The organism is Streptomyces sp. PSU-S4-23 (assembly GCF_055632315.1).
Genome location: NZ_JBVMUU010000002.1, coordinates 671,490 through 1,575,897 on the forward strand (window position 1 = coordinate 671,490; position 904,408 = coordinate 1,575,897).

Annotated in this window: 802 protein-coding genes, 8 tRNA genes, 3 rRNA genes, 23 pseudogenes and 3 riboswitches (1 of these 839 running past the window's edge); of the genes and pseudogenes, 361 read left to right on the top strand and 475 right to left on the bottom strand. The window is 72.3% G+C overall.

Annotated elements, in window-relative coordinates; all coding sequences use genetic code 11:
• A protein-coding gene (locus ACZ79I_RS03785; RefSeq protein ID WP_471504738.1) for a golvesin C-terminal-like domain-containing protein crosses the window boundary here: on the bottom strand, positions 1-5,355 show its 5' portion. The gene continues 3,285 nt to the left of window position 1, outside the view; only the first 5,355 of its 8,640 coding nucleotides appear in the window; it begins with the start codon at positions 5,353-5,355; its stop codon lies off the left edge, out of view.
• A 331-nt stretch (positions 5,356-5,686) separates the two neighbouring features.
• On the opposite strand from ACZ79I_RS03785, the gene ACZ79I_RS03790 reads away from it, so the two are divergent.
• A complete protein-coding gene (locus ACZ79I_RS03790; protein WP_471494044.1) occupies positions 5,687-6,265 on the top strand; it encodes a hypothetical protein in 579 nt (192 codons plus the stop codon).
• Positions 6,266-6,615: 350 nt separating this feature from the next.
• Here ACZ79I_RS03790 and ACZ79I_RS03795 read toward each other — a convergent pair.
• From ACZ79I_RS03795 to ACZ79I_RS03810, 4 genes and pseudogenes are all read right to left on the bottom strand, one after another.
• A pseudogene (locus ACZ79I_RS03795) lies at positions 6,616-7,227 on the bottom strand (M48 family metalloprotease); the annotation flags it as partial.
• A gap of 14 nt (positions 7,228-7,241) precedes the next feature.
• Positions 7,242-7,520, bottom strand: coding sequence for a PspA-associated protein PspAA (gene pspAA / locus ACZ79I_RS03800; protein WP_471494046.1), 279 nt, complete (start codon positions 7,518-7,520; stop codon positions 7,242-7,244).
• Positions 7,517-8,302, bottom strand: a complete 786-nt coding sequence (locus ACZ79I_RS03805; RefSeq protein ID WP_471494048.1) for a PspA/IM30 family protein — start codon at positions 8,300-8,302, stop codon at positions 7,517-7,519. Before ACZ79I_RS03805 ends, pspAA begins: the two co-directional genes overlap by 4 nt.
• A 60-nt stretch (positions 8,303-8,362) precedes the next feature.
• Positions 8,363-8,617 carry a DUF2933 domain-containing protein gene (locus tag ACZ79I_RS03810; protein ID WP_471494050.1) on the bottom strand — a complete coding sequence of 85 codons (255 nt, stop codon included), beginning with the start codon at positions 8,615-8,617 and terminating at the stop codon, positions 8,363-8,365.
• 446 nt (positions 8,618-9,063) lie between these two features.
• On the opposite strand from ACZ79I_RS03810, the gene ACZ79I_RS03815 reads away from it, so the two are divergent.
• Positions 9,064-9,762 carry a class I SAM-dependent methyltransferase gene (locus ACZ79I_RS03815; RefSeq protein ID WP_471494051.1) on the top strand — a complete coding sequence of 233 codons (699 nt, stop codon included), beginning with the start codon at positions 9,064-9,066 and terminating at the stop codon, positions 9,760-9,762.
• A 214-nt stretch (positions 9,763-9,976) separates the two neighbouring features.
• Complete coding sequence (locus ACZ79I_RS03820) at positions 9,977-10,414, top strand: SRPBCC family protein (RefSeq protein WP_471494053.1); 438 nt, start codon at positions 9,977-9,979, stop codon at positions 10,412-10,414.
• Positions 10,415-10,725: 311 nt separating this feature from the next.
• Here ACZ79I_RS03820 and ACZ79I_RS03825 read toward each other — a convergent pair.
• A pseudogene (locus ACZ79I_RS03825) lies at positions 10,726-10,848 on the bottom strand (IS5 family transposase); the annotation flags it as partial.
• Between the two features lie 281 nt (positions 10,849-11,129).
• The gene (locus ACZ79I_RS03830) at positions 11,130-12,095 is read right to left on the bottom strand and encodes a pirin family protein (RefSeq protein ID WP_471494054.1); all 966 of its coding nucleotides are present in this window, start codon (positions 12,093-12,095) and stop codon (positions 11,130-11,132) included.
• Between the two features lie 170 nt (positions 12,096-12,265).
• Here ACZ79I_RS03830 and ACZ79I_RS03835 point away from each other — a divergent pair, with 170 nt between their 5' ends.
• The 4 genes from ACZ79I_RS03835 to ACZ79I_RS03850 all read left to right on the top strand — a co-directional run bounded on the left by ACZ79I_RS03835 (position 12,266) and on the right by ACZ79I_RS03850 (position 14,402).
• Positions 12,266-12,787, top strand: coding sequence for a MarR family winged helix-turn-helix transcriptional regulator (locus ACZ79I_RS03835; protein ID WP_471494056.1), 522 nt, complete (start codon positions 12,266-12,268; stop codon positions 12,785-12,787).
• The gene (locus tag ACZ79I_RS03840; protein ID WP_471494058.1) at positions 12,784-13,221 is read left to right on the top strand and encodes a MarR family winged helix-turn-helix transcriptional regulator; all 438 of its coding nucleotides are present in this window, start codon (positions 12,784-12,786) and stop codon (positions 13,219-13,221) included. The genes ACZ79I_RS03835 and ACZ79I_RS03840 overlap by 4 nt, the downstream gene beginning before the upstream one ends.
• A gap of 82 nt (positions 13,222-13,303) precedes the next feature.
• On the top strand, positions 13,304-13,651 hold the full coding sequence (locus ACZ79I_RS03845; RefSeq protein WP_471494060.1) for a tetratricopeptide repeat protein: 348 nt from the start codon (positions 13,304-13,306) through the stop codon (positions 13,649-13,651).
• Between the two features lie 67 nt (positions 13,652-13,718).
• Complete coding sequence (locus ACZ79I_RS03850; RefSeq protein WP_471494062.1) at positions 13,719-14,402, top strand: peptide deformylase; 684 nt, start codon at positions 13,719-13,721, stop codon at positions 14,400-14,402.
• A 510-nt stretch (positions 14,403-14,912) separates the two neighbouring features.
• Here the strand turns inward: ACZ79I_RS03850 and ACZ79I_RS03855 are convergent.
• The gene (locus ACZ79I_RS03855) at positions 14,913-16,343 is read right to left on the bottom strand and encodes a dihydrolipoyl dehydrogenase family protein (RefSeq protein ID WP_471494064.1); all 1,431 of its coding nucleotides are present in this window, start codon (positions 16,341-16,343) and stop codon (positions 14,913-14,915) included.
• A gap of 121 nt (positions 16,344-16,464) precedes the next feature.
• On the opposite strand from ACZ79I_RS03855, the gene trxA reads away from it, so the two are divergent.
• The gene (gene trxA / locus ACZ79I_RS03860) at positions 16,465-16,851 is read left to right on the top strand and encodes a thioredoxin (protein ID WP_471494066.1); all 387 of its coding nucleotides are present in this window, start codon (positions 16,465-16,467) and stop codon (positions 16,849-16,851) included.
• Positions 16,852-16,912: 61 nt separating this feature from the next.
• On the opposite strand, the gene ACZ79I_RS03865 is transcribed toward trxA, so the two are convergent.
• Entirely contained in the window at positions 16,913-17,947 is a 1,035-nt protein-coding gene (locus ACZ79I_RS03865; RefSeq protein ID WP_471494068.1) for a LacI family DNA-binding transcriptional regulator, read from the bottom strand.
• A 161-nt stretch (positions 17,948-18,108) separates the two neighbouring features.
• Between ACZ79I_RS03865 and ACZ79I_RS03870 the strand changes: the two genes are divergently transcribed.
• From ACZ79I_RS03870 to ACZ79I_RS03880, 3 genes are all read left to right on the top strand, one after another.
• Positions 18,109-19,572 (top strand): amidase, encoded by a 1,464-nt coding sequence (locus ACZ79I_RS03870; RefSeq protein WP_471494070.1) that lies wholly within the window; start codon positions 18,109-18,111, stop codon positions 19,570-19,572.
• Positions 19,573-19,597: 25 nt separating this feature from the next.
• Positions 19,598-19,816, top strand: coding sequence for a hypothetical protein (locus ACZ79I_RS03875; RefSeq protein WP_471494072.1), 219 nt, complete (start codon positions 19,598-19,600; stop codon positions 19,814-19,816).
• A gap of 140 nt (positions 19,817-19,956) precedes the next feature.
• On the top strand, positions 19,957-21,429 hold the full coding sequence (locus ACZ79I_RS03880) for an SPFH domain-containing protein (RefSeq protein WP_471494074.1): 1,473 nt from the start codon (positions 19,957-19,959) through the stop codon (positions 21,427-21,429).
• Positions 21,430-21,519: 90 nt separating this feature from the next.
• Here ACZ79I_RS03880 and ACZ79I_RS03885 read toward each other — a convergent pair whose 3' ends face one another.
• Together ACZ79I_RS03885 and ACZ79I_RS03890 are read right to left on the bottom strand one after the other, a co-directional pair.
• Complete coding sequence (locus ACZ79I_RS03885; RefSeq protein ID WP_471494075.1) at positions 21,520-21,696, bottom strand: hypothetical protein; 177 nt, start codon at positions 21,694-21,696, stop codon at positions 21,520-21,522.
• A gap of 129 nt (positions 21,697-21,825) precedes the next feature.
• On the bottom strand, positions 21,826-22,431 hold the full coding sequence (locus ACZ79I_RS03890) for a GOLPH3/VPS74 family protein (protein WP_471494077.1): 606 nt from the start codon (positions 22,429-22,431) through the stop codon (positions 21,826-21,828).
• 506 nt (positions 22,432-22,937) lie between these two features.
• Between ACZ79I_RS03890 and ACZ79I_RS03895 the strand changes: the two genes are divergently transcribed.
• Positions 22,938-23,384, top strand: coding sequence for a type II toxin-antitoxin system PemK/MazF family toxin (locus tag ACZ79I_RS03895; RefSeq protein WP_471494078.1), 447 nt, complete (start codon positions 22,938-22,940; stop codon positions 23,382-23,384).
• 9 nt (positions 23,385-23,393) lie between these two features.
• Here ACZ79I_RS03895 and ACZ79I_RS03900 read toward each other — a convergent pair.
• Positions 23,394-24,259, bottom strand: a pseudogene (locus ACZ79I_RS03900) (TIGR02452 family protein).
• Between the two features lie 300 nt (positions 24,260-24,559).
• Here ACZ79I_RS03900 and egtA point away from each other — a divergent pair.
• From egtA to egtD, 4 genes are read left to right on the top strand one after another with little or no spacing between them, the layout of a single operon-like run.
• The gene (gene egtA / locus ACZ79I_RS03905; RefSeq protein WP_471494080.1) at positions 24,560-25,840 is read left to right on the top strand and encodes an ergothioneine biosynthesis glutamate--cysteine ligase EgtA; all 1,281 of its coding nucleotides are present in this window, start codon (positions 24,560-24,562) and stop codon (positions 25,838-25,840) included.
• 33 nt (positions 25,841-25,873) lie between these two features.
• Positions 25,874-27,190, top strand: coding sequence for an ergothioneine biosynthesis protein EgtB (gene egtB / locus ACZ79I_RS03910; protein ID WP_471494082.1), 1,317 nt, complete (start codon positions 25,874-25,876; stop codon positions 27,188-27,190).
• On the top strand, positions 27,190-28,020 hold the full coding sequence (egtC, locus tag ACZ79I_RS03915) for an ergothioneine biosynthesis protein EgtC (protein ID WP_471494084.1): 831 nt from the start codon (positions 27,190-27,192) through the stop codon (positions 28,018-28,020). The genes egtB and egtC overlap by 1 nt, the downstream gene beginning before the upstream one ends.
• Complete coding sequence (gene egtD / locus ACZ79I_RS03920; protein ID WP_471494085.1) at positions 28,017-28,979, top strand: L-histidine N(alpha)-methyltransferase; 963 nt, start codon at positions 28,017-28,019, stop codon at positions 28,977-28,979. The genes egtC and egtD overlap by 4 nt, the downstream gene beginning before the upstream one ends.
• Before the next feature lie 13 nt (positions 28,980-28,992).
• Here egtD and ACZ79I_RS03925 read toward each other — a convergent pair whose 3' ends face one another.
• Entirely contained in the window at positions 28,993-30,252 is a 1,260-nt protein-coding gene (locus ACZ79I_RS03925; RefSeq protein WP_471494087.1) for an extracellular solute-binding protein, read from the bottom strand.
• 195 nt (positions 30,253-30,447) lie between these two features.
• On the opposite strand from ACZ79I_RS03925, the gene ACZ79I_RS03930 reads away from it, so the two are divergent.
• Positions 30,448-30,666 (top strand): dodecin, encoded by a 219-nt coding sequence (locus ACZ79I_RS03930; protein ID WP_471494088.1) that lies wholly within the window; start codon positions 30,448-30,450, stop codon positions 30,664-30,666.
• Positions 30,667-30,682: 16 nt separating this feature from the next.
• Here the strand turns inward: ACZ79I_RS03930 and ACZ79I_RS03935 are convergent.
• A pseudogene (locus ACZ79I_RS03935) lies at positions 30,683-31,170 on the bottom strand (phosphatase domain-containing protein).
• A 57-nt stretch (positions 31,171-31,227) separates the two neighbouring features.
• A complete protein-coding gene (locus tag ACZ79I_RS03940) occupies positions 31,228-32,040 on the bottom strand; it encodes an SAM-dependent methyltransferase (protein ID WP_471494090.1) in 813 nt (270 codons plus the stop codon).
• Positions 32,041-32,303: 263 nt separating this feature from the next.
• Between ACZ79I_RS03940 and ACZ79I_RS03945 the strand changes: the two genes are divergently transcribed.
• Positions 32,304-32,609, top strand: coding sequence for a hypothetical protein (locus ACZ79I_RS03945; protein WP_471494091.1), 306 nt, complete (start codon positions 32,304-32,306; stop codon positions 32,607-32,609).
• A 9-nt stretch (positions 32,610-32,618) separates the two neighbouring features.
• Here ACZ79I_RS03945 and ACZ79I_RS03950 read toward each other — a convergent pair whose 3' ends face one another.
• Positions 32,619-33,098 carry a TIGR03668 family PPOX class F420-dependent oxidoreductase gene (locus ACZ79I_RS03950; RefSeq protein ID WP_471494093.1) on the bottom strand — a complete coding sequence of 160 codons (480 nt, stop codon included), beginning with the start codon at positions 33,096-33,098 and terminating at the stop codon, positions 32,619-32,621.
• A 308-nt stretch (positions 33,099-33,406) separates the two neighbouring features.
• Between ACZ79I_RS03950 and ACZ79I_RS03955 the strand changes: the two genes are divergently transcribed.
• Positions 33,407-33,889, top strand: coding sequence for an inorganic diphosphatase (locus ACZ79I_RS03955; RefSeq protein WP_471504740.1), 483 nt, complete (start codon positions 33,407-33,409; stop codon positions 33,887-33,889).
• A gap of 8 nt (positions 33,890-33,897) precedes the next feature.
• Here the strand turns inward: ACZ79I_RS03955 and ACZ79I_RS03960 are convergent, their stop codons facing one another.
• On the bottom strand, positions 33,898-34,323 hold the full coding sequence (locus ACZ79I_RS03960) for a MarR family winged helix-turn-helix transcriptional regulator (protein WP_471494094.1): 426 nt from the start codon (positions 34,321-34,323) through the stop codon (positions 33,898-33,900).
• 66 nt (positions 34,324-34,389) lie between these two features.
• On the opposite strand from ACZ79I_RS03960, the gene ACZ79I_RS03965 reads away from it, so the two are divergent.
• Positions 34,390-34,836, top strand: coding sequence for a PaaI family thioesterase (locus ACZ79I_RS03965; RefSeq protein WP_471494096.1), 447 nt, complete (start codon positions 34,390-34,392; stop codon positions 34,834-34,836).
• A 38-nt stretch (positions 34,837-34,874) separates the two neighbouring features.
• Here the strand turns inward: ACZ79I_RS03965 and ACZ79I_RS03970 are convergent, their stop codons facing one another.
• From ACZ79I_RS03970 to ACZ79I_RS04000, 7 genes and pseudogenes are all read right to left on the bottom strand, one after another.
• Positions 34,875-35,255 carry a luciferase domain-containing protein gene (locus ACZ79I_RS03970; RefSeq protein WP_471494097.1) on the bottom strand — a complete coding sequence of 127 codons (381 nt, stop codon included), beginning with the start codon at positions 35,253-35,255 and terminating at the stop codon, positions 34,875-34,877.
• 114 nt (positions 35,256-35,369) lie between these two features.
• Positions 35,370-35,843 carry a nuclear transport factor 2 family protein gene (locus tag ACZ79I_RS03975; protein WP_471494099.1) on the bottom strand — a complete coding sequence of 158 codons (474 nt, stop codon included), beginning with the start codon at positions 35,841-35,843 and terminating at the stop codon, positions 35,370-35,372.
• Between the two features lie 159 nt (positions 35,844-36,002).
• On the bottom strand, positions 36,003-37,427 hold the full coding sequence (locus ACZ79I_RS03980) for a metallophosphoesterase family protein (protein ID WP_471494101.1): 1,425 nt from the start codon (positions 37,425-37,427) through the stop codon (positions 36,003-36,005).
• A gap of 186 nt (positions 37,428-37,613) precedes the next feature.
• Positions 37,614-38,621 (bottom strand): lysophospholipid acyltransferase family protein, encoded by a 1,008-nt coding sequence (locus ACZ79I_RS03985; protein WP_471494103.1) that lies wholly within the window; start codon positions 38,619-38,621, stop codon positions 37,614-37,616.
• 5 nt (positions 38,622-38,626) lie between these two features.
• Positions 38,627-39,397, bottom strand: a complete 771-nt coding sequence (locus ACZ79I_RS03990; RefSeq protein ID WP_471494104.1) for a GNAT family N-acetyltransferase — start codon at positions 39,395-39,397, stop codon at positions 38,627-38,629.
• Positions 39,398-39,688: 291 nt separating this feature from the next.
• Positions 39,689-40,426 (bottom strand): response regulator transcription factor, encoded by a 738-nt coding sequence (locus tag ACZ79I_RS03995; protein ID WP_471494106.1) that lies wholly within the window; start codon positions 40,424-40,426, stop codon positions 39,689-39,691.
• 643 nt (positions 40,427-41,069) lie between these two features.
• A pseudogene (locus ACZ79I_RS04000) lies at positions 41,070-41,264 on the bottom strand (IS256 family transposase); the annotation flags it as partial.
• 600 nt (positions 41,265-41,864) lie between these two features.
• On the opposite strand from ACZ79I_RS04000, the gene ACZ79I_RS04005 reads away from it, so the two are divergent.
• The 3 genes from ACZ79I_RS04005 to ACZ79I_RS04015 all read left to right on the top strand — a co-directional run bounded on the left by ACZ79I_RS04005 (position 41,865) and on the right by ACZ79I_RS04015 (position 45,197).
• Positions 41,865-43,013, top strand: coding sequence for a sensor histidine kinase (locus ACZ79I_RS04005; protein WP_471494107.1), 1,149 nt, complete (start codon positions 41,865-41,867; stop codon positions 43,011-43,013).
• Between the two features lie 205 nt (positions 43,014-43,218).
• Positions 43,219-43,806, top strand: coding sequence for a DUF6230 family protein (locus tag ACZ79I_RS04010; protein ID WP_471494109.1), 588 nt, complete (start codon positions 43,219-43,221; stop codon positions 43,804-43,806).
• Entirely contained in the window at positions 43,806-45,197 is a 1,392-nt protein-coding gene (locus ACZ79I_RS04015) for a DUF6114 domain-containing protein (RefSeq protein ID WP_471494111.1), read from the top strand. Before ACZ79I_RS04010 ends, ACZ79I_RS04015 begins: the two co-directional genes overlap by 1 nt.
• Positions 45,198-45,425: 228 nt before the next feature.
• On the opposite strand, the gene ACZ79I_RS04020 is transcribed toward ACZ79I_RS04015, so the two are convergent.
• Genes ACZ79I_RS04020 through ACZ79I_RS04030 form a run of 3 tightly spaced genes read right to left on the bottom strand, consistent with a single transcriptional unit; the run spans position 45,426 to position 48,803 of the window.
• Positions 45,426-46,175: a succinate dehydrogenase/fumarate reductase iron-sulfur subunit gene (locus tag ACZ79I_RS04020; protein ID WP_471494112.1), complete on the bottom strand. Its 750-nt coding sequence runs from the start codon at positions 46,173-46,175 to the stop codon at positions 45,426-45,428.
• A complete protein-coding gene (locus ACZ79I_RS04025) occupies positions 46,172-48,130 on the bottom strand; it encodes a fumarate reductase/succinate dehydrogenase flavoprotein subunit (RefSeq protein WP_471494114.1) in 1,959 nt (652 codons plus the stop codon). The genes ACZ79I_RS04020 and ACZ79I_RS04025 overlap by 4 nt, the downstream gene beginning before the upstream one ends.
• 1 nt (position 48,131) lies before the next feature.
• Positions 48,132-48,803, bottom strand: coding sequence for a succinate dehydrogenase (locus ACZ79I_RS04030; protein ID WP_471504742.1), 672 nt, complete (start codon positions 48,801-48,803; stop codon positions 48,132-48,134).
• Between the two features lie 120 nt (positions 48,804-48,923).
• Between ACZ79I_RS04030 and ACZ79I_RS04035 the strand changes: the two genes are divergently transcribed.
• Positions 48,924-49,808, top strand: a complete 885-nt coding sequence (locus ACZ79I_RS04035) for a LysR family transcriptional regulator (protein ID WP_471494116.1) — start codon at positions 48,924-48,926, stop codon at positions 49,806-49,808.
• Between the two features lie 231 nt (positions 49,809-50,039).
• Here ACZ79I_RS04035 and ACZ79I_RS04040 read toward each other — a convergent pair whose 3' ends face one another.
• The 3 genes from ACZ79I_RS04040 to ACZ79I_RS04050 form a co-directional block, all read right to left on the bottom strand.
• Positions 50,040-52,187 carry a putative bifunctional diguanylate cyclase/phosphodiesterase gene (locus tag ACZ79I_RS04040; RefSeq protein ID WP_471494118.1) on the bottom strand — a complete coding sequence of 716 codons (2,148 nt, stop codon included), beginning with the start codon at positions 52,185-52,187 and terminating at the stop codon, positions 50,040-50,042.
• A complete protein-coding gene (locus ACZ79I_RS04045) occupies positions 52,184-52,996 on the bottom strand; it encodes an SAM-dependent methyltransferase (RefSeq protein ID WP_471494119.1) in 813 nt (270 codons plus the stop codon). The genes ACZ79I_RS04040 and ACZ79I_RS04045 overlap by 4 nt, the downstream gene beginning before the upstream one ends.
• A 335-nt stretch (positions 52,997-53,331) precedes the next feature.
• Positions 53,332-54,276 carry an SCO0930 family lipoprotein gene (locus ACZ79I_RS04050; protein WP_471494121.1) on the bottom strand — a complete coding sequence of 315 codons (945 nt, stop codon included), beginning with the start codon at positions 54,274-54,276 and terminating at the stop codon, positions 53,332-53,334.
• A 957-nt stretch (positions 54,277-55,233) separates the two neighbouring features.
• Here ACZ79I_RS04050 and ACZ79I_RS04055 point away from each other — a divergent pair.
• From ACZ79I_RS04055 to ACZ79I_RS04065, 3 genes are all read left to right on the top strand, one after another.
• On the top strand, positions 55,234-55,998 hold the full coding sequence (locus tag ACZ79I_RS04055) for a bestrophin-like domain (protein WP_471494123.1): 765 nt from the start codon (positions 55,234-55,236) through the stop codon (positions 55,996-55,998).
• Positions 55,999-56,165: 167 nt separating this feature from the next.
• Positions 56,166-56,642 (top strand): hypothetical protein, encoded by a 477-nt coding sequence (locus tag ACZ79I_RS04060; RefSeq protein ID WP_471494125.1) that lies wholly within the window; start codon positions 56,166-56,168, stop codon positions 56,640-56,642.
• A gap of 154 nt (positions 56,643-56,796) precedes the next feature.
• Entirely contained in the window at positions 56,797-57,462 is a 666-nt protein-coding gene (locus tag ACZ79I_RS04065; protein ID WP_471494127.1) for a class F sortase, read from the top strand.
• A 20-nt stretch (positions 57,463-57,482) separates the two neighbouring features.
• Here ACZ79I_RS04065 and ACZ79I_RS04070 read toward each other — a convergent pair whose 3' ends face one another.
• Entirely contained in the window at positions 57,483-58,328 is an 846-nt protein-coding gene (locus ACZ79I_RS04070) for a polysaccharide deacetylase family protein (protein ID WP_471494129.1), read from the bottom strand.
• Between the two features lie 203 nt (positions 58,329-58,531).
• Between ACZ79I_RS04070 and ACZ79I_RS04075 the strand changes: the two genes are divergently transcribed.
• From ACZ79I_RS04075 to ACZ79I_RS04095, 5 genes are all read left to right on the top strand, one after another.
• Positions 58,532-58,993: a universal stress protein gene (locus ACZ79I_RS04075; protein ID WP_471494131.1), complete on the top strand. Its 462-nt coding sequence runs from the start codon at positions 58,532-58,534 to the stop codon at positions 58,991-58,993.
• A gap of 162 nt (positions 58,994-59,155) precedes the next feature.
• Positions 59,156-60,592, top strand: coding sequence for an amino acid permease (locus tag ACZ79I_RS04080; RefSeq protein WP_471494133.1), 1,437 nt, complete (start codon positions 59,156-59,158; stop codon positions 60,590-60,592).
• Positions 60,593-60,882: 290 nt separating this feature from the next.
• Positions 60,883-61,431 carry a sigma-70 family RNA polymerase sigma factor gene (locus tag ACZ79I_RS04085; RefSeq protein WP_471494135.1) on the top strand — a complete coding sequence of 183 codons (549 nt, stop codon included), beginning with the start codon at positions 60,883-60,885 and terminating at the stop codon, positions 61,429-61,431.
• 134 nt (positions 61,432-61,565) lie between these two features.
• Positions 61,566-62,081 carry a hypothetical protein gene (locus tag ACZ79I_RS04090; RefSeq protein WP_471494137.1) on the top strand — a complete coding sequence of 172 codons (516 nt, stop codon included), beginning with the start codon at positions 61,566-61,568 and terminating at the stop codon, positions 62,079-62,081.
• 142 nt (positions 62,082-62,223) lie between these two features.
• Complete coding sequence (locus ACZ79I_RS04095; RefSeq protein ID WP_471494139.1) at positions 62,224-62,880, top strand: zf-HC2 domain-containing protein; 657 nt, start codon at positions 62,224-62,226, stop codon at positions 62,878-62,880.
• A 32-nt stretch (positions 62,881-62,912) separates the two neighbouring features.
• Here ACZ79I_RS04095 and ACZ79I_RS04100 read toward each other — a convergent pair whose 3' ends face one another.
• Positions 62,913-63,773 carry an Fpg/Nei family DNA glycosylase gene (locus ACZ79I_RS04100; RefSeq protein ID WP_471494141.1) on the bottom strand — a complete coding sequence of 287 codons (861 nt, stop codon included), beginning with the start codon at positions 63,771-63,773 and terminating at the stop codon, positions 62,913-62,915.
• Between the two features lie 49 nt (positions 63,774-63,822).
• Complete coding sequence (locus ACZ79I_RS04105) at positions 63,823-65,907, bottom strand: SpoIIE family protein phosphatase (protein ID WP_471494143.1); 2,085 nt, start codon at positions 65,905-65,907, stop codon at positions 63,823-63,825.
• Positions 65,908-66,051: 144 nt separating this feature from the next.
• Between ACZ79I_RS04105 and ACZ79I_RS04110 the strand changes: the two genes are divergently transcribed.
• The gene (locus ACZ79I_RS04110; RefSeq protein ID WP_471494145.1) at positions 66,052-67,476 is read left to right on the top strand and encodes a lipase maturation factor family protein; all 1,425 of its coding nucleotides are present in this window, start codon (positions 66,052-66,054) and stop codon (positions 67,474-67,476) included.
• Between the two features lie 62 nt (positions 67,477-67,538).
• Here ACZ79I_RS04110 and ACZ79I_RS04115 read toward each other — a convergent pair whose 3' ends face one another.
• Positions 67,539-70,559 (bottom strand): alpha-mannosidase, encoded by a 3,021-nt coding sequence (locus tag ACZ79I_RS04115; protein ID WP_471494147.1) that lies wholly within the window; start codon positions 70,557-70,559, stop codon positions 67,539-67,541.
• 152 nt (positions 70,560-70,711) lie between these two features.
• A pseudogene (locus ACZ79I_RS04120) lies at positions 70,712-71,344 on the bottom strand (glycoside hydrolase 5 family protein); the annotation flags it as partial.
• Between the two features lie 333 nt (positions 71,345-71,677).
• On the opposite strand from ACZ79I_RS04120, the gene ACZ79I_RS04125 reads away from it, so the two are divergent.
• Complete coding sequence (locus ACZ79I_RS04125; RefSeq protein WP_471494149.1) at positions 71,678-73,021, top strand: amidase; 1,344 nt, start codon at positions 71,678-71,680, stop codon at positions 73,019-73,021.
• 14 nt (positions 73,022-73,035) lie between these two features.
• On the opposite strand, the pseudogene ACZ79I_RS04130 reads toward ACZ79I_RS04125, so the two are convergent.
• Positions 73,036-73,263, bottom strand: a pseudogene (locus ACZ79I_RS04130) (CBS domain-containing protein); the annotation flags it as partial.
• Positions 73,264-73,290: 27 nt separating this feature from the next.
• Between ACZ79I_RS04130 and ACZ79I_RS04135 the strand changes: the two are divergent.
• From ACZ79I_RS04135 to ACZ79I_RS04145, 3 genes are all read left to right on the top strand, one after another.
• On the top strand, positions 73,291-73,809 hold the full coding sequence (locus ACZ79I_RS04135; RefSeq protein WP_471504744.1) for a hypothetical protein: 519 nt from the start codon (positions 73,291-73,293) through the stop codon (positions 73,807-73,809).
• Positions 73,810-73,954: 145 nt separating this feature from the next.
• Positions 73,955-75,139: an alcohol dehydrogenase catalytic domain-containing protein gene (locus tag ACZ79I_RS04140; protein ID WP_471494151.1), complete on the top strand. Its 1,185-nt coding sequence runs from the start codon at positions 73,955-73,957 to the stop codon at positions 75,137-75,139.
• A 35-nt stretch (positions 75,140-75,174) separates the two neighbouring features.
• Positions 75,175-75,540, top strand: coding sequence for a TraR/DksA family transcriptional regulator (locus ACZ79I_RS04145; protein WP_471494153.1), 366 nt, complete (start codon positions 75,175-75,177; stop codon positions 75,538-75,540).
• Between the two features lie 8 nt (positions 75,541-75,548).
• On the opposite strand, the gene ACZ79I_RS04150 is transcribed toward ACZ79I_RS04145, so the two are convergent.
• From ACZ79I_RS04150 to ACZ79I_RS04160, 3 genes are all read right to left on the bottom strand, one after another.
• Positions 75,549-77,072 carry an FAD-dependent oxidoreductase gene (locus ACZ79I_RS04150; RefSeq protein ID WP_471494155.1) on the bottom strand — a complete coding sequence of 508 codons (1,524 nt, stop codon included), beginning with the start codon at positions 77,070-77,072 and terminating at the stop codon, positions 75,549-75,551.
• 121 nt (positions 77,073-77,193) lie between these two features.
• Positions 77,194-77,676 (bottom strand): GNAT family N-acetyltransferase, encoded by a 483-nt coding sequence (locus tag ACZ79I_RS04155; RefSeq protein ID WP_471494157.1) that lies wholly within the window; start codon positions 77,674-77,676, stop codon positions 77,194-77,196.
• A gap of 53 nt (positions 77,677-77,729) precedes the next feature.
• Positions 77,730-77,906: a hypothetical protein gene (locus ACZ79I_RS04160; protein WP_471494158.1), complete on the bottom strand. Its 177-nt coding sequence runs from the start codon at positions 77,904-77,906 to the stop codon at positions 77,730-77,732.
• A 484-nt stretch (positions 77,907-78,390) separates the two neighbouring features.
• Here ACZ79I_RS04160 and ACZ79I_RS04165 point away from each other — a divergent pair, with 484 nt between their 5' ends.
• Positions 78,391-78,945, top strand: a complete 555-nt coding sequence (locus tag ACZ79I_RS04165) for an HD domain-containing protein (protein ID WP_471494160.1) — start codon at positions 78,391-78,393, stop codon at positions 78,943-78,945.
• 39 nt (positions 78,946-78,984) lie between these two features.
• Here ACZ79I_RS04165 and ACZ79I_RS04170 read toward each other — a convergent pair whose 3' ends face one another.
• The 10 genes from ACZ79I_RS04170 to ACZ79I_RS04215 all read right to left on the bottom strand — a co-directional run bounded on the left by ACZ79I_RS04170 (position 78,985) and on the right by ACZ79I_RS04215 (position 93,438).
• Positions 78,985-79,689: a nucleotidyltransferase domain-containing protein gene (locus ACZ79I_RS04170; RefSeq protein ID WP_471494162.1), complete on the bottom strand. Its 705-nt coding sequence runs from the start codon at positions 79,687-79,689 to the stop codon at positions 78,985-78,987.
• 216 nt (positions 79,690-79,905) lie between these two features.
• Positions 79,906-80,961, bottom strand: a complete 1,056-nt coding sequence (ku, locus tag ACZ79I_RS04175) for a non-homologous end joining protein Ku (RefSeq protein ID WP_471494164.1) — start codon at positions 80,959-80,961, stop codon at positions 79,906-79,908.
• Between the two features lie 218 nt (positions 80,962-81,179).
• On the bottom strand, positions 81,180-81,413 hold the full coding sequence (locus ACZ79I_RS04180; RefSeq protein WP_471494166.1) for a hypothetical protein: 234 nt from the start codon (positions 81,411-81,413) through the stop codon (positions 81,180-81,182).
• A gap of 104 nt (positions 81,414-81,517) precedes the next feature.
• A complete protein-coding gene (locus ACZ79I_RS04185; RefSeq protein WP_471494168.1) occupies positions 81,518-83,008 on the bottom strand; it encodes an SDR family NAD(P)-dependent oxidoreductase in 1,491 nt (496 codons plus the stop codon).
• A gap of 378 nt (positions 83,009-83,386) precedes the next feature.
• Positions 83,387-84,748: a wax ester/triacylglycerol synthase family O-acyltransferase gene (locus ACZ79I_RS04190; protein ID WP_471494170.1), complete on the bottom strand. Its 1,362-nt coding sequence runs from the start codon at positions 84,746-84,748 to the stop codon at positions 83,387-83,389.
• A gap of 146 nt (positions 84,749-84,894) precedes the next feature.
• Positions 84,895-87,225 carry a GH92 family glycosyl hydrolase gene (locus ACZ79I_RS04195; RefSeq protein ID WP_471494172.1) on the bottom strand — a complete coding sequence of 777 codons (2,331 nt, stop codon included), beginning with the start codon at positions 87,223-87,225 and terminating at the stop codon, positions 84,895-84,897.
• Between the two features lie 54 nt (positions 87,226-87,279).
• Positions 87,280-89,892: a PA14 domain-containing protein gene (locus tag ACZ79I_RS04200; protein WP_471494174.1), complete on the bottom strand. Its 2,613-nt coding sequence runs from the start codon at positions 89,890-89,892 to the stop codon at positions 87,280-87,282.
• Positions 89,893-90,103: 211 nt separating this feature from the next.
• Positions 90,104-91,324 (bottom strand): glucose-1-phosphate adenylyltransferase, encoded by a 1,221-nt coding sequence (gene glgC, locus ACZ79I_RS04205; RefSeq protein ID WP_471494176.1) that lies wholly within the window; start codon positions 91,322-91,324, stop codon positions 90,104-90,106.
• 38 nt (positions 91,325-91,362) lie between these two features.
• Positions 91,363-92,523, bottom strand: a complete 1,161-nt coding sequence (gene glgA, locus ACZ79I_RS04210; protein WP_471494178.1) for a glycogen synthase — start codon at positions 92,521-92,523, stop codon at positions 91,363-91,365.
• Between the two features lie 78 nt (positions 92,524-92,601).
• Positions 92,602-93,438, bottom strand: coding sequence for a (2Fe-2S)-binding protein (locus ACZ79I_RS04215; protein WP_471504746.1), 837 nt, complete (start codon positions 93,436-93,438; stop codon positions 92,602-92,604).
• Positions 93,439-93,634: 196 nt separating this feature from the next.
• Between ACZ79I_RS04215 and ACZ79I_RS04220 the strand changes: the two genes are divergently transcribed.
• The gene (locus ACZ79I_RS04220) at positions 93,635-94,771 is read left to right on the top strand and encodes a DMT family transporter (protein WP_471494180.1); all 1,137 of its coding nucleotides are present in this window, start codon (positions 93,635-93,637) and stop codon (positions 94,769-94,771) included.
• 22 nt (positions 94,772-94,793) lie between these two features.
• Here the strand turns inward: ACZ79I_RS04220 and ACZ79I_RS04225 are convergent, their stop codons facing one another.
• A complete protein-coding gene (locus tag ACZ79I_RS04225; protein ID WP_471494182.1) occupies positions 94,794-95,960 on the bottom strand; it encodes a transglycosylase family protein in 1,167 nt (388 codons plus the stop codon).
• Positions 95,961-96,324: 364 nt separating this feature from the next.
• Here ACZ79I_RS04225 and gndA point away from each other — a divergent pair, with 364 nt between their 5' ends.
• Positions 96,325-97,764 carry an NADP-dependent phosphogluconate dehydrogenase gene (gndA, locus tag ACZ79I_RS04230; protein ID WP_471494184.1) on the top strand — a complete coding sequence of 480 codons (1,440 nt, stop codon included), beginning with the start codon at positions 96,325-96,327 and terminating at the stop codon, positions 97,762-97,764.
• A gap of 817 nt (positions 97,765-98,581) precedes the next feature.
• On the opposite strand, the gene ACZ79I_RS04235 is transcribed toward gndA, so the two are convergent.
• On the bottom strand, positions 98,582-99,307 hold the full coding sequence (locus tag ACZ79I_RS04235; RefSeq protein WP_471494186.1) for an aspartate/glutamate racemase family protein: 726 nt from the start codon (positions 99,305-99,307) through the stop codon (positions 98,582-98,584).
• Positions 99,308-99,331: 24 nt separating this feature from the next.
• Complete coding sequence (gene panD / locus ACZ79I_RS04240; protein ID WP_471494188.1) at positions 99,332-99,751, bottom strand: aspartate 1-decarboxylase; 420 nt, start codon at positions 99,749-99,751, stop codon at positions 99,332-99,334.
• A 125-nt stretch (positions 99,752-99,876) separates the two neighbouring features.
• Between panD and ACZ79I_RS04245 the strand changes: the two genes are divergently transcribed.
• The 4 genes and pseudogenes from ACZ79I_RS04245 (at position 99,877) to ACZ79I_RS04260 (ending at position 102,193) form a co-directional block, all read left to right on the top strand.
• Positions 99,877-100,047 carry a hypothetical protein gene (locus ACZ79I_RS04245; protein WP_471494190.1) on the top strand — a complete coding sequence of 57 codons (171 nt, stop codon included), beginning with the start codon at positions 99,877-99,879 and terminating at the stop codon, positions 100,045-100,047.
• A gap of 107 nt (positions 100,048-100,154) precedes the next feature.
• Positions 100,155-100,342 (top strand): annotated as a pseudogene (locus tag ACZ79I_RS04250) (LLM class F420-dependent oxidoreductase); the annotation flags it as partial.
• An 85-nt stretch (positions 100,343-100,427) separates the two neighbouring features.
• Positions 100,428-101,252: a DUF1684 domain-containing protein gene (locus ACZ79I_RS04255; protein WP_471494192.1), complete on the top strand. Its 825-nt coding sequence runs from the start codon at positions 100,428-100,430 to the stop codon at positions 101,250-101,252.
• Positions 101,253-101,581: 329 nt separating this feature from the next.
• A complete protein-coding gene (locus ACZ79I_RS04260) occupies positions 101,582-102,193 on the top strand; it encodes an alpha/beta fold hydrolase (protein WP_471504749.1) in 612 nt (203 codons plus the stop codon).
• Between the two features lie 382 nt (positions 102,194-102,575).
• On the opposite strand, the gene ACZ79I_RS04265 is transcribed toward ACZ79I_RS04260, so the two are convergent.
• Positions 102,576-103,703, bottom strand: a complete 1,128-nt coding sequence (locus ACZ79I_RS04265) for an LLM class flavin-dependent oxidoreductase (protein ID WP_471494194.1) — start codon at positions 103,701-103,703, stop codon at positions 102,576-102,578.
• Between the two features lie 12 nt (positions 103,704-103,715).
• Positions 103,716-104,138, bottom strand: a pseudogene (locus tag ACZ79I_RS04270) (LLM class flavin-dependent oxidoreductase); the annotation flags it as partial.
• 90 nt (positions 104,139-104,228) lie between these two features.
• Here ACZ79I_RS04270 and ACZ79I_RS04275 point away from each other — a divergent pair.
• Both ACZ79I_RS04275 and ACZ79I_RS04280 read left to right on the top strand, forming a co-directional pair.
• Positions 104,229-104,789, top strand: coding sequence for a hypothetical protein (locus ACZ79I_RS04275; RefSeq protein ID WP_471504752.1), 561 nt, complete (start codon positions 104,229-104,231; stop codon positions 104,787-104,789).
• Between the two features lie 7 nt (positions 104,790-104,796).
• Positions 104,797-104,937: pseudogene (locus ACZ79I_RS04280) on the top strand (hypothetical protein); the annotation flags it as partial.
• Positions 104,938-105,162: 225 nt separating this feature from the next.
• Here the strand turns inward: ACZ79I_RS04280 and ACZ79I_RS04285 are convergent.
• The 8 genes from ACZ79I_RS04285 to ACZ79I_RS04320 all read right to left on the bottom strand — a co-directional run bounded on the left by ACZ79I_RS04285 (position 105,163) and on the right by ACZ79I_RS04320 (position 112,487).
• Positions 105,163-106,323 (bottom strand): LLM class flavin-dependent oxidoreductase, encoded by a 1,161-nt coding sequence (locus ACZ79I_RS04285; protein ID WP_471494196.1) that lies wholly within the window; start codon positions 106,321-106,323, stop codon positions 105,163-105,165.
• Between the two features lie 50 nt (positions 106,324-106,373).
• Positions 106,374-106,931 carry an NADPH-dependent FMN reductase gene (gene ssuE, locus ACZ79I_RS04290; RefSeq protein WP_471494198.1) on the bottom strand — a complete coding sequence of 186 codons (558 nt, stop codon included), beginning with the start codon at positions 106,929-106,931 and terminating at the stop codon, positions 106,374-106,376.
• Positions 106,932-107,022: 91 nt separating this feature from the next.
• Positions 107,023-108,006 (bottom strand): ABC transporter substrate-binding protein, encoded by a 984-nt coding sequence (locus ACZ79I_RS04295; RefSeq protein ID WP_471494200.1) that lies wholly within the window; start codon positions 108,004-108,006, stop codon positions 107,023-107,025.
• A 44-nt stretch (positions 108,007-108,050) separates the two neighbouring features.
• Entirely contained in the window at positions 108,051-108,815 is a 765-nt protein-coding gene (locus ACZ79I_RS04300; RefSeq protein WP_471494202.1) for an amino acid ABC transporter ATP-binding protein, read from the bottom strand.
• The gene (locus ACZ79I_RS04305; RefSeq protein WP_471494204.1) at positions 108,812-109,843 is read right to left on the bottom strand and encodes an amino acid ABC transporter permease; all 1,032 of its coding nucleotides are present in this window, start codon (positions 109,841-109,843) and stop codon (positions 108,812-108,814) included. The genes ACZ79I_RS04300 and ACZ79I_RS04305 overlap by 4 nt, the downstream gene beginning before the upstream one ends.
• Positions 109,844-109,864: 21 nt before the next feature.
• Positions 109,865-110,821: an ABC transporter substrate-binding protein gene (locus ACZ79I_RS04310; RefSeq protein ID WP_471494206.1), complete on the bottom strand. Its 957-nt coding sequence runs from the start codon at positions 110,819-110,821 to the stop codon at positions 109,865-109,867.
• Complete coding sequence (locus ACZ79I_RS04315) at positions 110,818-111,363, bottom strand: GNAT family N-acetyltransferase (RefSeq protein WP_471494208.1); 546 nt, start codon at positions 111,361-111,363, stop codon at positions 110,818-110,820. The genes ACZ79I_RS04310 and ACZ79I_RS04315 overlap by 4 nt, the downstream gene beginning before the upstream one ends.
• Complete coding sequence (locus ACZ79I_RS04320; protein ID WP_471494210.1) at positions 111,360-112,487, bottom strand: LLM class flavin-dependent oxidoreductase; 1,128 nt, start codon at positions 112,485-112,487, stop codon at positions 111,360-111,362. Before ACZ79I_RS04320 ends, ACZ79I_RS04315 begins: the two co-directional genes overlap by 4 nt.
• A 696-nt stretch (positions 112,488-113,183) precedes the next feature.
• Here ACZ79I_RS04320 and ACZ79I_RS04325 point away from each other — a divergent pair.
• From ACZ79I_RS04325 to ACZ79I_RS04390, 14 genes are all read left to right on the top strand, one after another.
• Positions 113,184-114,215: an amino acid ABC transporter permease gene (locus tag ACZ79I_RS04325; protein ID WP_471494212.1), complete on the top strand. Its 1,032-nt coding sequence runs from the start codon at positions 113,184-113,186 to the stop codon at positions 114,213-114,215.
• A gap of 292 nt (positions 114,216-114,507) precedes the next feature.
• Positions 114,508-115,074, top strand: a complete 567-nt coding sequence (locus ACZ79I_RS04330; RefSeq protein WP_471494214.1) for a winged helix-turn-helix domain-containing protein — start codon at positions 114,508-114,510, stop codon at positions 115,072-115,074.
• 19 nt (positions 115,075-115,093) lie between these two features.
• The gene (locus ACZ79I_RS04335; RefSeq protein ID WP_471494216.1) at positions 115,094-116,320 is read left to right on the top strand and encodes an acyl-CoA dehydrogenase family protein; all 1,227 of its coding nucleotides are present in this window, start codon (positions 115,094-115,096) and stop codon (positions 116,318-116,320) included.
• Positions 116,321-116,544: 224 nt separating this feature from the next.
• Positions 116,545-116,637 carry a putative leader peptide gene (locus tag ACZ79I_RS04340; RefSeq protein WP_471494219.1) on the top strand — a complete coding sequence of 31 codons (93 nt, stop codon included), beginning with the start codon at positions 116,545-116,547 and terminating at the stop codon, positions 116,635-116,637.
• 238 nt (positions 116,638-116,875) lie between these two features.
• A complete protein-coding gene (locus tag ACZ79I_RS04345; protein WP_471494221.1) occupies positions 116,876-117,913 on the top strand; it encodes an ABC transporter substrate-binding protein in 1,038 nt (345 codons plus the stop codon).
• Between the two features lie 3 nt (positions 117,914-117,916).
• Positions 117,917-118,756, top strand: coding sequence for an ABC transporter ATP-binding protein (locus ACZ79I_RS04350; RefSeq protein WP_471494223.1), 840 nt, complete (start codon positions 117,917-117,919; stop codon positions 118,754-118,756).
• A complete protein-coding gene (locus ACZ79I_RS04355; protein WP_471494226.1) occupies positions 118,753-119,700 on the top strand; it encodes an ABC transporter permease in 948 nt (315 codons plus the stop codon). Before ACZ79I_RS04350 ends, ACZ79I_RS04355 begins: the two co-directional genes overlap by 4 nt.
• A gap of 130 nt (positions 119,701-119,830) precedes the next feature.
• Positions 119,831-121,186: an LLM class flavin-dependent oxidoreductase gene (locus ACZ79I_RS04360; protein WP_471494229.1), complete on the top strand. Its 1,356-nt coding sequence runs from the start codon at positions 119,831-119,833 to the stop codon at positions 121,184-121,186.
• Positions 121,183-122,649, top strand: a complete 1,467-nt coding sequence (locus ACZ79I_RS04365) for an FAD-dependent oxidoreductase (protein ID WP_471494231.1) — start codon at positions 121,183-121,185, stop codon at positions 122,647-122,649. The genes ACZ79I_RS04360 and ACZ79I_RS04365 overlap by 4 nt, the downstream gene beginning before the upstream one ends.
• Before the next feature lie 52 nt (positions 122,650-122,701).
• The gene (locus ACZ79I_RS04370; protein ID WP_471494233.1) at positions 122,702-123,601 is read left to right on the top strand and encodes a TauD/TfdA dioxygenase family protein; all 900 of its coding nucleotides are present in this window, start codon (positions 122,702-122,704) and stop codon (positions 123,599-123,601) included.
• Positions 123,602-123,691: 90 nt separating this feature from the next.
• On the top strand, positions 123,692-124,150 hold the full coding sequence (locus tag ACZ79I_RS04375; protein WP_471494235.1) for an RrF2 family transcriptional regulator: 459 nt from the start codon (positions 123,692-123,694) through the stop codon (positions 124,148-124,150).
• 533 nt (positions 124,151-124,683) lie between these two features.
• Positions 124,684-125,790 carry an aliphatic sulfonate ABC transporter substrate-binding protein gene (locus ACZ79I_RS04380; protein WP_471494237.1) on the top strand — a complete coding sequence of 369 codons (1,107 nt, stop codon included), beginning with the start codon at positions 124,684-124,686 and terminating at the stop codon, positions 125,788-125,790.
• Between the two features lie 34 nt (positions 125,791-125,824).
• Positions 125,825-126,622, top strand: coding sequence for an ABC transporter ATP-binding protein (locus ACZ79I_RS04385; RefSeq protein ID WP_471494239.1), 798 nt, complete (start codon positions 125,825-125,827; stop codon positions 126,620-126,622).
• Positions 126,609-127,535, top strand: coding sequence for an ABC transporter permease (locus tag ACZ79I_RS04390; RefSeq protein ID WP_471494241.1), 927 nt, complete (start codon positions 126,609-126,611; stop codon positions 127,533-127,535). Before ACZ79I_RS04385 ends, ACZ79I_RS04390 begins: the two co-directional genes overlap by 14 nt.
• An 87-nt stretch (positions 127,536-127,622) precedes the next feature.
• On the opposite strand, the pseudogene ACZ79I_RS04395 reads toward ACZ79I_RS04390, so the two are convergent.
• Positions 127,623-128,641: pseudogene (locus ACZ79I_RS04395) on the bottom strand (tyrosine-type recombinase/integrase).
• A 272-nt stretch (positions 128,642-128,913) separates the two neighbouring features.
• A pseudogene (locus ACZ79I_RS04400) lies at positions 128,914-129,114 on the bottom strand (hypothetical protein); the annotation flags it as partial.
• A 915-nt stretch (positions 129,115-130,029) separates the two neighbouring features.
• Between ACZ79I_RS04400 and ACZ79I_RS04405 the strand changes: the two are divergent.
• From ACZ79I_RS04405 to ACZ79I_RS04415, 3 genes and pseudogenes are all read left to right on the top strand, one after another.
• Positions 130,030-131,004, top strand: coding sequence for a terpene synthase family protein (locus ACZ79I_RS04405; protein WP_471494243.1), 975 nt, complete (start codon positions 130,030-130,032; stop codon positions 131,002-131,004).
• 492 nt (positions 131,005-131,496) lie between these two features.
• Positions 131,497-134,256, top strand: a complete 2,760-nt coding sequence (locus ACZ79I_RS04410; protein ID WP_471494245.1) for an ATP-binding protein — start codon at positions 131,497-131,499, stop codon at positions 134,254-134,256.
• Between the two features lie 43 nt (positions 134,257-134,299).
• Positions 134,300-135,052: pseudogene (locus ACZ79I_RS04415) on the top strand (IS256 family transposase); the annotation flags it as partial.
• 284 nt (positions 135,053-135,336) lie between these two features.
• Here ACZ79I_RS04415 and ACZ79I_RS04420 read toward each other — a convergent pair.
• The 4 genes and pseudogenes from ACZ79I_RS04420 to ACZ79I_RS04435 form a co-directional block, all read right to left on the bottom strand.
• Positions 135,337-135,994, bottom strand: a pseudogene (locus ACZ79I_RS04420) (nucleotidyl transferase AbiEii/AbiGii toxin family protein).
• Entirely contained in the window at positions 135,991-136,353 is a 363-nt protein-coding gene (locus tag ACZ79I_RS04425; protein ID WP_471494246.1) for a hypothetical protein, read from the bottom strand. The pseudogene ACZ79I_RS04420 and the gene ACZ79I_RS04425 overlap by 4 nt, the downstream one beginning before the upstream one ends.
• 99 nt (positions 136,354-136,452) lie before the next feature.
• A complete protein-coding gene (locus ACZ79I_RS04430; RefSeq protein WP_471494248.1) occupies positions 136,453-136,914 on the bottom strand; it encodes a hypothetical protein in 462 nt (153 codons plus the stop codon).
• Complete coding sequence (locus tag ACZ79I_RS04435) at positions 136,911-137,921, bottom strand: DUF6215 domain-containing protein (RefSeq protein WP_471494249.1); 1,011 nt, start codon at positions 137,919-137,921, stop codon at positions 136,911-136,913. Before ACZ79I_RS04435 ends, ACZ79I_RS04430 begins: the two co-directional genes overlap by 4 nt.
• A 257-nt stretch (positions 137,922-138,178) precedes the next feature.
• Between ACZ79I_RS04435 and ACZ79I_RS04440 the strand changes: the two genes are divergently transcribed.
• The gene (locus ACZ79I_RS04440) at positions 138,179-138,769 is read left to right on the top strand and encodes a YdeI/OmpD-associated family protein (RefSeq protein ID WP_471494251.1); all 591 of its coding nucleotides are present in this window, start codon (positions 138,179-138,181) and stop codon (positions 138,767-138,769) included.
• 159 nt (positions 138,770-138,928) lie between these two features.
• On the opposite strand, the gene ACZ79I_RS04445 is transcribed toward ACZ79I_RS04440, so the two are convergent.
• Genes ACZ79I_RS04445 through ACZ79I_RS04460 form a run of 4 tightly spaced genes read right to left on the bottom strand, consistent with a single transcriptional unit; the run spans position 138,929 to position 141,499 of the window.
• Positions 138,929-139,783 (bottom strand): cytochrome c biogenesis CcdA family protein, encoded by an 855-nt coding sequence (locus ACZ79I_RS04445; RefSeq protein ID WP_471494253.1) that lies wholly within the window; start codon positions 139,781-139,783, stop codon positions 138,929-138,931.
• On the bottom strand, positions 139,780-140,526 hold the full coding sequence (locus ACZ79I_RS04450; protein ID WP_471494255.1) for a DsbA family protein: 747 nt from the start codon (positions 140,524-140,526) through the stop codon (positions 139,780-139,782). Before ACZ79I_RS04450 ends, ACZ79I_RS04445 begins: the two co-directional genes overlap by 4 nt.
• Positions 140,527-140,572: 46 nt before the next feature.
• Entirely contained in the window at positions 140,573-141,079 is a 507-nt protein-coding gene (locus ACZ79I_RS04455; RefSeq protein WP_471494257.1) for a hypothetical protein, read from the bottom strand.
• A 57-nt stretch (positions 141,080-141,136) separates the two neighbouring features.
• Positions 141,137-141,499 carry a hypothetical protein gene (locus ACZ79I_RS04460; protein ID WP_471494259.1) on the bottom strand — a complete coding sequence of 121 codons (363 nt, stop codon included), beginning with the start codon at positions 141,497-141,499 and terminating at the stop codon, positions 141,137-141,139.
• A 176-nt stretch (positions 141,500-141,675) separates the two neighbouring features.
• Here ACZ79I_RS04460 and ACZ79I_RS04465 point away from each other — a divergent pair, with 176 nt between their 5' ends.
• Entirely contained in the window at positions 141,676-143,139 is a 1,464-nt protein-coding gene (locus ACZ79I_RS04465; protein WP_471494261.1) for an MFS transporter, read from the top strand.
• Between the two features lie 129 nt (positions 143,140-143,268).
• On the opposite strand, the gene lgt is transcribed toward ACZ79I_RS04465, so the two are convergent.
• Positions 143,269-144,159 carry a prolipoprotein diacylglyceryl transferase gene (gene lgt, locus ACZ79I_RS04470; protein WP_471494263.1) on the bottom strand — a complete coding sequence of 297 codons (891 nt, stop codon included), beginning with the start codon at positions 144,157-144,159 and terminating at the stop codon, positions 143,269-143,271.
• 161 nt (positions 144,160-144,320) lie between these two features.
• On the opposite strand from lgt, the gene ACZ79I_RS04475 reads away from it, so the two are divergent.
• Complete coding sequence (locus ACZ79I_RS04475; RefSeq protein WP_471494264.1) at positions 144,321-144,833, top strand: MarR family winged helix-turn-helix transcriptional regulator; 513 nt, start codon at positions 144,321-144,323, stop codon at positions 144,831-144,833.
• Between the two features lie 171 nt (positions 144,834-145,004).
• Here ACZ79I_RS04475 and ACZ79I_RS04480 read toward each other — a convergent pair whose 3' ends face one another.
• On the bottom strand, positions 145,005-145,190 hold the full coding sequence (locus tag ACZ79I_RS04480; protein WP_471494266.1) for a DUF397 domain-containing protein: 186 nt from the start codon (positions 145,188-145,190) through the stop codon (positions 145,005-145,007).
• Positions 145,187-146,011, bottom strand: coding sequence for a helix-turn-helix domain-containing protein (locus ACZ79I_RS04485; RefSeq protein ID WP_471494268.1), 825 nt, complete (start codon positions 146,009-146,011; stop codon positions 145,187-145,189). The genes ACZ79I_RS04480 and ACZ79I_RS04485 overlap by 4 nt, the downstream gene beginning before the upstream one ends.
• Positions 146,012-146,686: 675 nt before the next feature.
• Between ACZ79I_RS04485 and ACZ79I_RS04490 the strand changes: the two genes are divergently transcribed.
• From ACZ79I_RS04490 to ACZ79I_RS04520, 7 genes are all read left to right on the top strand, one after another.
• Positions 146,687-147,013 carry a rhodanese-like domain-containing protein gene (locus tag ACZ79I_RS04490; RefSeq protein WP_471494269.1) on the top strand — a complete coding sequence of 109 codons (327 nt, stop codon included), beginning with the start codon at positions 146,687-146,689 and terminating at the stop codon, positions 147,011-147,013.
• Between the two features lie 127 nt (positions 147,014-147,140).
• The gene (locus ACZ79I_RS04495) at positions 147,141-148,370 is read left to right on the top strand and encodes an NAD(P)/FAD-dependent oxidoreductase (protein ID WP_471494271.1); all 1,230 of its coding nucleotides are present in this window, start codon (positions 147,141-147,143) and stop codon (positions 148,368-148,370) included.
• Between the two features lie 154 nt (positions 148,371-148,524).
• On the top strand, positions 148,525-149,910 hold the full coding sequence (locus ACZ79I_RS04500; protein WP_471494273.1) for an MBL fold metallo-hydrolase: 1,386 nt from the start codon (positions 148,525-148,527) through the stop codon (positions 149,908-149,910).
• 289 nt (positions 149,911-150,199) lie between these two features.
• Positions 150,200-151,165 carry a sulfite exporter TauE/SafE family protein gene (locus tag ACZ79I_RS04505; RefSeq protein WP_471494275.1) on the top strand — a complete coding sequence of 322 codons (966 nt, stop codon included), beginning with the start codon at positions 150,200-150,202 and terminating at the stop codon, positions 151,163-151,165.
• Between the two features lie 76 nt (positions 151,166-151,241).
• A complete protein-coding gene (locus tag ACZ79I_RS04510; protein WP_471504756.1) occupies positions 151,242-151,511 on the top strand; it encodes a metal-sensitive transcriptional regulator in 270 nt (89 codons plus the stop codon).
• A 55-nt stretch (positions 151,512-151,566) separates the two neighbouring features.
• Positions 151,567-151,875 carry a three-helix bundle dimerization domain-containing protein gene (locus tag ACZ79I_RS04515; protein WP_471494277.1) on the top strand — a complete coding sequence of 103 codons (309 nt, stop codon included), beginning with the start codon at positions 151,567-151,569 and terminating at the stop codon, positions 151,873-151,875.
• A 67-nt stretch (positions 151,876-151,942) separates the two neighbouring features.
• The gene (locus tag ACZ79I_RS04520; RefSeq protein ID WP_471494278.1) at positions 151,943-152,545 is read left to right on the top strand and encodes a class I SAM-dependent methyltransferase; all 603 of its coding nucleotides are present in this window, start codon (positions 151,943-151,945) and stop codon (positions 152,543-152,545) included.
• A 46-nt stretch (positions 152,546-152,591) separates the two neighbouring features.
• On the opposite strand, the gene ACZ79I_RS04525 is transcribed toward ACZ79I_RS04520, so the two are convergent.
• Positions 152,592-153,269: a peroxiredoxin gene (locus tag ACZ79I_RS04525; protein ID WP_471494280.1), complete on the bottom strand. Its 678-nt coding sequence runs from the start codon at positions 153,267-153,269 to the stop codon at positions 152,592-152,594.
• 271 nt (positions 153,270-153,540) lie between these two features.
• On the opposite strand from ACZ79I_RS04525, the gene ACZ79I_RS04530 reads away from it, so the two are divergent.
• From ACZ79I_RS04530 to ACZ79I_RS04545, 4 genes are all read left to right on the top strand, one after another.
• Positions 153,541-153,993, top strand: a complete 453-nt coding sequence (locus ACZ79I_RS04530) for an OsmC family protein (protein ID WP_471494282.1) — start codon at positions 153,541-153,543, stop codon at positions 153,991-153,993.
• Positions 153,990-155,735, top strand: a complete 1,746-nt coding sequence (locus ACZ79I_RS04535) for an aminotransferase class V-fold PLP-dependent enzyme (RefSeq protein WP_471494284.1) — start codon at positions 153,990-153,992, stop codon at positions 155,733-155,735. Before ACZ79I_RS04530 ends, ACZ79I_RS04535 begins: the two co-directional genes overlap by 4 nt.
• Positions 155,717-156,088 carry a thioredoxin family protein gene (locus ACZ79I_RS04540; RefSeq protein ID WP_471494286.1) on the top strand — a complete coding sequence of 124 codons (372 nt, stop codon included), beginning with the start codon at positions 155,717-155,719 and terminating at the stop codon, positions 156,086-156,088. Before ACZ79I_RS04535 ends, ACZ79I_RS04540 begins: the two co-directional genes overlap by 19 nt.
• 114 nt (positions 156,089-156,202) lie before the next feature.
• Positions 156,203-156,490, top strand: a complete 288-nt coding sequence (locus tag ACZ79I_RS04545) for a metal-sensitive transcriptional regulator (protein WP_471494288.1) — start codon at positions 156,203-156,205, stop codon at positions 156,488-156,490.
• Between the two features lie 870 nt (positions 156,491-157,360).
• Here the strand turns inward: ACZ79I_RS04545 and ACZ79I_RS04550 are convergent.
• The 3 genes from ACZ79I_RS04550 to ACZ79I_RS04560 all read right to left on the bottom strand — a co-directional run bounded on the left by ACZ79I_RS04550 (position 157,361) and on the right by ACZ79I_RS04560 (position 160,489).
• Positions 157,361-157,930: a hypothetical protein gene (locus ACZ79I_RS04550; protein WP_471494290.1), complete on the bottom strand. Its 570-nt coding sequence runs from the start codon at positions 157,928-157,930 to the stop codon at positions 157,361-157,363.
• A gap of 3 nt (positions 157,931-157,933) precedes the next feature.
• Complete coding sequence (gene ctaD, locus ACZ79I_RS04555) at positions 157,934-159,634, bottom strand: aa3-type cytochrome oxidase subunit I (RefSeq protein WP_471494292.1); 1,701 nt, start codon at positions 159,632-159,634, stop codon at positions 157,934-157,936.
• A 195-nt stretch (positions 159,635-159,829) separates the two neighbouring features.
• The gene (locus tag ACZ79I_RS04560) at positions 159,830-160,489 is read right to left on the bottom strand and encodes a vitamin K epoxide reductase family protein (RefSeq protein WP_471494293.1); all 660 of its coding nucleotides are present in this window, start codon (positions 160,487-160,489) and stop codon (positions 159,830-159,832) included.
• Between the two features lie 708 nt (positions 160,490-161,197).
• Here ACZ79I_RS04560 and ACZ79I_RS04565 point away from each other — a divergent pair.
• The gene (locus tag ACZ79I_RS04565) at positions 161,198-161,695 is read left to right on the top strand and encodes a hypothetical protein (RefSeq protein ID WP_471494295.1); all 498 of its coding nucleotides are present in this window, start codon (positions 161,198-161,200) and stop codon (positions 161,693-161,695) included.
• On the top strand, positions 161,692-162,111 hold the full coding sequence (locus ACZ79I_RS04570) for a pyridoxamine 5'-phosphate oxidase family protein (RefSeq protein WP_471494296.1): 420 nt from the start codon (positions 161,692-161,694) through the stop codon (positions 162,109-162,111). Before ACZ79I_RS04565 ends, ACZ79I_RS04570 begins: the two co-directional genes overlap by 4 nt.
• 48 nt (positions 162,112-162,159) lie before the next feature.
• On the opposite strand, the gene ACZ79I_RS04575 is transcribed toward ACZ79I_RS04570, so the two are convergent.
• Complete coding sequence (locus tag ACZ79I_RS04575) at positions 162,160-163,398, bottom strand: PP2C family protein-serine/threonine phosphatase (protein WP_471494298.1); 1,239 nt, start codon at positions 163,396-163,398, stop codon at positions 162,160-162,162.
• 271 nt (positions 163,399-163,669) lie between these two features.
• Here ACZ79I_RS04575 and ACZ79I_RS04580 point away from each other — a divergent pair, with 271 nt between their 5' ends.
• From ACZ79I_RS04580 to ACZ79I_RS04620, 9 genes are all read left to right on the top strand, one after another.
• Positions 163,670-164,632, top strand: coding sequence for a lysylphosphatidylglycerol synthase transmembrane domain-containing protein (locus ACZ79I_RS04580; RefSeq protein WP_471494299.1), 963 nt, complete (start codon positions 163,670-163,672; stop codon positions 164,630-164,632).
• A 77-nt stretch (positions 164,633-164,709) separates the two neighbouring features.
• Positions 164,710-165,474, top strand: coding sequence for a crotonase/enoyl-CoA hydratase family protein (locus ACZ79I_RS04585; protein ID WP_471494301.1), 765 nt, complete (start codon positions 164,710-164,712; stop codon positions 165,472-165,474).
• 197 nt (positions 165,475-165,671) lie between these two features.
• Complete coding sequence (locus tag ACZ79I_RS04590) at positions 165,672-166,781, top strand: mechanosensitive ion channel family protein (protein ID WP_471494303.1); 1,110 nt, start codon at positions 165,672-165,674, stop codon at positions 166,779-166,781.
• A gap of 135 nt (positions 166,782-166,916) precedes the next feature.
• Complete coding sequence (locus ACZ79I_RS04595) at positions 166,917-169,136, top strand: NADP-dependent isocitrate dehydrogenase (RefSeq protein WP_471494305.1); 2,220 nt, start codon at positions 166,917-166,919, stop codon at positions 169,134-169,136.
• A 245-nt stretch (positions 169,137-169,381) separates the two neighbouring features.
• Positions 169,382-169,918, top strand: coding sequence for an NUDIX hydrolase family protein (locus tag ACZ79I_RS04600; RefSeq protein ID WP_471494307.1), 537 nt, complete (start codon positions 169,382-169,384; stop codon positions 169,916-169,918).
• A 132-nt stretch (positions 169,919-170,050) separates the two neighbouring features.
• Positions 170,051-172,879: a cation-translocating P-type ATPase gene (locus ACZ79I_RS04605; RefSeq protein ID WP_471494309.1), complete on the top strand. Its 2,829-nt coding sequence runs from the start codon at positions 170,051-170,053 to the stop codon at positions 172,877-172,879.
• Positions 172,876-173,535 (top strand): potassium channel family protein, encoded by a 660-nt coding sequence (locus ACZ79I_RS04610; protein ID WP_471494311.1) that lies wholly within the window; start codon positions 172,876-172,878, stop codon positions 173,533-173,535. The genes ACZ79I_RS04605 and ACZ79I_RS04610 overlap by 4 nt, the downstream gene beginning before the upstream one ends.
• Complete coding sequence (locus ACZ79I_RS04615) at positions 173,532-174,194, top strand: potassium channel family protein (RefSeq protein ID WP_471494313.1); 663 nt, start codon at positions 173,532-173,534, stop codon at positions 174,192-174,194. The genes ACZ79I_RS04610 and ACZ79I_RS04615 overlap by 4 nt, the downstream gene beginning before the upstream one ends.
• Before the next feature lie 87 nt (positions 174,195-174,281).
• Positions 174,282-175,157 (top strand): universal stress protein, encoded by an 876-nt coding sequence (locus tag ACZ79I_RS04620; RefSeq protein ID WP_471494315.1) that lies wholly within the window; start codon positions 174,282-174,284, stop codon positions 175,155-175,157.
• A gap of 34 nt (positions 175,158-175,191) precedes the next feature.
• Here the strand turns inward: ACZ79I_RS04620 and ACZ79I_RS04625 are convergent, their stop codons facing one another.
• The gene (locus tag ACZ79I_RS04625; RefSeq protein WP_471494317.1) at positions 175,192-176,181 is read right to left on the bottom strand and encodes an Acg family FMN-binding oxidoreductase; all 990 of its coding nucleotides are present in this window, start codon (positions 176,179-176,181) and stop codon (positions 175,192-175,194) included.
• A gap of 346 nt (positions 176,182-176,527) precedes the next feature.
• Complete coding sequence (locus ACZ79I_RS04630; protein WP_471494319.1) at positions 176,528-177,214, bottom strand: TetR/AcrR family transcriptional regulator; 687 nt, start codon at positions 177,212-177,214, stop codon at positions 176,528-176,530.
• Positions 177,215-177,316: 102 nt separating this feature from the next.
• Here ACZ79I_RS04630 and ACZ79I_RS04635 point away from each other — a divergent pair, with 102 nt between their 5' ends.
• The 5 genes from ACZ79I_RS04635 to ACZ79I_RS04655 are packed head-to-tail and all read left to right on the top strand — an operon-like array spanning position 177,317 to position 183,072.
• Entirely contained in the window at positions 177,317-178,903 is a 1,587-nt protein-coding gene (locus ACZ79I_RS04635; RefSeq protein ID WP_471494321.1) for an acyl-CoA mutase large subunit family protein, read from the top strand.
• Between the two features lie 37 nt (positions 178,904-178,940).
• Positions 178,941-180,536, top strand: a complete 1,596-nt coding sequence (locus ACZ79I_RS04640; protein ID WP_471494323.1) for an acyl-CoA carboxylase subunit beta — start codon at positions 178,941-178,943, stop codon at positions 180,534-180,536.
• 24 nt (positions 180,537-180,560) lie between these two features.
• On the top strand, positions 180,561-180,773 hold the full coding sequence (locus ACZ79I_RS04645) for an acyl-CoA carboxylase epsilon subunit (protein WP_471494324.1): 213 nt from the start codon (positions 180,561-180,563) through the stop codon (positions 180,771-180,773).
• Between the two features lie 59 nt (positions 180,774-180,832).
• On the top strand, positions 180,833-181,303 hold the full coding sequence (locus tag ACZ79I_RS04650) for a cobalamin B12-binding domain-containing protein (protein WP_471494326.1): 471 nt from the start codon (positions 180,833-180,835) through the stop codon (positions 181,301-181,303).
• Complete coding sequence (locus ACZ79I_RS04655) at positions 181,300-183,072, top strand: acetyl/propionyl/methylcrotonyl-CoA carboxylase subunit alpha (RefSeq protein WP_471504758.1); 1,773 nt, start codon at positions 181,300-181,302, stop codon at positions 183,070-183,072. The genes ACZ79I_RS04650 and ACZ79I_RS04655 overlap by 4 nt, the downstream gene beginning before the upstream one ends.
• 291 nt (positions 183,073-183,363) lie before the next feature.
• Here the strand turns inward: ACZ79I_RS04655 and ACZ79I_RS04660 are convergent, their stop codons facing one another.
• The gene (locus ACZ79I_RS04660) at positions 183,364-185,247 is read right to left on the bottom strand and encodes a propionyl-CoA synthetase (protein ID WP_471494328.1); all 1,884 of its coding nucleotides are present in this window, start codon (positions 185,245-185,247) and stop codon (positions 183,364-183,366) included.
• A 553-nt stretch (positions 185,248-185,800) separates the two neighbouring features.
• Here ACZ79I_RS04660 and ACZ79I_RS04665 point away from each other — a divergent pair.
• Both ACZ79I_RS04665 and ACZ79I_RS04670 read left to right on the top strand, forming a co-directional pair.
• Positions 185,801-187,045 carry a GAF domain-containing sensor histidine kinase gene (locus ACZ79I_RS04665; RefSeq protein WP_471494330.1) on the top strand — a complete coding sequence of 415 codons (1,245 nt, stop codon included), beginning with the start codon at positions 185,801-185,803 and terminating at the stop codon, positions 187,043-187,045.
• Complete coding sequence (locus ACZ79I_RS04670; RefSeq protein WP_471494332.1) at positions 187,036-187,689, top strand: response regulator; 654 nt, start codon at positions 187,036-187,038, stop codon at positions 187,687-187,689. The genes ACZ79I_RS04665 and ACZ79I_RS04670 overlap by 10 nt, the downstream gene beginning before the upstream one ends.
• 72 nt (positions 187,690-187,761) lie before the next feature.
• Here the strand turns inward: ACZ79I_RS04670 and ACZ79I_RS04675 are convergent, their stop codons facing one another.
• Positions 187,762-189,015: a cytochrome P450 family protein gene (locus ACZ79I_RS04675; RefSeq protein ID WP_471494334.1), complete on the bottom strand. Its 1,254-nt coding sequence runs from the start codon at positions 189,013-189,015 to the stop codon at positions 187,762-187,764.
• Between the two features lie 76 nt (positions 189,016-189,091).
• On the opposite strand from ACZ79I_RS04675, the gene ACZ79I_RS04680 reads away from it, so the two are divergent.
• The 5 genes and pseudogenes from ACZ79I_RS04680 to ACZ79I_RS04700 form a co-directional block, all read left to right on the top strand.
• Positions 189,092-190,363: an FAD-dependent oxidoreductase gene (locus ACZ79I_RS04680; protein WP_471494335.1), complete on the top strand. Its 1,272-nt coding sequence runs from the start codon at positions 189,092-189,094 to the stop codon at positions 190,361-190,363.
• 252 nt (positions 190,364-190,615) lie between these two features.
• Positions 190,616-190,987 carry a BlaI/MecI/CopY family transcriptional regulator gene (locus ACZ79I_RS04685; protein WP_471504761.1) on the top strand — a complete coding sequence of 124 codons (372 nt, stop codon included), beginning with the start codon at positions 190,616-190,618 and terminating at the stop codon, positions 190,985-190,987.
• 266 nt (positions 190,988-191,253) lie between these two features.
• Complete coding sequence (locus ACZ79I_RS04690; RefSeq protein ID WP_471494337.1) at positions 191,254-192,294, top strand: C40 family peptidase; 1,041 nt, start codon at positions 191,254-191,256, stop codon at positions 192,292-192,294.
• Between the two features lie 344 nt (positions 192,295-192,638).
• Positions 192,639-193,499 (top strand): DUF5134 domain-containing protein, encoded by an 861-nt coding sequence (locus tag ACZ79I_RS04695; protein WP_471494339.1) that lies wholly within the window; start codon positions 192,639-192,641, stop codon positions 193,497-193,499.
• A gap of 30 nt (positions 193,500-193,529) precedes the next feature.
• A pseudogene (locus ACZ79I_RS04700) lies at positions 193,530-193,640 on the top strand (HAD family hydrolase); the annotation flags it as partial.
• 152 nt (positions 193,641-193,792) lie between these two features.
• Here the strand turns inward: ACZ79I_RS04700 and ACZ79I_RS04705 are convergent.
• A complete protein-coding gene (locus ACZ79I_RS04705; protein ID WP_471494341.1) occupies positions 193,793-194,701 on the bottom strand; it encodes a M56 family metallopeptidase in 909 nt (302 codons plus the stop codon).
• Positions 194,702-194,991: 290 nt separating this feature from the next.
• Here ACZ79I_RS04705 and ACZ79I_RS04710 point away from each other — a divergent pair, with 290 nt between their 5' ends.
• On the top strand, positions 194,992-195,708 hold the full coding sequence (locus ACZ79I_RS04710) for a DUF305 domain-containing protein (protein ID WP_471494343.1): 717 nt from the start codon (positions 194,992-194,994) through the stop codon (positions 195,706-195,708).
• 100 nt (positions 195,709-195,808) lie between these two features.
• On the opposite strand, the gene ACZ79I_RS04715 is transcribed toward ACZ79I_RS04710, so the two are convergent.
• Positions 195,809-196,570, bottom strand: coding sequence for a zinc metalloprotease (locus tag ACZ79I_RS04715; protein WP_471494345.1), 762 nt, complete (start codon positions 196,568-196,570; stop codon positions 195,809-195,811).
• A gap of 663 nt (positions 196,571-197,233) precedes the next feature.
• Between ACZ79I_RS04715 and ACZ79I_RS04720 the strand changes: the two genes are divergently transcribed.
• Positions 197,234-197,638, top strand: coding sequence for an SHOCT domain-containing protein (locus ACZ79I_RS04720; RefSeq protein ID WP_471494347.1), 405 nt, complete (start codon positions 197,234-197,236; stop codon positions 197,636-197,638).
• 37 nt (positions 197,639-197,675) lie between these two features.
• Positions 197,676-197,873, top strand: a complete 198-nt coding sequence (locus tag ACZ79I_RS04725; protein ID WP_381083819.1) for a hypothetical protein — start codon at positions 197,676-197,678, stop codon at positions 197,871-197,873.
• A gap of 11 nt (positions 197,874-197,884) precedes the next feature.
• Here ACZ79I_RS04725 and ACZ79I_RS04730 read toward each other — a convergent pair whose 3' ends face one another.
• Positions 197,885-200,587 carry a winged helix-turn-helix domain-containing protein gene (locus ACZ79I_RS04730; protein ID WP_471494349.1) on the bottom strand — a complete coding sequence of 901 codons (2,703 nt, stop codon included), beginning with the start codon at positions 200,585-200,587 and terminating at the stop codon, positions 197,885-197,887.
• Positions 200,588-200,732: 145 nt separating this feature from the next.
• The gene (locus ACZ79I_RS04735; protein ID WP_471494351.1) at positions 200,733-201,803 is read right to left on the bottom strand and encodes a maleylacetate reductase; all 1,071 of its coding nucleotides are present in this window, start codon (positions 201,801-201,803) and stop codon (positions 200,733-200,735) included.
• A gap of 638 nt (positions 201,804-202,441) precedes the next feature.
• Between ACZ79I_RS04735 and ACZ79I_RS04740 the strand changes: the two genes are divergently transcribed.
• On the top strand, positions 202,442-203,671 hold the full coding sequence (locus ACZ79I_RS04740) for a phosphodiester glycosidase family protein (RefSeq protein WP_471494353.1): 1,230 nt from the start codon (positions 202,442-202,444) through the stop codon (positions 203,669-203,671).
• Positions 203,672-203,690: 19 nt separating this feature from the next.
• Here ACZ79I_RS04740 and ACZ79I_RS04745 read toward each other — a convergent pair whose 3' ends face one another.
• From ACZ79I_RS04745 to ACZ79I_RS04770, 6 genes are all read right to left on the bottom strand, one after another.
• The gene (locus ACZ79I_RS04745) at positions 203,691-203,885 is read right to left on the bottom strand and encodes a hypothetical protein (protein WP_381083811.1); all 195 of its coding nucleotides are present in this window, start codon (positions 203,883-203,885) and stop codon (positions 203,691-203,693) included.
• Positions 203,886-203,987: 102 nt separating this feature from the next.
• On the bottom strand, positions 203,988-204,851 hold the full coding sequence (locus ACZ79I_RS04750) for a phosphatidylinositol-specific phospholipase C/glycerophosphodiester phosphodiesterase family protein (protein WP_471494355.1): 864 nt from the start codon (positions 204,849-204,851) through the stop codon (positions 203,988-203,990).
• A 185-nt stretch (positions 204,852-205,036) separates the two neighbouring features.
• The gene (locus ACZ79I_RS04755; RefSeq protein WP_471494357.1) at positions 205,037-206,125 is read right to left on the bottom strand and encodes an acyl-CoA dehydrogenase family protein; all 1,089 of its coding nucleotides are present in this window, start codon (positions 206,123-206,125) and stop codon (positions 205,037-205,039) included.
• Positions 206,122-207,303 carry an acyl-CoA dehydrogenase family protein gene (locus ACZ79I_RS04760; RefSeq protein WP_471494359.1) on the bottom strand — a complete coding sequence of 394 codons (1,182 nt, stop codon included), beginning with the start codon at positions 207,301-207,303 and terminating at the stop codon, positions 206,122-206,124. Before ACZ79I_RS04760 ends, ACZ79I_RS04755 begins: the two co-directional genes overlap by 4 nt.
• On the bottom strand, positions 207,300-208,277 hold the full coding sequence (locus tag ACZ79I_RS04765) for an NADPH:quinone oxidoreductase family protein (RefSeq protein WP_471494360.1): 978 nt from the start codon (positions 208,275-208,277) through the stop codon (positions 207,300-207,302). Before ACZ79I_RS04765 ends, ACZ79I_RS04760 begins: the two co-directional genes overlap by 4 nt.
• A gap of 84 nt (positions 208,278-208,361) precedes the next feature.
• Positions 208,362-208,934, bottom strand: coding sequence for a helix-turn-helix domain-containing protein (locus ACZ79I_RS04770; RefSeq protein WP_471494362.1), 573 nt, complete (start codon positions 208,932-208,934; stop codon positions 208,362-208,364).
• Between the two features lie 77 nt (positions 208,935-209,011).
• Between ACZ79I_RS04770 and ACZ79I_RS04775 the strand changes: the two genes are divergently transcribed.
• The 5 genes from ACZ79I_RS04775 to ACZ79I_RS04795 are packed head-to-tail and all read left to right on the top strand — an operon-like array spanning position 209,012 to position 213,656.
• Entirely contained in the window at positions 209,012-209,947 is a 936-nt protein-coding gene (locus ACZ79I_RS04775) for an NAD(P)/FAD-dependent oxidoreductase (protein WP_471494364.1), read from the top strand.
• A 29-nt stretch (positions 209,948-209,976) separates the two neighbouring features.
• Positions 209,977-211,515, top strand: coding sequence for an ATP-dependent DNA ligase (locus ACZ79I_RS04780; RefSeq protein ID WP_471494365.1), 1,539 nt, complete (start codon positions 209,977-209,979; stop codon positions 211,513-211,515).
• Complete coding sequence (locus ACZ79I_RS04785; protein ID WP_471494367.1) at positions 211,512-212,033, top strand: NUDIX hydrolase; 522 nt, start codon at positions 211,512-211,514, stop codon at positions 212,031-212,033. Before ACZ79I_RS04780 ends, ACZ79I_RS04785 begins: the two co-directional genes overlap by 4 nt.
• Positions 212,015-213,400 carry an NADP-dependent succinic semialdehyde dehydrogenase gene (locus tag ACZ79I_RS04790; protein WP_471494369.1) on the top strand — a complete coding sequence of 462 codons (1,386 nt, stop codon included), beginning with the start codon at positions 212,015-212,017 and terminating at the stop codon, positions 213,398-213,400. The genes ACZ79I_RS04785 and ACZ79I_RS04790 overlap by 19 nt, the downstream gene beginning before the upstream one ends.
• Positions 213,401-213,425: 25 nt before the next feature.
• Positions 213,426-213,656, top strand: coding sequence for a DUF6213 family protein (locus ACZ79I_RS04795; RefSeq protein ID WP_381083793.1), 231 nt, complete (start codon positions 213,426-213,428; stop codon positions 213,654-213,656).
• A gap of 48 nt (positions 213,657-213,704) precedes the next feature.
• Here the strand turns inward: ACZ79I_RS04795 and ACZ79I_RS04800 are convergent, their stop codons facing one another.
• Positions 213,705-214,376: a transcriptional regulator gene (locus ACZ79I_RS04800; protein WP_471494371.1), complete on the bottom strand. Its 672-nt coding sequence runs from the start codon at positions 214,374-214,376 to the stop codon at positions 213,705-213,707.
• A 159-nt stretch (positions 214,377-214,535) separates the two neighbouring features.
• Between ACZ79I_RS04800 and ACZ79I_RS04805 the strand changes: the two genes are divergently transcribed.
• Entirely contained in the window at positions 214,536-215,639 is a 1,104-nt protein-coding gene (locus ACZ79I_RS04805) for a type III polyketide synthase (protein ID WP_471494373.1), read from the top strand.
• A 66-nt stretch (positions 215,640-215,705) separates the two neighbouring features.
• Positions 215,706-216,245, top strand: a complete 540-nt coding sequence (locus ACZ79I_RS04810; protein ID WP_471494375.1) for a cupin domain-containing protein — start codon at positions 215,706-215,708, stop codon at positions 216,243-216,245.
• Positions 216,246-216,257: 12 nt separating this feature from the next.
• Here ACZ79I_RS04810 and ACZ79I_RS04815 read toward each other — a convergent pair whose 3' ends face one another.
• Complete coding sequence (locus ACZ79I_RS04815; RefSeq protein WP_471494377.1) at positions 216,258-217,484, bottom strand: acyl-CoA dehydrogenase family protein; 1,227 nt, start codon at positions 217,482-217,484, stop codon at positions 216,258-216,260.
• Positions 217,485-217,671: 187 nt separating this feature from the next.
• Between ACZ79I_RS04815 and ACZ79I_RS04820 the strand changes: the two genes are divergently transcribed.
• On the top strand, positions 217,672-218,316 hold the full coding sequence (locus ACZ79I_RS04820) for a TetR/AcrR family transcriptional regulator (RefSeq protein WP_471494378.1): 645 nt from the start codon (positions 217,672-217,674) through the stop codon (positions 218,314-218,316).
• A gap of 7 nt (positions 218,317-218,323) precedes the next feature.
• Here the strand turns inward: ACZ79I_RS04820 and def are convergent, their stop codons facing one another.
• Positions 218,324-218,863, bottom strand: a complete 540-nt coding sequence (gene def, locus ACZ79I_RS04825) for a peptide deformylase (protein WP_471494379.1) — start codon at positions 218,861-218,863, stop codon at positions 218,324-218,326.
• Between the two features lie 142 nt (positions 218,864-219,005).
• Here def and ACZ79I_RS04830 point away from each other — a divergent pair, with 142 nt between their 5' ends.
• The 7 genes from ACZ79I_RS04830 (at position 219,006) to ACZ79I_RS04860 (ending at position 227,134) form a co-directional block, all read left to right on the top strand.
• A complete protein-coding gene (locus tag ACZ79I_RS04830; protein WP_471494381.1) occupies positions 219,006-220,244 on the top strand; it encodes a MurT ligase domain-containing protein in 1,239 nt (412 codons plus the stop codon).
• A 19-nt stretch (positions 220,245-220,263) separates the two neighbouring features.
• Positions 220,264-220,992 (top strand): type 1 glutamine amidotransferase, encoded by a 729-nt coding sequence (locus ACZ79I_RS04835; RefSeq protein WP_381083777.1) that lies wholly within the window; start codon positions 220,264-220,266, stop codon positions 220,990-220,992.
• Positions 220,993-221,257: 265 nt separating this feature from the next.
• Entirely contained in the window at positions 221,258-222,283 is a 1,026-nt protein-coding gene (locus ACZ79I_RS04840; protein WP_381083775.1) for a 6-phosphofructokinase, read from the top strand.
• Between the two features lie 144 nt (positions 222,284-222,427).
• Positions 222,428-223,378: a cytochrome c oxidase assembly protein gene (locus tag ACZ79I_RS04845; RefSeq protein WP_471494383.1), complete on the top strand. Its 951-nt coding sequence runs from the start codon at positions 222,428-222,430 to the stop codon at positions 223,376-223,378.
• Positions 223,379-223,504: 126 nt separating this feature from the next.
• Positions 223,505-224,980, top strand: coding sequence for a DUF6777 domain-containing protein (locus ACZ79I_RS04850; RefSeq protein ID WP_471494384.1), 1,476 nt, complete (start codon positions 223,505-223,507; stop codon positions 224,978-224,980).
• Positions 224,981-225,000: 20 nt separating this feature from the next.
• On the top strand, positions 225,001-226,962 hold the full coding sequence (locus tag ACZ79I_RS04855; RefSeq protein ID WP_471494386.1) for a serine/threonine-protein kinase: 1,962 nt from the start codon (positions 225,001-225,003) through the stop codon (positions 226,960-226,962).
• A gap of 13 nt (positions 226,963-226,975) precedes the next feature.
• A complete protein-coding gene (locus ACZ79I_RS04860) occupies positions 226,976-227,134 on the top strand; it encodes a hypothetical protein (RefSeq protein WP_471494388.1) in 159 nt (52 codons plus the stop codon).
• A gap of 3 nt (positions 227,135-227,137) precedes the next feature.
• Here the strand turns inward: ACZ79I_RS04860 and ACZ79I_RS04865 are convergent, their stop codons facing one another.
• Genes ACZ79I_RS04865 through ACZ79I_RS04880 form a run of 4 tightly spaced genes read right to left on the bottom strand, consistent with a single transcriptional unit; the run spans position 227,138 to position 231,184 of the window.
• Entirely contained in the window at positions 227,138-228,343 is a 1,206-nt protein-coding gene (locus tag ACZ79I_RS04865; protein ID WP_471494390.1) for a sensor histidine kinase, read from the bottom strand.
• Positions 228,340-230,052, bottom strand: coding sequence for a sodium/solute symporter (locus tag ACZ79I_RS04870; protein WP_471494392.1), 1,713 nt, complete (start codon positions 230,050-230,052; stop codon positions 228,340-228,342). The genes ACZ79I_RS04865 and ACZ79I_RS04870 overlap by 4 nt, the downstream gene beginning before the upstream one ends.
• 9 nt (positions 230,053-230,061) lie before the next feature.
• On the bottom strand, positions 230,062-230,418 hold the full coding sequence (locus tag ACZ79I_RS04875) for a hypothetical protein (protein WP_471494394.1): 357 nt from the start codon (positions 230,416-230,418) through the stop codon (positions 230,062-230,064).
• Between the two features lie 7 nt (positions 230,419-230,425).
• Positions 230,426-231,184 carry a LytR/AlgR family response regulator transcription factor gene (locus ACZ79I_RS04880; RefSeq protein ID WP_471494396.1) on the bottom strand — a complete coding sequence of 253 codons (759 nt, stop codon included), beginning with the start codon at positions 231,182-231,184 and terminating at the stop codon, positions 230,426-230,428.
• 77 nt (positions 231,185-231,261) lie between these two features.
• On the opposite strand from ACZ79I_RS04880, the gene ACZ79I_RS04885 reads away from it, so the two are divergent.
• From ACZ79I_RS04885 to rocD, 3 genes are all read left to right on the top strand, one after another.
• Positions 231,262-231,777 carry an Lrp/AsnC family transcriptional regulator gene (locus tag ACZ79I_RS04885; RefSeq protein ID WP_381083763.1) on the top strand — a complete coding sequence of 172 codons (516 nt, stop codon included), beginning with the start codon at positions 231,262-231,264 and terminating at the stop codon, positions 231,775-231,777.
• Between the two features lie 124 nt (positions 231,778-231,901).
• Entirely contained in the window at positions 231,902-232,714 is an 813-nt protein-coding gene (gene ddaH, locus ACZ79I_RS04890) for a dimethylargininase (RefSeq protein WP_471494398.1), read from the top strand.
• Entirely contained in the window at positions 232,711-233,931 is a 1,221-nt protein-coding gene (rocD, locus tag ACZ79I_RS04895) for an ornithine--oxo-acid transaminase (RefSeq protein ID WP_471494399.1), read from the top strand. The genes ddaH and rocD overlap by 4 nt, the downstream gene beginning before the upstream one ends.
• 389 nt (positions 233,932-234,320) lie before the next feature.
• On the opposite strand, the gene ACZ79I_RS04900 is transcribed toward rocD, so the two are convergent.
• The 3 genes from ACZ79I_RS04900 to ACZ79I_RS04910 all read right to left on the bottom strand — a co-directional run bounded on the left by ACZ79I_RS04900 (position 234,321) and on the right by ACZ79I_RS04910 (position 238,956).
• Positions 234,321-237,422 (bottom strand): FAD-binding and (Fe-S)-binding domain-containing protein, encoded by a 3,102-nt coding sequence (locus tag ACZ79I_RS04900; RefSeq protein WP_471494401.1) that lies wholly within the window; start codon positions 237,420-237,422, stop codon positions 234,321-234,323.
• An 85-nt stretch (positions 237,423-237,507) separates the two neighbouring features.
• Complete coding sequence (locus ACZ79I_RS04905) at positions 237,508-238,536, bottom strand: SDR family oxidoreductase (protein ID WP_471494403.1); 1,029 nt, start codon at positions 238,534-238,536, stop codon at positions 237,508-237,510.
• Positions 238,537-238,626: 90 nt separating this feature from the next.
• Positions 238,627-238,956, bottom strand: a complete 330-nt coding sequence (locus ACZ79I_RS04910) for a helix-turn-helix transcriptional regulator (RefSeq protein WP_471494405.1) — start codon at positions 238,954-238,956, stop codon at positions 238,627-238,629.
• Between the two features lie 133 nt (positions 238,957-239,089).
• Here ACZ79I_RS04910 and ACZ79I_RS04915 point away from each other — a divergent pair, with 133 nt between their 5' ends.
• The 3 genes from ACZ79I_RS04915 to ACZ79I_RS04925 all read left to right on the top strand — a co-directional run bounded on the left by ACZ79I_RS04915 (position 239,090) and on the right by ACZ79I_RS04925 (position 241,116).
• Positions 239,090-239,866: an anti-sigma factor antagonist gene (locus ACZ79I_RS04915; protein ID WP_471494407.1), complete on the top strand. Its 777-nt coding sequence runs from the start codon at positions 239,090-239,092 to the stop codon at positions 239,864-239,866.
• 108 nt (positions 239,867-239,974) lie between these two features.
• Positions 239,975-240,202, top strand: a complete 228-nt coding sequence (locus ACZ79I_RS04920) for a hypothetical protein (RefSeq protein WP_471494409.1) — start codon at positions 239,975-239,977, stop codon at positions 240,200-240,202.
• A gap of 161 nt (positions 240,203-240,363) precedes the next feature.
• Positions 240,364-241,116 carry a lysophospholipid acyltransferase family protein gene (locus ACZ79I_RS04925; RefSeq protein ID WP_471494411.1) on the top strand — a complete coding sequence of 251 codons (753 nt, stop codon included), beginning with the start codon at positions 240,364-240,366 and terminating at the stop codon, positions 241,114-241,116.
• Between the two features lie 58 nt (positions 241,117-241,174).
• Here ACZ79I_RS04925 and ACZ79I_RS04930 read toward each other — a convergent pair whose 3' ends face one another.
• The 7 genes from ACZ79I_RS04930 to ACZ79I_RS04960 all read right to left on the bottom strand — a co-directional run bounded on the left by ACZ79I_RS04930 (position 241,175) and on the right by ACZ79I_RS04960 (position 247,490).
• The gene (locus ACZ79I_RS04930; protein ID WP_471494413.1) at positions 241,175-242,773 is read right to left on the bottom strand and encodes an alpha/beta hydrolase; all 1,599 of its coding nucleotides are present in this window, start codon (positions 242,771-242,773) and stop codon (positions 241,175-241,177) included.
• Positions 242,774-242,910: 137 nt separating this feature from the next.
• Positions 242,911-243,675 (bottom strand): urease accessory protein UreD, encoded by a 765-nt coding sequence (locus ACZ79I_RS04935; RefSeq protein ID WP_471494415.1) that lies wholly within the window; start codon positions 243,673-243,675, stop codon positions 242,911-242,913.
• Positions 243,663-244,316: an urease accessory protein UreG gene (ureG, locus tag ACZ79I_RS04940; RefSeq protein WP_471494417.1), complete on the bottom strand. Its 654-nt coding sequence runs from the start codon at positions 244,314-244,316 to the stop codon at positions 243,663-243,665. The genes ACZ79I_RS04935 and ureG overlap by 13 nt, the downstream gene beginning before the upstream one ends.
• Before the next feature lie 155 nt (positions 244,317-244,471).
• Positions 244,472-245,146, bottom strand: a complete 675-nt coding sequence (locus ACZ79I_RS04945) for an urease accessory protein UreF (RefSeq protein ID WP_471494418.1) — start codon at positions 245,144-245,146, stop codon at positions 244,472-244,474.
• The gene (locus ACZ79I_RS04950; RefSeq protein ID WP_471494420.1) at positions 245,146-246,867 is read right to left on the bottom strand and encodes an urease subunit alpha; all 1,722 of its coding nucleotides are present in this window, start codon (positions 246,865-246,867) and stop codon (positions 245,146-245,148) included. Before ACZ79I_RS04950 ends, ACZ79I_RS04945 begins: the two co-directional genes overlap by 1 nt.
• Positions 246,860-247,171: an urease subunit beta gene (locus ACZ79I_RS04955; RefSeq protein ID WP_471494422.1), complete on the bottom strand. Its 312-nt coding sequence runs from the start codon at positions 247,169-247,171 to the stop codon at positions 246,860-246,862. Before ACZ79I_RS04955 ends, ACZ79I_RS04950 begins: the two co-directional genes overlap by 8 nt.
• Positions 247,172-247,187: 16 nt before the next feature.
• On the bottom strand, positions 247,188-247,490 hold the full coding sequence (locus ACZ79I_RS04960; RefSeq protein ID WP_471494424.1) for an urease subunit gamma: 303 nt from the start codon (positions 247,488-247,490) through the stop codon (positions 247,188-247,190).
• Between the two features lie 179 nt (positions 247,491-247,669).
• Between ACZ79I_RS04960 and ACZ79I_RS04965 the strand changes: the two are divergent.
• Positions 247,670-247,798, top strand: a pseudogene (locus ACZ79I_RS04965) (ABC transporter permease); the annotation flags it as partial.
• A gap of 83 nt (positions 247,799-247,881) precedes the next feature.
• On the opposite strand, the gene ACZ79I_RS04970 reads toward ACZ79I_RS04965, so the two are convergent.
• Positions 247,882-248,673: a helix-turn-helix transcriptional regulator gene (locus ACZ79I_RS04970; protein ID WP_471494426.1), complete on the bottom strand. Its 792-nt coding sequence runs from the start codon at positions 248,671-248,673 to the stop codon at positions 247,882-247,884.
• Between the two features lie 65 nt (positions 248,674-248,738).
• Between ACZ79I_RS04970 and ACZ79I_RS04975 the strand changes: the two genes are divergently transcribed.
• A complete protein-coding gene (locus tag ACZ79I_RS04975; protein ID WP_471494428.1) occupies positions 248,739-249,179 on the top strand; it encodes a hypothetical protein in 441 nt (146 codons plus the stop codon).
• A gap of 99 nt (positions 249,180-249,278) precedes the next feature.
• On the opposite strand, the gene ACZ79I_RS04980 is transcribed toward ACZ79I_RS04975, so the two are convergent.
• On the bottom strand, positions 249,279-249,554 hold the full coding sequence (locus tag ACZ79I_RS04980; RefSeq protein ID WP_381083736.1) for a type II toxin-antitoxin system Phd/YefM family antitoxin: 276 nt from the start codon (positions 249,552-249,554) through the stop codon (positions 249,279-249,281).
• Positions 249,555-249,716: 162 nt separating this feature from the next.
• On the opposite strand from ACZ79I_RS04980, the gene ACZ79I_RS04985 reads away from it, so the two are divergent.
• From ACZ79I_RS04985 to ACZ79I_RS05000, 4 genes are all read left to right on the top strand, one after another.
• On the top strand, positions 249,717-250,352 hold the full coding sequence (locus ACZ79I_RS04985) for an ATP-dependent Clp protease proteolytic subunit (protein WP_471494430.1): 636 nt from the start codon (positions 249,717-249,719) through the stop codon (positions 250,350-250,352).
• 7 nt (positions 250,353-250,359) lie between these two features.
• Positions 250,360-250,665, top strand: a complete 306-nt coding sequence (locus tag ACZ79I_RS04990; protein ID WP_471494432.1) for a hypothetical protein — start codon at positions 250,360-250,362, stop codon at positions 250,663-250,665.
• Positions 250,666-251,068: 403 nt separating this feature from the next.
• Positions 251,069-251,264: riboswitch (cyclic di-AMP (ydaO/yuaA leader) on the top strand.
• A gap of 3 nt (positions 251,265-251,267) precedes the next feature.
• The gene (locus tag ACZ79I_RS04995) at positions 251,268-251,741 is read left to right on the top strand and encodes a C40 family peptidase (RefSeq protein WP_471494433.1); all 474 of its coding nucleotides are present in this window, start codon (positions 251,268-251,270) and stop codon (positions 251,739-251,741) included.
• Between the two features lie 79 nt (positions 251,742-251,820).
• Positions 251,821-252,357 carry a DUF6328 family protein gene (locus ACZ79I_RS05000; RefSeq protein ID WP_471494435.1) on the top strand — a complete coding sequence of 179 codons (537 nt, stop codon included), beginning with the start codon at positions 251,821-251,823 and terminating at the stop codon, positions 252,355-252,357.
• 194 nt (positions 252,358-252,551) lie between these two features.
• Here ACZ79I_RS05000 and ACZ79I_RS05005 read toward each other — a convergent pair whose 3' ends face one another.
• On the bottom strand, positions 252,552-253,010 hold the full coding sequence (locus ACZ79I_RS05005) for an ATP-binding protein (RefSeq protein WP_471494436.1): 459 nt from the start codon (positions 253,008-253,010) through the stop codon (positions 252,552-252,554).
• A gap of 249 nt (positions 253,011-253,259) precedes the next feature.
• On the opposite strand from ACZ79I_RS05005, the gene ACZ79I_RS05010 reads away from it, so the two are divergent.
• On the top strand, positions 253,260-254,120 hold the full coding sequence (locus tag ACZ79I_RS05010) for a helix-turn-helix domain-containing protein (RefSeq protein ID WP_471494438.1): 861 nt from the start codon (positions 253,260-253,262) through the stop codon (positions 254,118-254,120).
• A 9-nt stretch (positions 254,121-254,129) separates the two neighbouring features.
• Positions 254,130-254,354 carry a DUF397 domain-containing protein gene (locus ACZ79I_RS05015; RefSeq protein ID WP_471494440.1) on the top strand — a complete coding sequence of 75 codons (225 nt, stop codon included), beginning with the start codon at positions 254,130-254,132 and terminating at the stop codon, positions 254,352-254,354.
• 144 nt (positions 254,355-254,498) lie between these two features.
• On the opposite strand, the gene ACZ79I_RS05020 is transcribed toward ACZ79I_RS05015, so the two are convergent.
• A complete protein-coding gene (locus ACZ79I_RS05020) occupies positions 254,499-255,626 on the bottom strand; it encodes an 8-amino-7-oxononanoate synthase (protein ID WP_471494441.1) in 1,128 nt (375 codons plus the stop codon).
• Between the two features lie 146 nt (positions 255,627-255,772).
• Between ACZ79I_RS05020 and bioB the strand changes: the two genes are divergently transcribed.
• The 4 genes from bioB to ACZ79I_RS05040 all read left to right on the top strand — a co-directional run bounded on the left by bioB (position 255,773) and on the right by ACZ79I_RS05040 (position 259,888).
• Positions 255,773-257,065: a biotin synthase BioB gene (bioB, locus tag ACZ79I_RS05025; protein ID WP_471494443.1), complete on the top strand. Its 1,293-nt coding sequence runs from the start codon at positions 255,773-255,775 to the stop codon at positions 257,063-257,065.
• A complete protein-coding gene (locus ACZ79I_RS05030) occupies positions 257,058-258,338 on the top strand; it encodes an adenosylmethionine--8-amino-7-oxononanoate transaminase (protein WP_471494445.1) in 1,281 nt (426 codons plus the stop codon). Before bioB ends, ACZ79I_RS05030 begins: the two co-directional genes overlap by 8 nt.
• Before the next feature lies 1 nt (position 258,339).
• Positions 258,340-259,056, top strand: a complete 717-nt coding sequence (gene bioD / locus ACZ79I_RS05035; RefSeq protein WP_471494446.1) for a dethiobiotin synthase — start codon at positions 258,340-258,342, stop codon at positions 259,054-259,056.
• A 145-nt stretch (positions 259,057-259,201) separates the two neighbouring features.
• Positions 259,202-259,888: a class I SAM-dependent methyltransferase gene (locus ACZ79I_RS05040; protein WP_471494448.1), complete on the top strand. Its 687-nt coding sequence runs from the start codon at positions 259,202-259,204 to the stop codon at positions 259,886-259,888.
• 56 nt (positions 259,889-259,944) lie between these two features.
• On the opposite strand, the gene ACZ79I_RS05045 is transcribed toward ACZ79I_RS05040, so the two are convergent.
• Both ACZ79I_RS05045 and ACZ79I_RS05050 read right to left on the bottom strand, forming a co-directional pair.
• Positions 259,945-260,319, bottom strand: a complete 375-nt coding sequence (locus ACZ79I_RS05045) for a fic family toxin-antitoxin system, toxin component (RefSeq protein ID WP_471494450.1) — start codon at positions 260,317-260,319, stop codon at positions 259,945-259,947.
• Positions 260,320-260,323: 4 nt separating this feature from the next.
• Entirely contained in the window at positions 260,324-260,572 is a 249-nt protein-coding gene (locus ACZ79I_RS05050; protein ID WP_471494452.1) for a toxin-antitoxin system HicB family antitoxin, read from the bottom strand.
• 242 nt (positions 260,573-260,814) lie between these two features.
• On the opposite strand from ACZ79I_RS05050, the gene ACZ79I_RS05055 reads away from it, so the two are divergent.
• The 15 genes and pseudogenes from ACZ79I_RS05055 (at position 260,815) to ACZ79I_RS05125 (ending at position 280,026) form a co-directional block, all read left to right on the top strand.
• Positions 260,815-261,624 (top strand): ABC transporter ATP-binding protein, encoded by an 810-nt coding sequence (locus ACZ79I_RS05055; protein WP_471494454.1) that lies wholly within the window; start codon positions 260,815-260,817, stop codon positions 261,622-261,624.
• Positions 261,625-261,631: 7 nt separating this feature from the next.
• Entirely contained in the window at positions 261,632-264,199 is a 2,568-nt protein-coding gene (locus ACZ79I_RS05060) for an ABC transporter permease (RefSeq protein ID WP_471494455.1), read from the top strand.
• 46 nt (positions 264,200-264,245) lie between these two features.
• Entirely contained in the window at positions 264,246-265,145 is a 900-nt protein-coding gene (locus ACZ79I_RS05065) for an LLM class F420-dependent oxidoreductase (protein ID WP_471494457.1), read from the top strand.
• Positions 265,146-265,201: 56 nt separating this feature from the next.
• Positions 265,202-265,627 (top strand): GNAT family N-acetyltransferase, encoded by a 426-nt coding sequence (locus tag ACZ79I_RS05070; protein WP_471494458.1) that lies wholly within the window; start codon positions 265,202-265,204, stop codon positions 265,625-265,627.
• 153 nt (positions 265,628-265,780) lie between these two features.
• Positions 265,781-267,115 (top strand): hemolysin family protein, encoded by a 1,335-nt coding sequence (locus ACZ79I_RS05075; protein WP_471494460.1) that lies wholly within the window; start codon positions 265,781-265,783, stop codon positions 267,113-267,115.
• Positions 267,112-268,128, top strand: a complete 1,017-nt coding sequence (locus ACZ79I_RS05080) for a hemolysin family protein (protein ID WP_471494461.1) — start codon at positions 267,112-267,114, stop codon at positions 268,126-268,128. The genes ACZ79I_RS05075 and ACZ79I_RS05080 overlap by 4 nt, the downstream gene beginning before the upstream one ends.
• 350 nt (positions 268,129-268,478) lie before the next feature.
• Complete coding sequence (locus ACZ79I_RS05085; RefSeq protein WP_471494463.1) at positions 268,479-269,318, top strand: SGNH/GDSL hydrolase family protein; 840 nt, start codon at positions 268,479-268,481, stop codon at positions 269,316-269,318.
• Positions 269,319-269,908: 590 nt separating this feature from the next.
• On the top strand, positions 269,909-270,838 hold the full coding sequence (locus ACZ79I_RS05090) for a DUF5996 family protein (protein WP_471494465.1): 930 nt from the start codon (positions 269,909-269,911) through the stop codon (positions 270,836-270,838).
• 635 nt (positions 270,839-271,473) lie between these two features.
• The gene (locus tag ACZ79I_RS05095; RefSeq protein ID WP_471494467.1) at positions 271,474-272,304 is read left to right on the top strand and encodes a hypothetical protein; all 831 of its coding nucleotides are present in this window, start codon (positions 271,474-271,476) and stop codon (positions 272,302-272,304) included.
• Between the two features lie 415 nt (positions 272,305-272,719).
• On the top strand, positions 272,720-274,078 hold the full coding sequence (locus ACZ79I_RS05100; protein WP_471494469.1) for a PP2C family protein-serine/threonine phosphatase: 1,359 nt from the start codon (positions 272,720-272,722) through the stop codon (positions 274,076-274,078).
• A gap of 32 nt (positions 274,079-274,110) precedes the next feature.
• Positions 274,111-274,204, top strand: a pseudogene (locus ACZ79I_RS05105) (IS5/IS1182 family transposase); the annotation flags it as partial.
• Between the two features lie 1,116 nt (positions 274,205-275,320).
• A complete protein-coding gene (locus ACZ79I_RS05110) occupies positions 275,321-276,097 on the top strand; it encodes a hypothetical protein (RefSeq protein ID WP_471494471.1) in 777 nt (258 codons plus the stop codon).
• Positions 276,098-276,404: 307 nt separating this feature from the next.
• Positions 276,405-277,103, top strand: coding sequence for a hypothetical protein (locus tag ACZ79I_RS05115; RefSeq protein WP_471494473.1), 699 nt, complete (start codon positions 276,405-276,407; stop codon positions 277,101-277,103).
• Between the two features lie 68 nt (positions 277,104-277,171).
• On the top strand, positions 277,172-277,879 hold the full coding sequence (locus tag ACZ79I_RS05120) for a hypothetical protein (RefSeq protein ID WP_471494475.1): 708 nt from the start codon (positions 277,172-277,174) through the stop codon (positions 277,877-277,879).
• Positions 277,876-280,026, top strand: coding sequence for a M48 family metalloprotease (locus ACZ79I_RS05125; protein ID WP_471494477.1), 2,151 nt, complete (start codon positions 277,876-277,878; stop codon positions 280,024-280,026). The genes ACZ79I_RS05120 and ACZ79I_RS05125 overlap by 4 nt, the downstream gene beginning before the upstream one ends.
• Before the next feature lie 253 nt (positions 280,027-280,279).
• Here the strand turns inward: ACZ79I_RS05125 and ACZ79I_RS05130 are convergent, their stop codons facing one another.
• Entirely contained in the window at positions 280,280-281,461 is a 1,182-nt protein-coding gene (locus tag ACZ79I_RS05130; protein WP_471494478.1) for an aminotransferase class I/II-fold pyridoxal phosphate-dependent enzyme, read from the bottom strand.
• Positions 281,462-281,727: 266 nt separating this feature from the next.
• Here ACZ79I_RS05130 and purB point away from each other — a divergent pair, with 266 nt between their 5' ends.
• Both purB and mug read left to right on the top strand, forming a co-directional pair.
• Positions 281,728-283,170 carry an adenylosuccinate lyase gene (purB, locus tag ACZ79I_RS05135; protein WP_471494480.1) on the top strand — a complete coding sequence of 481 codons (1,443 nt, stop codon included), beginning with the start codon at positions 281,728-281,730 and terminating at the stop codon, positions 283,168-283,170.
• Positions 283,167-283,712: a G/U mismatch-specific DNA glycosylase gene (mug, locus tag ACZ79I_RS05140; RefSeq protein ID WP_471504765.1), complete on the top strand. Its 546-nt coding sequence runs from the start codon at positions 283,167-283,169 to the stop codon at positions 283,710-283,712. The genes purB and mug overlap by 4 nt, the downstream gene beginning before the upstream one ends.
• A 3-nt stretch (positions 283,713-283,715) precedes the next feature.
• Here the strand turns inward: mug and ACZ79I_RS05145 are convergent, their stop codons facing one another.
• Positions 283,716-284,159 (bottom strand): hypothetical protein, encoded by a 444-nt coding sequence (locus tag ACZ79I_RS05145; RefSeq protein ID WP_471494482.1) that lies wholly within the window; start codon positions 284,157-284,159, stop codon positions 283,716-283,718.
• 393 nt (positions 284,160-284,552) lie between these two features.
• On the opposite strand from ACZ79I_RS05145, the gene ACZ79I_RS05150 reads away from it, so the two are divergent.
• Positions 284,553-285,710, top strand: coding sequence for an ROK family protein (locus ACZ79I_RS05150; protein WP_471494484.1), 1,158 nt, complete (start codon positions 284,553-284,555; stop codon positions 285,708-285,710).
• Between the two features lie 160 nt (positions 285,711-285,870).
• On the opposite strand, the gene ACZ79I_RS05155 is transcribed toward ACZ79I_RS05150, so the two are convergent.
• On the bottom strand, positions 285,871-286,632 hold the full coding sequence (locus ACZ79I_RS05155; protein ID WP_471494486.1) for a GntR family transcriptional regulator: 762 nt from the start codon (positions 286,630-286,632) through the stop codon (positions 285,871-285,873).
• 322 nt (positions 286,633-286,954) lie between these two features.
• Here ACZ79I_RS05155 and ACZ79I_RS05160 point away from each other — a divergent pair, with 322 nt between their 5' ends.
• A complete protein-coding gene (locus tag ACZ79I_RS05160; protein ID WP_471494488.1) occupies positions 286,955-287,785 on the top strand; it encodes an alpha/beta fold hydrolase in 831 nt (276 codons plus the stop codon).
• A gap of 468 nt (positions 287,786-288,253) precedes the next feature.
• Here ACZ79I_RS05160 and ACZ79I_RS05165 read toward each other — a convergent pair.
• Positions 288,254-288,718: pseudogene (locus tag ACZ79I_RS05165) on the bottom strand (EamA family transporter); the annotation flags it as partial.
• On the opposite strand from ACZ79I_RS05165, the gene pdxR reads away from it, so the two are divergent.
• The 3 genes from pdxR to ACZ79I_RS05180 all read left to right on the top strand — a co-directional run bounded on the left by pdxR (position 288,709) and on the right by ACZ79I_RS05180 (position 293,785).
• Entirely contained in the window at positions 288,709-290,181 is a 1,473-nt protein-coding gene (gene pdxR, locus ACZ79I_RS05170) for a MocR-like pyridoxine biosynthesis transcription factor PdxR (RefSeq protein WP_471494490.1), read from the top strand. The pseudogene ACZ79I_RS05165 and the gene pdxR overlap by 10 nt on opposite strands.
• 303 nt (positions 290,182-290,484) lie before the next feature.
• Positions 290,485-292,071: an alkaline phosphatase D family protein gene (locus ACZ79I_RS05175; RefSeq protein ID WP_471494492.1), complete on the top strand. Its 1,587-nt coding sequence runs from the start codon at positions 290,485-290,487 to the stop codon at positions 292,069-292,071.
• A 280-nt stretch (positions 292,072-292,351) separates the two neighbouring features.
• On the top strand, positions 292,352-293,785 hold the full coding sequence (locus ACZ79I_RS05180) for a GNAT family N-acetyltransferase (RefSeq protein WP_471494494.1): 1,434 nt from the start codon (positions 292,352-292,354) through the stop codon (positions 293,783-293,785).
• Between the two features lie 160 nt (positions 293,786-293,945).
• On the opposite strand, the gene ACZ79I_RS05185 is transcribed toward ACZ79I_RS05180, so the two are convergent.
• On the bottom strand, positions 293,946-295,172 hold the full coding sequence (locus ACZ79I_RS05185; RefSeq protein WP_471494496.1) for a trans-sulfuration enzyme family protein: 1,227 nt from the start codon (positions 295,170-295,172) through the stop codon (positions 293,946-293,948).
• 60 nt (positions 295,173-295,232) lie between these two features.
• Between ACZ79I_RS05185 and ACZ79I_RS05190 the strand changes: the two genes are divergently transcribed.
• Positions 295,233-295,712: an Lrp/AsnC family transcriptional regulator gene (locus tag ACZ79I_RS05190; RefSeq protein WP_471494498.1), complete on the top strand. Its 480-nt coding sequence runs from the start codon at positions 295,233-295,235 to the stop codon at positions 295,710-295,712.
• 76 nt (positions 295,713-295,788) lie between these two features.
• Positions 295,789-297,483 (top strand): DUF885 domain-containing protein, encoded by a 1,695-nt coding sequence (locus ACZ79I_RS05195; RefSeq protein ID WP_471494500.1) that lies wholly within the window; start codon positions 295,789-295,791, stop codon positions 297,481-297,483.
• A gap of 127 nt (positions 297,484-297,610) precedes the next feature.
• Here ACZ79I_RS05195 and ACZ79I_RS05200 read toward each other — a convergent pair whose 3' ends face one another.
• Together ACZ79I_RS05200 and ACZ79I_RS05205 are read right to left on the bottom strand one after the other, a co-directional pair.
• Positions 297,611-298,126 (bottom strand): immunity 21 family protein, encoded by a 516-nt coding sequence (locus tag ACZ79I_RS05200; protein ID WP_471494502.1) that lies wholly within the window; start codon positions 298,124-298,126, stop codon positions 297,611-297,613.
• A gap of 50 nt (positions 298,127-298,176) precedes the next feature.
• Positions 298,177-298,692 (bottom strand): rhodanese-like domain-containing protein, encoded by a 516-nt coding sequence (locus ACZ79I_RS05205; protein ID WP_471494504.1) that lies wholly within the window; start codon positions 298,690-298,692, stop codon positions 298,177-298,179.
• Positions 298,693-298,852: 160 nt separating this feature from the next.
• Between ACZ79I_RS05205 and ACZ79I_RS05210 the strand changes: the two genes are divergently transcribed.
• The gene (locus tag ACZ79I_RS05210; protein ID WP_471494505.1) at positions 298,853-299,299 is read left to right on the top strand and encodes an Lrp/AsnC family transcriptional regulator; all 447 of its coding nucleotides are present in this window, start codon (positions 298,853-298,855) and stop codon (positions 299,297-299,299) included.
• Between the two features lie 7 nt (positions 299,300-299,306).
• Here ACZ79I_RS05210 and ACZ79I_RS05215 read toward each other — a convergent pair whose 3' ends face one another.
• On the bottom strand, positions 299,307-302,300 hold the full coding sequence (locus tag ACZ79I_RS05215) for an AAA family ATPase (RefSeq protein ID WP_471494507.1): 2,994 nt from the start codon (positions 302,298-302,300) through the stop codon (positions 299,307-299,309).
• A 37-nt stretch (positions 302,301-302,337) separates the two neighbouring features.
• On the bottom strand, positions 302,338-303,510 hold the full coding sequence (locus tag ACZ79I_RS05220) for an exonuclease SbcCD subunit D (RefSeq protein WP_471494509.1): 1,173 nt from the start codon (positions 303,508-303,510) through the stop codon (positions 302,338-302,340).
• A 455-nt stretch (positions 303,511-303,965) separates the two neighbouring features.
• Between ACZ79I_RS05220 and ACZ79I_RS05225 the strand changes: the two genes are divergently transcribed.
• The 8 genes from ACZ79I_RS05225 (at position 303,966) to ACZ79I_RS05260 (ending at position 313,386) form a co-directional block, all read left to right on the top strand.
• Positions 303,966-304,364 carry a hypothetical protein gene (locus ACZ79I_RS05225; RefSeq protein WP_471494511.1) on the top strand — a complete coding sequence of 133 codons (399 nt, stop codon included), beginning with the start codon at positions 303,966-303,968 and terminating at the stop codon, positions 304,362-304,364.
• A 221-nt stretch (positions 304,365-304,585) separates the two neighbouring features.
• The gene (locus ACZ79I_RS05230; RefSeq protein WP_471494513.1) at positions 304,586-306,943 is read left to right on the top strand and encodes a hypothetical protein; all 2,358 of its coding nucleotides are present in this window, start codon (positions 304,586-304,588) and stop codon (positions 306,941-306,943) included.
• A 79-nt stretch (positions 306,944-307,022) separates the two neighbouring features.
• Positions 307,023-308,420 (top strand): hypothetical protein, encoded by a 1,398-nt coding sequence (locus ACZ79I_RS05235; RefSeq protein ID WP_471494515.1) that lies wholly within the window; start codon positions 307,023-307,025, stop codon positions 308,418-308,420.
• Positions 308,421-308,758: 338 nt separating this feature from the next.
• On the top strand, positions 308,759-309,787 hold the full coding sequence (locus tag ACZ79I_RS05240) for a serine/threonine protein phosphatase (RefSeq protein WP_471504768.1): 1,029 nt from the start codon (positions 308,759-308,761) through the stop codon (positions 309,785-309,787).
• Positions 309,784-311,016, top strand: a complete 1,233-nt coding sequence (locus tag ACZ79I_RS05245) for a protein kinase domain-containing protein (RefSeq protein ID WP_471494517.1) — start codon at positions 309,784-309,786, stop codon at positions 311,014-311,016. The genes ACZ79I_RS05240 and ACZ79I_RS05245 overlap by 4 nt, the downstream gene beginning before the upstream one ends.
• 55 nt (positions 311,017-311,071) lie before the next feature.
• Complete coding sequence (locus ACZ79I_RS05250; protein WP_471494519.1) at positions 311,072-311,779, top strand: vWA domain-containing protein; 708 nt, start codon at positions 311,072-311,074, stop codon at positions 311,777-311,779.
• Complete coding sequence (locus tag ACZ79I_RS05255; RefSeq protein ID WP_471494521.1) at positions 311,776-312,201, top strand: hypothetical protein; 426 nt, start codon at positions 311,776-311,778, stop codon at positions 312,199-312,201. The genes ACZ79I_RS05250 and ACZ79I_RS05255 overlap by 4 nt, the downstream gene beginning before the upstream one ends.
• Before the next feature lie 69 nt (positions 312,202-312,270).
• Entirely contained in the window at positions 312,271-313,386 is a 1,116-nt protein-coding gene (locus ACZ79I_RS05260; RefSeq protein ID WP_471494523.1) for a hypothetical protein, read from the top strand.
• On the opposite strand, the gene ACZ79I_RS05265 is transcribed toward ACZ79I_RS05260, so the two are convergent.
• Positions 313,375-314,013 (bottom strand): YigZ family protein, encoded by a 639-nt coding sequence (locus ACZ79I_RS05265; protein ID WP_471494524.1) that lies wholly within the window; start codon positions 314,011-314,013, stop codon positions 313,375-313,377. The genes ACZ79I_RS05260 and ACZ79I_RS05265 overlap by 12 nt on opposite strands.
• A 269-nt stretch (positions 314,014-314,282) precedes the next feature.
• Here ACZ79I_RS05265 and ACZ79I_RS05270 point away from each other — a divergent pair, with 269 nt between their 5' ends.
• The gene (locus ACZ79I_RS05270) at positions 314,283-316,208 is read left to right on the top strand and encodes an APC family permease (protein ID WP_471504771.1); all 1,926 of its coding nucleotides are present in this window, start codon (positions 314,283-314,285) and stop codon (positions 316,206-316,208) included.
• A 6-nt stretch (positions 316,209-316,214) separates the two neighbouring features.
• Here ACZ79I_RS05270 and ACZ79I_RS05275 read toward each other — a convergent pair whose 3' ends face one another.
• Both ACZ79I_RS05275 and ACZ79I_RS05280 read right to left on the bottom strand, forming a co-directional pair.
• Positions 316,215-316,769 carry a SixA phosphatase family protein gene (locus ACZ79I_RS05275; protein ID WP_471494526.1) on the bottom strand — a complete coding sequence of 185 codons (555 nt, stop codon included), beginning with the start codon at positions 316,767-316,769 and terminating at the stop codon, positions 316,215-316,217.
• Positions 316,766-317,452 (bottom strand): hypothetical protein, encoded by a 687-nt coding sequence (locus tag ACZ79I_RS05280; protein ID WP_471494528.1) that lies wholly within the window; start codon positions 317,450-317,452, stop codon positions 316,766-316,768. Before ACZ79I_RS05280 ends, ACZ79I_RS05275 begins: the two co-directional genes overlap by 4 nt.
• A 211-nt stretch (positions 317,453-317,663) precedes the next feature.
• Between ACZ79I_RS05280 and ACZ79I_RS05285 the strand changes: the two genes are divergently transcribed.
• Positions 317,664-318,071, top strand: a complete 408-nt coding sequence (locus ACZ79I_RS05285; protein ID WP_471494530.1) for a CoA-binding protein — start codon at positions 317,664-317,666, stop codon at positions 318,069-318,071.
• 124 nt (positions 318,072-318,195) lie between these two features.
• On the top strand, positions 318,196-318,858 hold the full coding sequence (locus ACZ79I_RS05290; RefSeq protein ID WP_471494532.1) for a protein-L-isoaspartate(D-aspartate) O-methyltransferase: 663 nt from the start codon (positions 318,196-318,198) through the stop codon (positions 318,856-318,858).
• A gap of 74 nt (positions 318,859-318,932) precedes the next feature.
• Here ACZ79I_RS05290 and ACZ79I_RS05295 read toward each other — a convergent pair whose 3' ends face one another.
• Positions 318,933-319,682 carry a PP2C family protein-serine/threonine phosphatase gene (locus tag ACZ79I_RS05295; RefSeq protein WP_471494534.1) on the bottom strand — a complete coding sequence of 250 codons (750 nt, stop codon included), beginning with the start codon at positions 319,680-319,682 and terminating at the stop codon, positions 318,933-318,935.
• Between the two features lie 249 nt (positions 319,683-319,931).
• The gene (locus ACZ79I_RS05300; RefSeq protein WP_471494536.1) at positions 319,932-320,054 is read right to left on the bottom strand and encodes a hypothetical protein; all 123 of its coding nucleotides are present in this window, start codon (positions 320,052-320,054) and stop codon (positions 319,932-319,934) included.
• Between the two features lie 320 nt (positions 320,055-320,374).
• Here ACZ79I_RS05300 and ACZ79I_RS05305 point away from each other — a divergent pair, with 320 nt between their 5' ends.
• On the top strand, positions 320,375-320,557 hold the full coding sequence (locus ACZ79I_RS05305) for a hypothetical protein (protein WP_381078261.1): 183 nt from the start codon (positions 320,375-320,377) through the stop codon (positions 320,555-320,557).
• A gap of 41 nt (positions 320,558-320,598) precedes the next feature.
• On the opposite strand, the gene ACZ79I_RS05310 is transcribed toward ACZ79I_RS05305, so the two are convergent.
• From ACZ79I_RS05310 to ACZ79I_RS05320, 3 genes are all read right to left on the bottom strand, one after another.
• Positions 320,599-321,609, bottom strand: a complete 1,011-nt coding sequence (locus ACZ79I_RS05310; RefSeq protein WP_471494538.1) for a cation diffusion facilitator family transporter — start codon at positions 321,607-321,609, stop codon at positions 320,599-320,601.
• A 137-nt stretch (positions 321,610-321,746) separates the two neighbouring features.
• A complete protein-coding gene (locus ACZ79I_RS05315; protein WP_471494540.1) occupies positions 321,747-322,298 on the bottom strand; it encodes a DinB family protein in 552 nt (183 codons plus the stop codon).
• A 146-nt stretch (positions 322,299-322,444) separates the two neighbouring features.
• The gene (locus tag ACZ79I_RS05320) at positions 322,445-323,104 is read right to left on the bottom strand and encodes a TetR/AcrR family transcriptional regulator (RefSeq protein WP_471494542.1); all 660 of its coding nucleotides are present in this window, start codon (positions 323,102-323,104) and stop codon (positions 322,445-322,447) included.
• Between the two features lie 144 nt (positions 323,105-323,248).
• Between ACZ79I_RS05320 and ACZ79I_RS05325 the strand changes: the two genes are divergently transcribed.
• Positions 323,249-323,806 carry an NAD(P)H-dependent oxidoreductase gene (locus ACZ79I_RS05325; RefSeq protein WP_471494544.1) on the top strand — a complete coding sequence of 186 codons (558 nt, stop codon included), beginning with the start codon at positions 323,249-323,251 and terminating at the stop codon, positions 323,804-323,806.
• 45 nt (positions 323,807-323,851) lie between these two features.
• On the opposite strand, the gene ACZ79I_RS05330 is transcribed toward ACZ79I_RS05325, so the two are convergent.
• A complete protein-coding gene (locus tag ACZ79I_RS05330) occupies positions 323,852-324,241 on the bottom strand; it encodes an ArsR/SmtB family transcription factor (protein WP_471494546.1) in 390 nt (129 codons plus the stop codon).
• Between the two features lie 63 nt (positions 324,242-324,304).
• Here ACZ79I_RS05330 and ACZ79I_RS05335 point away from each other — a divergent pair, with 63 nt between their 5' ends.
• A complete protein-coding gene (locus ACZ79I_RS05335) occupies positions 324,305-325,471 on the top strand; it encodes a cation diffusion facilitator family transporter (protein ID WP_471494548.1) in 1,167 nt (388 codons plus the stop codon).
• A 28-nt stretch (positions 325,472-325,499) separates the two neighbouring features.
• Here the strand turns inward: ACZ79I_RS05335 and ACZ79I_RS05340 are convergent, their stop codons facing one another.
• Together ACZ79I_RS05340 and ACZ79I_RS05345 are read right to left on the bottom strand one after the other, a co-directional pair.
• Positions 325,500-326,054, bottom strand: a complete 555-nt coding sequence (locus ACZ79I_RS05340) for a YbaK/EbsC family protein (protein ID WP_471494550.1) — start codon at positions 326,052-326,054, stop codon at positions 325,500-325,502.
• A 43-nt stretch (positions 326,055-326,097) separates the two neighbouring features.
• Complete coding sequence (locus ACZ79I_RS05345; protein WP_471494552.1) at positions 326,098-326,670, bottom strand: helix-turn-helix domain-containing protein; 573 nt, start codon at positions 326,668-326,670, stop codon at positions 326,098-326,100.
• Positions 326,671-326,763: 93 nt separating this feature from the next.
• On the opposite strand from ACZ79I_RS05345, the gene ACZ79I_RS05350 reads away from it, so the two are divergent.
• A complete protein-coding gene (locus ACZ79I_RS05350; protein ID WP_471494554.1) occupies positions 326,764-327,621 on the top strand; it encodes a DMT family transporter in 858 nt (285 codons plus the stop codon).
• Position 327,622: 1 nt separating this feature from the next.
• Here ACZ79I_RS05350 and ACZ79I_RS05355 read toward each other — a convergent pair whose 3' ends face one another.
• Positions 327,623-328,420, bottom strand: coding sequence for an acyltransferase (locus tag ACZ79I_RS05355; RefSeq protein WP_471494556.1), 798 nt, complete (start codon positions 328,418-328,420; stop codon positions 327,623-327,625).
• A 110-nt stretch (positions 328,421-328,530) separates the two neighbouring features.
• On the opposite strand from ACZ79I_RS05355, the gene ACZ79I_RS05360 reads away from it, so the two are divergent.
• On the top strand, positions 328,531-329,064 hold the full coding sequence (locus tag ACZ79I_RS05360) for a gamma carbonic anhydrase family protein (protein ID WP_471494558.1): 534 nt from the start codon (positions 328,531-328,533) through the stop codon (positions 329,062-329,064).
• Between the two features lie 2 nt (positions 329,065-329,066).
• Here the strand turns inward: ACZ79I_RS05360 and ACZ79I_RS05365 are convergent, their stop codons facing one another.
• On the bottom strand, positions 329,067-329,717 hold the full coding sequence (locus ACZ79I_RS05365) for a DedA family protein (RefSeq protein ID WP_471494560.1): 651 nt from the start codon (positions 329,715-329,717) through the stop codon (positions 329,067-329,069).
• A gap of 774 nt (positions 329,718-330,491) precedes the next feature.
• Here ACZ79I_RS05365 and ACZ79I_RS05370 point away from each other — a divergent pair.
• From ACZ79I_RS05370 to ACZ79I_RS05380, 3 genes are all read left to right on the top strand, one after another.
• Positions 330,492-330,902, top strand: a complete 411-nt coding sequence (locus ACZ79I_RS05370; protein ID WP_471494562.1) for a DUF485 domain-containing protein — start codon at positions 330,492-330,494, stop codon at positions 330,900-330,902.
• Entirely contained in the window at positions 330,896-332,494 is a 1,599-nt protein-coding gene (locus ACZ79I_RS05375; RefSeq protein WP_471494564.1) for a solute symporter family protein, read from the top strand. Before ACZ79I_RS05370 ends, ACZ79I_RS05375 begins: the two co-directional genes overlap by 7 nt.
• 93 nt (positions 332,495-332,587) lie before the next feature.
• A complete protein-coding gene (locus ACZ79I_RS05380; protein WP_471494566.1) occupies positions 332,588-332,890 on the top strand; it encodes a hypothetical protein in 303 nt (100 codons plus the stop codon).
• A 37-nt stretch (positions 332,891-332,927) separates the two neighbouring features.
• Here ACZ79I_RS05380 and ACZ79I_RS05385 read toward each other — a convergent pair whose 3' ends face one another.
• Positions 332,928-333,365 carry a DUF4442 domain-containing protein gene (locus ACZ79I_RS05385; RefSeq protein ID WP_471504773.1) on the bottom strand — a complete coding sequence of 146 codons (438 nt, stop codon included), beginning with the start codon at positions 333,363-333,365 and terminating at the stop codon, positions 332,928-332,930.
• Positions 333,366-333,504: 139 nt separating this feature from the next.
• On the opposite strand from ACZ79I_RS05385, the pseudogene ACZ79I_RS05390 reads away from it, so the two are divergent.
• Both ACZ79I_RS05390 and ACZ79I_RS05395 read left to right on the top strand, forming a co-directional pair.
• Positions 333,505-333,765, top strand: a pseudogene (locus tag ACZ79I_RS05390) (DUF8017 domain-containing protein); the annotation flags it as partial.
• Between the two features lie 75 nt (positions 333,766-333,840).
• On the top strand, positions 333,841-334,857 hold the full coding sequence (locus ACZ79I_RS05395; RefSeq protein WP_471494567.1) for a DUF8017 domain-containing protein: 1,017 nt from the start codon (positions 333,841-333,843) through the stop codon (positions 334,855-334,857).
• Between the two features lie 88 nt (positions 334,858-334,945).
• Here ACZ79I_RS05395 and ACZ79I_RS05400 read toward each other — a convergent pair whose 3' ends face one another.
• On the bottom strand, positions 334,946-335,791 hold the full coding sequence (locus ACZ79I_RS05400; protein ID WP_471494569.1) for a spermidine synthase: 846 nt from the start codon (positions 335,789-335,791) through the stop codon (positions 334,946-334,948).
• Between the two features lie 158 nt (positions 335,792-335,949).
• The gene (gene tuf / locus ACZ79I_RS05405) at positions 335,950-337,119 is read right to left on the bottom strand and encodes an elongation factor Tu (RefSeq protein ID WP_471494571.1); all 1,170 of its coding nucleotides are present in this window, start codon (positions 337,117-337,119) and stop codon (positions 335,950-335,952) included.
• A gap of 375 nt (positions 337,120-337,494) precedes the next feature.
• On the opposite strand from tuf, the gene ACZ79I_RS05410 reads away from it, so the two are divergent.
• Positions 337,495-338,274, top strand: coding sequence for a TVP38/TMEM64 family protein (locus tag ACZ79I_RS05410; RefSeq protein ID WP_471494573.1), 780 nt, complete (start codon positions 337,495-337,497; stop codon positions 338,272-338,274).
• Between the two features lie 4 nt (positions 338,275-338,278).
• Here the strand turns inward: ACZ79I_RS05410 and ACZ79I_RS05415 are convergent, their stop codons facing one another.
• Positions 338,279-339,448 (bottom strand): thiolase family protein, encoded by a 1,170-nt coding sequence (locus ACZ79I_RS05415; protein WP_471494575.1) that lies wholly within the window; start codon positions 339,446-339,448, stop codon positions 338,279-338,281.
• Between the two features lie 115 nt (positions 339,449-339,563).
• On the opposite strand from ACZ79I_RS05415, the gene ACZ79I_RS05420 reads away from it, so the two are divergent.
• From ACZ79I_RS05420 to ACZ79I_RS05430, 3 genes are all read left to right on the top strand, one after another.
• Complete coding sequence (locus ACZ79I_RS05420; protein ID WP_471494577.1) at positions 339,564-340,034, top strand: winged helix-turn-helix transcriptional regulator; 471 nt, start codon at positions 339,564-339,566, stop codon at positions 340,032-340,034.
• A 251-nt stretch (positions 340,035-340,285) separates the two neighbouring features.
• A complete protein-coding gene (locus ACZ79I_RS05425) occupies positions 340,286-341,161 on the top strand; it encodes an undecaprenyl-diphosphate phosphatase (RefSeq protein WP_471494579.1) in 876 nt (291 codons plus the stop codon).
• Between the two features lie 126 nt (positions 341,162-341,287).
• Positions 341,288-341,467: a hypothetical protein gene (locus ACZ79I_RS05430; RefSeq protein ID WP_471494581.1), complete on the top strand. Its 180-nt coding sequence runs from the start codon at positions 341,288-341,290 to the stop codon at positions 341,465-341,467.
• A gap of 7 nt (positions 341,468-341,474) precedes the next feature.
• On the opposite strand, the gene ACZ79I_RS05435 is transcribed toward ACZ79I_RS05430, so the two are convergent.
• The 3 genes from ACZ79I_RS05435 to ACZ79I_RS05445 form a co-directional block, all read right to left on the bottom strand.
• Positions 341,475-342,038: a chloramphenicol phosphotransferase CPT family protein gene (locus ACZ79I_RS05435; RefSeq protein WP_471494583.1), complete on the bottom strand. Its 564-nt coding sequence runs from the start codon at positions 342,036-342,038 to the stop codon at positions 341,475-341,477.
• A complete protein-coding gene (locus ACZ79I_RS05440) occupies positions 342,028-342,768 on the bottom strand; it encodes an SDR family NAD(P)-dependent oxidoreductase (RefSeq protein ID WP_471494585.1) in 741 nt (246 codons plus the stop codon). Before ACZ79I_RS05440 ends, ACZ79I_RS05435 begins: the two co-directional genes overlap by 11 nt.
• A gap of 73 nt (positions 342,769-342,841) precedes the next feature.
• Complete coding sequence (locus ACZ79I_RS05445; protein ID WP_471494587.1) at positions 342,842-343,432, bottom strand: PadR family transcriptional regulator; 591 nt, start codon at positions 343,430-343,432, stop codon at positions 342,842-342,844.
• A gap of 92 nt (positions 343,433-343,524) precedes the next feature.
• Between ACZ79I_RS05445 and ACZ79I_RS05450 the strand changes: the two genes are divergently transcribed.
• From ACZ79I_RS05450 to lnt, 3 genes are all read left to right on the top strand, one after another.
• Complete coding sequence (locus ACZ79I_RS05450; RefSeq protein WP_471494589.1) at positions 343,525-343,953, top strand: nuclear transport factor 2 family protein; 429 nt, start codon at positions 343,525-343,527, stop codon at positions 343,951-343,953.
• Between the two features lie 117 nt (positions 343,954-344,070).
• Positions 344,071-344,550: a nuclear transport factor 2 family protein gene (locus ACZ79I_RS05455; protein ID WP_471494591.1), complete on the top strand. Its 480-nt coding sequence runs from the start codon at positions 344,071-344,073 to the stop codon at positions 344,548-344,550.
• Between the two features lie 86 nt (positions 344,551-344,636).
• On the top strand, positions 344,637-346,211 hold the full coding sequence (gene lnt / locus ACZ79I_RS05460; RefSeq protein ID WP_471494593.1) for an apolipoprotein N-acyltransferase: 1,575 nt from the start codon (positions 344,637-344,639) through the stop codon (positions 346,209-346,211).
• Here the strand turns inward: lnt and ACZ79I_RS05465 are convergent.
• Positions 346,129-347,040 carry a Gfo/Idh/MocA family protein gene (locus ACZ79I_RS05465; protein WP_471494595.1) on the bottom strand — a complete coding sequence of 304 codons (912 nt, stop codon included), beginning with the start codon at positions 347,038-347,040 and terminating at the stop codon, positions 346,129-346,131. The two genes, lnt and ACZ79I_RS05465, sit on opposite strands and share 83 nt — an antisense overlap.
• Before the next feature lie 10 nt (positions 347,041-347,050).
• Positions 347,051-348,274, bottom strand: coding sequence for an FAD-dependent monooxygenase (locus ACZ79I_RS05470; RefSeq protein WP_471494597.1), 1,224 nt, complete (start codon positions 348,272-348,274; stop codon positions 347,051-347,053).
• Positions 348,275-348,367: 93 nt separating this feature from the next.
• Between ACZ79I_RS05470 and ACZ79I_RS05475 the strand changes: the two genes are divergently transcribed.
• Both ACZ79I_RS05475 and ACZ79I_RS05480 read left to right on the top strand, forming a co-directional pair.
• Positions 348,368-348,958, top strand: coding sequence for a TetR/AcrR family transcriptional regulator (locus ACZ79I_RS05475; RefSeq protein WP_471494599.1), 591 nt, complete (start codon positions 348,368-348,370; stop codon positions 348,956-348,958).
• Between the two features lie 153 nt (positions 348,959-349,111).
• Positions 349,112-349,573, top strand: a complete 462-nt coding sequence (locus ACZ79I_RS05480; RefSeq protein ID WP_471494601.1) for a hypothetical protein — start codon at positions 349,112-349,114, stop codon at positions 349,571-349,573.
• 130 nt (positions 349,574-349,703) lie between these two features.
• Here ACZ79I_RS05480 and ACZ79I_RS05485 read toward each other — a convergent pair whose 3' ends face one another.
• From ACZ79I_RS05485 to ACZ79I_RS05515, 7 genes are all read right to left on the bottom strand, one after another.
• Complete coding sequence (locus ACZ79I_RS05485) at positions 349,704-350,261, bottom strand: hypothetical protein (protein ID WP_471494603.1); 558 nt, start codon at positions 350,259-350,261, stop codon at positions 349,704-349,706.
• Positions 350,262-350,425: 164 nt separating this feature from the next.
• The gene (gene ung, locus ACZ79I_RS05490; RefSeq protein ID WP_471494605.1) at positions 350,426-351,109 is read right to left on the bottom strand and encodes a uracil-DNA glycosylase; all 684 of its coding nucleotides are present in this window, start codon (positions 351,107-351,109) and stop codon (positions 350,426-350,428) included.
• Positions 351,110-351,198: 89 nt separating this feature from the next.
• A complete protein-coding gene (locus ACZ79I_RS05495; protein ID WP_471494607.1) occupies positions 351,199-352,779 on the bottom strand; it encodes an ABC transporter substrate-binding protein in 1,581 nt (526 codons plus the stop codon).
• A gap of 195 nt (positions 352,780-352,974) precedes the next feature.
• Complete coding sequence (locus ACZ79I_RS05500; protein ID WP_471494609.1) at positions 352,975-353,736, bottom strand: SDR family oxidoreductase; 762 nt, start codon at positions 353,734-353,736, stop codon at positions 352,975-352,977.
• A gap of 16 nt (positions 353,737-353,752) precedes the next feature.
• Positions 353,753-354,514, bottom strand: a complete 762-nt coding sequence (fabG, locus tag ACZ79I_RS05505) for a 3-oxoacyl-ACP reductase FabG (protein WP_471494611.1) — start codon at positions 354,512-354,514, stop codon at positions 353,753-353,755.
• A gap of 160 nt (positions 354,515-354,674) precedes the next feature.
• Positions 354,675-355,058, bottom strand: a complete 384-nt coding sequence (locus ACZ79I_RS05510; protein ID WP_471504775.1) for a DUF3037 domain-containing protein — start codon at positions 355,056-355,058, stop codon at positions 354,675-354,677.
• Between the two features lie 14 nt (positions 355,059-355,072).
• Positions 355,073-355,846 (bottom strand): HipA family kinase, encoded by a 774-nt coding sequence (locus tag ACZ79I_RS05515; RefSeq protein ID WP_471494613.1) that lies wholly within the window; start codon positions 355,844-355,846, stop codon positions 355,073-355,075.
• A gap of 168 nt (positions 355,847-356,014) precedes the next feature.
• Here ACZ79I_RS05515 and ACZ79I_RS05520 point away from each other — a divergent pair, with 168 nt between their 5' ends.
• Positions 356,015-356,506 (top strand): Rieske (2Fe-2S) protein, encoded by a 492-nt coding sequence (locus ACZ79I_RS05520; RefSeq protein ID WP_471494615.1) that lies wholly within the window; start codon positions 356,015-356,017, stop codon positions 356,504-356,506.
• Between the two features lie 12 nt (positions 356,507-356,518).
• Here ACZ79I_RS05520 and ACZ79I_RS05525 read toward each other — a convergent pair whose 3' ends face one another.
• Positions 356,519-357,169 carry a cysteine hydrolase family protein gene (locus tag ACZ79I_RS05525; protein WP_471494617.1) on the bottom strand — a complete coding sequence of 217 codons (651 nt, stop codon included), beginning with the start codon at positions 357,167-357,169 and terminating at the stop codon, positions 356,519-356,521.
• A 141-nt stretch (positions 357,170-357,310) separates the two neighbouring features.
• Between ACZ79I_RS05525 and ACZ79I_RS05530 the strand changes: the two genes are divergently transcribed.
• Positions 357,311-357,778 (top strand): pyridoxamine 5'-phosphate oxidase family protein, encoded by a 468-nt coding sequence (locus ACZ79I_RS05530; protein WP_471494619.1) that lies wholly within the window; start codon positions 357,311-357,313, stop codon positions 357,776-357,778.
• A 222-nt stretch (positions 357,779-358,000) separates the two neighbouring features.
• On the opposite strand, the gene ACZ79I_RS05535 is transcribed toward ACZ79I_RS05530, so the two are convergent.
• Positions 358,001-358,909, bottom strand: coding sequence for a LysR family transcriptional regulator (locus tag ACZ79I_RS05535; RefSeq protein ID WP_471494621.1), 909 nt, complete (start codon positions 358,907-358,909; stop codon positions 358,001-358,003).
• A 74-nt stretch (positions 358,910-358,983) separates the two neighbouring features.
• Here ACZ79I_RS05535 and ACZ79I_RS05540 point away from each other — a divergent pair, with 74 nt between their 5' ends.
• The gene (locus ACZ79I_RS05540; RefSeq protein WP_471494623.1) at positions 358,984-359,937 is read left to right on the top strand and encodes a DMT family transporter; all 954 of its coding nucleotides are present in this window, start codon (positions 358,984-358,986) and stop codon (positions 359,935-359,937) included.
• Here the strand turns inward: ACZ79I_RS05540 and ACZ79I_RS05545 are convergent.
• A complete protein-coding gene (locus ACZ79I_RS05545) occupies positions 359,928-361,259 on the bottom strand; it encodes an aminotransferase class I/II-fold pyridoxal phosphate-dependent enzyme (protein WP_471494625.1) in 1,332 nt (443 codons plus the stop codon). The two genes, ACZ79I_RS05540 and ACZ79I_RS05545, sit on opposite strands and share 10 nt — an antisense overlap.
• 40 nt (positions 361,260-361,299) lie before the next feature.
• On the opposite strand from ACZ79I_RS05545, the gene ACZ79I_RS05550 reads away from it, so the two are divergent.
• Together ACZ79I_RS05550 and ACZ79I_RS05555 are read left to right on the top strand one after the other, a co-directional pair.
• On the top strand, positions 361,300-361,983 hold the full coding sequence (locus tag ACZ79I_RS05550) for a pyridoxamine 5'-phosphate oxidase family protein (RefSeq protein WP_471494627.1): 684 nt from the start codon (positions 361,300-361,302) through the stop codon (positions 361,981-361,983).
• Positions 361,983-362,615, top strand: a complete 633-nt coding sequence (locus ACZ79I_RS05555) for an FMN-binding negative transcriptional regulator (protein WP_471494629.1) — start codon at positions 361,983-361,985, stop codon at positions 362,613-362,615. Before ACZ79I_RS05550 ends, ACZ79I_RS05555 begins: the two co-directional genes overlap by 1 nt.
• Positions 362,616-362,710: 95 nt before the next feature.
• On the opposite strand, the gene ACZ79I_RS05560 is transcribed toward ACZ79I_RS05555, so the two are convergent.
• The 4 genes from ACZ79I_RS05560 to ACZ79I_RS05575 form a co-directional block, all read right to left on the bottom strand.
• Positions 362,711-362,929, bottom strand: coding sequence for a hypothetical protein (locus ACZ79I_RS05560; protein WP_471494631.1), 219 nt, complete (start codon positions 362,927-362,929; stop codon positions 362,711-362,713).
• A gap of 241 nt (positions 362,930-363,170) precedes the next feature.
• On the bottom strand, positions 363,171-364,121 hold the full coding sequence (locus tag ACZ79I_RS05565) for a DMT family transporter (protein ID WP_471494633.1): 951 nt from the start codon (positions 364,119-364,121) through the stop codon (positions 363,171-363,173).
• Positions 364,122-364,314: 193 nt separating this feature from the next.
• On the bottom strand, positions 364,315-365,319 hold the full coding sequence (locus tag ACZ79I_RS05570; protein WP_471494635.1) for an EamA family transporter: 1,005 nt from the start codon (positions 365,317-365,319) through the stop codon (positions 364,315-364,317).
• 88 nt (positions 365,320-365,407) lie between these two features.
• Positions 365,408-365,998 (bottom strand): peptidase, encoded by a 591-nt coding sequence (locus ACZ79I_RS05575; RefSeq protein ID WP_471494637.1) that lies wholly within the window; start codon positions 365,996-365,998, stop codon positions 365,408-365,410.
• 244 nt (positions 365,999-366,242) lie between these two features.
• Here ACZ79I_RS05575 and ACZ79I_RS05580 point away from each other — a divergent pair, with 244 nt between their 5' ends.
• On the top strand, positions 366,243-366,671 hold the full coding sequence (locus ACZ79I_RS05580) for a type II toxin-antitoxin system Rv0910 family toxin (RefSeq protein ID WP_471494639.1): 429 nt from the start codon (positions 366,243-366,245) through the stop codon (positions 366,669-366,671).
• Between the two features lie 76 nt (positions 366,672-366,747).
• On the opposite strand, the gene ACZ79I_RS05585 is transcribed toward ACZ79I_RS05580, so the two are convergent.
• A complete protein-coding gene (locus ACZ79I_RS05585) occupies positions 366,748-367,398 on the bottom strand; it encodes a PadR family transcriptional regulator (RefSeq protein WP_471494642.1) in 651 nt (216 codons plus the stop codon).
• Between the two features lie 136 nt (positions 367,399-367,534).
• Between ACZ79I_RS05585 and ACZ79I_RS05590 the strand changes: the two genes are divergently transcribed.
• Entirely contained in the window at positions 367,535-368,344 is an 810-nt protein-coding gene (locus tag ACZ79I_RS05590) for a PhzF family phenazine biosynthesis protein (protein ID WP_471494644.1), read from the top strand.
• 54 nt (positions 368,345-368,398) lie between these two features.
• Here the strand turns inward: ACZ79I_RS05590 and ACZ79I_RS05595 are convergent, their stop codons facing one another.
• Both ACZ79I_RS05595 and ACZ79I_RS05600 read right to left on the bottom strand, forming a co-directional pair.
• Entirely contained in the window at positions 368,399-369,199 is an 801-nt protein-coding gene (locus tag ACZ79I_RS05595) for a CPBP family intramembrane glutamic endopeptidase (protein WP_471494646.1), read from the bottom strand.
• A gap of 232 nt (positions 369,200-369,431) precedes the next feature.
• Positions 369,432-370,949, bottom strand: coding sequence for a glutamate-cysteine ligase family protein (locus tag ACZ79I_RS05600; protein ID WP_471494648.1), 1,518 nt, complete (start codon positions 370,947-370,949; stop codon positions 369,432-369,434).
• A gap of 530 nt (positions 370,950-371,479) precedes the next feature.
• On the opposite strand from ACZ79I_RS05600, the gene ACZ79I_RS05605 reads away from it, so the two are divergent.
• Positions 371,480-372,064, top strand: a complete 585-nt coding sequence (locus tag ACZ79I_RS05605; RefSeq protein ID WP_471494650.1) for a hypothetical protein — start codon at positions 371,480-371,482, stop codon at positions 372,062-372,064.
• A 395-nt stretch (positions 372,065-372,459) separates the two neighbouring features.
• Positions 372,460-372,666 carry a DUF5999 family protein gene (locus ACZ79I_RS05610; protein WP_103840200.1) on the top strand — a complete coding sequence of 69 codons (207 nt, stop codon included), beginning with the start codon at positions 372,460-372,462 and terminating at the stop codon, positions 372,664-372,666.
• Positions 372,667-372,759: 93 nt separating this feature from the next.
• On the opposite strand, the gene gcvP is transcribed toward ACZ79I_RS05610, so the two are convergent.
• A complete protein-coding gene (gene gcvP / locus ACZ79I_RS05615; protein ID WP_471494652.1) occupies positions 372,760-375,645 on the bottom strand; it encodes an aminomethyl-transferring glycine dehydrogenase in 2,886 nt (961 codons plus the stop codon).
• 177 nt (positions 375,646-375,822) lie between these two features.
• Positions 375,823-375,918: riboswitch (glycine riboswitch) on the bottom strand.
• A gap of 113 nt (positions 375,919-376,031) precedes the next feature.
• Here gcvP and ACZ79I_RS05620 point away from each other — a divergent pair.
• Positions 376,032-376,403, top strand: coding sequence for a PRC-barrel domain-containing protein (locus ACZ79I_RS05620; protein ID WP_471494654.1), 372 nt, complete (start codon positions 376,032-376,034; stop codon positions 376,401-376,403).
• A 10-nt stretch (positions 376,404-376,413) separates the two neighbouring features.
• Here the strand turns inward: ACZ79I_RS05620 and ACZ79I_RS05625 are convergent, their stop codons facing one another.
• The 13 genes from ACZ79I_RS05625 to ACZ79I_RS05685 form a co-directional block, all read right to left on the bottom strand.
• Entirely contained in the window at positions 376,414-377,871 is a 1,458-nt protein-coding gene (locus ACZ79I_RS05625; protein WP_471494656.1) for a DNA polymerase IV, read from the bottom strand.
• Positions 377,872-377,946: 75 nt separating this feature from the next.
• Entirely contained in the window at positions 377,947-378,621 is a 675-nt protein-coding gene (locus tag ACZ79I_RS05630; RefSeq protein ID WP_471494658.1) for a MerR family transcriptional regulator, read from the bottom strand.
• A 348-nt stretch (positions 378,622-378,969) separates the two neighbouring features.
• Positions 378,970-379,443, bottom strand: a complete 474-nt coding sequence (locus tag ACZ79I_RS05635) for a bifunctional nuclease family protein (protein WP_004002801.1) — start codon at positions 379,441-379,443, stop codon at positions 378,970-378,972.
• Positions 379,444-379,527: 84 nt separating this feature from the next.
• Positions 379,528-380,295: a transcriptional regulator FtsR gene (gene ftsR, locus ACZ79I_RS05640; protein ID WP_471494660.1), complete on the bottom strand. Its 768-nt coding sequence runs from the start codon at positions 380,293-380,295 to the stop codon at positions 379,528-379,530.
• A 42-nt stretch (positions 380,296-380,337) separates the two neighbouring features.
• Positions 380,338-381,210, bottom strand: coding sequence for an FHA domain-containing protein (locus ACZ79I_RS05645; protein WP_471494662.1), 873 nt, complete (start codon positions 381,208-381,210; stop codon positions 380,338-380,340).
• Positions 381,211-381,271: 61 nt separating this feature from the next.
• Positions 381,272-382,132: a DUF881 domain-containing protein gene (locus ACZ79I_RS05650; protein ID WP_471494664.1), complete on the bottom strand. Its 861-nt coding sequence runs from the start codon at positions 382,130-382,132 to the stop codon at positions 381,272-381,274.
• A gap of 5 nt (positions 382,133-382,137) precedes the next feature.
• Positions 382,138-382,470 carry a small basic family protein gene (locus ACZ79I_RS05655; RefSeq protein ID WP_019708255.1) on the bottom strand — a complete coding sequence of 111 codons (333 nt, stop codon included), beginning with the start codon at positions 382,468-382,470 and terminating at the stop codon, positions 382,138-382,140.
• Positions 382,467-383,303, bottom strand: a complete 837-nt coding sequence (locus ACZ79I_RS05660) for a DUF881 domain-containing protein (protein WP_471494667.1) — start codon at positions 383,301-383,303, stop codon at positions 382,467-382,469. Before ACZ79I_RS05660 ends, ACZ79I_RS05655 begins: the two co-directional genes overlap by 4 nt.
• A 167-nt stretch (positions 383,304-383,470) precedes the next feature.
• Positions 383,471-385,966 (bottom strand): sugar phosphate nucleotidyltransferase, encoded by a 2,496-nt coding sequence (locus ACZ79I_RS05665; protein ID WP_471494670.1) that lies wholly within the window; start codon positions 385,964-385,966, stop codon positions 383,471-383,473.
• A 114-nt stretch (positions 385,967-386,080) separates the two neighbouring features.
• On the bottom strand, positions 386,081-386,689 hold the full coding sequence (locus ACZ79I_RS05670; protein WP_471494672.1) for a CDP-alcohol phosphatidyltransferase family protein: 609 nt from the start codon (positions 386,687-386,689) through the stop codon (positions 386,081-386,083).
• Positions 386,690-386,846: 157 nt separating this feature from the next.
• A 5S ribosomal RNA gene (gene rrf, locus ACZ79I_RS05675) occupies positions 386,847-386,963 on the bottom strand.
• Positions 386,964-387,043: 80 nt separating this feature from the next.
• Positions 387,044-390,160: ribosomal RNA gene (locus ACZ79I_RS05680) — 23S ribosomal RNA — on the bottom strand.
• 306 nt (positions 390,161-390,466) lie between these two features.
• Positions 390,467-391,991 (bottom strand): 16S ribosomal RNA (locus tag ACZ79I_RS05685).
• Together the 16S, 23S and 5S rRNA genes form the textbook arrangement of a ribosomal RNA operon.
• Positions 391,992-392,577: 586 nt before the next feature.
• Between ACZ79I_RS05685 and ACZ79I_RS05690 the strand changes: the two genes are divergently transcribed.
• On the top strand, positions 392,578-393,027 hold the full coding sequence (locus ACZ79I_RS05690; RefSeq protein ID WP_471494674.1) for a PTS sugar transporter subunit IIA: 450 nt from the start codon (positions 392,578-392,580) through the stop codon (positions 393,025-393,027).
• A gap of 77 nt (positions 393,028-393,104) precedes the next feature.
• Positions 393,105-394,775, top strand: a complete 1,671-nt coding sequence (gene ptsP, locus ACZ79I_RS05695; protein WP_471494676.1) for a phosphoenolpyruvate--protein phosphotransferase — start codon at positions 393,105-393,107, stop codon at positions 394,773-394,775.
• 90 nt (positions 394,776-394,865) lie between these two features.
• On the opposite strand, the gene ACZ79I_RS05700 is transcribed toward ptsP, so the two are convergent.
• A complete protein-coding gene (locus ACZ79I_RS05700) occupies positions 394,866-395,759 on the bottom strand; it encodes a hypothetical protein (RefSeq protein ID WP_471494678.1) in 894 nt (297 codons plus the stop codon).
• A 69-nt stretch (positions 395,760-395,828) separates the two neighbouring features.
• A complete protein-coding gene (locus ACZ79I_RS05705; protein ID WP_471494680.1) occupies positions 395,829-397,796 on the bottom strand; it encodes an acetoacetate--CoA ligase in 1,968 nt (655 codons plus the stop codon).
• A gap of 212 nt (positions 397,797-398,008) precedes the next feature.
• Here ACZ79I_RS05705 and ACZ79I_RS05710 point away from each other — a divergent pair, with 212 nt between their 5' ends.
• Complete coding sequence (locus ACZ79I_RS05710) at positions 398,009-400,375, top strand: glycoside hydrolase family 31 protein (RefSeq protein ID WP_471494682.1); 2,367 nt, start codon at positions 398,009-398,011, stop codon at positions 400,373-400,375.
• 108 nt (positions 400,376-400,483) lie between these two features.
• Here ACZ79I_RS05710 and ACZ79I_RS05715 read toward each other — a convergent pair whose 3' ends face one another.
• Together ACZ79I_RS05715 and ACZ79I_RS05720 are read right to left on the bottom strand one after the other, a co-directional pair.
• The gene (locus tag ACZ79I_RS05715; RefSeq protein ID WP_471494684.1) at positions 400,484-401,020 is read right to left on the bottom strand and encodes an NUDIX domain-containing protein; all 537 of its coding nucleotides are present in this window, start codon (positions 401,018-401,020) and stop codon (positions 400,484-400,486) included.
• Positions 401,021-401,067: 47 nt separating this feature from the next.
• Positions 401,068-401,877 (bottom strand): M15 family metallopeptidase, encoded by an 810-nt coding sequence (locus ACZ79I_RS05720; RefSeq protein WP_471494686.1) that lies wholly within the window; start codon positions 401,875-401,877, stop codon positions 401,068-401,070.
• Between the two features lie 188 nt (positions 401,878-402,065).
• Here ACZ79I_RS05720 and ACZ79I_RS05725 point away from each other — a divergent pair, with 188 nt between their 5' ends.
• The 4 genes from ACZ79I_RS05725 (at position 402,066) to glpK (ACZ79I_RS05740) (ending at position 406,373) form a co-directional block, all read left to right on the top strand.
• The gene (locus tag ACZ79I_RS05725; protein ID WP_471504778.1) at positions 402,066-402,491 is read left to right on the top strand and encodes a Zn-ribbon domain-containing OB-fold protein; all 426 of its coding nucleotides are present in this window, start codon (positions 402,066-402,068) and stop codon (positions 402,489-402,491) included.
• The gene (locus tag ACZ79I_RS05730) at positions 402,488-403,678 is read left to right on the top strand and encodes a lipid-transfer protein (RefSeq protein WP_471494688.1); all 1,191 of its coding nucleotides are present in this window, start codon (positions 402,488-402,490) and stop codon (positions 403,676-403,678) included. Before ACZ79I_RS05725 ends, ACZ79I_RS05730 begins: the two co-directional genes overlap by 4 nt.
• Before the next feature lie 394 nt (positions 403,679-404,072).
• Positions 404,073-404,831: an MIP/aquaporin family protein gene (locus ACZ79I_RS05735; RefSeq protein WP_471494690.1), complete on the top strand. Its 759-nt coding sequence runs from the start codon at positions 404,073-404,075 to the stop codon at positions 404,829-404,831.
• A 21-nt stretch (positions 404,832-404,852) separates the two neighbouring features.
• Complete coding sequence (gene glpK / locus ACZ79I_RS05740) at positions 404,853-406,373, top strand: glycerol kinase GlpK (protein ID WP_471494692.1); 1,521 nt, start codon at positions 404,853-404,855, stop codon at positions 406,371-406,373.
• A 111-nt stretch (positions 406,374-406,484) separates the two neighbouring features.
• Here glpK (ACZ79I_RS05740) and ACZ79I_RS05745 read toward each other — a convergent pair whose 3' ends face one another.
• The 5 genes from ACZ79I_RS05745 to ACZ79I_RS05765 all read right to left on the bottom strand — a co-directional run bounded on the left by ACZ79I_RS05745 (position 406,485) and on the right by ACZ79I_RS05765 (position 414,574).
• Positions 406,485-407,090, bottom strand: a complete 606-nt coding sequence (locus tag ACZ79I_RS05745) for a GTP-binding protein (protein WP_471494694.1) — start codon at positions 407,088-407,090, stop codon at positions 406,485-406,487.
• Complete coding sequence (locus ACZ79I_RS05750; RefSeq protein ID WP_471494696.1) at positions 407,071-410,682, bottom strand: hydantoinase B/oxoprolinase family protein; 3,612 nt, start codon at positions 410,680-410,682, stop codon at positions 407,071-407,073. The genes ACZ79I_RS05745 and ACZ79I_RS05750 overlap by 20 nt, the downstream gene beginning before the upstream one ends.
• 257 nt (positions 410,683-410,939) lie before the next feature.
• Positions 410,940-411,335, bottom strand: a complete 396-nt coding sequence (locus ACZ79I_RS05755) for a DUF742 domain-containing protein (RefSeq protein WP_471494698.1) — start codon at positions 411,333-411,335, stop codon at positions 410,940-410,942.
• Positions 411,336-411,344: 9 nt separating this feature from the next.
• A complete protein-coding gene (locus ACZ79I_RS05760) occupies positions 411,345-411,785 on the bottom strand; it encodes a roadblock/LC7 domain-containing protein (RefSeq protein WP_471494700.1) in 441 nt (146 codons plus the stop codon).
• Complete coding sequence (locus tag ACZ79I_RS05765) at positions 411,782-414,574, bottom strand: sensor histidine kinase (RefSeq protein ID WP_471494702.1); 2,793 nt, start codon at positions 414,572-414,574, stop codon at positions 411,782-411,784. The genes ACZ79I_RS05760 and ACZ79I_RS05765 overlap by 4 nt, the downstream gene beginning before the upstream one ends.
• Positions 414,575-414,993: 419 nt before the next feature.
• Here ACZ79I_RS05765 and ACZ79I_RS05770 point away from each other — a divergent pair, with 419 nt between their 5' ends.
• Both ACZ79I_RS05770 and ACZ79I_RS05775 read left to right on the top strand, forming a co-directional pair.
• Positions 414,994-415,446 carry a hypothetical protein gene (locus ACZ79I_RS05770; protein ID WP_471494704.1) on the top strand — a complete coding sequence of 151 codons (453 nt, stop codon included), beginning with the start codon at positions 414,994-414,996 and terminating at the stop codon, positions 415,444-415,446.
• A gap of 255 nt (positions 415,447-415,701) precedes the next feature.
• Positions 415,702-416,523 (top strand): IclR family transcriptional regulator, encoded by an 822-nt coding sequence (locus ACZ79I_RS05775; RefSeq protein ID WP_471494706.1) that lies wholly within the window; start codon positions 415,702-415,704, stop codon positions 416,521-416,523.
• 9 nt (positions 416,524-416,532) lie between these two features.
• Here ACZ79I_RS05775 and ACZ79I_RS05780 read toward each other — a convergent pair whose 3' ends face one another.
• The 4 genes from ACZ79I_RS05780 to ACZ79I_RS05795 form a co-directional block, all read right to left on the bottom strand.
• Positions 416,533-421,173, bottom strand: coding sequence for a hypothetical protein (locus ACZ79I_RS05780; RefSeq protein ID WP_471494708.1), 4,641 nt, complete (start codon positions 421,171-421,173; stop codon positions 416,533-416,535).
• Positions 421,174-421,225: 52 nt separating this feature from the next.
• Entirely contained in the window at positions 421,226-422,104 is an 879-nt protein-coding gene (locus tag ACZ79I_RS05785; RefSeq protein WP_471494710.1) for a hypothetical protein, read from the bottom strand.
• 37 nt (positions 422,105-422,141) lie between these two features.
• On the bottom strand, positions 422,142-423,668 hold the full coding sequence (locus tag ACZ79I_RS05790; protein ID WP_471494712.1) for a hypothetical protein: 1,527 nt from the start codon (positions 423,666-423,668) through the stop codon (positions 422,142-422,144).
• 76 nt (positions 423,669-423,744) lie between these two features.
• Entirely contained in the window at positions 423,745-424,452 is a 708-nt protein-coding gene (locus ACZ79I_RS05795) for a GntR family transcriptional regulator (protein WP_471494714.1), read from the bottom strand.
• A gap of 173 nt (positions 424,453-424,625) precedes the next feature.
• On the opposite strand from ACZ79I_RS05795, the gene ACZ79I_RS05800 reads away from it, so the two are divergent.
• The 5 genes from ACZ79I_RS05800 to ACZ79I_RS05820 are packed head-to-tail and all read left to right on the top strand — an operon-like array spanning position 424,626 to position 429,018.
• Entirely contained in the window at positions 424,626-425,945 is a 1,320-nt protein-coding gene (locus tag ACZ79I_RS05800) for an MFS transporter (protein WP_471494716.1), read from the top strand.
• Positions 425,942-426,763 carry a putative hydro-lyase gene (locus ACZ79I_RS05805; RefSeq protein ID WP_471494718.1) on the top strand — a complete coding sequence of 274 codons (822 nt, stop codon included), beginning with the start codon at positions 425,942-425,944 and terminating at the stop codon, positions 426,761-426,763. Before ACZ79I_RS05800 ends, ACZ79I_RS05805 begins: the two co-directional genes overlap by 4 nt.
• A 22-nt stretch (positions 426,764-426,785) precedes the next feature.
• The gene (locus ACZ79I_RS05810; RefSeq protein WP_471494720.1) at positions 426,786-427,538 is read left to right on the top strand and encodes a LamB/YcsF family protein; all 753 of its coding nucleotides are present in this window, start codon (positions 426,786-426,788) and stop codon (positions 427,536-427,538) included.
• Entirely contained in the window at positions 427,535-428,152 is a 618-nt protein-coding gene (locus ACZ79I_RS05815) for a 5-oxoprolinase subunit B family protein (RefSeq protein ID WP_471494722.1), read from the top strand. Before ACZ79I_RS05810 ends, ACZ79I_RS05815 begins: the two co-directional genes overlap by 4 nt.
• Positions 428,149-429,018 carry a 5-oxoprolinase subunit C family protein gene (locus ACZ79I_RS05820; RefSeq protein WP_471494724.1) on the top strand — a complete coding sequence of 290 codons (870 nt, stop codon included), beginning with the start codon at positions 428,149-428,151 and terminating at the stop codon, positions 429,016-429,018. Before ACZ79I_RS05815 ends, ACZ79I_RS05820 begins: the two co-directional genes overlap by 4 nt.
• Positions 429,019-429,027: 9 nt before the next feature.
• On the opposite strand, the gene ACZ79I_RS05825 is transcribed toward ACZ79I_RS05820, so the two are convergent.
• The 5 genes from ACZ79I_RS05825 to ACZ79I_RS05845 all read right to left on the bottom strand — a co-directional run bounded on the left by ACZ79I_RS05825 (position 429,028) and on the right by ACZ79I_RS05845 (position 434,630).
• Complete coding sequence (locus ACZ79I_RS05825; RefSeq protein WP_471494726.1) at positions 429,028-429,882, bottom strand: SGNH/GDSL hydrolase family protein; 855 nt, start codon at positions 429,880-429,882, stop codon at positions 429,028-429,030.
• Positions 429,879-431,219: a glycosyltransferase gene (locus ACZ79I_RS05830; RefSeq protein WP_471494728.1), complete on the bottom strand. Its 1,341-nt coding sequence runs from the start codon at positions 431,217-431,219 to the stop codon at positions 429,879-429,881. The genes ACZ79I_RS05825 and ACZ79I_RS05830 overlap by 4 nt, the downstream gene beginning before the upstream one ends.
• Positions 431,219-432,379, bottom strand: a complete 1,161-nt coding sequence (locus tag ACZ79I_RS05835) for a glycosyltransferase family 4 protein (RefSeq protein WP_471494730.1) — start codon at positions 432,377-432,379, stop codon at positions 431,219-431,221. The genes ACZ79I_RS05830 and ACZ79I_RS05835 overlap by 1 nt, the downstream gene beginning before the upstream one ends.
• A 139-nt stretch (positions 432,380-432,518) precedes the next feature.
• Positions 432,519-433,937, bottom strand: coding sequence for a HEAT repeat domain-containing protein (locus ACZ79I_RS05840; protein ID WP_471494732.1), 1,419 nt, complete (start codon positions 433,935-433,937; stop codon positions 432,519-432,521).
• Between the two features lie 300 nt (positions 433,938-434,237).
• A complete protein-coding gene (locus ACZ79I_RS05845) occupies positions 434,238-434,630 on the bottom strand; it encodes an ankyrin repeat domain-containing protein (RefSeq protein WP_471494734.1) in 393 nt (130 codons plus the stop codon).
• 337 nt (positions 434,631-434,967) lie between these two features.
• On the opposite strand from ACZ79I_RS05845, the gene ACZ79I_RS05850 reads away from it, so the two are divergent.
• Together ACZ79I_RS05850 and ACZ79I_RS05855 are read left to right on the top strand one after the other, a co-directional pair.
• A complete protein-coding gene (locus ACZ79I_RS05850) occupies positions 434,968-435,165 on the top strand; it encodes a hypothetical protein (RefSeq protein ID WP_381090217.1) in 198 nt (65 codons plus the stop codon).
• A 35-nt stretch (positions 435,166-435,200) separates the two neighbouring features.
• A complete protein-coding gene (locus ACZ79I_RS05855) occupies positions 435,201-436,748 on the top strand; it encodes an ATP-binding protein (RefSeq protein ID WP_471494736.1) in 1,548 nt (515 codons plus the stop codon).
• Between the two features lies 1 nt (position 436,749).
• Here ACZ79I_RS05855 and ACZ79I_RS05860 read toward each other — a convergent pair whose 3' ends face one another.
• Complete coding sequence (locus tag ACZ79I_RS05860) at positions 436,750-438,249, bottom strand: SCO1417 family PLP biosynthesis transcription factor (protein ID WP_471494738.1); 1,500 nt, start codon at positions 438,247-438,249, stop codon at positions 436,750-436,752.
• A gap of 64 nt (positions 438,250-438,313) precedes the next feature.
• Between ACZ79I_RS05860 and yczE the strand changes: the two genes are divergently transcribed.
• The 4 genes from yczE (at position 438,314) to ACZ79I_RS05880 (ending at position 441,821) form a co-directional block, all read left to right on the top strand.
• Positions 438,314-439,021: a membrane protein YczE gene (gene yczE, locus ACZ79I_RS05865; RefSeq protein WP_471494740.1), complete on the top strand. Its 708-nt coding sequence runs from the start codon at positions 438,314-438,316 to the stop codon at positions 439,019-439,021.
• The gene (locus ACZ79I_RS05870; protein ID WP_471494742.1) at positions 439,018-439,785 is read left to right on the top strand and encodes a glycerophosphodiester phosphodiesterase; all 768 of its coding nucleotides are present in this window, start codon (positions 439,018-439,020) and stop codon (positions 439,783-439,785) included. Before yczE ends, ACZ79I_RS05870 begins: the two co-directional genes overlap by 4 nt.
• A gap of 42 nt (positions 439,786-439,827) precedes the next feature.
• Complete coding sequence (locus tag ACZ79I_RS05875; RefSeq protein ID WP_471494744.1) at positions 439,828-441,180, top strand: MFS transporter; 1,353 nt, start codon at positions 439,828-439,830, stop codon at positions 441,178-441,180.
• A 266-nt stretch (positions 441,181-441,446) separates the two neighbouring features.
• Positions 441,447-441,821, top strand: a complete 375-nt coding sequence (locus ACZ79I_RS05880; RefSeq protein ID WP_003977404.1) for an RNA polymerase-binding protein RbpA — start codon at positions 441,447-441,449, stop codon at positions 441,819-441,821.
• Positions 441,822-441,930: 109 nt separating this feature from the next.
• Here the strand turns inward: ACZ79I_RS05880 and fxsA are convergent, their stop codons facing one another.
• The 4 genes from fxsA to ACZ79I_RS05900 form a co-directional block, all read right to left on the bottom strand.
• Positions 441,931-442,503, bottom strand: a complete 573-nt coding sequence (gene fxsA, locus ACZ79I_RS05885) for an FxsA family membrane protein (RefSeq protein WP_471494745.1) — start codon at positions 442,501-442,503, stop codon at positions 441,931-441,933.
• Between the two features lie 159 nt (positions 442,504-442,662).
• Positions 442,663-443,457: a polyprenol monophosphomannose synthase gene (locus tag ACZ79I_RS05890; protein WP_471494747.1), complete on the bottom strand. Its 795-nt coding sequence runs from the start codon at positions 443,455-443,457 to the stop codon at positions 442,663-442,665.
• A 535-nt stretch (positions 443,458-443,992) separates the two neighbouring features.
• The gene (locus ACZ79I_RS05895) at positions 443,993-445,618 is read right to left on the bottom strand and encodes an amidohydrolase (RefSeq protein WP_471494749.1); all 1,626 of its coding nucleotides are present in this window, start codon (positions 445,616-445,618) and stop codon (positions 443,993-443,995) included.
• Positions 445,619-445,665: 47 nt separating this feature from the next.
• Positions 445,666-446,106 carry an Lrp/AsnC family transcriptional regulator gene (locus ACZ79I_RS05900; protein WP_388370406.1) on the bottom strand — a complete coding sequence of 147 codons (441 nt, stop codon included), beginning with the start codon at positions 446,104-446,106 and terminating at the stop codon, positions 445,666-445,668.
• A 268-nt stretch (positions 446,107-446,374) separates the two neighbouring features.
• On the opposite strand from ACZ79I_RS05900, the gene ACZ79I_RS05905 reads away from it, so the two are divergent.
• Both ACZ79I_RS05905 and ACZ79I_RS05910 read left to right on the top strand, forming a co-directional pair.
• On the top strand, positions 446,375-446,800 hold the full coding sequence (locus ACZ79I_RS05905) for a hypothetical protein (RefSeq protein ID WP_471494751.1): 426 nt from the start codon (positions 446,375-446,377) through the stop codon (positions 446,798-446,800).
• 280 nt (positions 446,801-447,080) lie between these two features.
• A complete protein-coding gene (locus ACZ79I_RS05910; protein WP_471494753.1) occupies positions 447,081-447,344 on the top strand; it encodes a hypothetical protein in 264 nt (87 codons plus the stop codon).
• Here the strand turns inward: ACZ79I_RS05910 and ACZ79I_RS05915 are convergent.
• From ACZ79I_RS05915 to ACZ79I_RS05935, 5 genes are all read right to left on the bottom strand, one after another.
• The gene (locus ACZ79I_RS05915; protein WP_471494755.1) at positions 447,307-448,503 is read right to left on the bottom strand and encodes an acyl-CoA dehydrogenase family protein; all 1,197 of its coding nucleotides are present in this window, start codon (positions 448,501-448,503) and stop codon (positions 447,307-447,309) included. The two genes, ACZ79I_RS05910 and ACZ79I_RS05915, sit on opposite strands and share 38 nt — an antisense overlap.
• A 382-nt stretch (positions 448,504-448,885) precedes the next feature.
• Positions 448,886-449,551: a TetR/AcrR family transcriptional regulator gene (locus ACZ79I_RS05920; protein ID WP_471494757.1), complete on the bottom strand. Its 666-nt coding sequence runs from the start codon at positions 449,549-449,551 to the stop codon at positions 448,886-448,888.
• Positions 449,552-449,704: 153 nt separating this feature from the next.
• Complete coding sequence (locus ACZ79I_RS05925; RefSeq protein ID WP_471494759.1) at positions 449,705-451,063, bottom strand: peptidase C39 family protein; 1,359 nt, start codon at positions 451,061-451,063, stop codon at positions 449,705-449,707.
• 254 nt (positions 451,064-451,317) lie between these two features.
• Complete coding sequence (locus tag ACZ79I_RS05930; RefSeq protein ID WP_471494762.1) at positions 451,318-452,859, bottom strand: amino acid permease; 1,542 nt, start codon at positions 452,857-452,859, stop codon at positions 451,318-451,320.
• 49 nt (positions 452,860-452,908) lie between these two features.
• Entirely contained in the window at positions 452,909-453,865 is a 957-nt protein-coding gene (locus ACZ79I_RS05935) for a hypothetical protein (RefSeq protein ID WP_471494764.1), read from the bottom strand.
• A gap of 275 nt (positions 453,866-454,140) precedes the next feature.
• Here ACZ79I_RS05935 and ACZ79I_RS05940 point away from each other — a divergent pair, with 275 nt between their 5' ends.
• Together ACZ79I_RS05940 and ACZ79I_RS05945 are read left to right on the top strand one after the other, a co-directional pair.
• On the top strand, positions 454,141-454,761 hold the full coding sequence (locus ACZ79I_RS05940) for a uridine kinase family protein (RefSeq protein ID WP_471504780.1): 621 nt from the start codon (positions 454,141-454,143) through the stop codon (positions 454,759-454,761).
• A gap of 432 nt (positions 454,762-455,193) precedes the next feature.
• Complete coding sequence (locus ACZ79I_RS05945; RefSeq protein WP_471494766.1) at positions 455,194-457,056, top strand: AAA family ATPase; 1,863 nt, start codon at positions 455,194-455,196, stop codon at positions 457,054-457,056.
• 49 nt (positions 457,057-457,105) lie between these two features.
• Here ACZ79I_RS05945 and ACZ79I_RS05950 read toward each other — a convergent pair whose 3' ends face one another.
• From ACZ79I_RS05950 to ACZ79I_RS05995, 10 genes are all read right to left on the bottom strand, one after another.
• The gene (locus ACZ79I_RS05950) at positions 457,106-458,221 is read right to left on the bottom strand and encodes a hemolysin family protein (RefSeq protein ID WP_471494768.1); all 1,116 of its coding nucleotides are present in this window, start codon (positions 458,219-458,221) and stop codon (positions 457,106-457,108) included.
• Positions 458,218-459,555, bottom strand: coding sequence for a hemolysin family protein (locus tag ACZ79I_RS05955; protein WP_471494770.1), 1,338 nt, complete (start codon positions 459,553-459,555; stop codon positions 458,218-458,220). Before ACZ79I_RS05955 ends, ACZ79I_RS05950 begins: the two co-directional genes overlap by 4 nt.
• 234 nt (positions 459,556-459,789) lie before the next feature.
• Positions 459,790-460,242, bottom strand: a complete 453-nt coding sequence (locus ACZ79I_RS05960) for a PH domain-containing protein (RefSeq protein WP_471494772.1) — start codon at positions 460,240-460,242, stop codon at positions 459,790-459,792.
• 15 nt (positions 460,243-460,257) lie between these two features.
• Complete coding sequence (hisG, locus tag ACZ79I_RS05965; RefSeq protein ID WP_471494774.1) at positions 460,258-461,115, bottom strand: ATP phosphoribosyltransferase; 858 nt, start codon at positions 461,113-461,115, stop codon at positions 460,258-460,260.
• A gap of 51 nt (positions 461,116-461,166) precedes the next feature.
• Positions 461,167-461,439: a phosphoribosyl-ATP diphosphatase gene (locus tag ACZ79I_RS05970; RefSeq protein WP_061930286.1), complete on the bottom strand. Its 273-nt coding sequence runs from the start codon at positions 461,437-461,439 to the stop codon at positions 461,167-461,169.
• A 34-nt stretch (positions 461,440-461,473) separates the two neighbouring features.
• Complete coding sequence (gene ribH, locus ACZ79I_RS05975; RefSeq protein ID WP_471494777.1) at positions 461,474-461,959, bottom strand: 6,7-dimethyl-8-ribityllumazine synthase; 486 nt, start codon at positions 461,957-461,959, stop codon at positions 461,474-461,476.
• A gap of 19 nt (positions 461,960-461,978) precedes the next feature.
• Positions 461,979-463,346 carry a bifunctional 3,4-dihydroxy-2-butanone-4-phosphate synthase/GTP cyclohydrolase II gene (locus tag ACZ79I_RS05980; protein WP_471494779.1) on the bottom strand — a complete coding sequence of 456 codons (1,368 nt, stop codon included), beginning with the start codon at positions 463,344-463,346 and terminating at the stop codon, positions 461,979-461,981.
• The gene (locus ACZ79I_RS05985) at positions 463,343-463,987 is read right to left on the bottom strand and encodes a nicotinamide mononucleotide transporter family protein (RefSeq protein WP_471494781.1); all 645 of its coding nucleotides are present in this window, start codon (positions 463,985-463,987) and stop codon (positions 463,343-463,345) included. The genes ACZ79I_RS05980 and ACZ79I_RS05985 overlap by 4 nt, the downstream gene beginning before the upstream one ends.
• Entirely contained in the window at positions 463,984-464,586 is a 603-nt protein-coding gene (locus tag ACZ79I_RS05990) for a riboflavin synthase (protein WP_471494783.1), read from the bottom strand. The genes ACZ79I_RS05985 and ACZ79I_RS05990 overlap by 4 nt, the downstream gene beginning before the upstream one ends.
• 146 nt (positions 464,587-464,732) lie before the next feature.
• A riboswitch (FMN riboswitch) is annotated at positions 464,733-464,863 on the bottom strand.
• A gap of 296 nt (positions 464,864-465,159) precedes the next feature.
• Positions 465,160-466,518: an ROK family transcriptional regulator gene (locus ACZ79I_RS05995; protein WP_471494785.1), complete on the bottom strand. Its 1,359-nt coding sequence runs from the start codon at positions 466,516-466,518 to the stop codon at positions 465,160-465,162.
• 138 nt (positions 466,519-466,656) lie between these two features.
• On the opposite strand from ACZ79I_RS05995, the gene ACZ79I_RS06000 reads away from it, so the two are divergent.
• A complete protein-coding gene (locus ACZ79I_RS06000; RefSeq protein WP_471494787.1) occupies positions 466,657-467,868 on the top strand; it encodes an MFS transporter in 1,212 nt (403 codons plus the stop codon).
• Here ACZ79I_RS06000 and ACZ79I_RS06005 read toward each other — a convergent pair.
• Positions 467,828-468,286, bottom strand: a complete 459-nt coding sequence (locus ACZ79I_RS06005; protein ID WP_471494789.1) for an acyl-CoA thioesterase — start codon at positions 468,284-468,286, stop codon at positions 467,828-467,830. The genes ACZ79I_RS06000 and ACZ79I_RS06005 overlap by 41 nt on opposite strands.
• Positions 468,287-468,753: 467 nt before the next feature.
• Between ACZ79I_RS06005 and ACZ79I_RS06010 the strand changes: the two genes are divergently transcribed.
• The gene (locus ACZ79I_RS06010) at positions 468,754-469,428 is read left to right on the top strand and encodes a DUF5995 family protein (RefSeq protein WP_471494791.1); all 675 of its coding nucleotides are present in this window, start codon (positions 468,754-468,756) and stop codon (positions 469,426-469,428) included.
• Between the two features lie 101 nt (positions 469,429-469,529).
• Entirely contained in the window at positions 469,530-470,459 is a 930-nt protein-coding gene (locus ACZ79I_RS06015; RefSeq protein WP_471494793.1) for an LLM class F420-dependent oxidoreductase, read from the top strand.
• A gap of 20 nt (positions 470,460-470,479) precedes the next feature.
• Here ACZ79I_RS06015 and ACZ79I_RS06020 read toward each other — a convergent pair whose 3' ends face one another.
• The 7 genes from ACZ79I_RS06020 to ACZ79I_RS06050 all read right to left on the bottom strand — a co-directional run bounded on the left by ACZ79I_RS06020 (position 470,480) and on the right by ACZ79I_RS06050 (position 479,290).
• Positions 470,480-472,192: a flavin monoamine oxidase family protein gene (locus tag ACZ79I_RS06020; protein WP_471494795.1), complete on the bottom strand. Its 1,713-nt coding sequence runs from the start codon at positions 472,190-472,192 to the stop codon at positions 470,480-470,482.
• A 57-nt stretch (positions 472,193-472,249) separates the two neighbouring features.
• Positions 472,250-473,038: a carbon-nitrogen hydrolase family protein gene (locus ACZ79I_RS06025; protein ID WP_471494797.1), complete on the bottom strand. Its 789-nt coding sequence runs from the start codon at positions 473,036-473,038 to the stop codon at positions 472,250-472,252.
• A gap of 733 nt (positions 473,039-473,771) precedes the next feature.
• Positions 473,772-475,232 (bottom strand): HAD-IA family hydrolase, encoded by a 1,461-nt coding sequence (locus ACZ79I_RS06030; RefSeq protein WP_471494799.1) that lies wholly within the window; start codon positions 475,230-475,232, stop codon positions 473,772-473,774.
• Between the two features lie 66 nt (positions 475,233-475,298).
• Positions 475,299-476,381 carry an ABC transporter ATP-binding protein gene (locus ACZ79I_RS06035; RefSeq protein ID WP_471494801.1) on the bottom strand — a complete coding sequence of 361 codons (1,083 nt, stop codon included), beginning with the start codon at positions 476,379-476,381 and terminating at the stop codon, positions 475,299-475,301.
• Between the two features lie 7 nt (positions 476,382-476,388).
• Entirely contained in the window at positions 476,389-477,222 is an 834-nt protein-coding gene (locus ACZ79I_RS06040; RefSeq protein ID WP_471494803.1) for an ABC transporter permease, read from the bottom strand.
• A complete protein-coding gene (locus ACZ79I_RS06045) occupies positions 477,210-478,115 on the bottom strand; it encodes an ABC transporter permease (protein WP_471504783.1) in 906 nt (301 codons plus the stop codon). The genes ACZ79I_RS06040 and ACZ79I_RS06045 overlap by 13 nt, the downstream gene beginning before the upstream one ends.
• Before the next feature lie 17 nt (positions 478,116-478,132).
• The gene (locus ACZ79I_RS06050) at positions 478,133-479,290 is read right to left on the bottom strand and encodes an ABC transporter substrate-binding protein (RefSeq protein ID WP_471494805.1); all 1,158 of its coding nucleotides are present in this window, start codon (positions 479,288-479,290) and stop codon (positions 478,133-478,135) included.
• Between the two features lie 212 nt (positions 479,291-479,502).
• Here ACZ79I_RS06050 and ACZ79I_RS06055 point away from each other — a divergent pair, with 212 nt between their 5' ends.
• Positions 479,503-480,306 carry a GntR family transcriptional regulator gene (locus ACZ79I_RS06055; RefSeq protein WP_471494807.1) on the top strand — a complete coding sequence of 268 codons (804 nt, stop codon included), beginning with the start codon at positions 479,503-479,505 and terminating at the stop codon, positions 480,304-480,306.
• Here the strand turns inward: ACZ79I_RS06055 and ACZ79I_RS06060 are convergent.
• Together ACZ79I_RS06060 and ACZ79I_RS06065 are read right to left on the bottom strand one after the other, a co-directional pair.
• Entirely contained in the window at positions 480,294-481,754 is a 1,461-nt protein-coding gene (locus tag ACZ79I_RS06060; protein ID WP_471494809.1) for an aldehyde dehydrogenase family protein, read from the bottom strand. The genes ACZ79I_RS06055 and ACZ79I_RS06060 overlap by 13 nt on opposite strands.
• A gap of 316 nt (positions 481,755-482,070) precedes the next feature.
• A complete protein-coding gene (locus ACZ79I_RS06065; protein WP_471494811.1) occupies positions 482,071-482,955 on the bottom strand; it encodes an IclR family transcriptional regulator in 885 nt (294 codons plus the stop codon).
• A gap of 104 nt (positions 482,956-483,059) precedes the next feature.
• Between ACZ79I_RS06065 and ACZ79I_RS06070 the strand changes: the two genes are divergently transcribed.
• The 6 genes from ACZ79I_RS06070 to ACZ79I_RS06095 are packed head-to-tail and all read left to right on the top strand — an operon-like array spanning position 483,060 to position 489,355.
• Positions 483,060-484,400, top strand: a complete 1,341-nt coding sequence (locus tag ACZ79I_RS06070; protein ID WP_471494813.1) for an ABC transporter substrate-binding protein — start codon at positions 483,060-483,062, stop codon at positions 484,398-484,400.
• Positions 484,397-485,173: an ABC transporter ATP-binding protein gene (locus ACZ79I_RS06075; RefSeq protein ID WP_471494815.1), complete on the top strand. Its 777-nt coding sequence runs from the start codon at positions 484,397-484,399 to the stop codon at positions 485,171-485,173. The genes ACZ79I_RS06070 and ACZ79I_RS06075 overlap by 4 nt, the downstream gene beginning before the upstream one ends.
• The gene (locus ACZ79I_RS06080; protein ID WP_471494817.1) at positions 485,166-485,933 is read left to right on the top strand and encodes an ABC transporter ATP-binding protein; all 768 of its coding nucleotides are present in this window, start codon (positions 485,166-485,168) and stop codon (positions 485,931-485,933) included. Before ACZ79I_RS06075 ends, ACZ79I_RS06080 begins: the two co-directional genes overlap by 8 nt.
• Positions 485,930-486,808 (top strand): branched-chain amino acid ABC transporter permease, encoded by an 879-nt coding sequence (locus ACZ79I_RS06085; protein WP_471494819.1) that lies wholly within the window; start codon positions 485,930-485,932, stop codon positions 486,806-486,808. The genes ACZ79I_RS06080 and ACZ79I_RS06085 overlap by 4 nt, the downstream gene beginning before the upstream one ends.
• On the top strand, positions 486,805-487,848 hold the full coding sequence (locus tag ACZ79I_RS06090; protein WP_471494821.1) for a branched-chain amino acid ABC transporter permease: 1,044 nt from the start codon (positions 486,805-486,807) through the stop codon (positions 487,846-487,848). The genes ACZ79I_RS06085 and ACZ79I_RS06090 overlap by 4 nt, the downstream gene beginning before the upstream one ends.
• Positions 487,849-487,852: 4 nt before the next feature.
• Complete coding sequence (locus tag ACZ79I_RS06095; protein ID WP_471494823.1) at positions 487,853-489,355, top strand: aldehyde dehydrogenase family protein; 1,503 nt, start codon at positions 487,853-487,855, stop codon at positions 489,353-489,355.
• A 182-nt stretch (positions 489,356-489,537) separates the two neighbouring features.
• Here ACZ79I_RS06095 and ACZ79I_RS06100 read toward each other — a convergent pair whose 3' ends face one another.
• The 7 genes from ACZ79I_RS06100 to fmt all read right to left on the bottom strand — a co-directional run bounded on the left by ACZ79I_RS06100 (position 489,538) and on the right by fmt (position 496,585).
• Entirely contained in the window at positions 489,538-489,990 is a 453-nt protein-coding gene (locus ACZ79I_RS06100; protein WP_471494825.1) for an Lrp/AsnC family transcriptional regulator, read from the bottom strand.
• 190 nt (positions 489,991-490,180) lie between these two features.
• Positions 490,181-491,623, bottom strand: a complete 1,443-nt coding sequence (locus ACZ79I_RS06105; protein WP_471494827.1) for a GuaB1 family IMP dehydrogenase-related protein — start codon at positions 491,621-491,623, stop codon at positions 490,181-490,183.
• 106 nt (positions 491,624-491,729) lie between these two features.
• The gene (locus ACZ79I_RS06110; protein ID WP_471494829.1) at positions 491,730-492,083 is read right to left on the bottom strand and encodes a barstar family protein; all 354 of its coding nucleotides are present in this window, start codon (positions 492,081-492,083) and stop codon (positions 491,730-491,732) included.
• A 128-nt stretch (positions 492,084-492,211) separates the two neighbouring features.
• Positions 492,212-493,255: a sugar-binding transcriptional regulator gene (locus ACZ79I_RS06115; protein WP_471504786.1), complete on the bottom strand. Its 1,044-nt coding sequence runs from the start codon at positions 493,253-493,255 to the stop codon at positions 492,212-492,214.
• A 78-nt stretch (positions 493,256-493,333) separates the two neighbouring features.
• Positions 493,334-494,020: a ribulose-phosphate 3-epimerase gene (gene rpe, locus ACZ79I_RS06120; RefSeq protein ID WP_471494831.1), complete on the bottom strand. Its 687-nt coding sequence runs from the start codon at positions 494,018-494,020 to the stop codon at positions 493,334-493,336.
• Between the two features lie 137 nt (positions 494,021-494,157).
• Positions 494,158-495,576 (bottom strand): RsmB/NOP family class I SAM-dependent RNA methyltransferase, encoded by a 1,419-nt coding sequence (locus ACZ79I_RS06125; protein WP_471494833.1) that lies wholly within the window; start codon positions 495,574-495,576, stop codon positions 494,158-494,160.
• Positions 495,577-495,652: 76 nt separating this feature from the next.
• Positions 495,653-496,585, bottom strand: a complete 933-nt coding sequence (gene fmt / locus ACZ79I_RS06130) for a methionyl-tRNA formyltransferase (protein WP_471494835.1) — start codon at positions 496,583-496,585, stop codon at positions 495,653-495,655.
• Positions 496,586-496,873: 288 nt separating this feature from the next.
• On the opposite strand from fmt, the gene ACZ79I_RS06135 reads away from it, so the two are divergent.
• A complete protein-coding gene (locus tag ACZ79I_RS06135) occupies positions 496,874-497,407 on the top strand; it encodes a hypothetical protein (protein ID WP_471494837.1) in 534 nt (177 codons plus the stop codon).
• A 213-nt stretch (positions 497,408-497,620) separates the two neighbouring features.
• On the opposite strand, the gene ACZ79I_RS06140 is transcribed toward ACZ79I_RS06135, so the two are convergent.
• The 14 genes from ACZ79I_RS06140 to pyrR form a co-directional block, all read right to left on the bottom strand.
• Positions 497,621-499,771, bottom strand: a complete 2,151-nt coding sequence (locus ACZ79I_RS06140; protein WP_471494839.1) for a primosomal protein N' — start codon at positions 499,769-499,771, stop codon at positions 497,621-497,623.
• A gap of 121 nt (positions 499,772-499,892) precedes the next feature.
• A complete protein-coding gene (gene metK / locus ACZ79I_RS06145; RefSeq protein WP_471494841.1) occupies positions 499,893-501,116 on the bottom strand; it encodes a methionine adenosyltransferase in 1,224 nt (407 codons plus the stop codon).
• Between the two features lie 237 nt (positions 501,117-501,353).
• The gene (coaBC, locus tag ACZ79I_RS06150) at positions 501,354-502,556 is read right to left on the bottom strand and encodes a bifunctional phosphopantothenoylcysteine decarboxylase/phosphopantothenate--cysteine ligase CoaBC (protein ID WP_471494843.1); all 1,203 of its coding nucleotides are present in this window, start codon (positions 502,554-502,556) and stop codon (positions 501,354-501,356) included.
• Between the two features lie 202 nt (positions 502,557-502,758).
• Positions 502,759-503,031 carry a DNA-directed RNA polymerase subunit omega gene (gene rpoZ, locus ACZ79I_RS06155; protein WP_030493615.1) on the bottom strand — a complete coding sequence of 91 codons (273 nt, stop codon included), beginning with the start codon at positions 503,029-503,031 and terminating at the stop codon, positions 502,759-502,761.
• Positions 503,032-503,082: 51 nt separating this feature from the next.
• The gene (gene gmk / locus ACZ79I_RS06160; RefSeq protein ID WP_471494846.1) at positions 503,083-503,640 is read right to left on the bottom strand and encodes a guanylate kinase; all 558 of its coding nucleotides are present in this window, start codon (positions 503,638-503,640) and stop codon (positions 503,083-503,085) included.
• Between the two features lie 35 nt (positions 503,641-503,675).
• The gene (locus tag ACZ79I_RS06165) at positions 503,676-503,999 is read right to left on the bottom strand and encodes an integration host factor (RefSeq protein WP_055492888.1); all 324 of its coding nucleotides are present in this window, start codon (positions 503,997-503,999) and stop codon (positions 503,676-503,678) included.
• Between the two features lie 310 nt (positions 504,000-504,309).
• Positions 504,310-505,212, bottom strand: coding sequence for an orotidine-5'-phosphate decarboxylase (pyrF, locus tag ACZ79I_RS06170; RefSeq protein ID WP_471494848.1), 903 nt, complete (start codon positions 505,210-505,212; stop codon positions 504,310-504,312).
• Positions 505,209-506,315: a quinone-dependent dihydroorotate dehydrogenase gene (locus ACZ79I_RS06175; protein WP_471494850.1), complete on the bottom strand. Its 1,107-nt coding sequence runs from the start codon at positions 506,313-506,315 to the stop codon at positions 505,209-505,211. The genes pyrF and ACZ79I_RS06175 overlap by 4 nt, the downstream gene beginning before the upstream one ends.
• A 56-nt stretch (positions 506,316-506,371) precedes the next feature.
• The gene (gene carB / locus ACZ79I_RS06180; protein WP_471494852.1) at positions 506,372-509,680 is read right to left on the bottom strand and encodes a carbamoyl-phosphate synthase large subunit; all 3,309 of its coding nucleotides are present in this window, start codon (positions 509,678-509,680) and stop codon (positions 506,372-506,374) included.
• Positions 509,673-510,815 carry a glutamine-hydrolyzing carbamoyl-phosphate synthase small subunit gene (carA, locus tag ACZ79I_RS06185; RefSeq protein ID WP_471494855.1) on the bottom strand — a complete coding sequence of 381 codons (1,143 nt, stop codon included), beginning with the start codon at positions 510,813-510,815 and terminating at the stop codon, positions 509,673-509,675. The genes carB and carA overlap by 8 nt, the downstream gene beginning before the upstream one ends.
• Positions 510,812-511,372 (bottom strand): PH-like domain-containing protein, encoded by a 561-nt coding sequence (locus tag ACZ79I_RS06190; protein WP_471494857.1) that lies wholly within the window; start codon positions 511,370-511,372, stop codon positions 510,812-510,814. The genes carA and ACZ79I_RS06190 overlap by 4 nt, the downstream gene beginning before the upstream one ends.
• On the bottom strand, positions 511,369-512,655 hold the full coding sequence (locus tag ACZ79I_RS06195) for a dihydroorotase (protein ID WP_471494859.1): 1,287 nt from the start codon (positions 512,653-512,655) through the stop codon (positions 511,369-511,371). The genes ACZ79I_RS06190 and ACZ79I_RS06195 overlap by 4 nt, the downstream gene beginning before the upstream one ends.
• Positions 512,656-512,659: 4 nt before the next feature.
• Positions 512,660-513,688, bottom strand: a complete 1,029-nt coding sequence (locus tag ACZ79I_RS06200) for an aspartate carbamoyltransferase catalytic subunit (protein WP_471494861.1) — start codon at positions 513,686-513,688, stop codon at positions 512,660-512,662.
• Between the two features lie 130 nt (positions 513,689-513,818).
• Complete coding sequence (gene pyrR / locus ACZ79I_RS06205) at positions 513,819-514,391, bottom strand: bifunctional pyr operon transcriptional regulator/uracil phosphoribosyltransferase PyrR (protein WP_381085423.1); 573 nt, start codon at positions 514,389-514,391, stop codon at positions 513,819-513,821.
• A 264-nt stretch (positions 514,392-514,655) separates the two neighbouring features.
• On the opposite strand from pyrR, the gene bldD reads away from it, so the two are divergent.
• Positions 514,656-515,156, top strand: coding sequence for a transcriptional regulator BldD (gene bldD, locus ACZ79I_RS06210; RefSeq protein ID WP_360976114.1), 501 nt, complete (start codon positions 514,656-514,658; stop codon positions 515,154-515,156).
• A 165-nt stretch (positions 515,157-515,321) separates the two neighbouring features.
• On the opposite strand, the gene nusB is transcribed toward bldD, so the two are convergent.
• The 16 genes from nusB to ACZ79I_RS06290 form a co-directional block, all read right to left on the bottom strand.
• Positions 515,322-515,756, bottom strand: coding sequence for a transcription antitermination factor NusB (nusB, locus tag ACZ79I_RS06215; protein WP_471494864.1), 435 nt, complete (start codon positions 515,754-515,756; stop codon positions 515,322-515,324).
• 2 nt (positions 515,757-515,758) lie between these two features.
• The gene (gene efp, locus ACZ79I_RS06220; protein ID WP_471494866.1) at positions 515,759-516,325 is read right to left on the bottom strand and encodes an elongation factor P; all 567 of its coding nucleotides are present in this window, start codon (positions 516,323-516,325) and stop codon (positions 515,759-515,761) included.
• Between the two features lie 44 nt (positions 516,326-516,369).
• Positions 516,370-517,476, bottom strand: coding sequence for an aminopeptidase P family protein (locus ACZ79I_RS06225; protein ID WP_471494868.1), 1,107 nt, complete (start codon positions 517,474-517,476; stop codon positions 516,370-516,372).
• A gap of 92 nt (positions 517,477-517,568) precedes the next feature.
• A complete protein-coding gene (locus ACZ79I_RS06230; RefSeq protein ID WP_471494870.1) occupies positions 517,569-518,450 on the bottom strand; it encodes a Pro-rich N-terminal domain-containing protein in 882 nt (293 codons plus the stop codon).
• A 198-nt stretch (positions 518,451-518,648) separates the two neighbouring features.
• Positions 518,649-519,740 carry a 3-dehydroquinate synthase gene (aroB, locus tag ACZ79I_RS06235; protein WP_471494872.1) on the bottom strand — a complete coding sequence of 364 codons (1,092 nt, stop codon included), beginning with the start codon at positions 519,738-519,740 and terminating at the stop codon, positions 518,649-518,651.
• The gene (locus tag ACZ79I_RS06240) at positions 519,737-520,252 is read right to left on the bottom strand and encodes a shikimate kinase (RefSeq protein WP_471494874.1); all 516 of its coding nucleotides are present in this window, start codon (positions 520,250-520,252) and stop codon (positions 519,737-519,739) included. The genes aroB and ACZ79I_RS06240 overlap by 4 nt, the downstream gene beginning before the upstream one ends.
• The gene (gene aroC, locus ACZ79I_RS06245) at positions 520,249-521,433 is read right to left on the bottom strand and encodes a chorismate synthase (RefSeq protein WP_471494876.1); all 1,185 of its coding nucleotides are present in this window, start codon (positions 521,431-521,433) and stop codon (positions 520,249-520,251) included. The genes ACZ79I_RS06240 and aroC overlap by 4 nt, the downstream gene beginning before the upstream one ends.
• A gap of 134 nt (positions 521,434-521,567) precedes the next feature.
• A complete protein-coding gene (locus ACZ79I_RS06250) occupies positions 521,568-522,404 on the bottom strand; it encodes a shikimate dehydrogenase (RefSeq protein WP_471494878.1) in 837 nt (278 codons plus the stop codon).
• The gene (gene mltG / locus ACZ79I_RS06255) at positions 522,401-524,146 is read right to left on the bottom strand and encodes an endolytic transglycosylase MltG (RefSeq protein ID WP_471494879.1); all 1,746 of its coding nucleotides are present in this window, start codon (positions 524,144-524,146) and stop codon (positions 522,401-522,403) included. The genes ACZ79I_RS06250 and mltG overlap by 4 nt, the downstream gene beginning before the upstream one ends.
• Positions 524,147-524,270: 124 nt before the next feature.
• Positions 524,271-524,735 carry a Holliday junction resolvase RuvX gene (ruvX, locus tag ACZ79I_RS06260; RefSeq protein WP_471494881.1) on the bottom strand — a complete coding sequence of 155 codons (465 nt, stop codon included), beginning with the start codon at positions 524,733-524,735 and terminating at the stop codon, positions 524,271-524,273.
• 25 nt (positions 524,736-524,760) lie between these two features.
• On the bottom strand, positions 524,761-527,433 hold the full coding sequence (alaS, locus tag ACZ79I_RS06265; RefSeq protein WP_471494883.1) for an alanine--tRNA ligase: 2,673 nt from the start codon (positions 527,431-527,433) through the stop codon (positions 524,761-524,763).
• The gene (locus ACZ79I_RS06270; protein WP_471494885.1) at positions 527,433-527,780 is read right to left on the bottom strand and encodes a hypothetical protein; all 348 of its coding nucleotides are present in this window, start codon (positions 527,778-527,780) and stop codon (positions 527,433-527,435) included. Before ACZ79I_RS06270 ends, alaS begins: the two co-directional genes overlap by 1 nt.
• A gap of 7 nt (positions 527,781-527,787) precedes the next feature.
• Positions 527,788-528,243 carry a DUF948 domain-containing protein gene (locus ACZ79I_RS06275; protein ID WP_471494887.1) on the bottom strand — a complete coding sequence of 152 codons (456 nt, stop codon included), beginning with the start codon at positions 528,241-528,243 and terminating at the stop codon, positions 527,788-527,790.
• A gap of 276 nt (positions 528,244-528,519) precedes the next feature.
• On the bottom strand, positions 528,520-529,134 hold the full coding sequence (rpsD, locus tag ACZ79I_RS06280) for a 30S ribosomal protein S4 (RefSeq protein WP_471494889.1): 615 nt from the start codon (positions 529,132-529,134) through the stop codon (positions 528,520-528,522).
• Between the two features lie 346 nt (positions 529,135-529,480).
• Positions 529,481-530,836 (bottom strand): replication-associated recombination protein A, encoded by a 1,356-nt coding sequence (locus tag ACZ79I_RS06285; RefSeq protein WP_471494891.1) that lies wholly within the window; start codon positions 530,834-530,836, stop codon positions 529,481-529,483.
• Positions 530,837-530,881: 45 nt separating this feature from the next.
• A complete protein-coding gene (locus ACZ79I_RS06290; RefSeq protein ID WP_471494893.1) occupies positions 530,882-531,538 on the bottom strand; it encodes a vitamin K epoxide reductase family protein in 657 nt (218 codons plus the stop codon).
• A gap of 140 nt (positions 531,539-531,678) precedes the next feature.
• On the opposite strand from ACZ79I_RS06290, the gene ACZ79I_RS06295 reads away from it, so the two are divergent.
• Entirely contained in the window at positions 531,679-532,545 is an 867-nt protein-coding gene (locus ACZ79I_RS06295; protein WP_471494895.1) for an ABC transporter ATP-binding protein, read from the top strand.
• The gene (locus ACZ79I_RS06300) at positions 532,542-533,387 is read left to right on the top strand and encodes an ABC transporter permease (protein ID WP_471494897.1); all 846 of its coding nucleotides are present in this window, start codon (positions 532,542-532,544) and stop codon (positions 533,385-533,387) included. The genes ACZ79I_RS06295 and ACZ79I_RS06300 overlap by 4 nt, the downstream gene beginning before the upstream one ends.
• A gap of 123 nt (positions 533,388-533,510) precedes the next feature.
• Here the strand turns inward: ACZ79I_RS06300 and hisS are convergent, their stop codons facing one another.
• Both hisS and ACZ79I_RS06310 read right to left on the bottom strand, forming a co-directional pair.
• On the bottom strand, positions 533,511-534,773 hold the full coding sequence (gene hisS, locus ACZ79I_RS06305; protein ID WP_471494899.1) for a histidine--tRNA ligase: 1,263 nt from the start codon (positions 534,771-534,773) through the stop codon (positions 533,511-533,513).
• A gap of 13 nt (positions 534,774-534,786) precedes the next feature.
• Positions 534,787-535,494 carry an MBL fold metallo-hydrolase gene (locus ACZ79I_RS06310; RefSeq protein WP_471494901.1) on the bottom strand — a complete coding sequence of 236 codons (708 nt, stop codon included), beginning with the start codon at positions 535,492-535,494 and terminating at the stop codon, positions 534,787-534,789.
• Between the two features lie 167 nt (positions 535,495-535,661).
• Between ACZ79I_RS06310 and ACZ79I_RS06315 the strand changes: the two genes are divergently transcribed.
• Both ACZ79I_RS06315 and ACZ79I_RS06320 read left to right on the top strand, forming a co-directional pair.
• On the top strand, positions 535,662-536,483 hold the full coding sequence (locus ACZ79I_RS06315) for a peptidylprolyl isomerase (protein ID WP_471494903.1): 822 nt from the start codon (positions 535,662-535,664) through the stop codon (positions 536,481-536,483).
• Positions 536,484-536,615: 132 nt separating this feature from the next.
• The gene (locus ACZ79I_RS06320) at positions 536,616-537,845 is read left to right on the top strand and encodes a DUF349 domain-containing protein (protein WP_471494905.1); all 1,230 of its coding nucleotides are present in this window, start codon (positions 536,616-536,618) and stop codon (positions 537,843-537,845) included.
• An 87-nt stretch (positions 537,846-537,932) separates the two neighbouring features.
• Here ACZ79I_RS06320 and ACZ79I_RS06325 read toward each other — a convergent pair whose 3' ends face one another.
• From ACZ79I_RS06325 to pgsA, 15 genes are all read right to left on the bottom strand, one after another.
• Complete coding sequence (locus ACZ79I_RS06325) at positions 537,933-540,446, bottom strand: RelA/SpoT family protein (RefSeq protein WP_471494907.1); 2,514 nt, start codon at positions 540,444-540,446, stop codon at positions 537,933-537,935.
• Positions 540,447-540,798: 352 nt separating this feature from the next.
• Complete coding sequence (locus ACZ79I_RS06330) at positions 540,799-541,338, bottom strand: adenine phosphoribosyltransferase (RefSeq protein WP_471494909.1); 540 nt, start codon at positions 541,336-541,338, stop codon at positions 540,799-540,801.
• Positions 541,335-542,435: a protein translocase subunit SecF gene (gene secF / locus ACZ79I_RS06335; RefSeq protein ID WP_471494911.1), complete on the bottom strand. Its 1,101-nt coding sequence runs from the start codon at positions 542,433-542,435 to the stop codon at positions 541,335-541,337. The genes ACZ79I_RS06330 and secF overlap by 4 nt, the downstream gene beginning before the upstream one ends.
• Position 542,436: 1 nt before the next feature.
• Positions 542,437-544,218, bottom strand: a complete 1,782-nt coding sequence (gene secD, locus ACZ79I_RS06340; RefSeq protein ID WP_471494913.1) for a protein translocase subunit SecD — start codon at positions 544,216-544,218, stop codon at positions 542,437-542,439.
• A 141-nt stretch (positions 544,219-544,359) separates the two neighbouring features.
• Positions 544,360-544,881 (bottom strand): preprotein translocase subunit YajC, encoded by a 522-nt coding sequence (yajC, locus tag ACZ79I_RS06345; protein ID WP_471494915.1) that lies wholly within the window; start codon positions 544,879-544,881, stop codon positions 544,360-544,362.
• A 163-nt stretch (positions 544,882-545,044) separates the two neighbouring features.
• Positions 545,045-546,115, bottom strand: coding sequence for a Holliday junction branch migration DNA helicase RuvB (ruvB, locus tag ACZ79I_RS06350; protein ID WP_471494917.1), 1,071 nt, complete (start codon positions 546,113-546,115; stop codon positions 545,045-545,047).
• 94 nt (positions 546,116-546,209) lie between these two features.
• Positions 546,210-546,815: a Holliday junction branch migration protein RuvA gene (gene ruvA / locus ACZ79I_RS06355; protein WP_471494919.1), complete on the bottom strand. Its 606-nt coding sequence runs from the start codon at positions 546,813-546,815 to the stop codon at positions 546,210-546,212.
• Complete coding sequence (gene ruvC / locus ACZ79I_RS06360; protein ID WP_381085342.1) at positions 546,812-547,342, bottom strand: crossover junction endodeoxyribonuclease RuvC; 531 nt, start codon at positions 547,340-547,342, stop codon at positions 546,812-546,814. The genes ruvA and ruvC overlap by 4 nt, the downstream gene beginning before the upstream one ends.
• Positions 547,343-547,517: 175 nt before the next feature.
• Positions 547,518-548,270, bottom strand: a complete 753-nt coding sequence (locus ACZ79I_RS06365) for a YebC/PmpR family DNA-binding transcriptional regulator (RefSeq protein ID WP_471494921.1) — start codon at positions 548,268-548,270, stop codon at positions 547,518-547,520.
• 49 nt (positions 548,271-548,319) lie between these two features.
• Positions 548,320-548,928: a pyridoxal 5'-phosphate synthase glutaminase subunit PdxT gene (gene pdxT, locus ACZ79I_RS06370; protein WP_471494923.1), complete on the bottom strand. Its 609-nt coding sequence runs from the start codon at positions 548,926-548,928 to the stop codon at positions 548,320-548,322.
• A 35-nt stretch (positions 548,929-548,963) separates the two neighbouring features.
• A complete protein-coding gene (gene pdxS / locus ACZ79I_RS06375; RefSeq protein ID WP_381085333.1) occupies positions 548,964-549,875 on the bottom strand; it encodes a pyridoxal 5'-phosphate synthase lyase subunit PdxS in 912 nt (303 codons plus the stop codon).
• Between the two features lie 177 nt (positions 549,876-550,052).
• Complete coding sequence (locus ACZ79I_RS06380; RefSeq protein WP_471494925.1) at positions 550,053-550,598, bottom strand: LemA family protein; 546 nt, start codon at positions 550,596-550,598, stop codon at positions 550,053-550,055.
• A 434-nt stretch (positions 550,599-551,032) separates the two neighbouring features.
• Positions 551,033-552,193 (bottom strand): glycosyltransferase family 4 protein, encoded by a 1,161-nt coding sequence (locus ACZ79I_RS06385; protein WP_471494927.1) that lies wholly within the window; start codon positions 552,191-552,193, stop codon positions 551,033-551,035.
• The gene (locus ACZ79I_RS06390) at positions 552,190-553,158 is read right to left on the bottom strand and encodes a phosphatidylinositol mannoside acyltransferase (protein ID WP_471494929.1); all 969 of its coding nucleotides are present in this window, start codon (positions 553,156-553,158) and stop codon (positions 552,190-552,192) included. The genes ACZ79I_RS06385 and ACZ79I_RS06390 overlap by 4 nt, the downstream gene beginning before the upstream one ends.
• Positions 553,159-553,186: 28 nt before the next feature.
• On the bottom strand, positions 553,187-553,870 hold the full coding sequence (pgsA, locus tag ACZ79I_RS06395) for a phosphatidylinositol phosphate synthase (RefSeq protein ID WP_471494931.1): 684 nt from the start codon (positions 553,868-553,870) through the stop codon (positions 553,187-553,189).
• A 304-nt stretch (positions 553,871-554,174) separates the two neighbouring features.
• On the opposite strand from pgsA, the gene ACZ79I_RS06400 reads away from it, so the two are divergent.
• Together ACZ79I_RS06400 and ACZ79I_RS06405 are read left to right on the top strand one after the other, a co-directional pair.
• On the top strand, positions 554,175-556,373 hold the full coding sequence (locus ACZ79I_RS06400; protein ID WP_471494933.1) for an elongation factor G-like protein EF-G2: 2,199 nt from the start codon (positions 554,175-554,177) through the stop codon (positions 556,371-556,373).
• 181 nt (positions 556,374-556,554) lie between these two features.
• Positions 556,555-558,225, top strand: a complete 1,671-nt coding sequence (locus tag ACZ79I_RS06405; protein WP_471494935.1) for a hypothetical protein — start codon at positions 556,555-556,557, stop codon at positions 558,223-558,225.
• 115 nt (positions 558,226-558,340) lie between these two features.
• On the opposite strand, the gene ACZ79I_RS06410 is transcribed toward ACZ79I_RS06405, so the two are convergent.
• On the bottom strand, positions 558,341-558,922 hold the full coding sequence (locus tag ACZ79I_RS06410) for an HIT family protein (RefSeq protein WP_471494937.1): 582 nt from the start codon (positions 558,920-558,922) through the stop codon (positions 558,341-558,343).
• A 67-nt stretch (positions 558,923-558,989) separates the two neighbouring features.
• Here ACZ79I_RS06410 and ACZ79I_RS06415 point away from each other — a divergent pair, with 67 nt between their 5' ends.
• Complete coding sequence (locus ACZ79I_RS06415; protein WP_471494939.1) at positions 558,990-559,649, top strand: potassium channel family protein; 660 nt, start codon at positions 558,990-558,992, stop codon at positions 559,647-559,649.
• 41 nt (positions 559,650-559,690) lie between these two features.
• Here ACZ79I_RS06415 and thrS read toward each other — a convergent pair whose 3' ends face one another.
• From thrS to ACZ79I_RS06430, 3 genes are all read right to left on the bottom strand, one after another.
• Positions 559,691-561,667 (bottom strand): threonine--tRNA ligase, encoded by a 1,977-nt coding sequence (gene thrS / locus ACZ79I_RS06420; protein ID WP_471494941.1) that lies wholly within the window; start codon positions 561,665-561,667, stop codon positions 559,691-559,693.
• Positions 561,668-561,766: 99 nt separating this feature from the next.
• Complete coding sequence (locus ACZ79I_RS06425) at positions 561,767-562,981, bottom strand: hypothetical protein (protein WP_471494943.1); 1,215 nt, start codon at positions 562,979-562,981, stop codon at positions 561,767-561,769.
• On the bottom strand, positions 562,978-563,544 hold the full coding sequence (locus tag ACZ79I_RS06430) for a DUF4365 domain-containing protein (protein WP_471494945.1): 567 nt from the start codon (positions 563,542-563,544) through the stop codon (positions 562,978-562,980). Before ACZ79I_RS06430 ends, ACZ79I_RS06425 begins: the two co-directional genes overlap by 4 nt.
• Positions 563,545-563,712: 168 nt before the next feature.
• On the opposite strand from ACZ79I_RS06430, the gene ACZ79I_RS06435 reads away from it, so the two are divergent.
• Positions 563,713-564,438, top strand: coding sequence for an exonuclease domain-containing protein (locus ACZ79I_RS06435; protein WP_471494947.1), 726 nt, complete (start codon positions 563,713-563,715; stop codon positions 564,436-564,438).
• An 89-nt stretch (positions 564,439-564,527) separates the two neighbouring features.
• Here ACZ79I_RS06435 and ACZ79I_RS06440 read toward each other — a convergent pair.
• Both ACZ79I_RS06440 and ACZ79I_RS06445 read right to left on the bottom strand, forming a co-directional pair.
• Positions 564,528-564,599, bottom strand: a tRNA-Val gene (locus ACZ79I_RS06440).
• Positions 564,600-564,638: 39 nt separating this feature from the next.
• The gene (locus ACZ79I_RS06445) at positions 564,639-565,085 is read right to left on the bottom strand and encodes an SRPBCC family protein (protein ID WP_471494949.1); all 447 of its coding nucleotides are present in this window, start codon (positions 565,083-565,085) and stop codon (positions 564,639-564,641) included.
• A 67-nt stretch (positions 565,086-565,152) separates the two neighbouring features.
• On the opposite strand from ACZ79I_RS06445, the gene ACZ79I_RS06450 reads away from it, so the two are divergent.
• Positions 565,153-567,540 carry an SCO7613 C-terminal domain-containing membrane protein gene (locus ACZ79I_RS06450; RefSeq protein ID WP_471494951.1) on the top strand — a complete coding sequence of 796 codons (2,388 nt, stop codon included), beginning with the start codon at positions 565,153-565,155 and terminating at the stop codon, positions 567,538-567,540.
• Between the two features lie 586 nt (positions 567,541-568,126).
• Here the strand turns inward: ACZ79I_RS06450 and ACZ79I_RS06455 are convergent.
• Both ACZ79I_RS06455 and ACZ79I_RS06460 read right to left on the bottom strand, forming a co-directional pair.
• Positions 568,127-568,198 (bottom strand) — tRNA-Val (locus ACZ79I_RS06455).
• A gap of 55 nt (positions 568,199-568,253) precedes the next feature.
• Complete coding sequence (locus ACZ79I_RS06460) at positions 568,254-568,691, bottom strand: TIGR02611 family protein (RefSeq protein ID WP_471494953.1); 438 nt, start codon at positions 568,689-568,691, stop codon at positions 568,254-568,256.
• A gap of 190 nt (positions 568,692-568,881) precedes the next feature.
• Between ACZ79I_RS06460 and ACZ79I_RS06465 the strand changes: the two genes are divergently transcribed.
• Positions 568,882-569,295 (top strand): SsgA family sporulation/cell division regulator, encoded by a 414-nt coding sequence (locus ACZ79I_RS06465; protein WP_003959770.1) that lies wholly within the window; start codon positions 568,882-568,884, stop codon positions 569,293-569,295.
• A gap of 305 nt (positions 569,296-569,600) precedes the next feature.
• A complete protein-coding gene (locus ACZ79I_RS06470; protein WP_471494955.1) occupies positions 569,601-570,158 on the top strand; it encodes a CGNR zinc finger domain-containing protein in 558 nt (185 codons plus the stop codon).
• A 180-nt stretch (positions 570,159-570,338) separates the two neighbouring features.
• Here the strand turns inward: ACZ79I_RS06470 and ACZ79I_RS06475 are convergent, their stop codons facing one another.
• Together ACZ79I_RS06475 and ACZ79I_RS06480 are read right to left on the bottom strand one after the other, a co-directional pair.
• The gene (locus ACZ79I_RS06475; protein ID WP_265559548.1) at positions 570,339-570,491 is read right to left on the bottom strand and encodes a hypothetical protein; all 153 of its coding nucleotides are present in this window, start codon (positions 570,489-570,491) and stop codon (positions 570,339-570,341) included.
• A 161-nt stretch (positions 570,492-570,652) separates the two neighbouring features.
• Entirely contained in the window at positions 570,653-571,105 is a 453-nt protein-coding gene (locus ACZ79I_RS06480) for a hypothetical protein (RefSeq protein ID WP_471494957.1), read from the bottom strand.
• A gap of 232 nt (positions 571,106-571,337) precedes the next feature.
• On the opposite strand from ACZ79I_RS06480, the gene ACZ79I_RS06485 reads away from it, so the two are divergent.
• Positions 571,338-571,859 carry a DsbA family protein gene (locus tag ACZ79I_RS06485; protein ID WP_471494959.1) on the top strand — a complete coding sequence of 174 codons (522 nt, stop codon included), beginning with the start codon at positions 571,338-571,340 and terminating at the stop codon, positions 571,857-571,859.
• 93 nt (positions 571,860-571,952) lie between these two features.
• Here the strand turns inward: ACZ79I_RS06485 and ACZ79I_RS06490 are convergent, their stop codons facing one another.
• The 3 genes from ACZ79I_RS06490 to ACZ79I_RS06500 form a co-directional block, all read right to left on the bottom strand.
• Complete coding sequence (locus tag ACZ79I_RS06490) at positions 571,953-572,777, bottom strand: GNAT family N-acetyltransferase (protein ID WP_471494961.1); 825 nt, start codon at positions 572,775-572,777, stop codon at positions 571,953-571,955.
• A gap of 90 nt (positions 572,778-572,867) precedes the next feature.
• A complete protein-coding gene (locus tag ACZ79I_RS06495) occupies positions 572,868-573,689 on the bottom strand; it encodes an aminotransferase class IV (protein ID WP_471494963.1) in 822 nt (273 codons plus the stop codon).
• 118 nt (positions 573,690-573,807) lie between these two features.
• Positions 573,808-574,854, bottom strand: coding sequence for a chorismate-binding protein (locus tag ACZ79I_RS06500; protein ID WP_471494965.1), 1,047 nt, complete (start codon positions 574,852-574,854; stop codon positions 573,808-573,810).
• 179 nt (positions 574,855-575,033) lie between these two features.
• Here ACZ79I_RS06500 and ACZ79I_RS06505 point away from each other — a divergent pair.
• The 5 genes from ACZ79I_RS06505 to ACZ79I_RS06525 all read left to right on the top strand — a co-directional run bounded on the left by ACZ79I_RS06505 (position 575,034) and on the right by ACZ79I_RS06525 (position 575,519).
• Positions 575,034-575,106 (top strand) — tRNA-Gly (locus tag ACZ79I_RS06505).
• Between the two features lie 38 nt (positions 575,107-575,144).
• Positions 575,145-575,218, top strand: a tRNA-Cys gene (locus ACZ79I_RS06510).
• A 1-nt stretch (position 575,219) separates the two neighbouring features.
• A tRNA-Val gene (locus ACZ79I_RS06515) sits at positions 575,220-575,291 on the top strand.
• 42 nt (positions 575,292-575,333) lie between these two features.
• A tRNA-Val gene (locus tag ACZ79I_RS06520) sits at positions 575,334-575,405 on the top strand.
• 42 nt (positions 575,406-575,447) lie between these two features.
• A tRNA-Val gene (locus ACZ79I_RS06525) sits at positions 575,448-575,519 on the top strand.
• 46 nt (positions 575,520-575,565) lie between these two features.
• Here ACZ79I_RS06525 and ACZ79I_RS06530 read toward each other — a convergent pair.
• The 3 genes from ACZ79I_RS06530 to ACZ79I_RS06540 form a co-directional block, all read right to left on the bottom strand.
• The gene (locus tag ACZ79I_RS06530) at positions 575,566-575,844 is read right to left on the bottom strand and encodes a TFIIB-type zinc ribbon-containing protein (RefSeq protein WP_471494967.1); all 279 of its coding nucleotides are present in this window, start codon (positions 575,842-575,844) and stop codon (positions 575,566-575,568) included.
• A 74-nt stretch (positions 575,845-575,918) separates the two neighbouring features.
• Positions 575,919-576,863: a phosphotransferase family protein gene (locus ACZ79I_RS06535; protein ID WP_471494969.1), complete on the bottom strand. Its 945-nt coding sequence runs from the start codon at positions 576,861-576,863 to the stop codon at positions 575,919-575,921.
• Between the two features lie 362 nt (positions 576,864-577,225).
• Entirely contained in the window at positions 577,226-577,435 is a 210-nt protein-coding gene (locus tag ACZ79I_RS06540) for a hypothetical protein (RefSeq protein ID WP_471494971.1), read from the bottom strand.
• A 580-nt stretch (positions 577,436-578,015) separates the two neighbouring features.
• On the opposite strand from ACZ79I_RS06540, the gene ACZ79I_RS06545 reads away from it, so the two are divergent.
• Positions 578,016-579,359: a serine/threonine-protein kinase gene (locus ACZ79I_RS06545; protein ID WP_471504788.1), complete on the top strand. Its 1,344-nt coding sequence runs from the start codon at positions 578,016-578,018 to the stop codon at positions 579,357-579,359.
• Between the two features lie 340 nt (positions 579,360-579,699).
• Here the strand turns inward: ACZ79I_RS06545 and ACZ79I_RS06550 are convergent, their stop codons facing one another.
• The 5 genes from ACZ79I_RS06550 to ACZ79I_RS06570 all read right to left on the bottom strand — a co-directional run bounded on the left by ACZ79I_RS06550 (position 579,700) and on the right by ACZ79I_RS06570 (position 587,903).
• Positions 579,700-580,518 carry a TrmH family RNA methyltransferase gene (locus ACZ79I_RS06550; protein WP_471494973.1) on the bottom strand — a complete coding sequence of 273 codons (819 nt, stop codon included), beginning with the start codon at positions 580,516-580,518 and terminating at the stop codon, positions 579,700-579,702.
• A gap of 63 nt (positions 580,519-580,581) precedes the next feature.
• Complete coding sequence (gene cobA, locus ACZ79I_RS06555) at positions 580,582-581,814, bottom strand: uroporphyrinogen-III C-methyltransferase (RefSeq protein WP_471494975.1); 1,233 nt, start codon at positions 581,812-581,814, stop codon at positions 580,582-580,584.
• A gap of 224 nt (positions 581,815-582,038) precedes the next feature.
• Positions 582,039-585,578: a nicotinate-nucleotide--dimethylbenzimidazole phosphoribosyltransferase gene (gene cobT, locus ACZ79I_RS06560; RefSeq protein ID WP_471494977.1), complete on the bottom strand. Its 3,540-nt coding sequence runs from the start codon at positions 585,576-585,578 to the stop codon at positions 582,039-582,041.
• Positions 585,579-585,924: 346 nt separating this feature from the next.
• On the bottom strand, positions 585,925-587,136 hold the full coding sequence (gene cbiE / locus ACZ79I_RS06565) for a precorrin-6y C5,15-methyltransferase (decarboxylating) subunit CbiE (RefSeq protein ID WP_471494979.1): 1,212 nt from the start codon (positions 587,134-587,136) through the stop codon (positions 585,925-585,927).
• Between the two features lie 128 nt (positions 587,137-587,264).
• Positions 587,265-587,903 (bottom strand): GNAT family N-acetyltransferase, encoded by a 639-nt coding sequence (locus tag ACZ79I_RS06570; RefSeq protein ID WP_471494981.1) that lies wholly within the window; start codon positions 587,901-587,903, stop codon positions 587,265-587,267.
• 222 nt (positions 587,904-588,125) lie between these two features.
• Here ACZ79I_RS06570 and ACZ79I_RS06575 point away from each other — a divergent pair, with 222 nt between their 5' ends.
• Together ACZ79I_RS06575 and ACZ79I_RS06580 are read left to right on the top strand one after the other, a co-directional pair.
• Positions 588,126-588,485: a hypothetical protein gene (locus ACZ79I_RS06575; RefSeq protein WP_471494983.1), complete on the top strand. Its 360-nt coding sequence runs from the start codon at positions 588,126-588,128 to the stop codon at positions 588,483-588,485.
• A gap of 1 nt (position 588,486) precedes the next feature.
• Entirely contained in the window at positions 588,487-588,939 is a 453-nt protein-coding gene (locus ACZ79I_RS06580; protein WP_471494985.1) for a hypothetical protein, read from the top strand.
• A gap of 67 nt (positions 588,940-589,006) precedes the next feature.
• Here the strand turns inward: ACZ79I_RS06580 and ACZ79I_RS06585 are convergent, their stop codons facing one another.
• The 3 genes from ACZ79I_RS06585 to ACZ79I_RS06595 all read right to left on the bottom strand — a co-directional run bounded on the left by ACZ79I_RS06585 (position 589,007) and on the right by ACZ79I_RS06595 (position 591,315).
• On the bottom strand, positions 589,007-589,510 hold the full coding sequence (locus ACZ79I_RS06585; RefSeq protein ID WP_471494989.1) for a GNAT family N-acetyltransferase: 504 nt from the start codon (positions 589,508-589,510) through the stop codon (positions 589,007-589,009).
• Between the two features lie 45 nt (positions 589,511-589,555).
• Positions 589,556-590,062 (bottom strand): sigma-70 family RNA polymerase sigma factor, encoded by a 507-nt coding sequence (locus ACZ79I_RS06590; protein ID WP_471494991.1) that lies wholly within the window; start codon positions 590,060-590,062, stop codon positions 589,556-589,558.
• An 89-nt stretch (positions 590,063-590,151) separates the two neighbouring features.
• A complete protein-coding gene (locus tag ACZ79I_RS06595) occupies positions 590,152-591,315 on the bottom strand; it encodes a glycerophosphodiester phosphodiesterase (RefSeq protein WP_471494993.1) in 1,164 nt (387 codons plus the stop codon).
• A gap of 262 nt (positions 591,316-591,577) precedes the next feature.
• Between ACZ79I_RS06595 and ACZ79I_RS06600 the strand changes: the two genes are divergently transcribed.
• Both ACZ79I_RS06600 and ACZ79I_RS06605 read left to right on the top strand, forming a co-directional pair.
• Positions 591,578-592,330 carry a lysophospholipid acyltransferase family protein gene (locus tag ACZ79I_RS06600; protein WP_471494996.1) on the top strand — a complete coding sequence of 251 codons (753 nt, stop codon included), beginning with the start codon at positions 591,578-591,580 and terminating at the stop codon, positions 592,328-592,330.
• A gap of 260 nt (positions 592,331-592,590) precedes the next feature.
• Entirely contained in the window at positions 592,591-594,171 is a 1,581-nt protein-coding gene (locus ACZ79I_RS06605; RefSeq protein ID WP_471504790.1) for an IS1182 family transposase, read from the top strand.
• Between the two features lie 60 nt (positions 594,172-594,231).
• Here the strand turns inward: ACZ79I_RS06605 and ACZ79I_RS06610 are convergent, their stop codons facing one another.
• The 5 genes from ACZ79I_RS06610 to ACZ79I_RS06630 form a co-directional block, all read right to left on the bottom strand.
• A complete protein-coding gene (locus tag ACZ79I_RS06610) occupies positions 594,232-595,770 on the bottom strand; it encodes an MFS transporter (RefSeq protein WP_471494998.1) in 1,539 nt (512 codons plus the stop codon).
• The gene (locus ACZ79I_RS06615) at positions 595,767-596,318 is read right to left on the bottom strand and encodes a TetR/AcrR family transcriptional regulator (RefSeq protein ID WP_471495000.1); all 552 of its coding nucleotides are present in this window, start codon (positions 596,316-596,318) and stop codon (positions 595,767-595,769) included. Before ACZ79I_RS06615 ends, ACZ79I_RS06610 begins: the two co-directional genes overlap by 4 nt.
• 80 nt (positions 596,319-596,398) lie before the next feature.
• Positions 596,399-597,409 carry an aldo/keto reductase gene (locus ACZ79I_RS06620; RefSeq protein ID WP_471495002.1) on the bottom strand — a complete coding sequence of 337 codons (1,011 nt, stop codon included), beginning with the start codon at positions 597,407-597,409 and terminating at the stop codon, positions 596,399-596,401.
• Between the two features lie 74 nt (positions 597,410-597,483).
• Complete coding sequence (gene argH / locus ACZ79I_RS06625) at positions 597,484-598,917, bottom strand: argininosuccinate lyase (protein ID WP_471495004.1); 1,434 nt, start codon at positions 598,915-598,917, stop codon at positions 597,484-597,486.
• Between the two features lie 98 nt (positions 598,918-599,015).
• Complete coding sequence (locus tag ACZ79I_RS06630; protein ID WP_471495006.1) at positions 599,016-600,209, bottom strand: argininosuccinate synthase; 1,194 nt, start codon at positions 600,207-600,209, stop codon at positions 599,016-599,018.
• 263 nt (positions 600,210-600,472) lie between these two features.
• Here ACZ79I_RS06630 and ACZ79I_RS06635 point away from each other — a divergent pair, with 263 nt between their 5' ends.
• From ACZ79I_RS06635 to ACZ79I_RS06645, 3 genes are all read left to right on the top strand, one after another.
• The gene (locus ACZ79I_RS06635) at positions 600,473-601,333 is read left to right on the top strand and encodes a hypothetical protein (protein ID WP_471495008.1); all 861 of its coding nucleotides are present in this window, start codon (positions 600,473-600,475) and stop codon (positions 601,331-601,333) included.
• Between the two features lie 125 nt (positions 601,334-601,458).
• Positions 601,459-602,046, top strand: coding sequence for a pyridoxamine 5'-phosphate oxidase family protein (locus tag ACZ79I_RS06640; RefSeq protein WP_471495011.1), 588 nt, complete (start codon positions 601,459-601,461; stop codon positions 602,044-602,046).
• A 3-nt stretch (positions 602,047-602,049) separates the two neighbouring features.
• Positions 602,050-602,754 carry a L,D-transpeptidase family protein gene (locus tag ACZ79I_RS06645; protein ID WP_471495012.1) on the top strand — a complete coding sequence of 235 codons (705 nt, stop codon included), beginning with the start codon at positions 602,050-602,052 and terminating at the stop codon, positions 602,752-602,754.
• Here ACZ79I_RS06645 and ACZ79I_RS06650 read toward each other — a convergent pair.
• Positions 602,741-604,243 carry a sensor histidine kinase gene (locus ACZ79I_RS06650; protein ID WP_471495015.1) on the bottom strand — a complete coding sequence of 501 codons (1,503 nt, stop codon included), beginning with the start codon at positions 604,241-604,243 and terminating at the stop codon, positions 602,741-602,743. The two genes, ACZ79I_RS06645 and ACZ79I_RS06650, sit on opposite strands and share 14 nt — an antisense overlap.
• The gene (locus tag ACZ79I_RS06655) at positions 604,240-604,989 is read right to left on the bottom strand and encodes a response regulator transcription factor (RefSeq protein ID WP_471495017.1); all 750 of its coding nucleotides are present in this window, start codon (positions 604,987-604,989) and stop codon (positions 604,240-604,242) included. Before ACZ79I_RS06655 ends, ACZ79I_RS06650 begins: the two co-directional genes overlap by 4 nt.
• Positions 604,990-605,200: 211 nt before the next feature.
• Between ACZ79I_RS06655 and ACZ79I_RS06660 the strand changes: the two genes are divergently transcribed.
• The 5 genes from ACZ79I_RS06660 (at position 605,201) to ACZ79I_RS06680 (ending at position 610,127) form a co-directional block, all read left to right on the top strand.
• Entirely contained in the window at positions 605,201-606,550 is a 1,350-nt protein-coding gene (locus ACZ79I_RS06660) for a ferredoxin reductase family protein (protein WP_471495019.1), read from the top strand.
• A 7-nt stretch (positions 606,551-606,557) separates the two neighbouring features.
• Positions 606,558-607,046 (top strand): FMN-binding protein, encoded by a 489-nt coding sequence (locus tag ACZ79I_RS06665; protein ID WP_471495022.1) that lies wholly within the window; start codon positions 606,558-606,560, stop codon positions 607,044-607,046.
• 125 nt (positions 607,047-607,171) lie between these two features.
• Positions 607,172-608,509 carry a ferredoxin reductase family protein gene (locus ACZ79I_RS06670; protein WP_471504792.1) on the top strand — a complete coding sequence of 446 codons (1,338 nt, stop codon included), beginning with the start codon at positions 607,172-607,174 and terminating at the stop codon, positions 608,507-608,509.
• A gap of 28 nt (positions 608,510-608,537) precedes the next feature.
• On the top strand, positions 608,538-609,326 hold the full coding sequence (locus tag ACZ79I_RS06675; RefSeq protein ID WP_471495024.1) for an FMN-binding protein: 789 nt from the start codon (positions 608,538-608,540) through the stop codon (positions 609,324-609,326).
• A gap of 12 nt (positions 609,327-609,338) precedes the next feature.
• Positions 609,339-610,127 (top strand): FAD:protein FMN transferase, encoded by a 789-nt coding sequence (locus tag ACZ79I_RS06680; protein ID WP_471495026.1) that lies wholly within the window; start codon positions 609,339-609,341, stop codon positions 610,125-610,127.
• A 106-nt stretch (positions 610,128-610,233) separates the two neighbouring features.
• Here ACZ79I_RS06680 and ACZ79I_RS06685 read toward each other — a convergent pair whose 3' ends face one another.
• The 6 genes from ACZ79I_RS06685 to ACZ79I_RS06710 form a co-directional block, all read right to left on the bottom strand.
• Entirely contained in the window at positions 610,234-610,770 is a 537-nt protein-coding gene (locus ACZ79I_RS06685; protein WP_381089302.1) for an arginine repressor, read from the bottom strand.
• Between the two features lie 7 nt (positions 610,771-610,777).
• Positions 610,778-611,989, bottom strand: coding sequence for an acetylornithine transaminase (locus ACZ79I_RS06690; RefSeq protein WP_471495028.1), 1,212 nt, complete (start codon positions 611,987-611,989; stop codon positions 610,778-610,780).
• Complete coding sequence (gene argB / locus ACZ79I_RS06695; protein ID WP_471504794.1) at positions 611,986-612,906, bottom strand: acetylglutamate kinase; 921 nt, start codon at positions 612,904-612,906, stop codon at positions 611,986-611,988. The genes ACZ79I_RS06690 and argB overlap by 4 nt, the downstream gene beginning before the upstream one ends.
• Positions 612,900-614,051, bottom strand: a complete 1,152-nt coding sequence (gene argJ, locus ACZ79I_RS06700) for a bifunctional glutamate N-acetyltransferase/amino-acid acetyltransferase ArgJ (RefSeq protein WP_471495031.1) — start codon at positions 614,049-614,051, stop codon at positions 612,900-612,902. Before argJ ends, argB begins: the two co-directional genes overlap by 7 nt.
• The gene (argC, locus tag ACZ79I_RS06705; RefSeq protein ID WP_471495033.1) at positions 614,048-615,076 is read right to left on the bottom strand and encodes an N-acetyl-gamma-glutamyl-phosphate reductase; all 1,029 of its coding nucleotides are present in this window, start codon (positions 615,074-615,076) and stop codon (positions 614,048-614,050) included. The genes argJ and argC overlap by 4 nt, the downstream gene beginning before the upstream one ends.
• Before the next feature lie 179 nt (positions 615,077-615,255).
• Positions 615,256-615,996, bottom strand: a complete 741-nt coding sequence (locus ACZ79I_RS06710; RefSeq protein WP_471495035.1) for a VOC family protein — start codon at positions 615,994-615,996, stop codon at positions 615,256-615,258.
• Positions 615,997-616,129: 133 nt separating this feature from the next.
• Here ACZ79I_RS06710 and ACZ79I_RS06715 point away from each other — a divergent pair, with 133 nt between their 5' ends.
• Positions 616,130-617,002 carry a universal stress protein gene (locus ACZ79I_RS06715; RefSeq protein ID WP_471495037.1) on the top strand — a complete coding sequence of 291 codons (873 nt, stop codon included), beginning with the start codon at positions 616,130-616,132 and terminating at the stop codon, positions 617,000-617,002.
• Here ACZ79I_RS06715 and ACZ79I_RS06720 read toward each other — a convergent pair.
• From ACZ79I_RS06720 to ACZ79I_RS06730, 3 genes are read right to left on the bottom strand one after another with little or no spacing between them, the layout of a single operon-like run.
• A complete protein-coding gene (locus ACZ79I_RS06720; protein WP_471495039.1) occupies positions 616,971-617,420 on the bottom strand; it encodes a GtrA family protein in 450 nt (149 codons plus the stop codon). The genes ACZ79I_RS06715 and ACZ79I_RS06720 overlap by 32 nt on opposite strands.
• Positions 617,420-618,397, bottom strand: a complete 978-nt coding sequence (locus ACZ79I_RS06725) for a glycosyltransferase family 2 protein (RefSeq protein ID WP_471495041.1) — start codon at positions 618,395-618,397, stop codon at positions 617,420-617,422. The genes ACZ79I_RS06720 and ACZ79I_RS06725 overlap by 1 nt, the downstream gene beginning before the upstream one ends.
• A gap of 35 nt (positions 618,398-618,432) precedes the next feature.
• Entirely contained in the window at positions 618,433-621,099 is a 2,667-nt protein-coding gene (locus ACZ79I_RS06730) for a YfhO family protein (protein WP_471495043.1), read from the bottom strand.
• Positions 621,100-621,496: 397 nt separating this feature from the next.
• On the opposite strand from ACZ79I_RS06730, the gene ACZ79I_RS06735 reads away from it, so the two are divergent.
• Positions 621,497-621,946 carry a DUF6314 family protein gene (locus tag ACZ79I_RS06735; protein WP_471495045.1) on the top strand — a complete coding sequence of 150 codons (450 nt, stop codon included), beginning with the start codon at positions 621,497-621,499 and terminating at the stop codon, positions 621,944-621,946.
• A gap of 43 nt (positions 621,947-621,989) precedes the next feature.
• Here the strand turns inward: ACZ79I_RS06735 and ACZ79I_RS06740 are convergent, their stop codons facing one another.
• The 3 genes from ACZ79I_RS06740 to ACZ79I_RS06750 all read right to left on the bottom strand — a co-directional run bounded on the left by ACZ79I_RS06740 (position 621,990) and on the right by ACZ79I_RS06750 (position 624,636).
• Complete coding sequence (locus tag ACZ79I_RS06740; RefSeq protein WP_471495047.1) at positions 621,990-622,577, bottom strand: histidine phosphatase family protein; 588 nt, start codon at positions 622,575-622,577, stop codon at positions 621,990-621,992.
• Positions 622,578-622,649: 72 nt separating this feature from the next.
• On the bottom strand, positions 622,650-623,108 hold the full coding sequence (locus ACZ79I_RS06745) for a GNAT family N-acetyltransferase (RefSeq protein WP_471495049.1): 459 nt from the start codon (positions 623,106-623,108) through the stop codon (positions 622,650-622,652).
• A gap of 55 nt (positions 623,109-623,163) precedes the next feature.
• The gene (locus tag ACZ79I_RS06750) at positions 623,164-624,636 is read right to left on the bottom strand and encodes an aminotransferase-like domain-containing protein (RefSeq protein WP_471495052.1); all 1,473 of its coding nucleotides are present in this window, start codon (positions 624,634-624,636) and stop codon (positions 623,164-623,166) included.
• On the opposite strand from ACZ79I_RS06750, the gene ACZ79I_RS06755 reads away from it, so the two are divergent.
• Both ACZ79I_RS06755 and ACZ79I_RS06760 read left to right on the top strand, forming a co-directional pair.
• The gene (locus ACZ79I_RS06755) at positions 624,635-625,558 is read left to right on the top strand and encodes a DMT family transporter (RefSeq protein ID WP_471495054.1); all 924 of its coding nucleotides are present in this window, start codon (positions 624,635-624,637) and stop codon (positions 625,556-625,558) included. The two genes, ACZ79I_RS06750 and ACZ79I_RS06755, sit on opposite strands and share 2 nt — an antisense overlap.
• Before the next feature lie 97 nt (positions 625,559-625,655).
• Complete coding sequence (locus tag ACZ79I_RS06760; protein WP_471495056.1) at positions 625,656-625,859, top strand: DUF1918 domain-containing protein; 204 nt, start codon at positions 625,656-625,658, stop codon at positions 625,857-625,859.
• A 4-nt stretch (positions 625,860-625,863) separates the two neighbouring features.
• Here ACZ79I_RS06760 and ACZ79I_RS06765 read toward each other — a convergent pair whose 3' ends face one another.
• The gene (locus ACZ79I_RS06765) at positions 625,864-627,084 is read right to left on the bottom strand and encodes a glycoside hydrolase family 10-like protein (protein WP_471495058.1); all 1,221 of its coding nucleotides are present in this window, start codon (positions 627,082-627,084) and stop codon (positions 625,864-625,866) included.
• Positions 627,085-627,305: 221 nt separating this feature from the next.
• Between ACZ79I_RS06765 and ACZ79I_RS06770 the strand changes: the two genes are divergently transcribed.
• Together ACZ79I_RS06770 and ACZ79I_RS06775 are read left to right on the top strand one after the other, a co-directional pair.
• Complete coding sequence (locus tag ACZ79I_RS06770) at positions 627,306-628,166, top strand: 3-hydroxybutyryl-CoA dehydrogenase (protein WP_471495060.1); 861 nt, start codon at positions 627,306-627,308, stop codon at positions 628,164-628,166.
• Positions 628,167-628,355: 189 nt separating this feature from the next.
• Positions 628,356-628,613 (top strand): hypothetical protein, encoded by a 258-nt coding sequence (locus tag ACZ79I_RS06775; protein WP_471495062.1) that lies wholly within the window; start codon positions 628,356-628,358, stop codon positions 628,611-628,613.
• 25 nt (positions 628,614-628,638) lie between these two features.
• Here ACZ79I_RS06775 and ACZ79I_RS06780 read toward each other — a convergent pair whose 3' ends face one another.
• From ACZ79I_RS06780 to infC, 10 genes are all read right to left on the bottom strand, one after another.
• Positions 628,639-629,184, bottom strand: coding sequence for an NUDIX hydrolase (locus ACZ79I_RS06780; protein WP_471495064.1), 546 nt, complete (start codon positions 629,182-629,184; stop codon positions 628,639-628,641).
• A gap of 85 nt (positions 629,185-629,269) precedes the next feature.
• On the bottom strand, positions 629,270-630,610 hold the full coding sequence (locus ACZ79I_RS06785; RefSeq protein WP_471495066.1) for a transcriptional regulator: 1,341 nt from the start codon (positions 630,608-630,610) through the stop codon (positions 629,270-629,272).
• 276 nt (positions 630,611-630,886) lie between these two features.
• Positions 630,887-632,047, bottom strand: a complete 1,161-nt coding sequence (locus ACZ79I_RS06790) for a PP2C family protein-serine/threonine phosphatase (protein WP_471495069.1) — start codon at positions 632,045-632,047, stop codon at positions 630,887-630,889.
• A gap of 269 nt (positions 632,048-632,316) precedes the next feature.
• The gene (gene pheT / locus ACZ79I_RS06795; protein ID WP_471495071.1) at positions 632,317-634,827 is read right to left on the bottom strand and encodes a phenylalanine--tRNA ligase subunit beta; all 2,511 of its coding nucleotides are present in this window, start codon (positions 634,825-634,827) and stop codon (positions 632,317-632,319) included.
• Entirely contained in the window at positions 634,827-635,951 is a 1,125-nt protein-coding gene (gene pheS / locus ACZ79I_RS06800) for a phenylalanine--tRNA ligase subunit alpha (RefSeq protein ID WP_471495073.1), read from the bottom strand. The genes pheT and pheS overlap by 1 nt, the downstream gene beginning before the upstream one ends.
• Positions 635,952-636,155: 204 nt before the next feature.
• Positions 636,156-637,298, bottom strand: coding sequence for a sensor histidine kinase (locus ACZ79I_RS06805; protein WP_471495075.1), 1,143 nt, complete (start codon positions 637,296-637,298; stop codon positions 636,156-636,158).
• A gap of 91 nt (positions 637,299-637,389) precedes the next feature.
• The gene (locus ACZ79I_RS06810) at positions 637,390-638,250 is read right to left on the bottom strand and encodes a TrmH family RNA methyltransferase (RefSeq protein ID WP_471495079.1); all 861 of its coding nucleotides are present in this window, start codon (positions 638,248-638,250) and stop codon (positions 637,390-637,392) included.
• A gap of 178 nt (positions 638,251-638,428) precedes the next feature.
• Complete coding sequence (gene rplT, locus ACZ79I_RS06815) at positions 638,429-638,812, bottom strand: 50S ribosomal protein L20 (protein ID WP_004002577.1); 384 nt, start codon at positions 638,810-638,812, stop codon at positions 638,429-638,431.
• Positions 638,813-638,907: 95 nt separating this feature from the next.
• Positions 638,908-639,102, bottom strand: a complete 195-nt coding sequence (rpmI, locus tag ACZ79I_RS06820) for a 50S ribosomal protein L35 (RefSeq protein ID WP_471495082.1) — start codon at positions 639,100-639,102, stop codon at positions 638,908-638,910.
• A gap of 187 nt (positions 639,103-639,289) precedes the next feature.
• Entirely contained in the window at positions 639,290-639,961 is a 672-nt protein-coding gene (gene infC, locus ACZ79I_RS06825) for a translation initiation factor IF-3 (RefSeq protein ID WP_381089439.1), read from the bottom strand.
• Positions 639,962-640,374: 413 nt separating this feature from the next.
• Here infC and ACZ79I_RS06830 point away from each other — a divergent pair, with 413 nt between their 5' ends.
• Positions 640,375-640,761, top strand: a complete 387-nt coding sequence (locus ACZ79I_RS06830) for a DUF1844 domain-containing protein (protein WP_471495084.1) — start codon at positions 640,375-640,377, stop codon at positions 640,759-640,761.
• Between the two features lie 96 nt (positions 640,762-640,857).
• Here the strand turns inward: ACZ79I_RS06830 and ACZ79I_RS06835 are convergent, their stop codons facing one another.
• The 4 genes from ACZ79I_RS06835 to ACZ79I_RS06850 all read right to left on the bottom strand — a co-directional run bounded on the left by ACZ79I_RS06835 (position 640,858) and on the right by ACZ79I_RS06850 (position 645,379).
• Complete coding sequence (locus tag ACZ79I_RS06835; RefSeq protein ID WP_471495086.1) at positions 640,858-642,228, bottom strand: MFS transporter; 1,371 nt, start codon at positions 642,226-642,228, stop codon at positions 640,858-640,860.
• Complete coding sequence (locus ACZ79I_RS06840; protein WP_471495088.1) at positions 642,225-643,088, bottom strand: SDR family NAD(P)-dependent oxidoreductase; 864 nt, start codon at positions 643,086-643,088, stop codon at positions 642,225-642,227. Before ACZ79I_RS06840 ends, ACZ79I_RS06835 begins: the two co-directional genes overlap by 4 nt.
• Positions 643,085-644,446 (bottom strand): flavin-containing monooxygenase, encoded by a 1,362-nt coding sequence (locus tag ACZ79I_RS06845; RefSeq protein ID WP_471495090.1) that lies wholly within the window; start codon positions 644,444-644,446, stop codon positions 643,085-643,087. The genes ACZ79I_RS06840 and ACZ79I_RS06845 overlap by 4 nt, the downstream gene beginning before the upstream one ends.
• A 183-nt stretch (positions 644,447-644,629) precedes the next feature.
• Positions 644,630-645,379: an SDR family NAD(P)-dependent oxidoreductase gene (locus tag ACZ79I_RS06850; RefSeq protein WP_471495092.1), complete on the bottom strand. Its 750-nt coding sequence runs from the start codon at positions 645,377-645,379 to the stop codon at positions 644,630-644,632.
• 225 nt (positions 645,380-645,604) lie between these two features.
• Between ACZ79I_RS06850 and ACZ79I_RS06855 the strand changes: the two genes are divergently transcribed.
• On the top strand, positions 645,605-646,726 hold the full coding sequence (locus tag ACZ79I_RS06855; RefSeq protein ID WP_471495096.1) for a helix-turn-helix domain-containing protein: 1,122 nt from the start codon (positions 645,605-645,607) through the stop codon (positions 646,724-646,726).
• A 78-nt stretch (positions 646,727-646,804) separates the two neighbouring features.
• Here ACZ79I_RS06855 and ACZ79I_RS06860 read toward each other — a convergent pair whose 3' ends face one another.
• Positions 646,805-647,536 carry an SseB family protein gene (locus ACZ79I_RS06860; RefSeq protein ID WP_471495098.1) on the bottom strand — a complete coding sequence of 244 codons (732 nt, stop codon included), beginning with the start codon at positions 647,534-647,536 and terminating at the stop codon, positions 646,805-646,807.
• 150 nt (positions 647,537-647,686) lie between these two features.
• On the opposite strand from ACZ79I_RS06860, the gene ACZ79I_RS06865 reads away from it, so the two are divergent.
• Positions 647,687-648,637: a serine hydrolase gene (locus ACZ79I_RS06865; RefSeq protein ID WP_471495100.1), complete on the top strand. Its 951-nt coding sequence runs from the start codon at positions 647,687-647,689 to the stop codon at positions 648,635-648,637.
• A gap of 25 nt (positions 648,638-648,662) precedes the next feature.
• Here the strand turns inward: ACZ79I_RS06865 and mycP are convergent, their stop codons facing one another.
• Together mycP and ACZ79I_RS06875 are read right to left on the bottom strand one after the other, a co-directional pair.
• Positions 648,663-649,838 (bottom strand): type VII secretion-associated serine protease mycosin, encoded by a 1,176-nt coding sequence (gene mycP / locus ACZ79I_RS06870; protein WP_471495104.1) that lies wholly within the window; start codon positions 649,836-649,838, stop codon positions 648,663-648,665.
• A gap of 64 nt (positions 649,839-649,902) precedes the next feature.
• A complete protein-coding gene (locus ACZ79I_RS06875) occupies positions 649,903-651,576 on the bottom strand; it encodes a hypothetical protein (protein ID WP_471495106.1) in 1,674 nt (557 codons plus the stop codon).
• A 294-nt stretch (positions 651,577-651,870) separates the two neighbouring features.
• On the opposite strand from ACZ79I_RS06875, the gene ACZ79I_RS06880 reads away from it, so the two are divergent.
• The gene (locus ACZ79I_RS06880; RefSeq protein ID WP_471495109.1) at positions 651,871-653,073 is read left to right on the top strand and encodes an amino acid deaminase/aldolase; all 1,203 of its coding nucleotides are present in this window, start codon (positions 651,871-651,873) and stop codon (positions 653,071-653,073) included.
• A 4-nt stretch (positions 653,074-653,077) separates the two neighbouring features.
• Here the strand turns inward: ACZ79I_RS06880 and ACZ79I_RS06885 are convergent, their stop codons facing one another.
• The 4 genes from ACZ79I_RS06885 to ACZ79I_RS06900 all read right to left on the bottom strand — a co-directional run bounded on the left by ACZ79I_RS06885 (position 653,078) and on the right by ACZ79I_RS06900 (position 657,783).
• Positions 653,078-654,001 carry a DUF2510 domain-containing protein gene (locus tag ACZ79I_RS06885; RefSeq protein ID WP_471495111.1) on the bottom strand — a complete coding sequence of 308 codons (924 nt, stop codon included), beginning with the start codon at positions 653,999-654,001 and terminating at the stop codon, positions 653,078-653,080.
• Between the two features lie 223 nt (positions 654,002-654,224).
• Positions 654,225-655,016: a 3-oxoacyl-ACP reductase gene (locus tag ACZ79I_RS06890; protein ID WP_471495113.1), complete on the bottom strand. Its 792-nt coding sequence runs from the start codon at positions 655,014-655,016 to the stop codon at positions 654,225-654,227.
• Complete coding sequence (locus ACZ79I_RS06895) at positions 655,013-656,407, bottom strand: aldehyde dehydrogenase family protein (protein WP_471495115.1); 1,395 nt, start codon at positions 656,405-656,407, stop codon at positions 655,013-655,015. The genes ACZ79I_RS06890 and ACZ79I_RS06895 overlap by 4 nt, the downstream gene beginning before the upstream one ends.
• 11 nt (positions 656,408-656,418) lie before the next feature.
• Positions 656,419-657,783 (bottom strand): glutamine synthetase family protein, encoded by a 1,365-nt coding sequence (locus ACZ79I_RS06900; RefSeq protein ID WP_471495117.1) that lies wholly within the window; start codon positions 657,781-657,783, stop codon positions 656,419-656,421.
• Positions 657,784-657,857: 74 nt separating this feature from the next.
• Here ACZ79I_RS06900 and ACZ79I_RS06905 point away from each other — a divergent pair, with 74 nt between their 5' ends.
• A complete protein-coding gene (locus ACZ79I_RS06905; protein ID WP_471495120.1) occupies positions 657,858-658,601 on the top strand; it encodes a FadR/GntR family transcriptional regulator in 744 nt (247 codons plus the stop codon).
• 52 nt (positions 658,602-658,653) lie between these two features.
• Complete coding sequence (locus tag ACZ79I_RS06910) at positions 658,654-659,346, top strand: gamma-glutamyl-gamma-aminobutyrate hydrolase family protein (RefSeq protein ID WP_471495122.1); 693 nt, start codon at positions 658,654-658,656, stop codon at positions 659,344-659,346.
• Positions 659,347-659,963: 617 nt separating this feature from the next.
• On the opposite strand, the gene ACZ79I_RS06915 is transcribed toward ACZ79I_RS06910, so the two are convergent.
• Together ACZ79I_RS06915 and ACZ79I_RS06920 are read right to left on the bottom strand one after the other, a co-directional pair.
• The gene (locus ACZ79I_RS06915) at positions 659,964-660,683 is read right to left on the bottom strand and encodes a helical backbone metal receptor (RefSeq protein WP_471495124.1); all 720 of its coding nucleotides are present in this window, start codon (positions 660,681-660,683) and stop codon (positions 659,964-659,966) included.
• A 134-nt stretch (positions 660,684-660,817) separates the two neighbouring features.
• Positions 660,818-661,393 carry a helix-turn-helix domain-containing protein gene (locus ACZ79I_RS06920; protein WP_471495126.1) on the bottom strand — a complete coding sequence of 192 codons (576 nt, stop codon included), beginning with the start codon at positions 661,391-661,393 and terminating at the stop codon, positions 660,818-660,820.
• Between the two features lie 395 nt (positions 661,394-661,788).
• On the opposite strand from ACZ79I_RS06920, the gene ACZ79I_RS06925 reads away from it, so the two are divergent.
• Positions 661,789-662,718, top strand: coding sequence for a 5'-3' exonuclease (locus ACZ79I_RS06925; protein WP_471504797.1), 930 nt, complete (start codon positions 661,789-661,791; stop codon positions 662,716-662,718).
• 103 nt (positions 662,719-662,821) lie between these two features.
• Positions 662,822-663,667 (top strand): siderophore-interacting protein, encoded by an 846-nt coding sequence (locus tag ACZ79I_RS06930; protein WP_471495128.1) that lies wholly within the window; start codon positions 662,822-662,824, stop codon positions 663,665-663,667.
• Positions 663,668-663,764: 97 nt separating this feature from the next.
• Here ACZ79I_RS06930 and ACZ79I_RS06935 read toward each other — a convergent pair whose 3' ends face one another.
• The 3 genes from ACZ79I_RS06935 to ACZ79I_RS06945 form a co-directional block, all read right to left on the bottom strand.
• Complete coding sequence (locus ACZ79I_RS06935) at positions 663,765-664,541, bottom strand: ABC transporter permease (RefSeq protein WP_471495130.1); 777 nt, start codon at positions 664,539-664,541, stop codon at positions 663,765-663,767.
• Complete coding sequence (locus ACZ79I_RS06940; protein ID WP_471495132.1) at positions 664,538-665,551, bottom strand: ATP-binding cassette domain-containing protein; 1,014 nt, start codon at positions 665,549-665,551, stop codon at positions 664,538-664,540. Before ACZ79I_RS06940 ends, ACZ79I_RS06935 begins: the two co-directional genes overlap by 4 nt.
• Before the next feature lie 180 nt (positions 665,552-665,731).
• The gene (locus ACZ79I_RS06945) at positions 665,732-666,382 is read right to left on the bottom strand and encodes a PadR family transcriptional regulator (RefSeq protein WP_471495134.1); all 651 of its coding nucleotides are present in this window, start codon (positions 666,380-666,382) and stop codon (positions 665,732-665,734) included.
• Between the two features lie 284 nt (positions 666,383-666,666).
• Here ACZ79I_RS06945 and ACZ79I_RS06950 point away from each other — a divergent pair, with 284 nt between their 5' ends.
• Positions 666,667-668,241, top strand: coding sequence for an amino acid permease (locus ACZ79I_RS06950; protein ID WP_471495136.1), 1,575 nt, complete (start codon positions 666,667-666,669; stop codon positions 668,239-668,241).
• Positions 668,242-668,263: 22 nt separating this feature from the next.
• Here the strand turns inward: ACZ79I_RS06950 and ACZ79I_RS06955 are convergent.
• Positions 668,264-668,402 (bottom strand): annotated as a pseudogene (locus tag ACZ79I_RS06955) (GNAT family N-acetyltransferase); the annotation flags it as partial.
• Positions 668,403-668,480: 78 nt separating this feature from the next.
• On the opposite strand from ACZ79I_RS06955, the gene ACZ79I_RS06960 reads away from it, so the two are divergent.
• The gene (locus ACZ79I_RS06960) at positions 668,481-669,425 is read left to right on the top strand and encodes an RluA family pseudouridine synthase (RefSeq protein ID WP_471495138.1); all 945 of its coding nucleotides are present in this window, start codon (positions 668,481-668,483) and stop codon (positions 669,423-669,425) included.
• 4 nt (positions 669,426-669,429) lie between these two features.
• Here ACZ79I_RS06960 and ACZ79I_RS06965 read toward each other — a convergent pair whose 3' ends face one another.
• The 6 genes from ACZ79I_RS06965 to ACZ79I_RS06990 all read right to left on the bottom strand — a co-directional run bounded on the left by ACZ79I_RS06965 (position 669,430) and on the right by ACZ79I_RS06990 (position 675,139).
• Positions 669,430-670,944 (bottom strand): cytochrome P450, encoded by a 1,515-nt coding sequence (locus ACZ79I_RS06965; RefSeq protein WP_471495140.1) that lies wholly within the window; start codon positions 670,942-670,944, stop codon positions 669,430-669,432.
• Positions 670,945-671,093: 149 nt separating this feature from the next.
• Positions 671,094-671,714 carry a GTP-binding protein gene (locus ACZ79I_RS06970; RefSeq protein WP_471495142.1) on the bottom strand — a complete coding sequence of 207 codons (621 nt, stop codon included), beginning with the start codon at positions 671,712-671,714 and terminating at the stop codon, positions 671,094-671,096.
• Positions 671,695-672,111, bottom strand: a complete 417-nt coding sequence (locus ACZ79I_RS06975; protein WP_471495144.1) for a DUF742 domain-containing protein — start codon at positions 672,109-672,111, stop codon at positions 671,695-671,697. The genes ACZ79I_RS06970 and ACZ79I_RS06975 overlap by 20 nt, the downstream gene beginning before the upstream one ends.
• Positions 672,108-672,515, bottom strand: a complete 408-nt coding sequence (locus ACZ79I_RS06980; protein ID WP_471495146.1) for a roadblock/LC7 domain-containing protein — start codon at positions 672,513-672,515, stop codon at positions 672,108-672,110. Before ACZ79I_RS06980 ends, ACZ79I_RS06975 begins: the two co-directional genes overlap by 4 nt.
• Positions 672,512-674,116: an ATP-binding protein gene (locus ACZ79I_RS06985; RefSeq protein ID WP_471495148.1), complete on the bottom strand. Its 1,605-nt coding sequence runs from the start codon at positions 674,114-674,116 to the stop codon at positions 672,512-672,514. The genes ACZ79I_RS06980 and ACZ79I_RS06985 overlap by 4 nt, the downstream gene beginning before the upstream one ends.
• Before the next feature lie 396 nt (positions 674,117-674,512).
• Complete coding sequence (locus tag ACZ79I_RS06990) at positions 674,513-675,139, bottom strand: TetR/AcrR family transcriptional regulator (RefSeq protein ID WP_471495150.1); 627 nt, start codon at positions 675,137-675,139, stop codon at positions 674,513-674,515.
• Positions 675,140-675,358: 219 nt separating this feature from the next.
• Here ACZ79I_RS06990 and ACZ79I_RS06995 point away from each other — a divergent pair, with 219 nt between their 5' ends.
• The 4 genes from ACZ79I_RS06995 to atzF all read left to right on the top strand — a co-directional run bounded on the left by ACZ79I_RS06995 (position 675,359) and on the right by atzF (position 682,061).
• Entirely contained in the window at positions 675,359-676,183 is an 825-nt protein-coding gene (locus tag ACZ79I_RS06995; RefSeq protein ID WP_471495152.1) for an urea amidolyase associated protein UAAP1, read from the top strand.
• A gap of 32 nt (positions 676,184-676,215) precedes the next feature.
• Entirely contained in the window at positions 676,216-676,830 is a 615-nt protein-coding gene (locus ACZ79I_RS07000; RefSeq protein WP_471495154.1) for an urea amidolyase associated protein UAAP2, read from the top strand.
• A complete protein-coding gene (locus tag ACZ79I_RS07005; protein WP_471495156.1) occupies positions 676,827-680,348 on the top strand; it encodes a 5-oxoprolinase/urea amidolyase family protein in 3,522 nt (1,173 codons plus the stop codon). Before ACZ79I_RS07000 ends, ACZ79I_RS07005 begins: the two co-directional genes overlap by 4 nt.
• Before the next feature lie 63 nt (positions 680,349-680,411).
• Positions 680,412-682,061 (top strand): allophanate hydrolase, encoded by a 1,650-nt coding sequence (atzF, locus tag ACZ79I_RS07010; protein ID WP_471495158.1) that lies wholly within the window; start codon positions 680,412-680,414, stop codon positions 682,059-682,061.
• Between the two features lie 411 nt (positions 682,062-682,472).
• On the opposite strand, the gene ACZ79I_RS07015 is transcribed toward atzF, so the two are convergent.
• The 12 genes from ACZ79I_RS07015 to ACZ79I_RS07070 form a co-directional block, all read right to left on the bottom strand.
• Entirely contained in the window at positions 682,473-685,325 is a 2,853-nt protein-coding gene (locus ACZ79I_RS07015; protein WP_471495160.1) for a DEAD/DEAH box helicase, read from the bottom strand.
• A gap of 37 nt (positions 685,326-685,362) precedes the next feature.
• The gene (locus ACZ79I_RS07020; protein WP_471495162.1) at positions 685,363-686,253 is read right to left on the bottom strand and encodes a diacylglycerol kinase; all 891 of its coding nucleotides are present in this window, start codon (positions 686,251-686,253) and stop codon (positions 685,363-685,365) included.
• Positions 686,254-686,284: 31 nt separating this feature from the next.
• Positions 686,285-687,235, bottom strand: a complete 951-nt coding sequence (gene tatC / locus ACZ79I_RS07025; protein ID WP_471495164.1) for a twin-arginine translocase subunit TatC — start codon at positions 687,233-687,235, stop codon at positions 686,285-686,287.
• A gap of 47 nt (positions 687,236-687,282) precedes the next feature.
• Complete coding sequence (tatA, locus tag ACZ79I_RS07030) at positions 687,283-687,561, bottom strand: Sec-independent protein translocase subunit TatA (RefSeq protein ID WP_381079739.1); 279 nt, start codon at positions 687,559-687,561, stop codon at positions 687,283-687,285.
• 312 nt (positions 687,562-687,873) lie between these two features.
• Positions 687,874-688,068, bottom strand: coding sequence for a hypothetical protein (locus ACZ79I_RS07035; protein WP_381079737.1), 195 nt, complete (start codon positions 688,066-688,068; stop codon positions 687,874-687,876).
• A gap of 10 nt (positions 688,069-688,078) precedes the next feature.
• Positions 688,079-688,402, bottom strand: coding sequence for a hypothetical protein (locus tag ACZ79I_RS07040; RefSeq protein WP_471495166.1), 324 nt, complete (start codon positions 688,400-688,402; stop codon positions 688,079-688,081).
• Between the two features lie 11 nt (positions 688,403-688,413).
• A complete protein-coding gene (locus ACZ79I_RS07045; RefSeq protein WP_471495168.1) occupies positions 688,414-689,442 on the bottom strand; it encodes a helix-turn-helix transcriptional regulator in 1,029 nt (342 codons plus the stop codon).
• A 15-nt stretch (positions 689,443-689,457) separates the two neighbouring features.
• A complete protein-coding gene (locus ACZ79I_RS07050; protein ID WP_471495170.1) occupies positions 689,458-690,507 on the bottom strand; it encodes a helix-turn-helix transcriptional regulator in 1,050 nt (349 codons plus the stop codon).
• Between the two features lie 139 nt (positions 690,508-690,646).
• Positions 690,647-691,018 (bottom strand): FKBP-type peptidyl-prolyl cis-trans isomerase, encoded by a 372-nt coding sequence (locus ACZ79I_RS07055; RefSeq protein ID WP_381079731.1) that lies wholly within the window; start codon positions 691,016-691,018, stop codon positions 690,647-690,649.
• Between the two features lie 70 nt (positions 691,019-691,088).
• Complete coding sequence (locus ACZ79I_RS07060; RefSeq protein WP_471495172.1) at positions 691,089-692,090, bottom strand: FKBP-type peptidyl-prolyl cis-trans isomerase; 1,002 nt, start codon at positions 692,088-692,090, stop codon at positions 691,089-691,091.
• A 129-nt stretch (positions 692,091-692,219) separates the two neighbouring features.
• The gene (gene pafA, locus ACZ79I_RS07065; RefSeq protein WP_381079727.1) at positions 692,220-693,581 is read right to left on the bottom strand and encodes a Pup--protein ligase; all 1,362 of its coding nucleotides are present in this window, start codon (positions 693,579-693,581) and stop codon (positions 692,220-692,222) included.
• 9 nt (positions 693,582-693,590) lie between these two features.
• Positions 693,591-694,850, bottom strand: coding sequence for an MFS transporter (locus tag ACZ79I_RS07070; protein ID WP_471495174.1), 1,260 nt, complete (start codon positions 694,848-694,850; stop codon positions 693,591-693,593).
• Positions 694,851-694,954: 104 nt separating this feature from the next.
• Here ACZ79I_RS07070 and ACZ79I_RS07075 point away from each other — a divergent pair, with 104 nt between their 5' ends.
• Positions 694,955-695,971, top strand: coding sequence for a LacI family DNA-binding transcriptional regulator (locus ACZ79I_RS07075; protein WP_471504799.1), 1,017 nt, complete (start codon positions 694,955-694,957; stop codon positions 695,969-695,971).
• A 106-nt stretch (positions 695,972-696,077) separates the two neighbouring features.
• On the opposite strand, the gene prcA is transcribed toward ACZ79I_RS07075, so the two are convergent.
• From prcA to arc, 6 genes are all read right to left on the bottom strand, one after another.
• Positions 696,078-696,848 carry a proteasome subunit alpha gene (prcA, locus tag ACZ79I_RS07080; protein ID WP_471495176.1) on the bottom strand — a complete coding sequence of 257 codons (771 nt, stop codon included), beginning with the start codon at positions 696,846-696,848 and terminating at the stop codon, positions 696,078-696,080.
• Between the two features lie 60 nt (positions 696,849-696,908).
• Entirely contained in the window at positions 696,909-697,754 is an 846-nt protein-coding gene (gene prcB / locus ACZ79I_RS07085) for a proteasome subunit beta (protein ID WP_471495178.1), read from the bottom strand.
• Positions 697,706-698,296: an endonuclease VII domain-containing protein gene (locus ACZ79I_RS07090; protein WP_471495180.1), complete on the bottom strand. Its 591-nt coding sequence runs from the start codon at positions 698,294-698,296 to the stop codon at positions 697,706-697,708. The genes prcB and ACZ79I_RS07090 overlap by 49 nt, the downstream gene beginning before the upstream one ends.
• A gap of 6 nt (positions 698,297-698,302) precedes the next feature.
• On the bottom strand, positions 698,303-698,521 hold the full coding sequence (locus ACZ79I_RS07095) for a ubiquitin-like protein Pup (protein WP_319151554.1): 219 nt from the start codon (positions 698,519-698,521) through the stop codon (positions 698,303-698,305).
• A 183-nt stretch (positions 698,522-698,704) separates the two neighbouring features.
• Positions 698,705-700,216, bottom strand: coding sequence for a depupylase/deamidase Dop (gene dop, locus ACZ79I_RS07100; RefSeq protein ID WP_471495183.1), 1,512 nt, complete (start codon positions 700,214-700,216; stop codon positions 698,705-698,707).
• Positions 700,217-700,448: 232 nt separating this feature from the next.
• A complete protein-coding gene (gene arc, locus ACZ79I_RS07105; protein WP_471495185.1) occupies positions 700,449-702,215 on the bottom strand; it encodes a proteasome ATPase in 1,767 nt (588 codons plus the stop codon).
• A gap of 248 nt (positions 702,216-702,463) precedes the next feature.
• On the opposite strand from arc, the gene ACZ79I_RS07110 reads away from it, so the two are divergent.
• The gene (locus ACZ79I_RS07110; protein WP_471495187.1) at positions 702,464-702,760 is read left to right on the top strand and encodes a ferredoxin; all 297 of its coding nucleotides are present in this window, start codon (positions 702,464-702,466) and stop codon (positions 702,758-702,760) included.
• A gap of 83 nt (positions 702,761-702,843) precedes the next feature.
• Here the strand turns inward: ACZ79I_RS07110 and ACZ79I_RS07115 are convergent, their stop codons facing one another.
• From ACZ79I_RS07115 to ACZ79I_RS07125, 3 genes are all read right to left on the bottom strand, one after another.
• Positions 702,844-703,422, bottom strand: coding sequence for a hypothetical protein (locus ACZ79I_RS07115; protein ID WP_471495189.1), 579 nt, complete (start codon positions 703,420-703,422; stop codon positions 702,844-702,846).
• A gap of 218 nt (positions 703,423-703,640) precedes the next feature.
• Positions 703,641-704,543 carry a tRNA (adenine-N1)-methyltransferase gene (locus ACZ79I_RS07120; RefSeq protein ID WP_381079706.1) on the bottom strand — a complete coding sequence of 301 codons (903 nt, stop codon included), beginning with the start codon at positions 704,541-704,543 and terminating at the stop codon, positions 703,641-703,643.
• 98 nt (positions 704,544-704,641) lie between these two features.
• A complete protein-coding gene (locus ACZ79I_RS07125) occupies positions 704,642-706,303 on the bottom strand; it encodes a site-2 protease family protein (protein WP_471495191.1) in 1,662 nt (553 codons plus the stop codon).
• Between the two features lie 225 nt (positions 706,304-706,528).
• Here ACZ79I_RS07125 and ACZ79I_RS07130 point away from each other — a divergent pair, with 225 nt between their 5' ends.
• Complete coding sequence (locus ACZ79I_RS07130) at positions 706,529-707,425, top strand: RecB family exonuclease (RefSeq protein WP_471495193.1); 897 nt, start codon at positions 706,529-706,531, stop codon at positions 707,423-707,425.
• A 14-nt stretch (positions 707,426-707,439) separates the two neighbouring features.
• Positions 707,440-708,111, top strand: a complete 672-nt coding sequence (locus tag ACZ79I_RS07135) for a response regulator (RefSeq protein WP_381079700.1) — start codon at positions 707,440-707,442, stop codon at positions 708,109-708,111.
• 62 nt (positions 708,112-708,173) lie between these two features.
• Here ACZ79I_RS07135 and ACZ79I_RS07140 read toward each other — a convergent pair whose 3' ends face one another.
• The 4 genes from ACZ79I_RS07140 to metH all read right to left on the bottom strand — a co-directional run bounded on the left by ACZ79I_RS07140 (position 708,174) and on the right by metH (position 716,405).
• Positions 708,174-709,757, bottom strand: a complete 1,584-nt coding sequence (locus ACZ79I_RS07140; RefSeq protein WP_471504801.1) for an ABC transporter substrate-binding protein — start codon at positions 709,755-709,757, stop codon at positions 708,174-708,176.
• Between the two features lie 135 nt (positions 709,758-709,892).
• Complete coding sequence (locus ACZ79I_RS07145; RefSeq protein ID WP_471495195.1) at positions 709,893-711,497, bottom strand: ABC transporter substrate-binding protein; 1,605 nt, start codon at positions 711,495-711,497, stop codon at positions 709,893-709,895.
• 418 nt (positions 711,498-711,915) lie between these two features.
• Complete coding sequence (locus tag ACZ79I_RS07150; protein WP_471495197.1) at positions 711,916-712,617, bottom strand: HAD family hydrolase; 702 nt, start codon at positions 712,615-712,617, stop codon at positions 711,916-711,918.
• Positions 712,618-712,877: 260 nt separating this feature from the next.
• Positions 712,878-716,405, bottom strand: a complete 3,528-nt coding sequence (metH, locus tag ACZ79I_RS07155) for a methionine synthase (protein ID WP_471495199.1) — start codon at positions 716,403-716,405, stop codon at positions 712,878-712,880.
• A gap of 268 nt (positions 716,406-716,673) precedes the next feature.
• Here metH and ACZ79I_RS07160 point away from each other — a divergent pair, with 268 nt between their 5' ends.
• The 7 genes from ACZ79I_RS07160 to ACZ79I_RS07190 all read left to right on the top strand — a co-directional run bounded on the left by ACZ79I_RS07160 (position 716,674) and on the right by ACZ79I_RS07190 (position 725,440).
• The gene (locus ACZ79I_RS07160; protein WP_471495201.1) at positions 716,674-717,438 is read left to right on the top strand and encodes an IclR family transcriptional regulator; all 765 of its coding nucleotides are present in this window, start codon (positions 716,674-716,676) and stop codon (positions 717,436-717,438) included.
• Between the two features lie 487 nt (positions 717,439-717,925).
• On the top strand, positions 717,926-718,714 hold the full coding sequence (locus ACZ79I_RS07165) for an MIP/aquaporin family protein (protein WP_471495203.1): 789 nt from the start codon (positions 717,926-717,928) through the stop codon (positions 718,712-718,714).
• Between the two features lie 85 nt (positions 718,715-718,799).
• A complete protein-coding gene (glpK, locus tag ACZ79I_RS07170; protein ID WP_471495205.1) occupies positions 718,800-720,338 on the top strand; it encodes a glycerol kinase GlpK in 1,539 nt (512 codons plus the stop codon).
• A gap of 6 nt (positions 720,339-720,344) precedes the next feature.
• Positions 720,345-721,952, top strand: a complete 1,608-nt coding sequence (locus ACZ79I_RS07175; RefSeq protein ID WP_471495207.1) for a glycerol-3-phosphate dehydrogenase/oxidase — start codon at positions 720,345-720,347, stop codon at positions 721,950-721,952.
• 160 nt (positions 721,953-722,112) lie between these two features.
• Entirely contained in the window at positions 722,113-722,934 is an 822-nt protein-coding gene (locus tag ACZ79I_RS07180) for a nucleoside phosphorylase (protein ID WP_471495209.1), read from the top strand.
• Positions 722,931-724,262 (top strand): amidohydrolase, encoded by a 1,332-nt coding sequence (locus ACZ79I_RS07185; RefSeq protein WP_471495211.1) that lies wholly within the window; start codon positions 722,931-722,933, stop codon positions 724,260-724,262. The genes ACZ79I_RS07180 and ACZ79I_RS07185 overlap by 4 nt, the downstream gene beginning before the upstream one ends.
• A gap of 203 nt (positions 724,263-724,465) precedes the next feature.
• Positions 724,466-725,440 (top strand): PAC2 family protein, encoded by a 975-nt coding sequence (locus ACZ79I_RS07190; protein WP_471495213.1) that lies wholly within the window; start codon positions 724,466-724,468, stop codon positions 725,438-725,440.
• A 186-nt stretch (positions 725,441-725,626) separates the two neighbouring features.
• Here the strand turns inward: ACZ79I_RS07190 and mshC are convergent, their stop codons facing one another.
• The 4 genes from mshC to ACZ79I_RS07210 all read right to left on the bottom strand — a co-directional run bounded on the left by mshC (position 725,627) and on the right by ACZ79I_RS07210 (position 729,561).
• Positions 725,627-726,856 (bottom strand): cysteine--1-D-myo-inosityl 2-amino-2-deoxy-alpha-D-glucopyranoside ligase, encoded by a 1,230-nt coding sequence (gene mshC / locus ACZ79I_RS07195; RefSeq protein WP_471495215.1) that lies wholly within the window; start codon positions 726,854-726,856, stop codon positions 725,627-725,629.
• A 537-nt stretch (positions 726,857-727,393) separates the two neighbouring features.
• Complete coding sequence (locus tag ACZ79I_RS07200; RefSeq protein ID WP_471495217.1) at positions 727,394-728,212, bottom strand: SCO1664 family protein; 819 nt, start codon at positions 728,210-728,212, stop codon at positions 727,394-727,396.
• Entirely contained in the window at positions 728,176-728,766 is a 591-nt protein-coding gene (locus ACZ79I_RS07205) for a DUF3090 domain-containing protein (protein WP_471495219.1), read from the bottom strand. The genes ACZ79I_RS07200 and ACZ79I_RS07205 overlap by 37 nt, the downstream gene beginning before the upstream one ends.
• 108 nt (positions 728,767-728,874) lie before the next feature.
• Positions 728,875-729,561 (bottom strand): histidine phosphatase family protein, encoded by a 687-nt coding sequence (locus tag ACZ79I_RS07210; RefSeq protein ID WP_471495221.1) that lies wholly within the window; start codon positions 729,559-729,561, stop codon positions 728,875-728,877.
• A gap of 104 nt (positions 729,562-729,665) precedes the next feature.
• On the opposite strand from ACZ79I_RS07210, the gene corA reads away from it, so the two are divergent.
• A complete protein-coding gene (gene corA / locus ACZ79I_RS07215; RefSeq protein ID WP_471495223.1) occupies positions 729,666-730,664 on the top strand; it encodes a magnesium/cobalt transporter CorA in 999 nt (332 codons plus the stop codon).
• 75 nt (positions 730,665-730,739) lie between these two features.
• Here the strand turns inward: corA and ACZ79I_RS07220 are convergent, their stop codons facing one another.
• Both ACZ79I_RS07220 and ACZ79I_RS07225 read right to left on the bottom strand, forming a co-directional pair.
• The gene (locus ACZ79I_RS07220) at positions 730,740-731,528 is read right to left on the bottom strand and encodes a ferritin-like domain-containing protein (RefSeq protein WP_471495225.1); all 789 of its coding nucleotides are present in this window, start codon (positions 731,526-731,528) and stop codon (positions 730,740-730,742) included.
• A 213-nt stretch (positions 731,529-731,741) separates the two neighbouring features.
• Positions 731,742-732,797 carry an LLM class F420-dependent oxidoreductase gene (locus ACZ79I_RS07225; RefSeq protein ID WP_471495227.1) on the bottom strand — a complete coding sequence of 352 codons (1,056 nt, stop codon included), beginning with the start codon at positions 732,795-732,797 and terminating at the stop codon, positions 731,742-731,744.
• 159 nt (positions 732,798-732,956) lie between these two features.
• On the opposite strand from ACZ79I_RS07225, the gene ACZ79I_RS07230 reads away from it, so the two are divergent.
• Together ACZ79I_RS07230 and ACZ79I_RS07235 are read left to right on the top strand one after the other, a co-directional pair.
• Positions 732,957-733,940, top strand: a complete 984-nt coding sequence (locus ACZ79I_RS07230; protein WP_471495229.1) for an aldo/keto reductase — start codon at positions 732,957-732,959, stop codon at positions 733,938-733,940.
• Positions 733,937-736,252, top strand: coding sequence for a helix-hairpin-helix domain-containing protein (locus ACZ79I_RS07235; RefSeq protein ID WP_471495231.1), 2,316 nt, complete (start codon positions 733,937-733,939; stop codon positions 736,250-736,252). Before ACZ79I_RS07230 ends, ACZ79I_RS07235 begins: the two co-directional genes overlap by 4 nt.
• Before the next feature lie 110 nt (positions 736,253-736,362).
• Here ACZ79I_RS07235 and ACZ79I_RS07240 read toward each other — a convergent pair whose 3' ends face one another.
• Positions 736,363-737,067, bottom strand: a complete 705-nt coding sequence (locus ACZ79I_RS07240; protein ID WP_471495233.1) for a hypothetical protein — start codon at positions 737,065-737,067, stop codon at positions 736,363-736,365.
• Positions 737,068-737,114: 47 nt separating this feature from the next.
• On the opposite strand from ACZ79I_RS07240, the gene ACZ79I_RS07245 reads away from it, so the two are divergent.
• Complete coding sequence (locus ACZ79I_RS07245) at positions 737,115-737,303, top strand: DUF5703 family protein (protein WP_030053310.1); 189 nt, start codon at positions 737,115-737,117, stop codon at positions 737,301-737,303.
• Between the two features lie 131 nt (positions 737,304-737,434).
• Here the strand turns inward: ACZ79I_RS07245 and ACZ79I_RS07250 are convergent, their stop codons facing one another.
• From ACZ79I_RS07250 to ACZ79I_RS07260, 3 genes are all read right to left on the bottom strand, one after another.
• Positions 737,435-738,229, bottom strand: a complete 795-nt coding sequence (locus ACZ79I_RS07250) for a chaplin (RefSeq protein WP_471495235.1) — start codon at positions 738,227-738,229, stop codon at positions 737,435-737,437.
• Positions 738,230-738,416: 187 nt separating this feature from the next.
• Positions 738,417-738,650: a chaplin ChpH gene (gene chpH / locus ACZ79I_RS07255; protein ID WP_054239358.1), complete on the bottom strand. Its 234-nt coding sequence runs from the start codon at positions 738,648-738,650 to the stop codon at positions 738,417-738,419.
• Between the two features lie 175 nt (positions 738,651-738,825).
• Entirely contained in the window at positions 738,826-740,151 is a 1,326-nt protein-coding gene (locus ACZ79I_RS07260) for a M20/M25/M40 family metallo-hydrolase (protein ID WP_471495237.1), read from the bottom strand.
• 187 nt (positions 740,152-740,338) lie between these two features.
• Here ACZ79I_RS07260 and ACZ79I_RS07265 point away from each other — a divergent pair.
• The 7 genes and pseudogenes from ACZ79I_RS07265 to ACZ79I_RS07295 form a co-directional block, all read left to right on the top strand.
• Positions 740,339-740,423: transfer RNA gene (locus ACZ79I_RS07265), tRNA-Leu, on the top strand.
• Positions 740,424-740,696: 273 nt separating this feature from the next.
• The gene (locus ACZ79I_RS07270; protein ID WP_471495239.1) at positions 740,697-741,083 is read left to right on the top strand and encodes a type II toxin-antitoxin system HicB family antitoxin; all 387 of its coding nucleotides are present in this window, start codon (positions 740,697-740,699) and stop codon (positions 741,081-741,083) included.
• 77 nt (positions 741,084-741,160) lie between these two features.
• On the top strand, positions 741,161-741,523 hold the full coding sequence (locus ACZ79I_RS07275; protein WP_471504803.1) for a type II toxin-antitoxin system RelE/ParE family toxin: 363 nt from the start codon (positions 741,161-741,163) through the stop codon (positions 741,521-741,523).
• A complete protein-coding gene (locus tag ACZ79I_RS07280) occupies positions 741,520-741,858 on the top strand; it encodes a helix-turn-helix domain-containing protein (RefSeq protein ID WP_471495241.1) in 339 nt (112 codons plus the stop codon). The genes ACZ79I_RS07275 and ACZ79I_RS07280 overlap by 4 nt, the downstream gene beginning before the upstream one ends.
• 14 nt (positions 741,859-741,872) lie before the next feature.
• Positions 741,873-742,109: a helix-turn-helix domain-containing protein gene (locus ACZ79I_RS07285; protein ID WP_471495243.1), complete on the top strand. Its 237-nt coding sequence runs from the start codon at positions 741,873-741,875 to the stop codon at positions 742,107-742,109.
• Positions 742,110-742,518: 409 nt separating this feature from the next.
• Positions 742,519-742,926 (top strand): annotated as a pseudogene (locus ACZ79I_RS07290) (helix-turn-helix domain-containing protein); the annotation flags it as partial.
• A 51-nt stretch (positions 742,927-742,977) separates the two neighbouring features.
• Positions 742,978-743,319: pseudogene (locus ACZ79I_RS07295) on the top strand (IS110 family transposase); the annotation flags it as partial.
• Positions 743,320-743,431: 112 nt separating this feature from the next.
• Here the strand turns inward: ACZ79I_RS07295 and ACZ79I_RS07300 are convergent.
• A complete protein-coding gene (locus ACZ79I_RS07300; RefSeq protein ID WP_471495245.1) occupies positions 743,432-743,965 on the bottom strand; it encodes an SMI1/KNR4 family protein in 534 nt (177 codons plus the stop codon).
• 13 nt (positions 743,966-743,978) lie between these two features.
• The gene (locus ACZ79I_RS07305) at positions 743,979-744,341 is read right to left on the bottom strand and encodes a NucA/NucB deoxyribonuclease domain-containing protein (RefSeq protein WP_471495247.1); all 363 of its coding nucleotides are present in this window, start codon (positions 744,339-744,341) and stop codon (positions 743,979-743,981) included.
• Between the two features lie 290 nt (positions 744,342-744,631).
• Here ACZ79I_RS07305 and ACZ79I_RS07310 point away from each other — a divergent pair.
• Positions 744,632-745,707, top strand: a protein-coding gene (locus tag ACZ79I_RS07310; RefSeq protein WP_471495249.1) for an IS630 family transposase whose coding sequence is annotated in 2 segments (ribosomal slippage) — positions 744,632-745,091 and positions 745,091-745,707 — 1,077 coding nt in all. Because the reading frame shifts where the segments join, the coding sequence is not laid out codon by codon here.
• A gap of 106 nt (positions 745,708-745,813) precedes the next feature.
• Here ACZ79I_RS07310 and ACZ79I_RS07315 read toward each other — a convergent pair.
• The 3 genes from ACZ79I_RS07315 to ACZ79I_RS07325 form a co-directional block, all read right to left on the bottom strand.
• On the bottom strand, positions 745,814-746,479 hold the full coding sequence (locus ACZ79I_RS07315; RefSeq protein WP_471495251.1) for a hypothetical protein: 666 nt from the start codon (positions 746,477-746,479) through the stop codon (positions 745,814-745,816).
• Positions 746,476-757,200 (bottom strand): LamG-like jellyroll fold domain-containing protein, encoded by a 10,725-nt coding sequence (locus ACZ79I_RS07320; protein WP_471495253.1) that lies wholly within the window; start codon positions 757,198-757,200, stop codon positions 746,476-746,478. Before ACZ79I_RS07320 ends, ACZ79I_RS07315 begins: the two co-directional genes overlap by 4 nt.
• Positions 757,201-757,461: 261 nt before the next feature.
• On the bottom strand, positions 757,462-758,022 hold the full coding sequence (locus tag ACZ79I_RS07325) for a BMP family ABC transporter substrate-binding protein (RefSeq protein WP_471495255.1): 561 nt from the start codon (positions 758,020-758,022) through the stop codon (positions 757,462-757,464).
• A 445-nt stretch (positions 758,023-758,467) separates the two neighbouring features.
• On the opposite strand from ACZ79I_RS07325, the gene polX reads away from it, so the two are divergent.
• The gene (gene polX, locus ACZ79I_RS07330; protein WP_471495257.1) at positions 758,468-760,195 is read left to right on the top strand and encodes a DNA polymerase/3'-5' exonuclease PolX; all 1,728 of its coding nucleotides are present in this window, start codon (positions 758,468-758,470) and stop codon (positions 760,193-760,195) included.
• Positions 760,196-760,203: 8 nt separating this feature from the next.
• On the opposite strand, the gene ACZ79I_RS07335 is transcribed toward polX, so the two are convergent.
• Positions 760,204-761,337, bottom strand: coding sequence for a CapA family protein (locus ACZ79I_RS07335; RefSeq protein ID WP_471495259.1), 1,134 nt, complete (start codon positions 761,335-761,337; stop codon positions 760,204-760,206).
• Between the two features lie 190 nt (positions 761,338-761,527).
• Between ACZ79I_RS07335 and ACZ79I_RS07340 the strand changes: the two genes are divergently transcribed.
• Both ACZ79I_RS07340 and ACZ79I_RS07345 read left to right on the top strand, forming a co-directional pair.
• A complete protein-coding gene (locus tag ACZ79I_RS07340; RefSeq protein WP_471495261.1) occupies positions 761,528-762,328 on the top strand; it encodes a ribosome hibernation promotion factor in 801 nt (266 codons plus the stop codon).
• Positions 762,329-762,376: 48 nt separating this feature from the next.
• Positions 762,377-762,616 (top strand): hypothetical protein, encoded by a 240-nt coding sequence (locus tag ACZ79I_RS07345; RefSeq protein WP_471495263.1) that lies wholly within the window; start codon positions 762,377-762,379, stop codon positions 762,614-762,616.
• Between the two features lie 124 nt (positions 762,617-762,740).
• On the opposite strand, the gene ACZ79I_RS07350 is transcribed toward ACZ79I_RS07345, so the two are convergent.
• Positions 762,741-764,051 (bottom strand): phosphoribosyltransferase family protein, encoded by a 1,311-nt coding sequence (locus tag ACZ79I_RS07350; RefSeq protein ID WP_471495265.1) that lies wholly within the window; start codon positions 764,049-764,051, stop codon positions 762,741-762,743.
• A 12-nt stretch (positions 764,052-764,063) separates the two neighbouring features.
• Complete coding sequence (locus ACZ79I_RS07355) at positions 764,064-764,375, bottom strand: dsRBD fold-containing protein (protein ID WP_381080661.1); 312 nt, start codon at positions 764,373-764,375, stop codon at positions 764,064-764,066.
• 192 nt (positions 764,376-764,567) lie between these two features.
• Here ACZ79I_RS07355 and ACZ79I_RS07360 point away from each other — a divergent pair, with 192 nt between their 5' ends.
• Complete coding sequence (locus ACZ79I_RS07360; protein WP_471495267.1) at positions 764,568-764,951, top strand: YchJ family protein; 384 nt, start codon at positions 764,568-764,570, stop codon at positions 764,949-764,951.
• 15 nt (positions 764,952-764,966) lie between these two features.
• Here ACZ79I_RS07360 and ACZ79I_RS07365 read toward each other — a convergent pair whose 3' ends face one another.
• Positions 764,967-765,668 (bottom strand): FadR/GntR family transcriptional regulator, encoded by a 702-nt coding sequence (locus ACZ79I_RS07365; protein ID WP_471495269.1) that lies wholly within the window; start codon positions 765,666-765,668, stop codon positions 764,967-764,969.
• A gap of 141 nt (positions 765,669-765,809) precedes the next feature.
• Between ACZ79I_RS07365 and ACZ79I_RS07370 the strand changes: the two genes are divergently transcribed.
• Positions 765,810-766,352, top strand: coding sequence for a gluconokinase (locus ACZ79I_RS07370; protein WP_471495271.1), 543 nt, complete (start codon positions 765,810-765,812; stop codon positions 766,350-766,352).
• 106 nt (positions 766,353-766,458) lie between these two features.
• Entirely contained in the window at positions 766,459-767,856 is a 1,398-nt protein-coding gene (locus ACZ79I_RS07375) for a GntP family permease (RefSeq protein WP_471495273.1), read from the top strand.
• A 349-nt stretch (positions 767,857-768,205) separates the two neighbouring features.
• Here the strand turns inward: ACZ79I_RS07375 and ACZ79I_RS07380 are convergent, their stop codons facing one another.
• From ACZ79I_RS07380 to ACZ79I_RS07400, 5 genes are all read right to left on the bottom strand, one after another.
• Positions 768,206-768,850, bottom strand: coding sequence for a cytochrome b/b6 domain-containing protein (locus ACZ79I_RS07380; RefSeq protein ID WP_471495275.1), 645 nt, complete (start codon positions 768,848-768,850; stop codon positions 768,206-768,208).
• Entirely contained in the window at positions 768,834-769,607 is a 774-nt protein-coding gene (locus ACZ79I_RS07385; RefSeq protein WP_471495277.1) for a molybdopterin-dependent oxidoreductase, read from the bottom strand. The genes ACZ79I_RS07380 and ACZ79I_RS07385 overlap by 17 nt, the downstream gene beginning before the upstream one ends.
• A 194-nt stretch (positions 769,608-769,801) precedes the next feature.
• Entirely contained in the window at positions 769,802-771,352 is a 1,551-nt protein-coding gene (locus ACZ79I_RS07390) for an APC family permease (RefSeq protein WP_471495279.1), read from the bottom strand.
• Between the two features lie 58 nt (positions 771,353-771,410).
• Positions 771,411-772,364, bottom strand: a complete 954-nt coding sequence (locus ACZ79I_RS07395) for a hypothetical protein (RefSeq protein WP_471495281.1) — start codon at positions 772,362-772,364, stop codon at positions 771,411-771,413.
• A 177-nt stretch (positions 772,365-772,541) separates the two neighbouring features.
• Positions 772,542-774,197, bottom strand: a complete 1,656-nt coding sequence (locus ACZ79I_RS07400) for an FAD-binding dehydrogenase (RefSeq protein WP_471495283.1) — start codon at positions 774,195-774,197, stop codon at positions 772,542-772,544.
• Between the two features lie 305 nt (positions 774,198-774,502).
• Here ACZ79I_RS07400 and ACZ79I_RS07405 point away from each other — a divergent pair, with 305 nt between their 5' ends.
• The 5 genes from ACZ79I_RS07405 (at position 774,503) to ACZ79I_RS07425 (ending at position 778,756) form a co-directional block, all read left to right on the top strand.
• Positions 774,503-775,396: a DMT family transporter gene (locus ACZ79I_RS07405; RefSeq protein ID WP_471495285.1), complete on the top strand. Its 894-nt coding sequence runs from the start codon at positions 774,503-774,505 to the stop codon at positions 775,394-775,396.
• Between the two features lie 48 nt (positions 775,397-775,444).
• A complete protein-coding gene (locus ACZ79I_RS07410) occupies positions 775,445-775,966 on the top strand; it encodes an NUDIX hydrolase (RefSeq protein ID WP_471495287.1) in 522 nt (173 codons plus the stop codon).
• 126 nt (positions 775,967-776,092) lie between these two features.
• Positions 776,093-776,389, top strand: coding sequence for a hypothetical protein (locus ACZ79I_RS07415; protein WP_471495289.1), 297 nt, complete (start codon positions 776,093-776,095; stop codon positions 776,387-776,389).
• 124 nt (positions 776,390-776,513) lie between these two features.
• Complete coding sequence (locus ACZ79I_RS07420) at positions 776,514-777,536, top strand: phosphotransferase family protein (protein WP_471495292.1); 1,023 nt, start codon at positions 776,514-776,516, stop codon at positions 777,534-777,536.
• A 5-nt stretch (positions 777,537-777,541) separates the two neighbouring features.
• Positions 777,542-778,756, top strand: coding sequence for an acyl-CoA dehydrogenase family protein (locus ACZ79I_RS07425; protein WP_471495294.1), 1,215 nt, complete (start codon positions 777,542-777,544; stop codon positions 778,754-778,756).
• Positions 778,757-778,817: 61 nt separating this feature from the next.
• Here ACZ79I_RS07425 and ACZ79I_RS07430 read toward each other — a convergent pair whose 3' ends face one another.
• From ACZ79I_RS07430 to ACZ79I_RS07455, 6 genes are all read right to left on the bottom strand, one after another.
• Positions 778,818-780,053: a cytochrome P450 gene (locus tag ACZ79I_RS07430; protein WP_471495296.1), complete on the bottom strand. Its 1,236-nt coding sequence runs from the start codon at positions 780,051-780,053 to the stop codon at positions 778,818-778,820.
• Between the two features lie 63 nt (positions 780,054-780,116).
• Complete coding sequence (locus ACZ79I_RS07435) at positions 780,117-781,511, bottom strand: NAD(P)/FAD-dependent oxidoreductase (protein ID WP_471495298.1); 1,395 nt, start codon at positions 781,509-781,511, stop codon at positions 780,117-780,119.
• Positions 781,501-781,746: a ferredoxin gene (locus ACZ79I_RS07440; RefSeq protein WP_471495300.1), complete on the bottom strand. Its 246-nt coding sequence runs from the start codon at positions 781,744-781,746 to the stop codon at positions 781,501-781,503. The genes ACZ79I_RS07435 and ACZ79I_RS07440 overlap by 11 nt, the downstream gene beginning before the upstream one ends.
• 64 nt (positions 781,747-781,810) lie before the next feature.
• Positions 781,811-782,404: a TetR/AcrR family transcriptional regulator gene (locus ACZ79I_RS07445; RefSeq protein WP_471495302.1), complete on the bottom strand. Its 594-nt coding sequence runs from the start codon at positions 782,402-782,404 to the stop codon at positions 781,811-781,813.
• Positions 782,405-782,430: 26 nt separating this feature from the next.
• A complete protein-coding gene (locus tag ACZ79I_RS07450; protein WP_471495304.1) occupies positions 782,431-784,089 on the bottom strand; it encodes a class I adenylate-forming enzyme family protein in 1,659 nt (552 codons plus the stop codon).
• A complete protein-coding gene (locus ACZ79I_RS07455) occupies positions 784,086-784,850 on the bottom strand; it encodes an SDR family oxidoreductase (protein ID WP_471495306.1) in 765 nt (254 codons plus the stop codon). The genes ACZ79I_RS07450 and ACZ79I_RS07455 overlap by 4 nt, the downstream gene beginning before the upstream one ends.
• Positions 784,851-785,063: 213 nt before the next feature.
• Here ACZ79I_RS07455 and ACZ79I_RS07460 point away from each other — a divergent pair, with 213 nt between their 5' ends.
• Together ACZ79I_RS07460 and ACZ79I_RS07465 are read left to right on the top strand one after the other, a co-directional pair.
• Positions 785,064-786,308 (top strand): exo-beta-N-acetylmuramidase NamZ family protein, encoded by a 1,245-nt coding sequence (locus tag ACZ79I_RS07460; RefSeq protein ID WP_471495308.1) that lies wholly within the window; start codon positions 785,064-785,066, stop codon positions 786,306-786,308.
• Positions 786,309-786,412: 104 nt separating this feature from the next.
• Positions 786,413-787,807, top strand: a complete 1,395-nt coding sequence (locus ACZ79I_RS07465; protein WP_471495310.1) for a serine-threonine protein kinase — start codon at positions 786,413-786,415, stop codon at positions 787,805-787,807.
• Between the two features lies 1 nt (position 787,808).
• Here the strand turns inward: ACZ79I_RS07465 and ACZ79I_RS07470 are convergent, their stop codons facing one another.
• Positions 787,809-790,589 (bottom strand): penicillin acylase family protein, encoded by a 2,781-nt coding sequence (locus ACZ79I_RS07470; protein ID WP_471495312.1) that lies wholly within the window; start codon positions 790,587-790,589, stop codon positions 787,809-787,811.
• Positions 790,590-790,817: 228 nt separating this feature from the next.
• Here ACZ79I_RS07470 and ACZ79I_RS07475 point away from each other — a divergent pair, with 228 nt between their 5' ends.
• The 3 genes from ACZ79I_RS07475 to ACZ79I_RS07485 all read left to right on the top strand — a co-directional run bounded on the left by ACZ79I_RS07475 (position 790,818) and on the right by ACZ79I_RS07485 (position 793,395).
• Positions 790,818-791,420: a hypothetical protein gene (locus ACZ79I_RS07475; RefSeq protein WP_471495314.1), complete on the top strand. Its 603-nt coding sequence runs from the start codon at positions 790,818-790,820 to the stop codon at positions 791,418-791,420.
• A gap of 67 nt (positions 791,421-791,487) precedes the next feature.
• A complete protein-coding gene (locus ACZ79I_RS07480; protein WP_471504807.1) occupies positions 791,488-792,219 on the top strand; it encodes a 3-keto-5-aminohexanoate cleavage protein in 732 nt (243 codons plus the stop codon).
• A gap of 108 nt (positions 792,220-792,327) precedes the next feature.
• Positions 792,328-793,395, top strand: a complete 1,068-nt coding sequence (locus tag ACZ79I_RS07485; RefSeq protein WP_471495316.1) for an RNA ligase (ATP) — start codon at positions 792,328-792,330, stop codon at positions 793,393-793,395.
• Positions 793,396-793,413: 18 nt separating this feature from the next.
• On the opposite strand, the gene soxR is transcribed toward ACZ79I_RS07485, so the two are convergent.
• The gene (gene soxR / locus ACZ79I_RS07490) at positions 793,414-793,926 is read right to left on the bottom strand and encodes a redox-sensitive transcriptional activator SoxR (protein ID WP_471495318.1); all 513 of its coding nucleotides are present in this window, start codon (positions 793,924-793,926) and stop codon (positions 793,414-793,416) included.
• A 114-nt stretch (positions 793,927-794,040) separates the two neighbouring features.
• Between soxR and ACZ79I_RS07495 the strand changes: the two genes are divergently transcribed.
• The gene (locus ACZ79I_RS07495) at positions 794,041-794,502 is read left to right on the top strand and encodes a MaoC family dehydratase (protein ID WP_471495320.1); all 462 of its coding nucleotides are present in this window, start codon (positions 794,041-794,043) and stop codon (positions 794,500-794,502) included.
• Here the strand turns inward: ACZ79I_RS07495 and ACZ79I_RS07500 are convergent.
• The 3 genes from ACZ79I_RS07500 to ACZ79I_RS07510 all read right to left on the bottom strand — a co-directional run bounded on the left by ACZ79I_RS07500 (position 794,493) and on the right by ACZ79I_RS07510 (position 796,829).
• Positions 794,493-795,146, bottom strand: coding sequence for a TetR/AcrR family transcriptional regulator (locus ACZ79I_RS07500; RefSeq protein WP_471495322.1), 654 nt, complete (start codon positions 795,144-795,146; stop codon positions 794,493-794,495). The two genes, ACZ79I_RS07495 and ACZ79I_RS07500, sit on opposite strands and share 10 nt — an antisense overlap.
• Positions 795,147-795,235: 89 nt before the next feature.
• Complete coding sequence (locus tag ACZ79I_RS07505) at positions 795,236-795,523, bottom strand: YiaA/YiaB family inner membrane protein (RefSeq protein ID WP_471495324.1); 288 nt, start codon at positions 795,521-795,523, stop codon at positions 795,236-795,238.
• 154 nt (positions 795,524-795,677) lie between these two features.
• Positions 795,678-796,829, bottom strand: a complete 1,152-nt coding sequence (locus ACZ79I_RS07510; RefSeq protein ID WP_471495326.1) for an acyl-CoA dehydrogenase family protein — start codon at positions 796,827-796,829, stop codon at positions 795,678-795,680.
• An 86-nt stretch (positions 796,830-796,915) separates the two neighbouring features.
• On the opposite strand from ACZ79I_RS07510, the gene ACZ79I_RS07515 reads away from it, so the two are divergent.
• The 3 genes and pseudogenes from ACZ79I_RS07515 (at position 796,916) to ACZ79I_RS07525 (ending at position 799,498) form a co-directional block, all read left to right on the top strand.
• The gene (locus tag ACZ79I_RS07515; protein ID WP_471495328.1) at positions 796,916-797,557 is read left to right on the top strand and encodes a TetR/AcrR family transcriptional regulator; all 642 of its coding nucleotides are present in this window, start codon (positions 796,916-796,918) and stop codon (positions 797,555-797,557) included.
• 44 nt (positions 797,558-797,601) lie between these two features.
• Positions 797,602-798,383, top strand: a pseudogene (locus ACZ79I_RS07520) (ArsR/SmtB family transcription factor).
• A gap of 146 nt (positions 798,384-798,529) precedes the next feature.
• Positions 798,530-799,498: a DMT family transporter gene (locus ACZ79I_RS07525; protein ID WP_471495330.1), complete on the top strand. Its 969-nt coding sequence runs from the start codon at positions 798,530-798,532 to the stop codon at positions 799,496-799,498.
• A 412-nt stretch (positions 799,499-799,910) separates the two neighbouring features.
• On the opposite strand, the gene ACZ79I_RS07530 is transcribed toward ACZ79I_RS07525, so the two are convergent.
• Together ACZ79I_RS07530 and ACZ79I_RS07535 are read right to left on the bottom strand one after the other, a co-directional pair.
• Positions 799,911-800,993 carry a Zn-dependent alcohol dehydrogenase gene (locus ACZ79I_RS07530; RefSeq protein ID WP_471495332.1) on the bottom strand — a complete coding sequence of 361 codons (1,083 nt, stop codon included), beginning with the start codon at positions 800,991-800,993 and terminating at the stop codon, positions 799,911-799,913.
• A gap of 4 nt (positions 800,994-800,997) precedes the next feature.
• Positions 800,998-802,395, bottom strand: coding sequence for an aldehyde dehydrogenase family protein (locus tag ACZ79I_RS07535; protein WP_471495334.1), 1,398 nt, complete (start codon positions 802,393-802,395; stop codon positions 800,998-801,000).
• 403 nt (positions 802,396-802,798) lie between these two features.
• Here ACZ79I_RS07535 and ACZ79I_RS07540 point away from each other — a divergent pair, with 403 nt between their 5' ends.
• Positions 802,799-805,759 (top strand): glycosyl hydrolase, encoded by a 2,961-nt coding sequence (locus tag ACZ79I_RS07540; protein WP_471495336.1) that lies wholly within the window; start codon positions 802,799-802,801, stop codon positions 805,757-805,759.
• Positions 805,760-805,861: 102 nt separating this feature from the next.
• On the opposite strand, the gene ACZ79I_RS07545 is transcribed toward ACZ79I_RS07540, so the two are convergent.
• From ACZ79I_RS07545 to ACZ79I_RS07560, 4 genes are all read right to left on the bottom strand, one after another.
• A complete protein-coding gene (locus ACZ79I_RS07545; protein ID WP_471495338.1) occupies positions 805,862-807,205 on the bottom strand; it encodes an ABC transporter ATP-binding protein in 1,344 nt (447 codons plus the stop codon).
• Positions 807,206-807,374: 169 nt separating this feature from the next.
• Complete coding sequence (locus ACZ79I_RS07550) at positions 807,375-809,612, bottom strand: molybdopterin oxidoreductase family protein (protein ID WP_471495340.1); 2,238 nt, start codon at positions 809,610-809,612, stop codon at positions 807,375-807,377.
• A gap of 151 nt (positions 809,613-809,763) precedes the next feature.
• Positions 809,764-810,384 (bottom strand): TetR/AcrR family transcriptional regulator, encoded by a 621-nt coding sequence (locus tag ACZ79I_RS07555; protein WP_471495342.1) that lies wholly within the window; start codon positions 810,382-810,384, stop codon positions 809,764-809,766.
• Between the two features lie 165 nt (positions 810,385-810,549).
• Positions 810,550-811,065, bottom strand: a complete 516-nt coding sequence (locus tag ACZ79I_RS07560; protein ID WP_471495344.1) for a hypothetical protein — start codon at positions 811,063-811,065, stop codon at positions 810,550-810,552.
• A 169-nt stretch (positions 811,066-811,234) separates the two neighbouring features.
• Here ACZ79I_RS07560 and hmgA point away from each other — a divergent pair, with 169 nt between their 5' ends.
• From hmgA to ACZ79I_RS07580, 4 genes are all read left to right on the top strand, one after another.
• Positions 811,235-812,554, top strand: coding sequence for a homogentisate 1,2-dioxygenase (gene hmgA / locus ACZ79I_RS07565; RefSeq protein ID WP_471495346.1), 1,320 nt, complete (start codon positions 811,235-811,237; stop codon positions 812,552-812,554).
• A 27-nt stretch (positions 812,555-812,581) separates the two neighbouring features.
• Positions 812,582-813,331 carry a GntR family transcriptional regulator gene (locus ACZ79I_RS07570; protein WP_471495348.1) on the top strand — a complete coding sequence of 250 codons (750 nt, stop codon included), beginning with the start codon at positions 812,582-812,584 and terminating at the stop codon, positions 813,329-813,331.
• Positions 813,332-813,343: 12 nt separating this feature from the next.
• A complete protein-coding gene (locus tag ACZ79I_RS07575) occupies positions 813,344-814,519 on the top strand; it encodes a type ISP restriction/modification enzyme (RefSeq protein WP_471495350.1) in 1,176 nt (391 codons plus the stop codon).
• A 94-nt stretch (positions 814,520-814,613) separates the two neighbouring features.
• Positions 814,614-815,822, top strand: a complete 1,209-nt coding sequence (locus tag ACZ79I_RS07580; protein WP_471495352.1) for a CaiB/BaiF CoA transferase family protein — start codon at positions 814,614-814,616, stop codon at positions 815,820-815,822.
• Between the two features lie 58 nt (positions 815,823-815,880).
• Here the strand turns inward: ACZ79I_RS07580 and ACZ79I_RS07585 are convergent, their stop codons facing one another.
• The 3 genes from ACZ79I_RS07585 to ACZ79I_RS07595 form a co-directional block, all read right to left on the bottom strand.
• Complete coding sequence (locus ACZ79I_RS07585; RefSeq protein ID WP_471495354.1) at positions 815,881-816,150, bottom strand: hypothetical protein; 270 nt, start codon at positions 816,148-816,150, stop codon at positions 815,881-815,883.
• A 115-nt stretch (positions 816,151-816,265) separates the two neighbouring features.
• Complete coding sequence (locus ACZ79I_RS07590) at positions 816,266-817,087, bottom strand: anti-sigma factor (RefSeq protein ID WP_471495356.1); 822 nt, start codon at positions 817,085-817,087, stop codon at positions 816,266-816,268.
• The gene (locus ACZ79I_RS07595) at positions 817,084-817,626 is read right to left on the bottom strand and encodes a sigma-70 family RNA polymerase sigma factor (RefSeq protein ID WP_471495358.1); all 543 of its coding nucleotides are present in this window, start codon (positions 817,624-817,626) and stop codon (positions 817,084-817,086) included. Before ACZ79I_RS07595 ends, ACZ79I_RS07590 begins: the two co-directional genes overlap by 4 nt.
• Positions 817,627-817,833: 207 nt before the next feature.
• Between ACZ79I_RS07595 and ACZ79I_RS07600 the strand changes: the two genes are divergently transcribed.
• The 4 genes from ACZ79I_RS07600 (at position 817,834) to ACZ79I_RS07615 (ending at position 824,572) form a co-directional block, all read left to right on the top strand.
• Positions 817,834-819,360 carry a DUF4331 domain-containing protein gene (locus tag ACZ79I_RS07600; RefSeq protein WP_471495360.1) on the top strand — a complete coding sequence of 509 codons (1,527 nt, stop codon included), beginning with the start codon at positions 817,834-817,836 and terminating at the stop codon, positions 819,358-819,360.
• Positions 819,361-819,494: 134 nt separating this feature from the next.
• Positions 819,495-821,288: a tetratricopeptide repeat protein gene (locus ACZ79I_RS07605; RefSeq protein ID WP_471495362.1), complete on the top strand. Its 1,794-nt coding sequence runs from the start codon at positions 819,495-819,497 to the stop codon at positions 821,286-821,288.
• The gene (locus tag ACZ79I_RS07610) at positions 821,285-822,898 is read left to right on the top strand and encodes a nickel transporter (RefSeq protein WP_471495364.1); all 1,614 of its coding nucleotides are present in this window, start codon (positions 821,285-821,287) and stop codon (positions 822,896-822,898) included. The genes ACZ79I_RS07605 and ACZ79I_RS07610 overlap by 4 nt, the downstream gene beginning before the upstream one ends.
• Positions 822,899-822,961: 63 nt before the next feature.
• Entirely contained in the window at positions 822,962-824,572 is a 1,611-nt protein-coding gene (locus ACZ79I_RS07615; RefSeq protein ID WP_471495366.1) for a serine/threonine-protein kinase, read from the top strand.
• 25 nt (positions 824,573-824,597) lie between these two features.
• On the opposite strand, the gene ACZ79I_RS07620 is transcribed toward ACZ79I_RS07615, so the two are convergent.
• Entirely contained in the window at positions 824,598-825,392 is a 795-nt protein-coding gene (locus tag ACZ79I_RS07620; protein ID WP_471495368.1) for an SGNH/GDSL hydrolase family protein, read from the bottom strand.
• Between the two features lie 368 nt (positions 825,393-825,760).
• Between ACZ79I_RS07620 and ACZ79I_RS07625 the strand changes: the two genes are divergently transcribed.
• The 5 genes from ACZ79I_RS07625 (at position 825,761) to ACZ79I_RS07645 (ending at position 832,803) form a co-directional block, all read left to right on the top strand.
• Positions 825,761-826,102, top strand: coding sequence for a hypothetical protein (locus ACZ79I_RS07625; protein WP_471495370.1), 342 nt, complete (start codon positions 825,761-825,763; stop codon positions 826,100-826,102).
• Between the two features lie 450 nt (positions 826,103-826,552).
• Positions 826,553-827,371 carry a glycosyltransferase family 2 protein gene (locus ACZ79I_RS07630; RefSeq protein WP_471495372.1) on the top strand — a complete coding sequence of 273 codons (819 nt, stop codon included), beginning with the start codon at positions 826,553-826,555 and terminating at the stop codon, positions 827,369-827,371.
• Positions 827,368-828,372, top strand: coding sequence for a glycosyltransferase family 2 protein (locus ACZ79I_RS07635; RefSeq protein WP_471495374.1), 1,005 nt, complete (start codon positions 827,368-827,370; stop codon positions 828,370-828,372). Before ACZ79I_RS07630 ends, ACZ79I_RS07635 begins: the two co-directional genes overlap by 4 nt.
• A complete protein-coding gene (locus ACZ79I_RS07640) occupies positions 828,369-829,169 on the top strand; it encodes a polysaccharide deacetylase family protein (RefSeq protein ID WP_471495376.1) in 801 nt (266 codons plus the stop codon). Before ACZ79I_RS07635 ends, ACZ79I_RS07640 begins: the two co-directional genes overlap by 4 nt.
• Entirely contained in the window at positions 829,162-832,803 is a 3,642-nt protein-coding gene (locus ACZ79I_RS07645; protein ID WP_471495378.1) for a lipopolysaccharide biosynthesis protein, read from the top strand. Before ACZ79I_RS07640 ends, ACZ79I_RS07645 begins: the two co-directional genes overlap by 8 nt.
• Before the next feature lie 20 nt (positions 832,804-832,823).
• Here ACZ79I_RS07645 and ACZ79I_RS07650 read toward each other — a convergent pair whose 3' ends face one another.
• Complete coding sequence (locus tag ACZ79I_RS07650) at positions 832,824-834,245, bottom strand: GH39 family glycosyl hydrolase (protein WP_471495380.1); 1,422 nt, start codon at positions 834,243-834,245, stop codon at positions 832,824-832,826.
• 166 nt (positions 834,246-834,411) lie between these two features.
• Between ACZ79I_RS07650 and ACZ79I_RS07655 the strand changes: the two genes are divergently transcribed.
• Together ACZ79I_RS07655 and ACZ79I_RS07660 are read left to right on the top strand one after the other, a co-directional pair.
• Entirely contained in the window at positions 834,412-835,506 is a 1,095-nt protein-coding gene (locus ACZ79I_RS07655; protein ID WP_471495382.1) for a DUF5925 domain-containing protein, read from the top strand.
• 29 nt (positions 835,507-835,535) lie between these two features.
• The gene (locus ACZ79I_RS07660; protein ID WP_471495384.1) at positions 835,536-836,327 is read left to right on the top strand and encodes a DUF72 domain-containing protein; all 792 of its coding nucleotides are present in this window, start codon (positions 835,536-835,538) and stop codon (positions 836,325-836,327) included.
• Positions 836,328-836,385: 58 nt separating this feature from the next.
• On the opposite strand, the gene ACZ79I_RS07665 is transcribed toward ACZ79I_RS07660, so the two are convergent.
• Positions 836,386-836,754, bottom strand: coding sequence for a GntR family transcriptional regulator (locus ACZ79I_RS07665; RefSeq protein WP_471495386.1), 369 nt, complete (start codon positions 836,752-836,754; stop codon positions 836,386-836,388).
• A 71-nt stretch (positions 836,755-836,825) separates the two neighbouring features.
• On the opposite strand from ACZ79I_RS07665, the gene ACZ79I_RS07670 reads away from it, so the two are divergent.
• Together ACZ79I_RS07670 and ACZ79I_RS07675 are read left to right on the top strand one after the other, a co-directional pair.
• Positions 836,826-837,755, top strand: a complete 930-nt coding sequence (locus ACZ79I_RS07670) for a GNAT family N-acetyltransferase (protein ID WP_471495388.1) — start codon at positions 836,826-836,828, stop codon at positions 837,753-837,755.
• Positions 837,736-838,236: a ribonuclease FAU-1 family protein gene (locus ACZ79I_RS07675; RefSeq protein ID WP_471495390.1), complete on the top strand. Its 501-nt coding sequence runs from the start codon at positions 837,736-837,738 to the stop codon at positions 838,234-838,236. The genes ACZ79I_RS07670 and ACZ79I_RS07675 overlap by 20 nt, the downstream gene beginning before the upstream one ends.
• A gap of 9 nt (positions 838,237-838,245) precedes the next feature.
• Here the strand turns inward: ACZ79I_RS07675 and ACZ79I_RS07680 are convergent, their stop codons facing one another.
• Positions 838,246-838,884, bottom strand: coding sequence for a class I SAM-dependent methyltransferase (locus tag ACZ79I_RS07680; RefSeq protein WP_471495392.1), 639 nt, complete (start codon positions 838,882-838,884; stop codon positions 838,246-838,248).
• Positions 838,885-839,021: 137 nt separating this feature from the next.
• Here ACZ79I_RS07680 and ACZ79I_RS07685 point away from each other — a divergent pair, with 137 nt between their 5' ends.
• Entirely contained in the window at positions 839,022-839,156 is a 135-nt protein-coding gene (locus ACZ79I_RS07685; RefSeq protein ID WP_381076938.1) for a hypothetical protein, read from the top strand.
• A 32-nt stretch (positions 839,157-839,188) separates the two neighbouring features.
• Here the strand turns inward: ACZ79I_RS07685 and ACZ79I_RS07690 are convergent, their stop codons facing one another.
• The 3 genes from ACZ79I_RS07690 to ACZ79I_RS07700 form a co-directional block, all read right to left on the bottom strand.
• On the bottom strand, positions 839,189-839,662 hold the full coding sequence (locus tag ACZ79I_RS07690) for a GNAT family N-acetyltransferase (protein WP_471495394.1): 474 nt from the start codon (positions 839,660-839,662) through the stop codon (positions 839,189-839,191).
• Between the two features lie 207 nt (positions 839,663-839,869).
• On the bottom strand, positions 839,870-840,727 hold the full coding sequence (locus tag ACZ79I_RS07695) for an esterase/lipase family protein (RefSeq protein ID WP_471495396.1): 858 nt from the start codon (positions 840,725-840,727) through the stop codon (positions 839,870-839,872).
• Positions 840,728-840,945: 218 nt separating this feature from the next.
• Complete coding sequence (locus tag ACZ79I_RS07700; RefSeq protein ID WP_471495398.1) at positions 840,946-841,392, bottom strand: MarR family winged helix-turn-helix transcriptional regulator; 447 nt, start codon at positions 841,390-841,392, stop codon at positions 840,946-840,948.
• A gap of 105 nt (positions 841,393-841,497) precedes the next feature.
• Between ACZ79I_RS07700 and ACZ79I_RS07705 the strand changes: the two genes are divergently transcribed.
• Positions 841,498-841,872 carry a cupin domain-containing protein gene (locus tag ACZ79I_RS07705; protein ID WP_471495400.1) on the top strand — a complete coding sequence of 125 codons (375 nt, stop codon included), beginning with the start codon at positions 841,498-841,500 and terminating at the stop codon, positions 841,870-841,872.
• A gap of 65 nt (positions 841,873-841,937) precedes the next feature.
• Here the strand turns inward: ACZ79I_RS07705 and ACZ79I_RS07710 are convergent, their stop codons facing one another.
• The 6 genes from ACZ79I_RS07710 to ACZ79I_RS07735 form a co-directional block, all read right to left on the bottom strand.
• A complete protein-coding gene (locus ACZ79I_RS07710; protein ID WP_471495402.1) occupies positions 841,938-845,387 on the bottom strand; it encodes a DNA polymerase III subunit alpha in 3,450 nt (1,149 codons plus the stop codon).
• Between the two features lie 174 nt (positions 845,388-845,561).
• Entirely contained in the window at positions 845,562-846,641 is a 1,080-nt protein-coding gene (locus ACZ79I_RS07715) for a S1 family peptidase (protein WP_471495404.1), read from the bottom strand.
• 277 nt (positions 846,642-846,918) lie between these two features.
• Positions 846,919-847,842 carry a slipin family protein gene (locus ACZ79I_RS07720; RefSeq protein ID WP_471495406.1) on the bottom strand — a complete coding sequence of 308 codons (924 nt, stop codon included), beginning with the start codon at positions 847,840-847,842 and terminating at the stop codon, positions 846,919-846,921.
• 175 nt (positions 847,843-848,017) lie between these two features.
• Positions 848,018-848,923, bottom strand: coding sequence for a S1 family peptidase (locus tag ACZ79I_RS07725; RefSeq protein WP_471495408.1), 906 nt, complete (start codon positions 848,921-848,923; stop codon positions 848,018-848,020).
• A 212-nt stretch (positions 848,924-849,135) separates the two neighbouring features.
• Positions 849,136-849,918: a DUF1684 domain-containing protein gene (locus ACZ79I_RS07730; RefSeq protein WP_471495410.1), complete on the bottom strand. Its 783-nt coding sequence runs from the start codon at positions 849,916-849,918 to the stop codon at positions 849,136-849,138.
• A gap of 159 nt (positions 849,919-850,077) precedes the next feature.
• The gene (locus tag ACZ79I_RS07735) at positions 850,078-851,247 is read right to left on the bottom strand and encodes a DUF5685 family protein (RefSeq protein WP_471495412.1); all 1,170 of its coding nucleotides are present in this window, start codon (positions 851,245-851,247) and stop codon (positions 850,078-850,080) included.
• Positions 851,248-851,537: 290 nt separating this feature from the next.
• Here ACZ79I_RS07735 and ACZ79I_RS07740 point away from each other — a divergent pair, with 290 nt between their 5' ends.
• A complete protein-coding gene (locus tag ACZ79I_RS07740; protein WP_471495414.1) occupies positions 851,538-851,978 on the top strand; it encodes a cell division protein SepF in 441 nt (146 codons plus the stop codon).
• 39 nt (positions 851,979-852,017) lie between these two features.
• Here ACZ79I_RS07740 and ACZ79I_RS07745 read toward each other — a convergent pair whose 3' ends face one another.
• Positions 852,018-853,208, bottom strand: a complete 1,191-nt coding sequence (locus ACZ79I_RS07745) for an acyl-CoA dehydrogenase family protein (protein WP_471495416.1) — start codon at positions 853,206-853,208, stop codon at positions 852,018-852,020.
• 158 nt (positions 853,209-853,366) lie between these two features.
• Positions 853,367-854,980 (bottom strand): MFS transporter, encoded by a 1,614-nt coding sequence (locus ACZ79I_RS07750; protein ID WP_471495418.1) that lies wholly within the window; start codon positions 854,978-854,980, stop codon positions 853,367-853,369.
• A gap of 259 nt (positions 854,981-855,239) precedes the next feature.
• Here ACZ79I_RS07750 and ACZ79I_RS07755 point away from each other — a divergent pair, with 259 nt between their 5' ends.
• Together ACZ79I_RS07755 and ACZ79I_RS07760 are read left to right on the top strand one after the other, a co-directional pair.
• Complete coding sequence (locus ACZ79I_RS07755; RefSeq protein ID WP_471495420.1) at positions 855,240-856,406, top strand: glycosyltransferase family 39 protein; 1,167 nt, start codon at positions 855,240-855,242, stop codon at positions 856,404-856,406.
• A 252-nt stretch (positions 856,407-856,658) separates the two neighbouring features.
• Positions 856,659-857,678 carry a phosphatase PAP2 family protein gene (locus ACZ79I_RS07760; protein WP_471495422.1) on the top strand — a complete coding sequence of 340 codons (1,020 nt, stop codon included), beginning with the start codon at positions 856,659-856,661 and terminating at the stop codon, positions 857,676-857,678.
• Between the two features lie 103 nt (positions 857,679-857,781).
• On the opposite strand, the gene ACZ79I_RS07765 is transcribed toward ACZ79I_RS07760, so the two are convergent.
• Entirely contained in the window at positions 857,782-857,997 is a 216-nt protein-coding gene (locus ACZ79I_RS07765; protein WP_471495424.1) for an I78 family peptidase inhibitor, read from the bottom strand.
• A 433-nt stretch (positions 857,998-858,430) separates the two neighbouring features.
• Here ACZ79I_RS07765 and ctaD (ACZ79I_RS07770) point away from each other — a divergent pair, with 433 nt between their 5' ends.
• A complete protein-coding gene (ctaD, locus tag ACZ79I_RS07770; RefSeq protein ID WP_471495426.1) occupies positions 858,431-860,116 on the top strand; it encodes an aa3-type cytochrome oxidase subunit I in 1,686 nt (561 codons plus the stop codon).
• Here the strand turns inward: ctaD (ACZ79I_RS07770) and ACZ79I_RS07775 are convergent.
• The 3 genes from ACZ79I_RS07775 to ACZ79I_RS07785 all read right to left on the bottom strand — a co-directional run bounded on the left by ACZ79I_RS07775 (position 860,070) and on the right by ACZ79I_RS07785 (position 863,496).
• Positions 860,070-861,035: a helix-turn-helix transcriptional regulator gene (locus ACZ79I_RS07775; protein ID WP_471495428.1), complete on the bottom strand. Its 966-nt coding sequence runs from the start codon at positions 861,033-861,035 to the stop codon at positions 860,070-860,072. The genes ctaD (ACZ79I_RS07770) and ACZ79I_RS07775 overlap by 47 nt on opposite strands.
• A gap of 314 nt (positions 861,036-861,349) precedes the next feature.
• Positions 861,350-862,597, bottom strand: coding sequence for a glycosyltransferase family 4 protein (locus ACZ79I_RS07780; protein WP_471495430.1), 1,248 nt, complete (start codon positions 862,595-862,597; stop codon positions 861,350-861,352).
• Positions 862,598-862,821: 224 nt separating this feature from the next.
• Positions 862,822-863,496, bottom strand: coding sequence for a transglycosylase family protein (locus ACZ79I_RS07785; RefSeq protein ID WP_471495432.1), 675 nt, complete (start codon positions 863,494-863,496; stop codon positions 862,822-862,824).
• 538 nt (positions 863,497-864,034) lie between these two features.
• On the opposite strand from ACZ79I_RS07785, the gene ACZ79I_RS07790 reads away from it, so the two are divergent.
• Both ACZ79I_RS07790 and ACZ79I_RS07795 read left to right on the top strand, forming a co-directional pair.
• The gene (locus ACZ79I_RS07790; RefSeq protein WP_471495434.1) at positions 864,035-864,808 is read left to right on the top strand and encodes a hypothetical protein; all 774 of its coding nucleotides are present in this window, start codon (positions 864,035-864,037) and stop codon (positions 864,806-864,808) included.
• A 97-nt stretch (positions 864,809-864,905) separates the two neighbouring features.
• Positions 864,906-865,292 (top strand): hypothetical protein, encoded by a 387-nt coding sequence (locus tag ACZ79I_RS07795; protein WP_471495436.1) that lies wholly within the window; start codon positions 864,906-864,908, stop codon positions 865,290-865,292.
• Between the two features lie 4 nt (positions 865,293-865,296).
• Here the strand turns inward: ACZ79I_RS07795 and der are convergent, their stop codons facing one another.
• The 16 genes from der to ACZ79I_RS07875 form a co-directional block, all read right to left on the bottom strand.
• Positions 865,297-866,775, bottom strand: a complete 1,479-nt coding sequence (gene der, locus ACZ79I_RS07800; RefSeq protein WP_471495438.1) for a ribosome biogenesis GTPase Der — start codon at positions 866,773-866,775, stop codon at positions 865,297-865,299.
• A 73-nt stretch (positions 866,776-866,848) separates the two neighbouring features.
• The gene (locus ACZ79I_RS07805; RefSeq protein ID WP_471495440.1) at positions 866,849-867,496 is read right to left on the bottom strand and encodes a lysophospholipid acyltransferase family protein; all 648 of its coding nucleotides are present in this window, start codon (positions 867,494-867,496) and stop codon (positions 866,849-866,851) included.
• The gene (gene cmk, locus ACZ79I_RS07810; RefSeq protein ID WP_471495442.1) at positions 867,493-868,185 is read right to left on the bottom strand and encodes a (d)CMP kinase; all 693 of its coding nucleotides are present in this window, start codon (positions 868,183-868,185) and stop codon (positions 867,493-867,495) included. Before cmk ends, ACZ79I_RS07805 begins: the two co-directional genes overlap by 4 nt.
• A gap of 174 nt (positions 868,186-868,359) precedes the next feature.
• Positions 868,360-869,454, bottom strand: coding sequence for a prephenate dehydrogenase (locus ACZ79I_RS07815; RefSeq protein WP_471495444.1), 1,095 nt, complete (start codon positions 869,452-869,454; stop codon positions 868,360-868,362).
• A complete protein-coding gene (gene aroH, locus ACZ79I_RS07820; RefSeq protein ID WP_471495446.1) occupies positions 869,451-869,813 on the bottom strand; it encodes a chorismate mutase in 363 nt (120 codons plus the stop codon). The genes ACZ79I_RS07815 and aroH overlap by 4 nt, the downstream gene beginning before the upstream one ends.
• A gap of 96 nt (positions 869,814-869,909) precedes the next feature.
• Positions 869,910-870,932 (bottom strand): ADP-ribosylglycohydrolase family protein, encoded by a 1,023-nt coding sequence (locus ACZ79I_RS07825; RefSeq protein ID WP_471495448.1) that lies wholly within the window; start codon positions 870,930-870,932, stop codon positions 869,910-869,912.
• Positions 870,929-871,660, bottom strand: a complete 732-nt coding sequence (locus ACZ79I_RS07830; RefSeq protein WP_471495450.1) for an NUDIX hydrolase — start codon at positions 871,658-871,660, stop codon at positions 870,929-870,931. Before ACZ79I_RS07830 ends, ACZ79I_RS07825 begins: the two co-directional genes overlap by 4 nt.
• A gap of 125 nt (positions 871,661-871,785) precedes the next feature.
• The gene (locus ACZ79I_RS07835) at positions 871,786-872,853 is read right to left on the bottom strand and encodes a pseudouridine synthase (protein WP_471495452.1); all 1,068 of its coding nucleotides are present in this window, start codon (positions 872,851-872,853) and stop codon (positions 871,786-871,788) included.
• Positions 872,853-873,524, bottom strand: a complete 672-nt coding sequence (gene scpB / locus ACZ79I_RS07840; RefSeq protein ID WP_471495454.1) for an SMC-Scp complex subunit ScpB — start codon at positions 873,522-873,524, stop codon at positions 872,853-872,855. Before scpB ends, ACZ79I_RS07835 begins: the two co-directional genes overlap by 1 nt.
• Positions 873,521-874,504: a segregation and condensation protein A gene (locus tag ACZ79I_RS07845; protein ID WP_471504811.1), complete on the bottom strand. Its 984-nt coding sequence runs from the start codon at positions 874,502-874,504 to the stop codon at positions 873,521-873,523. Before ACZ79I_RS07845 ends, scpB begins: the two co-directional genes overlap by 4 nt.
• A gap of 404 nt (positions 874,505-874,908) precedes the next feature.
• The gene (locus ACZ79I_RS07850; protein ID WP_381077007.1) at positions 874,909-875,484 is read right to left on the bottom strand and encodes a hypothetical protein; all 576 of its coding nucleotides are present in this window, start codon (positions 875,482-875,484) and stop codon (positions 874,909-874,911) included.
• A complete protein-coding gene (locus ACZ79I_RS07855; RefSeq protein WP_471495456.1) occupies positions 875,469-876,602 on the bottom strand; it encodes a ParA family protein in 1,134 nt (377 codons plus the stop codon). The genes ACZ79I_RS07850 and ACZ79I_RS07855 overlap by 16 nt, the downstream gene beginning before the upstream one ends.
• Before the next feature lie 419 nt (positions 876,603-877,021).
• Entirely contained in the window at positions 877,022-878,146 is a 1,125-nt protein-coding gene (gene ald, locus ACZ79I_RS07860) for an alanine dehydrogenase (protein WP_471495458.1), read from the bottom strand.
• A 167-nt stretch (positions 878,147-878,313) separates the two neighbouring features.
• A complete protein-coding gene (locus tag ACZ79I_RS07865; RefSeq protein ID WP_471495460.1) occupies positions 878,314-880,380 on the bottom strand; it encodes a tetratricopeptide repeat protein in 2,067 nt (688 codons plus the stop codon).
• Positions 880,381-880,749: 369 nt separating this feature from the next.
• Positions 880,750-881,376: an NUDIX domain-containing protein gene (locus ACZ79I_RS07870; RefSeq protein WP_471495462.1), complete on the bottom strand. Its 627-nt coding sequence runs from the start codon at positions 881,374-881,376 to the stop codon at positions 880,750-880,752.
• A gap of 85 nt (positions 881,377-881,461) precedes the next feature.
• The gene (locus tag ACZ79I_RS07875; RefSeq protein WP_471495463.1) at positions 881,462-883,129 is read right to left on the bottom strand and encodes a CTP synthase; all 1,668 of its coding nucleotides are present in this window, start codon (positions 883,127-883,129) and stop codon (positions 881,462-881,464) included.
• Between the two features lie 470 nt (positions 883,130-883,599).
• Here ACZ79I_RS07875 and ACZ79I_RS07880 point away from each other — a divergent pair, with 470 nt between their 5' ends.
• Complete coding sequence (locus tag ACZ79I_RS07880) at positions 883,600-885,402, top strand: glycoside hydrolase family 15 protein (protein WP_471495465.1); 1,803 nt, start codon at positions 883,600-883,602, stop codon at positions 885,400-885,402.
• Positions 885,403-885,890: 488 nt separating this feature from the next.
• On the opposite strand, the gene cas6 is transcribed toward ACZ79I_RS07880, so the two are convergent.
• From cas6 to ACZ79I_RS07930, 10 genes are all read right to left on the bottom strand, one after another.
• Positions 885,891-886,622 carry a CRISPR system precrRNA processing endoribonuclease RAMP protein Cas6 gene (cas6, locus tag ACZ79I_RS07885; protein ID WP_471495467.1) on the bottom strand — a complete coding sequence of 244 codons (732 nt, stop codon included), beginning with the start codon at positions 886,620-886,622 and terminating at the stop codon, positions 885,891-885,893.
• Positions 886,622-886,996 (bottom strand): hypothetical protein, encoded by a 375-nt coding sequence (locus ACZ79I_RS07890; protein ID WP_471495469.1) that lies wholly within the window; start codon positions 886,994-886,996, stop codon positions 886,622-886,624. Before ACZ79I_RS07890 ends, cas6 begins: the two co-directional genes overlap by 1 nt.
• Positions 886,997-887,009: 13 nt before the next feature.
• Entirely contained in the window at positions 887,010-887,435 is a 426-nt protein-coding gene (locus tag ACZ79I_RS07895) for a hypothetical protein (protein ID WP_471495471.1), read from the bottom strand.
• The gene (locus tag ACZ79I_RS07900; protein WP_471495473.1) at positions 887,432-888,799 is read right to left on the bottom strand and encodes an RAMP superfamily CRISPR-associated protein; all 1,368 of its coding nucleotides are present in this window, start codon (positions 888,797-888,799) and stop codon (positions 887,432-887,434) included. Before ACZ79I_RS07900 ends, ACZ79I_RS07895 begins: the two co-directional genes overlap by 4 nt.
• Positions 888,796-890,118 carry a hypothetical protein gene (locus tag ACZ79I_RS07905; protein ID WP_471495475.1) on the bottom strand — a complete coding sequence of 441 codons (1,323 nt, stop codon included), beginning with the start codon at positions 890,116-890,118 and terminating at the stop codon, positions 888,796-888,798. Before ACZ79I_RS07905 ends, ACZ79I_RS07900 begins: the two co-directional genes overlap by 4 nt.
• The gene (locus ACZ79I_RS07910; protein WP_471495477.1) at positions 890,111-890,656 is read right to left on the bottom strand and encodes an RAMP superfamily CRISPR-associated protein; all 546 of its coding nucleotides are present in this window, start codon (positions 890,654-890,656) and stop codon (positions 890,111-890,113) included. The genes ACZ79I_RS07905 and ACZ79I_RS07910 overlap by 8 nt, the downstream gene beginning before the upstream one ends.
• A gap of 5 nt (positions 890,657-890,661) precedes the next feature.
• Positions 890,662-892,062, bottom strand: a complete 1,401-nt coding sequence (locus tag ACZ79I_RS07915; RefSeq protein WP_471495479.1) for a Cas10/Cmr2 second palm domain-containing protein — start codon at positions 892,060-892,062, stop codon at positions 890,662-890,664.
• Positions 892,062-894,290, bottom strand: a complete 2,229-nt coding sequence (locus ACZ79I_RS07920; protein WP_471495481.1) for a TIGR03986 family type III CRISPR-associated RAMP protein — start codon at positions 894,288-894,290, stop codon at positions 892,062-892,064. The genes ACZ79I_RS07915 and ACZ79I_RS07920 overlap by 1 nt, the downstream gene beginning before the upstream one ends.
• Positions 894,287-895,588 carry a hypothetical protein gene (locus ACZ79I_RS07925; protein WP_471495484.1) on the bottom strand — a complete coding sequence of 434 codons (1,302 nt, stop codon included), beginning with the start codon at positions 895,586-895,588 and terminating at the stop codon, positions 894,287-894,289. Before ACZ79I_RS07925 ends, ACZ79I_RS07920 begins: the two co-directional genes overlap by 4 nt.
• A 479-nt stretch (positions 895,589-896,067) precedes the next feature.
• Complete coding sequence (locus ACZ79I_RS07930) at positions 896,068-896,295, bottom strand: antitoxin VbhA family protein (RefSeq protein WP_471495486.1); 228 nt, start codon at positions 896,293-896,295, stop codon at positions 896,068-896,070.
• Between the two features lie 247 nt (positions 896,296-896,542).
• Between ACZ79I_RS07930 and ACZ79I_RS07935 the strand changes: the two genes are divergently transcribed.
• From ACZ79I_RS07935 to ACZ79I_RS07945, 3 genes are all read left to right on the top strand, one after another.
• Positions 896,543-896,872, top strand: a complete 330-nt coding sequence (locus ACZ79I_RS07935) for a DUF3817 domain-containing protein (protein WP_471495488.1) — start codon at positions 896,543-896,545, stop codon at positions 896,870-896,872.
• 130 nt (positions 896,873-897,002) lie between these two features.
• Positions 897,003-898,385, top strand: a complete 1,383-nt coding sequence (locus tag ACZ79I_RS07940) for an FAD-binding oxidoreductase (RefSeq protein ID WP_471495490.1) — start codon at positions 897,003-897,005, stop codon at positions 898,383-898,385.
• A 48-nt stretch (positions 898,386-898,433) separates the two neighbouring features.
• The gene (locus ACZ79I_RS07945; RefSeq protein ID WP_471495492.1) at positions 898,434-900,074 is read left to right on the top strand and encodes a PucR family transcriptional regulator; all 1,641 of its coding nucleotides are present in this window, start codon (positions 898,434-898,436) and stop codon (positions 900,072-900,074) included.
• 63 nt (positions 900,075-900,137) lie between these two features.
• Here ACZ79I_RS07945 and ACZ79I_RS07950 read toward each other — a convergent pair whose 3' ends face one another.
• The 3 genes from ACZ79I_RS07950 to recN all read right to left on the bottom strand — a co-directional run bounded on the left by ACZ79I_RS07950 (position 900,138) and on the right by recN (position 904,404).
• Positions 900,138-901,274 carry a glycosyltransferase family 4 protein gene (locus ACZ79I_RS07950; protein WP_471495494.1) on the bottom strand — a complete coding sequence of 379 codons (1,137 nt, stop codon included), beginning with the start codon at positions 901,272-901,274 and terminating at the stop codon, positions 900,138-900,140.
• Between the two features lie 611 nt (positions 901,275-901,885).
• Positions 901,886-902,650 carry a hypothetical protein gene (locus ACZ79I_RS07955; RefSeq protein ID WP_471495496.1) on the bottom strand — a complete coding sequence of 255 codons (765 nt, stop codon included), beginning with the start codon at positions 902,648-902,650 and terminating at the stop codon, positions 901,886-901,888.
• Between the two features lie 35 nt (positions 902,651-902,685).
• On the bottom strand, positions 902,686-904,404 hold the full coding sequence (gene recN, locus ACZ79I_RS07960; protein ID WP_471504814.1) for a DNA repair protein RecN: 1,719 nt from the start codon (positions 904,402-904,404) through the stop codon (positions 902,686-902,688).
• Positions 904,405-904,408: the final 4 nt, after the last annotated feature.

Consider the following 904,408-nt stretch of genomic DNA (forward strand, 5'->3'; position numbering starts at 1 on the left):
CGCGTCCGTGAACGTGGTGAGCCGGTGGTTCAGGTCGTACACCATCTTGGACGTGTAGTCCGTGGTGTCCGCGGTGGCGTTCTTCTTCGGGTCGACGACCGTGACTGCGTTGCCGACGTCGTCGAACTCGTAGCTGATCCTGTCACCGGCCGCGTTGACGACCGAGGTGAGCTGGTAGATCTCGTCGTAGTGGTTGGTGGTGACGTAGTCGGTGGCGTCCGAGGTCGTCAGCGTGCCCTTCGGCTCGCTGACGGTCTTGAGGTTGCCGACCTTGTCGTAGGTGTAGGCGGTCCGCCGCTCGGGGGACGTAGGGGTGTCCCTTGGAGCGGTGGCCGAGGTCATCTGGTCCGCGGCGTCGTACGCCGCGGTGGAGACCGCGCCGTTCGGCGCCGTCGACTCGGTGATGTTGTCGTTGGCGTCGAAGATCGGGGCCGGCGTGGTGATGAAGACGCCGGCGTCCTGGTCCTTCGCGACCGTGCCCGACTTCGGCCGGCCGAAGGTGTCGTAGGTCTGCGTGGTCTTCTTGCCGAGCGCGTCGGTGACCTCGAGAACCTGGCCACGGGCGTCATACACGTACGACGTGAACTCGGCCAAAGCGTCGGTGATCTTCGCCGGGTAACCTGTGGGACCGAACTCGCTGTTCGTCGTCGGGTTGCCGTTGGCATCGGTCGCCTTGGTCAGCTGGCCGTAGGCGTCGTACTCGTACGACGTGGTGTAGTCACCGGCCGTACCCGTGGTGGCGACGCCCTTGGGGTCGGTGACCGTGGTCAGGTTGCCGAAGGTGTCGTAGCCGAACTGCCAGGCGCGGCCCTCCGGCGACGTCTTGCGGAACAGGTCCGCCGAGTAGCCGTCCGCACGGGTCTGGTACTCGTACTTGGCGGCGTCGGCCGGGTAGGTGCCCGGTGCGCAGTCGGAGGACGGCGGCACGCCCGCCTTGTTGTTCTCCGCGTCGCGCTGCCAGAGCGGGTAGCCCGTCTTCGGGTCGTAGCAGTAGGCGGTCTTGGCGCCGTTGGCCTCCTCGAGGTAGGTGACGTTGTTGTCCGCGTCCCAGCTCATCTTCGTCGTCTGGGACTTGGCGTTGGTCGTCTGGACGGGGCGGCCGAAGTCGTCCGTGACGTACTGCGTCGCATGCGACTCCGCGTCCGTGACCGTCGTGTCGGTGAACTTCGTGTTCGCCGTGTCCGCCGCGTACACGAAGCCGGTGTCGCCGCCGAGGCGGTCGGTGATGGTCTTGGTCCACCAGTGGTAGGCCGGGTTGTCGCCGGTCTGCGGGGCGTAGTACGCCAGCTGGGTCGCGTTTCCGCGCGGGTCGGTGGCCTTGACCAGCTTGACGTTCTTGTTGCCCTGAGTGGCGTCGTAGGTGAACGTGAACACCTTCGGCTGCGAGGAGCCGTCACCGTCGGTGAACCGGCCCAGCAGGCCCTGGGTCGTGTAGTAGAAGGAGATCTTCCGGCCCGAGATGTCCGTCATGGACTTCACGTGGTCGTAGATCTTTGAGTTGGTCAGGTTGCTGCCGGTGACCTTGGCGCCGGTGTCGTCGATGTAGTCGTAGGACGCGTCGCCCTTCTTGTAGTAGTCGACCGTCAGGGACTGGCGGCCGGCCGGGTCGGTGATGTACGTGAGGAACTTGGTCGGCTTGTTGTTGGACTTGCGTTCCTCGTAGGTGTACGTCTGCGTGTTGCCGTTCTTGTCGACCGCCGAGGTCAGGTAGCCGTCGCAGCCGAAGAAGAAGCGCATGCCGTCCGGGCGCAGCATGGTCCAGGCGTCCGGCACCGGGTCCTTGTCCGGGGTGCAGTCCAGTCCGGGTTTCGCGGTGAGTTGGTAGTGGACGCCCGCGGGGGCCTTCCAGGTCCCGTCGGTCTGCTTGGTGAAGACGTGGGTGGTGCCGTCGCCGTCGGGGAGGCGTATCTCGGTGGGGTTGGGGTTGGGGTGGAAGTCCAGCGGGGCGCCCAGCCGGATCGGTCCGGCCAGTTGCATCGACCAGCCCGCGCCGGAGACGGTGTCGGAGGTGTCGAGGGAGTTGTAGGCGAGGCGGGCGAACGTGGTCAGGCCCCGGCCGGGGTTGGTGAACGCGTTGTAGGACCAGACACTGTTGCCGGAGGCGAGGTTGTTCATCACCGTGGAGCCGGCGCCGGTGTTCTTGCCGGTGTAGGAGTAGAACTTCTCCAGGCCGAGGGTGTTGGAGGTGGGGTCCTCGACCGCGATGTTCTGCTTCAGGCCGGGGATGGCGCCGGTGCCGGCGGACAGCCAGGTGCCGGCGGTCTTGTTGTACAGGTCCCAGGTGAGGGTGTAGTCGGTGCGCTTGTTGCCGCCGTCGGAGTTGATCGGTGTCTTGACCTGGGCCTGCAGGGTGACGGTGTCACCGGGTACCACGTCCTTGGGCAGGGCCGTGTGGACCTGGTTGCCGCCGGTGGTGGCGTCCGTGCCGTCGGGCAGCTGCCAGGTGTAGGACAGCACCTGGTCGGCGGCGCGCCAGATGGTGTCGGTGGTGTTGGTGAGGGTGACGTCGACGGTGTAGTCCGTGTTCGGCGTCATCCGCTCGGGAGTCTTGGGCGCGTAGTAGGTGGACTCGGTGGTGGAGTCGATGTAGGTGACCACCATGCGGGGGTGCAGGCGCTTCTCGGGCCCTTCCGTGGACAGGAAGACGGTGCGCTCCTGCTGGGCCGACTCGTCCTGCATCTTCAGCAGCACGCCCTGGTCCGACCCGGGGGTGGTGACCCAGCCCTGCACCAGCGAGGTGGCGTTCCAGTCGCGGCGGGCGGGGTCGTTGGTGACGCCGGCGACCGTGTCCGCGACCGTGGGCCCGTAGTCGCCGCCGGGGGTCGTCCAGCCGGTGGTGGCGTCTGCCTTGGTCCAGGTGGCGGTGGCCTCGTCGAAGGTGCGGGTCAGGGGCCGCATCTCGTAGACGGCGCCGCCGGCGTCGGTGGAGGTCTGGGTGCCCCACAGGCGCAGGGTCGCGTCCAGGACACGGCCCGTGGCGGGGATGTCCAGGGCGGGGAACGTCAGCACACTGCGGGTGGTGCCGTAGGTGGGTGAGTTGTTGCCGACCGTGAGCCAGTTCTGCGGCACGCCGTCGGTGATCGTGTCATGGGCCGTGGACGGCTGCGCCGAGGACAGGGTGGTGTCCTGCGAGGCTTCGACGATCCTGACCGTGCGGCCCGCCTTCGGCAGCCGTACCAGCTGGGTCGGCGCGGGGGTCACGGTGCCGTCCTTGGTCTTGACGGCGATCATGTAGTAGTAGGCCCGGCCGAAGGGGTCGGCGCTGTCGGCCGGTGTCGGTGTCGCCGAGGTGTCCGTATAGGCGGTCGTGCCGGGCGCCACCGGTGCCACCAGGGTGGCGCCGGTTGGGGTGAACGTCTGGAACACCGAGCGGTGGACCTGGTATTCGACGATGTCGTCCCCACTGGCCGTGGACGGGTCGGCGTAGGCCGACCACGTCAGGTCCGCGCCGGTGTCGTGGATCGTCGTGGGCGGGTCGAGTTCCACGCCGGGCCGACCGTAGGTGAGCACCAGGCGGGGGTAGTTCGCGGTCTCCTCGCCGTAGCCGTACTCGCTGCCCTCGTAGCGGGGGCCGCCCTTGGGGCCGTTCGCGGACTCGTCGCCCGCCTTGACCACGAACCCGTAGTTGGAGTTCGTCCCGTCCAGCCACGACTGCACCGTCCTGGTCACCGGGAAGGAGTGCCAGACGTTGACCTGCGAGGGCTGCTTGGTGACCACGCCGCCCTTGGTGAAGCGGACGGCGTCCGCGATCACCGCGGTGCTCGTGGACGCGGGCCCGTCACCGAGGACGACCTTGCCGGCGGTACCCGCCTTGAACGGGTGGGTGCCCAGCGTCTTCCACACCCCTGCCGTACCGGACTGCTGGTCGACGGTGTAGGTCTTGCTGCCGCCGCTGTAGGTGACGGTGTACGGGGCGGTGGTGGCACGGTCGGAGGCCGGCACGTAGTGCGCCTCGACCTGGTAGTCGCCGTCCTCCGGCAGGCTGGGCTGCCAGGTGTAGGTGTCCCCGGCGACCGAGTCCTTGTTGTACAGGTAGTCCTGGTTGACCGCGTACTGGGTGTAGGCGGTGTTCCCGGAGGCGGGCCAGGACCCCTGCGCAGCCGTGGCGCCCGCATCGCCGTCGTCGACCAGGACCGAGGTGCCCGACAGCTCACCGGTGATGCCGCTGGCGTTGTTCCAGGTCGCCGTGGACTCGCTCCAGGAGGCGGTGGCCCGGTGCGCCTCCAGCTGCACCTCGGTGGTGCCGGTGGTGTGGGTCTGGTCGTAGTACAACCTCAGGTCGGCCGAATCCAGCTTCGTCCCGGCCGGGACACCGGTCAGCGGGAACCTCAGCAGTGCCCGCGAGCTGCCGGTGCTGGTGTTGCCCACCGACAGACGCCAGTTGGCGTCGTAGTTCGACGCCGGGCCGTCCGAGGAGATCATCACGTCCTGCGCCGTGGACGGCGTGGGAGCGATCGCTATGGTCGGATCGATGGTGACCGGGTACTGCCGCTCCTTCGCGGCCAGCCACGTCGCATCCGGCACCACGGTCAGCTTCCAGCCCTTCCCGTTGCGGGAGAGCTTCTGCTCCACAGCGGTGCTGTAGGCCGTTCCGTAGGCGGATGCGGTGTCCTTCTTCGCGTCCGTCATGAACGGTGCCGGAATCACCAGCACCGGATCTGCGGATTCGCCGTAGAGGGCGATCGAGCCGTCCTTGCCTGCCTTGGGCGTCAGGCCGTCGGTGTCCAGGGTGAAGGTGAACTCCACCGGACCCGGGGGGCGCTTGGCGAGGGTGATGTTCTCCTTCACCCGGCCCGCGCCCACCTCGTAGGACAGATCCGCGCCGGGCAGCGCGCCCCGGTAGGTCACCGACCCGCCCCGGGCCACCGGGGAGAGCCTCCCGCCGGCGCCCTCCAGGCCGACGGTCACCGCGTGGCCGTCCGGGGACTCCACCCGCATCAGCCTGCCGGCCTGCGCCCCGAACCAGCTGCGGGTGGAGTTGGTGGTGTTGGCGTACTCGAAGCCCGCGCGCCCGGTCTTCGTGACCGTCGGGTCGATGTCCTTCCACGACCTGCCGGACCTGTACGCCGTCGGCACCGCCGACACCTCGGCCTGTACCCGGCCGTCCGACAGCTTCCAGTACCGCGCATGCGCCGTGCGTCTGCCGGTCAGCTCCGCCACCCGCCTGGCCTTCGGAGCGTTTTTCCCCTTGGGAAGCTTCTGCCGGTCGGCTATCCCCGCTTCGTCATGCGACGGGGGCTTTTCCAATTCCTTGCTATCATCCGCGAACCAGCTCTTGACCGTGTCGACGATTCCATCTCCGCCGTCATCGGAAGCGGACGCGGCATAAGCGGCCTGCGGCAGCAGTGACATCATCACCGCCGAAGCAGCAAGGCACGCGACAGCCCTACCCAGCCTGGGTCTCACGCCAAACCTTCCTTATGGTTGATGGCTGAAACTCGCCGCTCATCCGCCCCCAACCTGCGGAGACGTCGACATCACACCGAGCAGCGCCGGGTTTCTAGCAGTGACGCTGACGCATAATCAAGCGAACTCACATTACGGCACCTTGACGCTGCTTTACCGACACTTGGGGACGAACAGGCCGGCAGAATGTCCGTAATGCCTGCTCGCTGGACAACGGTTACCGACGGACGGTATAAACCCGGCTTGCCCAACGGCGATGCCATTCCCGAAAGGACAAACAATGGGCACCACAACCTCGAAAACCGCGCCCGACAAGCCACGTCCCGAGGGGAACTCCAAGGAAAAATCCGGCAAGATCTCCGAACCGGAAACCGACACCGCCGCAGCCACCGACGACTCCGACCGCGCCCCGGAAAGCGACGTCGGGCGCGCCGAACGAGGCGCCTTCCGCGCCGGACTCATCGCAGGAGGAGCGGCGCTGGCCGCCTGCGCCGGCCTGGTCCTGTTCGGCCTGCTCCACAACGACGACAGCGGCGCCACGGCCGAACACCATGTTCCCGCCGCGCCCGTGACCTACGAGATCACCGGCAACGGCACCGCCGACATCACCTACCAGGCCCGCAACACCTCAGGCAAAGCCACCGTCGTCACAGCCGCCACCCTGCCCTGGCACACCACCGTGGACGTCCCACTCGGCCAAGATCCGATCGTCAGCATCGTCCTCACCCGACAGGGCGGCCAAGCCCGCTGTACCCTCGCCATCCGCGGACACCACGTCCAAAGCGCCACCGCCACCGGCGCCTTCGGCCGCGCCACCTGCACCGGCGAACTACCCAGCCCGACTCCGTCCGAAGGCTGACCCGGTATTCGGCGCCTGAAGTCCAATGAATATTCGTGGGCCTGTCCGCGTGGCGCGTAGAGGACGGCCGGTGGCCGAGGTGGCGTTGAGCGACGACGAGCGTGAAACGCATGGAGTCCCGCCTGGACGGGCTGGGCGACGAGCCGCGTCTGAGCGCTCCCCTGCCAGTCTGCGCATCCGCCACCAGGGCCATGTGGAGGCGGGCCATACGCAGCGTCTCGTCACGCTTGATCATGGGGATCATGGGGATCGTGGTGATCGGACAGCGGGCTCTGCTGCCGTCCGCAGCGCGGCGCAACACCACGAACTGTTCCGGATCACAAGAGGTGATGACGTCCGTCGCATGGCCGGACAGCACCCCTTGAAGCAGATTGGCCCCGCACATGCAGCAGCGCGGCGGTGCTCTGATCGTCGCGGCGGTCGCGTCCACCGCCGAACAGCCCGGAGTAGAAGGCGAAGCGGACCATGAGCCCGGCGATCACGCCCAGGAACGAGGCGATGGTGATCACGGCGACGTCGCGGTGGGCGACGTGGGACAGCTCATGGGCGAGGACCCCCTCCAGTTCCTCGGGCTCCAGGCGACGCAGCAGCCCGGTGGTCACGCACACCACGGCATGGTCGGCATTGCGGCCGGTGGCGAACGCGTTGGGCAGATCCATCGAGGAGACGGCGACTCGCGGTTTGGGCATGTCCGCGGTGGCGCACAGCCGGTCGATGACGCCATGGAACTCGGACTCCTCGTCCGGGGTGACGATACGGCCGTGCATCGCGAACAGGGCGATCCGGTCCGAGAACCAGTGCTGCGCGGCGAGCAGCCCAGCAGCGATGACCACGACCAGGATCCACGACTTCAGCAGCGCGATCAGCACGGCGATGAACGCCACGTACAGCAGCCCGAGCAGGAACAGCGTCAGGCCCATGCGGACGCTCAGCTGCCGGTCGGGAGCGAAGCGGCTGCGCATGTCGTCACCCCTCATCACCCCGGTATCAGGCCCTCGTCGGACAGCAGGGCCTGCACCTCGTCCAGGCTGGTGTCCTCGCCGGGGAGAATCAGGTCCGAGGGCGCGAGCGTGTCGGCCGGGAGCGGGGTCCCCAGCGCGCATACGGCGTCCAGCAGCGCCCGCAGTCCGGCGGCGAACGCCTGCTCGTCGCCGGTGGCGGCGGCCGACTGCAGCGCGGCGTCCAGCTCGTTGAGCTTGTCCAGGTGGGTGTCGGCGATCTCGTACTGGCCTTCGCCGAGAATCCGCATGATCACGACGGTGCCTCCTCGTCCGGTTTCCGGTCCGCGTCGGCGGCCTCGCGGCTCTCCAGCGCGGGCGACGGCCCGGAGGCGGCGGCGAGCTCGTCCTTCATCCGGGCCAGCTCCAGCTCCACGCCCCCACCCGCGGACGCCTTGTCCAGCTCGGCCTGGATGTCGTCGCGGCCGGCCGGGAGGGTGGCGTCCTCCAGGGCACCGGAGGCGATCAGCTCGTCCAGCGCCCCGGCGCGGGCCTGCATCTGCTCGGTCTTGTCCTGGGCCCGCTGGATGGCCATGCCGACGTCGCCCATCTCCTCGCCGATGCCGGTGACCGCCTCAGTGATCCGGGTCTGCGCCTCGGCCGCGGTGTAGGTGGCCTTGATGGTCTCCTTGCGGACCCGGAAGGTGTCCACCTTCGCCTCCAGACGCTGTGCGGCCAGAGTGAGCTTCTCCTCCTGGGCCTGCAGGGCGGCATGCTGGCCCTCCAGGTCGGTGATCTGCGAGGCCACCGCCGCCCGGCGTCCCAGGGCCTCCCGGGCCAGGTCCTCCCGTCCGACGGCCAATGCCTGCTGAGCCTGCCCCTGCAGCTTGCCGCTCGACTGCTCCAGAGTTTCCATCTGCAGTTCGAGGCGCTTACGGCTGGTGGCCACGTCCGCCACACCGCGCCGCACCCGCTGCAGCAGCTCCTGCTGCTGTGTGTAGGAGTAGTCCAGTACCTCTCGCGGGTCCTCAGCCCGGTCCAGGGCCTTGTGCGCCTTGATCCGGAACAGGTCCGCGATACGGCGAGCGATACTGCCCATTGCCGCCAGTCCTTTCTTCGCAGTCCGAGGTTGGTGTCCCACCCCCGACGTGCGCGGCACTCAGTGATGCTGCGGGCCCTTCTTCGTGAGCCCGCCCCCACCGCGGTCGCCGGGGCGATGGTCGGGGGGCTCCTCTCCATGGTCGTGCGGCCCCCCGCCGTGACCATCGTGACCACCGTGCATAAAGGCCATGCCCAGCGGGCACGCCGCCACGAGGGCGATCAGGAGCAGTACGTACGGGGGGACACCGAGCCAGAGCAGTACGACGGCAACGAGGGCCGCGACCGCGATACCCGTAAGCAGTTTCCGCTTCATCTCCGGCCCCAAGGTCCTTTGTGGCCAGATTCCCCAGACCTCCACCCTCCCTCACATAGGGGAATCCCGCACGGGTACTAAGGTCTTAGCACTGGGCCGAACGGCCCTCTTGGTCCGGGAACCGCCCACAGCCCGATATCCCAGCCAGCGAAGTGCTTTCTCTACGCGGTCGGCATCGTGGAGTCGATATGCGGAACAGGTCGGACCCGACCGTAAGACGGGGGCGGGCACGGAGACCGAAGCGCCCAGCCGTTCGCCCCGCTCCCGGCCACGGTGTGCGGCCGGGGGCGCCAGTAGCGGGGACCGGTGCTGCAGGCGGGCCGTGGGCGGCGGCGCACGCCTTCCTGCACCACACCCGCCGCCCCGTCGTCCTGCCTCACGGATGATCGCCGAGCGAGAGCGCATGCTGACTGTCCGGCTGAAGACGCGAGAGCGGCGAGGACACCATGAGCCAGACCGACCACGTGCGTGAGCACATCATCGCCACCTACCAGGCCAGAGCCCGCCACTACGACATCACCGCCCGGCTCTACGCTCTGCTCGGCCTGCCGCAGCAGTCCTACCGCCGCAAGGCGGTCCAGGCGCTGCGGCTGCGCCCCGGTGACACCGTGGTCGAGATCGGCTGCGGCACAGGGCTGAACTTCTCCCTCGTCCAGCAGGCGATCGGGCCTGAGGGCCGGATCATCGGCGTCGACCTGACCGACGCGATGCTCAGCCAAGCCCGGCGGCGCATCACGGCCCGAGGCTGGAAGAACGTCACCCTGGTCCAGGCCGACGCGGCCGACTATCGCTTCCCGGCCGGCGTCAACGCGATCCTCTCCACGTTCGCCCTGAGCCTGGTGCCGGAGTGCGCCGAGGTCATCGCCCACGGCTGCGCGGCCCTGGCTCCGGGCGGACGCTGGGTCGTGCTGGACTGCAGCCTTCCGCGGGACGCACCTCGCTGGCTGGAGCGCGGCTACGTAACCCTTGTGCGGCCCTTCGCCGTGACGCAGGAGTGGGTGGCCCGCCGCCCCTGGGAGACCGTCCGCGCAGCCATGCAAGTCGATCTGGGCGATTTCTCCTCGATCGACCTTTTCTTCGGCTTCCTGTACCTCGCTGCCGGCACCCACGAGCCGGACGATCACGGACCGGCCCACAGCGCATGAACTGGGGCCCCACCTCCGGACAGGACGGCGCGATGCGACCGGCCCGGAGGGCTCCCGAAAGGTCGGGCCGCCGGCCACGAACCGCAAGGCGCCGACCAGTGAACCGAATGATGACGTTTTCCCTCATTTGCTCCGGGTAGCCGTTCCTATGCCCTGGTTCAACACCCTCGGAGTGGCACCCTTCCGAGGCGGATTCCAAAAAAGGGAAAGCATCATGGCGACAGCAACCATTGACAAATCAATCGACGTCGACTGCTCACAGCACGAGGCGTTTGAAAGGCTCAGCAATGTCGATGCATACACACAGTTCCAGTCGCAGTTCGCAGGCGTGGAACGGATAGAGGCACGCGGCGCCGGCACAGCCCATATCGTGGAGGTCGTCGAGGGACAGCGCGAGGAATTCGACATCGAACTCACCCCCGTCCCGGAAGAGCGCATCGACTACCACATCCCGGGCGAAGCCCCGATGGACGGCTCACTCACGCTCCGGAAGCTGGACGAGCAGCACACCGAGCTGCAGCTGCACGTGGAGTACGACCCACAGAAGGTGAGCGATGCCTACCACGTCAGCCAGCAAGAACTCGACCAACACCTGCAGGAACGACTGGCAGGCATGAAGTCCCTCGCGGAAGGCAGAACTGGAACCGACTAGAACGGCAGCCCCACTGCCTGGAAATCATCCCCGGCTGACGCGGGGGGAGTGTCTAAAGCTGACACACCCGGCCATTGCGGCGGCCCTGCTTCTCTGGAACGCCGGATCCGGCTTCCGGCGCGATGCCAACGGACGCTGAGGAATCATTCACCACCGCGGGCTCCACCAGGCCACGGGTGTTCAAGGCGGTGCCGGCGCCGGGAGCCCGGCGGGTGGGCTGAGCGTTCCGGTAGCCTCGTCAGCCCCGCACATCAGTGCGGGGCTGACGGTCATAGCGAGTGTTTGGTTCCCAGTCGTCTGTTTCATTTGGTTTAGCTGTCAGGCCAGTTGGTGGTTGCTTCGCGGGTGAGGCGGCGGGTCGTGAGGCTGATGGCGGCTGATCGGTGTGGGTGAGTTTCGTAGTCGCGGGCCAGGCGGCGGTGGTGCATGAGCCAGGCGGTTGGGTCGGCCGCACGGCGAGGTGCCTGGCACGGCAGGGCCGTCTTCTACGGAACGGCCCTGTTGACTCTCTGATGACGCGTCAGAAAAGTCAGCATTGAGTGAGCAGGTGCCCTGCCACAGCTGCCCACGGACGGTCAAACCGTGGAACGGCCCGGCATCGCGCACAGGGCCTGCGGCACGCCCGGCCGCCCTCCCGCGAGCGGTCGAAGAGCGGAAGGCAACGCACGACGGCGAGTCGCCCACCCGTCACCCAGGAATGCGCCGTTCCCGCGGGTCAGCGGACCCTTCCTCGCGGCTTCAGAGGCACGGAGGGCAGCGCGGGGGCCGGCAGCGGGTCCCCGTCGTACCCTTTCACCTCGCCGAACCGCGTGCCCGTCATCCAGTCCGCACGGGCCTGTTCGACCTCTTCCTGGGTCCGCCCGATGAAGTTCCAGAACATGATCAGTTCCTCCTCGAACGGCTCGCCGCCCAGAAGCATCAGCCCCGCGTCCGACTCGGCGCGCAGCGGGAGTTCGCGGCGTCCGCAGCCGAGGTAGAGCATCGAGCCCGGCAGGACCGGTACGCCGTCGACGTGGGCCTCGCCGGACATCGACAGGACCGCGTACTCGAAGTCCGGCTCCAGCGGCAGTCGTACGGTCGCCCCGCGTGCCAGGGCGAGGTCGGCGCCCACGATCGGCGTGTACGCCGTACCGGGCGAGGCCGCGCCGTCGATCTCCCCCAGGACCAGCGTGGCCTTCAGGCCGGGCGCGTCGAGCACGGGCAGCTCCGGGTGGTACTCGAAGCGCGGGGCCGTGTGGCGGTGGGCGTCCGGCAGGGCCACCCACAGCTGCGCGCCGTGCAGGAAGCGGGCGTGCGGCTTCGGGCTCTCCTCGGAGTGGCTGATCGCCCTGCCCGAGGTCATCAGGCCCAGCTGACGCGGACGGACGGTCTGGAGGCTGCCCGTGGAATCGCGGTGCAGCACCTCCCCCTCGTGCAGCCAGCTCACCGTCTGCAGCCCCATGTGCGGGTGCGGCGGCACCTGCATGCCGGGCTCGTCCGCGATGTCGTCCGGCCCGTAGTGATCGACGAAGCACCAGGCGCCGACCATGCGGCGGCCCAGGTTGGGCAGCAGCCGGCGGACCTCGGTGGACTCGCCGAGCGGGACCCTGCGGGGGCTGAGGAGCTCGCGCACCGGCTCCGCCACCACGAACCCGCGGCCACCGCACACGGCGGGCACCGCCTCGCGATCAAGATTGCTCATGGCGCCCAACCTAGCCCCGAGGGGGTGCCCGCGTCAGGCCCTCCGCCCGCCGTCGGGAGGCTCTTGAATCGGACGTGTCACCGGGTACGGCGTGCGGGCGTACGCCTGGACCGACCGGCCGTCCCCGAAAACAGTAGCCATGGCTATAGTAACCATGTACTGTATCGTCCATGAGTACGGCACCCGAGGGCGCGACGCCCGGTTTTCTCATCTGGCGACTGTCGATGAAGTGGCGCGTGGCGGTCGACCGGGCCGTGGCGCCCCTGGGCCTGACCCATGCGCAGTACGCGCTGGTCGCGACGCTGTTCGGCATGCACCGCACCGGCCGGCGCCCCAGCCAGCGCCAACTGGCCGACCACACGGGGCTGGAGGCGCTCTACGTCTCGAAGCTCGCCCGCGTCCTGGAGACGGCCGGTCTCGTGGACCGGACCCGCGACCCCGCGGACCCGCGGGCCGTGCGTCTCTCGCTCACCGCGCGGGGACTGGAGGTCGCGCGGCAGGCGATCCAGGTGGTCCAGCGGCTGCACGAACAGTTCCTCCGGCCGCTGGGCGGGCTCGACAGCACCCCCACCGAGGAGTTCCGGCGCGCCCTGCGCACCCTGCTCGACGCACCGCTCGACCCGTCCGCCGCCGGCAGCGAGACCGGCGGCACGGGCACCCCGGGCAACGACACCCAAGAGGAGCAGCCATGACCCACCCCACCCCCACCGTCGACAGCCGGCTCGTGGGCCTCACCCACTATGCGAGCCGCACCCTGCTGGAGCGCCTTCTCGCCCGTACCGGCACCACGTTCGACCAGTCGGCGGCGCTACGGGCACTCGCGGACCACGGCGGGACCCTGGAGCACGCCGTGCTCGTGGCCCGCCTGAGGGACGCGCTCAAGATCGGCGACGAGGCGGTGGCCCGGACGGCCGTCGACGCGCTGATCGCAGACGGGCTGCTCGAGATCGCGCAGGAGCGCGTGTCGTTGACGGACCGCGGCCGGGACCTGTTCGACGGCATCCAGGCCGGCGGCCGGGAGATCGCCTCCCGGCTGTACGCGGGCATCCCGCAAGAGGACCTGGAGACGGCCGGCCGCGTCCTGACGCTGGTGCTGGAGCGCGCGAACGCCGAACTGGCGGCCTGACCCGCGGCCATCGCCCGGGTCGCGGCGGCCGTGGAATTTCCACCCGCCCGCTTCCGTTGTGCGCGGCGGAAGGAGGTCTCGGGTGGAGACGGGGTACTACGGGCACGGGACGCTCGCGGAGCGCTGGGAGCGTGCGCGGACGTTCTTCGACGCCAAGGACTACTACGCGGCGGCACAGGTCCTGGACGGGCTGGTGGACGAGGTTCCGGACCAGACCGGGCCCAGGCTGCTGCTGGCGCGCGCGTACTACCACTCGGCCCAGCTGCGCCGCGCCGAGGCCGAGTTGCGCACCATCGTGGAGCGGGACCCGGTGGAGGGGTACGCCAGGCTGCTGCTGGGGCGCACCCTGCAGCGTCAGGGGCGCGACGCCGAGGCGCAGCCGCACCTGCGGCTGGCGTCGGCGCTGGCGGGTGAGTTCACGGAGGCGTGATCCCCGAGGGCCGGGGCCTGGGCCGTCAGCCCGGGCCGGGCCGCGATCGGCCTGTCATGCTGGAGAGATGGCTTCCGCAGTCGACCAGACGAACCCGAACGACCGTGCGATCGCCGAACTGGTCGAGGAACTCCTCGCCCGCGACGGCCCGTTGCCCATCGTCGCCGCCGGGGAGCCCGTGCTGCGTCGCCCCGCCGAGCCCTTCGACGGCCAGCTGGAACCCGCACTCCTGGTCCGCTTCCTCGGGGCCCTGCGCCGGACGATGCACGCGGCACCGGGTGTGGGACTCGCGGCACCGCAGGTGGGAGTGCCGTTGCGGATCGCTGTCGCCGAGGACCCGGCGCCCGTGCCCGAGGACGTCCGGGTGGCGCGCGGGCGGCTGCCCCTGCCCTTCCGGGTGCTCGTCAATCCGTCGTACGAGGCGGTCGGCACCGAACGGGCCGCGTTCTACGAGGGCTGCCTGAGCGTGCCGGGCTGGCAGGCGGTGGTGGCCCGGCACGCGCGGGTGCGGCTGAGGGCACTGGACGAGCACGGGGCCGTGGTGGACGAGGAGTTCACGGGCTGGCCGGCGCGCATCGTCCAGCACGAGACGGACCACCTGGACGGCACCCTCTACCTGGACCGGGCCGAGCTGCGCTCCCTGTCGTCGAACGAGGCGGTGGCCGAGCGATGGGCGCAGCCGACGCCGGAACGAGCGGCGGCTGCTCTCGGCTTCGGCCTGCCGGGCCGGGCGTCCGGACCCCCGGCCTGAACCCCACGGGCCGCGACGGCGTCCGCGACGGAGCCGTGCGGCGGGATCATGGAATCACCCGCCGAGCCGCCCGCAGGCGAGCCGTGGAACATCGCCCCGCAGGCCGGCGGCGGACCGGTCAGGACGAGTCGTCCCGGCCCCCACGAGCTCGACGAGAGAGCGACGTCTGCGCGGATGCGGCACGCTGTCGGCACACTCGGTCCCGACACCGTGACCCGGCTGTGAGGAACCGGCCCGGCACGGCGATCGAGTCCTCCCGGGCGAAGGGCGCGGCGCAGACCCGCATCCACCGGACCTCGGTGCGCAGATGGCGGACCACGCCGCCCGGGTCCTCGCATCCGCCGGACACCCCGACCCGGTCCACCAGCAGGCGGCCCCCCGCGTTCGGCGAGCGCCGGGGCACATGATCCGCGGCCGGGTGCCGCTCGGCGCGTGTTCTGGTGCAGGCGGCGCCGGCCGGTGCCGAGCGGCGCTCCCCGGTCACCCCCGGTCACCCCCGGTCACCCCCGGTCACCCCCGGTACGCCTCCAGCAGCCGCAGCCACACCTCGCTGATCGTCGGATACGACGGCACCGCGTGCCACAGCCGGGAGACCGGGACCTCCCCGGCGACGGCGACGCTCGCGGAGTGGATCAGTTCCCCGACACCGGGGCCGACGAACGTGACGCCCAGCAGGGTCTCGCTGTCGAGGTCGACGATCATGCGGGCGCGGCCGCGGTAACCGTCGGCGTACAGGCCGGCGCCGGCGACCGAGGACAGCTCGACGTCCACGGCACGCGCCCGGCGGCCCGCCCGCTCGGCCTCCGCCAGGGAGAGGCCCACGGCCGCGGCCTCCGGGTCGGTGAACACCACCTGCGGGACGGCCGCGTGGTCCGCGGTGGCGGCGTGGGCGCCCCAGGGGTCCGTCTCCAGGAGCGGCACCCCCGCCGCCCGGGCCGCGATCGCCTCGCCCGCGATGCGCGCCTGGTACTTGCCCTGGTGGGTGAGGAGCGCACGGTGGTTGACGTCACCGACCCCGTACAGCCACTCGCTGCCCCTCACCCTGAGTGTGTCGTCGACCGACAGCCAGGACCCCGGTTCCAGACCGACCGTGTCCAGGCCGATGTCGTCCGTGCGGGGCGCCCGGCCCGTGGCGAAGAGGATCTCGTCCGCCTCCAGGCGGTCACCGGAGCCCGTGACGGCCACGACGGTGCCGCCCTCGCGCCGCACCGACTCGACGGACGTGCCGAGGCGGACGTCCGCGCCCGCCTCCGTGAGCGTCCGGGCGACCAGTTCCCCGGCGAAGGGCTCCATACGGGACAGCAGGCCCTTGCCGCGGACCAGGACGGTGACCCGGGAGCCGAGGGCCTGCCAGACCGTGGCCATCTCGGTGGCCACCACACCGCCGCCCACGACGATCAGACGGCCCGGAACGGACTGCGCGCTCGTCGCCTCCCGGCTCGTCCACGGGTTCACCTCGGCGAGCCCCGGCAGTCCGGGCAGTTGCGCGCGGCTGCCGGTGCACACGGCCACCGCGTGGCGCGCGGTGAGCACCCGGTGCTCTCCACCGGGGCCGGTCACCGTGACGGTGCGCGGTCCGGCCAGGCGCCCGTGCCCCCGGTACAGGTCGGCCCCGATGCCCTTCAGCCAGGCGGCCTGGCCGTCGTCCCGCCAGTTCGACGCCTCGTGGTCCCGGTGGGCCAGGACGGCCGGCACGTCGAGGGCGCCCTGCACCAGGTGGGACAGGCCCGGGACGCGGCGGGCGTCCGCGCGGGCGATCACCGGGCGCAGCAGTGCCTTACTGGGCATGCACGCCCAGTAGGAGCACTCGCCGCCGACCCGCTCGCTCTCCACGACCGCGGTGGACAGACCGGCCGCACGGGTGCGGTCGGCGACGTTCTCGCCCACGGGCCCGGCGCCGAGCACCACGACGTCATAGGCAATGGAATCCGTTTCCGTCATGGGGTCAGTCTGGTGGCTGGTGTGCACGGGGGCCACACGGGTACGTGCGCGGAATAGGCGGCCGTGCGTCACGGTTGTGCAAGGCGGCTCAGCCCACACACCAGGAAGAGAGATACATGCCATGAGCAGCACCGTGGAGCTCACCAAGGACAACTTCGACCAGACGGTCACGGACAACGACTTCGTCCTGATCGACTTCTGGGCGTCCTGGTGCGGGCCGTGCCGTCAGTTCGCGCCGGTCTACGAGAAGGCCGCCAAGGAGAACCCGGACCTGGTGTTCGGCAAGGTGGACACCGAGGCGCAGCCCGAGCTGGCCGCCGCCTTCGGTATCCGGTCGATCCCGACGCTGATGATCGTCCGGGAGCGGGTCGCCGTGTTCGCGCAGCCGGGCGCCCTGCCCCAGGCCGCCCTGGACGACGTCATCGGGCAGGCCCGCAAGCTGGACATGGACGAGGTCCGCAAGGCGGTCGCCGAGCAGCAGGCGCAGGCCGGGCCGAACGGCGAGTGATCCCGGGGAGGCCCGGCCTCCCCCAGGGTGGACACGGCGGCGGGGCTGCGGCCCCGGCCCGTCAACTGGATTCGCGGTGCACGATCCGCGCGCCGAACACCTCGTGCGCCTCGGGCGCGCCCGCGGGGTCGCGGACCACTCGGTCGACCAGTTCGGCGAGGTCGCGTCCGGACGGCAGGTCGATGTGGACCGTGCTCAGCCGCGGCCGCAGCAGCCGGCCGAGTGTCAGGTCGTCGGCGCCGACCACGGCCGTGTCGTCCGGAACTCCGATGCCCTCGTCCTGCAGGGCGCGCATCAGCAGCATCGCGTACTCGTCGTTGTACGCGAAGACGGCGTCCAGGCCGAGGGTGCGCCAGCGCGCGGCGAGCCGCGCGGCGTCCTCCTCCGTGTAGGCCAGCGGCAGTTCGGCGACGGTCGCGTCGGTGTCCCGCGCGGCGTGCCGTACGCCTTCGAGCCGGGGCCTGGAGAAGAACTCCAGACCGGGTTCCCGCGGTACGACGACACCGACCCGGCGGCGGCCCCGGGCCAGCAGGTGCGCCCCGGCGCTGTGCCCGACCCGGTGGTGGTCCATGAGGAGCGCGTGGGCGCCCTCGACGCGTTCGGGGCCCAGGGTGACGACGGCGCGGGCGCCGGAGCGCTTGAGGACGTGCACGCCCTGCGGGCCGAGGCCGCCGCCGGGCACCAGGACCGCGACCGGCCGCAGTTCGGCCCAGGCGCGGGCGGCCTCGTCACCACGCAGGCCGATGCTGCCGTACTGCACGACGGTGTAGTCGAGACGGCCCAGGGCCCACTGCACTTCGTTGATGAACTGGCTGTAGAGCGGGCCCACCGGCACGTTCGGCGCGGGCATGAGCACCATGCGGCTGTGTCCGGCGCGCAGGCTGCGCGCGGCGGCGTGGGGAACGTAGCCGAGCTCCTCGGCGGCGTCGTGGACGCGGCGGCGTGTGGCCTCGCTGATGCGCACGGCGCTGGTGTTGTTGAGGACGTACGAGACGGTCGCGCGCGAAACACCGGCCAGGCGCGCCACATCGGCACTCGTCGGCGCGGCGGAGGGCGCGGGCGACGGGGGGACGGACTCTTTCCGTATCTGCACCATGACGTACCGCATCCTCGCAGAGCGACCGCGGCGGCCGGTCCCCCGGGGCACCGACGTGGCCTGAACTGCCCGATGCCGGTGAGAAGTTGCGCGTTCCGTACCGGATCACCGGCCCGCAGGTTACCGTTCGGTAGGACGATGTGCCCGCGGAGGTGTCCCCCATGGCGTCCGACCCTGTTCCGGGAGCGGCCGAGTGCGCCCGTGCGCTCGCCGCCGGCGAGACGACCTCGCGTGAACTCGTGGAGCGTGTACTGGCCCGGATCGCGGCCACGCAGTCCTCGGTGAACGCGTTCCGCGTGGTGCGGGCCGAGTCCGCGCTCGCCGAAGCGGAGGCGGCGGACGGGGAGTTGGCGGCCGGGGTGCGGCGGCCGCTGCTCGGCGTTCCGGTGGCCGTCAAGGACGACATGGACGTGGCGGGCGAGCCCACCGCGTTCGGCTGCCCCGGTGACTTCCCGCCGGTGGCCGAGGACGGTGAGGCGGTACGACGGCTGCGGGCGGCCGGGGCCGTGATCGTCGGCAAGACCAACACCTGCGAACTGGGGCAGTGGCCGTTCACCGAGGGGCCCGCCTTCGGTGCCACCCGCAACCCCTGGCACCTGGGGCACACACCGGGCGGTTCCTCCGGCGGATCCGCGGCCGCGGTCGCCGCGGGCCTGGTACCGGCCGCGCTGGGGTCGGACGGCGCGGGTTCGGTCCGCATCCCGGCCGCCTGGACGCATCTGGTCGGCATCAAGCCGCAGCGCGGCCGTATCTCCACATGGCCGCGCCCGGAGGCGTTCCAGGGCATCACGGTCAACGGCACGCTGGCCCGGACGGTCGCGGACGCGGCGCTGCTCCTGGACGCGGCGAGCGGCAGCCACTCGGGCGATCTGCACCGCCCGCCCGCGCTCGACGTCTCGGCCGCGGTGGGCCGCGACCCGGGCCGGCTGCGGATCGCGCTCTCGTTGAGACCGCCCTTCACCGCGGTGCCGGCCCGGCTCGATCCCCGGGTGCGGAAGGCGGTCCTCGCGCTGGCGGAGCGGCTGGCCGCGCTGGGGCACACGGTAGAGGAGGCCGAGCCGCGGTACGGGCACATCGGGCTCACCTTCGTGCCGCGGGCGACCGCGGGGGTGGCCGAGTGGGTGGGTGAGGCGCCGTACCCGGATCTGCTCGACCGGCGCACCCGCGACGCCGCACGCCTGGGGCGGCTGCTGGGTGGGGCGCCGCTGCGCGCGGCGCGGCGGGCGGAGGCGGCGCTGCAGCGCCGCGTGGGGGCGGTCTTCGCGGCGTACGACGTCGTCCTCGCGCCGACCACGGCCGCTCCCCCGCCCCGCGTCGGCACGCTGCTCCACATGAACGGCTGGAACACCGACCGGTCCATGATCGCCGCCTGCCCGTACGCATGGCCCTGGAACGTTCTGGGCTGGCCCGGCGTCAACGTCCCCGCGGGCTTCGTGGACGCCGACACCGCCCCGGCCGGGCGGGAGCCCGCGCTCGGCGCACGGCTGCCGGTGGGCGCGCAGTTGCTCGGACCGGCGAACAGCGAACCGCTCCTGGTGTCGCTGGCGGCCCAGTTGGAGGCGGACCGCCGGTGGTACGAGGTGCGGCCGCCGCACGAGGGCGCCGGGAACGCACGGGCCGCGTAGGCGTGTTCGGCCGTACGCTGTGACCATGGACGATGCGTCGATGGTCGGCTTGATGGGGCGTGTCACCGGTACCGTCGGTCCCGGACTGGTCGGCGAGGTGATCGTCCGCGTGCGCGGCGGCGCCGAGCACTTCCTCGCGTATCCCGCGAACGGGCGGGGCCGTCTGGAGCGGGGCACGGTGGTGATGGTGGTGGAGTACCTGCCGCCCCGGACCGTGTACGTCGAGGCGGCGTACGACAGTTGAGAGCACCTCCCCGCAGGTGAGAGCCGTACGCGTCAGGATTGCAACAAGGATCCACCGGTGTCTTCACCCCGGCCTCCCACGCGCGCACACTCGCCTTCGTTCGGTGCCGACCCGGCACCAGGCAGAGGGGGCGTTTGCCGATGGTCATCGGCGTCGTCGCGGGGGCCGTGGTCCTCGCGCTGATCTTCATCGTCGGGCTCTTCAAGCTCATGTGGCGTGTGGCGGAGCCCAACGAAGCACTGATCATCTCCGGTTCGAAGCATCGGACCGAAGGTCTTGAGGAGGGAATGGGCTTTCGCATCGTCACCGGGCGCGGCACGCTGGTGCTGCCGGGGGTGCAGGCGGTGCGCAGGCTCTCCCTGGACCTCAACGAGACCGAGCTGCACGTGGACTGCGTGACCCACCAGGGCATTCCGCTGAAGGTCCGGGGTGTGGTCATCTTCAAGGTGGGCGACGACTTCGTGTCGATCGCCAACGCGGCCCGCCGCTTCCTCGACCAGCAGAGGCTGATGTCGGAGCGGGTGCACAACGTGTTCGCCGGTCATCTCCGGTCGATCGTGGGCGGGCTGACGGTCGAGGACATGATCCGCGACCGGGAGAAGCTCACCGGGCAGACCCGGGCCGCCTGCGGCTCGGAGATGGAGAAGCTCGGTCTGATCGTGGACTCGCTGCAGATCCATGAGATCGAGGACCCGACCGGCTACATCAAGAACCTGGCCGCTCCGCACGCGGCGGCGGTGCAGCGGGACGCGCGCATCGCGCAGGCGGAGGCGAACCGTCTGGCCACCGAGGCGGAGCAGCAGTCGTTCGCGCGGATGGCCGAGGCGACGCGGGACAGCGAGATCCTGCAGGCCGGGTACCAGGCCGAGCGCGACAAGGCGGGCGCGAGGGCGCGCCAGGCCGGTCCCCTCGCGGACGCCGCGGCCCGTCAGGAGGTCGTGGTCCAGGAGACCCGGGTCGCCGAACTGGAGGCGCAGCGGCGTGAGCAGCAGCTCCAGGCGGACGTCCGCAAGCCCGCGGACGCGAAGGCGTACGAGAAGCGCACGCTGGCCGAGGCCGAGCGTGACGCGCGGATCTCGGCGGCCCAGGCCAAGGCGAAGGAGACCGAGCTGGCGGCCGCGGCGGAGGCGACCCGGGTCAAGACGGCCGCGGGCGCGGAGGCCGAGGCGACCACGGCGCGCGGCACGGCGGCGGCGCAGGCCACCCGCGCCACCGGTGAGGCCGAGGCGGCCGCCGCCCAGGCCAAGGGTCTGGCTCAGGCCGAGGCGACCCGTGCCAGGGGTCTCGCGGAGGCGGAGGCCATCAAGGCGCGTGCCGCGGCCCTGGCGGAGAACCAGGAGGCCGTGGTCGCCCAGCAACTCGCCGAGAACTGGCCGGAGATCGTCCGGGCGGGCGCGTCCGCCTTCGGCAACGTGGACAACATGGTCCTGCTCAACGGCGCCGACGGTATGGCCGACATGTTCGCCAAGGCACTGACGATGGGCGGCACCGGTCTGGGGCTCGCGCGTCAGCTGCTGTCCTCGATGAACCAGAACGGCGCACCGGCCGCCGGGGTCAACGGCTCCGTGCCGCCGCGGCCGGAGAAGGTGGCCGTGGAGGAGGACAAGCGATGAGCCTCTGCCGCTGAGGCGCCGGGGCCCGGGCCGGACGGGGCCGCGTACCACCCCGCGCCCCGTCCGGCCCGGCGCGCCGTCCGTCGGCGGTCATGCGTTCCTGCCCTCGTCGACGCGCTCGCCCTCGGCCTGCGACGGCTCGGTCCTGGGGACGTCCGGGTGCTGCGCCCCTGCCGTGCGCTCGGCCGGTTCGTCGCGCTCGCCCTCGGCCTGGGAGGGCGTGTGGGAGTACAGCCAGGAGTCGTAGTACGAGGCTCCGGTCTTCATGGTGGGCCTCCCTCGGTCGCTCATCTCCCATGGTCCTCCCTCGGCCTCGGCGGGGCGAGATCTGCCGGTGCCGCGCCTCGCGGACCGGGTGCCGCCCGGACCAGGACCGCGAGCGGGCCGCCGCCCGCGTCACTGGCCCCTCCAGATGTTGTCGAAGGCCGCCTTCTCGATCGCGCGCCGCTGCCGCACGGCCGTCAGCTCCGTCACCGCGTCATCGACGGCGGCCAGCACGGTCGCCGCCGCGTCGTCGGTCGTGCCCTGGAGGTCTCCGGCCGGCTTCTCCCGGATCCCGACGGCCGTCCCGAGGGCGGTGAGCAGGGGTTCCCGCGCGGCCCAGCGGTCCGCCGCCCGTCGGCGTGCGGGGGAATCGACCAGCGCCGCCTCCCCGGTCCAGGCGGGCAGCCACCGGCGGTGCTGCCGGGCGAGCAGCCCCTCCTCCTCGAAGGCGGCGAGATAGGCCGCGGACAGTCCCCGCCCCCGGCGCCACAGCCAGTCCTCGACCGACTCGTACGGCGTCCGCCGGACGAGCGACGACGCGGCCTCGCGCAGCAGGAGGTCGTCGGTCACGGGCGGATCGCCCGGGACGATGAACTCGCCGTCCAGGAAGAGGGCCCGGGCGTCCATGAGGTCGATCAGTTCGGCGCCGGCGAGCGACAGGGACAGGTCGCCCTGTTCGACGGGACCGCCCCGGGCGGCGTCCATGGCGACGATCAACAGGTCTCGTGCAAGGGTCATGCGTGGCTCACTTCCGGTGCATCGATGACGGCACGTCGCTGCGCGGACGCCTCACCAGCCCGACAGTAACCCGACACCGGCGGTGCGGGCCGCACGAGCCGGGGGCTGCGCCCGTACCGTCTCTGCGGCCCGTGCCCCGCGCCTCCCGCGGCCGGTCGCCCCGGCCAGGCCGGACGCTGGCCCGGCCTTCGACCGGGAGGCGGCTTCGGCCATCGACCGGGAGGCGGCTTCGGCCACCGGACGGGAGGCGGCTTCGGCCACCGGACGGGAGGCGGCTTCGGCCACCGGACGGCAGCCGCCACGGATGCGCCCGGGCGAGCATGCGGGCCGCGCCCCCGCCCATGGAACGCCCGGCCGGGTTCACCGCGTCCAGGCCGTGCCGCGCCGGCGGGGCGGCGTTCACCGGCAGAACCGCTCAACGGCCGGTGCCGCGCCCCGAGCTGACGGGGCCCCACCGACACCGACCCGCGCGAGGCGCGCCCGCGGCGGGCCTCTACCGTGGGCGCGTGACTGCCTTCACCGAAGAAGAGATCCCCGGCCGCTCCGGCCCCTGTGCGACCACCGAGGCCGACCCCCGTGAGGTGGGCCGGGTGCGGACCGAGTACTCCCCGGCGCACGACGGCGACCCCGACCCCGGGGAGATCGTCTGGACGTGGGTGCCGTTCGAGGAGAACGACGGGCGCGGCAAGGACCGTCCGGTGCTCGTGGTCGCCCGTGAGGCGCCGGGCACGCTGCTCGCGGTGCAGTTGTCCAGCAAGCGGCACGACGGGGACCGCGACTGGGTGCCGGTGGGCAGCGGGCCCTGGGACCGGTCGGGACGCGACTCGTGGGTGGCCGTGGACCGCGTCCTGCGGCTGCACGAGGACGGCATGCGGCGCGAGGCGTGCGCGCTGGACCGGATGCGGTTCAACCTCGTGGTGCACCGGCTGCGGGAGCGCTACGGCTGGAACTGAGGGCCGGGGTCACGGGGTGCCCGCCTGGGCGAAGACACGTTCGAACGCGGTCCGTGCGGCGGCACTCGGCGTGCGGTCCGGCACGGCGAAGACGATCTCCTCGAAGTGCCCCGCGAAACGCCCCCCGGCCAGCAGGCCGTGGAACGCCCCGGCCGCCTGCGCCGGGTCGTTCCGGAACACCCCGCAGCCCCAGGCGCCCAGCACCAGCCGCCGGTGGCCGCAGGCGGCCGCCGTCTCCAGGACGCGCTCGGCGCGGGTGGCCAGGGCGCGCGGCAGTTCACCCGCGCGCTCGGGTGCCCCGTGCAGCACCACACCCGCGTACGGCGCGGCGGCGGTCAGGAAGCCGGTCTCGTACGGCGTGTCGAGCAGCCGCCCGCGGTCGTCGCGGAAGACGGGCACCGCGGGCGAGTGGATGACGCGGTCCGGGGAGAACGGGTCGCGGTGCGCCCGGTGGTGGTCGTGGAACTCCCTCACTTCGCGGACGCACGTGTACAGCGCCGATGCCCGGCACAGGGCCTCCTCCTGGGCCTGCGCCCGTTGAGGTATCCGCCGCCCGGACGGGGTACCCCTGCTCGAACGAAGTTGAGAGCTTGGGGGAGTGCCGAGGCGAAGTTCAGCACGGCCACCGGGTCCCCGGACCGCCCGGTGAGGCGCCGGGCCGCCTCCAGGCTGGATTCCCCGGTGACCTCGACGAGGGTGGTGACCGGACCGGTCCGCGGGACGGCCACCGGCTCCGGCCCGAACATGCGGGTGCCGGCGCGGGCGGCATCGACCCCCGCGGCGATGGTCACCGTTCGCCCGTTCGGCGTACGGTAGGCCCCCGCCGCGACGATCTCCTCCGTCTGCCGTGCGATCCCGCGCAGCCGCGCGCTCACGGCGCCACCCCCGTGGGCGCCGTGACCGCAGCGTGCACGGCCTCCCCCGGCGCACCGCCGGTCTCCCCCGTCGTGCTCATGAACGCATGGTGGGCGATGCTGGTCGTACGCCGCAACGGAGTATTCCCGGCACGGAAAACGACTTGTGCCCGTCCCGGAAGGCGGGAAGCATCCGTCCGACGCGTCCCGCTGTGCACCCTTGTGCGATTCCGTTCGAGGGTCTTGGGTAGGACGAGCGATACCGACCCGGCACACCGACGCCGGGCCGGTGGCATGGTGGAATCTCAGGAGGATCCCGACATGTCCGATTCGGTGCGCGATGGCACGGAGCAGCACTCCGCCGTCACCGAGGCCGAGGTGGAGGCGCTGGTCCGCGGCATCTGCTTCAAGACCGGGCCACCCCGCTGCCTGGGCGTCGAAGTGGAATGGCTCGTCCATGATCTGAGCAGCCCGCGGCTGCCCGTACCACCCGAACGTCTCCGAACGGCCTACGCCGCGCTGCGGACCCTGCCCCTGCGGTCGGCCCTCACCGTCGAACCCGGCGGCCAGCTGGAGCTCAGTTCCCCGCCGGCGGCCTCCCTGATGGAGTGCATAGGGTCCGTCTCCGCCGACCTCTCCGCGGTCCGCGCCCTGTTGCGCGAGGCGGGCCTCGGCCTCAGCGGCCACGGCCACGATCCCTGGAACCCCCCACGCCGCTTTCTCCGTGAGCCGCGCTACGACGCCATGGAGTGCTGCCTCGACCGCACGGGTCCCGAGGGGCGGTCCATGATGTGCTCCTCCGCCTCCGTCCAGGTCTGCCTGGACGCCGGCCACGAGGAGCCGGGCCCGCTGGGCCTCGGCCGGCGCTGGTGGCTGGCGCACCACCTCGGTGCGGTGCTGGTCGCCGCGTTCGCGCACTCCCCGCTGGCGCGGGGCCGGCCCACGGGCTGGCGCTCGACACGGCAGTCCCTGTGGACCGCCATGGACCCGGGGCGCAGCAGTGCCCCGCCCCTGGGCGGCGATCCGCGCGCGTCCTGGGCCCGGCATGTGATGGACGCGCCGGTGATGTGCGTACGGGACGCGGCCGGCCCCTGGCACGTGCCCGACGGCATGAGCTTCCGGGACTGGACGCGGTCCGCCGACCCGCCGGACCGCGGCGATCTCGACTATCACCTCACCACCCTGTTCCCCCCGGTCCGGCCCCGCGGCCACCTCGAACTCCGCATGATCGACGCGCAGCCCGGCGACGACGGATGGATCGTGCCGCTCGCCGTGACGACGGCGCTCTTCGACGACCCGGAGGCGGCCGAGATCGCCTACCGCACCGTCAAACCCCTCGCGGAACGGGCCGGCTCGCTGCCGCCGCCGTGCAATGCGCTGTGGGTCGCCGCCGCCCGGGACGGTCTGGCCGATCCGGAGCTGCACGAGGTCGCGGTCGCCTGTTTCGCGATCGCCGCCGAGGCCCTGCCCAGGATCGGCGCCACCTCCCCGGTCCGGGGCGCCGTCGCGGAGTTCACCGACCGCTATGTGGCCCGGGGCCGCTGCCCCGCCGACGACCTGCTGTTCCGCTTCCACGGGAAGGACACCCGTTCCGGCGGGTGAGGACACCCGGTTCCACGGGAAGGACATCCCCACATGACCGACGACCGGTCACCCCTCGACCCCGAATCGCTCCGGGAGCGCGCGCTGGACGCGCTGACCACGGCCCGCGAGCGCACCGCGCTCCTGACCACCTGCGTCGACGACCGCGACCTCATGGCCCAGCACTCCCCGCTGATGTCACCGCTGGTCTGGGACCTCGCGCACATCGGCAACCAGGAGGAACTGTGGCTGCTGCGCGCGGTCGCCGGCCGCGATGCCATGCGGCCCGAGATCGACGGGCTGTACGACGCCTTCGAGCACCCGCGCGCCGAACGGCCCTCACTGCCGCTGCTGCCGCCCGACGAGGCCCGCCGTTACGCCGCCGAGGTCCGCGGCCGGGCCCTGGACGTGCTGGAGGGCGCGTCGCTGCGGGGCGGGCGGCTCACGGAGGCGGGATTCGCCTTCGGCATGATCGCCCAGCACGAACAGCAGCACGACGAAACGATGCTGATCACGCATCAGCTGCGCAAGGGGCCGCAGGCGCTGACCGCCCCCGATCCGGCGCCCGCACCGCCGTACCGCGGCCCGTCCGAAGTCCTCGTCCCCGGCGGCCCGTTCACCATGGGCACGTCCACCGAGCCGTGGGCGCTGGACAACGAACGGCCCGCGCACCGGCGGCTGGTCCCGCCCTTCCACATCGACACGACGCCGGTGACCAACGCCGCCTACCAGAACTTCATCGACGACGGCGGCTACGGGGACGAGCGCTGGTGGACCCCTGAGGGCTGGGCCCACATCCGCGCGCACGGCATCGAGGCCCCGCTGTTCTGGCGCCGCGAGGGCGGGCAGTGGCTGCGCCGGCGCTTCGGCGTCACCGAGGTCGTACCGCCCGACGAGCCCGTCCTGCACGTGTGCTGGTACGAGGCGGACGCGTACGCGCGCTGGGCGGGGCGCCGGCTGCCCACCGAGACCGAGTGGGAGAAGGCGGCGCGCCACGACCCGGCGACGGGCCGCTCCCGGCGCTACCCGTGGGGCGACGCCGACCCGGCGCCGGAGCACGCCAACCTCGGGCAGCGGCATCTGCGCCCGGCGCCGGCGGGCAGCTACCCGGCCGGCGCCTCACCGCTGGGCGTACGCCAGTTGATCGGCGACGTGTGGGAGTGGACGTCGAGCGACTTCCTGCCGTACCCGGGGTTCACCGCGTTCCCGTACAAGGAGTACTCGGAGGTGTTCTTCGGGCCGGAGTACAAGGTGCTGCGGGGCGGTTCGTTCGCCGTGGACCCGGTGGCCTGCCGGGGCACGTTCCGCAACTGGGACTATCCGGTCCGGCGGCAGATCTTCTCCGGGTTCCGCACCGCGAGGGATGCCTGATGTGCCGTCACCTCGCCTTCCTGGGGCCGGCCGAGCCGCTCGGCCGGCTCCTCGTGGAGCCCGAGCACGGTCTGTACCGGCAGTCGTGGGCACCGCGCAGACAGCGGCACGGCACCGTCAACGCGGACGGGTTCGGGGTGGGCTGGTACGCGGAGGGGGACCCGGTGCCGGCCCGCTACCGCCGGGCCGGGCCGATCTGGGGCGACCCGTCCTTCGCGGACCTCGCGCGGGTGGTGCGCTCACAGGCCGTGCTCGCCGCGGTCCGCAGCGCCACCGTGCCGGGCCCGGAGGGGGAGGCGGCGGCCGCGCCGTTCGCCGCTGACCGCTGGCTGTTCAGCCACAACGGGGCCGTGTCCGGATGGCCCCGGACGGCGGCCCCGCTCGTGCGGACCCTGCCCGCGGCGGACCTGCTGTCGCTTCAGGCGCGGTGCGACGCGGCGTTCGTGTGGGCGCTGGTGCTCCACCGGCTGCGCCGCGGCGAAGACCCGGGCCGGGCGCTGGCCGGCACGGTACGGGAGATCGACGAGGCCGCCCCCGGCTCCCGGCTCAACCTGCTGCTCACCGACGGCGAGACGATCACGGCGACCACGTGGGGCGACACCCTCTGGTACCTCGCCGGGTCCGGCCGGCTCCCCCGAGGTCCCGGCTCCGCCCGGCCGGAGGGGACCCGCATCGTCGTGGCCTCCGAACCGTACGACGACGACCCGCGCTGGCGTGAGGTGCCCGACCTCACGCTGCTCGCGGCCGACCGCACCGGGGTCCTGCTGACGCCGCTCAAGGACCTGCGCACCGACATGGCATCCGCACCATCCGAGGAGCCCTGCACGTGAGCCCGTTCCGTGTGACCCGCACCCTTCCCGAGGACGCCACCGGCGCCGCGCTGCGCGCCGATGTGCTGCACGGCCTCACCCGCACACCCAAGACGCTGCCGCCGAAGTGGTTCTACGACGCTCACGGCAGCAACCTGTTCGACAAGATCACCGAGCTGCCGGAGTACTATCCCACCCGCGCCGAACGCGAGATCCTGGCCGCCCGCTCCGGCCGGATCGCGGCCGCCACCGGCGCGCGCACGCTGGTCGAACTGGGCTCCGGCTCGTCCGAGAAGACCCGGTACCTGCTGGACGCGCTGAGCGGGCTGCACACCTACGTGCCCGTCGACGTCAGCGACAGCGCGCTGACCCGGGCGGGGCAGGCGCTGGTCGCCGAGCGGCCGGGCCTGGAGGTCCACGCGCTCATCGCCGACTTCACCACCGCTCTCACCCTCCCCGGGACGCCCGGTCCGCGGCTGGTCGCCTTCCTGGGCGGCACGATCGGCAACCTGGTGCCCGCGGAGCGTGCGGCGTTCCTGGCGTCCGTACGGTCGCTGCTCGCGCCCGGGGACGCGCTGCTGCTCGGCACCGACCTGGTGAAGGACGAATCGGTGCTGGTGGCGGCGTACGACGACGCGGCGGGGGTGACCGCCGAGTTCAACAAGAACGTGCTGACCGTCGTCAACCGTGAGCTGGGCGCCGACTTCGACGTCGACGCGTTCAGCCATGTGGCCCTGTGGGACTCCGGGAACGAGTGGATAGAGATGCGGTTGCGGGCGCGCGCGGCGCAGACCGTGAAGATTCCCGCACTCGACCTGGCGGTGGACTTCACGGCGGGCGAGGAACTGCGCACCGAGGTGTCGGCGAAGTTCCGCGAGAACGGCATCCGGCGTGAACTGGCCGCCGCCTCGATGGAGTTGACCCACTGGTGGACCGACGCGGAGGGGAGGTTCGCGCTGTCGCTGAGCATGGCCCGCTGACGACGGCGCGCGGTCATCCGCCGGCGAGTATCCGGGTGATACGGCGGGAGGCGCGGGCCGCCTCGGCCGCCGGGTCCGCTCCCCGCAGCACCTCGGTCATCCAGGTCTTGATCGGGTTGTCGGCCTCGACGTCCGCCCAGGCGGGCGCGGCGGGCGTCGCCCGGCCCTGTGCGGCGCCCGCCGCCATGGCCGCGACGCCCTCCTCGCCCGCGACCGCCCCGGCCAGGGTCGTCTTGTTGGGCACGTAGTCCATGGTGCGGGCCAGGTCGGTCTGCCAGGTGGTGCCGGTGAGCGCGGCGACGACGGCGGTGGCGTCACGGCGGTCGTCCGTGTTCTCGGCGACCACGAGGTCGGAGCCGCCGGTGAACACGGTGCCGGGCCGGGCGGCCGTCTTGCCCGGTATGGGGAAGTACCCCAGGCGGTCCCCGAGTCCGGGATTCCGCTGCACGATCGCCTGCGCGAGCCCGGGCACGGCGACGATCTGGGCGACCTGCCCCCGGGCGAACACCCCGGCCTGCGGCGGGTGTTCCTCGTCGGCGTCCACAGGACCGGCGCCCAGCGCCTGCAGCCGCTTGTAGAAGTCCATGCCGCGCAGCGCGGCCGGCGTCTGCAGCGTGCCCTTCCAGCCCCCTGCCGAGGACTGCCCGGCGAGGTCGCCGCCCTCGTCCCAGATGAATCCGGACAGGGTGTACCAGTCCTGGCCCGCCAGGTAGATGCCCTGCACTCCGCGGGTGTTGAGCTTCGCCGTGTCCGCGAGCCACCGGGCGCGTGTCCTCGGCGGCTCGGTGATGCCGGCGCGGGCGAAGAGGTCCTTGCGGTAGATGACAACACGGTTGGCGGCGTACCAGGGGATGCCGTACTGGTGCCCGGCGAAACTGCCCGGCTGGGCGAGCCCCGGCAGCCAGTCGCCCATGCCCCAGTCGCGCATCGACTCCAGGGTCAGGTCGAGCAGCCCGCCACCGTCCACGTACTGCGCGACCTGGGTGTTGCCCACCTCGATGACGTCGGGGCCGCCGCCGTCGGTCCGCCGGAGCGCCGCCTGGATCTTCGGGCCGATCCCGGTCCACTCCTGGATACGGATGTCGAGCCGGAGGTCTTGGTGGGTGCGTTCGAAGGCACGGGTGAACCGGTCGAGGAAGGCGGCGGAGGCACTGTCCTTCATCAGCCACACCGTCACGGTCCGGCGCTGTTCGCTCCGGCCGCCGGGCAGGGCCCCGCACGCGGTGAGGAGGAAGGCGGACACGCATACGAGGGCGAGGAGGCGACGTCTCACGGAGGGTCCTGTTCTGCCTTGCGGACAAGGGACGGGGTCCCGGCGTGGGGGGACGAGCGCGGTGCTCGTACGGGTGCTCCGGATTTTGGTATGGACCAATGCGGAGGTCAAGGGGCGGTCCCATGTCTCGCGGTCCGCCGCCCCGTGCGGCACGGTGGAGTGAGGGGGCAACCCGCCGCGGAGAGGAGTCCCCGCATGACCGACCACACCTACCGGGTCACCGAGATCGTCGGCAGCTCACCGGAGGGCATCGACCAGGCGATCCGCAACGGCATCGACCGCGCCTCGCAGACCCTGCGCCACCTGGACTGGTTCGAGGTCAGCCAGGTCAGGGGGCGAATCGAGAACGGACGGATCGAGCACTACCAGGTGTGCCTGAAGGTGGGCTTCCGCCTGGAGGACTCCGACCACTGAGAGCGGACGCGGCCGGTCAGGTGCGGCCTTCCCGCTCCTGCGCGTCCGTCAGCTCGGCGGACGGGGCCGCCCAGCGGGCGCGTACGACGGTGAAACCCGCCCGTTCGGCGTCCTGACAGACCAGTTCGTCGTCGTCGACGAGGACACGGACCTCCCGGTCGCGGGCCAGCCGGCGCAGCACCTCCAGCTTGGTGACACGGGCGGGCCTGCGGTCGTGGTCCGGCCGCATGTACAGGCGTCCCTGGGGCAGCCCGTGGGCGGCGAGCCAGTCGAGGGTGGCGCGCCGGCAGCGCGCGGGCCGCCCGGTCAGATAGGCGACCTCGTGCTACTCGGCGCTCTTCAGCGCCAGCGCGACCCCTCGGCCAGCGGGGGATCCTGCGGCGCGGCGGCGAAGAACGCGTCCCGGTCCCGCACTCGCAGCTGCAGGAACCGCTGCCGGTGCGCGGTGTCGGCGAGGGTGTTGTCGAGATCGAAGACGGCGACCGGCCTGCTGCTGTTCGTCACCCGGCCACTGCAGGAAGAGCCGTGGTGGCGGCGGTCCGCGGGGCGGGCGGCACCGGGTCAGGGCTTCACGGCGACCGCGCCGAACTGCGGCACGTCGGCCGCGGAGCCGGAGCCGGCCCGCCATCGTGCACAGGAGACGAGGCCCGGCTCCAGCACCTCCAGGCCGTCGAGGAACGACATGACCTCCGCCCGGGTACGGGCCGTGATGGGCGGGGTCGCGTTGTCGTTCCAGAACCGCATCGCCTCGACGTTGCCCTGCCCACCGAGGTCGGCGTCCGTGGTGGGATGCGTCAGGGCGAGGCAACTGCCCGAGGGGAGCGCGGACATCAGCACACGGACGATGTCCCGCGCCCGGGCGGTGTCGAGGACGAAGTTGAGGATGCCGAGCAGCATGACGGCGACGGGCCGGCCGAGGTCGAGGGTGGCGGCCGCGCCGCGGATGACGGCCTCCGGGTCGTGCACGTCCGCCTCGATGTAGTCGGTGGCTCCCTCGGGCGCGCTGGTCAGCAACGAGCGGGCGTGGACGAGCACCACGGGGTCGTTGTCGACGTAGACGATCCGGGAGCCGGGCGCGACGCGCTGGGCGATCTCATGGGTGTTGTCGAGCGTCGGCAGCCCGGTGCCGATGTCCAGGAACTGCCTCATCCCGCGCTCGGCGGCCAGGTGGTGCACCGCGCGCCCGAGGAACTCCCGGTCGGCGCGCGCCACATCGCGGATCACCGGGAACACCGCCGCGACATGGTCCCCGACCCGCTGGTCGACCTCGTAGTTGTCCCGCCCGCCGATCCAGTAGTTCCACACCCGCGCGTTGTGGGCCACCTCCGTGTTCAGCCGGACCGGCCCACTCGACGGACGATGGTGCTCGCTCATGTGCCTCTCCCCTCCTCGCGACCCGTATCCTCGCGACCCGTACGGCGTCGGCGGCCGTGCGCTCCTCGCGGTGGCCCGTCGCCCCCGCCCGCGCCCGCTCGCCCGCCCGCCCACATTCTGCCGCCGGGTGATCACGACGTCCGGGGTTTCGGCGGAACGGGCGGCCGGCGGGCGGGAGGCGTCCGGTCCCCGGCAGGTCTCCCCTCCGCGGTCTGGCCCGTGCCGGGACGGGTACGCGAAAGAGGTCGGAACTCTCTGGGGAGATGACTCGGATGCTCATCGTCGGACTGCTCCTCCTCGTGGCCACCGGCGCCTTCGTCGCTCTGGCGATCGCCGGCAACCTGTCCGGTGGCCCCGACTACACCGTGGCGGTGCTCGATCACCCCATCGCGACCATGAACACCCTCGCCGTCTTCAGCGCCGGGCTCGTTCTGGCGCTGCTGTTCGCGCTGGGCCTGGCCACGGTGGTGAACGCGGCGACACATCCCCGGCACGGCGGCCGCGGACGGCACCGGGCGCGCCGGGCCACCGCGGCCGACGAGACGGCGGGACCCGAAACCCGCCCTTGAGGGCCCCTGTCACCGCGGCCCGGCGCGGTCGCCCGGCCCGGACACCGAAGCGGCACGCCAGCCGCTCCAGCGGTGAACGGTGACCTCGATGACCGGGCCGTCGGGCGGGCCGTCCCGGTACTGGCGGTACTTCTCCGTCAGCAGGCCGACGGCGGCCTCGTACGCCGTCCGGTCCGGCTCCGCCGCGGCGTCGGGCGGCACGGTCCGGGCTCCCCCGTCGGCCCGGACCCACCACAGCCGGCTCCAGTCCTCGTCGTAGGCGTCCGCGAGCAGGCACACGGCCGGCTGGACGGCGATGTTGTGCAGCCGCTTCAGCCGCCGGGAATCCTTGGGCTTGCGGTCCACGGCCATGACGATCCCGTGGTCGCCGCGCCCGGCGAACACGACCGGTACGAGATGGGGGCGCCCGGCGGAGTCCACCGTGGCCAGCCGTGCGACCCGGGCCTCGGCGAACCGCCGCCGCGCCTCGTCCTCTTCCATCCGTGGCACTGCCGCTCCTCCTCCCTGTGGGCTGCCGGGTGGGCGATCCGGCTCCTCACACCGTCTCACCCCTGGTGCGGCGCGGCCGCAGGGCGACTCGCCGTCGGCGGGGCCGGACCATCCCGTCGCACCCGGGGCCGAGCCATGGCCTCGCGCCCGGCGCCGGTCCGGCTGTCGCGGTGCCCGGGGCCGGGGCAGACTGGATGGGCCGCCGGTTCCGCACCGGCGGGCCACCGGTCCTGGAGTTCGCCGCCGCGGCGGGCCCGGCCGCCCAGCGGCCGCCCCGGCCCGCCGACCGACCGGGCAAGGAGGCCGTCGTGGAATTCGACGTGATCGTGGAGATCCCCCAGGGATCGCGCAACAAGTACGAGATGGACCACGCGCTGCACCGCCTGCGACTGGACCGGATGCTGTTCACCTCCACCCGGTACCCGGCCGACTACGGCTACATCGAGCACACCCTCGGCCGTGACGGCGACCCGCTCGATGCCCTCGTCCTGGTCGGCGATCCCACGTTCCCCGGCTGTGTCATCGAGTGCCGGGCCATCGGGATGTTCGTCATGAAGGACGAGAAGGGCCCCGACGAGAAGATCCTCTGCGTTCCGGCGCACGACCCGCGGTACACGGGGTTCCAGGACATCGACGACGTCCCGTCCTTCGACCGGCTGGAGATCACCCACTTCTTCGAGGTCTACAAGGACCTGGAGCCCGGCAAGTCCGTCGAGGGCTCCCACTGGGAGGGGCGCGCCCGGGCGTACGCGGAGATCGACGCCTCCCGCAGGCGTGCGGGCGAGGGCTGAGGGAGGGGTCAGGGCTGCCAGTGGGCGAGATCGTGCAGGGCGGCGGCCGTCACGGTGAATCCGTCGGCGCCGAGCAGGGCGCGCAGCTCCGCGTTGAAGCGTTCGACCTCCGGCTGGGCCGAGCGCAGTGCGGCATGCCCCGCCTCGGTCAACCGCACGACCACCGCGCGGTGTTCACGCGGATGCGCCTGCCGGACGACCAGCCCGGCCGCGGTGAGCCGGGCGACGAGCCCGGTGACCGCCGATTCGCGCAGCCCGAGGGCCCGGGCGAGCCGCTGCTGGGTGATGCCCGGCTCGTCCTGGACGGCGTACAGGGCGCCGAGCTGCGCGGTGGTGATCCCCGCGGTGTCGAGCAGCCGCCGGTCGGCGATGGTACGTGCCTGGTGCGCCGCGCGCTGCAGCAGGAAGAAGAGGCGCTGGTCGGGGTCGGGCATGGTTGCGATGTTGACAGATGTCCCCGTCGGACGCCATTGTCACTTCACTAGTGAAGTGAGGTGCCCGTGAGTGACGTCCCCGACCTGGCGGCGGCCCGTGAGGTGCTGAGGGCCCAGCCCTTCAGCACACTTCTGGGCGCCCGGCTGGTGGCCTTCGGCGAGGGCGCGGCCACGCTGGAGCTGGACATCCGCGACGACCTGCGCCAGCAGTACGGCTTCGTCCACGGGGGCGTGCTCGCCTACGCCGCGGACAACGCGCTGACGTTCGCGGCCGGCGCCGCGGCCGGCCAGGGGCTGATCACCTCGGGTTTCACCATCGACTACCTGCGGCCGGCCAGGGGAGAGATCCTCCGCGCCCACGCCCGGGTGGTCCGGGCCGGCCGTACCCGGGTCGTCTGCCGCTGCGATGTGTCCACCGTGGACGGCGCCGGCGTGGAGACGCCGTGCGCGGTCGCCCAGGGCACGATCGCGGTGATCGATCCGGTCGACGGGGCCGGACTCCGCGAGGCGTGAGGGGGCCGGTGAACGGCGCGCACGGCCGGCGCCGGCCCCTACGGTCGCGGAAGCACCGTGACGCGACGGAAGTTGCACTCCGAGGGGGCCGGACTCGCGGAGGAAGGGCACGCCTGGTGGGCCTGGAGGGCCATGCTCACCAGGCTCATCAGCAGATCGACGTCGGTGTCGCAGTCGAGGCGCACGGTCACCCAGCACGAGCCGGGCACCACGCGGACGGCCGTCGACTCCGCGAGGTTCGCGGCGAAGCGCCGGATGGCCCGGCTGGTGAGGTGGACGTCCGCCTCGTGGCCGGAGTGGAGGTGGACGATCTCGCTGAGCGCGGAGCGAAGTGCCCGCCCTGTACCGCAACCGGCCGGCGCCGCCGTGAGGTCGGGCCAGCCCTCGAGCCGCTCCAGGGCACGCTGGGCCAGAGTCATGACCCCATCGTCGTGTTCTCACCGCACCGACACCAGCGGTTGAGGGATCCGTAACCGGGACGTGAGGTTGACGGCCGCACCGGGGCGGCACCGATGTGATGCCCGCCCGGCGCTTCAGAAACCGAGGTCGCCGAGGCCGGGGTGGTCGTCGGGACGGCGCCCGAGGGGCCAGTGGTAGGCCCGTTCCGACTCCCGGATGGGCAGGTCGTTGATGCTGGCGTGCCTGACCCGCATCAGGCCGTTCTCGTCGAACTCCCAGTTCTCGTTCCCGTACGAGCGGAACCAGGTGCCGGCGTCGTCATGCCACTCGTAGGCGAACCGGACCGCGATGCGGTCGCCGGCGAAGGCCCACAGTTCCTTGATGAGCCGGTAGTCGAGTTCGCGGCGCCACTTGCGGGTGAGGAAGGCGACGATCTCGTCGCGGCCGTGGATGAACTCCGCGCGGTTGCGCCAGCGGGAGTCCGCCGTATAGGCGCGGGCGACCTTCTCCGGGTCGCGGGAGTTCCAGCCGTCCTCCGCCAGCCGCACCTTCTCCACGGCGGTCTCCCGGGTGAAGGGCGGGAACGGGGGGCGCACTTCGTGCGTCATGTCGCCTCCATGGGGTCGGGGCGCCGGGCGGCAGCGGTCGGCCGATGGAGAGAACGGCCGTTCTCCCCATCGGGGACCACGGTAGGAGAACGCCGGTTCTCGCGCAAGGGTGCGGCCTCCTGCGCTCCCGGCCCCGGCGCGCGACGGCCGCTCCCGCGCTCACGCCAGGCGGATGGTCACCTCGTCCTCGACGGGTGGCCGCTGTTCCTGCCGCAGATTGCCGGTCGCCGCGAAACAGCGCAGCCGGATCGCCTCCGGGGTGACGTCCAGACGCAGGAAGCTCTTGAAGAACGGCGGGCTGTAGGTGGCCGAACCCGGCGAGAAGAGCCGGGTGTAGATCTTCCGCACGGGCAGCCGGAACCGCGACGTACGGTCGGGGCGGCCGCCCGCTCCCAGCAGACCGGCCACGAGACGGGTGCGCAGGGTGATCCGGGCGGGTGTGCCCGGGCTGCGGGTCGGGGGGATGCCCAGGCGCTCGGCGACCACGGCGGTCGCCTCCGCCTCGGTCAGGGTGAAGAAGCGGCGCAGTCGCAGCCGGCGCCCGTAGAGCCTGCTGTAGAAGGCCAGGGAGTCGCCGCGCAGCGGATAGCAGCGGAAGTCCCGCTCCGTGACGTTCGCGACGGACACGCGCGGGATGGTGTGCGTGGCGTGCATGAACGCCCCGCCGCCGCCGGAGACCACGTACTGGATCGTGCGGCCGTCCACATCCACCGGATAGCGCTGGTAGTTGTGGATGTCACCGCCTATCGCCGCGACGAAGCGGTGGTCCGGGTCGCGGACGATGTCGTCGACCGTGCCGCCGCCGTCGATGGGACAGGGGTGGTGCTCGCCGTCCACGTACAGCGGTGAGCCGGTGATGAGGATCTTCGGGCGGGGTCCCCGGGCCGCCTCGCGCAGCCAGCGGCCCTGTTCGGCGTCGATGGTGCCGAGCAGCCCGGTGTCGATTCCTATGATGCGGACGGGTCCGGCGTCGATCGCCCAGTACGGGCCCGGCTGGAGTGCCTGCTGGGCCGGGGCGGAGCGCAACGTCCGTGCCTCGGCGAGGCGTTGCCCGTCCACACGGTGCGGTCTGTGCCACAGCAGCGCACGCAGCCAGGCACGGGTCGGCGGGCGCGGCGCGGGCTCCGGGGCGAGCGGCCCGGCGTCGCAGAAGACGCGCATGAACCCGTGCAGATCCTCGTACCAGTCGTGGTTGCCGGGTATGGCGTAGATGGGGGCCGGGTAGTCCCGGTACGGCCGGAAGAACTTCGTACCGTAGTCGGCGGCGTCCCCCACGGGGTAGATCACATCGCTGGCCACGATGGCGAACCTCGTGTCCTGACCGGCCTTCAGGAAGCCGGGCACCACGGCGTACTGGGGACCGTCGCCCTCGCCGGTGTCTCCGAGCACCATGAAGGAGAAGCGGTCCGGGTCGTCACGCCGGATCAGCTTGTCGGCGGGTGCCCCCTCGGCTTCGCGCTGCCGCACCCAGCGGCTGCGGGTCCGTCCGGTGGGGTCCCCGAACCAGGAGGCCACCACGCCGTTGCGCGCCGCCCAGAGTGTTCTCGGGTCGAGCCAGGAGAGCTTCTCGACCTGACGGGGCATCAATGCGCGGTAGCCACCGGGTTCCGCGGCGCCCCAGCCGGCGCCCTCGGCGGTGTCGCGCGAGGATTCGGATGGCGATTCGGATGACGATTCGGATGACGATTCGGACACCGGTGAACCGTAGCAATCACGGGGGCGTGGCCGGACGGGGAACCCACCGTCATCTCCCCCGCCGGGCCGGGGAGTTCACGGCAGGACCGTATGCCGTGCCGGCGTCCCGGCGTGCCGTCCCGCCCGCACTCCCACGGACCGCTCGGCGGCGCGGGCGAGGCGGCGCCGGTCGGTGCCGGCGGTGGGCGCGAGCATCGGCATGACCCTGACCTCCGCGACGAGCCGGCGTGCCGAGACGACCCGCCACAGGGACGTCAGCAGTGAGTCGCTGCCCACGAACGCGGGCGCGGTGCTCGCCGGGCCCGCGTCGCGCCGGTAGCGCAGGCGCACCGGCTGCACGGGCACGCCCGCGTCGAGCGCCGCCTGGAACGCGGCCCGGCGGAAGTGGCCCTGCGCCCGTCCGCACCAGGTACTGCCCTCGGGGAAGACGACGACCGCCGACCCGGCGCGCAGGCCCTCCGCGATCCGGGCGACCGTGCCGGGCAGTGCGCGCAACCGGTCCCGGTCGATGAAGAGCGCGCCGCTGCGCGCGGTCAGCGCGCCGGCCACCGGCCACCGCCGGATCTCGGTCTTGGCGAGCATGCGGCCGGGGCGGACGGCAGCGAGCAGCGGGATGTCCAGCCAGGAGATGTGGTTGGCGACCATCAGCAGACCGCCGCGCGGCGGCGCGGCCCCGGCGATCCGTACCCGGACGCCCGCGGCACGCACGACGGTCCGGCACCAGGTCCTGGTGATCCGCTCGCGCGGGGCGACGGGGAGCCGCCGGACGGCCGGGAAGCACACGATCCCGGTGACGACCAGGGCCAGGACGGCTGCGAGCCGGAGGACGGCGCGCGGGACGGCCGCGACCGACGCCGTGGCGTCCACGCAGGACTGCGGCGAGCACGGCGCGCCGGGCAGCCACGCGCTCGCCGGGGCGGCGGCGGGCGGGCGGGGCCGCAGCCGCCGCGCGGTGGGCGTGGCAGGGTCGGCCGGCAGCGCGGCCGCGCCCGTGCCGGGGGCGGCGAGCACCGGCATCCCGCGGCGCGGCCGCAGGACCGCGACGCCGATCCGGGACTTGGGCGTCGCACCGCTGCGGGGCATGGCCGTCACGCCGGGGCGAGCGAGAGGAAGTGCCGCAGATAACGCGCGTTCACCCGGCGCATCGACAGCAGGATGTACAGGTCGGCGACGCCGAAGTCCGGGTCGTGGGCGGGCTCCCCGCAGACCCAGGCGCCCAGGCGGAGGTAGCCCCGCAGCAGCGGAGGCAGCTCGGTGCGCCCGGCCGGGGCCGCGACCCCGGGGTTCCAGGGCAGCAGCGGCCGTACGTGGTACTCGGCGGGAGCCAGGTGCCTGGCGCGCACCCGCTCCCATGCTCCCGCGGCGAGCGCCCCGCCGTCGGCGAGCGGCAGGGAGCAGCACCCGGCCAGCCACTCGTGGCCGCCCTGCACCATGTAGCGGGCTATGCCCGCCCAGATCAGTCCGATGACCGCGCCGTCGCGGTGGTCGGGGTGGACGCAGGAGCGGCCGACCTCGACGAGCCCGGAGCGGATCCCGGTGAGCGGGCCGAGGTCGAACTCGCCCTCCGAGTACAGCCGCCCGGCGACCGCGGCCCGCTCGGGCGGCAGCAGCCGGTAGGTGCCCACGACCCGGCCGCTCGCCGTGTCGCGGACGAGCAGGTGGTCGCAGTACGCGTCGAAGGCGTCGATGTCGAGGCCCGGCTGCGGAGTGGGCAGGAGGGCGCCCATCTCCCCGGCGAAGACGTCGTGGCGCAGCCGCTGCGCGGCCCGGACGTCCTCCTCGTCACGGGCGAGGGTGACCGTGTAGCGGGTCGGTGCCGCGGTCGGTGGGGGGCTGGCGAGGGCGGAAACTCCGGTCATGGCTCTCTCCTGGTCACGGGCCGGTTCGGCGGGAGCGGCGGACCGGTGTCGTGCGTCCGCCGCCCCAGTTCTGCCGATGCCGGCTGACCGGTGCGTGACCGGCGCGGAGAGAGGGGGTGTGAGATTGCTGAACGGCTCGGGCACCCGTCGACCGCGGCGGACCGCGCGCACGCGCCGCTCGTGTGGCCGGGGGAAGCCGACCGCCGACGGGCCGTGCTCCGAGTCACGCCGTTGCGGACGAGCCGCGGCATTCCCGGCGCGACAAGGGATCCACGGCATGGACGGGTTCGGTCATGACGTATGCGCCGTCCTGGGTGTGCCGGATGGCAGGGGATTGCTGAGCAATCCCTCATGGACCGCACGCACAACGGTTTCGGTGCGTGTGCTCGTGCCGAGTTTCCGCATGGTCTTGGCGAGTTGGTCTTTGACCGCGGAGGCGCTGAGATGGAGGCGGGAACCGATCTCGCGGTTGGTGAGCCCCTCGGCGACCAGTTGGAGGATCATCACCTCTTCCTCGCCCAGAGCTCGTTGTTCAGGCGCGAGCACGGCGAGTGCCATGCGGGCGTCGATGACGAGGTTGCCTTCGGCGATGCTGCGCAGGCTCTTGGCGAGTTCTTCGCTGGGCATGTCTTTGAGGAGGAAGCCGCGTGCTCCGGCGCGTACCGCTGCTGCGGCGGCGGCAGAGTCCTCGAAACTGGTGAGAACCGCAACGCGGGTGAGTGGGTAGGTGCGACACACATCGCGGATGAATGCGATGCTGGAGCCGTGGCCGAGGCGCAGGTCCACCACGACGAGCTGGACCGGCGGTCGGCGGCCGTGCGGGGCTTGGCTGCGCAGGAAGTCCATCGGTGCGCTGGCGTCCCCGAAGGTGCCTGTCACCTGCATGCCTTCTCGGGTCAGGGCGCGGCTCAACCCGTCCAGCACGATCTCGTGATCGTCGACGAGAACGACGGTCGGGCCGTGTGGTTCCCGGGGGGTGGTCGCCTCCCGCTCCCCGTTGTCACCCTGCTGCGCGGATAGCTGCATCATGTCCTCCTGCGGTAGCGGCCGTAGGCCGGTCGGCCCCTCCGCCGGGTCCGGCGAACGCCGCGGATCACACGGGGTGGAGCAGTCGTCAAGACCTGTGAACGGGTTCACGTCGGTTCGGCGCGATCGGTGGTGGTGCCCGAGCCCGGTCCATGGCCGTGCTGCACATCCGCTCGGTGTGACCGCGCCGGGAGGGGAGCCCGGTGGCGTCAGCGTCCGGCGCGACGGCCGCTTCGCCCCGGAGCCGGTCGGACGACGCGGACGGGACGCCGGAGCACCAGGGCCGTCCCAGCATGATCACGCGGAGGCGGGCCTGTTCGTGCAGGCGGCGGGTCAGGTCCGGGCGGTGGACGGTGGTCTGGGCCATCGGCTCCGCCCATGGTTCGCAGCGCGGGCCGAGGCGGGGATCGGTGGCCCGGCGGTCCAGATGCCGACGGACTGCAGGCTGGGCCGTCGTCCGGTTCCGCATCGGTGAGGACCGCACTGACCGGCTCGGCCCCGTCGACGTCGGCGGCCCGCTCGCTCGGGCAGGCCGCGAAACCGAAGTGCGCGGCCGGCTCCCGTCGCCTGGCATCGCGGCGGTTCATACGGCATGGACCCCTCGCTCGGCCAGAGCGCCGTTCTCGAGCCCGGCGCCCGCCCCGCGGCGGGGTCGCCGGCAGCCGCTGCGGACCACCACAGGACGGCCCACCCCGTCGTTCTCCGCCACCGACGTTGTCTTGTGCCGGTTGGCTTCGGCCTCCAGCGCAGCGGCGGACATCCGGCGGGCGCCCTCGCGTACGATCTCGTCGATCGGGGATCCGGACTCGGTGGATCCGTCGGCGTTCACTACGCTGAGCACGGGCATGCCTTCCCGACCGCGCTGCAAAGCGGGCCTGCTTCGTGACCACCACAGCGTCATGGGGGAGGGTACGCCCTCCGCGTCCGGCCCTGAGGCCGGTCCACAACTCCTGAGCAGTGCCCTCACACAGCGGCGGGACTGTCTGCGTTCCTGGCAGGAATTGTGGCGCGGTGGTCAGCGTGGATGCTGCGCAGCAAGGTGGCGGACGTGCCCTTGGCCAAGCTCGCGTCGTCATGAGGGGCCCGCCGCCCGGACCACCGGTTCCAGATCACCGGTCGGGGAATGCGGGGACTACAATCGCGCCCTGACAGGAGTCGGGTCGGCCGGTGGCAGGCGACGGGGGGAGCGGGGGACCGTCCGGTTGCCGGCGTCGCGATCTGCGCGCGCAGGCCAGGGCGGCGCCCGGGCGGCTGCCGGGATGGGATGAGGGTCAGCCGTGATGCAGCGTTCGGGAGGGTCCCCGTGTCGCAGGGACCGACGCCGGGCTCTCATGGGTACGGGTCGGATGGACGCCGGTCGGACCTTCCGGGAGACGACGCCGTGACGGAGTACGTGTTGCCGAGGCGGCGACCATGGTTGGCCGAGGTCGGCCGGAAGCTGATGCGCGCCAGCGACAGCCGGCATGTGATGCGGATCGTGGCCCGGGAGGCGTGCCTGGTGGCGCGCTGCGACCGCTCGCTGGTGCTGCGTTGGGACGAGACGGCCGACCAGGTCGCGGCCTGCGCCGGTTACGGTTTCCCCGAGCAGGTGGTGGAGGCGGCGCGCGGGGACATCGCGGGGCTTCCCGGCCTGGAGCAGTTGTGCAAGGCCGGGCAGGCGGTGCTGCTGGGGCCGGGCCCGCTTGTCGAGCGGTTGCCGTTCCGGCAGGTGACGGGGTGTGACGCGGGCAGGGAGATCCTGGCCCATCCGCTGTCCAGCGAACGCTTCGGCACGCTTGGCGCCGTATTCCTCTGCCGGGACCAGGAACGCTGGAAGCCCGAGGCCGGCGAGCTGTACGCCCTTGCCGATTTCACCGAGCTGGCCGCACTGGCGCTCGGGCACGCGCTGCTGTTCGAGCAGTCCGGCGTGCTGACCTCGCTGACGGCACGGGCCCGGCTCGCGGCGGAACTGCACGATGGGGTGACCCAGGAGCTGTTCGCCGCTCGGCTGGATGTGGACGAACTGCGTCAGATGTCCGGGCTGCCCGCCGAGGCCACGACGGTGTTGGAGCGGATCGCGGCACGGCTGACCGACGCGACCCAGGAACTGCGCGCCACCATGCGCTGGATATCACGGAGTTGGTCGGCGGGAGAGGATGTCTGCGCGCCGGACATCACAGTGGCCGACCTGGTCCGGGACCGGCTTGCCGAGTTCCGCACGCACAGTGACATCAACGTCGACTTCGATGCGTGCGGTGCGGGGCCCGAACCCGCGGCCGAGTGCCGCGAGGTGCTGGTGAGGGCGGTTCGCGAGGGTCTGACCAACGTGATCAAGCATGCGAACGCCACCCAGGTGAGCATCACACTGCAGCGCGACGACACGCAGTGGGCGGTACGGGTGGACGATGACGGGGTGGGCCGGGCTGCCGAGATCCGGCGCGTGCTGGCGCTGCCCGAGGCCGAGTCCTTCGGGCTGTCCAGCCTGGCGGCCGAAGCCGCCAGGCTGGGCGGGCGGTTCTGGGCCTCGACCGCGGTGCGGCTCGGCGGGGTGTCGATCGGCGTGGCGGTACCCACACGGCCATCGGCCGGCCCCCATCCGGAGGCTTGCTGACGCCACCCGGCGCCGCCGGAACCGCCGTCCGGCGTCCGCGGGCAACCGTTGTGACCGGCGTCAAACGATGTTTCTCCTCATAAGCTCACCGACGATCACGACAAGCTCCGCATGCGTGACGCTACGGAGTTTGTGACCGCAGAGCTTCTCCATCGGGTCCCGCCTCACACGCCGGCTGTGCCCCGATGCGCGAGTAAGGAGAATCATGTCATCTGAGAGGACGCCGGGGCGGGTCAAGTGGAAGCGCTTCGCCGCCATGCTGGTGCCTGCTGTCGGGCTCACCGGAGTGCTGGTGATCCTCACCGCGGAGGGAGCGCTCGCCACGTCCTTCTCCGTCGCCGGAAAGCCGTTCAGCGCCACCGCGAGCAGCGTGAGCGGGACGGGCTTCGTGAACTACGGCGACTCCCTTTCCACCCAGGACGGCACACAGCACTATGTCGCGACGAACGCTCTGAGGACCGCAACGATCAAGAACTTCTGCATGGCCATCAAGCTGGGGCCGATCACCACCCTGATGAAGGCGGGAGGCGGCGCCACCCCGGTCTCCGGGAACGACGTCGCCTTCATCGTCAAGGACTTCAGCGGCGACGGCGTCATGCACAACCTCGTCATGGGCCAGGACGCCGGCACGCTGAATGCTGTGCCGGGCTACCGCGGTACCCCGGGGTCTTTCGGGATGCAGGCATCGAGTGTCACCCTCAACGGTCCCGCCATGCACGCGAGGGAGATGGCGGCCGGCACCATCACCCTGCCCGGCTTCAACATGGACGTCACCCGCGGCGGAGGCTGCTAGTGGCGGCGTCCGACAGCGCACAGCCCACTCGCCGGAGACGTTGGCGGAGGTGGCGGCGGACGCGCCCTTTCTGGGGCGGGCTGCTGCTGATACTGGCCGGTGTCGAGCTGCTGTTCATCCCGCTCATCGACGTGTTCATGAGCGGTGCGATCGGCGTCGTCATGCACATGGGGATCGGCGGCGTCTCCGGAGTCCTGATCGGCGGTGTGCTGGCCGCCTGCGGTCTCCTGCTCTGGTTCGACCCCGCGCACAGGATCTTCTACGCGGTCATCGGCACCCTGGGGGGAGTCCTCTCGTTCCCGGCGACGAACTTCGGCGGGTTCTTCCTGGGATTGCTGCTCGGGATCATCGGTGGCTCCCTGGCGTTCGGCTGGACGGAGATCCCGCCCCCGGAGGCGAGCGGGAGTTCCCGGGAGCCGGGCTCCGGCGAGCCGGACGAGAAGGCGGGCAGCCCCCCGCAAGCCCCCGGCGGCACATCGGCCGGTGAAACGTCCCGTCACGCCGCGCGCCCCACCGGGAAGCCCGGAAACGCCGGCGCCGACGCGACGGCACGGACGGCACGGACGGCACGGACGGCACACCTCCCAGAGTCCTTGTGCGCCGGCGGCCGGGCCAGGCCGCGCAGCAGACCACGGCTGGTGGCGGCCGCGGGGATGGCGGCCATCGTCAGCCCGCTGCTGTTGACCGGGCGAGCCGTGGCGGCACCGGCAGCGCCTGCTGACGGATGCGTCCTGATCCTCTGTCCGCCGAGTCCCGCGCCCTCGCCGAGCGGGACGGGCTCGCCCGGCGCTCCTCCCGGCCCGTCCCCCGCGCCCAGTCTGCTGCCTCCCGTGCTCGGCCCCCCGCTACCCCTCGGACCCGGTTCCCCATCGGCAAGCCCCGGGACCGGTTCCCCGTCCGGCGCGTCCGGTGCAGCGGAGGACGGCCAGAAGTCACCGTCCGCGGCAGGAACTCCCGGTCTGAGGGCGTACACCGCACCGCTTGTCTTCACGATGGGGACAGGACGGCTGACCGGCTTCGCCTACGAGGGGGTGGCCGATCTTCCGGCGGCCGGTGGCCGGACGGTGCGCATGATGAAGTTCACCGTGAAGTCGTTCCAGGGATCCGGCGGGGTCAGGGGTGTCGTCACGCAGGGCGGGCACACCACGGTGATCAGCAGTCCTTCGCTCTCGCTCAGCGGCGATGTCGTCTGGTACGCGACGAAATTGTCCGCCAAGCTGCTGGGTGTCCCCCTGACCCTGACCCCCGGCAACGCGCAGTCGGAGCTGCTGCACGCGCTCAAGTCGGTCACGCCTGCCGCCGGTTCACTGACCCTGACGGACATCGTCGCGAACCAGCCGATCATCATCGCCGGGTCCATGCAGGGCGGGCTCGCCATCACGGCCGGTTGAGCGCTGCCACCCGGGTGCTGGCACCGGAAGTGAGCGGCGCCCGACCTCCCATGGCAGGGCAGTGCACCCGCGACGGCCTCCTGCCCGCTCGCTGTCCCTTCGGCCTCATGCGACGGCCGCAAGGCACAGCCGACCGGGCAGGGGGCTGTCGAATGAATGGGGCGGTGGCTGCCCGCCGGGACCGGGCGTGAGCACCTGCCCGGTCCCGCACGTGCGCCCCTGCCGCCGCTAGCGGCGGCCCGCCTTGCGGGTCGCGCGCAGCCACTCCTTGTTCATGGCGGTGATGGAGACCAGCGGGATGCCCTTCGGGCAGGCGGTGGCGCACTCGCCGGTGAGCGTGCAGCCGCCGAAGCCCTCCTCGTCCATCTGCGCCACCATGTCGAGCACGCGGGTCTCCCGCTCGGGCGCGCCCTGCGGCAGGACGTTGAGGTGGTTGATCTTCGCCGAGGTGAACAGCATCGCCGCGCCGTTCGGGCAGGCGGCCACGCAGGCGCCGCAGCCGATGCACTCGGCGTGCTCGAACGCGAAGTCGGCGTCCGGCTTCGGTACGGGCGTGGCGTGGGCCTCGGGCGCGGCGCCGGTCGGGGCGGTGATGTAGCCGCCGGCCTGGATGATGCGGTCGAAGGCGGAACGGTCGACGACGAGGTCCTTGACGACCGGGAAGGCCGAGGCCCGCCACGGCTCGACGTCGATCGTGTCGCCGTCCTTGAAGGACCGCATGTGCAGCTGGCAGGTGGTGGTGCGCTCGGGGCCGTGCGCGTCGCCGTTGATGACCAGCGAGCATGCGCCGCAGATGCCCTCGCGGCAGTCGTGGTCGAAGGCGACCGGGTCCTCGCCCTTGAGGATGAGCTCCTCGTTGAGGGTGTCCAGCATCTCCAGGAACGACATGTCGGGCGAGACTCCGTCCACCTCGTACGTGGACATCGCGCCGTCGGCGTCGGCGTTCTTCTGCCGCCAGACGCGCAGGGTGAGCTTCATGCGTAGCTCCGCTGAGTGGGGTGGACGTACTCGAAGACCAGGTCTTCCTTGTGCAGGACGGGGGCCGTGCCGGTGCCGGTGAACTCCCAGGCGGCCGCGTACGCGAACGCGTCGTCCTTGCGGGCCGCCTCGCCGTCCGGGGTCTGGGACTCCTCGCGGAAGTGACCGCCGCAGGATTCGGCGCGGTGCAGCGCGTCGAGGCACATCAGCTCGGCCAGTTCCAGGTAGTCGACGATGCGGTTGGCCTTCTCCAGCGACTGGTTGAACTCCTCGCCGGTGCCGGGCACCTTGATGCGCCGCCAGAACTCCTCGCGGATCTGCGGGATGCGCTCCAGGGCCTTGCGCAGTCCCGCGTCGGTCCGCGCCATGCCGCAGAACTCCCACATGAGTTCGCCGACCTCGCGGTGGAAGGAGTCGGGGGTGCGGTCGCCGTCGACGGCAAGCAGCCGGGCGAGCCGGTCCTGCGTCTCGGTCAGCACCTCCCGGACGGCGGGGTGTCCGGCGGTGACCTCCTCCTGGTGCGGGTTGCGGGCCAGGTAGTCGTTGATCGTCGACGGGAGGACGAAGTAGCCGTCGGCGAGGCCCTGCATCAGCGCGGAGGCGCCGAGCCGGTTCGCCCCGTGGTCGGAGAAGTTGGCCTCGCCGATCGCGAACAGGCCCGGGATCGTGGTCTGCAGGTCGTAGTCGACCCACAGGCCGCCCATCGTGTAGTGCACGGCGGGGTAGATCCGCATCGGCACCTCGTACGGGTTCTCCGCGGTGATCCGCGCGTACATGTCGAAGAGGTTGCCGTACTTCTCCTCGACCTTCCCCCGGCCCATCCGCTCGATGGCGTCGGCGAAGTCGAGGTAGACGCCCTGGCCGCCGGGGCCGACGCCGCGGCCCTCGTCGCAGACGTTCTTCGCGGCGCGGGAGGCGATGTCGCGGGGCACGAGGTTGCCGAAGGAGGGGTAGATGCGCTCCAGGTAGTAGTCGCGCTCTTCCTCGGGGATCTCGTTCGGCGGACGGGTGTCGCCCTTGGCCTTGGGCACCCAGATCCGGCCGTCGTTGCGCAGCGACTCGCTCATCAGGGTGAGCTTGGACTGGTGGTCGCCGGTGCGCGGGATGCAGGTCGGGTGGATCTGCGTGAAGCAGGGGTTGGCGAAGTAGGCGCCGCGGCGGTGGGCCCGCCAGATCGCGGTGGCGTTGGAGTTCATGGCGTTCGTCGACAGGTAGAAGACGTTGCCGTAGCCGCCGGAGGCCAGCACGACCGCGTCCGCGACGTAGGTGTCGATCCTGCCGGTGACCAGATCGCGGGCGACGATGCCGCGGGCCCGTCCGTCGATGACGATCAGGTCGAGCATCTCGGTGCGCGGGTGCATCTCCACGTTGCCGGCCGCGATCTGCCGCGACAGCGCCTGGTACGCGCCGAGCAGCAGCTGCTGGCCCGTCTGGCCGCGGGCGTAGAAGGTGCGCGAGACCTGCACGCCGCCGAAGGAGCGGGTGTCGAGGAGGCCGCCGTACTCGCGGGCGAAGGGGACGCCCTGCGCCACGCACTGGTCGATGATCTCGACGGAGATCTGGGCCAGGCGGTGCACGTTGGACTCGCGCGCCCGGAAGTCGCCGCCCTTGACGGTGTCGTAGAAGAGGCGGTGGATGGAGTCGCCGTCGTTGCGGTAGTTCTTGGCGGCGTTGATACCGCCCTGCGCGGCGATCGAGTGCGCCCGGCGCGGGGAGTCCTGGTAGCAGAACTGGACGACGTGGTAGCCCTGTTCGGCGAGCGTGGCGCCCGCGGAGCCGCCGGCCAGGCCGGTGCCGACGACGATCACGGTGTGCTTGCGCCGGTTGGCGGGGTTGACCAGCTTGGCCTCGAAGCGGCGCTTGTCCCAGCGCTCGTTGATCGGGCCGGCCGGGGCCCTGGTGTCGGTGACCGGCGCGCCGGTCGCGTAGTCCGTGTACTCAGAGGATGCGGTCATGTCAGCTCACCACTCCGGTCATGACACCCACGGGCACGGCGATGAACCCGGCCGTGAGCAGCAGCGCAAAGGCATGGGCGATGGTCTTCAGGGCGCGGTCGCGGGTGCGGCTGCCGACGCCGAGGGTCTGGGCCGCGCTCCACAGGCCGTGTTGGATGTGCATGCCGAGGGCGAGCATCGCGACGATGTAGACGACGTTGCCGTACCAGGTGGAGAAGGTGTCGACGACGTTCTGGTACGGGTGGCCCTCCTGGAAGCCGCCGGAGTGCACGGTGCCCGTGGTCAGGTCGAGGATGTGCCAGACGATGAAGAGGCCGAGGATGATCCCGCCCCAGCGCATGGTGCGGGTGGCGTAGCTCGCGCGCGGACGCTTGTGCACGTACTTGCTGGGGCGCGCCTTGATGTCGCGGCGGCTGAGCTGGTACGCGGAGACCGCGTGCGCGACGACGGCGGCGACCAGGACGACGCGGATGAGCCAGAGCGTCCACTCGTAGTGCATGAACGGTTCGCCGACGGTACGCAGCCAGTGGGCGTAGTGGTTGAACTCGCCCGCCCCGAAGTAGATCTTCAGGTTCCCGATCATGTGGGCGAGCAGGTACAGCAGCATGATGAGGCCGCTGACCGCCATCACTGTCTTCTTGCCGACGGTGCTGTCCCACACGCTGCGTGCCATGGACGGCCGTCGGTCCGTCCGCGTTGCCAGAGCCATGGGTCAGAACGCTAGGGCCGAAGGTCCCTATCGGTCCAAGACATGGTCCGGCTGGTTTCGATAGGCAAGCCCTATGCTGATGGGGTGCAGTTCCAGCAGCTCCAGTACTTCGTGGCCGTCGCCGAGACCCGGCACTTCACCCGTGCCGCCGATCTGGTCCATGTCGCCCAGCCGTCGCTGTCGCAGCAGATCAAGTCGCTGGAGCGGGAACTCGGGGCGGATCTGTTCCTGCGGGCGCGCGGCAACATCACGCTCACGGACGCGGGCGAGGCGCTGCTGCCGCTGGCCCGCCGCATCCTCGCCGACGCGGACACCGCCCGGCACGAGGTGCAGGAGCTGGTACAGCTGCGCCGCGGCCGGGTGCGACTGGGGGCCACGCCGAGCGTGTGCACGGGCCTGCTGCCGGACGTGCTGCGCGCCTTCCACGACCGCTATCCCGGCATCCGGCTGCTGATCGAGGAAGGCGGCTCGCACGATCTGGTGCGGGAGCTGGCGCGCGGTGCCCTCGACCTCGCGCTGATCGTCCTCCCGCTGCCCACCCCCTCCCCCGCGCTGACCACCGTGGAGCTGCTGCGCGAGGACCTGGTGGTGGTGTCCTCCCCCGACGCGCCCCGGCCGGGGGGCGGACGGCGCACGGTCCGCGTCGCCGATCTGGAGGGCGAGCGTCTGGTGATGTTCCGCCACGGCTACGACCTGCGGGAACTGACCGTGGCCGCGTGCCGCGCCGAGGGCTTCGAGCCGGACTTCGCGGTGGAGGGGGGCGAGATGGACGCGGTGCTGGGCTTCGTGCGCGCCGGGCTGGGCGTCGCCGTGGTCCCGCGCATGGTCGCGACCCGGTCGGGCCGCGGACTGCGCGTCACACCCCTGGCCCGGCCCGGACTGCACCGCACCATCGCGCTCGCGCACCGCAGCGATGTGGCTCCGCCGCGGGCGGCCAGGGAGTTGCAGCGGATGCTGCTGGAGCGCTGAGCGCCTGCTTCCGCGGGGACGCCACGGACAGGCGGCCGCCGGCGGCCCCCTGTCCGCCTCAGCCCGTCCGCCTCAGCCCGTCCGCCTCACCCCGTCCGCCACCCGGCGACCGCCGCCGTCCCGCGGGGAAGGGCCCCGCCGGCAGCCGCCGTGCACGAAGGACGCGTCGGTGCGCGGCAGGCCCCACCGCACGGACGCCGCCGGCACCGCGCGGCCGTGGGGCGGGCCCGCTCAGCCCGTCGCGTCCACCAGCGCCAGTTCGTGCAGCCGGTCCGGTGGGCCGGGGCGGGCGTAGTACCAGCCCTGGGCCGTGTCGCAGCCCAGTATCCGCAGCTGCTCGGCCTGCGCGCCGGTCTCCACACCCTCCACGGTGACGGCGAGGTCCAGGCTGTGGGCGAGGGAGACGATCCCTTCGACGATCTTGAGGTCGACGGGGTCGGCCGGGTACTGCTGCATGCTCTGGGTGAAGGAACGGTCCAGCTTCAGGATCCGCACCGGCAGCCTGCGCAGGTTGGCGAGGTTCGAGTAGCCGGTGCCGAAGTCGTCGAGGGCGATGTCCACGCCCATCTCGGCCAGCCGCCGCAGCGGCTTGAGCAGGTCGTCGTCCGCGCCGATGAGCGCCGACTCCGTCACCTCCAGGCACAGCGCGTCCGGTTCGAGGCCGGACTGCTCCAGGATGTCGACGGTGTCGGAGACCAGCCCGGGATGGGTGAGCTGGCACGGCGAGAGGTTGACGTTGATGCGCAACGGGCCCGTCCGCTCGTGTCTCTCCTGCCATGCCCGGGCCTGACGTACCGCCTCTTCGAGGACCCAGCGGCCCAGCGGCACGATCAGCCCGGTGCGCTCGGCCAGCGGGATGAAGCGGTCGGGACCGAGCACGCCGTGCTGCGGATGCAACCAGCGCACCAGGGCCTCGGCGCCGCGCACGGTGCCGTCGCCCAGGTGCACCAGCGGCTGGTACTCGATGAAGAACTCACCCCGGTCCAGCGCGGTGGGCAGCGCCGTGGTCAGCCCGTGCCGTGTGATGGCGCGCGCGTCGGCCTCGGGGTCGGCGAGTTCGAAGCGGTTGCCGCCCGCGGACTTGGCCCGGTACATGGTGATGTCGGCGCTGCGCAGCACCTCGGCCGGGCCGCGCTCCCCGACCGGGCCCTCGACGATGCCGATGCTGCCGCGCACGGTCAGCTCGCGCCCGTCGATGCCGATCGGGGTGACCAGCGCGTTCATGATGCGTGCGGCGAGCTCGTCGACCCCGCGCTCGGTGTCGGGTCCGGTGGTCAGCGCCACGAACTCGTCCCCGCCCAGGCGCGCCACCATCTCGCCGGGCGCGGTGGCGCACGCCTGCAGCCGGTCGGCGACCTCGACGAGCAGCCGGTCGCCGGCCGCGTGCCCGAGGCTGTCGTTGATGGTCTTGAAGCCGTCGAGGTCGAGGTAGCACAGGCCGAACCGCTGTCCCCCGCCCGCCGCGAGGGCCTTCTCCAGGCGCTCGAAGAAGAGGGTGCGGTTGGGCAGCCCGGTGAGCGCGTCGTGCGTGGCCTCGTAGCGCAGCCGGAGGTTGAGCAGCCGCCGCTCGGTGGTGTCCTCCATGAGGGCGAGCTGGTACTGGGGGCACCCGTCCGCGTCGCGCAGCAGGGACACCGTGAGGTTGGTCCACAGAACCGTTCCGTCGGGCCGGTAGAAGGCCTTTTCGACGTGGTAGTGCTCGCGCTCGCCCCGGACGAGTTCCTCGTACAGGCGCCAGACCTGCGGCGCGTCGTCCGGGTGGGTCCACTCGGTGACGTTGCGGCCGCGCACCAGGTTCTCCGAGCCGCCGAACATGCGCAGCAGCGCGCCGTTGACCTCCAGCATGTTGCCGTCGAGGTCCGCGATGGCGATCCCTATGGCCGCGCCCTCGAAGACCGCGCGGAAGCGGGCCTCGCTGCTGTGCAGTGCCTGCGCCACCACGCCCTGGGCGGTGAGGGCGGCCCGTGAGATCGCCTCCTGTTCGGCCAGTGTCCGCTCCCGCAGGGCCTCCGCGAACCCGGCGGCCATCGCGTGCTGCAGCCGCGAGCAGCGGGTCCGCAGGGCCTCCTGCGCCTCCGCCGGGGCGTCCGGGTCGCCGCAGTAGAGCACCAGGTAGGCGTCGACGCAGTCGAGCGTGCGGCTGAGCGTCTCGGGGTCGGTGCAGTGCGCCTCGATGAGCGCCGCGCCGATCCTCCTGGCCTCGGGGGCGTCGAACGTCCTCGCCCTCAGCGCGTCGCGCAGACGCCGGGCCAGCGGCAGCAGATGCTCCTCGAACTCGGGCCGGGTCAGCGACGTCGAGGTCGCCGGGAAGACCGCCCGGCTCCAGATCGTCGCGAACCTGCGCAGTCTGTCCTCCGGTCCGCCCGGCTCCGCGGTCACGCCGGGCGCCCCACGCCGGCGAACCCCGAGAAGGAATACGGATCCTCGTCCTCGGGCGCCGTGTCGGGCCGCCAGATCGGCATCGGCACCAGCCCGGGTTCCACCATGTCGTACCCCTCGAAGAACCGCGCGATCTCCTCGCGCGAGCGCATGATCAGCGGATTGCGGATGTTCTTGTACACGTCGACAGCGCCCTCGGCCTGCTCCTGCGCGAGCGGGACCCCCTCGTACGAGGCGTGCGTGAGGACCAGCAGGCTGCCCGGTGCGAGCGCGTCGCGCAACTCGGCCACCGCGCCGTACGGGTCGTCCGCGTCCTCCACGAAGTGCAGTATGGCAACCAGAAGGAGTGCTACCGGGCGGTTCAGGTCGATCAGGCGCTCCACCTGAGGGCTCGCCAGGATGTCCTGGGGTTTGAGGAGATCGGCCGCGACGACGTCGGCGTCCTCGTTGCCCTCCAGAACGGCCTGGCTGTGCGCGACCGCCACCGGGTCGTGGTCGACGTACACGACGCGCGCGCCGGGGCGCGCCCGCTGCGCCACTTCGTGGACGTTGCCGAAGGTCGGGATGCCCGAACCGATGTCGAGGAACTGGGTGATGCCCTCCCCGGCGGCGAAACGCACCGCGCGGCGCATGAACGCCCGGTTCGCCTGCATGATCTTGGGGAGTCCCGGCATGAACTCCATCGCCTGGCGCGCGGCCACCCGGTCGACCTCGAAGTTGTGCGATCCGCCCAGGTAGAAGTCGTACATGCGGGACACGCTCGGCACGGAGATGTCGATGCTCCGTGGGGCCCAGGCGGGGCGCTCCATGTAGTTCTCCAAGGCGTAGGCGGCGGTATGGCGATCCGGTGTTCGAGCAGAGGCTACTGATCGCCCGCCAACCGAGCGACCGGAACCGGAAATTGACCATCCGTTCCCGGTCACTGCCTGCGGCACGTGCCGTGACTCACGACCGCTCCACTGCGTCCGCGTCGTGTCCCGGGCATGCCGAAGCGGCCCGCTCCCCCCGTGCGGTGCGGAGGGAGCGGACCGGGTCGTGCGCGCCCGTGTTGCGTGCGTCCGGCACTCCTGCTTCTCAGTCCACTCCCTTCGCGTTCCGTGGCTGACTGGGCGAGGCGATCGATCGACCCTGGGGAAGGTGATCTCTACTTCTTGGGCGCGCCGACCGGCTTTCCGTCGGGCGAGACGGCGTACCAGGTGCCGCCCACGCCCTGACCGTTGGTCTCTCCGGGGGCCGTGTCACCGGAGAAGGTGTAGATGGGCCAGCAGTTGACGGTCATCTGCTTCTGGCCGTCGGGGCGGGTGAAGCCCATGAGGCCCTTCTTCTTGACACCCTTGGTGTCCCCGGCCGGGACCGGTGCCACGACGGGCCACTTCTCCAGGCAGGCGCCCGTGCACCGCGACACCGGCTTCGGCCATGCCTCGTCCTTCATGAAGCGGTAGACCGTCATGCCGTTCTTGTCGACGACGATCGGGCCGAGCTTGGGGTCGTTGCGGACGGACAGGCCCGGCAGGGCCGCGCCGGCCTTCTTGCCGGTGGGCGCGGTGGCGAACCAGGTACCCTTGACCGCTTGGCCGTTGGTGTCGCCGGCCTTGGTGTCCTTGGCGTAGCGGTACATCGGCCAGCCGGCGACGGTCAGTTGCTTGGTGCCGTCGGAGCGGGTGACCTCGCCGAGCAGGGACCTGTCGATGCCGGAGGCGGCCGTGGCGCCCTCCGCGGGAACGGGCGGCCACGTCTTCGCGCAGTCGCCGTCGCAGGTGGCCTTCGGCGGTTCGGCCGTGTCCTGGTCGAAGCGGTAGAGGGTGAGGCCCGTGCCATCGGTGATGATCTTGCCGAGCTTCGCGTTGTCGACGACGGCCAGCTGACCCGCGGGCTGCCCGTTCGGGGAGGCACTCGGCGCGCTGGTGGAGTCCGCCCCGTAGCCGTTCCCGGGGCCGGTGACGGAGCCGTAACCGCCCGGGGCAGCGGTGGCCCCCACGTTCTGGCTGCCCGGCGACTGGGTGCCGCTCTCCTGACCGCACGCCGTCGTGAGCGCCAGCACGGCCGCAGCTGTCGCCACGAGGGAGGCGCTCCGCCAGGATGTCTTCATGTCCAACTCCCGCTGTCAACGTTGGGGTTGCAGCGACCTTTGTGCGCCGCGTCGGCACTAGGTACGAGCGGGGGTGCCCGGTGTGTTCAATCCGGCCGGGCATTTCTTTCCGGACCCTGTGACGCGTCTCGGCCACCCGCCCCGCGGCCCGCAGGCCCGCCGGGGCAAACCTCGCGGACGCGCATCTCCCTCCTTCGGGGCAATTCGCGGGCCCGGCCGCGTGCGCGGACACGGACGAGCCCATGATCTCCGTCGTGCATCGACCCCAACGGAACCGGTCCGGCCTCGTCACCAGGGTGCCGGCCCTGGTGGCGCTCGTCTGGATCCTCGTGGGCGCCCCTGCCGGCACGGCGTGGGCCGACGCGTGCGCGTTCGCCTCGACCGGCCCGGACGGCACCCAGGCGGTGGCGGTCGCGGGCCCGGGCGCAGGCGCGGGGACAGACCCGGGCGCAGGCCCGGGGACAGGCCCGGGGACAGGCCCGGGGACAGGCCCGGGGACAGGCCCGGGGACAGGCGCGGGGACAGGCGCGGACGGGCTCGTGGACGGCGGTGCCCTCTCCCTGCCGCCGGCGTGCCGGTCGCAGAGCCCGGCCCCCACTCCCCCGCCCGCTCCCACGCCCCCACCGGCGCCCGAGCCACCAGCCCGCCCCACGCCGCACCCGAGGCCGGAGCCGGCCCGGACACCGCCGCCCCCACCGCCGCCGGCCGCGGCGCCCCGCCCCCGGCCGGTGCCGGCACGGCACACCGCCCGCGCCCCGCTCCCGGTCCCCTCGCGCACGCCCGGACCACGGCCCGCGGCCCACCCGGTGCGCTATCCGCCGCATCGCCTGGTGCCCCGCCCGCGGCGACCGCGCCACGGTCCGTCGCCGCTCACCTTCACCCTGCTCATCGTCGTGCCCGCGGTGTTCGCCGTCGCCGCGCTGCGTCCGCGCTGAGCCTGCTTCCTGGAGGCATCTGTTGTCGGAATGGCTTGTTCTCGCCCTCGCAACGGCGGCCGCCTGCGCCGTCGTGATCGTGGTGACCCTGCTGCGCCATCGCACGGCCGGTGAGGACGACGATCCGTCCGAGACCCCGGACGTGATCGAGTACATGACCATGTGGATCGGCGTGGTGTACGCCATCGTGCTGGGCCTGGCCATCGCCGGGGTCTGGGAGGCCCGCGGCGCCGCCCAGGACCATGTCCAGGCCGAGGCCCAGGCGCTGCACGAGATCTCGGAGCGGGTGCGGGTCTATCCGGCGGACGTCCGCGACCGCATCCGCGCCGACGTCGACGCGTATGCCGGACACGTCGTCACCACCGAGTGGAAGACCATGGCCGCTCACGGCACGCTGACCGTCCGCGGCCGGGACCTGCTCCAGCGGATCCGTCAGGACGTCACCGACCACGAGCCGGCGACCGACTTCCAGGGCCAGGCGTACCAGCCGCTCCTCGACCAGGTCGCGGCCGTGGACGCGGCGCGGGCCGCCCGGGCCGACTCGGCGGGCTCGACCATGCCGCCGGTGGTGTGGTTCGGCCTGATCGCGGGCGCGGTGGTCACCATCGGCATGGTCTTCGCCCTGCAGATCCGGCGCTCGGCCCGCGAGCTGGTCCTGGCCGGGCTCTTCTCCGCGCTGATCGCCTTCCTGCTCTTCCTGATCTGGGACTTCGACGCGCCCTACGGCCGCGGCTCCACCGCCTCCGCGCAGCCGTTCCTGACGCTGTTCCCGGGGCTTCACCGGTAGCGGACAGGGGCGCGGCCGTCCCCCGTACGGCGCAACGCATACCCCGTTCGCACGACAGCGATCGCGCCACGACACCGGCCTTCCTAGCGTTTCGCTCATCGAGGTGCATGTACGGCGCAGGCGGAAAAGGTCCGCAGCACGGCTCCTCGGAGACCTGGAGGCTCACCATGCGCGCGATACGCGTCGCTTCGGCCGCACTGCTGGGCGTCACCGCCCTGACGCTCACCGCTCCCGCGGCCGTTGCCGGAAGTGGCGGCGTCCACGCCGCCGCGTCGTCCGCCCACGCCGCCGGGCCGGGGACGATCGCCCCCGGCGTCCGGAGCACCCTGCCGGTGGGGGAGTGCGGCACCGACGCCGACGCCTACGACGCCAAACGCGGCTTCGCGTACGAGGCGACGTACCCGTGCGGCGCCGAGTCCGGGCGGCATCTCGCCGTCACCACCGGCCGCGGCAACGGCGACGGCGAGGGCTTCTTCGGCGACTCCGGCGGGCGCTACCGGCGCCACGGCGTGCACGCCGGCCTCGGCGGCAGCATCGGCGGCTTCGATCTCGAGCGGATCGGTCTGGGAGCGGCGCTCGTCTCCGGCTCGATCGGCGCGGCCTGGTACCTGTGGCGGCGGCGCCCCGTGGGCGAGCCGTCCTGAAGGCCATGACGCGGCGCCGACAGCCCGCGCGCCACCCGTCCGGCCGAGTGCCGTCGCTCACGGATGCCGCCGCGAGCGGTGTGCCGACCCGCGCGGCGGACGTGCCGGCGGACGTCCTGGCGGCGGTGGCGGCGGTGCCGAGAAGGGAGGGCGAATGTCCGCGTCCGGTCCGGCCGAAGCGGAGGTGCGGCGCACCACGCGCACCCCGTGGGGCGTGATCGCGCTTGTTCTGCTGACGGGCCTCGCCCTGGTGCGCAACGGTTCCGGCGAGTTCGGCGCGGGCCCGCCGCAGCCGGCCTCGGCGGCGGCCCCGGACGGCCGCGGCACCGCGGACCCCGCCCTCGGCAGGACGCCTACGGCCCTGCGGTTCTCGCTGGTGTCCCGGGTCCGCATCCCGGCGCTCGGGGTCAACGCCCCTGTCGTGCCGGTCGCCCTGGACCCGTCCGGCTGGGTGGACGCGCCGCCGCCCGGGAACACGAACCTCGCCGGCTGGTTCACCGGCGCGGTCTCTCCGGGCGAGCGGGGCACGGCGGTGATCGTGGGGCATGTCGACAACAGTGAGGGCCCGGCCGTCTTCTACGGGCTCGGCGGCCTCAGGAAGGGAAACCGCGTCGAGGTCCAGCGCCAGGACGGCAGGACCGCCGTGTTCGGGGTCTACGGTGTCAAGGTCTTCGACAAGAAGAACTTCCCCGGCGACACCGTCTACGGGAACAAGGGGGCTCCGGAGCTGCGCGTCATCACCTGTGGGGGCGCCTTCTCCGAGGACGAGGGGTACGAGGGCAACGTGGTGGTGTTCGCCCGCCTGGTCGAGGTGCGCTGAGCCGGCCCGCCGGGGTGCGCTCAGGCGAACCTGCGCCGGGGCACGGTGAGGTGGTAGCCGCGGTCCAGCAGCCGCGGCAGGTACCGGCCCAGCGCTTCGACGGTCTGTGAGCGGTCCCCTCCGGCGTCGTGGGACAGCACGATGACGCCGGGGGCGGCGCCGTCCGCCACCTGCTCGGCGATCCTGCGGCTGCCCGGTTCCGTCCAGTCGAGCGAGTCCACCGTCCAGGCGAGCGGCTCCATGCCCAGCTCGGCGCCGAGTTGGAAGACGGCCCGGTTCCAGGCCCCGTACGGCGCGCGGAACCACAGCGGTGCCTCGCCGTACGCGTCCTGGATGGTCGCACAGGTGCTCTCCATCTCCGCGCGGATCTCCGCCCGGGGCAGCCCGGTGAGCAACCGGTGCGTCCAGGTGTGGTTGCCGACGAGGTGGCCGTCGTCGGCCATCTCGCGCAGCAGGTCCTTGTTCTCGACGGCCATGCGCCCGCACACGAAGAACACCGCGCGTACGTCGTACTCCCGCAGCGTGCGCAGGATGCCGGGGGTGTAGCGGGGGTCGGGGCCGTCGTCGAAGGTCAGCACCATGTCCCTGCCGTGTTCCGGCAGGCGCTGCACCGGCGCGCGGGGTACGGGGATCCGGGCGGGCGTGGGCCGCGAGGGGCCGTAGCCGGTCATGGGCTCCAGCCGGAAGGCGGACGACGGCGGCGGGGCGGGCGCCTGCGGGCCCACGGCCGCGGTGACCCGCCGTCCGGGCCGGGCCGGACCGTCGGCACCGCGCAGCCGGGCCGCACCCGCCGCCCCCGCGGCACCCGTGAGTGCGGCACCGGCCAGCAAGAGCCGGCGTCGCGTGAGCAGTTGATTTTCTTTCATGACGTACCAGTTTCGCCCCCCTTGGGGAGCAGCCGTGCCGAATGTACCGGACGGACGGGGCGTACCACCGCCGACGCGGCGGCGGTTGCCCCGCGGCGTGCGGCCCCCGCCCGTTGCCCGGCCGCGCGGTCCGGACCCCGGAGGAGGCCCTCCCGCTTCCCGCGGGGGCCTTTGGACCTGCGGCTTCCGATAGCCTCACAGCCGTGACGGAACAGCACTCGCACCGCTTCGAGCTGGGCACGGACGGGCCCAAGGTCATCGTCGTCGGGGTGGACGGCTCCGACTCCTCGCTCCGCGCGGCGGCCTACGCCGGCGGTCTCGCCAGGAGGCAGCGCGCGCTGCTCGCGGTGGTGTACGTGCAGCCGGTGATGGCGGCGGGTGCGGCGCTCGGGGCGCCCGTGGCCGAGACCACCGACACGATCGCGGAGGAACTGGTCACCTACATCCGCGAGGCCACGGAGCGGGTGAAGGGCATATTCGAGGTGCGCTGGGAGTTCCACACCTTCCGTGGGGACCCCTACGGCGGTCTGGTCAAGGCGGCCGACGAGCTGAAGGCGGACGCGGTGGTGGTCGGAGCGTCCGAGCAGGCCGGGCACCGCATCATCGGCTCCGTGGCCGTCCGGCTCGTGAAGGCGGGACGCTGGCCGGTGACGGTCGTGCCGTGACGTCCGGGCTCTCTGCGCACCGGCCCTCCCCCGGCCCTCCCCCGGTGTCCTGCGCCCCCGCCGGCGCGCGGCCCGATGACGCAGGCCGTCTTCCGTCCCCTCCGGCACTGCGCCATCATGATCCGCCGTCAGCCCGTTGCCGTCCGCGAAGGGGTGAGGCTCATGGCCCGGCTCAGAGTGAACGAGGGGATTCTCCGCCGCAAACCCATCGAGCACATCGACGACACGGAAGTGGCCGAGGACACCAGGCTCGTCCGCTCGCTCGGCCTGTGGCAGCTGACGGCGATCGGTGTCGGCGGGATCATCGGCGCCGGGATCTTCACCCTCGCCGGGACCGTCGCCAACGGCACGGCGGGCCCCGCCGTGCTCGTGTCGTTCCTGATCGCCGGCCTGGCGAGCGCGGCCGCCGCGCTGTCGTACGCCGAGTTCGCCGGCCTGATCCCGAAGGCGGGTTCGGCGTACACCTACGGGTACGCGGTGCTCGGCGAGTACGCGGGCTGGTTCATCGGCTGGGACCTGCTGCTGGAGTACACGGCGATCGTGGCCGTGGTCGCGATCGGCATCTCCGGCTACTTCGGCTTCCTCGTCGGCGAGTTGGGCGCCGACCTGCCGTCCTGGATGCTGGGCGCCCCGGGCACGGGGGCGGGCCACCGGGTCGACCTGTTCGCGGTCGTGCTGTGCCTGCTGATCGCGTACCTGCTGAACCTGGGCATCCGCAACGCGGCCCGCTTCGAGACGTTCGTGGTGGCCCTGAAGGTGCTGGTCGTCCTGCTGGTGATCGGTGTCGGCGTCTTCCACATCGACACCGGCAACTACCGCCCCTTCTTCCCCTACGGGCTCGGTGGCGCGTTCACCGGGGCGGCCACCGTCTTCTTCGCGGTGTTCGGCTACGACGCCATGTCGACCGCGGCCGAGGAGTCCAGGGACGCGCAGCGCCACATGCCGAAGGCGATCGTCTACTCGCTGGCGGTCTCGATGGTCCTGTACGTGGCGGCCTGCCTGGTCCTGACGGGCATGCAGGACTACCGGGACATCGACAAGGAGAGCGGCTTCTCCAGCGCCTTCAAGGCGGTCGGGCTCGGTGGTCTCGCGGACGTGATCGCGGTCGGCGCCATCATCGGCATCCTCACCGTGATGTTCACGTTCATGCTCGGCGTCACCCGGGTGTGGTTCTCGATGTCCCGTGACGGGCTGCTGCCGGAGTGGTTCGCGAAGACGCATCCGACCCGTCACGTCCCGACCCGCGTGACCTGGATCGCCGGGGTCGCGTCGGCCGCCATCGCCGGGTTCCTGCCGATCGGCGAGGCGGCCGAGCTCACCAACATCGGGATCCTGCTGGCGTTCGTCGTGGTGTGCACCGCGGTGATCGTGCTGCGCCACCGGCGGCCGGACCTGCCGCGCGTCTTCCGGGTGCCGTGGATGCCGTTCGTCCCGGCGCTGGGCGTGGTCTTCTCGATCTGGCTGATCACGTTCCTGCAGTGGCAGACGTGGGTACGGTTCGCCGTGTGGTTCGTGGTCGGCCAGATCGTCTACTTCGGATATTCGTACAAGCGATCGAGGCTGGCCGGTGGGGCCGACTCGCGATCACACCCGTCGTGAGGCGGAAAGCCCATGACGGCACAGGCATGCCGGTGCGAGCGACGGCACGGGCACGCCGGTGCGGGCATCCGGGCAGGGGTGCGGCGGAGACATGTCGATATGCAGACCCGCCGCAACCGACGGTAACGGTGAGATCCCGCCGCCGTCCGGACGCCCGCCCACCCCGGGAACGACCGCACACCTCCCGGTCGACCGCTCACCGCACCGTTCACCGACGAACAGCGACCGCCCACCGCACAGCCGTGCCGCCGCACTGTCCCCACGGCGCCGGGCGCGTTGCCATAACGCCCATGACGGCCGGAACCACCACCCCACCCCACGGGACGACCGCCGAGCACGAGCTGGCCGAGCTGCAGCGCGAGCACGGTCGCCCCCTCTTCGCCCTGCTGCTCAGGCTGTGCGACGGCGACCGCCAGCGCGCCGAGGATCTGCTGCAGGAGACGCTCGTGCGTGCCTGGCAACACCCCGAGGCGCTCCGCGCCCATGACTTCGAATCCATCCGCCCCTGGCTGCTGACGGTCGGGCGGCGGCTCGCCATCGACGCGCGGCGGGCTCGCCAGGCGCGTCCCGCCGAGGTCGGCGACGCCATCCTGGAGAACGCGCGGGTGATCGCCGATCACACCGAGCGGTCCACCGCGATGCTCGACGTGCGCAGGGCTGTGAAGACTCTCACTCCCGAGCACCGCGAGGTCCTGATGCAGGTGTACTTCCACGGGGCGAGTGTGGCGGAGGCCGCCGAGGCCCTGGGGATTCCGCCCGGTACCGTGAAGTCGCGCGCGCACTACGCGTTGCGGGCCCTGCGCCGGGTCCTTCCGGGATACGCGGCCGACCTGCGCTGAAACCGACGGCCGAGTCAAACCTCCGTAAAGCGCCTTGCTGCGGACCATGGTTGAGCAATCAGCTTGCTTCATCCGTGTTCCCGACTGGGGCCCGGGTTCGGGCGACGCGCACGACCGGAGGAAGGCAGGAAGGGATGCTGCACAGAGGCCAAGAGAGCGCGGACGGCACCGGTGACGGTGAACTGACCGTCCCCATGGCGTGGCTGTACGCCGAGTACATCGCCGACGAACTGCTGCGCACCGGCGACCTCATGCCGCCCACGTCCTTCGAGTTCCGCGCCGGGCGCGATGCCCTGGCACTGACCATCTTCCTGTCCGACACCGGTGGCGAGCTCTCCGGCATCCGGGTCGTCTCGCAGCTCGAGACCTGGCTTTCGCTGACGGCGTACGACCAGCCGTGGCAGGACTGGGTGGGCGAGCGGATGGCGCAGCTGGGCGCGGAGGCGGCCGAGGCGGGCGGCCCCACCCCGGACCTGGAGCTCGCCTCGGCGGCCTGGCGCTGGCTGGAGGAGACCGAGCTCCTCGCCCCTGACCTGGACGCGGTGCCCGGCGGCGGCCCCGTGACCGGCGAGGACGACGGGCCCCAGGTCTGGACGCCCGCCTGGCAGCTCGGGCTCCCCCTCGGCCACCTCGCGATCCATCTTTTTTGAACCGGGACCAATCCGCGGGGCCGACCGCTCCGAATATCTGCCTTCTTCTTCTCTCACGCCTTGAGTGATTCGGCGGTCTGGTCCGTACCGGTGGGCAACAGCAGCACCACCCCCACCCCGCTCACCGGCATGAGGATTTGGTATGAGGTCCCTGGAACGGCATCGCGACGTCGGCGCCTACGCGCTGGGCGTGCTGGACGAGGCGGAAGCCTTCCGCTTCGAGGACCACCTCATGGAGTGTCCGAGCTGTACGGCGCACGTGAGCGAGTTCCGCCCCGCCGCACGGCAGCTGCTGCTGTACCGGCAGGCGACGCCCCGGTCCGTGCACCCCTTCGCGACCCCCGGGCCCCGGCTGCTGGAGCGACTGCTCGACGAGGTGTCGGCCAAGCACCGCGGCAGGCGCAGAACCCGGCTGTACGCGGTCGCCGCCGCCGTGGTGTTCGCGGTGGGCGGGCCGACGGTCGCGGTGCTCTCCGGCCACGGCACGTCCTCCTCCACGACGGCCATGAGCGGGACCGACCCGGACACGGGCGTGTGGGCCGAGCTCACCACCCAGGACCGCGTCTGGGGCAGCCAGATCGATGTGAAGGTCAAGGACACGTCGGGGCCGCGCCCCTGCCGGCTCGTCGCGGTCGGCAAGGACGGGTCGGAGCAGACGGTGACGAGCTGGATGATGCCCGGGGACGACGGCGGGGCGACGAACGTGCAGGGCGGTGCGGCGCTGCAGGCCAGGGAGATCGACCGCTACGAGGTGCGCACCGAGGACGGGCGGCACCTGATCACGCTGAAGTCGCGCTGACCGGGTGCGCGGGCCGCTCCCCGTGCCCCGCTCTACTTGAGCAGCCGCGACATCCTGCGGTCCGCCAGCGGCTTGCCGCCCGTCTGGCACGTCGGGCAGTACTGCAGCGAGGAGTCGCTGAAGGACACCTCGCGGATCGTGTCGCCGCACACGGGGCAGGGCTGTCCCGTGCGGCCGTGGACCCGCAGTCCGCCCTTCTTCTCCGTCTTCAGGCGTCCGGCGGCCAGACCGCGCGAGCGTTCGACCGCCTCCGTGAGCGTGGCGCGCAGCGCCTCGTACAGGCGCCGTGTCTCCTCGGGCGACAGCGAGGACGCCAGTTTGAAGGGGGACATGTGCGCCGCGTGCAGGATCTCGTCGCTGTAGGCGTTCCCGACGCCGGCGATCAGGCCCTGGTCGCGCAGCGCCCCCTTGATCTGGCGGCGCTCCCCTTCGAGGAGCCGCGCGAGGCGCCGCTCGTCGAAGTCGGCGGCCAGCGGGTCCGGGCCCAGGCGCGCCACCCCCGGGACCTCCTGCGGATCGTGTACGACATACACCGCGAGCCGCTTCTGGGTGCCGGCCTCCGTCAGGTCGAAGCCCTCCCCCGTCTCCAGGGCGACCCGCAGGGCGAGCGGGCCCTTGCCGGGGCGGGGGACGCCGTCGGGCAGGCGGTCCCGCCACTGGAGCCAGCCCGCGCGGGCCAGGTGCATGACGAAGTGCAGTCCGCCGGCCTCCAGGGCGAGGAACTTGCCGTACCGGCGCACGGCCGTGACCTCGTGCCCCTCGACGGCGGTGACCGGAGGGTCGTACGTCTTCAGGACGCTGATCGCGACGGGCAGCACCCGCACCACCTCGTGGCCCACGAGACGGTCGGCCAGGAAGTCCTTGAGCGCTTCGACCTCGGGCAGTTCCGGCATGTGTCCAGGGTGCCATCCGCCGCCCGCGGGCGCGGGTGCGGCGCATCCCTCAGCCGCGCGACCGGACCATGAACTCGCACCACACGACCTTGCCGCCGCCGCGGGCCTCGACGCCCCACACGTCCGCGAGCCGGTCGACGAGCAGCAGGCCGCGGCCCGAGAGGCCGGACTCGCCCGCCTCGCGGCGCCGGGGCAGGGCGCTGGAGGAGTCCTCCACCTCGACACGAAGCCTGCGGTCGTGACCGGTGAGGACCCGGAGGGTGACGATCGCGGAGCCCTCGGTGTGCATGAGGACGTTGGTGATCAGTTCGTCGGCGACGAGTTCGATCTCGTCGGAACGCTCGCCGGCGCCCCAGGTGCGCACCGCGGCGCGGATCATGTGCCGGGCCCCGATGAGCGCTTCGGGGTCGCCGAGCGCGACATGCTGCTGGAGCCGGCCGCCGGTCCGCTGGGCCAGGCCCCGGCGCTGCAGGAGCAGCAGGGCCACGTCGTCGTCGCCGTTGCGCTCCCTCGCCACCTCGATGAGCCGGTCGGCGAGGTCGTGGACGTCGTCGGGGCCGGTGCCGATGAGCTCCCGCAGGGCCTGCATGCCCTCGTCGAGATCCGCCCCGGGCCGTTCGACCAGCCCGTCGGTGCACAGCAGAAGGGTCTGGCCGGCGTCCATCTCGTGGGTCGTGACCGGGTATTCGAGACGGTCGAACTCGGCCGACAGCCCGAGCGGCAGGCCGCCCTCGACCGGCAGGGTCCGGCAGCTTCCGTCGGCCAGCCGCACCAGCGGGTCGATGTGCCCGGCCCGGACCAGTTGCACCACACCGGTGGACAGGTCGGCCTCGGCGTACAGGCAGGTCGCGAACCGTTCGGTCTCGAGTTCCCGCAGGAAGACCGAGGCGCGGGCCATCACGGTGGCGGGCGTGTGCCCCTCGGCGGCGTACGCGCGCAGGACGATCCGCAGCTGGCCCATGACGGCGGCCGCGTGCGTGTCGTGGCCCTCGACGTCGCCGATGACCGCGCCGACGCGGCCGCCGGGCAGCGGGACCAGGTCGTACCAGTCGCCGCCGATGTCCCGGCCGAGGGAGCGCCCGGCCCCGCCGGCGCGGTAGCGGACGGCGACGTCGGCGCCGGGCACGCTGGGGATGGAGCGGGGCAGCATCGCCTGCTGGAGGCCCTCGGCGAGGTCCTTCTCCTGCTCGTAGAACATGGCGCGCTGCAGGCTCTGGGCGATGCTGCTGCCCAGCGCGAGCAGGACGTTGCGCTCCTCGGGGGTGAAGCCGCGCCGGTCGTCGTAGAGCAGTCCCATGACGCCGATGGGGCGGGCCTGCACGATCAGCGGCAGATAGGCGGCCGAGGTGATGTGCAGGCCCGCGAGGCGCGGCCACAGGAGCGGGTACCGCTCGGCGAACTCCTCCGGCGACTCGATGAACCGCGGGCTGAGGGTGCGCACGACCTCGCTCATCGGGTACGGGTCGTCGACGCGTGTGACCACGGCGCGGGGAACGACCCCTTCCCTGGGTCCTTCGACGACGAGCCTGATGCGGCCCGCCTCCACCAGGCCCACGACGAGGCTGGCGGCGCCGAGAGGGGTGAGGCCGTGGCTGTCCCTGATGACCTCGGTGACGTCCTTGACGGTGCGGGCGTGGGCCAGCGCCGCGGTCGTCCTCTGGACGATGTCCGTCTGGCGGCGCAGGGCCTCGTCCTGGAGTGCCTGGTCGCTGCGGGCCTGGATCTCGTGCAGCTCCTGCGTCGCGTCGCGGACGATGCCGATGATCCTGCGCGGCCGGTTCGACTCGTCACGCCGGATGTACCCCTGGGCGTGGGTCCAGCGCAGGGTGCCGTCGCGGCGGCGGACGCGGAAGTAGGCGCCGAAGTTCTCGCTGCCGTCCTTGATCGCCTGGGCGACCAGCGCGTCGAGGCGGCGGTTCTCGGCCGTCGGGACCCGGGCCGCCAGGCTCTCGGGGTGGCCGTCGTATTCGTCGGGGCGCAGGTCGAAGATCTCGTGGGCCCGGGCATCCATGTGGAAGAGTCCGGTGTCCAGGTCCCAGTCGAAACTGCCCATGCGGTTGAGCGCCAGGATCGGATCCGGGTGGGCGGGCCAGTCGTCCGGGAGTGACAGGGCGCTCGCTCCCCGATCAGCCATGGGGCCCACCTTGCCAGGGTTTGCCCCGATATTCGACTTCTGCCCGCGGGCCGCGTTACGCAACCGCGGAAGCGGTGTACACAGAGTCACGGGGGCCGGCCCTGGCGCGTCCGGGGTCACACTGGGAGGAGAGGAGCGGTCACCGTGGACTGGTTCGTCGCGCCGGAGTACTGGCTGAGCCGGCTGGTCTTCCAACGGGCTCTGGCCGCCGTGTACCTGGTCGCCTTCCTGACCGCGGCGCTGCAGTTCCGCGCGCTGATCGGTGAGCGGGGAATGCTGCCGGTGCCGCGGTTCGTCGCCCGGGTGCGCTTCTCCCGGGCACCGAGCGTCTTCCACCTGCGCTACTCGGACCGCTTCTTCGCCGCCTGGTCATGGGCGGGGTGCGCGGTGTCGGCGGCGCTGATCGCGGGGCTGGACTCCCGTGTGCCGCTGTGGGCCGGGATGCTGCTGTGGCTGCTCCCCTGGGCGATGTATCTGTCGATCGTCAACGTCGGGCAGACCTGGTACTCCTTCGGCTGGGAGTCGCTGCTGCTGGAGGCCGGCTTCCTGGCGGTGTTCCTGGGCAATGACGCGGTCGCTCCGCCGGTCGTCGTGCTGTTCCTGCTGCGCTGGCTCCTGTTCCGCGTCGAGTTCGGCGCCGGACTGATCAAGATCCGCGGGGACGCCTGCTGGCGGAAGCTGACCTGCCTGGACCACCACCACGAGACGCAGCCGATGCCGGGCCCGCTGAGCTGGTTCTTCCACCATCTGCCGAAGCCGCTGCACCGTGTGGAGGTGGCGGCCAACCACGTCACGCAACTGATCGTGCCGGTGCTGCTGTTCACGCCGCAGCCGATCGCGACGGCCGCCGCCTCCGTGATGATCGTGACCCAGCTGTGGCTGGTCCTGTCCGGCAACTTCTCCTGGCTGAACTGGATCACGATCGTGCTGGCGCTGTCGGCGGTCGGATTCCCCGCCGCGCCCCCGGCGACGGCGGCCGCGCCGGCGTGGTATGTGGCGGTGGTCCTGGCGGTCGGCGCGGGCCTGCTCGCCCTCAGCTACCGTCCCGTGCGCAATCTGCTCTCCCGCCGCCAGGTCATGAACCGCTCGTTCGACCCGCTGCACCTCGTCAACACCTACGGGGCGTTCGGCAGCGTCAGCCGGACCCGGTACGAGGTGGTGATCGAGGGCACGGCCGACGAGGCACCGCGGGAGGACTCCGACTGGCGGGAGTACGAGTTCAAGGGCAAGCCGGGCGACCCTCGGCGCTGGCCGCGCCAGTTCGCGCCGTACCATCTGCGGCTCGACTGGCTGATGTGGTTCGCCGCCCTCTCCCCCGCGTACGCGGCCGCCTGGTTCGGCGGCCTGGTCGAACGGCTCCTGGAGAACGACCGCGACACGCTGCGGCTGCTGCGCCGCTCCCCCTTCCCCGCCGACGCGCCGCCGCGCTACGTACGGGCCCGCCTGTTCCGCTACCGGTTCACGACGTGGCGCGAGCTGAGGGAGAGCGGCGCGTGCTGGGAGCGCACCTATGTGCGGGAGTACATGCCGCCGACCCGGCTGGCCGCCCCCGCCGCCCACAGGCGGTAGACGCGGCCGGGCGGTGCCGTCGGCAGGGCGGCGGAGCCGTCGCGGGCCCGGCGGCCCGGACTCTAGGGCCGCCGCTTCAGCCTCAGCGTCATCAGCTCGAACGGGCGCAGCTTCAGGGTGATCCGGTCGCCCTCGCGGGGCGGTGCGGGCGCGTCGGCGAGCGGTCGCTCCAGGAGGTCCGTCGCCACCGCCTCCACGACCTCGAAGTCCGCCGTGAGCGTGGCCGGCGTACGGCCGCCGCGCGACTCGTGGAAGCGTACGACCACGTCACCGCTGCCGTCGTCGGCCAGCTTGACCGCCGTCACCACCACCGCGTCCTCCGCCACGGTCACCAGCGGCGTCACCGCGTGCGCGCCGGTCAGCCGCCGCTGCGGCAGGTTGATCCGCCAGCCTTCGCGTACCGCGTCCCCGACCGTGGCGCCCGGCACCAGGGCGTGCCGGAAGCGGTGGACGCCCTGGTCGGTCTCCGGGTCGGGGAAGCGGGGCGCGCGCAGCAGGGAGACCCGGACCGTGGTGGTCGTGCCGCGGTCCTCCCGGCGCACCGTGCGCGTCACATCGTGGCCGTACGTCGAGTCGTTCACCACCGCCACGCCCCAGCCCGGCTCCTCCAGGTGCACGAAACGGTGGTTGCACGCCTCGAACTTGGCCGTCTCCCACGAGGTGTTGGTGTGCGTCGGCCGGTGGAAGTGCCCGAACTGCGTCTCGGACGCGTACCGTTCGGCGTGCACGTCCAGCGGGAACGCCAGTTTCAGGAACTTCTCCGTCTCGTGCCAGTCGACCTCCGTGCCGATCTCCAGCCGCCGCTCCCCCGGCGCCAGCGACAGCACCTGGGTGACGCGCGACGCGCCGAAGGACCGCACGACCCGGACCGAGACGCCGTCCTCATCCGCGGCGACCCCGTCCGCCTCCACCAGGTCGGTGACGGTGTTCCGGTAGAACGCGTCCACGTCCCACGCGTCCCACATGTTCGGGAAGTCGGGGTGCAGTTGGAGCAGGTTGGCGGCTCCTCCCGGTGCGATCGTCTCCCGTCCGGCCTCCAGGTCGTAGGCCGAGACGACCAGTCCACGGGCGTCGATCTCCACCCGCAGCAGCCCGTTGTGCAGCACGAAGCCGCCCTGCGGCCGCGCCGTCGGCGACACCTCGCGTGCGGCGGCGGGCCTGCCCGCGCCGCCCGCCGGGATGCCGTCGCGGGTGTGCGGCGCCGCGTTGAACACCAGCGGAACGTCTCCCTCGCCGGCCAGCGACCGCTGCGCCGCCTCGATGATCCCGTTCAGCTCCCCGGCGATCCGCTCGTAGGTGGCCCTGGCCTCCCGGTGCACCCACGCGATGGACGAACCGGGCAGGATGTCGTGGAACTGGTGGAGCAGCACCGTCTTCCAGATGCGGTCCAGGTCCTCGTAGGGGTAGGGGAATCCGTTCCGTACGGCCGCCGTGGCCGCCCACAGCTCCGCCTCCCGCAGCAGGTGTTCGCTGCGCCGGTTGCCCTGCTTCGTCTTCGCCTGGCTGGTCAGCGTGGCCCGGTGCAGTTCCAGATACAGCTCGCCCACCCAGACGGGCGGGTCGGGGTACTCCTCCTGCGCCTTGGTGAAGAACTCCTGCGGTGTCTCCCACACCACGGTTGCCGAGCCCTCCAGGCTGCGCAGCCGTGCCGCCTTGGCGACCATCTCGCGGGTGGTGCCGCCGCCGCCGTCGCCCCAGCCGGTCGGCGCGAGCGAGTGCCCGGCCGCCCCCTTCTCCCTGAAGTTCCGTGCCGCGTGGGCGATCTCGCCGCCCCTCATCGAGCAGTTGTAGGTGTCGACGGGCGGGAAGTGGGTGAAGATCCGTGTCCCGTCGATGCCCTCCCACAGAAAGGTGTGGTGCGGGAACGTGTTCGTCTTCGACCACGAGATCTTCTGCGTCAGCAGCCGGTGGGAGCCCGCCGCCTTGATGATCTGCGGCAGCCCGGCGGCGAAGCCGAACGTGTCGGGCAGCCACGCCTCGTCGTTCTCGATGCCGAACTCGTCGAGGAAGAACCGTTTGCCGTGGACGAACTGGCGGGCCATCGCCTCCGAGCCGGGCATGTTGGTGTCGGACTCCACCCACATGCCGCCCGCCGGCACGAACCGGCCCCCGGCCACCGCCTTCTTCACCCGCGCCCACACCTCGGGCCGGTGCTCCTTCACCCAGGCCCACTGCTGTGCCTGTGACATGGCGAAGACGAACTCCGGCTCGTCGTCGATGAGCGCGGTCATGTTGGCCGTCGTACGGGCCACCTTGCGCACCGTCTCGCGCAGCGGCCACAGCCACGCGGAGTCGATGTGCGCGTGCCCCACGGCACTGATGCGGTGGGCGGAGGGGGCGGCGGGCCTGGCCAGGACATCGGCGAGCCGTTCCCGGGCCGCCGCCGCGGTGGCGCCCACGTCCTGCAGGTCCACCGCGTCGACCGCCCGCTCCACCGCGCGCAGGATCTCCCAGCGCCGCGCGGACTCGACCGGCAGCTCGGCCATCAGCTCGCCGAGCACCTCCAGGTCGAGGACGAGGTGCCACACGGTCTCGTCGAAGACGGCGAGGTCCATGCGCGCCAGCCGGTACTGGGGTTCGCCGCCCGCGGTCTCCTTGTCGCCCAACGGCGTGGGCACGAAGGGGCGGTAACCCAGGATGACCGGGTTGGAGGCGGCCTCGATGCGCAGGTCGACCTGCTCGCCGCCCTCGACGGGAGAGCCGATCCGCACCCACTGGTTGCGTGGGTTGAGGCCCTTCACCGGGGTCCCGTCGGGACGGTAGACGAGTCCCTCGCACTGGAAGCCGGGCATGTTCTCGTCGAAGCCGAGGTCCAGCAGCGCCTCGACGGTCCGGCCGGCCCACGCCTCGGGCACGGTCCCGGTCACCCGGAACCAGCTCGTGCCCCACGGGGCACCCCAGCGCGTGCCCACCGCGATGGGTTCGGCCGGGGCGGCCAGGCCCTCGGCGACCGGCACGGGCTCGCCGGGCGCGTGCCACACCGCCGCCTGCAGCGGTACGGACTCGGGGTACACGGCGGGGCGGATGCGCTCGTCGAGGACGCGCCGGAGACGGGCCTCGACCAGGGTGCGGTCGTCATGCATGGGGTGCTCCGTGGGGTGAGGATGCGGGGTGCCGGGCGGTGCCGCGGTGGGTGGTCGTGGCGGGCGGTCGTGGCGGGAGTCGCGACGTTGTACAGCTCCCCGACCGCGGGCACGTCGAACCGTGCGACGCCCCCGTCCGGTCCGGGGGCGGGCTACCCGATGACCTGATCGGGGGTGACGACCTCGGTGATGCCCCGGGCCGCGAGATGGTGCCGGTCGTCGGCGCGGCTCGCGAGAACGGTGGCGGGGCGGGCCCCGTCGGCGGTCAGCCGGGCGAACGCCTCGAAGACCGGGCCGCCGGGGGCACAGACGGAACGGCCGGCCGCGGTGTCCACGGCCAGCGCCGTGGTGCGGCGGGCGGGCTCGTACGGCCCGTGTTCCCGGATGATGCGGGCGAGCGTCCCGGCGGCGGGCTTGGGCCGCCGGTCGTTGGTCAACAGGCCGAGCCCGTACTCGAGCTCGGGGAAGTCGGCGAGGCCGCGGCTGACGTCGTGGGAGCACCACCAGGTCACGCCCCACACGTCCGGGCAGTCCAGGGCGGCCGCGACGGTGGCCTCGGTGAAGGCGGCCGCGTGCTCGGCGGGGATCAGCGGCGCGGGGGCGCCGGCCTCCTGGAGCCAGACCGGGCGGCGGGGGTCGTCCGCCCACGCCTTGGACAGCTCGATGAGGTAGGCGGCATGGTGCTCGGTGGCGGTTGCGGTGCGGCCGTGGCGCTGGGCGGTGCCGTCGAACACCCAGGAGTGCACGGCGGTGAGGTCCCCCAGCCGGGCGGAGTGCTCGGGGGTGATCGAGTCGAGGTCGGCGCGCACGGAGTCCAGGTCGAAGTCGAGCCAGTGGTGGAACCATCCGTCGCTCGGGGTGTAGTTGACGCCGAAGCGCACGGCAGGAGGCATGCGGATCCCTTCACACGGCGGTCCGTCGGGGCAGGTCCGGCCGGTTCGGCCCTGCGGCGACCTTGCCCGGCGGTTTCGGCACAAGTCAACGCATGGCTGTCCGCGCCCTCATGGGTTCCACGGCCGCCGGACTCTCGACGTGGCGCCGCCGGCAGGGCACAGTGCTCCTCGTACTCGCCAGTACGCTCATGCCTCAACCGTGCAGAGCACCGACAGGGAGCGCCCGTGACCAGCTGGGTCGGCCGGACCGCCGCCGAGATTGCCGCCGCCGTACGTGAGAAGCGGGCCACGCCCCACGAGGTGGTGGCCGAGCACCTCGCACGGATCGAACGGCTCGACGCCCGCGTAGGCGCGTTCCGCCACGTGCGCACGGACGCCGCACTGGCCGAGGCGGAGGAGGTCGCGGTCCGCGCGGATCTGGCCCGGCTCCCCCTCGCCGGTGTCCCGGTGGCGGTCAAGGACAACCTGCCCGTGCGCGGTGAGTCCACCCGCGTCGGTTCCGCCGCGACCCCGGACGCCCCGGCCGACCACGATCACGTCACGGTGGCCCGGCTGCGCGCCGCGGGCGCGATCGTGGTCGGTCTGACGAACGTGCCCGAACTGTGTGTCTTCGGGACCACGGACGGGGTGCACGGAATCGCCCGCAACCCGTGGGACACCTCCCGCACGGCGGGTGGCTCCTCGGGCGGCAGCGCCGCCGCGGTGGCCGCCGGGATGGTGCCGATCGCCCTCGGCAACGACGGGATGGGCTCGCTGCGCATCCCGGCCGCCAACTGCGGTCTCGTCACCATCAAGCCGGGCTACGGCACGGTCCCGGCCGGTATCGGCAACGGCGACTGGTTCGGCATGTCGGAGAACGGCCCGCTCGCCACGACCGTCGAGGACACGAGCCTGATGTTCGCCGTCCTGGCGGACCGGCCTGGCGCCCCCGCGCCGGAGCCGGCCACGCACAGGATCGCGCTCTCGCTCCACAGCCCCCTGCCCGGAGTGCGCGTGAGCCGCTCGTACGCGAACGCCGCACGCGAGGCGGCCGCGCTGCTCGGGCAGGCGGGTCACGAGGTCCGCCCGGCCGAGCCGCCGTACCCGTGGTGGCTGGGCACGGCCTCACTGGCGCACTGGACGGCGGGCACGGCGGTCGACGCCGAGGGCCTGGACCCGCGGCGGCTGACCCGGCGCACCCGGGTCCACGCCGCGGTGGGCCGCCGGTTCGTGAACGGCGTGCGGTCCGGTGACCGCCGCGAGCAGCTGCGCCACCGGCTGGAGCCGTTCTTCGCCGAGCACGATGTGCTGCTCACCCCGGCCCTGGCACGCCGTGGCCCGGCCGCCGCGCCCTGGCACGAGCGCGGCTGGCTGCGCAACCTGCTGGCCAACACGGCGTACTCGCCGATGACCCCGCCGTGGAACCTCACGGGCTGGCCGGCCATGTCGGTCCCGTTCGGCACCCTCCCGAGCGGGGCGCCCTGCGCGGTGCAGCTCGTGGGCCGCCCGGGCTCCGAGGCGGAACTGCTGGCCGTGGCGGCGCAGTTGGAGACGCTGCGGCCGTGGCGGCGTACGGCGCCTCTGGAGTAGGGGAGACGGAGGCCCTACCGGTTGGACATCGCGGCGCTGATGTCGCCGGGCGCCGACTCCGGGTCGCGTTCGATGGCCAGGTCGCCCAGCGAGACGATGCCCACCGGCCGGCCGTCCTCGACGACCGGGACGCGGCGGACGGAGTGCTCCCGCATCAGCTCCACCGCGCGGCCGAGTTCCTCCTCGGCCTCCACGGTGACGAGATCCCCGCTGCACACACCGGCCACGGTGGTCTGCGCGGGCTCCTCCCCCGTCCCGCGCTGTCGCTGGTGGGCCGCACCCGGCCGCTGAACGGTCGTGTCATCGGCCTGATCACCGACGGCGGGAGTGATCTGGACGGGATCCGCGCCGTGCGCGACGCCGTCCGCACCGCGGGCGCGGTGCCCCTGGTGACCGCGCCCACCGGCGGGAGGCTCGGCACCGGGGGCGAGCCGATCGGCGTGCAGCGCACGTTCGCGACGGCCCGGTCCGCCGAATACGACGCCGTGCTGCCGGCCGGCGCCCCCGCGCCCGCCGCCGACGCCTTCGGCGCCCGTGACGCGAAGGCGGGCGAGCCGGGCAACGACGGGACGGTCGATCCCCGGGTGCTGCTGACGCTGTCGGAGGCGTTCCGGCACGGCAAGGCGATCGGCGGCTGGGCCGGCGCGCGCACCGCCCTGGAGGCCGCGGGGATCCCGGTCGACGCGGACGGGGTGGTGACCGCCGGCACCGGCTCCGGCGTGCTGGAGCGGATCACCCGCCTGCTGCCCGAACACCGTGTCCGGGACCGCTTCGCGCCTCGCCCCTGACCGCCCGGGCACGTCCCGTCCACCGACCAGCGCGCCGGACACGCGGCGCCGGACACGCGGCGCCGGGGCGGGTGTCGACCGCCCGCCCCGGGGGACTCGGTGGGCCCGCACCGACGCGGACACGCGAGACCCGAGGAGCACAGCGATGCGAGCACTGACCTGGCAGGGCAGGCGGGACGTCCGGGTGGAGACCGTCCCCGACCCCCGGATCGAGAAGCCCGACGACGTCATCGTGCGGATCACGTCCACCGGTATCTGCGGTTCCGACCTCCACCTGTACGAGCTCTTCGGCCCCTACATCGACCCGGGCGACATCCTGGGGCACGAACCCATGGGCGTGGTCGAGGAGGTCGGCCCGCAGGTGCACTCGCTCAAGCCGGGCGACCGGGTGGTCATTCCGTTCAACGTCTGCTGCCGCGACTGCTTCATGTGCGACCAGGGCCTGCACTCGCAGTGCGAGACGACCCAGGTCAGGGAGCGGGGAACCGGCGCCGCCCTGTTCGGGTACACCAAGCTGTACGGGCAGGTGCCGGGCGGGCAGGCCGAACTGCTGCGGGTGCCGTTCGGCGACAAGCTGCCCATCAAGGTGCCCGAAGGACCGCCGGACGACCGCTACGTCTACCTGTCGGACGTCCTGCCCACCGCCTGGCAGGCCGTGGAGTACGCGGCGGTGCCCGAGGGCGGCAGCGTGGCCGTGCTGGGCCTGGGCCCGATCGGCGACATGTGCACCCGCGTCGCCCGGCACCGCGGCGCGGGCCTGGTCATCGGGGTGGACCTGGTGGACGAGCGGCTGGAGCGCGCCGCCGCCCGGGGGGTCACGTGCTTCGACGTCCGCCGGCACGGAAAGGACCTGACCGAGGCCGTGCGGGAACTGACCGACGGGCGGGGCGCGGACGCCGTGATCGATGCCGTCGGCATGGAGGCGCACGGTGCACCGCTGGTCAAGGCGGCGCAGTGGGTGACGGGCCTGCTGCCCGACGCCGTGGCTCAGCCCCTGATGGAGCACGCCGGGGTGGACCGGCTGGGGGCGCTGCACGCGGCCCTCGACCTGGTGCGCCGGGGCGGCACCGTCTCCGTTTCCGGGGTGTACGGCGGGGCCGCGAGCCCCATGCCGCTGCTGACGATGTTCGACAAGCAGATCCAGGTGCGCATGGGCCAGGCGAACGTGTGGCGGTGGGTGGAGGAGATCCTCCCGCTGCTCACGGACGAGGATCCGCTCGGGGTGGACACCTTCAAGACGCACGACATGCCGCTGGAGGACGGGCCCAAGGCGTACGCGATGTTCCAGGCCAAGGAGGACGGGATGGTCAAGACCCTCCTCCGCCCCTGATCCCGCGTACCGTCCCGACGCCAGAAGGAGCACCCATGCCGGTGACGTTGTCCACCGACGACCTCAGGGACCTCACCGACCGGCTCACCGCCGAGGCGGACACGCTGCGCGAGGACCTCTCGGCGGCCGAGGCGAGGATGTCCGTCCTCTCCGCCGACTGCGACCTCGACGCGGCCGATGCGGGCGCCAAGGTGACGGCACTCGCCCGTCTGCGGGCGGACGCCCGGCGCGCGCGGACGCTGCTGGACCAGGTCCTCGCCGCGCTGCGCCGTGTGGGGACACCCGGCTTCGGCCGGTGCGCGGCCTGCGGTGGCGCCATCGACCGGGACCGTCTGCTGGCGCTGCCGCACACGGAGGTCTGCATCGTCTGCGCCCGGGCGGCCGCAGGCGCAGGGCCCTGAGGGCGGCCTCAGAGGTCCCGCCGCGGCAACGGCCGGGTGGCGGGGCCCTGAAGGACGCGGCCCTCGACGTCGAAGCGGGAGCCGTGGCAGGGGCATTCCCATGCCTGCTCCGCGCGGTTGAAGGCGACCAGGCAGCCCAGGTGCGTGCACCGTGCCGACACGGCGTGCAGCTGCCCGGAGGTGTCGCGGGAGACGGCGCGCACGTGGGTGCCGACGCGGGTCACCGCACCGTCCCCGGGGGCGATGCCGTCGACCGGGCCGCCGGCCAGCGGTGCCAGCCGGTCGCCCACGAAGTGTCGTGCCACCTGGGCCTGGTGCTTGAGGAAGGCGGGCCCTTCCCGCAGCACGCTGGCCACCCGGCGCGGGTCGTACAGCCTGGTCCACGGCGGTTCCCGGCCGTCGATCAGGGCGGAGAGCAGGAGCCCCGCCATGATTCCGCCGCTGAGGCCCCAGCCGCCGAAGCCGGTGGCGACGTAGGCGTGGCGGCTCGCCGCGTGCAGCGGGCCGACGAGCGGCACGGTGTCCGTGGAGTCGTTGTCCTGGGTGGCCCAGCGGTGGGCGAAGTCGAGCGGCCCGAAATGCCGGGTGGCCCAGTCGGCCAGCCGGCCGAAGCGCTCTTCGGGGTCCGCCGTGCCGGGGGTGAAGTGTTCGCCGGTGACGACCAGCAGGCGCCCGCCGTCCCGGTAGGGGGCGGTCCGCAGGGAACGGGTGTTCTCTTCCGGGGTGATGTACATGCCGTGGGGGTCGCGCCCGGGATCGATCGGCGCCGTCAGGACGAGCTCCCGTCGGGGGGACAGCCGGGCGAAGAGCAGCGCGCGGTCGAAGACCGGGTAGTGGGTGGCCACGACGACATCACGCGCGGTGACCGTGCGGCCCTCCTCGGTGCTCAGGCGGCAGGGCTCGCCTTCGTGCAGGCCGACCACGCGGGTGCCTTCGTACAGCCGCGCGCCGCGGCGCGTCAGCTCCTCGGCGAGGGCGAGGAGGTACTTGCGCGGATGGAACTGGACCTGGTCGGCCATCCGCACGGCTCCCGCCACCGGGAAGGGCAGGCCCGTGCCGGTGACGAACTCGGCGGGCAGCCCCGCCTCCCGCGCGGCTTCGGCCTCGGCACGCAGCTCGGGAACACGGTCGTGGTCCTGGGTGTAGGTGTAGGCCGGTGCGTCCTCCCAGTCGCAGTCGATGCCGAGGTCGTCCACGAGTTCCGCGGCCCTGCGGATCGCCTCCGCCTGGGAGCGGCCGTACAGGTGCGCGCCGTCGCTGCCGCGCGTGCGGCGGAGTCGTTCGTAGACGAGGGTGTGCAGGGCGGTGAGCTTGGCCGTCGTGTGGCCGGTGACGCCGGCGGCGAGCCGGCCGGCCTCCAGCACGGCGACGCTCCGTCCGCTCTGCGCCACTTCCCAGGCGGTGCTGAGCCCCGCCATACCCGCTCCGATCACGGCCACGTCGACGCGGATGTCCTCGGTGAGGGCCGGACGGGGCGCGCCCGGCGCCGTCTCGATCCAGTACGACACCTGGGTGCCGGTGTGCTCGCTCATGGGGGCCGAGTTCCCTGGGCGGGAGCCGCGAAGCGCGGCGCGAGCGGGGCGATGGCACCCACCCGAACGCCAGTACGACCGATAGGGTCCGGGTCCCCGTCGGCGCCCCCGGCGACGGGGTCTAGAGCGCCCGGTACATGATGTGCAGCCCCACCCTCCCGAACCGGGGGTGGTCGTACGCCTCCGGAACCGTGCCCAGGACGGTGAAGCCCAGGGAGGTCCACAGCGTCACCGCGGGATTGGTCTCGACGACGGCGTTGAAGACCATGCCGCGGTACCCCTCGGCCTTCGCCGCGGCCAGCACGTGCTCGGCGAGGGCGCGGCCGATGCCGCGGCCCGCGCGGTCCGGGTCGACCATGAAGCCCGCGTTGGCGATACGGGACGCGGGGCCACCGTAGTTGGGGGTGAGGTAGGCCGAGCCGACGATCGCTCCGGTGTCGTCCTCCGCCACGTACACGCGCTTGGCCGGGGCCGTCCACAGGGCGCGGGCGGCCTCCTCGGTGGTCTCCGGGTCCCAGGAGTAGGTCTCACCGGCGGCGACGATCCGGTGCCAGAAAGGCCAGATCCGCGGCCAGTCGTCGGCCGCGGCTCGTCTGATCAGCATGGGCGCGAGTCCGGCACGCCCATGCCGTCAGCGATCACCAGGGTCTCGCGAGGTCAGTCGACGCTCGGCAGGATGTGGGGCTCGGCGAGGTCGTCCTCGTAGCCGGCCAGCCGGATCGGGGCGGACCTGGCCCACACCTCCAGGCTCCCGAGTTCCTTCTCCGTCCGGCGGCCCCCGCGCTCGATGCGTTCCTCGGGGCCCTGATCGCTGTTCGTCTTCTCCGGTGTCACCGCGCACTCCTCTTGTGTCGGGTAACCCTCGGGACTGCACCGGCCCAGCTGCCGCTGTGCCCCGTGCGTCCTGTCGGGTCTGAGTCGAAATACAGGTCGGACGCGGTGGCGCCGGCAACTCGTGCGAGAGCATGCCGTGGTGGCCGGCTTGTCCCGGGACGGACCATGGGTGTGGGTGTAACCCCGAAAGGCTGTCCGTCCCCTCCAGATTAACCAAATGAGCGGGCGTCCGCTCGATGGGGCTGAAACAACCAGGTAACTGTCCAGAGTCATCTTCCGCACACCAGGCCCCATTCTCAGCGGGTTTGATGCCTTATGCCCGCTTACGCACCCCCCGTTCGGAGCAGCAGCCGAACTCGTCGCCGCGCCACCGGAGTGCGGACGGGCACGGACGGTACTCAGTTCAGGTCCCGTTGGCCGGGTCGCAAGCTCTCCCTGATCTGCTGGCCGCGGGCAACGGCTGTTCTCGCGGGAGGACTGACGCATGGAGCTGCGCAGCGTCGAGGAGCTGATGGATCTGCTGCACGCCTGCCGGGGCGGGCGGGACGCCCCGGCCGGCGGTCGGGTCGATCTGCACGACCACGCCCTGCAGACCGCGGCGCTGCTGCGCCGAAGCCGGCCGGCGGACAAGGAACTCCAGGTCGCGGGCCTGGTGCACGACATCGGGCATCTGCTGCGGCCGGGCGACACCACCGGGCACGCCGACCACGCGGCCGACGCCGTACGGCCGTTGCTCGGCGAACGCGTCTCCCGTCTGGTGCGTCTGCACGTGGCCGCCCAGCGCTATCTGGCCGCGATGACACCGGGACGCGGGCCGTCCCCCTGGAGCGCACCGGCCCTGAACCGGCAGGGCGGGCCGATGACGCCCGTGGAGGCGGACGCGTTCGAACGCGATCCGCTGGCCGACGACGCCATCACCCTGCGGCACGCGGACGAGGCGGCCACCGCGGCCGGCCTCGATCCCGGCGTGATGGAGGACTGGCGCCCGGTGCTGGAACTGGTGGCGGCCCGGCATGCCCGGCCGGGTGCCGCGGGCTAGCCGCCAGGACCCGCCGACGCTCCGGCGGGCGGCGGGCGATCAGCTCGCCCGCGCGCCGCCGGACACGTAGAAGTGGGCGCGAACACGGCGCAGCCACGCCTCGACCGCGGCCTCGTCGGGCCGGTCCGGGAGTGCGCCGCGCGTCTCGGCGAAGGCGTTCTCGTAGAACCGCAGCAGGGGCAGCGCGACCGCGGGGTCGGCGGCCACGCGCTCCCCGAAGTCATGGAACTCCTGCGGGTTCTCCACGCGGATCGTCAGCCGCCCGGTGGCGTACAGTTCCAGGCCCTGGTGGCACAGCCGCTTGAGGTGGCGGGCGTGCTTGGCGGTACGTCTGCGGGTGTCCGCGGAGAAGGAGCCGTCGCCACGGGCTTCGAGGCGCCTGAACTGCTGGGTGGCATAGCCGAGATAGGCGTCACGGACGCGCGCGGCGCACAGGAACGACGTACGGAGGCCGATCAGCTCGTCGCCGAGCGGCGTCCGCACCTCGTACAACTCCGGGGGCAGCCAGACGAGTTCCATGGCGGTCGGGTTGCCTCCGAGCGCGAGCCTGCACCATTTCGCAGCCTCGTGCAGCGTGCGGTCCGGGGCCGTGCTGACGTGGGACTCCTGCGGCCGGTGCAGACCGTGCAGCGTCTCGGTGGGCGCCGCGAACATGCCGAGCCGGTCCACGTCGGAGCCCGCGTGGGCGAGCCCGTACGCGGTCGAGCCGACGATGCCGGACAGCAGGACGTTGGGGACGGTCACGGTCGGCGCCTTCCTCGGGTCGAGCGATGGTCGACACACACCGCTGTCGAACTGGTGCGCGACTGCTCATTGTGGTCCCGGGGAGGGACCCCGGTCACCGGGATTTCCCGTCCGTGACCGCTCCCCGGCGCGCCGCACGCGCGCCGGCGTGGGCCGGCGTGGGCTGGCGTGGGCCGGCGTGGGCCGGCGTGGGCCGCGTGTCCCGCCCGTGGCCGGTCAGGCGCTGCGGCGGCGCGCCGTCTTCTTCACCGCCGTCTTCTCGGCGGCGGTCTTCTTCTGGGCCGTCTTCGTCCCCGCTGTCTTCGTCCCGGCCGTCTTCGTCCCGGCCGTCTTCCCCTCGACCGCCTTCCCCTCGGCCGTCTTCTTCGCGGCCGTCTTCTTCGCGGCCCTCCCCGCGGTCGCCTTCCCGGCCGGCTTCCTCTTCCCCGCACCCGTCCCGGCACCTTCCCTCGCCGGCAGCTCGTGCACGTCCGCGGTACCGGTCTCGCCCCTGGACTCCTGTGCCCTGCGCACGGACTCCTGGAGCGCGGACATCAGATCCAGCACCCTGCCCGGCGCCGCCTCCGGTTCCGGGGCCTCGGGCGGGGCATGGCCTTCGCGCTTCGCCTCGATGATCTCTTCCAGAGCCTCGGTGTAGTGGTCGACGAAATCGGGCCCTTCGAGGTCCTCGCGGGTCATGCGGTCGATGAGGTGCCCGGCTTCGTCGATCTCCCGGTCCGACATCCTCACCGCCGCGGGCGCCAGTTCGGAGGGGTCGCGGATCTCGTCCGGCCACCGCATCGCGTGCAGCACGATCGCCTCGTCGCGGACGCGGAGCAGACCGAGCCGCTCCCTGCCGTGCCAGGCGAACTTGGCCACCGCGGCCTTCGACGTCCGCTCCAGCGCCTTGCGCAGCAGCGCGTACGGCTTCGCGGCGACCTCTCCGGACGCCTGCAGGTAGTAGCCCTCCCCGATACGGATGGGATCGATCGACTCGACCGGCACGAAGGCGGCGATCTCGATGGCCCGGGCCGTCGGCAGGGGAAGCTCGCGCAGTTCCTCGTCGAGGACGGTGACGACCTGGTCCTTGGCGATCTCGTAGCCCTTGCCGATCTCGTCCTGCGCGACCTCCCGGTCCTCGATCTCGCAGAACTTGCGCACGCGCACCCGGCCCATGTCCTGAAGGTGGTACTGGTGGAAGCGGACGCTGTGGTCCTCCGTCGCGGCGACGACGTTGACCGGGATGGTGACCAGGCCGAAGCTGATGGCACCCGACCAGATGTTCCGGGGCATGACACACCTCCGTGCGAGCCCCGAGCAGGATCAGCCTACGGTCGGGCGGGTGCACGGGCACTCTGGGGAGCCGGCCGTGCGCACGGGACCGCGGCCGGCTCGTCCACGGCGCGCCGGCGGAGGCGCCGGACACGCTGATCGCGCCCGTTCCCGGGCGGTCCGGGACCGGACGCGATCACTCATTGCGGGATGCGGTCATGCGCTGCTGCTGCGACCCCTCACGGGAACAGCGCGATTCCGGCGAGGATCAGCAGGATGATGCCGGCGACCATTGCCACGGTGGCCCAGGTCCCGCGGTGCTTCGCCGGAGCGGCGGGGCCACCCCCGCGCGGCCGGTCCTCGGGCAGGACCGGGTGCTCCGGACGGTCGGCCGAGTAGAACTGCTCGTCGGTCGGGTACACGTTGCGGGGATCGTCGGCGGCACGCGGATCGATGTCGTGTTCAGTGGCCATGAGACGGACCTCCTTGCGCGGTACTCACCAGGGTCCGGGTTCCCAGCCGGCGCCAGGTCACGCGCCAGGGTCGGCGCGTCACCGCCTCCGGACCGCCTCCCGGCTCACCACTTGCCGGGCGCGTAGTCCTTCAGGAAGACGCCGTACAGGTCTTCTCCCTGTTCACCGCGCACAATCGGATCGTATACCCGTGCCGCGCCGTCGACGAGGTCCAGCGGAGCGTGGAAGCCCGCGTCCGCCAGCCGGATCTTGTCCGGGTGCGGGCGCTCGTCGGTGATCCACCCGGTGTCGACGGCGGTCATCAGGATGCCGTCCTTCTGGAACATCTCCTCCGCGCTGGTCCGGGTGAGCATGTTCAGGGCGGCCTTGGCCATGTTGGTGTGCGGATGGCCGGCGCCCTTGTAGCCGCGGCTGAAGACGCCCTCCATCGCGGAGACGTTCACGATGTACGTGCGCCGGGCCGGGGAGGCGGCCAGCGCCGTCCGCAGGCGGCTGATCAGGATGAACGGCGCCGTGGAGTTGCAGAGCTGGACCTCCAGCAGCTCCACCGGCGTCACCTCCTCCACCGCCTGGACCCAGCTGTTGGTGTCGTCCAGGTCGGGGACGAGCCCCCCGGCGTCGATCGCCGTGCCGGCCTCGATCCGCGCCAGGGAGGCCGAGCCGGAGACCAGCGCGAGACCGGTGACGTCCTGAGCGCTCAGCGCACCGCCGCCGGCCACCGGCAGCGCCGCCACGGCCCCGGAGCCGAACGCGCCGATGACCTCGGCGGACGGCAGCTCGCCCGCCGGCAGCGGTGCCGACTCGGCGGCCACCAGTTCGCTGTACGCCTGCGCGGAGCGGCGCACGGTCTGGGCGGCGTTGTTGATCAGGATGTCCAGCGAGCCCTCGGCGGCCACCGAGTCGGCGAGCGCCACGACCTGTGCGGGGTCGCGCAGGTCGATCCCGACGATCTTCATCCGGTGGATCCACTCGTCGCTGTCGGGCTGTGCCTTGAAACGGCGGATCGCGTCGTTCGGGAAGCGCGTGGTGATCGTGGTGTGGGCGCCGTCCCGCAGCAGGCGCAGCGCGATGTACATGCCGATCTTGGCACGGCCGCCGGTGAGCAGCGCGCGCTTGCCGGTGAGGTCGGCGCGGGCGTCGCGGCGGGCCCGGTTCTCGTCGGCACACGCCGGGCAGAGCTGGTGGTAGAAGTAGTCCACCTCGTGGTAGCGGGTCTTGCACACATAGCAGGAGCGCGGGCGCTGGAGTATTCCGGCGATCCGGCCGGCCTCGGTGGCCGAGGACGGCAGGATGCCCTCGGTCTCGTCGTCGATGCGCTGCGCGGACCCGGTCGCCGTGGCCTCGGTGACCGCCTTGTCGTGGGCGGTCTTGGCGGCCCTGCGCTCCTGGCGGCGGCGCTGCTTGACCGTGCGGTAGATGTGCGAGGTGGCCCGCCGCACCGTGACCGCGTCGGGGTGGTCGACGTCCAGCCCGTCGAGCTCCTCCAGCACGCTGAGGCAGACGGCCAGGCGCTCCGGATCGATGCCGGGCCCGTACGACATCTCGTCCGTGGCCGCCGACCCGCCGCCCGCCGGACCGTCCTCTGTCACCGTCATCGCGCTGCCGTTCCTCGCTCTCCCGCGCAGCGCTCCACCGCGCCCGCTTTCGAACGGGGAATCTTACGGAGCGCCGGGCCCGGTCACCAAACCCGCGGTGATCAGGGACGCTGGTGGTGACCGGCACAGGGCGCGGACGACGCCCGCTCGCCGACCGGCACGAGCCGCGGGCCGACCGAGCCACGAGGCAACCGAGCCACGAGCCGACCCCGCCACCGGGACGCCCCGCCGCGGCAACGCCTCCGGCCGCGGCGGACCCTGTCCCGGGAGGGCCCCCGTCACCGAACCGCCCCCGCCCCGGGAGCGGCCCCCGCGCGAGCGGCCCGCCGCCGGGCACGGCGGGGGGCCGTGCCCGGGGTGCCGGGGCCGGTGGGTTGCCTAGGTGCGGCAGGCCGCCAGCAGGGTCTGCACCTCCTCCGACACCGCGCGTGCCAGCAGGCCGAGGTCCGGCACCGCCCGGCCGTCGGCGACGAACCCGAAGTGCACACGCCCGCGGTACGTCGAGATCGCCACCGCCAGGGACTGCCCGCGGGCCAGCGGGGCCAGCGGAAAGACCTCGACGAGCGGGTTGCCGCCGAGCCTGAGGCCCAGGCTCGGCAGCGGCACGCTGGTGACCAGGATGTCGAACCACAGCCGGGCGGCCTGGCTGACCAGCGGTCCGCCCAGCCGGTGGCCCAGCGCGGGAACGTGGTCGGCGAGCAGCGCCACGGCGCCCGCGCCCCGGTTCGGCCCGGCGTCCTTGTTGCGGTCCATGGCCGTGCGGACCATCCGCAGCCGCTCCAGCGGGTCCGGGTCGCCGACCGGGAGCCGTATCAGGTAGCCGGAGAGCCGGTTGCCCTGTGGGTGGGCGGTACGCGGGCGGCGGTTGGAGACGGGGATCAGGGCGCGCGGCGCGACGCCCGCGCTGCCGTCGCCGCGTTCGTCCAGCCAGCGGCGCAGGGCTCCCGCGACGACGGCGATGAGCACGTCGTTGACCGTGCCGCCCTCCGCCTTGCGCACCCGGTGCACCTCGTCGAGGTCGACGACGACTCCGGCGGTGCGCCGGGTGCCGCTGGGCCCGGACGTGAACGCCGAGGAGGAGGACATGCCGAGGGTGGACAGGGCGACCGAGGCGCCGATGTCGAAGGCGCGTCCCACGTCGGCGAGCGTGCCGCGCAGCAGGCCGGAGAGCCGCCGCATGCCGGGGAGGCGGCCGCGGGCGGGTTCCGGGCGGCGCGGGCGGGGTTCGGGCAGGTCCGTCGGGTCCATCACGGCGGCCGCCAGTGTCAGGGCGCGCAGTCCGTCGGCGAGCGCGTGGTGGAACTTGAAGAGCACCGCGAAGGAGGTGCCGGACTCCCCCGGCATCACGTGCGCCTCCCAGGGCGGCCGGCCACGCTCCAGCGGCCGTTCCATGAGCCGCCCGGCCACGGCGTGGAAGTCGGCGGTGGGTGCGTGCAGCCGCACATGGTCGAGCGGGTCGAAGTCGGGCGCGGGTTCGCGGGCGGCGCCGCCGAGGGCGAGCGGGAGGCGCACATCGGCGAGGTCGCGCGGCAGGCGTACGTCCGGCAGCCAGACGTCACGGATGCGCATGCGCAGCCCGGGCACCGCCGCGGCCCGGACCGCGAGCAGGTCGGCGGCGTGCGCACCGGCGGTGGGCGAGTGGCACGAGAACACGCCGAGGGCACCGAGGTGCATCGGGTGCCGGGCGGACTCGATGTTCCAGAACGCCAGGTCGAGTGGTGCGAGCAGGTCAGAAGTCAATGGCTTGCCTCGCGTCGACGGTAAAGGGAAGCAAGAAGTCAACCTCCGACCAACGATTACGGTCAAGTACGATCAGGCTACGTACAGTTAACATGTCGTGAAGTCCCGCCCCTCGGAGAAGGGCGGGACCCATGGGACACACGAGGTCACGTCAGTACGGGCGGCGCGGCGTCCGGCGCCGTGCCCCACTCGGACGGCCGCGCGCCGACCGTGAACTCCAGTGTTCCCAGACGGCGCAGTGTGTCGGTGGTGACGTACGTCCGTTCGTAGGCGTTCCCGCCGACGCGCACCCCCTGGATGTAGCGCTCGTCGTCGGAGGTGCCCGGCGCGGTGATGGTCAGCCCGCCGCGCGGGTAGTAGGCCCGGTCCAGGACCAGGTCGACCCGGTCGAACACGGGCGTGGTCAGCCCCCAGGTGGGGTAGCCGGGCTGCACGGGGAAGATGCCGATCGACGAGAGCACGTCCCAGGCGGACATCGTGCCGAGGTCGTCGTTGCCGGTCATGCCGGTCGGGCCGTCGGTGAAGAGGGTCAGCGCCGCGTGCACCACGTCCGTGGTCTTCCACGGCTGCCCGGTCGAGAGGTACGTGTAGGGGGCGATGAGGTCGGGCTCGTTCTGCGGGTTGTACTTGTCCGCGTTGTAGTAGGCGTACGGTCCGTTCACCCAGGTCTCGCGCGCGGTCCGCGCCGGATCCCTGAGCAGCCGGTCGTAGGCGAAGAACGCGTCGAGCCGGTCGTTCGCCGCCTGCCGGCCGCCGATGAGGCCGACCATGCCCGGCAGGTCCTGCGGCACGAGCCACTGGTACTGCCAGGCCGTGCCCTCGTGGAAGCCCTCGCTCTTCGCCGGGTCGGCCGGTCCGGCGAACGCTCCGGAGGCGTCCCGTGCCCGGAAGAAGCCGGTCGAGGGGTCGAAGAGGTGGCGGTAGGAGCGCGACCGGGCGGCATAGCGCTCCGCGTCGGCGTCGTGTCCCAGGGCGCGTGCCATCCGGGCGAGCATCGCGTCGGACAGCGCGTACTCCAGCGTGACCGACCCGCCGTGGTGGTAGTCGGAGTCACCGGGCTTGTGGTACGGGCGGTCCTTGACGTACGGCGCGAAGCCGTCGGCGATGTACTCGCGGTTGGACTCGCGGCCCACGTACATGGTGTCGGCGGGCGGGACGCCGTCGGCGTTCTTCCTGAGCGCGCGGTAGACCCGCTCCTCGTATCCCTTGAGCAGTCCCTGCTGGTAGGCGTGGGTGAGGAACGGGGTGACCGGGTCGCCGCTCATGATGTTCGTCTCGACCGTGCCGTAGCCCCACTTGGGCAGCCAGCCGCCCTGCTCGTCGACCTTGAGCAGGGAGACCGCCATGTCGCGGGCCTGGCGCGGCGCGAGCAGGGACAGCAGCTGGACCTGGGTGCGGTAGGTGTCCCACAGGGACCAGTTCTGGTAGTAGGTGAAGCCGACCGCGCGGTGGACCTTCTGGTCCCAGCCGGTGTAGCGGCCGTCCGCGTCGCTGCCGATGTTCGGCGCGAGGAAGGACCGGTACAGGGACGAGTAGAAGGTCCTGCGCCGGGTCTCGCCGCCGCCCCGCACGCGGACGTCGTCGAGGCGGTCCTCCCACGCCCGGCGGGCGGCCTCCCGCACCTGGGTGAACGAACGCTCGTGCGTGGCACGGAGATTGACCTCGGCGCCACGCGCGTCGACGTACGACAGCGCGGTGGTGGCCTCGACGGTGCGGTCCTCGGTCGTGTCGAACGTGACGTAGGCGCCGTTGCGCCCGGGGCCCGACGATGTCGTCGCGCCCTGGGTGATCGAGTCCTGGTACCACGTCCCGTGCGCCGTGAACGGCCGGTTGAAGCGGGTGAGCGTGTACACCGTGTACGGCCGGGTGGAGCGGCAGAAACCGCTGCCCGTGATCTGCGTGCGCACGGTGTGGTCGTCGAGGATCTCCACCTTGGAAGAGACGTTCCTGTGCAGTGACTGACCGGCGTTGAGCAGCACGTTCGCCTTGTCGGTGGCCGGGAACGTGTAGCGCTGCACGCCGGTGCGCTCGGTCGCGGTCAGTTCGGCCTCGATGCCGCTGTCCAGTCCGACCCGGTAGTAGCCGGGACTCGCCTGCTCGTCGGCGTGGTCGAAGGCGGCCGCGTACTTGGCGTAGTCCGTCTCGTCGACGTCGCCGGTGGTCGGCAGCACGGGCAGGTCCCCTCCGATGGCGCAGCCGACGCCGGAGAGGTGGACCAGGGAGAAGCCGCGGATCCGGTGCTGGGTGTAGTCGTAACCGGTGTTGTGCCCGGTGTCCGGCGAGAACTGCACCATGCCGAAGGGCACGGCGGCACCGGGATAGGTGTTGCCTTCGTTCTGGGTGCCGATGAAGGGGTTGACCAGGTCGGTGAGCCCGCCGTCGTTCTGCTCGGCGGCGTGCGCGGCCGGCGGGGAGAACAGCGCCGAGGCCGCCACCGCGCCCGCGGCGCACAGACGCAGGCGCCGGGTCCATCTCATCTCGGAAGACCTCCGGAGGATCGACATCGTTGTGCACATGGTGCTGGCGGGACGTCAGTTTCCCGGGCAACCCGCCGGGTCGGCCCGTGACGCGTCGCGGATCAGCGCCTCGTGCGCGGCCCGCAGCCGCGCGGCATCCGGCTTCAGGACGGCGCGGTCGTAGGTGAGCAGCCCGTTGAGTTCGCCCTCGACATCGGTGATCTGGGTGTAGACCGCGCCGTTGCCGCCCTGGCAGACCAGCCGGCGCACCTCGTCGAGCCTCGCGAGGTAGTCGTCGGTGTAGGTGGCCGGGTCGACCTCGACGTACGACTGCTGCACCGACCAGGCGTGGCCGGGCACCGCGAGCCCCAGACCGCCGTACTCGCCACTGACCAGGGCCCGTCTCCCGTCGGGGTGCGGCGGCAGCGCGGGGCTGGGGTAGCCGTGCTCGTCCATGACGTCCCCGGTGCCGCCGTCGGCCCCGAGGTTGAGGCCCGACATGCCGTCGACCAGCCGGCCGGGGTCCCATTCCTTGGCCTGGTCGGCGATGCGGGCCTGGTCGTACTGGCCCCAGCCCTCGTTGAAGGTGACCCACATGACGACCGACGGGCTGCTGATGTGCTCGTCGATCATCTTCTTCATCTCGCGCTCGTACTCGGCGCGCGCCGCCGCACCCGGGTCGGTCCCGGCGGTCATCGCGGGCATGTCCTGCCACACCAGCAGCCCGAGCCGGTCCGCCCAGTAGAACCAGCGGTCGGGCTCCACCTTGATGTGCTTGCGGACGGCGTTGAAGCCCAGTTCCTTGTGCGTCCGCAGGTCGTACGCGAGGGCCTCGTCGGTGGGCGCGGTGTACAGGCCGTCGGGCCAGAACCCCTGGTCGAGGGTGGCCATCATGAAGACCGGTGTGCCGTTGAGGACGGTGCGGGGAGTGCCGTCGATCTTCTCGACGGCGATCGAGCGCATACCGAAGTAGCTGCCCACCCGGTCGGCGCCGGCCCGCACCACGAGGCCGTAGAGGAACGGGTCGTCCGGGGACCACAGGTGCGGCCGGCGCAGGGTCAGCCGCAGGGGCTGCCCGGTGCGCCCGCGCACGGTGGCGACCGGGCGTCCGTGGTCGTACGCGGTGGCCGTGACCGGCAGGCCGTCGCGGATCCCCCTTGTCCCGACGGCGAGTCGGCCGTGGCCGAGGTCGGGTGTCAGCTTGAGCGAGTCGATGTGGTCGGCGGCCACCGGCTCCATCCAGACCGTCTGCCAGATGCCCGAGGTCGGGGTGTACCAGATGCCGCCGGGGTCGAGGCGCTGCTTGCCGACCGGCGGGTTCTCACCGGTGGCCGCGTCGGTCGGGTCGTACACGCCGACGACGAGTTCCTGGGTGCGGCCGGGCCTCAGCGCGTCGGTGACGTCGGCGCTGAACTTGTCGTAGCCGCCCTGGTGCCGCGCGACCTCGGTGCCGTTGACGTACACCTCGGCCCGCCAGTCGACGGCACCGAAGTTGAGCCTCAGGCGCGTGCCGGATCCGATGCGCCAGCCGTCGGGGACGGTGAACGTCCGGCGGTACCACATGCGCTCCTCGTGCCGCTCCAGGCCGGAGAGCTGGGATTCCACGGGGTACGGAACGAGGATGCGCTCGGGGAGGTCCCGGCCGAACGGCGGCTGTTCGCCGGCCCGGGCCGAGGCGAACTGCCAGCGTCCGTTGAGGTTTCGCCAGGCGGCACGGGTGAGCTGGGGGCGCGGGTACTCGGGGTGGGCGTTGCGCGGTCCGACCCGGTCGGCCCAGCGCGTGCGGAGTTCGTACGCGGACCGGTTGGGGCCGCTGCTCCAGAACGCGCCGACGGCGTGGGAGCCGGCGCTCAGGCCGCCCCGTCCGTCGTAGCGCAGGTCGGCCGTACCGCGTGCGGTCCCCGTCCTGTTGCCGACGACCGGCTCCTTCAGCGCGATGAGCAGGGTCCTGGGGTCGGCGGGGTCCCGTGTCGCCCTGCCCAGGGGCCATCTGGCGCCGCCGATCACCGCCTCGATGTGGTCGGTGACCGAGGCGGGCGGTGCGGACAGGGGCCGGGCGAAGTCGAGCCGGAGGCTGCGTCCGTCGGCGCGGACGGTGGTGGCGACCGCGCCGTCGTAGTCGTAGCCGTCGGGCAGGCGGAAGGCCGACTGCGGAACGGGCGCCTTGGTGCCGCCGGGCGAGGTCCAGCGGACGTGGAGGTTGGAGCCGCCGTAGTGCTCGAAGTACTCGACCTTGATGTCGTAAGCGTGTTCCGCCGTCAACTCGACGGGGCCGGAGGTCTGTTCGCGGTCCCAGTCGTCCACCCAGTGGTCGATGACGAGCCGGCCGCCGATCCAGAGGCGGAATCCGTTGTCGCCGGTGATCGAGAAGGTGGTGGGGCCGGTGGCCGACGGGACGATCTTTCCGGTCCAGCGGACGCTGACATCGTTGTCCTGGCGCGTGGTGAAGCGCAGCCGGGGTTCCAGGTCGGCGAAGTCGAGGCTCGGGTCGAATCCGGTCGCCTTGAGCGCGCCGGAGTCGAAGGCTCCGGGGGCGGACTGGGTGTAGTAGTCGCCCTTCAGGCCGTGGATCTCCACCGGATCGCCGGCCGCCGGGGCGGGCGCGGGTCTCGCCGCGGTCAGCCCGGCGAGGGCGAGCGCCGCGGCCAGGAGCAGTGCGGGCCGGTCTCCGATTCGTCTGATGCGCACGGATCCTCCTCGGTGAGGACGGTGACGGCTGGGGCGGGGGGTGTGAGGCGCGCGGCGAGGGCGGTACAACGTTGTCAGTCACGGCCGTTGGCATGACAGCACGGATCCCGCGCCCTGCATAGGACATGACAAGCCACCCCCTGGCGGGCCGGCGACCGTCGGAGCGGCCGCCTCCCCGCCTCCCCGCCTCCCCGCCTCCCCGCCTCCCCGCCTAGAAGACGCGCTGCCCCTTCCCCAGCGCGATCACTCCGCCGTCGGACACCGTGTACAGCTCCGCGTCCCGCTCGGGGTTGACGCCGATCGTGGCACCCGGCGGCACCTCGACGTTCTTGTCGAGGACCGCTCCGCGTACGATCGCGCCCCGCCCGACGTGCACGTTGTCGTGCAGGACCGATCCCTGGACGACGGCGCCCGGGTCCACCACGACGCCCGGGGACAGCACCGACCGGGTCACCTGCCCCCGGATCAGACAGCCGGCGCTGATGATCGACTCCCCGGCGATGCCACCCGCGTTGAAACGGGCCGGCGACAGCTGTCCGGAGTGCGTGTAGACCGGCCAGCTGCGGTTGTAGAGGTTGAAGGCCGGCCGCTCCGCGATCAGGTCCATGTGGGCGTCGTAGTAGGCGTCCAGGGTGCCCACGTCCCGCCAGTAGCCCTGGTCGCGGCTGGTCTCACCGGGCACGTGGTTGCCGGCGAAGTCGTACAACTGCGCCTCGCCGCGGTCGGTGAGGGCGGGCAGGATCGAACCGCCCATGTCGTGCACCGAGTTCCCGTCCTCGGCGTCCCGCTGGAGCGCCTCGACCAGTGCCTTGGTGGTGAACACGTAGTTGCCCATCGAGGCGAAGACGCGCCCGGGGTCGTCCGGCAGGCCCGGCGGATCGGCCGGCTTCTCCAGGAAGCCCTCCACGGTCCGTCCGTCCGGACCGGGGCCGATCACGCCGAACGACGAGGACTCGGCGCGCGGCACCCGGATGCCCGCGACGGTCACGCCCGCGCCGCTGTCGATGTGCTGCGCGAGCATCTGCCGCGGGTCCATCCGGTAGACGTGGTCGGCGCCGAACACCGCCACGTACTCGGGCTGTTCGTCGTGGATCAGGTTCAGCGACTGCAGGATCGCGTCGGCGCTGCCCAGGTACCAGCGCGGGCCGAGGCGCTGCTGGGCCGGGACGGGGGTGACGTAGTTGCCCAGCAGGCTGGACATCCGCCAGGTGGTGGTGATGTGCCGGTCCAGAGAGTGCGACTTGTACTGGGTGAGCACGCAGATGCGCAGGATGTCGGCGTTGACGAGGTTGGACAGGACGAAGTCGACGAGGCGGTAGGTACCGCCGAAGGTCACGGCCGGTTTCGCACGGTCCGCGGTCAGCGGCATCAGCCGCTTCCCCTCCCCGCCGGCCAGTACGATTCCCAGCACCGAAGGTCCTCCGCGCCGCATGCCGCCGCCCCTCTACGCCCGGTTGTGCCGCTCTCCGCTCACTGTGACCGCCCCTGCGCGAGGACGTCCTCGTACAGGTGAACCGTGCGGCGGGCCACCGTGTCCCAGCCGAACTCCCGTGCCGCGCGCTCGCGTCCGGCCTCGCCCATGCGCCCGGCCGCCGCCGGGTCGCCGAGGACGGCATCGAGCGCGCGGGCGAGCTGCTTCTCGAAGTCGTCGTCCACGTCGACCAGCAGGCCGGTACGGCCGTCGTCCACGACCTCAGGGATGCCGCCGGTGCGTGAGGCCACGACGGCCGTGCCGCAGGCCATCGCCTCCAGGTTGACGATGCCGAGCGGTTCGTACACCGACGGGCAGACGAACACGGCGGCGTGGGTCAGGAGCTGGATCACGTCCGGGCGCGGCAGCATCTTCGGGATCCAGTGGACTCCCGGCCGGCTTCCGCTCAACTCCTCGAAGAGCTCGCGGAACTCACGGTCGATCTCGGGGGTGTCCGGGGCGCCCGCGCACAGCACGACCTGCGCCGCCGGGTCGATGTCCCGTACCGCGCGCAGCAGCTGGGGCACGCCCTTCTGACGGGTGATGCGGCCGACGAACAGGACGTAGGGCCGGGCGGCGTCGACGCCGAAGCGGGAGAGGACGTCCGTGCCGTGGTCGGGCCGGTAGAGGGTGGTGTCGATGCCGTTGTGCACGACGTGGACCCTGGCCGGGTCGAGGGCCGGGTAGCAGCCCAGGATGTCCTCGCGCATGGCACCGGAGACGGCGATCACGGCGTCCGCGGCCTCGATCGCGGTGCGCTCGGCCCAGCCGGAGAGGGCGTATCCACCGCCGAGTTGCTCGGCCTTCCAGGGGCGCAGCGGCTCCAGCGAGTGGGCGGTCACCACGTGCGGTATGCCGTACAGCAGCTTGCCGAGGTGGCCGGCCAGGTTCGCGTACCAGGTGTGCGAGTGGACCAGTTCGCGGCCCTGGAGGGCGGCGGCGATGGACAGGTCCACGGAGAAGGTGCGCAGGGCGTCGTTGGCGCTGTCGAGGGCCGGCCACGGCCGGTGGCGCATGACGCCGCCCGCGCCGCCCTCGCCCCAGCAGTGCACGTCCAGGTCGATGAGGGAACGCAACTCCCGGGCGAGGAACTCGACGTGGACGCCCGCGCCGCCGTACACGTCCGGCGGGTACTCCCGGGTCAGCAGTCCCACACGCACCCGCAACCCCCTGTCGCAGCGCCTGGCCGATTCCCACATGGTCACCCAGATACGGCGGTTGGGGAAGACCACCCGTGGTCAGCCGCGACCGGGCGGCGTGTCGAAGCAGCAGTCGCCGCACAGGCCGCCCCCGGGCAGCCGGTAGTAGAGGCAGCAGCTGCGGCGGCGGCCGGTGGCGGGATCCAGGGTGCGGGACAGGCCGGGGTGGGCGAACGGCCCGGCGGCCAGGGCCGGCGCCCGCTCCGCCACGTCGGTGCGGCCACTCCCCCGCGCCCACCGGGTGAGCATGCGCACGCTGCCCGCGAGCGCGGAGCCGGCATTGCCCCGCAGCAGGCCCGCGGGGAGGCGGTACCGGGCGGTCAGGGCGGCCGCCAGCGGAACGAGGTGTCCCCGGCGCACCACCGTGTCGAGGGACTCGGCGGGCAGCGCGCGGACGCCGCTCAGCCACAGGTCGTCCGGCGCGGCGGCGTCCGGGTCCCAGTGCAGCAGACGGGGGTCCAGGTCGGGCACCCACCCGTGGAGGGCGGCGCAGCCCAGGGCGACGGACCAGAGCCGGGCCACCAGGCCCTGGTGGGCGATGGAGGCGGCGACGCGGACTTCCGGCGCCCGGAGGCTCCGCGCGACCTTGCGGACACGGAAGGCCAACGGGTCCCCGTGGACGCCCACGGCGCCGTCGAACGGCCGGGAGGGCGCGGGCGGTCCGGGGGATCCGGACGGCCCGGGGGATCCGGACGGCCCGGGCGTATACGCCTGCGCCAGGGCCGGCAGGGGGCCCTGCGGCGGCGGACCGGTGCGCAGGGCGAAGAAGCCGCCGATCTCGCCGAGCGCGGCGAGGTCGGGAAGGCGGTCGGCGTCGGGGCCGAGGTCGGGGTCCATGTCCACGAAGGCCAGTAGTACCAGGGCCCCTAGGGGCATCAACCAGGGGGGATACGTGCCCTGTCACCCCTCTTGGGGAGGAGGGGACCACAGGTGTACTCCATCGGCAGTATGACCCAATGCGTGCTCAGGGACGACGACGGGGAACAGCCGTTCGCGGCATCGTGTTGATTATGGAAGCCGACCGTTCGCCGCGCCGGGGCCCGCATCCCGGCCGCCCGCAGAGGAGCCGCTCATGAGCGCCCTCGCGTTGTCCGTGCTGCTGTCGTTCGTGTCCGCCGTCGCCTACGCGGGCGGGGCGATCGTGCAGGAGCAGGTCGCCGTGTCCTCGCCGTGCCGGGCGTACGCGCCGCTGCGCCGGCTGGGCTGGTGGGCGGCCGTGGGCCTGAACGGTCTCGGCGGGCTGCTGCACGTGGTGGCCCTCGCCTACGGTCCGCTGAGTCTGGTCCAGCCGCTGGGCGCGCTGACCATCGTGTTCGCGCTGCCGATGGCGGCGCTGTTCGTGGGCCGCCGGGCCGGGGCGACGGCCTGGCGCGGCGCCGTCATGGCGACCGTGGGCCTGGCGGGACTGCTGTCCCTGGTCGGCGCCGCCGACGCCCGGTCCCTGAGCGGCGCCCAGCGGGTGCTGGTGGCCGTCGTCACGGCCGGCGGGATCGTGGCGCTGATGGTCGCGGGCCGCGCCGCGCACCGGCATCCTGCCGTGCGCAGCGTGCTGCTGGCGGTCGCGTCCGGTGTCGCGTTCGGCATGTCGTCGGTGTTCACGAAGACGGTCGCGGTCGACTGGACGGACGGTGTCTCCCTCGGGGACCTGCCGAGCCTGGCGGTGATAGGCGTCTTCGCGACGGCCGGCATGCTGCTGTCGCAGGCGTCCTACCGGGGCGCCGGCCTGGCGGCGCCGCTCGCCACGCTGACGGTCGTGAACCCGGTGCTGGCGGCCGCCGTGGGCATCACCATGTTCGGCGAGACGTTCCGCTACGGCACCACGGGCACCGTCCTCGCCCTGGGGTGCGGTGTCGTCGCCGCGGGCGGTTTGATCCTGCTGACCACCGAGCGGATCGGCGGCGAGGGGCGCACCGCGGTGGCCGCCGGGACCGCTTCCGGGACCGCTTCCGAGACCGCTTCCGAAACCGTGGAGGAGGCCGTCGCCGGGCCGGAGCCCGCCGTCCAGGAGCTGCTGTCCTCGGTGCCCCGGCAGGTGATCGCGCCGGCCGAGGAGAACGTGCTCGTACCGGCACCGGTCCGTCAGGGCGCGTACGAGGACTGGGAGCCGGACGTCCACCGGGAGCCCTCGTTCTCGTACGGCCCCTTCTACGGCGGGCCGCTGGTGTCGGTGCACGTGCTGGACCGGCACCGCAGCCGTGTCGGATCCTGACGGCCGGCTCCCACGGCGTGCGTCAGAGCCTGACGCCGCCCGCCCTCAGATAGGCGACGGGATCGATGTCGCTGCCGAATCCGGGCCCCGTCCGCACCTCGAAGTGCAGATGCGGGCCCGTGCTGTTGCCCGTGGAACCCGAGCGCCCGATGCGCTGGCCGGCCACCACGCTCTGCCCGTCCCTGACGGAGATCGCCGACAGATGGGCGTACTGCGTGTAGCGGCCGTCACCGTGCCGTATGACCACCTGGTAGCCGAACGAGCCGCCCCAGCCGGCGCTGACGACGTGCCCGCTCGCCACCGCCTTGACGGAGGTGCCGGTGGGCACGGGGAAGTCGACACCGGTGTGGTAGCCCTTCGACCAGGAGGAACCCTCGGCGTGGTACGGCGTGCCCATCGCGGCGGCCACCGGTGCGACCAGGGAGTGCTTGGCGGCCACGTGGCCCGAAGCGGGCTTCCGGGTTGGCGACTTGGCCGGGGCGGAGGTCTTGTGCGACTCGTGGCTCCGTGCGGGGTGCGGCTCCGGGCGGGCCGGGGCCTTGGCCCGCAGGTGCAGCCGCTGGCCGGGCAGGATCAGGTCCGGGTCCGTACCGACCGTCGTACGGTTGGCCTCGTACAGCCGCTGCCAGCCGCCCTCGACGTGGTGGGAGGCGGCGATGCCGGAGAGGGTGTCGCCGCGCACCACGGTGTACATCTCGGCGGTGCCCGCCTGCGACTGGGGCGTAGTCTGCGGTTTCACATCACGCACCGAGCGCCTGGCGGTCTGCGGGGAGGCCCCGGACGTCCGGGCGTTGCCGGGGGTGGCACCGGTGGAGCGGGTGAGACCGGCGTGCTCGGAGCAGACGGGCCAGGCGCGGGGGCCCTGCCCCTGGAGGACCTTCTCGGCCACGGTGATCTGCTGGTCCCTGGTGGCCAGATCCGCGCGCCGGGCGTAGGCCGTGCCGCCGTACGCCTCCCAGGTGGACTGGGTGAACTGCAGTCCCCCGTAGTAGCCGTTGCCCGTGTTGATGCTCCAGTGGCCGCTCGACTCGCAGGCGGCGACCTTGTTCCAGGTGCCGATGTCGGCCGCGTGCGCGACGCCGGTGCCGATGAGCGGGATGGCCATGCCTGCGCCGCCCGCCGTGACGGTGAGCGAGGCGCGGTTGATCCTTGTCGGCTGGTACCGGCGGTGCCGGCCGCGTATGGCCATGGGAGCCCCCTCGACAATGCGTCAGGAGCGGCAAAAGTAGCCGTCGCGAACAGGCCATGACAAGGCGGCAACCGGCCGCTCCGGCGCCTCAACCGGCCGGGAGACGCCCCCTGTTGGCGCGGCCGGGAAGCGTTCGCGGGGACGCGGCGGGGCGGTCGGCGCGGACGCGATGGGGTGTGGGTGCGCCGCACGGCGACCGGATGTGTGTGCCCCGCTCCGGCAGGTCCGGGTGTGCGGTGGGTGGACCGGCACGTAAGGATGGTCACCGGGCGATACTGACGGTCACCACCGTCACCAGCCCCGTCGATGATGTCGTCAGGACGAACCGGCACCGCCGATTCCAGGACTTCAGGAGCCAACCGCCATGAGCACTTCAGCCCAGATCGGCGTCACCGGTCTCGCGGTCATGGGCCGCAATCTCGCCCGTAACTTCGCGCGCAACGGCTACACGGTCGCCCTGCACAACCGCACCGTGGCACGGACGCACGACCTCGTGAAGGACTTCGGGCACGAGGGCGACTTCGTGGCGACCGAGACCGCGGAGGAGTTCGTGGCGGCGCTGGAGCGCCCCCGGCGTCTGATCATCATGGTGAAGGCGGGTGGCCCGACCGACGCGGTGATCCAGGAGTTCGCCCCGCTCCTGGAGCCCGGCGACATGATCATCGACGGGGGCAACGCCCACTTCGCGGACACCCGCCGCCGGGAGAGGGAACTGCGGGAGCGGGGCATCCACTTCGTCGGCACGGGCATCTCCGGCGGCGAGGAGGGCGCGCTGCACGGGCCGAGCATCATGCCGGGCGGCTCGGCCGAATCGTACGCGTCCCTGGGACCGATGCTGGAGAAGATCTCCGCCAAGGCCGGGGACGGGGCGCCGTGTGTGACGCACGTGGGTCCTGACGGCGCCGGGCACTTCGTGAAGATGGTCCACAACGGCATCGAGTACGCCGACATGCAGCTCATCGGCGAGGCGTACCAGCTGCTGCGCGACGTCGCGGGCTACTCCCCGGCGCGGATCGCGGAGATCTTCCGTACCTGGAACACCGGCCGCCTGGACTCGTATCTGATCGAGATCACGGCGGAGGTGCTCTCCCACGTGGACGCGGCGACGGGCAAGCCGTTCGTGGACGTGGTCCAGGACCGGGCGGAGCAGAAGGGGACGGGCCGCTGGACCGTCCAGATCGCGCTCGACCTGGGGGTGCCGGTGTCGGGCATCGCCGAGGCGGTGTTCGCCCGCTCGCTGTCCGGGCACGCGGACCTGCGCGAGGCGTCGCGGGGACTGGCCGGCCCGAAGGCCGTGGCGCTGAGCGAGGAGGGGGCCGCGGCCTTCACCGACGGCGTGGAGCAGGCGCTGTACGCGTCGAAGATCGTGTCGTACACGCAGGGCTTCCACGAGATCGCGGCGGGCGGCGAGGAGTACGGCTGGGACATCGACCTCGGGAAGGTGGCCTCCATCTGGCGCGGCGGCTGCATCATCCGCGCCGCGTTCCTGGACCGCATCCGCGCCGCGTACGACGCCCGCGCCGACCTGCCGAGCCTGCTGTCGGACGAGACGTTCGCGCAGGAGATCGCGGCGGCCCAGGAAGACTGGCGCGAGGTCCTCATCGAGGCGACCCGCCAGGGCGTCCCCACCCCCGGTTTCTCCGCGGCGCTCGCCTACTACGACGCCCTGCGCGCCGACCGGCTGCCCGCCGCGCTCACCCAGGGGCAGCGCGACTTCTTCGGTGCGCACACCTACCGGCGGACGGACCGCGAGGGCTCGTTCCACACGCTGTGGGGCGGGGACCGGTCGGAGGTCGAGGCGTAGGGAGCGCGCGACGGCGCAGGCGGGCGCGGCGGCCCTCCCGTGCGGGGTCCCGCCGCGCCGCCAGTGCCCGGGGCGGGGTCGCGGCTGCGGCGCGGCTGCGGCTGCGGCGCGGCTGCGGCGCGGCTGCGGCTGCGGCTGCGGCGCGGCTGCGGCGCGGCTGCGGCTGCGGCTGCGGCTGCGATGGATCGGCGGGGGCCTGCGAGGGCTCGCGTTCCAGGCGCCGTGGGGCGGGGGCCGGCCGGAGACGGAGGCGCAGGGAGCGAGGGCACGACAGCGCGGCGGGCCTCCGGCGGGGTCCCGCCGCGCCTCGGCGCCCCGGCCGGGGGTGCGGTGGATCGGCCGGGGCTGCGGGTGCGGTGGATCGGCGGGGACCGCGGACCTCCCCCGGCTGCCGGCGTCCCGGCGGTGCGGGCCGTCGTCGGCGGCCGTGGCCGGGCCTCACTTCAGGGGCGGTCCGGGTTCGGGCTGCGGGACGGGTTCCGGGCCCGGCGGTTCGGGGATCGGGGACGGGGGCGGCTCCGGAGTCGGCCGCGGCTCCGGGCTCGGCACCGGTTCCGGACCGGGCTCCGGGCGATCGGGGCCCGGACCGGGGACGGGAGCCGGGCCGGGAGGTGTGGGCCCCGGTGCCGGGGGCACGGGTTCCGGTCGCGGTGCGGGGCCCGGTTCGGGGACCGGCTCCGGGCCCGGAGTCGGTCCCGGTCCGGGGGGCCGCCCCGGCTGCGCGGGATCGGGGAGCGGACGCGTCATCGTGTCCTCCAGCCAGTTGCTGCGTCGGCCCTGGACTCCTCCCCCGGGTACCCGGAGGAGGCACGGAAACTCACCCCGTCGCGGGACGGGGCGGGACCGGGTGGGCCACGGCCGTCCGACGGCCACCGCCGCGGGCGGCACCGCGAGCCGCCACTTCCGCGGCCGCCGCCGCCAGTCCCGGCCGGGGGCTCGACAGCACCGGCACGGTGGCGGTGGTCAGCCGCTGCGCCGGCGCCATCGACGCCTGGGCGAGCACGATCGCATCGGCGTCCGTGACGGTGTCGGCGATGTCGGCCACCGCGCGGACACAGCCCTCGGTGTCCCCCGCCCGGAACCGGTCCCACGCGCCCTCCACCAGCAGGGTGCGCACCTCGACCGGGCGTCCGGCGGCCTCCTCCCGGATCAGCGCCGCCGTCGGCCCCAGGGTGCTCTCCACGGTGGCGAGCACCATGACGCGGGGGCCCGCCGCCACCGCGGCGGCGGCCATAGGCCGGTCCACCCGGAGCACGGGCACGCCGACGACGGTGCGCTCGGCGACCGCGCCGATGGTCGAGCAGGTGCACAGCACGGCGTCGGCGCCCGCCGCGGCCGCCTCGCCGAGGAGGCGCCGGACGTCGCCGGCCACGGCCGCGGGGCCCTGCTCACGCGCCCGCTCCAGCAGTTCCTCGGCCACCAGGTGCCGCAGCCCGAGCCCCGGATGGGCGTCGTCGCGCAGGGCCTCGAAGACGGGGATGTGGACGGGCGAGGTGTGCAGCAGGGCGAGCGTGCCCTCGCGCGGGGATGCCGGAGCGGTCATCGGATGCGTGTTCGTCCCGTCGGGTCAGACCCCGACGGCCTGCGGGCTGCGCTTCTGGTCCGACCCCGGCACCGGCTCGGACGGGTCGCCTCCGAGGGCCACGATCCGGTTGTCGGCGTCCACGTGCACCACCCGCGGCTTCAGGGACCGCGCCTCGGCGTCGGTGACCTGCGCGTAACTGATGATGATCACCAGATCGCCGGGGCTGACGAGATGGGCCGCCGCCCCGTTGATACCGATGACGCCGGATCCGCGCTCGCCCTCGATGACGTAGGTCTCCAGGCGGGCCCCGTTGGTGATGTCCACGATGTGGACGAGCTCACCGGGCAGCAGATCGGCGGCGTCGAGAAGATCCGCGTCGATGGTCACGGATCCGACGTAGTGCAGGTCGGCCTGGGTGACGGTGACACGGTGGATCTTCGACTTGAATATTGTACGAAACATGAAGCAACTCCCGACTTGTCTGCTCCCTGCCTGCTTATTGCGGGTCAAGGGCGATGTTCGGAGGCTACAACGTTTCGCATGTGTGGTCAGCCGTCGCCGGGTGTTTGAGGACTCACACTGACCCGTTGCTGACTTTTCTGACGGCGCGCCAGTCGTATGCGCACACGCGTCATGGGCTCTCGTCGCGTTTTCCTTTCCAGGTGGTCGAAGAGCCTGAGGAGCGCTTCGACCGGCTGAGCAAGGGACACGGCGTAGCTCTCGTCGAAGAGGTCAACGCCGGTATGCCTCGTTCCTGATGCGGGGAGGTACGGCTCCCGTACACACGACTGACAAGAAGCTGTCACACGTGTGCTGGAATGCGGGTCCGGCGGGCGCCCGTTCTGACTGGCATGACTCTTGGAGTAGCAGGGTCATCGAACTCTCCGGCGGCCGCCGGGCTGCCGACGTGGCCGTGATCGGCAACGAGGCGGCGGTCGAGCCGAAGTGCGACGTTACCGCGACGCCGGCGCCACCGAGGTCGTGTTCTCGGGCACCGAGATCGCGGGAGAGGTGGACCGCCGTCGCACGTGGGCGCTCCTCGGCGAACTGGCCCGGATGAGTGCACCCATCGGGCGTCGGCCCGGCAGATGTCCCACGCCCTGTGCGAGGCCGAGCCTCGCTTGATCAAGGAGAACTCATGACCACCGAGAACACCACGACAGACTTCCGGGCTTTCACCGATGACTGGCTGGGCTGGTACCGCGCCCAGGAGGCCAGGCTCGCCGACCCGCACGGGTTCCTGGCCATCACCGGCCTGCACTGGCTCGACGACCGGCCGCAGCGTTTCCCCGACGCGCCCGGTGCGTGGCACAGCGGCCGCGACGGGGTCGTCGTCACCCTCGACGACGGTGAAGAACTGGTCGTCGACAGAGCGCCGGTGCGGGGTGAACACCGCTTCGGCGTGCTTGCCGAGCGCAGTGGAGTCGATGCGGTATGGAAAGACGCCGTCATCGAGGTCGCGAAGCGAGGCGGCCGTGACATCGTGCGCCCCCGGCACCCGGACGCGCCGCTGCGTACCGCCTTCACCGGAACACCCGCCTACGCCCCCGACCCGCGCTGGGCCGTGACGGGCCGGTACGTCCCCTTCGACGAGGCGCGGCCGACCACCGTGGGCGCGGCCGTCGAGGGCCTTGAGCATGTGTACGACGCTCCGGGCAGGATCGAGTTCGAGTTGCACGGGCGTCAGCTGTCCCTGACCGCGTTCCCCGGCCGTGGCGCCGGCCGGCTGATGATGCTGTTCACCGACGCGACCTCCGGGATCACCACCTACGCCGCCAACCGGGTCCTGGCCGTCGAGCCTCCCGCAGCCGACGGCACGGTCGTCCTGGACTTCAACCGCGCCGCGAACCTGCCGTGCGCCTACACGGACCTGGCCACCTGCCCGCTGCCACCGGCCGAGAACCGGCTGCCGGTGGCGATCGAGGCGGGTCTGAAGATCCCCCGCGAGCGCGGCGGGTCCTGAGCCGTGCTGCCGGCCGAGGTGACGGCGGGCGGCAGCCCGTGGCCCCGCCCGGCTCAGTCCTGAGGAGCGTCTCCGGCGGAAGGTCCCGGTGCCGGTGTGCAGTCGTACTCGGATGATGGTGCAGCAAGCTGGTCTTGCGGGTGCCGAAGGCCGGCGATCCGGCACGGCGGCGCCGCCTTGGGGAGCCGTGACAGCGACCTGCGTGTCAACCACAGTGCCATGGCGACAGCGGCCACGACGGGACGTTCCAGGAAGGTGAAACGGCCACTGCCGACCTGTTCGCACTGGCCGAGCCCGGCCACCCCACTCCCGGCTGGTGGGACGGGCTCATCGGCGCAGGGCACGCCCTCGACACGGACCGCTGGTTCGTCGTGGCTCCGAACGTGCTCGGCGGTTGCCAGGGCAGCACCGGACTGTCGTCCCGCACGCCAGACGGACGCCGCCGGGGTGGTCGCTTCCCCTTCCTGACGCAACGCGACCAGGTGGCGGCCGAGGCCGGCCTGGCCGACGCCCCGGGCATCGACAGCTGGGCACTGGTCGTCGGCGGATCGATGGGCGGAATGCGGGCGCTGGAGTGGGCCGTGTCGCATCCAGAACGGACGCGGGCGCTCCTGGTGCTCGCCCGGCCGCCGCGGCGAGCGCGGAACACATCGCCTGGGCGAACATCCAGCTCCATGCCATCCGCAGCGGCCCGCACTGGCGCGGCGGCGACTACCACGACGGCGGCCCCGGGCTCGGCCCGCATGCGAGGCTCGTCCTGGCCCGTCGCCTCGCCCACATCACCTATCGCAGCGAACCCGAGCTGCAGACCCGCTTCGGGCGCACGCCGCAGGGCGCGGAGGAGCCCTGGAGCGGCGGCCGATACCAGGTCGAGTCCTACCTGGACCACCACGCCGCCAAGCTCGTGTGCCGCTTCGACGCCGGCAGCTACGTCGCCCTGACACAGGCCATGAACAGTCACGACATCGGTCGCGGCCGGGGCGGCACGCGGGCCGCCCTGAGCCGTGTCACGGCCAGGACGCTCGTCGCCGGGGTCGGCTCCGACCGTCTCTATCCCCTGTCCCAGCAAGCCGAGTTGACAGTCGGCATCCCTACAGCAGATCACCTCCGGGTGACCGAGTCCCCGTACGGTCACGACGGCTTCCTCATCGAACTGGAACAAGTCGCCGCGCTCGTGGGAGAACTCGTCGGATAGACCGAGACCGACCGTAAGCTTCCTGACGTGCCGCGCCTACCGCCCCGTGGCGTACCGTCCCTCGGAGCCGTGGCCCTCACGCCGCACCGGGTGAACAACCTCGCCGAGTCCGGCTGGCCGCGACCTACTCATCGGCGTTGCCACTCTTCGGCCAGGAGTCGGTAGGAGCGCACCCGGTCGGCGTGGTCGTGGGTGATGGTGGTGATGATCAGCTCGTCCGCTCCGGTGGCTTCCTGAAGTTGTTCGAGCTGGTCGGCGACGCTCCCCGGAGAGCCGACGAACCGGGTGTCGACGCGGTCGGCCACCAGTGCCCGGTCCGCCTCGGTCCAGGCGTGGCTGCGGGCCTGCTCCGGGGTCGGGAAGGGGATGGCGCCCTCGGCCGTGCGGATGCTGCGGACCCACAGGCCGTAGCCGGTGGCCAGTTCGCGGGCGGTCGCGTCGTCCTCGGCGACGACCACGTCGGCGGATACGCTGACGTAGGGCTTGTCGAGATGATCGGACGGCTGGAACGCGGCGCGGTAGCCCTCGGCGGCCTCCAGCACGGTGGCGGGGCTGACGTGGTAGTTGGCGGCGAAACGCAGACCGTTGCGGCCTGCTACGTCGGCGCTCTGCCCACCGCTGCTGCCGAGTATCCATACCTGCACCTCGGCGCCCTCGCCCGGTACGGCGTGCGCTTCGATGCCGTCCGCCGAGCGGTAGTCGCCGCGCAGGAGGGCGAGTATGTCGTCGACCTGCTCGCCGTAGTCCTGGCGGACGGCGCCGGGCTGGTGCAGCAGTTGCTGCTGGAGCAGGAATCGCGGCGAACCGATCAGATGCTCCGGAGAGAATCGTGGCGGGATCTTCAGACCGTTGGGGGCGCGTCCGTCGACGACGGGTGTGGCGGTCGGCCGGGGTCCGGCCGACCGGCCCTGGGGACGGCCACCCGAGCGGCCGAGGCCCAGGTCGAGACGCCCGGGGTGCAGAGCGTCTATCAGCCCGAACTCCTCGACAGTGGACAGGGCGGTTCGGTGACCCAGTTGTACGGCCCCGGAGCCGATCCTGATCGTGGAGGTCGCGGAGGCCGTCAGGGCGAGTACGACGGCGGGAGAGGTTCCGGCCACACCCGGGTTGAGGTGGTGCTCGGCGAACCAGTAGCGGGTGTAGCCGAGTCGCTCGGTCTGCTGGGCGAGGTCGATGGTGTTGCGCAGGGCCTCGGCTGCGGTGGAGCCGGACGAGATCGGAACGAGGTCGAGAACCCCGAGGGGGATGCCGGACATGATCGGATGCTCCTAGCGGTCGGTGGGCACGGATGGGGGCGCGGGGGCGAACTCGGGTGTGAGTTCGGACGTGGCTTCGGCGAGGACGGGAGCCCAGGTGAACGGTGGGTCGGGAATGTCGCGGCGTAGCGCGGGGGCGATGTCGGACTGGAACGCGAGATATCCCTCGAACGCCGGACGGTATGCGGCGATCGCTTCCTGCGAGGTGCGGGCCGCGTAGTAGCCGGCCGTCCCCGCGCCGACGACGGCCTGCGCCGGGTCGTGGCCGTAGTGCTCCCATCGTTCCCGGTAGTGGCGGATCAGTTCGGCGTACGGCTCGATGGGGTGGGTGACGTTGGCCGAGAAGAGCGGATCTCCATACCGGGCGGCGAGGTCGACCGATTTCCGGCTCGTCGCGCTGCCGTGCCAGACCCGGATGGGCTGCTGGAGCGGCCGTCCGGCGCCCGGCTGTCACTCGCCCTGGAGGCGTTCGAGCGGATGCGTGCCGACATCGCCGCGATGGGCGCGCGCACCCCGCATGAACTGATGCGCTGCGCGGAGGTCACGTTCATCCGCGGCTGCGCGGAGATGACCGCCCGGGCTCCCCTGGCCCGCACGGAATCCCGCTGGGGCCTCTACCACGACCGGCTCGACCACCCCCACCGTGACGACGCGTCCTGGTTCCACCACCTCGATCTGCGCAAGTCCCCATCCGGCGCGATGGAGTTCACGGCACGCCCCGTGGCGCCCTATCTGGTGCCGGTGCACGGCTTCACCCCGGTCGGCGGCCCCTCACGGCACCTCGGCGAAGTCCACCCGGACCAGGTGGCGACGGCGGGCGCCCGGGACGTGGCCCCAGTAACGCCGCGACCGGAGCCCGGCGTTGCCGCCACAACCGCCCGCCCCGCTACCGGGGCGGAGGCCCCAGCCACACCGCGCCTCCTCGAACTCCTCGCCCTGTCGGAGGAGGAACCCGAACTCTCCGCACTCAACGTCTTCCCGACCCCGACCCCGAGCCCGCGGTCCGCGGGTCGCGGGTCGCGGGTCGCGGGTCGCGGGTCGCGGGTCGCGGGTCGCGGGTCGCGGGTCGCGGGTCGACGACCCTGACGCCCTGGTGCGCGGGGCCGCCTACACAGCCCTGGGCACGACCGGCTGCCCACCCCTTCTGGCCGTACACGCCGAGTCAGCGCTGTCCGACCCCGCCTGGCAGGTGCGGGCCGACGCCGCCACCGCCTTGTCCGCCGCGGACCGCGGCATTGCCGTCCCCGCACTCGCCAAGGCCGTAGCCGACCCCAACGCCGACGTCTGCAAGGCCGGCGTGCCGGCCCTGACCCGGCACCGTGCCGCCGAGGAGGCCCGAGCAGCCCTGGCCACGGCGACGGCGGACTCGGACGCGGACGTCAGGGCCTATGCGGCGCGAGCACTGTGCCGACGTCCTGGCGACGGACCGGGAGTCCCGCCGCGTTCGGAACCACGTGGGTCATCGCGGGCTCTCGGCGGCGGCGAAGGGCACGTGAACCGAGGCTGCTGCCTGCTGACCGTACGGGTGCCGCCACAGGCCCTGCGCCTGAAGCCTCGGCAGGACGCCCTCGCCGAACCAGTACGCCTCCTCCAGGTGCGGGTAGCCGGAGAGGACGAACTCCTCGATGCCCAGGGCGTGGTACTCCTCGATCCGCTCGGCCACCTCGGCGTGGCTGCCGACCAGCGCTGTGCCCGCACCGCCGCGCACCAGGCCGATGCCGGCCCACAGGTTGGGATAGATCTCAAGGGCATCGAGGCTGCCGCCGCCGTGCAGGGCGAGCATGCGCTGCTGGCCCTCGGACTCGCTGCGGGCGAGCCCGGCCTGCACCGACCGCACCGTCTCCGGGTCGAAGCCGTCCAGGAGCCGGTTCGCCTCCGCCCACGCCTGCTCGGAGGTGTCGCGGGTGATGACGTGCAGCCGGATTCCGAAGCGGAGGGCACGGCCCTGCTCGGCGGCCAGCCCCTTGATCCAGGCGATCTTCTCAGCGACCTGGGCGGGCGGCTCCCCCCAGGTGAGATAGGCGTCGGCGTACCGCGCCGCGACCTCACCGGCGACGGGCGACGAGCCGCCGAAGTACACCTCGGGGACGGGGTCGGGCAGCCGCGCCAGCCTGGCGTCCTCGACCCGCAGGTGCTCGCCGTCCAGGTCGACGGTCCTCCCCTTCCACAACTCCCGTACGACCTGGAGGAATTCTCCGGTACGGCGATACCGCGCCTCCTTGTCGAGGAAGTCACCGTAGGCGCGCTGCTCGTGGGTCTCACCTCCTGTGACCACGTTGAGCAGCAGCCGGCCGCCGGTGTGCCGCTGGAAGGTGGACGCCATCTGCGCGGCCAGTGTCGGTGAGACGAAGCCGGGTCTGAAGGCGACCAGGAACTTCAGTCGCTCGGTGTTCTGGCTGACCATGGCGGTGGTCAGCCAGGCGTCCTCGCACCAGGCGCCGGTAGGGGTGAGCGCACCGGTGAACCCGAGGTCCTCCGCGGCGCGCGCGATCTGGCTCAGATAGGCCACCGTGGGCGGCCGGTCCTGCCCCGAGGCGGTGGCCGGGGTGCCGTGGCCGCCGCCGACGACATGACGGCTGTCGCCGTTGGTGGGCAGGAACCAGTGGAAGGTGAGGCTCACGGAAGCTCACGCCTTTCGCTCATCGTCGTCGGCGGTCATGATCGGGACGCTCATCCGGCGGCGGCCAGCAGGGCCGTACGGCTGCCGAGGGCTTCGGAGAACTGGTCGACCACCTGTGCTAGGGCCTCGGCCGGGCCCGGCGCGATCGTCAGCGTGCCGTCATCGCCCACCGCGATGTCCTTGTCCAACGTGAACCAGCCCTGGACGATGTGCCCGGCGCCCATGGAACTGAGTACCGGGCGCAGGGCGTAGTCGATCGCCAGAACGTGCGCCGTGGTTCCGCCGGTCGCCAGCGGAAGGACGGTCTTGCCGGCCAGACCGTACTGCGGCAGCAGATCGAGCAACGACTTCAGCAACCCTGAGTAGGCGGCCTTGTAGACGGGAGTACCGATCACGACCCCGTCGGCACGGTCGAACAGCGCGGTCGCCTCGACGATCGCCGGGTGCCGGAAGTCGGCGCCGAGCAGGGCCTCGGCGGGGATCGTGCGGACGTCCAGCGGGATCACCTCGTGTCCCTGGGCCGTGAGCCGCCTGTCCAGGTGGCGCAGCAGGCGGGCGGTGCGGGAGGTGGTGGAGGGACTTCCGGAGACGGACAGGACGGTGGCCATGGCGGACCCTTCGGAGCGTGGGACGGTCGTGGGATCGGTGCGGGGCCGCGGACTGCGGCCCCGCACCTGTGAGGACGGCCTGAGTGGACGGCTACTTGTCGGTCTTGGGCAGGCCGGGCGGATTGATCTCCGACTTCGCCACGGCTTCGCCGGACAGGCCCCAGCGCTTCAGCACCTTCGCGTACGTTCCGTTGTCGATGACCTCGTTGAGGGCGTCGGCGAGCGCCTTGACCAGTCCGTTGTCCTTCTTGGTGGTGGCCGCGATGAGGCCCTGGAGGGTGGCACCGGCACCGGAGTACGTGCCGACGACTTCCGTATTGCCCGTGGTGGCGGCGTGGTAGGCGGCGGTCGGGTTGGGGCCGAGGTAGAGGTCGATCCGGCCGGACCGGAGGGCGAGGTAGGTGTCGCTGTCGTTCTGGTAGTACTTGATGTTCACCGGCTCGAGGCCGGCCTTCACATCCTCCTTGCTCCACTCGACGAGCAGCTTCTCCTGGTTGGTGCCGCTGCCCACGGCAACCGTCCTGCCCGCCACGTCCTTGGGCCCGGTGACCTTCAGGCCGCTGCCCTTCTTCGCCTCGAAACCGAGGTTGTCCTCGCGGTAGGAGGCGAAGTCGTACTTCTCCTTGCGTTCCTCGGTGTCGGTGATGTTGCTGAAGCCGACGTCGTACTTGCCGCTGTCGAGGCCGACGAAGATGTTCTCCCAGGAGACCGTTTTGATGTGCGGCTTGAGGCCGAGGACGTCGGCGACCAGGTGGGCGAGGTCGGGCTCGACACCGATGAGGGCCTTGTTGTCGGTGGCGTAGAAGGTGAGCGGCGCTGCGGAGCCGGAGGAGTCGACGATCTCCAGGGTGCCTCTCCTGCGGATCGTCTCTGGGACCTCGGCGGCGATGGAGTCGACCTTGTCCGTCGTGATGCGGTTCTGGTCGGGGCTGATGTTGATCTCCGTCCTGGTGCCCTTCGTGGCCGCCACCTCGGTGGTGCCGCCGTCGGAAGGGTTGCTGCAGGCGGCGAGGACGAGGGCGGAGGTGAGTCCGAGCGCGACTGCAGCGGAGCGGCGGGCGAGGTGGGTGGACACGGTCGTTCTCCTTGCGTGGGCGTGCGAAACGGGGTGAGAGGAGGTCAGAGGACCTTGGAGAGGAAGGCGCGGGTGCGTTCCTGCTGCGGGTTGTCCAGGACGGCTGCGGGCGGCCCCTGCTCCACGACGACGCCGCCGTCCATGAACACCACGGTGTCGGCCACCTCGCGGGCGAAGCCGACCTCGTGGGTCACGACGATCATGGTGGTTCCGGTACGGGCCAGGTCCTTGATGACGTCGAGGACCTCGCCGACGAGTTCCGGGTCGAGCGCCGAGGTGGGCTCGTCGAAGAGCAGCACCTTCGGTTCGAGGGCGAGCGCGCGGGCGATGGCGACTCGCTGCTGCTGGCCGCCGGAGAGCTGACGCGGGTAGGCGTCGGCCTTGTCGGCGAGGCCGACCCGCTCCAACAGCCGACGGGCCCTTTCCTCCGCCTCTTTGCGTGGGCGGCGCAGCGCGGAGACGGGGGCCTCGACGAGGTTGTCCAGCACGTTCAGATGCGGGAAGAGATTGAAGTTCTGGAAGACGAACCCGATGTGGGTGCGCTGCTTCAGGACGTCCTTCTCCTTCAGCTCGTGCAGCTTGCCACCCGCGCGGCGGTAGCCGATGAGCTCCCCGTCGATGCTGATCCAGCCGCGGTTGACCTTCTCCAGGTGGTTGATGGTGCGCAGCAGCGTGGATTTCCCGGAGCCGGACGGGCCGAGGATCACGGTGACCTCGCCGGTGCGGACCTTCAGGTCGACGCCGCGGAGCACGTCCAGCGGGCCGAAGCTTTTGTGGACGCCGTGGACGTCCACCATGACCTCGCTCATCGGCTGTCTCCCAGGGGTCCCAGGGCCTTCAGGGGCACGACCGGCCGGCTGCGCTGGGCCGCCGTGGCGCGCAGGTCGCGTACGAACCGGCGCACACGCTGGACCGGGGTGGGCGGCGGGGTGCGATTGGCGCCCCGGGCGTAACGGCGCTCGACGTGGTACTGGGCGACCGACAGCAGGGAGGTCAGCACCACGTACCAGGCGGTGGCGACCAGCAGCAGCGGGATCACCCGGCCGTTGCGGCCGTAGATCACCTGCACCTGGTAGAACAGCTCGCCGATGGACATCACGTAGACCACCGAGGTGCCCTTGAGCAAGCCGATGATCTCGTTGCCGGCCGTGGGCAGGATGGCGCGCATGGCCTGCGGCAACACGATCCGGCGGATCTGCCGCAGCCGGGGAATACCCAGCGCCGCGGCGGCCTCCAGCTGCCCGTGGTCGACGGCGATGACGCCGCCGCGCACGATCTCGGCGGCGTAGGCGGCCTGGTGCAGCGTCAGCCCGATGACGGCGGCGCCGATGGTGCCGATGAGGCTGTTGCTGTCGACGGACCAGAACACCGGCCCGAAGGGGATGCCGACGCCCAACTCCTTGTAGAGCGCGCTCAGGTTGAACCAGAACACCAGCTGGACGATCATCGGGATGGACCGGAAGATCCAGATGTAGGTCCAAGCGACGGTCTGCAGCACCGGGCTGCGCGACAGGCGCATGAAGGCCAGCACAGTACCGAGAGCGAAGCCCAGCACCGTGGCGTAGGCGGTGAGTTGGAGGGTCACCCACACCGCCTGGACGATCGTCTCGGACAGGACGTAGTCGCGGAAGACGCCCCACTCCCAGACCGGGTTGGTGGCCAGACCGTGCACGAATTGGGCGGCCAGCACGATCACGGCGACGGCCGCCGTCCAGCGGGCGTAGTGGCGGGCGGGGACGACCTTGAGGGCGTCCGGGTTGTCCGGAGCGGACGGGGCGGCGGGGGCGGCGCCCCGGGAGGTCGTATCGGGCGGGGCGGCGTCAGTGGTGGATGCCATCGTGTTGTTCCTGCTCGACTCTTACGTGTGCTCGGGCGGGTTGGTCCGGGATGCCTCGATCGCGGAGGCGGAGGTGCTCCACTTCTTGAGGATTCGGGCGTATGTGCCGTCCTCGATCAGCTCGTTGACGGCAGCCCGGAACGCCTTGGTGAGCGGGGAGCCCTTCTTGAAGGCGAAGCCGACGTCGAGGCGGTGGTACTCCCCAAGGAAGGTGGTCTGCGACACGGGCTGTGCGGCCTGATAGCGCAGGCCGTTGATGGTCGACATGATCACGTCGATGCGGCCCTGCTGGAGCGCGGTGAGGGTCGCCGCGTTCTCCGAGTAGACCTTCACGTCGTACGGCTTCTTGCCCGCCTTCGCGCACACGCCCTTCTGCGCGGTGAGGGTCGCCTCGAAAGTGGTACCGGCCCCGGTCCCGATGGTCAGCCCGCACAGCTGGGTGAGGGCGGTGACCTTCGTCTTGAGTACCGTGCTGCCCTTCTTCACCGCGAAGCCCTGGCCGTCATTGATGTAGGTGACGAAGTCGATGGTCTTCAGGCGTTCGGTGGTGACGCCGAAGTTGCCGGTGCCGAAGTCGTACTTGCCGCTGCCCAGGGCCGGCAGGATCGTCTCGAACGAGGCGTCCTGACGTTGCAGTCTGACGCCGAGGACCTTGGCCGCGGCATCGGAGAGGTCGATGTCCTGGCCGGCGGGCGCCTTGTCCGGGCCGTTCGGGTAGTACGCGCCCGGCGGGAACCCGATCGAGCTGCCGACCCGGAGTGTGCCCGCCTTGCGCACGTCGGCGGGCAGCAGGGCGGCGACGGAGTCCACCTTGTGTACGGCGGCGACCGGGTCGTCGGTCGGGGCTGGCGATGCCTGGGCACCCCCTGCCGTGGGGCCGGGGGTGTCGCCGGAGCCGCAGGCGGTCAGCAGGAGTACGGGCAGCACCGCGATGCCGGCGGCGACGCGCAGACGGGTTCTGATCGATCGGAGGTTCACTGGTCGGCTGCCTTTCCCGTGCGCGCTGCAAGTGCTTCGGTGGACAGGCGCTTCTCGAAGGGCAGCGGGCCGATGGATTCCGGGTCGGACTCCATGTCGAACAGCGGGGTGTAGCCGGTGGCCAGGTACAGGCCGCGGGCCTCGGGCTGTCGCGGCCCGGTGGTCAGGTAGATCCGCCGGTAGCCGCGAGTGCTCGCCTCGCGTTCCAGTTCGGCGACGACGCGTCGGGCCAGACCGCGCCGCCGGTGAGCGGAGTGCGTCCAGATCCGCTTCAGTTCGGCCGTGGTCGCGTCGTAGCGGCGGAAGGCGCCGCCCGCGACGGCCTCGCCGTGCTCCAGCAGCAGGAGGAGCAGTCCTCCGTACGGCGGGGTGAACTCCTCGTCGGGGTAGCGGGCGAGCTCGACGTGGGCGTCCTTGCCGTAGCGGGTCGAGTACTCGTGGCCGAGTTCGCGCAGGAGGGGTCTGACACGCGGGTCGGAGACCGGGACGTGAATGATGGGCAAGCCGGCTGCTGGGGACGGTGGTTGAGATACAGAAGTCATTCGCCCACCGCCGCAAGGGTCTGCGTCCCCCGTGCCGTCCGCTCGGCGTCGCGCTTGGCGACCTCCTCACGGACGATCGGGATCACGTACCGGCCGAAGTCGATGGCATCGCCCAGCAGGTCGTAGCCGCGGGCGGAGAGGATGTCGACACCGAGGTCGTAGTAGTCCAGCAGGGCCTGGGCGACCGTCTCCGGGGTGCCGACCAGGGCGTTGGAGTTGCCTGCGCCGCCGGTGGCGGCGGCGGTGGGGGTCCACAGGGCTCGGTCGTAGCGCTCCCCCGCCTCGGCAATGGCGATCAGCCGCTGTGAGCCTGTGTTCTCCGGGGCACCGCTGCGGTGGTGCCGTACGAGGCCGGCCTCGCGCCGCTCCCGGATGGCACCGACCGTACGGTGGGCCTTCTCCCAGGCCAGATCCTCGGTCGGGGCGATGATCGGGCGGAACGCCACCTGGATGCGCGGCACGCCGGTGCGGCCCGCGGCCCTCGCGGCGGCCTTCACCTTCTCGATCTGCTCGGCGGTCTTCTCCAGGGGTTCCCCCCACAGGCAGTAGATGTCCGCCTCCGCGCCCCCCGCGGCGTACGCGGCAGGTGACGAACCGCCGAACGACACCTTCGGACGGGGCTGTTGAACGGGAAAGACGTCGCTGACGAAGTCGTGGAAGCGGTAATGCTCGCCCTCGTGGTCGAAGGGCTCGTGGCTGGTCCAGACCCTCTTGACGACCCGGATGTACTCGCGGGTGCGGATGTAGCGCTCGTCCTTGGTGAGGGTGTCGCCCTCGCGACCCTGCTCGTGGTCGTTGCCGCCGGTGATGAAATGCACGGTCAGCCGGCCCTCGCTGATCTGGTCGAGGGTGGCGAAGGTCTTCGCGGCGAAGGTCGGGTACGAGACGTTCGGGCGGTGGGCGAGCAGGATCTGGAGACGGTCCAGTCTGCTCGCGACGAACGCGGCGGCCGGCGCCGGATCCGGCGAACCGGAACCGTAGGCGAACAGCACCCGGTCCCACCCGTGCTCCTCGTGTGCCCGGGCAAGCCGGAGCGTGTACTCCTTGTCGAAGGCGGCGCCGGAGCGCGGGGTGGTTTCGGAGCCGTCGTTGGTGGCGGCAATGCCAAGGAACTCCACTGGCATGGGAGATGGCCTTTCCTCAAGTCTTCGGTGCCGTGCCCGGACGAGCAGGGCAGCGTGCGGGCACGGCGGAGCAGCCCTGCGGCCCCTGTGACGGCACGCCTCGGGCGCTGGGAGAGAGTGAGCAAGTGTGACAACGCCGGGCGATGCGCCTCGGCGAGGCACGGCGGCAGCAGCGCGTGTCCGGTCTCGCAGGACCGCCCCCACGCAGGTTCAGCGCGTGTCAGCGCGGGAGTGCGGCGGTGCTACGAGGGAGGGAACTCGGCCCACGACGGGGTGACCGAGGGAGGGAAGGGCCGATCAGACAGCCCGCTGCCGCTTCAGGCGCAACACGCGGCGGACCACACCCGACCGAAGTCGATGTGGCCACGGGTGACCAGGCGCTGATCGGCATTCATGCGATTAATTGAGCAATACATCTCGCGTCTCGTCAACTACGGCCCGGATGCCGGACAAGCGTTGAGCACATCCTGCGTGGTTGACACCTACGCGCTGTGGCCCCATACGATCGAGAACAGACCGGCTCCGCTACGCGCGACAGCCGCACCGGCCGCGTTGAGGGACGCGGCGACCTGATGGCGCCGAAACCGGGCGGCCTGCCCCGTGCCCGCCCTGTCTTTGCCCGGATTCCCTGAACGTGTGTGTTGCCGCCGTGTGGTCACCGGCGTCCGCGCCTCCCTCCCCCGGAGAGAACTCCTGATGGTTTCACCGTCCGACACCACTGATTCCTCCTCCCTCTCGGCATCCGTGTCACCCGCAGGACGCTTGAAAGCCCCGGTACAAGTGCCCGCCGACGATCTGCCGCGCATCGTGCCGCGCCGGCACCTCGGCCGCTGGCTGGCGGCCGGCGCGGCGCTGCTGGTCTTCGCCATGGCGGTCAACTCCGTAATCCGCAACCGCGCATTCCAGTGGGATGTGGTCGTCCGGTACTTCACCACCGCCGCCGTGCTCGACGGGCTGCTGCTCACCCTCTGGTTGACCGGGGTGGTGATGGTGCTCGGCTTCCTGCTCGGCACTCCCTTGGCCGTGATGCGGCTGTGCGCCAATCCGGTTCTGCACACGCTGAGTTGGGGCTATGTGTGGATTTTCCGGTCCACCCCGCTGCTGGTGCAGCTGCTGTTCTGGTTCAACATCGGAGCCCTCTACCCGACGCTCGGCCTCGGCATCCCCTTCGGGCCTCAGTTCGTCACCGTCAAGACGGTCAACCTGCTCGGCCCCACCCTCACCGCCGTCATCGGGCTGACCCTGCACGAAGCCGCCTACGCCGCCGAGGTGGTACGCGGCGGCATCCTCTCGGTGGAAGCCGGCCAGACGGAGGCTGCCCAGGCTCTCGGCATCGGCAGACTTCGCACTCTGCGCCGGATCGTCATTCCGCAGGCGATGCGCTCCATCGTGCCGGCCGCCGGAAACATGCTGATCGGCACGCTGAAGGGCACCAGCATCGTCAGCGTGCTTGCCGTGCACGACCTGCTGTACTCGGTGCAACTGGTCTACAACCAGACCTACCAGGTCATCCCGCTGCTGACGGTCGCCACCCTTTGGTACATCGCCGCCACGACCGTGCTCAGCGCGGGACAGTTCTACGTCGAGCGCCACTATGCGCGTGGCTCCGCGCGCACCCTGCCGCCCACACCTCTGCAGAGGCTCAAGGTGCGTGGGGCCGAACTTCGTGCATGGCTGGAAAGGGCGACCGCACCCGAGGTCCGGCCGGCCGTCAACGGCGACCAGTGAGCCCTCCACGGTATGACCCACCCCACATTTCCTATTGATTTACTAGGGAAGTATTGACGTCCTTCCTGCGGCGTGCGCAGGATGATGCACATGTCCCCCGCGCAGCAACGACTCGTTCGTCGTCGGCATGTCGACTTTGGTCACGTCGTCAGTGCCGCCTGCTGTCACGCGTAAGGCACACGGCTGACACTCAGCACGTGCCGCTCCGCTCCTTCTCTCTCATTCCGGGCGATCAGGCGAGCCGATTTCCGCTGCAGCTGATGTCCCGACGTACTCCCGAAGGACGACCGCCATGACCACGGCACTTCCGGCCCAGGCCAACCCCCCGTCGGGCTCGCCGCTCCCCGATATGCGCCATCTCCGCCTCGTCGGAGGCGACGCGCAGGGTGGCGACGGCGGAAACGGTTCCGCTCCCCTCGTCGGCTACCTCGTTCTGGTCCCCGAGGGCACCGATCCCGCCGAGCTCTTCGCCAAGGACGTGACACGACCGGAGATCCGACCAGTGGCCTATACGGACTCACCTCCGGTGCGGCAGACGGGAAGCGATGCCGTCCGTATCGACACCGCGCGACACGTCGCAGAACTGGATGGACGTGAACTCGATCTCACGTACCTGGAGTTCGCACTGTTGGCACATCTCGATTCGCATCCCCATCAAGTGCACTCGCGCGAGCAACTGATGGCCCGCATATGGGGCTACGACCACATCGGCGACGGCCGCACCGTGGATGTCCACATCGCGCGTCTGCGCCGCAAGCTGGGCGCGGCCCACCGGCACCGGATCGTCACCGTACGGCGGGTGGGTTACAAATACGTACCCGACCAGCAGCAGAGCTCCGACTCGACACCTTGCCGTTGACCTTGAGGAGACCTCCGCCATGGGCGTTGCCCCTGCGCCGTCCGGCCCCCTTTCGGAGTCCGACCGAACCGGGCCCGGCCGCACGCACTGGCTGCGCGTGGCCCGCGAGACGGCGGACGACCTGGCCACGGACGCGGTGGCCCGGGAACAGGCAGGCAAGGCCCCGCTCGATGAGGTGTCCCGGTTACGCGAGGCGGGATTGCTGACGCTCCTCATACCGGCAGAGTCAGGAGGAGGCGCGGACTGGCCCACGGCCTACGCCGTGGTCCGGGAGATCGCCGCAGCCGACGGCGCGATCGGTCAACTGCTCGGCTGTCACTACTTCCTGTCGTGGAGCGCCCGGTTTTTCACCGAGCGCTCCCGCGTCGCCCGACTCGAGCGACAGTACGCGCTGGAGCAGTGGTGCTGGGGTGGCGGTCTGGCCCGTCAGGACTCCCCTCTGACGTTGACCAGGGCTCGCGGCGGCCATGTGCTCAACGGTCGCCAGAGTTACCCCACCGGAGTCCTGGTCGCCGACCGCCTCGCCGTTCGGGCCGTGCGCGCCGACACCGGCGAACCACTCGCCGTCGTCGTCGATCCCGCCCACCACGGCGTCGGTATCGATGGCGACGCCGACACCTTCGGCCAGCGCCTCGCGGCCGGCGGAAGCGTGGAGTTCGACGCCGTACCGGTTGCCGCCGACGACGTCCTCGGTTCCCTGTCCGCGGACGAGGACATCCTGTCGCCCCTGGCTGCCCTGGCCTCTCCGGTGGGGCGTCTGCTGTCCGTCCAGCTCCGTCTCGGCGTGGCCGAGGGAGTGCTCGCCGAAGCCCGGGAGTACAGCCGGGCGGGTCACTCGCCCTGGCACCTCGCCCGGCCGGTCGGCTCCCCCCAGGACCCGCAGGTGCTGGCCGCCTACGGGGAACTCACCGTCCTCACCCGCTCCGCGTCCGCACTCACCGATCAGGCGGTGGAGGCCGTGCACGGCGGACTGACACGCGGAGAAGACCTCACCTACGACGAATACGCGGACATCTCCATCCTCGTCGCCATGGCCGAAGCCGCCGCCTCCCGGGCCGCGCAGGAGTCCACCACCCGTGCCCTGGACATCGTCGGCGTCCGCTCCGCGTCCTCGCGGCTGGGCTTCGACCGCTTCTGGCGCAACGCCCGAACCCACACCCTGTACGAGCCCGTCGCTCACCGGCTCCGCGATGTGGGGGACTACTTCCTCAACGGCGAACATCCGCCATTCGTCCTGCCTGCCTGACCGTTATCGGCCGGCCCGGAACGCCGAACCAGCAGCAATTGAATTGCTGCGAGATGCATGAGGTCCGATCCCTCCAGCAGATTCGCCGCGAGTCCGACTTTCCACGCCTGCCGCACAGGCAATTGTGAACGCCGTACTTCACCCACATGTCGGACCGTTGAGAATATGAGACGGACACGCAAGCGCCGTTGACCTGGCTGGATTTCGCTGCGATTCTCTTGACTGTGAGCAAGTCCGAGAACCTCACCGCGCGCCTGCACGTCGACCTGCGACGTCAGGCCGGCGCCATCTGTTCTGTCGGTCGTTGTACCCGCTGACAGGCGCAGCCACGCTCATTTCATGATCGGTTTCTGCGTCAGGCCGCGCCTGCGTAAACCTGGGGCTCACCACAGCCATTTCTGATGAGCTCGTGATCTCTATTCACCACCACTGAGCGCTGGCCGCGCGCACTCTCTTCCATCACTTCTCGTCACGCCTTCCCAGTGACACCGACGTACTTGGCAACCGCACGGTACGCACTCCAGCCGCTCCATCGATCTCGAACAGGACCCATCCATGGCCACGACGGCATCGAACCGACGCCAGTTTCTCTCTCTGCTCGGCCTTTCGGCGGTGGCCGTGAGCTGCGGCACGACCGCGACCGGAGCCACCTCCGGCGACGGGGGGACCAAGACGCTGCGATACCAGGGCTGGGCGGGCCAAGTGACCCTGCCGGAGCTGGCCGAGGACCTCGGCTATCTGGGCGATGTGAAGCTGAAGTGGATCGGCAACACGATCAGCGGGCCGCAGGACATCCAGTCCGCGGCCACGGGCCAGGTCGACTTCGGCGGGGCCTTCAATGGCGCGGTCGTGAAACTGGCGGCGAACGGGGCCCCCGTCAAGGCGGTCATCAGCTACTACGGCTCCGACAAGTACGCCTACAACGGCTTCTACGTCCTCGAGGACAGCCCGATCAGATCGGCCAGGGACCTGATCGGCAAGAAGGTCGGCATGAACACCCTCGGCGCCCATTCCGAGGCCATGCTCGACATCTACCTGCAGCGAGGCGGCCTGCCCCGGGCGGAGATCGGCAAGGTCGAGCCTCTCGTGATCCCTCCGGTCAACACTGAGCAGACGCTGCGCCAGAAGCAGATAGACGTGGCCGTGCTCGGCGGCATCCTGCGCGACAAGGCCCTGGCAGCCGGGGGCGTCCGACCGCTGTTCACCGACTACCGACTGCTCGGCGCGTTCAGCGCCGGCACCTACGTGATGACCGACCGCTTCCTGAAGCAGAACCCTGACACGGCCCGGGTCTTCGTCACCGGTGTCGGAAAGGCCATCGAGTGGGCCCGCTCCACTCCGCGCGACGAAGTCGTCGCCCGGATGACCGGCATCGTCAAGAAGCGTGGCCGTAACGAGGACACCGCGCCGCTGAAGTACTGGCGCTCCTTCGGCGTCGCCGAGACGGCGGGCCGGATCACCGACAAGGAGCTGCAGCTGTGGATCGACTGGCTGGCCGAGCGCGGAGACATCAAGAAGGGCCAGGTCAAGGTGGCCGATCTCTACACCAATGAGTTCAACGCGGCTTCTTCCGCCTCGACCAGCGGGAGCTGACCCATGCCGGAATCCAGCACTGCCAAAATCGTTCTGCAGCAGGTACGGAAGGAGTTCACCGTCAAGGACCGGGCGAATCAGGCCCGGCAGGGCTCCCGGTTCACCGCCCTGGACGGCATCAACCTCGACATAGCGGCCGGCGAGTTCATGGTCCTGGTCGGACCGAGCGGCTGCGGGAAGTCGACTCTGCTCGATCTCCTCGGCGGCCTCGCCCAGCCCACCGGCGGACAGATCCTGTTGGATAGCAAACCCGTCACCGGCCCGGGCCTGGACCGCGGCGTCGTCTTCCAGCAGTACGCGCTGCTGCCGTGGCGAACGGCACAGGGCAACGTCGAGTTCGGCCTGGAGGCCACCGGCGTCCCTCGTCGTCAACGGGCGGCGCTCGCCCGTGAGTTCCTGGCTCTGGTGGGCCTGACAGGGTTCGAGGACCGCCACCCGCATGAGCTGTCGGGCGGGATGCGGCAGCGGGTGGCGATCGCCCGCAGCCTCGCCTACGACCCCGATGTGCTCCTGATGGACGAGCCGTTCGCCGCGCTGGACGCCCAGACCCGGGAGTCGCTGCAGGACGAACTGTTGCGCATCTGGCAGCGCACCGGCAAGACCGTCGTCTTCATCACGCACGGCATCGACGAGGCCGTCTACCTGGGGCAGCGCGTGGCTGTCATGACGTCGAGGCCCGGCCGCATCAAGCAGATCGTGCCGGTCGCCTTCGACGCCCGCACGGCGACGGACGACCTCCGCTCCAGTCCCGAGTTCGCCCACCACCGGCACGAGATCTGGTCGCTCCTGCACGACGAGGTGGCCAGGGCCCAGCAGTTGGAGAAGGAGGAGGCTTCCGTATGAGCCCCACAACCGGCACGGCCACCGCCAAGACCACGTCGCCGGGGTCTGCGAGCACCACCGCGCCCGTCCCGGCTGCTCCCCCTGCTGCGTCCACCACCTCGTCCGGGATGCCCGGGGCATCGGACGTACGCCGGGGCCCCTCCCCCACGGCCCGGGTGCGCCGGGCGGCGTCACGCCTGCCGTCCCTGCTGGTGAAGGGGGCGACCAAGTCCGTGGCGATCGTGGCTCTGCTGATCCTGTGGGAGACCGCACCGCGACTCGGCCTGGTCGACCGGACCTTCCTGCCGCCCTTCAGCGAGGTCGCCCGCGCCTGGTGGGGGCTGGCCGCCGACGGCCGGCTCGCCGACAACGCACGCGCCAGTCTGGTCCGCTCCTTCAGCGGATTCGGTATCGCCGTGGCCGTCGCGGTGCCGCTCGGCCTGTTGATCGGCTGGTACCGGCCGGTCGCCGACCTTCTCGGTCCACTGCTGGAGGTCTTCCGCAACACCGCGGCGCTGGCCCTGCTGCCGGTGTTCGTGCTGTTGCTGGGCATCGGCGAGACCTCGAAGATCTCCATCGTGGTGTACGCGTGCACCTGGCCGATCCTGCTCAACACCATCAGCGCGGTCCGCACCGTCGACCCGACCCTGCTGAAGCTCGCGAAGTCGATGGACCTGTCCGCACTCCGGCTGTTCCAGAAGGTCATCCTGCCGTCCTCGATACCGGTGATCTTCACCGGCATCCGGCTGGCGGGAGCGGCGTCCGTTCTGGTCCTGGTCGCCGCCGAGATGATCGGCGCCAAGGCCGGCCTCGGTTACCTGATCAACGCCTCGCAGTACAACTTCGCGATCCCGCAGATGTACGCGGGCATCGTCACGGTCTCCGCCATCGGCGTGGCCTTCAACCAGGTCCTGGTAGCCGTGGAACGGCGGCTCAGCTCCTGGCGCGTACCCGCGCGCGACTGACCCGGCCGCCTGCTCGTCCCACTGCCTCCGCTCCCGTCACACGAGCGGTTCGACTCACGGACCGCGACGGCCCGCGCCCACGACGTCCGCTGTGCGCCGATCACCCCACTCCACCGACCCGAGGTACCTCATGACCACCACCAGCCCCCGTCAGCTGCATCTCAACGCCTTCCTGATGAACGCCGGCCACCACGACGCCGCCTGGCGACACCCCCGTACTCAGCCCGAACGCGTCACCGATCTGCGCTACTTCCAGCAGCTCGCGCAGACCGCCGAGCGCGGCCTGCTCGACTCGGTCTTCCTCGCCGACGGCCTAGCCCTGTGGGGCAAGGTCCGGCACAACGCGCTCGGCGGCTTCGAACCGCTGACCCTGCTGTCAGCCCTGGCGGCCGTCACGGACCGCGTCGGCCTGATCGCCACCGTCTCCACCACCTTCAACGAACCCTTCCACACCGCCCGCAAGTTCGCCTCCCTGGACCACATCAGCGGTGGCCGGGCCGGCTGGAACATCGTCACCTCCGGCACGGTGAACGAGGCCCGCAACTTCGGGCAGGACGAGCACCTGGAGCACCAGCTGCGCTACGAGCGGGCGCGGGAGTTCGTCGAGGTCGCCACCAAGCTGTGGGACAGCTGGGAGGACGAGGCGATCCTGCTCGACCGTGAACGCGGCGTCTACGCCGACACCGACAAGGTGCGGGAGATCAACCACCGCGGGGAGTACTTCGGGGTGCAGGGCCCCCTGAACGTACCCCGCACCCCACAGGGATATCCGCTGCTGGTGCAGGCTGGCTCCTCGGAGGACGGCAAGGAGTTCGCCGCCCGGTACGCCGAGGCCGTCTTCACCGCCCAGCAGACCCTCGCCGACGGCCAGTCCTTCTACAAGGACCTCAAGTCCCGGCTGGCCCGCCACGGCCGTACCGGGGACCAGCTACTGGTCCTGCCGGGTATCGCCCCCGTCATCGGCTCGACCGAGGCGGAGGCACACGCGTTGGAGCAGGAACTGACCGCACTTCAGGTCCCGGAATACGGACTCGCCCAGCTCTCCGGGATGCTCGGGACCGATCTGACCGGGCTGCCGCTGGACGGACCGCTGCCCGACCTGCCCGAGGAACGGGACATCAACGGCAACAAGAGCCGTTTCACGCTCGTCGCCGAACTCGCTCGCCGCGACGGCCTCACCCTGCGCGAGCTCATCGCCCGTCTCGGCGCCGGACGCGGCCACCACGTCTTCGCCGGCACGCCCGAGCAGATAGCCGACCAGCTCGAGGAGTGGTTCACCCAGGGCGCCGCCGACGGCTTCAACATCATGCCGCCCCATCTGCCGGGCGGCTTGGAGGACTTCGTCGACCACGTGGTGCCGATCCTGCAGCGGCGCGGCCTGTTCCGCACCGAGTACACCGGCCGCACCCTCCGCGAACACTACGGCCTGGCCCGCCCCGCCAACCGGCTGGTCGCGGCCGCCGCCGGAGAAAGGCAACCGGTATGAGCGGGCTGGAACTCACCGCCGACGTCCTGGTGGTCGGCGGCGGCCCCGCGGCCACGTGGGCCGCGCTCAAGGCGGCTCAGGACGGGGCCGACGTGGTCCTCGCCGACAAGGGCTACTGCGGCACCAGCGGCGCCACCGCCTCGGCCGGTACCGGCGTCTGGTACGTCCCCCCGGAGCCCGCCGCACGGGAGGCGGCCATGGCGAGCAGGGAGGCCCTGGGCGGATACCTGGCCGACCGGCGCTGGATGGCCCGGGTTCTGGACCAGACATACGCCGGAATGAACGAACTCGCGGCGGCCGGGCGCTTCCCCTTCCCGACCGGGCCCGACGGGAAGCAGCTCAGGAACGGGTTGCAAGGGCCGGAATACATGCGCAGGATGCGGATCCGCGTCCAGCGGGCCGGGGCACGCATCCTCGACCACAGCCCGGTCACCGAACTGCTCACCGACCCCTTCGGCGCCGTCGCCGGGGCCAGGGGCCACCGGCGCCAGGCCGGGCAGCCGTACCGGGTGCGCGCCGGGGCGGTCGTCCTGGCCACGGGTGGCTGCGCATTCCTCAGCGGAGCGCTCGGCTGCAACGTCAACACCGGCGACGGTGCCCTGTTCGCCGCCGAGGCGGGGGCGGAGCTGTCGGGGATGGAGTTCTCCAACGCGTACGGCATCGCACCCGAGGGCACCTCCGTCACCAAGACCGCGTTCTACTCCTTCGCCACCTTCTACCGGGAGGACGGCACGGTCCTGGAGGGCGCAGCCAGCCAGGGCGGCAGGTCCGTGACCGCGCGAACGCTGCCCAGCGAGAAGGTGTACTGCTGCCTGGACCAGGCAGACGCGATCGCCCGGCAGGCGATGCGGCTGGCCCAGCCGAACTTCTTCCTCACCTTCGACCGGCTCGGCATCGACCCCTTCACCCGGCTATTCGCCGTCACGCTCCTCGCCGAGGGCACCGTGCGCGGTACCGGCGGCATCCGCATCTCCGGCGACGGCTGCTCCACCACCGTCCCCGGACTGTACGCGGCCGAGGACGCCGCGACCCGCGAGCTGATCTGCGGCGGCTTCGACGTCAGCCACACCCACGGCACCACTGGGGGTGGCCTCGTGATCGAACTGGTCTCGGCGGAACGATGCATCACCTGCGACAAGTGCATCAAGGTCTGTCCGACCAACGTCTTCGACCGGGGCGCGGACGGCATCCCCGTGCTTGCCCGCCGCGACGACTGCCAGACCTGCTTCCAGTGCGAGGCGAACTGCCCGGCCGACGCCCTGCACGTCGCGCCCCTGACTCGCCCGCTGCTCGGCGACTCCATGGCCCGGGACGAGGAGTACCTGGACCGTGCCGGCCTGCTCGGCAGTTACCGACGGCACATCGGCTGGGGTCGGGGCCGCACGCCCGGCGCCCTGCGAGCCGTCGGTCCTTCCCTCGGACCGCCGGGGTCCGAGGGAATCTCCCCGCCCATCACCTCCTGATGACCTCCCAGCCGATCACCTCCGCGATCGCCTCTCGAAAGGACACCCGCATATGACCACCGACACCGGCTTCGACATCCGCAGGATCGGCGGCCGCATCGGCGCCGAGATCCTCGGCGTGGATCTCTCCACCGGCCTCGACCCCGCCGTCGTCACCGAGATCAACTCCGCCCTCCTGGAACACAAGGCGCTCGTCTTCCGCGGCCAGGACCTCGACGACGCCGGCCAGCTCCGCTTCGCCTCCCTCTTCGGGCAGCTCACCACCGCGCACCCCACCGTGCCCTCCGTCGAGGGCCGGCCCGAGATCCTGCCCGTCGACGGCGACGAGGGCATCCGCGCCAACCACTGGCACACGGACGTCACCTTCGTCCGGACGCCCCCGAAGGCGACCACGCTGCGCAGCCTCGTGGTCCCGCCCTACGGCGGCAACACCCTCATCGCCAACTCGGCCGCCGCCTACCGCGACCTGCCCGAGCCGCTGCGCGAGCTGGCCGACAAGCTGTGGGTTGTGCACACCAACGACTACGACTACGCCGCCCCGAAGAGCGAGAAGGCCGCCGAACATCGCAGGCGATTCGTCTCCCGGAAGTACCGCACCGCGCACCCCGTCGTCCGCGTCCACCCCGAGACCGGGGAGCGCGGACTGTTCATCGGCGGTTTCGCCCAGAGCATCATCGGACTCGGCCCCTCCGACTCACGCGACCTGCTGCGCATCTTCCAGTCGTACGTCACCCGCCCGGAGAACATCGTGCGTGTGGCCTGGACGCCGGGCGACCTCGTCCTGTTCGACAACCGCATCACCCAGCACTACGCCCCCGACGACTACGGCGACCTCCCCCGCCTGCTGCACCGGGTGACCGTCGCGGGCGACGTCCCCGCCGGTGTCGACGGCACCCTCAGCCACGTCATCGAGGGCGACGACGCCTCCCACTACACCCCCGCCGCGGCCTGAACCCCTCCGGCCCGCCGGGCGGGGCACCTACCCCGCCCGGCGGCGTGCCCGCAGCGGATGCCGACCGAAGCCGTACGGAATAATGGGCGTATGCGGATCTCAGCCAGGGCGGACTACGCGGTACGTGCCGCACTGCAGCTCGCCGCGTCCCGGGATGACGGGCCGATGAAGGCCGAGGCCATCGCCGACGCTCAGGACATCCCGCACAAGTTCCTCGAAAGCATCCTGAACGACATGCGCCGGGGCGGTCTCGTCCTCAGCCAGCGCGGCGGCAACGGCGGCTACCGGCTGGCCAGGCCCGCCGAGTCCATCAGCATTGCCGACGTCATCCGCGTCGTGGACGGACCGCTTGTCTCGGTGCGCGGGGTCCGCCCGCCGGAGCTGTCCTACACCGGCCCCGCCAAGTCGTTGCTGCCTCTGTGGATCGCACTGCGGTCCAATGTGCGCGAGATCCTCGACGGCGTGTCGCTGGCCGACGTCGCAGCGGCCCGGCTACCTGCTGAAGTGTCGGCGTTGAGCGATGCCCCGGGAGCGTGGGCGAACCCCTGACCCTCTGAGCCATTCAACCTCATCCCAGAACGCGAGATACGGCCGTCCAGCATGCGAACGCCCTCTTGGGGTGGACGCCACCTTCTGCCACGATCCCTAGCAGCCAGGTAGGAAAACCAGGAAATGCGGGGTGGGGTCATGAGGTCGCTCAACCGCACACTGCTGTTGCTTCCCCTGCTGACATCGCGTCGCCACATCGACTTCGGCTACGCGTTCAGTGCCATCTGTCGGCCTGTCTAAGTCATCCGCACCCCGCCGGCACCGCACAGAAACTCGCTGTGCTCCACCCACCGTCCAGCCGGCTTCGGCGGGACGGGGCACCTTCGCCTGCCCCGGCGCTCCCCGCCCCCATCCTCCAGGCGCGGCACGGCTTTGACGGAGGCGTAATTCCACTCCCCTCCACGATCCGCTCCTCGGCCCGAGGCGGCATTCCTGCCGCCGACGGTCGGCGAGTGGAGCACGGGTGCCCGCGCGTAGCCCCGCCTCGCGTTGCCGTACCTCCCTGATCATCCATCCCCTGAAAGGACACCTCCGTGTCTGCCGCAAGACCGCTCACCACCCTGCGCACCATCGCCGTCATCACGACGCTCCCCGTCCTGCTGACCGCCTGCGGGTACGGATCCAAGTCCACTGGCGACGGGAAGAAGACCGCGGTCACGGCGGGCGCCAAGAAGCTCTCCACCGACGAAGTGAAGATCGGCTACTTCCCCAACCTCACGCACGCCACCGCTCTCGTGGGCGTCCAGGAGGGCTTGTTCCAGAAGGAGCTCGGCGGCACCACGGTCAAGACCTCCACGTTCAACGCCGGCCCCTCCGAGATCGAGGCGCTCAACGCCGGCTCCATCGACATCGGCTGGATCGGCCCCTCCCCCTCCATCAACGGCTACACAAAGTCCCTCGGCAAGAACCTGCGAATCATCGGCGGCTCCGCCTCCGGCGGCGTGAAGCTCGTCGTCAACCCGAAGAAGATCAAGTCCCTGAAGGACGTCAAGGGCAAGAAGATCGCCACGCCGCAGCTCGGCAACACCCAGGATGTCGCGTTCCTCAACTGGATCGCCGGCCAGGGGTGGAAGGTAGACGCCCAGAGCGGCAAGGGCGACGTCTCCGTCGTCCGCACCGACAACAAGATCACTCCGGACGCCTACAAGTCCGGCTCCGTCGACGGCGCCTGGGTGCCCGAGCCGACCGCGTCCAAGCTGGTCGCCGAGGGCGCGAAGGTACTGCTCGACGAGTCGACACTGTGGCCCGACAAGAAGTTCGTGATCACGAACATCGTCGTGCGACAGGACTTCCTCAAGAAGCACCCGGACGTCGTCGAGGCCGTGCTGCGCGGCTCGGTGAAGACGAATGAGCGGATCAACGCCGACCCGGAGAAGGCGAAGGCGTCCGCCAACACGGCGCTGGAGAAGCTGTCGGGCAAGGCGCTGCCCGCCGACGTCATCGACCCGGCCTGGAAGTCCATCACCTTCCTCGATGACCCCCTGGCCTCCACTCTCAACACCGAGGCGGAGCACGCGGTGACGGCCGGCCTGCTGGACAAGCCCAACCTGAAGGGCATTTACGACCTCACGCTGCTCAACAAGGTCCTCAAGACCGAAGGCAAGGACAAGGTCGACGACGCCGGTCTCGGCGCCAAGTAGCGACAGCGGACCGATGAGTTCCCAGGAGGTGACCATGGCCACCGCGTCGGCCAAGGCTGCCGAGGACGCCACGGCGGTGACGCACGCCGCCCGCATCGAGCATGTCTCGAAGTCCTTCCCCGCTCCGAACACACCCGCCGGACAGCAGCTCGTGCTGGACGACATCACGCTCGATGTCGCGCCGGGCGAGTTCGTCACCCTCCTGGGAGCCTCGGGCTGCGGCAAGTCCACCCTGCTCAACCTGGTCGCGGGACTGGACCGGCCGTCCGCCGGAACGATCGCCACGGACGGCCGGCCCGCCCTGATGTTCCAGGAACACGCCCTGTTCCCGTGGCTGACCGCGGGCAAGAACATCGAACTCGCGCTGAAAATGCGCGCGGTGGCCAAGCCGGAGCGCCGTCAGGAGGCGGAACGGCTTCTGGAACTCGTACGACTGCAAGGCGCGCATCGCAAGCGGGTGCACGAACTGTCCGGCGGTATGCGGCAGCGCGTCGCGCTGGCCCGGGCGCTGGCGCAGGACAGCCGACTGCTGCTGATGGACGAGCCGTTCGCCGCCCTGGACGCGATCACCCGTGACGTCCTGCACGACGAACTGACCCGCATCTGGCGTGAGACGGGACTTTCGGTGCTGTTCGTGACGCACAACGTGCGGGAGGCGGTGCGGCTGGCGCAGCGGGTGGTGCTGCTGTCCTCACGTCCGGGGCGTATCGCCCGGGAGTGGACGGTCGGCATTCCGCAGCCGCGCCGCATCGAAGACAGCGCGGTCGCCGAGCTGTCCGTCGAGATAACCGAAGAACTGCGTGGGGAGATCCGCCGCCATGGCCAGCACTGACGCCGGTGTCGACATCGAGAAGGACGGCTCTCCCGCAGCCGGGGACCGCCGGGGCCCGCGGGATCTGACGGGGCTGGAGGCGGGCCTCGACGCGCTGGACTCGGTGCAGGCCGGCCGTGCGCCGCTGCGCGAGACGCTCCTACGCAAGGTGCTGCCGCCCGTCACCGCCGTCGCACTGGTGCTGGTGGTCTGGCAGCTGCTGGTGTGGGCCGGGGCAGCCCCCGACTACAAGCTGCCCTCGCCGTCCGACGTGTGGGGCGAGGTACGCGACGCATGGCTCCAGGGCACCCTGCTCGGCTACATCTGGGCCAGCGTCTCGCGCGGCCTGCTCGGTTTCCTGATGGCGCTGGTCATCGGTACGCCCCTCGGCCTGCTGGTCGCGCGGGTGAGGTACGTCCGGGCGGCCATCGGCCCCATCCTGTCCGGCCTGCAGTCGCTGCCCTCGGTGGCCTGGGTACCGCCCGCCGTGATCTGGCTCGGCCTGAACGACTCGATGATGTACGCCGTGATCCTGCTCGGCGCTGTCCCCTCCATCGCCAACGGCCTCGTCGCGGGTGTCGAACAGATCCCGCCACTGTTCCTGCGCGCCGGGCGCACACTGGGCGCGACCGGGCTGCGCGCAGCCTGGCACGTCGTGATGCCGGGGGCACTCCCCGGCTATCTGGCGGGGCTGAAGCAGGGCTGGGCGTTCTCCTGGCGATCACTGATGGCCGCCGAGATCATCGCCTCCTCTCCCGATCTGGGCGTCGGTCTCGGCCAGTTGCTGGAGAACGGGCGCAACAACTCCAGCATGTCGCAGGTGTTCCTGGCCATCTTCCTGATCCTGCTCGTCGGTATCGCCATCGACCTGCTGATCTTCAGCCCGTTGGAGCGACGGGTGCTGCGCGGCCGGGGCCTGCTGGTCACCCGCTGAGGCTCTCGTCGCGGCGTGCCGGGTAGCCGATCGTGCTCTCCGGGATGCAGCGCCATCGGACGTAGAGCCTGCCGGCGGCAGGTCGGATCAAGCCGCTTCCCACAAGCCGGCGTCGAGGATGCGGGCCGCCTTGGTGATGCTTCCCGGCATCAGATGCCGGTAGGTGCGATACGTCTCCTCGATGGAGTGACCCATCCACTCCGCCACGTCGGTGATCGGTATCCCGTTCCCGAGGGCGTTCGGGGCGAAGTAGTGCCGGAAGCTGTACATGCCGACGCCGTCCTGCGCCGGAAGATCCTTGAAGAGCTTCTGCACGCGGCGGCGTTCCATCGGCTCGGTGTAGTAGCCGCTGGGGCCGCGCAGCAGGTAGCCGTCCCTCGAGGTGCCGTGCTTCTCCTCGTACCGCTCCATCGCTTCTCGCACCGAGCGCGGCAGAGGGACCTCCCGCAACTCCCCTGCCTTGCGGTGCTTCAGCTTCGCCGGCTTGTGCGTGTTGGAGTGGATCTGCTCGTGCACTCGATAGACGTCGTCCGCCACGACGTTGTTGATGTTCACGGCCCGGGCTTCCCCGTTTCGCAAGCCGCAGCCCACCATCATGACGATCTCGAGCGCGAGGATGTGATCCGCGACAGTCAGCGCCTTCTTCACGTACGCAAGAGATGGGATGACCACCCTCTCGCGGACGTACTCGGGTTCCTGGGCGCCCGACCCCGTCGGTCTCCAACTCCTCCAGGAAACGCTCGACCACGATCGGCGTGACCGAGTTCAGCTTTCTCGTCCCGAGACGGAGGGATGATGTGCACGTTGATGGAGCTGTCCACGTGCCGGCCCGTCGAGTACTCCGTCATCCGGCGTTGCCGGGGTCGCCATTGCTTCGCGTATTCCGCGACCGTCTGCTGACCGAGTTCGCGGCGGACCTCGGCGACGGATGGGGCCGTCTTCTTTTTCTCCGCGTAGATCTGCGTGAGGCGCTCGATGGCGTCATCCTGCGTGCCGAAACCAGCCTCTTCACGCTGTTTACCTAGAGCGTCCCTGAACCGAATCGTGTAGGGGTGCTGGCACCGGGTCGGTCTGGAACAACCACACTCCTTGAAGAAGGACCCCATCCCACGGGCAAGCTGTCGAGCCACGCATCAAGCCTTCCGAACAGGGCGCCGGGCGGCACAGCAGGCCCTGCGGCGGGTGCAGGTCAGCAAGCCGGGACACCCTCCCGTCTGAAGCTGACCATTTGCTGACCCGGACGCGACGATCATGGCTCTGACCTGTGGAAACGCCCAAACGCTAGATCTTGGACTTGAACATGGTACGAAACACGGAGAAACTCCCGACTTGTCTGCTCCCTGCCCGCCATTTGCAGGTCAAGGGCGTTCTCCGGAGACTACAACGATCGGCATCTTCGATCAGCTACCCCAGGTGTTTCAGGACTCACAACCAGTCCCCGGCGTCCCAGCTCCTCGAGATGGCGGGCCATACCGCGCTCCCCCCTCTGACGGAACAGCGGGAACGCCTTCGGCAACAGATTCGGCGCCAGCATCGCGAACCGGACCGGACGGGACTCACCGGGCCGGGGGTATGCCTCCGAGCTGCTGCCGGCGCACCTCACGCGTGGTCGGCTCGCGGTCGCGCCACTTGTAAAACCACGACTCCGACACCCCAGCACCCGGCAGGCGGTGCGGTACGGAATCTTCTGCTCGCCCTTGCAGTTGCCGATCACCTGGCCTCGGCCCACAGCCGCTCCAGCTCAGCGCGCCCGCTCTCCCGCAGCCGACCGCCGGGCGATGGCTCTGCCAGCGACCGGTCGACGACGGCGACCCGTTGCGCCCTCGCTCGCGACACCCAACCGTGCAGGTCCCCGGATGGATACCCAGGTCCTCAGCCACTTCCGGAATCGGCTTCCCGGTCTCCGTCACGATCCGTACCGTCCCCTCGCGGAACCCAGCGTCGTAGATGCGTTTCCTGGATGCCATGGCCCCCGACTACCCCTCCGGTCACGGTCTCCACGGTAGGAGGGGAGCCTCGATACCAGTGCTGCCCGGCCGTTGCATGAGATCCGGGCGCGCAACCGGCTCGGCCAGCAGACCGGGCAATGGCAGCGCCGTTACGCGATCCGCGCCGGCGTCGAGGCACCCTCTCGCAGAACGTCCGGGCCCACGGGCTGCGACGTTTCCGCTACCGCGGCCCGGCCCGCACCCAGAACACGACGCCGGGCCACGCACTCCCGCGCTCTGTGCTCAGCCACCGCATGATCTACCCAACATCACCAGGAGAGTCACGTCGTTGGGTTTCGTATCGAGGGCGCAATGCATGAAGAGAGGGAGCCGTGTCCCGGCGGGGCGGGTAAAAGCCGGTCTGTAGGGAAAGATGACAAGGTGCGGTCCTCACCTGTGCTGCAGCGGGCCGGAGGGGAGTTTTCGTGAGACGAGCGCCTGCAAACGCGGACACCGAGATCGCAGGGTGGGCCATCCCAGGGGACGGCGGTCAACGGTTTGCCCCCGTGCAGTGCAAGACCCGGGACCTCTCGCTGCTCAACCCCGGACTTCCCCACGTAGAGCCGCGCGTCACGGCGTGGGCGCAGAAAGTGGGGCTGCTGTCTGCGGAAGCGGCTGAGCAGGCCCGCAGGGAGCGCCATATCGCCTTCGCCGGACGGGTCTGGCCATGGGCACCCCCGGAGCGGCTGGCAGAGCTGTCTCGCTTGGCCCTGTGGATGTTCGCCGTCGACGACCGCAGCGACACCCGCGGGGACGATTCCGGAGCGGTCGACACAGAGCTGCAGGCCATGATGCGCATCGTCACCTGCGCACAGGATGTTGTGCCCGAAAAGGCGCCGGGGACCGTACGCGTCCTGGCAGAGGTCGTGCCCCGATTGGCCGAGCAGATGAGCCCCGCATGGAGCGACCGCTTCCGCCGGCATCTGGCGGAATGGATACGCACCAACCGGGACATGATCCGGCGCCGGGTGGAACGCAGCGTACCCACGCCTCATGCCTACGTCGTCTGGCGCCGGGTCTCCGGAGCGGTCGGCTGGTGCTTCGACCTCACCGAATACGCACAGGATGCGGAACTCACCGAACAGGTGTGGTCCTCGCCGGCCTGCCGACGGCTGCGGGACACCGCCGCCGACGTCATCTGCTGGACCAACGACCTGTACTCCCTCGGCAAAGAACTGCGCACCGGCGAGACCAGCAACCTCGTCGTGATACTGCAGCACCATCACCACTTGACGCTGCAGGACGCTGTCAACGAGGCGCACCGCCGGCTCTCCCGGCGAATCATCGAATTGCCTGCCGCAACAGCCAGTCTGCAGACCACCGCGCTCGCCATGAACCTGACGGTGCAGGAACAGGCCGCAGTTGACCGGTACGTGGACGGGATCCGCGCATGGGCTCGTGGGTTTCTCGAATACAGCAAGGAATCGGCACGGTACGCCGAGGCCCCCGTCCCCTCAGCAACAGTGGGGCTGCGGTTGTGAGCCAGGATTGTTTTGGAACGGGCGACCGATCGATGTCCGTCCCACCGACTCGGGAAGCCTCCTGGGCGCACTGTCAGCTCGAGGCCGGCCCCGGGTTCGACGACTCGTCCTGGCGGGTCTGCGACCTCACCACGTCCCACAGGTGGCGCGCGAAGAGCACGGCTGGGCCAACGACGCCTTCAAGTCGGCCCGTGGGCTGACCGCGGCCGGACTCGACGGCGACGCCACCGTGCTTGCCTGGCTCATCCAGGGCGGGACCGGGGACGAACCCGTCCGCGGACCACTCAACGCCGGTGGATGGATGTACCGAGAACCGGGCCGGGTGGCATCTGCGCGGCTTCCCCGACACCGGTGGCATACCGCACGATCGCCCGCATCCAATCCCTCCACATCTCTGCCGTGTATGTGCATGTTTCGCTAGGCTTCCCCGCGTGCTGGCAGAGCAGGGGGAACGGAGTGTCGGAACGTCACCGCACCGAGAAGACCACCGTCGTGGACGAACGCGATCGGGCGGGTAAGCCCCTGTACGAGCGCCAAAACGAGGTGGTCGCTGCTCGGAATGCGGTGGAGGCGATCTGCGCAGGCGCCGGGGACGGCGAAGGCAAGCAGGGTGGGCTGCTGTTCTTCAGCGCGGCCGCCGGGCTGGGCAAGACGACCGTGCTGGCCGAGGTCCGGCGCATCGCCGCTGCCTGCGGCTGCACTGTACTGTCTGCCCGAGGCAGCGAGCAGGAGCATACCGTCCCCTTCCATGTCGTACGCCAGCTGCTGCAGCCCGTCCTCGCTTCCTGCACCGAGACCGAGCGTCGCGAGATCTTCGGCGGGTGGTACGAGATCGCCGGCCCGGCCGTTGGTCTGTTCGCTCAGCAGACCGGTACCGCCGCCCCGGACCCGCAGGGCGTCCGGGACGGTCTGGACTGGGTCGTCACCCAGCTGGCCGTGCGCCGGGCACCGATAGTGATCGTCCTCGACGACGCCCATTGGGGTGATCTGGAGTCACTCGCCTGGCTCGCCGCGTTCGCGGTGAGAGCGCAGGAACTTCCCGTGCTGGTCGTCCTCGGCTACCGCCCGGGCGAAGTGCCCACCGAGGCCGCGACGTTCTGTGAACTGATCGACGGCCGCAGCGTACGCCCGATCCCCCTGCACGCCCTCAGTCCGGAGGCAGTGGGCGAACTGGTGCGAAGTTCGCTCGGAGAGGAAGCCGACGACTCCTTCTGCCGCGAGTGTTGGGCGGTCACCGGCGGCAACCCCTACGAGGCCGTCGAGCTCATCGCCAAGGTCCAGGACCGCAGCCTCGCCCCGAACACGGAGTCGGCCTCCCTGCTGCGCGAACTCGCTGCGAGCGCCCGCGGCGCCGGACTGGTCAAACGGCTGGAGAGGCTCGGCCCCGCCTCTGTCCGGCTTGCCTGGGCCGCTGCAGTGCTCGGCACCGAGATCTCCCCGGAGCTGGCCGCAGCAGTGGCCGGACTGCCGCCGGCCGAGGCCCAGGACGCCGTGGACCGGCTGCGCGTCGCCCGTATCCTCACCGGCAGCCGGACACTCGAGTTCATCCATCCGCTCATCGCCACCGCTGTGTACCAGGCCATCCCGCCGGCCACCCGCACCGCGCTGCACGGTCAGGCCGCCTGGGCGGTGGCCGACGCGGGCCTGGGCGTCACAGCCGCCGCTCGGCATCTGCTCGAGACCCATCCCGAGGACGACTCACACACCGTCCTTCAACTGCGCGCTGCTGCACGCGAGAATCTCCGTCTTGGCGCACCCGACGCGGCTCGACGCTGTCTGGAACGTGCGCTGCGCGAACCGCCGGCGCCTGAGGATCGCGCAGGCGTGCTCTACGAGCTCGGCTGCTCTGCCCTGCTGACTGCCCCAGCCGTCACAGTCAATCACCTCACGGCGGCCCTGGAGCAGCCCTTCCTGGACCCCGCGCTCAGGGAGGACGCCACCTTCCGGCTGGCTCAGGCATTCGCCCACAACGACCAGCTCGCCAGAGCGGCCGCCGTCGCGGGTGCCGAGGCCGCACAGGCGGAGTCCGCTCGTGCGCGGCTGCGCCTGCAGGCAGCGCATTATCTGTGGCTGGTCTTCGATGTGCACGAGGCGCAGGCGTCCGTGCGCTCCCGTCGGCTCGTACGGCTTGCCGAGCACTTGCCCGGAAAGGGCATCGAGGAGCGGGCCTTGCTGTGCGTTCGAGCCTGGGACGCGATGTTGCGCGGGGAGCCGGCCGCGAACACGCTGGCCATCGCCGCACGTGCCCTGGGACTGAGCTACACCGACCCGGACTGGGGTTTCGAACTCCCGAGCCTGACCGCGCTCAGCTACATGTACGCCGACGAGTGCGACCGCGCGGAGGAACTGTTCAGTTCGGCCATCGCAGAGTGCGAGCAGGTCGGGTGGAGTGGTGCCCACCTCTCTTTCGGCTTCACTCTCCTCGGCCTGGTCTGGTTCCGGCGCGGGATGCTCGTCAAAGCAGAGGACTGCGCGCGTGAGGGAGTGCGCCTGGCCGAGCGGGTGGGCCCCCGGGTGCCCGCCCAATGGTATGGCGTCGGACTCTTGCTGGACGTCCTGCTGTCCCGGGGCCGCGTCGAGGAGGCGCTTCGCGTCGCCGAGACGTACGACTTCGCGCCCCCCTACCCGAACGCGGTGGCCTTTCCCGACTCCCAAACGGTCTACGGACGACTGCTTCTCGCCCGTGGTCTGCGCGAGGAGGCCGTGGCACAACTCACCGCGGCCGGGAAACGGCTGGAAGCCAAGGGCATCCTCAACCCGACCTGGTGTCCCTGGGCGGGATACCTCGCCATCGCCGTCGCCGAGGAGGACCCCCAGCGCGCCCGCGCCCTCGCAGCGGAGATGCTGCGTCGGGCAGAGCGCTACGGCACGCCCACCGCCATCGGTGAGGCGCTGCGCTTCGGCGCGGCGGTGAACGAGGACGGGCAGGCGCTGCCCCAGCGAGAGCGCGCGGTGAAGGTACTGAGCCGGTCCCCCAACCGGCACGCGTACGCTGAGGCGCTGATTGACCTCGGCGCGGAGCTCAGGCGTGCCGGCCGCACCGACAGGGTGGCCGAGCTGCTGTTCGAGGGTATCGAGCTGGCGGACCGATGTGGTGCCGACCATCTCGCTGAGCGAGGCCGTGCGGAGATGGCCAGGGCGGGGCTGCGGCTGCATCGGCAACGCACTTTGGTGCAGCGCCGAGTGAGCGCCGCAGAGCAGGCTGACCTCGAGCGAGGCAACGGGGTCGGCCCCCGAATGGGGCCTGTGTGATGTCGTGATCGATCTTGCAGATCCGGATCCGCCTGCAAGGCGGATCCGGCGGCGGTACCCGCTGCCCGGGACGCTGCTGGATGAGATCGTTCCGGAAGGCGCACGACGGATGCCGGCCGCCGCGCTGGAAGCCGAAGTCAACGCCTGTATAACCGAGTTGACTAGCGAGCGTGACGACAAAGGGCGCCGCCTGGTGGCCCGCAACGGCTATCACCGGCCCAGGAAGGTCACCACCGCGGCCGGGGCGGTCGAGGTGAAGGCACCGCGAGTGAACGACAGGCCCGTCGACGAGGCCACGGGCGAGCGCAAGCGGTTCCCCTCCGCGATCCTGCCGCCGTGGTGCCGCAAGTCGCCGAAGATCAGCGAGGTGCTGCCGCTGCTCTGCCTGCACGGACTGTCCTCCGGCGACTTCGTGCCCGCCCCGGAGCAGTTCCTCGGCAGCTCGGCCGGGCTCTCGGCGGCGACGTCACCCGGCTGGCCCAGCAGTGGCAGGCCGACCATGCCGCGTTCATGGACCGCGACCTCGCGGAGGTCGACTACGTGTATGTGTGGGCCGACGGCATCCACCTCAACGTCCGCCTGGAGGAGGCCAAACCCTGCGTCCTGGTGCTCATCGGGGTCCGCGCCGACGGCTCGAAGGAACTGGTCGCGCTCAAGGACGTACCGCGAGTCCGCCGAGTCGTGGGCCGACCTGATGCGCGACTGCGCCCGCCGGGGCATGCGCGCCCCGGTGCTCGCGGTCGGCGACGGCGCCCTGGGCTTCTGGAAGGCCCTGGCCAAGGTGTTCCCCGAAACCCACCTTGCGCCGTTCCCCGCTCATCGCGCGGGCGGCCGGCCGACGGGGCCACAGACCGGTAAGACGCTCTCTTGCGTGCTCGCGACAACCATCCTGATACCTGCACAGACCCCCGCATCCGACTGGCTAAGGACTCGGCCGTACCAAGCAGGCGCGACGTCAGTCAGCCGGCCACCCGGCCCGATTTTCCCGCCTCCGGGACGGGCCGGAAGGCCCCTGGGAGACTGGCTGCACCGCGCCCTCGTTGCAACGGCGGTAGAGGGGATGGACGCGATGACCGCCTCTCAGGCGTTCTCGTCATGGATCCGCGCACCCAGATCCTCCGCCCACTCCAGCGCCCACGCCTTGAGTTCTTCGATCTGTCGGGAGGTGAGCCCGTACGCGGTGTAGTCCTCATCCTCGTACCAGTCCGCGCCGATGAGCCGGTCCCGGAGGTCTTCGAGGCTGACTCATCGTGGGCGCGACGGCGGCCCAGGGATTCGAGGTCGGCGGTGGAGCGGTGGTGGGAGGCAGCCTGGACGTCGATGAGGTCGCGGACGGTGCCGCGGTCGGCGAGGGCACGGACCTTGGTGCCGATCACGTCGTCGAGGGAAAGAACGGGGCCGTAAGGGGTCTGGGCGGGCGGAGCCCAGAATGCTCCTTGAGGACGTCGACCTCGCACTCCTCGCCGGTGTCCGGATCGGTGACGAGGAACCGGCCGCTGAGCGGATCGGTCTGGACGTGCGTGGTCCGCCATCCGCGCGCGCTGAGACCTGCTGTGAGTGAGGCGATGCTCTCCTGCATCGGAGCGGGGTTCTCGGTGGCGACGTCGAGGTCACGGCTGAAGCGTTCGACCAGGCCGTGGGCCTGCACGGCGTATCCGCCGGTGAGGACGAGAGGGTAGGGGGAGCCGAGGTCGAGGATGTCGGCGAGGAGACGCTCGTGGAGCGAAGTGAGCTTCACGCGGCGGTCGTGTCGGCCGGAGCGGTGCGGAGCAGCTCGGGGAAGGCGTCCTCCCAGACCTCACGGATGTAGGGACTGATCAGGCGCCGCAGCACGGGCCACTGCTCGGTGAGCAGCCGGTGGTGCAGGAGGGCCGTCAGGTCCTCACTCAGTCCTTCGGCGAGGACGGTCCGGTAGAGCGTCATGCGGGACTTCGGACGGTCCAGGCTGTAGCTCGTCCGCCCGGACCAGACGATGTGGAGCGGCAGGTCCACGTTGCCCTCGACGGGGCCGGCCAGCTCCTGCAAGCGCTCGGGCAGTCGGCTGCGGTAGCGGTCCCGCAGCACCTCGGCGCGGGGGGCGCTGATCGTCGTGTTCATGCATCCAGTATCGCTGCTGGAAGGCGGCGGCATGGCGGATACGGGGCTCCCCGCCCCTCCCTCGGACATCTCACCCAGTGGGCGCTCAGCGCATCATGCCTACCCGTGCCACCCCCAGGTGACGCGGCAACCGGCTGCCCTGCCGACCCAGGGCCGGCCCCGCTCGCGGGCGCGGGTGATCACGACGCAGCAGATCACGCGGAGGGCCGCCGCGGTGGAGTCGGCTGCGACCTCGGTCTCGGTGTCGGGAATGACGACAGTGCCGAAGCCGAGGCCCATGGCGCCGGCGCAGTGAACGAGAAGGACAGCGGGGCGGGCGAGGTCGCGGTAGCGATAGCAGCAGCGAGCGCAACCGAGCCCGAGGCGCCAGTCGTCGACGGTCAGGGCCGGCGCCCGGGTGCCGGCGGAGAACAGGGCCGCTTCCTCGTCGTGCCACAGGTGTTGTCTGTCGTAGGGGACGGTGACGATGCCGCTGGGCTGGACCGCCGGGATCGAGTTGGTGAGTCTGCCGTCGTGGTGGCGCACGGCAGCGCCGGGAGTGGCCCCCGAGCGCCTCGTCACACAGTCCGTTCGGGGATCGCCGGAAGAACCCTCTCGGCAATGCCGAGGAGGGCGCTGTCATCCGGGAGGGCTCCGGACGTGCTCCACACGGTGATGTCGAAGTAGCCGCCCCGGTCTTTTCCGTCGAGGGCCACGGACAACGTTCTGGCCAGGGGGCCTTGCCCGACGGGCCCACCGGATCCGCCGCCCCCGAGATTGATCTCGATCTTCATGGTGTGATCCGAGAAGAGGACCGCGGGCCGGCCGAGGACCGAGAGCGTCTTGATGTCCGTCTCCTCCCCGAACTCCATCAGTTTCACGTACCGGGCGATCGACAGCTTGTTGTACGTGGCCGAGACGTTCACGGTGTAGGTGTCGAACTGGACCTCAGCCTCCGGCTGGGCGACCTTCCCGTCGGTCAAGGGAGCGGTGTTGCTGGTGCCGGATGCCGAGGTCGCGGTCTCCGCGGGCGTTCCGAGGAGCTGGGCAAGGTCGGACCTGTTGAGCGCCTTGCACAGCTCATCGCCGGTCACAGCCTGGGACGCATTCTTGTAGGCGTTCGGCAGTTCCTCGTCTTTCCCGCTCGAACACGAGGCGGCCTGCGGCGTGCTGTCCTCGCCGGAGGGCAGCAGATGCGGGCCCAGCCACAGTGCGGCCCCGAGTGCCGCGAACACGGCCACGGCCGCGACGGCCTGGCCCCAGGCGTTGTGATCCCTCTCCGGAGCGGCCGGGGTGGGACGCTGCTCTTCTGGAGCCTGCGGCTGCGGCTGCGGCTGGGCAGCAGCTTCGGACACCGCCCCGCCCGTGGAGGCCGCCGGGCCCGGGTTCCGGCGTGCGCGCAGGGCCCGGACAACCGTGTGGACACGCACCGCGGTGAACACCAGGAACGCCACACCGATCCCGGCTGCCGCCCATTCCTCGTCGCGGAGGGCGAGATACATGATGCGGACGCCGAGAACGGACCCGATCACGATGAACAGTGGCTCACGGACCCAGAAGGGCAGGAGACGGAGGAGGAGACCGAGCATCCGGCGATCACACCAGGACAAGATCGCGTTGGCAGTGGTGGAAGCCACAGTTCCGGCTCGGTACTCAACCGTGACGAAAGAGGGGCCGATCGCGCCCAGATCGAACCGGCCCCATACCCTCAGCTCCGATCACAAGAAGGTGTCGCCGGGCAAGTGACTGCTTGCCCGGCAGTCGCACCTCTGCCTGCCAAGCCTCACTCCAGGCCCTGGCGGCCCCGTTGTTGACCGGGCCGCGGGGGTGGGATTTCATGAGGGCCATGTCCGAGGGGTCAGAGAAGGCGACGGATCCGGTTCTCTCCTTCGCCACGCAGGACGCGTGGGAGAAGTGGCTGGAGGAGAACCATGAGGACGTCCCGGGTGTCTGGGTGAGGATCCCCAAGGCCGCCTCCGGCCTCGACGGCGTCGACTACGCGCAGGCACTGCAGTCGGCGCTCTGCTACGGCTGGATCGACGGGCAGAAGAAGAAGCTGGACGAGCAGAGTTGGCTGCAGCGCTTCACCCCGCGGCGGCGGGGCAGCAAGTGGTCGAAGGTGAACCGGCAGAAGGCCATCGAGCTGATCGAGCAGGGCCGGATGCGGCCCGCGGGTCTGCGCGAGGTGGAGAAGGCCAAGGCGGACGGCCGTTGGGAGGCGGCGTACGCGGCGCAGAGCAAGGCGACGGTCCCGGACGATCTCCAGGCTGCTCTGGATGCGGTCCCGGCGGCCCGCGACTTCTTCGCCACCCTGGACGGCCGCAACCGGTACGCGATCCTCTACCGGGTCGAGGACGCCAAGAAGGCGCAGACCCGACAGGCCCGTATCGAGAAGTTCGTGGCCATGCTCGCCGAGCAGAAGAAGCTCCATCCCTGACCCGTCCCCACGCGAAGCGGGACCGGCCGGGCGCCCGGGAGAAGACGAAAGCCGGTACGCGCCCGCGTCCATGACGCTCCCCGGCCCGTGGCGGAGACGACGGCGATCGACCGGGTGCGGCGGCCGGGCAAGGAGCGGGGCGACCGCCGGCGGTGGTGGTCAGCGGCCGGTGTCTTCCGGGCCCTCCTCGTCCGGGAGCCGGCGAAGCCTGAGCACGGCCGCCACCGCCGTGGCCGCGGCCGCCAGTGCCAGCACCAGCAGGAGGGCCCGGTCGGAGACGGCGTCGCCGAGCCGCGCGGCACCGTTCTCCCAGGCCGCCTCCGTGTCGGCGTCGAGGAGGGGTGGCAGCGCGGACGTGCCGTCGAAGAGCAGGAACACCGCCCCCAGCACGACGAAGAGGGCTCCTCCGAGCAGTGAGGTGCTGTGCACGGTCAGCGGGCCCAGCCGCAGGGCGCGCCCCCTGAGCCAGCGCCGTCGTCCGAGTTCGCAGCGGTCCCACAGCAGCGCCAGGACGAACATCGGCACGGCCATGCCCAGCGCGTAGACGGCCAGCAGGAGACCGCCGTGCACCGGACTGCCGTCGAGCGCCGCGACGGTGAGCACGCCTCCGAGGATGGGACCGGCGCAGAAGCCCGCCAGACCGTAGACGGCGCCCAGGGCGAACACCGACAGGGCGGATCCGGTTCTGCGGGCGCCGGCCGCCTGCTGCAGGCGGCGGGATCCGAACCCGGCCCCCAGGATCTGCGCCAGGCCCAGTCCGATCACCGTCCAGCCGCCGGCCGTGACCAGCAGGTCGCGGTGCCCGTAGAACAGGCGGCTGGCGAAGGAGCCGGCCACGCCCAGCGGCACCAGCGTCGTGCACAGGCCCACGTAGAAGACGGCGGTGCGCAGCGAGAGCCGGGTGCGGCTGGTGAAGGAGTACGCGAAGAACGCCGGCAGCAGCAGCGCGCTGCACGGGCTGAGCAGGGCCAGCAGCCCGCCGAGGAAGGCCGTCGCAACCGTGATCCCGCTCATCGCCGGGCTTCCCCGGCGGCCTTCTCGATGGCGGCGCTGAAGGTGCTCAGCGGCTGCGCGCCCAGGACGGGTTGGGCGTTGACGAGGAAGGCGGGTGTGCTTGACACCCCCAGCGCGTAGCCCTCTTCCCGGTCCTTGCTCACCGCCGCGGCGGCGGCGTGCGACGTCATGTCGGCCTCGAAGCGGTCGAGATCCGCGACACCCGCCGAGCGGGCCATCGCGCGCAGCCGGGAGGTGGAGAAATAGCCCTGGTTGCGGGGGTGTTCCTGGGCGTAGGCGATGTCGTGGAACTGCCAGAACCGTCCCTGCCGTCCCGCGGCCCAGGCCGCGCGGGCGGCCTGTTCCGATTCGGCGCCGAAGACGGGGAAGTTGCGCCACTCGATACGCAGCACCCCCTTGTCGACGTACTTGCGGACGAGTTCCGGCTTGGTCTCCCGCGCGAACTTGCCGCAGTAGGGGCACTGGAAGTCCTCGTAGGCGATCAGGACCACGGGGGCGTCGGCGCGGCCGAGGGCGAGCGGGTCGTGGGGGTCCCTGCGGGCGAGGGCGAGCAGTTCCTTCTGCTGTTCGTCGGGGGTCGCCTCGTCGGCGGGGGACGACACGACGGCGACGGGCCGGCCCTGCGACCCCGGGTCACCGGAACCGGCGCCGAAGGCGAGGAGCGTGGCGATGACGGCCGCCGCGCCGCCGCCCGCGGCGATCCAGGTGAGGCGGCGGCGACGGGCACGCGAAGGGGAAGGCATGGCACCTCCAGGGTGAAGTGTGCGGAGGAGAAGGAAGGCAGGGGTGTCAGGCGGCGGGCGGCACGGGGCAGGCCGACTCGGTGGACAGGCGCCGCAGCGCGGCCTCGGCCAGGAGGATGAGGGAGAGCACCGCGACCGCGGGCTGCAGGGGAGCCCAGTAGCTCAGCGCACCCGAGGTGCCCAGCAGGAGCAGGGCGGCCTTGTTGCAGACGGGGCAGCCGACGGCGAGGAAGGACAGCACCGCACCCACCGACCCGAGGGACCGTCCGGTCGCGTCGTCGCCGTCCGGACCGTCCGGACCGTCCGGCTCCGACCGGGGCCGCACATAGGTGGCGAACACCACCGCCGACAGCAGGGCGCTGAGAACCAGCACGGGGTAGTTCCACCACACCGGCGGCACCGCGCGGGAGAACAGCGGGTTCGGTATGAGGTCTGTGGGCACACCCAGGGCGAGGGCCGCCACGGGCGTGGCCGCCGTCACGGCGATCCACCGCGGACGGGGCCAGTGGCGCAGGGCGGCCCAGGCCGCCCGTGGGGAACGGGATGAAGACAACGGAAACGCTCCGGATCGACGGGGAGGGGCAGGGACGCGCGGACACCGCACGTGTGCCTACTCGCGTCGTACGGAGAGTTCGGCGAGGTCTGGAGGGGACTCGGCCGGACCGCGGCGCAGAACGTCCGCAGGCACGGGTGCCCGCGCCGGCGCCCTGTCGACGGATCCCGCCGGAAGCGCGTGGGCGAGAGGGGCACCGATGCGCGGTTGCTGCTGCCCGGGTTGCGCCTTCTTCAGGCAGGGAGCGTCCGCCACGTCGGCGGGCGCTCCCTCACCGGGAGCGTCCAGCGCTTGGTGACACGCCGCTGCGCGAAGGGCGGCCGACGCCGCGGGGTGCGCTGCCGCCGACGGTGCCGGAGCGGCTTTGGTGACGCAGAACAGCGCGGCCAGCAGGGTCAGCAACGCGAGAGCGGCGCCCATGGCGCCTCGTCGCGTCCCACGCATCGCTGCCTCCGCTCACTCGCTCCCGCACACCATAGACCAGATACCCCCGGGCGTATCGACCACTCGAAGCCGGGCGGGTGACCGGCGCCCGACGGCGACAGCGGAATAGGACGTCAACAGAATATTTCGGTGACCGATGTAAACTGCGAGGTATGGCTCCTCCCATGAGCCCGTACCCGTCCAAGAGGCACTGGCCCGCGTTCCTCACCGCGGAGCGGCCGCGTCCCAAGGGGGTACGTGCACGGCCGAACGCCTGGTGGCTGGCCGTGGGCACGGTGTGCTTCGGCGCATTCATGGGGCAGTTGGACGCCAGCATCGTGACGCTGACCTACCAGAGCCTGCGCACGGGGTTCGACGCCTCCCTGGCGGCCGTGGAGTGGGTGTCGCTGGCCTATCTGCTGACCCTGGTCGCTCTCCTGGTGCCCGCCGGGCGGCTCGCGGACGCGCACGGCCGCAAGCTGATGTATCTGTACGGGTTCGCCGTCTTCACCCTGGCCTCCGCCGCCTGCGGCTTCGCCCCGTCACTGATGGCGCTCGTCGCCTTCCGCGTGGTCCAGGCGGCCGGCGCGGCCATGATGCAGGCGAACAGCGTGGCCCTGGTGACCACGAGTGCCCCGCGCGAGCGGATGCGGAGTGCGCTGGGCGTGCAGGCGGCCGCACAGGCGCTGGGCCTGGCGCTGGGCCCGACGGTGGGCGGGGTGCTCGTGTCGACGCTGGGCTGGCGCTGGGTGTTCTGGGTGAACCTGCCCGTCGGACTGGTCGCCCTGGTGAGCGGGCACTATCTGTTGCCGCGCACCCGGGCCCGTACGACCGTGGCGCGCTTCGACTGGGCGGGGCTCGTCCTGCTGGCGGTGGCGACCACCAGCGCTCTGATGGGCGTGTCGGCGGCTTCCGGGCTGGCGGTACCCGGCTGGGGGGTGGCCCTGCTGTTCATGGTGGCGGCCTCGGCGGCCTGGGGTTTCGTGGAGCGGCAGCGGCAGGCCGCTGCTCCTCTGCTGGACCTCGGCCTGTTGCGGGCACGGGCGGTGGCGTTCGGGCTGGTGGGTGCGCTGAGCGGATACCTGGTGCTGTTCGGGCCACTGGTGCTGGTGCCGGTCGCGCTCACCGCGCGGGGCTTCTCGGAGCTGACCGCCGGGCTGGTTCTCACGGCGCTGCCGACCGGGTTCGCCCTGGCCGCGACCGGTGGTGACCGGCTGCTGCCGCGCTCTCTCACGGACCGCAGGCGGTGTCTGGCGGGCGCCGGCGTGTTCACCGTCGCGACGGCGGCGCTGGTGGTGGTCCCGCTGACCGTTGCCTGGCTGGTGCCGGTTCTGGCGCTGGCGGGGCTGGGGCTGGGCACGTTCACCCCGGCGAACAACACGATGGTCATGGGGGCGGTCCCGGCCCGGTCCTCCGGCACCGGGGGCGGGCTGGTCAACATGACGCGCGGTCTCGGTACCGCTCTGGGGGTTGCCCTGGTCACCCTGGCCCTGCACCTGGTGAGCGGCGGGGTCCAGGCAGGAGCACGATGGGCCGCAGCCGTCCTCGTGGGGGCCTCGGCCGTGGCGCTCGCATCGGCGTGGCTGAGCCCGAGGAGCGATCCGCAGGCGTCACAGGCGTCCCAGACGACGCTGTGACGAACGGCGCGGAACGCCCGCCGGAGTGACCCGGGGACTCGGTCGAGTGGGTGCGCCCGGACAGGAGGACCGGGAGGACCGGGAGGACCAGGAGGACCAGGAGGACCGGGAGGACCGGGGGGACCGGGGTCACATCCGGTCCCGGCCGGCCTCACTGTTCTTGACGGGTGCCGGCACCGCTTCCCCGTCCTCGCCCGGGGGATAGGAGGCGTCGTCGCCTGGACGCGGGCGGCGGGAGACCACGAGGTACACCAGTGCGCCGGTGAACAGGACGAGGGAGACGTAGTCGTTCAGGCGCAGGCCGAGGAAATGGTTGGCGTGGTCGATCCGCAACGCCTCGATCCAGGCCCGGCCCGCCGTGTAGGCCAGCACGTAGCAGGCGAACAACCGTCCCCGGCGCAGCCGCCGGTGGTGACGGGCGTCCAGCCACAGGAGCAGCGCCATCACACCCAGGTCCCACAGCGACTCGTACAGGAACGTGGGGTGGTAGAGGCCGAGGGTGGGCATGTCGGCGGGCCGGTGGGCCGGGTCGATCCTCAGCGCCCACGGCAGATGGGTGGGGCCGCCGTACAGCTCCTGGTTGAAGTAGTTGCCCCAGCGCCCGATCGCCTGTGCCAGCACCAGCCCGGGCGCGGCCGCGTCCGCGAAGTCGGACAGCGTGATGCCGCGGCGCCGGCAGCCCAGCCAGGCACCGACCGCACCCAGCGCGACCGCGCCGGGGATGCCCAGGCCGCCGTCCCAGATGTAGAGCGCGTGGACCGGCTGCCTGCCGGCGGCGAAGTACAGCTCGGGGTCGGTGATCACGTGGTAGAGCCGGCCGCCGAGGATCCCGAACGGCACCGCCCAGATCGCGATGTCCGCGATGTCGTCACGGCGCCCGCCTCGGGCCTCCCAGCGGCGGCCGGTCAGCCACACTGCGGTGAAAATGCCGGTCAGGATGCACAGCGCATACGCGCGTATCGGGATCGGCCCAAGATGCCAGACCCCCTGTGAGGGGCTCGGCAGGTACGCCAGGTTCATGGGGTCGCTGTCTCTCGCACACGCGGATCCCGGCCCGCGGGCCAGGGAGGGCCCACCGACGATACCTTGGATACCGAACCTTTTGGCGCGCGGCCCGGGACTGCGGTCCATGGCCGGGCGTCCCGGGCCGTATCCGGGTGCGGCCCGGCTACGCTTGCCCCATGTCCGCGCAGCCCCGCACCGAGGATTCCCCGCCCCCTCCCGGCCCCGCCGGTGAGACACCGGAGGCCCGAGTCCTCACCGAGGCCGTCACCCGGCTGCGCCGGGCGCTGCGCTCGTCGATCCGCACCGACTACCCGTGGGAGACCCTCCCCATGGCACAGGTCGAGCTGCTCCAGGTGCTCGGTGAGCACTCACCGACGCGGATCAGCGACCTCGCCGCCCGCCGACGCCTCGCCCCGAGCACGGTCAGCGGACTGATCAGCCAGATGATCACCGACGGGCTGGTGGCGCGCGATGTGGACTCCGCCGACCGCCGCGCCTCCGTCGTCACCCTCACCGATGCCGGGCGCAGGAAGCTGACCGCCTGGACCACCGCCCACGAGCGCCGGATCGACGCGGCGCTCGCCGCCCTCGACGACAGCTCCCGATCCGCCATCGCCCACGCGCTGCCCGCCCTGTTCCAGCTGGCCGAACACCTCGGGGAACCGGCCGGCGGCACGCCGGTGGAGTGATCGGCGCAAGAGCACCACCGGCGGGCGCGCCGCCGGGCGGGTTCCTTGCGGGCCTCGGCCCGGAGGCCGCGGGCATGGCCGGTGTCCGCGGTGGAGATGAAGTCCGGCCAGGCGACCCGCATGGCCGGAATCGGATACCGCGCCACGCGGGCGGTCAGCCGAACGGATCGGTCAGATCCTCACGTACCCCACGAACTCGGCCCATACGGAGGGGGAGACCGCAAGGCGCGGGCCGTCCTTCTCCTTGGAGTCGCGCACATGCACGGCGACGGGAGCGTGCGCGACCTCCACGCAACTGTCGCCCTCGGACCCGCTGTAGCTGCTCTTGAACCAGTCCAGCTCGCTGTCGGTGCTCATAGCGCTCCTCGCATCCGCCGCAACAACTCCGCCGAGTCCGCCGGGGACAGGGCCTGCGAGCGCATCTTGGCATAGCGCATCTGCATCACGCTCACCGCTTCCCGGTCGGAGACGAGCTGTCCGGTCTTCTGCCCCTCCGAGTACCCCAGCCACTGGCGCTCCGGGGTCTCCAGGAGCTGCATCGGCCCGTCCGTGCCCGCGTGGTGCGGCTGCCGCTGCGGCATGATCTGCAGCTCCACGTTCCACGGTTCGGTGCAGCCGAGGAGGTGGTCGAGCAGTTCACGGGTGACCTCCTCGCCTCCCGTGTGCCGCAGCAGCACCGACTCCTCGACGATGAAGCTGAACGCGATCGGCGGCCTGCGCCTCAGCAGTTCCTGGCGGGCCAGCCGGGCGGCGATGCGCTGTTCGAGCTGCTCCTCCGTCGGCGGGGGCGGCACGTTGAGCATCACGGCCCGCGTGTACGCCTCGGTCTGCAGCAGCCCCGGAACCACCCGGCACTCGTACGTGCACAGACCGACCGCGGTCTCCTCCAGCTCCGCCCACTCCCGGAACCAGACCGCCAGACCGCGCTCCCGTCCCACGTGCCGGGCCACCGCCCTGAGCACGCCGAACGCCTCCAGCACCTCCTCGGCCCGCTCGACGAACTGGGCGGTCGGCATCCTTCGGCCCTGCTCGATCGAGGCGACCGACGCATGGGAGTAGTTGAGCCGCTCGGCGAGCTGCTCCTGCGTCAGCAGGGCCCGTTCCCGGAACCCCTTCAGGGCCGCGCCGAACGCTCTCAGACTGCCGGACGACGATTCGAGTGCACTGCCAACCGCCATGGACGACGACCCCCTTGCCGCACGGGTGACCACCTTGCTGCCGGTACAACGGCGCGGCGGCCCACCACGGTTACGTGCCGGACCCGGCCGGGACCCGTACAAGCCGATGTGTACGGGCAGCCACCCGGCCCGCTCCGTGGGAAGGGCCGGCTCGACGGCGGTCCGTAGCTCACCGCGCCGAGGCGGTACCACCCCGTCGCAGGATGCGGGCCGCGTGCGGGCGGGCGGGCGGGCAGGCGGGCGGGCAGGCGGGCAGGCGGGCAGGCGGGCAGGCGGGCAGGCGGGCAGGCGGGCAGGCGGGCGGGCGGGCGGGCGGGCGGAGGGACATTGGGCCGTTCGGCCCTCGTCAACAGGCGGACCGGCCCTTTGTCTGGAGGGCATGTCTGCCGCCATGGTCGTCGTCGAGGGGCCCATCGCCCCCCGGATGCGACCGGGCGCGCGGACGGTCAGGTGGGCACGCCCTTTCACCCCCGCACCACGGGGCACGGAGGTCACACCCGCCCCTACCGGGCGCCGGAGAACATGACTCCACATCCCCTGACCAGGGTCGAGATAGGCCCCTACATCCAGATATTGCCTGACAGACAAATATTTTGCCTGATATTTGACGGCGCCACGGGTGCCACCTAACCTCGCCGACATGGATACCCCCCAGGGTATTTAAGGAGGCAACCAATGGCTCGCGAAGTAGCACTGGAGACGTTCGCCGCGGCCTGGGCCGACGGCGGCCTGGTGGTCGACGTACGGGAGGCGCACGAGTACGCCGCCGGACACGTACCCGGCGCGCGATTCATGCCACTGAGCACCGTGCTGGACAGATCCGAGGAACTGCCCGCCGACCGGCGGGTGTATGTGATCTGCGCCAGCGGCAACCGCAGCAAGACCGCCAGCGACTGGATGCGCTCCCGCGGGGTCGACGCCTACTCCGTGGCCGGCGGCACCAGGGGCTGGACCCAGGGCGGCCGCCCTCTGACGACCGGATACCACGAGCGCGCCGCCTGACCGCCCACACGAGCCGGCGCCCACCGGCTCCCGCTTCATCGCCCACCACGCCAGGCACCGGAATCCGGGTCCCGGCCCTACGCCACACCCACCACCCGCACCCAGGCCATTCAGAAGGAGTTCCGCCATGGCCGCCACCCCCTCGTCCGCAGGAGGGCCGATCGCCGGCCGCCACCGCGTCGCCATCATCGGCGGCGGTAGCGGCGGCATCAGCGTCGCCGCTCGCCTGCGCCGAGCCGGCATCAGCGACATCACCGTCGTCGAACCGTCCGACACGCACTGGTACCAACCGCTGTGGACGCTGGTCGGCGGGGGTCAGGCGCCCCTGAGCGCCAGCCGCCGCCCCGAGGCGTCGGTCATGCCGGACGGAGTGCACTGGATCCGCCGGCACGCCGTGGCCGTCGACCCCGACGCCTGCACGGTGACGCTCTCCGGCGGCGACGAGATCACCTATGAGTACCTGGTGATGGCACCCGGCCTCCAGCTCGACTGGAGCGGCGTGCCCGGGCTCGCCGAGGCGGTCGGCCATGACCGCGTGAGCAGCAACTACTCCTCCGAGTACGCCCCGCGCACCTGGGAGCTGATCAAGAACCTGCGCTCCGGCACCGCGGTGTTCACCCACCCGGCGGGGCCGCTGAAGTGCGGCGGCGCCCCGCAGAAGATCGCGTACCTGGCCGCCGACTACTGGCGCAAGCAGAAGGTCCTCGACCAGATACGGGTCATCCTCGTCATCCCCGACCCCGCCATGTTCAAGGTGCCCGAGTGGACTCGGACGCTGGAGAAGGTGGCCGCCCGCTACGGGATCGAGGTGCGGCTCCAGTCCGAGATGACCGCCGTCGACGGGGACCGCCGCGAGGTCACGATCACCGACCACGCGAGCGGGGTCAAGGAGACGATCTCCTACGGCCTGCTGCACGCCGTACCGCCGCAGAGCGCGCCCGACTGGGTCAAGTCGAGCCCGCTCGCCGACCCGGCGAGCCCGTTCGGGTTCATCGCTGCGGACAAGTACACCCTGCAGCACCCCGAGTACCCGAACGTCTTCTCGGTCGGCGACGTGGCGAACGTGCCCACGTCGAAGACCGGCGCGGCCGTGCGCAAGCAGGCGCCCGTCGTGGTCGCCAACCTGCTCGCCGTGATGAACGGCAAGACCCCGGCGCACCGCTACGACGGCTACACCTCCTGTCCGCTGGTGACCGCCCGCGACAAGATGCTGCTGGCCGAGTTCGACTACGACCTGAAGCCCAAGCCCTCGTTCCCCGTGATCAACACGTTCAAGGAGCGTCGCGACATGTGGGTGTTCAAGCGGTACGTGCTGCCGCCGGTGTACTGGCACGGCATGCTCACCGGCCGCCTCTGACTGGTCGGCCCGGGTTTCCCCCGGCCCGGGCCGACCCCTTGACCAGCCCTTCGGCAGAACGGGTTCCGTTCGGCGAGAAGGGTGCATCCTGCCTCGATATATACCCCCTGGGGTATTACCCCCGGGATCCGTCCGACATGGAGGTCAACCGACCATGTTCTTCGCCCAGTACTACCTCGACTGCCTCTCCCACGCGTCGTACCTGGTCGCCGACGAGACCACCGGCAAGGCCGTCGTCATCGACCCTCGCCGCGACGTCTCCGAGTACCTCACCGACGCCGAGGCCCACGGCTTCACCATCGAGGGCGTCATCAACACCCACTTCCACGCCGACTTCCTCGCCGGCCACCTGGAACTGGCCGACCGCACCGGCGCCTGGATCGGCTACGGGCAGCGCGCCGAGGCCGAGTACCCCATCCGCAAGCTGACCGACGGCGAGCGGATCAGCCTCGGCGACGTCACCCTGCAGATCATGGAGACCCCGGGCCACACCCCCGAGTCGATCAGCATCCTCGTGTACGAGCACGCGGACGACGCCGTGGCCTACGGCGTGCTCACGGGTGACGCGCTGTTCATCGGTGACGTGGGCCGCCCCGACCTGCTGGCCTCGCTCGGCGTCACGGCCGACGAACTCGGCAAGATGCTCTACGACAGCATCCAGAGCAAGCTGATGGGCCTGCCCGACGAGGTACGGGTCTTCCCCGCCCACGGCGCCGGGTCCGCCTGCGGCAAGAACCTCTCCACCCAGCGCCAGTCCACCATCGGCGAGCAGCGCGCCACCAACTACGCCTGCCGTCCGATGGGCCAGGATGAGTTCGTGGCCCTGGTGACCGAGGGACAGCCCTCCGCACCCGCGTACTTCGTCTACGACGCGATCCTCAACCGCAAGGAGCACGGCCTGTTCGACCCGGCCGCCGCGCCGCGGCCGCTGTCCACGGAGGAGTTCATGGAGCGGCGCGCCGCCGGAGCGGTCGTCGTCGACACGCGCTCCACGCAGGACTTCGCCACCGGGCATCTGCGCGGCTCGGTCAACGTGCCCGCGGACGGCCGGTTCGCCGAGCAGGCGGGCATGGTCGTCGGCCCCGACGAGGAGGTCGTGGTGGTCGCGCCGCAGGACCGCGAGGAGGAGATCGTCACCCGGCTGGCCCGGATCGGCTTCGACAAGGTCGGCGGCTACCTGCGCGAGCCGGAGGGCGCCTTCATCGTGCTGGCCGACGAGATGCAGCAGTCCAGCCGTATCACGGTCGACGAACTCCACCGGGCGCTGCAGGGCGACGAGCCGCCGGTGGTCCTCGACGTCCGGGGCGGCGGCGAGCGCGAGGAGGGCTTCATCGAGGGCTCGCTGCACATCCCGCTGGCCGAGGTGGGCCGCCGGATGGACGAGATCCCGGCCGACCGTCCGCTGGTCGTCCACTGCGCGGGCGGACTCCGCTCGTCCATCGCCGTCAGCCTGCTGCGGCACAAGGGCCGCGCCGACGTCTCCGACCTGATCGGCGGCTACGGCGCCTGGCTCGCCCAGCCCGCCACGGCAGACGCCTGACCGGACCGGGGGGCGGCGGCCGGAGACCGGCCGCCGCCCCCCGGCGGGGCGCATCCCGCCCGTCAGCCGGCCGCTCTGCGGCAGCAAGGAGTTCCGCCCGTCAGCCGGCCGCTCCGCGGCAGCAAGGAGTTCCGCCCATGATCTCCCAGGCCCACGCCTCGCAGGGATCGCACAACTCACAAGCCTCAGACGCCTCATCAGCCTCACATACGTGTGCCTCGCGTGCCTCGCGTGCCTCGCGGCAGGCCCTCACCAGCGCCGGACTCCCCCCGGCCGCGCGAGGCGCCTCATGATCGCCGTCATCATCGCCGGATCGGTGCTCATCGGCATCAGCCTCGGCGTCCTGGGCGGCGGCGGCTCCATCCTGACCGTGCCCATCCTGGTGTACCTGGCCGGAATGGAGACGAAGGCGGCCATCGCCACCTCACTGTTCGTCGTGGGCGTCACCAGCGCCGCCGGTGTCGTCTCGCACGCCCGCGCCGGACGCGTCCGCTGGCGCACCGGGCTGCTGTTCGGCCTCGCCGGCATGACCGGCGCCTACGCGGGCGGACGAGTGGCCGAGTTCGTCCCCGGCAGCGTGCTGCTCGTGGCGTTCGCCCTGATGATGATCGCCACCGCCGTCGCCATGATCCGCGGCCGGCGCGGGGAGCCGAAGCAGGTCCACCACGAACTCCCCGTGGTCCACGTTCTGCTGGACGGCATCGTGGTCGGCCTGGTCACCGGTCTGGTGGGCGCGGGCGGCGGCTTCCTGGTCGTCCCGGCGCTCGCGCTGCTGGGCGGGCTGCCGATGGCGGTCGCTGTGGGCACCTCGCTGCTGGTCATCTCCATGAAGTCGTTCGCGGGGCTGGCCGGTTACCTCGCCAGCGTGCACATCGACTGGGGACTCGCGACCGTCGTCACCGCCGCAGCCGTCGTCGGCAGTCTGGTCGGCGGCCGCCTCGCCGGGCGCATCCCGCAGGACGCCCTGCGCAAGTCCTTCGGCTGGTTCGTCGCCGTCATGGGCGTCTTCGTACTGGGACAGCAGGCGGGCCCCCAGCTGCTCGACTTCCTGTCGGCCGACCCGTTGATCTGGACCGGCACGGCCACGGCCGTGGGGCTCCTGTTCAGCTGGTACATGCTCCAGCGCGCCAAGCGGGCGCGGGAGCGGCAGAGCGACTCGGCGGCCCGGCCCGTCGGCTCGCCCGGGTCGCGTGCGGCCGGGTCCGCCGACGGCGACGGCCGGCCCGCCGACTCCTCGGACCCGGTCCTGCCGTGACCGTCTCCGTGCACCACGGGGGTGTGTTGATCTCATCGACCGGCCCTGAGGAGGTGTCCGCGTGGACACGAAAGGCCTGAACACCGAAGAAGACGCGGCGACCGAGGTGCTCAACCGGTTGTGCCGTGCGCAGGGGCAGCTGGCCGGAGTCATCGCCATGATCAGGGCGGGGCGCGACCGCAAGGACGTCGTCACCCAGCTCGCCGCGGTCTCCCGGGCCCTCGACCGGGCCGGTTTCAAGATCGTGGCCAGCGGGATGCGGCAGTGCCTCAACCAGCAGTCCCACGGGCAGATCCCGCCGATGACCGAAACCGAGCTGGAGGAGCTGTTCCTGACCCTGGCCTGAGCCCCGGCAGGGCCCGCGCTCACCCCCAGCATACCCCCAGGGGTATACTGGGGGCATGGCCAGGATCACAGGTGACAGCGCACCGCCGTCCGCCGAGCGGGGCGGCCACTGCCGGGACACCCGACCGGTCGGCCCCTTCACACCGGAGGCGGAACGCCGCGCCCGCGACGACGTCCGGGCCCGGCTCGCGCGCAGGCGCCCGGACGTTCCCTCCGACCTCCTGACCGCCACGGTGGCCGAGGAGTTCGAGCGCTTCGCCCAGGCTCCCCTCCGTCACTACGTGCCGGTCCTGGCCTTCAAGCGCGCACTGGGGCGGCTGGCGCGGCGGTTCCCGGAACCGGACGGCACGGGCGATCGGCCGTAGGCCGTTCCGGAGTGCGTGATCGACCGGGAAGAGGGCTCCGCACGCGCGGAGGGACGAGGAGCACAGCATGGACGCAGCGGGCTGGGACGAGCGCTACCGGGACGCCGAGCTGGTGTGGTCGGCGCGGCCCAACCGGTTCGTCGAGCAGGAACTGGCCGGACTCGAGCCCGCCGGGCGCGCGGTGGACCTGGCGGCCGGGGAGGGACGCAACGCGGTCTGGCTCGCGGAGCGGGGCTGGGAGGTGGACGCCGTGGACTTCTCCGCCGTCGCGCTGGCGAAGGCGGAACGACTGTCCGCCGAGCGCGGGGTCGGGCTGCGCACCGTCTGCGCGGACCTGACGGCCTGGCAGCCCCCCGAGGCGGCGTACGGCTTGGCTCTGGTCGCCTATCTGCACCTCCCGTGGCCGCAGATGCAGGAGGTGCTGCGCCTGGCCGCGCGGGTCGTACGGCCGGGCGGCACGCTGCTGCTCGTCGGCCATGACGCCACCAACCCGGAGCACGGCCACGGCGGCCCGCGGGATCCGCATGTGCTCTACACCGCCGAGCAGGTCGCCGCCCTGTGGCGGCCGCACGCCCGCATCCTGCGGGCCGGGGCCGTCACCCGGCCGGTGGCCGGCGGTGACGGCTCGTTCACGGCCGTCGACGCTCTCGTGCGCGCCACACGCACCTGACCGTGCCGGCAGGTACGGCGCCGGACGGTCAGGACCGCGGTGGTGGTCAGGCGGACGTCCCGGGCTTCGACGCCAGGTACCAGTCCGTGAGCTTGACGCTGCCGTCGGCCAGCCGGGCGTCCACCTCCGCCTGGGTCTTGGGGGCCCCGAGGACGACGTCCTCGCCGGGGCGCCAGTTGGCCGGGCAGGCGACGCCGTCGCGGTCGGAGGTCTGCAGGGCGTCGAGGAGCCGCAGGATCTCGGGGATCATCCGTCCGGCGTTCATCGGGTAGTACAGCACCGCTCGCACGGTCTGCTCCGGGTCGATGACGAAGACCGCGCGCACGGCGGCGGTGCCCGACGTGTTCGGGTGGAGCATGCCGTAGGCGCGCGAGACGGACGTGTCCAGGTCGGCGATGATCGGGAACGGGACGCGTACGCCCAGCTTCTCCTCGATCGCCCGGGTCCAGGCGAGGTGGCTGTGCACCGAGTCGACGGAGTTGCCGAGCAGGGCGGTGTTGCGGGCCGCGAACTCGTCGGCGAGCTCCGTGAAGGCGACGAACTCGGTCGTGCACACCGGCGTGAAGTCCGCCGGGTGGCTGAAGAGGACGAGCCACTGGCCTGCGTAGTCGGTCAGGCGTACAGGTCCATGGGTGGAGTCAGCCTCGAAGTACGGCGCCTTGTCGCCGATGAGGGGCAGAGTGGCCCGGGTCTCGGACGAGGCCGACTGTTCGGAGACGGTCATGAGGGGGTCCTCTCGATCCTCTATGGGAAATGACAGCACCAACAATACCCCCCTGGGTATCTTCCCGCCTGGCGGGCGGGCGGGTGGCGGGCGCGCCGGAACGGCCCCCTCCCACGGTGAAATACCCCGTAGGGTATGTCACCGCCGCGGGCCGTTCCAGGACCGAACGGCCCTGTTCACACCCCATCGGCCCCTCCGCCGGACACCCCTCCCGCGCTTCACTGGTAGCGGAAGCAGTCGACGCCGAACAGCCGAACAGGAGGACCCGGCCATGACAGGCGCACCATCGGGGACCACCGGCACCCGCGGGACGCTGGAGACGGACGCGCAGGGCTTCGAGGTCACCCATGTCGACGCGGACGCCTACGCCGTCGAGGTCCGCGGTCATCACATCCTGGTCGACCAGCCCGCGGACGTGGGCGGCACGGACACCGCGGCGACACCCACCGAGCTGTTCGCCGCGTCCCTGGCCACCTGCGTCGCCTACTACGCGGGCCGCTACCTCCACCGCCACGGCCTGGACCGCGCGGGACTGCGGGTCCGTACCGAGTTCACCATGGCCACCGATCGGCCGGCCCGCGTCGCCGCGGTCCGCATCGTGGTCGTCCCACCACCCGGACTGCCCGAGGGACGCCGCGCCGCCCTCCTCGCGGTCGCCTCGCACTGTACGGTCCACAACACGCTGCAGCAGCCGCCCGAGGTCGACATCGAGCTGGCGCCATGAGCGCCTCCCCGCCCGCGTCGCCTCTGGTGGAGCGCGTCCGCCGCGGGCTCATCGGCGACGACGAGGTGCTCGACGGCCCGTACGGTCCGCAGCGGATCGTCTACGCGGACTACACCGCCTCCGGCCGCTCCCTCGACTTCATCGAGGACTTCGTACGCGAGCACGTGCTGCCCCGTTACGGCAACACCCACACCGAGAGCTCCAGCACCGGCCTGCAGACCACCCGGCTGCGGGAGGACGCCCGCCGCATCATCCGCGACGTGGTCGGGGGCACCGACGACGATGTCGTGATCTTCTGCGGTTCGGGCGCCACCGCCGCGGTGAACAAGCTGATCGGCATTCTGGAGCTGCGGCGTACCGAGGCACTGCCGCCGGCCGAACGGCCGATGGTGTTCGTCGGCCCGTACGAGCACCACTCCAACGAGCTGCCCTGGCGCGAGTCGATCGCCGACGTCGTGGTGATCGACGAGGACGCCGACGGCCACATCGATCTCGGCCGGCTCGAATCCGAGCTGCGGCGGTACGCCTACCGCCCGCTGCGCATCGGCAGCTTCTCCGCCGCCTCCAACGTCACGGGGATCCTGACCGACACCGACCGCGTCGCGCGCCTGCTGCACGCGCACGGCGCCCTGTCCTTCTGGGACTACGCGGCCGCCGGGCCGTACGTCCCCATCCGCGTGGCCGAGAGCGCCGCGGGCGCGGGGGACCACAAGGACGCGGTCTTCCTCTCGCCGCACAAGTTCGTGGGCGGCCCGCAGACTCCGGGCGTCCTCGTCGTACGGCGTGAACTGGTCCGCAACCGGGTGCCCACCGCCCCCGGCGGCGGCACGGTCGCGTTCGTCGACCCCCTGGGCCACCGGTACCTCGACGATCCCGTGGCCCGCGAGGAGGGCGGGACCCCGGCGATCGTGGAGTCCGTCCGCGCCGGGCTGGTCTTCGCCCTCAAGCAGGCCGTGGGCACCGACACGATCCAGGCGGCCGAGGAGCGGCACTGGCGCACGGCACTGGCCCGCTGGGACCGCAACCCGGGTATCGAGATCCTCGGCAACCGCCACGCCCGGCGGCTGTCCATCGTCTCCTTCCGCATCCGGTACGGCGCACACTCCTACCTGCACCACAACTACGTCGTCGCCCTGCTCAACGACCTCTTCGGCATCCAGGCCCGCGGCGGCTGCTCCTGCGCGGGCCCGTACGGACACCGCCTGCTCGCCATCGACGCGGCCTCCTCCCACGCACTGCTGGACGAGATCAACCGCGGTTGCGACGGCATCAAGCCGGGCTGGATCCGCCTCAACTTCAACTACTTCATCAGCGACACCGTCCGCGACTACCTGATCGACGCGGTCGACCTGATCGCCGAGCACGGCCACCGGCTGCTGCCCGACTACCGCTTCGACCCCCACACCGGGCAGTGGCGCCACCGCGGCGCCCCCGCCGATCCCCCGTTGCGGCTGACCGAGGCGTGCTGCACGGCCGACGGACTCACGGTGCCCGCCTTCCACCACCGGCGGCGGGGCGAGGAGGCACTGGCGGGGCAGCTCACCCAGGCCCGCGCCCTGCTCGCCGCCCGCTCCGGCGTTCTCGACGAGGGGCCCACCAGGCTGCCGCCCGACTTCGAGCGGATGCGCTGGTTTCCGCTGCCGCCGGCCTGTCTGGAACAAAACCGCCCGGGCGAGGGTTCGGAAAAATACCCCACCGGGTATAACGAAGGAGAACGGGCAGCATGCCGACCATCGAACTGACCAAGGACAACTTCGAGGAGACCGTGACCGGCTCGGAGATCGTGCTCATCGACTTCTGGGCCGCCTGGTGCGGACCGTGCCGGACGTTCTCCCCCGTCTACGAGAAGGCCGCCGACCGCCACCCGGACATCGTGTTCGGCAAGGTCGACACCGAAGCGCAGCCGGAACTCGCCGCGGCGTTCCGGATCTCCTCCATTCCCACCCTCATGGCCGTCCGCGACCGGACCGTCCTCTACGCCCGGCCCGGTGCCCTCCCGCCGCAGGCGCTGGAGGAGCTCATCGGCAAGGTCCGGGAGGCGGACATGGACGATCTGCGCCGCGAGGCTGCCGCGCAGTCGGCGGAAGCGGGCTGATCCGCCGCGTCGCCGGCGGCCTCCTCCGGGCACCGGAGGAGGCCGCCGGCGACGCCGTACAATACCCCTAGGGGTATGGATGTCTTTCTCAGTGGTGTGCTTCAAGGAGTGGTCATGGAACTGGACCTGGTGGATACGGACCTCAAGGCTGTGCTGAACCGGCTGCGCCGCGCGCAGGGTCAGATCTCCGGCGTAATCCGCATGATCGAGGAGGGCCGCGACTGCGAGGACGTCATCACGCAGCTGGCCGCCGCCTCCCGCGCCCTGGACCGGGCCGGCTTCGCGATCATCGCCACCGGTCTCCAGCAGTGCGTCACCGACATCGATTCCAGCCGCGCCGACGGCGAAACCGCCGACCAGCTGCGTGCGCGCCTGGAGAAGCTGTTCCTGTCACTGGCCTGAACCGCACCCTCGGGTGCGAGCCCTGACCGCTCGCCGCCATCCGGGCGCTCGGGCACTCCCGCACGCCTCGGCACGAACCGCGCCCTGGCGTGAGTCCGGATGCCCGGGCCCGGCCGCCACGTCCGCCGCGCCCCCGGCGCACGACACTTGCCGCAAACTCCACGCCCGGGAGAGCCACACCCGCCGGTGCCGGCCCTCGGGGTACACCCGGCCCTCGGCATGAGCCCGGCGCACGCCACGAGCCCCGGCCCTCGCCACGAGCCCGGACGCCAGGGCGAGCAGCAACACCCGCCGTGACTCGGGAGAGCCGCACACCCGCCGGTGCCGGCTCCGGCCCTCGGGATGAGCCCGACCCTCGCCACGAGCCTGGACGCCAGGGCGAGCCGCGACGTCCGCCGTGACTCGGGAGAGCCAGACGGCCGGCATGAGGCCGGGCACTCGGACTAGCCGCGGTGCTCGGCGTGGGCCCCGACGGTGGTCGCAATCCCGGCGCTCGGGCGAGCCCGCATGACACGGCGCGAGCCCGGACACCCGGCACAGGCCGCCTGGGGCTCCGTGTGAGCGCCCCGCCCGCGGTCCCGGCCCCGGTATTGGGCCCGAACGCTCCGGCCCGGCTCCAGGACTCGCCGCGCGCCCCGACGCACCGGGCGATTCGCGAGGCACCACGCCGCCCGGCTGCCAGGGCGCCTGACGCGAGCCCCACCCGCGGCGCGAGCCCGGCGGTGCGGGCCCCGGCCCTCGGCGTCGGCCGGTCCGGGACACGGCGCGAGCCCCGGCCGAGGGCGCGGGGGCTCGCTGGTGAGGCGGGGGGCACGGCACTCGGGAACCCCGTGGGCGGAGCTTCACACCCGGCGGGGTTCCCAGGACTGTCTAGCGTGAGGGCCGCGCGTGACCCGTTGCCGTGCGACGGCGGGTCACACGGGTGGTGGTGAGGGCGATCATGAGGAACAGCCCGATGACGACGGCCGGGGCGGCCGCGGCCGTCAGCCAGGCGTGACCGTCCTCGGGCGCCGTGGTCATCAGCAGTGTCGCGATGGCCACGGACAGGACCAGCCCCGTGCCGAGGAGGGCCGCGACGGTGTACGGGGACGGTCCCCGTTCCCCGCCGGAGCCGGGGGCGATGTGACGCAGCGTCGCCCATTGAAGGGCGGCCTCGCGCTCCTCGTGCTTGCGCTGCACCCCTGCACGTGTCCACAGGCCCGCTGTGATACCCGTACCCGCGCCGGTCACGACGGCGATCACCCATCCGGTCGCGTTCGCGACCAGCAGCGGGGCGAGGGAGGCGACCGTGCCCCAGCCGGTCAGGCAGGCCGCCGCCGCAATGCGGCGGGAGTCGGGACGGTCGGCCCCCGCACGCAGGTCCGCGAGGGCGGGCAGGTACCAGACGGCACCGGCGATGGTCAGCACGGTGACGCCCAGAGCCAGGACGGCATGAGACATGGCCTACCTCGATGCCTCGAGCGCGCGGACCTCGGGGTGGTGCAGGTCGAACGCCGGGGACTCGGACCGGATCTGCGGCAGGGACGAGAAGTTGTGCCGCGGCGGCGGGGAGGAGGTGGCCCACTCCAGCGAACGGCCGTAGCCCCACGGGTCGTCGACCTCGACGCGCTTGCCGTACTTCGCCGTCTTCCAGACGTTGTAGAAGAACGGCAGCATCGACAGGCCGAGCAGGAACGACCCGATGGTGGAGACGGTGTTGAGCGCGGTGAAGCCGTCGGCCGCCAGGTAGTCCGCGTACCGGCGCGGCATGCCCTCGACACCCAGCCAGTGCTGGACCAGGAACGTCAGGTTGAAGCCGACCGTGAGCGTCCAGAAGGTGATCTTGCCGAGGCGCTCGTCCAGCATCTTGCCGGTGAACTTGGGCCACCAGAAGTGGAATGCCGCGAACACCGCGTAGACGACCACACCGAACAGCGTGTAGTGGAAGTGCGCGACGACGAAGTACGTGTCGGACACGTGGAAGTCCATCGGAGGCGAGGCCAGGAAGATGCCGGTCAGTCCGCCGAAGACGAAGGTGACCAGGAAGCCGGTCGCATACAGCATCGGTGTCTCGAAGGAGAGGCTGCCCTGCCACATGGTGCCGATCCAGTTGAAGAACTTCACCCCGGTCGGGACCGCGATGAGGAACGTCATGAAGGAGAAGAAGGGCAGGAGCACACCGCCCGTGACGTACATGTGGTGCGCCCACACCGACATGCTCAGGCCGGCGATCGAGATCGTCGCGCCGATCAGGCCCATGTAGCCGAACATCGGCTTGCGGGAGAAGACCGGGATGATCTCGGAGACGACACCGAAGAACGGCAGCGCCAGGATGTACACCTCGGGGTGGCCGAAGAACCAGAACAGGTGCTGCCACAGCAGCGCCCCGCCGTTGGCCGGGTCGAAGATGTGGCTGCCGAACCGGCGGTCCAGCTCCAGCCCGAACAGCGCCGCGGCCAGGACCGGGAAGACCAGCAGGACCAGCACGGCGGTGAGCAGCACGTTCCACGTGAAGATCGACATGCGGAACATGGTCAGGCCCGGTGCCCGCATGCAGACGATCGTGGTGATGAAGTTGACCGCGCCGAGGATCGAGCCGAAGCCGGAGAGCGCCACGCCCATGATCCAGAAGTCGGCGCCGATGCCCGGCGAGTGGACGGCGTCCGACAGCGGGGCGTACAGGAACCACCCGAAGTCGGCCGCGCCGTCAGGGGTGAAGAAGCCGGCCGCCGCGATCGAGGAGCCGAACAGGAACAGCCAGTAGGCGAGCATGTTCAGACGCGGGAACGCCACGTCCGGCGCGCCGATCTGCAGCGGCATGATCCAGTTCGCGAGGCCGGTGAACATCGGCATCGCGAACAGCAGCAGCATGATCGAGCCATGCATGGTGAAGGCCTGGTTGAACTGCTCGTTCGACATGATCTGCAGGCCTGGCCGGGCCAGTTCCGCGCGCATCACCAGGGCCAGCAGGCCGCCCACGATGAAGAAGACGAACGCGCTGACCAGATACATCGTCCCGATCTTCTTGTGATCGGTGGTCGTCAGCCATTCCACCCACGACGGCCTGCCAGCCGCGTGTTCGGTGGATCCGGTTGGCTCGTGGAGCGCCGGGCCTATGCCCGCCCCCTCCGAGCTCGTCACATGTCTTGTCTGTACCTCGTCCACCGGACGGTGTCCTCCCCATCGGTTCGTGTCGCCGACGAGCCGGGAAGTGCCGTGGTGCGGGAAAGGACAACGCGACGCTTCCCGGCCGCCGCCACATGATCGTCCGAGGGACCCGGGGGCCGGATAGGGCCGAACAGTCCCAGCCACGACCTGCGCTTGGGCCGAACGGCCCTGTTACGCCGGGCCGCCCCCGTTTCAGAGCAGCGTCTGCCAGTACGACCAGAAGCGGGTGGTGATCAGCATCACGATGCTGAGGTACCAGGCCACCGGCACCGCCCAGTGGAACTCGAGCGCGCCGGCGACCACTCCTCGCGGGGCCGGGAGGATCCCGTGCCGGAGGTTGTGCACGGTCGTGTACCAGAACATCGCGATGGTGGCCGCCCAGGCGAGGCAGCACCACAGGCACAGGGCGCCGATCTCGTACAGCGCCTGGGACATCAGCCACATGCAGAAGGCCGTGCCCAGCAGCGTGCCCAGGTTCAGCCCGAGCCAGAACCAGCGGCGGAACCGGGCTCCCGCCAGCAGGGCCAGGCCGACGGCCGCGACCACCGGGTAGGCGATCAGGCCGGCCAGCGGATTGGGGAACCCGAACACGGACGCCTGGTCGCTGCGCATCACGTTCGAGCACGACACCACGGGGCTGAGGTTGCAGGACGGCGAGAAGGCCGGGTCCTGGAGCAGTTCGAACTTGTCGATGGTGATGACGAAGGAGGCGAGCACGCCGAGCGCGCCGGTCACGATCAGCAGCCAGGCCAGGGCGCGCCCGGCGCCGATCGCCCCCCGGGGCGTGATCTCCCGCTGACCTCCCTCCCGGTCGTCGGTGGTGCGGTGCGGGGTGGTGCTGCTGGTCGTCATAAGGGCTGGTCCGCCTTGCTGGTGTTCCGGGTGGGCCGCGGGCCCACGGTGGATGGGGGGTGGCCGGGGCCGGGTATCGGGGGGACCGCCCTCCGGGCGGGAACCGCCGTGCCCCGCGACCGCGGGGCGCGGCGCGGCGCGCGGGGCTGCGCGGGCACACCCGCGGGACCCGCGTGCCCGGCCACCGCGCTCATCGCTCCACCCGTTTCCCCGCCTGCGGCGGCTTCCCGTCGGTCCTCGCGCCTCAGGGCCCGTACGTGCCGTCCCGGTGCGGGACCGCCGTCCGAGCCCATGGGCGGTGGCTCCGGCCCGGGTCGCCGGGCGGGGCCGCGGCGCCAGTGAAGTCGGTGCGTCCCGGCGGCGGCAAGGGCCGAAGGGCCCCGTCCGCAGGGCGGGACGGGCAGGGGTCCACCACCCGCCCGGCGGTTGACATATCGGGGCAATATCGGACGAGCGTCGTCCGGGGCACACGGGACCACACCTGTGCAAGGGCCATACGGCCTCTTATTCGGCCCGGGCGGCCCTGGCACATCGCGGCACACCTGTTGACGATCACCTCATGCTCGCGGCCGCGTCCGCTCCCGCGCGCGCCCGCCTACGGGACGCCGGCGGGCCGACGCTTCCGGGCGCGCTGCTCGAAAACCTCTTCCATCAGGAAGTCGGACGTCGTCATGACCGCCGTGCGGTCGGAAGAAAGGACAGGCAGGAGTGATCGCTGTCGTGGGACATCCCGATCTCACCGTGCCGACGCTCACGCTGCTCGAAGAGGAACTGCGCACACGGCTGGCCGAGTTCGCCCGGGCGGGCAAGGCCGGGCTGGTACGTGCCGGTCATGGACTGCCGCTCGCGTTCGGACGTGCCGCCCGCAAGGCGGGGATGGCCCTGGTGACCGTGCTCCCGGCGCGCAACGGCGTGCCGGCCCAGCTCGCCGAGCCCGACCGCAAGGCCGCCGGTGAACTGCTGCTCCTCTCCGAACAGGTGCGCCTGCTGGAATACGATCCGGCGGACCGGGGTGCCTGCGTGGGCGCGGACGAGAACCTGCTGCGCTCCTGCGTCCGCCTGCTGGCGGTGTGGGACGGCTCCCCGTCCAACGGCCGGGACGCGACGGCCCACCTGGTGGCCTTCGCCCGCAGCCACGGCGTCGACGTCGAGGTCCTGTGGCCCGACGGCGCCGAACACGCCGGTGCCCGCAGGGAGGCCTCATGACCGTCCCGTCGTCCCCCCGCGCCCGCATGGTGGAACTGGAGCGGCACGAGTCGCTGAAGCTGCTGGCGGAGGTGCCGATGGGGCGTGTGGGCTTCACCCACCAGGCCCTTCCGGTGATCCGCCCGGTCAACCACCTCGTCACCGGCGACGGCGACATCGTCATCCGCACGCACGCGGGAGCCGCCCTGCTGAGCAGCGCGTCGGCGTCCCAGGTGGTGGTGTACGAGGCGGACCAGATCGACCTGCACACCCGCACCGGCTGGAGCGTCATGGTCACCGGCCGGGCGAGCCGTCTGACGGAGCCGCAGGCCCTGTCCCTCTACCACACCCGGCTCACACCGTGGGTGGACAGGGAGATGGAGCACATGGTGCTGATACGGGCCGAGCTGGTGACCGGCTACCGCCTGACCCACTGAGGACGGCGCCCCGTCCCGGAACAATGGCCCGCCGTCCCGCCGGCGGCGTCACAGCCGCACGACGACCAGGGCGATGTCGTCGCGGGCTCCGCCGGCCACGCCGAGCTGGGCCAGCAGCGCGTCGGCCAGGCGCTCCGGGCTGAGGGTGCTGTGGCGGCCGAGGGCGTCCGTCAGGCGGTGCAGGCCCTCTTCGATGTCCTCGCCGCGGCGTTCGATCAGCCCGTCGGTGTAGACCACGAGGGTGTCCCCCGGGGTGTACGGCTGCACGGCCTGCGGACGGGGGATGTGCTGGGGCCGGGCGCCCAGGGGCGGGTCGGTGGCATGGCTCAGCAGATCGCAGCCGCCGTCCGGGTGCACCAGGACCGCGGGCGGGTGACCGGCGTTGCTGTAGATGATCAGGCAGCTGTTGGTGTCGATCAACGCCTTGACGGCGGTGGTGTTCAGCGCGCCCTCGACCGAGCGGGCGTACAGGCCCAGGACCTCCAGGGCCTGGGAGGGCCGCTCCAGCGCGCGGATGGCCGCGCTCAGCGCGCTGCGGAGCATGCCCATGACGGCGGCGGCCTCCAGTCCGTGGCCGACCACGTCGCCCACCGCCACCGCGAAGCGGCCGCCCGGCAGGTCGACCACGTCGTACCAGTCGCCGCACACGTTCAGCGAGCCGGTGGCGGGCAGGTAGCGCACCGCGACGTTCTCGTGCTGGGCCAGGTCGGGCGACTGGAGCATGGCCTCCTGCAGCGCGACCGCCACCTGACGCTCCCGGGTGTGGGCCTGCCGCAGCTCGTCGTTCAGCCGCTGCAGCTCGCGCGCCCGCGCGTACAGCTCGGCCTCCAGGGCCTCCCGCTCGGTCAGCTGCTTGGCCGGGGGTCCGCCCCCGGAGCTGTGGGTCTGGACGTACGCCGTCACGTCCTCCACCCGGTGGATGATCCACGCCACGCTCCCGTCCGGTCTGAGGATCGGCGTGTTGATCGGGGACCACCAGCGCTCCTCGAACGCGCCGGAGAAGCCCGCGAGGGGGATGTCGTACTTCTGCAGCGCCATCGTGTCGGGCTCCCGGGTGGTCAGGACCCGGTGCAGCGAGGCGTTCAGATTCCGCACCCCGTCGGCCTCCGGGTCGGCCGGGTTGTCCGGGAACGCCTCGAAGATGTGCTGCCCGATGAGGTCCTCGCGGGTCCGCCTGGTCGCGTCCAGGTATGCCTGGTTCACCTCCACGATCACCAGGTCCGGGCCGAGCACCAGGTAGGGGCTCGGTGTGGCGGCGAACAGCGCCGCGTAGTCCAGCCCTGGCATCGTCACCGTCTCCCTTCCCGTCCCTCCCCCACGGGCCCCCGCAGGCCGCCCGTCTCCCTTCACGCTACGGTCCGGCCAGGTCGGCCGCCCCCCGGGCGCCCCGCGCCGGCGCCGCCGCCGTTGAGACGGCCCGGCCGGAGCGCACGTACGACTCCGTATGGCCACCACCGCAGCCCCGCACCCGGTCCCTCCCGGGCCTTGCCCGGCGTGTCAGCCGCCGTCCCCGCGCCCGCAACCTCCCGTTGGTGCGGCGCGGGGAACCTCTGCCGATGTGACTGCCGTACGTCTCCCCCAGGACCTTCCCAGACGTGTTCCGGTCCGCCAGGCGCTGTGTCTGCTCCCGCTCGTCCTCGTGCTCGTGGTCGCCGTACGGCACCGGTCCGTGCTCGCGCAGGGCTTCGGCCATCTGGGGTCGGCGCGGTGGCCGTGGCTGGCGGCAGCCGTCACCGCCACCTGTCTGACCTGGGTCGCGGCCGCCTTCACCCGGCAGGGAGCGGTGGTGGAGCGGCTGCCCGCGCGCCGGCTGCTCGCCACGCAGTTCGCGGCGGGCGCGGCCAACCACCTGCTGCCGACCGGTCTGGGCGCGAGCGCCGTCAACCTGCGTTTCATGACGGTGTGCGGAGTGCCGCTCGCCCGCTCCTCGGCGGCGCTCGCGCTGTACATGCTCGCCGAGTCGACCGCCCGGATCGGTCTGCTGGTGGCCCTGGTGATCGCCTTCCCGGGGGCGCTCCACGCGGGCGGTCTCCTCCCGGCGCCGGCGACCGGCCCGCTCCTGCTCGCGGGGGTGGCCCTGGTGGGCGTCGCGGCCGCGGTGCTCCTTCTGGTCCGCCGGCTGCGGACGGCCGTGTCCTGCTTCCTGCGGACGGCGCTGGGCGAGGCCCGCTCGGTGCACGCCCGCCCGGCCCGCGCGCTCGCGCTGTGGGGCGGCTCGCTCGCCTTCCCCCTCCTGCAGGCCGCCGGACTCGCGGCCGTCGGACGGGCGCTGGCGCTGCCGGTGCCGCCGGCGCACACGGCGGTCGCGTATCTGGCGGCGACGCTCGCGGTCGCCGTCGTGCCCACCCCGGGCGGCATCGGCTCCGTCGAGGCGGCGCTCGTCGTCGCTCTGGTCGCGGCGGGCGGCCCGGCCGCCCTGGCGACGGCGGTGGTCCTGGGCTACCGGATCATCACGGTGTGGCTGCCGCTGCTGCCGGGGGCGCTGACGCTGGGCGCCCTGGTGCGGCTGAAGGTGATCTGACCCGGGCCGACCCGGCCGTACCGCGGGGTAACCTCGGCCGGGCCAGCCCCCGCCCGCCGTGTGAAAGGGACAGCCCGATGCCGGTCCGGACCGAACGCCAGGGGTACGTCACCACCGTTGTCCTCTCCCGTCCTCAGGCCCGCAACGCGGTGGACGGGCCGACCGCCGCCGCCCTCGCCGCCGCCTTCCGGGAGTTCGAGCGGGACCGGTCGGCGCGGGTGGCGGTGCTGTGGGGCGAGGGGGGTACGTTCTGCGCGGGTGCCGACCTGAAGGCGGTCGGGACCGAGCGGGGCAACCGGGTCGCCGAGGACGGCGACGGCCCTATGGGTCCGACCCGGATGAGGCTGTCCAAGCCGGTGATCGCGGCCGTCGCGGGGCACGCGGTGGCCGGCGGCCTGGAGCTCGCGCTCTGGTGCGATCTGCGGATCGCCGAGGAGGACGCGGTGTTCGGGGTCTTCTGCCGCCGCTGGGGGGTGCCGCTCATCGACGGCGGGACGGTCCGGCTGCCCCGGCTGATCGGCACCGGTCGTGCGATGGACATGATCCTCACCGGCCGTCCGGTGTCCGCCCGGGAGGCGTACGAGACGGGGCTCGCCAACCGTGTCGTGCCGACCGGCCGCGCCCGCGCCGAGGCCGAGGAACTGGCGGCGTCCATCGCCCGTTTCCCCCAGGCGTGTCTGCGCGGCGACCGTGCCTCCGTCCTGGACCAGGAGGGGCTGGACGAGACGACGGCCATGCGGGGTGAACTCCGTCACGGCATGGGCGTGCTGGCGGAGGGGCTGGAGGGCGCCGCCCGTTTCGCCGCCGGGGCCGGGCGGCACGGGTCGTTCGGTGACGGGTGACCGGCGGGGGGCTGCCAACGGCCGCCGCCCGTCGGCCCGGTGACGGACGGACACGCTCATGCGGCAGGATGAGACCTCGCCCCGGACGGCACCCACCGTCCGGGCCCGATGGTGCATCCCGTGATTCGAGCAGGTGGCAAGGTGACGACTCCTCACATCCGGCCCTGGGGCCTTCTCCGTCGCGCGGGAGGTGACCGGTGAACCGCGCGCTCACCCTCGACGACCTGATCGTCGCCGGAATCGCCCTGGCCGCGGGTCTGGTGGCGGCGTTCCTGGCGCGCATGCTGCTGCGCTGGCTGGGCAGGCATGCCGGCCGCACCCGGTGGGGCGGCGACGACGTGATCGTGGACGCCCTGCGCACCGTGGTGCCCTGGGCGGCGATCGCCGGCGGCGCGGCGGCCGCGGCGGCCGTGCTGCCGCTGACCCGGACGGTGCAGCACAACGTCAACCAGGCCCTGAGCGTGCTGCTCATCGTCGCCGTGACGGTGACGGCCGCCCGCGTGATCGCCGGCCTGGTGCGGACGCTCACCCAGTCCCGCTCCGGGGTCGCCGGATCGGCCACGATCTTCGTGAACATCACCCGGGTCGTGGTACTGGCCATGGGTTTCCTGGTGGTGCTGCAGACCCTGGGCATCTCCGTGGCGCCGCTGCTCACCGCCCTGGGTGTCGGCGGTCTGGCGGTGGCGCTCGCCCTCCAGGACACCCTCGCGAACCTCTTCGCGGGCGTCCACATCCTCGCCTCCAAGACGGTGCAGCCCGGTGACTACATCCGGCTGAGCAGCGGCGAGGAGGGCTACGTCGTGGACATCAACTGGCGTCAGACGACCGTACGCCAGCTGTCCAACAACCTGGTCGTCATCCCCAACGGCCAGCTCGCGAAGACGAATATGATCAACTACACCCGTCCCGAACAGCAGTTGACGGTCCTGGTGCAGGTGGGGGTCGGCTACGACAGCGACCTGGAGCATGTCGAGAAGGTCACCGCCGAGGTGGTCGCCGAGGTGATGACGGACATCACCGGTGCCGTCCCGGACCACGAACCGGCCATCCGTTTCCACACGTTCGGCGACTCCCGGATCGGTTTCACGGTGATCCTCGGCGTCGGCGAGTTCAGCGACCAGTACCGCGTCAAGCACGAGTTCATCAAGCGCCTGCACAAGCGCTACCGGGCCGAGGGCATCCGCATCCCGGCCCCGACGCGGACGGTGGCCCTGCAGCAGGGCCCGGCCGTCATTCCGCAGCAGCGCAGCCGTGACGGTCTGCCCGCCGAGCAGGACGGCGGGGGGTCCGCCCTGCTCGAAGGGTGACCGAGGCGACCGGCGACGTGGCCCTGCTCGGCGCGGCGGGTCCGTGGGTGCGTGGTGCAGGCCACTGTCGAGCCGAGTGCGGTCACGAGATATCTTGATGTCGAGCAATGTTGCAGACGTGGAGCGGAGCACCCGGTGACTGACTCGACCATCATCTACACACACACTGACGAGGCCCCGGCCCTGGCGACGTATTCCTTCCTGCCGGTGGTCCAGGCGTACGCCTCGCAGGCGGGTGTCACTGTGGAGACCCGTGACATCTCGCTGGCCGGGCGCATCCTCGCGGTCTTCCCCGAGTACCTCGCCGAGGACCAGCGGGTCGGCGATCACCTCGCGGAGCTGGGCGAGCTGGCCAAGACGCCCGCGGCCAACATCATCAAGCTGCCGAACGTCTCGGCGTCCGTCCCGCAGCTCAAGGCGGCCGTCGCCGAGCTCCAGGCCAAGGGCTTCGCGCTGCCGGACTACCCGGACGAGCCGAAGACCGACGAGGAGCGGGAGATCCGCGCCCGGTACGACAAGATCAAGGGCTCCGCGGTGAACCCGGTCCTGCGCGAGGGCAACTCCGACCGCCGCGCCCCCGCGTCGGTCAAGAACTACGCCAAGACCCACCCGCACCGCATGGGCGCCTGGACCCCCGAGTCCAAGACCGATGTGGCGACCATGGCCGACAACGACTTCTGCTCCACCGAGAAGTCCGCGGTGATCTCCGAGGCGGGCTCGCTGCGCATCGAGCTGAAGGGCGACGACGGCTCCACGACCGTGCTGCGCGAGTCCGTACCGGTCCTGGAGGGCGAGGTCGTCGACGCCTCCGTGATGCGGGTGGCCGCGCTGCGCGAGTTCCTCACCGCCCAGGTCGCCCGCGCCAAGGAGGAGGGCGTCCTCTTCTCCGTGCACCTGAAGGCCACGATGATGAAGGTCTCCGACCCGATCATCTTCGGTCACGTGGTGCGCGCCTTCTTCCCAAAGACGTTCGCGAAGTACGGTGAGACGCTCGCCGCGGCCGGGCTGACCCCGAACGACGGTCTGGGCGGCATCTTCAAGGGCCTCCAGGCCCTGCCCGAGGGCGCCGAGATCAAGGCGTCCTTCGACGCCGAGCTGGCCGAGGGCCCCGAGCTCGCCATGGTCGACTCCGACCGCGGCATCACCAACCTGCACGTGCCGTCCGACGTGATCGTCGACGCCTCCATGCCGGCCATGATCCGCACCTCCGGCCACATGTGGGGCCCGGACGGCCAGGAGCACGACACCCTCGCGGTCCTGCCGGACTCCAGCTACTCCGGCGTCTACCAGGCCGTGATCGACGACTGCCGCGCCCACGGCGCCTTCGACCCGGCCACCATGGGCTCCGTGCCGAACGTCGGCCTCATGGCGCAGAAGGCCGAGGAGTACGGCAGCCACGACAAGACCTTCGAGATCCCCACCACGGGCACGGTCCGCCTCGTCGACCAGGCCGGCAACGTCGTCCTGGAGCAGACGGTCTCCGCCGGCGACATCTTCCGCGCCTGCCAGGCCAAGGACGCCCCGATCAGGGACTGGGTGAAGCTGGCCGTCACCCGTGCCCGCGCCACCGGCGACCCGGCGGTGTTCTGGCTGGACGAGAACCGCGCCCACGACGCGGTGCTCATCGAGAAGGTCGAGCGGTACCTGCCGGAGCACGACACCGAGGGCCTGGACATCCGCATCCTGTCCCCCGTCGAGGCGACCAAGCTGTCCGTGGAGCGCATCCGCCGCGGCGAGAACACCATCTCGGTCACCGGCAACGTGCTGCGCGACTACCTGACCGACCTGTTCCCGATCCTGGAGCTGGGCACCAGCGCCAAAATGCTGTCGGTCGTCCCGCTGATGGCGGGCGGCGGCCTGTTCGAGACCGGCGCCGGCGGTTCCGCGCCCAAGCACGTCCAGCAGCTGCTCAAGGAGAACTACCTGCGCTGGGACTCCCTCGGCGAGTTCTTCGCGCTCGTGCCGTCCCTCGAGCAGTACGCGAAGACCACCGGCAACGCCCGCGCCCAGGTGCTGGCCGACGCCCTCGACCGCGCCACGGCGACCTTCCTCAACGAGGACAAGTCCCCGACCCGCCGCGTCGGCGGCATCGACAACCGGGGCAGCCACTTCTACCTGTCCCTGTACTGGGCGCAGGAGCTGGCCCGGCAGACCGAGGACGCGGACCTGGCCAAGGTGTTCGCCCCGCTCGCCGAGGCGCTCGCCGCCGACGAGCAGAAGATCGTCGACGAGCTGATCGCCGTCCAGGGCAAGCCGGCCGACATCGGCGGCTACTACCAGCCCGACCCGGCCCTGGCCTCCGCGGTCATGCGCCCGTCGGCGACCTGGAACGAGACGCTGGCGTCGCTCGCGTAACCGCCGCCCGCGGGGCCTCCGCACCCGTGCGACAGCCGCCCCGGCCGGACCTGATCCGGCCGGGGCGGTCCTCTGTCCGCACGCTCCGTCGTCCCCCGGGCCGGCGGTGAACGCCGTCGCCGGCCGGGCGGCCACCCGCCACCGGAGCCCCTCGCCGCGCACGCCGGCGCCCCGCTCCGGTGTGACTTGCGTCTGACCTGGAGCGACATGCACACAGCGCAAGGTGTTGACCGTACGATCGGGCAATGCCTGACACGACCGAAACCACGCCCGGCTGGCTGACTCCCGACGAACTCCAGCTGGCGCGTGCCCGCATGCCGATCCTGTACGTGGAAGCCGTGCCCGTGCGCGTCGACGACAGCGGGGAAGTCACCAGCATCGGACTGCTGCTGCGGATCGGGCCCGACGGGACCGTCAGCCGCACCCTGGTCTCCGGGCGGGTCCTGCACCACGAACGGGTCCGGGACGCCCTCCTGCGCCATCTGGAGAAGGACCTCGGGCCCGTGGCGCTGCCCCGGGTACCGGCGTCGCTCCAGCCGTTCACCGTCGCCGAGTACTTCCCGACGCAGGGGATCACCCCGTTCCACGATCCCCGGCAGCACGCGGTGTCCCTCGCCTACATCGTCCCGGTGACCGGCGACTGCCGCCCCCGCCAGGACGCCCTTGACCTGGTCTGGTTCAGCCCGCAGGAGGCGGCGTCGGCCATGGTGCAGAGCGAGATGCCGGGCGGTCAGGGCGCCCTCCTCAAGCAGGCGCTCGCCCACGTCGGCTGTCTGTCCTGAGCGCGCGTCGGCCCGGACCCCCGTGGCGGGGCCCCGGGCCGGTCCTCGCCCCGGGGCGGGGGTCGGCCGGTCCGGGTGCCTGCCCCGAACGGCCCTGGCGGTGGCGGGGCGCCGGTTCGCACCATCGTGTGCATGGTGGTCCACCTCGGGCCGGGGGCGCTTGCCACCCGCCGGCGAGGAGCCGCGGCGGCCTCACCGTCCGGGCCGGACGGCGGGCCGCCCACGCCCGGAATGAGCGCCGGCGAGGTGTTCGGGGCGCTGGGCACCTCGCCGCGCGGGCTGACGGAGCCGGAGGCGTACGCCAGGCGCGCGCGGTACGGGCCCAACGAACTGCCCCGGGCGCGGCGGCGGGGCGTGGGGCGGCAGCTGGCGGGTCAGTTCACGGATCTGTTCGCGGTGATGCTGCTCGTCGCCTCCGGGATCACCTTCCTGGCCTACGGGCTCCAGGACCCCCGTGACGCCGGGACCCTGCAGCTGGCGGTGGCGATCCTCGGCGTCGTGGTGCTGAACGCGGCGATCGGGTTCACCCAGGAGTACTCGGCGGAGCGGACGGCGGAGTCGTTGCAGGCCATGGTGCCGTACACCTGCCGTGTGCTGCGCGGCGGGCAGCGGCGGGAGCTGCCGGCGGCCGAGCTGGTCCCGGGCGATGTGGTGGTGCTGGAGGCCGGGGACGCCGTGCCGGCGGACTGCCGCCTGGTCGAGGCGCACGAGCTGTCCGTGGACAACGCGCCGCTCACCGGGGAGAGCACCGCCGTGGGCCGTACCGCCGAGCCGGTGGCGGACGGGCCGGTGCTCCACGCCCGCAACTGCGTGTTCATGGGCACCGACGCCGTCGCCGGGTCCGGCCGGGGCGTGGTGTTCGCCACCGGCGCGGCCACCGAGTTCGGACGGATCTACCGGCTGGCCGCCGCCGCGCCACGGCAGCGGACGCCGCTGCAGCGGCAGGTGGCCGTGATGGCCCGGCGGGTGGCGGGGGCGGCGCTGGCCATCGGCGCCCTGCTGTTCGCGATCCGCCTGCCCTCGGGGCAGCCCCTGGTCGACTCGTTCGTCTTCGCGCTCGGTGTGATGGTCGCGCTCGTTCCGGAGGGCCTGCCCGCCACGCTGTCGGTGTCGCTGGCGATCGGTGTGCGCCGCATGGCCCGCCGCCACGCGCTGGTCAAGAAGCTGCTGGCGGTGGAGGCGCTGGGGGCCACGACCGTCATCTGCACCGACAAGACCGGCACGCTCACCCAGGCCGAGATGACCGTCACCCGGGTCTGGGCGGCCGGGGTGTCGTACCCCGTGACGGGCGTCGGGTACGCGCCGACCGGTGACGTCGCCGACGCGGCGCCCGTGCGCGAGCTGCTGCGGGTCGCCGGGCTGTGCTGCAACGCCCGGCTCGTACCGCCGTCGGGGCGGCGCGGCTGGCGCGTGCTGGGCGACACCACCGAGGGGGCCCTGCTCGTGGCGGCGGCCAAGGCGGGTCTTGACCTGGCCGCCGAGGAGGCCGCCGCCCCCCGGGTGACGGAGTTCCCCTTCGACTCCCGGCGCAAGCTGATGACCACGGTGCACAGGACCCGCGGGGGTCATGACGCCTACGTCAAGGGCGCGCCGCAGGAACTGCTGGCCCGGTGCACCGCCGCCGAGTGGCGGGACGGCACCCGGCCGCTGACGGACGAGCTGCGGGCGGCGGTCACGGCCGCCGCCGACGACCTGGCGGCCCAGGGGCTGCGGGTCCTGGCGGTCGCCCGGCGCACGGTGCCGGGCCCCCGTCCGGCGCGGGCCGACGCCGAGTGCGGACTCACCCTGCTCGGTCTCGCGGGCATGCAGGACCCGCCCCGGCCCGAGGTCACCGACGCGGTGGCGGCCTGCCGCCGGGCCGGTATCCGGATCGTCATGGTCACCGGCGACCACCCGCTGACCGCGGAGGCGGTCGCCCGCAGGGTCGGCATCGTCCGCGGGCCCGCCCCCGTCGCGGTGACCGGCGACCGGCTCGACGCCCTGGACGACACCGCGCTGGACGCCCTGCTGGCCGAGGGCTCCGAGCTGCTGCTGTGCCGGGTCAGCCCCGAGCACAAGATGCGGGTCGTGACGGCCCTCCAGCGGCGCGGTGAGGTGGTGGCGGTCACGGGGGACGGGGCGAACGACGCCCCGGCGCTGAAGCACGCCGACATCGGCGTGGCGATGGGTGCCTCGGGCACCGATGTGGCCCGTGAAGCGGCGGCGATGGTGCTGCTGGACGACTCGTTCGCCTCCATCGCCACGGCGGTACGGCTCGGCCGGACCGTCTACCAGAACATCCGCCGCTTCCTCGTCTATCTGTTCAGCCACAACATCGGCGAGCTGGTCCCCATCCTGGTGGCCACGTTCGTCGGTTTCCCGCTGGTGCCCATCAGCGCCGTGCAGATCCTCGCCATCGACCTGGGCTCGGACGTCCTGCCCGCCCTGGCGCTGGGCGCGGAACCGCCGGAACCGGACGTGATGGACCGGCCGCCGCGCTCGCGCCGCGCACCGCTGTTCTCGGCCGCGGTCGTGGGACGGATCCTGTTCCTGGGCGGCATCCAGGCGCTCGGCGTGAGCGCCGTGTTCTTCTGGCACATCCACGGCTCGGGCATCCCGTACGGCGACTTCACCCCGAGCGACCCGGTCTACCGGGAGGCGATCACCATGACCCAGGCCGGGATCGTGGTCAGCCAGTTCTTCAACGCCCAGGCGGTGCGCACCGACCGCCAGAGCGTCCTGAAGGCAGGGCTGCTGTCCAACCCCGCGCTGCTCGCCGCCGGCTGCCTTGGCATCGCCCTCATGGCGGCCATCAGCTACGCACCGGTGCTCCAGTCGGTCTTCAACACCGCGCCGCTGGCCGCCGGCGACTGGGCCGTGCTGGTGGCCCTGGGCGTGCTGCCCCTGCTCGCCGACGAGGCCCGCAAGGCGTGGCTGCGCCACCGTACCGAGGCCCGGAACCGGAAGGGAGCACAGCGATGAGAGTGATCATCGTGGGATGCGGACGGGTCGGCTCCGAGCTCGCCGCCCTGCTCGCGTCCGAAGGCCATGACGTCCGCGTCGTCGACCGGCGGGCCAAGGCGTTCCGGCGGCTTCCCGAGAACGACCGGATCCGGCGCCACGAGGGCAACGGCTACAGCCGCGCCGTCCTGGAGGCGGCCGGGATCGAGCACGCCGACGCGTTCGCGGCCGTCACCTCGGGCGACAACAGCAACATCGTCAGCGCCCGTACCGCCAAGGAGACCTACCGGGTCCCGGTCGTCATCGCGCGTATCCACGACCCCCGCCGTGCCGACATCTACCGGGAACTGGGCATCCCGACGATCGCGAGCGTCCGCTGGACCGTGCACCAGGTCCACCAGATGCTGCTGCACCGCCATCTCACCCCGGAACTCAGCTTCGGCAACGGGGAGACCCTGCTCGTCCGCTCCGAACTGCCCGCCTACCTGGCCGGACGGCGGCTGGCCGAGTTCGACGTCGACGGCGAGATCCGCGTCGTCGAGATCACCCGCGGCGGCCGCTCCCTCGTGCCCGCCCACGGCAGCGTCGCGCACCCGGGCGACCTGGTGACGTTCGCGGTGGCCGCCACCGCGCTGGGCAGACTGCGCGGCTTTCTGGACAAGGAGCTGGGAACATGAAAGCGCTCATCGCGGGTGCCGGACGGCTCGGCACGCAGATCGCCCAGGTCCTCGCCGCCGCCCGCAACGATGTGACGCTCGTCGACGTCGACGAGGACCGTGTCGACGAGCTCCAGGGCCGCCTGCCCGCGTCGGTGCGGCTGCTCGTCGGGGACGCCTGCGAACCCGATGTGCTGGAGCACGCGGGAGCGCACACGAGCGATCTCGTCATCGCCACCACCGGCGACGACGAGGACAACCTCGTCGTCAGCCTGCTGGCCAAGCGCCAGTTCGCCGTGCCCCGCGTCGCCGCCCGGATCAACGAAGCGGAGAACGCCTGGCTGTTCGACCAGCGCTGGGGGGTGGATGTCGCCGTGCCCGCCGCCACACCCCTGATCTCGCTGATCGAGGAGGCCACGGGTGCCACCGACACCGTCGCCCTGCTCCGCCTGAGCAAGGCGGGCGTCGATGTGATCGAGACGGCCATCACGCCCGGCTCACGGGCCGCCGGGCGCCTGCTGTCCGACATCGTCCTCCCGGAGGGCACCGTGATCGCCACCCTCGTGCGCGACGGGCAGCCCACCGTCCCCGCCCCGTCGGTCCGGCTGCGGCCGGGTGACGAACTCCTGCTCGTCTCCCACGCCGCGACCGAGCGGGAGATCCACGCGGCCTTCCAGTGACGCGGTGCCCCGCTCCGGGTGTCGCAACCGGGGCGCCCGGACCATCATCGAACTGGGGGGTACGTCCGCGGGAAGGCGGTGACCGTCATGGGGCTGCCCTTGGTCGTCGGTGTCGACGGGTCCCGGTCGAGTCTGCGCGCGGTGGACTGGGCGGTGGACGCGGCGGTGGCCCACGGGGTGCCGCTGCGCCTCGTGCACGCCTTCCTCTGGCAGCGCTACGAGGGTGCCGAGGTCGCCCGTGACCTGGGCCGTCTTTCCGAGAAGGCGATCGCCGAGGCCCTCGTCGACACGGCCGTCGGCCATGCCAGGCGCCGCGCCGGGGGGCTGGAGATCTCGGCCCTGGTGGTGCCCGAGGACCCCGTGCGGACCCTGCTGGACGAGGGTCGCAACGCGTCGATGCTGGTGCTCGGGTCGCGGGGCCGCGGCCGGCTGGCCGGGCTGCTGCTCGGCTCGGTGAGTCTGGCCGTGTCGGCCCGCGCCGACTGTCCGGTCGTCGTGGCACGCGGCGCGGACGACGGCTCCGTGGGAGCGCATCCGCGGGTCGCGGTGGGTGTGGGCGCCGCGGGCAGCGGATCGCAGGCCGTGGCGTTCGCCTTCCGGGAGGCCGAGGTGCGCCGCTGGGCGCTGCTGGCGGTGCGGGCCTGGCGCTGCCCGGCGCACGAGCCCATGGACCATCCGCTGCTCACCGGTGACCCCGCCCGTCACCACCGGGAACAGGCGGCGGAGATCCTCGACGAGGCCCTGGTCCAGGCGGTGCACGACCATCCCCGGGTGGAGGTCCGCCGGCAGGTGACCGAGGGCCAGGCGGGGCACGTGCTGCTGGAGGTGTCCCGCGGCGCCGCCCTGCTGGTCGTCGGTGCCCGGCGCGGGAACGGGCGCTCCGGGCTGCAACTCGGCCGGGTCGCCCACGCGGCCCTGCACCACGCCTCCTGCCCGGTCGCGGTCGTCCCCCTGCGGGGGTGATCCGGGGCGTCGCGGCGCCCGGGCCCTTGCCGGCTCAGTCGATCTCCAGGACGTCCCGCACGGGTCGGCGTGGTGTCGCCTCGCCCGGGGGGCCGTAGCCGATGCGCACCACCATCTGCACGAACCCCATGGCCGACCCGGGATCCCGGGCCAGCTCGCGCAGGTCCTTCCACTCCAGGGCGTGGGACGTGAGGGACGTGGCCAGTCCGTTCAGTGTGGCCAGCAGCAGCACCCGCTCCATCGCCTGCCCCGCCCGCAGCCAGTCGGGCAGCCGGTCGTAGGTGGTGCCCAGGATCGCCAGGCGCGGTGTCGCCTCGAAGGCGGCCGTCGGGCGGTCGGGGACGGGCCGGCGGCCCGCGAAGTCGCGTACGGGCGCCCGGCCGCGCAGCTTGCGCGGTCCGAAGGCGTAGTCGGGGATGCCGTCGAGGGCCGTCCCGGCGTCCTCCGCCCCGAGGCGGGACCACCGGCGGATGTCCTCGAACCGTTCGGGATCCAGGGTGTCGCGTCCCTCGACGTCCTCGACCCACTCCAGGAGCGACTCGACGTGCCAGGGATCCGGGAACACCAGCTGGGTGCCCTCCCGGCGGGCGGCCTCGCACAGTGCCTCCTCGACCGGGGCGGGTACCGGCCGGTCCTCGAAGGGGTGGCGGCTGGTGTGCCGGCGGTGGATCGCCGGGAACAGCCGGGCCAGCTCGGTGTCGGGGTGTTCCGTGCCGGTCAGGGTGACCGTGGCGAGCAGGTGCGTGTCAGCGGGGTCGGGAAGCAGCCGGGTGTCCGTGCCCCAGCCGTGGTGGGCCGCGGCGACGCGCAGGTTGAGGAGGGCGGCACCGCAGCCGAGGTGCAGGGCGCGGTGGTCGGGGTCGGTGTGCGGCATCGCCCGTTCGAGGTCGGGACGCAGTTCGAAGGTCCGGGTGCGGGTGGAGAAGCGGAACCGCCATGGCTGGGCGTTGTGCATGGACGGAGCGGCCGTGGCTGCGGCGACCAGGTCCGTGACGGCGGTGGTGTCGAGCGGTGGCGCCGGCATGAGACACAGCTCCCCTCAGGAGAAGGACACGCCGACGGCACGACCCTGCCGTCGGTGGCGATCACCTTCATTGTCCATCCTGCCCCCGCCACCGGGCGGCACGGCCCCCGTGCGGCCTGCGCGGGTGCCGGTCCGGCGCCCCGGTCCGGCGGCGCGGTCCGGCGCCCCGGTCCGGCGCCCGGTCCGACGGCGCGGTCCCGGGCCGGACCTCACCGCCCGACCGGACCAGGCCGCCAGACCGGACCTGGCTCGACCCGCCGGGCCGGCGGACCGGCGGATCAAACGGCCGGGTGCCGCGCGCCGGCGGCGGTGTCGCCCGGCACCCGCCCGTGCGCCCGGGGCGGGTTCACCGTCGGGATCCGTCCTCCATGAGCCGCCGCAGTGACGGGAGGAGGGCGTCGAGGTCCTGTCCCGTCCGGAAGGCGACGACGGTGGTGCCGCCCTCGCCGGCCGCGTGGGGGGACTGAGGGCTCGGGAAGAGGGCGAGCACCTCGCGCATCGCCTCGTCGACCTCTGCGGCCGGGTCGGACGCCTCCCCCCGCAGCCAGCGGCGCAGCACGTGGTTGTGGGCCGCGACCACCGCGGCGGCCATGAGTTCGGCCCGGAGCGACGCCGACTTCGTCGGGTCCCCCATCCAGTCCGAGATGAACTCCCGGAACAGCCGCTGGTACCGGGCCACGCTGGCGATCTCACGGTCGCGGAGGGCGGCCACCTTGCTGGTGAGGGCGTACCGGCGGCGCGCCAGATCCCCTTCGTCGAGGTAGTGCAGCAGCACCAGGCGGACCGCGTCGGACACGGCGACGAGGGCGGTGCTGTTGCTGGAGGTGGCCAGCCGGTCCCTGATCAGCGCGAGCAGCCGGTCGTGGTCGGGGAAGATCACTTCTTCCTTGGACCGGTAGTGCCGGAAGAAGGTCGTGCGCCCGACACCGGCCCGCTCGGCGATGTCGTCGACGGTGGTCTGCTCGTATCCACGCTCGTCGAAGAGCGCGAAGGCGGCATCTGCTAGTCGGATCCGCACGGCTGGCTTGCTCATGACCGCTCATCCTTCCCCGTCTCGCCATCCGGGACCACTTGCCCCTCGCAATGGTACTGAGTACCGTCTATAAGACATTGAGTACCAGAGAGGAGATGCGGCGTGGGTTCCGTTGCACGGAGCGAGTCCGGCCTGCCGATCCAGCCGGTCTACGACGGCTGGACGCTGACGGATTTCGACGCGGACGCCAAGCTGGGCGCCCCGGGGCAGTTCCCCTTCACCCGCGGCGTGTATCCGTCCATGTACACCGGCCGGCCCTGGACGATGCGGCAGTACGCCGGGTTCGGCACCGCGAAGGAGTCCAACGAGCGCTACCACGAGCTGGTCGGCGCCGGCACCGGTGGACTGAGCGTCGCCTTCGACCTGCCGACGCAGATGGGCTACGACTCGGACGAGGCGATCGCCCAGGGTGAGGTCGGCAAGGTCGGCGTGGCGATCGACTCGCTGGAGGACATGCGCACCCTGTTCCGGGGACTGCCGCTGGACAAGGTGTCGACGTCGATGACGATCAACGCGCCCGCGTCGACGCTGCTCCTGCTGTACCAACTGGTCGCGGCCGAACAGGGCATCGCGGGACACCAGCTGACGGGCACGATCCAGAACGACGTGCTCAAGGAGTACATCGCCCGCGGCACCTACATCTTCCCGCCCAAGCAGTCACTGCGGCTGATCAGCGACATCTTCGCGTACTGCCACAAGGAGATCCCGCGCTGGAACACGATCTCCATCTCCGGGTACCACATGGCCGAGGCCGGGGCGAGCCCCGTGCAGGAGATCGCCTTCACCCTCGCCAACGCCAAGGAGTACGTGCGCACGGCGATCGCCGCGGGCCTGGACGTCGACGACTTCGCGCCCCGTCTGTCGTTCTTCTTCGTCGCCCGGACCACGCTGCTGGAGGAGATCGCGAAGTTCCGTGCCGCACGCCGCATCTGGGCCCGGATCATGCGCGAGGAGTTCCGCGCCAAGAACCCCAAGTCGCAGATGCTGCGCTTCCACACCCAGACCGCGGGTGTGCAGCTGACGGCGCAGCAGCCCGAGGTCAACCTGGTGCGGGTCGCCCTGCAGGGCCTGGGCGCGGTGCTGGGCGGGACCCAGTCCCTGCACACCAACTCCTACGACGAGGCGATCGCGCTGCCCACCCAGAAGGCGGCCCGGCTCGCCCTGCGCACGCAGCAGATCATCGCGTACGAGACCGATGTGACCAAGACGGTGGACCCCTTCGCCGGGTCGTACGTCATGGAGTCGATGACCGACGACATCGAGGCGGCGGTCATGGAGCTGATGCAGGCCGTCGAGGACCGCGGTGGCGCCGTCGCCGCGATCGAGCAGGGATTCCAGAAGTCGGAGATCGAGAAGTCCGCGTACCGGGTCGCCCTGGAGATCGACAACGGCGACCGGACCGTGGTCGGGGTCAACAAGTTCACCCTGGACGAGGAAGAGCCCTACGAACCGCTGCGGGTCGACCCCCAGATCGAGGTGGACCAGTGCGAGCGCCTCGCGGCCCTGCGCAAGGAGCGCGACGGCGACGCCGTCGAGCGGGCACTCGACGCCCTGCGTGCCGCCGCCCGGGGCACCGACAACGTCCTGCCCCCGATGCGCGAGGCCCTGCGGTTGCGCGCCACGGTCGGCGAGGTGTCGCACGCCCTGCGCGACGTCTGGGGCGTGTATCTGCCGCGCGACACCTTCTGACCCGGATCCCACGCACGACCACGAAGGAGAGCGAGCGGTGAGCACCGATCGCGCAGAACACAGCGACATCGACATTCACACGACTGCGGGCAAGCTCGCGGATCTCCAGCGCCGTGTGCAGGAGGCCACGCACGCCGGTTCGGAACGCGCCGTGGAAAAGCAGCACGCCAAGGGCAAGCTGACAGCCCGTGAACGCATCGAGCTGCTGCTGGACGAGGACTCCTTCGTCGAACTGGACGAGTTCGCACGCCACCGCTCCACCAACTTCGGCCTGGACAGCAACCGCCCCTACGGCGACGGCGTCGTCACCGGCTACGGAACCGTCGACGGCCGCCCCGTCGCCGTCTTCTCCCAGGACTTCACCGTCTTCGGCGGCGCCCTGGGCGAGGTCTACGGACAGAAGATCGTCAAGGTCATGGACTTCGCCCTCAAGACCGGCTGCCCCGTCATCGGCATCAACGACTCCGGCGGCGCCCGCATCCAGGAAGGCGTCGCCTCCCTGGGCGCCTACGGCGAGATCTTCCGCCGCAACACCCACGCCTCCGGCGTCATCCCCCAGATCAGCCTGATCGTCGGCCCCTGCGCCGGCGGCGCCGTCTACTCCCCCGCCATCACCGACTTCACCGTCATGGTCGACCAGACCTCCCACATGTTCATCACCGGCCCCGACGTCATCAAGACCGTCACCGGCGAGGACGTCGGCTTCGAGGAACTGGGCGGCGCCCGCACCCACAACGCCGCCTCCGGCGTCGCGCACCACATGGCCGGCGACGAGAAGGACGCCATCGAGTACGTCAAGCAACTGCTGTCCTACCTGCCCTCCAACAACCTCAGCGAACCACCCCTCTACCCCGAGGAAGCCGACCTGGCCCTCACCGACGAGGACCGCGAACTCGACACCCTCGTCCCCGACAGCGCCAACCAGCCCTACGACATGCACACGGTCCTCGAACACATCCTCGACGACGCCGAGTTCTTCGAGACCCAGCCGCTGTTCGCCCCCAACATCCTCACCGGCTTCGGCCGCGTCGAGGGCCACCCCGTCGGCATCGTCGCCAACCAGCCCCTGCAGTTCGCCGGCTGCCTCGACATCGACGCCAGCGAGAAGGCCGCCCGCTTCGTCCGCACCTGCGACGCCTTCAACGTGCCCGTGCTCACCTTCGTCGACGTCCCCGGCTTCCTGCCCGGCGTCGGCCAGGAACACACCGGCATCATCCGCCGCGGCGCCAAGCTCATCTACGCCTACGCCGAGGCCACCGTGCCCCTGATCACCGTCATCACCCGCAAGGCCTTCGGCGGCGCCTACGACGTGATGGGCTCCAAACACCTGGGCGCCGACCTCAACCTGGCCTGGCCCACCGCCCAGATCGCCGTCATGGGCGCCCAGGGCGCCGTCAACATCCTCCACCGCCGCACCATCACCGACGCCGCCGACCCCGACGCCACCCGCGCCCGCCTGATCCAGGAGTACGAGGACACCCTCCTCAACCCCTACGTCGCAGCCGAACGCGGCTACATCGACGCCGTGATCACGCCCTCCGACACCCGCGCCCACATCGTCCGCGGCCTGCGCCACCTGCGCACCAAACGCGAAACCCTCCCGCCCAAGAAGCACGGCAACATCCCCCTGTAAACCCCGGCCCCCCTGGAAACCGACATGACGATCAAGGTCGTACGGGGCAACCCCACCCCCGAGGAGCTCGCCGCCGCCCTGGCGGTGGTCCGAGCCCGCGCCGCAGCGGCGGCCTCGCTCGCCCCCGCCGCTCCGCGGCGACCGGACGAGTGGGCGGACAAGACGCGCGCCGTACGCGGCGGAGCCCGGCCGCAGCCGGGCCCGGCGGCGTGGAGCCGCACCTACTGGCCGCACTGAACCCGGCCGGCCGCGGCGTGCCCTCGCCCCACCCCGCCGACCATCCGAATCGGAGAACCATGAACCCCCTGCAACAGCGGACATCCGGTGCCGGAGCCGGTACCGCACCGGCACCCCGCGCCCGAGTGGTGATCGCCAAGCCCGGGCTGGACGGCCACGACCGTGGCGCCAAGGTCATCGCCCGCGCCCTGCGCGACGCCGGCTACGAGGTGATCTACACGGGTCTGCACCAGACCCCGGAGCAGATCGTCGCGACCGTCATCGCCGAGGACGCGCCGATCCTGGGCCTCTCGGTCCTGTCCGGCGCCCATCTGACGATCGTGGAGAAGGTGATCAAGCTGCTGGCACAGCAGGACGCGGGCGACACCCGCATCCTCGTCGGCGGCATCATCCCCGACGCCGACGTCCGCGCGCTGGAGGCCATGGGCGTCCACGGGGTGTTCACCCCCGGCGCGGACATCGGCGGGATCGTCGAGACGGTCCACCGGCTGAGCGCATCCCTCGACCGCACTCTGGAGCAGGCATGCTGACGAAGGTACTGATCGCCAACCGTGGCGAAATCGCTGTCCGTGTCGCCCGGGCCTGCCGTGACGCCGGGATCGCGAGCGTGGCCGTGTACGCCGACCCGGACCGGGACGCCCTGCACGTCCGCGTGGCCGACGAGGCGTTCGCCCTGGGCGGCGACACCCCCGCCACCAGCTACCTGGACATCGACAAGGTGCTGCAGGCCGCCAAGGACTCCGGCGCCGACGCCATCCACCCCGGCTACGGCTTCCTCTCCGAAAACGCCGACTTCGCCCAGGCCGTCCTCGACGCCGGCCTCGTCTGGATCGGCCCGCCGCCCCACGCCATCCGCGACCTCGGCGACAAGGTCGCCGCCCGCCACATCGCCCAACGCGCCGGCGCACCCCTGGTCGCCGGCACCCCCGACCCCGTCTCCGGAGCCGAGGAAGTCGTCGCCTTCGCCAAGGAACACGGCCTGCCCATCGCCATCAAAGCCGCCTTCGGCGGCGGCGGACGCGGCCTGAAAGTCGCCCGCACCCTCGACGAAGTACCCGAACTCTACGACTCCGCCGTCCGCGAAGCCGTCGCCGCCTTCGGCCGCGGCGAATGCTTCGTCGAGCGCTACCTCGACAAACCCCGCCACGTCGAGACCCAGTGCCTGGCCGACACCCACGGCAACGTCGCCGTCGTCTCCACCCGCGACTGCTCCCTGCAACGCCGCCACCAAAAACTCGTCGAGGAAGCCCCCGCCCCCTTCCTGACCAAGGAGCAGAACGCGGAGCTCTACCGCGCCTCCAAGGCCATCCTCAAGGAAGCCGGCTACGTCGGCGCCGGCACCGTCGAATTCCTCGTCGGCCAGGACGGCACCATCTCCTTCCTCGAGGTCAACACCCGCCTGCAGGTCGAGCACCCCGTCACCGAAGAGGTCACCGGCATCGACCTGGTCCGCGAGATGTTCCGCATCGCCGACGGCCAGGAACTCGGCTACACCGACCCCGAACTGCGCGGCCACTCCTTCGAGTTCCGCATCAACGGCGAAGACCCCGGCCGGGGCTTCCTGCCCGCCCCCGGCACCGTCACCACCTTCACCCCGCCCACCGGCCCCGGCGTCCGCCTCGACACGGGCGTCGAACCCGGCAGCGTCATCGGCCCCGCCTGGGACTCCCTGCTCGCCAAACTCATCGTCACCGGCGCCACCCGCGAGCAGGCCCTGCAACGCGCCGCCCGCGCCCTGGCCGAGTTCCACATCGAGGGCATGGCCACCGCCCTCCCCTTCCACCGCGCCGTCGTCACCGACCCCGCCTTCGCCCCCGAACTCACCGGCTCCCAGGACCCCTTCACCGTCCACACCCGCTGGATCGAAACCGAGTTCGTCAACGACATCCCGGCCTTCGCCTCCCCCGCCGACACCGAGACGGAGGAGGAACCCGGCCGCGAGACCGTCGTCGTCGAAGTCGGCGGCAAACGCCTGGAAGTCTCCCTGCCCGCCTCCCTGGGCATGTCCCTGGCCCGCACCGGCCTCGCCGCCGGCGCCAAGCCCAAACGCCGCGCCACCAAGAAGTCCGGCCCCCTCGCCTCCGGCGACACCCTCGCCTCCCCCATGCAGGGCACCATCGTCAAGGTCGCCGTCGAAGAAGGCCAGGACGTCAAGGAAGGCGACCTCATCGTCGTCCTCGAAGCCATGAAGATGGAACAGCCCCTCAACGCCCACAAAGCCGGCACCATCAAGGGCCTCAACGCCGAAGTCGGCGCCTCCATCACCTCCGGCGCCACCATCTGCGACATCAAGGACTGACCCACACCCACCCACCCACCCCAAGAACCAGGCGCCCGGCCGACCGCACAAACCGGTCCCCCGGGCGCCGCTCATTCTCCCCGTGGCCCCCGGACGGCGGGCAACGCACGAGGGGCCGACCGGAGAAACCAGGTTCTTCCGGTCGGCCCCTCGTTGCGTGCGGGCCTCAGCCGCCCCGCACCGGGCCGCTGGTGAGTCGACGCCCTCCCCTGCCCGGGGGCAGGGGATTCCGGTCCGTACCGCTGCGCTTCACAAGGTCCCCGCAGCCCTGACGTCCCGCCCGTCCGTCGGCTAGCGCTTCTCCCGGTCGAGCACCGGACGCAGCGACTCCAGAACGGCGGGGTCCTCGATGGTGGCGGGCACGGGCTCCTGCACTCCGTCCGCGATCGCCCGCATGGCACGCCGGAGGATCTTGCCGGAGCGCGTCTTCGGCAGCGCCGGCACCACATCGACCTCCTTCAGTGCGGCGATCGCGCCGATCTGCGAGCGCACGGCCTGCACCAGTTCCCTCGCCAGCACGTCCTGCTCGATGTCCGACCCGGCCTTGAGGACCGCGAGCGCCCGCGGCACCTGGCCCTTGAGCGAGTCGCGCACCCCGATGACGGCGCACTCCGCGACCGAGGGATGGGTCGCGATGACGGCCTCCATCGCTCCGGTGGACAGCCGGTGGCCGGCGACGTTGATCACGTCGTCGGTGCGGCCCATGATGAAGACGTAGCCGTCCTCGTCGATGTATCCGCCGTCGCCGGTCACGTAGTAGCCGGGGTACTGGGACAGGTACGAGGAGACATACCGCTCGTCGTCGTTCCACAGCGTCGGCAGGGAGCCCGGCGGCAGCGGCAGCCTGATCGCGACCGCGCCGTCCTGTCCCGGAGCGACCTGGTTCCCCTCCTCGTCGAGGACCTGCAGGTCGTAGCCGGGGACCGGCACGGTCGGCGAACCCGGCTTGACCGGCATCGGCTCCAGCCCGCGCAGATTGGAGGCGATCGGCCAGCCCGTCTCGGTCTGCCACCAGTTGTCGATCACCGGGACGCCCAGCTTCTCGCTCGCCCAGGTGTAGGTGTCGGGGTCGAGGCGCTCTCCGGCCTGGAACAGGGTGCGGAACGCGCTCAGGTCGTAGTCGGCGAGCAGGGCGGCCTCGGGATCGACCTTGCGGATCGCCCGGATCGCCGTCGGCGCCGTGAACAGGGCCTTGACGCCGTACTCGCTGATCACCCGCCAGAACGCGCCGGCGTCCGGGGTGCCGATCGGCTTGCCCTCGTAGAGCACCGTGGTGGCTCCGACCAGCAGCGGTGCGTACACGATGTAGGAGTGGCCGACGACCCAGCCGACGTCGGAGGCGGCCCACCAGACGTCACCGGGGCCGATGTCGTAGACGTTCTTCATGCTCCAGGCCAGCGCGACGGCGTGACCGCCGTTGTCCCGGACGACGCCCTTCGGCCGGCCCGTGGTGCCGGAGGTGTAGAGGATGTACAGCGGGTCGGTCGCGGCGACCGGCACGCACTCGGCGGGCTCGGCGGCCGCCATCGCCTCGTCCCAGTCGACGTCGCGGTCGGTCATCTCCGCCGCCGCCTCGGGGCGCTGCAGGATCACGCACTTGTCCGGGGTGTGACTCGACAGCTTCAGTGCCTCGTCGAGCATCGGCTTGTACGCGATGACGCGGCTCACCTCGATGCCGCACGACGCGGACACGACCACCTTGGGCTGCGCGTCCTCGATGCGGACGGCGAGCTCCTGCGGCGCGAAGCCGCCGAACACCACGGAGTGGACGGCGCCGAGACGGGCGCAGGCCAGCATCGCGACCGCGGCCTGGGGCACCATCGGCATGTAGATCACCACGCGGTCGCCCCTGCCGACGCCCAGGGAGCGCAGCATCCCGGCGCAGCGGGCGGTCTGCTCCTGCAACTCCGCGTAGGTGTAGCGGGTCTTCGCGCCGGTGACCGGGCTGTCGTAGATCAGCGCGACGCGCTCACCGTGACCTTCCTCGACGTGCCGGTCGAGCGCGTTGTAGCAGGTATTGAGTTCTCCGTCGGGGAACCAGCGGTAGAACGGCGGGTGGTCCGCGTCCAGGACCTGCTTCGGTTCCCGGGTCCAGGCGACCGCCGTGGCCGCTTCCCCCCAGAACTCCTCCGGGGCGGCGATGCTCCGCTCGTGCTCGTCACGGTAGGCACGCATCCTCGCGCACACCTCTCATCTCGTTCGACCGGGTCACGGGCGCCTCCTGCCCGCCCGGGGAGCGGGCGAGGTCGTTCGGCGGCATCCAGGGTGCCGGTCGGCGTCGGCTCGTGGGAACCACCGCGGCGAGGAGACCGGCGGGCATGTCCCGTCGGCGGTTGCCCCGCGCGCCGGCCGGCCGTGGTGCACCGCGGCCGGCGTCGCCTGTCCCGAGCGTCCGATGCCGGCCCGCGGCTCGTCGGACGGACGAGCACATACGCCAGCAGCGGACCGCCGCTCTGCGGCCTCCATGCGGATGGTGGAGACCGCGCCGGGCCGGCTGTCGCCGGACCCGAAGCGGCACTGCCGCTCGCGGCGGTGCCCTTACTGCAGGTCATGATGGAGCGGCCGACCGCCGTGCGGCACCTCCAAATGGAGACCCCCCGTCGCCGGATGGCACCGGGCCCGGCGGTGCGCCTCCGGACCCCGTCCGCCCGGCGACGTCCCCTCTGGCCTGCGCGGGTGCCCCAGGAGGCACTGGCACGCGGCTCGCGACCGGTGCGACACTGCGACCATGAGCGCGGCCATTCCAGCACCGAACCGACTCCCCCGCCCCCGGCGCCCCCAGCAGCCGGACGGGACGGAGCGGGCCGGCCGTACCGCCGGCGCCGGCGCCGGCGACCGTCCGGGCCGGGAGCACGCCGACCTGGTGGGGCTGCTGGACCGGAAGGCGGCCCTGCGCGAGGCCGCCCGGCGGGCGCGGGTCGTCACCGGTGCCGACATCAGCCTCGTCGGCCAGGTCGAGGACGAGGGCGTCGCCGTGCTGCGGTCGTGGGCGGGCACCCAGCACCGGGGTCTGCACGGCCTGGTGGTCCCGTGCGGGCTGGGCCTGGGCGGCAAGGTGCTGGCGACGGGCAGGCCCTGCGTGGTGCGCGACTACGCGCGCTCCCGGAGCATCACCCACCACTTCGACGAGCCGATCACGGCCGAGGGCATCCAGTCCATGCTCGGGGTGCCGGTCCACCACGCCGGCCGGGTGATCGGTGTGATCTACGTCGCCCACCGTGACGGCGCCGCCTTCGGCACCGGGGCCGTCACCGCCCTGTCCGAGATCGCCGACGCCACCGGGGTCGCCCTGACCGTGGCCGACCGCGCGGATGCGCAGCGCGAGGCGGAGGCGGCCGCGGAGCGGCGGCGCATCGCGGTGGCGCTGCACGACTCGGTCGGCGCGATGCTGTTCACCATCGGCGCCCAGGTGCGCGACCTGCGGACCGGGTACACCGCCGAGCCCGGCCTCACCGACCGGCTCGGCGCCGTGGAGCGGCAGCTGGCAGAGGCCGCGGCGGCCTTGCGTGAGTCCCTCGCCGCGTTGAGCACGGTCCCGCCGGACCGCTCGCTGTCGGCCGCGGTCGCCAGCGACTGCCGCGCCTTCCAGGAACGTACCGACGTGGCGAGCCGGGCGCTGACGCTCACCGAACTCCCCGAACTGGATCCGCCGAGGCGTCGCATGCTGCTGGCCACGGTGCGGGAGGCACTGCTGAACGTGGAGAAGCATGCCCACGCGTCGTCCGTGGTGGTCAGCCTGACCGCTGTGGACGGCGGGGTGATGGCGGCGATCACGGACGACGGGGTGGGCTGGCCGGGCCATGGGGAGCAGACGCCGGCCGGTGAGGCGTTCGGTCCCGAGTCCGCCCTGCCCGTCGGCGGGATCGGGCTGGCCGCGCTGAACGACGGGTTGCAGCGGCTCGGCGGAACCTTGCAGGTGATCGGCAACGAGGACGCGGGGCTGACCGTCCGGGCCTGGGTCCCATGCCTGTGACGCCGCCGCGGACAGCCGCACAGCCGCTGCGGGTACTGGTGGTGGACGACCACCCCGTCGTCCGTGAGGGGGTCGGGCTGCTGGTGCGCCACGACCCGGAGATCGAGGTCACCGGCAGCGCGCGGACCGGCGCGGAGGCCGTCCGGCTCGCAGCGGAGCTGCGGCCGGACGTCGTCCTGCTCGACCTGCGGCTTCCGGACATGCTCGCGCCGGAGGTGATCGAACGGCTGCGCCGCGAGGTCCCCGGCGTCCATGTGCTGATCTTCACCGCCTACGGCGACCACGCGGCCGTCCAGACCGCCCTGGCCCGTGGCGCCGGCGGCTGTCTGCTCAAGGACGCGGCGACACCGGACCTGGCCACGGCCATCCACCAGGTCGCCGCCGGCGGCCGGGTCATCGACCCGCGCCTGTGCACCCCCGAGGGCGCGGAACTGCGCCGGCGCCTGGAGGACGTGGGGCTCACCCGCCGCGAGTACGACGTGTTGCGGCAGGTCGCGATGGGACGCACCAATCCGGAGATCGCCGAGGAGCTGAGTCTCACACGCAACACGGTGAAGACGTATCTGCAGGTCGCGATGCAGAAGCTCGGCGCCCGCAACCGGGTGGAGGCCATCGCGAAGGCCGGCGAGGTCGGCTTGCTCTGACCGGCCCGGGACCGCGTCCCCCGGCGGACGGGCGCGCCGGCGGCCCGCTCCGTCGCGCCGGTCCCGCCGGCGTCACGCAGGGGTTGCCGGGCCCGTGCCGTCGGGCACGGAACCGGGCGTGAACGTGACGGGCAGGCGCTCGGGGCCGCGCAGACCGCTCGGCCTCCAGCGCAGTTCGCCCGGCGGCACGGCCAGGGCGAGACCGGGAAGGCGGCGCAGGGCGGTTCCGATGGCGATCTGGCCCTCCAGCCGTGCCAGCGGAGCGCCCAGGCAGTAGTGGATTCCGTGCCCGAAGGCGAGGTGGGCGTTGTCCCGGCGGGTGACGTCCAGACGATCGGGTTCCGCGAACCGTGCCGGATCCCGGTCGGCGATGGCGGTGGCCACGAGCACGGTGGCGCCGCGCGGGACGGTCACGCCCGCGATCTCGACGTCCTCCCGCGCGAAGCGGGCGATGCCGGGACTCACCGGTCCGTCGTAGCGCAGGAACTCCTCGATCGCGTCCGGCAGCAGCGACGGATCGTCCCGCAGCAGCCGGAGCTGGTCGGGGTGGGCGAGCAGCGCGGCGATGCCGCCGCTGATCAGGTTGACCGTGGTGATGTATCCGGCCACCAGCAGCAGGAACGCCATGGCGATCAGCTCGTCCTCGTCCAGCCGCCGCTCCTCGTCGCGAGCGGTGATCAGAGCGCTGAGCAGGTCGTCTCCGGTGTCGGCCCGTTTGGCGTCCAGGAGCCCGGTCAGGTAGGCGCGCATCTGCTGCCAGGCGGCGTCGACCACGGCCGGGTCCGGCGGCTCGGGGCCCTGGAGGATCATGTCGTCGGTCCACCGCTGGAAGTCGTGCCGGTCCGCCGTGGGCACCCCGAGCAGCTCGCTGATGACGGTGACCGGAAGCGGCAGGGCGAAGTCGGCGACGAGGTCCGCGCGGCCGGCCCGCACGATCGCGTCGAGCAGCCCGTCGGTGACGGCCTGCACGCGGGGCCGCAGTTCCGCCACCCGGCGCGCGGTGAACGCCTTCGAGACCAGGCGCCGCAGGCGGGTGTGGTCGGGCGGGTCGGCCTGGAGCATGGTGCGCAGCATGGACTCGCGCTCCGTCGTGGGCAGCTGCCGCAGGAGCCGGGGGTCGGACGCGTCGTGCATGTCGCTGCTCAGGCGCGGGTCGGAGAGCGCGGCGAGGCCGTCCTCGTAGCGCGTGACCAGCCATGCCTCCAGGCCACCGGCGACGACCGCGCGCCGGACGGGGCCCTCTTCACGCAACCGCCGGTACAACGGGAAGGGGTCGGCCACGAAGGCCGGGTCGGCATAGGGGAGGAGGAGGGGCTGCTCACTCATCGTCGCCTCCGCAGACCTTGAGAATATATGTCCAAGTATGGTCGACTTTGCGATCTATATGAGGAAGGTGGGACCGATGGACCGGACCACTTGCTGTGTGGTGGGCGGCGGCCCCGCCGGAATGGTCCTCGCCCTGCTGCTGGCCCGGGCCGGAGTGGAGGTCACCGTCGTCGAGAAGCACGGCGACTTCCTGCGCGACTTCCGCGGGGACACGGTGCATCCCTCGACCCTGGCCCTGCTGGACGACCTGGGCCTCGCCGAGCGGTTCGCCCGGTTGCCGCAACGGCGGGTGACGACGGTTCAGCTGCCGGTCGGCCGGGACCGTTCACTGGTCACCGTCGGAGACATCGGCGCGCTGCGGGGCAGGTACAACTACATCGCCATGGTGCCGCAGTGGGACCTGCTCGACCTCCTGGCGGACGAGGCCCGGCGGGAGCCGTCCTTCTCCCTGCGGATGGGCACCGAGGCGACGTCCTTCCTGGTGGAGCCCGCGGGGGTCCCCCCTGCTGGAGCGAAGCCGAGAGCTCGGGGGAGGGTCGCCGGGGTGCGGTACCGCACCTCCGACGGCCGTACCGGTGAGCTGCGCGCCGGCCTCACCGTCGCCTGCGACGGCCGGGGCTCGCTCGCCAGGTCACTGCCCGAGCTGGGCCTGCGGCGGTTCCCCTGTCCCATGGACGCCTGGTGGTTCCGGCTGCCACGGCGGCAGGACGACCCGCCCGGGCTCGTCGGAGGCGTCGGCGACCGCTTCATCACGGCCCTGATCGACCGCGGCGACTACTGGCAGTGCGGCGTGCTGATCCCCAAGGGATCCGACGGCCGGCACCGTGCGGCCGGCCTCGAGCAGTTCACGGCCGCCTTCACGGCCGCCGTCCCCTGGCTCGCCGACCGTGCGCACACGCTGCGGTCGTGGGACCAGGTGAAGCTGCTCGACGTACGCCTCGACCGCCTCAGGCGCTGGCACCGGCCGGGTCTGCTGTGCATCGGCGACGCGGCACACGCGATGTCGCCGGTCTTCGGCATCGGCATCAACCTCGCCGTGGAGGACGCCGTGGCCGCCGCACGGTATCTCGTCGGGCCGCTGCGCGCGGGCGCGGTCGGACTGCGTGACGTGCGCCGCGTGCAGCGCCGCCGCCGGGCCACCGCGGTCGCGACACAGGCGCTGCAGCGCGCCGCCCATGCGCGGGTCATCGAACCGCTGCTGGAGGGCCGCCCGCCCTTCGGCGATCCCGCGCGGGCGCAGCGTATGACCGAGCTGCTCACCACCTCGCGGTGGCTGAAACGGGCGCCGGCGTACTTCCTCGCCTACGGCGCCGTACGCGAACGTCCGCCGTCCGCGTCGGTCCGCTGAAGGGCGGTTCACTGAAGGGCGGTTCAGTGAGGGGCGGTTCAGTGAGGGGCGGTTCGGAGCCGGCCCACCTCGCCGGTGGTCGTCGTCCGGACCGTTGCCGGTGATCGGGCAGCCGCCGACGCGGCCGTAACAGGCGTACCGGCCGGCGTCGTTGGGTCGCAGACCACCCTTCTCGCGCGCAGACCGCGCCACCCGCCGCCCACCACCCCTTACGATGACGGTGATTACCAGGTGCAGAGGGAGACGCTGGGCATGCGACGGCTGGGCGATCTGGAGGCGGAGATCATGGACCGCCTGTGGCGGTGGAGGCGCCCGGCGACCGTGCGCGAGATAGTGGACGACATCAACCGGACGCGGCCCGTCGCCTACACCACGGTGATGACCGTGGCGAACATTCTCCACAGCAAGGGCTGGCTACTGCGGGAGCAGAAAGAGGGGCGTGCCTGGCTGTATGAGCCGGTGCGCACCCGGGAGGAGTACTCTGCGGCCCTCATGGAGGACGCCCTCAGCGCCAGCGAGGACCGCCCCGTGGCGCTCACGCACTTCGTCGGCCAGATGTCATCCGCCGAAATTGCCGCACTGCGCAGGGCCTTGCGCCAGGTGCGAAAGCGCACGGACACGTGACGCGGCCTCCCGGCCTGCTCCGGCTGCGGGAATCAGCGGCCCGGCTCGTCCCAGGTGAGGGCATGCCACCTCGGCGCCCCGACCTCAGAGCGAGGAGCACGGCTACTAAGTCTTTTAGCACCAGGGTTTGAACTGACCACAAGACAATCACTAGGGTCTAGCTCGAACCTCCGCACGGGTGATCACTCACAACGGGTGAGTGACGGCGGACGTTACCGCCCGCCGGCGTGTCGGCAGGCGGCTGAAGGAAGAAGGAGCTCGCCTCCGTGGCGTCCCACCGTCGACCCAAGCAGCCGAGCCGCGCACGCGTGACCGTGCTGACCACCGCAGCCGCCGCTGCCGTCGCTCTGAGCGCGAACGCCGCCAACGCCGCACCGAGCGCCAAGCCGAGCAAGGACGAGGTCAAGTCCAAGGTCGACAAGCTCTACGAGGATGCCGAGAAGGCCACCGAGGAGTACGACGGGGCCAAGGAAAAGGAGGGGAAACTCCAGAAGGAGATCTCCGGCATCCAGGACAAGGTCGCCCGTGGCCAGGAGGAGCTCAACAAGCTCCGCGACGGCCTCGGATCCCTGGCGGCGGGCCAGTACCGCTCCGGCGGCATCGACCCCTCCGTCCAGCTCCTCCTCTCCTCCGACCCGGACGACTACCTCGACAAGGCCTCCACGCTCGACCAGTTGAGCGGCCAGCAGGTCCAGGCGCTGAAGAAGGTCCAGGACAAGCAGCGCGAACTCGCCCAGGAGCGGTCCGAGGCAGCCGAGAAGCTCAAGGACCTCGCCTCCACCCGCACCGAACTGGGCAGGAAGAAGAAGGAAGTCCAGGCAAAGCTCGCCGAGGCGCAGAAACTGCTCAACTCCCTGACCGCCAAGGAGAAGGCCGAACTCGCCGCCGAGCAAGCGCGCGCCAGCCGTGCCAGTGAGCGCAGCGTCCTCACCGGGAGTTCCAGCGCCGCTTCCAGCCGGGCCGCCGCGGCCTACGCCGCCGCCCAGGGCAAGCTCGGCTCCCCGTACGTCTACGGCGCCTCCGGGCCCTCCTCCTTCGACTGCTCGGGCCTCACCTCATGGGCGTACGCCCAGGCCGGCGTCGCCATACCCCGCACCTCGCAGGCGCAGACCACCATAGGCACCCGCATCTACTCGGCGAACGACCTCGCGATCGGCGACCTGGTCTTCTTCTTCAACGACCTGCACCACGTCGGCCTCTACGCGGGCAACGGCCAGATCCTGCACGCACCGCGCACCGGCACGGTCGTCCGCTACGAGTCGATGGACACCATCGGCGGACCGTTCATGTTCGGCGTCCGCGTCTGAACCCGTTCCCCCTCCACGACCAACACGGCGCGGTTCAGCGAGAGCCGGCTCAAGCCCGGTGAGTGGTTGCACGCCCGCTCGCAGCGGCGGCACGCCTCGGCGTACAGTCGGCAGGCCGTGCGCCTCGGCGTGGTCGGCGCACTCGTCCCCGCATGGCGCGCAGACCGTGGCACACGCCTGTTCGTGCCGCGTTCTCCGTGCGACGCATGCCGGACAGCGCCCCCACGGCAGAGCTGACAGAAGTGTGCGCCATCCCACCAGTCACCTGAACATCCTCTGACCCCCTAACGTACTAAGGGGACTAGCAGTTGTTGGCCCGTATGGGATCGATCGGGAAGGTGACGATGGGAAACACGGCACTCAGTTGGTCCATCGCGGTGGTCGCCGCGCTGGTGGCCGCCGTCAGTGCGGTCCGGGTGGTGACCACCAGCGGCGAGACACGCTTCGCGGCGGGCGGCGATCTGCTCATGGGCCTGTGCATGGCCCTCATGGGCCTGCCCGCGACCGTCGCCTGGTACGCGGACTACGGCATGTGGTGGACGACGGTGTTCACTCTGCTCGGGCTCGGCGGCGTGGCGCTGGCGGTCAAGCACACCCGCGCGTACGGGTGGAAGCACGGCCGCCACTGGGTGCACCTCATCGTCGGCAGCTTCGGCATGGTGGTCATGACACTCGCCATGACCACCACCTCGTCCGGCCCCGTCCTCACGCTCGGGTCCTCCATGGCCGGCATGCCCGGAATGGAGAACGTGGCGAGCACGGCGAGCACCGGCAGCATGGCCGGGATGAGCTCCGTGGAGGGGATGGAGGGAATGGGGCCGATGCCCGGGATGAGCATGCCGGGCATACCCAGGACGGCGGCCGGCGCCTCCGGCGACTCGGGTTCCGTGTGGCGCATCGTGATCGCGGTGCTCGCCGTGTATTTCCTTCTGTCGATCGCCGCGTCCGTGTGGGTACGGGTACGCGGCACGGACAAGAACCTCGCCGAGGGCCGTAACTGGGGGCGCTGGCTTCTTGCCGTCCCGGACACACTGGTCGTGTTCCTGGCCTCACTGGCGCTCTCCGTGTGGGACAGGGCCCGGGCGGGCGAAGGGGCCGGTCGTGGCCGCCGCCGCAAGGTCGGCGCCGAACCGAACGCCGCCCTGGCGGCGCACATCGGCATGGGCGCGACCATGTCCGGGATGCTGCTGACGATGGCCATCTGACGGCAGCCGGGTACGACCGGGACATCGTCGAAGGAGACCAGCGCCGAGGCGGTGGCCCGACTGCGCCGACTGGGCCTGCGCCCGGTCCTGCTGACCGGCGACAACCAACGCGTGGCCGAGTCCGTGGCCAGGGCCGTCGGTGGGCAACCTCTTCTGGGCCTTCGGCTGCAACGTCGCAGCCCTGCCCCTCGACGCGGCCGGCATGCTCAACCGTGAGGTGCTCCTGCTGTGCAGAGACGCAGAGCCGCGCAGCGATGCGCAACCGTATGGGGATGACGCAGGTCCTGCAGGAGTCAGGGCGCGCACGCCACCAGCAGAGGAAGCAGCGGAGCCGCGACGGTCGCCGCCACGATGCCAAGCCACACGGCGCGATGCGGCCGGGGCTGCGGGGTCAGCACGCGCCGCAGCCGGATGAGGACTCCCGATCCACTCGCCCCCAGGGCCGCTCGCGGCGCTCTCCCGGCCGCGACCTCGCACATCGCGGTGGCCAGCACCTCCCGGGAGAAGAACCGCAGGGCGCGGTCGTCCGCGATCATCTCCAGCAGCAGGTCCGTCTGTTCCTTGCCGTGCCGGGCGAGCGGGAGCCCCCGGAAAGCACGCGAGAACGCGTCGACCAGGATCTTCAACAAGTGGTGCCTGCCCTTGATGTGGGCACGCTCGTGCTCCACCACGGCCCGCAACTGCTCCTCGGTCAGGGCGTCCAGCGCGCCACGGGTGACGACGATGTGGGCACCGGGTCCCGACAAGCAGTAGACGGCCGGTGCGTCGTAGTCGACGATCACGGCCCCGTACCGGGGCGCAGGTTCGCCGACGAGGGTGAGCATGTCCAGCTGACGGGCGCGGGCACGTCGAGCCCGCCACATGCAACGGACCAGCCAGCCCACCGGCAGCAGCACCACTGTCAGGGGGGCGGCGATCGCCAGCGCGTCACCGAAGGTGGGCGGCGCGTTGCCGTGCGGCACGTCGGCCGCCAGTCCGCATACGGTGAGAAACCCGACCAGTCCGTCGTGCATGTGCTGCTCGGCCATCACCAGGTGGTACACGGCGAGGGCGGTGGCGACGACGAACGTGACCATGAGGCCCTGCCAGGCCGCCACAGCGACGGCCGGCGCACGGGGCGCCCACCGGGCGCGGGCCAGCAGGGGAGGCACCGTGGCACCCATCAGGACCGCGTATCCGGCCAGCCCCACTGCTGTGATCATGCGCTGCTCCGCCTCTTCACCGCCCGGAGCGCCGAGCGTAGCGCGTCCACTTCCTCCGCACTCATCTGTTCCGCGTAACGGCCAAAGCACCGGCCGGGTCGGCCCCGTGTCACTCGGGCGGGCCAATTGACGTGCGGTGCATCGGAAGACCTCCTGGCCGCAATCACCGTGCGCTGTCCGCCGCATCGGCCCTCCACCCCATCGGGCGTCGACCTGCCCGCCGCATGACGCTGTGCGACGGTGGCGGTGCTCGGGGTATCCGGACACCTCTTTCGGAAGGAAGTGGCCCGATGCCGTCTCCCGCACGCCGTGCGGTCACCGCCGTTCTCGTGCCCGCGAGTCTTGCCTCGTCGCTGACGCTGGTACCTGCTGCTCTCGCAGCCACCCCCACCCCCACCCCCACCCCCACCCCCGTCGCCCCCTACGTCGCCGCCACGCAGCAGCCCGGCGGGGACCAGATGATGCAGATGGCCCGGCAGTACGCCGCCGCCGTGCGGAAACTGCACGGAGCCGCCTTCGAGCAGATCTTCATGGCCGGGATGATCCCGCATCACCAGATGGCCGTGTCGATGGCCCGTATGGAACTCGACCACGGCTCGCGCCCCCAGCTCAAAGCCATGGCGCAACGGGTGATCGGCGCTCAGAGCCGGGAGATCAGCGAAATGACCCGCTGGCTCAAGACGTGGTACGGACTCACCCCGGCTCAGGCGGCCGCCCGCATGCCCGCCGGCCTGGGGCGGATGATGAGGTCCATGCACGCCGGCATGGGTGCGATGTCCAGCCACATGGCCACGATGCGTCCCGGTGCGAGTGCCGACCAGACGTTCATGGAAGCGATGATCGCCCACCACGAGGCCGCTGTCCTTGCGGCAGGCATCGTACCCGGGCAGGGCACCCACAGCCGGCTGATCGCCCTGGCCCGCTCCATCACCACCACCCAGAACGCGGAGATCAGCCGGCTGCGCACCTGGCTGCGTCAGGGGTACGGGAAGTCCACGACCAAGTAGCCGCGGACGCGCCTGGCCCCGGGCGAGGGCAGAGGCGGTGCACGCCCTGCCCTCGCCCGGTCTCATCACTGTGGCCGCCCCTTTTGCGGCCGTTGAGGCGTCAGCCCGCCCAGACCACGAACGTGATCACCGACTTGCCGTTGCCGAAGTTGCGGACGTAGGTGTCGCCGTGCGCCGAGTGCGCCACCCGATTCCCCCAGCTCGCCTTGGAGTTGCTCACCTGGGGCACCGCCGCCGACTGGTCGACGGTGCTGGTCGAGTCGAGGTGCGCGTAGATGGTGGCGAGTTCGTCGTAGTCGTGCTGGTTGGGGGCGAGGTTGCTCGGCGGCCCGTCGGGGTTGCTCGTGTAATCCATGCAGGTGCCGAGGTTGGGGTTGCCGAAGTTGGTGTCCTGGTGGTCGAGTCCGAAGGTGTGCCCGACCTCCTGGCAGGTCACCATCTGCCGCCAGGAGGGGGTGTTGTACGTCGCCGTGTTGAAGTACGTGTCGTTGAGCTTGACGGTACCGGAGGTGATGTGGGTGCCGCCGGTCACGGATATGGACGCGATGCCGAGCCAGCCGTTGTTGCCGTAGGTGTTGTTGCACACCTCGACCCGGCCGCTCGTCGCCGGGCAGCGTCTGGCGGAGGACTGGCCTGCCACCACGGTGGTGTCGAGGACGGACGACTTGGACCAGTCGCTGGACGCGATGCCCAGGTAGCTCTTCCAGGCTGAGCCGAGGTTGTCGCCGAGCTTGAGCGTGAACGGATTGGCGGTGCGGGCCCAGTGGTATCCGCCCCACGAGTGGCTGGCCTGGGCGGACGTACTGAAGGTCAGAGTGGCAGCGGCCGCTGCGGTAACGGCGGCGAGCAGCTTCATACGCACGAGGGGTCTCCTCAGTGGTTGGGGATGGAAGCCACACGCGACCCCGGGAGCACCCCTTCGTCGACGGCACAGCCGAGATCGCGAACTACCTTGCGGTGGTGCGTTGGTGACTGACCGTGCAGACCGGACGGCACGCGAAATGTCTCCGTTGTACGGACGTGCCGGTGGGGCTCCAGTCGATTCGGGAGACCGAATCGCCGGTAGAGTAGAGGACTTTTTGACCCTTGTCATGCACACCGGATGCAACAGTTTCAGCTAAGCAGGCTCGTAGATGCGTCAGGGTCTGGAGGACGCCGGATTGCCGGCCGGCATTGCTTCACCGGGGCCGGAGACAGGGGGAAGCGGCCCGCTTCCAGGAGCAGGTGAGCGTCGGGAAAGTCCGTTCAAACGCGTGCGGCGCTGCCGGCCGCGAGCGGCAGGGCCACGCCGCGGGCGGAACGGACTCCGCCGGCCCCGCCCGGGGACGGCGGGGACACCGGCTGACGGCCCCACGGCATCGGCATGGCCGTCGGCCGGGCCGCGCCCCGGCCGGGCCGAGGCGGACGCTGAAGGTTCACCCGCCGCGGGTGAGCCCCCGCGCCGCGCCCGGCTGCACCGTGGGAGGGGTCAGGACCACTCCCCCGACCCGGTCAGCGGGCGGCGGGCCGACCACCGGAGGCCGTCGTGTCCTCTTACCCCCTCCTCAACGCGTTCCTCACCATTCTCTGGTTCTTCCTGTGGGTCCTGTGGTTCATGCTCCTGTTCAAGGTCGTCTTCGACATCTTCCGCGATGACGGCCTGAGCGGCTGGGCCAAGGCGGGCTGGATGGTGTTCGTCTGCGTGCTGCCCTTCGTGGGCGTCTTCGTCTATCTGGTCGCCCGTGGCCGGGGCATGGGCGAGCGCGACCTTCGCCACGTGCAGGCCCAGGAGCGCGCGTTCCGCTCGTACGTGCAGGAAGCGGCCGCCGGCGGCCCCGCGCCCGGCATGAGCAAGGCGGACGAGCTGACCAAGCTGGCCGGCCTGCACGACCACGGGGACATCACCGACGCCGAGTACGAGACGGCCAAGGCCAAGGTGCTCGTGTCCTGAGCGGCGCCCGCCGTACGACCGCGAGGGAAGCGGGCTCATGCGCTACGAGATCCGGGTCGACGGGCAGTTGTCGGAAACGCTGGCCAAGGCGTTCCCGGAGCTGGACAGCTTCGTCGTACCCCACCAGACGGTGCTGTTCGGGAAGGTCGTCGACCAGGCACATCTGTACGGCCTGCTGGCGCGCTGCCAGTCGCTGGGGCTGCAGGTGGTGGAGATGCGGCGCCTTCCCGAGTGAGCTCCCCGGGCTCACAGCAGCCGCAGCTCCCGGGCCCGGCGCACGGCCTCGGCCCGCCGGGTCGCGGCGAGCTTGCGGTAGAGGCCCTTCAGATGGGTCTTGACCGTGTTCACCGACAGATACAGGTCGGCGGCGATCTCCTCCGTCGACATCAGCTGTGCGAGCCGCTCCAGCACCTCGTGCTCGCGCTCGCTCAGCGCCTCGGTCACCGGGGCGGGCGCGCGGCAGCCGTCGCGCGCCTCCCCCGAGGGTGCGCGTCCGGCGGGCGAGGCAGGCAGCCAGTCGTGCCCCCGCGTGAGAGTGGGCCGGCGGCGCGTGAACCGCCGCAGCCAGGGCCCCGACTCCAGGAACGGGCGCCGCAGCCGTTCCGGCCGGGCGACCCGCAGGGCCCGCGCGACGAGCCGCTCGGCCTCATCGCCCTCGCCCAGCGCGTCGGCGGTCTGGGCCCGCGCCAGCAGCACCCGTACCGTGACGGCCGGTCCCTCGCCGTGCCCTGTGGGGAGCGCCGCGAGCAGGGCGCGTGCCGCTTCGACGTCGCCCGTGGCGAGAAGGGCCCGGGCCGCGGCCGCGGTTCGCTCCGGGCCTGGGGGAAAGCCGTCCTCCAGCGCCTCCCGCGCGGCCTGCGGACGGCCCTCGGCGAGGTAGGCGCCGGACCTGACGAGCGCCGCCGCCTCGGTCACCCAGGGCGAGGGCTGGACGACGTCCGGGAGCTGCTCCAGCCGGTCCAGGAGCCGCCGCGCCGCCCGGGTCGATCCCGTGGCGAGCAGCAGTCGTGAGCGGAGCAGCGCCGTTTCCGCGGTGACGAGGGGATCGCGCGGCGCCGCGGCGGAGCGGTCCGCGTGCCCGAGGTGGCCGCGGGCCGCGGCCGGGTCGTCGCGCTCAAGGGCGACCGCGGCCAGCACCAGCCGGGCGACGCCGCTGCGGGCGGAGGGGGGCAGGCCGGAGCGTTCGGCCTCGGCGACCGCCGCCAGGGCGTGGGACTCGGCGCGGCCCGGCCGCCCGTCCAGGAGGTCGATCAGGGCCAGCCGGCCGAGGCACTCGTGCCGCGGGAACGCGGTCCGCGGCCCGGCGTCCGCCCTCGCGGCGCCGGACAGCGTGGCCCGCGCCGCGTCGAGGCGTCCGGCCCACAGCTGCGCCGATCCCAGGTCCGTGAGCACCAGGGCGTGCAGTTCCGGGTGCCGGGCGAGACGGTCGGCGGGGACGGCCCGTTCCGCCACCGCCATGTCGTGGGCGGCCGCCTCGGCGACGTCGGCCGAGCCCGTGGTCCTGGCGGCGAGGACGCGCAGCAGGGCGCGGCTCAGGCGCAGTGGCGCGGCGTCCGGCGCGTCGCCGGCGGGCAGGTCGTCCTCGGCGCGGCGCAGATGCCCGATGCCGCGGTCCACGTCGTGGCGGGCCAGGTCGCGGGCGGCGCGCACCAGATCGGCGGCCGGCCCGGAGGTGTCCGGGGGCATCCGGGAGAACAGCCCGTCGAGCCGCTCGGCGTCCAGCCCGGTCAGCAGCCGCCCGATCGCCAGGCCGTCCACGAAGCGGGTGGCGGCCGGCTGCCAGTCGCCCGCGTCCGCCGCGTGCGGGAGGGCCTCGGCGAGCAGCCCCGCCTCGCCCAGCCAGTCCGCGGCCCTGCGGTGCAGCTCGGGTTCGAGCCCGGGATGCCGGACGCGCAGATGGACCCGCAGGATCTCGGCGAACAGCGGGTGGAGTCGGTACCACGAGTGGCCGATGGCCTCCACGAAGGCGTTCGCGCGCTGCAAGGAGGCCAGAACCGCTTCCGCGTCGTCCCGCCCCGTGAGGGCGTCGGCGAGGCCGGGGTGGATCCGGTCCAGGATGCTGGTGCGCAGCAGCAGGTCCTGTGTCCCGGGGTGCTGGGTGTCGAGCACCTCGGCGAGCAGGAAGTCGGCGAGCGTGCTCTGGCCGGCCTCGAAGTCCTTCAGGAAGACCTCGGGGTCGTCGGCGCCCTGGGCGGCCAGGATGCTCAGCCGCAGTCCGGCCGCCCAGCCGCGGGTGCGTTCCGTCAGTGTCCGCGTGCCGGCCTGCGACAGGCGCAGCCCGTGGCGGTCGAGCAGTGCGGCCGCCTCCCGGGGGCGGAACGCCAGGTCGGCGCCGCGGATGTCGGTGATCTCGCCGGCGGCCCGGTAACGGTGCAACGGCAGCAGCGGCTCCGTACGGCTGATGACGACCAGGCGCAGTCCGCCGCCCGCGTGGCGGAGCACGAACTGCAGTTCCTCGGCGATCTCCGGCGAGGTGACCACCCGGTCGAACTCGTCGAGGACCAGGATCAGGGGCTGCGGGCGCCGGCTCAGCAGGGCGGCGAGCCGGGTCAGCAGCGAGTGGTCCACCTCGCCGGGGCGGGCCGGGCCGCCGATGCCGTCGGGGGCGGCGAGCCCGTGGCGCCGCAGGGACTCCAGCGCATAGGTCCAGAAGACGCCGGGCCCGTTGTCCTCGGGCTCCACCGTCAGCCACGCGACACGGCCCGGTGCGCGCCGGGCGGTGGCCCAGTCGGCGACGAGCAGGGTCTTGCCTGCTCCCGCGGGGCCGTTCACCAGTGTCAGGGGCCCTTGTGCGCCCTGGGCCAGCCGGTTCGTCAGACGTGGTCTGCGCACATACGTCCGCGGGGGGACGGGCACGCTGAACCGTGCGGCCAGGAGCGGGTCGCCGTTGGGTGCGACGGGACCCGCGCGCGGATCGTGGTGCCCGCCGCCGGACGGCGGACTCGGCATGGCATCCACCACAGCATCCCTGCTCTCGCCCGGGCGGACAGTCCCTTTTTGATCGTCGCGCCGTGCCGGGAAGCCCGCAACGGAGGGCCCCGGGCGCCGCGGCACGAGCGCCCGGGCCGCGCCCCCGGGTCCGGTCCCTGCCGCCCTATTCCGGCTCCCGCCCCTCGTAGGCCGCCCTCAGGACGCCGAGCACGCCCTCCGTCGTCAGCCGGCGGGGGTTGCGGTACGGCTGTCCCGTCACCTGTGCCGCCGCGCCCGTCAGGTCGCCCTCCCGGAGGCCGAGCTCGGCGAGCGAACGCGGCGCGCCGAGCCGTCCCGCCAGTTCCCACAGGGCGCGCGGGACGTCCTGGGCACCGAGGGCCCGGCCCAGCGCGGCCACCGCGCGCGGTGCCGCCGGGGCGTTGTACGCGAGGGTGTACGGGAGCACCACCGTGTGCGTCTGCGCGTGCGGCAGTCCGAACGTGCCGCCCAGCACGTGGCACAGCTTGTGGTGCAGTCCCATGGTGGTGGAGCCGAGGCAGGTACCGCACAGCCACGCCGCGTACAGCGCCCGGCCACGGGCCTGGAGGTCCTCCGGTTCGGCGGCCAGCCGCGGCAGTGCCTCCGCCATCACCCGGGCGCCCTCCTCGGCCATGAGCGAGACGAGCGGAGAGGTGTCCGGGGCGTACAGCGCCTCCACGGCGTGCGCGAGCGCGTTGATGCCGCTGGCCACGGTGAGCGACAGGGGCAGCGAGAGGGTCAGCTCGGGATCGTAGACGACGCTGCGGGGCTGGACCACGGGGTCGCGGCCGGTGCGCTTGATGCCGTGTTCCGTCAGGCCCCAGACGGGGGTCATCTCCGAGCCCGAGTACGTCGACGGAACGGCGATCAGCGGCAGCCCGGTGCGCAGGGCGATCGCCTTGCCGAGGCCGATCGCGGAGCCGCCGCCCACCGCGACGCACCCGTCGGCCCCGGCCGCCCGCACCACCTCGACGGCATGGTCGGCGATCTCGACGGGCACGTGCATCCGGGCCTCCGCATACAGTCCCGCGCAGGCGTCGCCGAGCGCGTCCGCGACCGCCCGTGCGGCGGTCTCACCCAGGCCGCCGCACACCACGAGGAGCCTCCGCAGCCCCAGGCGCTCGGCCTCGTCCGGGGTCGCGGTCACGGATGCGCCGGGCCGGAAGACGACCCGCACGGGCCGGGTCTCGTACGCGAAGTCGTCGGAAACGGTCATGTCGCACGCTCCAGGCAGGGATCGTCGGCGGCGAGGTCCCACTCCCTCCATGGTCCCGCGCCAGGCGTCCTCACGGGCCCGCCGGACGGCCCGCTGGGGCCGCCGATGCCGGTGAGCCGGGCGGCACGGCGCCACACCGGCCGTACGGGGCGGAGGGTGAGCGCGCCCTGCGGCCCGGCGGCCGGGCGGCCCGGCGGCCCTGCGGCCGGGCGGCCCGGCGGTCGGGCGGGTGGTCGGGCGGTCGGGCAGTCGGGCAGTCGGGCGGTCCGGCGGTCCGGCGGTCCGGCGGTCCGGCGGTCGGGCGGTCGGGCGGTCGGGCTCCAGGATCACCCGCTCACCGGGCCGCGGGCGCCGTCGGCACCCATGGCGGCCCCGCCCGCGGTCCGCCCGCGCCCCGCCGTCCGCGCCGGAACGGCCTCCGCCGGCGCGGACACCGAGGCGCCGGATGATGGCCAACCCGCCGCGGAGCGGCGAGCGTTCACCACGGGACGTCGCCCGTCGCCACGGCCGAACCACCCGAAGGAGTGCGTTTTCTCGTCCGTTCCCGCGTCGTCGGCCGCCGACCACCGCACAGGCCACGGCCGTCTGGTGCACTTCCCCCGAGTCCTGCCCGAGTTGACGAGACATCAGGGGGAACAGTGACACGTCGCGACAGACGGCTCAGAACGGTGTTCACGGCGCTCGTCGCCTTCAGTGCGCTGGCCGGCGCGGCCCCGGCGGGGGCCGCACCCGCCAGTGGTGCACCGAGAGCCAGGGCGATCGCGCCGGGCGTCGAGTACAGCGTGTTCGATCTCTCCGCGTCCCACGGTGTGGCCCGCGCGCACCTCCTCAGCATCGATCTGCGCAACCGGAACGTGCGGGTGGACCTGCTGTATCCGGGGGCCGTGGCGGCGCGGGCCACCGTCTCGCGGCTCGCCGACGCGCAGCACGCCGTGGCCGGGGTCAACGGCGACTTCTTCAACATCAGCGAGACCCAGCACCCGGGGGTGGAGGCGACCGGTTCGGCCGTCGGCCCGGCCGTCGCGAACGGGCACACCCTCAAGGCGGCCGTACCGCCCGGGCAGCGCTTCGGGCCCGCGCTGCCGCCCGGCACCACCACCGAGGACGTGCTCGGGGTGGGCACCGACCGCACGGCCCGTCTCGACCGGCTGGCCCTCACCGGGTCCGTCCGCACGTCCCGGGAACGGCTCGCGCTCCACGGCCTCAACCAGTACGCGCTGCCGGAGGGTTCGATCGGGGCGTACACGGCGGACTGGGGCGGGGTCTCCCGGCTGCGGGCCGTCTGCGGCACCGACACCGACCGGGCCGCGCCGTGCAGTTCGGACACCTACGAGGTCACGGTAAGGAACGGCCGGGTCGTCGCCACGGCCGGCCGGCCCGGCAGCGGTGCCATCGCCGCCGGCACCACGGTCCTGGTCGGCCGCGAGGCGGGGGCGCAGGCGCTGCGCCGTCTGGCCGAGGGCGAGGCCGTCGCGGTCGGCAGCCGGCTGGTGGCGGCCTCGTCCGGGGTCCCCTTCGCCTTCGCCGTCGGCGGCTTCCCCGTGCTGCGCCACGGCGCCCCGCTGTCCGGCCTCGACGACGCGACGTCCGCGGTGCGCACCGGCGTCGGCATCGGGGACGGCGGCCACCGCCTGCTGCTCCTCGCCCTCGACGGGGCGTCCGCCTACCGCACCGGGCTCACCGTCGCCGAACTCGCCTCGACCCTGCGGAAGATGGGCGCCACGGACGGTTTCAATCTCGACGGCGGCGGGTCCACGACCCTGGTCGCGCGGGCGCCGGGCGCGAACGCGGTGACCGTGCGCAACCATCCGAGCGGGGGCGCCGAACGCCCGGTCCCGGAGGGCATCGGGGTGTTCTCGTCCTCCTGAGCGGGACGCCCTGCGAGGGTCAGGGACGCAGGCCGCTGACGATGTCGGCGGTCGCCGCCAGGCCCTGGTGGATGGTCGGGGCCATGCTGCTGCTGGCGAGGTAGAAGCCGAGCATGACGCAGACCAGCGCGTGTGAGATCTTCAGCGCGCCGTTGCGCAGGAAGATCACCGCCGGGATCAGGAGCAGCAGCACCACCGAGATGGAAACGGCCATCGTCAACCTCCTCCGCCACGCCCACTTCGCGGCTTTCGGCCGCAAGTGTGGCGTAGCGGAGGGCTCACCCGGGCGGCTGACGTGTCCCCCGATCGTGTGGTTCTACGGCCGCTCGTGGGCGTCGAGGAAGGCTTCGAGGCCGGCCAGGTCGTCCGTGTTGATGTAGTCGACCCCGGCGGCGAGCAGTTCCTTCCACAGCGCGTCGCGGGCCGGCCCCGGAGTGTCGGGCGTGGCCCAGAAGCGCACCGTCTGCCGTCGTGTGTGCGCCTCGGCGACGATGCCGCGCAGTCGTCGCCGCTCGGTGCCCGGGAACGGCCCCTCCCCGCGCCAGGTGAACGCCAGCGTCCAGTTGTCGCTGATCAGCGGGATGAAGGCGGCGTCCGCGGGGCCGCCGAGGTCGCCGAGACGGCCGTCGTAGAAGGCGTGCCGCACGGTCTGCGCCTCCATCGGCGCGCGGGCCGCGCGGTCGCCGGAGACGACGGCGGTGACCGCTCCCGGGTGGACGTGCCCGTGGGCGTACGTCGTGAACAGGTGCCGGTAGCGGCGCAGATGCCGGTCGAGTTCGAGGTAGGTCGACGCGCCCTCGGTCTTGATGTCGACGAGGAGTTGCAGCGGTTCGCGCCAACCCCGGTACACCGAGCCGTGGTTGGCCCTGACGCGGGCGGCGAGCGGGTCGAGGTAGAGGGACTCCAGGGTGCGCCGGGGGTCGAGGTCGGCGGGGTCGTGGGCGACCAGGAGCCGGTCGCCGACCAGGTAGATGTCGGCCTCGACGCTGCCGAAGCGGTGGCCGAGGGCGTCGAAGAGGGGGTGCGGGTGCTCGTAGTCGTTGTGCGCGTGGGCGCGCCGGAGGGGACGCGGGCCGCGCTGCTCCTCGACGGCGGCCGCGCGTGCGGCGGGCAGGGCGAGCGAGCCCGCCAGGGCGGCACCGAGGGTGGTGAGGGCTCTGCGACGCGTGGTGAGGGCCATGCTCTGCCTCCCTGAAAAGCCGTTACCGGACGTCAGGGAGTATGCGGCCGGCCGGGCCGCAAGGGGCGCTGCCGTGCGAGGAGTTGGCCGGATGGCCGCCCCTCGTTCACCTCCGTCGGCACCGGAGGCGGGGCGGGCCCGCCCCGGACGGAACCGGGAACGGGCCCTGTCTGCGGGGGCGGGCGTTACGACGGCGGCCGCAGGTCGACCAGTTCGGCCAGTGCCTCGCGGTGGGCGCCCGCGGTGCCGTAGGCGATCGAGTCCGCCTTCGCCCGCTTGAGGCGGAGGTGGACCGGGTGCTCCCACGTCATGCCGATCCCGCCGTGCAGTTGGAGGGCCTCCTCGGCGGCCCGGACGGCGACGGGCCCCGCGTACGCCTGGGCGACGGCGACTGAGATGCCGGTGTCCTCGCTGCCGTTGGCGAGCGCGTCGGCGGAATTGCGGGCGGCGGCGCGCAGGTTGACGGTCTCCAGCCACAGCTGGGCGAGCCGGTGCTTGAGCGCCTGGAATCCGCCGACGGGCCGGTTGAACTGCTTGCGCTCCGTGAGGTAGCGCACCGTTTCGGTCAGGCACCAGTCGGCGACGCCGAGTTGCTCGGAGGCGAGCAGCCCGGCTCCGGCGCGCAGGGCCCGGCGTACGGCGGGCTCGGCTGCACCCAGCCGCCGTCCGGGGGCCCCGGCCAGGGTGACGGTCGCGAGGGGCCGGGTCAGGTCCAGGGACACCCGCGGGGTGATGGTCACGGCGTCCGCGTCCACCGCGTACAGGCCGCCGTCCTCGGCGGGGACCAGCAGTACGTCCGCGGCCACCGCGTCCGCGACTGCGGTCAACTCTCCGTGCAGGGTGGCGTCTTCGACCCGTACGGTGTTCAAGGCGGCGCCCGGGGCGACGTTCAGCGCGACCGCGAGGGCGCCGATCGTCCGGCCGGACGCCAGCCGGGCGAGCAGGGTGGCGGCCTCGTCGCCGGTGCAGGCCAGCAGCGCCTCGGTGGCGACGACGGCGCTGGTCAGATAGGGCACGGGCGCCACCGCCCGCCCCAGTTCCTCCAGGACGACGGCGGCTTCGCGGTGCGTGGCGCCCTGACCGCCCCGGTCCTCGGGCACCAGCAGGCCCGCGAGGCCCATGCCGTCCCCCAGTGCCTTCCACAGCGCCAGGTCGTGCGGGGCGTCCGACTCCGTGCGGGCGATCACGCCCGCCGCGTCGCAGTGGTCGGTGAGCAGGTCCCGGACGGCGGAGCGCAGCGCCTCTTCCTCCTCGGAGTACAGCAGGTCGGTCATCGGGCGAGGTCCTTCCAGGCGACGTCCTTGTCGGTGCGCGGCTCGGCGGGCAGGCCCAGGACGCGCTCGGCGACGATGTTCAGCAGGACCTCGCTGGTCCCGCCCTCGATGCTGTTGCCCTTGGCGCGGAGGTAGCGGTAGCCGGCGTCGCGGCCGGTGAAGTCGACCAGCTCCGGACGGCGCATGGTCCAGTCGTCGTACAGGAGGCCCTCCTCGCCGAGGAGTTCGACCTCCAGACCGCTGATCTCCTGGTTGAGGCGGGCGAAGCCCAGCTTCATCCCGGAGCCCTCGGGGCCGGGCTGGCCCGCGACGAGCTGCTGGCGCAGCCGCTCACCGGTGAGGCGGGCGACCTCGGCCTCCACCCACAGCTTCAGCAGCCGCTGGTGCAGGTCGTGGGTGCGCAGGTCGGGGCGCTCCCGCCAGGTCTCGGCGACCGGCCCGATCATGCCGCCCTCGCGGGGGATGCGCATTCCGCCGATGGACACGCGCTCGTTCATCAGCGTGGTCTGGGCGACGCGCCAGCCGTCGCCGGCCTCGCCGAGACGGCGGGAGTCGGGGATGCGGACGTCGGTGAGGAAGACCTCGTTGAACTCGGCCTCGCCGGTGATCTGCCGCAGCGGCCGGACCTCGACGCCGGGGTCGGTCATGTCACAGATGAAGTAGGTGATGCCCTGGTGCTTGGGCACGTCCGGGTCGGTACGGGCGATCAGGATCGCCCAGCGGGCCAGGTGGGCGCTGGAGGTCCACACCTTCTGGCCGTTGACCACCCATGTGTCGCCGTCCGCGACGGCACGGGTGCCGAGCGCCGCGAGGTCGGATCCGGCGCCGGGCTCGCTGAACAGCTGGCACCACACCTCCTCGCCCACCCACAGGGGCCTGAGGTAGCGCCGCTTCTGCTCCTCGGTGCCGTAGCGCAGGATCGTCGGCGCGGCCATGCCGAGGCCGATGCCGATGCGCCGCGGGTCGTTGTCGGGGGCTCCCGCGGCCTCCAGTTCGGCGTCGACGACCGCCTGGAGCGAGCGCGGGGCGCCGAGGCCGCCGAGTCCCTCGGGGTAGTGCACCCAGGCGAGCCCGGCGTCGAAGCGGGCCCTGAGGAAGTCGAGGCGGCCGGTTGTGGCGGGGGGATGCGCGGCGAGCAGCTCCCGTGTGCGGCTGCGCAGTCCGGCGGCGTCGGTCATGCCGCTCCTCCTTCGTCGAGACCGGGGATCACGGCGACGCGCCCCGTGGTGACACCGTCGGCGACCCGCTGCACCGCGGCGGCGGCGCCGCCGAGCGGCACGCGCTCGCTCACCAGGGGCCTGATGACGCCCCGGGCCGCCAGTTCGGTGAGCTGCTCGTGGCAGTGCCGGATCAGCTTCGGGTTCTTGGTGTTGTACAGGCCCCAGTGCAGGCCGAGGACCGAGTAGTTCTTGACGAGGGCGTGGTTGAGCGCGGGGCTGGGGATGGATCCGCTCGCGAAGCCCACCACGACGATCCGGCCCTCGAAGGCGACCGCCTTCGCGGACTGCGTGTACGCCTCGCCGCCCACCGGGTCGTAGATCACGTCGGCGCCCCGGCCGCCGGTGGCCTCCTTCACGGCGGCGACGACGTCCTCGCCCCGCCGGTCGATCACGACGTCGCAGCCCAGTTCCCGGGCCACGGCGGCCTTGCCGGCGCCGCCGACGACGCCGATGACCGTGGCGCCCGCGGCCTTGCCGAGCTGCACGGCCGCGCTGCCGACCCCTCCGGCGGCAGCGTGGACGAGCAGCGTCTCACCGGCCTGGAGCCCGGCCCGGCGGTGCAGGCCGAACCAGCCCGTCTGGTAGCCGATGTGCAGGGCGGCGGCCTCGGCGTCGTCGAGGTCGTCGGGTGCGGGCAGCACGGCCGCCGCGTCGGCGACGGCGTACTCGGCGAAACCTCCGTACGGCAGGGCCGGATTGGCGATCACCCGTCGCCCGTCCTCGGTCTCGGCGCAGATCTCCACGCCCGGTGTGAACGGCAGCGGGGGCCTGACCTGGTACAGGCCGCGGCACAGCAGCGCGTCCGGGAAGTTGATGTTGGCGGCTCGCACCCTCAGCAGGACCTGGCCGTCGCCGGGCGTGGGCCGCTCCGTCTCCTGCAGCCGCATCACCTCGCTCGGTTCGCCGTTCTCGTGCACGTGCCATGCCTGCATGCGGGCCCTCCACGGACTGCGTCGTCTGACCGGGTCGACCGCATACTAAGCGGTCGCTTGTCGATCAGGGAACAGTCGTGTGCGTCACGCGCGGGCGGGCCGCGCGCGGACGTGCATCCGCTCGCCCTGCGGGCCGAACAGGCTGAGGAACTCCGCGGGCCCCTCCCCCGTCGAGCCGAACCAGTGCGGTACCCGGGTGTCGAACTCTGCCGCCTCTCCCGCCGCCAGCACCACGTCGTGCTCCCCGAGCACGAGCCGCAGCCGCCCGGACAGCACATACAGCCACTCGTAGCCCTCGTGCGTCCGCGGGTCCGGTTCGAGCTTCCGCTGCGGTTCGAGGACCTTGAACGCCTGGAGGCCGCCCGGTTGCCGGGTGAGCGGCCAGTACGTACGGCCGTGGCGCACGATCGGCCGGGCGCGTACCCGGGGATCCCCCACCGGCGGGGCGCCGACCAGCTCGTCCAGCGCCACCTTGTGGGCCCGAGCGATCGGCAGCAGCAGCTCCAGGCTCGGCTTGCGCAGCCCCGACTCCAGGCGCGAGAGGGTGCTGACGGAGATGCCGGTCGCCTCGGACAGTCCCGCGAGGGTCACCTCGCGCTCCTTGCGGATCTGCCGCAGCCTCGGGCCCACACCCGCCAGAACCTCGTCGGTACTCATGGATCAATTGCAGTTCCGGCAACCTTGTTTGTCAATCCGGCAGCGGTCGGGCGACGGTCTGCGTGGAGGTGGTCACCATGACCGAGACATACGAAGTGGCCGTCGTCGGAGGCGGCGCGGCCGGCCTGTCCGCGGCCCTGGTCCTCGGACGGGCGCGGCGGCGCACGCTCGTCGTCGACGCGGGCGAACCGCGCAACGCGCCCGCCGCGCACCTGCACGGCTATCTGTCGCGCGACGGCATGCCGCCCGCCGGGTTCCTCGCCGCCGGCCGCGAGGAGGTCGCGCGCTACGGCGTGGCGCTCGTCCGGGACCGGGCGGTGGACGCCGTGCGGGACGGGGACGGGGAGTTCGGTGTGACGCTCGCCGGTGGACGCAGCGTGCACGCCCGGCGGCTCCTGATCGCCACGGGTCTGCGGGACGAGCTGCCGGCCGTCCCCGGAGTCGCCGAACGCTTCGGACGCGATGTGCTGCACTGCCCGTACTGCCACGGCTGGGAGGTGCGCGACCGGGCCTTCGGGGTGCTCGCCTCGACGCCGATGAGCGTGCACCAGGCGCTGATGGTGTCCCAGTGGTCCAGGGATGTGACCCTGTTCCTGCACACGGTCGCCGAGGACGAGCTCTCGGACGAGGATCTGCGCAGGCTCGCCGCCGCCGGGGTCGCCGTGGTGCCCGGCGAGGTGACCGGGCTGACGGTCGACGGGGACCGCCTCACCGGGGTGCGGCTCGCGGACGGCACGGCACACGAGCGCGCCGTGCTGTTCGTCGCGCCCCGCGCCGTCCCGCGCACCGGGCTGCTGGAGCGGCTGGGCGCCGAGCTGCGCGAGACGCCGTTCGGTGCGTATGCCGTGGTGGACGAGACGGGTCTGACGACCGTGCCGGGTGTGTGGGCGGCGGGCAACGCCATCGGGTTCGCGGAGCAGGTGGTGAACGCGGCGAGCCGTGGATACCGGGCGGGCGCCGCGATCAACGGGGAGCTGCTGATGACCGATCTGGACGCCGCCTCGGGGGTGTGAGGCGGCCGCCGCCGTTGCACCATGGCTGCATGCTGCTGAGCCGGCTCGCCCGTGTGTCCCGCGAGGTCGCCGCCGCGTCGGCGCGGTCCCGGAAGATCGCGCTGCTCGGCGGGTTGTTCCGGGACGCCGACGCGGAGGACGCACCGATCGTCATCCCGTATCTGGCCGGGCGGCTTCCCCAGGGGCGGCTCGGCGTCGGGTGGAAGATCCTCGGCCAGGGGGTCCCGCCCGCCGCCGAGCCGACGCTCACCGTGCGCGACGTGGACGCCCGGCTGACCCGGATCGGTGCCGTCACCGGCGCCGGCTCGCAGGCCGAACGCAGGCGGCTGGTGGGCGAGTTGCTCGCGGCGGCCACCGACGAGGAGCAGCGGTTCCTGGTCGCGCTGCTCACCGGCGAGGTGCGGCAGGGCGCGCTCGACGCCCTGGCCGTCGAGGGGCTGGCCGAGGCGACGGGGGCGGCCCCGGCCGACGTGCGGCGGGCCGTCATGCTCGCCGGGTCGCTGCAGACCGTCGCCCGGGCCGTGCTGGCGGACGGCCCCGGGGCCCTGGACGCCTTCCGGCTCACGGTCGGCCGGCCCGTCCTGCCGATGCTCGCGCACACCGCGTCCTCGGTGGCGGAGGCCGTCGGGAAGCTGGGCGCGTGCGCCGTCGAGGAGAAGCTCGACGGCATCCGCGTCCAGGTCCACCGCGACGGCGACGTCGTACGGGTGCACACCCGTACCCTCGACGACATCACCGGCCGGCTGCCCGAACTGACCTCCGCGGCCCTCCGGCTGGCGGGTGAGCGGTTCATCCTGGACGGCGAGGTCATCGCCCTGGACGAGGGCGGGCGGCCGCGCTCCTTCCAGGAGACCTCGGGGCGGGTGGGCTCCCGGCTGGACGTGGCGACGGCCGCCGCGGCCGTTCCCGTCTCCCCGGTCTTCTTCGACGCGCTGGCCGTGGACGGCCGGGACCTGCTGGACCTGCCGTTCGCGGACCGCCACGCCGAGCTGGCCCGGCTCGTGCCGGAACCGATGCGGGTGCGGCGCGCACTCGTGAACGGACCCGGGGACCTGGCCGCCGCGGAGGCGTTCCTCGCCGAGACCCTGCGGCGCGGCCACGAGGGCGTGGTGGTCAAGGCGCTCGACTCCCCGTACAGCGCGGGCCGGCGCGGTGCCTCCTGGCTCAAGGTCAAGCCCGTGCACACGCTCGACCTGGTGGTGCTGGCCGCCGAATGGGGCCACGGCCGCCGCACCGGCAAGCTCTCCAATCTGCACCTCGGCGCGCGCAACCCGGACGGCTCCTTCACGATGCTCGGCAAGACGTTCAAGGGGATGACGGACGCGATGCTCACCTGGCAGACCGGGCGGCTGAAGGAGCTCGCCGTCGAGGACGACGGCTGGGTGGTGACCGTACGGCCCGAACTCGTGGCCGAGATCGCCTACGACGGACTGCAGAGGTCCTCCCGGTACCCGGCCGGCGTCACCCTGCGGTTCGCCCGGGTGGTGCGCTACCGCGAGGACAAGCGCCCGGAGGAGGCCGACACCGTGGAGTCGCTGCTGGCCGCGCACCCCGGGGTGGCGCCGTGAGCGCCCGGGGACGGCGCAGCGCGGGCATCCTGCTGTTCCGGCGCACGGACCACGGCCCGGAGGTCCTGCTCGGCCATATGGGCGGCCCGTTCTTCGCCCGCCGTGACGCCGGCGCGTGGACCGTGCCCAAGGGGGAGTACGAGGACGGCGAGCGGCCCTGGGACGCCGCCCGCCGGGAGTTCCAGGAGGAACTGGGGCTGCCCCCGCCCGAGGGGGAGGCCGTCCCGCTCGGCGAGGTGCGGCAGGCCGGCGGCAAGACCGTCACGGCCTGGGCGGTCGAGGCCGATCTCGACCCGGCGGCGGTCGAGCCGGGCACCTTCACCATGGAGTGGCCGCCGAGGTCGGGACGCGTCCGGGAGTTCCCCGAGCTGGACCGTGTGGAGTGGGTCGGCCTGGAGCGGGCCCGGGACATGATCGTGAAGGCGCAGTCGGCGTTTCTCGACCGGCTTCTGGAGCACTCGGAAGGCCGGGACCCAGCCCGTCACCCAGGAGGTCCGTCATGGCCATCGCGACCGTGAACCCGGCGACCGGCGAGACGCTCAAGACGTACGACGCCCTGGACGCGGAGGCGATCGAGCGCAGGCTCGCCGCCGCCGAGACCGCGTTCCGCACCCATCGCACGACCTCGTTCGCCGAGCGGGCGCGGCTCATGCACCGGGCGGCCGGCCTGCTCGACGAGGACCAGCGGGACATCGCCCGGCTGATGACCACCGAGATGGGCAAGCCCGTCAAGCAGGCCCGCGCGGAGGCGGCGAAGTGCGCCAAGGCGATGCGCTGGTACGCCGATCACGCCGAGGAGCTGCTCGCCGACGAGGAACCCGCCGACTCCGATGTGAAGGACTCGGGCGCCTCGCGGGTGATCGTGCGCTACCGGCCGCTGGGCCCGGTGCTCGCCGTGATGCCGTGGAACTTCCCGCTGTGGCAGGTGGTCCGGTTCGCCGCGCCCGCGTTGATGGCGGGCAACGTGGGGCTGCTCAAGCACGCCTCGAACGTCCCGGGCACCGCCCTCTACCTGGAGGACCTCTTCCGCCGGGCGGGCTTCCCCGAGGGCTGCTTCCAGACCCTGCTCATCGGCTCCGGCGCGGTCGAGAAGGTGCTGCGCGACGCGCGGATCAGGGCCGCCACCCTCACCGGCAGCGAACCGGCGGGCCGGGCCGTCGCGTCCGTCGCCGGCGACGAGATCAAGAAGACGGTCCTGGAGCTGGGCGGCAGTGATCCCTTCGTCGTCATGCCGTCCGCGGACCTGGACCGGGCCGCCCGGGTCGCGGTGACGGCCCGCGTGCAGAACAACGGCCAGTCCTGCATCGCCGCCAAGCGGTTCATCGTGCACACGGACGTGTTCGACGCCTTCGCCGAGCGGTTCACGGCCGGCATGACGGCGCTGACGGTGGGCGACCCCCTGGACGAGGAGACCGACATCGGGCCGCTGTCCAGCGAGGAGGGCCGCGCCGGCCTGGAGGAACTCGTCGACGAAGCGGTCGAGAGCGGCGCCACGGTGCTGTGCGGCGGCGAGCGTCCCGACCGGCCCGGCTGGTACTACCCGCCGACGGTCCTGGCCGACGTCACCCCCGAGATGCGCATCCACCGGGAGGAGGCGTTCGGCCCGGTCGCCACGCTGTACCGGGCCGCCGGCCCGGACGAGGCGGTGGAGATCGCGAACGACTCGCCCTTCGGACTGAGTTCGAACGTCTGGACGCGCGACGAGACCGAGGTCGACCGCTTCGTCCGGGATCTGGAGGCCGGCGGCGTGTACGTCAACGGGATGACGGCGTCCCATCCGGCGTTCCCCTTCGGCGGGGTCAAGCGGTCCGGTTACGGCCGCGAACTGTCGGGGCACGGGATCCGCGAGTTCTGCAACATCACCACCGTGTGGCACGGGGCGTGAGTGTTCCGCAGTTACGATCGCCCTTGTGAACCGCGAAGTGACCCTGCCTCTGATCGTCGACGACCGCGGTACGTTGCAGGTGGCGGCCGCCGACGTCAGCAAGCTGCTGCGCACGCTCGGCGGCCGGTGGCTGCGCCTGGTGGAGGCCGGTGAGGACGGGCTCGACGAGGACACGGTGGCGGCGCTCACCATCGAACTGGCGAAGCTCGCCGACCGGATCGACGTGGCCTGCATCGCGCACAGTTCGCGCTCGTAGCCGGGGGCGACCGCACCGCTCCCCCGCCGGCTTCGCCGGCCGGAACACTCAGCCCCGTGCGTCCAGTTCCCACAGGGCGTGCCAGAAGCGGGCCTCGAAACCCTGCAGCAGCCGGCCGTAGCGGTGGGCCAGGGTCTCGTCCAGGCGCCCGGTGTCCAGGCCCTCCTGGACCGCCGCCCGCGCCTTCTGCTCCAGCTCCGGGGACGGCTTGGCGAAGAAGTCGAAGAAGCCGCAGGCCGTCTCGTGGTAGCCGTAGTGGTGGCGCAGGGCCTGCGCGATCGTCGCGCAGTAGTGGCCCCAGGTCGCGAAGTTGGCGCTGAGGGCCAGCGCGACGTCGGCCGGTTCCCCGTTCAGGGCCAGCCAGGCGACGTACGCGGGGTAGGTCTGGCAGTCCACCGGCGGCTCATGGGCGGCCGCCCGCTCCTCGTCCGCTCCGCAGGCGGCGGCGTACGCGTCGAGCCGGTCGCGGGCGACGGCCTCGCCCTGCGCGAGCAGGGCGAAGAAGGCCGCGCACGCGGGCTGGTCCCGCGACCGCTCGGCCAGAAGCCGGAACGCCCGGCGGTCCGAGGCGATCACCCGGCGCTGCTCCAGGGCGAGGGCCGCGAGTGTGCCGGACCGGGCCGCGCCGCGGGCGATCAGCGGCAGCAGCCGGTTGGCATGCGGATCGGGGGCGAGTCTCGCCGCGGCCGTCTCCAGGAGGTCCCTGGCCGTCCGGGTCATCGGCACTTCCTTCCTCCACCCCGTCGTCATCACCGAGCGTACCCATGATCTCACGTTCCGCCATCGCCGGAGTGGAGTAGTCCACCGCGAGATCCCCGGGCCGCCGGGTGATCGTGGGGGAACAGCCCTCAGACGGGTGAACACCCCTTCCGCCGGGGGATGACGGCTCCCCCGCCAAGGCGAAAGAAGGCACGCTCCATGGCGACTCTGTGCCGACCCGCGGTTTCCGTGCCGGAACACGTGCTCACGATGGAGGACACGCTCGAACTGGCGCGCTCACGCCACCCGGACCACCCCCAGCTCCCGCTGGCCCTGCGCCTGATCGAGAACACCGGGGTCCGCACCCGGCACATCGTGCAGCCCATCGAGGAGACCCTGAGGCATCCCGGCTTCGAGGAGCGCAACAACCTCTACGAGGCCGAGGCCAAGGCCCGCGTCCCCCCGGTCGTCCAGCGGGCACTGGACGACGCCGAGCTGCTCACCACCGACATCGACATGATCATCTACGTGTCGTGCACCGGGTTCATGATGCCCTCGCTGACCGCGTGGCTGATCAACACGATGGGCTTCAAGACCGACACCCGGCAGGTGCCCATCGCCCAGCTGGGCTGCGCCGCGGGCGGCGCGGCCATCAACCGGGCCCACGACTTCTGCTCGGCCTACCCGGACGCCAACGCGCTCATCGTGGCCTGCGAGTTCTGCTCGCTGTGCTACCAGCCCACCGATCTCGGCGTCGGCTCGCTGCTGTCCAACGGCCTGTTCGGCGACGGTGTGGCGGCCGCGGTCGTCCGCGGCAGCGGCGGCACCGGCATCGGACTGGAACGCAACGGTTCGTACCTGATCCCCAAGACGGAGGAGTGGATCGCCTACGACGTCCGCGCCACCGGCTTCCACTTCCTCCTGGACAAGCGGGTGCCGACCACGATGGAACCGCTCGCCCCCGCCCTCCAGGAACTGGCGCGCCAGCACGGCTGGGACGCGTCCGACCTGGACTTCTACATCGTGCACGCGGGCGGCCCGCGGATCCTGGACGACCTGAGCACGTTCCTGCACGTGCCGTCGGAGGCCTTCCGCTTCAGCCGGGCCACGCTCACCGAGTACGGCAACATCGCGAGCGCCGTCGTCCTGGATGCGCTGCGCCGGTTCTTCGAGGCGGGCGGCGCCGAGCACAGCGCGCGCGGGCTGCTGGCCGGCTTCGGACCGGGCATCACCGCGGAGATGACGCTGGGGCGCTGGCATGCCTCCCCGAACGGGAAGAAGTGAGATGACGAGCGACGAGACGGCCGCACGGGCCGCGGCCACCGGCCCGCCGCCGGTGGTGAGCGACCGATGACGACCACGGAAGAGGGGGCGGCGACCGAGGGGCTGCTCGTGCCGCCGGGCCACGGACGCGTCGTGCGGACACCGGCCCAGCACGTGACGTTCAAGGTGACCGGCGCGCACTCGCGCGCGGCGTCCACGTTCGAGGTGGTGGTGCCGCCGGGCTTCGACGTCGGCGCGCATGTGCACACACGCAGCGAGGAGCTGTTCTACGTGCTCGAGGGTGAGCTGGACGTGCTCGCCTTCGAGCCGCGGGTGCGCACCCCCGACCACTGGCAGAGATGGGAGTCCCGGTCGGGCGGCCGGGTGGTACGGGCCACGCCGGGCACGGTCATCCTCGTACCGCCCGGCTGCCCGCACGCGTTCGCGAACCCGACTCGGACGCCCGCGAAGATGTTCTTCCAGGCGTCGCCCCCACCGGACCACGAGCGCTACTTCGAGGAGCTCCTTGAGATCCTCGCCGACGGGGGCCCGCCCGACCACTCGGCGATCGAGGAGCTGCGCAGACGGTACGACATCGAGCAGCTGACGCCCCTGAAGCACCGCTGAGCCCCCACGGCGCTACCTGATGGGCATCCCGGACAGCGTCCGCGCGATCACCAGCCGCTGGATCTCGCTCGTGCCCTCGAAGATGGTGTAGATGGCCGAGTCGCGGTGCATCCGCTCCACCGGGTACTCCCGCGTGTATCCGTTGCCCCCGAGGATCTGTATCGCCTGGGCCGTGACCTTCTTGGCCGTCTCGCTGGCGAACAGCTTCGACATGGAGCCCTCGGCCGCCGTGAACGGCTTGCCGTTGACCGCCATCCACGAGGCGCGCCACACCAGCAGCCGGGCCGCGTCGATCTGCGTCCGCATGTCCGCGAGCTGGAAGGCGACGCCCTGGTTGTCGATGATCGGCCGCCCGAACTGCTCGCGGGTCTTCGCGTAGTCCAGCGCCACCTCGTACGCCGCCCGGGCCGTGCCCACGGCCATCGCGCCCACGGCCGGCCGGGACGCCTCGAACGTGGCCATGGCCGCGTTCTTCACGCGCTCCCCGCCCGCCTTGGCCTTCTCCCTGGCCCGGGCCAGGCGCTCGTCCAGCTTCTCCTTGCCGCCGAGCAGACAGGAGCCGGGGACCCGGACGTCGTCGAGGATGACCTCGGCGGTGTGCGAGGCGCGGATGCCGTGCTTCTTGAACTTCTGCCCCTGGGCGAGGCCCGGCGTGCCGGGCGGGACGATGAAGGAGGCGTGCCCCTTGGAGCCCAGCTCGGGATCGACCACCGCGACGACGACATGGACGTTGGCGATGCCGCCGTTGGTCGCCCAGGTCTTGGTGCCGTTGATCACCCACTCGTCCTTGGCCTCGTCGTACACGGCGCGCGTGCGCATGGAGGCGACGTCGGAGCCCGCGTCGGGCTCGGAGGAGCAGAAGGCGGCCACCTTCACCTCGTTGGTGTCGCCGTACATCTGGGGGATCCAGGTGCCGATCTGCTCCTCGGTGCCGTTGGCGAGGACGCCCACGGCGGCGAGGCCGGTGCCCACGATCGACAGGGCGATGCCGGCGTCGCCCCAGAACAGCTCCTCCATGGCCATCGGGATGCCCAGACCGGTGGGGTCGAAGTACTGCTGCGCGTAGAAGTCGAGGGAGTAGATGCCGACCTTTGCGGCCTCCTGGATGACCGGCCAGGGAGTCTCCTCACGCTCGTCCCATTCGGCGGCCGCGGGGCGGATCACGTCGGCGGCGAACCCGTGCAGCCAGTCGCGGACCTCCTTCTGTTCGTCGTTGAGCTCCATGGTGAACTCGGCCATGTTCCCTCCAGCACTGCGCTAACCTGTTACTTGCGGTAACAAAAGTATGTTACTCGTGAGTAGGAAAGTCAACTCCCGAACCAGGGCGAAACCGCCTCCGTGAGAGGTCGGCCTCTCGTTCGATACAGACCTGCGTTTCAGTGTTAGTTTGCGCAGGCACGACAGAGCACGGGTGGGGAGAGAGACCATGGACACCACGCAGCGGGCCGATCAGCAGCGGTCCGCCGACCGCCGACGGCGCGAGCTGCTGGAGGCCGCCGACAGAGTGGTGCTGCGCGACGGCCCCGGGGCCTCGATGAACGCCATCGCGGCCGAGGCCGGCATCACCAAGCCGATCCTCTACCGCCACTTCGGCGACAAGGGCGGGCTGTACGCCGCGCTCGCCACGCGTCACACGGACGCACTGCTCGACTCGCTGCGGGCGGCACTGGACGCCCCCGCGGACCGGCGGGAGCGCGTCGCGTCCACGCTGGACACCTACCTCGCCGCAATCGAGGCACGGCCGCAGGTCTACCGCTTCCTCATGCATCCGGCGGAGGGCGGCTCGCAGAACGACCAGGGCTTCGACACGGGCCGGCACTCCATTCCGCTGCTGCGGCGCATGGGCGAGGAACTCGCCCAGGTCATCGAGGAGCGGCTGGACCTCGGACCGGACACCCACCAGCTCGCCCGGGTGTGGGGCCACGGCATCGTCGGCATGATGCATGCCGCCGGGGACTGGTGGCTGGGCGAACGGCCCTGCTCCCGCGCCGAGTTGGTGCGCAGCCTGGCCGATCTGCTGTGGGGGCGGCTGGCCGCGGCCGGGGACCGGGTCGGCGGGCCGGGGTTCTGAGCGGCTGCTACCGGTTCCAGGGCGCCCGGGACGCCTGCCGCATCACCCTGCGCCGGCGCCGGCCGCTGAGCCGGTCCACGTACAGGCCGCCCTCCAGGTGGTCGCACTCGTGCTGCAGGCACCGCGCGAACCAGCCGGTGCCCTCCACGCGGACCGGCTCCCCGTCCGCGGTGACGCCCTCGACGACCGCGCGGTCGTACCGCTCGGTGCCGGCCTCGAGGCCCGGCAGCGACAGACAGCCCTCCGGGCCCCGCAGCACCAGCCCGTCCGCCGCCACCAGGCGCGGATTGACCACGTGCCCCCGGTGGCGCACGTCCTCGTCATCCGGGCAGTCGTACACGAACACCCGCAGCGCCTCCCCGACCTGGTTGGCCGCAAGGCCCACGCCCCGCGCCGCGTACATCGTGGCGAACATGTCCTCGACGAGCCGGGCCAGTTCGGGGCCGAAGCCGGTGACCTCCGCGCACGGCGTGCGCAGCACGCGGTCACCGAGCAGGGTGACGGGCCTCACGCGCCCTCGGGCGCCCGGGATCGAGCGATGTCGCATGGCGGCAAGGGTACGGTCCTCAATGCCGCCCGGGCGCCGGGGCGGTGCCATGATTCGGGGGCGTGCACGGATCTCGATAGGCTGAGGGCCACACGTTGCCGGGACAGGGCGCGGCGCCGTACGCAAGGAGGATCGAGAACTGATGGCAGGCAACTCGGACCCGCTGACGCCGCGGGCCAAGCTGGCCGTGACCGCGGGCAAGGCGGTGGCTGCGGCATCGCGCGCCGCCGGGCGCGGCAGCGGTTCGGTGATCGGCGGCCGAGTGGCGCTCAAACTCGACCCCGACCTCCTCGCCCGGCTCGCCCAGAACCTGGACGTCGTCCTGGTCTCGGCGACCAACGGCAAGACCACGACCACCCGGCTGATCGCCGAGGCGCTGGGCGCCGCGGGCCCGGTCGTCTCCAACGCGCTGGGCGCCAACATGCCCGCCGGCATCACCTCGGCGCTGGCCGGCGGCTCGGACGCCAAGTTCGGCGTCATCGAGGTCGACGAGAAGTACCTCGCGGGAGTGGCCCGGGACACCGACCCGAAGTGCATCGCCCTGCTCAACCTCTCCCGTGACCAGCTCGACCGCGCGGCCGAGACCCGTATGCTCGCCGAGAACTGGCGCGAGGGCCTCGCCGGTTCGAAGGCCGTCGTCGTCGCCAACGCGGACGACCCGCTCGTCGTGTGGGCCGCCTCCTCCTCGCCCAACGTGGTCTGGGTCGCCGCCGGCCAGATGTGGAAGGACGACGCCTGGTCCTGCCCGTCCTGCGGCGGTGTGATGCAGCGCCCCGGCGACGACTGGTACTGCGCCGAGTGCGGCTTCCGCCGCCCGGCCCCCAGCTGGGCGCTGTCCGGCGACCACGTCCTGGACCCGCACGGCTCGGCCTGGCCGATCCACCTCCAGCTGCCGGGCCGCGCCAACAAGGCCAATGCCGCCACCTCGGCGGCCGTCGCCGCCGTCTTCGGCGTGCCCCCGCAGGTCGCGCTGGAGCGCATGTACCAGGTGCAGGCGGTGGCCGGGCGCTACGACATCGTCCAGTTCCAGGGCCGCGACCTGCGCCTGCTGCTCGCGAAGAACCCGGCCGGCTGGCTGGAGACGTTCTCCCTGATCGACCCGCCGCCGGCCCCGGTGATCCTCTCGGTGAACGCGCGCGGCGCGGACGGCACCGACACCTCCTGGCTGTGGGACGTCGACTACACCCGGCTGACCGGTCACCCGATCTTCGTCATCGGCGACCGGAAACTGGACCTCGCCGTGCGCCTGGAGGTCGCCAACCAGACGTTCCAGGTCTGCGAGAGCCTCGACCAGGCCGTGCAGCTCGCCCCGCAGGGCCGGATCGAGGTCATCGCGAACTACACCGCGTTCCAGGACCTGCGCCGCCGCGTCGGCAACTGACCGCTAAGGACGATCATCGATGAGTGACAACAGCCTGCGTCTGGTGTGGATCTACCCGGACCTGCTGAGCACGTACGGCGACCAGGGCAACGCGCTCGTCGTGGAGCGCCGGGCCCGGCAGCGCGGCCTCGACGTGACCCGCCTCGATGTGCGCAGCGACCAGCCGATCCCGACCTCCGGCGACATCTATCTGATCGGCGGCGGTGAGGACCGCCCGCAGCGGCTCGCGGCCGAGCGGCTGCGCCGCGACGGGCACCTGTACCGGGCCGTGGAGAACGGCGCGATCGTCTTCTCCGTCTGCGCCGGCTACCAGATCCTCGGCCACGAGTTCATCAACGACCTGGGGCAGCGGGAACCGGGCCTCGGCCTGCTCGACGTGGTCTCGGTGCGCGGCGAGGGCGAGCGGTGTGTCGGCGACGTCCTGGCGGACATCGACTCCCGCCTGGGCCTGCCCCAGCTGACCGGCTTCGAGAACCACCAGGGCGTCACGCACCTCGGCCCGACCGCGCGCCCGTTCGCACAGGTGCGGCTCGGCCGGGGCAACGGCACGGGCGACGGCACGGAGGGCGCGTACAACGACACGGTCTTCGGCACGTACATGCACGGTCCCGTGCTCGCGCGCAATCCGCAGATCGCCGATCTGCTGCTGAAGCTGGCACTCGACGTCAACGCGCTGCCGCCGGTCGACGACCGCTGGTACGAGGCGCTGCGCACCGAGCGCATCGCGGCCGCGCAGCAGCCCGCCTGAGCGCTCCGCAGGAAGCCCGGTGCATCAGCTGCGGGTGCCTCGTGGCTGGTCGCGCGGTTCCCCGCGCCCTGTCGGGGCACCGCCGAACCGCAGTTCCGCCCCGCGGCAACCAGCCCGTCTGACGGCACGTCCGCACAGCTGAGCGGGGGCGTCCAGCAGGCGGACGCACGGTGCGGACCGGCCCCCCGTCGCCGGTAGGGTGGCGGGGATCGAGCCGGACAACGTGGTCCGGTCCCCGGCCCACGTTGAGAAGGTATTACGGGCTATGCGCATTGGTGTCCTCACGTCCGGCGGCGACTGCCCCGGCCTGAACGCCGTCATCCGGTCCGTCGTGCACCGTGCCGTCGCCGACCACGGCGACGAGGTCATCGGCTTCCGGGACGGCTGGAAGGGCCTTCTGGAGTGCGACTACCTCAAGCTCGACCTCGACGCGGTGAGCGGCATCCTGGCTCGCGGCGGCACCATCCTCGGCTCCTCCCGGGTCCGTCCCGAGCATCTGAGGGACGGTGTGGAGCGGGCCAGGGGCCACGTCGCGGAACTGGGGCTCGACGCCATCATCCCGATCGGCGGTGAGGGCACGCTCAAGGCGGCCCGGCTGCTGTCCGCGGGCGGCCTGCCGATCGTCGGCGTGCCCAAGACCATCGACAACGACATCGCCGTCACCGATGTCACCTTCGGCTTCGACACGGCCGTGGGCGTGGCCACCGAGGCGCTGGACCGGCTCAAGACCACCGCCGAGTCCCACCAGCGGGTGCTGATCGTGGAGGTCATGGGCCGCCACACCGGCTGGATCGCGCTGCACTCCGGCATGGCGGCCGGCGCCCACGCCATCGTGGTGCCGGAACGCCCCTTCGACATCGAGGAGTTGGCGGCCCGGGTCGGCGAGCGGTTCTCCGCCGGCAAGCGGTTCGCGATCGTCGTGGCCGCCGAGGGCGCCAAGCCCAGGCCGGGCACCATGGACTTCGACGAGGGCGGCAAGGACGTCTACGGCCACGAGCGCTTCGCCGGCATCGCCCGCCAGCTCTCCCTGGAGCTGGAGCAGCGCCTCGGCAAGGAGGCCCGTCCGGTGATCCTCGGGCACGTCCAGCGCGGCGGCACACCGACGGCGTACGACCGCGTGCTCGCCACCCGCTTCGGCTGGCACGCCGTGGAGGCGGTGCACCGCGGCGAGTTCGGCCGGATGACGGCCCTGCGCGGCACGGACATCGTGATGGTGTCGCTGGCGGAGGCGGTGGAGACGCTGAAGACGGTGCCGGACGAGCGGTACGCCGAGGCGGAGTGCGTCCTGTAACAGGCCCCGCGTCCCGTCGAACACCGTTCGCGCGCCCCCGGCGCGCCGACGAGAAGTCCCGCCCCCGGTCGCAGCCGCGACCGGGGGCGGTTCTAGTCTGGTGCGGACACACAACGCACAACCCCACGAAACTGGAGCCGGCGGATGGACCACAGCGGGCACGGCATGACGATGGATCTTCCGCCGTTCACCCTGAGCCGCGGTCTGGAGTGGTCCGCGGACCCGTTCTTCCTCGTCGTCTGCCTGCTCGGGCTCGGGCTGTACGGGTGGGGTGTCGTCCGGCTCGTGCGGCGCGGGGACGCATGGCCCGTCGGCCGGACGGTGGCGTTCGTCACCGGCGTGCTGACGGTGCTGCTGGTCATGTGCACCGGGCTGAACGACTACGGCATGGTCATGTTCAGCGTGCACATGGTGCAGCACATGGTGATCAGCATGCTGTCGCCGATCCTCATCCTCCTCGGCGCCCCGGTCACCCTCGCGCTGCGCGCGATGCGGCCCGCGGCCCGCGGTCACAAGGGGCCGCGCGAACTGCTGCTGATGTTGCTGCACAGCCGCTACATGCGAGTGATCACCCACCCGGTGTTCACGATCCCCATGTTCATCGCGAGCCTGTACGGGCTGTACTTCACCCCGCTCTTCGACTTCCTGATGCAGTCGAAGACCGGGCACATCGCGATGATGGTGCACTTCCTCGTCACCGGACTGTCGTTCTTCTGGCCGATCATGGGCGTGGACCCGGGGCCGCACCGCCCCAGCCATCTGATGCGGATGCTGGAGCTGTTCGCGGGCATGCCCTTCCACGCGTTCTTCGGCATAGCGCTGATGATGGCCACCGCGCCCATGATCGGCACGTACATGGACCCGCCCGCCTCGCTCGGCATCGACGCCCTGTCGGACCAGACCGCGGCCGGCGGCATCGCCTGGGCGTTCAGCGAGGTCCCCTCCGTGCTGGTGCTGATCGCGCTGCTCTTCCAGTGGTACGGCTCGGAGCAGCGGCAGGCCAAGCGCAATGACCGGGCCGCGGAGCGCAACGGCGACAAGGAACTCCAGGCGTACAACGCCTATCTGGCCTCACTCAACGCACGGGGCCGCTGAGTCCTTTCGCACCGCTGAATTCTCTTTCATTTCAGGCCGCCTGAAATGCCGCCCCATTCGGTAACCTGATGCTCGACGCCCTGCCTCCGCTCGGCAGGGCGAAGGCAACCGCCGGGGGGAGCGGTCATGTCGTTCCGATCATTCCTGCACAGGGCCGGGAAATCGGCGGCCCGGAGGGCCGGATTCCTTCTGGCCGCCGCGGTCGTCCTCAGCGGCTGCGGCAAAGACGCACAGATGTTCGCCGTGCAGGCCGTCGCAGCCGGAGTTCCGTCGCTCGCTCCGTTCTTCGACGAGCGCACCGCCCTCGGCCGTGACGCCGCGGTCCGGACGCCACAGGCGCCCGGTGGCCTGCAGGCGGGCGACACGCCCGGCCTGTACGGAGGTTCGCGCAGGCCGACGGTCTGTGACGTGAAGCGGCTGAAGCAATTCCTCACCGACCCGGGAAACGAGAGCAAGGCAAAGGTCTGGGCGCAAGTCCTCAAAATCACCACGGAAAAGATCCCGGACTATCTCGACGGACTCACACCCGTTCTGCTGCGTCACGACACCCTCGTCCGGAACCACGACTACAAAAAGGGCCGTGCCGCCCCTTTCAACTCCGTACTCCAGGCCGGTATCGCGGTATTGGTCGACACACAGGGGCAACCCGCCGTGAAGTGTTCCTGCGGAAATCCACTGCGCCCCTTCAAGGGTGACACCACCCGTATTTCCGTCACGTTCGGGGACGGCAACAGGAAATGGGCCGGGTACCGGCGTGCCTCCGTGGTGGCGGTGACCCCCGCGCCGCGGCGGCTGACCCGGCTCGCACTCGTCGACGTCGACGACCCGGACCGGGGAATGAGCCGGCCCGTCGGCACGTCCGGCGGACACGACTCCCCCTTCGACACCCGGGTCCGGCACACGGTGCCCGACGTGACGGGCATGCGGTACGCGGAGGCCGCCCGGCTGCTCGCGGAGCGGGGCCTCGCGGTAACCGACGGCGGCGGGAGGACGCCGCCCGGCGGGGCCACGGTCACGGGCTCCGATCCCGCACCGGGCGCGGAGCTGGCGTTCGGGCGGTACGTGACGCTGACGGTGCAAGCCGGCACGACGGACGGGCCGGGCGGGAGCACCCGGGGCGGCGCGACCGGGAGCACCGGCGGCGAAGGGGCGTCCGGGACGCCCGGCACGACGCCCCCGGGGCCGTCCGACGACGGCACGGCCCCCTCGCCCCCGGCATCGAGCAGCTCGTCCGCGCCGCCGGCGAGCGGCGGGGGGACGCCGGGCGGTTCCTCCTCTCCCCCGAGCGGTACCGGCACGAGCACGCCCCCGCACGCCTCGGGCAGCGCTCCGCCGACCGGTCCACCGACGTCCACGAGCCGTCCACCCGATTCCCCGCCGGCCACGGCCGAACCCCCCGCGGGCAAACCGGCCACCAGCGGACCGACCACGGGCAAACCGGCCACGAGCCGGCCACCGGCCACCAGCCGGCCGCCGGTCACGCGTGACCCCGTCACGGGTCCGCCCACCTCCGGGGCGCCCCCTGCCGGCACGGCCTCACGTACCACGACGCCCTCGACCGCCACGAGCCAGACCGCCACGAGCCAGACCGCCAGGACCTAGACCGGACCGGGAGCGACCGGATGGCATCAGGATCACCGCAGTCGGGAGTCGGCCGGATCATCGCCGGACGCTACCTCCTGCGCAGCCGGCTCGGCAGCGGCGCCATGGGCCATGTCTGGCTCGCCCATGACCAGCGGCTGGCCTGCGACGTCGCCCTCAAGGAGATCGTGTTCCGCGATCCGGCCGAGGCGTCCGAGCAGCGGGCCGCCCGGGTCGCCCGCGCCCGGGCCGAGGCCCGGCACGCGGCCGGGCTGCGCGGCCACCCGCACGTGGTGACCGTGCACGACGTGCTGGAGCACGAGGGCCTGCCCTGGATCGTCATGGAATACGTGGCGGGCGCGCTCGACCTGCGCGAGCTGGTCCACCGGCGCGGTCCCCTCGCCCCCGCCGAGTCCGCCCGGGTCGGGCTCGCCGTGCTGGACGCGCTCACCGCCGGGCACGAGCGGGGCATCATGCACCGCGATGTGAAGCCGGCGAACATCCTGCTGGCGCCGGACCGCGCCGGGGTGCCGGACGCGCGCGTCCTGCTCACCGACTACGGCATCGCAGTGCAGCCGGACACCGGCGAGACCCGGTACACGCTGGCGTCCGCCCTGATCGGCACGCCCGGGTATCTGGCACCGGAGCGCGCGACCGGCGGGCCGCCGACCGCGGCCGCCGACCTGTTCTCGCTGGGCTGCACGCTGTACTTCGCGGTGGAGGGATGCGGGCCCTTCGAACGGGACACCCATCTCGCCGAGGTGACCGCGGTGGTGCTGGAGGAGCCGCGGCCCCCGGCGCGGGCCGGGAGCCTGGTGCCGCTGCTGGCCTCGATGCTGGTCAAGGACCCGGTCCTGCGGATCACGGCGGAGGACGCCGGGGCCGCCCTGGCGGCCGTCGTCACCCCGCGGCCGCGTCCGCGGTCCCGGCCGGAGCCGGGATCACGGCCACCGCGGGAGCGGTACGACGCGACGACCGAGACGTCGCGCCCGCGTCCCGCGGACGGCCCGGACCCCGCCGCCGGGCACGGCGGCCCGGGCCGGGCACCGGCCGGCGAGGTTTCCACGCCTCCCGGCTGGGCCCGCCCCGGGCCCGCGGTCGCCTCCGCGCCGGCCTACGGCGAGGGTCCCCCCGGCGGCCCGGCCGGCCCGGGCTTCGGCCCGCCCCCGGCCCGCGGCCGACCGCGGCCGCGCGGGTCGCACGTCCCGCGCGCCGTCGCCGCCTGCTCGCTCGGCCTGCTCCTGGCTCTGGGCGGGGTCTGGTATGCCGTGGCGCACCGGCCGCAGGGCGGGACGCCGGCACCGTACGGAGACGCCGTCGGCCTCGCCCGCCCCCTGCAGGCCGGGGAGTGCGTCGTCGCCGACTGGCCCGGGGCCCCCTTCCAGGGGGTACCGCGGCTGACCGTGGATCCGACGTGTGCCGAGAAGGCCCCGGACGGGCAGGTCATGGCGGTCGTCGGCAGCGCGTCCGCCGACGAGGCCCGCCGGCAGGGACCCGCGGAGTGCGCGCGGCGCACACGGGGGCTGCGGGCGAAGCTCGCGGACGTCCGCGCCTACGCGGTGGTCCCGTCCCGGGCGGGCTTCCCGGCGGCCGGGCGCCGCACCGCGTGCCTGGTGCTGGGCGCGCACGGCCCGGTGTACGGGCCGCTCGGGGAGTACCGCAGGCCCGGGATGCAGTTCACCGACACCGCCGCCATGCAGAAGGGGGACTGCCTCGACGCACCGTCGCTGCGGGTCGCCCGGCTGGTGCCGTGCGCCGGGACGCACGATCAGCGGGTGCTCGGCTTCACCCGGCTGGCCCCCGGCACCACCCTCGCCGCGGCGAAGGGCCTGTCGGACGCGGCGTGCGCGCGGGACGTGCCGCCGAAGGACCACGGCTACGGCCCGAGCCGTTACGAGGCCGCCTCCTGGACGGGCAGGAGCGCCTGGATGTCCGGAACTCGTCTGGTCGTGTGCACCGTGCGCAAGCAGAACGGGGGCACCATGGGGAAGGACGATCCATGAGGAGGGTGTCGCGATGCCCGGTTCCACGAAGACGATGGGGGTGATCACCGTGGCCGGGCTCGTCGTCGTGACGGCCTACACGGTGGCGCTCGGCAGCAACGGCTGGCTGTGGTTCGGCTGGGTCGTCCTCGGCCTGATCACTCTCGGCATGGTGGCCTCGCGCAACACATGACGCTCACTCCCGGGGCAGCCGTCCCGCCGAGTGCACCCCGGGCTGGTACTTCGGCAGCCGGGCGGTGATCTTCATGCCCGCTCCCACCGCGGTCTCGATGACGAGCCCGTGGTCGTCGCCGTAGACCTGGCGCAGCCGGTCGTCCACGTTGGACAGCCCGATGCCGCCCGACAGGCTGGTCTCCCCGGCGAGGATGCGGCGCAGTTGCTCGGGGTCCATGCCCGCGCCGTCGTCCTCGATGACGACCTTGGCCTCGGCGCCCGCGTCCCGCGCGATGATGCTGATGTGCCGTTTGTCGGTGGTGCCCTCCAGCCCGTGCTTGACGGCGTTCTCGACGAGGGGCTGCAGGCACAGGTACGGCAGGGCCACGGGCAGCACCTCGGGCGCGATCTGCAGGGTGACCGAGAGCCGTTCGCCGAAGCGGGCCCGCACGAGCGCCAGGTACTGGTCGATGGCGTGGAGTTCGTCGGCGAGCGTGGTGAAGTCGCCGTGCCGGCGGAACGAGTACCGGGTGAAGTCCGCGAACTCCAGGAGGAGTTCCCGGGCCCGTTCCGGGTCGGTGCGCACGAACGAGGCGATCACGGCGAGCGAGTTGAAGATGAAGTGGGGGGAGATCTGGGCGCGCAGTGCCTTGATCTCGGCCTCGATGAGCCGGGTGCGGGACTGGTCGAGGTCCACCAGTTCCAGCTGTACGGAGACCCAGCGGGCGACCTCGCCGGCGGCCCGGACGAGGACGGCGGACTCGCGGGGCGCGCAGGCCACGAGCGCCCCGTGCACCCGGTCGTCGACGGTGAGCGGGGCGACGACGGCCCAGCGCAGCGGGCAGTCGGGGACGTCGCACCGGAGGCGGAACGCCTCGCCGCGGCCGCTCTCCAGCGGCCCGCTGAGCCGTTCCAGCACCTCGTCGCGGTGGTGCTCGCCCACTCCGTCCCAGGCCAGCACGGTGTGCCGGTCGGTGAGGCAGAGCGCGTCGGTGCCGAGCAGGGTCCGCAGCCGGCGCGCGGACTTGCGGGCCGTCTCCTCGGTGAGCCCGGCCCGCAGCGGCGGCGCGGCCAGGGACGCGGTGTGCAGGGTCTGGAAGGTGGCGTGCTCGACGGGGGTGCCGAGCCCACCGAGGTTCTCGGGGCGCGCGGTGCGCCGCCCGAGCCAGAACCCGAGGGTCAGCAGCGGCAGTACGGCCACGCACAGTCCCGCGATGAAGCCGCTCACGCCTTCACCTCCGCCCGCAGTTCCTCCGGCAGATGGAAGCGCGCCAGGATCGCCGCAGTGCCGGCCGGCACCCGCCCGGGTGTGGCGAGGGACACCAGCAGCATGGTCAGGAATCCGAGCGGCACCGACCAGAGGGCGGGCCAGGCGAGCAGGGCGTGCAGGAAGCCGGTGCCCGGACAGCCCGCCATGGTCGCCGTCACCGCGGCGAACGCCGACCCGCCCCCCAGCAGCATCCCGGCCGCCGCGCCGGGCGGGGTCAGCCGCCGCCACCAGATGCCCAGCACGAGCAGTGGGCAGAACGACGAGGCGGACACCGCGAACGCGAGCCCCACCGCGTCGGCCACCGGCAGCCCGCCCACCAGCACGCTGGCCGTGAGGGGCACCACCATCGACAGCACGGTGCCGAGCCGGAAGTGCCGCACGCCCCGCGACGGCAGCACGTCCTGGGTGAGCACCCCGGCCACCGCCACGGTCAGCCCGGACGCGGTGGACAGGAACGCGGCGAAGGCCCCGCCCGCGACCAGCGCCCCGAGCAGGTCCGCGCCGAGCCCGCCGATCACGCGGTCGGGCAGCAGCAGGACGGCGGCGTCGGCGTCGCCCGACAGGGTGAGTTCGGGGGCGTACAGCCGGCCCAGCGCCCCGTAGACGGGAGGCAGCAGGTAGAAGGCGCCGATCAGGCCGAGCACCGCGACGGTGGTACGGCGCGCGGCGACGCCGTGCGGGCTGGTGTAGAAGCGGACGACGACGTGCGGCAGGCCCATCGTGCCCAGGAAGGTGGCCAGGATCAGTCCGTACGTGGCGTACAGCGGGCGTTCCTCCCGGCCGGACTCCAGTGAGGACGACATGCCGGCGGCGCTGCCGCGCTCGACGGCGGGGACGGGGTCGCCCCCGGCGAAGGTCAGCAGGGTGCCGCGTTCGACGCGATGGACCCCGCTGGTCAGGGCCACGCGCTGCCCCGTGTAGTCCCGGCCGTCGATCGTGCCCGTCGCCGTGATGTCGAGCGGACCGTCGAGTCTGAGGTCGAGGCCGTCGTCGATCCGTACGACGCGGTGGTCGCGGAAGGTCGCCGGTTCGGCGAACGCGCCGCGCGGCGATCCGTCGCCCTGCCAGGCCAGCAGCAGGAAGAGGGCCGGGACCAGCAGGGCGGTGAGTTTGAGCCAGTACTGGAACGCCTGCACGAAGGTGATGCTGCGCATGCCGCCCGCGGCGACGGTCGCGACCACGACGACGGCGACGATGATCCCGCCGACCGAGTCGGGGGCACCGGTCAGCACGGCCAGGGTGAGCCCGGCGCCCTGCAACTGGGGCAGCAGGTACAGCCAGCCGATCCCGACGACGAAGGCCCCGGCGAGCCGTCGTACCTGCTGCGAGGCGAGCCGGGCCTCGGCGAAGTCGGGCAGGGTGTACGCGCCGGAGCGGCGCAGCGGGGCGGCGACGAACAGGAGCAGCACGAGATAGCCGGCGGTGTAGCCGACCGGGTACCACAGCATGTCGGGGCCCTGGACGAGGACCAGGCCGGCGATGCCGAGGAACGAGGCGGCGGAGAGGTACTCGCCGCTGATCGCGGCCGCGTTGAGGCGGGGGCCGACGGTGCGGGAGGCGACGTAGAAGTCGGAGGTGGTGCGGGAGATGCGCAGCCCGAAGGCGCCGACGAGGACGGTCGCCAGGACGACGAGGGCGACCGCGGGGACGGAGTAGTTCTGGTTCACGGGCGGTCCTCAGCGGTCTTCGACGAGACGGACGAAGTCCTTCTCGTTGCGTTCGGCACGGCGCACGTACCAGGCGGCCAGCAGCACCAGCGGCGGATAGAGGCAGAAGCCGAGGACGATCCACTCCAGGCCGTGGTTGCGGATGGTGAGGAACACCAGGGGCAGCGGCCCGACCAGGAGCACGAGGACGGTGAACACCAGCAGGGCCGCGCGGAGCTGGCTGCGCATGAGCGAGCGCACATAGGTGTGCCCGAGCGTGGTCTGTTCGTCGATCTCGGTCTGCGGGCGGTAGTAGCCGAAGGCGCGGCGGGTGTGCCGGGGCGGTCCGGTGACGACGACACGGCGTTCCGTGGGTTCCTGTGCCATGCCCGCCTCACTGTCCCGTCGTCCGGCGCATCAGCAGGTCCCGCAGTTCGCGGGCGTGCCGGCGGCTGACCTGGAGTTCGACGGAGTCGATGAGGACGCTCACCGTGCCCGCGTCCAGGCGCAGCTCGTCGATGTGGTGCAGGGCGACGAGGTGGCGGCGGTGGATGCGGACGAACCCGCGCGAGCGCCAGCGCTCCTCCAGGGTGGACAGCGGGATCCGTACGAGGTGGCTGCCGTGGGCGGTGTGCAGGCGGGCGTAGTCGCCCTGCGCCTCGACGTGGGTGATCTCCTCGACGGGGACGAAGCGCATCACGCCGCCGAGTTCCACGGATATGTGGTCGGGATCGGGCTCGTGCACGGGGATCGGCGTTGTGGTCTCCCGCAGCAGGGCGACGCGGCGCACCGCCTCCGCGAGCCGCTCGTGGCGCACGGGCTTGAGGACGTAGTCGACCGCCTTGAGGTCGAAGGCCTGCACGGCGAACCCCTCGTGGGCGGTGACGAAGACGACGAGCGGCGGCCGGGAGAAGCCGGTCAGCAGCCGGGCCATCTCCAGCCCGTCGAGTCCGGGCATGTGGATGTCGAGGAAGACGACGTCGATGGTGTCGGGGCCGTCGGGGCCGGACTCCAGCGCGCGGTTGATGCGGCGCAGGGCCTCGGTCGCGTCGCTCGCGCCCTCCACGCTGCTGATCCGCGGGTCGGCGTTGAGCAGATAGAGGAGTTCCCCGAGCGAGGGGCGTTCGTCGTCGACGGCGAGGGCGCGCAGCATGAAGGTGGAGTGTAGGAGGATTCCGCACCTCTGGACATGTCCGGAGCCGAGACGTTATCGCTGGATACAGTGCCCGCATGAACAGCAGGCCAGCCATGTTCGACGAGCTCGACCGGAAGATCATCACCGCGCTCACGGCGAATGCCCGCAGCAGTTTCGCGGAGATCGGCGCGACGATCGGCCTGTCCGCGACCGCGGTCAAGCGGCGCGTGGACCGGCTGCGCGAGACGGGTGTGATCACCGGGTTCACGGCCACGGTGAAGCCGTCGGCGCTGGGATGGCGCACGGAGGCGTACGTCGAGGTGTACTGCGAGGGTGCGGCGCCGCCCCGGCGGCTGGCGGAGGTCGTGCGCAACCATCCGGAGATCACCGCGGCGATGACGGTGACCGGCGGTGCGGACGCGCTGCTGCATGTGCGGGCGACGGATGTGGAGCACTTCGAGGAGGTGCTGGAGCGCATCCGCACCGAGCCGTTCATCCGGAAGACGATCAGCTACATGGTGCTGTCCCATCTCCTCCCGGACAGCCCGGAGGCGGGCGCCAGCCAGCCCGCGCCGGCGGACACGCCGGGGCGCGCATCAGACGTGCGTTGAGCTGGTCCACGACGCAGCAATCCTGCGTACATGCGCAACTTTTGTCGCTTGTCGCCCGTCCGGGTCCCTTCCTACCGTGGTGGCACCCCCTTTTCGACCCCGCAGGAAGCGGAGGAGCCTTTCTGTGCCCGAAAGCCGTGTACCGCGCCCCCGGCGCTTTCTCGTCTGCGAACCCAGACACTTCGCCGTGCAGTACGCGATCAATCCCTGGATGCACCCCGACACACAGGTCGACGTCGATCTCGCCCACGCACAGTGGCAGGCGCTGATCGGCGCGTACCGTGCCCACGGCCACACGGTGGAGAGCGTGGAGCCGGTGGCCGGACTCCCGGACATGGTCTTCGCGGCGAACTCCGCGCTCGTCCTGGAGGGCCGGGTCTTCGGCGCGCAGTTCCACGCACCGCAGCGCCGCCCCGAGTCCACCGCCTACGACACCTGGTTCAAGGCGGCGGGCTTCCACGTCTACCGGCCCGAATCGGTGTGCGAGGGCGAGGGCGATCTGGTCCCGGCGGGACGGTACGTCCTGGCCGGCACCGGATTCCGTACGACGCGGGAGGCGCACCGCGAGGTGCAGGAGTTCTTCGGCGTCCCGGTGATCAGCCTCCATCTGGTGGACCCGTACTTCTACCACCTCGACACGGCGCTGTTCGTCCTCGACGACGACACCATCGCGTACTACCCGGAGGCGTTCTCGCCGGGCAGCCGCGAGGTGCTGGCCCGGCTGTACCCGGACGCCGTGCTCGCCACCCGTGAGGACGCCCTGGCCTTCGGCCTGAACTCCGTGTCGGACGGCCGGCACGTCTTCATCGCGCCGGGGGCCACCGCCCTCGCCGACCAGCTCGTACGCCGCGGATACGTTCCCGTCCCCGTCGACCTCTCCGAGTTCCACAAGGCCGGCGGAGGCATCAAGTGCTGCACCCAGGAGATCCGTTCATGACCGCTCCCGTCCGTACGCGTTCGTCCGACGAGATGATCCGAGCCGAGGAACCGGTCCTCGCGCACAACTACCACCCGCTGCCCGTGGTCGTCGCCCGCGCCGAGGGCGCGTGGGTGGAGGACGTCGAGGGCCGTCGCTACCTCGACATGCTCGCCGGGTACTCCGCGCTCAACTTCGGGCACCGCAACCCGGTGCTGATCGAGGCCGCCCACCGTCAGCTGGACCGGCTGACCCTCACCTCCCGCGCCTTCCACAACGACCGGCTGGCGGAGTTCGCGGAGGCGCTGGCCGCGCTGACCGGCCTGGACATGGTGCTGCCCATGAACACGGGTGCGGAGGCGGTGGAGAGCGCCGTCAAGGTGGCCCGGAAGTGGGCCTACGAGGTCAAGGGCGTTCCGGCCGACCGGGCGACGATCGTGGTGGCGGCGGGCAACTTCCACGGCCGTACCACGACGATCGTCAGCTTCTCCACCGACGAGACGGCGCGCTCGGGGTTCGGGCCGTTCACGCCGGGCTTCCGCGTCGTGCCGTACAACGACCTGGCCGCGCTGGAGGCGGCCGTCGACGAGACGACCGCCGCCGTGCTGATCGAGCCCATCCAGGGCGAGGCGGGCGTGATCATCCCCGACGAGGGCTATCTCACCGGGGTCCGCGACCTCACCCGCCGCGCCGGATGCCTGTTCGTCGCCGACGAGATCCAGTCGGGTCTCGGCCGCACGGGCCGGACGCTGGCGGTGGAGCACGAGGGGGTCGTGCCGGACGTCCTGCTGCTCGGCAAGGCGCTCGGGGGCGGCATCGTGCCGGTGTCCGCGGTGGTCGCCCGCCGCGATGTCCTCGGTGTTCTGCACCCGGGCGAGCACGGGTCGACGTTCGGCGGCAACCCTCTCGCCGCGGCCGTCGGCACCGCGGTCGTCCGTCTCCTGGAGACGGGCGCGTTCCAGCGCAGGGCGGCCGAGGCGGGTGTGCTGCTGGAGGACGGACTCGCCGCGCTGGTCGGCAGGGGTGTCGTGGGCTTCCGCTCGCGCGGACTGTGGGCGGGCGTCGACATCGATCCCGCGATCGGCACGGGCCGCGAGATCAGCGAGCGCCTGATGCGGGAGGGGGTCCTGGTCAAGGACACCCACGGCTCGACGATCCGCCTGGCGCCGCCGCTGACGATCACGGACGAGGAGCTGGGGTCGGCGCTGGCGGCGCTGGAGAAGGTGCTGGCGGCGTGAACGACGCCCGGGGGCGCGCCCGACGGCCGCCCCCGGGTGCCCCGCCACGCTGCTGCGAGCAGCCCGGCCGGGCCTGCGCACCGCACGGTCCGGCGGGCGCGGGGCCGGCGGCGGCGCCCCACAACCGGTCACGGCGCCCGCCCGGCCCCGGCATCCGGCGGGGCCGAGCACCGCGGTGGGAACGGCCGTCATGGCGAGGCCCGGCTCCGGCTCCGGCCCGCGTGCCCGGCGCGGCGGCGAGCGCGGTCAGCGGAGCCGCCCGCCGCCGGATGCCGGGGCCGAGCACCGCGGTGGGAACGGCTGTCATGGCGAGGCCCGGCTCCGGTTCCGGTTCCGGGGAGGAGACCCCATCCGCTGCCGGACGCCCCCCGGATCGGTGAGAAGGGCGGTCAGGGGCGCCGCAGGCGGCGGGCCGCGCCGCGGCCGAGTGCCGCGGCGGGAAGGGCCCCCAGGGCGGTGGCGACGGCGGTGGCCGTCCAGGTGTTCAACCGTGAGGGTGCCTCGGGGCGCAGTGCCAGGCGTTCCGGCAGGTCGGCCGGCAGGGGTCCGTCCAGGCCCAGGGCCAGTGCCTCGGCCAGGTGCAGGGCCCGTCGGCCGGTGCCGCCCTGTTCGATCTGGGTGCGGCAGCTGAAGCCGTCCGCCAGGAGCAGGCCGGAGGGCGCGGCCGCGCGCACGGCGGGCAGCACACCCTGTTCCGCGACGGCCATGGACAGCTGGTGGTGGCCGCGTTCGAACCCGAAGTTCCCGGCGAGTCCGCAGCAGCCCTCGTCGAGGACGTCGGCGTCGATGCGGGCGCGGCGCATCAGTTCGCGGTCGGCGTCGAAGCGCATGACCGCGTGCTGGTGGCAGTGGGTCTGCACGGTCGCCTGCCGCGTCAGGGCGGGCGGCCGCCAGTCCCCGGGCGCATGGTGGACGAGGTGCTCCGCGAAGGTGCGGAACTGCCCGGCCAGGCGCCGCACGTCCTGGTCGGCTGGCATCAGTTCCGGCGCGTCCGCCCGGAACACGGCGGTGCAGGACGGTTCGAGGCCCACGACGGGGGTGCCCGCCTGCGTCCACGGGCGCAGCACGTCGAGCGTGCGCCGGAGCACCTTCTCGGCCACGGCCGGCTGCCCGGTGGAGATCCAGGTCAGTCCGCAGCACACGGGCTTGTCCGGTACGGCGACGCGGAAGCCGGCGTCCTCCAGGACCCGGACGGCGGACCTCGCGATCGAGGGGTGGAAGTAGGTGCTGAAGGTGTCGGGCCACAGCACCACCGCGCGCGCGTCGCCGGGGTCGGGCTCCTCGGTGCCGCGGGCCCGCCACCACTGCAGGAAGGACTCGTGCGCGAACACCGGAGCCTCGCGGGCGCCGTCCACGCCCGCCAGCCGTTTGCCGGCCGCGGCCAGCCCGGGTGCCCGCAGCACGCTGTTGACCACGGGCGGGGCGATGCGGGAGAGGAGGGCCCACACCGGCAGCCAGCCCAGCGAGTAGTGGGCGGCCGGCCGCGGCCGGCCGGCGTAGTGGTGGGCGAGGAACTCGGCCTTGTACGTGGCCATGTCCACGCCGGTGGGGCAGTCCGACCTGCAGCCCTTGCACGCCAGGCAGAGGTCCAGGGCGTCGCGGACCTCGGTCGAGCGCCAGCCGTCGGTGACCGCCGAGTCCGGGTGGCCGTCGAGCATCTCGAACAGCAGTCGCGCCCGGCCGCGTGTGGAGTGCTCCTCCTCCTTGGTGACCCGGTAGGACGGGCACATCACGCCCCCGTGGTGGCTGCGGCAGTTGCCGATCCCGACGCAGCGCATCACGGCCCGGGTGAAGGAGTGGTCGTCCTCCGGGTAGCCGAAGTGCGTCGGGCCCGTGGCGGGCCGCCAGCCGGAGCCCAGCCGCAGTTGCCCGTCGACCGGGTTCGGATCGACGACCTTGCCCGGGTTCATCCGGTCGTCCGGGTCGAAGAGGGCCTTGAGTTCGCCGAAGGCGGTCACAAGGCGGTCCCCGAACATGCGGCGCAGCAGTTCGCCCCGTGCCTGCCCGTCTCCGTGCTCCCCCGACAGGGATCCGCCGTACGACGCCACGAGGTCGGCGGCGCGCTCCAGGAACCGGCGGAAGTCGGCCACGCCGTCGGCGGTCTTCAGTCCGAACGGGATGCGGGTGTGCACACAGCCCTGTCCGAAGTGGCCGTACAGCGAGGGATGGTCGTATCCGAAGTCGCCGAACAGCCCCATCAGGTCCCGCAGATAGCCGCCCAGGCGGTCGGGCGGCACGGCCGAGTCCTCCCAGCCCTCCCAGGTCTCACGCTCGTCCGGGGGCCGCGCGGTCACGCCGAGGCCCGCCTCGCGGGCTTTGAGCATCTCCTCCTCGCGCCGCGGATCGTCGGAGAAGGCCACCGTGGGCTCCTTCTCGTCGCGGCCCATCGCGCGCAGCAGCGCGTGGGCCTGCTCGTCGACATCGTCCTGCGTCTCGCCGCTGAACTGCACCAGCAGCCAGCTGTCGCCTTCGGGAAGGGACCTGAGGGAGTCGAGGTGGGCGTGCTCCTCGCGCATCAGCTGCGCCATCCGCCCGTCCAGGGCCTCCAACTGGCTGGGCGAGCAGTGCTCCAGGACGGCGGGGACCTCGTCGGCGGCCGCGCAGATGTCGGCGTATCCGAGCACCAGCAGCGACTGGCGGGGCGGCACGGGAACGAGGTCGAGTTCGGCGCGCAGCACGGTCACGAGGGTGCTCTCGCTGCCGACCAGCGCCTTGGCCACGTCGAAGCCGTTCTCCGGCAGCAGTGAGTCCAGGTTGTAGCCGGAGACACGGCGCGGGATCTTCGGATAGCCGCGCCGCACATCCTCCAGGTACTCGCCGACGATGCGGTCGAGGCCGTCGTAGATCGCGGCCCTGCGGCCGCCGTCGGCGGCGATCTGCGCCCGCTCGGCCCTGGAGGTGGGGCCCACCCACATGCGGGTGCCGTCATAGGTGAGGACTTCGAGACGGCGTACGTTGTCCACGGTCTTGCCGTAGGCCTGCGCGGAGGCCCCGCAGGAGTTGTTGCCGATCATGCCGCCCAGCGCGCAGTGGCTGTGCGTCGACGGTCTGGGCCCGAACTGGAGGCGGTGGTCGGACAGCCGGCGGTCGAGCTCGTCCAGCACCAGCCCCGGTTCCACGACGCAGGTGCGTGCGTCGGGGTCGACGGACACGAGCGCATGGCAGTACTTGGTCCAGTCGATGATCACCGCGGTGTTGGTCGCCTGGCCGGCGAGGCTGGTCCCTCCGCCCCGGGACAGGACGGGGGCGCCGAACCGCGCGCACACCTCGACCGTCCGGGCGCCGGCCTCGACGCCGCGCGGGACGACGACTCCGATCGGGACCTGGCGGTAGTTGGATCCGTCCGTGGCGTACGCCCCTCTGCTGCCCGCGTCGAAGCGGACCTCCGCGTCGACCGCGTCGCGCAGCGCCGCCTCCAGCCCGGCCACGTCGACCGCGGCTCCCGGCCGGCCGGCGGGTCCGGGCGTGCCGTTGCGCGCTGTGAGGGCCATGGATCGTGACCGCCTTCCTCGGCTGTGTCAGGGTTCCGGGATCCGTACCGTTCGCACGGCACGGGCGGTACGGCCGCACCGCGGCTCAGCCGATCTTGCGCCCCTGCAGGGGTGCCGTCGCGGCACCGGCGCCTTCCCGCACTCCGTGCAGGAACTCCTGCACAGCCTCGACCGCCGTGTGCTCCGGCCGCCAGCCCAGTTCGGTGTGCGCGCGGGCGCAGTCCATCAGCGGCAGCCGCAGGACGGCGTCGAAGAGGTGCGGTGACGCGGGAAGCAGCCGCAGCCCCCACGCCGCGGCGATCGCCGACCGGGCGGCGGTGCGGGGCAGTCGTACGGGGCGGGCGCCGAGCAGTTCACCCAGCACGGCCGCGTCGAGGGGCGGCTCGGCGGCCAGGTTGAACGCGCCCCTGGCCCTGCCCTGCGCCGCGAGCCGGTAGGCGTGGGCGGCGTCGTCGGTGTGCAGGGCCTGGACCCGCAGTCCCGGAATGTCCGGCAGGAACGGCAGCAGTTCGGGGCGGATCAGCGGTCCGGGCAGGAACCGTCCCGCGAAGATGCGTCGTTGTTCGCTCGCCGACTCGCGCTTGAAGAGGAAGGCGGGCCGCATCCGTACGACCCGGACGCCGGGGTGCTCGTGCTCGAAGACGTCGAGCGCCCGCTCCAGGTACGCCTTCTCGCGCGTGTAGGCGGCGTCCGGCCAGCCGTGCGTCGGCCAGGACTCGTCCACGGCGTGGTCCTTGGGTCCGGGGGAGTACGCTCCGACGGACGAGGCGTGCACCAGCGCCGGCACCTTCGCCGCGGCGACGGCCTCGAAGACCCGGATGCCGCCGAGGACATTGGTGCGCCAGGTCGTGACCGGATCGTGCGTCGGCTGGAAGGCCCAGGCCAGGTGTACCACCGCGTCGGCGCCCTGGAACTCCCGCACCAGGTCGGTCTCCTCCGACGCGAGGTCGGCCTCCGACCACTCCACGCGGGCCGGGCCGAGGTCGGGAATCCGGCGCGCCAGGCCCCGGACGCTGCGGACGTCCGGGTCATCGGCGAGCAGGCGCACCAGGCTGGTGCCCACGTTGCCGGTGGCGCCCGTGACAACGATCTTGCTGCCGGTTGCGGTGCTCACTTCGGGCTCCTCTCGGTGGCCGGGTACCTGCGAGTACCCGGTGCACGCGCTTGAAGCCCACCCCCACGCGGCACGGGGGCGTGCGGGCGGTCACGGACGCTGCTGCCGGCTGCCGCGCCGGGCGTCGTGGCTGGCCAGGAGGGCGAGGAGCTCGGAGACGCTCAGGCTCGCCTCCGCCGGGTGGCGCAGGGGTGTGTCCGGCTGGATGCGGTAGGTGTTGGTACGCCCCTCGCGCATGCGGATGAGGTAGCCCTCCTGCTCCAGATCGGAAATGATCTTCTGGACCGCGCGCTCCGTCAGCCGGCAGCGGGCCGCGATGTCACGGATGCGGGTGCCCCGGTCGTCGGCGATGGACGCCAGCACGCGCGCGTGATTGGTGAGAAACGTCCAGCCGTTGTGCGGCTCAAGCACTCCACCCATGGGTCGAGAGTAGGCCCTCTGGTTCACGAATACAAAAAGACGAAAGCTGATTCATGCATCGCTTGACATGTGACCATGCCTGACTGAGCCTTGCATCGGGGGGCGCGCGACGGGACGAGCTCGGGAGGCTGTGATGGTGAAGCGCCCGCTTCCCGAGCCGGGAAGCCGGGACGAGGCCGTGGGCGGGGCGGGCACCCACCCGCCGGAGCACCCCGGGAGGTCCTGGCTGACGGTGGAGGCTCGCCGTGAGGGGGACCGGGTGATCGTCCTGGTGTCGGGCGAGCTGGACATCGACACGGAGGAGGCGTTGCAGGACGCCCTCGGCGACGCCCTGCGCCGCTCGGTGAGCGGTGTCGACATCGATCTCGGCCGGGTGGACTTCTGTGACTGCTCGGGCCTCAACGTCCTGCTCGGTGTGCGCCGCCGGGCCCTGGAGGACGCCAAGACCCTCACCCTGCGCGCGGCCGGTCCCTCCGTGGAGAGGCTGCTCTCACTGACCGGCACGCGGTCCCTGTTCGGCCCGCCGCCCACGCTCCCCGGGACCGCTGTGAACGGCCACGACAGGCACCCCCGGCAGCACCAGGACTCCCCGGAGGAGGACGAGCGGCCCGGCGACACGGACCGGGCCCTGCACATCGAACTGGTCCAGCTCAGGCGGGCCATGCAGACCCGGCCGGTGATCGACCTGGCCCGCGGGGTCCTGATGGCGTCGTTCGCCCTCAGCGCCCAGGACGCCTGGAACGTGCTGGTCACCGTCTCCCAGCGGACCAACACGAAACTGCACCACGTCGCCGAGAACCTGGTGGAGGCCGTCAACGGCGACGCCCCGCCCGGACTCGTGCGACAGGAGCTGGCGACCGCCGTGACCGCGGTGAAGGACCCTCCTGCCCGCTCTTCCCGCGCCGGCTGAGGACCACCGATGCGCACCAGGACACCGATGTGCACCAGGGCGCGACTCGTGCCACGCTGATCAGGGGCGGAGCTGTGTCCACCTCGCCTCATCGAGGAGTGAGCCGCCATGACCGACCGGGAACGCGACCCGTACGCGGACGACTCGGGCTATGTCGAGGACATGACCGAGGAAACCCTCGGCGCTCAGGAGCAGGCACGTCAGGAACGCCAGCACCGGCAGGAGGAACGCCAGCAGCAGCGCCGGCACCTGCAGGAGGAGCGGCAGCAGCAGCGCAGCCGCCCGTCGGACCACGAGTACTCCTACCCGGAGGATTCCGACGAGGACCTTCTGTGACTCGCACGCTCCCCAGCGCGCCGCACGGCCCGGCCGACGGGATCCCGGCAGGACCGGTTCCGGCGGCCTGCGGCCGACTCTAGACTGGCAGCTCACCCCCCTGCCGGTTGAGCTGCCGGAACACGGCGGTTGAGGCGATCCGCCGCCTGAGGAGCGACCTCTTGTTCTACTACCTGCTCAAATACGTCATTCTCGGACCGCTGTTGCGTCTGGCCTTCCGGCCGCGGATCGAGGGCCTCGACCATGTGCCGTCGTCAGGACCGGCCATCGTCGCGGGCAACCACCTCTCCTTCTCCGACCACTTCCTGATGCCCGCGATCCTCAGACGGCGCATCACCTTCCTCGCGAAGGCGGAGTACTTCACGGGCCCGGGCATCAAGGGCCGTCTCACCGCCGCGTTCTTCCGCAGCATCGGGCAGATCCCGGTGGACCGCTCCGGCAAGGACGCCGGGCAGGCCGCGATCCGCGAGGGGCTCCGCGTGCTGCGCAGGGGCGAGTTGCTGGGCATCTACCCGGAAGGCACCCGCTCCCACGACGGCCGCCTGTACAAGGGCAAGGTCGGCGTCGCGGTGATGGCTCTCAGGGCCCAGGTCCCCGTCGTCCCCTGCGCCATGATCGGCACCTTCGAGGCGCAGCCGCCGGGCAAGGTCATCCCCAGCTTCCGCCCCGTGGTGATCCGCTTCGGCAAGCCCCTCGATTTCTCCCGCTACGCCGGGATGGAGAACGAGAAGGCCATTCTGCGCGCCGTCACCGACGAGATCATGTACGCCATCCTGTCCCTGTCCGAGCAGGAGTACGTCGACCGGTACGCGGCGGTCGTGAAGGCCGAGGAGGCCGAGGAGGCCGCGGAGAAGAAGGGGAGGACGGGGAAGGCGGCGAAGAGCCGCAGGTTCCCGCGGATGCCGCTGAGCTGACGGGGGACGGCGAGGGGGGCGGCCGGGTTCCGGCCGCCCCCCTCGCGCGTGTGCGGGACTACGGCTTCGGCGTGGCGTGCGGCGCGCACGTCACATCGGAGGCGTCCGTCCCGCCGGTGAGCAGGTAGGTGTCCACCCGGCTGTTGATGCACGGGTTGACCAGACCGGTCACACCGTGGGACCCCGCGTCCTTCTCGATGATCAGGCGGGAGCCCTTGAAGCGCTCGTGCAGTTCGACCGCGCCCCCGAACGGTGTCGCGGCGTCACGCGTGGACTGCACGATCAGGACGGTCGGCAGGCCCTTGCCGGTCTTCACGTTCAGCGGGGTCAGCTGCTTGACCGGCCAGGTGGCGCACGGCAGGTTCATCCAGGCGTTCGCCCACGTCAGGAACGGGTAGTCCTTGTTCAGCCGGGTGTTGTCCCGGTCCCACTTCCGCCAGCTGGTGGGCCACTTGGCGTCGGTGCACTCGACGGCCGTGTAGACGGCGTTGCCGTTCTCCGAGGCGATGTTGCCGGCCGTGTCCGACAGGTCGGGCGCGGCCGCGTCGACGAGCGCCTGGGTGTCGCCGGCGACGTACTTGCTGAAGACGGTCGCGACCCGCACCCAGGCGGAGTCGTAGTACGGGGCGCTCTGGAAGAAGGAGAGCAGCTCGGCCGGTCCGACGACGCCGCCGATGGGGTCCTTCTTCGCCGTGGCGCGCAGGTCCAGCCACTTCGCCTGCACGGCGGCCCGCGTGGTGCCCAGGTGGAAGGCGGCGTCGTTGGCCGCGACCCAGTCCTCCCAGTCCTTCCAGCGGCCCTCGAAGGCGACGTCCTGGTCGAGGTTGGCCTGGTACCAGATCTTCTCCCGCGAGGGGTTGACCACGCTGTCGACGATCATCCGGCGGATGTGGCCCGGGAAGAGGGTGCCGTAGACGGCGCCGAGGTACGTACCGTACGAGACGCCCAGGTAGTTGATCTTCTTCTCCCCGAGCGCGGCACGGATGACGTCCAGGTCGCGGGCGGTGTTGGGCGTGGTCATCTGCTGCAGCATCGCGCGGCCGGTGCGTTCGAGGCATCCCTGCGCGTACTCCCGGGCGAGCCCCCGCTGGGCGAGCTTGTCCGCCTCGGAGTCGGGGACCGGGTCCGCCTTGGGCGCCTTCACGAACTCCTGCGGATCGGCGCAGGAGATGGGCGCCGAGTGGCCGACGCCGCGCGGGTCGAAGCCGACGAAGTCGTACGCCTTCGCCACGTTGGCCCAGACGGCGTTCTTGGTGGTGACCCGGCGCGGGAAGAACAGACCCGACCCGCCGGGGCCGCCCGGATTGTAGACGAGGGCGCCCTGGCGCTCCTCCTTGGTGCCGGTGTTCCCGATGCGGTCGACGGCGAGCCTGATCTGCCTGCCGTTCGGGTGGGCGTAGTCGAGCGGAACCGTGACCCAGCCGCACTGGATGGGCTTCACGAGCCCCCAGTCGGCCGGGCAGTCCTGCCAGTCGATGCCGGCCTCGGCGGCCCTTGCCGCGGCGATCGCCGTACCGCGGCCCTCCCGGTCCTGGCCGTGGCGCGTGTCGGCGGTGGCCGACGGTGCCGCCACGGCCCCGGCTATCAGCGTCGCCGTGACGAGCGCCCCAACAGAGCCGAGCCCGGTGGCCCGCCTCGTCGGTCTGATTCCCCTCAAGAGGGACCTCCCCGTACATGGTTGCGATGGGTACGGGGATCCTTTCTGCTGTGAAGGCGCCGACACCAGGGGTTACTTGACTTTCTTTGCCAATCCGATAACCGGTGCACGACTGTCCGTTGAGCGGAGAGACCGGTTCAGCCGAGATCGCGCAGCGCCTCGTCCAGCAGGCGGCGCAGCCGCCGCGCGTCCGGCGCGACTGCGGTGACGAGCACGGCGGGCCCGGCGAGCGGAGTGAGCGCGGCGCACTCCCCCAGCACCCGTGGCGCCATCGGCGCTGAGCCGAACTCCGGCCGGACGAGGAGGAGTTGACCGAGCGCCCGGTGACCCGCCAGCACGGCGGGTCCGTCCCAGCCGCCGGGGGCGCCGGGCCCGCAGGCCACTTCCTGGTCGAGCAGGGGCCGTCCGTCCAGCCGCACGGTCAGCCGGCTCGTCAGCCGCCCGGGCTCCTCACCGGCACGGCCGAGGACCTGCTCCTCACGGAACACCAGGCGGGCGCCGGGAGCGAGGTCGACACGCGCGCAGACGCACAGCTCGCTGCCTCGCGCCGAGATCAACTGCTCGGGCAGCCAGCGCAGTTCGCCCCCGGCCGCCACCCGGAGCCGGACGTCGTAGCGTGCCTCGCCCTTGGTCTGCCCGGGCAGGGCGAGGGTGGCCGCGGCCGATCCCAGGTGCAGCAGGGCGCCGCTGCCCACCTCGGCCTCGACGGTGAAGTGGTCCCGGCCGAGCGGCCCGCTCATCGCGCCGACGAGCAGCACGCGCGCCTCGTCACCGCTCGCCCGGGTACGGCGCGGCGCGAGCGGCCCCTCCCCCGCGAGCACCGGCAGGCACGTACCGCCCCCGCCGTCGGCACGGGCCACGATCCGCGCAGTGGCGCGTACTCCCGTGGTCACGCCGACCACGCCGCGAGCCGCTCGCGCACCCAGTCGGCGACCGCGGTGACGCCGTCCGGGCCGCGCAGCGACTGGAAGACGACGGGGAGTCCGGCCCGCTGCGCCGTCGCGTCGGCGGCCATCCGCGCGAGGTCGGTCTTGTTGACGACGAGCAGGTCGGCGGTGGTGACGCCGGGGCCGCCCTTGCGTGGAATGTCGTCCCCGCCCGCGACGTCGATGACGAAGACCTGAGCGTCGACGAGCCCCTTGGAGAACGTGGCGGTGAGGTTGTCCCCGCCGGACTCGACGAGGACGAGGTCGAGCGGGCCCATCCGGTCCTCCAGATCCTCCACCGCTTCGAGATTGGCGGAGATGTCGTCCCGGATGGCGGTGTGCGGGCAGGCTCCCGTCTCCACGGCGGTGATCCGCTCCGGCGGCAGCACGGCCTCCCGCAGCAGGAATGCGGCGTCCTCACGGGTGTAGATGTCGTTGGTCACGACGGCGAGCGAGAACTCCTCCCGCAGGGCCCGGCAGAGCGCGGCCACGGTGGCGGTCTTGCCGGACCCGACGGGCCCGCCGAGCCCGATCCTGAGGGCACGGCGCGAACCGTCCGGGCGGCGGGCGTCGGCGCTGACGGCGGACGGACCGTCATGGGTGTGGTCGAGGTGCATGGTCAGCTCCTTCTCTGGGCCGAGGCACCACAGCGGTGCCTTCTCAGCCGGCCCTGGCTGCGAGAAGCCCCTCCGGCGTTTGAGGACGAGGCCGTTCGGGCCGATCAGGGGGCCGGGAAAGGCCCCCGGCCGATGGCACGACACGAGCGCGCCTCCTAGGAGGCGAAGAGCCGTGCGGGCCACGCCGCATGTGCCTCCCCGCCGATCTCCAGCAGTGGAGCGGACGCCGCGGGCAGGGCGTCGACTCCGTCGTCCAGTGCCCGCCGGGCCGTCTCGCCCGCCCGGGCGGCCACCAGGTCCACCTCGGGCGCCAGCAGGGCCAGTACGGCCGAGGCGTCGAAGGGATCGAGACTCAGCAACCGCACCACGGCCGTGGCCGGCCCGCTCACGCTCTCGTACGCGGCGCAGTACGCGGCGTCCCCGGCCTCCAGCCCGGCGGCCCGTGCCACCAGCCCGAGCACCACCGGCTGATGCGCTCCTTTGGGGAACTCGCGTGCCAGCGCGTCCAGTTCGTTCGACGGCCAGGTCGCCCGGGCGGCCCGTGTCAGCTGCCGCCCCAGCCTGCGTGCGGCGGTGCGCAGCGCCGCCGACGGCGTACGGGCGTCCGCGGCGGTGTCCAGCGCGACAGGGTCCATGCCCAGGACCGCCGCCGCGGCCAGCGACGCGGACACCAGTCCCGCGGTGTGCAGCCGGCCGCGGCAGAACTCCCGCAGCCCCGCCGCCCCGGTGATCCGCCCGGCGCGGACGGCCGCCTCGGCCCCGCCGGAGTGCGCGTGCCCTCCGGCGGGGAAGCGGCCGTCGGCCAGGACCAGAAGTGCCGCCCGGGACATCAGAAGAGGAAGTACCGCTGGGCCATGGGCAGTTCGGCGGCGGGTTGCGCCTCGACCAGTTCCCCGTCGATGTGCACGGCGAAGCTGTCCGGGTCGACCCGCACCCGCGGACGGGCGTCGTTCTCGCGCATGTCCGCCTTGGTGACACCGCGCGTGGACTCGATGGCCACGAACCGCTTCCCGAGCGCGAGCCGCCCCGCCAGCCCGTCCTCGATCGCCTGCGGTGCCACGAAGTTGACCGAGTTGGCGGCCGGCGCCCGCCCGCTCGCCCCGTACATCGGCCGCGGCAGGACCGGCTGCGGGGTGGGGATCGACGCGTTGGCGTCGCCCATCTGCGCGTACGCGATCTGCCCGCCCTTGAGGACGAGGTGCGGCCTGACCCCGAAGAACGCGGGCTCCCACAGCACGAGATCGGCGAGTTTGCCCCTCTCCACGGAGCCGATCTCGTGGGCGAGGCCCTGCGCCAGCGCCGGATTGATCGTGTACTTGGCGACATAGCGGCGCACACGGCGGTTGTCCGCACGCTCGTCACCCGGCAGCGCGCCCCGGCGCCGCTTCATCACGTGGGCCGTCTGCCAGGTCCGCATGACGACCTCGCCGATGCGTCCCATGGCCTGGGAGTCGGAGGAGATGATCGAGATGGCGCCGAGGTCGTGCAGGATGTCCTCGGCCCCGATCGTGGAGGGCCGGATCCGCGACTCGGCGAACGCCAGGTCCTCCGGGACGGCAGGATTCAGATGGTGGCACACCATCAGCATGTCGAGGTGTTCCTCGGCGGTGTTGACGGTGAACGGCCGGGTCGGGTTCGTGGAGCTGGGCAGCACGTGCGGCTCGGACACCACCGTCATGATGTCCGGCGCGTGCCCGCCGCCCGCGCCCTCGGTGTGGTAGGCGTGGATGCCGCGGCCGTTGATCGCGGCGAGCGTGTCGCCCACGAACCCGGCCTCGTTGAGGGTGTCCGTGTGGATGGCGACCTGGACGCCGGTGCGGTCGGCGACGGTCAGGGCGGCGTCGATGACGGCGGGCGTGGAGCCCCAGTCCTCGTGCAGTTTGAGGCCGACGGCGCCGCCGCGGATCTGGGAGAGCAGCGCCTCGTGCGAGACGGTGTTGCCCTTGCCGAGGAGACCGATGTTGAGCGGGTGTCCCTCCATCGCCTCCAGCATCCGCGCCAGGTGCCAGGGCCCGGGTGTCACGGTGGTCGCCTTCGAGCCCTCGGCCGGTCCGGTGCCGCCGCCGATCAGCGTGGTGATGCCCGCGGCGAGCGCCTCGTCGGCGATCTGCGGGCAGATGAAGTGGACGTGCGCGTCGATGGCGCCGGCGGTGACGATCCGCCCGTTGCCGGCGATGACCTCCGTCTCCGGCCCGATCACCAGTGCGGGGTGGACGCCGTCCATGGTGTCCGGGTTGCCGGCCTTGCCGAGGGCGCTGATACGGCCGTCGCGGATGCCTATGTCGGCCTTGACGACGCCCCAGTGGTCGACGACGACCGCGCCGGTGACGACGGTGTCGGGAGTCCCTTCCGCGCGTGTGGCGCGCGACTGCCCCATGGATTCGCGGATGACCTTGCCGCCGCCGAAAACCGCCTCGTCACCGGCGCGTCCCGGCCCGCCGCAGCGGTCCTCCTCGATCTCGACGATCAGGTCGGTGTCGGCGAGCCGGATGCGGTCCCCGGTGGTCGGGCCGAACAGGTCGGCGTAGGCGGCACGCGAGATCTCAGGCATCGAGGGCACCCCCGGTCTCGCCGCGCAGCCCGGGCACCACACGGGCCCCGGTGAGCGCGACGAGTTCGACGTCGACGGGAATCCCCGGCTCGAAGCGCACGGCGGTGCCGGCCGCGATGTTCAGCCGCCTGCCGCGCGCGGCGGCACGGTCGAAGTCCAGAGCGGGGTTGGCCTCGGCGAAGTGGTAGTGGGAACCGACCTGGACGGGCCGGTCGGCGGCGTTGAGCACGGTCAGCCGGGTGACGTCGCGGCCCTCGTTGTACACGACGGGCCCGTCCGCGAACAGGATCTCTCCGGGGATCACGGCGTTCTCCTCCCCGTCAGACGATCGGGTCGTGGACGGTGACGAGCTTGGTGCCGTCCGGGAAGGTCGCCTCGACCTGGACGTCGTGGATCATCTCGGGGATTCCCTCCATGACGTCGTCGCGGGTGAGCACTGTGCGCCCGGAGGCCATCAGTTCGGCGACCGTACGGCCGTCCCGCGCGCCTTCGAGGATGTGTGACGTGATGAGCGCGACCGCCTCGGGGTGGTTGAGCCTGAGTCCGCGGGCCCGGCGCCTCTCGGCCACGTCGGCCGCCACGTGGATCAGCAGCCTCTCCTGCTCGTGCGGGGTCAGATGCACGTCCCACCTCACAGTCCTCGCTCCGGACCGTGCGGGGTCCGGTTGCCGCGGCCACGGGCGAAGTCCCTGGTGGCGATGGAGGGGCAGGCTAGTTGGGGCGGGTTTCGGGCGCGTTAACCGGGCTGTGGCCGGCCCGCGGCCGAAGCTGCGGTCAGCTCGTCGGGCGGCGGGCGTTCGCCGGGGCGGCCTCCGCACCGCGGGTGCTGCCCGAGCCGGCCGGGGCGATCGGCCAGTGGCTGCCACCCGGTGCCGGCGCGTCCCTGCTGCGGTCGGTGGCCTTCTTCGGCGGCGCGGCCGCGACCGGACCGCCCACCGCCCCGTCGGCGGCGGCATCCGCCTGAGCGAGGAGGCCGCGGCGGCCGCGGTCCGCCTCCGCGGGCGGACGCGGTGGCTACGGGGCCGCCGGCAGGGAGGCGGCCGGCACCAGACGGACGCAGCAGTGGCCGGGGCCGGGCGCCAGGCACGCGCGGAACCCGCCCTCGCCGAGCCCGTCGAGGACGCCGCGGAGCAGGTGGAGGTTCATGCCGCACACCGTCTGGGTGTGTTCGCGGGCGAGCGCGTGGAAGGGGCAGTTGCCCAGCACGATGGCATCACAGTCGTGCCGCGGCTCGAATCCGTACCGGTCCAGCAGGTCGAACACACCGGTGCCGCCCTGGCCGGCCAGTCGCAGGCCGAGGCCGTGGGCCTTGCGGTGCAGGACCGTCCGCGCCGGCTCGCCCGTGGCCTCGGATTCCTCCAGGGCCTCGGCGAGCAGCCGTCCGGCGAGTTCGTAGTGCCGTTCCGGCAGGCTGACCGTGACCTGCTTGGCGGAGCGCCTGTACAGCTTGGCGGGCCTGCCCGCGCCCGGCCCCGTGCGGCCGCTGCGCCGCTCGTAGACGACGTCGAGGAGTGATTCGCCGGCCAGGCGGTCCAGGTGGAAGGCGGCGGTCTGCCGGGCCAGGCCGAGGGCGGCCGCGGCCTCGTCGCGGCTGACGGGGCCCGGCTGGCGCACGACATGGTCGTAGAGCCGCCTGCGGGTCGGCTCGTCGAGGGCGGCGACGGCGGAGACGTCGGAGACCGAAGAGGCGGCAGAGGCGGCAGAGGCCGCAGAGGCCGCAGAGGCCGCAGAGGCCGCAGAGGCGGCGGGATCGGGTGCTTCGTCCTTCGGGAGGTCCACAGACACCAGTGTAAAACCCATAGCCATTGACTAAAGAGGGCCGGGCGCGCTTCTATCGTCAGTGAAAGTTGTCGATAGAAGGGAACGCCGTCATGTCGTCGACCGCACCCACCACCGCCCCGTCGCCCACCCCATGGCGGGCCGCGCTCACCGACCCCGGCTACCAGGCATTCGTCATCCTGCGCACCGGGTTCACCGTGGCGCCGATCCTGTTCGGGCTGGACAAGTTCGCCAACCTGCTCGTGGACTGGCCGAGGTACCTCGCGCCGTGGATCGACGGCATCGTGCCGGGCAGCGCCCAGGCGGCCATGTACGCCGTCGGTGTCATCGAGATCGTGGCCGGCCTCGCCGTCGCCGCCGCTCCGCGCTTCGGGGGGTGGCTGGTGGCCGGATGGCTGGCCGGCATCATCGTCGACCTGCTGACCATCCCCGGCTACTACGACATCGCGCTCCGCGACTTCGGGCTGCTGCTCGGGGCGGTCGCCCTCGCCCGGCTCGCGCAGCGCTACCACGGCACACGACCGCAGGACTGAGGGCCGCGCCGGGCACGCACGGCGAGGGGGCGGGCGAGCGCCGGACGCTCACCCGCCCCCTCGTCCGCGGGCGATGACGTACCCGGGAGGCGACGGCCGTCAGGACCTGCCGGACCCCCGGTGCTCGGCGGCGATACCGAAGCGCTGCCGCTCGCGCGGGGCGGAAGCGACCTCACGCACGGTGGAGACGGAGCTGACCACCTGCTCCTCCGCCGCGTCGAGTTCGGCGAGCCGCTCAAGGTCGGCGGCGGAGACCAGGGCGACGAGAGGCTTTCCGTGCCGCGTCACGACGACGCGTTCGCCGCCGTACACCACGCGGTTGATCAGATCGGCGAGCTCAGCCCTGGCTTGCGTCACCGGAATCTCGTAGGCCATGTGGTCCAGCTTAGACCGCGGCCTTGGCACGCCTCTTCGAGCGGAAGATCCCGGTCTGGCCCACGGCACGGCGGCCCCCGTTCGCTCTCAGCGTTCCCGCGTCGCGAGAGAATGTACATCCTGTACATTTTTTACAGGAGCGATTGCGAGGAGGCGCAAGCCATGACCCGACCGTCCGCCCGCCATGTCCTGCCCGAATTCACCGAACGCACCGGCTACGGGCAGCGGACCCTTGACCCGTACGCGAAGCTCCTGGACGAGCGGATCGTGTTCCTGGGAACGCCGATCGACGACACGTCGGCGAACGACGTGATGGCGCAGTTCATGCATCTGGAGTACCTGGACCCGGACCGCGACATCTCGCTGTACATCAACTCCCCCGGCGGCTCGTTCACCGCCATGACCGCGGTCTACGACACGATGCAGTACGTCAGTTGCGACGTGGAGACGGTCTGCCTCGGCCAGGCGGCGTCGGCCGCGGCGGTGCTGCTCGCCGGAGGCGCGCCGGGCAAGCGGCTCGCGCTCCCCGGTGCGCGCGTGCTGATCCACCAGCCCTCCCTGCCGGAGCCCGTGCAGGGACAGGCCACCGATCTGGCCATCCAGGCGAAGGAGTTGACGCGCACCCGCAGGCGCCTGGAGGAGATGCTCGCACGGCACACGGGGCAGACCCCGCAACGCATCGCCGCCGACATCGAGCGGGACACCATCCTCGACTCCCGTGCCGCGGTGGCGTACGGGCTGGTCGACCGCGTCGTCCCCAGCCGCAAGACCTCGCGCACCATGCCCGGCGCGAGGTGAGCCACCGATGCTGCCGCCCGAACTCCCCCCGCTGCCCGCGCTGACCCGCGCGGAGGCCGAGTTGATCGACCGTTACCTCGATGTCGTCGACCTGCTCGGCCGTGTCAACCCGGCACACTCGGGTGACACCTACCGGGGACTGCGCGCAGCCCAGGCCCTGGTGGGCAAGGCCGCGGCCCTGCGCGACGCGCTGACGCAGATGCACCTGCGCGGGGAGCACGAACTGCACGGCCCGACCCTCGCCCGCGCCCTGCGCGTCCTCGACGGCGAACGCCGCACGGGCCGCGTCGCCCTGCCGCCCGGACCGGAATGAGCCGATCCCCCGGCGCCTCCGGGGGAATCGGCGGACAACGGCCTCGCGCCCCGGGCCGGAAGGGTGAGCCGGACAGACCGCTGCGCAGGCATGCCGGACGGACGGCCGTCCGTCCGGCGCGGCTCAAACGGGCCAAATGGTGTACCCCAGACCGGAGTAGAGACGGCTCCGGCCCCAGGCCCGCAGGAGTCGCACAACACGGCTGCCCACAGGGCGCAAGGCGGGACTCCGATGCAGGTCGGGGCCTGGTTCATGCCCTCAACTTCCCCCGAAAAGAGGGTTGTCCACCCGAACGAGTGAGTGGTGAGTAACGCCACAAATCACCGATTCCATTGTGATTTTCGGACCCTGGTAGGTGAAGATCCCTTCCTGACGACAAGCCCCCGCCACCGCGGCGGGGCGGTCCGGGCGGACGCCGAATCCTGCCGCCGCCCGGACGACCGGTCGACAGGAGTGGATCGGCAGGAGTGGAGGACCCGGCAAGGCGGGCCACCGGAGAGATCCGGACGGTCCTTGGGGTGAAGCCGCGCGAGCGGCCGGGCTACTTCGCCAGTCCGAATCCGACAGGTCATCCTTCACAGGCGGCTGACGAAGGGTTGCGCATGGCTGCGCTCAATCGTGTCCCGTCGCTGCTGACCCGGGCCGGCACCGCCTCGGCCCTCACCCTCGCCGCCGTCGGCGGCGGCATCGCTGTCCCCGGCGTCGCCACCGACGCGGCCGCCATGACACCGGCCACGAAGGCCCTCCGGGTCGCGGCGTCGAAGAAGGGTGCCCCGTACAAGTGGGGTGCCACCGGACCACGCCGCTTCGACTGCTCCGGGCTCACGCTCTACGCCTACAAGAAGGCGGGCAAGAAACTGCCCCGCACGGCCGCGGCGCAGTACAACAGGACGCACCATGTCTCGTCCTCGCACCGCAGGGCCGGAGACCTGGTGTTCTTCCACTCGGGCCGGAACATCTACCACGTCGGCATCTACGCCGGGAAGGGAAAGATCTGGCACTCCCCGAAGACCGGGGACGTGGTCAGGCTCCAGAAGATCTGGACGAAGAGCGTCTGGTACGGACGGGTGAGCTGATGCGGCCGGCGGGGCGACGGCCCGCTGCGCCGTCGCCCCGCCGTGGCGTGACCAGGGCCGTAACGGGAACTCGTGCACCATGGCCGACCGAGCTCCCCACCAGGCGCGGCGCGAGACTCCCCTGGAGCGCGCCGACCGCAATTTCGCCGAACTGCTGCAGGAACTGCGCGTCACCCAGACCGGGGTCCAGATCCTGTTCGCGTTCCTGCTGACCCTGGCCTTCACCCCGCGTTTCCCCTCCCTGGACACGGTCCAGCGCGTCATCTACGTCACGACGCTGCTCCTCTCCGCGCTGGCCGCGGCCCTGTTCACGGCGCCCGCCGCGCTGCACCGCTCGCTCTTCCAGCAGAACGCCAAGCCCGTCATCGTGCGGGTCTCCTCCCGTCTCGCAACGATCGGGATGGGCGTACTGATGCTGGCGCTCACCGGCTCGGTGCTCCTGGTGGTGGATGTGTCGCTCGGCCGGGCCGCCGGCATCGCCGCGGGCGCGGGGACGTTCCTCGTCTGCGTGGGCCTGTGGCGCGTCCTGCCCTGGCTGCTGGGGCGCGGGGTCCTGCCGGCACCACGGGATCGCGGAGCGGGAGCGGACCGGGGCGGGCCGGAACACTCCCGGTGACCGCCGGGCGGGCCGCAGCCGGTGCGGAGGGGGTGCCGCCGGGGCCGGGCACCCTGCGCGGCGTCCCGGTCGCCCACCGCACCGGCGAGGCCGGTGCCCGCGCCCCACGCCTTCCGCGTGCCGCCGCGGGGGGCCTTCGGGCGGGTGGCGGGGCCCGCCTGTGTCTGAGGGCCCGGGCCGGGCCGCCGCGGCCGTCACGGCTCCTGCTGCCCTCCCGCCGCGACGGACTGGACCCGGGTGGTCCACGGAAGTTCGATCGCGACCGTCTTGCCGCCCTCCAGGGTGGGCCGCACGCTCACCTTGCCGCCGTACTCCGCGGTCAGCCAGCGGATGATCACCATGCCGCGGCCGTTGTCCTGCTGCACGGCGGCGGGCAGCCGTTTCGGGAAGCGGGGATGGCTGTCGGTGACGCCGATGCGGAGTAACTCGTCCCGGTCGAGCGCGAGGTCGACGGTGAACGTGGGCGACTGCCCGAAGGTGTGCTGCACGGCGTTGGTGGTCAGCTCGGAGACGATGAGGCGTACGGTGTCGGCGACCTCGGAGTTCCTCGGCAGGCCCCATTCGGCGAGGACGTCGGCGACATATGTTCGGGCCACGGAGACCGAAGCGGGATCGCTCGGCAGAGTGACGGATGCTTCCTGATGATCTGCCATGGCGACGTCGTCCCTTTCCCACGGGACCGGAGTCCGACACGGAGCGGTTGGTTTCCGGTGCGGTCCCGGACTTGGTGCTGCGCGCCAGACTGCCATCACCAGGGCTCTCCCGGGTGCGTTCCCCCGGGATATGCATATATCTGTCGCCCGAAGCGGTGAACTCTCCGACGACCGACCGTATTTGGGCCGGGCCCCGGCCCATCCTCTACCGTCGCCGTGAAACCGCGCGCCGTGCGGAGGGAGCCGCCCATGCAATACGGACCAGTGGTGCGCCGCCGCAAGCTCGGCGCCGAACTGCGCGCCCTGCGCGCCCGGTCGGGTCTCACGAGCGGCGCGGCGGCCACGCTCGTCGGCTGGCACCAGTCGAAGGTGAGCCGGATCGAGACGGGCGCCAGCGGCGTCAAGCCGGCGGACGTACGGCTGCTGTTGGACGCGTACGCCGTCGAGGACCCCGAACTGCGGGAACTGCTGATGGTGTTGGCGGGCTCGGAGGACGGCGGCGGCCGGCAGAACTGGTGGCACGCGTATCGCGGGGTGCTGCCGCCGGCCTACCGCGACTTCATCAGCCTGGAGTCGCAGGCCTGCGCGATGCGGACGCTGGAGACCTCGGTGGTGCCGGGGCTGCTGCAGACGCCCGAGTACGCGCGGGCGGTGACGCGCGCCGCCGTCGGCACCCTGGAGGAGGCCAAGCTGGACACCCTGGTGGAGGTGCGGCTGGCCCGGCAGGAAGTGCTGCGTTCGGATCCTCCGCTGCGGCTGAGCGCCGTCCTGGACGAGGCGGTGCTGCACCGGGAGGTCGGCGGACCGGAGGTCATGACCCGCCAGCTGAGGCGGCTCCTGGACGCCGCCGCGCTGCCCCACGTGCGGCTCCAGGTCCTGCCGTTCGCCGCCGGGGCGCACATCGGCGTCACCGGGCCTTTCGTTATCTTCTCATTTCCGAGCAGATCTGATCTGGACGTGGTTGTTCTAGACCACTTGACGAGTAGCCTCTATCTCGAACGGGAAGAAGACCTTCAGGCCTACAGCGAGGCCTTCGACTCGCTTCGGATCCACGCCCTTTCACCCGAGGAATCGTTGGAGTGCATCGCCGCGTTGGCCGGCGCTGCGTAAGGAGGCATCATGTCAGCACCGCCTCGGCACATCCCTTCCAGTGCGTCCCTGCACGGCGTGCGGTGGCTGCGCAGCAGTCGCAGTACGGGAATGAACAACTGTGTCGAGACCGCCCGTCCGGGCCCGGGGCCCTGGGCCGGGCTGGTGGCCGTGCGCGATTCCAAGAACGCGGCCGGGCCGGCCCTGTTCTTCACCCCCGGCACCTGGAAGGAGTTCCTGGACGGACTGGACTGATCGATTTCCGGGGCGGGGCCGATCGCGCGCCATTCCGCGGCCGCGGTCGATGTCAATTCCCGGATGAATATTCCCCGCACCGCTGCGGACGAGTCATATCCGCTCACAGCCGTATGACGCTCGATGCACGGCCGTTCCGCCGACTCACGGCCGCGTCTCGCCGATCACGCGTACGGCGTGCTCGATCTGCCCCTCCGTGAGGTCCGCGCGGGCGGTCAGCCGCAGCCGTGAGACACCGTCGGGCACCGACGGCGGCCGGAAGCAGCCGACGGCGACTCCCGCCGCACGGCAGTCGGCCGCCCACCGCACGGCCTGCTCGGGGGAGGGCGCGCGCACCGAGACGACGGCGGCATCCGGCCGTACCGCCTCATGGCCCTCGACCGTGAGGCGGGCGTGCAGGGCCGTCGCCACCGCGCGCGCCCGCTCGGCACGCTCCGGCTCACGGCGCAGCAGGCGCAGGGCCGCGAGCGCGGCACCCGCGGCCGCCGGGGCGAGCCCGGTGTCGAAGATGAACGTCCTGGCCGCGTTGACCAGATGGTCGATCACGCGCGCCGGGCCCAGCACCGCGCCGCCCTGGCTGCCCAGCGACTTCGACAGCGTCACCGTCACCACCACGTCCGGCGCGCCCGCGAGCCCCGCCCCGTGCGGGGCGCCCCGGCCGCCGGACCCCAGGACGCCGAGCCCGTGCGCGTCGTCGACGAGCAGTCCGGCGCCGGAGTTCCGGCAGACGGCGGCCAGTTCGGCCAGCGGGGCGGCGTCGCCGTCCACCGAGAAGACGGTGTCCGAGACGACGACGGCGGGTCCCGACCGGGTCCCGAGGGCCTTGCGCACGGCCTCGGGGTCGGCGTGCGCGACCACCTGGGTGGTGCCGCGGGCGAGCCGGCAGCCGTCGATCAGCGAGGCGTGGTTGCCCGCGTCGGAGACGATCAGGGAACCGTGCGGCGCGAGCGCGGTGACCGCGGCGAGGTTGGCCGCGTACCCGGAGGAGAAGACGAGGGCCGCCTCGAAGCCGCAGAAGCCGGCCAGCTCTCGCTCCAGCTCGGTGTGCAGCTCGGTGGTGCCGGTGACCAGGCGGGAGCCGGTCGCGCCGCCGCCCCACACCCGGGCCGCCCGCGCGGCGCCCTCGGTGATCTCCGGGTGGCGGGCCAGGCCGAGGTAGTCGTTGCTCGCGAGATCGAGGAGCGGGGAGTCGGCGGAACGCGGGCGCAGGGTGCGCACGAGCCCCGCCCTGCGGCGCGTGCCCGCCTGCTCGTCGATCCAGCCGAACACCATCGGTCCTCCAGGCTTTTGTAGGCAGTGCACAGACCCTAGCGGGAGGGCCGGCCACCCAGGGTGTGGCAATACCCACACGTCGAACCGTGTCCGTTGTGTGGTCCCTCCTTGGCCCGGGGCGGCCGAGTAGGACAGGATCGGCTCTCATGGACCTGCTGAACACCCTGGTGGACAAGGGGCTGCGGCGCGAACTGCCGACCCGCGAGGAAGCTCTGGCCGTCCTCGACACTTCCGACGACGACCTGCTCGATGTGGTGGCCGCGGCCGGCAAGGTGCGCCGCCACTGGTTCGGCCGACGGGTGAAACTCAACTATCTCGTCAACCTGAAGTCCGGCCTGTGCCCCGAGGACTGTTCCTACTGTTCCCAGCGGCTCGGCTCGAAGGCCGACATCCTGAAGTACACCTGGCTCAAGCCGGACGAGGCGTCGAAGGCCGCCGCGGCGGGCGTCGCGGGCGGCGCCAAGCGCGTCTGCCTGGTGGCGAGCGGCCGCGGGCCCACGGACCGGGACGTGGACCGGGTCTCCGACACCATCAAGACGATCAAGGACCAGAACGAGGGCGTCGAGGTGTGCGCCTGCCTCGGCCTGCTCTCCGACGGCCAGGCCGAGCGGCTGCGCGCGGCGGGCGCGGACGCCTACAACCACAACCTGAACACGTCCGAGGCGACCTACGGGGACATCACCAGCACCCACACCTACGCCGACCGGGTCGACACGGTGCACAAGGCGCACGACGCCGGCCTGTCGGCCTGCTCCGGCCTGATCGCGGGCATGGGTGAGAGCGACGAGGACCTGGTCGACGTCGTCTTCTCACTGCGGGCGCTGGACCCCGACTCGGTCCCGGTCAACTTCCTGATCCCCTTCGAGGGCACCCCGCTCGGCAAGGAGTGGAACCTCACCCCGCAGCGGTGTCTGCGGATCCTGGCGATGGTGCGGTTCGTGTGCCCGGACGTCGAGGTGCGCCTCGCGGGCGGCCGGGAGGTCCACCTCCGTACGATGCAGCCGCTGGCCCTGCACCTGGCCAACTCGATCTTCCTGGGCGACTACCTGACCAGTGAGGGCCAGGCGGGCCGGGCGGACCTGGAGATGATCGCGGACGCCGGGTTCGAGGTGGAGGGCGCGGACCGGGTCACGCTCCCGGAGCACCGCGCGGCGTCCGGCGGCTGCGGGTCGCACGAGGGCGCCGGCTGCGGATCGCACGAGGACGGCGCCGGGTGCGGATCACACGAGGGTGCCGGGTGCGGATCGCACGAGGGTGCCGGGTGCGGATCGCACCAGGGTGCCGGGTGCGGATCGCACCAGGGCGACGCCGGGTGCGGATCCCACGAGGGCGCCGGGGTGTGCGGTTCCGCGGCCGTGGCGCCCGCGGGCGAGCCCCGTACGGACCTTGTCGCCGTGCGCCGCCGGGGCGCGGGAACGGACCTCGCGCCCAATGCGTGATCCGTCCGTGGACGCACTGCTGGCGCTCGACCGGCAGCACGTCTGGCACCCGTACGGCCCCATGCCCGGCCGCCAGGAGCCGCTCGTCGTGGAGTCGGCGAGCGGGGTGCGGCTGCGTCTGGCCGACGGCTCGGGCGAGTTGGTGGACGGCATGTCGTCCTGGTGGTCGGCGATCCACGGCTACAACCATCCGGTGCTCAACGAGGCCGCGCAGGAGCAGCTGGGGCGGATGAGCCATGTGATGTTCGGCGGGCTCACCCACGAGCCCGCCGTGCGGCTGGCGAAGCTCCTCGTCGACATCTCGCCCGCCGGTCTGGAGCACGTCTTCCTCGCGGACTCGGGCTCGGTGTCCGTCGAGGTCGCGGTCAAGATGTGCCTGCAGTACTGGCGCTCGCTCGGCCGGCCCGCCAAGCACCGGCTGCTGACCTGGCGCGGCGGCTACCACGGCGACACCTGGCAGCCGATGTCCGTGTGCGACCCCGAGGGCGGCATGCACGAGCTGTGGCGGGGCGTCCTGCCCCGCCAGGTGTTCGCCGAGGCGCCCCCGGCCGGCTACGACGAGGCGTACGCCGGCCGTCTGCGCGACATGGTCGAACGCCACGCGGACGAACTGGCCGCGGTGATCGTCGAGCCGGTGGTGCAGGGGGCCGGCGGGATGCGGTTCCACTCCCCCGCCTATCTGCGGGTGCTGCGCGAGGCGTGCGACGCGCATGACGTGCTGCTCGTCTTCGACGAGATCGCGACCGGGTTCGGGCGCACGGGCGCGCTGTTCGCCGCGGACCACGCGGCGGTGACACCGGACGTGATGTGTGTGGGCAAGGCGCTGACCGGCGGCTACCTGACCATGGCGGCGACGCTGTGCACGCCTCGGGTGGCCGACGGGATCTCCCGGGGCGAGGTGCCGGTGCTCGCACACGGTCCCACCTTCATGGGCAACCCGCTGGCGGCGGCCGTGGCCTGCGCCTCGGTGGGGCTGCTGCTCGGCCAGGACTGGCAGGCGGAGGTCAAGCGGATCGAGGCGGGTCTCAAGGAGGGGCTCGCGCAGGCGGCGGACCTGCCCGGGGTGAGCGAGGTGCGGGTCCTCGGCGCCATCGGTGTCGTCCAGCTGGACCACGACGTGGACATGGCGGCGGCGACGCGGGCCGCGGTGCGCGAGGGCGTGTGGCTGCGGCCGTTCCGGGACCTCGTCTACACGATGCCGCCGTATGTGACCGGCGACGCGGATGTGGCACGGATCGCCCGCGCGGTGTGCGCGGCGGCACGGGAGGGCTGACATGCCGGTTCTGGTGATCACGGGGACCGGCACGGAGGTCGGCAAGACGGTCACGACCGCCGCCGTCGCGGCGGTCGCCGTCGCCGCGGGACGGTCGGTGGCCGTGCTCAAGCCCGCGCAGACGGGGGTGGGACCCGGCGAACGCGGTGACGCCGGGGAGGTGGCCCGGCTCTCGGGCGCCGTGACGACGTGTGAACTGGCCCGGTACCCGGATCCGCTGGCGCCCGCGACGGCGGCACGGCGCGCCGGACTGCCGCCGGTGCGGCCGCGCGAGGTGGCGGAGGCGGCCGCCAAGCTGGCCGTCGAGCACGACCTCGTCCTCGTCGAGGGGGCCGGCGGGCTGCTCGTACGGTTCGACGACGACGGCGGCACCCTGGCGGACGCGGCGCGGCTGCTGCGGGCGCCGGTGCTCGTGGTCGCGTCGGCGGGCCTCGGCACCCTCAACACGACCGAGCTGACGGCGCGTGAGCTGCGGCACCGGGGGCTGCACCCAGCCGGTGTCGTCATCGGCAGCTGGCCCGCCGCGGCCGATCTCGCGTCGCGGTGCAACCTCGCCGACCTTCCGGTGGTGGCCGGGGCACCGCTGCTCGGGGCGCTGCCCGCGGGAGCCGGGGCGCACGAACCCGCCGGCTTCCGCGCCGCCGCCCCTGCCTGGCTGGCGCCCCGGCTGGGCGGGACATGGGACGCACAGGAGTTCGCGTCGGCGTACGCGCCGTAGGGACGGCAGCGGTCGCCCCGCCCGGACGGCCGGGGCGTGAAGGAGACGGGACTGGGGCGCGCCCGCCCCGGCGAGCGGGGCGGGGATGCGCGGGGCCTGCCCGGGGGAGACTCCGGGTAAGGTCCGTCCAGCCCGGGAGGCGCCCATGCCGCTTCGGTCCGCCCGCCCCCGCCCCATGTCGCGGGGCTGCGTGCACCATCCCTTCTTCGCCCGCTACTACGCCCGGGTCAGCGTCGCGGCCGAGTCACGCGCCGGCATGGGCGCCGTACGGGAGCGGCTGCTCGCCGGGCTCTCCGGCCGGGTGATCGAGATCGGCGCGGGCAACGGCCTGAACTTCGCCCATTACCCGCGCACCGTCTCGGAGGTCGTCGCGATCGAACCGGAGCGGCTGCTGCGGCAGATGGCCGTCGAGGCGGCCCTGCGCGCGGACGTTCCGGTGGACGTGGTGCCGGGGGCCGCGGAGGCGCTGCCGGTCAAGAGCGAGGCGTTCGACGCGGCGGTCCTCTCGCTGGTGCTGTGCAGCATCCGGGACGTTCCGCGGGCCCTCGGCGAGCTGCGGCGCGTGCTGCGGCCCGGCGGCGAGCTGCGGTACTTCGAGCACGGGGCCGGCGGCGGCGTGCTCATGCGCTCCGCGCAGCGCGCCCTGGACCGCACGGTGTGGCCCCCGCTCAGCGGCGGCTGCCACCTCTCCCGCGAGCCGGTCGCGGCCCTGCGCGACGCCGGGTTCGAGCTGGGCCCCCATCGCCGGCTGCTGATGCCGGAGAAGGGACCGCGCCTGCCGACGTCGTACTGCGTGCTGGGCACCGCCTGGCGGCCCGGCTCCCAGGAGTAGTCACGAGCCGCCGGGGAGCGGCCGCGCAGCAGTCCCCGTGCGGCGCGGGGCGGGGGTCACAGACACCACTGCCGCAGCTCCCGGGCGATCTCGTGCACCGATGCCTCACCGCTCTTGACCAGCCGGGCGAGGTCACGCACCCGCTCGGGCGAGATGGCCACCTTGAGACCGCTGGCGACCAGGTAGGCGTAGGCGACCGCGGAGGCGAACAGCGCGTTGGAGCGCTCCAGGGCGGGCACGTGGAGCAGAAGCTGGAGCAGGGCGGCGGCGCGGACGTGCGGGGTGTCGTAGACGGGGACGCCGAATATCTCCGCCTCGTGCCGGCTGACCGCGGCGACGAGCGCGCCCCAGTCGGTGACCTGGGGATCTCCGGGCGTCTTCTGCTCGGCGACCATCAGCAGCCAGGCGAGGTCGATCCTGAGGTCGCTCAACGGATCAGCGACGCCCCTCGGCGCGGGGCTCGCCGGAGCCCTCGCGGGCGCCGAACTCCTCGGCGAAGACGGACTCGTACTGCTTCATGAAGTCGGCGGCGGCCTCGACGAACGTGTGGCCGGCCTCCCCGGTGTCCTGCCGGACCAGTTCCTCGATGTAACGGTTGACGCTCATGCCGCGCTCCAGGGCTCGCTCGCGGGCGGCGCGGGCGGTGTCCTCGTCCACCCTCACGTTCAGCTGGGTCTTCGCCATCCTTCGACGCTAGCGCGGACACGCTAGCACCGGCAAGGGGGCGGAGGGTCACCGCCGGGGGCCCCGGCGGGGGCCCTCCACCGCAGGGTGGAGAATGCCCCCTACACCGGTATCGCAGGCCCGACCTGTGAGGGAGACGCGCCTGGACCTGTGGTGGATACCGGCTGCGCCGGGCGCCCATTAGGCTCGGCCGGACACGAGAAGACAAGGACGCGGGGACGTCCACGACGGAGGAGGCGGTCTTGTCCACTGCTGCTGCCGAGCAAGCCCCTGGCCGCGCGGAAGCGGACGGGGTCGCCGCCCGCGCCCGGGGCCTGACGAAGGCATACGGCTCGGGCGAGACGACGGTGCTCGCCCTCGACGGGGTGGACGTGGACATCGCGCGCGGCCGCTTCACCGCGGTCATGGGCCCCTCGGGCTCGGGGAAGTCCACGCTCATGCACTGCCTGGCGGGACTGGACACCGTTTCGTCCGGTCAGGTGTGGCTCGGCGACACCGAGATCACGGGTCTGAAGGACCGCGAGCTGACCCGGCTGCGCCGGGACCGCATCGGCTTCATGTTCCAGTCCTTCAACCTGATCCCGACGCTCAACGCGGCCGAGAACATCACGCTCCCCATGGACATCGCGGGTCAGAAACCCGACCAGGAGTGGCTGGACCAGGTGATCGACACGCTCGGGCTGCGGCAGCGGCTCAAGCACCGGCCCGCGCAGTTGTCCGGCGGTCAGCAGCAGCGCGTGGCCTGCGCCCGGGCGCTCGCCTCACGTCCGGAGCTGATCTTCGCCGACGAGCCGACGGGCAACCTCGACTCCCGGGCGGGGCTCGAGGTCCTGGGCTTCCTGCGCCGGGCCGTCGACGAGCTGGGGCAGACCGTCGTCATGGTCACCCACGACCCGGGCGCGGCGGCCCACTCCGACCTGGTGCTGTTCCTTGCGGACGGGCGGATCGTGGACCGGATGGAGCGGCCGACGGCGGAGGCCGTGCTGGAACGCATGAAGCGCTTCGACACCGTGCGGGCGGCCGCCGGTGAGACGGCCCGGGCCGAGGACTGAGGCAACCGTGCTGAAGGCGACACTGCGCAGCTTCCTCGCGCACAAGGGACGGCTGATGCTCTCGGCCCTGGCCGTCCTGCTGTCCGTGGCGTTCGTCGCGGGCAGCCTGATCTTCTCCGACACGGTCACCCGGACCTTCGACCGGCTGTTCGCCTCCACGGCGGCCGACGTCACCATCAGCCCCAAGGAGGACCTCGCCTCGCGGGTCCCGTCCGGGGCGACCGAGACGCTCCCGGCCGCGCTGGCCACGCGGATCGCCAAGGTCGACGGGGTCGCGGCGACCCACGTGGACACCGTCGTCGAGAACATCACGGTCGTCGACCGCGCCAACGATCCCGTGAGTCCGACCAACGGCGCCCCCACCATCGCCAGGAACTGGTACGTCACCGACCGCAGCCCGGTGAAGCTCACGTCCGGGCACGCACCGCGGGGGGCGGACGAGGCGCTGCTGGACGCGGACACCGCACAGCGCAGGCACGTACGGATCGGCGACACGCTGACGGTGCTCGCCCGGCCCGGCTCGTTCCGGGCGCGGGTCGTCGGGATCGTCACCTTCACGACCACCAATCCGGGCGCGGCCCTGGTCTACCTGGACACCCCGACCGCCCAGACCAGGCTGCTGGGCGACGCCGGTCTGGCCACCGCCGTCTCCGTCGACGCGGCGCCCGGTGTCGACGACGCCCGGCTCAAGCAGCGGATCGCCGCGGAACTCGGCTCCCCTGCCTACGACCTGAAGACCGCGAGCGAACAGGCCAAGTCCGACACCGACCGGCTCGGCGCGTTCCTCGACGTGGTCAAGTACGTGATGCTGGGCTTCGCCGGGATCGCCGTGCTCGTGGGCGTGTTCCTCATCGTCAACACGTTCTCCATGCTCATCGCCCAGCGCACCCGGGAGCTGGGCCTGCTGCGCGCCCTGGGCGCCGACCGGCGGCAGGTGCGCCGCTCCGTGCTGACGGAGGCGCTGCTGCTCGGCCTGGTCGGCTCGACGCTCGGCCTGGCCGCCGGCATAGGGCTCGCGGCCGGGCTCATCCGCCTGATGAGCGCCTTCGGCATGAACATCAAGTCCACCGAGATCGTGATCGGCTGGGCGACCCCCGTCGCGGCGTACGTCGTCGGGGTCGGCGTCACCTTCGTCGCGGCCTACCTCCCGGCCCGCCGCGCGGCCTCCGTCTCCCCCATGGCGGCCCTGACGGACGCCGAGGTGGCCGGGGCGGGACGCCCGCTGAAGGTGCGCGCGGTGGCGGGCGGCGTCGTGGGCGCGCTGGGCGTGGCCGCGCTGGCGGGGTGCGCGGCGGCGACGAAGACCGCGTCCGCCGCCTCCTTCCTCGGGCTCGGTGTGGTCCTCACGCTCGTGGCGACCGTCATCGCGGGCCCCCTGCTGGTGCGGCCGGTGATCCGGGTGCTGGGCGGCGCCTTCCCCGCCCTGTTCGGCTCGATCGGGCGCATGAGCCAGCGCAACGCCCTGCGCAACCCGCGCCGCACCGGCGCCACCGCCTCCGCCCTGATGGTCGGACTGGCCCTGGTGGGCGGGATGTCGGTGGCGAGCGCGTCCATGTCGGCGTCCTTCGACCAGCAGATCGACAAGACGCTGGGCGCCGACTTCGTGGTGCAGAACGGCAACTTCCAGCCCTTCCCGCAGGAGGTCACCGGGAAGATCCGGGCCACGGACGGCGTCGGCCTCGTGGTGCGCCAGCGCTTCACCCCCGTCGCGGTACGGCTGCCGGACGGCCGGCGCGTCGAGACGACCGCCGCGGGCTACGATCCGCGGCTCGACGACGTCGCCCACATCACCTATGCGCGGGGGGACACCACCGCCGCGCTCGCGGACGGCGCCCTCGCCATGGACGTGAAGTTCGCGAAGGAGCACGGCGTCCGCGTCGGCAGCACCGTGCCCGTGCAGTTCCCGGCCGGACGCCGCACCGAGCTGAGGGTGGCCGCGCTCACCGACCAGGGCGGCTCGGGCGGCTACGGCATGCGGGGCGGGCTCTTCTTCGGGATGGCGACGCTGCAGAAGTCCGTACCGGCCGGGCAGGACTCCGCGCTGTACGTGAACGCCGCGCCCGGTACGCCGAAGGACCGGCTGCGGTCCCGGCTGACGGCCGCCCTGGACCCGTATCCCCAGGTTCAGGTCCGCGACCAGGCCGACTACAAGAAGCTGGTGCACGACCAGATCGCGGTGCTGCTGTACCTGGTGTACGCGCTGCTCGGCCTGGCGATCGTCATCGCGGTCCTCGGCGTCGTCAACACCCTGGCGCTGTCGGTCGTCGAGCGCACCCGGGAGATCGGGCTGCTGCGCGCGATCGGGCTCGCCCGGCGGCAGCTGCGCCGGATGATCCGGCTGGAGTCGGTGGTGATCGCCGTGTTCGGGGCCGTCCTCGGACTGGGACTGGGGCTCGTGTGGGGCGTGTGCACCCAGCAGGTGCTGGCCCTGCAGGGGATGAAGTCGCTGGCGATCCCGTGGGGGACCGTCGTCGCCGTCGTGGTGGGGTCGGCGGTCGTGGGTGTGGTGGCGGCCCTGCTGCCGGCGTTGCGCGCGTCGCGCATGAATGTGCTGGCGGCGATCGCACACGAGTGATGGAATCACGGCACGTGCTCAAGTCGCCTGTCGATGGAGTGAGTTCATGTCGCGTCCGTTCCGTTTCGGCGTCAATCTGCTCAGCGCCGCACCGGCCGGGGAGTGGCGGGCCAGGTGCCGCCGAGCCGAGGAGCTCGGCTATGACGTGATCCTGGTGCCCGACCATCTCGGGATGGTGGCGCCCTTCCCGGCGCTGGTCGCGGCCGCCGAGGCGACCGGACGGCCGCGGCTGGGCACCTTCGTGCTCAACGCGGGCTTCTGGAACCCTGCCCTGCTGGCCCGCGAGGTGGCGGCGACGGACGCGCTCACCGGCGGGCGGCTGGAACTGGGGCTCGGCACCGGCTACGTCCGGGCGGAGCACGAAACGGCCGGTCTGCCCTTCGGCTCACCGGGCGAGCGCGTGGACCATCTGCGGCGCACGGCCGAGGAGCTGGAGCGGCTGCTCGGCTCCCCCGACTTCCAGCCGCGGCCGGTGCAGCAGCCGCGGGTGCCGCTGCTGATCGGGGCGAACGGCGACCGGATGCTGAAGCTCACCGCCGAGCACGCCGACATCGCGGCGTTCACGGGGGCGCGCACGGTGCCGGGGAGCCGCACGGGGCAGTTGGCGCCGATCACGGCCGAGGAGCTCGACGAGCGTGTGGCCCGGTACCGGGGGCTCGCGGCGGGCCGTGCGGAGCCGGCCGAGCTGAACCTGCTCATCCAGATGGTCGCGGTCACCGAGGACCGCGAGGCCGCGGTGCTGCCGATGGTGGACCGCGTCCCGGGCCTGACCGTGGAGCAGGCCCTCATGCTGCCCATCGTCCTGGTCGGGACCGTGGAGCAGATCGCCGGGCAGGTGCGGGCGCAGCGCGAGCGGTACGGATTCTCGTATCTGACCGTCCTGGAGCCGTACATGGAGGCGTTCGCACCGGTGGTGGAGGCGCTGCGGGCTGACGACAGGGCCTAGCGGTCCGCATGCCGGAACGACCTGTCCGGTGCCGCCGCGCATGATGGGATCGGCCCATGACCGAGCTGCGGATACGGGCCGCCGGGCCCGAGGACCTCGACGGGGTACTGGCCTTCTGGAAGACGGCCGCCGAAGGCACCAGCATCAGCGACGACCGTGACGGCGTGGAGCGGCTCCTCTCCCGCGATCCCGAGGCGCTGATCCTCGCCGAACAGGACGGCGACCTGGTCGGCACGGTCATCGCGGGTTTCGACGGCTGGCGCTGCCACCTCTACCGGCTCGCGGTGCACCCGGAGCGCCGCCGCCGGGGCATCGCCTCGGCGCTGCTGGCCGCCGCGGAGGAGCGTTTCGTACGGCTCGGGGGGCGCCGTGGGGACGCGATGGTGCTGCGGCACAACGACACCGCGCACCATGCCTGGCGAGCGGCGGGATACGCGCCGCAGGAGCGGTGGCGCCGCTGGGTGAAACCGCTCACGGGCTGAATCACTTTGCCGGTCCTTTACCATGGAGGGGCCGAGCCGTCCCACCATGGAAAGGTGTGAGCGTCCTGAGCGTCCGCCGACGGGCGAACGTCCCCGTGGCCGACATCGCGCGGTCCTCGCGTCCCTGTCCGACGATGGGACGGAGGTGACACGATGACCGAAGTGCTCCTCCTGCTGGTCGCGGTCCTGCTCTCGCTCGCCTGCGGTGGCTTCGTCGCGGCGGAGTTCTCCCTCACCACGGTCGAGCGAAGCGAGCTGGAACGGGCCGCGGAGCGCGGTGAGCGGGGGGCGGCGGGCGCCCTCAAGGCCGTACGCAGTCTGACGTTCCAGCTCTCCGGCGCCCAGCTCGGGATCACGGTGACCAACCTGGTGGTCGGCATGCTCGCCGAGCCGTCGATCGCCAAGCTGATCGCCGGCCCGCTGGAGGCGCTGGGCCTGTCGTCCGCCACGTCCGCATCCGTGGCCCTCGTCGTCGGCACGGGCCTGTCGACCGTGTTCCTGATGGTGGTCGGCGAGCTGGTCCCGAAGAACTGGGCGATCTCCTCGCCGCTGGCCCTGGCCAAGCGGGTGGGCACGCCGCAGCGCCTGTTCAGCGCCGCGTTCCGCCCGTTCATCACGCACCTGAACAACACCGCCAACCGCGTCGTCCGCCGCTTCGGCCTCGAACCGGCCGAGGAACTCGCCTCGGCCCGCGGCCCCCAGGAACTGGTGGCGCTCGCCCGGCACTCCGCGAAGGAGGGCGCCCTGGAGGCGGACACCGCGGAGCTGTTCGTGCGGACGCTCAACCTCGCCGACCTGACCGCGGAGAACGTGATGACCCCGCGCGTCCAGGTCGTGGCCCTCGACGTCCTGGCGACCTGCGAGGACGTGGCGAACGCGACACGCGCGACGGGGCTGTCCCGCTTCCCCGTGTACCGCAGCAGTCTGGACTCGGTCGTCGGCATCGCGCACATCAAGGACGTGGTGTCCGTGCCCGCCGAGGAGCGGCCCCAGCGTTCGGTCACGCGCGTGCTGCGCGAACCGCTGTTCGTGCCGGAGTCCCTCACCGTCGACCGGCTGCTGGACCGGCTCTCGGGCAGGAACACCATGGCCGTCGTCATCGACGAGTACGGCGGCACCGCCGGGGTGGCCACGCTGGAGGACATCGTCGAGGAGGTCGTCGGCGAGGTGCGCGACGAGCACGACCCGCACGAGACCCCCGACCTGGCCCCCGCCGGCACGGACGCCGCCGGCCGGACGCTGTACTCGGCCGACGGCTCCGCCCGCGTCGACCAGCTCGCACGCGTCGGGCTGCGGGTGCCCGAGGGGCCGTACGAGACGCTGGCGGGCGTCGTCGCCACGGAACTCGGCCGCATCCCCACCGAGCGTGACACGGTCGAGGTCGCCGGCTGGCGCCTCGACGTGGTGGACGTGTCCGGGCACCGGGCAGCCCGCGTCCTCATGCACGCTCCGCCGGCCGGGCGGGAACGGGAGGAAGGACACCGGTGACCGTCGTACAGCTGCTGATCGCCCTGCTGACCCTCGTCGCGAACGCCTTCTTCGTGGGCGCCGAGTTCGCGTTGATCTCGGTCCGCCGCAGCCAGATAGAGCCGCACGCCGAGGCGGGCGACCGGCGTGCGCGCAGGGTGCTGTGGGGCCTGGAGCACGTCTCGGCGCTGCTGGCGGCGGCGCAGCTGGGCATCACCCTGTGCACCCTCGTCCTCGGTGTGGTCGCCGAGCCCGCCATCGAGCACCTGCTGGAGCCGGTGTTCCACGCGGTGGGGATCCCGGCGGACGCAGGACGCGCGGTGTCGTTCGTGATCGCGCTGACCCTGGCGACCTATCTGCACATGCTGCTCGGCGAGATGGTGCCGAAGAACGTGGCGCTCGCCGAGCCGGTGCGTCTGGCCCTGCTGCTGGGCCCGCCGCTGGTCGATCTGTCCCGTGCGCTGCGGCCGGTGATCTTCACTGTGAACGCCTTCGCGAACGGGCTGCTCGCGCTGCTGCGCGTACAGACGAAGAACGCGGTCACGGCCACGTTCTCGGACGACGAACTGGCGCGCCTGGTCAAGGACTCCCTGGAGGCGGGCCTGATCGACCGTCGCGCCCGGGAGCGGCTGCACGACGCCCTGGAGCTGGGGCGGCGGCCCGTGCGCGACGTGGTGGTGCCGCTGGAAAACGTGGTCTCCGCGCACGTGGGCACCACTCCGGAGCAGCTGGAGCGGATGTCGGCCGAGTCCGGGTTCTCGCGCTTCCCCGTCGTGGACGAGGGCCGGCGGATCATCGGTTACCTGCACGTCAAGGACGCGCTGGACGCCTCCCCACGGGACGTGCCGTTCCGCCTGCGGGACATGCGGCCCATCGCGCGGGTCCGGGAGACCACCCCGCTGGACGACGTGCTCACGGCGATGCGCGGCAGCCGTACGCATCTGGCGGCGGTCCTGGGCGCGGACGGCAGGCTGGCGGGGCTGGTGACGATGGAGGACGTCCTCCGCGAACTGTTCGGCCAGCTGCCGGCCTGACCGGGAACGACCGGGCCGACCGGCCGCGCACACGGACAGCGCCGGCCGGCCGCGCACACGGGCCGCACCACCGGCCGCGCGCGGCAGCGCCACCAACCGCACACGGGCGCACCACCAGCCGCACACGGGCGCACCACCAGCCACACACGCGCAGCACCACCAGCCACACACGCGCAGCACCACCGGCCGCGCGGGCAGCGTCAGGGGACCGGCGGCGGGACCACACCCCCGGAACGACCCTCGCCCCGCCGACCACCCGCGCAAAGCCGGCAGCGGGCCGGCGCCTCAGGACCTCTCGGGGCGGGCGACCGACCGATGGGTATGCCCGGCGGGATACCATCGACGACGCCATGCAGACGAACCCCAACCACACCAGCCTGGTCGCGGTCGGCGACTCCTTCACCGAGGGCATGTCGGACCTGCTCCCCGACGGCTCCTACCGCGGCTGGGCCGATGTCCTCGCGGGCCGGATGGCCGCACGGACGCCCGGATTCCGGTACGCCAACCTCGCCGTACGGGGCAAGCTGATCAGGCAGATCCTCGACGAGCAGGTGGGCCTCGCCGCCGCGATGGGAGCCGACGTGATCACGCTGGTCGGCGGGCTCAACGACGCCCTGCGCCCCAAGTGCGACATGGGCCGTGTGCGGGGGCTGCTGACCGAGGCCGTGGAGCGCCTGGCCCCCTCGTGCAAGCAGCTCGTCCTCATGCGCAGCCCCGGCCGGCAGGGCCCGGTCCTCGAACGCTTCCGGCCCCGCATGGAGGAGCTGTTCGCCTGCGTCGACGGGCTGGCCGCGCGGCACGGCGCCCTCGTGGTCGACCTGTACGGGGCGCCGTCGCTGGCCGACCCGCGGCTGTGGGACGTCGACCGGCTGCATCTGACGGCCGACGGACACCGCCGGGTGGCGGAGGCCGTGTGGCAGACGCTCGGCTACGAGGCGGAGGACACGGAGTGGCGGACGCCGCCGCCGCCCACGGCGCCACCGGGCTGGCTCGCCCGCCGGGCCGCGGACGTCCGCTTCACCCACCGGCATCTGCTGCCCTGGATAGGGCGGCGGCTGACCGGCCGTTCGTCGGGCGACGGCCGGACAGGCGCCCAGTTCAGCGCTGAGCTGGGCAAGGCCTTCTGGGTCACCCCTGTGGACCACACAGATCCCGGCCCTGTGACGGACTGGCGACGGGTGGGGCCCTAACCCGGAGCCTTGCCCAGATGCCATGCACCGACTAAACGCGGGGCCTCACCCGCACGACACCTGCAGCCGACGGACCGACGTCACGCCGCGAGTCGTACAGCGTCCTGAGCGAGGACCTGCGTCCTGCCGACCTCAACGACCGGCCGCCTGTAGCTCACGGCGAGCCCGGAGCGTGTGATGAACTTCACCAGTTCGCATCGCAGCACACCCAAGGCCGGAACAGCCGCCACGTCCAGGGCAGCAGCCAACGCGGGTAGCGGGGCAGCGAGTTCCCACGAAGTCGACACGAAAGAGAACACACCCGGCTCGGGAAGATCCAACAGCTACCTGCGGACGGTGCCCGCCGCCAGCTGAGCCCGCCGTATCCCGCAGTGTTTCGGCACGCCTGGCGACTTCATGCCCGGCGTATCCACACTCCCCCGCACGGCGGCGGTGAACCCGCAGCTCATCTGTGCAGACGACGAAAACTGACAGGAGGCCCCGCTCCGAGATGCAGGCCGGGCCACGGAATCCTAGCCTCGCATCGAGGGACGGCTCGGCTGCGCAGCGTAAAGCGCAGCTCGGCCGGGCCGGACGAGAGGTGATGCGACATGGAGGTGTTCCCCGCCATTCCGCTGAAGGAATGGACGGCGTCCAAGGAGACCCTGCATCGGTTTGCCCAGGTCGTCGGCAAGATCCGGCTGGCAGCCAGCGTGCGCCGCAACCACTGGTGGAACGTCCCCTACCACCTCACCGGCCATGGCATCACGACCCGTCCCATGGGCCAGGTCGATGGAAATCCGATCTTCACCATCGACTTCGACTTCGTCGACCATCTGCTGATCGCCCGGACCATCGACGGCAGGGTTGCCTCGTTCTCGCTGATCGGCCAATCCGTGGCGTCCTTCTACCGCGAGGTGTTCAACGCCCTTACCAGCATCGGTGTGCACGTGACCATCGCGCATCCGCACCCGTTCGACCTGCCCGACGCGCTCCTGCCCTTCTCCGAGGACACCGAGCACGCTGACTACGACCCGTTCTGGGCCAACCGCTACTGGCAGGTGCTCAGCCAGGTCAATCTGCTCCTTGAAGAATTCTCCGCAGGTTTCTGCGGAAAGATCAGCCCGGTGCACCACTTCTGGCACACCTTCGACCTGGCGGTCACCCGCTTCTCCGACCGGGAGGTGGACCAGCCGCCGAACGTCGACCCCGTCACCCGCGAGGCGTACTCGCGAGAGGTGATCAGCGCCGGTTTCTGGTTCGGCGACGATGCCTTTCCCCGGCCGACCTTCTACTCGTACGCGGCCCCTGAACCAGCCGGTCTCGCCGGCGTGCCGCTGCAACCGCCCCCGGCCCGCTGGGCCGAGCACCGAGGCACTCACCTGGCCCTCTTGGACTACGACGACGTACGCGGCACCACGGATCCCCGCGGCACGGTCCTCGGCTTCTACGACACGGTCTATCGCGCTGCGGGCCGCCTCGCCATCTGGGACATGGACCGGCTGGCAAGTCCCGGGGGCGTCACAGACCCGCAGGCATAGCGGTCGGCGTGCTGCGCGCGGACCTCGCGGGTCCGGCACGTCGCCCAGTTACTGGACTGGCGCGCCGCCGCGCTCGATGCGGGGCGGCAGGCCATGGGCCGGTGCGGTGCGGTGCGGTGCGGTGCCGGACAGTAAACGCGCCAGGTACTCGGTCATGCCGCAGTCATGACTGGACCGGTCGTCGTTCGCCGTGGCCACGACCGCGGTCCAGTCGTCCGGCGTCTTGCCCTCGGTCCGCCAGTAGAACTCGTCGCCGTCCGCGCAAGGAGCCCCGGCCCAGCAGGCCCCCCGGGTCCGGAAACACCTGGTCTCCGTGCGTCATCTCGGCATCCCTCAGGTTCTCGAGGGCCTCCAGATTGGTCCGCACCGAGTCCACGAACTCCTGCTCGGGACCCACGGACGGGCGCGAGACGTACAGCCCCGTGCGGGCGCGCTGCCCAGGCCGTCATGAGGCGCCGGGGGCCGTCACGAGCCGTAGGCGGGGATGGGCGGACGACGGACAGGAGGTCCCCGACCCCGGTCTCGCCGGGTGGTCCCATATCCCGGTTGTCCTTGCCGAATGCAAGAATGCGGCCCTGGGCGGAAAAGTGCATCGGCTCCGGGCGGGCATGAGCACTGTTGGAACGGGGGTAGCCATGGCGTTGGCCATGTGTCCACTGTGCAGCGACGACGAGGACATCGAGGTGGTCCGCACCCTCGACAACGGGCGTCGGCTCGTGAAGCACCGGTGCGGTCAGGAATGGGAGCACGGGGAGCCCACTGCCCCGCAGAGAAACCGGTTCCGCTCCTCCAACGACCTCACGGCCCGTTTGCCGAGGGCCGAGGACGTCAAGCCCGAGTGGCTGGAACGCGCGACCCGGCTGAAGGAGCAGTACCTCGCCGCCAAGCCCGACCTCGCCCCCGGGGTGGCGGTCTACTGGGCGAAGTACCAGCAGATCTTCTCCCGGGACGGGCTGCGGACGTGCGATCCCAGGCTCCTCAAGGACTTCGCCAACTCCGACGTCGGAGCCCATCCCGGCAACCAGGCCATGTTCAACTCCGCGTGGAACGACATGGGCGACGCCGCGGCCGCAGAGGCGACCCGCAGGACAATCGAATACCTCCTGGACGATTCCGCCGACGTGCCGCTCGAAGATCGGCTCCATCATCTGCTGGCCGGCACCAAGCCGTTCGCCATGAAGGGTTTCAAGGAAGCCCTTCTCACGAAGGTTTTGTGCGTGATGTACCCTGACCGCTTCCTGGCGATCCTCAAGTACACGACGGAGGCAGACGGCAAGCGCGAGATCGCGCGGACGGTCTACGGACTGGAGTTGCCGGCCCCCGAGTCGGTGAACTGGGCCCTCGGCCGGCTCATCGTCTGGAGCAACGACCTCCTGCACACCCTCGTCGGCGACGGCTTCGCCGACATGCAGCACGCCGCCGCGTTCTTGTGGTGGGCCAAGGACCACCTCAAGGGGCTTCAGTAGGGTGCGGCCCCCTGCGGCCGCAGTCGTGGCGCCGGTCAGGGTGCACTTGGCAGGCAAGGACGGCGCCAGCAGGAGTTGGGGACCGGCCCCACCGTGTCCGCGCAGGGCCCGGGCACCTGATCAACGCGAACGGGTGCTGCACGGGCTGGGCTCACCGAGTCGCCCGGCCGGTCGATGACGCGCAGCATGGAAGGAACGAACAGCCCCGCACCGAGCCGGCCGTCTGGGCGCCGCCGACCGACCCCGAGCGAGATCCAATGGTGCAGGCTGCCAAGCCCTGCCCTGTCGAGATCCTGACCTGCCCCCTACTGGATCCAGGCAGTGGCGCGGTCGGCCGCTGCGGGCGGTGGAACGGTCGTCCGCTTCCGCCCGCGGCGGAGGGCCTCGGCAGCATGGATGTGATGGGGAGGACCTGATGGAGCGCGAAGAACCGTCACAGCCTGGCCCGCACGTTCATGAGCTGCAGTCCGCTCAGGACGCCGACCTGGAGCGGATCGGTGAGACCTTCCAGGTGCTGGCCCGCGCCCAGGACCGGCTGCAAGGTCTGCTGGACGCGGTACTGGCGATCAGCCGCGAGCTGGAGCTGCCCGCGGTACTGCACCGGATCGTCACCACAGCCATGGAACTGGTCGACGCCCGCTACGGAGCGCTGGGCGTCCTCGACGAGGCGAGCGAGCATCTGGTGCAGTTCGTCCCGGCTGGGTTGAGCGAGCAGGAGCGTGCCGGCCTGGCCGGTGTGGAGTTGCCCCGCGGCCGGGGGGTCCTGGGGCATCTGATGCGCCATCCCGAACCGCTTCGGATCGAGGACGTTCCCTCCCATCCCGCCTCTGCGGGGTTCCCGCCCGGCCATCCGCACATGCGTACGCTGCTGGGTGTCGCGATCAGCGTACGTGGCCAGATCTTCGGAGACCTGTACCTGTCGGAGCGCCGCGACGGACGGCCCTTCGACCGGGCCGACGAGGACATCGTCGTCGCGCTGGCGGGTGCCGCCGGGATCGCCATCGAGAACGCCCGCCTCTTCGATCAGGTCCGCGCCGGTGCGGAGCAGTTCCAGCGGCTGCTGCTGCCGACCCTGCCGGATCTGCGGCCCTTCACCGGGGCCGCCGTGTACCGGCCCGCCAGTGCCCCCGCGCACCTGGGCGGTGACTGGTACGACGCGGTCCTGCTGCCCGGCCGTGTCTGCGCGGCTGTGATCGGCGATGTCGTCGGCCATGACCTGCGCGCCGCCGCTGCCATGGCCGCCACCCGCAATATGCTTCGCGCCCTGCTGTTCGACCGGCGTACCCCGCCCAGCGCCGTCCTCACCCAGCTCGACCACACCCTTCATGCGATGACCGAGAACCCCGTCACCACGGCTTGCCTGGCCCGCATCGAACCGGTCGGTGACGACTGGAGACTGCACTGGTCCACCGCCGGCCACGTCCCGCCGCTGCTGATCGCTCCGGACGGCCGGGCGGGGTACTTGCATGCCGAGCCCGGCGTGCCTCTTGGGGTCGATACCGCGCAACCGCGCCCCGACCACACCCGACCGCTGGCCGCGGGAGCCACCGTGGTCTTCTTCACCGACGGGTTGATCGAGCACCCGGCCCACCCCATCGACGTCGGCCTGCGCACCCTCGCCGAGCTCGCCACGGCCCACGCCGGTCTGCCCCCGGACGGTCTGGTACGGGCCTTGGCCGACCACCATCCCAGCGACGGCCACGACGACATGGCCGTCCTCGCCCTGCGCACTCCCGCCCGGGCCCAGTCACCGGCCACCGTGCCCTGCTGCTGAGCATGGCGCGTGTGTAGCCGCTGCACGAGCACCGGGGACGGCTCGGGTCTCGCAGAGGCATCCGCAGGCTGGGCGCCTTCAAGCAGGCAGTCCTCGTGCTGCGGTGGTTCATCGACGGGGCCCGCACCCACGGCCCCGTCGACGCGCTGAACCGTCTCGCCGCCGCCTTCGGCATCCCGACCCTGACCGGCCTCGGCTACGAGAGCGCCGGCCCTGGCCTCCGTCACCCCGCCAAGAAGCCGCAGGGACGCGAACTCGACCTCAGGCAGAAGACTTCAACAAAATGATCCGCGGCATCCGCGGCGTCGCCGAACGCCCCAATGCCCTGCTCAGGGTCACCTTCAAGGCCTGCGCAGAGTCGGCCTCACCCCCCGCAGCATCACCCGAATCGCCTGAGCCGCCCTCGCCCTGCTCCGGATAGAGCACGACCGCACCATCTGAACGAAGTTGACGAGCCGTCACGAGACGTTACCCACGAAGGTTCAATCGCTGGACGGCGAACAGCTCCAGGTGCGCACAGTTCGGGCAGCGGAAGGCATCGATCTGCCATTGCGGCAGGCCCCGCGTCTTAGCTATGCCCATTACGCCCCGCTCAAGGAGGCTTCCGAACCATCGCGCGTACCCGCGGGCGCCGCTGCCACTGTCACTGACAAAGCCCTGCTCAAGCCCGACCTGGCCGCATTGGGTGCACCGCATGTTGTCCATCGGGGAAGTGTAAGTGGCGGCCGGGGGTTGATGCTGGTGAGTGTCGCGTCTATCGGCGACGGATGATCGTGCGAGCTCACCAGTCTCCGTAGTGGCGGCCCGGAAGGCTCAGGCCGACGAGCCCCCGGCGGGGTTGTGGGCCAGGCGTCACTACTCATTGTGACGCGGCCCGGGCTGCGGCGGCAGCAGCCCGGCACAGCCGAGCGGGGGGCAGCAAGCCGCACCTGAGATGGGGCACTGGGGTGCGTGCTGTCGGCTGAACGTCGACGCCTCCGTGGTGGACTACTTCAAGCCCGCGACGGTCAACGTGGTCTGCCAGGCGCACGCACAGGAGGCAACGGTCTGCACCAATGGCGCTTGGTCCAAGCTGACCGCGGCTCGTGGATCACCATCGTCTGCATCAAGGGCCCGGCTTGGCTGTCGCAGGTGCTCGCCTGCTGAGCCGGGGTTCCGCGGCGCCTCACCACCGCACGCCGGTTCGGAGAAATCATCATATGGGGGTACCGAAGAGTTGAAGAGATGTAATATCCCGCGCACATGGCGTCCGTCGAGCCGTTCTCGGCGGTGCGGGAGGGGGCGAAATCCGTGATCAGAAGGTGCGTGCTGACCATCGGGGCGTTACTGCTCGCGAGCGGCTGCGGCAGTACGTCGCACGATCGGTCGAACGCGGCGGAGTCACCGTCAGCGGATGCGTCCGGATCCGCCTCCGACACCGCTTCGGCGACGCCAGAGGTCAGCAGCTCTTCCTCGGAACCGACCTCCACCACGCAGGAGCCGGTCGAGGAGACCCCCGCCTCGCAGAGTGCGACCTCGGACGCTCCGCAGACGTGGAGCGGAAGCGTCGGGAGCGGTGACGGCGAGCAGCCGGCCAACGACGGCAGCCTGGACTGCGGCGAACTCGCCGGCAGCGGGACCTTCACCGACCCGCTGCAACTCGGCACCGTGGACGGCCCCGTGACGGCCCGGAACTGCGCCCCGCTGACCTCAGGCTCCCCGTTCAACACCCGCTACTTCTCGTTCACACTGACCGGCGCGCCCGGCACGAGCGCCCATGCCGGGGCGTCCTTCACCCTCACACAGAACGCGCTCGGCCCGGTGTACCCGGCGATCGTCCAGCCGAACGGATGGGTCCTCAAGAACAGCCTGGGGTCTGGGTACTGGACCGGAACGGAGCCCGACTTCACCGGCCGCTACCAGCAGATCTCGGACCTGGCCCCGGGCACTTACATCCTCCGTACGGACAAACTCGACTCCCCCCTGCACTCCCTGTCCACGCCTTCCTACGACGTCGTCGTCGACCCCGACGGGCACTGAGAAACGTCAAGGGACACCAGAAGATCACTTCTGTTCATTATTTACCGAATGTGAATTCTCCACCCAATAAAGCTCACCATCTCATAGGATTTCCGGCATTACGCCGGGAAGCGCGCCGTGTGCGCGCCGGGGGGAGCTGGTTCTCGTGCGTCATCGACCGTTGTGCGCGACTCTCTTGGATTGCGCCGCGTTACTCGTCTCGCTGTGTCTGTCCGCGGCGCCTTCGTACGCTGCGGGCCCGACCGCGCCCTATGCCGAACTGACGCCGGATTCCGGGCGGGTGGTGCCCGGCGGCGGCCCGCTGACCGTGGATGCCACGTTCCACAACACGCTGGACACCGACATCACGGACAGCTTCATCGTCGCTGTCGGGATCCGGCTCGCCCCACCCGACGCGCGGTTGACGCCCGATCAGGTCACCGTGGAATGGTTCGACGCCGGCCCGTCTGTATGGCGCCCGGTGCAGTTGACACCGGGCGACACCGCGCTCAGTGGCTATCTCAGCACCGACGCCGGGCTTCCGTCCGTGGGTTCGCTCCCGGCGGGTGACTCGGCCCGCATCCCCCTGCGCGTCTCACTGGCCTCCGGGGTGCCGGCGCCGACCACCCTCCAGTTCGTCACGCAGGGTCTGATCCAGCCCACGGCCACGGTAGACCCGGTGACCCTGATGGACGGCAAGGCGTCCTACTCCGTGGTCGACGAGGTGACGACCCCGGCGGTCGAGACGGTCCCTGCGACGGACACGGCCTCGGCGAGGGCAAGCCTCTCGCGGGGCAGTCCCGGGAGTGGGGCGACACCGACCGAGGCCCCGTCCGCCGTGCCCTCCTCGGCTCACCCGTCCGCCGCCACCCCCGCCCCGTCGGCGCAGCCGGGCGGCACCGGAGGGGACAGGCTTGCGGAGTCCGCACCATCTGCGGCGCTCGTGGCGGGCGGCGTGGCCGCCCTCGTGTTCGCCGCCGGTGTCGTCCTCATCATGATCCGGCATCACGGCCGTGGGCCGGGCTGAGCCGCCCACCGTCGGGCCCACCGCCGTCCGCACAGGCCACCGCCGGTCCGTCCCCACGGGAGGAACTCATGTATCACCGCACGGGCCAGGATGTCCTGCGCGACGTGGTCCACCACGTCGCTCCGGCCGAACTGGAGAAGCTGGACGAGACCTGCCGGGCGTACATCGTCCGGCCCCATCCCCCGCAGCGCCTGCGCCGGCCGACAGTAGACCCGCTGGGTGTCGGCTTCGAGTCGGCGGTGCTGCTGCCCGTTCTGGTGGCGGTGGTCTCGCAGGTGCTCTCCGATCTCGCCTCCGGGCGCATCAGGGCGAGCGGCACCCAGCTGAAGCGATGGTGGCGACGCCGGCGCGGGGCCGACACCGAGGGCAGACGATCAGTGCTGACCTCGGCCGTCCCGGAACTGTCCGGGGTGACACGCCAGGAACTCGCGGACTGGGCCATGGCCCAGGGCCGTGCCGCCGGTCTGTCCGCGTCCCAGGCCGAAACCTGCGCCCAGGTCATAGTCGTGGCCGTGGTGGGCGGGAACGCGGGACCACAGAGTGACGAGGCACCGGGAGCGCGGAACGGCACGGTACCCGGCACCCGGTCGGGGCCGACACCGACACCGCGACATCCAAGGGGGCCGGAACCCGAGCACCGGGCGGATCCGGAACCCGAGCACCATGTCGATCCGGACCCGTGCGCGGCACCCGCCGGGCCGGGCGACGACGCCGGAGCGGTACTCAGGCCGGAAAGAGGCGACGCGTCGACGGCCACGGACCCGTCGTCGTCGTGAGCGCCGCGCCGGGCCCCGTCGACCCGCCCTCCTCCACTGCCGCCGAGCGGTCTGATGTCGCCGGCGCACTGGTGTCCAGCCCGCTTCCGCTGCCGACCACCACCCGCCTGGCCATGCTGGTCCTGGTGGCCGGCGCCGGTGCCTCGTTCGCCACCTGGTGGTGGCTGGTCCTGGGCCGGGACAACTGGCCGGACGCCCAACTCGCCTGCCTACCCACGGTCGGCGCCGCGCCGGAGGAGGTTCTCGCCCGGTTCACCGACTGCGTCGATGACGTACGGCTGGCGCAGTCGGCGGTGGTGGTGAGCGGGCCACTTGCCCTGCTCGTGCTCGCCGTGCTCTGGCGAGCCGTCGGACGCCGGCTGAGCCTGTGGTGGTGGCGGACCGCGCCCAACCGCTCCTCACCGCTCGCCCAGCGCCTGGCCGCCCTCACGCCCGAAGGAACTGGGCCCCGGCCGGAGCTGCGGGAGCGCGGCCGGGGCATCGGGGTCCGGGCCCGCGCCGCAGGCACCGTCCGCCGGCCCCAAATCGTGGCCGACTCGCACCTCTTCAACCTGCCCGACCAGCGCGTGGACGCCATCTTCCGTCATGAACTGGCCCATCTGCGGCTGCGGGACGTGGGCCGGGTGAGGCTGGCCGTCGCGGCCTGGTGGCTCCTGCTGCTCGGCGTCACCCTGCCGATGGTGGTCGCGCTGGCCCGCGACGCCGGACTGCTGGCTGCCGACCTGCTGGTGAGGATGGCGATCGTCCTGGCCGTCGTGCTGCTCACCCTGTGCGCCGTACTGCGCGTGCGCGAACACGACGCCGATCTCGCTGCAACAGCGGATCCCCACGCACCCCAGGACGCCACCGCCGCCCATATCCGCACGGCCCTCCCACCACGCCGCGTCGAGCGCCTCGTGCGCTCCCTGGGCCTCGCCACCCATCCCACACCCGCGATCCGCCTGGCCGTGCTCGCCGATCCGGCGCGGTCCTGGGGTGTGTCGTACCCGGAATGCCTCACCACCGGGCTCGCCGCAGGCCTGATCTTCACCGATCTCACGCTGCTGGTGGCCGCCCTGATGCCCGATCACACCCAACTCGCTTACGTAGTGGGCGGGTTACTGACCGGCTGGGTCATGGCCGAGGTGGTGACCGTGGCCTGGTGGCGGGCCGTTGCCGTGGGACACCCGGACGCGTCCGGCCGGCGCGCGGCACCGGCCGGAGCCGCGCTGGCTCTCGGTGTGTTCCTGGGCAGCCAGCTCACCGGGCGGGCGGCCGGTGACTGGGTACGGGACACCGGCACGGCGGACGGACTGGCGACCGCGCTCTCCCTGACACGTGTGCCGCGCGGGCAGGCCCTGGCGCTGGCGGCGGTGCTGGTGATCGGCGGGGCGCTGTTCGCTCTGTGGGCCACGTCCCTCGCCAGAGCCCTGGGGGCCACGGTCGACGGTCCCCGTTCCGCACCCGTCTGCGCTGCGGTCGTCGGACTGTCCGGGCTCCTGCTGGCGGTACCGCTGGGCAGTTGGTTCCTGGTCGCCCGGCTGACAGCGGCCCGTGCCGCCCCGGACATCCGGTGGGCCGTGATCGGCACACCCTGGTGGGTGGCGGGGATGGCGACGACCGCCGTCGGCGCGCTCGTACCGGTGGCCGCCGCCCGCGGGCCAAGGCGTCCAGGGCCGGGCGGCTGCGGGCGGCGCCGCCCCTTGCCCCTGCTGGCCGCCTCCGCCGTCCTGGTCTCGGCCGGGGCCGGATGGGCGGCACTCGGGAGCGGCCCGGTCACGACACCAGTCGCCCGCCCCTCCGGCGCCTCGGCGGCGTCCGCGGCCCCGACGGACTCGCCGGACAGGCCGGACCCGCCGATCTCCGGCAGCGGTGACCGGACCGTCCCCCTGGACCAACTCCCCCTGCTGCCGCCCGAAAAGGACCAGACGAACGCCATGCGGGCAAACACCGCCCTCGTCTGCCGTGCCCTGTCCCTCGGTGGGAACGCCATCTGGAGCGACCCCCAACGCCGCACCGACACAGCCAAGTTGCTCGGCGGTCCTGACGACACGGTGCTGCGGGCCGCGTCCGCCGCCCTTCTGCGCGACCCCACGGGACCCGTCGACGACCACGCGCTGGTCGCCTCGTTCCTGCGCTGCGACCTCTACTTCCGCTACCGCCGCTGACCGGCTGCGCTCGACGATCCGCCCACCGATCGAGGAGGCACACGTGACCCCGAGAACCGCTGCGACGTCCGTCATCGGCCGACGACGGCTCGCCACCGTTCCCGTCGTGGTGGCGGCCCTGGCCGGCTGCGGCGGTGGACATGACCGGTCGGACACCGGGGAGCGGACGCAGGCTCCCCCGCCCCCGGTCCAGCCCACCGCGGTCTCCCCCGGCGCCGTGCCCCTGTCCGCGGCCCTGCTCACCACAGCCCAGTTACCCGCCGGCTATGTGAAGACAGTCCTGCGAAACGAGCCCCCGACGCACTCCGACCATCCCGGATGCGTCACCGCCCTCGACGGACTGGAGTCCTCGCGCAGCACCCGCCCCGGCGCCGTCGAGGCCAGGGTCACCTTCGCCCAGAGCCAGAGCGGACCGTTCCTCCAGCAGGTACTGCGCCGACTGCCGGGAACCGGAGCACAGCAGGACCTGAAGCAGGCGGCGAGTGAACTGTCCCGCTGCGCCGAGTTCGCCATCGGTTGGAGCGACAGCACCACCGGCACGGAGCGTGTGGTGCCGCACGGCTCGGCAGGCATCGGGGACGCGTCGTGGCATGCCACGGTCACCGCGAGCACCGGGACGTTCACCGTCCAAGAGACTTTGGTCCTGGTGGTCGTGGGAGAGACCCTGATCGTGCTCAGCGACGCGGGCAGCCCCACGGCACCCGACCGCTCCCGCACACTGGCCCTGGCCCGTACCGCCGCGGCCCGAATCCCATGACCGACCCAGGACCAGTTGCGGCGGTGCGGTCGCCCGGGAGGCGCGGCACGTGCTCATGCCGTACAGGCCGACGGCCCGCGCCGCGGCGACGACGGCCCGCTCGTCCGCGGCCGGTCCGAGGTGAGCGACCGCGTGAAAGCCCGCCGCCCGCCCGGTCACCGCGACCTGCGGAGCATGCTCGGCGAGCGCGGCCACGAGCGCGGTGCGCCGGGTCGCGTAGCGGGCGCGCATCCGGCGCAGGCGGCGGTCGTAGCGCCCGGACTCGATCAGTGTCGCCAGGGCGAGCTGGTCCAGCGTGGGAGAGCCGCGGTCGCTGAGGTGCTTGTGCTCCGTGACGAGCGCGCCGATGCCCGGCGGGCACAGCAGCCAGCCGATCCGCAGGGCCGGCGCGAGGGACCAGCTGACCGTTCCGGCCGAGATCACCCGATCCGGGGCGAGGCCCTGGAGGGCGCCGACCGGATCCCGGTCGTAGCGGAATTCCGCGTCGTAGTCGTCTTCGATGATCACAGCGTCCCGGCGCACCGCCCAGTCGATCAGCGCCAGCCGTCGCCGGGGAGCCAGTACGACCCCGGTCGGCCAGTCGTGTGCCGGGGTGACGATCACGACGCGGGCGTCGGTCGCGGCGAGCGCCTCGACATCGATGCCCTGGCTGTCCACCGGCACGGGGACCGACGCCATGCGGACGGAAAAGGCTCATTGCCTACGGTGCCGAGGTCTGCACGCCGTGGCCCCGCGTGCTGTCATCGACACGAGCATCGTGGACGACGGTCAACGGGCCGGCTCCACCACGGGGCGCGCACCGGACGCGAGCCGCTTGCCGCACACCCCGGGAGCCAGGCCGTGGCCCCCGCCGCCGGACCGGCCTTCGTGACGCGGGTCTCGTAGCTTCCGCCGAACCGCCCCATGGCGCTGGCCTGCACGATTCGCCAGTAGAATCCGTACACGTGACTGCTGCGCCCGCAAAGCCCCGTATCCCGAACGTCCTCGCCGGACGCTACGCCTCCGCCGAGCTCGCCACGCTCTGGTCCCCGGAGCAGAAGGTGAGGCTGGAGCGTCAGCTCTGGCTCGCCGTGCTGCGGGCCCAGAAGGACCTGGGGATCGACGTCCCGGACACGGCGATCGCCGACTACGAGCGCGTCCTCGACCAGGTCGACCTCGCCTCGATCGCCGAGCGCGAGAAGGTCACCCGGCACGACGTGAAGGCACGGATCGAGGAGTTCAACGACCTCGCCGGGCACGAGCACGTCCACAAGGGCATGACGTCCCGCGATCTGACCGAGAACGTCGAACAGCTGCAGATCCGGCTCTCGCTGCAGCTGATGCGCGACCGCACCGTGGCCGTGCTGGCGCGCCTCGGCAAGCTCGCGGGCGAGTACGGCGAGCTGGTCATGGCCGGCCGCTCCCACAACGTGGCCGCGCAGGCCACCACCCTCGGCAAGCGTTTCGCGACCGCCGCCGACGAACTGCTCGTCGCCCTCGCTCGGGTCGAGGAGCTGCTGGGCCGCTATCCGCTGCGCGGCATCAAGGGCCCGGTGGGCACGGCGCAGGACATGCTCGACCTGCTGGGCGGGGACGCCGGCAAGCTCGCGGAGCTCGAGCGGCGGATCGCCGGGCACCTGGGCTTCTCGGACGCCTTCACCTCGGTCGGCCAGGTCTACCCGCGCTCGCTCGACTACGAGGTCGTCACCACGCTGGTGCAGCTGGCGGCCGCGCCGTCGTCGCTGGCGAAGACGATCCGGCTGATGGCCGGGCACGAGCTGGTCACCGAGGGCTTCAAGCCCGGGCAGGTCGGCTCCTCGGCGATGCCGCACAAGATGAACACCCGCTCCTGCGAGCGCGTGAACGGCCTGATGGTGATCCTCCGCGGCTACGCCTCGATGACCGGCGAGCTGGCGGGCGACCAGTGGAACGAGGGCGATGTGTCCTGCTCGGTGGTGCGCCGGGTCGCGCTGCCGGACGCGTTCTTCGCGCTGGACGGCCTGCTGGAGACGTTCCTGACCGTGCTCGACGAGTTCGGCGCCTTCCCCGCCGTGGTCGCCCGTGAGCTCGACCGCTATCTGCCGTTCCTCGCCACGACCAAGGTGCTGATGGCCTCGGTGCGTGCGGGCGTCGGCCGCGAGGTGGCCCACGAGGCGATCAAGGAGAACGCGGTCGCCTGCGCCCTCGCGATGCGCGAGCAGGGGGCCGAGCGCAACGAACTGCTGGACAGGCTGGCCGCCGACGAGCGCATCCCGCTCGACCGCGCGGGGCTGGACGCGCTGATGGCCGACAAGCTGTCCTTCACCGGCGCCGCGGCCGACCAGGTGGCATCGGTCGTCGGCCGCGTCGAGGAGGTCCTGAAGCGGTACCCGGAGGCCGCCGGCTACAGGCCGGGGGCGATCCTCTGACCCGGTTCACCCCGGCGGAGCTCGAGGCCGCCCGCGACCGTCTGGTGCCGGACGTGGTCGCGGACGGCCTCACCGTCCTCTTCTGCGGCATCAATCCGGGACTCATGACCGCGGCGACGGGCCATCACTTCGCCCGCCCCGGCAACCGGTTCTGGCCGGTGCTGCATCTGTCGGGCTTCACCCCCCGGCTGTTGAAGCCCTCGGAGCAGGACGAACTGCTCGGCTACGGACTCGGGATCACGAACGTGGTGGCCAGGGCGACCGCCCGGGCCGACGAACTCACCCCCCGGGAGTACCGGGAGGGCGGACGGCTCCTCGGCGCCAAAGTGGCGCGGCTGCGGCCCGCATGGCTGGCCGTGGTCGGGGTGACCGCGTACCGGACGGCCTTCGACGACCGTACGGCCCGGGTGGGCCCGCAGGAGCGGACGATCGGCGGCAGCCGGGTGTGGGTGCTGCCCAACCCCAGTGGGCTGAACGCGCATTGGACGGCCGCGACGATGGCCGAGGAGTTCGGGCGGCTGAGGGAGGCCGCAGTGGCGTAGCGGTCAGGGCGGGTCCTGGTCCGTGACGGCCGCGAGAAGGCGTATCTCGTCCGTCGCGTCGCGCTCGGCCACGCCGAGGGCCACCCACCGTCCGGCTCCGTCCACCCGCCACAGGCGCAGCTCGTGCACCAGGACGCCGAGCGTCGCCCAGGGCTCCGGTATCTCCTCGCCGCGGGCCATGCGCACACCGGCGGTCAGCGGCCCCCAGAACCGCCCCTGCCCCCACCGGTCGTCCAGCCTCCGGGCGATCGCCTCCTTCCAGGCGTCGAAGTCCTCCGCCGTCCGCTCCCGCTCCGCACCGTCCCCCGTCCGGAGACCGACGCTCGTCCGTAACACGACCACGTGGAACCCGGGTCCCCCGAAGCCCACGTCCGACCTGCCGCGCCGCGCGGGGAACTCCCGCGCGCACAGCAGGTCGATCGCGGCCAGGTGCTGGTCGATGGTCATGACTCCAGTAGACCAGCGCCCACTGACATCTGGCGGGGCCTCAACAGCCGTCCGGCACCAGGGGTCCCGGTACTTTGGGCTCCGCGCTCTCGCGAGCAGCGCCGCGCCCGCCGAACCGCCGTGGCGGGTCCCGTCCACGGGCCCGGCATTTCAGGTCCGTCCCCTCGCCCGGGCACCGGGGACGGCCCGGTCCACCGGGAGGCTCACGCCCCGGTGACCGGACCGGCGGCGAGGACGGGGCCCCGGATCGCCACCGCCTGGGCCGTGAACCGGCGGCCACGGTCCGGCACCGCGCCCGGCGCCGGTCCGCGGGCCGCAGAGCCCGGCTCTCGCGGGGGTGCGCCGGGCCGAGTACGATCCGCCCAACACGCGCACGAGCTGGGAGGACGGACGTTGGGGCGGCTGACCGGCGGGGATCCCTCTCTGCTGCGGCGGATCAACTCCGCGGTGGTGCTGCACGCGCTGCGCGCCACGGACTGCGCGACGCTCACCGAGATCACGGGGGTGACCGGGCTGTCCCGGCCGACCGTCGAGGGCGTGGTCGAGGGGCTGATCGAGGCCGGGCTCGTGGTCGAGAAGGCGGCAGAGGAGGGCGCCACGCGACGGCAGGGGCGCCCGGCGCGCAGATTCCGGTTCCGGGCGGAGGCGGGCCATCTGCTGGGCCTGGACGTGGGCGCCCACCGGGTGACGGCGCTCCTTGCCGACCTCGACGGCCGGGAACTGGGCACGGTGTCCAAGGAGGTGGCCGAGACGGCGCCGGCGGACGAGCGCCTGGAGCGGCTGCGGGGCGCGGTCGCCGAACTGCTGCGCCGGGCGGGGGTGGCCCGCGGCTCGCTGCGCGCGGTCGGCGTGGCCAGCCCGGGGATCGTGGAGGCGGACGGCACCGTGCGCCTGGGCACCGCCCTGCCGGAGTGGACCGGTCTGAAGCTGGGTGAACGCCTCAGCCGGTCCTTCAGATGCCCGGTGCTGGTCGAGAACGACGCCAACGCGGCGGCGGTCGCCGAGCACTGGAAGGGTGCCGCCACCGAGTCCGACGACGTGGTGTTCGTACTGGCGGGGCTGAGCCCGGGCGCGGGGGCGCTGATCGGGGGGCGGCTGCACCGCGGCTACGGCGGGGCGGCCGGGGAGATCGGGGCGCTGCACCTGCTGGGCCGCGGGGCGAGCCCGGAGACGCTGCTGTCGACGACGGACGAGCCGCTGCAACCGCTGGACGAGCAGCAGGTCGCCGACGTGTTCGCGCTCGCCCGCGACGGCGACCAGCGGGCCCGCGCCGCGGTGGAGCGTTTCATCCAGCGGCTCGTGCACGACGTGGCGGCGCTCGTCCTCGCCCTCGACCCCGAACTGGTCGTCGTCGGCGGCTGGGCGGCGGGCCTGGACGGCGTACTGGAGCCGCTGCGCCAGGAGCTGGCCCGCTACTGTCTGCGTCCGCCGAAGGTGGCGCTGTCCCGGCTGGGCGAGGCCGCGGTGGCGACGGGAGCGCTGCGGCTGGCGCTGGACCACGTGGAGGAGCAGCTGTTCGCGGTGGAGGGCACGGTGACGGGACGGCGCTGATCTCGGCGCGCCGCGGAGTCCGGGCGCCTGCACGCGGCGGCGCCGCACCCGGTGTCCCGGAGCACGGCGGTCATCGGAGCACGGCGGTCATCGGAGCACGGCGGTCATCGGAGCACGGCGGTCACCGGAGCACGGCGGTCACCGGAGCACGGCGCGGCCGTCAGGAGGCGCGGCGCTCCGGGTCGTGGTGGATCTGGACGCTCCCGGCGTCGCCGAAGGTGAGGCGGCACGTGTCGGCGCGGTACGTCGCGACGGAGACGGCCGCGGTACGGTCCTCGGCGTAGTAGCGGGTGGTGACGACGAGGACGGGCGCACCGGGGAGCCGGTCCAGTTCCTTGGCGTCCTCGGCGCTGACCGAACCCAGCTCGACGGCTTGGTCCTGGCCCTCCAGGTCCAGACGCTGCAGCTCGCGCAGCACGGCCCGCGCGCGTGCGGCGCCGGAGGGCGCGTCGATGGCGGACAGGTCGGGCACCGAGACGTCCGGGACGTAGAGCAGCTCGGCGGCGACGGGCTGGCCGTGCGTCACCCGGGACCGGCGCACCGTGTGCACCCGCTCGTCCCCGCCGGTCTCCAGGAGGCCGGCCACCGCACCGGGCGGGAGCGCGACCGTGCAGTCCACGGGCCGCCAGGCATCGCCGGGCGCGCCCGGCCAGGCGTGCGGCTCGGAGCCGACCGCCACCCCGACGCGCGGCGGGGCGACGGTCGTGCCGACGCCGCGGCGGCGCTGCAGCCGGCCTTCGAGTTCGAGCTGTTCGAGGGCCTGGCGGAGCGTGGCACGGGCGACGCCGAAACGGGCCGCGAGGTCCCTTTCGTTCGGCAGGATCTCACCTACGGAGAACTCGGAGTCGAGTGCTTCGGTGAGCACGGTCTTGAGGTGCCAGTACTTGGGCTCCGGCACCGATTCCAGCTGCGTGGTCCCCACCCTGTCCTCCGCAATCGCCGTGGCCCGGCGGCGTTTTAGCGCCCTTGTTTATTAAAGGTTGTTGCACTTCTCTGCGACCATAGGGCGGCACCCACCCTTGGTCAAGACCAATCCTCGATCACTTGCCGACCGCACAGGCGCGCTGGCGCAGGGCGTCCGCGGGTCCCCGGCCGGCTTGCAGCGGCGCGCCTTCACCTCGCGCGGCCGGTCGACGCCGGCGGCGCCGCGCCGCGGGTTCCCAGCCCGGGGCTACCCGCCAGTAGCAGTTGCTGACAAGCTGTCTACGTAACTTCGCCAGTGTCCCCAGACGAGGAGCAGCAGCATGGCCGCCACGGTCTCCTTCAGCGTTCCCTCTCCGCACGGCCCGCGGACCGTGACCGTCTCCTACGCGCGCGTGGGCGCCGGGGAGCCGCTCCTCCTGCTGCACGGCATAGGCCATCACCGGCAGGCGTGGGACCCGGTGGTGGACATCCTGGCGACCGAGCGGGACGTGATCGCGGTCGACCTTCCGGGCTTCGGCGCGTCCCCCGCCCTTCCGGACGGACTCGCCTACGACGTGCCGACCGTGGTGCCCGCCCTCGGCTCACTGTGCCGGGCGCTGGAGATCGACCGCCCGCATGTCGCGGGCAACTCCCTGGGCGGCCTGCTGGCCCTGGAACTGGGCCGTGAGAAGCTCGTACGGTCCGTCACCGCGTTCTCCCCCGCCGGATTCTGGACCCCGGCCGAGCGGCGGTACGCGTTCGCGGTGCTCCTCGCGATGCGGCACACCGCGCGCAGGATGCCCCTGCCGGTGGTGGAACGGCTCTCCCGCACCGCGGCGGGGCGCACGGTGCTCACCAGCACCATCTACGCCCGCCCGCACCGCCGTTCACCCGAGGCCGTCGTCGCCGAGACGCTCGCGCTGGCCCGCGCCGAGGGGTTCGCCGAGACCCTCCGGGCGGGCACGTCCGTCCGGTTCACGGAGGACGTGCCCGGGCTGCCCGTCACGGTGGCCTGGGGCACCAGGGACCGGCTCCTGGTGCGCCGTCAGGGTGTCCGCGCCAAGCAGATCATCCCCAGGGCGCGGCTGGTACGGCTGCCGGGTTGCGGGCACGTCCCGATGAACGACGACCCCGCGCTGGTCGCGCGGGTGATCCTGGACGGCAGCCGCTGAGCGTCCGAGCCGCAACGCGCCCGAGCCCAGGACCACCCCGGCGCCGACCAGCCCGCTGCCGACGGCCTGCGCCACCCCGTACGCGCCGGTGCCGACCACCGGCGCGGTGCAGGCGGCGGCGACCGGGATGAGGCCGGAGAAGAGCGTGGCCCGCTCCGCTCCGATGCGCTGCATGCCCATGTACCAGCACACGAAGCCGACGACGGTGACGACCGCCGCCTGCCACAGCAGCGCGGCGGCCTCCGTGCGGTCCGGCAGGCGCAGCCATCCGGGGCCGTCCACGAGGAGCCCGACGAGCGCCGACTCGGCCGCGGCGATGCCACAGACCGTGGCCGACAGCAGCCTCGGCCCCAGGGGGCGCAGCACCGGCACGGCGAGCACCGCGAACCCGACCTCACCGACGAGTGCGCACGCGGAGTAGACGATTCCGGAGCCGTCGGTGCGGCCCCACCCCTGAATCGTGAAAGCGCCGGCGGCCACCAGCAGCGCCCCGTGCAGCACGCGCCGCTGGGGCCGTCGTCCCTCCAGGAGCGGCACGACGACGGCGACGGCCACCGGGGCGCACCCGACGAAGACCCCCGGAACCGCCGGCTCCGCGGAGTGCTCGGCGGCGATCACCGCGAGGTTGAATCCCACCATCCCGACCGCGGCCAGCAGGGCGAGCCGCCCCCACCGGCGTGCCCCGAGGCGGCGCAGCGCCACCGCGCCGCCCCTGCCCGCCAGCGGCGACAGGAGCAGACAGGCCAGGCCGTAGCGCAGGAACTGGCCTCCCGCGTACGGGTAGTGGCCCAACAGGCTGTTGGCGGTGAAGGAGCCTCCGACGAGGACGCAGGCGAGGGCCGCGAGCAGGGCTCCGCGGGCGGTGGCGGGGTTCATGCCGGTGACGCTAGGCAGTGGGGCGGACCGGATTAAGGTCCATTTCCATGACACCATCGGGGACCAGTTCAGGGGCCGCCGGGGGCGGCACGCCCTCGGCGGCTGGCTCGGCGCCGGACGGTGCGGCGCCCTGGGCCGCCGCCTGGGAGGTGCTGCTCCCGGCCGCCGCCGCACCGGCACGCGCGCGTGGGCGTACCTTGCAGGCCGCGCTGCGGGAGGCGGTGCGCTCCGGGCGGCTGGCGTCGGGCACCCGGCTGCCGTCGAGCCGTGAACTGGCCGCCGATCTCGGTGTGTCGCGCGGACTGGTGACCGAGGCGTACGAGCAGTTGACCGCCGAGGGGTACCTGCGCAGCGGCCGGGGAGCGGGGACCTGGGTGAGCGGCGCCGTGCGCGCGGCGCGCCCCCGGGCGCGTGACCTCGCCCCCCGCTCCCCCGGCGCCCGCGCCGACTTCCTGCCCGGCACACCGGATCTGTCCCTGTTCCCGCGTGCGGCCTGGACGGCCGCCCACCGGGCGGTGCTGGCCGAACTCCCCCACCACGCGCTGGGCTACCCGGACCCCCGGGGGCTGCCCCGGCTGCGGACCGCGCTCGCCGAACTGCTGGCGCGCCGCAGGGGCGTGGTCGCGGACCCGGAACGGATCGTGGTGGTCTCGGGGGTGGCCCAGGCGGTCACGCTGCTGGCATTCGTGCTGCACGCGCGCGGGGTGCGCGCCGTCGGCATCGAGGACCCGGGGAGCCCCGACCACCACACGCTCTACGCCTCCGCGGGCGTCACGGGCGTGCCACTGCCCCTGGACGGGGAGGGGCTGGCCGTGGGGCCGCTGCACGAGGCGGGCGTCCGGGCGGTCATGACGACACCCGCCCACCAGTTCCCCTCCGGGATCGCCTACTCCGCGCACCGGCGCGCCGAACTGCTGGACTGGGCGCGCTCGGTGGACGGACTCGTGATCGAGGACGACTACGACGGCGACTTCCGCTACGACCGTGCTCCGGTGGGCGCCTTGCAGGGGCTCGACCCCGAGCGCGTCGCCTACACGGGATCGGTCAGCAAGTCACTCGCCCCCGGGCTGCGCCTCGGCTGGCTGCTCGTCCCGGAGTCGTTCGCCGAGGAGGTCGTCGGGCTCAAGCGGACCATGGATCTCGGGCACCCGGTCGTCGACCAGGCGCTGCTGGCCCGGTTCGTGGAGCGCGGCGACTACGACCGGCATCTGCGCCGCTGCCAGCGTGCCTACAGGGAGCGTCGCGACACCCTGGTGTCCGCCTTGGGGGAGCACTTCCCCGGGGCCGAGGTGTCCGGGATCGCGGCCGGTCTGCATGTCATCGCCCGTCTGCCCGAGCGGTACGGACCACCGGAGCGCTTCCTGGAGCGGGTGGCGGCGGCCGGTGTGGCGGTGCGGCCGCCCGCCGCGTACGGAACGGTGGCCGAGGGCGGCGTACCGCTGGTGCTGGGCTACGCGCATCTGTCGCCCTCCCGGATCCGGGACGGGGTACGGGTGATGGCGGACGCCGTGCGCGTCTAGTGCCCCGGCGGGCCGCCTCGGCCCGTCGAGGAGCGGCATGCCGGCCGGAAGTCCTCGTCACGTCGCCCGCCGGGGCGCCGGCCGGTGCGCGCACACCGGGCGCCGGAAAGGGGGGCGCCGGAAAGGGGGGCGGACGGCCCGGCAGCGTGCGGGAGGCGCGGCCTCGTCGGACGCCGGGGCCGGCGCGGCGTGGTTTCCGGGTGCGCGGGGTGAGTTGTTCACTTGTGGTTTCCGTGTGCGCTGCGGCGCACCAGTAGTTGTGACAGTGCCCATCGGCCGGAACACGTCCCTGGAGGCGCATCCATGTCACACCGTCCCTTCCCCGGCCGCCGCAGCGTCCTGCGCGGCTCGCTGGCCGCGTCGGCGGCCCTGACCCTGCCCGCCGCGCTCGGCGCGGCACCGGCGTTCGCCCTGTCGGGACGGCCGAAGGCCGGATGGGGCGCCCAGGCCGGAGACGTGAGCGCCCACTCCGGTCTCGTGTGGGTGCGCTCCGACCGTCCGGCCCGCATGATCGTCGAGACCGCCGCGACGGAGTCGTTCCGCAGTCCCCGCCGCTGGCAGGGCCCGCTGATCGGCGCGGACACGGACTTCACGGGCACCACGCGGCTGCACGGACTCCCGGCGGGCGAGCAGATCCACTACCGGGTGCTCCTGGCCGACCCGGACGACCCGCGGCGCACCGGTGAGCCCGTGACGGGCACCTTCCGCACGACGCCGCTCGGGCGGCGCCGCGGGGTGCGCTTCCTGTGGTCCGGCGACCTGGCGGGCCAGGGCTGGGGCATCAACCCGGATCTCGGCGGCTACCGGATCTACAACGCGATGGCGGGACTCGACCCGGACTTCTTCCTCCACAGCGGCGACAACGTCTACGCCGACGGGCCGATCTCCCCCACCCAGGCCCTGCCCGACGGCGGCACCTGGCGGAACATCACCACGGAGGAGAAGTCCAAGGTCGCCGAGACCCTGGCCGAGTTCCGCGGCAACTTCCGCTACAACCTGCTGGACGACAACCTCAGGCGGTTCAACGCCCAGGTGCCGTCGATCATCCAGTGGGACGACCACGAGGTGCGCAACAACTGGTACCCGGGCGAGGTCATCGCCTCCTCCGACGGCCGCTACACCGAGAAGAGCATCGATGTGCTCGCCGCCCGCGCCCGGCGCGCGTTCAGCGAGTACTTCCCCATCCCGACGCTGCGGCCGGGCGACGGCGACGGCCGGGTGTACCGGGTCGTGCGGCACGGTCCGCTGCTGGACGTCTTCGTCCTCGACATGCGCACCTACCGCAACGCCAACTCGCCCGACGACCAGACCGCCGACCCGCAGGGCATCCTGGGCGCCGAGCAGTTGGCGTGGCTCAAGCAGGAGCTGCTGCGCTCGCGTGCGGTGTGGAAGGTGATCGCCGCCGACATGCCGCTCGGCCTGATCGTGCCGGACACCACGGAGGGCAGGCCGAACATCGAGGCGGTGGCGCAGGGCGATCCGGGCGCGCCGCTCGGGCGGGAGCTGCAGATCGCGGAACTGCTCCGGTTCGTCAAGCACCGGAGGATCACGGGCACGGTGTGGCTGACGGCCGACGTGCACTACACCTCGGCGCAGCACTACCAGCCCTCGCGCGCCGCCTTCACCGACTTCGAGCCGTTCTGGGAGTTCGTCTCGGGGCCGCTCAACGCCGGCGCGTTCCCGGCGAACACGCTCGACGGCACCTTCGGCCCGGAGCGCGTCTTCGTGAAGGCGCCGGCCGTGCCGAACGTCTCGCCCGCCGGCGGCTACCAGTTCTTCGGCCAGGTCGACATCGACGGGGACAGCGGGGAGCTGACGGTCCGGCTGCGCGAGCAGGACGGGACCGTGCTGTTCACACAGGTGCTGCAGCCGGGCCGCGTGGGCCAGTGACGCGCCCGGGAGGGCCCTGACCCGAGGACGCGCCCGGAGGGATTGCCGAGGCCCGCCGGGACCGCGCCTGTCGCCCCGTCGGCCACCGGCTCGCGTACCCTCGGACACCACGCCGCGCACCGGAGTCATCCCCCGGTGCGCGGCGTTCCGCCTGCCGCCCTCCCCCCGGAAGGCCACCCCGGCGTTCGTCAAGAGAACAACAAATAGGGCAGAACGACACTTAACCGATCAGACACAAAGCGTTTGTGATCACGCAACACCCTTCCTTCACAGTGATTGCATGACTCCAGACGTATCTGATGTGACGCGGGCGCGGCACGGTCGCCCGGTGCACCACTGGCGACGGGACGTGGTCGAACTGGCCGCGCTCTTCACGGCGGTCGCGGTGGCGGACGTGACGGCCAACCTGATCGGGCACGGCCCCGACGGTCCCGCGCTGCTGGTGCTGTCCGCGGCGGTGCTGGCCGCGACGGCCGGTTTCCACACCTGGTGGGCACGCCGCCACGGTCATGCGCCGCCCACGAGTGATACCGGCGCCCGGCCGCTCGCCGACGGGCAGCAGGCCGGGCCGTCCGACACCGACGCGGCCGCCGGGGCGACCGCGCTGTGGCGGATGCGGACGACGGTCAGGGACGAGCCGGGCTCGCTGGCCGCGCTGTGCACGGCGCTGGCCGGGCTGCGGGTGGACATCCTGACCCTGCAGACGCATCCACTGGCGCAGGGCACCGTGGACGAGTTCCTGCTGCGCGCGCCGGCGGAGCGGGACGCGGCCGGCATCACACGGGCCGTCTCGCTGGCCGGCGGTGCCGGGACCTGGATCGAGCGGGCCGACGCGCACGACCTGGTGGACGCGCCGACCCGAGCGCTGGGCCTTGCCATGCGCACCGCGCTGGACCCCGCCGAACTTCCGCTAGCATTGCGGCAGTTGCTTGGCCGGTGCACCATTCGCTCACTCCCCGCCGCCACCCCCGGCTCCGGCCCGGCGCAGGACGGCGCTCCCTTCGAGGGGGCCCTGGAGGACACGGTGATGCGGCTGCGGGCACCGGAGGGCGGGGTGATCACGGTGGAGCGGCCGTATCTGCCGTTCACGCCCACCGAGTTCGCGCGGGCGCGGGCGCTCACGGAACTGGACGCGCGGCTCGGTCCGCGCACCCCGCGCGGCCAGGACGTGCTGAGGCTTCCGGAGGGCGACGCGATCACGGTGCGGCGGGCCGGCACCTCGGACCTCGACGCGGCCAAGGAGATGCACGCCCGCTGCACGCCCCGCACACTGAGCATGCGCTACCACGGCCCGGTCAGGGACGCGGACCGCTACCTCAACCACCTCCTCAGCCCGCGCTTCGGCCGGACCCTGGCGGTGCAGACGGCGTCGGGCCGCATCGTCGGCCTCGGCCACCTCCTGTGGGACGGGGAGGAGACGGAGGTCGCGCTGCTCGTCGAGGACGGCTGGCAGCGGCGCGGGATCGGCGGCGAACTTCTCGGACGTCTGGTCGCGATGGCGATCGAGGCCGGCTGCGAGAGCGTCTACGCGGTCACCCAGGCGTCCAACACGGGCATGGTCGCCGCGATGCGCGGCCTCGGACTGCCCCTCGACTACCAGATCGAGGAGGGCACCCTCGTCATCACGGCCCGGCTGGACGCCACCCCGGTGGCCTCGCGCCCGCCGTACGGCCAGGCGCGCGATCAGCACAGCACGCGGGGCGCACGGGACTGACGGCGCGCGCCGCGCGCACACGACGGACGCGACGGCCCGGCGGGCTCCGCCGGGCCGTTCGGCGTGCGGACGGGGCGGGGTGCCGGGCGCCGCCCCGCGTCTCCGGTCCCACCGCCCCGCGGCCGGAGACGCGTGATCTCCTGCCGCCGCGCCTCCGGTCCTACCGCCCCGCGGTCTCCTTCCGCCGCACCTCGCCCCCGGCCCGCTCGGAACCCAGCGCGCCCTCCAGATCGGCCCACAGGTCCTCGACGTCCTCCAGTCCCACCGAGAGGCGCAGCAACCGGTCGCCGACCCCGGCGTCCCGGCGGTCGGTCGCGTCCACGATGCGGTGGCTGATGGACGCGGGGTGCTGGATGAGCGTGTCGACGCTGCCGAGGCTCACCGCCGGAGTGATCAGCCGCACCCCGGCGATGACCGCGTGGGGATCGCCGTGCACCTCGAAGGCGATCATCGCGCCGCCGATCCGGGGATAGTGGACACGGGCGACACGCGGGTCGGCGGCGAGCCGCCGGGCGAGTTCCGCGGCGGTGGCTGACGCGGCCCTGACCCGTACCGGCAGCGTGGACAGGCCGCGCAGCAGCAGATAGCCGGCCAGCGGGTGGAGCACCCCGCCCGTCGCGAACCGCACCTGGCGCAGCCGTCGCGCCAGTTCCTCGTCGCAGGCCACCACCCCGCCCATCACGTCGCCGTGCCCGCCGAGGTACTTCGTGGCACTGTGCAGCACCAGTCGTGCCCCCTGCCCGGCGGGGCGCTGCAGCACGGGTGTGGCGAAGGTGTTGTCGACGAGCAGCGGCACCGAACCGCAGGCGTGGGCGACCGCGCGCAGGTCGATCTCCGCGAGCGTCGGATTGGCCGGGGACTCGACCAGCACGAGCCCGGTGTCGGGACGCAGCGCGTCCGCGACGCCCGCCGGGTCGACCCAGGTCACCTCCGAGCCGAGCAGTCCGGCGGTGAGCAGATGGTCACTGCAGCCGTACAGCGGTCGCACGGCGACGACATGCCGCAGCCCGAGCGCGTTCCGGGCGAGCAGGACGGCGCTCAGCGCGGCCATGCCGCTGGCGAAGGCGACCGCGCTCTCGGTGCCCTCCAGCCGGGCGAGCGCGGTCTCGAAGCGGGCGACGGTGGGATTGCCGAGCCGCGCGTAGACGGGCGTGCCCGTCAGCTCCGCGCCGTCGGCCGCGAAGGCGTCGAGCCGGGCGGCCTCGCCACGGCTGTCGTAGGAGGGGTAGGTCGTGGAGAGGTCCAGCGGCGCGGCGTGCAGGCCCTGGGCCGCGAGGTCCTCGCGGCCGGCGTGCACGGCCTCGGTGGCGAAGGCCCGGCGGGCGGGGTGGCCCGCGGCGACGCATCCGTCCTGCGCGTCGTACGCGTCATGAGTACGGGAATCCATGGGCGGCAGCCTGAACACCGGACGGGGTCACGGCGGCGGAACCCGTGTTACGTTCGGCGCATGGCCGAATCAGTCGTACTGGACCCGGTGGATCTCCGTCTGCTGCGGCTGCTGCAGAACGACGCCCGGACGACGTACCGCGACCTCGCCGCGCAGGTCGGGGTCGCGCCCTCGACCTGTCTCGACCGGGTGGCCCGGCTGCGGCGCTCGGGAGTGATTCTCGGCCATCAGCTGCGGCTCGACCCGGCGAAGCTGGGCCGCGGCCTCGAGGCGCTGCTGTCGGTGCAGGTCAGGCCGCATCGGCGGGAGCTGGTGGGGCCGTTCGTGGAGCGGATCCGTGCCCTGCCCGAGTCCCGTACCGTCTTCCATCTCACCGGACCCGACGACTACCTCGTGCATGTGGCGGTCGCGGACATGACGGATCTGCAGCGGCTGGTACTGGACGAGTTCACCGCCCGCCGCGAAGTGGCACGGGTGGAGACACGGTTGATCTTCCAGCAGTGGGACTGCGGCCCGCTGCTGCCGCCCGGCCACGCCTGAGGCCCTTCTGAACAGGCGTGAACCGAGCGGGGAATCCCCGTGACGTGGACCACGTCGCCGTATGAGTATGGTCCGCATGTCAGACACCACCAAGAGCCTCCTTCCCCGGGAGATCGCCGACGCCTACGTCGACGCCCTCGTCGCCCTCGACCCGATCACCGGCACGTACCTCGGCGTGAAGGAGAGTTCGAGCAGACTTCCCGACACCTCGCCCGCGGGCCAGGAGGCACTCGCCGAGCTGGCGCGGGAGACCCTCGCGCGGCTCGACGAGGCGGAGCGCCGCCCGGGCGCGGACAGTGACATCGAGCGCCGGTGCGCGCGACTGCTGCGCGAGCGGCTCACCGCCGAACTCGCCGTGCACGAGGCCGACGAGGGCCTGCGGACGGTGGGCAACATGCACACCGCGGTGCACGGCGTGCGCGAGGTCTTCACGCTGACCCCCGTCGCGACGGAGGAGGACTGGGCGGCGGTCGCCGAGCGGCTGCGCGCCGTGCCGGCAGCCGTGCGCGGCTACCGCGACTCCCTCGCCCTGGGCCTGGAGCGCAAGCTGTACGCGGGCCCGCGGCCGACGGCCACCTTCGTCGAGCAGCTCTCCGAGTGGTCCGACACGGACGGGCAGGGCCGCGGCTGGTTCGAGGACTTCGCGTCCCAGGGCCCCGAGTCCCTGCGCACGGAGCTGGACGAGGCCGCCCGTGCGGCGACCGCGGCCGTCGTCGGACTGCGGGACTGGATGCGTGACGTGTACGCACCCACGATCGAGGGCGCGCCGAACACGGTGGGCCGCGAGCGCTACGCCCGCTGGGCGCGCTACTTCAACGGCACGGACCTGGACCTCGACGAGGCGTACGCGTACGGCTGGTCCGAGTACCACCGCCTCCTCGGCGAGATGAAGAAGGAGGCCGAGAAGGTCCTCCCGGACGCCGCGACCCCGTGGGTGGCGCTCGCCCACCTCGACGAGCACGGCACGCACATCGAGGGCGTCGAAGAGGTCCGCGTGTGGCTGCAGGGCCTGATGGACCAGGCGATCGAGGCGCTCGACGGCACCCACTTCGAACTCGCCGAACGGGTACGGAAGGTGGAGGCGTGCATCGCGCCGCCCGGCAGCGCGGCCGCGCCGTACTACACCGCCCCCTCCGCCGACTTCTCCCGCCCGGGCCGGACCTGGCTGCCGACCATGGGGCAGACCCGGTTCCCGGTCTACGACCTCGTCTCGACCTGGTACCACGAGGGCGTCCCAGGCCACCACCTCCAGCTGGCCCAGTGGGCGCACGTGGCCGACGACCTCTCCCGGTACCAGGCGACGGTGGGCGGCGTCAGCGCCAACGCGGAGGGCTGGGCCCTGTACGCGGAGCGCCTCATGGACGAGCTGGGCTTCCTCACGGATCCGGAGCAGCGGCTCGGCTACCTGGACGCCCAGATGATGCGGGCGGTCCGCGTCATCATCGACATCGGCATGCACCTGGAGCTGGAGATCCCGGCGGACTCGCCCTTCCATCCCGGTGAGCGCTGGACGCCGGAGCTGGCGCACGAGTTCTTCGGCTCCCACAGCAGCCGTCCCGCGGACTTCGTCGAGAGCGAGCTGATCCGGTACCTGTCGATGCCGGGCCAGGCGATCGGTTACAAGCTGGGCGAGCGTGCCTGGCTGCTGGGCCGGGAGAACGCCAGGAAGCGCCACGGCGACGCGTTCGACGCGAAGGCGTGGCACATGGCCGCGCTCTCCCAGGGCTCACTGGGCCTGGACGACCTGGTGGACGAGCTGTCCCTGCTCTGACCGCGCGTCCGGTGGCCGGGCCGTGCCGTCGGCGCGGGCCCGGCCACCGGCGCCGGATGCCGCCCTGCGGGCCGACGAGTTCGCCGGCCGCCCCGGACCGCCGGCCCGCGCACCGCCGGTCCCGGGCTCAGGCCCCCGTCCGCCGCATCTGCACGAGGCCCACCCATATCTCGGGACCGGGCTCCACGTACGCCGCCCGTACCGTGTACCGTCCCGGTTCCAGCGATACGCGCAGATGGTCGGTGCGCACGGACTCGTTCCCCGGCCAGGCGGCGTCGAAGAGCACCACCGGGCCCGGCACGTCCCACTGCACCTCCGGCTCCCACTCCGCGACGTCGAGCGCCTGGGGGACCCGGGCGAGCAGCGCGGCCTCGGAGTCCGCGGCGCACCACCGTACGAACATGCCGTGCTCCGGCAGGAAGGCGGTGGAGGCGGGATCGTCGCCCAGCACCAGGGCGCGGGTGTCACCGACCGGCAGCAGCCCGATCTGCCCGTCGACCTCGCAGGCCCGGTCGTAGTCGGAGGACAGTTCGTCGCCGTCGGCGCCCGCCCAGAACGGCAGCACCACCTCGGGTATCGCGATGAGTGGCCCGCCGCCCGACTCCACCCACTCGACCGCACCTGGATCCGCGTATCTGACCATGCCCAGAAGCTACACGCAGGGACGGTGGCGGAGTCATGGGTTCCGTTCGGTCAGCATCCGCAATCCGCCGCCTCGTCGGGGGCGGTGAGCACGTCCGCCGCGCGGCGTTCGCGGCCCCCGCGGTTCTCGTACTCGAACCCCTCGCGCACCCAGTACTCGAAGCCGCCGAGCATCTCCTTGACCTGGAAGCCGAGTTCGGCGAGGGCCAGGGCCGCCCGGGTCGCGCCGTTGCAGCCCGGCCCCCAGCAGTACGTGACCACCGGGACGGCCCTGTCGAGGAGTTGCCCGGCCTGCTCGGGGATGAGCGCGGTGGGCAGGTGCACCGCGCCGGGGATGTGGCCCTGCTCCCAGGACACCGTGGAACGCGAGTCGAGGACGACGAAGCCGGGGTCGCCGCCGGCCGAGAGCGCGGCGGCGACATCGGACACGTCGGCGTGGAGGGCGAGGCTCGCCCGGAAGTGGGCGGCGGCGGTGGCCGGGGCGGCCGGGGGGACCCGCAGCACGGGGTTCACGGTGCTCGTGGTGCTCGTGGTGCTCGTGGTGGTCGCGTCGGTCGTCGTGGTCATGGTTCCGTGGTCCTTCCCGGTCCCGCGGCTCCGGCGCGCCGTCCGCTCCGGCCGCCTCGGTCCGACGGCTGAGAATCTATGGCCGCCGCTCCCCGGGCTGAAGGAGAGATCCACGGTCCTCCCCTTGCTCGGCCGGTGATTCCCCTGCTATTCATCGGCAGTGACCGCGTATTCCCCGGACGCCACCGACTGGCGCATCCTCGACGTCCTCCAGCGGGAGGGCCGCGCCAGCTTCGCGGAGCTGGCCCGTGCCGTCTCCATGTCGGCGAGCGCGGTCACCGACCGGGTGCGCCGGCTGGAGGATGCCGGTGTCATCCAGGGGTACGCGGCGGTCGTCGACCCGGAGCGGCTGGGCCTGCCGATCCTGGCGTTCGTGCGGCTGCGCTACCCCAACGGCAACTACAAGCCGTTCCACGACCTCGTCGCCGCCACACCCGAGATCCTGGAGGCGCACCACGTCACCGGTGACGACTGTTTCGTCATCAAGGTCGCGGCACGTTCGATGAGGCACCTGGAGGAGGTGTCCGGCAGGATCGGCACACTGGGTTCGGTGACGACGAGCGTCGTCTACTCGTCGCCCCTGCCCCGCCGCCCCCTGGGCCGCTGAGCCGGCCTCAGCCCGCTCCCCGCTGCCGCACCACCGAGCCCGTCCGGCCCTTCACGACCTCCAACTGCGCGTGGACGCGCCGCCGCAGGTCCGCCACATGGCTGACGATGCCGACGCTGCGGTCCCGCTCCCGCAGGGAGTCGAGCACGTCGAGGACCTCGTCGAGGGTCTGGTCGTCGAGGCTGCCGAACCCCTCGTCGATGAAGAGGGTGTCCAGACGGACCCCGCCGGCCTCGTCGGTGACGACGTCCGCGAGGCCGAGGGCGAGCGCGAGCGAGGCGAAGAACGTCTCGCCCCCGGAGAGGGTCGCCGTGTCGCGCTCCCGCCCGGTCCACGCGTCGACCACATGCAGTCCGAGCCCGCTGCGGCCGCGTCCGGAACGGTCGTCGGAGTGGACGAGGGTGTAGCGGCCGGAGGACATGCGCTGCAGCCGCACGGTCGCGGCGGCCGCCACCTGTTCGAGGCGGGCGGCGAGCACATAGGACTCCAGGCGCATTCTGCGTCCGTTGTCCGCGGAGGTGCCGGCCACCAGGGACGCCAGCCGGGCCACCCGGTCGTACTCCCCGCGCAGCGGCGCCAGCCGCCGCACCGAGGCGGTCGCGCGCGCGGACAGCCGGTCCAGTTCGGCGCAGCGGCGGGCGGCCGCGTCCTGGGCGGAGACCGCCTCCTGGAGCCGGCGGGCCGCGGCCTCGGCGGCCCGTTCGGCGCCCTGGAGGTCCGCGGGCGGCCGCTGCGCGGCGGCCGCCGGGCCGGCCTCGGCGAGCATCGCGCGCACGGCGGCCTCCTCCTGCTGCCGGGCGTCCAGCCGCCGTTGCAGCTCGCGGTGCGCGGCGTCGTCGAGGAGGGCGGCGGCCGCGGCCTGCGGGGTGTCGAACCCGGCGCGGAAGGCGGCGTCGGCGAGGCGTGCGTCGGCGTCCTTGAGCCGCTGCGCGGTGTCCTCGGCGGCCCGTGCCGCGTCCGCCGCCTCGGTGAACAGGGCGGCGTCGCCCTCCAGTTGCGCCGAGCGGGCGGCAACGCTCACGGCGGTTCCCCGGGCACGCGCCAACTCCGCTTCCAGGGCCGTCCGTTCCTGTTCGAGTGCCTCCCGCCGGGAGAGGCGGGCCGCGCCGCGCAGGGCGGCCTCCTGCCGGGCCGCGGCACGCCGCTCGCGCTCGTGCCCGGCCCCTCTGAGCTCCTCCTGCGCGGCGTGCAGCTGCGAGGCGCCCAGCCGGGCTGCGCCGTAGAGCCGCTCCAGTTCCTCGGCTTCCTCCGTCAGCCGGTCGGCCGGCGCGTCGCCTGCCTCCGCGGTGGCGGCGGCCAGTGCCTCCCGCAGGGTGCCGAGCCGCCGTTCGTCGTCGGCGAGTTCTCCCTCGGCGCTCCGGCAGGCGGCGAGGGCGCGCTCCTCCGTCTCCCGGTCGACGTGCCCGGCGACCTTCCGCGCGGGCGCGGGGTGGTCGACGGCGCCGCAGACGGCGCAGGGTTCGCCGTCGACGAGGCCGGCGGCGAGTTCCGCCGCGATGCCCTGGAGTCGCTGCTCCTTGAGGTCCAGCCAGTGTTCACGGGCTTTCAGCGCCCGTTCGCGGGCGGCGAGGGCGCGGGCCTCGGCCGCCTCTGCGTGCCGTACGAGCTCGTCGCGCCTGCGGGCCGCCGCCAGCCGCTGCTGCGCGGGCTCACGCCGCACCGCGAACTGCTCGGCCAGGGTGGCGGCCTGGCGGGCGGCGTCGATCCGGTTCTGCAGGCCCGTACGGGTGTCCTCCCAGTGGTCGAGCCAGCCCTCGGCGTCCTGCAGGACCGCCTCGTCGGCGCGCTCCTCGCGGTCCAGCCCGGCCCGCTCCGCGGCGAGTTCGGCCAGGCGCCGCTCGGCGCGGCGGGCGGACTCCAGGCCGCCGAGTTCCTCGGCGGCCCGGCGTGCCGCGGCGGCCAGCCCCGCGGCCCCGGCCCCGGCGAGGGGCCGCGGCAGCCGGGCCCGCGTGCGTGCCTCCTCGGCGGCGGCTCGCCGGTGCTCGGCCTCGGCGGCCTCACGCAGATCCAGTGCGGGTGCCACGGCCTCCGCCTTGCGGGCGCGCTCCATGCGCGCCCACGCCTGACGATGGGCGTCGGCGCCGTCCTGCAGCAGCGCCGCCCGCTCCCGGGCCTCGGCGAATCGGCGCTGCAGCCGCGCCTGTTCGCGTACGTCGTCCAGGAGGCGCTCGGCGGTGGCGCGCGCCGACTCGGCGGCCGTGCGCGCGCACTGCGCGACGCTGAGCCGCTCACGGGCCGTGCTGCGGGCGACGGCGGCCCAGTCCAGGACGGCGTCGGCGAGCCCGGGGTCGCCCGGCGTGAGGTCCGGCAGCGGCAGCGCGTCGCCCGCCGCCTGCTGCATCCGGTGTGCGTCGGCGAGCAACGCGGCGTCGCCGTCGCGCACGTCGGCCTCCGCGGTGCGGCGCCGCTCGGCGAGGCGCTTCTCCGCCTCGGCGAAGCGGTGGGTGTCGAAGAGGCGGCCGAGCAGCCTGCCGCGGGCCTCGGCGTCTGCGCGCAGGAAGCGGGCGAAGTCGCCCTGGGGCAGCAGCACGACCTGGCAGAACTGGTCCCGGCTCATGCCCAGGAGCCGGGTGATCTCCTCGCCGATCTCCTGGTGGGAGCGGCTGAGGTCCTTCCAGGTGCCGCCCGTCGCGTCGTACTCGCGCAACCGGCTCTCCGCCTTGTCGGTGGTCGTGCCCGTGCCGCGCTTCTTCGGGCGCTGCCAGGGCGGCAGCCGGGTGACCTCCAGCCGGCGCCCGGCGACCGTCAGGTCGAGACGGATCCCGGTGCGCGTCCCCGGCGCGGCGTGGTCGCTGCGCAGGGTCATGCCCTGACCGTTCTGCCGGGCGCCGGGCACGGCCCCGTACAGCGCGTAGCACACGGCGTCCAGGACGGATGTCTTGCCGGCGCCGGTGGGTCCGTGCAGCAGGAACAGCCCGGCGGCGGACAGTTCGTCGAAGTCGACAGTCTGGGTACCGCCGAAGGGGCCGAAGGCGGTGATGTCGAGCCGGTGCAGCCTCATCGGTTCCCCTCCCCGTCGCCGCCGGCCGTGGCGGCCCTCACCGGGCGGCCCCGCGGATCGACTCGTCCGACTCGTCCGCGCGTACCGCGTCGAACACGTCCTGGAGCAGGGCCCGTTCGCCTGGGTCGGGTCCCGCCCCGCGCACATGGGCCACGAAGTCCTCGGCGATCTGCCGGTCGGAGCGGCCCGCCAGCCGGCGGGCGTACGACACGCCGGCGTCCTGCGGGCCGCGCTCCGGGTCGAAGACGAGGCTGAGCGTGTGCGGAAAGCGCTCGGCCAGCCGCGCCATGGGCTCGGCGGGCCGCACCGGGTCGGTGAGGGTGGCCTCGACCCACGCCTCCCGGTGCCGATCAAGACCGGGGTCCGCGAGCAGCTCCTCCAACCGCCCCCGGATCCGGGCGAGTCGCCGCGGCACCGGACAGTCGACGCGCTCGGCCGTCACCGAGCCGCCGGCCCCCAGGTCGACGAGCCACATGCTCTTGCGGTGATCGGCCTCCGAGAAGGAGTACGGCAGCGGGGAGCCGGAGTAGCGCACGCGCCCGCTGATGGCCTGGCTGCCGTGCAGATGGCCCAGGGCCACGTAGTCCACGCCGTGGAAGACTCCGGCGGGCACCGCGGCGACCCCGCCGACGGTGATGTCGCGCTCGCTGTCGCTGGGTTCGCCGCCGGTGACGAAGGCATGGGCGAGGACGACGGAACGGGTACCCGGCGCGCGTGTGGCGAGGTCGGCGCGGACCCGGTCCATGGCGGCCGCGAGCACCGCCTCGTGACCCGCCTTCTCGACCCCGAACTCGTCCTTCACCAGGCCCGGTTCGAGATAGGGCAGGCCGTAGAAGGCGACGTCGCCGTGGGCGTCGGCCAGCACCACCGGTGTCCCGCAGGCCGCGGGCGCCGTGCGCAGATGGATGCCCGCGCGGCCGAGGAGCCCGGCGCCGACGCCCAGGCGGCGCGCGGAGTCGTGGTTGCCGGAGATCATCACCGTGGGCACGCCCGCGCCGGCGAGGCGGTGCAGGGCTTCGTCGAACAGCTCGACGGCGGCGAGCGACGGCACCGCGCGGTCGTACACGTCCCCCGACACGACCACCGCGTCCACGCCCCGCTCGCGCGCCGTGGCGACGAGGTGGGCGATGAACTCGGCCTGGGCGCCGAGCATGTCCACCCGGTGGAACGCCCGGCCCAGATGCCAGTCGGAAGTGTGCAGCAGCCTCATGATCCCCGAGACTAACGGCCGGGTCCGACATCACGGGCGGTCACTCTTGTATCGGACCGCGTCCGGAGGCGCAGCGGGCCCCTCGGTGTCGGGCCCCGCGTCCTCGGCCTCGGGCCGCGCTTCCCGGCCCCGGGGCGGCACGTCCCGGCCCCCGGGCGGCACGTCCCGGCCCCCGGGCGGCGCGTCCCGGCTCTCCGGCCGTGCCTCCGCCCCGTCGGGACACACGCGTTCACCGTGTTCGAGCAGACCCTTTCACGTCAACTTCTCCCCGTCCGACCTCTTCGGCCCTCCGGTTCGCCACCCCGGTTCGGCGGCCTGTTCCGGCGGCCTCGGCACGCCTGTCACCCCGGTGACGGTTCAGTCACTTTCAGCCAACCTGCCAGGAGACCCCCCTGAGGCCCCACGGGCCCCCTACATTGACTCCCCTGTTGTGCGCAGCAACTCGGGGGAACGGCATGGATCCGGTGACGGCCGTCGCGGCGGCAGGAGTCGCGCTCGTGGTCAAGGGAGCGCTTGAGACGGCGGGCCAGGAGGCCGGCCGGTCCGGCTGGAGCGGCGGTGCACGCCTCGTCGAGCGGATCCGCGCCCGGTTCGGCGGCAACGCGGACGCCGAGGACGCACTGGACCGCGTGACCCGCTCCCCCGACGACGAGAGCGCCCACGAGGACCTCGAACGGCAGCTCGCCGCCCACATGCTCCTGGACCCGGGCTTCGAGACGGAGATCCGGCGCCTGGTCGACGAGGCCGTCGCCGCGCAGGGCCGCGGCGGCGCGCAGATCAGCGCTGCGCTGATCAAGAACGCCCAGGTGTTCAACGGCAAGGTCGACGTGCAAGGGGACTGGAAGACGTCGTAGAGCCCGGGGCGGCACGGCAGTGCCGAGGGCCGTCCGCACGGGCGGCTGCCCGTGGCCACCGCCCGCGGCCCGGCCGGACAGCCGGACGGAGGATCCGCCGACGGTGTTCGCCGCCGCCCGTTCGTCACCCCTCGGCAGTCACCCGCGCCCGCGCGGTCGCCCGGGACCTCCCGTGCGGAACCGCACCGAACGCCCGAGAATCCGAAGGCGAAGAGCAGAGCATGAGCGAGGAGACCTCCTCCGGGAGCCCCGGTGCCGGGGCCAAAGGCACCGAGCACAAGGACGGTTCCCCCAAGGACCCCAAGAGCCCTCACAAGGGTCACGCCGAGGACGGTGGGGCGCCGGAGGCGAAGGACGGCGCGGCGACACCCGAGGACCGCACACCCGCCGAGGAGCGGGACGGGCCCGTCAGCGAGAAGGACGCGCTGCGTTCCCTCGCGGAGGACGGCGGGCGGGCGGATGCCGAGCGGTCCGAAGCGCTGCGCGCGGGAGCCATCGCCGACCTCATCGCCCAGCGGCTCAACGCCGACGCCTCCGGGACCCGCATCGGCACCCTGGCCCTGTTCAACGACACCGTCAGTTTCGGCGGTGGCTTCCACACCGGCGGCCCCGGCGGGACCGCGGCGCGGCCCGGTGGTGCGTCCGTGCTCGCCATGGACGCGACCGACGTCGCCGAGCACACCGAACTCTTCGTCCAGCCCGACGGTTACGACGAGGCCCTGGAAGCACTGTGCGAACGGCGGCTGCTGGTGCTGACCGGTCCGCCGGGCAGCGGACGGGAGGCCACCGCGGTCAACCTGCTGGCCGAGTCCATGGCACTGGACGGCGGCGGCGAGGGCGGCTGCCACCGGATCCTGACGCCGTCGGTCGTGCTGGAGCCCGGCTGGGAACCCCCGGTCAAGGACTCCGGGTACCTGGCGGCGGTCGAGGAGGGTTCGGCCGGGGCGCAGGAACTGGCGGCCGCGTTCGGCGCGCGCGGGGCGTTCCCGCCGGCCGCCGCCACGAGCGGCGGGGCGGCGCGATGGGCCGCCGTGGCCGCCGCGCTGCGCGGATCCGGCTGCCGTCTGGTGCTGACCGGCGGGCACGATCTCGCGGTGCTCGCGGCGGGCCCCGGCGGCGACCACCTCGCCCGGCACTCGCTCGCCCCGGTCGACCCGGTGGCCGTGGTCGAGCGGCGCGTCCTCGGCCACGGCAGCACCGCGGACGCGTACGCGGACCTGCGGGCGCTGCTGGACGGCACGGGAGCGGTGGGGGCGTTGCGGGAGCAGCCCGCGGCACGCAACGCCGCCCGGCTCGCCTCCGTCATCAGCGCGGGCGGCGATGTGGCCGCGGCGGTGGCCCGGCTGCGCGACCCCAGCGAGCAGGTGCGCACCTGGTTCGAGCGGCACCGCGAGCCCGAGTCGGTCTCCTTCGCCCTCGCCGCCGCCGTCCTGGAGGGCAGCACGTATCTCACCGTCGCGGACGCCGCGGTGCAGTTGCGCACGGCCCTCTCCGCGCCCGAACCGGCCCCACCGGACCTGCGTTTCGGCGACCGGCTGGGACACGAACAGCAGTGGATCCGGCTCGATCTGCCCGACGACGGCGGCTTCGGGGCCGGTGCGCCCCGCGTGCGCTTCCGCAACTCCCTGCTGGGGCAGGTCATCCTCGCCTACGCGTGGAACGCGCTCGACGGCCGTCGTGACGCCGTGCTGGGCTGGCTCCGCGGGCTCCTGAACCACCCCGACCTGGAGGTGCGCGCCCGGGCCTCGGTCGCGGCCGGCGTCCTGGCGCTGGCCGACCCCCACTACGCCGTGCACCGTTTCCTCACGACGTGGGCGGGCAGCACCTCCTGGCCCCTGCGGCAGGCCGCCGCCACCGCCCTGGGGGTGGCCGGCAGCCGCCCCGAGACGGCCGAGGCGGTGTGGGAGCTGCTGCATCGCTGGGCGCGCGGCGACGCCTCCGCGTACCAGCGGCGGCTCGCCGGCACGGCCGCGAACGCCGTGGGCGGACTCCTCGGCCGTACGGAGCCCGAGCGGGCCGTGGCCGTGCTGCGCAGCGCCCTGGACCGGGAGGACGACTGGGGCACGCTGCCCTCGGTGGCGTGGGGCGGTGTCCACCTCGTCCACCAGGGCCGGGCGGCGGCGCTGCTCGACGCCTACCTGGAGTGGTCCGAGCCGCAGGACCTGTCCCCCATGGTCGTCAAGTCGCTGTCCGCCTTCGTGTTCGCGGTGTCCCGGCCGTACGAGCAGCCGGTCATCGACGAGGACGACGCCGGGCGCGCGGGCGTCCCGGGAGTGCCCGTGCTGCTGAGCGGGCTGCCACGTCACCGCGACCGGCTCACGGAGTTGTGGGCCCGGGCACTGGCCCGGCGACCGGTGCAGGACTCGGCCCTGGAGGCCCTGCACGAGTGGATCGACGTGTATGCGGACAGACGCCCGGGGGCCCTCGACGAGATCGGCGCGCTCCTCGTCTCCGTCGCGCGCAGGCCCGGACGCCATCGTGACCGGCTGCTGTGGTGGCTGGAGAGATGGGCCCGCGACCGCGATCACCCGTCGGCGGGCGCGGCCCGGGTGCTCCGCATCGTGGAGCACGGCTCATGACCGGGCCGCCGACCCGCCGAACGCATCGCGAACCGACGGAACACGTGCGTGTGACAGCACGGGAGGGAGAGGGGGAACCATGGAGGAACAGTCCTATGACCCGGTCCTGGGCAGTGAGGACCTGCCCAGGTGGCGGCTGACGAACCCGCTGCGGCCGCCGGACCCCGGGCGTGCCCTGGTCCTCGTCCGGGACAGCGGTCCCTCGCTGACGATCCGCAGCGGTGAGGAGGTGCCGTCGTCGCGGTTCGGCGCGTACCGCAGCGTCTTCACGGTCGACATGACGGAGCACCGGCTCATCCTCGACATCCCGCTGCTGAGCCGGGACCCCACCTTCTCCTTCCGCAGCCGGGTCGACCTGGTGTGCCGGGTCGCGGACCCCGCCAAGGTGGTCTCGCGCGGGATACGCGACATGAGCGGCGCGCTGTACGGCCATCTGCGCCGGACGCTGCGCTCGGTCGCCCGGGACTACGACATCGCGGAGTTCCACGAGGCGGAGGCCGCGCTCAACACGGCCCTGGCCGGCTTCAGCGGCGACGACGCGGTCCGGCTGCGCAACATCCAGATCGAGCTGCTCGTCGATGAGGACGAAATCGCCACCAGCGGGCGGGAGTTCCGGGACGTCGTACGCGAGACCCGGCTGGAGGGCATGCGCCGCGGGCGGCATCTCGACATGATCCGCGAGGAGGGCGTCGACGGCCTGATCGCCGGGATCATGGAGAGGGAGGGCCCGCGGGCCGCCCTCGCCTGGATCGAGAAGGGCGAGGCGGAGAAGCGGGAGGTCCGGCGCGAGGTCATGCGCATGGTCCTGGAGCGCGGCGACGCCGACCGGGAGCCCTTCGAGCAGGCGGAGCTGGAGCGCGCCGTCCTCGACGAGGTGCTCCGCGACGGTGACGGCCTGTTCGAGACCGCCGCCCGGCGCGGCGGCCGGCTGCGCGGCAGCCTGGCGCGCGCGCTGGAGGCCGGTACCGACGAGCCGGGCGGCCACGACGACGACCGGGGCCGCGAACCGCTCAAGGGCGAGGTGCTCCGCGAGCGGTACGAGGAGGACGCGGACCGCCCCTCCCGCCGCGCCGGCAGTGACACCGGGCGCGGCTCCCGCCCCGGTGACGAGCGGACGGGCGTCGCGCGCTCGCGGGTCTCCGGCGGCGGACGCGCCCGGGCCGCCGAGTCCTCCCGGACCGCCGGGCCGCCCGAGGACGAACCGCTGCCGGACGGGGCCGGCCCGGAGGACCGGGTGCGGCGGCCGGACGGGCGGTCAGCCGGAGGGTCCGGGACCCCGCGGACGGCCGCCGGCCGCACCGGACCGTCCCCGGCCGGGCACGGCCACCCGGACCGGGAGCCGGAGCGCGACGCACCGCCGCCCCCTCCGGCCCCCCGGGTCAGCCGTGTCCGCGGCACCGCGAAACGCCCCGGCGGGGGCGCCTCCGGCGGCCCCGGCACCTCCGGCACCTCCGCACACGACGGGAAGCGACGATGACCGACCAAGACCACCCGGCGCAGCGCCCGGCCCCGGCCGGCGCCCACGCCGCCGCCGACAGGCACCAGGGCTACCCGTCGGCGGCGCCCCTCAACCGGTCCGCACCGTCCCGGCAGCCGCAGCCCTCGGGTCCGTCCCCTTGTCCTTCCCGTCAGGCACCCCCTCCGCCACCTCCGGCCTCTCAGCCGCCGCCTTCCCCGTCGTCCCCCGGGGAGCAGCCGTCGGCCGGGCCCGCCCGCCATGCCGCCACGCCGGGCGCACGGCGGCCGGAGCACCCCGCCGGGCCCGTCCCGTACCGGATCTGGCGGGAGAGCTACGAAGGGCTGCTGGCGTTGTCCGTGTGGACGGAGCGCGTGCCGGGGCGCGGCGAGGACGCGGAACCGTTCGTCGCCCATCACTCGGAGAGCGCGCAGGGCCTGCTCGCGGTGTTCGACGGATCCGGAGGCTCCGGAGCCGCGTCCGTGTGGCAGGCACCGGACGGTACGCCCCGCACCGGCGCCTGGGTGGGGGCGCGGGTGGCGCGGCTGGCCACGGACTGCTGGTTCCGCGAAGTGGCGACGGGCGGCGAACCGGCCGCGCCGGAGAGCCTGCGGGAATACCTCCAGTACTTCCTGGCCTCCGCCCCGCAGCGCCGCAGCAAGATCGGCGGCACCATGCGCCGGCACCTGCCCACCACGCTCGCCGCGGTGCACTACCGGCTGCGCGGCTCCGAGGCACACACCGACGTGGAACTGCAGCCCCTGTGGGCCGGTGACTCGCGCGCCTATGTGCTGCTCGCCGACGCCGGGCTGCGGGTGCTCACCCGGGACCACACCCCTGAGAGCGACGCCCTGGAACTGCTGCGCTCGGACCCGCCCATGACCAACCTGGTGTGTGCGGACCGGGACTTCGACGTCGAGGGGCAGCGGCTGTCGTACTCCCTGCCCTGCGTCCTGGTGGCCGCGACCGACGGCTTCTTCGGGTATGTGCACACCCCGGCGGACTTCGAGTTGCTGCTGCTGCGCACACTGCAGCAGGCCCGCCACGAGGACGAGTGGGCCGACCTGATCCGCCGCGAGGTGCAGGGCTGCACGGCGGACGACGCCTCCCTCGCCCTCCTGGCCCTCGGCTACTGGAATTTCGAGGAGCTGCGCACCCACTTCGCCGCCCGTCTGCGGGACATGACCGACCGCTACGTCCGCACCCGGCCGCGCGGCCTGGACCGGCTGTCCCCGGCCGCGTCCGAGGCACCGGGCGGCACCGCCGCGGCGGCCGAGGACCCTGCGGGGCTGCCGGCCCGCGTCCGGGCCTGGCAGGAGAGCACGTGGCACGCCTACCGCGCCGACTACGAGATCCATCTGCCCCCGGCATCCGAGGAGCACGCATGAAGCAGGGCGATGTCATCGGGGGCTACCGCATCACGAGCGAGCCCACGAACGCCAACGGCGGGAAATGCATATGGGCGTTCGCCGAGAGGGACGGCGGCCAGTACTTCATCAAGCGGTTCCTGGAGCCCAAGCGCCCACGTGACGACGACACGCGTGACACGCCGAGCCTGCGGATCCGCCGGCAGCTCGCCCGCGAGTTCGAGGAACGCCACCGCACGATCATGAAGCGGCTGCGCCCGGACGCCCGCGGCGGCGGCAACCTGGTGCTCGCCACGGACTTCTTCCACGAGGGCAGCACGTACTACAAGGTCACCGAGCGGATCGACACGTCCAGTCTGGAGAAACCGCAGACCCTGGAGCCGCGCCAGAAGACGGTGCTGCTCAAGACGCTCGGGATGAGCCTGAAGCAGCTGCACGACATCGACATCGTGCACGGGGACCTCAAGCCGCTGAACGTGCTGGTGCAGAAGCGGGACGGTGCCGCGTTCCACACGGCGAAGCTGATCGACTTCGACGACTCGTACCTCTCCGGCAGCCCGCCCGCCCCCGACGACATCGCGGGCGACTCCGTGTACGGGGCCCCGGAGTGGCGCCGTTATCTGCAGCGGGACGACTCGGTCGGCCCGGAGCACCTGACGTGCGCGGTGGACGTGTTCGCGCTCGGCCTGATGACCCACCTGTACCTGACGGGCGATCTGCCGCACCACGACGGGCGCTACGGGTCACCGGCCGACGCGGTCAACGCGGGCGGTCGCCTCGGTCTCGACCCCCGGTTGTCGGACACCATGCTCGGTCTGCTGCGTGCCATGACCGCCCGCGCCCCCGGCAGCCGCCCGCGCATGGCCACGTTCCTCAAGACCATGGCCGACCCCAAGGCGTGCGCCCTGCAGCACCGGCGTCCCGGCACCTCGAAGACGAAGGGCCCCGCGGGGAGGGCCACGGCCGCGCCGGACGCCGCGAAGTCCGGGGCGCCGGGACCGCATACCAGCCGCATCAAGACCAATCTCGCGTCGAAGGGGCGCCCGGGCGGCGGCCGGGCCGTCCCGGCCGGCCCCCCGGCCGACCCCGTCCCGCCGGCCGCGGCGGACGCCGCCCCGGCCGCCGCTCCGGCCCCGCCGCCGGACCCTGCGGCCCCGTCACCGTCCGCCGGCGCCCCCACGCCACGCCCCTCCCGCGTCCGGATCAACCTCCGCGGCCGCGACCGGGGCCCGGGCCGCGGCTCCACGTGAGCACGCGCCCCGCACCCGCCGTACCACCCGCCGTACCACCCAGGAGAGACCCTGTATGAGCAGCATCGAGCAGTATCAGGGCAATCTGCAGTACGCCGTCGACATCGTGCTGTGCATCGACGCGACGGGCAGCATGTTCCCCGTCCTCGACACCGTGAAGTCGAGCGCCCTGCAGTTCCACGACCGGCTCAACGACGTGATGGCCAAGAAGGGCAAGGCGATCAGTCAGCTGCGGCTGAAGGTCATCGCGTTCCGCGACTTCGGTGACGACGCCTCGGACGCCATTCAGCAGACCGATTTCCTGCGCCTGCCGGCGCAGGCGAAGGACTTCGAGCGGTTCGTGCGCGGCATCGACGCGTCCGGTGGCGGCGACATCCCGGAGTCCGGCCTGGAGGCGCTCGCCCTGGCGGTCAACTCCCCCTGGGAGACGGGCCTGGACCGCAGGCGCCACGTCATCGTGATGTTCACCGACGCGCCCGCCCACCCGCTCGGCACGGTCGGCACGTCCGCCCAGTCGTACCCGGCGGGCATCCCGCGCACCATCGACGACCTCTTCGAGCAGTGGGGCTATGCCCGCAGCCAGACCGCGGTGATGGAGCAGTCGGCCAAGCGGCTGGTGCTGTTCGCACCGGACGAGGCCCCCTGGTCCGATCCCATCGCGGAGGAATGGGACCTCACCCTCCACTTCGCCTCCAAGGCGGGCGAGGGCCTTGAGGAGTTCGAGATGGACGAGATCATCGAAACGATCGCGAACAGCCTGTGAAGCTCGACTGGCCGGACTTCCAGCTGGACTGCGCCACGGACGGCTCCTTGACGTTCACCTGGTCCAGGTTCTGCAGCATCGCGTCGAAGACGCGCCACTGCGCCTACGTCAGGCTGGTCCCCCAGGGCTCGGACGGCGCGTATCAGTGGATCTTCCAGTTGCGGGCCCCCCAGCGCCCCACGCCCGGACTCGTCGTCGTCCGCATCGATGTCCCGCCGGAGCGGGTGCGCGAGGCGGAGGAGTACACGGAGCTGCTGCGCGAGCGGTTCACCCTCCCCGACCGCCCGGACGACAGCTCCGAGGACGCGGTGCTGGAGCGGGTGCCGCCGAACGCACGGGGATGGATCGTCGCGCCCGCCGGGGCGGCATCCGAGGAGCTGTTCCGCGACGTGATGGCCCGCGTCGCCGACGACACCGGCTGAATCGCCGTGACGGTAGGGAGGTTCACCGGCGTCCCGGCCCGGACGATGTGAGAAGGAGGGCACCGAGAAGTGGCGGCATCGGCCAACTGGCGTTGTGCGGACTGCGACACGTACAACGACCCCGCGGAGAGGTCCTGCGAGGGATGCGGTGGTACGCGGCGCAGCGCGGCGCCCCGCACGGGCTCGTCCGCGCGCGCCGCCCGGCCGGCGGCGGGGGCCGGCGGAGGAGCCGCCCGTCCCGCCGCCAAACGGCCGGGGAGCGCCCGGCCGTCGGCCGACTGGCGCTGTGCGCGGTGCGACACGAACAACGCCCGTACGGACCTGTCGTGCATCGTGTGCGGCACGGGCTGGAAGACGGCCGCGAAGAAGACGCCTCCGAAGCCCGCGTCGTCCGGGACGCCGGCGGCCAAGAAGTCCACGGCAGGGAAGGCGGCCCCGAAGAAGCCCACGCCGAAGAGGACGCCGCCCGCGGCCTCGCCGACGCGCGACCGCACGCCCCCGCGCACTCCCCCGGCGCCGGGACCCTCGCGCCCCTCCGCTCCGCGAGCGGGCGCTCCTCGGCCGGCCGCCGCCTCGGGGATCAGGAGCGAGGAGGCGGTCTTCTTCCCCTCGTCGCCCACGACGGGTTACCGGCCGGCCGCGCCGGGTACCGCGTCCCCCGCGCCTCCTCCCCGGGGGCCCGCGTTCACTCCGGCGCCCGTGTCGCGGCCGGCCCGCCCGCCGGTGGCGCCGGAGAAGAAGTCCAACTGTCTCGGGAGCTGCCTCGGCGTCATCCTGCTGTTCAGCGTGCTGGGAATGCTGGCCCGCGGGTGCGAGGGCATGTTCGACTCGGGCAGCTCACCCGGCCCGGACGGCTCCACCCCCACGAGCTCCGGCCCCGCCTGTCCGGGCCGCATCGCGGCGGAGCTGCCCGGCGGGGACGGCGCCACGCTGGTCGAGGCGTTCCACACGGCGGCCCACCGGATCACCCTGTGCCGCACCGCATCGGGCTCGCTGTACTACTTCGGCGAGTTCCGTGACGGGCGGGAGAAGGGCATCGCCATGGAGGCCGAGAAGACGAGCGGGGGTTACGAGGCCCGCAACGACCCGTACCGCTATGTGATCCACGACGGGGTCGTGAGCATCTACCGGTCGGGTACGCGGATAGGCAGGGAGAAGCTCACCCCGGAACCGTCACCGTCCTGAGTCCGCGTCGCCGTACGCCTCTCCGCCCAGTTCGAATCCCGCGGTGCCCGCGGTGGCGTCGGCGAGCCACGCCCGGAACGCGTCCACATCGGCGTCCGGCAGCCCGATCTCGATCGTGACGGCCTCCCCGTACCGCACCTCCCGCACCTCGCGGCCCGTGGACCGCAGGTCGTTCTGCACCTTGCCCGCGCGCTGGTGGTCGACCGTCACCGTGGCGAGCCGGAAGCGGCGCCGGGTGACCGTGCCGAGCGCGTCGAGCGCCTCGCCCACGGCTCCTCCGTACGCCCGGATGAGGCCGCCCGCGCCGAGTTTGACGCCACCGAAGTAGCGGGTGACGACGGTGACGACGTACCGCATGTCGCGGCGCAGCAGCATCTGCAGCATGGGCACGCCCGCGGTGCCGCCCGGTTCGCCGTCGTCGCTCGCCTTCTGGATCGCGGCGTCGGCTCCGATGACATAGGCGTAGCAGTTGTGGGTGGCGTCCGCGTGTTCCTTGCGGACGGCCGCGATGAAGTCCTGGGCCTCCTGCTCGGTGGCCGCCGGGGCGAGGGCGCACAGGAAGCGGGAGCGGTTGACCTCGGTCTCGTGGACGCCCGCGCGGGCGACTGTGCGGTACTCGTCCTGCATCAGGCCAGGGTATGCGGCGCCCGCACGCGGGCCGCACCAGGGCCGGGACCGTGGACGTGTCACCCGCCACGCGCGCGTGCGGCACGAGGCGTCCGGGCCGCCCTTCTGCGGCGACCGCCCCGGCGCCGGGGCGTTCCACCACGTAGGGGATACTCGCCCGTCGTTGTCCGAACGTCCGTCAGCGATCGCAGGGAGACCACAGCATGACCGGCATCCAGACAGAAGGCCCCGACTCCGCCGAGCCCGACGATCCCCGGCCCTCCACCGTCATGGCCCGCCCGCGGGCCTGGCTCCTGGAGGGCCTGAGCGACCGGACGGCCCGGCACCCGGGCCCGCACGCCGCCCCTGACGCCGGGCACGAGGGCCACCCCTGGTGGCGTGTCATGTGTCTGACCGGGGTGGACTACTTCTCCACCCTTGGCTACCAGCCCGGCATCGCCGCCCTGGCGGCCGGGTTCCTGTCGCCGCTCGCGACGCTGGTACTGATCGCGCTGACCCTGCTCGGCGCGCTGCCGGTGTACCGCCGGGTGGCCCACGAGAGCCCGCACGGCGAGGGCTCGATCGCCATGCTGGAGCGGCTGCTGCCGTGGTGGGCGGGGAAGATCCTCGTCCTGGTGCTCCTCGGCTTCGCGGCCACCGACTTCCTGATCACGATCACGCTGTCGGCCGCGGACGCGGCGGCCCACGTGGTGGAGAATCCTTTCGCTCCGCACTGGACGGACGGCGGCAACGTCTGGATCACCCTTCTGCTGGTGGCCGCCCTCGGCGCCGTCTTCCTGAAGGGGTTCAAGGAGGCCATCGGCATCGCCGTGGTCCTGGTGGGCACCTATCTGGCGCTCAACGTCGTCGTGCTCGCGGTGTCCGCCTGGGAGGTGCTGAGCCACCCGGTGAGGATCGGCGACTGGACGCACGCGATGACCGCCCAGCACTCCTCACCGCTCGCGATGATCGGCGTGGCGCTCCTCGTCTTCCCGAAGCTGGCGCTCGGCATGTCCGGTTTCGAGACGGGCGTGGCGGTGATGCCACAGGTCAAGGGCGAGCCGGCGGACACGCACGCGGACCCGGCGGGCCGGATCCGCGAGACCAGGAAGCTGCTCACCACCGCCGCCGTGATCATGAGCTGCCTGCTGCTGCTGTCCAGCCTGGCGACGACGATCCTGATCCCGCAGAACGCTTTCAAGAGCGGCGGCCCGGCCAACGGGCGCGCCCTCGCCTATCTCGCGCACGAGCACCTGGGCGGGGCCTTCGGCACGGTCTACGACGTGGCGACGATCGCGATCCTGTGGTTCGCGGGCGCCTCCGCCATGGCCGGCCTGCTCAACCTGGTGCCGCGGTATCTGCCCCGCTACGGCATGGCCCCGGAGTGGACCCGCGCCGTGCGCCCGCTCGTGATGGTGTTCATGTCGGCCGCGGTGCTGATCACGGTCTGGTTCGACGCGAACGTCGACGACCAGAGCGGCGCGTACGCGACCGGTGTGCTCGTCCTGATGCTGTCGGCGGCGTTCGCCTCGACGGTCGCCGTGCACCGGCGCGGCCGCCGGGCCGCCGCGCTCGGCTTCGGGACGATCACCGCGGTCCTCGCCTACACCCTGGTCGCCAATGTGGTCGAGCGGCCCGACGGCATCAAGATCGCGCTGATCTTCATCCTGGCGATCCTGGCCACGTCGTTCGCCTCGCGGGTGCACCGCGCCTTCGAGCTGCGCGCGGCGGCCGTCACGTTCGACGAGGCGGCGGCCCGGTTCGTCGACGAGGCGGCGGCGAGCGGGCCGCTGCGGCTGATCGCCAACGAGCCCCAGGAGCACAGCACCCGGGAGTACCGCGCCAAGGAGTACAGCCAGCGCGAGCAGACCCACATCCCGGACGGGCGCCCGGTCCTCTTCCTGGAGGTCTTCGTCGCCGACTCCTCGGACTTCACCACCGATCTGGCCGTCCACGGCGACGAGAAGCACGGGGTGCGCAGGCTGCGGGTGGCGGGCGCCACCGTGCCCAACACCATCGCGGCCGTGCTGATGGAGCTGCGCGACCGCACCGGCGAGGTGCCGCACGCCTACTTCAACTGGACCGAGGGCGCTCCGGTCAGCCATCTGCTGCGCTTCCTGGTGTTCGGGGACGGCGAGGTCGCCCCGGTCACGCGCGAGGTGCTGCGCCGCGCCGAGCCCCACCCGGAGCGCCGCCCGCGCATCCATGTGGGTTAGCGGCCGCTACGAGGCGCTCTCGGGCTTCCTGCCCCTCGGCACGATCACGTCCGTCAGGAGTGCCGTGCCGGGGGCGAGTGCCTCCCAGGTGCTGCCGTGCCAGGCGAGCACGGCGATCGCGGAGGTGGGGAACTTGGCGCGGACCCGCTCCAGGGTGTCGTCGAGTCCGTCCCCGGCGAGGGTGAGCACCAGGTCCGTGAGGCCCGGGTTGTGCCCGATGAGCAGCACGCTCCGTACCGCCGCGGGTACCTCGCGCACGCAGCCGAGCAGGTCCGGCACGTCGGCGGCGTACAGCCGGGGCTGCAGCCGCACGGGCGGCGGTGTGCCCCACTGGCCCGAGGCCAGCTCCCACGTCTGGCGGGCGCGGACGGCCGTCGAGCACAGCGCGAGGTCGGGCAGGCAGTCGGCCTGGGCGAGGGCGCGCCCGGCGGCCGGGGCGTCCCGGCGGCCGCGCGGCGCGAGCGGCCGCTCGTGGTCGGGGACCCCGGCGGGCCAGGCGGACTTGGCGTGCCGCAGGACGACGAGCCGGCGCAGCGGCCCCGCCGCGGCGCGGATGATCACGGCCCGGCCCCGATCTCGCGGGTGAGGTCGAGACCGAGCAGCCGGTCGGCGTGGGCGAACGTCTCGAAGCGCGCCCCGTCCGGCATGTCGTCGGCGCTCTCCACGCGCCGCAGCACCTCCAGGACCGCCGGTACGTCGAGGTCGTCCTCCCAGGCCGCGCGCAGGTCGCGCCGCACCCGCTCGGGGATCGGCCTGGAGGGACGGGTCGCCCAGGAGGCGACCGCCTTGCGCCAGCGGACGAGCGTGTCCCGGGCCTCGGTCAGGGCGGCGGTGCCGAGGTCCGCGGGAAGCCGGCGCGGGGTGGCGAGCAGCGCGAGGCGCACGGCGGACGGCGGGGCGGCGCCGGCCCCGGCGGGTCCGGTCGCCGGGGCGACCTCGACGCGCACACCGTCGGGTGCGGTGCCCTGCGCCCCGACGACGTGCAGGGCCCGTCCGACGCCCGGCGCCTCCGGCTCGCCGGGGCGGATGCCGAGGTCGTCGGCGCGTGCCCGGAGCACGGCGCTGGGCGCGGCGACCGTGACGACGGGCGTTCCACCGAGTTCCAGGGCGCGGGCCAGCGCATCGGCCACCAGCAGCACCCGCAGGGCCGAGGTGTCGGCACCGGCCACGTGCGCGTGGACGCGGGTCAGGCCCGGGCGGATGTCGACGGGCTCGCCGCTGCGGGCGTCGGTGATACGGAGCACAGGGGTGAGCGTAGGCGGGCCGGGGCCCCGGCGCAGGGAGGAGGGCAGGGTTCCGGACGGACGCGCGCACGGTCGGCAGCTCGCGCCGGCACACCCCGGTGTCCGTGTGGGTCCTGCGACGCCCCGGGAATCGCCCTCGTGTGCCCGCTGTTGGCTCCCACAGCAGGCGACGCGGGAGTGCCGCGCCGCTGGACGTCGAAGGAGAACGGCCGTGTACGGCGACTCAGCAACGATCCGCACGATCCTCACCGAGCTGGGCGACACATGGGCGATCGTCGGCCTGTCCACGAACCGGCGCCGCGCGGCCCACGGCGTGGCGGCCGTCCTCCAGCGCTTCGGCAAGCGCATCGTGCCGGTCCACCCGAAGGCCGAGACGGTCCACGGCGAGCGGGGCTACCCGTCCCTGGAGGCCATCCCCTTCGACATCGACGTCGTGGACGTCTTCGTGAACGGCGGACTCGCCGGCGCGGTCGCCGACGAAGCCGTGGCCAAGGGCGCCAAGGCGGTCTGGTTCCAGCTGGGCGTGATCGACGAGGCCGCGTACGAGCGCACCCGCGGCGCGGGCCTGGAGATGGTCATGGACCGGTGCCCGGCGATCGAGATCCCGCTGCTCGGGTGATCACACCCACCGCCCATGCTCCGGCTCCGCTCGGCCGGTGCTCCTCACCCAGGTGCTCTCGCCGGCGGATGCCGGGAGGCCGCGGCGTGCAGGGCCGCCTAGGCTGGCGGTGAGGTGAACCGCCGTGCAGTCCGTACCCGGCGGGCCCGACGATCTCGTGCGGGCCCTGCGAGCAGTGGGGATCAGGAACGAACGGCTGCTGGAGGCCGTCCGGACGACGCCCCGGGCGGAATTCGTCCCGCCCGCACGGGTGGCCACCGCCTACCGGGACGTACCCGTGCCGATCGGGCAGGGGCAGGTCACGACGCAGCCGTCGCTGTCGGCGATGATGATCGAGGGCCTCGGTCTGGAGGGGGGCGAGCACGTCCTCGAGGTCGGCACCGGGCTCGGCTTCCAGACCGCGCTGCTGGCCCGGCTGGCCGCGGACGTGGTCAGCATCGAGGTGCGGCCGGACCTCGCCCGGCAGGCGCGGGACAATCTCGCGCGGCAGGGCGTGCGGAACGTGGAGCTGCGGGTCGGCGACGGCAGCGGCGGTGTGCCGGACCGCGCCCCCTATGACGCGGTCGTGGTGTCGGCCGCGTTCCCGGAGGTGCCCGCGCCCCTGGTCGAGCAGGTACGGCCGTCCGGCCGCCTCGTGCAGCCGATCGGGCCGGGCGGGCGCGAGCGGGTGGTGTGTTTCGTGCGCACCGCGTCGGGGCTGGAGGAGCAGCGGGTGCTGACCGGGGCCTGCTTCGTCCGGCTGGAGGGACGGTACGGCTTCGCGCCGGACGACACGGACTCCGTCTGAGGGGCCGCGGGGTCGCCCGCCCGCGGAACCGCGGAACGTCCTGGCGCACGGCCGCCGTCCGCGGGGCGGCGTCGCTACTCGTCCGCGACGCGCACCACCGCCAGTGTGATGTTGTCGGGACCTCCCGCCGCGATGGCCGCCTTCCACAGCTCGAAGGCCGCCCGGCCGTCGTCGTGCTCCCGCATCACCTCGGCGAGCACGTCCGTCGGCACGGGATCGGTCAGACCGTCGGTGCAGATCAGGTAGCGGTCGCCGGCCGACAGGGGCGCGGCCGTCACATGGGGGCGGATGGCGCGGTAGGCGAGCGTGCCGCCCAGGCACTGGGTGATCAGTGAGGTGGTGCGCTGCCCGGGTTCGGCCGGCGGGCTGTCGTCGACGCTCACCTGGAGCAGCCCCACGTGGGCGGCCGCGAAGACCCGGCTGTCCCCGACGTTGAAGGCCAGCAGGGCCCCGGGCCGTACGACCGTGCCGGCGATCGTGGTCCCCATGGCGGCGAGCGCGCTGTGCTCCTCGCCGCCGGCCGCCTCGTGGACGGCGCGGTTGCAGCCGTTCAGGGCGTCGCGGACGGCGTCCTCGGTGCCGAGGGCGGGACCGATCGACGCCATACGGCGCGCGACCAGGGCACTGGCCACATCACCGCCGGGGTGCCCGCCGAGCCCGTCGGCCACCGCGACCACGAGGGGCGTCCCGAGCGGGAAGACCAGGGTCTGCGGGGTCTCGGTCACCGTGGCGCACAGGGTCCACGGCCCGATGACGAGGCTGTCCTCGTTCCGCTCGCGCAGCAGCCCGGGATGGCTCAGTGCGCTCACAGCGACGTACGGCATGACGCCACCGCCCTTCCCGCGGCGGACACTCCGCCAGAAGCCGGGATTCCGCTCCAAGTCTAGGAACGGCGCCGTCCGGCATGCCACAGGTGCCACAGGTCAGGGAGGGGCGGGCGCACCACCATGGTGCGTGCATGCGCCCGACGTCCCCGTACGCGTGGGCGGGAAGCGCCCTTACGAGTGAACGGATGTGCGGGTCGGGCCCGTCGGCGCGGCCCGCGCGGATATCTTGTACCGAGAAGTAACCAGTCAGGCGGCGACGAGGAGTTCGCCCCCCGCCTCCGCCGGCGTCGACGAGATGGAGCCGCCCACGGCGCCGAGCTCGCCGGACCCGATGACACCGTCCGCGCCGGAGTCGCGGAGCAGGACCATACGGTCCGGGCATCGAGCCGCTCGACGTGCGGGCCCACACCTTGCCGACCGGTGGCGGAAACGGTCGGAGCGCCTTTCCCCCCGGGGACTGCGCCGCTCGGTATCGCGACGGTCCGACGCACGGGCACCGTGGCCCGGCGTCCCCAGCCCGCACAGAGCACCACGAAGATCAGCCGATCTGGACGAGGAATCCTCGAGGATGTGGGTTCGCAGTCGGCGGGCGCTGCGTGAGGAGAGGCGTCCGCCTGTCTTCGCTGAGGTCTTCGCACCGAGACGAAGTCTCTTGGAAGCAGCGGCTGGGACCTTCCGGGAGGCGGCACATGTGGACCGTACTGGAGCAAGTGGCCGTGGCCGCTCCGCAGCTCTTCCTCTACACCATCGGCCTGTTCGTCGTCATGATCCTCCTCTCCCTCGTCATCAGCCTGCGGCGGGCGGAGGCGTCGGAGCGCCCCGAGATCATCAGGGCACTGGCGGATCTCATGGCGTTCTGGAAGAAGAGGTGACCGCGCCCGGCTCGGCCCCCGCGCACGGCGCCGGGTGGCCGTCAGTGGTGGTGCGGCTCCTCCCGGTGCACCGGGCCGTGGGGCGCCTCGCAGTGCCCGGGGCCCCCGGCCGCGGTCCGGTCACCGGGCAGGGCCACCTGCAGGACCTGTTCGGGGACATGGTCGACCTGCAGGGTGGTGTGGGTGATGCCGTAGTCATGGCGCAGGAGTTGCTCCAGGTCCCGCCGGACGGCATGGCAGTCGCCTCCCGTCTCCACCAGGACATGGGCGGACAGCGCGGCCTGGCCGGAGGTGATCTGCCAGACGTGCAGGTCGTGCACCTCGACGACGTCCGGCCTGGCGACGAGCCGGTCGCCGAGCAGGTCCGGGTCGACGTCGGCGGGCGCCGCTTCCAGGAAGATCCGGCCGGAGTCGCGCAGCAGCCCGTATCCGGCCTTCGCCATGAGTGCGACGACCAGCAGGGTGGCGATGGGGTCGGCGCGGTCGAACCCCGTCAGGACGACGACGAGCGCGGCGGCCGCGGTGCCGATGAAGGCGAACAGGTCGTTCAGGACGTGCTGGTAGGCACCCTCGACGTTCAGTGAGGTGCGGTTGGCCTTCGAGATGCACCACGCGGCCGTCACGTTCACGACGATGCCGACGAGTGCCGTGGCCAGCATCGGTCCGCCCGCGACCCGCGGCGGGTCGACGAGCCGTCGCACGGCCTCGTACGCAAGCCAGGCGCCCAGCAGAAGCAGTGTGAGGCCGTTCGCCTGGGCGGAGAGGATCTCCGCGCGCTTGAGTCCGTAGGTGAAGCCGCCGCGGGCCGGGCGGGCGGCGAGCCGCATCGCGACGAGGGCGAGCACGATGGACGCCGCGTCGGTGAGCATGTGCGCCGCGTCGGAGAGCAGGGCCAGGGAGCCGGCGACCACGCCTACGGTCACCTCGGCCGCCATGAACACGGCGATCAGACCGAGCGCGGCCCCCAGCCAGCGGCGGTCGGCGTCCGCCGCCACGCCATGCGAGTGCCCGGCGTGGCCGCCCGGGCCGTGCTCATGACCGTGACCGTGCATGTGCTGTGCCTTCCCCCTCGCGTCGGATGTCCCGACCGCAGTGAAACGCATGGCGGCGCCGCCCGGCAAAGGCTGCACCGGTGACCGTTGTCATGTCCGATAGTACGGCGCTGACCTGCGTAAACGCGCGGGCGCCCTCATAGGCCGACCGCCCCGTCGATCCGCTCGCGCAGCAGGTCCGCGTGGCCGTTGTGGCGGGCGTACTCCTCGATCATGTGGACGAGCACCCAGCGCAGCGACACGGTGCCACGCCAGGAGTCGTGACCCTCGACGTCGAGGTGGGGCGCACCGGCGACGAACGCCTCGGCGAAGGCGACCTCGGCGCGCCATGCCTCCCAGGCCCGGGCCACCACCTCGGGGTCGGGGACCGCGCCGGCGAAGTCGCCGTCGGGGTCGGACGGCGAGGAGAACAGGGGCGGGGCCTCCTGCCCGGCCAGGACCCGCCGGAACCAGCGGCGTTCCACATCGGCCAGGTGCCGCACCAGGCCGAGCAGCGAGAGCGTGGACGGCGGCACCGCCCGCTGCGCCAGAGCGTCGTGCAGGCCGGTGCACTTCAGTTCCAGCGTGGCGCGCTGGATCGCGAGGAAGTCGGCGAGGAGTCCGCGTTCGTCCCCGGTGGCGGGGCCGAGCACGCGGGGGTCACGCTCCGCGGGGACGAACATCTCGGCTCTTCTGCTCGGCGTGGTCATGGCGACCATCATCGGGCAGAGGGCCGCCGGCGGGCATGCGGACGTCGTGGGGCCGGAGAAGGCCGGAGAAGGCCGGAGAGGGCCGGAGAGGGCCGGAGAGGGCCGGACGGCTGGACGGGCACCGTCATGGGCGCCGGAGGTACGCGTCAGCCGGGACACCGGCCCGTGTACCGCCCGACCAGGTCGCACCAGCCGGCCTCGACACGCTCCAGCGACATCCCGCGCCGGGAGAGCAGGTGGTCGACCAGCACCGTCTCCAGATAGCCGAGCATCGTGTGCGCGACGAGCTCGATGTCGCCCTCCACCCGGGCCTCGCGCAGCAGCATGCGGACGTGTGCGAGCCGGAACTGGTCCGCGGGACTCGTGCGGCGCCGGCCCGGCTCGCTGTGCGCGGCCAGATACAGGTCCCGGTGCGCGTGCTCGTGGCGGATGACCGCCGCGCCGAAGGCGCGCAGCCGCTCCGCGGGAGGTGCGCCCGGTCCGAGCGGGGGCGGTCCCGACAGGAACGCGGCCTGGAGCTGCTGTTCGTGATGGCTGAGCAGCTCCACCAGCAGGCCCGTGCGGTCGCCGAACCGCCGGAAGACGGTGCCCTTGCCGACCCCCGCCCCGCAGGCGATGGCGTCCATGGTCACGTTCGCGATCCCCCGCTCGGCGGCCAGACGGGCGGCGACCTCCAGCAGCCGGGTGCGGTTGCGCGCGGCGTCGGCGCGCAGTTGGGGGGGCCCGCCGGTCGGCATGAGGGCGAGATCCATCGGGTCCCCACGGCCCTCCTGGGGGACGAGAGGGGGCGGGAGCGGCTCGGTCATGCGCTCAGCGTAGCGCCCGGAAGACAATCGGACCCCGGTCCGCTTACGATGTGGACCGCGGTCCGGTTAAGATGGTAGAACATTAAACGGACTCATCCGGTCCGCTTAGCCCGTTTCTTACGTCCATTCCTGGGAGTTCTCGCCATGTCCGTACGCATCCTCGCCCTCGTCGGCAGCCTTCGCGCCGGGTCCCACAACCGCCAGCTCGCCGAGGCCGCCGTGAAGCACGCCCCCGAGGGCGTCGAGGTTTCGCTCTACGAGGGGCTGGCCGACGTGCCCTTCTACAACGAGGACATCGACATCGAGGGCGGCGTGCCCCAGGCAGCGGCGGCGCTGCGCAGCGCCGCCTCCGAGGCCGACGCCCTGCTGCTCTTCTCGCCCGAGTACAACGGCACCATCCCGGCCGTCCTGAAGAACGCGATCGATTGGCTGTCCCGCCCCTACGGCGCCGGGGCCCTGGCCGGGAAGGCGGTCGCCGTGGTCGGCACGGCGTTCGGCCAGTACGGCGGCGTGTGGGCGCAGGACGAGGCCCGCAAGGCCCTGGGCATCGCCGGCGCCTCGGTCCTCCAGGAGGCCAAGCTGTCCGTCCCCGGCTCCGTGACCCGCTTCGCCGAGACCCACCCGGCCGACGACTCCGAGGTCGTCGAGGGCCTCACCAAGGTGATCGCCCAGCTCTCCGAGGCCGCGCCCGCCGCAGCCTGACCTCCCGGGCCCACCGCCCCCGGTCCGCCGCCGGTCGCGCGCGGCTCAGTCGTGCGCCGGCCGGCCGGCGAGCCGGTGGTCGGCCAGGCTGAGCACCTCGTCGACGACCCGGCGCAGATGGCCGTCGCGGAGCGAATAGACGACGCGGCGGCCCTGCTTGCGCGTGTCGACCAGGCCCGCGAGCCGGAGCCGGGCCAGATGCTGGCTCACGGCGGGCCGGGCCGCGCCGCACGCCTCCGTGAGCGTCGAGACATCGGCCTCGCCACCGGCCAGGGCGTGCAACAGGGCGAGGCGGGTGCGGTCACCGAGGAGGGCCAGCAGTTCGGCGGCGAGCGCGAACTGCTCCTCACCGGGGGTACGGGAGTGCCCTTCGGCGGCGCCGTCGGTGCGCGACTGCACATGATGTGCAGATGATAGGTGCATGCGTGCGCTCATACGCACATAATGGCTCCGTGGATGCGACCGCGTCCACCGCACGCGGCGGAAGGGGCCCTTCGGATGAGACACGGACAGGAAGGTCACGAGCACGGCCAGGCGCTGTCGTCCGGCGACGGCCCCGAGCACCCGCATCCGCATCACCACCCGCACGGCCACGATCACGGCCACGGCCACGGCCACGGCCACGGCCACGGCCACGGCCACGGCCACGGCGATCACGCGCATCCGCGCCCCCGTGGTTCCCTGGCCCGCCTCCGCCACCTCCTCACTCCCCACTCCCACGAGAGTGCCGACAAGCTCGACTCGGCGCTGGAGTCGTCAGCGCGGGGCATGCGGGCCCTGTGGGTCTCGCTCGCGGTGCTCGGGTCGACGGCGCTGGCGCAGGCGGTCGTGGTGGCGATCTCCGGGTCGGTCGCGCTGCTCGGCGACACCGTGCACAACGCCGCCGACGCCCTGACCGCCGTGCCGCTCGGGATCGCCTTCGTGCTGGGCCGCCGCGCGGCCACGCGCCGTTTCACCTACGGATACGGCCGCGCCGAGGACCTCGCCGGGATCGTGATCGTGCTGACGATCGCCGCGTCCGCGGCCTTCACCGCCTGGAGCGCGGTCGAGCGGCTGCTGGACCCCCGCCCCATGCAGCACATCCCCGCGGTCGCCGCCGCGGCCGTCATCGGCTTCGCGGGCAACGAGTGGGTCGCCCGCCATCGCATCCGGGTGGGGCGCGCGATCGGCTCGGCCGCGCTGGTCGCCGACGGGCTGCACGCCCGCACGGACGGATTCACCTCCCTCGCGGTGCTCGTCGGGGCGGGCGGCGCGGCTCTCGGCTGGAACGTCGCCGACCCGCTCGTCGGGCTGGCGATCACCGCCGCGATCCTCCTGGTGTTGCGGGACGCGGCGCGTGAGGTGTTCCGGCGGGTGATGGACGCCGTCGACCCCGCGCTGGTGGACCGCGCCGAGCGGGCGCTGCGGGAGGTGCCCGGCGTGCGTGAGGTCGGTGAGCTGCGGCTGCGCTGGATCGGGCACCGGCTGCACGCCGAGGTGGCGGTCGTGGTCGACGGCGAGGTGAGCGTGCGCCGGGCGCACGACATCGCGGTCGAAGCCGAGCACGCCCTGATACACGCGGTTCCCCGGCTCGCCTCCGCCCTGGTCCATGCCGACCCCGCCCCGGCACCGGGCGAGACGGATCCGCATCTGGCCCTGGCCCACCACGCCCGAACCCGGCGGTGAGGGCCCGGGCCGCCGGCCCGCCCCGGCGTCAGACGCCCAGGCCCTCCAGCACCACCGCGTTCGCCAGCTCCGCCAACGCCTTGCCCGGCACCAGCAGTTTCCCCCGGCGCCGGCCGCTGCCGACCAGGACGTACGGCAGGTCGACGACCGCCGAGTCCACCAGGACCGGCCAGCCGCCGGGCAGGCCGATCGGCGTGATGCCGCCGTACTCCATGCCGGTCTCCCCGGTCGCCACCTCCATCGACGCGAACGACGCCTTACGGGCGCCGAGCCGACGGCGGACCACACCGTTCACATCGACCCGGGTGGCGGAGAGGACCACACAGGCGGCCAGCGTCGTCTCACCGCCGCGCTTGCCCGCGACCACGACGCAGTTGGCGGACCGGTCGAGCAGGTCCTTGCCGTAGTGCTCCAGGAAGACCGCGGTGTCGGCCCGTTCGGGATCCGTGTCGACATAGACGATCCTGTCCGCGGGCGTGCCGCCGCGCCACTCGCGTACGGCGTCCGCCACCGGCCGGGTCAGCTCGTCGAGACAGTCCGGGGCGGGCGTCGCGTTGTCGAAGTCTCCGATGGGTGCGCGCATGTCCGCACGCTAACAGCCCCGCGCCGGTGCCCGGACGGGCGGCTCAGCGCACCGGCGGCACCGAGACCGCCATCACCATCTCCATCGGCACGTCGCCGTCATTGCCGTAGGTGTGGGGGGTGTTGGCCTCGAAGGAGGCGCTCGCACCGGTGGGCACCCGGTACTCGGCACCGTCGACGGTGAGGGTCAGCTCGCCGGCGGTGACGTGGACCAGTTCGACGGTGCCGGCGGGGTGCGGGTCCGAGGGGCTGCGCTCCCCCGGCATCAGCCGCCAGTCCCACATCTCCAGGGGGCCCGGCGCCTCGGTGCCCGCGAGAAGGCGGTTGTAGCTGCCCGCGTCGGTGTGCCAGAGGCGCACGGCCTGCTCGGCGGGCACGATCCGGACGGCGGGGCCCTGCTCGTAGTCGAGCAGGGTGGTGATGCTGACGCCGAGCGCGTCGCCGATCTTGACGACGGTGCCGATGCTCGGGTTGGTGCGGGCCTGCTCGATCTGGATGAGCATGCCGCGGCTGACTCCGGCGCGGGTGGCGAGCGTCTCCAGCGTGAACCCCCGCTCCGTGCGCCACCGCTTGACGTTGCGGGCCAGGGACTGGGTCAGCAGGTCGAGATCCGACACATTCCGTCCAATATTTTATATGACAGAGTTCATCTGATTGAACTATGGTGTGGTGCACCCGGTCGTTCACTGCACTGTACTGCGAGGCAGCCCATGACAGCACTCTTCGCCCTGGCCACGAGCCTGCTGTGGGGCCTGGCCGACTTCGGCGGCGGGCTGCTGACACGGCGGATGCCCGCGCTGACGGTGGTCGTCGTCTCGCAGACCGTCGCCGCGGTCGTGCTCGGTGCGCTCGTGGTGGCCACGGGCGGCCTGGGCGAGGCGGGCCCGCGGCTGTGGTTCGCGCTCGCCGCGGGCGTGGTCGGACCGGTCGCCCTGCTGTCCTTCTACGAGGCGCTCGCCCTGGGCCCGATGGGCGTCGTCTCCCCGCTCGCGACGCTGGGCGTGGCGGTTCCCGTGGGCGTCGGGCTCACCCTCGGCGAACGCCCCGGGCCGCTCCAGGCCGCCGGGATCACCGTCGCGGTCGCCGGGGTCGTCCTCGCCGGCGGGCCCCAGCTCAGGGGCACGCCGGTCCATCGGCGGGCGATCCTGCTCACGCTCGTCGCGGCGCTCGGCTTCGGCACGGTCTTCGCGCTGATCGCGGAGGCGTCCACGACGCTCACCGGACTGTTCCTCGCGCTGTTCGTGATGCGCGTGGTCAACGTCGCCGGGGGCGCCGTCGCCCTGCACGTCTCGGTGCGCCGGGGCGCCCCGGCATGTCCGGGCGACGGCTTCCCCTGGGGCTCGCTGCCCGCACTCGCCTTCGTCGGTCTCGCCGACGTCGCCGCCAACGGTACGTACGCCATCGCCGCCCGGCACGGCCCGGTCACGGTGGCCGCCGTCCTCGCCTCGCTCTACCCGGTGGTCACGGCGCTCGCCGCGCGCGGCTTCCTCAGCGAGCGGCTGCGCGCCGTGCAGGCGGCGGGCGCGGGCCTCGCCCTGGTGGGCACGGTGCTGCTCGCCACCGGCTGACTCATGACTCGGCGTCGAGCTCGGCGAGCCGCGCGGCACCGTCCCCGTCCAGCTCCGCGAGCCGGGCGACGGCCTCCTCGTCCAGCTCCGACAGCGCCAGCAGCTGCTCGGACGTGGTGCCGTCGGGGATCGGCACCGGGGCCGGTGTCCGCAGCGGCGGCTGCCAGCCGGCGTCGGGCGTCCAGCGCCGTACCACCCGGGCGGGCGCCCCGGCCACGACCGCGTGGTCCGGCACGGTCCCCCGGACCACGGCTCCGGCCGCGACGACCACGTTCCGCCCGATCCGCGCGCCCGGCAGGATCACCGCGCCGGTCCCTATCCAGCACCCCGGGCCGATCTCCACCGGCTCCATCCGCGGCCACTGCCTGCCGATGGGCTGGTGGGGATCGTCGTAGGAGTGGTTCGTGGAGGTCACGTAGACGTACGGGCCGAAGTAGCAGTCGCTGCCGATCGTGACCGTCGTGTCAGCGATGACGTGGCTGCCGCGGCCGAGGACGACGCCGTCACCGATGCGCAGGATCGGGACGGGGCCGAGGTCGAGGCCGGGCATCAGCCCGGCGGTCAGCGTGACCTGTTCGCCGATGATGCAGTGCGCGCCGAGCCGGATCCAGGGCTCACCGAAGACGGTGCCGAGCGGGAAGGCGAGTCTGGTACCTGTTCCCATCGCGCCGAAGCGGAAGCGACCGGGATGCTCCGCCGTCACGGACCCCACGCGCTGCGCCCAGGCCCAGCCCGCGTGGACGGCGCGCTGCACGAGACCGCGCCGCCATGATGAGAACGTGTTCTTGCTTCGGAGCACCCGCTCACCGTACTCAGGGCCGAGCGTGTCCATGAGGTCCTTCCGCTGTGATCTTCACCCCACCGATGCCGTACGGTGCCGGTGGAGCGACCACGAGGAGACGGCAGGCAATGACGCACCAGGCGCTGATCACGGGCATAGGCGGCAAGGATCCCCGGGTGGACCGGGAGGCGTTCACGGCGCCCACCTCCGTGGTGATCGGGGACGTGACGCTCCATCCGGGCGCGAGCGTCTGGTACGGCGCGGTGCTGCGCGCCGACTGCGGTCCGATCGTCATCGGCGCCGACAGCAACATCCAGGACAACTGCACCCTCCACGTCGACCCGGGCTTTCCGATCTCCGTCGGGGAGCGGGTGTCGATCGGGCACAACGCCGTGGTCCACGGAGCGACGGTCGAGGACGACTGCCTGGTCGGCATGGGGGCCACGGTCCTCAACGGAGCGGTGATCGGCGCGGGTTCGCTGGTCGCCGCCCAGGCGCTGGTGCCGCAGGGCATGCGGGTGCCGCCGGGCTCACTCGTGGCGGGCGTACCCGCGAAGGTCAAGCGGCAGCTGACGGACGAGGAGCGCGAGGGCATCACGCTGAACGGCACGCTGTACGCGGACCTGGCACGGGCGCATCGCGAGGTGCACCGGCGCCCCTGAGGTCACTCGGCGGCCGTGACGGGCTCCGGCTCGGCGTCGGCCCGCTCGGCCGCCGCCTTCTTGGCCTTGCGCCTGACGACCAGCATCGAGGCGAGCCCGACCAGCACGGCCGCCACCAGCCCCAGCCACGAGAACCGCTTCAGCCACGACTCGGCGACCACGCCGACGTAGTAGATCACCGCGGTGGTGCCGCCCGCCCAGATCACCCCGCCCAGGACGTTGGCGGTCAGGAACTTCCAGTACGGCATCCTGAGCACACCGGCGAGCGGCCCCGCGAAGATCCGCAGCAGGGCGACGAACCGGCCGAAGAACACCGCCCACATGCCCCACTTCTCGAAGGACCGCTCGGCGGTGGCGACATGGCCCTCACTGAAGTGCCTGGGGAACTTCCTCCCGAGCCATGCCAGCAGCGGGCGTCCGCCCTTGCGGCCGATCGCGTAGCCGATGGAGTCGCCGACGACGGCGCCGGCACTCGCACAGGCGCCCAGGATCACCGGATCGATGCCGCCGTGCTGGGAGGACAGCAGCGCCGCGGACACGAGGACGATCTCGCCCGGCAGCGGGATCCCGAGGCTCTCCAGGCCGATCACCAGGGCCACCAGGGCGTAGACGGCGGCCGCGGGCACCGTGTCGAGCCATTCCTGGACGTGCACCGCCGCTTCCTCCCGTTTCGCCCGTGCGTGCCCGCGCCGTGCGTGACGGCCCGGTGTGCGCTGTCCCCCCGTGCGCCCGTCGGGCAGCCTACCCGCTCGGCCCGGCGGGACGGAGACCACCGGTCGCGCCGGTGTGCACGACGCGCCATCGGCACTCCGGGGTCCACAACGACGCGCCATCGGCACTCCGGGGTCCACGACCGCGGCGCCCGGCCCTGCGGACGTGCGGTCCGGCCGCCCGGTGCGCCGTGTTCGCCCGTTGAACATGGCGCCCGGACGGAGCGCGCACCATGCCGGAAGGCAGCCCGGGACGGGCTCGAAAACCATGGCCGCCGGCGATTGCCCGTCAACGAAGTGAACGGGAAAGGGGACGGCGCCGACAAGATCCGAAGCCGTGCGCAAAGCGGCCACGGCACCGTCCGACGGCGGTGTGAAAGGTTCAGAATGATCTAGGAAATCGGCTATGAGAGTGCTCACATCCGCACTTCCCGCAGGCAGTTGATTGCTCAAGGTCACCACTGCCATACTCCGCATCCGGCCCAGTCGACACCCTCCGGCAGGGCCGCCCCCGACCTCCCGAAATCCCAGGCCGGGGGCGTCACGACCCCCCACAGAGTCCGCACACAAGCCCGGCTTCGGCACCCAGAAGTTCTCCATGAGCCATTTCTGCGGGTTGTCCCGACGACGGCTCAGTTTTCCGTGCGTTCCGACGCCTGACCGGCCCCATGGTCCGATGCCGGAAGCCCGGTACCACGCAGCAAAGAAGGTGCGTCAATGAGTGGATATCCACCGCAACACGCCAACTGGTCTCCACCGCCCCCGACGGGCGGCGATTCCACGCGGCCGCCGTCCCTGCACGGGCATCCCGAATTCCAGTCGATACGCGGGGCGTTCCGTGCCTTCGGGACCACGGCGGTGGCCGTCGTCGTGGGTGGGTTTCTGCTGTACGTACTGCTGTCGCACTTCGTCCCACCGCTGATGAACTTCCAGCTGGCCGGCCACCTCACCCTCGGCCTCGCGATCGGCCTGGCGCAGTTCGCCGTCATGGCGGTGACGGTGTGGCGCTACACCACGCACATGCGCCGGCAGGTCGACCCGGTGGCGCGCCGGCTGCGCGCCGAACTGGACCGCGTCGAGCCCGGCCGGCCCACCACCCCGCAGGAGGGACGGTCCCGCTCGTGGTGACGATCTCCGCAGGCCTCATCAACCGGTTCAGCCTGCAACTGACCTTCATCCTCTTCGTGACCGTCGTCGTGGTCACGCTGTTCACGGCGCTGCTGATGGCCCCCCAGCGCGACGAGATCAGCGAGTTCTACCTCGGTAACCGGAACATGTCGCCACTGCGCAACGGCCTGGCGATGTGCGGCGACTACCTGTCGGCGGCGACCCTCCTGGGCAGCACGGGCCTGGTCGCCCTCACCGGCTACGACGGCCTCCTCTACCTGAGCGGGACCACGGTGGCCTGGATGATGGTGCTGCTGCTCATCGCGGAGCCGCTGCACAACACCGGCCGGTTCACCATCGGCGACACGCTGGCCCTGCGCATGCCCCGCTTCCAGCGGCCCGTGCGCATCGCCCTGTCCATCACCACCCTGGTCATCACCACCCTCTACCTGGTCGCCCAGTTCAGCGGCAGCGTCGCCCTGCTGTCCCAGTTCGTCGGTGAGCCCAGCCAGACCACCCGCACCCTGTGCGTGCTCGTCATCGGCGGCATCGTCGTGGTGTACGCCGCGCTCGGCGGCATGCCCGGCGCGACCTTCATCCAGATCATCAAGGCCGTGATGCTCGTGGCGGGCATCGCGATCACCGCGGTCTTCGTGCTGAACCGCTTCCACTGGTCCCTCGACGGGCTGCTGTCCACCGCCGCCCGCAACAGCGGCAACGGGCAGCGCTTCCTGGAGTCCGGGCTGCGCTACGGCGGCGGCCTCACCAGCAAGCTCGACTTCCTCAGCCTGGAACTGGCCATCGTCCTCGGTCTCGCCGGGCTCCCCCACGTGGTGATGCGCCTGCTCGCGCCCCGCACCAGCCGCGTGCTGCGCACCTCGGTCGTCTGGGGCATGGGCCTCATCGGCTTCGTCTGCCTGGCCGCGGGCATCGTGGGCCTCGGCGCCACCGCCGTCGTGGGCCGGGAGGGCATCACACAGGTCGACCCCAAGGGCGATGTGGCCCTCCTGCTGCTCGCGCAGTCCATCGGCGGCGGCGTGCTCACCGCGCTGCTCTCCTCCCTGGCCTTCGTGACGCTGCTCGCCGTCGCGGCCGGACTCACCCTGTCCGCGGCCACCTCGCTCGCCCACGACCTCTACGGTGAGGTCCTCCGCAAGGGCAACGCCACCGAGGCGCAGGAGCTGGGTGTGGCCCGGCTGGCCGCCGTCTTCATCGGTGTGCTGGGCATGCTGCTCGCCCTGCTGCCGTGGGAGATCAGCGCGGCGAGCCTGGCGTTCCTCGCCTTCGCCATCGCCGCGTCGGCCATCGTGCCGGCCCTCGTGTACACGCTGTTCTGGAGCCGCTTCACCGCACGGGGCGCGCTGCTCAGCCTCTACGGCGGACTGATCACCTCCGTGCTCCTCGTGGTGTTCTCCCCCGTGTTCTCGTCCCTGCCCTCCTCCATCTACCCCGACGCGGACTTCGCCTGGTTCCCCCTGCAGAACCCGGGCATCGTCTCGATCCCGGCGGGCTTCCTCCTGGGCTGGCTGGGCAGTGTCACGGGTCCGAGGCAGGAGTCCGACGACTACGAGGAGTTCGAGGTCCGCTCGCTGGTCGGTGCGGGACAGCACTGACGGCAGGGCCCCCTCCGACCGCCGCCGCGGCGTCCGGTCGCCCCCCCGTGAGGCGACCGGGTGCCGCGGTGCACCCTTCGGAAAGGACCACCCATGCACAGGCGCATCTCGTCGAAGTCGCTGCGCGTGCTGGCCGCCGGAGTGACGGCCACGGCCACGCTCGCCGTCGTCGGAGCCACCGGACACCCGGCTCGCACCACCGCCACCCCCGCAGGCACGTACCCCACCGTGTCCCCGGCCGGCCCGGCCCAGGGTGCCCGGGGGTGGGAGGGTCCGGCGGAGACGGGGAGATGGCGCGGGTCGCGGCCTCCCGCGGCGACGGCGACGGCGGGACGGCCGCGCTGCACCCGTACGCCCGCCACGGCGCATCCCGCGGCTCCCGACCCGGCTCCCTGAGCCGGCCCGCCGCCCCGGATGCGGGGGCGGAGCGCGGTCAGCCGTGGGGGCGCAGGGTCCACACCACCGTCATCTCGCCGGTGACGGCGCCGTCCCCGCGCCGGATGGCGATGGAGACGGGGAACTCGGGGCGCCGGCCGGCGTCGAGTTCGGCGACGACCTCGGCGGCGGGGCGGCCGAGCGTGGCGGTCGCGGTGACCGGGCCCGTCGCGAGCTTCCTGTACGCGATCTCGGCGCTGACGGCGAGCGGCACGGCCCGGGACAGCTGCTCCCCGAACGCGGCCAGCACGATCGCGCCGCTCGCCGACTCGCCCAGGGTGAACATCGCCCCGGCGTGCGGCCCGCCGACGTGATTGTGGAAGTCGCTCTGGTCCGGCAGCGCCACCACCGCCTTCTCGGCCGTCGTCTCCAGGAACTCCAGGTTCAGGGTCCGCGCCATCGGCACCGTGGCGGCGAGCATCTCACCGATCGACATCTGGTCTGCGCTCATGGCGGGATGTTACCCATGAGTAGCGACGCCTGGCCAGGTGCGCGCGTGATCGCCGCAGGATCGCCGGCGCGGATCCGAAGACCCGGGTCCACGGGCAGTCCGCCCAGCCGGACAGGGCCGTGGTGCGGTCGGGCCCGCCGAGTCGTTCACGACGGAATCCGGCATCAAGGGCAGTCTGGGCACCGCCCGGTCCGCAGGTGTGGAGAAATCGAAAAAGTGCGCAACGGGCGGCACGGCGCCGACGTTCGCCTTCCAGAACGCCCAAGGAGACCCGGTCTCCTGGTCGTTCCACGGCGCCGAGGGCGTATCCGGCGAGGTACCGGAGGCGACCGTGCGCCGGATCGCCGCCGCCGTACGGTTCACCGAGGACCCGTCGGACTCCTGAACGCCCCTTTCCGGTACGGCTCTGACGAAGAGCGGTGACCCAACCGTGTCACGAGCGGCACTAGGGTTATGGCCCATGTGGCCAGGACAGCAGCCGCCCGGGGGCGAGCAGAACCCGCAGAACCAGAACCCCTACCAGCAGCCGGGGTACCAGCAGCCGAACCCGTACCAGCAGCCGGGTTATCAGCAGCCCAGTCCCTATCAGCAGCAGGGGCAGCCGCAGTGGGGCGCGCCCACGCCTGCGGGATCGCCCCAGCAGCCGGGCGACGGGGGCGGCGGGAACCGCACCAAGCTCGTCGCGATCGTGGCCGCCACGGCCGTGGTCGTGGCCGCCGGGGTCACCGGCTTCCTCGTCCTCGGCGGCAACAAGGACGACAACGCCGACGGCAGCGGCAGCAAGGACGCCAAGGCGTCGTCGTCTCCCTCGCAGAGCGCGACGGCGTCGTCGTCCGCGTCCGACAACCCGCGCAGCAGTGAGACCGAGAAGCCGACCGTCCCCGGCTGGAAGGTCGTCGTCAACCCCAAGTGGGGCACGGCCTTCGACGTGCCGGCGGACTGGGAGGTGAAGTCGCCGGGCCTGCTGATCGGCTTCGAGGACGACAAGGGCAAGGCCGGTGACAAGCCCCTCATCACCATGTCCGCGCCCGCCTTCCTCAAGGAGAACTGGTGCACGTCCGACGACGACAAGGACGGGCGGACGGACAACACACCGCTGGCCGCGGCGGGAACCAAGGGCGCCAGCGGGGCCAAGAACACCGATGAGGTCGCCGTGAACCAGGTGGCCTGGTGGGTGTACGGCGGCTACACCCAGCCCGACAAGAAGAGCCTGACCTTCGACAAGAAGGCGAAGCCGTACAAGACCGCGTCAGGCATCCAGGGCAGCATCGCCTGGGCCCGGTCCAAGAACACGCCCCAGAAGGGGAAGTGCGCGTCCGACGGCAAGGCCATCACGTTCGGCTTCAAGAACTCCGCGGGCGACTTCGTCGCATGGAACCTCTACGGCGCCACCGGCGTGAAGGACGAACTCCCGGACGCGACGATCATGAAGATCCTCAGCACGGTGCGCCTCCACGGCGACCCGACGGCGTCCTGAGCCGTACGCTCCCGCACGGCGGGCGCCATGGCCGGCTCCGCGGCGGCCGTGGCGCAAGCGGCATGCCCCGCCGGCGTCCGGCTCCGCCTCAGCCGATGGTGAAGGCCCCGTCGGGCGGTTCGGGCGACGGGACGGCGTCCGCCTCGTGAACGGGCTCGGCGGCGCCCATGAACTCCCTTAGCGCAGCGCCGTGTTCGACTCGGGCCGGGAAGGCGTCCGCGGCGGTGAGGCGGATGAGGGCGGCGATGTCGAGAGGCCGGTGGGAGGCGGCCAGCACGGCGTTGCCGAAGCGGCGGCCACGCAGCACGCCCGGCTCGGCGATCAGCACCAGCTCCTCGAACACCACGGCGAACGTGGCGAGTTGGGAGCGGAGGAAGGCGAACGGCGCGGCGTCTGCGAGGTTCGCCAGATAGACGCCGTCCGGACGCAGTACCCGCTCCGCAGCGCGGGCGTACGCCACCGTCGTCAGATGGGCGGGGACGCGGGAGCCGCCGAAGACGTCCGCGATCACCACGTCGGCGGAGTCTGCGGCTGCGGTCCCGATCCAGGCGCGGGCGTCGGCGGGGTGCAGGGTGACGCCGGCGTCGGCGGGCAGGGGCAGGTGTTCCACGACGAGGCCCAGCAGGCCCCGGTCGGCCTCGATCACGTCCTGCCGTGAGCCCGGCCGGGTCGCGGCGACATAGCGCGGCAGGGTGAGGGCGCCGCCGCCGAGGTGCACCACGTCGAGGGGCCGTCCCGGAGCCGCCGCCGTCTCCAGGACATGGGCGAGCCGCCTGGCGTACTCGAACTCCAGATACGCCGGCGCGTCCAGGTCGACGTAGGACTGCGGGGCCCCGTCGACCGTCAGCAGCCAGGCCCTCGCACGGTCCACGTCGGGCATCAGCTTGGCGGTCCCGTGGTCCACGGCACGCGTCACGGGTATGGGCTCGCTCACGGCTCCATTGTGCCGGGCGGGGGATGGTCCGTACGCCGAGCACCGTCGCGTCGCACGCCACCGGCCGCGACGGGCCCGGGTGCCCACCCCCCTCCGGGTGCGCACCCGGGCCCTGAGCCGGCGGCCCCGGGGCTCCGGCCGTCGCCGGAGCCCCCGGCTCAGCCCACGGCCGTCACCGTGCCCGCGCCGACCGTCCGGCCGCCCTCGCGGATCGCGAAGCCGAGGCCGGGCTCCAGCGGGACCTCACGGCCCAGCTCCACCGTCATGCTGACCGTGTCGCCGGGCCGGGCGACCGCCGTCTCGCCGAGGTCGATGTCGCCGACCACGTCCGCGGTGCGGATGTAGAACTGCGGCCGGTAGCCCGTAGACACCGGGGTCGTACGGCCGCCCTCCCGCGCCGACAGCACGTACACCCGCGCCGAGAAGCGGCGGCTCGGGGCGACGCTGCCCGGCGCGGCGACGATGTGCCCGCGGCGCACCGCGTCACGGGGCACCCCGCGCAGCAGCAGCGCCACGTTGTCCCCGGCCTGCGCCTCCTCCATGGGCTTGCCGAAGGTCTCCAGGCCGGTCACCACGGACTCCAGGCCGGCGCCGAGCACCTCGACCCGGTCGCCGACGCGGACCGTGCCGCGCTCGACGGCGCCCGTGACCACCGTGCCGCGGCCGGTGATCGTGAGCACGTTCTCCACCGGCAGCAGGAACGGCGCGTCCACGTACCGCTCGGGGATGGGCACATAGGTGTCCACCGCGTCGAGCAGCGCTTCGATCGCCGCGGTCCACCGCGGGTCGCCCTCCAGAGCCCGGAGCCCGGAGACGCGGACCACCGGCACGGCGTCGCCCGGATAGCCCTGGGCGGTCAGCAGTTCGCGGACCTCGAGCTCGACGAGGTCGACGAGCTCCTCGTCACCCGCGTCGGCCTTGTTCAGGGCGACGACGATGTGGTCGACGCCCACCTGCCGGGCGAGCAGCACGTGTTCGGCGGTCTGCGGCATGATCCCGTCGAGCGCGGAGACGACGAGGATCGCCCCGTCGAGCTGCGCCGCCCCGGTGACCATGTTCTTCACGTAGTCGGCGTGGCCCGGCATGTCCACGTGGGCGTAGTGCCGGGTGTCGGTCTCGTACTCGACGTGCGCGATGTTGATGGTGATGCCGCGGGCGGCCTCCTCCGGGGCCCGGTCGATCCGGTCGAACGGCACGAAGGTGCCGGTGCCGCGCTCGGCGAGGACCTTGGTGATGGCGGCGGTCAGGGTGGTCTTGCCGTGGTCGACGTGCCCCATCGTGCCGATGTTCAGGTGGGGTTTGGTGCGCACGTATGCCGTCTTGGACATGGCGGTACCTCGAAGCCTCTCCGGTGGTGGATGACGGCCCCGGCATCGGGAGATCCGGCCGGGACGGGACCCCAGGGACTGCCGACCCTCCCCCTGCGGGGTCCGCCGGACGATCCGGGGAGGGTCAGCTTCGGGCGCCGTCGACGGCGGCCAGGAGAAGCGGGACGGCAGCCTTCGGGGCATCCGCGACGGCGGATGCTGCGAGGACGAAGGCGTACCGGAACATGTCGTAGATCATCCTCGACGGCGTCGCCCGCGTCGAATGGTTTTCGCGACGAGGCGGGCGCCCGCTGCCGGGCGCGGCCGGCGGCACCCGTGACACCGCTGAGACGAACCCCACGGCGGTCCGGCACCTCGGTCGGTTACTGTCACCGAATGCTCGATGCCACCACCCGCTCTGGGGGCACCGCCACGGCCTCTCCCCGGGCCGTCGCCACGGAACTCGGCGCCGCGACGACCGCCGCCGTCGCCGTGCCGCCCGGTTTCACGGCCCGCTGCACGAGAGCGCTGCTCTCGCCCTGGTCGCGGCTGTCGCTGCTCGTGGCCCTGCTCGCCGCGGCCGCGGCGAGCGTGCTGCTGTTCGAGCCGCAGAAACTGCTGGCGGAAGGCTGGCCGCCACAACTGGGGGGCGTGGTGGCGGCCGTGGCGTTCGCGGCGGCGTACGGGGTGTGCACGGTCGCGTTCGTGCCGCGCCCCTTGCTGAACCTGGCGGCGGGCGCCCTGTTCGGCTCGCAGCTGGGCACCGGCGCGGCGCTCGCGGGCACGGTGCTGGGGGCCGGGATCGCCTTCGGTCTCGGCCGGGTGCTGGGGCAGGGCGCGCTGCGGCCCCTGCTGCGCGGGCGCCTGCTGAAGGCCGCGGACGGCCAGCTCAGCCGGCACGGCTTCCGCTCGATGCTGGCGGCACGGCTGTTTCCCGGAGTGCCGTTCTGGGCCGCCAACTACTGCGCCGCCGTCTCCCGGATGCGCTGGGCGGCGTTCCTGCTCGCGACGGCGCTCGGCTCCGTCCCCAACACCGCGGCGTACGTCGTGGCCGGCGCCCGGGCCTCGACGCCGACCTCGCCCGCCTTCCTGATCGCGCTGGCCCTCATCGCGGTGCCGGCGCTGGCCGGCGCGGTGGTGGCCTGGCGGGGGCGCCACCACCTGCGCGGCCGCTGAGCGGTCAGACCGCCTCGACGATCATCGCGTTGGCGAGCCCGCCCGCCTCGCACATCGTCTGCAGGCCGTACCTGGCTCCACGCGCGCGCAGCGCGTGCACCAGGGTGGTCGTCAGGCGGGTGCCGCTCGCTCCCAGCGGGTGGCCGATGGCGATGGCGCCCCCGTGGACGTTGACCTTGGCCGGGTCCGCGCCCGTCTCCTGCTGCCATGCCAGGACGACGCTGGAGAAGGCCTCGTTCACCTCGAAGAGATCGATGTCGCCGAGCGCCAGCCCCGCCCTGCGGAGCACCTTCTCGGTGGCGGGGATGACGCCGGTGAGCATCAGCACGGGGTCGGAGCCGGTCACCGCGAAGCTGTGCAGCCGGGCGAGCGGCCGCAGGCCGAGGCGTGCCGCGGTCTCGCCCGAGGTGATCAGCACGGCCGACGCGCCGTCGTTGATCGGGCTGGCGTTGCCCGCGGTGACGTTCCACTCGATCTGCGGGAACCGCTCGGCGAAGGCGGGGTCGTGGTACGCGGGCCTGAGGCCGGCCAGGATCTCGGTGGTGCCGGCGGGCCGTATGCACTCGTCGCGGGTGAGGCCCTCCAGGGGGGCGGTCTCGGCGTCGAACAGGCCGCCGTCCCAGGCCGCCGCCGCCTTGCGGTGCGAGGACAGGGCGAAGGTGTCCATCTGCTCGCGGGTGATCGACCACTTCGCGGCGATCAGCTCGGCGCTGATGCCCTGCGGGACCAGGCCCTCCGGGTAGCGCTCGGCGACGCCGGGCCCGAAGGGGTCGGCGCCCGGGGGCACGTTCGACCACATCGGTACGCGGCTCATGGACTCCACGCCGCAGGCCACGACGATGTCGTAGGCGCCCGAGATCACGCCCTGGGCGGCGAAGTGCACGGCCTGCTGGGAGGAGCCGCACTGGCGGTCGACGGTCGTCGCGGGCACGGTCTCCGGGAAGCCGGCGGACAGGACGGCGTACCGGGTGGTGTTCATGGCCTGCTCGCCGACCTGGTCGACGGTGCCGCCGATGACGTCGTCGATGAGCGACGGGTCGATGCCGGAGCGTTCGACGAGGGCGCGCAGGGTGTGGGCCAGGAGTTCTACGGGGTGGACATGGGCGAGGGCGCCGTTCGGCTTGCCCTTGCCCACCGGGGTGCGTACGGCTTCGACGATCACGGCGTCGCGCATGGTGCGGGCCTCCTTGCCCGGCGGGTGCCGGTGCAGCGGTTACCAGTGAGTAGGAATTCCGGACTCACCATAGCCCTTAGGGTTGGAAAAGCAAACCCTCCTCTAGACTGGACCCATGGCCGCCCCCAAAGACCCGCGCCCCTGCTCGATCGCCGATGCCCTGGCCCTGGTCGGCGAGAAGTACTCCCTGCTCGTCCTGCGCGAGGCGTGTCTCGGCAACGGCCGCTTCGACCAGCTCGTCCGCAACATCGGCGCACCCCGCGACATCCTCGCCGCGCGCCTGAAGCGCCTGGTGGACGCGGGGCTCCTGACGAAGAGGCTCTACAGCGAGCGCCCGCAGCGCTTCGAGTACCGGCCCACGGCGGCCGGCCTGGAACTGGAGTCGGTCCTGATGACCCTCATGGCGTGGGGCGACCGCCATCTCCAGAAGGACGGCGAGCGCCCCATGGTGATCGAGCACGCCTGCGGCAACGAGCTGGTGCCGGTCGTCACCTGCTCCGCCTGCGGCGGGGAGGTGCGCCACGAGGACCTGACGGCACACCCCCAGGCGCCGGGGTGGACGGTGTCGGGGCCGGTCGCCGCATAAGCCCGCCGACCGTCCGAACTTGCCGCCCGAACGCACAGCCCTCGGCCCCGCTCCGTAAGGCGAGCGGGGCGGGGCGCGGGAGCGGGGCGGCCCGGCACCCCAAGCACCGGTAAAGCCCCGGTGATGGAACCGTCATGGCGAAGCGCTACGCTGCCCCCCAGCACACTTGATCACCGGTCGCGCCACGGCACGCCCGCGGCCCGGTGTCCCCGTCGTCGCCTCCACGATCAGCGCTTGGACTGCCACACTCCATGTCTTGGTTCGCATCCCTCGTCCTCGGACTCGTCCAGGGGCTGACCGAGTTCCTCCCCGTCTCCTCCAGCGCGCATCTGCGGCTGACCGCGGCCTTCGCGGGCTGGGAGGACCCGGGGGCGGCCTTCACCGCGATCACCCAGATCGGCACGGAGTCCGCCGTGCTGATCTACTTCCGCAAGGACATCGCGAACATCCTCTCGGCCTGGTCCCGTTCGCTCTTCGACCGCACGATGCGCCAGGACCGCGACGCCCGGATCGGCTGGCTGGTGATCGTCGGCTCGATACCCATCGGCGTGCTCGGCGTCACCCTGAAAGACCAGATCGAGGGGCCGTTCCGGGATCTGCGGATCACGGCGACGACGCTCATCGTGCTGGGCGTGATCCTCGCCGTCGCGGACCGCCTCGCGGCCCGCGACGAGACAGGCGGCCGGCACCGAATACCCAAGCAGCGCAAGACGCTGCAGGATCTCACCGTCAAGGACGGTCTGGTCTACGGCGTCTGCCAGGCCATGGCCCTGATACCCGGTGTCTCCCGCTCCGGCGCCACGATCAGCGGCGGTCTCTTCCTCGGCTACAGGCGCGAGGCCGCGGCGCGCTACTCCTTCCTGCTCGCCATTCCGGCCGTTCTGGCCTCGGGTGTGTTCGAACTCAAGGACGCCGCGCAGACAGGGCAGGTGGACTGGGGGCCCACCCTCTTCGCGACGGTCATCGCGTTCGTGTCGGGCTACGCGGTGATCGCGTGGTTCATGAAGTTCATTTCGAGCAAGAGCTTCATGCCGTTCGTCTGGTACCGGATCGCACTCGGCGTCGCCATCATCGCCCTGGTCGCCGCGGGTGTGCTCAGCCCGCACGCGGCCGAGTCGGCGGGCTGATCCCGGCGCGGCGCGCGACCGCACCGGACCCCGGCCTCCGCCCGGCGAACGATCGTGACCAACCACATACGGTCCCTGTAGCCGTGTGGTAGCGCGCTGTCAGCCCTTGCCCCTAGGCTTGTGCGCATGTCCCCCGATTCCCTCAGCCCTGGTTCCGCACGGTCCGCCGACGACTTAAACGAGCGGATCCGCGCCCTGTGGCTGCGCGCGGGCGGTTCCCTGTCGGCCGAGGAGCGCGCGGAATACGAGCTGTTGGTCGTGGAATGGGCGGCGGCGATACGCGACGAGGTCATCGAGGCGGCCTGACCCACCCTCACCGGCCGCCGTCCAGCAGGCGCTGGAAGGCCGTCGGCCGTGGACGCCCCGGCAGGAACTCCTTGATCCGCCGAGCGCACCCATCCGCATCCGCACGGCTCGTGTCCAGCTCCAGGTCGTAGACACCGTGGGCGTGCACCGCCCCCAGCTGCCGCACCGCCAGCCCCGACGGGCGGTCACCACGGGCCCGTTCACGCCTCTCCAGCTCCTCGCGCGGGCAGCGCACCCCCACCAGCACCACGTCCTGCGGCGGGAACAGGTCGAGACAGTCCCGCAGCCGCCATTCCTCGCTGAGCACATGGTCGACGACGACGTTGTTGCCCGCGGCGGCCATCCCGGCGACCGCCCGGTGGTAGCCCCGCCAGGTGCGGTGCAGCACCGCCTTCAGCTCCTCCGGCGGCAGAGGCGGCCCGGACCGCATCGCGTGGAACGCGTCGACGGGCATATGGAACCAGGGCTCATCCATGATCCGCAGCAACCGGGCCGCGATGCTCGACTTCCCCGCGCTGGACGTGCCGTTGAGGAAGACGATCAGTCCGCCGCGCGGGGGCTCACCGGCCACCGGCCACCCGCAGCACGGCACCGGTGGTGTAGGACGACTCGGGCGACATCAGCCATGCGATCGCGGCGGCGACCTCCTCGGCCCGGCCGGCACGGCGCAGCGGAGTCGTGGCCGCCACACGCTCGGGGCGACACGGGTCGCCCATCGCCCGGTGAATGTCGGTGTCGATCACCCCGGGTGCCACCGCGTTGACGCGGATGCCGTCCGGGCCCAGTTCCTTGGCCAGGCCCAGCGTCAGGGCGTCGACCGCGGCCTTGGTCGCCGCGTAGTGCACGTACTCGCCGGGACTGCCCAGCGTCGCCGCGGCCGACGACACATTGACGATCACACCGCCGCCCCGCGCCGGCATCTCCCTGGCGGCGCGGCGTGAGCACAGCAGCGCGCCCAGCAGGTTGACCTCCACGACCCGGCGCAGATCGGCCGGGTCCGTGTCCGCCAGCCGGCCCAGCGGACCCGTCACCCCGGCGTTGTTGACGAGGCCGGTCACGGGTCCGAGCGCCTCGGCGGCCGTCTCGAAGAGCCGGTCGACATCGGCCTCCTCGGAGGTGTCCACCCGCACGGTGACACACCGGACGCCCGCCGCCCGTACGGCGGCCGCGGTGTGCTCCGCGGCCTCGCCGTCCCGCACGTACCCGAGCACCACGTCGTGCCCGTCCGCCGCGAGCCGCACACACGTCGCGGCACCGATCCCGCGGCTGCCTCCGGTGACCACCATGACCGGACGCGTCATACGTGCCCCTTCCGCCGAAAGCCGGTGACGTCGTCGAACACGCGGAACACGCCGAACACGCCGAAGACGCCGATCACTCTACGATCGCAGACGCAGACGCGCCGGGTGTCCCGGCCTGCCTCGCCCGCAGGACCGTGATGGCGCGTTCGCACCAGTCGTGGTTGCCCTGCTCGAAGGCGAGGCCGCGCAGACACGTCAGATAGGGACCGATACGGGCGCCGTGGCGCAGGAACTCCTCCTCGGTGCGGTCGCCCCGCATGGCGTGCAGCAGCGTGCCGAACACCTCGATCTTGGCCCGGGCGAAGGCGGCCCGCTCGGCCAGCTGCGCGATCAGCGTCCCCGCGTCGACCCGGTCGGCGGCCTGGACCTTGACGAGCAGGTCGTCACGGATGAAGGAGGGCTTCGCGTCCGCGGCCGAGAAGCGCTCCAGCTCGGCCAGGCCGGCCTCGGTGACCCTGAACAGGCGCTTGGTGGGCCGCGTCTCCTGGACCACTTCGCGGCCCGCGATCAGCCCGTCCCGCTCCAGCCGGGTCAGCTCGGCGTACAGCTGCTGGGGCTGCGCGTACCAGAAGTTCGCCACCCCCAGGTCGAACGCCTTGGCGAGCTGGTACCCGCTCAGTTCCTCGTCCAGCAGCGCCGCGAGAACGGCGTGGCGCAACGCCATCGGATCGCTTCCCTCCTGCCGCTGTCCACGGACACCCCAGCCATGATACTCAAGAATATGACTACTCACATTCATGACTATGGGGAGAGCCAGTGACCGCAACCGAGCGCTTCCGCGAGGCCGTCGACAACCGCGACCTCACCGCCCTGGAGGACCTGTTCACCGAGGACATCCGCCTCTACAGCCCCGTGAAGTTCCAGCCCTTCGAGGGCCGGCCGATGGTGCTGGGACTCTTCGGGGTCCTGATGCGCACCTTCGACGACTTCCGCTACATCGGGCAGTACACGGGCGCGGGCGAGACCGGCGCCGGCGGCGGCGAGTCCCCCTCGGCGGTCCTGCTCTTCCGGGCGACCGTGGACGGCAGGGAGATCCACGGCATCGACCTGCTGCACTTCGACGACAACGGCCGGATCAAGGAGTTCACGGTGATGGTCCGGCCGCAGTCCGCCGTGCACGCGCTGGGCCAGGCGGTCCTCGCGGGCCTGGTCGCCGACGGTCTCGTCCCGGCGCCCGCGGGGTGAGCGGCACCTGTTCCGGCCCCGGACCGAGGCCGTCGCCACCGGTCTGCCCGCACCGGTCCCGCGAAAGGGCCCGCACGGCCCCTTGGCTGCGCCCGCCCCGTCCCCAACACTGAGCCGATGACGCAGCGTGTGGAGCTCGCGACCGTGTTGGACCGGCTGGCCGTCGACGGACTCGTCACCGAGTACGCGGTGGCCGTGGACGACGGCGACTGGGAGGCGTACCGGGGGCTGTTCACGGCCGACGGCCGTGCCGACTACCGCTCGGCCGGCGGGATCGAGGGCGACGCCGGGCAGATCGCGGCATGGCTCGCCCGGACGATGCGGCTGTTTCCGATGCGCCAGCACCTGATCGTCAACCGGCGCGTCCGGTTCGGCGTCCTGGAACAGGACGTGGGCGACACGGCCCGGGTACAGGCCGACTACGTCAATCCGATGCGGTTCGCGGGAGAGGACGGCGGGCCGTCCGAGCCCGACTTCGTCTGCGGCGGCCGGTACGCGTTCGCGTTCCTGCGCACGGACGAGGGCTGGCGGCTGCGCGAGGTGGTCGTCCGGGAGAAGTGGCGACGTGCCCCGCGCGGGCAGGAGGCGGCCGGCTGAGCGAGCCCCCGTGGACCGCCGGGCCCTCTGTCGGAGATCGTCGGCGGCGCGCACACTGGAAGGACGCACCGGGGAGGAGACGCCGCATGAGGATGCCCGGCGACTGGCTCGCCTCCCGGTGGCGGCGCGGTGCCGTCGCCGTGCTGGCGGGTGCGCTGCCGATGTTCGCCTTTCCCGCCCCCTCGTGGTGGTGGTTCGCGTATGTCGCGCTGGTCCCGTGGATCCTGCTCGCCCGCTCCGCCCCGACCGGCAGGCGGGCCGCCTACGACGGCTGGCTGGGCGGATTCGGCTTCATGACGGCCGTGCACCACTGGCTGATACCGAACCTGAACGTGTTCACGTTCGTCATCGCGGCGCTGCTCGGCGCGTTCTGGGCCCCCTGGGGCTGGCTGGTGCGGCGCTTCCTCGCCGGGGTCCCCTCCCCGGGGCGGATCGGCGCCGCCCTTCTCGTCCTGCCCTCCGGCTGGCTGATGGTGGAACTCGTCCGCTCCTGGCAGGGGCTCGGTGGCCCCTGGGGGCTGCTCGGGTCGAGCCAGTGGCAGGTGCAGCCCGCGCTGCGGCTCGCGTCGGTCGGTGGAGTGTGGCTGCTGAGCTTCCTCGTCGTGACCGTCAACGTCGCCGTGGCCGTGCTCGTGTCGCTGCGCCGCTCGCGCGTCCCCGCCGTGGCCGGGCTCGTCGCGACGGCCGTCGTGGCGTCGGCGGCCTGGGTCTGGGCGCCGCGGCCCGTCCCCGACGGCCGGGTGCGGATCGCGGTCGTCCAGCCCGGGGTCATCGAGGGGACGGAGAGCGGCGACAAGCGGTTCGCCCGCGAGGAGCAGCTGACCCGGAGGCTCGCGGGGCAGCATGTGGACCTGGTCGTCTGGGGCGAGAGCAGCGTCGGCTTCGACCTTGCGCGGCGTCCCGATCTCGCCGGCCGGATCGCGGCGCTGTCCCGGCTGGTGAAGGCCGACATCCTGGTCAACGTGGACGCCCGCCGCTCCGACCGCCCGGGCATCTACAAGAGTTCCGTGCTCGTCGGCCCGGGCGGCCTCACCGGCCAGCGGTACGACAAGATGCGACTCGTCCCGTTCGGCGAGTACATACCGGCGCGATCCGTGCTCGGCTGGGCCACCTCGGTCGGCAGGGCGGCCGCCGAGGACCGCAGGCGGGGCACCGAGCAGGTGGTGATGAACGTGGGGCACGGGCTGCGCGTCGGCCCGATGATCTGCTTCGAGTCCGCGTTCCCGGACATGAGCCGCCATCTCGCGGACGACGGCGCGGCGGTGCTGATCGCCCAGTCGTCCACATCGACGTTCCAGCAGAGCTGGGCGCCCGAGCAGCACGCCTCGCTGGCCGCGCTGCGCGCCGCCGAGACCGGCCGCCCCATGGTGCACGCCACGCTGACCGGTGTCTCCGCCGTCTACGGCCCCGGTGGGGAGCGCATCGGCTCCTGGCTCGGCACGGACGCGAGCACCTCGGCGGTCTACGACATCCCACTGGCCCGCGGCGTCACCCCGTACGTCCGCTACGGCGACTGGCCGGTGTACGCGTCCCTGGGGATCCTCGTCGCACTGTGCGCCGCGGAGGGCGTCCGGGCGCTCAGCGGGCGGCGGCGCGCTCCCGCACCGCAGCAACCACCCGCTCGCACAGTTCGTGGGTCGCCAGTGCGTCACGGGCGCTGAGCACCGTGCCGGCCCGGACGGCGTCGAGGAAGGCGAGTGCGGCCTGCTCGATGCCGCGCTGCCGGGCCACCGGCACCCAGTCCCCGCGCCGCCGCACGGTCGGCTGGCCCTTGTGGTCGACGATCTCCGCCAGGTTCAGCACCTGCCGTTTGGTGTCCTGCCCGGAGACCTCCAGGATCTCCTCCGCCGAACCGCTCAGCCGGTTCATCACGCCGAGGGCGGTGAATCCCTCCCCGGCCAGCTGGAGCACCACATGGTGCAGCAGCCCGCCCTCCGTGCGGGCGCGCACCGTCACGTCGTCGACCGGTCCCGGTGCCAGGAACCGCAGCGTGTCCACGACATGGATGAAGTCGTCGAGGATCATCGTGCGCGGGTCCTCGGGCAGGCCGACGCGGTTCTTCTGCATCAGGATGAGCTCGCGCGGATGGTCGGCGCACTGCATGTAGCCGGGTGCGTAGCGCCGGTTGAAGCCGACCGCCAGAGCGACGCCGCGCTCCTCGGCGAGCCGCACCAGCCGTTCGGAGTCGGCGAACTCGTAGGCGAGGGGTTTGTCGACGTACGTCGGCACGCCCGCCTCCAGGAGCCGGGCGACGATCTCCGGGTGGGCGGTGGTGGGCGCGTGCACGAACGCCGCGTCGAGGTCCTGGGCGAGGAGCGCGTCCAGATCGGTGTGCCGCTGCTCCGGGGGGAGGCGCAGACCGTCCGCGACACGGTGGAGCGTCGCGGGGGTCCTCGTCTGGAGATGCAGTTCGAGCCCCGGCTGCAGCGCCAGCACCGGCAGATACGCCTTCAGCGCTATGTCGCCGAGTCCGATGCAGCCGACCTTCACAGGACGTCTCCTAGGGGTTGCCGACGGGTGCCTCACCGGAAGCATACGGCTGCTGCGGGGGACGCCAGCCGACGATGTCGTCCAGTCCCCGCAGGAAGAGGGCGGGGGCGACCCGGGACACCCCGGAGATCAGGGCGTCGCGCACGACGATGCCGGGACGGCTGCGCATCAGGTTCAGCCGGGCCGTGCCGGCGGCCTTGCGGACGATCGTCATGGTGCGGGGCAGCCGGGCCGCCGTGTAGGCGGCGAGACCGTCGGTGGTGGAGGTCGCGCCGCTCGTGCCGCGCCGGGACACGGCGTGGGCCAGCACGATCGCGTCCTCGATGGCCTGGTTGCCGCCCTGGCCGAGCAGGGGTGGCATGGCGTGGGCGGCGTCGCCGAGCAGCGCGGCCCGGCCGGAGTGGAAGGCGGGCGGCGGCTCGGCGATGTGGTGGACGTCGTGCCGCAGGACGTCCCCGGGGCGGGCCGCGGCGAGGACGGCCGGGATCGGATCGTGCCAGTCCCCGAACCGGCGCACGAGCTCGGCCCTCTCGTCGCCGTCCGGTGCGCGCTCCCCGGCGGGCGCGAGGGCCGCGGCGTACGCGTACACCCTGCCGTCCTTCATCGGCTGGGTTCCCCACAGGCGGCCCCGGCCCCACGTCTCGTGGGGCGCCACCTCCGCCCCCGGCAGCGGGATCGTGATCCGCCAGGTGGTGAATCCGCTGTACACGACACCGGGATGCCCCGGAAACAGCGCGCGGCGTACGGCGGAGTGGATGCCGTCGGCGGCGACGACCAGGTCGGCCTCCAGGTCCCCGTCGGGGGTGGTGACGCGGGCCGGGCGGCCGGCGTCACCGGGGTCGGCGAGGGTCGCGGGCGCGCCCGTGCGGACGGTGCCGGGCGGGAGCCGGTCGGCCAGGCGGTCGATGAGTGTGGCGCGGTGCAGCAGGACGATCGGGCCGCCCAGGCGTTCGGCCACCGCGGCGCCGTCGGACCGCATCAGCCAGCGCCCGCTCGGGGTGCGCAGCCCTCCGTCGCCCTGCCAGGCGGCGAGGCCCCGGATCTCGTCGCCGAGCCCGATGACGTCCAGGGCGCGCAGGGCGTTGGGGGACAGCGAGATTCCGGCGCCGGCCGGCTCCAGCGAGCCGGCCCGCTCCAGGACGGTGACCCGCCAGCCGGCGCGGTGCAGGGCGACCGCCGCGGTCAGGCCCCCGATCCCGCCTCCGATGACGACGGCGTGTGACGACTGTGTCATGGCTCCTCCTCGTACCCACGAACGACACTACGTCTGTAGTGAGCAATGCGGCGACCTTACTACAGATGTAGTAGCGCAGGTAGGTTGGCTTCCATGTCCGTACACACCACGGGCGCCTCCCGCGCCGACCTCGTCGCCGACACCGCCCTCGCCCTGCTCGCCGAGCGCGGCATGCGCGGACTCACGCACCGGGCGGTGGACGGGGCGGCGGGGCTGCCCCAGGGCTCGACCTCGAATCTGGCGCGGACACGCCTGGCCCTCCTGGAACTCGCGGTGCGACGTCTCGCCGACCGGGAGGCGCGGGTGCTCGCACTGCACGAGATGCCCGACCCGGCGGCCGGGCCCGGCGCGGTGGTGGACGGCCTGGCCCTGGCGGCCCACCGCTCCCTGACCCAGGGCCGCGATCTGACGCTGGCCCGCTACGAGCTGGCCCTGGAGGCCACCCGCCGGCCCGAACTGCGCCGGCACTTCGACGCGGCCGGGGCCCGCTTCCGCGACCAGCTCACCGGCCTCGTCACCGCCATGGGTTCCACCGACCCGGCCCGGCACTCGCTGTCGCTGCTGGCCTGGCTGGACGGGCTGCTGTTCTCGTGCGTGGCCGGGTCCTTCACGGCGGAGGCCCCGAGCCTCGACGGGGTACGCGCCGGTCTGCGGGAACTGCTCGACGGGATACTCGGCCGCTGACCGCCCGCCCGGTTCACCGACGAGCGGTTCAGCCGGCGCTGATGTCACCCGCGGAGGGCGCGCGCCCTCCGTACGGGGGCCGAGATCACCCGTGCGGGGCATCCTGCGCCTGTCCGCTCCCCAAAGCGGGCCGGACGCAGCAGAGTTGCGCGGGTGCATCGAACGACGACGACCGCAACGCTGCTCCTGGTCACCGTGGCCGTCTCGGCCCTCACCGGCTGTGTCACCGTCCAGCGACCGCCCGCACCGGGCGCGTCGTCGGCTCCCTCGCGCCCCTCCGCGCCACGCGCGGACGGCGGCGGACAGCCGCACGTCGTCCAGGCCCCGGCGCGGGAGGCGCTGGAGATGGTCCGGCCCTCCGACGACCCGCCGCCGTCGGCCGCAGCCCCGTACGGCACGGCCCGGCCGGGCCCCACCGCGGCACGGACGGCCGGTCCGCACCGCCCGTCCACGGCCCCGGGCCCGTCCCTTCCCGGGCCGTACACCGGCGGGCGGCCGTCCGCCTCCGCGGCGATCCCGAAGAACGCCGATGTGTGCGCGCTCGGCCGCAGGTACGGGGGGTGGCGGCCGGACAGCCCCGAGGCGGCCATCTGCGGACGCGTCTACGGGCCTTGAGGCACCGCCCGGGACAGAGAGGGTGACGGAGACGGGTGCGGGGGCGTACGGGCGCTTCAGGGCCGTCCAGGGGCCCGGGGGCCGCGCTTCCAGGGCGCCGCGCGCCTCCGCCAGGCCGCCGTGACGGCTCCTACGGCTGCTGTCGCGGCGGACCCAGCCTCCCGCCGCCGGGTCCGTCCAGGGGACCGGGCTCGGGCGCGCCCCCCGTCGGCCCCTCCCCCGCGAGCCTGCGCTCCAGCCGGCCGATCGCCGCCCTGACGCCGTTGCCGTAGCCGTCGTCACCGAGGGCGCCGACCGCGCCGCGGGCCCGGTGCAGATGGACACGGGCGGCCTCGCAACGGCCGAGCTTCACGTAGTCGGCGGCCAGGTTCAGATGGAGCGAGGGGTAGAACGCGCGGACGGCGAGCGCCCCGTGGTGCCCGGCGGTGCGCTCGTCGGTGAGTTCCTCGGCGGCCGACAACGCTCTCAGGTCCCAGGCCAGTTCGTCCGCCGGGTCGTCCTGTGTGTCCGCCATGTAGTGCGCCAGCGTGCAGCGGTGCAGGGGGTCGCCGTCCTCGCCGATCTCGGCCCACAGCCGGAGAAAGCGGTCCCGGGCCTCCTCGCGGTCGCCGCCGTGGTGCAGCATCACGACCTGCCCGATGCGGGTCATGACGGCGTCCGGCGCCGCCTGCTCCTGTCGCTTGGCCACCGCGTCCTCCACGTTCGTCGCGCCCCCACCCATGACGCTAACCGCCCCCTGTGGCAATCGTGCTCAGGCCGCTCCGTACGGACGCTGGGCCATGCCGGTGACGACGCGAGGCGACCGGGACGGGCGAGGGCGGGGCCGGGCAGCTGCCGGGCCCCGCCCGGGGCTCACCCCAGGTCCGGAATCGCCCAGTCGACCGGCTGGTGCCCCTGCCGGGCCACCGCCTCGTTGATCTGCGTGAACGGGCGGGAGCCGAAGAACTTCTTCGCGGACAGCGGCGAGGGGTGCGCTCCCTTGACGACGACGTGCCGCGTCTCGTCGATCAGCGGCAGCTTCTTCTGCGCGTAGTTGCCCCACAGCACGAACACCGCCGGGTCCTCCCGGCCGGCGACCGCGCGGATCACCGCGTCCGTGAACTTCTCCCATCCACGGCCCTTGTGCGAGTTCGCCTCGCCGGCGCGGACCGTCAGCACCGCGTTGAGCAGCAGCACGCCCTGCCGGGCCCACGGCATCAGATAGCCGTTGTCCGGCACCGGGGTGCCCAGCTCCTCCTGCATCTCCTTGTAGATGTTCCGCAGCGAGGGCGGGGTCTTCACCCCGGGCCGCACGGAGAAGCACAGGCCGTGCCCCTGACCCTCGCCGTGGTAGGGGTCCTGGCCGAGGATGAGGACCTTCACCCGCTCGTACGGTGTGGCGTCGAGCGCGGCGAAGACCTCCTCGCGCGGAGGGTAGACGGGACCCTTGGCGCGCTCCTCCTCGACGAACTCCATCAGCTCCTTGAAGTAGGGCTGCTGCAGTTCGTCGCCCAGAACGCCCCGCCAGGACTCCGGCAGCATGGCGATGTCGGTCACGTCAACTTCCTCCGATGTGCGGTCACTTCCAGGTCTCAGAACCTACAGGCGACCACTGACAACGGACCCCCGGACCCCGCGCGCCGGGGCTACCAGCTGGTCTTGCGGGACAGCTCCCACACCATCATGATCGTCGACGGGTCCAGGGCGCGCTCCCCGCCGGAGATCTCCTCGCTCGCGGCGAGGAACTGCTTGCCCTGCCACAGCGGCAGCAGCCGGGCGTCGTCGACGAGGACCTGCTGGGCCTGCTCGAACTGCTTGACCACGTTCGCGCGGTCGCTCTCGCGCCGGGACTGGGGCAGCAGCACCCCGGTGATCTCCGGCGCCGGGTAGGGCGTGCCGAGCGCGTTCTGGTTGCCGACGAAGGGCGCGATGTAGTTGTCCGGGTCGGGGAAGTCGGGGAACCATCCGCGGCCGAAGACCGGGTACTCGCCCTTCTGGTAGCCGGCCACGTACGTCTTCCAGGGGCGGCTCTTGAGGGTGACCTGGAACAGGCCCGAGTCCTCGAGCTGGCGCTTGATCTCCCGGAACTCCGGAGCGGTCTCGGAGCCGTAGCGGTCGATGGTGTACCAGAGGGTCAGCGGGACGCGCTGGGTGATGCCCGCCTCGCGGAGGATCTTGCGTGCCTTGGAGGTGCTGGGGTCCCCGAAGTGGTCGAAGAAGCCCGTGGTGTGGCCGGTGAGGCCCGCGGGGACCATGGAGTAGAGCGGCTCGACGGTGTCCTTGTAGACGTTGTGGGCGATCGCGTCCCGGTCCACGATCTGGGCCACCGCCTTGCGGACGGCGAGCTTGCCGGCCCACGGGTCCTTCGGGTTGAAGACCAGGTAGCTGATCTCGATGCCGGAGTTCTCCACGAGCTGGATGGTCTTGTCGTTGCCACCGCTCTGGAGGGAGACGATGTCGGAGGCGGCGAGACCCCGGTAGGTGATGTCGATCTTCCGGTCCTTGAGGGCGTTCACCATGCTGGCGGAGTCCTGGAAGTAGCGGATGGTGACCGCGTCGTTCTTCCGCTTGGCGTAGCCCTTGTAGTGGCTGTTCCCGACGAGCCGGGCCTGCTTGCCCTCCTCGTAGGACGCCAGCGTGTACGGCCCGGACCCGGTGATCCTGCCGTCCTTGCGCAGCTCCGTGGCCGGGTAGTCGGCGGGGTCGACGATCGACATGGCCGGCGTGGCGAGGACGAAGGGGAACGTCGCGTCCGCTTCGTTGAGGTGGAAGACGACCTCGCGGTCGCCCTTCACCTGGACCCGGTCCAGGCTGCCCAGCAGTCCGGCCGGGCCGCCGGCCACGTTGATCCGCTTGATGCGGTCGATCGAGTACTTCACGGCGCGGGCGTCGAGCTTGTCCCCGTTGGAGAACGTGAGCCCGTCACGCAGGACGCATCGGTACGTCCGGTTCGCGGCGTCGGTGAAGGAGCAGTTCTGGGCGGCGTCGGGCCCCGGCTGGGTCGCTCCGTCGGGGTAGTTGAGGAGGGTCTGGTACACGTTGCGGAACAGCTCCCAGGAGCTGTCCCAGGCCGCGGCGGGATCCAGCGTGCTCGGGGAACTGGTGGTCCCCACGACGATCGGCGCCTTGTCGCCGGACGAGTCCGACGACAGAATGCCGCACCCCGTCACCAACGATATGGATGCGATCGTCGCCAGCTGACGCAGACTTCGGTTCCTATTGAACACGCCTTGCTCCTCGAGCTGCCACACCAGGGATCGGCAGACGATACCGCAGTGCCGGGCCGGGTTCACCGTGCTCCGCCCGGGCTCGTGGCCAGTGCGCGATGACGACGTTGTCATCACCCCGGTGCCCGCGGCTGCGACACGGGCGCGGACCGTGTCAAGGGTTCCGGCAGATCCGCGCCCGTGTCGAGATGTGCGTCAGGCGACCCCGGCGTTCAGGAAGACGCCGCCGTCGACGACCAGCGTCTGGCCCGTGATCCAGTCGGACTGATCCGAGGTCAGGAAGGCCGCGGCGTCGCCGATGTCGGAGGGCACGCCGAGCCGGCCGAGCGGGTAGGCCGCGGCGGCCTCCGCCTCCCGGCCCTCGTACAGGGCCTGCGCGAACTTGGTCTTCACCACGGCCGGCGCGATCGCGTTGACCCGTACCCGGGGTGCGAACTCGTGCGCCAGCTGCTGGGTCAGGTTGATCATCGCGGCCTTGCTGACCCCGTAGGCGCCGATGAAGGGCGAGGGTGCGAGGCCCGCGATCGAGGCGATGTTGACGATCGCGCCGCCGTTGTCCTTCTGCCAGGCGTGCCAGGTCCGCTGCGCGAAGCCGAGCGCCGAGATCACGTTGGTCTCGAACACCTTGCGCGCGACGCCCAGGTCGAGGTCGGCGATCGGCCCGAACACCGGGTTGGTGCCGGCGTTGTTCACCAGGAAGTCGACGCGGCCGAACGCCTCCATCGTGCGCTGGACGGCGGTGGCCTGGTGGGCCTCGTCGTGCGCCTTGCCCGGGACACCGATGACCCGGTCGGCGCCGAGCTTCTCGGCGGCCTCCTTGAGCGCCTCCTCGTTGCGGCCGGTGATGCAGACGCGGTCGCCGCGCGCGACGAACGCCTCGGCGATCCCGTAGCCGATGCCGCGGCTGGCGCCCGTGACGAGGGCGACCCTGCCGGAGAGTTCAGGCAGTGCAGTCATGTGTCGGCTCCCGGCCCTAGTCGAGCGGTCCGCCGGCGACGTACAGCACCTGGCCGGAGACGAATCCGGCCGCTTCGCCCGTGAAGAAGGCGATCGCGTTGGCGATGTCGTCGGGCTCGCCGACGCGCTGCACGGGGATCTGGGTGGCGGCCGCGGCCTTGAAGTCCTCGAAGCCCATGCCGACGCGGTCGGCGGTGGCCTTGGTCATCTCGGTGGCGATGAAGCCGGGGGCGACGGCGTTGGCGGTGATGCCGAACTTGCCGAGTTCCTTGGCCAGCGTCTTGGTGAAGCCCTGCAGGCCGGCCTTGGCGGCCGAGTAGTTCACCTGGCCGCGGTTGCCCAGCGCGGACGAGGAGGAGAGGTTGACGATACGGCCGAAGCCGGCGTCGACCATGTGCTTCTGGCAGGCGCGCGACATCAGGAAGGCACCGCGCAGGTGCACGTTCATGACGGTGTCCCAGTCCGAGACGCTCATCTTGAACAGCAGGTTGTCGCGCAGCACGCCGGCGTTGTTGACGAGGATCGTGGGCGCGCCCAGTTCCTCGGCGATCCGCGCGACGGCGGCCTCGACCTGTGCCTCGTCCGAGACGTCGCAGCCGACGGCGACGGCCTTGCCGCCCGCGGCCGTGATCTTCTCCACGGTGTCCTTGCACGCGGCCTCGTCGAGGTCGATCACGGCGACCGCACGGCCCTCGGCGGCCAGCCGTACGGCGGTGGCGGCGCCGATGCCGCGCGCACCGCCGGTCACGACGGCGACCCGCTGCTCAGTGGTGGACATTGCTGGTTCTCCTCGCCCTTGGAAAGCCTGGAACACCTTCGGAAAGTCTGCGGCCCCACGGTACGCCCCACGGGTGAGCGACCGCTTAGTACCTTCAGCAGACGTGACGCTAGAAGCCCTGGCACCCGGTGTCAACGGCACACCCGGCGCATGTGATCCATTACCTCACCAGGAGGTCCAGCAACCGCTCCGCCTCCGCCGCCGGGTCGGCGGTCAGCCCGGTGTGCACGGGCCCGGGCTGGACGACCGTCGAACGCGGCGCGATCAGCCAGCGGAAGCGCCGCCCGGCGTCGTCGCGCGCCGCCTGCCCGGCCGCCTCGCCGCCCGCGCACACGCCCTCGACGGCACGGAGCGCGGCGCGCACCCCGGCCGTGTCGGCCTCCGGGTCCAGCGCGCGCAGCTTCCCCTCGTCGAGGTGCGTCCGGGCGGTGACGAACGACTTCGCGCGGCAGTAGACGAGCACGCCCGCGTTGAAGCACTCGCCGCGTTCGACGCGCGGCACCACCCGCAGCAGCGCGTACTCGAACACGTCCCGCCCGCTCACCCGTCCGGCCGAGTTCACTTGTCCCCCTGACGGGTCTCAAGGCCCTGGATGCGTTCATGGATGACGGCGGCACGGGCCAGCAGCGGGGCCGCGTACGCCCGGCGCAGCGCGTCCGGCGTGCCGAAACCCGGCTCGCCGGCCAGCCACTCCTCGGGGATGTCCGCGGTCACCTCGGTCAGCAGGTCGCCGGTGACGAGGGGCGCCAGTTCCGCGGCGGCGCCCGCGACGTCCGGCGCGAAGGGTGCGAGGGCGTGCTCCGAGGCGTCGTAGGGCCTGGCGGCCGAGACCTCCGCGCCGGGCCAGTTGTGGTGCCAGATCATGGTGGCACCGTGGTCGATGAGCCACAGGTCGCCGTGCCACATCAGGAGGTTGGGGTTGCGCCAGGAGCGGTCCACGTTGCCGACGAGCGCGTCGAACCAGAGGATCCGCCCGGCCTCCTCGGGGCCGACCGCGAACGCCAGCGGGTCGAAGCCGATCGCCCCGCTGAGGAAGTCCATGCCCAGGTTGCGTCCGCCGCTCGCCCTGAGCAGCCCCTGCACCTCCTGGTCCGGCTCGCCGAGGCCCAGTACCGGGTCGAGGCCGACGGTCACCAGGCCGGGCACCCGCAGGCCCAGCCGCCGGGCGAGTCCCGCGCAGACGACCTCGGCGACGAGTGTCTTGCGGCCCTGTGCGGCGCCGGTGAACTTCATGACGTACAGGCCCAGGTCGTCGGCCTCGACGAGCCCCGGCAGCGAACCGCCCTCGCGCAGCGGCGTGATGTAGCGGGTCGCGAAGACTTCCTTGAGCACCGCCCCAGGTTACTGGGACGTTCGGGGGCCTTCCGGCGCGGCCCGTGTGCGCCGTGCGGCGGCTCACGTCGAGAGCGGGTCAAGATGTGGACGTCGTCTGAACAGGGAGCGCCCGCAGGCCGTACCTCCGTGCAGATCTACGAAGCATCCGTGGAAGGGAACGTCAGCATGACCAGCGAACCGCTACAGCCCGTCCAGGCACCGGCCCGCCGCACGGTCGTGGCGGCGGTCGGAGCGACGGGGCTCGCCGTCGCGCTGACCGCGTGCGGGGGCTCGGACAACACGTCGTCGAGTCCGGCCGGCGCACAGGGCAACGGCAGTCCGAGCAGCGGTGGCACGGGCGGAGGTGAGAACGCGGCGGCCGGCTCCGGCGGCGCGGTGCTGGCGAAGACCTCCGACATCCCCGAGGGCGGGGGCAAGGTCTTCGCCGACCAGGGTGTGGTGGTGACCCAGCCGTCGGCGGGCCAGTTCAAGGCGTTCTCGTCCAAGTGCACCCACCAGGGGTGCGCGGTCAAGGACATCTCGAACGGTGTGATCACCTGCCCCTGCCACAACAGCGAGTTCTCCGCGACCGACGGCAGCGTGAAGAAGGGGCCCGCGACCCAGCCGCTGTCCGCCGCGAAGATCACCGTGGCCGGGGACGAGATCAAGCTCGCCTGACCCCGCGTCTCCTCACCCCCGTGCCGCCCGGCGCGGTGGCGCGAGGCAGGCCAGTACCTCGTCGGTGGTCGCGATCGTGGCGACCAGGGCCAGGGTGTTGCGGACCATCGCGGGCGTGTACTCGGGGGGCACTCCCGCGATGGCGTCCGCGGGCACGACGACCCGGTAGCCGCCGTTGACGGCGTCGAACACGGCGTTGGGGACCGCCACGTTGGCCGAGACCCCGGTGACGACCAGGGTGCGGCAGTCCAGGTTGCGCAGCAGCGCGTCGACCTCGGTCCCCGCGATCGGCGACAGGCCGTGCAGCCGCCGTACCACGAGGTCCTCCTCCGTCACCTCGACGGGTTCCGCGACGCGGACCGCCGGGGTGCCGGACAGCTGCCGGACCGGCAGCCGTTCGGCCGCGCGGAAGAGGCGGGCGTTGCGGCTCGCGCCGCGGCCGTCCGGGCGGCGCTCCGCGACGGCGTGGACCACCTGCACCCCGCCCTCGTGTGCGGCGGCGACCAGGCGCGCCACATTGGTGAGCGCCCCCGACGAGCGTGCCTGCTCGGCGAGTTCGGGCAGGGCGCTGTCCGGGCCCACGACGCCCTGCTGGCACTCGACGGTGAGCAGCACCGTGGTGCGGGGGTCGAGGAGTGCGCGGAGCTGTTCGGGAGACGGCATGGCTCCCCTTTGTCGTCGACGGCCGGCGCGGGGGAGGGTATCGGCGCTCGCCACCGGAGGGAAGACGACCCCTTCTCTTTTCTGACGTGATGTCAGAGGATCTCTCTGGCACGACGTGGGAGAAGAAGAGGGGGATCCCGCATGACCGTCACGCAGCGCCGGGGCCGGAAGATCATGATGACGTCCGGCGAGCTGGACGACTTCCTCACCGCCCAGCGCACCTGCCGGGTGGCGACCGTGTCGGCCGACGGCACCCCGCATGTGAGCGCCCTGTGGTTCGCCTGGGACGGCACCTCACTGTGGCTGTACTCGGTGGTGCGCAGCAAGCGCTGGGCCGAGCTGCGCCGCGACCCGCGGGTCGCCGTGGTGATCGACACGGGCGAGGAGTACGACCAGCTGCGGGGCGCCGAGCTGTCCGGCACGGTGGAGTTCGTGGGCGAGGCGCCCCGCACCGGGGAGCTGTGCGCCGAACTCGACGTTCCCGAGACGCTGTTCGCGCGCAAGAACTTCGGCCTGGAGGAGATGCCGCACGACGGCCGCCACGCGTGGCTGCGGCTGACCCCGTCGAAGATCGTCTCCTGGGACTTCCGCAAGCTGGGGTCGCTCTGACCCGCACGGCTGCTCCGGCCCACCGCCGGCTCTGGGCCGCCCGCCCGCTCTGGGCCGCCGGCCTGATCCGGCCCCGCCCGCCTGATCCAGCCCCGCCCGGCCGCTCCGGCCCCGCCCGCCTGATCCAGCCCGCCCACCCGCTCCGGCCCCGCCCGCCTGATCCAGCCCGCCCACCCGATCCGGCCCCGCCCGCCTGATCCGGCCCCGTCCGGCCGCTCCGGCTCATCTCGCCGCTATGGCCCGTCCCGCCGTGCGCAGCGCCTCCACCGCCGCCCTGATCGACGGGCGGCGGTCGGCGTCGGCCCGCCACACCACGAAGACGTGCCGCCGCACGCGCTGCCGCAGCGGCACGGTCACGACGCCCTCCGGCATCGGATGACGCCCGAGCAACGGGGCGATGCACACGCCCAGTCCGGCCGCGACCAGACCCAGTTGAGTGTGCGTCTCGCAGGCGCGGTGACCGATGCGCGGTTCGACGCCCCTGGAACGCAGCGTGAACATCAGCCACTCGTGGCAGAACTCGCCCTCGCCCCAGGTGATCCACTCGTCGTCGGCGAAGTCCCCGAGGTCCACCTCCGCCTTGTCCGCGAGCCGGTGCCCGAGGGGCATCGCCACGTCCGCGGGATCGTCGAGGATCGCCGCCTTCACCAGGCCGTCGGGCAGCGGCATCGGCTTGTTGTACCAGTCGAGGACGACCGCGAGATCGAGGTCGCCGCGCACCACGCCGGCGACTCCGGCCTCGGGCTCCAGCTCGCACGAGCGCAGCCGCAGCGCCGGATGACCGGCCCGCAGCGCGGCGAACGCGGTCGGGAACAGTCCGCGCGCGGCCGTCGGGAAGGCCGACAGGCGCAACTCACCCGCCACCTGGCCGCGCTGGGCCTCCAGGTCGGCCTGGGCGAGTTCGACCTGTGACAGGATGCGCGCCGCGTGGTCGGCCAGCAGCCGGCCGGCGTCCGTGAGCCGCACCCCGCGCCCGTTCCTGGCCAGGAGCCGCTGCCCCACCTCCCGCTCCAGCTTGGCCATCTGCTGGGAGACGGCCGAGGTCGTCACGTGCAGCCCCTCGGCCGCCCCGCTGACCGAGCCGTGCCGGGCGAGGGCGTCGAGCGTGCGCAGGCGCTCCAGGTTCAACATGTAAGCAATGCTAAGAGATACTGCGAGCGAAATCTCGATTGTGCTACGAGATGGCCTGCGCCATCGTTACCGCCATGAGCACCGCCGCCACCCGACGAACCGTCACCGCCCCCTCCCTCGTCCCCCGCCGCCGGCCCGGGCTCGACTGGCGGATCCGCTTCGGCGTCCTCTCGCTGATCTGGGGTTTCAGTTTTCTGTTCATCAAGGTCGGCACGGAGGCGTACGCCCCGTTCCAGGTCACGCTCGGCCGCCTGGTGTTCGGCACCGCGGTGCTCGCGGCGGCGATGGCCGTCAAACGGGAGCGCCTTCCGCGCGGCGCCCGCACGTGGGGGCATCTCGCGGTCGCGGCCTTCCTCCTGAACGCGCTGCCGTTCTCGCTCTTCGCCTACTCGGAGCTGACGATCCCCTCGACGCTCGCCGGGATCTGCAACGCGACCTCGCCGCTGTGGGGCATGGCGCTGTCCCTGGTGGCCCTCTCCGAGGACCGGCCGACCCGGCGGCGGGTCGCGGGCCTGGGCATCGGGTTCCTGGGGGTGCTGACGGTGCTCGGCGCCTGGCAGGGCTTCCACGGCCTGGATGTGACGGGCACGGCGATGGCCCTGCTCGCCTCGCTCAGCTACCCGGTCGGCTGGATCTACGTCCGCCGCACCCTGGCCGGCTCCCGGCACTCGCACCTGTCGCTGACCGGCGCACAACTGCTGCTGGCCACCGCCCAACTGGCCGTGGTCACCCCGCTGTTCACCACCCTGCCGAGCCGGTTCCCGCTTGTCCCGCTGCTCTCGGTGGCAGCGCTGGGCGCCCTGGGCACCGGGATCGCCGTGCTCGTCCAGTACGGCCTGGTCGCCGAGGTCGGCCCGACGACGGCCCAGATGGTCACGTACTTCATCCCGGTCATCGCCACCGCGGCGGGTGTGGCGGTCCTGGGCGAGTCGCTGACCTGGTCGACCCCGGTGGGCGCGGCGGTCGTGCTGGCGGGCGCCGCGCTGACACAGGCCCGGCCCAGGAGCGGGCCGCGGAGTCAGACGTAACTGCGGGCGGGAGCGGGGCCGAGAGCGGAGGCGACCGCGTCCGCCAGCGGCCCGGTCTCCTGCGCGGTCAGGGTCGAGACGGTGATCCGGATGCCGGGCGGCGCGCTCATCCGGAAGCGCGCGCCGGGCGCGACGGCCCAGCCCGCGTGAAGCAGCCGCGCGACCGCTCCGGTCTCGTCCGGCACGGGCACCCACACGTTCATCCCGCTGCGTCCGTGGGCCGTGACCCCACGCTCGGCGAGCGCCCCGATCAGCGCGTCCCGGCGCCGCGCGTACGCCGCCGCCACCGCCCGCGCGTCCACCGCGCCGTCGGCCCACAGCCGCACCAGGGCACGCTGCAGGATCCGGCTCACCCATCCCGGCCCCAGCCGCTGCCGCCCCAGGACCCGGTCGACGGTGACGCTGTCCCCGGTGAGGACGGCGAGCCGCAGATCGGGCCCGTACGCCTTGGCGGCCGAGCGCACGAAGGCCCAGTTCCGGGTGGCCCCGGCGAGGGGGTGGAGGGGCACGTCGACGATCCTGTGACCGTGGTCGTCCTCCACCAGCAGGGTCCCCGGGTGTTCGTGGAGCACGGAACGCAGGGCACGCGCGCGGGAGGCGCTCACCGCCGCACCGGTCGGGTTCTGCGCCCGGTCCGTGACGATGAGGGCACGCGCCCCCGCCCGCAGGGCGCCTCGCACATCGGCGGGCAGCGGTCCCTCGTCGTCGACGCCGACGGGCATCGTGCGCAGCCCGAGCGCCGGAACGAGGTCCAGGATCCTGCCCCACCCGGGGTCCTCGACGGCGACCCCGTCCCCGGGTCTGAGGTGGGCCGCCAGGACGCGCTCGACGGCGTCCAGCGATCCGGAGAGCACGGCGAGCGGCCCGTCGGGCACCCCGTCGGCGTCGAGATCGGCCCGCGCGAGGCGCGCCAGCTCCGGTTCCACGGCGACGTCTCCGTACAGCACGGGCTCCCGCTCGCCCTGTGCGGCGGCCGCAGCGAACGCCTGCCGCAGCGGCGGCAGCAGCAGCGGATCGGGGTTGCCGCTCGCAACGTCGCGCACCCCCTCGGGCACCTCGACGCGCAGATGGTCCCGTCCCGTCGTGGCCGGCGCGGACCGCACCCGGCTGCCCCGCCGCCCCGCGGTCTCGATGACCCCGCGCTCACGCAGGATGCGGTAGGCGGCCGCGACCGTGTTGGGGTTCACGCCCAGTTCGACGGCCAGCTCCCGAAGGGAGGGGAGGAGCCGGCCGGGCTCCAGCGCTCCGTCCCCCACCGCCCGCTCGATGTCCGCCGCGATCTCCGCTGCGCCCCGCCCCTTGATCCGATATTCTCCTAGCACAAAGAACATTATGCACTAGTGCAATAGGGGAGCGCGCATCATGCAGGAGACCCGGCCGCCGGCGTCGCCGCCCGGCGCCTACGCACCGACCGACCGCACCGTTCCCACGCGCTCCGCGGAGCGCGCGGCATACGACAAGGACCTGGTGCACGAGATGCTCGACGAGGGATACGTGTGCCATCTCGGCTACGTCCGCGACGGCGCCCCCGTCGTGCTGCCCACGCTGTACGCGCGCGTCGGCGAGCGGCTCTACCTCCACGGTTCGACGGGCTCGCGCCCCCTGCGGATGACGGGCGCGGGGGACCCCGGGCTCGCCGTCTGCGTGACGGTGACGCACGTGGACGGCCTGGTACTGGCCCGCTCGTTCTTCCACCACTCGGTCAACTACCGTTCCGTGGTGGTGCACGGCCTCGCCCGCCAGGTCACCGACCCCGAGGAGAAGCGGACGGCCCTGGACGCACTGGTCGACCACGTCGTGCCGGGCCGTTCGCGCGACGCCCGCCCCGCCAGCACCAAGGAAATGGCCGCCACCGCCGTGATCCGCCTCGACCTGGACGAGGTCTCGGCAAAGGTGCGCGCCGGAGGCGTGAACGACGAGCCCGAGGACCTCTCGCTCCCGCACTGGGCGGGCGTCGTGCCGGTCCACACGGTCTACGGCACCCCGCTCGCCGATCCCGGCCTGGCCCCCGGCGTCGCCCTCCCCGACTATCTGGCGGTCCTGTGATGCTCGTCCGCCCCTGGGACGCACCCCTTGACGACTCCGAGTGGCGCGGGTGGCTCGACGCGCACGACTTCGGGCAGCTCGCCGTGAACGGCCTGCCGGGCGAGCCGCCGTCCGTCCAGCCGCTCCATTTCGCCTACGACGCCGAGCGCGGCGAGGTGCTGGGCCACCTGGCACGCCCGAACCCGCTGTGGCCCGCGCTGGAGGCGAACCCGGACGTGCTGCTGAGCGTGGTCCACGACTACGTGTACGTGCCGGGCCCCTGGCAGGCCGCGCCGGACGCCCCGCCCGAGCACGGCGTGCCGACCAGCTTCTACGCGGCGGTGCAACTGCGGTGCACGGCCCGCCCGGTGGACGACCCGGACGAGAAGGCGGACCTGCTGAACCGCCAGCTCGGCCACTTCCAGCCGGAGGGCGGCTCCGCGCGGGCGGCGGCGGGAGAGGCGCCCTACGGCCGCCTGCTGTCCGGCATCCGCGGGCTGCGCCTCGAAGTCACCGGCGTCCACGCGAAGTTCAAGTACGCCGGGAACAAGCCGGGCGAGGTCCGGGACCGGATCGCGGCCGGGCTGACGGGCCGGGGGGCGCCGCGCGACGCCGCTGCGCGCGATCACCTGGTACGCAGGCGCGAGCGCTGAGCGGGGCGCAGGGACCGGGTCCGGACCCCACGCCCGCCTCCGCCACCGGAGTCCCGCGGTCCCGGCCGGCCACGGCACCCGTGCGCCGCGGACCGTCACACCGCCGGACTCCAGGCGGAGTGGCCGTTCACCGGTTCCGTCAGACGGATGGAGGGCTCGACGCCCGGTTGGGCGGCCGGCAGGGCGCGGAAGCCGCGGTACTCGCGCAGCGCCTCGGCGAAGCACCGCGGCGAGGGCGGTGTCGAGCGCCAGGCCGTACTGCCCGCCGGAGCGGAAGTGACCGCCGGGCCGCAGGCGATCGGCGTGGTCCCCACGGCGAACCGGGCTGCCGCTGAGGGCGAGGGACCCGGCGGCGGGGAACGAGCGAGCTCGGCGTCGGCACGTGCCGGCGGGCGGTGATCCGGCGCCCCGCCCGCGGACCGGCGGGGTCGGGTGCCGCTGCCGCGGCGGCTTCCCGTTCCTGCGGAAGGCCCCCACCGCGCGCGACCCGGTCCCGCCCCGCCTCGTCGGCGGTGCGGGCCGCGTCCCCGGCGGCCCGCACTGGCCCGCGCCCCGTCACACGAGGACCGGTTCACCCTCCGGTCGCCGTGCCTCGCGCGCCTCCGCCAGGGCGAGTCCGGCGACCGAGCCCAGCATCAGCGCGGTGCCCACCAGGGTCGACGCCGTGAGTCGCTCGCCGAGCAGGGCGACCGCCAGCACCGCCGCGCTGACCGGCTCCAGCAGCATGATCACGGACACGGTTGCGGACCGTACGACGGCGGCACCCGCGAAGTACAGGGCGTAGGCCAGGGCCGTGGGGATGGCGGCGATGTACGCCAGCAGCGCTACGACATCGCCGGGCTCGGCGGTGTGCGGCACCAGGCCCTCGGCCACGGCGAAGGGAAGCAGGCACACGGCGGTGACCGCGAAGGCCCACACGGTGGTGCCGGACGCGTCCGCCCCGCCGTCGCGTCCCCACCACCGCGTCAGCAGCGTCATCAGGGAGTAGCCGGCCGCCGACACGACCGCGAGCAGCACGCCCCACGGGCGCACGGTCGCGTCACCGCCGCCGAGCACGAGCACCCCCAGGCCGGCGAGCGCCCCGACGACGGCGGTGGCCCCGCCGCGGCCGAGCCGCTCCCCCATGGTCAGGCGGGCGCCGAGCGCGATGAGCACCGGTCCGCTGCCGAGGGTGACGACCGTCGCCACGGCGAGTCCGGTGGCCGCGACCGCCGCGAAGTAGGCGGTCTGGAAGACGGCGAGCCCCAGGCCGGTGGCACCGGCCCGTACCGCCTTGCGGGCGAGCGGTTCGGGTGCGGCGCTCCGCGTGCGCGGACGCAGCAGGCGGATGGCGAGCAGCAGGAGCAGTCCCGCCGCGCAGCGCCAGAAGGACAGGGCGACCGGCCCCATGTCACTGGTTCGGTAGACCAGGGAGGCGGCGGCACCCGCCGTGCCCCAGGCGGCACCGGCGGCGATCAGATAGAGGAGGCCACGCCCGACGGGCAGGCCAGAGGCAGCATTCGACACGAGTCGTCTCCGCAGATACGCAGAAGTTCGGGAGGAGACCCCGGATCGGTCAGGTCCGAGCGGCGGGGTCCGTGGACTTCTTCTGCGGGCAGCACCGTTCCGCCCGGCGGTGGGCCGGGCATGTGGTCCGGAAGGCCCGCCTCAGGCGGCCGGAGGCGGAAGAACGAGTGCGTCCGAATGCATGATCGGCACCCTATGCGGCCGTTTCATGCGCCGGCAACTCCTTTTCCGTGCCGCCGCTCGCCACCGGCTCGGCGGGCCCCTTCGCGGGCGCCGACGACTGGGCGATGAAGGCGCCCGCCAGGACGACCGCGCCGCCGAGGATCTGAGGCGCCGACAGGTGCTCGCCGAGCAGCACCCAGGCCAGGACCGTGGCGATGACCGCTTCCAGGCAGGCCACGACACCCGCCACCGGCGGCGAGAGCCGGCGCACGGACAGCACGCCGGTGACGTACGCCAGGACCGTGGCGACGAGGACGATCCAGGCCAGGAGGACGAACGCCGGCACCTGGGTCCCGTTCATCCGCGCGGTGCCCGCGAGGACGGACCAGTCCATGCGCCAGGGGCGGGTGACGGCGGTGAGCACGGCGGCTCCCACGAGCAGGCCGTGGGCGATGACGCCGAGCGGGTCCGGGGCCTGCTCCCCGGCGTCGCCGCCGTGGTCGGACAGGACGAAGTAGCCGACCTGGCAGCAGGCGGCGCCGAGCGCGAGCAGCAGGCCGACGGGGTCGAAGCCGAGCCCCGACCACACCTCGACGACGCAGGCGAGTCCGCCCACGGCGAGGACCACGCCGACCGCCGCGGCGCGCGTCACGGGCCGCCGCTGCACGAACCGCACCCAGCCGAGCACGAGCGCGGGCGCGAGGTACTCGATGAGCAGGGCGACGCCGACGGGGATGCGGGAGATCGCGGCGAAGTAGCAGGCCTGGACGCCGGCCACGGCGAGCAGCCCGAACCCGGCGAGCAGGGTGGGGCGGCCACGCACCAGCGCACGGTGGCGCACGGCGAGCGGCAGCATCACGAGCGCCGCGCCCGCGACCCGGAGCCACACCACATGGAGCGGGTCCAGCCCCGCCTGGATCAGCGGCTTGGCCGCGACGCCCGATCCGCCGAACGCGACCGCCGACGCGAGGGCGAGCCCCAGCCCGACGCCCCTGCCGTGGTTGCCCTGACTGCCCTGAGACGTATGCACCGGCACATGATGACAGGCGTCGACATGAGCGTCACCCTTGATAGCACCTGTCTCACGGGGTGGACCCGGGCGCCCGTCTCAGCGGGCCGGCCTCTCAGCGGGCGACGGTCCCGCCGCCCCCTGCGCACTCCTCGACGGCGGCCACCGCGTCGATCCGCGCCACCAGGGCCCGTATGTCGACACCGGAGCGGGCGAGGACCTCGACGGCGCGCGACCCGGGGTCCGCGGCGATCACCGCGAGCAGGTCCAGCCCCCCGGCACAGGCGCCGCCGCGCCGCTCCGCACGCACGTATGCCGCGTACATGGCACTCGCCGCCGCCGGCGACCAGCCCTCCGATCCGCCGGGCACCGGCCCCGCCCCGGAGTCCTCGACGCTCCCACGCCACCGCAGGCCGTAGCCGATGGCGCGCTGGACGAGATAGCCGAGCAGCCGTGCGACCTGCGGGCCGTCGAAGACACCGCGCACCTCGGGGCCGGACTCCAGCAGGCTGTGCAGCAGATGCGCCGTGTCGACCTGCCGGTCGCCGTCGCGCACCGCCCTCCTGCGGGCACACGCGACCACCGCGGCCAGCTCGTCGCTGAGCCGGGCGTCAGGGTCCGTGCGGTGCGCGCCGCGCTCGGCGGTGCGCTGCGTGTGACGGAGGGGCACGCCCCCCACCCCACCAGCCCCATGGCCCCGGGTCATCCCCGGCGGGCAGCATTCTCGTGTCCGACACAGGTTGGGCATGGCCGACCGGCCTCTCCTCCTTGCGGATGACTTCGAGCCGTCTTCCCCCCAGGGGCCGCGCGCCGCCTTGCGGGGCCCGCCGCACGAACCGCCTCCACAATTTCTGACGGTTCATCAGTATTGAATGTTCCAGGCCCTGCGGCTACGTTCCGCGACACCGTAGCTGCGCCCGGCGCAGCAGCCGACGCGAAGGGGTGGTCGCATGGCCGAAGTCAGCGCGGAAGCGCGTATCGAGGCACCCGCCGAGAAGGTGTGGGCCCAGCTCACGGACTGGTCGGCGTACGGCGAGTGGAACGCCACCCACACCAGTTTCCCGAAGGGCGGCCCCGAGGCGCTGGAGGTGGGCGGGACCTTCGAGGAGAACATGAAGCTCATGGGTTTCCCGGCCGAGGTCACCTGGACCATCGACGAGCTGCAGCCCGGACGCGTTCTGGCCATCCGGGGCAAGGGCCCGATGGCCGTGAACGTCGCCACGCGCTACACGCTGACGCCGGACGGCGGGGCGACCTCGGTCCGCATCGACGGCGAGTTCACCGGTGCGGCGGTCTCCCTCATGGCGGGCAAGCTCAAGGACTCGGCGACGGCGGCCCTCAACGAGTCGCTGCGCAAGCTCGGGGCGCTGGTGTCCTGAGCACGCCGCGCACGGACGAAACGGGCGCCCCGCGGACATGGTGCCGCGGGGCGCCCGCTTCCGCCTCGGCCCGCCGTCAGTCCTCGCCGGCGAGGATCAGATACAGCTTCTTGCGTGCCTCGTTGATGACCGCGACCGCCTTGTCGCGCTGGTCCTTGTCGCCGGCCTTCCAGACCTGTCCGAACGCCTCCATCAGACCGAACCCGGCCTGCCGGATCTCATGCAGGGCCTCCCAGTCGACGCCGCGCGAGGCCTCTTCCCAGGGAGCGTCGGGACCCTCGTCCGCCGCGCCGCGGCCCGCCTCGGTGAGCGAGAAGAGCTTCTTGCCGCCCTCGCTCTCACTGGCGATCAGCCCCTCGTCCTCCAGCAGCTGGAGGGTGGGATAGACCGAGCCCGGGCTGGGCTTCCAGGCGCCGCCGCTGCGCTCGGCGATCTCCTGGATCATCTCGTAGCCGTGCATGGGCCGGTCCTTGAGGAGCGCCAGGATCGACGCGCGCACATCACCGCGCCGCGCCCTTCCTCGCGGGCCACCCCGGCCGCGCCCGCCCCAGGGGCCGCCGGGGCCGAAGAAGCCCGGCCCGCCGGAACCGGGGCCGCCGGGCCCTCCTGGCGGCCCGAAGGGCCCGAAGGCGCCGCGCAGGCTCTCGAAGCCGCCCCGGGCGCGATGGCCGGGGCCGCCGTGGTGTCCGTGCCGTTCGAATCCGAAGTCGTGTCCATGGGAACGCATCGCACTCACTCCATTCCATCGTTGATCTGTCGCGATGCGTCAACGATATATCGGAAGCGAGTGTGTGACAAGACCCGGTCCACTCGGCACGCATTGGCCTTGGCCCGCCGGGTCCGCCCGCCTCTAGCGTCGGGCCATGCGGATTCGTATCGTCGACGCCTTCACCGACCGCCCCTTCGCCGGCAATCCGGCCGGGGTGCTCCTCCTCGACGCCTTCCCGGACGACGGATGGCTCCAGAACGTGGCCCGCGAGGTCAACCACGCCGAGACCGCTTTCGCGCACCGCCTGCCCGAGGGGGGCGAGGCCGACTGGGCGCTGCGCTGGTTCACGCCCGCCACCGAGGTCGCCCTGTGCGGCCACGCCACCCTGGCCACCGCCCATGTGCTGCGCACCACCGGCGCCCACGAGGGGCCCGTGCGGTTCGCCACCCGCAGCGGCGTCCTGAGCGCCGTGCCACGCGAGGACGGCTCCGTCACGCTGGACTTCCCCACCGCGCCGCTCACCCGTGCCGAGATCCCGGAGGGCGTGGCCGAGGCCCTCGGCGCCGAGCCCCGCACCGCCTTCGACACCGGACCGGGCGTCGGCGACCTGGTGCTCGAACTCGCCGACGAGAAGACGGTGCTGGGCCTGGCCCCCGACCACGGGGCGCTGCGCCGCCACTCCGCGCGCGGCGTCATCGCCACCGCCCTCGCCGAGGACCCCTCCCGGGGATACGACTTCGTCTCGCGCTGCTTCTTCCCGAACGTCGGCATCGACGAGGACCCGGTCACCGGCAGCGCCCACACCGCCCTGGCCCCCTACTGGTCCGAGCGCCTCGGCCGCCTCGAACTCACCGGGCTGCAGGCATCCCCGCGCTCCGGCCGCGTCCGCACGGAGCTCCGCGGCGACCGCACCCTGCTGACCGGCCGCGCCGTCACCGTCATCGAGGGCGACCTGCTCGCATGACGGCACGGCACGACGGGGGCGTACGGCGGTGTCGTACGCCCCGGTCCGGGGCCGTCACGCGGTCGGCAGCCACCCCGCCTTCCCCGCCAGCAGCGCGTATCCCACGAAGGCTCCGATGTCGAGCAGGGAGTGGGCCACGACCAGGGGACCGACCCGCCCCCAGCGCCGGTACAGCCACACGAAGACGACGCCCATCACCATGTTGCCCAGGAACCCGCCGATGCCCTGGTAGAGGTGGTACGAACCGCGCAGCACCGAGCTGCCCACCAGTGCCGTGCCCGGACTCCAGCCCAACCGGCCGAGCCGGCGCAGCAGATAGCCGACGACGATGACCTCCTCCAGGACGGCGTTCTGCACCGCCGAGAGCACCAGGACGGGGTACTTCCACCACACGCCGGGCAGGGCCTCCGGCACCACCGTGAGGTTCGCACCGAGACCGCGGGCGGCGAGGTAGAACGCGATGCCCGTGGATCCGATCACCGCGGCGACCGCGGCGCCGCGCCCGAGATCCGGCCAGGGCCGGGTCCGATCGAAGCCGAGGGCGCGCAGTGACGCGCCCTCGCGCATCAGCAGGTGCGCGACGAGTGCGACCGGTACCAGCGCCGACGCGATCCCGAAGAGCTGCCAGGCCAGATCGAGCCAGGGACGGCCGGGCGCGGCCGAGGCGTTCATGGTGGCCGCCTGCTCCTTGAGGCCCCCCGGCTTGGTGACCGACCCGACAAAGCTGATCAGCGCGGACACCCCGCTCGCGCCGAGCGAGAGCGCCAGCACGAGCAGCGTCTCGTCCCGCAGAATCCGCCGCGTCGGCCGCTCCGTGGGATGAGAACCGGTCACCGACCCTGCCTCCACCTGCACTCCCGCCTCCAGTCGAAGGGCGTACCTCCCCCTTTCGTCCTGCCATACGGCTTCGTCACGCTGCGGACTCAACGGGGAGGGTCACCACCGTCGTGGCACGTCACAGCTTGCCCTACGGTCACGACGCGGGCGCCGCCGGCCCTCGGCGCCGCGTGTGCCACGTGTGCCGCCTGTGCCATCTGCGCCCCGCGTGCCGCCGAGGCGGCGGACGCCACGTCGCCCGATCGGCCGCTCATCCCAGCGGCACGGGTTCCGGCAGTCCGGCCGGCCAGGTGTGCACCGGCTCTCCCGCCTGCATCAGCTCGCAGTACCTCCGTGTCGTCGCGGCCAGCGCGGCGGTCCGGTCCATCCCCCGCTCCAGGGCCCGGTGGAAGGTGGCGGCCTGCCAGCTCGCCCCGTTGGTCCTCCGCCTGCACCGTTCGTCGATCACTCCGAGGTAGAGGTCGCGGTCCGCGGGCTCGACGCCCCATGCGTCCAGCCCCGCCTCGGCGAGGGGCAGCAGCTCGTCGCGCACCAGGTCCACGGCCTCCACCTCGGTGGTCCCGGTATGGCGCCCGCGCCGCGGCCAGCGCAGGCGTGCCTCGACACCGTGGCGGCAGGCGGCGTCGAAATTGGCGGCCGCCGCCTCGAACGGCAGCCGTGTCCAGACCGGTCGCGCCTCCTCCGCCAGGGCGCGGACGACGCCGTAGTAGAAGGCCGCGTTGGCGATCACATCGGTGACGGTGGGTCCGGCGGGCAGCACCCTGTTCTCGACCCGCAGATGCGGAACCCCGTCGGCGATGCCGTACACGGGCCGGTTCCAGCGGTACACCGTGCCGTTGTGCAGGACGAGTTCCGCGAGCTTGGGGACGCCGCCCTCGTTCAGCACCCGCAGGGGGTCCTCGTCGTCGCAGATCGGCAGCAACGCGGGGAAGTAACGCAGGTTCTCCTCGAACAGCTCCTGCGCCGAGGTGATCCAGCGCTCCCCGAACCAGGTGCGCGGCCGCACACCCTGCGCCTGCAGCTCGGGCGGCCGGGTGTCCGTGGACTGCTGGAACAGCGGCGGCCGGGACTCGCGCCACAGCTCGCGCCCGAACAGGAACGGCGAGTTGGCGCCGACGGCGATCTGCGCCGCCGCGACCGCCTGCGCCGCGTTCCACACGTCGGCGAAGCGTGCCGGGGTGACCTGCAGGTGCAGTTGGACGGAGGTACAGGCGGCCTCGGGCGCGATCGACCGCGAGGTGCACACGAGCCGCTCCACCCCCTCGATGTCCAGCGTGAAGTCCTCACCGCGCGCGGCCACGATCTGGTCGTTGAGCAGGGTGTAGCGGTCCACGGCGGAGAGGTTGGAGGAGACGAGGTCGTCGCGGCCGAGCGTCGGCAGAATGCCGATCATCACGATTCCGGCGTCGACCTCGTTCGCTTTCCGGTCGGCATAGGCGAGTGACGTGCGCAGCTCCTCGGCGAGCCGGTCGAATACCCGGCCGCCCAGCCGGTGCGGAGCGATGTTGACTTCCAGGTTGAACATGGCGAGTTCTGTCTGGAAATCCCGGCTCGCAATCTTTTCGAGTACTTGCGCATTCATCATTCTCGGCATGCCGTCGGGTCCGGCGAGATTCAACTCGATCTCCAGACCCATGAGGTTCTTCGGGCGGTCGAACCGCTTCTCCTCCAGCAGGCGCTCCAGTCCCGCCAGACACCGCCTGAGCTTGCCGCGGTAGCGCTGGCGATCGGACAGGTCGAACGGCCCTGCCACGACCTTCTCTCCCATCGAAGTGTCCCTCCTTGGATGGGCAGGCCGACGATCCGGCCGCTGCTGTCCCGGGTCACGGTGGATGATGCCCCGGCAACGCGATCGATAACGTCCCCCCGGGAGGCCGTCACCCGCTACGCTGGGGGGCGGTGTGTCCGGGCACATTCACGCGGCATGCGGCCGTACGCAGTTTCAGGGCGCAACCATGTGAGGAAAATCGCCGACGAGAATCGGCCGACCGCTACGGACAAGTATTCCGAGGTCGCCGCCGGGGCGCTCGTGCAGCATCGGGACGAACCACACTTATCAGCGACCGGATCTCCACTTGTTCGTCATGCACGGGACGGCTAGCCGAAACACCGGGTGAACACGTTTCATATAAACTTCGCACACGGGGCAGAGAGTTGGCGATCGCGGTCCTGCGCCCTGTCGTCACAGCGCCTTCCATTCGCCCGGGCACAGTTCCCGCCCCTCTGACCCCTCAGAGCTGACAGCGCCGTCCGCCCGCCCCCGCGCACCCGTGCCTGTCGAATGAGAGGCGACCCACCATGCCGCTGCATGTCCCCCCGGCTCCCGCGCCCGCTCTCCGCTCCGTCCTCACGGCACTCGGTTCCCCCACCGCTGTCCATGAGGCCCGCACCCCGTCCCTGCGCGCCGCCCAGGGACCCACCACCCCGGAGATGCCGCTGCCCGTCCACGTGCTCGACCGGATCACCCCTGCGGGCGCGTCGGCCACCCGGCTCGCCGGGTGGCGCTTCCTCATCCGCGCCGGCAACCGCGCGGTGGCCGCCGCCGAGACCATGCTCACCCCCGACGGCTGGGCGTTCTCCCGCTTCTTCGAGGGCCCGTACATCGCCGCCACCGAGCGTGCCCTCAGTCAGGCGGAGGCCATGAAACAGCCGTACCAGCCCAGGCTCCTGTCCGTGCCCGAGCTGTACATGCTGACGCTGTGGCTGCACGGCGACTGCGCCGCCGACGGTGCGGCGGGCCACCCGGCGGCGACCGACCTCCTGGTGCCGCTCGCGCCCGCCCCGCCCGGCATCGCCGCGCACCGCCCGCACCGCGTCGCCGAACTCCTCCCGGTGCTCACCCTCCGGGTGACTCCGGCGCCGCTGCTCGGCTCGCCCGCGTAGGTCCCGCCGCCCGTCGTGCCCCGCCGCCGGAGACGGCCGCGGGGCACGCCGCATCCCGGCCGTCAAGCACGCGCCCGCCCGGTCGCTCGTTCGTGTTCCACCACGCTCGTACGAGGGACGATCCGCTGGTCGGCCCATATGGACTAGCCCCTTACGGCCACTGCGAACCACCCGAAAGGACACCAGAGTTGGAATGAACCGTCCTCCTGGGTGGTGCGTCATGAACCTGTGAGGAGCGGTGCTGCGAAATCCCTGCGGATTGACGCCCGTGGGGCAACACTGGGTTCCAGACCGACGTATCGCCAACGGGGGGCGGCATGAACGACGCGACGAGCCGCGGGACAGACACGACAGCCATCTCAGAATTCACAACAGAGCGAAAGATCCCCACCACCATGTGCCAGCACCAGCCACCGTGCCCGACCGCCGAATCCGCCGACCGGGAGTCCGCCCGCCTTGTGGCGCACCACCCGGAGCAGGGATGGAGCCTGCTGTGCAACGGCGTTCTGCTCTTCGAGGACACCGGTGAGCTTCTGCCCGACGGTCAGATCATCGCCCCGCACCGCCCGCTGGGCACCGACCAGGTGATGACGGCCGCCTGAGCCGCACACGCGGGGCACCGCTGCCCCGGCATACGAGGGGCCGGCCCGGAGACGAACGCTCCGGAACCGGCCCCGACGCATGCCAGGCGTCGATCACTCCTCGTAGGCGTCCAGCGGCGGGCAGGAGCAGACCAGGTTGCGGTCGCCGAACGCCTGGTCGATCCGGCGCACCGGCGGCCAGTACTTGTCGGCGGCCGCGGCGCCGGCCGGGAAGACGGCCTCCTCGCGGGCGTACGGGTGCTCCCACTTCCCGCCGAGGGCGGCGGCGGTGTGCGGGGCGTTCCGCAGCGGGTTGTCGTCGGCGGGCCACACGCCGGAACCGACCTTCTCGATCTCCGCTCGAATGGCGATCATCGCCTCGCAGAACCGGTCGAGCTCCGCGAGGTCCTCGGACTCGGTCGGCTCGATCATCAGTGTGCCGGCCACCGGGAACGACATCGTCGGCGCGTGGAAGCCGTAGTCGATCAGCCGCTTGGCGATGTCGTCGACGGTCACACCGGTCGCCTTGGTCAGCGGACGCAGGTCGATGATGCACTCGTGCGCGACCAGGCCGCCCGGGCCGGTGTAGAGGACCGGGTAGTGCGGCTCCAGGCGCTTGGCGACATAGTTGGCGGACAGCACGGCCACCTGCGTGGCGTGCTTGAGGCCCTCACCGCCCATGAGCCGGACGTACGCCCACGAGATCGGCAGGATGCCCGCGGAGCCCCACGGGGCCGCCGAGATCGGGCCGACGCCCGTCTCCGGGCCGGCCGCGGGCTGCAGGGGGTGGTTCGGCAGGTACGGCGCCAGGTGGGCGCGCACGCCGACCGGGCCGACGCCCGGGCCGCCGCCGCCGTGCGGGATGCAGAACGTCTTGTGCAGGTTGAGGTGCGAGACGTCCCCGCCGAAGTGGCCCGGCTTGGCGAGGCCGACCAGCGCGTTGAGGTTGGCGCCGTCGACGTACACCTGGCCGCCGGCCTCGTGCACGGCCGCGCAGATGTCGGCGACGTGCTCCTCGAACACACCGTGCGTGGAGGGGTACGTGATCATCAGAACGGCGAGCTCGTCGCGGTACCGCTCGATCTTGGCCCGCAGGTCCTCGACATCGATCTCACCGTCCTCCGCGGTCTTCACCACGACGACCTTCATCCCGGCCATCGCGGCGCTCGCGGCGTTGGTGCCGTGCGCCGAGGACGGGATGAGGCAGACGGTGCGCCGGTGGTCGCCGCGCGCACGGTGGTAGCCGCGGACGGCGAGCAGGCCGGCCAGCTCGCCCTGCGAGCCGGCATTCGGCTGCAGGGAGACCTTGTCGTAGCCGGTGACCTCGGCCAGGCGCTCCTCCAGCTCGCGGATGAGCGTGAGGTAGCCCTGCGCCTGCTCGGCGGGCGCGAAGGGGTGCAGCTGCCCGAACTCGGGCCAGCTGACCGGTTCCATCTCCGTGGTCGCGTTGAGCTTCATGGTGCAGGAGCCCAGCGGGATCATGCCGCGGTCGAGCGCGTAGTCGCGGTCTGCCAGCCGGCGCAGGTAGCGCAGCATCGCGGTCTCGGAGCGGTACTGGTGGAAGACCGGGTGGGTGAGGTAGTCGTCGGTGCGCAGCAGCGCCTGCGGGAGGGCGTCCCCGGTGCCCGCGTCCAGCGCCTCGACGTCCGCCTCGACATCGAAGGCGGTCCACACGGCGCCCAGCTGGGCCCGCGTGGTCGTCTCGTCGCAGGCGATCGAGACGTGGTCGGAGTCGACGAGGCGCAGGTTGATCCCGCTCTCCCGCGCGGCGGCGACGACCGCGTCGGCGCGGCCCGGCACCCGCACGGTGAGCGTGTCGAAGTAGGCGCCGTGGACGACCTCGGCCCCTCCCGCCGCCAGACCCGCGGCGAGGATCGCGGTGTAGCGGTGGGTGCGCCGCGCGATGGTGCGCAGGCCCTCGGGCCCGTGGTAGACGGCGTACATCCCGGCCATCACGGCGAGCAGCACCTGCGCGGTGCAGATGTTGCTGGTGGCCTTCTCGCGGCGGATGTGCTGTTCCCGGGTCTGCAGTGCCAGCCGGTACGCCTTGTGCCCGTCCGCGTCCACGGAGACGCCCACGAGCCGGCCCGGCAGGCTGCGCGCGAACCTCTCGTGCACCGCCATGTAGCCCGCGTGCGGCCCGCCGAAGCCCATGGGCACACCGAAGCGCTGCGTCGTCCCGACGGCGATGTCGGCGCCCAGCTCACCCGGCGGGGTCAGCAGCGTCAGCGCGAGCAGGTCGGCCGCCACGGTGACGAGGGCGCCGCGCTCGTGGGCCTGCGCGACGACGGGCCTGATGTCGCGGACGGCACCGGAGGCGCCCGGGTACTGGATCAGTACGCCGTTGATCTCCCGCTCGGCGACCTCGGCCGGAATGCCGTCGCTCAGGTCGGCGACCACGACCTCCACGCCGGTCGGCTCCGCGCGGGTCCGGATCACGGCGACGGTCTGCGGCAGCGCGTCCGCGTCGACCAGGAAGAGGCCGTTCTTGTTCCTGCCCATGCGCCGGGACAGCGCCATCGCCTCGGCGGCGGCCGTCCCCTCGTCGAGCAGGGAGGCACCGGCCGTCGGCAGGCCGGTGAGGTCGGCGACCATGGTCTGGAAGTTGAGCAGGGCCTCGAGCCGGCCCTGCGAGATCTCCGGCTGATACGGCGTGTACGCGGTGTACCACGCAGGGTTCTCCAGCACGTTCCGCAGGATCACCGGCGGCGTGAAGGTCCCGTAGTAGCCCAGACCGATCATGGAGTCGAGGACCTGGTTGCGGTCGGCGAGGGAGCGCAGCTCGGCCAGCACCTCGGCCTCGGTGCGCGCGCCCGGCAGCGCCAGGCCGTCGGCGTTCTTGATCACATCCGGGACGGCGGCGGCCGTGAGGTCGTCGAGCGAGCCGTAGCCGACCTGCGCGAGCATCTTGGCCCGCGCCTCCTGGTCGGGCCCGATGTGGCGCTGCTCGAAGGGCGTCCCCTGTTCGAGCTCGGCGAGCGGAATGCGGTGGGCGGTCATTGCGGAGGCCTCCTGGTCTGACGCGACCTGTGAAGGGCACCACGGCACGGGTGCCCCGACGGCCTCCCCCTCTGTCATCTCGACCTGAGAGCTTCACCGGTCCGCCGCAAGGCGCTCCGGCTTTCACCGTCGGTGAGAGCGGGAGCCGTCGGCACCCGCCCTGCTTTCCAGAGTGACCTCGTCCGTGCGGTACGTGGGCCTGAGAGATTCCGGGGAGGATTTGCTCCTTCGGCGCCTCCGGATCGCTCCGGAGGACTCTCCCGCACGGGTTCAGCAGCCGTTTGCCAGCGTACCAGCGGGGACATCGCGGGAACCTTCGAGTGGCCGTGTAGCGGAATGTGCTCTTTTGTAGTGCGTAGTCCGCATTGCGACCAATTGGAGGGACCGTGCAGACCGACATCGATCCGCGGAATCTGATCGGCCGCAAGGCGTTCGACCGCAACGGAGCCAAGATCGGCACGGTCGACGAGGTGTACCTCGACGACGCGACCGGTGTGCCGGAGTGGGCGGCCATACGAACGGGCCTGTTCGGCAGGGACGCGTTCGTCCCGCTGGAGCCCAGCGAACTGGTGGAGGGCACGCTGCGGGTCCCCTTCGACCGGGCCCTGATCAAGGACGCCCCGGACTTCGGCGTCGGACGCCACCTCTCCCCCGAGCAGGAGCTGCAGCTCTACCACCACTACGGCCTGGACGTGGCCGCGCCGCCCCCGCCGGCGGACCGCGACTTCGGGCGTCTCGCCGGATCGGAGGAGACGTGAGCCCTGCCCGTCACTGAGCCCGGGCCGCGTTCTGCGACCGGGCCCCGGCCGCGTTCTGCGCGGCACCCGGCTCGGCGCCCTCGGGTCTTCGCCGCGTCCCGGGCGGGTCCCCGGGCGGTCGCGGAACCAGGGGCAGGGGATCCGCCGGCTCCAGCGCGGGGTCGTCGGTGCGGAAGGTGCGCACACGTCCCGGCTCCGAGCCGGGGGTCTCGAACCGGACGGTCACCCGGCCCAGACCGCTGCCCTGCACCCAGCCGGGCCCGTACTCGGCGTGCCGGACGTCGAGTCCCGGGCGCCAGACGTGCTCGGACGGAGTCGCGGGCTGCTCCCCGGCCGCGGGCCCGTCCGCGCCCTCCGGCTCCAGGGGCTCCTCCGCCGCGGCCTCCCCCGCGGAGAGATGGGCCTGGGCGAACAGGTCCTCCTGCGTGTAGTCGGCCAGCCCGCTGACGCCCACGCCGAGGAGCCGTACGCCCCCCGTGGTGTCCACGGAGTCCAGCAGCCGCGCCGCGGCCTCCCGCACCACCGTGGGATCGTCCGTGGGCCCGCGCAGGGTCTCCGAACGGGTCAGGGTCGAGAAGTCGTACCGCCGCACCTTCAGCACGATGGTCCGCCCCGACAGCCCGGCCTCCCGCAGCCGCCGCACGCACCGGTCCGCGAGCCGCTGCACCTCCAGGCCGACCCGGATCCGGTCGTGGATGTCCACGTCGTACGTGTCCTCGACGGACACCGACTTGGTCTCCCGCTCGGCCACCACGGGCCGCTCGTCCCGTGCAAGCGCCATGGCGTACAGCGCGTGGCCGTGGGCCTTGCCCAGCAGCCGTACCAGCTCGTCCTCGCCCGCCTCGGCGATCTCGTCGACGGTGGTGATCCCGGCCCGTCGCAGATGGTCCCCGGTGGCGGGGCCGACGCCCGGCAGGGTCCGCACGGACAGGGGGCCCAGCAGCGCACGCTCGGTGCCCGGCCGTATCAGCACCAGTCCGTCCGGCTTGGCCCGCTCGGAGGCGATCTTCGCGAGCATCTTGGAGGCGGCGAGGCCCACCGAGCCCGTCAGCCCGGTGACGGCACGGATGTCTGCGCGCAGCTTCACCCCGGCCAGCCGTGCCGACTCCTCGTCCCAGGCCGCTCCCCCGGCCTCCAGGTCCACGAACGCCTCGTCCAGGCTGAGCGGCTCCACCAGCGGCGACAGGGCCCGCAGCATGCCCATGACCTGCTCGCTGACCTCGCGGTAGAGCCCGAAGCGCGGCACCAGATAGGCGGCGTGCGGCGCGAGGCGGCGCGCCTGGGCCATGGGCATCGCCGAGTGGACCCCGAAGGCCCGCGCCTCGTACGAGGCCGTGGCCACCACACCCCGCGGCCCGAGCCCGCCCACGACGACGGCCTTCCCGCGCAGGCTCGGCTTGGCCGCCTGCTCCGCCGAGGCGTAGAAGGCATCCATGTCGAGATGCAGGATCGTGGGCGCGGTTCTCACATCTCCGATGCTGCCCTACGCCACTGACAGCTGCTGCCCTACGCCACTGACAGCGCGGTATGCCGGCGGCGCGCCTCAGACGGCCCGGTTGCGGCGCCGTGCCAGCTCGTCCGCCGGATTGGGGCCGACGATGGTCTCACCGGTGTCGACGCGCTCTCCGTGCAGCTGCGACAGCGCGTTCTCGACGTCCCGCCACACGACGCCCACGGCGATGCCGAAGATGCCCTGTCCGCCCTGCAGCAGCGCGTGCACCTCGTCCGGCGAGGTGCACTCGTACACCGTCGCGCCGTCGCTCATCATCGTCATCCGCTCCAGGTCGCGGAAACCGCGCTCCCTGAGGTGCTGGACGGCGGCGCGGATGTTCTGCAGCGACACACCGGTGTCGAGGAAGCGTTTGACGATCTTGAGGACCACGACGTCCCGGAAGCTGTACAGCCGCTGCGTCCCCGATCCGTAGGCGGGGCGCACGCTCGGCTCGACGAGACCCGTCCGGGCCCAGTAGTCCAGTTGCCGATAGGTGATGCCCGCCGCGGCGCACGCCGTGGGACCGCGGTAGCCGATGTCCTCGGAAGCCGCCCCCGCACCGCCCGGCGCGGGCGCCGGCCGCTGGGCGGCGGAGCCCACGGGGCTGCCGGGGTGGACGTACCCCCCGCTGGAACGGAGCCGAGAGCTTGGGGAAGGATACGGACCGCTCTCTCCCGGACTGCGTCCGGGGGCACCCCCAGCCGTACCGCCGCCGCTGCTTCTCACGCCGACCTCCGTCCTTGACCTGCCTTCTCGACGGTAGGCAGTCACCAGGGGTGCGTCAACGATCGCCACACTCGGCACGCCGAGTGATAATCACCCTAGGAGTGGTTTCCCGTGCCCTCCCGTGGGGAAAGGCTAGCCGAATGCCCGAGCGAAGGATCGCCGGACATCGCACTGGCCTTCGGTCCGTGCCCCACCCCGTGGAGCGGCCCGCTCCGCGTGCCGCCGGGTGTTCTCCCGCGGCTTCCGCGCCCCGCCGGGCGCGGCCCGTGCGCGAAGAGTCCGGTGTACGCACACAGTCCCCGGCCGCCCCCGGTCAGCGCACCGCGTCGGCCGGGCCCGCGGGGCCGGTCACTGGCTGCTCGTACCGAAGTCCTCCGGTGAGATCTGGTCGAGAAACTCGCGGAACTTCTCGACCTCGTCCTCCTGCTCGTCCGGGATCGCGATACCGGCGTCGTCGAGCACCCCGTCGCTGCCGTAGATCGGCGTTCCGGTGCGCAGCGCCAGCGCTATGGCGTCGGACGGCCGGGCGCTCACCTCGACACCACTGGCGAAGACCAGCTCCGCGTAGAAGACGCCTTCACGCAGATCCGTGATGCGCACTTCCGTGAGCTCCTGGCCGACGGCCTCCAGCACATCCTTGAACAGGTCGTGGGTCAGCGGTCTCGCGGGCGCCATGCCCTGCTGGGCGAAGGCGATCGCAGTCGCCTCCCCGGGGCCGATCCAGATGGGGAGGTAACGGTCGCCTCCCACTTCACGCAGGAGCACGATCGGTTGGTTGGAGGGCATCTCGACCCGGACACCTACGACATCGAGCTCGTTCACACAGCAACCCTAGGCCGTGCCCGGGACGTTTGGGTAGTCGGGCACAGATCGGGCCGCCGATCCGCCGACGGCGAACGTCAGGGCTCAGGGCAGGCGCACGCCCAGGGCGGACTGCACCAGTGCTGCATGCAGCTTCACCGCGAGCCCGGCCAGTTCCTTCGCGCGTGCCTCGGCGTGCGCCCTGGTCTGCGGATTGCGATGGCGCCGCAACGGGGCCACCACCTGGTCCACCAGGCCCGCCTCGCGCTCCGCGGCGGCCTTCATCATCCGCAGATGGCGCGGCTCGATCCCGTGCCGGCCCAGTTCCGCCACCAGAGTGGCCACCGTGGCCGCCTCCGCCTCGTACGTCCCGTCCGGCAGCGGTGCGACGAGCCCGTACGACTCCCACTCCGCGAGCTGCTCCGCGCAGATCCCGGCGGCTGCCAGCAGCTCCTCCCGGCCGATCCGCGCGCCTGTCGCGGTGTCGGCATCGCCCAGCAGGTCTCCGAGCAGGTCTCCGAGCAGCTCTCCGTCACCCGCGTCGCGCTGCCGGCCCAGGGACGGCAGCCGCACCTCCTCGCCGCGCTCCAGGGCGTCCAGGTGCTCGCGGATGACCTTCAGCGGCAGATAGTGGTCCCGCTGCATCCTCAGCACCCGGCCGAGCCGCTCGACGTCCCGCTCGCTGAACTTGCGGTACCCCGACGGGGTCCGCTGCGGCTCGATGAGCCCCTCCGACTCCAGGAAGCGGATCTTGGAGACGGTGACTTCGGGGAACTCCTCGCGCAGCACGTTCAGCACCGTGCCGATGCTCATCAGGCCGCCGTCCGCGGCGGCGGTGCCGCTGTCGGCACCGCCGCTCGGTGTTTGAAGCATGGACCTTCCCTGGGGTCCCCCCGGACGGTGTCCGGGGGAGGGTCAGATGCCCCGCTGACTTGCGTAGAAGACCAGCCTGTACTTGCCGATCTGCACCTCGTCACCGTTGGAGAGCGCCACCTGGTCGATCCGCTCCCGGTTCACATACGTGCCGTTCAGGCTGCCGACGTCGGCCACCGTGAACGTGCCGTCCGGGCTGCGGCGGAACTCCACGTGCCGGCGGGAGACCGTCACGTCGTCCAGGAAGATGTCGCTCTGCGGATGACGGCCCGCCGTGGTGAGTTCGGCGTCCAGCAGGAAGCGGCTGCCCGAGTTGGGGCCTCGGCGCACCACCAGCAGCGCCGAGCCCAGCGGCAGCGCGTCGACGGCCGCCTGCGCCTCGGGAGACAGCGTCGGCATCGGCGTCTGGCCGGTGGCCTCCGCGTCGTACGCCTCCAGACCCGAGATGGAGATCGTGGAGGTCGTCTCCGACGCACGCTCCGGAACCGCTCCGGCCCGAAGCGGCGCACCGCAGTTGGAGCAGAAGCGGCTGTTCTCCGCATTGCGGTGACCGCACCTTGAACACACCAGGGCCGACATATCCCCGAAACCTATGCGGCCGGAAGCGGCGGGGTCAACCGACGACGCGCCCTGACCTCCGGACATGTCGCCACCCGGCCCGGCCACCTGGTCCCGGAACAGCGGGCGCTGGCCCTCGGCCTCTCCCGGCTGTGCGCGATGGCGGGCAGTCGCGTTGTCGCCGCCCTCTCGCGCGCTCTTGCCGAACAACTTCGCAAACAACTTCACGGGCGATTCCCCTTGACCGAAACAGACCCGCCCGTGGGGCAGGACGAACCCTGACTGCATACACCGGCCGACCCGGACATCTTCACAACGTCCGTATCCACCAGACAGTTTCCACCACGCACCACCCATTCGGTGCGCCGACCCCCCGCAACCTCATGCCCTTGCCGGACCGCCTCCATGCACCGGCGGTTCACTGGGGGGACGACCGAGCGTAGTCAGGCTGCTTCGCCGCTCGCAAGGCGTCCACGACGATCTTCGTGGAACGCTCCACGGTGACCGTGGCCTGCTCCTTCTCCAGAGTCTGCACCACACCTCCGGGGATGTTCAGCGCCGGCTCGAGGTCCTGCGGTTTGCCGATGACCTTGAAACGATAGGGCTGGCTGATCTTGTTCCCGTCGACGCTCACACTCTTGCCCGAATCCGACAGATATGTGTCGGCGACGACTCGCACGCCGTTCACCTGGATGGCCTCCGCGCCGGCCGCGCGCAGCTCCTGGATCGCGTCGAGCAGCATGTCCGCCCGGACCGCCCCCTTCGTGTCCTCGATCGTCATCGTGATCCCGGGCCCCTGCGCGGCCACGGTGCCCGCGAGGATGCCCAGTTGCCTCTCCTTCTCGGCGGTCTGCTTGCGGGCCTCCTCGGCCCGGTCCGAGCTGTTCTCCAGCTCGGACCGCTGATGTTCGAGACCCTGCTTCTCGTCCTGAAGACGCTGCGTACGGTCGTCGAGTTCATCGAGGATGCGCACAAGATCCTCCTGGCGCGCGCCGCGCAGGGCACTGCCGCCGTCGCTGTTGGAGGCGACCTGGACGGCCAGGCCGAAGCCGAGGCCGAAGAGCAGGAGGGCGACGATGAGTTGGGCTCGCGTGACGCGCGGCGGCCACAGGGCCTTCAGCAGGCGCCCGCGGCCGCTCAGCGCCGGCCCGGGCTCCTGCTCCCCGTCCGGCGTCCGTGCGGTCCCGGTCGCCGGTGCGGGGACCTCCTGCGGCAACTCCCTGCGCAGCCGGTGCTCGGGGGCCTGCGGCGGCTCGGGCTTGTGGTCCTCGTTGCTCATCGCCCTCACGCCCGGAACACGTGCCGGCGGATCGCCGCCGCGTTGGAGAAGATGCGGATGCCGAGGACGACCACCACGCCGGTGGACAGCTGCGCACCGACACCCAACTTGTCGCCGAGGAACACGATCAGCGCCGCGACCACCACGTTCGACAGGAACGACACCACGAAGACCTTGTCGTCGAAGATGCCGTCGAGCATGGCCCGCAGGCCCCCGAACACGGCGTCGAGCGCCGCGACGACGGCGATCGGGAGGTAAGGCTCGACGACCGCCGGAACCTCGGGCCTGACCAACAGGCCGACCACGACTCCGACGACGAGGCCCAGTACGGCGATCACGATGTGCCCTTCTCTGTGCTCGGTTGTGCTGTGCGTACGGTCACACTCGGCGCGGCGGGCAGCCGGACGTCGCTCTCGGCGGAGATGCGGGTCCGGATCCCGTAGTTCTCCTGAAGCGCATGCAGGTACAGCCCGTCGGCGCTGTTCTGGAACCTGGTGCTCAGCCGTCGCCCGTCCCCCACCGCGAGCACCGTGTACGGCGGCACCAGCGGCCTGTTGTCGACCAGTATCGCGTCACCCGCGGCCCTGATCGCCGACAGCGCGGTCAGCCGCTGCCCGTTGATCGCGATCGCCTCGGCGCCCGACTCCCACAGGCCGTTGACGACGCGCTGCATGTCGCGGTCGCGGACACGTCCGGTGTCGGAGAAGCCGGAGGTCTCGCGCGGGTTGCCGTCGCCCCCCGTGCTGGCCTCCTTGGCGTCGTTCACGACCAGTTTCACGCCCGGGCCGTGCACCGCGACGGCGCCGGACAGAAGCCCCACCAGATCCGCTCGGCCGCTGCCCCCGTCCTTCTTCAGGGCCTCGCGCTGCCGTGCGCTCACGTCGTCGCGCAGCTTGTCGACCGTGCCCTCGAGCTTGTCCGCGGCCGCGGTCTCCCGCTGGATCCGGTCGATGAGCTCCTGGCGTTCCCTGGCGACCGTCGGGGCCGCTATGCGCGCCTGCGCGGCGCCCACGGTCACCACGACCGCGGCGAGCACCAGACCGGCCGCGAGACCGAGCTTGGCCCGCACCGTTCTGGGCATGCCACCGGCGTCGTCGGCCGTCTTCCGGGCGGCGGCCTCGGCGTACCCGTCGTCCAGGCTGTGGTCCATGACGTTGGTGAGCAACGACATGGAGGCGTCCGGACGCGGGGGGCGCGAGGTTGTGCTCCGAACGGGGGGCGGCTGCGGCATGCCGCACATCGTCGCACGTCGCGTGCGCTACCTCCGAATGGCCCCACCGACGTGCCGGACAGGCCCCCTTGGGGGCACTTGTCCGGCACGCGCGCGTGGTGTGCGATTTATCGCCCGGCGCTGTCCACGACCGCCGACCACTCGTCGAGCAGGGCCTGCGCGGACGCGTCGTCGGGTCCTTCGGCCCACAGATGGGTGACGGCCTCGGCGGGGTCGGGCAGCACCAGCACCCACCGCCCGTCGGCCTCCACCACCCGCACGCCGTCGGTCGTGTCGACGGAGCGCTCCCCCGCCTCCTCCACGACCCGGCGCATCACCAGGCCCTTGACGGCCCAGGGGGTCGCGAGATCGCGCTTGAGGACGTGCGCACGCGGGATCCGCGCATCGATCTGGCTGAGGGTGAGCTGCGTCCGCGCCACCAGCCCGATGAGCCGTACGAAGGCGGCCGTGCCGTCGAAGACGCTGCTGAACTCGGGCACGATGAACCCGCCGCGCCCGTCACCGCCGAAGATGGTCGACTCCTCCCGGCCCACCCGCGTGAGGTCGTCGGGTGACGTGGTCGTCCATTCGACCTGCGTCCCGTGGTACGCGGCCACCTGCTCGGCGATCCTCGTGGTGGTCACCGGCAGCGCCACCCGGCCGCTGCGCCGCTCGGCGGCGACCAGGTCCAGCATCACCAGCAGTGCCCGGTCGTCCTCGACGATCCGCCCCTTCTCGTCGACGAGGGACAGCCGCTCGCCGACGGGGTCGAACCGCACCCCGAACGCCGCCCTCGACGACGCCACGATCTCCCCGAGCCGCACCAGTCCGGACCGCCGGGTGTCGGCGGACTCCGTCGGCCGGGACTCGTCGAGACCGGGATTGATCGTCAGCGAGTCCACGCCAAGCTTGCCCAGCAGGCTCGGCAAAACCAGCCCCGCACTGCCGTTCGAGGCGTCCACCACGACCTTGAGGCCCGACTCGGCTATCCCGGTGGTGTCGACGCTCCGCAGCAGCGACCCGGTGTACGAGTCGAAGACGCTGGACGGGAAGTACAGGTCCCCGATCTCACCGGGGAACGCCCGCCGGTACTCCTGCCGCGCGAACACCCGGTCCAGCTTGCGCTGGCCGGCCTGCGACAGATCGGCGCCCTGCCCGTCGAAGAACATGATGTCGACGGAGTCCGGCACGCCGGGCGACGTCCGGATCATGATTCCGCCGGCACTGCCCCGCGCCGTCTGCTGCCGGGCCACCGGCAGCGGGACGTTCTCCAGGTCGCGTACGTCGATGGCACTCGCCTGGAGGGCCGAGATGACCGCACGTTTGAGGGCGCGTGCCCCTCGGGAGTGGTCGCGGGCGGTGGTGACCGTGGACCCCTTCTTGAGGGTGGTGGCATACGCGCCGGCCAGCCGGACAGCCAGTTCGGGCGTGATCTCCACGTTCAGGATCCCGGACACACCACGTGCGCCGAAGAGGTGCGCCTGCCCCCGGGACTCCCAGATCACCGAGGTGTTGACGAAGGCGCCGGCCTCGATGGTCTTGAACGGGTAGACCCGTACGTTCCCCTGAACGATCGATTCCTCGCCGATGAGGCACTCGTCGCCTATGACGGCGCCGTCCTCGATCCTGGCCGCGCGCATGATGTCGGTGTTCTTGCCGACCACACACCCGCGCAGATTGCTGTGCTGGCCGACGTACACGTTGTCGTGGACGACGGCCTTGTGCAGAAAGGCCCCGCTCTTCACCACGACGTTCGAGCCGACGACGGTGTGCTCCCGGATCTCCGCACCGGCCTCCACCTTGGCGTAGTCGCCGATGTAGAGCGGCCCGCGCAGCACCGCGTCGGGGTGCACCTCCGCGCCCTCCGCGACCCATACGCCCGGAGAGATCTCGAAGCCGTCGATGTCGACGTCGACCTTGCCCTCCAGAACGTCGGCCTGCGCCTTCACATAGCTCTCGTGCGTGCCGACGTCCTCCCAGTAGCCCTCGGCGACATAGCCGTAAATCGGCTTGCCCTCCTTCATCAGCTGTGGGAAGACGTCGCCGGACCAGTCGACGGGCACATCGGGCTCGACGTAATTGAAAACCTCGGGCTCCATGACGTAGATGCCCGTGTTCACGGTGTCGGAGAAGACCTGACCCCAGGTCGGCTTCTCCAGGAAGCGCTCGACCTTGCCCTCGTCGTCGACGATGGTGATGCCGAATTCCAGCGGGTTCGGCACACGCGTCAGACAGACGGTGACCAGGGCGCCCTTTTCCTTGTGGAAATTGACCAGATCGGTGAGGTCGAAGTCGGTCAGGGCGTCACCGGAGATGACGAGGAACGCGTCGTCCTTCAGTGCTTCCTCGGCGTTCTTGACGCTCCCGGCGGTACCGAGTGGCTTCTCCTCGTTGGCATAGGTGAGCTCCATCCCGAGCTCTTCACCGTCACCGAAGTAGTTCTTGACCAGCGAGGCCAGGAACTGGACGGTGACGACGGTCTCGTTGAGCCCATGCCGTTTCAGCAGCCGCAGCACGTGCTCCATGATCGGGCGGTTCGCCACAGGCAGGAGCGGCTTGGGCATGCTTGAGGTCATGGGGCGAAGGCGCGTGCCTTCGCCTCCCGCCATTACGACGGCCTTCATGTCGGAAGCGTCCTCCTCGAAGAGACGACGGTCTAGCCGACTTCACCCGTCTAGATTGTCCCGCAGTTTTCCTGCGCGGGCCATCGAGCCACTACGGCCGCCCAATCGGCGGGCTCAATCGGCCATGGCGTCCGCCCTGACAAGTCGGCGGACCTGAACCACGTAGAGGACTCCTGCCCACCAGTACAGCGTTGTACCCCATCCGGCGAACGCCCATCCGAAAATAGCAGCGAGTGACGCGATCCATCCACTTCCGTCGCTGAGGAGCAGCAGCGGGAAGGCGTACATCAGGTTGAACGTCGCGGCCTTGCCCAGGAAGTTCACCTGCGGCGGCGGATAGCCATGGCGCCTGAGGACACCCACCATCACCAGCAGGACCAGCTCCCGCGCCACAAGTACAGCGGTCAACCAGAGGGGGAGAATCCCGCGCCATGTGAGGCCGACCAGTGTCGACGCGATGTAGAGCCGGTCGGCCGCGGGGTCGAGGAGCCGGCCGAGGCTGCTGATCTGGTTCCAGCGCCGGGCGAGCTTGCCGTCCAGGTAGTCGCTGATGCCGCTCAGCACGAGCACCAGCAGGGCCCAGCCGTCGCTCTTGGGCCCGCCGAACTCGGGCCTGAGGATCAGCCACAGGAAGAGGGGCACGCCGACGAGCCGCGCCATGCTGAGGATGTTGGGGATGGTGAGGACCCGGTCCGTCTGGACACGGGTCTCCTGGACCTCCACCCGGGAGCCTCCTGCGGGAAACGAGCCGACGATGCCCCCTGACCTTACCCGCAGGGTTCCCACCGCGGTGCGGAGGGGGCGGTGCCACCGAGGCCGAGCGGCAAAACAAAAGCTCCGGCCCTCGGGCGAATGCCCAAGAGCCGGAGCCATAAAGGAAGTTCGGCGGCGTCCTACTCTCCCACAGGGTCCCCCCTGCAGTACCATCGGCGCTGTAAGGCTTAGCTTCCGGGTTCGGAATGTAACCGGGCGTTTCCCTCACGCTATGACCACCGAAACACTACGAAACACACAACCCACCGCGTGACAGCGGGATTGTTCGTGGTTTCAGAACCAACACAGTGGACGCGAGCAACTGAGGACAAGCCCTCGGCCTATTAGTACCGGTCACCTCCACCTGTTACCAGGCTTCCAGATCCGGCCTATCAACCCAGTCGTCTACTGGGAGCCTTACCCCATCAAGTGGGTGGGAGTCCTCATCTCGAAGCAGGCTTCCCGCTTAGATGCTTTCAGCGGTTATCCCTCCCGAACGTAGCCAACCAGCCATGCCCTTGGCAGAACAACTGGCACACCAGAGGTTCGTCCGTCCCGGTCCTCTCGTACTAGGGACAGCCCTTCTCAAGACTCCTACGCGCACAGCGGATAGGGACCGAACTGTCTCACGACGTTCTAAACCCAGCTCGCGTACCGCTTTAATGGGCGAACAGCCCAACCCTTGGGACCGACTCCAGCCCCAGGATGCGACGAGCCGACATCGAGGTGCCAAACCATCCCGTCGATATGGACTCTTGGGGAAGATCAGCCTGTTATCCCCGGGGTACCTTTTATCCGTTGAGCGACGGCGCTTCCACAAGCCACCGCCGGATCACTAGTCCCGACTTTCGTCCCTGCTCGACCCGTCGGTCTCACAGTCAAGCTCCCTTGTGCACTTACACTCAACACCTGATTGCCAACCAGGCTGAGGGAACCTTTGGGCGCCTCCGTTACCCTTTAGGAGGCAACCGCCCCAGTTAAACTACCCATCAGACACTGTCCCCGATCCGGATCACGGACCCGGGTTAGACATCCAGCACGACCAGACTGGTATTTCAACGACGACTCCACCCCAACTGGCGTTGGAGCTTCACAGTCTCCCAGCTATCCTACACAAGCCGAACCGAACACCAATATCAAACTGTAGTAAAGGTCCCGGGGTCTTTCCGTCCTGCTGCGCGAAACGAGCATCTTTACTCGTAGTGCAATTTCACCGGGCCTATGGTTGAGACAGTCGAGAAGTCGTTACGCCATTCGTGCAGGTCGGAACTTACCCGACAAGGAATTTCGCTACCTTAGGATGGTTATAGTTACCACCGCCGTTTACTGGCGCTTAAGTTCTCAGCTTCGCCCACCCGAAAGTGAGCTAACCGGTCCCCTTAACGTTCCAGCACCGGGCAGGCGTCAGTCCGTATACATCGCCTTACGGCTTCGCACGGACCTGTGTTTTTAGTAAACAGTCGCTTCTCGCTGGTCTCTGCGGCCACCCCCAGCTCACGGAGTAAATCCGATCACCAGGCATGGCCCCCCTTCTCCCGAAGTTACGGGGGCATTTTGCCGAATTCCTTAACCATAGTTCACCCGAACGCCTCGGTATTCTCTACCTGACCACCTGAGTCGGTTTAGGGTACGGGCCGCCATGAAACTCGCTAGAGGCTTTTCTCGACAGCATAGGATCATCCACTTCACCACAATCGGCTCGGCATCAGGTCTCAGCCACACACAAGGCGGATTTACCTACCTTGCGGCCTACACCCTTACCCCGGGACAACCACCGCCCGGGATGGACTACCTTCCTGCGTCACCCCATCACTCACCTACTAACCGCTTGGTCCGGCGGCTCCACCACTCCGAGATTGTCCGAAGACGCACCCGGCGGCTTCACGGCCTTAGCATCACGATGCTCGATGTTTGACGCTCCACAGCGGGTACCGGAATATCAACCGGTTATCCATCGACTACGCCTGTCGGCCTCGCCTTAGGTCCCGACTTACCCTGGGCAGATCAGCTTGACCCAGGAACCCTTAGTCAATCGGCGCACACGTTTCCCACGTGTGAATCGCTACTCATGCCTGCATTCTCACTCGTCAACCGTCCACGACTACCTTCCAGTGCCGCTTCACCCGGCAGACGACGCTCCCCTACCCATCACAACAGGCGTTAACCCTCATGCTGCAATGACACGACTTCGGCGGTACGCTTGAGCCCCGCTACATTGTCGGCGCGGAATCACTAGACCAGTGAGCTATTACGCACTCTTTCAAGGGTGGCTGCTTCTAAGCCAACCTCCTGGTTGTCTGTGCGACTCCACATCCTTTCCCACTTAGCGTACGCTTAGGGGCCTTAGTCGATGCTCTGGGCTGTTTCCCTCTCGACCATGGAGCTTATCCCCCACAGTCTCACTGCCGCGCTCTCACTTACCGGCATTCGGAGTTTGGCTAAGGTCAGTAACCCGGTAGGGCCCATCGCCTATCCAGTGCTCTACCTCCGGCAAGAAACACACGACGCTGCACCTAAATGCATTTCGGGGAGAACCAGCTATCACGGAGTTTGATTGGCCTTTCACCCCTAACCACAGGTCATCCCCCAGGTTTTCAACCCTGGTGGGTTCGGTCCTCCACGAAGTCTTACCTCCGCTTCAACCTGCCCATGGCTAGATCACTCCGCTTCGGGTCTTGAGCGTGCTACTAAAAACGCCCTCTTCGGACTCGCTTTCGCTACGGCTACCCCACCCGGGTTAACCTCGCAACACACCGCAAACTCGCAGGCTCATTCTTCAAAAGGCACGCAGTCACGAGGGTCCGAAAACCCCGACGCTCCCACGGCTTGTAGGCACACGGTTTCAGGTACTATTTCACTCCCCTCCCGGGGTACTTTTCACCATTCCCTCACGGTACTATCCGCTATCGGTCACCAGGGAATATTTAGGCTTAGCGGGTGGTCCCGCCAGATTCACACGGGATTTCTCGGGCCCCGTGCTACTTGGGTATCTTCCAAACGAGCCGCTGACGTTTCGACTACGGGGGTCTTACCCTCTACGCCGGACCTTTCGCATGTCCTTCGCCTACATCAACGGTTTCTGACTCGTCCCACGGCCGGCAGACCGCAGAAGAAAGAACCCACAACCCCGCATGCGCAACCCCTGCCGGGTCTCACACACATACGGTTTGGCCTCATCCGGTTTCGCTCGCCACTACTCCCGGAATCACGGTTGTTTTCTCTTCCTGAGGGTACTGAGATGTTTCACTTCCCCTCGTTCCCTCCACACTGCCTATGTGTTCAGCAGTGGGTGACAGCCCATGACGACTGCCGGGTTTCCCCATTCGGAAACCCCCGGATCAAAGCCTGGTTGACGACTCCCCGGGGACTATCGCGGCCTCCCACGTCCTTCATCGGTTCCTGGTGCCAAGGCATCCACCGTGCGCCCTTAAAAACTTGGCCACAGATGCTCGCGTCCACTGTGCAGTTCTCAAACAACGACCAACCACCCACCACCCCGAACCAACAGGCTCGAGTTCACTGGGGCCGGCACCGAAGGAACAGGCTCACACCCGCACCCTCAGACACCCAACAGCGTGCCCGACACCCTCACCCCTCCACCTTCCGTTCCACGCCGAAGCAGTACTAGGAAGAAGAGCAGACCGAGTGTGCCGAGTAGTCAACGTTCCACCCATGAGCAACCAGCACCGGACACTCGCCGATGTACTGGCCTCTGGACCGCCGAAGCAGTCTAGAAGTGCTCCTTAGAAAGGAGGTGATCCAGCCGCACCTTCCGGTACGGCTACCTTGTTACGACTTCGTCCCAATCGCCAGTCCCACCTTCGACAGCTCCCTCCCACAAGGGGTTGGGCCACCGGCTTCGGGTGTTACCGACTTTCGTGACGTGACGGGCGGTGTGTACAAGGCCCGGGAACGTATTCACCGCAGCACTGCTGATCTGCGATTACTAGCGACTCCGACTTCATGGGGTCGAGTTGCAGACCCCAATCCGAACTGAGACCGGCTTTTTGAGATTCGCTCCACCTTGCGGTATCGCAGCTCATTGTACCGGCCATTGTAGCACGTGTGCAGCCCAAGACATAAGGGGCATGATGACTTGACGTCGTCCCCACCTTCCTCCGAGTTGACCCCGGCGGTCTCCCGTGAGTCCCCAGCACCACAAGGGCCTGCTGGCAACACGGGACAAGGGTTGCGCTCGTTGCGGGACTTAACCCAACATCTCACGACACGAGCTGACGACAGCCATGCACCACCTGTACACCGACCACAAGGGGGCACCCATCTCTGGATGTTTCCGGTGTATGTCAAGCCTTGGTAAGGTTCTTCGCGTTGCGTCGAATTAAGCCACATGCTCCGCCGCTTGTGCGGGCCCCCGTCAATTCCTTTGAGTTTTAGCCTTGCGGCCGTACTCCCCAGGCGGGGCACTTAATGCGTTAGCTGCGGCACGGACCACGTGGAATGTGGCCCACACCTAGTGCCCACCGTTTACGGCGTGGACTACCAGGGTATCTAATCCTGTTCGCTCCCCACGCTTTCGCTCCTCAGCGTCAGTATCGGCCCAGAGATCCGCCTTCGCCACCGGTGTTCCTCCTGATATCTGCGCATTTCACCGCTACACCAGGAATTCCGATCTCCCCTACCGAACTCTAGCCTGCCCGTATCGACTGCAGACCCGGGGTTAAGCCCCGGGCTTTCACAACCGACGCGACAAGCCGCCTACGAGCTCTTTACGCCCAATAATTCCGGACAACGCTTGCGCCCTACGTATTACCGCGGCTGCTGGCACGTAGTTAGCCGGCGCTTCTTCTGCAGGTACCGTCACTTGCGCTTCTTCCCTGCTGAAAGAGGTTTACAACCCGAAGGCCGTCATCCCTCACGCGGCGTCGCTGCATCAGGCTTGCGCCCATTGTGCAATATTCCCCACTGCTGCCTCCCGTAGGAGTCTGGGCCGTGTCTCAGTCCCAGTGTGGCCGGTCGCCCTCTCAGGCCGGCTACCCGTCGTCGCCTTGGTGAGCCGTTACCTCACCAACAAGCTGATAGGCCGCGGGCTCATCCTGCACCGCCGGAGCTTTCCACCCAAGGAGATGCCTCCCCGGGTCGTATCCGGTATTAGACCCCGTTTCCAGGGCTTGTCCCAGAGTGCAGGGCAGATTGCCCACGTGTTACTCACCCGTTCGCCACTAATCCACCCCGAAGGGCTTCATCGTTCGACTTGCATGTGTTAAGCACGCCGCCAGCGTTCGTCCTGAGCCAGGATCAAACTCTCCGTGAATGCTTACCCGGCCGGTAAATGAATACCACCGGTCGACACCACGAGAGCGGAACCACCAGAGGAATAACCCAGTGGTTCACAGCGTCCTCGCTGTGTTGTTTCAAAGGAACCTCGACCATCGGAACAGAAACGCTCCGACAGACGGGGCATCAACATATCTGGCGTTGACTTTTGGCACGCTGTTGAGTTCTCAAGGAACGGACGCTTCCTTCGTACTCACCACGAGAACCACTCTCACGGCTTTCCTCCGGGCGCTTCCCTTCGGTGTTCCAAACTCTATCAGTGTTTTTCTCTGTCTCCGAACCACCTGCCTGCGGACATGCAGACAGGGACCCCGAGATAGGATCCGACAAGTTTGGTGCTGCCAGGCAACGACGCTTGGTCGCATCGCTCGGCCTCAAGCAGGGGTACAACTGTACACGCGGTCATCGAGCAGTGCAAATCAGCTGTGTCGCGTCGCCAGTTCGTCAACCTCTACGACTCATGCGGAACCCGCACTTCATATGACATACCCTGCTGCCCAGTGCGCCGTCCGGGACGAGCAGTGACGGCCACATCTGAACTCCGTACCCCTGGGAGGCTTCCCATGACCACTGTGACGTCACCCCTCGCAGGACGCGCGATCGGGCTGTCCGCGGTGCCCGACCCGGTCTTCTCGGGGGCGATGGTCGGGCCCGGTGTGGCGGTCGACCCGGTGCGTGAGCCCTCCGAGGCCGTCTCCCCCGTGGACGGGGTCATCGTCTCGCTGCATCCGCACGCCTTCGTCGTGGTGGACGCCGACGGTCATGGCGTGCTGACCCACCTCGGCATCGACACCGTGCAGCTCAACGGCGAGGGGTTCGAGCTGCTCGTCACCAAGGGGGACACCGTCACCCGTGGTCAGGCCGTCGTGCGCTGGAACCCCGCCGCGGTCGAACTGGCGGGCAAGTCTCCGGTGTGTCCGGTGGTGGCGCTGGAGGCCACGGCCGACTCCCTCTCCGGTCTCCGCGACGACGGCGATGTGAAGGCGGGCGACCAGCTCTTCGCCTGGAGCTGACGTCATCGCCGTACTGCACGGCAATCGGACAACCATCGCGGTGGCGGGACCCGCCGCACGAATCGGAGACGGGTGAGATGGAGACAACGCTGCGAGGCGTCGGTGTGAGCCACGGGGTGGCGATCGGCGAAGTCCGGCACATGGGGACGGCGGTACTCGAGCCCCCGGCGAAGCAGATCCCCGCGGAGGAAGCGGAGCGCGAACAGGGGCGCGCCCGCAAGGCCGTGGATGCCGTGGCGGCCGATCTCATGGCACGCGGCAATCTGGCCGGTGGCGAGGCCCAGGCCGTCCTGGAGGCCCAGGCCCTGATGGCCCAGGATCCCGAGCTGATGGTGGACGTGGAACGCCGCATCGCCGTCGGCAGCACCGCCGAGCGGGCGGTGTACGACGCGTTCGCCGCGTACCGTGAGCTGCTCGCGGCCGCCGGGGAGTACCTCGCCGGTCGGGTGGCCGACCTCGACGACGTCCGGAACCGTATCGTCGCCCGCCTGCTCGGGGTGCCGATGCCGGGTGTTCCGGACAGCGAGGAGCCGTACGTGCTCGTGGCGCGGGACCTCGCGCCCGCGGACACGGCGCTGCTGGACCCGTCGCTGGTCCTCGGGTTCGTCACCGAGGAGGGCGGGCCGACCAGCCACAGCGCGATCCTGGCGCGGGCCCTCGGTGTTCCGGCCGTCGTGGCGCTGCCGGGCGCCGGCGAGCTGGCCGAGGGAACGGTGATCGCCGTCGACGGAAGCACGGGCGAGATATTCGTGAACCCGAGCGCCGAGAAGAAGGAGCGGCTCCAGGCCGCGGCGGCCGAGCGCCGGGCCGCTCTCGCCGCCTCGACCGGGCCGGGGGCCACCGCCGACGGCCACCGGGTGCCGCTGCTGGCGAACGTGGGGGGTCCCGGCGATGTTCCGGCCGCTGTCGAGGCCGGTGCCGAGGGTGTCGGTCTGTTCCGTACGGAGTTCCTGTTCCTGGACGACAGCGCGAGGGCGCCGTCCGAGGAGAAGCAGATCAAGGCGTACCGGGAGGTTCTGGAGGCCTTCCCGGAGGGCCGCGTGGTCGTGCGGGTGCTGGACGCGGGCGCGGACAAGCCGCTGGACTTCCTCACCCCCGCGGACGAGCCCAACCCCGCGCTGGGCGTGCGCGGCCTGCGGACGCTTCTGGACCACCCCGAGGTGTTGCGCACGCAGCTGACCGCGCTGGCGAAGGCCGCGGAGGGGCTGCCGGTCTACCTCGAGGTGATGGCGCCGATGGTCGCCGACCGCACCGATGCGAAGGCGTTCGCCGATGCCTGCCGGGACGCCGGGCTGCGGGCGAAGTTCGGCGCCATGGTGGAGATTCCCTCGGCCGCGCTGCGGGCGCGCTCGATCCTGCAGGAGGTCGAGTTCCTGTCGCTGGGGACCAATGACCTCGCGCAGTACACGTTCGCCGCCGACCGTCAGGTGGGTGCCGTGTCGCGCCTGCAGGATCCGTGGCAGCCGGCGCTGCTCGACCTGGTCGCGCTGTCCGCCGAGGCGGCCAAGGCCGAGGGCAAGAGCTGCGGGGTCTGCGGCGAGGCGGCTTCGGACCCGCTGCTGGCGTGTGTGCTGACCGGTCTGGGTGTCACCTCCTTGTCGATGGGCGCGGCGTCGATTCCCTACGTCCGGTCCGCGCTGGCCAAGTACACGCTGGCGCAGTGCGAGCGTGCGGCGGCGGCCGCGCGTGCCGCCGACACCGCCGACGACGCGCGCACGGCGGCTCAGGCGGTGCTGTCCGGGGAGTAGCCGCAGGCATGGCCGTGCGGCGAGGGGCGTTCCACCCGTGGGTGGGGCGCCCCTCGGCCGTCCGGGCGCCTCGGGTTCGGGAGGCGTGCCTCAATGGGTGTGGTCGGTCGGTTGCGGGTCGTCCTCGAGGCCGGGCGGTGCGCAGTAGTCGACGCCGGATTCCGGGGCCACGAGGTCACCGGACTCGATGTCGGTGCAGTAGGCGTCGAAGACCTCGGCCGCGGTGAGCGGTTCCAGTCGCCCTCCCCGTAGGCGCCATCCGTAGACGCGGTCCGTCGTGTCGGGTGCCGTGGTGCGGATGACGAGGCCACCGGCGCAGTCGGTGGCGATGCCCAGGGCGAGGACGGTGGTGAATTCGAGGGCGTCTGTCTCGTCCAGACGGGTCGCGCCGCCGGGGTCCGCGTCGGCGTTGAGCACCGCGACGAGCGTCTGCGGTGCCGCCGAGACGCTGCACACGAGGTGGAGGTGGCCGGGGCTCGCCGTGTCGAGGACGCGGGTGAGGAGACGGCAGGCGTGTGCGAAGGCGCCGCGTCCGATGTCCTCGCCGCAGGAGGCGCAGTCTCCGAGGTGGGCGAGGACTGCCGTCGCGTACTGCCGGGTGGACTGACGGACGGCTTCGCCGAGCAGGTCCGGGACGAGTTCGGCCAGGGGCTGTCCCTCGTACGGGACGGTGGGTCCCGTGGCGGCCAGTCCCGCCGTGAAGCGGGCGCGGCTGGACGGCGCGTCGGGTTCCAGGCCGTTGTCGGCGCAGAACCGTGCGTACTGCTCCGGGTCGAAGAGGGCCACCGTGGTGTGGCCGCCCTCTGCGGCCAGGGACCTGAGCAGGTCCTCCACCTGCCGGAGGTACGTGGTGTGGTCGTGGAAGGTGAAGGTGCGGTAGCGCCGCATCGCGGTGAAGTCGTGCTCGTCGGTCAGCAGGCCGATGGTTCCCGCGATTTCGCGGCGCAGGACGCGTCGCATGGTCTGGTGCTCGGTGTGCGGCATGATTCCCCCTACGGACGGTCGATCAATTCTCACTCACCGTAATCGGTGGCGCTGACAATGCCGCCGGGGTCAGCCGCGCTTGCGGGCCAGGTCCTCGTAGAAGTGGAGCAGGTCGAGGTTGTCGATGGAGCCGGGGTTGACGGCCTTCTCCAGCGGGGTGCCCTGGAGGAGGCGCTTGACGGGGACCTCGATGCGCTTGCCGGTGAGGGTGTGCGGGATGCCCGGGACCTCGATGATCTCGTCGGGGACGTGGCGCGGTGAGAGCTGGTCCCGGATGGTCTGCTTGATGCGGGTGAGGAGGGCGTCGTCCAGGACGGCCCCCGGTACGAGGTGGACGAAGAGGGGCATCCAGTAGCCGCCGTCGGACTGCTCGATGCCGATGACGAGGGACTCCTTGATCTCGGGCAGGCGCTCGACGGCCTCGTAGATGTCGGCCGAGCCCATACGGACGCCCTGCCGGTTCAGGGTGGAGTCGGAGCGGCCGTGGATGACCACGGAGCCGCGGGTGGTGAGGGTGATCCAGTCGCCGTGGCGCCAGACGTCCGGATACATGTCGAAGTAGCTGTCGTGGTACCGGCTGCCGTCGGGGTCGTTCCAGAAGCGGATCGGCATCGAGGGCATCGGGTTGGTGACGACCAGCTCGCCCACCTCGTCGATGAGGGGCTTCCCGGCCGGGTCCCAGGACTGCAGGTCGGTGCCGAGACCGGGTGCCTGGAGTTCGCCGATGTACACGGGGAGGGTCGGCACCGCTCCCGCGAAGCAGGAGCACACGTCCGTGCCGCCGCTGACGGAGGCGATCCACAGGTCGTCGCGGACCTCGTCGTGCAGCCAGCCGAAGCCGTCGGGCGGCAGCGGCGAGCCGGTCGTCGCCACGCACTGCACGCGTGCGAGGTCGTAGTCCCGTGCCGGGTGCACGCCGGCCTTGCGGCAGGCCATGACGTACGCGGCGGACGTGCCGAACAGGGTGGCCCCCGTGCGCTCGGCCACGCGCCACTGGGCGCCGGTGTCGGGGTGGCCGGGGCTGCCGTCGTAGAGGACGATCGTGGTTCCCGTCAGAAGGCCGGAGACGAGGAAGTTCCACATCATCCAGCCGGTGGACGTGTACCAGAAGAAGCGGTCCCCGGGGCCTAGGTCGCAGTGCAGACCGAGCTGCTTGAGGTGCTCGATCAGGATGCCGCCCTGGGACTGGACGATGGCCTTGGGCAGGCCGGTCGTGCCCGAGGAGTACAGCACCCACAGCGGATGGTCGAACGGAACCTGTTCGAAGACGGGCTCGACGTCCGCGGAGGTGAGGGCCTGCCATTCCAGAGCGCCCTCGGGGGCGTCGGTGCCGAGGAGCGGGATGTGGACGACGGCGCGCAGGGTGGGCAGCTCGCGGCGGAGTTCGGCGACGGTCTCACGGCGGTCGTGCTCCTTGCCTCCGTAGCGGTAGCCGTCGACCGTGAACAGGACGACGGGCTCGACCTGCTGGAAGCGGTCCAGGACGCTGCGGGCGCCGAAGTCGGGTGCGCAGGAGGTCCACACGCCGCCGACGGCGGCCGTGGCGAGCAGGGCGACGACGGCCTGCGGGATGTTCGGGAGGTAGCCGCTGACGCGGTCCCCTGGGCGCACGCCGAGGGCGCGCAGCTCGGCGGCCAGGGAGCCGACCTGGCGGCGCAGCTCGGACCAGGTGACCGGGCGGGGCTCGTGGGTCTCGTCGACGGCCAGCAGGGCCGGTTCGCCGGCGCGGGTGGCCGCCGCGCGCAGGGCGTGTTCGGCGTAGTTGAGGGTCGCCCCGGGGAACCATTCGGCGCCCGGCATGGCGCGGCTGCCGAGGACGCGTGTGGGGGGCGTGGAGAACCGTACGTCGAACCACTCGGTGACGGCCTTCCAGAAGGTGTCCAGTTCGTCCACCGACCAGCGGTGCAACGCCGCGTAGCCGCCCTCGGAGGGAGCTCCGTGGTGTTCGGCCGCCCAGGTCTGGAACCTGGTGATCTGCGCCCGGGCGATGCGGTCGGCATCGGGCTGCCAGAGCGGAGTGGCGTTCGCTGAGGTCATGGGGCGGCTCCCGGGCTGTACGCGTCGTGTGCGTGGGTCGCGCACGAGCGGGGTGTGCGCGTCACGCGGCTGACAGGGACGATGCCATGTGATCGACTTCTGCACCAGGGTGTGCCCCACATAGTCGGCATCGTGAAGATGTGCTCGCGCCATGGGTGAACGACAGTTGAACGGCGCCCCTGTACGGGGACGTCAATGGCAGGGTGAGCAGCATGGACGGTCGTGACCTGGTGCGTTCGGTGAAGGCGGTCGGTTCGGGCGGTGCGGCGCAGGGCGTGCGCATGGTGCGGGCCGCGTGGCGCAGGAGGCGCACCGACGCGACCGGGTTGCCGCGGCGGGGCGCGGAGCGGGCGCGGGTGCCCGGGCTCGTGCAGGACGTGGAGCCCGGGCCGGGCGGTGGTGTCGTGCGGTTCGCCCGGTCGGAACTGCGGATCATGGTCGCCGTGAACGGGGGCGTGTTCTGGGGCTGGGACGGGGCCGGGCCCGAACCGTCGTACGCGCTCGCCGGCTCCGGTCCCGAGCCGGATCCCCGGGCCGTGCTGGAGCCGGACAAGGACGGCGGCTGGCGGGTCGTGGCGGAACGCGTGACGGTCGTGGTGTCGCGGCACGGCGCGATCGAGGTGCGGACGCCCGGTGGGGTGACCCTGCGCCGTGATCTGCCGCCCCGCTGGTGGGAGCCGGTGGAGGGGGGCGGTGCGCGCTGGATGCAGCGGTCCGAGGTGACACCGGACGCGCGGTTCTTCGGGCTCGGTGGGCGGGCGTCGGGGCCGCGGTTGCGTGACGGGACGTACCGGCTGTGGAACACGGACCCCGGACGTCCCTTCGGGCCCGGCGATGATCCGCTGTACATCACCATGCCGGTGCACCTGGTGGTCGCGGACGCGGCCACGCACCTGGTGTTCCACGACACCTCCTGGGACGGCACGGTGACCTTGCGGGAGGGTCAGGAGGGCGCGGGCTCCGGGCACGACCGGGCGGGCACCTGCGAGATACGGATGGACGGCGGCCCGCTGCGCTGCTGGGTGATGGTCGGCACTCCCGCGCGCGTGCTGCTGGTCTGGGCGTCGCTGACCGGGGCGGCCGCGCTGCCGCCGGCGTGGGCGCTGGGGTACCAGCACGCGCGGTGGGGTTTCGGCGGCGAGCAGGGGGTGCGGCGGATCGTCGGGGGCTACCAGGAGCGCGGCCTTCGGCTGGACGCCGTGCATCTGGACATCGACCACTACGACGGCCACCGGGTGTTCACCGTCGACCAGGACGCCTTCCCCAAGCTGCCGCTGCTCGCCGAGGAGCTGCGACGGGACGGGATCCGGCTGGTGTCGATCGTCGACCCGGCGGTCAAGGCCGAGCCGGGCGACGCCGTGTACGACGGCGGGCGTGCCGTGGACGCGTTCGTGCGGGACGCGACGGGGCGGGTCGTCGAAGGGGTCGTGTGGCCCGGTGAGGCGGTCTATCCGGACTTCACGGACGCACGGGTGCGACGGTGGTGGGGCGGGCTCTACGAGGAGCGTCTGGGGCAGGGCTTCGCGGGTTTCTGGCACGACATGAACGAGCCGGTGTCGTTCACGGCGTTCGGGGAGAACACCCTGCCCCGCTCGTCCCGGCACGTGCTGGAGGGGCGCGGCGGCGACCACAGGGAGGCCCACAACGTGTACGCGCTGTGCATGGCCCGGGCGGCGTACGAGGGGCTGCGGGAACTCGCCCCCGACGAGAGGCCGTTCCTCTTCTCCCGCTCCGGGTGGGCGGGGATGCAGCGGTACGGGGGGACGTGGTCGGGCGATGTGGCCACGGGCTGGCCCGGTCTGCGCGCCTCGCTGTCGCTGGTGATGGGGCTCGGGCTGTGCGGAGTGCCGTATTCGGGGCCGGACGTGGGCGGGTTCGACGGGAGTCCTTCGCCGGAACTGTATCTGCGCTGGTTCCAGCTCGCCTCGTACCTGCCGCTGTTCCGCACGCACGCGAGTCTGCGGGCCGGGCGCCGGGAGCCCTGGGAGTTCGGCGGCGACGTCCTGGAGCACGCGCGTGTGGCGCTCGCCGAGCGGCACCGTCTGCTGCCGTACTTCGTGACGCTGGCGCATCTGGCGCGGCGCACGGGTGCCCCCTATGTGCGGCCCCTGTGGTGGGGAGAGCCCGATGACCGGCTGCTGAGGGACTGCGAGGACGCCTTCCTGCTGGGAGACGGCCTTCTGGTGGCGCCGGTGCTGGATCCCGGAGCGGAACGGCGGTCGGTGCCGCTGCCGAGGGGGCGGTGGTACGACACGGCGACCGAGAAGGCGTACGAAGGGCCGGGGCGGGTGCTGGTCGACGCGCCCCTGGCACGGATCCCGGTGCTGGCGCGGGCCGGCGCCGTCCTGCCGGTGCGCGGCCGGGGCGGGGGTCTGGAGCTGGAGGCGTGGGCGCCCGCACGGGGGCGGTCGGGCGAGGGGCTGGTGGTGCCGGCCATGGGCGACGGCTGGGACGAACCGGAGATCGAGCGGTATGTGTCGCGGTGGAAGGGACGGCGTGTGGTGGTCCGGCGGGAGGGGGGCGAGGGCCGGAGCGAGCCCGTCTGGCCGGTGCGCGTACGGGGTCTCGGTCAGGGATGACGCGGTCGGTGCGGGGTCGCCCGGTGCTTCGTCCGGGCGGCCCCGCGCGGGTGGCCGCCCTGGACCCGGCCGGCCGGCGGGACGGGCACAGGCGCCGTCCCGCCCCGGTCACACGTAGCGGCCGTCGAACCACCCCTGTACCGCCAGCGTGTGCAGCGGGAAGGCGAGTTCGGCGGGCCGGCGCAGCAGGTGCCAGCCCTCGGTCTCGTCCGTGCCCGCGGGTGGCGGGAGGTCGGCGGCAGGGCGCTCGGGGAGGAGCCCGAACAGCAGCAGGTGGCCGTCGGGCGAGCTCATCGCGTCGACGAGCCGCACATCGCGGCCGGCCGCGTCGATGCCGGTCTCCTCCTTGAGCTCGCGCACGACGGCCTGCCGCCAGTCCTCTCGGTGTTCGATGAACCCTCCGGGAAGGGCGACACCCCCGCGCGCGGGAGGGATGGTTCGTGTGATGACGACCAGGGCGGTGCCCTTGGTGTCGTACACCGGCTGGAGGGCCACCGCTACGGGCAGCGGGTTCCGGTAGGCCACGGTGCCGCAGGCGGCGCAGGTGCGGGGCCAGCCGGAAAGGCCCTCTCCATAGGGCGCTCCGCAGCTCGAACAGTGGGAGTCCGGCACGGAGTCGGCGGATGGGAACGGAGATTCGGACACGTGGCGGACTGTATCCGATCACCTGGCCGGCGTCTTCCCGGGGAGGCTCAACGGGACGGCGCGAGCGATGCCGGGGACACCGGGAAGTCGAAGTAGGTGTCGGGATACGGCTCCGGCTTGTAGGTGTAGTGCCACCACTCCTCGGCGAGGTTGACGAAGCCCAGCTTCTGCAGGGTGCTCTTCAGAAGCTCCCGGTTGGCGCGCTGCTCCCCGACGATCCGGGGGTCGTCGGTGTGGGCGAGGGTGTCGAAGCAGTCGAAGCCCGTGCCCATGTCCACGGAGTTGTCGGGGAAGCGCTCGTCCCTGGGCGCGTAGCAGGGCACGAGCGGCCGGCCCGGGACGTATGGCCGGGTCGGCCCGGCCGGGAGCCGCACGATCGTCAGGTCCATGGTGGAGCCGCGGCTGTGCCCTGACTTCTCCGCGATGTAACCGTCCGCGAACAGCCGGGTCTTGTCGACCTGCGGATAGAACTCGGTCTTCATCCTCTGGTCGTCGAGGTCCTCGGCCCAGCGCACGAAGTGGTCCACGGCGCGCTGCGGCCGGTAGCAGTCGTACACCTTGAGCGTGTAGCCCTGGCGCAGCAGCTTCGTCTGTGCCTTGTGCAGGGCCCGCGCCGCGGGGCGGGTGAGGATGCACAGCGGCTGGCGGTAGCCGTCGATGCGCCGTCCGACGAAGTTGTGCGGGGTGAAGTAGCGGATGTCCTGGAGGATCGTCGGGTCCACCGATCTGAGCGCGACGAAGTCCGCGGGAGCCTTGGGTCCGGGCGCGGCCTGGACGGTGGCCGATGCGCATGTGACGGCCAGGAGCGCGGCGAGCGCGGTGACGATGCCTCGCATCGCGACGGAGAGTCGTGTCATGTCCTTTGCATTTACCAGTCGTCGGTGCGGCGGTGGAAGCGGTTCCCGGCGACACCTGCCGATTCACCGGGACCCGTGGCAGACTGACTTTCTGACTTTCTGACGTACCGTCAGAAAGGCGAGACAGACGCCGGATACAGCCGTCAGACATGACACCCGGAGGAACCATGTCGCGTGTCCGCATCCCCGTGGTGGCCGGATGGTTCGCCGGCGACGGGGACGACTTCCGCCTCGTCGGCACACGGTGTTCGGCGTGCGGGTCGGTGTTCTTTCCGCGTGAGGACCTCGCGTGCCGCAATCCCGCGTGCGGGCATGACGATCTCACCGAGGTCCCCCTGTCCAAGCAGGGACGTATCTGGTCGTACACCGACACCCGTTACCAGCCACCGTCACCCTATGTGACGAATCCGGAACTTCCGTGGCAGCCGTACGCGTTGATCGCGGTGGAGCTGGAGGCGGAGCGCATCGTGGTGCTCGGGCAGGCGGCCCCGGGCGTGACCGTCGCCGACCTGGCGGTGGGCATGGAGGTGGAGGCCGTCCCCGGGGTCCTGCACGAGGACGCGGAGACGACCTGGACGACATGGAACTGGCGGCCGACGGGAGTGGCGGCGTGACGGACGACGTGGCGGTGCTCGGCGCGGGCATGCACCCATGGGGCAAGTGGGGACACGGCTTCGTCGAGTACGGGACGGTGGCGGCGCGGGCGGCGCTCGCCGACGCGGGGGTCGACTGGCGGGACGTCGGCTCGATCGTGGGGGCGGACACGGTGCGGGGCGGCTATCCCGGATATGTCGCGGGCTCGACGTTCGCCAAGGCGCTCGGCTGGCAGGGGGCGAGGGTCGCCAGCGTGTACGCGGCGTGCGCGTCGGGGGCCCAGGCGGTGGCTGCGGCGCGGGCACAGATCCTGGCGGGGCTCGCGGACGTCGTGCTCGTGGTCGGGGCGGACTCGGCGCCCAAAGGGTTCTTCCGCCCGGCCGGCGGAGACCGGCCCGACGATCCGGACTGGCTGCGGTTCCGGGTCCTCGGGGCGACCAATCCGGCGTACTTCGGGCTGTACGCGCGCCGGCGGATGGCCGTCCACGGGGACACGCTGGACGACTTCGCACAGGTCGAGGTGAAGAACGCCGCCCTGGGAGCGCTGAACCCCAACGCCCGCTACCGGGCGCGGGTCACCGCCGAGGAGGTCTCCGCCTCCGCGGTCGTGGCCGATCCCCTGCGGCTGCTCGACATCTGTGCGACGTCCGACGGCGGGGCGGCGCTCGTCCTGTCGAGCATGGACTTCGCGCGGCGGCACGGGGCGGCCGAGCCGGTGCGGATCCGGGCGGTGTCCACGGTGACACCGCACTATCCCAACACCGTGCTGGATCTGCCCGACATCGCGACGGACTCGGCGGCCGCGGTGGAGCCGGCGGGCGCGTCGTTCCGCGCATCGATCGCCCGGACCGCGTACGAGGAAGCGGGGATCGGACCCGATGACCTCTCCCTCGCCGAGGTGTACGACCTGTCCACCGCCCTGGAACTGCAGTGGTACGAGGACCTGGGGCTGTGCGGGGAAGGCGAGGCGGCCAAGCTGCTGCGGGACGGTGCCACGACCCTCGGTGGACGCATACCCGTCAACGTCAGCGGTGGACTGGCCTCGTTCGGGGAGGCCGTCCCGGCTCAGGCGATCGCCCAGGTGTGCGAGCTGACCTGGCAGTTGCGGGGGGATGCGGGCGACCGGCAGGTGGCCGGTGCGCGCGTCGGGATCACCGCGAACCAGGGGCTGTTCGGACATGGATCGGCGGTGGTCGCGGTTCGGTGACATGGGGGGACCGGCCGTCCGGCCGCTGCGACAGCGGAGTCCCGGCGGCCCCAGCTCGCCGCCCCGGACGCGGCGGCCCCGGAAGCGGCGGCCCCGCTTCGGCGTCCCAACCGTTGCCGTCGCCGACCTTGACGCTCCCTGGGTGCCGGGGAAAACTTCCGGATGTCAGTCGGCATCGCCGCATTCGGGCGTATTCAGAGGGTGCGCCCCCAGGCCCACGCCAGTACGACGGGCCGTCCCCCACGGGCGATTCCACTGCGGGCACGCTCGTCGCGGACGCCGGGCGGGGCGCGGAATCCTCCCTGCCTTCGGCTGAAGTCGCCAAGGGAAACGCACCCTGCACGGAGGACCGACACGGGGCGAAGCCGCCCCGGGCGAGAGCCTAGGAGCCGCCATGACGCATGGAAGCATCTTCGTCGGCGAGTTGATCGGAACGGCCATACTCATCCTGTTCGGCGCCGGTGTCTGCGCCGCCGTCACCCTCAACCACTCGAAGGCGAAGGGAGCGGGCTGGGTCGTCATCGCCTTCGGCTGGGGCTTCGGCGTCCTGGCGGGGGCGTACACGGCCGCTCCCAAGTCCGGCGGACACCTCAATCCGGCGGTGACGCTCGGCCTCGCCATGGCCGGCATCACCGAGTGGGGGGACGTTCCCTACTACCTGCTGGGCCAGATGGCGGGCGCGGTCCTCGGCGCCGTCCTGACCTGGCTGCTGTACTTCGCGCAGTTCCAGGCCAACGCCGAGGAGGACACGGCGCAGCCCACGCTCGGAATCTTCTCCACGGCCCCGGAGATCCGTGATCCGGTCGCCAACCTGATCACCGAGATCATCGCGACCGTGGGTCTGGTGCTGCCCATCCTGTTCTTCGGCAAGAACCTCGGCACCGGCATCGGCCCGATCCCCGGCACGACGGCCTACGGCTCGGGCATCGGCATCCTGCTCGTCGCCCTGCTCGTCGTCGGGATCGGCCTCTCCCTCGGCGGGCCCACCGGCTACGCGATCAATCCCGCCCGCGACCTCGGCCCCCGTATCACCCACGCACTGCTGCCGATTCCCAACAAGGGGGGCTCGGACTGGGGTTACGCCTGGATACCGGTGGCGGGACCGCTGATCGGCGGGGCGCTGTCGGCCCTTGTGTACAAAGCAGCCTTCTGACCCTTTGACGAAGGGGACGTCATGACGGACCACGACCGCAAGTACGTCGCCGCGATCGACCAGGGCACCACCTCCAGCCGCTGCATCATCTTCGACCAGGACGGTGCGATCGTCGCCGTCGACCAGCGCGAGCACCGCCAGATCTTCCCCAAGCCGGGCTGGGTCGAACACGACGCCACCGAGATCTGGTCGAAGGTGCAGGCGGTGGTCGCGGGCGCGATCGCCAAGGCCGGACTGCGCGCCGACCGGCTCAGCGCGCTCGGTATCACCAACCAGCGCGAGACGACGGTCCTGTGGGACCGCGCCACGGGCAAACCCGTGCACAACGCGATCGTGTGGCAGGACACACGGACCGCGGGGCTGTGCCACGAACTGGGGGGCGCCGACGGGCAGGACCGTTTCCGCGAGCAGACCGGGCTGCCGCTCGCGAGCTACTTCTCCGGGCCGAAGGCGGCCTGGCTCCTCGACAACGTCCCCGGCCTCAGGGCGCGCGCCGAGCGCGGGGAGATCGCCTTCGGCACCATCGACTCCTGGCTGATCTGGAACCTGACCGGGGGCACGGACGGCGGACGCCACGTCACCGACGTCACCAACGCCGGCCGCACCATGCTGATGAACCTCCGGACGCTCCAGTGGGACCCGTCGATCCTGTCCGCGATGAACATCCCGGAGGCCGTGCTGCCGGAGATCAGGTCCTCCGCCGAGGTGTACGGGACCGCCGTCGGCCAGCTCGCGGGCGTCCCCGTCGCCTCGGCGCTGGGCGACCAGCAGGCGGCCGTGTTCGGGCAGGCGTGCTACGACGTGGGCACGGCGAAGAACACCTACGGCACCGGCAGCTTCCTGCTGCTGAACACCGGGAACCGGCCGGTGCCGTCCAAGAGCGGGCTGCTGACGACCATGGGCTACAAGATCGGCGGCGAGGCGCCCGTCTACTGCCTGGAGGGGTCGATCGCGATCACCGGTGCGCTGGTGCAGTGGTTCCGTGACCAGCTCGGCATCATCCGCAGCGCGGACGAGATCGAGACGCTGGCGGCGAGCGTCGAGGACAACGGCGGCGCTTACATCGTGCCCGCGTTCTCGGGACTGTTCGCGCCCTACTGGCGCTCCGACGCGCGCGGCGTGATCACCGGACTCACCCGGTACGTCACGAAGGCACACCTCGCGCGGGCGGTGCTGGAGGCGACGAGCTGGCAGACGCGTGAGGTCGTGGACGCCATGCACCAGGACTCGGGGGTGCGGATCACCACCCTGAAGGTCGACGGCGGCATGACGAAGAACAACCTGCTGATGCAGCACCAGGCGGATGTGCTCGGGGTGCCCGTGATCCGCCCGAAGGTCTCCGAGACGACCTGCCTGGGCGCCGCGTACGCGGCCGGCCTGGCGACAGGGGTGTGGAACGGTCTGGACGAGCTGACCTCGCACTGGCAGAAGGACGTCGAGTGGACACCCGCCATGGAGGCCCCGGTGCGCGACCGTGAGTACCACAACTGGCGCAAGGCCGTGGAGAAGAGCTTCGGCTGGCACGAGGACGGTGAGGGGTGAGCCCCGCCCCCCACACCTGCGTGCGTCTCGCGTGAGCCACGCGGGCACGCACGGCTGCGGCCCGCCCCCGGTCGGCGGGGTGCGGGCCGTATGTGACGCGCCGCCGCGGGATCAGGTGATGACGCGCTCGCGGCGGGCGGCGGAGTGCGCCCCGGCATGCCGGACGACCTCGATCAGGATGTCCTTGGCCGACTCGCGCTCGCGGGCGTCGCCGAGGACGACCGGCACGCCACGGTCGAGGTCGAGGGCCCGCCGTACGTCCTCGGCCGGGTAACGGACCGCGCCCTCGAAGCAGTTGACCGCGACGACGAAGGGGATGGAGCGCCGCTCGAAGTAGTCGACGGCGGCGAAGCAGTCCTCCAGGCGGCGGGTGTCGGCGAGGACGACCGCGCCCAGGGCCCCAGTGGCCAGTTCGTCCCACAGGAACCAGAAGCGGTCCTGACCGGGTGTCCCGAAGAGGTACAGCACCAGGTCCTCGCGGAGGGTGATACGGCCGAAGTCCATGGCGACGGTGGTGGTGTGCTTGCCTTCCACCCCGCGGGTGTCGTCGACCGGGCGGCCCGCCTCGGTGAGCACTTCCTCGGTGCGCAGCGGCCGGATCTCGCTGACCGCGCCGACGAGGGTCGTCTTGCCCACGCCGAAGCCGCCGGCCACGAGGATCTTGAGCGTGACGGGCTCGACCGGAGGCTTGCCGCGCTCACTGCGCCCGAAGATCATCGTTCTCTTCTCCTGCGTGATGGGGGTCGGGTGGCGGTCCGTAGCCTCCGCCGCCGGGTGTCTCGATGACGAGTACGTCGCCGGTGCCGACGTCCGCCGAGTCGCTGCCTCTCAGCTGCCGCACGGTACCGTCGGCGCGCTCCACACGGTTGGCGCCGAGCGCTCCCGGCCGGCCGCCGGCCATGCCGTACGGCGGGACCCTGCGGTGCTGCGAGAGCGTGGAGACGGTCATGGGCTCCTGGAAGCGGATGCGGCGCACCGCGCCGTCGCCGCCGCGCCAGCGGCCGGCTCCCCCGCTGCCGTCCCGTACCGCGAACTCGTCGAGGAGGACGGGCAGTCGCGATTCGAGGACCTCGGGGTCGGTCAGCCGCGAGTTGGTCATATGGGTCTGGACGACGGATGCGCCGGGGAAGCCGTCGCCGGCTCCGGATCCCGAGGCGACGGTCTCGTAGTACTGGTGACGGTCGTTGCCGAAGGTGACGTTGTTCATGGTGCCGGAGCCCTCGGCCTGCACACCGAGGGCCGCGTACAGGGCGCCGGTGATGGCCTGGGACGTCTCGACGTTCCCGGCGACGACGGCGGCGGGCGGCTCGGGCGCGAGCATCGAGCCGGACGGCACGATGATGTCGAGGGGACGCAGACAGCCGTCGTTGAGGGGGATGTCGGCGGCGACGAGGGTGCGGAACACGTACAGCACGGCCGCGTTGACGACCGAGAAGGGCGCGTTGAAGTTGGTGGCGAGCTGCGGGGACGTGCCGGTGAAGTCGATGGTCGCGCGGCGGCGCCCGCGGTCCACCCGCACGCGGACGCGGATGACGGCGCCGGAGTCGGTCTCATAGGCGTACTCGCCGTCGTCCAGGGCGCCGATCACCCGGCGGACCGCCTCCTCGGCGTTGTCCTGGACGTGCTTCATGTACGCCTGCACGACGTCGAGCCCGAAGTCCTCGATCATGCGGCCGACTTCGTCGACGCCCTTCTGGTTGGCGGCGATCTGGGCGCGCAGGTCGGCCAGGTTGGTCCTGGGGTTGCGTGACGGCCAGGGCGCCTCGGTCAGCAGGCGCAGCGTCGCCTCTTCGAGGAAGCGGCCGTTCTCGGCGAGCAGCCAGTTGTCGAAGAGGACGCCCTCCTCCTCGATGCTGCGGCTGTGCGCGGGCATGGAGCCGGGGGCGATGCCGCCGATCTCCGCGTGGTGGCCGCGGGAGGCGACGTAGAAGAGGATCCGCTCACCCTCCGTGTCGAAGACGGGGGTGATGACCGTGACGTCGGGCAGATGGGTTCCCCCGTGGTAGGGGTCGTTCACGGCGTAGGTGTCACCGGGGCGCATGCCGCCCGCGCGGCGCCGGATGACCTCCTTGACGCTGGTGCCCATCGAGCCCAGGTGGACGGGGATGTGGGGGGCGTTGGCGACCAGGTTGCCCTCGGGGTCGAAGAGGGCGCAGGAGAAGTCCAGCCGTTCCTTGATGTTGACCGACTGGGCGGTGGACTCCAGGCGTGCGCCCATCTGCTCGGCGATGGACATGAACAGGTTGTTGAAGACCTCGAGCAGCACCGGGTCGGCTTCCGTACCGAGATCGGAACTCTCCGTGACCGCCACACGTTCCATGACGAGATGGCCGTCGTCGGTCGCGGCGGCCCGCCAGCCGTCGTCGACGACGGTCGTCGCGCCGGCCTCCGTGATGATCGCGGGACCCATGACGGCGTCGCCGGGCGGCAGGTGCTCCCGGTGGTGGAGGGGTACCTCGCGCCAGGCGCCGCCCGTGTGCAGGCGGACCGTCCCGGCGGCGGTGCGGCCCTCGTACGGGGCGAGGGCCGAGAGATCGGGGGGTTCGGTGATGCCGGTGGCTTCGACGGAGAGGGCCTCCACGACGACCGGCCGGTCGAGCGTGAAGGAGTACGTGGCGCGATGACGTTCTTCGAAGGCGCGCCTCATCGCGCCGGGCTCGGTCAGCTCGACGGTGAGGGTGGTGTCCGTGCCGTCGTAGCGCAGCTGGGCCCGGCGTGCGACCCGGATGCGGTCCTCGGGCACGTCCTCGGCGAGGAGTTCGGCGCGGGCGATGCCCTCCAGGTCGTCTGCGGTCTTGCGGATGCCGGGCATCGAGGCGGGCTCCAGCGGGGCCTCGACGGACTGCTCGCGCATGGCCGTGGTGTCGGCGAGCCCCATGCCCAGCGCCGAGAGCACCCCCGCCATGGGTGGTACGAGGACGGTGCGGATGCCCAGGGAGTCCGCGACCATGCACGCGTGCTGGCCGCCCGCTCCGCCGAAGGTGGTGAGCGCGTACCGGGTGACGTCGTGTCCCTTCTGGACCGAGATCCGCTTGACGGCGTTGGCGATGTTGGCGACGGCGATCTGCAGATAGCCCTCGGCGACCTGCTCGGGGGTGCGGTCGTCGCCGGTCTGCTCGCGGATGTCGTCCGCGAGCGCGGCGAAGCGCTCGCGGACGAGCGCGTCGTCGAGGGGCTGGTCGCCGTGCGGGCCGAACACCTCGGGGAAGTGGGCGGGCTGGACGCGGCCGAGCATGACGTTGGCGTCGGTGACGGTCAGGGGGCCGCCGGCCCGGTAGGAGGCGGGCCCCGGGTCCGCGCCCGCCGAGTCCGGCCCCACGCGATAGCGGGAACCGTCGAAGTGCAGCACCGAGCCGCCGCCCGCCGCGACGGTGTGGATGTCGAGCATCGGCGCCCTCAGCCGGACGCCGGCGATCTGGGTGGTGAAGACCCGTTCGTACGCGCCGGCGAAGTGCGAGACGTCGGTGGAGGTGCCGCCCATGTCGAAGCCGATCACCCGGTCGAAGCCGGCGAGCTGCGACATCCTGGCCATGCCGACGATGCCGCCCGCGGGCCCGGACAGGATGGCGTCCTTGCCGCGGAACTGCCCGGCCTCCGCCAGCCCGCCGTTGGACTGCATGAACATCAGCCGGACGCCTTCGAGTTCGTCGGCGACGTGCTGGACGTAGCGGCGCAGGACGGGCGAGAGGTAGGCGTCGACGACCGCGGTGTCGCCGCGCGGGACCAGTTTCATCAGGGGGCTGACCTCGCTGGAGAGCGAGATCTGCGGGAAGCCGGTGCGGGCCGCCAGCTCGCCGATGGCCTGCTCGTGCGCGGGATGCAGATGGCTGTGCATGCAGACGACGGCGAGCGCCCGGATCCCGTCGTCGTACGCCTCCTGGAGGGGGCCGGCGAGGGCGTCGAGGTCGGGGGCGCGCAGGACGGTGCCGTCGGCGGCGATGCGCTCGTCGACCTCGACGACCCGCTCGTACAGCAACTCGGGTAGCTCGATCGCACGGGCGAAGATGCTCGGACGGTTCTGGTAGGCGATGCGCAGGGCGTCACCGAAGCCGCGGGTGATGACGAGCAGGGTGCGTTCGCCCTTGCGTTCCAGGAGGGCGTTGGTGGCGACGGTGGTGCCCATGCGGACCGCGTCGATCGGTCCGTCGTCGTCGAGGAGCGCGCGTACGCCCGCGACGGCCGCGTCGGCGTACCGGTGGGGATTGTCCGAGAGCAGCTTGTGGGTCAGCAGACGGCCGTCCGGGCGGCGCGCGACGACATCGGTGAAGGTACCGCCGCGGTCGACCCAGAACTGCCAGCCGGTGCTCACGTCCGTCTCTCCGATCGCGCTGCTCGGATCCGGGTGCGCAGCGGGTGATCGGCCCGCTGCGGTTGGTCGTCGACGATCGGTCAGATCATAACGGGCGGACCGCGCTTGTGCCGGTGCGACCGCCGGGGGCCGGTTCCCGACGGCCCGCGCCATGGACGGCCTGGCGGCCCCGGTCCGCACGGGTGGGCTCCCTCACCGTCGCGCCCGCGACGGTTGGGGCCCGCGCGTGCCGGCCGGCAGCACGTGCGGGCCCTGCCTCACAGGGCCCGCAGGCCGTTGATCACGTCGCGCAGGATGCTCTCGTCCACCAGCTCGGCGGGCGGCACGGGACGCGACACATGGACCAGTTCACCGTCCACGAGGTCGCCGATGAGGACACGCACCACGCCGATGGGGAGATCGAGTTCGGAGGCGAGTTCGGCGACCGACTGGGGCGTGTCACGGCACAGTTCGACGATGTCCTCGTGTTCCGGGGACAGCGAAGGATCCGTCTCGGGATCGTCCGCCCGGGACTGCGCGACGACCACGGCGATCAGGTCGAGACGGTGCTGGGCCGCATGGCTGGTGCGGCCGCGCGTCATGGCGTACGGGCGGACCACCGGTCCGGCCTCGTCGTCGAACCAGTGGCTGTTTGCCTGACCCTCTCCGCTCATACCATCCCACTACCCACCCGAGGGAAGATCGGTGCGCGGAGCGGACCCCAGATGTACACCGACCCGCTTCACCAGGAGCGTCATCTCGTACGCCACCTGTCCGACGTCGGAGTCGGCGTCCGCCAGGACGGCGAGGCAGCTGCCGTCGCCGGCGGCCGTGACGAACAGGAACGCCTCGTCGAGTTCGACGATGGTCTGGCGGACACCCCCGGCGTCGAAGTGCCGGCCGACGCCCTTGGCGAGGCTGTGGAATCCGGAGGCGACCGCGGCGAGGTGCTCGCTGTCCTCCCGGTTCAGCTCGTCGGAGACCCCCGTGGGCAGGCCGTCGCCGGAGAGCACGAGCGCCTTGCGGATGCTGGCGACGCGCTCCACCAGGTCGTCGAGGAGCCAGTTCAGCTCTCCCGACTCGTTGCCGGTCGCGGTGGGCCCTGCGGCCTTCGGTGCGGTCATCGACCGTCCCCCTTTGTCGTTCCTCGTGCTGAGCCGTCCCGGGCCTGGTCACCCGCCGCGTTCTCCTCGCGGCCGCGCTCCCATCCCCGCTGGAGCGAGGCGAAACGGCTGCGGACCTCGTCGGCGTCGCGCTCGGCGGAACCCGCACCGTCCGCGGTGCGGGACCGCTCGCGCTCGGCGCGCCGGTCGGGGCCCTCCTTCAACTGCGGGGCCAGACTCGCCTGCCGCACCCGGCGGGGCAGGGCGTCCGCGCCCGAGTCCGCCGCTGCGGCCTCGCCGTCCCGCTGCGCCGCCCCGTCCGGGGCGCCGGCCGACGGCCGGAGGCTGCGCCGCCGGGGCAGGGCCGGAGCCTCGGCCCGGTCACCCTTCGAACGTGCCGCCCCTCGTGCGGGTTCCCCGGAGCGGCCGGAAGGGCGCCTGGCCTTCTGGATGCCCGTCATGGTCTCGTCCGGCGGATCGGTCTTCTCGCCGGCTCCGGAACGGCGCGGTCCCGTGGCCGGGACCGGGCGGCCGTGGGAGCTGACGAGCTTGGGGGTGCGGCGCCGCGGCAGCGGGACCGGGGCGCCCGGGCGGTCGCCGTCGCCGGGGCCGGCCGGTTCACGACGGCGGTCGCGCGCCTGCTCCTGGCGGTCGCCCGGCACTTCGGCGAGGGAGCGCCGGGGACGGAACAGGCCGCCGCGTTCGCTGTCCTCGTCGCCGAGCGCGCCGGGGAAGTCGTCGAGCGCGTCCAGGCCGACCGGTGCCTCCAGTTCGACCGGCCCGTCCAGGATCGACGCCGGAATGCCGGGGAGCTTCACGGGCGCGTGGGACAGCGCTGAGGCGCGGTCCTCCCCGGTGCCGTTCTCCTTCCCGGGCAGCGCCCGGTCCAGGCGGAAGCCGATCCCGTTGGTGTCCGGGACGTCGTCGGTCAGCAGCGCGTCGGGGATGAAGACGACGGCTGTGGTGCCGCCGTACGGGGACGGCTGCAGGGAGACGCGGACGTTCTGCCGCTGGGCGAGCCGGCTGACCACGAACAGGCCGAGCCGGTCGGTGTCGGAGAGTTCGAACTCGGGCGTCTCGGCGAGCCGCAGATTGGCGTCCAGGAGCGCCTCGGCCGCCATGCCGAGGCCCCGGTCGTGAATCTCCAGGGTGAAGCCGTTGGCGACGCGTTCGCCGAGGACCTGTACGGCGGTGTGCGGCGGCGAGAACACCGTGGCGTTCTCCAGGAGTTCGGCCACCAGATGGGTGAGGTCGGCGACCGCGGGCCCGGTGACGGCGACGCGGGGCAGTCTGCGCACCTCGATGCGCTCGTAGTCCTCGACCTCGGCGACGGCGGCGCGCACCACGTCCATGAGCTGGACGGGCTTGCGCCACTGCCGGGAGGGCGCGGCGCCGGAGAGGATGACCAGGCCCTCGGCGTGGCGGCGCATGCGCGTGGTGAGGTGGTCGAGGCGGAAGAGATCGGCGAGTTCTCCGGTGTCCTCGGTCCTGCGCTCCATGGTGTCGAGCAGGGTGAGCTGTTTGTGCAGCAGCACCTGGCTGCGGCGGGCGAGGTTCACGAAGACCTCGGAGACACCGGCGCGCAGTTCGGCCTGCTTGACAGCGGCCTCGACCGCGGCACGCTGGAGGGTGTTGAGGGCCTGCCCGACCTCGCCGATCTCGTTCTTGTCGTACTCCAGGCGCGGCACCTCGGTCTCGACGTCGACCTGTTCGCCCGCCGAGAGACGGCGCATCACACTGGGCAGCCGCACCCCTGACGCCTCGTGGGCCTCCAGGCGCAGTCGGCGCAGATCGCGGATGAGGCCGCGGCCGATGCGCACCGACATGATCACCGAGATCAGCAGGGCGACGAGGCCCAGGACGCCGGCAACGGCCGCCTTGACGATGACGTCGAGAGCGAGGGGGCGGACGCGGTCCTGGTAGCGGTCGCCCGCTTCGGTGCTCATCCTGTCGAGCCGGTCGAGGACGTGGCCGGCGGCCTCGTCCCAGGTCGCGGCGGTCACGCCGTGCGGGGTGCCGGGGGTCTGGTGGACGACGGTCTGCTCGGCCACGCGCAGGGGCGCGGTGTCGGCGTTCGTCCAGTAGTGCTGGAAGCGTTCGCTCTCCGAGCCGGGCAGCAGCGACAGGCTGACGTCGTAGAGCACGGCGCGCTGGGCGACGAGGTCGGAGATGTCGCGGATGTCGTCGCGGGTGATCCGGCCGGCGACGAGCGCGGAGCCCAGGAGGGCGTCCTCACGGGAGAGCAGTTCGCGGGCGCGGGAGACCCCGACGAGCGCGCGGCCCTGCTTGTCCATCTCCACGTCGTCGAGGACCTGCAGGTTGGCCAGGAGCGTGAAGCAGGGGTCGATCAGCCGGTTGTAGAGGTCGAGTGCCTGGGAGCGGTTGACGGTGCCGTCCTCGACGCTGTGGCGCAGCGACCGGATGCCGTCGAGGGCGTCCAGGATCGAGGTGAGGTGCTCGGCGGTGTCCTGCCCCATGTCCTCGTGCAGGTCCTCGTCCCTGCTGTTGCGGCGGAGTCCGGCCACGATCTTGTCGGTGGCGGCGCGGCTGCGCCGGAGCGCGGTGAGTGAGGCGGCGGCACGCGGGTCCGCGAGATAGACGAGGGTCTGGCGGCGCTCCGCCTGCAGGACGCGGACGGTGTCCTCGGTGGGGTAGCCGACCCTTTCGACCACGTACGAGACGTTGAACAGCGCCTGCGCCTCACGGCCGGTGAGCACCGTGGCGAAGGCCCAGATGGCGGTCAGGGACAGCAGCGGCACGAGAAGCAGCGCCACGATCTTCCGGCGGATCGACTTCCCGCGAAAGCGCATGGCCTCCCCCAGCTCGCCCCCTCTGGCCCAGGGGGTACACATGTGCGTCAACAAACGGCGTGAGCCTACTACCGACACACGGCTATCTCGAAGGGCCGACGGGGCGCACCGCCTCATGAGCAGCGAACAGGACATGGGCAGTTGTCCCGTCATTGCGGGAGATTGCCTCCCGGACGGGCGTTCTGCGCAGCAGGTCGTGCGTCCGGGAACATGAGCCGGTTGGCCGGAAGTTTTCGGCCGCCGGGAATCTTCGCGGATCGCCGATCGTCTTCCTCTACGGGTATTGAGGCGTAATCAGCCACATGCGTCGCAAGCGGCAACCGGACGGCGTGAATCAGCGCAAGCCGGGCAGCCAATGGGGAGCCGGGGTCGGGCGGCACCGGGACGAGCGGTCGCGAGCGGTGGGGAGTGACGGATTGATGGGCACGGCGCAGCGGCGCGGGACGCCGGGGACGGACGGGGAGCGGCAGGAGGCGCCGAACCACCGGCCGTTGTGGGTCGAGGAGCCCGCACGCCGGCGGCGGCTGCCGGATCCGGTGCGGACGGCGGCGGTGCGGGCGGTGCTCATCATCGCGGTCACGCTGATCCAGGCGGTGATCGCCTTCCTGTGCACGATGGCCGGCTCGTGGCTGGCCTTCCCGATGGTGCTGAGCAGCGTCGCCAGCACGGTGGTGGCGACGTGGGGCGCGCTCGACGTCTGGGTGACGCGCCAGGTGTGGAAGCAGCGGCATGGTGTGGTGTCCGCCCCGAACAGCACGGCCCGGTCGCTGCGCCGCGAGCGCCGCGCGGCCCGCCGCCGGGCGCGGGCGGCCCAGCGGGCGCAGCAGCGCATACGCAGGCGGGGCGGGACGGGCCAGCTGTCTCACCCGTGAGCACGGGGCCGGGCCGGTCACCGGGCCGTGGGGGGAACTCGACGCATGCGGCCCGGGCGGCCGGCGAGGCGGGCCGGCCGGAGTAGGGCCGATCGGCCCCTGCCGGGAACCGGACACCTCCGTACCATGATGTTCCGTATAGCGCACGAGTTGTCGCTATGCGGAACAGAAGCCGGGCAGGACGGGCAGACCGTCCGTCGAGGGTTTCCCGCAGATGCGGCCCGTGCAGGGACAACAGGTGGTGGAAGTCGATTCATGGCCCGCACACAGAAGCAGCCGGAGGGCCCCGAGGACCACCGGTTGAGGGGGGCCGCCCCGGGCGCCGCCGGCTCGGTCCAGTCGGTGGACCGCGCCGTGAGCGTGCTGGAGATCCTCGCCCGGCGCGGCGAGGCGGGCGTCACCGAGGTCGCCGACGAGCTGGACGTGCACAAGTCCACCGCCTTCCGGCTGCTCGGCGTCCTGGAGCAGCGCGGGCTGGTGGGCCAGGCCGAGGACCGAGGGAAGTACCACCTGGGCGCCGGTGTGCTGCGCCTGGCCGGGGCCGCGGCAGTGCGCCTGGACATCTCGCAGGAGGGCGTCCCCGTCTGCCGCGAACTGGCGGACGACCTGGGCGAGACGGCCGCCATCGCGGTCCTCGACGACGACGCGGCGGTCAACATCATGCAGGCGCGCGGCACCGCGTCCGTGACCGCGCAGAACTGGCTGGGCCGGCGCACTCCGCTGCACGCCACCTCCAGTGGCAAGGTGCTGCTCGCCCACCTGCCGCCCACACTGCGCGAGGGTCAGCTGGCCCGCCCCCTTCCGCGATTCACCGAGCGCACGATCACCCGCGCGGTCGCCCTGCGTGCCGAGCTGGAGGCGGTGGTCGAGCAGGGCTGCGCCATCACGGTCGGGGAGCTGGAACCGGGCCTGGCGGCCGTGGCCGCCCCGGTCCGCGCCCACGACGGCAGGGTGATCGCCGCGATCAGCGTGTCGGGACCGGCGTACCGTCTGACCGCCGACCGCTTGCCGGAGTCCGCCGAGCGGACGGTGGCCGCCGCAGCCGAGCTCTCACGCCGGATGGGCTACGGGTGCTGAGGCGCGGCGTCACGGCTGCGCGGGCCGTTTGAACATCCGTGTCGCCGTGATCTCGCTGTGCACCGCTTCCCCGGCCTGGGGCTGCTGCGGCAGTCCCGGCCGCAGGTGCTCCTCCACCCGGATGTACTTCAGCCCGGCCCGCAGGTCGGCGTCGTTGCGGAGCCGGATGACCAGGGGGAACTCGGCGAGCGCCGTGGTGTCGAACAGACCCGTCGTGTACAGGAGCTGGACGCCGAGCGCGTCCGAGACGGCCCGTTGGAGCTCCAGCAGGTACGTCGCGTTGGCGCGCCCGATGGGGTTGTCCAGGAACAGCGTGCCCGCGTGGCGGTGCCTGTCGCGGCCGCGGTCGTTGGAACGCAGCGCGGCCATCGTGCAGTACAACGCGATGGCGGCGGTCAGCAGCTGCCCGCCCGAGAACACGTCGCCCATCTGCCCGACCGGCACCCGCTCGGCGCGCAGCACGGCGTCCGGCTTGAGGATCTCGACGGCGACGCCCTTGGGCCGCAGCGCCGCTCCGACGCCCCGCAGAAGCAGCGACATACCGTCGCGGCGCAGATCGGAGTTCTTCTTGACGGCCGCGCGGGTCGCGTCGTCGATGACCTCGCCGAGCCGTTCGGTGAGCGTGGCCGGGTCGGGCTCCTCGAAGCGGATGCGCAGGAACTCCTGCCCGGACCATTCGCCCAGCCCTTCGGGGAGCCGGGACAGCCGCTGCGCCGACCGCAGCGTGGCCAGGGACGACTCGACCAGCCCGCGCAGCCGGTCCACGATCGAGTCCCGGTTGCGTTCCAGCTGGGCCAGCTCGTCGGTGAGAACTCTCAGGCGGGGTGCGAAGGCGTCCGCCCACCGCTGTGCGTGCTCCGGCAGCGCGGACGCGGGCAGTTCACGGATCTGCTGGCGGGCGGGGGTGCGGACCTGCTCGTACCGGGTGGAGTTGGCGTGCCGGACGAGCACGTCGCTCGCCTCGCGCACGGCCGCCTCGGCGGCGGACAGATCCGCGGCGCAGCCGCGCAGCGACCGGCGGGTCTCGGCGGCGGCCCGGCGCGCCTCCTCAAGGGTGCCGGGATAGGGGTCCGGCTCGTCCCGCTCCTCGTCGGGGGCGTGCTCGCGCAACAGGTCACGAAGCATCGCAGCGACCTCCTCGAAGCCGCCCGCCGCGTCCTCGGCGGCCCGGTGGGCGGCGAGAAGCTCGGCGTGGGCCTCGCGGGTCCGGCTCAGCGCCTCGGTGCGGGCGGCCAGTTCGCCGGTCGCCGTGCGCAGCAGCGCCTGGGCGTGCTCGGCGTCCCGCGGGACCAGTTCCCCGGGCAGCTCGGTGTGGGCCTCACCGTTCTCGGGGGCGTGCCGTTCGGCCTCGCCGCGCAGCCGGCCGAGTTGCTCGCTCGCCGTGGACATGCGGGTCTCCAGGAGCTGCACCAGTTCCTCGGCGCGGGAGGCGGCGGCCTGCCGGGACGGCCCGTCGGAGCCGTCCGGGGACTGAAGGAGCTGCTCGGCGCGCGAGCGCACCTTGTTGCTGAGCCGGTCCAGTTCGGCGAGGGCGGCGGACTCGTCGCTCTCGGCCCGCGCCTGCTCGGCCCGCAGGTCGGCCCCGACGCCGACCTTCTCGTACACCTGGGAGGCGGCGCGGTAGGCCTCCCGGAGGGCGGGCAGGGACGCCGTCGGCGCGTCCGCGTCGTCCTCCGGTACGTCATCGGGGGCGCCCGCGATCTCGGCGCGCTCGGCGCGTAGCGCACGCGCCGTGCGGCGGGCGTCGTCGGCGGCACGCTGGGCGGCACGCCGGTCCTCGTCGGCGGCACGGGCACGCTCCAGACAGGACTGGGCACGGGCCTCCGACTCGACCGCGTCGTCGGCGAGTTCGCGCAGTTTGACCTGCCAGCCCGCGCGTTCACGCAGCCGGAAGGCGAGTCCGGCGAGCGCGTCGGCGGCACGCCGGGCCCGCTGGGCGGCCTCCTGCCGCTCGTCGCGCACGTGTGCCGCCTCGGCGGCGGCCTCGTCGGCCTCGGCGCGGACGGTGCGCGCCTCGGCCAGTTCGGCCTCGGCCTCCTCGGCGAAGGCGCGCGCGTCCCCGGCGGTACGGGCCAGTTCGGCGAGCCGGCCTGCCGGGCAGCCGGCACGCCACGAGGCGAGGCGGGCCGCGAGCTCGCGGTCCTTTCCTAGCCGGGCCGCGAGCACCCGGATCTCCTCGTCGCGTTCCGTGGCCCGCGCGCGCAGCGCCTGCCGCTCCTCGTCGGCGGCGTGCTCGTCGTGCATGGCCGGGTTCGGCGGCACGAGGAACACATCGCCGGCGCCGCCGTCCTCGTCGAGGGGCGGGGTGGGGGCGAGCAGCGCCGCGGCCGTGCCGACGGCGACGGCGGAGCGCGGCAGCAGGGCCGCGTCGCTCAGCGCCTCACGGGCCCGGGCGTGCGAGTGCGGGTCGGTGATGATCACACCGTCGACCAGTTCGGGGCGGGCGGCCAGCACGCGCGCGTGGTCGGCCGGATCGACGGCCTGGGCGAGGTACCGCCAGCCCGGGAGGGCCGGGATGCCGTGCTCGCCCAGGAACTCGACGGTCGCCAGGACGTCCGGCCCGGGCGGCAGCAGCCCCCCGTCACCGAGCGCGCCGAGGATGCGGGCGTCGTCGGCCGCCGCGGTCCGCAGCTCGAAGAGCTGGCGCTCGGCCGAGGAGACGGAGTGGTCGAGCAGCTCACGCAGTTCGTCCGCGAAGCCGTCCAGGTCCTCGGGGCCGAAGGGAGCCTCTCCCTGGGCCTGCGCGCCGGCCGGGCCGGTGTCCTCCTCACGGCGTGGTCCGGGGACCCGGCCGCGTGCACCGGTGCCGGACACGCCGAGCAGTTCCGCCAGTCGCTCCTCCGCCGCCAGCGCCCGAGCGGTGCGGCGCTCCGCCTCGTGGGCCCGCTCGGCGGCCGTGGCCGCGTCCGCCGCGCGGGCCGCGGTCAGTTCCGCGCGGGTTTCGGCGGACGCCGCCTCGCGCGCGTGCTCGGACGCCCGGCGGGATGCCTCGCGTGCGGTGTCCCAGGCCGCGACGGCCGTCTTCTCGGCGTCGCTGGCGGCGAGCGCGGCGCGCGCCGGGTCGGCGTCCGGTGTGCTGTCGTCCAGCCAGCCCGCGCGCACCGCCTCGGCGGTCTCCTGCTCGACCTCGGTGAGCCGCTGGCGCAGATGCCCGGCCTCGCTGCGGGCGCGCTGCGCCTCGGTGGCCGCGGTGGTCGAGTCCCGGTGGGCGGACTCGCCGGCCTCCTGGAGCGCGGCGGAGCGCTCCTCCTGCTCGTTGGCCAGCGACTCGGCGCTCTCGGCGGCGGCGTGCAGGGCCCGTACGAGATCGACGGCGGCCCTGGCGCGAGCGGCCAGCGCGGGTGCGGCGTCCCGCTCGGCCTCGCGGATCGCGGCGGCCACCCGCGCCGAGCGGTCGGCGGCGGCGCGATGGCGGAGCACGGCCTCGGCGGCCTGCCACGCGGAGTACAGCTGGCGCGCGTCGGCCAGTTCGCGCTTCTGCGCCGCGGCGGCCTTCTCCGCGCCGGCGAGGGCCAGCGAGGCGTGCCGGTAGGCCAGTTCGGCCGCGATCAGCGCGCTGCGCTCACGGGCGCCCTCGGCCTCGGTGACCGCGTGGGCGGCGGCGGTCACCCGCTGGGCCAGGTCGGCGGCGCGCAGCCGCTCCCGTACGGCGCGGGCGGAGAGCCGGCGTGCCAGTGTGCGGGTGCGCCGCTCGGCGCCCGCGTGGATGTCGCGCGCCCGCGCACGTGTCCCGGCGGCGTCGACGATGCGTCCCAGCAGGTCCACCGACCCGGCGGTGAAGTCGCGTTCGGCGATCAGCTCGGCGCGCCGTCCCAGCTTGTTGCCGAACCCGCCGACCAGGTCGGCCAGTCCGTCGGTGTCCCGGGTGTCGGTCACCGCCCGCAGCAGCAGGTCCGTGAAGTCGGAGTCCTTCTTGACCGCGAACAGGCCCGCGGCCTCGCCCTCGTCGGCGTTCATCTCGCGCTGGTAGCGGAAGAGTTCGGGGTCCAGGCCGAGATCGGTCAGATGCTCGTTCCAGCGGTCGTGGATCTCCTCCCAGTGCACCTCCAGATGCGGATACGTCTTGCCCGCCTCCGTCAGGGCGTCCCGGAAGCCCTTCATCGTGCGGCGGCGCCCCTGCGCCCCGGACGCGCCCTCCACGGGCGGCCGTACGGCGGTGGACTCGGCGACGGGCAGGTTGTCGAGGCTGAGCCCGGGGCCCGGCCGGAAGGAGTACCACGCCTCGGCGAACTTCCGCGGGTCGTTGGAGACCTGGCGCCCGCGCCACTCGCTCACCTTGCCGACCACGACGCACTCGCCGGTCAGCGTGTGCTGCCACTCCAGCGCCACATGACCGCAGTCGTCGGCGAGCAGGAACTTGCGCAGGACACCCGAGCTTGCGCCGCCGAGCGTGTTGCGGTGACCGGGCAGCATCACCGAGAAGATCAGCTTGAGCAGGACGGACTTGCCGCCGCCGTTCTCCAGGAAGAGCACGCCCGCGGGGGCGGGCCGGCGCGGCGGGCCGGCGGGCTCCTCCGTGAAGAACTCCGCCTGGACGGGCGCGGGGTCGGGCACCGGATCGCCCACACCCCGCAGGTCCAGCACGGTGTCGGCATAGCGCGCACCGGCCGGTCCGATGGAGTAGAGGCGGACCCGGGACAGCTCGTACATGGCGGGGGACTCTCGTCGTCGGTCGTGCTCGGTCTTCGAAGGACGCGGAGCGTCAGGAGTGGAACGGCAGTCCGGCGTCCACCGCCGGCTCCAGGTCGTCGGTGGCCTCGGGGGGCAGCAGGGTGGCCGTGCCGTCGGTCACCGGGACGACGCCCAGGTCGAGGAGCTCGGACAGGGCGGCGCTGGCCGCCATGTCGCGCACCTGGAGCTGGTAGCGGGCCGTCGTGCGGTAGGTGCCGCCGTTCTCGTCGCCCGTGCGCTGCAGGAACCCGGAGTCCGTGAGGAAGGCGACGGCCTTGCCGACGATGCCGGTGGTCGAACCGGCCAGTCTGCGCGCGTCCTTGGTGGCGCCGGTGGCGCTGCGTCTGGCCCAGATGCGCCAGGCCGCCTCGAGGCCCGGCGCGTCGGTCGCCGGGTCGGTGTTCTCGCCCTGCTCCTCGGCCCGCTCCTCCAGGCGCCGGCAGGCCTGGCGCACGAAGGCGTCGACGCCGTGGACGGTGACCCGGCCGATGTAGCCGTCGTCGGCCAGGTCCTCGGGGCGCGGGAAGGCCAGGGCGGCGACCGCGAGATGCGCGAGCCCGTGCAGGAAGCGGTCGCCGGAGTCGGCCGAGGTACGGCGCGCGTACTCGCTCATGCGGACGGCGAAGACGGAGTCCTCCGCGGCGGTCACGGCCATGCCCGCGCGCGGGGACACCTCCAGGACCACAAGACCGAGCCCGGTGGCGACGGCGTCGGCGAGCCGCGCGAACGGCGGGTCCTCGCGGTAGCGGCGCAGCAGCTCGGCGTACTCCTGGTCGCGCGCGGGCTGCAGCCGTGGCTGCAGCCCGAAGGCGACGAGCCGTGCCGCGTCGGCTGCGTCGGCGGGGGTGACGGCGGTGCTCACCGGCGGGGCGGCGGCCTCCGGCTCGCTCCACTCGACGGGCTCGGTCACGGTCGGGGCTCCTTGCTGCGCTGGTACTCGTCCCTGCTCATGCCGCCTCTGTCCGGTCCGCGGCCATGCCCGCCGCATCCAGCAGGGCGGTGCCGACGACGAGGTCGGCGCCGCCGAACTCGGGGTCGTCGAGCTCTGTGCCGTCGTCCACCGCGAACAGCAGCTTCTCCTCGCCCTGCCGGTAGGCCGTGCCGACCGGCGGGCTGGCCGCGTGCACGGCCAGCAGGGCGACCAGGTAGGGCAGGTCGGGGTCCTGGCGGCGTGCGTCCGCGAGCAGCCCGGACAGCCGGCGCGGGGCGTCCGCCGGCAGGTCGAGCAGCTCCAGGGCCGCGGCCAGCTGCTCCTCGGTGAAGCGGCTGTCGTCCGGCGTGGCGACCAGATCCGGCTCGGGCATCTCGGCCCCGAGGTGCTCGCGCTCCACCGGAGGGGTCAGCAGCAGGTCGACGAGGTCCCCGATCCGCACCGACGCCGGCGTGCGCAGCCCCGTCCCGTGGGCGAAGAAGGCGTCGGTGACGCGGATCGCCCCTTCCAGCGGGAGCGGCAGCAGGGGTGCGAGGAGGTGTCCGTACAGGTCCGTCCCCGACGTGGTCATCGGCGTGGCGAACGCCTGCCGGTCCTGCTCGGCGCGGAAGAGCGGCCCCGCCTCCAGGAGGCGGGACTGCAGTTGTGTGTGCCGGCGGATGCAGTCCTTGACGATGTCGACGAGTTCGGCGGCGCGCCGCTTCTGCTCGGGGTCCTCCGACTCGTCGCGGGCCTTGCGGATGTTGGTGAGGATCGCGTTCTCGTGGCGGTAGCGGTCGGCGACATGGTCGAGGGCCTCGGTGATCATGTCCGGCACCGCGTTCAGCCAGTCCACCGCGCGGACGTTGCGCCGGGTGGCCTCCAGTGCCCTGCGCAGCGTCTCCGAGTACTGCACGGTGCGGTAGCGCGCCTGCTCCGCGGCGAGCTGGGCGTCGGCGAGGCGGCCGCGGCTGATCAGCACCTCCAGCTTGACCTCGGCGGCGATCTGGGCGCTGGTGACGTCCGTGTCGAGGGCTCCGACGAGGACGTTGACCGCTTCGTCCGTGGTGCGCAGGTAGACGCCTCCGCCGTATCCCGGGACTTCTTCGATCAGCTTGAAGTCGTAGTCACGGCGGACATAGGTGCCGTCCGGCGCGAAGGTGCCGTACACGGCGCGGAAGCCGCGGTCGACGCTGCCGACGTTGATCAGGTTCTCCAGGACCCAGCGGGCCACGCGCTCGTGCTCGGCGACGGGGCGCTGCGGGGCCTGGGCGGCGATGCGGGGGATGAGCCGGGCGACTATCTGGTCGTGGTCGGCGCCCGTGTCGAAGTCCATGTTCAGCGTGACCAGGTCGATGGCGGCGAGGGCGACCTCCGCCATCCCGTACACCGAGTACTCGCCGGCGAGGTTGGCCTTGCGCGCGTCCAGGTCGTGCAGCGGCGCGGTGCAGGCGAGCGCGCGCAGCCGCCGCGCCAGCCCCTCGTCGGCGGCCGGGCCCGAAGCCGGGCGCGGCCCCGCGCTGAGCTGGGGCGGAACACGGTCCGTCGAAGCAGGCGAAGTCACGGTGCACAGATTAGGTCCTCGGTCTGACAACGGCCCAAACGACGCAGACGCGCCCGCCGTCCGGACCCCGCACCGCTCAGCCGGCGCCCTGTGCCGCGTCGGCCACGCGGCGCCCGTAGACCGCGACGAGGCCGGCCCGCGAGTCGTCGAGGTAGACCGCGAGCAGTTCCTCGGCCCGGTCGCGCTCGCCCGCCCGCAGGGTCTCGAGGATCTGCCGGTTGCGCGCGAGGTACGGCTGGTGCAGCCGCCTCGGGTCGTCCACGACGTGGAAGGCGAGGCGGAGTTCGGCGAAGACGCTGCGCATCAGTTCGTCCGTGCGTTCGCTGCCCGCGAGCGCCACCAGTTCCCGGTGGAAGTGGATGTTGGCCGTGCCCAGTTCTTTCCAGTCACCTTCGCGCGTCGCGCGCTCCCCCTCCGCGACGGCCCCGGCCAGGCCGTCGAGGGCGTACGGCGGCTCGCCGAGGCCCCGTACCACGGCGCACTCGACGAGGGCGCGGGTGCGGTAGATGTCCTCGACGTCCTCGACGGTCAGGACCCGCACGAAGACGCCCCGGTTCAGCTCGTGGACGAGCAGCCGCTCATGCGTGAGCAGCCGGAACGCCTCGCGGAGCGTGTTGCGGGAGACGCCGAGGGCGCCGCCGATGCTGTCCTCCGACAGCCGGGTGCCGGGCGGGAAGTACCCCTCGGCGATACGGCTCCTGAGGATGTCCGAGACCCGCTCGGCGGTGCTGGTGCGGCCCAGCAGGGCGCGGTCGCCGGCCAGTCCCGTCAGCTGCTCCGTCATGCCCGGAATTCAATCGCAGATACAGGAACGAAACAACATGGGTATTGAAGGATCGTTCAACGATCCTCTACCTTGCTGCGCACGGCACCGCTCCGCTCCCACCGCGGCGCCGCAACGTCCGCACGGCACGGCTCGATCCCCGGCACCCTCCGTCCCTCATCTGCGAGGTGCACATGAGCACGACCCGTCCATCACAGACCCGCAACTCCGGCACCCGGCCGGGAACGGACGAACGCGCCGCCGACGGCGGCGCGTTGGGCTGGCTGCGGGCCCTGGGCCCGCGCGGCCGCCGCGCCTTCGCGGGCGCCTTCGGCGGCTATGCCCTGGACTCGTACGACTACTTCACCCTGCCGCTGAGCATGGTCGCGCTCGCGGCGTACTTCGGACTGAACAGCGGGCAGACCGGGCTCTTCACCACGGTCACCCTGGTCGTCTCGGCGGTGGGCGGCGCCGTCGCCGGCGTGGTCGCCGACCGCATCGGGCGGGTCAGGGCCCTGATGATCACCGTGATCACGTACGCCGTCTTCACGGTCGCCTGCGGCTTCGCGCCCACCTACGGGACCCTGCTGGTCTTCCGCGCCCTCCAGGGCCTCGGCTTCGGCGGCGAATGGGCGGTCGGCGCGATCCTGGTCGCCGAGTACGCGAGCGCCAGGCACCGGGGCCGTACGCTCGGCGCGATCCAGAGTTCCTGGGCCGTGGGCTGGGCCCTGGCCGTCGTCGTCTACACCCTGGTCTTCTCCTTCGTGGGCGACGACATGGCCTGGCGCGTGATGTTCTGGACCGGCGCGCTGCCCGCGCTGCTGGTGATCTGGATGCGCCGCCGGGTGCACGACGCCCCGGAGGCGGCGGCCCGGCGCGAACGGAGCGCCCGGAAGGGCTCCTTCACGGCCATCTTCAAGCCGGGCACGGCCGAGGCGCCGGGCCTGCTGCGCACCACGGTCTTCGCCGGACTGCTCTCCACCGGTGTCCAGGGCGGCTACTACACGCTCGCCACCTGGGTGCCCACCTATCTGAAGACGGAACGCGGCCTCTCCGTCGTCAACACCGGTTCCTATCTGACGTTCCTGATCTCCGGAGCCTTCATCGGCTACCTGACCGGCGGCCACCTCACCGACCGCCTGGGCCGCAAGCGCAACATCTGGCTCTTCGCCCTGCTGTCGGCGATCTGCATCCTGGCCTACGCGAACATCCCCAGCGGCGCCAACACCCTTGTGCTGGTCCTCGGTTTCCCCCTCGGGTTCTGCATGTCGGCGATCTTCAGCGGCTTCGGGTCCTACCTGAGCGAGCTGTACCCGGCCGAGGTGCGGGGCACGGGACAGGGATTCACCTACAACACGGGCCGCGCCGTGGGCGCCGTCTTCCCGACCCTGGTGGGCTTCCTGGCCGACAGCTGGGGGGTGGGCGGTGCGCTGGTCTTCGGCGCGATCGGGTACGGCCTGGCGGCGGTGGCCCTGCTGGGGCTGCCCGAGACGCGCGGTGAGGAGTTGCGGTGAACCGCATGGACGACCGCCCCCTGACCCTCGTCGACGAGCACGCGCGCACATGGACCCCGGCCCAGGCCCGGGCCCGCTTCCGGGAGGGGCTCGCCGGCCCCACGGCCGGGATCGCGGCGGGCCACACCCAGGCAAACCTCATCTCGGTCCCCGAGTCCTGGGCGTACGACATGCTGCTGTTCTGCGCACGCAACCCGAAGCCGTGCCCGCTCCTCGACGTCACGGACGCCGGCTCGTGGACGACGGTCCTCGCCGACGGCGCCGACCTGCGCACCGACCTGCCGCGCTACCGGGTGTGGCGGGACGGCGACGTGGTGGACGAGCCGACGGACGTGCTCGCCCACTGGCGCGAGGACCTGGTGTCCTTCCTCATCGGCTGCAGCTTCACCTTCGAGTGGGCCCTCACCGGGGCGGGCGTGCCCCTGCGCCACGTCGAGCAGGGCCGCAACGTCCCGATGTACGTGACCAGCCGCCAGTGCCGTCCGGCGGGACGGCTGCACGGCCCGATGGTGGTGTCCATGCGCCCGGTTCCGCCCGAGCACCTGGGAGCGGCGATCCGGGAGAGCAGTCTCCTGCCGGCGGTGCACGGCAGCCCCGTACACTGCGGCGATCCCTCGGGCCTCGGCGTCGACGACCTCGGCCGGCCCGACTTCGGCGACCCGGTGGACGCCGCGCCGGACGACGTCCCGGTGTTCTGGGCCTGCGGAGTGACCCCGCAGGCCGCGGTGATGGCCTCGCGCCCGCCGTTCGCCATCACCCACGCGCCGGGACAGATGTTCATCACCGACGCCCGCGACGACAAGTACCGCGTCGTGTGACGCCGGACGACCGGGAGAAACCATGATCGATCTGAACGCCGACCTCGGCGAGGGCTTCGGCCGCTGGCAGCTCACCGACGACGAGCGGCTGCTGTCCGTGGTCACGAGCGCCAACGTGGCCTGCGGCTTCCACGCCGGGGACGCGGCCACCATGCGACGGGTCTGCGAGCTGGCGGCCGAGCGCGGCGTACGGATCGGCGCCCAGGTCTCCTACAACGACCTGGCCGGCTTCGGGCGGCGCGCGATGGAGGTGCCGCCCGAGGAGCTGGCCGCCGAGGTCGCGTACCAGATCGGTGCGCTGGAGGTCTTCGCCCGCGCGGCCGGCTCCCGGGTGTCGTACGTGAAGCCGCACGGCGCGCTCTACAACCGGGTGGTCCACGACGAGCGGCAGGCCGAGGCGGTCGTCGACGGCGTGCTCCTCACCGGTGCCTCGCTGCCCGTGCTCGGACTGCCCGGATCACGGTTCCTGGAGGTGGCCGAGAAGGCCGGGCTCCCGGTCGTCACGGAGGCGTTCGCGGACCGCGCCTACACCGACGAGGGCAGGCTCGTGCCACGCGGCCGGGACGGCGCGGTGGTCACCGACCCCGAAACGGTCGTGGAGCGCTCGGTCGCTCTCGCCCGCTTCGGAGTCGTCCCCGCGGACTCCGGGCGGGACATCCCCGTCCGGGCCCGCTCCCTGTGCCTGCACGGCGACACGCCCGGCGCGGTCGACCTGGCCCGCCGGGTGCGCGGCGCCCTGGAGTCCTCCGGAATCCGCGTGGGGGCCTTCGCATGAGGGTGCTGCCCGTCGGCGAGGAGGCCCTGCTCCTCGAACTCCCCTCCGGCGACCAGGTCCAGGCACTGCACGCCGAGCTGCTGCGCCGCCGGGCGGCGGGCGAGCTGGCGGTGCGCGAGATCGTCCCCGCGGCCCGTACGGTCCTCCTCGACGGTCTCACCGAACCCGCCCGGCTCGGGGCCCACCTCGCCGGCTGGCAGATCCCGCCGCTCCCCCGGCGCGCCCAGGAGGCGATCGAGATCCCCGTACGGTACGACGGTCCCGACCTGCCGGACGTGGCCGCCCTGTGGGGCGTGCCGCCGGACGAGGTGGCGCGGATCCACGCGGCGGCCGGGTTCCGGGTCGCGTTCTGCGGTTTCGCGCCGGGCTTCGGCTATCTCACCGGCCTGCCGGAGCGCTACGCCGTGCCCCGCCGGGCCACCCCGCGCACCGCCGTCCCCGCCGGCTCGGTGGCGCTCGCCGGACCGTACACCGGCGTGTATCCGCGCTCGTCGCCGGGCGGCTGGCAGCTCATCGGCACGACCGACACGGTCCTGTGGGACGACGCGCGGACCCCGGCCGCGTTGCTCGCCCCGGGCGCCCTCGTCCGCTTCGTCCCGGTGGGGCCGGGATGACGGACCGCGCGCTCGCCGTCGTACGGGCGGGGGCGCTGACCACCGTGCAGGACCTGGGGCGGCCCGGCCACGCCCACCTCGGGGTACCGCGCTCCGGCGCCCTCGACGCGCCCGCCGCGGCGCTCGTCAACCGGCTGGTCGGCAATCCGCCGGAGGCGGCCGTGCTGGAGACCACGCTGAACGGCTGCACCCTGCGGCCGCGTTCCGCGGTCACCGTCGCGGTCGGCGGCGCCCCCTGCCCGGTCACCGTGGACGGGCGGCCCGCACCCTGGGGAGCACCGGTGCCCGTCCCGGGCGGGGCGGTCCTCGACCTCGGGCCCGCACGCCGCGGAGTCCGCAGTTACCTCGGTGTCTCGGGCGGGGTGGCCGTGGAGCCGGTGCTCGGCAGCCGTTCCACGGATCTGCTCTCCGGGCTCGGCCCGCCGCCGCTGACGGACGGTGCCGTGGTGCCGTTGGGGGTGCCTGCCGGCCCCCACGCGCGGGTGGACGCCGTTCCGCAGCCGGGGCCGCCGGGCGAGCTGGTGCTGCGGGTGACGCTGGGGCCCCGCGACGACTGGTTCACGGCGGACGCGGTCCGCACGCTCGTCACGCGCGCGTACCGCGTGTCCTCCGCGAGCAACCGCATCGGCCTGCGCACGGAGGGCCCCGCCCTGGAGCGGGCCCGGCCGGGCGAACTGCCCAGCGAGGGCATGGTGCTGGGGGCGGTCCAGGTGCCGCCCGACGGCAGACCGGTCGTGTTCCTGGCCGACCATCCGACCACCGGCGGGTACCCGGTGATCGCGGTCGTCCGGGCCACCGACCTCGCGGCCGCCGCCCAGGCGCCCCCGGGCACCCCTGTCCGCTTCACGGCCGTGGGCCGCCGGTAGCCGGCCGGCTCAGGCCGCGTCGGGCCGCTCCGCCACCGACAGCGCGGCCAGCGCGGACGCCACCGCGTGGGAGGCACTCAGGTCCAGCCGGGCGCTGGTCCCCCTGGCCCGGTGGCGCACCTCGGCCGCGGCCAGGGTGAGCAGCTGCGGCAGCAGATCGGTGCACCGCCGCGCCACCCAGCCGGTGCCGGCGGTGGCCAGCCACCACAGGCCGGCCGAGCGGCTGGGCGGCGGGAGCGCGGGCTCGGCGGAGGGCGCGGTGCCGGTCGCGAGGCCCGCCTCGGCGAGCAGGGTGTGGAACCGGAGCGCGAGCTGCCGGTGCCCGCTCTCCCCCGGATGCAGCCGGTCCGCGCTCCACATGGCGCGGTCGGCGATCCAGGCGCCTTCCGCGGCGTGCAGATGCAGGGCCCCGTGGCGCTCGGACAGCGCGTGCACGACCGTGTTCACGGCCCGCTGACGGCGGGCGAGCGGACGCGCCAGCGCCCCCGGCAGGCGGAGCATCGACCCCGGGTCGGGCAGACAGGCCGTCAGGAGCACGGCGCCCTGGGCCCGGAAGGCCGCGTACACCGTGTCGAGGCGGGCGGCGACGGCGTGGATGTCGAAGGTGCAGCGCAGGGTGTCGTTGACACCGATGACGACGGAGACGAGGTCCGGGCGCAGGGCGAGCGCGGCCGGGGTCTGCCGCTCCAGGACGTCCCGGGTCTGGGCGCCGCTGACGCCGAGGTTGGTGAACTGCGCGGGGACGTCCGCGGGGGCGAGCCTCTCGGCGAGGAGCGCGGCCCACCCCCGCCAGGTGTCCCCGACGGGGTCGCCCACGCCTTCGGTCAGCGAGTCGCCGAGCGCGACGAACCGCAGGGGTCTCATCGGAGGCCCTCCCGGGCTGCGTCACCCACACGTGCGCCCCCAGCCGCCGGCGGCACGGCACCCGGAGGCGTGATGCCCGGCGGCACGACGTCTGAAAGCGTGACGCCCGACGGCACGACACTCGGCGCCGCGCCCCTCGGCAGCCCGGCAGCCGACGGCGTGGCACCCGGCGGCGCGTCGTGTGCCGCGAGGAACGCGTCCACCGCGGTCCGCCACCCGAAGCACTCGGCACGCGCGCGTGCCGTCTCCCGGCGCTCGCGCGCGGGCCGCTGCAGAAGCAGCTCGACCGCGTCCGCGAAGGCGTCGCCGTCGTCCGCCGCCATCGCCCCGGCCGAGCCGATCACCTCGGGCAGCGCGGAGGAGGCGCTGGCCACCACGGGCGTGCCGCAGGCCATCGCCTCCAGGGCGGCCAGCCCGAACGTCTCGGCGGGCCCGGGGGCCAGGCACACGTCGGCCGACGCCTGCAGCGCGCCGAGCAGGTCCCGGTCGCCGACGTGACCGAGGAAGGTGACGGGCAGGCCCCGCTCCCGCGCCCGCTGTTCGAGCCGGGGCCGCAGCGGCCCGTCCCCGGCGACGACCAGCACGGCACGCCGCCCGTGCCGCAGCAGCGCCTCCAGGGTGTCCAGGGCCGTGCCGGGCCGCTTCTCCACGGAGAGGCGGGAACACATGACCAGCAGCGTCCCGGCCCCGCGCGTGTACCCGTCGCGCAGTCCCGGATCCCGCAGCCCGGGGTGCCGCTGCTCCAGGTCGACGCCCAGCGGGGCCCGTACGACGTTGCGCGCCCCGATCCGCACGAACTCCCGCTCGGCGAACTCGGTGGTGCACACGACGCGCGCGTAGGTGTGTGCCGTCCGGGTGTTGAGGGCGTCGGCGGCGCGCCGGGAGAGGTTCTCGGACAGGCCCCAGGTGCGCAGCACACCGTCGGCGGTCTCGTGGGAGACCATGACGGCGGGGACGCGGGCGCGCCGCGCCCACTTCCCGGTCCAGCGCAGCGTCGTCCGGTCGGAGACCTCCAGGCGGTCGGGGCCCAGCTCTTCCAGGAGGGCGGCGACACGCCGCCTGTCCACGAGGACGCGGTAGCCGCCGGTGCCCGGCAGCAGGGGGCCGGGCAGGGTGATGACGCGGCCCTGTTCGGTCTCCCGGTCGGTGTGGCGCTCGCCGGGCACGACGAGCACCGGCTCGTGGCCGGCCTCCTTGAAGCCCTTGCCCAGCTCGCGCAGCGCCGTGCGCAGTCCGCCGGAGGCGGGCGCGACGAAGTTGGCGAGCCGCACGATCCGCAGCCGGCCGGCGGTGCGCCCGGTGGCGAAACCCGCGGCGTCGGGGCCGTACGCCGGCATCACACCGCCACCGCCGTCCTGCGCGCCGCGAGCACATCCGTGTAGTGGTCGATGAGCTGGTCCCCGACGGCCGCCCAGGTGCGGCCCTCGACGGTGGCGCGCCCGGTCGCCCCGTAGGCCGCGCGCAGCGCCGGGTCGGCGGCCAGGGCGCGCACCGCGTCCCGCACCGCGGCCGGGTCGCCCGGCGGCACGAGCAGCCCGGTGCGCCCGTGGTCCACCAGGTCGAGGGGGCCGCCCGCCGCGGGCGCGACGACCGGCACGCCGCAGGCCATGGCCTCCTGCACGGTCTGGCAGAACGTCTCGAAGGGGCCGGTGTGCACGAAGACGTCCAGCGAGGCGAAGATCCGGGCGAGGTCGTCGCCGGTGCGGCGGCCGAGGAACGCGGCCCCGGGCAGGGCGCCCCGCAGGCTGGTCTCGCTCGGCCCGTCGCCCACGACGACGACGCGCACGCCGTCCAGGCCGCAGACGCCGGCGAGGAGTTCGACGTGCTTCTCGGGGGCGAGCCGGCCGACGTAGCCGACGATCAGCTCACCGTTCGGGGCGAGCTCGCGGCGCAGCGGCTCGTCCCGCAGGGCGGGGCGGAAGCGGACGGTGTCGACGCCGCGCGGCCACAGCCGCACCCGCGGCACGCCGTGTGCCTCCAGGTCGTGCAGGGCCGCGCTGGAGGGCGCGAGGGTGCGGTCGGCGGCCGCGTGCACGGAGCGGATGCGCCGCCAGGCCGCCGCCTCGCCCGCGCCCACGTAGGTACGGGCGTATCCGGCCAGATCGGTCTGGTAGACGGCGACGGCCGGTATGCCGAGCCGGGCGGCGGCCGCCATGCCGCGGACACCGAGGATGAAGGGGCTGGCCAGGTGCACGATGTCGGCGCGGTGTTCGCCGATGGCCGTGGCGACGCGCCGGCTGGGGAGGGCGACGCGCACCTGGGGGTAGCCGGGGAGCGGAAGGGAGGGGACGCGGACGACGGGGCACGGCGCGAGGGCGTCGGGCCCGGCCGGCAGGGCCGCCGCCTGGTCGGGCGCAGCCGGGAACCCGGGGGAGGCGGGGGCGAGGACGAGGGGGGCGTGACCGCGATCGACGAGGTGCCGGGCGGTCTGGAGCGCGCAGTGGGCCACGCCGTTCACATCGGGGGGAAAGGATTCGGTCACGATGACGACACGCATACCCGTGTTCTCGCCGTACCGGACGTGGGCGCGTCAACGTCGATCTTTCCGGCCGGGGAACGTCCCATGAGCGTTGAGCTGCGGGGCCGCGCAGGCAGGCCCGCGTCCACACGCTCCTGACCCCCGGGTCACCCCGCGTTCACACGGCCGGCATGTCGGGCCCGATCCGGCTGCGTACGGCCGTCTGGACCTCGGCCTCCTCGGCCGGGTCCGCGGCGAGCCGGCGCAGTCGCTCGACGACGCGGGTGTCCCCGGTCTCGGCGTGCCGTGCGGCGATCTCACGGGTGGATTCCTCGCAGTCCCAGAGGCATTCGACGGCGAATCCGGAGGGGAAGGAGGGGTCGGTCGCGGCCAGGGCGCGGGCGGCGCGGCCACGGAGATGGGATGAGGCGGTCTCGCGGTAGACATGGCGCAGAACCGGTGCGGCGCAGGCGATGCCGAGCCGTCCGGTGCCGTCCACGAGGGTCCACAGGGTCGGCGCGTCGGGGCCCTCGCCCCGTACCGCCTCCCGCAGCGCGGCGAGCACCAGGTCGCTGTCCTGGGCGCCGCCCCGGCAGGCGAGCACGCGCCCGGCGGCGGCCCCCAGGGCGTCGGGCCGGCGGGCCCAGCCGCGCGCCCGGTCGACGGCTGCGACGCTGCGCATGCGTTCGAAGGCGTCCACGGCCGCGTCGACGACGGGTGCGGACCCGGTGGACACCGCGCCCTCGATGAGGTCGAGGGCGTCGGGGTCGTTGCCGTCGGCCAGGAAGCGCAGGGCGGTGCAGCGCGCTCCGTCACTGCCGAGGCGGGCGGCCTCGACGATCTGCGGCCGGTCCTCGGGGCCGGCGACGGCGGTGAGGCAGCGGGCGGCGGGCACGTGGAGCGCGGCGCCGCGCTCGATGCCCTGCTGAGCCCAGTCGAAAACGGCCTGCACGCTCCACCCGGGCCGGGGTCCGTGCGGCCGCAGCTGCCGCTGCCACCGGTCGAAGCAGCCGGTCTCCTGGGCGGCGCGCACGCGGGTGGCGACGGATGCGCGGGGGTCGTCGGCCCACAGCCGCCAGGGCCGTGGTTCGAAGGCGTCCCGAACGGCGGCGGCGAGCTCGGCCTCCCCTTCGGCGTCGGCGGAAAAGCGGGCCAGGACGGGCACGGCGAGGGCGCGCAGCCCCGCGTCGTCGTCGCGCAGCGCCAGCTCGTCCAGGGCCCAGGCCCAGTTGGAGCCGACGGCCGCGTACCTGCGCAGCAGTTCGAGCGCGTCGCGCCTGCCGTACGAGGCGAGGTGCCCGAGGACCGCGAGGGCGAGCCCGGTGCGGCACTCGTCGGTGTCGAGGACGTCCTCGGCGCCGAAGAGGTGCGCCTCGATCTTGTCCAGCTCGCCGTGGAGATCGAGATAGAGCCGGGCGTAGTACAGGGAGCGGTTCTCCACCTGCCAGTCGTGGCGGGGATCGCGCAGCACACAGTGGTTGAGGGCCGCGAGCGCCTCGGCGCGCGGTGCGGTGAGTGCGTGCAGCGTGCCGTCGCCGCGCCCCCTCTGGAGGAGGCCGAGCAGCGTTCCGCTGGGCGCTATGACGGGTTCGAACATGGGAAACAGCCTCACATCAAGCGTCGACGCGACCGGGGGACACGGATTACCTGGCCGCGTGACAACACGTCGGGGCGCCCGCCGTCTCTTGCTTGCTGTAGACCATCTTCCTCTGCCTCTCGTCGGTGGCCCCGCGGGCCGCATCACGGTCCGCGGGGTGCGGCAACACCTGCCCAGCCATCGCGTCCGTGAACCACGACGTCATGATGACCCGGCGTCTTACGCTGCCGCGACCTTATTTCGGGCGGCCCCGCACCGCCTCCCCCGTTGTCGGTGTTTTCGCCGGTCAGAACATTCGCATCAGTGTGCGCCGAACAGTTCGAGCAGATCCGTCTTGCCGAACATGCGTGCGGTGTCCACGGCCGAGGGCGTGCCCGCGGCCGGATCGGCGCCGCCGTCCAGGAGGACCCGGATGACCTCCAGCTCCCCCTTGAAGACCGCGCCGGCGAGCGGCGTCTGGCCCTGGTCGTTGGCCCGGTCGGCGGCCGCGCCGCGCTCCAGGAGGGCGCGGACGGCGTCGGCGTGGCCGTGGTAGGCGGCGAGCATCACGAGGGAGTCCCCGCGGTCGTTGGTGAGGTTGGCCGGCACGCCGGCGTCGACGTAGGCGATGAGCGTCCCGGTCTCGCCCCGGCGCGCCAGATCGAAGATCTTGGTGGCCAGCTCCACGACCTCGGGGTCGGGGGCTTCACTCATCGGCCGGACCGCCTCTCACTGCGACTGCTGGGGACTGCGGGAGCGTACGACGGCGCGCGGAGCGGTCGTACGCGTGTTCGCACGGCGGCGAGCGGTGACGCCGTACGGGTGAATCGCCAGCGTACTGGCTTCCACGGGCACATCGGCCGCACCGCGCGCGGCAAGGATCACAGGTGCGCCGCACGAGCGCAACGGACCCGCGCGGGAACACAGGACGGCTCCGCCACCCGGGGGAAATCGAGGGAATTTCACTCAGTTGCACCTTTTATCGTATGGATACATTCTGTGAGCCTGGAAGAACTCATGGTGACCGTCCCCACGAACCAGGAGAGAGAAAATGCCAGTTCTGAACATGTCGGGCGTTCTTGTTCTCGGCGTCGTCGTCGTTCTGCTGTCCCGCAAGCACGGGCTCAAGGGTTCGCACGCGACGGTCTGCGCCCTCTTCGGCTTCTACCTGTCCAGCACCGCCGTCGCCCCCGGTATCAAGGCCGGTGGCGCGAGCCTCGCGGGCCTCCTGGGCGGGCTCAACTTCTGACCCGTCCGCTCCGCCGCAGCACCAGGAGACACACCTTGACCCCCCGCCCCCTCCCCCGCATCCTGAGCACCGGCAGCGCCCAGATCGCCCGCAGCCGGCAGCTGGCCCGGACGGCAGCCCACGGCGCCACCGATGTCCTCCAGCCGGTGCTCACGGTCACGCGCGGACTGCGCCTGCTGGCGGAAGCCGGGCGGCGCACCTGGGCCGACACGCCGAAGGACAGGCGGGGACCCCTCCTCTTCCTGGTCGCCTCGGTGCTCCTGGTCGTGGCCCTGGTGCCCTACGGGCCGCTGCTCGCCGGCATCGCCCTCATGGCGGCCGCGGCCTGGAAGGGCCGCGGCCGGCGACAGCCGGCGCCCAGCCCGGACGAATCGCAGACCAAGCGCCTGCGCTCGCTGTACGAGGCCCTCGTGCCGTACTTCTCGACCGCCGAGGACCCGGCTCCGCTGTACGCCCACGGCGGGGACTGGACCCGCGCCTTCCCGTCGTACGACTTCGACGAGAGCGGCCGTGTCTGCCGCCTCCTCATCCGCTACCCGGCGTACTTCACGGACGGCGAGGCCGAGGCGCGGGCCCGGATCGAGCACCTCCTGCACGCCAAGTCCGGCCGTGGCCGGGAGTACCACTTCGGCTGGGACGAGGAGGGCAACCAGCTGACGCTCACCGTGCTGCCGCCGCTGCCCACCGACATCGCCGCACAGCGCTTCGTGACCTCACCGGGCGAGACGGTGCTCGGCTTCACCGATCCGACCGTCGTGCGGCGCACGCTCCCCCTCACGCACGGCGAGGAGCAGCGCGATGTGCCTCCCGTGGTGTGGCGCACGGGCCCGCGCTCCACCGAGCCGCACCTGCTGATCGTCGGCGGACCCGGCAGCGGTACGACGACGCTGGTGCGCTCCATCGCGCTCCAGGCGCTGCAGCACGGCGATGTCCTGGTCGTCGAGGGCGGCGACGCCGGCGAGTACGCGTTCCTCACGGGCCGGGACGGCGTGCTGGCCGTGGAGTGCGGGGCCACGGGGGCCGTCGCGAGCCTGGAGTGGGCGACCCGCGAGACCGAGCGGCGGCTGATCGCGGCCCATCGCACGCGGCAGGCGGGGCAGCCCCCTCCGGACGACGTCAGGCGCCCGCTGTGGATCCTGCTGGACCGGCCGGGCGCGCTCGGGCACCTGGCGGCGGCCGACGGCCGCGAGGATCTCCAGGCGCTGCTGCAGGTGCCCCTGCGGCACGGGCGCGCCGCGAACGTCACCGTCGTGGTCGCCGAGCAGTTCGACGGGCTGGACGGCCTGTCCCCCGCGGTCCGGCAGTACACCCGCGCGCGTGTGGTGCTCGGCCCGGCGTCCCCGGACGAGCTGGAGGCCGTGCTCGGGGCCCCGCCGCACACCACGCCCGCCCAGGACATCCCGCCCGGCCGAGGCTACGCCCGCCTGGGCTCGGGCCCGGTCCACCGCCTGCAGGTGCCGGCCACCCCGGACCCGTACGACGACGCGACCAGCGACCACCACCGGCAGGCGGTGCTGGATCTGCTGCCGCGGCGCAGCGCGCCCGTCGAGGCGGTGGCGGCGGCGCCGGCCGGGGACGGCTGAATCAGGCGACGAAGGTGCGCGGCGCCTCGGCCGGCCCGGACGCGCCCGTCTCCACCAGGCGCACCGCGGCCGCCAGGCGCGCGGCCGCCTCCTCCGCCACCGCGCCGCCCACCGTGAACGGCAGCCGCACATATCCCTCGAAGGCACCGTCCACGCCGAAGCGCGGCCCCGACGGCACACGGACACCGACCCGCTCCCCCGCCTCCGCCAGACGGGAGCCCGACAGCCCGCCGGTGCGCACCCACAGCGTCAGGCCGCCCTGCGGCACCGCGAACTCCCACGTCGGCAGCGCGGCGCGCACGGCCGCGACCAGCGCGTCCCTGTTCTCCCGGGCCTGCGTGCGCCGCAGGTCCACCGCCTGTTCCCAGCCTCCCGTGTTCAGCAGCCAGTTCACGGCGAGCTGTTCCACCACCGGGGTGCCCAGGTCGGCGTAGGCGCGGGCCGCGACCAGGCTGCGGATCACATCGGGGGCGGCGCGCACCCAGCCGATGCGCATGCCCGCCCAGAACGCCTTGCTCGCCGAACCGACCGTGATGACCGTGGAGCCCGCCGGATCGAAGCCGCACACCGGACGCGGCATCTCCAGTCCCTCCTCCAGGTACAGCTCGCTCATCGTCTCGTCGACGACCAGGACGGTCCCGGCGGAGCGGGCCGCGTCCACCAGGCGACGGCGCTGGTCCTCGTCGGCCAGCGCGCCCGTCGGGTTGTGGAAGTCCGCGACCACGTAGGCGAGCCGCGGCGCCGCCTCGCGCAGCACCTGGCGCCACCGGTCCAGGTCCCAGCCGCCGAGCCCGTCGGACATGGCCACCGGTACCAGCCGGGCGCCCGCCTCCCGCATCAGCTGGAGGATGTTGGCGTACGACGGCGACTCGACCGCGATGCGTTCGCCGCGCCCGCCGAAGAGGTGGCAGATCGCGTCGATCGCGCCCATGGCACCCGTGGTCACCATGATCTGCTCGGGCATCGTCGGGATGCCCCGCGCCGTGTAGCGGTCGGCGAGCATGGAGCGCAGCGCGGGCAGACCCGCCGGGTAGTCGCCGTGCGTGTGCGCGTACGGCGGCAGTTCCTCCAGGGCGCCCTGCACGGAGCGGGTGAGCCAGGGCTCGGGTGCGGGCAGTGCCGCGCAGCCCAGGTCGATCATCGAACCGAGCGCCTCCGGCGGGAGGGGTTCGAGCCCGCGCGCCGGGAGCGGGTTCCCGGCCGGCACCGCGGTCCAGCTGCCCGCGCCCCGGCGGGACTCCAGGAATCCCTCGGTGCGCAGGGCCTCGTAGGCGGCCGCGACGGTCGTGCGGCTCACGGACAGGGCGACCGCCAGCTCCCGCTCGGCCGGCAGCCGGGCGGCGACCGGCACACGGCCCTCCAGGACGAGCAGCCGGATGCCGTCGGCGAGCGCGCGATAGGCGGGCGGGCGGCGGGAGCCCGGGCCGGCGGGGCGGTCCTGCTGGGAGTTGAGCAGCCGGGCGAGCTGCGCCGCCCCCACCGCGGAGGTCCACTGCGCCATGATTCCCAGTCCACCTTCCCTGAATTGGCCATGGATGGGTTCTCTTTCCAAGCCACAGAGTGACATGCGTCAGTCCAGGACCACCACAGGGGGGCATGTCGTGCTGCCATTTGACGCGTCCACGCAGAGCCGGCGGCTGGGCCGGCGTCTGCTCCAGCTCTACGCGGGTCTCGTGCTCTACGGCGCGAGCTCCGCCCTCCTGGTGAAGGCGGGTCTGGGCCTGGAGCCCTGGAACGTTCTCCACCAGGGCCTCGCCGAGCTCACCGGACTGAGCATGGGCGTGGTGCTGACACTCGTGGGCGCGAGCGTGCTGCTGCTGTGGATCCCGCTGCGTCAGCGCCCCGGCCTCGGCACCGTCTCCAACGTCCTCGTGATCGGTGTCGCCATGGACGCCACCCTGGCCGTCCTGCCCGGCGTCCGCCCCCTGGTCCTCCGGGTGGGCCTGCTCCTGGCGGGCATCGTGCTCAACGGCGTGGCGACCGGCCTCTACATCGCGGCCAGCCTCGGCCCCGGCCCCCGCGACGGCCTGATGACCGGGCTGCACCGGCGCACGGGCCGCTCGATCCGGCTGATCCGCACGGCCGTGGAGGTCGCCGTCGTCGCCACCGGCTTCGTCCTCGGCGGCACCGTCGGCATCGGGACCCTGCTGTACGCGCTGTCCATCGGCCCCCTCGCCCAGCTCTTCCTGCGCGTGTTCGCCGTTCCCCCGGCACCGGGACGCAGCAGGGTCGTTGCCGCCGGGCAACCGGAACGGGCCATACTGCCCCGGTGACCACGCCTGAGCGCCATCCCTATCTCGACCATCCCGGCCCGATCGCCTTCGCCCACCGGGGCGGGGCGGCGGACGGCCTGGAGAACACCGCGGCCCAGTTCCGGCGCGCGGTGGCGGCGGGCTACCGCTATATCGAGACGGACGTGCACGCCACGGCCGACGGAAAGCTGGTCGCGTTCCACGACGCGACCCTGGACCGGGTGACGGACGGGGCGGGCCGGATCGCCGACCTGCCCTGGACGGACGTGCGCCGCGCGCGCGTGGCGGGCAGCGAACCGGTGCCCCTCTTCGAGGAGTTGCTCGAACAGTTCCCCGGGGTCCGCTGGAACGTGGACGTCAAGGCGGAGCCCGCGCTGCGTCCCCTGCTCGACTTGGTCGAGCGCGCGAACGCCTGGGGGCGCGTCTGTGTCGGCTCGTTCTCCGAGGCACGTGTGGTGCGCGCCCAGCGGCTGGCCGGACCGCGCCTCGCGACGTCGTACGGCACCCGCGGTGTGCTGGGCCTGCGGTTGCGCTCCTGGGGGATACCGGCGGCGCTGCGCCGCTCGGCGGTCGCCGCCCAGGTCCCCGTGGCCCAGTCGGGCATCCCCGTGGTCGACCACCGCTTCGTGCGCACGGCCCATGCGAGCGGGCTGCAGGTGCACGTGTGGACGGTCAACGAGGCCGATCACATGCACCGGCTCCTGGACCTGGGCGTGGATGGCATCATGACCGATCACATCGACACACTGCGCAAGGTCCTCGAGGACCGGGGCACCTGGCTCTGAACGCCCCGCGCGGTCACGTTCCCCGGGGAAGCGAGGGCGCGGGTGGGTACCGACACCGTGCAGGCGGCGGCCGACGAGGCCGCCGAGCGGCGGCGTGAACAGCGCGGCTGGTATTTCTACGACTGGGCGTGCTCCGTCTATTCGACGAGCGTGCTGACCGTGTTCCTCGGTCCCTATCTGACGTCGGTGGCCAAGTCTGCGGCGGACGTGGACGGTTATGTGCATCCGCTGGGGATCCCGGTCCGCGCGGGGTCGTTCTTCGCCTACTGCGTCTCCGCCTCGGTCGTCCTGGCGGTGATCGTCATGCCGCTCGCGGGCGCGGCGGCCGACCGGAGCGGCCGCAAGAAGCCCCTGCTCGCGCTGAGCGCGTATCTGGGCGCCGCGGCCACCACGGGCATGTTCTTCCTCGGCGGCGAGCGCTATCTGCTCGGTGGTCTCCTGCTGATCGTCGCGAACGCGTCGGTGGCCGTCTCGATGGTGATCTACAACTCCTACCTGCCGCAGATCGCCCCGCCCGAGGAGCGCGACGCGGTCTCCTCGCGCGGCTGGGCGTTCGGTTACGCGGCCGGCTCCTCGGTCCTGGTCGCGAACCTGGTCCTGTTCACGGCCCACGACTCCTTCGGGGTGTCGGAGTCGACGGCCGTGCGCATCTGCCTGGCCTCGGCCGGCGTCTGGTGGGGCGCCTTCACCCTCGTACCCCTCAGGCGGCTGCGCGACCGTCGTACGGCGTCCGCGCCCCCCGGGGCACCCGCGGTGCACGGCTGGCGGCAGCTGGCGGCCACGGTCCGGGACATGCGCGGCACGCCCCTGACCCTCGCCTTCCTGCTGGCCTACCTCGTCTACAACGACGGCATCCAGACGGTGATCTCGCAGGCGTCGGTGTACGGCTCCGAGGAGCTGGGCCTGAGCCAGTCCACGCTGATCGTCGCCGTGCTGCTGGTGCAGGTGCTGGCGGTGGGCGGCGCGCTGGGCATGGGCCGGCTGGCCCGGACGTACGGCGCCAAGCGCACCGTCCTCGGCTCGCTCGTCGCCTGGGCCCTGACGCTCGGAGCCGGCTACTTCCTGCCCGCGGGGGCGCCGGTGTGGTTCTTCGTCCTCGCCGCCGGTATCGGGCTGGTCCTGGGCGGCAGCCAGGCACTGTCGCGCTCCCTCTTCTCCCATCTCGTGCCGCCCGGCAAGGAGGCCGAGTACTTCTCGGCTTACGAGATGAGCGACCGGGGCATGAGCTGGCTGGGGCCGCTGCTGTTCGGGCTCACCTACCAGCTGACCGGGAGCTACCGGGACGCGATCATCTCGCTCGTGGCCTTCTTCGCCATCGGGTTCGCGCTGCTGGCACGGGTCCCGGTGCGGCAGGCGGTGCGCGACGCGGGGAACCCGGTCCCCGAAACGATTTAGCGGCTCGCGGAAAAGGCTGTAGTGTACGCGTTTGGCCTGCCAGGCGTACCGTTACTGCGCGGCAATGACGCCGAAACGCTGGGTGACATCTGCTAGCAGATGTGACAAACCAGGCGCCGGTGGGTACAACAAGGGGCGGCTACGACGGCGACGCATGACCCGGAACGGGACTCGGAACGGGAATCTTTACCGCCGACCGGACGTTGACCGGATGACGACGACAGCGACACCTGTCCTGTGGGCGACAAGCCCGGGAGGCACGATTCATGAGTGAGCGAGCTCTTCGCGGCACGCGCCTCGTGGTGACCAGCTACGAGACGGACCGCGGCATCGACCTGGCCCCGCGCCAGGCCGTGGAGTACGCATGCGAGAAGGGGCACCGCTTCGAGATGCCCTTCTCGGTCGAGGCGGAGATCCCGCCGGAGTGGGAGTGCAAGGTCTGCGGAGCCCAGGCACTTCTGGTGGACGGCGACGGCCCGGAGGAGAAGAAGGCCAAGCCCGCGCGTACGCACTGGGACATGCTGATGGAGCGGCGCACCCGCGAGGAGCTCGAAGAGGTCCTCGAGGAGCGTCTCGCCGTTCTCCGTTCCGGTGCGATGAACATCGCGGTGCATCCGCGGGACAGCCGCAAGTCCGCCTGACCCCGCCGGGGCCGGGCGGGTCATCACGCACGCCGACAGCAGCGGGCGCCGTACGTCACCATGACGTACGGCGCCCGCTGTCTGCCGCCGCTGCCCTTTCCGCCGCCGCTCAGCGCGTCAGCGGGGGGCGTGGCCCCCGTCCGGTCCCGTCCGTGCCGGGCGCGTCGTCCCTGATGACCTCGCCCTGGACGACCTTGCCGTCGGGGCGGTGCATACGGGCCTGCTGAAAGACGCCGGCGAAGCTGCCGAAGGGCGCCTCGCCGAGCTTGCGGTCGATCGTGCGCTCGGCGTACCGGCTCACCGCCTTCTGGACCGGCGGCAGCAGGAGCAGCAGACCCGCCGCGTCGGAGATCAGCCCCGGCAGCATCAGGAGCAGGCCCCCGAGCATCATCAGTCCGTTGCCGCTCCCGCCGCTCGGCGCCGCCTGCGGCTGCCGGGACTGCAGTGTCTCGCCGAGGCTGCGGAAGGCGCGGCGCCCGGCCCGCTTGACGGCCATGGAGCCGAGCAGGAAACCGGCGACCAGTAGCAGGAAGACCGTGACCCCGCCGGCCGCCCCCGCCACCGCCGTGAGCAGCCAGATCTCCAGCACCAGCCACGCCGCGATGCCCAGCGGCAGAAACGTGCGCAGCCGGGAACGCCGCGGCCGGGCGGGGTACGGGGAGGTCGGTGCGCCAGTCGTCATGCTCCCAGTGTGCCTGGGCCGGGCTCAGCGCGGGATAAGGGGTGATCAGCCGCTCCCCGTGAACCGTGGCGCCCCATCCGTGAGCCCGAACGAGCGACGGTGCGATGCGGCGTCCGGTTGACGCGGGCCGCGGAGCGCCCCGCGGCCGAGGCCGGCACCTCAGGAGGACTTGCCGCGGCCCGTGACCTTGGCGACGCGCTCCCCCACGCCCCACGCCGTGACCCGCCACAGCGCCTCGACGAGGATGTCCCGGCTCATCTTGGAGTCGCCCAGCTCCCGCTCGACGAAGGTGATGGGCACCTCCACCACGTGGTAGCCGGCCTTGACCGCGCGGCGGGCGAGATCGACCTGGAAGCAGTACCCCTGTGAGGCGACCTGGTCGAGGCCGAGGCCCTCAAGGGTCTCGCGGCGGAAGGCGCGGTAGCCGCCGGTGATGTCGCGCAGCGGCAGGTCGAGGGCGAGGCGCGAGTACAGGCTGCCGCCGCGGGAGATGAACTCACGGGTCCTGGGCCAGTTCACGACCCGCCCGCCCGGCACCCAGCGGGAGCCGAGCACCAGGTCGGCGCCCTTGAGCGCGGTCAGCAGGCGCGGCAGTTCCTCGGGCTGGTGGGAGCCGTCGGCGTCCATCTCGATCAGGACGCCGTAGTCGTGCTCCAGGCCCCAGCGGAAGCCCGCCAGGTACGCGGCACCCAGGCCCTCCTTGCCCCTGCGGTGCAGTACGTGGACGTGGTCGTCCTCGGCCGCCAGTTCGTCCGCGAGTTTGCCGGTGCCGTCGGGGCTGTTGTCGTCGGCCACGAGGACGTGCGCCTCGGGCACGGCCGACCGCACCCGGCCGACGATCGCCCTGATGTTCTCGACCTCGTTGTAGGTCGGGATGATCACCAAAGCGGTGCCGAGCGGACCGAACTGCCTCCCCTGGGCTCCTGCCGCAAGGGTCCCGTCGCCGTCGTTCACTGCTGCCCCTTCATGTCCGTACGCAGGGGACCACCATAGTGGCCGGTGCCTGCACCGACGCGACAGCGCGTTTGTACGGTGGTGTCGATTGCACAAGAGTCGGGTAAGAGTCTTTTTTCCGCATTCCCTCAGCTGCGGTGGGGGCCCGGCGCCCTTCGGGCCGACCTGGCACCCGCTGGCTGCGGGTCGACCGAAGGCCGTTGTCTACTGAACGTCCGGGCCCCACCCGGGTCACACCCTGCCGACCGCCCGGAACGTTCGCTCGCCGTCGGCGCGGGCGCTGAGCCTGGCTCCCAGTGGTGATGCGCCGGTGCGGCACACGACCCCTGACCCAGCGGCGCCGAGGCGACTGCGCGGAGGTTCCCCGGTCGGACGTCCGGTGGTGGACGCGGCCGAACCTACCGGCCCCCCGCGGCTCGCTGTCAACAGACGTTTGACCTGCGGTTCTTCCCACAATGCCCTGGTCAGGGCGGAGGATACGCAGGTCGCGCGACGGCGTGGTGGCGGGCGACCGGCCCCACGCCACCCCGGGAGATCACTCGCCCGGCCGTACGAACACCGTCCTGCCGTGCACCACGGTGCGCAGACAGACCGGCAGCTCGGAACCCGGGGTCAGATCGGGCAGTCCGGGGGTGCCGGACCGGGGGTCGGTCGACCAGCGGGCGACCCGGTCGTCGGGCGCCTGGACGACGAGCCCACCGGTGCGCCACACCGCGTAGTCGGCCGGCGCACCGGGCACCAGCGCGCCCGCGTCGTCCCGGCCGACGGCCCGCCAGCCACCACGGGTGTGCGCGGTGAACGCGGCCCGCGCCGACACCCGGTGCTCGGGGGTGCGGTGGAAGGCCGCCGCGCGGACCGTGCCCCACGGATCCAGGGGGGTGACGGGGCTGTCGGAGCCGAAGGCGAGCGGGACACCGGCCCGCAGCAGGGCCGCGAACGGGTTCAGCGTGCGGGCCCGCTCGGCGCCGAGACGCTCGGCGTACATGCCGTCCTCGCCGCCCCACAGCGCGTCGAAGGCGGGCTGGACGGACGCGGTCAGGCCGAGTTCGGCGAAGGCCGCGACGGTCTCCGGGGTGAGCATCTCGGCGTGCTCCACCCGGTGGCGGGCGGCACGGATGCGGGCGAGGCCGATCTTCTCTGCGGCGGCACGGACGCCTTCCACCACGGTGGTCACGGCGGCGTCGCCGATGGCGTGGAAGCCCGCCTGCAGTCCGGCCTCGGTGCAGGCGACCACATGCGCGGTGACCTCGGCCGCGTCCAGGTACGCGGTGCCGGTGTGCCCGGCGTCGGCGTACGGCTGGTGCAGGCAGGCGGTGTGCGAGCCCAGCGCGCCGTCGACGAAGAGGTCCCCCGCGGCGCCGAGCGCGCCCAGGTCCCGGGCCCGGGCGACGCCCTCCTCGCCCCGCTCGGCCCAGTAGCCCACCACGCGGGGCCCCGGTTCCTCGGCGGCGAGCCGCAGCAGCGCGGTGAAGTCCCCCTCCGAGGAGATCTCGGGGCCCCCGCACTCGTGGACGGATCCGATGCCCAGGGACGCGGCGTGGGCGAGGGCCGCGCGCTGGGCGGCGGCGCGCTGGGCGGGGCCGATCGCGGCGAAGGCGGCCGCCCGCACGGCGTGGTGCGCGTCGCGGGTGAGCGGCTCGTCGTCGGCGTGGCCCGCCATCCCCCGCACGTGCGGCACCAGGGCCAGCAGGGCGGTGGTGACGACGGCCGAATGGACGTCGATCCGGCTGAGGTAGAGCGGACGGCCCCCGGTGATCTCGTCCAGCTCGTCCCGCCGCGGTGCCCGCCGTTCGGGCCAGCGGGCGGCGTCCCAGCCGTGGCCGAGCAGCACCCTGTCGTCCGGGCGGGCCGCCGCGAAGTCGCGGACGAGGGCGAGGGCGGCCGACAGGGAGGGCGCACGCGACAGGTCGAGGCCGGTGAGCGCGAGACCCGTGGAGGTGGTGTGCACGTGTGCGTCGGTGAACGCGGGGGTCACGAGCGCGCCGTGCAGGTCGACGATCTCGTCGACGTCGTCCGCGAAGGCGTCGGCGGCACCTTCGGAGCCGACCCAGGCGACCTGTCCGCGCTCGACGACCATGGCGGTCGCGAAGGGGTCGGCGGGGCTGTGGACTTCTCCTCGGCGCAGCAGGACGGTCTGCGACGGGGCGGTGCGCTCGTTCATGGGGAACAGTCTCGCGCCTCGCCCCGGCCGGCCGGCACGCAGGTCCGTCAGATACGGGGCGGCCGTGCCTCGTACGGCGTCGACAGCACGACGGTCGTGCGCGTGGACACCCCGGCGAGCGTCCGCACGCGCGCCAGCAGTTCCTCCAGCTCGTGGGGCGTGGCCACGCGGACCTTGAGGATGTAGTTCTCCTCGCCGGCGACGCTGTGGCACGCCTCGATCTCCGGCACTCCGGCGAGCCGCTCCGCGATGTCGTCGGGGGCGCTGGGGTCGAACGGCTTCACGGAGATGAAGGCGGTCATCGGCAGCCCGACGGCCTCCGGGTCGACGACGGCGGCATACCCGCGGATGACGCCGCGCTGCTCCAGTCGGCGCACCCGCTGGTGCACGGCCGACGTGGACAGGCCCGTGGCCTTGCCCAGGTCGGTGTAGCTCATCCGCCCGTCCTTGACGAGCAGCTGCACGATCTGCCGGTCCAGCTCCTCCATGGCGCTAGAACCTACAGGGCGCTTGATCCCTTCGATACCTCAGCGGCGCAGGTCATACCCGCTTTGTGATGTGGCGGGGGGCCGTGTGTGCGCCGTCCGTGGGACAAATCCGCCGAGCCCGGCACCTGCGGGCGGCATGTGACGAACGCCACAGTCCGCGGGCGGGGTACGTGATGATCTCGTGATTACCGGCGAGACGGGACGGGAAGTGCTTGCTGTGGTCGAGGCCACAGTGCCTTGTCGGCCCAGCCCGAGGGGGAGAATCCCAATGCAGAGTCTGAAGCGCCCTGGCCGTTCCGCGTCCAAGCGGCAGCGGCCCGTCGTCGCACCCGAGCCGGAGGGCGTCGAACCCGACGACGAGTTCGACGCGTACGACACCTTCGAGATGTACCGGGTGATCTGCCCGGACTGTGCGCAGCCCATCGCACTGCTGGCGGACGAGGAGGTCCTGCCCGAGCACGCGCTGTGCGCCTCGCCGTGGAACCCGTTCGGCCTCACGGTCTGCGCCGGCACGGGCCGCGCGGCGGGCGACGCCCGGCCCGCGGACGAGTCCGTGCAGCCGCAGGAGCAGCAGAGGGCCCTTCTGCTGACCCTTCCCCAGGGGCTCGACTGGCGCACGCAGCCGTTCTCCCACGTCGGCGGCCCCGGCTCGCGCCCGATGCGGATGCCGGCGATGCGGCGCCAGGCCGCCTGACACCTCGCACGCCGCTCTGCGGGCGTCGTCGCCCGCCCCGCAGCACCTGCCCCCGCGCCACGACCCGCACGCCGTCGTGGCGCACGACCCGTGCGTCCGGACATCCGCCCGGACGGGACGGCGGCCCCGCCGTGCGCACACCCGGCGGCACGGACGCCGTGGACGGCCGGGACACCCTGGACGGTGAAGGCGTGCCATGCCCCCTACGGGCCCGCCGGGGAACTCACGCTCGATGCCCGACTCCGGTGACCTGTGCGCCCGCCCGGGCGTTTCCCCGGGTATGACCCCTACGTTTTCCGCGGCCGGGCCCCGGCGACGGGTGTTCGTCCCGGCACCGGCAGCGGCGCTTCCGCCGCCCCACCCCCAGGACCCGCCCATCTACCGCGCGCTGATGCGGACCTGGGCCGACCGCGGGCGCACCTTGCCGGGGCGCCACGACCCGGAGTGGGTGCGGCTCGCGGCACCCCCGGCCGGCCCGACCCGGCTCGCCCTGGGCCGGGACTCGTTCAGCGTGACTCGGGACCAGCGAGGTGACGGGCGATGACCATCCGCTGGATCTGATTCGTCCCCTCGACGATCTGCAGCACCTTGGCCTCGCGCATATAGCGCTCGACCGGGAAGTCCGCTGTGTAGCCGTACCCGCCGAGCACCTGGACGGCGTCCGTGGTGACCCTCATCGCCGTGTCGGTGCAGTGCAGCTTGGCCATGGCCGCCTGCTTCGCGAACGGCCGGCCGGCGTCACGCAGCCGCGCCGCCGCCAGGTACAGCGCCCGGCCCGCCTCGATCTGCGTCGCCATGTCGGCGAGTATGAAGCGCAGCCCCTGGAAGTCCGCGATCGGCCGTCCGAACTGCCGCCGCCCGGTGGCGTACGCGACGGCCTCGTCGAGCGCCGCCTGCGCCACGCCGATGGCGCAGGCGGCGATGCCCAGGCGCCCGGAGTCGAGCGCGGACAGGGCGATCGCGAAGCCCTGGCCCTCCTCGCCGACGCGGCGCACGTCGGGCACCCGCACCCCGTCGAAGTGGACCTGCGCGGTCGGCGACCCCTTCATGCCCATCTTCTTCTCGGGCGTCGCGCTGCCGAGCCCTTCGGCGTCGCCGGGGACCAGGAAAGCGGTGATCCCTCGCGGGCCCTCCCCGCCGGTGCGCGCCATCACGGTGTAGAAGTCGGCGATCCCCCCGTGCGTGATCCACGCCTTGGTCCCGTTGATCACCCAGTCCCCGCCGCCCGTGCCCGAGGCGGCCCCCTCCGCCCGGGCGGCCCTCGTACGCAGGGACGCCGCGTCCGATCCGGACGCCGGCTCGGACAGGCAGTAGGCGCCCAGCAGTCCGCCGCCGAGCATCGCCGGCAGGTGCTCGGCCTGCTGCTCCTTCGTGCCGTAGTGCGCAAGGGCGTGGCAGGCCAGGGTGTGGACGCTGACCCCGAGGCCGACGGTGAGGCGGGCCGCGGCCAGCTCCTCCAGGACCTGCAGGTAGACCTCGTACGGCTGGTCACCGCCGCCGTACTCGGAGTCGTAGGGCAGGCCGAGCAGTCCGGATTCGGAGAGCAGCCGGAAGACCTCGCGCGGGAAGCGCCCGGCGTCCTCCTCCTCGGCCGCCTTGGGGGCGATCTCGCGCTGCGCGATGTCACGGACGAGGGAGATCAGATCCCGGGCCTCCTCCGTGGGCAGTTGACGGTCCACCGGCTGCGGGGCGCGGTCGGGCATGGCGACGCTCTCCTCCCTCTCGGGCATATCGGCGGCCGGACGCCTTGGGTGGGGCGGCTCCGCCGGGTCTCACAGGGCCTGTCGATGCTCGCCGCTCCGGGTCGCGGAAGCGGCTGACCAGCGGCTGGCGCTTGGAGTATGCCCGATCAAAGGCACCACGTCACCAGTTAACGACCGCTTACTTCAAGAAAGGCGCAGCGGGCGTCAGAGATCGCTCCACACCCTTCATGCTGGGGCCGGGCCCCCATGTCCGCTCGGGGACGGGGACCGACCGGGTCGGTCCGCCCGTGGGAGGGGCGCGGGACGGCCACGGCGACGCGACGGGGCGGCCTCACCGCGGCCGGGCCCCCGGGGAGGCCGCCGCCCCGGCTCTCGGCGGAGGTCAGACGAGGGGCCGACGGGCGGCCGGCGGGGCCGTGCGGACGGGTTCCAGTTCCTCGATGGCGCGCAGGGTGCCGCCGAGCGTTCTCACCAGCAGGGCGCGCATGCTGTCGCGGGACGGCTCGGGGCGGTCCATCCAGTCGAGCGTCACACCCTCCATGCCGCACACCCAGCCGAGGAGCCCCATGCGTGCCAGGGGAGCGATGTCGCGCCTGCCGTACGCCCCCTCGGCGATGGTGGTGACGATCGCCTCGCGCACCCCGTCCCGGATGGCGTGCACCTGGGCGTCGAAGCCGACGCCGCCGCTGACGATCGTGCGGTAGGCGGCCCGGTTGTGCTCGGCGTAGCGCAGATAGCCGTCGATGGTGCGGCGCACACGCTCCTCCGGCGGCAGTCCGAGACCGCCGGCCGCGAAGGTGACGAGTTCCGCCACCGAATCCTCGACAATGGCGAGGTAATAATCACGCTTGGATCTGAAGTAGTAGTAGATCAGTCCTTTGGCGACCTGCGCATGGCGCGCGATGTCATCCATCGACAGCGCGTCGTACGAGGTGTCGGCGAATAACTTCCGTCCGACGGCGATGAGTTCGGAACGGCGCGCCACCGAGCGGTCGGTACCGCGCGCAGCGCCGGGACGTTCCGTGCCTCGCTGTTGACTGTCATTCAATTTCGGCCCATGCCTCCAACTGCCGGCGGGACATCGGCAGTATTGCAGAATGGCGCGGAGCCGTTCCGGAATTGCCCGGGCCGCCCGGATCACGGCAGGTCGCGGCCCCCGGTCTCCCGGGGGCCGCGCCGTTCGTGCCGTGCGCCGGGGGCGTCAGCGGACGCCCACCGCCGCCAGTGCCCTGCGCTGCCACGGCATGAGAGGAGCCGGGAAGTACAGGTAGCAGACGCCGCCCGTACCGGAGACCACCTTGCCGGAGGCGTTGTAGCGCTTGGTCCTGAGCCAGATGTTCTCCCACTCGCGCCGGTCGTAGACGCGGCGCACGGCCTCGTCGCTGGGTGAGGCCGGGTCGTTGGCGATCACGTCGCCGTCGGCGGTGAAGCCGATCACCGTCATCAAATGGCCCGAGGTGCCGTACCCGGCCCCCGTCAGCTCCTCCTTCAGGAACGACTGCGACGTTATGGCCGGGATGCCCGCCGCGATCAGCGTCTCCAGGTCGGTGAGCGAGGACAGCCGGGTGACCACACCCTGGAGGTCATGGAACGTCGCCGCGTACGCCGCGTTGAAGGGCCAGTTGCCGCAGCCCTGGTACTGGTAGTCGTAGGTGAACCGGGCCGCGTGGCACACCTGCGGGTCGGCGTACGACGGATCGACCCAGGACAGCTGCTCCGGGGTGAGCCTCCGGCCCCAGTACTCGATGATCATCTGCGAGGAGGTGGGGCTGCACCACGCCTCGCCGCCGTTGTCGTACTGGGGGTACTGGCCCTTGTGGATCTCCTGCGAGAAGCGCGGGACGGCCAGTTCCCGGGCGAGCCCGGGCGCGGAGGCCGGCACGGTGAACCGGTCGGGGATGTCGGAGGCCATGGCTCCGAGCCGCCAGACCACGGGGGTGAGCTGCGTGCCGGGGGCGCGGTAGAGGGTCAGGCGCAGGCGGTAGGAGACCAGGCGCAGACCCGACGCGGCGTCGGAAATGGCGAAGGTGTCGGTCCAGATGTCGCTCTTGCCGTCGCTCTGGTCGTCGACGGAGGTCCGCCGGATGTCCTGGTCGCCGGCCGCCCAGCGGCCCATCACGTACCAGGGGGTGTCCGTGCCGTCGGAGTAGGTGCCCTTCAGCTCCACCTGGATCCAGGTGCCGGCCGGAGTGTGCGCGTTCCAGGAGGCGATCACCTCCGTGGCCGCCACCGCCGGCCGGTGCACCGGCGAGGTCCAGGTGGCGTACTCCCAGGTGGAGGTGGTGCCGGTGTGCGGGTCGGTGTAGTCGGTGCGGCCGGCGGGAGCGGCGATCACCACACCGGGGCGGAGGCCGGCCACGGCACGGACGCCCTCCGTGGTGCCGCTGCGCCAGTCGGTGAACGAGGTCCAGGCGCGGTTGTCCACGAGGCCGGGGCCTGCCGTCGTCGGCCGGGCCGCCGGGGTGGCCGCGGCCGCCCGGCCCGCGGCGCCGACCGCCGCGGCCGCGGCGACCGCCGTGGCGAGGATGGTTCTGCGGGAGGGCTGTGAAGCTCTGGTCATCGGTGGGTGACCCCCAGGTGTCCGGAAGCAGCGGTTCAGACGCACGATGTCCGCCAACTATGGCCGCCCCACCGCGACTTCTGCCAGCACCTGCACCGTCGGCGCGCCCACCGACATTGGTCCCGACCACTGGCGGCGGACGCGGCGCCGCGCGGGGCCCGGCGGACGCGGTCACCGGTCGCGGGCGCCCGGGTCGCCGGGGCCCGCGCCGGGACCGTCGCACGCCGGGCCCCGCCGGACGGTGTGCCCCGCGATCAGACGAGGTCCATCGCAGCGACCTCGTCCGGGCGGCCGTAGCTGACCGGGCCGCGGAAGCGGCGCCGGGCGGTGGCGAACCACCACACCGTGGCGATGACGAGCACCGCTGCCAGGGCGATGGGCGCGTAGTTGAAGGAGTCCACGGTGATCGGCGACGCCTGGGGCAGCATGAACAGCACACTGCTGAGCAGGACCCAGCCCACGGCCACGACGCCCACGGGCGTGCTCCAGCGTCCCAGGTGCCAGGGCCCGGGCCGGAAGTCGGCGCCGAGCCGCAGCCGCAGGAAGATCGGCACGGCGTAGGCGAGGAAGAGCCCCACGACGTTGACGCTCACGATCGCGGTGAAGGCGGTGTGGGACCACCAGCCGGGCAGCACCAGGGCGAGCGAGCAGGCGACGGCGAGCCAGACCGCCTTGACGGGCGTGCGGGTGCGCGGGGAGACCGTGTGCCACCAGCGGGAGCCGGGCATCGCGCCGTCCCGGGAGAACGCGAAGATCTGCCGGGTGTTGCTGGTGAGGTTGGCCAGTCCGCAGAAGAGCATGGCGCCGATGACGATCAGCAGCAGCAGTTTCGCGGCGCCCATGCCGAGACCGTCGATGAGGATCTGGACGGGCGGCGCCGAGGAACCGGCCACCTTGGCGTAGTCGCCGATGCTGTAGACCAGGGCGAGCATCAGGACCAGGCCGGCGACGGCGGAATAGCCGATGGACCGGGTGATGCCCCGGGGCGCGTTGACCGTCGCCCGGACCGTTTCCTCGGACATGTGGAAACTTCCGTCGAAGCCGGTGAAGGTCCAGCTCGTGACGAGCAGGCCGAGCATGCCTCCGTAGAGACCATGGGTGAAGCCGGTGTTGTTCACGAAATGCGTGACGAAGGACGCCGGCCGGTGCTCGTCCGGCCCCGCCACCAGCGCGCCGACGATCACCACGAGCCCGATCAGCAGCCACCACACGGAAATCCGGTTGAGTACGGCGACGAGCCGCACGGTGTAGGTGTTCGCCAGCCCCTGGACCACGATGACGAGCGCCGTGATCAGCACGGTCTGGTGCGCGGTCGGCTCGTACGAGGGCCACTGCAGTGCGAGGAACGCCTGGATGAAGGTGGCGGCCGCGTATCCGGTGGCCGCGGTGCCGCCCACCTGTCCCACGAAGTTCAGCCAGCCCGTGTACCAGGACCAGGCGCCCTGATGCCTTTTGGCGAGCTTTCCCGCGGAGAAGTACAGGGCCCCGCTCGTCGGATAGGCGGAGGCCACCTCCGCCATCGCGGCACCGATGAACAGCACCATGACCGAGACGCCGATCCAGCCGAAGACGAGAATGCGCGGGCCACCCGCATTCATGCCGAATCCGAACGACGAGAAAATTCCGGAGAGGATGTTGATGATGGTGAAGGATATGGCGAAATTGTCGAACGCCTGGAACCGCCGGGTGAGCTTTCGCGGATAGCCCATCGCGTGCAGGGTCGCGTCGTCATCGATCGCGACGGGGTCCCGGCCCGCACGTCGTCTCGTACGGGGCGCTGACATGCGTTCTGACACAGCCGGACCTTTCTCTCTGTGGGGTAGTGATCGGTACGGGACGGACGGGTCAGGCGGCCCCCGGTATGGGCAGTCCGCAGGCGCGGCGAGCGCGCGAGAGCTGCTCCTCGGGGTCGCCGAAGACGCTCCAGGGCATCCGGGAGGCGTAGGGCCCCATGGCCGCGAAGACGGCGCGGGCCTCGAACTCGCGCTGGCCCATGACCAGCGCATGCGCCAGGTAGGCGAGGTCGAGCACCGGAGTGAAGCGGTAGCCGGCGACCTCCGGCAGCCAGTGCTGGTAGATGGCAAGCGCGGTGGAGCGCCACTGGGGCTGTTCCCAGACGTGGTCCGCGAGCAGTTGCGAGGGGTTGTAGCTCTCGACGAGCGCCACCAGGGGCAGCAGACGCAGCGGTGAGGTGGCGGCCGCCCGCTGGCTGAGGAAGGCGGCGACGTCCCAGGCCGCGTTCACCGAGCCGTGGTGGCGGCTGAAGAAGTAGGCGAGGAAGCGGTGGTGGGCCTCCCGGTGGAAGGGGTCCAGGCGCAGAATGTGCGAGAACAGCCGCCAGGGGCCGGGCGGCTCGGTGAGCAGTCCCCTCGGAGCGGGTTCACCGGTCTCGTGCAGGCGCGCCAGTGCCAGCCTGGCCACCCAGGGGGTGGGGTCGTGCGGTGCCACGGCCGTGGCACGCTCGCACGCGTTCAGCGCGATGCGCTCCAGCGCTCGGGCCCGCTCGTCGTGGGCGTCGGCGGCGCGCAGCGCCCGCAGGACGGCGACGCGCGCCCACACCAGCGCGGCCTCCGGGCTGGGTTCCTCGGCCAGCCACCGTTCGGCCAGGTCGGAGTCCGCGGCCTCGGAGGCGAGGACGAGGGAGCGGTGGGCGCGCAGCCCGGGGTCCTCGCGGGTGGCGACGAGCAGTTCGCAGGCGCTCAGGTAGCGTCCGGCCCGCACTTCCACGCATACGCTCGCCAGCTCACGGTCGTCGGCCGCCGGATGCCATACGTACTGCCCCTCGAATAACCCCGCGGCCATGCTCCCCCGTCCATCCCCGTGCGTCTCACCGGTCACGCATCAGGCACCCTACTCAGCATCCGGGGCAACCGGAACGGCGATTCCCAAATACCCGGTTCGCGGCTCGGTGCGCCGTTAATGGCGGGGACCCGGTGATTGACCGCTGAACTGTTCAACGGGGCACCAATTTCGCCGTGCGCGGAATCGCCCCCCGGCACCCGCCCGCCGGCCCCCACGTCGCACACGCGTAAAATGTTCCTCCGAAATAGGTCCACGCCCTCTCCCCGGGAACCGCCATTCACGTCCTCGCGTCCCGTCTGCGGCGGCTGCCGCCGTCCTGCGGCCCCGTCCGGCTCGTCGCCGTCGACGGGTACGCGGGCTCCGGCAAGTCCACGTTCGCCGGGCAGTTGGCCACCGCGCTCGGCGACGCGCCCGTGCTGCACCTCGACGACATCGCCACCCACGAGGAGCTGTTCTCCTGGACGCGGCGGCTGCTGCGCGAGGTGGTCGAGCCGCTCGGCCGCGGTGAGAGCGCGCGCTACCGTCCCTACGACTGGCGCACCCGAGGCTTCGGCCGCCCTCGCACACTGCCGCCCGCCCCCGTGATCCTGGCCGAGGGCGTCGGCACCGGCCGCCGGGAGCTGCGAGCCCATCTGGCGCACCTGCTGTGGATGGACCTTCCGCGCGACGAAGCCTGGGCCCGCGGGCGGGCCCGTGACGGTGAGGAGCAGCGCGCCTTCTGGGCCGCGTGGACCGAGGCGGAGCGCCGGCACTTCGCCGACGACCCCTCGCGGCCGTTCGCCGACCTCCTGGTGCGGCAGCGACCCGAGGGATACGAGGTGCTCCCGGGACCTGCCGAGATCTCCCAGCCGGATCACGCGATCACACACAGTAGCGACCCATCATCAGTGTGCTGAACTTGTGAAGACCCTTGCGGGAGAACTTGCTTGAGTGCTTCGGGTCGGCTTGACCCGGGGGCCGTACAGGACTTACGTTCTCAATGTGCGGCTCTCGGAGCCGTCCGCAGACGCGAAGCCCCCGGTTGTTCCCCCGTGATCGGGGGCTTCGTTCTGCCCCGGCCCCCTCCTCCGGGCCCCTGGGCACATGGGCCGCTCACACTGGGTCACCGCGCCGAATGCGCCCCGTCTGCTCCCACCTCGTCAAACGGCCCGTGCGGCACCCTTCGGTGCGCCGCTCCCCCGCAGGTACCATGCCTCTCGGCGCGACCTTCGGGCGGCCGCTCCGCGCACCGTCGCAACTCCGGTCCGCGGCACCGCGGTTCGAGCAAGGCAGCCGCCGGGCACACGCCCGGCGGTGAACCAACGGGGGCACGGTTTGTGGGGGACGGGATGGACTTCGGCACGCGGGGCCCCGAGGCCCCGGCCGACCTCGCCTGGCTGCGAGGCGTCGACGCCTACACGATGGGCGCCTATCCGCAGGCGGAGGAGGAGTTCCGCGCGGCGGTCCGGATGGATCCGGGGATGGCCGACGGCTGGCTCGGGCTGCACGCGCTGCGCGTCGACACGACGACCGCGCTGCTGCGGATGTTCCGCCACCGGGACCGCTTCGGGGAGCAGCGGGCGCGGCACCGGCGCACCCTGAACTCGTGGTACTGGCTGGGCTGGTGGGTGCAGCCCGTGCTGGAGAGCCCGCGCGACCTGCTGCTCGCGCACGCCTCGCACTGGCTGGACGGCCGCCACGTCCCGGAGCTGGACCGGGCGCTCGCCGGGCTGCCCCCCGTCGACGCCGACCCCCAGGTCCGGTTCCTGCACGCCTGCCGGGCCTACCTGGTCAAGGACTGGGAGCAGCTGGTCCGGCACACCGATCCACTGATCGACGACCCCATGCTCGGCATAGAGGCCGGCCTGTTCGGGGGGATGGCCCGGGTCCGTCTGGAGATGTACGGGCAGGCCGAGCCGCTGCTGTCCGCCGCCCTCATGCGCTGCCGCAGCGAGCAGCCGCAGCGCAAGGAGCTGCGGTACTGGCTGGCCAGGGCCCACGAGGGCACGGGCCGCTCGGCGGCCGCCCTGCCGCTGTACCGGGCGGTGCACCGGGTGGACCCGGCGTTCATGGACACCTCGGCGCGGCTCGCGGCCATAGCCGAGGGCGACGGGTACGACGAGTCGGCCGACTTCACGGCGATGGCGCTCACCGGGGGCGGGGACGCGCTGGAGGGGCCCGACGGTCTCGATCCGCTCTTCGGCGTCGGCGCCGAGGGCCGGGAGGTGAAGCTCTCCGACCCCGCGCCGCCCCCGGGCACGCTGGCGGCGCAGCGGGACGCCGTGCGCGAGAAGTCCACGGTGCCCGCGCAGCCGTTGCCGACCGGGCCGACGGATCCCGGACTGCTGGAGGAGGCGCTGGCCGAGCTGGAGCGCATGGTCGGCCTGGAACCGGTGAAACGCCAGGTCAAGGCGTTGTCCGCACAGCTGAACATGGCGCGGCTGCGGGCGGACCAGGGGTTGCCGGTGCAGCCGCCCAAACGCCACTTCGTCTTCTCGGGCCCCTCGGGCACCGGCAAGACGACGGTGGCGCGCATCCTGGGCCGGGTCTTCTACGCCCTCGGGCTGCTCGGCGGCGACCATCTGGTGGAGGCGCAGCGGTCCGACCTGGTCGGCGAGTACCTGGGCCAGACCGCCGTGAAGGCGAACGAGCTGATCGACTCGGCGATCGGCGGCGTGCTGTTCGTGGACGAGGCGTACTCGCTGTCCAACTCGGGCTACGGCAAGGGGGACGCCTACGGCGACGAGGCACTGCAGGTGCTGCTGAAGCGGGCGGAGGACAACCGCGACCACCTGGTGGTGATCCTCGCCGGCTACCCCGAGGGGATGGACCGCCTGCTGACCGCCAACCCCGGCCTGTCCTCCCGCTTCACCACCCGGGTGGACTTCCCCTCGTACCGCCCCCTGGAACTGACCGCGATCGGCGAGGTCCTGGCGGCCGAGAACGGCGACGTCTGGGACGAGGAGGCGCTGGAGGAACTCCGTTCGGTCGCCGGCCACGTCGTGGACCAGGGCTGGATCGACGAACTCGGCAACGGCCGCTTCCTGCGCACCCTCTACGAGAAGAGCTGTGCCTACCGGGACCTGCGGCTGAGCGGGTACCCCGGGACGCCGTCCCGGGACGACCTGTCCACGCTGCGGCTGCCGGACCTGATGCAGGCGTACGGAGAGGTGCTGTCCGGCCGCGGACCGCAGGATCCTCCGGCCGGGTGAGCCCGGCCGGTGCCCGCACCCCGCGCAGGGGCGCGGGCACCGGCCCGGGTCAGCCCGCAACCGCTTCCCTCGGCTCCGCGGCCCTCGGCTCCGCGGCCCTCGGCTCCGCGGCCCTCGGCTCGGCGGCCCTCGGCTGCGGCGGGGCCTCCCGGTGTGCCGGGTCCCTGACCTCGCCCACCAGGAGTTCCAGCACATCCTCCAGGGCGACCAGGCCGAGGACGCGGCCGGCGGCGTCCGCCACCTGGGCGAGGTGCGCGGCGGCCCGTCGCATCACCGTCAGCGCGTCGTCCAGCGGCAGCTCCGCCGCGAGCGTGGTCATCGGCCGCCAGATCTGCTGCGGCACCGCCCGCTCGGAGTCCTCCAGGTCCAGGACGTCCTTGACATGGACGTAGCCCATGAAGGCGCCGTTCCCCGCGACGACGGGGAAGCGCGAGAAGCCCGTACGCGCGGTGAGCGCCACCACCTGCCCCGGTGTGACCGTGGGCTGAACGGTCACCAGGGAGGCGGGGTCCAGGAGGACGTCCGTCACCGGGCGGGACCCCAGCTCCAGCGCGTCCTCCAGCCGCTCCTGCTCCTCGGGCTCCAGCAGGCCCGCCTGGCCCGAGTCCTCCACCAGCTGGTTGAGCTGCTCACTGGTGAAGACGGCCTCGACCTCGTCCTTCGGCTCGACCCGGAACAAGGTGAGGACGACCCTGGCGCAGGCGCTCAGCGCGACGGTCACCGGCCGGCACAGCCGCGCGAACGCCACGAGCCCCGGGCTCAGCCACAGCGCGGCCTTCTCCGGTGCCGCCATCGCCAGGTTCTTCGGCACCATCTCGCCGATCACCAGGTGGACGAAGACGACGGCGGCGAGTGCGATCACGTACCCGAGCGGGTGGACCATCTCGTCGGGGAGGCGCGCCGCCTCGAACGCGGGCTCCAGCAGATGGGCCATCGTCGGCTCGGCCACGGCGCCCAGTGTCAGCGAGCACACGGTGATGCCGAACTGGGCCGCGGCCATCATCTGCGGCAGCCGCTCCAGCCCGTACAGCACCTGCCGGGCCCGCGCGGTGCCCAGCGGCTCGATCTGGCTGCGCCGCACGGACACCAGCGCGAACTCGGCACCCACGAAGAAGCCGTTGGCGAGCACCAGCAGCGCGGCGAACACGAGTTGGAGCAGGCTCATCGCGCCGCCTCCGCGATCTGCACGGCGGCGCCGGCGGTCCTCACCAGCCGGACCCGCTCGGCACGGTAGTGCCCGACCTGGCGGACCGTGAGCCGCCAGCCCGGCAGTTCGGCCCGGTCCCCGGGAGCGGGGATGCGGCCGAGCAGGTCGGCGACGAGGCCGGCGACCGTCTCGTACGGCCCCTCCGGCACGTCGAGCCCTATCCGTTTCAGGACGTCGACGCGGCAGCTGCCGTCGGCGTCCCACGCCGGGCGCCCGTCCTCGGGCGGCGCGGCGGCGAGCTCGGGCAGGTCCTGTCCGTCGTGCTCGTCGCGGACCTCGCCGACCAGTTCCTCGACGATGTCCTCCAGGGTGACGACACCGGCCGTGCCGCCGTACTCGTCGACGACGACGGCGATCGGCTGCTCGCTGCGCAGCCGCTCCAGGAGGGGCTGCACGGGCAGCGTCTCGGGGACGAGCAGCGGCGCCTGGGCGATCCGGACGACCGGTGTGCGCAGCCGTTCGTGGGCGGGCACCGCGAGGGCGTCCTTGAGGTGCACCATGCCGACGACCTCGTCGATCTTCTCCCGGTACACGGGGAAGCGGGACAGGCCGGTGGCCCGGGTGAGGTTGACCACATCCTCCGCCGTGGCGGTGGACTGCAGCGCGCTGACCCGGACGCGCGGGGTCATCACGTGCTGCGCGGTCAGCTCGCCCAGGGACAGGGTGCGCACGAACAGATCCGCCGTGTCCTGTTCGAGTGTGCCGGCCCGCGCCGAGTGCCGGGCGAGGGAGACGAGCTCCCCGGGGGTGCGGGCGGAGGCCAGTTCCTCGGCCGGTTCGACGCCCAGGGCGCGCACCAGCCGGTTGGCGACCGCGTTGAGCGCCGCGATCACCGGCCGGAACAGCCGCGAGAACAGGCGCTGCGGGCCCGCCACGAAGCGCGCGACCTGGAGCGGCCGGGACACCGCCCAGTTCTTGGGCACCAGCTCGCCGATCACCATCTGCGCGGCCGAGGCGAGCAGCATGCCGACGACCACGGCGATGCCGTTCGCCGCGCTGCGGGGGACGCCGACCGCGGTGAACGGTCCGCGCAGCACCTCGGCGAGCGCGGGCTCGGCGAGCATGCCGACGACGAGCGAGGTGATGGTGATGCCGAGCTGGGTGCCGGAGAGCTGGAAGGACAGCTCCCTGAGCGACTCGACGACCGTACCGGCCCGTCGGTCGCCCTCGGCCGCGGCCTTCTCGGCGTCGGGCCGTTCGACCGTGACGAGGCCGAACTCGGCCGCGACGAAGAAGCCGTTGGCCAGGATCAGCAGGAACGCCGCCCCGAGGAGCAGCAGGGGGGTGGTCATGATGCCGCCGCCTCCGCGCCGTGAAAGCGGTCGCGGACCGGGTCCGCGCCGTGTCGGCAGGGGGCGGCGCAGGTACTACAGGACGATCCGTCCATCGCCGGGGGGAGTCACTCCTCGGGTAGCAGGAACCCCTGAGCACCGGGCGGAACATCAGGGGCGGAGGCCCGATGTGGGACCTCCGCCCACCAGATTAGTCAAGACCTCGCCGGGTGCGGCAGGGCGGACGGCCCCGAGTCAGCCCCGATGCCGCTCCGGATCGACCGCGGAGCGGGCCTCGACGAGGGCCCGCAGGGTGCACGCGTCCTCGATCGCGCGCTGCTTGGCGATGCCCGGCTGGATACCGAGGGCGGCCAGGCTCGTGCCGTCGCTGAGGTCGAGGAACACCCACGGGTCGCCGGGACGCAGGTTGACCCGGAGGATCTCCGCCCAGGCCAGGTCACGCCGGTGGACGATGTTGACGACGGTGACCCCGCTCTCCGCGGCGACGACCTTGGGACGGGCGAGCAGGATCGGCACCGCGGACAGCAGGGCCGCGGTCAGGGTCAGCGCGAGGCGCTCCGCCGTGTCGAGCCGCAGCAGTATGCCGACGGTGGTGATGGCCGTGAACAGCGCGATCCCGGCGGACAGCAGCACGGCACGGGTGCGTCCCGGACGGAAGGTCACGGGGAGGGCGGGCAGATCCGACATCGGTGTTACGGTCCTTCACAGACGGCAGGCGTGGATGGCCGTGGTCAGGATGGCCCGGGCGCCGATCGCGTACAGGTCGTCCATGATCCGCTGGGCCTCCTTGGCCGGGACCATGGCCCGGACGGCGACCCAGCCCTCGTTGTGCAGCGGCGAGACGGTGGGGGACTCCAGGCCGGGGGTGAGCGCGACGGCCTTCTCCAGCTGCTCGACGCGGCAGTCGTAGTCCATCATCACGTAGGTCCGGGCGACGAGGACGCCCTGGAGGCGGCGCAGGAACTGCTGCACCTTCGACTCGGCGCCCTCCTCGCCCTCGGCCCCGGTGCGGCGGACGACGATGGCCTCGGACGTCATGATCGGCTCGCCGATGACCTCCAGGCCCGCGTTGCGCAGCGAGGTGCCCGTCTCGACGACGTCCGCGATGACCTCGGCGACTCCGAGTTCGATCGCGGTCTCGACGGCGCCGTCGAGGTGCACGACGGAGGCGTCGATGCCCTTGTCGGCGAGGTGCTTGGCGACGATGCCCTCGTAGGAGGTGGCGACCGTCATCCCGGAGAGGCCCTCCACGCCGTTCGCCGTGCCGGGCTTGGTGGCGAAGCGGAAGGTGGAGCGGGCGAACCCGAGCGGGAGGATCTCCTCGGCGTTGGCGCCGGAGTCGATCAGCAGGTCGCGGCCGGTGATGCCGATGTCGAGGCGGCCGGAGGAGACGTAGATCGCGATGTCGCGGGGGCGGAGGTAGAAGAACTCGACCTCGTTCTCCGGGTCGACGATCCTCAGTTCCTTGGACTCCCGGCGCTGCTGGTAGCCGGCCTCATGCAGCATGTCCGCCGCAGGGCCGGACAGTGAACCCTTGTTGGGGACGGCGATGCGCAGCATGAGGTCGGCTTCCTTCGTTCGTGCGTACGGATGTGCGGTGTGGTGTACGGCTCAGAGGTGGGCGTAGACGTCGTCCAGGGAGATCCCGCGCGCCACCATCATCACCTGGACGTGGTAGAGCAGCTGTGAGATCTCCTCGGCGGCCGCCTCCCTGCCCTCGTACTCGGCGGCCATCCAGACCTCGGCGGCCTCCTCGACGACCTTCTTGCCGATGGCGTGGACACCCTTGCCGACCAGCTCGGCGGTGCGGGAGGTGGCGGGATCGCCGTGGGCGGCCTTGTGCTGGAGCTCGGTGAAGAGCTCCTCGAACGTCTTCTTGGACATGGTGGTCCTAACCCTACGCGCTCCGGTCCGCGCCTCAGTGCCAGGGCTCGGATACCGAGCGGAGCGTGGCGGCGGTCGCCACCGCCGCGGTCACCGCCTCGTGGCCCTTGTCCTCGGCGGAGCCGGGCAGGCCCGCGCGGTCGAGCGCCTGTTCCTCGGTGTCGCACGTCAGCACGCCGAAGCCGACGGGGACACCGGTCTCGACGGAGACCTGGGTCAGGCCCTGGGTGACGCCCTGGCACACGTAGTCGAAGTGGGGGGTGCCGCCGCGGATGACGACCCCGAGGGCGACGACGGCGTCATAGCCGCGGCCGGCGAGGACCTTGGCCGCGACCGGGAGCTCGAAACTGCCGGGAACCCTCAGCAGGGTCGGCTCGTCGATCCCCAGCTCGCGCAGGGCGCGCAGGGCCCCGTCCACCAGGCCGTCCATCACCTTCTCGTGCCACTGCGCCGCGATGACGGCGACCCGCAGATCGCTCGCCTTGCGTACGGACAGCTCCGGTGCACCCTTGCCGCTCACGTCTCTCCTCAGTGCTCTCTTACTGGTTGCCGCAGGTGGACACGCCGCTCGCGTCCAGCCAGGGCAGGTCGTGCCCCATCCGGTCCCGCTTGGTGCGCAGGTAGCGGAGGTTGTGTTCGCCCGCCTGGACGGGCATCGGCTCCCGAGCGGTGACCTTGAGGCCGTGCCGGCGCAGGGCGGCGGTCTTGTCGGGGTTGTTGGTCATCAGCCGCACGCTGCGGACGCCGAGGTCCTGAAGGATCTGGGCGCCGGCGCCGTAGTCGCGGGCGTCCGCGGGCAGGCCCAGCTCCAGGTTGGCGTCCAGGGTGTCGCGGCCGCGCTCCTGGAGCTCGTAGGCGCGCAGCTTGGACAGCAGCCCGATGCCGCGTCCCTCGTGACCGCGCAGGTAGACGACCACGCCGCGGCCCTCGGCCTGGATGCGCCGCAGGGACGCCTCCAGCTGGGGGCCGCAGTCGCAGCGCAGGGAGTGGAGGACGTCGCCGGTGAGGCACTCGGAGTGGATGCGGACGACGATGTCCTCGCCGTCGCCGATCTCGCCGTGCACCAGGGCGACGTGCTCGACGCCGTCGACGGTGGAGCGGTAGCCGTAGGCCGTGAACTCGCCGAACGCGGTGGGCAGGTGGACCTCGGCCTCGCGGCGGACGGTGGGCTCGGAGGTACGGCGGTAGGCGACCAGGTCCTCGATGGAGACGATCGTCAGGCCGTGCTTGCGGGCGAACGGGATGAGTTCCGGCAGCCGCAGCATATGGCCGTCCTCGCCGGCGATCTCCACGATCGCGCCGGCCGGGCGCAGTCCGGCGAGCCGGGCGAGGTCGACGGCCGCCTCGGTGTGGCCGTTGCGGACGAGCACGCCGCCCGGCTTGGCGCGCAGCGGGAAGACGTGTCCGGGGCGGACGAAGTCGCCGGGGCCCGCCTCTCCACCGGCCAGCAGCCGCAGTGTGGTGGCCCGGTCGGAGGCCGAGATGCCGGTGGTCACGCCGTGGGCGCCGCTCGCGTCGACGGACACGGTGAACGCGGTCTGCATCGACTCGGTGTTCTGGTCGACCATCTGCGGGAGCCGGAGGCGGTCGAGTTCGGCGCCCTCCATGGGGGCGCAGATCAGGCCGCGGCACTCGCTCATCATGAAGGCGACGATCTCGGGGGTCGCCTTCTCGGCGGCGATGACGAGGTCGCCCTCGTTCTCCCGGTCCTCGTCGTCGACGACCACGACGGGGCGCCCGGCCGCGATGTCGGCGACGGCCTGCTCGATCGGGTCGAGCGTGAAGTCCTCGATGTCGTCCGCGCTGCAGAGGACGGGTGTCCGCAGGGCGGCGCGATGCGGGTCGGCCCAGGCGTTGGTCTCCGGGTGCGCCTCGTTCAGGGCGGCGGGAGAGGGGCGGGACGTCATGCCGGGGCTCCTTCCAGGACGGGCCGCGCGGTCCTGCGGGAGCGCAGCCACCAGTCGCGCATGCCCCACAGGACGAGCGCGCCGTAGATGACGTAGACGAAGCCGGAGAAGGCGAAGCCGTTGGCGAAGTTCAGGGGGACGCCGACGGCGTCGACCAGCAGCCAGGCGAACCAGAACTCGACCATGCCGCGCGCCTGCGCGTACATGGCGACGACGGTGCCGACGAAGATGTACGCGTCCGGCCACGGGTCCCAGGACAGCGTCGGGAAGGCGGTGAACAGGCCCGCCACGGCGAGCGTGCCCGCGGCGGCGGCGACGGTCAGGACGACGCGCTCGCGCCAGGTGGCGAACCGCACGGCGATGTGGCCGTCCTCCGTCCGCCCCGTGCCCTGCTTCCACTGCCACCAGCCGTAGACGGCGACGACCATGACCACGACCTGCTTGCCGGCGCTTCCGGAGAGGTGGGCCGTGGCGAAGGCCGCGAAGAGCACGACGCCGGACAGGAACTGCACCGGCCAGCTCCATATGGAGCGCCGCCAGCCGAAGGCGAGGGCGGTCAGGCCGATCACGTTGCCGATCATGTCCGACCACTTGATGTGCTGGCCGAGGAGCGTGAACGCCTCGGAGTTGAGCCAGTTCACCGGGCCGCCCCCTGACCGGCCAGCAGGCGCTCGACGTACTTGGCGATGACGTCGACCTCCAGGTTGACCGGGTCGCCCGGCTGCTTGATGCCGAGCGTGGTCAGCGCGAGGGTGGTCGGGATGAGGCTGACGGTGAAGCGGTCGGCGCCGGCCTCGACGACGGTGAGGCTGATGCCGTCGACGGTGATGGAGCCCTTCTCGACCACGTAGCGGCTCAGGTCCGCGGGGAGCGAGACCGTGACGAGTTCCCAGTGGTCGGAGGGCTTGCGGTCGAGGATCGTGCCGGTGCCGTCGACGTGTCCCTGCACGATGTGGCCGCCCAGGCGTGCCCCGACGGCCGTGGGGCGTTCGAGGTTGACGCGGGCGCCCACGGTGAGGGCGCCGAGGCTGGAACGTTCGAGGGTCTCCGCCATGACGTCGGCGGTGAACTCGTCGCCCTCGTGCTCGACGACGGTGAGACAGACGCCGTTGACGGCAATGGAGTCCCCGTGCCGGGCGCCTTCGGTGACGACGGGTCCACGGAGCCGGAAGCGGGAGGAGTCGCCGAGGTTCTCGACGGCGGTGACCTCACCCAGCTCTTCGACGATTCCGGTGAACACTTCCCGGGTCCTCCTGCCTCGATCGGGCACGGACTCCGGGGCCTGTCGATGACGACAGCGAACACGGGCGAGGACACCGGGGCGGCGCCGGACGGAGCCCGTCCACAGGACGAGCCGGTACGGCGGCGCGCATGGATGCCCGCCCGCCGCGCACTGCCTCCCATCCGGACTTTAACCGTCGGTCCAGGAATTTCACCTGGTCAACCGGCCGCTGGAAGCGACCGGGTCGCGGACTGTAACCGCCGGTTCGGACTTTCACCGACCCCGGAGTGCGCTGCTTCTGGTACAGCTTCAGTGTGCCACGGGCGCTCGACGGCCATGCGGGTGAACCGCTGTGTGGTGGCTCACAGGTTCACATACTGGACTTCTGCGGCCGCCCGTGCGGGGCCGGCCCCTCCGATACCGGGACAACACCCCTCCCGCGACCGCCGTTTCGGGATTGGTCCATACCTATTGACGGACGTGGTCTAGTCCTCTTAGGGTCGGCGGTCCCGGCGCGGCACGCCGTCCGCGAGCGGCCCGGCGGCGGTGACGGAGGCCCTTGCCCCGCCGCCGGGTCTCCGTCGTGGGCGGTCAGCGGGCGGGAGGGGCGAACAGCTCGTCCTGGGCGCCGTCCCTCGCGGTCAGCAGCGCTCCGCGCAGTACCGCGCCGCCGCCCAGCGTGCTCGCCCGTACCTCGGTCCGCAGGGGCGACATACGGGCGAGCCGCTCCCCCACGCGCGCGGCCAGCACATCCCCGCCGGCCTGCCCGACCTCGCCGCCGAGCACCACGCAGCCGGGGTCGAGGACGGCGGTCACCGAGGCGGCGCCGATGGCGAGCCGGTCGGCGAGGGCGTCGAGGAAGCGGGACGCGGCACGCCCGGGGACGGCGGGACGGACAGCCGCACGGCGGCGGGCCACCCCGCCCGGGCCCCCGGCATCCCCGCTGCCGGCATCCCGGCCCGCGGCGTCCCGGCCCGCGGCGTCCGGGCTCCCGCCGTCCCAGCCCCCGGCGTCCCGGCTCCCGCCGACCGGGCCCTCTCCGTCTGCGCCTCCCGCCGCCCGCACCGCCCCGCGCACCAGTGCCGCCGCGCGTGGCCCGGGCGCCGGCCCCTCCGTCACCAGCCCGTGGGCGTCCGCCAGTTCCGCGATCGCCGCCGCCCCCGCCAGGGAGTGGAACCCTCCCTCGCAGTCCGTCGCCGAGGGCAGCGTCGCGGTGCCGGGCACCGGCAGGAAACCGATCTCGCCGGTGCCGCCCGACGCGCCGCGGCGCAGCGCGCCGTCCAGCACCACGGCCGCGCCGGTACCGTGCCCCAGCCACAGCAGCACGAAGGTGTCCCGGTCGCGGGCGGCGCCCTCGCGCTGTTCGGCCACGGCGGCGAGGTTGGTCTCGTTCTCCACGATCACACGCGCGGGCAGCCGTTCCTGCAGCGCGGCGACCAGTCGGCGATGCCACGGCGGCAGCCCCGAGGAGTCGCGGAGCTCGCCGGTGGCGGGGTCGATCAGACCCGGCGCCCCGATCCCCACCGTGTGCAGCGGCTCGGCACCGGCCTCCTTCGCGGTGCGCTCGACCAGCGCCACGGCCCGCTCGACCGCGGGCCCCGTGCCGAGGTCGCCGCCGATGGGCACCGACGCCTCGGCGAGCACTCCGCCGACGAGATCCGACACGAGGACGGAGACGCCCTCGGTGCGCACATCGAGGGCCGCGAGATGGGCGCGGCCGGCGACGATCCCGTACAGCCGCGCGTTCGGACCGCGCCGCTGCTCCCCCGACTCCCCCACGACCGCGATCAGCCCGGCGGCGGTGAGCCGTTCGACGAGGTCGGCGACCGTCGGCCGGGACAGTCCGGTGAGCTGCTTCAACTGCCCTGCCGTCAAAGGGCCCTCCTGCTGCAGCAGTCGCAGGGCGAGCCGGTCGTTGATGGCCCGGGCGGTGCTCGGGGATGCGGGCATGCCGGGATCCTCCCAGATCGGCGGTGCCGCTCGGCCGGCGGCTGTGCAGCCCCTGCCCGTCTCTATCTATCAGGCAGGGTTCCTGATAGTTTACGCGAACGGAAGACGGGGCGACACGGACGGGGAGGGCATCCGAGAATGAGGGAAGTGGTCCATCAGCAGTCCGAGGTGAGGCGTGCCCGGTACGCCGTGGCCGCGGTCTTCGGCGTGCACGGCGCGGTCACCGGCTCGTTCGCCACCCGCGTGCCGTGGATCCAGGAGCACGCCCACGCCGGCCCGGGCCAACTCGGGTTCGCGCTCGCGTTCCCCGCGCTCGGCGCGTCCGTCGCGATGCCGCTCGCGGGCCGGATCAGCCACCGTTTCGGCGCCCGCACGGCGCTGCGCGGGCTGCTGTCGCTGTGGACACTGGCCCTGGCCCTGCCGTCCCTCGCGCCGAACCTGCCGACGCTGTGCCTGGCCCTGTTCGCGTTCGGCGCCACGGCCGGCATGGCGGACGTGGCGATGAACGCGCTGGGCGTCGAGGTCGAGAACCGGCTCGGCAAGTCGATCATGTCGGGTCTGCACGGCCTGTGGAGCGCGGGCGCCCTGGTGGGCTCGGCGGCCGGCACGCTCGCCGCGCACCTGGGCTCGGACGCCCGGCTGCACCACGCCCTGGCGGCCGCGGTCCTGACCGTGCTGGGCCTGGCCGCCTGCACATGGGTCCTCGACCTGCAGCCCGCAGAGGACGAGGAGCCGCCGCCCCGGTTCGCGCTGCCGCCCAGGTCGGCCCTGCTCATCGGCGCGATCGGCTTCTGCGCGGTGTTCGCCGAGGGCGCGAGCCTCGACTGGTCGGCGGTCTATCTGCGCGACCGGCTGGGGAGTTCGGCCGGGCTCGCGGCCGCCTGCACCACGGGCTTCACCCTCACCATGGCGATCGCGCGCGTCGCGGGCGACCGGGTGGTGGACCGGTACGGTGCGGTGCGTACCGTCCGGGTGAGCGGTGCCCTGGCCGCGCTCGGCGGGCTGCTCGTCGTCGCCGCGCGTCACCCGGCGGTGGCGATGGGCGGGTTCGCGCTGATGGGCCTCGGTATCGCGGTCGTGGTGCCGTTGTGCTTCGCGGCGGCGGGCCGCAGCGGCCCCAGCCCGAGCCAGGCCATCGCGGGAGTGGCGACCATCACCTACACCTCGGGCCTGGTGGCGCCGGGCGCCGTCGGCACACTGGCCCAGGCCACGAGCCTGGTCGTGTCGTTCGGTCTGGTGACGGTGCTGGCCTTCGGCGTCGCGGCTCTCGCCGGGGTGCTCCGGGTGGGCGACCGCGACCGCCCCAGGGTCAGCCCGCGCGGCGCAGCAGTTCCCGACCCACGGCCCTGAAGGACTCGCTCCACGGCGTCGGGCGCAGCGTCGCCGCGTCGAGCCGGACCAGGACCCGGGTGCCGTGCGCGTACGTCACCGCACCGTCGGCCGAGCAGAACCGGAACCCGTAGGTGAGGCCGGTGTTCCCGAGCCGCTCCAGCCACAGGTGCACGGCGTAGGCGCCCGGCCTGTCCACCGGGGCCTCGTAGCCGATCCGCAGTTCCCTGACGGCGTTGCAGAAGTCTCCCGCCGCCTCCCAGTCGCCGTCGAAGCCGAAGCCGCGCTCGCGCAACAGGGCGGTCCAGGCCCGCTCGACCATGACCGGGTAGCGGGCGTTGTGCAGCAGCCCGAGCGCGTCCAGGTCGTCGAAGTGGACGGCGACGGGGACGAGCCGCCCGTACGACACGACGGGCGCGGCCTGGGTTTCGGCGGTCACGGGCGGGCTCCTGGAAATGGACTGGGGCGGGCGCACGACATGCGGCCCCGTACGCGACCATGGTAAGCGGTCGCTCAGCTGCCTGGCTCGCAGGTCAGGTGCGCAGAGGGCGCCGCCGGGGCGCGGGACGGCGCGCCGGCCCGTAAGCACGGCACGGGCGCGGTGCCGGACTGCCCGCCGGGCCTCGGCGAGCCGGCGCGCCGGCTCGCCGGCTCGCCGCGAGCGGTGGCCACGGGCCGGCCCCGGCCTCCCGGCCGGCGTGGAGACGCCGCGGCGCGGTGACCTCGCCGGCCGGGCCACCGCGCCGCGGCGCCGCGCCTGCGCGCGGCCCCGCGTGGTGGACGCGCGGGCCCCGGCACGTGCCGCCCCCTGCGTCCCCCTCCTGGGCCATCGGCGGGTTCGCCCGATCCGGGGAAGCCGGCGGGCCGTCGGTGCTCCGGCCGGCCCCGGCCTGGAAACCTTCCCCCATGGTGCCGTCGGAGCAAGTCACGACCGGAGTGGACACGGTCGTCTCACGCATGCGCGCGCTCGCCGGGGTCTGGCCGGAAGACGACGGCGTCGCGGTCTTCAACCGCGTCTATCTCGCCGTCACCGAGGAGGTCGGCCGCCGCCTGGACGCGGGGTGCTTCCCGGACGAACGGGCCGCGACCACCCTGGACGTCCGGTTCGCCGAACGGTATCTGTCCGTGGCCGAAGAGGGGCCCGTACCCGCGTGCTGGCGGCCGCTGTTCCAGTTCCGGCGCCATCCCGGCGTGCGGCCGCTGCAGTTCGCGCTCGCGGGCATCAACGCGCACATCGGGCACGACCTGGCACTGGCCGTCGTGGACGCCTGCCGTGCGCTGGGCTGCGAACCGGACGATCTGGAGGACGAGTTCGAGCGCGTGGGGGACATTCTCGCCTCGCTGGAGGAGCGCATCCGCGAGGATCTGATGCCGGGTCCCGATCTGCTCCAGATCGCCGACCCGCTCACGCATCTGCTCGGCGCGTGGAGCCTAGAGCGGGCGCGCGAGGCCGCCTGGTCGGCCGCGCGGGCGCTGTGGGCGCTGCGGGAGGTGCCGGAACTGACCGGGGAGTTCGCACGGCGGCTGGACGCGGCGGTGGGGTTCGCCGGGCGCATGCTGCTCACCCCGTTTCCCGGCTGATGCGGCCGAATCCGGTCAACCCCGCCCACCTCACCGAGAACCACCGCCCGATCGCTGTACGTTGACGGCCCGACAGATCTCTCGCGAAGGAGCGCACACGCATGGCGACCCGGCTCGGACTCGGTCTTCCGCAGAACCGGCAGTACGCCCTCGGACGCGATGTGCCCGACGTGGCACGCACCGCCGAGCGGATCGGATACGAGAGCTTGTGGGTGTACGAGCGGGCCCTGGTCCCCGATCCCGCGACGCAGGGACTGTACGGCGTGGAGGGGCTTCCCTGGCCGGACGCGTACCGCGGCGTGGCCGATCCGCTGATCACACTCACCCTGGCCGCCTCGGCCACCGAGCGGGCCCGGCTGGGCTCCAGCGTCCTGGTGGCGCCGCTGCACGTGCCGTTCCAGCTCGCCAAGGCCCTCGCCTCACTGGACGCGGCCAGCGGGGGCCGGGTGGTCGCCGGCTTCGGCACGGGCTGGTCCCTCGACGAGTACGCGGCCGCGTCCGTGCGGCCGTTCGAGGAGCGGGGTCAGGTGCTGGACGAGGTGATCGAGGTGTGCCGGGCGGTGTGGGGCCCCGACCCCGTGGTCCACGAGGGACGCCTCACGAGGATCGCTTCCGCCGTGGTGGGCCCCAAGCCCGCCCGGCCGATCCCGATCCTGCTGGCCGCGGGCAGCAGGAAGGCACAGCGCCGGCTCGTCGACCACGCCGACGGCTGGCTGCCGGTGGGCATGGGCCCCGAGCAGATCGCCGCCCAGTGGAGCGCCTTGCAGGAGCTGGCGGAGGAGCGCGGGCGCAAGGAGCCGATCCAGACGGTGCTGCGGGTGAACGCGGCCTACTCGGCCAGGGCGTACGACGGCGCCGACCGCCGCCCCTTCCAGGGCAACGCGGACCAGATCGTCGAGGACCTGGTCACCCACGCCGCGATCGGCCTGGAGGAGATCCTCGTCGATCTCCAGAGCGCCGTGCGGGACGCCGGGGAGCTGAAGGACGTCGCCGCCGAGGTGTACGAGAAGGCGCGGGCGGCCGGGGTCTGACCCTCCGCCCGCCGACCCGGTCACTCCTCCGGCAGCTCCACCGGCGCGATCTCGTCGAAGACGTCGCCGGGGCCGGGGTTGGCCGGGTCGGTCGCGCCGCCGAGGTGGTGCATGACGCCCCACACGGCGTTCAGTGCGGTCTGCACGGCGCCCTCGGCCCACCCAGCCGTCCAGGAGATGTCGTCGCCCGCGAGGAAGACGCCCCGCTTGTCGGCGGGCAGGCCGTCCTGCACGAAGTGCGTGAACAGGCGCCGCTGGTAGCGGTAGTGGCCGGGCAGGTTCGCCTTGAACGCGCCCATGAAGTACGGCTCGTTCTCCCAGGAGATCGTCACCGGGCTGCCGATGATGTGCTTGCGGATGTCGACGTCCGGGTAGATCTCGCCGAGCGACTTCAGCATGACCTCCATCCGCTCGTTCGCGGACAGCGGCAGCCACTTCAGGCTGTCGTCGCACCAGGTGTAGGACAGGCAGATGACGGCCGGCCGGTCCGGCCCGTCGTCGAGGAGGTAGGTGCCACGAGTCATGCGGTCGGTGAGCGTCATCGACATGACGTCCCGGCCCGTCGGCCGCCCCTGCTCGTCGACGGCCTTGTCGAGCCAGAACGGGCGGTCGACCGGCACGAAGAGCTTGCTCGACTCCATGTAGTGCGTGCGCTCGATCGCGGTCCAGTGGTCGATCGGGAAGAGCGAGTCGTCGCAGTCGATCTTCGACAGCAGCATCCACGACTGGGCGGTGAAGACGGCCGCCTTGTAGGTGCGGATGTCGCCGTTCGCGTCGGTCACGGTGATCCGGTTGCCGGCGGTGCGGTGCAGCCTGGTCACCGCGGGGCGGGGCCCGCCGTCCTCGTGCAGGGACTTCAGTGACGTCCCGTGGGCCCAGTGCACGATCTTCTCCGGCTCCCGCTCCCACAGGCGCAGCGGCAGTTGCTGGGAGCCGCCGACGATGCCGCGGTGGTGGTCGTCGGCCTCGGTGTACACGACGCGCAGGATTTCCAGGATGGAGTTGGGGAAGTCGGTGTCCCAGCCGCCCGTGCCGAAGCCGACCTGGCCGAAGATCTCCCGGTGACGGAAGGACCTGAACGCCTCGGAGTCGCAGAGGAAGCCGTAGAACGTCTGGTTGTCGAGCTTCTCGACGAGCCTGGACCAGATGGCGCGGATACGGGGCACGTCGCGCTCGCGCAGGGCGCGGTTCATGTCGGAGAAGTCGGCACCCTCCTCCAGGCAGGCGTTCCACGCGTTCGCCACGTCCCGGTAGACCTGCGGCAGGTCGTCGGGCGTCTCGGCGTAGTGGGTCTCGCCCTTCAGGTCGACCACGGTCGACGGGGTGGCCTCGGCCAGCGGGTTGGGGAACGGCCTGGTCTCCAGGCCCACCAGATCGATGTAGTGCTGCAGCGCGGTCGAGGACGGCGGGAAACGCATGGCGCCCATCTCGGCGGTCAGCGACGGGTCGCAGCCCTCGAAGCCCACGGTGCGCAGCCGGCCGCCGATCCGGTCGGCCTCGTACACGACGGGCTTGAGGCCCATCTTCATCAGCTCGTAGGCGGCCACGATGCCGGACAGACCGCCGCCGACGACCGCGACCTCCGTGCCGTGCTCGGTCGCGGGGATCTGGCCGAGGCCCGCCGGGTGGGCGAGGTAGTCGTCGTACGCGTACGGGAAGTCCGGCCCGAACATGGTGATCGGCGGCTGCCGCTCGTCGGCGTGCTGGACGGCGTTGGGCACCGTGGACGTCATGGGGTACGACTCCTTGCGCGAAAGGTGACTCTGGAGAAATCCGGGGAGGGCCGCGGGTCAGACGAGGGACCCGTAGAGACCGGGGCGGCGGTCCTGGAGGTAGGGGTTCGCCTTGCGGGAGGCGGCCAGGCGGGCGGGGTCGGCGTCCCCGAGGACGAGCTCCTCGCCGCGGCCGGCCCGGACATGGGCGATCCCGTCGGGCCCGGCGAGGGCGGAGAGCCCGACGAACTCGAACTCCCCTTCGCGCCCGACCCGGTTGACGTACGCGACGTACATCTGGTTCTCGAAGGCCCGCACCGGGACGAGGGACTGGGCGACGAACTGGAACGGATGCATCAGGGCGGTGGGGACCACCAGGAGGTCGGTGCCGGCCAGGGCGTGGGCGCGGACGTTCTCCGGGAACTCGACGTCGTAGCAGATCGTCAGGCCGATCCGCAGGCCGTTCAGCTCGGCCTGGACGACCGGCCGGTCGCCCGGGGTGAAGTGGTCCCGCTCGAAGCTGCCGAAGAGGTGGGTCTTGCGGTAGTTCGCGAGGCGGGTGCCGTCGGCCGCCACGAGCTGGGCCGAGTTGAAGACCCGCGTGCCCGACCGCTCCGGGTAGCCGTAGACGACCGCGACACCGTGCCGCGACGCGATCCAGCCGACCGTGTCCGCGGAGTCCCCGTCGGCCGGCTCGGCGAGCCGGCCGGTGTCGTCGCCGATCGCGTACCCGGTGAGGAACAGCTCCGGCGCGATCAGGAGCCCGGCGCCCGCGGCGGCGGCACGGCCGGCGGCCTCGTCGAGGACCTTGAGGTTCTCGGTGACCGAGCCGGGGCGGCCGGAGCTCTGGAGCAGGGCGGTGCGCATGCGTGTTCTCCACCGGTACGGGAGGGGGTCGGGGGCTGGTTCGACGGTACGGTCGGCCCGTCGGCCGGACAAGAACGAGCCGTTGCGCGCCGGTGAGCGGATCGTTGCGTCCGCCGCGGGGCCGGCGTCGATTCGTTGCGCACCCCGGCACGGCTCTCCGCGCCCCGGACACGGGCCACGGCCGCCTGCCCCGCTCCCCCGCGCCACCGCTCCCCCGCTCCCCCGCGCCACCGCGCCACCGGCCCCTTGGCCCCTTGGCCCCGCTCTCCGCGGTGCCGCCGGCCACCGCGCCGCGCTCCGCCTCACCGCCCCGCGCTCCGCACCGCACGGCCGGAGGCCGGCGGATGTCCGGCCCACCGTCGGCGAACGGCCGGCGGTCGGCCTGGCCCAGCGGGATCCGCCGTGACCTCCCGCCGCGGCCGGACCCGCCGTAGCCTCCCGCCGCGGCCGGACCCGCCGTGACCTCCCGACGCCGCCGGACCCGCCGTGACCTCCCGACGCGGCCGGGCCCGCCGTAGCCTCCCGACGCCGCCGGACCCGCCGTAGCCTCCCGACGCCGCCGGACCCGCCGTGATCTCCCGACGCCGCCGGGCCCGCCGTAGCCTCCCGACGCGGCGGCCCGCCTGTCCGCTCCCGCGGGGTCCGGCCGACCCCGCCCGTCCGCCTCGCCCCGGACCCGGTCCACCCGGCCCGCGGTCGTGCCCCGGCGCACGGCGCGCCGTGCCGAATGCGGTCAGGCGGGCACCGCGAAGGTGGTGATCACCGCCGCGTGGTCCGACGGCCAGTCGTTGCCTGCGACATCGGGCCACGGGTGCGGCGTGCCGGTGACGGCGGTGCGGGAGTCGAGGACCGTCAGGCCTCGGTGCAGGACGTAGTCGATCCGGTCCTGCGGTTCGGGGCGTCCGCTGCCGTCCTGGTGCACCGGGTGGATCGGGGACCAGGTGTGACCGGGGTCGCGCACCGGGTCCGGGTGGGCCTCCCGGTAGGAGTCGCGCAGACCGGCCTCCTCCGCGGCCCGGGTCACCGGCCACGCGACGTCCGGCCGGTCCAGGTGCGAGGGGCAGTTGAAGTCGCCGACGAGCACGACCGGGACGCCGTCCTCGGCGGACTCCTCGATCCGCCGCAGGGCCTCCCGCATCTGCGCGAGCCGCCCCTCCTCATGGGCGATCAGCGCGGTCGCCGGCAGCCCGTCGAAGGCGGACTCGTAGGGCCCGTACGGCGTGTAGTCGAGGTGGGCCGTCCAGACGTCGACCTCGCGCCCGCCGTCGACGCGGATGCGGACGCCCGCCGCGCCGTAGAAGCCGACGCCGGGGTCCCCGAGACGGGCCGCGATCGGGTGGCGGCTGATGACGCCGAGGTTCTCGCCCGCCCGGTGGTGGTACCAGCCCAGTGCCTCCGCCAGTTCCTGTGCCGCGGTGCCGTCCGTCTCCTGCAGGCCCACGACGTCGGCGCCGGCCTCCAGGATGGCCTTGATCTGCTTGGCCCGGTGGTCGTCGACCTTGCTGCCGCCGAGCCAGAGGTTCCACGTCATCACCCGGAGGCCGTTCGCCGGCAGGGCCCGCAGCCGCTCGGGCGTGACCCCCTCCAGGCTGGCCAGCACGGTGCGCCCGGGCGCCGCGTCGATCGGGGCGAGCGACGGCACGGCGAGCACCGCGCACCCCGCCGCCTCGGCGGAGGTGACGCCCGTGGGGGTGTCCTCGACGGCCACACAGCCGGCCGGGTCGGCCCCGAGTGCCCGGCACGCGGCGAGGTACGGGTCCGGCGCGGGCTTGGTGTGCTCGGTGTCGTCGGCGGTGACGGAGACCGCGAACCGGGCGGCGCCCAGCGCTTCGAGGACGGTGTCGGCGACGGCCCGCGGGGAGGCGGTCACCAGAGCGGTGGGGATGCCGTCGCGGGCGAGCGCGTCGAGCAGGTCGAGCGCGCCGGGGCGGGGCACGATGCCACCGCGGACGCGGTCCGCGAACTCACGGTGCAGGTCGGCGGCGACACCCGCGGCCGGGGCGCCGGTGACCGCGGCCAGCCAGCCGGCCGTGTGCTCCACCGCACGGCCGAGCACCTGCTGCTGGTCGTGCTCCGCCAGCGGCCGGCCGAGGCCGGCCGCGACCCGCTCCACCGCCTCGCACCACAGCCGCTCGGTGTCGACGAGCGTGCCGTCCATGTCGAACAGGACAGCCTGGAGCGGGAGTCGGGTCACGGTTCTCTCTTTCGTGCGTGGGGGGATGGGGAACGGCGGAGAGTCCTGCGCGCGGGGGCGGCTGGATCACCCGGCGCGTTCGGCGACGAGCACCGGCCGCTGGGGCAGCGACACGGTCACGGCGGCACCGGCGGTCAGCGCGGCGGCCTCGTGCGCGGGCAGGTCGGCCTTCACCTCGGTGGCGTCGGCGAGGCGGACGGTCAGCCGTACCGTGGCGCCGAGGAACGCGGTGGCGGCCACGTGCGCGTCACCGCCGGGGTCCGCGGACACCCGCACCGCCTCGGGCCGCACCAGCACATCCACCTCGGCCGCGGCGGGTGCGTCTCCGTCGACGGGCAGCCGCTGCCCGAGCACCTCGACCGCGCCCGAGGAGAGCCGCCCCGGGATCCGGCTCATCGTGCCGACGAACTCGGCGACGAACGCGGTGGCGGGACGGCCGTACAACTCGGCGGGCGCCGCGCACTGTTCGAGCCGTCCGGCGTGCATCACCGCGACCCGGTCCGCCATCGACAGCGCCTCCTCCTGGTCGTGTGTGACGAACAGGGTGGTGATGCCCAGTTCCTGCTGGAGGCGGCGGATCTCCTCGCGCAGGGTGAGCCGCACCTTGGCGTCGAGCGCGGACAGCGGCTCGTCGAGGAGGAGGACGCGCGGGCGCAGGGCGAGCGCGCGGGCCAGCGCCACGCGCTGCTGCTGGCCGCCGGAAAGCTGGTGCGGGAAGCGTTCGCCCTTGTCGCCGAGGCCGACCAGATCGAGCAGTTCCGCGGCGCGGGCACGCCGGTGCGCGGTGCGCACCTTGCGCATGCGCAGCCCGAAGGCCACGTTGTCCAGGGCGGTGAGGTGCGGGAAGAGGCTGTACGACTGGAAGACCATCCCGGCGTCGCGGCGGTGGGCCGGTACCCGGGTGACGTCCTCGCCGTCGATGAGCACCTCACCGGAGTCGGGGTGCTCGAACCCGGCGAGCATGCGCAGCGCCGTGGTCTTGCCGCAGCCGGAGGGCCCGAGCAGGGCGAGGAGTTCACCGGGCCGCACGGCGAGGTCGAGGCCGTCGAGCGCGACGGTGGCTCCGAAGGCGCGGCGCAGACCGCGGAACTCCACGGTCGCGGCACCGGACCGGGCGGTCTTCTCGTTCTCGGGGGCAGTGAGGGTCATGGCGGTGTCATCCCTGAGATGCGGTACGGGAGGGGGTGCGACGCCCGCCGACGGCGGCGAGGGCGAGCAGCAGGACCCAGGTCACGAGCAGGCTGAGCACGGAGACGGCGACGGACATCTGGGCCTGCGCGCCGCTGATGTCCACGATCCACACGGCGAAGGGCCTGAAGCCCAGCAGATGCGCGACGGTGAACTCGCCGAGCACCAGGGCCAGGGTGAGAAAGGCGGCGTTGAGCAGCGCCCCGCGCAGATTGGGCAGCACGGCCCGCACCAGTGCCTGCGGCCAGCCGGCGCCGCAGCTGCGGGCGGCCTCGACGAGGGTGCGTACGTCGACGGCGCGCAGCCCGGCGTCCAGGGCCCGGTGGACGAAGGGCAGCGCCATCACGACGTACGCGAGGACGAGCACGAAGGGGAAGTCCGGGTTCTGGACGGCCACGAACGTCTGGAAGAGCGGCGTGCGGGAGAGGTGGTCGGGCCCCCACTTCAGGACCGTGCTGATGCCGGCGACGAACGCGATGGGCGGCACCACGAGCGGCAGCGCGCAGACGATCTCGACGAGGGCCCGCAGCCTCGGCGCGCCGAGGCGCAGCGCCACCATGGCGGGCACCATCAGGAGCAGGACGACGGCGATGGTGGCGGCGGCCAGCTCCAGCGAGAGCAGCAGGCTGCTCAGGAACCCGTCGGTGCCCAGGATCTGGCTGTAGGCGTCGAAGGTGACGCCCTGGCCCGGGACGTCCACCGTGAAGATCACGGAGGCGGCCAGCGGGACCAGGAAGTACAGGCCGGCGGCGAGAAGGACGAGTCCTCGTCCGGGGCGGATGCGGGACGTCAGGCGAGCCATCGCGCGCTCCGTCGTTGCAGGGGCAGGTATACGGCCATCACCAGGACCGCGACCAGGACCATGTCGAGGCTGAGGGCCAGCGCCACGTTCTCCTGGCCCACGAGAACGTTGCCGGACAGGGCGTCGGCGATCTGCAGGGTGACCAGCGGGATCGAGCTGCCCACCATGGCGGCCGCGGTGGCGTAGGCGGCGAAGGCGCTGCCGAAGAGCAGCACGAACCCGCCGAGGAGGGAGGGCGTGAGCACGGGCAGCGCCACGTGCAGCCAGTACCGGGCGTGCGTGGCGCCGCTGTTCTGCGCGGCTTCGCGCCACTGGGAGCGCAGGCCCTCCAGGGCGGGCGTGATCGTGAGGACCATCAGCGGGATCAGGAAGTACAGGTAGACGAGGGTCAGGCCCCAGAAGCTGTAGAGGTCCCAGCCCTTGTCGGTCAGGCCGAACCGCCGTGTGAGCACGCCGGAGTTGCCGAGGGTGGCGACGAAGGCGAAGGCGAGCGGCACGCCGCCGAAGTTGGCGAGCACACCGGACGCGGTCAGCACGGCCTCGCGCAGGGCGCGGAAGCGCGAGGTCACCACGGCCTGGGCGAGCAGCAGTCCGAGGACCGCGCCGATGGCGGCGGAGACGGCCGACAGCTTGACGCTGCCGAGCAGCGCCGTGAGGTAGGCGCCGTGCAGCGAGGCCGTGAGGTTGGCGGTGGTGTACGCGGTGGCCCCGGTGGCCTGGTCCTTGACGGTGAAGGCGCCGTTCAGCATGGCGACGGCGGGCACGCCGAAGGCGACGGCCGTGAAGGCGAGCAGCGGGACGACGGCGAGCCACCCGGCGGCGCCGCGCCGCCGCACGGGGGCGGCGGGCGCGGCGTCGGACGCGGTGGGTGCGGGAGCGGCGGCGAGGGTCATGTCGCGGGGCTCGGTGGTCACCCGGAGACGGCCTTGCTCCAGCCCTGGGCGAGGACGCCCTTGGCCTTGGTCTGCTGGGCCTCGGTCGGGAAGGCGGGTGTGCCGGAGACCGCGGGCAGCTTGGCCGCGGCGGCCTTGTCGAGCGTGCCGGCCTTCTCCATGGCGGCCATCAGGGCCGGTCGCGCGTACCCCTTGAGCCACAGGTTCTGCCCCTCGGCGCTGTAGAGGTACTCCTCCCACAGACGGGCGGCCGCCGGGTGCGGGGCGTCCTTGTTGACGGCCTGCGAGTAGTACTGCGCGTACTTGCCGTCGGACGGCACCGACACCTTCCAGTCGACGCCCTTCGACTTGAACTCCTCGGCGTATCCGGCGTTGAGGTAGTCCCAGTCGATGCTGATCGGGGTCTCGCCCTTCTCGACGGTGGCGGGGGTCGACTCGACGGGCGTGTAGTTGCCGTTCTTCTTCAGCTTGGCGAAGAAGTCGAGGCCGGGCTGGATGTCGTCGAACGAGCCGCCGCCCGCCAGGGCGGCCGCGTAGACGCCGCCGAAGGCGGAGCCGGACTGGGTCGGGTTGCCGTTGAGCGCGACCTGCCCCTTGTACTGCGGCTTGAGGAGGTCCTTGAAGGTGGTGGGGCACTCCTTGACGCGCTTGGCGTCGCAGCCGATGGACACATAGCCGCCGTAGTCGTTGTACCAGCGGCCCTGCGCGTCCTTCTGCCCCTCGGGTATGCCGTCGAAGCCCGCGACCTTGTACGGCGCGAGCAGTCCCTGCTGGGCGGCGCTCAGCGCGAAGGAGCTGCCGAGGTCGAGGACGTCCGGCGTGCGGCCCTGTCCCTTGCGGGAGGTGACCGCGTTGATCTCGTCCTGGCTGGATCCGTCCGGGTTCTCGACCTCGATCTTGATGCCGTACTTCTTCTGGAAGCCGTCGATCAGGGCGCCGTAGTTGGCCCAGTCGCGGGGCAGGGCGATCGCATGCAGCGTGCCCTCCTTCTTCGCCGCCTTCACCAGGGCGTCCATGCCGCCGAGGTCCGCGGCGGAGGTGGCGGTGGCGGGGCTCTTGCCGTCGGCGGTGGCGGAAGCGTTGTCGGGGGCGGCACCGCAGGCGCTGAGGGCGAGTGCGGCGATGACGGCAAGGCCGCCGCCGAGGGCGGCGGTTCTCGGCAGGAAGACGGTCACGGGGTCTCTCCAGGAGTGCGCGCGGGGCTCAGGGGGACGGGAGACTTGTCTGAACAAGTTGACCTCAGTCAGCCTGCCATTGGTGTCCGCTCCGTAAACACCGGAGAAACCCTGGGCCCCGATTTTTTGCACAATCCGAGGCTTCGTCGATCGCCTTCGGATCTCGATTAGGCTGATCACGCTGTGCACAGCAACCGACTCTGAGAGGAAGCATGGCGGCGCGACATGAGGAGATCGCCGACGAACTGCGGGGGGCGATCGACCGCGAGGAGTACACGGTGGGCGGGATGCTGCCCACGGAGACGGAACTCGCGTCCTGGTACGGGGTCTCGCGCGGCACGGTCCGCCAGGCCCTCGCGGCGCTGACCGCCGAGGGGCTCATCGGATCGCGGCAGGGCGCCCGCCGGGTGGTCCTGGCGAGCCGTCGCAGCCAGAGTTTCACGGAACTGCGCAGCTTCGCGCAGTGGGCCCGGGCGATGGGGCGTGAGGCGACCGGACGTGTGGTGGCGCAGGAGTACCGCCCGGCGACCAAGGAGGACTCGGTCCGGCTCCACCTGCGGGAGAGGACGCCGCTGCTGCACGTGCTGCGGGTGCGCGGGCTGGACGGCGAACCCGTGCTGCTGGAGCGCACGGTGTACGCCGACTGGATCTCCCCGGCGGTCGAGGCCGTCGAGCCCGACTGCCCCTCCGTCACCCAGCGGCTGTTCGACGACACGGGTGTGGTCTTCGCGTACGGGGAGCACGTCATCGACGCGGTCGCGGCCGGCGCCCGGGACGCCGAGCTGCTCGGTGTCCGGCGCACCAGCCCGCTGCTGCGGGTCCGCCGCGTCACGACCACCCGCGAAGGGCGCCCGGTGGAGTGGTCGGACGACCGCTACCGTTCGGACGTCGTGAGCTTCAGCGTGCACAACTCGATCGGTAACAACGCGCTGGCCCGCACGACGGCCGATCAGGACCGCGGCCCCGGGCGGGGCCCGGCCGAGACGGCCGGGCCCGGTGAGGGTCAGAACGGGTAGTGCGCGTGCTGGGTGGCGATGGTGACCCAGCGGGTGTTGGAGAACGCCTCGATGCCCCAGCGTCCGCCGAAGCGGCCGTAGCCGGATGCCTTCACGCCGCCGAAGGGCGCGTGCGGCTCGTCGGCCACGGACTGGTCGTTGATGTGCACGATGCCGGTGTGCACCCGGCGGGCGACGGCCAGGCCATGGGTGGCGTTCTCGGTGATGATGCCGCAGGTCAGGCCGTTGTCCGTGTCGTTGGCGACGGCCACCGCCTCGTCGTCGTCGGCGAAGGTGTCGAGCACGCAGACCGGACCGAACGCCTCCGCGTAGTGCAGGTCCGCGTCCTTGGGGACACCGCTGAGCACGGTCGCGGGGTGCACGGCGCCCTCCGGCTCCCCGCCGCCGGTGAGCACCGTGGCGCCCTTGGCGACGGCGTCCTCGACCAGCGCGGCCACCCGCCGGGCGGCGGTGACGCCGACCAGGGGCCCGACCACGGTCCTCGGGTGCGTGGGGTCGCCCGCCCGCAGCGCGGCGACCTTCGCGGTGAACTTCTGGGTGAACTCCTCGGCGAGCGACTCGTGGACGAGGACGCGGTCGCCGGACATGCAGATCTGCCCGGAGTTCATGAACACACTGAAGGTGACCGCGTCGACCGCGTAGTCCACATCGGCGTCGGCCAGCACGATCACCGCGTTCTTGCCGCCCAGCTCCAGCAGCGCGGGCTTGAGGTGACGCGCCGCCAGTTCACCGACGACGCGCCCGACGGCCGTCGAGCCGGTGAAGTTGACCGCCCGCACGCGCGCATCGGCGATCAGCGCCTCGGCCACCGCGGGCGCGTCCTCCCGCGCGTTGGTCACCACGTTCAGCACCCCGTCCGGCAGCCCCGCCTCCCGCAGCACATCGGCGACCAGCAGCCCGCACGCGATCGGCGCGTCCTCGCTCGGCTTCACCACCACCGTGTTGCCGGCCGCCAGCGGCGCGGCCACCGCCCGCACCCCGAGGATGACCGGCGCGTTCCAGGGCGCGAACGCGGCCACCACGCCCAGCGGTTCACGCACCGCCAGCCCCAGCACACCCTCCTCCTGGGCGCCGAGCACCTCACCACGCGGCGCGGTGACCGCGGCCGCCGCCTCGCGCAGGATGTTCGCGGCCAGCGCCACGTTGAAGAAGGCCCACGGCCGGGTGCCGCCCGCCTCGTGCGCCATGACCTCGGCCACCTGCTCGCCCCGCGCGTCCAGCAGATCGGCCGCCCTGAGGAAGATCGCACGGCGGGCGAACGGCGCGAGCGCCGCCCACTGCGCGAAGGCCGCGTCCGCGGCCCCCACCGCCCGCGCGACGTCCTCCCCACCGGCCGCCGCGACCGTCGCGTACACCTCACCCGTGTAGGGGTTGATGTCCTGGGTGGTACGGCCGGACGCGGCCGGGACGTCCTTGCCGCCGATGAGGAGTGCACGGGTGAGGGTCATGGAGGCTCCTTTGCGGGTGCGGTGAGCGGGCAGGGCGTCAGCGGGGCATCCGGAGGACGGCCTTGACGACCTCACGAGGCGGTCCCTCGGGAGCCGTCCCTGGCGGTACAGGTCGATCAGGGCGCAGCCGCCGAGCCTGACGACCTGGGACACGCATGGCGGCCTCCCGACCCGGAGAACAGCGTTGTTCGCCTGGTGAACTCACCTTCGCGAAATCGCGGGCGGCGCGAGTCTGCAACCGGCGAGGGACGCTGTCAATGAATCGCGAGCGTCCTGTTCGAGCCAGAGGGACGACTGTTTCAGTTATTCGAACAGATCAGGCGCCCGGGCGGTGGCCGAGCCGGGCCGAGATCTCCGCGGTCGTGCGGCGCAGCGGTCCTTCGAGGCGCGTCATCACGGATTCGACCGAGGTGTTCCACACGGTGAGGTGGACCGCGATGTTCACCGCCGCCACCACGGCGCCGGTCCGGTCGCGCACCGGTGCGGCCAGCGACCGCAGACCCGGCGCGAGTTCCTCGTCGTTCAGCGCGATCCCGGTCCGGCGCACCCGGCCGAGCGCCACCATCAGTTGCTCGCGGGCGGTGATGGTCTTCGGGCCGCGCCGGGCGAGATCCGTGCGGTCGATCAACTCGCGCTGCACGGAGGGTTCCTGATGGGCCAGCAGCACCTTGCCCATGGCCGTGCAGTAGGCGGGCAGCCGTGAGCCGACGTGCAGGTGCAGGCCCATCGCGAAGCTGCCGGCCCGGCCGCTGCGACGCCTGTCGACGTACACGACGTCCGGCCCGTCGAGCACGGCCATGCTCACGGTGTAGCCGGTTTCGTCCGACAGAACCTGCAGGCAGGGGCCCGCGACGCGGGTGATCTCCATGGAGTTGATCGCCGCGAATCCGAGATCGACGACCCGGGGGCCCAGGGAGTACTTCTTGGAGTCCGGATCCTGCTGCAGATAGCCGAGCCTGGCGAGCGTCGCCACGTAGCGGTAGGTCGTACTGCGGTTCAGGCCGACGCAACGGCCCAGTTCGGAGATGCCGAGCACGGGACGCGCCTCGCTGAACGACGCGAGGATCAGCAGTCCGCGCTCCAGGGACTGGGAAAAGCCCGCGGCGGCCGGCTTCGGGGCAGCGGCCTCGTCCTCGGCACCGGCCGCCGGGGCGGGGTGCGCAGGCCGGGCGGACACGGGGGGCGGGGTCCGTGAGGTCATGCCGCATGGTAGCTCCGGATGTTTCAGATGTTAGAACGCCGCGTTGACTTTCGTTACGGGCCCTCCTACGTTCCCCCCACCTTTGGTTCACCAGGAGGGCGAATATGCCTACTTCTCCTATGTCCGAACCGTCCCCCCAGCCCAGCAGACGCCGGATTCTGCGCACGGCCGGCCTGGGCGTGACCGGCCTGGCCCTGGCGAGTCCCCTGCTCGCCGCGTGCAAGGTCGGCAGCGGCGACAGCGGTGGCGGCAGCGGGACTTCCACGCTCAGGATCGGGTTCGTCAGCCCGCGCACCGGCCCGGCGGCCGGGTTCGGCGAGCCCGACGCCCATGTGCTGAGCCTGGCCCGCAAAGCCTTCGCCGACGGGCTGACCATCGGCGGCAAGAAGTACGGCGTGAAGATCATCGACAAGGACAGCCAGTCGAACCCGCAGCGGGCCTCCCAGGTCGCCAGCGACCTGATCAACGGTGACGGCATCGACCTGATGCTCACCACGTCGACACCGGAGACGGTCAACCCCGTCTCGGACGCCTGCGAGGCGGCCGGCGTCCCGTGCATCTCCACCGTCGTCCCGTGGGAGGCGTGGTACTTCGGCCGGGGCGCCAAGCCCGGGCAGAAGCGGGCCTTCCGGTACACCTTCCACTTCTGCTTCGGCGTCGAGCAGTTCCACCAGGCGTACACCCATCTGTGGCCACAGGTGAAGACCAACAGGAAGGTCGGCGTCATGTGGCCCAACGACTCGGACGGCAACGCCATCCGCGAGTCGCTCGGCCCCCTGCTGGAGAAGGACTCGTACGACGTCGTCGATCCCGGCGCCTACACCGACGGCACCAACGACTACTCGTCGCAGATCGCGAAGTTCAAGTCCGCCGGCTGCGAGATCTTCAACACCTTCCCCATCCCCTCCGACTTCGCCACCTTCTGGCGGCAGGCGGCGCAGCAGGGCTACCGGCCCAGGATCGTGCAGGTGGCGAAGACCGGTCTCTTCCCCTCCCAGGTGGAGGCCCTGGGCCCGCTCGGCGTCAATATCGCGGGCGGCGCCTACTGGACCCCGACCTTCCCCTACGACTCCTCCCTGACCAAGGTCACGTCCAGGGAACTCGCCGACGGCTACCAGAAGACGTCCGGCAAGCAGTGGACCCAGCAACTCGGCCCCAGCCTCGCCCTGTTCGACGCGGCGGCCGCCGCCTTCCGGGCCGCCTCCGGCCCGAAGGACAAGAAGGCCGTGGCCGAGGCGATCGCCGGCCTCGACGTCGAGACCCCCGTCGGACGGCTCCGGTGGGGCAAGGGCCCCAACGCCAACGTCGTCGCCGCCCCCATCCTCGGCGGCCAGTGGGTACGGGCCGCGAAGGGCAGCCCGTACAAACTGGACTTCGTCGTGTGCGAGAACTCCTCCGACCCCAAGGTCCCCGTCGCCGGGCGGCTGCGCCCCTACCCCTCATGAGCACGCCGAGCACATCGGCGGCGGGGTCCACGACGACGGCGGGCCCCGCGCCCGCCCTCATGGGCCTCGGCCTCACCCTCGACTACGGCGACCTGCGGGTCCTCGACGAGGTGGACTTCCACGTCGCGCCCGGTGAGGCGGTCGGCATCGTGGGGCCCAACGGTGCGGGCAAGACCACACTGCTCAACGTCCTGGCCGGCTCGGTCACCCCCGGCAGCGGCACCGTGCGCCTCGACGGACAGGACGTCACCGCACTGCGCCCCGAGCTGCGCTGCCGCCGCGGCATAGGCCGCGCGTTCCAGATCCCGCGTCCCTTCGGCGGGATGACCGTCCTGGAGAACGTCCTCGTGGGCGCCTCCTACGGCACACGCCTGTCCCGCGCCGCGACCCACCGCCGGTGCGTGGAGGTACTGGACCTGTGCGGACTGGTCGACCTGGCCAACCGGCGCGCCGAGAGCCTGGGCCTGCTGCACCGCAAGCGGCTCGAACTCGCCCGCTCCCTGGCGACCGACCCGCGAGTCCTGCTGCTCGACGAGATCGGCGGCGGCCTCACGGACGCCGAGGCCGCCGAACTCGTCACCACCGTCCGGCAGGTGCGCGCCCTCGGGGTCGGTGTGGTGTGGATCGAGCACATCGTCCATGTGCTGGTCCAGGTCATCGACCGCCTGGTGTGCATGGACGCCGGGCGCGTCCTCGCCGAGGGGGAGCCGGGGGCCGTCCTGCGCGACGCCCATGTCGTCGACGCCTATCTGGGAAGGAGCGGCCATGGCTGACGTCCTGCGCGTCTCCCGCCTCGTCGCCCGCCATGGGCTGCTGCAGGCCGTCAGGGAGGTGTCCCTGTCGGTGGCCGAGGGCGAGGTGGTCGCGCTCGTCGGCGCCAACGGCGCCGGAAAGTCCACCCTGTTGCGCACCGTCGCCGGGGCGCATCCCGCCGCCGGGGGCTCGGTCTCCTTCGCCGGCGAGGACATCACCGGCCTGGCGGCCCACCGCAGGGTCGGGCGCGGTCTGGCCCTCGTACCCGAAGGCCGCAAGCTGTTCCCCGACATGACCGTCGAGGAGAACCTGCTCGTCGCCGGCCGGCGCGCCCGTCCGGGTCCGTGGGACCTCGACACGGTCCTCGACGCCTTCCCCCTCCTGCGGCCGATCCGCCGCAAGAGGGCGGGCAGCCTGTCGGGCGGCCAGCAGCAGGCCACCTCCATCGGCCGTGCCCTGATGACCAACCCCAGGCTCCTGCTGCTCGACGAGGTGTCGCTCGGCCTGGCGCCGGTCGCCGTCGACACCGTCTACGCGTCCCTGTCGGCGCTGATCCGGGACGGCGCCACCCTGCTCCTGGTCGAACAGGACCTCGGCCGGGCCATGGCCGTCGCGGACCGCGTCGTGTGCATGCTGGAGGGGCGCATCGTGCTCGAGGCCCCCACCGGCGCCGTGACCCGGGAGCAGGTGACCGACGCCTACTTCGGTCTCGGACGCATCACCCCTTCCTCCGCCCCGCCGGCCACACCGGCGGCCCACCCCTCCCCGGAGCGGACATGAGCTGGATCAACGCCGTCGTCCAGGGACTCTTCCTCGGCGGCCTCTACGCGCTGTTCGCCTGCGGCCTGTCCCTCATGTTCGGCGTCATGCGCATCATCAACCTCGCCCACGGCGACCTCGCGGTGCTCGGTGCGTTCGGTGTGTGGTGGGTCGCCACGCAGGCGGACGTGTCACCGTTCGTCGCGCTGCTCGCCGTGCTTCCCGTGATGCTCCTCCTCGGGTACGCACTGCAGCGCACGGTCCTGGCCCGCAGTCTGCGCGGGGGCGAACTCACCCCGCTGCTGACCACGTTCGGGCTCGCCATCGTCCTGCAGAACGCCCTGCTGCAGATCTTCTCGCCCGATGTGCGCAGCCTGGGCCCGGCCGCCGGTTCCCTGGCGACCGGCAGCTGGCGGATCGCCGACCAGCTGTCGGTGCCCCACCTCGGCGTGCTGATCCTCGCCGTCGCCGTCGCCGTCCTCGGCGGGCTGCAGTTCGTGCTGCGGCGCACCGCGTTCGGCCGGGAGATGCGGGCCGCCGCCCAGGACCCGGACACCGCGGCCCTCGTCGGCGTCCCGGCGTCGTCCGTGTACGCCCGCGCCACCGCGATCGCCGTCGCCGTGGCCGCCCTGGCGGGTACCTTCCTGGCGATCCACTCCACCTTCGACGCCTCCAGCGGCCCCACCCAGCTCATCTTCGCCTTCGAGGCGGTGGTGATCGGAGGGCTCGGCTCCCTGTGGGGCACGCTGGCCGGCGGCATCGTCCTCGGCATCGCGCAGACCGTGGGCGCGACCATCGATCCGCAGTACTCGATCCTCGCCGGGCACCTGGTCTTCCTCGTCGTCCTGGCCGGCCCCCGCGGCCGGTTCATCGCCACTCGGAGAGCCCCCGCATGACCACAGCAGCAGCCGGCGCGCACGGACGCTGGTCCGTCCAGCGCTCCAGCCCCGCCTCACGGGTGGGCTCCGCCGCCCTCGTCCTCGCCGGTGCGGCGCTCTTCGCCGTGCCCCAGGTGCTCAGTGCCAACATCGTCCAGCAGCTCACCAGCCTGCTGATCTTCCTCATCCTCGCGGTGATGTGGAACGCCCTCGCCGGGTACGCGGGCCTGGTCTCCGTAGGACAGCAGGCGTTCATCGGCTTCGGCGCGTACGGGACGATCCTGCTGACCCAGCACGGCGTCCAGCCCTACCTCGCCGTGGTGCTGGCCGCCCTGGCCTCCGCCGTGCTCGCCGCGGTGCTCTCCCTGCTCGTCCTGCGGTTGCGCGGCGGCCAGTTCGCCGTGGGCACCTGGGTCGTCGCGGAGGCGATCGCCCTGCTCGTGATGCTCGACCAGGGCCTCGGCGGGGGCACGGGCATCTCGCTGCAGGGCCTGAGCGGTTACGCGCCCGAGGTCCGCCGCGCGTTCACCTACTGGCTCACCCTCGGCTTCGCCGTGCTGCTGCTCGTCCTGCTCTTCTGGCTGCTGCGGCACCGCACCGGGGCCGCGCTGCAGGCGATCCGGGACGACGAGGAGGCGGCCGCGTCGCTCGGCGTGCGGGTCAAGCCCCTGAAGCTCCTGCTGTTCGTCCTGGCGGGATTCGGATGCGGCGCCGCCGGTGCACTGACCCTGGCCAACACGCTGTTCGTCCAGCCCCAGTCGATCTTCGGCGTGCAGTGGTCCGCGTACATGATCTTCATGGTGCTGGTGGGCGGCATCGGGACCTTCGAGGGCCCCCTCGTCGGCGCCGTCCTCTTCTTCGCCGTGCAGTACCTCTTCGCCGACGAGGGCGCCTGGTACCTCATCGGCCTCGGCCTGACCGCCGTGGCCTTCGCCCTGTTCCTGCCGCGCGGACTGTGGAGCCTGGTCACCGACCGGCACCACGTCCAGTTGCTCCCGGTCGGTTACCATCTGCGGCGAAGGACGAGCGGCCCGAGCCCGTCCGCGGAGGAGACTTGATCCGGTGACCCTTCCCGACCCCTCGGCGGCGGCAGACCTCCGCCCGGGCAGCCCGCCCGTGGTGCGCCACTTCATCGGGGGCGAATGGACCGAGCCGCTGGACGGCGGCACCTACCAGGACTGCGAGCCGTGGACCGGGTCCCCCCTCGCCACGGTGGCCGCCGGTCGCGCCGACGACGCGCGCCGGGCCGTCGACGCCGCCCATGCGGCGTTCGGCGGCTGGGCCGGCACACTGCCCGCCGAGCGCCAGCGGATCCTGCTCCGCACCGGCGACGCACTGGAGCGGCGCCGCGAGGAGATCGTGGCCCTGCTGAGCACGGAGACGGGATGCGGCCGCCGCTACTCCACGGTCCAGGTCGACTTCAGCGTCTCCCTGCTGCGGCAGGCGGCCGGACTTCCCTACGCCGCGGCCGGGCAGATCCTTCCGTCCGACATCCCGGGCACCCAGGCCCTGGCGGTACGGCGCCCGGTCGGGGTCGTGGCGGCCATCGCCCCGTGGAACGCCTCGCTGGTGCTGTCCGGCCGGGGCATCGTGGGCCCCATCGCACTCGGCAACACGGTCGTGCTCAAGCCGTCCGAGGAGTCCCCGATCACCGGCGGCACCCTGTGGGCGGAGCTCTTCGCCGAGGGCGGGCTGCCCCCGGGCGTGCTGAACGTCGTCACGCACGCCCCCGGCGACGCCGGTGCCATCGGTGACGCGCTGATCTCCCATCCGAGCGTGCGCCGCATCGACTTCACCGGTTCCACGCCGACCGGCCGGCGTCTGGCCGAGTCGGCCGGACGCCACCTCAAGCGGGTGGTGCTCCAGCTCAGCGGCCAGAACCCCCTCATCGTCCTCGCCGACGCCGACCTGCCCCGCGCCGTGGACGCCGCGGTCTACGGGGCGTTCGTGCACCAGGGGCAGGTGTGCATGTGCGCCCGGCGCATCTTCGTCGAACGCCCCATCGCCGAGGAGTTCACCCGGCTCTTCACCGCGAAGGCCGCCGCGCTGCCCACCGGCGACCCCGGCGACCCGCGCACGGTGGTCGGCCCGGTGATCAACAAGTGGGCGCTGTCCCTGCTCACCCGCCGGGTCGAGGAGGCGGTCTCGATGGGCGCCCGCGTGCTGACGGGCGGGAAGGCCGAACCCCCGTGCTACCCGGCCACCGTCCTCACCGATGTCCCGGATGACGCCGAGCTCGCCTTCGACGAGACCTTCGGACCGGTCGTCGTCCTGGAAACGGTCGACAGCGCGGACGAGGCGGTCGAGCGCGCCAACGCCTCGCGCTACGGGCTCGCCGCCGGTGTCCTGACGGGCGATCCCCATCGGGGTCTGGAACTCGCCCGGCGGCTGGAGGCGGGCATCGTGCACGTCAACGACCAGCCGGTCAACGACGAGCCGCAGATGCCGTTCGGCGGCGTCAAGGACAGCGGCTGGGGCCGGTTCGGCACCGGCTTCGCCGCGGAGGAGTTCACCGAGCTGAAGTGGATGACCGTGCGCGCCGAGCCACGCGACCTCGCCTTCTGACCGGGCCGCGCGATCGGTGCCGGTGCCCCGGCGGGCAACGTTGGCCCGTCAAGGAGCGGCGTCGTGGGGGCACCGCCCGCGCGAGCGGAGCCGAGCATGGGGGAACTGGCATGCCCCCCGCTCGAAGAGCGCGGGGGAGCGTGCCGGGCGGCGCGACGGGGCGAACGTCGCCTGTTGGGGCACTAGGTGGGCGAGCCCGAGGAGAAGCGCCGCAGCAGGGGCGACAGCACCAGCACGGACTTCGTCCGCTCCACGAACGGCTCCCCGGCGATGCGTTCCAGGACGCGCTCGAAGTGGCGCATGTCGGAGGCGAAGACCTGGGCGACCGCGTCCGCCTCACCGGTGACGGTGGAGGCGGCCACGACCTCCTGGTAGCGCTCCAGGCCCCGCCGGATGGTCTCCGGCGACGTGTTGCCGCGGCAGTAGATCTCGACGAATCCCTCGGTCTCCCAGCCGAGCGCCACCGGGTCCACCCGGACGGTGAACCCGGTGATGGCGCCGGTCGCGCGCAGCCGGTCCACACGCCGCTTCACGGCGGGGGCGGACAGGCCGACCAGTTGCCCGATGTCCGCGTAGGAGCGGCGGGCGTCCTCGGCGAGGGCGTGGACGATGCGTTCGTCGAGATCGTTCAGCACGGCGGGTGGTTCACTTCTGTGCGGTGGCTGCGGGTGCCACGGGGCGGCTGCCGGTGCCGCGGGGTCCGCGGCGGCCGGCGGGAGCTCAAGTGGCCGTACAGGAAGTAGAACACGGGCCGTCGCGGCGACCGCCCCCCGCCTACCCGGCCGGCGGGACGCCGCCGGGCGCGCCCGGGCTCCTGAAGGCGCGTCAGCTCCAGCTGGCGTCCAGCGGCTTGCCCTCCGCGTATCCGGCCGCGCTCTGGATGCCGACGACGGCCCGCTCGGCGAACTCCTCCAGGGTGCCTGCGCCCGCGTACGTGCAGGAGGACCGGACGCCCGCGGTGATCGCGTCGATCAGGTCCTCGACGCCCGGGCGGGCCGGGTCGAGGAACATGCGGGAGGTCGAGATGCCCTCCTCGAACAGGGCCTTGCGGGCGCGGTCGTACGCCGACTCCTCCGCCGTACGGCTGCGGACCGCGCGCGCCGACGCCATGCCGAACGACTCCTTGTAGAGGCGGCCGTCCGCATCCTGCTGCAGGTCGCCGGGGGACTCGTACGTGCCCGCGAACCACGAGCCGATCATCACGTTGGAGGCGCCCGCCGCCAGCGCCATCGCGACGTCGCGCGGGTGACGGACACCGCCGTCGGCCCACACGTGCTTGCCGTACTTCCTCGCCTCGGCCGCGCACTCCAGGACCGCCGAGAACTGCGGGCGGCCGACGCCCGTCATCATGCGCGTGGTGCACATGGCACCGGGACCCACGCCGACCTTGACGATGTCCGCGCCCGCCTCGATCAGATCGCGCACGCCCTCGGCGGCGACCACGTTGCCCGCCACCACCGGGACCCGCGGGTTCAGCGCCCGCACCGTCCGGATGGTCGCGATCACGGACTCCTGGTGGCCGTGCGCGGTGTCGATGACGAGCGTGTCGACGCCCGCGTCGAGGAGCTGCTTGGCCCTGCCCGCGGCGTCCCCGTTGATACCGACGGCAGCCGCGATGCGCAGTCTGCCGTTCGCGTCCGTGGCCGGCGTGTACAGCGTGGCACGCAGGGCGCCCTTGCGGGTGAGGATGCCGGCCAGCCTGCCGTCCTCGTCGACGGCGGGCGCGTAGCGGCGGTTGGCGGTGTCGAGGACGTTGAAGGCCTCGCGGGGGTCGATGCCGGCGTCGAGGAGCAGCAGGTCCTTCGACATCACCACTTCCAGCTGCGTGAAGCGGTCCACCCCGGACAGGTCGGCGTCCGTCACCACGCCGATCGGCCGGTGCTCGTCGTCGACGACCACGCCCGCGTTGTGCGCACGCTTGGGCAGCAGCGCGAGGGCGTCGGCGACGGTCTGGTGCGGGGCCAGCACGATCGGGGTGTCCAGCACCAGGTGGCGGCCCTTGACCCAGGAGATGACCTCGATGACCACGTCGATCGGGATGTCCTGCGGTATGACGACCAGTCCGCCGCGCCGGGCCACCGTCTCCGCCATGCGGCGGCCGGCGATGGCGGTCATGTTGGCGACGACGAGCGGGATGGTTGTGCCCGTGCCGTCGGGGGAGGCGAGATCCACGCCCTGACGGGAGCCGACCGCGGAGCGGCTCGGCACCATGAAGACGTCGTCGTACGTCAGGTCGTACGCGGGCCGGATGTCATTGAGGAAACGCACGTGCTGCACATCCCAGTCGATCAGAGGCGGCCCCCGGGCAGGTCAGCCAGGGGGAGAGCACGTACTTCAGTGTCCCATGACGGGCGGTACGCGGTCCCCGGTCGGATCATCCAGGCTGGTCAGAGGGCTCTTCATGGGATCCTCCAAGGGCGAGCGCGACGCAGAGTCCGGGCGTGCGCCCCACCGCCTCGCGGAACACCTCCTGGGCCATGGCCCACTCCCGGGGCTGTGCCGCCGCGTACGGCTGCCAGCCGCGTACGACGAGCAGCAGTCCCCTCTCGGCAGCGCCCGCGGGCCAGACGGTGCGGTCGGTGAGCGAGTCGGCCAGCGCGTCCCAGTTGCGGCCGAACCAGTCCGGCAGGTCCAGGGCGCGCACGATCCGCTCCATGAACGCGGCCTTGTCGGCGGTGCCCCGGAGGTCCAGCGTGACCACGAGGCGGCCCGCCAGGTCGTCGGTCATCTCGGTGGCGCCCCCAGCGGTTCGTCATGATCATGGATGGAGTGCGCCCCGTCCCCGTCCCCGCCGTCCCGGGCAGGCCCGGGGCGGCGGGGGCGGGAACGGGGGCCGCGCGAGGGCGGCCGGGTCCCTCAGGCCCCGTCCGGATCGGCCCGGTTCAGGGCCGGGGCCGGCGTCGGGCCCGCCGTCATCAGGTAGTCCGCCGCCGATGTGTCGGTCACCAGGCTGGTGACGAGCCCGGAGCGCAGCACGGCGTCGATCGCGGCCGCCTTCCGCTGCCCGCCCGCGATCGCGACGACCTCGGGGATGCGACGGAGCTGGTCCGCCTTGACGGTGATGCACCGCTCCCCCAGGTCCCGTCCGATGCGGCGGCCCTTGGCGTCGAAGAGGTGCGCGGACATCTCGGCGGCGACGCCGAGCGAGGCGTAGTGGGCGCGCTCCTCCTCGGTGAGCATGTCGTGCACGGTCGAGATGCCGGGCTCCCAGGAGCCGATGGACACGCAGGCGACCGTGACCTTGTCGAAGTACTCGAAGGCGCGGGCGATCCCGGTCTGGTGCCGCAGCGCCTGCGCGGTCGCGGCGTCCGGCAGCAGCATCGGCGCGTAGATGGGGTGCGCGTCACCGCCCGACACCTGCGCCGCACGGCGGACCGCCTCCACCGAGCCGCGCTCGGCGGTCCCGGCGTCGTACACGCCCGTCAGCTGCACCACCGTGCACGGCGGCAGCCGGTCCAGGGCGGCGGCCATGTGGATGGTGGAGCGGCCCCAGGCCAGGCCCAGCACATCCCCCTCGGCCACCAGTTCGCCGAGCAGGTCGGCCGCCACCTCGCCGAGGTTCTCGGGATCGGGTGACTCCTCGGCGTCGGCCGGGGACTCGACCACGACGGCGTGCCTGAGGCCGTAGCGGGCGCGCAGCGCGTCGGAGCGCTCGGCGTCCAGCTCGGCCGGCACACGGATCTCGATGCGCACGAGATCCCGTTCGAGGGCGGTCTCCAGGACCCGGGCCACCTTGAAGCGGCTGACGCCGAACTCCTCCGCGATCTGGATCTTGGACTTGCCCTCGAGGTAGAAGCGGCGGGCCATCGCCGCCGCCTGCACCAGCTCAGCGGGTCCCATCCGCATGGCTGACCGGCCCGCCGACATACCCGACACGGCCATCTCCTCACTGCTGTTCACACTCTGCATACGCCGTTCATCCTTGCAGATCCGGGCTGCCCGCTCAGCCCGGACGGTCGGCGTTCAGCTTCCGTTGGCTCAGTCGTCGCAGGCCCAGGAGGCGCGGGCCGTCGCCCGCTCCGCCTGGGTGCGCAGTGCATGGACCGCCGCGGCCGGGTCGGCCGCCCCGTACACCGCCGAACCGGCCACGAAGACGTCCGCGCCCGCCTCCGCGCAGCGCTCGATGGTGGAGGCCGAGACACCGCCGTCGACCTGCAGCCAGAGTTCAAGGCCGTGCTTGCCGATCAGCTCACGGGTGCGGCGGATCTTGGGGAGCATGATGTCGAGGAACGCCTGGCCGCCGAAGCCCGGCTCGACGGTCATGATCAGCAGCATGTCCAGCTCGGGCAGCAGGTCCTCGTACGGCTCGATGGGCGTCGCCGGCTTGAGGGCCATGGAGGCCCGGGCACCCTTGGCGCGGATCTCACGGGCGAGTCGCACCGGGGCGGCGGCCGCCTCCACATGGAAGGTGACGGACGAGGCGCCGGCTTCGACGTACTGCGGTGCCCACCGATCGACCTCCTCGATCATCAGGTGGCAGTCCAGCGGAGTGTCCGTCGCCCGCACCAGGGACTCTACGACCGGCACGCCGAGCGTGAGGTTCGGGACGAAGTGGTTGTCCATGACGTCGACGTGGAGCCAGTCGGCGCCCTCCACCGCCTTGGCCTCCTCGGCGAGGCGGGCGAAGTCGGCGGACAGGATGCTGGGATTGATCTGCACGGCCATGCCCCAAGCCTGCCATGCTCCGGACGGGTTGCCCGCCCCCGGTACCGGCCGAAAGCAATCCGGGGCCGCGGACGGGGGGCGGCGCGTGCGCCGGGGACTCGCCGTGCCGGTGATCACGGCCCCCCTCGCCCCGCGGCTCAGCGCGTCCTGCGGATGAGCGCCAGGTACATCGCGTCCGTCCCGTGCAGATGCGGCCACAGCTGGACGTCGGGGCCGTCCCCGAGGGCCGGGACGCCGGGCATCAGCGGCCGGGCGTCGATGAGTTCGGCGCCCCCCTGCCGCTTGAGGACGTCGTCGACCACGGCGCGGGTCTCGGCGAGATGGGGCGAGCAGGTGGCATAGCCCACGACCCCTCCGACGCGTACGGACTCCAGGGCGGTTTGCAGCAGTGCGCGCTGCAACGGCGCGAACCCGTCGAGGTCCTCGGGCCGGCGCCGCCACCGGGCCTCGGGCCGGCGGCGCAGCGCGCCGAGCCCCGTGCAGGGCACGTCCATCAGGACGCGGTCGAAGGTGCCGGTCCGCCACGGCGGGCGGGTCCCGTCGGCGGCGATGACCTGGTGGGGGCCGGGATTCCCGGCGAGTGCCCGGGCCACCAGACCGGCCCGGTGCGGCTGCTTCTCGGACGCGAGGAGCACGGCTCCGCGCTCGGCGGCGAGCGCGGCGAGCAGGGCGGCTTTGCCGCCGGGGCCGGCGCATCCGTCCAGCCAGGCCCGGTCGGGTCCGTCGAGCGGCGCGTTCGCGAGCGCGACGGCGACGAGCTGGCTGCCCTCGTCCTGGACGCCCGCGCGGCCGTCCCGCACGGCGTCCACGGCACCGGGCTCGCCGCCCGCGGTGAGCCGCACGGCGTACGGCGACCAGCGCCCCGGCTCCGCGGCATCCTCGCGCAGGAGTTCCTCGGTGGTGGCGCGGCCGGGACGGGCCACGAGCGTGACCTCGGGCCGCTCGTTGTCGGCTTCGAGGAGGTCCTCGATCCCGGCGCGGCCGCCGCCCAGGGCGTCCCACAGGGCGGACACGATCCAGCGGGGGTGCGAGTGCACCACGGCGAGATGGTCCTCGGGGTCCTCGTCGTACGGCGGCGCCACCCGCTCCAGCCAGCCGTCGAGGTCGTCCTGGGCGACCTTGCGCAACACGGCGTTGACGAACTTGGCCCGCCCGTCGCCCAGCACGGCCCGGGCGAGCTCGACCGTGGCGGACACGGCGGCGTGCTGCGGGATCCGCGTCCCGAGCAGCTGATGGACGCCGAGGCTCAGCACGTCCAGCACGGGTGGATCGACGTCGCGCAGGGGCCGGTCGACGCAGGCCGCCAGGACGGCGTCGTACGTGCCCTGCCGGCGCAGCGTGCCGTACACCAGCTCGGTGGCGAGCGCCGCGTCCCGCGCGTCGATGTCGCCCTTCTCGCGCGCCTGGCGCAGCAGCGGCGGCAGCACCAGGTTGGCGTAGGCGTCCCGCTCGTCGACGGCCCGCAACGCGTCGAAGGCGAGGATGCGGACGGGGTCCTTCTTGGGCCGGCGGTAGGGCTTGGCGGGCTTGCGGGGACGACGGGAGTGGTCGCTCACGGAAAAGGTGCTCCGGGTGTGGGAGGGAATGCGCTTCCCAGCCTACGTCGGCGGGGCGGCGGGCAGGCCGGGCAGGTCAGCTCCCCAGGGTCTCCCCGGCCTCGATGCGCACTCCGCGCGCCCAGTCCGCGGCCCGCATCGGCTTCTTGCCCTGGGCCTGCACCCACAGCAGCTCGACCGCGTACGAGCCGGTGCCGGCGTGCACGTCGTTCTTGCCCACGGACAGCCGGCCGGGGGCGAGGTCCGTCCGCCCGGGCACGGGGACGACCTGGATGAGCTTGAGCCGCTCGCCGCGGAACGTGGTCCAGGCGCCGGGCGCGGGCGTGCAGGCGCGCACCACGCGGTCGACGCGGAGCGCGGGCGCGGACCAGTCGACCCGTGCGTCCTCGACGGTGATCTTCGGCGCGAGCGTGACGCCGTCGGCGGACTGCGGCACCGGCTTGAGGCTGCCGTCCTCGATGCCGTCCATGGTTGCGGCGAGCAGCCCGGCACCGGCGAAGGCGAGACGGGTGAGGAGGTCACCGCTGGTGTCGGTGGGCCGGATCCGCTCGGTGACGGTGCCGTAGACGGGCCCGGAGTCGAGTCCTTCCTCGATGAGGAAGGTGGAGGCGCCGGTGATCTCGTCGCCCGACAGGAGGGAGTGCTGCACGGGGGCGGCACCGCGCCAGGCGGGGAGCAGGGAGAAGTGCAGGTTGACCCAGCCGTGGGCGGGGATGTCGAGGGCGGTCCGGGGCAGCAGCGCGCCGTAGGCCACGACGGGGCAGCAGTCGGGCGCGATCTCCCTCAGCCGCGCCAGGAAGTCCTCGTCCCGGGGCCGGTTCGGCTTGAGGATCTCGATCCCGGCCTCCTCCGCCCGCTCGGCGACGGGGCTGGCGACCAGCCTGCGGCCACGCCCCGCCGGTGCGTCGGGCCGCGTGACGACGGCCGCCACCTCGTGCCGTTCGGACGCGATCAGAGCGTCCAGCGCGGGGACGGCGACCTCGGGGGTACCTGCGAAGACGAGCCTCATGGGTGGGTGACGGCCTCTCGGGGCGGGAGTTCTGACGGGTCCACAGGTCCCCGGCGGTGCCGGGGCGTGCGGGCACACCAGTCTAGGGTCGCCGGCATCCCGGCGGCTGCCCTGACCAGCGGCATGTGCTCCCGTAGCGCGCACCTCCCCCCGGGGGCGTATGCATATGCGCTTACGCCCCGCCCCGTGACCACAGACCGGCACACGCGTTGGTCAAGAGAGAGTTGACCGCAACGGGCCGCGATCGCGGCCCCATCCCTTTTCAACGCCGGTTCGAGAGGCTTGTTCATGGCCGACCACGCAACCCACGACGCCCAGGCCCGGGCCAGCCTGCACTTGCTGGTGCGGGACATCGAGCGGGTCCGCCGGCAGGTGGACGCACTGCGCACCCTCACCGCCCAGTTGGGCAACGTCTACCGCCCGCGCCGCTCCGGCCCGTCCACGGGCTTCGTCGTCTACGGACGCGCCCCCGCGCCGACCGTCCGTCTCGCCCAGGAGCTGCGGGACAGCGTCGAGACCCTGGTCACCGCGGCCGTGGACTTCGACCGCTCGCTCGGCTTCTCGTGGGACGCCGTGGGCTCCGCGCTCGGGGTCACCAAGCAGGCGGTCCACCGCCGCTACGGCGCCCGCCGTGCCGCCGCCCCGGCGCCCGCCGACGCCGACCGCGCGCCGGAGCCGTCCGGCACCCGCACGCTCAACGTCGGCCCGGGCATGGCCACGGTGCCCGCGGCCCGCGCCATGCCGACGCAGCCCACGGCCGGCAGCCCCACCCTGCGGGACGAGGCGAGGCCGACGGCGTTCCCGGGCCCGCGCAACGGCTGAGCGACACTCCTGTCTGCCTCCCGGCCCCACCGGGAGGCAGCCGCGCCCCGCCGGGGCGGAACGCCACGGCCGGAGCCGGTCACAGAGCCCGGCACGGGCACCACCACCGCCGAAGCCGGTGGGCACAATGCACACGGCCGGAGCCGGTCACACAGCCCGGCACGGGCACCACCGCCCGAGCAGGTCCGTGCGCCCGCACGGCGCCACCGGCCTTCACCCGATGTCCGGCGGATCGATCCGGATCCTCACCGCCTCGCTCCCCCCGCGTGCCGTCCGAGCCGCGAGCGCGGTCTTCAGCGCGAACGCGAGCGCGGCCCCGCTCCCCGGCGGCACCCGTACGAGCGCCCTCTCCCACCGCTCCCCCGACGGCGGCCCACCGGCCCGCCGCGGCCGCCCGGGCTCCCCGTCCGGCAGCGGCACGGGGCCCAGGACCTCGGCGTCCGAGGGCAGTTCGGCCTCGGCGAGGAGCCCCGCCACGGCTTCCGGCGGCCCGGACACGGCGGCCATCCGCGACACCGGCGGAAAGCCCAGCTCGGCCCGCTCGGCAAGCTCCCGCACCGCGTGCCCGACGGGATCCCAGCGGACGAGCGCCTGCACGGGCCGCAGCGTCGGTTCCGCCACGACCACGACGGTCCCGCCGGCCGACTGCGGCCGCACCAGCGCGCCCGCGCCCAGCCACCGGCGCAGCGCGTCCTCGCCCGCGCGCAGATCGGGGCGCCCGAGCATGGCCCATCCGTCGAGGAGCAGCGCGGCCGCGTAGCCGCCCTCGGCGACGGGCTCGGCGCCGGGCGTGCTGACGACGAGAGCGGGCGTCCCCGGCACCGTGTCCAGCACCTGTTCACGCCCCGAGGTCCGCACCGGAACGGCCGGGAAGGCGCGCCCCAGCTCCTCGGCGGTCCGCCGGGCCCCCACGACCTGTGCCCTCAGCCGGGTGCCACCGCACTCGGGACAGCGCCAGGCGGTCTCCTCCCGCCCGCACCAGCCGCACCGCAGCTCCCCGGCCTGCTGCGCGGCCAACGGCCCGGCGCAGGACCGGCAGCGAGCCGGCGCCCGGCACTGCGCGCAGGCGGTCCGGGGCACGTACCCCCGCCGCGGCACCTGCACCAGCACGGGCCCGCGGCGCAGCCCGTCCCGCACCGCTTCCCAGGCGAGCGTCGGCAGCCGCGCCGCCCTGGCCGCCTCGTCGCGCGCGAGGTCCCCGTCCCCCACGGTCCGTATCAGGGGCGTGGTGGCCCGCACCTGGTCGCGGTCGGCGACGAGCGGGGCGGCCCACCCGCTCTCGACGAGCTGGGCGGCCTCCACGGTGCAGCTCCAGCTCCCCAGCAGGAAACCGCACTTGTCCCGGGTGGCGCGCAGCTCCAGCACCTCGCGGACATGGGGGTGGGGGGCGTGCTCGTCGCTGTGACCGCTGTCGCCGTCGTCCCACACCACGACGAGTCCGAGGTTGCGCACGGGCGCGAACATGGCGGCCCGGGTCCCGACGACGGCCCGCACGGACCCGCGCCGCACGGCGAGCCACTCCCGGTAGCGCCGCTCCTGCCCGGCGTCGGCGGTCAGGACCGCATGCTGCCCGTCGCCGAGCAGCGCCCGCAGCGCGGCGTCGACCCGCGCGGCGGGACGCCCGGCAGGCACGACGACCAACGCGCCCCGCCCCGAGGCGAGCGCGGCCTGCACGGCCCGGGCGATCTCCTCCGCCCACCCGGGCCCCGGCAGTGCGGTCCACACGGCCCGCGGCGCACCACCGGACGCGAGGGACGCCAGGAACTCGGGCCCCCTTCTGTACCGCTGCCAGGATCCCGGGGCGGGCGGAGGCGGAGGCGGGGGCGGGGGGCCCGTCGTGGTGCCCTCGGCCCGGGCATGCCGGGGTGGTACCGCGAGCTGCAGTACATCGGCGAGGCTGCCCGCATAGCGGTCGGCGACGGCCCGGGCGAGTCCGAGCAACTCGGGCGAGAGCACGGGCTCCGGCGACACGACCTGGGCCAGCGCGGCAAGGGGTCCCGCGTAGTCGGACTCGGGAACGCGCTCGACGAGGAACCCGTCGATGAGCCCGCCGCCCTCACGCCGCCCTTCCCGCACGGTGCGCCCGCCGGCCCCGAAGCGCACCCGCACCCGCACGCCGGGCCTCGCGACGGCGTCGAGTTCCTCCGGCACGGCGTAGTCGAAGCAGCGGTCCAGATGCAGCACGCCCTTGTCGACCAGCACGCGCGCGACGGGCAGCTCCTTGGCCAGCGCGGCCCCCCGCCATGTCCGCGGCCTGGCCCTGGGCGCCTTGGCCTTCCGCACGGCCTCGCGGATCAGCGCAAGCTGCTCGGGCGGCGCGGCGTCTCCGCCACCCGTCCCCTGCTGCCCGTTCCCGCTGCGCACGTGTGCATTCTCGCAAAGACCACTGACACCGCCGCGCCCCGTAGATCGTTCCGGGCTCCGGACGTGCCGAGGCCCGGCGTCCCCGAAGGGCGCCGGGCCTCATGGCTCGGGTGTGACGGGACTACAGCCCCGCCGCCTTCCGCAGCGCGTCCACCCGGTCGGTGCGCTCCCAGGTGAAGTCCGGGAGTTCGCGGCCGAAGTGGCCGTACGCGGCCGTCTGGGCGTAGATCGGGCGCAGCAGGTCCAGGTCGCGGATGATCGCGGCCGGACGGAGGTCGAAGACCTCGGTGATCGCGCTCTCGATCCGCTCCGCGTCGACCTTGGCGGTGCCGAAGGTCTCGACGAACAGGCCGACCGGCTCGGCCTTGCCGATCGCGTACGCCACCTGGACCTCGCAGCGGGAGGCGAGGCCGGCCGCGACCACGTTCTTGGCGACCCAGCGCATCGCGTACGCCGCCGAGCGGTCCACCTTGGACGGGTCCTTGCCGGAGAACGCGCCGCCGCCGTGGCGGGCCATGCCGCCGTACGTGTCGATGATGATCTTTCGCCCGGTCAGGCCCGCGTCACCCATCGGGCCGCCGATCTCGAAGCGGCCGGTGGGGTTGACCAGCAGGCGGTAGCCCTCGGTGTCCAGCTTGATGCCGTCCTCCAGGAGCGCCTTCAGCTCCGGCTCCACGACGAACTCGCGGATGTCGGGGGCGAGCAGCGAATCGAGGTCGATGTCGCTGGCGTGCTGCGAGGACACGACCACCGTGTCCAGGCGGATCGCCTTGTCGCCGTCGTACTCGATGGTGACCTGGGTCTTTCCGTCCGGGCGCAGGTAGGGGATCGTGCCGTTCTTGCGGACGTCGGACAGCCGCTTGGACAGCCGGTGCGCCAGGAAGACCGGCAGCGGCATCAGGGTCGGCGTCTCGTCCGTCGCGTAGCCGAACATCAGGCCCTGGTCGCCGGCACCCTGGCGGTCCAGTTCGTCTGCTTCCCCACCTGCGGCGGCACCCTCGACCCGGGACTCGTATGCGGCGTCCACGCCCTGCGCGATGTCCGGGGACTGGGAGCCGATGGACACGGAGACACCACAGGACGCGCCGTCGAAGCCCTTCTTCGACGAGTCGTAGCCGATCTCGAGGATCTTCTCGCGCACCAGCTGCGCGATCGGCGCGTACGTCTTGGTCGTGACCTCCCCGGCCACGTGCACCAGGCCGGTCGTGATCAGCGTCTCCACGGCGACCCGGGACGTCGGGTCCTCCCGCAGAAGCGCGTCGAGAATGGTGTCGCTGATCTGGTCAGCGATCTTGTCCGGGTGGCCCTCGGTGACGGACTCCGAGGTGAACAGGCGACGGGACACAACGCTCCCTGTGGTTGCAGCGGCTGCTGGCTGATCATTGGCGGACGGGACGGGGGCTGCGCCCGGCGTCGTCCTGGAACAGTTTATCGGTCGCGCTCGGCCACCGGCCCCTGTGTCTCGCCTCTCGGGAGCCCTGTGACCTGCGGCACGGGCATTCTGCCCAATGCCCCACGGTCTTTTCCAGGGTCGCCACGCGCGAATGTACGGGGTTCGGGCGGCCGCCGCCCAAGCGGCGGTTCAGGTCAGCCGGTCCGCGACGAGGTCCCAGACCGTCTCGGCCAGCGCTTCCTTGGGCCCGTGCGGCACCGGCGTCTCGCTTCCGTCGGTGCCGAGCACGACCGCCTCGTTCTCCTCTGAGCCGAACGTCTTGCGCTCCCCCACCTCGTTCACCACGAGCAGGTCGCAGCCCTTGCGCTCCAGCTTCGAGCGGCCGTTGGCCAGCACGTCGTCCGTCTCCGCGGCGAAGCCGACGATCACCTGGCCCGGGCGGGCCCGGTCCGCCGCGATCTCCGCGAGGATGTCCGGATTCCTGACCAGGGTGACGGGCTCGGGGTCCTGGCCGTCCTTCTTCTTGATCTTCCCCATCGCGTACGCCGCCGGGCGGAAGTCGGCCACCGCGGCCGCCATCACCACGGCGTCCGCGTCCGCCGCCGCCTTCAGCACCGCCTCGCGCATCTGCACCGCGGTGCCCACCTGGACGACATCGACCCCGGCGGGATCGGGCAGGCCGGTGTTCGCGGCGACCAGGGTGACGCGGGCGCCGCGGGCCGCGGCCGTGCGGGCCAGGGCGTAGCCCTGCTTGCCGGAGGAGCGGTTGCCGAGGAAGCGCACGGGGTCGAGGGGCTCGCGGGTGCCGCCGGCGCTGACCACGACGTGCCGGCCGGCGAGGTCGGGCTCTCTCACGCCCCGCGCCAGCACCCGACGGCAGACCTCGAAGATCTCGGCCGGCTCGGGCAGCCGGCCCTTGCCCGTGTCCACGCCGGTCAGACGGCCGACCGCCGGCTCGATCACCACGGCGCCGCGGCGGCGCAGTGTCGCCACGTTGTCCTGGGTCGCCGGATGCTCCCACATCTCCGTGTGCATGGCCGGGGCGAAGACGACCGGGCAGCGGGCGGTGAGGAGTGTGTTGGTGAGGAGGTCGTCGGCGAGGCCGTGGGCCGCCCTGGCGAGCGTGTCGGCCGTCGCCGGCGCCACGACCACCAGGTCGGCGTGCTGGCCGATGCGCACGTGCGGGACCTCGTGGACATCGTCCCAGACCTCGGTGGCGACGGGGTTGCCGGAGAGGGCGGACCAGGTGGCGGCGCCGACGAAGTGGAGGGCGGACGCGGTGGGCACGACACGGACGTCATGGCCCGACTCGGTCAGTCTGCGCAGCAGTTCGCATGCCTTGTAGGCGGCGATCCCGCCGCTGACCCCCAGAACGACCTTCGGCTTGCCCACCGGGCCTCCCCGCACTCGACGCGTGTACGCCACCGTTCCCGGCGTACGACTCCATGCTGCATGACCGCGGGGGCCCCGCGCCCCCGGGCAGACCGCAGGCCCGGCAGCCGCCCCCGGTCACTGCCGGGAGGCGGCCCCTGCCGGGCCTGCGGACAAGGACGCCCTGCCGTGAGCGATACCGCTCAGCGCCACCGCGTGGTCGTCACTGAACCGGGCCCTCGACGGCCTCGGAGGTCAGCAGACCCGCGTTGATCTCGCGCAGGGCGATCGAGAGCGGCTTCTCGTGGACGTGGGTGTCGACGAGGGGACCGACGTACTCGAGGAGGCCCTCACCGAGCTGCGAGTAGTACGCGTTGATCTGGCGGGCCCGCTTGGCCGCGTAGATCACGAGGCTGTACTTCGAGTCGGTGGCCTCGAGGAGCTCGTCGATCGGCGGGTTGATGATGCCCTCGGGCGCGGTGATGGAAGAGGACACGCTCTACCTTCCGAAAGATGGGAAAGATCAGACCTGATCGCACAACCCTGATCACACAACGTTCATCAAGGCTAGCAGCTCGCGCGCCACATCCTCGACGGAGGTGTTGACCAGGGTCGTATCGAACTCGGGCTCGGCCGCCAGCTCGATCTTGGCCGCCTCCAGACGGCGTTCGATCACCTCGGGCGGCTCCGTGCCCCGTCCGGTGAGCCTGCGCACGAGCTCGTTCCAGGAGGGAGGAGCCAGGAACACCAGCTGGGCCTCGGGCATGGACTCGCGGACCTGGCGTGCGCCCTGGAGGTCGATCTCCAGCAGGACCGGCACGCCGTCCTCCAGGTGCTCAAGGACGGCGGCCCGCGGGGTGCCGTAGCGGTTGCCTGCGAACTCGGCCCACTCCAGCAGCTCGCCGTTGGCGATCAGCTTGTCCATCTCCTCGTCGGTGACGAAGAAGTAGTGGACTCCGTGCCGCTCGCCCGGGCGGGGCCGACGGGTCGTGGCCGACACCGAGAGCCAGACCTCGGGGTATTCCTTGCGCATATGGGCGACGACCGTGCTCTTGCCGACCCCGGAGGGGCCGGAGAGCACGGTCAGCCGCGGACGTTCACTCATGCAGCGATTATTCCAGCAAACCGGAGTGCCCGGACTCAGCTGGCTGCGCCGCCGAACTCGCGCTCCAGGGAGGCGATCTGGTTGGACCCGAGGCCACGCACGCGGCGGCTCTCGGAGATCCCGAGTCGCTCCATGATCTGCTTGGCGCGGACCTTGCCCACGCCCGGCAGGGACTCGAGGAGGGCGGAGACCTTCATCTTGCCGATGACGTCGTTCTCCTGGCCCTGCTTGATGACCTCGTGGAGGGAGGCGCCGGAGTGCTTGAGTCGATTCTTGACCTCGGCCCGCTCCCGGCGAGCCGCGGCGGCCTTTTCGAGCGCGGCTGCGCGCTGTTCAGGGGTAAGGGGCGGAAGAGCCACGCCTACGTCACCTCGGATGTCGAACTGTCGGATACGGACCGGTGAGGAACCTAGTCGCCCCACACCTGGGGAGCCACGAGCAACACGCTTGCCCGTCCTCCCCCACTGCTTGGAGGGGGTGGGAGGTGCCCCCACTCGTCGGAGACTAGCGGGCAAGTCCGCCAGAGTCAGCGAGAACAGCGGAAAAGTCCTGGTCAGCCTCTGTCGAGACGGACTTTTCGGACATAATGCCCCGGATTTGAGGATGTATTCAGACTCAAGCGGCCTCCCGAGAGGCCCACGGGAAGCCCCGCGGACCTCCGGGACGCTCTCAGGCAGCGGCCGCGGCGGCCCTGGCCTCCTCGGCGAAGCGGTCCGCGGCCTCACGCAGCGCGAGGGCGTCGGGCCCGAACCGCAGGACCCCCCGGCTCACGTTCGGCACCACGTTGCGCACCGCCGCCCCGAAGACCCCGGGCAGATCGGCCGGAGTCGCTCCCTGGGCCCCGATGCCGGGCGCGAGGAGCGGTCCGTTGATGTCCAGGTCGTACGACGACAGATCACCCAGCGTGGCGCCGACGACCGCGCCGAAGGAGCCGAGGGGCCGCTCCCCCGCGTTCTCGGCGGCGAGGTGGGCGAGCATCGTCGCCGCCACGGTGCGGCCGTCGGACCGCACGGCGTGCTGCACCTCGCCGCCCTCCGGGTTGGAGGTCAGCGCCAGCACGAAGAGCCCGGCGCCGCTCTCCCGCGCCGTCTCCACCGCCGGCCTGAGTGCCCCGTAGCCGAGGTACGGCGACACGGTCAGCGCGTCCGAGAACAGCGGCGCGTCCTTGTGGAGGTAGGACTCGGCGTACGCGGCCATGGTCGAGCCGATGTCGCCGCGCTTGGCGTCCATGACGACCAGCGCCCCGGCCGCCCGCGCCTCCTGGACCGTCGTCTCCAGGACGGCGATGCCGCGCGACCCGAAGCGCTCGAAGAAGGCGCTCTGGGGCTTGACGACCGCGACCCGCTCGGCGACCGCCTCCACCACCGTGCGGCTGAACCGCTCCAGGCCGGCGACATCGTCGTTCAGGTCCCACTCGGCGAGCAGCGAGGCATGCGGGTCGATGCCCACGCAGAGCGGGCCGCGCTCGTCCATGGCCCGGCGAAGCCGCGCGCCGAAGGGTTCTCCAGAAGGACCCTGCGGCCCGAAGGGCCTCGTTGAGGGGCGGTGGTCGGGTGACGGGTGGGCGGTCATGCGGACTTCCTCACGTCGGCGCCGACCGCGTCGGCGAGGGTGGCGTACGGGCTCGTCCGCAGGCGGGCGGCGAGCCCCTTGTGGATGGCACGGCTCCAGAAGGGGCCCTCGTAGACGAAGGCGCTGTAGCCCTGTACCAGGGTGGCGCCGGCCAGGATGCGCTGCCAGACGTCCTCCGCGTTCTCGATGCCGCCGACGCCCACGAGCGTGATGCGGTCGCCCACGCGCGCGTACAGCCGGCGCAGCACCTCCAGGGAGCGTGCCTTCAGCGGTGCGCCCGAGAGCCCGCCGGTCTCCGCGACCACGGCGGGGTCGGACAGCAGACCGAGCCCTTCGCGGGCGATGGTGGTGTTCGTGGCGATGATCCCGTCCAGGCCCAGTTCCACGGCGAGGTCGGCGACGGCGTCGACGTCCTCGTCCGCGAGGTCGGGGGCGATCTTCACCAGCAGCGGGACGCGCCGGGCGGTGACCGCACGGTCGGCGGCCTCGCGGACGGCCCTGAGCAGGGGGCGCAGCGCCTGTGTGGCCTGCAGGTCGCGCAGTCCGGGGGTGTTCGGGGAGGAGACGTTGACGACCAGGTAGTCGGCGTACGGTGCGAGCCGCTCCGCCGACTTCACATAGTCGGCGGCGGCCTCGGACTCCGGGACGGCCTTGGTCTTGCCGATGTTCACGCCCACGACGGTCCTGAAGACGGGCGTGCGCGAGGCCAGGCGGGCGGCGACGGCCAGCGAGCCCTCGTTGTTGAAGCCCATGCGGTTGATCAGTGCCCGGTCCCCGGTCAGCCGGAACAGCCGCTTCCTCGGGTTGCCGGGCTGTGGTTCCCCGGTGACGGTGCCGATCTCGACGTGGTCGAAGCCGAGCATCGCCATCCCGTCGATCCCGACGGCGTTCTTGTCGAACCCCGCCGCGAGCCCGAACGGGCCGTGCATCCGCAGCCCGAACGCCTCCGTGCGCAGTTCCTTGCTGCGGGGCGCGAGCGCGGCGGCGACGAAGGTGCGCAGCACGGGGATGCGCACGGCCAGACGGATCCAGCGGAAGGCCAGGAGGTGGGCCTGCTCGGGGTCCATCCGGGAGAAAACCAGGCGGAAGAAAAGCTTGTACATCTCTCAGTGTCCTCACGAAGAGGGGGACACCGTTTCCGATGTCCCCCTCAGGGCTGCTAGTCGCGGGCCGCGGTCAGGTGTTCCGCGTGTTCCTGGAGCGAGCGGACCCCCACATCGCCGTGGTTGAGGGCGTCGATGCCCTGGACCGCCGCGGCGAGCGCCTGGACCGTCGTCAGGCACGGCACGGAGCGGGCCACCGCCGCCGTGCGGATGTCGTAGCCGTCGAGGCGGCCTCCGGTGCCGTACGGGGTGTTGACGATGAGGTCGATCTCGCCGTCGTGGATCAGCTGGACGACGGTCTTCTCGCCCTGCGGCCCCGTGCCCTCGGACTGCTTGCGCACGATGGTCGCGTTGATGCCGTTGCGCTTGAGCACCTCGGCCGTACCGGAGGTGGCGAGCAGCTCGAAGCCGTGGGCGACCAGCTCGCGCGCCGGGAAGATCATCGAGCGCTTGTCGCGGTTGGCGACCGAGATGAAGGCGCGGCCCTTGGTCGGCAGCGGCCCGTAGGCCCCGGCCTGCGACTTGGCGTACGCGGTGCCGAAGACGGAGTCGATGCCCATGACCTCGCCGGTGGAGCGCATCTCCGGGCCGAGGACGGTGTCGACGCCCCGGCCGTGGATGTCGCGGAACCGCGACCACGGCATCACGGCCTCCTTGACGGAGATCGGCGCGTCGAGCGGGAGCGTGCCGCCGTCGCCGTTCCTCGGCAGCAGGCCCTCCTCGCGCAGTTCCGCGACGGTCGCGCCCAGCGAGATCCTGGCGGCGGCCTTCGCCAGCGGCACCGCGGTCGCCTTCGAGGTGAAGGGGACCGTACGGGACGCGCGCGGGTTGGCCTCCAGGACGTACAGGATGTCCCCGGCCATCGCGAACTGGATGTTGATCAGTCCGCGGACGCCGACACCACGGGCGATGGCCTCCGTCGATGCCCGCAGCCGCTTGATGTCGAAGCCCCCCAGGGTGATCGGGGGCAGCGCGCACGCCGAGTCGCCGGAGTGGATGCCGGCCTCCTCGATGTGCTCCATGACACCGCCGAGGTACAGCTCCTCGCCGTCGTACAGGGCGTCGACGTCGATCTCGATCGCGTCGTCGAGGAAGCGGTCGACCAGGACCGGCCGGGAGGGGCTGATCTCGGTGGACTCCGCGATGTACGACGACAGCCGGGTCTCGTCGTACACGATCTCCATGCCGCGCCCGCCCAGGACGTAGGACGGCCGGACGAGGACCGGGTAGCCGATCTCGTCCGCGATGGCCTTGGCCTCCTCGAAGGTGGTCGCCGTCCCGTGCTTGGGCGCCGGCAGGCCGGCCTCGGCGAGCACGCGTCCGAAGGCGCCGCGGTCCTCGGCGGCGTGGATCGCCTCGGGCGAGGTGCCCACGATCGGTACGCCGTTGTCCTTCAGGGCCTGTGCCAGGCCGAGCGGGGTCTGGCCGCCGAGCTGGACCACGACGCCCGCGACCGGGCCGGCCTGCTGCTCCGCGTGGACGATCTCCAGCACGTCCTCCAGCGTCAGCGGCTCGAAGTAGAGGCGGTCGGAGGTGTCGTAGTCGGTGGAGACGGTCTCCGGGTTGCAGTTGACCATCACGGTCTCGTAGCCGGCGTCGCTCAGTGCGAAGGAGGCGTGGACGCAGGAGTAGTCGAACTCGATGCCCTGGCCGATGCGGTTCGGGCCGGAGCCCAGGATGATCACGGCGGGCTTCTCGCGCGGCGCGACCTCGGTCTCCTCGTCGTACGAGGAGTAGAAGTACGGCGTCCTGGCCGCGAACTCGGCGGCACATGTGTCGACCGTCTTGTACACCGGGCGCACGCCCAGCGCGTGCCGCACCTCGCGCACCACGTCCTCGCGCAGCCCGCGGATCTCGGCGATCTGCTGGTCGGAGAAGCCGTGCCGCTTGGCCTCGGTGAGCAGCTCGGCGTCGAGCCGCTCCGCCCCGGCCAGCTCGTCCGCGATCTCCTTGATCAGGAAGAGCTGGTCGACGAACCAGGGGTCGATCCGCGTGGACTCGAAGACCTCCTCCGGCGTGGCACCGGCGCGGATGGCCTGCATCACCGTGTTGATCCGGCCGTCCGTCGGGCGCGCGGCCTCGCGCAGCAGCCCGGCCTTGTCGCCGGGCTCGCCCGTGAACGTGAACTGGCTGCCCTTCTTCTCCAGCGAGCGCAGCGCCTTCTGGAACGCCTCGGTGAAGTTGCGGCCGATCGCCATCGCCTCACCGACCGACTTCATGGTCGTGGTCAGCGTGCTGTCGGCGCTGGGGAACTTCTCGAAGGCGAAGCGCGGGGCCTTGACGACGACGTAGTCGAGCGTCGGCTCGAAGGAGGCCGGGGTCTCCCGGGTGATGTCGTTGGGGATCTCGTCGAGCGTGTAGCCGACGGCGAGCTTGGCGGCGATCTTGGCGATCGGGAAGCCGGTCGCCTTGGAGGCCAGGGCCGAGGAGCGCGAGACGCGCGGGTTCATCTCGATGACGATGACCCGGCCGTCCTCGGGGTCGACCGCGAACTGGATGTTGCAGCCGCCGGTGTCGACGCCGACCTCGCGGATCACGGCGATGCCGATGTCGCGCAGGATCTGGTACTCGCGGTCGGTCAGCGTCATCGCGGGGGCGACGGTGATCGAGTCGCCGGTGTGCACGCCCATGGGGTCGAAGTTCTCGATGGAGCACACGACCACGACGTTGTCGTGCTTGTCGCGCATCAGCTCCAGCTCGTACTCCTTCCAGCCGAGGATGGACTCCTCCAGGAGCACCTCGGTGGTCGGGGAGAGCGCGAGTCCGGTGCCGGCGATACGGCGCAGCTCCTCCTCGTCGTGCGCGAAGCCGGAGCCGGCGCCGCCCATGGTGAAGGAGGGGCGGACGACGACGGGGTAGCCGCCGAGCCGCTCGACGCCGGCCAGGACCTCGTCCATGGAGTGGCAGATCACGGACCGGGCCGACTCGCCGTACCCGGTCTTGCGCCGCACCGCCTCCACGACCTCCTTGAACTGGTCGCGGTCCTCGCCCTTGTGGATGGCCTCGACGTTGGCGCCGATCAGTTCCACGCCGTACTTGTCGAGGACACCGTTCTCGTGCAGCCTGATGGCCGTGTTCAGGGCCGTCTGGCCGCCCAGCGTGGGCAGCAGCGCGTCCGGACGCTCCTTGGCGATGATCTTCTCGACGAACTCCGGCGTGATCGGTTCGACGTAGGTCGCGTCGGCGATCTCCGGGTCGGTCATGATCGTCGCCGGGTTGGAGTTGACCAGGACGACCCGGAGGCCCTCGGCCCTCAGGACCCGGCACGCCTGGGTGCCGGAGTAGTCGAACTCGGCGGCCTGGCCGATGACGATCGGGCCGGAGCCGATGACCAGGACGGACTGGATATCGGTGCGCTTAGGCACGCTGGCCCTCCATCAGGGATGCGAAGCGGTCGAACAGGTAGGCGGCGTCGTGGGGACCCGCTGCCGCTTCGGGGTGGTACTGGACGCTGAAGGCCGGCCGGTCCAGCAGCCGGAGCCCCTCCACCACGTTGTCGTTGAGGCACACGTGGGAGACCTCGGCGCGGCCGTAGGGGGTGTCGGAGACCCTGTCGAGCGGGGCGTCGACGGCGAAGCCGTGGTTGTGGGCGGTGACCTCGACCTTGCCGGTCGTGCGGTCCTGCACCGGCTGGTTGATGCCCCGGTGGCCGTACTTCAGCTTGTAGGTGCCGAAGCCGAGCGCACGGCCCAGGATCTGGTTGCCGAAGCAGATGCCGAACAGGGGCGTCCCGCGCTCCAGGACGGCCCGCATGACGGAGACGGCGTGGTCGGCGGTGGCCGGGTCGCCCGGACCGTTGGAGAAGAACACCCCGTCCGGCTGCACGGCGTACACGTCCTCGGCGGTCGCCGTGGCGGGCAGCACGTGCACCTCGATGCCGCGCTCGGCCATGCGGTGCGGGGTCATGCCCTTGATGCCGAGGTCGACGGCGGCCACGGTGAACTTCTTCCCGCCGATCGCGGGGACGACGTACGCCTCCTTGGTGGCGACCTCGGCGGAGAGGTCCGCGCCCTCCATCTCGGGGGCCTGGCGCACCTCGGCGAGCATGACGCCCTCGTCGGGCAGAGCGTTGCCGGAGAAGATGCCGACGCGCATGGCGCCCCGCTCGCGCAGGTGGCGGGTGAGGGCCCGGGTGTCGATGCCGGAGATGCCCACGACGCCCTGGTGGCGCAGTTCCTCGTCCAGCGAGCGCCTGGCGCGCCAGTTGGAGGGCACGCGCGCGGGGTCGCGTACGACATACCCCGCGACCCAGATCCGCCTGGACTCGGGGTCCTCGTCGTTGACGCCGGTGTTGCCGACGTGGGGGGCGGTCATCACGACGACCTGGCGGTGGTACGACGGGTCGGTGAGGGTCTCCTGGTAGCCGGTCATCCCGGTGGAGAAGACGGCCTCACCGAAGGTCACCCCCACGGCCCCGTAGGCGCGGCCGCGGAAGATCCGGCCGTCCTCCAGGACGAGTACGGCGGGAACCCTGGAGGCTCCCCTGGTGGAGGTCGTCATCGTGCGCCTTCCGTCTTGTTGATCATCTGGTTCAGGGTGTCGACCCAGTCGTTGTGCCCGGCCGCGTGGTCGGAGCGGAACCCGGAGTCGATCAGCCTGTCGCCGTGCGCCCAGGTCACGACGAGCAGACCGCCCTCGGTGAGGACCTTGCCCGCGATGCCCTTGTCGAGCCGGGCCCCGCGCAGCCGCCCGGCCGGGACGAAGAAGTCGCTCGCGCCGGGGCGTACGACCTCCAGGCCCGCGTCCGTCAGTGTGAGCTCGACCCGGCTGCGAGTACCCAGGCCGTGCGCCACGATGCGGTCCAGCCACTGCCCTGCGGTGGTGGAGCCGTGGTAGCGGCCGGTCATCTCCAGTCTGGCCGGGCCGGGGTCGTCCGGCGCGCCGGGCAGCTCCGGCAGGTCGCTCTGCAGGGTGCCGCGCCACTTCCAGCCCTCGCGCATCAGCCAGTAGACGAGGGCGACGAACAGGGCGAGTCCCACGAGCCAGCCGACGCGGGCGGCCCAGTCGGTCACTTCCGCCGATTTCCTCTCGGCGGCCAGCAGGCAGAGAGATGTCACGCGAGCTTCCCGTCGACGAGCGTGGCCTTGCCCCGCAGCCAGGTGTGCGTGACACGGCCCGGCAGCTCGCGGCCCTCGTAGGGGGTGTTGCGGCTGCGCGAGGCGAAGCCCGCGGGGTCCACGGGCCCACGGTATGCGGTGTCTACGAGGGTGAGGTTGGCCGGCTCGCCTGCCGAGACGGGCCGGCCGTGGCCCGTGGCGCGCCCGATCCTCGCGGGTGCGAAGGACATGCGGTCGGCGACGCCGGCCCAGTCGAGCAGCCCGGTGTCGACCATGGTCTCCTGCACCACGGACAGCGCCGTCTCCAGGCCGACCATGCCCATGGCGGCCGCCGCCCACTCGCAGTCCTTGTCCTCGTGCGGGTGCGGGGCGTGGTCGGTGGCGACGATGTCGATCGTGCCGTCGGCGAGGGCCTCGCGCAGCGCCGTCACGTCGCGCTCGGTGCGCAGCGGCGGGTTGACCTTGTAGACCGGGTTGTAGGTGCGCACCAGCTCGTCGGTGAGGAGGAGGTGGTGCGGGGTGACCTCGGCGGTGACGTCGATGCCCCGGGACTTGGCCCAGCGCACGATCTCGACGGACCCGGCGGTCGACAGGTGGCAGATGTGCACGCGCGAGCCGACGTGGCCGGCGAGCAGGACGTCGCGGGCGATGATCGACTCCTCCGCGACGGCCGGCCAGCCGCCCAGGCCCAGCTCAGCGGAGACGACGCCCTCGTTCATCTGGGCGCCCTCGGTCAGCCGCGGCTCCTGCGCGTGCTGGGCGACGACACCGCCGAACGCCTTCACGTACTCCAGCGCGCGGCGCATGATCACCGCGTCGTGCACGCACTTGCCGTCGTCGGAGAAGACCGTGACGCCTGCCGCCGACTCGTGCATGGCGCCCAGCTCGGCGAGCTGCCTGCCCTCCAGGCCGACGGTGACCGCACCGACGGGCCGCACGTCGCAGTACCCGTGCTCGCGCCCGAGCCGCCAGACCTGCTCGACGACGCCGGCGGTGTCGGCGACCGGGAACGTGTTGGCCATGGCGAACACGGCCGTGTATCCGCCGCTCGCGGCCGCCCGGGTGCCGGTCAGCACCGTCTCGGAGTCCTCGCGGCCGGGCTCGCGCAGATGGGTGTGCAGGTCGACCAGGCCCGGCAGCAGCACCTTGCCGCCGGCCTCGACCACCTCGGCGCCCTCGGCGTCGAGGCCGGTCCCCACCCGGGCGATCTTCTCTCCGTCGATCAGCACGTCCTGCGGCTCGCCGCCGAGCACCTTCGCACCACGGATCAGGGTCTTGCTCATCTGGTTACTTCTCCTCGGTACGCGGTTCGGAGGCGGGCGCGAAGCGCCCCGGTGCAAGGGCGGTGGCGGGCGAGGGGTGGGCCACGGCGGGCTCGTTGCCGCCCAGCAGCAGGTACAGGACCGCCATGCGGATGGAGACGCCGTTGGCGACCTGCTCGACGGCGGTGCAGCGCCCGGAGTCGGCGACCTCGGCGGTGATCTCCATGCCGCGGACCATGGGGCCGGGATGCATCACGATGGCGTGCTCGGGCATCCGGGCCATGCGGTCGGCGTCGAGGCCGTAGCGGCGTGAGTACTCGCGCTCGGTCGGGAAGAAGGCGGCGTTCATGCGCTCGCGCTGGACGCGCAGCATCATCACCGCGTCGGACTTGGGCAGCGTGCTGTCGAGGTCGTAGGAGATCTCGCACGGCCAGGACGCGACGCCGACCGGAAGCAGGGTGGGCGGGGCGACCAGGGTCACGTCGGCACCGAGGGTGTGCAGCAGGTCGACGTTGGAGCGGGCGACCCGGCTGTGCAGCACGTCCCCGACGATCGTGATGCGCCTGCCCGCCAGGTCGCCGCCGAGCCCCGCGTCACGGCCGACCAGGCGCCGGCGCATGGTGAAGGCGTCGAGCAGGGCCTGCGTGGGGTGCTGGTGGGTGCCGTCGCCCGCGTTGATCACGGCGGCGTCGATCCAGCCGGAGTTCGCCAGGCGGTACGGGGCCCCGGAGGCGCCGTGCCGGATGACGACGGCGTCGACGCCCATGGCCTCCAGGGTCTGGGCGGTGTCCTTCAGGGACTCGCCCTTGGACACGCTGGACCCCTTGGCGGAGAAGTTGATGACGTCCGCGGACAGCCGCTTCTCGGCGGCCTCGAAGGAGATCCGGGTCCGGGTGGAGTCCTCGAAGAAGAGGTTGACGACGGTGCGGCCGCGCAGGGTCGGCAGCTTCTTGATCGGCCGGTCGGCGACCCGGGCCATCTCCTCGGCGGTGTCGAGGATCAGGACGGCGTCGTCGCGGGTGAGGTCGGCGGCCGAGATGAGATGACGCTGCATCTTTCAGGCTCCGTAAGGCAGTTCATTCGGGAAGCGGGGGTCCGGGGGCCGGGAGGGCACAGCCGGGCAGACAGGCGCGCGTCTGGATGCACTCGTGGGGCGCATGGCAGTGGCGTGCGCCGCCGGGGTGCTACTGCTGTGCGCCTGGGAGGGTCTGCTTCGCGCCGAGCAGCACGGTGTCGCGACCGTCCTCCTCGGCGAGCTGGACCTTGACCGTCTCCCGCAGCGACGTGGGCAGGTTCTTGCCGACGTAGTCGGCGCGGATCGGGAGCTCGCGGTGGCCGCGGTCCACCAGGACCGCGAGCTGGACCGCGCGGGGACGCCCGATGTCGTTCAGGGCGTCGAGGGCGGCGCGGATGGTGCGGCCGGAGAAGAGCACGTCGTCGACGAGGACGACGAGGCGGCCGTCGATGCCGTCACCGGGGATGTCGGTGCGGGCCAGCGCGCGCGGTGGGTGCATGCGCAGGTCGTCGCGGTACATGGTGATGTCGAGGGAGCCGACCGGGATACCGCGGCCGGTGACCTGTTCGAGCTTGGCGGCGAGCCGCCGGGCCAGGAAGACGCCTCGGGTCGGGATGCCGAGGAGCACCACGTCGTCGGCGCCCTTGGCGCGCTCGACGATCTCGTGGGCGATGCGGGTCAGCACCCGCGCGATGTCAGGGCCCTCGAGGACGGGCCGCGCATCGGAATGCTGCGTGTCCATACGAAACGGACCTCCTTCTCCGCCTCACGGGACGGACCTTAAAGGACGTCGGGATTGCGCCATCCACGGTACCAGCCCGCCCCGGGCGGTCGATCGCCGCCCCGGGCCGGGCGTCACCCGTCCGGCGGCATCGCGGTCCGTCTGCCACGGAAGGGTCGGTCCGGACCATTCGGCTTGACGAGGCAGAGTCACGCTGCGTAACCTCACAGTGAGTCACCAGCCGCGCGGCCGAGCCGCACGTCGACACCGTGTCCGGGGAGCCATATGTCCAGCGAATACGCCAAACAGCTCGGGGCCAAGCTCCGGGCCATCCGCACCCAGCAGGGCCTTTCCCTCCACGGTGTGGAGGAGAAGTCCCAGGGACGCTGGAAGGCGGTCGTGGTCGGTTCGTACGAGCGCGGCGACCGCGCCGTCACCGTACAGCGCCTCGCCGAGCTGGCGGACTTCTACGGGGTCCCGGTGCAGGAGCTTCTGCCCGGCACCACTCCGGGCGGAGCCGCCGAGCCGCCGCCGAAGCTCGTACTCGACCTGGAGCGGCTGGCCAACGTGCCGGCCGAGAAGGCGGGCCCGCTCCAGCGGTACGCGGCGACGATCCAGTCCCAGCGTGGTGACTACAACGGCAAGGTCCTGTCCATCCGCCAGGACGACCTGCGCACGCTCGCGGTCATCTACGACCAGTCGCCCTCGGTCCTCACCGAGCAGCTGATCAGCTGGGGCGTCCTCGACGCGGACGCGCGCCGCGCCGTCGCCCATGAGGAGAGCTGACCGCTCCAGCCTCAGCAGAAACGTGCCGCCGGGGTGGCCGGAACCATGCGGTTGCGGCCGCCCCGGCGGCGTTGTAGGAGCCGCGGCTGCCGTCGGCGCGCACGAGCGGCAGACGCCGGAGGGCCCGCAGCCGATGTGCTGCGGGCCCTCCGGTGCTCGTGCGTCTCAGCTCTCGTCGCGACGCAACGACGGCTTCAGCTCCTTCAGCCGGCCGAGCAGGCCGTTGACGAACGAGGGCGACTCATCCGTGGAGAACTCCTTGGCGAGCTGCACCATCTCGTCGAGCACCACCGCGTCCGGGGTCTCGTCGACCCAGATCAGCTCGTAGGCGCCGAGGCGCAGGATGTTGCGGTCGACGACCGGCATCCGGTCGAGCGTCCAGCCGACCGCGTACTGCGCGATCAGCTCGTCGATGCGCTTCGCGTACGTCGCGTAGCCCTCGACCAGCTGCATCGTGTACTCGCTCACCGGCGGCTGCCGGGTGTCGGTCCGCGAGTGCCGGATCCAGTCGGCGAGTACCGTGCGGACGTCGGCCCCGCGCTGGTCGCCCTCGAAGAGGATCTGGAAGGCGCGCTTACGGGCCGTATTACGGGCAGCCACGGTTAGCTGTTCACCCGGCCGAGGTAGTCGCTCGTGCGGGTGTCCACCTTGATCTTCTCACCGGTGGTGATGAAGAGCGGGACCTGGATCTGGTGGCCGGTCTCCAGCGTGGCGGGCTTGGTGCCGCCGGTGGAGCGGTCGCCCTGCAGGCCCGGCTCGGTCTCGGCGATGGTCAGCTCGACGGCAGCGGGGAGCTCGACGAAGAGCACCTCGCCCTCGTGCTGCGCGACGGTGGCCTCGAAGCCCTCGACCAGGAAGTTGGCGGCGTCACCGACGGCCTTGCGGTCGACGTGGAGCTGGTCGTACGTCTCCAGGTCCATGAAGACGAAGTAGTCGCCGTCCATGTACGAGAACTGCATGTCGCGCTTGTCGACAGTGGCCGTCTCGACCTTGATACCGGCGTTGAACGTCTTGTCGACGACCTTGCCGGAGAGCACGTTCTTGAGCTTGGTGCGCACGAATGCCGGGCCCTTGCCGGGCTTGACGTGCTGGAACTCGACGACGGACCAGAGCTGGCCGCCTTCGAGCTTGAGCACCATGCCGTTCTTGAGGTCGTTCGTGGAAGCCACGGTTGCGGAATCTCCTGGACTGACGTACGACCCCGGGGCACGCGCTACAGCGCGAGGAGCTCCTTGGTCGTGATGGTGAGTAGCTCGGGTCCGCCGTCCGCCTCGGGGCGCACGACGAGCGTGTCATCGATCCGGACCCCGCCCCGGCCGGGGAGGTGGACCCCCGGTTCGACGGTGACCGGCACGCAAGCGTCCAGTTTACCCATGGCCGTGGGGGCCAACTGCGGGTCCTCGTCGATTTCGAGTCCCACACCGTGCCCGGTCATCGGCGGGAGACCCTCGCCGTAGCCCGCCGAATCCAGCACCTGACGTGCGGCGCGGTCCACGTCGCGATATCCGGCGCCGGGTGCCAGGGCCTCGCGTCCGGCCCGCTGGGCCGCGAAGACGAGGTCGTACAGCTCGACCTGCCAGTCGGCCGGCGAGGTGCCGATGACGAACGTCCGGCCGATCTCGCAGCGGTAGCCGCGGTAGGCGGCCCCGAGACAGACGGAGAGGAAGTCGCCCTCCTCCACCCGCCGGTCCGTGGGGCGGTGCCCGCGGCGGCCGGAGTTCGGGCCGGTGGCGACGGAGGTGGTGAAGGCGGGGCCGTCGGCTCCGTGGTCGACGAGCCGGCGCTCCAGCTCCAGGGCGAGATGGCGCTCGGTGCGGCCGACGAGGATCGATTCGAGCAGCTCGCTCAGGGCCTGGTCGGCGATCTCCGCACCGATCCGCAGGAGGGAGATCTCCTCCTCGTCCTTGACGAGCCGCATCTGCTCGACGGCGCCGCCGAGGTCGGCGAGCCGCAGCCGCGGCGCGACGGACCCCAGGGCCCGGTGCCGGGCGACGGTGAGGTGGTGCTCCTCGACCGCCAGGGACTCGGCGCCCTGCGCGACGGCCAGGCCGGCCGCGGCGACGGCGGGATCCCCACCGGGCAGCGGCAGCGGATGCACCCGCACCGCCTCGTCGGGCCGGCCGTCGGCGTGCTGGTCGTCCGGCGGTCCGGCGCACAGCAGGACGTCCTCGCCCGCGCCCAGCAGCAGCACGGCGCCCCGGGGCGCGGCGCCCGCGAGATAACGCACGTTGGCGGGGCGGGAGACCAGCGCCGTCGCGCTGCCGCCCGCGCTGCAGCGTTCCCTCAGCCGCTCCCGGCGGGCCGCGTACACCTCTGACATGACCCGAGCCTAAGAGCGCCGGCCGGATGCCGCCGTTCCAGAGCGGCCGGACGGGCGGCGGGGCGCCCGCGCGGGACCCCGGGCCCAGGGCCTCACCAGGCGGGCGGGCTCGCGATCGACCGCGCCAGCACCTCGTCCAGCACCCGGGCCGTCCCCTCCACGTCGAGCTGGGAGTTGTCGATGATCGGCAGCCCGGAGCCGTACCAGCCGGCCATGCGGCCGTGGATCCGGGCGACCTCCTCGTCGCTGAGCCGGCGGTTGCCGCTGCGCTCCGCGTTGCGCTCCAGGACGATCTCCAGACCCGGGAGGAGGACCACCGGCAGCAGACCGGGACCCACATGCCGTTTCCAGCCGCCGAGGCCGACGACCGGGCGGTCCGGGAAGACGGCGTCGTCGAGGATGCACGAGATGCCGTTGGCCAGGAAGTTGCGGGCCGCGAAGCCGCAGGTGCGGCGGGCGAGACGGTACTGGGCCTCCGAGTGGTCGTTCCACCCCGACTGCGGGTCGGCGAACCCCGAGCGCACCCATTCGCGGACGTCGTCGAGGCTGATGTGGGCCGTCGGGACCCGGCGGTGGTCGGCCCAGTACTTCGCGACGCTGGTCTTGCCCGCGCCCGCGGGGCCGATGAGCAGCACGGCGAGCGTCGTGGACGAGGGATCGGGAGCGCTCGCGGCGGGCGGTGCGCTCGGCATGCCGACCGGGCCGCCGGGCGGGAGCCGCACATGGCCCGTGGTGTCCGGCGCGGGCGGGACGGGTGGCACGGGCGCGTGCTGCGGCGGTACGTGCGTGTGCGGTGCCCCGGGGGGCACCTGCGGTGCCGCGAAGCCCGGTGCGGCCGCGGGCGGGGTCTGTGGTGCGGGGCCCGGACGGGCGCCCGGCTGTCCCGGGTGGTGTGCGGCCGGTGACCAGGCGGTCGCCGGACCGTGCCCCGGCTGGTGGGGCGGCGGCAGCGGAGCTCCCACTGCGTGCTGCATCCGGTGCCACTCCGTCTCGTGCAGGCGATCAACGCTGGCAGCGGGGCGTGGCACCCCGCTCCCTACCGAACGGTACCGTCCCCGGCCGCCGTTGTGTGAACGTCCTGCCGCGCCCCGAAGTGCCCGTCGCCACGGGCAAATCGGGGCAACCGGCGCCCAGCGGAACGAGTCACCCGTCCCATGGCCCCCGGGAGGGGACTACTCCCCCACTTCGCCGTACGCGGCGAGCAGGACCGCCGGGTCGGGGCCTTCCAGCAGGGTCGGCTTGGCCAGGCCGTCCAGGACGACGAAGCGGAGCAGATCACCGCGGGACTTCTTGTCGATCTTCATGGCCTCCAGCAGCTTCGGCCACTGGTCGTAGCGGTAGTGCAGCGGCAGCCCCACCGACTCCAGGACGGTGCGGTGGCGGTCGGCGGTCGCGTCGTCCAGCCGGCCCGCCAGACGGCCGAGTTCGGCGGCGAAGTGCATACCGACCGCGACGGCCGCGCCGTGCCGCCAGGTATAGCGCTCGTTCTGCTCGATGGCGTGGCCGAGCGTGTGCCCGTAGTTGAGGATCTCCCTGCGGCCCGACTCCTTCAGGTCGGAGGAGACCACCTCGGCCTTGACTCTGATGGAGCGTTCGATCAGCTCCGCGGTGTGCGGGCCCGCCGGACTGCGGGCGGCCTGCGGGTCGGCCTCGATCAGCTCCAGGATCACCGGGTCCGCGATGAAACCGGCCTTGATGACCTCGGCCAGCCCGGAGACGTAGTCGTTGACCGGGAGGGACTCCAGCGCGGCCAGGTCGCACAGCACCCCGGCAGGGGGATGGAAGGCGCCCACCAGGTTCTTGCCCTCGGCCGTGTTGATGCCCGTCTTGCCGCCGACCGCCGCGTCCACCATGGCCAGCACGGTGGTGGGGATCGCGATCCAGCGCACACCCCGCAGCCAGGTCGCGGCCACGAACCCGGCCAGGTCGGTGGTCGCGCCGCCGCCCACCCCCACGATGACATCGGTGCGGGTGAAGCCGGACTGGCCCAGCGCCTTCCAGCAGTAGGCGGCGACCTCGGCGGTCTTGGCCTCCTCCGCGTCGGGCACCTGGATGGCCACGGCCTCGAAGCCCTGCTCCGCGAGGTCGGCGCGCAGCGCCTCGCCCGTCCCGTCCAGCGCCCGCGGGTGGATCACCGCGACCCGCTTGGCCCTGTCGCCGACCAACCCGGCGAGTTCGCCGAGAAGTCGGCGGCCGACCAGGACCTCGTAGGGGTCGGTGCCGGCGGAGCCGCCGACGTGGATCCGGGTCACTGCCTCGCTCATGCTTCTTTCAACTCCACTGCGTCCAGAACGGCTTGGGCGACCTCTTCGGGGCTGCGGCCGTCGGTGGCCACCACCGCCGTGGCGACCTCCTCGTACAGACGGCGGCGCGCCTCCATCAGCTCCCGCCACTGCTTGCGCGGGTTGACCGCCAGCAGCGGCCGGGCGACGTTCAGGCCGGTGCGCTTGACCGCCTCCTCGACGTCCATCGACAGGTACACCACGCGCTGCCCGGCGAGCGACGCCCGCGTCTCGTCGTCGAGGACGGCGCCGCCGCCCAGGGCGAGGACCCCCTCGTGCTCGGCGAGCGCCGTGCGCACCGCCGCCTTCTCCAGGGCGCGGAAGACCGGCTCGCCCTCCTCCACGAAGATGTCGGCGATCGGGCGGCCCTGCCCGGCCACGATGTCGTCGTCGGTGTCCCGGTAGCCCACACCCAGCCGCTGCGCGAGCAGCCGCCCCACGGTGGACTTGCCCACCCCCATCGGGCCGATGAGGACCACCGCCGGCGCGCTCACCGGATCTCCAGGTGGTCGAGGTAGGAGCGGACGTTGCGACGGGTCTCGGCCACGCTGTCGCCGCCGAACTTCTCCGCCACCGCGTCCGCCAGGACGAGGGCCACCATCGCCTCCGCGACGATCCCGGCCGCCGGCACCGCGCACACGTCGGAGCGCTGGTGGTGGGCCTGGGTGGGCTCGCCCGTCGCGACGTCCACGGTCTTCAGCGCGCGGGGCACGGTCGCGATCGGCTTCATCGCCGCCCGCACCCGCAGCAGCTCACCGGTGGACAGACCGCCCTCGGTGCCACCGGAGCGGCCCGTCGCGCGCCTGAGGCCCTCGGGCGTCGTGAGGATCTCGTCGTGTGCCTTGGAGCCCGGCACGCGCGCCAGCTCGAAGCCGTCGCCGACCTCCACACCCTTGATCGCCTGGATGCCCATCAGCGCCGCGGCGAGCCGCGCGTCCAGCCGCCGGTCCCAGTGCACGTGCGAGCCCAGGCCCACGGGCACGCCGTAGGCCAGGACCTCGACGACACCGCCGAGCGTGTCGCCGTCCTTGTGCGCCTGGTCGATCTCCGCGACCATCGCCTTCGACGCGTCCGCGTCCAGGCAGCGCACCGGGTCGGCGTCCAGGCGCTCGACGTCCGCCGGGGTCGGGTACACCCCGTACGGCGCCTTCGCCGCCGCCAGCTCCACCACATGCGAGACGATCTCGATGCCGGCCGTCTCCTTCAGATACGAGCGCGCCACCGCGCCGAGCGCCACACGGGCCGCGGTCTCGCGGGCCGACGCCCGCTCCAGGACCGGCCGGGCCTCGTCGAAGCCGTACTTCTGCATGCCGGCCAGGTCGGCGTGGCCGGGGCGGGGGCGGGTCAGCGGCGCGTTGCGGGCCAGCTCGGCCAGCTCCGCCGGGTCGACCGGGTCGGCCGCCATGACCTTCTCCCACTTGGGCCACTCGGTGTTGCCCACCATGACCGCGACCGGGGAGCCGAGGGTGAGCCCGTGCCGGACTCCGCCGAGGAAGGTGACCTCGTCCCGCTCGAACTTCATCCGGGCACCGCGTCCGTAGCCGAGCCGCCGCCGGGCCAGGTGGTCCGCCACCATCTCCGTGGTGATCGGCACGCCGGCGGGAAGGCCCTCCAGCGTGGCGACGAGTGCGGGTCCATGGGACTCCCCCGCGGTCAGCCAACGCAACCTGCTCAACGGTGCTCCTCATGCTCGCGCCTGGAACTGCGGGGCGCGACCGGGTGCGCGGCCCTGGCCCGCCACCTCCGATCCTCCCACGTCCGCGGGCCGGGGCCGGTCACGGTCCATCAAGCGGACGCGGAGGCCGGACGTCAGCGCTCCGACAGGGCCTTCTCGCCGGCCCTGCGCATGGCGTCCAGGGGGGCCGGGGAGCGGCCCGTCATCTGCTCGACCTGCAGCACGGCCTGGTGCACGAGCAGGTCCATGCCGCTGACGACGGCACCGCCGGACGCGCTCCACCGGGCGGCGAGCGCGGTGGGCCAGGGGTCGTACAGCACGTCGAACAGGGTCGCCGGATGCTCCGGGACGGCGGCGGCCAGCGCGTCCGTGGTCCCGGCCGGTGTGGTGGCCACGACCAGTGGGGCACGCAGCGCCCGGTCCGCGTCCGCCCAGTCCGCGGTGCGGACGCCGACGCCGAGCCGCTCGCCCCACTGCCGCATCTCGGCGGCCCGCGCCTCACTGCGGACGTAGGCGACGACCTCGCCGGTGCAGATCCGGGCCAGGGCGGCCAGCGCGGAGGACGCGGTGGCGCCCGCGCCGAGGACCGCGGCGGAGGCGACCTCCTCGATGCCGCGCTCGCGCAGTGCGGCGACCATCCCCGGGATGTCGGTGTTGTCACCGACGCGCCGCCCGTCGTCGGTGAACACGACGGTGTTCACGGCCTGCACCGAGACCGCCGTGTCGCTGACCGAGTCGAGCAGCGGGATGACGGCCCGTTTGAGCGGCATGGTCAGGGACAGCCCGGCCCACTCGGGCCCGAGCTTCTCGACGAACCCGGGCAGCGCCTCCTCGTCGATCTCGAACCGGTCGTAGGACCAGTCCGTCAGCCCCAGCTCGTCATAGGCGGCGCGGTGCAGCACCGGGGAGAGGGAGTGGGCGATCGGGGAGCCGAGGACGGCGGCCCGGCGCTTGCTGACGGTGCCCGTCATTGACCCTTCTTCTGCTCTTCGAGGTACTTCTCGCGGTTGCGGTTCTGCTCCTCGTTGGTCTCCGCGAAGAGCGTCTCGTTCTCGCTGACCGAGACGAAGTAGTACCAGTTTCCCTCGGCCGGGTTGAGGGCGGCCTTGATGGCCACCTCTCCGGGGTTGTCGATCGGCCCGGGGGGCAGTCCCTTGATCTTGTACGTGTTGTACGGGTCGTTGATCTGCCGCAGCGCGCTGACGGAACCCGTCGCCAGCTTGGACTGGCCGCGCAGGTAGTTCACCGTCGAGTCGAAGTCGAGCAGGCCGTAGGTCTCGGTGTTGTCGGGCTTGAGCCGGTTGTAGACGACCGTCGCGACCTTCTCGAAGTCGTGCTTGTACTTGCCCTCGGCCTGGACGAGGCTCGCGACCGTCAGGACCTGCAGCGGGCTGCGCAGGTTGAGGCTCTCCGCCTTGTCCTGGATGCCGAACTCGGCGTACTTCTCCTTGGCCGTGTCGACCATCTGCTTGAGGACGTCCTCCGGCTTCATGCCCTTGGCGACCGGATAGCTGGACGGGTACAGGAACCCTTCCAGCGGGTCCTTGACGTCCTTGCCGCCGTTGGCCCAGTCGGGCAGGCCGAAGGTCTTCCACTCCTTCCGGGCGACGTCCCGGGTGGTGCCCGACTTGAGCTTCAGACGCTCGTCGATCGCCGTGTAGATCTTGGAGTTGCGCCAGCCCTCGGCGATGATCAGGTTGTTCTTGCTCTTCGGGCTGAGCATCAACTGCACCGCGGCGGCCGCCGACATGTGCTTGTTCAGCGTGTACGTGCCCGCCTGGATGCTCTTGCCGTTGGGGTTCTGCTCCTGCGCCGCGACGAACGCGTCGACGCTCTTGACGACACCGGCCTGTTTCAGCACCTGGCCGATGGCGTAGCCGCCGGAGCCCCTCGGAATGGTGACGGTCACCTGCTCGCCGTTGCCGTCGCCCGCGTAGTCGGGCGCCGGGCCGAAACGATTTTGGTAGAACTGGTAACCGAGGTATCCGACCCCGCCGACGCCTCCGACGAAGACCAGGACGACCACCAGGCAGGCGACGCCGCTGCGGTTCTTCTTGCCCTTGCCGCCGCGCCCCCGCCGCTCGCCGCGGGCCGGGCGGCCGTCCGGTTCGTCGTCGTCGGCGTCGTCATCGTCGTCGCCGCCCGCGAAGAAGGCGTGTTCGCCCTCGTCGGGGCCGGGGTCCCAGTCGGTCTCGGGCTCCGGCTCGGCGCGCCGCCGGTGCGGCGGCTCGGGCGGGGGATACGCGTCGGGCGTCTGGTAGAAGTCGGGCTGTCCGCCGGCGTAGGCGCCCGGCTGGGCGCCGTACGGGTCCACCGGGTCGGCGGGATAGGGGACATGCTGCCCTCCGCCGTCCCAGCCGCCGTTGCCGTACTCCTGCTGCGGCTGACCGCCGTAGTGCGGTCCGCCCTGCTGCGGGTACTGCGGCCCGCCCTGGCCCTGCGGGTACTGCTGCCCGCCCTGGCCCGCGTACTGCTGCCCGCCCTGGCCGGCGTACTGCTGGTAGTCCTGCTGACCCTGGCCGTACACGCCCTGGTGGGCGCCTTCCCAGTCACCGTTGTGCTGCTGCGGCTGCTGGGGATACTGCTGCTGCGGCTGGCCCCCGTAGGGGGACGGGGCCACATCGGCCTGCTGCCCTCCCCATCCGACGTCCCCGTACAACGGGTCCTCCGGATGCCACGGTGCGGAGCCTGGGCCCCGGCCATACTCAGTCATCGATCCCCTAGAGCCGCGAGGCGGCGGTCACGCGGCGTGTCTGGCCCGGCTCCCGGTCCGCCTCTTTGCTGTGCGGTGGCTGTTCGAACACCATCGCATCGCGCGGAACGTTACCGTATCGCGATCAGATGACCACTTCGACGCCCTCGCCGGGAGATTTCCCTGACACCCGTTCGGATTCCAGGGCCTGCTGCAGGATGACGACGGCGGCGGCCTGGTCGATGACGGACCGGCCCTTCTTGGCCTTCACGCCCGAGGCGCGCAGTCCCTGACCGGCCGTCACCGTGGTCATCCGCTCGTCCACGAGCCTGACCGGAACGGGCGCCGCCAAACGCGCCAGTTCCCGGGCGAAGCCGCGGACCTTGGCCGCCGCGGGGCCCTCGCCCCCCGAGAGGGAGCGGGGGAGGCCGACGACGATCTCGATCGGCTCGTACTCCTCGACGAGCTGCTTCAACCGGCGGTGAGCAGCCGGAACGTCCCGCCCCGGCACCGTCTCCACCGGGGTGGCGAGGATCCCGTCGGGGTCGCAGGAGGCGACCCCGATGCGGGCGTCGCCGACGTCGATGGCGAGCCGGCGTCCTCTTCTCATGCTCGTGACCGTCTCCCGCTCGTTCCTACCGGGCGCTCTCGGCGACCAGGCGCTCGACGGCGTCCACCGCGTCGCCGACGGCGGCCGGGTTCTGGCCGCCGCCCTGGGCGACGTCCGGCTTGCCGCCACCGCCGCCGCCGAGGGTCTTCGCGGCCGCGCGGACGAGGTCGCCGGCCTTCAGACCGCGCTCGCGGGCGGACTCGTTGGTGGCGATGACCGTCAGCGGCTTGCCGCTCGTGACGGCGAACAGGGCGACCACGGCGGCCCGGCCGCCCTGGATGCGGCCGCGCACGTCCAGGACCAGCCTGCGCAGGTCGTCGGCGGTGGTGCCGTCCGGCACCCGGCCGGTGACCACGGCGACACCACGGACGTCCTTGGCGGACTCGGCCAGCCCGGCGGCGGCCTGCAGCACCTTCTCGGCGCGGAACTTCTCGATCTCCTTCTCGGCGTCCTTCAGCTTGCCGAGCATGCCCGCGACCTTCTCCGGCAGCTCCTCCGGGCGGCCCTTGAGCAGCTCGGTGAGCTGGTTGACGACCGTGTGCTCACGGGCGAGGAAGGTGTAGGCGTCGACGCCGACCAGGGCCTCGATGCGCCGTACACCGGAGCCGATCGAGGACTCGCCGAGCAGCTTCACCAGGCCCAGCTGGGCGGTGTTGTGCACATGCGTGCCGCCGCACAGCTCCTTGGAGAAGTCGCCGATCGTGACGACCCGGACCCGCGCGCCGTACTTCTCGCCGAACTCGGCGATGGCGCCCTGCTTCTTGGCCTCGTCGATCCCCATGACGTCGGCACGCACGTCCAGGTCGCGGGCCAGCACCTCGTTGATCTTCTGCTCGACGTCGGTCATCACCGAGTGCGGGACCGCGGACGGGGAGCCGAAGTCGAAGCGGAAGCGGCCGGGCTGGTTCTCGGAGCCGGCCTGGGCGGCCGTGGGGCCGAGGGCGTCGCGCAGCGCCTGGTGGGTGAGGTGGGTGGCCGAGTGGGCGCGGGCGATGGCCTTGCGGCGGCGGGCGTCGATCGAGGCGTGGGCCTTGGCGCCCACGGTGACCTCGCCGACCTGGACGACGCCCTTGTGGACGTAGACGCCCGGGACCGGCTTCTGGGTGTCGCGGACCTCGATGACGGCACCGGAGTCCACCCTGATGCGGCCGGTGTCGCCGATCTGGCCGCCGCCCTCGGCGTAGAACGGGGTGCGGTCCAGGACGATCTCCACCACGTCGCCCTCGGTGGCGGCCGGGGAGGAGGCGCCGTCCACGAGGATGCCGACGACCGTGGACTCGCCCTCGGTGTCGGTGTAGCCGATGAAGTCGGTCTCACCGGCGCTGTCGGCGATCTCGCGGTAGGCGCCGAGGTCGGCGTGGCCGGTCTTCTTGGCCTGGGCGTCGGCCTTGGCGCGCTCCCGCTGCTCCTTCATCAGGCGGCGGAAGCCCTCCTCGTCCACGGACAGGCCCTGCTCGGCGGCCATCTCCAGGGTGAGGTCGATCGGGAAGCCCCAGGTGTCGTGGAGCAGGAACGCCTTGTCGCCGGGCAGCACCGCACCGCCGGCGGCCTTGGTCTCGCTCACGGCGGAGTCGAGGATGTTGGTGCCGGCCTTCAGCGTCTTGAGGAAGGCGGCCTCCTCGGCCAGGGCGACCTTCTCGATGCGCTCGCGGTCGGTGACGAGCTCGGGGTACTGCAGGCCCATCATCGCGATCACGGTGTCGATCAGTTCCTCGACGACCGGGCCGGTGGCGCCGAGGAGGCGCATGTTGCGGATGGCGCGGCGCATGATGCGGCGCAGGACGTAGCCGCGGCCCTCGTTGCCGGGGGTCACACCGTCGCCGATGAGCATGGTGGCGGTGCGCATGTGGTCGGTGACCACGCGCAGGGAGACGTCCGAGTCGTGGGCGTCGCCGTAGGAGACGCCGGTCAGCTCGGTGGCCTTCTTGATCACGGCCATGGAGGTGTCGATCTCGTACATGTTCTGCACGCCCTGCAGAATCATGGCGAGCCGCTCCAGGCCGAGACCGGTGTCGATGTTCTTGTTCGGCAGGTCGCCGAGGATCTCGAAGTCCTCCTTGCCGGTGCCCTCGCCGCGCTCGTACTGCATGAAGACGAGGTTCCAGATCTCCACGTACCGCTCGTCGTTGACGGCGGGGCCGCCCTCGACGCCGAACTCGGGGCCGCGGTCGTAGTTGATCTCGGAGCAGGGGCCGCAGGGGCCGGGCACGCCCATGGACCAGAAGTTGTCCTTCATGCCCAGCCGCTGGATGCGCTCGGCCGGCACACCGACGACGTCACGCCAGATCTGCTCGGCCTCGTCGTCGTCCTTGTAGACGGTGATCCACAGGCGCTCGGGCTCCAGGCCGTAACCGCCCTTGTCCTGGGGGGCGGTGAGCAGCTCCCAGGCGAGCTTGATGGCGCCTTCCTTGAAGTAGTCGCCGAAGGAGAAGTTGCCGCACATCTGGAAGAAGGTGCCGTGCCGCGTGGTCTTGCCGACCTCTTCGATGTCGGGCGTGCGCACGCACTTCTGGACGCTGGTGGCGCGCGGGAACGGCGGCCTGACCTCACCCAGGAAGTAGGGCTTGAAGGGCACCATGCCGGCCGGGACGAGGAGCAGAGTCGGGTCGTCCGCGATGAGCGACGCCGAAGGGACGACGGTGTGACCGCGCTCCTCGAAGAAGCTCAGCCAGCGGCGGCGGATCTCGGCCGACTCCATCAGTGGTCCTCATTCCGGTTGTACGAGTGCGTCGAGTCCTCGACGCACTTCGGGCTGTTGCGGTTCTCGATGGCGGGGCGCCGCCGGGGGGCGGGGAGCTGGTCGACGGGCGCGTCCAGGCCCAGTGCCTCGCCCAGTTCGGCCTCCCGCTGGAGCATGCCCGCGCGGACGTCGAACGCGAAGTCCGCGGCGCGGTCCTTGAGCCGGTGGCCCGCGGCGAGCGCCTTGTCCGCCGCCTGCGCGGCGAGGCTCTCGGGGGTCAGCTGCTTCAGCCTGCGGTTGACCTTGGTGGTGGCCCACACCCCGGCGGCGACGCCCGTGGTGAACCAGAACGTACGGCGGAACATCGCTCGGTCAGTCTCTCTTTTCCCGGGTGTTCCGCTTCCCCCGTCGCGGAGACGGGACGGTGCGGCCCACGATCACGGTACGCCGGGGCGCCTTGGCGGGCACGTTCTCTCGACGGCCGGCGATCGCCCGGCGCACGCCGTAGCCGAACGCCGCGACCTTGACCAGGGGGCCGCCGAAGGTGGACGCGACGGTCGTCGACAGCGCCGAGGCGTTCGACGTGACCTCCTGGACGTCCGACGCGATCGCGTCGACCCGGTCTATCTGGGTCTGCGCCGAGCGCACCGCGGTGGAGGCGTCCGCCAGCAGCGGCACGGCCTGTTCGGTCACGTCCGCCACCAGCTTCGTGGTCGCCTTGAGCGTCTGGGCCAGCCTCGCCAGCGCGACGGCGAGGAAGGAGACCAGGATCGCCCAGAAGACGGCCACCAGGATCCCGGCCACCTCTCCACCGGACACCGTGTGCACCCGCTCCCCTAGAACGTGCCTGAACGTCGAAAAGTCGTCTCCCGAGCCTATCGCGCCGGGGCGGCCGGTCCGTACCGGATTAGGAGCCGCGCGCAGTGGAGTCAGGGGAAGCTCCGGTGGGGGCCGCACACGCCCGCCGCGTTCCGTGCACGCGCTGGCCGGTTCGCCGGCCGGGCGGACGGGCCCGTACACGCGCCGGCCCGCCGGCTCGCCCGCCCGGGAGGGCGGGGAGCCGGCGGGCCGGCGTGCTGGGAGTACTGCGTCCGATGAGAGCGATCAGCGGGCGTAGTACTCGACGACGAGCTGCTCGTCGCAGATCACCGGGACTTCCTTGCGGTTGGGCTCGCGGTCCAGGCGGAACGCCAGGGCCTTGAGGTTCACCTGGAGGTAGCGCGGGGTCTCGCCGTCGGGGGCGAAGCCACCCTCGCGGGCGATCTGGAAGAGCGTCTTGTCACGGCTGCGCTCGCGGACCATCACGACGTCGTCGGGACGGACACGGAACGACGGCTTGTCGACCTTCTGGCCGTTGACCTCGATGTGGCCGTGCACGACCATCTGACGGGCCTGGTAGATCGTGCGGGCGATGCCCGAACGCAGGACCAGCGCGTCGAGACGCCGCTCGAGCTCGACGATCAGCGCCTCACCGGTCTTGCCCTGCACCTTGGAGGCACGCTCGTAGGCGCGCACCAGCTGGCGCTCGGAGATGTCGTACTGCGCGCGCAGGCGCTGCTTCTCCAGCAGACGGACCTTGTAGTCCGAGTTCTGCTTGCGGCCGCGGCCGTGCTCGCCCGGCGGGTAGGGGCGGGCCTCGAAGTACTTGACGGCCTTCGGGGTCAGCGCGATACCGAGGGCACGCGACTTCTTGACCTTGGGGCGGGACTGGTTCGCCATGAACCGAACACCTCGTGTTTCTGTCTGTAACCGGCTTCACCAGGGTTAGGGGAGGTCGCATCCGCAGCCGGGGAAACCCTGCGGGTCCGCGGGGGACCTGCCGGGCAGCCGCTCCCCTGGTCTGGGCACATACGTGCAGCACGCGAGTGGCCCACCGACCCGTCCCGGGGCTGCCGGGGAGGTGGTGGGCTGCCCGCGACACCGTTCGACGGTGCGCGACGCTCCTGGATCCCCGTGCCGTACGGCGACGGGGTTCCGGCTGGATGTCCCGCTCTGGTGGTGCCGGCCGCCTCTTGTCGAGGTGCCGGGCACGGGACGCAGCGCTTCGCTCAATTCTACAGGGTGGCTAGGACTGCTTCCGCCCGAGGTGCTTGCGGGTCCATTCCACCGCGTCCGCGTACCGCGTCTCGGCGCCGTGGCGGGTCGGCCGGTAGTACGTGCGGTCCTTGAGCGCGTCCGGGGCGTACTGCTGGGCGGCGATGCCCTCGGGAAGGTCGTGCGGATACACATACCCCTGCGCGTGGCCGAGCTTGGCGGCGCCCTTGTAGTGCCCGTCGCGCAGGTGCGGGGGCACCGGGCCGGCCAGTCCCTTGCGGACGTCCTCCATGGCGGCGCCGATCGCCGTGGTCGCCGAGTTGGACTTGGGGGCCAGGGCGAGGGCGATGGTGGCGTGGCTGAGGGTCAGCGCGGCCTCCGGGAAGCCGATCATCGCGACGGCCTGGGCGGCGGCGACGGCGATCGGCAGCGCGTTGGGATCGGCGAGGCCGATGTCCTCGCTGGCGGAGATCATCAGACGGCGGGCGATGAACCGGGGGTCCTCGCCGGCCTCGATCATCCGGGCCAGGTAGTGCAGCGCGGCGTCCACGTCCGAGCCGCGGATCGACTTGATCAGGGCACTCGCCACGTCGTAGTGCTGGTCGCCGCCGCGGTCGTACGTCACCGCCGCGCGGTCGACGGTCTCCTCCAGGGTCGTCAGGCCGATCTCCGGCTCGCCCTTGTCGAGCGCGGCCCCGGCCGCGGCCTCCAGGGCGGTGAGGGCGCGCCGGGCGTCGCCGCCGGCGATGCGCAGCAGATGGTCCTCGGTGTCCTCGGGGAGCGCGAGGGCGCCCCGCAGTCCCCGCTCGTCGGTCAGGGCCCGGCGCAGCAGGCCGCGCACGTCGTCGTCCGTGAGCGGTTCGAGGGTGAGCAGCAGCGAGCGGGACAGCAGCGGGGAGATCACCGAGAAGTACGGATTCTCCGTGGTCGCCGCGATCAGCGTCACCCAGCGGTTCTCGACGGCCGGGAGCAGGGAGTCCTGCTGGGCCTTGCTGAAGCGGTGGATCTCGTCGAGGAAGAGGACGGTCTCCCTGCCGAAGCCGCCGCTGGCGCGGCGGGCGCCGTCGATGACCGCGCGGACCTCCTTGACGCCCGCGGTGATCGCCGACAGCTCGACGAAGCGCTTGTTCGTGGCCTTCGAGACGACGTACGCCAGCGTCGTCTTGCCGGTGCCGGGCGGGCCCCAGAGGATGACCGAGGAGGGACCCGCGGGCCCGCCGCCGCCCTCGCCGACCAGTCTCCGCAGCGGCGATCCCGGCTTGAGCAGGTGCTGCTGGCCCACCACCTCGTCGAGGGTGCGCGGGCGCATGCGGACCGCCAGGGGGCTGCCGGCCGGGTCCTTCTCCTGGCGTTCTTCTGCGGCTGCGGTGAACAGGTCGGGCTCCACGCCCAAAACCCTATGTCACCCCGCTGACAACGCCGCCGGGGCCGGTCAGGCCCAGAGCTTGTCGCCCCACCGGGTCAGGATCAGCATGGCGATGACGCCGGTGTGCGTGACCGGAAGGACCCAGGTGAACTCGGCGAGGAAGTTCTTCACCGGACGCGGGGCGGGCAGGAAGTCGTTGCGGACGTTGAACGAGGTCACGTACCAGAACATGGTGAGCGTCGCGACCCAGGCCAGCGAGCACCACAGGCACAGCGCGTTGATCCGGTACAGCGACTGGAACTGCAGCCAGGTGCAGAAGCCCACGCCGAAGAGGGTGCCGGCGTTGAAGGTCAGCCAGTACCAGCGCGGGAAGCGGACGCGGGTGAGCAGGCTCATGCCGACGGCGATGACGATGCCGTAGGCGACGAGGCCGAGCATCGGGTTGGGGAACCCGAAGACGGACGCCTGCTTGCTCTCCATGACGCTGCCGCAGGACACGATCGGGTTGATGCTGCAGCCGGGGGTGAACGTCTTCCCGCTCACCTTGCCCTCGAGGATCTTGATCTTGTCGATCGTGATCACCCAGGCGGCGAGCAGACCGGCCGCACCCGTGATCACCAGCAGCAGCGCGAAGGCACGACTGCCGCCCGCGGTGCGGGGCGAGTCCGTGCGCTCCGGCTCGGTGGACCCGGTGGGGACGTCCTTGACCGTCGTCTTGCTCATCACGCCGCTTCCGATGCTCGGGAGAGGAACCTGGCTCGCCGCCATTGTGCCGCACGAGGACGAGTGTCCACCGCTCGATGGACACAAGGAGGTACGCACGGTGCTCCCGGAGCGTTCGATTCCGGCCGAGGCTGTTCGGTATGACCACACACGCGAACGGACTCGCGGTGAACGTACGGGGGCTGCGCAAGCGGTACGGGGACGTGACCGCGGTCGACGGAATCGATCTCGGGATCCGGCGGGGCGAGGTGTTCGGCCTGCTCGGCCCCAACGGCGCGGGCAAGACGACCACCGTGGAGATACTCCAGGGCAACCGCGACCGGGACGCGGGCGAGGTGTCCGTGCTCGGGGTGGACCCGGCGCGTGGCACGCGCGCGTGGCGCTCGAAAGTGGGGATCGTCTGGCAGGACGAATCGGCGCCCGCGGAGTTGACGGTCCGCGAGACGGTACGGCATTTCGCCCGCTACTACCCCCGGCCGCGCGACCCGGAGGAGGTCATCGGGCTGGTGGGCCTGGAGGCGAAGGCGGACAGCCGGATCAAGGCGCTCTCGGGCGGCCAGCGCCGCCGCCTGGACGTGGCGCTCGGCGTGATCGGCGACCCCGAGCTCCTGCTCCTGGACGAGCCGACGACCGGCTTCGACCCCGCCGCCCGGCGCCGGTTCTGGGAGCTGATCCGCGCCCTGTCCGGGGAGGGCACGACCATCCTGCTCACCACGCACTACCTGGAGGAGGCGGAGGCGCTGGCGCACCGGCTGGCCGTGGTCGCCGGGGGCCGGGTGGCCGCCGAGGGCACCCCGGCGACGCTGCGGGACCGCTTCGGCAGCGAGGCCACCGTCGAGTGGACGGAGGCGGACGGCAGCCCGCGCGGCGAGCGCACCGCGACGCCGACCCGGACGGTCGCCGAGCTCACGCGCCGCTTCGACGGGGAGATCCCGGGCCTCAGGATCACCCGCCCCACCTTGGAGGACGTCTATCTGCGCCTCACCGGGCAGGAGGACGCGCGATGACCGACGCGGTCACGGGGGTGCGGACCGGGTCCGCCGCGGAGCGTCTTCCCGGCGCCTGGACGCTGGGGCTGTCGCGGGGCGCCCTGGAGATCAGGCAGTTCTTCCGCGGGCGCGACCAGGTGGTGTTCACCTTCGCCTTCCCGGTCGTCTTCCTGTTCCTCTTCGCGTCGATCTTCGGGGACGAGGTGCGGGGCGCCGGCATCACCGCCTCGCAGCTGTACGTGCCCGCGATGACGGCGGCGGGCATCATGTCGACCAGCTTCCAGTCGCTGGGCATCTCGATCGCGATCGAGCGGGACGAGAAGGTGCTGCGCCGGCTGCGCGGCACGCCGATGCCGCCGGCGGCGTACTTCCTGGGGAAGATCTGGCTCGTTCTGGTCACCGGGGTGCTGGAGACGGCGATCCTGCTCCTGGCCGGCACCACGCTGTACGACCTCGATCTGCCCTCGGCCGCCGGGCGGTGGCTCGCCCTCGGCTGGATCTTCCTCCTGGGCCTGACGGCCTGCGCGCTGCTCGGCATCGCGATCAGTTCGCTCCCGAGGTCCGGCAGGAGCGCCTCCTCCGTGGTGATCCTGCCGTTCCTGGTGCTGCAGTTCATCTCGGGCGTCTACATCCCGGTCGGCTCCGTCCCCGGCTGGATGCTCGACCTCGGCGCGCTGTTCCCGCTGAAGTGGATGTGCCAGGGGTTGCGCGGGGTGTTCCTGCCGGAGTCGGCGAAGGTCCTGGAGCAGACGGGGAGCTGGGAGTTCGGGCGGGTCGCGCTGGTGCTCGGCGCGTGGTGCGCCGGAGGACTGGTGCTGTGTCTGCTGACCTTCCGGTGGAAGGACCGGCGCGACGGATGACGGATCCGCGCCCGCGCACGACGACGCGACGCGGACGGTCACGAGGACGATGCGCCACGGACCGTCCGTCCGACGGGGCGGGCCCCGGGTGCGGCACCCGGGGCCCGCCTGCGCCTGACGGCGTCAGCCGAGCCTCGCCTCCAGCTCCGCCACGATCTCGTTCACCCCGATCGCCGACTGCTCCCCGGACTCCATGTCCTTGAGCTGGACGACGCCCTCGGCGAGGTCGCGCTCGCCGGCCACGACGGTGTAGCGGGCCCCGCTGCGGTTCGCGCTCTTCATGGCGCCCTTGAGGCTCTTGGAGCCGTAGGAGAAGTCCGCCGCGATGCCCACCTTGCGCAACTCGGTGACCTTGGCGAACAGGACGCGACGGGCCTCCTCGCCCAGCGGGACCGCGAACACACTGGTGCCGGCGGGCAGTTCGAGCTCCACGCCCTCGGCCTCCAGGGCCAGCACCGTGCGGTCGACGCCCAGCGCCCAGCCCACCGAGGGCAGCGAGGGGCCGCCGATCATCTCCGAGAGGCCGTCGTAACGGCCGCCGCCGCCCACCGCGGACTGGGAGCCCAGGCCGTCGTGGACGAACTCGAAGGTGGTCCGCGTGTAGTAGTCCAGGCCGCGCACCAGCTTCGGGTCGTCCTCGAAGGCCACGCCCGCCGCGGTGATCAGCTCGCGGACCTCCTCGTGGTACGCCTTGCAGGCGTCGCACAGGTAGTCGCGCAGCAGCGGGGCTCCCGTCAGCTGCTTCTGGACCGACTCCCGCTTGTCGTCCAGCACCCGCAGCGGGTTGATGTCGACGCGGTGGCGCGTGTCCTCGTCCAGGTCGAGGCCCCTCAGGAAGTCCTGCAGCGCGGCCCGGTAGACCGGGCGGCACTCCTTGTCGCCGAGGCTGTTCAGCAGGATCCTGAAGTTCCTCAGGCCCAGGGACCGGTACGCCTGGTCCGCGAGGATGATCAGCTCGGCGTCGAGGGCCGGGTCCTCCGCGCCGATGGCCTCGGCGCCCACCTGCGAGAAGTGCCGGTAGCGGCCCTTCTGCGGGCGCTCGTAGCGGTAGTACGAGCCGGAGTACCAGAGTTTGACCGGCAGGTTGCCCGCCTTGTGGAGGTTGGCCTCCAGCGCGGCGCGCAGCACGGAGGCGGTGCCCTCGGGCCGCAGGGCGAGCCTGTCGCCGCCCTTCGTCTCGAAGGCGTACATCTCCTTCGTCACGATGTCCGTGGACTCGCCCACGCCGCGGGCGAACAGCTCGACGTTCTCGAAGCCGGGGGTCTCGATGTAGCCGTAGCCGGAGGTGCGCAGCGGGGCCGCGATCGCCTCGCGCACGGCGAGGTACTTGGCGGACTCCGGCGGGATCAGGTCGTAGGTGCCCTTGGGTGCCTTGAAGGTGCTCACGGAAGGTCTCTCGTCACATTCCTCGTCGGGGAGCGGGCTCGGCTCCCTGGCCGGCGGCCACCTGCCGCAGATACGGGTTGGTGGCGCGCTCCTGGCCGATGGTCGTCTGGGGACCGTGGCCGGACAGCACCACGGTCGAGTCGTCGAGCGGCAGGCACACGCGGGCCAGCGAGTCGAGCATCTCGGCCGTGTCACCGCCGGGCAGGTCGGTGCGTCCGACGGAGCCGGCGAACAGCAGGTCGCCCGAGAAGAAGACCGAGGGGATGTCCTCGGTCTCGGGCAGCCGGAAGGTCACCGACCCCTTGGTATGGCCGGGCGCGTGCGCGACGCGCAGCTCCAGGCCGGCCAGCTCCAGTCGCGCACCGTCGGTCAGCTCCCTGACGTCATCCGGCTCCCCCACGGTCAGCTCCCCCATCAGCGGCATCCCGATGGAACGCCCGAGCGCCTTCTCGGGGTCGCTCATCATGAAGCGGTCCCGGGGGTGGATCCACGCGGGTACGTCGTGCGCGCCGCACACCGGGACGACCGAGGCCACGTGGTCGATGTGCCCGTGGGTGAGGACCACCGCGACGGGCTTGAGCCGGTGTTTCCTGAGCGCGTCCTCGACTCCCTGGGCGGCCTGATGGCCCGGGTCGATGATCACGCACTCCTCGCCCGCGGCGGGGGCGAGGAGGTAGCAGTTGGTCCCCCAGGCCCCGGCGGGGAAGCCGGCAATCAGCACGATCGTCCTTCGGTGTGTCGTACGGCGGTGGCTCGCTGTGGGTCAGAGCCTACCGGCGCTGCCGATTCCTCAGCGAACCCATATACGGTACGGGGCACGCGCAGGCAGTCGTCACACCAGACGCACGCGTACCGGTCGGCGGACGAGACGCATGAGGAGAAAACCCCGTGGTCACCCAGGAACAGCGGCGGCGACAGCTCGCCCGGGAGAAGTTCTTGCGGCAGCAGCAGCGGCGAACGGAAGCACGGCGCAAGGCGCGCCTGCGCAACTCCGTGATCGCGTCGGTCCTCGGCGTGGTCCTCGTGGGCGGTGCCGTGTCGTACGTGGCGGGCGCCTTCAAGAACGACGACAAGAAGGCGAACGCGGGGTCCGAGGCGTCCCCGAGTGCCGCGGCGACCAGCAAGGCCCCGGACCCGTGCCAGAAGCCCGCCGAGGGCAAGGTCAAGTCGCTGAGCTGGAAGAAGGAGCCGGCGATGACGATCGACACGTCGGCGAAGTACACGATGAAGCTCGCGACCACGTGCGGTGAGATCGACATCGCGCTGAAGACGGCGGCGGCCCCGCACACCGTGAACTCGTTCGACTTCCTCGCGGGCCAGGGCTTCTTCGATCACACCAAGTGCCACCGGCTCACCACCAACGGCATCTACGTGCTGCAGTGCGGCGACCCGAAGGGGCTCGGCAGCGGCGGCCCCGGCTACACCATTCCGGACGAGAATCTGAAGGACAAGAGCCTGAAGGGGAACGTGTACCCGGCGGGCACGGTCGCCATGGCGAACACGGGGCAGAAGCACACCGGCGGCAGCCAGTTCTTCCTCGTGTACCAGGACAGTCAGTTGCCGCCCAGCTACACACCGTTCGGCACCATCGACGCGGGCGGTATGAAGGTGCTGAAGAAGATCGCGGCGGCCGGCGAGAACACGGGCGCGGGCGACGGCGCGCCGAATGCAACTGTCGTGATCAACAAGGCGAGCGTGACGAAATCCTGACCGTCAACTGCGGAATTTCGGTCGCGCGGGATGCGGACAGCCGCCCCGCCGGTCGCCTATGTTGGCGGTGACGAAACTGTGGACGATGCCCGGGGCGCTGGAGCCCAGCAGGCATCATGTGGAGGAGGCGCTGTGAGCAGCGACCCGTGGGGCCGCGTCGACGAGACGGGGACCGTGTACGTGCGGACGGCCGACGGCGAGAAGGTCGTCGGTTCCTGGCAGGCCGGCTCCCCTGAGGAGGCGCTGGCCTACTTCGAGCGCAAGTACGAGGGCCTGGTTGTCGAGATCGGCCTCCTCGAGAAGCGAGTCCAGACCACCGACCTGTCGGCGAAGGACGCCCAGGCCGCGGTCGACCATCTGCGGGAACAGGTCGACGCGCACCACGCGGTCGGCGACCTGGACGCGCTGCGGGCCCGCCTGGACAAGCTCATGGAGACCGTCGAGGCGCGCCGCGAGCAGCGCAAGGCGCAGCGGGCCAGGCAGTCGGACGAGGCGCGGACGGCCAAGGAGGCGCTGGTCGCCGAGGCCGAGGAGCTCGCCAGGTCCGACCAGTGGCGGGCCGCCGGTGAGCGGCTGCGGGCTCTGGTGGACACCTGGAAGGGGCTTCCGCGGCTCGACCGCAAGTCGGACGACGAGCTGTGGCACCGCTTCTCGCACGCCCGGTCGGCGTTCTCCAAGCGCCGCAAGGCGCACTTCGCGCAGCTCGACGCCCAGCGCGAGGAGGCCCGCAAGGCCAAGGAGCGGCTGGTCGCCGAGGCCGAGGCACTGTCCGGTTCCACGGACTGGGGTCCGACCGCGGCGCGCTACCGCGAGCTGATGGCCGACTGGAAGGCCGTCGGCCGCGCCCAGCGCGAGTACGAGGACGACCTGTGGAACCGCTTCCGCGGCGCCCAGGACGTGTTCTTCGCGGCGCGCAGCTCGGTCTTCGCGGAGCGGGACGCCGAGCAGGCCGAGAACCTCAAGCTCAAGGAGGAGCTGGCCGAGGAGGCGGAGAAGCTGCTTCCGATCACGGACCTCAGGGCCGCCCGTGCCGCCTTCCGCTCGATCAACGAGCGCTGGGAGGCCATCGGCCATGTGCCGCGGGACGCGCGCGCCCGGGTCGAGGGCCGGATGCACACGGTGGACCGGGCGATCCAGGAGGCCGAGGAGACCGAGTGGCGCCGCACCAACCCGGAGGCCCGGGCCCGTGCGGAGGGCCTCACCGGTCAGCTGCAGGCGGCCGTGGACAAGCTGAGCGGCCAGATCGAGCAGGCCAGGGCGGCGGGCAACAACGCCAAGGCCGACAAGCTGGAGAAGGAGCTGGAGGGCCGCCAGGCGCTCCTGGACCAGGCGCTGAAGGGCCTGCAGGAGTTCAGCGGCTGACGGCCGGCCCGTCCAGGCGCACGAAAGGGGCTCCGTACGGCGCGTACGGAGCCCCTTTCGTGCGCCTGCGGGCGGGATTCCGCCGGGCTATGGCCGGCGGGCCGACGTCACCCGGTACACGTCGTACACGCCCTCCACACCGCGCACCGCCTTCAGCACATGGCCGAGGTGTTTGGGGTCGCCCATCTCGAAGGTGAAGCGGGAGGTCGCCACACGGTCGCGGGAGGTCTGGACGGCGGCCGAGAGGATGTTGACGTGCTGGTCGGACAGGACCCGGGTGACGTCCGAGAGCAGACGCGAGCGGTCCAGCGCCTCCACCTGGATCGCGACGAGGAAGACCGACGACTGGGTCGGCGCCCACTCCACCTCCAGGATGCGCTCGGGCTCCCGGGACAGTGACTCCACGTTGAGACAGTCGCTGCGGTGCACCGACACACCGCTGCCGCGCGTGACGAAGCCGATGATGGGGTCGCCGGGGACGGGCGTACAGCAGCGGGCCAGTTTGACCCAGACGTCCTCGACGCCCTTGACGACCACGCCGGGGTCGCTGCTGGTGCGCCGCTTGCGGCCGCGGCCCCGCGCCGGCGGGACGGTCTCGTCGATCTCCTCGGTGGCGGCCTCCTCGCCGCCGAGCGCCTGCACCAGCTTCTGCACGACGTTCTGCGCGGCGACATGGCCCTCGCCGATCGCCGCGTACAGGGACGAGATGTCGGGGTAGCGCATCTCATGGGCGAGCGTGACGAGCGAGTCACCGGTGAGGATGCGCTGGATCGGCAGGTTCTGCTTGCGCATCGCCCGGGCGATCGCGTCCTTGCCGTGCTCGATCGCCTCGTCGCGCCGCTCCTTGGAGAACCATGCGCGGATCTTGTTGCGGGCGCGCGGCGACTTCACGAAGCCGAGCCAGTCTCGGGACGGGCCCGCGCCGGGTGCCTTGGAGGTGAAGACCTCGACCAGGTCGCCGTTGTCCAGGGTGGATTCCAGGGGCACCAGGCGCCCGTTGACCCTGGCCCCTATCGTCCGGTGGCCGACCTCGGTGTGGACCGCGTACGCGAAGTCCACCGGGGTGGCACCGGCCGGCAGCGCTATGACGTCGCCCTTCGGGGTGAAGACGAAGACCTCGTTGCGTGACAGGTCGAAGCGCAGGGACTCCAGGAACTCGCTCGGGTCCTCGGTCTCCTTCTGCCAGTCGAGCAACTGGCGCAGCCACGCCATGTCGTTGACGGCGTCCTTGTCCTTGGCGTTCGAACGAGGGGCGTCCGTACGGACCTTGGAGGCGCCCGCGACCGCCTCCTGCTTGTACTTCCAGTGCGCGGCGATGCCGTACTCGGCCCGGCGGTGCATGTCGAACGTGCGGATCTGGAGTTCGACGGGCTTGCCGCTGGGGCCGATCACCGTCGTGTGCAGCGACTGGTACATGTTGAACTTGGGCATCGCGATGTAGTCCTTGAACCGCCCCGGAACGGGGTTCCAGCGGGCGTGGACCGTGCCCAGCGCGGCGTAGCAGTCGCGGACGGTGTCCACGAGCACGCGGATGCCCACCAGGTCGTAGATCTCCGCGAAGTCGCGACCGCGGACGATCATCTTCTGGTAGACGCTGTAGTAGTGCTTGGGGCGGCCGGTGACGGTGGCCCGGATGCGGGCCGCCCTCAGGTCCGCCTGGACCTCGTCGATCACCTTGGCCAGGTACTCGTCGCGCTTGGGGGCCCGCTCGGCGACCAGGCGCACGATCTCGTCGTACATCTTGGGGTAGAGGATCGCGAAGGCGAGGTCCTCCAGCTCCCACTTGATGGTGTTCATGCCCAGGCGGTGGGCGAGCGGCGCGTAGATCTCCAGGGTCTCGCGCGCCTTCTTCTCCTGCTTCTCGCGCTTGAGGTAGCGCATGGTGCGCATGTTGTGCAGGCGGTCGGCGAGCTTGATGACCAGGACCCGGGGGTCCTTCGCCATGGCGACGACCATCTTGCGCACGGTCTCGGCCTGCGCGGCCTCGCCGAACTTGACCTTGTCCAGTTTGGTGACGCCGTCGACGAGGAGGGCGACCGTGTCACCGAAGTCGCGGCGCAGCTGGTCCAGGCCGTACTCGGTGTCCTCCACCGTGTCGTGCAGCAGCCCCGCCATGAGGGTGGCCGGGTCCATGCCCAGCTCGGCGAGGATCGTGGTCACCGCGAGCGGGTGAGTGATGTACGGGTCGCCGCTCTTGCGCTTCTGCCCGCGGTGCCAGCGCTCGGCGACCTGGTAGGCGCGCTCGATCTGGCGGAGCGTGGCGGCGTCGATCTTCGGGTCGTTGCCGCGCACTATGCGCAGCAGCGGCTCGAGGACCGGGTTGTACGGGTTGGCGCGCTGCACGCCCAGGCGGGCGAGGCGGGCCCGGACGCGGTTGGAGGAGCCGGAGCGGGAGGGAGGGGCGGACGCCGGGCGGGCCGCCGGGGCACGCTCGGGGACCGGCTTGGGGCGCGGCTGCTCGGCCGCGTGGTCGACGGGCGCGGACTGGGCGTGCTCGACCGGCCCGCGCGGGGCGTCCTTCGTGCTGCGCGCGGGCGTGGCCGCGGCCGTCGACGTCGCGTCGGGCTTGGCGGCGGTCAGTGGCTGGGCCTCGTCTGGCAAGAGGGCTCCTCGTGCGCGATCCGGGTCCCCCGGTCAGGCTCCGGAGACCCCATGGTAGCGATCCGGACCAGCGGCTTCAGCCGGTGGGGGAATCGCCTTCCTGGTCTGTGGTACTTTCCCTTCGCCCCGCAAGGGACCGGTTCGGGCTGGACCGCAACCTTTGGGTTGGAAGCCCCTCCTTCGGGCAGGGAGCGGAGTCACGGTAGCGATCCCGGGCTGCTGCTGCGGGGTCCCAGGCCGCTGAGACGGCCTTCTGGAAGAAGAACACACGAAGGCGGGCCCGGATTCCTCCGGGCCCGCCTTCGTGTGCTTCCACGGCTGCACCCCCGCCGTGCGGGGTGCCGCGCGGGTCTCAGACCCGGATCAGCGCCTCCAGCGGGGCGCCGTCCAGGGCCGGCTCCAGACGGGCGCGCCCGCCCAGGAAGCCCAGCTCCATCAGCACGGACACACCCGCGATCTCGGCGCCCGCCCGGCGGATGAGCCGCAGCGACGCCTCGGCGGTGCCTCCGGTGGCGAGGACGTCGTCGACGACCATCACTCGGTCGGCCCCGGTCAGGTCCTCGGCGTGCACCTGGATCTCGGCGGAGCCGTACTCCAGCTCGTACGCCTGGCTGAGGGTCGCTCCGGGGAGCTTGCCCGCCTTGCGTACGGGGACGAAGCCGACGCCCGCGCGGACGGCGGCCGGGGCACCGAGGATGAAGCCACGGGCCTCCAGCCCGACGATCTTCGTGGCGCCGTACCGCACGGTCAGCCCGGCCAGTGCCTCGGTGAGCGCGGTGAACGCCACCGGGTCGGCGAGCAGCGGGGTGATGTCCTTGAACATCACCCCCGGCTCCGGGTGGTCGGGCACGTCCCGGATGCGGCTGAGCAGGAGGGCCGCTATGTCGGTCATCGGCGCTTCCCCGTGGCCCGGCCGCGGCCACGGCCGCGCGGCGCGGCCCCGGCGCGCGGGCCCACGACCGCGGCTGCCGCGTCCTGCGGCTCGCCGGCGGCCCCCGCGTCGGCGAACTCTCCCTCGGCGGCCGCCTGCGCGCGCTTGGCGAGGACGCGCTTCCTGAGGGCCTTCATCTGCGGCTCGCGCTCCTTGAGGTCGGCGACGAGCGGGGTGGCGATGAAGATCGACGAGTACGCGCCGGCCGCGAGGCCGACGAACAGCGACAGCGAGATGTCGTTGAGCATGCCGGCGCCGAGGAAGCCGCCGCCGATGAACAGCAGGCCCGCGACGGGCAGCAGCGCGACCACCGTGGTGTTGATGGAGCGGACGAGGGTGCTGTTGATCGAGCGGTTGGCGATGTCGCTGTAGGTCCAGCGGGTCTGCTTGGTGATGTCCTTCGTCTGCTCCTTGAGGCTGTCGAAGACGACGACCGTGTCGTAGAGCGAGTAACCGAGGATCGTCAGCAGACCGATCACCGTGCCGGGCGTGACCTCGAAGCCGACGAGGGCGTAGATGCCGGTGGTGATGGTGATGTCGTGGATCAGTGCGACGAGCGCGGCCAGGGCCATGCGCCACTCGAAGGCGATCGCCAGGTAGATCACGACGAGGACCATGAAGATCCCCAGGCCCTGCCATGCCTTGTTGGCGATCTGCTCGCCCCAGCTGGGGCCGACCAGGTCGGCGTTGATGGACTCCGCGTCGACCTTCAGGTCCTTGGCCAGGGCGGTCTTGATCTGGTCGGACTTGTCGGTGTCGATGCCGGCGATCTGGATGCGCAGGGTGCTGTTGCCGAGCTTCTGCACGATCGCGTCGTGACCGGACGAGTCCTGCGCGTACTTCTCCGCCTGGGCGACCGAGACGCTCGTCTTCGGTGTGGTGAAGACGGCGCCTCCCTGGAATTCGATGCCCATGTTCAGGCCTCGCACCGCCAGGCCGAGGATGGCCGTGATGGTGATCAGGATCGAGACGCCGTACCAGATCTTGCGGTTGCCGACGAAGTCGTAGCCGACCTCGCCGCGGTGCAGTCGGGCGCCGAGGGTGCCGAGCTTCGACATCTCACGCCTCCTTCGGGTCGACGGGGGCGGAGGGACGGCGGGTGCGGCGCAACGGCGGCTTGGCACCCAGTCGCTTCGGGTCGAGACCGGACCAGCTGTGGCCGCTGGAGAAGAACTTCCCACGGCCGAGGATCGTCATCAGCGGCTTGGTGAAGAGGAAGACGACGACCACGTCGAGCAGGGTGGTCAGACCGAGCGTGAACGCGAAGCCCTGGACCTTGCCGACGGTCACGATGAACAGCACCGCGGCGGCCAGGAACGAGACGAAGTCGGAGACCAGGATGGTGCGCCGCGCGCGCGGCCAGGCCCGCTCGACAGCGGGGCGCAGCGAGCGGCCCTCGCGGATCTCGTCCCGGATGCGTTCGAAGAACACGATGAACGAGTCGGCCGTGATGCCGATCGCGACGATGGCACCGCAGACGGCCGGCAGGTTCAGCGCGAAGCCGATGGTCGGGCCGAGCAGCGACATGATCACGTAGGTGAGGACGGCGGAGACCAGCAGCGAGGCGACGGCGATGAGCGACAGACCGCGGTAGTAGACCACCAGGTAGACGACGACCAGGGCGAGACCGATCGCGCCCGCGATCAGGCCGGCCTGCAGCTGCTCACCGCCGAGCGCCGCGGTCACCGTGGTGACGCTGTCCTCCTTGAAGCTCAGCGGGAGGGCGCCGTAGGAGAGCATGTTGGCGAGGCTCTGGGCCTCCTCCTGCTTGAAGTTGCCGGAGATCTCCGCGTTGCCGCCGGTCAGTGCCTCGCGGACGTACGGGTCGGAGACGACCTCGCCGTCCAGCACGATGGCGAACTGGTTCTGCGGAGACTGCTTCTGCGCGAGCTGGCCGGTGATGTCCGCGAACTTCTTGGTGCCCTTGGACGTGAAGTCCATGGTGACCGTCCAGCCCGCGGCGGTCTGGGTGTTGTAGACGGCCTGGGCCTTCTTGACGTCCGTGCCGTCGACCGCCGCGGGGCCGAGGACGTACTTCTGCCACTGGCCCTGCGAGTTCTGGCCGCAGGCCACGGTGGCCTCGCTGGGCTTGGCGTTCTTGCCGGCGGTGGCGCGGACCTTCTTGTCGGTGCAGTCGAGCGCCGCGTACTGCGCCTGGAGCTTGGCGGCCGAGTCGCCGGCGGAGCTGCTCGCGGACGGGGAGGGGCTGGACGGCGCCTTCGGCGAGGAGGAAGCCTTCGGCGAGGAGGAGCCGGTCGCGGACGGCGAGGAGCCGGCCTTCAGGGCGTCGGTGACCGCGCGTCCCTGGGAGGTGGCGCTCGCCGACGGGGAGGCGACGCCCGACGGGGACCCGGACGGGTTCGCCTTGCCGGTGGCCTTGCTCGGGGAGCTGCCGGAGGCGCTCGGCGACGGGCTGGCCGTCGCGGCGGCGCCGGAGACCTCGGTGGCCAGGACCGGGCGGAAGTAGAGCTTGGCGGTGGTGCCGACCTGCTCCTGCGCCTGCTTGGAGTTCGTGCCCTTGGGGATGTTGACGATGATGTTGCGATCGCCCTGGGTCTGGACCTCGGCCTCGGAGACGCCCAGACCGTTGACACGGCGGTTCATGATGTCGACCGCGGTGTTCATGTTGGTCTTGTTGATCGCGGATTCCTGGCCGGGCTCGGCGACCGCCCGGAGCGTGATGCTCGTACCGCCGGCCAGGTCGATGCCGAGACGCGGAGTGGTGTGTCCGGAGGCGAACATTCCCCCGGTGAGCGCCGCGATGGCGATCAGGATGAGGGCCAGCGAGCGCCCCGGCTTGCTCTGGGCACCCGCGCTCCGGCCCTTCTTCGGTGCTGCCACCTTCTCGTACTCCCTCTCGGGCCGGCCGGCGCCGGGTGGGCGCGCGGACGGCCATGCCATGGTGTCGGGACTCCGTGCACGAACGACGCGTCCCGGGAGGCACGCGGCGCGAGCGGTCCGCGCCGGCTTCCCGGGGCGGTACTACTTCGCGTCGGAGTCGCCGTCGGTCTTCTTCGGCTCCGCTTCCTCGGCCTTGGCGTCGGCCACCTCGTCGGCCGCGTCGTCCGCGTCCTTCTTACCGAGGTCGACGGTCTGGGCGTCGGAGGCGGCGGCCGTGGCGTCGGAGGCGGCGGCCGTGGCGTCGGAGGCCGGCTCGTCGGTCTCGGTGAGGGAGGAGGCGTCGTCCGGCACCACGGTGGTGTCGGCCTTCAGGTCGTGCTCGATGCCGTGGACGATGCGGTTGTACTCGTCGTCGGTCAGGACGGCGCCGATGGCGTTCTTCGCGAAGAGCAGTTCCACGCCCGGGCCCGCGTCAAGGAGGACCGTGTCCTCGTTGACCTCCTTGACCGTCGCGTACATGCCCCCGATCGTGCGGACGCCCGAGCCGGGCTGCATCTGGTTCCGCATCTCCGCGGCCTGGTTCTGCTTCTTCTTGGCCGAGCGCGTCATCAGGAACATGGCCGCGATGAGCACGATGAAGGGGAGGAGGGTCAAGGTATTCACGGGACGGAGTTTCCTTCGCACGACCGCCCGATCGGCGGCCTGATGGATGGGGGTGGTCGGCACCGCCCACAAAGGCGGCATCGGCGGAGTCTAAGGGAGTCCGCACGCAAGGAACAACGCTCAGCATGGCACCCGGGTTCCTGCCGGTGCGAGTCCCGCGCCGTCACGCCCCGAACAGGTCCTGTTGTCCGTTTCCCCCGGTGGTCCCGCGTGGCGCGGTGAGGCCGAGGTGCGCCCAGGCGGCCGGAGTCGCCACCCGACCGCGCGGGGTGCGGGCGAGCAGCCCCTCACGCACCAGGAAGGGCTCGGCGACCTCCTCGACGGTCTCGCGCTCCTCCCCCACGGCGACCGCGAGCGTCGACAGGCCCACGGGGCCACCGCCGAAGAGCTTGAGCAGGGCCTGGAGGACGGCCCGGTCCAGACGGTCCAGACCGCGGGCGTCGACCTCGTAGACGGTGAGGGCGGCCGCCGCGATCTCGCGGGTGATCACCCCGTCGGCCTTGACCTGTGCGTAGTCGCGGACGCGGCGCAGCAGCCGGTTGGCGATGCGGGGCGTGCCCCGGGAGCGGCCGGCGATCTCGGTGGCGCCGTCGGGGTCGATCTCGACGTCGAGCAGGTTCGCCGAACGGTGGATGACGCGCTCCAGCTCGGCGGGCTCGTAGAACTCCATGTGCGCGGTGAAGCCGAAGCGGTCGCGCAGCGGGGGCGGCAGCAGACCCGCCCGCGTGGTGGCGCCCACCAGGGTGAACGGCGGCAGTTCCAGCGGAATGGCGGTGGCGCCGGGCCCCTTGCCGACGATGACGTCGACGCGGAAGTCCTCCATCGCCATGTAGAGCATCTCCTCGGCGGGCCGGGACATGCGGTGGATCTCGTCGAGGAAGAGCACCTCGCCCTCCTGCAGGGAGGAGAGGATCGCGGCCAGGTCGCCGGCGTGCTGGATGGCGGGGCCGCTGGTGATGCGGATGGGGGCGCCCATCTCGGCCGCGATGATCATCGAGAGGGTCGTCTTGCCGAGGCCGGGGGCGCCCGAGAGGAGCACGTGGTCGGCGGTGGCGCCGCGCGCGCGGGCGGCGCGCAGCACGAGGTCGAGCTGTTCGCGGACCTTCTCCTGGCCGATGAACTCGTCCAGGTCCTTCGGTCGCAGGGCGGCCTCGACGGCCTGGTCCTCACGGTCGGCGACAGGGCCTACCAGCCGCTGGGGGGCGGGGGTGCCGGTCGTGTCGTCCCAGTTCATCGTATGCGCCTCGGGGTCGCGGTCGGTCGGTTCGTACGAGGAGGGAGCCGCCCCGCGCGGGGCCGGCGCGGGGTTCCTGGAGCAGCCGCGCCCGTCAGCGCGCTCTGTTGAGTGTCTGCAGGGCCGCCCTCAGCAGCCGCCCCACCTGGGGGGTGCCCTCGGCGGCCTCGGCCTGCGGGGCGACCGCGGCGACCGCCTCGTCCGCCTCGCGGGTCGCGTACCCGAGTCCGATCAGCGCGGCGTGCAGCTGGTCGCGCCAGCCGACGGAGACCGCCGTGCCGGCCGCGGGGGCGCCGACCGGCTCGCCCAGCCGGTCCTTCAGCTCCAGCAGCAGCTTCTGGGCACCCTTCTTGCCGATGCCGGGAACCGCGGTGAGCGCCTTCTCGTCGCCGGTGGCCACGGCGCGGCGCAGGGCGTCCGGGGTGTGCACGGCCAGCATCGACTGGGCCAGGCGCGGGCCGACGCCGCTCGCGGTCTGCAGCAGCTCGAAGACCTGGCGCTCGTCGTCGTCCGCGAATCCGTACAGCGTCAGTGAGTCCTCGCGGACCACCAGGGAGGTGGCGAGCCTGGTCGGGTGGCCCTGGCGGAGCCCGGACAGCGTGTTCGGGGTGCACTGGACGGCGATGCCGATGCCGCCCACCTCGACCACCGCGGAGTCCGGGGCCAGGGCGGCGACCGGGCCGCTGACGAAGGCGATCATGCGGGACGGCCTTTCGATGCGTGCAGGGCGACGGCCTGCTGGAGTCGGTTCTGGGCGGGCGCGCGCCAGATGTGGCAGATCGCGAGGGCGAGCGCGTCCGCGGCGTCGGCGGGCCTGGGCGGCGCGTCGAGCCGCAGCAGCCGGGTGACCATCGCACCGACCTGGGCCTTGTCGGCGCGGCCCGTGCCGGTGACGGCGGCCTTGACCTCACTGGGGGTGTGCAGGGCGACGGGGATGCCACGGCGGGCGGCGCAGAGCATGGCGACGGCGCTGGCCTGGGCGGTGCCCATCACCGTCCGCACATTGTGCTGGCTGAACACCCGCTCCACGGCGACGTATTCGGGCCGGTGCTCGTCCAGCCACCGCTCGATGCCCTGCTCGACGGCGACGAGGCGATGGCCCAGGTCGGCGTCCACGGGCGTGCGGACCACGCCGACCCCGAGCATGGTCAGCGGCCTGCCGGCGACGCCCTCGACCACGCCGACGCCGCATCGGGTCAGCCCGGGGTCCACCCCCAACACGCGCACGCGCCCCTCCCTTCGCCTACCTGTTCGTGCAGGCTATCGGGTGCCACCGACAACGACCGGCAAAGCGGCGGGCCGACATGGCGGGCCGACATGAAGGGAGGGGCGGACGAGGCCCTCGACGAGGGGGCCGGGGGACGCGTGACCGTCCCGTCGGCCCGTTCGGTTCACGGCAGCGCTACGCGCTGGCCTTCTCCATGATCTCGTCGCTGACGTCGAAGTTGGCGAAGACGTTCTGCACGTCGTCGCTGTCCTCGAGCGCGTCGATCAGCTTGAAGATCTTCTTGGCGCCCTCCTCGTCCAGCTCGACCTGCATGGTCGGGACGAAGTTGGCCTCGGCGGAGTCGTAGTCGATCCCGGCGTCCTGCAGGGCGGTGCGGACCGCGACCAGGTCGGTGGCCTCGCTGATCACCTCGAAGGACTCGCCGAGGTCGTTGACCTCCTCGGCGCCGGCGTCCAGCACGGCGCCCAGGACGTCGTCCTCGGTCAGCTCGCCCTTGGGGACGATCACGACACCCTTGCGGTTGAACAGGTACGAGACGGAGCCGGGGTCCGCCATGGAGCCGCCGTTGCGGGTCATGGCGACGCGGACGTCGGAGGCGGCACGGTTGCGGTTGTCGGTCAGGCACTCGACGAGCACCGCGACGCCGTTCGGCCCGTATCCCTCGTACATGATCGTCTCGTAGTCGGCACCGCCGGCCTCCAGGCCCGCGCCGCGCTTGATCGCCGAGTCGATGTTCTTGTTCGGCACCGACTGCTTCTTGGCCTTCTGCACGGCGTCGTACAGCGTCGGATTGCCGTCCACGTCGGCGCCGCCCATGCGCGCCGCGACTTCGACGTTCTTGATCAGCTTCGCGAAGAGCTTGCCGCGCTTGGCGTCGATCACGGCCTTCTTGTGCTTCGTCGTGGCCCATTTAGAGTGGCCGGACATCTGCCTGTCTCCTTCGCGTAACCCATCTCTGTACGGAACGCCAGAGATCCTACAAGGACTCCGGTGTCCGCCCGGCGCGCACCATGTCGACGAACAGGGCGTGCACACGGTGGTCACCGGTCAGCTCCGGGTGGAACGACGTGGCGAGCGCGTTGCCCTGGCGCACGGCGACGATGTGGCCGTCGTACTCGGCCAGCACCTCCGCCCCGGCGCCGACGGACTCGACCCATGGGGCGCGGATGAAGACGCCCTCTACAGGATCGCCCTCGACGCCCCGGACGTCGACCGACGCCTCGAAGGACTCGTTCTGCCGCCCGAAGGCGTTGCGGCGCACGATCATGTCGATGCCGCCGACGGTCTCCTGGCCCGAGCGCGGGTCGAGGATCTTGTCGGCGAGCATGATCATGCCCGCGCAGGTGCCGTACACGGGCATGCCGCCGCGCACGCGCGCGCGGAGGGGTTCCATCACTCCGAAGAGGACGGCCAGCTTGGAGATGGTGGTGGACTCGCCGCCGGGGATGACGAGGCCGTCGACCTCGGCGAGCTCTTCGGGGCGCCGCACCGCCCTGGCCACGGCGTCGGCCGCGGCCAGGGCGATGAGGTGCTCCCGTACGTCGCCCTGGAGGGCCAGGACGCCGATGACAGGTGCGTCAGTCATGTACGTGATGTCCTCGTGCGCTGATGCGGCAGCCGTCACCAGCCGCGGTTGGCGTAGCGCTCGCTCTCCGGGAGGGTGTCGCAGTTGATGCCGACCATGGCCTCGCCGAGGTTCCGGGACGCATCCGCGATGATCTTGGGGTCGTCGTAGAAGGTGGTGGCCTTCACGATGGCGGCGGCGCGCTTGGCCGGGTCGCCGGACTTGAAGATGCCGGAGCCGACGAAGACGCCCTCGGCGCCGAGCTGGCGCATCAGGGCGGCGTCGGCCGGGGTGGCGACGCCACCGGCGGAGAACATCACCACCGGGAGCTTGCCCAGCTCGGCGACCTCCTTGACCAGCTCGTAGGGGGCACGCAGGTCCTTGGCGGCGGCGTACAGCTCGTGGTTGTCGAGGCCGCGCAGCCGGGCGATGTCGCCCTTGATCTGACGCAGGTGGCGGACCGCCTCGACGACGTTGCCGGTGCCGGCCTCGCCCTTGGAGCGGATCATGGCGGCGCCCTCGGCGATGCGGCGCAGGGCCTCGCCGAGGTTGGTGGCGCCGCAGACGAACGGCGTGGTGAAGGCCCACTTGTCGGAGTGGTTGGCCTCGTCGGCCGGGGTGAGGACCTCGGACTCGTCGATGTAGTCCACGCCGAGCGACTGCAGGACCTGGGCCTCGACGAAGTGGCCGATCCGCGACTTGGCCATCACGGGGATGGAGACGGCGCCGATGATGCCCTCGATCATGTCCGGGTCGGACATGCGGGCCACCCCGCCGTCCTTGCGGATGTCGGCCGGCACCCGCTCCAGGGCCATGACGGCGACGGCGCCCGCGTCCTCGGCGATCTTCGCCTGCTCCGGCGTGACGACATCCATGATCACGCCGCCCTTGAGCTGCTCGGCCATGCCGCGCTTGACGCGGGCGGTGCCGGTCTCGGGGGTCTGGGGGGAGGAGAGCGTGCTGGACACGGGGTTTCGACCTCACTCTGGGAAGGCGGAATGCTGCTGGACCGAGGAAACGGGAGGGAGGCAGGCCACGGCAAGGGCCAATGGGAAGCCGGTGGATCGTTTTGCCCGGCCGTGGAGCCCTGACCTGCGGATTCCGCCCGGGTCCGGTCCCATGGACGCGCCCGGCCGCCTCGGTCCTCAGGCGGCCGGCCGGTCCGTCAGCGCCGCCGGTGGTTCGTCGTCCATCTCGAACGCCAGCGGGAAGGGCGCGTGGCCCGCGAGACGGAACCAGCGCACCTTGCGGTGGCGCCGCAGCGCCCGCGCCGCCCGCACCGCGTCGTTGTGGAACCGCCGGGCCATCGGCACCCTCCGCACCGCCTCGGTCAGCTCCCGCGCGGCCGCCTCCCCGCCGGGGGCCTCCCGGACCGCCTCGACCTGCTGCGCCTCCTCGAAGACGGCCCTCAGGGCCTGGCTCAGCTCGCTCTCGGCGACCTCCCGCTGCTCCTCCTCCGCCTGACGGGCGGCGTGTGCGGCCTCGTAGAGGACGATCGAGGCGGCCGGGTCGAGCACCCCCGAGGTGGCCAGTTCCTGGGCGACCGAGGCCCGCCGCAACAGCTGCGCGTCGAGCGCGGCGCGCGCCGCGTCGATCCGGGAGTGCAGCCGGTCGAGGCGGCCCGCGGTCCAGCTCAGATAGAGGCCGATCGCGACGAGGGCGACGAGGATCCAGATGAGGGTTGCGGTCACGGGCGGCAAGGCTACCGGGCCGCCGACGGGGCCCGGCCGGGCCCGTGCCCTTCCCCAACCGCCGGGCCCACCACGGGGCTCCGGAAGGCCGCACAGGGCCCGCGACGGGCGGGCCGGGTCCCGGCGGCGACGCGGAGACCGGCCGCCCGAGTGCGACGGCCGGCGGCCGCCACCGGCCGATTCCCGGCACGCGCTCCCGCCCGCACGCCGCGGCGGTCGTCGTCCGTGAGGCCCGGGCGTGCTCGGCGGGGCCGACGGCAACGCCCGACCGGCCCGACGTGGCACCGGTCCGGAGCCCAGGCCGGACGTGGACCCCGCCGGGCCCGAGACCCCGCCGGGCCCAGGCCTCTGCCGGGCCCAGGCCTCTGCCGGGCCCGAGACCGCGCCGGTCGCGCCGGCCGGGCGGTGTTCGTACGGCCGACCGGCCGCGTGGTTCAGTCCCGTGCCAGGCCGAGGCGTGCCCGTAGGCCCGTGCGTTCGTCCGCCGCTACCGCCGCCGCGCCGTCCGTCACCGTCTCGTAGACCGACAGGATGTCCGCCCCGACCGTCGACCAGTCGAAGCGCCGTACGTGGGCGCTCCCGCGCGCCCGGAGTTCGGCGCGCCGCTCCGGGTCGCCCAGCAGTCGTATCGCCGCGTCGGCGAGCGCGTCGGCGTCCTCGTTGGCGAACAGTTCGCCGGCCGCTCCCCGGTCCAGGACCTGCGCGAAGGCGTCGAGATCGGAGGCGAGCACGGGCGCCCCCGCCGACATGGCCTCGACCAGGATGATCCCGAAGCTCTCGCCGCCGGTGTTGGGCGCCACGTACAGGTCGACGCTGCGCAGCAGGCGCGCCTTGTCCTCGTCGCTGATCATGCCGAGGAACTCCACCCGCGGGCGCAGTCCGGCGGGCAGCTTCTCCACCGCCTCCTCCTCGTCGCCCCGCCCGGCGACCAGCAGCCTGGTCCCGGGGCGGGCGGCCAGGATCCTGGGCAGCGCCCTCATCAGGACCGGCAGTCCCTTGCGCGGCTCGTCGATGCGCCCTATGAAGCCGATCGTCTCGCCCTGCCACTCGGGCTTGGGCTCGGCCCGCGCGAAGAAGTCGACGTCCACGCCGTTCGGGATGACCACCGCGTCGCCGCCGAGGTGCTCGACGAGCGTGCGCCGCGCGTACTCGCTCACGGCGATCCGCGCGCTGATCTTCTCCAGCGCCGCCTGGAGGATCGCGTACGCGGCGACCATGGCCCGGGAGCGCGGGTTCGAGGTGTGGAAGGTCGCCACGATCGGGCCCTGCGCCGCCCAGCAGGCCAGCAGGCCCAGCGACGGCGATGTCGGCTCGTGGATGTGGATGACGTCGAAGCGGCCCTCGTGCAGCCAGCGCCGGACCCGGGCGGCACTGAGGATGCCGAAGTTCAGACGGGCCACGGAGCCGTTGTACGGCACCGGGACGGCGCGGCCCGCCGAGACCACGTACGGCGGCAGGGGGGTGTCGTCGTCGGCGGGGGCGAGGACGGAGACCTCGTGCCCGAGGCGGATGAAGTACTCGGCCAGATCGCGGATGTGGAACTGGACGCCGCCCGGCACGTCCCACGAGTACGGGCAGACGATGCCGATCCTCACGAGGTCCCCTTCTCGGGATCTTTCTCCGTGCCGTTCGCGGGATTCCCGGCGTCTTCGCCGTGTTCCTTCGCCGGATCCAGGTCGGCGAGCCACAACCGCTGCAGCATGTGCCAGTCCTCCGGATGCTCGGCGATCCCCGTGGCGAAGGCGTCTGCCAGCGCCTGTGTCATGACAGACGTCTTCTCGGCCCGGTCGCCTGTCGCCGGTACCTCGATCGGGGGATGCACACGGCCCCGCATGACGGGCGAGTCGTCGTACCAGAGGGTCACCGGCAGCAGCACCGCCCCGGTCTGCCGGGCGAGCAGCGCGGGTCCCGCCGGCATCCGGGCCGTCTCTCCGAAGAAGTCGACCGCGACGCCGGAGGCGGACAGATCGCGGTCGGCGACCAGGCAGACCAGCCCGCCGTCCCGCAGCCGCCGCGCCAGGGTGCCGAAGGCGGAGCCGCCGTTGTGCGGCAGCACCTCCATGCCGAGGCCCTCGCGATAGGCGACGAACCGGTCGTAGAGCGTCTCGGGCCGGAGGCGCTCGGCGACCGTCGTGAACGGTATTCCCAGAGCGGTGGTGACCCAGGCGCCGGCCAGGTCCCAGTTGGCCAGGTGCGGCAGCGCGAGGACGACGCCCCGGCCGGCGGCCAGTCCGTCGGTGAGGTGGTGCAGGTCCTTCGGGTCGAAGCCGCTCCTGATGCGCTGCTCGCTCCACACCGGGAGCCGGAAGGACTCCATCCAGTAGCGCAGGTACGAGCGCATGCCGGCCCGGGTGAGTTCGGCGAGGCGCTGCGGGCTCGCGTCGGGCAGCACGCGCGCGTAGTTGCTCTCGAGCCGTCGCACGCCCTTGCCGCCCTGCTTCCAGGCGAGATCGGCGATGGTCCGGCCCAGCCGGGTGGCGACAGGCTCGGGCAGCGTCTTGACCGTGCTCCAGCCGAGGCCGTAGAGCCCGTCCGTCAGCCGCTCCTGGAGGCTGGTCACGTCGCCGCCTCTCTCTCGTACCGGCCGCTCACTTCGCCGCCTCGCTCCCCTGCGAGGCATTCTCGCTCGTCTCCGCCTGCGCGGCGTCCGCCTCGGCGGCCTCCCGGCGCACCGTGACGACCCGCTGGATCAGCGTGACCAGGCTGCCGACGGCGACGATCCACAGCGCGACCGGCAGCAGCACCTGGATGCCGGGAACGCCGAACGTGTGCAGTCCGGCGAAACCGGCCGCGACCAGCGAGACCACCAGGCGTTCGGCGCGCTCGACGAGCCCGTTGACCGCGACGGGCAGGCCGATGGACTCGCCGCGGGCCTTGGTGTACGACACCACCTGGCCGCTGGCCAGGCAGAAGATCGAGACCGCGCAGAGAACGTTGTCGTCGCCGTTGCCCGCGTACCAGAGGGCGAAGCCCCCGAAGATCGCGCCGTCGGCGACCCGGTCCAGCGTGGAGTCCAGGAAGGCGCCCCAGCGGCTGGAGCGGCCCAGCTGGCGGGCCATGTTGCCGTCGACGAGGTCCGAGAACACGAACAGGGTGATCACGACCGTGCCCCAGAAGAACTCACCCCGGGGGTAGAAGACCAGCGCGCCCGCGATCACGCCGGCGGTGCCGAGGAGCGTGACCGTGTCGGGGCTGACGCCCCGGCGGATCAGAAACGCGGCGAACGGTGTGAGGACACGCGTGAAGAATGCACGCGCGTACTTGTTCAGCATGGCCTTCCCGACGGTCGGTGAGCCGCGCGGCCCCTGCTGGCCGCCGGCTGGCCCATCGTAGTCACGGGTGCGCGTGCGCGAGGGGCGGGCACCCGCGCCCCTGTGTCACGTCCTGGTGGCGCCCGGGTCACGGCGGGATCGCGGCGCGGAGCACGCTCCGGCGTCGGGATCACGTCCTTCGTATGGACGCACCGTGACACGAGTGCAAAGCTCGAAGACACCGCGGGCGCCGTCGGAGCCGCCACTCACGCGGAGCCGGCCGCCCGCGCCCACAGTGACCTCACCGTGCACGGGAGGCAAGGCCATGGGCGACAAGGCGAACGCACACCCCGGAGCCGCCGGCAGGGCTACGGCGGCCGACCACCCCGCGTCCGTACGGAATGTGGTGCTGGTCGGCCACAGCGGATCGGGCAAGACGACTCTGGTGGAGGCTCTCGCGCTGACCGCGGGAGCGGTGAACCGGGCGGGCCGGGTGGAGGACGGCGGCACCGTCTCCGACTACGACGAGATCGAGCACCGGCAGCAGCGCTCGGTACAGCTCTCCCTGGTTCCCGTCGAATGGGACGGGATCAAGATCAACCTACTGGACACCCCTGGATACGCCGACTTCGTCGGGGAGCTTCGGGCCGGTCTGCGCGCCGCGGACGCGGCCCTCTTCGTCGTCTCCGCCTCCGACGGGGTCGACGGCTCGACACGCATGGTGTGGGAGGAGTGCGCGGCCGTCGGCATGCCGCGCGCCATCGTGATCACGCACCTGGAGGCCGCGCGGGCCGACTTCGAGGAGATGACCCGGGTCTGCGCCGAGGCGTTCGGAGCCGACGACCCGGACGCGGTGCTTCCGCTGTATCTGCCGCTGCACGGTCCGCAGGGACCCGACGGGCACGCCCCCGTGACCGGGCTGACCGGGCTGCTGACACAGAAGCTGTTCGACTACTCGACCGGCGAGCGCAAGGAGTCCGAGCCGGGCCCGGAGCAGCTGCCGGGGATCGAGGAGGCCCGCAACCGGCTCATCGAGGGCATCATCGCCGAGAGCGAGGACGAGACCCTCATGGACCGCTATCTGGGCGGCGAGGAGATCGACCTCGGCATCCTGGTGCAGGATCTGGAGCGGGCCGTGGCACGCGGGGTCTTCTTCCCGGTCCTGGCCGCCGCCCCCGCCGCCGACGGTGCCCGCCAGGGCCTCGGCACGGTGGAGCTGCTGGAGCTGATCACCGGCGGCTTCCCGACCCCGCTGGAGCCGGAGGCGCCGACGGTCACCACTCCGGACGGCAAGCCCCGCGAGATCGAGCTGTGCGACCCCGACGGGCCCCTCGTGGCGGAGGTCGTCAAGACGTCGTCCGACCCGTACGTGGGCCGTGTCTCCCTGGTGCGCGTGTTCTCGGGCACCCTGCGTCCGGACGAGACGGTGCATGTGTCCGGGCACGGGCTGGCCGACCGCGGGCACGAGGACCACGATGTCGACGAGCGCATCGGCGCCCTGTCCACGCCGTTCGGCAAACAGCAGCGGCCGCTGACGCACTGCATCGCGGGTGATCTGGCGTGCGTGGCGAAGCTGGGCCGGGCCGAGACCGGGGACACCCTCTCGGCCAAGGACGACCCGCTGCTGATGCGGCCCTGGGAGATGCCCGACCCGCTGCTGCCGCTCGCGATCCAGGCGCACAGCAAGACGGACGAGGACAAGCTCAGCCAGGGGCTGGCGCGGCTGGTCGCCGAGGATCCCACCATGCGGCTGGAACACAACCCCGGCACGCACCAGGTGGTGCTGTGGTGCCTGGGTGAGGCGCACGCGGACGTCGCGCTGGAGCGGCTGCGCAGCCGCTACGGCGTCCAGGTCGACGTGGTGCCGCACAAGGTCTCCCTGCGGGAGACGTTCGCGAGCAGGTCCGCGGGGCGGGGCCGCCATGTGAAGCAGTCCGGCGGGCACGGCCAGTACGCGATCTGCGAGATCGAGGTGGAACCGCTGCCCGGCGGCTCCGGCGTCGAGTTCGTCGACAAGGTCGTCGGCGGGGCCGTGCCCCGGCAGTTCATCCCGTCCGTCGAGAAGGGCGTCCGCGCGCAGGCGGCCAAGGGCGTGGCCGCCTGCTATCCCCTCGTCGACGTCCGGGTGACGCTCCTGGACGGCAAGGCGCACTCCGTCGACTCCTCCGACGCCGCCTTCCAGACGGCGGGTGCCCTCGCTCTGCGCGAGGCGGCGGCCGACGCCTCCATCCACCTCCTGGAGCCGGTCGCCGAGGTGACGGTGCTCGTCGGCGACGACTACGTCGGCGCCGTGATGAGCGACCTGTCCGGGCGGCGCGGCCGGGTGCTGGGCACCGAGCAGACCAGCGGCGGCCGCACCCTCGTACGGGCCGAGGTGCCGGAGATCGAGATCGGCCGGTACGCGGTCGACCTCCGTTCCCTCTCGCACGGCACGGCGCGATTCAGCCGCTCCTACGCGCGGCACGAGCCGATGCCTCCGCAGGTCGCGGAGAAGATCCGCAAACAGGAGCAGGAAGCCTCGTAGTCGGCTCCCGCTGCGGGGGCGCCCGTCGGCGGACGGCTTCTGGGCCGTCCGCCGACGGATGTCCGCGCCGGCGGATACGCTGATCACCTGATCAAGTTGAGACGCGATCAGCGCGATGACCTGTTCAACAGGTGTGCGGAGCAAGGAAGTCGGGAAGGCCGCAGGAGCGGGTTCGGCGGCGATGGGGGCGGCAGTGACGGACGGATTCGATTTCAGCCCCGGGGCCCAGGTGCCCCTTTCGGGCTCCGCGGGCCAGACGGCGGCGACCTACGCCCTGGCCTCGGCGGCCTACCGGGACGCGAAGGTCGAGACGATCCTCGACGCGGACAACGAATGGCACCAGTCGGCCGTCAGCTCCGGCCGCCCGTGGGCGAAGATCTTCCGGCCGAACCTCGGCGAGGCGTTCTCGCTGGCGGTGCGGGACCGCATGCTGGGCGCCGGCCGCAAGGCGCTCATCCAGTCCTTCGGCACCGAGCCGCAGGTGGTCGTGGAGCACTGCCTGGCCGCCCACCGCATCCGCAGGGAGCGCGACAACTGGCTGTCGGCCGTGACGGTGCTGTGCGGGGTCCTGTTCCTGCCGGGGCTGCTGGTGTGGCTGCTGGTCTTCCAGATCCGCGCCACCATCACCAAGCGCGACGACAAGCGCGCCCCCGCCCTCGCCACGACCCTGCTGGTCGCCGTGGGCGCACTGGCCGTGATCTTCCTGATCCGCATGCCGTTCACGGGTTTCTGGGCGTGGTACGCGCGCGCGGCGGTCGTCATGCCGGTCGTCGGCTGGTTCTGGGCGAAGCAGATCTGCGAGCGCACGGCGAAGGACCTGCGCGACCGCTGGGACAGCCTGCTCGCGGGCGGCGGCCTCGGCGCGAAGATCCCCGAGGCCGTGCCCGGCAGTCCCGGCGAGACCGCCGCCGAGCGGCTGCGCCAGGCACTCGCCCGGCTCAGCGCCGAGCAGCAGTCCAACTCCGTCTTCTACGCGGGCCCCAAGGGCATCCTCGGCATGGGCACGCGCTGGGGCAGCTGGCAGCTCGCCGAGGACCTGGTGCCACGGGATCCGGACAAGGAGATCCACCCCTTCCGCAGCTGGGACGTGATCAAGGCCATCCACGACCAGTTGCGCATGCTGGAGCGCGGCCCGCTGAACACCGGCGGTTTCCCGACCCCGTCGATCAAGCACTGGATCGTCAGCCCGATCGGTGAGAACGCGAAGGAGGTCTCCCGCCCCTCGGGCACCGACGTGGACGCGTACCAGATCAAGTCGCACGCCATACAGGAGATCTGCAACAAGCAGCAGTTCGGCAGCGGTGAGCGGCACTACCTGGGCGTCCAGTGGACCCTCTGGGACGGCCAGCTCATCATCACCATGATGATCACGGTGACGGTCCTGCACGAGACGCTGCGCATCGAGGTCACCGGGCACGCCCTGGGACCCGTGAACGCGCTGTTCACGACGAAGCCGTCGGCGCCGACCAAGAAGGTGCAGAAGTCGGTCAGGTTCTGGGAGACCCGTGAGGTGAAGCTCCCGCTGGTCGACACGGACGAGGTGGTACGGCTCGCGGTCCGGGCCCCGCTCACCGGATACCCGCCGCTCCTGAACTGGCTCGGCGGCTCGCTGACCCTGCCCGAGCCGTTCGGCCTGCGCCACGCCTGGGCGGACCAGCCGTGGCGCCACCGCTTCATGGCGGACGACGCGCTGCGCGCGGCCACGCCGGTGCTGCGGGTCGTGCACGCGGCGGCGATCCGGGTGCTGAAGGAGAACGGCGTGGACACGGAGAAGTTCGGCACGCGGTCGTCGTTCCTCAGCACACAGGTGCAGGACGTGTCGCCGCGGAAGGCGGACGTGTACGACGCTTAGGGCCTCCGGCGGTGGGTGGCCGCCTCCGGGGGCTTGCGCTCCCGGACCGCGCCGCCGGCCTGGACGGCATCGTCCCCGGGCGCCGGAGGGCCCGGCGCCCGGGGGCCTGCGGCGGTCAGGAGGGGTCCGGCCTGCTCAGGTCCTTCGGCCAGGCATCCGCCAGCATCGTCCGGGTGTCGGCCAGCAGTTGCGGCAGTACCTTCGTGTGGCCGACCACCGGCATGAAGTTCGTGTCGCCGCCCCAGCGCGGCACGATGTGCTGGTGCAGATGGGCGGCGATGCCCGCGCCGGCCACCCCGCCCTGGTTCATGCCGATGTTGAATCCGTGGGCCCCCGAGGCGCTGCGCAGCGCGGTCATGGCCTGCTTGGTCAGCTCGGCGAGTTCCGCGGTCTCCGGCCCCGTCAGGTCGGTGTAGTCGGCGACGTGGCGGTAGGGCACGACCATCAGGTGCCCGCCGTTGTACGGGTACAGGTTGAGGACGGCGTACACCTGCTCGCCGCGCTTGACGATCAGCCCGTCCTCGTCGGACTTGGCCGGGATCGAGCAGAACGGGCAGCCGTCGCCGGCTCCGGGACCGGTCGGCTTGTTCTCGCCCTGGATGTAGGCCATCCGGTGGGGCGTCCACAGGCGCTGGAACGCGTCCTGCGTCCCCACTCCGATCTGCTGCTCCGGCTCACTCGTCATGCAGTGCAGCATATGGCTTCGCCCGTTCGCGGCGTGTCGGCGGGGCCCGGGCCGAACCGTCCGGAGCGAAGCTGGGCCGATGGACGACGGCAGCCGCACGGCACGCTGGGAGAGGCACCTGGGACCCCCGCTCGGAGCGGCCTCCCTCCTCTATCTGGCCTCGTACGCGGTGCGGGTCCTGGCGCCCGGCCTGCCCGGGCCCGCGCGCGATCTGTGCCTGGCGGTGACGGCCGCGACCTGGACGCTGTTCGTCGTCGACTACACGGTGCGCTGGCGGCTGAGCGGCCAGGGGCTGCGCTTCGTCCGCCGCAACTGGCTGGACTCGCTGGTGGTGCTGCTGCCCCTGCTGCGGCCGGTGCGCATCGTGCGGGTCTACGACGCCCTGCTGGAGCGCCGCCAGGGGCATCCCGTGATGTCCCTGCAGGCGCGGGTGATCCTGTACGCGGGCATGTCGGTGGGGCTGCTCGGCTTCGCCGCCGCACTCGTGGTGTACCAGCACGAGCACACGGTGCCGGGCGCGTCGATCCGCACCTTCGGCGACTCGCTGTGGTGGGCGGCCTCCACCCTGAGCACCGTGGGCTACGGCGACGCCGTCCCGGTGACGGTGGTGGGACGCGTGGTCGCCGTGGCCCTGATGGGCTGCGGCGTCGCCCTGCTGGGCGCGGTGACGGGCTCGTTCTCGTCGTGGCTGATGCAGCGCTTCGCACGCAGGGACGACCAGGGGCCCCCGAGGAGCTGAGACTCCGAGGGGCCCCTCCGTCCCGTGCGGACCCGTACGGATCAGACCTGGGCCCGCTCCTCGACGACCTTCACGATCTTCGCGATGGCCTCGTCGAACGGGATGCCGTTCTCCTGCGAGCCGTCCCGGTAGCGGAACGAGACCGACCCTCCCGACATGTCCTCGTCGCCCGCGATGACCATGAAGGGCACCTTCTGCTTCTGGGCGTTGCGGATCTTCTTCTGCATCCGGTCCGAGGAGGAGTCGACCTCGACGCGCAGGCCCTTCCTCCGGGCCGCCGCGGCGAACTTCTCCAGGTACTCCACATGGGAGTCGCCGATCGGGATGCCGACCGCCTGCACCGGGGCCAGCCACGCCGGGAACGCGCCCGCGTAGTGCTCCAGGAGCACCGCGAAGAACCGCTCGATCGAGCCGAAGAGGGCCCGGTGGATCATGACCGGGCGCTGCTTGGAGCCGTCCGGACCCGTGTACTCGAGGTTGAAGCGCTCCGGCAGGTTGAAGTCGAGCTGGACCGTCGACATCTGCCAGGTGCGGCCGATCGCGTCCTTCGCCTGGACCGAGATCTTCGGGCCGTAGAAGGCCGCGCCGCCCGGGTCGGGAACCAGCGGGAGGCCCTGCTTCTCGGCGACCTGGCGCAGCGTCTCGGTGGCCTCCTCCCACGCCTCGTCCGAGCCGACGAACTTCTCCGGGTCCTTGGTGGACAGCTCCAGGTAGAAGTCCGTGAGGCCGTAGTCGCGCAGCAGGTTCAGCACGAAGGTGAGCGTCCTGTCGAGCTCGTCGGCCATCTGCTCGCGCGTGCAGTAGATGTGCGCGTCGTCCTGGGTGAAGCCGCGGGCGCGGGTCAGGCCGTGCACGACACCCGACTTCTCGTACCGGTACACGGTCCCGAACTCGAACAGGCGCAGCGGCAGTTCGCGGTAGGAGCGGCCGCGCGCGTCGAAGATCAGGTTGTGCATCGGGCAGTTCATGGGCTTGAGGTAGTAGTCCACGCCCTCGTCGAGCTGCATGGGCGGGTACATGCCGTCGGCGTACCAGTCCAGGTGGCCCGAGGTCTCGAAGAGCTTCCCCTTGGTCGCGTGCGGGGTGTAGACGAACTCGTAGCCCTCTTCCTCGTGGCGGCGCCGCGAGTAGTCCTCCATCACCCGGCGGACGATGCCGCCCCTCGGATGGAAGACGGCGAGGCCGGAGCCGATCTGCTCCGGGATCGAGAACAGGTCCAGCTCGGCGCCGAGCTTGCGGTGGTCGCGCTTCTCGGCCTCGGCGAGGAAGTCCAGGTACGCCTTCAGCTCGTCCTTGGACGGCCAGGCGGTGCCGTAGATGCGCTGGAGCATCGGGTTCTTCTCGCTGCCGCGCCAGTAGGCGGCCGCGTTGCGCATCAGTTTGAACGCCGGGATGGCGCGGGTGGAGGGCAGGTGCGGACCGCGGCAGAGGTCCTTCCAGCACAGCTCGCCGGTCTTGGCGTCCAGGTTGTCGTAGATCGTCAGCTCGCCTGCGCCCACCTCGACGTCCGCGCCGTCCTCGCTGGAGGCCGAGCCCTTCAGGCCGATCAGCTCCAGCTTGTACGGCTCGTCCGCCAGTTCCTCGCGGGCGGCCTCGTCGGTGACGACGCGGCGCGCGAAGCGCTGGCCGCGCTTCTGGATCTCCTGCATCTTCTTCTCGACGGCCTTGAGGTCCTCGGGCGTGAACGGCCTGTCCACGTCGAAGTCGTAGTAGAAGCCGTCCTTGACCGGCGGGCCGATGCCCAGCTTCGCCTCGGGGAAGATCTCCTGCACGGCCTGGGCCATCACATGCGCCGTGGAGTGGCGCAGAATGTTGAGGCCGTCGTCGGAGGAGAGCTCGACGCCCTCGACGGTCTCACCGTCCTTCACCGCGTAGCCGAGGTCCTTCAGCTCGCCGGCCACGCGCGCGGCGATGATCGAGCGCTCGCCGGCGAAGAGGTCGGCGGCCGTAGTGCCCGTCGTCACCACGCGCTCTTCCCGCTCGGAATCGCGTTGGATGATCACACGGACGTCTGACACCGGTCTCTCCTGACTGCTGGTGGATGCGGCGCCATACCTGGAGCGCGCGCATGACTGGGATCGTACCGACCGGGGGCCGCCCCCCGCGAAACGGCGACGTCACTCGCCGCCGCACGCCTCCTCGAAGAAGTCCAGGTCGTCCTGGAGCGACTTCATCAGCCGGTCCCGCTCGGCGTCGTCGACCTGCACCGGCGCCACCCCGGAGGGACCCACGAGCCGCCGGAAGCCGCCCCGGCTCTCCAGCCGCCCGTGCACCCGCACCGGCAGCCCGACCAGGTGGGCGTGGCCCGCGATCCGGTAGGCGTCCTCGTCCAGCGTCATCCGCACATGGGAGACCTCGGCCCCGGCGATGACCCGCAGCCGGACATCGCCCTCGCCGCGGGGCCCCGACCGGCGCATGCGGACCACGGCCCCGGTGATCCGCACCGGCACGGACGGCTCCTCGCGCAGATAGCGGGCGCCGGCCTCGCGCAGCGCGGGCAGGTCGCCGGGCGAGAACTCGACCGGCTCCGCGGGCGTCGCGCAGTCCTCGGGGACACCGGCGGCGGGCGCCCACTCCACGGCGATCCTGGCGCCTTCGGACCCGCGCACCAGGGCCACGAGCGCCTCGGTCAGCTCGTGGCTCACGCCCGCACCGACGGCCGCGTCGAAGGCGTCCATGCCCCCGGTGGCCCGCCGGTAGTCGACCGCCTCCCGGGCCGCGAACAGCGCCTGGTGCAGGCGCACGGCGAGCGGCCGGCCCGTGGGGACGGGCACGAAGGCGGTCAGCCGGCGGCCGCCGGGCGCGGCGCCGACCAGGACGTTCTCCAGGGACGCGGCGGCGGGCCCGCGGTGCCGGACGCCGTAGTAGCCGGCTCGTGCCCGTGTGGCGAGCGCGCCCGCCAGCAGCATCCGGCGGGCCGCGGTGCGCAGCTGGTCCTCGACGTCCCAGGGCGCCGTGCCCACCGCGGACGCGGGCACATCCCGCCACCAGTGGATCTCGTCGCTGGGCACGGCGAGTCCGACCAGTACGTCGCGGGCCGAGGGAGAGCCGCTGCGGTACAGGGCGACGAGGGCCTCACCGAGCAGGTCGTCGCTGTCGGGGAAGGACCGGCTCTCGGGCACCAGCAGGCTCGTCCCGCCACCGGGCCCCGGCGGGGTCCAGCGGCCGTAGCGCCCGGGGGCACCCCCGCGGCGCTGCCAGCCATGGCGGTGCAGCAGGGCGCTGAGCACGGCGGGATCGACCTGGTCGGCGCTGGGCGGCCGGTGCCACGGCGGCTCGGCCGGGTGCGGCCGGACCGCGCGGACCGGTTCGCCGACGGGACGGTGCGTCACGGTCTGCCTCCCGTTCCGACCCGGGTCATGATCTCGCAGAGCGCGCGGTCGTCGAAGATGCGCGAGGTCGGGATGCGCACGGTGGTGCGGCGCCGCCCCGTGACGGGGTGTCCGGCGAGGTTGATCCAGTAGCAGCAGTGCCGCAGGTCGAGGCGGTCGTGGCCGGCCCGCAGCCATTGGTCCTGCGACCGCGGGACGATCATCACGACGAGGATCTTGTGCACCGAGACGGGGGTGCGGGCGAGCTTCGCCAGGTGCTCGTTGTCCAGCGTGAAGGAGAAGAAGCGGCCCGGGGGGTTCGGCCGGATCTGGTAGGTGCACTTGAGCTGCACCTTGATCGTGACCTCGTCGTCGACCGTGTGGCCGGGAGCGCTGTGGCTGACGTGCCAGTCGATGCCGTTGTCCGGGAAGGGCTGCGACAGCGAGCAGCCGGCCGCGGCGGCGACCGCGTGCAGATAGCCGACCTGCAGCGTCTCCATGCAGGCGGTGACGGCGAGTGTGCCGCGATGGGGTGCCGTCCGTTCGGGCAGCAGCCCGCCCCGCTCGGGCTGCGCTATCGCCATGGCCAACAGCCTTCCCGTTCCGGTGGATCGCCGCTTCGGGTCGCTGAACTGCAAAGACCCGTACTCGTGTTGTGTCCTTCCGGCGTACAGCGCAAACAGCCCGGGTATCACCAAACAGGGCAGAAGACGGTTGTCAACTGCCGAAGGTGAACGAGGAGTTGGGTGCGTATGACGTGCTGGTACGAGGGCCCTCTGGCCGCGTTCGACACGGAGACCACGGGCGTGGACGTCGAGACCGACCGGATCGTGTCGGCCGCCGTCGTCGTCCAGGACGCCCCGGGCACCCGGCCGCGGGTGAGCCGCTGGCTGGTGAACCCGGGGGTGCCGGTGTCCGCGGAGGCGACGGCGGTGCACGGGCTGACGGAGGAGCATCTGCAGCGCAACGGCCGCTGGCCGTCGCCGGTGATGGAGGAGATAGCCAGGGAGCTCGGCGCGCAGGCCGCGCGGGGCCGGCCGCTGGTGGTGATGAACGCGCCGTTCGATCTGACGCTCCTGGACCGGGAGTTGCGCCGGCACCGGGCGTCCTCGCTGGATCGGTGGTTCTCCTCGGCGCCGCTGTGCGTGCTCGACCCGAGGGTCCTGGACAAACATCTGGACCGCTACCGCAAGGGCCGGCGTACGCTCACCGACCTGTGCGCGCACTACGGGGTCGTGCTGGAGGACGCGCACGACGCGGCGGCGGACGCGCTGGCCGCGCTGGAGGTCGTACGGGCGGTGGGACGCCGCTTCGCACCCCGTCTGGAGCGGCTGACGCCGGCGCAACTGCACACCCTGCAGGCGGTGTGGCACGCGGCGCAGGCACGCGGGCTGCAGGCGTGGTTCGCGCGGGCCGGCGCGGAGGAGCCGGTGGATCCGGCGTGGCCGCTGCGTCCGGAGCTGCCGGCCGCGGCCTGAACGTGGCCGGATGGCGCCGGGCATGCCCCCGGCCATGCCTCCCGGCATGCGAAAACCGGCCCGTTGATGACGGACCGGTCTTCTCCGGGTGGGCGATACTGGGTTCGAACCAGTGGCCTCTTCGGTGTGAACGAAGCGCTCTCCCACTGAGCTAATCGCCCGGGAACGCACTGAACAATACAGGTCCCGGCGGGTCTGCTTCAAACCGCTTCCAGATGGGCCACCAGTCCGCGCCGCCCCGCCCGCATCATCAGCCGGTGGTTGACGCGGAAGACCGGCCTTCCCGGCACGGCGAGCCGGCGCAGCAGCGGCTTGCGCACCTCGGCCGTCTGCTCGTAGCGCACGAGGCTGCCCGCACCGGCCGCGCCGACCGTCCAGCGGGCCCAGCCGTCGATGTCGCCGCTCGTCGAGATCTCCAGTACCCCGGCCGCCGGATCACGCCGCGTCTCACGGGCGGTGAAGGCAAGGTCGTAGGGCAGGACGGAGCGGACGCGGACGGTGCCCGTCACGCCGTCGGTCCGGTGCACCTCGCGCACCTGCGGCCACCAGCGGGGATAGTCCTCCACCCGCTCCAGCACGGCGTACACCTCGCCGGGTGGCGCGGGCAGGGGCCACAGGCTGCAGAAGCGGTACCGGTTCCAGTCCATGGGCAGAGTCTGCCCGCGGGAAGCGGCACCGCACGGCATCTGAGTACGGTCATGAGTACCCGCACTCATGCCCTGCGGCGCGACGCCCGCCACGCTTCCGGGCATGACCCACCTCCCGCCCCCGGCCGAGGAGTTGCGGCTCCTCGATGCCGAGCTGCAGCGACTCGACGCCCGCCGGGCCCAGTTGCTGGCACGGCGCGCCGTGGTGATCGGCGCGCTCCAGCCGCCCGTCGCGCCGCCCGTCCCCATGCCCCCGCGCCGGCCGGAGGCCACCGCACCCGGTGTGCAGAACGTGCTCCTCGTCCTCGGCGGCATCCTGCTGACCATCGCCGCGATCGCGTTCACACTGCTCAGCTGGGGCCGTCTGGGGATCGCCGGGCGGTCGCTGGTGCTCGGTGCGGTGACGGCGGCGGCCCTGGGCGCGCCCGTCCCGCTCGTGGGGCGCCGTCTGCGCTCGACCGCGGAGGCGGTGGCGGGCCTCGGCCTGGCGCTGACGGTGCTCGATGCCTACGCCCTGCACGAGGTCGCGCTGCCGGAAGCGGGCGGCACGGGCTACGCGGCCGGCGCCGCGGCGGTCCTGGCCGGGGTGTGGTGGGGGTACGGCAGGGGGCTCGGCGCCCTGCGCGTCCCCCTGCCCGCCGCGCTCGCGGCCGCCCAACTCCCGCTTCCGCTGGGGGCGGTGGCGGCCGGTGCGGGTCCGCACACGCTCACGGCCGCGCTGCTGCTGACCGCCGCGGCCGACACGGTGGTCGCGCTCCGCACGCCGCTGACGTCGGTACGCGTCACCGCCGCCGTCGGCGCGTACTGGACGGGCGGATGGGGCGTACTGGCGGCCGGCCGGCTCTCCTGGGAGGCCACCGGCCCGAGCGCCGCCGCCCGTGCGGCGGCGCTCCTGGTCCTCGCGGCGGCGATCGCGCTGGGAGTGGCGTGGCGGGCCCCCGGGCCGGCCCTGGCCACCGGTACCGCGCTGACCGGCGGACTGCTCCTGGTGGCGGCCGCCGGGGGCGTTCCGCGCGCGGCGCTGTCCGGCGCGTGGGCGGTACCCGGCTATCTGGTGTGCGGGGTGGCGCTGCTCGCGGCGATGCGCGGACCGGTGCCGGAGCCCGTGCGCCGCGGCTTCGCCCGGGCCTCGGGCGCCGTGCAGGCCCTGGCGGTGGCGTGGGCGCTGCCCGTGGTCGCCGTCGCGCTGCTGGGGCCGTTCGGCTGGACCGCACGGATCTGGTCCGGGGCTCCGCAGGACATGCGCGCCGCGGTGACGGTGGACGCGCCCTGGCCGCCCCACGCCGCCACCGCGGCACTGGTGCTCACGGTCGTCGCAGCGGTGGCGGCCGGCGTCTCCCGCACCGCCACGGCCTGGTGCGCGCAGGCCGCCGCCGGGGCGGTGGCCCTGGCGTGGGCGGGCGCGCTCGTCCTCCCGGCCACACTGGAACTGCCTTACGCGGCGGGGCTGTTCGCGCAGGGACTGACGGCGGCGGCGATGCTGGCCGTGGCGGCGTACGCGCGTCGGACACCGGTGTCCGCCACCGCCCTGCCCCTGTCCCTCCTCACCGCGGCCGGTCTCGCTCTCCTCTCCCTCCCCTCCCGGGGCGCCACCGTGGCGGTGCCGGCCGCGCTGACGGCGCTCTTGGCGGTCGCCGCCGTGCGCGGGCGGCTGACCGCGGTCTGTGCGAGCGCCTCGCTGGCGGCCGCGACCGGCCTGGCCTGTGCCGTGGGTGCCGTCGCCGGACTGCCGGCCCCGCACATCGCGTTGCTGGTTCTGGCCGTTCCGGCCGCCGCGGCCGTGCTCGCGGCGCGGGTGCCCGAGGCGGCGGTTCCGGTCGAGGCCGTGGGCGCTCTCTCCGGGCTGGTGGCCATCGGGCTGGCCGTCACCGACGGACCGGTGCTGGCCCTCGTACTGGCCCTGTGCGGGGTGATCGCCGCGGGCACCGCCCTGCGCGCGGACCGCCGAGGAGCCGGGTACGCGGCCGCGGCGCTGTTCGTGTCGGCCGCCTGGGTGCGGCTCGCGTGCTGGTCGGTGGGCGCCCCGGAGGCGTACGCCCTGGCGGTGACGGTGCCTGCGCTGGCCGTGGGGTTCGTCCGGCGGCGGCGCGACCCCCTGGTGTCGTCCTGGACGGCGTACGGACCGGGGCTGTCGGCGACCCTCGTGCCGAGCCTGCTGACGGCCTGGGGCGACGCGGACCGGCCGCGCCCGCTGCTGCTGGGCGCCGTCGCGCTCGCCCTCACGCTGCTGGGCGCCCGGCACCGCCTGCAGGCTCCGCTCGTCCTCGGCGGCGGCGTCCTGGTGCTGGACGCGCTGCACGAACTCGCCCCGTACCTTGTGCAGTTGGCGGGCATGCTCCCCCGATGGGTGCCTCCCGCAGTCGCCGGGCTGCTGCTCCTCGCGGTCGGCGCGACCTATGAACAACGGATCCGTGACGCCCGGCGGGTACGAGAGGCGCTGGGACGGATGCGCTGAGACCGCTCGCGGCGTCCGCCCCCGGCAGCGCCGGGTTCGGGCTCGCGAACCGCGCCGCCCGCACTCCGGGGCACGAATTCCCCCTTGGACCTGCGACTTGGGGCTCGCCGGCGACCACTGCCGCCGTAGTCCGAAGAAATCCAGCGGCGTTCTGGAATACGTCCGGCGCATTTCCACCGCCGGCGCGTCTGAAGCGTCTCCCAAAACGCGAGACAATCCCGAGAATCCGTTGCGCGCGTCAGCCGGCGCGGAGCACGGGGGGCTGCCCCGTCCCGCGGCGGGCAGCCGTCCGCCAGAGCGTGGACCGGATCCGCCGGGTGCCCCGGCCCGTCGCCGCGGGCGGCGCCCTTCGGGTACCGCGACGCGACCCCGCCTCCGGGCGGTGGGCGCGAACCGCCCCTCCACCCGGCGGCCGGGGCGTCGGCCGGCGGTGCACGGCCGCGGCAGCCGGTCCGGATCGCCACGACGGCCCGGCGCGGCGCACACGGCCGCCGGACCGCGACGGCGGGGGCTGGGGCTGGGGCTGGCATACGACGAGGGCGGCGTGGCCCGCGTCGTTCGCGAGCACACGCCGCCCTCGGTGCTGTGGGCGATACTGGGATCGAACCAGTGACCTCTTCGGTGTGAACGAAGCGCTCTCCCGCTGAGCTAATCGCCCGGGCGCAGGAAGAAGGTTACCCCATGTCAGGGGGTGCCTCCGACCGCGGACCGGATCACTGGTCCTCGATGTTCCAGGGCATCGCGAGGCCGAACTTCCAGATGTAGACCCCGACGAGGACGGCCGTGATCGCCACGCCGACCGCCGTCAGGATGAGGTTGCGGCGGCGCACCGCGGGGTCGAGCGCGCGCTGGGCCGCCTCCGTGACCTTGCGCTTCGTCCATCGGAGCACCAGCTGGGCCCAGACGAACTCGGTCGCCCAGATCGCCATGCCGGCGAAGATCACCAGCCAGCCCGGGCCCGGCAGGGGCAGCATCACCACGCCGCCGGCGACGACCGCGAGGCCGACCACGAAGACGCCCACCTGCCAGCTCAGATGCAGCGCCCGCCGCGCCTTGACGAATTCCGGCGCCCGGGAACCGAGCGCCCGCTCGCCTTCCGGTTCCTGCGCGGCCACGGCGATCTCGCCCCGCTCGTCACTCCCCGTATTCATAACCTCCAACCTACCGGAGAGAAACCGGTCACCGGAATGGTCGTACCGCCCGAACCGCATCTCGGCCGGAAGAGCTACGTAAAGACAGGCAAAACGCTCAGAGGGGTTTACAACGGCACCGTAGGTGGCATGTCGATTTCGCCGACGTGCGAATCCCCGAGCGCACACTGAGCGAAAGGCCTTGGCGCTTATGAACACCACGGTCAGCTGCGAGCTGCACCTGCGCCTCGTTGTGTCGAGCGAGTCCTCACTGCCTGTACCCGCGGGACTGCGGTATGACACGGCCGATCCCTATGCCGTGCACGCCACCTTCCATACCGGAGCCGAGGAGACGGTCGAGTGGGTGTTCGCCCGCGACCTCCTCGCGGAGGGTCTGCACCGGCCCACAGGGACCGGTGACGTCCGCGTCTGGCCGTCCCGCAGTCACGGCCAGGGCGTGGTCTGCATCGCCCTCAGCTCTCCGGAGGGCGAGGCCCTGCTCGAGGCCCCGGCGCGGGCCCTGGAGTCCTTCCTGAAGCGGACGGACGCGGCCGTGCCCCCCGGCACGGAGCACCGCCATTTCGATCTCGACACGGAGCTCTCCCACATCCTGGCGGAGAGCTAGCGCGAGACAGCAAGCCGCCCGGCGCCGTCCACTCGGGGAGACGGCTCGGGCCAGGACAACCGCATACGGCACACCCGGGCGCCGTCGCCGCGAGCCCACGCGGAGGCGGCGCTCAGACATGCACGGAGAGTGATATCGACGATTCCCCGCGTGACGAACGCGGGCGACGGCGGTGACCTGAAATCGTCGCGGTCGTCACCGGGTGTCCCCGTCTCGGGCTGCGGCGGCCCCCCGGCGGCGGCGAGCCGCTAGGCTCGGCCAGCATCGGCGGGCGCCCGCCCGACCTTCAGGCCAGGGAGCGAAACGTGCTGATCACCCACGACACCCGGTTCGCGCTCGACCTCGTGGTGGATCTGGTGAACACCGCGCCCGAGGGCGACGAGCCGGACGCCCTCCCGGACGTCGCCGCCCTCCACGCCTTCGCGCGCAGCCACCATCTGAGCGACGTCGGCGTTCTGTCGGAGTTCGACCTCTCGGCGGTGCGCAAGATCCGCGGGCGGTTCGCCGCGGTCTTCGCCGCGGCGGACGCCCGCACCGCGGCCGGGCTGATCAACGAGCTGGTGGCGGCGGCGGGGACCACTCCCCGGCTGACCGACCACGACGGCTACGACTGGCACGTGCACTACTTCGCGCCGGGCGCCTCCCTCGCCGATCACATCGCCGCGGACTGCGGGATGGCGCTGGCGTTCTTCGTGGTGGCCGGGGAGCAGGAGCGACTGCGCCGCTGCGAGGCGCCCGACTGCCGGCGCGCCTTCGTGGACCTGTCCCGCAATCGTTCCCGCCGCTACTGCGACAGCCGCACCTGCGGCAACCGCCTCCATGTGGCCGCGTACCGGGCGCGCCGGAAGGAAGCGGCGGGCTGAGCGGCGAGCCGTGGGGGGACGGGCGGCGACGGCACGGACGCCGACGGGGATGCGGAGCGGGGACGACCGGGCGCACCCCGAGCGGGGCGGCCGGCCGCGACCGGGGGAACGGCGCGTCGCGATGCGGTGGCGGGGCTGACGGAGCCCTCGGCGGGTGACGCCAGGGGCTCCGCATACGGCTCAGAGCAGCAGCAGGTCGTGCAGTGATGCCATGAGCAGCAGACAGCCGATCACCGCAAGGAAGATCATCAGCGGTGGCTGGGAAAGCGCGAAGAGACAACCCCGGCGCTCCTCGGGAGGAGCAACGGTGTCACTCTGGGTTCTGTCCAGCATCTCGCGGCGATGATGGCGCAGCCGGCACCCGCTACGCGATCAACACGCCCGGAATGTCAGGGAGTTCGCCAATATCCGCCCCGTGCGGAACGAAGATGATCTCGGTGTGCGCCCCTGTGATCATCGGGCGTCGTGGTCCGACCGCTGTGCCGTTTCAAGCGTCATATGCCGTGCTTCTTGAGGATGGCCTCGATGTCGCTGAAGTCGTCCGGGCCCTCGGTCTTCCGGGGCGGGGCCGTGGGCCCGATCGCCCTCCTGTCCCCGGTGCCCCCGGCGTCCAGCGCGGGCCCGGAGGCCGAGGGGGCCTCCTGCCGGCGCTGTGCGGCCTTCGCCGCCCTGCGCTCCTTGCGGGTCCCGCCGCCCCGGCGCTCCACGGCCCGCGTGGCCGCGAACAGGAGCCAGGCGGCGCCCAGCACACCGAAGCCCGCCCACGCGGTGGGGCTGAACGCGGTGTCGGCCAGCCAGCCCACGGCCCCCGTCATCACCAGCCCGACGGGCACGAGCGCGTACGCGGCGATGCGGGCCGCCGCGAGGAATCGCTTGCGATAGGCCGTGACCGCGGCGATGCCGAGGCCGGCCGCGGAGACTGCGGAGCAGACTGTCTCGGCGATCATCCGGTCCTCCAGGCGGCGGTCGGTCGGGCAGGCGGGTTCGTCCCTTCCATCCTGCACCGCCCCGCACCCGGTGTGCCACGGCCGGACCGGACATCAGGGACATCTCCGGGTCGGCTCCTCCCCAGGGTGTGGGCCCGCCTGCACCCCTGACACCACGGGACCCGGCCGCCCCTCCACCCCGGCCGCGGGGGCATGTTCGGGGCACCCCGCCGATGCTGGGAGACTGGTGACCATGAGTGACTCCTCCCCCGCGCCCACCGCCCCCGTTCTGGAGGTGTGGTGCGAGCTGCAGTGTCCCGACTGCCGCAGCACCCTCGACGACCTGCGCGCGCTGCGCGCCCGGTACGGCGACCGGCTGGAGCTGCGGCTGCGCCACTTCCCGCTCGACAAGCACCGGCACGCCTTCGCCGCCGCGCAGGCCGCCGAGGAGGCGCTGGAGCAGGGCCGGGGCTGGGCGTACATCGAGGCCGTGCTCGGGCGGGTCGGGGAACTGGACCGGAAGGGGGAGGCGCTCCTCGTCGAGGTGGCCGGCGAACTGGGCCTTGACGCCGAGGAGTTCGACACGGCACTGATCGACGGCCGGCACATCCTGGTCGTCGACGCCGATGTGGCCGAGGGGAAGGCGATCGGTGTCACCGGCACCCCGACGTACGTCATCGGGGGCGAGCGCCTCGACGGCGGCAGGAGCCAGGAAGGGCTGCGCGAGCGCATCGAGGCGATCGCGGACCGGCTGCTGGCCGAGCGGGAGGTCTGACCTCCCGGGACCGCGCCTTCCCGCTCCCGGCGCCCTCCCTGGACCGCGCCCTCCCGCTCCCGGCGCCGGCCTGCTCCCGGCGCCGTCCGGCTGTCACACCAGCGGCTTGTAGAGCATGTACTCGGTCGTCTCGTACCCGAGCGACTCGTACAGCCGCTCGGCCGGGGTGTTCCCCGCGAACACGTTGAGCCCGAGGACACGGCGGCCGGCGGCGATCGTCTGGATCTCCGCCAGCAGCATGAGCGTGCGCCCGTGTCCCCGGCCGCGGTGAGCCGGATCGGCCTCGACGTAGAAGACGTGGGCGCCCTCCTCGCGCAGCCCCGTCCACAGGGTGCCCACCCGCGTCCCCTCGTGCTCCAGGACGCTGAACCACATGTTCCCGGTGGCGAGCCCCTGCGGCAGGAACCGCTCGTGGTCGCGGCGGGCCCTGGCGTACGCCTCGGCCTCCGGCACGCCCCGTTCCGTCCAGGTGCGCGCGTAGTGCTCCGCCTGGGTCGTCTGCCACGCGTCGTACTCGGCCCGGGTCATGGGCCGCGCGCCGCTGCCGGGGGGCAGCTCGGGCGGGGTGTCGCCGAGCCGCTTCCGCATGCCCCGGTTGCGGAGGACGTAACCGAGCGTGTGCGTGAGCCGCAGCGCCGCCTCCGCGTCCCCGGGCACGCCGGCCTCGATCCGGCGGCAGCCCCAGCCGCGCGCCACCTCTTCCGCGGCGAGCGCGGCCACCGTGCCCCGCCCGCGGCGCCGGTCCGGCCCCTCGATGCGCAGGTCCAGGATCCGGGCCACCGACTCGCCGAAGACGGGAGAGGTGCCGAGGTGGATCGCGCCCACGGGGCGGCCGTTCACACACACCTGGTACCGGCGGGAGCGCGTCCCGTCGGTCGCGCGCTGAAGCGGCTCGGTCGGCCGCAGGGTCGTGGTCATCAGGGGTGTTCTACCCGGCCGGTGCGCTTGCGTCATCCCATATTGCCCGCCCCGCCGGTCCCCACCGGTCCCCGACGGGGCTCTCGGGGATCAGGGATCCAGGTCGTCGCCGGACCGCTCGTCGAAGATCCGCATGGCCTTGGCGGTCACCGGTCCCGGCGCGCCCGGCAGTTCACGGCCGTCGACCCGGTGGACGGCCTGGACGTCCCGCAGCGTGGAGGTGAGGAACACCTCCTCCGCGTGCTCCAGGACGTCCAGCGGAAGGTCGCTCTCCTTGGCCCCGGTCCACTCCGCGGTGAGCGCACGGGTGACGCCCGCGAGGCAGCCGGAGGACAGCGGCGGGGTGTGGATCTCGCCGTCGAGGACGACGAAGACGTTGGACCCGGTGCCCTCGCAGAGCTGTCCGACCGTGTTGGCGAACAGCGCCTCGGAGGCGCCCTGTCGGGAGGCCCGGGCGAGCGCGACGACGTTCTCGGCGTACGAGGTGGTCTTGAGACCGGCCAGTGCTCCGCGCTCGTTGCGGGTCCAGGGCACGGTGATCACGGCGGTGGAGTCGGGGCGCCGGGCGGCCGCGCCGAGGGCGACGACGAGGGTCGGGCCCGCGTCGCCGCGGTCGGAGCCGAGCGGCCCGTGACCGCCGGTGTAGGTGATCCGCAGACGGCCGAGAGGCATGGGGTTGGCCTCCAGCACGGCGGCGCAGGCGCGGCGGACCTCGTCCAGGTCGGGGTCCGCGAGGCCCAGGCCGCGCGCCGAGCGGGTGAGCCGGTCGAGATGGCGGCTCAGCGCGAACGGCCGCCCGTGCGTGGCCTTGACGGTCTCGAAGACGCCGTCGCCGACGGTCAGTCCGTGGTCGAGGACGGAGACGCGGGCGGACTCGAGGTCCTGCAGCCTGCCGTCGAGCCAGAGCTTCACTGGTCATACCTCGCAAGATGGTGGTGGAAGCGTCGTCCGACGAGTGTGCCCGGCCGGGCTCCGCGCCGGAGGCGCCCCCCGGACGGGGCGCGCCCCGGACGGGCACGGCACGCGGGGGTCAATGCGATCCCGTGTCCTGGTACTCCCCCGACGCTACCGCGAGCAGCCGGGCGGCCTTCAGCTCGGTCTCGCGCCACTCGCCCTCGGGGTCGGAGCCCCAGGTGATGCCCGCTCCAGCGCCGAAGCGCAGCACGGCCGCGCCGTCGGCGGTGCGGTCGATCCAGAAGGTGCGGATGCCGACGGCCAGCTGGCCCACCCGCCGGTCCGCGTCGACCCAGCCGATCGCGCCGCAGTAGGGACCGCGGGGCGCGCTCTCCAGGGCGTCGATGATCCGCAGGGAGCTCGACTTGGGGGCGCCGGTGATCGACCCCGCCGGGAACGTGGCGGCGAGCAGTTCGGGCCAGCCGGCGTCCGGGCGCAGTTCCCCGCGGACCGTGGACACGAGGTGGACCAGGCCGGGGTGCTTCTCGACGGCGCACAGGTCGGGGACGGTCACGCTGCCGGTGGTGCAGACCCGCCCGAGGTCGTTGCGGACGAGGTCCACGATCATCACGTTCTCGGCGTGGTCCTTCTCCAGGAACTCCGCCTCGGTGGTCGCCGTTCCCTTGATCGGACCGGACTCGACGACGCGGCCGGCACGGCGCAGGAACAGCTCGGGGGACGCGGTGGCCGTCTCGACGCCGTGCTCCGGCAGGCGGATCGTTCCTGCGTACGGGGCCGGGTTGCCGCGCGCCAGCACGGCGGTCAGGGCGTCCACATCTGCGTCGGACGCGATCGGCGCGGACAGCACGCGGCAGAGGTTCACCTGGTAGACCTCGCCGGCCGCGATGTGCTCGCGGATCCGCCGCACGCCCGCCGTGTACGCGGCGCGGTCGAGCGAGGACGTCCAGTCAGCGGCCGCCGGGCCCCGCCACCGGCCCGGCACGGGAACGGGCACGGGCTCCTCCCGTACGTCGCCGAAGCGGGCGCAGGTCAGACGCCCCTCGTAGTCCGCGCAGACGGCCCAGAAGCCGGTGGAGTCGAGCGCCGCGGGATCGCTGGTGACATCGAGGAGACCGGTCGCGACGCGGTCGCCGAACCGGGCGAGGGGAGGGAGGTCGAGCACGCAGCCGAGTCTATGGCCGGTGACCGGTGAGCGGCCCGGACATGCGCCCACGGGTGCCCCGACCACGTCCTCGGCCGGGTGCAGGGCAGCACGCTGCGCAAACGCGTTTTTGTACTGGCCCCGGAATCCGCTAGAGTTCAACACGTCGCCCGGGACGCGGAAGCGTACCGAAACGACAGGCGGACGTAGCTCAGTTGGTAGAGCGCAACCTTGCCAAGGTTGAGGTCGCGAGTTCGAGCCTCGTCGTCCGCTCGAAGGAACCAGGGGATCTCCCGACCCCCTGCACTCCTGGTGGAGTGGCCGAGAGGCGAGGCAACGGCCTGCAAAGCCGTCTACACGGGTTCAAATCCCGTCTCCACCTCCAAGGACGATTAGCTCAGCGGGAGAGCGCTTCCCTGACACGGAAGAGGTCACTGGTTCAATCCCAGTATCGTCCACTGGTTCGCACGGGCCCGCACCCTCGGTCCGCTCGGATCCCCGCGCGATTAGCTCAGCGGGAGAGCGCTTCCCTGACACGGAAGAGGTCACTGGTTCAATCCCAGTATCGCGCACGCGCTACCGCGGTCGTCTCCCCGGAACGAGCGTGGTCACCAGGACGATTAGCTCAGCGGGAGAGCGCTTCCCTGACACGGAAGAGGTCACTGGTTCAATCCCAGTATCGTCCACACACCGAAGCCCCCGGCCCTGCGGCCGGGGGCTTCTTCCTACGGCTCAGCTGGAGAACAGCATGTGGCCGAAGCTCTTGTGCCGGTGATGTCCGTAGTGTCCGTGATGGCCGCCGTGCTGGGCGCCCCAGGCGGGGGCGGCCGGGTATGCCTGCGGGGCGGCCGGAGGCGGCGGGGCGGGCTGCGCCCACTGGGCCTCCAGGCGGGTCAGCGCCTCCAGCTCCCCGAAGTCCAGGAAGATGCCGCGGCATCCGCTGCACTGCTCGATCTGGACGCCGTTGCGGTTGTACGTGTGCATCGGCGCATGACACTTCGGACACTGCATACTCGGCTCAACTCCTCGCCGGTCGGTGGGGCTTCGCCAGGTAGGGACTCGGTCCGGCCCTGGTCGGTTGCAGCCTATGCCGTGAACCCCCGCGCCGGCCCCGGCGGAATGATGACCATTCGGACACAGGCGTCGACGACCACGCGCTCCACCTCGTCCAGGGAACGGCCCGCCGCCACGGACTTGGCGATGGCCAGGGCCGCGGTCTGCACGGTGAGCGCACGGGCCGGGACGTCGAGCACGGGCCAGGGGTCGCCGGCGGGCGGGACGGCCGGGCCGCCCGCCTGCCGGTAGGCGGTCAGGAAGCGGGACCACTCCTCGGGCGGCAGCAGGCCGCAGGCGTACCAGGCGGCCGGGCGGGCCAGGTCCCACGCGGGATCGCCCACGCCGAGGTCGTCGACGTCGATGAGGAGCCAGGGGCCGGTGCCCGCGGGCCGGCGGACGAGCTGGCCGAGATGGAGGTCGCCGTGGCAGAGGGTGCCCCCGGGCGGCATGGGTGCCTCGTCACGGGCCCAGGCGGGCAGGGCGGTCCAGGCCCGCAGCACGGGTTCGGCGGCGGGGTGGGGGCCGGCCTCCCGCAGGCGCCGGATCGCGCGCGCGGCCTTGGCGGGGCCGCGCATGGGCGGGAGGCCGGCGGGAGCGGGGGCCGTGTGCAGCCGGGCCAGGAGGGCGGCGGCCGCCTCCCAGGGCGCGGCCTGCGGGACATCGGGATCGACCGGGCTGCCGTGGGGCCAGAAGGTCACGAGGCGGCCGTGGAGATCGACGGGGGCGGGGCGGAGCGGGGCGAGCAGCGTACCGGGAAGCCGCGCGGCGGTGGCGAGGCGGAGGGAGAGCGCGGCGGGATCGGTGCCGGGGGCGTGGGCCTTGGCGACGGTGCCCCCGTGACGGACCACGGTGGCGTCGTCGCGGTCGGCCAGAACGGCACCGGGGGTGGGACAGGCGCAGGCCGTCCCGGCGTCGCCGTGCGCCGCGCCGTGCGCCGCGGCGAACAGCGCGGGCAGTAGGACGGCTGCGGTCACGGGTCCTCCGGGGTGCGTACGGCCCTGTAGCGGCGAGCGTACGCGGACAGGGCCCGGCGAGGGTGACGGGGCTGGTGCCGGTGCCCCCGCAGGCAACCTTCTCCCGTCCGGGAGCGGCGTCGCGGGGGCGCCGCCCGCGCGAGCGGAGCCGGCGGCGGGGGGAGCGTGCAGGGCGCCGCACGGCGGACGGGAACGTGACGACAGGGCCTGGCGGCCCGACGGCCCGTGGCCACGCGCAAGAGAACGCCCGCGCAGCTCCCCAGCTGCGCGGGCGTCTGTGCCGTCCGCCGCACCCCCGTCCCCACGGGGTTTCATGGGTGGATGTCCCCGCCCGGACCGCTCTTCCGGGCCTGGGGCGCCGCTCAGCGCCCCAGCATCACACCCACGGACGACGCCTGTGTGACCACTGCCTCCCAGCCGCCGAAGGCGTACACGAGCAGGGCCGCGAGGGGAAGGACCATCGCGGTCGCCACCAACGGGTGGCGGCGGCCCTGGCGGTGGGTGCCGAACGCGGCGCCGTACGCCCTGCGTCCCTGCGCCCGGATCAGCGTCCGCGGTGCCGTGTGGGCCATGGTCCCTCTCCTGACCGTTGTGCTGTTGTTCTCGGCAGCGGCGGGTGTCTGACCTCGGGGGACGAGTGCTGCACCCGCCGCTTGACCTCAAATCTAGGCGCCGGGCGGGTGGGGGTCGTCATGCCTTCGTATCGATTGCCTGGCCTCCCGGAGGATGAGCGATGACCTGCGGTGTACTCCCCTGGGTGGAGACCGGGGCCCAGGTCTCAGGGTCTTCCCCGAGGGGACGCCGGAGCGTGCGGCGCCCCTGCCGGGTGACCTCGCTCACGTCCGCCTGCGCCCCTCGCACGGCGGCCTTGCCCGGCGGTCCTCCACGCTCGCCGGCACCTCGTGGGCGCGCGCCGTGCCCCCGAGCCGGCGGCCGTTCCCACACGATCGCTCCTCGCGTCCAATCCCCTTTCGTCGCAGGGACGTTGAAGTCACGCGCGGCGCGCCGCCGGCCCGTTCGGGCCCGCCCTGACCACCTTTCACGTTCCGCGCGCGGCACTGACAATCGATCGGGGAGAGAGGGCGCGGCCTCTGCGCGCACCCCGCCGTGGAAACGTAAGCTGTGGCTCGTCAGACGGACCGGGCAGCGGGGATGGACATGGCGATGATGCGCCTGAGGCGTGAGGACCCGCGTGTCGTCGGCTCGTTCAGGATTCACCGGCGGCTCGGCGCGGGCGGTATGGGCGTCGTCTACCTGGGTTCCGACAAGCGGGGGCAGCGGGTCGCGCTGAAGGTGATCCGGCCGGACCTGGCGGAGGATCAGGAGTTCCGGTCGCGGTTCGCGCGCGAGGTCTCCGCCGCACGGCGGATTCGCGGGGGGTGCACGGCACGGTTGGTGGCCGCCGATCTGGAGGCGGAGCGACCCTGGTTCGCCACGCAGTACGTGCCCGGCCCCTCCCTGCACGACAAGGTGGCCGAGGAGGGACCGCTCGCGGCCGCCGACGTGGCCACGGTGGGCGCCGCCCTCTCCGAGGGGCTGGTGGCGGTGCACGAGGCCGGGGTCGTCCACCGCGACCTGAAGCCGTCCAACATCCTGCTGTCCCCGAAGGGGCCGCGGATCATCGACTTCGGCATCGCCTGGGCGACGGGCGCCTCGACGCTCACCCACGTGGGCACGGCCGTCGGGTCCCCCGGCTTCCTCGCCCCCGAGCAGGTGCGCGGCGCCGCCGTCACCCCGGCCACGGACGTGTTCTCGCTGGGAGCCACGCTGGCCTACGCGGCGACCGGCGACTCCCCCTTCGGGCACGGCAGTTCCGAGGTGATGCTCTACCGGGTCGTACACGAGGAGCCGCTGCTGCACGGCGTGCCGGACGCACTGGCACCGCTCGTCCGGGCCTGTCTGGCGAAGGACCCCGAGGAGCGCCCCAGCACGCTCCAACTGTCGCTGCGGCTCAAGGAGATCGCGGCCCGGGAGGCGCAGGGAGTCACGGACGTGCGCCCGCCCGTGCAGCGCGGCGGGGCCGACCGGTCCTCGGCACGGCCGACGGAGCAGTACGCCGAGCAGCGCACCGAGCGCCGCCCCCAGGGAGCGGGTGCTCCCCCGTCCCGGGGCAGCGGCCGGCGGCCGGGCTCCCGTCCGGCGGCCACGCAGCGCGGCACGACCCGATCCGGCGCCACGCCCCGCGCCACGGGCACCACCCGCACCGGAGGCCGGCCCGCGCCGCGCAGCGGGGCCGGACGGCCTGCGCCCCGGAACACCGGTACCGGGCTGCGTCCGGCCAATCCGCGACTGCTGCGCCAGCGGCTCTTCGTGTTCGTCGTGGTGACCCTGCTGGTGGCACTGGGCATCGCGGCGGCCCAGGGCTGCCAGGGGCCGGCGCGCGGGCTGGACGACGGGAGCGTACGCAAGGACCGGGGGCAGGAGCAGTCGTACGCGCCTGCACGCGACGGTGTGTTGGCCGTCCGGTACGGGAGCGGGCCGAACCGGGCAGACTGAAGGGCGAGGACCGCGGCCCGGCAGGAACGCGGCGCCCGTCACCCGACAGGGACGCGGTGGCCGTGGCCCGTGCCGCCCCGGTCCGCGCCCCGGACACGGCACTGCCCGCCCTGGCCGCGCCTTCCACGACCGGCGCCCCGCAGCCGCTGCCCCGCCCGCAGCCGCTGCCCCCGTCGCGACCGCTGGGCCCGTGACCGCGGCCCCGGTCTCCGTCACGGGCGGGGCAGGATCCGTTCGGAGAACTCGCGGTCGCCCTCGAAGACGGGTCCGTCGCGGCACTCAGCCGCCATGACACAGCGGACCTCGCCGGCCTCGCGGGGCCGGCATCGGCTCCGACGGCTCAGAACCGGGGGCGGCCGGTGGCCACCGCGTAGAAGGCGACGGCGGCGGCCGCGCCCACGTTGAGGGAGTCGACGCCGTGGGCCATGGGGATGCGGACCCATTCGTCCGCGGCGACCAGCGCCTGCGTGGACAGGCCGTCGCCCTCCGCGCCGAGCATCAGCGCGACACGGTCCATCCGGTGCGGTGCCGCCTCGTCGAGCGTCCTGGCCTTCTCGTCGGGGGTGAGCGCCAGCAGCGTGAAGCCCGCCTCGCGGACCGCCTCCAGGCCCTTGGGCCAGGTGTCGAGGCGGGCGTAGGGCACCGAGAAGACCGCGCCCATGGAGACCTTCACGCTGCGACGGTAGAGCGGGTCGGCGCAGTCGGGCGACAGCAGGACCGCGTCCATGCCGAGGGCCGCGGCCGAGCGGAAGATCGCGCCGATGTTGGTGTGGTCGTTCACGGATTCCATGACCACGACCCGGCGGGCGGTCGCCAGGAGCTCGTCCGCCGCCGGCAGCGGCTTGCGCTGCATGGAGGCGAGCGCCCCACGGTGCACGTGGTAGCCGGTGACCTGTTCGGCGAGCTCGGGGCTGACCGCGTAGACCGGGGCCGGGAGTTCGTCGATGACGTCGCGCATGACGTCGACCCACTTGGCCGACAGCAGCATGGAGCGCATCTCGTAGCCCGCGGCCTTGGCCCGTCTGATGACCTTCTCGCCCTCGGCGATGAACAGTCCCTCGGCCGGCTCGCGCTTGCGGCGCAGCTCCACGTCGGTCAGGCCCGTGTAGTCGCGCAGGCGCGGGTCGGCGGCGTCCGCAACGGTGATGAGATCAGCCACAGGGTGATACTGCCTTGTCCTGGGAGCGGTGCCAACGGCTGGAACGGGACGTGTTACCCCGGGTTACTCCCCGGGCCGGGGTCCCGCCTTCACCACGTCTCCGATGACGATGACCGCCGGGGGCCGCACGTCCTCGGCCCGGACGGTCTCGGCGACCGTCGCCAGGGTGGCGTCGACGCGGCGCTGGGCGGCCGTCGTGCCCTCCTGGACCAGGGCCACCGGGGTGCCGGGCGCCTTGCCGTGGGCGATGAGCGTCTCGGCGATCTTCCCGATCTTGTCCACTCCCATGAGGACCACCAGCGTTCCGGTCAGCCTGGCCAGCGCCGGCCAGTCGACCAGCGAGCGCTCGTCGTCGGGGGCGACATGCCCGCTGACCACCGTGAACTCATGGGCGACACCGCGGTGGGTGACGGGGATGCCGGCCGCGCCCGGCACCGAGATCGAGCTGGAGATGCCCGGCACCACCGTGCACGGGATGCCCGCCTCGGCGAGCGCCTGGACCTCCTCCATGCCGCGGCCGAAGACGAAGGGGTCGCCGCCCTTGAGACGTACGACCGACTTTCCCTGCTTGGCATGCTCGATCAGCGCGTTGTTGATGGCCTCCTGGGCCATGAAACGGCCGTACGGGATCTTCGCCGCGTCGATGACCTCGACGTGCGGCGGGAGTTCGGCGAGCAGGTCGCGGGGGCCGAGGCGGTCGGCGATGACCACGTCGGCCTCGGCGAGCAGCCGCCGGCCGCGGACGGTGATCAGGTCCGGGTCGCCGGGGCCGCCGCCCACCAGCGCGACACCGGCGGTACGGGTGCGATGGTGCGGGGCGACCAGCGTGCCGTCGCGCAGGCCCTCGACCACGGCGTCGCGGATCGCGGCGGTGTGCCGGGGGTCGCGGCCCTTGGGCGCGGTGGTGAGGACCGCCACCGTGACGCCCTCGCTGTGCCCCGTCGCGGGGGTCCAGGCGGTCGCCGCGTCGGCGTCGTCGGCGCGGACGCACCACACGCGGTGCCTCTCGGCCTCCGCCGAGGCCCGCGCGTTCGCCTCGCGGTCGCTGGTGGCGATCAGGGCGTACCAGGCGCCCTCCAGATCCCCGGGCTCGTACGGGCGCCTCACCCAGGTGATCTCGCCGGAGTCCGCCATGGCCTCCACCGAGGGGGTGGCCCCGGGGGACACGAGCCGGACGTCCGCGCCGGCCGCGATCAGCGCGGGAAGCCGGCGCTGGGCGACCTGGCCGCCGCCGAGCACGACCACACGACGGCCGGTCAGACGCAGCCCTACGGGGTAAGGGGGGTGTTCGGCCATGGCTGTGCGGCTCCTCGTCCAAGCGGTGCGAAACGGGGGCCTCTACGGCTTTGGAGCGGCCCTGACGTGGGAATTTTATGCGCCGGGTGGCTGAGCGGTGGTGGGTGCGGGTGCGCGGGCGGTCCTGCCGGGGCGTTGCGCGGGCCGCGGCCCTCCCGCCGCCGTGCCCCGTACGAGGGGGTCCCGTACGAGGGGGTCCGGGGCCGCGCGGCCCCGGACCCGCTCTACTTCTCCGTGACGCCCGCCGAGTCGAACGTCGCCACCTCGTGCATCGCCCTCGCCGCGCTCTGCACGAGCGGCAGCGCGAGGAGCGCGCCCGTTCCCTCACCGAGGCGCAGGTCCAGGTCGACCAGCGGGCGCAGGCCCAGCTTGTTGAGGGCGGCCACATGGCCCGGCTCCGCGCTGCGGTGGCCGGCGATGCAGGCCGCGAGGACCTCGGGGGCGATCGCCCGGGCCACGAGGGCGGCGGCGCCCGCGCTGACGCCGTCGAGGATCACCGGCGTGCGCAGCGACGCGCCGCCGAGCAGCAGGCCCACGATGGCCGCGTGCTCCAGACCGCCGAAGGCCGCGAGGACACCGATGGGATCGGCCGGATCCGGCTGGTGGAGTTCGATGGCACGCCGGACGACCTCCGTCTTGCGGGCCAGCGTCTCGTCGTTGATGCCCGTGCCGCGGCCGGTCACCTCGGACGGGTCGGTGTCCGTGAAGACCGCGATCAGGGCCGCCGAGGCCGTTGTGTTCGCGATGCCCATCTCACCGGTGAGCAGCGCCTTGTTGCCCGCCGCCACCAGGTCGCGGGCCGTCTCGATGCCGACCTCGATCGCCTGCTTGACCTCTTCGCGGGTGAGCGCGGGGCCGGTCGTCATGTCGCCCGTGCCCGCGCGGACCTTGCGCGGCAGCAGGCCCGGGGTCGCGGGCAGGTCGGCCGCCACGCCCACGTCGACCACGCACACCTCGGCGCCCACCTGGCCCGCGAAGGCGTTGCAGACCGCGCCGCCGCCGAGGAAGTTGGCGACCATCTGGGCCGTCACCTCCTGAGGCCAGGGGGTGACGCCCTGCGCGTGCACCCCGTGGTCGCCGGCGAAGATCGCGACGGCCGCGGGCTCGGGAACCGGCGGCGGGCACTGCCGGGACAGGCCCGACAGCTGCGCGGAGATGATCTCCAGCATGCCGAGGGCGCCCGCGGGCTTGGTCATGCGCTTCTGCCGCTCCCACGCCTCGCCGAGCGCCTTGGCGTCCAGCGGGCGGATGCCCGCCACCGTCTCGGCGAGCAGGTCGTGCGGCTCCTCGCCGGGCAGCGCCCGGCGGCCGTACGTCTCCTCGTGCACGACCCAGGACAGCGGGCGGCGCTTGGACCAGCCCGCCTGCATCAGCTCGGGCTCCTCCGGGAACTCGTCGACGTAGCCCACGCAGAGGTAGGCGACCACCTCCAGGTGCTCGGGCAGTCCGAGGGCGCGGACCATCTCGCGCTCGTCGAAGAAGCTGACCCAGCCCACGCCGAGACCCTCCGCGCGGGCCGCGAGCCACAGGTTCTCGACCGCGAGCGCGGAGGAATACGGGGCCATCTGCGGCTGGGTGTGCCGGCCGAGGGTGTGGCGGCCGCCGCGCGTCGGGTCGGCGGTGACCACGATGTTCACCGGGGTGTCGAGGATGGCCTCGATCTTCAGTTCCTTGAACTGCTTCGCCCGGCCCTTGGGCAGCGACTTGGCGTACGCCTCGCGCTGGCGCTGCGCCAGCTCGTGCATGGTGCGGCGCGTCTCGGCGGAGCGGATGACGACGAAGTCCCACGGCTGGGAGTGGCCCACGGAGGGCGCCGTGTGGGCGGCCTCCAGGACGCGCAGCAGCACCTCGTGCGGGATCGGGTCGCTGCGGAAGCCGTTGCGGATGTCACGGCGCTCACGCATCACGCGCAGCACGGTCTCACGCTCGGCGTCGTCGTATCCGGGCGCCGCCGGGCCGGTGGACTGTCGTGCGTCTTCCACTGCGGCGGTGCTCTCTTCCTGGTCGGCGGCCCGGGTGTCCAGGTCCTCCGCCTGCTGTGCGGCAACGGGCTCCGGGGCCGGGGCCCCGGGCTGCGCAGCGGGGGCCTCGCCCTCGCGGGGGGCGGGCACGGTGACGACGGGCTCCGCCGCCGGTGCGACGGCCGCCGGCTCGACGGCCTCGTCCGCGGCGGGTTCCCCGGCCCCGGGCTGCTCGTGCGGGGGCAGGGGCGGGACGCTCAGGGCGTGCGGCGGGGTGGGGGCCAGGTGCGGGGTGGTCGGCACCGTGCCCTCGACGGGCACGAACCGGCCGAACGACTGGTCCGGCTGCGGCTCGGGGAAGCCCGCGGCCGGTTCACCGGTCGCGGGCTGCTCGCCGTGGGCCCCGCCGGCGGACGCCCGGGGCTCCGCGGCAGCGGCGACGCCCACGGGCACGGCCTGGCCGTGCCCGGCGGCCGCGGGCTGCTCCTGCGGGACGGGGAACTCCTGCGCGGGGCCGGCGGAGGGGGCCGCCGCGCCGGGGAGCCCGGCCGCGGTGTCCGCGACGGGTGCGGCCCCGGCCGGGGGCTGCGGTGCGAGGGCCTGGGGGTCCGGTGCCGGGGCGGGAGCCTGGGCCGGGTCCTCGGCGGGGTCCTGGGCCTGCTGCTCCGGGGTCGGCGCCGGGGACCCGGGAGAGGGGGCGGGCGGCGCCGTGAGGCCGGCGTTCGCGGGCTCGACGGCCTCGGCCGCCTGCTGGGACGCGCCTCCGTCGGCGGGCACGCCGGCCTGCGCGGCGTCGTCCGCCGGCTGCGGGGCGTTCGCCACGGCCGCGACGGACGCGGCGTCCGGGGCCTGCGCGTCCGGTACGGTCTCCGGAACCTGCGGCGCGACGGAGGCGGCCGGCTGCGCCGGTGCCGCTTCGGGGTGCCGCGGGGCGGCCGGGGCCGGTGAGCCGTCCGGGAACGGTACGGCGCCGGCGGCCGGTGCGCTCACGGACGCGTCGACCACCCCCTCGGGCACGGGCACGGCGTGCACGGCGTCCGGAGCCTGCGGTGCGGCTCCCGGCATGCCCTGGCCGTCCTGCGGCGCACCGGGGGCCTGCGGCGGCTCCGCGACGGTGTGGGCGGCGGGCGCCTGCGGTGGTTCGGGGCCCTCCGCGGCCATGAGGACGGCCTCGGGCGCGGCAGCGGCCGGTGCCGTCACCGGCTCGGGCACCGGCGCCGCCAGGGGTTCGGGCACCGGCATCGGGGCGACCGCGTCCACCGCGGGGTTGCCCGGGGGCACCGTCTGCTCCTGCGGCGGGGCGCCCCACGGCACCGCTCCCTGCGGGGAGTGCTCCCCGAGGTGCGTCACGTCGAGGTACTCGGGGCCGGTCGTCGGCGGCCCCGTGGGAGGCAGCGGGGCGTCCGCCGGACCGCGGTCGGAGAGCGAACGCACCAGGGTCGACGAGGGGTCCGGGGTGGGCGGGCCGAGGTGCAGCGGGCGGCGCGGCGCCGACTGCGGCACGGGGGTCCCCGCGGGCGGCGTGCGGACCGCTCCGACGTCGAGCGAGCCGCTGTCCCGGCCGGCCGCCTCGTGCGGGCCCGGCTCGTGGACGAACGGCGCCGGAGCCGGAGCGGGCTGCGGCGGCTCGTTGCCCCACGCGCCCTGCTGGCCGGGCATCAGGAGCAGGTCGTCGTCTTCGGCGGGGGCGGTGCCGGAGTGGTCGAGGTAGGTGTACGCGCCCGGCGCGAGGACGCCCGGCTGCTCCACCATGCCTGCGTTCTCCGGCAGCCCCTCGCCCGGGACCTGGCCGGTGTCGGTCATGCGTATCCCTCGCCCATCGGTTAGTGCTTCTACAGCCGGCTCGCCCGGAACGTCGCGCGCCGACCGCCCGCAGTGAAGAACGAGCGTGCGTGCCCAGCGGCACGAACGACCCGCCGTCAATGGCGACAAAGCCATTCCATGGCATTGTCGCGGTCGTCCTCCCGTCGCGACAGCATGATCCGCGACGGCCCGCTGTGGACTGCGCCACGTTGCGCGCCCTCCGGTTCTGCCGTACCACACCTGCCCCAAAAGGGGCGCGCTTTCCGGACATTGACTGACGAAGGCCCGGATCACCCAAGTGCGGTACAACGATCGGCCAGCCTACCGCGCCGGTACGACAACCGGATCACAGGGAGCGTTCGGGCAATCGGCCGCTGAGCAGGAACGCGACGCTCCGTTCCTTCTCCGTCCAGGCCCGCGTGTCGAGTGCCACCGACTGCAGCAGCGCGCACTCGACGTCGTAACCGTGCTCGGTCAGGTCCCTGCCGACGAGCTCCGCCGCGTCGCGGGTCGCGGCGTGCGCGACGATGCGCTGCGGACGCCGGTCGGCGACGGCCGAGACGACCGCCGCTCCCCCGCCCCCGACGCGTACGACGTCCGGTTCGGGGAGGTTCTCCAGGATGTGCGGGGCGGTGCCGTGCACGACCTGCAGCTGGACGCCGAAGCGGCGGGCGGTGGCCGTCGTGCGGGCGCAGGCGTCGGGGTCGAGGTCCACGGCGATGACGGCGGCCCCGCAGCGGGCGGCCTCCACCGCGAACGCGCCCCCGCCGGCGCCGATGTCCCACACGAGGTCGCCCACCCTCGGCCCCAGGCGGGCGAGTTGGGCGGCGCGCAGCATATCCGTCTCGCCCTCGCCCAGCCCGCCGCCGTACGCCCCGGCGGGCAGCGCCCAGCCGCGCGGTCCCGCTCCCGGGTCACGTCCGGCGATCCAGCCGCCGCCGTCGGCGGCGGTCACGGGTCCGCCGATGACGATGACGACGTTGGGGTCGCGCCATGTGTGGTCGGCGGCCTTGTCGGAGGTGACGACGGTCACCTGTTCGCGTTCGGTGCCGAGTTCCTCGCAGATGACGAAGGTGCGGTGGACCCCGTCGAGGAGCAGGCCGAGTTCGGCGGGTCCGGCGCCCGGGGAGGTGAGTACGGCCACCTTGGTGTGCGCCCGGCATACATTCACCGCGCGTCGCAGCGTGCGGCGGTGTGCCACTACCACGTGTGCATCGTCCCAGGGCATCCCGGCGCGTGCGAAGGCGGCGGCCACCGAGGAGACGGCCGGCACGACTTCCACCTCCAGACCGAACTCCGGGGCCCGCAGGGTGCGGACGACGCCGAAGAACCCGGGGTCGCCGTCGGCGAGGACGACGGCGGTGCCGCGGTGGGCGGCGATGCGGCGGGCGGAGAGGGCGACGCTGCCGAGACGGATGCGCTCGGCCGTCCCGGGGACCTCGGGGAGCGCGAGGTGGTGGGCCGCGCCGGCGACGAGCGTGGCGGCTCCGAGGGCGGAGCGCGCCGCCGCGGTCAGCGGCGAGCCGTCCCAGCCGATCACCGTCACCCGGTCGGCCATCGTCGTCAGTCTCCAGGAGTTCGCGCAGGTCGTCAGGGGGCAGCCCGTACGGCGGGCTCCGTGAGGGTACCTGGTTCCACCGGTGTCCACCCGTCAAGGGTTCGGCCGGCGGGTGCGGTCCCCCGCTGTCAGTTCCAGTTCGGGAACGACGTGAAACCACCGGTGTCGGCGAGTTCCTCGCTGACCCCTTCGAGGTCCTCAGGCAGCAGGCTCCAGACGATGAAGTCGGTGCGCACGTCGGTCCAGGCGCCGTCCTCGGTGCGGACGTGTGCTATGCAGGCGTTGCGCAGGACGCCCTCGCTGATGCAGCCGATCTTCTGGGCCACCTGCTGGGAGGCCGTGTTGTCGGCCGCGGTGCGCAGTTCGATCCGTTCGAACTTCTGATCCCCGAAGAGCCACTGGGCGGTGGCGAGCGCCGCCTCGGAGGCGTAGCCCTCACCGCGCGCCCAGGAGGCGATGATGTACGACAGTTCGGTGGACCGCACATGCCAGTCGGTCCGGCCGAGCTGGATGATCCCCACCAGCCGCTGGGTGAGGAACTCGGCGACGGCGAGGTCGAGGCCGCGGCCCGTGGTGCGTTCGGCGGGCGCGTACTCGGTGATCCATGTGCGGGCGCCCTCCTCGGTGAAGGGCTGCGGTACGTCCGTCCAGGCACCGACCAGTTCGTCGTTCATCATCTCGGCCAGCGCGGGGACGTCGTCCTCGTCGAGAGGGCGCAGAACCAACCGCTCCGTGCTGATGGAGACGTTGGGGAAGGTGCTCGTCATTGCGCCGCTCCGTAACCTTCGGAAACCGTCAGTGCCTGCTGAACTGCCCAGCATGCAGCATGGAAGCACCGAACCGCACCACGGGGTCCGCCGCCGCACCCGGTCAGGACGAGCGGGATGCCGGGCGGCGGCCGCGAGCCTGCCGGGCAGCACCGTGGACGGGTGAGCCGCACGGCCGGGGGCGGGCACTCCGGTGCGTTCGGCCCGTAATAGGGTCACGGCATGCTCGATGCCCTGACGCTGGTGACCGGTGTCGCCGCGCTGCTGCTCGCCGCCTGGTGCGGCTGGGCGGCCTACCGTGATCAGCCCACCAAGGACTGGCACTTCATCGGCATGGCGGTGGTGACGCTGCTGGCCCTCGTCCAGCTGGTCGTCGGCATGGTCCAGCTGGCGCGCGGCGGGAAGCCGGAGCAGGGCACGACGATCTTCGTGGCGTATCTGCTCGGCGCCTTCGCCTGCGTCCCGGCGGCGGGTTTCATGTCACTGGCCGAGCGCACGCGGTGGGGGTCGGTGACGGTCGCGGCGGGCGGTGTGGTGCTCGCCGTGCTGGAGGTACGGCTGTATGACATCTGGGGAGGCTGAGATGACGGCCACGGAGGGGAAGGGGACGGTGCCCCGGGAGACGCCGAAGCGGACCCGGCTGGTCGGCGGCCCCGGCATGCTGCTCGTGTGGCTGTACGGCGTGATGGTCGTCGGCGCGGTGTCGCGCTCGGCCGTACAGATCTCGACCCAGTTCGACAGGGCCCCGCTGGCGTACTCCCTGTCGGCGCTGGCCGGCGTCGTCTACGGCTTCATCACGTACTCCCTGGTGCGCGGCGGCGAGCGGGCCCGCAGGGCGGCGCTGGTGTGCTGCGCGGCCGAGTTGGCGGGCGTCCTGACCGTGGGCACCTGGACGGTGATCGAGCCGTCCGCGTTTCCCGACGCGACCGTGTGGTCCGACTTCGGCATGGGGTACGTCTTCATCCCCGTCCTGCTGCCGCTGTCGGCCATGTACTGGCTGCGGACGGCACCCTCGCGGCAGGCGGACGCGGCCTGAGGCCGTGCACGACCGCGGGGGCCGTGACCGGGCGGTCGCGGCCCCGTGCCGTGCGGGGCGCTCGGCCCTACGCGGTCGCCGCGTACGATCCCGCCGGGACCTGCTTCTCCAGGACGATCATGGGGACGCCGTCGTCGCCCTGGGACGTGCCGACCGTCTCGTAGCCGACGCGGCGGTACAGACGGAGGTTGCCCTCACTGCGGTGGCCCGCGGTGAGGCGGAACTTCTTCGCGCCGCGCTCCTCCACCAGCGCGGCCTCCGCCGCGCGCAGCAGGCGGGCGCCGATGCCGTGCCCCTGCAGCCGGGGGTGGACGATGAGCTTCCCGATGGAGGCCGCGCCGTCCTCGGTCACGCTCCCGCGGACCGAGCCGACCACCTCGTCGCCGAGCCGGGCCACGAAGACGCAGTCCGAGGCGACCTCCGCACGGACCGAGTCGAGGGTCTGGACGAGCGGATCGATGCGGTAGTTGCCGTACAGCGCGGCCTCGCTCTGGAAGCACAGGTACTGCAGCCTGAAGATCTGCTCGGCGTCCTGTTCGGTCGCCACAGAGATGGTCACGCTCATGCCCATGTGCGCACGCCTCCCGCTCACCTGATCACCGGTCGTTCCCCACTCCTATCCCCGCGGTTCACGGGCCGCAACCTCCACCGCAAGCAATCGACGCAGACATCCAAGGCATTTGGAGCGTTCCGGGCCAAGACTGCCCTGTGAGATACCCAACTCCCCTGCGATCTCCCGGTAGGTCAGATCCCGCGGGGACAGCAGCGCCGCCATCAGGCGAGGGCAGCGGCCGGGGAGCCGGCGCACCGCCGCGTACAGGGCCCGGCGGCGGGCCGCCATGAGCGCCTGCTGCTCCGGTCCGGGCTCCGTGTCGTCGGCGGGCTCGCTGCCGTACGGCAGTTCGAGGCGGGCGGTGCGGCGGCCGCGGCGCGCCTCGCAGCGGACGGTCCGCCGCAGCCACCCCTGCGGGTCGACGGGCGGCCCCTCGGTCTCGAGCCGCTCCAGGAACCGCAGCCACACCGCCTGTTCCAGGTCGCTCGGCTCCATCCCGGACCCGTGCGCCTCGGCCGAGGCTTCGGCGGCGAGCAGCGGGTGCAGGGCCGTGAGCATCTCGTGGGTCATATGCGGCGGGACGCGGCCGCCCCGGCGACGGGTTGCCGAAGCGGCCGCGCCTCACCCCAACCGGGGAATCCGCGTCACACGTTGACCCCTCAGCCGCGCAGGAAGTCCTCGCGGGCGAGCAGCCCGGTGTCGGCGTTGTCGGTGAAGACCCCGTCGATGCCGGTCGCGAAGTACGTCGCGAAGGCGCCGAAGACGTCCCCGTACGCGGTCGGGTCGGTGCCCTTCCTGAAGTTCGCGGGCAGGAAGGTGTTCTCGTTCCTCATGGTCCACGGGTGCAGGATCAGGCCCGCGGCGTGCGCGTCGGCGACGAGCGCGGACGGCTCGGTGAGGTTGCCCTGCGCGTCCCTCGGGATGACCAGGTCGAGGGTCGGGCCGATGCCCTGGGCGTACGACGCGATCTCCTCAAGGCCCTTCGGGGTGATGAGGTCGGCGACCGTGCGCGGGTCGCCCGCCTCGACGAAGTCCCAGGGGCGGCTGTTCGCGGAGGACAGGAGCACCACGAGCGGATTGCCGACGAGCCTGTTCAGGCGCTGGATGCTGCTGGGTTCGAAGGACTGGATGACGACCGGCGAGTCCTTGCCGTCCTTGCCGTGCCGGCGCAGGATCCGGGTGAGCCGCTCCTCCAGGCCGAGGCCCAGCTTGCGGAAGTAGGTGGGGTGCTTGGTCTCGGGGTAGATCCACACCTGCCGGCCGCGCCTGCGGGTCTGCTCGTCCTGCCACCGCAGGACCTCTTCGAAGGTGGGGATCTCCCAGCGGCCGTCGTAGACCGTGTTGTGCTGGCGGGCGGCCGGGATGCGCTCGACGGCGCGCAGGGTCTTCAGCTCGGCCAGCGTGAAGTCCTCAGTGAACCAGCCGGTGGTGGACACGCCGTCCAGGACCTTGGTGGTCCTGCGGCCGGCGAACTCCGGGTGGTCGGCGACGTCGGTGGTCCCGCCGATCTCCGGCTCGTGCCGGCACACGAGATGGCCGTCCTTGGTGGGCACCAGGTCACCGGCCTCCACGATGTCGGCACCCAGGTCGAGGGCCAGTTCGTAGGAGCCGAAGGTGTGCTCCGGCCGGTAGCCGCTCGCCCCGCGGTGCCCGATGACCGTCGGGACGGGCAGGCTCTTCAGCCCGCCGCCTGCGTGCCGCGCGTCCGCGTGCGCGGCGCCGGGCAGCCCGAGGACCGCTCCCCCCGCGCCGAGCACCGCCGCGCCGAGCAGGGCCCGCCTGCCCGTCCCCCGCGCCTGCTCGTACGACTCCTGCGTCCCCATGGGACTCCTCCCGCTACACGTGTAGAAGCGGGTCGATCGTAGGTGCGGACGGGTGACGGCCGGGAGACGTCCGCGGGAACGCACGGCGGACGGAGGCCGTCCTGACGGATGCGCGGCTGAGGGCCCGCGGAGCACCGGGGTTGACGGCCCGTCACCCCCGGGCGCGATGTGCGTCACACCCGTCCGGCGGATGACGGGCGTGCGGCACACGGCAACCGCAGGTAAACAGTCGTCCACGACACGTATCCGCCGTGTGAACCCGATGTGCGCCACCCCGGGCACCGCGAGTATCGTCCTCACCTGCACAGACTCACACCGCAATCCCTTGACACCGGAGGGCCCGTTGTCCCGCTTCGTGCTCATCAAGGCAGTGCTCGGACCGATCATGCGCCTGATGTTCCGCCCACGGGTGGAGGGCGCGGAGCACATCCCGGGCGACGGTCCCGTCATCCTGGCCGGCAACCATCTGACGTTCATCGACTCGATCGTGCTGCCGCTGGTGACCAGGCGGCAGGTCTTCTTCATCGGCAAGGACGAGTACGTCACCGGCAAGGGCCTCAAGGGACGGGCCATGGCCTGGTTCTTCACGGGGGTCGGGATGATCCCGGTCGACCGGGACGGCGCGAGCGGCGGAGTGGCCGCGCTGATGACCGGCCGCCGGATCCTGGAGGAGGGCAAGGTCTTCGGGATCTACCCGGAGGGCACCCGTTCCCCCGACGGCCGCCTGTACCGCGGCCGCACGGGCATCGCCCGCCTCACCCTGATGACCGGTGCGCCCGTCGTCCCGTTCGCGATGATCGGCACCGACAAGCTGCAGCCCGGCGGCCGCGGCATGCCCCGCCCCGGGCGGGTCACCGTGCGCTTCGGCGAGGCGATGGAGTTCTCCCGCTACGAGGGGATGGACCGCGACCGGTATGTGCTGCGCGCGGTGACCGACTCCGTGATGACCGAGGTCATGCGGCTGTCGGGGCAGGAGTACGTGGACATGTACGCCACGAAGGCGAAGGCGGCGTAGCGAGGGCCCACCGGCCCGCCCGCCGCCCGGTCGCGGCCCCGCGCCCCTAAGCCCTGTCGTCACATTCCCGTCTGCCGTGCGACGCCATGCACGCTCCCCCACGCTCGGCTGCGCTCGCGCGGGCGGTGCCCCCACGACGCCGCGCGGCCCGCCCTTCGGGCGGACGACGCGAATGTGACGACAGGGCCTAGAAGGCTCATGAAGATCTTGGTGTTCTGGCCCCGCCGCGTGAGCGGTGGGGCCAGACTCGTTTTGTGGTGATGGGGGAATGGGCCGGGGAGACGGTCGGGCCGGATGTGTGGGAGACCTGCCGGGAGTTGATCCCGGCAGGGAGTGTGTTCGCGTTCCTGGCCGAGCACCGTGGTGCGCTGTTCCCGGCGGAGATGTTCGCGGACATGTACCCCTCGGCGAACGGGCGGCCGAGCATGCCGCCGCAGATCCTTGCCTCGGCGATCACGCTGCAGGCCCTGCATGGGCTGTCGGACTTCGAGACGGTTCAGGAACTGCGGTGTGACCTGCGGTGGAAGGCCGCGTGCGGGCTGGGCCTGCATGACATGGCGTTCGATGCGTCGCTGCTGGCCTACTTCCGCCGTCGGCTGTCTCGCTCGGTGCGCCCGAACCGCGTGTTCGAGGCCGTGCGGGAGGTGGTGAAGGCCACCGGGGTGCTCAAGGGCAAGCACCGGCGGGCTTTGGACTCGACCGTGCTGGACGACGCGGTCGCCACGCAGGACACCGTCACCCAGATCATCGCTGCCGTCCGCGCGGTGATCCGCGAGGTTCCCGGCGCGGCCGAGGTGACGGCCGTGCAGTGCACCGCCCACGACTACACCGATCCCGGCAAGCCCCGCATCGCCTGGAACGATCAGCAGGCCCGCGCTGATCTCGTCGATGCCCTGGTCGGTGACGCGCTCAGGCTGCTGGGGCATCTGCCCGAGCAGGAGCTGGGCGAGAAGGCGGCGAACGCGGTCGGCCTGCTGGCCCTGGTCGCCGGGCAGGATGTCGAGCCGGCCAAGGACTCCGACGGCCGTGACGGGCGCTGGCGCATCACCCGCGGCACCGCCTACGACCGGACGCTCTCCACCGTCGATCCCGAATCCCGGCACGTCCACAAAACCCGTACCCACCAGCAGGACGGGTACAAAGCCCACCTCGCGATCGAGCCGGAGACCGGGTTATACACCGCCGTCGCCCTCACGCCCGGAGCCGGGCCCGAGCACCACGAGGCGGCCGTCGGCCTGGAACTGCTTGCCGACGAGGACAGCCCACTGGACGTCTTCGGCGACACCGCCTACTCCACCGGCGACGCCCGCCACAGACACGATGGCGCAGGTCACCGACTGTTCCTCAAACCCGCCCCGCTACGGCCCGCCGTCCCCGGCGGCTTCACCCTTGATGACTTCGCCATCGACACCACCGCAGCCCTGGTGACCTGCCCCGCCGGGCACACCGTCCCGCTCTCGGCACCCGGCGGCCGGCACGACCAGCGCACCGCCTCCTTCAAGGACGTGTGCACCGGCTGCCCCCTGCGCGAGCGGTGCACCAAAGCCAAGGCCGGACGCGTGGTGACCATCCGCCCGCACCACGACCTCCAGACCGCCGCCCGCCACCAAGCCGCCACCGACCCCGACTGGCAAGCCGACTACCGCCGCTGGCGACCACCGGTCGAACGCGCCGTCGCCTGGCTCGTCCACCACGGCAACCGCCGCCTGCGCTACCGCGGCACCATCGCCAACAACGCCTGGCTCCACACCCGAGCAGCCGCCCTCAACCTCCGCCGACTGATCAACCTCGGACTCACCCACACCCGCGGCCACTGGCAACTCGCCCCAGCCACCCCATAGCGAACAGGGACTGCCCGCCCACGGCCGGACAGCCCCACACCCAAGATCTTCATGAGCCTTCTAGCGGGGCGCGCGCCTCGCGTCCTCCAGGCGCTGTCCGCGCAGCAGGAACCACGCGGCGGCCGCCGTGGCCAGCAGGACCGCCGCGCCGACCGCCGTCGCGAGCGTGAGTCCGTCCACGAACGCCGCACGGGCCGGCTCCAGGAGGGCCCGGGCGGTGTCCGAGGGCATGCCCGACGCCGCCTCGACCGCGCCGCCCAGCGATTCGTGCGCCGCGGCGGGGGTGCCGGACGGGCCGGTGAAGCCGCGGTAGACACCGGTCACGATCGAGCCGAGCAGGGCGATGCCGAGGGCCGCGCCGAGCTCGTACGCCGTCTCGGACACGGCGGAGGCGGCGCCGGCCTGTTCCCTGGGCACGCTGGACAGGATGACGTCCGCGGTCACCGTGAACGACAGACCCGCGCCGATGCCCACGACCAGCAGCGCGGTCCCGATCAACGGGTAGCCGGTGGACCGGTCCAGCAGGGTGAGCGAGGCCAGCGCCAGGCCCACCGCGGCGAGCCCGCCGGAGACCGCGGCACGTACCGAGAACCGCCGGGCCAGCGGGCCCGCGGCCATGCCCGCCGCCACCGCGCCGACGGCGGCGGGCGCTTCGGCGAGGCCGGCTTCGAAGGGCGGCCTGCCCTGCACCAGTTGCAGGTACTGCGAGAGGAAGAAGACCAGCCCGGACAGGCCGAGGACGGTCAGCAGGTCGGCGAGCACGGCACCGCTGAAGCCGCGGCGGCGGAACAGCCGCATGTCCAGCAGCGGTACCGGCAGAGTCAGCTGGCGGCGCACGAACCCGTACAGCGCGGCGGCGCCGATGACGCCGGCCGCCGCGGCCGGCCGGGACACCCCGTGCGCGGCCGCCTCCTTGACCGCGTAGACGAGGCCGACCACGCCGACGAGCGAGAGGACCACGCCGGGCAGGTCCCAGGGGCCGGGGTCCGGGTTGCGGGACTCGGGCAGCGTTCTGATGCCGACGAGGACGAGGACGGCCATCACGGGCAGGTTGATCAGGAAGACCGAGCCCCACCAGAAGTGTTCGAGCAGGAAACCGCCGGCGATCGGCCCGACGGCCGTACCGGCAGAGGCGGTGGCGCCCCAGATGCCGACGGCGAGGCTGCGTTCGCGCGGGTCGTGGAAGAGGTTGCGGATCAGCGCCAGCGTGGCGGGCATCAGGGTGGCGCCCGCGACACCCAGCAGCGCCCGCGCCAGGATCATCGACTCCGCGGTCGAGGCGTAGGCGTTGAGGACCGATATCAGGCCGAAGGCCGTGGCCCCGCCGAGCAGGACGCGCTTGCGGCCGATGCGGTCGCCGAGGCTGCCCATGGTCACGAGCAGGCCCGCGATCACGAACGAGTAGACGTCGCCGATCCACAGCAGCTGGGTTCCCGACGGCTTCAGGTCCTCGCTGATGTACGGGGTGGCGAGGCCGAGGACGGTCGCGTCCACGGCCACCAGCAGCACGGCGAGCACCAGGACGGACAGCGCGAGCCAGCGGCCCGGACGCCTCTCCGCCCGTGGCGTGATCTCCCCGCGCTGCAGGGTGCTGGTCATGGTTCCTCTCTTCGTAGTGCGCCGCCGAGCAGCAGCTCGACGATCATGTAGGTGAAGTCCTTGGCGGCGACGCGCCCCTCCGCCACGGCCCAGGCGCCGGAGGCCATCAGGCCGTAGAGCGCGTCCGTGAGCCATGCCGGGGTGAGGTCGATCCGGAACTCGCCGCTCGACTGGCCGCGCCGGAACAGCGCGGCGATCCGGGCGTCGATCCTGGCCCACCCCTCGTTCTGCTCCTCGCCCTCGAAGAGCTGGTTCTCGCTGTAGAGGAAGGCGAGGAGTCCGGCGGCCGGCTCGGCCTCCGTCACGAGGCGGCGCAGGGCCTCCTCGGCCGGGCCTTCGTCGAGCCGTGCGGCGTCCAGGGCCGCCTCGCACTCCGCGATGCCGAGCCCCTCCAGCGCCCGTACCAGCGCGTCACGCCCGGCGAAGTGGCGGTGCAGCGTGGCCCGGCTGATCCCGGCCGCCTTGGCGACCTCCTCCATGGTGGCGGTGGATTTCCGGGTGAGCAGGGCGGCCGCACTGCGCAGCACGTGGTCTCGATCGACAGCCATGAGATAACCATAGCGCATATGAGACATGGATGTCTCACAAGAATCACGCGGCTCTCAGCGAGTCGCGCTTTCGGTCACTCTCAGTGCCAGGGCAGCCGGCCGCGCCGCTCCCAGTACACGCGCGGGTCCTCAGCGAGGGCCTCCAGCCGGGCGAGCTGGTCCTCGTCGAGGTCGACGACGGCGGCGTGCAGGTTGGACGCGAGCTGCTCGGTGGTGGCCGCGCCCGAGAGGACGACGCCGGCCCAGGGCTTGCGCAGGATCGCGGCGAGGGCGACGGCGTCGCAGCCGAGGGACGTCCGCGCGGCCACGGCCCTCAGGGGGTCCGGCGCGTGGGGGCCGGCCAGCCGCCCATTGGCCATGCCCTCCTTGACGATCACGGTGAGTCCGGCGTCGTGGGCCTCGGCGAGCGCCGGGGCGGCCGAGGTCTCCAGCACGTTGTAGGTGGACTGGACGGTACGGAAGAGGGGCTCGCCGTCGACCGTCACGGCGAGCGCGGCCCGGATCGCCTCGGCCTGTGCCGGGCCGCTGGTCGAGAAGCCGATCGTGAGGCCCTCCGCCGCGGCCTCGGCGAGCCTGGCGTGGAGTCCCGTGTCGGTGAGGGCCGGGCTGTCCGGGGTGACCGAGTGGATCTGGTACAGATCGAGCCGGTCGCCGAGCAGCGCGGCGGACTCGGCGCGCTGCCGCTCGTACGCGGCGACGCTGTGGTCCTTGACCTCGTGCCGCTCGGCGTCGGTGCGCCAGCCCGCGGTGTAGGTGTAGCCCCACTTGCTGCCGACGACGACGTCGCCGGTGCCGGGACGGGCCTTCAGCCAGTCGGCGAGGAACTCCTCGGAGCGGCCGTACGAGCGGGCCGCGTCGATGTAGCGGACCCCCTGGGCGTAGGCGGCGTCCAGGAGTTCATGGGTACGGGCGCGCAGGGCGTCCACGCTGCGGACCGGCGGGAGGTCCTGCTCGCGGCCGAGGTTGATGTAGCCGGGACGTCCGACGGCGGCGAGGCCCAGGCCGATGTGGCAGGTGGGAGTCGTCGCTGAGGCGGTTGGGGTCTCCCCTGCTCGAGCGAAGCCGAGAGCTTGGGGAAGGGCGAAGGGCATCGCGGGCTCCGTTCGGTCGGCTCCGTGCGGCTGGGACCAACCTAACCCGCGACGCCCTCCGCCTCCGGGACGCGCTACTTCCTCCGCTTCGCGGTGGCCCACGCGTGCTGCGCCGCCACGTCCACCTTCACCTCGGCCAGTTGCACGGCCACCGCCTCGGGCGCGGTGCCGCCGCGGCCGTTGCGGGCGGCGAGGGCGCCCGGGACGTTGAGCACGGACCGCACCTCGGGGGTCAGATGCACGGAGATCTTCGCGAACTGCTCGTCCGTGAGTGCGTCCAGCTCCTTGCCCTCCGCCTCGGCCGCCTTCACGCACTCGCCGGCGACCTCGTGCGCGACACGGAACGGCACCCCCTGCTTGACCAGCCACTCGGCGATGTCGGTGGCGAGCGAGAAGCCGGCCGGGGCCAGCTCCTCCATGCGCTCGCGGTGCACGGTCAGCGTGGCCATCATGCCGGTGAAGGCCGGGAGCAGGACCTCCAGCTGGTCGATGGAGTCGAAGACCGGCTCCTTGTCCTCCTGGAGGTCGCGGTTGTAGGCCAGCGGCAGGGCCTTGAGGGTGGCGAGCAGTCCCGTGAGATTGCCGATCAGGCGGCCGCTCTTGCCGCGCGCCAGCTCCGCGATGTCCGGGTTCTTCTTCTGCGGCATGATCGAGGAGCCGGTGGAGAAGGCGTCGTGGAGGGTGACGAAGGAGAACTCCTTCGTGTTCCAGAGGATGACCTCCTCGGCGATCCGGGAGAGGTTGACGCCGATCATCGCGGTGATGAAGGCGAACTCGGCGACGAAGTCACGGGAGGCCGTGCCGTCGATGGAGTTGGCCGAGCTGCCGTGCTCGAAGCCCAGGTCCTCGGCGACCGCCTCCGGGTCGAGGCCGAGGCTGCTGCCCGCGAGCGCACCCGACCCGTACGGCGACACGGCCGTGCGCTCGTCCCACTGGCGCAGCCGCTCGGCGTCCCGGGACAGGGCCTGGACGTGGGCGAGGACATGGTGGGCGAAGAGCACCGGCTGGGCGTGCTGCAGATGGGTGCGGCCGGGCATCGCCACGCCGGGGTGGGCCTCCGCGAGACCGACCAGGGCGTCCTGGAGCTCCGCGACCAGGCCGCCGATGGTGCGCGCGTGGTCCCGCAGGTACATGCGGAAGAGGGTGGCGACCTGGTCGTTGCGGGAGCGGCCCGCGCGCAGCTTGCCGCCGAGATCGGGGCCGAGACGCTCCAGCAGGCCGCGCTCCAGTGCGGTGTGCACGTCCTCGTCGGCGATGGTGCCCGTGAACGCGCCCGAGGCCACGTCCGCCTCCAGCCGGTCGAGCCCGGCGAGCATGCGGGTCAGCTCGTCCTCCGTGAGGAGCCCCGCCTTGTGCAGCACGCGCGCGTGGGCCCGGGAACCGGCGATGTCGTACGGCGCGAGCCGCCAGTCGAAGTGGACGGACGCGGACAGCTTCGCCAGGGCCTCGGCGGGTCCGTCGGCGAAACGGCCGCCCCACAGCCGTACGTCACCGCTTTTGCTGCTCACTTGCTGTGCTCCTCGAAGGTCTGGATGTGCCGCCGCCTCCCCACCGGTCAGTGAGGAGGCGGCTGTCAGGCTAGTGCGTGTGAGGGTGCCGGGCCGGCTCAGGCGAGGTCGCGCTGAGCGGCGATCTTCGACGACAGGCTGTAGATGTCGATGAAGCCCTTGGCCGCGGACTGGTCGAAGGTGTCGCCGGTGTCGTAGGTGGCGAGGTTGAAGTCGTACAGCGACGCCTGGGAGCGCCGGCCGGTGACGACCGCGCGGCCGCCGTGCAGGGTCATCCGGATGTCGCCGGAGACGTGCTGGTTGGCCTCGTCGATGAAACCGTCCAGGGCGCGCTTGAGCGGGGAGAACCACTGGCCGTCGTAGACCAGCTCGCCCCAGCGCTGCTCGACCTGCCGCTTGTAGCGGGCCAGCTCGCGCTCGACGGTGACGTTCTCCAGCTCCTGGTGGGCGGTGATCAGGGCGATCGCGCCGGGAGCCTCGTACACCTCGCGGGACTTGATGCCCACGAGCCGGTCCTCGACCATGTCGATCCGGCCGATGCCCTGGGCGCCGGCGCGCTGGTTGAGCTGCTGGATGGCCTGCAGGACGGTGACGGGCTTGCCGTCGATGGCGACCGGGACGCCTTCCTTGAAGGTGATGACCACCTCGTCGGCGTCGCGGAGCTCGGCCGGGTTGGAGGTGTACTCGTAGATGTCCTCGATCGGGGCGTTCCAGATGTCCTCGAGGAAGCCGGTCTCGATGGCCCGGCCGAAGACGTTCTGGTCGATGGAGTACGGGGACTTCTTGGTGGTCGCGATCGGGAGGCCCTTCGCCTCGCAGAACGCGATCGCCTTGTCCCGGGTCATCGCGTAGTCACGGACCGGGGCGATGCACTTGAGGTCGGGGGCGAGGGCGACGATGCCGGCCTCGAAGCGGACCTGGTCGTTGCCCTTGCCGGTGCAGCCGTGGGCGACCGTGCCGGCGCCGTGCTTCTTGGCGGCGGCGACGAGGTGCTTGACGATGGTCGGCCGGGACAGCGCGGACACCAGCGGGTAGCGGTCCATGTAGAGGGCGTTGGCCTTGATCGCCGGGAGGCAGTACTCGTCGGCGAATTCGTCCTTGGCGTCGGCGACCTCGGCCTCGACGGCACCGCAGGCGAGCGCGCGCTTGCGGATGACGTCCAGGTCCTCGCCGCCCTGGCCGACGTCCACGGCAACGGCGATGACCTCGGCGCCCGTCTCCTCGGCGATCCAGCCGATGGCGACGGAGGTGTCCAGACCGCCGGAATAGGCGAGTACGACGCGCTCGGTCACGGGTTTCTCCCTCACAGTGCATTCGCTGATATGCATGAGTATGCAGCACTCTGCATGGTTCGTCAATCTGGCTCTCCGGGGGTGCCGCGCCAGGCCGCGGCCGGGCCACCCCAGACGGCTCCGGAAGAAAACTGCGGAACTCGTTGAACGGTCGAAATCGCTTTCCCGTACCTCTCGCCGAACGCAGGCGCCGCGTTCGTCACGGCAGCCCCGGCTGCCGTGTACGTCACCGCAGTCACCCCCGACCCGAGTGAGGCAGCGTCATGTCCAGGGCTCTTCCGAAGTACAACAAGCGTCGCGTGGCGATCATCGGCGGCGCCGCCGCGGTGGTGCTGTCCGGCGCGGTGATCGCCGGTTCCGCCCTCGCCGGGGAGACGTTCAAGGGCAACGGCGCCAGAACCCTGGCGGCCCCGGGCACCGTCTCGTGCCCGGACGTGAAGTCGCAGCTCCCCGCGGTCCCCGCCTCCGCCCAGGCCGAGGTCGACCGCAACCTCACCCTGCTGAACACCCAGATCGCCGAGGCCGACAAGCGGCTCGTCGACACCGTGGGCCAAGGCGGCCCCAACTTCGTCCAGAACGCGATCCTCGGCCCCCTCAAGGACAAGCGCGTGGCGACGATCAACCGCATCGCGACGGCGATCGGCCGCACAGCCGCGAAGCCCCAGGGACTGGACGCGCTCGCGCCGTGCACCCTCAACGGCGGCGCGAACGGGGGCGGCGCGAACGGGGGCGGCGCGAACAACAACGCCGGCGGCGCGGCGGGCGCGGGATCGGGCGCCGGTCAGCAGGCCGGCGGTAACGGCAACGCCGGAAACGCGGGCGCCGGCGCCGCGGGGACCATCTCCTGCCCGGACGTGAAGTCACAGCTGCCCGCGGTCCCCGCCTCCGCCCAGGCCGAGGTCGACCGCAACCTCACCCTGCTGAACACCCAGATCGCCGAGGCCGACAAGCGGCTTGCCTCCTCGGTCGGACAGGGCGGCCCCAACTTCGTCCAGAACGCGATCCTCGGCCCCCTCAAGGACAAGCGCGTCTCGACGATCGACCGCATCGCCATCGCCATCGGGCGGACCGCGGCCAAGCCCCAGGGCCTCGACTCCCTGGCCGCCTGCACGCTCACCAAGTGAGGTGACAGGCGCCGTGGCCGCCCCGCACGCCGGCCGGGGCGGCCACCGCCGGCGCCGGAGACGGCGGCGCACGCCCGCCACCATTCCTCAGACGGCCGAAAGACTTTCCCCGATAATCGTCAGCCATGGGAAAGACGTATGAGCGCATAGACGGCAGACTGCGCACGTTCATCGAGGCGCAGCCCCTCTTCTTCACCGCCACCGCTCCACTCTCCGCCGACGGCACGGTCAACCTCTCCCCCAAGGGGCTCAAGGGCTCCTTCGCCGTCATCGACGAACTCACCGTCGCCTACCTGGACTTCGCCGGAAGCAACGCCGAGACGATCGCGCACCTGCGGGAGAACGGCAGGATCACCCTGATGTGGTGCGCCTTCCAGGGCCCGCCCACCGTCGTGCGCGTGCACGGCCGCGGCGAGCCGGTCTTCCGCGACGACCCCCGTTTCCGGGACCTGCTCGCCCGCTTTCCCGGCATCGACCCGACCCCCCACGGCCTGCGCGCGATCATCGTGGTCACGGCCGAACACATCAGGGACACCTGCGGCTACGCGGTGCCCTTCATGACGTACGAGGAGGACCGCGATCTGCACGGCAAGCGGTTCGCGCGCGAGGACGACGCCTCGCTGAACGACTACTTCCGGGGCAAGGAACACATCGAACGGAGCATGGACGGCCTGCCGGGACTCCCGTTGCCGCTGCCGCCGTCTACGGTCTGAGCCATGCGCCCCGGTGTCGCCGCCGCCCTCGTCTCCCTGTCCCTCCTCGTGCTCGGCGCCGCGCCGGACCGGGGCGGAGAGCCGCCGCTGCCCGCGCTCATGGCGGACACCGGCGGCGGCACCCAGCTGATCACCGCGCAGGCGCCCGGCCCGGACGCGACGGCCGGGACGCTCACCTGGTGGGACCTGCGCGACGGGCACTGGCTGCCGGCCGGTACCGCCCCGGCCCGCTTCGGCTCGGGCGGCCTGGCCCAGGGCGCCTCGCGCCGGCAGGGCACGAACACCACCCCGACGGGCCTGTACGACCTGCCGTACGCCTTCGGCATCCGGGCCGCGCCCCCGGGGACCAGGACCCCCTACCGCCCGGTCCGCCAGAACTCCTGGTGGTGCCAGGACACCGGCTCCCGCTCCTACAACCGCTGGACCGAGCCCCTTCCGGCGGACTGCCGCGCCTCCGAGTCGGAGCACCTGATCACATACGACCCGCAGTACGGCTACGCCCTCGTCATCGGCTTCAACTACGACCGGCCGGTGCCGGGCCGCGGCGCCGGTATCTTCCTGCACGTCAACGGCAAGGGGGCGACGGCCGGGTGCGTGTCCGTGCCCCAGGACGCGATGCGGCGGATCCTGGCGTGGGCGGACCCGGCGCGCCGGCCGCACATCGCGATCGGGACGGCGAGCGGGGTGACCGCGCTCACCCGCTCCTGACCCGGCCGGCGGGCAGCCGCACCGTGAACGTCGTCGAACCCGGGCGGCTGTCCACGCCCACGCTCCCGCCGTGCGCCTCGGTCACCCCCGCCACGATCGACAGGCCGAGCCCGGCGCCGCCCCCGCGGTTCTCCGGGCGACGGCGGTGGTCGGCACGGGTGAAGCGTTCGAAGACACCCGGCTGGATCTCGCCGGGAATCCCCGGGCCGTCGTCGTGCACCCTCAGGACGGCCGCCGCGCCCTCCGCCTCCAGCGAGACGGTCACCTTGGTGCCCGCCGGGGTGTGCAGCCGGGCGTTGGCCAGCAGATTGGCCAGCACCTGGTGCAGCCGGTGGGTGTCCCCGGTCACCGTCACCGGCTCCTTGGGCAGCTCCAGCATCCAGCGGTGGTCGGGGCCCGCGGCCCGTGCGTCCGTCACCGCGTCGAGGACCAGGCGGGTCAGGTCGACGGGCAGCCGCTCCAGGGGGCGGCCCGCGTCCAGCCGGGCCAGCAGCAGCAGATCGTCCACCATCTCGCCCATGCGCGCCGACTCCGCCGCGATCCGCTCCAGGGCGCGGGTGATCTGCGGCGGGACCGGACCCGGGTGCAGCAGCGCCAGTTCGGCGTGGCCGCGGACCGAGGCGACCGGGGTGCGCAGCTCGTGGCTGGCGTCGGCGGCGAAGCTGCGCAGCCGCTCCTCACTGGCGTGCCGCTTGGTCAGCGCGTCCTCGACATGGCCGAGCATGCGGTTGAACGCGGCGTCGACCCGGTCCACCTCGCTGCCCGGGTCGTTCTCCGGGGCGCGTTGCGGCAGCGCGACCTCGCCGCTGGCCAGGGGGAGCTCACTGACCCGGGTGGCCGTCGCGGCGACACGGCTGAGCGGCCGCAGGGACCACCGCACCCAGACGGCGCCCGCGACACCGGTGACGGCGAGCGCCACGCCGAACACGACGGCCGAGACCAGTTCCAGCCGGTGCACCGCGGACTCCACCGGCTCCAGCGGCAGCCCGGTGACCAGGACGTCGCCGTCCAGACCGGCCGTCGCGATCACCCGGTACTCGCCGAGGTGGCGCAGCCGGATGCTGTGGCCCCGCCCGTCCACCGGCACCCTGGCGAGCCTGCGCTTGTCCTCGGGGTCGAGCGGGGTGGCCAGCGTGGTGGCGTCGCTGCCGGCGCGCACCACCGCCGAGTTGGTGACGGCGCCCGCGGCCAGCCGGGCGCCGAAGGTGCCGGTGGACTGCCTGCGGGTGTCGGCGTGCTCGTCGCCGTCGTGGTCGGAGGGCCTCAGGCCGTGCTCCAGACTCGCCGCGAACTTCGGGCCGACGTCGCGCAGCTGCTGGTCCAGCCGGCCGGTGAGGAAGCCGTTCAGCTCGATCACGGCGGCGAGGCCGACCGCGGCGCAGCTGAGGGCGAGCAGCACGACGAGCCCGGCGGTGAGCCGGGCCCGCAGCGTGCGCGGCCGGGGCAGCCGCCACGCCCATCGTGCCGCGCCCCGCGGCCCCGCCCTCACCGGGTCACCGGCTTGAGCACGTAGCCGGCCCCACGCACGGTGTGGATCATGGGTTCGCGGCCGGCGTCCACCTTCTTGCGCAGATACGAGATGTACAGCTCGACGACATGGGCCTGGCCGCCGAAGTCGTAGGACCACACCCGGTCGAGGATCTGCGCCTTGCTGAGGACGCGCCGCGGGTTGCGCATCAGGAAGCGCAGCAGCTCGAACTCCGTGGGCGACAGCTCGATCAGCTCTCCGGCCCGGGTCACCTCACGGGCCTCCTCGTCCATGACCAGGTCGCCCACGCTCAGCCGGGGCCCCTCCTCCATCTGCCGGGCCATACCTGCCCGCCGCAGCAGACCGCGCAGCCGGGCGACGACCTCCTCCAGGCTGAACGGCTTCGTCACATAGTCGTCGCCGCCCGCCGTGATCCCGGCGATGCGGTCCTCGACGGCGTCCCGCGCCGTGAGGAAGAGCACACAGACCTCCGGCTGCACGGTGTGCAGGCTGCGCAGCACCTCGAAGCCGTCGGTGTCCGGGAGCATCACGTCCAGGACGACGGCGTCGGGCATCAGATCGCGGGCCTCGGCGACGGCCGTGGCGCCGTCGCCGGCCGTGCGCACCTCCCACCCCTCGTAGCGCAAAGCCCCGGACAGCACCTCGGCGAGGTCCGGGTCGTCGTCGACGACGAGGACGCGCAGGCGTGTGCCGTCGGGGCGGGAGAGGGCGGGGTGGCCGGGGCGGCCCGAGCGGGGTGTGTTCATGGCGGTTACCAGGATCCCCCCTCGCGTGAGCGGCCGACGACACCGGACGCTCTGAGTTCCCTATGAGTGACGGGCGGCGGCCCCCGGGAGTTCCCAGCGCAGGGCCCCGCTCCCCCGTCCCTTTCAGATCACGCTCAGGTTCCTCAGAGCCGCCTCAGAGGTTCCGGCTGCACAGTTGCGGCCTCGCCTCGATGCCCGAAAGGAACGGTTCATGACCACGGTGTACCAGCAGCAGGCGCCGCCCGTGCCACCGATCGTCAGGCACTCCCCGGCAGGTCCGCTGCTGGCCCTGCTGTGGGCCGGGGCCGCCGCCGTGGTGGCCCTGTGGTGGCAGAACACCGGCTCCGTGGTGGGCACGGCCGGCTGGCTGACCGGGGCCGGGCGGATCTCCGGGCTGCTGTGCGGATACGCCTGCGCCGTGCTCGTCGGGCTGATGGCCCGCGTGCCGCTGCTGGAGCGGCGGATCGGCTCGGACCGGGTGGCGCGCTGGCACGCGATGGCGGGCAGGTACACGGTCTCCCTGCTGGTCGCCCACATCGTGCTGATCCTGGCCGGGTACGCCGCCCAGGACCGCGCCTCGATCGTGCACGAGGCGGTGACGGTGGTGCTGGACTACCCGGAGATGCTCAAGGCCACCCTCGGCACCCTCGTCCTCCTGGCCGTCGGGATCACCTCGGCGCGCGCCGTCCGCCGCCGGGTCACCCACGAGTTCTGGTACTACGTGCACCTCCTGACGTACGGCGCGGTCTTCCTCGCCTTCGGGCACCAGCTCGCGCTGGGCGCGGAGTTCGTCGGGAACGCCTTCGCGACGGCCCTCTGGTACGCGCTGTACCTGGGGGTCGCGGGCCTCGTGGTGTGGTTCCGGATCCTCGCCCCGGTGCGTCTGAACATGCGCCACCGGCTGCGGGTGAAGTCGGTGCACCAGGAGGCGCCGGGCGTGTGGTCGGTGGTCATGCGCGGGCGGTACCTGGACGAGATGGGGGCCGAGCCGGGGCAGTTCTTCCGCTGGCGGTTCCTCGTGGACGGCATGCGCTGGACGTCCACGCCCTACTCGCTGTCGGCGCCGCCGCGCCGTGACGTGCTGCGCATCACCGTCAAGGCGCTCGGTGACCACAGCACGTCGGTGGCGCTGCTGCGGCCGGGCACCCGGGTGTGGGCGGAGGGCCCGTACGGGTCGCTGACCGCGGACCGGGGGAGCACCGGCAAGTCGCTGCTGGTCGCGGGCGGCGTGGGGATCACCCCGATGCGCGCCCTGTTCGAGACGCTGCCGGGCGAGGTCACGCTGCTGTACCGGGCGCGCACGGCCCAGGACCTGGCGCTGGGCGCCGAACTGGAGGCGGTGGCCCGCTGGCGCGGCGCCCGGGTGCTGTACGCCCTCAACGGTGCGGACGGTTCGCGCCCGCGCGTCACGCCCGCCCGGCTGCACGCCTCCGTGCCGGACCTCGCCTCCCACGACGTCTATCTGTGCGGCCCGCACGGATTCGCCGAGGAGATGTACGAGGCGCTGCACGCGGCGGGCGTTCCCGACCACCGCATCCACCACGAGTCGTTCGAGCTGTGAGGCCGTCATGCACGCGTTGAAGAGGAAGAGCCCGCTGCGCCGCATCGTGCTGGCGAGCGCCGCCACCGTCACCGGGATGGTGCTGCTGCTGTCGATGAAGCCTCACTCCACGCAAGGCATCGCCGTGGCGGTGCCCGCCCCGTCGAGCAGCGCGGGTACGTCGGCCGGTTCGGGCGGGTCGGGCGGTTCCGGTGGGACGGGCGGATCCGCCTCGACCGGCACCAAGACCGTCACCGGCGACTCGGTCGACACCCGCTACGGCCCCGTCCAGGTCCGGATCACGCTGAAGAACGGCAAGCTCACCGACGTCACGGCGGTCACCTACCCACAGGACAACCCGAGGGACCAGGAGATCAACAGCTACGCCATCCCGCAGCTCAACCGGGAGGCGCTGGCCGCGCAGAGCGCCCAGATCGACGCGGTCTCCGGGGCCTCCTACACCAGCCAGGGCTACCAGCAGTCGCTGCAGTCGGCGCTGGACTCCGCCGGGGGTTGAACACGCGCGACCTCCGGCACGTACCTGTGGGCCAAGGGGGCCACTGGCCTCGTCCCGTCCCACGCAGGAACACGGAGGACACCGTGTCCACGATCGCCGGTGGCCGCGCCGCGCGGCGCCAGACGATGCGCGCCATCCGCCCACGCCGCTCCCACGCCGTCCCCCTGCTGCTCGCCGTCTGGGCGGGCGCGGCGGGCGTGCTGTGGCTGTGGTGGATGAACACCCCGTCCGTCGCGGACGACACCAGCAGGATCCTCAACGCGGGACGGATCACCGGCCTGCTCGCCGGCTATCTGATGGCGCTCGTCGTGCTGCAGATGGCGCGGGTGCCCGCGCTGGAGCGCCGGGTCGGCTCCGACCGTGTCGCGCGCTGGCACGCGATGACCGGCCGGTACACGATCTGCCTGGTACTCGCCCATCTCTTCCTGACGATGTGGGGCTACGCCCTGCAGAGCGGCAAAGGGCTCGGCGGGATCGTGCAGCAGACCGTCGACTCGGTCGACCAGCTGCCGGACGTGGGCAAGGCGACCATCGGCACGGGACTGCTGGTGCTCATCGGGCTGCTCTCGATCGGGCCGGTGCGCCGCAGGATCTCCTACGACCTCTGGTACCACGTCCATCTGCTCACCTACGCGGCGACCTACCTCTCGTTCTGGCACCAGCTCTCGACGGGCAACGAGTTCGCCGTCCAGCCCGAGGCGAAGACCGCCTGGTACGCGCTGTACGGATCGGTGACCGCGCTGCTGGTCTGGTACCGGATCCTCACGCCGATCAGGCTGAACCTGCGTCACCGGCTGCGGGTCGAGGCGGTCGTCGAGGAGGCCCCCGGGGTCGTCTCGGTGCTGATGAGCGGGCGGAGGCTGCACCGGATGGGCGCGGAGGCCGGGCAGTTCTTCCGCTGGCGCTTCCTCGCGCCCGGCATGCGGTTCAGCTCGCACCCGTACTCGCTGTCGGCGGCGCCGCGCCCCAACATGCTGCGCATCACGGTGAAGGCGATCGGCGACCACAGCTCCGCGCTGCGGGACCTCAGGCCCGGCACCCGGGTGTGGGCGGAGGGCCCGTACGGGGCGCTCACCGCGGACCGGCGCAGCCGGGGCAAGGTGCTGCTGGTGGCCGGCGGCGTCGGCATCACGCCGATGCGGGCCCTGTTCGAGACGCTGCCCGGTGCCGCGGGCGACCTCACGCTGCTGTACCGGGCCAACAGCACCCAGGATCTGGCCCTGTGGGACGAGCTCGCCCAGATCGCCGAGGAGCGGGGCGCGCGGCTGATGTACGCGGTCAACAGCCCCGACGGGGAGCGCCCGGACATCTCACCGGAGACCCTGCGCCGGAAGCTGCCGGACATCGACCGCCACGACGTCTTCATGTGCGGTCCGCCCGGCTTCGCCCAGCAGGTGTACGAAGCACTGCGCGGCGCGGGGGTCCCCGCCCGCCGCATCCATCACGAGTCGTTCGAGATGTGAGCGACGGGACATCAGGAGCTCAGGAGCGATGAGGAAGAGCCACCCCATACGACGTGCCGTGCTCGCCACCGCCGCCACCGTGTCCGGCATCGTGCTGCTGCTGTCGCTGAAGCCGGGCTCCGGCCCGGCCTCGGCGCAGGCGGCGGGCGGAGCCGCACCGCAGCAGACCGCGGCGGCGCAGGAGGCACCGCAGGGCGGCAGCGGGCAGCAGACGGGCACGCGGACCGTCACCGGCGACGTGGAGAAGACGGAGTACGGTCCCGTGCAGGTCCGCCTCACCGTCAGCGGCGGCAGGATCACCAGGGCCGAGGCGGTGCAGGCACCCTCCGGTGGGCTCAGCAGCCAGAAGACCGCCATGGCCGTGCCCAGGCTCAACCAGGAGGCGGTCGCCGCGCAGAGCTCCCGGATCGACGCGGTCTCGGGCGCCACCTACACCAGCCAGGGTTACCAGCGCTCACTGCAGTCGGCGATCGACAAGGCGAAGGCCGCGTCCGCCGGCAGCGGAACGTCCGGGTCGGCCGGCGGTTCCGGGTCGTCGGCCCAGGCGCGTACGGTCATGGGTGACGTGGCGCAGACGCAGTACGGCAACGTCCAGGTCCGTGTCACCCTCAGCGGAGGCAAGGTCACCAGGGCCGAGGCGGTGCAGGCGCCCAAGGGCGGGCACAGCGACCAGGTGACCGCCATGGCCGTACCCAAGCTCAACCAGGAGGCGGTGAGCGCACAGAGTGCGAACATCGACGCGGTCTCCGGCGCGACCTACACCAGCGCCGGGTACAAGCAGTCCCTGCAGTCCGCCCTGGACAAGGCCGGTGGCTGAGTGGTCGGGCACATGACCGATCCCGCCGAGGCACCGCCCGCGCTGCGCCACGCGGAGGAGGTGATGGGCACCGTCTTCTCCTTCGACGTGCGCGGCGGCGAGCCCGAGGCCGTGCGCACCGCGCTGGAGGAGGCGGTCGCCGGACTCCACCGGGTGAACGAGGTGTTCAGCACCTACCGGGAGGACAGCCAGATCTCACGGCTCGCCCGCGGCGAGCTGACCGTCGGGGACTGCGATCCGGAGGTCGCCGAGGTGCTCGCGCTCGGCGAGGAGGCCGAGCGGCTGAGCGACGGCTGGTTCAGCACGCGCTACGCGGGACGGATCGACCCGACCGGGATCGTCAAGGGCTGGGCCGCCGAGCGGGCGGCCCGGCACCTGGCCGCCACCGGAGTGAGCGGGGTCAGCGTCAACGGCGGCGGGGACGTGCAGATGTTCGGCGTGCCCGGCCCGCACCGCCCCTGGCGGGTGGGTGTGTCGGATCCGCTGCGCCCCGGCGCGCTGGCGGCGGTGGTCTCCGCGGCCGGCGCCGACGAGCTGGCCGTGGCCACGTCCGGGACCGCGGAGCGCGGCGCGCACATCGTGGACCCGCGCACCGGCGGGCCCGCGGTCACCGACCTGGTCGCCGTGACCGTGGTGGCTCCCCGGCTGACCTGGGCCGACATCTGGGCGACGGCGGCCTTCGCGATGGGCTCGCGGCAGGCCCTGACCTGGCTGGAGTCGCTGCCGGACGCCGAGGCCCTGCTGATCACGGCGGGCGACGAGGTGCGGTGCACGGGAGGGCTGGCGGCGCGGCTGGGCTGACGCGCGCGAGGAGGGCGTGAGGGCGTACCGGAGCCGGTACGCCCTTCTCGTATGCCCTCGCGGCCCGTATGCCGTCGCGGGCCGCCGGATGCGCCGGTGGCGTGTCTCAGTGGGTGTTCTGCGCCAGCCGCAGCAGGTGGTCCGCCAGGGCCTGGCCGCCGCTCGGGTCGCGGCTGATCAGCAGGAGCGTGTCGTCGCCGGCGATGGTGCCGAGGATGTCGTGCAGCTCCGCCTGGTCGATGGCCGAGGCGAGGAACTGTGCCGCGCCCGGGGGCGTCCGCAGGACCACGAGGTTCGCGGACGCCTCCGCGGAGATCAGCAGCTCCTGGGACAGGCGCCGCATCCGTTCCTCCTTGGCCGACTCGCCCAGCGGCGCGCGCGGGGTGCGGAAGCCGCCCTCGCTCGGTACCGCGTAGATCAGGTCGCCGTCGGTGTTGCGGATCTTCACCGCGTTCAGCTCGTCCAGGTCCCGGGAGAGCGTCGCCTGGGTGACGCTCAGCCCGTCGTCGGCGAGGAGCTTCGCCAACTGGCTCTGCGAGCGCACCGGTTGCCGGTTGAGGATGTCCACGATCCGGCGGTGGCGTGCGGTGCGGGTCTGCGGCACGGAGGGCCCCGCCTGCTCGTGGTCCTGCGCCTGACTCATCGTCGTCTCATTCTCCGGATCGTCCGTCCCCGCTCACTGCGTCGAGGACACCGGGAAGCGCCCGGAGGAACGCCTCCACCTCGTCGTCGCCGAGGGTCAGCGGCGGCATGAGCCGTACGACGTTCGGGGCGGGCGCGTTCACCAGGAAGCCGGCGTCCTGAGCCGCCTGCTGCACCTGCTGCGCCAGCGGCTCGGTGAGCACGATACCCAGGAGGAGGCCCGCGCCCCGGACATGGTCGACCAGAGGGTGCCGGGAACCGGTGCCCGCGCCCTCGATTCCGTCCCGCAGCTTCTCGCTCTGCCGCTTCACGTTCTCCAGGAGGCCGTCGGCCGCGATGGTGTCGAGGACGGCGAGCCCGGCGGCGCACGCGACGGGGTTGCCGCCGAAGGTCGTGCCGTGCTGACCGGGCTGGAGCAGGTCCGCCGCCCGTCCGAAGGCGACGGTGGCACCCAGCGGCAGGCCCCCGCCGAGGCCCTTGGCGAGCGTGACCACGTCCGGCAGGACGCCCTCGTGGGCCTGGTACTCGAACCAGTGCCCGGTACGGCCGATTCCGGTCTGCACCTCGTCGAGGACGAGCAGCGCCCCGGTGGCGGCGGTGATCGCGCGGGCCGCCTTCAGGTAACCGGGGGGCGGCACGACGACGCCGTTCTCGCCCTGGATCGGCTCGATGACCACGAGCGCGGTGTCCTCGGTCACCGCGGCGGCCAGCGCCTGGGCGTCACCGTAGGGGACGTGCGTGACGTCGCCGGGCAGCGGCCGGAACGGCGCCTGCTTGCCGGGCTGGCCGGTGAGTGCGAGGGCGCCCATGGTGCGGCCGTGGAAGCCGCCCTCGGTGGCGACCATGTGGGTGCGCCCGGTCAGCCGGCCGATCTTGAAGGCGCCCTCGTTGGCCTCGGCCCCGGAGTTGCAGAAGTAGACCCTGCCCTCCCGGCCGAAGAGCTGGAGCAGCCGCTCGGCGAGGACGACGGGCGGCTGCGCGATGAACAGGTTGGAGACATGGCCGAGGGAGGCGATCTGCCGGCTGACGGCCTCGACGACCGCGGGGTGGGCGTGGCCGAGCGCGTTGACGGCGATGCCGCCGACGAAGTCGACGTACTCCGTGCCGTCGGCGTCCCACAGCCGGGCGCCCTCGCCCCGCACGAGGGGCAGCCGCGGGGTGCCGTAGTTGTTCATGAGCGCGCCCTGCCACCGCCGGGTGAGCTCCTCGTTCGCGGTCATACAGCGTCCCCCTCGTTCGCCTGATCGCTCTCGTCGGGCACGACCATGGTGCCGATGCCCTCGTCGGTGAAGATCTCCAGCAGGATCGAGTGCTGGACCCGGCCGTCGATGACACGGGCGGTGCGCACGCCGTTGCGCACGGCGTACAGGCAGCCCTCCATCTTCGGCACCATGCCGGAGGACAACTCCGGCAGCAGCTTCTCCAGTTGGGATGCGGTGAGGCGGCTGATCACCTCGTCGCTGTTCGGCCAGTCCTCGTAGAGGCCCTCGACGTCCGTGAGGACCATGAGGGTTTCGGCGCCCAGTGCCGCGGCGAGTGCCGCGGCCGCCGTGTCGGCGTTGACGTTGTAGACGTGCCCGTCGTCCTGGCTGCGGGCGATCGACGAGACGACCGGGATACGGCCGTCGGCGAGCAGGGCCTCGATCGCGCCCGTGTCGATCCCGGTGATCTCGCCCACCCGCCCGATGTCGACGAGCTCGCCGTCGATCTCGGGCCGGTGCCTGGTCGCGGTCATGGTGTGCGCGTCCTCGCCGGTGAGGCCGACGGCGAGCGGCCCGTGCCGGTTGAGCAGTCCGACCAGCTCGCGCTGCACCTGCCCGGCGAGCACCATGCGGACGACGTCCATGGCCTCCTCGGTGGTGACGCGCAGGCCCGCCTTGAACTCGCTGACGATGCCGTGCCGGTCGAGGGCGGCACTGATCTGCGGCCCGCCGCCGTGCACCACGACGGGCCGGAGACCGGCGTGCCGCAGGAAGACCACGTCCTGGGCGAAGGCGGCCTTCAGCTCCTCGTTCACCATGGCGTTGCCGCCGAACTTGATGACGACGGTCCTGCCGTGGTGCCGGGTCAGCCAGGGCAGTGCCTCGATGAGGATCCGGGCCTTGGGCTGTGCGGTGTGCTTGCGGGTGCTCATGATGAGTAGGCGCTGTTCTCGTGGACGTAGTCGGCGGTGAGATCGTTGGTCCAGATGGTGGCGGTCTCGGAGCCGGCCGCCAGGTCAGCGACGATGTGGACCTCGCGGTAGCGCATGTCGACGAGGTCGCGGTCGTCGCCGACCGAGCCGTTCTTGCAGACCCAGACGCCGTTGATGGCGACGTTGAGCTGGTCCGGCTCGAAGGCCGCGGACGTGGTGCCGATGGCGGAGAGCACCCGGCCCCAGTTGGGGTCCTCGCCGTGGATCGCGCACTTGAGGAGGTTGTTGCGGGCGATGGACCGGCCCACCTCGACGGCGTCGTCCTCGGTCGCGGCGTTGACCACCTCGACCTTGACGTCCTTGCCGGCCCCCTCGGCGTCGCCGATGAGCTGCCGGGCGAGGTCGGCGCAGACGGCCCGCACGGCCTCGGCGAACTCCTCGTAGGGGGGCGTGACGCCGGCGGAACCCGAGGCGAGCAGCAGGACGGTGTCGTTGGTGGACATGCAGCCGTCGGAGTCGACGCGGTCGAAGGTGACCCTGGTGGCGGCGCGCAGGGCCCGGTCCAGCGTCTCGCCGTCGGCGTCGGCGTCCGTGGTGAGGACGACGAGCATGGTGGCCAGGCCCGGCGCGAGCATGCCGGCTCCCTTGGCCATGCCGCCGACGGTCCAGCCGTCCTTCGTGACGACGGACGTCTTGTGGACGGTGTCGGTGGTCTTGATGGCGATGGCGGCCTTCTCACCGCCGTGCTCGGACAGCTGGGCGGCGGCCGTTTCGATCCCCGGGAGCAGCTTGTCCATGGGCAGCAGGACGCCGATGAGGCCGGTGGAGCAGACGGCGACCTCGATGGGGCCGAGGCCCAGGACGCCGGCGGCCTTCTCGGCGGTGGCGTGGGTGTCCTGGAAGCCCTTGGGTCCCGTGCAGGCGTTGGCACCCCCGGAGTTGAGGACCACGGCGGAGAGCCGGCCGGTCTTGAGGACCTGCTCGGACCACAGCACCGGCGCGGCCTTGACACGGTTGGAGGTGAAGACGCCCGCGGCGGCACGGCGGGGCCCGTCGTTGACCACGAGGGCCAGGTCCGGGTTGCCGTTCTGCTTGATCCCGGCTGCGATGCCCGCGGCCCGGAACCCCCTTGCTGCCGTGACACTCACGGTGCGACTCCGATCGTGGAAAGTCCGAGCTCCTCGGGGAGCCCGAGAGCGATGTTCATGCTCTGGACGGCACCGCCCGCGGTGCCCTTGGCCAGGTTGTCGATGGCGCTGATCGCGATGATGCGGTGCGCGGCGGCGTCGTGGGCGACCTGCACCTGAACGGCGTTGGAACCGTAGACCGACGCGGTGGCGGGCCACTGCCCCTCGGGGAGCAGGTGCACGAAGGGCTCGTCGGCGAAGGCCTTCTCGTAGGCGGCGCGGACGGACTCGGCGGTGACACCGGGCTTCGCCTTCGCGCTGCAGGTGGCCAGGATGCCGCGGGGCATCGGCGCGAGGGTGGGCGTGAAGGAGACGGAGACGGGCTGCCCGGCGACCGCGCCGAGGTTCTGGATCATCTCGGGGGTGTGCCGGTGCACGCCGCCGACGCCGTAGGGGGTCATGGAGCCCATGACCTCGCTGCCGAGCAGATGCGGCTTGGGCGCCTTGCCGGCGCCAGAGGTGCCGGAGGCGGCGACGATCACCGCCTCGTTCTCGGCGAGCTGGGCGGCGTACGCGGGGAAGAGCGCGAGCGTGACGGCGGTCGGATAGCAACCGGGTACCGCGATGCGCTTGGACCCCTCCAGCGCAGCGCGGGCACCCGGCAGTTCGGGGAGGCCGTAGGGCCAGGTCCCGGCGTGCGGGGAACCGTAGAACGTCTCCCAGTCGGACGCGTCCTTCAGGCGGAAGTCGGCACCCATGTCGATCACGAGCACATCGGGGCCGAGCCGCTCGGCGACAGCGGCGGACTGCCCGTGGGGCAGGGCGAGGAAGACCACCTCGTGCCCGGCCAGGACCCCGGCGGTGGTCTCCTCCAGCACGCGGTCGGCGAGGGGCAGCAGATGCGGCTGCAGCGCGCCGAGCCGCTGACCGGCGTTGGAGTTCCCGGTCAGGGCGCCGATCTCGACCCCGGGGTGCGCCAGGAGCAGCCGCAGGAGCTCTCCGCCCGCGTATCCGCTCGCTCCGGCCACCGCCGCACGTACCGTCATGGAACCTCCTCCTGGATGGCATGACTATACGTTTCGCTGCACGTTTATGCAATCCATGCAGCGTACGGCCACCCGGTTCCGCGGCGGCACCCGGCCACGGCGAGCACTCCCGGCGAGCACCTGTGTGTGCCGGATGCGCGTCCCCGGCGGTGAGGGCTTTGTCGCGCCGAGGCTCCGCGTCAGGACGGGGCGAGGACGCAGAACTCGTGGCCCTCCGGGTCGGCCAGGCACGTCCACGGGACGTCGCCCTGGCCGAGGTCGAGGCCGGTGGCGCCGAGGGACCGCAGCCGGGCCACCTCGGCCGCCATGTCGTCACCGGGGTACGGCAGCAGGTCGAGATGGACGCGGTCCGGCACGGCCTTCACGCCGGGCGTGCGCAGGAACTCGAGATACGGGCCGACACCTTTGGCGGAGCGCAACGACGCATGATCGTCGGTCACCTCGTGCAGGGTCCAGTCCATCGCCTCGTCCCAGAACCGGGCCATGGCCCGCGGATCCGCGCAGTCGACCACCACCGCGGCGATCGGCCCGGTGTCCCGGTACGTCTCCCGAGGCTCCAGCACGCAGAACTCGTTGCCCTCGGGGTCGGCGAGGACCGTCCACGGCACGTCGCCCTGGCCCACGTCGGCGGGCGTCGCGCCGAGAGCCCTCAGTCGCGCGACCAGCTCCCTCTGATGGGCCGCAGAGGCGGTGGCGAGATCGAGGTGCACACGGTTCTTCGCCGTCGTCCTGGGTTCCGGGACGGGAACGACGTCGATGCCGACGGCGACCGGGTCCGGCCAGACGAGGCCGCCGACGGGTCCGACGTAGGTGGTCACGCCGGGGCTGTGAGCACTCCAGCCGAGCGCCTCCGCCCAGAACCGGCCGACCGCCGCGGCATCAAGGGCCTTGATGTTCACCTGAACAGGTCGCAGTGCCATGCCGGCGATCCTAAGCACCCGCACTGACACCGGACCGCCGCACCACGACACTCACGCACCGTCGCACCCGGCGTCTCCCCGGCACGGAGGACGTGCGGGTGCGCCGCCGCGGGAACCGCCCGAGCATGGTGGTGTGCCAGCACGTACACCGATCGTGGTCGGCGTCGACCCCGACCCCGCCCAGCGCGGGGCTCTCGCCTGGGCCGCCGACGCGGCGGACCTGCGGCGCCTGCCGCTGCTGCTGGTCCTCGCGCAGAACCTGCCGACCCCCGGCGACCGGCCCTCGGGCGGACGGCCGTCCTGGGAGGAGTGGAACGAGGCGCTGCACGCCACGGGGGATCGGGCGCTGAGGGACGCGGTGGCCTTCGTCGAGTCGCGGTGTCCGCGGGTGCGGGTGTCCGGGCTGCTGGCCGAGGGCCATCCGGCGTGGGTCCTGCGGGAACAGTCGCGGCACGCCGCTCAGGTCGTGCTCGGTTCCTGGCACCTCAGTGCCCGCCGGGAGCTCTTCACCTCCGCCGCCGTGGCCCTGCCGGTCATCGCCCACTCGCCCTGCCCCGTCGTGGTCGTACCGGAGTCGGGGCACATCGTCCGGCAGCCGCCGTACGTCGTGGTCGGGGTCGACGGCAGCCCCCAGTCCGCCGCCGCCGTCGACGTCGCGATCGAGGAGGCCGCCCTGCGGGGCGCGTCCCTGCGGGCCCTGTGGGTGTGGCACGCGCCACGGCTCGGGGCCCCGGACGAGGGGGCCCTCCAGGAGTGCCGCCGGCTGCTGTCGGAGACGGTTTCCGGGCGCGCCGCCGGCCATCCCGAGGTGGACCTGCGGCAGGAGGTCCTGCCGGGCCACCCCGTGGAGGTCCTCGCCAAGGCGTCCGAAGACGCCCTGGGCGTGGTCGTGGGCACCCGCGGGCACGGCGGCTTCACCGGCATGCTGCTGGGCTCGGTCGGCCAGGGCCTGCTGCACCACGCACGCTGCCCGGTCATCGCCGTCCCACACGCTCACGAGCGGTAGACGGCACGCCGCCGGGGCCGCCCCCGCGGCGGGCCGGCGCGAGCATGATCGCGCGGGAGACGACGAAGGTCACCGGAACCGCCGCGGCGGAGGCGAGCAGAGGGGCGAGCCGGCTCCCGGCGTGCAGCACGCCGACGACCACGTACACGCCCGCGGTCGTGACCACGAAATTGGTGGCGGTCGTCAGCGGGAACAGCATGAATTTCCGCCAGGTCGGGCGTGTCCGGTAGGTGAACCGCGCATTGAGGAAAAAGGAACCGGTCATACTCACGGCGAACGCGAGAACGTGCGCGGGGAGATAAGGCAAACGCACGAGCAACAACAGGTAAAGCCCGTAATACGTCATGGTGTTGATGCCGCCGACCACGGCGAAGGTGATGATCTGCCGCGCCATCGGCCGCGCCTTTGCCGTGCGCATCAGGGAATCAGGTCCTTCCTGGCGCCGCGCGGCGCGCGGCCTTCCGTTCGTTCCGCGTTGGTGGCCTTCACCAGGAAGTGCGGCCGCCCCTTCACCTCGTAGTAGATGCGGCCGGTGTACTCCCCGATGACCCCCAGCATGACCATCTGCACTCCGGCGAGGGCGGTGACGGCCGTGATGATCGTGACATAGCCGGGTGTGTCCACGCCGTGGACCAGCGCGGCGGCCACGATCCACACCGTGTACAGCCCCGCGCACAGCAGCAGGCCCATGCCGAGGTACAGAGCCGCGCGCAGCGGCCTGTTGTTGAAGGAGAGCAGCCCGTCGAGCCCGTAGTTGAGCAGGCTCCGGAAGGTCCACGAGCTGCGGCCGTGCGCGCGCACGGCGTTCTCGTACTCGAAGGTGGCGCTGGGGAACCCGACCCACGCGAACAGGCCCTTGGAGAAGCGGTTGTACTCGGTGAGGGCCAGCACCGCGTCCACCACGCGCCGGGAGAGCAGACGGAAGTCACCGACGCCGTCCACGAGTTCCACGTCGACGAGACGGTTGACGAGCCGGTAGTAGAGGCGGGCGGTGAGGGTCCGGGTGAACCGGTCGCCGCTCCTGGTGCGCCGGGCGATGACCTGGTCGTGGCCCTGCCCGTGCAGACGGACCATGTGCCCGATCAGTTCCGGCGGGTGCTGCAGGTCCGCGTCCATGACGACGACGGCGTCTCCGGAGGCGTGCCGCAGACCGGCGAGCAGTGCCGCTTCCTTGCCGAAGTTGCGGCTGAAGGAGACGTACCGCACGCGCGCGTCGAGGCCGGCCAGGCGCTGGAGGGCGGCGAGGGTCCGGTCGCGGCTGCCGTCGTCCACGTACACGAACTCCATGTCGTGGCCGAGCGGCAGCAGGTCGTCCGCGACCTTCCGGACCTGGTCGTGGAACCGCCCGATGGCGTCTTCCTCGTTGTAGCAGGGCACGACGATCGAGATGAGCATGGTTGTTCCCCCGGGGCGCGGTCGGAGAGCGTCGGTCAGGCGCTCGCACGGTCGTGTGGTCGTGTGGTCGTACGCGGTGCGGGGCGGCCCGCACCGCGCCGCCGGCGGACGGCGGTGAAGGCGCCGAGCAGCACCAGGGCCAGTAGCGAGGCGGCCCCGACGGCGGTGCCCAGCCGCAGCCCGGGCGGGTGGAACGTGCAGGTGAGGCTGGTCGAGGAGCCGTCCAGCGGCACGGCGACCAGTCCGTGGTACTGCCCCGCGGGTACGGCGCGGGCGTCGCCCGTGGCGCAGCGCCAGCCGGAGATCCGGGGAACCGCGACGACGGCGGTCCCCGTGCTGCCGGGCGGGAGCACGGCCCGGACGGTGCCGTCGGAGACGGTCACCGCGGTGGCTCCGGTGGCCTTCAGCCGCCCGACGGCCGTGCGGAGCCGGGCGGTGTCCAGGCAGCCCACCGCCCCGTCCGGGACGAGGCCCGTGCGGTCGGGTGACAGCTCGATCCGCAGCCGGCCGGAGGCCGGCACCCTGCCGAGCCGCTGCATGGCGGCGATCTTGGTGACGGGGTGGTCGGACCTGAAACGGCCGACCGGGCCGCCGGGCTGGGCGCCGGCGAGCCCGGCGGTGCCCGAGAAGTGGGGCGCCCACAGGTACACCTCGCTGCCGGCCGGGCAGCGGGCCGTGATCGTGGGCTTCCGTGCGGCGGTCCCGGGGGGCGGCACGCCGAGGCGCAGGCCCGGCCGCTCGTCGTCGCCGCGGTCCGGCGGCCTGCCGGCGCTGGTGCGCACCGTGAGGCGGGGCACCGTGTAGACGCGGGCGCCCAGCAGCAGTTCCTGATTGCGGTACGGCGACGGCCCGAAGCCGAGGGCACCCGTGCGGGCGGGGGCCCCAGACGGCCGCACCGTGACCAGGGGCGGGACGTCCTGCCGGGACACGGTCACCCCGCTGCCGTCCTGCGGGAACCAGTTCTGATGAGGGTCCGGCGGGGAGTGCACCCGTGCTCCGACGGAGAAGATCGCGTCCGTGACGGCGTTGTCCAGGCTCTGCGGATTCCGGCCGCGCGAGGTCCAGCCGTCGCCCAGCGCGGTGAGCGTGCGGCTGAGGACGTCCGAGGTGAGGCTGCTGTAGTACTGGGCGCCCTGGCCGCCGACCAGCAGCGGATCGTTGCCGACGGTCTGCTCCCGGCCCGGCTCGGTGCGGTACCGGGGCCAGCCGCCGGCCCCGGCGATGGCCTCCGCCTGCCGCTGCTGCCGCGCTCCCCAGGGCGCGTAGTCGTCCATGTGTGCCAGCCGCAGCCGGGTGGCCACGGCGGACGTGGCGGCGGACTCGCCGAGCTGTGCGCCGATGAGCAGCACCACGGCGAACCCGGCCAGCGCGCCGCGGCGCCCGCTGCCCGTGGGACGCCCGCCGGGCGTGCGGCCGAGCAGGGCCAGCCCGCCCAGCGCGCCGGCGGCGGCGAGCAGCAGCACGGGCCAGGCGAAGGGGCGCACCAGCTCGCTGCGGCTCGCGACGGCGGCGACCAGCGCGAGCAGCCCGGCCGCCGCACTCAGCGCCCGTGGGCCGGGTACTCCGTGGGAGAGCGCGTGCCATGCGGCGATCACCAGCAGGGCGCACAGGACGAACGCCTGACGGTACGCGCTGCCCTGCGGTGCGGCGAAGGCGTGCCAGGCCAGATGGGTGGGCGCCCACTGCATCGACAGGGCCACCCCGGCCACCAGCAGCGTCCACCCCGCGCGCACCCGCGGGGGCACCGCCCGGTGGAACGGCAGGGCGAGGGCCAGCAGCAGGGCCGTGGTGCCCACGTACACGGCCGGCGTGCCGAAGCTGTACGTGGTGGGCAGCAGGCGGGCCAGCAGGTCCTCCGTCGCCACCGGGACGAAGTGCCTGACCCTGCCGGGGTAGGCGTGCCTGGTGCCGGCGTAGACCACGGCCACCAGCGGTGCGGCCAGGCCGACGCCGAGGGCTGCGGTCACGCCGGCCCGGCCGGCCACCGCGAGCGCCCGCCGGCGCGGGAGGCCTGCGAGCCACAGCCGCAGCAGCAGCACCAGGCCGGCGGCGAGCGTGGCCATGTACGCCGTGTAGAAGTTGGCGATCCAGGCGACCGCCACGACCAGCACCCCGGGGACCGGGCGCCGTCCGGCCAGTGTCCACTCGCCGACCAGGCACAGCAGCGGCAGGGCGACGAGGCCGTCGAGCCACATCGGGTTGTACGCCGCGTCCGCCACGCTCCAGCCGCACAGGGCGTAGGACGCGCCCAGCAGTCCCGCCGCCCACCAGCGCCCGGGGCGCAGGACGGGCAGCAGCCACGCCATGGCGGCGCCGGCGGACGCCGTCTTCAGCAGGGTGATCACATACACGGCGAGGTCGATCTCGTCCCGTGGGAACACCGCGACGAGCAGGGCGAACGGGCTGCCGAGGTAGGTACCGAGGTCGGGCAGGAAGCTGGAGCCGAACCCGGACTGCCAGTTGACGAGGAGACCGCCGTCGGCCCTTCCGTGCAGCAGGTCCCACAGGTGGGCGTGGAACGGCACGTACTGGTTGCCCAGGTCGTTGACGCTCCGGGTGCGGGGGCCGAAGGGGTAGCTGCGGGCCACGGCGTCGGCTGCGCAGAACGCGGCGGCGGTGAGCGCCGCCGCGAGCAGGGCGGCGGCGTGCCCCGGCCGGGGACGGGTCGCGGTTGTCACACCCGGTCCCCGGCCGGCCGGCATCGCACGTTCCCGTGAGCAATGCCACGTCCACGGCGGAAGCCGGTCGGTAAACCGGTCACGGGCAGGGTCGAATACGGCATTTCGGCGGGCCCCCAGAGAAATTGGGACGCAGGGCGTCTCGTCCGGGGGTCTCACTCCCCGCGGGTCGTCCATTCGCCGGCTTAGACAGGTATTGCTTCCCGATGGTTGTGTCACCCCCGGAAAGTGAGGAGGTGAATTCCGGAGATCCACGCAGGCACGGGAAAGGGGATCGAGCGCGGCCTGCTGCCGGTTGGGGCTGCGGCCCGCGCCGGCCGGGGCCGCCTCCGCCCGGTCCCGGGATCACGGCCCCGCTTCCCGCCCCACTGCGACGGACGTAGGGTCGATCGCGTCCGACGAGGCCGGGGAAGGGGTGGCGGTGGGCGGGTTCTGGCCGGTGGAGGATGTGCTGGCCCATCTGGCCGGGCGCTGGCACGCGGAGCGCACCATGCGGGACCTCGCGAGCGGCGAGGAGGGCCGCTTCAGCGGGACGACCGTGTTCACGCCGCTGGAGGACGGCAGTGACGGCCTTCTGCACCACGAGTCGGGGATCGCCGTCTGGCGGGGCACACCACGGCCCGCCGAGCGGACCCTGTGGTTCCTGCCCGGGGACTCCCCCGGCACCGCCCGGGTGCGGTTCGCCGACGGCCGTCCGTTCCACGACCTCGACCTCACCACCGGGCACCATGTCGCCGAGCATCCGTGCGCCGCGGACCTGTACCGGGGCGAGTTCACCGTGTACGACGCGGACCACTGGCGCACGGTGTGGCGGGTGGGCGGGCCCGCGAAGGACCTGGTTCTGACCACCGACTACACGCGCGAGCCGTGATGCCCGCGCCGGCCGCCCGGCCGCCCGGCCGCCCGGCCGCCCGTCAGACCAGCTGCTGGGAGACGGGCTCCAGACGCAGGTTCCAGCGCCCGCCCCGCCCCGCCAGCGAGATCGTCGACAGGGGGCGGACGTCGATGTTCCAGTACGACGAGGGCTGCGCCTTGAGTGCGTACACCAGGGCGGCCCGCACCACCGACGGTTCCGCCACGGCGACGATGCGGCTGCCGTCGTCGACGGGACGCGTGTCCAGCCAGCCGCCCACCCGCGAGATGAACGACACGAGCGACTCGCCGCCGTGCGGCGCGGAGCGGGGATCCGCGAGCCAGGCGTCCACCGCCGAGGGCTCCCGGGCCATCGCCTCGCCCAGCGTGAAACCGCGCCAGCGGCCCATGTCGCAGTCCCGCAGCGCCGGCTGCACCAGCGGCGCGTAGCCGAGCGCGTCACCGGTCGCCCGGCTCCGTGGCGTCGGGGAGCAGTAGCGCAGTTCGGCCGCCGCCAGCGGCACCAGCTCCCAGGCGGAACGTTGCACCTCGTCCCAGCCCGCCTGGTCCAGCGGCCGGTCGTCCTCGAAGCGCTCCGCGAGCAGCGAGGAGCCGCGCGCCGCGGCGACGAACGTGACCCGAAAATGCATGCCGCGATCGTGAGCCGCACAAGTGTGCTGGTCAAGAGGCTTACTCAGGAGTTACCAAGGGTGTCCGGGGTCTCACCCAGCGCCCCGGCCCGCCTGGTCGTACCGCAGCACCATCCAGTCGTCCGGCCGGTCGAGCGGCTCGAAACCGAGCTTCGCGTAGACGCCGTGCGCGTCGTGCGTGGCCAGCAGGATGCGCCGCAGCCCCAGGGGCGCGAGACGGTCGCGTACCGCGCCGACCAGTGCGGTGCCGATGCCCTTGCCGCGCACGGACCGGTCCACGTACACGTCGCAGAGCCAGGCGAACAGCTCCTCGTCGGTCACCACGCGCGCGTACGCCACCTGGTCGCCCGAAGCCGTCTCGTACACCCCGAAGTTGAGGGAGCGCCCGACCGCGCGTTCGTGCTTGTCGTGGGGACGGCCGAGCGCCCAGTACGCGTCGGTGGACAGCCAGTGGTGGGTGCGGTCGATGTCGACGCGGGCGGTGTCGGCGGAGAACTCATAGCCGTCGGGAAGGCGTGGTGCGGTGGTCATGGCGGGAGACTCCCAGGCCGGGACGGTGCTGTCGAACGCGTTTCCGACGGCCGCGTCAGGGCGCCGGCGATGGGCCGCCGGTGCCCCGACGGGGCCGGAGCACCTCGTCGCAGGCGGCCCGCAGGCGGCGTACGCCCTCCGCGATCTCCCCCTCCCCGGCGACGGCCGCGAAGCTCAGCCGCAGGTGCGCGGCGGGAGGTTCGGCGCTGAAATAGGGCCGGCCGGGGGTGACCGCCACACCCGCCCGCAGCGCGCCGGACACGAGGGCGGACTCATCGGTGCCGTCGGGCAGGCGCAGCCAGAGGTGATAACCGCCCGACGGGACGTGCGGGAGGGCGAGTTCGGGAAGCCGCAGCCGGAGGGCGGCGGTCATGGTGTCGCGGCGGTGCTTGAGCTCCGTGGAGAGGGCCCGCAGATGGCGGGGCCAGGCCGGCGAGCCGACCAGTTCGAGCGCGGCCTCCTGCAGGGGCCTCGCCACGAAGAAGGTGTCGACGATCTGGATGGCGCGCAGCCGCTCCAGGACCGGGCCCCGCGCGGCCAGGGCGCCGACCCGGAGACTGGGCGAGGTCGCCTTGGTGAGCGAGCAGACGTGCACGACGACGCCGTCGGGGTCCTCGGCGGCGAGCGGAGGCGGGAGCGGTCCGGCGTCCGCGTGCGCCAGCCGTCGTACGAAGTCGTCCTCGATCACGAACGCTCCGGCGTCGCGCGCGATGCGCAGCACCTCACGCCGCCGCCCGGCGGCGAGGACGGCGCCGGTGGGGTTCTGGAACAGCGGCTGGCACACGACGACACGGGCACCGCTCGCCCGGAACGCGTCGGCGAGCAGGCCCGGTTTCACGCCGTCCGCGTCGACCGGCACCGGTACGGGCCGCAGCCCGGCCGCGCGGGCGATCGCCAGCATGCCCGGATACGTGGGGGACTCGACCAGGACCGGGGCGCCCGGCGGTGCCAGCGCCCTGAGCGCGGTGGTCAGCGCGGACTGGCCGCCGGCCGCGATCAGCACCTCCGCGGCGGTGGTCGCGCCGCCGATGCCACGCGCGAACCACTCGCGCAGTTCGGGGATCCCGTCGACGGGCGGCCTCGCCCAGACCCCGGGCCGCCGCCCGGCGCGGGACAGCGCCTCGCCCATCGCGCGCTCGGGCTGGAGCGACGGGTGGAGATAGCCGCCGTTGAACTCGACGACGCCGGCCGGCGGGGCGGCCAGGGAGGCCAGCACGCCCGAGGCGTCGACGCTCCGCGGCACGGCGTCGGCCACGGCGTCCGCGCTCAGCGCGACCTCCTGCCAGGCGGTGTCCCCCACCGCGGGTGCCATCGCGCGCGGCTCGGCACGGAACGCCCCCGCCCCGGGCCTCGTGACCACCAGTCCCTCGGCGGCCAACCGCGCCAGCGCCCGCGACACCGTCACCGGACTCACCCGGAACCGCTCGACAAGTGCACGGCTGGACGGAAGCTTCTCACCCGGAGAGTAGCGATCGAGCTCCGTTCGCAGGCGGTTCGCCAACCCACCGACACTGCTACGCTCGTTCATGAGAGCAGAGAATAGCGCTACCGCACCGATGCCGATAGCGGTCACCGCGAGCGGGGACCCTCGGGGACGCGAGTACGGCATCGTCCAGGCCGCCCTCGGAGTCGTCGCCTTCTCCCTCACGTTTCCCGCCACCGCCTGGGGCCTGGAGGGCTTCGGCCCCTGGTCGCTCGTCGGGCTGCGCAGTGTGCTGGCCGCCGTCATCGCCGCCGCGTGGCTGCTGGCCCTCCGGGTGCCCGTGCCGGCGCGGCCGCACCGGGCGGGCCTCGCCGTCGTCGCGGCCGGGGTCGTGCTGGGGTTTCCGCTGCTGACCACCCTCGCCCTGCGGACCTCGACCACGGCGCACGCCGCCGTGGTCGTCGGTCTGCTGCCGCTCACCACGGCCGTCCTCTCGGCCCTGCGTACCGGCGCACGCCCCTCCCGCACGTTCTGGTTCGCCGCGCTCGCGGGCGCCGCCGCCGTCGTCGCGTTCACCGTGCGGCAGAGCGGCGGCGCACTGACCGGGGCGGACGCCTACCTGTTCGGCGCGCTGCTGGTGTGCGCCGCGGGCTACACCGAGGGCGGCCGGCTGGCCCGGGTCATGCCCGGCTGGCAGGTCGTGGGGTGGTCGCTGGTGCTGTGCCTGCCGCTCACGGTGCCCGGTGCGCTGCTGGCCCTGTCCCGCGAGCCGGTCCACCTCACGGCGCACGGCGTGGTGGGGCTGCTGTGGGTGGCGGCCGGGTCGCAGTTCTTCGGGCTCCTCGTCTGGTACCGGGGTATGGCGGCGATCGGAATCCCGAGGGCCAGCCAGTTGCAGCTGGCTCAGCCGCTGCTCACACTGGTGTGGTCGGTGCTGCTCCTCGGCGAGCACCTCACCCCGGCCGCGCCCCTGACGGCGGTGGCGGTCGTGGTCTGCATCGCGGTCACGCAGCGGGCGCGGGGCTGACCCGGGCGGGGCCGCGCGGAGCGGGTCACCGGCACCGTCGGCCGCGGTCCCGCGGCCCCTTACCGATACTCCCGCACGCGACGAGGAGGCCCGTCGGATGCGCGCAACTGTGGGCGACAAGCTGGTGCAGCACGGCAGGATCGTCGGGCAGCACGACAAGGTCGGCGAGATCGTCGAAGTGATGGGCAAGGAGGGCAACCCGCCGTACCGCGTCCGCTTCGAGGACGGGCACGAGGGTGTGTGCTCCCCGGGCCCCGACTCCGAGATCCGCCACAAGGACGTCGGCCGAAGGGTCCGCTGACCCCTCAGCGCGGGGACGCGGCCGGCTGCCGGTAGTGGTCGGCGACCACCCGCGCCATCGCGCCGACAGGGTCCGCGCCGACCTCCCGGGCGGCGAAGAAGACATGCCCGCGCACCTGCGGGTACCGCTGGGCGAGGGTGAGGTGCCGGGACAGTTCCGCCGGATCCTGCCAGGCGGCCGGCTGCTGCGGGTCACCGGCCTTGTACAGTGCCTCACCCACGTACAGCTGCACGGCCGTGCCCTGGGCGACCCCGGCCCACCAGGAGACGAGCTTCGCGTAGTCGGCCGCGGCGAAGCCGATGTTCCAGTAGATCTGCGGGCAGATGTAGTCCAGCCACCCGGACCTCACCCATGCCCTGGTGTCCGCGTACAGGTCGTCGTAGGTCTGCACCCCGGCCCGGGTGTCCGAGCCGCGGGCGTCGGTCGTGGCGTTGCGCCACACCCCGAACGGGCTGATGCCGAAGCGTGCGGTGGGCCGCACCTGCCGGACGCGGGCGGCGGTCTCCCGCACCAGCAGATCGATGTTGTTCCTTCGCCAGGCGGCGCGGCCGGGGAAGCCGCCCCCGTGGGCCGCGTACGCCGCGTCGTCGTCGAAGGACTGGCCGGCGACCGGGTACGGGTAGAAGTAGTCGTCGAAGTGGACGCCGTCGACCGGGTAGCGGCGTACGGCGTCGAGGACCGCTTCCTGCACAAAGGCGCGGACCTGCGGCACTCCGGGGTTGTAGTAGAGCTTGCCGCCGTAGGCCACGGCCCAGTCCGGGTGCGTGCGGGCGGGGTGCGAGGCGACCAGCCGCGCCGGGTCGGCGTGCAGGGCGATCCGGTAGGGGTTGAACCATGCGTGCAGCTCCAGGCCCCGCGCATGCGCCTCCTCGACGGCCGTGCCCAGCGGGTCCCAGCTGGGGTCCGCTCCCTGGGTGCCGGTGAGGTACTGGGACCAGGGTTCGTACGGCGAGGGCCACAGCGCGTCCGCGGAGGGGCGCACCTGGAAGAACACGGTGTTCAGCCGGCGCCGCACCGCCGTGTCGAGGTGGGCGCACAGCTCGGCGCGCTGCGCGGAGGCCGCCGCGCCGGGGTGGGAGGGCCAGTCGCGGTGGAGCACCGTCGCCAGCCACATCCCCCGCATCTCGCCTGCCGGGGCGCCCCGCGGCACGGCGGCGGCGTCGCCCGCCGCCACCAGGCCCGACAGCGCGGCCACCGCGAACGCCCGGCGTGACATCCGTCCCATGCCCTCATCCCCATACGCAGCGGATCCGTGCGGTCACGGATCGTCTCCCGGCAGAGCATGCCCGACCCGGACGATCGATCATCGCTCCTTTCGGAGTAACGTGCACGATCGGAGCAGGCACCGAACCACGGAGGGCCTGCCGGAGGACGTCCTGTGATCCGGGGAGCCCGGCATGATCCGCGGGGCGCCTCACCAGGCCCGAGATCAGCGAAAGGCACGATGTGACAGACATCGAACGCGTCGGAGTGGTCGGCTGCGGCCAGATGGGAGCGGGCATCGCCGAGGTGTGCGCCCGCGCCGGACTGGACGTGAAGGTCGCCGAGACCACCGGCGAGGCCCTGGAGATCGGCCGGACCCGTCTGTTCGGTTCCCTGTCCAAGGCGGCCGAGCGGGGGAAGATATCCGAGGAGGAGCGGGAGGCGACGCAGGCGCGCCTGACCTTCACCACCGACCTCGGCGAGTTCGCGGACCGCGATCTGGTGATCGAGGCGGTCGTCGAGAACGAGCAGGTGAAGACGGAGATCTTCCAGGTGCTCGACCAGGTGGTGACCCGCCCGGACGCCCTTCTCGCCTCCAACACCTCCTCGATCCCGCTGGTGAAGCTCGCGGTCGCCACCTCGCGGCCGGACCACGTCATCGGCATCCATTTCTTCAACCCGGCCCCGGTGCAGAAGCTCGTCGAGCTGATCCCCGCGCTCACCACCTCCGAGGGCACCGTCGGCCGGGCCCAGCTGTTCGCCGAGAAGGTCCTCGGCAAGCACGCCATCCGCGCCCAGGACCGCTCGGGGTTCGTGGTCAACGCGCTGCTCGTGCCCTATCTGCTGTCCGCCATCCGGATGTTCGAGTCGGGCATCGCCGGCCGCGAGGACATCGACAACGGCATGGAGATGGGCTGCGCCCATCCGATGGGCCCGCTGAGGCTCTCCGACCTGATCGGCCTGGACACCATCGTCTCGATCGCCGACTCGATGTACGAGGAGTACAAGGAGCCCCTGTACGCCGCTCCCCCGCTGCTGCAGCGCATGGTGGAGGCGGGCCGGCTCGGCCGGAAGACGGGCTCCGGCTTCTACACCTACGCCTGATGACGGGGCGTCGGTCCCTGTGAGGGACGGGCCCGGCACCGCCTCCGGTGCCGGGCCCGCGCCATTCACACGTCGTGTGCGGGCCGGACCCGCATATGCCTGCCGCACACTCTCCCCACGCGCCGACCAGGGGAGTTGACTCACCATGCGCATGCAAGGGATGTGACGACTACGGAAAGGAGCGGACTTGTGACCGCCGACCCCGAGCATCCCGTGGTCCATGGAGAAGTCGCAGAGTTACGCCGCCGCCTCGATGTGGCACACGCCCGCGTCGAGGGAGGGCTGGCCCTGCTCAGTCACCGCGCCGAGCAGACCGCCAAGGATCTCGACGAGCTGAGCCTGCGGGTCGTCGCGCTGGAACACACGCGCTGGCCGCTGCCCGCGGTCGCCGCCCTCACGGCCGTGGGCGCGCTCGTCGTGGCGATCTGGCAGGCTCTGGGCCGTTAGAGGCCCGCAGGCCGCGGACGGGGGATCAGGGCAAGGCGTCCTGCCCGAGCCTGAGATGGTGCAGGAGGAGCAGCGCCGCCGCCATGTTGGCGGCCGGGACCTCTCCGCGGGCGACCATGTCGGGGACGAGCTTGAGGGGAACCCATTCCCGGCGGTCCGACTCGAAGTCGTCCACGGGGTGTCCGACGTACTCGGCCTCGTCGGTCCAGTAGACGTGGTGCCTGGCGTCGGTGAGCCCGTTGGAGGGCTCGACGCTCATGAGATGGCGCAGGGGTCCCGGCCGCCAGCCGGTCTCCTCCTCGAGTTCCCGGGCCGCCGCCACGGCGATGTCCTCGCCGTCCTCGACGACGCCCGCCGCGAGTTCCCACCCCCAGCTGTCGGTGATGAAGCGGTGCCGCCACAGCAGCAGCACCTCGTTGGCCTCGTTGACGACGGTGGCCACGGCGACGGGCCGCAGCCGTATCAGGAAGTGGTCGAGGTGCCGGCCGTCCGGCAGCTCGACATCGGCGAGATTGACGCTGAACCAGCGGTTTGCATACACAGTTTGTTCGTTCAGTTTCGTCCACTGCACGGTTCTGCCACCTTCCGGGGAGTAAGTGGCAATATCGCAGCAGGAGCGTTCACTCAGCAGGCTCCGGCAGTGGACGGGGCGACGGCTACAGCGGCACGCGCAGCGCCCCGTCGATGAGTTCGGCCGCCTCGGCCGTTCCCGCGCAGCCACTGCGTGCGAGGTGCTCGCGTACCGCCCGCAGTCTGTCGCGCAGACGCATGGACTCCATTCCCCGCGCCCGCTCCGCCATCTCGACCGCGGTGGCCGCCGCCTTGTCGGCATGGCCCTGGCGCAGCTCGATCTGGCTGAGGATGGCGAGCCGGTGCACCCGCCCGCGGTCGTGCGCCGGCGTGTCGACGGCGGCCGCGGCGTGCTCCCCCGCCGCCACCAGGTCGCCGAGGCTGAGCAGCGCCTCCGCGACCTGGACGTTGACGAGACCGGGCTGGACATAGCCGGTCTCGTCCGGTTCACGGCCGCGCCGGATGCGTTCGGCGGCCGACTCGGCCCGCCCGATGCAGGCCAGCGCGCCGGCGGAGTCCCCGAGGTGCGCGTACGCCTTCGCCTGCATCGCGTACAGGTCGGAGGCGAGCGCCGGAGTGATGTCCCGGCCCGCGGCGCGCAGCGCGGCCTCGGCGAAGGCGACGGCCTGCCGGTACTCCTTCATGAACAGCGACTGGTTGACCAGCAGGGCTATCACATACGCGCCCAGTCCCCGGTCCCCGCTGGCCTTCGCCAGGCGCAGGGCCTGGTGGAAGTAGCGCTGGGCCAGGCCGTGGGCGTCCGAGTCGTACGCGCAGATGCCGGCGATCGCCACCAGACCGCCGGTGGCGCGGTGAAGTTGACGGCCCGTCGCGTCGGTGTAGCCGCCGCGCAGCAGCGGCGCCGTCTCGGCGTTGAGGAAGCCGACGATACGGCTGCGGGTCGCGATGCCGCCCGCCTTGCGGTACATCTGCTCGTAGTGGGCGCGGGCGGCGCGCAGCATCTCGATGTCGGCCGAGGTGACCCGGTGCCGGCCGCCGCGCGAGACGTCCACGTCCTCGGGCGGGTTCTCCCACTCCCACACGGGCATCACGGCGGGCGTGCCGGTGACGGCGGGGGCGCCCAGGATGTGGGGGCGCTGCTGCTCGTCGGAGCGCCACAGGGCGGTGGCCCGCTCGACGAAGCCGGACAGGGTCGAGCCGTGCGGGGTGACGGGCTCGCCGGGCACGCCGAGGCCGATGTCGTCGAGGGTCACCGGGCGGTGCAGCCGGGCCGCGAGCACCTCGCAGATCAGGTCGGGTACCTGGCCGCGCGGACGCTGGCCCTTCAACCACCGTGCCACGGCCGTGTGTTCGTAGCGGAGCGCGAGACCGCGCGCCCGCCCCGCCTGGTTGACGTGCGCCGCGAGTCCCGCGTGGGAGATCCCGGCCTCGTCGAGGATCGCGTCGAGCAGTGTGTTGGGCTGCATGTGGGTGCCCCCCGGTGGCTCGGTGCCGACAGCGTAGTGCGTCCGGGTTCACACGGGGTGTGAACGGAGTGCCCGAATCCGGCCGGTACGCGCGCTGTTGCGCAGAGTCTCCGGCCGCTTGACTGAAACACCTCGTAAGAGGCCGGCCGGGCCGCCGGCTCCCCCTCGTACAGTGCGGCGGCCCGCTGCAGCGTCGTCCGCCCCGCTGCCTGCCCGACACTCCGTGGCGGGGCGGACGACGCGTGGCGCTCCGCCGGGAGGGGGTGTTCCCCGCGCCTAGGCCGCAGGGCCGCGGTCCGCCGGGACGCCGGGGGCTTCCCTGGCTCCGAGGGAGGCGCGCCGGGCCAGGCGGTCGTTGCGGAGGACCAGGAGGGCCACATCGTCGGTGGGACGGCCGCCGGTGTGGCGCAGGAGCCCGGTGAAGACGGTCCGCAGCACGCTCTGGGGTACGACGACGTGACGGTCGCGGACGGCGTCGGCGAGCACCGCGGGCAGGGCGAAGAACCGGCCGCGGACGTCGCGCGCGTCCTCGGCCCCGTCGGTGTGCAGGAACAGCGCCCGCCCGGGCGGCAGCCGTCCGCAGTCCACGGCGCACAGGTCCTCGGGGAGCGGGAAGGGGCCCAGCGGAGGCAGCGGTTCGGCACGGGCCAGCGGCTCGACACGGCCCGGTGCGAGCAGATACGGCCATGGATGACCGCAGTTCAGGGCGCGCAGTTCCCCGTCGCGGCCGATCTCCAGGAGCAGCAGGGTCACGAAGTCCTCGGCGGCCGGGCTGTCCGGCTCCCGGCCGGCGGAGGGGTGTTCGGCCCGGGCCCGCTCGCGCAGGTGCCGGGCCAGCGCCCGCTCCAGCCGGTGCAGCACCCGGTCGAGTTCGGGCTCGTCGTGCACGGCCTCGCGGAAGCTGCCGAGGACGGCCGCGACGGTGGCGAGCGCCCCCAGGCCGTGACCGCGTACGTCGCCCATCACGACGCGGACACCGTGCTCGGTGGCGATGACCTCGTACAAGTCGCCGCCGACCGTCGCGCCGCGGTCCGCGCAGAGCCGGGCGGCGGCGACGTTCAGGCCGTCGATCCGCGGCGGCAGCGGACGCAGCAGCACGTTCTGGGCGGCGCCCGCGACCCTGCGGGCCTGCCTGAGCTCCCCCAGGAACACGCGCCGGATGTGGAGGAGCAGTCCGGTGCCCACCGCGAAGAACACGGCGCTGGTGGCGATCCGCGCGCCCAGCCCGTTCTGCTGGGCGAGGGGGCAGGCCAGCTTGTACGAGATCGCGGTCGCCCCCCACACGGCGGGCAGTCCGATCGCCAGCGCGCGCCGCAGGCGCCGGTGGTCCGTGCGGGGATGCCGCCCGATCCCGAGGGCGACGGCGGTCGTGAACCGCCCGCGGGGATGTGCTCGGGGCCGTGGCCTGCGGGGCGACCCAGCCTTGGTACGGATCATGCCGATCGGCCCCCCATGAGAGCCCTGACTGCGCAGAAGCGACCCGTGGAGCGCCACGTCCCCGCCCCTGGGCCGGTCCGATTCTGTCGACCGCGTGCCCCGGTCGGCCTTGATCAGCCGGACTTGCCACCCGAATGAGTGAGATCGCCGAGGGGAGGTCCGAGGGCATGCCCCACCCGGGCCCGGAGAACCGCGTGGCGCCGGCCACGGACGAACCCGCGGCCGGCGCCACGCCCGGCAGTTCCCTCCCGGCCCCGGGGCCGGGAGGTCTAGCTCCGCAGCACCGCCCCGGTGCGCTCGCCCGCCAGCGCGACGGCCGCGTCGCGGGCCGAGGACGCCTCGTCGACGGTCAGGGTCCGGTCGGGGGCGCGGAAGCGCAGGGCGTAGGCCAGCGACTTCTTGCCCTCGCCCAGTTGCTCGCCCTCGTAGACGTCGAACAGCCGGATGAACTCCAGCAGGTCGCCCGCGCCCTCACGCAGCGCGGCCTCGACGTCCGTGTGCGGCACACCCTTGTCGACGACCAGCGCCACGTCCTGGGTCGCGACCGGGAAGGCGGAGATCCGCGGGCTCTTGACCAGGCCGGCGCTCGCCTCCTCCAGCACGTCCAGGTCCAGCTCCATCGCGCAGGTGCGGGCGGGCAGACCCATGGTCTTCAGGACGCCGGGGTGCAGCTCGCCGGCGTACCCGATGACCCGCTCGCCGCCGTCCACCACCACGGCCAGCTCGGCGCAGCGGCCGGGGTGCCACGGTCCGTACTGGCCCTGGCGGACGATCAGGTCCGCGCCGGCCTCGCGGGCGACGATGCGCGCGGCCTCGACGGCGTCCGCCCAGTCGGCCGGGCGGCCCTTGCCCCACCAGCCGGCCTGCTCCCGGGCGCCCGCCAGCACGACGGCCACGTGCCGCGGCTGCTCGGGGAGCGCGGCCGTGAGCGAGGCGATCTCCTCGTCGGCCGGGCGGCGGTCGACGGTCAGGCGCTCGGCGACGCGCCGCTCCTCGCGCGGGTGGAAGACCAGCCCGGACTCGAACAGCGCCAGGTCGTGCGCGCCGCGGCCGGCGTTGCGGCGCAGCGCACCGAGCAGGCCCGGCAGCAGCATGGTCCGGAGCGCGGGCTCCTCGTCGGAGAGGGGGTTGACCAGCGTGACGACCGCGCGGTTCGGGTCGTCGGCGGCCAGGCCGAGCTGGTCGAAGACGTGCTCCCCGAGGAACGGGTAGTTCAGCGCCTCGACATAGCCGGCGCCGGCCAGCGCGCGGCCCACCCGGCGGTGCGCCCGCTGCCGGTCGGTCAGGCCGAGCCCGGCCGGGGGCCTGGGCAGCGTGGAGGGCAGGTTCTCGTACCCCTCCAGCCGGATGACCTCCTCGGCCAGGTCGTTCGGGTCGGTCAGGTCGGGCCGCCAGGACGGGACGGTGACGATCAGCTCGTCCTGCCCGTGGACGTCGCAGCCGACCTCCTGGAGCCTGCGCACGACCCTCTCGCGGCCGTAGGCGACGCCCGCGACCCGGTCCGGGTGGTCGGCCGGGATGGTGATGGTGCGCGGCTCGGACGGCGCGACCACCTCGGTGACCCCGGCGTCGGCGGTGCCGCCCGCGAGGAGCACCAGCAGATCGACCGTGCGCTGGGCCGCGGCGGCCGCGGCCAGCGGGTCGACGCCGCGCTCGAAGCGGCGGGACGCCTCGGAGGACAGCTTGTGGCGGCGGGCCGTGCGCGCGATCGAGATCGCGTCGAAGTGTGCCGCCTCGATCACGACGTCGGTGGTGGCACCGGCCTCGTGGTCGGTGTCGGCGATCTCGGTGTCGGCGCCGCCCATGACGCCCGCCAGGCCGATGGGGCCGCGGTCGTCGGTGATCACCAGGTCCTCGGTGTCCAGGGTGCGCGTGACGCCGTCGAGGGTGTCGAGCCTCTCCCCCGGCAGGGCCCGGCGCACACCGATCGCGCCCTGGAGGCGGGAGCGGTCGTAGGCGTGCAGGGGCTGGCCCAGCTCCAGCATCACGTAGTTGGTGATGTCGACGGCCAGCGAGATGGGGCGCATGCCCGCCTTCTGCAGCCGGCGCTGGAGCCAGATCGGGGAGCGCACCTCCGGGTCGAGGCCGGTGACCGTGCGGGCGGTGAAGCGGTCGCAGCCCAGCGGCTCGGAGACCGTGACCGGGTAGCCGTAGGCGTTCGGGGCCGGGACGTCGAGCAGCGCCGGGTCGCGCAGCGGCAGGCCGTAGGCGGTGGCGGCCTCACGGGCGATGCCGCGCAGCGAGAGGCAGTAGCCGCGGTCGGGGGTGACGGCGATGTCGAGCACCTCGTCGACCAGTTCGAGCAGCTCGATCGCGTCGGTGCCGACCTCGTGCTCCGGCGGCAGGACGATGATGCCCTTGGAGCCGTCGTCGCCCATGCCCAGCTCGTCGCTGGAGCAGATCATGCCGTGCGAGGTCCTGCCGTACGTCTTGCGCGCGGAGATCGCGAAGCCGCCGGGCAGCACCGCGCCCGGCAGGACCACGACGACCTTGTCGCCGACGGAGAAGTTGCGGGCACCGCAGACGATCTCCTGCGGCTGCCCCGTGCCCCCAGCCCGGCCGACGTCGACCGTGCAGAAGCGGATCGGCTTCTTGAAGCCCTCCAGCTCCTCGATGGACAGCACCTGGCCGACGACCAGCGGCCCCTTGAGGTCGGCGCCGAGCTGCTCGACGGTCTCGACCTCCAAGCCGACCGAAATGAGCTTGGCCTGGACGTCGCGCCCGGTCTCAGTCGCCGGCAGGTCGACGTACTCCCGCAGCCAAGAAAGCGGGACCCGCATCAGATCTCCATCCCGAACGGCCGGGTGAACCGGACGTCACCCTCGACCATGTCTCGCATGTCCTCGACGTTGTGGCGGAACATCAGCATCCGCTCGATGCCGAACCCGAAGGCGAATCCGCTGTACCTCTCCGGGTCGACGCCGCAGGCGACCAGCACCCGCGGGTTGACCATGCCGCAGCCGCCCAGCTCGATCCAGCCCTCGCTGGAGCAGGTGCGGCAGGGCCGGTCCGGGTTGCCGACGGACTCGCCCTTGCAGACGTAGCAGAGCATGTCCATCTCGGCGGACGGCTCGGTGAAGGGGAAGTAGTTCGGCCGCAGCCGGGTCTTCATCTCCGGCCCGAAGAGCGACTGGACCATGTGGTCCAGGGTGCCCTTGAGGTCGGCCATGGTCAGGCCCTCGTCGACGGCCAGCAGCTCGATCTGGTGGAAGACCGGGGTGTGCGTGGCGTCCAGCTCGTCCGTGCGGTACACGCGGCCGGGGCAGACGATGTAGACGGGCAGCTCGCGGTCGAGCAGGGCGCGGGCCTGGACGGGCGAGGTGTGGGTGCGCAGGATGACGCCGGACTCACCGTGGTCGCCCTTCGGGCCCTCGACGAAGAAGGTGTCCTGCATCTGCCGGGCCGGGTGGTCGGGGGTGAAGTTCAGGGCGTCGAAGTTGAACCACTCCGCCTCGACCTCGGGGCCCTCGGCGACCTCGTAGCCCATGGACACGAAGACGTCCGCGACCCGCTCCATCATCGTGGTCAGCGGGTGCCGGGCGCCGGCCGGTACCCGGTCGTAGGGCAGCGTGACGTCCACCGACTCCTCGACCAGCACGCGGGCGTCCCGCTCGGCCTCCAGCTCGGCCTGGCGGGCGGCGAGGCCCTTGTTCACCGCGCCGCGGGCCATACCGACGCGCTTGCCGGCGTCGGCCTTGGCATGCGGGGGCAGGGCGCCGATCTCCCGGTTGGCCAGGGCCAGCGGCGAGGCCGGGCCGGTGTGGGCGACCTTGGCCTCGTGGAGCGCGTCGAGGGAGTCCGCGGCGGCGAAGGCGGCGAGCGCCTCGTCCCGCATGCGCTCGATCTCTTCCGGTTTCAAGGCCTCGACCTCGACAGGGTCGTACGACTTATTGGGTGCCGACATCTCTTCCCGTGCTTCCGATTGGCTGGCTGAAGGTCCCCGTCACTGGTCCTGACACCGGTCCGGTGACAAATCGTCGCCGACTTCGGGACGCAAAGGTGCCAAAGGCCGAGTCTAACGGGGTGGGAGCGGCTACCGGACCGGGTGTCCACGAGCGGCCCGCCGGTGCTCCCGGGGATGCGGGGGAGCCCGTGGACCTGTGCGGCGCTACTGGAGATACGCCGGAGTGCCCACGGGCAGGGTAAATCGGAACTCGGCGCCGCCGCCGCGGGCGCGTCCGACCGTGATGGTGCCGCCGTGGGCCTCGACGATGCCCTTGACGATGTACAGCCCGAGGCCCGTGCCGCCACGCTTGCTGCCCCGCCAGAAGCGGGTGAAGACGCGGTTCATGGACTCCTCCGGGATGCCGGGGCCCTCGTCGCTCACCGTGACCGACGTGGCGGTGTTCTCTTCCTCTTCCCCTTCTCGCGGGGACACCGAGGGGGTGATGTCGATCGTGACGGTTCCCTCGCCGTGGCGCACGGCATTTTCCAGCAGGTTGCCGAGCACCTGGTCGATCTTGTCGGGGTCGGCCCAGAGGGGCGGCAGGGGCTGCTCGACACGCAGCAGGAAGCGGTCGGCGGGCTGGCCGGCGGCGACGTACGCCTGGATGTGCCGGCCCACCGCCGCGCCCATGTCGACGGGCTGGCGGCGCACCTCAAGCCGTCCGGAGTCGATGCGGGAGATGTCGAGCAGTTCGGCGATGAGCCGGGTGACCCGGTTCGCGTCGGCGTCGACGGTCTCCAGCATCAGCCGCTTCTGGTCGTCGGTGAAGCGTTCCCACTTGGCCAGCAGGGTGGCGGTGAAGCCCTTGACGGAGGTGAGGGGCGAGCGCAGCTCATGGGCCACGGTGGCGATCAGCTCGGCGTGGCTGCGTTCGGTGCGGCGCCGCGCCTCGGTGTCGCGGAGCGAGACGAGGACGCGGCGGACCGGGCCGGTGGGGTGCGTGCGGACGTACCGCGCCGAGACCAGGACCTCCCGCCCGCCGGGCAGCAGCAGGTTGCGCTCGGGCTGCCCCACCCGGATCGCCAGCCCGCCGTAGGGATCGGTCAGCTGCCACCAGCGCCTCCCGTCGAGGTCCTCTAAGGGCAGGACGTGCTCCAGGCGCCGGCCGAGGGCGTCGGTGGCGGAGACCGCGGTGATGCGGGCGGCCGCCTCGTTGAAACAGATCACCCGGCCGTGCTCGTCGGCGATCACGAGTCCGTCGGGGAGGTCGTCGGGGGCGATGCCCAGCGCGGCGAGATCATCGCACGGCGGCGCGGGCGCGCGGTGCGCGTCCCGTGCTCCCGGTGCTCTGCTCGTGCCGATCATCCCCGTACCCCATCTCTCCTCCGGCGTGGGGAAACCCCCTTGCTTCGAGCCTGGCCGAGGGCTCGGGGAGGCCCCCGGGCCCGCCACCCTACTAGCCGTGCGTGACGGAACGGCACCCTCCGCGGGCGCGCTGGGCGCGGGCGGAGGCGTAGAGACATACGGCGGCGGCGGTCGCCAGGTTCAGGCTCTCGGCCTTTCCGTGGAGGGGAACGCGTACGACGGCGTCGGCCAGGGCGCGCGTGTCCTCCGGGAGCCCCCACGCCTCGTTGCCGAACACCCAGGCGGTGGGGCCGCCCATGGTGCCCTTGTCGAGTTCGTCGTCGAGGTCGCGGTCCCCCGCGCCGTCGGCGGCGAGGACCCGCACGCCGGCGTCCTTGAGACCGGCCACGGCGCGCTCGACGGGGACGCCGACCGCGACGGGCAGGTGGAAGAGGGAGCCGACGGAGGCGCGGACGGCCTTGGGGTTGTAGAGGTCGACGGAGGCGTCGGTGAGGACGACCGCGTCGGCCCCGGCGGCGTCGGCGCAGCGCAGCACGGTCCCGGCGTTCCCGGGGTCGCGCACATGCGCGAGCACCGCGACCAGCCGTGGCCGCTGCGCGAGGATGTCGTCGAACGGGGTGTCGAGGAACCGGCAGATCCCGACGAGGCCCTGCGGGGTGACGGTGGTGGCGATGCCGGCCACGACGTCCTCGTCCGCGAGGTGCACACGGGCTCCGGTGTCGCGGGCCTCGTCCACGATGGCGGCGTAGCGCTCCGCGGCGTCCCGGGTGGCGAACAGCTCCACGAGGGTGGCCGTGCCGCCGGCCCGGTGCCCGGCGGCCTCCCGCACGGCCTGCGGCCCCTCCGCGAGGAACAGCCGCTCCTTGCCCCGGGCGTTCCGCCTGGCGAGCCGCCGCGCGGCGGTGACGCGGGGCGAGCGGGGGGAGATCGGCTCGGGGGCGGCAGGGGGCATGGGTGTCACCTTCGCAACGGGCGTGGGCTTGGTTCTCCGGTCCGCGCGGGGCCCGCGGCGTGCGCCCGCCGGGGGCCCGCCGTCCGCGGCCGCGCGGGCGCCACGGGAGCGGACACAGCAGGACCCGCAGGCGGCGTGTGCCTGCGGGTCCGTCTCGTGTGCGGCTGACGCCGGGGCGTCACGCCGCCTTCGGCGCGTTGACGTCCGACGGCAGCGCCTTCTGCGCGACCTCGACGAGCGCGGCGAACGCGCCCGCGTCGTTGACGGCCAGCTCCGCGAGGATCTTGCGGTCGACCTCGACGTTCGCGGCCTTCAGACCCTGGATGAAGCGGTTGTACGTGATGCCGTTGGCGCGGGCGGCGGCGTTGATGCGCTGGATCCACAGCTGACGGAAGTCGCCCTTGCGCTTCTTGCGGTCGTTGTAGTTGTAGACCAGCGAGTGGGTGACCTGCTCCTTGGCCTTGCGGTACAGGCGCGAACGCTGACCGCGGTAGCCGGAGGCCTGCTCGAGGATCGCCCGGCGCTTCTTGTGGGCGTTGACTGCCCGCTTGACGCGTGCCACTTGTTAACTCCTTGTAGCGGGGCTGCGGTTGGACCCACGCAGCCCGGAAACGAATGGGTCCCGGTCCTGACGTGCGGCGCTCAGGCGCCGCCGCCTCACTTGCCGAGAAGCTTCTTGATCTTCTTGGCGTCGCCCGGGGCCATCTCGGCGTTGCCGGTGAGGCGACGCGTCAGACGGGACGACTTGTGCTCGAGCAGGTGGCGCTTGCCGGCGCGCTCCCGGAGCACCTTGCCGGAGCCGGTGACCTTGAAGCGCTTGCTGGAACCGCTGTGCGACTTGTTCTTCGGCATAGCGCCGTTCTCTCCTCGTCGGTGGCGCTCCGGTGCCCGGCCGTGAAACCGGGCACGATGGAGCGTCGCTCTTGTATCGGTTACGTCCTGGGACTCGCGTCCCGGGCTTTCCGGGGTCCGTACGTCCGCCTCGCGGTGGTCCGTACGTCCGTACGTCCGGTGTCCTCCCGGGGCCGAAGCCCCGGGATCACGCCTCGGCGGAAGCCTCGGCCGGGGCCTCGGCGTTCTCGGTGTCCGCAGGGTTCTGCGAGCGGCCGGGGTGGGCCTTCGCCTCCGCCTTGCGGGCCTCCTGCGCCTGACGGGCCTCGGCCATCGCCTCGGTCTTCTTCTTGTGCGGACCGAGAACCATGATCATGTTCCGGCCGTCCTGCTTCGGGTTCGACTCGACGAAGCCGAGGTCCTGGACGTCCTCCGCGAGACGCTGCAGCAGCCGGTAGCCCAGCTCGGGCCGGGACTGCTCGCGGCCGCGGAACATGATCGTGATCTTGACCTTGTCGCCCTGCTTGAGGAACCGGACGACGTGACCCTTCTTGGTGTCATAGTCGTGCGGGTCGATCTTCGGCCGGAGCTTCATCTCCTTGATGACCGTGTGCGCCTGGTTCTTGCGCGCCTCACGGGCCTTCATGGCCGACTCGTACTTGAACTTCCCGTAGTCCATGAGCTTGCACACGGGCGGACGGGCGTTCGCCGCGACCTCGACCAGGTCCAGGTCGTACTCCTGCGCAAGCTCCAGGGCCTTGGCAAGCGGCACGATGCCGACCTGCTCGCCACTGGGACCGACAAGTCGCACCTCGGGAACGCGAATCCGGTCGTTGATGCGGGGCTCGGCGCTGATGGATCCTCCTCGGTAGCACCCCACGGCCGCCTGGTGGACGGCCGCGTATGTCCGGTTGACATAGGGACCAACCATCTCGGCGCATCAAAAATGCCCCGGACGGGACACAGGCGGGACTCCGAGCTTTCCGGAGCACCGCCGCGGTGAACCGCGGGGCGCGCTTTCGGGCGACTCCACCGTCCGTACGGAACGGTGGCCGCCGCCTGACCGGTGACCCGCCGCCCCGGAGGACGGCCAGGTGGGAGATCGGAGCCTCCACTTGTGGGCCGGGCACAGCGTGTCCGGCCGGTCGTCACACCAGGCTAGCAGCTCCCCGGGACGGGTGCGAACCGGCGTGCACCCGGCCTCCGACGCCCCCGGCCGCCCGCGCCGGGCCGGTGCCAGCCCCGCTGGCCTGCCGCGCGGCGGGGGCCGTGCCGGGGCCTATCGTGTGGGACATGAGTGACACCTCCCCCGAGGAATCCCCGGCCTCCGCCGATTCCGCCGACAGCCCCGACTTCGACGCCATGACCCGCGACATCGCGGAGGTCCCGGCGGTCGAGGTGATCGTGACGGTCGCCGTCAACCTGATGAGCGCCGCCGCCGTGAAACTCGGGCTCACCGAGGAGGGCGACACGTACAAGGACCTGGACGAGGCCCGCAAGCTGGTACACGCCCTCGCCGGTCTGCTCGACGCCGGCGCGACCGAGATCAGCTCCTTCCACGCCGCCCCGCTCCGCGACGGCCTCAAGTCGCTCCAGCTCGCGTTCCGCGAGGCGTCGATCGTCCCCGACGAGCCGGGCCAGGGCCCCGGGGAGAAGTACACCGGCCCGGTCTACGGCTGAGCACTCCGCGGGAAGTCCGGCCGCCGGACCCGCCGAGCCCCGCCCACCGGTCCGCTCCGGGCGCGGCCGGCGGCGGCAGGCACACCGCCACGGCGGTCACCGCGCCGCCCGGCGGTCGAGGCGGCAGCGGAGCTGGACGGCGACGGCCCCGGCCATCAGCACGGCGGGCAGCACGCCGAATCCCCACAGCAGCGCGGTCAGCGCCCCGTCCGGCTGGGCCACGGTGTGCCCCTCGGAGGTGGACACGAAGCCGCCCGCGGCCAGGACGGCGGAATAGGCGTACGGGCCGATCGCCGTGCCCGCGGCGTCGGTGGCGGTCCACACCCCGGTGTAGGCGCCGGCGAGGGCGCTCCCCCGGGCCTCCGCGGCGGCCACCGCGTCCGGGACCATGGAGAAGGCGAGCAGTTGCAGCCCGGCGAACGCGCATCCCAGCGCCACCACGACGACGAGCGTGACCGCGGTGCCGACCGTCCTGCCGGTGAGCAGCGCCGGCGAGCCGACGATGAACACGCCCTGCGCGATCAGCAGTCCCCGCTGCTTGCCGATGCGCCGCGACAGCAGCATCCACCCCGGTCCGGCCACCACCGCGGGGGCCAGGAAGCCGCCCATGAGGACCGCGGTCAGCCCGGCGTCGCGCAGGACGTACGCGGTGTAGAACGGCAGCGCGGCCAGGAACAGGTGCGTGGTGGTGCCGGTGAGCAGGTACGACAGCGCCAGCGCCCGGAAGTCCCGGTCCCGCCAGGCGGCCGCGATGTCCCCGAAGGCCCTGTGCGGCCGCTGGTCGGGGACGCCGAAGCCGCACTGCGCGGTGAGCCTCCTCACACCGGCGATGGCGACCAGCCCGCACACGACCATGGCACCGGCGAGCGGCAGGGCCATCCGTGCGTACCCCGCGCGGCCGCCGTCCCCCACCAGGGCGGGGGCGGCGACGCCCGAGCCGAGCAGGCCGAGGGTCAGGAAGAGCATCCGGACCATGAACACGCGGGTGCGCTCGTGGTACCCGATCCGCAGGTCGGACGGCGTGGTCAGATACGGCACCTGGAAGGCGGCGAAGAGCAGGTTGCCGGCGGTGAACCAGCAGCCGACCCACAGCGCGGCGGGCAGACCGATCCAGCCGGCCGGCACGGTGAACATCGCCACCATGGCCACGGCCAGCAGCAGCCCCCAGCGCAGCATCCCCCGGCGGTGCCCGGACCCGCGCGCCCGCCGGTCGGACAGCGAACCGAGCAGCGGGTGCACCAGCGTGTCCACGATCCGCGGCAGCAGCAGCGTCACCCCGGCCACGGCCGAGGGGACACCGAGGGTGTTGGTGAGGAAGTAGAGCAGCAGGAGGCCGGGGACGGTCACCCACACGCCCATCCCCAGCGACCCGGTGGCGTAGGCCGTGAGCGCACCGGCCCGGGCCCGTGCCGCCGGGGCTGCCGGCGGCGACGCCGCGGCCGGGGGCGCGCCCGAGGGGGTGGTCACGGCCGCTCCGTGTGGCGCCGGACGACGCCCGCCGCCAGTTTGGCGCCCTCGAAGGCGCCGGAGCGGGCGCGCCCGGCCAGGGTGCGGGCGACGATCCGGTCGGTCACCGAGGGCAGGTGACGGGCGAGGAAGAACTCGACGGCGCCCTTGCGGGTGGTCGCCAGGTCACGGTGCACCCGTCGGCTGAGGACGGCCCGCAGCACGGCGTCCACCACCCCGTCGAGCGGCTCGTAGGTGCTCATGCCCTCCAGGGACAGTCCCGCGGCGGCCGTCGAGTCGTGGATGGGGCTGCGCACCGCGGAGGGGTAGACGCAGGTGACCCCGACATGGGTGCCGACCTCCAGCCGCAGGGCGTCGGCGTACGCCACCAGGGCCCGTTTGGACGCGCCGTAGGCCGCGGCCAGCGGCAGCTGCAGCACGGCCATCCGCGACGCGAGCATGACCACCCGTCCCCGCGACGCCACCAGCGCCCCGATGCAGGCGGCGGTCACCCGCCAGGTGCCCAGCAGGTTGATGTCGAGCTGGCGCCGGGCCTCCGCGCCGGGCGGCAGCTCGGCCGGCGCCGGGCCGCCGGTTCCCGCGTTGTTGATGAGGACGTCGAGTCCGCCGAGGGTGTCGAGCGCCGTGCGGATCGCGGTCGCGACGCTCGCGTCGTCGGTGATGTCGCACGGCAGCACCCGCACCGGGTCGTCCGGCCGCGGGGCGAGGTCCAGTCCGATCACGACGGCGCCGAGCCCGCTGAGGCGTTCGCAGATCGCCCGGCCGAAGGTGCCTGAGGCCCCGGTGACGACGACGCGCAGGCCGTGTGCGTCGCGGCGGCCGCCGAACAGGGCGGCCCGGGGGCGGGGGTGGGTGCTCATCGGGCCGTCCGTTCGTGCTGGGCCGGGGCGAACGCCCGGCCGGTGCCGCGGGCCAGCCGGGCGCGCCCGGCGGTGACCTCGCGCGGCAGGTCGGCGACGTACTGGTCGAAGTCGATACGCATCATCGGGCGCCGGTCCTGGCCCCAGCGCGCGGTGGCGGCGCGCAGCGCGCGGGCCACCGTGCGGCGCTGGTCGTGCGCGGGGGGCAGCGCGTAGCCGCCGGAGAGGTAGGCGGCGGCCAGCTTGGCCTGGGCCTCCACCACCGGCAGCGCGGCGCCGGTGGACTGCATCAGCCCGACGAAGGCCAGGCTGGGCTCGTCCAGGTGGAAGACCCGCTTGTACAGGGGCAGTCGTTCGGGGTCCTCCCCCGCCCACCGGGGGGACAGGAACGGCAGGGTCACCCGGTAGCCGGTGGCCCAGACGATCAGGTCGACCGGGTCCGACGTGCCGTCGGTGAAGACCACCCGGTCCCGGTCGAGCCGGTCGATCCCGGTGCGGGCGACGACCTCGCCGTGCGTGAGGCGGTGCAGGATGGTGTCGCTGATGGTGGGGTGGTTCTGCAGGAGCCCGCCCTTCGGGGCCGGCAGGCCGTAGCGCTGCGGTGTGCCCACCGCCAGGCGGAGCAGGGTCTCGGCGAGACGCTGGCGGATGCGCCAGGGCAGGACGGCCAGGGCGCCACCGGTCGCGTCGGACGGTCTGCCGAAGAGGTACTTGGGCACGATGTGCACGCCGTGGCGGGCGGAGAGCAGGACCGGGCCGCGGGCGGTGTACGAGGCGTCGACGGCGATGTCCATGGCGGAGTTGCCCATTCCCACCACGAGTACCCGCTTGTCCCGGAAGACCTCGGCGGTGCGGTAGTCGTGGGCGTGCATCTGGACGCCGTCGAAGGCGCCGGGATAGGCGGGGCTGGGCCATCGGGGGTCCCAGTTGTGGCCGTTGGCGACCACCACGGCGTCGTACCGTTCGCTCCGGCCGTCCTGCGTGGTGACGTTCCAGGTCCGGCCGGCCTCGTCGCGCTCGGCGGCGGTGACCGTGGTGCGGTAGCGGATGTGGTCGGTGAGGTGGAAGGTCCGGGCGTAGTCGGCCAGGTATGCGGCCATCCGGTCGGCCGACGGGTAGTCGGTCCAGTGCGCCGGCATCGGGAAGTCGGCGAACTGGGTGCGGCCCTTGCTGGTGTTCAGGTGCAGGGACGCGTAGGCGGGTGACAGGCCGCTCGCGTTGCCCCGGGCCCACAGCCCGCCCGGCCGGTCGCCCTTCTCCAGGGTGACGACGTCGCAGCCGGACTCCAGAAGGGCTTTGGTGGCGGTCAGGCCGGCCGCGCCGGCGCCGATCACGGCGACGCGGCAGTGAGGCGTCATGGGGTGCTTCCTCCAGGGCGGGTCGGGGCGGCGGCAGGGCCGTGGCCCGGGTCGGGTGGGCGCGCGGCTCGTCCGCCTGGGCGTGTGCCGGCACGTGTTCCGGGGCGTGTGCGGGCGTGTTCCGGGGCGTGTGCCGGGGCGTGTGCGGGCGTGTGCCGGGGCGGCGGCCGGGTGGTGGCCGGCCTACGCCTGACGGGCCGTGCGCAGCCGGCGGGTCATCAGGCGCAGATAGCCGCGGGGCGAGATGCGGTGGGCCCACCAGGCGAGGCGGGCGGTCCGCCCGGGCAGCAGCAGGTCCTTTCCCCGGGCCACCGCCCGGACGATCTCCCGGGCCACGTGGTCGGAGGTGATCTCCGCCCCGGTGACGGAGCGCGTCACCCCGGGCGCGCGGGGCACCTCCGTCATGCCGCCCGTGACGAAGGTGGGGTGCACCATCGTCACGGACACCCCGCTGGGGGCGAGTTCGGCCCGCAGTGCGGTGAACAGTCCGGTGACCGCGTGTTTGGCCGCCACGTACGCGGGGCGGCCCAGGACCGGGGCGAAGCCGGCGACGGAGCTGAGGACCACGATCCGCCCGCGGGACGCGGTGAGCGCGGGTATCGCGGCCCGGGTGCAGATCAGCGCCCCGATGTAGTTGACCTCCATCACCCGGCGGTAGGTGGCGACGTCGTGGTCGAGGAGGGCCCCGACGGCTGAGATCCCCGCGTTGTTGACCAGCACGTCGAGCCGGCCGTGGCGGGCCGCCAGGTGCCCGAACGCCGCGCGCACCTGTTCCTCGTCGGTGATGTCGCACGCGACGAAGCGGTCGTCCCCGGGCGGGCAGGCGCCGGGCAGGTCCAGGCCCGCCACCGTGAATCCGGCCTCGGCGAACCGCTTCATGAGCATCGCGCCGATGCCGCCGGCGGCGCCGGTGATGACGACCACCTGGGTCATGGGGTTCCTTCCTTCCGTGCGGTCTCTGCGGGGTCTTCCGTGCGCTCCTGCGGAGCGGTGGCGGGCAGGCGGCTGTGGAGGGCGGCCGTCGTCACCGGGCCGTCCTCGGGGGTCGCTTGTGGTGGAGGCCAACAGTAGGAGGTGGGTGCGGGGTGAACCATGGCGTGGCCCACGGTCTTCGGCGCCCGCCTTGTGCCCGGCCACAACAGAGGGCACCATCGCGTGATGGATCCGCGTGACGAGTGGTCCGCCGTCGTCGATCTCATCGAGAGGGTGGTCGGCGAGGAGGACCTGCTGTCCTCCTCGGTGGCGGGCGTGCGCACGATGGTCCCGGAGGTCGCGGCGCTGACCACGGCCGACATCGGCGGGCACACCCGCGCCCTGCTCGCCGCGGCGACCCGGGCCCTGGCCGCCCGGCGCGGCCCGACGCAGGCCGAGCTGTCCTTCGTGGAGGACCTGGGAGTGACCCGGGCCCGGCAGGGTGTGCCGATCGAGGCGGTGCTGCGGGCGATCCACGTGGCGGAGCGGGCCATCTGGTCGCGGGCCCGGGAGATCGCCACCGCCACCGGGGTCGGCGCCGAACTGCTTCTGGACGCCCGCGAGTTGTACGACGACTGGGCCGAGGCGGTGCGTGCCCGGCTGATCGAGGCCCACCGGGCGACCAGGGCCGACCACGGGGTGCGGACCAGCGACCGGGAGGCGGCGCTGCTACGGCGTGTGCTGGAGGGCGGCTCGGCGGCGGCGCTGGCAGCCGCGGAGGCCGGGCTGCCGGCCGGCGGTCTGTGGGTGCTGGTCCTGCGGCCGGACGCGGCGACCGCGGGGGTGCGGCAGCGGCTGTCCGACCAGGGGCCGGTGCTGTTCGGGGTCGTCGACGGACTGCTGGCGGGCGTGCTCGCCCAGGCGCCGCCGCGCTCGGGCGTCGCGCCGCTGCGGGCCGGTCTCGCCGGCCCCGCGGGTCCGGAGGAACTGGCCGCGGCGCGGCGCCTGGCGGCCCTGGCCCTGACGGCCGCCGAGGCCACCGGGCGGCTCGGCCTCGTCCATGTGGCGCAGGCGGCGGCACTCGCCGCGGTGCTGGACCGGGCGGACCTGGCCACCGTTCTGCTCGATCACCACCAGCCGGCCTGGGCGGCGCTCGGTGCCGGGGCCGAACCGGTGGCGCTCGCCGTCCGCGCCTGGCTGGAGGCCGACAGGGACGTCACCGAGGCCGCCGGGCAGCTCTTCGTGCACCCCAACACGGTCCGCAACCGTCTGCAGCGTTTCACCGAGGCCACCGGGATCGACCCCTACACCACCTTCGGCGCGGTGGACGCCTGGTGGCTGTGCCGGGCCTGGCTGACCCGCGGCTGAGCCGACGCCGGGCCGGCCGCGCACCCGTCCCGCGGCGGACCGCCGGCGGGGTGCCGGGTCACCGGCGTACGGGCGGCGTCATCCCCGGACGAACAGCGGCTCGCCCGGCGGTGTCGCCCCGGCCGGCAGCAGCGCCAGGTCGAGGCCGCGCACCAGGCGGGCCCTGAGCGTGTCGTCGGCGGCCATGCGCTCGGCCACCGCCCGCGCGGCGTCCGCCGGAACCGCGGTGGGGTCCAGGACGAGCGCGAGGATGCCGTCCGCCTGTCCGGGGCCGAGGTAGGCGCGCCGCACGGCGGGTTCGGCGGCCACCGCGGCACGCACCGCTTCGGTGACGGCCGGGTCGGCGAGCGGATCGGTCGTCGTCCGGCCCTCGGCGAGCGCGAGCAGCGCGGGGCCCGTCAGCTCGAACGGCACCGGCCCGGACATGTCCAGCACGATCGTGTCGGCCTTCTCGTGCACGGCGGCCCGCAGCACCTGGTGCAGGGGGACGGCGACGGGGCGGGCGGCGGGATCCCAGCGGGCGAGGGCGTCCGTGGAGGTGAACGCGGGCAGGGCGGTGCGGCCACCGGCCTTCAGGGTCGGTACGGCCATGTCACTGGTCTTCTCGCGGCGCAGACCGTTCTCGTCCTCCTCGACCTCGCCGAGCACGGCGACGACCGGCACCAGCAGCCGGGCGCCGCCCAGCGCCTCGAGGACGGGCCCCACGGCGGTGCGGTCTGCGGCCCAGGCGGCCAGCGCCGCACTCAGCCGGGGTTCCGCGGAGCCGTCGTCGTCGGAGAACGGGTGGTCGGGAATGTTCTTGTTCGCCACGGTCACCGACCCTATCCGGGGTCCGGCGCGGGGACGGCGCCGCCCCTGGGACAGCGCGCCCACCGGTCTCACGGGTTTCTCAGCCGCCCCTGACACGGATCTCACGTCCGTCCCACCTCACGCACAGCACCCGGCCTGAGCATCGCGGCCATGGAGTCCCCCGGAGCCCGCCGGCGCCGCCGTGCCCGTTCCTCCCGGCGTCGCCCGTTCGCCGGCCTGGCGCTGGCGTCGGTCCTCGTCGCCGGTGGTACGGCCGCGGGAACCGCCTATGTGAAGGCGCGGGCGCACGCCGACGCGGGCGCCGTATCGTCATCGGCGTCGGTGACGCCCTCGGCGTCGGCCCCCGCGCGCCAGGAGGCATCGGTGGAACCTGCGGCCAAGCCCTCCGTGGACACAGACGCTCTCCTGGAGAAGGCCATGAAGGCGGTGAGCGTCGAGGCCGGGGCGGATCTGGCCGTCGCCGTGCTCGACATGGACTCCGGTGACAGCGCCACGTACGGCGAGGGCACCTTCGACACGGCCAGCATCGTGAAGGTCGACATCCTGGCGACGCTGCTGCTCCAGGCGCAGGACGCGGACCGGCGGCTGACCGGGCAGGAGAAGACCTGGGCCGCCGCGATGATCGAGAAGAGCGACAACGCCTCGGCGTCGGCGCTGTGGACCGCGATCGGGTACGCGGAGGGCCTCGACCGCGCGAACGCGCGTTTCGGCCTCACGGACACCGCGGGCGGTGACGGGACCCTGTGGGGGCTGACACAGACCACCGCGGCGGATCAGCTCACCCTGCTGCAGCAGGTGTTCGGGGACGACTCGGAGCTGAGCGGGCCCTCGCGGGCGTATCTGCGGGACCTCATGGGCGGCATCGCCGAGGACCAGCGCTGGGGTGTGTCGGCGGCCGCGGACGGCTCCGGGTGGGCCCTGAAGAACGGCTGGCTGGCGCGCAGTACGACCGGGCTGTGGGACATCAACAGCATCGGGCGGATCACCGCCGGCGGGCACGGCCGGCTCCTGGTGACGCTGTCGAACGGCAACTCCACGAAGGAGAAGGGTATTGCGCTGGTGGAGGCCGCAGCGCGTGCGGCGGTCGCGGCGTTCGCCTGAGGCGGGCCGGCGGTCCGCCCCTCCCTCACGGGCCGTGGGGGCGCGTCCTGGTGCGGCCGCGCCACAGCACCACCGACGCCACCAGCAGCACGGCGCCCAGGCTTCCCGCGAGCGGGCCCGCCCAGCCCGGGGAGTCCGTCGTGCCGCCGGCCCGGTCGGGGCCGGGCCCGAAGTACTTCTGTCCGTACGACGTCGCCCGGGGGCCGTCCGCCGGGAGGGAGGCGGCCGCCTTGATGGCCGCCGCGGGGTCGATGAAACCGAAACCGCGGGAGTCGTCGCGGCCGCCGGTGGGCGCGTCGCGGGCCGTCCTCTCCAGGAGCTGCTTGATCTGGGCCGGGGACAGGCCCGGGTGGGCCGCCTTGATCAGTGCGACGGCGCCCGAGACGAACGCGGACGCCGCGCTCGTGCCCCAGCCCTCGTAGTACTTGCGGTCGGGGTCGGCGATGACGATGTCGACGCCGGGCGCGCTCACGGTGGCGTACCAGCGGCGGGTGGAGAAGGAGGCGCGGGTGCCGTAGCGGTCGACGGCGGTCGCGGCGATGACGCCCGGGTAGGCCGCCGGGTACGAGATGTGGTCGCCCTTCTCGCCGCCGTTGCCGGCCGAGGCGACGACGACGGCGCCCTTCTTCAGGGCGTATTGCACCGCCTCGTCCTCGGCCGCTTCGGGATGGGCGGAGTCGGAGTCGTCGCCGAGGGAGAGGTTGATGACATCGGCGCCGTGGTCGGCGGCCCAGCGGATGCCCTCGGCGAGCGCGTTGCCGCGCGAGTCACGGGCCTTGGCCCGGGCCGGGTCGCCGTCCTCCAGGATGACGCGGACGGGCAGGATCCGCGCCTTGGGGGCGACGCCTACGACACCGTCGGCGTCGTCGATGCCGTGGCCGTGACCGGCGATGATCCCGGCCATGGCGGTGCCGTGCCGGGCCCAGGGGCGGTCGCCGCGCCGGGCGCCGAAGCCGACGAGGTCCGTGCCCGCCAGGACGTTGCCGGCCAGGTCGGGGTGGGTGGCGTCGACGCCGGTGTCGAGGACGGCGACGGTGATCCCCTCGCCCTTGGTCGTCCGCCACGCCTTCTGCAGGTGCAGCGCGTCGAGGGCCCACTGCTGCGCGCGTATCCCGTCGGCGTGCGCGACGGCGGCGGGCAGCAGGGCGAGGAGGCCGGCCAGGAGGAGGGTGAGGAGCCGGGCGCCTGCCGTGCGGATCACGAGGGCGTCTCCGTGGTCGTGGCGGGCCGTGGGCGGGGGTGCGGGCGGGGCTGCGGGCGGGCGGTCATGACGGCTTCTCCGTGGCCGAGGCGAAGGTCTTGCGCAGGGCCGCCTCGATGCGGTCGGCGAGGCCCGCGGCCTCGTCGCCCAGGCCGGACTGGGCGGGGGCCGTGGTGGCGCCGGTCTTCATGGCGTCCGCGGCGGGCTGCGGTTCGCTGACGGTGCGGCCGTCGGCGAAGCCGGAGACGGCGTAGACGACGACGGGCGCGTCCGTGCGGACCGAGATCGTCCAGGAGGCGCGCTGGGCGTCGCCGAAGCCCGCGGCCACGGTGCCCTTCGCGGCGTACGGACGGGGCATCAGATCGGTGCGCCGGTCCAGGCCCCCGTCCTTGAAGCGGCGCTTCAGCGCGCCCATGGCGGCGGCGTCCGCCCGCGTGAACAGCAGGCCGACGGTGGTGACGTGGCTGCGGGTGGCGTCCGTGTACGTGGCGCGCAGCAGCCGCAGACAGCCGGCCGGGGCGAGGGCCTGGCGCAGGAGCGGGTCGAAGGCGTCCTGGCAGCCGCTGTCGGGCGCGACGGCGATACGCGTCCAGGTGCGGTCGGCGCCACCGGGGCCCGCGTCCGTCCCGTCGACGGTGGGCGGGAAGAGCCGGTCGACGGGGGTGCTGTGCCACAGGCTTCCGGCGACGGCGAACGCGCCGCGCGCTCCCTCCCCGCTGTCCTCTCCGGTCAGCCAGCTTCCGGTCACGGCGCCGCCGATGAGCCCGAGGCCGAGGACCAGGCAGACGGCGGCCGCGGCGGCCCGCGGGTGCAGCCGCACGGCGAGGCGCCGCGGGCGGGCGGACTCGACGGCGCGCGTGTCGGGCCGGGCGAGGGTCACCACGGGCCGGTCGGACACGAGGGGCCGGTGGTGCAGGCGCGCGGTCGTCTCCACGATGCCTTCGGGAGACGGCTCGGTGCGCGGTGGTGGCACGGCGGCGCTCGCGGGGCCGTCCGCGGCCGGGCCGGCCGGCGGCGCGTCCGGGAAGCGCGCGGAGGCCGCGGGCGGGGGCGGGCCGGCGGGCCCTGCGCCACGGTCGAGCCGGAGCTTGGGGAACTGGAGGGACTCGGGCGTGCGCCGCGCCGGCGTCTGCGTGCCGCCGCCCGCCGCCGGGGGTGGCACGGACCCGGAGGCGTCCCCGGGGCGCCGCTCGGCGTCGGCCGCACCGGGCCGGAACGGCCCCGCGGGCCCCTCCTCCCCGGCCGGCCGGGCGGGCGCGTCCGCCGCCCCAAAGCAGACGGCGGAACCCTCCCCGCCGGACCGTACTGCGGCACCGGCCGCACCGGGCCGGAACGGCCCCGCGGCCCCCTCCTCCCCGGCCGGCCGGGCGGGCGCGTCCGCCGCCCCGGAGCGGACGGCGGAACCCTCCCCGCCGGACCGTGCCGCGGCACCGGCCGCACCGGGCCGGGACGAGGAGGGCCCGGCACCGGACCGCGCGGACGAGGCGTCCGCACCCGGCGGCGCGGTCCGGCGGGGAGCCGGCGTGGTACGCGGCGGTCCGGCGGGCCGGGGAGGGGACGGGTGCGCGGCCGTGGGCGGGTGCTCGGGGCGGGGCGGGATCGTTCCGGCGGCCTGGTCGCGTGCTGCCGCCCGGTACGGGTCCTGCGTGTCCGCGGGCGGCTCACCGGGCGCGTTCGAGGGCCGGGGCGGGGCCGTGGGGCGCGGGGGGATGGAGGCGCGACGCGCTTCCGTGCTCATGCACCCCCCGTTTCCTGGTGGCCGGGCCGCCCCGGGGTCTGCCGGGGTGTTCGACCGCCCGTGGGGAGCGGCCGGTACGCGCGGTGCGGGACGCGCCACCCGTCCTGGGCAGGCATACCCGCGCTGACGGACGCCCATCCCAGGCGGGCGCGCCCGGGCGGCGGCCGCTCCGTTCCCGCGTGCGCGTCACTCTACGGGTTGATCCGCCTCGAACGGGAACCAGTCCGCAGCGCCGGGGCATCTGCCCGGAACGTCCCCCTACCCTGCGGTAATCGCATCTGGCAGGCTTCGTTCATGACTGCCCGCGCCGCAGACCGCGCCCGCTACGACCGGGCCACCGCCCACCTCGACGCCCCCGTCGCGATCGTGGACCTGGAGGCGTTCGACGCGAACGCCGACGACCTGCTCCGCCGGGCCGGGGGGAAGCCGGTCCGCGTCGCCAGCAAGTCCGTGCGCTGCCGTGCCCTGCTCGAACGCGTCCTGGCCCGGGACGGTTTCGCGGGTGTCATGTCCTTCACGCTCGCCGAGTCGCTGTGGCTGGCCCGCTCCGGTTTCGACGACGTCCTGCTCGCCTACCCGTCGGCCGACCGGCAGGGCTTCGCCGAACTGGCCGCCGATCCCAAGCTCGCCGCCGCCGTCACCGTGATGGTCGACGACCCGGCCCAGTTGCGTCTGATCGACGAGGCCCGCCAGGGCGGCACCGAAGTGGTCCGCGTCTGCCTGGAGTTGGACACCTCGCTGAAGCTGCTCGGCGGTCGTGTGCGGGTGGGTGCGCGCCGCTCGCCGCTGCACTCCCCCGCCCAGGTGGCGGAGATGGCCCGTGCCGTGGCGCGCAGGCCCGGTTTCCGGCTCGTGGGCGTCATGGCGTACGAGGGCCACATCGCCGGTGTGGGCGACGCGGTGGCCGGCCATCCGGTGCGGTCGCGGGCCGTCCGGCTGATGCAGGCCGCGGCGCGCAGGGAGCTGGCCGGGCGGCGCGCCGACGTGGTGCGTGCTGTGCGGGCCGTGGCGCCGGACCTGGAGTTCGTCAACGGCGGCGGTACGGGCAGCGTGCAGCACACGGCCGCCGAGGACGCGGTGACCGAGATCGCCGCGGGCTCGGGGCTGTACGTGCCGCGGCTGTTCGACAACTACACCTCGTTCCGCGGGCGTCCGGCGGCGCTGTTCGCCCAGCCGGTCGTGCGCAGGCCGGGGGTCGGCGTGGTGACCGTGCTGGGCGGCGGCTATCCGGCGTCGGGCGCCCCCGGCCGTGACCGGCTGCCCGTGCCGTATCTGCCCGAGGGGCTCGGCTACGACCCCCAGGAGGGTGCCGGCGAGGTCCAGACCCCGTTGCTGGGCGCGCCCGCCGACGACCTGCTCATCGGCGACAAGGTGTGGTTCCGGCACGCCAAGGCGGGCGAGCTGTGCGAGCGGTTCGACGTGCTGCACCTGGTCGAGGGCGACGAGGTCACGGCGACCGTGCCGACCTACCGGGGCGAGGGGCGCACCTTCCTGTGACGGTTCACCGGGTGGGCCCGATGCTGCTGCCCACTCCCCCGCCGCCCGACGTGTCGCCGACCGGCCGGATGCCCTTGGTGATCCTGTCCATGTCGGCGAGCGGAGGCCCGTCGGGTCCCGCGTCGAAGGCGAAGCGGACGACGACCGGCGCCTGCGAGCCCACGCTGGACGGGAACGCCAGCGACTGGACGTAACCGCCCGGGCCCTTCGCGGTGGTGACGCGCCAGCGCACGAAGTAGCCCGCCCGGCCGGCGACGGCGATCTGACCGGCCTTCACCAGGCGGTGGGACGTGATGCCGCCGAAGGGCCGGCTGCCGATCGTGTCGCGGTCGAACTCCGTGTTCGCGGCGTCCGCGATGTCGCCCTTCGCGAGCGTCTCCGGGGAGCTGCCCGCACCGACCGCTGCGGTCCGCGACAGGACCCGGCCGTGACGGCACAGCCCGGGGTCGCCGGGGCAGTCGTAGGTGCCGGGGGTGGTCAGCACGACGTCGTCCTCGGCGACGTTCTCGGGTCTGGCCCAGCCGTCGAGCACCGGGAAGGTGATGCCGTTGAGGTCGTCCACGACGACGTGCGGGTCCCCGGAGGGGGAGGCGGAGCCCGGGTCGGACGGCGTGGGCGGCCGCTTGTCGTTGGACACCGAAGTCACCGCCGTGGGCGAGGACTTGGCCTGCGCGGCGCCGCCGCCGTCGTGGCCGAGCACGAGCGCGCCGGTGACGATGGCCGCGACCAGGACGGCTCCGGCCGTCGCGAGCGCGACCGCCCTGGCGCGCCGGGGGCCGCCGCCGTCCGGGGGCCGCGGGAAGACCAGGGGCGGCACGGGCGTCTCGGGCTGGCGCCGGTGGTCGGTCCACGCGGTCCCGTCCCACCAGCGTTCGGTGAGCGGGTACGACGGGTCGCGGTACCAGCCGGGCGGGGGCGAACTGCTCATCCCGGCTACTGTAGGACGTGGCGCATGGAGGCAGACAGGGCCTCCCCCTCATTCGCTCGGTGCACACGGCTCGTCCGGTCGGGCCGACGGGCGGTCGGCCGCGGGCGGTCCGGGTGGCGGTCCGTGGCGGCGGAGGAGGGCGGTGCGGCCGCCGGCGCGGCGGCCGCCACCAGGGCCCACGCGAGAAGGGGTCCAGAGGGCGTGGGCCGTTCCCCTTCGTCCCCTACAGCGGGGTGACGTACGCGCCGGAGATCCCGCCGTCCACCAGGAAGTCGGTGGCGTTCACGAAGGAGGAGTCGTCGCTGGCGAGGAACGCGACCGCGGCGGCGATCTCCTCGGCCTCCGCGAACCGGCCGACCGGGATGTGCACCAGACGGCGGGCGGCGCGCTCGGGGTCCTTGGCGAACAGCTCCTGCAGCAGAGGGGTGTTGACCGGGCCGGGGCACAGCGCGTTCACCCGGATGCCCTCGCGGGCGAACTGCACGCCCAGCTCGCGGGACATGGCGAGGACACCGCCCTTGGAAGCCGTGTACGAGATCTGCGAGGTCGCCGCGCCCATCCGGGCCACGAACGACGCCGTGTTGATGATGGAGCCCCTGCCCTGGCGCCGCATGTAGGGGATCGCGGCCTTGCAGCACAGGTAGACGGAGGTCAGATTGACCTCCTGGACCCGCTTCCACGCCTCCAGGCCGGTGTCCAGGATCGAGTCGTCGTCGGGCGGCGAGATGCCCGCGTTGTTGAAGGCGATGTCGACGGAACCGTAGGTGTCGAACGCGGCCTTGAAGAGCGCCTCGACCTGCTCGGCGTCGGTGACGTCCACCTTCACGAACAGCCCGCCCGCCTCGTCGGCGGCGGCCTTGCCTCGGGTGTCGTCGACGTCGCCGCAGACGACGTGGGCGCCCTCGGAGGCGAGCCGGCGCGCGGCGGCGAGGCCGATGCCGCTGCCGGCACCGGTGATGACGGCGGTACGGCCGACCAGGCGGCGGCAGATGGGGTCGGGTGTCTGCGAGGTCACTGTGCGGGGCCCTCCGTGCTGATGAAGACGTTCTTGGTTTCGGTGAAGGCGGTCAGCGCGTCCGGGCCGAGTTCCCGGCCGATCCCCGACTGCTTGAAGCCGCCGAAGGGGGTCCAGTAGCGGACGCTGGAGTGGGAGTTGACGGACAGGTTGCCCGCGCGGACGGCCTGGGAGACGCGCAGCGCGCGGCCGACGTCCCGGGTCCAGATGGAGCCGGAGAGGCCGTAGGGGGTGTCGTTGGCGAGGCGGACCGCGTCGGCCTCGTCCTCGAACGGCAGGACGACGGCGACCGGTCCGAAGACCTCCTCGACGGCCACGCGCGCGTACGGGTCGACGTCGGTGAGGACGGTGGGCGGGAACCAGAAGCCGGGGCCCTCGGGCGCCTTGCCGCGGATGCCGGGCGCGTCGGTGCCGACGTACGAACGCACCCGCTCCAGCTGGGCCTTGGAGATCAGCGGGCCCATCCCGGTGCTCTCGTCGGCCGGGTCGCCGACGAGGACGGACTCGACGGCGGGGGCCAGGAGGCCGAGGAAGCGGTCGTACACGGAGCGCTGCACGAGGATGCGGGTGCGGGCGCAGCAGTCCTGGCCGGAGTTGTCGAGGAAGGACATGGGGGCGGCGGCCGCGGCGGCGTCGAGGTCGGCGTCCGCGAAGACGATGTTGGGGCTCTTGCCGCCGAGTTCCAGGGTGACGCGCTTGAGCAGGGCGGAGCCCTTCGCCAGCACGTGGGTGCCCACGGCGGTCGACCCGGTGAAAACGATCTTCGCCACGCCCGGGTGCTCGACCAGCGCGGCGCCCGCGACGGGGCCGCGGCCGGGCAGGACCTGGAACAGTCCGGCCGGCAGGCCCGCTTCCAGGGCCAGTTCGGCCAGGCGCAGGGCCGTGAGCGGGGTCGTCTCGGCGGGCTTGAGGATCACCGCGTTCCCCGCCGCGAGCGCCGGGGCCGTGCCCCACGCGGCGATCGGCATCGGGAAGTTCCAGGGCGCGATGACGCCGATGACCCCGAGCGGTTCGAGGAACGTGACGTCCAGGCCGCCGGCGACGGGGATCTGGCGGCCGGTGAGCCGCTCCACTCCGCCGGCCGCGTAGTCGAGCAGATCGCGGACGTTGCCGGCCTCCCAGCGGGCGTTGCCGATGACATGGCCCGCCTCCCGCACCTCCAGCCGGGCCAGCTCTTCGAGGTGGTCGTCGACGGCGGTGGCGAAGCGGCGCAGCAGCCGGGCGCGGTCGCCAGGGGCGAGCGCGGCCCACACCGCCTGCGCCCCGGTGGCCCGTACGACGGCGGCGTCGACGTCCCGGGCGGTGGCGGCGGGAAGGGTGGCGACGACCTCCTCGGTGGCCGGGTTGAGGATCTGGAGCTCGTGCTCGTCGGGGGCGGACTGGTCGGACACGGAAGGACCCCTCACATGCGTTCGAAGGAGCGGCGCAGCTCCCAGTCGGTCACCGCGGCGTCGAAGGCCGCCAGCTCGACGCGGGCCATGTTGCGGTAGTGCGCGACGACCTCGTCGCCGAAGGCGGCCTTGGCGATGGTGCTGTTCTCCCAGAGCTCGGCGGCCTCGCGCAGGGTGGTGGGCACGTGCTCGTACTCGGCGGCGTACGCGTTGCCCGGGCACGGCCCCGGCAGCTCCAGCTTCTGCTCGATGCCGTACAGTCCCGCCGCGACCATTCCGGCGACCGCGAGGTAGGGGTTGACGTCTCCGCCGGGCACCCGGTTCTCGAAGCGCAGCGAACGGCCGTGGCCGACGACCCTGAGGGCGCAGGTGCGGTTGTCGTGCCCCCAGGCGACCGCGGTCGGGGCGAAGGAGCCGGGCTGGAACCGCTTGTAGGAGTTGATGTTGGGCGCGTACAGGAGCGAGAACTCCCGCAGTGCGGCGAGCTGCCCGGCGAGGAAGTGCCGCATCAGCTCCGACATCCCGCCGGGCCCGTCCCCCGCCATCGCGCCCGCGCCGCGGGCGTCGGCGAGCGAGAGGTGGATGTGACAGGAGTTGCCCTCACGCTCGTTGTACTTGGCCATGAAGGTGATCGAGACGCCCTCCTGGGCCGCGATCTCCTTGGTTCCGGTCTTGTAGATCGCGTGCTGGTCGCAGGTGACCAGCGCCTCGTCGTAGCGGAACGCGATCTCGTGCTGGCCGGGGTTGCACTCGCCCTTGGCGGACTCGACGGTGAGGCCGGCGCCGGCCATCTCGTTGCGGATACGGCGCAGCAGGGGCTCGATCCGGCCGGTTCCGAGCACGGAGTAGTCGACGTTGTACTGGTTCGCCGGGGTCAGCCCCCGGTAGTTCGCGTCCCACGCCTGCTCGTAGGTGTCCTTGAAGACGATGAACTCCAGCTCGGTGCCGACCTGCGCGGTGAGGCCGAGGGCGGCGAGGCGTTCGAGCTGGCCGCGCAGTATCCGGCGGGGCGCGGCGGCCACGGGCGAGCCGTCCTCCCAGGCGAGGTCCGCGATGACCAGGGCGGTGCCCTCGTGCCAGGGCACGCGGCGCAGGGTGCTCAGGTCGGGGCGGAGGGCGAAGTCGCCGTAGCCCCGGTCCCAGGAGGACATGGCGTAGCCGTCGACGGTGTTCATCTCGGTGTCGACGGCGAGGAGGTAGTTGCAGCCCTCGGTCCCGTGCTCCAGGACCTCGTCGAGGAAGAAGCGCGCGGCGAACCGCTTGCCCTGCAGACGGCCCTGCATGTCCGGGAAGGCCAAGACGACGGTGTCGATCTCTCCGCCCGCGACGAGGGCGTGCAGCTCCTCGACACCGAGCGGGGGTGTGCGGTCGGGCACGGGAGGTCTCCTTCGGTCGCCGAGAGCCATAAGGTATTTCCGAGAACCATTGATTGGGAAGGGGGCACGGCCAGATGTCGCAGACGGAACCCGGGGGCACCGGTGACCCACAGGACCGGCTGACCCCGGTGCTGCGGCCGGTGCGGGCCGGCAACGGCTTCGAGGAGGCCCTGGAGCAGATCCTCCAGGTCGTGCGCCTCGGCCTGGTGCCCGGCGGCGGGCGCCTTCCGGCGGAGCGGGAGCTGGCGGAGCGGCTGGGGATCAGCCGCGTCACGCTGCGCGAGGTGCTGAAGGTGCTGCAGGACGAGGGCCTGGTGGAGTCGCGGCGCGGACGCTACGGCGGCACCTTCGTACGGCCCCGGACCGAGGCGCGCGGCGAGGACGAGCTGCGCCGGCGCGTCGAGAAGGTCGACATCGAGGACGTGCTGCGGTTCCGGGAGGTGCTGGAGGTGGGGGCGGCGGGCCTGTGCGCCGCGCACGGCCTGACGGCGGAGCAGGAGGAGCGGCTGCGTGAGGCGCTGGCACGCACGCGGGACGCGCCGCTGGCCGACTACCGGCGGCTGGACACCCTGTTGCACCTCACCCTCGCGGAGCTCGGCGGGTCGCCCTCCCTGACGGCGCAGTACGCGGCCGTCCGGGCGACCGTGAACGACCTGCTGGACTGCATCCCGCTGCTGGTGCGGAACCTGGAGCACTCGCAGCGGCAGCACGTGGCGCTGGTGGAGGCGGTGCTCGACGGGGACGCGGACGGGGCGCGGGAGATCATGCGGGAGCACTGCGCGGGGACGGCGGCCCTGCTGCGGGGGTTCCTGGCATGAGGAGTCCGGGCAAAGGTATGGATGCGCTCCATTGGAACGCTGGGAGGATCGCATGACCGCACGACCACTGATCGGCGTGAGCACGTATCTGGAATCGGGGGCGCGCTGGGGCGTCTGGGAACTGGAGGCCGCGCTGCTGCCGTCGGGCTACCCGCGGCTGGTGCAGCGGGCCGGCGGACTCGCGGCGATGCTGCCGCCCGACGATCCGGAGCGGGCGGCGGCCACGGTGGCCCGGCTGGACGGGGTGGTGATCGCGGGCGGACCGGACGTCGACCCCTCCCGCTACGGCGCGGAGCGCTCCGAGCGGACCGGCCCGCCCGCGCACCTGCGGGACGCCTGGGAACTCGCCCTGATCCGGGCGGCGCTGGCCTCCGGCACGCCGCTGCTCGGCATCTGCCGGGGGATGCAACTGCTGAACGTGGCCCTGGGTGGCACGCTCGTCCAGCACCTCGACGGGCACGTCGCCGAGGTGGGGGTGTTCGGCACGCATCCCGTGAAGCCGGTGCCGGGCACGCGGTACGGGGACATCGCACCCGAACCGGTGTCCGTGCCGACCTATCACCACCAGGCGGTGGACCGGCTCGGCGACGGGCTGACGGTGTCGGCGTACGCGGAGGACGGGACGGTGGAGGCGGTCGAACTGCCGGGTTCGCCCTGGGTGCTCGGTGTGCAGTGGCATCCGGAGATGGGCGAGGACGTACGGGTCGTGCGGGCCCTCGTCCAAGCCGCCACGGCCGCCTCCTGAGTCCGCCCCGGCGCGCCCTCGCCCGGGCGGTGACGCACGGCGCCTCACGGGCCGGCCGAACCGCGGTGCCGCGCGCGGCGCGTGCCCCGGCCGGCGCGCAGGGCCCGCCCGTCCGCCGCGCTCCGCGCGGCGCCGGTGCGCGGGCCGGCGCGCACCGGGTTGTCACCGGGCCGAGGGGCCAAAGACCGCGGGTGTCGGCCGCCCGGTACGGGCACAGCCACCGGCGCCCCGGAAACGGAGGCCCCACCGCACTGCCGGCCTCCCCCGGCCCCCGGCGTCTTCGCCCGGCCCCGGCGTATGGCCACGGCGATGGTGGCCACGCGGGGGGCGCCGGTCTGCCGGGGCCGCGCACCTGCCCGGACCGCGCACCGCCTGCGCGGCCGTCTGCCGGCCGGGACCGGACAGGTACGGGCCCGGCCGTCGCGCCGGACGCCGTCCTCCTCACCGCCGGTACGGCCGCCGGGCTCGTGACCGTGGTGGCCGTGCCGTCTCCGACGGTCGTCCGGCACCGCATCGAACCGGGCCGGGCCACCCCCGTACGGCTGCTGCCCCGGTCGCCCCCACGGTCCCCCCGGCCCGGGGACCCCTGCTGCTCCCGGACGGGCACCGCGGCGTCGTCAGCGGAGGGCTGCTCGCAGCGCCTCGCCGATGACGCGCGGCGCCTCGCTCAGCGAAGGCCCGTACCAGGTGAGATGGCGCCCGCTGACCAGCGCGCAGGGCGTCTTCGGGAAGGACTCCGGGCCGTCGTCGGCGGTGAAGCGGTACGGCTCGTCGGGCAGCACCACGAGGTCCGGTGCCGCGTCGTGCAGCTCGGGCAGCGGGATCCTCGGATAGCGCTCCGCATGGGCCGCGTACACGTTGTCGACGCCGAGCCGGGCCAGCACGTCCCCGGCGAAGGTGTCACGGCCCAGCACCATCCAGGGCCGTCGCCAGACGGGCACCACGGCGGTCGTACGGCGCCGCGGCACGGGCAGGCCCGACCAGGCGGAGCGGGCCTCGTCCAGCCAGCGCGGCCGGGTGGACACCCCGCACGCGGCCACCACCCGCTCCAGCTCCCGGAACGCCTGCGGCACGTCCCGCACCTCGGTGACCAGGACCTCCAGGCCCGCCGCGCGCAGGGCGGCGAGGTCCGGTTCGCGGTTCTCCTCCTCGTTGGCGAGCACCAGGTCGGGGGCGAGCCGGACGATCCGCTCGACCGCGGGGTTCTTGGTCCCGCCGATCCTGACGACGTCGAGGCCCGGCGGACGGCTGCACCAGTCGGTCGCACCGGCCAGGACGCCCGGCGCGGACAGGGCCACCGCCTCCGTGAGCGACGGCACCAGCGAGACGACGCGCATCACGGCCGCCGCCCGCAGCAGCGTTCCGGGGCGCGTTCCCAGGTGCCGTCGACGGCGGGTCCGGAGGTCTCGGCCATGCCGGCGAGTATCCCAGGACGGCACCTGGACGGGTGTCCCCCGCGAGGGTCGCCCGATCAGCGCCGGCGGGAGGGGTCCTCCAACGCCTCGATGTGGTCCGCGACCGCGATCACGATCACGCGGGTGTCCGGCTCCGCGGCGCGCCAGCGGTGGCGCACTCCCCCGCTCAGGTACAGGGTGTCACCGCGCCCGAGCCGGTGCGCCCGGCCCTCCGCCTCGACTTCGACGGCGCCGTCGACGACGTACATCAGCTCGTCGTTGCGGTGCTGGAACTCCCGGCCGTCGTCGTACTCCCCGATGAACTCCATCGCGTGCAGCTGGTGGTGTCCCCGCACCAGGGTGCGCACCCGCGCCCGCCCCGGGGTGACGCCTTCGTCATCGGCGCGCAGGACGTCCACGCTGCACGCCGGGTCGGCCGCCGCGAGCAGGTCGACGGCGGTGGTGCCCAGGGCGTCGGCGATCCGCTCCAGGGAGGGCCTGCTGGGGCGTGCCCGCTCGTTCTCGACCTGGCTCAGGAAGGGAACCGACAGGCCGCTGCGCTCGGCCACGACGGCGAGGGTGAGCTCCAGCGCCCGGCGTCGCCGCCGGACGGCCGCGCCCACCCGAAGGGGCCGCTCTTTGTGGTCGCCCATCGCTCCGGCTCCCTCCCTCCTCGTCGGTGCGCCGGTCATCGGTCACTGCTTCTGTTGAGTTGTCTGCACCCTACGCATGTTCGGCAAACCGTTTCATCCGCCCGTCACATCGTTGTCATATACAAGGGTGACAGGGGTCGCGGTTTGCGCCAGGGAGTGAGCCGTCACGCCTCCCTGCGCGCACCACACTCCACAGGACAAAGTCACCGGTCAAGGGCTCGGCACGGGTGCCGGACCGGGCCGCTGCCGCATCGGCGGGTGATGCGGCGCGGCCGGAGCCGGCCGACGGGACGTGCGGACCGGCGCGAGGGCGGGCCTCGGCGGTGTTGTCCGGATCCTTCCGGTGCGCCCGTGCCCGGCCGGACGCCCGGCTCCTGTCGGTGCCGTACGGCATGATGCGGAAGGTGACCCGACGCCTGATGCTCCTCGACACCGCCTCGCTCTACTTCCGCGCCTTCTTCGGCGTCCCGGAATCCGTCAGGGCCCCCGACGGGACGCCCGTGAACGCCGTGCGCGGGCTGCTCGAATTCGTCGACCGTCTGGTCCGGGACCACCACCCCGACGACCTGGTCGCCTGCATGGACGCGGACTGGCGCCCGCACTGGCGGGTCGCCCTGGTCCCCTCCTACAAGGCGCACCGCGTGGCCGAGGAGCACGAGGCGGGTCCGGACGAGGAGCAGGTGCCGGACACGCTCTCCCCCCAGGTGCCGGTCATCGAGGCCGTCCTGGACGCGCTGGGCATCGCGCGGGTGGGGGTCGAGGGGTACGAGGCGGACGATGTGATCGGTACGTTCACGGCGCGGGCGAAGGGACCGGTCGACATCGTCACCGGCGACCGCGACCTGTACCAACTGGTCGACGACGCGCGCGAGGTGCGCGTGCTGTACCCGCTGAAGGGTGTCGGCACGCTCCAGCTCACCGACGAGGCGGTGCTGCGCGGCAAGTACGGCGTCGGCGGCCGGGGTTACGCGGATCTGGCACTGCTGCGCGGCGACCCGAGCGACGGGCTGCCGGGGGTGCCGGGGATCGGTGAGAAGACGGCCGCCAGGCTGCTCGCCGAGTTCGGGGACCTGGCCGGGATCATGGCCGCGGTCGACGACCCCGGGGCCAGGCTCACGCCGGCGCAGCGCAAGCGGCTCGACGCGGCGCGGGCCTATGTGGCGGTGGCTCCCCGGGTCGTGCGGGTCGCCGCCGACGTGCCGCTGCCGGAGGTGGCCACGGCGCTGCCGAGGACGCCGCGCGACCCCGCGGGGCTGGAGGAGCTGGCGGCCCGCTGGGGCCTGGGCGGTTCGCTGCGGCGGCTTCTCGTCACGCTCGGGACGTGACGGCTGCGGCGCCGGGTTGTCGTCGGCCCTTCGGGGACAGGTGTATCAAGGAGAAGGAGATGCTAACTTAGGCAAACCTAAGCATGGGAACTGGGAGGCCGTGATGGCAGAGCGCCCGGCAGGCAGGATCCGCAGGGTCCACTCCGCGCAGGTGGTCCGCACCCAGCGGCTGACCCCCCACATGCAGCGTGTGGTGCTCGGCGGCGACGGCCTGGCCGGCTTCGCGGCGGACACCTGCACCGACCACTATGTGAAGCTGCTGTTCCCCGCCGAGGGCGTCGTCTACCCCGAGCCCTTCGACCTGCAGCGCATCCGCGAGGAGTTCCCGCGCCGGGCATGGCCGGTGACGCGGACGTACACCGTGCGCGCCTGGGATCCCGGACGCCGGGAGCTGACGCTGGACTTCGTGATCCACGGTGACGAGGGCCTCGCGGGACCGTGGTCCCTGCGCGCGCGGCCGGGCGAGACCGTGCGGTTCATGGGCCCCGGTGGCGCCTACGCCCCGGACGCGGGCGCCGACTGGCATCTGCTCGCCGGGGACGAGAGCGCCCTGCCCGCGATCTCGGTGGCCCTGGAGGCGATGCCCGACGATGTCGAGGCCCGTGCGTTCGTGGAGGTCTCGGGCCCGGAGGAGGAGCAGAAGATCCACTCCGATGTGGAGGTGGTCTGGCTGCACCGCGGGGACCGGCCGGTCGGTGAGGCCCTCGTGGAGGCCGTGCGGGCGCTGGAGTTCCCGGAGGGCCGGGTGCACGCGTTCGTGCACGGCGAGGCCGGCTTCGTGAAGGAGTTGCGCCGGCTGCTGCGCGTCGAGCACCGCGTCCCGCGGGACGATCTCTCGATCTCGGGATACTGGCGCCTCGGACACGACGAGGACGGCTGGCAGGCGTCGAAGCGGGAGTGGAAAGCGCGCGTCGAGGCGGAGCAGGAGGGGGGCGCGTCCGCGGCGTAGGACGCGGAACGCGGCGGCACCACCGAGATGGTGCCGCCGCCGTGTCGTGCGGGCTCCCACCGTCCGCGGACCCGGCCTGCTCACAGGACCGGTGGGCTCACACCGACCGCTGGTAGGAGCGGAATGTGCGGATCGACAGCCACACCGCGGCGATCGCCAGTCCCAGCAGCGCCCCTCCCCTGCCCAGCACGCCGCCCCAGTCCGGATGCGCGGACAACGCGGAGCGGCCCGCCACCATCGCCCAGTCGAGAGGGTTGAGGTCGGCGATGTGCCGCATCCAGGAGGGCATCTGGGACGGTGCCATGAAGGCGGTGGACAGGAAGGTCAGCGGCAGCAGCAGGAACGTGTTGATGCCGATGATCGACTCCCGCTCCTGGACCAGCATGCCCAGCGCGTTGGACAGCGCCCCGAAGACCGTGCCGAGCAGCACGGCGGCGAGGACCAGGATCACGATGCCGCCGATGCCGCCCGGGTAGTCCGCGCCGCCGAGCAGTCCCAGCAGCACGATGACGACCGACTGCAGGGCGGTGACCAGGCCGTTGTGGACCACGTTGCCGTTCATCAGCGCGGCCCGGCTGACCGGTGTGGTCAGAAAGCGGTTGAGCGTGCCCCGCTGGATCTCCTCCAACGTGCCCATGCCGGCCCACATGTTGGAGCTGAGCGCGCTCATCACGACGACGCCGGGCACCAGGTAGTCGAGGTACGAGGTGGTGCCGAAGCCGCCGAGTCCGACGACCTTCCTGAAGAGGTTGCCGAACAGGAACAGCCAGATCACGGGCTGGATCAGGGTGATGACGGCGTAGGCGGGCTGCCGGGCGAACACCATGAGCTGACGCTGCGTCATGTACCAGGTCTGGGAGACGGCGGTGCTCATCGCGCACCTCCGGCGAGGACGAGGCCGGCGCCGGTGTCCGCATCCGCCTCGGAGTAACGGCGGCCCGCGTGGCGGAGGTACACGTCGTCGAGGGAGGGGCGCGCGACCGTCGCCGCGGCGACGGTGACCCCGGCGCGTTCGAGCGCGCCGATCAGCGCGGGCATCGCGGCGGCCCCGTTGTCGGCGCGGGCGCTGATCCGGCGCCCGTCGATGAGCACCTCGTGCACGCCCTGCAGCCCGCGCAGGGCGCCCCCCAGCAGCGTACGGCCCGCCTCGCCGACCGCCTCGCGCAGTTCCATGTGGACCGCGTCACCGCGGAGTTCGCCCTTGAGGGCGTCCGGGGTGCCCTCCACGACGACCCGGCCGCGGTCGACGATCGCGATGCGCTCGGCGAGCCGGTCGGCCTCCTCCAGATAGTGCGTGGTCAGCAGGATGGTCAGACCGTCCTCGCCGGCCAGGCGGCCGATCTCCTCCCACATGGCGGTGCGGGCCTGGGGGTCCAGGCCGGTGGTGGGCTCGTCCAGGAACAGCACCTCGGGCCGGTGCACCAGGCCCAGTGCCACGTCCAGGCGACGCCGCATTCCGCCGGAGTAGCCCTTGACCTGGCGCCTCGCCGCATCGGTCAGCGTGAAGCGCTCCAGCAGTCCGTCCACACGGCGGTCGAGCGCGGTGCCTTTGAGGCCATGGAGCCTGCCCTGGAGCCGGAGGTTCTCGCGCCCCGTGGCCACGGGGTCGGCGCCCGAGCTCTGGGCGACCACGCCGATCGCGCGGCGCACCCGGTCGGGGTGGCGCAGCACGTCGTGGCCCGCGACGGTGGCCGTGCCCGAGTCGGGGCGGGCCAGGGTGGTGAGGATCTTGACGGTGGTGGACTTCCCGGCGCCGTTCGGGCCGAGGAGCCCGAAGACGGTGCCCGGCCGGACCGTGATGTCCATGCCGTTGAGGGCGGTGACATCACCGGGATAGGTCTTGATCAGCTGGCGCGCCTCCACTGCGGGCGCACGGGTGTTCATGACGACTGCTCTCTCCTCCGTGAGCGGATGACAGCTGATCCGTGTGAGGAGCGCCGGGCCTATCCTGGGTGTGCCGCACCTCGATCGCCCGGATGTGCCTCACGGCGGATTCAGCTCGGGGTTGCCGACCCCGGCGGGACTGCTGCAACAGGCCCGCCGGGGTCCGTTCTTCTTCGGCGGTCACGGCCCGTCGGCCGGGCCGCCCTCCAGCTTCCGCAGTTCTTCGGGGACCTCCCCCGTCTCGTTGAAGAGCCGCCATTCCTCAAGGCCCGGGAACGTCCCCTCCGTGAGCTCGTCCAGGAAGCCGCGGACCCATGCGGCCTGCGCGTCGATCATGTGGAGCTGGTACTCGCACTCGATCAGCACGAGCCGGGGAAGCGTCTCGTAGAGCTTCTCCAGTCCGCCGCGCAGGCTGGCCGCCCGCACCTCCAGTCCGGCGAGCCGCTCCCTCAGCAGGCGGGCCACCTCGTCGGGGTGGAGCACGGCGATCAGGGAGAGCGCCGCCTCGAAGACGGGGAACTCCCGCGCCGGGACGGCGAGCAGGTCCGACAGCCACTCGACGGCCTCTTCGCGTCCGGCGTCCGTGATGCCGTAGAGCGTGCGCTCGGGCCGGTTGCCCTGGCGCTGTACCTCGGCCACCTCGACGAAGCCGTGCTTCTCCAGGTTCTGGACGACGGTGTAGAGCGAGCCGTAGTTGATCTTCAGGCTGGTGTCCTTGCCGCGTCGGCGCAGGGTCTGGGCGATCTCGTACGGATGCATCGGCTTCTCGGTGAGCAGCACCATGACCGCGAGCGCCAGCGGGTTGCCGAGCTTCCGGCGCTTCACCGCCACGGCCTTCACCTCACACCGTTGAACTCGTTGAACTCGTTAGAACTCGTTGACGAGAACTCGTTGACGAATATCCGTGGCCGAACATATCGCGTCCACACGACCCGGGTCAACACACACGATGTATCGCGTTCGCCCGCCGCCAGCAAGGGGTGAGGACTTGGGTCCGTTCCCGACACGGCCGCGTGACGCCGGTGAAACAGCCCCTCCTTACGTTCTGTCGCCCGACAGGAATTTCTGTCACCCGACAGGAACTCTCCCGCCGCAGCGCGAAAGCAGGTTGCCGCATGACGAGCACCGCCCCCGCCGACGTCCGCCCCGACCCGCCGCGCCCCGAGGGGGCCGCCGACCTCGCACGGTTCGGCTACCGCCAGGAGCTGCACCGCAGCCTCGGCCGGTACGCGTCCTTCGCCGCCGGGTTCTCCTTCATCTCCGTACTGACGACCGTCTTCCAGTTCTTCGCGTTCGGGTACGCCTTCGGGGGTCCCGTCTTCTTCTGGACCTGGCCCGCGGTGCTGGTGGGCCAGCTTCTGGTGGCCGCCTGCTTCGCCGAACTGGCCGCGCGCTATCCGATCTCGGGCGCCATCTACCAGTGGTCCTCGCGGCTGTCCACCGCCACCTTCGGCTGGTTCGCCGGCTGGATCATGGTCATCGGGCAGATCGTGGTGGTCGCGGCCGCCGCCCTCGCGCTGCAGATGGTGCTACCGCCGCTGTGGTCCGGCTTCCAGCTGGTGGGCGGCGACCCGGCGCCCACCTCGTCGACGGGTGCGGCGAACGCGGCGGTCCTCGGCGTCGTCCTGCTGGTGCTCACCACGCTCGTGAACATCGTCGACAACCGCGTGATGTCAGCCGTCAACCGGGTCGGGGTGACCGCCGAGATCATCGGCGCCTGCCTGATCGTCGTGCTGCTGCTCACGCACTCCGAGCGCTCCCCCGGCATCACCTTCCACACCGCCCCCGGCACGGGCGGCGGTCTGTTCGGCGCGCTGCTCGTGGGCTCGTTCACGGCGGCGTACGTGATGATCGGCTTCGACAGCGCAGGCGAGATGAGCGAGGAGACCCACAACCCGCGCCGCACCGCGCCCCGCACGATCCTCACCGCGCTCGGCGCGGCCGGCCTGCTCGGCGGCCTGATCGTCCTCGGCGGCATCCTCGCCGCCCCCAGCCTGACCGACGGACGCCTCGGCACGGACGGTCTGAGCTACGTCCTGACCAGCAGCCTCGGCGACGGCGTCGGGCGGGTGCTGCTCGCCGACGTGGTGGTGGCCATCACGGTGGCGACCCTCGCGATCCAGACGGCCGCCTCCCGGATGATCTTCTCCATGGCCCGTGACGGCCGGCTTCCCTTCGCCGCGCCGCTCGCCCGGGTCAACCCGCGCACCGGCATGCCGACCGCCCCGGCCCTGGTGGTGGGCGTCCTCGCGGCCGTACTGCTCCTGCTGAACTTCGTCTCCCCGGACGCCTTCCTCGCCATCGGCACCACGTGCATCGTGATGCTGTACCTGGCGTACGCGATGGTGACGGGTCCGTTGCTGGTGCGGCGACTGCGCGGCGAGTTCCCGGCCGGGGGCACGGACGAGAAGGGTGCCCCGCTGTTCTCACTCGGCCGCTGGGGCGTCCCCGTGAACGCACTGGCCCTGCTCTACGGCCTGCTCATGACCGTCAACCTGGCCTGGCCGCGCGCGGCCGTGTACGACCCGGCCGGCGGGCACTGGTACTTCCAGTGGTTCACGGTGCTGTTCCTGGCGGCGACCCTGGTCGCCGGCGCGGCCCACCGCCTGTGGAGCCGGCGCTCGGCGGACCCCACCGCTCCCGTGCAGGAGCCGGCCGTCCAGGAGGTGAGCGCCCAGATCACGGGATGAGCAGGTCCTGGAGGTCCTGGAGGTCCTGGAAGGCCGCGTGGACCGCAGGAGCGTCGCCGGGGCTCCAGGGGCGCAGGACCAGGCCGTCACCGGTGGCCAGGGGGCTGAGGGGTGCCGGCGAGCGTTCCGGCGGGCAGGACCCGGCGCGGGAGACAGGGCATCGGGGCGTCCTCGCAACGCGCGGCGGGGCGTACCCGGCGATTTTCACCGCCCCCCGCCCGACTCGTACGCTGCTCGTGATGAGACGCAGACCCAGGACCCCGCCCTCCCCGCTGCCGCAGCGCGACGGCGTCGACCCGGTGCGGGTGAGGCTGCCGCCCGGCGAGGGGTGGGCGTCCGTCCGCGACCATCTCGTGGCGCGGCTCGCGGCCGGGGACGGGGTGGTCGACGGCATGCTCGACGCGGGGCTGGTCGTCGGGGCGGACGGGCGGCCCGTCGCGCCTGACGCCGCCTACGCGCCGGGCGCGTACGTGTGGTTCCACCGCCCGCTGCCCGACGAGGAGCGCGTTCCGTACCCGGTCGAGGTGGTCCACCGCGACGAGCACATCGTCGTCGCCGACAAGCCGCACTTCCTCGCCACCACACCGCGCGGCAGCCATGTCGCCGAGACGGCCCTCGCCCGGCTGCGGCGCGATCTGGGGATACCGACGCTGACCGCGGCGCACCGGCTGGACCGGCTCACCGCCGGGCTGGTGCTGTTCACCGTGCGGCCCGAGGAGCGCGGCAGGTACCAGTGCCTGTTCCGCGACCGGCGCGTCGCCAAGGAGTACGAGGCCGTCGCCCCGTACGACCCGGGGCTGCCGCTGCCGCGCACCGTGCGCAGCAGGATCGTGAAGGAGCGCGGGGTCATGGCGGCCCGGGAGGTGGCGGGCGAGCCCAATGCGGTGAGCCGGGTCGAGCTGCTGGAGCACCGGGACGGGCGCGGGCGCTACCGGCTGCTCCCGCGCACCGGGCAGACCCACCAGCTGCGCGTGCACATGAACGCGCTGGGCCTGCCGGTCCTCGGCGATCCCCTCTACCCGGTGGTGACCGCCCCCGGACCGGCCGGTGACTTCCGGCGCCCGCTCCAGCTGCTGGCGCGGGCACTGGAGTTCACCGATCCGGTCACGGGGCGCGCACACCGCTTCGTCAGCGGGCGGGAGCTGCGGGCGTGGTCGTCCTACGACGCGTGGGCCGCCCGGTAGGGGCTCACTCGCCCCTCCACCACCGCAGCACCCGTCGCCACACGCCGGGCCGCCCCTGCGCGTCGGCGGCCGGCTCGGGCGGCACCGGCCGGGCGGCCGCCGGCCGGGGCGGCGGCGGGGTGGCCTGCTCCGGAAGCGGCGTCGCCGGCTGCGGGCCGGACGTGGTGACCTCCCAGCCGGGGCGCTGCCGCGGCACCTGCCGCAGGGCCGGTGCCGCGGTCACGTCCTGCGGCGGCCTCGGCTCGAACCGCACCGGCAGCTCCACCAGATGCCGCGACGCGATGGACCCGGTCCAGCGCAACTCGTCCTCGTCGCAGTCCAACTCGATGTCCGGCAGCCGCATCAGCAGCGCGTCGATACCGGTGTCGGCGATGGCACGGCCGATGTCCTGGCCGGGGCATTCGTGCGGGCCGCCGCCGAAGGCCAGGTGGGAGCGGTTGCCCTGCATGTTGGCGGAGAGGTCGGGCCGCACCCGCGGGTCGACGTTGCCGGGCGCGATGCCCAGGAGCAGCCCGTCGCCCTTGCGGATGCGCCGGCCGCCGAGTTCCGTGTCCTGCTTGGCGAAGTAGCCGAGGATGGAGCTGAACGGCGGCTCGTCCCACAGGGACTGCTCGACCGCCTCGGGGACCGTCATCTGGCCGCCGTTGAGCTGGGCCCGGAAGCGCGGGTCGGTGAGCACCACGCGCAGCACGTTCGCGAGGAGGTTGGCGGTGGCCTCGTAGGCGGCGATCAGGACCAGCCGCAGGTGCTCCCTGATCTCGTCGTCGGTGAGCCCGGCCGGGTGGTTGACGAGATGGGTGGTGAAGTCCTCCTCGGGCTGGGTCCGGCGGCGTGCGGTGAGCCGGGTCAGGGCGTCCACGATGTACTGGTTGCTGGCGATCGCGGTCTCGGTGCCCTTGAGCATGTCGCGGGCGGCGTGCACGATCCGGTCGTTGTACTCGTCGCCCATGCCGAGGACCTCGCACATCACCGCCATCGGGAGATGGTCGGCGAACTGTGTGACCAGGTCGGCCCGGCCCTCCTCGCAGAAGCGGTTGACGAGGGCCTGCGTGGCGCGGTTGATGAACCGGCGCAGGCCCCGGTAGTCGATGGTCGACATGGCGCCGGTGACCGCACCGCGCAGCCGCAGATGCTCGTCGCCCTCGGCGTAGGAGCAGATGGGCTGCCAGGCGAAGTGCGGCGTCAGCGGGTGGTCGGGCGTGACCTGGCCGGTCTGCAGCGCGGACCAGATGCGGCTGTCGCGGGTGAAGTGCGCGGGGCTGCGCACCATGTGCAGGTTCTCGCCGTGGCCGAGCACCACCCAGACGGGGACGTCGTCGTGGAGCAGCGCGGGGGCCACGGCACCGTGTTCCGCACGGAGTTTCTCGTGCAGGGCCCCCAGGTCCTGTGCCTCGGGGCCGTACAGCCGGTGCACTCCGCCGGGTCCGCGGCCGTGGGCCGGGCAGCCGGGCGGCGGCGCTGACGGGGCGTCCGTGCGGGTGAGGTCCCTGCCGGTCAGGGAGTGGGGTTCAGGCGTCACGATGGTCGCTCCGGTACTGGGGTGGATCCGGTGTCTTGGGGTGGGGACGGGACACGGTGCGGGCTGGGCCGCGTACGCGGGGACGGCCTGGGGGCGTACCCGGGAACGGGCGGGATGCGTACGTCGGGCGCCGGTGGCGCGTACGCGCATCAGACGGGTGCGCGCTTCACCGTGAGGGAGTGCAGGAAGCGCATCAGCGTCATCAGGACGTCGCGGCTGGAGGCGCGGCGCCGCGCGTCACAGTCCATGATCGGGATCTCCTCGGGCAGGTCGAGGGCCGCGCGCAGCTCCGCCATGGGGTAACGGGGCGCGTCCGGGAAGGAGTTGACGGCGACCACGAAGGGCACGCCGCGTTCCTCCAGACGGCCGATGACGTCGAAGCTGACCTCCAGGCGGCGCGTGTCGACCAGGACGACCGCGCCGAGCGCGCCCTCGAACAGGCCGTTCCACAGGAACCAGAAGCGTTCCTGGCCGGGCGTCCCGAACAGGTACAGGACCAGCTGCTCGGTGATGCTGATGCGTCCGAAGTCCATCGCCACGGTGGTGGCCGTCTTGCTGTCGGAACCGTAGTTGTCGTCGACCCCGATGCCCGCCTGGGTCATGGTCTCCTCGGTCGTCAGCGGCCTGATCTCGCTGACGGAACCGACCATGGTGGTCTTGCCGACCCCGAAACCGCCCACGATCACGATCTTCACAGCGGCCTGGGCCGTGTGCGGCAGGTGGTCCTCGGTCCGTGGGCCGGGGACGGTGTCAGAGCTTCTGTAGTCCATGCATCACCGCTTCGAGGAGGGAACGGTCAGGCATCGTCTGCCGGGCGATCGGGGCGCGTGCCTGGACCAGTTCGGCCGCCAGCAGGTCGGTGATCAGCACGGTGACCACGCTGAACGGCAGACTGAGGTAGGCCGAGATCTCGGCCACGGACAGGGGGGCCTGACAGATCCGGAGCAGGGCCGCCTGCTCCGGCGTGGCCGTGGGAGGGGGGTCGGCGCTCGCCACGATCAGGGTGACGAGGTCGATGGGGGCGCGCTCGCCCCCGTCGGTCGCGCCGGTGAGGATGTACAACCGCTCGGGGTTCTTCTCCTCGCCCTGCTTCCCGCCGTCCGTCGGGACGGGACCCGGCGGGGGGTCTTCCTGGGGGTGGCGCCGACGGCGTCGGGGAGGAGTCATACGGTCTGCTCGTCGCGCCGCGGCGGACTGGTCAGGTGGGAACCGATGCGGATGACGAGATCGCGCATGCGGTTGCTCATCAGGCCGGCCTCGGCGACGGTGTCGGCGAGCACGGCGAGGTAGGCGTTGGGGCCGGCCGCCATCATGTAGAAGTAGCCGCCGTCGATCTCGATGATGACCATGCGCATCCGGCCGTCGCTGTCGGGGATCTCCGCCGCCACCGCGCCGGCCAGGCTCTGCAGCCCGGCGCAGGCGGCGGCGACGCGGTCGGCGGCGTCGGGGTCACCGCCGTAGCGGGCGATGCGCAGACCGTCGGCGGAGAGCACCACGACCTGGTGGACGCCCGGTACGCCGTCGGCGAGTTCCTTGAGCAACCAGTCGAAGTTGCCTCGTTGCTGGATCACTTGAGGTCCCCCTCGTCCTCGGCCTCGGCAGGGGCCGGCTCGTCGTTCCTGGTGAATGCGTGCGGGTCGCCGACCGGGGGCCCGGAGGAGAACGCGTTCGGGTCCGGGTCGGCCTTGAGCCCGTTCATGAACGCCTCGACCCACAGACCGGGCGCGGGCTCGTCCTTCTCCGGTTCGGGCTCCGGCGCCCAGGGAGAGGAGGCGCCGGCGGCCTCCGCGGCGGCGGCCTCGGCGAGCCGCTGGCTGAGCGGTGTCTTCACCCGGCTGCGGCGCTGCGGCAGGCCGTTGGCCGTCCACTCGGTGACGACGGGCACGTCGTCCTCCATGGAGAACTGCCGCGGGATCCGGGGCCCGGTGGTGGGGCGGCGCTTCTTGGCGTTGCGCTCGGGGCCCTCCACCCCGTCGTTGTCCAGGGTCGGCACGGAGGACGCGCCGATGCCGTGGGCGAACCCGGGGGCGGGCTCGGTGGTCAGCATGTCGTTCGGGATGATGAGGATGGCGCGGACGCCGCCGTACGCCGACTGCCGCAGCGACACGTGCATGTTGAACATCGACGACAGCCGGCCGACGACGGCGAGACCGAGACGCGGGGCCTCCCCGAGTTCCTGGATGTCGACCCCGGCCTGGGCCTCGGCGAGCCGCTTCTCGACCTTGGCGCGGCTCTCCTCGCTGAGGCTGACGCCGCCGTCCTCGATCTCGACGGCGATGCCGGTCTGCACTTCGACGGCGGTGACGTGCACCTTGGTCTGGGGCGGTGAGTAGCGCGTGGCGTTGTCGAGGAGTTCGGCCGCGGCGTGGATGATCGGCTCGACCGAGATGCCCCTGATGTTGACCTTGGCGATGGAGTGCAGCTCGATGCGGCGGTACTCCAGGATGCGGGACATCGCGCCGCGCAGCACGCTGTAGAGCGGGACGGGCTTGGGCCATTGGCGTCCCGGGCGGCCGCCGCCGAGGACGGCGATGGAGTCGGCGAGGCGGCCGATCAGCGCGGTGCCGTGGTCGATGCGCAGCAGGTCGTCGAAGACCTCGGGGTTGCGTCCGTGGTCCTCCTCCATCTCCCTGAGTTCCTTGGCCTGCTGGTGGACGATGGCCTGGACCCGGCGGGCGATGTTGACGAACGCGCGCTGCGAGGAGTCGCGCATCGCGATCTCGCGGTCGACGATCTGGAGCAGGGTGCGCAGCAATTGGCGCTGCGGCCCGGGCAGTCCGCGAAAGTGCGGGCTCTCGTCGATGACGGTCCGGATCACCTCTGCGGGGGAGACGCCGGTGCGCAGCACCGCGAGCGTCCTGGGCACGATCTCCGTGCGGAAGTACTCGATGTCGTCGTCCTGGGAGGCGATCCGCTGTTCCAGGTACGCGGTCCGCTGCGCGAAGTCGGCCCGCAGGGCACGGACGGTGCGGCCGCGGCGTGCCGCGACAGCCGCGACGGAGGTCACCAGGACGGTGGCGATGACTCCGCACCAGCCGACGGCGATGCGGGCCGGCCCCGTCACCACGGCGACGGCGGCCCCGGTTGCCGCGGCCGTCAGTATGGCCGGCAGCAACAGCACGCGCGCGTAGGGAAGTTCACGGCCACCGGGAGGCGATTGAACACTCACCATGTATGCCCTCTGAGATGAATCGGCAGGGTCGGGATGCTTACGGACGGAACGTGGGGGTACGCATGGAATCGGGCATGGGTATCCACCGGATCTTCGGCATCATCGGGAACAAACGCACGAATAACCTCAACTCGGTGCGCTGCGGGCGAGCTTAGTCCGACCGGATCATCGCTATGTCATATTCCGCAAGCACCTGAAACGGCCCCCCGGGCAGGAGTACCCTCGGGCACATTTGCACGCTGCGCCGCCGTTCGCACACGATGCGTCATGGCGTACATCCGTGCGAAGGCAATCGCCCTGAAGAGTGAAAGACCTTGGGGCACGGACGACGCGTACGCGTTCAGAGGTACGTGTTCAGGCGTACGCGTTCAGGCGTACGCGTTCAGGCGTACGCGTTCAGACGCCGGCGATGCGCAGGGCCGCGTCCGCCGTGGCCTCGGCGAAGACGGAGACCGGGCGCTCCGGATCGGAGCGGTGAACCAGGATGACGCCCTCGATCAGCCCGAAGACCAGATCCGTCCGCAGGTCCAGCTCACTCTTCGCGAGCGCGCCCCCCGCCCGGGTCGCCGCGAGCAACTGCCGGTAGCCGTCCTTGAGTTCGGCCCGTACGGCGTGGAAGCCCGCGAAGCGCTCGGTACGGACCTCGGGCAGCAGGTAGAGCACGCCGAGATTGTGCGGGCCCCCGCACAGCAGCTCGACGTCGGTACGGCACAGCTCCCACAGCCGCTCCCCGGCGGGGGCCGCCTCGTCGGCGAGCAGTTCACGGGCGTAGGCCAGCGAGGGCGTGACGGTGGACTCCAGCAGCTCGGCGAGCAGTTCCTCCTTGCCGGCGACGTGGTGGTACATGGACGCCTGCCGCATCCCGGCCCGCTCGGCCACGGCCCGGGTGGTGGTGGCGGCGTACCCCCGGGTCGTGAACAACTCGGCGGCCGCGAGGAGGAGTTCGTCGCGCGGCGACAGCCCGCTGTCGGGCCGCTGCGCCACGCGCGGCCGGCCGACCCGCCGCCCACCACCGGTTCCCATGCGTTCGATCCTCGCACACGGCGGCCCACGGCCGTCCCGGCCGCGGGGCGGGCGCCACGGCGCACACCACCGTCGGGGACCACCGCGTGAGGGATCGGTAACCGGCCGGCAACGCCCGGGACACGGCCGCGACGCGACCCCCGCCTAATTTCTGTCGGGCGACAGAAATCCGCGCGGCAACCGAGCGCAGCAGTTCACCGGATCACCGGGAGGTCCCGCATGGCGACAGCCACCACCCACGGAGCACGCGACCACGCCCGGGCGCAGGAGGGCACCCGCGCCGAGGCCATGCCCGTCGTACCGGCGAGCACCTGGCCCGCACCGCCCTGCGAGGCGGGCCACCTGGTGTGGGCGGAGACCGTGGCGGGCGGCAACTACACACACCGGGTCCTCGCCCGCGGCACCGAGCTGCGCCTGACCGACCTGCGCGGCGACGCCTGCGCCCATCTGCTGCTGTATGCCGCCGACCGCCCCTGGGAGCGGCTGAACGTCGCCGACACGGTCAAGGTGCAGTGGAACGCGTACCTCGGCGAGCGCCGCCTGCTCCTGTCCGACCAGGGCCGAGTCCTCGCCTCGGTCGTCGCGGACACCTCCGGCCGGCACGACGCGCTGTGCGGCACGTCCACCCTCGTCCGCAACACGCGGCGCTACGGCGACGGCACTCCGCAGTCCGCGTCCCCGGCGGGACGCGAGCTGTTCAAGCTGGCCGCCGCCAAGAACGGCCTTCAGCCGCGCGATCTGCCGCCCTCGCTGTCGTTCTTCCAGGGCGTGGAGGTCCGTGAGGACGGCGCCCTCGACTTCACGGGCTCCGCCGGTCCGGGCGGCAGCGTCACCCTGCGCGCCGAACAGGACGTCACGGTGCTCGTCGCCAACGTCCCGCACCCGGCCGACCCGCGCCCCGGCTACGTGTGCACCCCGCTGGAGGTCCTCGCCTGGCGCGCGGCGGCGACCCGCCCGGGCGACCCGCTGTGGGAGGCCACCCCCGAAGGCCGCCGCGCCTTCCTGAACACCACCGGATTCCTTGCCTCGCGGGGGCTCGTATGAGCGCCGGCCGCCATGAGACCGAGAGGGCCCGCATGACCACGACCGCCACGACGAGGACCGTCGTTCCCGCACGCGCCGCCTGGTCCTCGACCGTCCGCGCCGGCGGCACCCTGACCATCACCGACCTGCACGGCAACCAGGCCGTCGACTTCCTCGTGTACGACGCCCACGACACGTCCGTCCGCTACAGCGCGCCCGACACCGTCCACGCTCAGGGGAACATCTTCCTGACGACCGGCAGCGTGCTGCTGTCCTGCGAGCACACCCCGCTGATGACCGTGGTCGCCGACGAGGTCGGCCGGCACGACACCGTCGGCGGCGCCTGTTCCAAGGAGTCGAACACCCTGCGGTACGGGCATCACACCTGGGCCCAGCACGCGTGCGTGGACAACTTCCTCGCCGAAGGGGCGCGGTACGGCCTCGGCAAACGCGATCTGGTGTCCAACATCAACTGGTACATGAACGTGCCCGTCGAGAAGGACGGCACCCTCGGCATCGTCGACGGCATCTCCGCCCCCGGCCGCTCGCTGACCCTGCGCGCCGAACGCGACGTGCTCGTCCTGGTCTCCAACTGCCCCCAGATCAACAACCCGTGCAACGGCTTCGAGCCGACGGCGGTGGAGATGACGATCGGGGCCCCCGGATGAGCTTCGGCACGCTGCTGGTCGCCAACCGGGGCGAGATCGCCGTCCGGATCATCCGCACGGCCCGGGAGCTGGGCCTGCGCACGGTCGCCGTGTACTCCGACGCCGACCGCGGCGCACCGCACGTCCGGCTCGCCGACCGGGCGGTGCGGCTCGGCCCGGCGCCCGCGAAGGAGTCGTACCTGGACGCCGACCTCGTCCTGAAGGCGGCCAAGGACACCGGCGCGGGCGCGATCCACCCGGGCTACGGCTTCCTGTCCGAGGACGCGGGCTTCGCGCGCCGCTGCGAGGACACCGGGATCGTGTTCGTGGGGCCCACGCCGGAGCAGCTGGAGCTGTTCGGCGCGAAGCACACCGCGCGGGCCGCGGCCGAGGCGGCCGGGGTGCCGCTGGCCCCCGGCACCGGGCTGCTGGCCTCGCGGGCGCAGGCGCTGGAGCGGGCCTCGGCCATCGGCTACCCGGTCATGCTGAAGGCGACCGGCGGGGGCGGCGGCATCGGCATGTCGGCATGCCGCTCCGCCGGTGAACTGGCCGGCGCCTGGGAGCGGGTGCAGCGGGTGGCCGCCGCGTCCTTCTCCTCCGCCGGGGTGTTCCTGGAGCGCCTCGTCGAACACGCCCGCCACATCGAGGTGCAGGTCTTCGGCGACGGCCGGGGCCGTGTCGTCACCTTCGGCGACCGCGACTGCTCCCTCCAGCGCCGCCACCAGAAGGTGGTGGAGGAGGCGCCCGCACCCGGGCTGCCCCCGCACGTCCGCGAGCGGCTCGCCACGGCCGCACGCGATCTGTGCGCCTCGGTCGGCTACCGCTCCGCGGGCACCGTCGAGTTCGTGTACGACGCGGCCCGCGAGGAGGCGTACTTCCTGGAGGTCAACACCCGGCTCCAGGTGGAGCATCCGGTCACCGAGGAGATCTACGGCGTCGACCTCGTCGCCTGGATGCTGCGGCTGGCCCGCGGCGACCTGGACGTCGTACGGGACCCGGGCCCGCCCCGCGGCCACGCGGTGGAGGCACGCCTGTACGCCGAGGACCCCTCGCGGGGCCACCGGCCCTGCGCGGGCCTGCTGACCCGCGCCGAGTTCCCGCAGGGCGTGCGGGTGGACGGCTGGGTGGAGCCGGGCACCGAGGTCACGGCCTCGTACGACCCGCTGCTCGCCAAGGTGATCGCCCACGGTCCGGACCGGGCGCACGCACTGCGGCGCCTGGACGAGGCCCTGTCCCGTACCCGCGTGGACGGCATCGAGACGAACCTGGGGCTGGTGCGCGCGGCGCTGGCGGACCGGCGCGTGCGCTCGGCGGCGCACTCCACGGCGACCCTCGCCGCCGTCACCGACCCCACCCCGCGCATCGAGGTGGTGTCGGCCGGCACCCTCACCACCGTCCAGGACTGGCCGGGCCGCACCGGCTACTGGCAGGTGGGCGTGCCCCCGTCCGGCCCGATGGACGACCTCTCCTTCCGGCTCGGCAACCGGGCGCTCGGCAACGCGGAGGGCCTGCCCGGCCTGGAGTGCACGCTGCAGGGGCCGGCCCTGCGCTTCACGCACGCCACCACCGTGTGCGTCACCGGCGCCCCGGCACCGGTCGCGGTGGACGGCACACCCGTCGCGCAGTGGGAGCCGGTGACCGTCCCCGCGGGCGCCGTCCTGGAGATCGGCGCACCCCGGGCGCACGGGCTGCGCACCTATGTGCTGTTCGCGGGCGGCCTGGACGTGCCCTCCTTCCTCGGCAGCGCGGCCACGTTCACGCTGGGCCGGTTCGGCGGACACGGCGGCCGGGCGCTGCGCACGGGGGACGTCCTGCACGGCGGCACGGTGGCGACGGGCTCCCCGGTGCCGCCGGCGGACCGCCCGGCGTTCACCTCGTCGTGGCGGCTCGGGGTGCTGGAAGGCCCGCACGCGGCACCGGAGTTCTTCACCGAGGACGACATCCACGCCTTCTACTCCGCCGCGTGGGAGGTCCACTTCAACTCGGCGCGCACGGGCGTACGACTGGTCGGCCCCGCGCCCCGCTGGGCCCGCCCGGACGGCGGGGAGGCGGGCCTGCACCCGTCCAACATCCACGACACGCCGTACTCGGTCGGCGCCGTCGACTACACCGGCGACATGCCGGTGCTGCTCGGCCCGGACGGCCCCTCGCTCGGCGGCTTCGTCTGCCCGGCCACGGTGGCCACATGGGAGCGGTGGAAGCTCGGCCAGCTCCGCCCCGGCGACACCGTCCGCTTCGCGCCACTGGCCGACGACGGCACGCCGCGGCCGGAGATCGTGGACGGCGGGGTGCTGGCCCGGGACGGCGACGTGACGTACCGGCGCAGCGGCGACGACAACCTGCTGGTCGAGTTCGGGCCGATGCAGCTCGATCTGGCGCTGCGGATGCGGGTGCACGCGCTGATGGAGGCGGTCGAGGAGGCCGGCCTCGACGGCGTCACGGACCTGACGCCCGGCATCCGCTCCCTGCAGATCCAGACGGACCCGGCACGCCTCGCCGCGCGTGAACTGCTCGCCGCCGTACGGGACATGGCCGCGCAGCTGCCGCCCACCGACGAGCTGGTCGTCCCCTCCCGCACGGTGCACCTGCCGCTGTCCTGGGACGACCCGGCCACCCGCGAGGCCATCGCCCGCTACATGGCGGGCGTGCGCGACGACGCGCCCTGGTGCCCGTGGAACATCGAGTTCATCCGCCGCGTCAACGGGCTGGCCTCCGTGGAGGACGTGTACCGCACGGTCTTCGACGCGGAGTACCTGGTCCTCGGCCTGGGCGACGTGTACCTGGGCGCCCCCGTGGCCACACCCCTGGACCCCCGCCACCGCCTGGTCACCACCAAGTACAACCCGGCACGCACCTGGACCGCCGAGAACTCCGTCGGCATCGGCGGCGCCTACCTGTGCGTCTACGGCATGGAGGGTCCCGGCGGCTACCAGTTCGTGGGCCGTACCACGCAGGTGTGGTCGGGGTGGCGGCAGCGGGGCGCGTTCGAGCCGGGCTCGCCCTGGCTGCTGCGGTTCTTCGACCGCATCAAGTGGTACCCGGTCGGCGCCGACGAGCTGCTGGAGCTGCGCGCGGACATCGTCTCGGGCCGCTTCGTGCCGCGCATCGAGGAGGGCGCGTTCTCCCTGGCGGCGTACGAGGCGTTCCTCGCCGAGAACGCCGGCTCGATCGCCGAGTTCCGCTCCCGCCAGGGTGCCGCCTTCGCGGCGGAACGCGCCGCCTGGGAGGCGGCGGGCGAGTTCACCCGGGCGCAGACCGCGGCGGCACCGGCACCCGAGGCGGCCGAGGTGGCGGTCCCGGACGGCGGCCGGCTGGTGGAGGCCGAGTTCGCCGCGTCCGTGTGGCAGCTGAACGTCCGCCCGGGCGACCGGGTCACCACCGGGCAGCCGCTGCTCGCCCTGGAGGCGATGAAGATGGAGTCCCGGGTACCCGCCCCGATGGACGGCGTGGTGACGCGGATCCTCGCCAAGCCGGGCGACCGGGTGGAGCCGGGCACGGCACTGGTCGTGCTCGCCCCGGCGGGGACGACGGCACCCTGAGGAACGCCCCCGCCCTCGTCCCACCCCCGCATCCCCCGAAACGACCCCCAGCCAGGAGCACAGATGTCGAGCCTCACCCGGGTCCGGCGGGCCCATGAACGCATCGCGGCCGTGGACCGCCCCGACCTCTGGATCGGCCTGCGGCCCCGGGCGGAGGTCGAGTCGGAGGCCAGGGCGATCGACGAACGTGTCGCCGCGGGCGAGCGCCTCCCCCTGGCGGGCCTCCTGTTCGCCGTCAAGGGCAACATCGACGTCCACGGCCTGGACACCACCGCGGGCTGCCCCGCCTACGCCTACGCGCCGGCGGCGGACGCGCCGGCCGTCGCACGGCTGCGCGCCGCCGGCGCGATCGCGCTCGGCACCACGAATCTGGACCAGTTCGCCACGGGCCTGGTCGGCACCCGCTCCCCGTACGGCGCGGTGCGCAGCGCGCACGATCCGGCGCGGATCAGCGGCGGTTCCAGCTCGGGGTCGGCGGTGGCGGTGGCCCTCGGCATCGTCGACTTCGCGCTCGGCACCGACACCGCCGGCTCGGGGCGCGTACCGGCCGCGTTCAACGGCATCGTCGGGCTCAAGCCGACCCGTGGTCTCGTGCCCACCACCGGGGTCGTCCCCGCCTGCGCCTCGATCGACTGCGTCACCGTGTTCGCCCGTACGCTCCCGGAGGCCGAGCGTGCCCTGGCGCACATGGCGTCGCCGCCCGGCCGCGCCCTCCCGCCTCTCCCGCAGCGCGTCCCCGGCCCCTGGCGCATCGCGGTCCCGCCCCTGGCCCAGCTCGGTGAGCTCGACGACGGCTGGGCGCAGGCGTACCGGAGCGCCGTCGCCCGGTTCGCCCGGGCGGGCGCCGAGGTGCGGGCCCTCGATCTGACCCCGTTCACCGAGGCCGCCGCCATGCTCTACGAGGGCGCGTTCGTCGCCGAGCGGTACACGGCCGTCGGCGGCTTCGTCGACAGGACGGCAGCCGAGGGCGGCGACGGCCTCGACCCGACCGTCGCCGGCATCATCACCCGTGCCCGCGACATCCCGGCCCACCGGCTCTTCGCCGACCAGGCCCGGCTCGCCGCCCTGCGCGCCCGCGCCCTCGCCGGGCTGGCCGACGCGGACGCCCTGCTGCTGCCGACCACACCGGGCCACCCCACCCTCGCCGAGGTGGCCGCCGATCCGCTGGGCTCCAACGCGCGGCTGGGCCGCTTCACCAACTCCACCAACCTCTTCGACCTGGCCGCGGTCGCCGTGCCCGCGGGCGAGGTCGACGGCCTGCCGTTCGGCGTGATGCTGATCGGCCCGGCGTTCACGGACGAGCGGCTGGCCCGGATCGCCCGCTCGCTGGAGGCGGAGACCCGGCTCGTCGTGGTGGGCGCGCATCTGTCGGGCCAGCCTCTCAACCCTCAGCTCCTGGCGCTGGGCGCCCGCCTGGACCGTACGACGGCGACCGCCCCCGTCTACCGTCTGCACGCCCTGGCGACGACTCCGCCCAAGCCTGGCCTGGTCCATGTCGGCGAGGGCGGGTCCGCGATCGAGGCGGAGGTGTGGCGGCTGCCCGCAGAGGGCCTCGGCCGGCTGCTCGCAGGGCTGCCGCGCCCGATGACCCTCGGCCGGGTCGAACTCGCCGACGGCGGCCACGCACCCGGTTTCCTGTGCGAGCCCGCCGCGCTGGAGAACGCGCCCGACATCACCGCCTACGGCGGCTGGCGCGCCTACCTCGACCGCTGACCGGCCGGCCCCGGGTGCCTTCCGCACGGGACCGCCGCGTCTCGGCGCTCCCATGACCTGCGGCCCACGGCTCGCGACGGCGAGCCGGGCCGTCCCTCGCACAAGGCGGGCGATCCCGCCACTCCGGTCGCTGTCCCCCCGGCCCAGGCCATCGGGCCTGCCCCGCCGACCGGCTCACCGGCCCGACCGACCCCCGCAGGCAAGGGCCGGAGGCGTGTCCAGCCGCCCGCCGAGGACCTCGGCCGACTGTTCGCCGAACTGCCCCGCGGCCTGCCCCGCCGACCGGCTCACCGGCCGCCGCAGGCAAGGGCCGGAGGCGTGGCCAGCCGCCTGCCGAGGGCCGGGCAGGGCCCGGCCCGTTCTGCGCTGCCACCGCGGCGTGCGGACCGCGCCCCTGTCGGGTGGGCCGGCTCAGCCCACCGACGAGTAGGCGACCACCCCGCGCAGCAGACCGTCGACCGCCTTGCGGGCGTTCTTGGCGACCGTCGAGCCCTCGGTGGGTGCGGCGGCCGCGATCTGGCCGAGGACGTCGATGACCTGCTTGCACCAGCGGACGAAGTCACCGGCCGGCATCTCGGCCTCCCGCAGCACCTCGTCGAGGCCCTTGCCGTCGGCCCACATGTACGCCGCCCAGGCGAAGCCCAGGTCCGGCTCGCGCTGGCCCACGCCCTCGGTCTGGGTGATGCGGAACTCCTCCTCCAGGGCGTCGAGCCGGCCCCAGAGGCGCACCATCTCGCCGAGCGCGGCCTTGGCCCTGCCCGACGGCAGCTGCGGCGCCATCACATCGTCGCCGGCCCTGGCCTCGTACACCAGCGCCGAGACGCACGCGGCCAGCTCGGCCGGGCCGAGCCCCTCCCACACCCGGGCCCGCAGGCACTCGCTGGCCAGCAGGTCCAGCTCCCCGTACAGCCGGGCGAGGCGCTTGCCGTGCTCCGTGACCTCGTTGCCGCGCAGGTAGTCCAGCTCCGTCAGCAGCGCGACGATGCGGTCGAAGGTGCGGGCGATGGTGTTCGTGCGCCCCTCGATGCGGCGCTCCAGCTGCGAGGTGTCGCGCAGCAGCCGGTGGTGGCGCTCGGCCCAGCGGGCGTGGTCCTCACGGTCGTTGCAGCCGTGACAGGGGTGGGCGCGCAGTGCCGCACGCAGCCGGGCGATCTCCCGGTCGTCGGCGGCCGCGGACCGCTTCTTGCGGTGCCGCTCCGGGGGGATGTGCCCCGCCTTGGTGCGCAGGGCGGAGGCGAGATCACGGCGGGACTGCGGCGAGCGCGGGTTGAACGACTTCGGGATGCGCATCCGCTCCAGCGCCTCGACGGGCACCGGGAAATCGATCGACGCCAGCCGCTTGACCTGCCGCTCGGCGGTGAGGACCAGCGGGCGCGGGCCGTCCTGGTAGTCGAACCCGCGGTGGCCGTCCGTACGGCCGGCGGGCAGGCCGGGGTCCAGCACCAGGGCGAGGCCGGCGTACTTGCCGGTCGGGACGTGGATGACGTCACCGGGCCTGAGCCTCTCCAGGGCGACGGCGGCCTCGGCACGGCGCTGCGCAGCGCCCTGCCGGGCCAGTTCCGTCTCGCGGTCCTTCAGCTCGCGGCGCAGCCGCGCATACTCCTCGAAGTCGCCGAGGTGGCAGGTCATGGACTTCCTGTAGCCCGCGAGGCCCTCTTCGTTGCGCTGCACCTGGCGGGAGATCCCCACGACCGACTTGTCGGCCTGGAACTGCGCGAACGACGTCTCCAGCAGCTCGCGGGAGCGGTGGCGGCCGAACTGCTCGACCAGGTTCACCGCCATGTTGTACGAGGGCTTGAAGCTGGAACGCAGCGGATAGGTGCGGGTGCCCGCCAGCCCCGCCAGGTGCTCGGGGCTCATGCCGCGCTGCCACAGCACCACCGCGTGGCCCTCGACGTCGATGCCGCGGCGGCCGGCCCGGCCGGTGAGCTGGGTGTACTCGCCGGGGGTGATGTCGGCGTGCTGCTCGCCGTTCCATTTGACGAGCTTCTCCAGCACCACCGAGCGCGCGGGCATGTTGATGCCGAGCGCGAGGGTCTCGGTCGCGAACACGGCCTTCACCAGACCGCGGACGAACAGCTCCTCGACGACCTCCTTGAACGTCGGCAGCATGCCCGCGTGGTGGGCGGCGATGCCGCGCTCCAGACCCTCCAGCCACTCGTAGTAGCCCAGGACGTGCAGGTCCTCGGGCGGGATGGACGCCGTGCGCTCCTCGACGAGGGCGCGCACCTGTTCCCGCGCCTCCTCGTCGTTGAGGCGGAGCCCGGCGTACAGGCACTGCTGGACGGCGGCCTCGCAGGCGGCCCGGCTGAAGATGAACGTGATCGCGGGCAGCAGGCCCTCGGCGTCGAGCCGCTCGATCACCTCGGGCCTGCTCGGCGTCCAGACCCGGGCGCGCTGCCTGCGCTCCCGCTCGCGGTCGGCCTCCCGCATGGCGCGGCCACGCCTGCGGTCCGCGTACGAGGGGCGGCTGGCCTCCATGCGGGCCAGGCGCGCCAGGTCCGGGTTGACGGCCTTCTTGTGGCCCTCGCCCTCCTCGAACAGGTCGTACATGCGGCGGCCGGCCAGCACATGCTGGAACAGCGGCACGGGCCGGTGCTCGGAGACGATCACCTCGGTGTCGCCGCGGACGGTGTCGAGCCAGTCGCCGAACTCCTCCGCGTTGGACACGGTCGCCGACAGTGACACCAGCGTCACCGACTCGGGCAGGTGGATGATCACTTCCTCCCAGACGGCGCCGCGGAAGCGGTCGGAGAGGTAGTGGACCTCGTCCATGACGACGTAGCCGAGGCCGAGGAGGGTCTGCGACCCCGCGTACAGCATGTTCCGCAGGACCTCGGTGGTCATCACGACCACCGGGGCGTCGGCATTGACGCTGTTGTCACCCGTGAGGAGCCCCACCTTGGAGGCGCCGTAGCGGCGGCACAGGTCGGCGTACTTCTGGTTCGACAGCGCCTTGATGGGGGTCGTGTAGAAGCACTTCCTGCCCTGGTTCAGGGCGAGGTGCACGGCGAACTCGCCGACGATCGTCTTGCCGGAGCCGGTGGGCGCGGCCACCAGCACGCCCTTCCCCGCTTCGAGCGACTGGCATGCCTCGATCTGGAAGGGGTCGAGGCCGAAGTCGTACATCTCGCGGAACGAGGCGAGCGCGGTGGCCTGCTCGGCGGCGCGACGGCGGGCCGCCGCGTACCGCTCGGCCGGTGAGAGGTCCTCTGTCATCGTGCTTTCGAGCGTACCGGGCGCCGCTGACAACAGGACGATCATTATCCGGAATCCGGTTCCGGGACCGGGAGGCCGCAGCTCAGGGGGCCGCGACCCGCACCGCCCGGGGAACGCAGCGCGCGGTCAGCGGCAGCGGGCCGAGCGGCTCACCGTCGGCGTACCCCGTGATGCCGTCGGCGGCGAGGTCGACCCGGGCGGCCCGGTGCACCGTGACCTTGGGATGCTCGACATGGGTCCCCCGGTACACGCGCGGGAACACCTTCAGCAGCGTCGCCCGGCCGCAGTCCCCGACCACCGTGACGTCGAACAGCCCGTCGGCCGGGTCGGCGGCCGGGCAGATGCGCATGCCGCCGCCGTACGACGATCCGTTGCCGACGGCCACCAGGGTCGCCTCGATCTCCCGGACCTCACCGCCGTCGAGGGAGATGCGGTAGGGGAAGGGCCGGAAGGCGGCGAGTTCGGCGAGCATCGCCAGGTCGTACTTGAGGCGGCCCGCCGGCCATGCCATGCGGTTGCCGCGGTCGTTGACGCGGGAGTCGAACCCGGAGGCCAGGACGGTGCCGAACCAGCGGTCTCCCACCCGGCCGAGGTCGATCTCCCGCAGCCGGGCACTCGTGAGGGCGTCGGCGATCAGGCGGCCCGCCGCGGCCGGGTCCCGTACGGGCAGTCCGAGGGCGCGGGCGAAGTCGTTGCCGGTGCCGACGGCGACCAGCCCGAACGGGGTGCGCGTGCCGGCGACGGCCTGCAGGGCGAGATTCGCCATGCCGTCCCCGCCGACGGCGATCAGGGCGCCGGTGCCGTCCCGGACGGCGCCGCGCGCGCGGGTGAGGGCGTCCTCGGGGGTCTCCCCGAGGATCGTCCGTACGGAGAAGCCGGCCGCCCGCAGAGCGGAAGCGGCCGGCTGCGCCGCCCGGGCGCCCCGGCCGCGTCCCGCGGTGGGATTGACGAAGAGGGTGAGCTCGCTGGTCACGGAGGTGACCCTATGGTCCGCCGCCCGGCCCTCAGGTCACGTCGTCATAACCGTTGACCCGGTCCGTGTCCGCCTGCTCCGGCAGGGTCCGCCCGGCCGGCACGGACTCGGTCTCCCCGATGTCCTCGGGGGTGAGGTCCAGCTCGGACGCCTCGTCGTCGGCGGGGCCCGCGGCCTCGCGCAGGCGCCTGCGCCGGTCGTTCATCAGCGAGAAGAGCACCGCGCCGAAGTACAGCACCCAGATCGGCGCGGCCAGCGCCAGCATGGTCAGCGGGTCGGTGCTGGGTGTGGCGACGGCGGCGAAGACCGTGATGCCGAGGATCATGGCACGCCACCAGCCGAGCATGCGGCGGCCGGTGAGCACTCCCGTGAGGTTGAGCATGATCAGCAGCAGCGGCAGCTCGAAGGAGAGACCGAAGACGATCACCATGCGGGTGACCAGATCGAGCAGGTCGTCCAGCGGCAGCAGGTTGTTCACACCGTTGGGTGTGAAGCCGATCAGGACCCTGGCGGTGGTCGGCAGCACCCGGTAGGCGAAATAGGCGCCGGCCAGGAACAGCGGGACACCGGTGCCGACGAAGGCCAGCGCGTACTTCTTCTCGTGCCTGTGCAGCCCGGGGGCGACGAACGCCCACAACTGGTACAGCCAGACCGGGGAGGCCAGCACGACACCGGCCATCAGGGACACCTTCAGCGCCAGCGTGAACGGCGTCAGCAGACCGTTGATCGTGATCTGCGCGCACTGTTCGGTCTTGTCGGACGACTTCGCGAGTTCCTCGAAGCTCTTGGCGCAGCCGACCGAGTCCAGCACCGGCTTGGTGATGACGTTGACGATGTCGTTGTAGAAGAAGGCGGCCAGGACCGTGACGACGGTAATGGCCAGCAGGGCCTTCGCGAGCCGGTTGCGGAGCTCACGAAGGTGCTCCGTGAGGGGCATCCTTCCCTCGGGATCCTTCTCCGTCTTGCGGGCAGACTTGAGCAACCCACGTCCTCATCTCATGCGGCAGGCCGGTGGCATCCGGCCGTGCGTCAGCGCTTGGTCGTGTCCGTCGGCTCCGTGACCGGGCGTGCGCTGGTCACATCGCCGGGCGCGGCCTGGATCGTGCGCTGGGCCGGGGCCTCGTCGTTCGGCGGGCCGGCCGGTGCGGACGGCTTGCCGTCCTCCTTCATCGCCTTCGCCTCGCTCTTCAGGATGCGCGCTGACTTGCCGAGGGAGCGCGCCATGTCCGGAAGCTTCTTCGCGCCGAACAGCAGGACGATGACGACGAGGATGAGAATGATCTCGGGAGCTCCGAGCCTTCCGAACATGTCTTTACCTTCTCACCGAGGCGGCATGGGTGGGGGTTGCTGTCCGATCGGCCGGACACATATCCGACCATCGTGCAGCGATCGTAACGCTCAGGGGTGAACGCGGGGCAATCCCTGGGCGTACTCCCGGCCAGCGGCCCGCGCCTCGTTCTGCGGACCGCGATCTGCAGCGTACCTGCCCGCGCAGACCGGGAGACAGGCCGAAGCCGCCCATTGCGCATCCATGGGGCGACTCATACCGGATCCATGAAACGAGCCGGTTCCAGGGGCACTTCGGGGAACACCGCACGCGGGGAGCACCCGTGCGCCCCCTCATGTCCGGTCCGCGGCGCGCGCGGCTCCCACCGCGGCCCGCTCCAGGTCCTCCGCGGCACGGTTGATCCGGCGCGCGGAGTCCGCGACCTGCCGCCCCAGCCGCTGCGCCTCCACGAAGACCCGGACGGCGAGCACACCGAGAACGGCCAGCCCCAGGAACCCGAGGGCGATCGCGAGCATCGGCCAGAACATGACGACGAGCCTAGAGGGTCGAGTGCAGCCGCAGCGTCCGCACCCCGCCCCCGGTCAGGAGCTCCACGATGCGCTCACCCGCCGGCTTGCGGACGGACGCGCCGCACTCGGGACAGGTGAAGGAGTAGAAGGTGCGCTCGCTGGTGGCACCGATGGCCAGCCGCAGGGCGCCCGCACCGAGCTCGAAGCGGGCCCTGCAGTCCGGGCAGCCCGCCCTGAACACCACGTCGGCCACCCGTCTCATGCCCGCGAACGCCGTCCGCACCGACATCTCCCCGGGCCCGGGCGCCGGCGCACCGGCCTGCACACCCGGCCGTTCCGACGTGCCAGACATCGCCGACGTGCTCACAGCCTCTGCTCCTGCCTGTCGTACAGCCCGTCCTGAACTCCGTCCGGCCCCTCGTAGGCCGCCAGCGCCTCACGGGCCGCCCGGCGGGCGCTGTCCGCGAGGCCCTGCGGCGACACGATCCGGCCGTCCCTCCCGAGCCGCAGCGCCAGCCGTCGCAGCGACGCCGGGTCCGGGGTCCGCAAGGTGATACGCAGCCCGCCGTCCGGCAGCTCATCGGCGCTGTCGTGCGGGTAGTACTCGGCGACCCAGCGCCCGCCCGGCCCGACCTCGACGACGACCTCCGGGTCCTCGGCAGCGGGCTGGACGAGCCCCTCCGACAGGTCGCGCAGCTCGATCTCCGGCGGCCCCGACGGCTCGTCCAGGATCTTGATCTCGGCGACCCGGTCGAGCCGGAAGGTGCGGCGCGCCTCGGAACGGCGGCACCACGCCTCCACATAGGTGTGGCCGACGCTGACGAGGCGGATCGGGTCGATCTCACGCTCGGTGACCTCGTCGCGGGCCGGCGAGTAGTAACGGATCCACAGGCGGCGGCGCTCGGAGATGGCCCGGTCGACGTCCGCGAAGACGCCGCCCTCCGACTCGAAGGTCACCGACAGGCGGGAGCTGGCACCGGCCGCCTCACCGGCCGCGGTCTCCACCTTGGCGGTGGCGCGCAGCAGCGCCTGCCGGTCGCTCTCGCGCAGGCCGGGCAGGGTGGCGACGGCCCGCGCCGCCACCAGCAGCGCCGTGGCCTCGTCCGCCGCCAGGCGCAGCGGCTCGGCCGCCTCCGCCCCGAGGGCGGCGGGGTTGTGCCACCAGATGCGCTCGCCGTCGGTGTCGATGTCGAGGAGGTCGCCGCCGCGGAAGCTGGTGCCGCACATGGGCAGCACGTCGAGGTCCGAGACCAGCTCGTCCTCGGTGATGCCGAAGGCCCGGGCGACGTCCTCGATGCGCGCGCCGGGGCGCTCCCGCAGATACGTCACCAGGGACAGCATCCGCCGGGTCTGGTCGATGGCGTTCGCGGGCCTGGCCGGTCTGCCTGCCACGTCGTCCCCTCCCCCTCAGCCTTTGGCCACGGCACGCAGCCGGTCCACCACGTCGGCCCGCAGCTCGGCCGGCTCCAGGACCACCACGTCGGGCCCGAACTCCACCAGCCACGCGTCGAGGCCGTGCCCGTACGGAATCTCCAACTCGTCCCAGCCCCCGTCGAGTTCCCGTACGGAGGTCGCCTTCGCCCGAAGGGGGTACCCCGCGCCCGAGCGCAGCCGGATCAGGGCGGTGCGATCGGCGATCTCCCCCGCCCAGCCCGCCACGGTCTCGCGGACGGTGACCACGTCGGGCACCTCGGCCGTGAAACCGCCGCCGCGGGAACGCACCTTGCCGGTGATCCGCGACAGGCGGAAGACACGCTCCGCGCCGCGGTCGCGGTCCCAGCCCGCCAGATACCAGTGGCCGCGCCAGCACTCCAGCGCCCACGGCTCGACATGGCGCGGCTCCGGGCGGGCGGCGGTGGCCTTGCGGTAGTCGAAGACCACCGGCCGGCGGTCGCGGCAGGCCAGCATCAGCGGCTCGAAGGCGGCCTCGTGCACGGGGATGCGCGGCTCCAGGGCGCCGTGCGCCTCGTACGGGTCCACCTCCTCGGGCAGCCCCGCGGCGCGCAGCTTCTGCAGGGCACCGCTCGCGGCGCCGGCGAGCCGGGCCTGCTGCCACACCTTGGCGGCCAGGCCGAGGGCGGCGGCCTCCTCCGCGTCGAGGGTGATGGGCGGCAGACGATTGCTGTCACGGCGGGCGAGATAGCCGACCTCGCCGTCCAGGTTCTCCACGGTCTCGATGACCAGGCCCAGCTCGCGCAGGTCGTCCTTGTCGCGCTCGAACATGCGGTTGAAGGAGTCGTCGGAGCCGGCCGTACCCCTGTCCGGGCCGGACGCCGCACCTCTTCCCGGCCCGAAGGCCGCACCTCTTCCCGGCCCGAAGGCCGCACCTCTTCCCGGCCCGAAGGCCTCGACGTATGCCTCGATGGACTCCCGCAGCTCGCGCTTGCTGAGCGGCCGCCGCGTCCCGAGCAGACACAGCGCCAGATTCATCAACCGCTCGGCCTTGGCAATGGCCATCGACGCCCTTCGCCTTCCCTGTGGTGCTTACGATCGACGACCGTACCGCTCGCACGTGTCGTGACAAAAGCCGAGGGCCCATGCCCGCTCGGGCATGGGCCCCTGGTGATCGCTTCCGGCCCGGGTCCGGGCCGTCGGATCAGACGCCGACCAGGTCGCAGACGAAGATCAGCGTCTCGCCCGGCTTGATCCGGGCACCCGCACCGCGGTCGCCGTAGGCGAGGTGGGGAGGAATGGTCAGCTGACGGCGGCCGCCGACCTTCATGCCCTGCACACCCTGGTCCCAGCCCTTGATGACCTGGCCGACGCCGAGCTGGAACCTCAGCGGCGTGCCGCGGTTCCAGGACGCGTCGAACTCCTCGCCGGTGGAGAAGGCCACGCCCACGTAGTGGACGGAGACGGTGTCGCCCGCCTTGGCCTCCGGGCCGTCACCCTCCCAGATGTCCTTGATCTCGAGGCCGGCCGGGGGCTCGCCGCCCGGGAAGTCGATCTCGGGCTTCTCGATGCTCACGTCAAAAGCTCCTGCTTGTTCGTGTTGAGGCCATTGCGGCACCACCGACACTCTCATATCCCCGCGGGGGTTACATCTTCGCGAGGATGTCCACGGAGAAGACCAGGGTGGAGTCCTTCTGGATACCGCTGCCCGCGGGCGGGTTGTCGCCGTAGCCCAGCTTCGGCGGGACGACGACGAGCACCCGGCTGCCCACCTTCTTGCCCGTCAGCCCCTGGGCCCAGCCCTTGACGACCTGCTGCAGCGAGAACGACGCGAGGTCGCTGCGGCCGTACGTGGAGTCGAACTCCTTGCCGGAATCCCACAGCACACCCTTGTACTGCACGAGAACGGTGCTGTCCGCCGTGACCGGGGCGCCGTCGCCCTCGATCACATACGTCGCGGCCAGAGCGGTCGGGGCCTTCGTCTTCGGCACCTCGATGGAGGGTGCCTTGCCGTCGGTGTTGGTGCCGACCTTCGGCAGTGCGGCGTCGTTCTGGGCGACGACCTTGCCGCGGGCGGAGCTCTTCGCGCTGAACGTGTTCTTGATGTCGACCACGAAGACCAGCGTGTCGGTGCCCTTGATACCCGCCTGGGCATTGCCCTGCGTGCCGTAGCCCCAGGCCGGGGGCACGGCCATCAGGACGCGGCTGCCGGTCTTCTTGCCCTGCAGGGCGTACCGCCAGCCGTCGATGATGCTGCCCTGGGCCAGCCGGATGACCAGCGGCGTCTTGCGGTCGTAGGAGTTGTCGAAGACCTTCGCCGTGTCCCAGATCTGGCCGAGGTAGTCCGCCTGGATGTAGTCGTTCTCCGCTACCGTGCGGCCGCCGCCCGCGATCACCGTCTTCACCGCCAGGTCCTTCGACGGCGAGCCGCTGCCCTTGGCCACGGTGGGCTTCTCACCGAACTTGGTGCCCGCGGTGACGGACGGCAGCGGGCCTTCGACGATCTTGGGGGGTGCGCTGGGGGACGACGTGGCCGAGGACGAGGGGGACGAGCTGGTGCCGGCCTTGCCGGACGAGTCGTCGCCGCATCCGGCGAGCGTGACCAGTCCGGCGGGCACAGCGGCGAGGAGAAGGGAGCGTCGGCGCACGGTGGGGGCCTCGTATCGGTCGATCTTGTTGATGGCGTGCGCGCAACTCTACGGCGTGAGAAGGGCGCCGTACGGCAAACGTACGGCGCCCGCGTTGCGTTCCGGCGGCACACCACCGGAACGCACGGCTCACATTCCGGCGATCAGCTTCTCCACCCGGTCGTCGACCGAACGGAACGGGTCCTTGCACAACACGGTCCGCTGCGCCTGGTCATTGAGCTTGAGATGCACCCAGTCGACCGTGAAATCACGGCGCTGCTCCTGCGCACGCCGGATGAAGTCGCCGCGCAGCCGGGCCCGAGTGGTCTGCGGAGGGACCGACTTGCCCTCGAAGATCTTCAAGTCGTTGCAGATCCGGGCGGCTTGCCCCTTCTTCTCCAGCAGGTAGTACAGGCCGCGGCGCCGGTGGATGTCGTGGTAGGCGAGGTCTATCTGGGCGACCCGGGGGTGCGACATCGTCATGTTGTGCTTGGCGCGGTACCGCTCGATGAGCTTGTACTTCATCACCCAGTCGATCTCGGTACCGATCCGGTCCAGGTCCTCGGTCTCGATCGCGTCCAGCGTGCGGCCCCACAGCTCCAGGACCTGCTCGACGGTCCCGGTGCGGATGCCGCGGCGCTCGCAGAAGTCCACGGCCTTCTCGTAGTACTCGCGCTGCACCTCCAGGGCCGATGCCTCGCGACCACTGGCCAGACGCACCTTGCGACGGCCCGTGATGTCGTGGCTCACCTCCCGGATCGCCCGGATCGGGTTCTCCAGGGTGAGGTCGCGCATCACCGTGCCCGCCTCGATCATGCGCAGCACCAGGTCCGTGGCGCCCACCTTGAGCAGCATGGTCGTCTCGGACATGTTCGAGTCGCCGACGATGACGTGCAGACGGCGGTAGCGCTCGGCGTCCGCGTGCGGCTCGTCGCGTGTGTTGATGATCGGCCGGGAGCGGGTGGTCGCCGAGCTGACGCCCTCCCAGATGTGCTCGGCCCGCTGGCTCACGCAGTACACCGCGCCCCGCGGGGTCTGCAGCACCTTGCCGGCGCCGCACAGCAGCTGCCGCGTGACCAGGAACGGGATCAGGATGTCCGCGAGCCGCGAGAACTCGCCGTGGCGCGCCACCAGGTAGTTCTCGTGGCAGCCGTAGGAGTTGCCCGCCGAGTCGGTGTTGTTCTTGAAGAGGTAGACGTCACCCGCGATTCCCTCCTCGTGCAGGCGGCGTTCCGCGTCGACCAGCAGTCCTTCCAGAATGCGCTCGCCGGCCTTGTCGTGGGTGACCAGTTCGATCACATTGTCACACTCGGGTGTCGCATATTCCGGATGCGAGCCCACGTCGAGATAGAGGCGGGCGCCGTTGCGCAGAAACACATTGCTGCTACGGCCCCATGACACGACACGGCGGAAGAGGTACCGCGCCACCTCGTCAGGCGACAGACGGCGCTGTCCCCTGAACGTGCACGTGACGCCGTACTCGTTCTCCAGCCCGAAAATGCGGCGGTCCATGACTGAACATTACGCCCGATCCCCCGACCTGAAACGGGGTTCGACGGCACGGTTTGGATCATTTTCCGGTGAAGCCGCAACCACCCCGCCCCCGGCGGGAGCTGCGAGGAACCGCCCCGTGGCCACCAGCACCAGCAGGGACGCCCCTCCCGCGGCACCCGGCACCGCGAAGCCCCACAGGGCCCCGCCCCCCTGCACCACCGGCCCCGTGAGCGCCGTCCCGGCCGACGCGCCCACGGTGAACGTCGTCACCAGCCAGGAGAACGCCTCCGTGACCGTCCCCCTCGGCGCGTGCCGGTCCACGATGACGAAGGCGCAGGCGATGCACGGCGCCAGGAACACCCCCGCGAGCCCCGTCAGCGCCGTCATCGCCGGCGCGCCCGGCAGCAGCATCAGCGGCAGATAGCTCAGCGCCAGACACCCCACCAGCACCCGCAACCGCCGCTCCGGCGCACCGGACCACCGCCGCGCCCCGTACAGCGCGCCCCCGACCAGCGCCCCCAGCCCCAGAGCCGCCATCAGCCGGCCGTACACCGCGTCACCGCCGTGCCCGTCCGCGTACGACAGCGCCGCCACCGTGATCGAGCCCAGCGCCACCCCGACGAACAGGAACGCCCCCAGCAGAGCCAGCAGCCCCGGCGAACGCAGGGCACCGAGCCAGTGCGCCTCACGCGGCGCCGAACGCCACGCCCGCGACGGCGGCGACACCACCACGGACAGCGCCCCCAGCACACCGACGACGCTCAGCACCACCAGGGCCGCCTCCGCCGACCACAGCGACACGCACATGGTCACCAGCAGCGGCCCCACGGTGAACATCACCTCCTGCGCCACCGCGTCCATCGCGTACGCCGTGTGCACCTGCTCCTCCCGCCGCAGCACGCAGGGCCACAGCGCCCGCAGACCGCCCTCCAGGGGCGGCGTGAACAGCCCCGCGACCGCCATGGCCGCATACGCCACGACGGACGGCTCGACACCCGTCAGGGCGAACACCGTCATGGCCAGGGCGGACACAAGAGCGGCCGGCAGCTGGACCCGCGGCTGGCCGTACAGGTCCACGAGCCGGCCCAGCACCGGCTGCCCCACGGCGTTGGCCACCCCGTACACCGCGGCGAGCGCCCCGGCGAGACTGTAGGTGCCCCCCTCGGCGCGCACGAACAGCACCACCGCGATCGCCGCGGTCGCGTTCGGCAGCCGGCCCACCAGCGTCCCGGCGAGCAGACGCGCGGCATGCCTCGCCCTGAGGATCTCCAGGTATCCCGCGGCCATGGCCCACCCTTCTCACGGCAAGGTACGAGGTTGTACGTATAACGCCACCCGCCATACGTACCATGAGCGCTGACCACGAGTCCAGACGAAAGAGCAGGTCACCGGTGGCACACGGGAGCACGCGACCCACCAGCCGCGACGTCGCCCACGCCGCCGGAGTCTCCCAGGCCGCCGTCTCACTCGTCCTCGGCGGCAAATGGCGCGGCCGCGTCTCCGAAACCACCGCCGAACGCGTCCGGGCCGCCGCACGCGACCTCGGCTACCGGCCCAACCTCGCCGCACGCAACCTCCGCCTCGGCCGCACCCGCACCGTGCTCCTCGTCGTCCCCGCACTCACCACCGAATTCTTCGCCGGCGTCTACACCGGCGCCGCACGGATCGCCGCACGGCACGGCTTCGGCATCGTCCTCTACCCCTCACCCGAAGGCGTCGGCCCCGCCCGCGACCCCTTCCACTCCGCGCAGGCCGCACTCGACGGCGTCATCGCCTCCTCCATGGCCGCCGACGCCCTCACCGCGATCCGCGGCGACCAACTCCCCCTCGTCATGCTGGACAGCGACCCCGACGGCAGCCTCGGCGCCGCAACCGTCAACCTCGACATCGGCGACGGCGTACGCCAGGTGGCCGAACACCTGCTCACCCTCGGCCACCGCCGCTTCCTCCACCTCGCCGCCGACATCCCCTCCTGGACCTTCCGGATCCGCGCACACGAACTGGCCGCACGCCTCGCCACCGTCCCGGACGCCACCCTGCGCACCACACACGCAGCCATCTCCATCGACGCCGCCCTCGCCGCCGCCGAAGCCGCCCTCGCCGCCCCCGGCCCCCGCCCCACCGCCCTCGTCTGCGACGACGACAAACTCGCGGCCGGCGCCTACAAGGCCGCCCGGCGCCTCGGCCTGCGCATCCCCGACGACCTCTCCGTCACCGGCCTCGACGACCTGGCCCTCGCCACCGCCCTCGACCCCGAACTCACCACCGTCCGCCTCGACGCGGAGCTCTTCGGCGAACGCGGCATGCAAGCGCTCCTCGCCGTCCTGGACGGCCACACCCCCCACCAGGGCGACATCCCCGTCGAACTGATCGTCCGCGGCTCCACCGCCCCGCCACCCGGCCCCTGACACCCCCGCACACCCCACGAAACGCCGCGCGCCCCGGCCGAGAACGGCGGGACGCGCGGCGACATACCGGTGCGGCGGCACACTCCTCACACAGCGGCGCGGATCATCACTCCTCACCCTCGGAGGACTCGGCCTCCGCCTCGGCCGCGGCCTCCGCCTCCGAAGCGGTGACCGCACCGTCCGCCTCCAGCAGACGCGACAACTGACGACCCACGATCCGCTTGAACTTGCGCTTCTGCGGACGCGTACGGTCCAGAACCGCCACCTCCAGGCGCTCGGCCGGGATCTCCCGCTCACTGCCGTTCGTGTCACGCGACAGCGCCTGCACCGCCAGCTTCAGCGCCTCGGCCAGCGACATCCCGTCCCGGTGCCGCTGATCCAGAAAACTGCCGATCTGCTCCGCATTGCCACCCACCGCGACCGAACCGTGCTCGTCCACGATCGACCCGTCGTGCGGCAGACGGTAGATCTGGTCGCCCTCCGGGGTCTCCCCCACCTCGGCGACCACCAGCTCCACCTCGTACGGCTTCTCGGCCGCACTGGAGAAGATCGTGCCCAGCGTCTGCGCGTACACGTTCGCCAGACCACGGGCCGTCACATCGTCACGGTCGTAGGTGTAACCCCGCAGATCGGCGTAGCGCACACCACCGATCCGCAGATTCTCGTACTCGTTGTACTTGCCGGCGGCCGCGAAGCCGATCCGGTCATAGATCTCGCTGAACTTGTGCAGCGCACGGGACGGGTTCTCGCCGACGAAGACGATGCCGTCGGCGTACTGCAGCACGACCAGACTGCGGCCGCGCGCGATGCCCTTGCGGGCGTACTCCGCCCGGTCGGCCATGGCCTGCTGGGGGGAGACATAGAACGGCGTCGACACCGGTTATCCGTCCCTTTCTGTCGTAGTCACTGGATCACCCTGACAACAACGCCGCCGCCCTCAGAGCAGCGCGGCCCGCGGGCCGTCGGGCTGCTCCAGGCGCCGCTCCAGCACCGAGCGGGCGATCCCGGAGGACTCGTCGTCCGTCAGCCGGCGGAAGCCGTCCTCGGTGATCACCGTGACGATCGGATAGATCCGGCGGGCGACATCGGGACCGCCGGTCGCCGAGTCGTCGTCTGCCGCGTCATACAGGGCCTGCACCACCAGCGTCGTGGCCTGCTCCTCGGTCAGGTCCTCACGGAAGAGCTTCTTCATGGCGCCACGCGCGAAGATCGAGCCGGAACCCGTCGCCGCGAAGCCATGCTCCTCGGAGCGGCCGCCCGTCACGTCATAGGAGAAGATACGGCCCTTCCCGCGGTCCAGGTCGTAGCCTGCGAAGAGCGGGACCACGGCCAGGCCCTGCATGGCCATGCCCAGGTTGGAACGGATCATGGTCGACAGGCGGTTCGCCTTGCCCTCCAGGGACAGCTGGGCGCCCTCGACCTTCTCGAAGTGCTCCAGCTCCAGCTGGAACAGCTTCACCATCTCCACGGCCAGACCCGCCGTGCCGGCGATGCCGACCGCCGAGTACTCGTCCGCCGGGAACACCTTCTCGATGTCCCGCTGCGCGATCACATTGCCCATGGTCGCCCGCCGGTCACCGGCCAGCACGACGCCCCCCGGGAACGTCGTGGCCACGATCGTGGTGCCGTGCGGGGCCTCGATCACGCCCTGGGTGGGCGGCAGCTGCCGCTTGCCGGGCAGCAACTCGGGCTGGTGCTCGGCGAGGAAGTCCATGAAGGACGAGGACCCAGGCGTCAGGAAGGCAGCTGGTAGACGCCCGGTGCTACGAGGGTTGGCTTCCACGCGTTTCCTTCCACGTATGTCGCAGCCCGCCTTATGACGTCGGGCCGATCCTTGAACTGCCCCAGTGCGGCATTGCAGCTGAAGCACAGTACGCCACGGACCCTACCCGTCTCATGGCAGTGATCCACATGCGCTGCAGGGGCGGATAGGCATACGCAGCAGACACCCCCTTGAGAGGCGATCAACTCATCGCGCTCAGCTTCGGTGATGCCGTATCGGCGCTTCAAGTAGTCGGAGCGCCCCTGTGCGGCTCTGCACGCCTTACAGCGCGTGGACAACCCATCAGAGGCGGTCGCGTTCCGATGCCACTCGCTCCAGGGCTTGACCTCGTCGCATCCCAGGCAGTGCTTGTGCCCCTCGGGCACGTCTCCTCGACGCACCTTCTTGCCCTGGGCCTCACGTCCGCGCCTGTACGCCTCTGCCCCGCATTCGCGGCAACGATCCTGAAGCCCGTCGAGCTTCGACCGATTCGCCGCGAATGCGCCAGTGGGGAGAATCCGCTTGCATGCCGAGCATTTCTTCTCGACACCCAAATCGGACATCCGCTATCATTCCCCACCTTTTTGAACAAATGACCTCACGAAATCCTCGGCATTCTCCTCGAGTACATCGTCGATCTCGTCCAGAACCGAGTCCACGTCATCGCTCAGCTTCTCGTGCCGCTCCTTGAGGTCCTCGGAGGCCTGCGCGTCCTGCGTCTGCTCCTCGACCTCCTCCGTGGAGCGCGTCGCCTTCTGCTGCCCGCCGCCGGTGTCCTTGGTCGCCATAACCCTCACCCCGCTCAGTTCGCCCGACATGGTCGGCATTCATGCCGATCGGTGATGATCAGACCCTACAAGCCGGGTCCGACATCGGCCCCGCAGTTCTTCCAACGTTCGGGGGCCACCTCCATGATTCCCGGCCGCGGGGTTTTACACCCCGTCCGGCCGGTACCGGCCCCGGGTATCCGTTCAGCCCCCGGACAGGACCCTGACCAGGTCTTCCGCCGTGCGGCAGCGGTCGAGGAGCTCCTTGACGTGATTACGCGTTCCGCGAAGCGGTTCCAGGGTTGGCACGCGCTGGAGCGAGTCCCGGCCGGGCAGGTCGAAGATCACCGAGTCCCAGGAGGCCGCCGCGACGTCGTCCGCGTACTGCTCCAGGCAGCGGCCGCGGAAGTAGGCACGAGTGTCCTCAGGCGGGCTTGTGCGGGCCTTCTCGACGTCGGCCTCGTCCAGAAGCCGCTTGATGCGTCCGCGGGCCACGAGACGGTTGTACAGGCCCTTCTCGGGGCGTACGTCGGCGTACTGGAGGTCGACGAGGTGGAGGCGGGCGGCGTCCCAGTCGAGGCCGTCCCGGCGGCGGTAGCCCTCCATGAGCTCGCGTTTGGCGACCCAGTCGAGTTCTCCGGCGAGGCTCATGGGGTCGTTCTCGAGGCGGTTGAGGGTGTCCTCCCAGCGGGCGAGGACGTCCTTGGTCTGCTCGTCGGCGTCGGAGCCGAAGCGCTCCTCCACGTATTTGCGCGACAGCTCGTAGTACTCCATCTGGAGCTGGACGGCGGTGAGCGTGCGGCCGCTGCGGAGGGTGACCAGGCGCTTGAGGGTGGGGTCGTGGGAGACCTGGTGGAGGGTGCGTACGGGCTGGTCGACGGCCAGGTCGACGGCGATGAAGCCGTCCTCGATCATGGAGAGGACGAGGGCGGTCGTCCCCAGTTTGAGGTAGGTGGAGATCTCGGAGAGGTTGGCGTCGCCGATGATCACGTGCAGGCGGCGGTATTTCTCGGCGTCTGCGTGCGGCTCGTCCCGGGTGTTGATGATGGGGCGCTTGAGCGTGGTCTCCAGGCCGACCTCGACCTCGAAGTAGTCGGCGCGCTGGCTGAGCTGGAAGCCGTGTTCGTGTCCGTCCTGGCCGATGCCGACGCGGCCCGCTCCGGCGAAGACCTGGCGGGAGACGAAGAAGGGCGTGAGGTGGCGCACGATGTCGGAGAAGGGGGTTTCCCGCCTCATCAGGTAGTTCTCGTGCGTGCCGTAGGAGGCGCCCTTGTTGTCGGTGTTGTTCTTGTAGAGGTGGATCGGCTGGGCGCCGGGGAGCTGGGCGGCTCGTTCCGCCGCCTCCGCCATGATCCGCTCGCCGGCCTTGTCCCAGAGGACGGCGTCGCGGGGGTTGGTGACTTCGGGCGCGCTGTATTCGGGGTGTGCGTGGTCGACGTAGAGCCGTGCGCCGTTGGTGAGGATCACGTTGGCGAGGCCGATGTCCTCGTCGGTGAGCTGGCTGGCGTCGGCGGCCTCGCGGGCGAGGTCGAAGCCTCGGGCGTCCCGCAGCGGGTTCTCCTCCTCGAAGTCCCAGCGGGCCCGGCGGGCCCGGTGCATCGCCGCCGCGTAGGCGTTGACGATCTGGGATGAGGTGAGCATGGCATTGGCGTTGGGGTGGCCGGGGACGGAGATGCCGTACTCCGTCTCGATGCCCATTACTCGCCGTACGGTCATGCGGCCCTCCTTGCCAGGCGGCGCCCTCGGTCGGGGGCGGCGCTCAAGTACCGCTGGTGCTCCGGTGCGCGTGCGGTGCCCGTCCCCGCACGGCGCGACGCGGCGGTACGAAAGAGCCTAGAACGCCTTTGCGCTGGTGGGGAGATCATTTGCGTCATTGCCTTGCTCCAGCCGTGGCCTGAAAACAGGCGGCTGCGGGTGCCCGTGGTGGGCACCCGCAGCCGCCGTGCCCTTACAGGTACTGGCCGGTGTTCGCCACCGTGTCGATGGAGCGTCCGGTGTCCGCGCCCTGCTTTCCGGTGATGAGGGTGCGGATGTAGACGATCCGTTCGCCCTTCTTTCCGGAGATGCGGGCCCAGTCGTCGGGGTTGGTGGTGTTGGGCAGGTCCTCGTTCTCCTTGAACTCGTCCACGCATGCCTGGAGGAGGTGGGAGACCCTGAGGCCTTTCTGGCTGTGTTCGAGGAAGTCCTTGATCGCCATTTTCTTGGCGCGGCCGACGATGTTTTCGATCATGGCGCCGGAGTTGAAGTCCTTGAAGTAGAGGACTTCCTTGTCGCCGTTGGCGTAGGTGACCTCGAGGAAGCGGTTCTCGTCGGATTCGGCGTACATCTGTTCCACGGCGGTCTGGATCATGCCCTGGACGGTGATCGCCTTGTCGCCTCCGTGCTCGCTGACGTCGTCGGCGTGCAGGGGGAGGTTCTCGGTGAGGTACTTCCCGAAGATGTCCTTGGCCGCTTCGGCGTCCGGACGCTCGATCTTGATCTTCACGTCGAGCCGGCCGGGGCGCAGGATCGCGGGGTCGATCATGTCCTCGCGGTTGGAGGCGCCGATGACCACGACGTTCTCCAGGCCCTCCACGCCGTCGATCTCGGCGAGCAGCTGGGGGACGATGGTGTTCTCCACGTCCGAGCTGACGCCGGAGCCGCGGGTGCGGAAGAGGGATTCCATCTCGTCGAAGAAGACGATGACGGGGGTGCCCTCGCTGGCCTTCTCGCGGGCGCGCTGGAAGACGAGGCGGATCTGCCGCTCGGTCTCGCCGACGTATTTGTTCAGGAGCTCGGGGCCCTTGATGTTGAGGAAGAAGCTCTTGCCGGCGGCCTGGCCGGTCACCTCGGCGACCTTCTTGGCGAGGGAGTTCGCGACGGCCTTGGCGATGAGCGTCTTGCCGCATCCGGGGGGCCCGTACAGCAGGACGCCCTTGGGCGGCCGCAGTTCGTGCTCCTTGAACAGGTCGGGGTAGAGGTAGGGGAGCTCGACGGCGTCGCGGATGGCCTCGATCTGGTTGCCGAGGCCGCCGATCTGCTCGTAGCCGATGTCCGGTACCTCTTCGAGGACGAGTTCCTCGACCTCGCTCTTGGGCACGACCTCGTAGACGTAGCCGGAGCGTGGTTCGAGCAGGAGGGCGTCGCCGGGTCGGATGGTGACGTCCAGCAGCGGCTCGGCGAGCCGTACCACCCGTTCCTCGTCGGTGTGCCCGAGCACGAGGGCGCGCTCGCCGTCCTCCAGGATCTCCTTGAGGGTGACGATGTCACCGACGCGCTCGAACTCCATGGCCTCGACCACGTTGAGCGCTTCGTTGAGCATCACTTCCTGGCCGCGCCGGAGCTCGTCGAGTTCGACGCCGGGGCTGACGTTCACGCGGAGTTTGCGGCCTCCGGTGAAGATGTCGGCCGTGCCGTCCTCGTTCGCCTGCAGGAAGACGCCGAAGCCGGCCGGTGGCTGTGCGAGCCGGTCGACTTCTTCCTTGAGGGCGACGATCTGGTCGCGGGCCTCACGGAGCGTATTGGCGAGCCGCTCGTTCTGCGCGGACACGCCGGCCAGGTTGGTCTGCAACTCGACGATCCGCTCTTCGAGAATCCTCGTGTGTCGCGGAGAGTCGGCGAGCTTGCGTCGCAGGACGGCGATCTCCTGCTCAAGGTAGGCGATCTGCCCGGCAGGGTCGTCGGACCCTCGTCCCGGGCGGATGCCGCGGTTCATGTCGTCGTCGTGGGCTGCCACGGTCCTCACCTCCTCCAAGGGGAGCTGGACGCTTCCAGACCCTACCTGGGCGGGTGTCGATTGAAACCCCTAGATCACAAAGACTGTCGGGGTGTGTCCGATCTTCACCCTTGCGCTCTCCCTCACGCCAGGGGAATACCCACCGAACATGATTGGGAAGCGGCCGAGGGTAGTGTCGGGGTGTTCAACACCCGTCGGAGCTGGCCGGATTCCCGGTGGCCCGGCGCAGGAGACTCAGGGAGACGACCGTGCAGCAAGGGGCCGGGTCCGGCGACGGGGCGCTGGAGGTGTGGATCGACCAGGATCTGTGTACCGGGGACGGCATCTGTGTCCAGTATGCGCCGGAGGTCTTCGAGCTGGACATCGACGGGCTGGCCTACGTGAAGGGCTCGGACGGCGAGCTTTTGCAGGTCAGGGCCGCTGCGCCGGTGCCGTTGCCGGTGCTCACGGATGTGGTGGCCTCGGCCCGGGAGTGCCCGGGTGAGTGCATTCATGTGCGTCGGATCTCGGACAGTGTGGAGGTCCACGGTCCGGACGCCGCGTGATCGTAGGACCACCCGCTGTCACGAATGTCTGGTTTCTCACATTCGGTTCGCCCGCGTCGCCGGGCGGGTGCGCGGCGTGGTGGTCACACGCTCCGGCTGTCGGGGGGTGTGGAGCGGACGAACACGCCGCCCTTCCACTGCCACTTGGCGGAGGTCTTCACGTCGGGGCAGCAACTCGGTACATCGGGCGAGGAGTAGCCGAGGAGGGTGGCGGTGACCGCGGCGTCGCGGACGGCGAAGTCGGTGACGGTGAGGCGGTCCTTGGGGTCGACGAGGGTGGCCACCACGCGGGGCTCGGGGGTGCTCGCGGCCTGGGTGAGGACGTAGACGCCGTCGGGTGGGGTGCCCATGCTCGCGTCGCAGTGGACGAGGGCGACGGTTTCGGGGCGGCCGTCGCCGTCGAGGTCGCCGGTGGCCTTCTTCCGGACGAGGAGCCTGGTGGGTCCGCAGTCGAGGGGGAAGTGTGCCCGCGCGGGGTCGGGGGGCGCGGTAGTGGCCGGGGCCGCCTTGGTCTCGGTGTGGGGCTGTGCCGCCGTCGCGGAGGAGCTCGGTTGCAGCACGGACGACAGGGCGATCACGCCGGAGATGGCGGTGGCGGTGGCGACCCAGTGGATGGGCCGGGTGGCGGTGTGCGCGAGTTCCGGGACGGCGGGGTGCTGCACGAGGGAGGTGTCTCCTGTGAGGGCTGTGCCGGTGGGGGTGCCCCGCATCGTGCCACACGTCACAGTGCCGAGGGAACGGCGGGGCCGCGGTTCTGGCGGTGCGTCAGGTTTCGGGGCGTGGACGGTGCCTCAACACAGGAGCGCCGTGGCCGAGTTCCCGGGTGTTCGGGGGAACTCGGCCACGGCGCTGGTGCGTTGACCTGGGGTGCGGGGCCGCTTCAGCGGCCGTGGCCTCCGTCGGCGTTGGGTCCGGCGTAGTCCTCGCCGTAGGCGCCCTTGGCGGGGCGGCGGCGGCGCATGGGCGGCTCGACGCCGTCGGCGAGGCGGCGGGCGGTGAGGAGGAAGCCGGTGTGGCCGATCATCCGGTGGTCGGGGCGTACGGCGAGGCCCTCGATGTGCCAGTTGCGGATCATCGTCTCCCAGGCGGTCGGCTCGTTGAAGCAGCCGATCTCACGGATGGACTCGACGGTCCGGGCGAGCTGGGTGGTGGTGGCGACGTAGCAGCAGAGGATGCCGCCGGGGACGAGTGCCTTGGAGACGGCTTCGAGGCATTCCCAGGGGGCGAGCATGTCGAGGATGACGCGGTCGACGTCGGTGTCGGACAGGTTGTCCTGGAGGTCGCCGACGGTGAGCTGCCAGGCGGGGTGCGGGCCGCCGAAGTAGCGTTCGACGTTGGCCTGGGCGATCTCGGCGAAGTCGGCGCGGCGCTCGTAGCTGTGCAGCATGCCCTGGTCGCCGATGGCGCGCAGCAGGAAGCTGCTGAGCGACCCGGAGCCGACGCCGGCTTCCACGACGCGGGCGCCGGGGAAGATGTCGGCGAAGGCGAGGATCTGCCCCGCGTCCTTGGGGTAGACGACGGCTGCCCCGCGGGGCATGGACAGGACGTAGTCGGGGAGCAGGGGGCGCAGCGCGAGGTAGGCGACGTTCCCGGTGGTGCGGACAACGCTGCCCTCGGGAGCGCCGATCAGTTCGTCGTGGGGGAAGGAACCCTTGTGGGTGTGGAAGTTCTTCCCCGCTTCGAGTGTGAACGTGTAGTGGCGGCCCTTGGGGTCGGTCAGCTGTACCTGGTCCCCGACCTTGAAGGGCCCGCGACGGCGGGCGGCACCGGTCGGTTCGGACATGTGACCAGCCTACCGGTCGCCGGAGGGGCCGCCGACCATGCGCCGGCCGGCCCGGGGGGCGGCGGACGGGCGGCGGACGGGCGGCCTGGTGCCGTGGGTCAGCTGGGGCGGGCCATGGCCTTGACGAAGGCGCGTTCGACGTCCGAGGCGGACAGGACGCCGTAGATCTCGCCGGTCTCCTCGACGACGAGGTATTCGGTGGCGGGGGTCGCGCGCAGGGCGTCGAGGAGTTCCTCGCCGGAGAGTTCCGCGGAGACGCGCATGCCGTCGGTGAGTTCCTGGGCGAGGCCGCTGACGGGTACCCAGGGGCGGCGGTGTTCCGGTACGCCGACGATGGCGGCCTCGCGGACGAGGGAGTGGGGCCGGCCGTTGGCGTCGACGACGACGAGGGCGCGGGCTCCGACGTCGTTGGCGCGGCGCAGTGCCTCGGAGAGGGGGGTGTCGGTCTCGACGGGGACGGCGCGGCGCGTGAGGGTGCGGGCGCGCAGTTCGGGGAGGTGTTCGCGCAGGCGGGCCATGCGGAGGCTGTTGCCGGCACCGGTCCAGATGATCGCGGCGAGGATGGCGGCGAGCAGGGCGTCGGTGACGGTGTCCATGCCGACGTTGTCCTCGGCGGTGGAGCCGAGGGCGCCGGACTGGGTGAGCAGGGGCAGGCCGATCAGCACGGAGACGGCGAGGGCGCGGCCGACCCAGGCGGCGGCGACGGTGCCGCTCATCGGCCTGCCGGTGATCTTCCAGACGACGGCGCGGAGCATGCGGCCGCCGTCGAGGGGGAGGCCGGGGAGCAGGTTGAAGGCGGCCACGATGAGGTTGGAGATCATCAGGCCGGCCAGCAGGACGCCGGGGACGGTGCCGGGTTCGACGGGCTGCATGGCGAGGTAGAAGGCCCCGGCGAGGACGAGGGAGAGCAGCGGTCCGACGAAGGCGAGCACGAATTCGCGGCCGGGGGTCTCGGCCTCCTTCTCGATCTCGGAGACGCCGCCGAAGAACTGGAGCTGGATGCGGCGCACCGGCAGCTTGAAGCGGAGGGCGGCGACGGTGTGGGCGAGTTCGTGGACGAGGACGGAGGCGTAGAAGGCGACCGCGAAGAAGAGGGAGACGAGGTAGCGGGCGGCGCCGAGTCCGGGCAGGACGCGGTCGAGCTGGCCGCCGAAGACCCAGGTGATGAGGGCGGCGACGAGGAACCAGCTGGGTGCGACGTAGACGGGTACGCCGAAGGGCCGGCCCATGAGGATGCCGCCGCCGGGTTCCTTGGGGCGCCTTGGGGGGCGGCCCTTGCCCGTGGTGGCGGAGTCGGCGAGGGTGCGGGCCGGGGCGGTGGGGGGCGTGGGGCGCGCGTCGGTGGCCGGTTCGGTGTGGTCGCCCGCGGGGCGCGGAGGGCTGTCCCGGTCGTCCGGGCGGGGCGCGGGGTCCTGGCCGGCGGTGGCGGGTGCCGCGGGGTGGTCGCCGGGTGCGGCCGCCGGCGCCGTGGGGGTCGCGGGCGCGGTGCCCGGTGCGGTCGTGTCGTCGTCGGCCGCGGCGGGCCGGGCGGCGGTGTCCTGGGAGTCGTCGGGTGCCGTCGGGGTGTCGGCGGGCGTGGGGGGGCCCGCCTCCTGCCCGGGTGCCGTCCCGTTCCCGTCGGGGGCGGGCCGGCCGGCGTCGCGGTCCCGTTCCTCCCCGGGGCGTGCGGTGCCGGCGGTCCGTGCCGTGGGGGCCGCCTCGCGGTCGGTCGCCCCGTCGTTGCCGGAGCGCGGCTGTCCGCTCCCGCCGCTCTCGTCCACGCTGTCCCCTCGTTCGATGGTCTCCCCGGCCCGGCCGTGGCCGGGTGGGAGGGTCTGTGGTCGATGGTATGCGCCACTCGTGCCGTGTTCCGCCTCGGCACCCGTTCCGTTGCCCCCTCCGTCGCGTCGGCGCGGGGGCCGGCGGCCCCGGATCCGCGCCGTGCGCGTCCCCGGGGCCGGGCGCGGTTGTGTCACTGTCAGTGGCGGGCCGTATGGTCTGTGGTCATGGAATCCCGCACCGACGGCGTCGCCGAGCCGTCCGCCGTGGCCGCCGTGCCCCCGGCATCGTTGTCGCCCTCGCGCGCCGGTGACTTCATGCAGTGCCCGCTGCTGTACCGGTTCCGGGTGATCGACAGGCTGCCCGAGAAGCCGAGTGAGGCGGCGACGCGGGGCACTTTGGTGCATGCGGTGCTGGAGCGGCTCTTCGATGTGCCCGCCGCCGAGCGGACCGTGCCGCGCGCCAGGTCCCTGGTGCCCGGTCAGTGGGACCGGCTGCGGGAGAGCAGGCCGGAGGTCGTGGAGCTGTTCGCCGACGACCGGGACGGTGAGCGGCTGGCGCGCTGGCTGGGGGAGGCGGAGCGGCTCGTCGAGCGCTGGTTCGCGCTGGAGGACCCGACGCGGCTGGAGCCCGCGGAGCGGGAGCTGTTCGTGGAGGCGGAGCTGGAGTCGGGGCTGAGGCTGCGCGGGATCATCGACCGGGTCGACGTGGCGTCCACGGGCGAGGTGCGGATCGTCGACTACAAGACGGGCAAGGCGCCCCGGCCCGAGTACGCCGAGGGCGCGCTGTTCCAGATGACGTTCTACGCCCTGGTGGTGTGGCGGCTGAAGGGGGTCGTCCCGCGGCGGCTGCAGCTGGTGTACCTCGGCAGCGGCGATGTGCTGACGTACGACCCGGTCCCGGCGGATCTGGAGCGCGTCGAGCGCAAGCTGCTCGCGCTGTGGGAGGCGATCCAGCGGGCCACGCGCACGGGTGACTGGCGGCCCCGTCCCACGAAGCTGTGCGGCTGGTGCGACCACCAGGCCGTGTGCCCGGAGTTCGGGGGCACTCCCCCGCCGTATCCGCTGCCGGTCATGGTGCCGGAATCGGGGGGCGGGGAGCAGGGCAGAATGGGGCGGGACTAGCGAAGGAGACTGACGTGGCCATCCGCGTCCTACTGGTCGACGACCAGCCGCTGCTGCGTACGGGCTTCCGGATGATCCTGGAGGCCGAGCAGGACATCGCGGTCGTCGGTGAGGCCGGGGACGGCCTCCAGGCGCTCGACCAGGTGCGTGCCCTGCAGCCCGATGTGGTTCTGATGGACATCCGTATGCCGCGGATGGACGGGGTGGAGGCGACCCGGCAGATCACCGGGCCCGGCCGGGACGGCCCGGCCAAGGTGCTGGTGCTGACGACCTTCGACCTCGACGAGTACGTGGTGGAGGCGCTGCGCGCCGGTGCCAGCGGCTTCCTCCTCAAGGACGCTCCGGCCCATGAGCTGGTGCAGGCGATCCGGGTGGTCGCCGCGGGCGAGGCGATGCTCGCGCCGAGCATCACGCGCCGGCTGCTCGACAAGTACGCGGGGCACCTGCCGTCCGGGGAGGAGCCGGTGCCCGACACGCTGCACACCCTCACCGAGCGCGAGGTGGAGGTGCTGAAGCTGGTGGCGCGGGGGCTGTCCAACGCGGAGATCGCCGCGGATCTCTTCGTCAGCGAGACCACGGTGAAGACCCATGTGGGCCATGTCCTGACGAAGCTGGGGCTGCGGGACAGGGTGCAGGCCGCGGTGTACGCGTACGAGAGCGGACTGGTGCGCCCGGGGGCGCAGTAGGCGGGGCGGCGTGCGCGGAGGGCGCCCTCGTGCCGAGGGGCCCTCCGCCGGTGCGGACTTGCTCAGCCCTTGCTGATCTCCCAGAACCGGAACACAGCCGCGGGGTCGAGGCAGTACTCGAGTCCGTAGATGTCGTCGCGGGTGACGGCGTACTGCTTGGCCTGCCACACCGGGATGACGGGCAGGTCCCCGGCGACGATGTCCTGGAGTCTGCCGTAGTCGGCGTTGGTCGAGGCGCGGTCGCTCTGGGCGGCCGTCTTCGGGATCAGCTCGCTGGTGATGGTGCGGTTGACGTAGTGGTTGTCGAGCACGTTGCCCTTGCCGAAGAAGGGCGCGGTGAAGTTGTCGGGGTCCGGGTAGTCCGGGACCCAGCCCTTGACGTAGACGCCGTACCTGCCCTGCGCGATGTCCTTCTCGTAGCGGTCGAAGGGGACGGACTTGACGGTGGCCTGGAACAGCCCGCTGTCGTTGAGTTGCTGGGCGATCGTCCGCAACTCCTCGTCGGTGGCGGGCCCGTAGCGGGAGGGGGTCGACCACAGGGTCAGCCGCACCTTGCCGGTGATGCCCTCGGCCCGCAGGGCGGCCTTGGCCTTGGCCTTGGAGGGGCGGGCGCCGTAGGTGTCGAAGAAGGACGTGTTGTGGCCGGTGATGCCCGCGGGGATGAGCGAGTAGAGCGGTGTCGCGGTGTTGTCGTACACCTTGTCGACGAGCGCTTCGCGGTCGAGGAGGTAGGCGATGGCCTTGCGGACGCCGAGCCTGCCGGCCACCGGGTCGTCCATGTTGAACACGAGGTGCTGGACCTCGGCGCTGGAGCCGTCGACCACCTTGATGTCCTTGCCGACGTCGGTGTCGTCGGCGACGTCGGCGATGTCCGCGGCGACGAGGCCGCGGTAGGCGAGGTCGATCTGCTTGTCGAGCAGGGCGGTCTTCAGGGCTTTCTGGTCCCCGTGGAAGAACCTCACGGTGACGCCGGAGTTGCGGGTGTGGGCGGGTCCCTTGTAGCGGCCGTTGACCGAGAAGACCGCTTTGTCCTTGCCGAAGGAGTCCAGGGTGTACGGGCCGGAGCCGACCGCCTTGCCGTCCTTGCGCAGGGCGTCGGCGGGGTACTGGGTGTGGTCCACGATCGAGCCGGCGCCGGAGGCTATCTTGCTGGGGAAGGTGGCGTCGGCGTACTTCAGTTTGAAGACGACGGTCTTCTCGTCGGGTGTCTCGACCGAGTCGAGCATGGGGAACATGAGCGCGGGGCCGGCGGGGTCGTTGATCTTCAGCAGCCGGTCGAAGGAGAACTTGACGTCCTCCGAGGTGAGCGAGTCGCCGTTGCTGAACGTCAGTCCGTCCTGGAGCGTGCAGGTGTAGACCTGGGTCCGGGTGTCCGTGAACAGGCATTCCCTGGCGGCCTCGGGCTCGGGTTCCGTGCCGCCCTTGGGGAAGTTCAGGAGTGTCTGGAAGACGTTGTTGAACAGCAGCCAGGAGCCCGGGTCGTATCCGGACGCGGGGTCGGTGGCCAGGACGTCGTCGGACATCCCCATCACGACGGAGGAGCCGGTTCCTCCGGAGTCACCGGACTGGGTGCCGCATCCGGTGAGCAGACCGGCGGCAAGCCCCGCCGCGAGGGGCAGGACCGGCCACGGGGTGCGCATGTTCACGTGCATGTGCCTTGTCTCGGGTTCTGGGTGACCCCGAACACCACGAGGCCCGGGGCCTGTGGGCGCCCCGGGATCGTACCCCGAATACGGCAGGGGCCCCCGGGGGGATGCCGGGGGCCCGCGCGGGGGTGGGGGTCAGCTGCCGACGCCGCGGCTGAGCTCCCAGAGCTGCAGCGTGGAGGAGGAGTTCATGGCGTACTCGCTGCCCGTGATGTCGTCACGGGTGGCGACGTACTGCTTGCCCTGCCACAGCGGGATGACCGGCACGTCCTTGGCGACGATGTCCTGGATGCTTGCGAGGCTCTTGGTGGCGGACAGCCGGTCGGCCTCGCGGCGGGACTGCGGGATCAGCGTGTTGCGGATCGCGCTGTTGGCGTAGGGCGAGCCGAGCGTGTTGTCCGCGTCGAGGAACGGCGCGAGGTAGTTGTCGGCGTCCGGGAAGTCCGGGAACCAGCCCATGCCGTAGACGTCGTACTGGCCCTTCTGCTCGGCCTTGCGGTACTTGTCCCAGGGCGTGCCCTCGATGTCGACGTCGAACAGCCCGCTGGCGTTGAGCTGCTGGCGCAGCACCTCGAACTCCTTGGCGGTGGCCGGGCCGTAGTGGTCGGTCGTGTAGTGCAGCGTCAGCTTCACCGGAGCGGTGATGCCCGCCTTGGTCAGCAGGGTGCGGGCCTTGGCGACGCTCGGCTCGCTGTACCTGTTGAAGAAGGCGTTCGCGTGGCCGGTGACGCTGGCCGGGACGAGGGAGTACAGGGGCTCGGCCTGGGTGCCGTACACCTTGGAGATCAGCGCGGCGCGGTCGATGATCTGCGCCATGGCCTGGCGGACGGCCTTGCTCTTCACGGACGGGGCGTCGGTGTTGAAGCCGAGGAAGCGGATCTCCAGGCCCGGCATCTCCACCAGGTTCACGTTGCCGCCGTTGGCGTTCTGGAGCTTGCGGATCTGCTCCGGCGACATCGTGCGGGTCATGACGTCGATGTCGCCCTTGTCGAGCGCGGCGCCCATGCTGTCGGCGTCCTTGAAGGACTCCAGTTCCACCGTGTCGTTCTTGGGCTTCAGCAGCCCGTCGTAGTGGGGGTTCTTGGTGAAGGTCGCCTTGACGAGCTCGTTGTCCTTGACCTCGGCGTGCATCGTGTAGGGGCCCGAGCCGTCGATGTCGAAGCCGTCGCGCAGCTTCTTCTTGTCGTAGTCCTTGGGGTTGACGATACCGGCGACCGGCGTCGACAGCTTGAACGGGAAGGTGGCGTCCGCGGTCTTGAGGTGGAAGATGACTTCGTTGTCACCCCGCGTCTCGACGGTGTCGATGGTGGACAGCAGGGCCCAGACCTCGCTGTCGGACTTGATGGCGAGGGCCCGGTCGATGGAGAACTTCACGTCGGCCGCGGTCACCGGGTCGCCGGTGGAGAACTTCAGGTCGCTGCGCAGCTTGCAGGCGTAGCGCTCGTTGCCGGTGTCGGTGAATGCGCAGCTCTCGGCGGCCTCGGGCACGGGGTCGCCCTCGCCGCGGGGCTGGACCATCAGCGTCTGCACGGTCTGCCGGAGGATGTTCCAGCTGCCCACGTCGTACGCGTACGCCGGGTCGAGGGGCGCGGGTGCGTCGCTGGAGGCGGTGAACCGGTCGGTGGTGCCCACGACGATGGCGTCACCGCTCCCGCCCCCGCTGCCGGACCCGCCGCAGGCGGCGAGGGCGGGGGTGAGCAGACCGGCGATGGCCGACAGCACCAAGGTCTTGCGGTTCATGCTCGAGTTTCTCCAGAGCTGGGAAGTCCGTGTATCCGGCGAACATCGCGCTGCAACGGATCACGGGAATGTGGCGACGTTTTCGCGACGAGATTAGTCCGCACCTGAAGGGAGGCTAAAGCCGACGAAGTTGAGGCCCCCTCACGCTGCGGAACCGGCTGCGGACGCACCGGCAGAGGGATCGGGGAAGGATTCGTGCAGCGCCTCACCAATCGGGACACAAGGACACACCGGGGCTGCCTCAACGGGAGCGACCAGCACGCGCCGGGTCAGCTGTCGAGCCCCTTGCGCGTGGCGAACGTCACACGCCAACTCATGTACATCGCACAGGAATTCGACCAGGAGGCCCGCATTTATTCATTCCGTTCGAGAGGTCGCGGTAATGCATATATTCACCACGGCACGCTCGGTGCAGGGCCTACCGCATTTCCGTCATCACACCGTGCAGAAATGGCAGGTCGACCTCTTCCAGCGAGGCCACCACCGTTCGGCCGGCCGCCGGTGCGATGGGGGCGACCGACGGTACGGCGACCACCCGGCAGCCGGCGGCCTCGGCGGCGGCGACGCCGGTCGCCGTGTCCTCGATGACCGCGCACCGGGCGGGATGCGCCTCCAGGCCCGTGGCCGCGAGCAGATACGGGTCCGGGAACGGCTTGGTGCGCCCGACCTCGTCCCCCGCGACGGTCAGCGCGAAGTACTGGGTGCCGATCGAGTCCAGGACGCGGTCGATGATGCGCCGGTGGGAGGCGGAGACGAGGGCCGTGGGGATCCGGTGCGCCGCCAGTTCGGCCAACAGCCGTGCGGCACCCGGCATCAGGGGCAGGTTGCGGCCGATGCGCTTCTCGAACCCGTCGTTGAGGAGCACACTCAGCTCCTCGAAGGCGATGTCGGCGCCGGTGGCCTCGATCAGGAAGCCCGCGCTGCGCGTCATGGGACCGCCCACGACGACGTGCCGCCACGACTCGTCGAGCGTGTGCCCGAGGGCGGCGAAGACCTCGACCTCGACCTCCCACCAGAATCCCTCGGTGTCGACCAGGGTGCCGTCCATGTCGAGGAGCACCGCCTGCAGCGCGGAGCCTTCGGCCGTACGGGTTCCGAGCGCGGGAACCGTGGTGGTCATCAGGCGTACCTCCTTGAAGGGACGACCAGGCCGGTTCCCTGACGGGGAACCGGCCTGCGGTGGACCGACCAGTGTACGACGCCCGTGAAGCATGCGCCTGTCGATGGAGATGCGCCGGTGCGTGTCGGCACACCGAGGCGGCCCGGGCGCCGGCCGGGCCCAGGAGCCGCGTCCGCCGTCGCGGCCTGCGCACCCACGGGCGGCGCCCCCGCGCCCGCGACGACGGGGCGCCGCGGGACCGTGGCGTACGGGCGCGCGCGTCACCGCGCGTTGAAGTACTTGGCCTCGGGGTGGTGGATCACGATCGCGTCCGTGGACTGCTCCGGGTGGAGCTGGAACTCCTCGGAGAGGTGGACGCCGATCCGCTCCGGCTCCAGCAGCCGGGCGATCTTGGCGCGGTCCTCCAGGTCGGGGCAGGCGCCGTAGCCGAGGGAGAAGCGGGCGCCCCGGTACTTGAGGGCGAACATGTCCTCGATGTCGGCGGGGTCCTCGCCGGCGAAGCCCAGCTCCGACCGCACGCGCGCGTGCCAGTACTCGGCGAGCGCCTCCGCCAGCTGGACGGACAGGCCGTGCAGTTCGAGGTAGTCGCGGTAGGAGTTCGACTCGAACAGCCGTGCGGTCTCCGCGCCGATCTTCGTGCCGACGGTGACGACCTGGAAGCCCACGACGTCGGTCTCGCCCGACTCCTCCGGACGGAAGAAGTCGGCCAGGCACAGCCGGCGGCCGCGGCGCTGGCGCGGGAAGGTGAAGCGGGTGCGCTCGTTGCCCTCCTCGTCGAGGACGATCAGGTCGTCGTCCTTGGACACGCAGGGGAAGTAGCCGTAGACGACGGCCGCTTCGAGGAGGTTGTCCGTCTGGAGCCGGTCGAGCAGACCGCGCAGCCGGGGCCGGCCCTCCGTCTCGACCAGTTCCTCGTAGGCCGGTCCCTCACCCGTGCGTGCCTGCTTGAGGCCCCACTGGCCCTTGAACAGGGCGCCCTCGTCCAGCCAGGAGGAGTACTCCTTGAGCTGGATTCCCTTGATGACGCGGGTTCCCCAGAAGGGCGGCTCCGGCACCGGGTTGTCGGTGGCGACGTCGGAGCGGACATGGCCCTCCTCCGGCCGCGGCTCCTCGATCTCGACCGTGGCGGCCCGCACCCGGCGCTGCCTCAGCTCGGGCAGCCTGGCCCCGGGTACGCCGCGCTTGACCGCCATCAGGGTGTCCATCAGACGCAGGCCCTCGAAGGCGTCCCGGGCGTAGCGCACTTCGCCCTCGTACAGCTCGTGCAGGTCCTGTTCGACATAGGCGCGGGTGAGGGCGGCGCCGCCGAGGATGACCGGGTAGGCGGTGGCAAGGCCGCGGGTGTTGAGTTCCTCCAGGTTCTCCTTCATGATCACCGTGGACTTGACCAGCAGCCCCGACATGCCGATGACGTCGGCCCGGTGTTCGTCGGCCGCCTCCAGGATCGCCGAGACCGGCTGCTTGATACCGAGGTTGACCACGTTGTAGCCGTTGTTCGACAGGATGATGTCGACCAGGTTCTTGCCGATGTCGTGGACGTCCCCGCGCACGGTGGCCAGCACGATGGTGCCCTTGCCGGCCTCGTCCGACTTCTCCATGTGCGGTTCGAGATGGGCGACCGCGCTCTTCATGACCTCGGCGGACTGCAGGACGAACGGCAGCTGCATCTGCCCGGAGCCGAACAGCTCCCCGACGACCTTCATGCCGTCCAGCAGGGTCTCGTTGACGATGTCGAGGGCCGGCCGGTCCTTGAGCGCCTCGTCCAGATCCTGCTCCAGGCCGTTGCGTTCACCGTCGATGATCCGCCGCTTCAGGCGCTCCTCCAGCGGCAGCGCCGCCAGTTCCTCGGCCTTGCCGGCCCTGAGCGACATGGCGGTGGCGCCCTCGAACAACGCCATCAGCTTCTGCAACGGGTCGTAGCCCTCGCTGCGGCGGTCGTAGACCAGATCCAGCGCCGTGGCCACCTGCTCCGCGTCGAACCGCGCGATCGGCAGGATCTTCGAGGCGTGCACGATCGCCGAGTCCAGCCCCGCCTTCACGCACTCGTCCAGGAAGACCGAGTTCAGCACGATGCGCGCCGCCGGGTTCAGACCGAAGGAGATGTTCGACAGACCCAGCGTGGTCTGCACATCCGGGTGGCGCCGCTTCAGCTCACGGATCGCCTCGATCGTCGCGATCCCGTCCTTGCGGGACTCCTCCTGACCGGTACAGATGGTGAACGTCAGGCAGTCGACGAGGATGTCGTCCTCGCGGATGCCCCACCTCCCGGTCAGGTCGGCGATCAGCCGCTCGGCGATCTCCACCTTCTTCTCGGCCGTGCGGGCCTGTCCCTCCTCGTCGATCGTCAGCGCGATCAGCGCGGCACCGTGCTCCCTGGCAAGCCCGGTGACCTTCGCGAAGCGGGACTCCGGCCCGTCACCGTCCTCGTAGTTGACGGAGTTGATGACCGCACGCCCGCCCAGCTTCTCCAAACCGGCCCTGAGGACGTCGATTTCGGTGGAGTCCAGCACGATCGGCAGCGTCGAGGCGGTCGCGAAACGGCCCGCCAGCTCCTCCATGTCGGCCACGCCGTCACGGCCCACGTAGTCCACGCACAGATCCAGCATGTGCGCGCCCTCGCGGATCTGCTCGCGCGCCATCTCCACACAGTCGTCCCAGCGGCCCTCCAGCATCGCCTCACGGAACTTCTTCGACCCGTTGGCGTTCGTGCGCTCACCGATCGCCAGGTAGGAGGTGTCCTGCCGGAACGGCACCGACTGGTACAACGACGCCGCCCCCGGCTCCGGACGCGGATCCCGCGCCTCCGGGGTGACACCGCGGACGCGCTGGACGACCTGCCTGAGGTGCTCGGGGGTGGTACCGCAGCAGCCGCCCACCAGGGACAGGCCGTAGTCGCGGACGAAGTTCTCCTGGGCGTCGGCCAGGCCCTCGGGGCCGAGCGGGAAGTGCGCGCCGTCCTTGGTGAGGACCGGCAGGCCCGCGTTCGGCATGCACAGCAGCGGGATGCGGGAGTGGCGCGCGAGGTAGCGCAGGTGCTCGCTCATCTCGGCGGGGCCGGTCGAGCAGTTCAGGCCGATCATGTCGATGCCCAGCGGCTCCAGCGCGGTCAGCGCGGCGCCGATCTCCGAGCCGAGCAGCATCGTGCCGGTCGTCTCGAACGCCATCGAGCACAGCAGCGGCACCTCGATGCCGGTGGCCTCCATGGCGCGCCGGGCGCCCAGGACCGACGCCTTGGTCTGCAGCAGGTCCTGGGTCGTCTCCACGATCAGCGCGTCCGCGCCGCCGGCGAGCAGGCCCTCCGCGTTGGCCTGGAAGCCGTCGCGGATCGTGGTGTAGGCGATGTGGCCGAGGGTGGGCAGCTTGGTGCCGGGGCCCATGGAGCCGAGGACCCAGCGCGGGCGGCCGTCACCGGCGACGAAGGTGTCCGCCACGTCGCGGGCGATGCGGGCGCCCGCCTCGGACAGCTCGTACACGCGGTCGGCGATCTCGTACTCGGCCATGGCCGCGTGGTTCGCCCCGAAGGTGTTCGTCTCCACGCAGTCGACGCCCACCGAGAAGTACGCCTCGTGGACGGAGCGGACGATGTCGGGGCGGGTCAGGTTGAGGATCTCGTTGCACCCCTCCAGGCCCTCGAAGTCCTCCAGCGTGGGGTCCTGGGCCTGGAGCATCGTGCCCATCGCACCGTCGGCCACCACGACGCGGGTGGCGAGGGCGTCGCGGAGGGTCTCGGTTCGGTTCCGGCTGTCGGCGGAGACGGACGAAAGGGACGGGTTCGGCAACGAGGCCATGGAAGATGCTCCCTGGAGTGCGACGGCTGTCGGCTTTGCGCTTCCCGCGGAAGACGCACCCGGCCAGGGTAGCCCGCTGCGGGCCGTACGGTCAGAGGCGTCCACGGGCCGGACGCGCGTGGCTCGGGTGACGTGGGCGGGGATTCCGGTGGAACGGATGGCGACACCCGTTGGCGAGAGGTCGGCGACGACCGGTAGTGTTCGACATTGCCGAACGACGGTAGTGAACACCGGTCGGCGGTCGAAGGGGACGGAGGGCAGGACGGCGATGGCACGGAACATCCAGTCGCTCGAACGGGCGGCCGCGATGCTGCGGCTGCTCGCGGGCGGCGAACGACGGCTGGGCCTGTCGGACATCGCCTCGTCGCTGGGACTCGCCAAGGGCACGGCCCACGGCATACTCCGCACGCTCCAGCAGGAGGGGTTCGTCGAGCAGGACGCGGCCTCGGGCCGCTACCAGCTGGGTGCCGAACTGCTGCGGCTGGGGACCACCTACCTGGACGTGCACGAGCTGCGGGCCCGCGCCCTGGTATGGACCGACGACCTGGCCCGCTCCAGCGGGGAGAGCGTCTACCTGGGGGTGGTCCACCAGCAGGGCGTGCTGATCGTGCACCACGTCTTCCGGCCCGACGACAGCCGGCAGGTCCTGGAGATCGGGGCCATGCAACCGCTGCACTCCACGGCCCTGGGCAAAGTGCTGTCGGCCTACGACCCGGTCGCGCACAGCGAGGCGGTCGAGGCGGACCGGAAGGCGTTCACCGACCGGACGGTGTGCGAGCTGGACGGCTTCGAGCACATCCTCGACATGACACGCGCGCGTGGCTACGCGGCCGACATAGAGGAGACGTGGACCGGGGTGGCCTCGATCGCCGCACCCATCCACGACCGGCGGCGGATGCCGGTGGGCGCGGTGGGCATCACCGGCGCCGTGGAGCGGGTGTGCCGGGACGGGGAGCTGCGCCCCGACCTGATCGCGGCGGTCCGCGACTGTGCCCGCGCGGTGTCGCGGGATCTGGGCGCCGGGCGGTTCTGAGACCCTCGCACCCGCGGGCCCCCGGCATGGCCGGGGGCTCTTTCGTGTCCCGGGGCCTGCTGCGTCCCGAAGGCCGGCACGGCGGCGAAGGCCCGCACGGCGGCGAGGGCCGGCACGGCGGCGAAGGCGGCACGGCGGCGAAGGCGGCACGGCAGCGCACTGGGGCGCACTGCGGCGCACCGGCCCTTGCGCCTGCCCGCGGACGGATGCCGAACCCCGTCCGGCGCGGCCGGGCACCGGGCCGCGCAGGGATCGATGACCTGCGGCGATCAGTAACGATCGCGCATTCGAGAACACGACTCTTGACGACCCGGCGAACAGGAGGCAAGACTCCCGTCCATCGGTCGGCATTGTCGAACACCTACCGGCAATACACGCTAGAGTGTGGCAACGCCAAGGGCCGGCATCGCTCTCACCCCCGAGGGCGCGGACCACCGGAGGTACCCGGGGTTCGCCTTCCCCTGGACGAAGGACAAAGGAGTCGCGGGTGTCCAGCTCCGACATCTTCATCGGCGAGACCATCGGTACCGCCATACTCATCCTGCTCGGCGGCGGAGTCTGCGCCGCTGTGACGCTGAAGGCCTCCAAGGCCCGTAACGCCGGCTGGCTCGCCATCACTTTCGGGTGGGGCTTCGCAGTCCTCACGGCGGTCTACACCTCGGCGCCGCTGTCCGGCGCGCACCTCAACCCCGCCGTGACGCTGGCGCTGGCCATCAAGGACAGCGACTGGAGCAACGTCCCGGTCTACTGGGCCGGGCAGCTGCTCGGCGCCATGATCGGTGCGACCCTCGTCTGGGTCGCCTACTACGGCCAGTTCCACGCCCACCTCACCGACAGAGAGATCGTCGGCGGCCCGGGGGCGCAGGACACCAAGGCCGTCGAGGCGCAGGAGGCCCAGGCCGGCCCCGTGCTCGGCATCTTCTCCACCGGTCCGGAGATCCGGAACGCGGCGATGAACCTCGCCACGGAGATCATCGGCACCGTCGTGCTGGTGCTCGCGGTGCTCACCCAGGGCCTCAACGACAAGGGCAACGGCCTGGGCATCCTGGGCGCACTGGTCACCGCGCTCGTGGTGGTCGGGATCGGCCTCTCCCTGGGCGGCCCGACGGGATACGCCATCAACCCGGCTCGCGACCTCGGCCCACGCCTTGTGCACGCCCTTCTCCCGCTGCCCAACAAGGGCGGTTCCGACTGGGGCTACGCCTGGGTTCCGGTGGTCGGTCCACTGATCGGCGGTGCGGTCGCCGCGGGCATTTACAACGTCGCCTTTGCTTGAGAACAGTGAACTTTCCCAGGCACCGCCCGTCATCGCCGCGCCGTAAAGACCGCCTCTCTTATCCATGGAACCTCAGGAGCACACCGTGACCGACGCACACACCGCCGGCCCGTTCATCGCCGCCATCGACCAGGGCACGACGTCCTCGCGCTGCATCGTCTTCGACCGGGACGGCCGCATCGTGTCCGTCGACCAGAAGGAGCACGAGCAGATCTTCCTCAAGCCGGGCTGGGTCGAGCACGACGCGACCGAGATCTGGACCAACGTCCAGGAGGTCGTCGCCGGGGCCATCGAGAAGGGCGGCATCACCCGGGACGACATCAAGGCCATCGGCATCACCAACCAGCGCGAGACCACCGTGCTGTGGGACAAGAACACCGGTGAGCCCGTCCACAACGCGCTCGTCTGGCAGGACACCCGCACCGACTCCCTGTGCAAGGAGCTCGGCCGCAACGTGGGCCAGGACCGCTTCCGCCGCGAGACCGGCCTGCCGCTGGCCTCGTACTTCTCCGGTCCGAAGGCCCGCTGGCTGCTGGACAACGTCGAGGGCCTGCGGGAGCGCGCCGAGGCCGGCGACATCCTCTTCGGCACCATGGACACCTGGGTCATCTGGAACCTGACCGGAGGTGTCGACGGCGGCCACCACGTCACGGACGTGACCAACGCCTCCCGCACCCTGCTGATGAACCTGCACACGATGCAGTGGGACGACAAGATCTGCGAGTCGGTCGGCGTGCCGATGCGGATCCTGCCGGAGATCCGCTCCTCCGCCGAGATCTACGGCGAGATCACCGGCGGGCGGCTCGGCGAGCTGCTCGGCGGCATCCCGGTCGCCTCGGCGCTCGGTGACCAGCAGGCGGCCCTGTTCGGTCAGACGTGCTTCTCCGAGGGCGAGACCAAGTCCACCTACGGCACCGGCACCTTCATGGTGATGAACACCGGTGACAAGATCATCAACTCCTACTCGGGCCTGCTGACCACGGTCGGGTACCAGATCGGCGACCAGAAGCCGGTCTACGCCCTGGAGGGCTCGATCGCCGTCACCGGCTCCCTCGTGCAGTGGATGCGCGACCAGATGGGCCTGATCTCCACCGCCGCCGAGATCGAGACCCTCGCGCTGTCGGTCGAGGACAACGGTGGCGCCTACTTCGTGCCCGCCTTCTCCGGCCTGTTCGCCCCGTACTGGCGCTCCGACGCCCGCGGTGTGATCGCCGGCCTGACCCGGTACGTCACCAAGGCGCACCTCGCGCGCGCCGTACTGGAGGCCACCGCCTGGCAGACGCGTGAGATCGCCGACGCCATGACCAAGGACTCGGGCGTCGAGCTGGCGACGCTCAAGGTCGACGGGGGCATGACCTCCAACAACCTGCTGATGCAGACGCTCGCCGACGTCCTGGACGCGCCGGTGGTGCGCCCGATGGTCGCCGAGACGACCTGCCTCGGCGCCGCCTACGCCGCCGGGCTCGCCGTCGGTTTCTGGACCACCACCGACGATCTGCGTGCCAACTGGCGCCGGGCCGCCGAGTGGACGCCCCACATGGACGCGGAGACCCGCGACCGTGAGTACAAGAACTGGCTCAAGGCCGTCGAGCGGACCATGGGCTGGATCGAGCACGAGGAGTAATCACAGATGACCACCCTGCAGAGTGTCCCGGCTCTGGGGACGCACCCGGCCTACGGCTCCCACCCGAGCCGCGCCGAGACCCGGGAGCAGTTGTCCAGGGCGACATACGACCTCCTGGTGATCGGCGGCGGGATCCTGGGCATCTCCACGGCGTGGCACGCCGCGCAGTCGGGCCTGCGGGTGGCGCTGGTGGACGCCGGCGACTTCGCCGGCGCCACCTCCTCCGCCTCCTCCAAGCTCCTCCACGGCGGGTTGCGCTATCTGCAGACCGGCGCGGTGAGGCTGGTGGCGGAGAACCACTTCGAGCGCCGTGCGGTCTCCCGCCAGGTGGCCCCCCACCTGGCGAACCCGCTCACGTTCTACCTCCCCGTGTACAAGGGCGGGCCGCACGGCGCCGCGAAGCTCGGGGCGGGCGTCTTCGCCTACTCCGCGCTGTCGGCGTTCGGTGACGGCGTCGGCCACCTGCTCTCCCCCGCCAGGGCGCGGCAGGACGTGCCGGAGCTGCGCACCGAGAACCTGAAGGCCGTGGCCGTCTACGGCGACGACCAGATGAACGACGCGCGCATGGCGCTGATGACGGTCCGCGCGGCCGTCGACGCGGGAGCCGTCGTCCTCAACCACGCCGAGGTGACCGGTCTGCGCTTCACCCGCGGCCGGGTCACCGGTGCCGAGCTGAGGGACCGGCTCTCCGGTGACGAGTTCGGCGTCGAGGCGCGCCTGGTGCTCAACGCGACCGGCCCGTGGGTCGATCACCTGCGCAGGATGGAGGACCCGAACGCGGCGCCGTCCATACGGCTGTCCAAGGGTGTGCACCTGGTGCTCAGGCGCACCTCCCCCTGGAAGGCGGCGCTGGCGACGCCGATCGACAAGTACCGCATCACCTTCGCCCTCCCCTGGGAGGACATGCTGCTGCTCGGCACGACCGACGAGGAGTACGAGGGCGAGCCCGCCGAGGTCGCGGTGGGCGACAAGGACATCGCGCAGATCCTCGACGAGGCCGCCTTCTCCGTCCGCGACCAGCAGCTGCGGCGTGACCTGATCACCTATGCCTTCGCCGGCCTGCGGGTGCTGCCGGGCGGGCCCAGTGACACCGCGAAGGCCAGGCGCGAGACCGTCGTCACCGAGGGCAGGGGCGGCATGCTGTCCGTCGCGGGCGGCAAGTGGACCACCTTCCGGCACATCGGCCGCACCGTCATGCGGAAGCTGGAGTCGCTGCCGGGCCGTCCGCTCGGCGACGACTTCGAGCCGATCTCCACGCTGCCGAAGAGGCTGCCGCTGCCGGGCATCGCCAATCCGCGCGCGGTCGCCCACCGGCTGGTGGTCGACGGTCCTGCGCCCGGCCCGCGCATGGCTCCGGACACGGCCAAGCACCTGGCCACCCACTACGGTTCGCTGGCCTTCGACATCGCACGGCTGGCCAACGAGAGCCCGGAGCTGGGCGGGCGGATCCACCCCGACGCCCCGGAGATCTGGGCGCAGGTCGTCTACGCCCGCGACCACGAGTGGGCCGAGACGGCGGACGACGTGCTGCGCCGCCGCACCACCCTGACGATCCGCGGCCTGGCCACGGACGAGGTGCGCGGCAAGGTGCAGGACCTGCTCGACAAGAGGTAGGCCCCGCGGGCGGAAAGGGGCGGCTTCCGACGGCGGAGGCCGCCCCTTCCGGGTGCGCGGGGCCCGGCTGCGTACGGTGTCGGTGGGACCGGTCCGCCGCGGGTTCCGCGCCGGACCGGCCAGCCGCCCCGGTCGCCGCCCCCACCGCTGGAGTCGCCTCATGCCGCAGCACCTGTCGCCCGTCACGCGCGTCCCCCGCACCGGACTGCCCCCGCACGCCGTCGTCGTCGGCGACCCGGCGCGCGCGGCGGACGTCGCCGCGCTGCTCGACGGCGCCGCGGAGGTCTCCTACCACCGCGAGTACCGGGTGTTCGGGGGGAGTTGGCGGGGCGTGCCGGTGACGGTCGCCTCGCACGGGGTGGGCGCGCCGGGTGCCGTCCTGCTCTTCCGGGAGCTGGCGGACGCGGGGGTCCACACGTTCCTGCGGCTCGGCACGGCGGGCGCGATGCGGCCGGGGATCGGCGACGGCGAGCTGGTGATCGCGGAGGCGGCCGTGCGCGACGACGGGGTGACGCAGCAGCTGCTGCCGCCCGAGTACCCGGCGGTGTCCGCGCCCGAGGCGGTCTTCGCGCTGCTGCGCGCCGCCCGTGCGGCGGACGTGCCGCACCACCGCGGGTTCGTGTGGACCCGGGCGGCCTTCCAGCCCGGGCTGATCCCGCTGAACGCGTACGACCGGGCGGGCCTGGCGGCGATCGAGATGGAGCTGTCCGCGCTGCTGGTGACCGCTTCGCTGCGCGGACTCGTCGCGGGCGGGGTACTCGTCGTGGACGGTGTCAACGCCGACGAACTCGTCGACGAGGGGGCGTCCTTCTCGACGGGTGGCTACGACCCGCACCGCGAGGTCGTCGCCCGGGGCGTGGAGCGCGGCGCGCTCGTCGCGCTGGAGGCGTTGCGGCTGCTGGCCGAGGAGTGTCCGGCCGAGCGCGCGCACCACCCGGGGAGCGCACCACACGGGCGGGCGTCAGGAGGGAACGCATCATGAGTGAGCGCGTCGACCTGCTGGTGCACGGCGGCGACGTCCTGACGGTCGACGACGCCGGAACCCTCGTGCGGGAGGGCGCCGTCGCGGTCCGCGACGGGACGATCGTCGAGGTGGGCGGGGCCGGGGAGCTACGGGCGCGGTACGCGGCGGACACGGCCGTCGACGCCGGGGGGTGCCTGGTCCTGCCGGGGCTCGTCAACGCGCACACCCATCTGGCGATGACGCTGCTGCGCGGCCGCGCCGACGACGTCACGCTGCAGGGCTTCCTGGAACGCGTGCTGCGCTGGGAGGCCGAACTGCTGTCGCCCGGGACCGTGGGCGCGGCGGTGCGGGTCGCGGTCGCCGAGAGCGTACGGGCCGGAGTGACATCGGCGCTCGACATGTACTGGTTCCATGAGGCCGCCGAGCGGGTCGCGCGGGAGGCGGGCTGGCGGCTGCTGACCGGGCCCACCTTCATGGACGTTCCGGACTCCCCCGACGGCAGGGCCTACGGGGACCGCATGGCGTGGGCACGCCGGGATCTGGCGGGGCGGACCGGGGCCCGGGAGGGGACCCGGCCGGTGCTCTTCGCGCACTCGGCCTACACCCTCGCCCCGGAGCAGCTCACCGGGATCGCCGCGCTGGCGCGGGAGTCCGGGGCGCTGCTGCACCTCCACGCCGCTGAGAACGCGACCGAGGTCGCCACCGTCGAGGTGCGGTACGGCAAGCGTCCGGTGGAACTGCTCGACTCGCTCGGCCTGCTGGGCCCCGATGTGCTGCTCGCGCACGCCGTGGACCTCACCGGACGGGAGATCGCGGCGCTGGCCCGCACGGGCACGTCGGTGGCCCACTGCCCGGTGTCCAACCTCAAGCTGGGCTGCGGGATCGCGCCGGTGCCGCGGCTGCTGGGCGCGGGGGTGACCGTCGCCCTCGGCACGGACGGGGCGGTCAGCTCCAACACGCTGGACGTGCTGGGCGCGGTCCGGCAGGCGGCGCTGGTGCACAAGGCGGACGGCGATCCCACGGCCGTCGGCGCCGAGCAGGCGGTGCGGATGGCGACGGCGGAGGGGGCCCGCGCGCTCGGGCTCGGCGACCGGCTGGGCTCGCTGGAGGCGGGCAAGCGGGCCGATCTGATCGTGCTGGAGCTGGGCCGGCCGCATCTGCGTCCCCGGCACGATGTGTGGTCCACGCTCGCGTACGCGGCGCAGTCCGCGGACGTGCGGGACACGGTCGTGGACGGGCGGGTCCTGATGCGGAACCGGGTGCTGACGACGCTCGACGAGGAGGCGGCGCTGGCGGATCTGGAGGCGTTGGCCCCTTCCCCCGTCCAGCCTGGCGGACGTCCGTGACGCGCTTCGTGGCCGGCGCCTGACCGACCGGCGGGCGGGGACCGTGGTCGACGCGGGCGGCCCGGGGCGACGATCATGGGTGTTCAACGGCCCTGCACGGGGCAGTCATCCGTTCACTCCCCCGTGCAAGGGGGCTGCGGGCGCCCCCGCCGCACGCCGTAAGGTTGGGACGTAGGCGAGGGCACGTCGGAAGGAGGCACTGGGTGATCGAGCTCGAGGGGGTTCCCGAGCTGATCGACCCGGTCATGGTGGCCGCGTTCGAGGGCTGGAACGATGCCGGCGACGCCGCCTCCACCGCGGTCGCGCATCTGGACAGGGAGTGGAAGGGCGAGGTGTTCGCGGCGCTGGACGCCGAGGACTACTACGACTTCCAGGTGAACCGCCCCACCGTGTTCATGGAGGCCGGGGTCCGCAAGATCACCTGGCCGACGACCCGGCTCTCGGTGGTCCGCGTGGGCGGCGAGAAGCCCCGCGATCTGGTACTGATCCGCGGTATCGAACCGTCGATGCGCTGGCGCTCGTTCTGCAACGAGCTGCTGGGCTTCGCGCACGAGCTGGGCGTGGAACTGGTGGTGATCCTGGGCGCCCTGCTCGGCGACACCCCGCACACGCGTCCGGTTCCCATCAGCGGGACCACGTCCGATCCGGACCTGGCCCGCCGGATGGACCTGGAGGAGACCAAGTACGAGGGCCCCACGGGCATCGTGGGCGTCCTGCAGGAGGCGTGCACGCACGCGGGAGTCCCGGCGGTCTCGCTGTGGGCGGCGGTCCCGCACTATGTGTCGCAGCCGCCGAACCCGAAGGCCACGCTGGCCCTTCTGAACCGGCTGGAGGACCTCCTGGACCTGCGCATCCCGCTGGGCGAGCTGCCGGAGGACGCGCGTGCCTGGCAGGTCGGGGTGGACCAGCTCGCGGCCGAGGACAGTGAGGTCGCCGAGTACGTGCAGACGCTGGAGGAGGCCCGCGACACGGCCGAGCTGCCGGAGGCGTCGGGCGAGGCGATCGCCCGGGAGTTCGAGCGCTATCTGCGGCGGCGGGACGTCAGCCCGCCGGGCGGCCACGCCACGGCGGAGGGCGGCGAGGGCGGCTCGTACCGGCGGGACAACCCGAGCGGGCGTACGCGGCCGCCGAAGCCGCCCCGGCCGGGTGGCGAGGACGAGGACTCGCCGGAGGACTGACAGGGCGGTGCGCACCGGCGCACCGCCCTCGTCATGCCGCCCTCCCCTGCGCACCGGCGGCGATCACGGTGTTCTCCGTGTCCGGTGCGGGGCGTCGTCGTGAACCGCGAACGGCGCCGTGCCGGGTGCGGGCCTGCCCGGCGGCGCCGGCGGCGGCATCCGCCCGCCGGCACCGCTCGCCGTGCTTCAGAGGGCCACGCCGAGCAGGGCGTCCACGGCACGGGACACGAGGCCGGGCGCGGCCGTGTCCGTACCGCCGCTCTCCTGCTGGAGTGCCGCCCAGCGGTCGACCGCGGCGAGCGCCGTGGGCGCGTCCAGGTCGTTCGCGAGGGCGTCGCGGATCTCCTCGACGACGGAGTCCGCGGGCGGGCCGTCGGGCCTGGAGACGGCGGAGCGCCAGCGGTCGAGGCGCGCCACCGCGTCCCTCAGCACCCGGTCGGTCCACTCCCAGTCGGACCGGTAGTGGTGGGCGAGCAGCGCGAGCCGGATGGCGGACGGGTCGACGCCGTCGCGCCGGAGCCGGGAGACGAAGACGAGGTTGCCCTTGGACTTGGACATCTTCTCGCCGTCCAGAGCGACCATGCCGGCGTGCACGTACGCCTTGGCCATCGGGTACTCGCCGGTCAGCACCTGGGCGTGCGAGGCGCCCATCTCGTGGTGCGGGAAGGCGAGGTCGGAGCCGCCGCCCTGGACGTCGAAGCCCATGCCCAGGTGGTCGAGCGCGATGGCCACGCACTCGATGTGCCAGCCGGGCCTGCCCCGGCCGAGCGAACCGCCGTCCCAGCTGGGCTCGCCCGCGCGGGCGGCCATCCAGAGCATCGGGTCGAGCGGGTTCTTCTTGCCCGGGCGGTCCGGGTCGCCGCCGCGCTCGGCGGACAGCAGCCGCATGGTGGCGGCGTCCAGGTGGGACACCGAGCCGAAGTGCGGGTCGCACTCCACGGAGAAGTAGATGTCGCCGTCGAGTTCGTACGCGGCGCCCGCGTCCCGCAGCCGTTCGATCAGCGGGACGATGCCGGGTATCGCCTCCACGGCGCCGATGTAGTGCTTCGGGGGCAGCATCCGCAGGGCGGTCATGTCCTCGCGGAACAGGGCGGTCTCCCGCTCGGCGAGGGCCACCCAGTCGACGTCGTCGCGCTGCGCGCGCTCCAGGAGGGGGTCGTCGACGTCGGTGACGTTCTGGACGTAGTGCACCTGCCGCTTCGTGTCGAGCCACACGCGCTGGACGAGGTCGAACGCGTTGTAGGTCGCCGCGTGACCCATGTGGGTCGCGTCGTACGGGGTGATGCCGCAGACGTAGATGCGGGCGACGGGACCGGGGCGGAGGGTGACGGGGCCACCGGTCGCGGTGTCGTGGATCCTCAGGTCGCGGCCCTGACCGGGCAGGGCGGGGACCTCGGAAGCGGGCCAGGCATGCATGTCATGAGCGTAACCGGCGGAAGGTTCCGGCTACGAACCGGACCGGACCGGATGGCCGGGACGGTGTCGCGCGCGGAGCCGGGACGGTGTCGCGCGCAGAACCGGAACCCGCGGCTGCGGCTGCGGCGCGGCATCCCGTGACCGGCCCCCGGCCCCGCCACGCCCGGACCGCGACCGCGCCACCGAGCCCGGGACCCGGACCGCGTCCACGCCACCGCCCCGGACCGCATCCACCACCCGGACCCGGACCGCGACCACGCCACCAACCAGGCCGCGACCACCATCCCAGGCCGGGACCGCTGGCACGCACGCCCACCGCGCCACACCCGCACCGCGACCACGCCCGCCGAGCCACGCCCGACCGCGAGCGCGCATGCCACGCCCACCGCGCCCGCACCCGCACCCGCACCCGCACCCGCACCCGCGCCCGCACCGCGACTGTCACCCCAGGCCGGGACCGTGAGCGCGCCCACCGCGCCACACCCGCACCCGCACCGCCGTGCCGCGGCCGGGACCGTGCCGGAGCGCGGTCTCAGGTCACACCGGCGGCCAGGGGATCGCCGGCCACTCCCCGCCGGGCTCCGGATGCTTCCCGGACGCCAGCAGCGCCTCCACCCGGGCGAGCGTGGCGGCGACCTCCGCGGCCGTGATCAGCTCGGCCAGCCGGCCGGCCAGCGCCCCGCCGGCCTGCAGCCCGGCCTTCAAGGCGCCCAGCACCTCGGTCGCCTCGCGGGTCAGGGGCTCCCCGGCCCAGCCCCACAGCAGCGTGCGCAGCTTGTTCTCGCTGTTGAAGGTGACCCCGTGGTCGATGCCGTACAGCCGTCCCTCACCGTCGGGCAGCAGATGGCCGCCCTTGCGGTCGGCGTTGTTGATGACCGCGTCGAGGACGGCGAGCCGGCGCAGCCGCTCGTCGTCGGCGTGCACGAGCAGCGCGGTCCTGCCTCCGCCGACGTCGGCGAGGCCGATCGCCTTCCAGCCCTCCCCCGGCTCGTCGCCGTCCACGAGGGCGAGCAGCTCGGCTTCGGGCCGCTCCTCGATCCACAGCTGGCACATGCCCCGCCCGTACGGCCCGTCGCGCAGCACGGTGGGCGGCACGAGGCCCCAGCCGGTCGCCTCGGACACCTCGTACGCGGCGACCTCGCGCTGGGCCAGCGTGCCGTCCGGGAAGTCCCACAGGGGCCGCTCCCCGGCCACGGGCTTGTAGACGCAGGCCGCCTCCCGGCCGTCGTAGGCGACCGTGCAGTACAGCGCGGCGTTGGACGCCTCACGGATGCGTCCGCGCACGGTCAGCTCGCCCTCGGCGAGCAGTTCGGCCGTGGTCAGGCTCCGCGGCGGTATCCGTTCTGGCGCGGACATACGTGTCCTTCCGGGTCGAGCGGGAGGCTGCACAGGGGGCAGGGCGGCCGGCCCGCGTTGACGACGTCGAGTGCGCGCTTGGCGAAGGCCCTCGCCTGGGCGCCGGTGAGCCGGACCCGGAGCATCGGGGGACCGTTCTCCTCGTCCTGCAGCAGCCGCTCCTCGGCCTCGGCGAGGTCCTCCTCGGAGTCGGCTTCCAGTTCCACGAGGGCCTGGGCCTCGACGATCATGCGCTGTTCCTCGCCGTCCCAGGCCAGGGCCATGGTGCCGACGCGGAACTCTTCCTCGATGGGGGTGTCCAGGGGAGCCGAGTCGGCGACCTCCGTGGGGGCCATGGCGGGGACGGCCGCGCTGCCGCCGCTACGGCGTACGACCTCGTCGAGAAGCTCGTCCATGCGCTCGGCGAGCGCCGCGACCTGGGTCTTCTCCAGGGCCACACTCGTCACCCGGGGCCCGGCCGACGCCTGCAGGAAGAAGGTACGGCGCCCGGGCAGCCCGACCGTGCCGGCCACGAAGCGGTCCGGGGGGTCATAGAGGAACACCTGACGGGACACGTCCTGTCTCCATTGGATCGGGATCGGGACCGGCGACCGCGCCGGTCCGCCTGGGTTGCTGACAACTGCTGCGCTGGTTCGACCGCTTCACCCTACTGCGGCCGACGATCACGGTGCGCCCGCGCCGCCGCCGACCGTGGCGTCGGAACCGGGGGGTTCCTCACGCGGCACGAGGGACGCAAAATCGCCGGTGTCACCGAGGCGGACCAGAAACGGCCGCAGCCGGGTGTAACGGATCGCCGTGATGGAACACGGTTCGACGGAGATCCGCTGGAAGAGGTCGAGATGAAGTCCGAGAGCGTCCGCGACGAGGGACTTGATGACGTCGCCGTGGGAGCACATGAGGTACACGGCGTCGGCGCCGTGATCGCGTTCCACGCGCGCGTTCCACTCCCGCACCGCCTCCGCGGCCCGGGTCTGCATGGCCCGCATCGACTCTCCGCCGGGGAACGCGGCCGCCGACGGGTACGCCTGCACCACCTCCATCAGGGGCTCGTCCTTCAGCTCCGCGAGCTTGCGGCCGGACCAGTCGCCGTAGTGGCACTCACCGATCCGCTCATCGGCGTGGGCGCGCAGTCCGGGCCGGGCGTCCAGCAGCGGCTGCACGGTCTCCCGGCAGCGCTGCAGGGGGCTGGTGACCACCTCGGCGAGGGGCACCTCGGCCAGGCGTCCCGGCAGGGCCGCGGCCTGGGCCGCGCCGCGCTCGTCGAGGGCGACGCCGGGGGTCCAGCCGGCGAGCAGTCCTGCGGTGTTGGCGGTGGAGCGTCCGTGCCGGACGAGGATCAACGTGGGCATGCCGCCCAGCCTAAGGGGACGCCCCGCGCCCCGGGCAGGGCGAGCGGACGCGTGAGGGACCCCCTCGGTGCGCCCGTGTCGAGCGGGACCGGAGAATACCTGTCATGATCATCGACTGCGCCATCTACCGCGACGGCCGCCGGACCGGGGGCCCCGAGGACCTCTCCGACGCCCTGGAGGAGGCGCGCGGCGCGGAGGACGCGTTCTTGTGGATCGGCCTGTACGAGCCGACGGCGAACGAGTTCGACATGGTCACCGAGGAGTTCGGGCTGCATCCGCTGGCGGTCGAGGACGCCCTGAAGGCCCACCAGCGGCCCAAGCTCGAGGTGTACGAGGACTCGCTGTTCGTGGTGTTCAAGCCGGTGTCGTACGAGCCGCGCAGCGACACCGTCTCCACCGGCGAGCTGATGCTGTTCCTCGGCGACTCGTTCGTGGTCACGGTGCGCCACGGTCAGGACATGCCGCTCGCGTCCGTCCGCCGCCATCTGGAGGAGCAGCCGGAGATGCTGCGGCACGGGCCGACGGGGGTGCTGTACTCGATCGCGGACTGGGTCGTCGACCACTACCTGGACGTGGCCACCGAGTTGGGGACCGACCTGGAGGAGCTGGAGGCGGACGTCTTCTCGCCCACGGGCGGCGACTCACGGCACACGGCCTCGCGGATCTACACGTTCAAGCGGCAGGTCCTGGAGTTCCGGCGGGCGACGGTCCCGCTGGCGCCGCCGCTGGCCCGGCTGGCCGGTCAGGGGGCGTTCGGCGCGACGGTGCCGTTCGTGCAGGAGAAGTCGCGGCCCTTCTTCCGGGACGTCAGCGACCATCTGACCCGGGTGAACGAGTCCGTGGAGGGCCTGGACCGGCTGGTGTCCGACATCCTCTCGGCGCATCTGGCGCAGATGAGCGTCCGGCAGAACGACGACATGCGGAAGATCTCGGCGTGGGCGGCGATGGCCGCGGTCCCCACGATGATCGCGGGGATCTACGGCATGAACTTCGACCACATGCCGGAGCTGCGCTGGGTCTGGGCGTACCCGGCGGTGATCCTGGTGTTGGGGGTGCTGGAGGTCCTGCTGTACCGGCTGTTCAAGCGGCGGGGCTGGCTCTAGGAGCGCGCGCCGCGCCGTCCGGGCGGACGGTGACCGCCGTGACGCGCCGCACGCGCGCGTGCCGCCCGCCGGCGGCTATGCGGCGTCCGACGCGGTGGTCGCGCGGCCGCCCAGGGCGTCGCGCCGTTCCGGCATCCTCAGCGAGACCATGCGGCGCCAGCCGCCGGCGCGCTCGTACGCGTACAGCGCGTGGATGCCGGCCGTCAGCAGCGCCGTCTTGGCCCTCGGCCAGCGCAGGATGCGCCCCATGCGGGCCGTCACCGCGAGGCCGACGTCCCGGTGGACGCGGATCTCGGCCAGAGCGCACTCGCGCAGGGTCCGCTGGATGGCGCGGCCGTGTCCGGCGCGCGCGAGGCGCAGCAGTTCCTCGTGGCAGTAGGCGAGGTGGTTGTCCTCGTCGTCCGAGATCATCCTGACCGCCCGTCCCACGTCCGGGTGGGCGCCGAAGTTCCTGCGCAGCAGCCGCATCTGTTCGGCGGCCCGCTGTTCGGTGACCCTGCTGTGGGCGAGGTAGGTGACGATGTCGTGCACGGTCAGCGGCCGGTCGCCCCGCAGCTTCTCGTGGGCGAGCCCGATGCCGTGCTTCTCCAGGAGCATCGTGTAGTCGGTCTCGGGCGGCACCTCGACGGGGTCCAGACCGCGCTTGCTCATCAGGGCCTTGAAGAGCCGCCCGTGTTTGTCCTCGTCTGCGCCATGCCGGGCGATCTTGGGGGCGAGGTCGCGTTCGGCGGCCGGCACGAGCGCGGCGATGCGTGCGTTCTCCCAGCCGCCCTGTGCCTCGCCGCTGGCGGCGATGGAACAGAAGAGCCGGAACGACTCGTCGTTGTCGAAGATCTCCTGGAACACGCTCTTGGCCGAAAGCATCACTGGCAACCTCTCTGCAGGGTCCGCAAAGAACGAGTCAAATGCGGGGTCGGGGAGGCGGCAACAGGAGGGCCCGGCGACTGCGCCGAACGGAGGACGCGGCGGGCCGGGCCGCGGCGTAACCCTCGGCGCGCCGGCGCGTTGTTCCCGGTGACGGCCGTGGCGGGGAAGACTCCCGAGCCCCCACCACGGCCGTGAAGACTCTTCCTCCGGTCAGGCCAGCCCGGCCCGCTCCAGGGCCTCGGTCCCGGCCCGGAGCGCGGTGATCCGCTCCTCCAGGGTGAAGCCGGCGGGTGCCAGCGTGAGGGTGGTGACGCCGGCCGCCGCGTAGGCCTTCATCCGGTCGGCGATGCGGTCCACGGAGCCCAGCAGGGTGGTCCGGTCGATCAGCTCCTGGGGGACCGCGGCCGCGGCGCCCTGCTTGTCGCCGGACAGGTACTTGTCCTGGATCTCGGCGGCGGCCTGCTCGTAGCCCATCCGCCGGGCGAGCTGGTTGTAGAAGTTCTGCTTGCGGCTGCCCATGCCGCCGACGTACAGGGCGGTGTACGGGCGGAAGGTGTCGGCGAGCGCGGCGACGTCCTTGTCCTCGCCGAGCGCGAGCGGGAGCGTGGGGCACACGTCGAAGCCGTCGAGGGTCTTGCCGGCCTTCTCGCGGCCGGCGCGCAGATGCCGGATCGCGGTCTCCTCGAGGTGCTCGGCCGCGGGGAAGATGAGCAGGGCGCCGTCGGCGATCTCGCCGGTCTGCTCCAGGTTCTTCGGGCCGATCGCGGCGATGTAGAGCGGGATGTGCTCGCGCTGGGGGTGCACGGTCAGCTTGATCGGCTTGCCCGGGCCGCCGGGCAGGGGAAGGGTCCAGTGCTCGCCGTCGTACGTCAGCCGCTCGCGCGTCATCGCCTTCCGTACGATCTCGACGTACTCGCGGGTCCGCGCCAGGGGCTTGTCGAACTTGACGCCGTACCAGCCCTCGGAGACCTGCGGTCCGGAGACGCCGAGGCCGAGGCGGAAGCGGCCGCCGGAGAGCGAGTCGAGGGTGGCGGCGGTCATCGCGGTCATCGCGGGCTGACGGGCCGGGATCTGGAAGATGGCCGAGCCGACGTCGATGCGTTCCGTCTGTGCGGCGACCCAGGCCAGCACGGTCGCCGCGTCGGAGCCGTACGCCTCCGCGGCCCAGCACACCGCGTACCCGAGCCGGTCGGCCTCCTGGGCCACGGCCAGGTTGTCCGTGTCCATTCCGGCACCCCAGTAGCCGAGGTTGATCCCGAGCTGCATGGCCGATTCCCCTTACCGATCAGTAACGTCCCTTGTCCGCTGACCTTAGCGCGGCGGCCCGCCCGGCGGGGAGAGCGGATCCACGAGTGGCGGGCCTGGGAAGACCGGTTGTCCACAGCCTCCCCCCGCCACGAGTTCCGGCCAGTAATGTCGGCGTTCATGGAGCAGAGGCATCTCGGCCGTACCGGCCTTCGTGTGTCCCGGATCGGTCTCGGCACCCTGACGTGGGGCCGCGACACGGACGAGCATGACGCCGCGGACCAGTTGAAGGTGTTCTGGGAGGCGGGCGGCACCCTCGTCGACACGGCTGACGTGTACGGGGACGGGGAGGCCGAGTATCTGCTCGGGCGGCTCATGGACGGGCTGGTGCCACGCCGTGACCTGGTCATCTCGACGAAGGCGGGGAGCGTGCCCGACCCCGACCGCCGCTTCGACGGCTCACGCGGCCACCTGCTCGCCGCGCTGGACGCCTCCCTGACCCGCCTGGGCACGGACCACGTCGACCTGTGGCACATCCACGCCTTCGACCCGCACACCCCGCTGGAGGAGACGCTGCAGGCCCTCGACCTGGCGGTCGCCAGCGGCCGCGCGCGGTACGCGGGCGTGTCCAACTTCTGCGGCTGGCAGCTCGCCAAGGCGGCGACATGGCAGTTGGCGGCGCCGGGCACACGGACCCGCATCGCCAGTACGCAGATGGAGTACTCGCTGCTGCAGCGTGGCGTGGAGCGCGAGGTGCTGCCGGCGGCCCTGGACCTGGGGGTCGGGCTGCTGCCGTCCTCCCCGCTGGGCCGGGGCGTGCTGACCGGCAAGTACCGGCAGGCGACGCCGGCCGACTCGCGCGGGGCGTCGGAGCAGCTGGCCCCGTTCGTCGCGCCCTACCTGGACGAGACCGCGAGCAGCATCGTCGACGCGGTGCAGACGGCCGCCGACGGGCTCGCCGCGACGCCGCTCCAGGTGGCGCTCGCGTGGGTCCGCGACCGGCCGGGCGTGGTCGCGCCGATCGTCGGCGCGCGCAACGCACAGCAGCTCACGGCGGCGTTGTCAGTGGAGGCGCTTAGTCTTCCTGACGAGATCTGCCGGGCGCTGGACGACGTGTCGGCCCCGGTGCACCGCTATCCCGATCACGACTGGAGCACGCTGTGACCACCGACCCGGAGACCACGGAGACGGCCCCGCGGCCGGAGCGGCCGGAGGACGGGACCGGGGCGGCCGCCGCGGGCGGCGTCCCCGGCGGCGGCGGGAAGGCGCCGGCCCCCTCCGGGGACGCGAACGCCGCCGGCTCGGGCGCCTCCGGGGACTCGGGCGCCTCCGGGGACTCGGGCGCCTCCGGGGACTCGGGCGCCTCCGGGGACGCGAACGCCTCCGGGGACGCCGGCGAGGCGGCGGGGGCCGGGGAAGGCGGTGCGGCCGTCTCGTCCCAGCTGTCCGAGGCCGAGGCCGAGCTGGCCGCCCAGCGGCTTGAGCGGGAGCGGATCGAGCGGCGCAAGGCGGAGAAGAAGGGGCCGATCGAGGCCGGCGGGAAGCTCAGCGGGAAGGCCGCCGACCTGCTCGCGGCCGTACGGGCCGTGGAGGGCGGTGAGAAGCCGGCGGCGAGCGCCTTCAGCGGGCCGGAGCCCGCCCCGCGCCGGCCCGTCGCGCCGGAGCCCGTGCGACGTGCGCAGCCCCAGGCGCCCCCGGTCCCGGCGGCGGCCCCCGCCGCCGGGACCGTCGCGGCCGTGCGCGCCGTCCTGGCCGAGGGGGGCGCACCCGACGCCCTCGCGCCCCAGGTCGCCGCGGCCCTCGGTGAGGAGGCGGAGGCCCGGCTGCGCGCGGACCCGTGGCTGCTGCTGCGGATCCCGGGGGTGCGGCCGGAGCAGGCCGACACCTTCGCCCGGGCCCTGCTCGGCCCGCAGTGCCGCCCGGACGACGAGCGGCGGGCCCGCGCGGTCACGGTCTGGCTGCTGGAGCAGGCGGCCCTCGCGGGGCACACGGCGCTGGAGGCCCCGGCTCTCAGGGCCGCGCTGTCGCAGCGCTCGGTGCCGGATCCCGACGCGGCGGTGCGGAGCACGATCGCCGAGGGTGAGGCCCTCGTCTTCCAGGACGCCCTGGAGCCCGCCGCGCCGGGTGGCGACGAGGAGGGGGCGGAGGAGGACCGCCCGGTCCGCGTGCTGATCGGCCTGGAGCGGTACGCGCTGGCGGAGGAGAGCCTCGCCGACGGGCTGGCCCGGCTGATCAACTCCGTGGCGAAGGACGACGGTTCGGCGCAGGACTGGGAGCGGGCGGCCCGGTCGGCACACGGCTCCGCGGCTGAGCTGATCCGCGCGGTCGCCGGTCACGGCCTGGTCCTCCACACGGGCGGGGAGGCGTCGCGCGTCGAGCCGGCGGCGCTGCTGTGCGCGGCGCGCGGGCTCGGGGTGCGCGCCTGGGCCGCCACGCACAGCCCGGCCGGCGGCACGCTGTTCGCGGACCTCCTCGGCCGGCTCGGCCTGCCCCGGGTCTCTCCCGGGGAGCCGGCGCCCCCGGCGGTCGCGACGGTGGCGGGCCTGCTGTCCGGTGCGGAGGGTCCGGGCCGGGACGCGGACGGTGCCCTGGACCTCGATCTGCTCATCGTGCTCGACGCACCGCAGCTGGACGTCGAGACGGCGGCCCTGCTCACCGAGTCGCTGCCCGACGGTGCCCGCCTGGTGCTCAGCGGCGATCCGGGCGTGCTGTGGTCGGCCGGTCCCGGGCGGGTGTTCGCCGATGTGCTCGCCGCCCGCGTGTGCCCGCGGATCGCCTCCCGCACCCCCGATCCCGGCCCGATCGGTGAGCTGGTCTCCGCGATCGGCGTGGGCGAGCTTCCGCAGGTCGACGCGCCCGGCAAGGAGGTCGTGATCGTGCCGGTGCGGGACGCCGGGGAGGCGGTGCACCGGACCGTGCAGCTCGTCGCGGATTCGGTGCCGCGCGCCATCGGGGTCCAGCCCGAGGACACCCAGGTGATCACGCCGGGCCATGGCGGCGCGGCGGGCACGCGCGCCCTGAACGCGGCGCTGAAGGACCGGCTCAACCCGGGTCCCGGCCGCTTCGGCGGCTTCGACCCCGGCGACCGGATCGTCTACTCCCCCGCCCCGGGGCGCACGCTGCCGGGCCACGTCGTGAGGGCCGACGCCGAGGGGCTGCACCTGGAGTGCTCCGGTGCCGGCGTCGTCGTACCGAAGGAGCGGGTGGAGCAGTCCGTACGGCACGGATGGGCGCTGACCGCGCACCAGGCCGTGGGACAGCGGTGGCCCGCGGTGGTCGTGGTGCTGCCCGGTGACGCGGCCCAGGCCCTCAGCCGGCCCTGGGTGTACACGGCCTTCGGACGGGCGGTCGGCCATCTGTCCGTGGTGCACGGGGTGGAGCAGGCGCTGCCGCGAGCCGTGGCCGAGGTCCCGGCCAAGCCCAGGACCACCCGCCTGCCCGTGCTGCTCGGGACCCAGGTCCCGGCGTCCGGCTGAGGCACCGGCGCGGCGGACGGCGGTGGCCCGCCACCGGCGCACCGATGACCGCCACCGCCCTGCCCGGCGGCCGGCCACCGCTCTCGGGGGGGGCGGGCCGGCCGGGTCCCTCAGCGGTCCGCGTCCAGTGGCTCCAGGTCCTCGTCGTCGTCCAGCTCTCCGTCGAACTCCGGATCTGCTCCGAGGTCCTCGTCCAGGTCGTCCGCACCCGTCTCCTCGTCGAAGACGGCGCTGACGTCGAAGCGGCAGACGACCCGCTGCGGATCGATCTGCTCGAAGGGGTCCTCCAGCCATTCGCCCGGCTCCGCCGGTTCGTCCGCGGCCATCACCCACAGGGTGGAGTCGCCCTCCTCCAGGCCGAACTCCTTGTGCCGGGAGGCGATCTCGTCCGGTTCGAACTCCCCGAAGAGAACGCCGAGCGCCCCGTGGACCGTGCCGGCCGACGACTCCGGCGCGCTGTCCTCGTCCGCCGCCTCCACGCGCTCCGCCTGTGCCAGCAGCCGCTGCGGTTCCACCACCGCGTAGTCCCGGCGGATCAGCACGCTCAGCGCGTTCGGTTCCTCGGGGCCCGTGTACGGGGGCAGCGACTCCTCCGCTCCGGGGATCTCGAAGGGCGTGACCTCGTCGTAGCGGTCGTAGAGCAGCTCGTCGTACTCCTCGGCCGCCGCGGCCAGCTCGTTGAACGCCTCGTAGACGGCCGGGTCGTCCTCACCCGTCCTGCGCTCGACCGCGGCCAGGTGGCGGTCGAGCGCGGTCTTGACCGCCTCGGCGGCGGCGCGTACCTCGGCAGCGGTGGGCTGCGCAGCATCAGACATAGTGCAGACGCTATCCGTACCGGGCCCCAGCCCGCACAATAGATGCGATGCCGGAATACGAATTTGTCGACGTGTACGTACCGCGCGGGGTCTCCCGCAAGGACGCCACACGTCTGCTGACGGATCATGCCGAGTACGGACACTGGGAGTTGGACCGCCTGAGCCTGCTGCGGGACGGCAGCCGCAAGGTGCGGTTGCGCCGGCGGATCATCCGCCAGGTGCGCGCGACGTGGTGAGCACGGGCCGCTGAGACGGATCGGGCCCCGCGTCGGCGGGGCCCGATCCGTTCCGCACGCCGGCGGGGAAGCGGTGGCGTGCCGGCCCGGCTCATGGGGCGCCCTCGCCGCCCCGGCGGCCTCCGGGGCGGCTACAGGCTCGCGCGCGCCCTGCGGTAGAGCAGCGCACCGCCGAGCAGTGCGCCGGCGCCCGTCGGAACCAGGATCCCGAGCGGCAGGCTGCTCCCGGTGTGGGCGAGCTGGGCGCTGCCCGCGGGCTGGGCGGCGGAGTGCGCCCCGGGCTGGTTGGCGTGGCCGGTGCCACCGCCCGGCTGCTGCGGGGTCCCGGGGTGGGTGGGCAGCCCGGGCTGTCCCGGCTGTCCCGGCTGTCCCGGCTGTCCGGGCGGGGTGCTGCCACCGCCTCCGGGCGGGGTGCTGCCACCGCCGCCCGGAGGCGGCGTCCCGTGCCCGCCACCCGGAGGGGGCGTGCCGGGCGGGGTGGTCGAGTGGCCGCCGCCCGGGGCGTTGGCACAGTCGTTGCCGCCCGCCGCGTTGCCGAGCCCGCCGACGTTGACGGTGTTGCCGCAGACGTTCACCGGCACATCCACCGGCACCTGCACATGGTTGCCGGAGCCGACGCCGGGCGAGTCACTGGTGTGCCCGCCCGCGTGGGCGCCGCTGCCGCCGCCGGTGTGGCTGCCGCCGCCGGTGTTGGCGCAGGTGGTGTTCCACGCCGGGTTGAGCAGCCCGATGACGTTCACGGTGTTGCCGCAGACGTTCACCGGGACGTGCACGGGCGCCTGCACGGTGTTGCCGGACAGCACGCCGGGAGAGCCGGCGGCCGATCCGTTCGCACCCGAGTCGGCGTGCGCGTAGCCGCCGGTGACGGCGAGGACGCCGGTCGCGGCCGCCACGGTCATCAGTCCCTTGCGGGTGACCTGTCGCATTGCTGATTCCCTGCCTTCGACTGTGTCGTGCTGGTCGTGGACCGTCCGGAACGGTCCGGAACGCGTCCGCGCGCTGTGTGCGCGGACGCGGAGGAACCGGTCGGCCCCGGAGCGCATGGCACGCACTCCGGGGCCGGCGGACTCAGACCCTCGTGGGGTGGGGCCCCTCACGGGGTGAAGCGCAACGTCACTTGTTGATGCAGGTGTTGCCGAAGGCGGGGTTCAGCAGCCCGATCACCGAGATCGTGTTGCCGCAGACGTTCACCGGGACGTGCACCGGGACCTGGATGACGTTGCCGGACACGACGCCCGGGGAGTGCACGGCGGCACCCTGGGCACCCGCGTCCGCGACGGCCAGTCCCGCACCGGCGAGAACGAGACCACCGGTGGCAGCCGCGGCAGCGACGACCTTCTTGATCATTCTTCCTCCTTGTTGGCAAAAGCGGTCCAAGCCTCGGACCGCATCACTTGTAACGAGGAGGGAGTAATGAGGCTACGAGCGTATCGTCGCATTCACTCGTCCTGGTCGGGCTCCGTACGCACGGGCGAATAGCGCCCGGAACGCCTCAGGACGCCTCAGGGCGCCTCAGGGCGCCTCAGGACGCGTCGATGAACCGGTCGAGCACGCGCACCCCGAACTTCAGCGCGTCCACCGGAACCCGCTCGTCGACCCCGTGGAACATGCCCGCGAAGTCCAGCTCCGGCGGCAGCTTCAGCGGCGCGAAGCCGAAGCAGCGGATGCCCAGGTCGGCGAAGGACTTGGCGTCGGTACCGGCCGAGAGCATGTACGGCACGGCGCGGGCGATGGGGTCCTCGGCCGACAGCGCGGTCTGCATGGCCTCGACCAGCGCACCGTCGAAGGTGGTCTCCAGGGCCTTGTCCGTGTGCACGTCCTCGCGCTTGACGCGGGGACCGAGGACCCGGTCGAGGTCGGCGAGGAACTCCTCCTCGTAGCCCGGCAGATAGCGCCCGTCGACGTGCGCGGTGGCCTGGCCCGGGATCACATTGACCTTGTAACCGGCGCCCAGCTGGGTCGGGTTGGCGGTGTTCTGCAGCGAGGCCCCGATCAGCTTGGCGATGCCGCCGAGCTTGGCGAGCGTCTCGTCCATGTTCTCCGGGTCGAGTTCGGTGCCGAGCGCGTCGCCGAGTTCGTCGAGGAAGTGCCGCAGCGTCTTGGTCACGCGCACCGGGAACCGGTGGCGGCCCAGGCGTGCGACGGCCTCGGACAGCTCGGTGATGGCGTTGTCCCGGTGGATCATCGAGCCGTGCCCGGCGGTGCCGTCCACGGTCAGCTTCATCCAGTGCATGCCCTTCTGGGCGGTCTCCACGAGATACAGCCGCAGCCGCTCGTTGACCGTGAACGAGAACCCGCCGACCTCGCCGATCGCCTCGGTGACGCCCTCGAAGAGCCCGGGGTGGCGGTCGACCAGGTGCCGGGCGCCCCAGGTGCCGCCCGCCTCCTCGTCCGCGACGAAGGCGAGGACGATGTCGCGGGGCGGCCGGCGTCCGCTGCGCAGCCGGTCCCGGACGACCGCAAGGGTCATCGCGTCCATGTCCTTCATGTCGACCGCGCCCCGCCCCCACACGCACCCGTCGGCGATCTCGCCGGAGAACGGATGGTGCGTCCAGTCCTGCGCGTTGGCCGGCACCACGTCGGTGTGGCCGTGGATCAGCAGCGCGGGCCGCGAGGGGTCCTCGCCCTCGATACGCGCCACGGTGGAGGCCCGGCCCTGGTGCGACTCGATGATCTGCGGTTCGAGGCCCACCTCCGCCAGCTTCGCGGCGACGTACTCGGCGGCCTTGCGCTCGCCGGGGCCGGAGTGGTCGCCGTAGTTGCTGGTGTCGATCTGGATCAGCTCGCGGCAGAGGTCCACGACCTCGTCCTCGCCGGTGACGCTCCTGGCCGTGTCCGTCTCGGTCACGCTGCTTCCTCCCGCTGTCACTGCCGGTGGTTCCCCTCTCATCCTCCCCCGATCCCGGCCGTGGCCCAAGCGGGCCGCCGTCCCCGTCACGGGCCGTTCACGCGGGAACAGGGCGTGATCGAACGGCCCCGAAAGCCTGGTAATGTTTCCTTCGTCGCCGCGGGGACACCCCGACGACAGACACCTGGTCCGGGTGGCGGAATGGCAGACGCGCTAGCTTGAGGTGCTAGTGCCCTTTATCGGGCGTGGGGGTTCAAGTCCCCCCTCGGACACTCACCGGCAGCCTTGCGCTTGCCGAGGTCGCGTCTCTCGTTGCCGAACCAGGCGAACCGCGTGCAGCGGCGGCGTGCCCAGGCGATCACCTCATCTCGCCAGCTGAGAACGTATCAGCCCTGCTCCACTCGTAGGCTGCTGGGTCGTCTCGATGACTTCGCAGGGCCAGGTCTGCCGGACCTGTTCCAGGCGCCCGCAGTGCTCCGCGATCCAGTCTCCCCTGGGGTCGGCTCTAAGGACAGCCGGCCTGGGACCGTGCCAGACTCGGGCTCATGAGCGAATACGCGTTGAGTCTGGAAGCCGCGATCACGCACGAGGGCGAGTCGTACGCGGCGCGCTGCCTGCAGGTCGAGGTCGCCAGCCAGGGCGAGAGCATCGAGGAGGTGCTGGTCAACCCGCGGGAAGCAATCGAACTGTACTTCGAGGATGCCCCGGCGCCTGAGGTCACCGACGTCCTGGTGGCGCCCCTCACGGTGCGCGTGCCGGGCATTCCGGCCGGGTTTCACCCGCGCTCGTTCGTGGAGAAGCTGCTGGCCGTAAAGGGGACCCAGTCGATCCGCTCGATAGATGATCTCGCCGCCGACACGTTCGAGTCGGATGAGGAACTGGAGGACTTCCTGGCCTTCACCTACGCCGAGCGGCGGCGCCACACGATCTGAGACCGAAATCGCGGCCACGCCCTCGTATCTCACGGGCGCCATATAGCATGGATGCTATGGAAGGTGAACGGTAGTCGATCGAGATCGAGCCGGAGGTACGACTGTGGCTGGAGAACATTCCTGCCCAGCACTACAAGCAGGCCGAACGGGTCGCCGACCTGCTGGCCGAGCAGCCCACCATGCTCGACGAACCGCACTCCCGCCACCTGGGCGGCAAGCTCCGCGAGCTGCGCTTCCGCCTGGGTGATGCCCATCAGCGGATCACCTACTGGCTGGCGCCCGGCCAACGTGTCGTGCTGCTCACCGTGTTCCGCAAGACAAAGATGCGTGAGCAGGCCGAAGGGGACCGAGCTCACGCCGCACAGCGATTGTGCGAGGCAGAGCATGAAGCCGCCGCCGAACACGACCTCTACAGCCGCAACCTCAAGGAGAACCGATGAACCACAGCGAATGGAGGACCCGCCGCCACCGCCAGCTGCTGGGCGAACACCTCGACGCTGACCCCGAGTACGACCGGGTCTACGAAGAGGCAGGCCTTGCCATGACGCTCGGCAAGGCCGTCCACGACCGGCGCAAGCAGCTGGGCCTGAGCGAGGCCGACCTCGCCGAGCGCATGCACCTCGGCGTCGATGACATCGAAAGCATCGAGACGGCCACCGAGCTGCCACCCATCGCGGTCATCATGCGCCTGGCCCGCGCCCTGGGCCTCACCGTGGACATGCACCTCGCCGACGGAGACGAGCCCACCGTCACCATCGTCGCCTCAGCAGCCTGAGTCGGGGAGGAGCCATGCAGCAGCCGCCTTCCGCACTCGCCCGCGAGCTCGGGCAACTCGTCCACGACCGTCGCATCCAGCTCGGCCTGTCCCAGGCCGAGCTGGCCGAGCGGTGCGGTATGAAGCAGCCGCAGATCTCCCGGTTCGAAGGCGGCGGGACCGTGCCCACGCTTCCCCTCCTTCGGCGCCTGGCTCATGCACTGGGCGCCGACTTGACCATCAGCCTCACGCCACACGACAAAGCCGCTTGACGGGATTTCGGAATTCCTGGAAATCCCCAGGCGGTGTAGACCGCTGATGTGCCGTAATGACGGCTACATGCCCGTACGTAGGGCGTAAATGCACGAATGGCCTCCCGCCGCCCACAGGCTCAAGGCGAAGAGAGAGGAGAGGCCACCGGACAGAGCACTCTCCAGCGCCGCAGCGCGGTTGAACAACGACGCGCCGCCGCAGACGTGGCCGAGCATCTTCGCGGCCGAGCGGCGGGTACTCGATCATCAGCTCAAGCTGCACCGATGGGCAAGGAGCGATCCGAACCGCCGGTTCGCTGACGTATTCAACTTGATCTGCGACCGGGCCACGCTGTTGGTGGCCTGGGAGCGGGTCTAAAACTGACGATCACCGTTGACACCTGGGTCTCCGATCACTACGGAGATCCACATGCCGAAGTCCATCCCCACCACCCCGCCGCTCGACCGTGAGGCCAAGCGGCGCCTGGCCGTCATGCGCCACGTCGAAGAGGTCACCGGGAACGTCGCAATGTCCTGCCGCTACTTCGGGATCAGCCGGCAGGCGTACTACACCTGGTACCGCCGCTACCAGGCCGAGGGCATCGAGGGCCTGCGCACCCGCTCCAAGGCACCGAAGACGTCCCCGAACGCGACCCACGTCGAGGTGGTCGGGAAGATCATCTACCTGCGGCAGAACTACCACTTCGGGCCCGAGAAGATCGCCATGTACCTCAAGCGGTACCACGACGTCACCATCAGCAAGTCCGGCGTCTGGCGCATCCTCGACCGCCTGGACATGGGCCGCCTGCCGGCCTCCCAGCGCTACAAGCGCCACGACCCCGCCGGCCACCTCGCCTCCTGGATCGGAGTCTGCCCGGGAATGAACGAGTCCGCCGGTGTCAACAAGTCCGGCCGCACCCGGCAGGGCAACAGCAACCTCAAACGCGTACTGGGGGTTGCCGCGATGGCGGCGATCCGGAACAAGGACCGCTACCTCAGCGCCTACTACCGGCGCATCGCCGCTCGACGCGGTCGGAGGCGGGCCCAGGTCACCGTGATGCACAAGATCGCTATCGCCATCTGGCACATCCTCCGCAACAAGACCACCTACCAGGACCTCGGAGCTGACTACTTCACCCGCCGCGACCCCGAACGCGCCATGCGACGCATGGCCAAGGAAGCCAACCGCCTCGGACTCACCGTCCGGTTCGACCCCATCCCAACGGCCTGACCCACACGCACTCTATTTTTCGTGTCAGAGTCAAGCTGATACCAACACACAGGGCCGTCGCATCAGTGGCGTCGGCCCTGTGCTTCCCGCGATCTACGACAGAGGTGGATCTCTATCCAACAGTGCGCGCGTAGATCTCGTCATATTGATCCGGAGACATGGCCAACTGCCCCTGGTCGTCCACGAAAAAAGCCCCGCCTTCGAAGCAGCGGTTGAAGAACATCACCATCTGCTCGATCGTCGAGAACTCGACCTCAGTCGGTTCCCCGATCAAAACTCCGACAACCACTGCATCTTCTCCAGGGGCCCAGACGGCAGCATAGAGATCGCCACCTGCACTACCGAGGAGCGGCACCCAGTGGTCCCCCAACGCCGGATCACCACTGTAGGAGGCCATCATACGAGCGCCTTCCTCGATGGAAAGTGGGTTGTAGCCCGGAATCGCGTTGACATCGTCCTGAAGTTGACCTTCCACGCTGGCAATGCCGTTGCACCAGCGGAACCATCGCGCAACAGAATCCGGAACAGGCTCGCCAAGGACCGATGAGACATGATCCATGTCCACCCCCGGCAACATCCATGCGACGACGGGCCTGTCCAAGCTGTCAAGATGGGCAGTCAATCGCTCAAGTTCGGCATCCAGCATCTTCGCCAAATCCTTATTTGGTCCGCACATAGTACGGGTCTCCGTCGTTGACTCCGTTATCACGGAGGAACGGCCACAGAGATTCTCGTCCATGCGTAGTGTTCTGAATACGATTGATCAGTCTCAGGGTCGCACCAGAACCACCTTGGGTTGTTGACGCGAACGGATATTCCTCCCAAGACAACGCACCACCATTGGCATCGGTGCCCAAGCTGCTGGGGCGCGGCTGTCCCGCTTGCGCGGCATTACGGTTCGCCCTGATCTTAGCCCTGCCCGCCATACGGTTCACGATCGGACTCTCACCATTTCCGATCGCATTGTCGAAATTGTCAGCCACATCCGGGAACCTTGCTGTGTCAATCTCGTGGACCGGCATAGCGGTGGCCTCGCCGGCGGAATCAACGGCGAAAATTCGCGGAGCCCCGCACCCGCACGGCTTCCCGGCTGAGTTGTAACCACTGCCACAGTTGTGGACGAGGACCGGCGTGTCCCCGGCCTCCACATAGTACGTGTGCTACGCGGCACCCCTCTACCTGCTTTTTCGCAGGTCAAGCGCGGTTTGCTGGTCCGGTGAAGTACGCAGATGTCCGTGGTTGTGCGGGGTTGTTGCCGCTGAGGTTGAAAGGGTGGGGTGACAGCGGGCGTTGGCGGTGCTACATCCTCGTCATGAGGTACGCGGATGGCGGCGGTCTGACCGCCGCGGGGCGGGCGAAGCGTGAAGCAGTGCGGTTCGAGGCCGCGGAGATGTTCGAGCAGGGGGTACGGCCGCCGGAGGTGGCCCGCAGGTTACGGGTGTCGCGGAAGTCGGCGTACGCCTGGCACGCCGCCTGGCGCCAGGGCGGCAGCGCGGCCCTGGCCTCCAAGGGGGCCGGGGGCTTTCCGTGCCGACTGGGCGATGTCCAGGCGGAGCGGTTGCAGGCCGAGTTGGAGGCGGGGCCGGCGGCGCACGGCTGGACGGAGGACCAGCGGTGGACCCTGGCGAGGGTCGGGGAGCTGATCCACAGGCTCTTCGGGTGCCAGTACACCCCGCGCGGGGTGTCCTACCTGCTGCACCGGCTGGGCTGGTCGCCGCAGGTCCCCGCGCACCGGGCCGTCGAGCGGGACGAACAGGCCGTCGCCGCGTGGCGGACGGAGCAGTGGTCACGGGTAAGAGGACGGCCCAGTTCCTGGGCGCGTGGATAGTCTTCGAGGACGAGGCCGGGCAGGATCTGAAACCCGGCAAGGGTCGCACCTGGTCGCGACGCGGACGGACGCCGCTGGTCAGAGTGACGGGCAAGGGTTCCGGCCGGGTCCTGATGGCCGGGATGATCTGCGTCAGGCCGGGCCGCGAGACCCGTCTGATCTACCGGACCCAGACGTACCGGGGCCGGACCGGCGAGAAGAAGGGCTTCCGGGCACGCGAGTTCGCGGACCTGCTGACCTCCGCCCGTCGGCAACTCGGCGGTGCCCCGCTGATCGTGGTGTGGGACAACGCCAGCACCCACCACGCCAAGCCCTTGCGGGAGTTCTGCGAACGCCACAGCGACTGGCTGACCATCGTCAGGCTCCCGCCCTACGCACCCGACCTCAACCCAGTCGAAGGCGTATGGGCCCACCTGAAGAAGTCCCTGGCCAACCTCGCACCCCGCACGATCGACGACCTCACCCCACTCGTGAAGAACCGCCTACGCGGCATCCAACGCCGACCCGAGATCCTTGACGGCTTCATAGCCGGGACCGGACTCGGGATGGAGCCTCCGTAAGCCCCGTCACCCCACCCTTTCAACCTCAGCGTCAACTACTGCCGTCAAACCCCAGAGGCCCCGTCGGAAAGTCATTCCGACGGGGCCTCCTTTCCATCACCAAGGGCTATTCCTGCCGCACTTTTGCAAGTTTATGAAAGGCGATCTGGCCGTCGACAACCTCATGGAGCGAATCAACATTCCCAGCCTTTGCCGATAGCCCCTCAAGCCATTCATCTCCCGAGGTCCAATTAATCGGAAGTCGCGACTTAGGCCACTTCCTCAGAAGCTCCTGTGCGAGCTGGATGCTCTCCTTGGCAATATCAACTGAGCCACTTGCCGCAGGGATGAGGACGCTATCCTCAACTTCATTCACCGCAGGCGGGCCACCTTGGGCTTGCCGAGAGACCGCAAAGGCACGCAACTCTCGGACGACGTCCTCAACCGTCGGCGGCAAATCCAAACTCAACCGCGCCTGCTCGGTCAGTCGCCTAGCAGCGTCAGAGTAGTCTTCCACGTGGCGAGAGAAAGTAACGGCCTCCTGCACCCCTGAGCTCGTGACGAGACGCTGGCCAAGAGTCAGGGAGATGACTGGAAACTCTCGGGTGAGAGCATGGATGTGCACGGTCGGGAAGTACGCATCGCCCGAGGTAGATCGGTCGAGCGTGACCCCTTGAAGCACAGGGCCAATACGCCTAAGCAGTCTCAAAGGCCGCCAGACATCGAAACCCGGGTACAGAGCCGCCCAGTCCTTAGTAACCCGTTTGACGGTCGCTGCATCCACCTTGCTCACGGGTTCACCTCCACTGTCAGATTCACGCCCGGGACGTTTAGGACATTCTTGTCCGCTTGCCACTTTCCGATCCCTTGACCGGGGTTCTTGACGAACTTGTAGTCATACACGATACCTGCGGCCGGATCGAACACATCTGGTCGGGCACTCCCCGCCGTGCCTCTCGGAACGGGCACCCCTCCCAAGTAGCTTTGTTCGGTAATCAGACCACGATTTCCATAGATGCCCTGGTAGCGAGTGAGGAGAGTGTCGGCATAAGCATGCTTAGCAGTACCCGAGACTGCCCCACTGCCGCCCAGTCGGGCTTGAGCGCGAGTGGCAATCGCTTGCACGAGGTCCGCATTAGAGGGGTTCGTCGATCCGTTGCAGGAGCAGGCAGCTCCATTCGGAGCAGTTCCACCATTGCAGTTATGGACCAAGATCGGCGTGCCGCCCGCCAGCACATAGTACGTGTGGAGGCCGTTGATGGTGAGGTCGTACGTGGTCTGGGTGGCGGTGTAGGCGCTGGTGCCCAGGATTTCGGTGGTGGTGCCGGCTGCGTTCTGGAGCCTGTGGTGGGGCTTGAGGTTGTAGGCCTGGGTCCAGGTGTTGGTGGTGGCGTCGTAGAACTGGTGGTGCTTGGTGGTGTGGATGGTCTTGGCGCCGGACTTGGTGGCGAGGGTGACGTCGACGAAGTCGTGGTCGGTGTGGGTGGTGATCACCCGGTCGACACGGTGCTTTTCCTTCTTCTTCTCACCGGGTGCGGCGGTGAGGACGTAGTCACCGGCCTTGACCTGGCTGATCTGCTTGGTGGCGCCGGTGGCCATCAGGACGCCGGTGGCCGCGGTGAAGCTGTGGCAGGCGCCCTTGGACGCCTTGAGGCCGCCGAGTCCGCCGAAGAGGCCGCCCATGAGGGCGCCGTCCTTGGCGCCGGCGGAGATGGCGGCGTTGGCCGTCTTGGCGCTGCAGGATCCTCCGGTGAGGCAGCCGCCGACGAAGTCGGTGGCGCCTGAGGCGGCGCCGCCGACCTCACCGGCGATGGCGCCGGTTGCGGCGCCGCTGACGACGCGGGCGCCCAGACCACTGGCGAGTCCTCCGACCGCTCTGCCGATGAAGGGGGAGACGGCTTCGCCTGCCACGCCGCCTGCGGCGGCGCCGATGGCGCCGGAGACCGCGCCGATGCCTGCGCTGAGCAGGAGGCCCTTGGCGGAGATGTGCCCCTTGTTGGCCTGTGCGTAGCCGACCGCGTTGCCGACGGCGCCGGCTGCTGCGGCGCAGGCGACCATGCCGGCGCCGAAGGTTTCGACTCCGACGGCTGCGCTGCAGCCGAGGAAGACGGCTCCCGCGGCGATGGTGGCGGCGTGCTTCTTGACGAAGTTCTTCGCGGCCCGGCCGGCCTTGCGCAGTTGTCTGCCGACGGCCTTGCCGACGTGTTTGGCGATCTGTTTGGCGCGTTTCAGTGCCTTGGCGGGGTGATGTGCGTAGTAGACGGCGCGGTGGTAGTAGTGCCGGGCGCGCTGGTAGTAGTGCCTGGCGTAGTGGTAGATGGCGGGATGGTGGTCGCGGACGTATTTGACGGCCTTCTTGGCGTAGTGCTTGGCCGCGCCGATGATGCCGTGCTTCTTGATCTCGTGGGCGATGTGCTGGAGGTGCTTGATGCCTGAGGTGACCGTGCGGCCCAGGCTGGAGTGGTGCCAGGCCGAGGAGGCCTTCTTGTGGATCGCGTGTCCCACGGATTTCACCGCGCCCCACAGCGACCAGTGGCCGGTCGGGTCGGTGTTGGTCAGCGGGTTGTCGTCGCCGTAGGCGAAGCGGTCGGCGGCGGCGGAGTCCGGGACGGGGTTGCGGCCGACGGTGTCGCGGGAGGTGAACTGGCCGGTGTTGGGGTTGTACCAGCGGGCGGCCATGTCGACCTGGGAGGTGTCGGGGTCGGTCCATTCCGACTGGTAGCCCAGGGATCCGACCATGCCCTGGGTGGTGAGGACCTTGCCGAAGGGGTTGTAGGTGGTGGAGCCGGTCAGGGCGGTGCCGGTGTCGGTGAACTGGCCGACCACGTCGTCGTGCACGTCGGTCATGGCCAGCACCTTGGTGCCGAAGGAGTTCAGGCCGACCAGTGCGCCACCGGGGTCGCGGCTGTAGGTGGTGCCGCCGTCGGAGGCCAGGTCGTTGCCGGTGCCGGTGTAGGCGAAGGTCTGGTTGGAGATGCCGTCGCCGGCGGTGACCACCCGGTCCAGGCCGTCGTAGGTGTAGCTCTTCGTCCCGGAGGTGATCACCCGGTTGAAGGCGTCCGCGGTGGTGGTGGTGATCCGGCTCTGTTCGTCGGTGGTCGAGCTCAGAGTGCCGCGGGCTGTGTAGCTGTAGGTGTTGTGCCCGTCCGAGGTCAGTTCGTTGCGGGCGTCGTAGGTGTAGGTGTCCCCGCCGACCAGGGTGCGGTTGCCGGCGTTGTCGTAGCCGTAGGTGACGGTGGTGGTGCCGTTGTTCCAGGAGGCCAGCCGGTCGGCCCAGTCGTAGGTGTAGGTGTTGGCGGCGGCCCCCGCGAATCCGGTGGTGGTCTTGGAGGTCTCGTTGTCGTTCAGGTCGTAGCCGTAGGAGACCGAGGCCTCGGTTCCGCCCGACGGGTTCGTGAGCGTGTCGGAGCTGAGCCGGTGTGCCCAGTCGTACTGCAGGGTGCGGCTGGCCTTGCCGGTGCCGTAGGAGATGGTCGTCGGCAGCGACATCTGGTCGTAGCCGACGGTGGCGGTGGACCCGGTGGCGGCGTCGTTGAGGGTGTGCAGGCGGCCTGCGGTGTCGTAGCCGTAGGCGGAGGTGCCCGCGGCGTCGGTGCGCGAGGCCATCTGCCCGTCGCCGTTGTAGGCGAAGGACGAGGTTCCCGACGGTCCGGCGGTGGTCAGCAGGTCGCCGCGGTCGTTGTAGGTGAACGTGTTGTCGCTGCCCGGGGCGGCGGCGGAGGTCATGCGCCCGTCGGCGTCGTAGCCGAAGGTGTGGTCGGCGGTGGTCGCCTCGGCACCGCTGCCCGCCTGCCGGGTCAGGTCACCGGTGGCCGGGTCGTAGGTGTTGGTGACGGCCACGCCGCCCGGAGACAGCTGCTGCGTCACCCGCGCGTTCGCGTCGTAGACGGTGGTGAAGGTCCGGTCCGCGACCGCCGGGTAGGTCGGCGTGGACGGTTCGATCTGCGACTGGGGCAGGTTCCACGGGTTGTACGTGGTCAGCCAGTCATGCCCGGCGACGGGGTTGCCTGAGGCGTCGTAGCCGTTGCCGTCGGTGAACCGGGTGCGGTTCCCGGCCGCGTCGTACCCGAAGGAGGTGGTGATCGACTTGCCGGCCGCGACCGGCTGCACCTCCTTGGTCACCATGCCCGTCGGGTCCACGGTGAAGGTGGTGGTGTGGCCGTTGCCGTCCGTGGAGGCGGTCAGGTTGCCCGCCGGGTCGTACTGCGCGGAGGTGGTGCGGCGCATCATTCCGGTGGCGTCGTACTCCGCGGTGCCCACCGCGTTGCCGAAGGCGTCGTAGGCGGTCGTCGCGTAGGTGCCGTCCGGGTTGGTGACCTTGGTCTGCCGGCCGTCGAGGTCGTAGGAGTACTGGGTGGCGTTGTTCGCCCCGTCCACGACCTCGGTCTGCTCACCGGCCGCGTTGTAGGTGAACGAGGTCGTCACACCCGTCGGCGACACCGACGAGGACAGCATGGCGCCGGGCGCGTCGTAGTGGTTCGTCGTGGTGTAGGCGGCCTGCGAGGGCTTGCGCTCGACTTGCGTCGACGTCAGCTTGTGACCCAGATAGTCGTACGTGGCCTGGGTCACCGCGCCGGTGGGGTCGGTCACCGACAGCAGGTCGCCGTTGGTGTCGTAGGTCGAGTGCGTCGTCCGGCCGCCCGGCAGTGTCTCGTCCACCTGGTCGCCGAGTTGGTCGTAGGTGTAGGAGGAGACGTTGCCCAGCGCGTCGGTCTCGGAGGTGATCTGACCGGCCGTGTTGTACTGCGTCGAGGTCACGGGGGTGATCGCCGTGGACGAACCCGGCGGCGTGTAGGGCGGCAGGGTCTGCGAAACCTGCTGGCCCAGCGGGTCGTACCCGGTCGTGGTGACGTTGCCGTTCGGGTCCTTGGTCTCCGCGACCTGGCCGTAGGTGTTGTAACCCGTGTACGACACCGGGTGCGACGCCACCGTGCTGGAGGTGCCCGTGGCCGCATCGACCGTCTCCGCGTTCACCGTCGGCTGCGTCTGGACCGCCAGGTTGCCCGCCTCGTCGTAGGCGTAGGACGTGACGTTGCCGTTCGCGTCCGCCGCCCAGGTCGGGAGTCCGCGCTGGTCCAGATGCGCCCGGGTGCTGTGCACGGTGGAGTTCGCCGCGGGGAGCGTCCCGCCGTACACGCTGGAGACCTGGGCCGAGGACAGCGCCCCGGAGTAGACCTGCACATCGGAGATCGCGGCGTTGGCGTACTCGCCCCAGGTGCCCGAGGACAGCTTGCGGGCGATGTCGAGGGTGCCGGTGGCGTTCCACGGGGAGGTGAAGGCCTTGGTGGCGGCCAGGGCACCGTTGACGTAGAGCTCGAACTGGCTCGCGGCGGCGTCATAGACACCGGCCAGGTGGGTCCACTGACCCACCACGGGGGTGCCGCCGTAGGCGGCGGTCCAGGTGGCGCCGGAGGTGTCGCCGGTATGGCCGCCGAAGGCCCACTTGTTGCCTCCGGAGGAGTAGTAGAGCTGGAAGGCGCTGGTGGCGGTGCCGTTCTGGGAGACGAAGGTGGAGTTGCCCGTCGAGGAGTTGAGCTTGACCCACGCGGAGACGGTGTAGCCGCCGGCCGTGTCCAGGACGGGATCACCGGTCTCGGCGTAGGAGGTTGACGTGCCGTCGAACACGGCACTGCCGCCGTGGTCGGCCGACCACGTCACCCCGCTCCCGGCGGTCGCGGTGGCGTGGGAGCCGGACGAGTCCGCGGCGCTGCTGCCGGAGGTCTCGTTCAGCTTCCAGCGGCCGACCGGGGCGGTGGTGCCGTCGTGGACCGTGGCCGAGGTGGTGTTGCCGAGCGCGTCGTAGCTGTAGGAGGTGGTCTCCGGGGTGCCGGAGGCGCCGGAGTGCGTGGAGGTGACCACGTGGTCGTCCGGGTCGTACGACACCGTGTCGGTGCGGTTCAGGCCGGCGGGGTCCACCGTCGTCGTGGTGGTGCGGGACGCCGCGTCCACCGCGTAGGTGGTCGTGGTCGCGCCGTCGTTGGTGACCTGCTGTGTCAGATTCCCGGCGGCGTCGTAGGTGTTGGCCTGCTGCACGAACGACTTCGGGTTGCCCGGGTCCGTCACCGCGTCCGTGCGCGTGACCGACGCCAGCAGACCGTTGTCGGTGTACGTGTAGGACGTGGTGAAGCCCATGGAGTCGGTCGTCGACGCCAGGCGTCCGGCCGGGTCGTACGCGCGCGAGTCCAGGGTCAGGGTGCGTGCGGCGGAGGGGTTGTCGGGGTCGCCGGTGTAGCCGGGCTGGGTGGTGGTGACCTGACGGTTGTCGGCGTCGAAGGTGTAGTCCGTCTCGTTCCCGGACGGATCCACCTCCGTGACCGCGTTGCCGTACACGTCATAGGTGTAGGTCGTGGTCTGCAGCGTCTTGTCCGACCCGTCGGCGTTGAACGCGGCGACCTGCGACTCGGTGGACACGCGGTTGCCCGAGTCGTACGTCCACTCGGTACGGCGCGGCCCGTCCCCGCCGGTCAGGTCCGAGGTCGTCTGCGAGACGATGTTGCCGTCGACGTCGTACACCGTGGAGGTCCGCGCGGTGTGCACCGCACCCGTGACCCGGTCGGTGACGGGCGGCTCGGTCTCGGTGACGACCTGGTCGTCCTTGTCGTAGGCGTAGGAGGACGTGAGGCCCGACGGGTAGCTGTCGGATATCTCGGTCGTGGTCAGCTTGCGGCCGATGTCGTCGTAGGTGAACCTCACCGACGCACCGCTGGGGCCGGTCTGCTGGGCCAGGTCTCCGTTGTGGTTGTAGGTGTATGTGGTGGTCGCGCCGCCCGGCGTGGTCGTGGACGCCTCCAGGTACGCGGGCGCGTACCCGCTGTCCGCCGCGGGCGTGGTCGACGTGGTGTACGTCGTCGTCGTGGTACGGCCGTTGGGGAAGCCCGCCACCGGTGGGGTGGTCACCGCCGTCCGGTTGCCGTACGCGTCGTAGGAGTAGCTCGTCAGGTACGTGTTGTCCGTCGGGCCCGAGGAACGCCCGTCCCGCTCGGTCAGCAGCAGGTCGTTGCGCGGGTCCGGCGCCGGGTCCGCGGTCGTGTCGTCCGGATAGTAGGTGTAGTAGTCCGTCTCGCACAGGTTCTGCGCCTGGTCCTGGCACGTCGACTTCGACACCACGTTGCCGCGCACGTCGTGTCCGGTGGTGGTCGTGTTCCCGTCCGGGTCGGTGACGGTGTACAGGAAGCCGGAGGTGTCGTAGCCGTACGTGGTGCGGTTGCCCAGGGCGTCGGTCTGGTACAGGACCCGGTCGCCGTTGCCGACGTCGTACCCGTAGGTGATGTACTTCGTCGACCCGTCGTCGGTGGGCACCTGCACCTTCACCGTCCGGACCGGGGCCACACCGGTGGAGGACTTGTAGGCCGTCCACTCCTGCGACACCTGTGCGGCGGTCAGCGCGCTGCGGAAGACGGCGACTTCACCCATCGAGCCGTCCAGGCGCGAGCTGGTGGGGTAGCTGCCGTTCCACAGGTGACGGCCGATCTGCAGCGCACCGCCCGCCGACCACGGGGTGGTGAAGGCGACCGAGCTGGTGAGGGCGCCGTTGACGTAGAGGGATATCGTCCCCGCGGCGGCGTCGTAGACGCCGACCAGGTGCGTCCAGGTGTTCACCGCCGGTGTGACACCGCCGTCGGTGGACTTGGCCTTGGTCTGGGTCGGACTGGCCACGTCCGCCGAGGCCCTGTCGAACACCCAGCTGTTCAGGCTGGAGGAGTAGTAGAGGGCGAAGCCTTCGGTGGTCGACCCGTCCTGGGAGACGAGCTCGGAGTTGTGGCCGGCATCGGTCAGCTTCGCCCAGGCCGAGACCGAGAAGCTCTTGGAGGTGTCCACCTCGGGGCCGGATGTGGCCGCGTAGGACCCGGAGGCGTTCGTGAACGTCGCCGCTGTCTCGTCACCGGAGCCGAAGGGACCGGTGGCACCGAGGGTGACGTTGTTGTAGGTGGCGTAGCCGGTGTGGACCTCGTTCGCCGCCGCGGGTCCGGAGGTGTCGCCGAGCCGCCAGTACCCCGAGGGGCCCGCGCCCAGCACTGCCGAGCGGTACACCTGCGAGGAGCCGGTCACCGTGGGCGGCTGGAGCTTCCAGACGCCGCCGTTGTTGTCCGTCTCCTGGGAGATGGTGTCGTCGACGGGGTTGTACTGCACCGCGTTCTGGGTCTTGCCCGACGGCAGGGTGATGGTCCCCAGCAGCTTCGCGCCGGTCGTGGCGGCCGTGTACTGGTCGGCGACGGTGGTGGCGTCCAGCGGCTTGTTGAAGATCGCGGCCTCGGCCATCAGGCCGTTGTAGTGACCGAGGGTGTCGGCGGGCATGTCCGGCCAGCCGTTGGTGTCCACACCCGCGCCGAACGTCACGTACGGCTGGTTCCAGGACCACAGGTCACCGGACATGGTGCCGACCGAAGCGCCGTCGAGATACATCGACTGGGTGTTCCCGGCGGAGGTGAGCACCACCTGGTGCCAGGCGTTGTCGTTCACCGTGCCGGAGGACTGGATCGGGGTGTAGCAGCCGGCGGCCATCGCGAAGCAGCCGTGCAGCTTGCCGTTGGTGCCGATGTAGATGGCCGGGGTGTTGTACTTGGTGTCGGCGACCGGGTTGGGGTCGGTCAGCGGCTTGTCACCGTAGTAGAACAGCACTCCGCCGGCCTGTGACGTCTTGAACCACAGCGAGACCGACGCGTACGTGCGCGTCGCACCCGGCGAGGACGGTATCGACAGGAACGAACTGGTGCCGTTGAACGACGCGGCGTCGCCGCCTGCCAGCGGTCCGGCCGAGCCCAGGGTGACGTTGTGGTAGGTGCCGTTGAGGTTGCCCTCGTTGGTGTCCACGGCGTCGGCGGCCGTCGTGCCGGAGGTCTCGCCCATGCGCCAGTACGCGAACGGGTCGGCGTCCAGCACCGTGGTGCGGTAGTGGTTGCCGTTGGCGTAGCCGTAGGTGACGCAGTGGGTGGCGTCCGTCGGCGGACAGACCTTCGTCAGGCTGTCACCGCTGTAGCTGTAGCTCCAGGTCTCGATCGTGTTCGAGTCCCCGGCCGTGGACGGATCGGTCGCGACCGTCGTCACGTGAGGGGCGGTCGCACCCGAGGGGGTGGACCAGGTGAAGTTCAGCGTCCGGCCCGAGACCTGCGAGGTGATCGTGGCGAGCCGGCCCGAGGTGTAGGCGAAGGTCTCCGCGCGGCCCGCGTAGTCCGTGATCGAGGAGATCGCGTACGCGCCCGACCGGCCCGTGATCGGCTGCTGGAAGACGTAGGCGGTGTCGTCCTTGTCCACCAGCTTGTACCCGGCCGGGGAGGTGGTCGCGGTCAGCTCCGCCCAGCGTCCCGGCGCCGGGGTGAAGGAGCCGTCGGCGTTCTTGCCGAAGCCGACCTGAGAGCCGTCGGGGTAGGTGATGTTCACGCTCACCACCGCGCCCGTGGAGTCCTTGACCTGCGCGGCCTCCATGTCCGCGACCGTCGACCAGCCCGCGCCGAACGCGCCGTCCGCACGCGGGTCCAGGGAGTTGTAGTCACGCGCGACCGACAGCGACGGGCCGACCGTCTGCACATCCGCGTCCGTGTCGGAGGTGGTGTAGTTGCCGACACTCGGATCGAAGTCGTGCCCGTCGGTGTTCTGCGTCAGCCCGGAGGTCACCGCCGGCTGCGGTACCACGGCCGTGATCGCGCTCTGCGTCCACGGCGAGTAGAGCAGCCCGTCGTAGGTGCGCACCTGCCACAGATAGGTGCTGCCCCAGGCCGTCTTCCCCGAGGGAACCTTCCAGTCACCCCCGTTGATCAGCCCCGAGTCGGAGATCACCGCACCCGTGGAGGCGTTCAGGAGCTGGAACTGGTACTGCAGCGCCGTCCCCGGGAAACCGTCCGGGTCGAACCCGTACGCCACCAGCTCCGGGGTCAGCGTCTGGGCGTTGTAGTTGTCCGGCGGGTACTCGGCGTCGATCCGCGGCGCCACGTTCGCCGCCAGGGTCAGGTCCAGGTAGGGCCGGTAGCCGGACGGGGCGTTGACCGAGTCGAACTGCTTCCAGTGCAGCGCGTCGGTCGTGGTCGAGTACATCGCCAGACCGTGGTTGCTCTTCGTGCCCGCCGCCACGCCGTCGAACCAGGAGTCGTCCAGCGGCACCGACATCCACGTGCCCGTGGTCCGGGACCCGCCGGTGTTCGTGCACGCCGCACCCGGGTTGGCGGTCAGCTGTCCCAGCACCGTGTTGTCCCACGCCGGGCCCGGGTAGGAGGTCACGGCCGAACCCGACCACGAGGCGCTGATCGGGGAGACGTAGAACGGCTCCGCGGTGCACGTCGAGGCCCAGATGTCGAAGACATGCAGGCTGGCCGCCGTCACGTTCTGACCGGTGATCATGCCGGTCAGGCCCGTCAGGTGCAGGAACGAGTTCGCGCTGTGCGTGCCGGAGTCGTAGGAGCCGACCTTCAGCACGTCCTCCGTCGAGTGGTCACCGGAGTTGCCCGTCTCGGCGTAGGTGCTGTCACTCGCGGTCAGTGTCGGGTCCACCGTGACCGGCCACACCCGGCCCGGGTCGCTCAGCCACGACCGGTCCGCGGTCATCGTCAGGACCCAGCCGCCGTGAGACCGGGACAGCGCGTAGTCCACCGCCCGCGAAGTCGCCGGCTCCCCCGACTTGGGATGCACGCTGGAGTCCTGCATGAACGCGTGCGGGATCCGCTCCACCACCGTGCCGGACGTTTCGGTGAACTCCACCGATCCGTCGTCGGCGAGCCGCGGGGTCAGGCCCTTGGTGTCCAGCGTGAACGACCACGAGGCCGGCGCGTCCGCCGAGGACAGGACGAGCTTCTCCTTCACGCCGTCCGCCAGCGGCACCAACTGCAGGTCCGTGTCCGCCAGCACCCCGCCGTAGGTCAGGGTGCCGTCCGCGTCCGTGGTCCCCGGCACATCCGCCGCACCGTTCAGCGCGTAGGAAACCTGGTGCTTGGAATCCGGCTCCACGGAGGCCAGTTGAGCGTCCTGCGCGGTGCCTGCGAGGTCCACGGCCACATTGTTGGCCTTCTCGCGCCAGCGGCCGGAGGACTTCACCAGCGTGGTGTCGATCGGCTTCCAGGAGCCGTCGGACGCCCGGAAGTTGTGACGGGCGAAGTACACGCGCTTGGTCGCCGTACCGTCCGCGTTGTGGAACAGGTCCGTCGTCGCGGACGATGCGGCCGCGTCGCGCTTGCTCGTCGCCGCGGCGAACCCGTCATGCCCCTCGACCACCGCCGGGCCCGTGGTGGACGTGTGCGAGTCACGCACGTGCCGTGTGTACTCGCGCAGTTCCCCCTTGCCCTTGCCCGGCTTGTGTCCGCGCCCGCCCTTCGCCCGGGTGCCCGCCGCCGACGTGGTGTGTTTGAGCCCGCTCGCCGAACCGCCGTGCTGCTGCGGCAGCTTCAGCGGCGAGGAGTTCAGCCAGTCCCACAGGCCCGTCAGCGTGAGCTTCGGCATGCTCACCGCCGACAGCGTCATCCCCTGCGCCACAGCCTCCTCGGCGGTCGGCACGAACGACAGGAGGAAGCAGATGACCAAGACCACCACACGTGCCGCTCGGCGGCGGAACAGCCGACGCGACGACCGGGCCGATCGACGATGCAGGGCGGGAGACATGGGCAGTCCTTTGTGAACACACGGAAAGAACACAAGCGGGCGTGATGCTTCCCGTGTTGATCACACTCTGACCACAACCAGTCGATCTTCTTACCTGATCCTTACAGCGAAAGGTCGATGGTCACCTGCTTCGTCCAACGAGTCAGGCCGGGCCGCAGGTTGGGCGTGCGGCATCGAGTGCGGATCGGTGGATCAGGACGAAGCGGTCAGTCCGGCCACCATCTCGCGCACTCGTTCACGCAACCGGGCCCGGTCCCCCTCGCTCACCACCGAAACGTTGGCCGACGACTGCCCGTCTCCCACCACCACGAAGTGCACGCCCTTCTGATGGGGCGCCACCGCGCGGACCGCCTGCGCCTGCACGGCGCCGACCGAAACCACCACCGAACAGTGCTCCTGCACCAGGGAGTTGACATAGGGGGCCACGTTCGCCTCGGTGTTCGGCCCCGTCGCCGACAGGAAACTCACCCGCGCCCTGGTCGCCCGGGACGCATCCTGCATGCCGGCCCACGCCGGCGCCGCGGGCGCCCCCGGTACGACTCCACGGCTGTCGGTGAGAAGACAGGCGTCCACGTTCCGGTACGTCCGGGCAGTCGGCATCTCCCCTCCGTCATCGGACGGCCACAGGAACACTCCCGCCACCACGGCGGCAAGCACGAGGCCGAGCCCCGCGGCGAAGACGGCCGGGCGCCTGCGGACCGCCTCCGGCAACACCGACCGGTTCAGCCTCGACCATCGGGGTGTCCACTGCATGACTGCGCCTCTCCAAAAGCCCTGGGGCGACCACCGCCCGTGCGGGGGCGAGCATAAAGCAGCCGGTCCAGCTCGGGTCCGGTCTCCCTGCAACCGCGAGGAGGACCGCCGTACGCCGGATCGGCGAAGACGACATGCCGTCAGATTCGGCGCAGCGTGCGCCCGGGAAGCACCGCGGGCACGGCCGCCGTCGATCACGAGGGTGCCGGACAGCTCGGGCGGTGCGTTGATCGTTGCCCGGAACGTGCGCTGCCGGTCATGGGGCGCATCCTGCGCGCGGACGAGACCACCACCCGGATCGGGAGTGTGCGCTCCCGGTCCGGCTCCCCCTCGGACACGATCTTCGACCAGGGGATGTCGCGAGGTGTGGCCCGATGGTCACAGCCCGCGTTCGCGTGTGTCTCCCGGTTGGTCCCTCCCACGTGTCCGTTCCTACACTCGGAGTGTGGGCCGGCCCAACGAAGAGGTCGAAGCGCTCCTTCAGGAGTACGCCGACCTCATCGCGATCACCGGAGGCGACGCCTTCAAGGCGCGCGCCTACGAGAAGGCCGCGCGTGCGATCGGCGGCTACCCCGCCGACGTCTCCCACCTGGACGCCAAGGGACTGCGTGAGATCCCCGGTGTGGGCAAGTCCATCGCGGACAAGGTGACCGAGTACTTCCGCACGGGCACCGTCACCGTGGTCGAGGAGCGCCGGGCGGCGATCCCGGCCGGGGTGCGAGAGCTCATCACGATCCCCACCCTCGGGCCCAAGAAGGCGATGACGCTCTACGAGGACCTGCACATCTCCTCGGTGAACGAACTGGCGGACGCCATACAGGCGGGAGAGCTGGAGGGGCTGAAGGGCTTCGGCAGGAAGACCGAGGAGAACATCCTGCACGGCATCGCGCTGATGCAGCAGGCGGGCGGCCGCATCCTGCTGCACATCGCGATGGACCCCGCCGAGGACATCGTCGCCGAACTCTCCCGGGTGACCGGCTGCCGCCGCTGCACCTACGCCGGTTCCCTACGCCGTATGAAGGAGACCATCGGGGACATCGACGTCCTCGTCGCCGCCGAGCGGTCCCGCCCCTTCATGGACGCGCTCAGCGAGCTGCCGTCCACCGCGGAGGTCATCGCCCACGGCGAGAAGAAGACGTCGATCCGCACGGTGAAGGGCGTGCAGGTGGACCTGAGGGTGCTGCCGCCCGACTCCTGGGGCGCCGGATTGCAGTACTTCACCGGGTCGAAGGCGCACAACATCCGCACCCGCACGATCGCCATCCGCCAGGGGCTGAAGCTGTCCGAGTACGGGCTGTTCGAGGTGGACGGCGGCAAGGCGGTCGCCTCCCGGACCGAGGAGGAGGTCTACGCCCGGCTGGGCCTGCCGTGGATCCCGCCGACCCTGCGGGAGGACCGGGGGGAGATCGAGGCCGGGCTGCGCGGCGAACTGCCCGAGGTGGTGACCGAGCGGGACATCCGCGGCGACCTGCACACCCATACCGACCTGACCGACGGCCTCGCCCCGCTGGAGGAGATGGTGGCGGCCGCCGCCGAACGGGGCTACGCCTACTACGCCGTCACCGACCACGCGCCGAACCTGTACATGCAGCGCATGACCGATGAGAAGATCCTGGCCCAGCGCGAGCGGCTGCGGGCGCTGGACGGCACCCGCCACCGGATGCGGCTGCTGCACGGCACCGAGCTGAACATCGGCCCGGACGGCGAGGTGGACTGGCCGGACGACTTCCTGGAGGGTTTCGACCTCTGTGTGGCCTCCGTGCACTCCCACTTCCACCTCGGCCGCGAGGCCATGACCCGGCGGCTGGTGCGTGCCTGCGAGAACCCGCACGTGAACGTGATCGGCCATCCGACCACCCGGATCATCGGCAAACGGCCCGGCATCGACGCCGACTGGGACGAGGTCTTCGCCGCCTGCGCCCGCACCGGGACCGCGCTGGAGGTCAACGCGCAGCCCGACCGCCTCGACCTGGGCGACGAGGACATCCTGCGCGCCAGGCGGCACGGCGTGAAGTTCGCCGTCGACACCGACGCCCACTCCGTGCTCCACCTGGCCTACCTGCGCTACGGGGTCGGCACCGCGCAGCGGGGCTGGCTCACCGCGGACGACGTGGTCAACACATGGCCGCTGCCCCGGCTGCGCCGGTTCCTGCGCAAGGGCCGGAGCGCATGACGCGCCGGTCACCCGCCGGTCCCCACGCCCCGCAGCGTACGGAGCGTGAGGGTGCCGTCGGGCTCCCGGTCGACGTCGGTGCCGAAGCCCCGGCAGTACCGGCCGAGGGTGGCGTGCAGCCACTCGGTGTCGTCGGGCGAGGGGTGCTCCAGCCGCATCCTGCGCGCCTGCAGGGGCACCATCCGTACGCCCGCCAGCCTGCCGGTGTCCGCCTCCACCGACACCAGGTACAGCAGCCGCAGGTCGTCCCGGTAGTGCTCGTAGCCGCCGATGCCCTCGTAGTCGTCGACCAGGTCGCCGCAGCCGTACAGGACGAGCCGGCCCCGGTGGACCTCCAGGGGGCGCGGGTGGTGCGAGGAGTGCCCGTGCACGATGTCCGCGCCGGCGTCGACGAGGGCGTGGGCGAAGCGGACCTCGCCGCTGGAGACCTCGTAGCCCCAGTTGGGGCCCCAGTGGACCGAGGCGACCGCGATGTCCCCGGGGCGCTTGACCTGGCGCAGGCGGTCGGCGAACGCGGCCGCGGCGGCGGCCGACGGCCTCTCGACGAAGTTGACGCCGGACCGCTCCTCGCCGGCGGCCCAGCCGTGCGGGATCCCGCTGGTGGGCATCCCGAAGGAGAAGACCAGCACCCGTCCGCCCGTGTCCAGGGGAACGATCGCCGGCCGCCTCGCGGCGAGCGCGTCCCGGCCCGCGCCCGCCGTCCGCAGCCCCGCCCCGGCCAGGGCGTCGAGTGTCTCCTCCAGGCCGCGCCGGCCGAAGTCGAGCACATGGTTGTTGGCCAGGACGCACACGTCCGGGCGGGCCGCGGCCAGGCACGGCAGGTTGGCGGGGCTCATCCGGTAGTGGACGCCCTTGCCGGGCGCGAACTCCCCGTCGGCGGTGACGCTGGTCTCCAGGTTGATCACCCGCACGTCGGGCGCGGCGCCGTCCAGGACCTCCAGCGCCTCACCCCAGGGCCAGCGGAAGCCGACGGGCCGGGGAATCGGGCCGTTCGCGTCCTCGGCGAGGTCGACGTAGGCCCGGGCGTCGCGGATGTACCCCTCCCGCAGCGCCGGGTCGCCGGGGTGCGGAAGGATCTGGTCGACGCCCCGGCCGAGCATCACGTCGCCGCCGAGGAACAAGGTGACCGTGCCCTCGTGCATGTTCCCACGCTAAAGCGGTCCCGGGCGGTGTGCGAAGTCCGCGACGGGTGCACCCGTACGGTGACGGCCGACGTCGGTGACGGCCGACGTCACGGCCCCGGCGGCGACGAGGCCGGGGACCTTCGGCCCTCCACATCCCACTGATCGGCGACAAGTCTGGAAGGTGACACCTTCCAGCACAGGAGGCGCCATGAAGCGATCGGCACCACAGCAGGCTCCCGACATCCAGGTGGAGGCCCAGGGCCAGATGCCGCCGGACGCGACGGAGTACGCGCGGGAGAAGGTGGGGGCTCTCATCGAACGGACCCGTGAACCGGTCCTGTTCGCCCGGGTCAAGCTGACCCGCATGGCGAATCCCGCCATGCAGCGCCCGGCGGTGGCCCAGGCCAACCTGGACGTCAACGGGCGCCTCGCCCGGGCGCATGTCGCCGCCCCGACGATGACGGAGGCCGTCGACCTGCTCCAGGACCGGCTCTCGGAGCGCCTGCAGCGGCTTGAGCGGCACTGGGAGGCCCGCCGCGGACGGATGCCCGTCCCTGAGCCGCACGAGTGGCGGCACGGCAGCGAGCGCGCCCAGCGGCCTGACTACTTCCCGCGTCCGGCCGAGGAGCGGCAGGTCGTGCGGCACAAGTCGTTCTCCCTGGCCCGGGAGACGCTGGACGAAGCGGCCTTCGAGATGGAGATGATGGACTACGGCTTCCACCTGTTCACCGACATCGACACCGGTGAGGACTGTGTGGTGTACCGGGGCGGCCCGACCGGCTACCGGCTCGCCCTGGCACACCCCCACAACCCACCGGTCGACGGCGCGGCCGTGCCGCTGACCGTGAGCGAGATACCCGTCCCCCGGATGAGTGTGGACGAGGCGAAGCAGCGGCTGGACATCAGCGGGTTCCCGTTCGTGTTCTTCACCGACGAGGCCACAGGACGCGGAAACGTCCTGTACCACCGCTACGACGGCCACTACGGCCTGATCACGCCCGTCGAGTAGCCACCCGGTAGCCACCCGGCCTGCCATCGCCAGACAAGGAGGCCCGACATGACGCACCACTCCAGCGAACCGGACACCGAGACCCGCGCCGCCGCTTCCGGCGCGGAGACGCCGCTGAGCCCGGAGGCCCGGCTGAGCCGACTGGAGTCGCAGGTCGCGACGCTGGCCGGCGCCGTCCGGGCGCTGGCCCACGGACTGGAGAACGTCCCCGCCGAGGACACCCCGCCCGAGGAGGCGGCCAAGGGAGCCCGGCTGGCTCATGAACTCCTGCTCTCGCAGGGCCTTTAGGTCACCCGCCCCTGATCGCGCCGTCCGCGCCCGTTCCGGCCCCCGTGGGGGCCGGAACGGGCGCGGACGGCAGACGCGGATGGGTGCCGTCGTCAGACGGTGCCGTCATCAGACGGTGCCGTCATCAGACGTGGGCGGGCGCCATGTGGTCGGTGAACCAGTCGCGGGCCAGGTCGGTCACCGCCTCCAGCGCTCCGGGCTCCTCGAACAGGTGCGTGGCGCCGGGGACGACCGCGAGCCGGTTCTCACAGCGCAGCCGGGCCTGTGCCTGCCGGTTGAGGTCGAGGACGGTCAGGTCGGCGCCGCCGACGATGAGCAGCGTGGCGGCGGTGACGGCGGGCAGCCGGGGCCCGGCCAGGTCGGGCCTGCCCCCGCGGGAGACGACGGCGGCCACGGACGCCTCCGGTTCGGCGGCGGCCCACAGGGCGGCGGCCGCCCCGGTGCTGGCGCCGAAGTAGCCGATGGCGAGCCCTTCCGCCTCGGGCTGCGCGCGTAGCCAGCCGGTGGCGCCGGTGAGCCGTCCGGCCAGCAGACCGGTGTCGAACACGTTGGCCCGGTCGCGCTCCTCGTCCTCGGTGAGCAGGTCGAACAGCAGCGTGCCGAGCCCGGCCCGGTTCAGGCCCTCGGCGACGAACCGGTTGCGCGGGCTGTGCCGGCTGCTGCCGCTGCCGTGCGCGAAGAGCACGATCCCGTCCGCGTCCTCGGGCACGGTCAGCCGCCCCCGCAGCCGGGTGGGCCCGGCGGTGATCTCCACCTCCCGGTCGCGGGGTCCCGCGGCACCGGCGGCCGCCGCATGGGGGCGCCGCGCCGCCCGCTCCAGGCAGGCGACGACCTCCTCGTCCTCGACCTGGGAGAAGTCGGCGTAGAACTGGCCGATCGCGAAGAAGTCCCGCGGCGTGTCGAGGCAGATCAGTTCGTCGGCCTCCCCGCTCAGGCGCGCGGTCCAGTCCCGCGGCGCGACCGGGACCGCCAGCACGATGTGCGCGGCCCCGCGGGCCCGGGCGATCCGGCATGCCGCCCGTGCGGTGGATCCCGTGGCGACCCCGTCGTCGACCACCACCACCGTGCGCCCCTCGATGCGGGCCGGTGGCCGGTCGCCGCGGTAGCGCCGGGCCCGCCGTGCCAGCACCTCGCGCTCGCGCTCCTCGACCTGTGCCAGTTCCCCGGGCGTGACGCGGGCCTCGCGCATCACCACGTCGTTGATCACACGCACGCCGTCCTCGCCCAGCGCCCCCATCCCCAGCTCCGGCTGGTAGGGCACGCCGAGCTTCCGGACGAGGCAGACGTCCATCGGTGCGCCGAGGGCTTCGGCGACCTCCAGGGCTACGGGGACTCCGCCCCTGGGCAGCCCCAGCACCACGACGTCCTTGCCCATGAGGTGCTGGAGGCGGGCGCCCAGTTGCCGTCCCGCTTCGCGACGATCCATGAAGAACACGATTCAGCCTCCTCATTCCCGAGGAAACCAGAGCGGGATCGGCTGGGCGCTCTCCGGCGCCCCGACCGCTCTGATGTCGCCTGCGGCGGCACGCAGCAGTTGCCGGCCCAGCAGGATCAGGGCCCGTCCGGCGGCCAGTTCGTCACCGATCTCGGGCACCGCCCGGTCGTACGGGTTGCGGTGGGCCTCCGCGCGGCTCTCCAGCAGGTTGTCACCGGTGTCCAGGACGACCCGTGCGGTGGTGTCCGGGTCGCGTTCGGAAAGGTACAGGCGCAGCGTCCACTCCTTGGCGGACGGAGGCCGGCTGCCGTCGGCTCGAGTCATCTTCCGTCCCTCCTCATGCCGCAGCGAGGCAACGGGACACAGGGGCTGTGCGGCCTTCTTCCACTGTGACTCGGATGGGCGCGTACCGCATGGGCGGGCGGTTTCCGGCCGTGCGGGACCGGGGTCATTGCCGGCCGTGGGCGGGGCGTGGCCGCGGGCCGGCCGGCGGCGGCCCCCGTGCCGGTGGGCACAATGGCGGTCATGACCACGCGTTCCTGCCCGTGCGGGCTGCCCGAGGCGTACGAGAACTGCTGCGGCCGCTTCCACTCCGGTGCCGCCCTCGCCCCGACCGCCGAGGCGCTCATGCGGTCGCGGTACAGCGCCTTCGTGAGGTGCGACGCCGGGTATCTCCTGCGCACCTGGCATCCGCGCACCCGGCCGGCGCGGATCGACCTCGATCCGGGGATGCGGTGGACGGGGCTGGAGGTGCTGGGGACGACGGACGGCTCGGCGTTCCACACCACGGGGACCGTGACCTTCCGGGCCTCCTACCGCGGTGGCTCGCTGCACGAGCGGAGCCGCTTCGCGCGGGTCGACGGGGCCTGGGTGTACGTGGACGGGGACTTCCCGGAGTGAGCCGGGGCGGCGGGCTCAGGGGGCCAGGATGTCCAGCTCGTGCAGTGCGCCCACGGTGATCTCGCGGGTCAGCCGCTCCGCGCGGGCCGCGTCGCCCTCCCGTACCGCCTCCGCGAGCTGGACATGCAGGGTGACGGCCGCCGGGTCGGGGTCCTCGAACATGACGTCGTGACGGGTGCGGCCCGAGAGGACCTCCGCGACGACGTCCCCGAGGCGGGCGAACATCTCGTTGCCCGAGGCGTCCAGGATCACCCGGTGGAAGGCCACGTCGTGGAGGAGGTACGCCTCCAGCCTGTGGCCTCGTGAGTTGGCGACCATGCCGAGCGCGCACTCGGTGAGCCGGGCGCACTGCTCGGAGGTGGCGTTGCGCGCGGCCAGGCCCGCGGCCACCGGTTCGACCGCCGAGCGCAGCACGGTCAGCGAACGCAGCTGCCGCGGGCGGTCGGAGCCGGCCAGCCGCCACCGGATGACCTGGGGGTCGTAGACGTTCCACTCGGACCTGGGGCGGACCGTCACGCCCACCCGGCGGCGGGACTCCACCAGGTGCATCGACTCCAGGACACGCACCGCCTCGCGCATCACGGAGCGCGACACCTCGAAGTGCTGGGCGAGTTCGTCCGTGCGCAGGACACTGCCCGGCGGGTATTCACCCGCGGTGATGGCGGGGCCCAGGGTGTCCAGTACATGGCCGTGCAGCCCCCGGCCCGGTGTGGTCATGCACTCAGCGTACGAGGCGGATCACGCAACACAAAAGTCAGATTTATTTGTCGCGGAGTCTTGAATTCGTCCTACCTAATCGGCTTCAGTGACGTCCGACATCAGATGTGGACGAGGACGAAGACAGACAGCGAGGCAGCGATGAGCACCCCCCACGTCGTCGTGGTCATGGGCGTCGCGGGCACCGGCAAGACCACGATCGGTCCCCTGCTCGCGGCCCGGCTCGGCGTTCCGTACGCCGAGGGCGACGACTTCCATCCCCCGGCCAACGTCGCCAGGATGGCGGCCGGGATTCCGCTCGGCGACGAGGACCGCCGGCCCTGGCTGGACGCCATCGGCGCCTGGGCGCACGGGCGGGCGGGGCTCGGCGGGGTGGTCAGCTGCTCGGCGCTGAAGCGGGCGTACCGCGACCGGCTGCGGGCCGCCGCTCCCGGCATCGTCTTCGTTCACCTCGCGGGCGACCGCTCGCTCATCGAGGACCGGATGGCGCACCGGCGGGGGCACTTCATGCCCACGGCGCTGCTGGACTCCCAGTTCGCCACGCTCCAGCCGCTGGGGCAGGACGAGGCGGGGGTCGTGGTGGACGTCTCGGGCAGTCCCGAGGAGATCACCTCCCGCGCCCTCGACGCGCTGCGCGACCTGGAGCGGCCCTCCCCCGGGTCCTCCCCCCGCTCCTCGCGGTAGCCCCCTCTCCCCCGCGCGGCCCGTCCTCCTCCCCCCGAGGGGCGCCGCCGCGCGGACCCTCCCCACCCGAAACCGAGAGTCCCTCTCCTCACCCAAGGGAACACCCGTGACCAGACTCAGCGTCGAGATGCTGGCAGCGGACCCCGTCGAGCCGATCACCTCGGCGGGACACGCTCAGCTGGGCATCGCGGTACTGGCGGGCATCGCCGTCATCGTTCTGCTCATCACCGTGTTCAAGCTCCACGCCTTCCTCGCCCTGACCATCGGCTCGCTCGCGCTCGGCGCGTTCGCGGGGGCACCGCTCGACAAGGCGATCACCAGTTTCAGCACCGGCCTCGGCTCGACCGTCGCCGGTGTGGGCGTCCTGATCGCGCTGGGCGCGATCCTCGGCCGGCTGCTCGCCGACTCCGGCGGCGCCGACCAGATCGTCGACACGATCCTCGCGAAGGCGGGGGGCCGTGCGATGCCGTGGGCGATGGTGCTGATCGCCTCGGTGATCGGCCTGCCGCTGTTCTTCGAGGTCGGCATCGTGCTGCTGATCCCGGTCGTGCTCATGGTCGCCAGGCGCGGCAACTACTCGCTGATGCGCATCGGCGTCCCGGCGCTCGCGGGCCTGTCCGTGATGCACGGTCTGGTCCCCCCGCACCCCGGCCCGCTGGCTGCGATCGACGCGGTCAAGGCCGACCTCGGTGTGACGCTGGCGCTCGGCGTGCTGGTCGCCATACCGACGGTGATCATCGCCGGCCCGCTGTTCTCGAAGGTCGCCGCCCGCTGGGTGGACGCCCCGGTCCCGGCCCGGATGGTCCCTCCGCGCGCCTCCGGGGAACCGGAGCGGCGGCCGGGCTTCGGCGCGACGCTGGCCACCGTGCTGCTGCCGGTGGTGCTGATGCTGTCCAAGGCACTGGTCGACGTCGTCGTCGACGACCCGGCGAGGATGGTGCAGCGCGTCTTCGACGTGATCGGCTCCCCCCTGACAGCCCTGCTCGCAGCCGTGGTCGTGGGCATCTTCACGCTGGGCCGCCCGGCCGGGTTCGGCAGGGAGCGGATCTCGGGGATCGTCGAGAAGGGACTCGCGCCGATCGCGGGCATCCTGCTCATCGTCGGCGCGGGCGGCGGCTTCAAGCAGACGCTGATCGACTGCGGCGTGGGCCAGATGGTCCTGGACATATCCAAGGACTGGTCGATACCCGCGCTGCTGCTGGCCTGGCTGATCGCGGTGGCGATCCGGCTGGCGACCGGCTCCGCCACCGTGGCCACCGTCTCGGCGGCCGGTCTGGTCGCGCCGCTGGCCGCCGGCATGTCGACCACGCACACCGCCCTGCTGGTGCTGGCCATCGGCGCGGGCTCCCTCTTCCTGAGCCATGTCAACGACGCCGGGTTCTGGCTGGTGAAGGAGTACTTCGGGCTGAGCGTCGGGCAGAACCTGAAGACCTGGTCGGTCATGGAGTGCATCATCTCCGTGGTCGCCGGGGGCCTGGTCCTGCTGCTGTCCCTCGTCCTCTAGAGGACCTCTGGAGGCACCCGGTCACAGCGGGCGCCCCACCGGCGAGCCGAGGATGCCGCGGCGGCGATCAGGTCGTCGGTCGCCGCCGTGATCCGCGTGCTCCCTCACGAGCCCGTCCAGGCGTTCCGGCCACCCGCCCGCCGGGCCGACGTTCCCGTCGCCGGCACCGGGCAGCACGATCTCCGGGACGGCAGGCGTTCGAGCCCGGCGGACAGCGGGCAGCGGGACCCGGAACCGTCGCACGACCCGGACGCCGGAGCTCCGGCGGGGGCCGAGCGGGCCGCTGGCCGGGGCGTCGCCGACGGCCACGACGCGCAGGGAGCGGCCCGCGCTGTCCCGGCCGTGGCCGCTAGGGCCTGTTCTGAGGGCGCCACAGCGGGTGCTCCCGCTCCGCCCACGACCGGCTGACCAGCCCGGTCCGCAGCCCCCGCCGTGCCTCCGGGTCGCCGAGGGCCATGCCGATGTGGCCGGCGACGACCACGCCGATCGTCAGGGCGAGCCAGTCGTGGACGAACGTCGCGGACGTGCGCCACACCAGGGGCGTGAGACGGGTGAACCACATCAGCAGCCCCGTGCCGAGCATCACCAGGGTGGCGCCCGCGATCCAGGCCGCGTACGTCTTCTGGCCCGCGTTGAACTTGCCGGCGGGCCGGGACGCACGGCGGTGGTCGCGGCGCAGGGCCGCACGCAGCCACAGCCGGTCGTGCGGCCCCCAGCGGTTGAGATGCCCGAGATCCGCGCGGAAGGCGCGGGAGACCAGGCCCGCCAGCACCGGCAGGGGCAGCAGCAGCCCCGCCCACTCGTGGATGCGGACCACCAGTTCGCGGCGCCCCACCAGCTCCGCGAGGGCGGGGATGTAGAGGCAGGCCGCGGTGGCCACGCACACGCCCATGAGCGCGGCCGTCGCGCGGTGGACCCAGCGCTCGGCGCGGGTGAAGCGCCGCACCCGGGCCGGGGCGGAGACGGGGTGCGGGGCGTCAACTCGTGGGGGCATCGTCCCGCCCGTTCGACCGGCCGACCCACGCGTCGACGTCGTAGCCGCGTTCCTCCCAGTAGCCGGGGCGGACGTCCCGGGTGACGGTGATGCCGGAGAGCCACTTCGCGGACTTGTAGAAGTACATGGGGGCGACATAGAGGCGGACCGGGCCGCCGTGGTCGTGGCTCACCGGCTTGTCCCGCATCGTCAGCGCGACCAGCACGTCGGCGCGGCGCGCCTGGTCGAGGGTGAGGCTCTCGGTGTACGCCCCGTCGAAGCAGGTGAAGCGCACGGCGCCGGCGGAGGGGCGGACGCCCGCCGCGTCCAGCAGCGTCGCGAGCCGTACGCCCTGGAACGGGGTCTTCGGCACCCGCCAGCCCGTGACGCACTGCACGTCGTGCACGAGCCGGGTCTGGGGCAGGGCACGCAGGTCGGCGAGGGTGTACGTGGCCGGGTGGTCGACCAGGCCGTCCACGGTGAGGCGGTAGTCCCTCTCGCCCCGGTGCGGGACGGACGCGGTCACGGAGTAGTAGCGGAAGCCGCCGCCGTTGGGCAGCAGACCGGTCAGCCCGGTGGGGTCCTTGCCGGACACGCTGCCCAGGAAGGACTCCAGGCCGCGCTGGAGCGTGGGCGCGGCCACGACGCCGAGTGCGCCGAGTCCGAGGGTGCCCAGCAGCACCCGGCGGCCGATCGGGGTGCCGTCCGCCGCCGGGCCGGGCGTCTCCCGGTCCGCGGGGCCCGGTGCGTCCCGCTCTTCGGGTCGTTCAGCGTTCACCCCACGATTCGAGCACCCGTCGCCCCTTCGGGGCCAGGGGTGACGGGTGCCCGTCAGAATTCCGTAACCACTTCTCACCCGGTTCCCGGGCGGGGTGTGGTGCGCCCCCGGGAACCGGACGGAGGCGTGCCACGGGGGGCGGGCACCGTGCCCGGCGGGCCGCGCCGGGGGCTCCGGGCCGCCTCCGCGCCGGCCTACGCCGCCGACTCCGCGGCCTTGTCCAGCTGGAACGCCTCGTTGCCCAGGCCGATACGGGCGTGCGCCTCGGGTCTGCGGGAGCGCAGCACCAGCCCCTGGACCAGACCGAGCACGAGGGCCACCCCGATGACCGCCGGGAGCAGCCGGCCGAGCGCGGAGTCCGGGCCCGTACCGACCAGGACGTCGAAGTCCTTGACCGTGTAGCCGACGATCACGAGGAGCGCCAGACCGGACGCCGCGGAGGTCGCGAGCCGCCATGCCTGCGCACGGGCGGAGCCGCGGCGGGCGAAGAAGACGATCACCGAGACGGAGGCGGCCACCATCAGCACCGTGACGCCGAGCGCGCCGACGCTGCCGAACCAGGTGAACAGGTGCAGCACGGGCGCGGTCGGGTCGCCGTCCGGCTTGTCGTCGGCGACCGCGAAGGCGATCACGACCGCGGCGGACACCGCGCTCTGCAGCAGGGAGCCCGTGCCGGGGGCCCCGCCGGCGCCGGTCGTGCGCCCGAAGGCGGCGGGCAGCAGGCCCTCGCGGCCCATGGCGAACGCGTACCGGGCGACGACGTTGTGGAAGCTGAGCATCGCCGCGAACATGCCGGTGACGAACAGCACGTGCAGCACATCGGTGAAGGTGTGGCCGAGCAGGGACTCCGTCAGCCAGAACAGCAGGCCCGCGCTCTGCTCGCGGGCGGCCGGGACGATCCCGGAGGGCCCGGCGGCGACCGTCAGCGCCCAGCAGGTGATCGCGAAGAAGACGGCCACGAAGCCGACCGCGAGGAACATCACCCGCGGCACCAGCAGATGCGGGCGGCTGGTCTCCTCGGCGTAGACGGGGGCCTGTTCGAAGCCCAGGAAGGCCGCCACGCAGAAGCAGAGCGCGGTGCCGACGCCGGCACCGGTGAGGGTGCCGGGGTCGAAGGCGTGCAGCGACAGGCCCTCCGCGGCCGGGTTCGCGACGGCCGCGATGTCGAAGAGGACGACGAGGGCCACCTCGATCAGCAGCAGCACGCCCAGCACGCGCGCGTTGACGTCGATCTTCAGCCGGCCGAGCACTCCGACGACGAGGACGGCGGCCAGGGCCGGGATCCACCAGGCGACCCGGGCGTCCAGGTAGGTGGCGAACAGGCCGGAGACCTCGAAGCCGAAGATGCCGTAGATGGCGAACTGCAGCGCGCTGTAGGCGACGAGGGCGACCGCGGCGGCGGCCGCGCCGCAGGTGCCGCCCAGGCCGCGGGAGATGTAGGCGTAGAACGCGCCCGCGTTGTGGACATGGCGGCTCATCTCCGCGTAGCCGAAGGAGAAGAGGCCGAGCACCAGGCCGAGGACGACGAAGAGCAGGGGCTGTCCGACGACGCCCATCACCCCGAATGTGGTGGGCATGACACCCGCGACCACCATGAGGGGGGCGGTCGCGGCCAGCACGGACAGCAGCAGTCCCGCCGTGCCGAGCCGGCCGGCGCGCAGGGCGCGCTCCTGCCCCTTGAAGGTGCTGATGGTGCCGCCGCCGTCGGCGGCCGGTCCGCTCCTGCTGGCACTGCCGGTCGTCATCGCGCGATGGTCCTTTCGGTGTCTCTTGCGGGGGACTGGGGATCTCCGCGGCCGGCGTTCACATCATGCCCAGCGCGTGCTCGCGCGCGGCGTGGAAGGCCCGGTACGGGTCGCGGTCCGGGTACGACCACGGCGCCGGGGTCGCGTACGGGCCGATGCGGTGGAACAGGGCGGCGGCCTCGGCGCCCCGGCCCTCGCAGTACTTGGCGTGGGCGAGGAAGTTGAGGTCCACGTGGCGGCGCGGGTGGTCGTCGCGCTCCCATTCCAGCCACCAGTCGAACGCGGCCTTCATCACCTGGCGGGCCCGCCGCCCCACCCAGTGGCCGGAGGCGACGGGGTCGGCGGGTTCGCTGCCCGCGGCGGCCAGCACACGGTAGCGCTCGGCGTGCGCGACGACCGGAAGGATGGCGAGCGGCGAGTCCGCGGGAGCCTGCTCGGCGGCCCAGCCGGCGAAGTCGTAGACCTCGTGCAGCGGGTCCTGCCCCAGGTCGGCGCGGCGCTCGGCGAGCCGGGCGACCATCAGGTGGTGGGCGTGGTGATGGTCCGGGTAGCGGGCGCGGACCTCGTCGAAGAGGCGCACCACCTCCTCCTCGGTGCCGAGCGACCGTTCGAGGATCAGCAGTCCGAGCCAGGGCGTCGGGTCCTGGGGGGCGAGCCCGGCCGCGGCCCGGCACGCCTCGCGGGCCGTGTCCGCGCGCTCCTTGCCCCACAGCGCGCGGTGGACGGTGGCATGGGCGACGAGGACGGAGGCGCAGGGCGACTCAGGCTCGGCGAGCTGCCAGTCGCGCGCCCAGGCGAGGGCGGTGGGCTCCTGCGCGAGAACGGTGACGCGGTGCCCACGGCGGTCCCAGTCGTCACGGGTCGCGGCGAGCAGGGCGCGGACGATGGCCCATCGCCCCCGGGCCAGCGAGGTCCGGGCGGCGACGAGTTCGGCGTCGTCGAGCGCGGCGTCGAAGACGTGGGCCGCGCGTTTGCGGCCACGGCCGAACGCCGCTGGGGGTGGGGGTGGCACCGCGGGACAGTCCTTACAGAACGCGGCTCGTCAGGGGGCGGTCACGCACAGCAAACCCTCCGCCGACGGCGCGCGTCAAGGGCCGACCTGTTGGGCTACACGTGTCAAGTGCCCATCGCCGCAGAGGCGTTGAACACGCGTCGGCTCGATGCACCGCTGGTGCCCGCCGAGTGGCGGCTAGCCGACCGCCTGCGCCGCCGCCCGTCCCGCCGTGCGCCCCGAGAACAGGCAGCCCCCGAGGAACGTGCCCTCCAGGGAGCGGTAGCCGTGCATCCCGCCGCCGCCGAACCCGGCCGCCTCACCGGCCGCGTAGACACCCGGGAGCGGATCGCCGCCCTCGCTGAGCACCCGCGAGGAGAGGTCGGTCTCCAGGCCGCCCAGCGTCTTTCGGGTGAGGATGTTGAGGCGTACGGCGATCAGCGGGCCCGCCTTGGGATCGAGGATGCGGTGCGGGGCGGCCGTGCGGATCAGCCGGTCGCCGAGGAACCTGCGGGCGCCGCGCATCGCCGTCACCTGGAGGTCCTTGGTGAAGGGATTGAGGATCTCCCGGTCGCGCGCGACGATCTCGCGGCGCAGCGCGGCCTCGTCGATGAGCGGCTCCTCGGTGAGCGCGTTCATACCGCGCACCAGGGCCCCCAGGTCCTTCTCGACGACGAAGTCGGCGCCGTGGTCCATGAACGCCCTGACCGGGCCGGGCACGTCCGCGCGGGCCCGCCCGATCACGTCCCTGACCGACCTCCCGGTGAGGTCGGGGTTCTGCTCGGAGCCCGAGAGCGCGAACTCCTTGCCGATGATCTTCCGGTCGAGCACGAACCACGTGTGGTCGTACCCGGTCCGCATGATGTGCTCCAGGGTGCCGAGGGTGTCGAAGCCGGGGAACAGCGGCACCGGCAGCCGCCGGCCGCGGGCGTCGAGCCAGAGCGAGGAGGGCCCGGGCAGGACACGGATGCCGTGGTTGTCCCAGACGGGGTTCCAGTTGTGCAGCCCCTCGGTGTAGTGCCACATGCGGTCGCGGTTGATCAGCCGGGCGCCCGCCCCCTCGGCGATGCCCAGCATCTTGCCGTCGACGTGTGCGGGCACGCCGGAGACCATCCGCTCCGGCGGGCTGCCGAGTCGCTCGGGCCAGTTCGCACGGACCAGGTCGTGGTTGCCGCCGATGCCGCCCGTGGTGATGACCACCGCCTGGGCCCTGAGCTCGAAGGCGCCGGTGACCGTGCGGCTGCTGGCCCTGCCCCGCTCCGCGGCCGAGGGCTCCAGGATCTCGCCGGTGACCGTGTCGACGGCGCCCGCGCTGCGCGACAGCCCCGTGACGCGGTGGCGGAACCTCAGCTCGACGAGGCCGCGGGCGGCCCCCGCCCGCACCCGCCGCACGAACGGCTCGATCAGACCGGGACCCGTCCCCCAGGTGATGTGGAAGCGGGGGACGGAGTTGCCGTGCCCGGTGGCGTCGTAGCCGCCGCGCTCGGCCCAGCCGACCACCGGGAAGAAGCGCACGCCCTGCCCGTGCAGCCAGGCCCGCTTCTCACCGGCCGCGAAGTCGACGTACGCCTTGGCCCACCTGCGCGGCCAGTGGTCCTCGGGGCGGTCGAACGCGGCCGTGCCCATCCAGTCCTGGAGGGCGAGCGCATGGCTGTCCCGGATCCGCAGCCGGCGCTGTTCGGGAGAGTCCACGAAGAAGAGGCCACCGAAGGACCAGAACGCCTGGCCGCCCATCGACTGCTCCGGCTCCTGATCGAGGAGGATCACCTTCCGGCCGGCGTCCACCAGCTCCGCGGCCGCCGTCAGTCCGGCGAGGCCCGCCCCGATCACGATGACATCAGCGTCGTAGGCCATGCGCCCGTCCTCTCGCCGCGACCGGCAGTCGGTACGTTGTCCGTGTTGTTACTGACGGGTCAGATCCTTCGACAGGAAGAGTGACCGCGTCAACCGGCTGTTTCCGGGTACTCGCGGTAGCGGTCGCCACGTTCGTCCCCGTTCCGGGGCGGCTGCGCGGCCACCCGGTACGAACGGCCCGGGGCGTCACCCGGGCGGCCGGGGCCTGCCGGGAAGCGGCCAACCACGGGCAGGCCACCATGCGGAGCGCTACAGTCGGCGTGATACGCATCCCGTGACCCCGCTGAATCATTGAGGTACGCAGCGTGTCGGTACTGGTTCTGGCTCTCGCCGTGAGCGCGGCCGTCTGTCTGGGCACCGGATTCGTGCTGCAGCAGAACGCCGCCCAGCAGGCGCCGCTGAGCGACTTCCTCTCTCCCAGGCTGCTGCTGGACCTGATGAGGATGCCCCGCTGGCTCGCCGGCATCGGTCTGATGGTCGCGGGCATGGTCCTCAGCGCGGGTGCCCTGGCCAACGGCGAGATCTCCGTGGTCGAGCCGCTGGTCGCCACGAACCTGCTGTTCGCCCTGGCACTGTCCCGCCAGCAGACCAGGCAGCCGCTGGGCCGTCAGGGCTGGGCGGGGCTCGCGCTGCTCGCCGGCGGCGTCACCGCGTTCCTGCTCGCGGGCCAGCCCGAGGGCGGCAACGCCATCACCAACCCCCTGCGGCACTGGCTGATCATCGGTGTGGTGGTCGGGCTGGCGCTGCTGCTGACGACGTGTGCGAAGAAGTCCCGGCTGATCACCGGACCGGTGCTGCTGGGTCTGGCGGCGGGGCTCCTGTACGGCGTGCAGGACGCGCTCACCCGGGTCAGCGGGCAGCGGTTCGCCCAGGGCGGCTGGGCGGAGCTCATCACCGGCTGGCAGCCGTACGGCGTGCTGGTGCTCGGGGTGGCGGGACTGATCCTGGTGCAGAGCGCGTTCGAGACGGCACCGCTGCGGATGTCCCTGCCGGCCCTGACCGCGGCCCAGCCGCTGGCCGGGATCCTGTGCGGGGTGGGCTTCCTCGGCGACCGGCTGCGCACCGACGCGGGTGCGCTGGCCTGGCAGGCGGCCGGCCTGGCGGCGATCGTCGCCGGCATCGTGCTGCTGGGGATGCACCCCGCCATGCCGCGGGGCACGGGGGCCCCGCAACGGCAGAAGGATCTCCAGCCGGGCTGACCGGCACCGCCGCCCGCGGTCCCGGGGCGGGGCTGGTTGGATGGGCCCATGAGTGCCGCCGACGAACTCCTCGACATCGTGGACGAGAACGACAGGGTCATCGGGCAGTCGCCGCGCGGCGAGGCGTACGCGCGCGGATTGCGCCACCGGTGTGTGTTCATCCAGGCGCGGGACGCCGAAGGCCGGATCTTCGTCCACCGCCGCACACCCACCAAACTGGTCTTCCCCTCCCTGTACGACATGTTCGTCGGCGGGGTCGTCGGGGCGGGCGAGACGTACGACGCCGCCGCCCTGCGGGAGGCCGAGGAGGAGCTCGGCGTCAGCGGGCTGCCCCGGCCCGAGCCGCTCTTCAAGTTCCTGTACGACGACGGGGCAGGCCGGACCTGGTGGTCCTCCGTCTACCGGGTCCGCTGCGAGCTGCCCGTCAGCCCCCAGGCCGAGGAGGTCGCCTGGCACGGCTTCCTGCCCGAGGACGAGGTGGAACGCCGTCTGTCCGACTGGACCTGGGTGCCGGACGGGCTCGCGGCGTACGAGCGGCTGAGAGCGCACCACCGCCGCGCCACGGGCTGACGGACGCCGTGTCGCCGGGCGCACTCGGCGTACACGGACGGCACACATGCCCGATAAGCCTGAAAGACCCCGCTTCGTCCCGTTAGCCTGGGCCACCACCGCACCACATCTCCGAAGGTGAGCGCCATGAGCACCCTCCACCGGGAACACACCGCGCACGAGCACAGCCACGGGCCGGCCTGCGGGCACGACGCGGTACCGCACGGGGACCACGTCGACTACGCGCACGACGGGCACCTGCACCGCGAACACGGCGGCCACTGGGACGAGTGCGAGCCCAGCGGACACATCACGCACGAGGGCCACGACCACCGGCACGGCGAGGGCTGCGGCCACCGGCGGGTCCGGCACGGGGACCACGTCGACTACCTGCACGACGGGCATCGGCACGCCGAGCACGAGGGCCACTGGGACGATCACTGACGCCGGTCCGGTCGGCGCCACGGGGACCCCGTGGCGCCGATCACGTTCGCTCCACCCACTGGACGACATACCGACCGGTCGGCATCATGGTGCCCGTCACGTTTCCACGCATGTAGGAGCCATGATGAGCCCAGATCACCCGCCGGGTCTCGATCTCGACCGGTTGCGCGGCCTGCTCGACACCGAGCGGCCCGGCCTGGTGACCGGCCCCCTCACCGGCCGGCTGATCGAGGGCGGGCGGTCGAACCTCACGTACGCCGTGTCGGACGGCACCACCCAGTGGGTCGTCCGGCGTCCGCCGCTCGGGCATGTGCTGGCCACCGCGCACGACATGAAGCGCGAGCACCGGGTGATCAGCGCACTGTACCCAACGGCCGTCCCGGTGCCGCGCCCGGTGCTCCTGTGCGAGGACGAGTCGGCCCTGGGCGCGCCCTTCTACGTCATGGACTTCGTCGAGGGCACCCCCTACCGCACCGCCGAGCAGCTGGCCCCGCTCGGCCCGCAGCGCACACGGGACGCGGTCCTCGGCCTGGTCGACACGCTGGTCGAGCTGCACGCGGTGGAGCCCGCCTCGGTCGGTCTGGAGGACTTCGGCCGCCCGGAGGGCTTCCTGGACCGTCAGCTGCGCCGCTGGGGCAAGCAGCTGGACGCCTCCCGCAACCGCGAGCTGCCCGGCATCGACGAGCTGCACTCGGCTCTCGGCCGGGAACTGCCCCCCTCGCCCGCGGCCACCGTGATCCACGGCGACTACCGCCTGGACAACGTGCTGCTCGGCGAGGACGACCGCATCGCGGCCGTCCTGGACTGGGAGATGTCCACGCTCGGCGACCCGCTCACCGACGTGGGTCTGCTGGTGATGTACAGCGTGCCGCTCCGGCTGCCGAACTCCCCCATCTCCACGACCGCCTCGGCCGCCGGGCACCCGGACCCGGCCGAGCTGGTCGAGCGGTACGCCGCGCGTTCCGGGCGCGACGTCGCCGCGGTCTCCTGGTACACGGCGTTCGCCTGGTTCAAGCTCGCCGTGATCCTCGAGGGCATCCACTACCGCTACACGCTCGGCCAGACGGTCGGCGCGGGCTTCGACCGCATCGGCGAGCTGGTGCCCCTGTTCGTCGAGCACGGCCTCACCACCCTTCAGGAAGGCTGACCGCCATGCATTTCGCGTTCGACGCGCGCACCGAGGAACTGCGCGCCAAGCTGCTCACCTTCATGGACGAGTATGTCTACCCGGCCGAGCCGGTCGCCCACGAACAGCGTGCGCGCCTCGCCTCGCCGTGGGACACGCCCGCGATCGTCGAGGAGCTGAAGGCCGAGGCCCGCCGTCAGGGCCTGTGGAACCTCTTCCTGCCGGACGCCGAGCACGGCGCCGGGCTCACCAACCTCCAGTACGCCCCGCTCGCGGAGATCACCGGCCGCTCTCCGCAGCTCGCGCCGACCGCGCTGAACTGCGCGGCACCGGACACGGGCAACATGGAGGTGCTCGCGCAGTTCGGCGACGAGCGGCAGAAGAAGCAGTGGCTGGAGCCGCTGCTGGCGGGCGAGATCCGCTCGGCGTTCGCGATGACCGAACCCGAGGTGGCCTCCTCGGACGCCACCAACATCGCCACGCGCATCGAGCGGGACGGCGACGAGTACGTCATCACCGGCCGCAAGTGGTACGCCTCCGGGGCGATGAACCCGGACTGCAAGATCTTCATCGTGATGGGCAAGACCGACCCGGACGGTCCCGACGTCCACCGCCAGCAGTCCATGGTGCTGGTCCCGCGCGACACGCCCGGCGTCGACGTCGCCCGCGCCATGCAGGTGTACGGCTACGAGGACCACTACCACGGCGGCCACGCCGAGGTCGTCTTCGACCACGTGCGTGTGCCGGTGTCGAACCTGATCGGCGAGGAGGGCGGCGGCTTCGCCATCGCCCAGGCCCGTCTCGGTCCCGGGCGCATCCACCACTGCATGCGGCTGATCGGCATGGCCGAGCGGGCGATCGAGCTGATGTGCCGGCGGGCGGTCTCGCGTACGGCGTTCGGCAGGCCGCTGGCCCAGCAGGGCGTCGTCCACGGCTGGATCGCCGACGCGCGCGTGGCCGTCGAGCAGCTGCGGCTGCTGGTCCTGAAGACCGCGTGGATGATGGACACGGTCGGCAACAAGGGCGCCCACACCGAGATCCAGGCCATCAAGATCGCCACCCCCCGCACGGTCGTCGACATCATCGACAAGGCGGTCCAGCTGCACGGCGCGGGCGGTGTCAGCCAGGACTTCCCGCTGGCCGAACTCTGGGCCGCGGCCCGGACGCTGAAGATAGCGGACGGTCCGGACGAGGTGCACCAGCGGTCGCTGGCGCGGCGGGAACTGAGGAAGTACCTGTGAGCGCGGGGCCGGTACGGGCGCCTTCCGGCGCGCGTACCGGCCCTGCTCGCCCGCTCACGCCTCAGGGGCGCACCCCGTCGAGGCCGATGTTCAGATGGCGTGGGCCGCGCAGGACCGCGTTGCGCCGGTAGGGCGGCGGGTCCTCGACCAGCCGGGGAGCGTCGAGCCTGCGGGCGAGTTCGGACAGCGCGATCTGTGCCTCCAGCCGGGCCAGCGGCGCGCCGAAGCAGCTGTGGATGCCGCTGCCGAAGCCGAGGTGCTGGATGTCCTTGCGGTCCGGGTCGAACCGGTCGGGGTCCTCGAAGCGCTCCGGGTCCCTGTTGCCCGCGGCCAGGACGAGCCAGATCCTCGACCCCTGCGGAATGGTGACCCCGCGCACCTCGATGTCCGCGATACAGGTGCGCTGCGGCACGAGCTGCACCGGCGGCTCGTAGCGCAGCAGTTCCTCCACGAGGTTGACGGCCAGGCCCGGCTCGTCGCGCAGCCGGTGCAGGACCTGCGGGTGGCGCAGCAGCGTGAGCATGCCGTTGGTGATCAGGTTGACCGTGGTCTCGTGGCCCGCGATCAGCAGCAGCACCGCGGTGCTGAGCACCTCCGTCATCGTCATGGGGCCGTCGGGGCCGTGACCGGCCACCAGCTCGGACAGCATGTCGGTGCCGGGTTCCCTGCGGCGCTCCTCGACCAGTCCGGCCAGGTACATGCCCAGCTGCATCCGTGTCTCCTGCACGGAGCGCAGGCGGTCGGCCTCGCTCCCGCCCGTTTCCGGGTCCAGGCTGGCGACGAGCGGGTCGATCCAGGCACGGAAGCGCGGCTCGTCCTCGCGCGGCACCCCGAGCAGACGGCAGATGACGGTCACCGGGAAGGGATACGCGAACCGGTCGACCAGGTCGGCCTGCCGTGCGTCCCGCAGTCCGTCGATCAGGCCGGAGACGATCTCGCGGAGTTCGCCGCTCATGGCATCGATCCGGCGGGGGCTGTGCGGCGGGCCGAAGGGCCGGTTGGCCATGCGCCGCAGCCGGTCGTGCTCCGGAGGGTCCAGCCGGATGAAGCTCGGCGGCAGCCCGGCCTCCTCCGGTCCGCCCGGTTCGTCGGCACCCGCGGCGGCGAGGTTGGCGGCGTCGGAGCTGATCCGCGGGTCGTGCAGCAGGCTGCGGATGTCCCAGTAGGAGCCGACGAGGTAGGGGCCGCCCTCCTCCTCGTGCAGCACCGGGGTCCTGCGGAGCTCCTCGTAGAGGGGGTACGGGTCGGCGCGGTTGGCGTAGTCGGTGATCCGGCTCAGGAGCGAGGAGTGCGTCATGGGGGTCCTCGGGGCGTGAGGGGCCGTCGGGGGTGGGGGCGTGGTGCCGGGGGTGGCCGGCGGTCAGGGGCGGCCCGGGGTGAAGACCAGCCGCTGGTCGGCCGGTGAGTAACCGCTGAGGGTCACCGTCGGGCCGTGCGTCGGCAGGGCCGGGTCCGGGAAGTCGGCCGGGACCGGCCGGTGCCCCTCGGGCCGGCGGTCCACGGTGGGGAAGTCCAGGGGGAAGGGCGCGCCGGTCTCGATCAGCCGCTGGTAGAACTGCAGCCATCGTGTGCTGTCGAAGCTCACGGCGGCGATGACACGGTCCTGGTACCCGTACACGCCGACGAACCGGCGCTCGGCGAGCGACCCCTGCGCGATCATGATCTGCTCGCCCAGGGCCGGGACGCCGACCGACTTGATGTTCACCCCGAACTGCGCCGACCAGAAGGCGGGCACCCACAGGTGCGGGCGCCGCTCGGCAGCGGGGCTGATCATGTTGTGCGCGGCGACCTCGGCCTGGGCGACGGCGTTGCCCCAGTGTTCGAGGGACAGGAACTGGTAGCCGAACAGCGGGTGCGGGGACCGCGCGACATCACCGGCGACATAGATGTCGTCGGTGACGATGCCGCGGACGTCGAAGGCCCGGCAGCCCGCGTCGCAGGCGATGCCCCGGGGGCCCGCGCCGAGCCCGGACCCGGCCAGCCATGCGGTGTTGCGCAGCGCGCCCAGCGCGACGACCACGACGTCCGTCTCGACGGTGGCGCCGTCGGACAGATGGGCGGCGCGCACCCGGCCCGCCGTGTCGCCCTCCAGGGCGGTGACCATGATCCCGGTGCGCAGGTCCACACCGTGCTCGCGCTGCAGCCCCGCGGCCACCGCGCCGACCACCCCGCCGAGGGCACCGGCCAGGGGCGCGCCCGCGCGTTCCGCGACGGTGACCTCGATGCCCCTGTCCCGGCAGGCGGAGGCGATCTCCGAACCGGTGAAGCCGGCACCGATGACGAAGACACGGCGCGGCCCGGCCTTCAGCCGTCGGTGCAGACCGGCCGCGTCGTCGCGGGTCCGCAGCACGAAGACCCCGTCCAGCCGGGCCTCGGTCTCCTTCGGCCACGGCCTGGCGTGGACCCCGGTCGCGATCAGCAGCCGGTCGTACTCCACCTCGTCCCCGTCCGCCAGCCGCACCCGGTGGGCGGCCATGTCGAGACCGGTCGCCGCGACGCCGAGGCGCCACGTCGCGTCGATCTCCCGGCGCCGGGGCAGCTCGGTGTGGAGCGGGGACGCCCTGCCCAGCAGGACCGCCTTGGACAGCGGCGGCCGGTCGTACGGCTCGTACGGCTCGTCGCCGATCATGGTGAGCGAACCGGCGAAGCCCTCGGCCCGCAGCGTCTCGGCGGCCCGCAGACCCGCCAGCGAGGCCCCCACGATCACGATCCGGCCCTCGCGTCTGAGCCGTTCCAGGAACGCGTCAGCCGCCACGGGACGTCCCCCGTCCCGTCCCGGTGGACGGGTCGCCGTGATCGTCCGGCCCTTCGGCCGTGATCGCCTGCACCGGGCAGGCCGCGACCGCGCGGGCCAGCCTCTCCCGCTGCTGCTCACCCGGGTGCGGGTCGTAGACGAGCGACTCCTCGCCGTACAGCGCGAAGACGTCCGGCGCGAGGAACGCGCACTGCGCGTATCCCTGGCATCGGTTGAGATCGACGACAAGCCTCATCGGGCCAGCATCGTCAACCGGCGCGGGGCCGCGCGCGCCGGAGCGCGCCGAAGGAGTGACCGCCCTAGGGCCGCAGCGCCCGCAGCAGCAGGTCCGCGAGGTGGTCGGCGACCTCCTGCGGGCTGAGCGGACCCTCCGGGCGGTACCACGTCGACAGGTGGTGCACGGAGCCGAAGTGGTAGTCGACGACCAGGTCGGCGGGCGTCGCCGTGGAGAACACGCCGGCCTTCTGGCCCTCCTCGATCAGGGCGCGGAACCGCTCGTGGTAGCGGCGCCGCTCCGCGCGCACCTGCTTGTTCTTCTCGGGGCTGAGGTGGTGCATGGACCGGAAGAAGATCATCGCGTCGTCGAGGTTCTCGATCGTGGTGACGACGACGTCGGCGGCGGCGGCCCGCAGTCGCTTCTCCACCGGCTCGTCGGCGCCCGCGAAGGCGTCGAGGCGCTCCTGCTGGACGCGCAGCACACGCGCGTACACCTCGTGCAGCAGGTCGTCCTTGGAGCCGAAGTAGTGGTACAGCGCCCCCTTGGTGACGCCGGCGGCCTCGACGATCTCCTGCACGGACGTGCGGTCGTAGCCCTTCTCCGCGAAGAGCCGGGTGGCGGCGGCCAGCAGCCGCTGCGGAACGGGCGTACCGTTCCCGTCCGTCGTTCTGGGCACTGCCGCCACCTGCCTTTCCATGATGTCTACCGGCTCGTCCGCGCCTGGGAACGCAGTTCCCGACGGAGGATCTTCCCACTCGCCGTCTTCGGCAGGTCGGGCAGTATCTCCACCTGCCGCGGGTATTTGTAGGCGGCCAGTCTCTCCCTGCAGTACGCGGCGAGCGCATCCGGGTCGGCCTCCGCACCCGGCCGCAGGCTGATGTAGGCCTTGACGGTCTCCCCGCGGTACCCGTCCGGCACTCCGACGACGGCCGCCTCGCGCACCGCCGGATGGGTGTAGAGGACGTCCTCTACCTCGCGCGGCCACACCTTGAAGCCGGACGCGTTGATCATGTCCTTCTTCCGGTCGACGACGTAGAGCCAGCCCTGTGGATCCATGAACCCTATGTCACCGGTGCGCAGTTCGCCGTCGGGGAACGTCTCGGCGGTGGCCTCGGGGCGCCGCCAGTAGCCGGGCACCACCTGCGGGCCCCGTACGACGATCTCGCCCTGCTCGCCGAACGGCACCTCCTGGCCCCGGTCGTCGACGATGCGGACGACCGTGTCCGGTCCGGGCAGGCCCACGGCCAGGGTCCCGGAGGCCGGGTCCACGGGGGCCTCGTGGCCGGGTGGCACGGAGGCGCAGGGGGCGGTGCACTCGGTGAGGCCGTAGCCGTTGCGGATGTACGGCCCGAAGCCGGCCCGGAACTTCTCCACCAGGGCCGGCGGCAGCGGGGCGCCACCGGAGGAGATGACCTGGAAGGAGGAGAAGTGGCCGGGGGTGACGGAGGGGTGCGCGGCCAGCGCCATGAAGGCGGTCGACGGGCCCACGGTGTAGTGGGGCCGGTGCTCGGCGAACGCGTCGAGCACGACGCCCGCCTCGAAACGGTAGGCGAGCACGAGGGTGCCCGCGCTGTTCAGGCAGGCCGCGAGTTCGACGACCATGCCGGTGATGTGGAACAGGGGTGCCAGCGCGAAGTAGACGGGCACGTCCGGCAGACCGAGCCCCGTGCGCTGCCGCTCGGCGTTGTACATGATGTTGCCGTGCGTGTTGGTGGCGCCCTTGGGGGTGCCGCTGGTGCCCGAGGTGTAGCTGATCAGAGCGATGTCGGACGGGCCGGGCTCGCGGCCCTCGGGGGCCTTGCCGCCCTGCCGGGCGACGGTCACGAGGTCGTCCGCGTCGGGGGCCTGCGGAAGGCGCTCGAAGTCCAGCACACGGGGGTCGTCACGGGTCTGCAGATCCCGTTCGCAGGTGGTCAGCACGATGCGGACGGGGGAGTCGGCGGCCGTCTCGCGCAGATACGCCTCCCAGGCGCGGTCGGAGCACACCAGGGCGCTCACCTCCGCGTCCCGGAGCACATGGGTGACCTCGCCCGCCTTGTACATCGGGTTGACGGGGACGACGCTCGCACCGGCCTTCCAGGCGCCGAGCAGGGCCAGCACGAACTGCGGGGAGTTCTGCAGCAGGATCGCGACCCGGTCGCCGCGCTCCAGGCCGCGGGCGGCGAGGTGCCCGGCGACGGAGTCGGTCAGGGCCTCCAGCGCGGCGTAGGTGATCCGGCCGTCGAAGTAGGTGAGGGCGGTGCGGTCCGCGGGGGCCGTGCGCAGGGCGTGCACCAGGGAGTCCGGGGGGCTGACCGGGGCACGCTGGGCGTCGTTCAGCAGGGCGAGCCAGGGCCGTGCGGCGTAGCAGGACGCGCTCACCGGGTGGCCTCCCACTTCTGCTGGATGTGGTTCATGCCGGTCAGCCAGCGATCCGGCACACCGGCGCGCGCCTGGTAGTACGCGGCGACCTCGGGGTGCGGGAGGATCAGGAACCGGTCCTCCTCGATGCCCTTGAAGAGCGCGTCCGCCACGTCCCCGGGCTCGATGGCGGTCGGCGCGAGCACCAGGTCGCCGGCGCTGCCGGAGGCGGTCAGCATGTCGGTGCGCACGCCCTGGGGGCAGATCGCGTGGACCTTGACCCCGCGGTGACGGTACGTCAGCGAGAGCCACTCGGCGAAGGCGTACGCCCCGTGTTTGGTGACGCTGTACGGGGCGGCGCCGATCATGGTGAGCAGTCCGGCCGCCGAGACCGTGGAGACGAACCGGCCCGCACCGCGCTCCAGCCAGCCCGGCAGGAGGGCGCGGGCCGCGCGGACGTGCGCCATGACGTTCACGTCCCAGGCCGCCGCCCACACCTCCTCGTCGGCGGCCTCGGTGCCGCCGGAGCCGAGGCCCGCGTTGGCGCAGTAGACGTCGACCGTGCCGCCGAGGGCGTCCCGCGCCTCGGTCACGATGGCGGAGGCGTCGCCCGGGACCGCGATGCCGCCGATCTCGTCGGCCACGGCCTTCGCCTTGCCGGCGTCCAGGTCGTTGACGACGACCCGGGCCCCCTCGGCGGCGAAACGGCGGGCCAGGGCGGCTCCGATACCGCCTCCCGCCCCGGTGACGACCACTCCCGCATCCTGCACGGCTTCCACCATCGGTCTCCTTCGACGCGAAGCGAATCGGCTCTGCTGCGAGCGCCAGACTAACCAGTCGGTATGTCCTCGGGGAAGAGGCGGCCGGGGGTGTTGTACCGCTCCGGTGCGCGCGCCGGTGTTCAGGGCCGGTGTTCCTGACTAGCGTTCATGGCCATGACAGTTACGCCATGACAGTTGCGCCATGACAGTTGCGTCGATCACGGAGGTCACCGCATGAGGCTGTCCAGACGAGGGCTGCTCGCCGCGACCGCTGCGGCCGTGCCGCTCCCCGCACCCGCCGCACCCGCCGCGTCCGCCCGGGGCCGCGGCGGACGGCTGCGCACCGGCTTCGAACGCCTGGCGGCGGACGGCTACGCGCCGCTGGAGGGCCGGCGGGTCGGCGTCGTCACCAACCCCACCGGGGTGACCCGGGACCTGCGGCACATCGTCGACGTCATGCACGCCGACGCGCGGGTGGACCTGGTCGCCGTCTTCGGACCCGAGCACGGCTTCCGCGGCACCGCTCAGGCCGGCGGTTCCGAGGGGCGCTACGACGACCCGGCGACCGGACTGCCCGTCTACGACACGTACCTGAAGAGCGGCCGCGCCCTCGCGGACGTCTTCACGGCGTCCGGCGTGGACACCGTCGTCTTCGACATCCAGGACGTGGGCGCCCGCTTCTACACCTACATCTGGACGCTGTACGACTGCATGGAGGCGGCACAGCTCGCGGGAAAGCGGCTCATGGTCCTGGACCGGCCGAACCCCGTGACCGGCCGGTGCGCCCTGGGCCCGGTGCTGCACAAGGAGTTCGCGACCTTCGTGGGACGGCAGCCCGTCTCCCAGGCGCACGGCATGACGGTGGCGGAGCTGGCACGGCTGTTCAACGGCGAGTTCCTGAGCGCGCCGGTGCCGCTGGAGACCGTCCTGATGACGGGCTGGCGGCGCACGGACTTCTACGACGTCTCCGGGCTGCCCTGGGTGCCGCCGAGCCCGAACATGCCGACGCCCGACACCGCGCTCGTCTACTCGGGCACATGCCTCTTCGAGGGCACGAACCTCTCCGAGGGACGTGGCACCACCCGCCCCTTCGAACTGCTCGGCGCGGAGGGGATCGACGGCCGGTGGGCGGCCGAGGCGGAGCGGCTGGGCCTGCTGGGGGTGCACTTCAGGGAGGCGTACTTCGCACCCGCCTTCTCCAAGTTCCAGGGGAAGACCGTGGGGGGCGTGCAGATCCATGTGCACGACCGGGCGGTGTACGACCCCGTGCGCACCGGGATCGCGCTCCTGGTGACCGCCAGGAAGGTCTGGAGCGGCTTCGCATGGCGCTCCGACGACTGGGTCGACAAGCTCACGGGCTCCACACGGGTGCGCACGATGATCGACGCGGACGCGACGGCCGACGAGGTGGTGGCCGCCTGGCAGGACGAGCTGGCGGCTTTCCGGCGGGTGCGTGAGGAGTACCTCGTGTACGGATGAACCGTGACGTCCATACGGATGAGCCGTGACGTATGGCCAACCCTCCCCGTCGGCAGGACGATGCGCTCAGGGCGCGCTCGGCCTCGGGGCAAGGGGGTTGTGTCATGGCGGAACTCGCGATGAGCGTGAGTCCCTACTGGGAGCTGACCTTCGACGCGGACGGCGACGCGGACGGGCCGGAGCGGGACCGGCTGCTCGCGGACGTCGCCCGGCGCGGGGTGCGGGACCTGCTGGTCTTCGCACACGGCTGGAACAACGAGCGCTCCGGCGCGACCCGGCTCTACGACCGCTTCTTCGCGCCGGTGCCCTCGCTGGCGCCCGGGGCCCGCCTCGGCTACGTGGGCGTGATCTGGCCGTCGATGGCGTTCGCCGACGAACCGGTCCCGGACTTCCCGGCGTCGGCGGCCGCGGCGGCGGTCGCGGCGCCCGCGCGGCCGGAACTGGACGAGAGCAGCCGCACCGCGCTCATGGCGGTCTTCCCCGGCCGCGCGGACGTGGTAGAGCAGATCGCGCGGCTGCTGCGGCTGCGCCCGGACGAGGGCCCGTCGCTGCGGGAGTTCGGGCGGCTGGTGGGGCTGCTGGTGGGGCCGCTCCAGGGGCCGCGGGAGCCGCTGAGCGCGTACGCCGCGGACACACCGGCGGAGGGGCTGGCCGGGACCGGCCCGGAGATGCTGCGGGGGGACACGGTACGGGTGTGCGAGGACTTCGCGCGGGCCCTGGAGCGGGTGGAGTCGGCACACGCGCGGGCGGCCGGGGCGCAGGAGTTCGCGTTCACGCCCAGGGGGCTGTGGGACGGGGCGCACGAACTGCTGCGGCAGGCCACGTACTACGCGATGAAGCGGCGCGCGGGAACGGTCGGGGAGCGCGGCCTGGGGCCCGCGATCGGGCGGCTCGCGCACGCGGCGCCCGGCGTGCGCGTGCACCTGGTCGGGCACAGCTTCGGCGGCCGACTGGTGTCGTTCGCCCTGCGCGGGCTGCCGGAGGGCGTGCGCGCGGTGAAGTCCGTGACCCTGCTCCAGGGGGCCTTCTCCCACTACGCGTTCGCGTCCCGTCTGCCCCACGACCCGGGGGCGGGCGGAGCCCTCGCGGGCCGGCAGTCCCGTATCGACGGTCCCCTGGTGTGCTGCTGGTCGCGCTTCGACTCGGCGCTGGCCACGTTCTACCCGCTGGCGTCACGGATGGCCGGGGACGCCCGGTCGGTGGCCGGATGCGTCACCGGGCTCGCCGAGGGATTCGACATCGGCCGCTTCCTGGGGCCGAAGTGGGGCGCGATGGGGCACGACGGGGTGCAGGCGGTGGACGGCACCGAGGACCTCGCGCTCGCCGACGTGCTGCGGGGCGCGCTGCCGGCGTCGGGCTGTGTGAACGTCGACGCGTCCGCGGTGGTGCGCCGCGGCGGGCCCCCGGCCGGCGCGCACGGCGACATCGTGCACCGGGAGCTGGCACAGGTGGTGCTGGCGGCGGGCCGGGTGGGCCGGCCCGCCGCCGCTGGGGACTGACCTACCGGTGTGAGGCGTACTCCACGACCTGCTGGAAGGTCGGCCGGTTCTGCCAGCTGATCTTGCCGTGCTTGATGCCGCCGAGCGGGCGCTGGACGATCGCGTCGGCGCACCACTGGTCGCCGGCCGAGCACTGGTCGTCGCCGGGGTAGACCTGGGAGGCGGTCTTGCCGGCGGCGTCCTTCAGCGTGGTGATCAGCATGTCCCGGCAGGAGGCCAGGCTGCCGCCGCCGCAGTACGTCCGCGCCAGCGGACCCTGCACCGTCTCACCCAGTACCGCCCGCATGTCCTTGTCGACATAGCTCCACCAGCCGTACTGGAAGGCGCTTCCGGCGTGCCCGCCGGTCGGGCCGTGCCCGGCCGACGGGGACTCGTCGACCGGCAGGTTGGCGGTCAGCGCCGTGTACAGGTCGGTACCGAGACCGGGCTCGAACTCGGCCTTGACCAGCAGCGGCCACCAGGCGTCCAGGACGCGGATCGCGTCGGCGTCGGCGTACGTCTTCGAACCCGCCGAGGTCTCCGTGCGCTTCGCGCCCGCCGACAGCCAGGCGGACAGCTTGTCCACCGCAGCCGCCGCCGTGGAGTCGGTCACCGGGGAACTGTTGATCACCTTCAGCAGCTTCGGCAGGACGTCCTCGGCACGCAGATCGGCGAGGGCGGCGTCCGCCATCGCCTTCGTCAGCGAGGCCCTGGTCACCCCGCCGGCCGCGACCAGCTTCTGCACCCGGTCCTCCAGCAGGTCCCCGCGGTGCACGGAGCCTTCGCCCCAGGATCCGGCCGTGTAGTCCTTGGCGATCTTGTTGTTCCAGGAGACGTAGTAGTCCTGGTCGATGGAGTTGGGGTGTGCGGACGGCGGCGTGTAGTCCGCCGTGTTCGCCGCCGGGTCCCAGTTCCTCCATTCGTACGCCGCCTGCGCCCACACCGGGAACTCGGCGTCGACGCCGCTCGCGCGCACCGGGTTGTCACCGCTGTTGTAGTACGCGGTGTGCTGCGAGTCGGCGTAGAACCAGTTGAACGTGTAGTTGATGTGCTGCACCGCGCTCTGGAAGTCCTGCGGGCCCTTGACGTAGTCCGGGTCGTTCAGCATCTGGAAGCCGATGATCGAGTCGGTCTCGTGCAGGTAGGACGAGCGCAGGGTGGTGTAGGCGACCTTCTTGCCGCCGACCGTGGCGCGGTACTCCACGGGCCCGTACTTCGTGCGCCACACCCGCATGGTGTAGGAGCCGTCCGGGGTGGAGTCGGCGAGGGTCTTCTTCCAGGAGTTCGTCCGCTCGACCTTGTCCATGGCGGTGCAGGTGCCGTGGTACAGGTAGTGGTAGTCGTCCTGGCACAGCTCGACCGCGTAGGTGTCGATGATGTCCTGGCCGGAGCTCGTGGCGCTCCACGAGTAGTCCTGGCCGCGGCCCAGTTCGACGTACATGCTCAGGCCCGCGAAGGAGGCGCCGCGGGCGCTGATGCCCGGGCCCTGGATCTCCTGGAGCATGAGCAGCTGTGGCGCGAAGTAGCCGGTCTGCGGGCCGAAGACGGCGATCGGGTGGCCGCTGGCGGTGTGCTTGCCGCTCACCAGGAGGGCGTTGGACATGCCGCGCTTGGCGGAGGTCAGCGCGGTGGCGGCGGCCTTCGCGGAGGTGCTTGCGGCACTGGCGGTCGCCGCGCTGCCGGTGCGGTCGTATACGAGCTGTTCCCGGGTGACCGAGCCTGCGTCGGGCAGCGCCCCGCCCTGCGCGCTCGCGGGCTTCGACGCGTACGGGAAGCTCTCACCGTTGTGGACGGTGAGCACGGCCTCGGGGTCGTTGCGCTCGCGGAAGGACTCCCAGACCCTGGTGCCTTCCGCCACGCCGTACTTGGACTGGGCGGCGAGCAGGGACAGCGCGTTGTTGACCTCGCCGCCACCGCCGGAGCCGAAGAGGGCGCCGATGACGGAGGAGAGCGCCACCATGTCGGTGACCTTGAAGTGCTCGATGGTGCCGGCGTTGGTGATGGGGTCCTTGTGGCCCGTCAGGTCGTACTCGCCGGGGAAGTAGAGGCCGCTGTCGGAGGCGTCGATGTAGGCGTTGACGCCGGCGAGGTAGGCGTTGACGTCGGCGAGGGCCTGCTGGCCGCGGGCGCCGGCGCCGGCCACCGCGCGGTCGATCTGGGCCTGCAGATCGGCCTCGGTGTAGGGCGCGTTGCGCCAGAACTCCTGCTCCAGGCCCTGGTTGGCGGCCGCACCGCCCGCGAACGACGTCAGCTCGCCGCGTCCGACGTGCCGGAAGACGTCCATCAGCCACAGCCGGTCCTCGGCCGCGGCATAGCCGGCGCCGAACTCGGTGCCGTACCGGGTGGTGCCGGTGATGTGCGGGACGCCCGTCTTCTTGTCGCGGACGATCGTCACGTCGTCACGCCCGGCGGGCTTCTCGGTGGAGGCGACCTGGTCGGACGGGACCCCGAAGGACGCGTCGTTGAAGAAGTCGTTGATCTTCGCGTCGGTGAGCGAGGAGTGGCCCGTGGCCAGGTTGGCGTAGGGGCCGAGCTGGTCCTCGGCGTGCTTGGGCTGGGTGCCGAACACCTGGTGGAGCAGGATGTCGGCGAGGGTGGCGTTGCCGTTCTCACCGGGCGGGAGGATGTCGGAGCACTGGCCGCCGCAGTAGTCGTTGGTGGCCGTCGTGGCGGCCGCCGCCTGGGTGAGCGGCGACAGAAGACCGCCTACGAGGATGCATATCGCGGCGGCCTTGAGGAACTTCGGAAATCTGCGGGGAGTTCTCAGTCTGTCCAGAGCGTTGCGTGGGGTGCGCCATGACATGGCGGCTCCTCCCGAACGGAGTGGGGGCGGGCGGACGTTACCGCTTGGTATCCCCGCGATTGAAGTTGAACATGCGTCACTTTTTCAATGGTTCGGCAGGCGGAGGATGAAGATCATCGAAAATCGGATGGAGCCGGATCGCTTGTCGATACGTCTATTCGGCGACGTCCGTACGACGACGCCGAAGTGACCGCAGTACAGGTGCAGGTGTGACGGAGGTGCAGGGCGATGGCCGGTTTCCGGAGTCTGGCGAGACAGGTGCGAGATCCCGGGTGCGATCTGGCACTACGGCGCTACTCACTGCGCAAGTGCCTTGAGAAGTTCGCCCCTTACGGGCATCGGGCGACCTGGGACCATCTGTGTTCCCGGGCCGGGTTCGGTCCCGAGGACCGCTCCCCCGATCCGGCGCGGCTCGTGGCCGCACTGGACGAGCTGGAGGAGGCCCGTTCCGTCTGGCTCGCCTACGAGGCGGAGTTCACCGAACGCCGCAGGAGGGAGAAGCACGACGGACTGCGCAGGCCGGGCAGTGTGGACGACTGGCACCGGCTGACCTGGGGCGGATTCGGGGTCGCCTGGTGCGACGATCCTCGCGTCCACCCTCACGGGCCACTGGCCGAGGTGCTGCGCCGGCTCATCGCCGCACTGGAGCGCGAGCCGGGCTCGGTCTGCCCGGTGTGCGCCGGTGAGCGCCTGGTCTGGAAGCACGACCTGGCCCATGAACCGTCGTCCGGCCCGGTCTGCACCGGCTGCGGCATCGTGGTGCCGCGGCCCGTGCTGACGCCCGGGGCCCTGGCGGAGGCCAGGCGCGCTCGGCTGCTGGTGTCGGCCTGAGGGCGCGGGGGTGCGCCGGGGGATGCCGCACCCCCCGTTGCCGGTGGCGTCCGGCACCCTGGACGCCATGGTGCAGGTGTGTGTGAACGGTACGCGGGCAGCGGCGGACGGCACGGCCGTGCCGATGTCGCCGGGCGCGATGGCCGAGTCGGCGGCGGCCGCCGTGGCGGCCGGGGCGTCGGACGTCCATGTCCATCCCAAGACGCCGTGCGGCCGGGACACGTTGTCGGCGAGGGCGGTCGCGGCCGCCCTCGGGGAGATACGGGCGCGCGTGGCCGTCCCCGTCGGTGTCACCACCGGGGCCTGGGCCGAGCCCGACCCGGCCGCGCGGGTGGAGCGCATCCGCGCATGGACGGTGCTGCCGGACCACGCGTCGGTCAACTGGCACGAACCGGGCGCGGAGTCGGTCGCGGCGGCGCTGATCGCCCGCGGAGTCGGGGTGGAGGCCGGCATCTGGTCCGGCACCGACGGGGCGGCACGGTTCACGGCGTCGCCGCTCCGCCCGCGGGTGCTGCGGGTGCTCGCGGAGGTGACCGATCCGGATCCCGACAGCGCGGAGGAGACGGCGCGCGCCCTGCTGTCCGACCTCGGCGGCGTCCTGCCCCCTCCCCCGGTGCTGCTGCACGGCGAGGGGGCCGGCGCCTGGCCGCTGCTGCGTCTCGCCGGGCGCCTCGGTCTGGCGGCCCGCATCGGCCTGGAGGACACACTGCTCCTGCCGGACGGCGAACGAGCGGAGTCGAACGCCCAGTTGGTGAGGGAGGGCCTGGCCCAGTACCGCCGGGCCCGGCGGCCGGCGTAGGGCGAGGAGGAAGGGCACGCTACCAGCCGCAAATCCGCTCGCTCCACGCCTTTCGCACACGGACAGTTGGGGGCGATGAAACACGGCTGAGCAACCCGAGGAGTCCCGATGTCGACGCTGCGCGTCACCGCCGAAGTGCTGACCGTCCATGAGCATCCCAACGCCGACGCGCTCGAACTGGCCCAGGTGGGCCTGTACCGGGCCGTCGTCGCGAAGGGCCAGTACCGCACCGGTGACACCGCCGTCTACATCCCCGAGCAGTCCGTGCTGCCGCCGGAGCTGATCGAGGAGCTGGGGCTGACCGGACGGCTCGCGGGCAGCGGGTCCGACCGGGTCAAGGCGGTCCGGCTGCGCGGCGAGCTGTCCCAGGGCATCGTGTGCCGCCCCAGGGCGCTGGCGCGAGTCGACCTCGCGCGGGCCGCCGCCGAGGGCACCGACTTCGCGGAGGCACTGGGCATCACGAAGTGGGTGCCGCCGGTTCCGCCCACCATGAACGGCGAGGTCGAGTCCGCGCCCGACCTGCTGCCCTGGGTCGACATCGAGAACGTCCAGCGCTATCCGGACGTCTTCGCTCCCGGTGAGCCGGTGGTCCTGACCGAGAAGCTGCACGGCTCGGCGTGCCTGCTCACGTATGTCGCGGACGGGGACCGGGTGCTCGTGTCCTCGAAGGGGTTCGGCGCCAGGTCCCTGGCGCTCGTGGAGGATCCGCGCAACCTGTACTGGCGGGCGGTGCGCGGCCACGGCGTCCCCGAGGCCGCGGCGCGGCTCGCCGAGCGGCTCGGCGCGCGCCGGGTGGGGATCTTCGGCGAGGTGTACGGGGCGGGGGTCCAGGACCTGACGTACGGGGCCGACGGCCGCCGCGACACGCTCGGGTTCGCGGTCTTCGACGTGGCCGCGGAGATCGACGGGGCGCTGCGCTGGCTGGACGCGCAGGCTCTGCTGGAGGGCGAACTGCCGCTGGTGCCGCGGCTGTACGAGGGACCGTACGACATCGCACGCGTGCTGGAGTTCGCCTCGGGGCGCGAGACGGTCTCCGGTCGCGGGCTGCATCTGCGCGAGGGTGTGGTGATCCGCCCGGTCACCGAGCGCCGCAGCCCGGTGACCGGCGGCAGGGCGATCGCCAAGGCGGTCAGCCCCGCGTATCTCACCCGCAAGGGCGGGACCGAGTACGAGTGACCGGGGGCCGGGGACCGCTCAGCGGCGGTCCCCGGCCGCCTCGCACGGGTCGGGCCCGCGCCGCCGCCGCGCGGGGCCGGCACCCACCAGCAGCCGCGAGCCCGATCCGCGTTCGCCGAAGGCGTCGTCCGGGTTGGACAGGACGCAGGTCTCCAGGGACAGGCAGCCGCAGCCGATGCAGTCCGTGAGGTGGTCGCGGAGCAGTCTGAGCTGGTTGATCCGCTCGTCGAGTTCGGAGCGCCAGGCCGCCGAGAGCCGGGCCCAGTCCTCCCGGGTCGGCGTCCGTTCCTCGGGGAGCTCGGCGAGCGCCTCGCGGATGATGGCCAGCGGGATGCCGACGCGCTGCGCGGCACGTACGAAGGCGACCCGGCGCAGCGCGTCGCGCTGGTAGCGGCGCTGGTTGCCCGCTGTGCGGCGACTGCTGATCAGGCCCTTCGACTCGTAGAAGTGCAGGGCGGAGACGGCGGCGCCGCTGCGGGCGGACAACTGGCCGACGGTCAGCTCATGGATCTTCTCGGTGATCTGGGGCACCCCTCAGAGCCTACCGACCACGTCACCCTCCCGGTCCGTTGACATGCGCCCCGCACCCGACCATGCTAAGCAGTTGCTTAGAGATGGTGACTTCGTGACGCGAGAGGCCGGGACATGGCAGAGCCGAGGACCTTCACGTCCGCCGACGAGCTGAAGGCGGCGGTGGGCGAGCAACTGGGGTACAGCGACTGGGTGGAGATCGACCAGAAGCGGATCGACCTGTTCGCCGATGCCACGGGCGACCACCAGTGGATCCATGTGGACCCGGAGAGGGCGGCCGCGGGCCCCTTCGGCACCACCATCGCGCACGGCTATCTCACGTTGTCGCTGCTCCCGCTGTTCGGGCCGCAGCTGATCCATGTCGAGGGCGTGAAAATGGGCGTCAACTACGGGACGAACAAGGTCCGTTTCCCCGCCCCGGTCCCGGTCGGCTCCCGGCTGCGGGCCACCGCGACGATCACGGGCGTCGACGATGTGCCGGGCGGGGTGCAGGTGACCGTCGCCTTCACCGTGGAGCGCGAGGGCGGCGACAAGCCGGTGTGCGTGGCCGAGTCGGTGTCGCGGTACTACGTCTGAACCGCCGCGGACGACGGCTGCCGCCGCGCCCCCACCATGCGCAGCACGAGGTCGGCGTAGAGCGCGCCGACCTCGTCGGGGGTGCGCGGGCCGTCGACCCGGAACCAGCGCGCCACGTCGATGCAGAGCGAGAGCACGGCGAGGGTGGTGCCGCGCACGTCGGGCACGTCGAACTCGCCCGCCGCCACGCCGTCCTCGATGATCCCGCGCGCCTCGGCGTCGACCTGGCGGCGCAGGGCGATGATCTCGGCGCGCGACTCGGGGCCGAGCGCGTCCAGTTCGTACTGGACGACCCGCGCGATGGTGTGCTGCGCCGCATGCCAGCGGACGAAGGACGCCACGGCCTCGGCGAGCCGCTCGGCGGCGCTCCCCTCGCCCTTCGCCGCGGTGCGCAGCACCTCCAGGGCCTTCTCGTGCCCGATCCGGCTGATGCGGTGGAGCAGTTCTTCCTTGGTCTTGTAGTGGATGTAGAGCGCGGCCGGGCTCATGCCCGCGCGGCCCGCGATGTCGCGGGTCGTCGTGGCGTGGTAGCCACGCTCGGCGAAGGCTTCGACGGCGGCCACGAGCAACCGCCGCGCCGCGTCAGGGGTGACCTCCGCCCACGGCTGCATCCCGTCGTCGGCCGTCTCCTCCGCCGTACTCATCGCTCGCCCCTTCCACCGGCAGGACGAACACCATACCGCCCAAGGTGAGCGAGCGCTTAGAGAGCCCGCCTGCCGGCGCCCGAAACGCGTCAGACCTTCTCGAACGGGTCGTGTTCGGCGAGGAGCTTCTCCAGCCGTGCCTGGTCGACCCGGCTGACGAGCTGACCGGCCTCCTGCCGGTCCCGGATCACCTTGGCCAGGGTGAAGGCCGAGGTCACGAGGTAGAGGACGGCGATCCCGAGGAAGCCCCGCACCCAGGCGTCGGCGTGCAGTCGGAAGATCCCGACGGCGGTGGCCGCCAGGGCTACGGCGAACGACGCGACGGCCTGGCCGTAGAAGGCGGCCGTGCTCTGCTGTCTGACCGGAGTCTCATTCATGCGGACCAGGGTCGGCGGGCGGGGCCCCGGCCGCATCCGTCGCGATACTCAGGCGGGTACTCAGCCACGGGATGCCCCGCCGGTGCGGACGCCGCCCCGTCCGGCTGCGGCGCGCGGCGGCCGCCGGCGTGCGCCGCGGCCCGACCGGGCGGCCTCAGAACGCCGAAACCCCCGTCAGCGCGCGCCCGATCAGCAGTTTCTGGATCTGGCTCGTGCCCTCGTAGAGGGTCATCACCCGGGCGTCGCGCAGGAGTTTGCCCGCGGGGTACTCGTCGATGTACCCGTAGCCGCCGAACACCTGGAGGGCGTTGTTCGCGGCGCGGACGGCCGCCTCGGACGCGAAGAGCTTGGCCTTGGATGACTCGACGGCGAAGGGCAGACCGCGGTCGATCAGGTCGGCCACCCGCCAGGTCAGCAGCCGCGCCGCGTCCACGTCGACGGCGATGTCGCTGATGAGCTCCTGGACGAGCTGGTGGTGGGCGATGGGCGCGCCGAACTGCTCGCGCTCGCCGGCGTACCGGACGGCCGCGTCCAGGGCCGCTCTGGCGATGCCGACACAGCCGGCCGCGACCGACATGCGCCCCTTGGCGAGCGCGGACATCGCGACGGAGAACCCCTTGCCCTCGGGCCCCAGCATCGCGGAGGCGGGCACCCGGACGTCCTCGAGGACCAGCTCGGCGGTGGCCTGGCCGCGCAGGCCGAGCTTGCCGTGGATGGCGCGGCGGGTCAGACCGGGCGTGTCGGCCGGCACCAGGAAGGCGGAGACACCCTTGTGTCCGGGGGCGTCGGTGGAGCGGGCGAAGAGGAGCACAACATCGGCCCAGGTGCCGTTCGTGATGAACATCTTGGCGCCGTTGATCACGTAACCGTCGCCGTCCCGGACCGCCTTCGTGGTGAGGTTGCCCGCGTCGGACCCGGTGCCCGGCTCGGTGAGCCCGAAGCAGCCGACGTACTCGCCGGAGGTGAGCCCCGGAAGCCACCGCCGCTTCTGCTCCTCGCTCCCCCAGTGGGCGATCGTCTTGGCGACCAGGCCGAGCGAGACGGACACGATGCCGCGCACGGACGAGTCTCCACGGCCCAGTTCCTCGGTCACCAGGCAGTACGCGAGGTGGTCGCCGCCCGACCCGCCGTACTCCTCGTCGATGGTGAGCCCGAGGAAGCCGACCTCGCCCAGCTTCTTGACGATCGACCGGTCGACTTCCTCGGCCCGGTCCCAGGTCACGACGTGCGGGGCGATCTCGCGGTGCACGAAGTCCTCGGCCAGTCGCCGCACGGCGGCCTGCTCCTCGCTGAGCTCCAGGTTCACGGCATGTCACCCCAAGGGAAGTCTTTGAATCCCGCACATTTAAATTAGCACTGCTAGTTTCACTGCGCAGCCCTACTATGTGCGCCATGGCCCGACCGCGCAAGCCCCTGCTCAGCACCGACCGCATCGTCGACACGGCCCGGGCGCTGGTGGACACGGAGGGCCTCGCGGCCGTCTCGACACGCCGGCTCGCCGCCGAACTCGGGGTCAGCGGCCCGTCCCTCTACAACCACTTCCGCACCAAGGACCAGATCCTGGAGGCGGTGGCGGACTCCGTCAGCGGACAGGTCGACCTGTCGATGTTCGAGGACGGCCGGGACTGGCGGACCGCGCTGCACGACTGGGCGGTCTCCTACCGCAGGGCCCTGCGCGACCACCCGAACATCGTGCCCGTCCTGGCCCGCGGCCCCGGCCGCCGCCCGGCCGCGCTGCGCCTGGCCGACGCCGTGTACGGCGCCATGGTCGAGGCGGGCTGGCCGCCCGCGCAGGCCACCTCCATCGGCGCGCTGATGCGCTACTTCGTCATGGGGTCCGCGCTCGGCTCGTTCGCCGGCGGCTTCGTCGACGACCGGACCGCGTACGACCCGGCCGACTACCCCCACCTCGGCCAGGCCCACCTCCTGGCCGAACAGCAGGAGAAGATCGACGAACGGGCCTTCGAGACCGGGCTGACGGCGCTGCTCGACGGGCTGGAGCGGCAGTACGAGCGGCTCGGAGCGGGCGCGTAGGCCGGGTCGGCATCGTTCGGTGGGCGCCGAAGCATGCGTGCCCCATGCTGGGAGGCATGACCACCGGGAACAGGGGCCGGACGCGGGCCCGGGACCGTCAGGCGCCCGGCCTCGCGGCGTTCGCCGGCCTGATCGCCGACGAGACGCAGGCCGCCTGTCTGCTGGCACTGCTCGACGGACGGGCGTGGACCGCGGGTGAGCTGGCGCGGCACGCGGGCGTCGCGCCGTCGACACTGAGCGAACACCTGGGCAAGCTCGTCGCCGGCGGGCTGCTGGCCGAGGAGCGGCAGGGCCGGCACCGGTACGTGCGGCTGGCCGGCGCGCGGGTCGCCCAGCTCGTGGAGGATCTGGCCGCGCAGACCGCGCCCGATCCCGCGGCGCTGCGGCCCCGCACCTTGCGGGAGTCGAGCGCCGGGGGCGCCATGGCCCGCGGGCGCACCTGCTACGACCATCTCGCCTGGGGGCACCTCCCACGCCCTTCAGGCAGTGGGGGAGGCTCGGCATCGCCGTCACCGACGCGCTGGCGGCGCGCGGACTGCTGCGCCGGGACACGGGTTTCGCGCTCACGGACGCGGGCCTGCGGTGGTTCGACGCCGCCGGCATCACGCTCGACCGCGGGAGCCGCCGCCCACTGGCCCGTGCCTGCCTCGACTGGACCGAGCGCCGCCACCATCTCGCGGGCGTGGCGGGCGCGGCCCTGTGCCGGCACGCCCTGGACGCGGGCTGGTGCGTACGCATCGGCTCCGAGCGTGCCGTGAAGGTCACGGCGGCGGGCGAACGCTCGCTGGCCGAGCTCCTCGGCATCGAGGCGGCGGCACTGCGCTGATCCCGGCGGCAGGCTCACGGTCCGGGGGCACCTCCTGCCCCTGCCCCTGCCCCTGCCCCTGCCCCTGCCCCTGCCGTACGGCGCTCCCCCTCTCGACGTCGCAAAACCGCAAGCCCTCGATCCGCCCCGTTCCTAGCCTGTGGAGCATGATGAACGCCTCCTCGCCCCGTTCCGCCCGTCGCGCCGATCTGCTCGCCGCGGGCGCGGCCACGGTCACCGTGGTGCTCTGGGCCTCCGCCTTCGTGTCGATCCGCAGCGCGGGCTCCGCCTACGCGCCGGGCGCGCTGGCCCTGGGGCGCCTGCTGTCCGGGGCGGTCGCGCTCGGGCTGCTGTGGACCGTGCGGCGGGAGGGGCTGCCGCCCCGTACCGCGTGGCGGGGCATCGCGATATCCGGTGTGCTGTGGTTCGGGTTCTACATGGTCGCGCTCAACTGGGCCGAGCAGCAGGTGGACGCGGGGACGGCCGCGCTGGTGGTCAACATCGGGCCGATCCTGATCGCGCTGCTGAGCGCGCGACTGCTCGGCGACGCCATGCCGCCCCGGCTCCTGACGGGAATGGCGGTGTCGTTCGCCGGGGCGGTCGCCGTGGGGCTGTCGATGTCCGGCGGGGGCGGGTCCTCGGTCCTCGGGGTCGTGCTCTGCGTCCTCGCCGCGACCGCCTACTCGTTCGGGGTCGTCGCGCAGAAGCCGGCCCTGGCCGCGGCGAGCGCGCTGCAGGTGACGACGTTCGGGTGCCTCGTCGGTGCCGTCGCGTGTCTGCCGTTCGCCGGGCAGCTGGTGCACGACGCCGCCCGCGCGCCGCTGCCCGCGACGCTCAACATGCTCTACCTGGGCGTCTTCCCGACCGCGCTCGCCTTCACGACGTGGGCGTACGCCCTGGCCCGCACGACCGCGAGCCGGATGGGCGCGACGACGTACGCCGTGCCCGCGCTGGTGGTCCTGATGTCGTGGCTGTTCCTCGACGAGGTGCCGGGGCCGCTGACGCTCGGGGGCGGCCTGCTGTGCCTGGCCGGGGTGGCGGTGTCCCGGTCGCGGCCGCGCGCCGCGTCGCTCCGGCGCGGGGCCGCGGCCGGGGGGCCGGCTCCGCGGCAACGGCCCGAGCGCGAACGGGCCTGAGGTGCGCACGCTCAGCGCGTACGCGCCGCCCTGACCGCCGGGGCACCTGACCGCCGGGGCACCTGACGCCGGAGCCCTGACGCGGACGACGGCGATCGCCGGGTCCTGCCCGCACCGGTAGGCGAAGAGGGACGCGGGCGCACCGTGGACCCCGGCCACCCGGACCGGCCACAGTCACGGTCGCGGCGCGGCGCGGCGGCGCGGACCGGCCGCAGTCACGGTCGCAGCGCGGCGCGGCAGCGCGGTGCGGCGCGGCGCGGACCAGCCGCAGTCACGGTCGCAGCGCGGCGCGGCAGCGCGGCGCGGCGCGGCGCGGCGCGGACCAGCCGCAATCGCGGTCGCAGCGCGGCGCGGCAGCGCGGACCGGCCGCAGTCACGGTCGCAGCGCGGCGCGGCAGCGCGGTGCGGCCTCCTAGAAGACCACCAGCGCGCGGCCGCCCTTCCCCGCCCGCATGTTCTCGAACGCCGCGGGGATGCCCTCCAGGGAGATCCGCTCCGTCACCAGGGCGCCCAGGTCGAGGCGGCCGGCCACGATGTGCTCACCCAGCGCGGGCAGGTCGCGCGCCGGGTCGCAGTTGCCGTAGACGCAGCCCGAGAGGGTGCGCCCCCAGTGGAAGATCTCCAGGGCGTTGAACACGACCTGCTGGTCCTTGCCGCCGATGCCGACGACCGTCGTACGGCCGCCGCGGCGCGTGCAGTCCCAGGCCGCACGGATGCTGACCGCGCGTCCCACGCACTCCACCGCCACATCGGCCCCCTGCTTGTCCGTGAGGGCGCGGATCTCGCGGGCCGTGGCGTCGGAGGCGAGGACGAAGTCGGTCGCTCCCGCCCGCCGCGCCAGTTCCTCCTTGTCCGGGGACACGTCCACGGCGATGATGCGCTCCGCGCCCGCGATCCGTGCCGACTGGAGCGTCGCGAGGCCCACCCCGCCGGCGCCGAACACGGCCACCGTCTCCCCCGGCCGTACCCGCGCCGCGTGGTGCACGGCCCCGTAGCCCGTGAGCACCGCGCAGCCCAGCAGGGCCGCGTCGGTGAGCGGCACCCCGTTCGGCACCGGCAGCACACAGGACGCCGCCACCACCGTCTCCTCGGCGAACGCGGCCACGTTCAGACCGGGATGCAGATCCGTGCCGTCGTCGGCGCGGCGGGCGTACACGTCGCCGGCCCCGGTCAGCGCCTCGGCGCACAGCCACACCTCGCCCAGCGCGCAGGCGTGGCAGCTCCCGCAGGACGGCGCCCAGTTGAGGACGACCCCGTCGCCGGGCGCGACATGGGTGACGCCCTCCCCCACGGACACCACCGTCCCCGCCCCCTCGTGGCCGAGGACGGCGGGCACCGGCACCCGCATGGTGCCGTCGGACAGGGACAGGTCGGAGTGGCAGACCCCGGCGGCGGCCAGCCGGACCCGGACCCGGCCGGGGCCCGGCTCGGGCAGCTCGATCCCGGTGACCTCCAGCGGGGCACCGACGGCGGGCAGGACAGCGGCACGGATCATCTGGCTAACGCTCCTGGAACTGGAGGGACTTGGTCTGGAGGTACTCGGCGAGCCCGTGCGCGCCCAGCTCGCGGCCCACCCCGGACTGCTTGTAGCCGCCGAACGGAGCAAGGGGGTTGAAGCGCCCGCCGTTGATGTCGACCTGCCCGGTCTCCAGCTTCCGTGCGAAGGCGACCGCCTCCGCGTCGTCGCCCGCCCAGACGGCGCCGGCGAGCCCGTACACCGTGCCGTTCGCGATCCGCAGGGCGTCCTCCTCGTCCTCGTAGCGCAGGATCGAGAGCACCGGTCCGAAGATCTCCTCCTGGGCGATGGTCATCTCGGGGGTCACGTCGGCGAAGACGGTGGGCTGCACGAAGTAGCCACGCTCGTGCGGGGATTCCGGGCCGCCGGCGACCAGCCGGGCGCCCTCCGCCACGCCCTTCTCGATGTACCCGCGCACGCGCGCCTGCTGCTTGGCGTTCACCACCGGGCCGATGCGGTCCCCGTACTTCCCGGCGGCCGCCGCGGCGAGCCCGACCGCCTCCTCGTACCGGTCCCGGTGCACCAGCATGCGCGTCCACGCGCTGCAGGTCTGGCCGGAGTTGGACATGACGTTGGCGACGCCGACGTTCACCGCCTTGGCGAGGTCCGCGCTCGGCAGGATGACGTTCGCGGACTTGCCGCCCAGTTCCAGGGCGACCTTCTTCACCGCGGCCCCGGCCGTCGCGCCGATCCGCCTGCCCACCGCCGTGGAGCCGGTGAAGGAGACCATGTCGACGCCCTCGTGCTCGGCGAGGGCCTGGCCGGCGACCGGGCCGAGGCCGGTGACCAGGTTGAACACGCCGGCCGGAACGCCCGCCTCGTGCACCGCCTCCGCGAACGACTGGGCGGTCAGCGGGGTGTCCTCGGCGGGCTTGAGGACGACCGTGCAGCCCGCCGCGAGCGCCGGGGCGACCTTGGCGACGATCTGGTGGAGCGGGTAGTTCCAGGGAGTGATGGCGCCCACGACGCCGACCGGCTCGTGGTGGATCACGGAGTTGCCGGCGTCCTCCTGGAAGGCGTGCGTCGCGGCCAGTTCGGCGTACGAGCCCGCGATCAGGATCGGCAGGCCCACATGGACGGACTGCGAGAACGAAAGCGGCGAGCCCAACTCGGCCGTCACGGTCCCGGCGATCTCGTCCTTGCGGGCGACGAGCGCGTCCCGCAGGGCCGTCAGGCGCGCGGCGCGTTCGGCCGGCGCGGTGGCCGCCCAGGCGGGCAGCGCGGCACGGGCCGCCCGCACCGCGGCGTCGATGTCCTCGACGGTGCCCGCGGGGACACGGCCGATGACCTGTTCGTCGACCGGGTTCACGACCTCGATCACGTCCGGGCCCGTGGCCGCGCGCCACGCGCCGTCGATGTACATGCCGTCGTGTGCCTGCATCGTCTTCCTCCTGGGCCGGGCGGCGTCGTCCGCGCCCCCGTACGGGCGATCGAGACCAAACTAGCGGTGTTAGTTTTGCCGCGCCAGGTCTGAGAGCGCTCTCAGAAGGACGTTCATCCACCGCACCGAGACACGAAGGCGAGCGGCGCCATCCGTCGTCTCGCATCGACCACCACTTCCGCCTCTCCGTGCGCGACCTTCCGGTGAAGGTCCGTTGCACAGTGTGTTGACGGCCCGGGGAGACCTCCCTAGCCTCCAGGTCACGAGAGCGCTCTCAAGCTGTATGCACGTCCCTCCTCCCTCGCACGCCGTGCGTGTGCGACCCCACCACAGGAGACCCCGGATGTTCAGAGACAGCGATCAACCTCCCCGTGCGGACCGCCGCTTGCGCAGCGCGTGGGCCGTGTCAGGCCGGCGCGCGGGAACGATCGGCCTCGTCGCGGCCCTTCTCGGCGCCGTCCTGATGGTGCTCAACCCCCGGACGGCCGGGGCCGACACGGTGGGCCAGGGCAGCTACACCACCCAGGCTCCCGGTCCGCTGCCGTCGGGCTGCGCCGACCTGTCGACCAATCCGCGCCACTGGGTGACGGCCCGCGCCCCGTCGGGAGCCGTGCCCACCAACGACTGGTGGTCCTCCATCCTGTGGAAGCGCACCAACTGCGCCTACGGAGAGCCGCTCTTCGCCCAGCCTCTCGGTTTCCGGGCCCAGTCGGGCGGACTGGGCGTCTCCTACAGCACCACGCCGTCGGTCTCCGGCGGCGCCAAGGGCGTGGGCGAGTACCACTTCGACTACAAGGAGGACTTCGTCGTCGGCGTCCTGGGCCTCGCGGCACCCGAGGTGAAGGTCGACGACTGGAGCGACTGGACCGTCAGCCCCTACTTCAGCGACGGAGCCCGCACCCTGCGGGCGACCATAGGCTCCGGTCTGCCGTTCGCCTACTTCCGGGCGGCCGGCGGCGATGCCCGGATCCAGGCGGCTTCCGGCGCGACGGTCGATGTGTGGTCCCGCTCCGGCCCGGCGGTCGGCTACACCGTCAACGGACACGACTACGTCGCCTTCGCCCCGGCCGGCGCCACCTGGTCGGTGAGCGGCTCCGCCCTCACGTCCTCACTCGCGGGCAAGGACTACTTCTCGGTCGCCGTGCTGCCGACCACGCCGTCCACCCCGGCGTCCGAGCGGGCCGCGCTCGCGGCCGAGTACGCCGCGTACGCCCACGACCACGTCACCGGGACGGCCGTCTCCTACCGGTACGACGAGGCGGACAGCACCGTCACCACGACCTACCGCTTCACGACCACCGCCCTGGAGGGATCACAGACGGGCACGGTCACGGCCCTGCTGCCGCACCAGTGGCGCCACCTCACGGACGAGAGCCCCCTGCCCCAGACCTACGTCTCGGCACGGGGCCCGTTGAAGGTGCTCACCGGCATCGCCTCCTTCACCACGTCGATGGTCTTCCACGGGGTGCTGCCCGAGGTGCCGGCGGTCGCCGACAGCTCCGGAGCCGACGCCACCACGCTGCAGGAGTACCTCAACGCCGAGAAGGCCGATCCGACCCGGCAGAAGAGCGACGACACCTACTGGACCGGCAAGGGCCTGGGACGCGCCGCGCGCCTGGCGGAGATCGCCGACCAGACCGGCAACACCGAGGTGCGCGACGCCGCGCTCGCCGCGATCAGGTCCAGGCTCACGGACTGGTTCACCGCCTCCCCGGACGAGACGGGCCATCTGTTCTACCTGGACGAGAAGTGGGGCACCCTGATCGGCTACCCGGCCTCCTACGGATCCGACCAGGAGCTGAACGACCACCACTTCCACTACGGCTACTACATCGCCGCGGCGGCGACCCTCGCCAGGTTCGACCCCACCTGGGCCGACGCCGCCCACTACGGCGGCATGGTCGATCTGCTCATCCGTGACGCCGACAACTACGACCGCGCGGACACGCGCTTCCCCTACCTGCGCGACTTCGACATCTACGGCGGCCACGACTGGGCCTCCGGCCACGGCTCGTTCGCCGCGGGCAACAACCAGGAGTCCTCGTCGGAGGGGATGAACTTCGACAACGCCCTCATCCAGTGGGGGATCGCGACCGGGAACAGGGCCGTGCGGGACGCCGGCATCTACATGTACACCACGCAGGCCGCTGCCGTTCAGGACTACTGGTTCGACACCCGCGACGAGATCTACCCGAGCACGTTCCCGCACCGGCAGGTCGGCATGGTCTGGGGCAACGGCGGAGCCTACGCGACCTGGTTCTCCAGCGCCCCGGAGCAGATCCAGGGCATCAATCTGCTGCCGGTGACCGGCGGGCACCTCTACCTCGGGTACGACCCGGCGTACGTCCGGGCCGACTACCAGGAGATGCTCGACCAGAGCGGCAAGACCCAGCCCACCGTCTGGACGGACATCTGGTACGAGTACCTGGCGCTCGGCGACGGCGGCGCGGCCCTGGACGCCTTCCGTTCCCACGCCGGCTTCACCTCCGAGGAGGGGGAGAGCAAGGCCCACACCTTCCACTGGATCCGCAATCTGGCGGCACTCGGCACCGTGGACACCACCGTCACGGCCGACACACCGCTGACCGCGGTGTTCGTGAAGAACGACGCGCGCACGTATGTCGCCGCCAACACCACATCCGCCGACACCACCGTGCACTTCTCCGACGGGACCACGGTGCAGGTGCCGGCGGGCAGGACGGTCGCCTCCGGGGCCCTCACCTGGAGCGGCGGCGGGGCGCCGGGCGGTCCGCTGCCCGGCCCGAGCGGTTCCGGGTCCCCGTCGCCCACCGGGTCCCCGTCGCCCACCGGATCCCCGTCGCCCACCGGATCCCCGTCGCCCACCGGATCCCCGTCGCCCACCGGATCCCCGTCGCCCACGGGCGGCCCGGGATCCTCGTCGACGCTGTACCTGCAGAGCGACGGGAGCCTGACGGGCGGCACACAGGCCGCCGGGAACGCCACCGTGGCGTCCGCCGACGGAACCAACCACGACGGCAGCCCCTACAGACCGCTCACGCTCACCGCCACCGGACTCGACCTCACCCGCAACGGCGACGCCACCGCCTTCGACCTCGCCGTCGACGCCGGCCCGGCCATCGGCAACGCCGTCCAGCTCCGGCTCTCGTACGACTGCACCGGAGACGGAAGCTGGGACCGGGTGGAGACCTACCGGTACTTCGCCACCGACCCGCTCCCCGGGTGGGAGCACTACACCGCCGCGGCAGGACTCCTCTCGGCAAGCGGCACGCCCTGCGACCTGAAGGGCGGAACCGTACAGGCCACCGTCTGGAACGCGCTCGGCAGCAGCCCCAGCACCCTCGGCACCGGCGACACATCGGTCCTGAGACTGCCGTACGGCTGACCCGGCTGACCCGGCGGGCCCCGTGCGGCCGGCGACGGGCCCGGGCCGGGCCGCCGCCGGCCGGGCGGGGTGCCGCGTCCGGCCGCGCGGCCGGCGGTGGGCTCACTCCTCCAGATCCGGCAGGTGCGCCGGCGCCGGGCAGACGCGCTGGCCGTGCTGGTCGAAGACGAACAGATGGGCGAGGTCGACCAGCAGGGGGACCTGCATCCCGTGGCGCAGCTCGATGTCGGGGGTCGTCCGCACGACCAGGTCGCCGGGCAGGCGGCCCGGCTCGGACGCCGGCTCGACGGGGCCGGGTTCCGCCTGCGCCGGACGGTCCAGGACCACGACCGGGCCGGCCCGCAGGGCGCCCGTGCGCTCCCGCAGCCGGTCCAGCACGGTGCCCTCGCGGCGGCGGCGCCGGACGGGCCGGGCCGGGCGCGGTGCCTCCAGCTCCGGTACGACCGCGGGCCGCGAGCCGGTGTCGAAGTGGACCAGGACCTCGTGCCCCTGGAACTCGACGTGCTCGACGAGCCCGCTGATCGCCACCTCCCGGGGCCGGGCGGCGGCGGCCGGGGCGATGCGCACCGCCTCCGACCGCAGCCCGACGATCACCTCACGGCCCTGCTGCACCCGCAGCAACTGGTGGTCGGGGCTGAGGGGTTCGGGCAGCCGCAGGCACTGGCGGCCGAGGCTGATCGACATGGCGCCGTCGAGCGGGGCACGGACGACCCCGCGCAGCAGATTGATGCGCGGAGTGCCGATGAAGGCCGCGACGAAGACGTTCTCGGGCAGCCCGTAGACCGTGCGCGGGGTGCCGAGCTGCTGCAGCACACCGCCGCGCAGCACCGCGACCCGGTCGCCGAGGGACATGGCCTCGGCCTGGTCGTGGGTGACGTAGACGGTGGTGACGCCCAGTTCCCGGGTGAGGCGGGAGATCTCGGCCCGCAGGTGGTTGCGGAGCTTGGCGTCGAGGTTGGAGAGCGGCTCGTCCATCAGGAACGCGGACGGGTGGCGGGCGATCGCCCGGCCCATGGCGACGCGCTGCCGCTCGCCGCCGGAGAGCTGGGCGGGGAAGCGGCCGAGGAGTTCCTCGATGCCGAGCATGCGGGCCGTGGCGTCCACGCGGGGGCGGGGGTCCTCGCCGGGGTTCTCGATGCGCAGCGGGAAGCCGATGTTGTCGCGGCTGGTCATGTTCGGGTAGAGGGCGAAGTTCTGGAAGACCATCGCGATGTCCCGTGCGGAGGGCGGCAGATCGTTGGCGTACTCGCCGTCGAGCCGTATCTCGCCCTCGCTCGCCTCCTCCAGTCCGGCGATCATCCTCAGCACGGTCGACTTGCCGCAGCCGGACGGGCCGAGCAGGACGAGGAATTCGCCGGGGCGGATGTCCAGCGACAACCGCTCCACCACGCGGACGCCGCGTGTGTAGGACTTGCTGACCTGGTGCAGGGAGATGGCACGTGTCATGGGTGTCCCCGGGGCTCACAGGAACCGCTGGTGCTGCGCGGCCGGCCGTCCCGTGCGGGTCGTACGGGACCGTGGGTCACGGAAGTTAACGGACGGCACGCGCCCGGGGGAAGGGACGTGACACGATCGGGCGTCCGGTCTCGCACGGTGAGAAAGCGGACGCTTCGGTTCAGTTCGTGGCCACCGGGGTCAGTTCGACGGGTATGCCGTTGAGGACCGCGTTGCCCGACAGGGGGTCGAGCAGGCTGCCGTCGAGGAGCTGGTTGACGTTGACGCCGGGGAACAGGGCGGCATGGCGCATCCGGGTGCCGGGCCGGTCGTGGCCCCAGCCGTGCGGAAGACTGACCACGCCGGGCAGGATGCCGTCGGTGACCTCGACGGGCGCGGTCACCGCTCCCCCGGCGCCCCCGACCCGTACCTGCGCGCCGTCGGCGAGCCCGAGCCGCTCGGCGTCATCGGGGTGGATGTGCAGGGTGCAGCGGTTGGAACCGCCGGTCAGCGCGGGCACGTTGTGCAGCCAGCTGTTGTTGGAGCGCAGATGGCGCCGCCCGACGAGCACGAGCCCGGCGGCGCGCTCGCCCAGGGCCCGCCTCAGGCGCGGCAGGTCGTCCGCGATCGGTCCCGGCAGCAGCTCCACCTTGCCGCTGGGGGTCTTCAGCGGCTGCGGCAGGCGGGGACCGAGCGGGCCGAGGTCGATCCCGTGCGGATGGGCGAGCAGCTTCTCCAGGGTGAGCCCGTCGGGCCGGGCACCGAACCCGTCGCCGTACGGGCCGAGGCGCAGCATCATGTCGAGCCGCCGCTCGGGACCGTTCTCGCCGCCGAGGCGGGCGGCCAGTTCGCGCGGATCGCGGCCGTGGACCGGTGAGTGCGCCTCGGTGACGGCCCTGCCGAGGGTCTGCTCGACGACCATGGCGTCCACGGTGTCCGGATCGGCGCCGTGCAGGCCCGTCGCGGCGAGGATCAGCCGCGCGTGGATCTCGGTCTCCGCCATGCGGCCCGGCTCCGGCGGGACGGCGGCGCGGGTGTAGCGGACCTGGTTGCGCACGGCCAGGGAGTTGAAGGCGAAGTCGAAGTGGGCGGCCTGGGAGGGCGGGGGCGGCGGCAGCACGACGTGCGCGTGGCGTGAGGTCTCGTTGAGGTACGGGTCGACGCTGACCATGAAGTCGAGCGAGCCGAGCGCCTTGTCGAGCCGGTCTCCGTCCGGCGCGGAGAGCACGGGGTTGGCGGCGACGGCGATGACGGCGCGCACCGGGCTGCCCTCGTCGGTGGCGGTGTCGATCTCCTCGGCGAGCGCGGCGATCGGCAGCTCCCCCTTGGCCTCGGGGTGCCGGCGCACCCGCGAGTGCCACCGCCCGAGCGCGAAGCCGCGGCCGGGCCCGGCGGGGCGCGGGGATCTGCCGGTGGCCGACAGCGGGAAGAGAACGCCGCCGGGCCGGTCGAGGTTGCCGGTGAGGATGTTGAGCACGTCGACGAGCCAGCTGGCCAGGGTGCCGTGCGGAACGGTGCACGTGCCGATGCGTGCGTAGACGGCGGCGGTGGGCGCTGCCGCGAGCGCGCGGGCGAGGCCGCGGATGGTGTCCGCCTCGACGCCGCACGCCGCGGAGGCGGCCTCGGGGGTGAAGTGGCGTGCCTCCGCGGCCAGGTCCCCGATCCCCTGCACATGCGGGGCGAGGTCCCCGAGGTCGACGAGGTCCTCCTCGAAGAGGACGTGCACCATTGCCGCGAGCAGCAGGGCGTCGGTGCCGGGACGGATCGCGATGTGCCGGTCCGCGAGCCGGGCGGTACGGGTGCGGCGCGGATCGATCACGGTGAGGGTGCCGCCGCGGGCCCTGAGCGCCTTCAGCTTTCCGGGGAAGTCGGGCGCCGTGCACAGACTCCCGTTGGACTCCAGCGGGTTGGCGCCGATGAGCAGGAGGTGGCCGGTGCGGTCGAGGTCGGGCACGGGGATGGCGCCCGCGTCTCCGTACAGCAGCCCGCTGGAGACGTGCTTGGGCATCTGGTCCAGCGTGGATGCCGTGAACACGCTGTGGGTGCGCAGACCCGCGAGCAGGAGCGGTGGGTAGAGGGCGCCGGCCATGGTGTGCACGTTCGGGTTGCCGAGGACGACCCCGACGGCATGGGGTCCGTGCCGCTCCACGACGGGCCGCAGTCCCGCGGCGACGGCGTCGAACGCCTCCTCCCAGGTGGCCTCGCACAGTTCCCCGTCCCGGCGCACGAGGGGTGCGCGCAGCCGGTCCGGATCGGAGTCGGCGGCCCCGAAGGAGGCGCCCTTGGGGCAGACGAACCCCTTGCTGAACACATCGTCACGGTCGCCGCGGGCGCCGGTGACACGGGTGCCCTCAAGGGTCAGCGTCAGCCCGCAGGTGGCCTCGCAGAGCGGGCAGATACGCAGGGCGGTGCGGGACACGGGTCCTCCCGGAGGCGTGGCGGCGGCAGGGCGCACGAACAAGGGGGAGCATACCGACCGGTACGCACGGAGGGGAGGGGTTGCGGCCGGCCCGTACTCCGGAGATCCGCGAGGACCCTGGGCCGGCGGGCCGGGGCCGCCCGGGGCGCGGTCAGTCCAGCGCCCGCTCCATGTACGCCCGCAGAAGGCCGCGCATCTCGTCGACGATCTTCTCATCGCCCTCGGGGTCCACCCGGAAGGCCAGCTGTATGAGGGTGTCGGCCGTTTCCACCGCGATCAGGAACGTGCGGCGCAGGTCCTCGTCCGGTGCGCGGTCGAGGTAACCGGACAGGAGGTCCATGAGGCGGTCGGCGACGCGCCGGTTGGGCTCGGAATGGCGGACGCCGACGGGGATCTGGTTGCCGAAGTCCACGAGGGCGAACCCGGGCGCCGTGCGCTTCATGTCGAGGTACTCGTCCAGGACCACGTCCATGGCCTCGCGCCAGCCGCCCTCGCCCCCCGCCTCCGTCAGCCGCCGGACCACGCGCTCGGTGTAGCGCTCCAGGTTGCGTTCGGCGAGGGCGTCGGCCATCGCCCGCTTGTTGCCGAAGAAGCGGTACACGGATCCGATGGGCACGCCCGCCCGCAGGGCCACGGCCCGGGTGCTCAGGGCGTCGTAGCCGACCTCGTCGAGCAGATCGGCGCAGGCGTCGAGGATTCTGGTCAGTCGTTCCGCGCTACGGCGTTGTACGGGCGCGCGGCGCAGCGATGTCGCGTGGGGCACGGGTTTCATGATGCCTTTCCGCCGGGGGCCGGTGAACCTCGCCCGGCTGTACGGAAAGGATCGGCCCGGCCACTCACCGAGCGAGTCGCCGGAACCACTCAGAGTCACGCCGCCCCATCCGGAACCCGGTCAGGCGCTCACCGGCGGGCTCACCGACTCTCCGGGCTCACCGGCTCACCGGCTCACCGTGGTCTCCATGCCCGACGCCGTGATGTCGGCCGTGCCCTCGACCGCCCTGCCGTCCACCGCCCACACCGTCTCGTCGTCCGCGTACAGCCGGGCCGTCACATGGTGCGTACCGCGCGGCACCAGCCGGCCGGGGAGGTGGTAGTCGGGGGCGCGCAGCCGCACCAGCGAGTGGCCGTCCAGGTAGAGCCGGGCGAGGCCGCGGCCGGCCACGGCCACCGGCGGGGCGCCGGCGGGCGAGAAGCGGAAGGCGCGGACCGTCAGCCGCACGTCCCAGCCACCGCCGGAGTCCGGCTCGACCACAACCGCCACCCGGGGCGCGCCCGTCTTGTCGACTTCACGGTAGTGCCGCCCTTCCTCGTCCGTGTCCTTCAGCACCTTGCCCACCGGCGAGGCCGTCATCCCGCCCTTCCGCTCGTGCGCGTCGCCCGAGCCGCAGCCGGCCGAGCCGCCGAGCAGGGCACCCACCGCGAGCGCGGCGAGCAGTCCGCGCGTCCACGACATGCCGGCGAGCGTAGGGCACCCGGCCGACGGCCGGATCCGTCTGGAGGCTGGTTCCCGCGTCCTCCGCACGACGGTCCCGGAACGCCTCCCTCCGCTCCACCGCCCCCTTGCGCACGCGCCGCCCCGAATCCTACGGTGATGCATAGGAATCAGTGACAAGGGAGCGGTGATGAGCGGGGACGAGGCGAGGAAGACCGCGGAGGGACTGTCGTATCTCTCCGGTTTCGGCAACGAGCACAGCTCGGAGGCGGTCCCGGGCGCGCTGCCCGAGGGCCGCAACTCACCGCAGCGCGCACCGCTCGGGCTGTACGCGGAGCAGCTGAGCGGTACGGCGTTCACCGAACCGCGCGCGCACAACCGCCGTTCGTGGCTGTACCGCATCCGCCCCTCGGCGGCGCACCCGGCCTTCACCCGCACGGGCAACGGCACGCTCCGCTCGGCACCGTTCACGCAGACGGTGCCCGACCCCAACCGGCTGCGCTGGGACCCGCTGCCCGAGCCCCCGGCGGGGACGGACTTCCTGGCCGCCCTGTGGACGGTCGGCGGCAACGGCGACGCCACCCAGCGCGCCGGCATGGCCGTGCACCTCTACCACGCCAACGCGTCCATGGAGCGCGTGTTCAGCGACGCCGACGGCGAGCTGCTGATCGTCCCCGAGCGCGGCGGGCTGCTGCTGCACACCGAGTTCGGGATGCTGCACGCGGAGCCCGGCCATGTGGCGCTGGTCCCCCGCGGCGTCCGCTTCCGGGTGACGCTGCTCGACGACACGGCGCGGGGCTATGTGTGCGAAAACTACGGCGCCCCCTTCCGCCTCCCCGACCTCGGCCCGATCGGCGCCAACGGGCTGGCGGCCGCCCGGGACTTCCAGGCACCGGTCGCGGCGTACGAGGACGTCGAGGGCCCGGTCGAGGTGGTCAACAAGTTCTGCGGCAACCTCTGGACGGCGACCTATGACCACTCGCCGCTCGATGTCGTCGCCTGGCACGGCAACCATGTGCCGTACCTCTACGACCTGCGCCGGTTCAATGTGATCGGCAGCATCAGCTACGACCACCCGGACCCGTCGATCTTCACGGTGCTGACCTCGCCGAGCGACACCCCCGGCCTGGCGGGCATCGACTTCGTCGTCTTCGCGCCCCGCTGGCTGGTGGGCGAGGACACCTTCCGGCCGCCCTACTTCCACCGGAACGTGATGAGCGAGTACATGGGCCTCGTCGAGGGCGCCTACGACGCCAAGGCGGAGGGCTTCGTGCCCGGCGGCGGCTCACTGCACAACATGATGTCGGCGCACGGTCCGGACCGGGAGACGTTCGAGAAGGCGAGCGCCGCCGAGCTGAGCCCGCAGAAGGTGGACGACGGGCTGGCCTTCATGTTCGAGACGCGCTGGCCGGTGACCCTCACGCCGCACGCGGTGCGGGCCGAGCACCTGCAACGCGGGTACGACGACGTGTGGCGGGGCCTCGAACGTCACTTCCGCCCGTTGCACTGAGCGCCGCCGACCGGTACGGATAGCCCCGTGACCTCATTCGCCCCGGACTCGATCGTCCTGAACCGAAAGCTGCCGCTCTGGTATCAGGTGTCGCAGTCGCTGCGCGCCTCGATACTCGGCCGCTCCCCCCGGGACCCGCTGCGTCTGCCCACCGAGGAGCAGTTGGCGGGGCACTACGGGGTGAGCGTGCTGACCATGCGGCAGGCGCTGAAGGAGCTGGAGGACGAGGGGCTGATCACGCGCCACCGCCGGCGCGGCACGTTCATCGAGCCCAGCGCGCGCAGGGGCGCCCCGGTCCGGCTCCTCGGCTCGGTGGACGCCATCGTGGCCCAGCAGTCCGGCATGACGACCGAACTGCTGGACCACGGCCGGGCGCCGGTGCCGCCCGGACTCGCCGAGCACTTCCCGGACCTCGCCGAGGTGGCGACGTACCACCGGCTGCGCAGCGACGAGAAGACGGGCGAGCCGACCAACCACGCCCGCAACTACGTCCGCCCGGAGCTGGCCGGGCGCATCGTCCCCGGCGACCTGGTCCGCTGGCCGATGACCAAGGTGCTGCGGGACGTGGTGGGCGCGGACATCAGCCGCATCACGGACACCGTGGAGGCCCGGCTCGCGGACCCGGAGACGGCACGGCTGCTGCACGTCCCGCTGCTCAGCCCGATCCTGCACTACACGGGTGTCACCTACGACTCCGGCGGGCGGCCCCTCGATGTGGCGGTGATCCACTACCGCGGGGACCGCTTCTCCTTCACGGTCACCCTCGAGGCCACCTGACCCCGTCGTACGATGCCCGGCGTGACGCACGACGACGCTCCGCTGCTGGCGGACCTCATGCCGTGGTCCGTCGCCCCCCTGCGGCCGGGCCGCGCCTGGCCGTCGGCGCCCGACGCGGCCTCCCTGAAGGCCCGCTGGGACGCCTTCGTGAAGGCCGAAGGCCCCGCCCGGGAGGCCCTGTTCGCGCCGACCCGCGCCCGTACGCTGCACTCGGCGGTCGGGCAGCTGCCGGGCCACCCGTGCGGCACCGAGCGGCTGATCCGCGCCTCGGGCCCCTGCCCGGAGCCCGTGCGTGTGCTGCACGCGCCGTTCGACGAGCAGTGGCTGATCCCCGACCACCGTCTGATCGACGCGGCACGGCCGGAGCTGTGGCGGGTGGCGGACGGGCACCAGGTCTTCGCCGTGGAGACGGGCGCCGCCCCCGGCTCCCGCGAGCCCCTCCTGATCGCGACGTCGCTGATGCCCGCGCTCCGCTCCGGCCGCATCCGCCCGCTGTTCCGCCGCCCCGGCGGCGAGGAGCCCAATCTGGCACCCGGACTGCTGGCGCATCTGGAGGCCCGGCTGGGCCTGACCCCGGCCCCGGTGGACCTCCTCGCCTGGATCCTGGCCGCGGCGCGCCCCGGGCCCGAGGCTCCGCTCGTCCCGCTCACCGAGGACGCCGCGCTGTGGACGGAGGGCGTCGAGCTGGGCCACCGCATGCTCTGGCTGATGCGCCGCGACGGCGAACGCCCCAAGCTTCCCGGCGGTCGACGCCCGTATGTCCGCGCCCCGTTGCCGCCCGTCCCGCCCTCCCTCCACTACGACGCCGACGAGGAGACCCTCCACCTCGGGGAGGGCCGCATCTCGCCGGTGCCGCCCGCCGCCTGGGACTTCGAGTCGGGCGGCCTGCGGGTGCTGGAGGAGTGGTTCGCGGCCCGGACCGCCCGGGCCGAGCCGGGCACCCTGGCGGCGATCCGCCCGGCCGCCTGGCCGCAGCCGTGGACCTCGGAGCTGCTGGAGCTGATCACCGTCCTGGCCCTGCTGGCGGAGCTGCGTCCGCGGCAGGCCGGCCTGACCGTGACCGCGCCGGTGACGGCCGGCGACCTGCGCACGGCGGGTGTGCTGCCGGTACCGGACGCCGCACGCCGCCCCGCGTCGGTGCTGGACCACCGCGAAGAGGGCCCCGAGGGGCAGTTCGCGCTGGTCTAGGACCACGGCCCCGCGGGACCGGCGGGGCGGACGCCGGCCGTCCATGACACCCACGTGTGACGCCGCCCGCTGACAAGGGCGTCACCCTCGGGACATGATCCATCCCATGGCTCCTCTTCCGCTGCCCCTGGAGGGCATCACCGTCGTCGCCGTCGAGCAGGCCGTCGCCGCACCGTTCGCGACCCGGCAGCTCGCCGACCTCGGCGCCCGCGTGATCAAGGTCGAGCGGGTGGACGGCGGTGACTTCGCCCGCGGCTACGACACCGCCGCCCGCGGGCTGGCCTCGCACTTCGTGTGGTGCAACCGCGGCAAGGAGTCGATCGCCCTGGACCTCAAGGACCCCCGCGGGCTGGACGTGGTACGGCGGCTGGTCTCGGACGCGGACGTCTTCGTGCAGAACCTCGCCCACGGCGCCGCCGCCCGTCTCGGCCTGGACGCGGCCACGTTGTGCGCGGCCCATCCGCGGCTGATCGCGGTGGACATCTCGGGCTACGGGCCGTCGGGGCCGTACGCGGACAAGCGGGCGTACGACATGCTCGTGCAGTGCGAGGCGGGGCTGGTGTCGGTCACCGGGACGCCGCGGCAGCCGGTGAAGGCGGGGATCCCGGCGGCCGACATCGCGGCGGCCATGTACGCGTTCTCGGGGGTGCTGGCGGCGCTCGTCCGGCGGGGCACGACCGGACGCGGCGGGCCGGTCGAGATCTCCATGCTGGAGGCGCTCGCCGAGTGGATGGGACATCCGCTGCACCATGTGATGCACGACGGCACTCCCCCGGCGCGCACGGGCCTGGCGCACGCCGTCATCGCGCCCTACGACGCCTATCCCACGGCGGACGGCGGGCGGGTGCTGCTGTCCGTGCAGAACGACCGGGAGTGGCGGCGGCTCGCCGCGCAGGTCCTCGGCCGCCCCGAGTGGGGAACCGACCCGGCGTACGCGACGAACGCCGCGCGCGTCGCCCACCGGGAGGACACGGACACCCTGGTCGCCGAGGCGCTGGGAGCGCTCGGCACGGATGAGGCCGTGGCCCGGCTGGAGGCCGCCGGCATCGCGTGCGCACGCCTCAGGGACGTGCGGGAGGTGGCGGCGCACCCTCAGCTGGCGGCCCGGGAACGGTGGCGGGAGGTGGGGACGCCGGTGGGGCCGCTGCGGGCACTGCTGCCGCCGATCACGCTGCCGGGCGGGGACGAGGCGCGGATGGGGGAGGTGCCCGCGCTCGGAGAGCACACCGAGGCGCTGCTGCGTGCCGTGGGGATGACGGACGACGAGATCGCAGCGCTGCGCCGGGACGGTGTGGCCGCCTGAGCGCGGGCTCCTTGCGGAACGCCCGCCTGTCGGGCGTCGGGCGGAACGCCGGTGTCGCTCAGCGCCCGCCGAACAGCGAACGGCGCAGACGGCGCAGCGGCGCGAACAGCGAGACCCCGCGCATGCGGGCCCCCCTGCCACTGCGGTCGTGCGCGGTGTCACGTGCGGTCAGCTCACGCATCAGCGAGGTCGCCTCGACCGTCTCACGCTGCGGGACGGCGGGGCCGGCAAGCACCGAGAGATGGCGGTCGAGGCGCGAACTGGTCGCGCTGCTCCCGCAGGTGATCGCAGGGACCCTCGCCCTGCTGCGCACTGTTATCCGTTCCATGTCACTCCCCACCCGTACGAGTCCACCCGGCCCGGGCAGAGTAACCCTATCGCTCCCTCGTGGCACTCGTGTATCGCGGGCGCAGGATTCACCTGAGCCGTCAGGGCGTTGACGACTACTCACCGAATCCGACGGAGCGCAGGGCGAGTTGGACAACTGGCTGGCCGGTGGGCTGTGGTGAGCCGCCGCCGGGTTCCACGGTCACGGCCAGTGACGTCGCGGACCTGCCGATCCCGCTCGCGACCAGGGGCGTGTCGCCCTGGAACAGACCGAGGGAGCGTGGTTGCACATCGGGGCGCATGAGCCAGAGTTGATGCACACGGCCGCGGGGAGGTGCGCCCAGTCCGCTGAGGGTCACGACGGCGCGCCCCTCGGACGCGGAGGCGACCACGGCGATCCCTCGCCCCTCGGCGTCCCGGTCACCGGTGGCACGGGCGTCGGGGGCGGCGAGGACGGCGGCGATCCGGCGCGCCTGCGCTCGCTCCGCGTCGAGTTCGTCCTGCGTGCGCGTGGCCTGGACGGCGAACAGCGCGGCGACGACGAGGGCCGCGGCGGCCGTGGCGGTGGCGAGCGGGCCGAAGAGAGGGCGCAGCCGGGGCGCACGGGCGCGCGGGGGCGGCGGTGCGGTGCCCCAGACGTGCGGCGGCAGGTGCGGTTCCCGGGTGGGGGGCACGTCCGGTGCGGGCGCGGGGTCCTGCGGGAGGTTCCGTACCGCGGTCAGCACTCGGTCCCGCAGGCCGGGCGGGGCCGGGGCCGTCGTGGACCAGGCGAGGCGGACGGCGTCCTCCGACAGGGCGCGCACGTCCGCGGCGCAGCGGTCGCAGTGCTTGAGGTGCTTCTCGAAGCGGCGCCGTTCGCCGGGTTCGAGCGCGTCCAGCGCGTAGGGGGCGGCGAGCGAGTGCAGATCGCCGGGGCGCAGACGGGAGAAGACGCTCATGCGGCACCTCCCAGGCACTCGCGCAGCCGGGTGAGTCCGTCGCGCATTCTCGTCTTGACCGTACCGAGCGGGAGTCTGAGCCGCTCGGCCACCTCACGGTACGTGTAGCCGTCGTAGTAGGCGAGCGTGACGGACTGGCGCTGCAGCGCGGTGAGGCGGTCCAGGCAGCGGCGCACCCACTCGCGTTCCAGGCCCGCCTCCACCTCCTCGGCGACCTGGTCGAAGGCGGGATGGTGGGCGCGCCGGGCCTCGCGCTGCTCGCGTTCGCCGGCCGCACGGGCGCTGCGCACCCGGTCGACGGCGCGGCGGTGGGCCAGGGTGAGGATCCACGACAGCGCGCTGCCGCGGCCGGGGTCGAACCGCGGGGCGGAACGCCACAGTTCGAGCAGCACCTCCTGAGCCACCTCCTCCGACTGGGCGGGGTCCCGCACAACCCGGCGCACCAGCCCGAACACCGGCCCGGACACCAGTCCGTACAGGTCCTCGAATGCCTTCTGGTCGCCCCCGGCCACGAGCACCAGAAGTTCGTCCGCCTCCACTCGTATCCCCCTCTCCGCCGCCGCACACGGCCCGGTTGCTCCACTGTGGCATTCGGAGCGCTCACGCCCTCGGACGGTGGTACGGATCAGCCTGCCGAAAACGCGGGTCGAGCAGGCACGAAATGAGTTTTCGGGTTCGACCAATCCGCCTCGGCCGCCGCTCCGAATCCCCGTGCGTCAGGCAAGTTGGCACTGAGGACGGACGGCATGACACCTTTCTCCAGGAGCAGCGTGGGGCGCGGGAGTCTCGCGGCCCTCATCTGTGGCGCACTGGCGGCCGGAGGGCTCGCGGCCGCCGGCGTGACCGCGCTGGAACCGGGGGCGGCCTCCGCCTCCTCCCACCGGGAGGCTCCGCTGATCTCGGGGCAGCCGCAGTACGACAACACGGACCTGTACGCGTTCGTGAGCCCCGACAAGCCGGACACGACGACGGTCATCGCGAACTTCGTCCCGTTCGAGGAGCCGGCGGGCGGCCCCAACTTCTACACGTTCGCGGACGACGCGCAGTACGACATCCACGTCGACAACGACGGGGACGCGCAGGGCGAGCTGGTCTTCCGGTACACGTTCAAGACCCATGTCAAGAACAAGAACACGTTCCTCTACAACACGGGTCCGGTGGACAGCCTCGACGACCCCGACCTCAACGTGACGCAGACCTACGACATCGACCTCGTCAAGCTGCACAAGCAGAGGCTCGTCGCGAAGACGAAGATCGCGGACAATGTGCCGGTGGCTCCGTCGAACGTCGGCAAGGCGTCGATGCCGGACTACGGCAAGCTCCGCGACCAGGCCGTCCACAAGCTCGCGGGCGGCGCGACGACGTTCGCGGGGCAGGCGGACGACCCGTTCTTCGCCGACCTGCGCGTCTTCGACCTGCTGTACGGCGGGAACCTCTCGGAGGTCGGCCGGGACACGCTGAAGGAGTACAACGTCAACTCCCTCGCGCTGCAGGTGCCGAACGACCTGATCCGCGAGTCGGCGCACCAGCCGGTGGTCGGCATCTGGTCGACGGTCCAGCGCAAGGACGCGCACGGCGACTGGACGCAGGTCTCCCGCCTCGGCAACCCGCTGGTCAACGAGGTGGTCAACCCGCAGAAGGACAAGGACAAATTCAACGCGTCCGCGCCGTGGTACGACGCGCAGTTCCTCAAGAACGTGACCAACCCGGAGCTGCCGAAGCTCATCGAGGCGATCTACAAGATCAAGGCTCCGGCCGAGCCCCGCAACGACCTGGTGGACGTCTTCCTGAAGGGCGTCAAGGGCCTCAACCAGCCGCCGGACGTACGGCCGGCGGAGGAACTGCGGCTCAACACCTCGATCCAGCCTGCCGCCGACCCGAAGCGGCTCGGCGTGCTCGACGGCGACAACGCGGGCTTCCCGAACGGGCGCCGGCTCACCGACGACGTGATCGACGAGGCGCTCCAGGTGGTGGAGGGCGAGCTGGTCGGCTCGAAGAACGACCTGGGCGACGCGGTCGACGCGAACGACAAGAAGTTCGGGCACTCCTTCCCGTACCTGGCCGAGCCGACCTCGGGCTCGCGCGGCCCGCTGGCGAAGGGCACCGGGAACAACGTGCGCAACCAGCTGGGCGACGGACTGGTGCCGGCCGGTTCGAGCGGCTCCGGCACCACGCTGATCGCGGCCTCCGCGGCGGCCGGCGCGGCCGGGTTCCTGCTGATCGCCGGCGCGCTGATGTGGTGGCGCCGGCGCGCCCGCTACCGGGCGTACTGATCCGCCCGCGACGGGGCCGCCCCGGTGGCCCCGTCCCCCCGACCGGCGCGGCCCGTACCCTCCCATCCCCCACGGCGCGGGCCGCGCCGCCCCACCCCGACGACCGTTTCCGCCCAGGAGATTGAGGAGAGGGCATGTCCCCGCGTACGAACGCAAGCGCGCCGGAGAGCGGGCACGGCGGCCGCCCGGAGGCCCAGCCGGCGGGGCCCGCAGCCGAGCGGGAGACCGCGCGCGCCGACTCGTCCGCCGAGAAGGCCGCGGACACGGCTCCGGCTCCCGGCCCCGGCGAGAGCGCCTCCACCTCGGAACCCGGGAGCGGCACCGGGGCGCCCGGCACGAACACGGCCACCACCGCAGACCCGGCCGGCGAACACGAGCAAGCCGGCACGACGATCCCGGACACGACCACCACCGCGGAGCCGGCCGGCCGTCCCGGACGGGCCGGCGCGACCGCCGCGCCGGCCGTCTCCACCGCCGAACGGGCCACCCCGTCCCCCGCGGGCACCGGCTCCCGCGCCGAGCCGGCCGGCGAGCCGGCGTCGCCCGCGCCGGCCGGCGGCGACGAGCGGATCGTCGCGCTGCGGAGGTTCTCCGCGTCGGGGCGCCGCTGGCGTGCGCTGCAACTCGGGCTGTGGGCCGCCTCGTTGGCCGTCGCGCTCACCGCCGGGGCCGTGGTCGTCGGGGCCGTGCGGAACAGCGGCACGGCCCCGGTCGCCGCCACGCCCGGCGGTGTCTCGCCCGCCCTGCTCGCCGGTGGCGACCTGGACTCCGGCATCCGCGCCCTGCAGACCCATCTCCGCGCCCAGCCACGGGACCACGGCAGCTGGGCGACGCTCGGTCTCGCCTACGTCGAGCAGGCCCGCACCGAGGGCGACCCCTCCCGCTACCCGCAGGCGCAGCGCGCCCTCGACCGGTCGCTGAGGCTGCGCCCGGGCAACGACGCCGCGCTCGCCGGCCGCGCCGCCCTCGCCGCGGCCCGGCACGACTTCGCCGGCGCCCTCACCTACGCGGACCAGGCCCTGCAGCAGAACCCGTACAGCGAGCGCGCCCTGTCCTCCCGTGTCGACGCGCTCGTCGAACTCGGCCGCTACTCCGACGCCTCGAAGGCCGCGGACCTGGCCGACGCGCGCCGGCCCGGCGTCCCCGTGTTCACGCGCTACGCCTACGTCCACGAGCTGCGCGGCGACGTGACGACCGCCCGCCGCGTCCTGGAGCAGGCCCTGGGCACGGCGACGAGCCGCGGCGACATCGCGTACGTGGCCACCGCGCTGGGCCAACTCGCCTGGAGCCAGGGCCAGTACGCCACCGCCCTCGCCCACTACGCCCGCGCGCTGGCAGCCGACGACGCCTATCTCCCGGCGCTTGAGGGCCGCGCCCGCGCCCAGGCGGCGCGGGGCGACACCGAGGCGGCGATCCGCGGCATGGAGCAGGTCGTCGACCGCGCGCCGCTGCCGCAGTCCCTGGTGGAACTCGGCGAACTGTACGAGGCACGGGGCAAGGAGGGCGACCGGGCCAGGGCACACGACCAGTACGCCCTCGTCGACGCCTGGGTCTCGCTGGCCCGCGCGAACGGCGTCGACGCCGACCTCGACACGGCGCTCGCCGCCGCCGACCACGGCGACCGGGCGGCCGCGCTGAGGGCGGCCCGCGCCGAGTGGGCGCGGCGCCACACCGTGCACACCGCGGACGCCCTCGCATGGGCCCTGCACATGAGCGGCCGCGACCGGGAGGCCCTGCCGTACGCCCGGCAGGCCACGGCCACCGGTTACCGCAACGCGGCCTTCCTCTACCACCGCGGCATGATCGAGCGCGCCACGGGTCGTCCGCGGCAGGCCCGCGCCACCCTCACGGCGGCGCTGAGGCTCAACGCCGGCTTCTCGCCGCTGGGTTCGCGCACGGCCCGTGAGGCGCTGGAGGCGGTGAAGTGAACCTCCGTCGCCTCGCCGCCTCCGGCGCGGCCGTGCTCACGGCCGTCTGCGCGCTCGTCCTGGTGCCCGCCGGGCAGGCCGGCGCCCACCCTCTCGGCAACTTCACCGTCAACCGGTACGACGGCCTGGTCGCCGCGCCGGGACGGCTGCGGGTCGACCACGTCGAGGACCTCGCGGAGATCCCGGCCACCCAGGCGAAGCCGGACATCGCGCGGCTGGGCCTGACCGAGTGGGCCCGGCAGCGGTGCGAGAAGGCCGCCGCGGGCAGCACGGTCACCGTCGGCGGGCGCCCGGCCGCGCTGGCCGTCGGTGCGAGCCGCGCGCAGCGGCGCCCCGGCCAGGCGGGGCTGGACACGCTGCGCGTGGAGTGCCGGCTGACGGCGCCGCTGCCCAGGGGCGGCACCGTCACCCTGGGCTTCCACAGCGCGGGCACGGCCACCGGGCCCGGCTGGCGGGAGGTCACCGCGCGGGGCGACCGTATGACGCTCACCGCCTCGAATGTGCCGACGACCTCGGTGTCCCGCGAACTGACCGGTTATCCGAAGGAGTTGCTCTCCTCGCCGGCCGACACCGTCAGCGCGTCCCTGCGCGTGCGCCCGGGCGGCCCCGCCCTGGCCGACGACCGGCGGGACGCGCCGGCCGCCGCCGTGCTGCCGCGCGGCGCCGACCGCTGGACCCGGGCGCTGGACGATCTGGTCGCCCGCCACGACCTGACGCCGGGCTTCGCCGCGCTGGCCCTGGTCGTCGCGGTCGGTCTCGGCGCGATGCACGCGCTCGCCCCGGGCCACGGAAAGACCCTGATGGCGGCGACGGCGGCGGCCCGTGGCGGCCGGGCGCGGCTCAGGGACGTGCTGCCCCTGGCCGCGTCGGTGACGGTCACCCACACCCTGGGCGTGGTCGCGCTGGGCCTGCTGGTCACGGCGGGTTCGGCGGCGGCGCCGTCGGTGATCGCATGGCTGGGCCTGGCGAGCGGGCTCCTGGTGACGGTGGCGGGTGCGTCGCTCGTACGACGGGCCTGGCACAACCGGGCTCACGCGGACGGGCGTCCGCACGCCCATGAGCACCACCACGGCCACCGGCCCGCGCACCGGTCCCCACACGGCGCGCACGAACACGCGCACGCGCACTCCCACGCGGGGACCGCGCACGGGCACGGCCACGAGGACGCCCGCCCGCACCCGGACCCGGACCCGGACCCCGGGCACGGCCACACCCACGGCGTCCCCCACACCCACGGCGGCGTCCCCCACACCCATCCCACCGCCCCCACACTGCGCGGCACGATCCTCCTCGGCTTCGCGGGCGGGCTCGTGCCCAGCCCCTCCGCCGTGGTGGTCCTGGTCGGCGCGGCCGCCCTCGGCCAGGCATGGTTCGGTCTTCTGCTCGTGGTCGCCTACGGTGCCGGGCTCGCCCTGACACTGACGGCCGCCGGGTTCGCCGTGGTCAGGCTCGGCAGCGGGATGAACCGCGTCCTGGACCGGCGCCCCGGCTGGGCCCGCGGTCCGGCCGCGGCTCTGCTCCGCAGGACCGCACCGCTGGGGTCCGCGTTCGTCGTCCTGGCCCTGGGAGCCGGACTCGTGTTCAAGGGGGCGGCATCCGCACTCGGTTGAGCTACTTTTGGGGAGATATCACGCGGAGTGGATACATCGCGCGGATGCGAATGGGGGACGCCCGTGTCCGAAGAAGCCGGCCATGAACGTGTGATCGCGGGGCGCTACCGCCTGTCGTCCCCGCTCGGCCAGGGCGGTATGGGCACGGTGTGGCGGGCGCGTGACGAGGTCCTGCACCGCGAGGTGGCCGTCAAGGAGGTGCGCGCCCCGGCCGGGCTTGCGGCGGCCGACGTCGAGCGCATGTACGCGCGGCTGGAGCGCGAGGCGTGGGCGGCCGCCAGGGTCGCGAACCGGAACGTGGTGACGGTGTACGACGTGGCCACCGAGGACGGCCGTCCCTGGATCGTGATGGAGCTGGTCCGCGGCATCGCCCTGTCGGACCTGCTGGACGCGGAGGGCCCGATCACTCCGCAGCGGGCCGCGCACATCGGCGCCGAGGTGCTCGCCGCCCTGCGCGCCGCGCACGCGGTGGGGGTGCTGCACCGCGATGTCAAGCCGGCCAACGTCCTGCTGGCGAACGACGGCCGGGTGGTGCTGACGGACTTCGGCATCGCCACCGTGGAGGGCAGCTCCGCACTGACCATGACCGGCGAGGTCATCGGCTCGCCCGAGTTCCTGGCGCCGGAGCGGGCGCTCGGGCGCACGCCGGGCCCGCAGTCCGATCTGTGGTCGCTGGGCGTGCTGCTGTACGCGGCGGTCGAGGGCAATTCGCCGTTCCGGCAGAACACCCCGCTGAGCACGCTGCGGGCCGTCGTCGACGAGGAGTTGCCGCCGCCCCGCCGGGCCGGCCCGCTGGCCCCGGTGATCGAGGGGCTGCTGCGCAAGGACCCGGCGGAGCGGATCTCCGCAGAAGGGGCGGAGCGGGAGCTGCGGGCCGTCGCCGCGGGCGGCGCCCCCGCCGGCGTCCCCCGCACCGGCGCCTCCGCGTACACGCCGACCGTCGCGGCCTTCCCCGGCCCGGCGGAGCCGCCCACCACGCCCCTGCCGGGACGCGGGCCCGCCCGGACCGCGCCGCTCGCCCCGCCCGCGCCCGCGGGCCGCCCGCGCGACCGCCGGGCGGCCGTCGCCCTGGTCGCGGGCGTGACCGCCCTCGCGCTCGCCGCCGCGGGGCTGACGTACGCCCTGATGAACCGTGACAACGGCGGTGCGGGCAAGGCCGGTACGAGCAGCGGGCCCGCCGACGCGGGCGCGGGCGGCGGGAGTCCGGGCAGCGGGCGGGAGAGCACCGGCACGGCCACCGCTCCCACCGGCGGCTCCGCTTCGGGCACCGGCGGCGGTCGCACGACGAGCCCGCCCGCCCAGTACGTCCGGGTGACGGTCACGGGCACGCACACCGACTACTCCGGCGCCTGCCCTCCACCGGAGGCGCAGGCGCCCACGTTCACGGCGACGTTCACGGTGGGCAGCGTTCCCGTCGACGTGTCCTACCGCTGGGTCACCCGGACGGGGCAGGTGTCGGATCCGGGCTGGAGGACGCTGTCGTTCGCCGAGGGCGACGGGAGGACCAAGCAGACGCGGGTCATCGTCACCGCGTACGAGACGGGCGGAACCATCCGCAACGAGATCGGCGTCGAGGTGCGCGATCCGGTGCACGTCACGTCCGGTTCCGTGCCGTTCTCGGTGACGTGCGGAACGGAGACCCCGACGGACGGGGCCTCCCCTTCTTCTTCCTGACCGTCGGGCCGGTTCTTCCCGACCGTCAGGCCGCGCTGTTGAGCACGGGCAGGTAGCCGCCGGACTGGCCGCCCGCGGTCGGGTGGTAGGACTCGCCGATGTTCAGCCAGTTGACGCTGTGCAGCCAGGGGCTGCCGGAGCAGATCTCGTGGCCGCTGAAGGTGGTGCGGACGTCACCGAAGGTGAAGCCGTGGTCGGCCGCGCGCTTGGCGATCGCCGCGTTCATGTAGTCGGACGCGTCGTTGATCGCGGCCCGCTTGGTCTCGGACAGTCCGACGCAGGACGTACCGAGCTTGTAGAAGCGGGGGTAGCCGAGGACGACGACGTGCGCCGAGGGTGCCTTGGCGCTGATCGCCGAGTACACGGTGTCCAGCCGGCCGGGCAGGGTGGAGTCGACGTATGCCCTGGCCGTCGCGATCCGCGACAGGCAGTCGTTGTCGTTCCCGAGCACGCAGGTGAGCATGACGTCGGCGAAGCCCGCGTCGTTGCCGCCGATGCTGATGGAGACGAGGTTGGTCGCGGAGTTGAGGGTGCCGAGCTGGTTGTTGATCACGTCGGTCGTGACGGCGCCCGAGCACGCCAGGAAACTGAACGAGGCCGGTGAATGGGCGGCCTGCCACAGGTAGGGGTATGCCTTCGTGCTGCGCTTGCAGTCGCCGCTCTCGCTGGTGTAGCTGCCCGCACCGACGCCCGAGGAGTAGGAGTCGCCGAGGGCAACGTAGTTGACGCCCGCCGCCTGCGCCGTGCCGGCCCCGGCCAGGGCCAGTCCGATGGCAAGGAAGAGTGAAGTCACGTATGCGGTAAGTCGGAAACGTCTCATGGAACCTCCCTTTAGCAGGATCTCTGCGTCAACTTTGGTACCAGCTACGCGTGTTGACTGGAAGTGTTCATGCCAACATTGTTGAAGACCGGTCAGCGCCGAACAGGCCGCTCACCTGGGGCGCCGAGCTGGCAAGCATGCCCATGACATCTAAAGGCGCGCTTAAAGACCCCTCGGATCAAAGGCGGACCGGAACACGCGCCCACCGCTTGCGCGTCTTGACGACCCCCTCTTCGCTGCGCGACATTGAAGCCCGGCATCCGGCGCTTCGGGGGGCAAAGTCGCCAATGCAGACCTTACGTATCAAGCCACCTTCATCAGGCGGGGACGGGCGCCCTGGACGGGATCCGGGGAGGGACCTGATCCCCTTGCTCGGGGGCGCGGCGTTCACCGTCGCAGCGGTCGGCGCCATCCTCGCGCTCGTCGACGCGGGTTCACCGCTGCGCGGCCCGTTCACCTTGTTCTTCCTGCTCGCCGCACCGGCGACGGCCGTGGGAGCCGCCCTGCGCGGCCTGGACCCGGCGGCCCGAGCCGTGGTGTCCGTCGCGGGAGCGATCGCGGTCGACCTGCTCGTCGCCCAGGGCATGCTGGCGGTGCACCGGTGGTCGGTCCGGGGCGGAATCCTCGCGGTGACCGTGATCAGCTGCGTCGTTCTCCTGCTGGTACTGGCACGACGGCGGCGCCGCCGTGCGGCGGGAGGAGCGGCCTGACCATGGGACGGCCGACGCGGCCGGAATTCTCCGCGCAGGCCGGCCCTGCCTCAAACGGATGAGGAAAATCCGTTCGAGATATCAAGTAACGGTCATACCAATAAAAATGAGGGGGACACCGCAGGTCTTGCCATAAAGTCGCAATCGTCAATACCGTCGTACATCCACCCGCATCGGTCCATCATCAAGCGGCTCCAGGGGAGGGCTCAGGTACCGCGATGGTTCCGGCGCGGGGCGCGGTAGGGGGGTGCCGTGCTCGGTGGCCACGTCGGGCCGAGCCGTGCCGCGCGGTCGGCTGCCGTCTTCCCGGCAGACGGCCAGGTTTGCCAGCTCACCCGGCCTGTACGGAGATCCTTTCGGCATGTCGTGAGTGAGAACCCCCCTTTCGAACCGGACACGAAGCCGGACCGCCCAGGGGCGGGCGGTCCACCGGACGAGAGGGACCAGACCATGAGCTCTGTGCTGCGCCCGGCTTTCCCGGGCCAGGATCCGTTAACGCCGGGAAAGTACCGGCCCGTCTCCACTCACCTGGCCATCGCACCGCCGGTGAGTGTCGTGATCCCCGCCATGAACGAGGCGGAGAACCTGCCCTACGTCTTCAAGACGCTTCCCGAGTGGATACACGAAGTGGTGCTCGTCGACGGCAATTCCACCGACGACACCGTCGAGGTCGCGCGTGCGCTGTGGCCGGAGGTGAAGGTCGTCGGACAGCGGGGCAAGGGCAAGGGGGATGCCCTGATCACCGGGTTCCAGGCGTGCACCGGCGACATCATCGTGATGGTCGACGCGGACGGCTCGGCCGACGGCCAGGAGATCGTCAGTTACGTCTCCGCCCTGGTGTCCGGCGCCGACTTCGCGAAGGGCTCACGGTTCGCCAACGGCGGCGGCACCTCCGACATGACCCCCGTCCGCAGACTGGGCAACCGGGTGCTGTGCGCGATCGTCAACGCCAAGTTCGGCGCCCGCTACACCGACCTCTGCTACGGATACAACGCGTTCTGGCGGCACTGCCTCGACGAGATCGACCTCGACTGCACGGGCTTCGAGGTCGAGACCCTGATGAACATCCGGGTGGTCAAGGCGGGTCTGAAGGTGCAGGAGATTCCCAGCCACGAGTACCTCCGCATCCACGGCACGAGCAATCTGCGGGCGGTGCGCGACGGGTTCCGGGTGCTCAAGGTGATCCTCAAGGAGCGCTCCAACCGGCGTGCGCTGCGCCGCCGCCCTCATGCGACCGCGCTCGACTCGGGGCAGGGAGAGGTGTCTTGAGCGGTCCGGACATCTCCGTGGTGATCTGCGTCTACACCGAGGACCGCTGGGAGGACATCCTCGCCGCGGTCGCCTCGGTGCGGGCGCAGTCCCGCCCGCCGCGCGAGACGCTGCTGGTCGTGGACCACAACGAGACCCTGCTGGAACGGCTGGCCGGGGAGTACAGGGATGCCGGGGAGGTCCGGGTGCTCGCCAACGCGGGCCCCCGCGGCCTGTCCGCGGGCCGCAACACCGGCATCGCCGCCTCGCGCGGGGAGATCGTCGCGTTCCTCGACGACGACGCCGTGGCCGAGCGCGACTGGCTGAGGCACTTCGCCGCGGGGTACGAGGACCCACGTGTGATGGCCGTCGGCGGCCGCACGATGCCGATCTGGGCATCGGGCCGCCGCCCGGCCTGGTTCCCGGAGGAGTTCGACTGGGTGGTGGGCTGCACCTACCGCGGACTGCCGCCCGGCCTGATCCGGGTGCGCAACGTCCTCGGCGGCAACGCCTCCTTCCGCCGCACGGCCTTCGAGGCGGCGGGCGGCTTCGCCACCGGCATCGGGCGCGACGGCGACCGGCGACCGCTGGGCTGCGAGGAGACGGAGCTGTGCGTCCGCCTGACCCGGGCCAGGCCCGACGCCGTCCTGCTGATCGACGACCGGGCGGTGATCCACCACCGGGTGCCCGAACCGCGCGAGCACTTCGCGTACTTCCGCGCCCGCACCTACGCCGAGGGCCTGTCCAAGGCGCTGGTGGCCCGCAGCGTCGGCCCCGCCGAGGGGCTCCGGTCGGAGCGCCGCTACACCACCCGCGTCCTGCCCCTCGGGGTGGCCCGGGGGCTGCGCGACACCCTGCTGGCCCGCCCCGGCGGAGCGGGCCGGGCCGGCGCGATCGTCGCCGGCGTGCTCACCGCGGCGGGCGGGTACGTCCTGGGGAGCGTTCGGGCACGCAGGAGCGGGGCGCAGTTCTCGGTGGTCCCGGTCGGCCGGACCCCGGACGGCGAGGGGGGCGCACCATGAACGACCGGGCCGTGCCCATCCTCATGTACCACTCGGTCGCGGAGGAACCCAACAAGGCCACGCGCGGCCTGTCGGTGGCACCCGGCGCCTTCGCGGAGCAGATGGCCCTGCTCGCGGACCTGGGCTGCACGCCCGTCACCACGGCGGCACTGGCGAGGAGCTGGCGGGAGGGCGGCCCGCTGCCCGAGCGGCCCGTCCTGATCACCTTCGACGACGGCTACGAGGGCGTGCACCGGCACGCCCTCCCGGTGCTCGCCCGGCGCGGCTTCGCCTCCACCCTGTTCGTCTCGACCGGCTGGATCCGCGGCGCCTACGACACCGGCGGCGGCCTGGACACCATGCTGGACTGGGACCAGGTCCGCGACCTCGCGGGCGCGGGGGCCGAGATCGGCGGGCACAGCCACACCCATCCGCAGCTCGACCAGCTCTCCGACGACGCGCTCCGGTACGAGCTGCTGCGCTGCAGGGACATCATCGCCGACGAACTGGGCGCCCCGCCGGAGTCGTTCGCCTACCCGTACGGCTACTCCAGCCGCCGGGTGCGCCGCACGGTGCGCGCCTCGGGCTACCGGCAGTCGCTCGCCGTCGGCAACGGGCTCGCGCGCCGCCGCCAGGGCCCCTACGCGCTGCAGCGGGTCACCGTGCGCCGCAGCACCGGCGCCGAGGAGTTCGAGCGGCTCGTCCAAGGCCGTTCGATCGCCCGCGCCTTCGCCAGGGACCGCGCCCTCACCAAGGGGTACGCCATGGTCCGCAGAGCACGCCAGGTCCGCCGGAAGGCCATCCGTTCCCGTGTCTGACACGACCACCACAGCCCAGGCATCACCGACCCCGACCGCGGCGCCCGACCGCTCCGGCCGCCGCCTGCGCCTGCCCGGACGCGGCGGGGCCGGCGGAGGCAGCCAGTTGTTCCGCAACGCCTACGCCCTGATGCTCAACACCGGTATCTCCGCGGTGCTCGGCCTCGGCTACTGGCTGGTCGCGGCGCGCTACTACTCCGACGCCGCGGTCGGCCAGGGCTCGGCCGCGATCGCCGCGATGAAGCTCCTCGCCGGGCTCACCGCGGTCACTTTGACCGGGGCCCTGGCGCGCTTCGTCCCGGTCTCCGGACGCACCACCGGCCGGCTCATCTTCCGTACGTACGCGGGCAGTTGCCTGGTCGTGGCGCTCGCCGCCGGGGTCTTCCTGCTGACGCTGGACACATGGGGGCCCTCCTACCGTTTCCTGCACGGCCCCGTGAACGGGCTCGGCTTCATCGCGGCCGTCGTCGCCTGGAACCTGCTCACGCTCCAGGACGGGGTGCTGACCGGGCTGCGCAGCGCGCTGTGGGTGCCGGCGGGCAACACCGTGTTCTCGGCGGTGAAGCTGGCGCTGCTCATCGGGCTGGCCGCGGCCATCCCGGCGACCGGCGTCTTCGTCTCCTGGATCGCGGCCATCGCCACCTCCGTGGTGCCCCTGGGCTGGCTGGTGTTCCGGCGCCTGGTGCCCCGGCACGTGGGGGCGACCGAGGGGCACGCCCACCCGCCCTCGCTGAAGGAGATCGGCCGGTTCCTGGCCGGCGACTACACCGGCTCGCTGTTCTCGCTCGCCGTGGTCTACCTGGTCCCCGTGATCGTGGCCGCACAGGTCAGCTCCGAGGACAACGCGTACTTCTACATCACCACCACCATCGGCGGCACGGTCAACCTGCTCGCCATCAACATGGGCGCCTCCCTCACCGTCGAGGGCTCGCACGATCCGGCACGGCTCGCCGCCAACACCCGGGCGGCGCTGCGGCGCATGGCCCGGATCATGCTGCCGGTGTGCGCGCTGCTGTTTCTCGGCGCGCCCCTCATCCTGCGTGTCTTCGGCGAGGGCTACGCCCACGCGGCGGCCCCGCTGCTGCGCTGGTTCGCGGTCGGCGCGCTGCTGCGGGTGGTGATGGAGACCTACTTCGCGGTGCTGCGCGCCCAGAGCCGCACCTCCCCACTGGCCTATCTCCAGGGGCTGCTGTGCGTCCTGGTACTGGGCCTGACCGTGCTGCTGCTGCCCCGCATGGGGCTGACCGGCGCGGGCGTCGCGGAGATCTCCAGCCTCTCGGTGATCGTGCTGATCGCCGCGCCGAGGCTGTTCAGGATCGTGCGCACCGCGCCCGCGGACGCCGTACCCGAGGACGCGGCACCGGACGGGGACCTCGCCGACCTGGGGACGCGCGAGGTCCCCGCGCCCAGGCGCGGCCCCTCCTGGGCGAAGAAGCTCGACGCCGACACGCTCGCACTCGGCATCCACGCGGACTTCGACCACCAGGAGCGCCGCCCGGACGTACGCCCGGGTCCGGGCACCCCGCCCACGGGGACGCCGGCGGTACGCGAGGAGCGCGAGCGGCCGGCCAGGCCGCCGGACGACCCGCGGCCGCCGAAGCCCCCGCCCTCTTCCGGTCCTCCGGGCGGAGCGCTCGTGCTCGGCTGTCTGCTCGTCTCGGCGCTCCTGCTCTACTGGGTCCCCGCACTGAGACTGGACGACGCCTCGCTCGACCGGATGGGCGGCCTGGGCCTGATCTCGGTCCTGCCGGTGCCCACCCTCGCCGGGGCGGCACTGCTCGTCGTGGTCTTCGCCGCGCTGCTGTGGCGCGGCCGCGAGTCCAGGGGCCTGCTGCTGGTCACGCTGCTCGCCACGGTCGTGTCGCTGCACGCGCTGCCCGCGGTGATCGAGACCGAGCCGCGGTTCGCGACGGCGTGGCAGCACCTCGGCTTCCTCGACTACATCGACCGGACCGGGTCGGCCGTACCGTACCTGGACGCGCGCTGGAGCTGGCCGGGCTTCTTCGCGGCGGCCGCGTTCGTGGCCAGGGCCTGCGGGGTCACCGACCTGACCGAGGTCATCCGCTGGTGGCCGACGGCCGTACAGCTCCTCTACCTGGCACCGGTGTTCCTGCTGCTGCGCTCCCTGCGCGCGGGCTGGCGCGCCAAGTGGGCCGGTGTGTGGATCTTCGTGCTCAGCGGCTGGGTCGGCCAGGACTACTTCTCCCCGCAGGGCTTCACCTATCTGCTCTATCTGGTCTTCGTGGCGATCCTGCTGGTGTGGTTCCGCGCGCCGCACGTGGTCTGGGCGACGGTGCGTCCCGGCGAGGCGGAGGTGGAGCCGGCCGACCGCAGCCGGCGGGCCGTGCTGCTGATGGTGCTCATCGGCCTGTTCGCGGCGTGCGTCCCGGCTCACCAGCTCACCCCGTTCGTGATGCTGGGCGTGCTCGCGGCGCTGGTCCTGGCCGGCCGCTCCGAACTGCGCGGGCTGCCCGTCCTGTTCGCCGTGCTGGTGGCGTTCTGGGTCGGGTTCATGGCCGAGCCGTACTGGTCGGGGCACTTCAGTGATCTGTTCGGCGGGGTCGGGGGCGTCGGCAGCAATGTGTCGACGTCCGTCTCCGGCCGCATCCAGGGCGGCAGTTCGACGCACAAGCTCGTGCTCTACGCGCGCGTGCTGCTCGCGGGCGGGGTGATGGCCCTGGCGTGCTGGGGCTGGTGGCGGCGACGCGACCACAAGTACCGCGAGCGGTCGCTGCTGGTGCTCACCTTCGTGCCGTTCCTGGGCTTCGGCATGCAGTCGTACGGCGGCGAGATGGCGCTGCGTGTCTTCATGTTCGCGCTGCCGGGAGCGGCCCTGCTCGGCGGGCTCGCGCTCTTCCCGCGTACCGGTGTGACGGCCGACGAGCGGGACAGGGACCGGGTGAGCCTCGCCCCGGTCGCCGCCCTCCTGGCGGGCCTGGTGCTGATGGGCGGGTTCCTGGTGGCCCGCTGGGGCAACGAGCCGTTCGAGCGGATCCGCCCGGGCGAGGTCACGGCCATGGACTACGTGTACGCGCACGACGACCCGACGGTACGGCTGCTGTGGCTGAGCAACGACACGGTCGACAACGTGACGCCGGCGATGCCGTGGGGCGCGAAGGACATGGAGAAGGTCCAGTACGTGCCGACGCTCGCGCCCGCCGATCCGGTGCTGGTGTCCGGCCTTGTCAAGTCGCTCAAGGACGCGGGCCCGAACTCGTACCTCATGGTCAACCGCGGTCAGGTGACCTATCTCCGGCTCGACGTCGGCTACTCGGCGACCTGGGAGAGGCGGCTGATCGCGAACCTGGACGGGCGCCGGGAGCTGAAGAAGGTCCTCGCCAACGACGACGTGACCCTGTACACCCTGCGCAGCCAGCCGGTGGGCGAGGTCGCGAAGCCCCGGCCGGGCCCGATCGGCCCGCGGGTGACCTGGACCCCGTGGTCGGTCGTCGGGGGGCTCGCGGCCGTGGCGCTGGTGCTGCTGCTCACCGCGCGCGAGGTGGTACGGGTCGCGGTGCGGCCGGGTGTGCGGCGGCTTCGGTGGCTGCAGAGCAGCTTCTGGTTCTCGCTGCCGCTGCTGGCGCTGCTGCTGGCCTCGCTGGTGCAGCGGTTCCTGACGATGGGGAAGGGCTAGGAGGCACGGCGGTGGCCACGTCACCGCCGTAGCCACGTCACCTGGTACGCCCTCATGTCGAACCGCTTGCCGTCGATCCGCGCGCTGATCGTCCGGTCGAGCGTGTTCACCACGAGGACGGCCTTGTCGGTGGCGAGCACGCGGACATTGGGCACGTCGTCCGGGGCGACCGGCACCGTCCGGTACACCGTGCCCGGCGGGAACTCCCTGCCGAAGCGGGAGACCAGGTCGTACATGGGCAGCGCCCGGCCGCCGCCGGCGGTGTCGGTCGGGGTCCACAGACAGCCGGCGCAGTCCGTGCCCCTGCGTGCCTCGGGGTTCCAGTAGAAGCCGGAGGAGGCGCCGCCCTCGACCATGGCGATCATTCCGGCCGCCTGCACGGCGACGCGGTGGTCCTCGCTCCAGCCCGTGCGGCCGTCGTTGGCGTCGCCCGGTTCGACGTAGTACTCGGCCCACCACAGCGGCAGGCCCCCGGTCCGCCGCCGCACCCACGCGCCGACGGCCGTGAGCTTGTCGGTGGCCGCGAACTCGTCGGGCAGCAGGTCGTCGTCCCTGGTGTAGCTGGAGCCGTCCACGACGACGAAGTCGGCTCCCGACTTGTGCTCGTTCCAGTAGTCGAAGGCGTCCAGGACCCGCTGGTCCATGGCGCCCCACGGGCCCCGCACGGTCGTGGAGGCGTCCTGTTTCTGCCGCGGGTCGACGCTGTCCATGACGAGGTAGGGCCCACCCACCATGATCTTGTCGTTGACCTTCTTGAGCGCCTTGTAGACCAGGTTGTACAGCCTGGTGTAGCCCTCGTGGTCCCAGCGGCCCTCGGAGTCGTTCCAGAAGCCCTTGAACTCGTTCCAGACGATGAAGTGGCGCACGTCCGGGTAGCGCCTGGCGACGGTCGCGGCGAGGGCGGCGAAGTCCTCGTAGTGGTCGGGCGTCGGGGCGGTCTCCAGGGCGGACTGGCTCCAGTCGGTGTTCCCGGCGCCCGCCGTGCCGCCCTTCATCCAGTCGGGGGCACAGCACAGGGTGACGACGGGCGTGCCGCCCGACGCGCGGACGAAGTCGATGCGGCGGTCCATCGCCTCGAAGTCGTAACGGCCCTTGACCGGCTCGGGGTTGTCCGCGCCCCAGCCCATGATGTGCTGGTTCTGCGGCAGCGCCGTCCGCGACAGCAGCCCCTCGACGCGCGCGGTGGCGCCGGCGCTGCCCTGGTCGGCGCTGTACTGGGTGTGGGTGAAGCCCCAGCCCACGTCCGGTCCGGTCCGTTCGGGCACGGGGGCGGGCGTGCCGTGCACCTTGTCGCCGTCGGGGGTGGTCCCTGTGGTGCTCGCGCCGTTGCCGGGCAGTGTGCTGACCAGCGTCACCACCAGGGCCAGAGCGGCCGCACCCACGCCGAGCAGTGCGGTGAGGCGCCACCGCAGTGTCCCCGAATTCCACCCATGACATCCCATCAGGGGCAACAGTAACGGGGCGCGTCCGCCGGACGACAGATTGCGTCGTGCGACAGCCCGGTAACAGGACGTACGGGATGGACCGGAAGCACGGGACACGGCCGACACTCCCGGCGGACCGCGGAAACCGGGTGCACGGGGCTCCCGTGTGACGGATCATGGCGGCATGTCTGCGAACCCATACGACGCTCTGCCGATCCGGCTCAACGTCGACGACAGCGACTCGCCGTCCGACGTCGTCGACGCGCTGTTCCTCGGCCGCTTCGCTACGGGCGAGCAGCCGTACTCGCACGCCGCGAACATCGACCGCGTGCGGTCCGGTGCCACGCTCCTGCCGCCGGGCGCCCGGGTGCTGCGGATCGCCCGCGACGACGATCGCAGCGCGACGCTCGCCGAGGGCGACGGATGGACGCTGCTGGTCTCCCGCTGGAACCGCGGCGCGGACGTCACGGTGACGGCGACCAGCGCCGAACTGGCCGAGAAGGTGCTGAACCAGGCGACGGACGGCGCGGCCGACGAGCCGGAGCCGCAGCCGGAGAACGTGACGATGGGGTTCTGGTACGTGTCGCCGCGACGCGGCCCGCACCGTACGACCCGGCAGATCTCGGCGGGCACCTGGGAGGAGGTCCGCGCGAACTACACGGCGCCGGTGGCGGACGCGATGGACCGGCTGATGAAGACGACTCCGGAGGACATCGCGGGCCGGCTGCTGCTGCTCCACGGCCCTCCGGGCACCGGCAAGACCTCGGCGCTGCGCACGCTGGCCCGCTCGTGGCGCGACTGGTGCCAGGTGGACTGCGTCCTGGACCCGGAGCGCCTGTTCTCCGACGTCGGCTATCTCATGGACATCGCGATCGGTGAGGAGGACTCCACGGGCAAGGGCCGCTGGCGCCTGCTCCTGCTGGAGGACTGCGACGAACTGATCCGCGGCGAGGCGAAGCACACGGCGGGCCAGGCCCTGTCGCGCCTGCTGAACCTGACGGACGGCCTGCTGGGGCAGGGCAGGAACGTCCTGGTGGGCGTCACGACCAACGAGGACCTGGAGCGCCTCCACCCGGCCGTCGTCCGCCCCGGACGCTGTCTGGCCCGCATCGAGGTGGGCCCGCTGACCCGCCCGGAGGCCGTGACCTGGCTGGGCCGGGAGGAGGGCGTGGGCCGCGACGGGGCGACCCTGGCGGAGCTGTACGCGCTGCAGCGGGGGACGTCGCCGGCGTCGGTGCCGGACCAGCGGGCGGAAGCGGACGCGGGGCTGTACCTGTAGGAGAGCGCGGACGGTGCTTTGATGGAGGTATGACCCTGTTCGTCGGCACGTCGGGGTGGCAGTACAAGGACTGGCGGGACGTCCTGTACCCGGCGCAGGTGCCCGTGCGGCTGTGGCTGGAGGAGTACGCGGCACGGTTCGCCACGGTCGAGATCAACAACGCGTTCTACCGGCTGCCGTCCCGCGAGGTCTTCGAGAGCTGGCGCGAGCGCACCCCGCCGGACTTCGTCGTCGCCCTCAAGGCGAGCCGCTATCTGACGCACATCAAGCGGCTGCGGGACCCCGAGGAGCCGGTGGACCGCCTGATGACCCACGCGGCCGGACTCGGCGACCGTCTCGGGCCGGTGCTGCTGCAGCTCCCGCCGACACTGCGCGCGGACCCCGCGCTCCTGGACGACTGCCTGGCCTGTTTCCCGTCCGGCACCCGGGTCGCGGTCGAACCGCGCCATGACTCCTGGTGGACGCCCGAGGTGCGCGGGGTGCTGGAGGCGCGGGGAGCGGCGCTGTGCTGGGCCGATGTGCTCTCGCGCCCGGTCACGCCGCTGTGGCGGACCACCGACTGGGGGTATGTCCGCTTCCACGCGGGCCGCGCCGAGCCGTGGCCCCGGTACGGCCGCCGGGCCCTGACGTCCTGGGTGCAGCGCATCGCCGCGGCCTGGCCCGACGGCCGTGATGTCTACGCGTACTTCAACAACGACCCCCATGCGGCGGCGGTCCTGGACGCGACGGCGTTCGCCCGCGTCGCAACGGCGGCGGGCCTGCGGGCAACCCGCGCACCGCGAACGCTGCCGACGCGGGCACCGGCCCCGGCGCGGCCCTGAGCACACGCCCGCCCGCTCACCCGGGCCGCGGCGCGGTACGGGCGCGCCGTGCCTCCCCCTACTCGCGGTACGCCGCCCGCAGGGCCTCCCGGATCGCCGCCAGGCCCTCGGACTCGCTCAGGCCGAGGCGGCGCACCCGCTCGGCATAGTGGGCGGCGGCGGCCGCCGCCTCGCGCTCCGCGGCGGAGCCGGCGGCGGCCACGAACGTTCCGTTGCGCCCGCGTGTCTCGATCACTCCGTCCGCCTCCAGTGCCCGGTACGCCTTGGCGACCGTGTTGGCCGCGAGGCCGAGGGACTCGGCCAGGCCGCGCACGGTCGGCAGCCGGTGGCCCACCGGCAGCACCCCCGACCGGGCCTGCTCGGAGATCTGCGCCCGTACCTGCTCGTAGGGCGGTGCGCTCCCGTCGATGTGAATCTTCAAGGTCACGGGGCGATTCTCCCGCACGGGGCGGAAAATGAGAGGCACCCCCCGGCTCCGCCCGCGTACGGTGCGCCGATATGACAGTGATCGTCCGCGACATGCGCGCCGATGTCCGGGCCGACACCGAGGGATTCGTGCGGGTCCGGCAACGGGCCCTGCCGTTCATGGTGTACAGCCCCGAGGCCCTGGCTTACGACGCCGCCCACATGCACCCCGACGCCCACTACCGGCCGCTCGTCGCCGAGGAGGACGGCGAGATCATCGGCACGGCCCAGGTCCACCTCGCCCATGACAGCCGGGAGCCCGGCCAGGGGAACGTCAACGTGTACGTGCACCCGGAGCGGACGCGCCGTGGCGCCGGATCGCTCCTCGTCCGCGCCGCCGAGGAGCATCTGGCCGCCGTGGGCGCGACCAGGCTGCTGTGCTGGGTCCTGGACGACCCCGGCAACCGGGTCTTCGCGGAGCGGCACGGCTATCGGGCGAGCCGCCCCGCGCACTTCCTCCGTCTGGACCTGGCGAACGGCGTCCTGCCGCCGCTCCAGGACCCCCCGCCGGGCGTGGAACTGCGCACGGGCGCCGACTTCGCCGACGACCCCCGGCCCCTGTTCGAACTGGACGCGGAGACGATGGCGGACGAGCCGAGCGACATCGACACGGAGTTCACCGACTACGAGGCATGGCTCGAGGAGACCTGGCGGCGTCCGCTGTCCGACCCCGCGCTGACCACGGTCGCGGTGGCCGACGGGCGCCCCGCCGCCTTCACCCTGGCGCGTACCGACGGCGCCGCCACCTACGGCACCGCGATGACCGGCACCGCCCGCGCGTTCCGCGGCCGCGGCCTCGCCAAGCTCGTCAAGAACCACTCCCTGCACCGCGCCCGCGCCGCCGGGTACACGCAGGCGTTCACGGGCAACGACGCGGGCAACGGCGCGATGATCGCGGTCAACGCGTGGTTCGGCTACGAGATCTGCGCGACGGAGGTGCGCTATGTCCGCGAACTCGGCTGAACCGGCTGCCGTCGTGGAGGTCGTCCTGGTCAAGGCGGGCCGTACGAAGATCCGTTATCCCGCTGAACTGGTCCACGACGACGGCACCCGGATCGTCGTGCGCGCCCCCTGGGCGGGTGAGGGCGTACGCGACTTCGGCTTTGTGCGGTTCGAGCCCGGTGACGTCTTCACCGAGTACTACTGGCGGGACCGCTGGTACTCGGTGAAGGAGGTCCGCGACGGGAAGGGCGCCCTCAAGGGCTGGTACTGCGACATCACCCGCCCGGCCGTCCTCTCCGGCGCCCAACTCGTCGTCGAGGACCTCGATCTGGATCTGTGGCGCTCCGCGGACGGCTCGGCCGTGCTGCGCCTCGACGAGGACGAGTTCGCGGCGAGCGGCCTGGCGAGGACCGACCCCGACGCCGCCACGGCCGCCGTGCGGGCCCTCGGCAGCCTCGAACTCCTCGCCCGCGAAGGCGGCTTCGAGGCGCTGCTGGCGTGAGCCGGGCGGTCAGTCCGCCGCCACCACCGCATACCGCTCGTCGTCCACCTCCCTCCCCCACAACCGGGCGTCGTCCGACAGCCGCTCGACGCGGACGTCCCCGGCGAGGGGGGCGAGGAGGGCGGTGAGGCGGTCGGCGGGGATGCCGGCCGGGCTCGTGGCGCCCCACACGCCTTCGACCAGTACGAGGCGCCCGCCGGGGCGCAGCAGGCCCCTCCAGTGCCGCAGGGCCCGGCCGGGATCGGGCAGCGCCCACAGCAGATGGCGGACGAGCACGACGTCGAAGCGCTGCTCGCCGACCGGTGGGGCCGCGGCGTCACCCACCAGGAACACGGCGTCACGGCCCGCCAGTTTGGCGCGGGCCAGCGCGATCATGGCCGCCGACAGATCCACTCCCGTCACCCGGTGTCCCCGCTCCGCGGCGAGGAGGGACAGGCTGCCCGTGCCGCAGCCCAGGTCGAGGACGTCGCAGGCCCCCCGGGGCAGCCATGCCTCCAGCCGCGCCGCCCACGCCTCGCGCACCACCGGATCGCGCAGCCCGTGGTCCGGCTCGTCGTCGAAGGTGGCGGAGGCGGCGTCCCAGTCCACCTCCGCGCTTGTGCCCGTCGAGGTTTCGGCCGCCTCGTTCCTGGTCATGTTCCTGGTCATGTCGCCAGGGTGACAGGCACCACTGACAGTCGAACCGTGACAGACGCCACAGACAGGCCGGGGCCGATGAGGAACCCTCGCCGGAAGGGTCTACCTCCGCACAGGCTGCGGTATCCGGTAGGCACAAGGAGGCAGCCATGCGCCGAGTGACCGTGCACAAGCCCCTGAAGAGGACCGATGCCCGCCGCGTGCGGGAGGAGTCCGACGAGCGCCCCGCCGGGCGCCCCGAGGTGCGGAAGGACATCGCCCGCGTCTGGTGGCCGGAGGGCTGAGCGGCCCGCCCGCCGCGGCACCGCGAGGACGCTCACTCCAGCCGCTTGCGGTAGTGGAAACGGTCGTACGGTCCGTCGACGCGGCGCTCCACGACCTCGTACCCGTACTTCGGATAGATCTTCTGGTTCTCCCACATCATCGCGTTCGTGTAGAGCCTGATCTCGGGCAGCCCGAGCGCGCGCGCACGCGCCTCCACGAAGGCGAGCAGCCGCCGCCCCACTCCCCGGCCCCGGGCGTCGGGGTGCACGGCGATGCTGTCGAGGAAGAGATGGTCCTCCCACGCCTCGACCACCACGAGCCCGCCCACGGGCTCCCCCGTCACGAACACGCGCCCGGCGGCCACGTTCGCCGCGTGGTCCGCCTCCATGGGCTGCGGCACCACGCCGATGCGCTCGATGTAGGGGCGGTACGCCGCGTCGGTCACGGCCCGCACGGCCGGTATGTCCCCGGCGACGGCCGGCCTGATCTCCTCGGCCGCCGTGGGCCGCGTCGTGAAGTCCGTCATGACCGCACGGTACGTACCTGATCCCCGTCTCAGCACTCCCTTAACGCGACCATAAGGATCCCCTCCGCCCGCCTCCGGCAGGCGATTTCACGGTTTCCTGGGGTGGTTCGCCCGGCCTCCGTGGCCTGTCCGGCGGCTCAGGCCGGACAGGCCACGGCGAGGGCCGCGGCGACCGGGGGTCGCCGCGGCCGGGTGGGGGTGCCGGCGTCAGCTGAACGCCGAGGCGCAGGTGGTCGCGGTGGCGTGTGCGGGATCGAGCGCGTTCGCCACCTCGTGGAAGGCGATCCGGTCGAACAGCCCGATCGCCACGTGCTCGGAGAGGTCGAGCGCGCACAGATCCTGCAGCCGGACGTTGTGGACGTCGGATCCGCTCAGGAACTGCGAGCTGTACGGGGTGACCACCTCGTCGTACTTCGTCGCGATGACCGTGTAGTGGACGCCGGCGACGGTGTCGCCGCCCGCGTTGAGTTTCGTCAGGAACGCCGAGCCGACCACCTGGTCGGCGAGCGCGGGCGTGGCGGTGGAGAGCAGGTCCTCGATGCCCGGGAAGTACGGCAGGAGCTGGGTGAGCCCGCCCAGGGTGGTGCCGTGGTTGCTGGGCGCGATGCCGACGAGGGCGTTCACCTTGGGGGCGCCGCCGAGGAACTTGAGGTAGTAGCGGGGCATCATGCCGCCCTGCGAGTGACCGACGATGTCGACCTTGGCGGCGCCGGTCGCGGCGAGCACCTTGTCGACGAAGACCTGGAGCTGCCCGGCGGACGTGGCGATGGAGCCGAGTCCGTAGAAGACCGGGACGCCGGGCAGTTGGCCGTAGTCGAGCGAGTAGACGCAGTAGCCGCGGTCCTCCAGGTAGGGGGCGAGGGACAGCCAGTTGTCGACGGAGTTCCCGAAGGTGCCGTGGACGAGGACGACGGGGCGGGGATGGGCCGCCGACGGCTTGCAGGTGTAGTCGTTCCAGCCGCTGCTCGGTGCGGCGGCGTGGGCGGTGGCGGCGGGGACGACGGCGAGCGCGGTGGTCAGCAGGACCGCGGCGAGCGGTCTGAGCATGCGCTTCCAGGGCAGCATCGGGTGATCTCCTTGCGGCTCAGGGGAGGAGGAGGTGCGACGGCCGTGACGGCGGCCTTGACGACGCCTTGTGATCCGGATCACGAGGATGCTGTCTGTTCACCATCAAGTTACGGGCGAGTAGTGGAAGCGTGAAGTTACGCGTCAGTAAAAACTTCCGGTGATAGCGGGCGGCGTCGTGCACCCACTGATAACGACCGGACAGAAGTGATGCGACATCACCAGACGGGACGGATCTGCCCATAGGGCGCGATCCTGAGCAACTGCCGTGACAGCGAGCGGATCTCACGCTCACCCAGCAGTTCGGCCCACGGCCGTACGACTTCGGCCGCGGCCTCCTCCGCGGCCCGCGTGCAGGCCCGTCCGCGCTCGGTCAGCACGACGAGCCGCGCCCGCGCGTCCTCGGGGTGCGGCCGCCGCTCGGCGTACCCCTTGCGCACGATCTCCTCGACGAGCTGACTCGCGGCCTGCTTGGTGACCCCGAGGTGGGCGGCCAGGTCCGTGACGGTCGCACCGCCCGGGGCGAGCCGGGCGAACGCGAAGCCGTGCGCGGGCCGCAGGCCCTCGAAGCCGCGCGCCTCCACGCCGTCGTGGATGCGCCGGGTGAGTTCACCGGCAACGGCGAGCAGGGCGGCGGACAGTGCCATGGCCTCGGAGTTCTGCACGCAGGCATTGAAGCATCCTTGACAGACCGGTCAAGCAGCTTGACCATAAGGGCATCGCAATTCAGTCAAGCAGCTTGACCATCTGACCGGCAGTCGGAGGCCACCATGCCCATCGTCCGTTCGTCCGAAGCCGTCGCCCACGAGATGCACGGCGCCCGTTTCATCTCCTACGCCACTCCCCTGACGGGGAGCAGGGAACTGTGCGCATGGCGCGGTGAGATCCCCGGAGGGACCCGGGCCCCCGTCCACACCGTCACCCGGGAGGAGATCTTCCACCTGCTCAGCGGCGAGCTGCTGATCACGCTCGACGGCCGCACCGAGCGGATCACCGCGGGCGACACGGTGATCATCAACCCCGGTGCGACCCTGGGTGTCGAGAACCCGGCGCCCGACACCGCCGTCTCGTGGGTCACCACGTCCATCGGCCTGGAGGCGGAACTGGCCGACGGCACCCGCGTCGCCCCACCGTGGGCCAACTGAGCCGCCGTGAAGGACGGCAAGGACCGCACGGCCGGCACCCCGGCGTCACCGTCCGCGGAAGGTGGTCAACCCGCGCTCCCCGGACTCCGGTGCCACAACTTCCTCCCGCCCGCCGGGCCCTCGCCGGCGGGACGCATGTCGGCCCAGGGGTTCATCTCGTACCCCGTGGCCATCCGGATGCGCCGGCCCTTCGCCGCGTCGCCGTCGGGCCGCTCCGGCACGGGCTCCGCCAGCCGCGCCGCCACCGCGTCGAGGCCGCCCTCGGCGCGCAGCTCGATCAGTTCGGCGAGGTTCCAGGCCGCGGCGCCCACCACGCTCAGGCTGCGCGGCCCGCGCCGCTGCACCACCCCGCGCACCAGCAGCAGCCAGGAGTGGAAGACGGTGTGGGCGCACGCGTCGTGGGAGTCGTCGAAGAAGGCCAGGTCCACCAGGCCCGTGCCGTCGTCCAGGGTGCTGAAGATGACCCGCTTGCCGGAGCGGATCGGCGGGGTCTGGGTGGCCGCCTTGGCGCCCGCGACCAGTACCGTCTCACCGTGCCCGGCCTCGCGCAGCCGGCGTGCCGGCATCACGCCCAGCTCGTCGAGGAACGCACGGTGGTCGTCCATCAGATGGCGCGAGGCGTCCATGGAGAGCACACCCAGCTCGGCACTGAGCCGCTCCGCCGGGGAGAGGTCGGGCAGCCCGGCGGACGCGGTCCTGCGCCCGCCGGTCAGGGGGAGCTGGTCCCCGACCGCGCCCCGGGCACCCCGGTGCAGCTCGGCCAGGTGCAGCTGGAGGTCACGGCGGTTGGCGCCGAACGTGTCCAGCGCCCCGACCTGGGCGAGCCGCCCGGCGACGGGACGGCTCGGCCGCGCCCGCTCCCAGAAGTCGAGCAGCGAGGCGTACGGCTGCCCGGCCTCGATCCGCTTCGCCTCGGCCTCGCTGATGCCGTGCACGTCGGACAGGGCGAGCCGGAGCCCCCACTCCGTCCGGTCCGGTCCGGGCGGCCCGCCGGACTCCCTTGATTCAGACACCAGTTCGATGCGATGGGCGACCCCCGACGCGTTCACGTCCAGCGGCAGGATCGGCACACCCCGGCGCCGCGCGTCCGCCAGCAGCAGCCGCTTCGGGTACATCCCGGGGTCGTGCGTCAGCAGCCCCGCGTAGAAGGCGGCGGGGTGATGGGCTTTCAGCCACGCCGACTGGTAGGTCGGCACCGCGAACGCGACCGCGTGCGCCTTGCAGAAGCCGTACGACCCGAACGCCTCGACGATCTCCCAGGTGCGCTGAATCGTTTCTGCACCGTACCCGTTCGCCGCCGCCCGCTGCGCGAACCAGATCCTGATCCGCCCCTGGGACTCCGGATCGGACAGACCCCGCCGCACCCGGTCCGCCTCGTCGCGCCCGCACCCGGTCATGATGTCCAGGATGTGGATGACCTGCTCGTGGAAGACGACGACGCCGTACGTCTCCCTCAGCGGCGCCTCCAGATCGGGGTGCGGACAGCGGACCGGAGCCCGCCCGTGCCGCGCCTCGATGAACGGCCGCACCATGTCGGCCGCGACCGGGCCGGGCCGGAACAGCGAGATGTCGACGACGAGGTCGTGGAAGCCGGCCGGCTGGAGCCGTCCCACCAGGTCCCGCTGGCCCGGCGACTCGATCTGGAAGCAGCCGAGGGTCTCGGTGGAGCGGATGAGGTGGTACGTCGCCGGGTCGTCCGGTGCGAGGGAGTCGATGTCGATCCGCTCCCCCGTCGTCCGCTCCACCTCCGCGACCGCGTGCGCCATCGCGGACTGCATCCGCACCCCCAGCACATCGAGCTTGAGCAGCCCGAGCTCCTCGACGTCGTCCTTGTCGAACTGGGACATGGGAAAGCCCTCGCCGCTGGTCGGCATGACCGGCGTACGGGCGAGGAGGGTGGCGTCGGACAGCAGGACCCCGCACGGATGCATGGCGACCGAGCGCGGCAGGGCGTCGAGGGCCTCGACCAGCTCCCAGAGCCTGCCGTACCGCTCCCGCTGCGCCGCCAGGGCCTTGAGCTCGGGCAGTTCGTCGAGGGCCGCGCGGGCGTCGCGGGCGTGGATGTGCGGGAAGGACTTGGCGATCCGGTCGATCTCGGCCGGGTCCATGGACAGGGCCGCGCCCACGTCGCGGATCGCGTGCCGGACCCGGTACGTCTCGGGCATCGCGACCGTGGCGACCCGCTCGGTGCCGAACCGGCCGATGATCGCGCGGTAGACCTCGAGGCGGCGCGCGGACTCCACGTCGATGTCGATGTCGGGCAGGGCCACCCGGCGCTTGGACAGGAAGCGCTCCATCAGCAGCCCGTGCTCGACCGGGTCGGCGTGCGCGATGCCGAGGAGGTGGTTGACGAGGGACCCCGCCCCGGAGCCGCGCGCGGCGACCCGGATCCCCATCGTCCGCACGTCGTCGACCACCTGGGCGACCGTCAGGAAGTAGGAGGCGAAGCCGTGGTGGGCGATGATGTCCAGTTCCTCGTGCATCCGCTCCCAGTAGGCGCGCCGGGTGTCGTAGCCGCGCAGCACCATGCCCGCCGCCGCCCGGGAGGCGAGCACGCGCTGGGCGGTGCGGCGGCCGGCGCCGACGAGGTGCGCCTCGGGGAAGTGGACGCTGCCGATACCGAGGTCGCCCTCGGGGTCGACCAGGCACTCGGCCGCGGTGGCCAGAGTCTGCTCCAGCAGCCGGCGGGCGCTCTCGCGCCGGTGGCCCGCGGCCTCGACGATCCGCTCGGCCGCCTCGAGCATGGCCTGGGGGCCCTTGAGCCAGGCTTCCCCGGAGTCCAGTTCCCTGGTGGGGTCGACGGGGACCAGGCGGCGGGCGGCGTCCAGGACGTCGGCGACGGGGCCGAGGCCCGGGTCCGCGTACCGGACGGCGTTGCCGAGCACGGGCCGGACGCCCTGCTCGGCGGCGAAGCCGAGGGTGCGGGCGGCCAGGCGGAGCGAGCCGGGGCCGGCGCCCGTACGGCCGTGCCAGACGGCCTCCAGGCGCAGGGCGTCGCCGTAGACCTCCCGCCACGACGCGAGGAGCCCGGCCGCGCGGTCCGGTCGCCCGGCGGCTAGGGCGCGGCCCACATCGGAGTCGGGGCCGAGCAGAACGGTCAGCCCGTCGGCGTGGTTGCCGGCCCAGGGCAGCAGGGGTGGGCCCTGGGACGAGGAGTGGGCGGCGGTGACGAGCCGGCACAGGTCGGCCCAGCCGCGGGCGCCGTCGCGGGCGAGGAAGACCGCGCGGGGTGCCGACTCGTCGACGAAGGCACCGCCGCGCACGGGGGTGCGGCGGTGTTCCCGCCGTACGGGCCCGGGCTCCCCCACCGCCAGGTCCGCCCCGAACAGGGGCCGGACACCGGCCGCCGCGCACGCCTTGGCGAACCGGACCGTGCCCGCGAGGGTGTCCCGGTCGGTGAGCGCGAGGGCGTCCATGTCCCGCTCACCGGCGCACTCGGCCAGCCGCTCCGGGTGTGATGCGCCGTAGCGCAGGGAGAACCCGGAGACGGTGTGCAGATGCGTGAAACCCGGCACACGCACCTCCTGACCGAACCCGCTCTCGCCTCTCCCGCCTCGTCTCCACCATAGACCAATCTTCGAACATCTGTACGATGATCTTGCGCCGGGTGGCCGCCCCCGGCCATCGGTGGCCGGGGGCGGACCCGTCATGGTTCTCCCGCCGGCGCGCCCCGGCGCCGCGGGCGCGGATCAGCCGATCTGGGCGCCGAAGACCGAGAGCGCCTCGGTGACCGGCTGGAAGAAGGTCTGACCGCCCGAGGTGCAGTCGCCGCTGCCGCCGGAGGTGAGGCCGATCGCGGCGTCGCCGTCGAACAGCGAGCCGCCGCTGTCCCCGGGCTCGGCGCAGACATCGGTCTGGATGAGGCCGCTGACCGTGCCCTCCGCGTAGTTCACGGTGGCGTCCAGGCCGGTGACCGTGCCGGAGTGCACCTGGGTCGTCGAGCCGCTGCGGGTCACCTGCTCACCCACGGTCGCGTCGGCCGCCCTGGTGATCGGCTGCGAGGAGCCGTCGTAGAGGTCGACCTCGCTCGGGTGGTCGACGGTCGCGGTGTACTTGACCAGGCCGAAGTCGTTGCCCGGGAAGCTGGACTGTTCGTTCTGCCCGATCACGTCGCCGCTGGAGTCCGACCAGGTGGAGATCGCCTCGGTGCAGTGACCGGCGGTGATGAAGTACGGCTGGCCGCCCTTGACCACGTTGAAGCCCAGCGAGCAGCGCCCACCGGAGCCGGTGATCGCGTCACCGCCCGCGATGAAGGGGGTGAACGTCCCCTTCGACCGCTTGAGTTCGGCCTTCCCTCCCAGCCCGTCGACCACCTTGGTGAGCCGCGCCCACTCGGCCTTCGACACGGTGCGGTCGGCGGTCACGACGACCTTGTTGCTCCTGGGGTCGGTCGCCCACGAGGTACCGGGGACGGTCGCGTCCTTCTTCAGCGTGGTGCGGGCGGCCGCCAGCTCGGCCAGGGAGTTGGGGACGACTCTGGCCCTGGCTCCCGCCGTCCGGACACTGTTCGCGGCCGCCTCGTCGAGCACGTTGACGACGAGCTGCTCCGTCTTCGCGTCGTAATACGTTCCGGCCGCGGCGGTGCCCAGGTCCCGGCCGAGCGCCGAGGCGAGCTTTCCGGCCGCGGCGGCCGAGAGGGTGTGGGGCGCCTCGGTCCGCGGGACCTCGCTCGCGTTCGCGTTCTGGAAGGTGACGGCCGCCGCGAACAGTGCGGCGGCACCCGCTCCGGCCAGGGCGGCACGCCGCTTGGGTATGTGTCGGTGCTTCAACTCACGTCCTCCTGTGGGGGGCCGGCCGCGGAGATTGTGGGGACCGCCGTGACCGGAAGGCGTACGGGCACGGAGGCGGCGCACCACAGAAGCCACGTCCGCGCCCACGTGCGGCGCCCACTATTCCGAGGCCCGCGGGGAGCGCACAAGACCGACTTCAGGACGCGTGTGCGTCAACAGGCGTACGCGCCCCGCGCCGTGACCGGCCCCTGGTCCTCCGATCCGCGTTTCCGCTGCAAATGCCGCGTGAGGGTTATCCCTGTGCGACCCGCGAGGTCTAGTCCTGTCCGGAACTCGGCCCTTCGGGGTCCGGTTCCGGGAAGGGGGCGGCGGACGGGCGTTGCTCCTGCACCGATTGCTCGGTGCCCGAGGCCGCAGGAACCGCCGGGACCCCGGGCGGTGGCGCCGCCGGAGCCTGCCCCGGGGCCGCGACCGCCACCTGCTGCTGCGCCCGCTCCAGGAACCGCAGCAGTTCCACCGGGAAGGGCAGGACGAGCGTGGAGTTCTTCTCGGCGGCGACCGCCACCACGGTCTGCAGCAGCCGCAGTTGCAGCGCGGCGGGCGTGTCGGCCATCTGCTGGGCGGCCTCGGCCAGCTTCCTGGACGCCTGCAGTTCCGCGTCGGCGTTGATGACGCGAGCCCGCCGCTCCCGGTCCGCCTCGGCCTGCCGGGCCATGGACCGCTTCATGGCCTCGGGCAGCGACACGTCCTTGATCTCGACGCGGTCGATGGTGACGCCCCACTCCACCGCCGGGCTGTCGATCATCAGTTCCAGCCCCTGGTTGAGCTTTTCCCGGTTGGAGAGCAGATCGTCCAGCTCGCTCTTGCCGATGATGGACCGCAGCGAGGTCTGCGCCATCTGGGAGACGGCGAACCGGTAGTCCTCCACCCGGACGATCGCATCGGCCGGCGAGGTCACCTTGAAGTAGACGACGGCGTCCACGCGCACCGTGACGTTGTCACGGGTGATGCCCTCCTGCGCGGGCACCGGCATCGTCACGATCTGCATGTTGACCTTACGGAGCCGGTCGACGAAGGGCACGATCATCGTGAGCCCGGGGCCGCGCACGTCGGGCCTGAGCCGCCCGAGGCGGAACACCACACCCCGCTCGTACTGCTTGACGACCCGTGCCGCCGCCGTAGCGTAGACGGCCCCGGCGGACGCGAGGGTCACCCCCGCCGTCACCAGCTCCTCGACCATGTCGGCCCCCCGGGGTCCGAAGTGGGCGCTTTCGGGAGCACGCGCACATGTGCCGCGTGTCCTTCGACGGTAACTCCGGGGAGCGAGCAAGGGGGAGCCCCCGCACGCGGATTGCGTACGGGGGCTCGCCGGCCGCCGGATGCGGGCCGGGCTGTGTGGACGCCGGTGGCAGGGGTCAGTAGACGTGGACCCCGTAGGCGCTGAGGGCCTCGGTGACCGGCTGGAAGAAGGTCGTGCCGCCGGAGGTGCAGTCGCCGCTGCCGCCGGAGGTCAGACCGTAGGCGACGCCGCCGCTGGAGTACAGCGGGCCGCCGGAGTCGCCGGGCTCGGCGCAGACCGTGGTCTGGATGAGGCCGTAGACGATGTCGCCGCCGCCGTAGTTGACCGTCGCGTTGAGTGCGGTGACCCGGCCGCTGTGGATGCCGGTCGTGGAACCGCGCCGGTAGACGGTGGCGCCGACCGAGGGCGTGGCCGCGCTGGTGATGTCCACGCTGCCCACGGTGCCCGGCTTGGAGACCGAGCTGTTGGTGTACCGCACGATGCCGTAGTCGTTGCCGGGGAAGCTGGAGCCGGCCGTGCTGCCGAGCGTGGTGGAGTGCGACGAGTTCGACCACCAGGTGCCCGCGCCGTCGGTGCAGTGGCCGGCCGTCAGGAAGTAGGAGTTCCCGCTGCTGTCCTGGACGTTGAAGCCGAGCGAGCAGCGCCAGCTACTCGCATAGATGGCGTCGCCGCCGGAGATCAGCTTGTTGAAGGTGCCCGGCGTGCGCTTGATGGTGAGGGCGTCGGAGTTGCCGCCGGCCGCCTTCTTGATCTTCGCGATCTCGGCCTGGGAGACCGTGCTGTCGACGGTGACGACGACACGGTTCGTCGTCGGGTCGACGGCCCAGGCGGTGCCGGCGACATCGGACTTGAGCACCGAGTCGCTCGCCTTGCTGAGCTGGTTCGCACTGAAGGCGTGTGCGTCGTTCGCGTTCGCGGTGGGGACGGCGAACGCGGCCGCGGCCACGAGTCCGGCGGCCACGGCGATCAGCCGGGTCCGTCTCGCGAGTCCGCTCGTGGGGTTGGTGCGCTTGATCCTCACTTGTCGTTCCCCTCCAAGGGAAGTCGGGGGCCCACGTGGGGGAGATGGGGCCCGTGAGTCGCAGTCGGGGGCCAGGACGTCCGGATTCCGAACATGCCGTGCCCCTGACAAGCGCTGAAGGGGAGTATTCGGCCGCCGACCTGCCCGCGCAAGAGCGCCTTTCGGCCGTGCAGCCTTCAACATGCCGATGAACCGGCGCCGATGACGGGCCGCTACACCAGTCCCCGCTCCCCCGCCTCGATCGCGAGGCCCAGGCTGTTTCCCGGTGGAGGGAAGGGGCAGTGGAAGTGGTCCACGAAGGCGCACGGCGGAAGCAGCGCACGGTTGAAGTCCACCGTCGTGCCGCCCTCGGCGTCGGGCGCGGGCGGGCACAGGAACCGGAAGCGATGACTGGTGTGCCCGCTGGTGGCGTCGGCGAAGACGGCCCACAGCGAGCCGTCGCGCCGGACCGACACCTGCAGGGTGAGGTCCTGCCCGTCGAGGGTGAAGGCGAGCACCCCGCCCAGACCGAGCCCGCGGTGGCGACCGTCGGCGGTCTCGACGCGTACGGTGCGGCGCTCGCCGTAGGGGGTGAAGTGCCCCTCCACCGACCAGCGCGGGTCGTGGGGCGTCGCCTCGATGCCCTTGAAGGCCCGGCGCGCGGGCGCCGCCGGGTCGTAGTCGCGTACGCCCCAGACCCCGTCGCGTTCCAGGACGACCAGGCGGCGCTCACCGGCCTCGACGCGGGACGCGGCCACGGGCCCGGGGTCGGCGGCGAGACGGGTCTCACCCGTGAAGGGCTTTCCGTCGACGGTCAGCCCGTCGTCCTCACCGGCCGTCAGCACCACCGCGTCACCGTCGGCCGCCCACCGCCCGGGGATGTCCGGAATTCGCCCCTCCGGATAGTCCTCCAGCCAGTGGGTGCCGGCCAGCGCAAGCGGTCCGTAGGGGGCCGACACCTGCGCCGTGCGGCGCTCGTGCCACTGCTTCCACTCGTCGGATGCGTCGGTCGTCATGCACGCAACCCTCGCATATCGGACACGGCATACCGGACACGGCATACCGAGGTGCGGAGCGCCGTGTGCTCCCGGCATGCACCGAACGGTCAGAGCCTCACCCGGATCTGGTCCGGCGTCAGAAGGACGGCACCGTACGGCGTACGCCGTACGGGGGCCTCAGCAGTCGCAGCCGCAGTCGCACCCGTCGCAGCAGCATCCGTCGCAGTTGCTGCAGCAGTCGCAACAGTCACTGCAGTCAGAGCAGTCGCGGCAGAGCCCCTCCTTGCGCTCGCGGCTCCACGGGTCGTCGTATGTGCCGCAGCACAGCTGGCAGGTGCAGGCGAGCCCCATCCACACCGCGCAGCCCGCGATCAGTCCCCGCCGGTCGCGGCGGGGCGGCTCGGGAGGCGGCGGCGTACCGGCCGGTCCCCCGGGCGCGCCGGGCGCGTACGGCCCGGACGCGGCGGGCGGGTGCGGCGGGTGCGCGCAGGACGTCGTGCCGAAGGCACGGTCCACGGAGGTCCGCAGTTCGTGCGCGAGCAGCACATGCGCGAGCCGCCCGTCGGCGAAGTCGACCTCCCGCAGCGCGAGCCGTATGCCGTGCAGCGCGTCGTCGGCGAGGCGGCGGGCCTCCGCGAGGGAGGTGCCGGTGGCCGTCAGCGGGTTCCAGGCGCCCGACGCGGCGTCGGCTTCCCTGTCCTCCACGGCGTCCAGCAGATGCGCGAGGCGCCCGAAGAGCCGGCCGGCCTCCGCGAGGGGCTCGGCGTTGCGGGGCCGTCCCGCGAGGACCGCCGTGTGTGCGAAGGCGGCGGCGGTGGCGGTCTCGGTCGGTTCGGTGACCGCGAGGATCGGGGTGCCGAGTCCGGCGACCGCCTCGATCCCCAGCTGCCGGTCCACGGAGTCCACCAGTACGGCGGTGTCGAATCCGATGTCCGAGGCGGTACGGGCACCGGCCCGGTCCCAGCTCATGGCGACCCGGCGCGCCGCCGACGCCACCGGCCGACGCGCCAACAGCCCGTCCCCGTCGGCCACATGGTCGCGCAGCCTGGCCGAGGCGAGCACCAGGGAGACCGCGGCGGCGAGCCGTGCCCCCTCGCCGCGCGCGACCGAGGCGGTGCGCATGCCGCGCAGCGGGCAGGGTCCGGCGGTGCGCCGCCCCCCTGCGGCCGACTCGGCCTGAGCCTCCGTCAGGACCGAGACGAGGAGGCCGTCGTAGTTCGTGACGACCCGGGCGAGCTGCCCGTGATCCGCGCGCAGTGCGAGGCAGAGCCCGCACAGGTGCGCCATCCATTGGGTCCGCAGGCCCTCACTCAGCCGGTGCCGACAGGGCCGGACCATTCCGAACACGATGTTCCCCCGCGCTTCGTACGACGTTGAGCCGCGGCATCGTATCTGCCACCTCGTTCACTCGTACGCACCACCCGTCACCCATACGCCGTCGCAGATAATATTTCACTCACAGTCAGCAGCCGTATACGGCAAGACCCTTGGGGTACACGGGCTCTCGACGCGCGCGCTGTGCACCAGTACCGTCACAAACCCCCCGCGCGGCGTCTATCCCCTTGGCGCGACATCCGCATCATGGACGACCATGGGGATGCGGACGGCTGGAGAGACCGCTGTGAGAGGAGGCGTCCATGGGATCGGTGCGCAAGGCGAGTGCCTGGCTTGGCCTCGTCGACGACAACAACGATGACGAGCGCTACTACGACGACGATTACGCCGAGGGCCAGGAGCAGGGCGATGCCTGGGTGACCGACCCGCGCGTGAAGGTCGCGTCCGACACGGCGGAGGGTACCGGCCGCCGGATCGGCACGGTCACCCCGGACAGCTTCCGGGACGCCCGGGCCATCGGCGAGCTCTTCCGTGACGGCGTCCCCGTCATCATGAACCTCACGAACATGGAGCCGGCCGACGCCAAGCGCGTGGTCGACTTCGCCGCCGGTCTGATCTTCGGCCTGCGCGGCTCGATCGACCGGGTCTCCAACCGTGTCTTCCTGCTGACCCCCGCGGACACCGAGATCGTCAGCGGCGACGCCGCGACCCGGCGGGCCGACGGCTTCTTCAACCAGAGCTGAGGCAGGGCCGCTCACCGGCCCTGCCCGCTCCACGGGCCGTCACCGGAAGGCGTCGAGCCCGGTGAGCGCCTTGCCCAGCACGAGCTGGTGCATCTCGACGGTGCCCTCATAGGTGAGCACCGACTCCAGATTGGTGGCGTGCCGCATCACGGGGTACTCCAGGGAGATCCCGTTGGCGCCGAGGATCGTACGCGCCGTGCGGCAGATCTCGATGGCCTCGCGCACGTTGTTGAGCTTGCCGAAGCTGACCTGTTCGGGACGGAGCCGTCCCGCGTCCATACGCCGCCCCAGATGATGGGCGAGCAGAATCCCCTTGTGCAGTTCGACCGCCATGTCGGCGAGCTTGGCCTGGGTGAGCTGGAACCCCCCGATGGGCCTGCCGAACTGTTCCCTGCTCTTCGCGTAGTCCACCGCGGTCTCCAGGCACGACCGGGCCGCGCCCATGGCCCCCCACACGATCCCGTACCGGGCGTGGGACAGACAGCTGAGCGGTCCCTTGAGCCCGACGGCACCGGGCAGCACGGCGTCCGCGGGCAGCCGCACGTCGTCGAGGACCAGTTCACTGGTGACGGAGGCCCGCAGGGACCACTTGTGCTTGATCTCGGGGGCGGAGAAGCCGGGGCTGTCAGTGGGGACGACGAATCCTCGGATCCCCTCGTCGGTCTGCGCCCACACGACGCCGACGCCCGCGACGGACCCGTTGGTGATCCACATCTTGCGGCCGCTGAGGATCCAGTCCCCACCGTCCCGCTTGGCGTGGGTGCGCATCGAGGCCGGGTCGGAGCCGTGGTCGGGTTCGGTGAGCCCGAAGCACCCGATGACCTCGCCTGCGGCCATGCGGGGCAGCCACTGCTGCTTCTGCTCCTCGCTGCCGAACCGGTGGATCGCGTACATGGCGAGGGACCCCTGCACGGAGACCAGGGACCGGATGCCGGAGTCGGCGGCCTCCAGCTCCAGACAGGCGAGGCCGTACTGCACCGCACTGGCCCCCGCGCACCCGTACCCGCTGAGCGACATGCCGAGAGCGCCGAGGGAGCCCAGCTCCCGGGCCAGCTCGCGGATCGGGGGAAGCTCACCCTTCTCGTACCACTCGGCGATGTGCGGCAGTACGCGCTGCGCCGCCCAGCCGCGCACGGTGTCGCGGATGGCGAGGTCCTCGGCGTCCAGCAGGTCGTCGATGCCGAGCGGGTCGGCGGGATCGAAGGACGGCAACGTCGGGGACGCGGACATGGAAGCCTCCGTGACACTGAAAACTAGCAGCGCTAGTCAGGATGGGACGGGCCGACGGTACGACGCGCCGCGCCGGGCGTCCAGTACCGGTGGTCCGGACGCGGGACCGGTGGTGCCGAGACCCGGTGGTGCCGAGACTCGGTCATGCCGGCACCCGGTCATGCCGAGACCCGGGAGTCCGCGACCTCGCGCGGGGCGGGAACCGCCGTGGCCGAGCCCGCCGGGGACTCCTCGCAGTGCATGACCCGCGGCAGCCGCAGCGCCATCACCGCGCCCAGCAGCAGCAGACCGGCGCTGACCAGGAGCGTCACATGCAGACCGTGGACGAAGGAGTCCCGGGCCGCGCGGCGCAGGGCCTCGCCCCGCACACCGCCCAGCCGGCCTGCCACCTCGTACGCCTCTCCCAGCGAATGGCCCGCGGCCCTGGACGCCGACGCCGGAACGCCCGGCACCGACGCCGGACCGGGCGCGTACGCCGCGTTCATCACGCTGCCCAGCAGCGCGATGCCGATACCCGCGCCCAGCTGGTAGGAGGTCTCACCGATGGCCGCCGCCCCACCGGACTGCGCGGGCGGAGCCTCGCTCAGCATCGACTCGTACGCCCCGAACAGCGTCGTCTCCAGGCCGAAGCCGAGCAGGACGAAACCGAACAGCAGCAGCCCCGGGTTGTCGTGCCCGCCCATCGCGGTCAGCGCGACCACCGATCCCGCCGTGAGGGAGAAGCCGAAGACGACCATGCGCCGGGGGCCGAAGCGGTGCAGCACGTTCGAGCCGACCAGGCCCGCCGCCATCGCCGCGAACGTCAGCGGCAGCAGCCGCAGCCCCGTCTCCAGCGGCGAGAGGTCCAGCACCAGCTGCAGATACTGCGCCGCGATCAGTTCCAGGCCGACCAGCGCCAGCATCGCGAGCACGATGCACCCCACCGAGGTGCTGAACGCGGGCCGCGCGAACATCCGCAGGTCGACGAGCGGGTGCGCACGGCGGCGCTGGCGGCGCACGAAGCCGGCCAGCAGGGCGGCGCCCGCCGCCAGGGGCAGCAGCGTGCCGGGGCCCAGCGGCGTCTCCCCGCCGCCGAGCCGCTTCACCCCCAGGACCAGCCCGAAGAGGCCGACCGCCGCCATGAGCGCGCCCACCACGTCCCAGGGACCGTCGCGGTCCCCCTTCGACTCCGGCAGCAGCAGCCGCCCGACCGGCAGGCTGACCAGCATCAGCGGAATGTTGATCAAGAAGACGGAACCCCACCAGAAGTGCTCCAGCAGGAAGCCGCCCAGCAGCGGGCCCACCGCCGCGCCCACCGCGGCCACGGCACTCCAGATGCCGATCGCCAGCGCCCGCTCGCGCCGGTCGGGAAAGACCTGGCGCAGGATGGACAGCGTCGCGGGCATGATCATCGCGCCGCCCACGCCGAGCAGCGCCCGCGCCGCGATCAGCACCTGGGCGTCCTGCGCCAGGGCCGCGGCACCGGACGCGAGGCCGAAGAGGGCGTATCCGAGCAGCAGCACCCGCCGGCGGCCTATCCGGTCGCCCAGCGTGCCGAAGAGGATGAGCAGCGAGGCGCAGACGAGCGGATAGGTGTCGACGATCCAGAGCAGCTGGATTCCGCCGGGCCTGAGGTCCTCGGTGACGGCGGGCATCGCGACATGCAGCACGGTGGCGTCGAGCGCGACGAGCAGCAGGCTCACACACAGGACGACGAGGACGACCCAGCGGCCCGCTCCGTCCCCGGCCGCCCGGCGGCGCAGCGCAGCGGCGGCCGTGGTCGTCCCGGACATGTACGTACCTCCCAGGTGGTCCCTCACTTCGGCGGAACGCGGGGTGGGGACGCCCCCGCGACGGCGACCGGGAGGAGCGGTGCTCCCGGGGCCCACGCAACGAAGCGAGTGAATCGCCAGCGTACGCGAGTTCCCGCGGTCGTCGCGTGGCGGACCCCTCACGTTCCTCCGGGAGGGGGTGTGGCATGCACCACTCCTCCCCCGGTCCAGCACGTCGGAGGGGCCCGTCCGGTTCCGTACGGCGCCGATAATCGGGCGCGTGACCGATCTTGCAACGCGCCCGGCGCCGCCCGGCCACGGCGCGGCGCGCCGGGCCGCACCCGCCCTCGCGGGGTACGCGGCCGTCCGCGCCCTGGGCCTGGCCGTGCTGGCGCTGTGGAGCGCGGCGCGCGGCACCAGCCCGCACACCCTGCTGACGGCCCGCTGGGACTCGCTCTGGTACACCCGCGTCGCCGCGCTCGGCTACGGCTACGAGGTGCGCCTGCCCAACGGTGACGTGCACTCCGACCTCGCCTTCTTCCCCCTGCTGCCGTGGCTGGAGCGGCTGGGCGCGGCGCTGACCCCGCTGCCGTACGCCGACGCGGGCCTCGTCGTCTCGGCGCTCGCCTCGCTCGCCGCCGCCTGGGGCGTCTTCGCCGTCGCGGAGCGGGTGTACGACCGCCGCGTGGGCGTGTGCCTGGTCCTGCTGTGGGCGGCGCTGCCGGTCGGGATCGTGCAGTCGATGGCGTACAGCGAGTCGCTCTTCACGGCGCTCGCCGCCTGGGCGCTGTACGCGGTGCTGACCGGCCGCTGGGTGACCGCGGGCCTGCTCGCCTCGCTGGCGGGTCTGACCCGGCCGGTGGGGGCGGCCGTCGTCGCGGCCGTGTGGGCGGCGGCGGTCACGTCGTACGTACGGGACCGGCGGGCGTCCCCGGCCGGCGGTGTGCCGCGCGCCCGCCGTGCCCTCGGCACGCTCCTCGCGCCCCTCGGCGCCGCCGGCTACGTCCTGTGGGTCGGCCACCGCACCGGCAGGGGCCCCCTGGGCTATCTCGACGTCCAGGCGGGCTGGCGCAACGGCTTCGACGGCGGCTACGCCTTCGCCCGCTTCGTCGCGGCCACGTTCACCTCCTTCCCCTCGGCCCTGGCCGGCGTGGCGCTGGTCGCCGGGGTCGCGCTGGTCGTCGGCCTCTGCGTGGCGTGCGTGCGGCAGGGACAGCCACTGGCCCTGCTCGTGTACGCGGGAGCCGTCACCGCGCTCGCCCTGGGCGCGTCGAGCTACTTCGGCTCGAAACCACGGCTGCTGCTGCCCGCGTTCCCGCTGCTGCTGCCCTTCGCCGTGGCCCTCGCGCGCGCCCGTCCCTCCAGGTCGGCGGCGGTCCTCGGCGGTGTCGCCATGGTCTCGGCCCTCTACGGGGCGTTCTGGCTGAACGGCTCCGGCCCGCCATGACCGTCGCCATGACCGTCGTCGTGACCGTCCGTGAGCGACCGGGGAATTCCACGCCAGCATTCGGTGAACGAATTAGCAAGCGCCATTAAAACGGCGACCGGGCTCGATCGACGGAATTATCGATCGAGCATCGCCGCCATGAGGGAATCCATGGAAATCGGCGTCCTGTTGAGAGGAATCCCACATCACATCGTCATCACAAAGCCGGTGATTCGGGTGGGCATCGAGCTCACTCGCTGTAACGTCGATTGAGTGCGTACCGAACCAAAGCTGAGGCGTCTGGACCGGGTCTTCGCCCGGCTGGACCGTGAGCCGGAACGACCGGCCCACATCGACGTGCCCAGGATGAGCCGGCACCGAGTCGTCCTCTTCTCGGGAACCCTGGCCTTCTACGCGGCGATCGTGTGGGCCGTCGTCGTCTCCTCATGGCTGGTCCGGCTCGACTGGCAGGTCATGTTCTTCCGGCCGTACCAGCAGTGGCCGCAGATCCACGCGTTCCTCGACTACTACGTGGTGCTGGGCCAGCGCGGGCCGACCGCGGTGATGGTCGCCGCCTGGCTGGGCTGGCGCTCGTGGCGGCAGCACACCCTGCGCCCGCTGCTCACGCTGGGCGCGGCGCTGCTCCTGCTGAACATCACGGTGGGCGCCGCCAAGTACGGCATGGGCCGCCTCGGCCCGCACTACGCGACCGTCATCGGGTCGAACGAGATGTGGCGCGGCGGGGATATATTCCCCTCCGGGCACACCGCGAACGCCGTCGTGACCTGGGGCATCCTGGCCTATCTGGCCTCGACGCCACGGGCCAGGCGCTGGCTGTCCGCGCTGTCGGCGGTGACCTCCCTCGGCGTCGGGCTGACCACGGTCTACCTCGGTACGCACTGGCTGAGCGACGTACTCCTCGGCTGGGCCGCGGGCCTGCTGATCCTGCTGGCGCTGCCCTGGTTCGAGCCGCTGATCGCCCGCGCCGAGACGGCCATCCTCGCGGTGCGGGACCGCCGTCGCAGCCGCCGTGCCGTCCCGGTGCCCGTCCCGGTCCCGGTCGACGCGCCGGTCCCCGCCCTCTCCCCCGTCGCGGCCGCGGAGGGGGAGACGGCACCGGCCCGGGAGCCGGTGGGCGCCGCCCGCGCGCCCCGGGCCCCGGTCTATCTGGCCCCCGGCCCGCACACCACCCGCGCGGAACGCACCCCGGTCACTCCGGTGGGCAGCCGCCGCCCACCGCACTCGGACCGGGTGCGCGGCACCGCCCCCGCCCGGCCCATGGCGGGCGGCTGAGCGGCCGGCCCAGGGGGAACGGTACGCACAGCCTCCCCGCCCGGTGCAGGCCCCGGCTCGCAGGAGCCGGGGCCTTCGTCATGGGCTGACGGGACGCGGCCCGTCAGCCCTTCCAGCAGCGCGTGACCCTGCCACCGTCGACCTCGAAGTTCAGCCGTCCGAAGCGGTACTCCATGGTGATGACGGTGCCCGGCGGCAGCGAGCGGACCGTGCGCCAGCCGCGCTCGCGGGCGAGGCGCTCGGCGCGGTGCGCCTCCAGGCCGACGTACTCCTCCGGGGAGTCCTCGGGTTCCGTACCGGGGGTGGGAATGGGTGCCATGCGGCCACGTTAGGCCGCGGGGCGCGGCCGTGGAAGTCCGGGCGGCCACTCCTGCCCCCGTCCCTCCACGGTCACGCTTCTGTCACGGATCCACGACACCCTTTCGCCCCAACGGCGTCACACGATCGGGCGGTTCTGCATGCGCCACGCGCCAGCCGGGGCGGAATTCGGCAGAGGCTTGATCATCATCGTTCAGGGGTCCGGATTAACCTGCCCGGAAAAACGCGGCGCACAGTTCACGCCGCCCTTTCTCATTTCTCTTTCCCGATGCCCGGCAGCTGACTGCGCATAAGAAATACACGGCTTCGGCACAGAACCCCCGCACGCACCCTGTCGGAGGGCGGGACGGTGCGCGCATCATGGCGTGAGCCCACGGGACCGCCGCGCCGTGGGCTCCAGCGGGCCCGGGGCGCGACGAGCGAGGGGGCGAGCGATGACGACGGACACCGCGCAGGTGACCGGCCGGACCGTGCGGAGCAGGCAGCCGGGGCGACTGGTCGTCGACTGGCTGACCACCACGGACCACAAGAAGATCGGGCACCTCTATCTGATCACGTCGTTCGCGTTCTTCCTGGTCGGCGGGGTCATGGCACTGCTGATGCGGGCCGAGCTGGCCCGGCCCGGGCTGCAGCTCATGAGCAACACCCAGTACAACCAGCTGTTCACCATGCACGGCACGATCATGCTGCTGCTGTTCGCGACCCCGACCTTCGCCGGCTTCGCCAACGAGATCATGCCGCTGCAGATCGGCTCCCCCGACGTGGCCTTCCCGCGGCTGAACATGTTCTCGTACTGGCTGTTCCTGTTCGGCGGGCTGATCGTGCTGGGCTCGCTGGCCGTACCGGGCGGCCCCGCCGACTTCGGCTGGTTCGCGTACGCACCGCTCAACAGCCTGCAGCACTCGCCGGGCATCGGCGCCGACCTGTGGATCATGGGGCTGGCGCTGGCCGGCTTCGGCACCATCCTCGGCGCGGTGAACTTCCTGACGACGATCATCTGCATGCGCGCTCCGGGCATGACGATGTTCCGCATGCCGATCTTCACCTGGAACACGCTGTTCACGTCGATCCTCGTCCTGCTGGCGTTCCCCGTGCTCGCCGCGGCGCTGCTGGTGCTGGAGGCCGACCGGCGGTTCGGCTCCCAGGTGTTCGAGGCCGCCGACGGCGGGGCGCTGCTGTGGCAGCACCTGTTCTGGTTCTTCGGCCACCCCGAGGTCTACATCATCGCGCTGCCGTTCTTCGGGATCGTCACGGAGATCATCCCGGTCTTCAGCCGCAAGCCGGTCTTCGGCTATGTGACGCTGGTCGGCGCGACCATGGCGATCACGGGTCTGTCGGTGGCCGTGTGGGCGCACCACATGTTCACGACGGGCGCGGTGCTGCTGCCGTACTTCTCCTTCATGTCGTTCCTGATCGCGGTGCCGACCGGGGTGAAGTTCTTCAACTGGACCGGCACGATGGTCAAGGGCTCCCTGTCGTTCGAGACGCCGATGCTGTGGGCGGTCGGCTTCATGGTGTCGTTCCTGTTCGGCGGGCTGACCGGGGTGATCCTGGCCGCGCCGCCGCTGGACTTCCACGTCACCGACTCGTACTTCGTGGTCGCCCACTTCCACTACGTCGTCTTCGGCACGGTCGTGTTCGCGACCTTCGGCGGCTTCTACTTCTGGTGGCCCAAGTTCACCGGCAAGATGCTCGACGAACGGCTCGGCAAGATCCACTTCTGGACGCTGTTCACCGGCTTCCACACCACGTTCCTGGTGCAGCACTGGCTGGGCGCCGAGGGCATGCCGCGCCGGTACGCCGACTATCTCGCCGTCGACGGCTTCACCGCGCTCAACACGGTCTCCACCATCGGGTCGTTCCTGCTCGGCCTGTCGACGCTGCCGTTCCTCCACAACGTCTGGAGGACCGCGAAGCACGGAACCAGGGTCGAGACCGACGACCCCTGGGGCTTCGGCCGCTCCCTGGAGTGGGCGACCTCGTGCCCGCCGCCGCGGCACAACTTCGTCAGCCTGCCCCGGATCCGCTCCGAGTCCCCGGCGTTCGACCTGCATCACCCGCAGTACGCGCCGGTCAGGCACGCTCCAGCGCCCTCGACAGCCGGTCCCGAGCCCTCCTGACCGTCTCGGTCAGGTCCGCGGGCTCCAGCACTTGGAACTCGAACCCCATCATCATGACGTGGATCACCACCACGTCGAGACTCGCCGCCCCCGTGCGCAGCAGGCAGCTGCCGTCGCCCTCCGCCTCCAGGGTCCCCGCCGACGGCGAGATCCTCCCGGCCGCCTCGTGCAGGGGCACCAGGAGCCGTACGACGGCCTGGGTGGCGTACGCGCCTGTGGAGACGCCCTTCGACACATACGCGGCCAGGTCGTCGGCCGGTGGTGTCCGCGGGGCGAAGCGCGGGCCGTGCGGCGCCCTCGGGGTGATCCGGTCCACGCGGAAGGTGCGCCAGTCCTCGCGGTCGAGGTCCCAGGCCACCAGGTACCAGCGGCGCTCGGTGCACACCAGGCGGTACGGCTCGACCGTGCGGCGGGACGGGGTGCCGCCGTGGTCCCGGTAGTCCAGGCGCAGCCGCTCCGCGTCCCGGCACAGACGGGCGAGTTCGGTGAGGACGGCCGGGTCGACGGCGGAGGGCCCGGGGCCGCGCAGCATCGGCACGGTGAACGCGTTCAGCGCGCTCACGCGGCGGCGCAGACGGTTCGGCAGGACCTGTTCCAGCTTGGCGAGGGCGCGCACGGAGCTCTCGCCGATGCCCTCGATGCCCTGCCCGGCGGCCGTGCGCAGCCCGACGGCCACGGCTACGGCCTCGTCGTCGTCCAGGAGCAGCGGTGGCAGCTCGGCCCCCGCCCCCAGCTGGTAGCCGCCGCCGGTGCCGGGGCTGGCGTTGACGGGATAGCCCAGCTCGCGCAGCCGCTCCACGTCCCGGCGCACGGTGCGGGGGCTGACACCGAGGCGATCGGCCAGGTCGGATCCGGACCATTCCCGGTGGGCCTGGAGCAGGGACAGCAGACGCAGCAGTCGGGCCGAGGTATCCAGCATGGCGCCGAGTCTGCCACCCCTTGCGGACAGATACTGTCCGCGAGCCGCAGGGGCCCGCCGGACCCGTGAGGCGGTCCCCGCGGCCCTCGGGCAGCCCGACACCGCCGGGCAGCGCGGCGCGCAGCCGGCCGCCCTCGGCGGGGACCGGCGGCAGTGCTGCCTCCTCGCCCTCGCGGCGGGGCGGCAGCAGGTGGGCGGGGCCCGCCAGGCCGGTGGCGTCGATGGCGAGGGTCAGCCCGCCGGCGGCGTCGGCGGCACGGTCGGCGCGCGGGGGCCCGGCGGTCCGCTCGGCCGGCTCCGCGGTGCCCCGGTCGTCATGCGGGGCGCCCCTTCCCGAGTACGCCGCGCCCGGCGGCCCGTACGGCCTGGACGCCGCCCGCCAGCGCGGCCCGGGTGCGGGGCAGTGATCCGCGCAGCCGGGCGCCGTGCCGGGTGGTGCCGGTGAACAGGGACTCGTAGCGTTCGGCGATGCGGGAGGGGTCGAAGCGCGCGGACGCCGCCAGGGCCGCGGCGGCCATCCGCAGGCGCAACGCGTCGTCGTTGATGAGTTCCAGCAGACCCGTGGCGACCGCCTCCGCGCTGCCGGGCTCGACGAGCCGGCCGTCGACCCCGTCGTGGATGATCTCACGGGGTCCGTGCGGGCAGTCGGCGGCGACGACGGGCAGCCCGCAGCGCATGGCCTCGACGATGGTCATGCCGAAGGACTCGGTGCGGGAGGTGACGGCGGCGAGGGAGCCCTTGACCCACTCGGGCTCGATGGGGTGCACGGGGCCCATGAGGTGGACGTGGTCGTGCAGGCCGAGGCGGTCGACGAGGGCGCGCAGTTCCTCCTTCTGCTCGCCGCCGCCGTAGATGCGCAGCCGCCAGTCGGGGCGCTCGGCGCGCACCCGGTCGAAGGCGGTGACGAGCAGGTCGTACCGCTTCACGGGCGCCAGCCGCCCGGCCGCCACGACCCAGGCGGCCGAGCCGTCGGCGGGTGCCAGGTTCGGCGCGGGCACGGGGTTGGGCACGGCCTCGATACGGACGCCGGGCAGCCGCATCCGTGCGCGGTAGGCGCCGGCGTCGGCCTCGGTGGTGGTGGTGAGGGCGTCCAGCCTCGGGTAGGCGCCCCGCAGGACCAGCCGCAGCGCCTTGGAGTGGCTGTCGAGGGTGAGGTGCTCCTGACCGACGCGGAGCGGGCCGCGGCGCGTCTGGCAGGCCAGGTGCACGTTCAGCCCGGGACGTGTGGCGACCACCACGTCCGCCTCGGTCGTTGCCAGGTGAGCGCCGATGCGGCGGTCGGTGAGGACGCTGTACTGCCGGTGGCGGCCCTCGGCACGCGGAAAGATCCTGGCGGGGCGGTCCAGCTCGGGGTGGCCGCGGTCGGGGCCGCCGGCGCGCAGATCGACGAGATGGCGCAGCCGGACGCCCGGGCCGGGGGCGAAGACGGGCTCGTCGCGGTGGCGGAAGACGGAGACGATCTCCACGTCGTGCTGTTCGGCCAGCGCGCTCGCCAGGTTGTACGTCGTGCGGTTCGTGCCTCCGATCCCGTAGGCGTTGTGTATCAGGAAAGAGATGTGCATGCGTCCCTGGATCCCCTTGTCCGTCCCCCGTGCGTGTTGATTAGACCCAGGGCGCGCCGACCGGTTGGGCGCCATGGCCATGTTGTGGCGCAACGGTTGCCGCATCGGTAGGTGACGACGGGAACCTTTCGGCCAGGAAGGGCATCAGGGTGCCCCCGAGGGGGTGGCCGCATGCGTGGGGCCCTGCCGTCGCGGGGGACGGCAGGGCCCGGGGAGGAGCGCGGTCAGACGTCGAGTCGCTGTCCGGGCATGATCAGGTCGGGATCGGCGCCGATCACCGCCTTGTTGCGTGTGTAGAGCCGCTGCCAGGTGGTGCCGTGCCGTTCGGCGATACCGCTGAGGGTGTCACCGCTGCGCACGGTGTAGTCGCCGCGGGACGCGCCGCGCGCGGTGTGTCCCGCCGAGTGCTCCGGCGCCTTCGACACATGCCGATGCCCCCGCGGAGTGGACTCGGCTGCGGACTCGGTGGTGGCCGAACCCGAGGACGGGCGGGTGGCCTCGCGGGCCCCCGATGCCGCGGGTGCGCTTCCGTGGGCTCCGGCGCGGGCCGAGCAGACGGGCCACGCACCCCAGCCCTGCGCGTTCTGCACCTTGGTGGCGACGGCGATCTGTGCCTGCCTGGACGCCTTGTCGGCGGTCGGGGCGTAGGCGGTGCCGCCGTACGCGCGCCAGGTGCCGGCGGAGAACTGCAGTCCTCCGTAGTAGCCGTTGCCGGTGTTGATGTGCCAGTTCCCTCCGCTCTCGCACCGGGCGATGCGGTCCCACACTCCGCTGTCGGCCGCGGCGGCGTTGCCGGTCGCGGCGAGCAGTCCGAGCGGGGCGAGCAGGGCCGCGCCGGCGAGGACCGCCGTCGTACGGGTCGTACGGGCCTTACGGGTGTCATCGGCACATTCGGACATGTAATTCCCTTTCCACGAACCCGGGATCCCCCAGGGCGGGGCGCGTCGGCCTGCGCGTGGGGCGCGGTCGTCGCGCGCCGCCCCGTCCGCCGGAGGTGGTGCTGCGCGCCGTCGGTGCGGCGCGGCCGGTGGACGTTCCCGGGCGGTGCTCGTTGCACACGGCGGAGGAATCTAGGCAGGCGGGCCGTCCGATATCAACCAACTCCTTGTCATTCCAGGCCAGTTCGCTGTTACCGGCGGTATCGGCGATTTTCGGCCACCCATTTCATTCGCTGATTTCCGGATTTGTCGACCAGGGCACTCGATGATCTGTGAGCCACCTCACGAAAGCAACTTCCCTTTCGTTCCCGGAAGTTGGCGTGGAGTGACGCATTCCGCGCGCATGCTCACCCTGCGCATCGGATGGTTCGATTCCGTTCGCTTGCGGGCGTGACTCCGGCCACAGATCGCCCGTTGTCTTCTGCATGAGCCGGGGACCCCCGGCTCATGGGCCGGGAGCCACCCGGCACGCCACGTACCGCATCCCGAGGGAGCCCCCGTGCCGCGCATGCTCGACGTCAGCGACGCCGTACGCGCCGAGATCGGCGACGAAGAAGCCGACCGGCTGCTCACCGGAGAGAACGCCCCGGGCAGTTACGACTGCACGTCCTGCCGCACCCCGGGCGACTCCGAGCAGGAGCGCACCAGCACCGTCCTGTTCGTCGGCGAGGAGACCGCCGTCCTCGCCTTCGCCCACGCCACCTGTCTGCCGTCCCAGGTCGTCCAGGTCACCGAGGAGCAGTTGCAGGGCGCCGTCCGCTCCATCACCGCCGCCGAGGACCTCGCCGAGGGGGCTCCCGAGCAGGCGGTGCTGGGCGTCACCAGCGGACTCGTCCTGATCGCCGGGGAGTTGCACCCGGCGCTCGTCGTGGAGCCCACCGCTCCCATCGCGCGCCCGGGCTCGTCAGGCGTGGGCGACGACTTCCTGCCCCTGCTCGTCGAGCAGGGCTTCACGCCGCTGGCCGAGATCGCGTCGGTGCCGTCGGTGCTGCACGGCTGGTCCGTGCTGCTCGCCATGGGCCAGTTGCACGCCGTGCTGCAGCCGGGTGCCAACGGCGGCCAGCCGGTGGCCTGGTGGCAGGCGCACCAGCCGCTCCAGGTCACCGAGGGATGGCGGGCGGCCGCCAACAAGCACCAGCAGGTGCTGATGTTCGCGGCCCCGGTGGGTTCCATCGGCCGCCAGCCGCGGGAGGACCTGCTGCGCGACGCGCTGGACAAGGCCGCGGCGAACGGGAAGCTCGTGGCCGCCGCCCTGCCGCTGGCGGGCACCTGAGCCCGGCCGGCGGGCACACCGCCCGACGAGGCGCCTGACCTGCAAGGGCTGCGTACTCGACCCGCATCCTGCGGGCGGCGGGGTCGTTGGCACCTACGTGCACGCATATGACGTCCCCCGCCGCCCGTCCCCTCAGCCGATCCCCGCCGCGAGATCGGCCCAGGACCTCTCCGACCGCTCCTCGGCCACGCCGATCTACGACGCGCTCTACGCCGAGTACGTCCGGTCCTTCCGGGCGTGCCCGGGCGACCGCAGCGGCGAGGAGGACCTGGACTTCGTCGCCTTCTCCCACCCCGTCCACCGCACCGGCTCGTACGGCGCGGGGACGTACGGCACACGCCACACCACCCCGCAGCACGCGGTCGGCCGGCAGACCGCCCCGCACGAGCAGACGGCCACGGCGACCCTCTGGGAGCAGGTGGCACGACAGGCCACGGGGCATCGTCTCCCCGCGCTGCCCCCCGCACCGCGCAGGGGGCTGTGAGCGCCTACTTCTTCTTGCCGCGCTTCTCGCGCACGCGGACGGAGATATGGATCGGGGATCCCTCGAAGCCGAACTCCTCGCGCAGCCGCCGCTCGATGAACCGGCGGTAGCCCGCCTCGATGAAGCCGGAGGCGAAGAGCACGAACCGCGGCGGCTTGGTGCCCGCCTGGGTGCCGAACAGGATGCGCGGCTGCTTGCCTCCGCGGACGGGGTGCGGGTGCGCGGCGACCAGCTCACCGAGGAAGGCGTTGAGGCGGCCCGTGGGGACACGGGTCTCCCAGCCCTCCAGGGCGGTCTCGATCGCGGGGACCAGCTTCTCCATGTGCCGTCCGGTGCGCGCCGAGACGTTCACCCGCGGCGCCCACCGCACCTGGGCGAGCTCGGTCTCGATCTCTCGCTCCAGGTAGTAGCGGCGTTCCTCGTCGAGGGTGTCCCACTTGTTGTAGGCGATGACGAGCGCGCGCCCCGCCTCCACGGCCATGGTGACGATGCGCTGGTCCTGGACCGAGATGGTCTCGGAGCCGTCGATCAGCACGACGGCGACCTCGGCCTTCTCGACGGCGGCGGCCGTGCGCAGTGAGGCGTAGTAGTCGGCGCCCTGCTGGAGGTGGACCCGCTTGCGGATGCCCGCGGTGTCGACGAACTTCCAGGTCTTCCCGCCGAGTTCGATCAGCTCGTCGACCGGGTCGCGGGTGGTGCCGGCGAGTTCGTCCACGACGACGCGCTCCTCGCCCGCGACCTTGTTCAGCAGCGAGGACTTGCCGACGTTCGGGCGGCCGATCAGCGCGACACGGCGGGGGCCGCCGACCGAGGTGCCGAAGGTCTGGGCGGGCGCCTCCGGCAGGGCCTCCAGGACGGCGTCCAGCATGTCGCCGGTGCCGCGGCCGTGGAGCGCCGAGACCGGGTGGGGCTCGCCGAGGCCCAGGCTCCACAGGTACGCCGCGTCGGCCTCGCCGCTCGGGCCGTCGACCTTGTTGGCGCACAGCACCACGGGTTTGCCCGCCTTGCGCAGCAGCCGTACGACCGCCTCGTCCGTGTCGGTCGCGCCGACCTTGGCGTCGACCACGAAGACCACCGCGTCGGCCGCCTCGATCGCGTACTCGGCCTGCGCCGCCACCGAGGCGTCGATGCCGAGGACGTCCTGCTCCCAGCCGCCGGTGTCGACGACCTTGAAGCGGCGGCCCGCCCACTCCGCCTCATAGGTGACCCGGTCACGGGTCACCCCCGGCTTGTCCTCGACGACCGCCTCACGGCGGCCGATGATGCGGTTCACCAAGGTCGACTTGCCGACATTGGGGCGGCCGACGACGGCGAGCACGGGCAGCGGGCCGTGTCCGGCCGCCCCGATGGCGCCCTCGACGTCCTCCAGGTCGAAGCCCTCTTCCGCGGCGAGCTGCATGAACTCCGCGTACTCGGCGTCGCCGAGTGCCCCGTGCTCGTCCTCGTGCGCGGCCGAGCCGTCGGGCCTGCTGTCGTCGTTCATGAAGTCCGTACCTCGTTCATCGTGGTGATCGGTGGAGCACCGCGGCCACGGTGATCCACTACTGAAGTGTCGCTCAGCGCCCGGTGAGGCGCCTGGCGTTTTCCAGGTGCGCGGTGAGCTGCTTCTGGATGCGCTCCGTGGCCTCGTCGAGCGCCGTGCGCGTGCGCCGCCCCGTGCCGTCGCCCGCCTCGAACGGGTCGCCGAAGACGACGTCGATCCGGCTGCGCAGCGGCGGCAGCCCTTTTATCAACCGCCCGCGCCGCCCGGAACTTCCCAGCACCGCGACGGGCACGATCGGCGCCCCCGAGCGGACCGCGAAGTACGCGAGTCCGGCGCGCAGCGAGGCGAAGTCGCCCTCGCCGCGGGTGCCCTCGGGGAAGATCCCGAGGACTCCCCCGTTCTCCAGCACGCCCAGCGCCCGGGTCACCGCCGTGCGGTCGGTGCTGTGGCGGTCGACCTCCAGCTGGCCGATGCCGCGCAGGAAGGGGTCGAGCGGGCCGACGAACGCCTCCTTCTTGATCAGGAAGTGCGTCGGCCGGGGTGCCACGCCCATGACCATGGGACCGTCGATGTTGTGGGAGTGGTTGACCGCGAGGATCGCCGGGCCACTCGCCGGAACCCGCCACGCGCCCAGGACGCGCGGCCTCCACAGCCCGTACATCAGGCCGACACCGATCCGCCGGCCGACGTCGGCGCCGCGTGGCGAAGGAACCTCGGTCACTTTCCGGCCCGCTTCTCCTCGACGAGGGTGACGACACACTCGATGACCTGCTGCAGCGTGAGGTCGGTGGTGTCCACCTCGACGGCGTCGCCGGCCTTCGCGAGCGGGGACGCCTTGCGGGTGGAGTCGGCCGTGTCCCGCTTGATCAGGGACTCGCGGGTGGTGTGCAGGTCCGCGCCCTTCAGCTCGCCGTGGCGGCGGGCGGCGCGCGCCTCCGGGGACGCGGTGAGGAAGACCTTCAGGTCGGCGTCCGGCAGCACGGTCGTGCCGATGTCTCGGCCCTCGACGACGATGCCGTGCTCCGCGGCCGCGGCGATGGAACGCTGCAACTCGGTGATCCGGGCCCGCACCTCGGGGACCGCGCTGACCGCGCTGACCTTGGAGGTGACCTCCCGGCCGCGGATCGGGGCGGAGACGTCCACGCCGTCCACGGTGATGGTGGGCGCGGACGGGTCGGTGCCGGAGACGATCTCCGGCTTGCCCACCACCGCCGCGACCTCCGAGGGGTCGGTCGTGTCGATGCCGTTGTTCACCATCCACCAGGTGATCGCCCGGTACTGGGCGCCGGTGTCCAGGTAGCTCAGCCCGAGCTGCGCCGCCACGGCCTTCGAGGTGCTCGACTTGCCCGTGCCGGAGGGGCCGTCGATGGCGACGATCACTGGCGGGGCGGTCCGGGCGCCGTTTTCCACGGGGGGACACCTTCCTGGTGCGGGGTGGCGGATGGGCGGGACGCGAGGGCGCCCCGCACAAGGTTACTGGCTCTGCGGAGCCGGTATGACGGGCCTGCGGCCGGGCTCCCGCCGTACGGGCCCTCCCGCCGTACGGGCACCCCGCCGCCCCGCCCGCCTGCCGGATCCCCCGCCCTACTGGCGGATCGCCCAGCCGCGCTTCCGCAGCGCCGCGCTCAGCGTCGGGGCCGCCTTCTGCTCCACCATGAGCTGCACGAGACCCGCCTGCTGCCCCGTCGCGTGCTCGATGCGGACGTCCTCGATGTTGACTCCCGCCATGCCCGCGTCCGCGAAGATGCGGGCCAGCTGCCCGGGCTGGTCGTCGATGAGGACGGCCACCGTCTCATACGCCCGCGGGGCGCTGCCGTGCTTGCCGGGCACCCGCACCTGGCCGGCGTTGCCGCGGCGCAGCACGTCCTCGATGCCCCCGGCGCCCTCGCGCCGCTTGGCCTCGTCGGAGGACTGGAGGGCGCGCAGGGCCCGCACCGTCTCGTCGAGGTCGGCGGCCACCTCGGACAGGAGGTCGGCGACCGGCCCGGGGTTCGCGGACAGGATGTCGATCCACATCCCCGGGTCGGAGGCCGCGATGCGGGTGACGTCCCGGATGCCCTGGCCGCACAGCCGTACCGCCGCCTCCTCGGCGTGCTCCAGGCGCGCGGCAACCATGCTGGACAGCAGGTGGGGCATGTGGGAGACGAGGGCGACCGCCCGGTCGTGGGCGTCGGCGTCCATGACGACCGGCACGGCACGGCAGTGCGAGACCAGTTCCAGGGCGAGGTTCAGCACCTCGGTGTCGGTGTCCCGGGTCGGGGTCAGCACCCAGGGGCGGCCCTCGAAGAGGTCGCCGGTGGCGGCCAGCGGACCGGACTTCTCACGGCCCGCCATGGGGTGCGTGCCGATGTACCTCGACAGGACGGCCGGGTCCAGGCCGAGTGCCTCCAGTTCGCGGCGCGGGCCGCCCTTGACGCTGGCGACGTCGAGGTAGCCGCGTCCGAGGCCGCGCCGCATGGCGTCGGCCAGCGCGGCGGCCACGTGCGCGGGCGGGGCCGCGACGATCACGAGGTCGACGGGCCCCGCCGGCACCTCGTCGGTGCCGGCGCCGAGCGCCGCCGCCGTGCGGGCCTGCTCGGGGTCGTGGTCGGCGAGGTGCACGGTCACCCCGCGCGCGGCGAGCGCCAGGGCCGCCGACGTGCCGATCAGTCCCGTGCCGATGACGAGTGCGGTCCTCACTGGGCGATGTCCTTGCGGAGTGCGGCCGCGGCGCCGAGGTAGACGTGCGCGATGTCGGCGCGCGGCCGGTCGGACTCGATGTGGGCGAGGACGCGGACGACCCGGGGCATCGCGCCCTCGACGTCCAGCTCCTGCGCACAGATCAGCGGCACGTCGACGATGCCGATCTTGCGGGCGGCGGCCGCCGGGAAGTCGCTGTGCAGATCGGGCGTGGCGGTGAACCAGATGCTGATCAGTTCGTCGGCCGTCAGGCCGTTGCGCTCCAGGAGGGCGGTGAGCAGGGCTCCGACCCGCTCGTCCATGTGCCCGGCCTCGTCCCGTTCCAGTTGGACGGCGCCCCGGACCGCTCGTACCGCCACGGTGATGCTCCTCGCCTGTGTGCCGAAACGTCTGCCCCCAGCGTAGTCAGGCCGGAACGCCCCGGTGTGCACCGCCCGCCTGGCGAGACGTCTCGCTCAGGCGTCCCAGAGCGCCCCCAGGGCGTACAGCTCGCCCCCGTACTCGATCCGGTCGGTCCACTCCCGCGGCCATGCCTCGGCGCCGAGGCTGGCGCCCGCGAAGGCGCCCGTCAGGCAGGCGATCGAGTCGGAGTCGCCCGAGGTGCAGGCGGCCCGGCGCAGGGCGGTGAGGGGCTCGTCGGGGAAGAGCAGGAAGCACAGCAGACCGGTCGCGAGGGCCTCCTCGGCGATCCAGCCCTCGCCGGTGGCCAGGCAGGGGTCGGTCTCGGGCGAGACGGTCCGGACGGCCGCCCGGAGGTGTTCGAGGACCTCCAGGCACTCGTCCCAGCCGCGGGCGATGAAGTGCTCGGGCGAGGGGTCCTGGGCGTGGGTCCACAGATCTCCGAGCCACCGCTCGTGGTAGCGGGTGCGGTTGTCGTACGCGTAGGAGCGCAGCAGGCCCACCAGGCCGGTCGGCTCGGCGCCCTGCGCGAGCAGGCGTATCGCGTGGGCGGTCAGGTCGGACGCGGCGAGCGCGGTGGGGTGGCCGTGGGTGAGGGCGGCCTGCAACTGGGCGGCGCCCGCCCGCTGTTCGTCGCTCAGGCCGGGTACGAGGCCGACGGGCGCCACACGCATGTTGGCCCCGCAGCCCTTGGAGCCGGTCTGGCTGGCCAGCTGCCAGGGGCGGCTCTCGTCCTTCAGCAGGTTGCAGGCCACCAGGCAGGTCCGGCCGGGTGCCCGGTTGTTGTCCGGGGACCGGTACCAGTCGACGAACTCCTCGCGGACCGGCCGCTGCATCCGCGCCGGCGTCAGGGCCCCGCGGTCCATGGCCGTGCGCAGCCCGCGCCCGAGCGCCAGCGTCATCTGGGTGTCGTCGGTGACGATCGCCGGCCGCGGCAGCTCCATCTCCCGCCAGGGCCCGCACTTGGCGAGGATCGACGGCACATCGTTGAACTCGGTCGGGAAGCCGAGCGCGTCGCCGAGCGCGAGCCCGAGCAGGGAGCCGGTGGCGGCGCGCTTGGCGAGGGCGGTGGTGGTCATGAGGGCCGTCCTTCCGTGGTGGGGCGGAGCAGGGGCGGGTGCAGGGCGGTGGCGCCGCCGGCGCGGTAGAGGGCGGCGGGTTTGCCGCGGCCCCCGGTCAGCCGGGCGGCGCCCGGGACCGGTTCGACGAATCCCGGGGTGGCGAGGACCTTGCGCCGGAAGTTGGGCCGGTCCAGCGCGGTGCCCCAGACGGTCTCGTAGACCTGCTGGAGCTCGCCCAGGGTGAACTCGGGCGGGCAGAACGCGGTGGCGAGGCAGGTGTACTCCAGCTTGGCGCCGACGCGGTCGTGGGCGTCGGCGAGGATCCGGTCGTGGTCGAAGGCGAGCGGCCCGGCAGTGGCGTGGGGCAGCCAGCGGGCCTGCGCCGCGTCGCCGCCGCCGTGCGGCTCGGGAGGGTCGGGCAGCAGCGCGGCGAAGGCGACGGAGACGACCCGCATACGGGGGTCGCGGTCGGGGTCGCTGTAGGTGCGCAGCTGCTCCAGATGGAGCCCGGAGACGTCCGCGAGGCCGGTCTCCTCGGCGAGTTCGCGCCGGGCCGCGCCCTCCGCGGACTCGCGGGGCAGCAGGAAACCGCCGGGGAGCGCCCAGCGGCCCGCGTACGGCTCCTGGCCGCGTTCGACGAGCAGCACGTGCAGTGCGCCCGCGCGGATCGTGAGGACGGCGAGGTCGACGGTGACGGCGAAGGGCTCGTAGGCGTACTTGTCGTAGTCCTGGCCGGCGCCCTGCATACCCACCCACCCCCTTTAATGGTCGCATTGACTATAAACATCGGGGGTGGTCCCGCACAAGAAGACGGCCGGCCCCCGCCACCGCGGGAACCGGCCGCTGCGAAACGGTCCTTGGGGAAAAGGCCCTAGAGATCGACTTCCTTCATCAGCATGCCGACCTCCGTGTTGGACAGGCGGCGCAGCCAGCCCGACTTCTGGTTGCCGAGGGTGATGGGCCCGAACGCGGTGCGCACCAGCTTGTCGACGGGGAAGCCGGCCTCGGCGAGCATGCGGCGCACGATGTGCTTGCGGCCCTCGTGGAGGGTCACTTCCACGAGGTAGTTCTTACCGGTCTGCTCCACCACCCGGAAGTGGTCCGCGCGCGCGTACCCGTCCTCCAGCCGGACGCCCTCCTTCAGACGCTTGCCCAGGTCGCGCGGGATCGGGCCGACGATGTGCGCCAGGTAGGTCTTCTTGACGTTGTACTTCGGGTGCGTCAGCCGGTGCGCCAGCTCGCCGTGGTTGGTGAGCAGGATGACGCCCTCGGTCTCGGTGTCGAGCCGGCCGACGTGGAAGAGCCGGGTCTCGCGGTTGGTGACGTAGTCGCCGAGGCACTGGCGTCCGTCCGGGTCCTCCATGGTGGAGACGACACCGGCCGGCTTGTTGAGCGCGAAGAACTGGTACGACTGGGTGGCCACGGTCAGCCCGTCGACCCTGACCTCGTCCTTCTCCGGGTCGATGCGCTTGCCCTGCTCGGTGACGATCTCGCCGTTGACCTCGACCCTCGCCTGCTCGATCAGCTCCTCGCAGGCGCGCCGCGAGCCGTACCCCGCCCGCGCGAGCACCTTCTGCAGCCGCTCGCCCTCCTGCTCGGCGCCCGGGAAGGTCTTGGGCAGGCTGATCTCCTTCCTGCCCGCGTACCGCTCGCGGTTGCGTTCCTCCGTCCGCGCCTCGTACTCGCGGGAGCGGGCCGGAGCCGTGCGGCCGCGGCCGCGCTCCTGGGACTGCTTCGGGCCGCCCTTGGCACCGCCGCGCGCGGCGCCGCCGCGCCCTGACTTCGGGCCGTCCTGCGGAGCACCCGGCCCCACGTCGTAGCGGCGCTCCTCGGGACGGGGCTTGCGGGGGCGGCCCTGGCCCTGCTGCTGGTCCCTGTTGTTGCCGGCACCGCGGTAGTTGCCCCGCCCGCCGTTCCTGCTGCTGCCGCTGCTTCGCATCAAAGTTCCGTCGTCGTGTTCGTGGTGTGATCGCCGTCTGCGTCCGGAGCATCGGGAGCGTCCGGGTCGAACGACAAAGCACCCTCCTGGGTCTCGGCCTCGATCGCCTCCGCCTCCGGGAGGAAGGGCGCGAGCTCCGGAAGCTCGTCCAGGCCGCGCAGGCCCATCCGCTCCAGGAAGTAGTTCGTCGTCCTGTACAGGATCGCACTTGTTTCGGGTTCCGTGCCCGCCTCCTCGACCAGACCGCGCTGGAGGAGGGTGCGCATGACACCGTCGCAGTTGACCCCGCGGACCGCCGAGACCCGGCTGCGGCTGACCGGCTGGCGGTAGGCGACCACCGCCAGGGTCTCCAGCGCGGCCTGGGTGAGCCGGGCCTGCTGCCCGTCGAGCACGAAGCGCTCCACGGCGGCGGCGTAGGCGGCGCGGGTGTAGAAACGCCAGCCGCCGGCGACGAACCGCAGCTCGAACCCGCGCCCCTGCACGGTGTACTCGTCGGCGAGCTCGCGCAGCGCGTCGGCGATCTGCCGCCGGGGCCGCTGAAGGATCTTCGCCAGGTGCTCCTCGGTGGCGGGCTCGTCCACGACCATGAGGACGGCCTCCAGGGCGGGCTTGAGGTCGAGCCCGGCCACGGTGTCCAGGCCGGCCGCAATCCCGGCGGTCTCCTCGCTCACGCCTTCTCCTCCGTCTTGGTGCCGTTCCTGCCGGGCTCCTCGGGCGGCCGGTCGAACTCGTCCGTGACCACCGGCGTCTGGTCCCCGTCCCCACCGGTCCAGCGCACGACCAGCTCACCCAGCGCGGCCTCCTGCTCCAGCGCCACCGCCTTCTCCCGGTACAGCTCCAGCAGCGCGAGGAAGCGCGCGACGACCGTGAGGGTGTCGTCGGTGTCCTCCACGAGCACACGGAAGCTGGCCTCGCCGAGTTCCCGCAGCCGCGCCACCACGATCCCGGCCTGTTCCCGCACCGACACCAGCGGGGCGTGGATGTGGTCGACGTACACCTGCGGCTTGGGCCTGGGCTGCATCGCCTTGACCGCGAGGCGGGCGAAGCCCTCGGGGCCGATGCTGATGACGACCTCGGGCAGCAGTTCGGCGTGGTGGGGTTCCAGGCCGACGGTACGGGGGTGGCGCCGGGCCTCGTCCTCGGTGCGCCGGCTGAAGATCTCGGCGATCTGCTTGTAGGCGCGGTACTGGAGGAGCCGCGCGAACAGCAGGTCCCGGGCCTCCAGCAGCGCGAGGTCGGCCTCGTCCTCGACCTCGGCGGCGGGCAGCAGCCGGGCCGCCTTGAGGTCGAGCAGTGTCGCCGCGACGACGAGGAACTCGGTGGTCTGGTCGAGGTCCCAGTCCGGGCCCATGGCACGGATGTGCGCCATGAACTCGTCGGTCACCTTGGACAGCGCCACCTCGGTGACGTCCAGCTTGTGCTTGGAGATCAGCTGGAGGAGGAGGTCGAAGGGCCCCTCGAAGTTGGCGAGCCGGACCCTGAAGACACCCTCGCCGGCTTCCGGCTCGCCCGGGGCCGCGGCGGGAGTGCCGACGGCGGAACCCGCGTCCGCCACCGGCACGGACGCCGAGGCCATGCCCTCCGCCCCGGCTTCCGTCGCGACCACGGCAACGGCGCCCTGGCCGGCCCCGGCCTCCGCCCCACCGGGCACAGCCCGCGGCTCACCGCCCGGCTCGGCGCCGACCGCCCCGCCGGGGGGCGGAGCGTCGGTGTCCTCGCGTGGCGTGCCCGGCTCGTGGCGCGGCTCGGTGCGGGTTTCGGCGCCGCCGGTCAACAGTTCGGTGCGGGTTTCGGCGCCGCCGGTCGACGGCTCGGTGGAGGTGGTCCACTCACCGCGCCCAGCCTCGGTACGGGTCCGCGCCGGCGTGGACGGTGCGGCTGCCGTGGGTGGCCGGGGCGTGGGCCGGGGGTCGTCGTCGGGCCTCGGCCCGGCCGGAGGCGTGGTCGGCGTCGGCGCGGCCCCGGGCCCACGCCCCAGCGTGCGCCGGCGGCCGGCGGAGCCGGTGGCGGGAGCGGAGCCGTCGTACGAGGTCATGGCCGTCGCAGGCTACCTGCTCAACGCCCCCGAAGCCGACGCACGAGGATGCTCGCGTCCCCGCGGGACTCCAGATCCGCCAGGACCACGGCGACCGCCTCGCGCACGATCCGCCCGCGGTCGACCGCGAGCCCGTGCTCGCCCCGGAGCACGAGACGCGCGTGCTCCAGGTCCATGAGCTCCTCCGCGGACACATAGACGGTGATCTTCTCGTCGTGCCGCTCCCGCCCGCTGGGACGCCGCCCGGCCGCGCGCCCCCGCTTGCGCGGCTGGGCCCCGGAGGACCCGCCAGAACCTTCCTGCGGCGCCTGGCGCCGCGCGGGACGCTCGGCGGTGGCCGCCCGCGTGCGGGACTCCCCGGTCTCCGACTCCGCGGGGTCCGCCGCGACGTGCTCGTCGCCCTCCCCGTCGCCGCCCTGCACGGGCACCGACGGGGGTGCGTCCTCCGCCGCGGCCGTCGGATCGCTCTCGCCCGCGGGGGCCGGCACCCGGGCCTCGCCGTTGGCCTGGCGCCTCGGGGTGGACGCCTGGAGCGCCATTCCCCCGGTGGTACGGAACAGTTCGTCGGCCCCCGGCAGACTCACTCGGCGTGACACCGGGCGAGCACCTCCCTGGCGAGCTGGCGGTAGGCGGCGGCACCGACGGAGTTGGAGGCGTAGGTGGTGATGGGCTCACCGGCGACGGTGGTCTCCGGGAAGCGCACGGTCCGGCCGATCACCGTGTGGTAGACGTGGTCGTCGAACGCCTCGACGACCCGCGCGAGGACCTCACGGCTGTGCACCGTCCGGGAGTCGTACATCGTGGCGAGGATGCCGTCGAGCTCCAGCTCCGGGTTGAGCCGCTCCTGCACCTTCTCGATGGTCTCGGTGAGCAGTGCGACACCGCGCAGCGCGAAGAACTCGCACTCCAGCGGCACGATCACCTTGTGCGCCGCCGTGAGGGCGTTCACGGTGAGCAGGCCGAGCGAGGGCTGGCAGTCGATGACGATGTAGTCGTAGTCCGGCATCAGCGGCTTGAGCGCCCGCTGGAGCGTCGACTCGCGCGCGACCTCCGACACCAGCTGGACCTCGGCCGCCGACAGGTCGATGTTGCTCGGCAGCAGGTCCATGTTGGGGACCGCGGTCTTCAGCAGGACCTCGTCCGCGGACATGCCCCGCTCCATGAGCAGGTTGTAGACGGTGAGGTCGAGCTCCATGGGGTTGACGCCGAGGCCCACGGACAGCGCGCCCTGCGGGTCGAAGTCGACGAGCAGCACCCGGCGCCCGTACTCCGCGAGCGCGGCGCCCAGGTTGATGGTCGACGTGGTCTTGCCGACGCCGCCCTTCTGGTTGCACATCGCGATGATCTTCGCGGGGCCGTGGTCGGTCAGCGGGCCCGGGATCGGGAAGTACGGCAGCGGACGGCCGGTGGGGCCGATGCGTTCGCGGCGCTGGCGGGCCGCGTCGGGCGCGAGCGTGGCCGCGTACTCGGGATCCGGCTCGTACTCGGCGTCCGGGTCGTAGAAGTGCCCGTCGGGCAGTTCGTCGTAGTCGGCGAAGTGGTTGTGGACCTCGCCACTTCCGTTGCCGGCCATGGCGTTCACGTGTTGGCCATCCAAGCTCTGGTGTGCTGTCTGAGCCAGGTGGGGGCGCCGGCTCTGGTGGGCAGCGAAGGTACGGACAGCGACGGAGCCGACAGCCTCGAGCCCCGTGGGACCCGCGCCCCGCGTAGGCATTCCTGGTTGACCACCCCCGGGAGTAAATGTCGACTCATTCACAAGTCGTCTTACCTCCTTGGTGACCAGGTAACTTCTAGATAGGTCAGCGTGGCACCATGCCGACGGTTGGCGACTCTATGGCGTGTCGGCGGTCCGCAGCAACACAATCCGCCGGACCCGGCCCGATGTGTCGGCAATGAAACATCCCCCTGTCAAGGGTGTCCGGGCATCGTTCGCCAGGTTTCACCGGTGTGCGAAACGGTTGAAGGGTTACGTTCGAGGCGAGTTGAACGAGTGCCGCAAAGTGACCATACACACAGCCGGCCGGACCTTGTCGGGCAAGGTCCGGCCGGATTCGCCGTGTTGACGAGGTGAGTTGACCTGTCGCCTTGTGGCCACGGCCCGTCGGAGCGGGCCGGGCGGCCGCCTGGTCGCGCCTAGCCGATCAGGGACTCCAGGTCCGTGTGCGGCAGACCGTGCGCCTCCGCGACCTCCTTGTAAACCACCTTGCCGTCATGGGTGTTGAGGCCCCTGGCCAGCGCGGCGTCACGGCGCAGCGCCTCGGCCCAGCCGCGGTTGGCGAGTTCCACGATGTAGGGCAGGGTGGCGTTCGTCAGCGCGTAGGTGGAGGTGTTGGGCACCGCGCCCGGCATGTTGGCGACGCAGTAGAAGACCGAGTCGTGCACCCGGAAGGTCGGCTCGGCGTGCGTGGTCGGGCGGGAGTCCTCGAAGCAGCCGCCCTGGTCGATCGCAATGTCGACAAGGACACTTCCGGGCTTCATCCGGGAGACCAGCTCGTTGGTGACCAGCTTCGGGGCCTTGGCGCCCGGGATGAGCACGGCGCCGATGACGAGGTCGGCCTCGAGGCACGCCTTCTCCAGCTCGAAGGCGTTGGAGACGACCGTCTGGATCTTCGTACCGAAGATCTTGTCGGCCTCCTTGAGCTTGTTGATGTCCCTGTCGAGCAGGGTGACGTGGAAGCCCATGCCGATGGCGATCTGGGCGGCGTTCCAGCCGGAGACACCACCGCCGATGACCACGGCCCTGCCGGCCGGCACGCCAGGGACGCCGCCGGGCAGTACACCGCGGCCGCCGGCCGCGCGCATCAGGTGGTAGGCGCCCACCTGCGGGGCCAGCCGGCCCGCGACCTCGGACATGGGCGCGAGCAGCGGCAGGGCGCGGTTCGGCAGCTCCACGGTCTCGTAAGCGATCGCCGTGGTGCCGGACTCCAGCAGCGCGTCCGTGCACTCCTTGGACGCGGCCAGGTGCAGATAGGTGAAGAGCGTCTGGTCCTTGCGGAGCCGGTGGTACTCCTCGGCGACGGGCTCCTTGACCTTCAGCAGCAGGTCCGCGGTGGCCCAGACCTCGTCCGCGGTCTCAAGGATCCGCGCCCCGGCCGCCACGTACTCCTCGTCCGGGATCGAGGAGCCGACGCCGGCGTTCCGCTCGATGACCACCTGGTGGCCGTGGCGCACCAGCTCGTGCACGCCGGCGGGGGTGATGGCCACCCGGAACTCGTTGTTCTTGACCTCGCGGGGAATGCCGACCTTCACGTCGATCACGGTCCTTGGCTCAGAGGGTTCTGGGGCTGTGGATGCCCAGGGCAGCGCATGCCCGGTCATTGCACGTCATACCGGGACACAGGGGAGCGCACCGGGAGACACCGCTGGAGAACCGGCGGCGGAACCAGTCTAATGAAGGATTTCTAGCTGTCTAGCCTTTCATTACTTTAATCCTCGGCGGATGTACTACGGATTTCGCAGGCGTTAGCGTGATGTTCCCGGGTCGAGGCGCTGTCCTCGCGCCCGTCTCCCAGCATGCGCTCGGCCGCGCCCCTGTGCAGCCGGGCGGCCGCCGGGTCGCCGAGGCGCTCCAGGGTGTCGGCCATCCGCAGCTGCAGCGCCGCCCGCAGCCGCGAGTCCTCCGCGCGCCGTGCCCATTCGACCGCCTGCTGGCAGGTGTGCAGCGACTCCTCGGGCCGGCCCGCGTATTCCTGCACCCTGGCCAGTTCGCTCAACGCCCGCGCGTGGGCGGCGACATCGCCGCTCCTGCGGTGCAGGGCGATCGCGGCGCGCCAGTTGCGCAGCGCCTCGCCGTAGCGGCCCGCGTAGGTGTGCGCGGCGGCGATGCGGCCGTAGAGCCGGGCGGCGTCCGCGTCCTCGCCGCGGGCGAGCCGCTGGGCCAGGGCGCGGCCGTACCAGTCGGCGGCCCGGTCGTAGTCCCCCGTCTGCTGGTGGGCACCGCCTACGGATTCCATCGCGCGGCCCGTCGCGTACGGGTCGTTCGCCTCCCGTCCGGCGTCCAGGGCGGCCCGGTAGCGGGCCAGCGCCTCCGTCGTGCGGCCGGTCTGCGCGTCCAGGTCCCCGAGGTTCAGCAGGGCCGCCGCCCGCTCGCGGGGCAGGTCGCGCCGCTCGGCGATGTCGAGGACGAGCCGGTGGACGCCGTACAGCTCGGGTGCGGCGGCCCGAGCACCGAAGTGGGCGACCATGGCCCTCACCAGCGCGGCCAGCAGGCGGCGGGCCAGCGTGTCCAGCTGACCGTCCAGGACCGCGAGCCGGGCCGCCGCCAGCAGCGCGGGCTGCCGGGCGCGCAGCCAGTCCTCGGCCGCCCGGGGGCTCGGGAACCGCAGGGACCGGGGCAGCGCGGCGAGCCTCTCGCGGGCCTGCGGGCTGTCGGTCTCGGTGATCACGCGGCAGGACTGCAGCAGCCGTACGGTCCGCTCCAGCATCCGGGCGCGGGCCAGCTGCAGCTCTCCGGGCCGGTCCTGGCTCTCGGCGAGGGTGCGGATCATGGGCAGCAGACAGCCGGGGACCTCGTACTGCGGCAGCGACGAACCGAGGCGCCGCAGGAAACCGAGGGCCGCCAGGTCGTCGAGGACGGTGCGGGCGTCCTCGACCGAGCAGCCGGCCAGCGCGGAGGCGGTGTGCGGGTCGGCGAGGCCGGCGGGGGCGAGGGAGAGCAGACGCAGGAGGCGCCGGGCGGTGCTCGGCAGCCCCCCGTAGGAGAACCGGAAGACGCGGACCAGCGGGGGCCCGTCGTCCCCGGCCCGCAGTTGCTTGGCGAGGTCGGCGACGGCGGCCTTGGGGCGGGCGGCCAGCCATCCTCCGGCGAGGACGAGCGCGGCGGGCTGGCCCGCGCACTCCTCGACCAGCCCCTCGGCGGCCCGGGGGTCGACGGTGATGCGCACGGAGCCGGTGTGGCGGGTGAGCAGTTCCAGGGCGGACTTGGTGTCGAGGCCGCCGAGGGTGCAGGGGCGGACGTCCGCGATGCCGGTCAGGGGGCCTTCGGACACGGCCACGGCGAGGCAGTCGGGCGAGTCCGGCAGCAGCATGTCGACCTGCTCGGCGGCCACCGCGTCGTCGAGCAGGAGCAGTACGCGGCGACCGGCGAGGGCCTCGCGCAGGATCTGGGCCAGTTCGTCCTCGTCGGCGCCGGCCGGGCTGGGCAGGCCGAGGGCGGTCAGCAGCTCACGGACGGTGCGCTCGACCGGTACCGGGGTGCCGTCGGGTTCGCTGAGGCGGGCGCGCAGCACGCCGTCCCCGTAACGGTCCGCAACCTGGCGTACCAGCTCCTCGGCGAGCGCGGTGCGGCCGGATCCGGGCCGGCCCGCGATGAGCAGTACCCGGGCGCGGGGCGCCTTGCGGCCCGCGATGGTGTCCAGCCCGGCACGCTCGATGTCGGCGCGGAGTTCCTTCAACTCCCTTGTGCGTCCCAGGAAATGATGCTCCGTGGCGGCGGGAGGCAGCTCGCTCCCCGGCAGCTCGCCGCCGCCTGCGTCCACCGCCTGATCCGTCACGGGCCACACTCCCGTCCCACTGCGCACACGGGCCCGCCGGGCCTTGGGCGGGTCGTTGATCAGAGCCTAGTTCACGCTCTGCGACGATCCCGGCGGAGCATGGCGGGCATATCCCTCGATCGGATCACCTGATGGTACGACCGGCGGCGTCGTGCAGCGGTGCGATCCACACCCGGCGGCGGGCCCGGTCCCGCGTCCTCGAAGGCACAGGGCGACGGCGGTCCCGGTGCGCGATCCCGGCGGGTCCGGACGTCGAAGGACCACGCGGTCCCGGACATCGAAGAGCCGAGCGGGCCCGGACGTCGAAGGGGCGCGCGGGCCCAGACATCGAAGGGGCGCGCGGGCCCAGACACCGAAGGCCGCGCGGTCTCAGGCGTCGAAGGGGCGCGCGGGCCACGGCGCCCCGGCCGGGCGCAGCGCGTCCAGCCCGTCGCCGTTCCGCGCCGCGACCAGCGAGAGGACACCCACCACCAGGCAGTTGTTGTGCAGGTCGCCCCCCAGGACGCCCCCCACCAGCTCCTGGAGCGGAACGCGGGCCACCTCCATGTCGGCCTCCTCGTCCTCGACCTCGAATCGCTGCCCGTCGGCCTCCGACAGATCACGGGCCAGGAAGATGCGCACGGCCTCGTCGCAACCGCCGGGCGTCGTGTAGACGTCCGTGAGCACACGCCAGTCCTCGGCCTTGACGTGCGCCTCCTCGTACAGCTCACGCTGAGCGGCGCGCAGCGGGTTCTCGCCGGGGACGTCGAGCAGGCCGGCGGGGATCTCCCAGAGCTTGTGGCGCACGGGATGGCGGTACTGCCGGATGACCAGCACACGGTCCTGGTCGTCGAGGGCGAGGACGGCCACCGAACCGGGGTGCACCTGGTAGTCGCGGCGGGCCACCGTGCCGTCGGGCATGATCACGTCGTCGGTGCGGACGGAGGTCTTGTTGCCGACGAACGGGGTCCGGCTCGCCCTGACCTCCCACTCCTCGGCGGTGTCCTTGATCGTCATGTCGCCCTGTTCCTCCCACGCCCTCGCACACACCGGGGCACGCCTCCCGAGGGGCGCGCACCCCGGCCACCGTACAGCCCCGGTGTCACTCGCCGTTCTTCCGGCGCACGGCCGCCCTGACCAGGCCGGCGAACAGCGGGTGCGGCCGGGTCGGGCGGGAGCGCAGCTCCGGGTGCGCCTGCGTCGCCACCAGGTAGGGGTGCACATCACGCGGGTACTCGACGTACTCGACGAGCTTGCCGTCGGGGGACGTGCCGGAGAACACGAGCCCCGCCTTCTTCTCCAGGTCGGCGCGGTAGGCGTTGTTCACCTCGTAGCGGTGGCGGTGGCGCTCCTCGACGTACTCCTTGCCGTCGTACACCTCGCGTACCAGGGAGCCCTCCGCCAGCTTGGCCGGGTACATGCCCAGACGCATCGTCCCGCCCATGTCGCCCTCACCCGCGACGATGTCGAGCTGCTCGGCCATGGTGGAGATCACCGGGTGGGCGGTGGCCGAGTCGAACTCGGTGGAGTTCGCGTCCGGGATCCCGGCGAGGTTGCGCGCGGCCTCGATCACGATGCACTGCAGGCCGAGGCAGAGGCCGAGCAGCGGGACCCGGTTCTCGCGGGCGTACTGGATGGCGCCGACCTTGCCCGCGACCCCGCGGTCGCCGAAGCCGCCCGGGATGCAGATCCCGTCCACGTCGGCCAGCTGCTTCCTCGCGCCCGCCGGGGTCTTGCAGTCGTCGGACGTGACCCACTTGATCTTCACCCGGGCCTTGTTGGCGAAGCCGCCCGCGCGCAGCGCCTCGGTCACCGACAGATAGGCGTCGGGCAGGTCGATGTACTTGCCGACCAGGGCGAGGGTGACCTCGTGCTCGGGGTTGTGGACGCGGTCGAGCAGGTCGTCCCAGGTCGTCCAGTCCACGTCGCGGAAGGGGAGGTCGAGCTTGCGGACGACATACGCGTCCAGGCCCTCGGTGTGCACGACCTTCGGGATGTCGTAGATCGAGCGGGCGTCGGGGCAGGCCACCACCGCGGCCTCGTCGACGTCGCACATCAGGGAGATCTTGCGCTTGATCGCGGTGGGGACCTCGCGGTCGCAGCGCAGGACGATGGCGTCCGGCTGGATGCCGATGTTGCGCAGGGCGGCCACGGAGTGCTGGGTCGGCTTGGTCTTCAGCTCGCCGGAGGGGCCGATGTAGGGCAGCAGCGAGATGTGCACGACGAACACGTTGTCGCGGCCGACCTCGTGACGGACCTGTCGGACGGTCTCCAGGAACGGCAGCGACTCGATGTCGCCGACCGTGCCGCCGACCTCGGTGATCACGACGTCCACCTCGTCGGTGGCCATGCGCCGGATGCGATGCTTGATCTCGTTGGTGATGTGCGGGATGACCTGCACCGTGTCGCCCAGGTACTCGCCGCGCCGCTCCTTGGCGATCACCGTCGAGTAGACCTGGCCGGTGGTGACGTTGGCGGAGCCGTCCAGATCGCGGTCGAGGAAGCGCTCGTAGTGGCCGATGTCCAGGTCCGTCTCGGCACCGTCGTTGGTGACGAAGACCTCACCGTGCTGGAAGGGGTTCATCGTGCCCGGGTCGACGTTCAGATACGGGTCCAGCTTCTGCATGACCACGCGCAGCCCCCGCGCCTTGAGCAGCATGCCGAGGCTGGAGGCGGTCAGGCCCTTGCCGAGCGAGGAGGCGACACCCCCGGTGACGAAGATGTGCTTGGTCGTCGTGGCTGTGCTGTTTCGAAAAACAGTGGGCGGCATGGCCAAGAGGGGGCTCCCGTGGTCGCGGTATGGGGTGCGATACGAATCACCCTCCGAAGGGTTTCCGGGGGGTGCCGTCGCTGCGGTTCGGGGGTTTCGTGCCCACCGGTCCACGGGCTACCAGGGTATCAGCGCCTCGAGAGGGCCGCTCCCGGCCACGCTCCGCACATGTGTCACCACGCTCGCGCGACGAGTCACCCGTGCCCCACTCGTTCGGACCAGTCTCGTTGCCCGGAGCGGCACGCGGATCCCCCACGTGCGTCGTATCCTGCTCGGACACTCACTGCCGAGCGGTCCCGGAAAACGGCACCACCCCCGCACGTGCCGGAACAACAAGGGCTCGTCAGTTCGTTGAACATCGACTGCATCATTGACGAATGAGTCGGTGGGCAACGCGTTTCCCACACACCCCATGACCGCAAGACCGACCGCCCCTGCCAGGGCGACATGGCCGTTCGACTGGAGTTGCATTGGCCGGGCGTATCGAAGACTACGCACTCATCGGAGACATGCAGACCGCGGCGCTGGTCTGCCGGGACGGCACCGTGGACTGGCTGTGCCTGCCCCGTTTCGACTCCCATGCCGTCTTCGCGGGCCTGCTCGGCACGGAGGAGCACGGGTTCTGGCGCCTGGGGCCGGCCCACGCGGCGGACGCCCGGCCGCCGGCCGCGACCCGGCGGACCTACCGCGGTGAGTCCCTGATCCTGGAGTCCGAGTGGGACACCCCGCGCGGCACGGTCCGGATCACCGACTTCATGCCGCCCCGCGACGGCGCCCCGCAGCTGATCCGGATCGTGGAGGGCGTCACCGGCCGGGTGCCCATGCGGTCCGCGCTGCGGATGCGGTTCTCCTACGGGCGGGTGGTGCCCTGGGTGCACCGGCACGAGGGGCGCACGGTCGCCGTCGCCGGGCCCGACTCCGTGTGGTTCGACACCCACGCCGAGACCTACGGAAAGTCGCTGACCACGTACGCGGACTTCACGGTCGCGCCCGGTGACCGGATCGCGTTCACGATCTCGTGGCAGCCCTCGCACAAGGAGCCGCCGCCGCTGCCGGAGCCCGAGCAGTCGCTGGAGGCGACCGAGGACTTCTGGCGCGAGTGGGTGGAGCACTGCACGTACCACGGCCCCTACCGCGAGGCGGTCATCCGCTCCCTGATCACGCTCAAGGCCCTCACCTACGCTCCGACGGGCGGCATCGTGGCGGCGCCCACGACCTCGCTGCCCGAGGAGATCGGCGGCGTCCGCAACTGGGACTACCGCTACACATGGCTGCGCGACGCCGCCATCACCCTCTCCTCGCTGCTGCGCACCGGCTACCGCGAGGAGGCCCGGGCCTGGCGCGAGTGGCTGCTGCGCGCCGTGGCCGGCGACCCCGAGAACCTGCAGATCATGTACGGCATCGCCGGGGAACGGGAACTGGGCGAGGCGGAACTGGACTGGCTGCCCGGCTACGAGCAGTCGGCCCCGGTGCGCGTCGGCAACGGCGCCGCGCACCAGCTGCAGCTGGACGTGTACGGAGAGGTCACCGAGGCCCTGCACCTGGCCCATATGACCGGCCTGGCCCGCAACGACTACGCGGCCCTGCTCCAGCTCAAGCTGATCCGCTACCTGGAGCAGCACTGGGACGAGCCCGACGAGGGCATCTGGGAGGTGCGCGGGCCGCGGCGCCACTTCGTGCACTCCAAGGTCATGGCCTGGGTCGCGGTCGACCGCACGATCAAGCTCATCGAGTCCGGGGACGCGGACGGCCCTCTGGAGAAGTGGCGCGAGCTGCGCGACGACATCCACCGGGACGTGTGCGAGAAGGGCTACGACAAGGAGCGCAACACCTTCACGCAGTCGTACGGGTCCAGGGAGCTGGACGCCTCCCTGCTGCTGATTCCCCAGATGGGCTTCCTGCCGCCGGACGACAAGCGCGTGATCGGCACCATCGAGGCGATCCAGCGCGAGCTCTCCACCCCGGACGGCTTCATCCTGCGCTACCCGACCTCCGGGGAGGAGGAGGGCGTGGACGGGCTCCCGGGCGACGAGGGCGCGTTCCTCGCCTGCTCGTTCTGGATGGCCGACGACCTCGCGATGATCGGCCGCGTGGACGAGGCCCGCAAGCTCTTCGAGAAGCTGCTCGCCCTGCGCAACGACCTCGGCCTGCTCGCCGAGGAGTGGGACCCCCGCCTGCAGCGCCAGGTCGGCAACTTCCCGCAGGCCTTCAGCCACGTCCCGCTGATCGACACGGCGCTGCGGCTTACGGCTTCGGGGGCTTACGGGGGCTGAGGCGGGGCGCGGTGGAGGCCGGGTACGGGTGCTGGGTACGGGCAGATGCGCGGCCCGTACCGGCGCTGCGGGGAGAGGCCCCGAACCCATGATCGCGCGCGGGGGCATCGGGGCAGGTCAGCAGCGCTTTGCGCCCTTCCAGTGGTGTGGCTCGCAGCCCCCAAGGCGTCTGCCCGCTAGATCGCGCGCAACGGACACCGTCATCGCAGCTCACGGGGGCGCGGAATGCGGTAGGGTCCGCTGACAACGCCCGAGGTCAGGGGCATAGCAACTTCAAGAAGTCAGTGACTTCCTTCTCGGTAGCGGGTCCGCTGACAACGCCCGAGGTCAAGGGCATAGCAACGTGGCGCACAGCTTGAGTTCACCGTTGTAGTTGTTGTGTCCCTGACGACGCCCGGGGTGAAGGGCATAGCAACCGCGCGCCAGAGCCAGCGCAGGTTGATGAGGCCCGCGTCCGCTGACGACGCCCGAAGCGAGGGGCTTACGCGCTACTCCAAGCCGACGTCCACGCACCCCAGGCCATGAGTGGTCTGGGCCCCGACCCCCGATGCCGCCGCGAACAGCGACAGCCCGGCCAGCAGACCGGCGGAACCGTCCGCACCGTCCGCACGCGGCCCGACCAGTGTGAAGGCCGTGTCGCCCGTGAAGCCGACGCGGGAGCCCGCGCCGAGGTCGACGGGACAGGACGCGATGTCGTGGGCGGAGAGGGCCACTGACGACAGCAGTGCCTTCTCCTGGCCCTCGTCGATCCGCGCGTACGGCGGCGCGAAGAGGTTCCAGCGGCGGACGAGCCCTCCGTACAGGAGGACCGGGTCGGGCAGTGGGTGCCAGCGGCCGTTGCGGGAGAAGTACGTCGCGGAGACGAAGCGCATCACGACGCGCCGGGCGCCCGGGACCTGGCACAGGGCCGGGTACGGCGTGAACTCCTCCTCCGCCTCCCCCACCGTGAAGAACTGCGCGCCCAGGCGCACCCGCAGACCGGTCAGCGCCGTCAGGTCCGGGCGCGGGCTGTCCTGGAGCCAGCCGATGCGCAGTACGGCCGTCCCGGGCCGGCCGGCTGCCATGAGCGGTGAGACCGAGTACGGCTTGTGCTGGGCGTGGTGATCCGCGCCCACGCCCTCCAGAAGCGTGGCGGTCAGGCCGTGGAGCTGGGCCGGTGTCACCGCGCGCTCCGTGGACGGCCGCTCGGCGCGCAGCACCAGCGTCCAGCGGGCCGGCATCAGCGAACCCCTCCGGCGGCGGCGCCCCAGGCGAGGGCGCGGCACCCGACCGGGTTGCCGTCGGCGTCCCGTACGACCCGTGCCGGGACGAGCAGGTCGCCGCGCTCCGGCATCGCGTCGGCCACCACCCTGGACACGACGTACCACGTCCCCGGTACCGGTTCCGGCAAGTCCAGCCCCTCCTCGTAGCCGAGGCGGAGGACCGGCACCGCGTGGCCGTTCACCTCCAGCCGGCTCTCCTCCCGCGCATGCTCGGCGCGCCTGGCCGACGGCCCGGCCACCGGTAGTTCGGCGACGGTGCCGCCGTCGGCGGCGATCACGCGCACCGGGTGGGGCGTGAGGTTGACCAGGCGGCCGGTGAGGAACGGTCTCATCGCTCCCCTGGCCCTACGCGCGCACGAAGGTGACCGGACTGGCGCCGGGCACCTCCAGGAGTTCCCACCCGCGGCCCAGCACCGTCTCCGGCAGCGGCCCCGCCTGGCGGTCGTCCGGGCTCCAGACGACGGGACGGCGGATGACCGGCATGACGACTTCGGCGATGAGAGCCTCCGGCCCGCTGTCTCCCTCACCTTCCACCAGGCGCAGCAGCGCCGCGTACGCCACCTCACCGTCGAAGCGCACCCGTACGCACCGGTCCGCCGCCCAGCCCCACAAGTGAGTCGCCCCGAGGGGCAGCACATCCGGAGGGGCGTCGGTGACGTGGATCCCGTCCAGGTCGGACCACGTGCACCCACAGCCGTCGAGCAGGGCACACACCTGTGCCCAGTACAGTCGGCCGTAGCCGTACAGCCGGGCGGGCTTGGTGTCCGTCATCCAGCGGTCTCCCGGTCCGGATCGAGATGGGCGGCGAGAACCGCCATGGCCTCCGCGCGTTCCGCCGCTAGCGCGGCGGCGTCCGCGTCCACGCGGCGCAGCGTGCCGTAGCCGCGTGTCGTTCCGCCGCCGATGCCGAGGGCGCCGGTGTGCAGATCGTGGAGGGCGAGCCGGAGGGCGGCCCGGACGGCCGGGTGCACCTCCCCGTCCTCGTACACCTCCAGGGTCAGGCGGCCGCTCTCGGCGACCTCTTCGGCGAAGAGCAGACCGCCGCCCGCACCGCCGAAGACCCGGTCGAGGGCGACGTGGTTGCGTGCCCCGACGCGGGCATCGGTCAGCGGCGAGTCGCCGAACCGCAGCCGGGACCGCAGGCCCACGGATTCCGTCGTGGATTCCGTGGTGGATTCCGCCTTGGCTTCCGCCGCGCCCCTGCCGTCGCCGCCCCAGCCGAACGACGTGCACACCATGCAGTCACCGCAGGTGTCCGGCCCTCCGTCGCAGACGGGCAGGCCCAACGACCCCAGGATGAACTCGCAGCGGCCGCGCAGTACACCCTTCCACGTGGTGCCCGGCACATAGGGGCGGTCGCGGTGGTCCCGCAGGAGCGGCGCAGGCTCCGCCGCCCTGTCTTCGTCCGCTCTCCTGGGCTCCGAAGCCTCGGTGACGCCCGAACCGATGTGCAGGGCATCGACGATCTCCCACGTGGAGCGGATCGCCGGAGAGCCGTCGGCCGGATCGGGGGTGAGGCTGTGCGCGCCGGTGAAGAGCTCCGGCCCGCCGCGGGTGAGCCAGACACGACGCCCCTCGGCGGTGTCCAGATCGATGGTGTCGTAGCGGATGGCGGTCGTGCGCGTGGTGCCGTGGCCGGTGCTGCGGCCGCCGCCGATCAGGGGCTGCCAGCTTCGCAGGGCGGCGAGCACGGCCTCGTGGTGGGCGGCCCCGTCCACACGCAGCAGGCACCGGACGCGGGTGCCGGGAGGCAGGTGCTCGCCGGTCCGAAGGGTCGTGGCGCGGGCGGCCGCACGGTGGCGGTCCACTGCCGTCTGCCTGCGGTAGGAGAGCCCGCCGGCGGGCAGGCGCAGTTCGGTGCCGAGGAAACGGACGGCCGACGGTCGTCCCCGCGCTTCCTCGTCGCCGGGCTCCTCCTCGCCCATGAGTGCCTTGACGCTCTCTTCCCCCAGGCGGGCGCGTACGTGGGCGCGGAAGGAGCCGGCCAGGGACGTCGGTGGGATCCACGGACCGCCCCAGCCGTCTCGCGCCACCGGCTGTGAGAGCGTCGAGCCCTGCTCCCGGCGTTCCGGGGCGCCCACAGCCGCATAGCCGGTCAGCTCGAACTCGACCTGGGCGAACAGTATGACGGTCACCGTCGGCCCTCCCGGACCCGCGCCTCCAGGTGGACGAGGATCCCCTCCAGATCCTGGACGTCCCGCTTCAGCACCGCTTCGAGGCGCACCCTCAGTCGCTCGTTGTGCAACAAGCCCTCGGCGGCGGGCTGGTCGAGGAACCGGCTGCCCGCGGGTTCTCCCCGGCGCCGACGCATCGCGCATTCCCGCAGCCATTTCAGGTAGCGGGCCCCGGCGCCTGTCTCGTACAGCAGCCTGGCCATGCCGCTGTAGAGGTCTTCCTGCCGGGGCCGTACGACGGCCGCGGCCATCTGGGGCAGGGCCCAGCGGCCCAGTTCCACCCAGCCGAAGCCCTCGGCGCGGCGCAGGCCGAGGCCGTGATCGCGCAGGGCGGCCAGTCCCTCCCCGGTCGGAGTGCTCGCCAGGCGCAGCAGGAAGACGCTGCCCGCGGACACGGCCAGTTCCTCCGCCTTGGGGAGGTTGGTGAGCGCGTTCCATCCGTTGACCCGTTCGCGGCGGACCCAGCTGCGGTCCAGCATCACGTCCGTGCCGAGCAAGGAGGTGAGCAGTACGGTGTCCGGCCCGTCGGTGGGCCGCCCGGCCGCGTCCACCAGGATCGCGGGCGCCGTCAGCCGCACGACGAGTGTTCCGTCGACGACCAGGTCCGCAGGATCGGGAAGTGCGGCGGCGTCCGGGAGTGCGGTGTACTCGGCGGCTCCACCGGTGCTCCGCCGCCCGCCGATGTGCAGGGCATGGGCGGCGAGGAGCCATTCCGCCCCCGGTCCCGAGGTGTCGGTGATGCGCCCGGTGAGTTCACGCGGGCCGCCTCCGTCCTTGCGGTGGCTCAGTGACCGCCGTGTGAACAGCCGGCCGTCCGCGGCACGTTCGTCCTCCGTCAGCGCCACCCGGGTGTTCTCCACCACGGGCGCTGCCGTGCCGAAGAACTCCACCTCGCCCCTGCCGGCGACCAGGGGCCCGCCGCAGTGGCGGCAACGCGGGCGGGCTCCCGCGCCCTCTCCGGTGGCCGCCATGTCGGCGTGCTCTCCCCTGCACTCCCACTCGGGCCGGTACTTGCACCGGTACACCGACAGCGGCACCACGGCGGACACCGGGTCGAAGAGCGGCCCGTACCGCACCGGGCCTTCGAAGAGGTGCACGAACTCATCCCGGCGGGCGGGCGGCGCGCCCTGGGGCGGCCCGTAGGCGCGGATCCACGCGGCGGCGAGGGCACCGCGCAGCACGGAGCCGGGGATGTGCCGGTACGTCTCGACCGGGGCCCGGCCGCGCGGGCGGCGGCCGAGGGCGGCGGGCTGGGCCAGTCGCAGGGTCACCTCAGGCATCACGGCCCCGCAGGTTCTCGAAGCGGGCGAGGAGTTCGTCGTCCACGGGCGGGTCGAGAGGGGTGCAGGTGACCCAGCCGAGTCCGCGGCGGCGGTCCGCGCCGAGCGCGTGGACGCCGGCCGCGGCGCAGGCCAGCACGGTCAGATGGGTGCGTTCGTCGTCCGCGGTCAGCGGACCGGTGCGGGTGACGCTGAAGGAGGCCGTGCGAACCCAGACCTCCTCGGCGAACAGCAGGTGGTTCCTCTTCGCCGCCCCCGTGCCCGGGTCGACGGCGATCCTGGCCCGCTGTCTGACGACCGGCACGTCGTGCACGGTGGCGCCGCTCCAGTGCCATGGTGAAGGGCGGCGTGCGGCACCGAACACCGCGTCGAGCAGTTCCCGGTGCCCTGGGAGCAGCAGCGCCGCCGAAGCGCGCATCACGCCTTTCAGTGAGGAGGCGGGCAGCAGGTCGAGGTCGTCCACCGTGTCGTTCGCCCCGGCGGCCGCACGCCCGGTGCTGACTCTGAAAGGGCCGTGGAAGTCGATACGTACCCGCATGGCCGTCATCGCCACCACCGCACGATCCGCAGCGCCTGCTCGAGCGGGATGGCGGGGGCCGCGCCCGTCGCCGCGTCGGGCCAGAAGGGCGCGATCACGTCCCGGTGGCCGAGCCTGTCGACGGTGTTGCGTACCCGCAGCCTCTCCTCCGGTGTACGGTCCCGCAGTTGCCCGCTGAGACCGGCCCGCAGGGAGGCGGGCAACGCCGCCAGCGCACCCAGCTCGGCCGCCGAGGCTTCGAGGGTCGCGAGCGTGACCGGCGGCGGGAGGTCGCCGCCGCCCCGCCCCTCGTCGGTGATGTCGACGAAGTCCACGGACGCCTCCGCACCCCGCACCCGGGCCTTCGCTGCGCGCAGCCGCGTTTCGGCCTCCTCCACGACGAGGTGGAAGGGGTGGGTGGCCCGTGCGAACACCAGGCCCGCGGACGCCGACAGCCGCGGCAGATCCGGTATCCCGGTCTGCTTGCGGGTCCGTTCCGCCAACCGCCCGAACGCGGCCAGGCAGCTGCGGGTGAACTGCCAGGCACGGTCGGCCGGCAGGCTCACCAGCACGTCGTCGCCGCCCACCAGATGCGGTACGACCCACAGCAGGGCGCCGTCGTCCGGCCGCCGCACCGCGCGGGCCGCCTCGGCGAGAGCCGTGCGGGTGTGGGCGTTGAGGTCCTTGGAAATCCGGGCCTTGAGCCTGGCGTCGGCCTTCCTGCCGCGCTGCGCGAGATGGTGGAAGAAGTCACCGAAGGCGTTCCCGTCGACGAAGACGGTGCCGAGATGGTTCCGGTCGGTGTCCGGGGCACCGAGCCGGGCCAGCTCACCGAGGTCTTCCGCGGTACGGGGGACGCCGAGCGTGCGGGCGAGATCGTTCTCGGCGCCTTCGCCGGCGACCCTGACCTTGCGGGAGTACCGCATGTCGCAGTCGGCGCAGGCGTCGAGGGCGTCGTCGGCCGCGACGCCCGCGGGCAGGCGCGCGGCCGCCGGATCCTGATGGCAGACGCGGCAGACCACGGCGTACGAGAACTCGTGGGCGGGCGGCAGATCAGCGAGAACGTCGCCGCGGACCAGGCGCGGACCGATGGCGTCGTGGTGCGCGTCGAGGTACGTGGCCCCGGTACCCCACACCGCCTGGAACTCGGCGCCCGGCAACGCCTTGCGCAGATGGGCGAACACATCACGGGCCAGGGCGCGGGCCACGTCCTCGTCGCCGCGCTCCAGCACGAGGTTGACGACGCCGTCGGCCTCGCCCGCCTCGGTGTTGACCCTGGCGCGCCCGCCCAGCACCGGATGCCCGTCGGTGAGGCGGGTGGCTTCGGCGACCGCGGCGCTCGCTCCGCGCCGCCCCTTGAGCTGGGGCGTGCGGGCGAGATAGCTCTGGATGCGCACGGCCGACACGTCGAGGTAGAGGGATCCCATCAGCGCCGGCCTCCCTTGCCGGGGGTTCCGCCGCGCGGAGGATGGCCGCGCCGGCCGGGCGGTGCCGGTTTCGGCCGGGTTCCGCCGGGTGGCCCGCCCGCCGCGTCGGGGCGCTGCGGCGGCTGTTGCCGCTCCCGCCGCTGCGGCGCGCCATGCCCGCTCCCCCGGTGCTCGCGGCCGAGTACCGGCAGGGTCTGGTCAGCGTCGGTCGGCTCCGGGAGCGGGAGGAGCGGGTAGGTGCCGTTCTTCTCCTCGTAGCCGCGCGACTGTGTCCAGAACTCGAATCCCGCAGCGAGGCCCGTCTTCCCCGAGGGGATCTGACCGGCCGGAATGGGCTGCTCCGGCGGATACCACACGGTGCCCGGCTCCACTCGGTCCAGCGTGAGGGCCGCCGCCGCGGCCGGCCAAGTCGCCGACACCCCGCTGTCCACCCTCTCGCGGAAGTCCGCCACCGCCCCGGTGACGGAGATCTCCGGGGCGTCGCCGCCCGTGTAGCGGGAAGCGGCATCGTCGATTTCGAGCCCTCTGATCTCTGCCGTGCAGGTGCCGAAGCCGAAGGGCCGTCCGCCCCCGACCGCACAGCCGATGCCGGTGCCCTGTCCTGCGGCCTCCAGCAGAAGCTGCGGGGCGAGCGCCACCAGGACCGCCCCCAACTCCGCCGTGTCCAGACCGCTGAAGTGCACGCTGAATCCGAAGCGGGCACCGGGGAGGACGGTTTCGGCGGTGCCGGCCGTCTTGCCGTCCCAGTCCCGGTTCTCTACGCGGAACAGCGGCCGTTCCTGGTGGCGGCCCGTCAGCCAGTACTGCTTGCGGCCGCGGAGACGGCGTACCCCGCCCTCGCGCGGTGTGTCGGCTCGCGAGCCCCACTCCCTCAGGGGATTCCCGTAGAGGCCGGGGCGGGTCGTCCGGTGCTCCAGGTAGAACTGACCGGCCCCGGGCTTCGGCATGCCCAGTGGCGCCAGCTTCTCCTCCCGCACGGTGACTGGGGCCAGCGGGCGAGCGTCGGAGAACCGCAGGTGCCCGCGGTACGCCTGCTGCTCGCTCTCCGGGCCGCCGGTGCCGCTGGTGTCGGCGGACCCGAAGACCCGGCAGGTCGGGCACAGTTGCTCGGCGTCTTCGCAAGGGCGCAGGACGGGGGGCACCCGCTCGGCGGCGGAGCGTTCGCCTGCGTGCCGCCAGATGTGGGACAGCGCCATGCCCTCGATGACCGTCTTCTCGATGGTGGCGAGCCCGACGGAGGTGGTCTCCACTGCTGTCCGCACCCAGATGACCTGTCCCCCGTGCAGCACGGGCCGTGCCTCGTGACGCTTGCCGACGAGCCGTTCACCGTCCCCGTAGTGGTACGTCACCTCGGCGGGCTGCGGCCTGTCCGTCCGCAGCCTTTTGTCCCGGCGCGCCCGCCGGACGTCGTCAGCGCCGGCCACCGACCGCTGGAAGTCGTCCCACGCCTTGTCGGTCACCCCGGGGACGAGACCGTCCTGCCCATCCCCGCGGGCAAGCTCGCCCACGGCGCAAAGGAAAGACTTGTACTTCTTCCGGGCACCGCTGTCGGTGACGAGCACCACCCAGCCGTCGCCCGGCCCGACCCAGTGGTCCTTCGTCACCTCGTTGCGCCACGTCTCCTGACGCCCCTTGCCGTACTTCTTCTCTTCCCAGCCGCTGACATGCACCGTTGCGCCGGTGACCACCCGGTCCGCCCCGCCGAGCAGTTCGGCGAGGCGCCGGGCCGGCACCCAGGCCACCGTGGAGCACAGCCGCAGTCTGGTGGGGCGCCCCTCCCGGGCCTCGTCGACGACGGCGAGCGTCCAGTCGTCGCCGCGTGCCTGCACCGGATCGCGGTAGCCGGGCCGGAAACCGGCGTCGAACACGCGCAGGCACCCGCCGGCGAGCAACTCGTGCAGGGAGCGCACCACACCGGCCAGCGACGACCCCGGCAGGAAGGGCACCGGCTCGTTCCCGGCCTCGGCCTCGGCACCGGTTCCGGGGAAGGTCCGGCGCGGAAACCGGTCGGCGCCACCGCGGTCTGCGTCGCCGCGCCGGATCCCGCGCAGGAGCAGCGGGCTGCGTGCGGTCAGCTCCACGTCGATCCGGCCGGTGTAACGCCCGGCCGCCAGGCGTGCGTGCCCGGTGGGCGCGCGCCGGAAGCCGGCCTCGTCGGCGACGTCGGGAAACGGGACGAAGGTGTAGGGATTGACGAACCTGTCGTGGCCAGGGTGCTGCGCGCTCACGCCGTGGCTCCAGTCGCTCGCTCCTGCCGGGGAAGCGGTCTGCGTACGGGTGGCACGAAGGGAACCAGTTCGGTCTGCCGTCCGATCACCGCGCCGAGGGCCAGGACGATGGTGGCGGGCGCGTCGGTGAAGAGCACGCCGCGCACCGGACCCTGACGGCCGGTCCGCGCACTGCACTCGTCGAGCCTGCGCTTCCAGTGGTGGGCGACGTACCTGATCAAAGCCTCGTAGGCGGCGGCCCGGTCGGGGATGTTGCCGGAGCGGGTGTCGATGACGAGGGCCGCGCCGCAGCGGTTGTCGGCGGGCGCCGTGCCTTCGGGGAAGACGTAACCACCGCCTGTGCCCCGGTCGGCACCGACCCCTGTCCGGGCCGCTTTCACGGCGTCCTCCACCATCGTCGCGTTGTCCGAGACCCGCAGGACGAGGGCGATGCGCTGAGGGGCGGTGCCGTCCTCGGCGTCGCCGCCGGCGCCGGTGCCGTCCTCTGTCCCGTCCCCGAACTGCCGCCACTCGGGGTCCGCCGCGGGGTCCGTCGTCAGCACCTCCCGTAACTCGGTCAGGTCCTTCGCGTCCGGCACTGCCTTGAGGCGGCTGTCGAGCCCCACAGCCGGGAACACGGACTTCCCGCGCTCCTCCGACAGGCCCATGAGCTGTGCCCGGACCGCGCGCGTGGGGGCGGGAGCGGCCGGAGTCGCTGCCCGCGCCTGCGTCTGCGGCTCTTCGTCCGGGGCCTGCCCACCGCCGTCACCGCTCTCGGCGTACACACCGACGGTGTCGTGCAGCTGGAACTTCAGCAACTGGCCGAGCCGGTAGGCATCGGGAAGCCGGGCGGTGATGTAGAAGGACACCGACTGTGGGGCGCCCTGGCCCTCAGTCTCCTCGGCCAGCCTGGCCTGCATCACGCGAAAGGCCAGCCCGGTCCGGTCGGCGACGGTCACCCCGCGCAGCATCTCCTCCACGTCCACGGTGAAGCACGTCGAGTGCTTGCGCCGCGCGTCCGCTTTCATCAGCTCCAGCCGCGACCGGTCCCCGCCCGGACCCTGCGGCATGTACAGCACGATCCCGGCCCCTTCACGATGCCGCAGCGCATCGGAGAAGAAGGCGAGCGTCAGCACACCGACGACGAGGCAGAGGAGCATCCACCACACCGAGGACCCGACCCCCGGCACCGCCTTCACGAGGTCCGGCAGCAGACCGAGCGCCAGCGCACCCCCGAGCGACGCGAGGACCACGGCACGCCCGTCCCCGGACTTCAGGAACTTCCAGAGCCGCCCGAACCACCGTGACAAGCGGCTCACCCCCGTAGGCCACACTGAACTCAGCTCGTACATCACGCTACCAATGACGGCACATCAGGGGCCCGCTTTCGGTCACCACTCAATGCCGTCTCGGAGGCGGCGGAGGCGATCGGCGCCGAGCTCGGAGCGAACGCTGCCACGCACAGCAGGGCGCCCGGCCGCGGATTCCGCCTCCGCATCGATGCGGGGAAGTGGCTCCGTAGGTCACGGACATCCCCCGGTGACCGTCCCGTATGCCTTCCCCCGCACCCGCCCTGGCAGTTCAGCTGCGACCACGAGAGGTCGTAGCCGGCGTCCCGCGCCAACTGACGGAGAAAGGCACGTTGCGCGCGTCCGTTGCCCTCCCTGAAGGGGTGGAGCGCGTTGATGTCGCCCTCGCCCGGCACGCGTCGGGTCTGCCTCCGCCTGGGCGAGGACGCCGGCTTCGTCGATACCGAGGAGGTTGCGCAGTGTGCCGTTGGGGAAGAGGTACGGACCAGTCATCCGGCGGAACGGTTGACGGTGCCGCTGTACCGCGCGACGGCACGAGCGACCAGGTCGTCCGCGCTGACCTCACCGCGACTGTATGCCTCCGCGTCCCGCTGCGCCTGTGCTGAGACATGCAGTCCTTCGGCGCGCAGGGAGCCCTGCGCGCCGATTCCACCGAGGCACGTCGGCTCGTGGCCGTCGAGAATCCGCAACTCTCCGCCGCGACCCGTGTGGATCACCCTCGCAAAGTCAGATCCGGCAAAAGTTTGGTCCGTACCTACTTTCAGCCCCCATGACGCGCACTCGGCGGGCCCCGCGACCGGCACGTTCCGTGCGTCGTCCGGGCCGTACAGCCATGACCGGGGGCCCTCCAGGCGGGCGGCCCTGCCGTCTTCCGGGACCTGGTGAGTCGGGCACCTCCACCGGTCGCTATGGTGACCGAACAGCTGTGCCGGTTGGAGGGTGGGAGGGATCGGGCCGTTGCAGATGTCCACATACAGCGGGCGACTCTTCGCCGTACTGCAGATATTCCGGCTGGTGGCGGTCGCGGAGGGGACCTTGCTGCCCGCTCTCCTGATGCTGGTCCTGGTGCGTTACTCGACCGGTGCCGGTGCCTCCGCGGTCGCCGTGATCGGTGCGACGCACGGCACCGTCTTCACCGTCTATCTGCTCCTCCTGCCCATCGTGCGCAGGGCGCTGGGCTGGCCGTGGCGAACGGCAGGGATCGCCTTCATCGCCTCGCTGGTGCCTTTCGCACCGTGGGCTCTCGAGCGCCAGTTCCGGACTGAGGTACGCAGCTACGCCGAGCGGCGGTAGCGCGACCCCCTGCGCCTTCCGGCCGTGCGGGCGTGAGCCGGCCGCATGCTCCTCGGGCCGGCCGGTAGGGGCCTGCCCGCCCGGCTAAGCTGGAGGCAGTCCTGTCCCCCGCTGGAAGGGGGCGGCTGCCGTGGCTCCCCTCTCCAAGGCGCGCGCTGCGCTCGCCGCGCTTCGCGAGGAACTGGCGGGCGACGTCCTCGCCCCCGGCGATCCGGGGTACGACCTGGCCCGGACGGTCTTCAACGCGAGGATCGACCGCCGGCCGGCCGTGATCGCGCAGTGCGCGGGGACGGCCGACGTCGTGCGGTCCGTGCGCTTCGCCCGGGACCTGGATCTGAAGGTCGCCGTCCGCGGCGGCGGCCACTGCGTCGCCGGCATGGCGGTCAACGACAACGGCATGGTCGTGGACCTGCGCCGGATGCACCAGGTCACCGTCCGTCCCGGCGCCGCCTCGGCACGGGTCGAGGGCGGCGCCCCGACCGGCCGTCTTGACCGCGTCGCCCAGCCGCACGCCCTCGCGACCACCGGCAGCCGCTACTCGGCGGCGGGAGTCGCCGGCTTCGTCCTCGGCGGTGGCAGCGGCTGGCTGGACCGGGCCTTCGGACCGGCCGTCGACAACCTGCTCGACGTCGAACTGGTGACCGCGGATGCCAGCGTCGTCCGCGCGGACGCCGAGGACGACCCCGAGCTGTTCTGGGCCCTGCACGGCGGCGGCGGGAACTTCGGCGTCGCCACCGCGCTCACGCTGAGGCTGCACGAGCTGCCCGAGTTCTGCGTGGCCCTGGTGCTGTTCGGGCCCGGGACGGGCCCCGAGGCGATCCGGGTGCAGCGGGATCTGATGGCCACCGGCCCGCGCGAGGCGGGTGGCGCCGCCCTGTACCTGACCGGGCCGCCCGAGCCGTTCGTCCCCGGGCGCCTGGTCGGGACGCTGCTGTGCGCGGTGGTGGTCACCTACGCCGGCGGCCCGGACGCCCTGCGCGAGCTGGTCCGGCCGCTGCTGGCGCTGCCGCACGAGGCGGAGGTCGTGGCCGCCGTCCCGTACCCCGACGTGCAGTGCATGCTCGACGATCCGCCCGGACTGCGGAACCACTGCCGGGCCGGGTATCTGACCGGCCTGCCGGACGAGCTGATCGATGCCTTCTGCGCCCGGGCGCGCACGATGCCCGTTCCCACGGCCTGCCGGCAGATGCTGTTCCCGCTCGGCGGCACGGCCGCCACGGGACGCCCCGGCTACCCGGTCCCCCACCAGGGCGCGCCCTGGGCCGTGCACGCCTGCGGCGTCTGGGAGAACCCGGCGGACGACCTGCGGGTCCTGCGGTGGGCCGGGGATCTGCGCGACGACGTCCGGCCCTGGCGCACCGGCGTGGTCCGCGTGAGCCTCGTCGGGGACGAGGGCAGGGACCGGGTGGTGGCCGGCCTCGGCACCGGGAACCTCAACCGCCTGGCGAGGGTGAAGCGCCGCTACGACCCGGACAACGTGTTCCGGTACAACCACAACATCGCGCCGGCCTGACCGGGGCCGAGGGTGCCTTCGGGGCATCCCCGCAGGTAGCGTCGCCGCATGGACAGCCGTTTCGACCCTCAGAGCGCCCCGGACAGCGGGATCACCGTGCAGCGGGCGCTGGAGCTGCCCGGCCTGCGCAGCGGGCTGCCGGAGGTGGTGGCCGCCGCCGACCGGCTGCACCGCACGGTGCGCTGGGTGCACGCGGGCGAGGTGCCGAACATCGCCTCGCTGCTCAAGGGCGGCGAGCTGCTCCTGACCACCGGGTACGGCCTGGGCACCCGCCCGGCCGACCAGCGCGCGTTCGTGCGGACGCTGGCCGAGCGGGGGATCGCCGCCCTGGTCGTGGAGCTGGGCCCGCGCTTCACCCGGCTGCCCGCCGCCCTGGTCGAGACGGCGCGGGCGGCCGGTCTGCCGCTGGTGCAGCTGCATCGCGAGGTGCCGTTCGTGACGGTGACGGAGGAGATCCACACCGAGATCGTCAACGGCCACTACGCGCTGCTCCAGCGGGCCGAGGAGGTGCACCGCCGCTGCACGGAGGCGCTGCTGGGCGGGGGCGGGGTGCCCCAGGTGCTCGGCATCCTGGCCGACTTCGGCGGCAACCCGGTGTTCCTGGAGACCGCCGACGGCCGGCTGCTGTACGCCGCCGGGTCCGGGCCGGCGGACACGGACCCGCTCCAGGTGTGGGAGGGCCTGCGCGGCCAGCACAAGGACGCGCCCCCGGCGGGCACGACCCTGGTGGACGTGCCCGGAGGCGGGGCCGGCGCGGGTGCCGTGCGGGCCCGGCTCGTGCTGCTGCCGGTCAGCGCGCCGGTGGCCCCGGTGCACCGGATCGCCGCCGAGCGGGCCGCGGGCATCCTCGCCGTGGTGCTGATGCAGGCCCGGCAGGAGGAGGAGCTGGCGGCCCGCGGGCGCGGCGACTTCCTCACCGACCTCGCCGAGGGCCGCATCGCCGCGGAGGACGCGCCCGCACAGGCCGGGGTGCTGGGCTTCAAGCCCGGCAGGAGCCCGCTGCTGCCGGTGGTGATGCGGCTGGCGGACGGTCTGTCCCCGGCCGGCGGTGGCTGGGCGGTGCTGGCGCGGGCGGTGGCCGAGGAGCTGAGCTCGGTGGGTGTGCCCGTCCTGCTCGGCGTCCGACCGGTGGAGGGCCGGGTGCCGCTGCTGCTGGGCCTGCGTTCGGAGTCGGAGCGCTCCGCGGTCGCCGACCGGGTGGCGGGGGCGCTGCGGGCGGGCGTGGAGCGGGCCGGGATGAGGCGGCAGGGCGCGCCGCCGCCGGTCGTGGTGGTCGGCGTCGCGGGCGGCTGGGCGGCGGCCTCGGCGGGTCTGCGGCATGCGGCGGAGACGGCGACGGCGGCGCAGGGGCTCCCGGAGCGGCCCTGGTACGACGCCCGCCGCCTCGACATCGACCTCCTGCTGTGGCGGCTGCGCGACCATCCGGACCTGGCGGCTTTCGTGGACCGCGCGATCGGCCCGCTCCTCGACCACGACCGCCGCTCCCGGCCGCCGCTGCTGCCCACACTGGAGACGTATCTGGCGCACGCGGGCCGCAAGGCGGAGACGGCCCGCGAACTGCACCTGAACCGGCAGACCCTCTACAACCGGCTGGCCCGCATCGGCGAGCTGCTGGGCACGGACCTCGACGACCCGCAGACGGTGCTGGCCTTGAGTCTGGCGCTGCGGGCGCGCCGGCACGTGCCCTGAGCGCCCCGCGGGACGTCCGGCGCACCGTCTGCGGGTGCGATGGGGGCGGCCCCCTGTTCCCGCTCAGACGATGGGCCGTGCCTGGGTCAACTCGTCATAAACGCTGAGGACTTGGGCCACGGTCTCGTCCTCGGTCGGCCAGCCGGCGGCCTGGCGTGTGCCTTTGTCGCGCAGCAGCCGGCGGCGTGCCGGGTCGTCCAGCAGCCGTACCACGGAACGGGCCAGCGCCTGTGCGTCACCGTACGGGACGAGTTCGGCGGCGTCGCCGACCAGTTCCCGGATGCCGCCGACGTCGGTGGCGACGAGCGGGACGCGCGCGTGCAGGGCCTCCTGGGCCAGTACGGACCGGGACTCCCAACTGCTCGTCAGCAGCGCGATGTCGGCGGCTGCGAGCAGGTCGGCCACGTCCTCGCGCCGCCCGACCAGCCGCACGGGCAGCTCCTCGTCCTCGATGCGCCGCTGCAGCACCGCCCGCAGCGGCCCCTCCCCGGCGATCACTACGAGGGGCAGCGGGTCGAGGCGGCGCCAGGCGCGGGAGGCGTCGAGCAGTACGTCGTACCCGCGGTGCCGGTCGAGGGCACCGACGGTCATGAGCAACGGACGGCCGGTGGCGCCGAGTTCGGCGAGGATCTTGGGGTGCGTGCGTTCGGGGTCGTCGTGCTCGGCCGGGGTGGGCGGCGCCGGAATCGAGACGGCGGCGAGCCGGGCGTCGCGGGCGCCGCGGCGGCGGGCCCGGTCGACGAGGTCGGAGGAGGTGCCCAGCACGACGGACGCGGCCCGGGCCACCCGGCGTTCGAGGAGGCGCACCAGATGGGCGCGGGCGCCCTCGGCGTGCGCGCGGGTGTGCCAGGTGACGACGAGCGGGGTGCGCAGGCAGCCGAGGGCCAGCGCGGCGCGCAGACCCGCGTGCAGTCCGTGCGCGTGCACCAGGTCCGCGTCACCGCAGGCGAGGCGGAGCGCGGCCAGGGAGGCGGGGTCCGTGCTGCGGGGCACGGGCACGTGCAGCGCGCCGACGCCGGCGAACCCGTAGGTGCGTTCGGCCTCGGTGGGGGCGCACACGGTCACGCTGACGCCCCGGGCCACCAGGCCCGAGGCCAGCGAGCGCACGTGCGCGCTGCTGCCCGCGCTGCCGCCGCCGAGCACCTGCACGGTGCGCAGCGGCGGCCGGCCGTGCGGTGAGTGGCTGCTCGCAAGGCTCACGTGGCCGGGGCTCCTGGTTCGGCGTCTGGACGGTCACGAAGAAACGTACAGAAGGTTCACGCGGTGGACTGGACCGCGCGACGTGCTCGGCGGATGACTCAAGGATGCCAGGGCGCGCGGGTGTTGCGGCAACGGCGGGCGCGCGCGCCGACGGCGGACCGGGCGCCCGGAGGCGGGCACGGTCACTCACTCGGGTGAGGGACGAAGGGGATTCGGGTGCCGTCCGGGCGGGTGGGACGGGTGGGACCGATGGGACCGGGACCGATGGGACCCGTGGGACCGGATGGGACCCGTGGGACCGGATGGGACCCGTGGGACCGGATGGGACCCGTGGGACCGGATGGGACCCGTGGGACCGGATGAGACCCGTGGGACCGGATGAGACCCGTGGGACCGGATGAGACCCGTGGGACCGGATGAGACCCGTGGGACCGGATGAGACCCGTGGGACCGGATGAGACCCGTGGGACCGGATGAGACCCGTGGGACCGACCGGACCGACCGGACCGACCGGACCGACGGGACCGACGAGACCCTGGGACCGACGGGACCCGTGGGACCGGGACCGACGGGACCCGTGGGACCGGGACCGACGGGACCCGTGGGACGGGTCACCTCGTGCCCCACGACCTGGCCGCCTCGCTCACCTTCTCCCCGTACACCGCCGCGGCCGTCAGCGCCGCCGCGTGGGCGAGAAGTCCGGCCCGGCCCGCTCCGGTGACGATGGCGGTGCCGAGGAGGGCGCCGAGGGCGTGCGCCCCGGTGTCGCCGAGCATCGCACGCTCCCCGAGATCGTCCGGGAGGACGGCGCCTGCGGCCCCCATCGCGGCGGCGGACAGCTCCCCGGCCGGTCCCTTCCGCACCAGCCCGGGAGCGCCCAGCGCGAGAACGGCACCGGCGGCGCGTCCCGGCCGTACGTCCACGAGGTTGACGAGATGGGCGGCCCCCGCGATCACGACACCGGCAAGCACCTTGTCCAGCGGCCGCTGCTTGAGCGCGGCCCCGGCGACGAGCGCCCCGGCCGAGATCCCGAACAGCTTCACCGCGCCGCTGGTGACTTCGCCGTGCCCCAGTGCGGACAGATGTGCCCGGAACCCACGCCGCGGGTCACCGGCGCCGGCGATGTCGTCGTAGGCGCCGCAGGCCCCGGCGACGAGCACGGCGGCCGCGGCGGCGGGATGGACGCGGCCCGCCGCGAGCGCGGCCGCCGCCGCCACGGCGGGCCCGGGGTGGAGCCCTACGGTCCGCCCGGCGTGGTTCGTCCGCTGCCAGCGTCCGTCGCCGCCCGGCGCGACGGCGCGCAGGCCGGCCGCCGCGGCCCGGGCGACGGTCGCGGACAGGGCGAACGAGACGGTACGGCGCATACGGCTGATCATCCCGTCACCCTACGGCAGCCCCGGCGCCGCCCGTCCTACAGGTCCGCCCTGGCCGTCGCCAGCAGTTCCTCCGCGTGGGCCCGGGCCGTCTGGGAGTCCTCCTGGCCCGCGAGCATCCGGGACAGTTCACGGATCCGGTCCTCGCCCTGAAGTACCTTCACCCCCGAGCGCGTCACCGATCCGTCGTTCGTCTTCTCCACCAGCAGCTGCCGGTCGGCGAACGCCGCCACCTGGGGCAGATGGGTGACGACCACCACCTGCGCGGTCTTCGCGAGCCGGGCGAGGCGGCGGCCGATCTCCACGGCCGCCTTCCCGCCGACGCCCGCGTCGACCTCGTCGAAGAGGTAGGTCGGCACGGGATCCGTGCCCGCGAACACGACCTCCACCGCGAGCATCACGCGCGACAGCTCACCGCCGGACGCGCCCTTGGCGACGGGCCGGGGCGGCGCGCCGGGGTGGGGTGCGAGGAGCAGTTCGACCTCGTCGACGCCCGAGGGTCCGTACGCGACCGTACGCCCGCCGATCTCGACGCCGTCGGGATCGTCCGTCTGCCGGATCGCGAACGACACGCGCGCGTGCGGCATGGCGAGGGAGGCCAGCTCGGCGGTGACGGCGGCGGCGAAGCGCTCGGCGGCCTCCGTCCTCGCGTCCGTCAGCTCCCGGGCGAGAGCGCCCAGTTCGCCGCGCAGCGCGTCCCGCTCGGCGGTCAGCTCCTCGATCCGCTCGTCGTCGCCGTCGAGTTCGGTCAGCCGCGCGGCGCTGTGCTCGGCCCAGGCCAGCACGGCGGCCACGTCCTCGCCGTACTTGCGCGTCAGCGCGTTCAGGGCGGCCCGCCGCTCCTCGACGGCGGCCAGCCGCAGCGGATCGGCGTCCAGGTCGTCGGCGTACCCGGCCAGTTCCCCGGCCACATCGCCCAGCAGGATCCCGATCTCCCCGATCCGGTCGGCGAGTGAGGCCAGCGCGGGGTCGTGCGAGCGCACCGCCTCCAGGGCCCGGTGCGCGCCGGCGACCAGCGTGGCCGCGTCGACGCCCTCGGGATCCTCCGGATTGCCCGCCAGCGCCGCGTGCGCGGCCGTCGCCGCCGACGCGAGCGCCTCCGCGTGCCCGAGCCGCTCGGCCTCCTCGGCCAGTTCCACGTCCTCGCCGGGCCGCGGTTCCACGCCGGCGATCTCGTCGAGTCCGAAGCGCAGCATGTCGGCTTCCTGCGCCCGTTCACGCGCCCGAGTGCCGATCTCCTCCAGCTCGGCGGCGACCGTCCGCAGCCGGCGGTACGCCTCCCCGTACTTGGCGAGCGGCACCGCGACGGCGTCGCCGGCGTACCGGTCGAGCGCCTGCCGCTGCCGGGACAGTTTGAGCAGGCCCTGCTGGTCGGTCTGCCCGTGCACGGCGACCAGTTCGTCGGCCAGTTCCGCGAGCACGCCGACGGGCACGGAACGCCCGCCCAGGTGCGCCCGCGAGCGCCCCTCGGCGGAAACGGTGCGGCTGACGAGCAGCGCACCGTCGTCGAGTTCCGCCCCGGCCTCCTCGGCGCGGACGGCGGCGGGGGCGCCCTCGGGCATGGCGATCCGCCCCTCCACGACCGCGTTCTTCGCACCGATCCGTACGAGCGCCGGGTCCGCGCGACCGCCGAGCAGCAGGCCGAGACTGGTGACGACCATGGTCTTGCCCGCGCCCGTCTCACCGGTCACGGCGGTGAAGCCGGGCGACAGTTCGACGACCGCGTCGTCGATGACTCCGAGCGACCGTATCCGCATCTCC

Bases quoted from the DNA above. Each gene is read 5' to 3' on its own strand.
- ACZ79I_RS03790 (WP_471494044.1), top strand. From the start codon at position 5,687: ATGGGCACCACAACCTCGAAAACCGCGCCCGACAAGCCACGTCCCGAG.
- ACZ79I_RS03805 (WP_471494048.1), bottom strand. From the start codon at position 8,302: ATGGGCAGTATCGCTCGCCGTATCGCGGACCTGTTCCGGATCAAGGCG.
- ACZ79I_RS03810 (WP_471494050.1), bottom strand. From the start codon at position 8,617: ATGAAGCGGAAACTGCTTACGGGTATCGCGGTCGCGGCCCTCGTTGCC.
- ACZ79I_RS03815 (WP_471494051.1), top strand. From the start codon at position 9,064: ATGAGCCAGACCGACCACGTGCGTGAGCACATCATCGCCACCTACCAG.
- ACZ79I_RS03820 (WP_471494053.1), top strand. From the start codon at position 9,977: ATGGCGACAGCAACCATTGACAAATCAATCGACGTCGACTGCTCACAG.
- ACZ79I_RS03830 (WP_471494054.1), bottom strand. From the start codon at position 12,095: ATGAGCAATCTTGATCGCGAGGCGGTGCCCGCCGTGTGCGGTGGCCGC.
- ACZ79I_RS03835 (WP_471494056.1), top strand. From the start codon at position 12,266: ATGAGTACGGCACCCGAGGGCGCGACGCCCGGTTTTCTCATCTGGCGA.
- ACZ79I_RS03840 (WP_471494058.1), top strand. From the start codon at position 12,784: ATGACCCACCCCACCCCCACCGTCGACAGCCGGCTCGTGGGCCTCACC.
- ACZ79I_RS03850 (WP_471494062.1), top strand. From the start codon at position 13,719: ATGGCTTCCGCAGTCGACCAGACGAACCCGAACGACCGTGCGATCGCC.
- ACZ79I_RS03855 (WP_471494064.1), bottom strand. From the start codon at position 16,343: ATGACGGAAACGGATTCCATTGCCTATGACGTCGTGGTGCTCGGCGCC.
- trxA (WP_471494066.1), top strand. From the start codon at position 16,465: ATGAGCAGCACCGTGGAGCTCACCAAGGACAACTTCGACCAGACGGTC.
- ACZ79I_RS03865 (WP_471494068.1), bottom strand. From the start codon at position 17,947: ATGGTGCAGATACGGAAAGAGTCCGTCCCCCCGTCGCCCGCGCCCTCC.
- ACZ79I_RS03870 (WP_471494070.1), top strand. From the start codon at position 18,109: ATGGCGTCCGACCCTGTTCCGGGAGCGGCCGAGTGCGCCCGTGCGCTC.
- ACZ79I_RS03875 (WP_471494072.1), top strand. From the start codon at position 19,598: ATGGACGATGCGTCGATGGTCGGCTTGATGGGGCGTGTCACCGGTACC.
- ACZ79I_RS03880 (WP_471494074.1), top strand. From the start codon at position 19,957: ATGGTCATCGGCGTCGTCGCGGGGGCCGTGGTCCTCGCGCTGATCTTC.
- ACZ79I_RS03885 (WP_471494075.1), bottom strand. From the start codon at position 21,696: ATGAAGACCGGAGCCTCGTACTACGACTCCTGGCTGTACTCCCACACG.
- ACZ79I_RS03890 (WP_471494077.1), bottom strand. From the start codon at position 22,431: ATGACCCTTGCACGAGACCTGTTGATCGTCGCCATGGACGCCGCCCGG.
- egtA (WP_471494080.1), top strand. From the start codon at position 24,560: ATGTCCGATTCGGTGCGCGATGGCACGGAGCAGCACTCCGCCGTCACC.
- egtB (WP_471494082.1), top strand. From the start codon at position 25,874: ATGACCGACGACCGGTCACCCCTCGACCCCGAATCGCTCCGGGAGCGC.
- egtC (WP_471494084.1), top strand. From the start codon at position 27,190: ATGTGCCGTCACCTCGCCTTCCTGGGGCCGGCCGAGCCGCTCGGCCGG.
- ACZ79I_RS03930 (WP_471494088.1), top strand. From the start codon at position 30,448: ATGACCGACCACACCTACCGGGTCACCGAGATCGTCGGCAGCTCACCG.
- ACZ79I_RS03940 (WP_471494090.1), bottom strand. From the start codon at position 32,040: ATGAGCGAGCACCATCGTCCGTCGAGTGGGCCGGTCCGGCTGAACACG.
- ACZ79I_RS03945 (WP_471494091.1), top strand. From the start codon at position 32,304: ATGACTCGGATGCTCATCGTCGGACTGCTCCTCCTCGTGGCCACCGGC.
- ACZ79I_RS03960 (WP_471494094.1), bottom strand. From the start codon at position 34,323: ATGCCCGACCCCGACCAGCGCCTCTTCTTCCTGCTGCAGCGCGCGGCG.
- ACZ79I_RS03970 (WP_471494097.1), bottom strand. From the start codon at position 35,255: ATGACTCTGGCCCAGCGTGCCCTGGAGCGGCTCGAGGGCTGGCCCGAC.
- ACZ79I_RS03975 (WP_471494099.1), bottom strand. From the start codon at position 35,843: ATGACGCACGAAGTGCGCCCCCCGTTCCCGCCCTTCACCCGGGAGACC.
- ACZ79I_RS03980 (WP_471494101.1), bottom strand. From the start codon at position 37,427: ATGCCCCGTCAGGTCGAGAAGCTCTCCTGGCTCGACCCGAGAACACTC.
- ACZ79I_RS03985 (WP_471494103.1), bottom strand. From the start codon at position 38,621: ATGCCCCGCAGCGGTGCGACGCCCAAGTCCCGGATCGGCGTCGCGGTC.
- ACZ79I_RS03990 (WP_471494104.1), bottom strand. From the start codon at position 39,397: ATGACCGGAGTTTCCGCCCTCGCCAGCCCCCCACCGACCGCGGCACCG.
- ACZ79I_RS03995 (WP_471494106.1), bottom strand. From the start codon at position 40,426: ATGATGCAGCTATCCGCGCAGCAGGGTGACAACGGGGAGCGGGAGGCG.
- ACZ79I_RS04005 (WP_471494107.1), top strand. From the start codon at position 41,865: ATGCGCGCCAGCGACAGCCGGCATGTGATGCGGATCGTGGCCCGGGAG.
- ACZ79I_RS04010 (WP_471494109.1), top strand. From the start codon at position 43,219: ATGTCATCTGAGAGGACGCCGGGGCGGGTCAAGTGGAAGCGCTTCGCC.
- ACZ79I_RS04020 (WP_471494112.1), bottom strand. From the start codon at position 46,175: ATGAAGCTCACCCTGCGCGTCTGGCGGCAGAAGAACGCCGACGCCGAC.
- ACZ79I_RS04025 (WP_471494114.1), bottom strand. From the start codon at position 48,130: ATGACCGCATCCTCTGAGTACACGGACTACGCGACCGGCGCGCCGGTC.
- ACZ79I_RS04030 (WP_471504742.1), bottom strand. From the start codon at position 48,803: ATGGCACGCAGCGTGTGGGACAGCACCGTCGGCAAGAAGACAGTGATG.
- ACZ79I_RS04045 (WP_471494119.1), bottom strand. From the start codon at position 52,996: ATGGAGCGCCCCGCCTGGGCCCCACGGAGCATCGACATCTCCGTGCCG.
- ACZ79I_RS04050 (WP_471494121.1), bottom strand. From the start codon at position 54,276: ATGAAGACATCCTGGCGGAGCGCCTCCCTCGTGGCGACAGCTGCGGCC.
- ACZ79I_RS04060 (WP_471494125.1), top strand. From the start codon at position 56,166: ATGCGCGCGATACGCGTCGCTTCGGCCGCACTGCTGGGCGTCACCGCC.
- ACZ79I_RS04065 (WP_471494127.1), top strand. From the start codon at position 56,797: ATGTCCGCGTCCGGTCCGGCCGAAGCGGAGGTGCGGCGCACCACGCGC.
- ACZ79I_RS04070 (WP_471494129.1), bottom strand. From the start codon at position 58,328: ATGAAAGAAAATCAACTGCTCACGCGACGCCGGCTCTTGCTGGCCGGT.
- ACZ79I_RS04080 (WP_471494133.1), top strand. From the start codon at position 59,156: ATGGCCCGGCTCAGAGTGAACGAGGGGATTCTCCGCCGCAAACCCATC.
- ACZ79I_RS04085 (WP_471494135.1), top strand. From the start codon at position 60,883: ATGACGGCCGGAACCACCACCCCACCCCACGGGACGACCGCCGAGCAC.
- ACZ79I_RS04090 (WP_471494137.1), top strand. From the start codon at position 61,566: ATGCTGCACAGAGGCCAAGAGAGCGCGGACGGCACCGGTGACGGTGAA.
- ACZ79I_RS04095 (WP_471494139.1), top strand. From the start codon at position 62,224: ATGAGGTCCCTGGAACGGCATCGCGACGTCGGCGCCTACGCGCTGGGC.
- ACZ79I_RS04100 (WP_471494141.1), bottom strand. From the start codon at position 63,773: ATGCCGGAACTGCCCGAGGTCGAAGCGCTCAAGGACTTCCTGGCCGAC.
- ACZ79I_RS04105 (WP_471494143.1), bottom strand. From the start codon at position 65,907: ATGGCTGATCGGGGAGCGAGCGCCCTGTCACTCCCGGACGACTGGCCC.
- ACZ79I_RS04115 (WP_471494147.1), bottom strand. From the start codon at position 70,559: ATGCATGACGACCGCACCCTGGTCGAGGCCCGTCTCCGGCGCGTCCTC.
- ACZ79I_RS04140 (WP_471494151.1), top strand. From the start codon at position 73,955: ATGCGAGCACTGACCTGGCAGGGCAGGCGGGACGTCCGGGTGGAGACC.
- ACZ79I_RS04145 (WP_471494153.1), top strand. From the start codon at position 75,175: ATGCCGGTGACGTTGTCCACCGACGACCTCAGGGACCTCACCGACCGG.
- ACZ79I_RS04150 (WP_471494155.1), bottom strand. From the start codon at position 77,072: ATGAGCGAGCACACCGGCACCCAGGTGTCGTACTGGATCGAGACGGCG.
- ACZ79I_RS04155 (WP_471494157.1), bottom strand. From the start codon at position 77,676: ATGCTGATCAGACGAGCCGCGGCCGACGACTGGCCGCGGATCTGGCCT.
- ACZ79I_RS04165 (WP_471494160.1), top strand. From the start codon at position 78,391: ATGGAGCTGCGCAGCGTCGAGGAGCTGATGGATCTGCTGCACGCCTGC.
- ku (WP_471494164.1), bottom strand. From the start codon at position 80,961: ATGCCCCGGAACATCTGGTCGGGTGCCATCAGCTTCGGCCTGGTCACC.
- ACZ79I_RS04180 (WP_471494166.1), bottom strand. From the start codon at position 81,413: ATGGCCACTGAACACGACATCGATCCGCGTGCCGCCGACGATCCCCGC.
- ACZ79I_RS04185 (WP_471494168.1), bottom strand. From the start codon at position 83,008: ATGACGGTGACAGAGGACGGTCCGGCGGGCGGCGGGTCGGCGGCCACG.
- ACZ79I_RS04195 (WP_471494172.1), bottom strand. From the start codon at position 87,225: ATGAGATGGACCCGGCGCCTGCGTCTGTGCGCCGCGGGCGCGGTGGCG.
- glgC (WP_471494176.1), bottom strand. From the start codon at position 91,324: ATGCGGCGCGGAGGACCTTCGGTGCTGGGAATCGTACTGGCCGGCGGG.
- ACZ79I_RS04215 (WP_471504746.1), bottom strand. From the start codon at position 93,438: ATGCCCCTAGGGGCCCTGGTACTACTGGCCTTCGTGGACATGGACCCC.
- ACZ79I_RS04220 (WP_471494180.1), top strand. From the start codon at position 93,635: ATGAGCGCCCTCGCGTTGTCCGTGCTGCTGTCGTTCGTGTCCGCCGTC.
- ACZ79I_RS04225 (WP_471494182.1), bottom strand. From the start codon at position 95,960: ATGGCCATACGCGGCCGGCACCGCCGGTACCAGCCGACAAGGATCAAC.
- gndA (WP_471494184.1), top strand. From the start codon at position 96,325: ATGAGCACTTCAGCCCAGATCGGCGTCACCGGTCTCGCGGTCATGGGC.
- ACZ79I_RS04235 (WP_471494186.1), bottom strand. From the start codon at position 99,307: ATGACCGCTCCGGCATCCCCGCGCGAGGGCACGCTCGCCCTGCTGCAC.
- panD (WP_471494188.1), bottom strand. From the start codon at position 99,751: ATGTTTCGTACAATATTCAAGTCGAAGATCCACCGTGTCACCGTCACC.
- ACZ79I_RS04255 (WP_471494192.1), top strand. From the start codon at position 100,428: ATGACCACCGAGAACACCACGACAGACTTCCGGGCTTTCACCGATGAC.
- ACZ79I_RS04265 (WP_471494194.1), bottom strand. From the start codon at position 103,703: ATGTCCGGCATCCCCCTCGGGGTTCTCGACCTCGTTCCGATCTCGTCC.
- ACZ79I_RS04275 (WP_471504752.1), top strand. From the start codon at position 104,229: ATGCGCTGCGCGGAGGTCACGTTCATCCGCGGCTGCGCGGAGATGACC.
- ssuE (WP_471494198.1), bottom strand. From the start codon at position 106,931: ATGGCCACCGTCCTGTCCGTCTCCGGAAGTCCCTCCACCACCTCCCGC.
- ACZ79I_RS04300 (WP_471494202.1), bottom strand. From the start codon at position 108,815: ATGAGCGAGGTCATGGTGGACGTCCACGGCGTCCACAAAAGCTTCGGC.
- ACZ79I_RS04305 (WP_471494204.1), bottom strand. From the start codon at position 109,843: ATGGCATCCACCACTGACGCCGCCCCGCCCGATACGACCTCCCGGGGC.
- ACZ79I_RS04315 (WP_471494208.1), bottom strand. From the start codon at position 111,363: ATGACTTCTGTATCTCAACCACCGTCCCCAGCAGCCGGCTTGCCCATC.
- ACZ79I_RS04320 (WP_471494210.1), bottom strand. From the start codon at position 112,487: ATGCCAGTGGAGTTCCTTGGCATTGCCGCCACCAACGACGGCTCCGAA.
- ACZ79I_RS04325 (WP_471494212.1), top strand. From the start codon at position 113,184: ATGGTTTCACCGTCCGACACCACTGATTCCTCCTCCCTCTCGGCATCC.
- ACZ79I_RS04330 (WP_471494214.1), top strand. From the start codon at position 114,508: ATGACCACGGCACTTCCGGCCCAGGCCAACCCCCCGTCGGGCTCGCCG.
- ACZ79I_RS04335 (WP_471494216.1), top strand. From the start codon at position 115,094: ATGGGCGTTGCCCCTGCGCCGTCCGGCCCCCTTTCGGAGTCCGACCGA.
- ACZ79I_RS04345 (WP_471494221.1), top strand. From the start codon at position 116,876: ATGGCCACGACGGCATCGAACCGACGCCAGTTTCTCTCTCTGCTCGGC.
- ACZ79I_RS04350 (WP_471494223.1), top strand. From the start codon at position 117,917: ATGCCGGAATCCAGCACTGCCAAAATCGTTCTGCAGCAGGTACGGAAG.
- ACZ79I_RS04355 (WP_471494226.1), top strand. From the start codon at position 118,753: ATGAGCCCCACAACCGGCACGGCCACCGCCAAGACCACGTCGCCGGGG.
- ACZ79I_RS04360 (WP_471494229.1), top strand. From the start codon at position 119,831: ATGACCACCACCAGCCCCCGTCAGCTGCATCTCAACGCCTTCCTGATG.
- ACZ79I_RS04365 (WP_471494231.1), top strand. From the start codon at position 121,183: ATGAGCGGGCTGGAACTCACCGCCGACGTCCTGGTGGTCGGCGGCGGC.
- ACZ79I_RS04370 (WP_471494233.1), top strand. From the start codon at position 122,702: ATGACCACCGACACCGGCTTCGACATCCGCAGGATCGGCGGCCGCATC.
- ACZ79I_RS04375 (WP_471494235.1), top strand. From the start codon at position 123,692: ATGCGGATCTCAGCCAGGGCGGACTACGCGGTACGTGCCGCACTGCAG.
- ACZ79I_RS04385 (WP_471494239.1), top strand. From the start codon at position 125,825: ATGGCCACCGCGTCGGCCAAGGCTGCCGAGGACGCCACGGCGGTGACG.
- ACZ79I_RS04390 (WP_471494241.1), top strand. From the start codon at position 126,609: ATGGCCAGCACTGACGCCGGTGTCGACATCGAGAAGGACGGCTCTCCC.
- ACZ79I_RS04425 (WP_471494246.1), bottom strand. From the start codon at position 136,353: ATGAACACGACGATCAGCGCCCCCCGCGCCGAGGTGCTGCGGGACCGC.
- ACZ79I_RS04435 (WP_471494249.1), bottom strand. From the start codon at position 137,921: ATGCTCGGTCTCCTCCTCCGTCTCCTGCCCTTCTGGGTCCGTGAGCCA.
- ACZ79I_RS04440 (WP_471494251.1), top strand. From the start codon at position 138,179: ATGTCCGAGGGGTCAGAGAAGGCGACGGATCCGGTTCTCTCCTTCGCC.
- ACZ79I_RS04445 (WP_471494253.1), bottom strand. From the start codon at position 139,783: ATGAGCGGGATCACGGTTGCGACGGCCTTCCTCGGCGGGCTGCTGGCC.
- ACZ79I_RS04450 (WP_471494255.1), bottom strand. From the start codon at position 140,526: ATGCCTTCCCCTTCGCGTGCCCGTCGCCGCCGCCTCACCTGGATCGCC.
- ACZ79I_RS04460 (WP_471494259.1), bottom strand. From the start codon at position 141,499: ATGGGCGCCGCTCTCGCGTTGCTGACCCTGCTGGCCGCGCTGTTCTGC.
- ACZ79I_RS04465 (WP_471494261.1), top strand. From the start codon at position 141,676: ATGGCTCCTCCCATGAGCCCGTACCCGTCCAAGAGGCACTGGCCCGCG.
- lgt (WP_471494263.1), bottom strand. From the start codon at position 144,159: ATGAACCTGGCGTACCTGCCGAGCCCCTCACAGGGGGTCTGGCATCTT.
- ACZ79I_RS04475 (WP_471494264.1), top strand. From the start codon at position 144,321: ATGTCCGCGCAGCCCCGCACCGAGGATTCCCCGCCCCCTCCCGGCCCC.
- ACZ79I_RS04480 (WP_471494266.1), bottom strand. From the start codon at position 145,190: ATGAGCACCGACAGCGAGCTGGACTGGTTCAAGAGCAGCTACAGCGGG.
- ACZ79I_RS04485 (WP_471494268.1), bottom strand. From the start codon at position 146,011: ATGGCGGTTGGCAGTGCACTCGAATCGTCGTCCGGCAGTCTGAGAGCG.
- ACZ79I_RS04490 (WP_471494269.1), top strand. From the start codon at position 146,687: ATGGCTCGCGAAGTAGCACTGGAGACGTTCGCCGCGGCCTGGGCCGAC.
- ACZ79I_RS04495 (WP_471494271.1), top strand. From the start codon at position 147,141: ATGGCCGCCACCCCCTCGTCCGCAGGAGGGCCGATCGCCGGCCGCCAC.
- ACZ79I_RS04500 (WP_471494273.1), top strand. From the start codon at position 148,525: ATGTTCTTCGCCCAGTACTACCTCGACTGCCTCTCCCACGCGTCGTAC.
- ACZ79I_RS04505 (WP_471494275.1), top strand. From the start codon at position 150,200: ATGATCGCCGTCATCATCGCCGGATCGGTGCTCATCGGCATCAGCCTC.
- ACZ79I_RS04515 (WP_471494277.1), top strand. From the start codon at position 151,567: ATGGCCAGGATCACAGGTGACAGCGCACCGCCGTCCGCCGAGCGGGGC.
- ACZ79I_RS04520 (WP_471494278.1), top strand. From the start codon at position 151,943: ATGGACGCAGCGGGCTGGGACGAGCGCTACCGGGACGCCGAGCTGGTG.
- ACZ79I_RS04525 (WP_471494280.1), bottom strand. From the start codon at position 153,269: ATGACCGTCTCCGAACAGTCGGCCTCGTCCGAGACCCGGGCCACTCTG.
- ACZ79I_RS04530 (WP_471494282.1), top strand. From the start codon at position 153,541: ATGACAGGCGCACCATCGGGGACCACCGGCACCCGCGGGACGCTGGAG.
- ACZ79I_RS04535 (WP_471494284.1), top strand. From the start codon at position 153,990: ATGAGCGCCTCCCCGCCCGCGTCGCCTCTGGTGGAGCGCGTCCGCCGC.
- ACZ79I_RS04540 (WP_471494286.1), top strand. From the start codon at position 155,717: ATGCCGACCATCGAACTGACCAAGGACAACTTCGAGGAGACCGTGACC.
- ACZ79I_RS04545 (WP_471494288.1), top strand. From the start codon at position 156,203: ATGGAACTGGACCTGGTGGATACGGACCTCAAGGCTGTGCTGAACCGG.
- ACZ79I_RS04550 (WP_471494290.1), bottom strand. From the start codon at position 157,930: ATGTCTCATGCCGTCCTGGCTCTGGGCGTCACCGTGCTGACCATCGCC.
- ACZ79I_RS04560 (WP_471494293.1), bottom strand. From the start codon at position 160,489: ATGACGACCAGCAGCACCACCCCGCACCGCACCACCGACGACCGGGAG.
- ACZ79I_RS04570 (WP_471494296.1), top strand. From the start codon at position 161,692: ATGACCGTCCCGTCGTCCCCCCGCGCCCGCATGGTGGAACTGGAGCGG.
- ACZ79I_RS04575 (WP_471494298.1), bottom strand. From the start codon at position 163,398: ATGCCAGGGCTGGACTACGCGGCGCTGTTCGCCGCCACACCGAGCCCC.
- ACZ79I_RS04585 (WP_471494301.1), top strand. From the start codon at position 164,710: ATGCCGGTCCGGACCGAACGCCAGGGGTACGTCACCACCGTTGTCCTC.
- ACZ79I_RS04600 (WP_471494307.1), top strand. From the start codon at position 169,382: ATGCCTGACACGACCGAAACCACGCCCGGCTGGCTGACTCCCGACGAA.
- ACZ79I_RS04605 (WP_471494309.1), top strand. From the start codon at position 170,051: ATGGTGGTCCACCTCGGGCCGGGGGCGCTTGCCACCCGCCGGCGAGGA.
- ACZ79I_RS04610 (WP_471494311.1), top strand. From the start codon at position 172,876: ATGAGAGTGATCATCGTGGGATGCGGACGGGTCGGCTCCGAGCTCGCC.
- ACZ79I_RS04615 (WP_471494313.1), top strand. From the start codon at position 173,532: ATGAAAGCGCTCATCGCGGGTGCCGGACGGCTCGGCACGCAGATCGCC.
- ACZ79I_RS04620 (WP_471494315.1), top strand. From the start codon at position 174,282: ATGGGGCTGCCCTTGGTCGTCGGTGTCGACGGGTCCCGGTCGAGTCTG.
- ACZ79I_RS04625 (WP_471494317.1), bottom strand. From the start codon at position 176,181: ATGCCGGCGCCACCGCTCGACACCACCGCCGTCACGGACCTGGTCGCC.
- ACZ79I_RS04630 (WP_471494319.1), bottom strand. From the start codon at position 177,214: ATGAGCAAGCCAGCCGTGCGGATCCGACTAGCAGATGCCGCCTTCGCG.
- ACZ79I_RS04645 (WP_471494324.1), top strand. From the start codon at position 180,561: ATGACGATCAAGGTCGTACGGGGCAACCCCACCCCCGAGGAGCTCGCC.
- ACZ79I_RS04650 (WP_471494326.1), top strand. From the start codon at position 180,833: ATGAACCCCCTGCAACAGCGGACATCCGGTGCCGGAGCCGGTACCGCA.
- ACZ79I_RS04660 (WP_471494328.1), bottom strand. From the start codon at position 185,247: ATGCGTGCCTACCGTGACGAGCACGAGCGGAGCATCGCCGCCCCGGAG.
- ACZ79I_RS04665 (WP_471494330.1), top strand. From the start codon at position 185,801: ATGAGCGCGGCCATTCCAGCACCGAACCGACTCCCCCGCCCCCGGCGC.
- ACZ79I_RS04670 (WP_471494332.1), top strand. From the start codon at position 187,036: ATGCCTGTGACGCCGCCGCGGACAGCCGCACAGCCGCTGCGGGTACTG.
- ACZ79I_RS04675 (WP_471494334.1), bottom strand. From the start codon at position 189,015: ATGAGTGAGCAGCCCCTCCTCCTCCCCTATGCCGACCCGGCCTTCGTG.
- ACZ79I_RS04680 (WP_471494335.1), top strand. From the start codon at position 189,092: ATGGACCGGACCACTTGCTGTGTGGTGGGCGGCGGCCCCGCCGGAATG.
- ACZ79I_RS04685 (WP_471504761.1), top strand. From the start codon at position 190,616: ATGCGACGGCTGGGCGATCTGGAGGCGGAGATCATGGACCGCCTGTGG.
- ACZ79I_RS04695 (WP_471494339.1), top strand. From the start codon at position 192,639: ATGGGAAACACGGCACTCAGTTGGTCCATCGCGGTGGTCGCCGCGCTG.
- ACZ79I_RS04705 (WP_471494341.1), bottom strand. From the start codon at position 194,701: ATGATCACAGCAGTGGGGCTGGCCGGATACGCGGTCCTGATGGGTGCC.
- ACZ79I_RS04710 (WP_471494343.1), top strand. From the start codon at position 194,992: ATGCCGTCTCCCGCACGCCGTGCGGTCACCGCCGTTCTCGTGCCCGCG.
- ACZ79I_RS04725 (WP_381083819.1), top strand. From the start codon at position 197,676: ATGCGCTACGAGATCCGGGTCGACGGGCAGTTGTCGGAAACGCTGGCC.
- ACZ79I_RS04730 (WP_471494349.1), bottom strand. From the start codon at position 200,587: ATGCCGAGTCCGCCGTCCGGCGGCGGGCACCACGATCCGCGCGCGGGT.
- ACZ79I_RS04735 (WP_471494351.1), bottom strand. From the start codon at position 201,803: ATGACCGTTTCCGACGACTTCGCGTACGAGACCCGGCCCGTGCGGGTC.
- ACZ79I_RS04745 (WP_381083811.1), bottom strand. From the start codon at position 203,885: ATGGCCGTTTCCATCTCGGTGGTGCTGCTGCTCCTGATCCCGGCGGTG.
- ACZ79I_RS04750 (WP_471494355.1), bottom strand. From the start codon at position 204,851: ATGGCCCTCACCACGCGTCGCAGAGCCCTCACCACCCTCGGTGCCGCC.
- ACZ79I_RS04755 (WP_471494357.1), bottom strand. From the start codon at position 206,125: ATGACCGACCTGCTGTACTCCGAGGAGGAAGAGGCGCTGCGCTCCGCC.
- ACZ79I_RS04760 (WP_471494359.1), bottom strand. From the start codon at position 207,303: ATGACCGACGCCGCCGGACTGCGCAGCCGCACACGGGAGCTGCTCGCC.
- ACZ79I_RS04765 (WP_471494360.1), bottom strand. From the start codon at position 208,277: ATGCAGGCATGGCACGTGCACGAGAACGGCGAACCGAGCGAGGTGATG.
- ACZ79I_RS04770 (WP_471494362.1), bottom strand. From the start codon at position 208,934: ATGAGTACCGACGAGGTTCTGGCGGGTGTGGGCCCGAGGCTGCGGCAG.
- ACZ79I_RS04775 (WP_471494364.1), top strand. From the start codon at position 209,012: ATGACCGAGACATACGAAGTGGCCGTCGTCGGAGGCGGCGCGGCCGGC.
- ACZ79I_RS04780 (WP_471494365.1), top strand. From the start codon at position 209,977: ATGCTGCTGAGCCGGCTCGCCCGTGTGTCCCGCGAGGTCGCCGCCGCG.
- ACZ79I_RS04790 (WP_471494369.1), top strand. From the start codon at position 212,015: ATGGCCATCGCGACCGTGAACCCGGCGACCGGCGAGACGCTCAAGACG.
- ACZ79I_RS04800 (WP_471494371.1), bottom strand. From the start codon at position 214,376: ATGACCCGGACGGCCAGGGACCTCCTGGAGACGGCCGCGGCGAGACTC.
- ACZ79I_RS04805 (WP_471494373.1), top strand. From the start codon at position 214,536: ATGACGGCTCCCCCGCCAAGGCGAAAGAAGGCACGCTCCATGGCGACT.
- ACZ79I_RS04810 (WP_471494375.1), top strand. From the start codon at position 215,706: ATGACGACCACGGAAGAGGGGGCGGCGACCGAGGGGCTGCTCGTGCCG.
- ACZ79I_RS04815 (WP_471494377.1), bottom strand. From the start codon at position 217,484: ATGGCCGAGTTCACCATGGAGCTCAACGACGAACAGAAGGAGGTCCGC.
- ACZ79I_RS04820 (WP_471494378.1), top strand. From the start codon at position 217,672: ATGGACACCACGCAGCGGGCCGATCAGCAGCGGTCCGCCGACCGCCGA.
- def (WP_471494379.1), bottom strand. From the start codon at position 218,863: ATGCGACATCGCTCGATCCCGGGCGCCCGAGGGCGCGTGAGGCCCGTC.
- ACZ79I_RS04830 (WP_471494381.1), top strand. From the start codon at position 219,006: ATGGCAGGCAACTCGGACCCGCTGACGCCGCGGGCCAAGCTGGCCGTG.
- ACZ79I_RS04835 (WP_381083777.1), top strand. From the start codon at position 220,264: ATGAGTGACAACAGCCTGCGTCTGGTGTGGATCTACCCGGACCTGCTG.
- ACZ79I_RS04840 (WP_381083775.1), top strand. From the start codon at position 221,258: ATGCGCATTGGTGTCCTCACGTCCGGCGGCGACTGCCCCGGCCTGAAC.
- ACZ79I_RS04845 (WP_471494383.1), top strand. From the start codon at position 222,428: ATGGACCACAGCGGGCACGGCATGACGATGGATCTTCCGCCGTTCACC.
- ACZ79I_RS04850 (WP_471494384.1), top strand. From the start codon at position 223,505: ATGTCGTTCCGATCATTCCTGCACAGGGCCGGGAAATCGGCGGCCCGG.
- ACZ79I_RS04855 (WP_471494386.1), top strand. From the start codon at position 225,001: ATGGCATCAGGATCACCGCAGTCGGGAGTCGGCCGGATCATCGCCGGA.
- ACZ79I_RS04860 (WP_471494388.1), top strand. From the start codon at position 226,976: ATGCCCGGTTCCACGAAGACGATGGGGGTGATCACCGTGGCCGGGCTC.
- ACZ79I_RS04875 (WP_471494394.1), bottom strand. From the start codon at position 230,418: ATGGCACAGGAACCCACGGAACGCCGTGTCGTCGTCACCGGACCGCCC.
- ACZ79I_RS04880 (WP_471494396.1), bottom strand. From the start codon at position 231,184: ATGCTGCGCGCCCTCGCCGTCGACGACGAACGCCCCTCGCTCGGGGAA.
- ACZ79I_RS04885 (WP_381083763.1), top strand. From the start codon at position 231,262: ATGAACAGCAGGCCAGCCATGTTCGACGAGCTCGACCGGAAGATCATC.
- rocD (WP_471494399.1), top strand. From the start codon at position 232,711: ATGACCGCTCCCGTCCGTACGCGTTCGTCCGACGAGATGATCCGAGCC.
- ACZ79I_RS04900 (WP_471494401.1), bottom strand. From the start codon at position 237,422: ATGGCCCTCACAGCGCGCAACGGCACGCCCGGACCCGCCGGCCGGCCG.
- ACZ79I_RS04910 (WP_471494405.1), bottom strand. From the start codon at position 238,956: ATGGGTGGAGTGCTTGAGCCGCACAACGGCTGGACGTTTCTCACCAAT.
- ACZ79I_RS04915 (WP_471494407.1), top strand. From the start codon at position 239,090: ATGGTGAAGCGCCCGCTTCCCGAGCCGGGAAGCCGGGACGAGGCCGTG.
- ACZ79I_RS04920 (WP_471494409.1), top strand. From the start codon at position 239,975: ATGACCGACCGGGAACGCGACCCGTACGCGGACGACTCGGGCTATGTC.
- ureG (WP_471494417.1), bottom strand. From the start codon at position 244,316: ATGCACCTCGACCACACCCATGACGGTCCGTCCGCCGTCAGCGCCGAC.
- ACZ79I_RS04945 (WP_471494418.1), bottom strand. From the start codon at position 245,146: ATGTCCCGGGCGGCACTTCTGGTCCTGGCCGACGGCCGCTTCCCCGCC.
- ACZ79I_RS04950 (WP_471494420.1), bottom strand. From the start codon at position 246,867: ATGCCTGAGATCTCGCGTGCCGCCTACGCCGACCTGTTCGGCCCGACC.
- ACZ79I_RS04970 (WP_471494426.1), bottom strand. From the start codon at position 248,673: ATGGCTATGGGTTTTACACTGGTGTCTGTGGACCTCCCGAAGGACGAA.
- ACZ79I_RS04975 (WP_471494428.1), top strand. From the start codon at position 248,739: ATGTCGTCGACCGCACCCACCACCGCCCCGTCGCCCACCCCATGGCGG.
- ACZ79I_RS04980 (WP_381083736.1), bottom strand. From the start codon at position 249,554: ATGGCCTACGAGATTCCGGTGACGCAAGCCAGGGCTGAGCTCGCCGAT.
- ACZ79I_RS04985 (WP_471494430.1), top strand. From the start codon at position 249,717: ATGACCCGACCGTCCGCCCGCCATGTCCTGCCCGAATTCACCGAACGC.
- ACZ79I_RS04990 (WP_471494432.1), top strand. From the start codon at position 250,360: ATGCTGCCGCCCGAACTCCCCCCGCTGCCCGCGCTGACCCGCGCGGAG.
- ACZ79I_RS04995 (WP_471494433.1), top strand. From the start codon at position 251,268: ATGGCTGCGCTCAATCGTGTCCCGTCGCTGCTGACCCGGGCCGGCACC.
- ACZ79I_RS05000 (WP_471494435.1), top strand. From the start codon at position 251,821: ATGGCCGACCGAGCTCCCCACCAGGCGCGGCGCGAGACTCCCCTGGAG.
- ACZ79I_RS05005 (WP_471494436.1), bottom strand. From the start codon at position 253,010: ATGGCAGATCATCAGGAAGCATCCGTCACTCTGCCGAGCGATCCCGCT.
- ACZ79I_RS05010 (WP_471494438.1), top strand. From the start codon at position 253,260: ATGCAATACGGACCAGTGGTGCGCCGCCGCAAGCTCGGCGCCGAACTG.
- ACZ79I_RS05015 (WP_471494440.1), top strand. From the start codon at position 254,130: ATGTCAGCACCGCCTCGGCACATCCCTTCCAGTGCGTCCCTGCACGGC.
- ACZ79I_RS05020 (WP_471494441.1), bottom strand. From the start codon at position 255,626: ATGGTGTTCGGCTGGATCGACGAGCAGGCGGGCACGCGCCGCAGGGCG.
- bioB (WP_471494443.1), top strand. From the start codon at position 255,773: ATGGACCTGCTGAACACCCTGGTGGACAAGGGGCTGCGGCGCGAACTG.
- ACZ79I_RS05030 (WP_471494445.1), top strand. From the start codon at position 257,058: ATGCGTGATCCGTCCGTGGACGCACTGCTGGCGCTCGACCGGCAGCAC.
- bioD (WP_471494446.1), top strand. From the start codon at position 258,340: ATGCCGGTTCTGGTGATCACGGGGACCGGCACGGAGGTCGGCAAGACG.
- ACZ79I_RS05040 (WP_471494448.1), top strand. From the start codon at position 259,202: ATGCCGCTTCGGTCCGCCCGCCCCCGCCCCATGTCGCGGGGCTGCGTG.
- ACZ79I_RS05050 (WP_471494452.1), bottom strand. From the start codon at position 260,572: ATGGCGAAGACCCAGCTGAACGTGAGGGTGGACGAGGACACCGCCCGC.
- ACZ79I_RS05065 (WP_471494457.1), top strand. From the start codon at position 264,246: ATGTCGCGTCCGTTCCGTTTCGGCGTCAATCTGCTCAGCGCCGCACCG.
- ACZ79I_RS05070 (WP_471494458.1), top strand. From the start codon at position 265,202: ATGACCGAGCTGCGGATACGGGCCGCCGGGCCCGAGGACCTCGACGGG.
- ACZ79I_RS05075 (WP_471494460.1), top strand. From the start codon at position 265,781: ATGACCGAAGTGCTCCTCCTGCTGGTCGCGGTCCTGCTCTCGCTCGCC.
- ACZ79I_RS05085 (WP_471494463.1), top strand. From the start codon at position 268,479: ATGCAGACGAACCCCAACCACACCAGCCTGGTCGCGGTCGGCGACTCC.
- ACZ79I_RS05090 (WP_471494465.1), top strand. From the start codon at position 269,909: ATGGAGGTGTTCCCCGCCATTCCGCTGAAGGAATGGACGGCGTCCAAG.
- ACZ79I_RS05095 (WP_471494467.1), top strand. From the start codon at position 271,474: ATGGCGTTGGCCATGTGTCCACTGTGCAGCGACGACGAGGACATCGAG.
- ACZ79I_RS05100 (WP_471494469.1), top strand. From the start codon at position 272,720: ATGGAGCGCGAAGAACCGTCACAGCCTGGCCCGCACGTTCATGAGCTG.
- ACZ79I_RS05110 (WP_471494471.1), top strand. From the start codon at position 275,321: ATGGCGTCCGTCGAGCCGTTCTCGGCGGTGCGGGAGGGGGCGAAATCC.
- ACZ79I_RS05120 (WP_471494475.1), top strand. From the start codon at position 277,172: ATGTATCACCGCACGGGCCAGGATGTCCTGCGCGACGTGGTCCACCAC.
- ACZ79I_RS05130 (WP_471494478.1), bottom strand. From the start codon at position 281,461: ATGGCGTCGGTCCCCGTGCCGGTGGACAGCCAGGGCATCGATGTCGAG.
- ACZ79I_RS05145 (WP_471494482.1), bottom strand. From the start codon at position 284,159: ATGACCATCGACCAGCACCTGGCCGCGATCGACCTGCTGTGCGCGCGG.
- ACZ79I_RS05160 (WP_471494488.1), top strand. From the start codon at position 286,955: ATGGCCGCCACGGTCTCCTTCAGCGTTCCCTCTCCGCACGGCCCGCGG.
- pdxR (WP_471494490.1), top strand. From the start codon at position 288,709: ATGACACCATCGGGGACCAGTTCAGGGGCCGCCGGGGGCGGCACGCCC.
- ACZ79I_RS05175 (WP_471494492.1), top strand. From the start codon at position 290,485: ATGTCACACCGTCCCTTCCCCGGCCGCCGCAGCGTCCTGCGCGGCTCG.
- ACZ79I_RS05180 (WP_471494494.1), top strand. From the start codon at position 292,352: ATGACTCCAGACGTATCTGATGTGACGCGGGCGCGGCACGGTCGCCCG.
- ACZ79I_RS05185 (WP_471494496.1), bottom strand. From the start codon at position 295,172: ATGGATTCCCGTACTCATGACGCGTACGACGCGCAGGACGGATGCGTC.
- ACZ79I_RS05190 (WP_471494498.1), top strand. From the start codon at position 295,233: ATGGCCGAATCAGTCGTACTGGACCCGGTGGATCTCCGTCTGCTGCGG.
- ACZ79I_RS05195 (WP_471494500.1), top strand. From the start codon at position 295,789: ATGTCAGACACCACCAAGAGCCTCCTTCCCCGGGAGATCGCCGACGCC.
- ACZ79I_RS05200 (WP_471494502.1), bottom strand. From the start codon at position 298,126: ATGGTCAGATACGCGGATCCAGGTGCGGTCGAGTGGGTGGAGTCGGGC.
- ACZ79I_RS05205 (WP_471494504.1), bottom strand. From the start codon at position 298,692: ATGACCACGACGACCGACGCGACCACCACGAGCACCACGAGCACCACG.
- ACZ79I_RS05215 (WP_471494507.1), bottom strand. From the start codon at position 302,300: ATGAGGCTGCACCGGCTCGACATCACCGCCTTCGGCCCCTTCGGCGGT.
- ACZ79I_RS05220 (WP_471494509.1), bottom strand. From the start codon at position 303,510: ATGAGGCTGCTGCACACTTCCGACTGGCATCTGGGCCGGGCGTTCCAC.
- ACZ79I_RS05225 (WP_471494511.1), top strand. From the start codon at position 303,966: ATGGATCCGGTGACGGCCGTCGCGGCGGCAGGAGTCGCGCTCGTGGTC.
- ACZ79I_RS05230 (WP_471494513.1), top strand. From the start codon at position 304,586: ATGAGCGAGGAGACCTCCTCCGGGAGCCCCGGTGCCGGGGCCAAAGGC.
- ACZ79I_RS05235 (WP_471494515.1), top strand. From the start codon at position 307,023: ATGGAGGAACAGTCCTATGACCCGGTCCTGGGCAGTGAGGACCTGCCC.
- ACZ79I_RS05245 (WP_471494517.1), top strand. From the start codon at position 309,784: ATGAAGCAGGGCGATGTCATCGGGGGCTACCGCATCACGAGCGAGCCC.
- ACZ79I_RS05250 (WP_471494519.1), top strand. From the start codon at position 311,072: ATGAGCAGCATCGAGCAGTATCAGGGCAATCTGCAGTACGCCGTCGAC.
- ACZ79I_RS05265 (WP_471494524.1), bottom strand. From the start codon at position 314,013: ATGCAGGACGAGTACCGCACAGTCGCCCGCGCGGGCGTCCACGAGACC.
- ACZ79I_RS05270 (WP_471504771.1), top strand. From the start codon at position 314,283: ATGGCCCGCCCGCGGGCCTGGCTCCTGGAGGGCCTGAGCGACCGGACG.
- ACZ79I_RS05295 (WP_471494534.1), bottom strand. From the start codon at position 319,682: ATGCCGTACGTCGCTGTGAGCGCACTGAGCCATCCCGGGCTGCTGCGC.
- ACZ79I_RS05300 (WP_471494536.1), bottom strand. From the start codon at position 320,054: ATGGTCCTGCTCCGCGACTCCGGCGCGGACGGTGTCATCGGGTCCGGC.
- ACZ79I_RS05305 (WP_381078261.1), top strand. From the start codon at position 320,375: ATGTGGACCGTACTGGAGCAAGTGGCCGTGGCCGCTCCGCAGCTCTTC.
- ACZ79I_RS05310 (WP_471494538.1), bottom strand. From the start codon at position 321,609: ATGCACGGTCACGGTCATGAGCACGGCCCGGGCGGCCACGCCGGGCAC.
- ACZ79I_RS05315 (WP_471494540.1), bottom strand. From the start codon at position 322,298: ATGACCACGCCGAGCAGAAGAGCCGAGATGTTCGTCCCCGCGGAGCGT.
- ACZ79I_RS05320 (WP_471494542.1), bottom strand. From the start codon at position 323,104: ATGACCGAGCCGCTCCCGCCCCCTCTCGTCCCCCAGGAGGGCCGTGGG.
- ACZ79I_RS05325 (WP_471494544.1), top strand. From the start codon at position 323,249: ATGTCCGTACGCATCCTCGCCCTCGTCGGCAGCCTTCGCGCCGGGTCC.
- ACZ79I_RS05330 (WP_471494546.1), bottom strand. From the start codon at position 324,241: ATGAGCGCACGCATGCACCTATCATCTGCACATCATGTGCAGTCGCGC.
- ACZ79I_RS05335 (WP_471494548.1), top strand. From the start codon at position 324,305: ATGAGACACGGACAGGAAGGTCACGAGCACGGCCAGGCGCTGTCGTCC.
- ACZ79I_RS05340 (WP_471494550.1), bottom strand. From the start codon at position 326,054: ATGCGCGCACCCATCGGAGACTTCGACAACGCGACGCCCGCCCCGGAC.
- ACZ79I_RS05350 (WP_471494554.1), top strand. From the start codon at position 326,764: ATGACAGCACTCTTCGCCCTGGCCACGAGCCTGCTGTGGGGCCTGGCC.
- ACZ79I_RS05360 (WP_471494558.1), top strand. From the start codon at position 328,531: ATGACGCACCAGGCGCTGATCACGGGCATAGGCGGCAAGGATCCCCGG.
- ACZ79I_RS05370 (WP_471494562.1), top strand. From the start codon at position 330,492: ATGAGTGGATATCCACCGCAACACGCCAACTGGTCTCCACCGCCCCCG.
- ACZ79I_RS05380 (WP_471494566.1), top strand. From the start codon at position 332,588: ATGCACAGGCGCATCTCGTCGAAGTCGCTGCGCGTGCTGGCCGCCGGA.
- ACZ79I_RS05385 (WP_471504773.1), bottom strand. From the start codon at position 333,365: ATGTCGATCGGTGAGATGCTCGCCGCCACGGTGCCGATGGCGCGGACC.
- ACZ79I_RS05395 (WP_471494567.1), top strand. From the start codon at position 333,841: ATGTGGCCAGGACAGCAGCCGCCCGGGGGCGAGCAGAACCCGCAGAAC.
- tuf (WP_471494571.1), bottom strand. From the start codon at position 337,119: ATGTCCAAGACGGCATACGTGCGCACCAAACCCCACCTGAACATCGGC.
- ACZ79I_RS05410 (WP_471494573.1), top strand. From the start codon at position 337,495: ATGCTCGATGCCACCACCCGCTCTGGGGGCACCGCCACGGCCTCTCCC.
- ACZ79I_RS05415 (WP_471494575.1), bottom strand. From the start codon at position 339,448: ATGCGCGACGCCGTGATCGTCGAAGCCGTACGCACCCCGGTGGGCAAG.
- ACZ79I_RS05420 (WP_471494577.1), top strand. From the start codon at position 339,564: ATGGCCGCCCCCAAAGACCCGCGCCCCTGCTCGATCGCCGATGCCCTG.
- ACZ79I_RS05425 (WP_471494579.1), top strand. From the start codon at position 340,286: ATGTCTTGGTTCGCATCCCTCGTCCTCGGACTCGTCCAGGGGCTGACC.
- ACZ79I_RS05430 (WP_471494581.1), top strand. From the start codon at position 341,288: ATGTCCCCCGATTCCCTCAGCCCTGGTTCCGCACGGTCCGCCGACGAC.
- ACZ79I_RS05440 (WP_471494585.1), bottom strand. From the start codon at position 342,768: ATGACGCGTCCGGTCATGGTGGTCACCGGAGGCAGCCGCGGGATCGGT.
- ACZ79I_RS05445 (WP_471494587.1), bottom strand. From the start codon at position 343,432: ATGGCGTTGCGCCACGCCGTTCTCGCGGCGCTGCTGGACGAGGAACTG.
- ACZ79I_RS05455 (WP_471494591.1), top strand. From the start codon at position 344,071: ATGACGCAGCGTGTGGAGCTCGCGACCGTGTTGGACCGGCTGGCCGTC.
- lnt (WP_471494593.1), top strand. From the start codon at position 344,637: ATGAGGATGCCCGGCGACTGGCTCGCCTCCCGGTGGCGGCGCGGTGCC.
- ACZ79I_RS05470 (WP_471494597.1), bottom strand. From the start codon at position 348,274: ATGACACAGTCGTCACACGCCGTCGTCATCGGAGGCGGGATCGGGGGC.
- ACZ79I_RS05475 (WP_471494599.1), top strand. From the start codon at position 348,368: ATGTCCGTACACACCACGGGCGCCTCCCGCGCCGACCTCGTCGCCGAC.
- ACZ79I_RS05500 (WP_471494609.1), bottom strand. From the start codon at position 353,736: ATGACTGCACTGCCTGAACTCTCCGGCAGGGTCGCCCTCGTCACGGGC.
- fabG (WP_471494611.1), bottom strand. From the start codon at position 354,514: ATGTCCACCACTGAGCAGCGGGTCGCCGTCGTGACCGGCGGTGCGCGC.
- ACZ79I_RS05520 (WP_471494615.1), top strand. From the start codon at position 356,015: ATGACCAGCGAACCGCTACAGCCCGTCCAGGCACCGGCCCGCCGCACG.
- ACZ79I_RS05525 (WP_471494617.1), bottom strand. From the start codon at position 357,169: ATGCCGTCTCCCGAACAGCTCCGCGCACTCCTCGACCCCCGCACCACG.
- ACZ79I_RS05530 (WP_471494619.1), top strand. From the start codon at position 357,311: ATGACCGTCACGCAGCGCCGGGGCCGGAAGATCATGATGACGTCCGGC.
- ACZ79I_RS05535 (WP_471494621.1), bottom strand. From the start codon at position 358,909: ATGTTGAACCTGGAGCGCCTGCGCACGCTCGACGCCCTCGCCCGGCAC.
- ACZ79I_RS05540 (WP_471494623.1), top strand. From the start codon at position 358,984: ATGAGCACCGCCGCCACCCGACGAACCGTCACCGCCCCCTCCCTCGTC.
- ACZ79I_RS05550 (WP_471494627.1), top strand. From the start codon at position 361,300: ATGCAGGAGACCCGGCCGCCGGCGTCGCCGCCCGGCGCCTACGCACCG.
- ACZ79I_RS05555 (WP_471494629.1), top strand. From the start codon at position 361,983: ATGCTCGTCCGCCCCTGGGACGCACCCCTTGACGACTCCGAGTGGCGC.
- ACZ79I_RS05575 (WP_471494637.1), bottom strand. From the start codon at position 365,998: ATGACCCGGGGCCATGGGGCTGGTGGGGTGGGGGGCGTGCCCCTCCGT.
- ACZ79I_RS05580 (WP_471494639.1), top strand. From the start codon at position 366,243: ATGGCCGAAGTCAGCGCGGAAGCGCGTATCGAGGCACCCGCCGAGAAG.
- ACZ79I_RS05585 (WP_471494642.1), bottom strand. From the start codon at position 367,398: ATGCGTTCCCATGGACACGACTTCGGATTCGAACGGCACGGACACCAC.
- ACZ79I_RS05590 (WP_471494644.1), top strand. From the start codon at position 367,535: ATGCGGATTCGTATCGTCGACGCCTTCACCGACCGCCCCTTCGCCGGC.
- ACZ79I_RS05600 (WP_471494648.1), bottom strand. From the start codon at position 370,949: ATGGGAGAGAAGGTCGTGGCAGGGCCGTTCGACCTGTCCGATCGCCAG.
- ACZ79I_RS05605 (WP_471494650.1), top strand. From the start codon at position 371,480: ATGCCGCTGCATGTCCCCCCGGCTCCCGCGCCCGCTCTCCGCTCCGTC.
- ACZ79I_RS05610 (WP_103840200.1), top strand. From the start codon at position 372,460: ATGTGCCAGCACCAGCCACCGTGCCCGACCGCCGAATCCGCCGACCGG.
- gcvP (WP_471494652.1), bottom strand. From the start codon at position 375,645: ATGACCGCCCACCGCATTCCGCTCGCCGAGCTCGAACAGGGGACGCCC.
- ftsR (WP_471494660.1), bottom strand. From the start codon at position 380,295: ATGCTTCAAACACCGAGCGGCGGTGCCGACAGCGGCACCGCCGCCGCG.
- ACZ79I_RS05645 (WP_471494662.1), bottom strand. From the start codon at position 381,210: ATGGGTGGTGCGTGGTGGAAACTGTCTGGTGGATACGGACGTTGTGAA.
- ACZ79I_RS05650 (WP_471494664.1), bottom strand. From the start codon at position 382,132: ATGAGCAACGAGGACCACAAGCCCGAGCCGCCGCAGGCCCCCGAGCAC.
- ACZ79I_RS05660 (WP_471494667.1), bottom strand. From the start codon at position 383,303: ATGTCGTTGCTCACCAACGTCATGGACCACAGCCTGGACGACGGGTAC.
- ACZ79I_RS05665 (WP_471494670.1), bottom strand. From the start codon at position 385,966: ATGAAGGCCGTCGTAATGGCGGGAGGCGAAGGCACGCGCCTTCGCCCC.
- ACZ79I_RS05690 (WP_471494674.1), top strand. From the start codon at position 392,578: ATGACCACTGTGACGTCACCCCTCGCAGGACGCGCGATCGGGCTGTCC.
- ptsP (WP_471494676.1), top strand. From the start codon at position 393,105: ATGGAGACAACGCTGCGAGGCGTCGGTGTGAGCCACGGGGTGGCGATC.
- ACZ79I_RS05700 (WP_471494678.1), bottom strand. From the start codon at position 395,759: ATGCCGCACACCGAGCACCAGACCATGCGACGCGTCCTGCGCCGCGAA.
- ACZ79I_RS05705 (WP_471494680.1), bottom strand. From the start codon at position 397,796: ATGACCTCAGCGAACGCCACTCCGCTCTGGCAGCCCGATGCCGACCGC.
- ACZ79I_RS05710 (WP_471494682.1), top strand. From the start codon at position 398,009: ATGGACGGTCGTGACCTGGTGCGTTCGGTGAAGGCGGTCGGTTCGGGC.
- ACZ79I_RS05720 (WP_471494686.1), bottom strand. From the start codon at position 401,877: ATGACACGACTCTCCGTCGCGATGCGAGGCATCGTCACCGCGCTCGCC.
- ACZ79I_RS05735 (WP_471494690.1), top strand. From the start codon at position 404,073: ATGACGCATGGAAGCATCTTCGTCGGCGAGTTGATCGGAACGGCCATA.
- glpK (WP_471494692.1), top strand. From the start codon at position 404,853: ATGACGGACCACGACCGCAAGTACGTCGCCGCGATCGACCAGGGCACC.
- ACZ79I_RS05745 (WP_471494694.1), bottom strand. From the start codon at position 407,090: ATGATCTTCGGGCGCAGTGAGCGCGGCAAGCCTCCGGTCGAGCCCGTC.
- ACZ79I_RS05755 (WP_471494698.1), bottom strand. From the start codon at position 411,335: ATGAGCGGAGAGGGTCAGGCAAACAGCCACTGGTTCGACGACGAGGCC.
- ACZ79I_RS05760 (WP_471494700.1), bottom strand. From the start codon at position 411,785: ATGACCGCACCGAAGGCCGCAGGGCCCACCGCGACCGGCAACGAGTCG.
- ACZ79I_RS05765 (WP_471494702.1), bottom strand. From the start codon at position 414,574: ATGCGCTTTCGCGGGAAGTCGATCCGCCGGAAGATCGTGGCGCTGCTT.
- ACZ79I_RS05770 (WP_471494704.1), top strand. From the start codon at position 414,994: ATGGGCACGGCGCAGCGGCGCGGGACGCCGGGGACGGACGGGGAGCGG.
- ACZ79I_RS05775 (WP_471494706.1), top strand. From the start codon at position 415,702: ATGGCCCGCACACAGAAGCAGCCGGAGGGCCCCGAGGACCACCGGTTG.
- ACZ79I_RS05780 (WP_471494708.1), bottom strand. From the start codon at position 421,173: ATGTACGAGCTGTCCCGGGTCCGCCTCTACTCCATCGGACCGGCCGGT.
- ACZ79I_RS05795 (WP_471494714.1), bottom strand. From the start codon at position 424,452: ATGACGGAGCAGCTGACGGGACTGGCCGGCGACCGCGCCCTGCTGGGC.
- ACZ79I_RS05800 (WP_471494716.1), top strand. From the start codon at position 424,626: ATGAGCACGACCCGTCCATCACAGACCCGCAACTCCGGCACCCGGCCG.
- ACZ79I_RS05810 (WP_471494720.1), top strand. From the start codon at position 426,786: ATGATCGATCTGAACGCCGACCTCGGCGAGGGCTTCGGCCGCTGGCAG.
- ACZ79I_RS05815 (WP_471494722.1), top strand. From the start codon at position 427,535: ATGAGGGTGCTGCCCGTCGGCGAGGAGGCCCTGCTCCTCGAACTCCCC.
- ACZ79I_RS05820 (WP_471494724.1), top strand. From the start codon at position 428,149: ATGACGGACCGCGCGCTCGCCGTCGTACGGGCGGGGGCGCTGACCACC.
- ACZ79I_RS05825 (WP_471494726.1), bottom strand. From the start codon at position 429,882: ATGAGACCCCTGCGGTTCGTCGCGCTCGGCGACTCGCTGACCGAAGGC.
- ACZ79I_RS05830 (WP_471494728.1), bottom strand. From the start codon at position 431,219: ATGCCGGCGTACGGCCCCGACGCCGCGGGTTTCGCCACCGGGCGCACC.
- ACZ79I_RS05835 (WP_471494730.1), bottom strand. From the start codon at position 432,379: ATGCGTGTCGTCATCGTGACCGAATCCTTTCCCCCCGATGTGAACGGC.
- ACZ79I_RS05840 (WP_471494732.1), bottom strand. From the start codon at position 433,937: ATGTTCGAACCCGTCATAGCGCCCAGCGGAACGCTGCTCGGCCTCCTC.
- ACZ79I_RS05845 (WP_471494734.1), bottom strand. From the start codon at position 434,630: ATGAGTGAAGCCCCCGACCCCGAGGTCGTGGAGCTGGCCACCAAGATC.
- ACZ79I_RS05850 (WP_381090217.1), top strand. From the start codon at position 434,968: ATGCCAGTTCTGAACATGTCGGGCGTTCTTGTTCTCGGCGTCGTCGTC.
- ACZ79I_RS05860 (WP_471494738.1), bottom strand. From the start codon at position 438,249: ATGGCGCAGTGGACCTCCGCGGTGGGGGCGGCGCAGCTCGCCCGGCTG.
- yczE (WP_471494740.1), top strand. From the start codon at position 438,314: ATGCGTCAGTCCAGGACCACCACAGGGGGGCATGTCGTGCTGCCATTT.
- ACZ79I_RS05880 (WP_003977404.1), top strand. From the start codon at position 441,447: ATGAGTGAGCGAGCTCTTCGCGGCACGCGCCTCGTGGTGACCAGCTAC.
- fxsA (WP_471494745.1), bottom strand. From the start codon at position 442,503: ATGACGACTGGCGCACCGACCTCCCCGTACCCCGCCCGGCCGCGGCGT.
- ACZ79I_RS05895 (WP_471494749.1), bottom strand. From the start codon at position 445,618: ATGAACGAGCGCACCGCCCCGTCGCAGACCGTCCTGCTGCGCCGAGGA.
- ACZ79I_RS05900 (WP_388370406.1), bottom strand. From the start codon at position 446,106: ATGGAGGAGCTGGACCGGCAGATCGTGCAGCTGCTCGTCAAGGACGGG.
- ACZ79I_RS05905 (WP_471494751.1), top strand. From the start codon at position 446,375: ATGCAGAGTCTGAAGCGCCCTGGCCGTTCCGCGTCCAAGCGGCAGCGG.
- ACZ79I_RS05910 (WP_471494753.1), top strand. From the start codon at position 447,081: ATGACCCCTACGTTTTCCGCGGCCGGGCCCCGGCGACGGGTGTTCGTC.
- ACZ79I_RS05915 (WP_471494755.1), bottom strand. From the start codon at position 448,503: ATGCCCGACCGCGCCCCGCAGCCGGTGGACCGTCAACTGCCCACGGAG.
- ACZ79I_RS05925 (WP_471494759.1), bottom strand. From the start codon at position 451,063: ATGACCAGAGCTTCACAGCCCTCCCGCAGAACCATCCTCGCCACGGCG.
- ACZ79I_RS05935 (WP_471494764.1), bottom strand. From the start codon at position 453,865: ATGGCCGCGGGGTTATTCGAGGGGCAGTACGTATGGCATCCGGCGGCC.
- ACZ79I_RS05945 (WP_471494766.1), top strand. From the start codon at position 455,194: ATGGACTTCGGCACGCGGGGCCCCGAGGCCCCGGCCGACCTCGCCTGG.
- ACZ79I_RS05950 (WP_471494768.1), bottom strand. From the start codon at position 458,221: ATGAGCCTGCTCCAACTCGTGTTCGCCGCGCTGCTGGTGCTCGCCAAC.
- ACZ79I_RS05955 (WP_471494770.1), bottom strand. From the start codon at position 459,555: ATGACCACCCCCCTGCTGCTCCTCGGGGCGGCGTTCCTGCTGATCCTG.
- ACZ79I_RS05960 (WP_471494772.1), bottom strand. From the start codon at position 460,242: ATGTCGGATCTGCCCGCCCTCCCCGTGACCTTCCGTCCGGGACGCACC.
- hisG (WP_471494774.1), bottom strand. From the start codon at position 461,115: ATGCTGCGCATCGCCGTCCCCAACAAGGGTTCACTGTCCGGCCCTGCG.
- ACZ79I_RS05970 (WP_061930286.1), bottom strand. From the start codon at position 461,439: ATGTCCAAGAAGACGTTCGAGGAGCTCTTCACCGAGCTCCAGCACAAG.
- ACZ79I_RS05980 (WP_471494779.1), bottom strand. From the start codon at position 463,346: ATGACGTCCCGCCCCTCTCCCGCCGCCCTGAACGAGGCGCACCCGGAG.
- ACZ79I_RS05995 (WP_471494785.1), bottom strand. From the start codon at position 466,518: ATGCCCGCATCCCCGAGCACCGCCCGGGCCATCAACGACCGGCTCGCC.
- ACZ79I_RS06000 (WP_471494787.1), top strand. From the start codon at position 466,657: ATGAGGGAAGTGGTCCATCAGCAGTCCGAGGTGAGGCGTGCCCGGTAC.
- ACZ79I_RS06010 (WP_471494791.1), top strand. From the start codon at position 468,754: ATGGTGCCGTCGGAGCAAGTCACGACCGGAGTGGACACGGTCGTCTCA.
- ACZ79I_RS06015 (WP_471494793.1), top strand. From the start codon at position 469,530: ATGGCGACCCGGCTCGGACTCGGTCTTCCGCAGAACCGGCAGTACGCC.
- ACZ79I_RS06020 (WP_471494795.1), bottom strand. From the start codon at position 472,192: ATGACGTCCACGGTGCCCAACGCCGTCCAGCACGCCGACGAGCGGCAG.
- ACZ79I_RS06025 (WP_471494797.1), bottom strand. From the start codon at position 473,038: ATGCGCACCGCCCTGCTCCAGAGCTCCGGCCGCCCCGGCTCGGTCACC.
- ACZ79I_RS06035 (WP_471494801.1), bottom strand. From the start codon at position 476,381: ATGACCCTCACTGCCCCCGAGAACGAGAAGACCGCCCGGTCCGGTGCC.
- ACZ79I_RS06040 (WP_471494803.1), bottom strand. From the start codon at position 477,222: ATGGCTCGCCTGACGTCCCGCATCCGCCCCGGACGAGGACTCGTCCTT.
- ACZ79I_RS06045 (WP_471504783.1), bottom strand. From the start codon at position 478,115: ATGACCCTCGCCGCCGCTCCCGCACCCACCGCGTCCGACGCCGCGCCC.
- ACZ79I_RS06055 (WP_471494807.1), top strand. From the start codon at position 479,503: ATGGCGGCGCGACATGAGGAGATCGCCGACGAACTGCGGGGGGCGATC.
- ACZ79I_RS06060 (WP_471494809.1), bottom strand. From the start codon at position 481,754: ATGACCCTCACCCGTGCACTCCTCATCGGCGGCAAGGACGTCCCGGCC.
- ACZ79I_RS06065 (WP_471494811.1), bottom strand. From the start codon at position 482,955: ATGACCTCACGGACCCCGCCCCCCGTGTCCGCCCGGCCTGCGCACCCC.
- ACZ79I_RS06070 (WP_471494813.1), top strand. From the start codon at position 483,060: ATGCCTACTTCTCCTATGTCCGAACCGTCCCCCCAGCCCAGCAGACGC.
- ACZ79I_RS06075 (WP_471494815.1), top strand. From the start codon at position 484,397: ATGAGCACGCCGAGCACATCGGCGGCGGGGTCCACGACGACGGCGGGC.
- ACZ79I_RS06080 (WP_471494817.1), top strand. From the start codon at position 485,166: ATGGCTGACGTCCTGCGCGTCTCCCGCCTCGTCGCCCGCCATGGGCTG.
- ACZ79I_RS06085 (WP_471494819.1), top strand. From the start codon at position 485,930: ATGAGCTGGATCAACGCCGTCGTCCAGGGACTCTTCCTCGGCGGCCTC.
- ACZ79I_RS06090 (WP_471494821.1), top strand. From the start codon at position 486,805: ATGACCACAGCAGCAGCCGGCGCGCACGGACGCTGGTCCGTCCAGCGC.
- ACZ79I_RS06110 (WP_471494829.1), bottom strand. From the start codon at position 492,083: ATGACCGACGACCTGGCGGGCCGCCTCGTGGTCACGCTGGACCTCCGG.
- rpe (WP_471494831.1), bottom strand. From the start codon at position 494,020: ATGGCCGTGCAGATCAATCCCAGCATCCTGTCCGCCGACTTCGCCCGC.
- fmt (WP_471494835.1), bottom strand. From the start codon at position 496,585: ATGAGGCTCGTCTTCGCAGGTACCCCCGAGGTCGCCGTCCCCGCGCTG.
- ACZ79I_RS06135 (WP_471494837.1), top strand. From the start codon at position 496,874: ATGGCCGACCACGCAACCCACGACGCCCAGGCCCGGGCCAGCCTGCAC.
- gmk (WP_471494846.1), bottom strand. From the start codon at position 503,640: ATGAGTGAACGTCCGCGGCTGACCGTGCTCTCCGGCCCCTCCGGGGTC.
- pyrF (WP_471494848.1), bottom strand. From the start codon at position 505,212: ATGACCGCCCACCCGTCACCCGACCACCGCCCCTCAACGAGGCCCTTC.
- ACZ79I_RS06175 (WP_471494850.1), bottom strand. From the start codon at position 506,315: ATGTACAAGCTTTTCTTCCGCCTGGTTTTCTCCCGGATGGACCCCGAG.
- carA (WP_471494855.1), bottom strand. From the start codon at position 510,815: ATGACGACCTCCACCAGGGGAGCCTCCAGGGTTCCCGCCGTACTCGTC.
- ACZ79I_RS06195 (WP_471494859.1), bottom strand. From the start codon at position 512,655: ATGAGCAAGACCCTGATCCGTGGTGCGAAGGTGCTCGGCGGCGAGCCG.
- ACZ79I_RS06200 (WP_471494861.1), bottom strand. From the start codon at position 513,688: ATGCAGCGTCATCTCATCTCGGCCGCCGACCTCACCCGCGACGACGCC.
- pyrR (WP_381085423.1), bottom strand. From the start codon at position 514,391: ATGGACACGCAGCATTCCGATGCGCGGCCCGTCCTCGAGGGCCCTGAC.
- bldD (WP_360976114.1), top strand. From the start codon at position 514,656: ATGTCCAGCGAATACGCCAAACAGCTCGGGGCCAAGCTCCGGGCCATC.
- ACZ79I_RS06225 (WP_471494868.1), bottom strand. From the start codon at position 517,476: ATGTCAGAGGTGTACGCGGCCCGCCGGGAGCGGCTGAGGGAACGCTGC.
- ACZ79I_RS06230 (WP_471494870.1), bottom strand. From the start codon at position 518,450: ATGCAGCACGCAGTGGGAGCTCCGCTGCCGCCGCCCCACCAGCCGGGG.
- aroB (WP_471494872.1), bottom strand. From the start codon at position 519,740: ATGAGCGAGGCAGTGACCCGGATCCACGTCGGCGGCTCCGCCGGCACC.
- ACZ79I_RS06250 (WP_471494878.1), bottom strand. From the start codon at position 522,404: ATGACGGGCACCGTCAGCAAGCGCCGGGCCGCCGTCCTCGGCTCCCCG.
- mltG (WP_471494879.1), bottom strand. From the start codon at position 524,146: ATGACTGAGTATGGCCGGGGCCCAGGCTCCGCACCGTGGCATCCGGAG.
- ruvX (WP_471494881.1), bottom strand. From the start codon at position 524,735: ATGAGAAGAGGACGCCGGCTCGCCATCGACGTCGGCGACGCCCGCATC.
- alaS (WP_471494883.1), bottom strand. From the start codon at position 527,433: ATGGAGTCGGCCGAGATCCGCCGCCGCTGGCTGAGCTTCTTCGAGGAG.
- ACZ79I_RS06270 (WP_471494885.1), bottom strand. From the start codon at position 527,780: ATGTTCCGCCGTACGTTCTGGTTCACCACGGGCGTCGCCGCCGGGGTG.
- rpsD (WP_471494889.1), bottom strand. From the start codon at position 529,134: ATGGCGAACCAGTCCCGCCCCAAGGTCAAGAAGTCGCGTGCCCTCGGT.
- ACZ79I_RS06290 (WP_471494893.1), bottom strand. From the start codon at position 531,538: ATGAGCAAGACGACGGTCAAGGACGTCCCCACCGGGTCCACCGAGCCG.
- ACZ79I_RS06295 (WP_471494895.1), top strand. From the start codon at position 531,679: ATGACCACACACGCGAACGGACTCGCGGTGAACGTACGGGGGCTGCGC.
- ACZ79I_RS06300 (WP_471494897.1), top strand. From the start codon at position 532,542: ATGACCGACGCGGTCACGGGGGTGCGGACCGGGTCCGCCGCGGAGCGT.
- ACZ79I_RS06330 (WP_471494909.1), bottom strand. From the start codon at position 541,338: ATGACCGACATAGCGGCCCTCCTGCTCAGCCGCATCCGGGACGTGCCC.
- secF (WP_471494911.1), bottom strand. From the start codon at position 542,435: ATGTCGAAGCTCGGCACCCTCGGCGCCCGACTGCACCGCGGCGAGGTC.
- ruvB (WP_471494917.1), bottom strand. From the start codon at position 546,115: ATGAACTGGGACGACACGACCGGCACCCCCGCCCCCCAGCGGCTGGTA.
- ruvA (WP_471494919.1), bottom strand. From the start codon at position 546,815: ATGATCGCCTTCGTCAGCGGCCCGGTCGCCGCCCTGGCCCCGGACTCC.
- ACZ79I_RS06365 (WP_471494921.1), bottom strand. From the start codon at position 548,270: ATGTCCGGCCACTCTAAATGGGCCACGACGAAGCACAAGAAGGCCGTG.
- pdxT (WP_471494923.1), bottom strand. From the start codon at position 548,928: ATGACTGACGCACCTGTCATCGGCGTCCTGGCCCTCCAGGGCGACGTA.
- pgsA (WP_471494931.1), bottom strand. From the start codon at position 553,870: ATGCTGAACAAGTACGCGCGTGCATTCTTCACGCGTGTCCTCACACCG.
- ACZ79I_RS06400 (WP_471494933.1), top strand. From the start codon at position 554,175: ATGGGCGACAAGGCGAACGCACACCCCGGAGCCGCCGGCAGGGCTACG.
- ACZ79I_RS06405 (WP_471494935.1), top strand. From the start codon at position 556,555: ATGGGGGCGGCAGTGACGGACGGATTCGATTTCAGCCCCGGGGCCCAG.
- ACZ79I_RS06410 (WP_471494937.1), bottom strand. From the start codon at position 558,922: ATGCTGCACTGCATGACGAGTGAGCCGGAGCAGCAGATCGGAGTGGGG.
- ACZ79I_RS06415 (WP_471494939.1), top strand. From the start codon at position 558,990: ATGGACGACGGCAGCCGCACGGCACGCTGGGAGAGGCACCTGGGACCC.
- ACZ79I_RS06430 (WP_471494945.1), bottom strand. From the start codon at position 563,544: ATGGCGATAGCGCAGCCCGAGCGGGGCGGGCTGCTGCCCGAACGGACG.
- ACZ79I_RS06435 (WP_471494947.1), top strand. From the start codon at position 563,713: ATGACGTGCTGGTACGAGGGCCCTCTGGCCGCGTTCGACACGGAGACC.
- ACZ79I_RS06445 (WP_471494949.1), bottom strand. From the start codon at position 565,085: ATGGACTGGAACCGGTACCGCTTCTGCAGCCTGTGGCCCCTGCCCGCG.
- ACZ79I_RS06450 (WP_471494951.1), top strand. From the start codon at position 565,153: ATGCCCTGCGGCGCGACGCCCGCCACGCTTCCGGGCATGACCCACCTC.
- ACZ79I_RS06460 (WP_471494953.1), bottom strand. From the start codon at position 568,691: ATGAATACGGGGAGTGACGAGCGGGGCGAGATCGCCGTGGCCGCGCAG.
- ACZ79I_RS06465 (WP_003959770.1), top strand. From the start codon at position 568,882: ATGAACACCACGGTCAGCTGCGAGCTGCACCTGCGCCTCGTTGTGTCG.
- ACZ79I_RS06475 (WP_265559548.1), bottom strand. From the start codon at position 570,491: ATGCTGGACAGAACCCAGAGTGACACCGTTGCTCCTCCCGAGGAGCGC.
- ACZ79I_RS06480 (WP_471494957.1), bottom strand. From the start codon at position 571,105: ATGATCGCCGAGACAGTCTGCTCCGCAGTCTCCGCGGCCGGCCTCGGC.
- ACZ79I_RS06485 (WP_471494959.1), top strand. From the start codon at position 571,338: ATGAGTGACTCCTCCCCCGCGCCCACCGCCCCCGTTCTGGAGGTGTGG.
- ACZ79I_RS06490 (WP_471494961.1), bottom strand. From the start codon at position 572,777: ATGACCACGACCCTGCGGCCGACCGAGCCGCTTCAGCGCGCGACCGAC.
- ACZ79I_RS06530 (WP_471494967.1), bottom strand. From the start codon at position 575,844: ATGCAGTGTCCGAAGTGTCATGCGCCGATGCACACGTACAACCGCAAC.
- ACZ79I_RS06540 (WP_471494971.1), bottom strand. From the start codon at position 577,435: ATGGCCCACACGGCACCGCGGACGCTGATCCGGGCGCAGGGACGCAGG.
- ACZ79I_RS06545 (WP_471504788.1), top strand. From the start codon at position 578,016: ATGGACATGGCGATGATGCGCCTGAGGCGTGAGGACCCGCGTGTCGTC.
- cobA (WP_471494975.1), bottom strand. From the start codon at position 581,814: ATGGCCGAACACCCCCCTTACCCCGTAGGGCTGCGTCTGACCGGCCGT.
- cobT (WP_471494977.1), bottom strand. From the start codon at position 585,578: ATGACCGACACCGGCCAGGTCCCGGGCGAGGGGCTGCCGGAGAACGCA.
- cbiE (WP_471494979.1), bottom strand. From the start codon at position 587,136: ATGGCCGACCGGGTGACGGTGATCGGCTGGGACGGCTCGCCGCTGACC.
- ACZ79I_RS06570 (WP_471494981.1), bottom strand. From the start codon at position 587,903: ATGACGAGCACCTTCCCCAACGTCTCCATCAGCACGGAGCGGTTGGTT.
- ACZ79I_RS06575 (WP_471494983.1), top strand. From the start codon at position 588,126: ATGCTCGATGCCCTGACGCTGGTGACCGGTGTCGCCGCGCTGCTGCTC.
- ACZ79I_RS06580 (WP_471494985.1), top strand. From the start codon at position 588,487: ATGACGGCCACGGAGGGGAAGGGGACGGTGCCCCGGGAGACGCCGAAG.
- ACZ79I_RS06585 (WP_471494989.1), bottom strand. From the start codon at position 589,510: ATGGGCATGAGCGTGACCATCTCTGTGGCGACCGAACAGGACGCCGAG.
- ACZ79I_RS06590 (WP_471494991.1), bottom strand. From the start codon at position 590,062: ATGACCCACGAGATGCTCACGGCCCTGCACCCGCTGCTCGCCGCCGAA.
- ACZ79I_RS06595 (WP_471494993.1), bottom strand. From the start codon at position 591,315: ATGGGGACGCAGGAGTCGTACGAGCAGGCGCGGGGGACGGGCAGGCGG.
- ACZ79I_RS06600 (WP_471494996.1), top strand. From the start codon at position 591,578: ATGTGCGCCACCCCGGGCACCGCGAGTATCGTCCTCACCTGCACAGAC.
- ACZ79I_RS06605 (WP_471504790.1), top strand. From the start codon at position 592,591: ATGGGGGAATGGGCCGGGGAGACGGTCGGGCCGGATGTGTGGGAGACC.
- ACZ79I_RS06610 (WP_471494998.1), bottom strand. From the start codon at position 595,770: ATGACCAGCACCCTGCAGCGCGGGGAGATCACGCCACGGGCGGAGAGG.
- ACZ79I_RS06615 (WP_471495000.1), bottom strand. From the start codon at position 596,318: ATGGCTGTCGATCGAGACCACGTGCTGCGCAGTGCGGCCGCCCTGCTC.
- ACZ79I_RS06620 (WP_471495002.1), bottom strand. From the start codon at position 597,409: ATGCCCTTCGCCCTTCCCCAAGCTCTCGGCTTCGCTCGAGCAGGGGAG.
- ACZ79I_RS06635 (WP_471495008.1), top strand. From the start codon at position 600,473: ATGTCCAGGGCTCTTCCGAAGTACAACAAGCGTCGCGTGGCGATCATC.
- ACZ79I_RS06640 (WP_471495011.1), top strand. From the start codon at position 601,459: ATGGGAAAGACGTATGAGCGCATAGACGGCAGACTGCGCACGTTCATC.
- ACZ79I_RS06645 (WP_471495012.1), top strand. From the start codon at position 602,050: ATGCGCCCCGGTGTCGCCGCCGCCCTCGTCTCCCTGTCCCTCCTCGTG.
- ACZ79I_RS06655 (WP_471495017.1), bottom strand. From the start codon at position 604,989: ATGAACACACCCCGCTCGGGCCGCCCCGGCCACCCCGCCCTCTCCCGC.
- ACZ79I_RS06660 (WP_471495019.1), top strand. From the start codon at position 605,201: ATGACCACGGTGTACCAGCAGCAGGCGCCGCCCGTGCCACCGATCGTC.
- ACZ79I_RS06665 (WP_471495022.1), top strand. From the start codon at position 606,558: ATGCACGCGTTGAAGAGGAAGAGCCCGCTGCGCCGCATCGTGCTGGCG.
- ACZ79I_RS06670 (WP_471504792.1), top strand. From the start codon at position 607,172: ATGCGCGCCATCCGCCCACGCCGCTCCCACGCCGTCCCCCTGCTGCTC.
- ACZ79I_RS06675 (WP_471495024.1), top strand. From the start codon at position 608,538: ATGAGGAAGAGCCACCCCATACGACGTGCCGTGCTCGCCACCGCCGCC.
- ACZ79I_RS06680 (WP_471495026.1), top strand. From the start codon at position 609,339: ATGACCGATCCCGCCGAGGCACCGCCCGCGCTGCGCCACGCGGAGGAG.
- ACZ79I_RS06685 (WP_381089302.1), bottom strand. From the start codon at position 610,770: ATGAGTCAGGCGCAGGACCACGAGCAGGCGGGGCCCTCCGTGCCGCAG.
- ACZ79I_RS06690 (WP_471495028.1), bottom strand. From the start codon at position 611,989: ATGACCGCGAACGAGGAGCTCACCCGGCGGTGGCAGGGCGCGCTCATG.
- argC (WP_471495033.1), bottom strand. From the start codon at position 615,076: ATGACGGTACGTGCGGCGGTGGCCGGAGCGAGCGGATACGCGGGCGGA.
- ACZ79I_RS06710 (WP_471495035.1), bottom strand. From the start codon at position 615,996: ATGGCACTGCGACCTGTTCAGGTGAACATCAAGGCCCTTGATGCCGCG.
- ACZ79I_RS06720 (WP_471495039.1), bottom strand. From the start codon at position 617,420: ATGCGCACGGCAAAGGCGCGGCCGATGGCGCGGCAGATCATCACCTTC.
- ACZ79I_RS06725 (WP_471495041.1), bottom strand. From the start codon at position 618,397: ATGCTCATCTCGATCGTCGTGCCCTGCTACAACGAGGAAGACGCCATC.
- ACZ79I_RS06730 (WP_471495043.1), bottom strand. From the start codon at position 621,099: ATGCCGGCCGGCCGGGGACCGGGTGTGACAACCGCGACCCGTCCCCGG.
- ACZ79I_RS06740 (WP_471495047.1), bottom strand. From the start codon at position 622,577: ATGCATTTTCGGGTCACGTTCGTCGCCGCGGCGCGCGGCTCCTCGCTG.
- ACZ79I_RS06745 (WP_471495049.1), bottom strand. From the start codon at position 623,108: ATGACCACCGCACCACGCCTTCCCGACGGCTATGAGTTCTCCGCCGAC.
- ACZ79I_RS06755 (WP_471495054.1), top strand. From the start codon at position 624,635: ATGAGAGCAGAGAATAGCGCTACCGCACCGATGCCGATAGCGGTCACC.
- ACZ79I_RS06750 (WP_471495052.1), bottom strand. From the start codon at position 624,636: ATGAACGAGCGTAGCAGTGTCGGTGGGTTGGCGAACCGCCTGCGAACG.
- ACZ79I_RS06760 (WP_471495056.1), top strand. From the start codon at position 625,656: ATGCGCGCAACTGTGGGCGACAAGCTGGTGCAGCACGGCAGGATCGTC.
- ACZ79I_RS06765 (WP_471495058.1), bottom strand. From the start codon at position 627,084: ATGGGACGGATGTCACGCCGGGCGTTCGCGGTGGCCGCGCTGTCGGGC.
- ACZ79I_RS06785 (WP_471495066.1), bottom strand. From the start codon at position 630,610: ATGCAGCCCAACACACTGCTCGACGCGATCCTCGACGAGGCCGGGATC.
- ACZ79I_RS06790 (WP_471495069.1), bottom strand. From the start codon at position 632,047: ATGATCCGTACCAAGGCTGGGTCGCCCCGCAGGCCACGGCCCCGAGCA.
- pheT (WP_471495071.1), bottom strand. From the start codon at position 634,827: ATGCGGGTCCCGCTTTCTTGGCTGCGGGAGTACGTCGACCTGCCGGCG.
- pheS (WP_471495073.1), bottom strand. From the start codon at position 635,951: ATGTCGGCACCCAATAAGTCGTACGACCCTGTCGAGGTCGAGGCCTTG.
- ACZ79I_RS06805 (WP_471495075.1), bottom strand. From the start codon at position 637,298: ATGATCGGCACGAGCAGAGCACCGGGAGCACGGGACGCGCACCGCGCG.
- ACZ79I_RS06810 (WP_471495079.1), bottom strand. From the start codon at position 638,250: ATGCCCCCTGCCGCCCCCGAGCCGATCTCCCCCCGCTCGCCCCGCGTC.
- rpmI (WP_471495082.1), bottom strand. From the start codon at position 639,102: ATGCCGAAGAACAAGTCGCACAGCGGTTCCAGCAAGCGCTTCAAGGTC.
- ACZ79I_RS06830 (WP_471495084.1), top strand. From the start codon at position 640,375: ATGAGTGACACCTCCCCCGAGGAATCCCCGGCCTCCGCCGATTCCGCC.
- ACZ79I_RS06840 (WP_471495088.1), bottom strand. From the start codon at position 643,088: ATGAGCACCCACCCCCGCCCCCGGGCCGCCCTGTTCGGCGGCCGCCGC.
- ACZ79I_RS06845 (WP_471495090.1), bottom strand. From the start codon at position 644,446: ATGACGCCTCACTGCCGCGTCGCCGTGATCGGCGCCGGCGCGGCCGGC.
- ACZ79I_RS06850 (WP_471495092.1), bottom strand. From the start codon at position 645,379: ATGACCCAGGTGGTCGTCATCACCGGCGCCGCCGGCGGCATCGGCGCG.
- ACZ79I_RS06855 (WP_471495096.1), top strand. From the start codon at position 645,605: ATGGATCCGCGTGACGAGTGGTCCGCCGTCGTCGATCTCATCGAGAGG.
- ACZ79I_RS06865 (WP_471495100.1), top strand. From the start codon at position 647,687: ATGGAGTCCCCCGGAGCCCGCCGGCGCCGCCGTGCCCGTTCCTCCCGG.
- ACZ79I_RS06875 (WP_471495106.1), bottom strand. From the start codon at position 651,576: ATGAGCACGGAAGCGCGTCGCGCCTCCATCCCCCCGCGCCCCACGGCC.
- ACZ79I_RS06880 (WP_471495109.1), top strand. From the start codon at position 651,871: ATGACTGCCCGCGCCGCAGACCGCGCCCGCTACGACCGGGCCACCGCC.
- ACZ79I_RS06885 (WP_471495111.1), bottom strand. From the start codon at position 654,001: ATGAGCAGTTCGCCCCCGCCCGGCTGGTACCGCGACCCGTCGTACCCG.
- ACZ79I_RS06905 (WP_471495120.1), top strand. From the start codon at position 657,858: ATGTCGCAGACGGAACCCGGGGGCACCGGTGACCCACAGGACCGGCTG.
- ACZ79I_RS06910 (WP_471495122.1), top strand. From the start codon at position 658,654: ATGACCGCACGACCACTGATCGGCGTGAGCACGTATCTGGAATCGGGG.
- ACZ79I_RS06915 (WP_471495124.1), bottom strand. From the start codon at position 660,683: ATGCGCGTCGTCTCGCTGGTGCCGTCGCTCACGGAGGCGGTGGCCCTG.
- ACZ79I_RS06920 (WP_471495126.1), bottom strand. From the start codon at position 661,393: ATGGGCGACCACAAAGAGCGGCCCCTTCGGGTGGGCGCGGCCGTCCGG.
- ACZ79I_RS06925 (WP_471504797.1), top strand. From the start codon at position 661,789: ATGCGGAAGGTGACCCGACGCCTGATGCTCCTCGACACCGCCTCGCTC.
- ACZ79I_RS06930 (WP_471495128.1), top strand. From the start codon at position 662,822: ATGGCAGAGCGCCCGGCAGGCAGGATCCGCAGGGTCCACTCCGCGCAG.
- ACZ79I_RS06935 (WP_471495130.1), bottom strand. From the start codon at position 664,541: ATGAGCACCGCCGTCTCCCAGACCTGGTACATGACGCAGCGTCAGCTC.
- ACZ79I_RS06940 (WP_471495132.1), bottom strand. From the start codon at position 665,551: ATGAACACCCGTGCGCCCGCAGTGGAGGCGCGCCAGCTGATCAAGACC.
- ACZ79I_RS06950 (WP_471495136.1), top strand. From the start codon at position 666,667: ATGACGAGCACCGCCCCCGCCGACGTCCGCCCCGACCCGCCGCGCCCC.
- ACZ79I_RS06960 (WP_471495138.1), top strand. From the start codon at position 668,481: ATGAGACGCAGACCCAGGACCCCGCCCTCCCCGCTGCCGCAGCGCGAC.
- ACZ79I_RS06970 (WP_471495142.1), bottom strand. From the start codon at position 671,714: ATGGACTACAGAAGCTCTGACACCGTCCCCGGCCCACGGACCGAGGAC.
- ACZ79I_RS06975 (WP_471495144.1), bottom strand. From the start codon at position 672,111: ATGACTCCTCCCCGACGCCGTCGGCGCCACCCCCAGGAAGACCCCCCG.
- ACZ79I_RS06985 (WP_471495148.1), bottom strand. From the start codon at position 674,116: ATGGTGAGTGTTCAATCGCCTCCCGGTGGCCGTGAACTTCCCTACGCG.
- ACZ79I_RS06990 (WP_471495150.1), bottom strand. From the start codon at position 675,139: ATGGGAACCGGTGGTGGGCGGCGGGTCGGCCGGCCGCGCGTGGCGCAG.
- ACZ79I_RS06995 (WP_471495152.1), top strand. From the start codon at position 675,359: ATGGCGACAGCCACCACCCACGGAGCACGCGACCACGCCCGGGCGCAG.
- ACZ79I_RS07000 (WP_471495154.1), top strand. From the start codon at position 676,216: ATGACCACGACCGCCACGACGAGGACCGTCGTTCCCGCACGCGCCGCC.
- ACZ79I_RS07005 (WP_471495156.1), top strand. From the start codon at position 676,827: ATGAGCTTCGGCACGCTGCTGGTCGCCAACCGGGGCGAGATCGCCGTC.
- atzF (WP_471495158.1), top strand. From the start codon at position 680,412: ATGTCGAGCCTCACCCGGGTCCGGCGGGCCCATGAACGCATCGCGGCC.
- ACZ79I_RS07015 (WP_471495160.1), bottom strand. From the start codon at position 685,325: ATGATCGTCCTGTTGTCAGCGGCGCCCGGTACGCTCGAAAGCACGATG.
- tatA (WP_381079739.1), bottom strand. From the start codon at position 687,561: ATGTTCGGAAGGCTCGGAGCTCCCGAGATCATTCTCATCCTCGTCGTC.
- ACZ79I_RS07035 (WP_381079737.1), bottom strand. From the start codon at position 688,068: ATGTTCTGGCCGATGCTCGCGATCGCCCTCGGGTTCCTGGGGCTGGCC.
- ACZ79I_RS07040 (WP_471495166.1), bottom strand. From the start codon at position 688,402: ATGTCTGGCACGTCGGAACGGCCGGGTGTGCAGGCCGGTGCGCCGGCG.
- ACZ79I_RS07050 (WP_471495170.1), bottom strand. From the start codon at position 690,507: ATGGCCATTGCCAAGGCCGAGCGGTTGATGAATCTGGCGCTGTGTCTG.
- pafA (WP_381079727.1), bottom strand. From the start codon at position 693,581: ATGGACCGCCGCATTTTCGGGCTGGAGAACGAGTACGGCGTCACGTGC.
- ACZ79I_RS07070 (WP_471495174.1), bottom strand. From the start codon at position 694,850: ATGGCCGCGGGATACCTGGAGATCCTCAGGGCGAGGCATGCCGCGCGT.
- ACZ79I_RS07090 (WP_471495180.1), bottom strand. From the start codon at position 698,296: ATGTCCGATTTGGGTGTCGAGAAGAAATGCTCGGCATGCAAGCGGATT.
- ACZ79I_RS07095 (WP_319151554.1), bottom strand. From the start codon at position 698,521: ATGGCGACCAAGGACACCGGCGGCGGGCAGCAGAAGGCGACGCGCTCC.
- dop (WP_471495183.1), bottom strand. From the start codon at position 700,216: ATGACCGTACGGCGAGTAATGGGCATCGAGACGGAGTACGGCATCTCC.
- ACZ79I_RS07120 (WP_381079706.1), bottom strand. From the start codon at position 704,543: ATGTCCGAACCGACCGGTGCCGCCCGCCGTCGCGGGCCCTTCAAGGTC.
- ACZ79I_RS07130 (WP_471495193.1), top strand. From the start codon at position 706,529: ATGGAATCCCGCACCGACGGCGTCGCCGAGCCGTCCGCCGTGGCCGCC.
- ACZ79I_RS07145 (WP_471495195.1), bottom strand. From the start codon at position 711,497: ATGAACCGCAAGACCTTGGTGCTGTCGGCCATCGCCGGTCTGCTCACC.
- ACZ79I_RS07150 (WP_471495197.1), bottom strand. From the start codon at position 712,617: ATGACCACCACGGTTCCCGCGCTCGGAACCCGTACGGCCGAAGGCTCC.
- metH (WP_471495199.1), bottom strand. From the start codon at position 716,405: ATGGCCTCGTTGCCGAACCCGTCCCTTTCGTCCGTCTCCGCCGACAGC.
- ACZ79I_RS07160 (WP_471495201.1), top strand. From the start codon at position 716,674: ATGGCACGGAACATCCAGTCGCTCGAACGGGCGGCCGCGATGCTGCGG.
- ACZ79I_RS07175 (WP_471495207.1), top strand. From the start codon at position 720,345: ATGACCACCCTGCAGAGTGTCCCGGCTCTGGGGACGCACCCGGCCTAC.
- ACZ79I_RS07180 (WP_471495209.1), top strand. From the start codon at position 722,113: ATGCCGCAGCACCTGTCGCCCGTCACGCGCGTCCCCCGCACCGGACTG.
- ACZ79I_RS07185 (WP_471495211.1), top strand. From the start codon at position 722,931: ATGAGTGAGCGCGTCGACCTGCTGGTGCACGGCGGCGACGTCCTGACG.
- mshC (WP_471495215.1), bottom strand. From the start codon at position 726,856: ATGCATGCCTGGCCCGCTTCCGAGGTCCCCGCCCTGCCCGGTCAGGGC.
- ACZ79I_RS07200 (WP_471495217.1), bottom strand. From the start codon at position 728,212: ATGTCCGCGCCAGAACGGATACCGCCGCGGAGCCTGACCACGGCCGAA.
- ACZ79I_RS07210 (WP_471495221.1), bottom strand. From the start codon at position 729,561: ATGCCCACGTTGATCCTCGTCCGGCACGGACGCTCCACCGCCAACACC.
- corA (WP_471495223.1), top strand. From the start codon at position 729,666: ATGATCATCGACTGCGCCATCTACCGCGACGGCCGCCGGACCGGGGGC.
- ACZ79I_RS07220 (WP_471495225.1), bottom strand. From the start codon at position 731,528: ATGCTTTCGGCCAAGAGCGTGTTCCAGGAGATCTTCGACAACGACGAG.
- ACZ79I_RS07225 (WP_471495227.1), bottom strand. From the start codon at position 732,797: ATGCAGCTCGGGATCAACCTCGGCTACTGGGGTGCCGGAATGGACACG.
- ACZ79I_RS07230 (WP_471495229.1), top strand. From the start codon at position 732,957: ATGGAGCAGAGGCATCTCGGCCGTACCGGCCTTCGTGTGTCCCGGATC.
- ACZ79I_RS07240 (WP_471495233.1), bottom strand. From the start codon at position 737,067: ATGTCTGATGCTGCGCAGCCCACCGCTGCCGAGGTACGCGCCGCCGCC.
- ACZ79I_RS07245 (WP_030053310.1), top strand. From the start codon at position 737,115: ATGCCGGAATACGAATTTGTCGACGTGTACGTACCGCGCGGGGTCTCC.
- ACZ79I_RS07250 (WP_471495235.1), bottom strand. From the start codon at position 738,229: ATGCGACAGGTCACCCGCAAGGGACTGATGACCGTGGCGGCCGCGACC.
- chpH (WP_054239358.1), bottom strand. From the start codon at position 738,650: ATGATCAAGAAGGTCGTCGCTGCCGCGGCTGCCACCGGTGGTCTCGTT.
- ACZ79I_RS07270 (WP_471495239.1), top strand. From the start codon at position 740,697: ATGAGCGAATACGCGTTGAGTCTGGAAGCCGCGATCACGCACGAGGGC.
- ACZ79I_RS07280 (WP_471495241.1), top strand. From the start codon at position 741,520: ATGAACCACAGCGAATGGAGGACCCGCCGCCACCGCCAGCTGCTGGGC.
- ACZ79I_RS07285 (WP_471495243.1), top strand. From the start codon at position 741,873: ATGCAGCAGCCGCCTTCCGCACTCGCCCGCGAGCTCGGGCAACTCGTC.
- ACZ79I_RS07300 (WP_471495245.1), bottom strand. From the start codon at position 743,965: ATGCTGGATGCCGAACTTGAGCGATTGACTGCCCATCTTGACAGCTTG.
- ACZ79I_RS07305 (WP_471495247.1), bottom strand. From the start codon at position 744,341: ATGCCGGTCCACGAGATTGACACAGCAAGGTTCCCGGATGTGGCTGAC.
- ACZ79I_RS07325 (WP_471495255.1), bottom strand. From the start codon at position 758,022: ATGCAGTGGACACCCCGATGGTCGAGGCTGAACCGGTCGGTGTTGCCG.
- ACZ79I_RS07335 (WP_471495259.1), bottom strand. From the start codon at position 761,337: ATGCACGAGGGCACGGTCACCTTGTTCCTCGGCGGCGACGTGATGCTC.
- ACZ79I_RS07340 (WP_471495261.1), top strand. From the start codon at position 761,528: ATGAAGCGATCGGCACCACAGCAGGCTCCCGACATCCAGGTGGAGGCC.
- ACZ79I_RS07345 (WP_471495263.1), top strand. From the start codon at position 762,377: ATGACGCACCACTCCAGCGAACCGGACACCGAGACCCGCGCCGCCGCT.
- ACZ79I_RS07355 (WP_381080661.1), bottom strand. From the start codon at position 764,375: ATGACTCGAGCCGACGGCAGCCGGCCTCCGTCCGCCAAGGAGTGGACG.
- ACZ79I_RS07360 (WP_471495267.1), top strand. From the start codon at position 764,568: ATGGCGGTCATGACCACGCGTTCCTGCCCGTGCGGGCTGCCCGAGGCG.
- ACZ79I_RS07365 (WP_471495269.1), bottom strand. From the start codon at position 765,668: ATGACCACACCGGGCCGGGGGCTGCACGGCCATGTACTGGACACCCTG.
- ACZ79I_RS07370 (WP_471495271.1), top strand. From the start codon at position 765,810: ATGAGCACCCCCCACGTCGTCGTGGTCATGGGCGTCGCGGGCACCGGC.
- ACZ79I_RS07380 (WP_471495275.1), bottom strand. From the start codon at position 768,850: ATGCCCCCACGAGTTGACGCCCCGCACCCCGTCTCCGCCCCGGCCCGG.
- ACZ79I_RS07390 (WP_471495279.1), bottom strand. From the start codon at position 771,352: ATGACGACCGGCAGTGCCAGCAGGAGCGGACCGGCCGCCGACGGCGGC.
- ACZ79I_RS07400 (WP_471495283.1), bottom strand. From the start codon at position 774,197: ATGGCCTACGACGCTGATGTCATCGTGATCGGGGCGGGCCTCGCCGGA.
- ACZ79I_RS07410 (WP_471495287.1), top strand. From the start codon at position 775,445: ATGAGTGCCGCCGACGAACTCCTCGACATCGTGGACGAGAACGACAGG.
- ACZ79I_RS07415 (WP_471495289.1), top strand. From the start codon at position 776,093: ATGAGCACCCTCCACCGGGAACACACCGCGCACGAGCACAGCCACGGG.
- ACZ79I_RS07420 (WP_471495292.1), top strand. From the start codon at position 776,514: ATGAGCCCAGATCACCCGCCGGGTCTCGATCTCGACCGGTTGCGCGGC.
- ACZ79I_RS07425 (WP_471495294.1), top strand. From the start codon at position 777,542: ATGCATTTCGCGTTCGACGCGCGCACCGAGGAACTGCGCGCCAAGCTG.
- ACZ79I_RS07430 (WP_471495296.1), bottom strand. From the start codon at position 780,053: ATGACGCACTCCTCGCTCCTGAGCCGGATCACCGACTACGCCAACCGC.
- ACZ79I_RS07440 (WP_471495300.1), bottom strand. From the start codon at position 781,746: ATGAGGCTTGTCGTCGATCTCAACCGATGCCAGGGATACGCGCAGTGC.
- ACZ79I_RS07455 (WP_471495306.1), bottom strand. From the start codon at position 784,850: ATGGTGGAAGCCGTGCAGGATGCGGGAGTGGTCGTCACCGGGGCGGGA.
- ACZ79I_RS07460 (WP_471495308.1), top strand. From the start codon at position 785,064: ATGAGGCTGTCCAGACGAGGGCTGCTCGCCGCGACCGCTGCGGCCGTG.
- ACZ79I_RS07465 (WP_471495310.1), top strand. From the start codon at position 786,413: ATGGCGGAACTCGCGATGAGCGTGAGTCCCTACTGGGAGCTGACCTTC.
- ACZ79I_RS07470 (WP_471495312.1), bottom strand. From the start codon at position 790,589: ATGTCATGGCGCACCCCACGCAACGCTCTGGACAGACTGAGAACTCCC.
- ACZ79I_RS07475 (WP_471495314.1), top strand. From the start codon at position 790,818: ATGGCCGGTTTCCGGAGTCTGGCGAGACAGGTGCGAGATCCCGGGTGC.
- ACZ79I_RS07480 (WP_471504807.1), top strand. From the start codon at position 791,488: ATGGTGCAGGTGTGTGTGAACGGTACGCGGGCAGCGGCGGACGGCACG.
- ACZ79I_RS07485 (WP_471495316.1), top strand. From the start codon at position 792,328: ATGTCGACGCTGCGCGTCACCGCCGAAGTGCTGACCGTCCATGAGCAT.
- ACZ79I_RS07495 (WP_471495320.1), top strand. From the start codon at position 794,041: ATGGCAGAGCCGAGGACCTTCACGTCCGCCGACGAGCTGAAGGCGGCG.
- ACZ79I_RS07500 (WP_471495322.1), bottom strand. From the start codon at position 795,146: ATGAGTACGGCGGAGGAGACGGCCGACGACGGGATGCAGCCGTGGGCG.
- ACZ79I_RS07505 (WP_471495324.1), bottom strand. From the start codon at position 795,523: ATGAATGAGACTCCGGTCAGACAGCAGAGCACGGCCGCCTTCTACGGC.
- ACZ79I_RS07515 (WP_471495328.1), top strand. From the start codon at position 796,916: ATGGCCCGACCGCGCAAGCCCCTGCTCAGCACCGACCGCATCGTCGAC.
- ACZ79I_RS07525 (WP_471495330.1), top strand. From the start codon at position 798,530: ATGATGAACGCCTCCTCGCCCCGTTCCGCCCGTCGCGCCGATCTGCTC.
- ACZ79I_RS07530 (WP_471495332.1), bottom strand. From the start codon at position 800,993: ATGATCCGTGCCGCTGTCCTGCCCGCCGTCGGTGCCCCGCTGGAGGTC.
- ACZ79I_RS07535 (WP_471495334.1), bottom strand. From the start codon at position 802,395: ATGCAGGCACACGACGGCATGTACATCGACGGCGCGTGGCGCGCGGCC.
- ACZ79I_RS07545 (WP_471495338.1), bottom strand. From the start codon at position 807,205: ATGACACGTGCCATCTCCCTGCACCAGGTCAGCAAGTCCTACACACGC.
- ACZ79I_RS07555 (WP_471495342.1), bottom strand. From the start codon at position 810,384: ATGAAACCCGTGCCCCACGCGACATCGCTGCGCCGCGCGCCCGTACAA.
- ACZ79I_RS07560 (WP_471495344.1), bottom strand. From the start codon at position 811,065: ATGTCGTGGACGCGCGGACTGCTCGCCGCGCTCGCGGTGGGTGCCCTG.
- hmgA (WP_471495346.1), top strand. From the start codon at position 811,235: ATGAGCGGGGACGAGGCGAGGAAGACCGCGGAGGGACTGTCGTATCTC.
- ACZ79I_RS07575 (WP_471495350.1), top strand. From the start codon at position 813,344: ATGCCCGGCGTGACGCACGACGACGCTCCGCTGCTGGCGGACCTCATG.
- ACZ79I_RS07580 (WP_471495352.1), top strand. From the start codon at position 814,614: ATGATCCATCCCATGGCTCCTCTTCCGCTGCCCCTGGAGGGCATCACC.
- ACZ79I_RS07585 (WP_471495354.1), bottom strand. From the start codon at position 816,150: ATGGAACGGATAACAGTGCGCAGCAGGGCGAGGGTCCCTGCGATCACC.
- ACZ79I_RS07590 (WP_471495356.1), bottom strand. From the start codon at position 817,087: ATGAGCGTCTTCTCCCGTCTGCGCCCCGGCGATCTGCACTCGCTCGCC.
- ACZ79I_RS07600 (WP_471495360.1), top strand. From the start codon at position 817,834: ATGACACCTTTCTCCAGGAGCAGCGTGGGGCGCGGGAGTCTCGCGGCC.
- ACZ79I_RS07605 (WP_471495362.1), top strand. From the start codon at position 819,495: ATGTCCCCGCGTACGAACGCAAGCGCGCCGGAGAGCGGGCACGGCGGC.
- ACZ79I_RS07620 (WP_471495368.1), bottom strand. From the start codon at position 825,392: ATGAGACGTTTCCGACTTACCGCATACGTGACTTCACTCTTCCTTGCC.
- ACZ79I_RS07630 (WP_471495372.1), top strand. From the start codon at position 826,553: ATGAGCTCTGTGCTGCGCCCGGCTTTCCCGGGCCAGGATCCGTTAACG.
- ACZ79I_RS07640 (WP_471495376.1), top strand. From the start codon at position 828,369: ATGAACGACCGGGCCGTGCCCATCCTCATGTACCACTCGGTCGCGGAG.
- ACZ79I_RS07650 (WP_471495380.1), bottom strand. From the start codon at position 834,245: ATGGGATGTCATGGGTGGAATTCGGGGACACTGCGGTGGCGCCTCACC.
- ACZ79I_RS07655 (WP_471495382.1), top strand. From the start codon at position 834,412: ATGTCTGCGAACCCATACGACGCTCTGCCGATCCGGCTCAACGTCGAC.
- ACZ79I_RS07660 (WP_471495384.1), top strand. From the start codon at position 835,536: ATGACCCTGTTCGTCGGCACGTCGGGGTGGCAGTACAAGGACTGGCGG.
- ACZ79I_RS07670 (WP_471495388.1), top strand. From the start codon at position 836,826: ATGACAGTGATCGTCCGCGACATGCGCGCCGATGTCCGGGCCGACACC.
- ACZ79I_RS07675 (WP_471495390.1), top strand. From the start codon at position 837,736: ATGTCCGCGAACTCGGCTGAACCGGCTGCCGTCGTGGAGGTCGTCCTG.
- ACZ79I_RS07680 (WP_471495392.1), bottom strand. From the start codon at position 838,884: ATGACCAGGAACATGACCAGGAACGAGGCGGCCGAAACCTCGACGGGC.
- ACZ79I_RS07685 (WP_381076938.1), top strand. From the start codon at position 839,022: ATGCGCCGAGTGACCGTGCACAAGCCCCTGAAGAGGACCGATGCCCGC.
- ACZ79I_RS07690 (WP_471495394.1), bottom strand. From the start codon at position 839,662: ATGACGGACTTCACGACGCGGCCCACGGCGGCCGAGGAGATCAGGCCG.
- ACZ79I_RS07695 (WP_471495396.1), bottom strand. From the start codon at position 840,727: ATGCTGCCCTGGAAGCGCATGCTCAGACCGCTCGCCGCGGTCCTGCTG.
- ACZ79I_RS07705 (WP_471495400.1), top strand. From the start codon at position 841,498: ATGCCCATCGTCCGTTCGTCCGAAGCCGTCGCCCACGAGATGCACGGC.
- ACZ79I_RS07720 (WP_471495406.1), bottom strand. From the start codon at position 847,842: ATGGTCGAGGAGCTGGTGACGGCGGGGGTGACCCTCGCGTCCGCCGGG.
- ACZ79I_RS07730 (WP_471495410.1), bottom strand. From the start codon at position 849,918: ATGACGACCGACGCATCCGACGAGTGGAAGCAGTGGCACGAGCGCCGC.
- ACZ79I_RS07740 (WP_471495414.1), top strand. From the start codon at position 851,538: ATGGGATCGGTGCGCAAGGCGAGTGCCTGGCTTGGCCTCGTCGACGAC.
- ACZ79I_RS07745 (WP_471495416.1), bottom strand. From the start codon at position 853,208: ATGTCCGCGTCCCCGACGTTGCCGTCCTTCGATCCCGCCGACCCGCTC.
- ACZ79I_RS07750 (WP_471495418.1), bottom strand. From the start codon at position 854,980: ATGTCCGGGACGACCACGGCCGCCGCTGCGCTGCGCCGCCGGGCGGCC.
- ACZ79I_RS07765 (WP_471495424.1), bottom strand. From the start codon at position 857,997: ATGGCACCCATTCCCACCCCCGGTACGGAACCCGAGGACTCCCCGGAG.
- ctaD (WP_471495426.1), top strand. From the start codon at position 858,431: ATGACGACGGACACCGCGCAGGTGACCGGCCGGACCGTGCGGAGCAGG.
- ACZ79I_RS07775 (WP_471495428.1), bottom strand. From the start codon at position 861,035: ATGCTGGATACCTCGGCCCGACTGCTGCGTCTGCTGTCCCTGCTCCAG.
- ACZ79I_RS07780 (WP_471495430.1), bottom strand. From the start codon at position 862,597: ATGCACATCTCTTTCCTGATACACAACGCCTACGGGATCGGAGGCACG.
- ACZ79I_RS07785 (WP_471495432.1), bottom strand. From the start codon at position 863,496: ATGTCCGAATGTGCCGATGACACCCGTAAGGCCCGTACGACCCGTACG.
- der (WP_471495438.1), bottom strand. From the start codon at position 866,775: ATGAACGACGACAGCAGGCCCGACGGCTCGGCCGCGCACGAGGACGAG.
- ACZ79I_RS07825 (WP_471495448.1), bottom strand. From the start codon at position 870,932: ATGACCACCACCGCCCTCGCCAAGCGCGCCGCCACCGGCTCCCTGCTC.
- ACZ79I_RS07830 (WP_471495450.1), bottom strand. From the start codon at position 871,660: ATGCAGGGCGCCGGCCAGGACTACGACAAGTACGCCTACGAGCCCTTC.
- ACZ79I_RS07835 (WP_471495452.1), bottom strand. From the start codon at position 872,853: ATGCGAAGCAGCGGCAGCAGCAGGAACGGCGGGCGGGGCAACTACCGC.
- ACZ79I_RS07855 (WP_471495456.1), bottom strand. From the start codon at position 876,602: ATGCCTACGCGGGGCGCGGGTCCCACGGGGCTCGAGGCTGTCGGCTCC.
- ACZ79I_RS07870 (WP_471495462.1), bottom strand. From the start codon at position 881,376: ATGACGATCAAGGACACCGCCGAGGAGTGGGAGGTCAGGGCGAGCCGG.
- ACZ79I_RS07875 (WP_471495463.1), bottom strand. From the start codon at position 883,129: ATGCCGCCCACTGTTTTTCGAAACAGCACAGCCACGACGACCAAGCAC.
- cas6 (WP_471495467.1), bottom strand. From the start codon at position 886,622: ATGCCGGCCCGCTGGACGCTGGTGCTGCGCGCCGAGCGGCCGTCCACG.
- ACZ79I_RS07890 (WP_471495469.1), bottom strand. From the start codon at position 886,996: ATGAGACCGTTCCTCACCGGCCGCCTGGTCAACCTCACGCCCCACCCG.
- ACZ79I_RS07895 (WP_471495471.1), bottom strand. From the start codon at position 887,435: ATGACGGACACCAAGCCCGCCCGGCTGTACGGCTACGGCCGACTGTAC.
- ACZ79I_RS07905 (WP_471495475.1), bottom strand. From the start codon at position 890,118: ATGCCTGAGGTGACCCTGCGACTGGCCCAGCCCGCCGCCCTCGGCCGC.
- ACZ79I_RS07910 (WP_471495477.1), bottom strand. From the start codon at position 890,656: ATGCGGGTACGTATCGACTTCCACGGCCCTTTCAGAGTCAGCACCGGG.
- ACZ79I_RS07915 (WP_471495479.1), bottom strand. From the start codon at position 892,062: ATGGGATCCCTCTACCTCGACGTGTCGGCCGTGCGCATCCAGAGCTAT.
- ACZ79I_RS07935 (WP_471495488.1), top strand. From the start codon at position 896,543: ATGTCCACATACAGCGGGCGACTCTTCGCCGTACTGCAGATATTCCGG.
- ACZ79I_RS07945 (WP_471495492.1), top strand. From the start codon at position 898,434: ATGGACAGCCGTTTCGACCCTCAGAGCGCCCCGGACAGCGGGATCACC.
- ACZ79I_RS07955 (WP_471495496.1), bottom strand. From the start codon at position 902,650: ATGATCAGCCGTATGCGCCGTACCGTCTCGTTCGCCCTGTCCGCGACC.
- recN (WP_471504814.1), bottom strand. From the start codon at position 904,404: ATGCGGATACGGTCGCTCGGAGTCATCGACGACGCGGTCGTCGAACTG.